The organism is Amycolatopsis sp. GA6-003, assembly GCF_046267895.1.
GTDB lineage: Bacteria > Actinomycetota > Actinomycetes > Mycobacteriales > Pseudonocardiaceae > Amycolatopsis.
Genome location: NZ_CP176499.1, coordinates 3,812,808 through 4,721,110, shown reverse-complemented (window position 1 = coordinate 4,721,110; position 908,303 = coordinate 3,812,808). Strand labels below are relative to the sequence as shown.

Here is a 908,303-nt window from a genome sequence, read left to right as displayed (position 1 = left end):
TGCTGAGCGTTCCGGCCGCCGCGGTGCGGACCAGCGGGACGACGAGCGTGGTCACGGTGGAGCGGAACGGGCAGCCGGTTTCGCGGCAGGTCGAGGTCGGGGTGCGCGGAGAGTCCACTGTGGAGATCAAGTCCGGGCTCGAGGAGGGCGACCAGGTGGTGTTGACGGCCGCGTCGCCGACCACGTCGAGCGGCTCCGGGCAGCAACGCACTGGCGGCACCGGCGGTCTCGGCGGCTTCGGCGGCGGACGCCAAGGCGGCGTCGGCGGTCTCGGCGGCGGGGGCCGGGGATGAAGCCGGTGATCGCGGTCTCCGGACTGCGCAAGACCTACGGCAGCGGAGAAACGGCGGTGCACGCGCTGCGCGGGGTCGATCTGCGGGTGTGGCCGGGCGAGTACGTGGCGATCATGGGCGCGTCCGGGTCCGGAAAATCGACGCTGCTGAACATGCTGGGCTGTCTCGACACGCCGAGCTCGGGCCGGTACCTGCTGGACGGCTTCTCGGTCGCCGACCTCAACGAACGGCAGCTTGCCTTGCTGCGCAACCGAAAGATCGGCTTCATCTTCCAATCCTTCAACCTCGTGCCGCGCACCAGTGCTTTGTCCAATGTGGAATTACCGCTGGTCTACAGTGGACTCAAGCGCGGGGAGCGGCGCCGCCGGGCACTCGCCGCGCTGGAGCTGGTCGGGCTGACCGACCGGGCCAAGCATCTGCCGAACGAACTGTCCGGGGGACAGCAGCAGCGGGTCGCGGTGGCGCGGGCCCTCGTCGGCGGACCGGCGTTGCTGCTCGCCGACGAACCGACCGGAAACCTCGACCACGCAAGCACTGTCGACGTCCTCGGTGTCTTCGACCGGCTCAACGCGCTCGGCCGCACGGTCGTGGTGATCACGCACGAGGACGAGGTCGCGCAGCACGCGCACCGGGTAGTGCGAGTCAGTGACGGGCGGATCGTGTCCGACGAGGCCCGCACCGGGGTGGTCGCGTGAACTTCGTCGAGATCATGCGGTTCGCGGTGCGCGGGCTCGCCTCGAACAAACTGCGTTCGGTGCTCACTACGCTCGGCATCACCATCGGGGTGGCGTCGGTGATCTTGTTGGTAGCAGTGGGAAACGGGGCTTCGGCGGCGATCACCGCGAGCATCCAGGGGCTGGGCACGGACGTGGTCAACGTGTCCCCGGTGCGCGGCGGCGGGCAGGCCAGCCAGGTCCGGCCGCTCACCGTGCAGGACGCGCACGCGCTGGTCGACCCGGTGGGCGCGCCGGACGTCAAGGCGGCGGCTCCGGTGGTGAACACCAGCGCGACCGCGACGTACGGGCAGACTTCCTATGACCTGTCGAGCGTCGTCGGCACCGAACCCAGCTACTTCACCACCACGAACCGCCAGATCGCCGACGGTCAGCTGTTCAGCGCCGAGGACGTGACTCAGGCGCGCAAGGTCGTCGTGCTCGGACCGACGACCGCGCAATCGATCTTCGGCGCGGGCGAACCGGTCGGCAAGAACGTGTTGCTCAACAGCATCCAGTTCACCGTGATCGGCGTCTTGCAAACGAAGGGCAGCACCGGGCTGCAGAACGCCGACGACGTCGCGATCGCCCCGATCAGCGCGGTGCAGAACTCGCTCGCCGGCTACGGCGGGCTGAACCAGATCGCGGTGCAGGCGGCCACCGCCGACTCGATCGGGCTGGCCCAGGCCGAGGTCACCGCGATCCTCGACGCCCGGCACGGCATCCAGGCCACGGCGAATCCGGACTTCCAGATCCAGAACTCCGCGCAGCTGCTGCAGACCCGCACGTCGGCGATCGAGACGTTCACCGTGCTGCTCGGCGCGGTCGCGGCGATCTCCCTGCTGGTCGGCGGGATCGGCGTCACGAACATCATGCTCGTCACGGTCACCGAGCGGATCCGCGAGATCGGCATCCGCAAGGCGATCGGCGCGCCGCGTTCGGCGATCCTCGGCCAGTTTCTCGCCGAGGCGACCATGCTGAGTCTTTTTGGCGGACTGCTCGGCGTGCTGATCGGCGTGGTCGGCAGCCGGTTCAGCATCGCGGGCATCCAGCCGGTGGTGGTGCCGTCGTCGATCGCGCTGGCGTTCGCGGTATCCGCGCTGATCGGGCTTTTCTTCGGCAGTTTCCCGGCGAACCGGGCTTCGCGGCTGCGGCCGATCGACGCCCTCCGGCACGAGTAGGAGCGTCATGTCCGCGTCGACCACCCAGCCCATCCCGACTCCGCCGGAGGAGCCCGCCCGTCCGGAAGACCTGATCGCCGAACCCGCCGTCCAAGGCGATCTCACCGCGGAGCTGAAGCAGGTCGCGCGGCCGTTCGGCAAGCCGACGCTCGTGCTGGCCGGGCTGCTCGTGCTGGCCCTCGCGTTCGCTGGTGGCGCGTGGACGCACGCGGCGTTCGGTCCGTCGAGCACTGCTTCCACCGCCCGTCCTGACCCGGCAGCAGGACAACCGGGCGGACGCACGGCAGGCGGTCGCGGCACGGTCGGCACCGTGGAGAAGGTCGACGGCAGCACGGTCACGCTGAAGACGGCGCAGGGCAGCGAAGTCACAGTGTCCACTTCGGACAAGACGACGGTCGGGGTGACTCAGCCGGGCAAGCTCAGCGACCTCAAACCGGGACAGACGGTGACCGTCCAGGGCCGCACCGGATCCGACGGTTCGGTGACCGCGCAGGCGATCGTGGCGCAGCCGAGCCGTTAGGGAACGTCGTTGAGCGCGATGATCGCGACGTTCAGCGCGGTCGTGTAGAGCAGCCACGCCAGATACGGCACGAGCAGCAGCGCGGCGACGCGGGACCGGCGGTAGAACAGCGCGATCGTCACTATCACGGTGAAATCGAGCAGCACGATGTCGACGCACGCGATTTGCGTGGAGCCGCCGGCGAAGAACAGCGAGATCCACATCAGGTTGAACAGCAGCCCGATGCCGTACGCGGCGAAGCCCTGGTTCTCGCCGTCAGTGCGCCAATAAGTCCAGCCGGCGACGGCGAGCACGAGGTACAGGACCGTCCACACCGGACTGAACAGGGACGAGGGCGGGGCCCAGTCCGGCAGCACGTACCGGTTGTAGGCGTCCGGCGCGGAGGTCGCGGCCAGCGCGCCGACTAGCGCGATGACGCCGACCAGCCCGACGAACACCGCGAGCATCAGCCACGGATTCCGGCGATGTGTGGGCGCCGTCACGTTTCCTCCATGGCTCGCCCCGTCCATGCGCGCTCATCTTAGGAGGGGTGCGGCCGGTGTGCCGGGTGGCAAACGGGTGGCAGCTTGGGCGCCGCCGACACCCGAACGGAGGATTTGCAAGACTGGGACGGTGAGCACTGGCACCGAGCAGTCCAAAGCATGGTTCGCACGCGCCAAGGCGGCCGTTCCGGGCGGGGTGAACTCGCCGGTGCGCGCCTTCAACTCGGTCGGCGGCACGCCGCGGTTCATGGTCCGCGGCGAGGGCCCGTATCTGTGGGACGCCGACGGCAACCGCTACGTCGACCTCGTCTCCTCGTGGGGTCCGATGATCCTCGGGCACGCGCACCCGAAGGTGGTGGCCGCCGCCCGCGCGGCCGCGGAACACGGGCTGTCCTTCGGCACGCCGACGATCGGCGAGGTCGAACTGGCCGAGGAGATCATCGGCCGGGTCGGTCCGGTCGAGCAGGTGCGGCTGGTCAACTCCGGCACCGAAGCCACGATGAGCGCCATCCGGCTGGCTCGCGGTTTCACCGGCCGGGCCAAGATCGTCAAGTTCGCCGGGTGCTACCACGGCCACGTCGACGCGCTGCTCGCCGAAGCCGGTTCCGGTGTCGCGACGCTCGGCCTGCCGACTTCGCCGGGCGTCACCGGCGCGCAGGCCGCGGACACGATTGTCTTGCCGTACAACGACCTTGCCGCGCTGCGGAAGTCTTTCGCGGAGAACGAGGGCCAGATCGCCGCGGTGATCACCGAAGCGGCCGCGGGCAACATGGGCGCGGTGCCGCCGGATCCCGGTTTCAACGCCGCACTGCGTGACCTCGCGCACGAAAACGGCGCGCTGCTGATCATGGACGAGGTGATGACCGGCTTCCGCGTTTCGCGCGCCGGCTGGTTCGGCCTCGAAGGCGTGGCCGGCGACCTCTACACGTTCGGCAAGGTGATGTCCGGCGGGCTGCCCGCCGCGGCGTTCGGCGGCCGCGCGGACATCATGGCGAAGCTCGCGCCCGGCGGTCCCGTCTATCAGGCGGGCACGCTGTCCGGTAACCCGGTGGCGGTCGCTGCGGGTCTCACCGCGCTGCGCGAAGCCGACGACGCTGTGTACGCGAAGCTCGACGCCAACGCGAAGCGGCTCGGCGGGCTTTTCGACAAGGCGCTCAGCGAAGCAGGCGTCACGCACACTGTGCAGTTCGCGGGCAACCTGGTGAGCGTCTTCTTCACCGACAAGCCCGTACGCAACTACGCGGACGCGCAGGCCACCGAGACGTGGCGCTTCCCGGCGTTCTTCCACGCGCTGCTCGAAGCGGGCGTGTACCCGCCGCCGAGCCCGTACGAGGCATGGTTCGTGAACGCCGCGATGGACGACGAAGCGTTCGCGGTCATCGAAGCCGCGTTGCCCGCTGCGGCGCGCGCGGCGGCTGAGGCGGTTCGCCCATGACCACCGTCGTGCACATGCTGCGGCACGGTGAAGTCCACAACCCGGAGCAGATCCTCTACGGGCGGCTGCCGAACTTCCGGCTGTCGGAGCGCGGGCAGCGTCAGGCGCTCACCGTCGCGGAGTCGCTGGCTGGGCACGACCTCGCGTACGTCGTCGCTTCGCCGCTTCAGCGTGCGCAGGAGACTGCGGCACCGATCGCGGGCGCGCACCGTCTCGACATCGCGACTGACGAAGGTCTCATCGAAGCGGCGAACGTCTTCGAGGGCCAGCGCGTGGCCGTGGGCGACGGAGCGTTGCGGCAGCCGAAAGCGTGGCCGCACCTGGTGAATCCGTTCAAGCCGTCGTGGGGCGAGCCGTACGTCGAGATCGCCCACCGCATGCTCGGCGCGGTGCACCGTGCCCGCGTAAAGGCCGAAGGGCGCGAAGCACTGTGCGTGTCGCACCAGCTGCCGATCTGGACGCTTCGCCGCTTCCTCGAAGCGAAGCGGCTGTGGCACGACCCGCGGCAGCGGCAGTGCTCGCTCGCGTCGCTCACCAGCCTGGTGTTCGACGGCGAACAGCTGCTGGAGATCGTCTACAGCGAGCCCGCGGGCACCACCGACCCCAAGGTGACCGGCGCATGAAACGGCGGCTGCTCGGGATGGTGCTGGCCGCCGCGCTCGTCGTGACGGGCTGCTCGACCGGCAAGGACGCGGTCGTCTCGGGCGGCACCTTCACCTTCGTCTCGCCCGGCGGCAAGGTCGACATCACGTACCCGGTGAACGAGCGCCAGAAGGCCCCGGCGCTGGCCGGCGACGACCTGATGCACGAGGGCAAACAGCTCTCGATCGAGGACTTCCCCGGCAAGCCGCTGGTGATCAACCTGTGGGGCCAGTGGTGCGGCCCGTGCCGCGCCGAAGCGCCCGAGCTGGAGACCGCGAGCAAGCAGATCGCCCCGCTCGGCGCCCAGGTGATCGGCCTCGACGTGCGCGACCCGGCCCGCCAGGTGGCCCAGGACTTCGTGCGCGACCGCGGCCTGACCTACCCGTCGATCTGGGACCCGTCCGGCCGCGTGCTGCTGCAGCTGGCCGGATACCCGCGCAACATCATCCCGTCGACGCTGGTGCTCGACAAACAGCACCGGGTAGCGGCGGTCTTCCTGCGGCAGGTGCTGGCTTCCGACCTGGTCCCGGTGGTGCAGCGGCTCAGCGCGGAGAAATAGCCTCGTGAGTGTTTATCGCGGTTAGAACCGCGATAAACACTCACCAGCCCCAAGCCCCGCCCTAGCCGCACGCGCAGGCCCGCGAGGCGAGGCACCCGCGCGCCAGGTCCCCGGCCTGGGCTCGTCGTGAGCGGCTATCCCGGTTAGAACCGGCAACGCCACTCACGAGACACTCACGAGGCAGGACGAAGGTCCCGGCCCCGTTGTGGCGTTGGTCCTGTGAGCGGGCCCCGCCCGCCTCACGTCCAGCTCACTGCCTACTCTCAAGTGCGTGAACTCCGTGTCCGAGCTGGCGCTCTCCGGGCCGCTGCTGCTCGCCGCGGGTGTCGCGCTGGTGGCCGGGGCCATCTCGTTCGCGTCGCCGTGCGTGGTGCCGCTCGTGCCCGGGTACCTCGCCTACCTCGCGGCTCTCGTTGGCGCAGACGCCCCGGCGGTGCGCGACGGCGAGGAGCGCAAGAAGGGCCGCTACGCCGTCCTCGGCGCGGCGGCGCTGTTCGTGCTCGGGTTCACCGTGGTGTTCGTCGCGACCATGGGCACGCTGGTCTGGCTCGCGAACACCTTGCTGGTCAACGAGGATCTGCTGCAGCGCATCGGCGGCATCCTCACCATCCTGATGAGCCTGGTCTTCCTCGGCTGGATCCCCGGGCTGCAGCGCGAGGTCCGCTCGCACCACGTGCCCGGCGGCGGGCTGTGGGGCGCGCCGGTGCTGGGCGCGGTCTTCGGGCTCGGCTGGACGCCGTGCATCGGGCCGACGCTCTCGGCCGTCACCAGTCTCGCCAGCGCCACCGGTGGGGCCGCGGTCCGCGGGTACGTGCTGGTGCTCGTCTACTGCCTCGGCCTCGGCGTCCCGTTCCTGCTGATCGCGCTCGGCGCCCGCTGGGCCGTGCGCGCCACCGACTGGCTCCGCCGCAACGGCCGCCGCGTGCAGATCTTCGGCGGGGCGCTGCTGATGGTGGTCGGCATCCTGCTGGTCACCGGGCTGTGGGGAGACGTCATGGGCTGGCTCCGCAACTCCGTCGCCTCCGATCTCGAGCTGCCGCTGTGACCACTACCGAAGCGCCCCCGAAGAACCCGAAGCCGTACCGGCCGTCCGCGGCCAAGCAGTTCCTCGCGTTCCTGCGCAACACCTGGCGCGGCCTGACCTCGATGCGCACCGCCCTGGTGCTGCTGTTCCTGCTGGCGCTCGCCGCGCTGCCCGGCGCGTTGCTGCCGCAGCGGCGGCTGAACGCGCCGAAGGTCGACGAATACATCAGCGCGCACGGCTGGTGGGGTTCGCTGCTCGACAAGCTGGAGTTCTACGACGTCTACTCCAGCGTCTGGTTCTCCGCGATTTACCTGCTGCTGATGATCTCGCTGGTCGGCTGCCTGACGCCGCGCAGCTTCGAGTACCTCAAGCAGATGCGGGCGAAGCCGGTGCTGACGCCGCGCAATCTCGCCCGCATGCCGCACCACCGGATCGCCCGCACCGCGCGTACGCCGGAGACGATCCGCGAGGACGTGCGCAAGCAGCTGTCCGGCTGGCGGCGCGTCGAGCGCGAGGAGGACGGCGGCGGGTTCAGCGTGTCGGCCGAACGCGGCTACCTGCGCGAGACCGGCAACCTGCTCTTCCACTTCGGCATGCTCGGCCTGATCGTCTTCTTCGCCCTCGGCAAGCTCTACAGCTACGAGGGCCAGGTCATCGTGCAGGCCAACGGCGGCCAGTTCTGCAACTCGGGCATCTACAACTACGACTCTTTCGAGGCCGGCCTGCGCGTCGACGGCACCGACCTCGACCCGTTCTGCGTGAAGGTAAACGACTTCACCGCCCGCTACACCGCCACGAACCAGGCCGACTACTACCACTCGCACATCGAGTACCAGTCCGGCGAGGACCTGCAGACCGGCGCGTGGAAGCCCTACGACCTCGAGGTCAACGAGCCGCTGCGCACCGCGGGCGACCGGGTTTACCTGCTGGGCAACGGTTATTCGCCGCAGTTCACGGTGACCTTCCCGAACGGCGAGAAGCGCACCCAGAACACCCAGTGGATGTACAGCAACCCGGCGACGATGCTGTCCGAGGGCGCGACGAAGTTCGACCAGCCCGGCATCACCGACGAGATCCAGCGGCGCACCAAGCAGCTCGCGATCACCGGGCTTTTCGCGCCGTCGTCGTTCATCCACGGCGGCGTGCTCACCTCGACCGCGCCGCAGCTGAACAACCCGATGGTCGCGGTCGACGTGCTGCGCGGCGACCTCGGTCTCGACGCGGGCCGCGGCCAGTCGGTGTTCTCGGTCGACCAGTCCCGCGTCCAGGACGGCCGGCTCAAGCGGGTCGCCCGCAAGAACCTCGCGGTCGGCCAGGAACTGACGCTCGACGACGGCACGAAGGTGCGGTTCGACGGCGTCAACAAATGGGTCAACCTGCAGATTTCACACGATCCGACGCAGGGCTACGTGCTCGGCTTCGCGATCGTGATGTTCGCCGGACTCGGGGCATCGCTGCTGGTCAAGCGGCGTCGCGTCTGGGTGCGGGTGCGACCGGGCAAGGACGGCGGCGCGAGTACCGTGATCGAGGTCGCGGGGCTCGCGCGCACGGATCAAGCCGGATACGGCGAGGAATTCCAGCGGATCAGCGAACGGCTGGTCACGGGCCGGAAGGGCAGCTGAGGCATGGAAATCAACGAGACTCTCTCGCAGTACAGCGACCTGCTGTACACGACGACAGTGGCGATTTACGTGCTGGCGCTGCTGTTCACGCTCTTCGAGCAGGCGTTCGGGGCCAAGGGCAGGCTCGCCGCCGAGCGCAGCCGCCAGCGCGTGCTGGTCGGCGCGGGCGGACCGGACTCCGACGATGCCGCCGACTCCGCGATCGAGGACGGCGACGCACCGGTCGAGCCGGAAGCCCCGCGCGCGGTCGGCCGCGCCGAGCGGATCGGCCGGATGGGCGCGGCGCTGCTCGTGCTCGGCGCGCTGCTGCAGCTGTCGGCGATCGTGCTGCGCGGACTCGCGGTGCACCGCGCGCCGTGGGGCAACATGTACGAGTACGGCATGGCGGTCACCTTCATCACCGTCGTCGCCTGGCTCGTGGTGATCAAGAAGTTCCCGGTCCGCCACCTCACCGGTTTCCTGCTGCTGCCCGTCGTGATCCTGATGTTCGTCAACGGCACGATGCTGTACACGGTGGCCGCGCCGGTCGTGCCCGCGCTGCAGTCGTACTGGCTCGTGATCCACGTGTCCGCGGCGATCATCGGCTCCGGCGTGTTCCTGGTGCCCGGCGTGGCGAGCGTGCTGTACCTCTTCCGCACCGCGCACGACCGCGACCCGGCGAAGTTCGCCAAGTTCGGCCCGAAGCTGCCCGCCGCCGACGTGCTCGACCGGATCGCCTACCGGGCCACGATCGTGGCGTTCCCGATCTTCACTTTCGGCGTGCTGTGCGGCGCGGTGTGGGCCGAGGCGGCGTGGGGCCGGTTCTGGGGCTGGGACCCGAAGGAGACCGTCGCGTTCATCGCGTGGGTCATCTACGCGGCATACCTGCACTCCCGGGCCACCGCGGGCTGGCGCGGCACCCGCGCGGCGGTGATCAACATCGTCGGGTTCGCCGCGACGATCTTCAACCTGTTCTTCGTCAACCTGGTGACCGTCGGACTGCATTCCTACGCCGGAGTGAGCTGAGCCGGGGGTCCGCCACCCGGACCGGGCCCCGGGCGACTACCGTCGTCGTCAGGGGCCCTTCGACGTACCCGGGAGGTTGGCAACGGTGACCGGACCCAGTGAAGAGACTGCCGGCGAACAGCAGTCCGAGCAGGCCCAGGAACCGGCTGCCATGTTCTCCGAGGAACGCACCGATTCGACGCCGCACCCCGGCACCGGGCCGTACGACGCGCAGCCGACGCAGGTCGTCGATCCGCCGCCGCAGGGCGCGTACCAGCCGCTGCCGCAGCCGGGCGGCTACCAGCCGCACTACGACCAGAACCTGCCGCCGCTGCAGCCTCCCGTGCAGCAGCCACAGCACGCCGTGCCGCCGGGGTACCAGCAGCCCGCCGCTCCGGCAGGCACGCCGGTTCCCGCCCCGGGCGCGGTGCCGATGCCGGGCGCTCCCGCCGCCGCGCAGGGGCTGCCGCAGCCCGCGTCCAGCGCGGACGAACTGGCCACCGCGCACCTGGTGAAGCAGCAGAAGCGCACGCCGCAGTCCGGCTGGCGCAAGGCGGTGTACCTGGGCAGCGGCAAGCTGATCAACCCGGGCGAAAGCCCCGCGGACACGCGCCGGCGCGAGCTGATCGCGCGGGTCAACCAGCCGCTGCGCGGGTGCTACAAGATCGCGATGCTGAGCCTCAAGGGCGGCGTCGGCAAGACCACGACCACGACCACGCTCGGCGCGACGTTCGCGTCCCTGCGCGGCGACCGGGTCGTGGCGGTGGACGCGAACCCGGACCGCGGGACGCTGTCGCAGAAGATCGCCATCGAGACCACCGCGACCGTCCGGCACCTGCTGCGGGACGCGGACAAGATCACGCGCTACAGCGACGTCCGGTCGTACACGTCGCAGGGCTCGAGCCGCTTGGAAATCCTGGCCAGCGAACAGGACCCGGCGGTGTCGGAGGCGTTCTCCGAGACCGATTACCGGCGCACGGTGAACCTGCTCGAGCACTTTTACAACATCGTGCTCACCGACTGCGGCACCGGTTTGATGCACTCGGCGATGAAGGGCGTCCTCGACGTCGCCGATGCGCTGGTGGTGGTGTCCTCAGGTTCGGTCGACGGCGCCCGCAGCGCCTCGGCGACCCTGGACTGGCTGGAGGCGCACGGCTACGGCGACCTGGTGAAACGCTCGGTCGTGGTGATCAACTCGGTGCGCCCGAAGGGCAGTTCCGTGGACCTGGACAAGCTGGCCGCGCACTTCGGCGCGAAGGTGCGCTCGGTGTGCCGGATCCCGTTCGACGCGCACCTGGAAGAAGGCGCGGAGATCGAACTGGAGCGCCTGGGCGGGGACACCCGGCTGGCGCTGCTGGAACTGGCCGCGACGGTCGCGGACGGCTTCAGCGGACGGGTTTGATCGCGGGGCTAACCACCCCCGCAGGGTTTGATCGCCCGCTCAGGCTCCGCACCCAAGACCCGAGATCGCGCTGGTTTCTGGACTGAGCGATTCGACCGGCCCCCAGGCCGGGCGAATCGGGAGGGAAGAAACCAGCTCCCCGGCGATCTCGGCGCCCCGGCGAAGCCGGGGCAATCAAATTCAGTCGGTCTCGTCTCGGCGGTTGCGCTGCTGCTCGGAGAGCTTGCGCAGGAATTCGGGATCGTCGTCGGGAGCGACGGCCGGGCGGCGCTGCGGCACGCTGATCCGCTGCGCGCCGAGTGCCCGCCACAACAGAACGGCGATGGTGATCGCGCCCACCGCTGCGAGCAAAGGAATCATGCCCCGGGGTCCTTCCGTTGTGCTGGCCCTCCACATTAGCCGCAATCCAGGTTCAGGGAAGTTCTCCGCGGCCATGCCGCGAGATCGCGCCGGTTTCTGGACTGAGCGATTCGACCGGCCCCCAGGCCGGGCGGATCGGGAGGGAAGAAACCGGCTCCCCGGCGATCTCGCCGCGACGACGGAGTCGGCGCGATCAAACACAGAAGGGTCGTGACTGGCAAGCGATGCGGAGGCACCCCTTGCCAGTCACGACCCTTCGGCGTACTGCGAGACCCGCGGGTCAGATCTAGCGGGTCAGATCTTGCGGGTCGGCTCGCTGGCGTCCGTGGTGAGTTCGGCCAGCAGGTCGTTCACCTCGGACTCGCGGAACCTGCGGTGTCCGCCCGGCGTCCGGATCGAGCCGATGCGGCCCGCGGTGGCCCAGCGGGTCACGGTCTTCGGGTCGACCCGGAACAGAGCGGCCACCTCACCCGGGGTGAGCAACCGTCCGCCCATGGTTGCGGTCATTTTCCGCCTCCTTAACGCCCAACTTGCTATACCGGGGGCATCGGGCGATTTCGCCCGTCGCGCCCGGGTGGCCAACGCGGCAATCGTGGCACTTCACCCGTCGGGTACTCGAACGGTTGTCCTTGGGTAAAGAGCCCTTAAAGTGCAAAAGGGACATAACTCAGCAGATTCTCAGGATTGCTCCGGGCCCGTTCGCGCCCCGCTGACCAGGCATTTTCCGACCAACCGCGGCGCGATCCGGGTAAAGACCACGCAAAGGCCGGGTCTTGGCGGCTTCCGGCGCTGAGGTTGCTGTGACGCAGGAGACAATCCGGGGCCTACCGGGATGCGCCTCCCGCGCGGGCGCGCCGCATAATGAGCCGGTGGATCAGCTGGACCGGAAGATCATCGCCGAGCTGCGGGCCAACGGCCGGGCTACCTACGCCGACCTCGGCCGGACGGTGGGGCTCTCCGCGTCGTCGGTGCACGAACGCGTCGGGAAGCTCGAGGCGGCGGGCGTGATCACCGGGTACCACGCGATGGTCGACCCGAACACGGTCGGCCTCGGCGTCACCGCGCTGGTCGGCATCCATCCCACCGACACCGCCACGGACGAGGACGTCGCCGCCGCGCTCGGCGAACTGCCCGAGGTGGAGAGCTGTTACGCGGTCGCGGGCGACGAGGCCTTCGTCGTCAAGGTGCGCGTTTCCACGGTGGACGAGCTGGAACTCACCCTCGGCAGGCTCCGCCGCATCCCGGGCGTCGGCCGCACCAATACGACAGTGGTGCTCTCCACCCGGTTCGAGGGCCGCCCCAACAACGCGGGCCTGGACGAAGACCCGGCGAGCGGGGCGTAGCCTGTTTCGGTGTGAGCGAGACACCGGACAATCTGCCCCGTGACCTGACGGTGTACTTGATCGCGCGGTTCGCGCTCGTCGCGGTGGTCGCGGTCGTGCTTTCGCTGGTCGGCGTGCCGCTGCTGGTCGCGTTGCTGATCGGGCTCGTCGTCGGCCTTCCGCTCGGCCTGCTGCTCCTGCGCGGCCTGAACCAGCGCGTGACGGCCGGGCTGGCCAAGCGCAACGAATCCCGCGCGCGTGCTCGGGCCCAGCTGCGGTCGCAGCTGCGCGGCGAGACCCCGGCCGACGACTCCGCGGCATGAGCAAACCGCACAGCCGCGCCTGGGTCCGCGAAGCCGTCCGGATCATCGAGGCCGACGCCAACCGCAGCGCCGACACTCACCTGCACGTTTTCCCGCTGCCTCCGGAATGGGGCATCGACCTTTACCTGAAGGACGAGTCGGTGCATCCGACCGGCTCGCTCAAGCACCGGCTGGCGCGCTCGCTGATCCTGTACGGCCTGGTCAACGGCCAGATCGGGCCGGACACCGTGCTGGTCGAGGCGTCCAGCGGCTCGACCGCGGTGTCCGAGGCGTACTTCGCGCGGATGCTCGGCTTGCGGTTCGTGACCGTCGTGCCGCGGCGGACGAGCAAGGAAAAGATCGCGCTCATCGAGTTCTACGGCGGCGAATGCCACTACGTCGACGCGGCGCCGGCGATGTACCCGGAGGCCGAGCGGCTGGCCGCCGAGTGCAACGGGCATTACCTCGACCAGTTCACCTATGCCGAGCGCGCGACGGACTGGCGCGGCAACAACAACATCGCCGAATCGGTGTTCGCGCAGATGCGCGCCGAACGCCATCCGGTGCCGTCGTGGATCGTCGTCGGAGCGGGTACCGGCGGGACGAGCGCGACGTTCGGCCGCTACGTCCGGTACAAGCGGCACACCACGAAGATTTGCGTGGTGGACCCGGAAAACTCGTCGTTCTACGGGGCTTGGGAAACCGGTGCGCTGGACTACGCGACCGGGATGCCGTCGCGGATCGAGGGCATCGGGCGGCCGCGCTGCGAACCGTCGTTCGTGCCCGGCGTGATCGACGAGATGTTCCAGGTGCCCGACGCCGGTTCCCTGGCCGCGATCCGGTTGCTGCGCGAGCGCACCGGGCACTGGGCGGGCGGTTCGACTGGGACCAACCTGTACGGCGCGTTCAAGCTGATCTCGCGGATGCTTGCGGAAGGTCAGGCGGGTTCGGTGGTGACGCTGCTGTGCGACGGCGGCGAGCGGTACGCGAACACGTACTACTCCGACGAATGGCTCGCCGAGCAGGGGATCGACCTCGCGCCGTACCGGGCTCGGTTCGACGAGTTCCTGCTCACTGGCCGGTTCGACGCCTAGCCTCCTGGTAGCCCAGCGTCAGCACGACTATCAAGCGGCGCAACCGGTCCTCGAAGTCGAGGCGGGAGCCGGCAAGGCGCGGGTCCTTGATGGCTTCCCGGACGGCTTCGTTCGGGTGCGCCAGCGGCCACATTCCCGCGGTGAACATGAAGATCGCGGACGACAGTTCCTGCGCGGTCTCCGCGGAAAGGCCGGGCAGCGCGGCGTGCAGCAGGTCGGCGGTGCGGGCGTTGTGCTTCGCCGACCGCAGCTTGTAATCCCGCGCGATCTCCGTCGAGACGTTGCGCTCCAGCACGTTCGCCAGCACGCTGATCAGTTCGCACAGCATCGGTCGCGTCGCGAGTGAACGGGCGAGGGTCGCGGCGACCTCCGACAGATCGCCGTCGAGGGTGAGCGAGTCGAGCCACGCGCCGCGGGCACGGTCGAGCACCTCCAGGTAGACCGCCTCGCGGGTAGGGAAGTAGCGCGCGACGTTCGACGCCGACAGGCCTACTCGGCGGGCCAGCTCGCGCATGCTGACCTCGCTGACAGACGACTCCGTCATCAGCTCTTCGGCCGCGTCGAGGATCGCCTCGCGGCGGGCTTCCACCTGCTCGGGACTGCGGGCGCGCTGGAAGTCGGACACGTCCCGGAGTGTAACAGAGCACTGCTCTCTTGATAAAAGAACAGTGTGCTGTTAGCTTCGAGAACAAGAGAGCAGTGTTCCGTTAACCTCGGCAGGAGATCCCGATGCGCACCTATGACCAGCTTTTCCTCGGCGGCCGCTGGACCGAACCCGCGACGACCGGTGCCTTCGAAATCCGTTCGCCGCACGACCGCTCGCTGGTGGGGCGTGCTCCGAAAGCCGCGACCGCGGACGTCGACCGTGCGGTGGCGGCGGCTCGGCGGGCGGTCGAACCGTGGGGGAGAACTCCGCTAGCCGAGCGGTTGCGGCTGGTCGAGCGGTTCAACGAACTCCACGCCGCTCGCGCGGACGAGATCGCCGAGCTGATCACCGCGGAAAATGGCTCGCCGAGCTGGTTCACCGGCTGGACGCAGCACAACCTCCCGGAGCGCACGGCCGCGTGGCTCGAGATCGCGCGCGAGTTCTCCTGGGAGGAGACGCTGATCGACGAGGCGGGCAACCGGACGCTCGTGCGGGCCGCGCCGGTCGGCGTGGTGGCGGCGGTGATCCCGTGGAACTCGCCGCATTCGGCCGCGCTGGTGAAGCTCATTCCGGCGCTACTGGCGGGCAATCCGGTGTTGTTGAAGGCGGCGCCGGAAACGGCGCTCGACGCGATGGTGCTGGCGGAGATCTTCGAGCAGGCCGGGTTCCCCGAGGGGGTGGTGAGCGTGTTCGCGGCGGACCGCGACGTGAGCGAGCACCTGGTGACGCACCCCGGCGTGGACAAGATCGCGTTCACCGGTTCGACGGCGGCCGGGCGGCGGATCGCGTCGCTCGCCGGCCAGCAGCTCAAGCGGGTCGGGCTGGAACTCGGCGGCAAGTCCGCGGCGATCGTGCTCGCGGACGCGGACCCGAAAACCGTCGCCGAAGGCATCCGGAGCGCGACGTTCGCCAACAACGGCGAGATGTGCGTGGCGCACACGCGGATCTTGGCGGCCCGCGAGCGGTATGCCGAGATCGTGGCCGCGCTCGCGGACATGGCGAACGGGCTCGTGGTCGGCGACCCGGCGAAACCGGACACGTTCGTCGGGCCGATCGTGCGGCAGGACCAGTACGAGCGCGTGCTTTCCTACCTGCGGCAAGGCGTCGAAGAGGGCGCGCGGATCGCGGCCGGCGGACCCGAGCCGCTCGCGGATCCCGAGCTGGCGAACGGGTTTTACGTGCGCCCGACGGTGTTCGCCGACGTCACGAACGATATGCGGATCGCGCGCGAAGAGATCTTCGGGCCGGTGCTCGTGGTGATCCCGTTCGACACCGAAGAGGAGGCGATCCAGCTCGCGAACGACTCCGACTACGGCCTCAGCGGCGGCGTGTGGACGGCGGACGCGGAACACGGGGTCGAGATCGCGCGTGCGGTCCGCACGGGAACGTTCCACGTCAACGGCGCGCCGCGGCACGGGAGCGCGCCGTTCGGCGGGTTCAAGGCGAGCGGGGTCGGTCGCGAGTACGGCTCGCACGGGCTGGCGGAGTTCGTGGAGTGGCAGGCGATCGCGGTGGGCCGCTAGCGGGGCTGCGCCCAGCACCGCCAGCGGCCCTGACCGGCTTCGGAGGAACGGCTCGGCGAGCAGGGGATCGACCAGCCGGGCGCGGTTCGACGAGTTCCTGCTCACCGGCCGGTTCGAGGGTTAGTCGTTCAGCAGTTTCGCGACGGCTTCCGGGTCGTCGTACATCGCGTTGTGGCCGGTCGGGAGGACGTGGACCTGCCACTGCGGGTCGGCCTCGAGCCGGTTCCGGAGTCCGGTGAAGGGCGTGCCTTCCCAGCCGGAGCAGTAAACGAACTCGCGCCGGGGAACCTTGGCGAACTCCCCGGTGAGCCGAACCGTCTGGAGCAGCGAGGCGAGCGGATGAGGACGGCGGCGCGGATCCCGGCCGTCGCGTTCGGGCGGGCGGACGGCGTAGCCGGTGTCCACGGCCCCGGCTGCGAACGCCTGCCGGTACGCCTCGCTGGTCGATGACCAGCACGAGTCGCCGTCGCTGGGCACGTAGCCGTCGAGGTGCACGACCCGGGAAACCCGGCCGCCGGCTCGGTCGGCCGCGGCAGCGATCACCAGCCCGCCGTAGCTGTGGCCGACGAGTGTCGCGTCGGCAACGCCGGTGCGGTCGAGGAGGGCGAGGACGTCGTCGGCGTGGGTGTCGAGGTTGGCGCTCGCGACTGTCGCGGCGTCGTCGTCCGGCCGCAGACCGGTCAGAGTCAAGGCGTGCACGGTGTGCCCGGAACGCTCCAGAAACGGCGTCACCGGGTCGAACACCCAGCCGCCGTGCCACGCACCTGGCACGAGAACGAACGTCGACATGCATTTCTCCCTTGGACCGCAACGATTTCTTCGAGAGAAAGCTTTTCAAGGATTCCGGATGGCTCGGTAACGCTAGAATGCCAACCGATGCCCGTTCCCCGCCAAACCACTTCGTACCTGTGGCCCTCTGGTGGCAGACACCTCTGGCCGTCCGGTGAAACGAGCGAGCTGCAGTCACACGAGCGGGGACACCTCGTCTACGCGGCCCGCGGCGTTCTCGTCGTGCAGACCGAGTACGGCACGTCGCTCGCCCCCGCCAACCGGGTCGCCTGGACGCCCGCCGGGTTCCCGCATTTCCACCGCGCCCACGGCGACACCGACATCCGGATCGTCTTTCTCGCGCCGTCCTTGGCGCGGCTGGTCTCGGACCGCCCGGCCGTGTTCCGGACCTCCGGCCTGGCCCGGGAGGTCCTGCTCGCGCTGACCGGCCCCCGCAATTACGAGGGCTCCGGCTATCGCGGCTCCGCCCTCGCCCGCCTCCACCGGGTCCTCGTCGACGAACTCCGCGAAGCACCCGACCCGCCGCTGCAGCTGCCCGCGCCCCGGGACGACCGGCTGCGGGCGATCGCCGAGAGGCTGCACGAGAATCCGGCGGACAACGCCACGCTGGCCGAACTCGGGAAGTCGGTCGGAGCCAGCGCACGCACCCTCAGCAGGCTGTTCCATGACGAACTCGGCATGACCTTCTACGAGTGGCGTACGCAGCTGCGGATTTACCACGCGCTGGTGCTGCTCGCCGACGGGCACGACACCGTCCGCACTGCTTACGCTTGCGGCTGGGCCAATCCCAGCGGCTTCATCGCGGCGTTCACCGCCGTCATCGGGACAACGCCGGGGCGTTACCGGAGCGGCCGCTAGAGCGCCAGCGCGACCGCGCTCAGCACCGCCCAGGCCAGCATCGCCATGCCGGTGTCGCGCAGGGCCGGGATCAGCTCCCGGCCCTTGCCGCCCCCGCCGACGGCCTTGACCGGCTTCAGCAGCAGCGGCGCGGTGACCAAGGTGATGAACAGCAGCGGGTGCCAGATGCCCATCAGCACGGTGAGCGCGTACGGCACCGTCACCAGGGTCAGGTAGAGCTTTCGCGTGCCGCCGTCGCCCATGCGGGTCGCGAGGGTGCGCTTGCCGGACTCGATGTCGGTGGGGATGTCGCGCAGGTTGTTCGCCACCAGCACCGCCATCGAGAACGAGCCGACGGCCACCGCGCAGCCCAGTGCGTCCCAGCTGACCCGGCCGGCCTGCACGTAGACCGTGCCGAGGACCCCGGCCAGGCCGAAGAACACGAAGACCGCGAGTTCGCCCAAACCGTAGTAGCCGTAAGGCTTTTTGCCGCCGGTGTAGAACCACGCGCCGAGGATGCACAGCGCGCCCATCGCGAGCAGCCACCAGTAACCGCTCAGCGCGACGAGCGTCAGGCCGAGCACCCCGGCCAGGCCCAGGGAAGTCAGAGCGGCGCGCAGCACGGCTTTCGGGTTCGCCGCGCCGGAGCCGACCAGGCGCAGCGGGCCGACGCGGTGTTCGTCGGTGCCGCGGATGCCGTCGGAGTAGTCGTTGGCGAAGTTCACGCCGATGATCAGCGACAGCGCGACCAGCAGAGCGAGCAGCGAACGCCACCAGGAGAACGCGTCGAGCGCGATGGCCGCTCCGACGCCCGCCACGACCGGCGCGATCGCGTTCGGCAGCGTCCTCGGCCGAGCGCCTTCGATCCACTCACTGACTGTCGCCATGGGTCCATTCAACGCCATGCGATCTTCACCCGTTCGGTGAACCCGCTCAGTGCGTTCGGAGGGCGGCGACCACGGCCTGCCGGTCGATCTTTCCCGGGCCGCGCAAGGGGAGCGCGTCGGTGAACTCGATGCGTTTCGGGGTGGCGGCGGCCCCTAGCTCAGCACGGACGGCGGCTCGCAACGCGTCCGCCGAGGACGACGCCACCACCATCGCGACCACCGCCTCGCCCCACTGCGGATCGGGAACGCCGACGACACACGCGTCTCGCACCCCGGGCTGCGCGCCGAGCAGCCGTTCGACCGAGGCGGCGGACACCTTGACCCCGCCGGTGTTGATGACGTCGTCCGCACGCCCGAGCACCTCGACGCGTCCGTCGGGCAGCAGCCGGCCGCGGTCGGAGGTGCGGAAAGAGCCGTCCCGGAACGACTCCGCGGTCAGTTCCGGGGCGAGCCGGTAACCGTGCGAGAGGACCGGGCCGGAGATCCACAGCCGCTCATCGGCATCGGGCGCCACGTGCACACCGTCGAGCGGGACGCCGTCGTAGACGCACCCGCTGGCGGTCTCGCTCATCCCGTACGAGGGGATGATCCGCACACCCTCCTCAGCTGCCTGTGCGCGCAGCTTCGGGGACGTGGCGGCGGCACCCAGGATGATGCCGTCGAACGCCTTCGCGGCGGCCAGGCCAGCGCCGCCGTCATCGAGCAGCCGGACTAGCTGGGTCGGCACGAGCGCGGTGTAGCGCGGCCCGTTCTCCGCCAGCACCGGCGCGGCCGCGGCGGCGAATTCGTCCGGACGGAAGCCGGTGCCGGTGAGGAAGGCCGGTTTCGTGCCGGCCAGCCGCGCGCGGATCAGGACCTGCAGGCCGCCGATGTAGTGCGCGGGCGTGGCGAGCAGCCAGTGTCCGGGGCCGCCGAGCCGGGCGTGCGTGGCCGTCGCGGACGCGGTGAGCGCGCGCGGCGACAGCAGCACCCCCTTCGGCGCTCCGGTGGACCCGGACGTGGCGATCACCACGGCGGTGTCCGGCTCGACCGGCTGCTCCGGGGCCATCGCTTCGAGCAACGCCGGGGCCGCCGGATCCGCCGAGTTCAACGGCAGCACGGCGGGGCCGCCGTCGAGGGCGGACGCGAGGGCCGCGTCGAGGGCGGTGAGGGCGGCGGCGCTGCCGTCTAGCCAGGAAAGGTGCACCGGGGCCTCCGCGGGGGTCGTGAGTGTTCATCCCGGTTAGAACCGGGATGAACACTCACCAGGTCAGTAGTAGTACGGGTAGTCGGACCAGTCCGGATCGCGCTTCTCCAGGAACGCGTCACGGCCTTCGACGGCCTCGTCCTGCATGTACGCCAGCCGGGTGGTTTCGCCGGCGAACAGCTGCTGTCCGACGAGCCCGTCGTCGATCGCGTTGAACGCGTACTTCAGCATCCGCTGCGCGGTCGGCGACTTGCCGATGATCGTCCAGCCCCATTCGAGCGCGACCCGCTCCAGCTCGGCGTGCGGGACGACCTCGTTGACCGCGCCCATCCGGTGCATTTGCTCGGCGGTGTAGTCGCGGCCGAGGAAGAAGATCTCCCGGGCGAATTTCTGCCCGACCTGCCGGGCGAGACCCGCCGAGCCGTAGCCCGCGTCGAACGAGCCGACGTCGGCGTCGGTCTGCTTGAACCGCGCGTGCTCGGCCGAGGCGAGGGTGAGATCGCACACGACGTGCAGCGAATGCCCGCCTCCCGCCGCCCAGCCCGGAACCACGGCGACCACGGGTTTCGGCATGAACCGGATCAGGCGCTGGACCTCGAGGATGTGCAGCCGGCCCGCCCGCGCCGGGTCCACCGTGTCCGAGGTCTCCCCGCTCGCGTACTGATACCCGGAGCGTCCGCGAATACGCTGGTCACCGCCGGAGCAGAACGCCCAGCCGCCGTCCTTCGGCGAAGGGCCGTTGCCGGTGAGCAGGACGCACCCGACGTCCGCGCTCATCCGGGCGTGGTCGAGCGCCCGGTAGAGCTCGTCGACGGTGTGCGGACGGAAGGCGTTGCGGACCTCCGGACGGTCGAAAGCGATCCGGACCACCCGTTTGCCGGAGCGGGCGTCTCGCGAACGGTGGTAGGTGATGTCGGTGAAGGAGAACCCTTCGACCTCGGACCAGGCGGCGGGGTCGAACAGCTCGGAAACTCGGGCGTCATCCACGTTTGGGAGAATAGGACCTGTGGACATGATCGCTGTGCCTGACGCCGCCCCCGGGGAGAGCCCGTCGGACGGTGCCCTACCAGGGGCCTGCCGGTGAACCCGTCCACCGCGCAGGCCAGGGTCATCGTCGACGAACTCGTCCGCAACACCGTCTCGCACGTCGTGTTGTGTCCAGGATCTCGCAACGCGCCGCTGTCCATCGCGCTCTACGACGCCGCCGCGTCCGGACGGCTGCAGCTGCACGTCCGCATCGACGAGCGCGGCGCGGCGTTCCTCGCGCTCGGCATCGCGGCGCGCACCGGCCGTCCGGCGGCGGTGGTCTGCACCTCCGGCACCGCGGCGGCGAACTTCCACCCGGCCGTGCTGGAGGCCGACCGGGCTGGCGTGCCGCTGATCGTGCTCACCGCCGACCGTCCGCCGGAGCTGCGTTCCGCGGGCGCGAGCCAGGTGATCAACCAGTACGAGCTGTACGGCGACGCGGTCCGTTACTTTGACGAGCTGGCCGTGGCCGAACGCCGGGCCGGGCAGAACTCCTACTGGCGCAGCCAGATCTGCCGCGCGTGGAACGCCGCGTACGGCGAGTGGCGCTGCGGGCCGGTCCACTTGAACATCCCGTTCCGCGAACCGCTCGTTCCGGATCTAGACGATGACGGCGAGTGGTACGAATCGCTTGAAGGCCGCCCGGACGGCGAACGCTGGACCGAGCTGCCCGACTTCGGCGCGCTGCCCTCGTTCGTGGTGCCCTCGGCGCGGCACGGCCTGGTGATCGCGTGCGACACCGGCGCGCAGGCGGCCAGCGAATGGGCCGAGCAGCACGGCTGGCCGGTGGTGTCGGAGACCGGCGGGCTCGGCCTGTCCGGCGCGACCGCGATGTCGTCCGGCGCCTGGCTGCTGGGCGTCGAGGAATTCATCTCGCGGCACCGTCCCGAGCAGGTGCTGTGCCTCGGCCGGCCGACCGTCTTCCGGCAGGTGCAGAAGGTGCTGTCGGACCCCGAGGTCGAGGTGCTGCTGGTGCGGCCGGACTCGGACTGGCCCGCGCCCGCGCACAATGTCCGCCAGGTCGGCCAGTGGTTCGCCGAACCGACGAAGCCCGCCGACCCGGAGTGGCTGGCGAGCTGGCAGCGCGCGGACGCCGCGGCCAGCCAGGCGGTTTCGACGGCGCTGGCGGCCGAGCCGTGGCCGAGCGGCGTACGGGTGGCGACCGAGCTGGTCGACGCGCTGCCGGAAGGCGCACTGCTGGTGGTCGGCTCCTCGAACCCGACGCGGGATGTCGCGCTGGCTGGCCGGCTGCGGCCGGACGTCCTGGTGCACCGCAACCGCGGCGTCGCCGGGATCGACGGCACGGTGTCGACGGCGATCGGCGCGGCCACCGTGCATCGCGCGCCGTCGTACGCGCTGCTTGGCGACCTGACGTTCCTGCACGACGCGTCCGGGCTGCTCACCGGGCCCGCGGAGCACCTGCCGGACCTGACGATCGTGGTGCTGAACGACGACGGCGGCGGCATTTTCTCGCTGCTGGAGCAGGGCGCGCCGGAACACTCGGCGAGCTTCGAGCGGGTCTTCGGCACCCCGCACGGCGCCGATTTGGGTGCGCTCTGCGCGGGCTACCGGGTGCCGCACGTGGTGGCTGAGACGGTGGAAGAGTTCCGTGCCGCGTTGCGGCCCGCGCCGGGTCTGCGGGTGGTCGAGGTCCGGGTGGACCGGGCGCAGCACCGGAATCTCCATGCGCGGCTGAAATCCGCGGTCGCGGAAGCGGTGGGGACGGTTTAACCCGGCGGGGGCCGGTGAACAATGGGGGATTTCGTGCACGAGGCGGACCTGCGCCCGCGAGGCCGGTGGGCCTGGTTCAACGCGGCGGTGGCGGCACTGGCCCTGCTCGGGCTGGTCTGCTCGTATTTCTCGTCGTTTCTGGTGATGGCCAGCGACAACTGCTTCGCCGGGGACAGCCGGGCGATCTGCAGCGCGGCCGGGCAGCAGGCGGTCGCGTCGCTGCCGTGGGTCGGCTGGTTCGCGGCGATCGGCGGGTCGTTCGCGATGGCCGGGCTGGCCGTGCGGCGCGGCTGGGGACCGTGGCCGGGGCTGTACGCGGGCCCGATCCTGTACGGCATTCCGATCGCCATCGCGTGGTGGATCGCCGAATCCGGGTGATCTTCCCAGTGGGTAAGAACCCGTCGTTCGGACGTACCTGTGGGGTTCTCGCGTGGATACGTTCGGTCGCATTGGCCACCTTGGAGGAACCATGCGATCGAGAACTCGGGCCGGAATCGGGGCGGTTGCGGCTGGAGTCGCGACGGTGCTGCTGGCGGGCACCGCTTCGGCGGTGCCGGCACCGGGCGCGCCCGGCGTCGGCGACCCGTACTACCCGAACGCCGGCAACGGCGGCACCGACGTGCAGCACTACGACATCCGCGTGAGCTACCAGCCGGAAACCGACGTCTTGTCGGGCACCACGACGCTGCTGCTCACCGCCACGCAGGACCTGTCGCGGTTCGACCTGGACTTCGCGCTCAAGGCGTCGAAGGTCCTGGTGAACAACCGGCCCGCGCAGTTCACGAACTCCAACGGCGACGGCGAGCTGGTGATCACCCCGGCGCAGCCGCTGCTCAAGGGCCAGTCCGCGACGGTCGTCGTGAGCTACTCCGACAGCCCGTCGACAGAGAAGGTCGGCGGACTGAACACCTGGAAGAAGGGCGCTTTCGGCGCGCTCGGCATCGACGAGCCGCAGAGCTCGCAGTGGTGGTTCCCCGCCAACGACCATCCGACCGACAAAGCGACCTACGACGTGTCGATCGAGGCTCCGGACGGGCTCGCCGCCATTTCGAACGGCACGCTGGTGAAGAAAACCAAGAAGCGTCCCGGCTGGACCCGGTGGAACTGGCGCAGCACCAAACCGCAGGCGACCTACCTGACGTCGTTCATCGTCGGCAAGTACGACGTGGTCCAGTCCACCACCCCGGACGGCAAACCGTTCGTCACCGCCTACGGCGCGGACCTCGGCGATTCGCTCGACGCGGCCAAGGCGAGCGTGGAGCGGACGCCGGAGGTCGACGAGTTCCTGGCGACGCAGTTCGGGCCGTACCCGTTCGAGGCCGAGGGCGGCGTCGTGACCAGCGGGATCACCTTCTCGCTGGAAAACCAGACCCGGCCGACCTACGGCGCGCGCAACTTCGCCGCCGGCTCCAACACCACGCTGATCGCGCACGAGAACGCACACCAGTGGTTCGGCGACAACGTCTCGCTGGGCAAGTGGAGCGACATCTGGCTGAACGAGGGCTTCGCGTCCTACGCCGAATACCTGTGGTCCGAGCACCAGGGCGAGGGCACCGCCGCGGAACTCGCGCAGTACGCGTACGACTCCTACGCCGCCGACAACCCGTTCTGGCAGGTCCTGCCGGGCGACCCGGGCGAGCCGAAGCAGTTCGACCGCGCGGTGTACGACCGGGGCGCGATGGCCGTGCAGGCGCTGCGCACCAAGGTCGGCGACCAGGCGTTCTTCTCCATCCTCCAGCAGTGGCAGGCGGCCAAGAGCGGCAAGGACGCGGTGATCCCGGAGTTCGTGGCGCTGGCCGAGAAGGTGTCCGGCAAGCCGCTGCAGGAGCTGTTCCAGACCTGGCTGTTCACCAAGGGCAAGCCCGCGGTCGGTCCTAATGGGACGGTCGCGGCGGCCAAGTCGTTCGCGGCGGTTCCGGCGAAGCCGAAGGCGTGGGACCAGATCCAGGCGAACCACCGGGCGCTGGCGGAGGCCGGGCAGCACTGAAATTCGCATGCCGGGCCGCGGGATCCTGGAGAGTTCCGCTCTCCTGAGGAGGATTCGGTGGCGTTGAAAGTGCGGGCGCAGCTCCGCCACGCTCGGCTCGACGGCCGGGAGTGGCGGGTGCTGCGCCCGGATCCCGCTCTGGATACCGCTGCGCTGTACGAAAACGACCCGTGGCCGAGGCTGCGGGCGGCACCCGGCCCGGCCGCACCCGGCGCGGGTCCCGGGAGAGGAAACGGCGCACCACGCGTGCACGGAGCTGTACGGGTCGGCGGGGAGAGCTGGTGAACACCGACTGCCTGCACGTGCTGTACCGGGCGCACTGGCTGCCGCGTGCCCGGCTGGTCGGCGTACCCGACTAAACTCTCGGTGTGGCAGCCAGGAGTGTGCAGGCACGGCGGATCGCGTGGTTCGCCGTCTTGGGCGTAGCTGTGCTGCTCACCGTGATGTGCGGGAGCCTGGTTTTCGCCGCGTTCCGCAACGACAGTGCGATCGAAGCACACCTGGGCACCGCGAACGCGACGGTCGAGTCGGTGGCCTTCGACCGCACGATCATCCAGTACCAGACCCCGGACGGCATCGTGCACAGTCCGCCGACCGGGGTGCTGTATCCGTCCGGTCTCGCCGCCGGTCAGCTGGTGGCGATCGAGTACGACGCGACCAACCCGGAACTGACCCGGGTCGCCGGCCGGACCGCGACGTTGACGCTGCTGCCGGTCGGGATGACGGTGCTGATCACGTGGCTGGTCGCGGGCCCGCTGCTGTGGTGGCTGCGCCGGCTGCTCAAACGGGACCGGTCCGCTCCTGCTCCGGTCCCCGCGAAGGTCTGAGTTCGGGCACCTCAGCTACCGACGATCGCCGTCTCCTGCCACCAGCCCAGTACCTCGTCGGCGACCCCCGGCGCGGCGACCAGCAGCCCGTCCGTGGGCAGCGCCGCGTCCTCGCCGCGCTTGTCCAGCACGACCGCGCCCGCCTCGATCGCCATCGCGACTGAGCCCGCGACGTCCCATTCGTGGTAGCTGTGCAGCACCGCCGCGGCCGCGTGGCCCAGTGCGACCTGGGCGATCGACAGCGCGGCCGACCCCAGCACCCGTACCCCGGCGTGGGCGGCCGCCGCTCGTTCGATGAACTCGCCCATTCCCGGCCACGGGCCCTTGCGCGCCAGTTCGGTGCAGACGATCGCTCCGGCGGTGCCCGCGCGGTCGACCAGCTTCAGCGGTTTCCCGTTCGCCCGGGCGCCGCGGCCGCGGGCGGCGGCGTAGATCTGTGCCCGGTACGGGTCGGCGACCACACCCACGACCGGGCCGCTCGCGTCGACCAGGGCGAGGCTGTACGCGCACCACGGCACTCCGGCGACATAGTTCGCGGTGCCGTCCACCGAGTCGACCACCCAGCGGTACTCCGCGACGTCCGCGCCGTGGTCGGCGCCGAATTCGTGGCCTACCACCGGGATTCCGGGGAACTCCGCGGTCAGCACGCGGCGGGTGTGCCGTTCCAGGATCCGATCGGTGTCGGTGACCCAGTCGAACGGCGAATCCAGCGTCGCCGGGTGCGCGCCGCGGCCCGCGGTCGCGGTGATCACGTCGGTGGCGTCGTTCGCCAGCCGCCCCGCGACCTCGAGCGCTCGGGAGAGCAGCCCGGGTTCGACGGGCCGCGACGGCCTGGAGGACAAGAGGGTCATGCCTGCTTAGTCTGGGCGTTCCTGGTGTCCGGGACGCGACCGGAAGATGACATGTCGTGGCGAATTCTTCACCGGTCGGCGCCCGCGCGCGGACGCTGCGGAGTGTTTCGCCACCGTTGGCCGGTCGGTTACGCGGGATTGGCCCGCCCTGCCTGCGGTTTTGCGACAGTGACGCCGTGCGAGTCGCCATAGTCACCGAAAGTTTCCTGCCCCAGGTGAACGGCGTGACGAATTCCGTGCTGCGGGTCGTCGAGCACCTGGTCGAATCCGCGCACGACGTGCTGGTCGTCGCGCCGGGGCCGGGCCCGGCGAGTTACCGCGGCGCCCCGGTCGTCCGCATTCCGGCGCTGGACTTCCCCGGCGTGAACTCGCTGCCGATCGGCCTGCCGACGCGCACCGTGCTGACCGCGCTGGCCGATTTCGGCCCGGACGTCGTGCACCTGGCCTCGCCGTTCGTCGTCGGCGCGCGCGGGCTCGCCGCGGCCAGACGGCTGCGCGTGCCGTCGATCGCCGTCTACCAGACCGACATCGCCGGGTTCGCCACGTCGTACGGCTTCGGCATCGGCGCGCGGGCGGCTTGGCGCTGGGTGCGCCGCCTGCATTCGCGAGCCGACCGGACGCTCGCGCCGTCGTCGGACTCGATCGAACAGCTGAAGCTGCACGGGGTTCCGCGCGTGCACCGCTGGGCGCGCGGCGTGGACATCAGCCGGTTTTCCCCGGCGCACGCGGACCCGGCGCTGCGCGCGGAACTCGCGCCGAACGGTGAGCTGCTGGTCGGATTCGTCGGACGGCTCGCTCCGGAGAAGGAGGTCGACCGGCTGACCGTGCTGGCCGGGATGCCGGGCGTGCGCGTGGTCGTCGTCGGCGACGGACCGGAGCTGCCGGCGTTGCGGGAACGGTTGCCTGGCGCGGCTTTCCTCGGCGCGAAGTACGGCGACGAGCTGTCGGTCGCGTACGCGAGCCTCGACGTTTTCGTGCACACCGGGCCGCACGAGACGTTCTGTCAGGCGGTCCAGGAGGCGATGGCGTCCGGGCTGCCGGTGCTCGCGCCGGACGCGGGCGGCCCGAAGGATCTCGTCCTGCCAGGCCGGACCGGTTATCTGCTGCCCGCGGACCGGGAGTCGTTCGGCCCCGCGCTGGTTTCCAAAGTCGAGGACCTGCGGGACGCGGCGTTGCGGGCCCGGCTGGGCGAGAAAGCGCGGAAAGTGGTCTTGGGCCGGACGTGGCCCGCGGTGTGCCGGGAGCTGGTCGGGCACTACGAAGCGGTACAGGGCCGAGTCGCGCGTGCGGCTTGAGCCATGCACATCGTCCAGCTGGCGAACTTCTACGGACCGCGGTCCGGCGGATTGCGGACCGCGCTGAACCACCTCGGCGCGGGGTACGTCGCGAGCGGGCACCGGGTGACGCTGGTGGTGCCGGGACCGCGCTACGCGGTGGAAACCCTGCCGACCGGGGTGTGCCGGTATTCGTTGCCTGCCTTGCGGATTCCAGGCACCGGCGGATATCGCGCGGTGGATCCGCAGCGGGTCCGTTCGGTGCTGCGCCGGCTCGAACCGGATCGGCTGGAGGTGTCCGACCGGCTGACGTTGCGCGGGATGGGCGTCTGGGCGCGGCGGAACGGGGTGCCCAGCACGGTGATCTCGCACGAGCGGCTGGACCGGTTGCTGGAGCAGTTTCTTCTGCCCGGTGCGATGGCCCGGCACGTCGCGGATGTCGCCAACCGGCGGATGGCGGCGTCGTACGACACGGTGGTCTGCACTACCGCGTTCGCGCACGCGGAGTTCGAGCGGATTGCCGCGCCCAATGTCCGGCGGGTGCCGTTGGGGGTGGATCTGGCGACGTTCGCGCCGTCGATGCGGGATTCCGGGTGGCGGTCGGCGTTGGCCGAGGGCGCGGACGCGTTGATTGTCCATTGTGGGCGGTTGTCGCCGGAGAAACACGTTGAGCGGAGCGTGGATACGGTCGCCGAGCTGACCGAATCCGGCGCGAGCGTGCGGTTGGTGATCGCCGGGGACGGGCCGCGGCGGCGGGCGCTGGAGCGGCGGGCTCGTGGATTGCCGGTGACGTTCCTGGGTTTTCTGTCCGGGCGCGGAGAAGTGGCTCGGTTGCTGGCCAGTGCGGATGTTTCGCTGGCACCGGGTCCACATGAGACGTTCGGGTTGGCGGCGTTGGAGGCGCTTGCTTCGGGGACACCGGTGGTGGTGTCGGCATCCTCGGCGTTGCGGGAGATCGTGCGACCCGGATGCGGGGCGGCCGTCGACGATCACGCGCCCGCGTTCGCCAGCGCGGTGACTGGGTTGCTGGACAGCCCGGAGGAGCTTCGGCGGGCGGCTGCGCGGGCTCGGGCGGAGGAATTCGCCTGGCCGAACTCGGTGCGCGGGATGCTGGCCGCGCTCGGCTGACGACCAGCGGGTCAGATGCGGTAGCCGGGGTGGACGCCGGGCGTGAGGCCGCGGTCGGCCGCGATCCGGGCCAGCAGGTCGCGCAGGGTCGAGCGTTCCTCTGTGGACAGTGCGGAAGTCAGCTCGTTTTCGTGCGCCGCGGCGGCTTTTGCCAGTGCGGCCATCGTTTCCTGGCCTTTGTCGCTGAGGAAGACCGCGTAGAGACGGCGGTCCTGCGGATTGCGGCGGCGTTCGATCAGGCCCTGCTGCTCCAGACCGTCGACTAGCGCGACCAGCCGGGTCGGCGGCGTGCCCAGTTCCGCGGCCAGCACCTGCTGGCTCTCCCCGGGACGCCGCGCGATCGCCCGGAGCAGTCCGGTCTGCGGCGGGGTCAGGCCCAGGTCCGCGACGCGTTCGGCGAAGCGCTGGGTCGCGTGCGCGCCCAGCTGGGCCAGCAGGAAGGCGCTGCCGAACTGCGGAGGTCCTTGCATGCCCTGAACCGTATCGCTTGACAATCCATTACACCAGTGTAATCGTTATAGCAGTGAAACTAATTGACCTGGAGGTTTGCCATGACGACCATGACTCGACCGCGGAGCGGCCCGCCGTTGCTGGCCCCGGCGCTGGCGTTCGGGGTGCTGACCGTCGCGTCGGCGGTGCTGGGAGCGGCGGGGACGCGGCCGGATTCGAGCGCGGCTGAGGTCGCCGCGTATCTCGGCGGCAACCAGGGCGTCGTGCGGTTGCTCGCGTTCGCGGTGTTCGGCGCGTCGGTGCCGTTGGCGATCTGGGCGGCGACGGTCTACCGCAGACAGCGGCGGCTCGGGGTCGCGGCGCCGGGCGCGGTGATCGGGCTGGCCGGCGGCGTGCTGTCCGCGGCGGCGCTCGCGATGAGCGGGCTGATCACCTGGGCCGCCGCGCAGGCCAGCGAGACCCCCGCGGTGGCAAGGGCGTTGACCAGCCTCGCGTTCGCCGCCGGCGGGCCGGGTTTCGTGGTGCCGCTGGCGTTGCTGATCGCCGGGCTCGCGGTGCCCGCGTTGTTCCTGAACCTGTTGCCGCGCTGGATGTCGATCGCCGGGCTGGTGGTCGCCGCGGCCGCCGTGCTGGCCTCGCTGTCGTTGCTGACTCCGGCGCTGTACCCGCTGATCCCGGTCGGCCGCTTCGGCGGGCTCGTCTGGCTGGTCGCCGCCAGCGTCCTGCTCCCGCGCGACCGCGCGGCACGGACGGACTAATCTCGGACCCATGCCCCGAGCGAGCCTGGACAAGGATCCGCATGAAGTCGCCGCGATGTTCGACGGCGTCGCGTCCGGTTACGACCGGGCGAACTCGTTCATGACGTTCGGGTTCGACCGGCGCTGGCGCACCACCACGGCGCGCGTGCTGGACGCCAAACCGGGGGAGAAGGTGCTCGACCTGGCGGCGGGCACCGGGGTGTCCACCGTCGAGTACGCGCGCGGCGGAGCCTGGTGCCTCGCCGCCGACTTCTCCGTCGGGATGCTCAAGGCGGGGCTGCACCGGAACGTGCCGATGGTCGCCGCGGACGCGATGTGCCTGCCGTTCGCCGACAACAGCTTCGACGCGGTCACCATCTCGCTCGCGCTGCGGAACTTCGTCGACACCAAGGGCGCGCTCGCCGAGATCCTGCGGGTGGTCAAACCGGGCGGCCGGCTGGTGATCTGCGAGGTCTCGACGCCCACCTTCGCCCCGATCCGGTTCGTCTACCGGCGGTTCATCCTCAAGCTGCTGACCTGGGTCGGCAGCCGGTCCTCGACCAACCCCGAGGCCTACTCCTACCTGGCCGAATCGATGCTCGCCTGGCCCGATCAGCGCGGGCTCGGCGAGATCATCGCGAGCGCGGGATGGACCGAGGTGGAATGGCTGAACCTCACCTTCGGCGTCGTCGCGATCCACCGCGCGCGCAAGCCTGCCTGACTCCGCCTTCCTCCCCTCCACCGCCCTCAATGGAGTGGCCGCGCCACGCTGTATTTTCGAATGTATGACGACTTCGCGCCGCCGCAGCCCAGACCACGACGCCGAAGTGATCGTGGTCGGGGCCGGACCGGCTGGTTCGACCGCGGCCACCTACCTCGCCCGGGCCGGGGTGGACGTGCTGCTGCTGGAGAAGACCGTCTTCCCGCGCGAGAAGGTGTGCGGGGACGGGCTCACGCCGCGGGGTGTGAAGCAGCTGATCGATCTCGGGCTGGATACCAGCGAAGAGGCTGGGTGGGTGCGCAGCCGGGGGCTGCGGATTCTGACCGGGGATCTGACGCTGGAGTTCGATTGGCCGGATCTCACTGATTATCCGCCGTACGGGGTGTCTCGTACGCGGCATGATTTTGACGATTTGCTGGCCAAGACCGCGGTGAAGGCTGGGGCGCGGTTGTATGAGCGGACCACGGTTACTGGGGCGATTACCAACGCGGCTGGCCGGGTTGTCGGGGTCGAGGCGAAGGTGGGGCCGGAGAAGACGCCCGTCAGTTATCGGGCGCCGTTGGTGCTGGCTTGCGATGGGGTTTCGGCTCGGCTGGCGTTGAGCGTCGGGATCGACAAGAACGAGAAGCGGCCGATGGGGGTCGCGGTTCGGCGCTATTACAAGAGTCCCAAGCATGATGATCCGTTTATCGAGGGTCATCTTGAGTTGTGGGACCGGTCTGATCCCCGGAATCCCAAGTTGCTGCCCGGGTATGGGTGGGCGTTCCCTCTTGGCGACGGGACGGTCAACGTCGGGCTCGGAATGCTGTCGACGTCGGCGTCGTTCCGGAGCACCGATTACCGGGCGTTGTTGCGGCAGTGGCTGGACGGGACTCCTGAGGAATGGGGGTATCGCGAGGAGAACGCCATCGGCAAGGTCGGCGGGGCTGGGTTGCCGATGGGGTTCAATCGGACTCCGCATTACCGGGATGGGCTGCTGTTGCTCGGCGACGCCGGCGGGATGGTCAGCCCGTTCAACGGCGAGGGGATTTCCGCGGCGATGGAGTCGGCGCAGCTCGCGGCGGAGGCTGTGGTGCAGGCGTTGGCTCGGCCGGAGGGGCCGTCTCGGGAGCGGGCGTTGGAGGGGTATCCGCGGGCTGTCGCCGAGTTGATGGGCGGGTATTACCGGCTGGGGAACGTGTTCGCCAAGTTGATCGGGAAGCCCAAGATCATGCACGCGGCTACCAAGTACGGGTTGCGGGTCAACAAGATCCTTCCCTTGGTGTACAAGGGGCTTTCCGGGTGTTATGACGCTCGGGGCGGGGACGGGGTGGATCGGTTGATCTCGGCGTTGGCTCGGGTTACGCCTAGTCCTCGGTGAATCTTCTGGGCGGCTCGTCGCCCTGGCGGGCGACATTGCCGCGTGAGTGGTTGCGTGGGCCCCCCGATTTTTTAGTGTGACTACGGCGCTGGGGTGCTTGTCAAGGCGGGAAAGATGCCTTGACAAGCACCCCAGCGCCGTGTTTTTGGCTGTGTATCGGGGGCGGGGGAGGGATGTGGGTGCCTCGCTTGTGGGTGCACCGGCTGCGGGTGGGGTTGTGGTGTTACCCGGGTGGAGCAATGGGTTGTCCGGCCGGTCAGTGTGATACGTCACAAGATCGAGTCGCCTTGGTGGGCTGGCGCGGTTGTTCAAGGGGGCTTTACCGCTGGTCTCGCTGGTGCGCGCAGGGGTGGGCCTGGGGAAGGGGGCGGTCAAGTTAGGTGGGCCTTAGTCCGCAACCCCTCGGGACAAGAGTGTGACTCACGTCCTACACTCCCCCCATGCTTTGTGAATCGCTTCACAACCGCGACGTGTCGCTTGTGAACTATTTCACAAGCGTGCGATGGTCCGGACACGGGCCGTAAGGGCGCCCTGACCCTCGGCGGTGTGACCCAGCTCCCTTAGGGTCGCCACCGAGGACTCGGACCACCACCCGAGAACAACCCGCAGCGGCGCGGAAAGGATGGCGAAGACCCCGTGCTGATGGTGCCCGTGCTGGCGCAGGCCGATCCCGGACCGGCGGCGCCCGGACTGAACGTGTATCTGCCGCTCGTCCTGCTGTTCGTGCTCGCGGCGGCGTTCGCCGTGTTCTCCGTGCTGCTGGGGCCGCTCGTCGGGCCGAAGCGGTACAACCGCGCGAAGACCGCGGCCTACGAATGCGGCATCGAACCGTCGCCGCAGCCGCTCGTCGGCGGCGGCCGGATGCCGGTGGCCTACTACATCACGGCCATGCTCTTCATCCTGTTCGACATCGAGATGGTGTTCCTCTACCCCTTCGCGGTGAACGCCAACGCGCTCGGTGTCTTCGGCCTGGTGGAGATCGTGCTGTTCATCGTGACGGTCGGGTTCGCGTACGCCTACGTGTGGCGGCGCGGCGGCCTGGATTGGAACTGAACCCATGGGCCTGGAAGAAAAACTCCCCAACGGCATCCTGCTGGCCAGCCTCGAGGGACTGGTCAACTGGGCACGCAAGAACTCCCTGTGGCCGGCGACCTTCGGGCTCGCCTGCTGCGCGTTCGAGATGATGTCGGTCGGCGGTTCGCGCTACGACATCGCGCGGTTCGGCATGGAGCGGTTCTCCGCCACGCCGCGGCAGGCCGACCTGATGATCGTGGCCGGCCGGGTGACCCAGAAGATGGCCCCGGTCCTGCGCCAGATCTACGACCAGATGGCCGAGCCCAAGTGGGTCCTCTCGATGGGCGTCTGCGCCTCGTCCGGCGGCATGTTCAACAACTACGCCGTGGTGCAGGGCGTCGACCACATCGTCCCGGTCGACATGTACCTGCCCGGCTGTCCGCCGCGGCCGGAAATGCTGCTCGACGCGATCCTCAAGCTGCACGCCAAGATCCAGGACGAGCCGATCAACGCCCGCCGCGCCGCGATCCGCGCGGCCAGCGGGGCCCGTACCGAGCTGATCCCGTCCTCGATCAAGTACGCGAAGAAGTGAGCACCGGTGCCTGAGAACCCCGAAGAGAACCCGCAGACCGGCGGCCCGCAGTCCAGCGCGGAACGGCCCGAAGCCGGGCTCGAACCCCAGGGCACGCGGCCCGCCGAACCAGTCGTCGCCGGCCGCGAGCGCAAGGGCATGTTCGGCGTCCGCGGCAGCGGGGACACCTCTGGTTACGGCGGCCTGCGGCTGCCCGCCTACAGCCCGCCGCCCGCGGAGCGCCCGTACGGCGGCTGGTTCGACGAGTTCGCCGACGAGTTCATGGCCGCCTTGGCGGACAACAAGATCCCGCCGACCGCGATCCTCCAGACCACCGTCGACCGCGGCGAGATCACCTTCTACGTCAGCCGCGAGCACCTCGTCGACATCGCCAGGGTGCTGCGCAACGACCCGGGCCTGCGCTTCGAAATGCTGATCGCGGTCACCGGCGTCGACTACGGCGTGGACGTCCCGCAGCGGATGCACACGGTCTACGACTTCCTGTCGATGACCTACCGCCGCCGGATCCGGCTCGAAATCACCATGGACATGGACGACCTGCACGTCCCGTCGCTGGTTCCGGTCTACGCGACCGCGGACTGGCACGAGCGCGAGGCCTACGACATGTTCGGCATCGTCTTCGACGGCCACCCCGGGCTGACCCGCATCTTCATGCCGGACGACTGGGACGGCCACCCCCAGCGCAAGGACTACCCGCTCGGCGGGATCCCGGTCGAATACAAGGGCGCGGAAATCCCGCCGCCAGACCAGCGGAGGTCGTACTCGTGACCAGCACCAACGAAACGACGGAAGCCGAGTACGCGGAAGTCCGGGAGACCACCGAAGGCCCGGTCTACCACGTGTCCGGCGGCGACTGGGACGAGGTTCTCGGCGACGCCCAGCACGACGACCGGATGGTCATCAACATGGGCCCGCAGCACCCGTCGACGCACGGCGTGCTCCGGCTCGTGCTGGAACTGGAAGGCGAGACGATCACGCAGCTGCGCGCGGTCGTCGGCTACCTGCACACCGGCATCGAGAAGAGCGCGGAATTCCGCAACTGGACCCAGGGCGTCACCTTCGTGACGCGGGCGGACTACCTCGCCCCGCTGTCCAACGAGATGTGCTACTGCCTCGGCGTCGAGAAGCTGCTGGGCGTCAAGGCCCCGCCGCGCGCGGAGCTGCTGCGGGTGCTTCTCCTGGAACTCAACCGGATCACCTCGCACCTGGTGTTCATCGCGACCGGCGGCATGGACCTCGGCGCCACCACCGCGATGACGCTCGGCTTCCGCGAGCGCGAAGAAGCGATGCACCTGCTGGAGTACCTGACCGGCCTGCGGATGAACCACGCGTTCATCCGGCCCGGCGGGCTCGCCCAGGACTTCCCCGAGGACTGGACGGAGAAGGTCCTCGACTTCTGCAAGCTCATGGACAAGCGGCTTCCGTTGTACGACAAGATGTTCACCGGCCAGCCGATCTGGCGCAACCGGCTCAAGGACGTCGGCGTGCTGCCGCTCGACGCGTGCCTCGAACTCGGCGTCACCGGTCCGGTGCTGCGCGCCGCCGGCCTGCCGTGGGACCTGCGCAAGACCGAGCCGTACTCGCGCTACGACGAACTCGAGTTCGACGTGCCGACCTCGACCGACGCGGACAGCTGGGCGCGGTACCTGCTGCGGCTGGAGGAAATCCACCAGAGCCTGCGGATCATGAAGCAGGTCGCGAAGATGGCCGAGCCCGGCCCGGTCATGGTGGAGGACAAGAAGATCGCCTGGCCCGCGCAGCTGTCCATCGGCAGCGACGGCATGGGCAACTCGCTCGCCCACGTCAAGAAGATCATGGGCCAGTCGATGGAATCCCTGATCCACCACTTCAAACTCGTCACCGAGGGCTTCCACGTGCCGCCGGGCCAGGTCTACGCGGCCGTCGAATCGCCGCGCGGCGAGATCGGCGCGCACCTGGTGTCCGACGGCGGCACCCGTCCGCTGCGCGTGCACCTGCGGGAGCCGAGTTTCGTGAACATGCAGGCGATGCCCGCGATGGCCGAGGGCGGCCTGGTGGCCGACCTCGTCGTCGTGATCGCCTCGATCGACCCGGTTCTGGGGGGAGTTGACCGATGACGAACCCGACCGCAGTCCCGGAGCCGGGACCGCACGACGCGACGAAGACCTACGCCGCCGCGGCAGCCGACACCGATGTCGCCGCGATCGCGCCCGACCCGGCCGTCGCCGAGGGAATCCTCGCCGACACGCCGGCGGCGGACGTGTTCGACGCCGACACGCACCGCGAGGCGAAGGAAATCATCGCTCGGTACCCGATGTCGCGGTCGGCGCTGCTGCCGATGCTGCACCTCGTGCAGTCGGTGCAGGGCTACGTGAGCCAGGAGGGCATCGCCTTCTGCGCGCGGCATCTCGACCTGACCGACGCCGAGGTCAGCGCGGTCGCGACGTTCTACACCATGTACAAGCGCCGTCCGTGCGGCGAGCACCTGGTGAGCGTCTGCACCAACACGCTGTGCGCGGCGCTCGGCGGCGACGACATCTACAAGAAACTCCAGACGCACCTCGGGTCTCCGGAAAAGCCGTTGGGGCACGAGGAAACCGCGGGCACGCCGGGCGAGCCGGGCTCGATCACCCTGGAGCACGCGGAATGTCTCGCCGCCTGCGACCTCGGTCCGGTCATCCAGGTGAACTACGAGTACTTCGACAACCAGACGCCGGAGCAGGCGGTCGCGCTCGTGGACGCGTTGCAGGCAGGCAAGAAGCCCGCCCCGACGCGCGGTGCGGCGCTGACCGACTTCAAGGGCGCGGAGCGGCAGCTCGCCGGGTTCTGGCCGGAGGACGAGGCCGCTTACCGCAGTGCGGTGGACGGCCCGTCGCAGGCGGCCGAGACCCTGCGCGGCGCGCAACTGGCCGCCGACCGCGGCTGGTCCGCCCCGGGCATGCAGGATGTTCCGCTTCCTGAAGTGGAGAAGAAGTAAATGGCTGATCCCATCACTCCGGTCCTCACGAAGCGCTGGCTGTCCCCGGAATCCTGGCGCATCGAGACCTACGAGGCGCTCGAGGGCTACACCGCGGCGCGCAAGGCGCTGGCCGCCACGCCCGAGCAGCTCGTGCAGGTGGTCAAGGACTCCGGCCTGCGCGGCCGCGGCGGCGCGGGGTTCCCGGCGGGCGTGAAGTGGTCGTTCATGCCGCCCAACGAGGACAAGCCGCACTACCTGGTGATCAACGCCGACGAGGGCGAACCCGGTACCTGCAAGGACATTCCGCTGATGATGGCGGACCCGCACTCGCTGATCGAGGGCTGCATCATCGCCTCGTACGCGATGCGGTCGCACCACTGCTTCATCTACGTCCGGGGCGAGGCGCTGCACTGCATCCGCCGGCTCAACGCGGCCGCGCGCGAGGCGTACGCGAAGGGCTACCTGGGCAAGAACATCTTCGGCAGCGGCTGGGACCTCGAGCTGACCGTGCACGCCGGGGCGGGCGCGTACATCTGCGGCGAGGAAACGGCGTTGCTGGACTCGCTCGAAGGCCGCCGCGGCCAGCCCCGGCTCAAGCCGCCGTTCCCCGCGGCCGCCGGGCTGTACGCCGCGCCGACGACGGTGAACAACGTCGAGACCATCGCGAGCGCGCCGTACATCGTCAACGCCGGTTCGTCGTGGTTCCGCGAGATGGGCCGGGAGAAGTCGCCCGGGCCGAAGATCTACTCGATCTCCGGCCACGTCGAGAAGCCCGGCCAGTACGAATGCCCGCTCGGCACCACGCTGCGCGAGCTGCTGGAGCTGGCCGGCGGCATGAAGGACGGCATCCCGCTCAAGTTCTGGACCCCGGGCGGGTCCTCGACGCCGATGTTCACCGCCGAACACCTCGACGTCCCGCTCGACTTCGAGGGCGCGGCCGAGGCCGGTTCGATGCTCGGCACCACCGCGGTGCAGGTCTTCAACGAGACCGTTTCGGTGCCGTGGGCGGTCATGAAGTGGACGCAGTTCTACGAGCACGAATCCTGCGGCAAGTGCACGCCGTGCCGCGAGGGCACGTACTGGCTGGCGCAGATCCTGGAGCGGATGGTCGAAGGCCACGGCACCGAGGAGGACATCGAAACCCTCCTCGACGTGTGCGACAACATCTTTGGCCGCTCGTTCTGCGCGCTCGGCGACGGCGCGGTGTCGCCGATCCAGAGCGGCATCAAGTACTTCCGGGACGAGTTCCTGGCCTTGTGTGAGAGCAACAAGCGCGAGTTGGTGGGAGCGCAGGCATCATGACGATCGCGCCCGACAAGCCCGAAACGGCTGAAACCCCGGTCCCCGAGGGCTATGTCAAGCTGACCATCGACGGCGAAGAGGTCATCGCGCCCAAGGGCGAACTGCTGATCCGCACCGCCGAGCGGCTCGGCACGAGCATCCCCCGGTTCTGCGACCACCCGCTGCTCGACCCGGCGGGCGCGTGCCGGCAGTGCCTGGTCGAGGTCGAAATGGGCGGCCGTCCGATGCCGAAGCCGCAGGCCTCGTGCACGATGACGGTCGCCGACGGCATGGTGGTCAAGACCCAGCTGACCTCGCCGGTCGCGGACAAGGCGCAGCAGGGCGTGATGGAGCTGCTGCTCATCAACCACCCGCTGGACTGCCCGATCTGCGACAAGGGCGGCGAATGCCCGCTGCAGAACCAGGCGCTCGCGCACGGCCGCGCCGAATCGCGGTTCGTCGACACGAAGCGCACGTTCCCCAAGCCGCTGCCGATCTCGTCGCAGGTGCTGCTGGACCGCGAACGCTGCGTGCTGTGCCAGCGCTGCACCCGGTTCTCCGACCAGATCGCCGGCGACCCGTTCATCGCGCTGCTCGAACGCGGCGCGCACCAGCAGATCGGCACCGCGGAAACCGCGGACGTGCTCGACCTCGCCTCGCGCACCACCGGCGGCGAGCCGTTCCAGAGCTACTTCTCCGGCAACGTGATCCAGATCTGCCCGGTCGGCGCGCTCACCAGCGCGGCGTACCGGTTCCGGTCGCGGCCGTTCGACTTGGTGTCGGCGCCGAGCGTGTGCGAGCACTGCTCGTCCGGCTGCGCCGAGCGCACCGACTTCCGGCGCGGCAAGGTCCAGCGCAAGCTGGCCGGCGACGACCCGGAGGTGAACGAGGAATGGCTGTGCGACAAGGGCCGGTTCGCGTTCCGCTACGTGCAGGCCGGTGACCGGATCCGCCGTCCGCTCGTCCGCAACGCCAGCGGCGAGCTGGAAGAGGCGTCCTGGACCGACGCGCTCCGGACCGCCGCGGAAGGGTTGCTCAAGGCCCGCGAGGGCAAGGGCGGCGCGGTGCTCACCGGCGGCCGGCTGACTGTCGAGGACGCCTACGCGTACTCGAAGTTCGCCCGGGTCGCCTTGCGCACCAACGACATCGACTTCCGCACGCGCGCGCATTCGGACGAGGAGCTGGCGTTCCTCGGCTCGACGGTCGTGGGCACCACGCCGGAAACCGGCGTGACGTTCGCCGAGATCGAGAACGCCCGCACCGTGCTGTGCGTGGCGTTCGAACCCGAGGACGAAGCGCCGATCGTGTTCCTGCGGCTGCGCAAGGCGGCCCGCAAGAACCGCACCCGCGTTGTCCACTTGGGACAGTGGACGACCTCCTCGGTGCGCAAGACCTTCGGCGAGCTGCTGGCCTGCGTTCCCGGCGGCGAGGCGGCCGCGGTGGACGGCATCGCGCAGCACGCGGCCGACGTCGACGCGGCGCTCAGCGGCGAGGGCGCGGTGATCCTGGTCGGCGAGCGGGCCGCGGAAATCCCCGGCCTGTTCTCCGCGCTGCTGCGGCTCACCGAGCGCACCGGAGCCCGGCTGGCGTGGATCCCGCGCCGCGCGGGCGACCGGGGCGCGCTCGAAACCGGTTGTGTGCCAACGCTTCTGCCCGGCGGCCGCTCGGTCACCGACGCGGCGGCCCGTGCCGAGGTCGAAAAGCAGTGGGGCGTCGAGCTTCCGGCCGAACCGGGCCGCGACGTCACCGGCATCCTCCAGGCCGCCTCGGGCGGGCAGCTGGACGCGCTGGTGGTCGGCGGCGTCGACCCGGACGACCTGCCGGACCCGGACCTGGCCCGGCGCGCGCTCGACCACGTCGGGTTCGTGGTCAGCCTCGAACTGCGGGCGAGCGAGGTCACCGAACGGGCCGACGTGGTCCTGCCGATCGCCCCGGCGGTCGAGAAGGCGGGCAGCTACCTCAACTGGGAGGGCCGCCGCCGCGAATTCGACATCACGCTGGAGGGCACGGGTTCCCTTTCCGACGGCCGGGTGCTCGACACGCTGGCCGTCGAAATGGACGCCGACCTGTTCACCCAGACCCCGGCCGCCGCCGCGGGCGACTTCGCGAAGCTCGCGCCGGTCGCCCCCTCGGTGGCCGCGCCGTCGGTCACCGCCCCGGCTGCTCCGGTCCCGAACGGCAAGGCAGTGCTCGCCACCTGGCGGCAGCTGATCGACAACGGCTCGCTGCAGGACGACGAACCGCACCTCAAGGGCACCCAGCGGCCGCCGGTAGCGCGGCTTTCGGCGAAGACCGCCGAAGGTCTCGGCGGAACGGTCCGGGTGTCGAACGAGCGCGGGTCGATCACCCTGCCGGTCGAGGTCGCCGACCTGCCGGACGGCGTCGTGTGGCTGCCCGGCAACTCCGACGGCTCGGCCGTCCGCGCCGCACTCGCCGCCGGACACGGCGCGCTCGTGCAGATCTCCGGAGGTGACCAGTGAGCCCGCAGCTCACGCAGTTCCTCGCCGAGTACCCGGACGCGGCTGAACGCGCCCGGCTGCTCGCCGACGACCCGTGGTGGCTCGTCCTGCTCAAGGCGGTCGTGGTCCTGCTGATCGGGCCGGTCCTGACGATCTTCCTGATCGTGTGGGAGCGCAAGGCGATCGGCCGGATGCAGAACCGGCCCGGCCCCAACCGGGTCGGCCCCGGCGGCTACCTGCAGTCGCTCGCCGACGCGATCAAGCTCCCGTTCAAGGAGCAGATCATCCCGGACACCGCCGACCGCAAGGTGTACTTCCTCGCCCCGGTGCTGTCCGCGGTCCCGGCGCTGATCGCGTTGTCGGCCATCCCGTTCGGCCCGGTCGTCTCGATCTTCGGGCACCGGACGGTGCTGCAGCTGATGGACCTCCCGGTCGGCGTGCTGGTGATCCTCGCCTGCTCGTCGGTCGGCGTGTACGGCATCGTGCTGGCCGGCTGGTCGTCCGGGTCGCCGTATCCGCTGTTCGGCGGCATGCGCTCGGCGGCGCAGGTGATCTCCTACGAAATCGCGATGGGCCTGTCGATCGTCGCGGTGATCCTGTACTCCGGTTCGCTGCAGACGTCGGAAATCGTGCAGGCACAATCGCACGGCTGGTACTTCTACATGCTCATCCCGAGCTTCGTGATCTACGTGATCTCGATGGTCGGCGAGACGAACCGCGCGCCGTTCGACCTCCCGGAGGCCGAATCCGAGCTGGTCGGCGGGTTCCACACCGAGTACAGCTCGATGAAGTTCGCGATGTTCTTCCTCGCCGAGTACGTCAACATGGTGATCGTCTCGGCGTTCTGCACCACGCTCTTCCTCGGCGGCTGGCGATTCCCGTTCGTCGGCGACGATTCGGCGCTGAACCAGAACTGGTGGCCGATCCTCTGGTTCTTCGCCAAGACCTTCATCCTGCTGTTCGGCTTCATCTGGCTGCGCGGCACGCTGCCCCGGCTGCGCTACGACCAGTTCATGAGGCTGGGCTGGAAGGTGCTGGTCCCGGTCAACCTGGTGTGGATCGTGGTCGTGGTCGCGATCAAGACGATCCAGTGGAGCTGGCCGCAGATCCTCATCGGCGTCGGCGTCGTGCTGGTGGTGCTCGTGCTGCTGAGCCTCGCCTTGCCGGACAAGAAGCTGCCCGAATCGGACTACGTGGACCTGGCCGGAAGCGGCTACCCGCTGCCGCCGCTGGACCTGCGGGTCCCGGACGCGACGCCGCGGCAGAAGGCGCTGGCCAAGGCGGAGGCGAAGGCCGCGCGGCGCAAGCCGGCGAGCGTCGCCGCGGCGGCCGCACAGGAAGGAACGGAAGATGGCGGCAACTGACTTCCTCAATCCCATCAAGGGATTCGGCGTCACCTTCGGGATGATGTTCAAGAAGGTCGCGACCGAGGAGTACCCCGAGGCCGGCGCCCCGGCCGCACCGCGCTACCACGGCCGCCACCAGCTCAACCGGCATCCGGACGGGCTGGAGAAGTGCGTCGGCTGCGAGCTGTGCGCGTGGGCGTGCCCGGCCGACGCGATCTTCGTCGAAGGCGGCGACAACACCGAAGAGGCGCGGTACTCGCCGGGCGAGCGCTACGGCAAGGACTACCAGATCAACTACCTGCGCTGCATCGGCTGCGGCCTGTGCATCGAGGCGTGCCCGACCCGGTCGCTCACCATGACCAACTTCTACGAGCTGGCCGACGACGACCGGCAGCGGCTCATCTACACCAAGGAAGACCTGCTCGCCCCGCTGCTGCCGGGCATGGAGCAGCCGCCGCACCCGATGCGGCTCGGCGACAACGAGCAGGACTACTACGTGAACGGCCCCGAGCTGGCCGCGGGTGTCGTGAGCGGCGATCACGGTTCTAACCGTGATCAGCACTCACGAGGCGCAACGGAGGCCCACCAGTGACTGCCGCCTCTCTCTTGCCCCTTCTCGCGCAGGCCCCCGCGGCCAGCGTCGACGCGTCCGTGACGACCGGCGAGGCCATCGCGTTCTGGATCCTCGGCCCGCTCTCGCTGCTGGGCGCGCTCGGGATGATCTTCTCCCGCAACGCCGTGCACTCGGCGCTGTGGCTGGTGCTCACGATGCTGACGCTCGGCGCGCTGTACATGACGCAGTCCGCGCCGTTCCTCGGGTTCACCCAGATCATCGTCTACACCGGCGCGATCATGATGCTGTTCCTGTTCGTGCTGATGCTGGTCGGCCGGGACAGCTCGGACTCGGTGGTCGAGGTGCTGCGCGGGCAGCGGCTCGCCGCCGGGGTGCTCGGCATCGGGCTCGCCGCGCTGATCGCCGCGGGCGTGTTCCGCGCGATGGTGAACGTGACCCCGGCCCAGCCGCTCGACCCGTACCAGCAGACCGGCGGCGGCCCCGGCGGTCTCGGCAGGCTGATCTTCACCCAGTACCTGTTCCCGTTCGAGCTGACCTCGGCGCTGCTGATCACCGCCGCGCTCGGCGCGATGGTGCTCGCCTTCACCGGACGCAGCAGCAAGAGCAAGCTCTCCCAGCGCGAACTGGTCAAGCTGCGCTTCCAAGGCAAACACGACCGCCCGTCGCCGCTGCCCGGGCCCGGTGTGTTCGCCACCGCCAGCTCGGTCTCGACCCCGGCGCTGCTGCCGGACGGTTCGGTCGCGCCGGAATCGCTGTCGGAGATCATCGAATCCACCTCGGCGATCCGGCTCATGCGCGAGCGCAAGCTCATCGCGGACGAGGGCCCCAAGCCCGACGCGCACGCACTGGTCGGCGGTTCCGAAAAGGCCGCGCCGGCCGAGGAAGAAGAAGGGGAAGGAAAGTGACCCCGAGCTACTACCTGCTGCTGTCCGCGCTGCTGTTCTGCATCGGCGCGGTGGGCGTGCTGGTCCGCCGCAACGCGATCGTCGTGTTCATGTGCATCGAGCTGATGCTGAACGCGGTGAACCTGACCCTGGTCACCTTCGCCCGCATCAACGGCGGGCTGCACGGCCAGGTGATGGCGTTCTTCGTGATGGTGGTCGCGGCCGCCGAGGTCGTGGTCGGACTGGCGATCATCATGGCCATCTTCCGCACCCGCCGTTCGGCCTCGGTCGACGACACGAACCTGCTGAAGTACTGAGGGAGACGACCGAGTGACCGCATCATCGTGGCTGCTGGTGGCCCTTCCCGCCCTCGGCGCCCTCGTTCTGCTGCTCTCCGGCAAACGCGCGAAAGCGTGGGGGCACCTGCTCGGCTGTGCCACCGTCACGCTCGCCTTCGTGTACGCCGTGATCCTGTTCTTCTCCACCGACAGCCACACGGTCACCGACACCAAGGTCTACTCCTGGATCCCGGTGACCCAGCTGCAAGTGGACTTCGGGCTGCGCATCGACGCGCTGTCGCTGACGTTCGTGCTGCTGATCACCGGCGTCGGCATGCTGATCCACTTCTATTCGATCGGCTACATGGCCGACGACGAGGGCCGGTACCGGTTCTTCGCGTACCTGAACCTGTTCGTCGCCTCGATGCTGATCCTGGTGCTGGGCAACAGCTTCGTGACGCTGTACCTCGGCTGGGAGGGCGTGGGTCTCGCCTCGTACCTGCTGATCGGCTGGTATCAGAACCGCCCGTCCGCGGCCACCGCGGCGAAGAAGGCGTTCCTGATGAACCGCGTCGGCGACGTCGGGCTGGCGCTGGCGATCTTCCTGATGTTCAAGTACGTCGGGTCGACCGGTTACGCGCAGGTCTTCGAGGGCGTGGCGCAGGGCAAGATCCCGCCGGGCGCGGTCACCGCCATCGCGATCCTGCTGCTGCTGGGCGCCTGCGGTAAATCCGGCCAGTTCCCGCTGCAGGCGTGGCTGCCGGACGCGATGGAGGGCCCGACCCCGGTGTCGGCGCTCATCCACGCGGCGACCATGGTCACCGCGGGCGTGTACCTGGTGGCCCGCTCCAACGTCATCTTCACCGCGACGCCGGACGGACGGCTGGTCGTCACCCTGGTCGGCGCGGTCACGCTGCTGCTCGGGTGCATCGTCGGCTGTGCCTATGACGACATCAAGAAGGTGCTCGCGTACTCGACGGTCAGCCAGATCGGCTACATGATGCTGGCGGTCGGCCTCGGGCCGGGCATTTACGCGCTCGGCATCATGCACCTGGTGGCGCACGGCTTCTTCAAGGCCGGACTGTTCCTCGGGGCCGGTTCGGTCATGCACGGCATGAACGACGAGGTCGACATGCGCAAGTTCGGCGGCCTCGCCAAGAAGATGCCGATCACCTTCGTCACCTTCGGCCTCGGCTACCTGGCGATCATCGGCTTCCCGTTCCTCACCGGGTACTACACGAAGGACGCGATCATCGAGGCGGCGTTCGGCCAGGAGGGCTGGCGCGGCTGGGCTTTCGGCCTCGCCACGGTGATCGGCGCCGGGCTCACCGCGTTCTACATGACGCGGCTGATGATGATGACCTTCTTCGGCAAACAGCGCTGGAAGGACATCAAGAGCAGCGACGGACGCGACTTCCACCCGCACGAGTCCAAGCCGGTCATGTGGGTCCCGATGGCGATCCTGGCGGTCGGTTCGGTCGGCGCGGGCGCGTTCTTCGCCATCGGCCACCGGTTCGTGGACTGGCTGGCCCCGGTGGTCGGCCAGTTCGAGGAGGCCGAGCACACCCCGATCCCGTCGTGGACGGTCCCGGCGGCGACGCTGGTGCTGGCCGCGCTCGGCGTGCTGCTGGCGGTCTGGCTTTTCCGTCCCTCGCGCGACATTCCGCTCGAGAAGCCCGAGCGGGTGGCCTGGCCGGTCCGCGCGGCGCGCAAGGACCTGTACGGCAACGCGCTCAACGAAACCCTGGTCGCCCGTCCGGGCACCTGGCTGGCGCGGGCGCTGGTGTACGTGGACAACCGCGGCGTCGACGGCGCGGTGAACGGCCTCGCCGCGGCACTCGGCGGCGGGTCCGGGCGGCTGCGCCGGACGCAGACCGGATTCGTGCGGTCGTACGCACTGTCCATGCTCGGCGGCACGTTCCTGCTTCTCGCGGCCCTTCTGCTGGTGAGGTTCTCCTGACATGACTTGGCTTCTGGCGCTCATCCTGCTGCCGCTGGCCGGCTCGCTGGTGCTGGCGTTCCTCAAGGGGAACGACCGGGCCGCGGTCGCCACGGCGCTCGCCGTGTCCATTGTGGAGTTCCTGCTGGTCATCCCGTTCTGGGCGAGCTACTCGCCCTCGGGCGAGCGCATCCAGCAGGCCACCACGATGGACTGGATCCCGAGCTTCGGCATCCACATCTCGTTCGGCACCGACGGCATCTCGCTGATCATGATCGCGGTGATCGCGCTGCTGGTGCCGATCGTCGTGGGCGCGCTCGGGCTCACCGACAAACTGCCCGCGGGCCGCAGCGCGGGCGGGTTCCTGTCGCTGATCCTGCTGCAGGAGGCGATCACGATCGGCGTCTTCGCGGCGACCGACGTGTTCCTCTTCTACGTGCTGTTCGAGATCATGCTGATCCCGATGTACTTCCTGATCGGCGGCTACGGCGGCGCGAACCGGCAGTACGCGGCGGTGAAGTTCTTCCTGTACTCGTTCCTCGGCGGCCTGATCATGCTGGCCTCGGCGATCGGGGCGTACTCGCTGGCCTCGGACAAGATCGGCAAGGGCACGTTCGACTGGGCCACGCTGGTGACGGTGGTGCGCGACGCGCCGACCGGCACGCAGATCTGGCTGTTCCTCGGTTTCTTCCTCGCGTTCGCGATCAAGGCTCCGCTGGTCCCGTTCCACACCTGGCTGCCGGACGCCGCGGGCGAAGCCCCGATCGGCGTCGCGGTGCTGCTGGTCGGCGTGCTGGACAAGGTCGGCACGTTCGGTTTCCTGCGGTACTGCCTGCCGATGTTCCCCGACGGCAGCAAGGCGCTCGCGCCGCTGGTGCTGATCCTGTCGGTGATCGGCGTGCTGTACGGCTCGATCCTCGCCGCCGGGCAGCAGGACATGAAGCGGTTCATCGCCTACGTGTCGATCGCCCACTTCGGGTTCATCGCGCTGGGCATCTTCACCTTCAACGAGCAGGCGATGGTCGGCTCGGTGTCGTACATGCTGAACCACAGCCTCTCGACCGGGATGTTGATCGTGGTGATCGGCCTGATCGTGATGCGCGGCGGGTCGAGCCGGATCTCGGACTACGGCGGCATGGCGAAGGTGACCCCGCTGCTGGCCGGAATGCTGTTGCTGGCCGGGCTTTCCGCGCTGTCGCTGCCCGGGACCAACTCGTTCGTCAGCGAGTTCCTCGTGCTGCTGGGGTCCTTTGTGGACCAGCCGGTGTACACGATCCTGGCGACCGTGGGCATGGTGCTCGCCGCGGCGTACGTGCTGTGGCTGTACCAGCGGATCATGCAAGGCCCGGTTCGCGGCGACGCACTGGTCGGCGTCGGAGGAGGACCGGGCACCGCGATCGCGCCGGAACTCGGCGCGCGCAAGGCCATTACCGACCTGGGCACACGCGAGATCGCGATCCTCGCGCCCCTGGTCATCCTGATCATCGGACTGGGCTTCTACCCCAAGCCGATGCTCGACACGATCACCCCGTCGGTGCAGGCGACGCTGTCTGCCGTGCAGGGAGGCAAGTAAACCGTGCTCGACATGTTCCTGGCGCAGGCGCCGGCAGCGCCGCTCGAAGTGCCTTCGGTCGATTACGCGGCCGTGCTGCCGATGCTGATCGTCTTCGGCGTCGCGTGCATCGGCGTGCTGGTGGAGGCGTTCGCGCCGAAGTCCACGCGGTGGGGGATCCAGGTCACGATCTCCCTGGGCGCGATCCTCGCTTCCGGGGTTTCGCTGATCCTGTACGCGACTGGTTCCACGGCCACGAAGGCCGGCACGACGACGTTCTCCGGGTCGATTTCGGTGGACCGGCCGTCGTTGTTCCTGTGGGGCACGTTGCTGCTGCTCGGCCTTGGCGCGGTGTTCCTGATCGCGGACCGGAAGGTCGAGCCTGGCGGCGCGTTCGTGGCGCAGGCGGCGATCCGGCCGGGGACGGTGCAGGATCGGGCGCAGGCGGCTACTACGTCGCAGACTGAGGTTTTTCCGCTGACGCTTTTCGCGCTCGGCGGGATGATGACGTTCTGCGCGGCCAACGATCTTTTGACCATGTTCATCGCGTTGGAAGTGCTTTCGCTGCCGTTGTATCTGATGTGCGGTCTTGCTCGCCGTCGGCGGCTGATTTCGCAGGAAGCCGCGGTCAAGTACTTCCTGCTGGGTGCGTTCTCGTCGGCGTTCTTCCTGTACGGGCTCGCGCTGCTGTACGGCTACGCGGACTCGGTGAAGCTGGCCGACATCGCCCACGCGGCGGCTGGGTCGGACCGGTCGGACACGTTGTTGTTCGCGGGTCTCGGTCTGCTGGTGGTGGGCCTGCTGTTCAAGGGTTCTGTTGGCCCGTTCCACACCTGGACGCCGGACGTCTACCAGGGCGCGCCCACGCCGGTTACCGGTTTTATGGCCGCCTGCACGAAGGTTGCTGCCTTCGGCGCGATTCTGCGGGTGCTCAGCGTCGGGTTTTCCTCGACGAGCTGGGAGTGGCGCGGGGTCATGTGGGCGGTGGCCATTATTTCGATGGCACTCGGAGCGATTCTCGGCCTGACGCAGACTGACGTGAAGCGGATGATCGCGTATTCGTCGGTGGCGCACGCTGGGTTCTTGCTTGTCGGTGCGATCGCGATGACCGAGGACGGGTTGTCCAGCACGCTGTTCTATCTGCTGGCTTATGGGTTTACTACTCTGGCTGCGTTTGGCGTGGTTAGTTTGGTGCGGGATTCCAGCGGGGAGGCTACGCATCTGTCCGCTTGGGCTGGGCTGGCCAAGCGGTCGCCGTTGTTGGCCGGGGTGTTCACGTTCCTGTTGCTGGCGTTGGCTGGGATTCCGTTGACCAGCGGGTTTGTCGGGAAGTTCGTGGTGTTTTCGGCGGCGTTGTCGGATGGGATGGCGCCGTTGGTGGTTATCGCGCTGGTTTTCAGTGCGGTGGCTGCGTTCTTCTATCTGCGGGTCATTGTGTTGATGTACTTCTCGGAGCCTGCCGCTGATGGGCCTACGGTGACTGTGCCGGGTGGGTTTACTACGGCGGCTATTGCTTTGGGGGTTGTGGTTACGTTGGTGCTTGGGGTTCTTCCGGCGTTTGCGTTGGACTGGGCTGGGGCTGGGGGGTTTGCTTCGTAAGATGGGTTTCTCGAAAGGGCCGTCACAGTGTGTCGCTGTGACGGCCCTTTCGATTGGGGGGAGAGGAAATGAGCGGAGAGGTATCCGAAAGCTGGCGCATCTCGCGGGACGCGGTGAACCGGGTGCGCACCCTGATCGAGAGTCAGGGACAAGTGATGGCGGAAATCCCGGGGCACGCGGACTTCGGCGAGGACTTCCACGTCATGCTCGTGGAGAACCAGCGGAGGACCGGCGAGGTCTTCGCGCTCCAGGTCAAGGGCGGGAAGTCCTATCGCCGCGCCGGCGGTTACCAGGTGAGCGTGGGAAAACACGGCGATTTCTGGCGTAAGACCACGGTGCCGGTCATCTGTGTGGTGCACGATCCGGAACTGGACAAGCTGTTCTGGGTCAATGCCAGCGCGGTCCTTCGCCGACAGCCCACGACGACGACTCTGCATCTTCAGCCGGACCAGGTGCTCGATGCTGAGTCATTTCCGGCATTCATCGAGTCTGTGCGCGCCGACGTATCTCCGCGCAACGAGTTCCTGCGTGCGCTGTCCCGGCTCTCCGGTGCTGAGCTGCAGCAGCAGGACTACGTCGGCTACTTCCAGAACGAGTCGGGCGAGCCGATGGTCTTCAGGCAACGCCGAGGTGAACCGTTCGGGAGCGTCTTCCACTCGGACGTCGACTGGGAGGAGGTGCGGACTTCGGCTGTGCCCTCAGAGGTGGCAGATACGGTCTCGAAGCTCGTCGCCGAAGCCGAGATGTCTGCTGGATTCGAGGCCGGGGAAATGAGCAGCCAACTTTCTCCAAGCCACCTCAACTTGTTCGAGAACCTGGTGCTGTCCGGCGGCGGCCTCATCACTGATAACGCCGAAGGGCACTGGCTCCGGAGTTGTCTCTCGGCAAGCTGCTACCTCCGAGACCTCCCACCGGCAAAGATATGAAAGCGGCCCGCGTCAGCAAGATGCGGGGCCGCTTTCAGGCACGACCGTCAGGGGGTTGGGGAGCAGGCGGTGTGGCCGACCGTGACTGAACCCGTTGCGCCGGACGCTGGGGCGAAGTCGATGCGGAGCATCGTTAGCGTCATGCTTCCGTCTCCGGGCAGGGTTTGGATGTTGAAGACCGCATTCGCCAGCAGCGTTCCGTCTGACTTCGTCAGGGGCTTCGTGTAGTTCGCGGGGATCGGCGAGGGGAGGCCGGTGATTCCGGTGAGGCCGCTCAGGGTCCAGTTCGCGTCGGTGCCGGTTTGGGTTGCTTTGCAGGTCACCGTGTACGACGAGATGCGGATGCGTTTTCCGCCTGCGCTCACCAGTGCCGACAGTTCGAAGTTGTTCCCTGTCGCGGTCGAGGTTGTGGTGGTGACGTCGTTGCCTGGGTCGGTGACTTCCGTGGTGCACGAGGACGTGCCGCCGCCGAAGGTGACTCCTGGTTTGGACACCAGCGGTGCGGTGGCGCTTGTCGGGCCTTCTACCGCGCACGGGGCCTGGGCCGGGATGGAGATCGTGGCGCCGGCCTTTGTGAAGTTCGCGTTGCCCAGGTCGGCGACTCCGGCCGGGGTGTCCGCGGCGGCGGTCCCGGCAGCGGCGAGCAAACCGGTGGCGGCCAGTGCCGCGGCGGCCAGTGCGGTGCGCTTGATGATCATGTTCGTCTCCTCGCTGCTGTTGCTGCTTCCAGCACTATCCGCAGGTCCGAATCGCCCGTTGCGCCCTTGGGCGGCGATCACCCGTCCGGGAGCGTGGATCAACCCGTTCGTGGGCTGCCGGGAGGCTGCGGCGGCAGTGTCGCGTTCGTCACCGTTTCCGCAGGACAGCGGGTAAAGGCAGGCCGCGGGGCAACCACTACCCTGAAGGGGGTAACCGACTGGCGAAGAGCGCCACGAGAGAGCGGAGCCGACGTGTCTGTGTCTTCACCACCTCCGGGGGCGGCCCGGGATGGCGCTGTCGAGGACCTGCGCGCGACCGTCGGGCTGCAGATCCAGGACGAGCCGCTGCTGCGCGCCATCGCGGGCGGGCTCGCGGACGTCGAGACGATGCTGCGGGACGTCGTGAAGAGTGACGTGCCGGCGGTGCACGACGCGGCGTTGCACCTGGTCGAGGCCGGGGGCAAACGTTTTCGTCCGCTGTTCACGCTGCTGTCCGCGCAGTTCGGGCCCAAACAGGGCGAGCAGGTGCTGATCGCGGCCGCCGCGGTCGAGCTGGTGCACCTGGCGACGCTGTACCACGACGACGTGATGGACGAGGCGACCATGCGCCGCGGCGCGGAGAGCGTCAACTCGCGCTGGGACAACACCGTCGCCATCCTCACCGGCGACTACCTCTTCGCGCACGCCTCCCGGCTCGTCGCCGACCTCGGCACGGACGCCGCGCGGATCATCGCCGAGACGTTCGGCGAGCTGGTCAGCGGGCAGATGCGGGAGACCGTCGGGCCCGGTCCCGGCGACGATCCGGTCGAGCACTACCTCACCGTCATCGCGCAGAAGACCGGTTCGCTGATCGCGACGTCCGGGCGCTTCGGCGGCATGATGTCCGGCGCGGCCGAGGAGCACATCCAGGCGCTGCGCCGCTTCGGCGACATCATCGGCGCCGCCTTCCAGATCTCCGACGACGTCATCGACATCGCCTCCCCGTCGGTCGAGCTGGGCAAGGCGCAGGGCACTGACCTGCGAGAAGGCGTCCGCACGCTGCCGATGCTGTACGCGCTGGCCGATCCGGACACCGACCCGCGGCTCGTGGAGCTGCTCGCCGGCCCGATCACCGACGACGCTCTGGTGGCCGAGGCGCTCGAGCTGCTGCGCCGTTCCAGCGGCCTCGAACGCGCGCGGGAAACCCTTTCCGACTACGCTTCCCGAGCACGTGCCGAGCTCGCCTCGCTGCCCGCTTCCCCCGCGCGCGACGCTTGCGAGTCGGTCGCCGACTACCTGGTCGCGCGAACGTTCTAAAAGGGGCGTAGAAATGTCCATTTTCGGGCAGGTGTGGCTCTGGAGCCTGCTGGCCTTCATTGTCGGCGCGGTCCTCGCCTGGCTGGTGCTGGCGCGTCCGGCGCGCAAGCGGGTACACGAACTGGAAACGGAACTGGCGAGCGCGCACGCCGACACGGCCCGCGCCGCGGCCAGCACGCCCGCGCGCACCGCGGTGCTGCCGCCCGCGGAGGACTGGACCAGAGACCGCCGCGAGCACGCTCCGACGGAAGTCATCCAGGCGACGAGCGCGTTCGAGCCGGAGGCCGAGTACGACGCGGAGTACCGCACGGCTCCGGAACCAGCTGCCGCCGGGAAGCCCGCGGACTCGGCGGAGGACGACGTCGACGAGGCGTTCGCGCAGGCCGAGGCCCGCGAACAGCAGAACGGTCTTTTCGACAGCGCACCGGCCGAGACCGCTCCGGAAGACTCCGGTTCGGCCTACCGCGCCGCGGCCACCGAGTACCTGCAGCCGGCCGACACCGGTTCGCACCGCGTCGCCGAACCGGCTGAGGAACACGACAGCGGCTACCACCGGGTCGCGGAATCAGCGGACGAGCAGGACAGCGGCTATCACCGGGTCGCGGAACCGGCGGAGGAGCACGACAGCGGCTACCACCGGGCTCCGGAACCGGCCGAGGTTCCCGCGGCGGACTACTCCGAGCCGGAGCGTCCCGATGAGCAGGAACAGAGCCATTCCCTGACCGGGCCCGCCGACGGATTGTCCTCTTTGGAGCGACGACTGGACCCGGCTCCGGTGGACGGCGCCGCCGCGGAATCCGAGCCGGTCTCGTTGTTCCGCCCGGGCCCTGGCCGAGCGGCCGAGCCGGAGCCGGACTGGTTCAGCCAGCCGGACGGGGCGCAGCGATCGCCGTTCGAGGAACCCGCCGAGCCGGCCGTGGGCCACCTCGAAGAGGATTCGACGACCGACCACCTGATCCCGAATCCCGAACCGGCCGCCGAGTCCACAGAGGACACCGCGGAAAGCAGCCAGGGCCTGCCGAAACGGCAGCGCCGCGAATCTCCGCGCGGCGGCTTCGACCCGCCGCGGCCGATCCAGCCGTCGATGCGCCCGGTGGAGCGCCGCGAACCGGATCTGGCAGGCGGGCACAGCGGTTCGCTGTTCGAACCGTCCGTGCAGCCGAACCAGGCCGCGATGGCCGCCCCGGAACCGCCGCCCGCGCGGCAGACCGCGGATGACGCGGTGCCGCCGGGGCCGTTCGGCCCGGGTTCGGCGATGCCGCGGCCGGGTGGCGGCCGTCCGGCGGAGGGGTTCACGGTGAAGGCGAGTGTGACGGCGTTGCGGTATTGCGGGGAGGATTCGCCGCAGTTTCCGAAGATGGTGGCTGAGGTGTGGTTCCGCAGTGCCGCCGATGCTGAGCGGGTCGGGTTCCGGCCCTTGCACTGAGTCCACATAAGACAGAGGCCGCCCTCCCTAATCCGGGAGTGGCGGCCTCTGTCGTAAGTGGACTAAAACCTACGCGACAGTCCAGGTGTCCTTGCCCCGCAACAATCCCTGCAGGTCCGGTTTCCGCGCCGCACGCGCCTGCTCCACCTGGGCTCGCGCCGCGTCGTCGTAGGTGGGGCGTTCTACCTGGCGCAGGATGCCCGTCGGGACGTGGTTCAGGTTCTGGTCGCCCAGGCGGGAAAGCGCGAAGGCGTACGACGTGTCGGCGATCGACGGGTCGTGCACCACCAGGTTTTCCTCGCCGATTTCCGCGACCTTGCCGACATCCAGGCCGCCCCAGTCGCCGCGGCGGACGCCGAATTCGCCTTCCGGGCCGAAGCGGATCGGTTCGCCCGCGCGGAGCGGGATCAGCCGGGACGCGGCTTCGTCCTTGTCCTTCAGCACATCGAACGCGCCGTCGTTGAAGATCGGGCAGTTCTGGTAGATCTCCACCAGCGCCGAACCGCGGTGTTTCGCCGCCGCTTCAAGAACTTCGGTCAAGCCCTTGCGGTCGGAGTCCAGCGCGCGGCCCACGAACGACGCTTCCGCGCCGATCGCCAGCGACAGCGGGTTGAACGGCGTGTCCAGCGAACCCATCGGCGTCGACTTGGTGACCATGCCCTGGCCGGACGTCGGCGAGTACTGGCCCTTGGTGAGCCCGTAGATCCGGTTGTTGAACAGCAGGATCTTGATGTTCACGTTGCGCCGCAACGCGTGGATCAGGTGGTTGCCGCCGATGGACAGCGCGTCGCCGTCGCCCGTCACGACCCACACCGACAGGTCCGGGCGCGTCGTGGCGAGCCCGGTCGCGATCGACGGCGCGCGGCCGTGGATCGAGTGCATGCCGTAGGTGTTGAGGTAGTACGGGAACCGCGACGAGCAGCCGATGCCGGAGATGAAGACGATGTTCTCGCGCTTGAGCCCGAGCGTCGGCAGGAACGACTGCACGGCGTTGAGCACCACGTAGTCGCCGCAGCCGGGGCACCAGCGCACTTCCTGGTCGGACTTGTAGTCCTTGGCCTTCTGCGGTTCGTCGGTGGTCGGCACCAGGTTGATGCCGCCGAGCTGCGGCAGCCCGAGATCGATGGCGGTCACTTGACGCCCTCCGGAACGAGGTTGGCGATGATGTCGGCGAACACGTTCTGCAGTTCCTCGGCCTTGAACGGCAAGCCGGCGACCTTGGTGTGCGAATGCACGTCCACCAGGTACTTCGCCCGCAGCAGCAGCGAGAGCTGACCGAGGTTCATCTCCGGGACCACGACCCGGTCGTAGCGGGCGAGCACCTCGCCGAGATTCTTCGGCAACGGGTTGAGGTGGCGCAGATGCGCCTGCGCGATCGGCATCCCGAGCTTGCGCACCCGGCGGCAGGCCGCGCCGATCGGGCCGTAGGACGAACCCCAGCCCAGCGCCAGCACGCGCGCCTCGCCGGACGGGTCGTCGACCTCGAGGTCCGGCACGTCGATGCCGTCGATTTTCGCCTGGCGCAGCCGCACCATCTTGTCGTGGTTGTCCGGGTCGTAGGAGATGTGGCCGGTGCCGTCGGCCTTCTCCAGCCCGCCGATGCGGTGCTGCAGCCCGGGGGTGCCCGGGATCGCCCACGCCCGCGCGAGCGTCTCCGGATCGCGCACGTACGGCCAGAACTCGCCGGATCCGTTGTCCGAGTTGGATTCCGCCGCGAATTCCACCCGCAGGTCCGGCAGGTCCTCGACATTCGGGACCAGCCACGGTTCGGAGCCGTTGGCGATCGCGCCGTCGGACAGCAGCAGCACCGGCGTGCGGTACTTCAGCGCGATCCGGGTGGCCTCGATCGCCGCGTCGAAGCAGTCGGCGGGCGAGAGCGGCGCGACGATCGGCACCGGCGATTCGCCGTTGCGGCCGAACATCGCCTGCAGCAGGTCGGCCTGCTCGGTCTTGGTCGGCAGGCCGGTGGACGGCCCGCCGCGCTGCACGTCGATGATCACCAGCGGCAGTTCGGTCATCACGCCGAGGCCGATGGTCTCCGACTTCAGCGCCACGCCCGGACCGGACGTGGACGTGATGCCCAGCGCCCCGCCGTAGGACGCGCCGAGCGCGGCCCCGATGCCGGCGATCTCGTCCTCGGCCTGGAAGGTGATGATGCCGTAGTTCTTGTGCTTGGACAGCTCGTGCAGCACGTCCGAGGCCGGGGTGATCGGGTACGTGCCGAGCAGGATCTGCAGCCCGGACTGCTGTCCGGCGGCCACGATCCCGTACGCCAGCGCGGTGTTGCCGGTGATCTGCCGGTAGGTGCCCTTGTCCAGCTTCGCGGGCGCGACCTCGAAGGTGGTCGCGAACGATTCGGTGGTCTCGCCGTAGTTCCAGCCTGCCCGGAAGGCAAGGATGTTGGCCTCGGCGATGTCCGGCTTCTTCGCGAACTTCTCGCGCAGGAAGCGTTCGGTGCCCTCGGTCGGCCGGTGGTACATCCACGACAGCAGGCCCAGCGCGAACATGTTCTTGCAGCGTTCGGCGTCCTTCTTGCCGAGGCCGGTGTCGGCGAGCGCGCCCTGGGTCAGCGTCGACATGGCGACCCGGTGCACCTGGAACGGCGACAGCGAATCGTCGTCGAGCGGGTCGGTCTCGTAGCCGACCTTCACCAGGTTCCGCTTGGTGAACTCGTCGGTGTTGAGGATGATCGTCCCGCCGTGCGGCACGTCGCGCACGTTCGCCTTGAGCGCGGCGGGGTTCATCGCGACGAGCACGTCCGGCCGGTCGCCGGGGGTGAGGATGTCGTAGTCGGCGAAGTGCACCTGAAAGGACGAGACGCCGGGGATGGTGCCCTGCGGCGCCCGGATCTCGGCCGGGAAGTTCGGCATGGTCGACAGGTCGTTCCCGAACGCCGCGGCCTCCGAGGTGAACCGGTCGCCGGTCAGCTGCATCCCGTCGCCCGAGTCGCCGGCAAACCGGATGACCACCCGGTCCAGCTTGTTCACCTCGGTGGACCGGGACGCGGTCAGCGCGCCGTTCCCGGCCGCGCTGCCGTTCGCACTGGTGCTCATGGGTCAGGGAATCCCTCTCTCCCGGCGTGCTGCGGGCCCGGGTCGGCTCCCCGGGGAGCCCGCCGAGGCCTGCTTCCGAGGTTACTCGCCGCGCCCTGGCCTCGGCCCGAGTCCGGCTCAAGTGTGGGGTGTGCAGACCGAATGCCAGCCGGGGTGCCCTCGATCGTAGGGCGTCTGGCGCCGCGGTCCGGAGTGACGCGCGTCTCGTGCCGCCGGCGCGGCACTGACCAGCAGTTTGCTCCAGCTTGAGGGTTCCCGGAATGTGGGAATTTGTGCGCGGCCCGGCTCAGCGGCCGCTGATGCGGGCCTTCATCGCCGCCAGCCGCTCCGCGAATGCCGGTGCGGCCAGCGATTCCAACTGTGGAACGAGTTCGGCGTCGACCGCCGCGGCGTGGTCGGTCAGGCCGCTCGTCTGCCGCATAGTCCGCTTGGTGGACACCACGACCTCGCGCGGAGCGGCGGCCGCCGGGGCGGCGAGGTCGCGGGCGGCCTGGACCAATGCGTCGTGGTCGCCGTCCACCAAGCGCAGCGCGAACCCGGCCCGGACCGCGGATTCCGCGGTAAGGGTTTCGCCGAACAACGCCATCGCGGACGCCTGCTGCGGGCCGAGGATTCGTTGCGACATCCAGGTCATGCCTCCACCGGGATGCAAGCCGAGTTCGAGGAACCGCGGGATGAACTTGGCGTGCGGTCCCACAAGGCGGACGTCGGCGGCCAGCGCGAGGTTCAGACCAGCGCCGACGGCGGCCCCGCCGACCGCGGCGATCGTCGGCAGGCTGCAGCCGGCCACGGCGAGGAAGCCCGCGTACACCGAACGCAGCCCTTCGGCGTCGGCCTTGCCGAGCGCGGTGAGGTCGGCACCCGCGCAGAACGCCGGCGGGGCGCCGGTGACGATCACGGCGTGCACGCTCTCGTCGGCCTCGGCGCGCGCGACCGCGGCGGCCAGCTCGGCGGAGAGGTCGAGGGTGAGCGCGTTGCGGCTCTTCGGGGCGTCGACGGTGAGCAGCGCGACGCCCTGGTCGTGCTCGCTGTGGATGCGGTCGGTCATGCCGGTCAGCATCGCATCGTCGTGAGTGGCGATCACGGTTAGAACCGCGATCGCCACTCACGACGGGGTCGGCGGCCTCTCCAGCAGCCGAGACAGCACCACGGTCGACACCGTGCGGTCGATGATCTCCAGCCCGCGCAGCCGCTCGAGTGCGGTCTCCAGGTGGTGGATGTCGGCGGCGCGCAGGTGGACGATCGCGTCCGCCGCTCCGGACACCGTGTAGGCGGCGACGACCTCGGTCAGCGGTTCCAGCCGGGCCCGGATGCGGCCGGGCGTGACGTTGCCCTGGCAGTGCACCTCGACGAACGCCTCGGTGCCCCAGCCGAGCGCCTCCGGATCGACCACCGCGGTGAAGCCGCGCAGTACGCCGGTTTCCAACAGCCGGTCGACGCGTCGTTTCACTGCCGGGGCGGACAGCCCGACCACCTTGCCGATCTCCGCGTAGCTGGAGCGGGCGTTGGCCACCAGGCAGGAAACGATTCGCTGGTCGATGGTGTTCACACGCAATGTTTAGCACGCAGGTGCGCAGTGAACAGCGATTGATTGCGAGATTAGGTCCACCTTAGCCTGGTTGCATGCAGGGAGAGGTTGTGCCGCCGCGGGTGCCCACGCCCCGCCGTTACCTGATGTGCCCGCCGCGTTATTTCGCCGTCGACTACGCGATCAACCCCTGGATGGACCCCTCGAAGCCGGTCAGCGCGGACGTCGCCGTCGCGCAGTGGACCGAGCTGCGCGACACCTATCGCCGCCTCGGCCACACCGTCGAGGAAATCGACCCGCAACCCGGCCTTCCGGACATGGTGTTCGCGGCCAACTCGGGCACCGTCGTGGACGGGCGCGTGCTCGGTTCGCGGTTCCGCGCCCCGCAGCGCGCCGCCGAGGCGGAGCACTTCCGCCGCTGGTTCCTCGAACACGGCTACCGCGACCTGACGATGCCGGAGAAGATCAACGAGGCCGAGGGCGATTTCGCCTGGACCGGCAAGCTGCTGCTGGCCGGCGCCGGCTTCCGCACCGACCCGGCCGCGCACGCCGAGGCGCAGGAGGTGCTCGGCGTCCCGGTCGTGTCGCTGCGGCTGATCGACCCGCGCTACTACCACCTGGACACCGCGCTGTTCGTGCTCGCCGAGGCGACGGACACGACGACCGCGCAGATCGTCTACTACCCGGACGCGTTCTCGCCGGGCTCGCAGCGCGTGCTGCGCCGGATGTTCCCGGACGCGGTGCTCGCCACCGCGGCCGACGCCGAGTGCTTCGGGCTGAACGGGGTGTCCGACGGCCGCAACGTCGTGTTGCCGGTGGAGGCGACCGACCTGGGAGCCCGGCTCGCCGAGCGGGGTTACGAGCCGGTGTACGTGGACATCTCGGAGCTGCGGAAGGCCGGCGGCGGGCCGAAGTGCTGCACGCTGGAGATCCGCAAGTAGGTCAGTGCGGGTACTCCGCCGGGTCGATCGCGCTCTGCTCCGGGAACGGCCCGGAGGGGAGCGCGGCCGGGTCGATCGTGCGCACGGTGAGCTCGAGGTTGGTGTGGGTGTACCCGTTTTCGTCGAGCTGGGCGGGAACGCCGAACTTCGAGAACGAGCAGTCGCGGGTGAACCGCCCGGTCGCGGCGTCCCAGTCGAAGCCGCCGGTGCTGTAGGCGGTGTAGTGGCCGTTCGCGATGCCGCCCGCCGAGGCGGTGGCTCCGGCCTTGACGTACACGGTGAACACCGGGCGCGAGCCGTCCGCCAGCGTCACGGCCTGGTCGGTGCCGGAGAGGTTCTTGACGGAGATGGTGTTCTTGCCGCCGCCCGCGCCGGTGACGACCGTTTCGTTCGCGAGGCCGCGGTTCGGTTCCGGCTGGGGGCCGGGGAACAGCGGGCCGAGACGGTAGGGGTGGGCCGGGTCGGCGGTGGCCAGCTTCGCGAGGCTTTCGCGCAGGCCCGCGACGGCTTCGTCGCGGCTCAGCACCGACATGGCGGAAAGGCCGCCGCACAGCTTGTTGTCGAAGGTCGGCGCGATGACCTTCGGGAGCGCGCTGGCGCTGACCACGTTGAGGTCGGTGCGCAGCTCCCGGTGGGCGGCGCGGACGGCGTCCGGGGGCGTGGCGGCGTCGAGCTGGCGGGCGGCCTGGTTGAGCGCGTCGCTGAGCGCCGTGCCCGCGTCCCGGAGCGCGGCGGCGGTGGTCGCCCGTCCGAGCCGCTCGACCGCCGGGGTGATCGACGCGCCGAGGTCGGTGAGGAGCTTCTGGTAGCCGGCCGGGTCGAGCGGGGCCGAGGAGGCGGTGCTGCTCGGCGGGAGAGAGGTCGTGGGGCTGAGGCTCGCGGGAGCGCTGCTCGGCGCGGGCTCGGCAACCGGGTCGTCGTCCGACCGGGTCGTCAGGTGGATCACCAGCGCGGTGCCGAAGACGACGACCACGATGGCCGCGGCGATCGGCCGGGGCGACAGCTGCAGGCGGGAAAAGCTGGGCACTGGCCGATTTTTCCGGGTGGGACGGAGGTGCCGGGTCGGTAGTTTTGCCGAGTCCGGCTGCTTCGGTCCGGCAGGGAAGCCGCGCAGGCAGCCCGCCCGGATGGCGGCGGACGCGGTGCTGGGCGGGGCACTAGCACCGCAATCATTGAATCTTCACCCAAACGTGTGAAGATGGCAGCTGTCTACAAGTGTGGACGTATTCCGATTTTCCTGCGTAAGTGTTTCCCCTGTGCTGGAAGTGTGCTGTTGACCATGGGATCGGCACCGGTAACTACTCCGTTTGCGAATCCGATTAATCGGGTACGGTACGACGGACGGGAGGCGGCGCGATGATCACCTTTGCGGTGCACGGCATTGGCAAACCCCAGCGGTCGCTCGATCCGGGCGAGGACGAGCGGTGGATCACCGTCGAGCAGTTCGACACGCTGCTGGACGTCGTCTCCGGGACGGGTGCGCGGCTCACTTTCGACGACGGCAACTCCTCCGACGTCGAGATCGCGCTGCCCCGGCTGGTCGAGCGCGGGTTGTATGCCGAGTTCTTCCCGTTGGCCGGGCGGGTCGGCGAGCGTGGCTATGTCGACCGCGACGGCCTGCGGCAGCTCGTGGACGCGGGGATGCACGTCGGGTCGCACGGATGGGACCGGCTGGACTGGCGGCGGTTGGACGGTTCGTTCGCGGTGCGCCGGGAGCTGGACGAGGCGCCGCGGTTGCTGGAGGAATTGAGCGGTACTCCGGTGCGGCGGTTTTCGCTGCCGGAGGGCCGGTTCGACCGGCGGGTGCTGACGCATTTGCGCGAGGCCGGTGCGACGCGGGTGTACGCGAATGTCGGCGGGGTGCGCGGGGCGGCGCTGGTGCGGCCCCGGACGGAGATCCGGTCGGACCTGAACTCCAGCTGGGCCGAGGCGGTGAGCCGCCGTCCGCGTCGGTTCCCCGGACGCTGGGCTTCCCGGCCCGGGCGATAGTGCGGCCAAGGCAGGCGAGGTTTTCCGGGCTGGTCGGTTCGGCGGGAAAAAACACCCTCTTTCGGCGGGTTGTGACCGCATCCGTTCGGCGGCATCCTGAGCGCGCGCCGCCGTAAGGAAAGTTTCCTAATAAACAGGGAGCGTCGATGCGGAAACTCGTCCTGCTCGCGATTCTGGCGATAGCCGCCGCCGTCCTGCCCGCCGCGCTCGCCTCCGCGGCGACCCCCGCCCCGGAAGCGGTTCAGGCAGGCCCCACCGCGGACCAGATCCTCGCCAAGGTGGCCTCCTGCAAGCAGATCTCCAACGGCAAATACAAGACCGACGAAGACTCCGGCAGCGCGACCGTCCCGGTCTGCGACGCGGGCAAGGCAGTCTTCTGGAAAGCCGATATGGACATCGACTGCGACGGCCAGCGCACCACCCAGTGCAACGAGAACACCGACTGCTGCTTCTACCCCGACACCGCCTTCCCGCAGTCCGACGGGAAACCGCTCAACGCCGCCAAGCTCCCGTACATCGTCGTTCCCAGTTCGAGCGGCATCTGGAATTACGCCAACTCCGGCCTCCGCGGCGGCGGGTCTTGCGCGGTGATCTACAACGGCAAGGTCGAGTACGCGGTCATCGGAGACACCGGGCCGAACAAGATCATCGGCGAGGCGTCGTACGCGACGGCCAAGGATCTGGGCATCAATCCGGACCCGAAGAACGGCGGGGTCGACTCCGGCGTGACCTACGTGTGCTTCAAGAACTCGACGGTGAACCCGATCGAAGAGCACGCCGCGGCCACGAGTACGGGACAAAAGCTGGCTTCAGCGTTCGTCGGCGGAAACTGAATTTTTCGAAGCTTCGGAAGGCAATCACTGCCCTTTCCGGACAACCGTGGGCAAATTCCCCTGCCGGTACGGCCGGATGGGGTAACCGCCGGTCCGGTGGGCGGGTCAAGGCGGGAATCCGTGCGGCGACACGGGTTCCCGCCTTGTTTCGCGGAACCGGTAACGAAGCCCGTCCGCGCTCCGACCAATGAGCAGCGAGCGGTCGGGCGGAGGTTCCGTTGTGAAGATCAGCGTCTTCGGGCTGGGATACGTGGGGTGCGTATCCGCGGCTTGCCTGGCGGGAGAAGGACACGAGGTCGTCGGGGTAGACGTCAATCCGGCGAAGGTGGATCTCGTGCGGGCCGGCAAGGCACCGGTGGTCGAGGAACGGATCGGGGAATTGACCGCGGAGGTGGTCGAGTCCGGGGCGTTGCGCGCGACCACGGAGGTGGCCGAAGCGATCCTCGAGACCGACGTTTCCCTGGTGTGCGTCGGCACGCCGTCCGCGCCCAACGGGAGTCTTTCCACCGAGTATCTGCAACGCGTCGCCGAGGAGATCGGGGTCGCGTTGAAAGAACGAAAAGCATTGGGGGACAACGAGATCCGGCATACCGTCGTGTTCCGGAGCACGATGCTGCCGGGCACCTGTCTCGGGCTGCTCGTGCCGATCTTGGAAAAGCACAGCGGCGGTACCGCGGGGGTCGACTTCGGGGTCGCGGTGAACCCGGAATTCCTCCGCGAGGGCACCAGCGTGCGCGACTTCTTCCAGCCGCCGAAAACGGTGATCGGCGAGTTCGATCCGGCCAGCGGCGACGTCGTGGCGAAGCTGTACGACGGGTTGCCCGGCGACGTGTTCCGGGTGCCGATCCCGGTCGCGGAGATGACGAAGTACGCGGACAACGCTTTCCACGGCGTGAAAATCGGTTTCGCGAACGAACTCGGCGCGATCTGCCGGGCGCTCGGGCTGGATTCGCATCAGGTGATGGACGTGTTCCTGGCCGATCGCAAGCTCAACATCAGCCCGGCGTACCTGCGGCCCGGATTCGCTTTCGGCGGCTCCTGCCTGCCGAAGGACCTGCGCGGGCTGGTCTACGCCGCGCGGCAGGCGGACGTCTCGGTGCCGTTGCTCGCCCACGTGCTGCCGTCGAACGCCGAACATCTCCACCGCGCGTTCGAATTGGTCGCGCGGACCGGGAAACGCAAGGTCGGGCTGTTCGGCTTGTCCTTCAAACCGGGCACCGACGATCTGCGCGAGAGCCCGCTGGTCGAACTCGCGGAACGCTTGCTCGGCAAGGGATACGACCTCAAGATCCACGACGCCAACGTCAGCCTTTCGCGGTTGATGGGGGCCAACCGCGAGTACATCGAAAGCCGGCTGCCGCATCTCGGGCAGCTGCTCGCCGGGTCGGTGCGGGAGGTGCTCGACCACGCCGAGGTGTGCTTGATCGGCACCTCGGACCCGGAGGTGCTGGCCGCTCTGCCGCACGGGAGCGGGCCGCTGCTGGTCGATCTGGTCCGCGTCCCGGACGCCGCCGCGCGCCGGGCGGAAGAGGGGTACGTCGGCCTTGCCTGGTGAGGGCTTTTCCGAAAACGAAATCCTGCGGAACCGGGTCGCGCTGATTCTCGTGGAGAATCTGTCCGTGCCGTTCGACCGGCGCGTATGGCAGGAATGCCAGACCCTGCGCGACGCCGGGATGACGGTGCACGTGATCTGCCCGCGGGGCACGAAACGGGACACCGAGGCCGAGATCGTCCTCGACGGGGTGCACATTCACCGGTATCCGCTCCAGGCGGCGACCGGCGGGCCCGCCGGGTACGCACGCGAGTACGGATCCGCGCTCTGGCACACGTTCCGGCTCGCGCGCAAGATCGGCCGGGTCGACGTCGTGCACGCCTGCAACCCGCCGGATCTGCTCTTTCTCGTCGCCCGGATGCTGCGAAGACGGGGCGCGAAGTTCATTTTCGATCAGCACGACCTGGTGCCGGAACTGTATTTGTCGCGCTTCGACCGCGGGCAGGATTTCCTTTACCGCGGCGTTTGTGCGTTGGAACGCGCCACTTATCGCGCGGCCGACGTCGTGCTGGCGACCAACGAGAGTTATCGGCAGGTCGCGCGGATCCGCGGCGGCAAGCGTCCCGAGGACGTGTTCGTGGTCCGCAGCGCGCCGGTCGTGGAGCGGTTCCACGAGGTTCCGGTGGAGCCGGAACTCAAGCGCGGCAAGCCGAATCTGCTGTGCTACCTCGGCGTGATGGGCCCGCAGGACGGCGTGGACTACGCCCTGCGCGCGCTCGCTTCCCTGCGCGACGAGGTGGGACGCGACGACTGGCACGCGGTGTTCGTCGGGGCGGGCGACACGTTCGACGAGATGGTCGCGTTGTCGCGTGAGCTGGGTTTGTCCGGGCAGGTGGAATTCACCGGCCGGGTGTCGGACGAGGATCTGCTGCGGTATTTGTCGGCGGCGGACGTGTGCCTTTCGCCGGATCCGCTCAACCCGCTCAACGACGTGTCGACAATGAACAAGGTCATGGAGTACATGGCCATGGGCAAACCGATGGTGTCGTTCGCATTGCGCGAGGCGCGGGTGTCGGCGGGCGAGGCCGCGCTTTACGCGCCGGCCAACGACATCGCGGAGTTCGCGAAGCTCGTCTCCCTGCTCCTGGACGACCCGGAGCAGCGGGAACGGATGGGAAAGCTCGGCAGGGAACGCGTGCGCGGACCGCTCGCCTGGGGAAATTCGCAGGCGGCGTTGATCAAGGCGTACGAGCGTGCGCTGGGTTGAGCTGGGTCGCGTTTCGAACAAGGTTCGGCCGGATGGTGTAACCAACCGGTGCGGTGCCGCGACGGGGTCAATGACCCGTGCGTCGGCCCGTGAGGGGAGACCTGGTTTTGAGTGACGAAACAATACGCCTCTCCGTCGTGGGGAAGGTGGTGCGCCGGCGCTGGCGAGCATTGCTGTTGCTCGCGGTAGTCGGCGCGGGTGTCGGGGCCGGGGCTTCCACCGTGCTTTCCCCGGGCTACGAGGCGCAGGCCAGTGTGCTGCTGCAGGGGCCGCGGCAGCCGGACGAACTGCTCACCGAAGCGCAGGTGGCGACCAGTTCGGTGGTGCTCGACCGGGCGTCCGCGGCGCTGGGGCTCGGGATTCGCGGCACGGATCTGCAGAAGTCGGTCGCCGCGTCCGTCGCGCAGGGCAATGTCGTGACGATCACCGCGAAAGGCTCCAGCCCGGAACGCTCGCAGCAGCTGGCTGACCAGGTCGCGGGCGAATTCGTGAAGTATTCGACGCAATTGCTCGGAAATTCCGCCGACCAGGCCGCGCAGCTCGCGCAACAGCAGAAGGAAGCGCTGCGGCAGCAGATCACCCAGACCAACCAGCGGATCCTCGACCTGTCGAAGGCCGTGGCGAACGGCGATTCCGTCGAGGGCGTGCAGGCCCGCACCACGTTGCAGGGCTTGCGGACGGCGCTGGAACAGGCGGTCAACAACCTCAACGCGGCGGACGCGGCGACCGGCGCGGGCAACATGGTCGTGCTCGGCCCGTCCGAACGGCCGTCTTCGCCGTCCGCGCCGACGCTCCCGCAGTTGACGGCCGGCGGCGCGGTGCTGTTCTTCGTGCTCGGGGTTCTGGCCTACCTGTTCGGGGCGCGGACGGATCGGAGGCCGCGCAGCGAAGGCGAAATCGGGGCCGCGCTGGGTGCGCCGGTGCTGGCGAGCATCGACATCCCGGCGGCTTCGGACGCACCGGTGAAGTGGTGGCGGAAGGCGGTCGGAAACGCCCAGCCGTGGAATCTGCCCGAGGTGCCGGCGTCGGCGGACGAAGCGGCGCGCGAGGTGCGGTACCGCCGCGTGCTCGCGCGGCTGGGCGCGGACCGCGACGGAGTGTTGCGGCTGCTGATCCTTGTTCCGCGCGGGGACGCCTCGGCGCGGAAGGTCGCGGAGCAGTTCGCGGACACCGCGCGCGGCGACCGCCTTCGCGTCGAGGTGGCGGTAACGGAAATCGAAGTGGTACCCGGGGCGCAGCCGATCGTGCCGGACGGAACGGCAGGGGTGCTCGTGGTGGTGTCGCTCGGTTCGCACAACGCGTGGGAATTGGTTTCGATTTCGGAGGCTTGCTCGGACGCCGGGCACGAAATTCTCGGTGCCGTGCTGGCCCGGGAGGTTCACCTGGCCGGCGGGCCGAAGCCGGCCGCGAAGCAGCGCACCGGCGAGCTGGCGGGTGCGCGATGAGCGCGGGACAGGTCCAGCCGCTGGTCGACCTCCAGCGGCTGGTGGTCGCGCTGCGGCGCAAGCGGCGGTTCTGGCTGACGACCGCGCTGGCCGGGTTGGTCCTCGGCTGCGCGGTGGCGATTCTGCTGCCCGCGCCGCCCACCGCGGTCACGAAGATCATGGTGATCCACCCGGACGATTCGCCGACCGACAGCGGCACGCTGATGCGTACCGACGTCGCCGTGCTTTCGACGGCGAACATGGCGGCGGACGCGCTGAAACGGATCAATAGCACCGAATCGCCGTCGGATTTCCTGAAGGATTACGCCGGGCTCGGTCTCACCAACAACGTCCTGCAGGTGACGGTCAAGGCGAAGACCAAGGACGACGCGGTCGCGAAGGCGAAAGCGCTCGCGGACGCGTTCATCGCCAATCACACCCAGCGCACGCAAGCAGCCGCGACTGGCCGCTCGAAAGCGTTGCTGCAGCAGCGGGATCAGGCGCAGGCGCAGCTGGCGGACATCGACAACCAGGCGGCGACGGAGGTGGCGAAGGGCCGCAACTCCAACGCGGGCGCGCTGGAGCAGCTTTACACCCAGCGCGCGAACCTGGTGTCGAAGATCGCCGATCTGCAGAACCAGGCGCAGCAGGCCGGGATCGGGTCGCCGGAGGTCATCGCCGGGACGCAGATCGTGGACGCGCCGGCGATCCAGCCGGTCTCGAAGCTGAAGGCTTACGGCACGCCCGCCGGGGTCGGGCTGGCGCTTGGCCTCGCGCTTGGGCTCGCGTTCGCCGCGGTGACCGCGTTGGTCCGGGACCGGCCGGTCTTGCGCCGCGAAATTTCGCAGCACCTCGGGGCTTCGGTGATCGCGCAGGTCGGCGTGAAACCGATCGGCCCGGCGAGGCTGTGGCGGCGGTCGAAGGCGGTCACCGACACCAGCCGGGTCGCGCTCACGCTCGCGCGGGCGGCTCGGGAGGACCGGGCTTCGCTGTCGCTGCTGGAAATCGGCGCGGCCGCGACCGCGGCGGAGCTGGCGGTGGAACTCGGCCGGTCGCTGGCCGAGGACGGGCCGGTGGTGCTCGTGGACGACCTGCCGGGCAAGGACGTGTCGAAGCTGCCGGTGGAGGGGAACGTCCAGGTCGTCGAGGCCGGCGACCCCGCGGTGGCGCGGGCGGTGCGCCGGGTCGGGGTCGGCACGGCCGCTCCGGGCACGGCGTGGACCGATCTGTCGGCGCTCGGCGCGGAGACCGTGCTGGTGGTGCGTGCCGGGTTCGCGAACACGCAGTGGCTGCACACCGTCGCGCGGCAGCTCGCCGACTGCGGCGTGCCGATCCTTGGCGTGGTGCTGGTCGATCCGGATCCGAAGGACCGCACCGACGGCACCCTCTGGGACGGGCTGCACACCGCGTTGCGCGGGCGGGCCGCGGTGGTCGCGAAGAAACGGCGCGAGGTGGTCGAGCTGGAACTGCGCGACGAGACCAGGCCGATCGAATGGCCGACGAAGCGGGACACCGAGCGCAGGCTCCGCCCGGTCACCCGGATGGACGTGGATCCGGACGCACCGACGAGGCGGCTCAAACCCGTCCAGGAAAGCTAGGGGGAACCACACGCATGTGCGGCATCGCGGGCGCGTACAGCTGGCCGGACGGCGGCCCGCTCACCGACCGGCTCACCCAGTGCCTCGCGCACCGGGGCCCGGACGGCGACGGCCGCTACGACCACCGGGAAGTCCACTTAGGACACCGTCGGCTGTCCATCGTGGACCTGTCGGAAACGGGCGCGCAGCCGATGACCGCCGAGGGGCTGGCCCTGACCTACAACGGCGAGCTGTACAACGCCCCGGAGCTGCGGGCCGAACTCGAAGCCGCCGGGGTCCGGTTTCGCGGCACCTCCGACACCGAGGTGCTGCTGCGGGCCTGGCGGGAATGGGGCACGGACTGCCTGCCGCGGCTGCGCGGGATGTTCGCCTTCGCGGTGTACGACGAACGCACCGGCGAGCTGGTCCTCGTGCGGGACCAGCTGGGCATCAAGCCGCTGTTCTTCGTGCGCCGCGGAGGCGGGGTCGTGTTCGCGTCGGAGCTGAAAGCGCTGGCTCGCGAACTCGGGGACACGCTGAACGTGGACCAGGCGGCGATGATCGCGTCGCTGCTGTACTACTGGGTGCCCGACAGCCGGTGCGCTTACCGGGAGGCGGAGAAACTGCCGCCGGGTACCTGGCTGCGGTTCCGGCCGGACGGCAGCACGGACACCGGGACTTACTGGTCGCTCCGCCAGGTCGCCGAGGAGGGCGCGGAGTATCGCGGCGAGGTCGACCTGCACGCGGTCGTCGAGGATTCCACCCGCAAGCATCTGCTGTCCGACGTCCCGGTGGCGACCTTCCTTTCCGGCGGTCTGGACTCCAGTTACCTCACCGCGCTGGCCGCGCGCGAGCAGCCGGGGATTTCGGCTTACACCATCGGTTTCCGTCCCGAGGACGCGAAATTCGAGGCGATGCCGGACGACCTGCGGTACGCGCGGATCGTCGCCCGGCGGTTCGGCGTGGACCTGCACGAGATCGAGATCGCGCCGGACGTGCAGGACCTGCTGCCGCGGATGACGCACCACCTGGACGAGCCGATCGGCGACCCGGCGGCGATCAACTCGTACCTGATCTGCTCGGCGGCGCGCGAGGCCGGGGTCAAGGTGCTGTTGTCCGGGATGGGCGCGGACGAGCTGTTCGCCGGGTACCGCAAGCATTTGGCGAACCTGCTGGCGCTGCGGTACCGGCGGGTGCCCGGGGTGGCGCGCCGGGCGATCGGGGCGGCGGTGGACCGGCTGCCGGTCGCGTCGGCCACGCGCGGTTACCGGTCGGTGCGGTTCGCGAAGCGGTTTCTGTCCTTTGCGGACCTGCCCGAGGAGACGGCGTTCCGGCGCAGCTACACCATGTACGACCGGACGGAGCTGCTCGGTCTGGTGTCGCCGGATCTCAAGTCCGAAGTGGACGATGTGCTCGCCGAACACGCCGACATCTACTACGACACGACGCTGACCGACCGGGTCAACCGGATGTGCCTCGCCGACGCGCGAATGTTCTTGCCGGGCTTGAATCTCGCCTATACCGATCGGTCCACTATGGCCGCTTCCACCGAGGTGCGAACGCCCTTTGTGGACATCGAAGTGGTCCGGGCGGCGTTCCGGGTGCCGGGCCGGGAGAAGATCACCCGCCGGCAAGGCAAGGTGGCGTTGAAGAAAGCGGCCACGGCGATCCTGCCGGACGAAATCGTGTACCGGCCGAAGGGCTTGTTCAGCGCGCCGCTGCGAGCGTGGATGAGCCGGGACCTCGCGCCGCTGGTGCGGGAGGTCATCGAGGACGGCGTCCTGGTCGAGTCCGGATTCCTGCGACGCGATGCCCTGCGCAAGCTGGTGGCCGAGGACGCCGCCGGGCGCGAGGACCGCGCGAAACACCTTTGGCACGTGCTGACCCTCGAGTACTGGTACCGCGGTGCCCTCCGCGGAGAGCGGCTAGGAGTCCAGTGAAACAGGTAGTGCAGAACTACAAGAGCGGCGAGCTGGCCCTGCTCGACGTCCCGGTGCCGGCGTGCAAACCGGGCGGCGTGCTAGTGCGCAGCCAGTACTCGCTGATCTCGACCGGCACCGAGATGATGAAGGTGTCCGAGGCGGGAATGTCGTTGCTGGGCAAGGCCCGGTCCCGGCCGGACCAGGTCGCGAAGGTGATGCAGAGCGTCGCGACGAACGGGCTCGCCGCGACGTATCGCAAGGTGTCCGGGAAGCTCGATTCCTATACGCCGCTGGGTTATTCGCTGTGCGGCGTGGTCGAGCAGGTCGGCGAGGGCGTGGACGACGTCGTGGTCGGCGACCTCGTGGCGTGCGCCGGGAACGAGCACGCGCTGCACAGCGAGCTGAACTGGGTGCCGAAGAATCTGTACGCGAAGGTGCCGGCCGGGCTTTCGCCGCGGCAGGCGGCGTTCGCGACGGTCGGCGCGATCGCGATGCAGGGCGTCCGGCGGGGCGAACCGCAGCTCGGCGACCTCGCGCTGGTGATCGGGCTCGGCCTGATCGGGCAGCTGGTGGTGCAGTTGCTGGTGGCGAGCGGGGCGCGCGTGGTCGGCGTGGACCCGGACGCGCAGCGCTGCGAACTCGCCCGGGAACTGGGCGCGCTCGCCTGCGGGCATCCGGCGTCCGGCGAGATCGACCAGGCGGTGGCCGAACTGTCCGGCGGACACGGCGTCGACCAGGTGTATCTCGCCGCGGGAGGGGCGTCGAACGATCCGGTGGAGCTGGCCGCGCGGCTCGCGCGCGACCGCGGCCGGGTGGTGGACATCGGCAAGATCTCGCTGAACCTGCCGTGGAACGCCTACTACGAAAAGGAACTCGACGTCCGGTTCTCCCGCTCCTACGGGCCCGGCCGCTACGACCCGGCCTACGAGCTGGAGGGCCGCGACTATCCGATCGGCTACGTGCGCTGGACGGAACGGCGCAACCTCGAATGCTTCCTCGACCTGGCCGCACGGGGCAAGCTCGACGTGTCGCCGCTGATCAGCCACACCGCGGACTTCGCGGAAGCCGTCGAGACCTACCGGGCGCTCAACGAAGGTTCGCTGAAGGCGGTCGCGGTGTTGTTCCGCTACCCGGACGCGCCGCCCGCGGAGGCCGAAAGCGTGGTGTCCGCGGTTCCGGTGGCTCCGGTCGTCGACCAGCGCACGGATCCGTTGCAGTGGCTGCGGATCGGGTTCATCGGCGCGGGCAACTACGCGTCGTCGATGATCCTTCCGCATCTGGCCGGGGACGAGCGCGTGCTGCTCACCGACGTCGTCACCACGTCGGCGCTGTCCGGGGCCAACGCGAAACGCAAGTTCGGCTTCGTCGCGGCGAGCACCGACGTGGACGCGCTGCTGGAGGACGACGAGGTCAGCACGGTCTTCGTGGTGACCCGGCACAGTTCGCACGCCGAGCTGACCCGGCGGGCGCTGCTGGCGGGCAAGGCGGTCTTCGTGGAGAAGCCGCTCGCGTTGTCGGAGAAGGAATTGCGCGGCGTCGTGGACGCGGTGGCGGAATCGGGCAACAACCGGTTGCAGGTCGGGTTCAACCGCCGGTTCGCGCCGCTGCTGGTCGAGGCGAAGAACCAGTTCGGCCCGCGGGTCGGCCCGGCTTCGGTGCGGTACCTGGTCAACGCGGGACGGCTGGACGCGAACAGCTGGTACAACCAGGCCGATTCCGAGGGCAGCCGGTTCGTCGGCGAGGGCGGGCACTTCATCGACACGATCAGCTGGTTCCTCGGCAGCGACCCGGTTTCGGTCTACGCCATCGGCACTCCGGGCAACCACGACCTGCAGGTGCTGCTGCGCTACGCCGACGGCTCGACCGCGACGATCAGCTACGTCACCAGCGGCAGCACCGCGTTCCCGAAGGAAACGCTGGAGGTGCTCGCCGACGGCAAGGTGCTGAAATTCGACGATTTCGTCCGCGCCTCGGTGTACGGGCGCAAGCGCTGGACCAGTTCGCGGCTGCCGAAGGCGCGCGACAAGGGCCAGCAGGCCGAACTCGACGCGTTCATCACCGCGTTGAAGACCGGCGTCGCGATGCCGATCAGCCTCGACTCGCTCGTGTCCACGACGCTGGCGACCCTCGCCGTGCACCGCAGCCTCGAAACCGGCGCGCCGGTGCGGTTGGAGCGGTGATGGACCCGTCCTGGTACCTGCGCCGACTGTCCGCGATGGGACCGGCGGAGATCGTCGGCCGCGTCGGCGACGTCGTGCGCAAACAGCGGTGGCGCGGCGAACCCCGGCGGCGGCCGGCCTGGTCGGCGACCCGGACGTTCCCGGCCTGGCCCGCCGAGCCGCGGCTGCCGGCGACCGGACGGGACCGGCTGGTCGCGGCGGCGGACCGGCTGATGGACGGGCACGCGGAGTACTTCGGCGTCGCGCGGGACGACCTCGTCGCACCGGACTGGGCGTTCGATCCGAAGACCGGCCGCCGCGCGCCGGGGGACCGGTACTCCTTCGAGATCCCGTACCGGGACGAGAACGCGATCGGCGACATCAAGCAGATCTGGGAACCGTCGCGGCACCAGCATCTGACCGTGCTGGCCGCGGCGTACCGGGCGACCGGCGACGACCGTTACGCGCACCGGGTGGCCGATCACCTGAAGTCGTGGTGGGCGGCCAACCCGCCGATGCGCGGCGTGCACTGGCTGAGCGGGATCGAACTGGGCATCCGGCTGCTGTCGTGGGTGTGGGTGCGCCGGTTGCTCGACGGCTGGTCCGGCGCGCCCGGGCTGTTCGAGGACAATCCCGAGGCGCTGCGGCAGATCTGGCACCACCAGCGGTGGCTGGCGGCGTTCCCGAGCCGGGGCACCTCAGCCAACAACCACGTGCTGGCCGAGGCGGCAGGACAGCTGGCGGCGTCGTGCGCGTTCGACTGGTACCCGGAATCCGCGCGCTGGAGGTCCGCCGCGATCCGCTCGCTGGACTTTCACTTGCGGGCCAACACCTTCACGTCCGGGTTGAACCGCGAGCTGGCCACCGAGTACCACGGGCTCGTGCTGGAGCTGGGCCTCGCCGCCGCGTTGGAAGCGGGTCCGCGGCTGCCGCGTTCGACCTGGCTGGAACTGCGGGCGATGTGCGACGCGCTCGCGGCCATGGTGGACTGTGCCGGGCGACCGCCGCGCCAAGGCGACGCCGACGACGGCTACGGCCTGATCGTGGACGGACCGGGTTCGGACCGTTGGCATTCGCTGCTGGCCACCGGCGACGCGCTGTTCGGCCGGGCGGAGTGGTGGCCGAAGATGCCCGCTGACGACGTGCGCACCGCGTTGTTCTCCGCGCTGCGCTCCCGGGTGCCGCAACTCGACAACGCCCGCCAGCGCCCGGTTTTCTCGGACGCGGGTATGACCATCCTGCGCAGCGACAACGGTCCGGAGATCTGGTGCCGCTGCGACAGCGGGCCGCACGGCTTCCTCGCCATCGCCGCGCACGCACACGCCGACGCGTTGTCCATTGAGGTCCGGCACGACGGCGTCGACATCCTCGCCGACCCGGGAACCTACTGCTACCACGGCGAACCCGAGTGGCGCGCGTACTTCCGCTCCACGCTCGGCCACAACACGCTGCAGCTCGGCGGAGTCGACCAATCGACTTCCGGCGGCCCGTTCCTGTGGACCCGCCATGCGAACTCGCGCACCCTCGCCGCGACGCCCACGCAATGGCAGGCCGAACACGACGGTTACGCCCCGGCGCTGCACCGCCGCACCGTGGAGCTGTCCGGCCGGACGCTGACCGTGGTCGACGAGGTGACCGGCGGGGGTTCCGGCAAACTCGCCTTCCACCTCGGCCCGCTGCTGGCCGTCGAGCTGGAGGGCAGCACCGCCCGGCTCACCTGGTCCGGCCGCACCGCGACGATGGAGCTTCCGCCGCAGCTCGCCTGGACCGCGCACCGCGGCGAGACGAATCCGCCGCTGGGCTGGTACTCGCCCGGCTTCGGCCGCCGCGAACCCGCCACCGCGCTCGTCGGTTCCGGTCCGGTCACCGGACCGCTGACCACCGTGCTCCGCCTGCCCTGATCTGGAGAGGATCCACCGTGCGAAGGACATTGCTGCTGCTGGGAGCGTTGCTCCCGCTCACGCTGGCTTCGTGCAGCTCGTCCGGAGCCGCGCCCGCTCCGGTCGCCGGATCGACTTCGCCGCAGGGTCCGGTCGCCGCGGTCTGCGACCACGTGCCGCCGGGTCCGGCGACCGCGCCCGCCGGAGCTGTCGCGGTGGATCCGGCCGTGGTGGACGACTTGTCGACAAAGACGAAGAACTCCCCGGCGGGCACCACGTTCTGGCTCGCTCCCGGCACGCACCGGCTCACCGACGACGAGTACGCCCAGGTGCAGCCCAAGGACGGGGACGTCTACCTCGGCGCGCCCGGCGCGGTGTTCGACGGGCGCAAGAAGAACCGGTACGCCTTCGCGGGCGCGGCCAAGGACGTCCGGCTCGAATCGTTCACCGTGCAGGGCTTCACCGCGCCGCGCGACGAGGGCGTGGTCAACCACGATTCGGCCCCCGGCTGGGTCATCCGGCGCCTGACGGTGCAGGACAACGACGGGGCCGGGCTGATGGCCGGGCCGAAGCAGCAGATCCTCGACAGCTGCCTGCGGCGCAACGGCCAGTACGGGCTGAACGCCTACTCCGGCACCGCCGCGGTGACCGGGCTGGTGCTGCGCGGCACCGAGGTCACCGGCAACAACACCGCGAACTGGGAAGCCAAGGTTCCCGAGTGCGGCTGCACCGGCGGCATGAAGTTCTGGGCGGTGGACGGCGCGGACGTCGTCGGCAACTGGATCCACGACAACCGCGGCACCGGGCTGTGGGCGGACACGAACAACAACGATTTCCTGATCGAGGGCAACCTGATCGAGAACAACGACAGCGCGGCGATCATTTACGAAACCAGCTACAACGCGATCATCCGCAACAACACGTTCCGGCGCAACAACCTGCCCGACGGCCGCGCGCACGCCGATCGCGGCGACCCGTTCCCGTCCGCGACGATCTACCTTTCCGAATCCGGCGGCGAACCTCGGCTGAAGGCCCGCACGAGCGAGCTGGAAGTTTCCGGGAATCTGCTGCAGGACAACTGGAACGGCGTCATCCTGTGGGAGAACGCCGACCGGTTCTGCAATAGCCCGGCCAACACCTCCAGCGGCTCGTGCACGAAACTCGTACCGAATGTCAGTACCTGTTCCGCGCCGGCGATCTCGCAGAAACCGCTGTACAGCGACTGCCGGTGGAAGACTCAGCGGGTCGTGGTGCAGCACAACCAGTTCACGCTCAACTCGAAGGCGCTCGGCTGCGAGGAGATCTGCGGCCGGATGGGCGTGCTGTCGAATTTCGGCAGTTATCCGGCCTGGTCACCGTACCAGGGCGCGGTGATCCAGCAGGCGATCACGTTCCAGCAGGGCAATTCCTGGCACGACAACGCTTATGCCGGTCCGTGGACCTTCGTCGCCCGCGAGATGAGCAACATCATCGGCATCGGCGAATGGCAGAGCGCGCCGTACCACCAGGACGCGAATTCGAGTTACCAGCCGAACGGGGGTGGCTGACGTGGCTGAATTGACCGCCGCCCTGCCAGCGAAAACAGTGCCGAAGGCGGTAAGCGCGGCCTGGGCGTTGCTCATTCTCAACACGCTCGGCTCGACCGGCGCGCAGACGGTGATTCCCTTGCCGCGCACAGTGATCCAGCTGGTCACCATGGGCGCGCTGATGACCGCGTTCCTGCTCGCGCTGGTGCTGAACCTGCGGATCAAGATCCGGCCGAGCGCGTACCTGATGCTGCTGTCCTTCCTGCTGCTCACCGCCATTGTGGCCAGCGTGCACCTGGAATCCGGCTTCGGCGCGCTGTTCCGGTGCTTCCGGTTCACGGTGTTCGTCGCGACGCTCTGGCTGCTCAGCGGCTGGTGGGACGGGACGTTCACGTTCGTGCGCGCGCACATCCGGATGTTCGGCGCGGTGCTGCTGTCGGTCGTGCTCGGCTTGGCGATCGCGCCGGGCAAGGCGATGCCGGACCTCTACGGCGGCCGGCTTTCCGGCGCGGTCTGGCCGCTGACGCCGCCGCAGGTCGGTCAGTACGCGGCGGTCATCGCGGGTCTCGCGGTGCTGATGTGGCTCGGCAAACGGACGGACGCCAAGAGCGCGTTGCTCGTCGTCGTGCCGTCGATCGGGGTACTGCTGCTCACGCACACCCGCACCGCGACGCTCGGGCTCGTCGCCGGGCTGGTCGTCGCGCTGCTGTCGCTAGGCCTGGTCAGCGCGCGGGCGCGGAAGGTGTTCGCCGGGATCGTGCTGGTCGCCGGGTTCGCCGCGGTGGTGCTGGGCGGTCTGCTGCAGGCGTGGTTCCTGCGCGGGCAGAGCACCGACGATTTCTCCAGCCTGACCGGCCGCGCGAAGGTGTGGGACGCGTTGCTGTCCGCGCCGCGGAGCGGATTCGAGTACCTCTTCGGCGTCGGCCTCACCGACAAGTCCTACGACGGCCTGCCGATCGACAACAGCTGGCTGGCGATCTACCACGAGGAGGGCTTGGTCGGGATCGGGATCGTCGCCGCGTTCCTGCTGGTGCTGATCGCGATCGCGGTGCTGCGCCCGCCGTCGCTGGCAAGGGCGTGCGCGATTTTCCTGATCGCGTACTGCGTTTCCGCGTCCTACACCGAAGCCGGGCTCGGCGACGCGTCGCCGTATCTGCTGCATCTGGCGGTCGCCGCGTCGTTGCTGGCCACCGGCGAGGCTCCAGCGAGGGAGAAGCTGGCGTGAAGGTTCTGGTGGTGCACAACCGCTATCGGTCGGAGCAGCCGAGCGGCGAGAACAACGTGGTCGACGCCGAGGTCGCGCTGCTGGCCTCGGCCGGGATCGACGTGCGGCGGTTCGAGCGGCACAGCGACGACATCGCGTCGATGCCGGTGGCGCGCAAGGCGTTGGTGCCGCTGCAGGTGCCGTGGAACCGCGCGTCGCGGACGGCGTTGCTGGCCCAGCTTCGCCGAGAGCGACCCGATGTCGTGCACGTTCACAACACCTTCCCGCTGCTGTCGCCGTCGGTGCTGGCCGCGTGCGCCGAGGCGCGCGTGCCGGTGGTCGCGACCTTGCACAATTACGGCCTCGTCTGCCCGCCCGGCACGCTCTACCGCGACGGCCGGATCTGCACGGACTGCGTCGGCGGCCCGCCGATCCCCGCGGTGCGGCACGGCTGCTACCGCGGGTCTACTGCGGCGACCGTGCCGATGGCGGTAAATCTGCTCGTCAACCGGGACCGCTGGCGAACCGGCGTGACCCGGTTCTTCTGCATCTCCGACGCCCAGCGCCGCCTGCTGGTCGACGCGGGCCTGCCGTCCGCGCGGATGCGGGTGAAGCACAACTTCGTCCCGGACCAGGGCCGCCGGCGAGTCGGCGACGGCGAGCACCTCTTGTTCCTGGGACGGCTCACCGAGGAGAAAGGCATCCCGCTGCTCCAAGCGGCGTGGGAGCGGTACACGGGCAAGCTCCCGTTGCTGATCGCCGGGACCGGGCCGCTGTCCGACGACGTCGCGGCCTGGGCGGCGGGACGCGAGAACGTGTCGTACGTCGGCCTGCAGGACCGGGCTTCGTGCCAGGAACTGATCGCGCGCGCGGCCGCGGTGGTGGTCCCGTCGACGTGGCTGGAGGCGTTCGGTCTCGTGGTGGTGGAGGCGATGGCCGCCGGGGTGCCGACGGTCGCGCCCGCGCACGGTGCCTTCGAAGAGCTGATCACCGACGGCGTCACCGGCTTGCTGCACACCCCCGGCGACGCGGCCGCGCTCGCTGGCTCGCTGCTCGAGGTCGCCGAGCGGAACCAGGAGATGGGCGAGGCCGCGCGGCGGCGGTACGAGGCGGATTTCACCCCGGAGGTGGGGCTGAAGCGGTTGCTCGAAGGCTACGAGGAAGCGATTTCCACGGTATGAAGGAAGGCGTGCGCGACCGACTGAAGACCTCGCCCCCGGCGCTTCCGGTCGTTCTGCGCACGCCGTCGATGGTCTTGGCCGTGCTCGGCTTCCTGACGCTGATCGCGCTGGGCCTGCGGTTCGCCGGACACTCGGTGCCGAGCGCGTTCGACGCCCCGCTCCTGCCCGGCCCAGACCTCATCGGCGACCCGTGGTGGTACTTCGCGACGGCGATCGACTTCTGCGGCGAACCGTTGGGCGCGACGCTGATCCTGGCCTTGGTGCTCGGTGGTTGCCTGCTGACAAACCGGCTCCGGACAGCGGTGCTGACGGTGGTCGGCTGCGGGCTGACGGTCGTGGTGACTTCGGTGCTGAAGCCACTGACCGGGCGGACGATCCACGGCAGTTACCTGTCGTTCCCCAGCGGCCACACCGCTTTCGCGACCGCTTTGGCGGTGATCGGGGCTTACGTGCTGGCCGGGCGGTCTGGCCGGGGTGTGGCAGTGGCGTGGACGGTGGGGCTGGCTGTGGTGTCCGGGTTCCTGATGGCGTGGGCGGAGGTCGGGCTGGGCGCGCACTATCCGACCGACACGATCGGCGGTTTCGCGGTGGCGTTGGCGATCGTGCCGGTTACCGGGTATTGGGTGGACCGGCTCGCGGACGGGAAAGGGCGAATCAGGCCTTCCGGCGAAAAACCGGCCTAACCGCCCGCCCACCCAGCCACGGTGACGGATCCCCCGCCTCCAGCGCCTTCCGGTACACCACGCAAGCCGAAGCGACCACCTCCACCGTCCGGTCGATGTCCCGCTCCGTCATCGCCGCACTGACCACAAAGGACGGTGCCAGCACCCCGTTCTCCAGCAGGCACCGCAGGAACAACGTCCGATACTCCTGCGAAGGCCGGCCATCCGCGTCGAGAGTCGCGAAGACCAGGTTGCTGTCCCGTCCGCGCACCAAGACCCGCTCTCCGACCCCGTGTGCGGCCGCCACCTCGGTCACCCCGGCCGCCAACCGGGCGCCCAGCGCGTGCAGGCGGGCCGTCACATCCTCTGCCGCGTAGGCGTCGATTACCGCCATCGCCGCGGCCAGTGCTGGGGTTTCAGCGCCGTGCGTCGTGGACAGCAGGAAAACCCGGTCTCGCGAATCCCGCAGCCCGCCTAGCTCCATCAAGTCTCGCCGACCCGCCAAAGCAGCGACCGCGAAGCCGTTGCCGAGCGCTTTGCCGAACGTCGAGAGATCCGGTGTCACTCCATACAAGCCTTGCGCGCCGTGCTCGGAGTACCGGAAACCGGTGATCATCTCGTCGAAAATCACCAACGCGCCATGCCGATGCGCGAGTTCCCGCAGCCCGGCCAGATAACCGTCCGGCGGGGCGACGTCCTTGGTCGGTTCCAGGATCAGGCACGCCACCTGACCGTGGTACTGGCGCAGCATCTGCTCGGTCGCCGGGAGATCGCCGTAGGGGAACGGCACGGTCATCGCCATTGTCGCGGCGGGGATTCCGGCGGACATCGGGGTCGTGCCGATGAACCAGTCGTCGGTGGAGAAAAAGGCGTGGTCAGCACAGTAGGCGACCAGCGGCCGTCCGGTGGCGGCGCGGGCGAGCCGGACGGCGGCGGTCGTCGCGTCGGAGCCGTTCTTCGCGAACTTCACCATGTCCGCGGTCGGCACCGTTTCCAGGAACTGCTCCGCCGCTTCAAGCTCCACAATGGACGGACGGACGAAGTTGTTGCCGCGTTCCAACACGTCGCGGACAGCCGAGGTCACCCGAGGATGCACGTGACCCAGGCTGACCGCCCGCAGGCCGGAACCGTATTCGAGGTACTGGTTGCCGTCGACGTCCCAGACGTACGCGCCGCGGCCGTGCGAGATGACCGGTGCGAGATGTTCCGGGTATTGGTCCTCGCCTTTGGCGTAGGTGTGGGCACCGCCGGGGATGGCGCGGTGCAGGCGTTCGTTCGCGATCCGGGAGAGTGGCAGGTCCATGACGGGTCACCTCAAGGCATCGGCCAGCGAAGGGGCCGACGCGTCGCGTTCGGACAGCAATGCCGCGGGCAGCGGCCACGGGATGGCGAGCTCCGGGTCGTCATGCGCGATGGCGACGTCCTCGGACGGGTCGTGCGCGCGGTCGATCCGGTACGACACGTCGGCGATGTCGCTCAGCGCCTGGAAACCGTGTGCGCATCCGGCCGGGAGATAGATGCTTTCCTGAGTGTCGCCGGAGAGATGAAACGTTTCCCGGCGAAGGAAGGTCGGCGAATCCGGCCGCAGGTCGACCACCACGTCGAACACCTCGCCGAACGAGCACCGCACCAGTTTCGCCTCGCCGGCCCCGGACCGCAGGTGCATCCCGCGCACCACGCCGCGCACCGAGCGGGACACGCTGTCCTGCACGAACGCGTCCGGATCGATGCCGACCGACCGGGCGACGTCGGCGTCGAAGGTCCGCGAGAAGAAGCCGCGCTCGTCGCGGTGCGGCGTCGGCTGAAAGAGCCACAGGCCGGAAATCGACGGCACGGGAACGGCTTTCACGACACCTCCGCGGGAATGAGCGATCTCGACAACAGGGCGAACTGATCCTTCAACTGCTGATTGCAGGCTTCGTTGCGAGCGGCGAGTTCCGCCTTCAATTCCGGAGCCCGCCGTTGCAATTCCTCGAACTGCCCGATCAAGCGCGGCACATCGACCGCCCGGGCCTCCTGGCAGAACTCGCCGAGCCCCATTTCGGCCATCAGCACGTCGTTCTTCTTAGCGTATCCGATCGCGACCGTCGGCCTCCCGACCTTCAACGCGCACAACACATTGTGGTACCGAGTGGCCACCACCGTGCCGACCTCGGCCATCGAGCGCATCAGCTCGCCGAGCGTGCCCGGGACGGCCGCGGAGAGCAGCGGAGAATCGACCGTTTCGACGATCTCGTCCACCACCTCGCGATCGATCCGGTCACCGATGAAAAGCCGGACCGGCCGCTCTTGGCTGACGAGATACCGCACGAATTCCGTCATCGCGTCCACGTACGCCCGGTAAATCTCCTCGCCGCGCGCCCGGTCGTCATTCCCGCCGTAGTAAGCCATCACCCCGACGCCCACCGCACGCGGATCCTCGACGGCGGCAGGAGTCGGCAGCGCGAAGGCGAGATCGGGATACACCCGGTCGTCAGCCACCCGAACCCCCATGTCGGCCATCGCCGATCGCGACAATTCGTCGCGGAAGGACCGATACGCCGCCAGCTGGGACGCATACCGCACCAGAAACCGCGTCGCGGGCACCTGAATCCGATCGGCGCCCACGCTGACCAGCGCGACCTTCGTCCGCCCCAGCCGCCCGCACAACGAGAGCAGGAAGAGCGCGTACGGAAACCCCCACGGCCGCAACGGAAGCGTCGCCTCCAGTACGCCCATGCCGGGAACGATCACCACGTTCTGCCGCCGGACCCACCACGCCGTGCGGAAAACGTCGACGACCTTGCCGAGCGCTTTCGTCACGATCGACCGCAGTCCGGAAGCGTGCCGGTACTCGCCGCTGTACCAGTTCAACCGCACCGCTGGGATCCCGTACCGCGCCTGGATGGTGTCCGCCCCACCGCAGAACGCGGACACCTTCGCGTACGGATGTTCAGAGCGCAGGAAGCCGAGCACCGCCTCCAGCGAGCCGTCATTGCCGAGGTTGCCTGAACCGAGCAGTCCGAAGACTCCGACTCGAACAGTCACGGCACCCGCCGTTCGCGCCCGGCGACCACGCGGTCGACAGTGAGGTTGAGCTCGGCCGCGTGTACCGGAGCGCGGTCCTCGACGCGTTCCCCGCCCCCACCGGGTCGCGCCCGGCTGGCGAACCATTCGACCAGCGCGAGGTAGCAGGCGCGACGTTCGCCCGACGACAGCGGCGCGGAGCGGATTCCGTGCACGAAACCCCAGACGTACTCGGCGAGCAGCCGCGCGGTCGGGTTCAGCAACGCGTTGCCGCGCTTCGGATCGAGGTTCGCGCACCGGGAGCGTTTGCTCGGGTTCGCTCGCTCGGCCCGGTCCGGATGGTCGCGGCGGAAGTACAGCAGCTCCGGCACCTGGTAGAACGGCCCGTGCAGCGCCAGTTCGGCCACGTAGGTGCGGTCAGCGTGGTGGTAGCTGTCCATCGGGGTGACCCGACGCAGCACCTCCGTGCGCATCACGCCGTAGAAATCGTCGCCGCCGGGCTCGAACAGCAGGCTCTTGAACCGCACCGACGGCCGGGGCGCGTCCGTCTTGTGCCGGTAGTCCAGCGGCACGGTCACCGCGCCGTTCTCGTCGATGATCGCCTGGTGCGAATGCGCGAGGATCGTCTCCGGCCGCGCGTCGAGCGCTTCGACGCACTTCGCCAGCAGGTCCCGGCCGTAAAGATCGTCGTGCGAAGCCCATTTGAACAGTTCGCCGCGCGCCTGCTCGAGCAGGATGTTGTGGTTCGGGGTCGCGCCGATGTTGCGCGGCTGGCGCAGATACCGGATCCGCGAATCCTCCTGCGCGTACTTCCGGGCGATCTCCTCCGTGCCGTCCTGCGACGCGTTGTCGGAAATGATCAGTTCGAAATCCTCGTAGGTCTGCCCGAGCAGCGCGTCGAGTGCTTCGCTGAGGAATTCCTCTCCGTTGTAGACGGGCAGACCGATGGTCAGCCGGGGCACCGTGCTCATGCCGGTTTCATCTCCTCGGAAGCCGAATGGAGTTCTGCTTGGCTGAAGGAACCTGACGCGGCGGGAAACTCGGTCGCCGCCGCGAAGTGGTCGCGGAGCGCGCTGCGCAGCTGCCACCACCACACGGCCGAACCGGTGAGCGTGGCGGCCGCGACGCCCCACTCCGATCCGCCCGCCCCGCCGAGCACGGCCCCGATCAGGCCGAACACGACGTAGCACGCGGACGCGATCAGCTGCGACCGCAAACTCCGCCGCGCCATCCCGAGCGCGCGCAGCCCGGCCGTCGCGCCGGTGGTGAAGCTCGCGCCGACGACCGCCATCGTGACCGCCGGGACCAGCGGCGACGAGCTGTCCCAGAGCGAACCGAGCACGAACCGGCCGGCGTCCTCGGGGACGAAGAACCACAGTCCGAGTCCCCAGATCAGAGCAGCCGCCGCCTGTGCCGCACCGAGCACCACGCAGAAGTGCCACAGCCGATGCGGCGATTGCCGGAGCACCCGCGCTCCCTCGGCGACAGTGACGAGGGAAAGTCCCATGAGCAGCGCGAGAAACGGGCCGAGCAGCTGTTCCGCCCCGCGTACCGTGCCGACCGCCGCCAGACCGGAAATCGCGCCCAGTCCGTACGCCCGCAGCTGCGACGAACCGCTGTTGCTGACGTTCTCCACGAGATAGCGCACACCGAGGTCGCGATGGTCCCGCAGCCATCCGCGCACCCCGCCGAGCCGCGGCAACACGCTCGTCTGCACCCAGCCGAACGCGGCCGCGACCCCGGCCGAACAGCCCCAGGCCAGCAGAAACGCGACCACAGTGTCGTAGCGCGCGGCCAAAACCAGCGCGGGGAACAACGCGACGGCCTGGATCCCGTCGTTGACGAACGCCTTGTGCCCGGTGCCCTGCGCGAAGAACCCGAACCGCCACGCGTCCTGGACCAGCAGGAACGGCAGCACCGCCCCGAGCGCCACGAACGCGGCGCCGAGCGCCCCGCCGACCGCGAGTCCAAAAAGGACACTGACCAGCCCGCTCGCGACGCCCACCACAAAAGCGGTCCCGACGGCCTGGCCCACCGCGGTCCGCCAGTTCGCCCGGGCGACGCCGGAGAAGCGGACCATCAGCGGGTCGGTGGCGAGGCCGCGCGAGACGTTGAGAATGACGCCGTAGGTCACCCACGCGATGCTGAACAGGCCGAACGCCGTCGCGCCGAGCGAGCGCGCGACGTACAGGCCGACCACGAAGTTGGTCAGGCTCGAAACAGCCTGGTCGCCGAGGCCCCAGCTGAGCCGTCCCGCCATCGCGCGGACGGCTCGCGAACGCAGGATCGACGGCATGGCCTCACTCCTTCAGCAGTCCGGCGGCCTGAAGGGCATCGGCCGCCGCGGCTACGGCGCCGAACGGCAGGTCCGCCCGTTCGGCGATGTCGAGGAGGCTGTGGTCGCCGTCGGAGAGGCTGAGCACCCACAGCATGGCCAGCTGCGCTTGTTTCGCGTCGCTGCGCCCGCCGAGCGAGTCGTACAGTCCGCGCTTGCCGAGCTGCGGCTCGCCGTACGGGCTGAGGTTCACGTAGCGCCGGTTGCGGTCCAGCACGGAAAACGCCGTCCGCAAGGTGTCGAGGGTGTCGGCCATCGCGTCCGGGTCGACGAAGGACGGGTTGTCCGCCGAGGTGTGGTACTCCGGGTAGCCCGCGTACGGCGTGCGCGTGAGCGAGCCGACGCCGAGGTTGAACCCGGGGGAGCAGAACTGGCGCTCGTCGTACCCGTACGGCGAGAAATCGCGGATCTCGTGCGGTTTGTCCTTGAGGACGTGCGCGAAGACGCGGTCGATATCGGCGTCCCCGCGGCGGCTGCGCTTGTACGTCAGCGAGCCCCGGTCCCCGGCGCAGGCCAGCACCACGCCGTGCTTGACCTGCTCGATGCGCTCGAAATTGCGCGCCAGCCAGGTGATCGCGCCGATCGTGCCGGGCATGAACAGAAACCGGTAGGTGTAGTACGGCTTTTCCTCGGCCAGCGCCCGCGCGAGCGCGACGGCGACCGCGATGCCGGCGAGGTTGTCGTTGGCCAGCGACGGATGACAGACGTGGCACGAGACGAGCACCTCGTCGCACACCTCGCCCGGCACGACGTGCTCGGCGTAGGTGAGGTGGCCGTCGGCGAGCGTCGAATCGATTTTGACGTGGTAGTCGCCGTCCGGCAGCGTGTCCAGGACCTCCTGCGCGAGGCAGAAACCCCAGGTGGGGGAGTAGTAACTGGTGCGGTACGGGATCAACGACGGCTGCTCGGGCAGCGTGTGCAGGTGCGTGCGCAGTTCAGTGAGGCTGACGACCCGGTCGACTGGGACGCTGTAGCCGACCACGTGCAGGTTCGACTTCCGGAAGTCGATCACCCGCCGTCCGGAGGAATCCGCGACGAAGGCGTCGCGGATGTTCCACTCCGGCGGCACGGTCCAGTCCAGCACCTCGGTGCCGCTGGGCACCTCGTACCGGTCGAGCGGGAGGTGCTCGCCGACGACGGCCAGTGTCTGCCGCACGCCGTCGCCGGTGATGCTCCGGCAGAACGGGTACAGCCGTTCCACCAGAGCGTGCATCTCGGGCCCGGTGCGCATCAGGCGTGCCGCAGGGTGGCGTCGACCGCGCCGGCGGCCTGCCGGTCGCTCAGCCAGTTCAGCCGGGTGAAGCGGTGCTGGAACTGGGCTTGGGTGAGGCTGTGGCGGCGGTAGGCGTCGAACAGTTGCAGCGCGCCGTCTTTCACTCCCCACTTGCAGTCGAAGGCCGGGACCGCGTCGCGGAACCGGGAGAAATCGACGCGGTACGAGCGCGGGTCGGCCCCGGCTTCGCCGGTGATCCGCAGCTTGGCGCCGGGCACCGCCGCGACCACCTCTTCGGCGATCTCGGCGACCGTCACGTTGTTGCGTTCGGTGCCGATGTTGAACGCCTTGTTGTGCACGGCTTCGCGCGGTGCTTCGAGGGCGGCGGTGAAGGCGTGGGCGATGTCGTCGGCGTGCACCAGCGGCCGCCACGGCGTGCCGTCGGAGAGCACGAGGACCTCGCCGGACAGGTAAGCGTGGCCGACGAGGTTGTTCAGCACGATGTCGGCGCGCAGCCGCGGGGAGAAGCCGAACGCGGTGGCATTGCGCATATACACCGGGGTGAAGTCGTCGTCGGCGAGTTCGGAAACCTCGGCTTCCACGCGGACCTTCGACTCGGCGTACGGCGTGACCGGCCGCAGCGGTGCGTCCTCGTCGACCAGGCCGCTGCCGCCGGAAGCACCGTAGACGGAGCAGGTCGAGGCGTAGAGGAACCGCGAAACCCCGGCGGCCTTCGCGAGTTTCGCGAGCTTGACCGACGCGTGGTGGTTGATGTCGTAGGTCAGTTCGGGGGCGAGCGAGCCGAGCGGGTCGTTCGACAGCGCGGCGAGGTGGATCACCGCGTCGAAGCCCTGGAGATGCTCGGCCTTCACGTCCCGCAGGTCGACGGCCAGCCCGACCGGATCGCGCGGGGCCGGGCCGAGCACACAAGCGGCGAACAAGCCCGAGTCGAGGCCGACGACCTCGTGCCCCGCCGCGGCGAGCACCGGCGCCATCACCGTGCCCAGATATCCCGTGTGCCCCGTGAGCAGCACGCGCATGCCTTCAGCCCCTTAGGTCGATGACGAGTTTGTTCGCCTCGAACGCCTCGGCATAGCGTTCTTGGCATTCGATTCCGCGAATCCGCGCGAGGCCGAGGAACGCCTCGCGGTCGTACCACGGCCGGTGCTGCTGCGAGCCGTAATGCTGGTGCAGCAGTTCGATCTTGCGCTGCATGACCTCGTCCGACATCGGCGCGTACGCGGGCAGCCGGCCGAGGTCCCCGTCCCACTTGACGATTTCGTAGCCCAGCGTCAGATGCCCGCGGAACACCGTGGGCACGAGCTGGGCGAGCCCGCGGTGGTCCTGGTGGGCGTCGATGGTGCGGGGCGCGAACACGACGTCCGGATCGGTGCGGCGGCGGAGGTCCTCCAGCGCGTTCTTGGCTTCCTCCCAATGCGAGGGGAGGCGGCCGTCCGGCAGCTTCAGCACGGTGACGGTCAGCTTGGCACCCGGGCAGAACGCGGCCAGCGCGGCGCGTTCCTCAGTCTCCCGGTCGGTGCCGCCGCCAGACAGCACCAGCGCGTCGACCTGAAGCCCGGGACGCTGTCCGCAGATCTCCAGCAGCGTGCCACCCGCCCCGATGGCGATGTCGTCGCAATGCGCGCCGAGCGCGACGATGCTTTTCAGCTCGGCACCGAGGCGGATCACGCTCCCACCTTCTCGCGTTCCCACAACGCCCACGGCCGGTCGCCGTGCGCGTACGCGGCGTCGAGTGCGTAGCGTTCCTTGACCGTGTCGGTCGGCTTCCAGAACCCGCGGTAGGGGTACGCGAGCAGCCGGCCGCGCTTCGCGAGTTCGCCGCAGCCGTCGGCGACCAGATCGCCGTTCTCCGGGATGTGGTCGAAAATCTCCTGCCGCAGCACGAAATAGCCGCCGTTCTCCCAGAGCGGGAGTTCGCTGACCGGGGTGATCGCACCGATCCGGCCGCCCTCGTCCATCTCGACGCAGTGGAACGACGACTGCGGCGGCACGACGAGCATCGAGGCGCCCGCGTCGCTGTTGCTAAAGCGTTCGACGATGTGGTCCAGCGGCGCGTCGGTGAGGACGTCGGCGTAGTTGGCGAGGAACATTTCGTCGCCGTCGAGGTGGTCGCGCACGCGGCGGAGCCGTTCGCCGATCGGCGATTCGATGCCGGTCTGCACGAAGGAGATCGTCCAGTCGGCGATGTCGGTGGACAGCAGTTCCGGTTTTCCGCCGCGCAGCACGAAATCGTTGGACGTCGTTTCCTCGTAGTGCAGGAAGAAGTCCTTGATGTGGTGCGCGCCGTAGCCGAGGCACAGCACGAACTCGGTGTGCCCGAAATGCGCGTAATAGCGCATCACGTGCCAGATCAGCGGGCGCGGCCCGACCATCGCCATCGGCTTGGGCACGTCGGACGCCTCGCTGCTGCGCATCCGCATGCCGTAACCGCCGCAGAACAGAACGACCTTCACTTCACTTCCACCTCGACGATTTCCAGGCGCGGAATCGGGAAGACGAGCTTGCCGCCCCAAGCGCCGACGTAGGACAGCTGTTCGGTCAGTTCGTCCCGCAGGTTCCAGGGCAGGACGAGCACGTAGTCCGGCCGGTCGGCGGCGATCCGGTCCGGTTCCACGACCGGGATCCGGGTGCCCGGCGTGAACCGGCCGTGCTTGTACGGATTGCGGTCCACCGTGTAGGCGAGCAGGTCCGGCCGGATGCCGCAGTGGTTGAGCAGGGTGTTGCCCTTGCCGGGCGCGCCGTACCCGACGGTCGTTTTCCCGGCTTTCCGCGCGGCGAGGAGAAATTCGAGCAATTCCAGCCGCACGCGGGTGACCCGGTCGGCGAATTCGGTGTACCCGGACAGTTCGTGCAGCCCGGCGGCTTTCTCCCGCGCCAGCACGTCGGTCATTCGCGTGCTCGGCTCCCCGGCGACCGCGGCGGGCCGCGCCCAGAGCCGGATCGAGCCGCCATGCGTCGGCAGGAGTTCGACGTCGACCACGGTCAGTCCGCCGCCCGCCAGCGCTCGCCGCGCGGATTCGACGGTGTAGTACTGGAAATGCTCGTGGTAAATCGTGTCGTACTGGTTCTTTTCGATCAGCGTGAGCAGATGCTGCACCTCGATCGACACCCAGCCGTCGTCCGCGACGAGCGCGCGCAGCCCCTGGGTGAACCCGCGGATGTCCGGAATGTGGGCGTAGACGTTGTTCGCCACGACCAGGTCGGCCGGACCGTGTTCGGCACGCACCTGCAGGCCGGTCTCCTCGGAGAGGAACGCGGTGTGCGTCGGCACCCCAGCCTCACGCGCGGCCTGCCCGACGTTCACCGAAGGTTCCACGCCAAGACAACGGATTCCGCGTTCCACGACGTGCTTCAGGAGATATCCGTCGTTGCTGGCGACCTCGACGACGAAAGACTGGTCGGTCAGCCCGAGCCGCTCGACGGCGGCATCGGTGAACCGTTTCGCGTGCTCGACCCACGAGGTGGAAAAAGACGAGAAATACGCGTAATCGGTGAAAGTGTCGGTCGGGTCGAGCAACGGCGGGAGCTGCGCGAGCCAGCATTCCGTGCACACTTCGAGATGCAGCGGGAAAGTCGGTTCGGGTTCGGCCAGCTGGGCGGCGGTCAGGAACCGTTCGCACGGCGGGGTCGCGCCGAGGTCGACCACGCTGGCGGTTCTTTCCGAACCGCAGAGTCGACATGTGGTCATGTACCAGGCTCCTCCGGTCGCGAACGCGAGCTGCGTAGGGCAGGTCGATCCGCGCCCGGCCGTCGTTACAACGGGCCGGGAAGCTCACCGGAGTCGATTCGGAACCGAGACAATGACGGCGGCGGAATGCCGCGAGCTGCTGCGACGAACGGGTGGGCGGCCGGTGCCGGATGGCGCAGCCGGCACCCGTTCGTCAGCGGATCACAGCTTTTCCGCCGCCGGGATGACCTCGGTGGCGAACCGTTCGAGCACCGCCGGGTCCGGCACGCCGTGCGCCCAGCCGGTCGCGACGCTGAACCCGAGGTCCGCCAACCGGCCCAGTTCATCCAGCAGTTGCCCGGTTTTCTCGCCCTTTTCACCGGTGTCGAGCCGCAGCGAAGCGGTTTTCGTGATCTCCGAGTAGTCGCGGCCGACGTCCTCGCAATGCTGCTTCAGGACCTCCAGCTTGCGCGGAAGATCCGGTCCGGGCAGCAGATTGCAGATGTCGCCGTATTGCGCGACGAACCGCAGAGTCTTCTTCTCGCCGCTGCCGCCGATCAGGATCGGAGGGTGCGGACGCTGGATCGGCTGCGGGCTGTTGAGCAACCGCTCACCGCTGACGTGCGTGCCGGTAAAGGGTTCGTCGCCCTCGGCCCACATCTGGTGGACGTACCGGAGCGCGTCCTCGAGCTGTTCGAACCGTTCCTTCATCGGCGGGAACCGGAACCCGAGCGCACGGGACTCCTCCTCGTTCCACCCCGCGCCGATGCCGAGGATCGCCCGCCCGCCGGACAGCACGTCGAGCGTCGTCGCGGTCTTCGCGAGCAGCCCCGGGTGCCGGTAAATGACGCCGGAGACGAGCGTGAGCAGTTTGACGCGCTCGGTGTGCGCGGCGAGGAAGCCGAGCGTGGTCCAGCCTTCCAGCATTTCGTGCTCGGGCGGGCCGTAGCTGGAAATCTGGAAGAAATGGTCCATCACCGAGAGATATTCGAACCCGGCCTGGTCCGCGGTCCGGGCCACCCGCGCCAGGTCCGCGCCGAGCGCCGCCGGACCGTTCGGCCAGGTCTGCTGAGCCAGGTGCAACCCGAGTTTCATGCCAACTCCTTAACCGCCGGAATGATGTCGTGCGCGAATATCCCGATCCGGTCCTGGTCGAGCCCGCCGGGCAGCGGACCGATCATCGCCTGGACGCCGAGCCGGTGCAGCCTGCGCGCCTCGGCGAGAAATTCGCCGGTTTTCTCCCCGGACGGGCCGATGTCCAGGTAGTGGTAAACCGTCTTGGTGATCTCGGCGTAGTCGCGTCCCTCGGTTTCGCAATGCCGCTTGAGCACGTCGAGCTTGCGTTCGAGATCCGGGCCGTTGCCGATGTTGCAGCAGTCGCCGTACTTCGCGACCAGCCGCAAGGTCTTTTTCTCCCCACCCCCGCCGACCATGATCGCCGGGCGGTGCGGCGGCTGCGGGCTGTTGAGCAGTCTGGCGGCGGTGAAATGCTTGCCGGAGAACGGTTTGTCGTCCTCGTCCCACATCTGCCGGACGTACCGCAGGTTCTCCTCGAGCAGTTCGAATCGTTCCGAGACGGACGGAAACGGGAACCCGAGCCCGCGGGCTTCCTCCTCGTTCCACCCGGCTCCGATGCCGAGCATGGCCCGCCCGCCGGACAGCACGTCGAGCGTGGTGACTGCCTTCGCGAGCAGACCGGGATGCCGGTAAATCGCGCCGGTGACGTAGGTGAGCAATTGCGCGCGCTGGGTGTGCCCGGCGAAGTAGCCGAGCGTGGTGTACGCCTCGAGCATCGCGCGGTCGCTCGGGCCGACGCTGGGAATCTGGAAGAAGTGATCCATCACCGCGAGATAGGCAAACCCGGCGTCGTCCGCCGCCCGTACCGCCTCGGCCAGTTTCGCCCCGAGCGCGGCGGTCCCTCCCGGCAACGTGAAGTCGGGGACCTGGAGACCAATTTCCATACCCGACACCGTATACCTGGAGTAACTTCATGCGAGCGGTCAGAAATCGCGCACGATGTTGATAGTGCCGTGCAGCGGATCGGTCACGTACACCGTGCGCGTGCGCTGATCCACCGCGACGTCGCCCGGATTCACCCCCAGGCTCAGCTCGCCGGTCAGGGCTTCCGTTCGACCGTCCACCCGCGACAGTCCATTTTGCCCGCCGTTGGTGTACACGACCTCGCTGCCCTGATGGACCGCGAGCGACGACGCCTCGCTCCGCAGCAGCACGGTATTGACCTGAGCCCGCGCCGATCCGTCCACAATAGACAGATGGTGGATCGCCGAATTCGCCACGAACACCAGGCCGCTTCGTTCGTGGACGCCGATTCCGGTCGGAGCGGCGCCCACCGGAACGCTCGCGGTGAACGTTCCCGAATCGAGGTCGCAGATCTCGACCGATTTCGTGGTCGGGCTGGTGCAGTAGGCGCGCCGCCGGCCGCGGTCGAGCGCGATTCCGGCTAGGCCTGGCTTCGGCGCGGGCAGCAGGTCCCGCAGGGTGAGACTAATGCTGTCGAGCACCGCGAACGTGCCGGTCTCGCCGCTCACCGCGTACACGAGGTTGGCCTGCGGATCGGACGCGAGCGCCGACGCGCCCGCCCCCGCGCTGACCACGCTCAGCAACCGGTGCGTCTGACTGTCGAAGGCGAGCACCGTGCCGCCGGGCGGGTTGGCGACGTAGATCCGGTCGGTGTCCACCGCCACGTCGCTCGGCTCCCCGCCCACCGCCAGCGCGGACACGACCCGTCCCGCGTCCGGATCGAGGACCAGAACCGCGCCGGAGGCCTGGTCGGCCGCGTAGACCAGCCCGGTGACCGGACTCACCGCGAGCGCCGAAAGCGTCCCGCCGACCTGCACGCTGGTGACCCGCTCGGCCGCCGCCGCGCTACCGCCAACCAGGGCCGCCGCACCCGCGCTGACCAGGCCGAACAGCCCTCGCCGGGAGAACTGGGAACCGCGCATCGCTCACCTGCCCCGGTCGGTTGGCTTGCTCGCCGACCCTAACTCGGACAAGGATCGGGCGAAGGAACTTCGCGTCCCCCGATCGCGTTGTTTCCAGTGAGTAACCCACCTCGCGGCACCTGCCAGAGCGGACGGAGGCGAGCGCGCGTGCACAAGCATCACAACGGGCTGAAGACGGCGATGCTGCTCGGTCTGCTCTCGGCGATCATCATCGGGATCAGCGGGCTGTTCGGCCGAACAGCCCTGCTCATCGGCCTGGTCGTGGCGCTCGGGATGAACGCCTACGCCTACTTCAACTCCGAGAAAATGGCCCTGCGCGCGATGCACGCGCGGCCGGTGTCGGAGGTCGAGCAGCCGGCGATGTACCGGATCGTGCGGGAGCTGGCGACGTCCGCGCGGCAGCCGATGCCGTCGCTGTACGTGAGCCCGACCGCGGCGCCGAACGCCTTCGCGACCGGACGCAACCCGCAGCACGCGGCGGTGTGCTGCACCACCGGGATCCTGGAGCTGCTCGACGAGCGCGAGCTGCGTGCGGTGCTCGGGCACGAGCTGTCCCACGTGTACAACCGGGACATTCTCATTTCGTGCGTTGCCGGTGCGCTGGCGAGCGTGGTCAGCGTGCTGGCGAATATCGCGTTCTTCTTCGGCGGGAACGACCGCGAGGGCAACCCGTTCATGTCGCTGCTGCTGGTCTTGATCGGGCCGATCGCGGCCGGGGTGGTGAAGATGGCGGTGAGCCGGTCGCGGGAGTATCAGGCGGATGCTTCGGGGGCTGAGCTGACCGGGGATCCGCTGGCGTTGGCCTCGGCGTTGCGGAAGCTGGAGCGGGGGACCCGGGCCGCTCCGCTGGTGCCGGAGCCGGCGGTGGTGTCGCAGTCGCATTTGATGATCGCGAATCCGTTCCGGCCGGGGGCGGGGCTGAGCCGGATGTTCTCCACGCATCCGCCTATCGAGGATCGGATCCGGCGGCTCGAGGAGATGGCTCGGGGGGTCTGAGGCCGGGCCGCGAAGGTCCCGTCACTCCCACACCGCGGTGTCCGGGTCAACTCCGTGCGCGGCCGCATTGGCGAAGATCGCATCTCGCAGCCAGGTGGCCAAGCCGGGCGCAAGCGCGTTGTAGTACTCGGTGTACCCGGGCTCTTCCACGAACTTCCGGGCGATGCACACCTGCATCGAATGGGAGCAGTCGAAGTACTTCGACAACGTCGCGCGATGGCGCTCGGCGAGAGCGTTCGCCTCGGCTGAACCCGGCTCGACGCCAGCCTTTCGCGCGGCAGCGAGGTCGGCGTGGAGAGTTTCGTGTTCGGCCGCGGCCTCTCGCCAATCTTGCGGGGTCAGGTCAGTGGTCCGCTCGCGGTATTCCGCCCACTGCTTGGTGTCGCCCCACTGCTCCGCGGCCTCGTCGACCCACTCCGGATTCCAATCGGCACCGAAGATTGCGACCTGCTCCTCAGCGGTCAGCTGCATCCCGCCCCGGGTCGCCGCTGCCATCCGGTCCACTGCGGACACCATGTGCTCGAGCCGCGCGATCCGGTCGCGCAGTTCGCGCCGCTGCCGGGTCAGGTGCGTGTGCGCGTCCACTGCCGGGTCGTCCAGCAGCCGGCCGATCTCCGACAGGGGGAAGCCCAGTTCGCGGTACACGAGCACGCGATGCAGCCGCGCGATGTCCTCGGCGGAGTACACGCGGTAGCCGGACCTGGTGCGCCCGCTCGGGCGCACCAGGCCGACCGCGTCCCAGTGATGCAGGGTTTTGACGCTCACGCCGACCAGCGTCGCCGTGCGTCCGACAGTGAGGCCGTCTTGCTCAGGCACGACCCCAGTGTCGCAGGTCACGGCCGCGGAACGTCGATCCCCACGGCGCGCATCCGCTCCGCGACGGGGCCGTCCGGATCGATCGGCACCGCCGCGGTCATCACGACGTTCGTGCCCTCCGGCGTGACGACCGTCAGCTCGCGCGAGTTCCACGGCATCAACTCCGGTCCGCTGGTGCACCCCGGCGTGATCTCCTCACACCGCTTGGCGATCTCGTCGAGTTCGCTGAGCACGCAGGAGAAACTGATGCGCACCTCGCTCGGACCGGCCGGAGTGCCCGGCCGGAGCAGCACGTCCTGAAACGCCCACCGGCGAAGGTGCACGATCTCGCCGGGAAGGGTGAACAGGTTGTCGAAGCCGAGCCCGCGAAGCCAGAAGTCCGTGGAAACGTCGAGGTCGGCGGTGGGCACGATGGGGAACATCGGCATCCCGTAGAAGCCGAGGTAGTTGCCCGGGGAAACCGCGTCGTAGGAGGGAGTCGGAACCGGGCTGCGAAATTCGTTCATGCCGACGAGCGTGCAGCCTCCTGTCGCAGGAGGGTCAAGTCCGATGGTCAGGCGAGTCCGCTGAGCGTGCGGTCAAGGGCGTCGACGAGGTTGGCGCGGTCGCCCGGCCCCATGGTGGCTTCCTGGTCTCCGTTGGCCGCAGTGCTGGTGAAGGCCAGCACACGGCCGGTTCGGGCGAGGTCGTACACCGTGAGCGGCGTGCTGCGGACGCGGTCGCCGTTGCGCCGGACGGCGGCGTAGAGCTTGTGCACCGCGGCGCGTTCGGCGCGGGACAGGTGGCGCATCCGGTCCGCGTGTTCGGACGTTTCCGAGAGCGGATCGGGGTCGCGGCCGTCGAGGTAGGCGACGGGCACCCGCAGCCGGCCGATTCTGGCGGGCGCGTAGTCCGGCAGGGTGCCGACCAGGCTCGCCACCAGTTCCCGCGGCGCGATCGGGTCGAGCTGGACCGACCGGTGATCGGTGATCAACCGGACGGCGTCCCGGCCGGCTGAGCCGACGAACACCGCACCGTTGTCCTCGGGGCGGGCGGGGAACGCGGTCCACGAGTACAGCTCCTTCTCGGGTGCTGCGAGCAGTTCCAGGGTGGCCCGGAACTGCTGGGTCAGCCGTCCGTCGGGAGTCGCCAGCCGCAGCCCCTCGAACCGGGACATCGTGCGCTGTTCCAGTTCCCAGGAGAAATCCGCGGTCGTATAGGTGTCGTCCGGGTCGACCACGGGCGGCAGCGGGCCCCCTCCGGCGTGGTTCCACGCGACGAAGAACGCCGGTCGCGGGATGCGCACCGGCCGGTCGAGGATCGTCATCGGCGCGCCTCAGCCGCCGATCGTCGGGGGCGTGGGAGGAAGCCCGGTGCGCGGGTCGCGCAACCGGCCGTCCTCGTCGTCGGTGAGGTCGAACGCGGAGTCGTCCTCCAGCCCGTACTTGCGCTGGTGTTCCTTGTCCTCCTCGCCCTTGCCCTTGCCGCCGCCGACCGCACCCATGCCGCCCATGCCCGAGCCGCCGCGCGCTCCCGCCGGACCCCGCGCTCCGGTGCCGACTCCCGGCGCGTTCTCGCCAGCCCCGACGCCCGCCCCGGCACCCAGCCGCCCCGCGACGTTTCCTCCGCGGCCGCTGCCTCCCACCCCAGGCTCCGAAGCCCCGCCACCAGTCGGACCGAACCCGCCGACCAGCCCCGGGGACCACGAGTTCCCGCCGCTGTTCCCGCTGTTGTTCCCGCCACCGCCGGGGATCGAGGACGAGGGAACCCAGCCCGAGCCCGGTCCGCCGGTGCGGCTGTACTCCGGAGGCGTCCATCCCGAGACCGTCGTACCGTCACCTCTTCCGGTTCCGACCCCGGCCTGATGCCCCGCCGGTGGGTAAGCGGCCGGATGACTCGCTGCCGGGTAAAGGTGGCCACTCGAACCAGGCACCGGAGCACCGCCGCCGGTGTGCCCGGGCCCGAACGCCGCCGACGGCCCGCCGTCGCTCGCGGTCCCGGCCTGGTACCGGGAGCCAGGGCCGCTTTGCTCGGGGGCACCGGCCGTGTCGCGGGTGCTGGCCGTGTCCGTGCCGGGCTGGGAGAGGGTCACGTCGCCGTCGAACCCGCTCAGCTGGCCGTAGTCGGTCTTGAGCCCTTGGCCGCTGGTCTGGGCGTGCTGGGTGTAGCCGTGGTACCGGTCGAGGTTGTCCTTGACCACCTTGTTGTACTGGTTGATCTGGTCCTCGGTGTCGGTGTTCCACCAGGTCGCCTCGTCCCAGAGGTTCTTGTGCGGCGGAGCCCCCGGAATCGGCTGCAAACTCTGCTTCAGGGAGTCGAACCCGTGCGCGAGATCGGTCAAATTCTGCCCATTCCCGGTATACGTCGCCGCGGCCGCGGTAGTCACCTCCGCGAAGGGCTTGATCCGAGACTGCGCGGCATCGGCCCCGCCCCCAGTCCAAGCCGACTCGAGCCCCGCGCTCAACTGCTGCACCCGAGCCCCGGTTTCGGCATGCTTGGCCGCGAGGTCGGCCGCCTGCCCGGCACCCTGATGCCAGCTCTGCGCCCCCTGGCTGGCCAGAATCTTCGCCACCAGCTCCGGCGCCGGAATGGCTTGATCGCCGAGATTCCCGTGGTAGAGATCGCCGAACCAGTTCCCCACGTCAGTGGCCCGGTCGCCAACCCAGTCGGCGGCGTCCTCGATCGCCCCGCCCACGGCTTTCGCCGCGTCGCCGAGGACCTCGAAAAACCCCATCACGCACCTGCCTTGCGCTTCAGGTTGGTGACCACGAGGTCGGCTACTCGGGCCGACAGCTCACACGGATCAGCCCCGCTGGCCCTCTTGGCATCGCTGGGGGTCAGCGACGCGTCAACGGTCAGTTCGTCCGTGATGCCCACGCTCACCTGGCAGAAACCATTCTGAGTGCCGGAGCCGAAAGTCGAATTCGCGACAGCCGGAAATCCTTGAATGGGCGGCAGCTCCCGCCAGACTTTGGCCTGCGGTTTCGTGTTCTGGTACAGCCCGCTGAGCCCTTGATGGGTCAGCGTCGCGTAATAGATTCCCAATCCGGCACCGGAGTCCAGATTGCTCCACTCGCACTTGGGACCGACTCCGGCGAGGATGCCCGGTTTGCCCTGGGGCACCGTGCCGAAGATCTGGTTGAGCTGGTCGGGAGTGAGGGCCTGCTCGCAGGGCTGGCCGGACAGCACAGATGCGGGCAACGGGTGCTCGACCTTCGGTGCCCCGCTGTGCGGAAGGCCAGCGGCAGCGGACGACGACGCCGGCGGGGCAGGCACCGGGCCTCCGGAACATCCGGCGGCCACCGACACGACCGCAACCGCACCCAGGACTGTCGTGAGCATCCGGCGCGTCGTCACGCGAACCCCCCACTTTGTTTGCTCGCGTTCTTGACGTCGGCCGAAGCCTGCTCGTCCGATGCTTCGGTGATCCCTAGTGTCTTCTCCAGGCGTTTCACCAGCTCGTCGGCGTAAGCGAACTCCCGGTCCACCTGGTCCCTGCCAGTGACGAACGCGCCCTTCGGATCGCCGTCGTTGACCAGGAGCTTGTTGTAGCCGTTGCTGCTCGGCTCGTCGGCCGGTGCCGTGAGCCGGGTCAGCTCGTTCGCGTCGTTGCGCATCTCGCGGAAGTCGTTGCGGACGGACTTGGCGATCTTCAGCATGGCCATCGCGTCGTCGCGGCTCATGGTGAACCCCTGGCCGCCCGGCGAGCCACCGCTCATCGCCGCGCCGGCTGCGTCCCCCGCGCCGAATGCGTCCCCGATGTTGAAGCCCAGGCCGTCGAGCCATCCCGGCTTTGGTGCAGGTTGAGACACCGCTTACCCCTCCGATGACGTCTGTCCCACAGCTACCGTAGCGGACTGATCACGCTCGGGTAGGTACCTTGCCGGAGAAGGACGCCGGTCATGCGTTGCGGTGCTGTGCGCATACGAAAAACGCCCCCTCAAGTCCAGATCGGAGGGGGCGTTTCGGCTGGTGTGGCAGGTGAGGGATTCGAACCCCCGAAGGCTGAGCGGTCTGATTTACAAGCTGACGGGAAGATGTGCTTTGACCAGCTATTTTACCGTCCATCGGGTAACTTGTTGGGCGAATGTGAGGTCAGTCGAAGGGGTCGGGAATGGCGGGCCGGCGCAGCCGGCTGTGAAGGCGCGGACTTAGAGCCCGTACATGTCACGCGACTCGTCACCCATCTGGTACACGGGCGGTCCGAACGACCGGACTTCCATCAGCACTGCGTTCGCCAGGGACAACATCTCGGAGACTGAGGGTGCTTCGATCGCCAGAAGGTCCTCGCGGCTTGAGTCCCAAGCGAATCCGCAACCTGAGCGTGCCGCGATCGGCGCGAGCAGCTCGGCATGACGTCGGTCTGTCGCGGCGAATACGACAGGTCCTGTAGACCAGGAATTGCTGCTTGTGTGTCCCCGACAGCTTGCCGCAGTAAGAAATCCTGCGGCGCTCAGTGCATAAACGACGCCAGCTACGCCTATTTCTAACCCGTCTAGGGGGCTTGGGTCATCCTCGTGTGGAATGTGATCTTCGATGAGGTTATATCGTCCGGTAGTCTTCAGTGACTCTAGGATTTCGGAGTCTCCGCTCTCGTTTTCAATGATCGAGCATATACGGTCGTATTCTTCTGGTGTTTGGGCGACCGAATCAACCAATTTCACGAGTTTCATGTCCTCGCTAAGTAAGGCTTCCGCTTCGGCCTCCCCTATTTCGTAAATCAGCCATGTCCCACGAAAGAATCCAATTCCTTCTTCTGTTACATCATCGTCTGTTGGAGTCCAAAAAGAAGCTTCATCCGGGATTGTTGCGCTGAAATCACCGTTGTGTCGTGGGATCATTGGCCCTCGTGCTCCTCCCTGGCTTGAGATGGCTTGGCTCATCGTTGCGCAGGCGTCGCTTGGATGCAAGAGGTCGGCTAAGTGGTCGTTCTAATGCGCGAAGCGCTAGGGTGCGTCTGGTTTAACGGGAGTTTGGGGTGTGAGGTCGATTGGCAGGCGGCACCCATGAGTGCCTCGGCTAGGTCTGTCATGCGCTCAATAACGATCGACGCGCCGGCGGTGCAGGGTAGTTCGCTCTTCCCTGGCTTGTTGGCGAATCCGACTACGGGTGCGCCGACCATGTGGGCGACTTCCATATCGGAAAGCGAGTCGCCAACGAATAGGGTTTCACATGGGCTCCATTCGGTGCTAATCAGCGCGGCGCGGAAGGGGTAGGGGGGTGCGGCTTCATCCGCACCTTCATCGCTGAGGTGGCCGCAGGGCCGCTCGCAAAGCGGCCGTATGACCTCCGCCACGCCGCAGTGTTCACGTGGCTCAATGGAGGGGGTGGAGCCGACGCGCGTGGCGAAGTGGGCGGGGCACAGCCTTTCGGTGCTGCTGCGGGTCTACGCGAAGTGCCTGGACGGCGGCGAGCAAGCCGCGCGGGACCGTATTGAGAAGGCGCTCGGTGGAGGCTGAGACTGGCAGCGCTTGCTGTAGCAGCTGCATTAGAGGGCGGGAGAGAGCGGCACCGACCGCTCGCCCGCTCGGCGATTGTGGTGGCGAACTTTGCTGAAAAGATGAATCTCTCAGAGGGAACCCAGCTCGCCGTGATTCGTTTGACCTGGGGCTTTGTGTGCTGCAGGTTCTCGGCCCCGGCCCCGTGCTGAAAAGTGCCCCCCTGAGGCGCATGTTCCGGATCCCCATCGGACAGGATCCGCGAAAAATGCCCCTGACCAGCGCGGATTAGCGCCTGACCACCTGGGCTGAACTCGCCGACCCGCTTGCGGGTCGGGACGAAGCATTCGTCGCTCGGTCGCTGTGGAAGCCTGACGACCGCTGTGATCCCGGCATACCGTTGGTGGCAGGGAAGCGAAGAACGGGCGGCCCCCTAGCAAAGGGCCGCCCGACGGGCTTCGCGGTGGCGACCTCGAACCCCGTTGCCGACTGACGAGTCGGCGAAGTGCTTCCGAGCCCTTCTCACAGAACCGGAGCGCACACCATGACGATACGACCCCCCGAAGGCGCGAAACCAGGCCGCCGCGGTGATGAGTCACCACGGGACGTTAGGCGGCAGTCTCAGCGCGTGAATCGCTGCCCTCGCACTGCGGAGGTTTCCGCCCGGCGCGCTGGGATGCCTGAGCGGGGACAACCGGGGCTCCGGTTCGCGAACTGGGTCATTAGCAGTTCACGCCGGACGCGAAGGGCCGTTGTGCTCGCGGCCACCGTGATCTTCGTCGGGCTGGCTAGCGTCGGCACCTTCGGCGTGACGATCGAAGTCGGAGCGAACTCGGTTCGGATCGCCCCTGCTCAGGTGCAGGACGTGCGCACCGCCGGTGAGGTAGATAAGCCCTGACCGCTGATGTGGCGGCCGATTTTTGGCTGCGACCAAACTGTGGGGCGCATGTGGGGCGGACAGCCGGAAACGGCTGCACATGCCTGCACACAACCGCACAACACAAAACCACCCCCGTGACCGGTTCGTGCTGGTCACGGGGGTGATTGGGCTGGTGTGGCAGGTGAGGGATTCGAACCCCCGAAGGCTGAGCCGTCTGATTTACAGTCAGATCCCTTTGGCCGCTTGGGTAACCTGCCATGGCCGGGCGAACCGGCCGGGAAGAAGGATACCCAACGGTCCGGACGGCCGGTCAACCGGGATCCCCCGGCGCTACGCTGGGGGTCCCTGACGAGCTGAGACAAGGTGTGAGGACACGTGGCGGATCCCTCTTTCGACGTGGTGAGCAAGGTCGACCGCCAGGAGGTGGACAACGCGCTCAACCAGGCCAGCAAGGAACTGGGCACGCGGTTCGACTTCCGCGGCACCGGAACCGGCATCAGCTGGTCCGGCGAGGAAGCCATCGCGATCGAGTCGGAGACCGAAGAGCGCGCCCTCGCGGCGGTGGAGGTCTTCAAGGAGAAGCTGATCAAGCGGAACATCTCGCTGAAGGCCTTCGAAGCAGGCGAGCCCGCGATCTCCGGCAAGATCTACAAGATCAACGGCAAGATCCTGCAGGGCATCGCGTCGGACAAGGCGAAGCAGATCGCGAAGTTCATCCGCGACGAGGGCCCGAAGGGCGTGCAGGCCCAGATCCAGGGCGACCAGCTTCGGGTGTCGGGCAAGAAGAAGGACCAGCTGCAGGAGGTGATCTCCCTGCTGAAGGGCAAGGACTTCGAGATCGCTCTGCAGTTCACCAACTACCGGTGACCCGCCGGCGCTGCGGATGCCCGAGGCGTCCGCAGCGCCTTACGAGGCCGTGAAGGTCCAATCCCCGTCGTAAGCCTCCACCGCGACAAAAGCCTGTCCGTGCAGCGGAAACTCCCCGTCGTACGGAATGAGCTGGTTCACCACCAGGTCGAGCCGTCCGTCGCACAAGGTCCAGACCCCGGTGTGGCCTCGCGAGTTCGTCGTGAACTTCCCGCGCGTCATGCCCGGCGGGATCGCCAGCACCGCGTCTCCGTGGGCGCTGTGCGGTTTGCCCGGCTCGACGCTCGGCAGGCCGCGGTAGTCGGTGATCGTCGCGGTCCAGGCGGCGTCCGCGGTGATGTCCAGTTTGTGCACCCACTTGCCGCCGAGCGAGACGTTGAACCAGGCCGTCCCGTGGTAGGGATCACTGGCGTTGACCAGCAGGCTTTCGGTCCCGTCCGTCTTCACGGCGAGGTGCCCGTCGCACTTCGGGCAGTCGAACTTCAGGAAGCCCGCGACTCCGGAAGGCCAGGTCAGCGGCACTGTCGCGTTGCCCTTGCCCTGATGGGTTTCGGTGGGGGCCTCGGCGAACCGCGGCTCGTCCAGTTCCGGTGGCGGGAGCACGGGGGCGGGCGCGTGGCTGGGTGCGGCGGGCCGCGGGCGCACGATCGCGCCGATGCCGGTCGGCTGCAGCGAGCACGACGCGGTGAGCGCCACCGCCGCGCAGACGGCGGCCAGGCGAGTGCGGCGCATGATTCCCCCTACCGTGCCCCGGCGGGGCCTCCCGATGATCTTTCGTCACGCTCCGCCCGGTCGTTACGCGGCGGGTGGCCCTGAACAGCCCAGCGTTCCCCTCGAAGGAGTGGAATCACGCGGGTGACCAGGGAAGATCGCAGGTCGCGAGCCGAACACGTGGTGTAATCGCCCGTCCGGTCGTGAGAGGAGTTTCTGGATGCGCCGCTGGACTCCCGTGCTTGCCTTCCTCACCTCGCTGGCGGTCCTCGTGACCGCGCTCGCGCCCGTCGCGCAAGCCGCCGAGAAGAAGCTGCTCGTGCCGGGCTTCGGCTCGTACCCGCGGCTGATCCGGCTGGAGCACTCGCCGTTCGGTCGCGGGCACATCATCGCGTCGCTGACCAGCGAGGACGGCAACGGCCGGTTCGCGCCGATCCTCGAGAGCACCGACGAGGGCGCGAGCTTCCATCAGATCAGCGAGATCCGCGACCCCGACGCCAGGTTCGGCCAATGCTGCGGAACCCTCTACGAACTGCCGCAGCGGGTCGGCCGGATGCGCGCGGGCACGCTGCTCTGGGCGGCGACCTACCGGCAGGACTCCGGCCCGCAGCGCCGGATGGGGATCAAGGTCTGGGCCAGCCGCGACGGCGGCCGCAACTGGCGGTACCTGTCCGAGGCCGCGCTCTCGCACAACCACGACGGCATCTGGGAGCCGGAGTTCACTGTGGACGCCGGAGGCACGCTCTGGCTGCACTACGCCGACGAGACGCAGGCCCCGAAGTACGGCCAGGTGCTCAACCGCGTCGCCTCGACCGACGGGATCACCTGGGGCACCAAGCAGCTCACGATGGCCATCGGGCCGTCCCGGGTGCGGCCGGGGATGCCGATCATCCGCAGGCTGCCCGACGGCCGGTACTGGTTCGGCTACGAGATCTGCAACTACCGCGACCGCTACTGCGATCCGTATTACAAAATCTCCGCCGACGGCGCGAACTGGGGCGACCCGGCCGACCCCGGCACCCGCGTGAACACCGCGAGCGGCAACTACTTCCAGCACGCCCAGACCACCACGCTGTTCCCCGGCGGGCCGAACGGCGTGCGGCTCGTGATGGTCGGCCAGATCTACACGACCGCCGACGGCACCCCGGTCTCCGGAAACGGGCAGACGCTGCTGGCCAACGACAATTTCGGAGCCGGGAACTGGTACGAACTCCCCGCGCCGGTCCGCATCACCGGCATCTACAACAACTACTGCCCCAACTATTCGTCCACTGTGCTGCCGGTCGACGACGGGAAGAACGTGCTGGAGATCGCCACCGAGTACGCGCACGGCTGCCAGGCCTTTTTCGGCAAGGGCCCGGCGTTCTGAGTTGAGGGAAGCCCCAGCCGGCCTCCGAGCTCACTCGGTACGGTGAACACCACCACCGCACGTGAGGAGGGGCTGTGAAGGGCATCGTGCTCGCCGGGGGCAGCGGAACCCGTCTGCATCCGATCACGCAGGCCGTGTCGAAGCAGCTGCTGCCGGTCTACGACAAACCGATGATCTACTACCCGATCTCGGTGCTGATGCTGGCCGGGATCCGGGAGATCCTGGTCATCTCGACGCCGGCCGACCTGCCGAACTTCCGCCGCCTGCTCGGCGACGGCAGCCAGTTCGGGCTGTCCTTCTCGTTCGCGGAACAGCCGAGCCCGAACGGCCTGGCCGAGGCGTTCGTGATCGGCGCGGACTTCGTCGGCGACGATTCGGTCGCGCTGGTCCTAGGCGACAACATCTTCTACGGCCAGGGCTTCTCCACGACCCTGCGCACCGCCGCGACCGACCTCGACGGCTGCGTCCTGTTCGGTTACCAGGTGAAAGACCCGGAGCGGTACGGCGTCGGCGAGATCGACGAGAACGGCAACCTGCTGTCCATTGAGGAAAAGCCCGAGAAACCGCGCTCGAACAACGCGATCACCGGGCTGTATTTCTACGACAACGAGGTCGTCGACATCTCCCGCAACCTGAAGCCCTCCGCGCGCGGCGAGCTGGAGATCACCGACGTCAACCTCTCCTACCTGCGCCGCGACCGCGCCAAGCTGATCGAACTGAGCCGCGGCTTCGCCTGGCTCGACACCGGCACGCACGATTCGCTGCTGGAGGCGGGCCAGTTCGTGCAGGTGCTGGAACACCGGACCGGGGTGCGGATCGCTTGTCTGGAGGAGGTGGCGCTGAAGATGGGCTTCATCAGTCCGGACGAGTGCTATGCGCTGGGCGCCAAGCTGGCCAAGTCGGGGTATGGGGAGTATGTGATGAACGTGGCCACCCTCGCCGGGGCGCAGAGCTGATTCTTTCGGCAGGGGCACGGTATCGCGCACCACCGACAAAAACCGCGGAACAACGGCAAAGGCCCCGCCCCTCCCAACCCAGGGGAGGACGAGGCCCTGCCTCAACCACGGATCAAGCCGCCTGCGGAACCTCCGAAGAAGCCGGCGTCAAAGCCAGCTCCAGCACCTCCCGCACGTTGGCCACCGCGTGCACGTCCAGCTGCGACAACACCTCCGCCGGCACGTCGTCCAGATCCGGCTCGTTTCGCTGCGGGATGATCACCGTCTTCATCCCCGCCCGGTGTGCGGCCAGCAGTTTCTGCTTGACCCCGCCGATCGGCAGCACCCGGCCGGTCAGCGACACCTCACCGGTCATCGCCACATCCGCCCGGACCACCCGGCCCGAGAGCAGCGACGCCAGTGCGGTCGTCATCGTGATGCCCGCGGACGGACCGTCCTTCGGCACCGCGCCCGCCGGGACGTGCACGTGGATTCCCCGCTCTCGCAGGTCTCCCACCGGCAGTTCCAGTTCTGCGCCGTGCGAGCGCAGGTACGACAGCGCGATCTGCACCGACTCCTTCATCACGTCACCCAGCTGCCCGGTCAGCTGCAGGCCCGAAGCCCCGCTTTCCGGATCGGCCAGCGACGCCTCGATGTACAGCACGTCGCCGCCAGCGCCGGTGACTGCCAAACCCGTTGCCACGCCTGGCAAAGACGTCCGCTGAGTCGCCGTCGGCAGTGACGATTCCGGTACGTGCCGCGGGCGGCCGAGGTAGGTTTCCAGGTCCGAAGCGGACACCGTCAGCGGCAGCGAGACCGAACCCAAGGCCACCTTCGTCGCGATCTTCCGCAGCACCTTCGCGATCGTCCGGTTCGCGTCGCGCACTCCGGCCTCGCGGGTGTACTCCGCGGCGATCCGGCTGAACGCGTCGTCGGTCAGCACGACGTCTCCCGACGCCAGACCGGCCCGTTCGAGTTCGCGGGGGAGCAGGTGATCCCGCGCGATGGTGACCTTCTCGTGCTCGGTGTAGCCGTCCAGCGTCACCAGTTCCATCCGGTCCAGCAGCGGGCCGGGGATGGTCTCCAGCGCGTTGGCCGTCGCCAGGAAGACCACATCGGACAGATCCAGTTCCACCTCGAGGTAGTGGTCGCGGAACGTGTGGTTTTGTTCCGGGTCAAGCACTTCGAGCAGCGCGGCCGTCGGGTCGCCGCGGTAGTCGGCACCGACCTTGTCGATCTCGTCGAGCAGCACCACCGGGTTCATCGAGCCGGCTTCCTTGATGGCCCGCACGATCCGGCCGGGCAGCGCGCCGACGTACGTGCGCCGGTGGCCGCGGATCTCCGCCTCGTCCCGGATGCCGCCCAGTGCGACCCGCACGAACTTGCGTCCCATCGCCTTCGCGACCGATTCGCCGAGCGACGTCTTGCCGACCCCGGGAGGACCGGCGAGCGCGAGCACCGCACCGGAACGCCGGCCGCCGACCGGGCCGAGGCCCGATTCCGCGCGCCGCTTGCGCACGGCCAGGTACTCGATGATCCGTTCCTTGACGTCGTCGAGACCGGCGTGGTCCGCGTCGAGCACGGCTCGTGCGGCGGCGATGTCGTAGACGTCCTCGGTCCGCTCATTCCACGGCAGCTCCAGCACCGTGTCGAGCCAGGTCCGGATCCAGCCGCCCTCCGGCGACTGCTCGGACGTCCGCTCCAGCTTGTCGACCTCGGCCAGCGCGGCCTTGCGGACGGCGTCCGGCAGGTCGGCGGCTTCCACGCGGGCGCGGTAGTCGTCGTCGGCCGCGGTGCCGTCGAGTTCGCCCAGCTCCTTGCGGATCGCTTCGAGCTGGCGGCGCAGCAGGAATTCCTTCTGCTGCTTCTCCATCCCGTCCGCGACGTCCTTGCGGATGGTCTCGGTGACCTCCAGCTCGGCCAGGTACTCCCGGCTCCACTCGAGGGCCTTCTCCAGCCGGACGCTGACGTCGAGCGCGCTCAGCAGCTCCAGCTTCTGGTCCGTGGACAGGTACGGCGCGTTGCCGGCCAGGTCGGCGATCGCGGACGGCTTCTCGACCTGCTGGACGGCGTCGATCATCTGCCAGCCGCCGCGTTGCTGCAGCACCGAGATGACCACGGCCTTGTACTCCGCGGCGAGCTGCGCGGTGCGGTCGTCGGAAGTCTCTTCGGCGGCGTCGGCGTGCACCCAGCGGGCCGCGCCGGGGCCGTCGGCGATCCGGCCGACGACGGCGCGCGCGGTGCCGCGCAGCAGCACGGCGGACTTGCCGCCGGGGACGCGGCCGATCCGTTCGACGGTCGCGACGGTGCCCAGTTCGGCGTACTCGCCGTGCACGCGCGGCACGATCAGGACTTCGGCCTTGCTCGCCGCGCCCGACCGGATCCCGGGGAACGACGCGGTCGCGGGGGTTTTGGCTTGTGCGGACTCCACTGCGGCCCGGGTCTCTGCGTCGCCGAGGTCGAGCGGGACCACCATGCCCGGCAGCACGACGTCGTCATCGAGCGGGAGGACGGGCAGGAGGCGGGGGTCGGACATGTGCACTCCTCGAATAAGTTGAGTCTAAGGTGCTCAACTCTCCGAGGGGTGGGTTTGTTTCCCAGGGAGTGTTCGCTGGGAGAGAAGTCAGGGCTTGACCGCGACGGCCCCCCAGGCGAACGGCCGGACCTCCGCGGCGAGCTCCGAAACCGGCTCGTCCGGCCGCCAGTCCGGCAGCGCGCTCATCCCCGGCTCCAGCAGCGGCCAGCCGCCGAACCACGGCCGGATCTCGTCGTCCGAGCGCAGGTACGCCGGGTTCGACGTGTCCTTGTACGCGTCCACGAACCGGCGCACCTCGGCGGCCCGGTCCGGCGGCGCGTCGTCCCGGCAGGTGGCGTGCGTGACGGCCAGCCACGAGCCGGACGCGAGCTGGTCGCGATAGGCGGCGACCAGTTCGTCCGGCCGGTCGCCGGGGCCGAGGAAGTGCAGCACGGTGATCATCAGCAGGCAGACCGGCTGCGACCAGTCGATCAGCTCCTGGGTGACCTCGTCGGCGAAGATCGCTTCCGGATCGCGGATGTCGCGCTCCACGATCCCGGCCCATTCGGTCGCGTTCTCGTCTTCCAGGATCACCCGGGAATGCGCCGCCGCGACCGGTTCGTAGTCGACGTACACGACCCTCGCGGGCAGGTGGTCACGGACGATCTCGTGCACGTTGCCCGCCGTCGGCACGCCCGACCCGAGGTCGACGAACTGCCGGATCCCGGCGTCGAGCGCGGCCCGCACGACCCGGTTCATGAACGCCCGGTTCTCCCGTGACATCGGCCGGATCAGCGGCCACACCTTCTCGACGCGGCGGCCGAATTCCCGGTCCACCGCCCAGTTCTGGGTGCCGCCGAGGTACCAGTCGTAAATCCGCGCGGCGGACGGCTTGTCGACGTCCACGCCCTGCGGCGCGTCCGGCGCGGTCATGGCTTGCGCGCCACTGCGCACCAGGCGAACGGGCGGGCCTCCGCCTCGACGGCGTTCAGCTCGCGCTCCGGCCGCCAGTCCGGCAGATGCGTGATCCCCGGCTCCAGCAACGGCCAGCCGCCGAAGAACGGTTCGATTTCTTCGCGGTCGCGCAGCCACATCGGGTTGCTCGTCTTGCGGTACTGCTCGACGAACCAGCGCAGCCCCTCCAGCGCCGGACCGCTGCCGTCGCCCTCGCTCATCTGCGAGATCGCCAGCCAGCTGCCGGACACGAGCTTGTCGCGGTAGGCGCGCACGATGGCGTCCGGATCGTCGTCCGGGCCGACGAAGTGCAGCACCGCCATCAGCATCACGCACACCGGCTGGCTGAAATCGATCAGCTCGCGGGTGCGCGGGTGGTCCAGCACCGCCCGGGGGTCGCGCAGGTCGGCCTGCACGATCCCGGCCCAGTCGGTGGCCGCCTCGTCCTCGAGGATCAGCGTCGCGTGCGCCACGGCCACCGGCTCGTAGTCGACGTACACCACGGTGGCCTGGTCGTCGTCGCCGAGCGCGGCCTCGACCACCTCGTGCACGTTGCCCGCGGTCGGCACGCCGGAGCCCAGGTCGAGGAACTGGCGGATGCCCGCGTCCAGCGCGGCCCGCACGACCCGGTTCATGAACTCGCGGTTCTGCTTCGCGCCGGGCCGGGCGAGCGACCACATCTTTTCGATCTTGCGGCCGAACTCGCGGTCCACCGCCCAGTTCTGCTTGCCGCCCAGGTACCAGTCGTACACCCGCGCGGCCGAGGGTTTCTCGACGTCGACGCCTTCCGGCGCTTTCGGTGCGGCGTCGGGCTTTTCGGTCACTGGGACTCCCCTCGGAACGGCCTGGCAACCGCCAGACTAGCGAGAACGCACGGCGGGCCGGCGTTGCCAGCCGGTCCACAGCGGCCGGTAGCCCTGCGCGTACCAGAACGGCGTCGACCGCGGGTTGGCCACGGCGTGGTGCAGCAGCACGACATCCGCGCCAGCCTCGTCGAAGACCTGGTGCGCGTGCGCGGCCAGCGCGGTGCCGACACCGGACGAGCGGGCCGCCTCGGAAACCGCCAGCGACGACAGGTAACCCACCCGGGAGGCGGCGACCCGGTGCCGGATCCAGCCGGTCTCGTCGGGCATCTGCAGCACGACCATGCCGAGCGGCCGGCCGTACAGCTCCGCGATCCACACCTGCGGCTCCGGCCGTTCGAGGTGGCGCAGCAGCTCCTTGGCGATCAGCTCCTCTACGCCGGGACGGAGCGTGACCCGGCCGAACTGCGCGTCGTACCGCTGCAGTTCGAGCTGCAGGGCGACCGCGGTGGAGAGGTCGTCCGGAGTCGCGTGCCGGATGCAGACGCCCGGCGTCGCGTCGGGTCCGGCGGCCAGCCGCTGCGCCGGGCGGACGGCGAGCACGCCGACCGGGGCGAAGCCGTGCCGGAGAAGTTCGGTGGCCCCGGCGGTGTCGCGGCTGGGCCGGGAGAGCACCGCGGCGCACTCCGTATCCCCCACTCGGGCGAGGGACCGCAGGTGTTCATCCCATCGAGTGAGCAGGGCGTCGAGTCCGGCGGCCGGATCGGGACCGGCGAGCTGAACCTCCAGCCGGTGCTCGACCAGCGCCCGCCACATCGAGCGCGGGCTGTCCGGGCCGAGTCCGGTGCAGGTGCTCAGTCCCGCCGCGGTGGTGTCGCCGACCTCGGCGGAAAGCAGGGCGGAATCCCCTCCGACCTCGAAGGGGAGCGGCGCGGGAAGCAGCGCGTCCACCGTGGCGATGCGCGCCGCATGGCCGGTGGCTGTCACGTCGTTGTGCATGCCGCCATTGTCCGCCGGTCCGGCCGGAAAAGAGCCCCAGAACACTCGCCGGCCCGGGGGTTCCGGGGTGAACCGGGAGTTTCACTCCTTGGTCCACGCAGGTCAGAGAAGAACGCCCATTGTTAACCCTGGGGTGATCTCCTACTGTCTCGAAAGGGACGCCGGTACGCCCTACGGGGTAAGGTGGCGCCCTCGCCCACACCTGACGTCACGGACGAGCGCGACCGGGCAGCCGGGAAGGAAGGTCGGATGCCGGACAGCAACGCCCATCCCGGTGCCGCGCCGGAGGCGATGGGCTCGGGAGGTGCTGGCTCCGCACCGGCCGAAGGCCGCACGGACGAGAGCCGCTTTCGCGTTTACACCTTCTTCGTGCTGGGCCTCGGCCTGCTCGCGGCCCTCGCCGTCGGCACCTGGCTGCCGTTCCACGGTTCGGCCAAGCTCTGGTGGATCGGCCCGGTGCTCGCCGTCGCGTTCCTGCTCGCCGAACAGCTCGGCATCAACGTCGACGTCCGCAGCGGCATTTCGTGGACCATCTCGTTCACCGAGATCCCGCTGGTAATCGGTTTCTTCGTCGCCCCGTTCGAAGTGGTGCTCGCCGCGCATCTCGTGGCGGGCATCGGCACGCTGCTGGCCCGCAAGGTCGCCGGCCGGGTCCTCTACAACGCGGGCGCGTTCCTGCTCGAAATCACCGGCGCGTTCGCCGTCGCCGGGCTCGTGCACCTGGCCATGGGCGGCGGGCCGACCATGCCGTGGGTCGCCGCGCTCGCCGGAACGCTCACCGCGCCGCTGGTCAGCACGCTGCTCGCGCTGGCCGCCGTGCGCGTGCTGCGCCGCCGGATGCGCGTGAGCACCGCGATCCGGCTGACCGGCCGCATCCTCGTGGTCGGCTTCGTCAACGCTTCGGTCGGCCTCACCGGCTACCTCGTCATCGCGAGCACCCCGCAGGCCTGGCCGCTGGTGCTGGCGGTGTTCCTCGGACTGACCGCGCTGTACTGGGCGTATTCCGACCTGCTCCGCGAACAGCGGGACATGGAAGCGCTGTCCGACGTCAGCCTGATGGTCGCCCGGTCCGGCCAGCAGGCCGCCGCTCGGCCGGCGAGCCGCGGCGAGGAACTGGTCGGCGGGGTCGACGTGCGCGAATGGGCCACGATCGCCGAGCGGATCAAGGACCAGCTGGCCGCCGGACGCGTCGTGCTGCGGCTGCGCCTGGAGGCCGACGACCCGATGCGCGTCGTGGTCGCGGGCAACGAACTGCCGCCCGCCGACCCGGCCCACGACGACCCGCTGCTGCGCCTTCCCGGCGCGCACGTCCGGCACTTCCGGATCACCGAGGCCAACCCGGACGTCCGCGCGGCGCTGCTGGAACGCAGTGCGCAGGAAGCGCTCGTGGTGCCGCTGCGCAGCGCGAACCAGCTGCTCGGCGTCGTCGAAGCGCACGACCGGCTCTCGCGCTGGCGCGGTTTCGGCAAGTACGACGTCCAGCTGCTCGGCACGATGGCCAGCCACCTCGCGACGTCGCTCGACAACCGGCGGCTGCTCGCCACGCTCCGCCACGACGCCTACCACGACCCGCTCACCGGGCACCTGAACCGGCCGGGATTCCAGCAGGTCTCGCGGGATCCGCTGCGCGAATCGGCGGAGGTCGTGGTGCTGCGGATCGACCTCGACGTCTTCTCCACGGTCAGCGACGCGCTCGGCTACTCCTGGGCGGACCGGATGGTCATCGCCGCGGGCACGCGCATCCGCGGCGCGCTCGGCCCGGACGTCCCGCTCGCCCGGCTCGAAGGCGCGTCCTTCGCCGCGCTGCTCGTGGACTGCTCGATCGAAGACGCCCATCGCGCCGCCGAACGGCTTCGCGTGCAGCTGTCCGAGCCGTATCCGGTGGACCGGCTTTCCGTCGAAGCCAACGCGATGATCGGCTACGCCAGCTCCGCGGACGACGCCGGCGAGGTCGACGTCGACGGCCTGCTGCAGCGCGCCGACGTCGCCGTCCGCGCCACCCGCGGCGGCGAGGAAGTCCGCGGCTACGTGCCGAGCATGGGACAGATCTTCCTGCGCCGGTTCCAGATGGTCACGCAGTTCCGGCAGTCGCTGGAAGACGGTCACGTGTCCGTGCACTACCAGCCGAAGGTGACGCTGCCGAACCGGCAGGTGCAAGGCGTCGAGGCGCTCGTGCGCTGGGTGCACCCGGAATTCGGCAGGCTCGGCCCGGACGAATTCGTGCCCGCGATCGAGGCGGCCGGCCTGATCGGCGTGCTGACGTCGTTCGTGCTGGAACAATCGCTGAAGCGCGTGCGCAAGTGGCTCGACGAGGGCCTGCGGATCTCCGCGGCGGTCAACCTCTCGGTGCGGAACCTCTCCGACGACGACTTCCCGGCGAAGGTCCAGCGCGAACTGGAACGCTTCGACGTGCCGCCGGAACTGCTGACGTTCGAACTGACCGAGTCCGGCGTGATGTCCGACCCGCAGAAGGCGCTGCCGATCCTGCGCGAACTGCATTCGCTGGGCATCGTGCTCGCGGTGGACGACTTCGGCACCGGCTATTCGTCGCTCGCGTACCTGCGCCAGCTGCCGGTGGACCAGGTCAAGATCGACAAGAGCTTCGTGCTCGGCATGGGAACCGATCTCGGCGACCTCGCGGTGGTGCGGTCGATCGTCGAACTCGGCCACTCGCTGGGCCTGACGGTGGTCGCGGAAGGCGTCGAGGAGGACGTGGCGCGCGATCAGCTCGAGGCGATGGGATGTGACGTGGCCCAGGGCTACCTGATCTCGCGGCCGCTGCCGGAGGACCGGCTGGAGGCGTGGCTGCAGGCCCGCACGGCACGTTCGCCGGGACGGCATTCCGAGACCGTGCTGACCCTGCTGACCTGAGGTTTTGCGGTTAACCGACCCCGGTTGCACGGGTACTCCGGACGGGTTGCTAATCTTTCCAAGTCCTCGCGAGAGGCAAGGCCCCTTTAGCTCAGTCGGCAGAGCGTCTCCATGGTAAGGAGAAGGTCTACGGTTCGATTCCGTAAAGGGGCTCGCGAGTAGGCGAGCTATGTCCGCGGAAAGCGCGGGCCTGGCTCGCTTCGCGGCGTCCATCTGGGGGTCGAACCCCCAGACCCCCGCCAGGGGGGCTTGCCCCCCTGGACCCCCCGGCTGGGTCACCTTGGCTTGGCGGGTTGGGTCAGGTGGGGTGGGTGTCACGTAGGGCGGTGTAGCTCAGTTGGCAGAGCAAGCGGCTCATAATCGCTGTGTCGCCGGTTCAAGTCCGGCCACCGCTACGCGGTAACGACGGGGCTGGCCCCCGGATCTGAGAGAGAAGGAAACGCTGTGGCTGCCACCGACGTGCGACCCAAGATCACGCTGGCGTGCGAGGAGTGCAAGCACCGCAACTACATCACCAAGAAGAACCGGCGCAACAACCCGGATCGCCTGGAGATGAAGAAGTTCTGCCCGAACTGCGGTACGCACCGGACTCACAAAGAGACCCGCTGACGCAGGCGGTCTTACCAGCTTCGACAAGCCGTCCCGGCACTCGCCGGGGCGGCTTTTCGCTGTCTACTGGCCAGTTCTGGCACCCGCGCGGGGGCGCGCCCGGGTTCGGTTAGCCTCTTCGCGTGCCTTTGGACCAGTCGTTCACCGGGCGGGAGTACCCGTCGGACAGCAAGTACTTCGTGAGCCGGGAGAAGATCCGCGAGTTCGCCGACGCGATCGAGGACCCGAACCCGGTGTACCGGGACCCGGAGGCGGCCCGCGCGGCCGGCCACCCGGACGTGCTCGCGCCGCCCACCTTCCTCACCATCCTGAACCTGCCGAAGATCAACGGCATCGTGTCCGACCCCGCGCTCGGGCTCGACTACTCCCGGATGGTCCACGGCGACCAGGGCTTCCGCTACGAACGCCCGGTGCACGCCGGCGACGAGCTGGAAATCTCGGCCACGATCGAGTCGATCATGGCGAGGGCGGGCAACGACTTCATCAACCTCCGCGCGGAAATCACCGACGCGGACGGCAAACTCGTGTGCACGACGCGGGCGCAGCTCGTGGTTCGGGGGGCGGAAGCGTGAACGTCGGCGACGAACTGCCTCCGCTGGAGGTCCGCATCACCCGCGCGCAGCTGGTCCGCTACGCCGGCGCCTCGCTCGATTTCAACCCGATCCACTGGAACGAGAACTTCGCGACCAAGGTCGGCCTCCCGGACGTGATCGCGCACGGCATGCTCACGATGGCCGTGTCCGGCCGCATCGTCACCGACTGGCTCGGCGACCCGGCCCGCCTCGTGGACTTCAGCACGCGCTTCACCCGCCCCGTCGTGGTCCCGGACAACGACGAGGGCGCGCTGGTCGAGGTGACCGGCAAGGTCGGCGCCCTGACCGACGAGGGGCTCGCGCGGATCGACCTGACCGTGAAGTTCGAGGGCAAGACCGTGCTGGGCAAACCGCAGGCTCTCGTCCGCCCCTGACCCGGCAAAAGTCCGTGAGGGCCACCGTGAGGGAATCAGATTCCCTCACGGTGGCCCTCACGGACCTCGGCCCGCGCGTCCTTCGGAAGCAGGGCGAGAATCTCCGCGCGGCACCCGCCGGGCCGCCTCAGTGCACCCCGAGCACCGACTCCACCACGCCAGCCATCCCGGCCTCGCCCCGCGCGTTCGGGTGCAGGGCCGCGGCCGAGGACGTCGGGACGACTCCCTCGACCCACTTGACGTCCGAATTCGCGCAGACGTCGTGGCCCTTGCTCGGCTCCGCGGTGTCCGCGAACCCGGCGTCGTGCGATTTGGCCTGATCGGACAGGGCATCGTTGAGCTTGCCGAGCGCGTCCCGCAGATACGCCACGTCGCCGGAGCCCAGCGGCAGAACCGGCCAGCAGCCGTCGCCGTCCGGGAGGACCGTCGGATAGCCGACGACCACGACCCGCGCCTTCGGGGCCTTCTTGTGGATCTGCTCGAGCGCGGTGCCGACCTTCTTCGCGGTCGCGCTGATCCGGTCGGCCAGTTCGTCCTTGCCGCCCGCGGTGAGCCGGTCCTTGCACGGCGAGGCGTTCTGGTGGGCGGTCACACAGGTCTGCGCCAGTGCGATGAATCCCACATCGTTGCCGCCGATGCCCAAGGTGACGAGCGTCGTGTCTGCGGTGACCGAGTCGAACTGCGGCGGATTCGAGCCGTTGCGCGTCGACTGCGAGTCGGTCAGGTCGTCGGTTGTCGCGCCGCTGCAGCTGACGTCCACGAACTTCGCCGGCTTCAGCTTCGCCGACACCAGGTGCGGATAGTTGTTGTCCGACCGCGCGCAGCCGGCCGGCGAGCCCGCCTGCTTCCCGGTGCGCGGAGCCGACGTGTACGAGTCGCCGAGCGCGACGTACCGGCCGCTGCCGCCGCCGGTGTCCGCGCCCGAGGGCGGGGCGATCGACGAGTCGTGCTTCGACTTGTAGTAGCCGACGGCCAGCAGCGCCCCCACGACCACGAGGACGAGCAACCCGCATCCACCGCTTTTGTTTGCCCCCACCCGACCGTTCTACCGGTCCGGCCCCTCGCAGACGACCCGCTTACGGGTGATCACGCAAAGACAGCGGCGTGGAGTTCGCCCGCCAGCTCCAGCGCGTGCGGGACGGTTTCGGCCACATAGTGCAGATCGACCAGCGCTTCGGTGATGCCGTCGGCCTCGGCGGCCTTCAGCAGGGCCGCGACGTCCTCGACGGTCGAGGTCTTCGAGCCAGGCGTCGGGTTGATCCGCAGCACGCGACGCAGCGATTCCGGGTCCCGACCGGCCTTCTCCGCGGATTCGACCACCACCGCCCACTTCTGCCGCAGCAGCGGGAGCGGAAGCCCAGCGGGCAGCCAGCCGTCGGCGATCCGGCCGACGCGCCGCAGCGCCGCGTCCGACGCCCCGCCCAGCAGCACCGGCGGACCGGGCTGCTGCAGCGGACGCAGTCCGATCAGGGAGTCCGGGATGTCCCAGCGCTCGCTCCGGTGCCCGGCCGGGTCCTCGGTCCAGAGCGTCCGCAGCACCTTGACCAGTTCGGCCAGCCGCGCGCCGCGATGCTCCCACGGCACGCCGGCGGCGGTGTACTCGTCGCGGAGCCAGCTGAGCCCGAGTCCCACGTCGAGCCTGCCGCCGGACAGCAGATCCAGTGACGTCAGGGACCGCGCCAGGAGCACCGGCGAGTAGAGCGGGCCGTTGAGGGTGCTCGACCCCAGCCGCGCGGTCTCGGTCGAATTCGCCGCGATGGTGAGCGCGAGCAGGGGATCGACGAAGCGGACGAACTCCGGCGGGTACGGCTGTTCGGGGGTACCGGACGGGTAATAGGTCTTGGGGGCGACCGGGGTCAGCACCCGGTCGCCGACCCACAGCGAGGCGAAGCCCAGCCGCTCGGCTTCGGCGGCGAAGCCGGCGATGGCGGAGGGGTCGGCGAGCTTGCCGTACTGCGGCAGAGCGAGCCCGAGCCGGAATGTGGTCACCGAGTCTCCTTGATCAGAGTTTCGCTTGCGGGTCAACGAAGATCATCTCGCCGGGAGCCGATCTTGGCTTCCGGGCGGGGAAAATCGCCAGGGCGGAAGCGATTTCCCTTGCCGTGCCCAGTGATCCGGAGCGGTCGCGAAGCCGGGCGGGCGGCGGCCGCCGGTGGCTTTACGATTAATCGGATAACGGGGCACGGGCCTATGTTCGCACGATCGGGTGATCTTCGCCGCGCATTCCGGGATGCTGTCCGGAGGCCCCGGAGAGACCCCCGCCGAGCCGCCGCGGCGCCGTCGAGGGGGCTGGGTTGCAAGGCTTCATCCGGCTTGCCGTAGACTTCGGAACTCGGAACGCACTACGGTCATCCCCGCCGGATGGTGGGGACGATGGAATGCGTCCTCCGGAGCCAGGGTGACCGGGCTCCACAGGGGTGTAGCTCAATTGGCAGAGCAGCGGTCTCCAAAACCGCAGGTTGCAGGTTCAAGTCCTGTCACCCCTGCGTACGGGAACTGGTGGAGCGGAGGAGTGGTCGTGAGCGACAGCGACGCCAGCGGCGAGCACGAGCAGGACGATTCGGGCAAGCGGCCCGGAGTCGAATCCCGCCCGGTGTCCGCCGCGGCTCGGCGCGAACGCCGCGCTTCCGCTCGGCCGGCAGGCAAGTCCGAGGCACGGCCGGGCTCGACCCGTCCGTCCGGCAAGGCGGGCGACAAGGTCGCGAAGCCCGCCGACGCCAAGGGCGCGCCCACCCCCAAACGGGACCGGAAGCCCAAGAAGGCCTCGGTGTTCGCCCGGTTCACGCGGTTCATCCGCGAGGTCTGGGCCGAACTGCGCAAGGTCATCTGGCCCAACCGCAAGCAGATGGTCACCTACACCGCGGTCGTGCTGGTGTTCGTGGTGTTCATGGTGGCCCTCGTGAGCGGCCTCGATCTCGGCTTCAAGGAGCTGGTCGGGCTGGTCTTCGGCTGACGCCCGCAGGGCGCGCCACCGCGCTGGCCGGGCCCCGGTCCGGCCCGGCAAGCGATCAACTGAGAGGACGGAACGTGACCTCCGACAACGGCACCGAAGCCGGTCGCGACCTGACCGAGCTTTCCGACGAGCAGGCGCAGGCGGCGCCCGGCGACGAGGAGTCCGCCGAGCCCGTCGAGGTGCCCGTCGCCGAGGACGAGGTCGCCGCCGAAGAAGCCTCCGCCGACGAGGCGGACGACACCGACGACGCCGCCGAAGCCGACGTGACCGAGCCCGCCCCCGAGGCGGACGACCCGGTCGCCGCGCTGCGCGCCGAGCTCAAGGCCGCGCCGGGCGAGTGGTACGTCGTGCACTCGTACGCCGGTTACGAGAACAAGGTCAAGACCAACCTCGAGACGCGTACCCAGACCCTGGACGTCGAGGACTACATCTTCCAGATCGAGGTCCCGACCGAAGAGGTCACCGAGATCAAGAACGGCCAGCGCAAGCAGGTGCAGCGCAAGGTGCTGCCCGGCTACATCCTGGTCCGGATGGACCTCAACGACCAGTCGTGGAGCGCGGTCCGCAACACCCCGGGCGTCACCGGGTTCGTCGGGGCCACCTCGCGGCCGTCGCCGCTGACCGTGGACGAGGTGCTGAAGTTCCTCGCCCCGCAGGTGGAGAAGGAAGCCCCGGCCAAGGCGGCCAAGGGCGGCGAATCCGCCGCGGCCGCGCCGTCCGGTGCGCCCGCCGTCGAGGTCGACTTCGAGGTCGGCGAGTCGGTCACCGTCATGGACGGCCCGTTCGCCACGCTGCCCGCCACGATCTCCGAGGTCAACGTCGACGGGCAGAAGCTGAAGGTCCTGGTGTCGATCTTCGGCCGGGAGACCCCGGTCGAGCTCTCGTTCAGCCAGGTCTCCAAGATCTGACGGCCGGGCCATCCCGGTCGGCAGTCCCCGCGTACTGGCAGGTGTGCGGGGGACTCACGTCAGTTGAGAAGGACACAAGGTAATGCCACCCAAGAAGAAGAAGCTTGCGGCGATCATCAAGCTGCAGATCAAGGCGGGTGCGGCCAACCCCGCGCCGCCGGTCGGCCCGGCGCTGGGCCAGCACGGCGTCAACATCATGGAGTTCTGCAAGGCCTACAACGCCGCGACCGAGTCGCAGCGCGGGGACGTCGTCCCGGTCGAGATCTCCGTGTACGAGGACCGGTCGTTCGACTTCAAGCTGAAGACGCCGCCGGCCGCCAAGCTGCTGCTCAAGGCCGCGGGCGTGGAGAAGGGCTCCGGCGAGCCGCACAAGACCAAGGTCGCCAAGGTCACCTGGGACCAGGTCCGCGAGATCGCGAAGACCAAGGAGACCGACCTCAACGCGCACGACATCGACCAGGCCGCGAAGATCATCGCCGGCACTGCCCGCTCGATGGGCATCACCGTCGAGTAATTGCCCCGACTCCGTCGAGGCGGCGTGATTTCGCGCCAGCACGAGTGGGAGGGCTGATGTGCTGCCCGTACCACTACTGATCCGCTGACTTACTAAGGACAGAAGCATGACCAAGCACAGCAAGGCCTACCGCCAGGCCGCGGAGCTGATCGACAAGACGCGTCTCTACGCGCCGCTCGAGGCCGTGAAGCTGGCGAAGGAGACCTCCAAGACGAAGATGGACGCGACCGTCGAGGTCGCGATGCGTCTCGGGGTCGACCCGCGCAAGGCCGACCAGATGGTCCGCGGCACCGTGAACCTGCCGCACGGCACCGGTAAGACCGCCCGCGTCATCGTTTTCGCCGTCGGCGACAAGGCCGCCGAGGCCGAAGCCGCCGGCGCGGACGCGGTCGGCACCGACGAACTGATCGAGCGCATCCAGGGTGGCTGGCTCGACTTCGACGCCGCGATCGCGACGCCGGACCAGATGGCCAAGGTGGGCCGCATCGCCCGCATCCTCGGCCCGCGCGGCCTCATGCCGAACCCGAAGACCGGCACGGTGACCCCCGCGGTCGAGAAGGCCGTGAAGGACATCAAGGGCGGCAAGATCAACTTCCGCGTCGACAAGCAGGCGAACCTGCACCTGGTGATCGGCAAGGCGTCGTTCGACACCGAGAAGCTGGTGGAGAACTACGCGGCCGCGCTGGACGAGATCCTGCGCGCCAAGCCGTCGTCGGCGAAGGGCCGCTACGTCAAGAAGGTCACCTTCACCACGACGATGGGCCCGGGCATCCCGGTCGACCCGGCGCGGACCCGCAACCTCCTCTCCGAGGAAGCCGCGGTCTGAGTCGCACATCACGCGAAAGGGTGGTCACGCTTCGTGCGTGACCACCCTTTTTTCGTGTCTCATGGACGTATGCCAACGACGTTCCTCGCCCCCGACGGGCTCCAGCTGAGCTACACGGTCTGGGAGGGGGACGGACGGCACCGGCGGCCCGTCGTGCTGCACCACGGTTTCGCCGCCGATTCCCAGGTGAACTGGGTCAACCCCGGAGTCGTGGACGCGCTGGTCAAGGCCGGGTTCACGGTGATCGCGCTGGACGCGCGCGGACACGGCGCGTCAGAGAAACCGCACGACCCGGCGGCCTACGGCGAGGACATCATGGCCGCGGACCTGACCGCGCTGTTCGACGAACTCGGCCTGGACGAGGTGTGCCTGGCGGGCTATTCGATGGGCGCGATCGTGTCGCTGCTGGTGGCTACGCGTGACCGCCGAGTCCGCTGCCTCGCGGTCGGCGGGGTCGGCGCGGGAATCGTGGACTTCGGCGGGGTGGACGCCCGGGTGATCAACCGGAGCCAGATCGCCGCCGGACTGCTGGCCGAAGACCGCTCGCAGGTGCCCCCGGCGGCGCGCCCGTTCCGTCGGCTGGCCCGCCGGGCAGGCGCGGACGTCGAAGCACTGGCCGCGGTCATGCACGCGACCCCGCACGGCCCGATGCGCCTGACGAACCTGTCGGCGGCGACGCTGATCCTGGCGGGGGAGTCGGACGAACTGGCCACGCAGCCGGAACGCCTCGCCGCGGGGATCGCCGGTGCGCGCCTGGTGCGGGTGCCGGGAAACCACATGGAAGCGGTGGCACACCCGGCCTTCGCGGCGGCGCTGGTGGACTTCTTCGCGTACTCGGACACCGGGGAGACCCGGTTGCCGATCAGCTCTCCTGCGTGAGGGTCAGCTCGGGGTGGAGGTCGCCGTCGGCGGAGGGCATTTCTCCGGGCCGGACGAATGGCCGGTGATCAGCCACTGTCCTTTGTCCACTTTGGTCACCTCGAACACGCCCAGCGCCGGACCGCCGCTCACGGTGAACGAACAGGAATCGATCTTCACCACCGGCGGCGGAGTCGGACCCGAGACGTAGGACGGGAGCGATTCGGCGTAGTCGTTGACGTTCTTCACTTGTGCGTGGAGCTTCTCGACCGCGACCTTGCAATCCGGCTGGCCGGTGGTGTCTTTGGCGAACTTGTCCTGGATGTCCTCGCGGAAGCGCCCGCAGGCGTCGTCGACCCGGCCCTGGGCGATGTTGTGGTAGACGAACCGCACCGCCTCGTTCGGGTTGGTCGAGAAGATGTGGTTCGTGTGGTAGGTCCCGCCGCCCTCGGCGGCGATCTGGGCCGACGTTTTGCCGTCGTCGCTGGGAAAGATCTGGTGATAGCCCCAGTTGACCAGGATGCCCAGGATGACCAAGGCGATCACCCAGCCCAGGATTTTCCCGCCCAGCCGCTTCACCCAGCGCGGCACCGGGCGGCGGTTGCGTGGCGGTTCCTGGTACTCGGTCAGCGCACCCGGCTGATGCGGCGGGGCAGGCGGCTGCCCACCGGCGAGGGGCTGGCGGTTTCCGGCCGGGACCAGGCCAGCGTCGGGAGCCGGGGCCGGTTCGGTGCCCTGTTGAGCCTGGGTGAACCGCAGATACTCCTGGAACCTCTGGAATTCCTGGAACTGGCGCAGCTGCTCCGGATCCAGCTGCGGCACGGCCGATTCGCTCGGCTGCGGAAGGTTCGGCGCAGCCCGCTGCGGCTCGTTCGCCGCTGGCTGAGCGGGAGGGCGTGGCGCGACCTCGCCCCCGCCGGGTTGCGGCAGTGCGGGCGGTTGCGCCGAGGACCCACCCTGGCCGGGAGAGGGGAGGTCTTCCGGCTTTCCGTGATCACGCTGTTCCGCCACGTCACCAATGATGCCCGCTCCGCCGCGATTTCCCGAGACTGCCCCGGTTCTCGCAGCTCAGCGAGGGGGCGCCGGACAACCCCGGGAACCCCTGCCGTATGCTGGTCGACGGTTCTACCAAAGACCGCTGGTTCTCTCCGGATTCCCGGGGAGCGAAGGCTCCGCAGTTTGGCGGACGGCCCGCGCAGGAGGAACGAGGCCCTAACCCTAGCCGTCCTGGCTGGGCAACGCCCCGCGTCTTGCTGCGCGTGGGCGTTTTGTCGTTCGGGGGCGCCTCCGCCGAAGCCAGTGGTGACACTAGCCAAGAGAGGAGGCGACCATGGCGAAGCCCGACAAGGTGGCGGCCGTCGCCGAGATCGCGGAGAGCTTCCGCAGCAGCTCGGCCACCGTCGTTACCGAGTACACCGGCCTCTCCGTGACTCAGCTGTCCCAGCTGCGCCGCGCTCTCGGCACCAGTGCCAAGTACCGGGTCGCGAAGAACACCCTCGTCAAGCGTGCCGCTGAGGACGCCGGTCTCGAGGGCATCGAGGACCTGTTCGTCGGCCCGACCGCGATCGCTTTTGTGCACGGCGAGGCAGTCGACGCCGCGAAGGCGCTTCGCGACTTCGCGAAGGAAAACAACGCGCTTGTCATCAAGGGCGGCTACATGGACGGCAAGTCGCTGTCCGTGGACGAGATCACCAAGATCGCCGATCTCGACAGCCGCGAGGTGCTGCTTTCCAAGGCGGCGGGCGCGTTCAAGGCGAAGCTTTCCCAGGCCGCCGCGCTGTTCCAGGCGCCGGCGTCCCAGGTGGCCCGCCTGGCTGCCGCGCTGGAGGAGAAGCAGCGCAACGCCACCGGTACCGAAGCAGCCGAAGCACCCGCCGAGAGCTGAACCATCCGACCCCGAACGTCTCGTTCGTTTTTCTGAGAGGAAGCCATCATGGCGAAGCTGAGCACCGCCGAGCTGATCGACGCCTTCAAGGAGCTGACCCTTCTTGAGCTGTCCGAGTTCGTGAAGGAATTCGAAGAGGTCTTCGACGTCACCGCCGCCGCCCCGGCCGCCGTCGTGGCCGCCGCCCCGGGTGCCGCCGCCGGTGGCGCCGAGGCCGCTGCCGAGCAGGACGAGTTCGACGTCATCCTCGACTCGGCCGGCGACAAGAAGATCCAGGTCATCAAGGTCGTCCGCGAGGTCGTCTCCGGTCTGGGCCTGAAGGAGGCCAAGGAGCTGGTCGAGGCCGCTCCCAAGGCGCTCCTGGAGAAGGTCGACAAGGAGGCCGCCGACGCCGCCAAGGAGAAGCTCGAGGCCGCCGGCGCCAAGATCACCATCAAGTGATCCCGGGCGCGCAAGCGCCTGCAACACCACCTCGAAAGGGGCGGACACCCGACACGGGCGTCCGCCCCTTTTGCTGTCCGAGACAAAAAAGACGCACAGTCGCCACCTCGGCCCTGGGCGCCCTCGTTCAGGCGAATCAACCGGGCCCTGGCCGGTCTCGAGTCACCCCCTGTTTGTCGCGTTTCCGCCGGTTAACCCGTCAGGGTGAGCGGCAGGCGGCCATCTGGCTCTGCGCCCGAACGTGACGTGCACTACCGTGCTGCCAGCGGTCGCCGTACTGGATCCCCGGCGCGTGAGACGTGCACGGGGGCTGGCCAGAGAACAAAACTGGTGAGTAACCTGTTCGCGCTCAGCTCGTTGCACCTGGTTGAAGCGGAGTTCGCCGCGCGAGCTCCGCCGCTGCCAGCGGGTGACGGGGCGGCGGTGCGCGACGACGCGGAACAGCTCCTGGAGGTGCGATGGGTGCCGAGGTGGTCATCGAAGGTCTGACGAAGTCCTTCGGAAAGCAGACCATCTGGCGGGACGTGACGCTGACCCTGCCTCCCGGCGAGGTCTCGGCGATGCTCGGCCCGTCCGGAACCGGCAAGTCCGTGTTCCTGAAGTCGATGATCGGCCTGCTCAAGCCGGATCGCGGGCGCTGTGTCATCAACGGCGTCGACATCGTCACCTGCTCCGAGCACAAGCTGTACGAGATCCGGAAGCTCTTCGGCGTCCTGTTCCAGGACGGCGCGCTGTTCGGCTCGATGAACCTCTTCGACAACGTGGCCTTCCCGCTGCGGGAGCACACGAAGAAGTCCGAGACCGAGATCCGCCGGATCGTGCTCGAGAAGCTCGAGATCACCGGTCTCGCCGGTGCGGACAAGAAGCTCCCCGGCGAGATCTCCGGCGGGATGCGCAAGCGCGCCGGCCTTGCTCGCGCCCTCGTGCTCGACCCGGAGATCATCCTGGTCGACGAGCCGGACTCCGGTCTCGACCCGGTCCGCACGACCTACATCTCCCAGCTCTTCCTGGACGTCAACGCCCAGATCGACGCGACGTTCCTGATCGTGTCGCACAACATCAACCTCGCCCGCACGGTGCCGGACAACCTCGGCATGCTGTTCCGCAAGGAACTCGTCATGTTCGGCCCGCGCGAGGTGCTGCTGACCAGCGACGAACCGGTGGTCGAGCAGTTCCTCAACGGCCGCAAGCTCGGCCCGATCGGCATGTCCGAGGAGAAGGACAGCGCCCAGATGGCCCGCGAGCAGGCCGAGGCCGCCGCCGGGCACGGCGACGTGCTCAACGAGGACGTGCGCGGCGTCGTGCCGCAGATGCAGGTCAGCCCGGGCGTTCCGGAGCGGGCCGGGGCGAAGCGGCGGATGGACCGCGTCATGCGGATTCTGCACACGCTCCCGCCGAGCGCGCAGGAGGGGATCATCGAATCCCTGACGCCGGAGCAGCAGCGGTACTACAACGTGCGGCCCAACCCCGGTGCGTTCCACCACCAGCACGGTCCCGAGGCCACCCAGCAGCTGCCCCCGGTCAGCGGCCCGGGTCCGGTGCCCAACCAGCACCAGGGACAGCTTCCCGCCGACCAGGTCGCGCGCATTCCGGGCGCGGACCGCCGGTCGCCCCGGCACGGGCAGGGTGGCGCGTGACCACCAGCACGGCCAAGATCCCCGGCTACGGAATGCTGCGGGAGACCGGGAACCTGTTCGCGCTCGGCCTCGACATCGTCCGCGGCATCTTCCAGCGCCCGTTCCAGTTCCGCGAGTTCATCCAGCAGGCCTGGTTCGTCGCGAGCGTGACGATCCTGCCGACCGCGCTCGTCGCGATCCCGTTCGGCGCGGTCATCTCGCTGCAGTTCGGCGCGCTCGCCCGCCAGCTCGGCGCGCAGTCCTACACCGGTGCCGGTTCGGTGCTGGCGACCGTGCAGCAGGCCAGTCCGCTGGTCACCGCGCTGCTGGTGGCCGGTGCGGGCGGCAGCGCGGTCTGCGCGGACATCGGCGCGCGGACCATCCGCGAGGAGATCGACGCGATGGAGGTGCTGGGCGTCTCCGCGGTCCAGCGCCTGATCGTCCCCCGCACGCTCGCCATGATGCTCGTCGCACTCCTGCTCAACGGCATGGTCAGCGTCATCGGCGTGCTCGGCGGCTACTTCTTCAACGTCGTGCTCCAGGGCGGCACCCCGGGCGCGTACCTGTCCAGCTTCTCCGCGCTCGCGCAGCTGCCCGACCTCTGGGTCGGCGAGATCAAGGCGCTGATCTTCGGCTTCATCGCCGCGGTCGTGGCGGCTTATCGCGGCCTGCACCCGAGCGGCGGCCCGAAGGGCGTCGGCGACGCGGTGAACCAGTCGGTGGTCATCACGTTCCTGCTGCTCTTCGTCGTGAACTTCGTGATCACGCTGATCTACCTGCAGCTCGTGCCCGGAAAGCTGGACTGACCATGACGTTCCTCGCGGGGGCGAAGCGGATCGCCAACCGGCCGCTGGAGACCCTGGACACGCTCGGCGACCAGATGTCGTTCTACGGCCGGGCTCTGCTGTGGACGCCGCGCACGCTGCGCCGCTACACCAAGGAAGTGCTGCGGCTGCTGGCCGAGGTGAGCTTCGGCTCCGGCTCGCTCGCGGTCATCGGCGGCACGGTCGGCGTGATGGTCGGCCTGACGCTGTTCACCGGTGTTCTCGTCGGCCTGCAGGGCTACTCGGCGCTGAACTCGATCGGCACCTCGGCCTTCACCGGCTTCCTCACCGCGTTCTTCAACACCCGCGAGATCGCGCCGCTGGTCGCCGGGCTGGCGCTGTCGGCGACGGTCGGCGCGGGCTTCACCGCGCAGCTCGGCGCGATGCGGATCTCCGAGGAGATCGACGCGCTCGAGGTGATGGGCGTGCCGAGCCTTCCGTACCTGGTGACCACGCGGATCATCGCCGGGTTCGTGGCCGTGATCCCGCTGTACGTGATCGGCCTGCTGAGCTCGTACCTCGCCTCGCGGCTGGTCGTTATCTATATCTACGGACAATCCGCGGGTACCTACGACCATTACTTCGATCTGTTCCTACCACCGCAAGACGTGCTCTATTCGTTCATCAAGGTGCTGATCTTCAGCGTTTTGATCATTCTTTCGCACTGCTACTTCGGGTACCGGGCCAGTGGCGGACCGGCCGGGGTCGGCGTGGCCGTCGGCCGCGCGGTGCGGCTTTCCATCGTCACGGTTTCGGTCGTGAATTTCTTCATCGGTTTCGCGATTTGGGGAACCGACGTCACGGTGAGGATTGCGGGATGACCACACTACGGCGCAGGTTGCTCGGCCTGCTGCTGGTGGCGGTGCTCGTCGGCGGGATCGCGCTCAGCATCGCGATGTACGACAAGGCGTTCAGCAAGTTCGTCACCGTGAAGCTCGACGCCGGCCACATCGGCAACCAGCTGCTCAAGCAGTCGGACGTGAAGGTCCGCGGGTTGATCGTCGGTTCGGTGCAGGACATCAAAGCGACCGCGGACGGCGCGGAACTGACGCTGGCGATGGATCCGGAATCGGTGAAGCTGATTCCGCGGAACGTGTCCGCGCGATTCCTTCCGAAGACGTTGTTCGGCGAACGCTATGTGTCGCTGGAGATTCCGAAGGACCCGTCGGCCAAGACGCTTTCCCAGGGCGACGTGATCACCCAGGACCGCACCTCGAGCGCGATCGAGCTGGAGCAGGCGCTCGAACACCTGATGCCGGTGCTGCAGGCGGTGCAGCCGCAGAAGCTGTCCAGCACGCTCACCGCGATCTCGACTGCGCTGCAGGGCCGCGGCAAACCGCTCGGCGAAACGCTTTCGCAGCTCGGCCAGTACCTCGGCGACCTGAACCCGCACGAGCCGGAACTGCAGCACAACCTGAAGGCGCTCGCGGAGTTCTCCGGCCACCTGAGCAACGCGACACCGGATCTGGTGCAGAGCCTGGACAATCTGAGCACGACCACGCGCACCGTTGTCGCCGAGCAGGCCAACCTCTCGAGCCTCTACGGCAACCTCACCACTGCTTCGCAGGACCTGCAGTCGTTCCTGGAAGCCAACTCGCAGAACCTGATCAGCCTCGCGCGCACCGCGCGCCCGACCGCCGAACTGCTCGCCAAGTACTCGCCGGAGTACCCGTGCGTGCTGAAGCAGATGGCGAAGGTCGTGCCGGTCGCGGACGCGGCGCTGGGCAAGTACAACGGCAAGCCGGGGCTCAACGCGACCATCGAGGTCGTCGTCAACCGCGGGCCGTACAAGCCCGGCGAGGAGCCGCGGTTCGAGGACAAGCGCGGTCCGCGCTGCTACGACCTGAACCCCGCGCCGGACCCGTTCCCGCAGCAGCCGCCGGACGGCCCGTTCAAGGACGGCACCAAACAGGGCGCGGCGCCCAGGACCGTCGGCGAGGGCCTGAACCCGGCCAACTTCAAGGGCGACGCGGCGGGCCTCAACGGCGGCGGGGCGGCCGGCGGCAACCCGGTCAACACCGCGGCCGAGAACAACTTCCTCGCCGCGCTGGTCAGCCCGGAGATGGGGATTTCGCAGGACCAGTTCCCGGGCTGGGGCTCGCTGCTCGTCGGCCCGCTCTACCGGGGCACGGAGGTGACGGTCAAGTGAGGGGACTCGCCGCACCGCTGATCAAGCTGTCGATCTTCGTGGTCGTCACGGTGCTGTTCACGACCGTGCTGGGCATCAGCATCGCGAACATCAACACCACCAGCACCAGCGCCTACTCCGCGCGGTTCACCGACGCCACGCTCCTGCTGCCGAACGACGACGTGCGCATCGCCGGCGTCCGGGTCGGCCAGGTGAAGGACGTGAAGATCGTCGACAAGCGCCAGGCGCAGGTGGACTTCGAGGTCGACGCCGGGCGCAAGCTCCCGGCGGGCGTCACCGCGCAGATCAAGTTCCGCAACCTGGTCGGCCAGCGCTACGTCTCGCTCGGCGAGGGCGACGACACCAGCGGCGCGACGCTCGAGCCGGGCGACACCATCCCGCTCGAGCGCACCACGCCCGCGCTGGACCTGACCGAGCTGTTCAACGGCTTCAAGCCGCTGTTCACCGCGCTGAACCCGGCCGATGTGAACAAGCTGTCGTACGAGGTCATCCAGGTTCTGCAGGGCGAGGGCGGCACGGTCGAAAGCCTGCTGTCGCACACCGCCTCGCTGGCCACCACGATCGCCAACAAGGACCAGGTGATCGGCCAGGTCATCGACAACCTCAACTCGGTGCTCGACACGGTCAACCAGCACACCCCGCAGCTCAACGACCTGATCGTGAAGCTGCAGCAGCTGGTGTCCGGCCTCGCCGCGGACCGCAAGCCGATCGGCGACGCGATCGAGGGGCTGGGCAACCTGGCCACCACGACGGCCGGCCTGCTCACCGACGCGCGGCAGCCGTTGAAGGACGACATCGCCGCGCTGGGCAAGCTCACCACGAACCTGAACCAGAACGAACCGCTCGTCGAGCACTTCATCCAGTTCATGCCGAAGAAGGTCAGCGCGCTCACCCGCACCGCCGACTACGGCTCGTGGTTCAACTTCTACTCCTGCGAGATGACCGGGACGGTCGGCGTGCCGGGGCTGCTGCCGCCGACCGACTTCACGCTCGCACCGGTGAACCGGGACAGGTGCAAGCCATGAAGTCCTTCCAGAAACGCAATCCGATCCCGATCGCTCTGGTCGGCATCGCGGTGATCGTGCTCGGCCTGGTCGCCGCGATGAACTCCGAGGACCTGCCGGTGATCGGCGGCGGCACCACCTACAGCGCGGACTTCTCCGAGGCGGCCGGGCTGCAGAAGGACAACGACGTGCGGATCGCCGGCGTGAAGGTCGGCAAGGTGTCCGACATCAAGCTGGACGGCGCGAGCGTCAAGGTGTCGTTCAAGGTCAAGGACGCCTGGATGGGCGACAAGACCACGGCGGCGATCAAGATCAAGACGCTGCTCGGCCAGAAGTACCTCGCGCTCGACCCGCAGGGCAACGGCACGCTCGACCCGGGCAGCCCGATCCCGCGCGACCGCACGATGTCGCCGTACGACGTGCTCGACGCCTTCCGCGGCCTGTCGCAGACGGTCGACGCGATCGACACGAACCAGCTGTCGAAGAGCTTCGAGGCGATCACCCAGACGTTCTCGAACACCCCGCAGGACGTGAAGGGCGCGCTGTCTGGCCTTTCGAAGCTGTCGGACACGATCGCCAAGCGCGATTCGCAGCTGGCGAACCTGCTGGCCAACACGCGCCAGGTGTCGCAGACGCTGGTCGACCGCGACGCCGAGGTGCAGAAGCTGATCACCGACGGCAACCAGCTGCTGGACGAGATCGGCAAGCGCGAGCAGGCGATCAAGACGCTGCTGGACGGCTCGAAGCAGCTGTCGGCGCAGCTGCAGGGCCTGGTCGACGACAACGACGGCCAGCTGAACCCGGTGCTCACCCAGCTCGACCAGCTCACGTCGATGCTGCAGCGCAACCAGGATTCGCTCGCGCAGGGCATCCAGAAGTTCGCGCCGTTCATCCGGGTCTTCAACAACACGATCGGCACCGGGCACTGGTTCGACAACTACATCTGCGGCCTGGTGCTTCCCTCGGTCGGTCCGCTCAATCCGGAGGGGTGCAACTCCCAATGACCGACACCCGCTTCGGCCAGTCGCTCACCCGCGGCTTCACGATCGCGATCGTGCTCGCGCTCGTGGTCGCGGGCGCGCTTTGGTGGACCCTCAAGGACGCCGGCCGCAACCACCTGACCGCGTACTTCGCCGGCGCTGTCGGCCTTTACGAGGGCAACAGCGTCCGGATGCTCGGCGTGGACATGGGCACGGTGACCAAGATCCAGCCGATGGGCAACCAGGTCCGGGTCGACCTCGAATACGACCGCTCGGTCGCGGTGCCCGCCGACGCGAAGGCGCTGATCGTGGCCCCGTCGCTGGTCAGCGACCGCTACATCCAGCTCGCCCCGGCCTACACCGGCGGCCCGCGCATTTCCGACGGCGCGACGATCGGCCTCGACCGCACCGAGGTGCCGCTGGAGGTCGACCAGCTCGCCGCCAGCCTCGCCAAGGTCAGCGAGACGCTCGGGCCGAACGGGGCCAACAAGAACGGTTCGCTCTCGGACCTGCTGAACACCGCGGCGAACAACCTCGACGGCAACGGCAAGGCGCTGCACGACACGATCACCAAGCTCGGGCAGGCGTCCGGCACGCTGGCCGGCAACAAGGACGACCTCTTCCAGACGGTGCAGAACCTCGGCAAGTTCTCCCAGTCGCTGGCCAACAGCGACGGCCAGGTGCGCCAGTTCGAGAGCCAGCTCGCCGACGTGAGCGGATTCCTCGCCGGGGAGAAGGACAATCTCGCGCAGACCGTCCAGCAGCTCGGCACCACGCTGCAGTCGGTGCAGGGCTTCATCGAACGCAACCGCGGCCGGTTGAAGTCCAATGTGGACAAACTGGCCAGCGTGACCAAGGTGCTCGTGGACCAGCGCAGCTCGCTCGCCGAGATCCTCGACGTCGCGCCGGTCGCGCTGTCCAACATCGTCGGCGTCTACAACGGCTCGTCCGGCACGCTCGACGCGCGGCCGAACCTCAACGAGCTGACCGCCCCGCCGCTGGTGATGGTCTGCAGGCTGCTCAAGCAGACCTCGGTGACCAAGCAGCTGCTCGGCAACGCCTGCGACGGCATCGCCAAGGTGGTCGACGGCGTGGTTCCGCTGCCGTCCGCCGCGCAGGTCGTCCAGGCGATGCAGAACGGCCAGCTGCCGCCGCTGCCGCTCCCGCTGCAGGGCCAGGTCTACGGGACGCAGGGGAGCTGACGTGAAGCGACTGACGAAGTTCGCCGCGGGCGGGGCGCTCGCCACGGCCGCCGCGCTCGTGCTGAGCGGCTGCGCGTTCAACGGCGTCTACGACGTCCCGCTTCCCGGCGGGGCCGACCTCGGCAGCCATCCGTACACGCTGAAGATCCAGTTCAAGGACGTGCTCGACCTGGTCCCGCAGTCCGGGGTGAAGGTCAACGAGGTGCCGGTCGGGCAGGTCAAGTCGATCGGGCTGACGCCGGACGGCTGGCACGCCGAGGTGACCGTCGAGGTCAACGGCGACGTCAAGCTGCCCGCCAACGCGATGGCCAACGTGAAGCAGTCGAGCCTGCTCGGCGAGAAGTACGTCGAACTGGCCTCGCCGGGCGGAAACGAGGCGACCGGGGAACTCGCGAACGGGGCGACCATCCCGCTCGCGCGCACCGGCCGCGACGTCCAGGTCGAGGAGGTGCTCGGCGCGCTGTCCCTGCTGCTCAACGGCGGCGGCGTGGAGCAGCTCAACACGATCACCAAGGAACTCAACAACGCCACCGCCGGCCGCGAGCCGGACATCAAGGCGCTGCTGGCCAACGCGAACGAGCTGGTCACGAACCTCGACAACCAGTCGGCCAACATCACCCGCGCGCTGGACGGCCTCAACCGGCTGTCCATGACGCTGCGGGACCAGAAGGACAAGCTGGTCGGCGCGGTCGACAACCTCGGGCCCGGGCTCGGGGTGCTGGAGCAGCAGCGCGGCCAGCTGGTGACCATGCTGAACGCGCTCAACAACCTCTCCGGCGTCGCGACCGACACGGTCAACAAGAGCAAGGCGGACCTGGTCGCCGACCTCAAGGCGCTCACACCGACGCTGCGGAAGCTCGGCGAGGCGGGCAGCGACCTGCCGAAGGCGCTGGAAATCCTGCTCACCTATCCGTTCACCGACCAGGCCTACAACGACGTCAAGGGCGACTACTTCAACCTGTTCGCCAAGGTCGACCTGAACCTCAAGGACGTCATCGACAACCTCGGCCGCAGCAGGCAGAACGGGCTGAACGGGCTCATTCCCGCGCCGGGGCTGACCGGCGGCGTCGAGGGCACGCCGGCGAACCAGCCGCCGCCGCTGTCGTTCCCGGGGAGCCAGCCCGCGCAGCAGCACCAGCAGGCTCCGTCCTCGACCGGCGGCCAGGGCGGCGGGCAGCCGGCGCAGAGCGGGTTGTCCGGCCTGTTCGGGGTGCTTTCCGGAGGTGCTGGCTGATGTTGCTGCGCAGGACGAAAATCCAGCTGGTGGTCTTCGCGATCATCTCCGTGGTGGCCATCGTGTACGCGCTGATCCGGTTCGCCGGCCTCGGCACGGTGTTCGGCGGCAGCGGGTACACGGTCAAGCTGCAGCTCAACGAGTCCGGCGGGATCTTCACCAACGCCGAGGTCACCTACCGCGGCTTCAACGTCGGGCGCGTCGGGCAGCTGCGGCTGACCCAGACCGGGCTCGAGGCCGACCTGAACATCGACCCGTCCGCCCCGCGCGTGCCCGCCGACCTCGACGCGGTCGTCGCCAACCGGTCCGCGGTCGGCGAGCAGTACGTCGACCTGCGGCCGAAGAACGACCAGGGCCCGTACCTGGCGAGCGGTTCGGTGATCCCGGCCGCGCGCACGACCACCCCGGTCAGCACCGACCGGCTGCTCGGCGACCTCGACTCGCTGTCGGCCTCGGTGCCCACCGACGCGCTGCGGAAGGTCGTCGACGAGTCCTACGACGCGTTCCGCGGCACCGGCGGCGACCTGCAGAAGCTGATGGACACCGTGCGCAGCTTCACCGCCACCGCGCAGCAGTACCTGCCGCAGACCGTGCAGCTGCTGCAGGCCGGCGGCAAGGTGCTGGACACGCAGAACGACGAGGCGTCGAACTTCGCGTCGTTCTCCAGGAGCCTCAACCAGCTCAGCGGCACGCTCAAGAACTCCGACGGCGACCTGCGCAAGCTGATCGGCGTCACCCCGCAGGTGGCGACCCAGATCAGCCAGGTGGTCAAGGAGACCGGGCCCGGTCTCGGCGCGCTGACCGCGAACCTGCTGACCACGGCCAACCTGACGGTGACCCGGCTGGACGGTCTCGAACAGGGCCTGGTGACCTATCCGGCACTGGCGGCCGCCGCGCCGTCGGTGGCCCCCGGCGACGGGACCGCGCACCTCGGCCTGGTGCTGAACCTGTTCAACCCGCCGTCGTGCACGAAGGGCTATCTGCCCTACAGCCAGTACCGGCCGGGTTCGGACACCTCGGTCCGGCCCGCGGACGACAAGGCCTACTGCGCCGAGCCGAAGGGCAGCCCGATCAACGTCCGCGGTTCCCAGAACGCGCCGTACAACGGCGTGCCGGTGCAGCCGTCGCAGCAGGACATCGCGGCCAACCGGAACCGGCCCGCGCAGCAGCTGCAGGAGCAGCGCGACGCCCAGGTGCCCGGCGTCGTCGGCAGTCCCGGTGTCTCGCTCAACAGCCTCGGCGCGCTGCTCGGGGTCGGCTGACCGGGATTTGATGACAGTTACCTACTCTGGAGTGTTATGAGTGCCGAGCACGCGGTCGCCGAGGAAGAGGCGACCGCTGACACGCCCGAACCGGCAACGGAGGCGGCGAAGGAAAAGTGGACGCTCCCCGGATCGCCGCGCGTCTGGCTGCTCGGGTCCGGGGCGTTCGCTCTCGCCGGGCTGGTGGTGGCGATCGTGTTCGGGATCATGTGGCTGGTCGCGGAGATGGACGGCGACCGGGACCTCGCTTCGGCCCGCGACGACGTGCTCAAGGACGGCACCGCCGCGGTGCTGGCCTACACCCAGGTCGACTACCAGAACCTGGACGCGTACTTCCAGAAGCAGAAGGACGTCTCCAGCGACGACATGGCCAAGCAGATCCAGCAGGCCCAGCCGAACTACTCGAAGGCGCTGACCGACCAGAAGGTCAAGGTCACCACCACGATCCAGGACATCGCGGTCGAGGAGCTCAACGACCACGACGGCAAGGCCAGCTTCCTGGCCGCGATCAGCACGGACACCTCCGCGGGCGGCAAGCAGGCCACCAAGGCGCTGCGGCTCGAGGTCCAGATGACCCGGGTCGACGGCAAGTGGAAGCTGTCCGGGATCGACCAAGTGCCGCTCGTCGCCGCCGGCCAGTAGCTTCACCCGCAGATCGGAGTTCCGCAGTGCCCCCCTCCCGTCGCCAGCCACCGCGCAGCAGTACGCCACCGGCCCGCCGGCCGAAGGTCGCCGGGCTGCGCAAGCCGTCGGACCCGGCGGCGCCGGCGGCCTCGCCCAAGCCGCGCCCCCGGCCGCGGCCGCTCCCCGACGCGGACCCGGCCGAGGCGACCCAGGAGCTGCGGATTCCCCGCGGCGGACTGGCGCGCCCGGAGAAGACCGAGCCGGAGAAGACCGAGGTCGCGGAGACCTCCGTCGAGGAAGACGCCGTCGCCGAACCCGAGGTCTCCGGGGGCGCGGACGAAGCCCCGGCCGACGAGGTCGACGCGCTCACCGGCGAAACCGTCGAGGACGAGAAACCGGCCCGCCCGAGCCCGCGGCGCAAGAAGCGGGACACCGGCTCGGAGAAGCCCTCGGACGTCGAGGAAGCCGAGACCAAGGCCCGGGCCGACGAGGACGCGCCCGCCTCGGTCCCGGCGCAGCGGTCCGCGGTCAGCCGCAACACCGTGCGGGTCGCGCTGCTGCTGGTGGCCGGACTGGCGCTGGTCGCCGCGGCGGTCATCTTCCAGGTGAAAGGCTCGGACGCGGCCGATTCCACGAGCAACCGCGCGGTGCTCGACGTGGCGAAGACCGCGCAGGTCAAGGACCAGGTTTCGAAGGCGATCGAGACGCTGTTCTCCTACGACTTCAACAACATCAAGAAGACCGAGGACGCGGCCAACCAGCTGCTCGCGACCGACCAGGTCAAGGCGAGCTACAACGCGCTGATGGGCCAGGTCAAGAAGCTCGCGCCGGAGCAGAAGGTGGTCGTGACCTGCAAGGTCACCCGCAGCGCGGTGATCCGGCTGAACGGCGACCTCGCCCGCGTGATGCTGTTCATCGACCAGACGTCGACGCGCGCGGACACGAAGCAGACCGCCGCCGGGACGGCGCAGATGCACGTGGACGCCCAGCTGCAGGGCAACACGTGGAAGATCACCGACATGGACACCTACAAGGCCGCCGGACCGGCCGCGGGCGCGCCCGCGCCGTCCGCGCCCGCTTCGGCTCCGCCGTCGAAGTAAGCGGTCTTGGCCAGCGGTCACGGCCCGTTCCCGGAAGCTCCGGGGGCGGGCCGTTGCCGGGTCAGCGTCCGGTACGCCGTCCGAAGCGGCTCCTGCTTCAGCTCGTCCGGGGTTTCCGGCACCGCCAAGGGTTCCGGGCCGGTCGCGGCCAGCCGGTCCAGGAGAGCGACCGTGAGACCGTCCAATTCGGCCCGGAGCACGGACAGGTCGGGGCCCCCGCCGGGCCGGTCGCCGGGACGCGCGGTCCAGTGCGCGAAGAGCCGGTGCTGGACCTGCTTGCTCGCGGCGATCTGGTCGGAGAGGAATCCGGCGGCGAAACCCGGGTCGAGGCCCCTCTCGCGGGCGAGCACCCGGACGCGGGCCAGCTCCCGCTGTTCGCGGACCGGATCGTCGACCGGCCGTCCGGCCCGGAACTTCGCGGCGGCGACCTGCTCGCTGATCGCCAGCCTGCGCAAGACCAGTTCGGGAAGCGACGCGGCGGGTTCCGGCATCGGGCGCACCTCCGGGAAGTTCGGGCCCCGCCCAGTTGATCACCGGGACGCGGGCGCCGCCAACCGCCGCGCGAACCCCTGCCCGGGAGCCCGGAATCCGGGTCCGAGCCGCCGGGCGATCCCCTATTCGACTATGCCGCTCGGCGCACGGCCGCTCGCGGAATGTGATCCATCCCGCGCCCGCCGCGCCGCCGCGGAATCCGCCTCCGCACCCGCGCTCAGCCCGCCTGCCTGCACCGCCGCCCGGCCGACCTGCGCGGCTATTCCGGAGTACCCGGCGGTAACCGCGAGGCTCGCCCCGGCGGTCACCCTGCGCTGTCCGGGTTCAACGCTGCGCCAACCGGCGGGAGAGCCGCGCGGCATCTTGACTCCAAAGCCGCGTGGGTTCACGCTTACTGCCAACGGTCACGGCCGGGGAACGCGAACCTTGCGGGAGGGGCGCGAAAACCCGGTGCGAACCGGGAGCCGAGGACGCAGTGAGGCTCAGGGAGACGCACTGCCCGAAGGTGACGCGATGCAGGCTGGGCCCCGTCTGGAGTGCCCCCTGGACAGACCGCGCCATCCGGGCTAGACTGCTTCTTTGCGCTGCCCTCTTTCAGGCTGCCCGGAGCCGGTAGTTAGGATAGTGGGCACACGGCACCCCTGACAGTCCGCGACAGCTGTTGCCATCGCGGCTGCTCACCGCTCATTGTCCCCGGAAGGACGCATCTTGGCAGTCTCTCCCGCGAACCAGGCCACTGCTGCGACCACCTCGGCTGAATCCCGCGCGCAGGCCACGGGAATCCCCGGAGCGCCCAAGCGGGTCTCCTTCGCGAAGATCCGCGAGCCACTTTCCACCCCGAACCTGCTTGACGTCCAGATCCAGTCGTTCCAGTGGTTCACCGGCGACGAGGCGTGGTTCGAGCGCCGCGTCAACGAAGGCGAAGAGAACCCGGTCGGCGGTCTGGAAGAGGTCCTCAACGAGATCTCGCCGATCGAGGACTTCTCGGGCTCGATGTCCCTGTCCTTCTCCGCTCCGCGCTTCGACGAGGTCAAGGCCTCGATCGAGGAGTGCAAGGACAAGGACATGACGTACGCGGCCCCGCTGTTCGTCACCGCCGAGTTCGTCAACAACAACACCGGCGAGATCAAGAGCCAGACGGTCTTCCTGGGCGACTTCCCGGTGATGACCGACAAGGGCACCTTCATCATCAACGGGACCGAGCGGGTCGTCGTGTCCCAGCTGGTGCGTTCTCCGGGCGTGTACTTCGACAGCAGTGTCGACAAGACGACCGACAAGGACGTCTTCAGCGTGCGCGTGATCCCGAGCCGCGGCGCGTGGCTCGAGTTCGACGTGGACAAGCGCGACACCGTCGGCGTCCGCATCGACCGCAAGCGCCGCCAGCCGGTCACCGTGCTGCTGAAGGCGCTGGGCTGGACCACCGAGGCGATCCGCGAGCGCTTCTCGTTCTCCGAGACGCTGCTGGCCACCCTCGAGAAGGACCACACCGCAGGCACCGACGAGGCGCTGCTCGACATCTACCGCAAGCTGCGCCCGGGCGAGCCGCCCACGAAGGAGAGCGCGCAGACGCTGCTGGAGAACCTGTTCTTCAAGCCGAAGCGCTACGACCTGGCCAAGGTCGGCCGCTACAAGGTCAACAAGAAGCTGGGCCTCGACACCCCGTACGAGACCGGCACGCTGACCGAAGAGGACATCGTCTCGGCCATCGAGTACCTGGTCCGGCTGCACGCCGGCGAGGACAAGATGACCAGCTCCGCCGGCGTCGAGGTGCCGGTCGAGACCGACGACATCGACCACTTCGGCAACCGCCGCCTGCGCACCGTCGGCGAGCTGATCCAGAACCAGATCCGGGTCGGCCTCTCCCGCACCGAGCGCGTCGTGCGCGAGCGCATGACCACCCAGGACGTCGAGGCGATCACGCCGCAGACCCTGATCAACATCCGCCCGATCGGCGCGGCGATCAAGGAGTTCTTCGGCACCTCGCAGCTGTCGCAGTTCATGGACCAGAACAACCCGCTGTCGGGCCTGACGCACAAGCGGCGTCTTTCGGCGCTCGGCCCGGGCGGTCTGTCCCGTGAGCGCGCCGGCATGGAGGTCCGCGACGTCCACCCGTCGCACTACGGCCGGATGTGCCCGATCGAGACGCCGGAAGGCCCGAACATCGGCCTGATCGGCTCGCTGTGCTCGTACGCGCGGGTCAACCCGTTCGGCTTCATCGAGACGCCGTACCGCAAGGTCGTCGAGGGCCAGGTCACCGACCAGGTCGACTACCTGACCGCGGACGAGGAGGACCGTTACGTCAAGGCGCAGGCGAACGCGCCGCTGACCGAGGACGGCCACTTCGTCGAGGAGAAGGTCCTCGGCCGGCGCAAGGGCGGCGAGGTCGAGCTGATCGACCCGCTCGAGATCGACTACATGGACGTGTCGCCGCGGCAGATGGTCTCCGTCGCCACCGCGATGATCCCGTTCCTGGAGCACGACGACGCGAACCGTGCGCTGATGGGCGCGAACATGCAGCGCCAGGCCGTTCCGCTGCTGCGCAACCAGGCTCCGTACGTGGGCACCGGCGTGGAGCTGCGCGCCGCGGTCGACGCCGGGGACGTCCTGGTCGCCGAGCAGGCGGGCGTGGTCGAGGAGCTGTCCGCGGACATCATCACGATCATGCACGACGACGGCACGCGGAAGAGCTACGGACTGTACAAGTTCCGCCGCTCCAACCACGGCACGTGCTTCAACCACCGGCCGATCGTCAACGAGGGGGACCGGGTCGAAAAGGGCCAGGTCATCGCCGACGGCCCGTCCACCGAGAACGGTGAGATGGCGCTCGGCAAGAACCTCCTCGTCGCGGTCATGCCGTGGGAGGGCCACAACTACGAGGACGCGATCATCCTCTCCGAGCGCCTGGTGCAGGACGACGTGCTGACGTCGATCCACATCGAGGAGCACGAGATCGACGCCCGCGACACCAAGCTGGGCGCCGAGGAGATCACCCGGGACATCCCGAACGTCTCCGAGGAGGTGCTGGCCGACCTCGACGAACGCGGCATCATCCGGATCGGTGCCGAGGTCCGCGACGGCGACATCCTGGTCGGCAAGGTCACGCCGAAGGGCGAGACCGAGCTGACCCCGGAGGAGCGGCTGCTCCGCGCGATCTTCGGCGAGAAGGCGCGCGAGGTCCGCGACACCTCGCTGAAGGTGCCGCACGGCGAGACCGGCAAGGTCATCGGCATCCGGGTGTTCTCCCGCGAGGACGACGACGAGCTGCCCCCGGGCGTCAACGAGCTGGTCCGCGTCTACGTGGCGCAGAAGCGCAAGATCCAGCCGGGCGACAAGCTCGCCGGCCGGCACGGCAACAAGGGTGTCATCGGCAAGATCCTGCCGGTCGAGGACATGCCGTTCATGGAGGACGGCACCCCGGTCGACATCATCCTGAACACCCACGGTGTTCCGCGACGGATGAACATCGGCCAGATCCTCGAACTGCACCTCGGCTGGCTGGCCTCCCAGGGCTGGACGATCGAGGGCAACCCGGACTGGGCGAAGAACCTGTCGCCGGAGCTCTACGACGTCGCGCCCGGCACGAACACCGCCACCCCGGTGTTCGACGGCGCGAAGGAGGAGGAGCTCACCGGGCTGCTCGGGGCGACCAAGCCGAACCGCGACGGCGAGCGCATGGTCAAGGAGAACGGCAAGGCCACGCTGTTCGACGGCCGCTCCGGCGAGCCGTACCCGTACCCGGTGTCGGTCGGCTACATGTACATCCTGAAGCTGCACCACCTGGTCGACGACAAGATCCACGCCCGCTCCACCGGCCCGTACTCGATGATCACCCAGCAGCCGCTGGGCGGTAAGGCGCAGTTCGGCGGCCAGCGCTTCGGCGAGATGGAGTGCTGGGCGATGCAGGCCTACGGCGCGGCGTACACGCTGCAGGAACTGCTCACGATCAAGTCGGACGACGTGGTCGGCCGCGTCAAGGTGTACGAGGCGATCGTGAAGGGGGAGAACATCCCCGAGCCGGGCATCCCGGAGTCGTTCAAGGTGCTCCTGAAGGAGCTCCAGTCGCTGTGCCTCAACGTCGAGGTGCTCTCCAGCGACGGCGCGGCGATCGAGATGCGCGACTCCGACGACGAGGACCTCGAGCGCGCCGCGGCGAACCTCGGCATCAACCTGTCCCGCAACGAGTCGCCCTCGGTGGACGACGTCGTGCACTGATTCGGTGTCGAGCGGGAACCTGCCTCCCGCGGGTTCCCGCTCCACCGCCGACCCCTCCTCTAGCCGAATCAACCCCAAGGGGATCTAGACGTGCTGGACGTCAACTTTTTCGATGAGCTCCGGATTGGCCTCGCCACCGCCGACGACATCCGTCAGTGGTCCTTCGGCGAGGTCAAGAAGCCGGAGACCATCAACTACCGGACCCTCAAGCCGGAGAAGGACGGGCTCTTCTGCGAGAAGATCTTCGGTCCGACCCGGGACTGGGAGTGCTACTGCGGCAAGTACAAGCGCGTCCGGTTCAAGGGCATCATCTGCGAGCGCTGCGGCGTCGAGGTCACTCGCGCCAAGGTGCGCCGTGAGCGGATGGGCCACATCGAGCTGGCCGCGCCGGTCACCCACATCTGGTACTTCAAGGGCGTTCCGTCGCGCCTTGGCTACCTGCTGGACCTGGCGCCCAAGGACCTCGAGAAGATCATCTACTTCGCGGCCTACGTGATCACCGGCGTGAACACCGAGCTGCGGCACAACGACCTGCCGACGCTCGAGAACGAGATCGGCGTCGAGCGCAAGAACCTCGAGACGAAGCGCGACGCCGACATCGAGGCCCGCGCGCAGAAGCTGGAAGCCGACCTGGCCGAGCTGGAGGCGGAGGGCGCGAAGTCCGACGTGCGCCGCAAGGTCAAGGAGGGCGGCGAGCGCGAGATGCGCCAGATCCGCGACCGCGCCGGTCGCGAGCTGGACCGTCTCGAGGAGGTCTGGACGACCTTCACCAAGCTCGAGCCGCGGCAGCTGATCGCCGACGAGCTGCTCTACCGCGAGCTGATCGACCGGTACGGCGAGTACTTCACCGGCGGCATGGGCGCGGAGGCGATCCAGAAGCTGGCGACCGAGTTCGACGTCGCCGCGGAGGCCGAGAGCCTGCGCGACACCATCCGCAACGGCAAGGGGCAGAAGAAGCTCCGCGCGCTGAAGCGGCTCAAGGTCGTCGCCGCGTTCCAGGCGACCGGCAACGACCCGCGCGGCATGGTGCTCGACGCCGTCCCGGTCATCCCGCCGGACCTGCGCCCGATGGTGCAGCTCGACGGCGGCCGGTTCGCCACGTCGGACCTGAACGACCTGTACCGCCGCGTGATCAACCGGAACAACCGGCTCAAGCGGCTGATCGACCTCGGCGCGCCCGAGATCATCGTCAACAACGAGAAGCGGATGCTGCAGGAGGCCGTCGACGCGCTGTTCGACAACGGCCGCCGCGGCCGTCCGGTCACCGGTCCGGGCAACCGGCCGCTGAAGTCGCTGTCCGACCTGCTGAAGGGCAAGCAGGGCCGGTTCCGCCAGAACCTGCTGGGCAAGCGGGTCGACTACTCGGGCCGTTCGGTCATCATCGTCGGCCCGCAGCTGAAGCTGCACCAGTGCGGTCTGCCGAAGGACATGGCGCTCGAGCTGTTCAAGCCGTTCGTCATGAAGCGGCTGGTCGACCTGAACCACGCGCAGAACATCAAGTCCGCCAAGCGGATGGTGGAGCGGTCGCGGCCGCAGGTGTGGGACGTGCTCGAAGAGGTCATCACCGGCCACCCGGTGATGCTGAACCGCGCGCCGACCCTGCACCGGCTGGGCATCCAGGCCTTCGAACCGCAGCTGGTCGAGGGCAAGGCGATCCAGCTGCACCCGCTGGTCTGCGAAGCGTTCAACGCGGACTTCGACGGCGACCAGATGGCGGTGCACCTGCCGCTGTCGGCCGAGGCGCAGGCCGAGGCCCGGATCCTGATGCTGTCGGCGAACAACATCCTGTCGCCTGCGTCGGGCCGTCCGCTCGCCATGCCGCGACTGGACATGGTCACCGGCCTGTTCCACCTGACCCGGCTGAACGAGAACGCCGAGGGCGCGGGCAACGCGTACTCCTCGCCCGCCGAGGCGATCATGGCGTACGACCGCAAGGCGCTGAGCCTGCACGCCCCGGTCAAGATCCGGATCACCGACCGGCAGCCGGCGAAGGCCGACGAGGCGGCGCTCGCGGAAAAGGGCTGGGAACCGGGCAAGCCGTGGCTGGCCGAGACGACCCTGGGCCGCGTCCTGTTCAACGACCTGCTGCCGGCGGACTACCCGTTCATCAACGAGCCGATGCCGAAGAAGCGGCAGGCGGCCATCGTGAACGACCTCGCCGAGCGGTACTCGATGACGCAGGTCGCGCAGACGCTGGACAAGCTCAAGGACGCCGGTTTCTACTGGGCGACCCGCTCGGGCGTCACGGTCGCGATCTCGGACGTGCTGACCCCGGTCGGCAAGAAGGCCATTCTCGACGAGTACGAGGGCAAGGCCGACCAGGTCGAGAAGCGGTACCAGCGCGGTCAGCTGTCCCACGCCGAGCGCAACAACGAGCTCGTCAAGGTGTGGACGCAGGCGACCGAAGAGGTCCACAAGATCATGGAGACGGCGCTGCCGGACGACAACCCGATCGCCATGATCGTGAAGTCGGGCGCGGCCGGCAACATGACCCAGGTCCGTTCGCTGGCCGGTATGCGTGGCCTGGTGTCGAACCCGAAGGGCGAGTACATCCCGCGTCCGATCAAGGCGAACTTCCGCGAGGGCCTGTCGGTGGCGGAGTACTTCATCGCCACGCACGGCGCCCGGAAGGGTCTGGCGGACACCGCGCTCCGTACCGCGGACTCGGGTTACCTGACCCGTCGTCTGGTGGACGTTTCGCAGGACGTCATCGTCCGCGAGATCGACTGCGGCACCACGCGCGGCATCATGATGCCGATCGGCGAGGACCTCGGCGACGGCAAGATCGTGCGGGACCAGCACGTCGAGACCTCCGTGTACGCGCGGAACCTCGCGACGGACGCGGTGGACGCCAAGGGCAACGTCGTGCTGAACGCGGGCGACGACATCGGCGACCCGGCCATCGAGAAGCTGCTCTCCAGCGGCATCACGAAGGTCAAGGTCCGTTCGGTGCTGACCTGCGAGTCGGCGGTCGGGGTCTGCGCGACCTGCTACGGCCGTTCGATGGCGACGGGCCAGCTGGTCGACGTCGGCGAGGCGGTCGGCATTGTCGCCGCCCAGTCGATCGGCGAGCCGGGCACGCAGCTGACGATGCGTACGTTCCACCAGGGTGGTGTCGCCGGTGACGACATCACGACCGGTCTGCCCCGTGTCACCGAGCTTTTCGAGGCCCGGGTGCCGAAGGGCAAGGCTCCGATCGCGGACGTCGACGGCCGCGTGCGGATCGAGGAGAGCGAGCGGTTCTGGAAGATCACCCTGATCCCGGACGACGGGTCGGAGGAGATCGTCTTCGACAAGCTGTCCAAGCGGCAGCGGCTCGCGAACACCCCGAACGGCCCGCTGGGCGACGGCGACCACGTGCACGTCGGCCAGCAGCTGCTCGAGGGCACGCCGGACCCGCACGAGGTCCTGCGCGTCATGGGCCCGCGCGAAGCGCAGATGCACCTCACGGACGAGGTCCAGAAGGTGTACCGGGCGCAGGGTGTGTCGATCCACGACAAGCACATCGAGGTCATCGTGCGGCAGATGCTGCGCCGCGTGACGATCATCGACTCCGGCGCCACGGACTTCCTGCCGGGCGAACTGCCCGAGCGGACGAAGTTCGAGGCGACGAACCGGGCCGCGGTCGCCGAGGGCGGCGAGCCGGCTTCGGGCCGTCCGGTGCTGATGGGGATCACGAAGGCGTCGCTGACCACGGACTCGTGGCTGTCGGCGGCCTCGTTCCAGGAGACCACGCGAGTCCTGACCGACGCGGCGATCAACGGCCGCTCGGACAAGCTCGTGGGCCTCAAGGAGAACGTCATCATCGGTAAGCTCATCCCGGCCGGTACGGGCATCAACAAGTACCGCAACATCCAGGTGCAGCCGACCGAGGAGGCCCGGGTCGCGGCGTACGCGATCCCGTCCTACGACGACGGTTACTACACCCCGGACGTGTTCGGTTCGGGCACCGGCGCCGCGGTTCCGCTGGACGACTACGACTTCGGTCGCGACTTCCGCTGAACCTCGCGTAGCTGAACGAAAAAGCCCCCGGTCCTCGTGGCCGGGGGCTTTTTCGTCGCGGTGGGTAGCAGGTCCGGAGACGGTACTTGTACGGTCGCGGCCCGTTTCCGGCTGGCATACCTTCGCGCGCGTGGCTGATGTCGTGCCCTTCACGGACAACTTCTCCGATCTCTCCAACGCCCAGGGCTACCAGTTCGAGTTCCGTTGCGAGCGCTGCGGGAACGGATACCGCTCGGCGTTCCAGCGGGACGCGATGGAGACCGGGCGCAGCATGTTGCGCGCGGTGGGTTCATTCTTCGGCGGGACGCTGCAGCAGTTGAGCAGCTCCGCGGACCAGTGGAAATACGACCGGGCGACGAACTCGTCGGCGAAGGACCGGGCGCTGACCGCGGCCGTCGAGGAGATCACCCCGCGGTTTCGCCAGTGCCGGGGCTGCAGCGACTGGATGTGCGCGGATCAGTGCTGGAACGAGGAAATCGGCCAGTGCCTGCGGTGTTCGCCAAGCGTGGCGGAGGAGATTTCGCGAGCGCAGGCGGCGGCGCAGCGGGACCAGATCTGGGACAAGGCGCGCGAGAAGAACTGGACCGGTGAGCTGGATCTGGACACTCGCGCGAAGCTCACCTGCCCCGGCTGCGGGCTGAAGGCGGACGGCGGGAAGTTCTGCACGGGGTGCGGGAGTTCGCTGACCCCGACTGTCCACTGTGGAGAGTGCGGCAAGGAATCCAAGGCGGGCGCGGTGTTCTGCGCGGACTGCGGGCACCGGCTCTGACCGGCGCGGGCGCGGCCGAGGAGACCCGGCCGCGCCCGTTTCCTCACATGTCCAGGTTTTCCTTGGTTTCCTTCGTCGTGTGGTCCCCGGCCTCGTCGCTCGCGCCCTGGGACTTCGTGATGTCGCGGGTGTTGCTGATCGTCTTGTCGACGAAGTCGAAGGCGCCCTTGCCGACGTAGGACGAGCCCTTGCTGAGGTCGGTCGGGTTCACGCCGATGACCTGCTTGACGGCCTCGCCCGGCGCGTTCTTCAGCGCGTCGACCGCGGCGGTGCCGAAGGCGCTTGCTTTGGTACCGGTGGCGTTGGCGACCGCGCCGGCGAGCGCCTTTTCCGTGCCGGGGGTGATCCGGGCTCCGGACGGGGTGAGCTTCGAGCCCTGCTTGATCATCTCGTCCGCCCACTTGGCGAGGAACGTCAGGAACTTCTCGATCAGCTGGCCGAGTTTGCCGAGGTGGCTGGTGACCCGGCTGACCGTGCTGGCCACGCGGGCGACCGACGCCGTCATGGCCGCCGCGACGGACGAGCCGAGGCTGACGACGGAGGCGGCGAGCGCGGGCAGCCACAGGTAGATCAGCCAGCTGACCAGTTCCGAGATCAGCGCCTTGACGACCTCCTCGATCACGGTCATCACCATCGACCACATCTGCAGCGTCTCGGCGACCGCGCCCGCGCTGGAGCCGATGCCCTTGATGCCCTCGGAGAACTGGGCCAGCGCCTTCTTCGCGGCGGCGCCGCCCTCGCCCTGCCAGTCCTTGAGCGCCTCGTCGCCTTCCTTGACGAAGTTGTCGGCCAGGGTGACGAAGCCCTTGCCGATCTCGACGAAGTTGCCGGACGCTTCCTTGAGAGCAGGACCGTCGCCGGTCACGAAGTGCAGGGCGTCCTGCAGCGGCTGGATCAGCTCGATCAGCATGTTGAGGCCGTTGCTGACCAGCCAGCCGACCGGGTCGAGCGCGAAGCTCGCCAGGTCCACCGCCGCGCCCGCGACGAAGCCGGCACCGTCCTGTACCAGCTGTCCGCTGGCCGAGGCGAAGTCGCCGAAGCTCTTGGCGTCGCCGTAGTTTTCGATGGCGCCGGAGATCGTGTTGACGCCCTTGCCGATGAACGGCGTCTTCTTGGCCGCTTCGAGCGCGTCGTGGCCGAACCCGTCTTCGTGCTTGATCTTTACGCCGTCGGCGACGCTGTCCTGTCCCATGAGTTCCCCTTGCTCAGAGCGGTCCGTCGATCTTCGCGTCGAACTTGCCGAAGGTCATGACGGTGTCCTTCTCGTGCCCGTCGTAGATCTCCGCGGCTTTGCCGAGCTTTTCCTGAAACACCTCGACGCCGCTCTTCATGGCCTCGAGCAATTGCTTGAGCTCTTCGAGCTTGCCGGTGTAGGTCTGCTTGGCGACCAGCCCGATCAGGCCCCACGATTTGTCGCCGACGTCGGCCTGTCCCACGAGGTTGCCGAACTTGCCCGCCTCGCTCTTGTAGTGGTCGAGCCCGGTCGAGTACTTCGTGATGGCGGTCGTGACGACGCTGTGGGTCATCGGTGGTCCTCCTCGTCGTTGAACAAGTTCTTGAGGAACTGGTCGCCCGCCGAAGCGGGAGGCGGCGGCGGGGGCGCCTGCGCCGGTCGCTGGTCGGTGCGAAGCAGGTTGTTGTTCGCGAAGTCCTCCTCGTCGCGAATCGGCGTCACCGGCCGCTGCGGCTGCGCCTCCGGGAGGTTGGACTCCAATTCCTCCACGGTGGTTCCCAACCCGGCCGCTTGGGCTTCGAGAACCTGCTCGGACACGTTCAGCCCGAAGGCCGTGCCCACGTGCTCGTCGACGATGTTCGCCTGCTTGCGCGCGGATTCGGCGACGGCCTGGTGCAGCGTCGCCAGGATCGTCGCCGCCAGCTGGTCGGGCTGCTGGCGCAGCGCGTCCGGGGAGAGCCGGAGGTCCTTGACCGAACCGCTCGGGCCCGCGACCACGGTGACCGCCCGGTCCGGCGACATCACCTGCGCTTCGAGCGCGTTCAGTTCCTCCTGCATGTCGCCGACCTTCGCGAACTGCGCCTCGGCCTGCTTGAGCTTCGTCTGGAACTTCTCGAACTCCGCGACGAGTCGGTCCATCTCTTCGGACACGGCGGTCACACCTTCCCTGCACCTCGCTGATGTGCGGGATTATGCCGCTTCTGTCGCCTTCGTGCTTCAAGAGTGCGGAATCCGGACCGGGTGATCACCGCAGGTCAGCAAACTGGCTGGCTACGACGGCGATTCGACCGGCCGGGATTCCTGGAGCCGGCGCAGGAGGCGGACCCGGCGCGGGGCGCGCGGGCGGAAGATCGTTTTGAAGAACAGGAGCCCGAGCGCGACCGGGACCAACCCGGCCAGGATCGTCAGTGCGACGGCGTCGTTGTTCTGGAACACCGTGTTCCACCAGATCGGGCCGATCCGCACCGGGACGACGTCGCCGCGCTCGGGCAGCTGGCCGAGGTGCCAGGTGGTGACGACCTCGCGGGTCTGGGTGCCGGCTGGGTAGGTGCCGCGAACCGCGGGGGACTGGCTGTCGCAGATCTGGGTGCGGTTGAGCCCGCAGGAGCGGCCGCGATCGCCTGCGGTGGAGTCGGTGACGGTGAGCTGGACTTCGCTGGCGAGACCGGCGGCCGCGGCGATGCCGTTGGCGATTGGCAACAGGCCGAGCACCACCATGGCCGCGGCGAGCAGGGAGCGCGTGAGCACAGTCGTCGGCGAGAGCGGTTGGCGGTCCATCGTTTCGCGGTACCGGTTCACGCGGTTCCGCACGAAGCCCCGGCTGTCTCCGAACCACCGGTCGTAGCTGGTTTCGGCACGGCTGAACTCGGTGCTGGGCCAGAGGTTCGGCGCCACGGCCGCGGCGAAAACGGCCAATCGGCGGGCGTTGCCGAGCAGCCGTTCTTCGTTGAGACCGTCCGCTTCGGCGGTCCACAGCGCGTCGCGCTCGAACACGACCTCGTGGACCCGGAACCACAGGTCGCTCAGGAGCAGTGCGCGGACTTCCGGGGTGAACACCCGGGCGGCGAACTCCGGATCCTCGGCGGTGACCTCGAACCTCCGGTCGAACTCCGGGTCCACCGCGAACTTTTCCAGCTCTGCGGTCGTTTTCGGAGTGCCGGCCTGGATCCGGGTGATCCGGGCGTCCTCGAACGGGGTGGCGTGTTCCGGTTCGAACGCTCCGGTGCGCGGGGTGATCCGCAGGACCGGGCTGTGCGGGATCCGAAGTTCGGTCATCGTGTAGATGCCGCCGAGGCGATCGGCGACCCGGTCGGCCGCGGAACCGTGACTGCTGAGCGGGTATTCGACGCCGAGCAGCCGATGTCCTTGGTGCTCGAGTTCGACCACCCGGCGCAGGGACAGGCTGTCTTGCCGGTCGAAGGCCGCGGTGCGGCCGCTCTGGGGCAGGACTCCGAACGTCGCTTGAGCGGTGGCGCCGAGGCGACGCAGCCGCCCGCGCTGTCGGGCGGACTGCCAGACCACGAAGGCGACGAACGCCACCGGCAGCGCGATCCACACCGCCCACGGCGCGTGCACGTCCATGCTCACCGCGAACCAGGTCATCGTCGTGCCGAAGAAGACCAGGCCGGTCGCGATGTTGCTGAGCGCCGAGGTGACGGTGCCGCCGCCCTCGACCCGGCCCGCTGTCCACAGCAGGAGGAATCCGGCGAGGTAGCCGACGGCGATGTACCAGGGGAACGGGTCTGCCATTGGGCGGATTATGCCGTTTCGGTCCGGTTCCCGCCCTCGAACCGCAGCTCAGTCGGCTCGCCGGGACCAAGAGTTCCCAGGATTTGATCACGAAACGATAACGAACATATCCGGCGAACAGCCCCCGCTCCGGCGGCCGAAGCGGCGAACATGCTTTGGGCCGAACGGAGCATCGCAGGTCAGCGCCGTCGCCTCGGCCGGGCGGACGACGCGGGGCGGGCAAGTCGGCCCAGTTCGTGGGATATTCACCCCTTCGGTCGATGTTCCCACGATTGATCACCGCATTGACAGTGCGTGCGGTTCGCCAGAGTATTTCGCGCATGTCCTTTCCGGTTGCCCTGGTGTGGCGTCTGCACGTGGATCTGCGCCAGCAGGCCAGTGCGCTGTGTAGGGATTCCTGACCTCTTCTCCCGGCCGCGTCCGGCTGGCTGATTTCTCTTGCCCCGCAACGGGTTCGACTACCCGAGGGGAATAAACGCTTTCTCTGTTCCGGGTGCGTTTCACGCTGCCCGAAGAACGGGGAAAGAAGTGCCTTCGCGGGCGCTTCACGGGAACACAAACAGGGAGACACAATGCGATTCAGCTCCTCATCGGGCGCCCCGCCCCGATGGCGGAAAGCGCTGACCGTCGCCGGTGCGGCCGCGCTCGCGATCGGTGCGGTGACCTACACCGGGTCCGCCACCAGCGCCTACGCCGACGTCCAGGTGGTCACCGACGCCAAGACCGCGTCCGACGGCAAGCAGTACTGGGTGCAGAACCACCTGGTGGGCAAGGACCTCGCCGCACAGGCGCGGTCCGCGGACGGCACGCCGAAGAAGTGGCTGCTGGTCTGGGCAGGCGACGAGAACATCGCCGACACCGCGGTGAAGGACGTCAAAAACCTGCCGGGTTCGCTCGGCGGCGGTCTCGGCAAAATCAAGAATGCCTTGCCTGGCCCCGATTTCCTCGCGGTGATCGACGCGACGCAAGGCTCGCCGACGTACGGCAAGGTGGTGAACACCGCGACCGTCGGCCCGCTCGTCGAAAACGAGCCGCACCACATGCAGTACGTGTGGCACAAGGGCGACACGATCTACGCCGGTGCGTTGTTCGCCGCGGCGACGTACGCGTTCGACGTCAGTGCGTTGCCCCAGTTGAAACTCAAGGGCATCAGCCTGCCGACGCAGACGCTCGGCGGTTCCGTGCCCGACGCGTACTGGGTGCTGAAGGACGGCACCGCGTACGGCACGTACATGGGCGGTCCGGTCGTGCCCGGCCCGTACGCCTACCAGGACGGCTCCACGCAGATCGGCAACGGTTTCGCGGGCAGCCCGGGCGAGGTCGTGCGCTTCGACAAGAACGCACAGGTGCTGTCGCAGAGTCCGGCGGCTACCCCGCAGGGCGACAACGCGAAGCTGTGCGACAACCTGCCGCAGCTGGGCAAACCGTCCTGCGCGAACCCGCACGGCATCCAGGCGCGCGAGGACCTCAACACCCTCGTCACCAGTGACTACGCCGAACCGCGCAACATCATTCTCGACCCGGTGAAGCAGCCGTCGCCGTATCTGCGCCGTCCGACGATCCGCACCTGGGACATCTCCGACCGCAACCACCCGAAGCTGAAGGCGGTGTCCTACCTGCAGGACGGGCCCCGGGCGAATCCGGCGGACCCGCTGCACTCGGAAAGCCGCGCGGTCATGGAGACCACGGTGACGAACCTGCCCGGCCACAAGGGCGCGTTCGCCGAGACGATGCAGGGCGGCGCGATCTTCTACACGCCGGACATCACGGCGAAGGAGCCGCACTGGATCGAGGTGTTCGACGACGGCACCGCGGGCAAGCCGATCTACTCGCAGAACGATTCCAACGGCGCCAGCTCCAACGGCGGCTGGCTGCAGACCAGCCCGGACGACCGGTTCCTGTACCACGCGGTGCAGGGCAGGCAGAAGGGCGCGCTCGGCCCGGACGACCCCGGCACCACCGGCGGCGTGTACGTGCTCGACATCCAGAAGCTGGTCGCGGCGGGCGACAAGGTCGAGGACATCAAGGGCCGCGTCGACACCAAGGAGAAGGCGCAGCAGGGCGGCGGGGGAGACCTGCCGACCGTCGTCGGCTCCGCGCCGATCAACCCGGGCGTGCCCGGGGCGGGCCCGCACTGGGGCGCGTACGACAACTTCGCGCTCGGCCAGGACGGTTTCTACCACGAAACCCAGCAGCCGCAGCACATCGCGGTGTCGAACTACTTCGTCGCCCGGTCCGGTTTGGACGGTGACCACAAGGTCAACCTGCTGAACCTGTCGCCGGACGGGAAGGTCGCGGTCGATCAGAACTTCCGCGACGAGTTCACCGGCCAGGTCGGCATCAACTTCAACCGGAAGTCGTGGCCGCACGGGGACTTCGGCAACGCCAAGCCGCACTCCGAGCTGTTCGTGGTCGCCGACCAGAACGTGAAGTAACTCCCTTCCCGGCGCGCGGGCGCCCGTCCGCGCGCCGGGATTCTCCCCGAAGAAGGTCTCCATGGATCACCACGTCACTCCGGCGCCCACCGGATCGTCCGGTGTGGACAGTGCCGCGCTGGTGCTGCGGCTGATACTGCTGCTGGCGACGGCTTTCCTCGCCGGCACCGGGATTCTGCGTCCGCTCGTCGGCCCGCTGCCGCGCAAGCTGTGGCTGACCACCGGCGCGCTGGGCGTCGGCTCGGCGGTGCTGGCCGGGGTGTCGGCGGCGACGGTCGACGTCAACCTCATCGCGCTGATCGTGCACGTCGTGCTCGCGCTGGCGGTGCCGGTGCTGTTGCGGTGGCCCTCGGCGGGTCGGTGGGCTTCGCTCGCGCTGGTCGTGCTCGTGGTGCTGGAAACCTCTGTCGACGGCACAGGCATCTCCTTCGCCATCGACACCGTGTACGTCGCTGCGGCCGCGCTGTGGTTCGGCGTGACCCTGTTGTCCGCGTGGGTGCCGGTGGAGGAGTGGCGCTCGACGCCGTTGCGCGTCGGTCCGCTGTCGGTCAGCCTCGCCGGACTGTTGACGCTCGCGGGCGTCGTGCAGCTCGGCGTCTCCGGAGTCGCCTTCGACCGGCGGCTGTACGAAACGCTCTTCGGCCTCTCGCTGAGCGTGGTGGTCCTGCTGCCCGCGGCGGTCACCGTGGTGTCGGCGATCTTGTTGTCCCGCAACGCTTCCCTTCGCGGCTACCGCTACGGCGTCGCCGGGGTCGCACTCGGCTTCGTCGCGTGGAGTGCGCTCGCCGCGGTGCCGCAGCCAGCGCCGCTGCCCGTGCCCGGGGTACCGCTGCTGGCGGACGCGAAAGTCGGCGGCGCGACCGTGCCGGTGCTGGTCAGCCCGCAACGGCCAGGTCGCAACCTCGTGCACTTCCCGGCGAGCGCGGGCCCGGACCTGTCCGCTGGCGTCGAAGGCGGGATCGTCACCACCGCGGCGGCGCGTGCCGGTGCGGAAGGCAGCTGGGCCGAGGTCGACCTGCCGCCCGGACGCAGCACTCTCGTGGTGCACAAGGGCGACGCGACCACGACGATCGACGTCGACGCGGGTACCGAGGCCGGCCCGACGGTCTCGGACGCCGACGCGCCGGAATGCGCGGAAGCCGCGCTCGGCGGTCTGGTGGCGGAGAAACGCGACGTGCTGACCAGCTGCCCCTCGGACGCGTTGTCGCCGGAGGACCGCGGTTCGCTGGTGAAACTGATCGAATTCCTCGCCTCGCGGAAGCCGTCGGCGATCACCTTGGTCGAGGACCGGTCGCCGCGTGGCGTACAGGCCGCGCAGCTCGTCCGCGACACCGCTGCCCACGTCGGTCTGCCGGTGCGCCCGGACGCGGCGGCCGACACCGCGCTGGTGGTCGTCTCCGGCTGGAGCGACGGGTACCTCGCGATGAGCCGCGCCGCCGAATCGCAGCGGCTCAAACCGACCCACCAGTTCGGCCTGTACCTCGCGCCGTGGCTGCTCAACGGACCCATCGTGAACACCGTGGCCAGCGCCGCCATGCCGCTGCGCTTCGACCCGCGCGACCAGCTCGCGGTGAGCTACGCGGTGGCCGTCGGCAACAGCTTCGGCGGGGAAAGCCCGTCGCTCGGCGGGTTCCGGACCTGGCTCGGTCCACAGTGGACCGCGGTGAACGGCGAGGTGCAGCTGTTCGCGGCGGCTCAGGTCAACGCGATGCCGATGTACCCCAACGAACCGCACGCGCCCGGCATGCAGGCCGCGCGCGACTACGCCGGGCAATGGATCCCCGACGGAACCATCGTCCCGATCAGCGGCGCGCTCCGCTGACCCCGCAGTTCCCCGAAGAAAGGAAACCCCTGATGAAACGCACTGCCGCCCGGATCCTGCTGCCGCTCGCCGCGGCCGGGGCGTTCGCCGGATTCGCCGGGGGAGTGGCCAGCGCCGCCACTCCCGCCGCCCCCGCTGCCCCCGGCACGCCCGCCGCGGGCCTCCCCTCGCTGCCGACCGGAGGCCTTCCGTCCCTGCCGACGGGTGGCCTTCCGTCGCTGCCGACTGGGGGCCTGCCCTCCCTGCCGACGGGCGGCCTGCCGTCGCTCCCGACCGGTGGCCTGCCCTCCCTGCCGGGCCTGCCCGGCCTCCCCGGCGCGCCGACCGGCGGCGGTCCGTCGGTCTGGGTCGTCCCCGGCCTCGACGCGGGCAGCGTCCTCGGCCCGACCACGCAAGCCCCGGCCCAGCTCCTCGCGCCGGTGTTCAACCTCGTCACCGCCGTTTCCTGAGCACAGAAGGAGAAAAGCCATGAAGAAGACTGTCGTCCGAGCCGTCGCCGCCACCGCGCTCGCCGGAGCCGCCGTGCTCGGCGCCGCCGCGCCCGCGCTGGCCGCCGCTCAGGACCAGCCCGGCGTCACCGTCGTCGACGAGCCGGACACGTCGAACCTGAACAACATCTGGACGTTCGCGCCGCTGGGCGTGCCCGTGCTGGGCCTGATCCAGTCGCTGAACGGCGTCCCCGGCCGGATCCTGCCCGGCTGACCCGGCTCCGCCGGTGGTTCCCCTCGTCCCCGGGAACCACCGGCGGCCCGGGCGGGGCCTGGCGAAAGAAGGAACATGGACAGACAGCTGATCGGCCGGCTCGCGATCGCCGGCATCACGGTGGCCGCCGTCGCCGCGACCGTAGTGATCCTCGGCGCCGGCGACGACCCCGCGCCCGCCCCGGCCGCAGTGGCCGCGCCGGCCGCCGAAGCGCCGAAGCGCGCCCCGGACCGCACCGTCACCCGCACCCTGGCCCCGACGACGTCGACCGCCCCGGCCGCACCCGTTCCGTCCAGCTGGCAGATCACCTACGAACTCGCCGGCTCCGGCACCGCCACCGTGGTTTACGACGACAACGGCCTCGGCCTGGTGCACCAAGAGCTGTCCGTGCCGTTGCCCTGGAGCAAGACGCTGACCTGGCCGAAGACGGCCGTCGCGCCGACCGTGCAGCTGATGGGCCAGTCGAGCGGACCGGTCGAATGCCGGGTCTCGGTGAACGGCGTGCTGGCGCGGTCCGCGAAAGCCGCCGACGGCGAGGTCGCCACCTGCGCGGGACGGCTCAGCTGAGGTCCTTGGAGAACCAGTGCTCGGCGTACTGGTCGTCGTTGAACGCCTCGACCTCCGCGTAGCCCATCGACGCGTACAGCGCGCGTGCTTCGACCAGATCGTCCCGGGTGTCGAGCCGCATCCGGGACGAGCCCAGCCGCCTCGCCGCCTCTTCGGCCGCCGCGACGATCAGCTTTCCGCCGCCGTGCCCGCGGTGCTCCGGGCGGATGTAGACCTTCGTCAACGCGCTCAGCCCCGGCTCGACCATCCGGACCCCGACGCAGCCGGCGGGCTTCCCGTCCCGGTAGGCCATCAGGAACGCCCCGGTCGGCGCGACGAGGTCGGCGCTGGGCTCGTCGGCCAGCGCCTCGTCCACCTCGGCGGGGGTGGCCGGGCGGCCGTAATACCGCGACGCGACCTCGTCCAGGTACTCGCGCAGGATCGCCGCGGCCTCGGGGTGTCCGGGCGCGATTTCGCTGATCTTCCAGTCCACGTCCCTCATCTTGGGGAGGCCGTCCACCGATTTGCCCGGCAGGTACCGTGCAGAACGGCAGGGGAACCGAACGAGGAGGCGACATGGACGGCAGCGAGAACGTCGACCAGCCGGGGGACAAGAAGACCGGCGGCAGCCATGCCGCGCCGGAGGGGGCTGGAGTGCACCCGCTGATCGATCTGTCGCGCGACCCCAATCCGGGCAAGCCCGACCACGCAAAGCCGGACGAGGACTGACCCGCGGCCCGGCCCGGCGGGGGCCCGCCGCCGGGCCGGGTTTCGCGCTCTGTCCCGGTGCGGCGATCGTCGCCCCGGGACCGCTCCATTGTGGAGCACCCAGCGGCGCTTCTCCTTGCCGCTGACGAATTTCTCTCGCGTTCTTAACGCCGCCCGCGCACCGCGGATAAACCCCGATGAGGACTTCGCGGGATCCCGACTCGGCCCGCGCGCTCCCCTCGCCGGGTGAGTTCGCCGCAGCCGCTCCCGCACGCGACGCGCAGCGTTCTTCGCAGACCCAGGCATCCCGCCGCCGGATCCAGTGCGGCAGGTCACTCGGGTTGCTGAGAACCCCCGGGCGCCTCTGCCGCACTCAACGCGGCTCCGGGGCGCGGGCTCGGAAGCGGGTCCATCCAGTGGTCGCCCCGTCCCGGCATCCGAGCCGGAGTGCGCTCTGACCGCGGCAACTCCCCCGGGAATAGCGTCCCGCCGCACGGCGTTCTGCATCCCGGGAAGTCCCGCGCGGCGCCGTCCCAAGGCCCCGATCTGGGGTTACGATGACCGGTCGGCGACCGTAGCGACCCCCCGCCCGGACCGCTCCGCGAGTGGACGGGTATCTTTGGAGACCGTGCCCGGCAGGCGTCGGGCCGCTCCGCGTGCCGTTGGGCATGAGCGGGGTGCTTTTGCACCCGGTTCACCGGCCTCGCCACGTGGGGTTCCGACGGAAAATCCCTCCGGGAAGTTACCGGTCGCGAGACCGTGACGCGGGCCGACACGCCCGACCGCGGGGACCGGTGAAGACACGAAGAAGCAAGATCACGACAGGAAGCTGGTCCATTGCCCACGATCCAGCAGCTGGTCCGCAAGGGCCGCCAGGACAAGGCTGCCAAGCAGAAGACCGCGGCCCTCAAGGGGAGCCCGCAGCGTCGTGGCGTGTGCACCCGCGTGTACACCACGACCCCGAAGAAGCCGAACTCGGCCCTGCGCAAGGTTGCTCGTGTGAAGCTGACCAGCGGCATCGAGGTCACCGCATACATCCCCGGTGAGGGTCACAACCTCCAGGAGCACTCGATGGTGCTCGTGCGCGGCGGTCGTGTGAAGGACCTGCCGGGTGTTCGGTACAAGATCATCCGCGGTTCGCTCGACACCCAGGGTGTGAAGAACCGGAAGCAGGCGCGCAGCCGTTACGGCGCGAAGAAGGAGAAGAGCTAATGCCTCGCAAGGGTCCGGCGCCGAAGCGGCCGCTGATCTCCGACCCCGTCTACGCCTCCCCGCTGGTCACCCAGCTGGTGAACAAGGTGCTGAAGGACGGCAAGCGGTCCCTGGCCGAGCGCATCGTCTACGGCGCGCTGGAAGGCGCTCGCGAGAAGACCGGCACCGACCCGGTCGTCACGCTGAAGCGCGCGCTCGACAACGTGAAGCCCACCATCGAGGTGAAGAGCCGTCGCGTCGGCGGCGCCACCTACCAGGTGCCGATCGAGGTCAAGCCCGGCCGCTCCACCACGCTGGCCCTGCGCTGGCTGGTCTCCTTCTCGCAGCAGCGCCGCGAGAAGACGATGATCGAGCGGCTGCAGAACGAGCTGCTGGACGCGAGCAACGGCCTTGGCGCCAGCGTCAAGCGCCGCGAAGACACGCACAAGATGGCCGAGTCCAACAAGGCCTTCGCGCACTACCGCTGGTGATGACCGCCCGGCTGCCGATAGAAGCCATGCCGGGCCCCACGTTCGAGACAGGGGAACATTCTCGTGGCACGTGAAGTGCTGACCGACCTCAACAAGGTCCGCAACATCGGCATCATGGCGCACATCGACGCCGGTAAGACCACCACCACCGAGCGGATCCTGTTCTACACCGGGATCAACTACAAGCTCGGCGAAGTCCACGACGGCGCCGCCACGATGGACTGGATGGAGGAGGAGCAGAAGCGGGGCATCACCATCACCTCGGCTGCGACCACCACCTTCTGGAACGACTACCAGATCAACCTGATCGACACCCCCGGGCACGTCGACTTCACCGTCGAGGTGGAGCGCAACCTGCGGGTGCTCGACGGCGCGGTCGCCGTCTTCGACGGCAAGGAAGGCGTCGAGCCGCAGTCCGAGCAGGTCTGGCGGCAGGCGGACAAGTACGACGTCCCGCGCATCTGCTTCGTCAACAAGATGGACAAGCTGGGCGCGGACTTCTACTACACCCTGAAGACCATCGAGGACCGTCTCGGCGTCCGGCCGCTGGCCATCCAGCTGCCGATCGGCGCGGAGAACGACTTCGAGGGCGTCATCGACCTGGTCCGGATGAAGGCTCTGGTCTGGCGCGGCGAGGTCAAGAAGGGCGAGGACTACGCCGTCGAGGACATCCCGGCCGAGCTGGCCGACCGCGCGGCCGAGTACCGCGAGAAGCTGATCGAGGCCGTCTCGGAGACCGACGACGCGCTGATGGAGAAGTTCCTCGAGGGCGAAGAGCTGTCGCAGGACGAGATCAAGAACGGCATCCGCCACCTCGTCGTCACCCGCGAGGCGTTCCCGGTCCTGGCCGGCTCCGCGTTCAAGAACAAGGGCGTGCAGCCGATGCTGGACGCGGTCATCGACTACCTGCCGTCCCCGCTGGACGTGCCGCCGGTCGAGGGCCTGCTGCCGGACGGCGAGACCCCGGTCACCCGCCACGCGACGACCGAGGAGCCGTTCTCCGCGCTCGCGTTCAAGATCGCCGCGCACCCGTTCTTCGGCAAGCTGACCTACATCCGGGTCTACTCGGGCAAGGTCGCCGCCGGAGCGCAGGTCGTCAACGCGACCAAGGAGCGCAAGGAGCGCATCGGGAAGATCTTCCAGATGCACTCCAACAAGGAGAACCCGGTCGACGAGGCCCTGGCCGGCCACATCTACGCGGTCATCGGCCTGAAGGACACCACCACCGGGGACACCCTGGCGGACCCGCAGAACCCGGTCGTCCTCGAGTCGATGACCTTCCCGGACCCGGTCATCAAGGTGGCCATCGAGCCGAAGACGAAGGCCGACCAGGAGAAGCTCTCCCTGGCGATCCAGAAGCTCGCCGAGGAGGACCCCACGTTCCAGGTCAACCTGGACGAGGAGACCGGTCAGACGATCATCGCCGGCATGGGCGAGCTCCACCTCGAGGTGCTCGTCAACCGGATGAAGTCCGACTACAAGGTCGAGGCGAACATCGGCAAGCCGCAGGTCGCCTACCGCGAGACCATCAAGAAGACCGTGGACAAGCTCGACTACGTCCACAAGAAGCAGACCGGTGGTTCCGGCCAGTTCGCGAAGGTCATCGTGAAGCTGGAGCCGCTCGAGCGCACCGACGGTGCTCTCTACGAGTTCGACAACAAGGTGACCGGTGGCCGCGTGCCGCGGGAGTACATCCCGTCGGTCGACGCGGGCGCCCAGGACGCGATGCAGTACGGCGTGCTGGCCGGCTACCCGCTCGTCGGGTTGAAGTTCACCTTGTTGGATGGCGCGTACCACGAGGTCGACTCTTCCGAAATGGCGTTCAAGATCGCCGGTTCCATGGCGATGAAGGAAGCCGCGAAGAAGGCCGGCCCGGTCATCCTCGAGCCGATGATGGCCGTCGAGGTCACGACTCCCGAGGACTACATGGGTGACGTGATCGGCGACCTCAACTCCCGCCGTGGCCAGATCCAGGCCATGGAGGAGCGCGCCGGTACCCGTGTCGTGAAGGCACTGGTTCCGCTGTCGGAGATGTTCGGCTACGTCGGCGACCTGCGGTCCCGTACCCAGGGCCGGGCGAACTACTCCATGGTGTTCGACTCCTACGCCGAGGTTCCCGCGAACGTCGCGAAGGAAATCATCGCGAAGGCGACGGGGGAGTAATCCCCTCCGCTCGCGGGCATTAAGGGACTCTCCTGAACGTCCGCAGCAACGACGAAGGAACATTCGCGGGGTGGCAGCCACGCTGCCCCGCGAGCACAAGCAAATCCAGTCCAGGAGGACATTCCAGTGGCGAAGGCGAAGTTCGAGCGGAGCAAGCCGCACGTCAACATCGGCACCATCGGTCACGTCGACCACGGCAAGACCACGCTGACCGCGGCGATCACCAAGGTTCTGCACGACGCGTACCCGGAGCTGAACGAGGCCCGTGCGTTCGACCAGATCGACAACGCGCCGGAAGAGAAGCAGCGCGGTATCACGATCAACATCTCGCACGTCGAGTACCAGACCGAGAAGCGGCACTACGCGCACGTGGACGCCCCCGGTCACGCTGACTACATCAAGAACATGATCACCGGCGCCGCGCAGATGGACGGCGCGATCCTGGTGGTCGCGGCGACCGACGGCCCGATGCCGCAGACCCGCGAGCACGTGCTGCTGGCCCGCCAGGTCGGCGTGCCCTACATCGTGGTGGCGCTGAACAAGGCCGACATGGTCGACGACGAGGAGATCCTCGAGCTCGTCGAGCTGGAGGTCCGCGAGCTGCTGTCCTCGCAGGAGTTCCCGGGCGACGACGCGCCGGTCGTGCGCGTGTCCGGCCTCAAGGCCCTCGAGGGCGACGAGAAGTGGGGCCAGGCGGTCCTCGACCTCATGCACGCCGTCGACGACAACGTCCCGGACCCGGTGCGTGACCTCGAGAAGCCGTTCCTGATGCCGATCGAGGACGTCTTCACCATCACCGGTCGCGGCACCGTCGTGACCGGTCGCGTGGAGCGCGGCCAGGTCAACGTGAACGAAGAGGTCGAGATCGTGGGTATCCGCGAGAAGTCGACCAAGACCACCGTCACCGGTGTCGAGATGTTCCGCAAGCTGCTCGACTCGGGCCAGGCGGGCGACAACGTCGGCCTCCTGCTCCGCGGCATCAAGCGCGAGGACGTCGAGCGCGGCCAGGTCGTCGTGAAGCCGGGCACCACCACCCCGCACACCGAGTTCGAGGGCCGGGTCTACATCCTGTCCAAGGACGAGGGCGGCCGGCACACCCCGTTCTTCAACAACTACCGCCCGCAGTTCTACTTCCGCACCACGGACGTGACCGGCGTCGTGACCCTCCCCGAGGGCACCGAGATGGTCATGCCGGGCGACAACACGGACATCAGCGTCGTGCTGATCCAGCCGGTCGCCATGGACGAGGGTCTGCGCTTCGCCATCCGCGAGGGTGGCCGGACCGTCGGCGCGGGCCAGGTTACCAAGATCATCAAGTGACGTCGGCGCCCTGAATTCGGGTCAATACACCCCCGAGTTCAGGGCGTCAACTCACGTGTGCGACACTATTCAGGTTGCTCGTCCTGGGGCGGCCGAATCCTTACGGGTTCCGGCCGCCCTGGCACGAGCGGCCACGGTCCGTGGAGCTCTTCCTTCGGGTGAGGCTAGCGGGCAAAGGCCAGTAGGGACGACCTTCGCGTCGGCCCGCGGCCTCCTCACGTAGAGGAAGACCAGGCAAGACGACGATCCTTAGGGATCCGTCTGTGCGGCGGGCGCGACACGCCCGACCGCGTGGACCGGGGACAGGGCCGTTGAACTGCTGAAACCCGGGTTCCGGCCCAGGTTGACGAGACAAAGCGGCACGAGACGACAAGGAACGCAGCCACCATGGCGGGACAGAAGATCCGCATCCGGCTCAAGGCCTACGACCACGAGGCGATCGACACCTCGGCGCGCAAGATCGTGGAAACGGTCACGCGCACCGGCGCCCGTGTTGTCGGGCCGGTGCCGCTGCCTACCGAGAAGAACGTTTACTGCGTCATCCGCTCGCCGCACAAGTACAAGGACTCGCGCGAGCACTTCGAGATGCGCACGCACAAGCGTCTGATCGACATCCTCGACCCGACGCCGAAGACGGTGGACGCGCTCATGCGCATCGACCTCCCGGCGAGCGTCGACGTCAACATCCAGTAAGCGTTGGGCGAGCGGCGGAGATAAGAACTCATGTCTGACAGGCAAATGAAGGGCATCCTGGGCACCAAGCTCGGCATGACCCAGGTCTTCGACGAGCAGAACCGGGTCGTCCCGGTCACTGTCGTCAAGGCCGGTCCGAACGTGGTGACCCAGGTCCGGACCACCGACAAAGACGGCTACGCGGCCGTGCAGCTGGCGTTCGGCGCGGTCGACCCGCGCAAGGTGAACAAGCCGCGCACCGGCCACTTCGAGAAGGCGGGCGTGACGCCGCGCCGGCACCTCGCCGAGCTGCGCACCACCGACGCCGAGACCTACGAGGTCGGCCAGGAGATCACCGCCGAGGTGTTCGAGGCAGGCACCACGGTCGACGTGACCGGTACCAGCAAGGGCAAGGGCTACGCCGGTGTCATGAAGCGCCACGGCTTCAAGGGCCAGGGCGCGAGCCACGGTGCGCAGGCCGTGCACCGCAAGCCGGGTTCCATCGGCGGCTGCGCCACGCCGGGCCGCGTGTTCAAGGGCCTGCGGATGGCGGGCCGGATGGGTAGCGACCGGGTCACCACGCAGGGCCTGACCGTGCACGCGGTGCGTGCCGAGGACGGCCTGCTGCTGATCAAGGGCGCGGTGCCCGGTCCCAAGGGCGGCCTGCTGTTCGTGCGCAGCGCCGCGAAGGGTGGTAACTGACGATGACGAGCGTCGAGCTGAAGACCCCGGCCGGTAAAGCCGACGGCACCGTCGAGCTCCCCGGGGAGATCTTCGACGTGCAGGCCAACGTCGCGCTGATGCACCAGGTCGTGGTGGCCCAGCTGGCCGCCGCGCGCCAGGGCACGCACGACACGAAGACCCGCGGTGAGGTCTCCGGTGGCGGCAAGAAGCCGTACCGGCAGAAGGGCACCGGTCGCGCCCGCCAGGGTTCGACCCGCGCGCCGCAGTTCGCCGGCGGTGGCGTCGTGCACGGCCCCACGCCGCGCGACTACACCCAGCGCACCCCGAAGAAGATGAAGGCCGCCGCCCTGCGTGGCGCCCTCTCCGACCGGGCTCGCGCCGGCCAGCTGCACGTCGTGACGGAACTGGTCACCGGCGAGAAGCCGTCGACCAAATCCGCCAAGGCGGCGATCGCCGCCGCGACCCAGGCCAAGCGCGTTCTCGTGGTCCTGCACCGCGACGAGGAGCTCGCCTGGGTGTCCGCGCGGAACCTGCCGTACGTGCACCTGATCTGGGCTGACCAGCTCAACACCTACGACGTACTGGTCAACGACGACGTCGTGTTCACCAAGGCCGCCTACGACACGTTCGTGGCAGGTCCCGTCCGCGGGAAGGTCGTCAAGGCCCTCGCGCGTTCGAGCGAGGTTTCGGAAGGGAGTGACGAGAAGTGAGCTCGGTCGCCATCCCGGACCCCCGCGACATCCTGCTCGCGCCGGTGATCTCCGAGAAGTCCTACGGGCTGCTCGAGGACCACAAGTACACGTTCATCGTCCGTCCGGACGCCAACAAGACCCAGATCAAGATCGCGGTCGAGAAGGTGTTCGGCGTGAAGGTCGTCAGCGTCAACACGGCCAACCGCCAGGGCAAGCGGAAGCGGACTCGTACCGGCTTCGGCAAGCGCAAGGACACCAAGCGCGCCATCGTGACTCTTTCGCCGGAAAGCAAGGCGATCGAGATCTTCGGCGGACCCACCGCGTAAAGGACTGAGCTGAGTATGGGCATCCGCAAGTACAAGCCGACGACCCCGGGTCGTCGCGGTTCGAGCGTCTCGGACTTCGCCGAGATCACCCGGTCCACGCCGGAGAAGTCGCTGCTGCGTCCGCTGAGCAAGACCGGCGGCCGCAACGCTTCGGGCAAGATCACCACCCGGCACAAGGGCGGTGGCCACAAGCGCGCCTACCGCGTGATCGACTTCCGTCGCCACGACAAGGACGGCGTGCCGGCCAAGGTCGCGCACATCGAGTACGACCCCAACCGCACCGCGCGCATCGCGCTGCTGCACTACGCCGACGGCGAGAAGCGCTACATCATCGCGCCGGACAAGCTGAAGCAGGGCGACACGGTCGAGAACGGCCCGCGCGCCGACATCAAGCCGGGCAACAACCTGCCGCTGCGCAACATCCCGGTCGGCACCGTGATCCACGCGATCGAGCTCCGCCCCGGCGGCGGCGCGAAGATGGCCCGGTCCGCCGGCGCCCGCGTGCAGCTCGTCGCCAAGGACGGTCCTTACGCCCAGCTGCGTCTCCCCTCGGGCGAGATCCGCAACGTGGACGTGCGCAACCGCGCGACCGTCGGCGAGGTCGGCAACTCGGAGCACTCGAACATCAACTGGGGCAAGGCGGGCCGCAACCGCTGGCGCGGCAAGCGCCCGACTGTCCGCGGTGTCGTGATGAACCCGGTCGACCACCCGCACGGCGGTGGCGAGGGCAAGACCTCCGGTGGCCGTCACCCGGTGAACCCGAACGGCAAGCCCGAAGGCCGCACCCGCAAGAGCAAGCCGTCCGACAAACTGATCGTCCGCCGCCGGCGCACCGGCAAGAAGCGCTGAGCAGGGAGGTAGAAGCACATGCCACGCAGCCTTAAGAAGGGCCCGTTCGTGGACGACCACCTGCTCAAGAAGGTGGACGCTCTCAACGAATCGGGCAAGAAGACCGTGATCAAGACTTGGTCGCGGCGCTCCACGATCATCCCCGACTTCCTCGGGCACACGATCGCGGTGCACGACGGCCGCAAGCACGTCCCGGTGTTCGTCACCGAGGCGATGGTGGGTCACAAGCTGGGCGAGTTCGCCCCGACGCGGACCTTCAAGGGCCACATCAAGGACGACCGCAAGTCGCGCCGCCGCTGAGCGGGCCAGAGAAAGTTAAGGGAAGCAGATGAACGCCCAGTCAAACGCCACGGCCACGGCAGAAGAGCTGCCCACGGCCGTCGCGCGGGCTCGTTTCGTCCGGGACGCGCCGATGAAGGTGCGCCGGGTGATCGAGCTCGTCAAGGGTCGTAGCGTCAGCGAGGCCTTGGCCGTGCTCCGGTTCGCGCCGCAGGCTGCCAGCACGCAGCTCGCGAAGGTCATCGCCAGCGCGGCGGCCAACGCCGAGAACAACCTCCAGCTGGACCCGGAGACGCTCTGGATCAAGTCCGCGACCGCCGACGAGGGCCCGACCCTCAAGCGCATCCGTCCGCGGGCCCAGGGCCGTGCGTACCGGATCCGCAAGCGCACCAGCCACATCACCGTGGTGGTCGAGTCGCGGCCTGCGGAGAAGAAGAGCAACAAGAAGGCAGGTGGCCGGTAGTGGGCCAGAAGATCAACCCGCACGGCTTCCGCCTGGGTATCACCACTGACTGGAAGTCGCGCTGGTACGCCGACAAGCAGTACGCGGAGTACGTGGCCGAGGACGTCAAGATCCGCAAGCTGCTCTCCACCGGCATGGAGCGCGCCGGCATCTCCAAGGTCGAGATCGAGCGCACCCGTGACCGCGTCCGCGTCGACATCCACACCGCCCGGCCGGGCATCGTCATCGGCCGCCGCGGCGCGGAGGCCGACCGGATCCGCGGCGCGCTGGAGAAGCTGACCAAGAAGCAGGTCCAGCTGAACATCCTCGAGGTGAAGAACCCCGAGGCCGACGCGCAGCTGGTCGCCCAGGGCGTCGCGGAGCAGCTGAGCAACCGCGTGGCGTTCCGCCGCGCGATGCGCAAGGCGATCCAGACCTCCATGCGCTCGCCGCAGGTCAAGGGCATCCGCGTGCAGTGCGGCGGTCGTCTCGGCGGTGCCGAGATGTCCCGTTCCGAGCACTACCGCGACGGCCGGGTCCCGCTGCACACGCTGCGCGCTGACATCGACTACGGCTTCTTCGAGGCCAAGACGACGTTCGGCCGCATCGGCGTGAAGGTGTGGATCTACAAGGGCGAGCTCGTCGGCGGGCTGAAGGCGCGCGCCGAGCGCGACGCCGCCGCGTCGGCAGCGGACCGCGCGCCGCGCCGCGACCGCGGGGACCGGCCGTCCCGGCCGCGTCGTTCCGGTTCGTCGGGCACGACCCCGACCTCCACCGAGGCCGGCCGCGCCGCCGCGGCCGCGAAGAGCGACACCGCTACTGAGGCGGCGGCCCCGGCCACCGAGACCGCAGAAAAGACGGAGGGCTGAGACGTGCTCATCCCGCGCAGGGTCAAGCACCGCAAGCAGCACTCCCCGAAGCGCCACGGTGCCGCCAAGGGCGGTACCAAGGTCAACTTCGGCGAGTACGGCATCCAGGCGCTTGAGCACAGCTACGTGACGAACCGGCAGATCGAGTCCGCTCGTATCGCCATGACCCGTCACATCAAGCGTGGCGGCAAGGTGTGGACGACGATCTACCCGGACCGCCCGCTGACCAAGAAGCCGGCGGAAACCCGCATGGGTTCCGGCAAGGGTTCGCCCGAGTGGTGGATCGCCAACGTGAAGCCGGGCCGCGTGATGTTCGAGATCAGCTTCCCGAACGAGGAGACCGCCCGCGAGGCGCTCCGCCGCGCGATCCACAAGCTGCCCATGAAGTGCCGCATCGTGACCCGGGAAGGTGAGTTCTGATGGCTAACGGAGCCGCACAGGCATCCGAGCTGCGTGAGCTCACCGCCGAAGAGCTCGTGCTGCGTCTGAAGGAATACAAGGAGGAGCTCTTCAACCTCCGCTTCCAGATGGCGACCGGGCAGCTGGACAACAACCGTCGGCTGCGCACCGTCCGCACGGACATCGCGCGGATCTACACGGTCATGCGCGAGCGCGAGCTCGGCCTGTCCGTGGCTCCCGACGCCGAAAGTGAAGGTGCCGCATGAGCGAGGCTGCCACCGAGAAGACCGTCCGCAACTACCGCAAGGTCCGCGAGGGTTACGTCGTCTCGGACAAGATGGACAAGACGATCGTGGTCGAGCTCGAAGACCGCAAGAAGCACCCGCGCTACTCGAAGGTCGTCCGCACCACCTCCAAGGTGAAGGTGCACGACGAGAACAACGAGGCGGGCGTGGGCGACCGGGTCACCCTGATGGAGACCCGGCCGCTGTCGGCCACCAAGCGCTGGCGTCTGGTGCAGGTCGTGGAGAAGGCCAAGTAAGCAGGGCTCTTCGGAGTCCTTGGTTCCGCAAGGCTCGCCGACAGGCGAGAACCAGCGCGACATACAGGAGTTGACGTGATCCAGCAGGAGTCGCGGCTTCGGGTTGCCGACAACACCGGTGCTAAGGAAATCCTTTGCATCCGCGTGCTCGGCGGCTCCGGGCGGCGCTACGCCGGCATCGGCGACATCATCGTCGCCACCGTGAAGGACGCCATCCCGGCCGCCGGGGTGAAGAAGGGCGATGTCGTCAAGGCAGTCATCGTCCGCACGGTGAAGGAGCGCCGTCGTCCGGACGGTTCCTACATCCGGTTCGACGAGAACGCCGCCGTGCTCATCAAGAACGACAACGAGCCCCGGGGCACCCGCATCTTCGGCCCGGTGGGCCGCGAGCTGCGCGACCGAAAGTTCATGAAGATCATTTCGCTCGCGCCGGAGGTGCTGTGATGAAGGTGAAGAAGGGCGACACGGTCGTCGTTATCGCCGGCAAGGACAAGGGCGCCAAGGGCAAGGTCATCCAGGCCTACCCGGACCGCGAGCGCGTGCTGGTCGAGGGTGTCAACCGGATCAAGAAGCACACCCGGATCACCCAGACCCAGCGCGGCGCGCAGTCCGGCGGCATCGTGACCCAGGAAGCGCCCATCCACGTCTCGAACGTGATGGTCGTGGACTCGGACGGCAAGCCGACCCGGGTGGGCTACCGCATCGGCGAGGACGGCAAGAAGGTCCGGGTCTCGCGCCGGAACGGCAAGGACATCTGACATGACCACCGCAGAGAAGATCGTGCCGCGTCTCAAGACCCGGTACCGCGAAGAGATCAAGGGCGAGCTCCAGAAGGAGTTCTCCATCCCCAACGTGCACCAGATTCCCGGCGTCACCAAGATCGTCGTGAACATGGGTGTCGGGGACGCCGCCCGGGACAGCAAGCTGATCGACGGCGCGGTCCGCGACCTCGCCCTGATCACCGGGCAGAAGCCGGAGATCCGCAAGGCTCGCAAGTCCATCGCGCAGTTCAAGCTGCGCGAGGGCCAGCCGATCGGCGCGCGCGTCACGCTGCGCGGCGACCGGATGTGGGAATTCCTCGACCGGCTGCTGACCATCGCGCTGCCCCGTATCCGCGACTTCCGCGGTCTTTCGGCCAAGCAGTTCGACGGCAACGGCAACTACACGTTCGGTCTCAACGAGCAGTCGATGTTCCACGAGATCAACCCGGACGACATCGACCGCCCCCGTGGCATGGACGTCACCGTCGTCACCACCGCCACCACCGACGACGAGGGCCGGGCGCTGCTGCGCAAGCTCGGTTTCCCGTTCAAGGAGAACTGAGATGGCCAAGAAAGCGCTGATCAGCAAGGCCTCGAAGAAGCCGAAGTTCGCGGTGCGCGCCTACACCCGTTGCAACCGGTGCGGGCGTCCGCACTCGGTCTACCGCAAGTTCGGCCTGTGCCGGATCTGCCTCCGGGAAATGGCGCACGCAGGTGAACTGCCCGGCGTTCACAAGTCCAGCTGGTAAGGCTCGAAACTCTATTCCCAGTTCGCCACAGGCCCCGCCGACCCGGCCGGACACCGTTCCGGCCGGGCGAGGCGGGGAACCAGGCGAGAAAGGTTGACAGGTCACCATGACGATGACCGACCCGATCGCAGACTTCTTGACCCGTCTGCGCAACGCGAACTCGGCGTACCACGACGAGGTCGTGCTTCCGCACTCGAAGATCAAGGCGAACATCGCCGAGATCCTCAAGCGCGAGGGCTACATCGCGAGCTACCGCGACGAGCCGGGCGAGAAGCACAAGAACCTGGTCGTCGAGCTGAAGTACGGCCCCAACCGCGAGCGGAGCATCGCCGGCCTTCGCCGCGTCTCCAAGCCGGGTCTGCGGGTCTACGCAAAATCGACCGAACTGCCGTCCGTGCTCGGCGGCCTCGGCGTCGCGATCATCTCGACGTCCGCGGGTCTGCAGACCGACCGGCAGGCCAAGCGCAACAACGTGGGCGGCGAAGTCCTCGCCTACGTCTGGTAAGGAAGGGGGCACAGACATGTCACGCATCGGAAAGCTGCCGGTCTCCGTCCCCTCCGGGGTCGAGGTGACCATCGACGGCCAGAACGTCAAGGTCAAGGGGCCGAAGGGCACCTTGGAGCACACTGTCGCCGAGCCGATCACCGTCGAGCGCGGCGAGGACGGCGCGCTGCTGGTGAAGCGCCCGGACGACGAGCGCACGAGCCGCGCCCTGCACGGCCTCACCCGCACGCTGGTGAACAACCTCGTGGTGGGCGTGACCGAGGGCTACGAGAAGAAGCTGGAAATCCACGGCGTCGGTTACCGGGTGCAGGCCAAGGGCTCGGACCTCGAGTTCGCCCTCGGCTACAGCCACCCGGTGAAGATCGAGGCTCCGGAAGGCATCACCTTCAAGGTGGAGTCGCCCACCCGGTTCTCGGTGTCCGGCATCGACAAGCAGAAGGTCGGCCAGACCGCCGCGGTCATCCGCAAGCTGCGCCGCCCGGACCCGTACAAGGGCAAGGGCCTGCGCTACGAGGGTGAGAAGATCCGCCGCAAGGTCGGAAAGACGGGTAAGTGATGAGCGACACGACTACCACGAAGCGCAAGCCGGTCGGCAAGGACATCTCGACCCGCCGCCGCGTCGCCAAGGCCCGTCGGCACTTCCGCCTCCGCAAGAAGATCAGCGGCACGCCGGTGCGTCCGCGCATGGTCGTCAAGCGGTCCTCGCGGCACATCACCGTGCAGGTGATCGACGACCTCGCCGGTCACACGCTGGCGTCGGCGTCCACCCTCGAGTCGGACCTGCGGTCCTTCGAGGGCGACAAGAAGGCCAAGGCGGCCAAGGTCGGCGAACTGGTCGCTTCGCGCGCCAAGGACGCCGGCATCGAAGCCGTGGTGTTCGACCGTGGCGGCAACGCCTACCACGGCCGCATCGCCGCGCTCGCCGACGCCGCCCGCGAGGCGGGGTTGAAGTTCTGATGCACATGCTCGTGAATGGAAGGAAAGCCTGATGCCGGGACGTACACGGCAATTCGGCGGCGGCCAGGGCGGACCGGGTCAGGGCGGCAACGACCGCGGTGACCGTCGGGACCGTCGCGACCGGCGCGACGGCGGCCGTGGCGGGGCGGCCCAGGACAAGACCCCGCACCTTGAGAAGGTCGTGACGATCAACCGCGTCGCCAAGGTCGTCAAGGGCGGTCGTCGCTTCAGCTTCACCGCTCTGGTGGTCGTCGGCGACGGCGACGGCCAGGTCGGCGTCGGCTACGGCAAGGCCAAGGAAGTTCCCGCGGCCATCGCCAAGGGCGTCGAGGAAGCGAAGAAGAACTTCTTCCGCGTTCCGCGCGTCGCCGGCACCATTCCGCACCCGATCCAGGGTGAGGAAGCCGCCGGGGTCGTGCTGCTCCGTCCCGCCTCCGCTGGTACCGGTGTGATCGCCGGCGGCCCGGTGCGCGCGGTGCTGGAGTGCGCGGGCGTCCACGACGTGCTGTCGAAGTCGCTCGGCTCCGACAACGCCATCAACATCGTGCACGCGACGGTGGCGGCCTTGAAGGGCCTGCAGCGTCCGGAGGAGGTGGCCGCTCGCCGCGGTCTGCCGCTCGAGGACGTCGCCCCGGCCCGGATGCTGCGCCAGCGTGCCGGCCAGGGGGTCTGACATGGCTCAGCTCAAGGTCACTCAGGTCAAGAGCAAGATCGGCACGAAGCACGCTCACCGCGAGTCGCTGCGCACCCTCGGGCTGCGCAAGATCCGCCAGAGCGTCGTGCGTGAGGACACCCCCCAGGTGCGCGGCCTGATCCACACCGTCCGCCACCTGGTGGAGGTCGAGGAGGTCCAGGCATGACCGCCATCAAGATCCACCACCTTCGTCCGGCTCCTGGCGCCAAGCGCGACAAGATCCGCGTCGGCCGTGGTGAGGGCTCGAAGGGCAAGACGGCGGGCCGCGGCACGAAGGGCACCAAGGCCCGGAAGAACGTGCCCGCCGGGTTCGAGGGTGGGCAGATGCCCATCCACATGCGGCTGCCGAAGCTGCGTGGGTTCAAGAACCGGTTCCGCACCGAGTACCAGCCGGTGAACGTGGGCGACATCGCTCGCGTGTTCGCCGACGGGGGCAAGGTCGGGCCGGAGGAGCTGGCTGCGAACGGGCTTGTTCGTAAGGGCAAGCTGGTTAAGGTGCTCGGGAACGGGGACCTGAACGGGGTCAAGCTTGAGCTGACCGCGCATGCTTTCTCTGGTTCTGCCAAGGAGAAGATCGAGGCTGCTGGTGGTTCGGCCACCGTTAGCTGATCTGGCTTCGGTTTAGAGCGGGCCCGTCCGGGATTTCCGGGCGGGTCCGTTTTTTATCGGCTCGTCGCCCTGGGGGGCGACATTGCCGTCGTCTTGGGTTGCGTGGGGCACCCCGAAGCTTGATTGTGCTGACGGGCGGTGGGTGCTTGTCAAGGCGGGAAAGATGCCTTGACAAGCACCCACCGCCCGCAGGGAGGCTTCGTATCGGGGTGCGGGGGAGGGGCTGGGTGCCTCGCTGTTTGGGTGCAGCGGTGCGGTTTTAGGGCTGGGTGCCTCGCTGTTGGGTGCAGCGGTGGCGGTTTAGGGCCGGGGCTCGCGCCCCTATGTCGCGTTGGGGTGCATCGCGGCGGTGGGTGTGGGTCGTGAGGGGATCAGGGGCTGTGAAGGGTGGCCCTCGCGGACCTCGGCTGGTCGTGAGGGGAGCCTGAGGGACGCCGGGGGCGTGAGGGTTCCCCTCGCGGGCTTGCCTCGGGTGCGTTTTCCGTGCTGTTGCGCGGAATCCCGTCTAACGGTGCGGGCCGAACAGGTGATCATCTGTGCTCCGACCGGCCTCACCTGCGGCTCTTGGTTGCTTGATCGGCTCGTGGTGAGACGTAAAACGCACACGCGCTGCAGGTGGCCCATGCGAAGCTGTTAGAGTCGGCGGCACGCTTCCGGGCCTGTTTGCCCTGAAGCGTTCCTGGCTTGCCAGTGAGTCAGACATCCCGCCGGTCTCGTACCGGCCAAGCCGATCGTCGGTTGGGACGACCGACGACGCCGAGGAGGTCCCCCGCGTGCTCAGCGCATTCCGCTCGGCTCTCGCGACGCCGGATCTACGCAAGAAGATCCTGTTCACGCTAGCCATCGTCGCGGTTTACCGGATCGGTGCAACCATCCCGGCTCCGGGGGTCTCGTTCGCCGCCGTGCAGGCCTGTACCGCACAGGCCGACCAGCAGGGCGTGTACCAGCTGCTCAACCTCTTCAGCGGCGGTGCTCTGCTGCAGCTGTCGCTGTTCGCGACGGGCATCATGCCCTACATCACCGCGAGCATCATCATTCAGCTGCTCACCGTGGTCATCCCGCGGTTCGAGGAGCTGAAGAAGGAAGGCCAGGCCGGCCAGAACAAGCTGACCCAGTACACCCGGTACCTCACGATCGCGCTCGCGATCCTGCAGGCCACCGGCGTGGTCGCGCTGGCCGACCGCGGCACCCTGTTCCAGGGCTGCTCGCAGCCGATCATCCCGGACAACAGCATCTACTCGCTGACGCTGATCGTGGTCACCATGACCGCGGGCACCGCGGTGATGATGTGGCTGGGCGAGCTCATCACCGAGCGCGGCGTCGGCAACGGCATGTCGGTGCTGATCTTCCTGAACATCGCGGCCCGCATCCCGGCCGAGGGCGCCAACATCATCAGCAACGGCGGCGGCGTCGCGCTGGCCGTGGTGTGCGCGTTCGGCCTGGTGATCATCGCCAGCGTCATCTTCGTCGAGCAGGGCCAGCGCCGGATCCCGGTGCAGTACGCCAAGCGCATGGTCGGCCGCCGGATGTACGGCGGCACCTCGACCTACCTGCCGATCAAGGTGAACCAGGCCGGTGTCATCCCGGTCATCTTCGCCTCGTCGCTGCTGTACCTTCCGCAGCTGCTCAGCCAGCTGATCGGCGACCCGCAGAGCAACTCGGGCTGGCAGTCCTTCATCCAGAACTACCTGGTCAACCAGAGCAGCTGGGTGCACATCCTGCTCTACTTCCTGTTGATCATCTTCTTCACCTACTTCTACATCACGATCACGTTCAACGTGGACGAGCGTGCGGAAGAGATGAAGAAGTTCGGCGGCTTCATCCCGGGCATCCGTCCCGGCCGTCCCACCGCCGAGTACCTCAGCTTCGTGCTGGGCCGGATCACTCTTCCCGGCTCGCTGTACCTGGGCATCATCGCGATCCTCCCGAACTTCTTCCTGTCCCTCACCGGCAGCGGGAACAACCAGAACTTCCCGTTCGGTGGCACGGCTGTGCTGATCATGGTCGGCGTCGGGCTCGACACCGTGAAGCAGATCGAAAGCCAGCTGATGCAGCGCAACTACGAAGGGTTCTTGAAGTGACGCGACTGGTTCTCGTCGGACCGCCCGGCGCGGGCAAAGGCACGCAGGCGGTTGCCCTGTCCGAGCAGCTGCGGATCCCGCACATCTCGACCGGCGACCTCTTCCGGGCGCACGTCGGGCAGGAGACCCCGCTCGGCCAGGAGGCCAAGCGGTACCTGGACTCCGGCGAACTGGTCCCGGACTCGGTGACCAACGAGATGGTCCGTGAGCGGCTGGCCGAACCGGACGCGAAGGCGGGCTTCCTGCTCGACGGGTTCCCGCGCAACACCAAGCAGGCCGAGGTCCTCGGCGAGATGCTGAGCGAGGCCGACACGAAGCTCGACGCGGTCATCCAGCTCGACGTGGCCGAGGACGTCGTCGTCAGCCGCCTCATGTCGCGCGGCCGTTCGGACGACACCGAAGACGTCATCCGCCGTCGCCAGCAGGTGTACGTGTCGGAAACCGCGCCGCTGCTCGAGTACTACGCCGACATCCTGGTGAAGGTCGACGGCGTCGGCGAGGTGCAGGAGATCTCGGACCGCGTGCTGAAAGCGCTGCGCGACCGCACGTGAATCTCGGAGGATTGCGTGTTCTGCAAGTGCTCCGCCGCGGGCGCATGATCGAGATCAAGACCCGCGGCGAGCTGGAGGCCATGCGGGCGGCCGGTCTCGTCGTCGCCCGCACCCTCGCCGCCGTGCGCGAACTCGCCCGGCCCGGCGTCAGCACGGCCGAGCTCGACCAGCTGGCCGAGCAGACGATCCGCGACGCCGGCGCGGTGCCCTCGTTCAAGGGCTACCACGGATTCCCGGCGTCGATCTGCGCGTCGGTGAACGAGCAGATCGTGCACGGCATCCCGTCGGACAAGCAGGTGCTCGCCGAGGGCGACCTGATCTCGGTCGACTGCGGCGCGATCCTCGACGGCTGGCACGGCGACTCCGCGGTGACCCTGGAGATCGGCGAGGTCAGCGAAAAGGACCGGCAGCTCTCCGAAGCGACCAAGCGCGCCATGTGGGCCGGCATCGAGGCCGTCCGCGCGGGCTCCCGGCTCACCGACATCTCGTTCGCCGTGCAGACCGCCGCCCGCCAGGCCGGCGAGGACGACGGCCGCGAGTACGGCGAGATCCTCGAGTACGGCGGCCACGGCATCGGCAGGCAGATGCACATGGAGCCGTTCCTGCCGAACGTCGGCAAACCCGGCAAGGGCCCGCGGCTCAAGCCCGGCATGGCGCTCGCGGTCGAGCCCATGCTGACCGGCGGCAGCGGCGAAACCCTCGAACTGGACGACGGCTGGACGGTCGTCACCGTCGACGGCTCGCGCGCCGCGCACTGGGAGCACACCGTCGCCATCACCGAGGACGGTCCCTGGGTGCTCACCCTGCCCGAAGAGTCCTGAGCGGCCACTCACACGGGTCTACTTGCCCCCCGGTCGACGGGGTACTGCACGGGTTGCGTACACTGTCAAGTCGGCGCGCTCATGCGCCGGTTCCAGCATGCTCGTGAATTCTCGCGAACCACATGGACCCGGGGCCGAGTGTGGCCGAGCACCACCCAGTAAGCAAGGACTCGAGCTCAAAGCCGATCACGCTGTGCACATCAAGCGTGCATCAGGGATTGCGGAGGACATGGCTAAGAAAGACGGGGCCATCGAGGTCGAAGGCCGCGTGGTCGAGCCGCTCCCCAACGCGATGTTCCGCGTCGAGTTGGAGAACGGCCACAAGGTCCTGGCACACATCAGCGGCAAGATGCGGCAGCACTACATCCGCATCCTGCCCGAAGACAGGGTTGTCGTGGAGCTGTCGCCCTACGACCTCTCCCGTGGTCGCATCGTCTACCGCTACAAGTGATCACGCCAGAGCTGAGCAGAGCAGGAAGCAGGAAGACGTGAAGGTCCAGCCGAGCGTCAAGAAGATCTGCGACAAGTGCAAGGTGATCCGCCGTCACGGCCGGATCATGGTGATCTGCGAGAACCTGCGTCACAAGCAGCGTCAGGGCTGAGAACCGCACTGCAGCAGGCCGCTTGACGGCTAACCCACCCTCCCCGTACCTGCCGGGCCGCGAAAGCGGTCCGGCGCACCCCCGGACTTCAGGCCGGGGCCGGGACACCCGGGGCGCAAGCCACGGGCACGACAGGCGAGTCGGTTCCGGAACCGGACGGGGAGCAGACCTGAAGACAAACTCGATAAAGGAGCACCAGTGGCACGACTCGCTGGCGTCGACCTTCCCCGCGAGAAGCGGTTGGAGATCGCGCTGACTTACATCTACGGGATCGGCCGTACCCGCTCGAAGCAGATGATCGCTGCTGCCGAGCTGAACGCCGACACCCGCGTCAAGGACCTCAGCGACGAGGATCTCGTCAAGCTGAAGGACTACATCGACGAAAACTTCAAGGTCGAGGGTGACCTTCGCCGTGAGGTGAACGCCGACATCCGGCGCAAGATCGAGATCGGGACCTACCAGGGTCTGCGCTGGCGTCGCGGTCTGCCGGTGCGCGGGCAGCGCACCAAGACCAACGCCCGCACCCGCAAGGGCCCGAAGAAGACGGTCGCCGGCAAGAAGAAGGCTGGCAAGAAGTGAGCACCCAGGGCAAGAAGGTCGTTCGCATGGGCGGTTCCGTCCGTCGCTCCACGGCTTGTGTCTCGCCCAAGGCGCTCTACGCCCGCCCGATGGCGCTGCGGAACCTCTACACCGACGCCGGATCCATCATCCGCCGCGGGCAGCAGGAAGCCGTCGCCGCTCACCAAGAGAACGCGCGTTAACAGGAGAACCCTCAGACAATGCCACCCAAGAGCCGCACTGCGGGGGCCAAGAAGGTCCGCCGCAAGGAAAAGAAGAATGTCGCGCACGGTCACGCGCACATCAAGAGCACCTTCAACAACACCATCGTCTCCATCACGGACCCGACCGGCGCCGTGATCGCGTGGGCCTCCAGCGGCCACGTGGGCTTCAAGGGCTCGCGCAAGTCGACCCCGTTCGCCGCGCAGATGGCCGCCGAGAACGCCGCCCGCAAGGCGGCCGAGCACGGCATGAAGAAGGTCGACGTTTTCGTGAAGGGCCCGGGTTCGGGCCGCGAGACGGCGATCCGCTCGCTGCAGGCGGCCGGCCTCGAGGTCGGCACCATCCAGGACGTGACCCCGCAGCCTCACAACGGCTGCCGCCCGCCCAAGCGGCGCCGGGTCTGAGGAACGGGGAGGAGTACTAAGAAATGGCTCGTTACACCGGCCCCGCGACGCGTATTTCGCGTCGCCTCAAGGTTGACCTCATCGGCGGCGACCAGGCGTTCGAACGTCGCCCCTACCCGCCGGGCCAGCACGGCCGCGGGCGCATCAAGGAGTCCGAGTACCTCCTGCAGTCGCAGGAGAAGCAGAAGGCTCGCTACACCTACGGCGTTCTCGAGCGCCAGTTCGTCCGGTACTACAAGGAAGCCGTGCGGCGTCCGGGCAAGACCGGTGAGAACCTGCTGCAGATCCTCGAGTCCCGGCTGGACAACGTGATCTACCGCGCCGGCATCGCCCGCACCCGCCGTCAGGCGCGGCAGCTGGTGAGCCACGGCCACTTCCTGGTCAACGGCGTCAAGGTCAACGTGCCGTCCTACCAGGTGACCAAGTGGGACATCATCGACGTGCGGCCGAAGTCGATGGGCATGCTGCCCTTCGTCGCGGCCAAGGAGTCCTTCGGCGAGCGCCCGGTTCCGGCGTGGCTGCAGGTCGTCCCGTCGAACCTCCGCGTGCTGGTCCACCAGCTGCCGGAGCGCGCGCAGATCGACGTTCCGGTCCAGGAACAGCTGATCGTCGAGCTTTACTCGAAGTAACCGGTCTCTGCGACTGGTTACGGGCGGCGGCGTCCAGTGCGCCGCCGCCGCGCCATCCCTTCGACGTCATATGGCGGGCGTCGTCTGGAAAGGAATTAAGGAATGCTGATTTCCCAGCGGCCGGCTCTCAGCGAAGAGACGGTCAACGAGACCCGCTCCCGGTTCACCATCGAACCGCTGGAGCCCGGCTTCGGCTACACGCTCGGCAACTCGCTGCGGCGCACGCTGCTGTCGTCCATCCCGGGCGCGGCCGTGACGAGCATCCGCATCGACGGCGTGCTGCACGAATTCACCACCGTTCCCGGGGTGAAGGAAGACGTCACCGACATCATCCTGAACCTGAAGGAACTGGTCGTGTCCTCGGAAGAGGACGAGCCGGTCACCATGTACCTGCGCAAGCAGGGCCCGGGTGAGGTCACGGCCGCCGACATCGTGCCGCCCGCGGGCGTCACCGTGCACAACCCGGATCTGCACATCGCGTCGCTGAACGGCAAGGGCAAGCTCGAGATCGAGCTGGTCGTCGAGCGCGGCCGCGGTTACGTTCCGGCCCTGCAGAACAAGCAGGCGGGCGCGGAGATCGGCCGGATCCCGGTCGACTCGATCTACTCGCCGGTGCTGAAGGTGACGTACAAGGTCGAGGCGACCCGTGTCGAGCAGCGCACCGACTTCGACAAGCTGATCCTGGACGTCGAGACCAAGCCGTCGATCACCGCGCGCGACGCGGTGGCCTCGGCGGGCAAGACGCTGGTGGAGCTGTTCGGTCTCGCCCGCGAGCTGAACGTCGACGCCGAGGGCATCGAGATTGGCCCGTCGCCGCAGGAGGCGGACACCATCGCCGCCTACGCGATGCCGATCGAGGACCTGGACCTCACCGTCCGGTCGTACAACTGCCTGAAGCGCGAAGGCATCCACACGGTGGGCGAGCTGGTCTCGCGCAGCGAGGCGGACCTTCTCGACATCCGCAACTTCGGCGCCAAGTCGATCGACGAGGTCAAGCTGAAGCTCGTCGGCCTCGGCCTCGCGCTGAAGGACAGCCCGCCCGGGTTCGACCCGTCCGCGGCTGCCACCAGCTACGACGGCGAGGGCTGGTCGGAAGGGGTCGCCGGCATCGGCGGCGGGATTTCGGACGACGGCCACGACGATGGCCAGGACTACGCAGAGACCGAGCAGCTCTGAGGCCTCGTGCCCGGACGCTGTGAGCTGAACTAGGAGAAAGTCATGCCCACCCCTACCAAGGGAGCCCGGCTCGGCGGGTCCGCCGCGCACGAGCGGCTGATCCTGGCCAACCTGGCCACTCAGCTGTTCGAGCACGGCAAGATCACGACGACCGAGGCGAAGGCCAAGCGGGTCCGCCCGCTGGCTGAGAAGCTGATCACCAAGGCGAAGCGGGGCGACCTGCACAACCGTCGCCTGGTGCAGAAGGTCGTCCGGGACAAGGACGTCGTGCACAAGCTGTTCGCCGAGATCGGTCCGCACTTCGCGGAGCGCGCCGGCGGGTACACCCGCATCACCAAGACGATGCCGCGCAAGGGCGACAACGCCGCCATGGCCGTCATCGAACTGGTCGCGGAGAAGACCGTGACGTCCGAGGCCGAGCGGGCCCGCAAGACCAAGTTCGCCAAGGACGAGGTCGCCGCCGCTCCGGTCGCCGAGGAAGCCGCTGAGGCTCCCGCCGCGACCGAAGAGGCCCCGGCTGCCGAAGAGGCTCCGGCCGCCGACGAGGCCGCTGCCTCCGAGGGCGACGCCGACGCCAAGAAGGACTGAGTCCTGCCGGCACTGTCTGCACCGGACGAGCCCGCCGCTCCCCACGGGGAGGGCGGGCTCGTTCGTCTGCGCTTGGACGTGAGCTACGACGGCACGGATTTCTCCGGCTGGGCCCGCCAGCCCGGCCGGCGCACCGTGCAGGCCGAGCTGGAACAGGCCCTGCACCGCCAGCCACCGGGGGAGTCGGTGCCGAAGTCCGTGGTCGTCGCGGGCCGCACGGACGCCGGGGTGCACGCGACCGGTCAGGTCGTGCACGTCGACGTCGTCCCGTTCGCGCCTGGCGCGCCGGGCCGGATTCCCGTTGACGAGCAAGGAATCCCGGACCTGACGCGCATGCGCGGCCGGTGGAACAAACTTCTGCCCGCCGACGTGCGGGTGCTGAACGCGCGCGTGGCCCCGGAGGGTTTCGACGCCCGCTTCTCGGCGATCCGGCGGCACTACCGGTACCGCGTCTCAGACGCTCCGTGGGGTGTCGATCCGTTGCGCCGCAACGACACTCTGGCTTGGGGCCGTCCACTGTCGACAGAGCGGATGAACACCGCCGCTGAGGCTTTGCTGGGCTTGCAGGACTTCGCGGCGTACTGCAAACAGCGCGAGGGCGGCACGACGATCCGCGAGCTGCAGCGTCTGGAGTGGACGCGGATCGACGAGCACCTGCTGGAAGTCCGGGTCAGCGCGGACGCGTTCTGTCATTCGATGGTCCGCAGCCTGGTCGGCGTCCTGCTGCTCGTGGGGGACGGGCGGCGCGGAACCGATTGGCCCGGCGAGGTTTTGGCGAGCGGGACGCGCGACAGCGCGGTCGCCCCGGCGCACGGGCTGACGTTGACGGCGGTGGATTACCCGCCGGACGAGCTGCTGGCCGCGCGGGCGGAGCAGACCCGGAACGTGCGGTCGTCGACCGAGCTTTAAGCCGGATCGGGCGGAAAAAGAGCAGGCCAGGTGATGACTTTGCGGTCGAACGACGAGATGGAGCGTGCGCTCGCGTTGCTTGACGAGGCAGACGGGGTGAGCAAGCACGAAGCGGTGGTGCGAGCGATCGCGGACGCCGCGGCCCGCCGGGTCCGGGACGATCAGGTGCGCGAACTTTCCAGCGAAGGCCGCTCCCGCTACGCCGCCCTGCTTGATCGCCTGGCACAGTGAACATCGAGTACCTGACGCAGGACGCCTATCCGGGCGTGCCCGAGAAAGCCGCGGCGCTGCTGGAATCAGCCGCTGATCGACGGGAACAAGCGGCTCGGCTGGATGTCGGTGTACGTCTTCTACGGGGCTGAGCGGTTCCGGCATGGACGCGCCGGACGACGACGCGTACGACCTGATGATCGCGACGGCGACCGGGACCCTGCCCTATCAGTCGGTGGCCGAACGCCGGAAATGATAAAAGGCCTCCTCGCGGAATCCCGCAAGGAGGCCTTCACCGTTCTGCCCGCTTTCAGTCGCCGCGGCGAACCGGGCCGAGCAGCTGCTGTTCCTTCTGCGTCGTGACCAGCCGCAGCGGACGCCACAGGTTCGTGCCCAGCGCGACGACCTGGTCGTCCTTCAGCGTGGTCAGCTGGCGCATCATCTGCGGCGGCAAGCGCCAGATCCGGGCCGCCAGTTCGGCCTGTCCGGCGGGCAGCCGCTGCATCAGCACGAGGTCCGCGGCGTTCGCCGTCGTGCCCGCCTGCGGGTGCAGGTACGGCAGCACGTACACCGTGGTCTGCCACGGCGACCGGGGCGGGAACAGGTCCTGCGGGGTCGGTCCGCCGTCGGTCACCACGAGCAGCGGGGCGTCCTCGGACGGGCGCGGCAGTTCGACCGGCGAGAGGCGACGGATCTGCACCAGCGGAGACGGGCGTCCGTCGCGGCTTCCGGCGGCCTGCTGCAGCACCTGCCACGCCGCGGGACGGCCGGTGGCCACTACGACCCACGCACCGGTCGCCATGGCGCGCAGCGCGACCTGGCGGGCCAGATAGAGGCCGCCGACGAGCACGATGCGGGTCGGCTGCGAGCGCAGCGCGGAAACCGTCAGCGGCTCGCCCTTGAGGCCGGAACCGAGGACGACGCCGCCTCGGTCGCCGGACGGGCTGATCGCGTCGAGCATGGCCGGGTCGACGGTGAACTCCGGGGCGAGACCGGTGTTCTGCCCGGCGTCGCGAACTCGAGTACTCATGCCGCCGCCTCCTTGAGGAGTTTCACGCTGGTTGCCGAGGAGACGACGGCATGAATAACGACGATTCGCTGGCAAGCGGCGCTCATGCGGTCCCTCCGATCGGCAGCGTCGCGGAGAACGCCGAGATCTGCATGCCCTTCATCGGCGTCAGGTCGACGTCCAGCCGTTCCGCGATGCTCTGCAGCCGCTGGTCGGCGGCGTCCAGCTCGCGCGGGTTGCGGGCGCTGAGCCGCACCACGCCGCGCAGGCCGATGCGGCCCTCGTCCGCCGACGGCGAGATCGCCATGGCGACCGTCGCGGACAGCGCGCGCACACTGGTCAGCCCGTTGAGGCTGCCGCTGATCTTGCCCTTGGGCCAGCCGGTGATCGCGTAACTGGAGTGCCCGATGCCGGCCGCGGTGACGCCGGTCCAGCTCTCCTGCAGGCTGACCTTCTCGTTCGAACCGGCGACCGCGGTGAGTTCGGCCGCCGAGATGCTGGCGCGCAGCAGTTCGTCCGGGTCGAGCGGCCGGGTCGGCACCCCCTGGGACTCCAGCGCGTTGCGCACCCGCGACAGGGCACCGATCATCGCGCGGTGCGCGCCGACGACGCCGCCGCCGCGTTCCCGGATCGCCTCCGGGCAGCGCCGCGGGTCGAGCCGGACCGCGATCCACGTGGTCCGCCGGGCCGCCGCGGGCAGCGGGCCGAGCACCTCGAGGTAGGAACTGAGCGCCGGGGCGTCCGCGGGCATCGCGGCCGAACCCGGGTAGCTGTGCCAGATCATCTGGATGGAGTCCAGCAGCACGCCGCGGTCTTCCAGGCACGGGGCGAGCGCGGACAGCGGAAGGCTGGGCGCGCCCCCGGCCTGGGAGATCATCGCCGGCATCGGCTCGACGAGCAGGACCGCGGTCCAGGTGCCGTCGTTCCAGGCGATGCCGACTTCCTGCCGTTCGTGGTCGACCGCGTGCGCCACCACGAGGTCCGGCACAGCCAGCCGCAGCAGGCTGACCCGCGCGTCCTCCGGGCCGGTGACGGCGCTTTCCTCGGCGAGTTCCTCGATGCTGGTCGGCGGCGGAGGGGTCGCCACGCGGCCGTGCGAGCGGAACCGGTACCGCAGCGTCAGGGAGAGCCACTGGGTGAACCAGCGGCCGCCCACGCGCAGGAAAGCGAGGATCAGGCCGAGCGCGGCGACGCCGATCGCGACGTACTTGAGCTGCATGTTGATCGCGAGCAGCACGAGTCCGATCGCGACGCCGACTTCCAGCACGACGAGGTTGACCACGGGCAGCGGGCCGAGCGAGATCCCGCCCGAACGCCGCCGCGAGGGCGGGGCCATCCGGAGCGCGGTCGCGGCGCCGCCGGTCGGCGCGGGTTCGCTGCCTTCCGCGCCGCCGCCGCTGTTCGGTCCGCCGGGACCACCGGGGCCGCCGGGACCACCTGGTCCGCCGCCGCCGGGACCGCCCGGTCCGCCGGGGCCGCCAGGACCACCCGGTCCGCCGGGACCGTTGCCGCCGGGACCGCCCGGGCGAGGAGCGTTAGGCCCGCCGCCGCCAGGACGTCCGGTCCGCGGGCCGGGAGGACCGGCAGGACCCGCGGGCCCGCCGGGACCGCCCGGGCCGCCGGGTTTGGGGCCGCCGGGACCAGGCTTGGGTCCGCCGGGACCACCGGGTCCGCCAGGCTTGGGCCCGCCCGGCCCGGGAGCGCCGGGAGCCGCCGGAACGCCGGGACCAGGACCGCCGGGTTTGGGAACGCCGGGTCCGGGAGTGACCGGCCCGCCGGGACGACCGGGACCGCCCGGTCCGCCGGGGACGCCCGGAGGGGGAGTGCGAGGGGGCAGGCCGGGTCCGCCGGGAGCCGCGCCGGGTCCGCCGGTTCTTCCGGGCCGCTGCGGCGGACCCGGGGGACGTCCCCCGGGAGGCGGTGGCGGCCCCTGCGGACCAGGCGGACGTGGAGGCGTGCTGACGGACATCCGCGCGTTCTCTTCCCCTCGTGAGTGCTGCGTACCCGGAAAGCCGGTCCCGGGATGCCTGACCCTAACCGGAGTTGGTAGAAACCCCACACCAGACGGTCCCCGTACGGCTATCCTGCGGAACCGTACCGCGACGGGGAGGACTGTAGGTCGAGAATGCCATCAACACCCACGACTAAGTCTCAGGTTCAGGCATACAAGTTCGTCCTGCGCCGGATGCAGTCCGCGCTGGTCCGCCGCGACGCGGTGATGTTGCACGACCCGATGCGCTCCCACGGGCGCGCGACCGCGGTCGGCGTGATCCTCGGCGTGCTCGGCGCCGTCGTCTTCGTGCTGTGGGGCCTGTTGAGCCCCGCGCCGTCGGTGCCGTCGTCGGACAACATCGTGATCGGCGAGCAGTCCGGCACCGTGTATGTCGTCACCGGGAATCCGGCGCGGCTGATCCCCACGTTCAACCTCGCGTCGGCGCGGCTGATCCTGATGGCCCAGAAACAGCAGGGCGGGCAGGGGCAGCAGGGCGGCCAAGGCGGCCAGCCGCAGGCGGCGGAGGTGAAGAACCCGACTGTCGTCTCGGATGAACAGCTGAAGAACATGCCGCGCGAGAAGCTCACCGGCATCCCGGACGGCCCGCAGCTGATCCCGTCGGCGGACCAGCGGATCTCCCCCAACTGGGCGGTGTGCGACGAGGTGGTGCTCGACCCGTCGCTGCCGCAGCCGGACTCGGTCAACAAGACCAACACGGACGTGATCGCCGGCATCGACAAGCTCGGCGGCGAACTGCAGGAGAACCAGGCGCTGCTCGGCGACGCGGGCAACGGCAAGACCTACCTCATCTACCGGCTGCCCGCGACGCAGAGCCGGCCGAACGCGAACACCGTGCGCGCCGAGGTGCCGTCCGGTTCCAACGACCCGGTGCGGTCCGCGCTGCATCTGCCGGCGAAGGCGCGCAAGGTGTCGCAGGCCTTCCTCAACGCGATCCCCGAGGTCACCAAGCTGGTCCCGCCGCCGGTGGCGGGCGAGAACACGACGCCGTCGAGCAGCTTCGACGGCCTGACCGTCGGCAACGTCTTCTCGACCCAGCCGACCGGCGGGGCGCAGGAGTTCTGGCTCATCGCCAAGAGCGGCATCCAGAAGGTGTCGCCCGCGGTCGCGGACATCGTCCGCACGGCCAAGAGCGGCGGCACGGCCACCACTCCGACGCTGGGCCTCGACAAGATCAACAACGTCAAGGTGCTGCAGCCGGGCGATCCCGACTACGTCAGGGTCGACGACTACCCGAAGGTCGTCCCGACCGTTCTCGAGGCCACCCAGGGCTCCCCGGTGGCGTGCCTCGGCTGGTCGCTCAACGCCGACCACACCCAGGCGCACACCTCGGTCTACATCAACAAGCAGATCCCGGTCGAGAAGAACGCCGACGGCACCTCGAAGATCCTCAGCGTCAGCAACACCGGCCCGAACGGCGTGCCGATCACCGGTTTCTACATGCCGACCGGGTACGGCGCGGTGGTGCAGTCGGCCACCGAATCGGACAAGACCTTCGGCAAGGGCCCGATCCAGCTGATCTCCGACCGCGGCATCCGCTACGGCGTGCCGGACGCGGCGACCGCGGAGGAACTCGGGCTGAACAACCGGCTGCCCGCGCCGGAGTCGATCATCGGGCTCCTGCCGACCGGGGCGTCGCTGAACGTGCAGAACGTGATGAAGCAGTTCGATTCGGTGCCGATCGACCCGAACGCCGGCTCGTACAAATCGCAGGCGGCCGGACAGCAGCAACCGGCCGGGAACTGACGGCGGGTCCCGTCCGTCACACTCGGACATAGCCGGGTGAGCGGAGGGACGAACGTGGCAGCGCCGGGAAGCAGTCCGGGAACAAGCGCCGTGCGGATCGACGGCGCGATCGTCGGCGGCTACGCGGCGAAAGTCGCGCGGGCGGCCGACGAACTGGAAACCGCCGCGGGCGAGGTGGGCGCGACCACTGCCGAGGCCTACGGCGAGCTGGCCGCGCGGCTGGGCGTGCCGGAGTCGTACGCACAGGCCTCGCAAGCGTTGCGCGGCCAGCTCACCGCCGGGGTGGCCGCGCTGCGGTCGGTCACCGCGGCGCTGGAGCAGCTCACCACCGGCCACACCGAACGGGACGCCGACGCGGCCGAGCGGATCGAGCGCGCCGGGAGGATCTCGTGACGGAACCGTCTTTGGCGTACGTGACCGAGCTGGCCCGCGAGCTGGGCGTGACCGATCCGGTCGCCGCCTACTACCGGCCGCTCACCGGTCGCTGGGAAGAACTGGATGCGGAGGCCGAAAGCCTGCGCGGCGCGGCCCGCACGGCGGCCCGGGTCTCCACGGATCTCGCGGAGGATCTCGGCCGGATCGACGCGTCGTGGTCCGGCCCCGACGCGGACGCGTTTGTCGCGTACCTCGGGGAAATCCGCGCCGCGAGCGAGGGAGCGGAGGACGCGCTCGACGCGCTCGCCGACTCGATTGATCAGCTCACCGAATCGCTGCGCAAGATCGCGGGCGCGGCGGAAGAGGTGCTGGTCGACGCTGCGGATCTGCTGTCCGAATCGGCGATGCTGCCCAGCGGCGGCGCGTCCCGGGCGCGGTCGCAGCTGCGGGAAACCGAACAGTCGCTGAAGTCGTTGCACGAAGCCGCCGAGGACGTGCTGCGGGAGTTCGGCCGGTTGTGTGCGGGGGTGGACGCACCGGCCGGGAGCCCCTCGAGCATCGAACTGCGGCACCACTATCCGGCGCAGCAGTTCCGGCTGCACGACGCGGACGCCCCCGCGGCCGCTGCCGGAGAGTCCACTGTGGCCTCCTCGGCGTCCACTTCGGACGATTCGGTGACTCCGTCGGCGGCGGAGAATCCCCATCAGGGCAAGGAAACCGCCGCCGATCCGCGGTTGGAACAAGGCCAAGCGGGCATTCCGCCGGTCGAACCGGCCGCCCCGGCCGCGCAGCCCGCGGGGAACCAGGGTTCCGGTACGTCGATGATGCCGATGATGGGCTTCGCCGGAATGGGCGGCGGAGGCGGTGGCAGTTCGCAACACAAGCCGAGGCAGCGCACACCGGCGAAGACGTCCGAGATCTTCGGCGAGCCCGCGCAGGTGACCCCGCCGGTGATCGGCCAGGACCCGCCCGCCCGGCGGCCGGAGAAGGACGGGAAGCCGCCGAAACCCGGAAAGTGACCCCGGAGGGCCGCCGTCGCGATATTCGCGGTGAGCGGCCTTTTCCGTGCCCGGGACCGGAGTTCTCGCGCCGGATCGGTTTCGCCGGATCGTGTGCACCACGGACAGGGTGATCAGCAGTGCCGCCGGTTCCGGAGGGCCGCCGCCGCGACATCCGCAGTGAGCGGCCTTTTCCGTGCCCGGAAAGGGATCAGACGAAAGAGGGCCGCTCTCCGCAGCGATCGCGGAGAGCGGCCCTCTTCGGTGCCGGAAGTTATCGCGCCGGGGGAGACGAACCGGATCGGTTTCGCCGGATCGTGTGCACTACGAACAGGGTGATCAGCAGTGCCGCCACGCCGCCGCCGGTGCCGGCGAGTGCGACGATCATCGGGGTCGAGCTGATGCCGTCGGCGGGCGGCAGTTTGGCCTCCTGCACCACCGGCTTCGGCAGCGTCAGGTTGCCGGTGTCGCCGGGCAGGTTCGCGGTGAGCGCGGCGACCGGGTCGATCACGCCGTAGCCGACGAAGTTGTCGCGTCCGCCCGGCGCGGCCGGGTGCTGTGCGGTCGCCTTGAGCCGCTTGACCACGTCGCGGGCGCTCAGGTTCGGGTACATCGAGCGGACCAGCGCGGCGACGCCCGCCACGTACGGCGCGGCGAAGCTGGTGCCCTGGATCGGCGACGGGTTGCCGTTCGCGATGGTCAGGTTCGCGAGCCCGGTCGAATGTTCCGCCGGGTCGAGCGACACGATCTTGGTGCCCGGCGCGGCGACGCCGACCCACGGGCCGTGCACGCTGAACGGCGCGACGCCGCCGTCCTCCTGGATGGCCCCGACGGACAGCACGTCGTCGGAGAACCACGGCGGCGTGACGATCGACTTCGGCTTGTTCGGGTCGGCCTGGTCGTTCTGCGGGCAGTTCTCCGAGACGTTGCCCGCGGCCGCGACGACCACGATGTTGCGCTCGGCCGCGTAGTGCACCGCGGCCTGGACCTTGCGCTCGCCTTCCTGGATGTCGCCGGGCGCGGTGCCCGCGCGGCAGTGGTCGACCGACATGTTGATCACGCCGGCCTTGCCGCTGTCGGCGATGCCGCGGATGATCTGCGCGAGCGTGTTCAGCGTGCCCGCGGTGCCTTCCTTGGCCAGCTGCCGGTTGTCGCCCTTGTTGTCCTGCTGGGGCGCGGTGCCGCTGCCGGTGCCGCCGCCCGAGGACGGAGGCAGCTGGCTGTTGCTGCTGCCGCCCGTCGGAGGCTTGTTGTCTCCGCTCGCGGGCGGCTGGCCGGTTCCTCCCGACGGGGGAGCCGAGGGCTGCTGTGGCGGAGGGCTGTCGTCCTTGGCGTAGTTCTCGCTCAGCTGCCGGTAGGACACGATGCGCGCGTCCGGGGCGACGCCGATGAAGCCGACCTTCGGGTCCTGCGGGTTGCCCGCGATGATCCCGGCGACCTCGGTGCCGTGGCCGTCGCAGTCCTGCAGGCCCGGCTCCGCGCCGTTGTCCGGGGTGGCGACGTAGTCCCCGCCGCTTTCCACCCGGCCCTGGAACCACGGATGCGGCGTGACGCCGGTGTCGATCACGGCGACCTTCTGGTTGCCGCCGACCGATCCGGTCGCCGCGCGGACGATTTCCTGCGCCTTCTGCAGCTGCAGGTAGTCCTGGCCCCACGGGCGGAAGTTGATCTCGACGTTCTGCCCGAGACTGCGCTGCACGCAGTCGTTTTTCTTCTTGTACGTGGTGTCCGGGCGGCCGCTGTCGGCGGGCGGCGCGTCGCCGGGACCCAGCGGCGGGGGAGTGGCCCAGGTGCCCGCGGGCGCGTCCGCCGTCTGTGCCGAGGCCGGAGCGGCGGCGAACGGCGACGCCAGCCCGAGCCCGGCCGCGAACAGCGCCACCCCGGCCCGGCCCGGAAGGCCGAGCCTGCGGGGGAAGGAACGTCGGGAGCCCATCGCGGCGCTCACTTGAGGTTGAGGTGGCGCAGCGTCGAGTAGAGGTCCATCACGCCGAGGGCGAGCGGGAGCACCACCGCGATGCAGATCGCCTCGATGATCTCCACGGTGCGCCGCAGCGGCGGCGAGAAGCGCTGGTCCGGGAAGACGACGCCGACCACGAGGGCGGCCGCGGCGATCAGCATCAGCGCGCCGAAGACGTACAGCAGCCGCTGCTCCGCGGTGGCGGAGAAGAACAGCCAGCCGAGCAGGATGCCCGCCGCGGCGACCATGCCGGTGGTGAGCAGCGCGATGGCCTGCGCGCCGTTGGCGTAGGCGCGGGCGCGCAGCAGCAGGACCAGCGTGGCGACGACGCCGAGGATGATGCCGAAGACGTTCGGCGCGGTGGCCGCGAGAACCGCCGCGACGGCCGTGGTCGCGCCGCAGCCGATCATCAGGCCGGTCATGTAGTCGTGCGCGACCGCGGTGCGCTGCTCGATCGCCTGGTAGTCCGGGAAGCCGGAGTCTTCCTTGAGTTCCTCGGCGGTGCTCGGCACGTACGGCAGCGGCAGCTTGGCGAGCCAGATGGTGGCGCGCGGCAGGAAGGAGATGCAGCCCAGCGCGACGGCGACCGTGCCCGCCGCGACCGACGCGGTGTCGGCGCTGGTCACGAGCGTCGCGACGAGGAAGGCGAGTGCGCCGAACACGCCGGCGGTGGCGGTGGCGATGAACACCCGGATGCCCGCGCCGACCACGAGGATGCAGACCGACGAGACGATCAGCACCAGCACCGCGCCGAGCAGCAGGTTCGCCCGCACCGACAGTCCGGGCACGATGTAGAACCCGCTCACGAACGCCAGCGGGAGGCCGCCCGCGGAGGCGATCAGCACGCCGGTGGCTTCGGCCTGGTACGCCTTGGCGAGGGTGGCGCCGACCGCGACGCAGGCGATCGCGCCGAGGCCGCCGGCGATCGCCGGGCCGAGCGCGGAACCGCCGTAGAGGGAGCCGCTGAAGAACAGTGCCAGCGCGGCGAAGAACAGCGCGAGACCGCCCGCGGCGTGGCCGAACCGGCGCGCGGTTTCCTTGGTCCACGGACGGAAGGTGTCCGGGTCGGCCTCCGCGATGGCGTCGACCACGTCGTCGTACATCGGCGGCGGCGGGTTCTCGTTCCGCTTGCGCAGCTGCAGCAGCTCGCCGTCGACCACGCCGAGGGACGCGAGCGTCCGGCTGGGGTCGAGCGGGGCGTCGCCGAGCTTGGCCAGCGCCCACCCGCCGTGCCGGGCCCCGCCGTCCGGAGTGACCTCCTTGGCCATCTCCAGAAGCATGGGCAGCAGGTCGGCCACCGCCACGTCGGCCGGAAGCGCGACGTCGATGCGCGTCGTCGGTGCGACCACCGTGACCCTGCTGAATACCGTCGTGCCCGTTGCCACTAGATCCCCCGCTCTGAAGAGTCAGCTCCCGGGGAACTTATACCGAACCTGGGGACAGGTTTCAGCGCGTCTCCGCAAATCATCGGCGAAACTACCCGTCCAGGCCGGGCTGGGCCAGATCGACCAGCGGATTCGTCCGCCTGGTCCGATAACTGTCGGTGGCGGTCCTTACACTCGGGCGCACTGGGAGGACAGGTCCCGCCGGGGCCTGAGGAGGGGGTGCGAGGTGCCGATCCTGGAGTTGGCCGGATTTCCGGGACGACGTTCGATAGGTTGTCCCGCGCACCCGGGTGCAGGCGTCGAGCAGGAATAGAGGGGTCCTTCGAGATGAGCACGCTGCAGTTCAAGAAGTCGCCGCGGCTGGCCGCGCCGCGCCCGCCGGGCGGCGAGGTGCATCTCGAGCCGCCGCCCGAGGTGCCCCGCACGATCCCGGGAAACATCGTCGCCAAGGCGATTCCGGGCGTGATGATCTTCGCGTCGCTCGGGATGATGGTCTTCATGTTCACGGCGGGCGGCAAAAACCCGACCACGATCATGATGAGCGGCATGATGCTGATGGGCACCGTCGGCATGCTCGCCGGAGGCGGCGGCAAGGGCGGTGGCCAGAAGAAGGCCGAGATGGACGAGGACCGCAAGGACTACCTGCGGTACCTGGGCCAGATGCGCGACCGCGCCCGCGAGGCGATGGTCGACCAGCGGGCCGCTCTCGAATGGGTGCACCCGGACCCGCAGTCGCTGTGGTCGCTCGCGGCGAGCCGCCGGATGTGGGAGCGCAGGCAGAACGACCAGGACTTCCTGCACCTGCGCGTCGGCCGCAGCTCGCACCGCCTCGCCACCCGGCTGGTCCCGCCCCAGACCGGCCCGGTGGACGAACTGGAGCCGATCGCCACCCTCGCGCTGCGCCGGTTCGTGCGCGCGCACTCGATCGTGCCGGACCTGCCCACCCAGATCACCCTCCGCGGTTTCGCGGCGGTCAGCATGCAGGGCGAGCGGCACCGCACCCGCGCGCTGACCCGCGCGATGCTGGCCCAGCTGGTCACCTTCCACAGCCCGGACGACGTGATGATCGCGGTCGCCACCGCGGGCCGGGCGAAGCAGGAGTGGGAGTGGGCGAAGTGGCTCCCGCACGCCCAGCACCCGACGCTGTCGGACGGCATCGGCCAGCTGCGGATGATGGCGGGCTCGCTCAAGCAGATCGAAGACTGGCTGGACGAGGAGCTGCGCGACCGGCAGCGGTTCTCCCGCAACGCGACGCCGGCCCCGGACCAGCCGCACATCGTGATCGTCATCGACGACGCCGAGGTGACCCGCGAGGAGCAGATCATCCTCGAGGAGGGCCTGGTCGGCGTCACCCTGGTCGACCTGTCCGATTCGATCGGCAACCTCGCCGCCCGGCGCGGCCTGCGGCTCGTGGTCGAGGAGGAGCGGCTGGGCGCGCGCAGCGCGGGCGGCGTCGAATGGTTCGGCCGTCCGGACAAGCTGAGCGTGGTCGAGGTCGAGGCGCTGGCCCGGCTGATCGCGCCGTACCGCGTCGGCGGGGGCGGCGGAACGGACGTCAGCGAGGAAGAGCCGCTGCTGTCCAACCCGTCGCTGCTGGAGCTGCTCGGGATTCCGGGCGACCCGATGACGTTCGACGTGCAGCAGGCGTGGCGGCCCCGGCCGATCCGCGACCGCTACCGCGTCCCGTTCGGGGTCGGCGAGTACGGCCAGCCGGTGGAGCTGGACATCAAGGAGGCCGCGGCGGAGGGCATGGGCCCGCACGGCCTGTGCATCGGCGCGACCGGTTCCGGCAAGTCGGAGTTCCTCCGCACGCTGGTGTTGGGCATGCTGGCCACGCATTCGTCCAGCACGCTGAACTTCGTCCTCGTCGACTTCAAGGGCGGCGCGACGTTCCTCGGCCTGGACAAGGCCCCGCACGTGTCCGCGGTCATCACCAACCTCGCGGACGAGGTGACGCTGGTCGACCGCATGAAGGACGCGCTGGCCGGCGAGATGAACCGCCGCCAGGAAGCGCTGAAGAACGGCGGCAACTTCAAGAACGTCTGGGAGTACGAGAAGGCCCGCGAGAACGGAGCCGACCTCGACCCGCTGCCCGCGCTGTTCATCGTCTGCGACGAGTTCTCCGAATTGCTGGCGGCGAAGCCGGACTTCATCGACCTGTTCGTCGCCATCGGCCGGCTGGGCCGGTCGCTGCAGATGCACATGCTTCTCGCGTCGCAGCGGCTGGAAGAGGGCAAGCTGCGCGGTCTCGACTCGCACCTGTCCTACCGGATCGGCCTGAAGACGTTCTCCGCGGCGGAATCCCGCGCGGCGATCGGCGTGCCGGACGCGTTCGAACTGCCGTCGGTCCCCGGTGGCGGTTACCTGAAGTACGACACCTCGACCCTGGTGCGGTTCAAGGCTGCCTACGTGTCGGGCCCGTACCGGCCCGCCGGGATCAAGGCGGCCGGTCCGGCCGCGACGGTGGTGCGCGCGGACAAGCGGCCGCAGCTGTTCGTGCCGGACTTCGTGGAGCTGCCGAAGGAACCCGAGCCGGAACCGGTCGTCGAGGAAGAGGCTCCGAAGCAGCAGGAGTCCGAAGAGGCGGTCGAGCCCAGCGAGCTGGACGTGATCGTCAGCCGCCTGGTCGGGCAGGGCCCGCCGGCGCACGAGGTGTGGCTGCCGCCGTTGAACGAGCCGAACTCGCTCGACACGATGCTGCCGAACCTGAACCCCACCGACGACCGCGGGCTGTCCCCGGTCGGGTTCTTCGGCAACGGCAGGCTGCAGGTGCCGCTGGGCATCGTCGACCGGCCGTACGAGCAGCGGCGCGACCTGCTGTGGGCGGACTTCTCCGGCGCGCAGGGCCACGGTGTCATCGCCGGCGGTCCGCAGTCGGGCAAGTCGACCATGCTGCGGACGCTGATCATGTCGATGGCGCTCACCCACACCCCCGAGGAAGCGCAGTTCTACTGCCTCGACCTCGGCGGCGGCACCCTCGCCGGCCTCGCGGACCTTCCGCACGTCGGCGGGGTCGCGGTGGCCCGGCGCGAGCCGGACAAGGCGCGCCGGATCGTGGCCGAGCTGACCACGCTGCTGACCGAGCGCGAAGGCCGGTTCGGGGCGCTGGGCGTCGACTCGATGACGGAGTTCCGCAACCGGAAGCGCCGCGGCGAGATCACGCCGGAGCAGGACCCGTTCGGCGACGCGTTCCTGATCGTGGACAACTGGCGGGCGCTGCGCGACGACTTCGAGGAGCTGGAGACGTCGATCACGCGGCTGGCCACGCAGGGTCTCGCGTACGGCGTGCACGTGATCATCTCGGCCAACCGGTGGGCCGACCTGCGGCCGGCGATCAAGGACATGCTCGGCACGCGGTTCGAGCTGCGCCTCGGCGACCCGACGGAGTCCGAAATGGACCGCCGGATCGCGGTCAACGTCCCGGCCGGGCGGCCGGGACGCGGCCTGACCCGCGACAAGCTGCACCTGCTGACCGGGCTGCCGCGGATCGACGGGTCGAGCGATCCGGAGACGGTCGCGGCGGGCGTGGCGGACGCGGTCGCGAAGATCCGCGGCGCGTGGCGCGGCCGGGTGGCCCCGCAGGTGCGCCTGCTGCCGGAGATGGTCACCTACGACGAGGTGCTGGCGATCGACCAGAAGCGGGACACCAAGCTCATCCCGATCGGGGTGAACGAGGAAGACCTGCAGCCGATCTACCTCGACTTCGACGCGGATCCGCACTTCTTCGCGTTCGCCGACGGCGAGTCCGGCAAGACCAACCTGCTGCGGCAGATCGCGCGCGGCATCGCCGACCGCTACACGCCGCAGGAGGCCGTGATCCTGCTGGTTGACTACCGGCGCACGATGCTCGGGTTCCTCGAGGGCGATTCGCTGCTCGGCTACGCGGTGTCGTCGGCCCAGCTGGACAGCATGGTCCAGGACGTGCACGGGTCGATGACGCGGCGGCTGCCGGGTCCGGACGTCACCCAGGAGCAGCTGAAGACCCGGTCCTGGTGGACCGGCCCGGAGCTGTTCATCCTGGTCGACGACTACGACCTGGTGGCCACGCAGTCCACCAACCCGCTCAAGCCGCTGTCGGAGTTCCTCGCCCAGGCGAAGGACGTCGGCCTGCACTTGATCGTGGTCCGGCGCACCGGTGGTGCGTCGCGGGCGGCCTACGACCCGATCATCGGCAAGCTCAAGGAGCTGGCGGCCACCGGCATGGTGATGAACGGTTCGCGCGACGAGGGCGTGCTGATCGGCAACATCCGGCCGAGCGCCATGCCGCCGGGCCGGGGCAACTTGCTGAGCCGCAAGAACGGGAAGCAGCTCGTGCAGGTGTCGTGGATCCAGCCCGACTGACCGACTGGGGAGCCGTCGCGGTTGACGGAAGGGGTGCCCGGTGACGGTGCGGGTCGCGGTCGACTTCGGGACCTCGAGCACCTGCGTCGTCGTGTCGGTCAACGGCCGCGAGCCGCAGGTCGTGGTGATCGACGGGCAGCCGCTGATGTCGTCGGCGGTGTACGCGGCGTCCGACGGCACCCTGTTCGTCGGCCAGGAGGCCGAGCGGCAGGCGGCCGTCGACCCGTCGCGGTACGAGCCGAATCCGAAGCGGCGGATCGACGAGGGCGATCTGCTGCTCGGCGATTCGGTGCTGCGGGTCATCGACGTCGTGCACGCGGTGCTGGACCGGGCGGTCGCGGAGGCGCGGCGCGTCGCGGGCGACGTCGAGGTGGACCTGCTGGTGCTCACCCACCCAGCGGACTGGGGCGCGATCCGCACCCGGCTGCTGCGCCAGGCCGCGGGCCGGCTGGCGCGCGAGGTGGCGCTGGTGCCGGAACCGGTGGCCGCGGCGGTGTACCACGCGGCCACCTTCGCCCCAGAGGCCTCGCCGGGCGGGCGGACGGTCGAGTTCTCCGGACGTCCTGGCGACGCGCTGGCGGTGCTCGACCTCGGCGGCGGCACGGTCGACGTCAGCGTCGTCCAGCGGTCGCCGGAGGCCGCACGCGCGGCCCGGGCGCCGGGCGCGCCGCCGCAGCGGGGCGGGTTCCAGGTGCTGGCCACGCGAGGAGACCCGAGTTTCGGCGGGGCGGACATCGACCAGGCGTTGCTGGAGCACGTCGGGTCGCTCGTGTCCGGCACGGATCCGCAGGCGTGGCAGCACCTGGTCGAGGGCCGGGAGCTGGCTGAGCGGCGGCGGCGCCGGGTGCTGCGCCAGGACGTCCGCGGCGCCAAGGAGACGTTGTCGCGGCACACGTACACCGATGTGCCGTTGCCGCCGCCGTTCGCGGACGCGCACGTGACCCGGGCGGACCTGGAGCGGCTGATCGGGCCTCAGCTCGGCCGGGTGGTCGAGCTGACCAGCGCCGCGATCGCCGACTCCGGCCTGCGCCCGAAGCAGCTCGCGGCGATCTTCCTCGTCGGCGGTTCGAGCCGGATCCCGATGATTTCCCGGCTGGTGCACGAGCGCACCGGCGTGGTGCCGACGAGCCTTGACCAGCCGGAGACCGTCGTGGCGCGCGGCGCGCTCCGTGCGGTGCTGCTGGAGCCGGACCGCACCGGCGCGCTGCCCGGTTCGGCGATCCCGGGGCAAGCCGACCACCGCACCGAGATCGTCCGCGGGGACGCGCCGGTCCGGCGGGGCCCGGTGCCGAACGCGCCGCCGCGGAGCGCTCCGCAGCCATTGCCGCCGCGCGGGTTCCCGTCCGCGGATCCGGCAAGGGGGCCGCAAAGCGTGCCGTTCGGTGCGGTAGCGCCCGCCGGCCGGAGTCCACTGCAGACTGGACCGGGCAAAAACGCGTTGGGGCAGAACGGTTCCGCGAACGGGGCGTTCGCCGTTCCCAGCGCGGACGCGCCGGGCGGCTCCGCGGACAAGGCGAAGAAACGCCGCCGGCGGTGGCTGATCACCGCGGCGGTGGCCGTCGTGGCGTTGCTCGCGGGCGGAGTCGTTTACTTCGTCAGTCGCGGGGACGACTCGGATCAAGGCCGTTCGTTCTCCCAATACGACTTCAGCCTCGTCGCGCCGAGCGACTGGATCCAGACCACCGACGAGGTCGCGGACCGGCAGGTCATCCTGCACCCGCAGGACGCGGCCAACGGCAACGATCTCGTGCTCGCGCAGGAGTTCGTGATGGACTACGACGCGACGGCCGACCGGCAGAAACTTGTCGAGGCTTTGCGGTCCGGGGTCAGCGGAAACGCGAACTACACTGCGTTCCGCCCCGATCTGACTTACGGTGGCCGGACCGTGATCGGCTATGTCGAGAACAAACCGGAACGGATTACCGTCCGCTGGTACGTGCTCGTGCAGGGCCGGATCCGGGTGCACGTCGGCTGCCAGTACCAATCGCCCGCGGTACAGCAGCGCGTCGACGCCGCGTGCGAGCAAGTGGTGCGCACGTTGAAGATCACCAGCTGAAGGAGCGAGCGCCTGTGCCGTCCGAACCGGAATCCGCGCCGGCGGCATTCACCCGAGCGGGACAGGACGCCGTCACCTTCTCGCGCCGCGTCGCGAGCACCGCGCTCGCGCGCAGCGAACGCCACCGCGGCGAAAACCGGGAATTGCTCAAGGAGTTCGGCAGGCGCCGCCTTTCCGGCGCCGCGGAACCCGCGCCGTCCGCGTTGCGCGGGGCCGCCCGCCGGTTCCGCGCGGCCCGCGGATTGCCGATGCCCGCCGAGCCCGTGGCGCCCGAGCCGGTTCCCGTTCGTCCCAAGATTTCGCCCGAACAGACCCGGACGAGTGAAGAGGACGAGGACTTTTCGCAGTCGCGAATCATGAGCCGGGACTCCTGAAACTGTCCGGGAACCGGCTGTGCGTGTGCTAACCACGCTGGTGGACAAGCTTTTTTCGGCAGCTCCGGCACGCCGTTCACCCGGCCGTTGCCAGTCGGTTCCCTTGTCCCGCGTTCACGCAAGCAACTACTTGCGAAGAAGTCGCGACAAGTGTGAACCGAACTGGCAATGTCTTCGTCGTAGGTGCAGTGCCGGAAACACCAGCCGGCACGCACAACCACTGACGAAGGGGGTAGCTCCCATGGCTGCTGGCGGTTTCACTGGGGATCCGAAGGAATTCACCGCGGCGGAAGGTCGCGTCGTCGACGCGACCAGCCGGATGAACAAGAACCTGAGCGACCTGCGCTCGAACATCGAGGCGACCCGCGCGGGCTGGGAAGGCGACGCGCAGCGTGCCTTCGACAACGTCATGCGCCGCTTCGACGACGCCGGCCGCGGCCTGAACGACGCGCTGCACCGCATCGGTGAGCTGCTCCAGGAAGCGGGTTCCACCTACGCCAAGAGCGAGGCTGCGCAGCACGAGCACATCAACTCGCTGAACAAGGGCTTCGGCGTTCTCGGCTGATCCAGTTCTTCCCGTTCCAGATTCGCCTTCATCTTCCATTCTTTCTTCTGACAGGAGTTCGACATGCCTGACGGCCGCATTGTTGTTGATCCGGGTACCATCCACCGCGCCGCGGAGGACTGCACCGCCACCGGTGGCGAGCTGAAGACGCTCTTCGACAACCTGAAGAGCGACCTCAACCCGCTGACCCACAGCTGGACCGGTGAAGCGAAGGACCAGTACATCCAGGCCCAGAACGAGTGGGACCAGAAGTTCGACGAGCTGACCCAGCTCCTCGCGCAGATCGCCGCCGTGCTGCCGCAGATCGCCGACGGCTACCAGGCGACGGACCGCTCGGTGCAGAACCTGTTCTGAGCCAAGCTCCGAAACCACGGCGGGCCGGGCGCCTTCGGGTGCCGGCCCGCCGTTTTCGTGTGCCGGAAACGCGTTTCGCCGCTTAACGCGGGGCGTCGACGGAATATTCTGTCTTGGAGTTGAGCCGCCGCCCGGTCAGTTTCCGCCGCTCAGTGCGGTGCCCCGACAGAATATTCCGGCTTGTCGTTGAGCACCCGCACCGTCACCTTCTTCGGCTGCCCGCCGACCTGCACCGTGCAGTCGAACGTGGTGCCGTTCTCGATCGGCTGCCCGGACGGGCACGCGACGTTCTTCACGTCCGGCTCGCCGTAGTTCTCGTTCAGCACCCGGGAAACGCCCTCCTGCAGCGACTTCTGGTCGAGGGTGTCCCCGCTGAACACTCCGGCCGCCCACGAGATCCCGGCCGCGGCGGCGAGCACCACCACGACCGCCCCGGCGATCAGGAACGGTTTCTTCGACCGCGGTTTTCCGGGCGTGGCCGAGGAAAACGCGCCGAGCCCGCCGTATTCGGACGGCTGGAACCCGCCGCCGTAAGGGTTTCCGGGCGGCTGCGGTCCCGGCTGGACCGGGGTCGGCTGGCTGGGCGCCTGGCCGGGCCCGCCGTACGGCGCGGGCGCCGGCTGGCTCTGCGGCTGACCGTAGGGCTGCGCCGGATAACCCTGCTGCGGATACTGCGCCTGCGGAAACTGGTGAGGTCGCGCCCACTGGCCGCCCGGCTGGCCGGAGCTGTCCACTTCGGACGGATAACCCGGTTGCCGCGGCGGCGTGTTCGTGCCCGGCTGCCACCATTGCGGCTGCCCCTGCGGGTGCTGGTAGGGAGGCTGGGTCATCGGTGGTCACCTCGGGGATCGGTCGGCGCGGGGATCGGCGAACGGGCGCGCATCAGCGGCCCTGCAGTTCGCCGAGCCTGCGGTAGAAGTCCTGTTTGGCCGCGTCGTCCGCGAGGACGGTGACCTGCGAGGCGTCCGGCACCGTGGGCAGGTCCGAGGAGGTGGCCTCGCCGGTGAACTTGAACTCGTAGCGCAGTTCGACCTTGTGCCCGTCGCCCTCGAACTTGGCCGCCATGGTGAACGCGGCGAGCGAGCCGTCCGGCTTCAGCGTGATGGTGCTCGGCACGACCGCCTTGCGCAGTTCCGGCCCGACCTGGTTGAGGAGCTTGTCCGGAAGCAGTTCGACGCGCCGGTCGAGGAAGATCGGGAACGGTACGTTCACGCTCAGCTGCTCGGTGCCGTCCGCGGAGCTCTTCGCGCCGCGCAGCGCTTTCTTGTCCGCCTTGTACGCGCTGTCGACCGCGTCGCCCATCTTGCACGCGATCTGCACCCCGCCCCACGCGCACGGCTGGACCAGCCCGGCCTCCGGCTTGGGCATCGACACCCACGGCGTCGGCGCGAGCGACTTGTAGGCCGGGCCGAGGTAGAGGTACTCGACGGCGCCGTCGGCCGGGGTGAACGAGTCGAGGAACTCGTTGGGGTTCTTCTGCGACCGGTTGTGCACGATGCGGCTCTCCGGGCTGCCGGTGCGCGCCGAGGTGACGATGTTGTGCAGGTACTTGTCGTCGAACTTGAAGTACCGGTCCGCGGAGTTGGTCACATTGCGCGGCTCGACGATCGTGTCCGCGAGCTTCGACATGGCCTTCTCGAACTTCGCGCCGACGTACGCGGCGGCCTGGTCGCCGTCGGGCAGCGCGGTGCCGGCGCGGGCCTGCCCGCACGCCGTCGCGAGTGCCAGCACGGCGGCGACGGCTCCCGCCGTCCGGGCGGCTCGGGTCGTCCTCGCTCGTGTCTTCAACTGTTGTCCCCAGGTGCTCGTCGTGCTGGCGCGGCTGCGCGCCCGAATCGTCTCATCCTGGTCCGACCCGCGCGGCGGCGTGGTGGTTCCGGGAGCTGGTCGGGTAAGCTGCGACCGGCCGACGAGGCGCCTTCGCACCCCCCGCTGCACAGCAATGGGACCACAGGGGTATCTTCATATGTCGTTGTGCGTTGCGGCGCGTCAGCGCTCGGCCCGCACATTACCCACACGCAATGACGACGAGGTAGACCCTTGCCCACGTACAGCCCCAAGCCCGGCGACGTCACTCGTGCCTGGCACGTGATCGACGCCGAGGATGTCGTGCTCGGACGGCTCGCGACCGAGGTCGCCACGCTGCTGCGCGGCAAGCACAAGCCGACCTACGCCCCGCACGTGGACACCGGTGACTTCGTCATCATCGTCAACGCCGAGAAGGTCGCTCTCACCGGTAACAAGCGCGAGCAGAAGTTCGCGTACCGGCACAGCGGTTACCCCGGCGGTCTGCGGAAGCGCTCCTTCGGCGAGCTGCTCGACACCAAGCCCGAGCACCTCGTGGAGAAGGTGGTCAAGGGCATGCTGCCGAAGAACAAGCTCGGCCGCGCCATGGCCAAGAAGCTGAAGGTGTACGCCGGCCCGCAGCACCCGCACGCCGCGCAGCAGCCGCAGGCGCGCGAGATCACCAAGATCGCGCAGGTCGCGCAGTGAGTGAGGAACAGTTGACCAGCACCGAGACCGAGGTCGTCGCTTCGACCGAGACCCCCGCCGAGGCCGTGGCGACCAGCGAGTCCGCCGCCGCTCCGCGCCCGTCGCGTGCCGCCGGTGGCAACGCGCAGACGGTCGGCCGCCGCAAGGAGGCCGTGGTCCGCGTCCGCGTCGTGCCGGGTACCGGTGAGTTCAAGCTCAACGGCAAGTCGCTCGAGCAGTACTTCCCGAACAAGGTGCACCAGCAGCTCATCCGCGAGCCGCTCGTGACCGTCGAGAAGCCGGACTCCTTCGACATCTTCGCCAACCTCAAGGGCGGCGGGATCTCGGGCCAGGCGGGCGCGCTGCGTCTCGCCATCGCCCGTGCGCTGGTCGAGGTGGACGCCGACGACCGTCCGGCCCTGAAGAAGGCCGGCTTCCTGACCCGTGACGCGCGCGCCACGGAGCGGAAGAAGTACGGCCTCAAGAAGGCCCGCAAGGCCCCGCAGTACTCCAAGCGCTGATGCTTCGTTCGTGGGCGAACCCTGCTCGCGCCTGACGGCGCTTCGCCGGGCTCACTCCGCGATCACATTGGGGGGTCGAACCCCCAAGCCCCCGCCAGGGGCAAGCCCCTGGACCCCGGCGGCGTACGTAGGTCTCACCTTCGTGCGCCGCCGGTTGCGTTTTGCGGCCCCGATAGCCCCCCTGCCCTTCGGCTGGGCGGCTGCGTCGAGGGCTAGACTTTCGGTCTTGCAGTTCGAGGAGAGGGATCAGATGGCTCGACTGTTCGGCACCGACGGGGTACGCGGTCTGGCCAATGCCGACCTGTCCCCGGAGCTGGCCCTGTCGGTCGCGGCGAGCGCCGCCCGGGTGCTGGCGGCTCACGACCGTTCGCACCGTCCGGTGGCCGTGGTCGGCCGCGATCCGCGGGCGAGCGGCGAGATGCTGGAGGCCGCCGTGGTGGCGGGCCTCGCGTCGGCCGGTGCGGACGTCCTGCGGCTCGGCGTGCTGCCGACGCCCGCCGTCGCGTACCTCGTCGGTGCGCTGGAGGCGGACCTCGGCGTGATGATCTCCGCCTCGCACAACCCCATGCCGGACAACGGCATCAAGCTCTTCGCCGCCGGCGGGCACAAACTGCCGGACAGCATCGAGGACGAGATCGAAGCCGGCCTCGGCGCGACCGGCGTCATCCGCCCGACCGGCGACGGGGTCGGCCGCGTGACCGACGTCCCGGACGCGCTCGACAAGTACATCGAGCACCTGGTCGCCGCGACGCCGCACCCGCTGACCGGCCTGAAGGTCGTGGTGGACTGCGCGAACGGCGCGTCGTCCGCGGCCGCCCCGGAGGCGTACCGCCGGGCAGGCGCCGAGGTCGTGGCGCTGCACGCGGAGCCGGACGGCATCAACATCAACGACAGCTGTGGCTCGAACCACCCGGACCTGCTGCGCGCGGCAGTCGTCGAACACGGCGCCGACCTCGGCATCGGCCACGACGGAGACGCCGACCGCTGCGTGGCCGTCGACGCCGCAGGCGAACTCGTGGACGGCGACCAGATCATGGCGGTCCTGGCGCTGGCGCTGGCCGAAGAAGGCGCGCTGGTCAAGGACACCCTGGTCGCGACCGTGATGAGCAACCTCGGCCTGCACCTGGCGATGAAGGCACACGGCATCACGGTCGTCACGACTGCGGTGGGCGACCGCTACGTGCTGGAGGAACTGCGCGCCTCGGGCCTGGCCCTCGGCGGCGAACAGTCCGGCCACGTGGTCCTCCCGGCCCACGCCACCACCGGCGACGGCCTCCTGACCGCGATGCGCCTGATGGCCCGGATGGCCGCGACGGGCAAACCGCTGGCCGAACTGGCCGCGGTGATGAACCGGCTGCCGCAGGTGCTGGTCAACGTCCCGGTGGCGGACAAGGCAGCGGTCGCCGATTCCGCCGAGGTCCGCGACGCGGTCGGCGAGGTAGAAGCCGAACTCGGCGAGGAAGGCCGGGTCCTGCTGCGGCCGTCGGGAACCGAACAGCTGGTGCGGGTGATGGTGGAAGCCCCGGCCCACGCCACGGCCCAGGCAGCGGCGGACCGGCTGGCTGGGGTCGTGTCCGCGGTCTCCTGACCGAAATATGGTGAATACTCTGCGCCACCAGTGATCCGGCAGGTACATTCCGCAATGCGGGACTGACCGGGGAGGGGCGATGTACCACCAGAGTGAGGTGCCTCCGCATTTCGCCAGAAGCCTGGCGGCGATGGAGGAGGTGCGCGCACAGTACAGCGCTGACCACGAGCGCGCGATCGCCGACGACGAGGCCCGGCAGGCCGCGTTCGCGAAGCTGGTCGAGGAACACCGCGCTCAGGACGCACAGTCGCAAGCCGACCGCGAAGCCGCGCTCGCTGCTGCCGCCGAGGGAACCGAGGAAGACCGGGCCGCGTCGGAACAGGCAGAACGGACCGCCCAGCGGGTTGCCAAGCAGGTTGCCGAGGACGACGCGGCCGCCGCGATGTTCCGGGTCGAGGACGACACCGAACCGGTCGCGCCGGCAGCCGCTCCGCCGTCGGCGTCTCCTCCGCCCGCTTCGGCGGCCCGGCACCGGGCATGGGAGGACGACGACTTCTCGGCCACCAACTGGATTGACGCAGAGTAGCCGCGGGCGCGAGGGGAGAGGGCGACGATGGCGAAATTCCACATTGAGCCGGACCAGGTCAAAAAGGTGGCGAACGACGTCTCGACGATGAGCACCTCGTTCAAGGAAATCAAGACTTACACCGCGCAGTCCCAGCTGGCGCCCGCGCATTTCGGGAAGATCCCGGGCCTGTCCGAGGCGGCCGGAGCCTATGTGGCGAAGATGCAGGCGCTCGGCGACTCCGCCGCGAAGGGCAGTGCTTTTCTCGGCGGTTTCGCGGAGCGGCTCAACACCTCGGTGACCTTGCACAGCGAGAACGAGCAAGAGAACGCCTGGGGCGTCACGAACGCCGGCAAGGGAGCCTGACTGTGACTCCGCCACCCGACCAGGGCTCCGGTCGTCTCGGCGACACGATCGTCGCCCCGCTGCAGCCTCCCGCGGACGTCCATCTCGACGACACGTCCGACAACATTCTCAAGCCGCTGGCCGGTTTCCGGGAAAAGATGACCGGCAAGCTCGTGCAGCCGTACACGCGGTGGATCCAGCATCCGTCGCGGAACCTCGGGCTGCGGTTCTCCCCGCCGTACGGACAGGGGGACGAAGAGAACCGGATGCTGAACGAACTCGGCGGGTTCGGGTTCGGCTATCTCTGGGGCGCACAGGGGCGCGCGGCCAACCTGGGCAAGGCGGCGAAAGCCGCGCAGGACGACACCGCTCAGGTCAAGCAAGGCCTGACCGCCGCCTGGCAGGGCAAGGCCGCCGATTCGGCAGCCGAAAAGCTGGACGATTTCAGCAAGGCCTCCGGCGAGTACCTCGGCACGGTCAACGGGTTCAGCCAGCTGCTTCAGCAGTTGTGGCAGACGGTCCGCAAGCCGATCGTCGATTTGGGACAGCTGCCCGAAAACGGCGGACAGGCGCCCAAGAAGTTCCTGGACGCGCACAAGCCCGAGGACACCGACGGGCTGCTGATGTTCATGGACCGGCTCGACGACGCGATCAAGTGGGGTCGCCAGAACGGCAACGCTCAAGGGGACGTCGAAGTCATCTGGGGCGATGCGCGCAGCAAGTCCGAGGTGGCTCGCAGCCAGGAGGACGGCACCGGGCCGATCAATCCGCAGGACATTCGCAATATGTCGGTGGATCTGGACGTCCACTTCAACTCCAAGTGGTCCGACATGTTCTGCCGTCAGATGGACGAGTACTGCCAGCAGTACTCGGACGCGATGGATTGCTTCCGGCAGTACATCCGCAACGCCCACACGGCGGCGACGAACGCGTTGCGGGCGTTCTCCGACGGCCTGAACGTGCCGACCGATCCGTTCGGCCGCCTGCAACTCGGCGCGGACAGCGGCAGCGGCGGGCACGACACCGGCAAGGGCCGGAACGACGGCGGTGGCGGGGACACCAAGCCGCGCTCGTCCGGTGGCGGAGGCGACACGAAACCGCAGGAGGCCACGGTTCCGCCGCAGGTCGGTCCGACCCCAGCCCCGCCGCAGACTCCGCCCGCGCAGCCGGATCCGAACCAGAATCCGGTCACGCACAAGCCGCTCGAGGTGGATCCGTCGACCGGGCAGCCGTATCCGATCGACCCGCGGACCGGGGAAGCGGTCAAGACCGAGCACGAAGCGCCGGACACCGTGACGGTTCAGCACGGTGACCACAAGATCACCATGTCGGAGCCGGACTCCCACGGGAAGATGGCGGTCTCGATCGGCGACGGGACCGGGCACGACAAGGCGTATCAGCTCGATTTCGGCGACCCGGCCGCCCAAACCCCGGGAACCGGCGCTGACGCGGCGCAAGGGGACCCGGCCGCTCGCCCTCACGACGCTTCGGCACCGCCCGCGCACGACGCTCCCGGCGGCCCGGTCCACAAACAGCCGGACGGCACCGCGCCGACGGCTGACCCGAACCAGGTGCACCGCCCTGGCCCGGACGGAAAGATCCACATCGAGGACGGAAACCTCAAGATCACCGCCGAGCGCCCGAACGGACCGGACGGGCCGACCGTCGTGACGGTGGACGACGGATCCGGCGAGCCGACGAAATACACCCTCGACGAGCACGGAAAGATCGATCCGGCTACCGGACGGCCAGTCGACGGCCTGACCGCTCAGCAGCACGGCGGCGGTGCCGCGAGCCCGGCCGCGCCTGCCAACGAGCTGCCCGCGGAGCACGTTCGCGAAGGTCAGCGGGTCGTAGCTGACGCTGGCGCGGCTGCCGGACCTGCCCAGGCCGTGGCCGAGCACGCTGCCGCGAGGTACGAGCACGCGACGACCGGGCAGGCAGCGGACGGGCACGACCAGGCAGCCGGAGAGCAGACCGGACGGCACCACGCGCAGCCCGTCGCCGCGCAGGCAGCCGCGACCCCGGCATACGGGACTCCGGTGGCCAGCGGCCCGGATGAGTCCACCACGGCGCAGTCGGTGCTGGACCCGTTCAGCAGCGACCCGGGGCTGGGCCACGTCCCGTCCGACCCCGGTCTCGGGGATTCGGCGGTTCCGGCCGGCTGGGAGCAGGGCGGAGCGGATCACCCGGCCGAACTCGGCACCGCGCCGACCACCACGGATCAGCAGCAAGGCCAGTCGATGGGCATGATGGGCAGCCCGATGATGGGCGGCGGAGGGCAAGGCAACTCCGCCGACCAGGAACGCGGGACCAGCGGTTACCGGGTCGACGGCGGACTGTTCGGCACCGCGCCGGGCGGCAGCCGGATCAGCGGGTCGCTCGCCGAGGAGGACGAAGGACGGCGCTGATCAGGCAGCCGGTTCCTCGTCCTCCGGAACCTCGATCGGCGCCCGCTTCACATCCGCGTCCAGCAGCGGCAAGTACTTCTCCGTACCGGTCAAATGCGTGAGAAAGAACGCAGTGAACAGCGCCTTCACCAGCTGCTGAGTCGCTCGCTGCGGTTTGCCCTGCAGGAGCAGCTGGCTCCAGTGCCTGCCTTCGGTCACCGCCAGGTGGGAGGACTTCGCCAGGGTTCGCAGCTGCACCGGGCCGGCCCACGACTGGGCGATGGCGTCCGCGTGGCCTACTGCCGGGGCGACCAGGTCGCCGTCCACGGCCAGGTGCAGGCCGGGGGCGTTGACGACCTTCGCGGCGTCCGTCGCGGACGGGAAGGTCTGTGCCGCGGCCACCGTCGCTACCGCGCGGACCTTCGGGCGGGCGTCGTCGCCTGCCGCGGCGGACTGGGCGGCTGCCAGTACTGCCGAGCCGGCGCCGGTGGAGTGGCCGGCCAGGCCCAGTTTGCCCGGGTCGACGCTGATGCCGTCCGGGCCGAGGCGGACCGTGGTGATGACGTCGAGCGTCGTCAGCAGGTCGCCGGCCAGCAGGCGGTGCGACGGGAGCGGGCCGAGCTGGGTCGCGGGGGCCGCGGCGACCACGCCCCAGCTCGCGAGGTGGTGCAGCAGCTGCCGGTAGCGCGTGGCGGGCTGCAGCCAGCCGTGCCCGAACGCGATGGCCGGGAGGCCGAGGCCTTGGCGCGGGGTGAACACGACGCCGGGCAGTCCGACCAGGGCGAGGTTGCCGCGCAAAACCTCGTGCGGACCCGGGTGGGACAGCTCCGTGAGCAGCTGCTTGGGCTTGCTGGCCATGCGCGTGACCTTACTGCCCGTGCCCGGTCCCGGCCCGGTGCGCCACCCCGATCGGTTTAGGGGTCCGCCGCCGCACTGCGCGCCGACCCGGTCAACGGTTGTCCGGAGGAGGGCTCGCCCAGCTCAGCGGCACTGAAAACCCCGCTCTAGGGACCGGAGTAGGGGACTGGACTTGTCTCGTTACGCTAGTTCGCGTGTGTGGAATCGTGGGATACGTCGGACACCGCCCGGCTCTGGACGTCGTGCTCGGTGGGCTCCGCCGCATGGAATACCGGGGCTACGACTCGGCGGGCGTGGCGGTGCTGGACGGCGCCGGCGCGCTGACCGTCGAGCGCAAGGCCGGCCGGCTGGCCAACCTGGAGGCCCGGCTCGACGAGGTCGGCCGCGACGCGTTCGCGGGCACCGCGGGCATGGGCCACACCCGCTGGGCCACGCACGGGGCCCCGATCGACCGCAACTCGCATCCGCACCGGGACACCACCGGCCGCGTCGCGGTGGTGCACAACGGGATCATCGAGAACTTCGCCGCGTTGCGCGCCGAGCTCGAGGCCGACGGCATCGAGATGGCCAGCGACACCGACACCGAAACCGCCGCCCACCTGGTCGCCCGCGCCTACACCGAGGGCGACACGAAGGGCGACCTCGCGGCCAGCGTCGGCGCGGTGTGCCGCCGGCTCGAGGGCGCGTTCACGCTCGTCGTGACGCACGCCGACGAGCCGGACACGATCGTCGCCGCGCGCCGGTCGTCGCCGCTGGTGGTCGGGGTCGGCGAGGGCGAGCACTTCGTCGCCTCCGACGTCGCGGCGTTCATCGAGCACACCCGCGAGGCCGTCGAGCTGGGCCAGGACCAGCTGGTCGTCATCACCCGCGACGGCTACCAGGTCACCGACTTCCACGGCGACGCCGCGCAGGCCAAGCCGTTCACCGTCGACTGGGACCTGTCGGCCGCCGAGAAGGGCGGCCACGAATACTTCATGCTCAAGGAGATCGAGGAGCAGCCGGAAGCGCTGGCGAACACGCTGCGCGGGCACTTCGAGGCCGGCCGGATCATCCTCGACGAGCAGCGCATTTCCGACCAGGACCTGCGCGACGTCGACAAGGTCTTCGTCGTCGCCTGCGGTTCGGCGTATCACTCCGGTCTCGTCGCCAAGTACGCCATCGAGCACTGGTGCCGGCTGCCGGTCGAGGTGGAGCTGGCCTCAGAGTTCCGCTACCGCGACCCGGTCCTCGACCGCGACACGCTCGTCGTCGCCGTCTCGCAGTCCGGCGAGACCGCGGACACTCTCGAAGCCGTGCGGCACGCGCGCGAGCAGAAGGCCCGCGTGCTGGCGGTCTGCAACACCAACGGCGCGCAGATCCCGCGCGAGTCCGACGCGGTGCTGTACACGCACGCCGGGCCGGAGATCGGCGTTGCGTCGACCAAGGCGTTCCTCGCGCAGATCGCCGCGAACTACCTCGTCGGCCTGGCGCTGGCGCAGGCGCGCGGCACGAAGTACCCGGACGAGGTCGCCCGCGAGTTCGCCGAGCTGGAAGCCATGCCGGCGGCGGTGCAGAAGGTGCTGTCCACTGTGGACCAGACGCGCGAGATCGCGCGGCGGATCTCCGACTCGCGCGCGGTGCTGTTCCTCGGCCGGCACGTCGGGTTCCCGGTGGCGCTGGAAGGCGCGCTGAAGCTGAAGGAACTCGCGTACATGCACGCGGAGGGCTTCGCGGCGGGCGAGCTGAAGCACGGTCCGATCGCGCTGATCGAAGAGGGCCTTCCGGTCGTCGTCGTGATGCCGTCGCCGAAGGGCCGCGCGGTGCTGCACTCGAAGCTGGTGTCGAACATCAGCGAGATTCAGGCGCGGGGCGCGCGCACGATCGTGATCGCCGAGGAGGGCGACGAGACCGTGCGCCCGTTCGCCGACGAGCTGATCGAGGTGCCCGCGGTGCCGACGCTGTTGCAGCCGCTGGTTTCCACCGTGCCGCTGCAGGTCCTGGCCGCGGAGATCGCGAGTTCGCGCGGGTACGACATCGACAAGCCGCGTAACCTGGCGAAGTCCGTCACCGTCGAGTAAGACCGGGAGCCGCCGCCGTGCAAGGAATCTGGACGACAGAACGGATTCGCGCGGCGGAGGACCTGCTGCTCGCCCGCACCCCGGACGGCGAGCTGATGCGCCGGGCTTCCTTCGGCCTCGCCGCCGAGGTGGCTGGGCTGCTGGCCGAGGACACCGGCGGCGTGTCCGGCCGTCGGGTCGTGCTGCTGGTCGGTTCGGGCAACAACGGCGGCGATGCGTTGTGGGCTGGCGCTTTCCTGCGTCGGCGCGGGGTCGCGGTGGCCGCGGTACTGCTGAAGCCGGAGAAAGCGCACCCGGCCGGATTGGCCGCGCTGCGGCGCTCCGGTGGGCGCGTGGTGTCCATTGCGGACAGTCCACAGTGGATCGAAAAGGCGGATGTCGTTGTGGACGGCATCGTTGGTATTTCCGCTCGCGGCCCGCTGCGTCCGGAAGCGGCTGAGCTGGTCGCGCAGATCGAAGCGCCCGTGGTGGCGGTTGATTTGCCGAGCGGCGTCGACCCGGACACCGGCGCGGTCGACGGCCCGCACGTCACCGCCGCGCGCACGGTCACCTTCGGTGGGCTGAAACCCGTGCACGTGCTGGCTCCGCAGGAATGCGGCGAGGTCGTGCTGGTCGACATCGGCCTGCGGCCCTGGCTGGGCGAGCCGGATCTGCGGCGGCTGGACCTGTCCGACGTCGCCGAGGTGTGGCCGATTCCTGGTCCGGAGGACGACAAATACACCCAGGGCGTCGTCGGCATCGCGGCCGGGTCAGCGACGTACCCGGGAGCTGCGGTGCTCGCGTCCGGTTCCGCGGTCCGCGCGACGGCGGGCATGGTCCGCTACGCCGGACACGCCGCGGACGTCGTGCGCTCGCGCTGGCCGGAGATCGTCGCGACCGGCTCGGTCACCGATGCGGGCCGGGTGCAGGCGTGGGTGGTCGGCCCGGGCATCGGCACCGGCGGGGAAGGCCGGGAAATCCTGCGGCACATCCTCGGCCAGGGCGTCCCGGTGTGCGCGGACGCCGACGCCACCACGATCATCGCGAACACCCCCGAAGTCCTCGACGCTCGCGATCCGGACACGCCGCTCGTGCTCACCCCGCACGCGGGCGAGTACGAACGCCTGATGGGCCGCCGTCCGGGCGCGGACCGAGTCGCAGCGGCCCGCGAAGCGGCGAAGAAGTACGACGCTGTCGTGCTGCTGAAAGGCCACTGCACTGTTGTCGCGGCCCCGGACGGCCGCGTCGCGGTGAACACCCCGCATGGTTCCTGGCTGGCCACCGCTGGTTCCGGCGACGTGCTGACCGGCCTGGTCGGCTCGCTGCTCGCCGCCGGGCTGGACCCGTGGCTGGCCGCCGCGGCCGCCGCGCAGGTGCATTCGCTGGCGGGTGCGCTCGCCGCGGAGGACGTGCCGACGTCGGCGTCCGGTCTGGTCGACGCGATCCCGGCCGCGCTGCGGTTGGTCCGCGCGACCGCATAGTTATCGAGTTACGTGTTAACTCGGCTCGCGATATCTGGTAAGAACGAGATGTGAGTCGAGACACGCCAGGACGGCCGAAGACGCGCCCGTCCGACGCCGCGGTGGAGCAGCGGCGTCAGGAGATCCTCGACTACGTCATCGACCAGGGCGAAGTCCGGATCGACGACCTCACCGCACGGTTCGGCGTCAGCCTTATGACGATGCACCGCGACCTGGACGACCTCGCCGACAAGCGGCTGCTGCGGAAGCTGCGCGGCAAGGTAGAGGCGTACCCGGCGCTCACCATGGAGACCGCGAGCCGGTTCACGCTGCACTCGGCGGAGAAGGAAGCGCTCGCCGACCTCGCGATCCAGCAGGTCGAGCCGGGCCAGGCGGTGTTCGTTGACGACTCCACCACGTTGTTCCCGCTGGTCGAACGGCTGGCCAAGGTCGAGCGCCTCACCGTCATCACCAACTCGCTGCAGGCCGCGCGCCTGCTGGGCGCCGGCGTCGACGTGCTTCTCGCCGGCGGCCGCTACGACCCCGAGTACGACTCCTGCTCCGGCCCCGACGTGCTCGCGCTGCTCGAGCGGATTCGCGTGGACATCGCGTTCGTCTCGGTGAGCGCGGTGGCGGTGGGCAGGCTGTTCCACCCGGTCCGCGACTACGCCGAGCTGAAGAAAGCCGTGCTGCGCGCCGCGAACCGCAACGTGCTGGTGCTCGACCATTCGAAGTTCGGCCGCACCGCGACGTACGCGCACGGCACCGTCGGCGATTACGACCTCCTGATCACCAGCGAAGCCACTCCGACCGAGGAGATCGAGGCGGCGCTGAACGCGGGAACGGCGGTCGAGGCCGCGGAGTACGTCGAGGAGGGGCAGCTTTATGACAGCTGAGCTGGTGGCCGGGGTCGATTCGTCGACCCAGTCGACCAAGGTCGTGGTCTGCGACGCGCGTACGGGCCAGGTCGTGCGGACCGGCCGGGCACCGCACCCGGACGGGACCGAGGTCGACCCCGCAGCGTGGGCGCAAGCGTTTGCGGACGCCACTCGCGACGTTCTCGACGGGGTCAAGGCCATCGGCGTCGGCGGTCAGCAGCACGGCATGGTCACCCTCGACGAGGCCGGCGAGGTGGTCCGGCCCGCGTTGTTGTGGAACGACACTCGCTCCGCGCAGGCGGCCAAGGACCTCACCGACGAGCTGGGCGGGCCCGGCGTGTGGGCGAAGTCGGTCGGGCTGGTGCCAGTCGCGAGCTTCACCGTCACCAAGCTCCGCTGGCTCGCCGAGCACGAACCGGAAAACGCCGACCGCGTCGCCCGCGTTCTGCTGCCGCACGACTGGCTCACCTGGCGGCTGCTCGGCCGTCCGGAAACCGCGGTGACCGACCGCGGCGACGCCTCCGGCACCGGCTATTTCTCCCCAACCGACAACACTTATCGCCAGGACGTCCTCGCACACGCGTTCGGCGGCCGCACCCCGGAACTGCCGACCGTGCTCGGCCCGTCCGACGTCGCCGGACACACCAGCGACGGCATGCTCGTCTCCGCGGGCACCGGCGACAACATGGCCGCCGCCCTCGCGCTCGAACTCGCCCCGGGCGACGCGGTGATCTCGATCGGCACCAGCGGCACGGTTTTCGGCGTCACCGAGACCGGCGCGGCGGACGCGAGCGGCCTGGTCGCCGGATTCGCCGACGCCACCGGCCGGTTCCTCCCGCTGACCGCCGCCCTCAACGCCGCGCGCGTGCTCACCGCGGGCGCGGCGATGCTCGGAGTCGACCTGGCCGAATTCGACCGGCTCGCACTGGCCGCCGAACCCGGCGCGGGCGGCCTCACGCTGCTGCCGTACCTCGACGGCGAGCGCACCCCGAACCTGCCCGGCGCGACCGGTTCGCTGCACGGGCTGACCAGGGCGAACATGACGCCGGAGAACGTCGCGCGGGCGACCGTCGAGGGCATGGTCTGCGGGTTGGCCGCCGGGCTCGACGCGGTGCGCGCGCAGGGCATGGAAGTGAAGCGCGTGCTGCTCATCGGCGGCGGCGCGCAGTCCGCCGCGGTGCGCGCGATCGCGCCGATCGTGCTCGGCCTGCCCGTCGTGATTCCCGAGGTCGGCGAGTACGTCGCGCTGGGGGCCGCCCGGCAGGCCGCCTGGGCGCTCGCGGGCACCGCCGAACCGCCCGCGTGGACCGGAACCAAGAACCAGCTCGTGTTGGACGGGCCGACCGGGGCGCTGCGCGCCGCGGGCATCGAGATCCAGCAACGCCACCTCGAGGCGCGCGAGGCCGCGCACGGGGTTTCCGCGAAATTGGGAGAGGACTGACCGATGGCCAGCATCACCTACGACAAGGCGACCCGGCGCTATTCCGGGACCGAGCGTCCCGCTGTCGACGCGCTGGACCTGGAAATCGCCGACGGCGAGTTCCTCGTGCTGGTCGGCCCGTCGGGTTCGGGCAAGTCCACCGCGCTGCGGATGCTCGCCGGGCTGGAGGACATCGACGAGGGCGCGGTCTGGATCGGCGACCGCGACGTCACCCAGCTGCCGCCGCGTTCGCGCGACATCGCGATGGTGTTCCAGAACTACGCGCTGTACCCGCACATGACGGTCGCGCAGAACATGGGCTTCGCGCTGAAGATCGCCGGGCGGCCGGCGTCGGAGATCAAGCAGAAGGTGCTCGACGCGGCGAAGCTGCTGGACATCGAGCAGTACCTGGACCGCAAGCCGAAGGCGCTGTCCGGCGGTCAGCGGCAGCGCGTCGCGATGGGCCGCGCGATCGTGCGCGAGCCGCAGGTCTTCCTGATGGACGAGCCGCTGTCGAACCTGGACGCGAAGCTGCGCGTCTCGACCCGTACGCAGATCGCCGCGCTGCAGCGCCGGCTCGGCGTCACCACCGTTTACGTGACCCACGACCAGGTCGAGGCCATGACGATGGGTGACCGGGTCGCGGTGCTGTCGGACGGTCTGCTGCAGCAGTGCGACACCCCGCGCGCCCTGTACGACCGACCCGCAAACGTTTTCGTCGCGGGGTTCATCGGCTCCCCGGCGATGAACCTGGTCGCCGCGAAGCTGACCGCGGACGGTGCCGAGGTCGGCGGCGTGCAGGTGCCGCTCAAGCCCGAGGTCCGGTCCGCGGCCGACGGCGACACGGTCACCATCGGTTTCCGCCCGGAGTCGCTGGAGGTCACCACCGACACCGCCGGCGCGCTGCCGATCAAGGTCGAGCTGGTCGAAGAGCTGGGCTCGGACGCTTACGTCTACGGCAAGCTCGGCGCGGGCGTCGCGGAAAGCGCCGAGGGATCGTCACGCAACGTGGTCGCCCGCGTCGACCCGCGTACGCCGCCGGCCATGGGCGACACCCTGCACCTGCGGATCCGTCCGGACGAGCTGCACGTGTTCTCCGGCACGTCCGGCCAGCGTCTCTCCTGAGCCGATAGCGTGGGAAACTGGCAGTCGTTATGACTGCCAGTTCTCCGCACGCCGAGACGGTGATCGATCTCGGCGCACTGCGGCACAACGTTTCTTTGCTGGCCGCCCGGGCCCCCGGTGCGGCCGTGATGTGCGTGGTCAAGGGCGACGGGTACGGCCACGGCGCGGTTCCCGTCGGCCGCGCCGCGGTCGAGGCTGGCGCGAGCTGGCTCGGCACCTGCTCGCTGCAGGAAGCCCTTGACCTGCGGGCCGCGGGATTGTCGGTGCGGCTGTTCAGCTGGCTGGACGTGCCGGAGCTGGATTTCACCCCCGGCATCGAGGCGGACGTCGACCTCGGCGTCAGCTCTCTCAGCGAGCTGGCCCGGGTCGACGCCGCGGCGGAACGCGCCGGAAAGCGCGCCCGCGTGCACCTCAAAATCGACACCGGGCTGTCCCGCAACGGCTGCCCGCCCGCCGACTGGCCAGCGCTGGCCGAGGCGGCGGCCAACGCGCGCGGCGTCGAGGTCGTGGCCATCTGGTCGCACCTGGCCTGCGCCGACGAACTGGGGCACGCGTCGATCGACGCGCAGGCGAAGCTGTTCGCCGAGGCCTACGACGCGGCTCGCGCGGCCGGTCTCGACCCGATCCGGCACCTGGCCAATTCCGCGGCCACGCTCACCCGGCCCGACCTGCACTTCGACCTGGTCCGCCCGGGCATCGCGATGTACGGCCTCAACCCGGTGCCCACCGACGACGACCTGCGGCCGGTGATGACGTTCCGGTCGACCGTGGTGCTCACCAAGCCGCTGGCGGCCGGTGACTCGGTCTCCTACGGCCACACCTGGACCGCGCCGGAGGACACCACGCTCGCGCTCGTGCCCGTCGGATACGCCGACGGGGTGCCGCGCACGCTGTCCGGGCGGATGGACGTCTGGCTGGGCGGGAAACGGCGGCCGGTCGTCGGGCGGATCTGCATGGACCAGCTCGTGGTGAACGTCGGCAATGAGGACGTGCCCCGGATCGGGGACGAGGTCGTGCTGTTCGGGGCCGGTCGCTCCGGCGAACCGACCGCGCGCGAATGGGCGGACAAGCTCGGCACCATCGACTACGAGATCGTCACCTCGATGTACCGGCCGCGCGTACGCCGCCGGTATGTGGGGGAGCGGGCGTGACTCCGTCGACGCGGCTGTGGGCGATCGTCGGCGGAGTCGGAGCGGTAGTGACGGGTGCGGCAGCGGCAGTTGTCGCGTCGCAGCAACGCAAACCGACCGAGGACCCGTTCGCCGACGAACCGCTGGGCGAGCTGAAGCCGGACCGTACGTCCACTGTCGCGGCTGAAGACGGTACGCCGCTGTCGGTCGAGGAGATCGACCCTGAAGACGGCGAGAAGCCGGAGCTGACTCTCGTCGGCGTACACGGCTTCGCGCTTTCGCGGCTCTCGTGGCACTTCCAGCGTCGCGACTTCGCTTCGCTGCGGCTGCCCCGCGTACGGCAGGTCTACTTCGACCATCGCGGACACGGCCTGTCCGGAGAAGCGTCCACAGAGACGTCGACGATCGAACAGCTCGCGCACGACCTCGACAGCGTGCTGCGCGCGATAGTTCCCGAAGGACCGATTGTCCTCATGGGACATTCCATGGGCGGCATGGTGATCATGGAGCTGGCCGCGCAACGGCCAGACCTCTTCGAGGACCGCGTCTGCGGCGTCGCCTTCATCGCGACCGCGGCCGGCGAAGTCGGCGCACGCGGGTTGCCGAGGCCGTTGCTGTCCAAGTACAACCCGCTCACGCGCGGCGTCGGCGAGCTGGCTGGGTGGCAACCCGGGTTGGTGGAGTTCGTGCGCGCGGCCGGCGGTCAGCTGACCCGGCAGGCAGTGCGCCGGCTCGCGTTCGGCAGCCGCGATGTCTCGCCGCGCTTGGTCGACTTCATGCTGGAAATGCTCGCTGTCACGCCGGTGCGCGGGCTGATCAACTTCGTGGACACCCTCGGCAGCCACAATCGCTACGCTGTGCTGGCCGGGCTGAAACACGCGCAGGTGCTGGTCATCGGCGGCGACTCGGACCGGTTCACGCCGTTCGCGCACGCCGAGCGGATCGCCGCCGAGCTGCCGGACGCCGAGCTGGTGCGCGTGCGCGGAGCCGGGCACATGGTGCAGCTCGAACAGCCCGAGCTGGTGAACAGCCATCTCATCGACCTGCTGCAGCGCTGTGCCGGCAGCGCCGCGCCGAACCGGCGAAACTGGTGGTGGACAAGGTGATTCTGGAAACCCCCGAGGACACGATGGCCTTCGGGCGAACGCTGGGCGCGGCCCTGCGCGCGGGCGATCTGGTGCTGCTGGACGGTCCGCTCGGGGCCGGGAAGACAACGCTGACCCGCGGCATCGCGGACGGGCTCGGCGTCGGCGGGCGGGTCAGTTCGCCGACCTTCGTGCTGGCGCGAGTGCACGCCGCCGGTGCGGCCGGAGTGCCGCTGATCCACGTGGACGCGTACCGGCTCGGCGGCGATCTGTCCCAGTTGGACGATCTCGATCTGGACACCGACCTGGAATCGTCCGCGGTGGTTGTCGAGTGGGGCGAGGGCAGCGCGGAGCGGCTGTCGGAGGACCACCTGGTGGTCCGGCTGACCCGGCACGACGACGACACCCGGACGGTCGTGCTGGAACCGCACGGCTCCTGGACCACCCGGGTCGCCGAGCTGCGAGCGGCCTAGCGCTTCCCGTCCGGCAATCCGCTACGACCCGGTTTTCGACGGTTCCTTCGTCAGCGCGTGGTTGAGCGCGGTCAGGAAGGCCAGCAGCCGAGGGCCGAAGCGACGCAGGTCGTCGTCCTGTTCGACGCCGCCGTACCAGGAGAGGCCGGCCTGGCCGTCCGCGTCCGGGTCCACCTCGGCGAACGCGCCGAGCCAGCGTTCGGTGTCGCCGAGCACCACCGCGTACGGCAGAGAACGGGAGAACACCATCTCGCGGTCCTCCGGGCGTTCGATGTCTTCCGCGCGCACCCGGTGCAGGTAGCGCAACAGCCCGCGGATCTGGCCGGCGACTGCGCGGCCGCGGGCGGTGCGGGACGGCAGCAGCGCGCGAGCCGCGGCGAGACCCAGGCCGGCGAGCGCCACCGCGACGCCCAGCAGCGCGTGCCCGACGGTGAACGAAAGCACCGCCGTCACGACCAAGCCGAGCACGAACAGCAGGATGCCGGGCAGCGCCAGCACCCCGCGCGAGGTGTCCGGACGACGCGAGAACCATTGGCTGGCAACGACGTCCCGGTACATGGAGTCCTGGATCGGTGCCGTGTCGAGATCGTTCAGCCGGGACAGCAGGACGGTGTCGGTTCCTTCCGGCAGCAGCGTTTCATAGACCACCCGCTCGAAATCGCGCAGGTGCTCGTCCGGCGGGTTCCGCCGGGAGATCTGCCAGTCCGGACCGGGAAGCTCGGCCAGCCACAGGTAATTCCGCACCGCCAGATCGACGACGGTGGCCGCGATGTCCACCGGGTCCACCGACTCGTCCATCACGGTGCCGATCTGCCCGGGAAGCACCCCGTCCGGAGAAGCGAACCAAGTTCGGCCGTTTTCCCGCAAAAGAACTTCAATTGTGGTATCGCCGGTGCTGGTCGCGAGTTCGTCTTGCTTTCGGCGCCGCCATACGAATAGCGCGGCGGCAATCAGCAAAACGGCAACCACGGCGAATCCGATGACGGACGGCAAGGTGAGCGAGAATGCCGCCGCCAATGCGCTGGCCGGCACGAAATCGGCATTCGCCGGCGCGGTGCCCGGCGGCAGCCCGACCGACAGTTCCATCCGCGCGCCCGGCGGCAAATCGTTCTGCTGCAGCCGCAGCACGCCGGTGTGGTCGACCTCGGACAGCGTGCACGGCTGGTTCGCGCCGACCGAACAGGTCACCGGCGCCATCTGCCGGGCCGGGGCGAGGAAGGACGCCTTGATTTCCTTCACCGGCTGGTCGAAGCCGCCCGCGACGAGCGCGCGCACCTGCTGGCCGCCGCCCTGGTCGGCGAGGGCGCCGGCGAGTGTGTAGACGACGGTGGATTCGCCCGCGCCGAAGGTGAGCGTCAACTGGTCGTCGGCCTGCGCGACGGCGGCGCCGCCGGTGGCCTTCGCGTCCCGCATCGTGTAGCGCAGGTCCTGCCCGTCGTCGGCGGGCAGCCGCAGCGGCAAGGTGGACACCAGCCGCTGTCCGCCTGGGACAGTCACCTTCTCGGTGACCTGGAAGCCGCCGTCGCGCAACAGTTTAAGTGCGATTTCCGCAGTCGCTTCGGGGGCCGCTTGCGCATTCTCGGAATGCCGACCGGTTCCGGAGAAGGCCGCCGCCGGACTCAGGCCGGAGAGCACCGCCAATGCCGCGATCGCCGCCGCGGAAACCCATTTCCTCGCCACGGCAGCAGAGCCTAGAGCACACCGGCTAGGCTGGGTGCCCCGGCAGTGAAAAAAGCCGGATTACGCGAATCACGCAATCGCAGGGGGAACGATGACCTGGCCACCGCAAGGCGGTCCTTATCCGGTTCCGCCGGGAGCCGCCCCGCTCCCGCCGCCGCGGCCGCTGCCGCCGGGGATGCCGCCGGGCGCCGGGATGCCAGGCGGCGCGATGGCGGGGCCGGGGATTCCGCCGGGACAGCAGTTTCCGGGCGGGCCGCCGGCTCAGCAGTTCCCTCCCGGACCGCCGTTTCCCGCTGCCGGACCGGCAGTTCCGCTGCCGCCGCCTGCCGCGCCGCTGCCGCCGCCGCAGGTCGCTCCGGCACCGGGACCATTCGCCGCGTCCCCTGGGGTGCCCGCACCGGCATTCGACGCGGGAACCCGGCTCGACGGCTACCGTGCAGGGCGCCCGCCGAAGAAGAAGCACGCCGGGGTGATCGTGCTGGTCTCGGTGCTCGGTGCGATCGTGCTGGTCCTCGGGGGACTGGCAGCGCTCGGTGCGGCCGTGCACAAAGACAAGCGCGTCGACGCGGCGAGCACCACGCCGCCGACGTATTCCTCAATCTCCAGCGAAACGTCGCCCACCCGGTACCCCACCGAAAGCAGCACTTCGGCCACGACCACCTCGACAAGCAGGGCAACCCGCGCAACCACCAGCCACTCGGAACCGGCGTCCGAGGCCCCGCCGGCGCCCCGCGGCCCGCGACCGGTGAAGGAGACCGCGCGGAACCCGCTGTTCGCCAGCGCCGACGCCGGATTGCGAAACGTGGCGTGCACGCTCAGCCGCTGGAGTTCGGACCGGGCAGGCGCGGAACGGTTCTTCCAGTCCGGCATCCGCTGCCTGAACACGGTGTGGGCGCCGGTGCTCGGCGACGCCGGCCTTCCGTTCGACGGCCCGAACCTGGTGGTCGCGCAGTCCGGCCAGATGCAAAGCCCGTGCAGTTCGTCCGGTGACAATTTCGCCGCCTACTACTGCCCGACGAACGGGACCATCTACATGCCGATGGACAAGCTCCAGATCGAGGAATACGGCGCGCATCCCGGCGTCTACCTCGCGGTGCTGGCCCACGAATACGGTCACCACGTGCAGAACCTGTCCGGCGTCGAGGAGGCGATGAGCGAGCAGCGGTACGACGCGGGGGCCGACTCCGCCGCCGGGCTGGAGCTGTCCCGCCGTCTGGAACTGCAGGCGCAGTGCTTCTCCGGCATGTTCCTCGGTGCGTCGTCCAGCGCGGGCGGGTCGATCGACCGCAACATCTACAACGAGGCCTGGAACTCCGAGGACCGCGGGGACCACGGCGGCGGTCCTCGCGACCACGGCACCGACGAGCACTCCGCCGCCTGGTGGCGCCAGGGGGCGACGAAGAACCGCACCCAGCAGTGCAACACCTGGACGGCGAACTCCTCCGACGTGGCCTGACCCGCCGCGACGAGCTGCAAGCGGCCTGAACGCCAAGAAGGGCCCCTCGAACGCGAGGGGCCCTTCTCAGCTCGGCAAGCGGTTACTGGCTGGCCCTGGCCGCCGCGTCCTCCGAAGCGGACAGCGCCGGAGCAGACCCGAGCAGCGGCCTCTTCGCGGTTTCCTTCAGCTTCAGCAGCGTGAGCACGCCGACCACGCCCGCGATCATCAGGTAGTACCCCGGCCACTTGAGATCCCCGGTCGCCAGCACCAGCGCGCTCATCACCAGCGACACCGTCCCGGCGAACGCGGACACGAAGATGTTGAACGAGATCGACAACCCGCCGTAGCGGACCTCGGTCGGGAACAGCGCGGGGAGCGTGGACGGGCAGGTCGAGGAGAAGCAGATCAGCAGCAGTCCCATCAGGACCAGGCCGAGCAGCACCGAGAGCAGCGACCCGCTCTTGAGCAGCAGCACCATCGGAAGGCCGAGCACGATCAGCCCGCCGGCGCCGACCCACAGGATCGGCTTGCGGCCGACCTTGTCGCTGAGCCTGCCGAGCAGCGGGATGAGCAGCACGCCCAGCCACAGCACCCCGATCTGCAGCCATTCCGCCGCGGTCGCCGAAATGGCCTGCCCGCCGTTCGCGGACATCGTGCGGTCGTCCTTGAGGTAAGTCGGCATATAGCTGGTGAGCATGTAGTTGGTGACGTTCCAGGTCACCACGAGCCCGCCGGCCAGCAGCATCGTCGGCCAGTACTTGCTGAAGATCGTGCGGACGACGTGCTGGGACTCGGCGTCCTCGCGCTTGCCGGATTCGTCGAGCAGCTGCTGGAAGGCCGGCGTCTCCTCGAGCTTCGTCCGGAGGTAGACCCCGACGATGCCGAGCGGAAGCGCCACCATGAACGGGATCCGCCAGCCCCAGGTGTCCATGAAGGCCGGCGTGGAAACCAGCGGGAGCACCGACGAGACGGTCGCGCCCAGCGCGTAGCCGATGAAGGTGCCGAACTCCAGGAAGCTGCCGAAGTAGCCGCGGCGGCGGTCCGGGCTGTACTCGGCGATGAACGTCATCGCGCCGGCGTACTCGCCGCCGGTGGAGAAGCCCTGCAGGACCCGCGCGCAGACCAGCAGGATCGGCGCGGCCAGCCCGATCGAGGAGTACGACGGGATCAGTCCGATGAGGAACGTGCCGGTCGCCATCAGGATGACGGTCACCGCGAGCACCTTGGTCCGGCCGATCTTGTCGCCGAGCGGACCGAAGAACAGGCCGCCGAGCGGGCGGACCAGGAACGCCACCGCGAAGGTCGCGAACGTCGCGAGCTGGGCCAGCGCGGGATTGCCGGGCGGGAAGAACTGCGCCTCGATGGTGGTGGAGAGGTAGCCGTAGACCCCGAAATCGAACCACTCGGTGATGTTGCCGACCGCGGCCGCGCCGACCGCCCGGCGCATTGTCGCGTCGTCCGTGACGGTGGCGCCGCCCGACGGCCCCCTCCCGTCTGCTGCCTCTGTCACATCGCTCCCTTCGCGTTTTCAGGACTCACTGCGCAGAGCCCCCGCCATCACCTACCGCGAGCGGTCCAAAGCCTAACGTGATGCGTCTCACTCCCGCTCGGGGGTAGCGGAGGTAACGCCGACCGGGGAGCATGCGTTGTAGCAGGTAGATACCTGTAAAACCCCATCAACTCGCTCGCGTCGGCCAGCGGATCACCCGGATTCGCCGACGGCAGTGACGCGCGCAACCCGTGAGGAGGAGCCGCAATGACGGCAGTATTCGTGGCCATCGCAAGCTGTGCAACCGCGGGAGTCGCTGTAGCGGCCACCCTCGCGTCCTACGCGCAGCGCAAGTGGCGGGTCCGCGCCGTCGAGGCGTGACCTGTCTTAAGGCTTGACGATTCCGACGGCCAGGCCGAGGCCGACCAGGTCCTGCGGACGCAACCGCAGCTGGTCGGCCACGGCCGGCACGTCGGTCATCGGGCGTTTGAGGATCGCCGCCGCGGCTTCCGGGGAAGTGACCGAGAAGTAGGCGTCCGGGGCGATCCACGTCGCGCCCGCGGCGGCGAAAGCCAGCGCGCCACCCGAACCGCCTTCGCCGATCACCAGCGTCGTGACCGGCACCGCGGCGGTGGCGATCGCCTCGAACAGTTCCGCGATCGCTGGTCCGGCCCCGTTTTCTTCCGCTTCCGCGTCGTTCGCCGCGCCGGGAGTGTCCACCAGGGTCAGCACCGGAATCCCTAGCCGGGACGCCAGCCGCACGAGCCGGGCTGCGGTACGGAATCCGGCTGGACGCGTCGCGGTGCCGCATTGTGCGGCGTACGCGATCGCGCGGCCTTCTCGCCAGCCGAAGCCACATTGGACGCCTTCGTCCACATGACCGGCACGGTCGCCTTGTACGTTCTCTCGCCAGTCGAAGTACGCGTCGAGGTACTCGGGTGCGCGCGCTCGCGAAGAAGCGCGCGCTGCGCGTACGGCGTCCCAGCCGGTCTCGGGCAACGCGGCGTCGCGACGGGCGTTAGGCGGGGGAGCGGGCTCTGTCGACGGCGAAGCCAACAGCTGTAGCCAGCGCGCGAGTACGGCACCCAGCTCTTCGGTCTCAACGAGACGGTCGACCTGACCCCACTCCAGCTTCGCTTCGACGGTGTACGCCTCGGCCGGAGACGTCGCTGGCCGTACGCGAGAGCCCGCGAAACCGACCTGTGCGTCGGGGAGTCCTAACACGACATCGGAACCGGCACCGAGCGTCGCCCAGCCGCCGCCGGTGGATGGATCGCACAGGACGGAAATCTGCGGGACGCCCGCCGCGCGTGCTTCCGCGGCGGCGCGCGCGATGCGTTGGAGCTGGGAGAGCGCGCGCATGCCGTGCTGCATCCGGCTGCCGCCGGTCGCGACCAGCGAAACCACCGGCAGTCCACGCTCCTTCGCGTGGGCGAAGGCGGCCTCGACGCGGTCGCCGGTCTGCTGGCCGATCGAACCGCCGAGGAAGCCGAACTCCCAGGCGATCAGCACCGTCGGCACGGCACCGATCCGGGCTTCCCCGACGACGACCGATTCGGTCTCGCCGGTGCGCGCGGCGGCTGCGGCCCGAGCCTGGAGATATCCCGGCCAGCCGAGCGGGTCGTCCGCTGGAGTGTCCGGAAGGGACAGGTCGGTGAACCCGGTGGAGATGCCGGCCAGCAGCTCGCGCGCGGTGGTCCTCATCCCAGCGCTCGTTTCATGACCTTGCCCATGTCGTTGCGCGGCAACGCATCCAGGTACCGCACGACGCGGGGCCGCTTGTGCGGGGCGAGCAGTTTCGCCACGTGGTCGGCGAGTTCCTCGACCGTCGGGCGCGCGCCGTCCGGCACGACCCACGCGACGATCCGCTCGCCGAGGTCGTCGTCCGGTTCGCCGGTCACCGCCGCCTCGGCGACGTTCGGGTGTTCCAGCAACGCGTTCTCGATCTCGCCCGCGCCGATCTTGTAGCCGCCGCTCTTGATCAGGTCGGTGGCCTTGCGGCCGACGATGCGGACGTACCCGTCGGGGTCGCGGGTGGCCATGTCGCCGGTGCGGAACCAGTCGCCGTCGAGCGCGGCGGCGGTCGCGTCCGGGCGGTTGAGGTATTCGGTGAACAGATTCGGCCCGCGGACCTGGATCTCGCCGACCGCGTCCGGCTCTTCTACCGGAGTCCCGGTCTCGTCGACCAGCCGCAGATCGACCCCGGCCAGCGGAACGCCGACCGAACCCGGCTTGCGCTCGCCGTCGGCGCGGACGCTGGTGTTCATCAGGGTTTCGGTCATGCCGTAGCGCTCGATGACCTGCTGTCCGGTCGCGGCGGTGATCCGCTGGTGGTCGTGCACCGGCAGTGCGGCCGAGCCGGACACCAGCAGCCGCGCGGACTTGAGCGCGTCGGCGAGGGCTTCGTCGGTCGCGACCGCTTCGGCGATGCGGTGGTACATCGTCGGGACGCCGAACAGCATCGTCGCGCCGTTCGCGAGTTCCTCGGTGACGCCTTCGAGCGAGAACCGCCCCAGGTGCCGGACGGAGCCGCCGCGGCGCAGCGGTCCGAGGATGCCGAGGATCAGGCCGTGGACGTGGAACAGCGGCAGGCCGTGGACGAGCACGTCGTCGGCAGTCCACTGCCAGGCGTCCTCGAGCGCGTCGAGCGTGCTCGCGATCGCGCGGCGGGGGAGCACGACGCCCTTGGGCGGGCCGGTCGTGCCGGAGGTGTAGACGATGAACGCGGGCGCTTCGGCGTCGGGCTCGCCGGACGGCGGCTTCCCGTCGCCCTCCAGCGGAATGTCGCGCCGCGGCAGGTCCAGCGCGGCAGGCAGTTCGACGCCGGGTTCGGCGAGCACCAGCGCGGGCTCGCTGTCGGCGAGGATGTGGCCGAGTTCGCGTTCGCCGATCTTGGGGTTGAGCGGTACCACCGGAACTCCGGCGAGCAGCGCGGCGACCACCGCGACGCTCGTGTGCAAGGTCGGGGTCGCCCAGACCGCGATCCGGCGGTCCGCGGGCAGTTCGGCGGCCAGCGCCCCGGCGACCGCGCCGAGTTCGGCGTAGGTGAGTTTTCGGTCGCCGAAGCGCAGCGCTTCCTTGCCGGATCCGGCGGCGACTGCGGGAAACAGCGGATCGGGCACTTTCGCGGACCTCCTGCGTCACCGGCACCTGGACCGCACCGTACCGCCTGGCGGCGGTCGCCACCTGCGATGCGATTCACAGATCCTGATTGTCAGGGGTACCCAGGTTCAGGCGAGATTATCGAGCAGCGCGCGCACCCGCTCGACCATCGTTTCGTACCGGGCCGGGGCGACGTTCACGTACCGCTCGCCGCCGTCGGTTTCGGAGAACGAGAACAGGTAGCGCCCGTGCTCGGTGTCGTAATACGTGCAGATGTCGCGCCCGCTGATCCGCCGCCCGCCGAGCCCGTCGCGTACGCCCGCGGTGATCTGCCCGCCGCCGGCGCGGGGCAACGCGGCGATGTCGAGCAGATGCCGGACGTCCTGGCGGGCCGGACCGCCGTCGATGGCCAGGTTCAACGCCGATTCCGGGACCGACACGGCCTGCCCTCGCGCAGGCTGGACTCGCGGCAGCTCCCGGATCAGGTCCTCCGCCAGCGCCTCCGCCCGGGCGGGCCGCAACACCACCGTGCTGGTCGACGGCATGTGACAGGCCAGCACCGCGTCCTTGCCCAAGGCCGCGACGACCAGCCGATACCGCCGCTCCCGCCCGCTCTCGACGGTCGCCGACAGCTCACTGGCTCCCCGGCACAGCACGGTCATCGTCCGGGCGAACGTCTCGTCCAGCCCACCGCGTCCCCAGACCCCTTGGTCCGCCATGGCGCTCACCGCGGCTTCGCGGTACGCGCGCATCTCCTCGGGATCGCGCCACAGCGGGTCGGGCGCGAGCGCCGCCGGGAGCGAAACCCCAGCCAGTTCCGCCGCGAGGGGCAAGCAGTCGGCAGGGAACACCACCTCGCGGGTGAGCACGAGCATCGTCAGAGCCCGATCACCGGCGGCACCGCCTTGGGAAGATCCCCGATGAGCGCCGCGTCCGGGTCTTGCTCGACCAGGTAGTCGGCGGTTTCGTGGACGAGGTCTTCTTCCCCTTCGCCCTTCTGCCCGTGGCCCATCGCGCCCATGCCTCCCGGTGCGCCCGCGCGCCCGTTGGCTCCCGCTGCCGCGCCACCTCGTGCGAGGCTCTCGGCGTTGGGCCCGACGCCGGTTCCCGCTCCTCGGCCGACGTTGTTGCCCGCGTTTCCGCCGCCGTTGCCGTTGCCGTTGCTGAGGCTGCCCGCGTTGCCGCCGCCGGTTCCCGGGAGCCCAGGGGAGTAGAAGCTGTTGCCGCCACTGGGGTTTCCGGTGCTGTTGTTGAACGACCAGGAGCTGGGGTTGCTGGTGTTGGTGGGGTTGCCAGTGCTGGTCAAATCCGGCGGAACGTAACCGGACGTCCGAGTGTCGTCCGGCAGATTCGCAGGCGGCACGTGCCGCCCCGACTCCGGCGGATTGCCGGGAGGCGGGGTGTAGCGCCCCGGATCCCACCGATGGGTCTCCGAGGGAGGCAACGTCCCCGGCGGACCGGTGCGATCGCTGGTGTGGTCGCGGTGGGTGGTGCTGCCGGTGTTGTCGCCGGTGCTGGTGGTGTGGCCGGTGTTGCCGGTATTGCCGCTGACGTAGCCGCCCTCGGAGTAGGTGCCGCCGGGCCCGCCCGGGGTGTAGTGCGCGGGCAGGTGAGCGGTCCCGGTGCCGCCGGGCTGGGTGATGGTGAAGTCACCGCCCGCGGAGGGGAGAGCGAGCTGCCCGTATTGCGACGGGTCTGCCCAGCGGGCGGAGTTTTCCGTGGACTCCCCGTGATACGCCTGGTAACTGTTGACGACCTCTTGCGCCTTCTTCTCCCACGCCTCGATTTCGTCGGCCCGGTTGGACATGAACGACAAGGGAGTGTCGCTGACCCAGTCGTCCGCCGGCTTGTCTCCGAGATCGCCGACGGACTCGATTTTGCTGCGCAGCCCGTCGAAGGAACCGCCCTGGCCGGAGTAGAGCGCCTGGGCCTGTGCGAGGTGCTGGCCACTGGTCTGGGACGCCTGGACCAGCGGCCCGGCCCCGACGTAGGCCCGGCCGGCGGCGTCGCCCTTCCAGTACTCGTCCATCGCGCTCTGAAGCTGCCGCATCTCGTTGGCGATGTCCTCGTGCTGCGCGGAGAGCGCCGCGGACTGGTCGGAACCGTGGAACATGCCGCCGGAACCCTTGCCCGATTTGACCAGGCGAACGATTTCCTGCGGGGTGAGGTTGGCCATCAAGCACCTGCCTTGATAGTGGTGACGGCAGCGGCGGCGGTTTTCGTCGCCAGCGCGCACGGGTCGTCGTAGCCGGGGAAAGATTTGTCGAGCATCACGGAGGCGGTGAAGGTTTCGTCGTCTTTGATCCCGACCGCGATCTGGCAGCCGCCGCGCTTGCGGTCGTCGGTGGTGCCCGCGAAGACGGCGGGATAGCCGTTGACGTCTGGAGCGACCTCGAAGTAGCCGGATTTGCTGTCGCTGTTGGCGTAGGCGCCGGCCAGGCCGCCCTGTCCGGGGAGCAACCCGAGGCCGACGCTGTTGTCCCGGTCGTCGTACCAGGTGCACAGGGGTGCGACGAGGCCCTGCCCTTGCCGGTGGCGGACGGCGTTGATGACTTCGGTCGCCTGGGCTTGGCTGAGCAGGGAGCAGGGGTTCTGCTCGTATTTGGTGGCGTTGAGCGGGTTGTTCACCTTGGGCACGCTGCGCGTCGCGCTCGTCGGCGAAGCCGACTCGGGCGTCGCTGCGACCGAGGTCCCCGGAGTCGAGGAACAGGCAGTCAAGGAGAGCAGAAGGAGACTCCCGGCTGCGGCGAAGGCGACCGGTTTCGCTGACTCAGGCCCGGTGGCCACGGAGCTGTCGGCGTCGCGAACGCGGATGACGTCCAGCACAATGCGGTTTGCCATCAGGCCCCCGCCTTGATCGTGGTGAGAGCAGCCGCAGCTGTTTTCACCGCAAGCGAGCACGGGTCGTTGTAGAGCGGTGAGGTCGTCCGGAGCGCGACCGAGCTCGTGAAGGCCTCGTCGTCTTTGATTCCGACGGCGATTTGGCAGCCGCCGCGTTTCCGGTCGTCGGTGGTGCCCGCGAAGACGGCCGGGTAGCCGTTGACGTCGGGGGCGGGTTCGAAGTATCCGGATTCGCTGTCGCTGTTGGTGTAGGCGCCGGCGAGGCCGCCCTGTCCGGGGAGCAGTCCGAGGCCCACCCGATTGTTGTCGGCGTCGTACCAGCTGCAGATAGGAGCGACGACGCCTTGGCCTTGGCGGTTGCGGACGGCCTTGATGACCTCGGTCGCCTGGGCTTGGCTGAGCAGGGAGCAGGGGTTCTGCTCGTATTTGGTGGCGTCGAGCGGGTTGTTCACCTTGGGCACGCTGCGCGTGGTGCTCGTCGGTGCCGGCGACGACGCGGCTGTCGCCGGAACCGGATTGCCTGGGTTCGAGGAGCAGGCGGTGACGGCGAGCAGGACGAGGCCGCCGGTCGCGGCGAGGGCGAAAGGCTTCACCGGTTCATCCTTGCTTGCGCAGGCTGGCGGTATTGGCGTGGTCCTGGTTCTCGTACTTGGCGATGGCGTCTTTCAGCTTGTCCGCGTAACCCTGTGCGTAGGCCCGCTGTTGCTGAAGGCTGGCCACATATGCGTCAGCATGACCGTCGGCGGCCTTCTTCTGCATCGTGCTGGCCGGATCGTCGGCAGGTGGGGGCACGATTTTCAACTGCCCGCCCGCTTGCGCCATGTTGTCGAGCTTGTCCGCGATTTCCTGCCACTTGGGCTGCAAGGCCTTCATCGCGTCGATGTCCATGTTGAACCCGCCACCAGCCGCGGCGGCGTTCACCTTGGCGTCCTCCGCCGCGCGCTGCTGGTAGACCCGCACGCCGTTGGAGTTCATCGCTTCGCCGAACTGCTTGTCCTGGCGGTCGCGTTTGGCCTGCTCTTCGGGGTCGACGTACCCGGCGCGCCCGTCCACCGGCTGGCTCGACTGCCCATTGCCCACGATGACGCTCCCCCTCGCTCCCGGCGGCTCTTGCGACTGCCGATGCTGTGACTGAGCTTAATCGGTCGAGGTTCCGCGTGCGGACAAAATCCCCCAAGCCGGGCAGGTGTCCCAAGCTCGCCTGGGGGATTGCCTTAGCTGCGTTGAGCGCGAACCAGGGAAAACCAAGACCGACACTGCTTAGTCACGGAACGTATTCTTCCAACCCCCCGAAAACCCACCCGCCCGCTCCCCAGTCCCCATCGGACCAGCGCTATCCTGGGAAATCGTGCTGGTATTGGCGATCGACACGGCTACTCCGGCGGTGACGGCGGGCATCGTTGCCGTCGACGAGGCTGGGCTCGTGACCCGGGCGGATCGCGTCACGGTGGATCCTCGGGCGCACGGCGAGTTGATCGCCCCGCACGCGTTGGCTGCTGCGGAGGCGGCGGGCGTCACGCTTCGCGAGCTTGACGCGATCGTGTGCGGCGTCGGGCCGGGTCCCTTCACTGGACTGCGGGCTGGCATGGCCACGGCGGCTGCGTACGCGCACGCGCTCGGCATTCCGGCGTACCCGGTGTGCAGTCTCGACGCGATCGCGGCGGACGTCGTACGCACGGAGAAGCCGTTTCTCGTCTTCACGGACGCGCGGCGTCGCGAGGTCTACTGGGCTGCGTACGACGCTTCGGGCGTGCGTACGGACGGTCCCCACGTACAGCGGCCCGCGGACATCGAGACTGACATTCGCGTTGCGGCAGGCGACGGTGCCTTGCAGTACGCGGCGGCGGTGGGCGTGGTGCCGATCGAGCCGCGGTTTCCGTCGCCGGCTGGGTTGGTGCGCGTTGCGCGTACGGCGCTTCTCGAGCGCGCGGAGCCGGAGCCGTTGACGCCGTTGTACTTGCGTCGTCCGGACGCTGTCGAGCCCACGGCTCGCAAGAGGGTGACGGCGCTGTGAAGCTCGACCAGTTGCGCCGCGCTGACGTCGTGAGGTGTGCGGAGATCGAAAAAATCCTCTTTCCCGGCGACGACCCGTGGAGTGCGCGCGCCTTCCATTCCGAGCTCGACCAGGGGCATTACTACCTGGCCGCGCGGTCGGACGACGGGAAGACGCTGCTTGGGTACGCGGGGCTCGCGGTGGTCGGGCGCCGCGGAGACTACGAAGCGAGCGTCCACACGATCGGCGTGGTGCCGGAGGCGCAAGGGCAGGGCATCGGCAAGGCGCTGCTTCGTGCGTTGCTGGCGCGCGCGGACGAGCTGCACGCGGCTGTGTTCCTTGAGGTGCGTACGGACAACGACCCCGCCGTGAAGCTGTACGAAGCGCACGGTTTCCAGAAACTCGGCATCCGGAAGCGTTACTACCAGCCCTCCGGCGCTGACGCGTTCACCATGGCCCGCCCCGCGCAGGCCCCGGCACGAGACGAGGTGGCCGGCTGATGGCGCGCGTCATCATGGGCATCGAAAGCTCCTGCGACGAGACCGGCGTCGGCCTCGTCCGGCTGCACGAAGACGGCACGGTCGAACTCCTCGCCGACGAGGTCGCGTCCAGTGTGGACCAGCACGCTCGCTTCGGCGGGGTCGTGCCCGAGGTCGCCAGCCGCGCGCATCTCGAAGCGATGGTGCCGACCGCCGAACGCGCGTTCGCCACGGCCGGGCTGAAACTGTCTGATGTGGACGCGATCGCGGTGACGGCCGGGCCGGGTCTCGCGGGTGCGTTGCTGGTGGGCGTTTCGGCGGCGAAGGCGTATGCGACCGCGCTGGATGTGCCGCTGTACGGCGTGAATCACCTTGCCGGGCACATCGCGGTGGACACGTTGCAGCACGGCCCGTTGCCGACGCCGGTGTTGGCGTTGCTGGTTTCCGGCGGGCACACGCAACTGTTGCGAGTGGACGACATCGCGTCGGCCATCACCGAGCTTGGGTCCACTGTGGACGACGCGGCGGGCGAGGCGTACGACAAGGTCGCGCGCGTGCTGGAGCTTCCGTACCCGGGCGGGCCGCCGATCGACAAGGCGGCCAAGCAGGGCAACCCGAAGGCGATCGCGTTCCCGCGCGGGATGACTGGTCCGCGTGACGCGAAGTTCGACTTTTCCTTCTCTGGCTTGAAAACCGCGGTGGCGCGCTGGGTGGAGACCGCCGAGCGCGCTGGCGACACGGTGCCGGTGAACGACGTCGCGGCGTCTTTTCAGGAAGCAGTCGCGGACGTGCTTACCGCGAAGGCGATCCGCGCCGCGCGCGAACAGAACATCGGAACGCTGGTGATTTCCGGTGGCGTGGCAGCGAATTCGCGGCTTTCGGAGCTGGCGGCGGAACGGTGCGCGGAGGCGGGGATCGAACTGCGCGTGCCGCGGCCCCGCTTGTGCACGGACAATGGCGCGATGATCGCGGCATTGGGGGCGCACGTGGTGGCGGCGGGCCGGCCCGTGGCGCCGCTGGACTTCTCGGCGAACCCGGGACTTCCGGTCAACGTTGTGTCCCTTTAGGACTCACCAGAGCGGCGGACGCCTCGGAAACCCCTAGCAGGGCCTCGATCGCCAAAACAGACTGAGCGGCCGCGGAACCGTTTCCGTACGGATTCGCTGCCGCCGCAGCGCTGATCTCGCCGCGAAGAAGGCGCGCGGCAGTGTTGGTGATCAGCTCCGTGTCGGTGCCGACCAGCCAAGCACAACCGGCTTCGACGGCCTCCGGGCGTTCCGTAGTGTCGCGCAGCACCAGCACCGGCGTGCCGAACGTCGGCGCTTCCTCTTGAATACCACCGGAATCCGTCAGCACGAGCGACGCCAACCGCAGCGCACGCACGAGGTCGGGGTACTCCAACGGCTCGGTCACCGTCACTCGCGGGACCCCGCCCAGCACTTCCTCAACCTGTTGCCGCACAGCCGGATTCGGGTGCACCGGGAAGAGCACCTGGACGCGCGGATGGGCCTCGACGATCTGGCGCACGGCGGTCAGCGTGCGCGTCAACGGCTCGCCCCACGACTCGCGGCGATGCGACGTCACCAGCACCAGCTGTTCGCCCGCTTCGGCGATTCCCATCTCCAGCAAGGCAAGCGCCGGATCGCGAGCGGGCAAGTCCCGCGCGGCCACCGCCAGCACGGCGTCCACGACTGTGTTGCCAGTACGCGTGATTCGCTCCGCCGGTACGCCTTCGGCCAGCAACGCCGCGCCAGCAGCCGCCGTCGGGACCAAGTGCAGCGCTGCGATCCGCGAGATCATCTGGCGCGTTCCCTCCTCAGGGAACGGCGCCGCCAGATCGTGCGTACGCAGTCCGGCTTCGAGGTGCACCACTGGAATGCCGAGCCAGAACGCGGCGAGCGCGCCGGCCAGCCCGGTGGTGGTGTCGCCCTGCACGACGACCGCGGACGGCTGGTACCGCCGTAGTGCGGCGTCGAGCGCGGGCAGCAGGCCGGACACCAGTTCCGCCTGGGTGCCGGACACCCGCGGCGGCACGTCGAGCCACGCGTCGATCTCGACCTCGAACGGGGCCAGCGCCTGTTCGACCATGCCCTGGTGCTGACCGCTGTGCACGACGAGCGGCCGCAACCCGGGCCGGGCGTCCAGGGCCAGCGCGAGCGGCGCGAGCTTCACCGCTTCCGGCCGCGTGCCGGCCAGCAGCATCACGTCCAACGTTTTCACCCTTCGAGTGTCCCGGAAATCCGGGCTGCCGGCGGGTTCGCGCCGGCAGCCCGGATTCTTCAGCCGTCCAGGCGGGCGAACCGCCGATTCCGGCGGCGGACGGCGATCAGCGCGGCGATCCCGAGGAGCACCAGCGCCACGCCGACCGCGACCCACCAGCCGACGTCGGCGCCGGTGGCGGCGAGGGTGCCCACCCCACCACCGGCGACGCCGACCCCGGCGCCAGGCATCTTGTACATCGGTCCATCACCTCACCAGGGTCAGGCGGCCGAACGACGGCGGGTGAAGCGCAGGCCGACCGGCACCGCGATCGCGGCGACCACGCCGAAGCCGATCCACATGCCGGCACCCGAGGCGAGCGGCATCGGCGGAGCGGCCGGGCCGCAGGTCGCCGAGGAGAGGATCACGTCGCCCGAGCCGAGCGCGCCCAGCGCGTCGCCGCCGAGCAGCTTCAGGTGCAGCGCGTTGACAGTGAGGCTGCCGTCGCTGTTCTTGATCTGCTCGTTCAGGATCAGCGTCGCCACGTGCAGCGGGCCGACCTGGACCTTCAGTGCGGTGTTCGGGGCCGGGTTGGCGTCGACGGCACCGAGGCTGCCGAGGCTCGCGCCGACCAGCGTGGTGCTGCCCTTGACGCCTTCCTGGGTGGCGGTGCAGACGGCCTCGACCGCCTTCGCGCCGACGTCGCCCACAGCGGCCTTGAGCAGCGGCAGCCCGACGTCGGCGACGGACGCCTTCGAGGTGACCGCGCCGGAGTTGTCGTCGCGCACTGCGGACGTGGTGATCACGCCGGTGGTGAGCACGCCGGGAACGTTCGCGGAGACCGCGGTGTTTTCCGTCGGGCCGCCTGTGTTCGCGGCCGCGAGCGGGCCGAGGTGCACCGCGGGCTGGCCGAGCAGCGTCACGTTGACGTCGACGCCGTAGGCCGACCCGTCGCCGGGAGCGGCGCTGGCCGGAGCAGCTCCGGCCAGGGCGATGCTCGCCACGACAACGGCGAGCATTCCGCCTCGTCGCACGAGGTGTCTCTTCACTGGTCCTCCGATTTTTCTCAGGGCGAGCCGCTGCACGGACGAATCCCGCTGAGCAAGAGTCGGCACGCGGATCGGTTATCGGCGGAGGTTTCCGGAATTGCACAGTTTTTTCGCCAGATCACCACATCGGGTGATACGGAATCCGCATTTCCCCAGGTTGCGTGAAGCATCACCCGAACGGAGTAGCAAGCATAGGTAAGAATATGCCGAAAGGTGCTCGGGCGTCCCCGGAACGGGGCTGCCCGACGAAGGGCGGACGCCGGCACGGACACGACCGTGGCAGGGCCCGCCCCGGTGCCGCTGGGTTTCTTCTCGAGAGGGTCGTCGTGACAGCAGTCAACGCGCCGGTGTCAGGCGCATCCCGGTTTCCGCTGCTCATCGCGGTGTCCGGGGTGCTCGCCGCGGGGGTGGTGCTGGTGCTCGTGGAACGCGGGTACCGCGAACTGGAGGTGCGGCTGGCCGGGGCCATCCTCCAGGTTTTCACCTCATCGGGGGTCTATGTGGCCGGAAACCGCGAATCGGTCTACTTCGGGTTGTCTGGCGACACTCCATTCGGGTTGCGGATGACTCCGGAATGCTCGTCGGTTTTCCTTCTTCTACCCTTGATATTAGTGACCGCCGCACTTCTGTGGTTCCGGCCGAGGAATGCCCGCCGGCTCTTTTTCTCGCTGGGGATTGCCGCGATCGCGGTGATTCTGGTTAATCAGTTACGGATTTTCACCATCGTCGGGCTGGTCAACGGGCTCGGCACCGACGAGGGCTACTACTGGGGCCACACCCTGCTCGGCTCGCTGGTCAGCGTCATCGGCGGCGCGATCTCGCTGGTGCTGTTCGTCTGGCTGGCGACCCGGAAGACGAAGGCCGAGAAGCGGGCCGCGGCGTGAGCGACTCCGGTCTGAAGATCCTGCTGTCGGTCACGCAGGCGTTCGCGCTCACCATGAGCGTCGCGTTCCTCGTGTACGTCGTGGTGATCGTCGTGCCGTACCTGCGCCGCAAGCCCGCGCCCGTCGGCGATCCGGACGACTTCTCCTGGCACTTCTTCGTCCCCTGCCGCGACGAGGAAGTGGTCATCCGCGAGACGGTGAAGTACCTGCGCGGCACCTTCCGCCGCGCGCACGTCTGGGTCGTGGACGACGACTCCGACGACCGCACCGCCCGCGTCGTGCGCTCGGTGTGGCGGCGCAACGGCGGTTACGACCCGAACCTGCACCTGGTCGCCCGGCAGCGTCCGGAAGCACGCACGGGCAAGGGGGACGCGCTCAACGCCGCCTACCGCGAACTGGACGACTGGCTCGGCCCGGACGCGGATCGCGACCGGGTAGTGGTCGTGGTCGTCGACGCGGACGGCCGTCCAGCGGCCAACTGTCTCGAAGTCTGCGCGGCGGACCACCTGTTCGGCGACGAAACCGTCGGCGCCGTCCAGCTCGACGTCCGGATGAGCAACGCCCGCAGCCGCCCGCCCGGCCGCACGTGGTTCTCCCGCGCCTTCGGGCTGAAGCTCGCCCAGTTGCAGGACTTGGAGTTCCGTACCGCGATCGCGGCGATCCAGACGTCGCGCGGCTTCACCGGCACGATCTCCATGGGCGGCAACGGACAGTTCACCCGGCTGTCCGCATTGGACTCGATCGCCGGCGAGGAACTGGCCCCGTGGCGCGGTTCGCTGCTGGAGGACTTCGAACTCGGCGTGCATCTGCTCACCGCGGGCTGGCGCACCGGGTTCACGCCGGATTCCTATGTGGCGCAAGAAGGTCTGTACAGCCTGCGGCGATTCCTGGTGCAGCGCACGCGCTGGGGGCAGGGGACCATGCAGTGCATGCGGTACCTGCGCCGGATCTGGGACTCGCCGCATGTGTCCACTTTGGGCGCCGCGGAGATGATGTATTACCTGGCGCAGCCGTGGATGCAGCTGCTTGGTTCGCTGCTGTACCCAGTGCCGTTCATCATGCTTCTGGTGACTACCGCCGGCCATCCTGGTCAGGTGTGGACGTGGTTCACCAACGGTGCCTGGATTCTGTTCGCGATCTACGGTTCGTTCGGGCTCCTGCCGTTCGTCGTCTGGGGACCGATCTACCAGATGAAATGCTTGCGCAGCAAGAACATCTTCCGCGGGCTGGGCATGGGCCTGCTGTACGCGGCCTACATCTACACCTTCTACATCACGTCCTGGCGCGCGCTGTTCCGGCTGGTGCGCGGTCGTAACGGCTGGGCCAAGACCCGGCGTAATACGGAGGCTAGCGCGGGCGTGAAAGTGGCGCTGGACGCGTGAATGCCCGGGCCGCGTGCGTGCGGCCCGGGCATTCGGAAAGGTTGATCAGGACGCCGGTTCGAGGTCCACGTCGTCGCGGCTGACGTACGCGACGCGGTGGCCGAGCTGGATTTCCACGTACTTCGCCTTGCCCTTCACGACCTTGTTGGTCGCGACGTCGAAGGACGCCGAGTAGTACTCCGAGCCGGTCAGCCCGCCGACCGAGTACTTCTGGCCCGCGCCGAGCTGATACGGCAGCGGCTTGAGTTCCTGCACCGGAATGTCCTTCGGGTACGCCCCGGCCTCCGGGTACGCGCTGCCGTAGACCGGCACGGCCGCCTTGCCTTCCTTGGGCGTCGCGACGAATCCGCCGGCCGGATACGCGGTGGGCGCGTCGCCCGGGTTGCGGAACCAGCCCTTCTGGCCCAGGTACCAGATCGCGGTCCAGTCGTCCTTGGTGTCCGCGACGGCGTACTTCTGGCCGGTGGCCGCGCGGCTGCCGATGTCCGCGACGTCCATTGTGGACGGATTGGGCCCGTGCATGCCCACATCGGACAGCAGCGGCGCGGACTCGCTCGGCTCGGTGTGCAGCACGACCGAGCCCGAAGCCCGCTCCGGGCAAGGGTTTCCGGACCCGATCTTGTCGCAGCCGGTGAACACCGGACGGTTGGCGGAGAACTCCGGCGCGATCATCACCAGGCCGGAATCCGGCGCGCCGTCGTGCTCCAGCGGGGCGCCGAGCAGGTCGAAGTAGTGCGCCCAGTCCCAGTACGGACCCGGGTCCCAGTGCATGCTCTTGATCTTGTCCGCGTTCGGGCCGGGCACGTTGTCGTGGCCGAGGATGTGCGCCCGGTCCAGCGGAACGCCGAAGCGGTGGGCGAGGTAGCGCACGAGCTTGGCGGACTGGCGGTACATCGCCTCGGTGAACCAGGTGCCCTGCGCGGCGAAGCCCTCGTGCTCGACGCCAAGGGACTTCGCGTTGAGATACCAGTTCCCGGCGTGCCAGCCGACGTCCTTGGTCGGCACGTGCTGGGCGATCTGGCCGTCCGACGAGCGCACCGTGTAGTGCCACGCGGTCTGGCCCGGGGTCTGGGCCTGCTTGAGCACCGAGTCCCAGGTGCCCTCGGTGTCGTGGATGACGATGTAGTCGATCTTCTGGTCGCGCGGCCGGTCGGCCTGGTCGTAGTTGCCGTAGCTGTCGCCGATCTTCTGGAACGGCGCGGGCACCGATTCGCAGGACAACGACCGCGGGCACTCCGTGGCCGGCGGCTTTCCGGCACGCAGGCCGAGGCGGTCCGCCTGGGTCCGGTCCGGGGTGACGCCGGAAGCTGCGGCGAGTTTGACGGCCTGGCCGTCGTCGGTCGTACGCGCGACGCCGCTGTTGATGGTGGCGAAGACTTCGTCGGCGAAGGTGCGGGCGCCGGTGACGTCCTCGGAGCCGCTGTAGCGCGCGACGGCTCCGTACCAGTCCTTCGCGTTGTCGCTCTGGACGCCCAGCTCTCGCTGGTACTCGGCCAGCAGCGCCGCACCGCCGCGAATGTTCGCTTCGGCGTCCGTACGCAGCTTCGCGGCGTCGGTGTGCAGCAGTTCGGCGGCCTTGTCGATGGTCTGACTGCCGGGCGGGGGAGCCGGGGCTTCGAGCGGTCGCAGGCGCAGGGTCGGGCGAGAGTCGTCGCCGCGGGGGTCTTCGTCGGGATTGTCGAATTCGCTGGTGCGCAGGCCGGCGGTGCGCACGTCGGTGAGGTGCATCGGGCCGTACCCGGCGGCGGTGCTGGGCGCGCCGGAATGAGTGTCCCAGCGGGATTCCAGGTACGAGACGGCCAGCAGCACGTCCGCCGGGACGCCGAATTCGGCGGCGGCGTCGGCGAAGGCGCGCTGCCGGGCCTCGTTGGCGGGCTGCGCGGAGGCGGGCACGGTGACCGCGATCGCGGCCAATGCCAGCAGCCCGGTGGTGGCAGCGGCCAGCCGCCACGGGAGTGAGCGGGGCATAGGAGGACTCCAGGAGTGAGATGCCTGTCTGTGCGGATCCAACCAGGTGTCGCCGGGAATCGGGGATGGTTTTCCGCCGGATGGGGCCGAACGGACACGCGGCGGCGCCCGGGCGGCGCGGCGCCTGGTGGAAGGGCTCGCGCGCACCCTGGAACAAAGTGGCCGGTCAGCGGCTTCCGGCTCAGGATTCACCAGGTCCGGCGGACCCTCCTTGCGAAGCTGGCACTCACGTGGCTAGAGTGCTAATCGAACGGCCCGGACACGCCCCGGCACCCGCGACGGCGGGGGTGGTATGAGCCGTAACCAGTCATCATGCCGACGCTTTCGACGACCGTGGAGGTCAACCCGGTGAGCGTGAACATCAAGCCGCTCGAGGACAAGATCGTTGTCCAGACGAGCGAGGCCGAGGAGACGACCGCTTCCGGCCTCGTCATCCCCGACACCGCCAAGGAGAAGCCCCAGGAGGGCAAGGTTCTGGCCGTGGGCCCGGGCCGCATCGACGACAAGGGCAACCGCGTTCCGCTGGACGTGGCTGTCGGCGACGTCGTCATCTACTCCAAGTACGGCGGCACCGAGGTCAAGTACAACGGCGAGGACTACCTGATCCTCTCCGCCCGCGACGTGCTGGCCGTCATCAACTGACGCGTCACTCGCAGCGCAAGGACGCCCCGGGCCCCGCTCATGCCGGGGTGCGGGGCGTTTTGCGTCGCACGACAACCGAAAGGTAAGCGGAAAGCGTTATGCCCAAGCAGATCAGTTTCGACGAGGACGCTCGTCGCGCGCTCGAGCGCGGGGTGAACAAGCTCGCCGACGCGGTCAAGGTGACCCTCGGCCCGCGCGGTCGCCACGTCGTCCTCGACAAGAAGTTCGGCGGACCGACGATCACCCTCGACGGCGTCACCGTCGCCCGCGAGGTCGAACTCGACGACCCGTTCGAGAACCTCGGCGCGCAGCTCGCGAAGAGCGTCGCCACCAAGACCAACGACGTCGCCGGCGACGGAACCACCACCGCCACGGTGCTGGCCCAGTCGCTGGTCAAGCACGGCCTGCGCAACGTCGCCGCCGGCGCCAACCCGACCGCGGTCGGCAAGGGCATCGAGGCGGCCGCGGAGAAGGTCGTCGAGGTCCTCAAGGCCAAGGCCACCCCGGTCAAGGGCCGCGACAACATCGCCCAGGTGGGCACCGTCACCTCGCGGGACGCGGCGATCGGCGCGCTGCTCGGCGAGGCCGTCGAGCGCGTGGGCGAGGACGGCGTGATCACCATCGAGGAGTCGTCGACGCTGGCGACCGACCTCGTGATCACCGAGGGCGTCCAGTTCGACAAGGGCTTCCTGTCGGCGCACTTCGCGACCAACCCGGAGGACCAGAAGGCGATCCTCGAGGACGCCTACGTCCTGCTGCACCGCGAGAAGATCTCGGCGCTGGCCGACCTGCTCCCGGTGCTGGAGAAGGTCGTCGAGGCGAAGAAGCCGCTGCTCATCATCGCCGAGGACGTCGACGGCGAGGCGCTGTCCACCCTCGTGGTGAACTCGCTGCGCAAGACGATCACCGCGGTCGCGGTCAAGGCCCCGTTCTTCGGCGACCGCCGCAAGGCGTTCCTGGACGACCTCGCCGTCGTCACCGGCGGCGAGGTCATCTCCGCGGAGATCGGCCGCAAGCTGTCCGAGGTCGACCTCGGCTCGCTGGGCAAGGCCCGCCGGGTCGTCGTCACCAAGGACGACACGACGATCGTCGACGGCGCGGGCACCAAGGACGCCATCGCCGCGCGGACCGCGCAGATCCGCAAGGAGATCGAGACCACCGACTCCGACTGGGACCGCGAAAAGCTGCAGGAGCGGCTCGCGAAGCTCGGCGGCGGCGTGGCCGTGATCAAGGTCGGCGCGGCCACCGAGACCGAGCTGAACGAGCGCAAGCACCGCATCGAGGACGCCGTGGCTTCGACCAAGGCGGCCGTCGAAGAGGGCATCCTGCCCGGCGGCGGTTCGGCGCTGGTGCACGCGGTCAAGGAGCTGGACGGCGACCTCGGCCTGACCGGCGACGAGGCCACCGGCGTGCGCATCGTCCGCGACGCGCTCACCGCGCCGCTGTTCTGGATCGCGACGAACGCGGGCTACGAGGGCGCGGTCATCGTGAACAAGGTCCAGGAACAGGGCTGGGGCCAGGGCTTCAACGCCGCCACGGGCGAGCTGACCGACCTGATCGCGGGCGGCATCGTCGACCCGGTGAAGGTCACCCGCTCGGCCGTCGCGAACGCGGCGTCCATCGCCCGGCTGGTGCTGACCACGGAAAGCTCCGTGGTCGAGAAGCCGGCCGAGGAAGAGCCGGAGGCCGCTGGCCACGGGCACGCGCACTGACGCTGGGTTGTTTTTGACGGGGCGGCACTCCTTGGGGGTGCCGCCCCGTTGCGTTGGCTTCGTTTGGTGTTGGTCCCGTTTGGCGTCGTCGATCGGCCAGATCGCCACCTCGGGAGCGGAGGCAGTCACCTGGACCGCCGTGCTCCTGGTGCAGTTCCCGTAGGGGCTGGTCAAGGCGGGCCCCGATTTACGCTATGCCGTAGAGTTTTCGCGACTCGCTAGCGGCTGCGCAGACGCACCTCGCTTCGGCCCCGCACGGTTGCCATCCACAACTCCGTGACGCTGTGGACAAGTGCGGTCGAGGACCGGATTCCGGGGACCAGGGCCGATAGACTGGGACCGGGGGGCCCCAAGCGGAAGGTCGGGGCTGGTCAGGCGGTGAACCCGCCGTCCACCGTGATCGACGTTCCCGTCAGGTACCGCCCGTCCGGGCCGGCCAGGTAAGCCACCGCCGCCGCGATGTCTGACGGATTTCCATAGTGCCCCAACGCGATGTGTGCCAACTGATCGCCGGAGTGCGGGCCGTCCGCGGGGTTCATTTCGGTGTCCGTCGAGCCTGGGTGGACTACCATCGCCGTGATTCCGCGCGGTCCCAGGTCGCGCGCCAAGCCCTTCGTCATCCCGACCAGTGCCGACTTGCTCGCCGAGTACAGGCTCAAACCGACGAACGGCGAACGCTCGGCCAAGTCGCTGCCGATCGACACGATCCGGCCGCCGGGAGGCATGTGCCGCACCGCGGCCCGGGCTGCCACCAGTGGTGCCTTGACGTGGATCGCCAGCGTGCGGTCGATCGTTTCCGTGGTCAGTTCGTCGACCGGCGCCGACGGGAAGATTCCGGCGTTGTTCACCAGCACGTCCAGCCCGCCGAGTTCGGCCGCGGTCTGGTCGACCGCGCTGGTCACCGCGTCCGCGTCCGCGACGTCCGCCTGCAGGGCGAGACCTCGCCTGCCCAGTTTTTCGATGGCCGCGACCACGTCCGCCGCCCGGTCCGCGGCGCGTTCGTAGGTGATCGCGACGTCCGCGCCGTCCTCGGCCAGCCGGAGTGCGATCGCCGCGCCGATCCCGCGGCTTCCGCCGGTGACCAGCGCGACCTTGCCGTCCAGGGTTCCCATGCCCCACCTCTTTCTGTAGTGATGACTAAATAAATAGCCGCGTACGATGGGCTGGGTCAAGACTTCTGTATCGCTCACTAAAGAAGGTGGTCCATGTCACCCCGCGGCCGCCCGCGCGCGTTCGACCGCGAGCACGCGCTCACTCAGGCCATGTTCGTGTTCTGGGAGCGCGGTTACGAGGGAGCGTCGCTGGCGGAGCTGACCGAGGCGATGGGGATCAAGCCGCCGAGTCTGTACGCGGCCTTCGGGGACAAGGAAGCACTGTTCCGCGAAGCGATCGAGCACTACCAATCCGTGTACGGCCAGCACACGATGCGCGCGCTGACCGAAGAGCCGACAGCGCGCGCGGCGGTCGAAGCGATGCTTCGCAACAACGCTTGCGCGTACGTGGAACCTGGGCACCCCAAGGGATGCATGGTGGTTCTCGCGGCCACCAACTGCACGCCCGCCAATGCGTCCGTGTGGAAGTTCCTGGCCGCTTCGCGCGACGAAGTGCGTCACCAGATTCGCGCGCGCCTTCGCCGCGGAGTGGAAGAAGGCGACCTCGCGGCCACTGTGGACATTGACGCGCTCGGTGCGCTGTACGCGACTGTCTTTTATGGACTGACCCTGCAAGCGCGCGACGGCGTCGACCTCGACTCGCTGATGACCGTCATCGACCTCGCGCTCGCGCTGTGGCCCGAAAACGGCGGAGGGGCGGCGTCCACAGTGGACACCGCCCCTTCCGCGCCGGGATTGAAGCCAGTCGTGCGATAAGTCAGAGGTGCGCCATGGTCAGCGCGCGTTTGTCCTGTTTGATGATGTGGTCTCGTTCCGATTCGGACAGTCCGCCCCAGATGCCGTAGGGCTCGTGCACGGCGAGCGCGTGCTTGCGGCACATCTCCAGCACCGGGCACGACAGGCAGATCGCCTTGGCCCTGGCCTCGCGCCGCGCCCTCGCCGGTCCCCGCTCTCCGTCCGGGTGGAAGAAGGATCCGCTGTCCATCCCCCGGCACGACCCCTCCAGCTGCCAGTCCCACATGTCTGCGTTGGGGCCGGGGAGCCTGCGCGTGTCTGCCATCCTGACCGCCTCCGTCATCCGGTCGATGCCATTAGCTGCTCTGCTGTGGTGCCGATACTCCATTCGGTGCAACGGCGGTAACGTTAGAAGCGCGCCAATAGTTGTTCAATAGATCGGCGGCGATTCAGCCGTTAGGCATCCCCCAGATGTGTGAGCAGGGCTTTTGGCTCGGGTTGCCGGGAGTCCGGGCGGGCTGGATATTGACCGGGTGGGATCCGGATCAGGCGATGGAGAACCCACCCTGCCGGTGGCCTCGGTCGCCCGCCGGCTCGGTGTCGCGCCGTCCACCCTGCGTACTTGGGACCGTCGCTACGGTCTCGGCCCCAGTCGGCACACCGACGGCAGGCATCGCCGCTACGGCAGCTCCGACATCGGCCGTCTCGAACTTATGCAGCGCGCGCTCCTTCGCGGCGCTTCGACAGCGGAGGCCGCGCAGTACGCGTTAGAGCAGATGCCGCGCGCGGATTTCGTGCCAGCGCCCGCCGAGCCTGTTGAAGCGACGCAGACGAAGGCGGCGACTGATGACGTCGAAGTCCCTTCGCGGCTCGCGCGTCGCCTTAGTACTGCTGCGTTGGCCATGGACGTCGGCGCGGTGCAGCGAATGCTTGTCGACGCCATCAGCGAGCTAGGCGTGCTTCAGGCGTGGTCGGGTGTGATCGACCCCGTTCTCACCGCGCTCGGCGCGCGGTGGCGAGGCGTGCACGCTGGCGCGGAAGTGGAGTACCTGCTAGCTGAGTGCGTGTACGCGGCTTTAGTGCGCGCGACGCCAGTCCTCGACGAGCCTCGGAACCAACGACCGGTCCTTCTCGCGTGCGTGCCGGACGAACGGGACAACATGCCGGTGTACGCGCTCGCGGCCGCTCTCGCCGGGCGAAGGATCGGCGCGCAGCTCTTCGGCATTGCGCTGCCTCAAGAAGTGCTGGCGGTAGCGGTCCGGCGAAGCGCGCCCGCGGCAGTGGTGTTGTGGGCGAATCGGGCGGAGGCGGACCCACGCCTTTTCGCGCGCGTGTCCCGCGGCCGGCAGCGGACCCGGCTGTTCGCCTGCGGCCCCGGCTGGGATCCGGCGCTGCTGCCGCCGAAGGTTGAGCTGCTGCCGGATCTTTCCGCCGCGGCCGACCGCGTGGAGCACGTTCTTGTCGGTGCTCCGCGCTAGAAAGGTCGGGTGGACGAAGAAGCGCTGACGGCCCTCGCGTTCGGCCCGGACGCCGGGTCGCCGGATCCGATCCCTCGCGACGGCTCGCCAAGGCAACGCCTCCTGGCGGCGATCGTGCTGGGCGCACGCGGCCGGTACGCGGCGGCCGCGGAGTTGCTCGCCCCGCTCCGGCGAGACCGCGACCCGCTGACGGCTTCACTGGCGGCGAGCACGCTGGCATCGCATCGGCGGCAGCTGGGGGCTCACGTCGCGGCACGGAAGCTGGACGGGGAGGCACTGCTGGCGGTCGGGCTGCGCGGGGAGGGAGGGCGAAGTGCCGCGACGATTGGCGGCCGTTCGAGAACGGCTAGCGGCGGCTCGGGAAGGGCTGGCGGCGGTTCGGGAACGGCTAGCGGCGGCTCGGGAGGCGCAGGTGGTGGTTCGGGAACGGCTGGCGGCAGCTTGGGATCGGCTGGCGGCGGCTCGGGAACGGCGCGCTCGGGCTCGCTTGGCGTTGGCTTGAGTTCGGCAGGCGCGAGAACGAGTTCGGTGGCGGCGGCCGGTGTGGGCGAGCGTGGTGCTGGCGCGGAAGCGGGATCCGCAGGCACCGCATCGGCGTCGTCCGCACCAGGGTCCACTGAGACAGCCGTCCGTACCAACGCACCGGCCACCCCGAGCCAAAGCAGCCTCGTCACGTCCGCCGAAGACCCGTACGGGCTGGACCTCCCAGGTGCCCGCGCCGATGCTCTCCTCGGCTTGGCCGCCGACAACCTCGCCCTCGGCCGCCTCTCCGCCGCTCGCCGTCTCGCCATCCGGGCCGCGCAGGCTGACCGGCGCTGGCGGGCGACCATCCGCGGCGGCTGGGTGGGCGCTGAGATCGAACTCGCCGCCGGGCAGCCCGAAGCCGCCGTCGCTCCGGCTCGGCTGGCCTATGAGACCGCCGTCGGTCGTCACGCTCGGCGACACATCGTGAAGTCCGGCATCGTCCTCGGTGTCGCCCTGCTCGCCGCCGGACAGGATGGCGCGCGGGAACTCGTCCTCGCAGCTGCCGCCGACGCCGAAAAATATGAACTCGACTCACTTAATTGGGTGGCCGCTCGCGTAGCCGCGGACCTGGACCCCGACCGGGCTGAGGAGTATCGATTCAGGAGCCGTCAGGTGTTGCACGCAGTGTTACGGCACACCGATCCTTGTGTGATGCGCATCGCACACGAATCGCCGTGGGTGCCCGTCGGACCCGGGTAGGCCTGCGGGAACGGGCGTTCCGGCATCCGGGCTAAGAAACTTCAAAAAAAGCCACCGGATCGTGTCAAGGTTCGGGCTAAAGCGTCCGATAGGGGAAGTGGAATGTCACCCGGCTGCAGGAAGGAAACCCCGTGACGACGGTCTTGATCTGCGACGACCGACGCAGTGTCCGCGAAGGGCTCACCCGTGTGATGTCCGCGGTGCCTGGGGTCAGTCGCATCGACTGCGTAGCGCACGGTGACGAGCTGCTGGCCCGGTACACCCGTCAGCCGGTCGACGTCGTGCTGGTCGGAACGCAACGTGCGGTCCCGACGGGCGTCGAGGCCACCCGCCGGCTCGTCTCCGCGAACCCCCAGGCGAACGTCATCGTGTTCGGAGCCCCGGACGACGCGGGCAGCATCGCGGCCGCCATCGCCGGCGGCGCGCGCGGCTACCTGCGCTGGGACGCTTCGCGGCCCGAACTGGTCGCCGCGCTCGCGCACACCCTGGCCAGCACCTCGGTGCCCGCGCCGCGGCAGCCGTCCGACCCGGGCGTGCAGCTCACCGAGCGCGAACTGCAGGTGCTTCGCGGCATGAGCCAGGGCAAGAGCAACGGCCAGATCGGCCGCGAGCTGTACCTCTCCGAGGACACGGTCAAGACGCACGCGCGGCGGCTGTTCCGCAAGCTCGGCGTCCGCGACCGCGCCCAGGCCGTGGCGCACGGCTTCCGCCGCGGTCTCGTGTCCTGACCGAGGCCGGGCAAGCCAATACGGGACTTCCGATCCGGTTCCCGCGGTGACGAACGGGCCAGGGCTGACAGCCCTGGCCCGTACCTGTTGTCCTGGCCTCTGCTCCCGTGCCCGCCCGCGTCCCCACCGCGTGACGGCACTGCCCCAGTCCGTCTGCCTGCGACAATCGCCGCCCGGCCGCGCCCGGCGCGCCGGTCACCACCTCTGGCGGTTGTCTGGTAGGACTCCGACGGTACGGTAGCTGTGACCGGCGCAGGACGGGGACGACCACGCGCCGGATTCTTTGCACGCCTACACGTAACGCTGGGACTGTTGTCTGCGATGGCCACTGTGGGGGATGGACTGGACGAGCCGGTCGCCGCCGCTGTCGAGGGAGACCCTCAGGCAGTCGAGCGGTTGCTGGCCGCCATTCGTCCCCTTGTGGTGCGGTATTGCCGCGCCAGAGTAGGCAGGCAGGAGCGTTCGTTCGCTTCGGCAGACGACGTTGCGCAGGAGGTGTGTCTCGCGGTGCTTACGGCCTTGCCTTCGTACCGTGACCAGGGCCGCCCCTTTCTGGCGTTCGTCTACGGAATCGCCCAGCACAAGGTGGCCGACGCGCACCGCGCCGCGGCCCGCAACCGGGCGGAGCCGGTCGCCGAGATCCCGGACGAGATCGAGGGCGGCGTCGGCCCGGAGCAGCGTGCTCTGCAGGGTGAGCTGAACGAGCGGATGGCGCAGTTGCTGCAGGTGCTGCCGGACAAACAGCGGGAAATCGTCGTTCTGCGGGTCGTGGTCGGGCTGTCGGCGGAGGAGACGGCGGAAGCCGTCGGTTCCACGCCGGGCGCCGTCCGCGTCGCCCAGCACCGGGCGCTCGCCCGGCTGCGCAAGGTGCTTGCCGCCGAGGAGGTGATCTGAGTGACCGATCGCGAAGACCGGGACAGAGACCTGTCACCTTCCGCCCAGGCCGGCGGCCTGACCGGGTACGAAGCGGAAGCCGACGGCGACCTTACGGCCATCCAGGCCGACGACGCACTGCTCGACGCGCTCGGCGGGACCGATCCGGCTGTCGCCGACGGGCTCGGTGACCAGGAACTGAACGCGCTGCTGCTCGCGTGGCGCCGCGACATCGACAGCGAGCCGCTCGCCGAGCTGGTCGACGTCGACACCGCGGTCACCACGGTGAAGACCGCCACGCTGGCGCGCAAATACCAAAGCCGCGGCCGCCGTCGCCGCTATCTCGTGCCGGTGGCCGCCGCGTGCGCCGCCGCCGCCATCGCCTTCACCGGCACCGGCCTCGCCGCGCGCGACGCCCAGCCCGGCGACACGCTCTGGGGCCTCACGAAGGTCCTCTACGCCGACCACGCCCGCTCCGTCGAGGCCGCCGCCGCGGCGAAGCTCGACCTGGAGAAGGCGAACCTGGCGCTGGCCGACAACCGGCTCGCGGACGCCCGGCGCGCGCTCGCCGACGCGCAGGCCGCGCTCAACCAGGTCACCGACGCGGACAACCGCAACCAGCTCCTGCAGCAGCACCGCGAACTGGCCGCTCAGCTCGGTCAGCCGACGGCTCCGCCCACCGGGCAGACCCCGTCGTCGCCGCCCGTCGTTCCGCCCGCGCACGACCCGGTCAGCAGCGCCGCGCAGCCGCCCGGCCAGTCGACGTCGCTGCCGGGCACCGGCGGCGGGCACACCAATCCGCCGCCGGTCACCTCGGTCACGCCGCTGCCGCCGGTCACGTCCACTCCGAGTTCGCCGCCGCCGTCGCCGAGCGCCACCCCGAACGATCCGGGCACGGGCAGCAGCCCGCGCAACGAATCGTCGCAAGGGGCGCAGACCCCGAACGGCACCAGCGGCTCCTAGCTTTTCCGAAGGTCCCGGCACGCACCGTGCCGGGACCTTTTTCGTACCGACGGGGGAGGCACGATGCTGGTTTTCGGAGAGCCCTTCGAGACCTCGCACGGGACGGTCCTGATCACCGTCACCCGGCAAGGCCGTCGAGGCGGGCCGGGGCGTGCGATCGGGCTTTACTCGATCACCGAGGACGGCGTGACCTGGACGCCCGCGGTCGACCAGGGCCGGATCGCGTTGATCGGCGTGTGCACCGGTTTCGTGGCCGCCGCCTTGGCGACGCTGGCCGTGGTGCACCGTCCGCCTTGGCCGAACCTGTCCGAGCGGGCGCTGATCGCCCAGGCGGAGAGCGCGAAGCACCGCCGCTGACCACGGTTGTCCACAAGTCGACTTCCCTGTGGACAACCCTTGTGGACAACGTGCCCGCACACGAAGAAGACCCTGGTGGCCAAGCTCACCAGGGTCGTCCTTGCTGAGGCGAAACGCTCAGTACGCGCTTTCGTTCGCGGTGACCCCGTCCGCGAAACCGCGGCAGTAGTCCCAGCTCACGTAGTCGGTCGGGTTCGGGTCGAACGCCGGCTCGTGCGGGCGCATCCGGCCGTCGGACAGCAGCTGCTCCAGGCTCGCGCGCAGCAGCGTCCAGTCGTGGTAGTGGGGTTCGTCGCACTCGCCGCAGTCGACCACGATGCCGCGAACCCCGCGAGGCTCCAGCAAAGCCTGGTAGACGGCGAGGTCGGACAGGTCGGCCAGCAGCTCGGTGCGCTCGTCCGCGCTGATCGGCTCTTCGAGGTGGTCGTCGGGGTCGGGGATGGCCCGGGCCGGATCGTCCGGGTCGTCCGCGAACGGATCGGGGGGCAACACATCGTGCGGCACGGCCTGCACGCTACCCGCCGGGCCACCCGCCCGGGCCAGGGCCCCGGGCCGGATATCATGAGGGGAAGGCCCGAGGCCCCTCGGCCCACGCCCGGCACCGCTGCCCGCGACTCCAGCCCACTCCCGCCAGGAAGGCCCTTCGCCCCTCATGACCAGCGAAAGCATCACCTCCGCAGTGCCCAGCAAGTTCGCGATGCTCGGCTTGACCTTCGACGACGTGCTGCTGCTGCCCGCGGAATCGGACGTGGTGCCCAGCGCGGTGGACACGAGCACGCAGCTCACCCGCAACATCAAGCTCAACATTCCGCTGGTCTCCGCCGCGATGGACACGGTCACCGAGGCGCGGATGGCGATCGCCATGGCCCGCCAGGGCGGGATCGGCGTGCTCCAGCGCAACCTGCCGATCGACGAGCAGGCGGCGGCGGTCGAGGTGGTGAAGCGGTCCGAGGCGGGCATGGTCACCGACCCGGTCACCTGTTCCCCGGACGACACGCTCGCCGAGGTCGACGCGCTGTGCGCGCGGTTCCGGATCTCCGGCGTCCCGGTCACCGACGCCTCCGGCGCGCTCGTGGGCATCATCACCAACCGCGACATGCGGTTCGAGGTCGACCACACCCGCCTGGTGAGCGAGGTCATGACGAAGCCGCCGCTGGTGACCGCTCAGGTGGGCGTCACCGCGGAGGCCGCGCTGGGGTTGCTGCGCAGGCACAAGATCGAGAAGCTGCCGATCGTCGACGGCGCGGGCAAGCTGCGCGGCCTGATCACGGTCAAGGACTTCGTGAAGACCGAGCAGTACCCGCGGGCTTCGAAGGACCCGGACGGCAGGCTCATCGTCGGCGCGGCGGTCGGTGTGGGCCCGGACGGGCACAAGCGCGCGATGGCGCTGGCCGAGGCAGGCGTGGACGTGCTGATGGTCGACACCGCGCACGGCCACTCGCGTGCGGTCGTGGAGACCGTGCGGCTGCTGAAGAAGGAACTGGGCGACACCGTCGACATCGTGGGCGGCAACGTCGCCACGCGGGCTGGCGCGCAGGCGCTGGTGGACGCGGGCGTGGACGGCGTGAAGGTCGGCGTCGGCCCGGGCTCGATCTGCACCACGCGGATCGTCGCGGGCGTGGGCGTGCCGCAGATCTCCGCGATCTACGAGGCGGACCAGGCGTGCCGTCCGGCGGGCGTCCCGGTGATCGGCGACGGCGGCATCCAGTACTCCGGCGACATCGCGAAGGCCATCGCCGCGGGCGCGTCCTCGGTCATGCTCGGCAGCCTGCTCGCCGGCACCGCCGAATCGCCGGGCGACCTGATCCTGGTGAACGGCAAGCAGTTCAAGGTCTACCGCGGCATGGGCTCGCTGGGCGCCATGCAGTCGCGCGGCGAGGCGAAGTCGTACTCCAAGGACCGCTACGCCCAGGACGACGTGCTCAACGAGGACAAGCTGGTGCCGGAGGGCATCGAGGGCCGGATCCCGTTCCGCGGCCCGCTGTCGAACGTCGTGCACCAGCTCGTCGGCGGCCTGCGCGCGGGCATGGGCTACGCGGGCGCTGAGACGATCGCCGCGATGCAGGAGGCGCAGCTGGTCCGGATCACCGCGGCCGGGCTGAAGGAAAGCCACCCGCACGACATCACCATGACGGTCGAGGCTCCGAACTACACGACCCGCTGATCGACCCTGTTCGCCCGCTCCGCCTTGCCGCCACACTGGATCCCCAGGTGACGGCGAGGGGAGCGGGCGAATGCGGTTTTCCCGGAGGTTCGTGCTGACGGCGGCTATCACCCAGCTCGAGGGCACGAACCAGCACGCGAACGGCGACCTCGAACAGATCCGCACCGACTACAAGCACCTGTTCGCTCAGGAATCCGTGCTGCGCACCGATTCCACCGCGCGCGTCTCGTTCTGAGCGCGGTTCCACCCGAGCAGCAGCAACGGCGTCGCCAGCATCAGCGCGCCCGCCAATCCGAGCGCACCACGCGTGCCCAGCCACGTCGCCACCAAACCCCACAACAGGGTCAGCCCGGCAGTGCTGGCGCTGCCGCTGATCCGCCACGCGGACAACATTCGGCTCACGTAGCCGTCTTCGGTTTCTTCGAGGCGGTACGTCGCGAGGACCGTGTTGTACGCCGCCGCGCAGACGATCAGGCCGAACTCCACCGCCATCACCCAGAACAGCCCGCCGATCCCCGGCGGCACGAACGCCAGCAGCACGACCCAGCACGCCCGGGCCGCGGCGAGGACCGGCAGCAACCGCACCCGGCCGTAACGCGGCACCAGCCGCCGGGCGAGCCGGGAGCCGGCCAGTCCGCCGAGGCACGGGACGCCGAACGCGAGCCCGTACTGCCAGACCGGCAGGCCGAGTTCGCCGAGCAGCAGCACCGCGAGCACCGGGGAGGTGGCCATGATCAGGCCGTTGACCAGGCAGGTGTTGAGGAACAGCCGCCGCAGCCGCGGGTGCCGGAAGAGGTATCGCCAGCCTTCGACCAGGTCGGCGGGGCGGAACGCGGCGGGGCGGGCGGGTTTGGGTTCGCGGGTGCGGATGGTCGAGAGCGAGAGGGCGGACAGGAGGTAGCTGATCGCGTCCAGGAGCACCGTGGCCAGCGGGCCGAAAAACCCGATCGCCGCGCCGCCCGCCGGCGGACCGAGCGCGGTCGCGGTCCACAGCGTCGTCTCGAACCGGCCGTTCGCGGTCAGCAGGTCTGGACCAGTCGCCAGTGCTTTCAGATACGCGCCGCTCGCCGAGGTGAACGCGATGTTCGCCGCGGCCACGACCACCGATACCGCCACGAGCTGGGCGAACGTCAGCAGGTCGAGCAGATACGCGGGCAGCAGCGTGAGCAGGGCGGCGAACCGGAGGAGGTCCATCGCGATCAGCACCGGCCGTTTCCGCCGGAATTCCACCCACGGGCCGAGCGGCAACGCGGCCAGCGAGCCCGCCGCCAGCCCGGCTCCGGCCAGCAGCGACACCTGCGCGGCGCTGCTGTGCAGCACCCGGACCGCGATGATCGAGAAGGCGTCGAGCGCGAAGTAAGTGCCCGCGATGCTGACCGCATAAGCCAGCCACAGCCGGTGAAAGTCCTTGCCCAGCGCCAAATCCGCCCCTTCGTTCAGCCGGGCAGCCAACCATCCGCCCGCGCCGGTGGCAAACAACCGCGCGCACAACCGGTGGTTGTCGCCACCGCTACGGTCCCCCGCGCGCAGGTCACCCGCGCCGACTCGCGACAATGGACCGCGAAGGCGGCAGGCGCGAGAAGGGACATCACGTGCGGGATCTGGTCGAGATCGGCATGGGCCGCACCGCGCGGCGGGCGTATGACCTCGATGACGTGGAGATCGTGCCGTCGCGGCGGACGCGGTCCTCGTCGGTGGTGTCCACTGCCTGGCAGATCGACGCGTACCGGTTCGACTTGCCGCTGGTCACCCACCCGACCGACGCGATCGTGTCGCCGGGGACCGCGGTGGCGATCGGCGAGCTGGGCGGCCTCGGCGTGCTCAACGCCGAAGGGCTGTGGGCTCGGCACTCGAACGTCGAGGAAGCGATCTTCCGCCTCGTCCGCGCGGCCGAGGACAGCGACGACCCGGCCGCGGTCGTGCGCGAGCTGCAGGAGCTGCACGCCGCGCCGATCCGGCTCGACCTGCTGACCGAGGCGATCAAGACGGTCCGCGAATCCGGCGTGACGGTCGCCGCTCGGGTCAGCCCGCAGCACGCCGCCGAGCTGACGCCGGACCTGATCGCCGCCGGCGTCGAGATCCTGGTCGTGCAGGGCACGATCATCTCCGCCGAGCACGTGCAGCGCGACGCGGAACCGCTCAACCTCAAGGAGTTCATCGGCCGGCTCGACGTGCCGGTGATCGCGGGCGGCGTGAGCGACTACCGCACGGCCATGCACCTGATGCGCACCGGCGCGGCGGGCGTCATCGTCGGCCATGGCTACACCGAGGGCGTCACCAGCACCGACCGCGTGCTCGGCATCGGCACCCCGATGGCGACGGCGATCGTGGACGCGGCCGCCGCGCGCCGCGACTACCTGGACGAGACCGGCGGCCGGTACGTGCACGTCCTCGCCGACGGCGGCATCACGACGTCCGGCGACATCGCGAAGGCGATCGCCTGCGGCGCGGACGCGGTCATGCTCGGCGCCCCGCTGGCGACCGCGTCGGACGCTCCGGGCCAGGGCCTGTACTGGACCGCCGCGGCGGCGCACCCGTCGCTGCCGCGTTCGCGCGTGGTGGCCGGCCCGGACTCGGACTACGCGGTGGACCTCAAGACGCTGCTGTTCGGCCCGTCCTCGGACGCGGAGGGCGTGGTGAACCTCTTCGGCGCGCTGCGGCGGGCGATGGCGAAGACGGGGTACTCGGACCTGAAGGAGTTCCAGCGCGTCGGGCTGACCGTGCGCGGCTGAGGCGACTCGCGAAAAAGGCCCCCTTCACGGGGGCCTTTTTTGTGCCCGCCGGTCCGAAACGCTCCCTTCTCCGTTATACTTTCGTTATACTCGGAGTTCGGTGTCGCGCCTGAAGGGTGAGCGGATGGCACTGCTGGGGGAGTCCGCGTCGACCTGGTGGCTCGGCGGCATCGTGGTGGGCAGCCTGCTGATCCGGCTGCTCGCGCTGGTCGTGGCGTTGCGCGGCACGGAACCGGCGGAACGGCCGGCCATCATCCGGGCGCTCGGCGAGCTGTTCCGGTTCGCGCCGCGGCGCAAGGCGCGGTGATGTAACCCGTCAGTAACTTACCTCTGGTCAGCCGGACTTCCGGGGGTTACTCTCTTTCCTGTGACTGCCAGTAACACCACCACCGCGCGGCAAGAACCCGACTACGACGTCCTCGTGGTCGGTTCCGGGTTCGGCGGCAGCGTCGCGGCGTTGCGGCTGACCGAGAAGGGCTACCGCGTCGCGGTGGTCGAGGCGGGCAGGCGGTTCGCCGACGACGAGTTCGCCAAGACGTCCTGGGATCTCAAGCGCTACCTCTGGGCGCCGCAGCTCGGCTGCTACGGCATCCAGCGCATCCACATGCTCAACGACGTGATGGTGCTGGCCGGCGCGGGCGTCGGCGGCGGTTCGCTGGTGTACGCGAACACGCTGTACCGGCCGCTCAAGCCGTTCTACCGAGACCGGCAGTGGGCGCACATCACCGACTGGGAAAGCGAACTCGCGCCGCATTACGACCAGGCCAGCCGCATGCTCGGCGTCGTCACGAACCCGACGATCACGCCGTCCGACGTGGTGATGCGGGACGTCGCGAAGAAAATGGGCGTCGAGGATTCGTTCCACGCCACGCCGGTCGGGGTGTATTTCGGCAAACCCGGCGAGACGGTGAAGGACCCGTACTTCGGCGGTGCCGGACCGGATCGGGTCGGCTGCACCGAATGCGGTTCGTGCATGACCGGGTGCCGGGTCGGCGCGAAGAACACGCTGGTGAAGAATTATCTGTACCTCGCGGAAAAGGACGGCGCGCAGGTCATTCCGCTGACCACGGTCACGTCGGTCAGCCCGCGCGGCGACGGTTACGAGATCACGCTGCAAAAGACCGGTACGCGTTCGCGGCGGTTCCGGACGACGGTCACGGCCTCGCAGGTGGTGTTCGCCGCGGGTACTTGGGGCACGCAGAACCTGTTGCACCGCATGAAGGACACGGCCACGCTGCCGAAGTTGTCGAAGCGGCTCGGAGAATTGACCCGGACGAATTCCGAAGCCATTATCGGCGCGGCCCGGACCACGGTGGATCCCGAACAAGACTTCAGTCGCGGGGTCGCGATCACCTCGTCGATTCATCCGGACGAGAACACGCACATCGAACCGGTGCGGTACGGCAAGGGCAGCAATGCGATGAGCCTGCTGCAAACCGTTGCCACCGACGGGTCTTCGCGCGTTCCGCGCTGGCGGCAGGCGCTGACGTTCCTGGTCAAACACCCGGTGCAGTCGGCGAAACTGCTGAATGCGCACCGGTGGAGCGAGCGCACGGTGATTCTGCTGGTGATGCAGAGTCTCGACAATTCCATCACCACCTACACCCGGCGCGGCCTTTTCGGGCGGCGGAAATACACGTCGAAACAGGGCCACGGCGAGCCGAACCCGAGCTTCATCCCGGCCGGGCACGAGGCGAACGTCCTGACCGCGGAACGGATCGGCGGCATGCCGGGCGGCACCTGGGGCGAGGTTTTCGACATCCCGCTCACCGCGCACTTCATTGGCGGCGTGCCGATCGGCGACAGCGCGGAAACCGGCGTGATCGACCCGTACCACCGGGTTTACGGCTATCCCGGATTGTCCGTTGTGGACGGTTCGGCGATCACCGCGAACCTCGGCGTGAACCCGTCGCTCACCATCGCCGCGCAGGCCGAGCGGGCGTTCTCGTTCTGGCCCAACAAGGGCGAGGCCGACCAGCGGCCGGAGCAGGGCAGCGGGTACACCCGGATGGAACCGGTCGCGCCGAAGAACCCGGCGGTTCCGGCGAACGCGCCCGCGGCACTGCGCCGCTGACCTAAGATCGTCCGGTGACTACCGCGGCGCTGGACCGGATCCGGAAACTGCACGACGAATGGGCTCGGGTCGCCGAGGCCCTGCCGGCCTCGGCGTTCGGCGAGCCGAGCGCGCTGCCCGGCTGGACGCGGGCGCATCTGCTCACCCATCTCGCGCGCAACGCCGACGGCCTCGGAAACCTGCTGACCTGGGCCGAAACCGGGGTCGAGCGGTCGATGTACGGACCCGGCAACGCCCGGGACGACGAGATTTCCACCGGTGCCGGTCGCGCCCCGGCGGAAATCGTGGCCGACCTGGTGGCGTCCGGAAACCGGCTGACCGACCACGCCGCGCGGCTTTCGGACGAGGCTTGGTCCGCGCCCGTGCGGCACCGGCACGGCGGTGCGCTGACCGGCGCGGACGTGCTCACGCTGCGGCTGTCCGAGACCACGATCCACCTCGTCGACCTCGACGCCGGCCACGATTTCGACAGCGTCACCGCGCTGCTCGGCGAGCATCTCGACGCGGTGGTCGCGACGATGATCCGGATGTGCCCGCGCCCGCTGCCCTCGTTCCGGCTCACCGACGGCGTCCGCACCTGGACTTTGGGCGAGGGTGGCGAGCTGGTCACGGGCACGCCGGGAACGGTGCTGGCTTGGCTGACCGGGCGCGGCGACGGGTCCGCGCTGTCCGGGCCGGTGCCGGAGATGGCTCCGCTGCTCTGAATCAGCCGGTTCGCCGGGCGGCGGCGAGTTGAGGAGGGCCTGGTGACCGTTCGGAGAGCTCCCGCCTGGTACGGAGTCCGATGTGGACAGTCCGGCGCCCCTCGACGCGGACCGCTTTCCGCTGCTCGCGCATTACTGGCCGGACTGTTCGCAACCCACCCATGGTCTGAGGCGTCTGAATGAACATGACACTGGGGAGAAGGACGTTCTTGCGCGCCGCCGGGTTGACGGCGGTCGGCGCGGTGGCCGCGGCGTGCACGGCGAAACCGGGACCGCCGGTACCGCAGACGAGCCCGACGGCGAGAACGTCCGTACCGCCGAGCACCAGCTCGAAGCCGTCCGGGCCGCCGGACTGGAACGCGTTGCGCGGCAAGCTCTCCGGCGATCTCGTACTGCCTTCCGACGGCGGATTCGCTACCGCGAAGCGGGCGTTCAATCCGCTTTTCGACGGGCGTAATCCAGCGGCGGTAGCGAAATGCGCGAAACCGGAGGATGTGCAGGCCTGCGTCGAAGCGGCCGGCGGACGGGTCCCGCTCGCCGCGCGCAGCGGCGGGCACAGCTATGCCGGGTATTCCGCGCCGGACGGCGGGCTGGTCATCGACGTCGGCGGAATGGCCGGCGTGGACGTCCAGGGCGACCAGGTGGTGATCGGCGCGGGCGCGAAACTCGGGGACGTCTATGCGGAGCTGGCGAAAGCGGGCCGTTGCCTGCCTGCCGGTTCGTGCCCGACTGTCGGTATTGCCGGACTCGCGCTCGGCGGCGGAATCGGCGTCTTGACCCGGAAATACGGCCTGACCTGCGACCGATTGCAGTCCGCGCAGATCGTCACGCCGGACGGCAAGCTGCGCACCGTCAGCGCGCAATCCGACGACGACCTGTTCTGGGCGCTGCGAGGTGGCGGAGGCGGAAATTTCGGCGTGGTCACGTCGTTCACCTTCACCACGGTGGAAGCACCGACCGTCACGGTGTTTTCGCTCAAGTTCCCTTCTGGTTCGGCGAGCGACGTGGTCGACGCCTGGCAGCGCTGGCTGCCGAGCGCTCCGCCCGAATTGTGGTCGAATTGCGTGGTTTCCGGCGGTCCGAGCGGAGCGTGCCGGGTCGGCGGTGCGTTTGTCGGCAGTTCGGCGGGCCTGAACTCGGCGCTGAGCGGATTGTCGGCGACGCCGTCCAGCCGCACGATGAAAACCCTCGGCTACGGCGCGGCGATGAACTATTTCTCCGGCAGTTCGGAGCGGCAGACCTTCGTGGCGTCGTCGCGGATCATCACCGATCCGGTCGACGGCGGGAGGATCGCCGATCTCGCCTCCGGGCACAAGGGAATGGACCTGCTGATCGACGGCCTCGGCGGTGCGGTGGGCGAAATCGCGCCGACGGCCACGGCCTTCCCGCACCGGAAAGCGCTGGCCAGCATTCAGGTCTACGCTCCGGCCACGGCGAGCAGTCAGGAGAACGCGCGCAAGTCAGTGTCCACTGTGGTCGCTGGCTTGGCGGACGCGGGCGCGCGCGGCGGCTACGTGAACTACATCGACCCGGAGTTGCCGGACTGGAAGTCGGCCTATTACGGCGACAACGCGGCCCGGCTGGACCAGGTGGCGAAGAAGTACGACCCCAACGGGGTGTTCAAGTTCGCTCAGTCGGCATGAGGCGGGGATGGCGACGAATCCGTAACCCACGCGTCGGCGATGTCGCGTGCACCCGCGGCCGTTGCCCGCCTCAGGTCCACTGTGGTCAGAGTTCGACCCCGGTGAAGACCGTGACCCGCTCCTCGGTCAGGTCGTGCATCGCCGACAGCACGCCCTCGCGGCCGACACCCGAACCCTTCACGCCGCCGTACGGCATCTGATCCGCGCGGTACGACGGCACGTCGCCGATGATCACGCCACCGACCTCAAGTTCCGCCGACGCGTGGAAGGCCAGCTGCACGTCGCTGGTGAATACTCCGGCCTGCAGCCCGTATGCGGACGCGTTTACCGAAGCGAAAGCCTCGTCCACTCCATCCACAATGGACACTGCGAGCACTGGCCCGAAGATTTCCTCCGACCACGCCTTGGCATCCGCGGGCACGTCGGTCAGCAGAGTAGGAGCGACCGTTGTGCCCGAACGGGTTCCGCCGGTCAGCACCCGTGCGCCACCGGCCACCGCTTCGTCGACCCACGCGATGATCCGTTCCGCGGCCGCTTCGTCGACGACCGGGCCGACGTCAGTGTTGCGGTCGTATGGATCGCCAGTCTGCTGTGCCTCAACGGCCTCGGTCAGCGCGGGTACGAATTCGTCGGCGATCGCCGCGTCCACGATCACTCGCTGCACCGCGATGCACGACTGGCCCGCCTGATAGTTCCCGAATGTGGCGATGCGCTGTGCCGCACCCTCGACGTCCGGCCAGTCCCGCAGCACGACCGCCGCGGCGTTGCCGCCGAGTTCGAGGACCACGTGCTTGCGGGCCGCCGCGTCCGCGATCGACCAGCCGACCGGGCCCGAGCCTGTGAACGACACGACCGGCAGCCGCGGGTCGGCGACGAGAGCCTGAGTCTCCTCGTTTCCCAGCGGCAGCACGGAAAACGCGCCCTCGGGCAGGTCGGTCTCGGCCAGCAGCTCGCCGAGCACCAGCGACGACAACGGCGTGCGCGGCGCGGGCTTGACGATGATCGGCGCGCCGACCGCCAGTGCGGGAGCGACCTTGTGCGCCACCAGATTCAGCGGGAAGTTGAACGGCGCGATCCCGAGCACCGGTCCGCGCGGCACCCGGCGGGTCAGCGCTAGCCGGGCGTCGCCGGACGGGTCGGCGTCGAGCCGCTGCACGTCGCCGCTGAACCGGCGCGCCTCCTCGGCCGCGATCCGGAACACCGACACCGCGCGCTTGACCTCGGCCTCGGCCCACTTCAACGGCTTGCCGTTCTCGGCCGTGATCACCTCGGCGAGTTCCTCGGCCCGCATCGCGAGCCCGCGCGAAGCGTGCTCCAGCGCGGCCGCTCGCTGATGCGCCGGAGTGCGCCGGAACTCCTTCGCGACCGCGGCCGCCGCGGCCACCGCCCGCTCCACCTGGTCAGCGCCGGGCACCGCGACCGTCGCCACTTCGCTGCCGTCGAACGGATGGTGCACCACGAGGGTGCTCGCGCCCTGCTCAGCCTGACCGGCGATCCACGCGGCACGCGGCTGTGGGGTGATCGTGTCCATGGGCTCAAGGTATTAGGGAGCGCCACGCCCAGCACGCCGGACTCGGTCCTTCGATTGTGGCAGGCGTCCTGGGCCTGAGATGACATTTGTCGGGGGTCTCGCGCGCTCGCCCGGCATATCGTCAGCGCATGACCAACTCGGTGGCCTCTCGCTGGTCCGAAAGCCCGCTGCGGACCTTCTTCGCGCGCGTCGGAACACCGCGTCGTCCGGTGCTGACCGGCGCGGTGTTCCTCGTGACCGCGGGCGTGCTCGTCGCCCAGCTGGCGGACCCGTCCCTCTTCGAGAGCTTCAAGCGCGACGCCACCGCGATCGACGCCGGAGAGTGGTGGCGGCTGCTCACCGGGATGTTCTTCCAGGACGGCAAGCTTCTCGGCGGGATTTTCAACCTGGCCGCCCTCGCCGTCGTGGGCACGCTCGCGGAATGGTGCCTCGGCCGCGTGGCGTGGTTCGTCCTGTACTTCGGCTGCGGACTGTTCGGTCAGTTCCTCAGCTACGTCTGGCTGAACCCGGTGGGGGCGGGGAACTCGATGTGCGTCGCCGGGCTGCTCGGCGCGCTCGCCGTCGTGGTGTGGCGGGCGCGCGACGCCGAGCCGCCGCAAGGGCTCTACCGCGCCGCGCTGCTGATCGCGCCGTTGGCCGTACTCGACACCGTGCTGCACGACAACCACGGCATGCCCGCGTTGCTGGGCATCGCCTTGGGACTGCTGCTCACCGGTTTCGGTAAAGGTCGCGCAGCAGCAGGATCTCCGCGCAGTGATGGATCATCTCTCGGTTGATGTGCAGGACGAGCGTGGCCATCGGCAGCTCCGCGTACGGCCCTTCAGCCGGACCGCAGGGGCGGGCCAACGCTTCGGCGTCGAGGCTGCGTACGCCGGCGATCCAGGTCGCGTACGCGTCGTCGAGCTGCTTCAGCGCTTCGTCGGCTGAGCCCGCGTACGGGAAGTCTTGATAGGACATCGCTGGCCCGCCGAAGTGCGACGCGGAGCGCATGCCCAGCACGCCCACGATGATGTGGGCCAGCCGCCACGAGATGGTGGTCACCGGCGGCGGGGTCGGCTCCGGGAACGAGAAGTCGACGGTGAAATCGCCGGTGCCTGGATCGTTCTCGCTCGCGCGAGGGTGCACCGTCCAGCAGTTCGCGACCGGCTGCCAGAAGTACTCGTCGTCGGTCAGCCCCTCCAGCTTCGGGCGCACGTGGTGCTGCCAGTGCCAGTCGAGCTGCTCGGTCAGTTCGTTGGTCCAGTCGTTGGTCATGGGGGCACGGTAAGCCGGTTCGCGGACAGCGGCTGTCCTCATTCCGGGGGCATTGCCGACGTGACGGGGCCCACCTGGGACGATGGTGGCAAAAGCGCTGATACCTGGAGGTCTTGGGTGGCCACTCCCACCGGTCCGGTACTCGTCATGGACTTCGGGGCGCAGTACGCGCAGCTGATCGCCCGTCGCGTGCGCGAGGCGCAGATTTTCTCCGAGGTCGTGCCGTCCAGCTCGACCGCCGAGGAGCTGCTGGCCAAGAACCCGTCCGCGATCATCCTGTCCGGCGGCCCGTCGAGCGTGTACGCCGAAGGCGCCCCGGCGATGGACCCGAAGCTGGTCGAGGCCGGCGTGCCGATCCTCGGCATCTGCTACGGCCACCAGCTGCTCGCTCGCGCGCTCGGCGGCGTTGTCGAGCCGACCGGCGTGCGCGAGTTCGGCCGCACCGACGTGCGGATCGTCGGCGAGGGCGGCGTCCTGCACACCGGGCTGCCCGGCCACCAGACGGCGTGGATGAGCCACAACGACAGCGTCACCAAGGCCCCCGAGGGCTCGGTCGTCACGGCCAGCTCCGACGGGGCCGAGGTCGCCGGCTTCGAGGACGTCGAGCGGCGCTTCGCGGGCGTGCAGTACCACCCGGAGGTGGCGCACTCGCCGCACGGCCAGGAGGTGCTGCGCCGGTTCCTGTACGAGATCGCCGGCGTGAAGCCCGGCTGGACCACTTCGTCCATTGTGGACGAGCAGGTGGCGCGGATCGCTTCCCAGATCGGCGACGGGCGGGCGATCTGCGCGCTGTCCGGCGGCGTCGACTCCGCGGTCGCGGCCGCGCTCGTGCAGCGCGCCATCGGCGACCGGCTGACCTGCGTGTTCGTCGACCACGGCCTGCTGCGCGCGGGCGAGCGCACCCAGGTGGAGCGCGATTTCGTGGCCGCCACCGGCGTCAACCTGGTCACCGTGGACGCGCGCGAGCGGTTCCTGAACGCGCTGTCCGGCGTCACCGACCCGGAGCAGAAGCGCAAGATCATCGGCCGCGAGTTCATCCGCGTGTTCGAGCAGGCCGAACGCGACCTCAAGGCGCAGGGCGACTACCGGTTCCTCGTGCAGGGCACGCTGTACCCGGACGTGGTCGAATCCGGCGGCGGCGAGGGCACCGCGAACATCAAGAGCCACCACAACGTCGGCGGCCTGCCTGACGACCTGCAGTTCGAACTGGTCGAACCGCTGCGGCTGCTGTTCAAGGACGAGGTCCGCCGCGTCGGGCTCGAACTGGGGCTGCCGGAGACGATCGTGCAGCGCCAGCCGTTCCCGGGGCCGGGTCTCGGCATCCGGATCATCGGCGAGGTGACCGCGGACCGGCTGGAAACCCTGCGCGAGGCCGACGCGATCGCCCGCGAGGAACTCACCGCGGCCGGGCTGGACCAGCAGATCTGGCAGTGCCCGGTGGTGCTGCTCGCGGACGTCCGCAGCGTCGGCGTCCAGGGCGACGGCCGCACCTACGGTCACCCGATCGTGCTGCGCCCGGTGTCGTCGGAGGACGCGATGACCGCCGACTGGACGCGGCTGCCGTACGAGGTGCTGGAGCGGATCTCGACCCGGATCACGAACGAGGTGTCCGAGGTCAACCGCGTGGTGCTGGACGTGACGAGCAAGCCGCCGGGCACCATCGAGTGGGAATGACGTGAAAAAACGGGGCCTGGACTTCCAGGCCCCGTTTTTCGTTGTCTTACGGCGTCTTACGGCCGTCGCTTGCGGAACGACGCGCCGAGCATCAGGATCCCGCAGAACACCGCGCCGCCCGCGATGATCCAGCGGAAGTCGAAGGTGGGCAGCCAGCTGGAGCCGTCGGTGAGGACGTAACCGGAGACCAGCAGCGTCGCGACCCCGACGATCAGCGTGATCCAGTCGACCCCGCGGCGGCGGGCCGGGGCTTCGGGCTCGTCGTAGGAGTACGGGTTCTCAGCCACGGCGCACCTCCACCTGGCCCACGCCGTTGGTGACGTGGAGCGTGATCTTCTGTCCGCCGACGTTGTCGTCGCCGTTGTCGGTCCCGGTGATGGCCGGCTGGCCGACCCCGTTGGACGTGCGGTTGAGGCAGTCGACCTCGCCGGCGCTGTTCTCGCAGGTGAAGGTGACGTCCGCGGTGCGCGGCACGATGACCTCGGTGCTCCCGGCGCCGTTGGAGATCGTCGTGGTGATCGGCTCGCTCGCGGCCAGCTGGGTCAGGTCGATCTTCATGTTGCCCGCCGTGTGCCGGTACACCGGCTGCAGTTCGGCCACCGTACGCGGGGTCGCGGACAGGTCGCCGACGCCGCCGCGCACGTCGATGTTGTCGAACGCGCTGGTCGTGAGCACCATCCCGGCGACCGACAGCGGAATCGCGAGCCCGATCAGGCCGCGCGCGCCGCGAGCGAACGCCCCGGCCACGAGCCCGACGCCCAGCACGGCGAGCGTCATGCCGATGATGTGCCGCAGGGAGAACCAGTCGAACCCGTTCAGCGCGAGCGCGACGCCGACGCCGGCCACGATCACCGCGACCCCGAACGTGGCGGGCCCGATCTTGGAGTGCCGCCGCGGCGGCTTGGGCGCGGAGTCGTTGTAGTCGCCGCTCGGAGGCGGCGGCGGGACCGATGCCGCCGGGTCGGGCAGATCCCAGCCCGCCGGATCGGCGGCCAGCGGATCCCAGCCCGGCGCCGCCGCCGCGGGAGTCGGGGTGTCGCTGTTCATCGTGAAAGCTCCGGTTCCGGAAGCGACCCCGTCCGCCGCGAACGCGACGACCGGCGCCGGTCGGTTGTCCTGCCCGCGGGTGCGATGCAGGAGATAAAGGCACGTGGCGAGCAACGCGAACCCGATCAGGCCGCCCCCGTCGAACCAGCCGCCCCCGAAAGTCCACCCGACGACCGGAATCACCGCGATGGTCAGCACGGCCGCGAAGGCTTTCGTCATGGTCGACCGGCCGCGCCCGAGCATCGCCTCGAAGCCGGAGACCTCGTCGCCCTCGGCGGGGAAGAACAGCCACCCGAGCAGGTAAAGCACCAGCCCGAACCCCCCGAAAACGGTCGCCGCCGCCAACGCGACCCGAATCACCACGGGATCGATCCCGTAGCGATCCCCCAGCCCAGCCGCGACCCCCGCAACCTTCCGACCCGAGAGCGGCCGCCGAGGCCTGCTGGCCCAGAAGTCCTTGACGGTCTCCTCGAACCCGTTCAGCGGGTTCGTACGGGGAGGCCGCACGTCGTTCGCACCACTCATGCCGTACAGCATGGTCGACGTCCGGGGGCGGCACATCGGGGAAGGTCCCTGAGGTTGTCCCCGAGATGTGTCCCCGGGCGGCCGACTCGCGCGGCGCGGAGGGGAGGTCCTGTGCGCGGACCGGTCCACCCGGCTCGCTACGCTGCCGTTCTCACAGCAGGATGAGGCGACTCGGCCGGGAACCGCAGGTTTTAGTTCCGGGGGAGCAGCTTGTCCAACGCGGTCGCGACGTCCTCCGCCTTTTTGCAAGCGGCCGGAGTGTCGTTGCCGATCAGCACGACCACCAAGGCACGTGCGTTGGGTCCGACCTCCATGCCTATCTGGCAGCCGCCCGGAGAGGCCAACAGGTCGCGTTGCTCGATAAGCTTCCGGCCGTCGATGTTTCCTTCATGCGCCGTGTTGGGATTTTGAATGTTTTCCGTGTACTTTTGGCCATTTTGAAGCGCGATGCCGACTTCGATCGCCGGATCCTTCGCGGCGTTTTCAAACGTTTTTTTCGACCGGCAGCTGCGCTTGGAGTCCGCGACGGAGGGCTGTGCTGGCGGAAAACCTTGGCCGGCCAGAACCTGGTCGACCAGCTGGCATTGGTTCAGCGAAGCGAACGGATTGCCGGAACTGGAAGCGGGACCGCTGGCCGACGCGGGTGCTGACGCGGTGGGCGTTGCCGCGCCGTTGACGGGGGTGCTGCATGCGGCGACCAGGATGGCTGCGGTGCCCACCGTGAACAGAATCCCTAAGGTTCGCAAGGTGACTCCCCGGGTGGCTAGCTCAGTTTTTCGGAAGCAGAGGATCCAGCTTGACCGCCAGTTTTCGGGCTGCCTCGCAGGCTACGTCGGTGTCGCTGCCGTTTGTGACATCGATAAGCGCCCGGGAGTTGGTCGCGACAGCCAACTTGATCAGACACGACCCGCTAGAGCCGATCGGCTCGCGTTCCTCGATGAGGGGGCGGCCATTGACATTGCCGGCGTGTGCCTTGCTGGGCTCGGCGATGTTGTCGGTGTAGCGCTGACCGTCCTGCAGGGTGAGGCCGATGACGCCGGCGTCCGGTCCGTCTCCTGGCTTCTGGGCCATGCAGGAGCGCTTTGAATCGGCAATTGAGGGAATTGCCTTGGGGTAGCCGCGGTCGGCCAGGATTTGATCAAGCAATGCGCACTGATTCCTCGCGGCGAAGGGGTTGCTCGATGAGGCTGCCGGAGCTGCCTGGCCTGTTTCCGCAGTACCGTGGACGGTGCTGTCGCATGCGGTCAGCACTCCCACGATCGCGCCAAGCGAGATGAGTATCATTGAGGTTCGCAAGTTGTGTTATCCAGACATGCCGAGCGCAACGAGGGTGGTCGTAAATTCTGCGGGGAGTCGCTTGTCCAATCCGGTCGTGACGTCAGGTGGCTACTCGATAAGTTTCCGTCGTGCGCCGAGGCGGGATGCTGGACGTTTGGCTGCTAGCCTTTCGGGAGGAGCGGATCCAATTTTTCAGCCAGACTTTGGGCGGTTTTGCATGCGGCATCGGTGTCAGTTCCGCTGGTGACGTCGACGATTGCTCGGGAATTGGGCGGAACGGCCAGCTTGAGCATGCATTGGCCGCTTGAACCCAGCGGCTCCCGCTCTTCGAGCGCTGGGCGGGTGCCATTGATTTTGCCGGTGCGCGCTTTGCTGGGGTTGACGACGTTGTCGGTGTAGCGCTGGCCGTCTTGCAGGGTGAGGCCGACGACGGTGGAGTCCAGGCCGTCGCCGTGCTTCTGGGCGGCGCAGGAGCGTTTGGAGTCGGCGACCGAAGGGATTGCTTTCGGGTACCCCTGCCCCGCGAGCAGTTGGTCAAGCAGGGTGCACTGATTCCTTGCGGCGAAGGGGTTTCCGGAGGACGGCGAGGACGCGGATGGGGTCGAGGAGGCCGTTTGCCCTGGTGCCGCGGTGCCGTCGACGGAATTGTCGCACGCGGTCAGCGTCATCGCCGCCGCTCCGAGCAGGACCAGGATCCGAGAGGTTCGCGATATGCTCACTAGTTGTCAATTTTCCTGTTCAACTGCTCGAACGACTGGGTATGCGCGTTTTCGGCTTCTCGGTAGTTTTTCCGCGCAATCGCAAGGGCTTCTTTCGCCGAGTTGACTGCGTCTCTCATCAGGATGAGGTTGGGCAGCATCGCGTCGTCGCCCACCGCCGCTACTTCGACGTTGAATCCCGCTACCAGGATTGCGTACTGGGAGCTTCCCATTTCGGCGAGTTGAGTGAGAAGGGCGAGGTCATGCGCCATCTGGTTGTATCCGTCGAGGAAAAAATTGCAGGCCTTCAGGTATGCGTTGAAACCGGCCTCATTGACCGCGAACGACCCGTTCTGCGCCAGCCTCTTCAGCGTGTCCCCGGCGGTCTTCATTTTTTGGGCGGCTTCGTGGCTGCCCGGGCCTTCGGTCAACCCCGCCAGGAAGTCGTTGCCCGCGGTGCCCGCGGCGGGAGAGTTCCCGGCCGAAGCCGTCGCATCCCAGACAGTTTCTGCCATCGGTTTCTCCTAAGAAAGCCTCTTCGAGGGGATCAACCGCCGAGAACCGGAGGTGTGATCTTTTCCCCGTCCGGTCCTCGTTCCGGCTTCACCTCGAAGACCTCGTCCGGATCGACCTGTGTCGGGATCTTGTTCTTGTGTTCCTTGTCCTCTTCCTTCTTCTTCCCAGCACCGGCACCCGCAGCCCCAGCCCCGGCACCCGCCCCAGGAGCACCAGGCTTACCGCCCTTACCAGCGTTCGCCGCCGCCGTAGCGCCCCGTTCCAGCCGTTCCGCCGCGCCCTTCCCGGCGCTTTCACCCGGCTTCCCGGAACCACCCGAACCAGTCCCGCCGGTTACCCGGCCGCCGGCGCCGCCCCGGCCGGAGCCGCCCGAGCGGCTGCGGGGCGTCTCTTCGCTGGGGGTTCCGGTCCCGCCACCGCCGAGTGCCAGGCCGTCTGGGGACAGGCGGCCGAGCGGGCCGGGGGTGGTCCGGGGAGGGTTTCCGCCGGTCAGGCCAGTGTTGCTGAGCGGTCCGGTACCGGTGTTGACGCCCGGCCCGGGGGCATAAGGCACTCCGGGCGGGGAGACCGCGGGGTTTCCGACGGAAGGCGGGCCGAACGTGTTGACAGCGGGCCCGCCGAGCGGCGGATTCGAGAAACCGCCACCAGGAACACCCGGGCCGGCCGGACCGCCAGGGCCGACATAAGGCCCGCTGGAAGCCCCGCCAGGCACGGTCACCGGCGCGGCGCTGCTGGCGTGCGTGCTGTCGTTGTTCATCTGCGGCGGCGGCGAATAGACCGGCTGCGTGGTCGACGTCTCGTGATACGTCGAGTCCAGTCCGTGCATTACCTGGACCGCCTGCTGGTGCGCCGCGTCGGCCTGTTGCTGTTTGGCCGCGATGTCGTTCAGCGCGATCACGCCCTGCAACGGGTTGCCGTTCTGGAACTGCTCGGTCGCCTTGGCCATTTCGGCCTTCTGGTTGAACCCGGTCGGCTCCGGCATGTTCTTGTGCGCGTAATCGGCCGCCGCGGACTGCTGGGAGTAGCGGTTCGACACCAGCTGCATCGCGTTGCCGGTTTTTTCCGTGTGGTCCGCCGTGCTCTGGAAGAACGAATGCGCTTGCGCCGCGGCCGTGCCCTGCCATTCGGCGCCGGCGGTGTTGGCCGCGTCGCGGAACTGGTTGGACACGTCGGCGAGCCAGTTGCCGTAGGTGTTCGTCACGCGGCTGCGGTCGTTGATGCTCTCGAAGTTCAAGCCCTCGTTGACCATTTTGTGCAGGTCTTCGTGGCTGTACGACGCGTAATTCGCGTCCGGCGCGGGCGCGTCGCTCCGGGTTTGCTGGCCCTGGAGCAGCTGCTGGCCCTGCTGGACCGAGTACTGCGAGGCGTCCCGCTCCGTCGCGCTGCGCGTCTCCGGCGAATCCTCGCCGACGGAGAAAATCTGGTGCACGTTCTGCGTCCGGGCGTAGTAATCGCCTGCGGACTCGACGTGCTCCGCGCGATGTTGCTCGGTCATCCGGCCTCCCCGCCCCCGTGTACGCACTGTGATCGCTCGCCCCCTGCATCGTACCGAGTCCCGGACGGCGGCAGGGAGGTTCGCGGAATTTCCTCGCCGACGGCCGTCTGGGGGAATGGATCAGGGCCTTCCCCGATGTCCGGGCCGCTCCCGCGTGTGACGATGGGACTCGTGCAGGACTTTCTCGACATCAGTGCCCCAGGGCGGGTTTCCCCGGTTTCCGAGGAGCCCTCGGCACTCCTGTCCTCCCCGGCGATGGAGGTCGCCGAACCCGAAGCGCGGCCCAAGATGTACCGGCGGCGCTCCGGGCGGGCCGTCGCGGGCGTCGCGAGCGGGCTTGCCGACCACCTCGGGGTTCCGGTCGTCTGGGTGCGCGTCGTGTTCGCGCTGCTGGCCGCGCTCAACGGGGCCGGCCTGCTCGCCTACGGCCTGCTCTGGGTGTTCGTGCCGCAGAGCGCCGAGGAAAGCGAAACCGCGCCCAAGGCCCGCGACCGGCAGCAGGCGTACGGGCTGATCGCGCTCGGCATCGGGCTCGCGGTCGCCAGCAGCACGCTCACCGGGGCCATCCGCGGCTGGGTCGCGGTGCCGCTCGCGCTCGCCGCGCTCGGTGCGGCGGTCGTCTGGCGGGAGGCGGACGAATCGCAGCGGCGGCGCTGGCGCGTCGGGGCCCGCGACGGCCTGGTCGGCGAGGGCGGCCGGCTCGCGGCGTTCGTCCGGATCCTCGCCGGGGTCGCGCTGGTGGCCACCGGCATCGGCTTCGTCGTGTTCGCCAGCGGTGACTTCGACCAGGTCAAATTCGCCCTGATCGCGGTGCTCGCGACCCTGATCGGCGTCGCGGTGCTCACCGTTCCGTTCTGGCTGCGGCTCGTCCGCGACCTCGGCGAGGAACGCCAGGCCCGCATCCGCACCGACGAACGCGCCGAAATCGCCGCGCACCTGCACGACTCCGTCCTGCAGACCCTCGCGCTGATCCAGCGCCAGGCAGACCAGCCCGCCGAGGTCGCGCGTCTCGCCCGCGGCCAGGAACGCGAGCTGCGCGGCTGGCTGTACGGCCCCGGCGGCTACGGCAAGCCCAGCGACAAACGGACCAAGGAAGAGGAAGAAGGCACCCGCCAGCAGCTGTCCGAGGCGCTCGCCGCGGCGTGCGGCGAGGTCGAGGACCAGTTCGCGATCTCGGTCGGCCAGGTCGTGGTCGGCGACGCCGAGCTGAACCCGCCGCTCACCGCGCTGGTGCAGGCGGCCCGCGAGGCGATCGTCAACGCGGCCAAGCACGCCGGCGTCGCCGAGGTGAGCGTGTTCGCCGAGGTCGAGCCCACCGAGGTCACCGTGTTCGTGCGCGACCGCGGCAAGGGCTTCGATCCGGACGTCGTGCCCGCCGACCGGCACGGCCTCGCCGACTCGATCCGCGGCCGGATGGAACGCCACGGCGGCACCTGCAAGCTGCGCACCGCGCCGGGCGAAGGCACCGAAGTCCAGCTCGCCATGCCGGTGAAGGCGGGCAAAGGGGTGGCGTGACCTCGCTATGCTCGGGGGCAGGCGAAGCGAGGGAGTGGGCAGTCGTGACGGATAGCCAGCGGGAACCGGTCAAGGTCTTCCTCGTGGACGACCACGCGTTGTTCCGCGCGGGAGTGCGCACGGAACTCGATTCGATCACCGACGAGGTGCAGGTGGTCGGCGAGGCCGGGTCGGTCGCCGAAGCGGTCGCCGGCATCGCGCGCACCCGGCCGCAGGTCGTGCTGCTCGACGTCCACATGCCCGACGGCGGGGGAGCCGAGGTGCTCCGCCGCGTCCGCCCGGAGCTGCCGGACGTCGTCTTCCTCGCGCTGTCGGTGTCCGACGCCGCCGAGGACGTCATCGCCGTCATCCGCGCCGGTGCGCGCGGGTACGTCACCAAGACGATCTCGTCGAAGGAACTCGTCCGCGCGGTGGTCCGGGTGGCCGACGGCGACGCGGTGTTTTCCCCGCGGCTGGCCGGTTTCGTCCTCGACGCCTTCGCCGACCGTCCCGGTTCCGCGCCGATCAACGACCCCGAACTGGACCTGCTCACCCCGCGCGAACGCGACGTCCTGCGCCTGCTCGCCCGCGGTTACGCGTACAAGGAAATCGCGTCCGAGCTGTTCATCTCGGTGAAGACGGTCGAGACGCACGTGTCGAGCGTCCTGCGCAAGACCCAGCTGTCGAACCGCTACGAGCTGTCCCGCTGGGCCTCGGACCGCCGCCTCGTCTAGGCCGGAGTCAGTTCCTCTTCCGGAGTCACCTCGGCCTTGCGCTGCAACCGGGTCAGCGCGACGCCGAGCAGCACCACGACCATGCCCGCGATCACGCGCAGGTTCAGCTGCTCGTGCAAGAACACCGCGCCCAGCAACACCGACACCACCGGCAGCAGATAGCCGACCACCGACGCGGCCACCGCGCCTTCGCTCGCCAGCAGCTGGTAGTTGAGGGCGAACGCGATCCCGGTCGAACCGAGACCGAGGATCACCACCGCGATCAGCGCGCCCGGGCTCAGGTGCACCGGCGTCAGCCCGCCGAACGGCATGGCCAGCACCAGAAAACCGGTCGCCAGCAGCATTTGCCCGGCCGCGATCGCGTACGGCGAGGAGCCGGTGTTCGACAGGTACCGGCCTTCGTAGACGAACGCGAACCCGTAGCTCGCCGCGGCGGCGAGGCAGGCCAGCGCGCCCCAGCTGAGCAGTCCGGACGCCTGCCACGGCGCGAAAATCAGCAGGATCCCGCCGAGCCCGATCACCAGTCCGGCGATCCGCGTCGCGTTCATCCGGTTCGACACCCCGAGGAACGGGGCCACCACGAGCACCCAGAGCGGGGTAGTGGAGTTCAGCACCCCGGTGATGCCGGAGTCCACCGTGGTCTCGCCGACCGCGAAAAGCAGGAACGGCAAGGCATTGTGAAAGAACGCCGCGACGAGCAGGTGTCCCCAGGTGCTCCGTCGCGCCGGCAGGCTCCGCCGCCCGATCAAGCACAGCGCCAGCAGCACCGCCGCGCCCAGCACGAGCCGCGCGAGCACCAGCTGCACCGGGGAAAGCGCTTCCAGCCCGAGCTTGATCCAGAAAAAACTCGATCCCCACATCAACGCGAGCGCCGCGATCCTCAGCAGCGTCTTCGTCTCGCCCACCCCAGGTTCCTCCTTCGCCTCGGTAGCCAGCTTCGCCGCGCCGAGGCGTAAGAACAAGCGAAAATAACTGCAGGGACAATTAAGCAAACCTGTAGGATCAGGACCATGCTCGATGTACGGCGCATGCAGGTGCTGCGCGCGGTGATCACGAGCGGTTCGATCACTGCCGCGGCGAGGAACCTCGGCTACACGCCCTCGGCGATCAGCCAGCAGCTGGCGGTGCTCGAACGCGAAGCGGGCACGCCGTTGCTGGAACGCGTCGGCCGCGGAGTCCAGCCGACCCCGGCGGGGACGCTGCTGTCCGAACACGCCGAGACGCTCAGCGCGGAGCTGGCTCGCGCCGAAGCCGCGCTCACCGAGTTGAAGGAAGGCCGTACCGGCAAGCTCGCCATCCGCTACTTCGCCACCGCGGGCGCGACGATGGTGCCGTACGCCGTGGCCGCGCTTCGCCGCGAACATCCGGGCGTGTGGCTCGACCTCAAGCTCATCGACCCGGGCGATCCGCTCACCGAGGTCGAAGAAGGCCGCGCTGACCTGGCGATCATCGTGTATCCGCGGCCGTCGGAGCCGGGGCAGGGCATCGAACTGGTGCCGCTGCTGGACGATCCGTACCGCGCGGTGCTGCCGCGCGCGCACCGGCTGGCCCGCAAACGCGTCCTCGACCTGGCTGATCTCGCCGACGAACCGTGGGTCGGCGTCGATCCGATCCCCGGCGCTTGCCGGGCGATCCTGGAAGGGGCCTGCGCGTCCGCCGGGTTCCATCCGAACGTCGTGGTCGAGTCCGAGGACTATCCGTCGGCGCAAGGGTTCATCGCCGCCGGACTCGGCGTGGGGCTGGTTCCGGAGCTGGGGCTGGGCACGCCGCATCCGGGCGTGGTGGTGCGCCGGGTCCGCAATCCGCAGCCGAGCAGGCACATTCACGCCGCGGTCGCCGCGCGCGTCGTGGGCAGCCCGGCTGTGCGGACGTTCCTCGAAGCCATGCAAGAGGCGATCGAGAACGTCGCCTGACGCCGGCTCAGACGAACAGCAGCTGCGAAACGCCGATCCCGATCAGAATCGCGCACAGAATCGCCGCGACGGTGAGGATGATCCGGCGCCGTGCGGCGGCCTTTTCCCGGACAGCCTGCGCGGACGCGGCCTGCTGGGCCGGGGTGGGCGTGTAGCGGGCGGTCGGTTGCTGCATCGCCTGCTGCCGCATCGGCTGCGGGGGCGCGGGGGCCTGCGGCACCTGCTGGACCGGAAGCTGCATCAGCGGAGCGGGTTGCGGTGGCTGTTGCGGCTGTTGCGGAGGCAGGATGTGCTGCGTGGCGTCCGGCTGGATCTGCTGCGTGGGCTCCGGAACGTTGGGCGGCTGCGCGGGCAGCGGCCGGGACGCCGGAAGGGTCGGCAGCGCGGGCGCGGTCGGCGGGATGAACGCGGTCTGCTCGCGCCCGACGGTGATCGCCTTCAGCGCGTGCACGGTGTCGTCCATGGTCGGCCGGGCCGCCGGGTCGGCGCGCAGCATCTTCTGCAACGCGCCAGCGAGCGGCCCCGCGTTCTCCGGCGGCCGTTCCGGGGACTGGCCGTCGTCGCCGAACGGCGGCACGCCCTCGACCGCCGTGTAGAGCGTCGCGCCCAGGGAGAAGACGTCTGCAGCTGCAGACGGAGGCGCGCCGCGCGCGACCTCGGGCGCCACGTAAGCGGCGTGCGGACCACCGCCGGTGATGCCGATGTCGGTGAGCTTGACGCTGCCGTCGTCAGCGAGCAGCACCGTGTTCGGTTCGAGCGTGCGGTGGACGATGCCCGCCGAGTGAATCGACGCCATCGCGTCGCCCAGCTGGATGCCGAGGAACGCGGCTTGCTCCGGGGTGAGCCTGCCGTGTTCGGCGAGGAACACCGACATCCCGCGCGACGGGATGTACTCCATCACCAGCCACACGTCCGGGCCGTCGGGCAGCACGTCGTACACCGTGATCGCGCACGGATGATCGATCCGGGCCGCGGCCTTGCCCTCTTCCATCGCCATCGCGCGGGCCTGCTCGGCACGCTCCGGCGGCAGGCCGACGGGCAGGTACATGCGTTTGACGGCGACGGTCCGGAACAGCCGCGTGTCGAACGCGAGCCACACGATGCCCGCACGGCCGCGCCCGATCGGCTGGTCGAGCCGGTACCGCTCCCCGACGATGCTGCCTTCTGAACTCAATGCTGTCCCTGAATCGCTTAGCTGGTCGCGCTAGCTGTCGGCGTCACCGGATGCGAACTCTCCGGCGGCTTCGGCTTGGTCTCCGACTGCTTGGTCTGAGACACCCGCGTCTGCGACGGCTGGTCCTGCGTCGGAGTCTCCTCCGCACTGGTAGACCGCCGCGAATGCCGCGTCGACTGGGTCTCGCGGGTCGCGCTTTCCCGAAAAGACGTAGGCGGGGACGTAGTGGTTGCTTCCGAAGGCGGCTGTGTGACGGACGTCGGCGCGACCGCGGACGACGACGCGGGCGGGGCGGGCTGCGAAGCGTCGGGCGGATTGCCCGGGGTCAGCAGCCACACGCCGAGCGCGACCAGGCCGACGACCACGATGCCGCCGATGATCGCGGGCTTCTTCCACGCGCCAGGCTTCTCGTCCTCGTCGTCCTCGGGCGCGGTCTGCACGCGGGTCCGCGGCGCGGACTCCTCGTCGTACGGATCGTCCTCGTAGTGCTCCGGGACCGGGACCGCGCGCGTGGCGGCGAGGCCGTTGCGGCTCGGGTCGCCGTACAGCGGCGGCTCCTGGTGGTAGCCGTCCTGCTGGTAGCCGTGGTCGTCGTAGTCGTTCTCCGGGTAACCGGAGGCCGGCGGGTACGGGGCCTCGTCGTAGTACTGCTGCGCGCTCGGGTCGTACTGCTGGGTGACGCCCGGTTCGTCGAGCAGCGTGCCGGAGTGGCTGGCCTGCTCGTCGTCGGGATGCAGCAGACCCGCGGCGGCCGCGCCGCCCGCCGCACCGAGCGCGGCCGCGCCGAGGGTGCCCGAGGACGAGGCCATCACCGTGTCGTCGGCCGGGCCGCCGAGCGGGGTCTCGCCGCGCGCGACCGCGGCCAGCAGCTCCTCGCATTCGTCGGCGGTGGGCCGGTGCTGGGTCTCCGGGTGCAGCAGCACCGCGAGCACGCTCGCCAGCGGACCGGACTGCCGCGGCGGGTTGATCTGCCCCGCGGCGACCGCGTGCAGCAGGCTCAGCGTGTTCTCGGACAGGCCGAACGGCGGCTGCCCCTCGCAAGCGGCGTACAGCGTGGAGCCGAGCGAGAAGACGTCCGACTCGGGCCCGGGATCGCCGCCGATCGCGACCTCAGGGGCCAGGTACGCGGGGGTTCCGGCGATCATTCCGGTCTTGGTGACCGTGACGTCGTCCTTGGCCCGGGAGATGCCGAAGTCGGTGATCTTCACCGTGCCGTTGCCGGCGAGCAGGATGTTGCCCGGCTTGATGTCGCGGTGCACGATGCCGACCGCGTGCGCCTCGCGCAGGGCGGCGGCGATCTGCGCGCCGATCCGCGCCACCTCCAGCGGCGGCAGGGTGCCCTTTTCCTGCAGCACCTGCGCCAGGCTGGTGGAAGCCAGGTATTCCATGATCAGGCAGGGCTGGCCGTTGTCGTCGGTGACGACGTCGAACACGGTGATCGCGTTCGGGTGGTGCAGCCGCGCGGCGATCCGGCCCTCGCGCATGGTGCGCTGCCGGGCGTCCTCCGCCTCGTGGTCCTCCAGCCCGGGCTGCAGAAGCAGCTGCTTGATGGCGACCGTACGGCCCAGCACCTCGTCGTGGGCGCGCCAGACAGCCCCCATCGCGCCGGAACCGATTTTCCCGACGATCCGGTACCGGCCGGCGACCAGACGACCCTCGTCGCTCACGCGACCTCCCTTTGGGCTCCGACTTCCCGGGGCGGGACTGTTCTACCCCAAAGGGGTGAGTTCGAACCCGCCGCAGCACCGGAGCGTAGGCACCTGCTGTGGACCGTGTGCCGGTTTTGCCGAGACCGACCCGTGACAAGGCTAGGCGCTCACTCTGCGCACACGCACGCGGCACACGTCGGGCAGCTGGACATAACCACGTTCGCGCAGGTCAGGAGTAGACCGCGGACAGGACGCGGGCCTGGGAGATCACATCCTGCTCGACGACGTCGAACAATTGGGTCACCCGCAACAGGGTTCCGTCGGCCTGGTGGACGAGTGCCACGGCGAAGACCGAGCCGTCGTCCTGGACGTGCGCTTCCTGGACGTCGATCGAGTCGGCTCCGCTCCACGCGCGGACCAGGTCGCCCGTTTCGCCGCGCGCGACGCTCGGGGCGAGCAGCGAAAGCGCGTTCTCCGGGTGGTGGTCGATCGAGGCGTAGAACTTGCGCACCGCTTCGAGCTTCACCGGGTCCGGCGCGGCTGCCGACGAGGTGGCGGACTTCTTGTGCGATTCCGCCGAGGACGGCGCGCTCGCCGAGGAAGCCGAGGTGCCGGAAGTGGTTTCCGGCGTCATGGTGCCCGAATTCAACGGCGTCGTGGCCGCGGAATCGGTGTGCTTGGACGGCGTCGTGCTTTCGCTCTGTCCCGACGTCGTGCCGCCGGACGAGTGGACCTTGCGCTGCTGCGGCACGGCCTGGCCGCCGAGCGCTGCCGCACCGCTGAACCCGGCGGGCATCGCGGCTCCGCCGGCGACCGGCACGGTGGGCCGCGGGCCTCCGCTGAGCAGGGAGGCCGTGACGACGGCACCGGCGACCAGCGCGCCCGCTCCGACGAGCCCGGCCAGCTTCGCGCGGCGGGCGAGCTTGCTTTCGGGCTCCTCGACGGGCACCTCGTCGCGGGCGACCGGACGGCGGGCGCGCGGCGGCAGGTACTTCTGCGGTTCGCGGACCACCTGCTCGAGGTATTCGCGGTCGGCTTCGGCCACGTCCTCGAGCAGTTCCGGCGGGATCACGTCCTCGACGCGCACGGCGTCGGGTTCTCGCCGGGTTCGCTGCCGTTCAAGCACGAAAGTCCTCGCTCTGGGGTTCGGGGCAGGACCCGGCGCGGTGGCGGGGTCCTCGGGGCGGTCCGGGCGATTCGTGGTCGGATCCGGTCCTCGTAGTCGCCAGGTAACCCTGTGCCGACAGGCGGCCGCCAGACTCCGTCGCCGGAATGCCGCCGTCGTACGACGAACGGCAGCTTATGTCACCCAACCGGACGAGGGAACAACCGCTCACCGCACCGCACGTGCATCGGCATTTGCAGACAGTGTGCTGGTCAGCGACCGTCGCCGGTGATCTTCCCGTTGTCGTCGAAGGTGAGGGTGCGCTGCTCGGTGCTCTTGCTGCCGTCCTTGTGCGTGACCTCGACGGTGTTCACCGTGGTGCCGTGCTGCGGGTCGATGGTGACCTTCTTGACCTCGAAGTACGCGACGTCGGCGTACCGCTTGCGCAGCCCCTGCGGGCCCTCCTGCTTGAGCTCGCCGGACGTGACCGACGAGGCCTCCGACGGGTCGGTGGTGACCGTGTTGAAGAACTTCTCCGAGTTGTTCCCCATCGTGTTCGCGTCGTTGGTGGTGAAGTACGTCGGCTCTTTCGTTTCCCGCTGGGCGGGAGTGACCGGCGGCTTCTCCGGCGGTTCGCTCGACGAGGGCGAGTCCGTGGTCGTCGGCGCGGACGTCCTGCCGCCGGTGCTGGTCCCGGGGCCGGCCGAGGTGGTCACGTCGGCCGAACTGCTGCTCGCGGAGCTGTTCGGACCGGTGCCCTGCTGCGGGTGCGTGCCGTTGTCCGAGGTGACGCCGTCGGGGCTGGTGCTGGAGTTGTCGCGCGGGACGGTGCCGCCGATCCCGCCGTGCTGTCCGTTCGGAAGCAGCGCGCTGAGGTTCGGGTTGCCGCCGTTCTGCCTGCCGGGCCAACCGCCGCCGCCGATCGCGTCGGTCGTGGTGGCGGTGGGTCCGCCGACCAGGAACGTCCCGGCGAACAGCAGCCCGACGACCACCGCGCCGGACGCGCCGGTGGCGAACCACGCGGCCTTGCGCCAGGTCTTCGGCGGGGTGACGGACGCGGGCACCGAGCCGAGGTCGAACGTGCCGAGGCCGTCCAGCAGCGGCGCGGAGTACACGCGCACCTCGTCGTCCTGCTGCTCGTGGTCTTCCCTCGGCGAGACGGCCGGTTCGCCGAGGGTGACGCGCTGGCGGCGCGGCGGCTCTTCGGCGACCGGGTTCAGCTCGACGCGTTCGCGGGGGCTTTCCGGCCGGTTGGCCAGCGCGGCGGAGGTGGTGGCGACGCGTTCCTGCTGGGTGCGCCGGGCCGTCGGCTGCGGGAGCGCGCTGTGCGGCGGGGCGAAGGCGCGGTGCTCCTCGGGAATCCGGTCCTGCGGGGGAGCGAAGGCGGCCCGGGACTCGGCCCGGCGGCTGGAGGATTCGGCCCGGCGGCTGGGAGATTCGGAATGCCGGGCGGCGGGACGGCCCGGGGGTTGCGCGGTGCGGCTCTGGGGTACGGCGGTCTGGCCGGGGGAAACGGGTTCGGCCAGCCGCTCCGGGGCGGAGGCGCGGCGGCCCCTCGGTTCGATCGTCGCCCGGCGGCGCTGCGGCTGCGGCTGCGGCGGATCGCCGATCGGCAACGTGCCGCTCGCGGTGGGGAAAACCGGCTGGTTCGGAGCCGGGCGGTTCCCGTCGTCGGGCACCCGGTTCGCGCGCGGAGCCGGTGCGCCGCGATGCTGCGGATTCTCGCTGCCCCGCGGCGCCGGAGCAGTGGTGACGGCTGGCGCGGTCCCGGTGCGGTGCCGGTGATGCCCGGCGGTGCGCGGCGGCACCACCGGCGTCCAGGTGCCGTCGGCGCGGACGCGGTGCCGTCCGGGAACGGTGACCTCGGCGTCCGGCATCGCGCCGGGACGGCCGGCGTGCCGCGGACCGCCCATCGTGTTTCCCGTCATGCCGGTCCGACCCCTCCGCGAGAGGGGCGTGACGGCGCCGGGGGGCTCGTCAACCCGAACGGAGCAGGGACGAGGAGAACGGCGCTTGCGTCCACACTTGCGAACTCCCGAGCAAATGCACGCGCACGCGGAGAACGGCGCGCGGAGCCGCAGCTCCCGCGCGTCCTCCGGGCATAGCCCGGCGCAGACGCCAGGGTCCTCACGGACTTCACAGTAGGAAACCGGCAGGCGAATGTCTTCACCCATCCTGCAACTTGCACCGGTTTCACTCGACCGGGCGCGCCCGAACGGGCGGCACGTCACGCAGCGCAGCGTGTCGCCCGGTGTTTGCCCAGTTCGGGGGCTCGTCAGCCGCCGCTGCGGTACTTCGCCTGCGTCGACTGAAGGGCCTTCATCGACGTCGCGCCGCTACCGACCGCGATGACGATGGCCAGCACGTCCAGCACGACGTTGCCGGAAGTGAGCAACCAGGCGAACAGCGAGGCCGCGGTGGCGCCGCCGGCCAGTGCCCAGCGGCTGCGCACGTACTGCGCCACCGGAGCCCCGCCCGCCCGCTTGCCCGCCGCGTTGTTCAGCAGCGCCAGGTAGCCGACGTGGCCGAGGGACGCCAGCACGCTCGCGATCGCGATGATGACGGCGATGAGGTTAATCATGTGTCCAGTCTGCCCGTTTTCCCTGCCGCGCGAATCGGGGATGCCCCGGATACCGCGTCAGCGGCCGAGCCTGCCGCGGCCGAGGTTCAGCAGCAGCAGTGCCAGCTGACGGCCCTCCGGGCCCAGTTCGCGGTAGCGCGCCAGCACGTCCATCTCGCGGTTGTAGACGATTTTCGTGCCGCCCGCGGCCATCCGGGCCGCGCCGATGGTCTTCGACACCTCGACCCGGCGCTTCACGAGCCGGAGGATTTCGGAGTCGAGCCAGTCGATCTCCTCGCGAAGCGACGAGATGTCCTCGCCGGCCGGGGTGTGCTCGGCGGGCTGTCCGTCGGCGTTCTGCGTCTGCGCGTTCATCGGGACCTCTCTGAAGTCCGGACTTCCCTTGGCCCAGGGATGGCGAAAGCCCCGGGTCCAGTGGACTCCGGGGCTGCGGGTGATGGCGGGTGGGGCACTACGCGATCACGGGAGCCGGAGTCCGGGTCCCGTAAAAAAATCGCTCGCTGCTGTGCCGCACGGATTCAGTATGGCACAGGCGCGCCCGGCCGCTGCCGAGCCGTCCGCACCCGCGCGTGCAGCACCAGGCTGATGAACAGCCAGAACAGCGGCATCGCCGGCCAGAAGAACAGCGCGCCGCCGATCGCCCAGCGCACGATGAGCAAGGTCGTGAGCACGGCGGCGATGCCGAGGTGGACGCGCAGCGCCGGATGTTCGCGCAGCGCGGCCCGGGTCAACGGCCAGCCGCCGCCGCGCGGACGGACCGGCGCCGGCCGGGGGAGGTCGGCGGTGAGTTCGCCGAGTTCGTCGGTGTAGCGGGCGGCGTAGACCGTGCGCAGCCGCTCCTCTACTTCTTCGAGCGTGAGCCGTCCGTCGGAACCGGCGGACTGGATGGTCTCGGCGACGCGTTCGCGGTCGCCGTCGGAAGCCCTCAACCGGGCGGGAATCTTGTCGTCCATGCCATTCGATGCTCCGCGCCGCGGCTTCGGCGCGCGTCGGGCGCGAGGCGACACTGCGGCGTACGTCGGCAAGCGCAGGCCGACCCGTGGCTGTTCCGGGACTGTCGTACCCCCGGGGTAGCGTTGACAGACGATGGACACCCTCTTCGATCTCCCCGCAGACCCGCCCGCCCGCGCTGCCCGGCCGGGAACCGCAGACCTGCTCGAGGACCTCAACCCCGCCCAGCGCGAGGCGGTGACGCACGCCGGAGGTCCGCTGCTGGTCGTCGCGGGAGCCGGATCGGGCAAGACGCGCGTGCTCACGCGCCGGATCGCCTACCTGCTCGCCGAACGCGGAGTGCATCCGGGCGAGATCATGGCGATCACGTTCACCAACAAGGCCGCCGCCGAGATGCGCGAACGCGTCGCGGCGCTCGTCGGCAAGCGCGCGAACGCGATGTGGGTGTCCACGTTCCACTCGATGTGCGTGCGGATCCTCCGCCGCGAGGCGAAAACGCTCGGCATGTCGTCGAGTTTCTCCATCTACGACTCGGACGACACGAAACGGCTCATCACGCTCGTGGCGCGCGATCTCGACGTCGACCCGAAGAAGTACGCCGCGCGCACGCTCGCGGTGCACATCTCGAACCTGAAGAACGAGCTGGTCGATCCGGAAGAGGCGGCCTCGAAGGCGGCCAACGACCTGGAGCGCCGCGTCGCCGAGGTTTACGCCGAGTACCAGCGGAGGCTGTCGAGCGCGAACGCGTTCGACTTCGACGACCTGATCATGCAGACAGTGTCGCTGCTGCAAGCGTTCCCGGACGTCGCGGAGTACTACCGGCGGCGCTTCCGGCACGTCCTGGTCGACGAGTACCAGGACACCAACCACGCGCAGTACACCCTGGTGCGCGCGCTCGCCGGGACCGAAGCCACGGACACCGGGATCGAGCCCGCCGAACTGTGCGTGGTGGGTGACGCGGACCAGTCCATCTACGCCTTCCGCGGCGCGACCATCCGCAACATCGAGGAATTCGAACGCGATTTCCCGAACGCGCACACGATTCTGCTGGAGCAGAACTACCGCTCCACGCAAACGATCCTGTCCGCGGCCAACGCGGTCATCGCGCGCAACCCCAACCGGCGCGCGAAGCGGCTGTGGACCGATTCAGGCGACGGCGAGAAGATCGTCGGCTACGTGTCGGACAACGACCACGACGAGGCCGCGTTCGTCGCCGGGGAGATCGACTCGCTGGCGGAGAAGGGCGAGGCGGACTACTCGGACGTCGCGGTGTTCTACCGCACCAACAACCAGTCGCGGGTGTTCGAGGAAATCTTCATCCGGCTCGGCCTGCCGTACAAGGTCGTCGGCGGCGTGCGGTTCTACGAACGGCGCGAAGTGCGGGACATGATCGCGTACCTGCGCGTCCTCGCGAACCCGGACGACACGGTCAGCCTGCGGCGGATCCTCAACGTCCCCAAGCGCGGCATCGGCGACCGAGCCGAGGCGGTCGTGGCGACGCACGCGGAACGGGAACGGATCTCGTTCTGGGCCGCGTTGCGCGACGCGGTCGACGACAAGGTGGCGCTGCTGAACCCGCGCTCGGCCAAGGCGATCACCGGTTTCGTGACGCTGCTGGACGAACTGCGGGAAATGGCGTCGTCCGGCACCGAGGTGCACGACCTGCTCGAAGCGATCCTGGAGCGCACCGGTTACCGCGCGGAGCTTGAGGAATCGGACGACCCGCAGGACGCGTCGCGCGTCGAAAACCTCACCGAACTGGTGACGGTGGCCCGGGAATTCGCCGAGTTCACCGCCGAGGTCACGAACGACGAAAACGCGGAACTGGTCCTGGACGACGGCGTCCCCGCCCCTGGTTCACTGCCCGCCTTCCTGGAGCGGGTTTCCTTGGTCGCGGACGCCGACTCGATCCCCTCGCCAGACGGCGGCGAGGAAGGCGACGGCGGCGCGGGCGTGGTCACCCTGATGACCGTGCACACCGCGAAGGGCCTGGAATACCCGGTCGTCTTCTGCACGGGTTGGGAGGACGGGGTCTTCCCGCACATGCGCGCCCTGGGCGATCCCGCGGAGCTGGCGGAAGAACGCCGCCTGGCCTACGTGGCGATTACCCGGGCACGGCAACGCCTTTACGTATCCCGGGCACTCACCCGGTCGGCGTGGGGACAGCCCCAGATGAACCCGGCCTCCCGCTTCCTGGACGAGTTGCCCCCGGACCTGGTCGACTGGCGCCGCCTGGAACCGTCCTCGCCCGGCTTCGGAAACTTCGGCTCCTCTTCGGGGTCTTCGTCAGGCCCCCGAGCCGCGACGACGTGGGGTCGCCGGTCTTCGTCGTCGTCTTCGAGTTCGCCGTTCGGGAAGGCGTGGAAGGACACGGTGGCGCTGAAACTGGACGTCGGAGACCGGGTAAGCCACGACAAGTACGGCCTGGGCACAGTCATTTCCTGCGACGGCGTAGGCCCGCGCGCGACGGCGACGATCGACTTCGGAGCTTCGGGCAAGGTCCGGCTGATGCTGATCGGAAGCGTGCCGATGGTGAAACTCTGACGGTCGCTGGTTTTTCAGGTGCAACGGCTGCTGTTGCAGCAGCTGTGGTGGACGTGGCCGTGGCCGTCGCTGCGGTGGTTGCAGTTGTGGTTGGTGCGGGTTGTGGCCGCGGCTGCGGTGGTTGAGGTTGCGTCTGCGGTTGTTGAGGTTGCGTCTGGAGCGGTCTTGAGGGTTTGATCCTCCGTGCCGTGCCGTGCCGTGCCGTGCCGTGCCGTGCCGTGCCGTGCCGTGCCGTGCCGTGCCGTGCCGTGCCGTGCCGTGCCGTGCCGTGCCGTGCCGTGCCGTGCCGTGCCGTGCCGTGCCGTGCCGTGCCGTGCCGTGCCGTGCCGTGCCGACGAAAGCTGCAATCCGGGGCCAGATTCCCCTTAATCCCACTCATCGGAGCCGGTCCGCCCAAGCTGACTTGCCGCGGCACGTACTGGCCACACCAGAACTCCGTGCCGCCGCCTCGCAATGCCGCCTGCGCGGCTTCAAACCATCTCTCCGGCCCCCAACCACCGGTGCGGTTCCGCCGGTCCGCACGGGCTTGCTGAGACCGCCCGTACCAGCTGCCGCGATGCCCTCTCCCGCCCGTCCTGGACATCTTTCGCCGGACCGAGTGAACCCTCCAGCGAACCCGCTGATCTTGTCGGTCCCCTCCGGCATACTGAACTTCATCGAACACAAGTTCGATGAAATGCGGTAGGCTGTGGAAGGGGCGCAGGGGATGGACGCGGTGCTGTTTGGGGTATTCGCAGCTGGGGTACAGGAGTACTTGAGGAGAGTCGCGGGGACGGTTGCTGTGGGGACGGCGACCCGGCCAGCTCGGGACGTGCCAGGGGATGTGGCACGGCTGGCCGCGGCATGGCGCGCGCTGCTGCGGCAGCACGCTTTGGGACCAGACGGCAGATGTGTCGTCTGCGGAGGAACATCGCGCGCCGACGAGGGCATCGCGCGATGGCTGCCGTGGCGAAGACGCGCGGACCTGTGCACGGTGTGGCAGGTAGCCGTCGCCTACTTCGTCCGCCGCCTGCCTGGCAACGATCCGTGACGCCATCAGGCGTGGAGACCACTCGCATCGACGGCTCACGTCTGAGTGGCTCTGCGTCGAAAGCCAGCCAGTAGCCGAAGGGCCTTACCGTGGCCGCTGACGAGCTGGCCACGTACACACGCTGGCACCACCAGAAATCCTTGCCTACAAAGGCATTTCCGCCGCTAGCCGTCTCGAACGATCCAAGCGGGGATCAAGCTCGAAAGACGGCCTGCGGCGGGGAACCGCTACCCGCCCTGGGGTGAGAAATGCGGGTCAGCTCAGATGTTCACGCCGCGGGCAGCGAGCCACGGGCGCGGGTCGATCTTCTTGGTGCCGTCCTGCCACACCTCGAAGTGCAGGTGCGGGCCGGTGCTCTCGCCGCGGTTGCCGATCTCGGCGATCTGCTGACCGCACTTGACTTTCTGGCCCTCGCGGACGGAGAAGCTGTTCATGTGGCCGTAGACCTGGATGGTGCCGTCGTCGAGCTGGATGCGTACCCAGAGACCGAAACCGCTGGCCGGGCCGGCCTGGATGACGGTGCCGTCGGAGGCGGCGTAGATCGGGGTGCCGATGGAGTTGGCGATGTCGATGCCGAGGTGGCTCGTGCCCCAGCGAGCGCCGAAGCCGGAGGTGAACGTGCCGTGAGCGGGCAAGCAGGTCTTCGGGCGGGCAGCCTCTTCGGCGGCCTGGCGCGCGGCTTCGGTTTCCGCCTGCACGCGGGCCTTGGTGACCTTGGCGCTGTCGGCCATCTTCGCCGCTTCGGCGGAGGCATCGACGGCGTGGCCGGTCGGCAGCAGTTCGGGAGCTCCCCCGGAGCCCGCGCTGCCGAGGGTGAACGAAGCGCTCGCGTTCTGTGCGTTGGCGAGCGGGGTGACTGCGGCGTCAGAGTCGCCACCGCTGGTGGACTTGAGGGTCTGCCCGGCGGCGGCTGCGGCGAACGCGCCAGCCGCGACGGCGGCGACCACGACCCGCCCGCGAAGGGCGGAGGAGGGCGGAGCGATGCGGTGCTGGCCCCGGACGCGAACGACGGCACCGTCCAGTGCGTCTTTCAGCGCCGGGGAAGGGGCTTGGCCGCCGGGGGAGCGGTGTGAAGCCAAGACAGGGCCTTCCATCGTCGGGGAGTCGGGGCGGAAGCGAACTCGGGCGGGGATCCCGTGAACGAACCTCGGGGGTGATTCGCTCAATGTCCTGCTTCGTGACCTGACTGTAATGGGGACCGGAGGACAGTAACGAAGCGGTGCCTCAATGAGCAAGACGCGACCCGGCTTTCGGCCGAACGAGTGGCGCGCATCGCGCGTCTAGCTGTGGAAACTACCCAAAGTTAACCGGGAACTACTTGGCTGGTTGTGGTTTGAGTCACATACCTTCGGATGGCTCAGCGCCTCCGAAGGCCCTCCCGACGGCCGCGCGGACGAAATAACCGGCCACCCGGGCGCGTTGAAGCAGTTTCACGCCAAATCTTGTGATGCCGCTCACTCTCGATGGTCCGGCAGATCCTTTCGAAGGCTTCGCCCGCGACACTTCGGCTCGCCTCTCCGGCGGGGAATCCCCGCTGGGTTTTCCTAGGCCACCGCCCTGGGGACTCGGCCCGCCTGCCCGTCCGGCGTGCCCCACCCGGCCGGACCAAGATCGTCAACCGTCTCCACGGCGTGCCGACACCCCGCCGCGCCCGTGACAACGAGGCAAGCCCCGGCTCCCCGAACTGCCCGGTCCCGCCAGTCGCTTGCCCAGCCCGCCGAAGCCCGCCGCGGGCCTCCGTCAGCGGTGCGGCCGGATACCTGTCCTCCCAGGCAGGCCCGTCTCAGCCCCAGGCCCGGGCGGATCGCGCCCCTCCGAATTCGGTCGCGGCTCCCGTCACGACTCGGTTGGCTGCCCGCCTTCCTGGCAGGCCCTGGCAATTCCTGTCCCCGGCGGGTCGCCCCGTGACCCGCCGGGGCCTGCCGCGGTTCCGTCCGCGATCCGGCTGATTGCCCCGGCAGTCGCGGTTCCGTCCGAGACTTGGTTGATTGCCCCGGCAGGCCCTGACCGTCCCGCCCGGTCTCGACGGACTCACTATGCGATTTGGCAGTCGCGGCCTGCCGACGACTCGGCTGGTTGCCTGCCTTCCCCGCGGCTGGCCTTGACGTTCCTGTCCCCGGCTCCGGCAGTTCATCCCCGCGATCTGCCGGATCGTGTCGCGGTTCCCCTCCGCGACCCGGCCGGTGACTTGTCCGGCTGTTCCTGTCCCGGTCCTGGCGGATCGTCCCCGCGATCTGCCGGGTCCTGTCGCGGTTCCTCTCCGCGGTCCGGCCGGTGACTTGTCCGGCTGTTCCTGTCCCGGTCCTGGCGGATCGTTCCCGCGATCTGCCCAAGCCATTCGCGGATCCGGCTGGTCGCCCACCCCCGGCAGGCCCTGGCCGTCTCCGTTCCTGGCAGGTCCTCCCCGGCCTGCCAGGAACGGAGATCGCGGCTCCCCTCCGCGACGTGGCCGTCACCTGCCCTCCCCGGCAGGTCCCGGCCCTCCACTTTGGTCCCGGCAAGCCGTCCCCACGACCTGCCGGCACCCGTCGCGGCTCCCTCCGCGACCTGGTCGGGTGCCTGTCCCGAACAGGCATCCGACCTCGTCCATCGCCCCCGCGACGTGTCCCCGTGCTTCGTCCCGCGCCGGTGTGACGCCCCGAACGCCACTCCCTTACGCGACTTCCCCGAAGTTTTTTCTCGACGTTCCCTCCGGCACTTCGATCCCTCTGCCGTCGAGACCTCCGGCCCGCGCCCCTCTTACGCGGATCGGCGGATTTTTTCTTCGCACCCGTCAGACGCGCGGGGACCGCCGGAGGTTCATCCGGCGGGGAATTCACCTGGAAGTGCGTTCCGGCCTGGTCGAGGCGGCCCTGCTGTTCCCGCGCCGGGAGCGGTCCTTGCTAGCGTCGCGAGCGATGACTCCGCCGACCCCAGAGCCCCGCGACGGCGATTCCGCCTCGGACACCCCGGACACCCCGGGCCGTCCCGCCGGACCCCGGCGTCCCAGCCTCGCCGAGCGCAAGGCCGCCGCCCGCGCTCGAGCCCGCCGTGCCGCCCATCGCGCGAAATCGGATCCAGCTGACTCGTCCGGCCGCCGTGGGACGGGTTCGGCTGACTCGTCCGGCCGCGGCGGGACGGGTTCGGCTGATTTGTCCGGTCGCGGCGAGACGAAGCCGGGGGAAAGCTCCGCGGACTCGCCTCGCCGTGGCGAAGCCGCTTCCGCGGAAACTCCGGGCGGCCTGTCCGGTCGTGGCGCGCCGACCTCAATGGAGGGGGCCGGCGAGCCGTCCCGGGCTGGGGTGATTTCCGAGGGGAGCCCGGCTGGGTCTGCGACGGGAAACCCAGCCGAATCATCTCGTCGCGCCGGAGCAGCTTCCGCGGAAAGCCCAGCTGCCCCATCCAATCGCGACGAGCCCGCAGCGGAAAGCCCGACGAGTCGAGAAGCGGCATCCCCCGACGCACCCTCAGCCAAGCAGCAACGCGACGAGGCACACCTGACCAGCCGCCAAAAGCCCGTCTCCATCCCGGCCGAGCCGAGGTCCGCACCCCGGACCATTCCCAGCCGCCGAGAGGCCAGCCGAGAAACCAACCGAGACTCAAGCCGCCAAGACCCGAATCAGGTCAAGACCCTCCTGGACCGCACCGACCAACCCCCCTCCCCAAGGCTCCGAGCCGCCACCGCCCTCCTCGGCGTCGGCTCCCTCGCGCTAGCCGCCGGTGCCATCGCCCCGGTCTCGCCCGACGCCAGGCCCGGCTACCTCTCCTGGCCCCTGCTCGTCATCCTCGCCATCGTGCCTGCCGGGGTCGCGGTCGCGGCGGCTCGCAGTGGGCGGCACGGGCTGGCCGCCGGGCTCGTCGTCGGGCTCGCCGCTCTCGCGCCGGGGCGGCTGGTTCTCGATCTTCAGTTCCTCGTCAACGGCTCCAAAACCATCCGTCCCGAGCTGTATCTCCCGGACCGGCTCCTCGACCGCAGCGGGGTCGGTCTCGGGTTCTGGCTGCTGATCGCCGGGCACCTGCTGACGCTCGTCGCCGGGATAGCGGCCGCGCGGGTGGTGCGCGAGCGGAACGAGATCGCTGGCGGCGACGACCAACGCCGCTGGCGGCTGATCATTCCGCTGCTCGCCGTGGTCGCCGCGGTCGGATTGCTGATGACTCCCGTTCTCTCGGACGATCCGTTTCTCCTTGCGCGGTCAGCGTTTGAAGGTCCTGGGCTGGCACTCGCCGGGTACCTTCTCCTCGCCGGCGCGCTGCCGGTCGCAGCAGTGCTCGGGGTTTTCGCCGGATCCGACGGCGTCGCGCGCGGGACGCTCGGCGGGATCGTCGCGGCGGTGCTCGCTGTCGCGGTGCCGACGTTCGTCGCCGGGCTTGCCGTGCCGGGGCTGGCGGTTTCGACCGGCGCGTATCTCGCTGTCGTGCCGATGGTGCTGGTCCTCGTCCTCACTCCACTTGCGACACCGCAGCAAACCCAGACCGAGCGCACCGACCTGGCCGGCGAGGCCCGCGTCCCGGGGCTCACCATCTGGCGCACGCTCACCGCTCTGCTCGCGGTGCTGACCGGCATCGCGGCGGCGATCGGTGCGCTCGCCCCGCAGCTCGGCAACAGCACGGACAGTCCGGCCCGCTGGCAACTGCTGGTCGCGGCGATTCTTGTCGTGCTGCCAACGCCTTTCCTTCTCGCTCGCCGCACCGCGCCGGTCGCGCGCGGGATGCTCGCGGTGTTGTGGGCCGGTGTCGTTCTCGCGGGGACGGCAGTGCTCAGCACGGCCATCACCGCCTCCGAAGCGACTGGGCTCGGCGGGCTCGGCGGCGCGATCGACTACCACCTCGGCGCGGGAGCCGTTTTCGCCGCGATCGCGCTTGGTCTCGCCGGGCTTACCGCCTTGGCCGCGGTGATCACCGGGGTCGTGGAACGCGACGACACCGGGACCGAAGGGGCGCGCTCCACCGCGGCGATTCCCGCCGGAATCACCGCGATACTGGCGATCGCGACGTTCGGCACGCCGGTATTCACCGCACCCGATTACGCGACGCCCGGGCTTTGGTCCGATTTCGACACTCCGTCGTGGGGATTGCTCGCCGCGCTGCTCGTCGTTCTCGGAACACTCGGGTTGAGCCTTCGTTCGCGGCCCGGCGCCGCGGCGGCAGGAGCAGCCGGCGCGGCCTTGCTGCTGGCCTTGCACGCCGCCGAGGTTCCGCTGGTCAGTTCCGCCTTCGACGGCGCACGGCCGGGATCGGGTTTCTGGCTCGGAATCGCCGCGGTGCTGGCGGCGGCCGGCACCGCGGTCGTCGGTGCGAAGAAGTGAGCCCGCGGCGCGTAGTCCTCGTGGAGCTGGCCGAAGAAACCGCGGCGATTCCGCTGGCGCGAATGCTGCGCGACGCCGGTCTCGAAGTCGTCCACGTAGGACACCTCGACACGACGGAAAAGATCGTGCGCACCACCGAACAGGAGGATCCAGACATTCTGGGCCTCCTCGGCGGTCCGGCGCCCGAGGGGCTCGCGGAAGCGCTCGCCGGCACCGCAGTGATCGAGCTGGGCGGCGAAAGCGCCGAAAAGGCCGCCGAAATGCTTGTCGGTGGGCGGTCTCACACCCTCGGCACACCCTCTGACCGCGTACGGTGACCGACTTCACCAGGTGCGGCGTCCCCTGCGTCTGCGCTGGTCGCTAACCTCGACTGGTCCGACAGCGCGGTCCGGAAAACGGACCACCACAGTGGCGTGTCGTCAGGAGACTGGAGTAGTGGACCTCTACGAGTACCAGGCGAGGGATCTCTTCGCCGCCCACGGAGTACCGGTTCTGCCGGGCGCCGTGGCAAGCACCCCGGAAGAAGCCAAGGCCGCCGCGGAGCAGATCGGCACCCAGGTCGTCGTCAAGGCGCAGGTGAAGGTCGGCGGCCGGGGCAAGGCGGGCGGCGTCAAGCTGGCCCAGACGCCCGACGAGGCGAAGGAGAAGGCGGAAGCCATCCTCGGCCTCGACATCAAGGGCCACATCACGCACCGCGTGCTGGTGGCGGAAGCCTCGGACATCGCGTCCGAGTACTACTTCTCCTTCCTGCTCGACCGCGCCAACCGCACCTTCCTCGCGATGGCGTCGTCCGAGGGCGGCATGGAGATCGAGCAGCTCGCGGTCGAGCGCCCGGACGCGCTCGCCAAGATCCCGGTCGACGCGATCAAGGGCGTCGACAAGGCCGCCGCGCTCGAGATCCTGAAGGCCGGCCACTTCCCGGCCGAGATCATCGACGAGGCCGCCGACGTCGTGGTGAAGCTGTGGGAGACCTTCGTCTCCGAGGACGCCACCCTGGTCGAGGTCAACCCGCTGGTCCGCGACCCGCAGGACAAGATCATCGCCCTCGACGGCAAGGTCACGCTCGACGAGAACGCCGCCTTCCGTCACCCGGAGCACGAGGAACTCGTCGACAAGCAGGCCGAGAACCCGCTCGAGGCGAAGGCCAAGGCCAAGAACCTCAACTACGTCAAGCTCGACGGCGAGGTCGGCATCATCGGCAACGGCGCGGGCCTCGTCATGTCCACTTTGGACGTCGTGGCGTACGCGGGCGAGAAGCACGGCGGCGTGAAGCCCGCCAACTTCCTCGACATCGGCGGCGGCGCGTCGGCGGAGGTCATGGCGGCCGGACTGGACGTCATCCTCAACGACACCGACGTGAAGAGCGTGTTCGTGAACGTCTTCGGCGGCATCACCGCCTGCGACGCGGTCGCGAACGGCATCGTCGAGGCCCTGAAGATCCTGGGCGACGAGGCCACCAAGCCGCTGGTCGTCCGCCTGGACGGCAACAACGTCGTCGAGGGTCGCCAGATCCTGGCCGACGCGAACCACCCGCTGGTCACCGTGGTGGACACAATGGACAACGCGGCCGACAAGGCTGCCGAGCTCGCCGCGGCAGGTGCGTGAGATGTCGATCTTCCTCAACGAGAACAGCAAGGTCATCGTCCAGGGGCTCACCGGCTCCGAGGGCATGAAGCACGCGACCAAGATGCTGAAGTCCGGCACCAACATCGTGGGCGGCGTCAACGCCCGCAAGGCAGGCCAGACGGTCACCATCGAGGGCAAGGACCTCACCGTGTTCGGCACGGTCGAGGAGGCCATCAAGGAGACCGGCGCCGACGTGTCGGTCATCTTCGTGCCGCCGAAGTTCGCCAAGGACGCGGTCATCGAGGCCATCGACGCCGAGATCCCGCTGGCGGTCGTCATCACCGAGGGCATCCCGGTGCACGACTCGGCCTACTTCTGGGCGCACGCGGTCGCGACCGGCAACAAGACCCGGATCATCGGGCCGAACTGCCCCGGCGTGATCAGCCCCGGCAAGTCGAACGCGGGCATCATCCCGGCCGACATCACCGGCGCGGGCCCGATCGGCCTCGTGTCGAAGTCGGGCACGCTGACCTACCAGATGATGTACGAGCTGCGCGACATCGGCTTCTCCACCGCGGTCGGCATCGGCGGCGACCCGGTCATCGGCACCACCCACATCGACGCCCTCGAGGCGTTCGAGAAGGACGCCGACACCAAGGTCATCGTGATGATCGGCGAGATCGGCGGCGACGCCGAGGAGCGCGCCGCGGCCTACATCAAGGAGAACGTGACCAAGCCGGTCGTCGGCTACGTCGCGGGCTTCACCGCCCCCGAGGGCAAGACGATGGGCCACGCGGGCGCGATCGTCTCCGGCTCGTCCGGCACCGCCGCGGCGAAGAAGGAGGCCCTCGAGGCCGCCGGCGTCAAGGTCGGCAAGACCCCGAGCGAGACCGCGGTTCTCGCGCGGGAGCTGTACAACAGCCTCGGCTGACCAGCAACGACACCACTGGCGGAGGCCGGGCACCGACACGGTGCCCGGCCTCCGTCGTTTCCGCCCGCAACCGATCCGGCGGTCAGTGCGTCCAACGTCGCGGACGCCCAGTGCGGATGCGCTAGCGTGCAGTCACTCGTGAGCGGGGGACGCCGCCGGTGCACCCCGGGCATTTCAGGATCCCGAACCGCCGGTCGATGAGACAGGAGAGCTTCCGATGACCTTCCCCAGTGGCGGGCCCGGCTACCCCCAGCAGGGCCAGCCGTCCCAGGGACCGCCCCCGACGGGCGGGTTCCCGCAGCAGCCCCAGCCGCAGCAGGGCCCGCCCGCCTCGGGTGCCGGAGCGCCGCCGAACCTTCCGCTGCTGCTGACCCTCGGCGTGGCCGGGCTTGGACTGGTGCAGTACTTCCTCGGCTTCGCCGCCGAGGCGGGCACGGCCGGGCAGCCCATTCTGTTCCTGCTCGCCGGCGGTCTCCTGGCGGCGCTGAACCTGCTGCCCAAGGGGCCGAAGACGCTGCCGTTCGCCGCGCTGCTCAGCGTGCTCGGCGGTCTGGGCGCGCTCGACGCCGTCATCTCCGGGCGGACGTCCGCGATCGTGATCGTGGTGCTGATCCTCGGTCTCCTGCAGATGGCCGCGGCGGTCGCCGTGCTGCTGTTCGAGTACGGCGTGCTCAAGCCGCCGACGCCGCAGCCGTCCGCTCCGGCGTATCAGCAGCCGTACAGCCAGGGCCAATACCAGCCGACGCAGTACCAGCCGGCTCCCGGCCAGCAGGGCCAGCAGACTCCGGGGCAGCAGCCGCCCGCCACGCCGCCGCCGGGCGGACAGGCCACGACGTACGCGCCGCAGCAGGGCCAGTTCTTCCAGCCGCCTGCCGACCAGAACAAACCGGGCACGCCGCCCGGCGGTTTCGGACAGCAAGGCTGAAATCCCTTCGCTTCACCCACCCGCTGTGACTCTCCGTGTCACAGCGGGTGTTTTTATTGGCCCAGTGCCACGACCGGGTGGGCGTTGGATTCGCCACGTCCGCCCGGCGGCGTGCCTCACCCGGACGGCCGAGCGCGGATGTCATGGTCGAGGACATGCAGGTGCTCACCAGTCCCGGACGCCCCGCGGGCGACGAGCCGGTGGGCGACTCCGTTGACCAGGATGTCCCGCAGGCGCCCCGGTTGCGGGTGTTGCTCGTCGCGGCGCTCGGCCCGCTCGTCCTCGGCTACGCGGCGGTCGTCACCCTGCTCGCGCTCGTCGCGCTGACCGCCGAGCACGCGATCGTCTCCGCGGGCGGCGTGCTGCGGTCGGCGGGTCCTGGCTGGCTGGCCGTCTACCAGGTCGAACTCGGGATCGGCGGCCATCCGCTCGGCATGCTGCCGTTGCTGCCGACGGTCGGTGTCGTGCTGCTGGTCGCGCGGGCAGCGGCCAAGGCCGTACGACGGCTGCGCTGCGCGAGGCTGCGGCACGCGGTCCCGTTGATTGCCACGATTTCTGGCGCGCATCTGCTGTTCGGCTTGCTGATTTCGTTGCTGTCGATCGGCGAACCGGTGCGGGCGAACGTCGCGCTCGCCTCGGTGGTGCCCGCCGTGCTCTCCGGACTCGCGGCCACCGCTGGGGTACTTCGCCGGTTCGGCATGCCGCAGGTGCTTGCCGACCGGCTCGACCCGCTGGCTCTTCGCGGTCTGCGCGCGGGCCTGCTCGGGTTGTTCGCACTGCTGGCCGCTGGCGCTCTGACGCTGACCGCGGCCATGGCGCTGTCCGCGCGCACGGTGTCCGGGCTGTTCGAGCCGTCGTTCGGGGCCAGCTTCGGGCTGTTCCTGCTTTCCGTGCTGTACCTGCCGAACGCCGTGGTCGCCGCGATGTCGTTCGTGAGCGGACCCGGGTTCAGCATCGGCGACCTCGACGTGCACCTCATCGGCTACCGCGGCGGTTCCGTCCCCGGAGTGCCGCTGCTTGGCGGCATTCCCGAGCACGCCGCGGCGTGGTGGCCGGCCCTGCTGGTGCTGCCGCTGGCGGTCGGGGTGCTGGTCGGCTGGTCGGTCCGGGCGGTGGACGAGGACCCGGCGGCGCGGCTGCGGGTGGTGGTCGTCGCGGGCGCGGTGGTCGGGTTCGGCTGCGTGCTGCTGGGCACGCTCGCCGGCGGACGGCTCGGCGACGGTCCGTTCGACCCGGTCAGCGTGCCGGTCGGGGTGGCGTCGATCGTCGCGTTCTGCTGGATCGTGATTCCGGCCGGGTTCGTGGCGTTCTTCGCGGGGGCGCACGCACCGATGCGGCCGGTCGGGTCGCTTGAGGTGGAGGACGAGGTCGAGGGCGAGGCTGCTGAGGATGCCGAGTCCGAGGTCGCGGACGAGGTGGAGGAATCCGAGGCCGCCGAAGAATCCGAGGCTCCAGCGGAGGACACGGCGGAGGACTCAGCGGAGGACGACGAGGACTTCGACGCCGAGGCCGACGCGGAACTGGGTCTCGACCTGCCGGAGGACGAGCCGGAAACCGAGGCCGCCGCGAGCGAGGACGAGCCGGAAGACAAGCCCGAAACCCCCGCCGAACAGGCGGAAGCTGTGACCGAGTCCACCGAGGACTCCGGCGACGAGAAGCCCGCCGAGGACGACCGTTAGGGTTGGGGCGACCTGGTGAAGCGCCGTGCGCCCGAGGCGCACCGCCGTGCAAGGAGCCCGTTCTGGCCAGCCGCTTGGAACTGCCCACTCCGGTGAAGATCGTCGTGCTCGCGTCCGGTTCCGGCACGCTGCTGCAGGCGGTGCTCGACGCCGCCGGGCAGCCCGGGTTCCCGGCCGCCGTCGTCGCGGTCGGAGCCGATCGCACCGGCATCGAGGCGCTCGCGCGAGCGGAACGGGCGGGCGTGCCGTCGTTCACCGTCCGCGTCGCCGACCATCCGGACCGGGCCGCGTGGGACCGCGCGCTCGCCGAGGCGGTCGCGGCCTATCAGCCCGACCTCGTGGTGTCCGCCGGGTTCATGAAGATCCTCGGACCGGAGTTCCTGGCGCGGTTCGCGGGCCGCGTGATCAACACCCATCCCGCGCTGCTGCCGTCGTTCCCCGGGATGCACGCGGTCGCCGACGCGCTCGCGGCCGGCGTGCGCGTCACCGGATCGACGGTGCATTTCGTCGACGCCGGGGTGGACACTGGCCCGGTCATCGCCCAGGAGGCGGTGCCGGTGGAGACCGACGACACCGAAGACGTCCTGCACGAGCGGATCAAAGCCGTGGAACGCAGGCTGCTGGTTGAAACGATCGAGCGACTCGGCCGTGGTGGGTGCACCGTGGACGGACGAAAGGTGAGGTTTTCGTGAGCACAGCACAGGGACGGCGCCCGGTCCGGCGCGCGCTGATCGGCGTCTCGGACAAGGCCGGCCTGCTCGAGCTCGCGACCGGCCTGCACGCGGCCGGCGTGGAGATCGTGTCGACCGGCGGCACGGCGAAGGTCATCGCGAACGCCGGGGTCCCGGTCACGCCGGTCGAGCAGGTCACCGGGTTCCCCGAGTCGTTCGACGGCCGGGTCAAGACGCTGCACCCGCGCGTGCACGCCGGGCTGCTCGCCGACCAGAGCAACGACGACCACGTCGCCCAGCTCAAGCAGCTCGACATCGCGGCGTTCGACCTGCTCGTGGTGAACCTGTACCCGTTCCAGGAGACTGTCGCGTCCGGCGCGAGCCCCGAGGACTGCGTCGAGAACATCGACATCGGCGGTCCCGCGATGGTGCGCGCGGCCGCGAAGAACCACGGCAGCGTCGCTGTCGTCGTGGACCCGGCGCGGTACGCGTGGGTGCTTGAGCAGGTCTCCGCGGGAGGCTTCGAACTCTCGGACCGCAAGCGGCTCGCTGCTGCTGCGTACGCGCACACGGCTGCGTACGACACCGCGGTCGCGTCCTGGTTCGCCAACGCGTACGCGCCTGCCGACGACAGCGGTTTCCCGGACTTCCTCGGCGCGACGTGGGACCGTGCGGACGTACTGCGCTACGGCGAGAACCCGCACCAGAAGGCGGCGCTGTACCGCGGCGCGCAGCCGGGCCTCGCGCACGCGGAGCAGCTTCACGGCAAGGCGATGTCGTACAACAACTACGTCGACACTGACGCCGCGCGTCGCGCTGCCTTCGACTTCTCGGAGCCGGCTGTCGCGATCATCAAGCACGCCAACCCGTGCGGCATCGCGGTCGGCGCGGACGTCGCCGAAGCGCACCGCAAGGCGCACGCCTGCGACCCGGTGTCCGCGTACGGCGGCGTGATCGCCACGAACCGGCCGGTGAGCGTCGCGGCGGCGGAGCAGATCGCCGAGGTGTTCACCGAGGTCGTGCTCGCCCCCGACTTCGAGCCGGAAGCGCTGGAGATCTTGCAGCGCAAGAAGAACGTGCGGCTGCTGAAGCTGCCCGCGATCGAGAACGCGGCCCCGGTGGAGTTCCGGCCGATCTCCGGCGGCGTGCTCGTGCAGACCGCCGACGCGATCGACGCCCCCGGCGACGACCCGGCGAACTGGAAGCTGGCCACCGGCTCGCCCGCCGACGAGAAGACCTTGGCGGACCTGGAATTCGCGTGGCGGGCCCTGCGCGCGGTGAAGTCCAACGCGATCCTGCTGGCGCACGAGCAGGCGACCGTCGGCGTCGGCATGGGACAGGTCAACCGCGTCGACTCGTCGCGGCTGGCGGTCTCGCGAGCGGGCGACCGGGCGAAGGGCTCGGTCGGCGCGTCGGACGCGTTCTTCCCGTTCCCGGACGGGCTCGAGGTGCTGATCGAGGCCGGCGTGCGAGCCGTCGTGCAGCCCGGCGGGTCCATCCGCGACGCCGAGGTGATCGCCGCCGCCGAGGCCGCCGGGATCACGCTGTACCTCACCGGAACGCGCCACTTCGCGCACTGATTTTCTTGCTGGCCGGCCGGGACCTGACGGGTCCCGGCCGGTTTTTCATCCCTCGCGCAAGATCGCGTAGACGACCTCGTCGCGGTAATCGCCGTCGCGCCAGGTGACCTGGCACAGCAGGCCTTCGCGGTGGAAGCCGGTCTTCTCCAAGGTGTGCTGCCCGGCGAGGTCCTCGCTGTCGACGAAGGCCTCGAGCCGATGCGCGCGGGTGTGCCGGAAGACCTGGTCGACGAGCAACTGGTAGGCCTTCGCGGCGGTGCCGTGGCCGCGGTAGTCCGGCAGCAGCGCGACGCCGACCCGGAAACATCCGCCGGCGGGCCCGCCCCGGTCGGCGGCCTCCCAGGTGGCCATCCCGGCGACGACCGAGTCGACAGTCACCGCGACCGCGCTCGACGCCGGGCTGAGGAAGCCGTCCTCGGCGAACCGGCGCCGTGCCCGCGGCCCGGTGAAACTCGTCCACTGGAAGGTGCCGGCGCCGTCCGGATCCGTGGAGAACCGGTCGAGCACCGGCAGGTCAGCTTCGGTGAAACCCCGCAGGGCGATGTGTCCTGTCTTCATCAGGGTTCCCAGTGTAAAGAGCGGTTTTCCCGGCGTCCGGTGATCTTCCGGGTTCTTTCCCCCGCGCGCGCTTGACAGCCGGGGAGGGGGCGGGTGAGACTGGGTGGTGTCGAACGGGTGTTCGATTCTGTTCGGCGCAGTGGTGTGTTTTTGGGTGTGATTGCTGGGTGACCGTGCGGTTTCCGCACGGATGAGGATGCGGAACCGCCTTCCCCGCGGTGTGTCGGCGTCCGTCCCGGGCTTGGTGTGACGGCCTTGCCCGGGACGGACCGTCGGCTGCTCGGAGGAAGGAGGAACCGGTGACGACCGAAGCGGCTTCGGGGGCTGCTTCTTCGAGGGTTGCTTCTTCGGGGATTGTTTCGGAGGTCGCGGAAGCTTCGGGGGCTTGCGCGGCTGGGGGGACTTTCGCGGCCGGTGCGGGCGCGGCTGGTTTTCCTGGAGCGGGCGAGGCTTCAGCTCTGGCCGGGATGGCTCCGGGGGTCTCGGCGAGCGGTGCTTCGGTCTTGGCCGGGATGGTTGCGGGGGCTTCTGCGGTTAGGGGAGTTCCGGAAGTTGTCGGGGCGGCTTTGGCGGCGAGTGGCACTCGGTCTTTGGGCGGATCGGTGTCGGGTGCGTGCGGCGCTGTGGCCTTGGCCGGGGCTGCTTCCGTGGTTAGGGGGGCTCCGGAAGTTGTCGGGGTGGCTTTGGCGGCGAGCGGTGCTCGGTCTTTGGGCGGATCGGTGTCGGGTGTGGGCGGTGCCTTGGCCGGGGCTGCTTCCGCAGGGGGTTGTGCGGTAGCTGAGGCGGTGCAGGGAGCAGTCGGCGCTTGGTCTCCGGCCGAGGCGCCTTCGGAGGCGAGCAGCTCTTCGGCCGTGGCCGGGAAACTGGGCCCTTCAGCCCTGCCTGCTGGCTCCGTCCCGACCGAACTCCTTGGCACCGCGGGAATTCCGGCCCGGCAGAAGAAACCTGGCCGGTCGCCGCGGGAGGCCTTTTCCGCGCAGGCTTCCGCGCCCACGAGCGTGCCGGAGGCGCGGCCGGCACGCTCGTGGGAAGTACTGGTTCCGTGGTCGGCGATCGAAGCATTGGCGAAGGAACGGACGCCAGTCGCCGCGATGTCCGCAGGTTTTTCATTGAGGGAGAAGGAATCCCGCGCTCAGCTGAGTTCTCTGGCCGCGGCATTCGAACCCTGGATCCCGGCCAACCCCGGTGGGTCGGCGGAGACTGGCTCGCCAGCCGTGCCTCGTTCACAGGTCTGGTCGGCTCAACCCGGTCGTGAGCTTGGTCCGGGGACGGCATCGGCTGCCGACTCGCGACCGGATTCACCGGCTCCGCTCACCCCGGCGACTCAGCCTGGTTCGGCTGCTCGCCCGCCATCTTCGGCTCGGATTCGCTCGTCTGCTGAACGAGATTCGCCACCGCAGCCAGCGACTCCAGCCGATTCGAGCCTGGGAACTTCCTCCGAGCCACCGGTCCCGCTTCATCCGGAAGCTCCTTCCGGCTCGCTGGCCGAGCCTGGCCCGGAAGAGCAGCCCGAGGCTCCGCTCACCCCTCCGACTCCGCTGCGCCCGCCGAACCCGTCGGGCGTGGCATCTCCGGAACTGTCGGAATTCCGTCCTCCGACGCGGCTCCATCCCGCTGATTCGGCGGGTCCGGCGAACCCGTCCGGCTCGGCGACTCCGGAACTGTCGGAACTGCGTCCTCCGACCCGCGTTCATCCCGCCGATCCGGCGAACCCGTCGGGCCCGGCATCTCCGGAACTGTCGGAACTCCGGCCCCCGGCGCGGCTCCGTCCCGCTGATTCGGAGGGTCCGGCGACCCCGTCCGGCCTGGCATCTCCGGAACTGTCGGAACTCCGGCCCCCGCCCCGGCTCCATCACACCGCCTCGGCGGATCCGGCAAACCCGCCCGGCCCGGCACATCCGGCACCGTCGGAACTCCGCCCCCCAACCCAGCTACACCCCGCCGCCTCGGCGGATCCGGCGCACCCGCTGGCCAAGCTGACCGCCCTCCCCGGTGTCAGCACTGCCAGCACCGTCGCTGCCGAGCGGGCTTCCCGGGCCGACTGGGGGCAGGCCGCCGGGCGGATGCTTCCGGTGGCCCCCGCCTTAGCCGATCTGCTGCCTGGGGCGGGGTTGCGGCGCGGGAGCGTCGTCGCGGTTCACCACTCCACGTCGCTGCTGTTCGCGTTGCTCGCGGAGGCGACCTCCGCCGGGGCGTGGGCCGCGGTGGTCGGTGCTCCGTCGCTGGGGATTGTCGCGGCGGCCGAGCACGGGGTCGTTGTTTCGCGGCTCGCGTTGGTTCCTCGGCCAGGAACCGAGTACCAGGCGGTGATGGCCGCTCTGCTCGACGGCGTCGACCTCGTTGTCACCGAGCCTCGTTCAGTCCGGCCGGACGTCGCGCGGCGGCTCGCGGCGCGGGCTCGGCATCGCGGGGCCGTGCTGCTTTCGCTGGGGCACTGGCCTTCCGCCGACGTCGAACTGCACTGCACCCCCGGCACCTGGACCGGGGTGCTCGAGCACGGTGCCGGACATCTCCGTTCCCGCCCGGTCGAAGTACACGCTCGCGGGCGCGGTGCGGCGGCCCGGCCCCGGTCGGCGTCGGTGCTTTTGCCCGGTCCGGACGGGCGGGTTTCCCGCGGCGAGAAGCGGGTCGCGGCACGGGAGGAAGCAGTCGGGTGAACCACACTGTCCACAAAGGACAAAAAGACCCGCGGCGCCATCCAGTGCGGATGCTGGTTTTGTGGTGCCCGGACTGGCCCGCGGTCGCCGCTGTCGCCGCGGCGGGGGGCGTGCTTACCCGGCCGGCGGCGGTGTTTCACGCGAACCGGGTCGTCGCGTGCACCGCGGTCGCGCGGGCGCGGAACATCCGGCGCGGCATGCGGCGGCGGGAAGCGGAATCCCAGTGTCCCGACTTGGCGGTGTTCGGCGTAGACGAGGCGCGGGACGCGCGGTTGTTCGAGAACGTCGCGACGGCGGTGGAGGAACTGGTCGTCGGGCTGGAAGTGGTGCGGCCCGGGCTGCTCGCGGTTCCGGTCGCGGGGGCGGCCGGGTATTTCGGCGGCGAACCGCGGCTCGCGGAGAAACTGGTGGACCAGGTGGCCGCGGTCGCCGGGGTCGAATGTCAGGTCGGGATAGCGGAAGGGCTGTTCGCGGCGACCCTCGCCGCGCGGCAGGGGACGCTGGTCGAACCTGGGCGGGCGGCCGAATTTCTCGCTCCGTTGCCGGTGACCGAACTGGACCAGCCGGATGCCGAGCGGGCGGATCTGGTCGGCCTGCTCGTCCGGCTCGGGTTGCGCACGCTCGGCGCCTTCGCCGAACTCGGCGAGCGCGACGTGGCCGCCCGGTTCGGGCGCACCGGCGTGCTCGCGCACCGGCTGGCCCGGGGGCTGTCCGACCGGCCGCCGTTGCGCCGCAGCCCGCCGCCGGAACTGTCGCTCGCCGAATCGTTCGATCCGGTGCTCGCCAGGGTGGACGTCGCGGCGTTCATGGCCAAAAAACTCGGCGCGCGGTTCCACGCCGCGCTCGCTGATCGCGGGCTCGCGTGCACTCGATTGGGTATATACGCGACCACCGAGAACGGCGAGCAGCTCGGTCGCGTCTGGCGTTGTGCGGAACCACTTACGCCGCAAGGGGTCGCGGACCGGGTCCGGTGGCAGTTCGAGGGCTGGCTCAAGGCCGCGCCCGGCGAACGGCCCACGGCCGGGGTCGCGCGGTTGCGGCTCGAACCGGAAGAGACTGTCGAAGGGAGGTCATTGCAGCTGGGGCTGTGGCGGGGGAGCGATCCCGGCGCCGGCCCGGGCGAGGACGAGGAATTGGCTGCCGAACGGGCGGGCCGGGCATTCGTGCGAGTGCAAGGTCTGCTCGGTCCGGAGGGCGTGGTCACGCCGGTGCTCGACGGCGGACGCGATCCGGCGAGCCGGGTCCGGCTCATTCCGTGGGGCGATCCGCGGGAACCCGCCGGACCGCCGGACGCCACGTGGCCTGCCCGGTTGCCGTCCCCGTCTCCCGCGACGGTGCTGGAACAACCGTTGCCAGTCCAGGTCATTGACGCACAGGGGCGGCCAGTCGGCCTCACCGCGCGCAAACGGCTGACCGCGCCGCCGCACGGACTGTGCGTCGCGGGCGGGCCGCCGAGGCCGATCACCGGATGGGCCGGTCCGTGGCCGGTCACGTCGGGCCGTCGTTCGACCGGACCGCAGCAAGCCCGGCTGCAGCTGCTGCTCGCGGCAGGGGAAAACGAGGCGCCGGAGGCGGTGCTCGTCCTCTGCTCCGGAACGGAAAATCCAGTGTGGACAGTAGAAGGAAGCTACGACTGAACCGGCCTGCTAAGAAACCCTGCGGAGACAAAGAAAGGAAACCGAATCTGATGGAGCACGAACTGCCGGTGCCCCGCGTCCCGGCCGAACCGCCGTGCCCGTGCGACCCGGTGCCGGTCGCGCTGCTGATCCCGGAACCCCGCCGCTCGCCTGAGAACCGGATGGACTGACGATGGGCTGGAACAACCCGCCGGTCCCGTGGAAGGACCTCACGCGGGCGCTGTCGGGCGGGATGCCGCCCGGCGACCACGGCGACAGTCCCGCGTGGGGGCGCAAACGCGAGGCGTACCGCCGCCCCGCCGACATCCCGCCGCCGCGCAGCGACCTGGAAGCCGGGCCGCGAGTGGCGTACGCCGAACTGCACTGCCACTCCAACTTCAGTTTCCTCGACGGAGCCAGCCACCCCGAGGAACTGGTAGAGGAAGCCGCGCGGCTGCGGCTCGACGCGATCGCGCTCACCGATCACGACGGCATGTACGGCGTGGTCCGGTTCGCCGAGGCGGCCAAAGAGCTAGGTGTCGCAACGGTATTCGGCACCGAGCTGAGCTTCGGGCTGTCCGGGCCGCAAAACGGCGTCGCCGACCCGGAAGGCGAACATCTCCTGCTGCTGGCCCGCGGCAGCGACGGCTACCGCAGCCTCTGCCGCGCGATCACCGCCGGCCAGCTGCGCGGCCACGACGACGAAAAAGCGGAACGGGCCGAAAAAGGGCGTCCGATCTACGATTTGTCCGCCGTGGCGGAGGAAGTCACGGGGAAGTGCGCGGTGCTGACCGGATGTCGCAAGGGATCCGTGCGTTCGGCGCTGGTGCGCGAAGGCGCGGACGCGGCGTTCGCCGAACTGCGGCGGCTGGTCGACCTCTTCGGCCAGACCCAGGTCTACGTCGAGCTGATCGACCACGGCCAGCCGCTCGACAGCACACACAACGACTTGCTCGCCGAGATGGCCAGCGAACTCCAGCTGCCCACCGTCGCGACCACCGCCGCGCACTACGCCCGCCCGGAACGCGGCCGGCTCGCGGACGCCGTCGCCGCCATCCGCGCCCGGCGCAGCATCGACGACCTCGAAGGCTGGCTGCCCGGTGACGCCGCCGCGTTCCTGCGTTCGGGCAACGAAATGGCGGAGATCTTCCAGCGCTACCCGGGCGCGGTGCAGCGGTCGGCGTTGCTGGGCATGGAATGCGCGTTCCCGCTGGAGCTTCTCGCGCCGGAGCTGCCGCCGTTCGACGTGCCGGACGGCGAGACCGAGACCACGCACCTGCGCAACCTCGTCAAAGCGGGCTTCGCCGAGCGTTACTCGGGCAAGGCCCACGCGGACAAGGCCTGGCAGCAGATCAAGCACGAGATGGGGGTGATCGAGGAGCTAGGGTTCCCGGGGTACTTCCTGATCGTCTGGGACATCGTCCGGTTCTGCCGGGAAAGCGACATCCTTTGCCAGGGAAGGGGTTCCGCGGCCAACTCGGCGGTGTGCTACGCGCTCGGCATCACCAAGGTCGACCCCATCGAGTACCACCTGCTCTTCGAACGGTTCCTCGCACCCGACCGCGACGGTTACCCGGACATCGACATCGACATCGAGTCCGACCGGCGCGAGGAAGCGATCCAGTACGTCTACCGCAAACACGGCAGGCTCAACGCCGCGCAGGTCGCGAACGTGATCACCTACCGCGCCCGCTCCGCGATCCGCGACGCCGCCCGCGCGCTCGGCTACTCGCCCGGCCAGCAGGACGCGTGGAGCAAGCAAATCGACCGCTGGGGCGCCTTGCGCAGCACGGAAAAAGACCACGACCACGACATCCCGAACGACGTCGTGCAGCTCGCCTTCGCACTCGAAGACTTCCCGCGGCACCTCGGCATCCACTCCGGCGGCATGGTGATGTGCCGGGAGCCGGTGAGCCAGGTGTGCCCGGTCGAATGGGCGCGCATGGAAAACCGCAGCGTGCTGCAGTGGGAGAAAGAGGATTGCGCCGCGGCGGGCCTGGTGAAGTTCGATTTGCTCGGGCTCGGCATGCTCTCCGCGCTGCACTACATGCTCGACCTGGTCGAGGAGTACAAGGGCGAGAAGATCGATCTCGCCGAACTGGACCTCAACGACCAGAACATCTACGAAATGCTCTGCCGCGCGGACGCGATCGGCGTGTTCCAAGTGGAGAGCCGGGCCCAGCTGGCGACGTTGCCGCGGCTGCGGCCGAAGGAGTTCTACGACCTGGCCGTGGAAGTCGCGCTGATCCGGCCCGGTCCGATCCAAGGCGGTTCGGTGCATCCGTACATCCGCCGCAAGCAAGGCCGCGAGAAGTGGGAGTACGACCATCCGCTGCTGGAGAACGCTCTGGCGAAGACGCTGGGAGTGCCGCTGTTCCAGGAGCAGATGATGCAGATCGCCCTGGACGTCGCGAAGTTCACTCCGGCCGAGGCCGACCAGTTGCGGCACGCGATGGGGTCGAAACGGTCGCAGCGGAAAATGGAGCGGCTGCACCAGCGGTTCCTCGACGGGGCCATCGCCAACGAGGTGGACGCGGAGCTGGCGGAGAAAATCTTCCAGAAGCTCAAGGCCTTCGCCAACTTCGGCTTCCCGGAAAGCCATGCGCTGAGCTTCGCGCATCTGGTGTTCGCGAGCGCGTACTTCAAGTACTACCACCCGGACGCGTTCTGCGCGGGCCTGCTGCGGGCGCAGCCGATGGGGTTCTACTCGCCGCAGTCGCTGGTGGCGGACGCCCGCCGGCACGGTGTCACCACGCTCGGCCCGGACATCAACCGGAGCCTCCCGCACGCGACGCTGGAAGCGTTGCCGGACAAGGGAAAGCTCCACGCGGTGCGCGGCGGGCTCAGCACTGTCCGGACGATCGGCGAAACGCTGGCGAAGGAGATCGTGGCGGAACGGGAGGCAAACGGCCGGTACGAGAGCATGTCGGACCTCGGCCGGCGCGTCCGGCTCACCACTCCGCAGCTGGAAGCGCTGGCCACCGCGGGCGCGTTCAGCGCGTTCGGCCCGGACCGGCGGCAGGCGTTGTGGTCCGCGGGCGCGGTCGCGCAGGACCGGCCGGAGAAACTGCCCGGCACCGGCGTCGGCGTGGACGCGCCGATGCTGCCCGGGATGGACGGGCTCGACCTCGCCGCGGCCGACGTGTGGGCCACCGGGATCTCGCCGGACAGCTATCCGACGGAGTTCATCCGCGACCGGCTCGACGCGCTCGGAGTCGTCACCGCCGACAAGCTGCTGGACCGGTCCGACGGGGAGCGCGTGCTCGTCGGGGGAGCGGTCACGCACCGCCAGCGGCCGGGGACCGCCGGCGGAGTCACGTTCCTGAACCTCGAGGACGAGACCGGCATGGTGAACGTGATCTGCACCCTCGGGCTGTGGCAACGGTTCCACCGGATCGCGCGGGGCAGCGCGGCGCTGCTGGTGCACGGAGTACTGGAAAAAGCGGATGGCGTCGCGAGCGTGCGCGCGCAGAAACTGGAGCAGCTGAGGCTGCGGATCCCCACGAGATCGCGGGACTTCCGATGAGCGGCGGACAGTTCGTGGACACACGCCTTCCGGCCGCTCGCAGCCACCCCGTCGATGAGGCGGCGCCGGGGCTGATGTCATCCTGTCCGGGTGACCGAGACCGGTGAGGACTACACCGAAGCACGACTTTCCGGCCAGTGGTGGGAAAAACGCCAGTTCGCGAATTGCGATTTCACCGAGGCGGACCTGCGCGACCTGCGCACCCGCGGCTGCACCTTCGACAACTGCGACTTCACCAAGGTCGACCTCGCCGGTTCGCGGCACGACGCGTCGGCGTTCCGCTCGTGCACGTTCGACCGCTCCGTGCTCGCAGACAGCCGCTGGTCGTCGTGCTCGCTGCTTGGTTCGTCCTTTGTGGACTGCCGATACACCGGGATCGCGCTGACCGAATGCGATCTGTCGCTGGCGTCGTTCGCGCGCGGCCGGTTGCGGAAACTGGACCTGTCCGGCCTGCGGATGCGGGAAGTGAACCTCAACGAGGCGGATCTGACGGATTCCGACCTGCGGGGCACGGATCTGTCCGGGTCCCGGATGATCGGCACGAAGTTCCCCGGAGCCGATCTGCGCGGCGCGGTGGTGGACGCGAACGGGCTGGTGCAGGCGGATCTGCACGGCGCGTACGTGGACGTCGAACTGGCGGTGGCGTTCGCCGCGGCACACGGCCTGGTCGTCAAGTAATCCGTTTCCGGGCACGGAAAAGGGGCGAAGCCCGCTGGCCCCGCCCCTGGTCCGCGTCCTCAGTCGATCGGCGGTTCGCCCGGGTCGAGTTCGATCAGGTCGCCCTCGGCGAGCAGTTCTTCGATGCTCGCCGGAAGCAGGTACGCCGACCCGCCGCCCGGCTGGTTGAACCACGGGATCGCGACCCCGGCGAGGGTTTCGAGCGGCCGCTGCACGCGGTACACGTGATACGGCCGGTTCACCCACTCCGGCACCAGCGAACGCTCCTCGAACGGGGTGCCCGCCGCGTAGGTCAGGTTGCCGTTCGGGCCGCCGAAGCGGTCCAGTTCGCTGCCAGCGGGCAGTTCGCGCAGTTCCTTGCCGCGGAACAGGGTCAGCGGCGGTTCCCCGGACAGCGGCGCGATCGGCCACTGCCCGCTGCCGCCGGTCCCGTTGGCGCGCACCGGTTCTTCGCGGCGCACCGGCGGTTCCCGCCGCGGCGGCGGGCCGACCGGCGGGGCGACCTGAGTGGGCGGTGCGCTGACCGGCGAGGCGACCTGGGTCGGCGGGGCGCTGACCGGGGGAGCCACCTGGGTCGGTGGGCTCACCGGTGCCGCGACCTGCGTCGGCGGTGGGGGCGGCGGAGTCTGCCGGACCGGCGGTGCTGGCGGTTCGTCGTCGGCCAGCAGCTGATCGGCGGGCGTGAACGCGGTCTGCTCCTGCGGCGGCACGTTCTCGCGCGGCCGGACCGGGAACGAGCCCGTCGCGACCTCCGGCGACAACGTCGCCACCACGGGCGGCTTCGGCGCGTCCGCGACTGGCTGCGCAGCCGGCACGGGGGCTTCCGCCGCGACATACCCGTCGGGGTGCAGCAGCACCTTGCCGAGCATGAACGCCGCGGCGTCCTCCGCGTCGCCGAACACCGCCGGGTTGATCAGCTCGCCGTCGTACCAGCCGACGCGCCAGCCTTCGCCCACCTGCTCGACGCTCCACCCGCGTTCGGTGGGGCCGCCGAGCCGGTACGCGGCCTCGGGCACGTTCAGCTCGTCGAGCTTCGCCTGCAGTTCGGCCAGCTCCGGCTGGGCGGGCTGCTCCCGCCGCGCGACCGGGGCCGGTTCGGCCTGCTCGCGTGCCGCGCGCCGCCCGCCGGACGTCGGGGCCACCGGCATCTCCGGCACCGGAAGCCCGCCGGGGATCTCGGATCCCGGCATGATCATCGCGGTGGGCGGGCCCGCGTCGTACTCGGGCTCGCGGCGGTTGTCGTCCTCGTAACCACCGGAGTGCGTGAACAGTTCGGCACGCTGCTGCTCGTCGTCGTCGCGGGACGGTTCGTTGCCGTGCGTGAAGAGCACCGGCTCCTCGTGCCCGTCGTCGACCGGCTGGTGCACGTCGGTGTCGTCCTCGTCGTCGGCCGGGTGGCCCGGTCCGGCACCGTTGCGGCCGGGGAGGAGGTCGTGGTGGACGTCGGTGTGGTCTTCGTCGTCGTAGCGGTCGTACTGAGCGCCGTCGAAGTCCTGCTCGAACGGCGGCTCGGCGGCACGCTCCGGCGCGGCGCCGTGGCGGCTCTCGGCCTCCTTCTCGCGGCTCCGACCGTGCGCGGCGGCGAGGCCTGCCGCGGCCAACCCGCCAGCCGCGGCGACCCCGGCCGCAGCCGCGCCGACGTGACTGCCGTGCTCGTCCGCGGGTTCGGCCGGACTGTCGGGCTCGGTGCCGCGCCGTCCGCCGTCCTCGGCATTCAGCCGCACGTCGTCCCGACGGCTGTCGTCCGCTTCGGCGTCCGGCTGGGCACGCCGACGGCCGCCCTCCTGGTCACCGGGGCGAGCGTCGTCCGGTGCGCTGCGCCGACCGGCTTCCGGCTCCGCGGTGTGGCGGTTCGGAGCGGGTTCGTCGGCGGAGTCGTCCGCGCCGATGAGCCCGTCGGCGCCGATGACGCCATCCGCGCCGACCAGCCCGTTCTGCGCGCCCGGAGCAGCGGGCTGCTCGAACGTGCCGACGCCGGGGATGTTGCTGCCGTGCGCGTCGAGGTGGTCGTCGTACACGCGGGCGTCGTCGTAGCCAGCCGCCTCGCGGGCGCGGTCGTCGACGTGGTGCGCGGACTCGTCGTAACCCGTTTCGTCGTGCCCGTGCTGACCGGCTTCGTCGTACCCGTGCGGTTCGGCGTAAGCACCGGCCTCGTGGGAGGCCGCGTCCTCGTACCCGTGCTGGTCGTCGTACGGCTCGGCGTCGTATCCGCGGGCGTCGTGCGGCGCGGATTCGTCATAACCGACGTGGCCAGGCTCTTCGTAGCCTTCGTCGTGCTGGTCGTAGTGCTCGACGTGGTCCCGCTGGTCGTAACCGTCCGCGTGGTCAGGCTGGTCGTAACCGGCCTGCCCGTGCTGGTCGTAGGCCGCGTCGGGGTGACCTTGCTGGTCGTAGCCGTCGGCGTCGTGGTGGCCGGGTTCGGCGTAACCGGCGGCGTCGGGGTGCTCGGCGTAGCCGTCCTCGTGCGGGTGGCCGGATTCGGCGTGGGTGCCGCTCGCGGCCGCTCCCGCTGCCCCGGCGACGCCCGCCGCTCCTACCGCGGCAGCGGCGGTGCCGAGTCCGTGCGACCCGCCGGGACTGTCCGGCCCGGAAACCGGCGCGGACACTCGCGTGCCCTGCGGACCGCTCGGTGCCGCGGAACCCGGAGCGGGCCGGTCGCGCCTGTCCGCACCGCCGCGGGCTGGCCCGGCGGGCTCGAAGTGCTCGTCCGAGCCGCGGTCGTCGAAACCGGGCTCGTCCGTGGTGCCGGGGCCGCCGAAGTCGTCGGCGGGGTGGAAGTTGTCGGGACCGTCCGGTCGGCCAGCCGTTCCGGGCCTGCCGGGGTCGCGGTGGTCGAACTCGTCGGCTGGGCCGGGCCTGCTGGGGTCGCGGTGGTCGAACCCATCGGCCGCGGCAGGCCTGCTGGGGTCGCGGTTGTCGAACTCGGCGGCTGGGCCGGGCCTGCCGGGGGCGTGGTTGTCGAATTCGGCGGCTGGGCCGCGCCGGTCGGGGCCGGGGGCGCCGGTCGCGTCGGGCCTGCGGGAGCCGGGGGTGCCGAACTCGTCCGGGGAGTCGAATCCGTTGGCTCCGGGGCCATCGGCGGTGCCGGGGCCGCCGAAGTCGTCGGCGGGGTGGAAGTTGTCGGGATTGCTCGGGCCGCCGGATCCGCCGAGTGCGGCTGCGCCGAGACCGGCTGCGCCGAGTCCCGCCGCGGCCGCGCCGACTCCGGCTGCGCCAGTGCCAGGAGCGGCGGGGGCCTCCGCGCCGGGACCGGAACCCGGTCCGTTGGCGTCGAATCCGCCAGCGCCGCCGGGACCGCCAGGTCCGCTCGCACCGCCGGGGCCACCGGCGTTGCCGGGTCCGTTGGGGCCGTTGGGCCCGCCCGCGGCCCCCGCGTTACCCGGACCACCGGGGCCGCCAGGTCCGCCAGCCGCGCCCGGTCCGCCTGGACCACCGGTGCCCGGACCGCCAGGTCCACCAGCGCCAGGGCCACCGGCAGCAGGCCCACCAGGCCCACCAGGACCAGCGGCACCCGGCCCGCCAGCCCCAGGACCACCGGCCCCAGGCCCGCCAGCGGCACCCGGCCCGCCAGGACCACCGGCCCCAGCACCACCAGCACCAGGACCACCGGGACCACCGGGAGCGGGACGCTGCTGCGGAGTCTGGCTCCCCCGAGTCAGGTAAGCCGCCGCCCCTTGCAGGGTCAGTTCGTCCACCTGCGGAAGCTGGAACCCGTTGGCCCGGATGTGCTCGATCAGGTCCGCTTCCGGCGAGACGCCGTACGTGCGGAGGTAGAAGTTCACCGCGGCGGGCCAGATCCAGTGGCCGTCGCTGTGGAAGGCGACCGGGACCGTCGCTTCGGGGGCCTGGGCGAGACGGTCGATGTCGTAGCCGCGGTCCTGGACCACGACGGGTGCGTGGTCCAGGTAGTCCAGCAGCCGGTCCTGCTCGTCGACGTCCAGGTCGGGGCGGTTGATGACCGGCCGGCCGGCCGGGCCGATGGTGTCGAAGATCCGTGCGATGCGGAAGTGCGGTCCGGGCTGTTCCGGGCCGAGGCCGGACATCCGGCGGATCAGCCACTCGGGCACGTTCTCCTCGGTGCGGGGGAACATGCGCAGCTCGTCGGAGTACGCCTGCGGCGGCGGGGCGAGGTGCCACTGCGGCTCGTCGCGGTTGTACTCGAGGTTGTAGCTGGAGGGGTGGTCCAGCTGGTAGCGCGCGTTGAACCAGGTGCCGCGACCGTCGCGGTACATGCCCGCGCGGAGTCTCCCGAAGAGGGTCGCGATGTCGTGCGTCGCGATCCATTCCTGAGTGGAGCCGTCCTCGAGCACGATCTCGCCGGTCAGCTCGTGGTACCTGCCGACGGCTCGGTACTCCGCGGAGACTTTGCGCCAGTCGCGCGGGGCGGCGCGCAGCAGGGCCAGTCCGATCTGCTTGACCAGAGTGTCCTGCTCCGTCGCGTTCAGCTGCGTCGTCGGTTGTGCCACAGAGAACATTTTGACTGTTCGCGCGCACGAACGCACCCCGCATAGGGCTTTTGCCACCCTCGGACCGGTGGACGTGCCCGCTGACCTCGGCGGACGCGATATGGCACGGGTCACACGCCCGGGTGGGTGATGCGGTGGAGCTTCTCCAGCTTAAGACCCGGGACGGCTGATTCCACGGAAGACGCGCGGGCCGATCGGGTGGTGTCGCGGACACACAGAGTGCAGAACCCACTCCTGACCGGCGGGCTCCGGCGGCTCTGCGACAATGGCCGCCGTGACGGCGAAGATTCTCGACGGCAAGGCCACGAAGAACGCCATTTTCGCAGAGCTGCGCCCGCGCGTGGCCGCGCTCGCGGAGAAGGGGATCACCCCGGGGCTGGGCACGGTGCTGGTCGGCGACGACCCCGGTTCCCACTCCTACGTGAAGATGAAGCACGCGGACAGCGCGAAGATCGGGGTCAACTCGATCCGCCGCGACCTGCCCGCGGACATCTCGCAGGAGAAGCTCGAGGCCGTCATCGACGAGCTGAACGCCGACCCCGCCTGCCACGGCTACCTCGTCCAGCTGCCGCTGCCGAAGCACCTCGACGCGAACCGCGTCCTGGAGCGCATCGACCCGGAGAAGGACGCCGACGGCCTCGCGCCGATCAGCCTCGGCCGGCTCGTGCTCGGCGAACCGGGCGCGCTGCCGTGCACCCCGTACGGAATCATCGAGCTGCTCAAGCGGCACGGCGTCGAGCTGAACGGCGCGCAGGTCACCGTGGTCGGCCGCGGCATCACCGTCGGCCGGACGCTCGGCTTGCTGCTCACCCGGCGCAGCGAAAACTCCACCGTCACGCTGTGCCACACCGGCACCCGCGACCTCGCCGCCGAGGTGCGCCGCGCGGACATCGTGATCGCCGCGGCGGGCGTGCCCGGGATCATCAAGCCGGACATGGTCAAGCCCGGCGCGGCGGTGCTGGACGTCGGCGTTTCCCATGTGGACGGCAAGCTCACCGGCGACGTCGACCCGGCGGTCGCCGAGGTGGCCGGCTGGCTGTCGCCGAACCCCGGCGGCGTGGGCCCCATGACGCGGGCGATGCTGGTCACCAACGTGGTCGAGGCTGCGGAACGCGCGGCCGCCCGCTGATGGCGATGACCGGGCACCGGCGCCGCGGCGACCGCCCCTGGCTCGTCCACGTGCCGTTCGCGGTGATCATGCTGCTGCTGGCGGCGGCCGTGGTGCGGGCGCTGCAGTACCACTGGCGCGAGGGCGCGGTGCTGGTCGGCGTGGCGCTGTTCGTGGCCGGTGTGCTGCGCGCGGTGCTGCCGGAGGAGCGCGCCGGGCTGCTCGCGATTCGCGGCAAGGTCGTCGACATCCTCACCTACGGCGCGTTGTGCGCCGCGGTGCTCTTCATCTCGCTGACGATCGTCGGCGGACCCTTCGACGCCTCCTCCTGAGCAGCCGTCAGGACGCGAGCGCGAGTTCCTTCTCGACTCGCGCCTCGCGCCGGTCCAGCAAACCGGACACCGCGGCGATCGACACGCCGAGCACGGCCAGCAGCGCGCCGACCCAGTTCGGGGCCAGCAGGCCGAGCCCGCCCGCGATGACCAGGCCGCCGAGGTACGCGCCGATCGAGTTGGCGATGTTGAACGCCGACTGCACCGCGGCCGAGACCAGCGACGGCGTGCCGCCCGCCTTCTCCATGATCCGCGCCTGCATCATCGGGCCGATCATGAAGCCCGCGACGCCCACGAAGAAGATCGTCACCGCCGCGCCGACCTTGCCCTGCGCGGTCACGGTGAAGATCGCTAGCACGGTGGCGAGCGCGAGCAGCGCGACGTACAGGCTCGGCATCAGCGCCTTGTCCGCGAGCCGTCCGCCGAGGTAGTTGCCGATCGTCATGCCGACCCCGGCCAGCGAAAGCAGCACCGTGACGTTGGCCGGCGAGTATCCGGCGACGTCGGTCAGCATCGGCGCGATGTAGGACATGCAGGCGAACACGCCGCCGAGGCCGAACATCACGATCGCCAGCGCCAGCCACACCTGCGGGCGGCGGAACGCGCCCAGTTCGCCGCGGATCGACGGGTCGGCCGGGCGGCCCTGGTGCGGCACCAGTTTCGCGATGGCGGCGATGGCGAGCAGGCCGATCACCGCGACGACGCCGAACGTCGCGCGCCAGCCGACCTGCTGGCCGAGCAGCGTGCCGAGCGGCACGCCGATGACGTTCGCCAGCGTCAGGCCCATGAACATCATCGACACGGCCTTCGCGCGCTGGCCCGGCTGCGCGAGGCTGGACGCGACGACCGCGCCCGCGCCGAAGAACGCGCCGTGCGGCAGGCCGGCGAGGAACCGGAACGCGATGCCGAAGTCCTGGTTCGGCGAGAGCGCGAACAGCGCGTTGCCGACCGTGAACAGGCCCATCATCGCCAGCAGCATCGTTTTGCGCGGCAGCCGGACGGCCAGCGCGGTAAGCAGCGGCGCGCCGATCACCACGCCGAGCGCGTAGGCGGAGATGAAGTAGCCCGCGGACGGGATGTCGATGTGGAAGTCCGCGGCGGTCAGAGGCAGCACACCCATCATCACGAACTCGGTGGTACCGATGCCGAAGGCACCGACGGCGAGCGCGAGCAACGCGACGGGCACGGCTCTCCCTTCCTGAAGAAATCGTTTTCTCATCGCCTGGGTCACAGGCTTCTGAAGCGCTTTAGAACGAGGGCAAAAAACTAGACAGCCCCGACGTCGTCGTGCTGTCTCGCTCTAGTTCAACCGATGGAGGGCGGCCTTGTCATCCCGGTATCCGGGTGAGGCCCGCCACGTAGCGCGACGGTTCAGCGCGGCGCGGCGAGCACGCCGTCGAGCAGTCCGGGGAACAGCGCGTCGAGATCCTTGCGGCGCAACGAGTTGTACCGGGTGGTGCCTACCTGGCGGCCGGCGAACACCCCGGCCTGGCGCAGGATCGCGAGGTGGTGGGTGAGTGTGGACTTGGTCACCGGCACGTCGAACCCGCTGCACGAGAGCTCCGTTTCGGAGTTCGCCAGCTGCCGGACCATCGCCAGCCGGACCGGGTCGGCCAGTGCGCGCAGCACTCCTTCGACGGTGATCTCGTCGCGGTCCGGGTAGGCGAGCGGGGGCAGGGGCGCGGAAGCGGGCATGTGTCCATAGTACGACGGCTGTCGAAATTGTCAGCGGCTCCGTGTACGGTCGTCATCGAACTACGACGTTCATCGAACTACCCGTTCAGTTCTCATTGGGGGGACATTCATGTCCAGCGTCTCGTCTTCGGCCGCGGCCCGGAACTCGGTGCTCGCGTTCGGGGCCTTCGGCGTCGGCACCAGCGGCTACATCGTGGCCGGGCTGTTGCCGGCGCTGACCTCCGAGCTGCACATCTCCGCGACGGCGGCGGCGCAGCTCGTCACCTCGTTCGCCATCGCGTACGCGGTGGGCTCGCCGCTGTTCGCCGCCGCCACCGGCCGATGGGAACGGCGCACCCTGCTGGTCGCCGCACTCGCGGTGGCCGCGGTCGGGAACATCTTCGCGGCCGTCGCGCCGGGGTACACCACGCTGCTGATCGCGCGGGTCGTCACGGCGATCGGGGCCGCCGTCTACACCCCGGCTGCCACCGCCGTCGCCGCTGAGCTGACCACGCCGGAACGTCGCGGCCGAGCTGTTTCGCTGGTGTTCGGGGGACTCACCATCGCGCTGATCTTCGGCGTTCCGCTCGGCAGCGTGATCTCCCAGCAGTTCGGTTACGCGGGCGCGTTCCTGTTCGTCGGTCTTCTGTCCCTGCTCGGTGCGCTCGGCGTTCGGGTCGCGCTGCCGAAGGTCGCGCCGCCGCCGGTGGTCGGGCTCGCCGAGCGGTTCGCGGTCGCGCGGGACAAGCGAGTGGTCGCGCTGCTGGTCACCACCACGCTCGCCTGCCTCGCCGCGTTCATGGTCTACACGCTGGTGTCGCCGGTGCTGTCCGCGACGGCGGGCGTTTCCGGCGGGACGATCACGGTGCTGCTGTTCTGCTACGGCATCGGCGGTGCGATCGGCAACTTCGCCGGAGGTCGCGCGGCTGACCGCTGGGGTGCGCGCAAGCCGCTGCTGATCGTGCTGATCGGCTTCACCGCGGTGATGGCGCTGCTGCCGTTCACCGCGACGACCGTGGTCGGGGCCGGGATCACGTTGTTCGTGTGGGGCTTGGCGAACTGGTCGTTCAGCCCACCGCTGCAGCACCGGCTCATCGAACTGTCGCCGAGGCACGCCGGTCTCGCGCTGTCGCTCAACGCGTCGGCGATCTACCTGGGCGTCGGGCTGTCCGGCGTCGTCGGCGGTGCGGTGCTGACCTCGGCCGGACCGACCGTGCTGCCGGAGGTCGCCGCGATCCTCGCCGCCGCGGCGATGCTCGTGGTCGTGTTCTTCTGGGGCGCGCGCAAGCGGGTTGAGGTCCGCGAGAAGGTCACGGTCTGAGAAGCTGCCGGGCGTGGCGGAGGTACTGGAAACCGTGTCCGGGCACGGCGGCGAACTGGTGCTGCGGCGCGACGGCGCCGAGTTCGAGGTGATCGAAAACGGGATGTTCCTGATGGACACCCGCAACGGCGAGTCGGAACGGCTGCTCGTGACCGGGGCGGCCGACCGGCTCGCGCCCGGCGCGCGAGTGCTGATCGGCGGCCTCGGCGTCGGGTTCTCGCTGCGCGCCGCGCTGGATCATTCCGCGGTCGGCTCGGTGGTCGTGGTGGAACGCGAACCGGCGGTGATCGCCTGGAACCGCACCGGTCCGCTGCGCGAGGTCCACGGCGCGGCGCTGGACGATCCGCGGGTGACGGTCGTCGAGGCGGATCTGCTGGAGTGGCTGCGAACGACGACCGAGACGTTCGACGCGCTGTGCCTGGACATCGACAACGGTCCAGAGTGGACGGTCACCGAAGGGAATGCCTCGCTGTACGCGGCTTCCGGCTTGGCGGGGTTGTCTCGGTTGCTGCGTCCGGACGGAGTGCTGGCGGTGTGGAGCGCGGGCGCGGCACCGGGGTTCACGGCTCGGTTGCGGGAGCGGTTCGCCGAGGTGGACGTGGTGGAGGTTCCGGTGCCACGCGGGGAACCGGACGTGGTCTGGTTCGCGCGAGGCTTGTGAGTGTTTATCGCGGTTCTAACCGGGATAAGCACTCACGAGTCAGTTTGCCTTGGCGGCGGCCTTCGCGGCCTTCTTGAACGCGCGCACCTCGCCGAGCGTCTTGGCGTCCGTCACGTCGGCAATGGACCGACGCGAGCCGCGGTCGCCGTACGCACCCGCGGCTTCTCGCCAGCCCTTCGGGGCGACGCCGCGCTGTTTGCCCAGCAGCGCCAGGAAGATCTTCGCCTTCTGCTCGCCGAACCCGGGCAGCGCCTTGAGCCGCTTCAGCACTTCCTGGCCGTCCGGCTTGGGGCGGCCGTCGAGCCAGATGCCCTCGGTGCGGCCGTCGTAGTTCTCGATGATGTGCAGCGCGAGCGCGTGCACCCGGCGCGCCATCGAGCCGCCGTAGCGGTGGATCGCCGGCGGGACCACGCACATCTCGACGAACTTCTCGACGTCCGTCGCGGCGATCTTGCGCAGGTCGAAGCCGTCCATCCGGTCGGCGATCTTCCGCGGGCCCGCGAAGGCGTGCTCCATGGGGTACTGCTGGTCCAGCAGCATTCCGGTGAGCAGGGCGAACGGGTCGTCGTTGAGCAGCTTGTCGGCCGCCGGGTCGCCGGTCAGGTGCAGTTCGCGCAGCATGGCGTCATCTTCGCACAAACCGCCCGGTCAGCCGCGTGCGAAGCGGGCCGGGGTGGTGCCGAGGTAGCGGCGGAAGTGCCGGGTCAGGTGGGCTTGGTCGGTGAACCCGGCGGTGGTGGCGACGGTCGCGGGCGGGGTGCCGTCGAGCAGCAGGCGGCGGGCGTGGTCGACGCGGCGGCCGGTGACGTACCGGTGCGGCGGCAGTCCGAAGCGGCGGCCGAAGGCGCGGACCAGGTGGACCGGGTGCGCGCCGAGCACCTGCGAGGCGTCGGCCAGGGTCAGCGAATCCGGCAGGCGTTCGTCCAGAAGGTCGCGCAGGTCGTCGGCCAGGCTGCGATCGGGCGGCGGGCTCGTCGGGCGGCCGAGGTGGGTGCGCAGCCGCTGGGCGACCAGCGCCAGGCGGCTTTCGGCTTCCAGCGGTTCAGCGAGCGACTGGTGCAGCTGGTGAATTCTGGTGCGCAGCAACGGATCCGGCAGGCTCGGCTGGTCGACGGCGGCCCCGATCAGGTCGTCGCCGAGCACGTCGGCGTCGAGGTAGAGCACGCGTTTGCGGAAGCCCTGGCTGGTCGCGGCGCGCCCGTCGTGCGTGACGTTCGGCGGCAGCAGCGTGACGGCCGTGCCGAGTGCGCCGTGGTGGTGCCGGTCGAGGTCGTAGCTGATCACGCCGTCGTCGACGATCAGCAGCGTCCAGGTGTCGTGCGTGTGCGCGGGGTAGGCGTGATCGGTGAACCGGGCGTGGAACGCCTCGGCGATCCCGGGCACCGAAGGGCGCCAGGCCGACACCGTCATGTTCAAAACGTACAAGACCTGCCCGCGGCGCCGAGCCGATCCTGTCCGGCATGACCCGATTCGACACGAAGATCGCCGTGCTGCTGCGGGACGACTTGGCCTCGTGGCAACGGCTGAACGTCACGGCATTCCTGGTGAGCGGCGTGGCCCACACGACGCCCGAGCTGATCGGCGAGCCCTACCTCGACGCCGACGACACCGAGTACCTGCCGATGTTCCGCCAGCCGGTACTCGTGTTCGAGGGCGCCGCCGAGACGCTCGCGCTGGCGCACAGCCGCGCGCTCTCGCGGGGTTTGCGGTTCTCGATCTTCACCGACGAACTGTTCCAAACCGGCAATGACGTCGACAATCGCGCGGCGGTGCGGGCGGTGCCGCGGGAGAAACTGGCGTTGGCCGGGATGGCGGTGCACGGGCCGAAGAACGCGGTGGACAAGATCCTCAAGGGCGCTCGGCTGCACGGCTGAATGGGGGATTTTTTCGCCGCAGCGCAAGGAATCCTGCCAAGATCGCAGGCAACCCAGGGGAGGGAAATCATGCGAAGAATCTTGGCGGTCGTCGCTGCGGCGGGCATCGCTTTCGGCACGGCCTCGGCCGCGCACGCGGACCCGGCGGTCGGGTTCGGCTACACCTCGGACCAAGGCGCGTACGCGTTCGAGGGCAGCGCCTCGTGGACCGCCGACCAGGTCACGGCGTGGGAGTACAGCGGCGCGGTAAAGGTGGACGCCGAGACACCCGACGGCTGGGACTGGGCGCGCCTCGAACTCAGCGCGCCCGCCGGACAGCAACTGCACGAGGGAACTTACTCGAACGCCGCTGTCCGGCTGCCGGATTCGCCGCAGCTCGCGACGCCCGGTTTCGTCGCGTTTCGCGGTACCCGAGCGGGCGGCACGCGCGCTTGCGCAGGTCCGGAGGCGACCGCCGACTTCACCGTCTCCCGGCTGACCCGTGCGGCCGACGGAGCGGTGACCGACCTCGACGTCGCCTTCGTCCTGCACTGCACCTCCGCCGCGGCGACCCGCGGCGAGGCGCATTTCCACCGTTAAGCCTCCGCGAAAACCGCGAAAACCTGCCGTACCCGGTCGCCCTGATCGAGGGTTACGTGCTGTGCCGTCGCCGAGCTGAACCCGGCGTCGGTGGCCAGTGCGGCGGCTTCTTCGAGGGTGCCCGGGACGCGCAGGTCGCGCGGGACCGCCTCGGCGAATTTGCCGGTCGGCTTGAAGCGTTCCGCCGACACCATGCTGAACGCCAGCTTTCCGCCCGGGCGCAGCACTCGCCGCCAGTCCGCCAGGGCGGCCGGGCCGAGGAAGTGCAGTGCGGACGCGCAGACGACCGCGTCCGCCTCGCCGTCGCCGATCGGCAGCGGTACCGCTGAGCCGACCTGCCAGGTGATCCGGCCGTCCGGGTCGCGGTCGGCGGCTTTCGCGCGGGCGATCTCGATCATCGCGGGGGAGAGGTCGATCGCGAACACCGCGGCGGGTTCCAGCCGCAGTGCCGCGAAGGCCGCCGCGCCGGTGCCCGCGGCGACGTCGACCAGGAGGGCGGGCTTCGGGGCCAGGCCGTCGATCAGCCGCTCGGCCACGTACGGGTGGAAGGTGTCCTCGTCGTATCCCGCCGCGTCGGCGTCGAAAAGTGTGGTCACTCCGTCACCGTAGTGCGGTTGACCAGTGATTATCCGGGCAACCGGCGGCGGCCGGCGAAACCGAGGTCGGCCCGGTGGTACCAGGACAGCTCGCGGTCGCCTTCGAGCCAGCACAGCAGCACGTCGTCGCCGTCGAGGGAGGACGGGAAGTCCACGAGCAGCGGGGCGAACCCCTTCAGCTCGGCCCCGGTCGCCTGGATCGCGGTCATCAGGTCGTCCAGCCGGGCCTGCGCGGCCTTCCACTCCGGCAGGCCGCCGAGGCTGGTGTCGCGTCCGCCCGGACGCAGGGACGCGGCGAGTTCGGCGGCGTCGGCGCGGACCCGGATCAGCTCGGCGAGCACGGGAAGCAGCCGGGCGAGTTCGGCGCGGGCCTCGGCTACGGTGAACAATCCCATCTGCAAATACTCTCACCGGGCCCGCGCCGTCCCGCCGCTACCTGCGCCGGCGTGCCAGCGTCGTCGCCAGACCCGTGCCGACCAGCAGGAATCCGGTGCCGAGCAGGGCGCCGGAAACCAGCCAGCCGCCGAAGCCCGCCGCCACCTCGTCGCCCGGCAGCAGGCGCAGCAGGTCGTATCCGGTCCGCGGCGACACGAGCGTGACCACCCCGGGCAGCACTCCCCAGACCAGCCCGCCGACGACCGGCCCGGCCGACGACCACGCGCCGAGCGCGGCCACGCCGACCAGCAGCAGCGCGCCGATCACCAGCAGCGTGGCGCCAAGGCTGTCGCCGTGTTCGGCGAAGGTCGCCGCCACCTTCGCCTGCTGGCGGAAGCCGCCGAAGGCCAGCACGCCGATCGCGATCGGCGTGAGCACGAGGCCGGACAGCCCGCTCAGCACGCGGGCGGCGGCGCGGCTGCTCGGCTGCTGCGCCATCGCCGGTTGGGCGGGGTAGGGCGCGGGGTACGACATGACGGTGACCTCCCAGGCTGTGGTTACGCGATGGGATGATCGCCGGGCTCGTCCGGTTCCCTCGGGCGGGGCCGGATCGTGCCCGGTCGGAGGGCCGGGTCAAGGGTGGTAGAGACTTGATTCCGACCACTTCTGGAACCATCCAGCTCTGTTAAGCAGTACGCTTGTACCGCTATCGGAGAGCGAAGAAGCGAACGCGAAGATCCGCGGAAGGAGCACCGCTGCTCATGGCCAAGATCAAGGTCCAGGGCACCGTCGTCGAACTCGACGGCGACGAGATGACCCGCATTATCTGGCAGTTCATCAAGGACAAGCTGATCCACCCGTACCTGGACGTCAACCTGGACTACTACGACCTGGGCATCGAGGAGCGGGACCGCACCGACGACCAGATCACGGTCGACGCCGCCAACGCCATCAAGCAGCACGGCGTCGGCGTCAAGTGCGCCACGATCACGCCCGACGAGGCGCGCGTGGAGGAGTTCGGCCTCAAGAAGATGTGGGTGTCCCCGAACGGGACCATCCGCAACATCCTCGGCGGCGTGATCTTCCGCGAGCCGATCGTCATGCGGAACGTCCCCCGGCTGGTACCGGGCTGGACCAAGCCGATCATCATCGGCCGGCACGCGCACGGCGACCAGTACAAGGCCACCAACTTCAAGGTCCCCGGCCCGGGCACCCTGACGATGACCTACACCCCGGAAGACGGCTCCGAGCCGATGGAGTTCCAGGTCGCGAACTTCCCCGAGGGCGGCGGCGTCGCGATGGGGATGTTCAACTTCCGCAAGTCGATCGAGGACTTCGCGCGCGCGTCGCTGCAGTACGGCCTCGACCGCGAGTACCCGGTCTACCTCTCGACCAAGAACACGATCCTCAAGGCCTACGACGGCATGTTCAAGGACGTGTTCCAGGAGATCTTCGAGACCGAGTTCAAGGCCGACTTCGACGCCAAGGGCATCACCTACGAGCACCGGCTGATCGACGACATGGTCGCCGCGTCGCTCAAGTGGGAGGGCGGCTACGTCTGGGCGTGCAAGAACTACGACGGCGACGTCCAGTCCGACACCGTCGCGCAGGGCTTCGGTTCGCTCGGCCTGATGACCTCGGTGCTGCGCACGCCGGACGGCAAGACCGTCGAGGCCGAGGCCGCGCACGGCACGGTCACTCGGCACTACCGCCAGCACCAGCAGGGCAAGCCGACCTCCACGAACCCGATCGCCTCGATCTACGCGTGGACCCGGGGCCTCGAGCACCGCGGCAAGCTGGACGGCAACTCCGAGCTGATCGGCTTCGCGAACAAGCTGGAGCAGGTCGTCGTCGACACCGTCGAGGGCGGCAAGATGACCAAGGACCTCGCGCTGCTGGTCGGCAAGGACCAGGAATGGCAGACGACCGAGGAGTTCCTCGCGACGCTGGACGAGAACCTGGCCAAGAAGATCGCGCAGGGCTGATCTTTCTTTAGCCGTGTGGGAGAAGGGCACCTCGGAGGAGTCTTCCGAGGTGCCCTTCTCTTTTTTGTGACTCTTCGTGTTGTGTCGGTGACCGGATTGGCACCTCCGGGTGGAATGGCGGCGAGAGCCTGTCCGGGCGCGGGCGGAATGCCTACTCTGGACGAGGGGTTTTTCGCGACTGAGGAGCGGCCGTGATTCTGGGTTTGCCCAAGAAGACACTGATTATTATCGGGGTCATCGCCGCGGTCGTGGTCATCTACGCGTTCGGCCAGAAAGGCCAGGCCGACGCGCAGGGGTCCCCGACCGGGTGCAAGGTCTCGGTGACCGCCGACGTGCTCAACGCGCGGGAAACCGCAGCGGGCAACGGGAAAGTCGTCGGGAAGTACTTGCGTGGCGCGGAATTCGACGCACAACCCGTGGTGCAGAACGGCTTTCGGAAGATCGCCGACACCAAGTGGGTCGCGGACAGCTTCGTGACGCCGCTTCCCGGGGCCAAGTGCTGAGTCCGGTTCGCACTGGCTGAGTGCCGGGGCGTTCGGTGCGGATGGGTTGCCGCGCTTGGGTTCGCGGGGTTGCCGGGTTGGGTGCGACACGTGGTTCGCCTGGGACTGAGCGGTGAGCTTGGTGCGGTGGGGTGGTCCCGTGTGGTGGGACAGTTTTCCGTTGTCCCGCTGGGAATGCCGAAGCGATCCTGGTGCTGGCGTCCGGAACGATGGGCGCCGCCACCGCCGGTCGGTTGAGCCGATGCGTCCGGACGGCTTCGGAAACGTTCGCGATTGCCGGACGCATTCCCCGCGCCCGTTCTGGTTCGGTTCGCTGTTCGCGCCGGGGTATCGAGGCGAAAGCGTTCAGTGCGGGCGTGGTTTGCGGTGCGGAACTCGCGATTATGCGTGATTCAGCATGAGTCCTTCTTCCGCGGCGAGCACTTCCCCGGAGAACTCGGCGCGGGCTTCGGCCACCGAAACCGCCCGGTCGGAACCCGGCCAGAAATGCGTGAGCACCAACGTCCGGACATTCGCCGCGGCGGCGAGCCGGCCTGCTTCGGCAGCGGTCATCAGGTAGCGGGGACCGTCCGGTGGCGCGCCTTGCAGCGTGGCTTCGCAGAGGAGGACGTCGGCGTCGCGGGCCAGGTCCGTCAGGTGCGGAGCGGGACCGGTGTCGCCTGAGTAGGCGAGGGTGTAGCCGGAGGTGGTGAGCCGGACTCCGTAGTTCGGCACGTGGTGCGGCAGGAGCGCGGTGGTGAGCCGGAACGGGCCGAGGTCGGTCTCCGGGCCGAGGTCGTGGAGGTCGAAGATTTCGTCGGGGGCCGGGTGGGGCTCCATCGCGGCCAGCCGCCGCACGCTGCCGGGGGTGCAGTGCATCGGGAGTTTGCGGTCGGTCGTGTAGTGGCGGGCCCGGCCGAGTGCGCTGACGTCCGCGAGGTGGTCGGGATGCTCGTGGGTCACGACGATCGCGTCGAGCCGGTCGGCGGGGACGTGCCGGAAGAGCTGCGGCGCGGCTCCGTAGCCGAGGTCGAGCGCGACGTGGAAACCCCCGTGGGACAGCAGGAATCCGGCGCAGGCGCGACCGGGTTCCGGCCAGGCGCCGCAGCTGCCGAGGACGGTCAGTCGGGGCATGGCGGTCATTCTGGACTCATCCGACCGGCCGGGCCCGGAAATTGTCGGACCCGGCGGGTAGCGTGCGCGGGGTGCTGATCGTCTCCACTGTCAACGTCAATGGCCTCCGGGCCGCCGTCAAGAAGGGCTTCGTCGAGTGGCTGGCCGCCACTGAGGCGGATGTCGTCGCGTGTCAGGAAGTGCGGGCCGAGGCCGCGCAGCTGCCCGCGTCCGTCGTCGCGCCGGAGGGGTGGTTCGCCGCGCACGCGCCCTCGGCGGTGAAGGGGCGCAACGGGGTTTCGCTGTACAGCCGCGTCGAGCCGGACGAGGTGCGGACCGGGTTCGGCGAGCCCGAGTTCGAGGACAGCGGGCGGTATCTGGAAATGCACCTGCCCGGCGTGGTGGTGGCGAGCCTGTACTTGCCGAGCGGCGACGTCGGCACCGAACGGCAGGACGAGAAGGAACGCTTCATGGCCGCGTTCCTGCCGTACCTGGTCGAGCTGCGCGCGAAGGCGGCCGCGGAGAGCCGGGAGGTCGTCGTGGTGGGCGACTGGAACATCGCCTACGACACCGTCGACCTCAAGAACTGGCGCGGCAACCAGAAGAACTCCGGCTTCCTTCCCGAGGAGCGCGAGTGGATGGGCCGCGTCTACGAGGCGGGCTACGTCGACGTCCAGCGCCGCCTCGATCCCGAGGGTCCCGGCCCGTACACGTGGTGGTCCTACCGGGGCAAGGCGTTCGACAACGACTCGGGCTGGCGCATCGACTGCCAGCTGGCGACTCCCGGCCTGGCGGAGAAGGCGACGTCGGTGGTGGTCGAGCGGGCGGAGTCCTATGACCAGCGCTGGTCGGACCACGCGCCGGTCACCGCGACCTACGACGTGCCGTTCCCGCGCTGAGCCGGTTGTCCTGCTGGTGACCAGCGGATGAAAACCTGCTGAGGGTAGTCGGGGTTTGTTCCGGGGGGTGATTCTGTCCGGTTCGGCCGGGGTCGAGGACACTGTGCGTGGTTCCGCGAGCGGCGCACGGCGCTGACCACCGACGACACCGAGACGGCAGGGGTGCCCTCGGTTACTCCCCGAGTGGGCGCTAGCCTCGGCTCCCGAGTTGATCAGATCCGACAGGTCTTGACACGCTCGGTAGTTTTCTGACCAGTAGCACGTCGAGAACTCATCCTTACGGGTGAGGCGCTCGCTCAGACAGTCACCTCGCGGGAGGCACTCCGGTGCGCAACCCAGGCCGGTTCGTGACACGGTCCATGCTGGCGCTCGGCCGTCCAGCGCTTCGCTCGTCCGTCACCCCGTCAGGGGCGGTCGGACGGACGCCGGTCCGCGACGCGGTGCGGGACGGTCGCGGTGCTGGCAGCCGTGCCCTGGCGGTCGTGAGCGGCCGGGTGCTGGCGGTGCTGGCGACGATCCTGGTCGCGGCCGCCGGAACGGGTGCGACGGCGTTCGCGGACGACAATGTGGTCCGGGCGGAAACGACGTCGACCGGCTTCGGGATGCTCGGACCGGTCGGCCTGGTCGCGGTGGGCTTCGGAGTCCTCGGGATGGCACTGGGCGTCCTCCGGCAGCGGCGCAAGGCCCGCGCCAAGGCGCTCGAGGCGATAGCCGCCGGGGCCGAGGAGCCGCCCCTGGAACCGGCTGCGCTGAATCTGCGGCAGTCCTAATCGGCTGGCTGGTTGCTGAGACTTCTCGCGGCGCGAACCGCTCCCGCCCAGGCTCTGGAACTGACTCCGGCTGCGCTGAACCTGCGGCAGTCCTAGTTCGCTCCCCGGTCCTCCCGCAACCGAGATCTTCCGCGGCACCGGACCGTCAAGCAGCGGTGAAATCCTTGGCTCCTTCCCCTGTCCGCAGGCCTGCTAGGCCGCGCATCGGCAGCTCCTTCCCGGAACCAGATACCCAGGCGCAGGCCGCCGAAACGTCCTGTCTGCCCGTCCGTTCCGCGAACCGCCGAGCCCGCGGCGAAGCCTTCTCCGCAGCCTGAAAGAATCTCGGCGTGTCTGACGAACAGAACGGTCGCCTGCGGGTGCTTTCCGGGATTCAGCCCACTGCCGACTCCTTCCACCTCGGCAACTACCTCGGCGCCCTGCGTCAGTGGGTGCGGCTGCAGGACACCCACGAGACCTTCTACTGCGTCGTCGACCTGCACGCGATCACCGTCGAGCAGGACCCCAAGGTGCTGCTGGAGCGGACGCGGCGGTCGGCCGCTCAGCTGCTCGCCATCGGGGTCGACCCGGCGCGCAGCGCGCTGTTCGTGCAGAGTCACGTGCCCGAGCACGCTCAGCTGAGCTGGGTGCTCGAATGCCAGACCGGCTTCGGTGAGGCCGGGCGGATGACCCAGTTCAAGGACAAGGCCGCCAAACAGGGCAGCGACCACGCGAGCGTCGGCCTGTTCACCTACCCGGTGCTGATGGCCGCCGACATCCTGCTGTACCAGACGAACGCGGTGCCGGTCGGCGAGGACCAGCGGCAGCACCTCGAGCTGACCCGCAACCTCGCGCAGCGGTTCAACAGCCGGTTCGGCAAGACGTTCGTCATGCCGGAGCCGTTCATCGTCAAGGACACCGCGAAGATCTACGACCTGCAGGAGCCGACGGCGAAGATGAGCAAGTCGGCGGCGACCGGCAACGGGCTCATCGAACTGCTCGAGGACCCGAAGCGCTCGGCGAAGAAAATCCGTTCCGCGGTCACCGACACCGGCCGCGAGGTCCGGTTCGACCGCGAGGAGAAGGCCGGCGTCTCCAACCTGCTCACGATCTACTCGGCGCTGACCGACCGGACAATCGCCGACCTCGAAACCGCTTACGAGGGCAAGGGTTACGGCGATCTCAAGAAGGATCTCGCCGAGGTGCTCGTCGACTGGGTCACGCCGCTGCAGGAGCGCGTTCAGTCCTATTTGGACGATGTCGCCGAGCTGGACCGGATCCTCGCCGCGGGTGCGCACCAGGCGCGCGAGGTCGCGTCGGCCACGCTCGCGTCGGTGTACGAGCGGATCGGGTTCCTGCCCGCCGGCTGATCGCGACCGGTAACCGGGCGGGCACGCTCGCGTTGCGGCGCCCGGTTGCCGTGGTTAGCGTTTTACAGTGGCGAACGAGACCGGTGACAAGGAAAAGCTGCTGCCCCGGCTGCGGCGGAAGTACCCGTGGCTGGATCACCTGATCCGCGCCAACGACTCCTTCAACGAAAACTACGGCAACCATTACGCGGCGGCGATCACGTATTTCAGCGTGCTGTCGGTGTTCCCGATCTTCATGGTGGCGTTCGCGATCGTCGGCATGGTGCTCGGGCACAACACCGCTGTGATCGACCAGATCACGCACGGGATCGACAGTTCGGTGCCGGAGGGGCTGCGCGGCCTGGTCAAGCAGATCACCGACGCGGCGCTGAAGTCCGGCAGCGGCATCGGGATCTTCGGGCTGCTGCTGGCGGCCTACTCCGGCATCGGCTGGATGGCCAACCTCCGCGACGCGCTCACCGCGCAGTGGGGGCAGGAGAAGAAGACGGAACCGTTCGTCAGCAGGACGATCAAGGACCTGCTGTCGCTGATCGGGCTTGGACTGGCGCTGATCGTGTCGTTCGCGATCACCGCCGCGGGCAGCGGCCTCGGCGAGCTGCTGCTGGAACTGGTCGGGCTGGAAGGCCAGGGGTGGGCGAAATTCCTGCTGCACCTCGCGACGATCGTGCTTAGCCTCATCGCCAACGCGCTCGTCTTCCTGTGGGTGATCGCCCGGCTGCCCCGGGAGCACGTCGAACTGCGGAGCGCGGTCAAGGGCGCGCTCATCGCCGCGGTCGGATTCGTCGTTTTGCAGCAGGTCGCGACGATCTACCTGGCGAGCGTCACGAAGTCCCCGTCGGCCGCGATCTTCGGGCCGGTGATCGGGTTGCTGGTGTTCGCGAACCTGGTTTCGCGGTTCCTGCTGCTGGTGACGGCGTGGACGGCGACCGCGCGGGAGAACCAGCGACGCGTCGTGCAGCCGCCCGCTCCGGTGGTGCTGGAGCCGCGGGTGACGGTGCAGCACGGGCTCGGAATCGGCTCCGTAGCGGGCGCGTTCAGCGCTGGCGCGCTGCTGGCTTGGCTGGGCAGGCGGAAGAACTGACACCGGGAAAAGGGCCTCCTCGAGCGAATCGAGGAGGCCCTTTTGCTATGCCGGAGTTACCCGCGCACGTTGCGTTTGCGCTGGTAGCTGAGGACGAAGCCGGCGATGATGATCAGGAGCACCACCACCGTCAGGATCCAGCCGGTCGTCCCGAACGGGTCCGGCTTCTCCGCCGCCGCGGTCGTCGCGCCAGCGGGAGTGACGCCCTTGTCCGACATCGGGGCGGCGTCGGAGGACAGCGGCTGGTAGGCGATCTGACCGACCGGCTGCGCGCCGTTCTTCTCCAGCGCGAAGCCGTAGTCGAGCAGTTTCGCCGCCTGGTCGACCACCTTCGTCGGGCGCTGCTCGGCCCGCATCAGCACGATCGCGAGGCGGTGCCCGTCGCGTTCCGCGCCGCCGACGTACGTGTGCCGCGCGTCGTCCGTGAAGCCCGTTTTCCCGCCGAGGAAACCGGGGTACACGCCGAGCAGCTTGTTGTCGTTGAACACCGGGATCGGCGGTTTCCCGTCGACGGCCGGGATCGTGTACGTCTTCGTCGCGACCGCCTTGGCGAACTCCGGCTGCTTCATCGCGTAGTGGAAGACCAGGCTCAGGTCGTACGCCGAGGTCGACATGCCCGGTCCGTCGAGGCCGGACGGGGACGCCGCGCGGGTGTCGGTCGCGCCGATGCGGGCGGCGAGCGCGTTCATCTTGGTGACCGTCGCGTCGACGCCGCCGAGCGCGGTCGCGAAGGCGTGCGCCACGTCGTTGCCCGAATGCATCAGCAGGCCGTGCAGCAGCTGGTCCACCGTGTAGCGGCCGCCCGCGGCGATGCCGACGCAGGTGCATTCCTGCTCGGCGTCCTCCTTCGTCGGGACGATCACCTGCTCCGGCTTCATCTCGGTGACCACCACCAGCGCCAGCAGCGTCTTGATCAGCGACGCCGGCCGCTCCCGCGCGTGCGGGTCCTTCGCCGCGACGACCGCGCCGGTGTCGAGATCCTGCAGCACCCACGACGCCGAGGTGTCGCCCGCGGGCAGCGGCGGCGCGCCCGGCGGGAGGATCGGACCGCAGCCGCCGAGCCGGTCGCCGCCGACGGGCTGGGCGGGCACCGGAAGCGGCGGCGGGACGGTCTGGCCCGGCTTCGGCTTCTCCGAGGTGTCCACCGGGGGCGGCGGCACGGCGTGTTCGGTGCATTGCTCCGCCAGCGCCGGTGCGGCGAGGGCGACGGGCGCGGCGAAGACTGCGAGGGCTGCGGCGAGTGTCGCGGCGAATGCTCGCTGCGACCGGGCGAAAGCGGGGTGCACCCACGCAATCTAGCGCCGATGGCCCGGCGGCATACTCGAGACATGCGCATTTCCCGAGGTACCGCGATCGCCTTGTTCGCTTTCGGCATCTGGTCCTGGATCATTTGGATCACGTTCGCCAAGAATCTGTGGGCCAGCAACCAGTCGTGGGCGGCCGACGGTTCGCCCACCGGGTACTTCATCGTGCACGCGGTGCTGACGGTCGTTTCGTTCGTGCTCGGCACCGCGATCGGGGTGCTCGGCTGGCGCGGCATCCGGGCGACTTCGCGGGATCGCGCGAACACCTGATGCGGCGAAGCGACCTTCGGCCGGTGGCGGGGCGCGTCCGTGCGGCTTAGTTTCGGGCGAGACGACCATGGAGGCTGAATGTCCCGTTTACGTCGATTGCTCGTTCCCGTCGCGGCGGCTGGGATCGCCGCCGGTGCGGTGGCCGCGCCAGCGTCCGCCGCGCCCGCGCCGTCGTGCGATGCCACCAGTACGCAATACAGCTACGTCGTGCTGTATCAACCGGGTGAGAAGCAGAGTTCGGTCGATGCGGAGCTGGCCGCCAAATGCGGCAAGCGGATCGCGTACTACCCGGAGATCGGAGTCGCGGTCGCCAGCTCGCGCAACGCGGACTTCGCCGAGCGGATCGGCGTGAAACGGGCGTACTCGGGAGGCAAGGACGTCGCCGCGCAGGCCGCCGCCCGCTCCGGACTGCGCTCGGCGGTCGGGACGCTGGAGCGGACGGAGAGCGTCGCCACTAGTGACGATTTGTCGACTCAGCAGTGGGACATGCGGGCCATCCACGCTCCCGAGGCGAACAAGATCAACCCCGGTTCGCAGTCGGTCACCGTCGGAGTGCTGGATTCCGGCATCGACGCCAAACACCCCGCGCTCGCGCACGCGGTAGACCCCCGCTCTTCGACCGGTTGTGTCACCGGCGCGCCGGACGCCTCCGCGTGGACCCCGACGAACTCCGACCACGGCACGCACGTTGCCGGCACCATCGCGGGCAAGGACGCTAAGCGCGGCTTCACCGGCATCGCGCCGGGCGTGCGCTTGGCGTCGGTGAAGGTGGTGAGCGACGAGGGCTACATCTTCCCGGAGGCGGCCGTCTGCGGCTTTGTCTGGGCCGCGCAGCACGGTTTCCAGGTGACGAACAACAGCTACTACATCGACCCCGGGATGTTCTACTGCCGCAACGAAGCGGGCGACGCTGCTGCGTACGAGGCCGTACGGCGCGCCGTGACGTACTCGACGCAGCGCGGAACTCTCAATGTCGCCGCGGCGGGGAACTCGGGCTTCGACGTCACGAAGCAGACTGTCGACCCGAACCGTCCACACAAGATCGACTCTTCGTGCGGCATCCTGCCGAAGGCGATCGACGGAGTGGTAACGGTGTCTGCAGTTGGTTACGCGGGCACGAAGTCTTCGTACTCCAACTACGGGGCGGTCACGGTTACCGCGCCGGGCGGGGATTTCGCGCAGCAGCCGCCTTCTGGACAGGGCGAGGGCTGCACGTTGTCAACGGTTTTCAACGGCGCGTACGGCACTAAGTGCGGCACTTCGATGGCTTCGCCGCACGCGGCTGGGGTCGCGGCTTTGCTGGCGTCTACGCACCGGAACGCGCCACCGCAGGCTTTGACGGCTTTGCTTACCGCGGAAGCGGATCCGGTGGCCTGCGAGGTGTCGGCTTGTGAAGGGTCGAAGCAGGACAACTCGTATTACGGGCACGGTTTGGTGAACGCGCTGGACGCGGTTCACTAACCGCGGCAACGAAAACGGCCCTCGTCCCGAATGCTCGGGCGAGGGCCGTTTTCTTGGCTCAAAGATCAGACGCGCTTGAAAAGCAGCGCCCGCTTCACTTCCTGAATCGCCTTCGTCACCTGGATGCCACGCGGGCAGGCGTCGGTGCAGTTGAACGTCGTGCGGCAGCGCCACACGCCCTCACCGTCGTTCAGGATGTCCAGCCGCTCCTCGGCGCCCTCGTCGCGGGAGTCGAAGATGAAGCGGTGGGCGTTGACGATCGCCGCCGGGCCGAAGTACGAGCCGTCGTTCCAGTAGACCGGGCAGGACGACGTGCAGCAGGCGCACAGGATGCACTTGGTGGTGTCGTCGAACCGGTTGCGGTCGGCCTGGGACTGGATCCGCTCGCGGGTCGGCTCGTTGCCGTAGGTGATCAGGTACGGCTTGATCGCCCGGTACGCCTCGAAGAACGGGTCCATGTCGACGTAGAGGTCCTTCAACGTCGTCAGGCCCTTGATCGGGGCGATGGTGATCTCGGTCTTCTTGCCGCTCTTCTCCAGCAGGTCCTTCAGCAGCACCTTGCAGGCCAGCCGGTTGATCCCGTTGATCTGCATCGCGTCCGACCCGCACACGCCGTGCGCGCACGAGCGGCGGAACGCGAACGTGCCGTCGATGTAGTCCTTGACGTAGAACAGCAGGTTCAGCACGCGGTCGGTCGGCTGCGCCGGGACGTCGTAGGTCTCCCAGTGCGGTTCGGAGTCGACCTCCGGGTTGAACCGCAGGATCTTCAGCGTGACCTGGATCGGCGTGTGCTCGTCGGACGCCTTGGAGGAGGGCGCCTCTGGGGTGGCCGTCGTCATCAGTACTTCCGCTCCATCGGTTCGTAGCGGGTGAAGGTGACCGGCTTGTAGTCGAGCCGGATGTCGGCCGACAGCCCCTCGCCCTGCTTGTAGGCCATGGTGTGCCGCATGAAGTTCGTGTCGTCGCGGTTCGGGTAGTCCTCGCGGGCGTGGCCGCCGCGGGACTCCTTGCGCGCGATCGCGCCGACGACCAGCACCTCGGCCAGCTCCAGCAGGAAGCCGAGCTCGACGGCCTCGAGCAGGTCGGTGTTGTACCGCTTGCCCTTGTCCGCCACGGTGATCCGCTGGTAGCGCTCCTTGAGCGCCTGGATGTCGGTCAGCGCCTGCTTCAGCGTGTCCTCGGTCCGGTACACCGAAGCGTGCGAGTCCATCGTCTGCTGCATTTCCTTGCGGATGTCGGCGACGCGCTCGTCGCCGTGCTCCGACAGCAGCAGGCTCAGCTGGTCCTCGACCAGCTGGGTCGGGTTCTCCGGCAGTTCGACGTGGTCGTGCGACAGCGCGTACTCCGCGGCGGCGATGCCCGCGCGGCGGCCGAACACGTTGATGTCCAGCAGCGAGTTCGTGCCCAGCCGGTTCGACCCGTGCACCGACACGCAGGCGACCTCGCCCGCGGCGTACAGGCCGGGGATGACGTGCTCGTTGTCGCGCAGCGCCTCGCCGTGGACGTTCGTCGGGATGCCGCCCATGACGTAGTGGCACGTCGGGAACACCGGCACCGGCTCCTTGACCGGGTCGACGCCCAGGTAGGTGCGGGAGAACTCGGTGATGTCCGGCAGCTTGGTCTCGAGGACCTCGACCGGGAGGTGGGTCACGTCGAGGACGACGTAGTCCTTGTTCGGTCCGCAGCCGCGGCCCTGCAGCACCTCCTGGACCATCGACCGGGCGACGATGTCGCGCGGCGCGAGGTCCTTGATGGTGGGGGCGTAGCGCTCCATGAACCGCTCGCCGTCGGCGTTGCGGAGGATGCCGCCCTCGCCGCGCACCGCCTCGGAGATCAGGATGCCGAGGCCGGCCAGGCCGGTCGGGTGGAACTGGAAGAACTCCATGTCCTCGAGCGGAAGGCCCTTGCGGAAGATGATGCCGAGGCCGTCGCCGGTCAGGGTGTGCGCGTTCGAGGTGGTCTTGAAGATCTTGCCCGCGCCGCCGGTGGCGAACACGATCGACTTCGCCTGGAACACGTGCAGCTCGCCGGTGGCCAGCTCGTAGGCGACCACGCCGGAGGCGATCGGGTTGCCGTCCTCGCCCTCGGAGAGGATCAGGTCGAGCACGTAGAACTCGTTGAAGAACTCGGTGCCGTGCTTGACGCAGTTCTGGTACAGCGTCTGGAGAATCATGTGGCCGGTGCGGTCCGCGGCGTAGCAGGCGCGGCGCACCGCGGCCTTGCCGTGGTCGCGGGTGTGCCCGCCGAACCGGCGCTGGTCGATCTTGCCCTCGGGCGTCCGGTTGAACGGAAGGCCCATCTTCTCCAGGTCGAGGACGGCGTCGATGGCCTCCTTGGCCATGATCTCCGCGGCGTCCTGGTCGACGAGGTAGTCACCGCCCTTGACGGTGTCGAAGGTGTGCCATTCCCAGTTGTCCTCTTCGACGTTCGCCAGCGCGGCGCACATGCCGCCCTGTGCCGCGCCGGTGTGGGACCGGGTCGGGTAGAGCTTGGTGAGGACCGCGGTGCGGGCGCGCTGACCGGACTCGATGGCGGCGCGCATGCCGGCGCCGCCCGCGCCGACGATCACCACGTCGTACTTGTGGAACTGCATAGGGAAAGACTCCGCTAGCTAGTGGTGGGTGCGCCTCAGGAGGCAGGCATCTCGGGGTCGAACGTGAAGATCACCATCGTGCCGACGGCCAGGATGAGCACCATCGAGACGTAGAGCAGGATCTTCAGCCAGAACCGGGTGGAGTCCTTGCGCGCGTAGTCGTCGATGATCGTGCGCAGGCCGTTGCCGCCGTGGATCTCGGCGAGCCACAGCATGGCCAGGTCCCAGAACTGCCAGAACGGCGAGGCCCAGCGGCCGGCGACGAAGCCCCAGTTGATGCGGTGCACGCCGCCGTCGAGGATGTTCATGATGAACAGGTGGCCCAGCACCAGGATGATCAGCGCGAGCCCGGAAATGCGCATGAACAGCCAGCTGTAGAGCTCGAAGTTGCTGCGCCGGGCGGCCGGGCGCCGCGGCGAGCGCGGCTTGTCGAGGATCAGAGCGTCGGCCATGGGATCAGGCACCCCCGAAAAGCGTCTCGACGGTGCGCTTCAGCATGAAGAACGCACCCGGAACCATCACGACCACCCACACGACGCCGATGACCCAGAGCATCGTCTTCTGGTACTTCGGGCCCTTGGCCCAGAAGTCGACCAGCAGCACGCGCAGCCCGTTGAGCGCGTGGAACAGCACCGCGCCGACAAGGCCGACCTCGAGCAGGTTCACGATCGGCGTCTTGTACGTCTCGATGACCTGGTCGTAGGTGTTCGGCGACACGCGCACGAGCGCGGTGTCGAGCACGTGCACGAACAGGAAGAAAAAGGTCAGCACGCCGGTGATGCGGTGAAGCACCCAGGACCACATGCCGGGGTCGCCCCGGTAGAAGGTTCCCTGCCGGCGTGAGGCACCCGCCCGATCGCTAGCTCCTGCCCCGCTTTCGGTGGCAGTGCTCGCCGTGGTGGACATCGGTGAACGGCCTCCAACGTCATGACTGTCGTGCCCGGGTGACCGGTGAGGTCCGCACCCGAGGCCGGGGTCGGTCCACTGGGGACAACTCCGGCGACGGTGCCGAGATCAGGGGCCATCGAGCGTGGATGCATGGATGCTAGACCCGACCCCAACGCGCGGCTCACCTCCGGGTTCCTCTCTGTGATGGACCAGACACCGGTGACCACGGCAGACCACTCGGACGTGTGGTCTGGAGCACGTCTGAGCTGGCCGTGAGGGGAACCCGGAAGGACGCTGCTTCCCCCAGGGGTCCCTTCGCGGACTTTCGGGGGCCACGGTGAGTGAGCGCGGGCGGCAGGGCGGCGGCAGTTGATCACGGTCGGCGCCGGAATGGTCGCGGATCAGACCTCCGAGTAAACGTTTGTGTTACGTAGCGTGCCGTTCCTATGGCGGTTACCCGGCGGTTGGGTACGGTCTGCCAGTTGAGCCCGGCGACCGTGACCGGGCCGTTCCTGGATCGTCCGCTGGATCAGCGGGGAGGGAGACACACGTTGCGTCGCATGCGTGGAACCGCGCTGGCCGCCGCGACCATGGCTGGGGTGCTTGCACTGGCCGGGTGCGCGAAGGACACCGGGGGAAGCAACAACAACAACGCGTCCGGTTCGGACGGCAATTCGGGCTCGAACTGCATCACCGCCCCGAAGCCGCCCGCAGCGCCGGCCGCCGCCACGAGCAGCAGCGCCGCCTCGGGCAAGGTCGACGGCAGCAAGCTCAAGGTCGGCCTGGCCTTCGACGTCGGCGGCCGCGGTGACGCTTCCTTCAACGACGCGGCCGCCGCGGGGACCGACCGGGCGAAGTCTGACCTCGGCGTCCCGACGGTCAACGAGAGCACCGCGAGCGCGAGCGAGAGCGAAGCCGCCAAGCAGCAGCGGCTCGAGCAGATGGCGCAGTCGGGCCTGAACCCGATCATCGCGGTCGGCTTCGCCTACGCGCCGTCGGTGAAGACGGTCGCCGCGAAGTACCCGAACACCAAGTTCGCGATCGTCGACGACGACTCGATCAGCCTGCCGAACGTCACGCCGCTGGTCTTCGCCGAGGAGCAGGGCTCGTTCCTGGCCGGCGTCGCCGCCGCGTACAAGAGCAAGAAGTGCCACGTCGGCTTCGTCGGCGGCGTGAACACCCCGCTGATCCAGAAGTTCGAGGCGGGCTTCCTGCAGGGCGCGAAGGCCGTTTCGAGCAAGATCAAGATCGAGGACGAGTACCTGACGCCGGCCGGCGACTTCTCCGGCTTCCAGGACCCGCCGAAGGGCAACGCGAAGGCGGCCGCGGAGATCTCGCGCGGCGCGGACGTCGTCTATCACGCCGCTGGCGCCTCCGGTAAGGGCGTGTTCGACGCGGCGAAGCAGAACAACGCGCTGGCCATCGGCGTCGACTCCGACCAGTACAACCAGAAGACCGTCGCCGCCGACAAGGACATCATCATCACCTCGATGATCAAGCGCGTCGACGTCGCGGTCTTCGAGTACCTGCAGGCCGTCGCGAAGGGCGACCTGAGCACGGTGCCGAAGCGCTTCGACCTGAAGTCCGACGGCGTCGGCTACTCCACCTCCGGTGGCAAGGTCGACGACATCAAGGACGTGCTGGACGGGTACAAGGCCCAGATCGTCTCCGGCGCCATCAAGGTCTCGGACAAGCCGGCCAAGTAACGCTCACGACGCGGCAGGGCTCGGAAGGATCTTCCTTCCGGGCCCTCACGCGTTTCCGACAGAACGGGATGTCCCCTCCGATGACCGAGATCGAGGCCGAAGCCGTCCCCGACCGGGGCGTGCCGGCCGTCCAGCTGACCGGGATCACCAAACGGTTCCCCGGCGTCGTCGCGAACTCCGACGTCAACCTCACCGTCGCGGCGGGCGAGGTGCACGCGCTGTGCGGCGAGAACGGCGCGGGCAAGTCGACCCTGATGAAGATCCTGTACGGGATGCAGCAGCCCGACGAGGGCAGCATCGCCATCAACGGCGCCGAGGTGAGACTGCGCAACCCGCAGGACGCCATCCGGGCCGGGATCGGCATGGTGCACCAGCACTTCATGCTCGCCGACAACCTCACTGTCGCGGAAAACGTGTTCCTCGGCGCGGAATCGCTGCACGGCATCGGCCGCGCGGCGCGGGCGCGGCTGCAGGAGCTGGCGAAGCGGACCGGGCTGCACGCGAAGCCGGACGCGCTGCTGGAGGAACTCGGCGTCGCCGACCGCCAGCGCGTCGAGATCGTCAAAGTCCTTTACCGCGGCGCGAAAATCATCATCCTCGACGAGCCGACCGCCGTGCTCGTGCCGCAGGAAGTGGACGCGCTGTTCGCCACCGTCCGCGAGATGCAGGCCGACGGGTACACGTTCCTTTTCATCTCGCACAAACTGGACGAGGTGCGCGCGATCGCCGACACGGTCACCGTGATCCGGCGCGGCACCACGGTCGGCACCGCTGATCCGAAGAAGATCACCAGCCGCGAGCTGGCCGAGATGATGGTCGGGTCGGAGTTGCCGAGCCCGGAGACGCGCGAGTCGACGGTGACCGATCGCGAGGTGCTGCGGGTACGCGAGCTGCGGCTGTCCGCCGAGGGGTCCGAGCGCAACGTGCTCGACCACATTTCCTTCACCGTGCACGCGGGCGAGGTGCTCGGCATCGCGGGCGTCGAGGGCAACGGCCAGACCGAACTGGTCGAGACGATCATGGGGATGCGCAAGGCGAGCGGCGGCCACATCGAGCTGACGCCGCCCGACGGCGAGACGCACGACCTGGTCAAGCTGGGCACGCTGGCGCGGCGAGAGGCGGGCATCGGCTACATCGCCGAGGACCGCACGCGGCACAGCCTGCTGCTCACGCAACCGTTGTGGGTCAACCGGATTCTCGGGTACCAGACGCGGGAACCGGTGTCCGGCGGGCAGTTGCTCAACATCGCGGGCGCGCGCGAGGACACCGAGCGGATCGTGCGCGAGTACGACGTCCGCACGCCCGGCATCGACGTTCCGGCCGCCGCGCTGTCCGGCGGCAACCAGCAGAAGCTGATCGTCGGCCGCGAGCTGTCCGGCAATCCGGTGCTGCTGATCGCTTCGCACCCGACGCGCGGGGTCGACGTCGGCGCGCAGGCGCTGATCTGGGAACAGATCCGCCAGGCGCGTGCCGACGGGCTCGCCGTGCTGCTGATCTCCGCGGACCTCGACGAGCTGATCGGGTTGTCCGACACCATTCGCGTGATGCTGCGCGGGCGGCTCGTGAGCGAGGCGAACCCGGCCACCGTCACTCCGCAGGAACTCGGTTCCGCCATGACCGGCGCCGAAGAAGGTGAAGACTCATGAGTTCGTGGCGCACGCGGCTGTTGCCGCCCCTGCTCGCGATCGCGTTCGCGGTGATCCTGTCCGCGATCGCGCTCGTCATCTCCGGCGCCGACCCGTTGCAGGCGTACGGGACGATGATCGGCCAGCTGTTCAAGGGCTCCACCGCGGTCGACACGGTCAACCTCGCGACGGTGTACTACCTCTCCGGCCTCGCGGTGGCGATCGGGTTCCAGATGAACCTGTTCAACATCGGCGTCGAGGGCCAGTACCGGTTCGCCGCGGTGGTCGCCGCGATCATCGGCGGGGCGCTGCAATTGCCGCCGGTTGTCCACACCATCGTGATCCTGCTGGTGGCCATCGTTTCCGGTGCGCTGTACGCGACGATCCCGGCGGTGCTCAAGGTGACCCGCGGCGTCAGCGAGGTCATCTCGACGATCATGCTGAACTCGATCGTCGCCGGCATCATCGCCTTCCTGATCAACGCCGACCAGTTCGGCGTGCAGACCGGCAACAACATCGGGACCAGGGTGATCGCGCCGTCCGGCCGGATCCCGGGCATCCCGGTCGGGTCGGGCACGCTGTTCGGGTTCGTGCTCATCGCGATCGTGATCGGCGGCGCGTACTGGTTCATGTTGAACCGCACCAGGTTCGGCTTCGAGCTGAAGGCGAGCGGCGAGTCCGCGACGGCCGCCGCGGCCGGCGGGGTGAGCGCGAAGAAGATGACGCTCATCGCGATGCTGCTCTCCGGTGCGGTGGCCGGTCTGGTCGCCATGCCGGAACTCCTCGGCCGCGACTACTCCTACGGCATCACCGCGACCCAGATGTACGGCTTCACCGGCATCGCGGTCGCGCTGCTCGGCCGTAACCACCCCGGCGGCATCGCGTTCGGCGCGCTGCTGTGGGCGTTCCTCGACACCTCGGCGGTGTCGCTGGAGCAGATCAACGTGTCCAAGGAAATCGCGACGATCATGCAGGGCATCATCGTGCTCTCGGTCGTCGTGGCGTACGAGATCGTGCGCCGGGCCGACCTCGCCGCGGAACAGCGCAGGGTCGGCAGGGCGCTCGCCGGCAACGGCCGCAAGGGCGCCTCGGTCGCGGAAGGCGGTGCGGTGTGACCACCACGACGGAGTTTTCCCGGCCGGGACCGGAATCCGGGACGCCGATGCCGGTCAAGCGCAAGCGGCCGCGGATCCCCGGCTGGCTGCGCGGCGTGATCTGGGCCGTGGTCGCGATCGCGGTCATGTCGACCGCGTCGTACGCGACCGGCGTTTCGGCGCTGACGTCCAGCAACACCGCGTCGACCGCGCTGCGGCTGGCGTTGCCGATTCTGCTGTGCGCGCTGGGCGGGCTGTGGGCCGAGCGCGTGGGCGTGATCAACATCGGCCTCGAAGGCATGATGATCCTCGGCACCTGGGGCGCGGCCTGGGGTGCCTACTACGGCGGCGCGTGGGTCGGCCTGCTGGCCGCGATCGGGTTCGGTGCGCTGGGCGGGCTGCTGCACGCGGTGGCGACGGTGACGTTCAACGTCAACCACATCGTCTCCGGCGTCGCGATCAACCTGCTCGGGCTCGGGGTCGCGAAGTATCTGGCGAACCTCATTTTCGAGCCGCTGTCGGGAAACCCGCGCCAGTCGCCGCCGGTGCCGAAGTTCGACACCTACTCGGCGGCCGGATTGTCGGACTGGCTGGGTTCGCTGGAAGACCAGCAGCGCGTCGGATTGTCCGATGTCGCGGGCATTCTGCGCGGTTTGGTGACCGGTGTCGCGCCGCTGACCATGATCGCGATCCTGCTGATCCCGGTCAGCTACTGGATTCTCTGGCGCACGCGGTTCGGCCTGCGGCTGCGTTCGTGCGGCGAGAATCCGGTCGCGGCGGAGTCGCTCGGCGTGAATGTTTATCGGTACAAGTACGTCGGCGTACTGATCTCCGGCGGTTTCGCGGGCATGGGCGGTGCTTCGCTGGTGCTGCTCAAGGGCGGCGCGGACTACCTGGAGAACCAGACCAACGGCCGCGGGTACATCGGTCTGGCCGCGATGATTTTCGGCAACTGGCGGCCGGGCGGGCTGCTCGGCGGCGCCGCGCTGTTCGGGTACTCCGACGGTCTGCAGCTCGCCGGCGGCGGCGACGCGGTGCTGGCGCTGCTGTACGGCGCGGTCATTCTGCTGGCGATCATCGTGATCGTGCAGCTGATCCGGAAGCGCTGGCTCGCGGCCGCGCTGGGGGTGGTCGGCGCTGGGATTCTGTACGCGATCTACTGGACCAACGACACTCTGCCGAGCGACTTGATCCCGTACACCGCGCACTTCGTCACGCTGATTGTGCTGGCCGTTGCGTCGCAACGACTTCGGCCACCCAAGGCGGACGGTGCGCAGTACCGGCGAGGTGAGGGCGACTGATGTCCGAAGTGGACTGGGAAGCTTTGCGCGCGGCCGCGGTTTCGGCTGCTTCGCACGCATACGCACCTTATTCGGGACTGCACGTCGGCGTGGCGGCCATTGTGGACGATGGTCGGCAGGTGACCGGGTGCAACGTCGAAAACGCGTCGTACGGCTTGGGTTTGTGCGCTGAGTGCACAATGGCCGGACAATTGCGACTGTCCGGCGGTGGCCGGTTGGTTGCCGTGGCTTGCCGAAGCGGCTCGGGTGAGCTGTTGATGCCTTGTGGACGGTGTCGGCAGATCTTGTTTGAACTCGGCGGTTCCTCTTGCCTGGTCGACACTCCGCGCGGGGTGCTGCCGATGTCGGAGGTGCTGCCGGACGCGTTCGGTCCGGAGGACTTGCCGTGACTTTCACTGCGGTAGACGTCATCCGGACCAAGCGGGATGGCGGACGGCTGAGCGACGAGCAGATCGACTGGGTCGTCGACGCCTACACCCGCGGCGCGGTCGCCGAAGAACAGATGGCCGCACTGGCCATGGCGATTTTCTTGCGCGGCATGGACGACGGCGAGATCGCGCGCTGGACGGGCGCGATGATCGACTCGGGTTCGCGGCTGTCGCTGGACGTCGCGCGCCCGACGGTGGACAAGCACTCGACCGGCGGGGTCGGCGACAAGATCACCTTGCCGCTGGCTCCGCTGGTCGCCGCGTGCGGTGCCGCGGTGCCGCAGCTGTCCGGTCGCGGACTCGGCCACACCGGCGGGACCTTGGACAAACTGGAGTCGATCCCCGGCTGGCGCGCGGCTCTTTCGCTGGACGAAATCGCGGCCCAGCTGAACTCCGTCGGCGCGGTGGTCTGCGCGGCGACTGAGGGATTGGCTCCGGCGGACAAGAAGCTGTACGCACTGCGGGATGTCACGTCGACGGTCGAGTCGGTGCCGTTGATCGCCAGCTCGATCATGAGCAAGAAAATCGCCGAGGGTGCTTCCGGCCTGGTGCTGGATGTGAAGGCGGGCTCCGGGGCGTTCATGAAGACCGTGCCGGAGGCGCAGCTGCTGGCGCGGACGCTGGTGGACATCGGCACGGCGCACGGGGTGGCCTGCACGGCGTTGATCACCGACATGAGCACGCCGCTGGGCCGAGCGGTCGGGAACGCGGTCGAGGTCGCGGAGGCGGTTGAGGTCCTGCGCGGCGGCGGCCCGGCTGATGTCGTCGAGCTGACGGTGGCGCTGGCTCGGGAAATGCTTGCGCTGGCGGGTATTTCCGTCGATCCGGCTGAGGTGCTGGCTTCGGGTGAGGCTTACGAGGTGTGGGCTCGGATGATCACCGCGCAAGGCGGAGACCCGTCGGCTGAGCTGCCGCGTCCGGCGCACGTGCACGTGGTCACCGCGCCGGAGTCGGGAGTGCTGACATCGCTGGACGCCTATGCGGTCGGCGTCGCGGCGTGGCGGCTCGGGGCCGGTCGGGCGCGGAAGGAAGATCCGGTGCAGGCCGCGGCGGGGATTTTGTGCCACGCGAAGCCGGGTGACCAGGTGGTGGAGGGGGAGCCGCTGCTGGAACTGCACACGGACACTCCCGATGCGGTGCCTGCTGCCCTCGCTGCTCTGGAAGGCGGGTTCACGGTAGGGGCGGAGGCTCCGGCCGCGCGGGGGATCGTGCTGGAGACGGTTCGGCCCTGACCCCTCGAAACGACGAAGCCCCCGTCCAGAACTTTGGACGGGGGCTTTGGTCATTCAGCTGTCAGTCGGTCGACTCGTCCGCGTCGCCGCCGGCCTTGGCCTTCGCTTCAGCGGCCTTGGGCGACCGCCCGTTCCGCGAGCTGCGGCGCGGCTGCCGCGGGGCGGGCGGCGGCGGGGCGATCTGCTGCACCGCCGGGCCTCCGCCGAGCATCAGCTCCGCGAAGGTCGCCATCGCCTCGTCCAGCTGCCCGCCGATGCGGCGCACCGATTCGTCGTTGCTGCGGCGCACCAGCGAGTCGACCGCGTCGGTGTCCGGCTGCTTCGCCAGCGTGCCTTCGACCTTCGACAGACCGCTGCGGACCGAGCCGTCCAGGTCGCCGATGCGGCCGGTGACGTCGTCTTCGACCTTGTCGATGCGGCTGGACAGGTCGTCGAGACGCTGGGTGATCGTTTCGAGCTTCGTGCCCACCGCGTCGAGCCGGGCGGCCGGGTCGATCATCTCGCCGGTGTCGGACACGGCGCTCTTCAGCGCGTCGGTCGCGGTGGCGATGCGTTCCTTCGTCGCGCGGTCCAGTTCGTCCACGCGCGAGCGCAGTTCCTGGTCGGTGGTCTCGATCCGCTCGCGCAGCGACGCCTCGGTCATCTCGATCCGGTCGCGGATCGGGCCCTGCGTCGCCTGCGGCAGCGACTCCAGCTTCGCGTCCTGCTTGTCCAGGTGCCCGCCCAGCTCGTCGAGCCTGCGGTGGATGTTCTGCAGCTTGTCCTCGAGCCCGTCCATCCGGCCCGCGACACCCTCGAACCGCGCCGCCACGCCGTCGAGGCGTCCGTCGAGCTGGGCGAAGGGCTTCGCCAGCTTGTCGACGATGCTCTCCACCGCGTGCGTGAGCGCGGCGATGGCGTTGTCCTGCGACTCCAGCCGCGTCATCGCCTCGTCGAGGCGTTCCGCCAGCACCCCGACCTCGGTCCGGTCCGGCAGTTCCGACAGCCGCTTGCGCACCGCGCCCAGGGAGTCCACCGGCGCGAGCCGGGCGTAGATGTCGTCGAGCGCGTCGAAGATCTGCTGCTGCTCGCTCTCACGAACCTCGGCCGCGCGCACCAGCATGTTGCGCATCCGGTCGAACGACGGAGCGGCAATGTGGTTGTCAGTGGTCACTGCGGTGTCCTTCGTCGGCGGGGAAAATGGAAGGGACTGACCCGAGCTTATCGATGAAGAAAATTGCTGTGCGTATGGCCCCCGGGGAACGCGGATAAGGGGCGCGCCACCCGGATGGCCGATTCCTTGCGCACAGTGCTGAGCAGAGGGTTGTTCCGGTGCTCTCGGTTACGGCCAGGCAGGGGAATGACAGCGAGGCTACCGTTGGAGCATGTCGGACGTAACCCCGCTGAGCGCGGAGATCCTGCGCCGTGCCCCCAAAGTCCTGCTCCACGATCACCTCGACGGCGGCTTGCGCCCCGGCACGGTCGCCGAACTCGCCGAGGATCTCGGCTACCGGGACTTGCCCGCGACGGATCCGGCCGAGCTGGGCCGCTGGTTCCGCGCCGCGGCCGACTCCGGTTCGCTGGTGTCGTACCTCGAGACGTTCGCCCATACGTGTGGCGTCATGCAGACGGAGGAAGCGCTGGTCAGGGTTGCCGCGGAAGCGGTCGAAGACCTGGCCGCGGACGGGGTGGTCTACGCCGAGCTGCGGTACGCGCCGGAGCTGTTCGTGGAACGCGGGCTGTCACTCGATGCAGTGGTCGAGGCGGTCCAGGAGGGCTTCGCCGAGGGGACGCGGAGGGTAGCCGCGGGCGGCGGCCGGATCCGGGTGCGGACGCTGTTGTGCGGCATGCGCCAGCACGCCCGCGCGCTCGAGATCGCCGAACTGGCGGTGCGCTACCGCGACGCCGGGGTGGCCGGATTCGACATCGCCGGACCGGAGGACGGATTCCCGCCCACCCGCAATCTGGACGCATTCGACTATTTGCGCCGGAACAATGCGCATTTCACTATTCATGCCGGCGAGGCGTTCGGGCTTCCGTCGATCGGCGAGGCAATCCAGTACTGCGGCGCGGAACGGCTCGGGCACGGCGTGCGGATCGCCGAGGACATCACCACCGACGCGGACGGAAATGTCCATCTTGGACGGTTGGCCGCCTACGTCCGGGACCGGCGGATCCCGCTGGAAATCTGTCCCTCGTCGAATGTCCAGACCGGAACCGTGCCGTCGCTGGCCGAGCATCCGATCGGCCTGCTCGCCCGGCTGCGCTTCCGCGTCACCGTCAACACCGACAACCGGCTGATGAGCGGTTGCACGATGACCAGTGAATTCGCCGCGCTGGCCGAGACGTTCGGCTTCGGCCTCGACGACTTCCGCTGGTTCACCATCAACGCGATGAAATCCGCGTTCCTCGATTTCGACGAGCGGCTCGAGGTGATCGAGAACGTCGTCAAACCCGGGTACGCGGCGCTCGGCTGATTCCCGGTCGCGCCCCAGCGGCGGTTGCGTTCGTTAGCCATGCCAACTATCGTTCACCATGTAAGACATAATTCTCAAATAGTGAGACGGTGGACGGAATGGCGCAGGTCGAGGCCGGGGAGCAGGTGCGGCAAAAAGGCAGTTCGCGACGGTGGCTGATCCTCGCGCTCGGCCTCGCCGCGCAGACCGCCAGCTGTTCGTTCCTTTACGGGCTGCCGTTTCTCGTGCCCGCCATGCGCGAGGCCGACCAGCTGACGCTGGCGCAGGCGGGCACGGTCGTCGCGGCGCCGAGCATCGGCCTGCTGCTGACGCTCATCGCCTGGGGCGCGGCTGCGGACCGTTACGGCGAGCGCCTCATCATGGCGCTGGGCCTGGGCGCATCGGGATTACTCCTCGTGTACGCCGCCCTGTGGCACCACCCGGTCGGCCTTCTCTTTGGGGTGTTTCTCGTAGCCGGTGCGTGCACGGCTTCGGTGAACGCGGCGAGCGGCCGGGTCGTGATGGGCTGGTTCGCGAAATCCGAGCGCGGCGTCGCGATGGGGATCCGGCAGACGGCCCAGCCGCTGGGCGTCGGAGTGGCCGCACTCGGGCTGCCGCCGCTGGCCGCGCGGTGGGGTTTCCAAGCGGCCATGCTGCTGCCGGCCGTGCTCGCGATCGGCGTGGCGCTGCTGGTGGCGGCGTTCGTCGTCGACCCGCCGCGGCCGCCGCGTGCGGCGAAGGGGGAGCGGCCGCCGTCGCCGTACCGCAAGCCGTGGTTGTGGCGCGTGCACGGCGCGAGCGCGCTGTTGGTGGTGCCGCAGTTCGCGGTGTCCGCGTTCGCGCCGGTGTATCTGGTGTCGCAGCATCAATGGACCGCCGCGCAGGCCGGGGTGTTCGTCGCGGTGGCTCAGGTGCTCGGCGCGCTCGGGCGGCTGGCGTCCGGGTACTGGTCGGACCGGGTCGGCAGCCGGTTGCGGCCGATGCGGCAGCTCGCTGTCGCCAGTGTGGTCGTGATGCTGCTGGTCGCGCTCGGAGACGCGACCTGGCTGTGGCTGGTGTTGGCCGCGCTGGTGCTGGCGGCGGTGATCACGGTGGCGGACAACGGCCTTGGCTTCACCGCGTCGGCGGAACTGGCCGGCGTCGCATGGTCGGGGCGGGCGATGGGGACGCAGAACACCGCGCAGAACATCGCCGCGTCCCTGACGCCGCCGTTGCTGGGGCTGGTGATCGGCGACAGTCGGTACGCGCTCGCGTATTGCGTGGCGGCGGTTTTCCCGTTGCTGGCAATAGGTTTGGTGCCGGTACGCGCGGAGTCCGAAAAGGACTAAGCGCGCAGGCCGTCGAGAAAGAACGCCAAGTGCCGCCGCCAGGTTTCGGGTGATTCGCGGATCAGCTGCGACATCGCGGAGACCAGCGGGGCCAGGTCCGCGGGTTCGAAATCGGCGCGCAGCTGCCCGGATTCCTTTGCCCGGTCGATAACCCGCGCGGCGTGCTCGAAACCGGCGCGGCACGCTTCCAGCACGGCCGGGCTCAGCGGCAGCCGCCGGGCAAGGGCGTCGCTGAGCCCGTGGTCCTTGGCCTGCAACGCGAACAGTCCGTCAAGGAATCCGGTGAAGCCCTGCCATGGGTCCGGTTCCGCGAGCGCCTTCGTCGCCAGCTCGTCCAACGCGGCGAGCTGCGCGGGCAGGATCGCGTCGACAAAGGCCTCCCGGGTCGGGAAGTGCGCGTACAGCGTGCCGATGCTGACTCCGGCGCTGCGGGCGATCTGCTCCAGCGGCGCGTCGAGGCCCTGCTCGCCGAACGCGCGCGTCGCGGCGGCCAGCAGCTTGTCGCGGTTGCGGGCGGCGTCCGCGCGCAACGGCTTCGATCCGGTGGCCATGGGTCCCATCGTACAAAGTTGAGGGCACCCTCGGGTTTTGTGGTAGCTTGACAGAAGTCGAGGCAGCCCTCGATTTACCTCTGGGGAAGGAAGACAAGCCATGACCGCACGCCCGACCGCTGTCGTCCTCGGGGCCGGACCCGGCCTCGGGATGTCGATAGCCCGCCGGTTCTCCGGCGAGGGATACCGCGTCGCCCTCGTCTCGCGCACCGCTGAGCGGCACCCGGCCTACCTGGCCGAACTCGACAACGCGGAAGCGTTCGTCGGCGACGTCCGGAACGGAATCGGCGCGACGCTCGACGAAATCGCCGGACGATTCGGCGGCATCGACGTCGCCTACTACGGCCCGGCCGCGATCGAGCCGGACAGCATGCCCACCGACATCACCGACGCGACCGTCGACGCCGTCGAGAAGGCGATGAGCTGGGTGTACCCGGCGGTGGAGGTGGTCGGCAAACTGCTGCCGGGCATGCTGGAGCGCGGGCGAGGCGGATTCCTGTTCGCCGGCGGGCTCAGCGCGGTCCGGCCGATGCCCGCGCTCGGCGCGCTCGCGGTGTCGTCGGCGGCGCTGCGGAACTACGCGCGGACGCTGCACGAGGGGCTGGCCGGGACCGGCGTCTACGCGGGCAGCCTGATCATCGGCGGCTTGGTCGAACGCGGCGACATCCACCGGATGGTCGTTGCCCAGCGGGAAAAATACGGCGACGCCGGCGGGCACACCCTGGATCCGGATGCGATCGCCGACGCCGCCTGGAAGATGTTCTCCGCCGGGGACCCGGCCGAGAGCGTGTTCGACGCCCTCTAGAAGGTTCAGACCACCGTGAGGCGGTTCTCGAAGTCCTCCACCAGCTTGCGCCAGGCGCTCTGCTCGGCGTCGAACGGAGCGCTCGGCTCGAGCCGGCTCGGGTCCGGCCGCAGCACGAACGACACCAGCCAGCCGAGGCTTTCGTTGGCCGCCAGCGCGGTTTCGACGGTGTCGTCGCCCGCCCATTCGGCGGCGTCGGTGATCAGCTCGACGGCCAGTTCCAGCTGGGTCGGGTCGATCGACTCCGGGCCCTCGGCGATGTCCTCGTCGAGGCCGGGGAACACGTAGGTGTTGTCCTGGTCGACCTCGATCTCCAGCTCGTCGGCCGCCGCCTTCTCGCGCACCTCGTCCCAAGTGGACACCCCGGCGAGGTCGGTGTCGGCGAGTTCGTCGCCCGCCTTGATCGCCTTGAGCAGCGCCTTCGGCGAGCTGAACACGTCGATCTCGCCCTCGGTGCCGAGGAACACCGGCTTGTCGTCGAGGTAGCAGCGCAGCGTGTAGTACTCCGCGCCGGAGGTGACGATCTTGATCGGGTCGATGCCGACCTCGCCCCAGAAGCCGACCGGCTCGTCCTCGGCGTCCTCGTCGTCGGCGTCGACCGCCTCGAGGTCCTCCGGCCCGCCGTCCTCTTCCCCGGCCTCCGCCTCGGCGGATTCCTCGTGGAAGGCGGCCAGCTCCTCGGCGGTCTGCTCCAGCACCGCGGCGTCGACGTCCGGCACGGTCACCAGGTTGTCGATCGCGTCGAGCACGGTGTCCCACTTCTCGGAGACGGCCTTCGACAGGTCGTTCCACAGCGCTTCGCCCTCGCGCCCGGTGAACGGCAGCCGGCCCTGCTCCAGCAGCGAGAAGCCCTCGTACGCGTCGAGGACCTCGTGCACCTCGTCCAGCTCGCACACGTCGGCGAGCGAACGGACGATGCCGACGATCTCGGCCAGCTCGCCGATCGTCCACGAATCCGGCTCCTCGGCGACCAGCTCGGGCACGCCGACGAGGTCGTAGGAGTGGTCGTCGTCGGGGATCAGCTCGGGCACGTTCAGCGCGGGCACCGCGTCCCACGCCGGGTGGTCCAGCAGGTCGTGCTGCTCGGCCGTGCGCACGAAGGCGGCTAGGTGCGCGGCGTCCGGGAAGGCGTACAGGTCGTCCTCGTCGCCGAGGAACGCTTCCCACTCCTCGCCGTCTTCCCGCCACCGCGGGGCCCAGAGGGTGACCACGTCGCCCTGCGGCAGCCCGAGCTCGATCGGGATGATGTCCTGTGCCATTTGCCGAATCCTCCGCGAGTACCGCCCGTGTGCGCGCCCGCCTGTCCGTTCCCCTCCGGCAGCGCGCGGTACCGGAAGCCTACGGGTTGGGGCAAGCACCCGCGATCTCCCCCGCACCCGGAACCGGGGGCGGGATGGCACGATGGGGGCCGCGATGACTCTCACCGACCTCCTGCCAGCGGATCCCGACGCAGATTCCCTGTTCGAAGCCTTCACGACGTGGACGGGCCAGCGGGGCATCGAGCTGTACCCGGCGCAGGAGGAGGCGGTGATCGAGGTCGTCTCCGGGGCCAACGTGATCCTGTCGACGCCGACCGGCTCCGGCAAGAGCCTCGTGGCGGTCGGCGCGCACTTCACCGCGCTCGCACACGGCAAACGCAGTTTTTACACCGCGCCGATCAAAGCGCTGGTCTCGGAGAAGTTCTTCCAGCTCATCGAGATCTTCGGGGCCGATCAGGTCGGCATGATGACCGGCGATTCGAGCGTCAACGCGGACGCGCCGATCATCTGCTGCACCGCGGAAATCTTGGCGAACATCGCGTTGCGCGACGGCGCCGGCGCCCCGGTGGGCCAGGTCGTCGCCGACGAGTTCCACTTCTATTCGGAACCGGACCGCGGCTGGGCGTGGCAGGTCCCGCTGATCGAACTGCCGAACGCGCAGTTCGTGCTCATGTCGGCCACGCTCGGCGACGTTTCGTTCTTCGAAAAGGACCTGACCCGGCGGACCGGACGGCCGACCGCGGTGGTCACTTCGGCGCAGCGGCCGGTGCCGCTCACCTTCCGGTACGCGCTCACGCCGCTGCACGAGACGATGTCCGAGCTGCTCAACGGCGGCCAGGCGCCGGTGTATGTCGTCCATTTCTCGCAGGCCGCGGCCATCGAACGGGCGCAGACGCTGATGAGCATCAACGTCACGACCAAGGCGGAGAAGGAGGCGATCGCCGATCTGCTCGGCGACTTCCGGTTCTCCGCCGGGTTCGGCAAGACGCTCTCGCGGCTCGTGCGGCACGGCATCGGCGTGCACCACGCCGGCATGCTGCCGAAGTACCGGCGGCTGGTCGAAACGCTCGCGCAGTCCGGGCTGCTGAAGGTGATCTGCGGGACGGACACGCTCGGCGTCGGCATCAACGTGCCGATCCGCACGGTGGTGTTCTCGGCGCTGACGAAATACGACGGCGTGCGGCAGCGGCATTTGAAGGCGCGCGAGTTCCACCAGATCGCCGGACGCGCGGGCCGGGCCGGGTACGACACCGACGGGTACGTGGTCGTGCAGGCTCCGGATCACGTGGTGGAAAACGCGAAGGCGTTGGAGAAAGCGGGCGACGACCCGAAGAAGAAAAAGAAGATCGTCCGGAAGAAAGCGCCGGAGGGCTTCGTCAACTGGACCGAGAGCACGTTCGACCGGCTGATCGCGGCCGAGCCGGAACCGCTCACTTCCAGCTTCCAGGTCAGCCATTCGATGCTGCTGAACGTGATTTCCCGGCCGGGCAACGCGTTCGACGCGATGCGGCATCTGCTGGAGGACAACCATTCGGACCGTCCGACGCAGCGAAAACTGATCCTGCGGGCGATCGAGATCTACCGTTCGCTGCTCGCCGCCGGGGTGGTGGAGAAGCTGCCCGAACCGGACGCCGAGGGCCGCATCGTCCGGCTGACGGTGGACCTGCAGTTCGATTTCGCGTTGAACCAGCCGCTTTCGCCGTTCGCCTTGGCTGCCATCGAACTGCTGGACATGGAGTCGCCGTCGTACGCGCTGGACGTGGTGTCCATTGTGGAATCCACTGTGGACAACCCGAGGCCGGTGCTGTCGCAGCAGCAGTTCAAGGCGCGCGGCGAGGCTGTGCAGGCGATGAAGGCCGACGGGATCGAGTACGACGAACGGATGGAGCTGCTCGAGTCCGTCACGTACCCGAAACCGTTGGAGGAACTGCTCAGCGCGGCTTACCAGTCTTACCGGGCCGGGCATCCGTGGGTGGCGGATTACGAGCTTTCGCCGAAGTCGGTGGTGCGCGATATGTACGAGCGCGCGATGAACTTCGTGGAATACGTGGGCTTTTATCAGCTCGCGCGTTCCGAGGGGTTGGTGCTGCGCTATCTCGCCGACACCTACGACGCGCTGCGGCACACCGTTCCGGACGAGGCGAAAACCGAATCGCTGCAGGACCTCATCGAATGGCTCGGCGAATTGGTGCGCCAGGTCGACTCGAGCCTGCTGGACGAATGGGAAGCGCTGCGGCATCCGGACGAGGAGGGCCCGGTGTCGCACCGGCCGCCGCCCGAGCCGCCCGCGGTCACGCGCAACGAGCGGGCGTTCCGGGTGCTGGTGCGCAACGAGTTGTTCCGCCGGGTGGAACTGGCCTCGCGCCGGGCTTACGACGAACTGGGCGCGCTGGACGCCGCTTCCGGGTGGGACGCGGACGCGTGGGAAGACGCGATCGAGGACTACTTCGACGAGCACGATTCGCTCGGAATCGGCCCGGACGCGCGTGGTCCGGCGTTGCTGCTGATCGAGAAGGAGCCGGACCTGTGGCGGGTCCGGCAGATCTTCGACGATCCCGCCGGCGACCATGACTGGGGAATCAGCGCGGAGGTCGATCTGCGCGCCTCGGACGAGGTGGGCAGCGCGGTGGTGCGGATCGTGGACGTCAACCAGCTTTGAGGACGCGCTTCGGCCGCCGGGCGAGCGCTACGACAAGCATGAGCAGCGAAAGCGCGGGCATCGGATAGCCGAGCGCGATCCCGGCGGCGGTGTCCGCGATCGGCGCGGCGATCCCGGCCGCAAAGACCCAGACCGGCGCGGTCGGCGGCTTGACGGCGGCGGACCACGGCGTGCGCGACCACGGTTTGGCCACCGAGATCCAGACCTGAAACGCCAGCCCGCTCGCCATCAGCGCGGTGCCCGCGGCCTGCTGCCAGCCGGGCCTGCCGGTCGCCGCGGCTTCGGTGAGCGCGGGGGAGAGCAGGAAGATCCCGGCGTACAGCTGGACGAGCGTCAGCCCGAATTTGACCAGCACCCACCAATGCCGGAAGAAACCCCAGGCTGTTGCTCCGGCGAGAAGCAGGCCGGTGAAGGCGGCGGTGTTCGCCATCGGCGCGAGCAGCACGGTGTCGAGGTGCTTGGCCATGGTCATCGCCGGGCCGGGTTGTTCTCCGGAAAGCGCGACCAGGGCCAGCACGAAAAGGGCGAGGGCTTGGCTCATCCACGCGACCGAGGAGATTACGTGGAGCCACACCAATGTCTGCCGCCAGCGCGGGGATACCCTAGTCACCGGGCCAGTTTCGCGGGTGCCGGGGCGGGGGACATCCGGTGAAACACCCGAATCGACCCTGAGATCAGCTCAGGCGGGGCGGCCACAGCCTCGAACGGGCCAGCAGTGACGTCGGCGTCGCCCGGGTTTCGCATCGCGATTGGCCGAACGCCACTCCGCGGTCCCCGATGAGGTTGAAGTCCGAAGAGGACAGTTCGATCGGTTCGGCGGCGACGACGCGACCACGGCGGTGCCCTCGACGGCGGTCGCACCACCGGCGAGGGCAACAGCGAAATCCCGGAACCGGCGTCGTCCAGTTCGCCGGGCAGGCGCTCGAAAACCGTGACTTGCCAGCCGACTCGCGACAATCCGAGAGCCGCGGCCAGCCCGCCGACAACGATCGCCCCTCAGGACAGGGCGGTTCAGGCGCTCATCAGCATGGAACGCGCGTCCAATCCGTCGAACCACAGGCCGATCGCCAGCCCGGCGGCGGCTTCCAGCAGGGCGGCGCGGTCGAGGCCGCCGGCGGGCAGGGGAGTGCAGCCCAGGTCCTGGACCAGCTCCGTTGCCACCGCGACGGCCTCCGGGGGACCGCACAGCGGGACGCCGAGCGGGCGGCCTTCGAACAGCGGCGGGGTCATTCGCCAGACGTCCACGTGGGCGAGGTTGAACGCCTTCACCACCAAGGCGCCGGGGGCGTATCCGGCGATCCGGGCGGCCACCGGTTCGCCGGTCGCGCCGGGGGTGTTGGTGCAGTCGACGAGGACTTTGCCGGTGAGGTCGAGCGGGGTGAGCAGGGCTTCGAGGGCGGTGGTGGGGACGGCCAGCAGGATGGCGTCCGCTCGGGCGGCGGCGTCGGCCCAGTCCAGGAGCTCGGCGCCGAGTTCGGCGGCCAAGGCGGCCGCGCCGGCGGGGGAGCGGCCGGACACGGTCAGCTCGTGCCGGGTCCATTGGCCGCCGAGCGCGGACGCCATGCCGCCGGTGCCGAAAAGTGCGATGCGCATGGGAAGGTCTCCTGTCGTCGCGCGGTTGTACGGAAGCGACGTTATGGACCCCGGCAGGAACCGAAAGGTAACCATGGAATTCGTCGCCGACTGCCGCACCCGGCTCGCCTTCGACCTGGTGGCGAACACCTGGCATCCGGTCGTGCTGTGGACGTTGAAAAACGGCCCGCTGCGGCACGGCGAACTGCGCACGCGCATCGGCGGGATCAGCGCGAAGGTGCTCACCGAGGCGCTGCGCAAGCTGGAACGCGACGGGCTCGTCGAGCGCGCGGACGGGGCGTATCGGCTGACCGAGCTGGGGGTGAGCTTTCTGGGGCCGATCGAGGGGTTCGGGCGCTGGGCGGAGGAGTACGGGGATCGGGTGGTGGAGGCGCAGAGCCGGGTGTCGTGAGTGGCGATGCCGGTTCTAACCGGCGCCAGCACTCACGAGGGCAACGGCCTGGCCCGCGCCAGCTCCAGCAGCGGTACGGCCGCCGCGGCGTCGGTGACCAGCGTCGACACCAGACCAGACCGCAGCACCGCGTCCACGGCTTCGGCTTTCGGGCGGCTGTAACCGATCGCGATCACCTCGGGGACCGCCATCAGTTCCTCGTGGCTGATCGCCAGCACGTGGTGCGCCAGCCCGGTGCCGAGTGAGTTGCCGTCTGCGTCGAACAGCCGCGCGGCGACCTCGGCGGTGGCGCCTCGGGCGGCGATGGCGGCTCGTTCGGCCTCGTCCAGCGCGTCGTACACGGTGGATTCCCCGGCCTCCCACGAACCGATGCTGACCACGGCCTTCGTGAGTTTTCCGAACTGCGCGAACGTTTCCGCGATGCCCGGCTGGTGCCGCAGGATCTCGGTGGTCCTCCGGTCGGGCAGGACGAGCGGGCCGAAGATCGGGTACGAATCGCCGCCGGACACCGAGGTCACGCGGCTGACCGTTTCCACCGAACGGCCGCGCATGTCCATCCCCGCCTGCACCCCGCACAGCTGCACGATCGGGCAGCGCGGCAAGGTCCGGATCGCCTCGGTCATCGCGTTGACCGACCGTGCCCAGGACAGCCCGATGACGTCGTCCGGGGTCGCGATCTCCTCCAGCAGCCGGGCGGCCAGCGCGCCGACCTGCTTGCGGACGACCTCCCTCGGCTCCTTTTCGGATGCTCGTTCGAGCACGAGCACGCGGTCCAGCCGGTAGGCCCGGCGGATCTCGTCGGACAGTTCGACGTCGATCGGCGCGGGCAGGTCGAACTCGATCCGGACCAAACCGGACTCCAGCGCCGTGTCCAGCATCCGCGCGACCTTGAACCGGCTCATGCCGAACTCGTCGGCGATCTCCAGTTTCGAGGCGCCCTGCACGTAGAACCGCCTGGCCATGGTCGCCAGCAGCAGCGTCTCGGTCAGCGGCAGCGGCCCCTTTTTCCTGCTCACATGAGCAGGATAGCGCAAAAATGAGCTTTGATGGTTGACGGATCCGCAGGCTGCGGCCTCTAATGCCTACGCATGTTACCTACGACATAAGTCAATATCGCTCAAATGAGCATCTTGGAAGGTGATGACGCATGCGCGCCGCGATCGTGGACCGGCCCGGGGAGATCCGGGTCGGCGAGGTTCCCGATCCGAAGCCCGGGGAGCGCCAGGTCGTCGTGAAGGTGGGTGCCTGCGGGATCTGCGGCACGGACCTGCACATCGCCGACGGGCATTTCCCGCCGACCCCGTATCCCATCGTTCCCGGGCACGAGTTCTCCGGGGAGATCGTCGAACTCGGCGCGGACGTGCCCGCCGAGTGGAAGGTCGGCGACCGGGTCGCGGTCGACCCGTCGATCTACTGCGGATACTGCCCGCCGTGCCGGTCCGGGCACGGAAACCTCTGCGCGAACTGGAACGCCACCGGCGACACGGTCAACGGCGCGTTCGCCGAGTACGTCGCGGTGCCCGCGGACACCTGCTACCGGATGCCCGATTCGATGACCTGGGAACAGGGCGCGCTGGTCGAACCGGTTTCCTGCGCGGTGCACGGCGTGCGCCGGATCGGCGTGGAGGCGGGCGAACGCTTCCTCGTGGTCGGCGCGGGCACGATGGGCCTGATCATGCAGCAGCTCCTGCTCCGCGCCGGCGCGCACGTGACGATGGTCGACCGCAACGCCGCCCGCCTGCCTCGCGCGACTGACCTCGGCGCGGCCGCGGTCGCCGCCGATGTGTCCGAATTGGACGATGAACGCTTCGACGCCGCCGTCGACTGCACCGGTGCGGCACCTGCCATCGAAGCGGCGTTCAACGCGCTGCACCGCGGCGGCCGCTTGCTCGTATTCGGCGTCGCTCCGGCCGAAGCCCGCGTCGCGCTTTCGCCGTTCCGCATTTACAACGACGAGATCACCATCGTCGGTTCGATGGCCGTGCTGAACAGCTACGGCAACGCGCTCGACCTCGTCGCGAACGGCTATATCGACACCGAAGCGCTGATCACCGACACCCTTCCGCTCGAGCAGTACCCCGAGGCGCTGGCGAAGATGCGCAGCGGGTCCGGCCTCAAGATCCAGGTGCTGCCCGGAGGTGGTGGCGGTGCGTAAACTCCTGTGCCTCCTTGCCGCGACAGCGTTGTTAGTGACGGGATGCGCGGGAGCCGGGGCGCTCGGCACCGGCGGGCGGACACTGGTCGTCGCGATCGTGTCCAATCCGCAGATGAAGGACGCCATCTCGCTCAAGGGCGAGTTCGAGCAGGCCAACCCCGGGATCAAGCTCAAGTTCGTGTCCCTGCCGGAAAACGAGGCAAGGGCGAAGATCACCGCGTCCACCGCCACCCAGGGCGGCGAGTTCGACGTGGTGATGATCAGCAATTACGAGGCTCCGCAATGGGCGGCCAACGGCTGGCTGGAGAACCTCGAACCGCACATGAAGGCGACGCCGGGATACGACGAGGCCGATTTCATCCCGAGCATCCGGCAGTCGCTGTCATATGAGAACCAGATGTACGCGGTGCCCTTCTACGGCGAATCGTCCTTTGTGGTCTATCGCAAGGACCTGTTCGAGAAGGCCGGGCTGACCATGCCCGCGCATCCGACATGGCAGCAGATCGCCGATTTCGCCGCGAAACTCGACGACAAACAGGCTGGCGTCGCCGGGATCTGCCTGCGCGGCAAGCCGGGCTGGGGCGAAAGCCTCGCGCCGTTCACCACGGTGGCGAATACCTTTGGCGCGCAATGGTTCGACAAGGACTGGAACGCGAAACTGACCAGTCCGGAGTTCACGAAGGCAGCGAACTTCTACGTCGACCTGCTGCGGAACCACGGCGAAGTCGGGGCCTCCAGCGCCGGGTTCACCGAATGCGGCACGAAGTACGCCCAGGGCAACGCCGCGATGTGGTACGACGCCACGTCGATGACCGGCACCACGGAAGACCCGAAGACCAGCCACGTCGGCGGCAAGAACGGCTACGTCGCCGCGCCGGTGGACAAAACGCAGGCGAGCGGGTGGCTCTACACCTGGGCGCTGGGCATCCCGAAGGTCGGCAAGAACAAGGACGACGCCTGGAAGTTCATGGCGTGGATGACGAACAAGGAGTACGCGAAGAAGGTCGGCGAGACCTACGGCTGGAACCGGGTTCCGCCGGGCACGCGCAAGTCGACCTATGAGATCCCGCAGTACAAGGAAGCCGCGAAGGCCTACGCCCAGCCCACGCTGGACGGCATCGCGTCGGCCAACCAGCAGAAGACGATGGTGAACCCGGTGCCGTACCCGGGCATCCAGTTCGTCGGGATCCCGGAGTTCCAGGACCTCGGCACCCGGGTGAGCCAGCAGCTGTCCGCTGCGATCGCCGGTCAGACCTCCGTCGCCGACGCGCTCGCGCAATCGCAGAAATACGCGGAATCCGTCGGAAAGTCGTATCAGGAGGTGCAGCGATGAGCACCCTCTCCGTCCCCGCCGGAACCGCGCCGGCGACCGCGAAGCCCGTCGCGAAGAAAGTGACCGGTTCTGCCGGGAAACGACGGCTGCCGCTGCTGCCCGCGTTGATCTTCGTGATCGCCGTGACGCAGATCCCCTTCCTGCTCACCGTGTTCTACTCGTTCCAGTCGTGGAACCTGGTGCGCCCGGGTTCGCGGCATTTCGTCGGCTTCCGCAACTACGTCGACGTCTTCACCGACACGACGTTCCTCGGTGCGCTGCTGAACACCGTGGTACTCACCGTGGTCTGCGTGTTCCTGTCGCTGCTGCTCGGACTCGGGCTAGCGGTGCTCCTGGACCGCAAGTTCCTCGGCCGCGGCTTTGTCCGGACGCTGCTGATCACGCCGTTCCTGATCCTCCCAGCGGCCGGTGCGCTGCTGTGGAAGACAACGGTGTTCGACCCGACGTACGGCCTGCTGCATTTTGTGTTCGGCACGGACACCGACTGGCTTTCACAATTCCCGCTGGCTGCGGTGATGGCGCAGATCGTCTGGCAGTGGACGCCGTTCATGACGCTGTTGATCCTCGCCGGGCTGCAGAGCCAGTCGAAGGAGGTGCTGGAGGCGGCGTCGGTGGACGGCGCGAGCCGCTGGCGCACCTTCGTTTCGATCACGCTGCCGCACCTGTCGCGGTTCCTGCAATTGGCCACGCTGCTCGGCGCGATTTACATCGTGAACAGCTTCGACGCGATTTTCCTGATGACGCAAGGCGGTCCGGGCACGGCCAGCACGAACCTGCCGTTCTACATTTACCAGCGCGCGTTCGAAGGATTCGACATCGGGCAGTCGTCCGCGATGGGCGTGGTGGTGGTCATCCTGACGATGATCGTCGCGACCTTCGCGCTGCGGCTGATGTTCCGCGCGTTCTCCGTGGACGGAGGAGTCAAGTGACCGCAACCGCCACCGCCTCGCCCGCCGCCACCGGCACCACGCCGTCTCCGCCGCGCCGGACCAAACGCCGCTACGGCCCGGGCACGCTGACCGTCGCGACGTGGATCATCGCGATCCTCTTCGTTTTCCCGTTGCTGTGGATGATTCTCACCGCGTTCAAACAGGAAAACGACGCCTACACCGATCCGCCGAAGCTGTTCTTCACCCCGACGCTGGACCAGATTTCGAACGTCCTCAACAGTGGTTTCCTGCCGTACCTGGGAAACTCGGCGTTCGTCACGGTGATTTCGACGCTGCTCGTGCTGCTGCTGGGAATCCCGGCCGCGTACGCGCTGTCGCTGGCTCCGGTCAAGGGCACGAAGAACGCGCTGGGCTTCTTCCTGTCGACCAAGATGCTGCCGATCGTGGCCGCGATCATCCCGCTGTACGTGATCTCGCAGAACACCAATCTGCTGGACACGGTGTGGGCGCTGATCATCCTGTACACCGCGATGAATCTGCCGCTCGCGATCTGGATGATGCGGTCGTTCTTCCTGGAAGTGCCCGGCGAAATGATCGAGGCGGCGCGGATCGACGGGGCGAACCTGCCGACGTTGCTGCGCAAGATCATCATGCCGGTGGTCGCGCCCGGGATCGCCGCGACCGCGCTGATCTGCGTGATCTTCTCCTGGACGGAGTTCTTCTACGCGGTCAACCTCACCGCCGCGAGGGCCGGCACGGTGCCGGTGTTCCTGGTCGGCTTCATCACCAGCGAGGGCCTGTACTGGGCTCAGCTGTCCGCCGCCGCGCTGCTGGCCTCGCTGCCGGTGATGATCGTGGGCTGGATCGCGCAGAACCACCTGGTGCGCGGGCTGTCCATGGGCGCGGTGAAGTAAGGGAGAACGCAGATGTCCGCTGAAGTGATTTACGACCAGGCGTCGCGGATCTACCCCGGAAACCCGGGCGTCCGCGCGGTCGACCAGCTGAGCCTCGAAGTCCCGGACGGCGAATTTCTCGTGCTGGTCGGCCCGTCCGGCTCGGGCAAGTCCACCGCGCTGCGGATGCTCGCCGGACTGGAGGACGTCAACGAGGGCGCCATCCGGATCGGCGACCGCGACGTGACGGACCTGCCGCCGAAGGACCGTGACATCGCGATGGTGTTCCAGTCCTACGCGCTGTACCCGCACATGACGGTCGCCGACAACATGGGTTTCGCGTTGAAACTGCGCGGTTTCTCGGCGGCTGACATCAAGAAGCGGGTCGACGAGGCCGCGGCGATGCTGGACCTGACCCGGTTCCTCGACCGCAAGCCGAAGGCGCTGTCCGGCGGGCAGCGGCAGCGGGTCGCGATGGGCCGGGCGATCGTGCGTGAGCCGAGCGTGTTCCTGATGGACGAGCCACTGTCCAATCTGGACGCGAAATTGCGCGTGGAAACCCGGGCCAACATCGCGAAACTGCAGCAACGGCTCGGCACGACGACCATCTACGTCACCCACGACCAGGTCGAGGCCATGACGATGGGCGACCGGGTAGCTGTGCTGAAGGACGGCGTGCTGCAGCAATGCGCGTCGCCGCGGTCGCTGTACGAGAAGCCGGCGAACTCGTTCGTCGCCGGGTTTATCGGGTCGCCGGCGATGAACTTGGCGACGCTGCCGTTGTCCGACGGCGGTGTGCGGCTCGGCGACCTGGTGGTGCCACTGCCCACCGAAGTACGGACCGAGGCGGCGGGGCTGTCCGAGATCGTCTTCGGCATCCGCCCGGAGTCGCTGCGTCTGGTCGGCGAGGCGGACGAAGGTTTCGAACTCGTGGTGGAACTCGTCGAGGAACTCGGCGCGGACGCGTACCTGCACGGCAAGGTCGGCGACGACCGGTTCGTGGTCCGGGTCGACGGACGGACGCCGCCGCGGATAGGCGACAACGTCCGGGTGGCATTGCGCGGCGAAGGCGAGACGCACGCGTTCGATCCGAAGACGACGCTGCGGCTGGGCTGAGTGCGTCGTGAGTGTTCCTCCCGGTTCTAACCGGGAGGAACACTCACGACCCCCTAACTCCCGCGGGGGAGACGCTTCCCTCTCTCGCCCGATCCTTTCCCCCGCGGTCCAGGCGACGCTTAACGCATGTCGTCGAAGCAAGCCAAGTTGAGCAAGTGGCCGGGTTGTGCCGCCGCAGTCTGGGGCGTGGTGTTCGCGATCCCCAGCTTCGTCTGGGCGACCGGCAGCACCTTCGGAGCGCAGTCCACGGTGTCGCCGTCGCTGGTGAAACTCGCGCAGGACCGGGTGCCGTGGTTCGTGGCCGTCCTGGTGCTTACCGGGCTGCTGAAGGTGTTCGGTGCGGTGGTCGGCGTCAGTCTGACGCAGCCGCGCGGCCGCTGGCTCAGCCGAGTGGCGGTGTTCTGCGGCGGCGGTGCCGCGATCCTGCTGACCTGGCACGGCGGGCTGTTCGTCGTGCAGGGCGTGCTGGTCAAGACAGCAGCCTTGGTCGTTGAATCAACTGAGCTGGTCAACTGGTATCTCTACCTCTGGGGACCGTGGTTCCTCGCTGGGGGTCTCGCGTTTGCCGCGGCTGTCGGGCAATACGTCCGGCACCGCGCCGACCGGCGCACGTTGACGCGTTACGGAGCGGTCGGCGCGCTGGGTGCCTTGGCCCTGTCGGTGGCCGGGGTGGCGACCGGCATCGGGTGAGTCAGCGGAGAACTCCCGCGAGTACGGTGGCCGCCATCTGGCGGACGGCTTCCTCGCTCGGCGGCTCCCCGGTGCGGTCCGCGAAAAGCAGGTGGCCTGCCCCGATGAGCGTCGGAGCCAGCGTCCGCACGTCGGCGTCCGGGGCCAGCCTGCCGAGAGTTCGTTCCGCGGCAAGGTAATCCGCGAGTACGTTCGCCGCGTCCGTCGCCAGCGGAATCCCCGGACTCGGCCGTGCGGCCCGGAGCCGGTGCCGCAGTTCGTCGCGGAAGGTGATCAGGGCGACGATCGACACCGCGACCGACGAGAAGACCTCGGTGAGCAGTTCGGCCACCGTCTCGACCACGTCGCCGGTCCCGGCGTGCAGCTCGCCCGCCCGGGCTTCGAGGCGCTGGATCCGGTCGAGCACCAGTGCGGCGAGAAACGCGTCGAAATCCTCGAAATGCCGGTGCAGCACGCCCTTCGCGCAATCCGCCTCGGTGGTGACGGCGCGGCTGGTGAGGCCGCTCGGGCCTTCGCGCAGCAAAACCCGTTCCGCGGCGTCGAAAAGCTGGGCGCGGACGTCGCGGAGGTGGATCCCGGTGGGCAACTTTACCATCCTTCCTGGCCATAGTGGGCGCTTGCCCACTATGGTGGGCACATGCCCACTTTACCTCGTCCCGAACCGCATCAGCACCGGACCATGGCCGAGTCGTTCGGCGTTGATCCCGAGCGCTACGACCGGGCGCGCCCGCGTTACCCGGACGAACTGGTGACCGCCGTGCTCGAGGCCAGCCCGGGGAAGGAGATTCTCAACGTCGGCTGCGGCACCGGCATCGAGGGCCGGCAGTTCCACGCCCGCGGCGCCGTCGTGCTCGGCGTGGAGCCGGACGCGCGGATGGCGGAGTTCGCCCGGCGCGATTTCCCGGTCGAGGTAGCGAAATTCGAGGATTGGGACCCGGCCGGGCGGACTTTCGACGCGCTCGTGTCCGGGCAGGCCTGGCACTGGGTCGACCCGGCCGCGGGCGCTGCCAAGGCCGCGCGGGTGCTGCGTCCGGGCGGCCGGTTCGTCGCGTTCTGGCACGTGTTCATGCCGCCGGAAGAAATTTCGCGGGCGCTGGCGGACGCATTGCGCCGGGCGATGCCGGACTCGCCGTTCAGCGGCAACTACCTGAAAAGCCCCAGCGCCGACGCCTACCAGCCGATGCTCGACAAAGCCGCGGACGGCTTGGCCGGGACCGGCGCGTTCGGCAAGGCGGAGAACTGGCGGTACGACTGGACGCAGGACTACCGCCGCGACGAGTGGCTGGACCTGCTCGCCACGCAGGGCGGCGTCACCGTGGCGACGCCGGAACAGCGCGACCAGGTGCTGGCCGAGGTCGGCGCCGCGATCGACGCCCGCGGCGGCCGACTGACGACGAATTACTCGACCGCCGCGGTGACCGCCGTCCGTATTCCGGGGTGAAAGACCGGTCCCCGGCCGGAAACCGGGGACCGGTCCGGTCACTCCTCCAGCGAAAGCGCTTGGCTCGGGCAGATGTTCACGGCCTCGCGCGCCTTCTCGACCAGCTCGCCGTCCGGAGTGTCGTTGAGGACGATGACCGTGCCGTCGTCCTCGCTCTGGTCGAACAGCGCGGGCTCGGTGAGCACGCACTGGCCCGCGCCGACGCACTTGCCGGTGTCCGCGATGATCTTCATGATGGCCTCTTCCTGGCTTGTGGTGGGAGCACTCTGATCTCTACCAGGTCACCGGCAGCTGGTACAGGCCGAAGATCGTGGCGTCTTCCTTCACCGGGATCTGGTCGACCGGCAGCACGCTCTTCAGCGTCGGGATACGGCGGAACAGCGTGTCGAACACGATCTGCAGCTCCATCCGCGCGAGGTTCTGGCCGAGGCACTGGTGCGGCCCGAACCCGAACGCGACGTGGTGGCGCGCGCCGCGTTCCAGGTCGAGCTTCTCCGGGCTTTCGAACACGTCCGGGTCCCAGTTCGCGGCGTAGCCCAGCACGAGCACGCCCTCGCCGGCCTTGATCGTGACGCCGCCGATCTCCACGTCCTCGGTCGCCACCCGCGCGGTCGCACCCTCGACGATCGTGAAATAGCGCAACAGTTCCTCGACCGCGAGGAGCGTCTTGCCCGGATCGGCCTCGATCGTCGCGCGCTGCCCGGGGTTCTCCAGCAGCCCGATGGTGCCGAGCGAGATCATGTTCGCGGTGGTCTCGTGCCCGGCGACCAGCAGCAGGAAGGCCAGCCCGATCATCGCGTCGTGGTCGTAATTGCCTTGTTCGCGGCGCTTGATGATCTGCCTGCCGAGCAGGTCGTCGGTCGGGTCCTTCTCCTTCGCCGCGACGAGATCGCCGAGGTACCCGCGCAATTCCTCGGACGCCTTCTTGCGGTCCTCGACCGTGGTGCTGCGGCGGATGAGCGCCATCGTGCGCTGCTGGAAGTAGTCGTGGTCGGCGTACGGGACGCCGAGCAGTTCGCAGATGACCAGCGACGGCACCGGCAGCGACAGCTTTTCCACCAGGTCCGCCGGTTTCGGCCCGGCGAGCAATTCGTCGATCAGGCCGTCGACGATCTCCTGGATCCGCGGCCGCATCGCCTCGACCCGCTTGACGGTGAACTCGCCGAGCACCTCGCGGCGGGCCTCGCCGTGCTCGGGCGCGTCCATCGAGATCATGGCTTTTTGCTTGGTGTTGGTGAGGATCGCGGCCCCGCCCTCGGCCAGGAACGGGAAATTGGGCAGGAACCGGTCCGAGGAGAACCGGCGGTCGCCGAGGATCTGCCGGGCTTCCTCGTGCCGCGAGGCCACCCAGGCCTCTTTGCCGCCGGGGATCCGCACGCGGGTGAGCGCACTCGTCTCGCGCATCCGGACGTACTGCTCCGGCTGCGAGAACGGGCAGGTGCGGGCGACCGGCATGCGGAGTTCTTCAGTGGCAGTCATCGTTTCCCCTTCACCAGGTCACCGGGAGGCAGTACAGCCCGAAGACGCCGGAGTCGTGTTTGAACGGCAACTCCTCGACCGGCGCGGCGAGACGCAGCGTCGGGACGCGGCGGAACAGGGTGTCGAACACGATCTGCAGTTCCATCCGCGCGAGGTTCTGACCGAGGCACTGGTGCGCGCCGAAGCCGAACGCGACGTGGTGCCTGCCGCCGCGGGAGATGTCGAACTGCTCGGGCTCCGGGAAGACCTCGGGGTCGAAGTTGGCCGCGTAGCTCAGGCCGAGGACGCCTTCGCCTGCCTTGATGGTGACGCCGGCGATGTCGACGTCCTCGAGCGCGACGCGGGTGGTGGCGAATTCCGCGATGGTGAAGTAACGCAGCAGTTCCTCGACGGCGTCGAGGGTTTTGCCCGGATCCTCCTTGATCGCGGCGAGCGACTCGGGGTTCTCCAGCAGGGCGACCGTGCCGAGCGAAATCATGTTCGCGGTGGTCTCGTGCCCGGCGATGAGCAGCAGGAACGCCAGCGACACGAGGTCGTCGTGGTCGTAGGCGCCCTCCTCGCGCTTCTTCTCGATCTGGCGGCTGAGCAGATCGTCCGCCGGTGCGGTTTCCTTCGCGGACACCAGGTCGGACAGATACTTCTGCATCGCTTCGACCGAGGCGCCGCGCTCGTCGGCGGAGACCTCTCGGTTGAGGAGCCGCGAGCTGTGCTTCTGGAAGAAGTCGTGATCGGAGTACGGCACGCCGAGCTGTTCGCAGATCACCAGCGACGGCACCGGAAGCGAGAGCGCGGACACCAGGTCGGCGGGCTTGTCCCCGGCCAGCATCGCGTCGATGTGCTGGTCCACGATCTCCTGGATGCGCGGCTGCAGCGCCTTCATCCGCTTGACGGTGAACTCGCCGACGACGCCGCGCCGCGCCGGGCCGTGTTCCGGCGCGTCCATCCCGATCAGCGACGGACGCAGCCGCGGGCGGCGCTGCATCCCGTCCTTGAAGAGGATCGGGAAGCCGGGGTTGAAACGGTCCGAGCTGAATCGCGGGTCGTTCAGCATCGCCCGCAGATCCTCGTGCCGGTGCAGCACCCAGGCGCGCTGGCCGCTGTGCTCGAGCTCGACGTAGTGCGCGCGAGCGTCGCGGAACCGGTCGTAGCCCGGCGGCGGCGCGAACGGGCAGGTCCGCTTCATCGGGAACGCGGCCTTCTCCGGCTGGGTGCGGACGGGCTGGGCGACTTCGGTCATCTGAACCCCCTGTGGTGGGTTTGCCCCGTTACGGAATGAATGTGGAGGATTACATTCCGGTTCACTGCCCAAGGTACCGAAGTGGAGGATCGCCGTCCACTAGCATCGGGGTGACAATCACTGTCTCTTGGCCGGCCGCCGGCACGTTTGCGCAGCTGACCCGGCATGCGAGAATGCGCGCCAACCGGAAAGACGGAAGGCCGGGCATGAGTGCAGACCCCGAGACGCCGCTGCGAGCGGACGCGCAACGCAACCGCGACCAGATCATCGCCGCGGCTCGCGGCATCTTCGCCAGCCACGGTCCCGAGGTCCCGATGGAGGAGATCGCGCGCGCGGCCGGCGTCGGAGTAGGCACCCTCTACCGGCGTTTCCCGGACCGCGACGCGCTCATCCGCGCGGTCGCGGTGGACAACTTCGCGGGCGTGCTGGACCACGCCAGGCGGCTGTCGAGGGAAGCGCCGACGGCGTGGGAAGCGTTGGTGCAGCTGCTCTACCACGGTGCGGAACTGCAGTTGTCCATGCAGCTGGCCATGTTGTCGCAGCGCGCGCACGAAATTCTCAAGGACGACCCCGAGGTGGCGCACCTGCGTGAAGCGGTGCTGCTCGAGGTCGAAGGGCTGGTCGGCCGGGCGCAGGCCGAGGGGACGCTGCGCAAGGACGTGGGCGCGGGTGACGTCGCGGTGCTGTTCGCCCGCCTCATCCGTCAGCTGCCCGCGCATCGGCTGAAATCGCCGGAGATGGCGACGGCCCGCAACATCGCGATCATGATCGACGGCCTGCGGGCTGGTCCGGCTACGCCGTTGCCGGGGCGGCCGATCGGCAAAGAAGATTTGCTCTGAGGCGTTTCTTCAGACGTGACGGGCCGTCTGGGTTGCTCCCGCGGGGGTGATCTCACAACGGGCCATCGCGTCGCGGGCGGGGACGTCTTATCTCGTGAAAGCCGGTGCGGAGCCACCGGAAAACACGGGAGGGGACGAATCATGAAGAACATCCGCCGAATCGCCGTCGCGGTCGCCGTCGCCGGGGGAGCGGCCGCTCTCTTCGCCGGGACCGCCAGCGCCACGACCGCGGACTCGTCGGCCTTGCAGTGCACGGCGAACCAGTTCAGCACCAAGCTCGTCTACGGCGGGGCCGGTGCGGGCCAGCGCAACGCGGCGCTGCAGTTCACCGCCAACGAAGGCGAGCGGTGCCTCCTGCCTGGCCGGGCCGACGTCAACCTGGTCGGTGCGCACAACGTCCTCGTCAACAACGAAGCGCCGGTTGACGCGCCGCCAGTGCTGATCGCGAACGGTTCGTCGGCGTACGTGCCGCTGCACTGGACCGCGATCGGGTCCGACGACGAGCAAGAGACGCCGAACGCGGTGACCATGACCGCCCCGGCCGACTCCAACCCGCACGGGGACCCGATCGACCCGAACGTGACGGTGGACTGGACCTTCGGCGCGGTGGACGCCGGCGTCGACAGCCACAACCTGGACGTCGGCACCCTGACGGCGGGCGAAGCGCCTGCGGTGTAAGGGTTTCCGGGAGTCAGTCCGCCTGGGTGAGTGCTTCGAGAACCCGCTGCAGCACTTCCCGGGCGGCGTCTCCCTCGGCCGCGACTGTCCACAGTAGATCCGCGACCTCGTGGTACGGGTCGACGTCGCTCGCGATGTGCTCGCCTTCGGGGGTTTCGACCATCGCGACGTCGTCGACGACCCAGAAGTCGGCGGTGACCGGATAGGGCACGACGACGTCCGCCGGGATGATGCCGAAGCGGATGTTGGGGGTGCCGAGCAGCGCGAGCAGCTTGTGCACCTGCCCGATCATCACCTCGCGCGGCGCGTTCGGATACCGCAGCGCGGCCTCGGAGGTGAGCAGTTCGATGGTCCGGCCGGGTTCGTAGAGGATCTGCTGGCGCTGCATCCGCGCCCGGACCGCTTCGGTGATGTCCTGCGCGCCGCCGTGGATCCGGGCGTGGGCCAGCAGCGTATGCCGCGCGTACTCCGGGGTTTGCAGTAATCCGGAGACAATTCGGAGGTCTACCGCCCGAATTCGTAGCGCTCTGGCCTCTCTTGCTATGGATTCCTCTTGTCTGGCCCGGTGTCCGTCGCGGACTTTTTCTTTCCAGCTGGCGTGCGCGTCGCGGACCTCGACCAGTTGTTCCCGCAGTTGCGCGGCCAGTTCCGGCGGTCCGCCGACCGCGGCGACCCAGGCTTCGAGGTCGTCGTCGCCGACGGTCTGCCTGCCGTTCTCGATCTTGCTGACCTTGGGCGCGTTCCAGCCGATGGCCCTGGCGAAATCCTTTCCCGTCTCGTAGCCCGCGTCGACCCGGAGCCGGCGCAGGCGATCGCCAAGCTCTGCCCGGCGTTTCTCGAAACTGGTAGGCACTCGCCCTCGCTAACGCATGCGGAATTCCTCGAACCCGATGGCATCTTCCCACACCTGGGGTCGAGTTTCGAGAAATCCGGGGCGTCTAGTGCGTCTGAATCGCCGGGATGCCCTTGCCTCGCCTGCGCCGGTCGTGGTGCTCAGGCTTCCTGTGGGAAGAACTTGAGCAGGCCGGCCGGGATTTCGACGGCCGTTTCCGTGTCCGGTAGGCCGCGTTCGCGCAGTTGGCGCAGTGCGTGGGCGTCGGTGACCCGGTAGCCCTGGACGACGTACGTGCCGCGGTTGGTGCGATAAGCGTTGGGGCAGTTGCCGCCCGCGCTGGTGGTGCCGAGGAACTCGAGGGCTAGTGCTTCTTCGGGTTGAGCGGGATGCAGGGTCATGTGGAGTCCTCCTGACGTGCTGCTGCGCCTCTGCCGGACACGGGGCGTCGAAATTTCCCCAATGGCTCATGTTGGCAGAGAATTTCGCGAAAGGATAGAGCTGTGGCGCGAAATGTTGGGCCGTGCGCTTCGCTCAGGAGAGCTCGGCGAGCGTGAGCGTCAGCGCGTCGACGAGGTGGGCGCGGGTGCCGGAGTAGACGTTGATCCGCAGCCCGCCGGTGTCGTCCGGGCTGACGAAACTCAGCACGCGCCCGCGACCGGTGAGGTCGATCGCGGACAGCGGGGTGCTGTGCGTCCGGCTGCCGTCCGGCCCGCGAACCGCGACGTGCATCAGGTGCACCGCGTCGCGCCGGGCCCGCATCAGATGCCGCAGTTCGTCCGCGCTGGCCGACGATTCGGCGAGCGGATCGGCGGCGGCGCTGTCGTAGTAGTCCTTGGGCACCTTGAGCGGCCGGAGTTTCGCCGGAGCGCAGCAGGGAAGCAGATCGACGAGGCTGCCGCTGATGTCGCGCGGAGAGACGGGTTCGAGCTGCACGGACCGGTTGTCCGTCACGAGCCGCACGGCCTCCCGCCCGGCCGCCGCGACGAGAATCGCGCCGTTGTCCCCGCGACGGGCGCGGAAATCGCTCCAGGAATACACCTCGCGCCGCGCCTCGGCGAGAAGTTCGAGAGTGTCGCGCAACCGCGGACTGGGCGCACCGCTCGCCGCGAGCCCGAACCGGGCCAGCAGCCCGTACGACTGGACCCGGAGCTTGTCGGCGAACTCGTCGGTCATGAACATCGGCGCGTGCTCGACCACGACGGGCGGATCGCCAAGTTTCTCGTGCCCCCACACGGCGAGAAACGCCAGCCGGGGCATCCGGACCGGTCTCTCGAGGATCGGCATCGCGGCGCCCCTCAGCCGCCGATGGTCGGAGGAGTCGGCGGCAACCCGGTCCGCGGGTCGACGGTGCGCTCGCCGCCGTCATCGTCGTCGAAGGTGAAGGCGGAGTCGGTTTCGAGGCCGTATTTGCGGTGGTGGTCTTCGCGGTCTTCGTCTTTGCCTTTGCCCTGGGCGGGGGTTATTCCGCCGATGCCGGGGGAGCCTCGGGAACCGGGGGCGCCGGCGGTGCCGCGTGCGGAGGGGTTTGCTGCGCGGCCTTCTTCTCCTAGGCCGGTTCCCTTGCCTGGTCTTGGGGGTGGACCGCCTGGTCTGCTGCGGGGTTCGCCTGCGCGGTTGCTTTCCCCTTTCGCGATTCCACCGGTGGCGCCCGCGGTTCCGGGTTTGTTTTGCGGGGGAATGCCGACCAGCCCAGGCGACGAGGTGCTGTTGCCGGATTCGCCGGGGCGGGGCGCGACGGTGGCCGCCGCCGGATCCGGTGCCCATCCGGAAACTGTTGTCCGCTCGTCAGTTCTTGGCTGCGGTGCGATGTCCGGGCTGGGTTTTCCGCTGGGCCCTTGCGTTCCGCCGGGCCCGTGCTGCGTTGCGGGCGGCCCGCTGACCGGCGGCCCGCTGACCGGCGGCGCGGCGGTCGGCGGAGGACCTTCCGGCGGATGCCCCGAGTTTCGGGGTTTCGGGAAAACCGGCGCCTCGTCAGGTCCTTGCCGCGACTTCAGCCGCGAGCTGACGGTGTCGCTCCGCCCGCCGAAATCGTCAAGCCGCCCGTAGTCGGATTGCAGCTGCTGGCTGCCGGTGCGGGCGTGCTGGACGTAAGCCTGATAGCGGTCGACGTTCTGCTGGGCCACCGCGTTGTAGTGGTTGATCTCCTTCTCCGCGTCGGTGTCCCACGGAGTGCTCCGGTCGATAAAGCTCAGGTGCGGCGGCTGGTCCGGCATCGGCTGGAGGGAGGTTTTCATGGCGTCGAACCCGTGCGCGACGTCGGACAAATTGGCGCCGTTGGTAGTGTAGATCGCCGCGGACACGGAGGCGATTTCCGCCAGTGCCCGAATCCGGGTCTGCGCGGCGTCCGCGGCCCGGCCGGTCCAAGCGGATTCGAGTCCGGTGCTCATCCGGGCGACCAGGTCGCTGGCCTCGTGGTGCTGCTCGCCGAGATCGGCGGCGCGGCCGGCGCCCCGGTGCCAGTCGGACGTGCCTGGTCCGGCGAGCACTTTGTGAGCCAGTTCGGGCGCGGAGAGGGCCTCGGCGCCGGTATCGGCCTGGAGTACCGCGGAATAGAACTTGCCGAGATCGTCGATGCGCTCGCCGACCCAGTGGCCGACGTCCTCGAGGATCGAGAAGAAGCCCATCACGAACCCGCCCGCTGCCGGAGATTGCCGATGACCATGTCGGCGACCTTGGCCGTCAGTTCGCACGGGTCGGCTTTTCCTGCTTTGCCGCGGCCGAGGTTCAGCGCGGCGTCGACGGTGTAGTCGTCCGCGATTCCTACGCTGACATCGCAGGAATCATCGAGGCCGATGCCGGTGTAGATCGACCAGGCGACGGCGGGCAGTTCATGGATCGGCGGCAGCGGCCGCCACGTCGTCGTCTTCGGCTTGGTGTTCTGATAGACCGAACTCAGGCCCTGGCGCGTGCGAACGTCGTAGAAAACATTCAACCCCGCGCCGGACTCCAGGTTCCCCCATCGGCAGGACGGCCCGGTCGCCGAGATGTTTTCCGGTTTAGGCGGGGTGGCGGTGGTTCCGAGGATTTCTTTGATCTGCTCCGGCGTGAGCGCGTCGTGGCAGGGGTTTCCGGACAGGACCGAGGGCGGCAACGGCCGGTCGACTTTCGGCGCTCCCGCATAGGGCAGCGAGGCGGCGGCCGGCGACGGGGTCGTCGGCACGGACGGTGCGGGTCCGCCGGAGCAACCCGCAGTGAGGGCAATTGCTCCGATAGCGACGAAAAATGGCGCTGACGAGTGACGGTTCATCCCGCGAAGCCCTTCGCCGAGGCTTCGGATCCGGCGGCTTTCACATCAGCGGTCGCGGTTTCGTCGGCGCTTTCGGTGAGGCTGAGTGCTTGCTCCAGTTTCCGGACGAGTTGGTTCGCGTAGTCGTACATCCGGGTGACAGCCGCCAGGCCCGCGCCGAACGCGCCGTCCTCGGACCCGTCGCCGGTTAACCGCCGGTTGTAGCCAGTGCTTGCCGGCTCGTCCGCGGGCGGCGTCAGTTTGGTCAAGTACGCGGCTGTATTGCGCATGTCGCCGAACTGTTCCCGGGCTTGTCTGGCCAGGTTGAGCATGCTCCGGGCGTCGTCGCGGCTCATCGTGAAACCTGGGCCGGGCGGGGGTGTTCCAGAGTCGGTGATGGTGAAGGTGAAATCCGGCAACCAGTTCTTACCTGCGGCAGCGGCAGGCTGGTCCATGTCCTCGCCCTCCCCAAAACCCGGCGGACATTTCGCGCGACTGTCGGTTCGGTGCCTCACGGCGCTATTCACCGTAGCCGACGGCGCACGCTTAGTCGTGCGGGCGGAGAGAATTTGCAGGAAATCGGCGAGCGATTCGCGCAATTGGGCGAATGCTACTGTTCGGAGGTAATGCAGCTGCGGAAATCTCTGTCCTGAAAAGCGGCGACGCGGCTTCCTGGGTGCGGGGCGGTTCACTCTACTCCTTCTTGGTCGGCCGCCCAACCTAAATACCAAGCCTGCCCGCCGCGCAATTTTTCGAAAGATCGCAGACAAAAACCTCCGTTCCGGGGGTAACCGGAACGGAGGTCTGGGTGAACTCGTCTGTCAGACGCCCATGGGGTGCCAGACCGTCTTCGCTTCCAGGTAGCGCCGGAGGCGGGTGAGGTCTGGCTCGGCCGTCCAGTCCGGTTCGGCGTCCGGGACGGACAGGACCCGTTTCACCGTTCCGGCGGCTTCCTGGGCCAGGGTGACGCGGTCCTCGGGGGTCGCTCCCGTCGGGTCCAGTGCGTTGACGTCGCCGTGGGAGGCCAGCCACGGGCCCAGTTCCGCGGCGCGGCCGGTGAGGATGTTGGCGACCCCGCCGGGGACGTCGGAGGTGGCCAGTACCTCGGACAGCGTGATGGCGGGCAGGGGACGGTCCGCGCTGGAGACCAGGACCGCCGTGGAGCCGGTGGCCAGCACGGGGGCCAGGACGGTCACCAGGCCGAGCAACGAGGACGCTTGCGGGGCAAGGACTCCGACGACCCCCGTCGGTTCGGGCGTGGTGAAGGAGAAGTACGGCCCGGCGACCGGGTTGGCGGCGCCGAGGACCGACGCGATCTTGTCGGTCCAGCCCGCGTACCAGACCCAGCGGTCGATGGCGGCGTCCACCAGGGACTCGGCCTTTTTCGCGGCGACGCCTTCGCAGGCGGCCACCTCGGCGGCGAACTGGGCGCGACGGCCCTCCATCACCTCGGCGACGCGGTAGAGCACCTGGCCTCGGTTGTATGCAGTTGCCGACGCCCAACCGGGGAACGCCTTGCGGGCGGCGGACACCGCGTCGCGCAGGTCTTTGCGCGACGCGTGGGCCGCGTTGGCCAGGAAAGCGCCCTGGGAATCGGTGACCGGATAGACCCGGCCTGATTCCGAGCGCGGAAATTTGCCGCCGATGTACAGCTTGTAGGTCTTGGCTACCGAAATCCGGTCAGACATTGAGGTAGGCCTCCAAACCGGTGCGTCCGCCTTCGCGGCCGAAACCGGACTCCTGGTAGCCGCCGAAGGGTGCGGCGGGGTCGAAACGATTGAACGTATTGGCCCAGACCACTCCGGCCCGGAGCTGGTTCGCCATCCACAGGATGCGCGAGCCCTTCTCGGTCCAGATGCCCGCGGACAGCCCGTACGGCGTGTTGTTCGCCTTCGCCACGGCCTCTTCCGGCGTACGGAAGGTGAGGACCGACAGCACCGGGCCGAAGATCTCCTCGCGGGCGATCCGCATCGACTGGTGGACTTCGGAGAACACCGTCGGCGCGAAGAAGAATCCGCGGTCCGGCACCGGGCACGGGCTGGTCCAGCGTTGCGCGCCTTCCGCGTCGCCGGATTCGACCAGGCCGCGGATCTTCGCCAGCTGCTCGGCCGAGTTGATCGCGCCGATGTCGGTGTTCTTGTCCAGCGGGTCGCCGAGCCGCAGCGTGGACACCCGGTAGCGGAGCTTCTCCAGCACCTCCTCGGCCACCGATTCCTGCACCAGCAGCCGCGAGCCCGCGCAGCAGACGTGGCCCTGGTTGAAGAAGATCCCGTTGACGATCCCCTCGACCGCCTGGTCCAGCGGGGCGTCGTCGAACACCACGTTCGCCGCCTTGCCGCCGAGTTCCAGGGTCAGCTTCTTGCGGGTGCCCGCGACGGTGCGCTGGATCAGCTTGCCGACCTCGGTGGAGCCGGTGAACGCGATCTTGTCGACGTCCGGATGCTCCACAATGGACGCTCCGATGTCGCCGGCGCCGGGCAGGATGTTCACCACGCCCGGCGGCAGCTCCGCCTGCTGGCAGATCTCGGCGAAGACCAGCGCGCTGAGCGGCGTGGTCTCGGCCGGCTTCAGCACCACGGTGTTGCCGGTGGCCAGCGCCGGCGCGATCTTCCACGCCAGCATCAGCAGCGGGAAGTTCCACGGGATCACCTGGCCCGCGACGCCGAGCGGCTTCGGGTCCGGGCCGTAGCCCGCGTAACCGAGCTTGTCCGCCCACCCCGCGTGGTAGAAGAAATGCGCGGCCGCGGTGGGCACGTCGGAATCGCGCGACTCCTTGATCGGCTTCCCGTTGTCCAGCGTCTCCAGCACCGCCAGCTCGCGCGAGCGTTCCTGGATCAGCCGCGCGATGCGGAACAGGTATTTCGCCCGTTCCGTGCCCGGCATTTTCGACCAGACCGACGCGTACGCCTTGCGCGCGGCCTTCACTGCCGTGTCCACATCGGACTCCGACGCGGTGCCGACCTCGGCGAGGATCTCCTCGGTGGCCGGGTTGACCGTCTTGAGCGGCTCGCCCGAACCGTCGACGAACTCGCCGTTGACGAACGGCTTGTAGTGCTCTTTCAGATTGGCCAGTGCGCGCGATTCCGGGGCGGGCGCGTATTCGAAGATGCCCATGTCAGTCCACCGTCACGTAGTCGGGGCCGCTGTAGTGGCCGTCCACCTGGGTGCGCCGCTGCAGCAGCAGGTCGTTGAGCAGGCTCGACGCGCCGAACCGGAACAGCTCCGGCGTGAGCCACTGCTCGCCCGCGACCTCGTGCACGGCGACGAGGTACTTGATCGCGTCCTTCGTCGTCCGGATCCCGCCTGCGGGCTTGACCCCGCGCAGTTCGCCGGTGCGCTCGTGCCAGTCGCGCACCGCCTGCAGCATCACGTGCGTGACCGGCAGCGTCGCGGCGGGCGACACCTTGCCGGTGGACGTCTTGATGAAGTCGCCGCCCGCCAGCAGCGCGAGCCAGGACGCGCGGCGCACGTTGTCGTACGTCGCCAGTTCGCCCGTTTCGAGGATCACCTTCAGGTGCGCCGAGCCGCAGGCCTGCTTCACGGCGCGGATCTCCTCGAACACCTCCAGGTAGCGGCCTTCGAGGAAGGCGCCGCGGTCGATCACCATGTCGACCTCGTCCGCGCCGGCCTCGACGGCCAGCCGGGTGTCGGCCAGCTTCACCTCGCGGCTCGTGCGGCCGGCCGGGAACCCGGTGGCGACGCTCGCCACCCGCACCCCGCTGCCCGCGAGCGCTTCGACGGCCGTCTCCACCAGGTCCGGGTACACGCACACGGCCGCGACGCGCGGGCAGTCCTGCCGCTCAGGGTCCGGCCGCATCGCCTTGGCGGCGAGGCCGCGGACCTTGCCGCGCGTGTCGGCTCCCTCGAGCGTGGTCAGGTCGACCATCGACACCGCGGTGTCGATCGCCCACCGCTTGGCTTCCTTTTTGATGCTCCGGGTCGCGAGTCCGGCCGCGCGCTGCTCGACGCCGACCTGGTCGACGCCGGGCAGCCCGTGCAGGAACCGCCGCAGGCTCGCTTCGTCGCGAGTGACGTCCGTCAGCGGCGACGGGGTTTCCGGCGCCGCTGCCGGGCTGGTGGTAGCTGTCATACCGCTGAGTGTAGGTGCGCGACAGCAGGCGCCGGAGCGCTCACCGGAATCTGTGGACAGCTGGTCACCGGCTCGCGGTTGTCCACAGCCGCGAGCCGTGAGCGGCGGTTTTTGTCGGTGTCGTGTGCAGTCGGGGTCAGGACTCGAGCCGCGGGGCGTTCAGGTCCTTGGCCGGTTTGCGGTACACGACGACGCCGCCCCAGAAGCCGAGGCCGTTGATCGTCACCGTCGGGGCGGTCGGCGGCGCCGGCGGCGCGCCGGACTTGTCCTCCAGCATGAACGCGCCCATGAAACCGATGCCGGTGACGTTCACGTTGATGTCGTCGGGGACGGTGATCTCGATCCCGCCCATGATCGCGATGGCGGTGATCGTGCACGACTTCTCCGCGAACCGGGCGCTGCGCAGGTCGATCTCGGCTCCGCCCCAGAACGCGAAAGTCGTGTGCTGCTGCGGCAGGACCCAGCTGCCCTTGCGCACAGCCCCGGACATCACGCCGATCGACATGGCGGAACCGGGGTGCCCGCCGATGCGGTTGTCCGGCAGCCCGAGCGCGCGCGACGGAGCGGGCTGCAGCGAGGCCGACGCGGCGGTGGCGACCGCGGCGCTGCCGGGCAGGTCGGCGGTCACCGGCTTCAGGTCGGCGAACGTCTTCGCGGAGTAGACGCTGGAGAGCCGCTCTTCCAGCTCGTCGATCGTGATGCGGCCTTCGGACAGGGCCTGGTGCAGGACTTGCGCGACCTGCTCCCGATCAGCGTCCGACACGCGCATCTGGTCCGGGCCCGGCGTGGCTGGGTCTTCACTCACCTGGGGCAGCCTAGCCCTGTCGGGTCGGGCTCGGGTCCATCTAACGGTGGATAGCGGGATCATGGAGTGATGGAATCTGCGTTGGTGGGGGCCCTCGTGCTTCCGGACGGGGCTGTGGTGCGGGGCCGCGGGCTGGGGAAGCCGAAGCCGGAGGGGCCGGAGCCGGAGTTCGGGTTGTATGTGGGATCGCGGCGGATGCGGGCCAAATACGACGCTTCATTGGGGTGGGAGCGGCGGTGGGTGGTTTGGCCGGACTTTTCGCTGCCGCGGGATTGGGAGGGGGCCCGGCGGGAGATCGTGGGGCTGCATGAGCGGGCGGTTGCCGGGGAGGCGGTGGAGGTGGCTTGCCTTGGCGGGGTGGGGAGGACCGGGACTGTGCTGGCTTGTTTGGTGACGTTGGGCGGGGTGGATCCGCGGGGGGCTGTGGAGTGGGTGCGGAGGGAGCATCATCCGCGGGCGGTTGAGACTCCTTGGCAGCGGTGGTGGGTTGGGTGGTTTTCTCGGGGGAGGGTCGGGTGACGGCTCGTCGCCCTGGCGGGCGACATTGCCGGTTGGTGGTTGCGTGGGGCACCCCGAAGCCCGATTGTGCTGACGGTTCGGGGGTGCTTGTCAAGGCGGGAAAGATGCCTTGACAAGCACCCCCGAACCGCAGGGAGGCTTCGTATCGGGGTGCGGGGGAGGGGCTGGGTGCCTCGCTGTTTGGGTGCAGTGGTGCGGTTTTAGGGCTGGGTGCCTCGCTGTTTGGGTGCAGTGGTGCGGTTTTAGGGCTGGGTGCCTCGCTGTTTGGGTGCATCGGTGCCTGTTTGGGGCCGTGAGGGAATCAGGGGCATCGAGGGTTCCCTCGCGGAAGTAATCGGGCCCACGAAGGTGCGGGGGAAAGAGTGGCGTCTTCGGGGGCGGCGGCTAAGTTGTCGCCATGGATGTGCATGTCGTCGATCACCCGCTGGCCAAGGCTCGTCTCTCGACCATGCGGGACGCTCGGACCGACAGTGCTGCGTTCCGGGCCGCGCTGCATGAGTTGACTGTCATGCTCGTCTATGAAGCCACTCGGGATGTGCCGGTGCGTACTGAGCGCATCCACACCCCGGTCGCGCGGACTGATGCGTATCGGCTGGCCAGTCCGCCTCTGCTGGTTCCGGTCTTGCGGGCCGGGCTGGGGATGGCTGACCAGGCGCACAAGCTGATCCCCGATGCGCAGATGGGGTTCGTCGGTCTCGCTCGCGACGAGGAGACCCTTCAGCCGACTCCGTATCTCGAGTCTTTGCCTGAGTCGCTCGCGGACCGGCCGGTGCTGGTGCTTGATCCGATGCTCGCCACTGGCGGTTCGATGGAGTACACGATTCGCCTGCTCACCGATCGTGGTGCTACTGACGTCACCGCTATCTGTGCGCTCGCCGCGCCGGAGGGGCTCGCGCATCTGGAGCAGACTGGGCTGCCGGTTCGGGTGGTCACGTCGAGCATTGACGAGCGGCTCAACGATTCCGGGTTCATCGTGCCGGGGCTCGGCGACGCGGGGGACCGGCAGTACGGCGCTAGGTGAGCCAGCCGGAAGCGTTGGCGTGCAAGGCTTTTTCGTACGCGTCGGAAACGCTGAAGCTGTCCGGCAGGCGGCCGGACAGTTCCAGCGACACCAAGCCGTGCACGAAACCCCACAGGCTGACGGTGATCAGTTCCGGCGCGACGTCCTGGAACTGGCCGGACGACACGGCGGTGCGGACCACGCCCATCAGCGGGGCCAGGGTGGCTTGCGCGACCTCGTCGGCCTCGGCGTTGGGTTCGAAACCCGGCACCGAGCGGCTGAACATGATCGCGTACAGGTGCGGGTCGGCGAGGGCGCTTTCGCGGTAGGCGATGCCAAGGCGCACGAGGTCGGTTACCGCGTCCCCGGACAGCGGCACCCTCGCCAGGCGGGCGCCGAAGCGGCGGAAGCCTTCTACGTACAGCGCGTTCACCAGGTCCGGTTTGCTGCCGAACAGCGAGTACACCGCGGTGGTCGACGTGCCCGAGTCGGCGGCCAGTTTTCGCAGCGACAGGGCCTTGGGGCCGTCGGCGGAGATCAGTTCGCCTGCCCGGTCCAGGAGCTTCAGCCGGAGGGTTTCGTCGTGCGTTCGGGGGCGAGGCATGTACCCAGCGTAACGCAACAACGTTATAAAACGCGAGCGTGACCACTGGTTTTGGATTTGACCTGGAGTGCACTCCAGGTCGTACTGTCGGGCGCATGAGCTACTCGATAGCGGAAGCCGCACGACGTAGCGGCCTGTCGATCGACACCCTCCGGTACTACGAACGGATCAAGCTTCTCGAACCGCCCGCCCGCGATTCGGCGGGGCGGCGCGCCTACTCGGACGAGGACCTGAACTGGCTCGGCTTCCTCACGAAGCTGCGGCTGACCGGGATGCCGATCAAGGCCATGCGCGAGTACGCCTCGCTGCGCCGGCACGGGGTGGCCAGCGCGGGACGGCGCAAGGCGATCCTCGTGGAGCAGCGGCAGTCGGTCGCCGACCGGATCGCCGAGCTGCAGGGTTGTCTCGACATTCTGGACTACAAGATCGCCAACTACGAGCAGATCGAGCGCAAGGCCTTCGGCGTCGCGCCCGAGATGGAGGGAATTTCCGCGTGATCGGTACGAGGAAGCTCGGCGCGCTGGAGGTCGGGGCGCAGGGGCTCGGCTGCATGGGGATGAGCGCGGCCTACGGCGTGCGCGACAACGACAGCGAGTCCATCGCCACTGTGCACCGGGCGCTGGAGCTGGGGGTGACCCTGCTCGACACGGCCAACGTGTACGGCGCGGGGGAGAACGAAAAACTCGTCGGCAAGGCCATCGCCGACCGTCGCGACCAGGTCGTTCTCGCGACGAAGTTCGGCATCGTGCACACCGACGAGGGCATGGCCGCGCGCGGGGACGCCGCGTATGTGAAGCAGTGCTGCGACGAATCGCTGCAGCGGCTCGGGGTCGACCACATCGACCTCTACTACCAGCACCGCGTCGACCCGAATGTCCCGATCGAGGAGACCTGGGGCGCGCTCGCCGAACTGGTCCAGGCCGGGAAAATCCGCTATGCCGGGATTTCCGAGGCGGGTGCGGAGACGATCCGCCGGGCGCACGCGGTGCATCCGGTCACCGCGCTGCAGAGCGAATGGTCGCTGTGGACGCGCGGCATCGAAGGCGAAATCCTCGACACCTGCCGGGAGCTGGGCATCGGAATCGTGCCGTTCTCGCCGCTGGGCCGCGGGTTCCTGACCGGCGCGGTCACCTCGGTGCGGGAGCTGCCCGAGGGCGACATGCGCCGGGGCCTGCCGCGGTTCGCCGAGGACAACTTCGCGCGCAACATGGCGATCGTCGAGGCGCTGCGCGCGCTGGCCGCGGACAAGGGCGTCACGGCGGGGCAGCTGGCGCTCGCCTGGGTGCAGGCCAAGGGGGCCGACGTCGTGCCGATCCCGGGCACGAAGCGGCGGAAGTACCTGGAAGAGAACGTCGCCGCGGCCGAGCTGGAACTGTCCGAAGAGGACCTCGCGGCGATCGAGAAGGCCGCTCCGGCCGACGCGGTCGCGGGCGAGCGGTACCCGGAGGCGCTCGCGCGCGTCACCGGCAAGTAGCCGCCGGGCCGGTGCCCCGCCTCCGCCGCGGGGCACCGATGTCCCGGGGACCGGGTACGTTCTGAGGGATTTCTGAGATCTTCCGACCACTCTGATCGCCGTCAGTTCAAGGCGACGCGGGAGGTCGGTGTCATGGCGGACGTGCTGGACTACCTGGTGGTCGGAGCCGGGCCGGCGGGATTGCAGCTCGGGCGGCAGCTGGGCGGGGCCGGGCGCGGCTACCTGGTCCTGGAGCGCGGGTCCGTGCCCGCCGCCTTCTTCACGCGCTTTCCCCGGCACCGCACGCTCATCTCGGTCAACAAGAAGCACACCGGCTGGACCGACCCCGAGCTGAACCTCCGGGTCGACTGGAACTCGCTGCTCGACGACGGGCCCGACCCGCTCGTCTTCACCGACTACAGCGCCGAGATGTTCCCGCCGGCGGACGCGTTCCTGCGCTACACCGCCGATTACGCGGCGAAACACGACCTCAAAATCCGGTACGACACCGAGGTGACGCGAATTTCGCGCGCGGACGACGTCTTCACGGTCGCCGCCGCGGACGGGGAAACGTTCCGTGCCCGGCGGCTGATCATGGCGACCGGCGTGACCAAACCGTACGTCCCGGATGTGCCGGGGATGGAACTGGTCGACCAGTACTCCGATTACGACACCGATCCCGAGCAGTTCACCAACCAGCGCGTTCTCGTGCTGGGCAAGGGAAATTCGGCGTTCGAGACCGCCGACAGCATCAACGCCTACGCCGCGGTGCTGCACGTCGCGGGTCCGCGGCCGGTCAAGCTCGCGTGGCGGACGCACTTCGTCGGGCACCTCCGCGCGTTCAACGCTGGCGTGCTCGACATGTACCAACTCAAGCTGCAGCACGCGATCCTCGACGGCGACGTCCGCGAGATCACCAAGGACGACGACGGCTACCACGTCAAATTCGCCTTCGCCCGCGCCGATGAACTCGTCAAAGAGATCCGTTACGACCGGGTCATCGCGGCGACCGGATTCCGGTTCGACGCCTCGATGTTCGATGAGGACTGCCGTCCGGAACTGACCATCAACGACCGGTTCCCGGCACAGACGTCGTCCTGGGAATCGGTGAACGTGCCGGGACTGTATTTCGCCGGGACGATCACCCAGGCTCGCGATTTCAAGAAGGCCACCAGCGCGTTCATCCACGGCTATCGCTACGGCGTGCGCGCGCTCTCCAAGGTGCTCGACGAGCGTTACCACGACACCGAATGGCCAAGCACGGTGGTGGCCAACAAAACCGGTGAACTGGTCGACGCCGTGATCGGCCGGATCAACCGTACTTCCGCGCTGTACCAGCAGTTCGGCTTTCTCGCCGACGTCCTCGTGGTCGACGGCGACCAGGCTCGCTACTACGAGGAAGTCCCGGTCGACCGATTCCACGACACCCCCATCGGGCAGAGCGCCAACGCGTTCGTGATCACCCTCGACTACGGACCGGATCACGACAAGATCGACCCGTTCGACTTCACCGTCACCCGCGCGAGCCAGGACGTCGCGAACGATTCCGGCGAGGGCCATTACCTGCACCCGATCGTCCGGCATTACCAGGGCGGCGAATTGGTCGCGACCCATCACGTCACCGAGAACCTCGAAAACGAGTGGAACCGTCCGGTGCACGTGGACGCGTTGACGGCCTTCTTCACGAAGCAGCTCTGACATGCGCACGATCGCGGAGCTGGAAGCCCTCGCGCGGGAACGGATGGAACCAGCGCACTACGACTATTACGCCGGTGGCGCGGGCACTGAAGCCACCTTGCGGGCCAACGAGGAAGAATTCCGCCGCCGGGTGCTCGTGCCGCGGGCACTGCGCGGAGTCGGCAAACGCGACCTGGCGGTGGAAATCGCCGGATCGCCGTTGTCGATGCCGATTTTGGTGTGCCCGACGGCATTCCACCGGCTCGCGCATCCGGACGGCGAACTCGCGACCGCGCAAGCCACCGCGGAAGCGGGCACCGTCTTCGTGTGCAGCATGGCTTCGACGACGGCGGTCGAGGACGTCGCCAAAGTCGCGGACGTGTTCTGGTTCCAGCTATACGCGCAGTCAGACCGGGAGTTCACCGAAGCGGTCATCAGCCGGGCGGAGAACGCGGGCGCGCGGGCATTGGTGGTGACAGTCGATTCCGCGATACACGGACGACGGGAACGCGAATACCGGCACGCCTTCCATGATCTCCCGCCCGGATTGGCCGCCGAGAATATGCGCGACGCGACGGGTCGCGTGCGGAACATCGAAATGCCCGCCGACCTGACCTGGGAAGACCTGGACTGGTTGCGTGAAGCCACGAAAATGCCGGTGCTGCTCAAGGGAATACTGCATCCGGAGGACGCCCGACGCGCGGTAGCAGCCGGAATCGACGGGCTCGTAGTGTCCAATCACGGCGGCCGTCAACTCGACGGTGCGATTTCAAGCCTCGCCGCACTGCCGGACATTGTGTCCGTCGTGGACGGTCAACTGCCGGTGCTCCTCGACGGTGGCGTGCGGAGCGGCGCGGATGTCGTCAAGGCGCTCGCACTCGGCGCGGACGCGGTCGGCGTCGGCAGGCCGGTGCTGTGGGGGCTCGCCGCGGCGGGCCAGGAAGGGGTCGCCGAAGTGCTGGAACGGTTGCGCGAGGAAACGGACACCGCGCTCGGGCTGTGCGGCGCACGCACGCCCGGCGAGCTGACCCCGGACCTGGTCCGATGAAACGGCTCGTGCTCGCCGGGGCAGCCGGGCTGGTCGCTACGAGCCCGAGGTGGCTGCCCGGCCGCGTGGTCGCGCTGCGGAACCGGATTTTCGCGCTGGTCAACGGGAACGAGGGCTACCAGGTGCCGGTCGAGGACTTCCGCCGGGTGTACGCCGATCCGGCGGCCGACGGGCGCAGCGAGGGGGCCGCGCTGTCGGACCTGTTCTGGTACTGGCTCGCGCCCGGACCGCAGGTGCACCAGGAACACCTCGAACCGGGCCCGCGCTACGACGAGGTCGCCAAAACCACCCGGGCCATCCTGGTCAAGCCGAAGGCGGAAGCGCAGGCGCTGACCGAACGGGTCGCCGCGCGCGTGCTCGACCGGATCGAAACCGGGCCGGGACGGCTGATCCGGCTGCGCGACGAGATGATGCCGGTCTGGGCCGAGCTGTACTACGAGCTGGTGTTCGGCGAGGAATGCCCGCCGGAGGCCCGGGACCTGATCGTCGGGCACGCCGACGACGTGGTGTCCGCGCTGAAGTGCGTGCGCCCGCGCAACATGCGCCGTCGCGCCCGGCTCACCGAGTACCTGCGCCGCCGCCTCGACGACGTGCCGCATCCGCTGCCGTCCCGGCTCACCCGCGAGGAGCAGGTGTTTTACCTGCAGGGCACGTTCTTCAACACCGCGGTCGTGCAGATGTCCGAGGCGATGGCGCATCTGCTGATGGTGCTGGCCGAACACCCGCAGGTGCAGCGCCGGCTGGCGGAGAATCCGGACGACGACGAGTATTTCGACCGCGTGCTGGACGAATGCCTGCGCACCTACCCGCTGTTCGGCATCGCGCACCGCATCGCCACCGGCGACATCGAGCTGGCCGACCGGACCATCGACGCCGGCACCGTGCTGCTGTTCAACTACCCGGAATTCCACCACGCCGGAGTAGACCGGCCGGAGGAGTTCGACCCGGAACGCTGGGCTGGTTGCCCCGCGCACCAGCAGAAAAATTTCCTGCCGTTCGGCGTCGCGCAGAACCGGCCGTGCCCCGCGCGCGGCCTCGCCCCGGTGACGATGCGCGTGGTCACCCGGGAATTCCTGCGCCGGTTCAGCCTCGCCACGAGCGCCGGGCACACCCGGTCGATCCCCAATCGCGGACCGGTTTTCCTCGCCCCGCGCGGATCGCGGAGAAATCCCCGGACCCCGCTGGCCTACCTGGCGGTGCGCGATCGCTGGGAAGACGTGTGGCGCAGCCTCGCGCAGCTGGTGTTCGGCACCTACATGGTGGTCGACGCGCGGCGGCTGCGGTTGTGCACCAAACACTTCCAAGGAGGAACCCGATGAGTGCCGCCGAAGCCGCACCAGCGTTTTTCCTGGCCGCGGTGGTGATCCTGGCCGCCTGCCGGGCGGTGAACGCGCTCGCCGTGCGGCTCGGGCAGCCGCCGGTGGTGGGCGAGATGGTCACCGGCGTGCTGCTGGGCCCTTCGCTGCTCGGGCTCGTCGCGCCGGGCGTGCAGGAATGGCTGTTCCCGGATTCGGTGCGGACGCTGCTCTACCTCGGCGGCCAGATCGGGTTGGTCATCTACATGTTCGGCGCGGGCTACGAATTCCGGCTGAGCGCGCTCAAGGAAGGGAGGAAAACCGTCGCCGCGGTCTCCGCCGCCGGCACCGTCGTGCCGCTGGCGCTCGGCGTGGGGGTGAGCGTGCTCGGCGCGAACTGGGCCGGAATCCTGAAACCCGGGGTGTCGCCGGTGGTTTCGGCGGCGTTCGTCGCGGTGGCGCTCGCGATCACGGCGTTCCCGATGATGGCGCGGATCATCACCGAACGCGGGTTGGGCAGCACGAGGTTCGGTTCGCTCGCGCTGGCCTGCGGCGCTCTCGACGACGTCCTCGCCTGGATTCTGCTGGCGGTCGTGCTCGGCATGCACGCCGGCACCGCAGGCCCGATCGCGACGGCCATCGGCGGCGGCGTGCTGTTCGTGCTGCTGGTGTGGCTGGTGGTCCGCCGGATCGTGGCCCGGGTGATGGACAATCCGCGGGTATCGGTGGATCAGCGGATGCTCGTCACCGCCATGTTCCTCTTCGGTGCTGCCTGGTTCACCGACATCATCGGCTTGTACGCGGTGTTCGGCGCGTTCATGCTCGGGCTGGTGTTTCCTCGCGGCGAGGCGGCCGACGCGGTGCTCGCGCGGATCATGCCGGTCGGCCGGGTGGTGTTCCTGCCGCTGTTTTTCACCTACTCCGGCCTCAACACGCGATTCGCGCTGCTCGCCGACCCGAAGCTGCTGCTGTTCGCGCTGCTCTGCATCGCGGTCGCGGTGCTCGGCAAACTCGGCGCGTCGTGGGGCGCGGCACGGGCGACCGGCGAACCGCAACCGGTCGCGGTGCGGATCGGCGTGCTGGTGAACGCGCGCGGATTGATGCAATTGGTCGCACTGAACGTGGGGCTGTCCGCCGGAATCGTTTCGCCCGCCCTGTTCACCGTGCTGGTGCTCGTCGCGCTCGTCACCACGATCATGACCTCGCCGGTGCTCGGCTGGCTGGACAAACGCGACGCCCGCCGGTACGCGGACGGGGAAATGCCCGAATTCCTCCTCACCGGGCGAAGCTGAGCGATTGCCTACGAAAGTCGAGGGTCGGATGGCCGGATCACTGCGAGTATGGACCTGTGCACGATGAGGCAGAGACCCCGGCGGCTTCCCGGGTGCTCCTGGTCGAGGACGATCGCGACCTCGCCGGGATGCTCGTCGAATTGCTCGCCGGAGAAGGTTACGAGACCGAAGTGGCCCACGACGGCCAGCGCGGCCTGCATCTTGGGCTCACCGGACGGTACGAGGTGGTGATTCTCGACCGGCGGCTGCCGGTGGTCGACGGCCTTGCGGTGCTGGCCCAGCTGCGCCGCCGGGCGGTGCCCGCGCGGGTGCTGGTGCTGTCCGCGCTGGGCGAGCTGGCCGACCGGGTGCACGGCCTCGACACCGGGGCCGACGACTACCTGGTGAAACCGTTCGAGACCGACGAACTGCTCGCCCGCGTGCGCGCGTTGTGCCGCCGCGACACCGAGCACGCCGAATCCCTCCCGCTCGGCGCGGCGGCGCTCGACCTGCAGCGGCACGAGGTCGTGCTGCCGCGCGGCGAACGGGTGACGCTGTCCGGCCGCGAGTTCGAGCTGTTGCGCACGCTCGCCCAGCGGCCCAAGGCAATCCACCCGCGCGCGTCGCTGCGGGCGGGGGTGTTCACCGAGTCGGCGGCGGAGTCCATTGTGGACACCTATGTGTACTACCTGCGGCGGAAGCTGGGCCGGGACGTGGTGAAGACCGTGCACGGCCTCGGCTACCAGATCGGGGCGGTGTGACCACCGTCGTCGCCCCGGAGGCGCGAGCGCTGCGGCGCGCGCGGCGGACCATCGCGAGTCAGATCGCCGTGGTGATCACCATGGTCGTCCTTGCCGCGGGGGTGATCGCGTACTGGGTGCTGCTGCGCGGGCAGGCCGCGGAGACCGAGCGGCAGCTGGAGTTCGCGCTGGGGCACGGACTTTCCGCGACCCCGCCCGGATGCACTTACCTGGTGACGCCGCGGGGGCACGCTCCTGCCGGGCGGCTGCCGTTCACGCCCCCGCCGGTGCCGCCAGTGCCGAACGACGGCGACGCGGTGACGGAAGAACGCGTGCTCGACGGTGCGACGTACACCATCCGCACGGTCAACCGCGGCGGCGAGGTCTGGCAGGCGTATTTCAACGAGCACTACCTGATCTCCGACCGCGAACAGCTGTTGTTAGGGCTCGGGGTGGCCGAGCTGGTGGTGCTGCTCGCGTCGGTGCTCAGCGGGTATCTGCTGGCCGGACGGGCGATCCGGCCGTTGGGCGAGGCGTTGCGACGGCAACGAACGTTCGTCGCCGACGCGTCCCACGAGCTGCGGGCGCCGCTCACCCGGTTGCACACCCGCACCCAGCTCCTGGCCCGGCGTGGCGCCGCCGGACCGGACGAGCTGGAAGCCCTCGTCTCGGGCACCCGGGAACTGGGTGCGGTCGTCGACGATTTGCTGTTGTCCGCGCAGGCTGGTTCCGAGCGGCCGCATCTGGAGCCGGTGCAGCTGGCGGTGCTGGCGGAACAGGCCGTGGCGGCGGAATCGGACCGTGCGAACGACCGGCAGGTCGACCTCCGGCTGAGCCGTTCGCCGGGGTTGGAGGACGTGGTGCCGGGCGTGCCGACCGCGTTGCGGCGAGTGCTGTCCGCCTTGCTGGACAACGCGATCGGGCACACGCCACCGGGCGGGTCGATCGAGGTGATCCTCGCCAACCCGGACGCCCGGCATGTCGAACTGCGGGTGTGCGACACCGGCACGGGCTTCCCGCAGCACGAAGCGGACCGGCTTTTCGAGCGGTTCGCCCACGGGCCGCACGGCGAGGGCCGCCGGTTCGGGCTGGGGCTGGCGTTGGTGCAGGAGGTCGTGACCGGACACGGCGGGACGATCGCCGCGGTCGGAAAGCCCGGGGTGGGCGCGACGTTCACGTTGCGTTTTCAACGGGCTTGAGCTTGCCGGCCTGGAACTTCTTGTACAGGAAGAAATAGAGCTTGATGTACTGGCCGACCAGGACGGCGTTGATGATCGTGCCCTCGCGGATGAAATGCGGTCCGCCGAGGAAGAGCAGCCCGATGCCGGCCGAGATGGCGAGCAGTGTGCAGTCGAAGACGGTTTTGATGTTGCCCCATTTCCGGCCGGTTTTCTTCTGCAGGGTGTTGACGAACAGGTCGATCGGCATCAGCACGAGATTGGCGCGGATCATCAGGAAAAGCCCGAAGGCCAGCATCGCGTCGGCGAGGAACAGCAGCGCGAGATTAGCCGCGTAGGGCGCCAGGGAGATCCATTTCGTCGCCATCAGGTTGAAGTCGAGCAGTGCGGCCAGGATCAGCGCCGGGACGAGCGAGAGCAGGTGGCGGAGCTTGAACGCCCTCGGCAGCACTAGGAAAGTCAGCCCGAGCATGAGCACTTCGAGCAGGAGATTGAACGTGCCCTGGCTGAGCGGCGGGAGCACGAGCGTCATCGTGCGGGTCAGGCTGCTTTGCGGGGAAATGCCGATCCCGGCCCGGATGGCCAGGCCGAGACCGAGTGTCAGCAGGTAGATTCCGGCGACATAGACAATCCAGCGCCGTACCACGTTGCCGTTGTCGATGACTCCCGCGTCTTTGTCGTAAGGCACGACCGCGACCTCCTCGTCGAGGGTTACTTCATGAATCCGAAACGGTCGAGCGAGATGAACAGGGTCAGGAGTTTGTTGACGACGGGCTCGCCCTCGTTGTGGTTGCCCAGCTTTTCGAGGGCGGCGTCGACCGAGCGGGTCGCGTCGACGAGTTCGGCGAGGTCCATGTCGGCCATTACGCCGTAGAACTCCAGCGGCAGACAGGCTTTCTGCTCGCCCTCCTCGGTCACGAGGCAGCCACCGACCAGCGTGTCCAGCTGCTTCAGGTTGGCGCACATCTCCGCGCTTTCGCTGCCCACGCTCACGAAGTACGCCGACGGGGCGGGCCAGAACGTCGATACCGCGCCGCGGTCGATGGACACGCCTTTGAACAACCCGGTGACGATGTGCCGCTCTCCGTCGGCGTAACGCTGCACGACCGCAATTCGATTGAGCCGCACGCCTTCGTGTTCGGGAACGATCCTGCCGTCGCGGAACGGTACCCAGATCTCCTGGGCGAACTTGAGATGTCCGCGGCCGTAGACGTCGAAGAGCAGTACCTTCGCCTGATCGCCCTCGGGCGAGATTTCGCTCGGTGTCAGGTCGAGTTGTTCGGGTGCCAGGTCGGCGAGGCCCGGCTTCGGTTGCTTGGCCAGGCTGGAGTAATCGATGCCGACGCGGTTGAGCAGCTTGCGGTCGCGGGCCACCAGTTCGCCGCCCTTGAACACGTATCGCGGGTTGATTTTCGCGAGGCTGTCGGTGAGAACGATGTCCGCGAAGCGGCCTGGGCTGAGCGAACCGAGGTCACGGTCCTTGTGGAAGGAACGGGCGGCGTACAGGGTGCCCATTTTGATCGCCTTGATCGGCGGCATGCCCATCTCGATCGCCAGCGAGATCACCCAGTCGAGATGGCCTTGCCGCAGGACTCGATCCACTGAGATGTTGTCGGCGCAGAGCTGGAAGTTCTCCGCGGGCCAGCGCCGTTTCACGATGGCGCGCAACATGGTCCGGATGACTTCCGGGCTTCCGACACCGAACTTGATCTGCGTGTTGAGACCGTACCGGACGCTCTTTTCGATGTCGTCCTCGTTCCAGACGTCGTGGTTGTTGTCGACGCCGATCGCGGGCAGGTAGTTCAACAGCATGTCCGGCAACGCCGTGACGCCCCAATGGCAGTTCACGAATCCGGAATTCGCCCGGCCCAGCGCGGCTTTGCGGAAGTCTTCGGCGTTCCCGGTCATGTAGGAGAGGTGCGCCAGTTCGCCCAGGCCGATCACCGGATCCATCTTCAGCATGGCCTCGGTGACGTCCGTCGAGGTCTTCTTCCCCGGTGCGAACGCGTAAAGCCGGTACGGCAGCTTTTCGTGGTCAGCGAACAAGGTCTGGACGGCTTCCACCGCCTCGTCCCCGGCCGCGCTGGCGAAATCCAGGGTTTCCCCGAAGACCGTGGTCGTTCCGCTCGGGACGATCGCCTCGCCGAACGCCGCCGGATGCGCCAGCTGGGACTCGAAATGCAGATGCGAGTCGATCAATCCGGGGATCGCGTAAAGCCCTTCGCCGTCGAAAACCTCGCGCACCCGCACGATCGACTCGTCGGGGTTCAGCGCGATGATCCGCTGCCGGTAAACGAGAAGCGAGCCGGGACAGACACTTTCCGTGTGCACGTCGACGATGTGAAGATTGTGCAGCAGCAGGTCCGCTTCCTGCTCTCCGGAGAGAATGTCGAAGATCGTCCGCACGTGATCTTCTTGCGCGGCAACGTCTTCCGCCGCGAGCGGGGGATAGGTTGGCGATTCCAGCACGGTTTCCTCACTTCGATGTCGTTGGTGCACTGATAGAACCCGCACCGCACCGTTGCTGACAAGCATTCATTTTCGTACGACGTGTACTCTTTTTTCGTACACTTAGGAGGTCCGCCCGTGCTCCACTCCCGGTTGCTGCAGTACATCGACGAAGTGGCGCGCCTCGGGTCCATCCGCGCGGCCGGTGCGCGGTTGCACGTCGCGCCGTCGGCGATCAACCGGCAGATCCTGCTGCTGGAAGCGGAACTCGGCGAGCAGCTGTTCGACCGCCTGCCGCGCGGGATGCGTCCGACGCCCGCCGGGGAGGCGCTGCTCGCGCACGTCCGGCGCACGCTGCAGCAGTACCGCGAGACCGTCGCGGACATCCGTGACCTGCACGCGCTCGGCAGCGGCGAGGTCGTGATCGCCACGATGACCGGTCTGGCCAGCAGCGTCGTCGCGACGGCCGCGGCGGCGTTCCGCGGCAGGCACCCGAGAGTCCGGATCTCGATCCGCACGATGACGACGCAGGACATCCTGCGTGCCGTGGAAGCCAGCGAAGCCGACCTCGGGCTCGGCTTCAACGTCCCGCCGTCCGCGCATCTCGAGGTCTGCTGGCAGATGAACACGCGGCTCGGCGTCGTCGTCGCCCCGCACCACCCGCTCGCCGGGCCGGATCCGATCCCGCTCGCGCAGTGCCCGCCCTACCCGCTGATCTTCGCCGACCGGTCGATGGTCATCCACGGCATCGTCGCGGAAGCGTTCGCCAAGGCGGGTCTCGACATCGAACCGGCCTTCCACACGAACTCAATCGAAACGATGAAACGCCTCGCGGCCTCAGGAGACGCCATCGCGTTCCTCAGCGAATTCGACATCGCGGAGGAAATCCGAGACGGACGGCTCGTCTTCCGGCCGGTTCGGGACGCGTTCAGCAACAACGTGGTTTCGTTGGTGCGGCGGGAGAAACATGGCCATGGCTTGGCGAGTCTGTTGCTGGCGGAGGACATCGTGGGCGCGCTGACCCAAACCCAGACCCCGCGACCGTAACCCTCAGTCGGTGAGGGTGTCCGTCGGCAACAACGCCCGCAACCGCCGAGTCGTCGCCTCATACTCCACGTACGCGCGTGAATTCTCCGGCCCGCCCGCGGCCATCAGCTCGTCGTGCGCGATCGCCTGCTCCGCGATCACCGAAGCGAGCAGCAGCAAAAACCGCGTCGAACGTTCCGAGCGGAGGGCCATCTCGGCGGAACCGGGAAGGCCGCGTTCGGCGAACCCCTCGAACGCGGCCGTGTTCTCGCGTTGCTTCTCCGCCAGCAACCGGCAGGTCGCCGATTGCTGGCGGAGCTGGTCGGCATAAGCCAACTGCGGCGAAGCGGCATCCCCGGGCTGGCTCACGCCCGCCATGATGCCTGGTCTTCGCCGCGGCTACCTACTGGATCGGTTCTCAGAACACGACGACCGTGAACACCGCGGAGGCGGCGGCGGTGAACAGAGTGGATTCGGGGTGGAAGACCCGCAGCGTCAGGGTTCCGGACACGTTCAACCGGACACCGAGGTCGAAGTCGTGGTCCGGGGCGCACGAGGTGGAGGCGAGGTTCACCCAGACCCCGGCGCGGATTTCCTGCTGCAGGTAAAGGATCCCGTCGTCGTCGGCGCGTCCCGCGGGGCCGGTCGCGAAGCGGCCGTGGACCCGGATCTGCTCGCCCTTGCGCACCTTGGCCTTGACCGGCACGGCCTTGAGGTGGACGGGCTTCTTCTTCGCCATCTGATGCGCGGCGGGAACCGCGGCTGGAGCCGTGGCCTGGGCGGGCAGGGCCGTCGCGCAGAGGCCGCTGAGGGCGAGGGGCAAGGCGAGACCGGCCCATCGGGCGCGGCGCCGCATCGAGGTCGTAGTCATGAACTCCAGCGCAGTGCACCGCCGCCCGCTTCGCCGCCCCATTCCCTCGACCGTCGGGTGACAGCCACCAGCAAGAGGGACCAAGAAGTTTCGTGACAGTGTTTTAAAACAGTGTTATGGTCGCTTCGCACCCCAAGGAGGCAACCATGCACGGCCCAGTCCAGTTGTTCACCGTCATCGCGCTCGTATCGCTGCCCACCGTCATGTACGGCGGCTACGCGCTGAGCGGCGTCCTGCGCCGCGGCGACCTCACCGAGAAGCAGCGCGGGTTCTTCCGCGCCGGGCACGCGCACGCCGGTGTGCTGCTCGTGCTCACGCTCGCCGCGTTGCAGCTGGTCGAGCACGGCGGACTCGGCGACACCGCGCGCTGGATCGTCTGCTTCCTGCTGCTGTTCGGCGTGCTCGCGCAGTCCGGCGGATTCTTCCTCGCGATGCTGCGCACCCGCGTCGGCATGAGCGTCACCACCGGCGGCGCGGTGCTGCTCGGCGCGGCGATGCTGCTCACCGCGTACGGCGTCGCGTTCCCCTGACAAATCGGCTGGCGCCGGGTCGTTAAGCTGGATGACGTGCCTGAATACCTGTCAACCGCGCCTGTCAAGGGGACCCGAGACTTCCTCCCCGCCGAAATGTCCGTCCGCACGCAGGTGTTCGGCCATCTCTACGACGTGCTGGAGCGCTACGGCTACCTCCGCTACGACGGCCCGATCCTGGAGCAGGCGGAGGTCTACGAGCGGAAGTCCGGCCAGGAGATCGCCGACCAGCAGCTGTACACGCTCACCACGCGCGGCGGCGAGCGGCTCGCGCTGCGCCCGGAGATGACGCCCTCGGTGGCCCGGATGATCGCCGGCCACGCGAAATCGCTGTCGTTCCCGGTGCGCTGGTACAGCCACCCGAACTGCCACCGCTACGAGCGTCCGCAGCGCGGCCGCGTGCGCGAGCACTGGCAGATCAACGCCGACATCTTCGGTTCGGAAAGCGCGAACTGCGAGATCGAGATGTTCGAGCTGATCCACGACCTGATGGGAGCGGTCGGCGCGACTTCGGACATGTTCGCGGTGCGGGTCAACGACCGGAACCTGCTGTCGTCGGCGCTGACCGACGTCGTCGGCATCTCGCCGGACCACCTGCCGCAGGTGTTCGCGCTCGTCGACCGGTGGGAGAAGACCTCGGCCGAGGACCACGCGGCGAGCGCCGCCGAGATCGGGCTGTCGGACAAGCAGTACGAGAAGCTCGCCGAGACCCTTGGTTCCGGCCCGGCGCTGCTCGACGAGCTGCCCGAGACGGTCAAGGCCGAATCGAACCTGGTCAAGGTGCTCTCCAGCAGCGCGGCGAGCCTGGTCCGGTACGAACCGCTGATCGTGCGCGGGCTGGCGTACTACACGTCGACCGTGTTCGAGGTCTTCGACACCTCGCCGCAGAACCGCCGGGCGCTGTTCGGCGGCGGCCGGTACAGCAACCTCGCCTCGATGTTCACGAAGGAGCAGATCTCCGGCATCGGGTTCGGCATGGGCGACGTGACGCTGATGGACTTCCTCGACACGCACGGCCTCACGCCGCGGCCGCGCAGCGAGGTCGACGTCACGGTCATCCCGGTCACCGAGGAGCTGGCGGACCCGGCCCGCGACGTCGCGACGGCGCTGCGCAAGGCGGGACTGCGCACGTCGACCCCGCTGGAACTGCGCAAACTGGGCAAGGAGCTCACCCGCGCGGACAAGGCGGGCGCGGTCGCGGTCGTGATCGTGGGCGAGGAGGACTGGGCGGCCGGCCGGGTGACCGTCCGGAGCCTGGCCACCCGCGAACAGCAGCAGGTCGCGGTGGCCGACGTGCCGGCGACGGTGCTCGGGATGGTCTCGCCTGCCTGATTTCCCGGGGCGGGCGCCGGTCTTCGGGCCGGTGCCCGCCTTCTTTATCCGCCGAGTGGCGGATCCGGTGCGGTTTCGTCACCCACCGCAGTCGGCTGTCGATGAATCAGCCGCCGCGCCGCTCTATCCACAATGGACACTCCGGGGCCGGTCCGTTGGGCCGGACGGGGCGGGGGTGGCCCGCTGACCGGGACGCGGGCGGTCCGGAATCCAGGTTTCTCACGCTGGACGGCCCTGGTCGGCGCCCTCGGAGTTGAATCGAGCACGCTTGGTTGTCATCGCAGGGTCGTCATGATCCGTTCTTTGTAGTACCCTTGCGTAGTCGAGGTTGATCGCCTTCGTTGCGAACCCTCGATTGGCCTGTTGCCGGAGGTCGACCCCCAGGGCTTCCGGTGACAGGCCTCTTTACTTTCCCTGGTACGGCTTCCGGCCCGCCCGGCCGCTCACATGAGCGTCGCGGCGAGGGTTCCGCCGAGTTCGGTCACCGCTTCCAGCGCGGCTTTGTCCGGTTCGCCCGTCACGAGCACGGGCTCGGCCACCCGGGTCCAGCCGAGCCCGGTCGTGATCGCGTCGAGTTGCCGCACGGTCCCGGACGTGTCGCTGTTGCCGTGCACGTACGCCCCGAACGGACGGCCCTTCGTCGCGTCCAGGCACGGGTAGTACACGGTGTCGAAGAAGTGCTTCAACGCGCCGCTCATGCTGCCGAGGTTCGCCGGCGTGCCCAGGAGATAGCCGTCCGCGGCCAGCACGTCGGCCACCGTCGCGCCGAGCGCGGGACGGCGGACGACGTCGACGCCTTCGATGTCCGGATGCTTCGCGCCGGCGAGCGCGGCCTCGAACATCGCCTGCATCGACGGCGACGGCGTGTGGTGCACGATCAGCAACGTTGGCATGGTTCTCCCGTCAGCGCAGCAGCGCGGTGATCTCCTCGCGGACCGCGTCGAGCACTTCCGTCGCGCTGCGCCGCGCGTCGGCGAGCCCGCCGGTCACCGGAGCCACCACTTGCAGGTACGCCTTCAGTTTCGGTTCCGTGCCGGACGGCCGCACCACGACGCGCACGCCGTCGCCGCTCAGCCGGAGCACGTCGGCGTCCGGCAGGAGGTCTTCGAGCGTCACCGGCACCCCGCCGAGCGTGGCCGGCGGGTTCGAACGCAACGCGGCCATGAGCCGTCCGCGCACGGAAAGATCGGTGACCCGCAACGACACCTGGTCGGTGAGGTGCACACCGTGCCGCGTCGAGATGTCGTCGAGCACGTCCAGCAGCGTGCGGCCTTCGGCCTTGAGCGTCGCGGCCAGGTCCGCGCCCGCGACCGCGGCGGCGATGCCGTCCTTGTCGCGAACAAAACTCGGATTCACGCACAGCCCGAGCGCTTCCTCGTAGGCGAACACCAACCCCTCGCCCGCGCGGACCAGCCATTTGAACCCGGTCAGCGTTTCCGCGTAGCGCGCGCCCTTTTCCTTCGCCACTTCGCCGAGCAGCGAAGAGGACACGATCGTGGTGGCCACCAACGGATCCGGATTGTCCGTTGTGGACAGAAGGTGTGCTCCGAGCAGGACGCCGGTCTCGTCGCCGCGCAGCATCCGCCAGCCGTCCGGGCCGCGGACGCCGAGCGCGCACCGGTCGGCGTCCGGGTCGAGCGCCACCGCCAGGTCAGCGTCCACTTCGGACGCCAGAGCCAGCAGGAGATCGGTCGCGCCGGGTTCCTCGGGGTTCGGGAACGAGACGGTGGGGAAGTCGGGGTCCGGTTCGGACTGGGCGGAAACCAGGTGCACGTCAGTGAAACCGGCGCGGGACAGCGCGGCCCGCAGGGTTTCCGCGCCGACGCCGTGCAGGGCCGTCGCGGCGATCCGCAGCTCGCGCGTCGTGCCGCGGGGGAGCGCGCCGACCGCGGACAGGTACGCCTCGCGCGGGTCGACGATCTCGGCCCCGGGCAAGCGCGGAACGCTCCGGGCGGCCGGGGCGGACTGGATCGCGCGCTCGATTTCGCCGTCGGACGGCGGCACGATCTGTCCGCCGGTGGAGTCGTAAAGCTTGTATCCGTTGTCCGCGGGCGGGTTGTGCGACGCGGTGATCTGGATGCCGGCGACCGCGCCGTAGTGCAGCACCGAGAACGCCAGCAACGGCGTCGGCAACGGCTGCGGCAGCACCTTCACCGCGAACCCGGCGGCGGTCAGCACCTCGGCGGCGGCCGTGGCGAACGCTTCCGAACCGTGCCGCGCGTCGCGGCCGACCACGACCACGCCGCCCGCGTGCCCCTGCGCGGCGAGCCACGCTGCGACGCCCGCGGTGGTCCGCGTGACGACCGCGACGTTCATCCCGTTCGGACCCGCGCGCACCGGCCCGCGCAGCCCCGCGGTGCCGAACTCCAGCGGTCCGGCCATCCGGTCGGCGATCTCCTCGATCGCGCCGGGCTCCTTGCCCATCGCGCGGGCGAGGGAGGCGGTCAGTTCCTCGCGCGACGCCGGATCCGGGTCGTCGGTGATCCAGCGGTAGACGGAATCGCGGAGGCGGGAATCGAGGCTGTCGGACACCCGGGCCAGCTTACGCGGATCGGGAAACCGGGTAGCGGCTGACGATACGCTCGGGTGGTGCGCATTCTTTTCACTTCCCTCGCGTCTTACGGACACCTCTATCCGTTGCTGCCGCTCGCCGTCGCCGCGCGCGACGCTGGCCACGACGTGGTTTACGCGACCGCGCCCGACTTCCACCCGAGCCTGGAAAAGGCCGGGCTCGAACCCGTCGCCGCCGGGCTGACGCTGCAGGAAGCCTTCGGCGAGGTCTTCGCCGGAGACACCCGCAGCCGCTACGAGGTCCCGCCGGACGAGCTGAACGAGGCGATCGGCAAGGCCTTCGGACGGCTGCTGCCGAGCCGGTTCATGACCGACCTCGCCCCGGTGCTCGCCGAGCGGAAACCGGACCTGGTCGTGTACGAAATGGGCAATCCGGGCGGCGCGTTCGCCGCGCACCGGGCGGGGATTCCCGCGGTCGGGCACGGATTCGGCCGGGTGTCCTCCGGCGGCCCGATGGAGCACATCAGCGACCAGATCGACGCCTTCGCCGCGGAAGTCGGACTCGCCGGCAGCAACCGGCTGTTCTGGGGCCATCCGTTCGTGGACATCTGCCCGCCGTCGGTGCAGGCGCCGGAGTTCCTCGCCGAGGCCAACCGCGTGCCGCTGCGCCCGGTCGGCTGGAGCGAACCGGGCGACCTGCCGTCCGGCATCGAAGGCCGGGACCGCGGCCGTCCGCTGGTGTATTTGACGCTCGGCACCACCGGGGCCAGCCAGGCGCACCTGCTGACCGCGGCGTTGCAGGGGCTGGCTTCGCTGGACGTGGACGTGCTGGTGGCCACCGGCCCGGCCGTCGACGTCGCGGCGCTCGGGGAGGTGCCGTCGAACGTGCGGCTGGAGGCGTGGGTGCCGCAGTCGGAACTGCTGCCGCACGTCGATCTGGTGGTGCACCACGGCGGAAGCGGGACCACGCTGGGCGCGTTCGGCGCGGGGGTGCCGCAGCTGCTGTTGCCGCAGGGCGCGGACCAGTTCACCAACGCGGACGCCGTGGTCGAAGCCGGTGCAGGTGCGAAGCTGGTCGGCGACGAACTGACGACGGACGCGGTCCGCGAGACGGCCGGCCGGTTGCTGGCCGATCGCACGGTGGCGGACGTCGTGCGCGAGCTGGCCGCGGAGGTCGCGGGGATGCCTTCGCCGGAGGAACTGGCCGCGCAGCTGCCGCAGTACGCCTGAGTCGTGAGTGCTGGCGCCGGTTAGAACCGGCGCCAGCACTCACGAGGCTCACGCGCGGTCGACGAGTTCCTTCAGCAGCGAACCCATCCGCGTCGCCGACTGCCGTCCGGCCTCGAGGACTTCCTCGTGGTTGAGCGGCTCGCCGGTCATGCCCGCGGCCAGGTTCGTGACCAGCGACAGCCCGAACACCTCGAGCCCGGCCGCGCGGGCGGCGATCGCCTCCAGCACGGTCGACATGCCGACCAGGTCGGCCCCCATGGTGCGCAGCATCCGGATCTCGGCGGGCGTCTCGAAGTGCGGCCCGGGCAGGCCCGCGTACACGCCTTCCTCCAGCGAACCGTCGATCTCCCGCGCCAGATCGCGCAGCCGCTGGGAGTAGAGATCGGTCAGGTCGACGAAGTGCGCGCCGACGATCGGCGAACGCGCGGTCAGGTTGAGGTGGTCGGAGATCAGCACCGGCTGCCCGACGTTCATGCCCGCGCGCAGCCCGCCCGCCGCGTTGGTGAGCAGCACTGTCCGCGCGCCCGCCGCCGCGGCCGTGCGCACGTTCTGCACGACCGGGTCGATGCCCTTGCCCTCGTAGAAATGCGTACGGCCGAGCAGGACCAGCGCGCGCTTGTCGCCGATCCGCAGTGACCGCACCGTGCCGCCGTGGCCGACGGCTCCGGGCGGGGTGAAGCCCGGCAGTTCGCCGAACGGGATCTCCGCGTCGGCGGTTCCGATCACGTCCGCGGCCGGACGCCAGCCCGAACCGAGCACCACGGCGATGTCGTGCTTCTCGACGCCGGTGCGCTCGGCGATGACGGCCGCGGCCGCCTCCTCCAGGTTGCTCATGCCGCCGAGCGTATCCGGGCGCCGCGCACGACGAGGAACGCGACCAGGCCGAACGGCGACAGGAAGATCGTCAGCAGAAGCAGCGGGCTGACGATCCACCACGGGATCCGGTGCGTGCGCGCCTCGAAGAACATCCAGCGGGCGATGAACAGGTCGAACGCGATGAGCTGCGCCCAGACCAGCGCGGCCCCGTACGACGTGCTCAGAAATCCTTGCAGCACCCCGAGATCCGGCCGTTGCATCGCATGCCACAGTTCGCCGAAATGCGGGATCGCCAGCACGAAATACCAGACCAGCGGCAGCAACGGCACCCACGGCGAGGCCAGGACTCGGCGGGTGCCGCGCCATCCGGGCAGGAAGATCATCAGCGCCCAGAACGGCACCGCGACCGGGAACGTCCAGGCGAAGACGGTCAGGTCGCTCACCGGACCGCCTTCCGGACCGGTGCCAGCACCGACGCCGCGGCAGCCGCCGCGATGACGCCGACCAGCAGGCCGGCGGCGGCCAGCGTCGTGCCGCTCGGGTAGATGAGCGGTTCGCCGCGTTCGGCCTGCCACAGGATCAGGGCGACGAGTCCCGCATAGCCGACCGAACCCGTCCAGACCAGCCGCACCCGCACCGCGCTTTCGCGCAGCCGGGGAAGCCGCGTCGCGAGCACCGCGAGCCCGAAGGCCAAGAGCGGCAACGCTTGCAGCGCGTGCAGGCCGACGAAGTGCGCGATCCGCAGGTCGCCGCCGGTGGTGCTCCAGCCGAGCAGCGGAAGACCGGGGCCGCCGTCCGCGACGCCGACGCTGTGCGCGCCGATGAGGTCGGAATGCCCGGTGGCTTTGATCTCGGCCCGTTCGATCGGGGTCGGCCGGGTCATGGTCGCGCCGAGACCGGCACCGATCAGGGCGACGACCGCGCTGGTGCGCACTGCCCAGTACACCGCGCGGTCTTCAATGCGGGTGAACATGAGCACGACGGTGGTCACCAGCGTGGCGAGCCAGAGCCCGGCCACCATCACGCCCATGGCCTGGAACAGCGCGGCGTCGAACGGCGAGGTGTTCGCGAAGTGGCTAGGCCGGACGCGAGCTGCTTGGAACACGATCGCCACGTACTCGGCGGCGAACAGCACGACGGAGACGGTCGTCGCGACGCTCGCGACCTTGCGCAGCCTGCCGCGCAGCAACGAGACGAGCCAGCTCCAGGTGAAGTAGTAGAGCCCGCCGGAGACGGCGAACTTGAACGGCTTCGCCCACACCGGCGCGCCGAGCAGGGTCCGGTGGTCGAGCAGCATCGCCGCGACGGTCAGCACGGTCGCGACGCCCATCGCCGCGGCGAACCACAGCGACGGGCGGTGCCAGGTGCGCAGCCGTGCGGTGGTCAGCGTCGGCGGCGGGTCGACGGTGGTGGTCATGGTGGTCCTCCCAGAATGGATAGTGAAGCTCTCCGTTATGGGAAGTTAAACTATCCATACTGAGAAGTCCTCAGGGTTTTTCCCGGAAGTAGGGTCGAGCGGGTGCGGATGGCAGAGCTGAGCGCCGAGTCCGGGATCCCGGTGGCGACGATCAAGTACTACCTGCGGGAGGGGCTGCTCCCGGCCGGGGAGCGGACCAGCCCGAACCAGGCTCGCTACGGCGAGGAGCACGTGCGGCGGCTGAAGCTGATCCGGGCGCTGGTCGAGGTCGGGGGGTTGTCCGTGGCGACCGTGCGGGAGGTGGTCGCGGCGGTGGATTCCGACCGGGCCGCGTACAACGTGCTCGGGGTGATGCAGCGGGCGTTGACCGGGGCCGTGGTCGAGGTTTCCGCCGAGGACCGGGAGTGGGCCTGGGAGCTGTTGTCCGCGCTGGCCCGGGAGCACGGGTGGAAGTTCGGGGACGACAATCCGGTGGCGGAATCGTTAGTGGGGACTGTGTGCACTGTCCGGGCGTTGGGGCATCAGGCTTTGCTGGATCAGATCGGGCGTTACGCGGAGGTCGCCGATCGGATCGCGGAGGCTGATTTGGATACGCTCGAGGCTGGGGTTTCGATGGATCGGATTGTCGAGGCCGCGGTGGTGGGGACTGTTTTGGGGGATCGGTTGTTCGAGGGGCTGCGGAGGTTGGCGCAGGCCGCGGAGACTGCGCGGCGGTATTCGGAGTGAGTGCTCGCGGGCGGCTCGTCGCCTGGCGGCGACATTGCGTCCGGAGCGGTTGCGCGGCACCCCGAAGTCCATTGTGCTGACGGTTCGGGGGTGCTTGTCAAGGCGGGAAAGATGCCTTGACAAGCACCCCCGAACCGCAGGGAGGCTTCGTATCGGGGTGCAGGGCGGGGGCTGGCTGCTTGGTTGGGTGTGGTGTTTTGGTGCGGTTATGAAGACGCTGGGAAAGACAGTGTCGGGGCTATTTGGCTGAAGGTTGCGGAGCCGGTGTCTTCTTGTTCTGACGGGACTGTCAGGGAGAGCAGCCAGGCCGCGGTTCCTGATTGCTTGATCAGGGCGAAGGTTGCCCGGGTGATTACCGTGTCTGGTTTTGCCGAGTGGTTTTGTGCTCGTTCCACTGCTCGGTAGGTCAGTTCGGTGCCGTTGGGGGTTTCGTGTTCCGGCTGGGCGATGGTGAACGAATCCTGGGACGAGGCCAGGCGCAGTGCTTCTACCGCGTCGTGTTCCGAATACTTCTCGTAGAAGTTCGGGATGCGTTCCAGGCGCAGGGATTGGCGGCCGTCCGGGGAAAGGTATTGCACTACCGTCGAGGTGCCGAATACTGATTTCCTCGACGCGATGAAGCGTTGCCATCCTTCGGGGACCGAGAGGGTGTATTCGCTGTCTCGCGTGACGTTTGCCGTCGAGCTTGCGTTGGCGTGCTGCGGTATCAGCTTCAGCGGCTGTGCGGAGCCTCCGACTGTGCCCAGGGTGGCCAGCACTCCGGTTTCCGGGCCTTGCGGCGGCAGCAGGTCCTGGCCGCTCACCACGCGGGCCAGTGCGAACCCGCCGCCGCAGGCCAGGGCGAACAGGACCATGGAGGCGACCGCCAGCAGTGCCGTCGCTTTGCCGCTGCGGCGTGGGGGCGGCGGCGGGAGCGGGGCGGGCAGCGGCGGCGGGGGCGGCAGCTGCGGAGCAGGGGCGGAGCCGGTGTTTCCCGAGCGCAGGAACGGCAGCGGGCCCGGGTCCGCGGCCAGCGCGGCGGGCTGGTCCGGCGAGTCCGGTTTCGGGGCGACCGTCTTGATCACCTGGGTGTCGGTGGCGTCCAGGTGGGCGGCCGTCTTCTTGCCGTCCGGCGTGCGGAACAGCTCCGGGCCGAAGAGGTCCAGTGCGGCCTTGTTCTGCAGCGGGTACAGCCGGTGGCGCACCTCGCGCAGGGAGATCCGCTTTTCCGGCTCCTTCTTCATCAACGCGGTGATGACGTCGGCCAGCGGACCCGGCTTCGGGCGCGGGACCTTGCCGTTCACGACCTTGCCGACGGTTTCCAGCGGGTCGCCGTCCGCGTCGTACGGGGGTGCTCCCTCGACGGCGGCGAACAGCGTCGCGCCCAGGCCCCACAGGTCGGCGCTGGGGGTGACCGCGCCGCCCGAAGCCACTTCCGGCGAGATGTAGGCGGGCGAACCGAGCATGATCCCGGTCCTGGTCATGGTGGCTTCGGAGACATTGCGGGCGATGCCGAAGTCGGTCAGTTTGATCCGGCCGTCGCTGGCCACCAGCACGTTGCCCGGCTTCACATCGCGGTGCGTGATTCCCGCGTCGTGGGCTGCTTCGAGCGCGGCGGCGACCGCGATGCCGACCGCCGCGGCCTGTTCGACCGTCAGCGGACCGTGGTCGCGCAGCAGGTGCGCGAGGCTCCGCGACGGCAGCAGTTCCATCACGACGAACGGCGCGTCGTTCTCGCGGGCGACGTCGTGCAGCGTGATCACGTTCGGATGCGACAGCACCGCGATCGCCCGTGCCTCGCGCAGCGTGCGCTCGCGCAGTTCGTCCGCTTGCTCCGCCGGGATGCCCGGCGGCACCTTCATCTCCTTGACCGCGACCGGGCGGTGCAGGAACTCGTCGTAAGCCGACCAGACCGTGCCCATCGACCCCGACCCCAGAACCGACCGCAGCCGATAGCGTCCGGCGACTACCCGTTGCTGCTCGCCGCCGGTCGACGGCTCGGCGTTCGCGGAGCCGGTGCTGTCGGTGTTGCCGGGCTGGTCCAGGTCGCTGTTCTCCGAGGGCACCCCATGATTGTGGCCCACGGCACCGGCACTGTTCGACCCAGCACCGCTACCCCTGAGTTCACCCGTACGGGGGGCGAGCAGAGTCACAGGTGCGGGTGGTGGCCTGCCTCTACCATCACTGGGTATGACGAACGTGGCTGGTCCGGAGTCGGCGCCGCACTCCGAGCCCGGGCTCGCGCTCGCGGCGGAGTTCCCCGCCGCGGACCGCGCCCAGTGGCAGGAGCTGGTGGCGGGAGTGCTGCGCAAGAGCGGCAGGCTCCCAGAGGATTTCGCGGGCGCGCCGGAGAGCAAGCTCGTCTCTCGCACCTACGACGGGATCGAGATCCAGCCGCTGTACACCGCCGACGACGCGAGCGGCGACCTCGGCTTCCCGGGGCTGCCGCCGTTCGTGCGCGGGGCCCGGCCGGAGGGCGTCGTCGACACCGGGTGGGACATCCGGGTCCGGCACCAGCGCGAGGACGTCCGCGCGGCGAACGCGGCGATCCTCGCCGACCTCGAAGGCGGCGCGTCCTCGGTGTGGCTGCGGCTCGGCGAGGGTTCGCTTCCGATTTCCGCGCTCGCGGACGCGCTGAACGAGGTGTACGTCGGTCTCGCGCCGATCGTCCTCGACGCCGGCGCGGAGTACGAAACCGCCGCTCAGGCGCTTCTTGACCTCTTCGCCGAGCGCGAGATCCCGGCCAGCGAAGCCGTCGGCACGCTCGGTGCGGACCCGATCGGCACCTCGGCGCGGACGGGGCGTTCTCTTCCGCTCGGCCCGGCCGCCGAATTGGCCGCGAAGGTTGCCCCCAAGTACCCGAAGGTGCGCACGATCGTCGCCGACGGACTGCCGTTTCACGAGGCAGGCGGCTCCGACGCGCAGGAACTCGGCGCGACGATCGCGTCCGGCGTCGCTTATCTGCGTGCGCTCACCGAGGCGGGGCTGGACGTCGCCGCGGCCGCCGCGCAGATCGAGTTCCGGCTCGCCGCGACCGCGGACCAGTTCCTCACCATCGCCAAGTTCCGCGCCGCGCGCCGGCTGTGGGACCGCGTCCTCGAAGTCTCCGGTGCGGCCGCGGAAGCCCGCGGGATGCACCAGCACGCGGTCACGTCGCCGTCGATGTTCACCCAGCGCGACCCGTGGGTGAACATGCTGCGCACCACCGTGGCCTGTTTCGCGGCCGGAGTCGGCGGCGCGGACGCGGTCACCGTGCTGCCGTTCGACGCGGCGATCGGCCTGCCGGACGCGTTTTCCTCGCGGATCGCCCGCAACACCAACGCGATCCTCATCGAAGAGTCGAAGCTGGGCAGCGTGATCGACCCGGCGGGCGGCTCCTGGTACGTCGAGAAGCTCACCGACGAACTCGCCGAAGCCGCGTGGCGCGAGTTCACCGCGATCGAGGCCGCGGGCGGGATCGAAGCCGAGCTGGCCTCCGGCGCGCTGGCCGGACGGCTGGCGCAGACCTGGCAGAAGCGCGCGAGCCGCCTCGCCACCCGGCGCGATCCGCTCACCGGCGTCAGCGAATTCCCGAACCTGGACGAAAGGCCGGTCGCCCGCGAACCGCTTCCGTCCACTGTGGACGGAGGACTGCCGCGGCACCGGTACGCCGAGGAGTACGAGAAACTGCGCGACGCGTCCGACGCCTACCTCGCCAAGCACGGCGAGCGGCCGAAGGTCTTCCTGGCCACGCTGGGGCCGGTCGCCGCGCACACCGCCCGCGCGTCCTTCGCGACGAACCTGCTGCAGGCGGGCGGCATCGAGGCGGTGAACCCCGGCGCGACCGACGACCTGCCCGGCGCGTTCCGCGAGAGCGGCGCGAAAATCGCCTGCGTGTGCGGCACCGACGCGGCGTACGAGGAACAGGCCGCGTCCGTCGCGGCGTCGCTCAGCGCGGACAGCGTTCTGTTGGCGGGCAAGGGAACCTACGACGGAATCAGCGGCAATCTGTACGCCGGGTGCGACGCGCTCGAAATCCTGACCAGCCTCCACGCACAGCTGGGAGTCTCCGCATGAGCATCCCGAATTTCGCCGACATCCCGCTCGGCAAGCCGGAACCGGGCGACCGCGCGGCGTGGGCGCAGGCCGTGCAGGACGCCACCGGCAAGGGCCCGGACGCGCTGGCCTGGGAAACCCCCGAGGGCATCGGCGTGAAGCCGGTCTACACCGCCGCCGATCTGTCCGATGTGGACTTCCTGAACACGTACCCGGGCATCGCGCCGTACTTGCGCGGGCCGTACCCGACGATGTACGTCAACCAGCCGTGGACGATCCGCCAGTACGCCGGGTTCTCCACCGCGCAGGAGTCGAACGCCTTCTACCGCCGCAACCTCGCGGCCGGGCAGAAGGGCCTGTCGGTCGCGTTCGACCTCGCGACGCACCGCGGCTACGACTCCGACCACCCGCGCGTGTCCGGCGACGTCGGCATGGCCGGCGTGGCGATCGACTCGATCTACGACATGCGCCAGCTGTTCGACGGCATCCCGCTGGACAAGATGTCCGTCTCGATGACGATGAACGGCGCGGTGCTGCCGGTGCTCGCGCTCTACGTCGTCGCGGCCGAGGAGCAGGGGGTGAAGCCGGAGCAGCTCGCGGGGACCATCCAGAACGACATCCTCAAGGAGTTCATGGTCCGCAACACCTACATCTACCCGCCGCAGCCGTCGATGCGGATCATCTCCGACATCTTCGCCTACACCTCGCAGCACATGCCGAAGTACAACTCGATCTCGATCTCCGGCTACCACATGCAGGAGGCCGGGGCGACCGCCGACCTGGAGCTGGCGTACACGCTCGCGGACGGCGTCGAGTACATCCGCGCGGGCGTCGACGCGGGGTTGGACGTCGACAAGTTCGCGCCGCGGCTGTCGTTCTTCTGGGCCATCGGCATGAACTTCTTCATGGAGGTGGCGAAGCTGCGCGCCGCGCGCCTGCTGTGGGCGAAGCTGGTGAAGCAGTTCGATCCGAAGTCGCAGAAGTCGCTGTCGCTGCGTACGCACTCTCAGACGTCCGGCTGGTCGCTTACCGCGCAGGACGTCTTCAACAACGTCACGCGTACGTGCGTCGAAGCGATGGCCGCCACCCAGGGGCACACGCAGTCGTTGCACACCAACGCTCTTGACGAAGCGCTCGCGTTGCCCACCGACTTCTCCGCACGGATTGCGCGCAACACACAGCTGTTGCTGCAGCAGGAATCCGGCACCACGCGCGTTATCGACCCGTGGGGCGGTAGCGCGTTTGTCGAGAAGCTCACGTACGACCTCGCGCGCAAGGCGTGGGGCCACATCACCGAAGTCGAGAGCGCGGGCGGCATGGCGCGCGCGATCGACGAAGGCATCCCGAAGCTGCGTATCGAAGAAGCAGCCGCGCGTACGCAGGCGCGCATCGACTCGGGACGACAGCCGGTCATCGGCGTGAACAAGTACCAGGTCACCGACGACGAGCAGATCGACGTGCTGAAGGTCGACAACGCGGGCGTACGCGCGCAGCAGCTGGAGAAGCTGCGTCGGCTGCGCGAAGAACGCGACCCGCAGGCCACCGAGGACGCGTTGCGCCGCCTCACCGAAGGCGCGCAGAACAACGGCAACCTGCTTGAACTGGCCATCGACGCCGCGCGCGCGAAGGCCACCGTCGGCGAGATCTCCGACGCCCTGGAGAAGAACTGGGGCCGCCACTCCGGCCAGATCCGCACGATCTCCGGCGTGTACCGGGAAGAGGTGGGGAAGTCGGACAACGTCGAGAAGGCCCGCGAGCTGGTCGACAAATTCGCCGAAGAGGAAGGCCGCCGTCCGCGCATCCTCGTCGCGAAAATGGGCCAGGACGGCCACGACCGCGGCCAGAAGGTGATCGCCACCGGCTTCGCCGACCTCGGCTTCGACGTCGACGTCGGCCCGCTGTTTTCCACCCCGGCCGAGGTCGCCCGCCAGGCGTCCGAAGCCGACGTGCACGTGATCGGCGTGTCCTCGCTGGCCGCCGGGCACCTCTCGCTGGTGCCCGCGCTGCGCCGCGAGCTGGCCGAACTGGGCCGCGAGGACATCATGGTCGTGGTCGGCGGCGTGATCCCGCCGCAGGACTATCCCGAGCTGCGCGAAGCGGGAGCGGCGGCGATCTTCGGCCCGGGCACGGTGCTCGCGGACGCCGCGATCGACCTGCTCCAGCAGCTGGCCGCGCAGGAGTCCTGAGCCTTGCCGCGGCGGATCGACGTCGGCGAATACGCCAAGGGCGTGCTCGCGGGCGACCGGGGGACCCTGTCCAAGGCCATCACGCTGGTCGAATCGCACCGCGAGGACCACCGGCGGCAAGCCCAGGAGCTGCTGGTCGAGCTGCTCCCGCACGCAGGCGGGGCGCAGCGCGTCGGCATCACCGGCGTACCCGGAGTCGGCAAGTCGACATTTATCGACCAGCTCGGCACCGACCTCACCACCGCCGGGCACCGGGTCGCGGTGCTCGCCGTCGACCCCTCCTCGACCCGCACCGGCGGTTCGATCCTCGGCGACAAGACCCGGATGGCACGGCTGGCGGTCGACCCGAAGGCGTTCATCCGGCCGTCGCCGACGTCCGGCACGCTCGGCGGCGTCGCCCGCGCCACCCGCGAGACGATCGTGCTGATGGAGGCGGCCGGCTTCGACGTCGTGCTGGTGGAGACGGTCGGGGTCGGGCAGTCCGAGGTGACCGTGGCGAACATGGTCGACTGTTTTCTCTTCCTGACCCTGGCGCGCACCGGCGACCAGTTGCAGGGCATCAAAAAGGGCGTGCTGGAACTCGCCGACGTCATCGCCGTCAACAAGGCCGACGGACCGCACGAACGCGACGCCAAGCGCGCCGCGCGCGAGCTGCAGGGCGCGCTGCGGATGATCTACGGCAAGGACGCGCTCTGGACGCCGCCGGTGCTCACGTGCAGCGGGCTCGAAGGCAGCGGCCTCGACGAGGTGTGGGCGGCGATCGGGAAGCACCGCGAGGTGCTCACCGAATCGGGTGATCTTGGCGAACGGCGCAAACGGCAGCAGGTCGACTGGACGTGGTCGATGGTCCGCGAGCAGCTGCTCGACCGGCTCACCGCGCATCCGGCGGTCCGCGCGCAGGTCTCCGACGTGGAACGAGCGGTGCGCGACGGGGAACTCACCGCCACGCTGGCCGCGCAGCGGATTCTGGCCGCGTTCGCCGAACCCTCTTCTTGAACGTTGTCCAAGAAGAGAAAACGCTCTGCGCACAAGTGGCTTTTGACCGTCTTAGGGGCTGGTTGCGCCCGACGGTCGTCGGCACGGGGCGAGCGGACCCGGCTCCACCGCGTGGCGGCTGACGCGTCCGCGTTCCGACGGGCACAATGCACGGGGACGGCGTAGAAGGGAAGTCATGGCGAAGGTGCGGGGACTGCTGCTGGCCGGTCTGCTCGGCGTGCTGCTCACCGGGACGCTGCCGGCGGCGGCGGCCGCGGCGACCTCGGCTCCGGCCTCGGTCACCGTGGCGGCTGAGACGGCGATCACGCAGGTGAACGCGCTTCGCCAGGCCCCGCCGGGACCGGTGCTCGACCCGTCGCAGACCGACAAGGCCAACGCCGACAAGACGAAGAAGAACCTCATCGCCGGCGGCGCCGCGGTGGTGCTGCTCGCCATCGTGTTCTTCGGCCGCCGCCACCGCATCAAGCGGCGCAAGGCCCAGGGCGGCTGAGCTTTCCGGCGTTCACCCACGCCGAACTTCGTCAGCCGTTCGCCGCAGATCTTCTACCGGCCGTCTTGGTCGGAGCGCACCGCACCGCCGCTTGCCACCTGCATGGTGCACGATCGACTGCGATGCGTAAGACAGATCGATTGGCACGTTGCGTGTTCCCCTGCGCTCGTGTTGCGGGAGGAGGTGCGGCGTGACGGTGCTGGATTCACGGCCGGACGTTCCAGGCGACCACAACCCGATCGCGGCGCCCGGCGCGCTGGTGACCGACGCCGGCGTCAGCATGGCTCCGGTGGAAGACCTTGGCGCGGGCCGCGGCCCGTTCTGGCTGGACGACTGGCTGCGCGCGAACGCGACGGACGTGCTCGCGTGGCGGCGGCACATCCATGCCCACCCCGAGCTGTCGCGCGACGAGTTCGCGACGACCGAGCTGATCGTCTCGTTGCTGCGTCGCGTCGGGCTGAAGCCGTGGGTGCTGCCCGGCGGCACCGGCGTGGTGTGCGACATCGGCAAGGGCGAGCGCTGCGTCGCGCTGCGCGCGGACATCGACGCGCTGCCGCTGACCGAGGACACCGGCCTGCCGTATTCCTCCACCACCGAGGGCGCGGCGCACATGTGCGGCCACGACGCGCACACGGCGATCCTGCTGGGCGCCGGCCGCGCTCTGGCCGGCGCGCCCGAGCTGCCCGGCCGCGTGCGGCTGATCTTCCAGCCCGCCGAGGAGGTCATGCCCGGCGGCGCGCTGGACATGATCGCCGCGGGAGCGCTGGAGGGCGTCGAGCGGATCTACGGCCTGCACTGCGACCCCCGGCTCGAAGCGGGCAAGGTGGGCACCCGGGTCGGCGCGCTGACGTCCGCCGCCGACCTCATCGAACTGCGCCTCACCTCGCCCGGCGGGCACACCTCGCGGCCGCATCTGACCGCGGACCTGGTGTACGCGCTCGGCACGGTCATCACGTCGCTGCCGTCGGTGCTGTCCCGGCGCGTCGACCCGCGGTCCGGCACGGTGCTGGTGTGGGGCGCGGTGCACGCCGGGCAGGCCGCGAACGCGGTGCCCCAGGACGGCGTCCTGCGCGGCACGCTGCGGACCGCCGACCACGAGGTGTGGAAGGCGCTGGAGCCGCTCGTCGCGTCGTCGGTGGAATCGCTGCTGGCCCCGACCGGCGTCGGCTTCTCGCTCGACTACCGGCGCGGCGTGCCGCCCGTCGTTTCCGACGCGGAGTCGACCGCGCTGATGCGCGCGGGCGTCGAGGCGGCGGTCGGCGAAGCGGGGCTGGCCGGGACGGAACAGTCGTCCGGCGGCGAGGACTTCGGCTGGTACCTGGAGCACGTCAGCGGGGCCTTCGCCCGGCTCGGCGTGTGGTCCGGCCCGCCCGCACCGCAGGCCGACATCCACCGCCCGACGTTCGTCCTCGACGAGCGCGCGCTGCTCGTCGGAGTGCGCACTTTGGTGCACACCGCGCTGGCTTCGCTGGCCTGAGTTATCCACAGGGGCCGCGCCAATGTGGATAACTTGGGCGGGTGAGAGGTACCCCTCGTCCGGGGGTGTCAGCGGGGAGTTACGCGGCGTGGTCTAGACCGCCGGTGCTCCGCTGCGGTGCGCTTACCGAGAGTCAATTCGGACTTCCGTGCTGCCCGGGCGGGACGGTGGTCCGTTGGCTCCCGAAGGTGGAGTTCGTGTTGCGCGGCAACGGCTTTGGCGAAATCCGGGGCCGTTCGCGACCCGTCGTTGACCTGATTTCTGCCGTCGTCTTCGGTGACGCACCGCGATTTTTCCTGCGCACTGAGGTGCCGGATGCCCGTGTGGGTGAGCCTCTGCCGTGTGGTATTGGACGGCTGTCCGGCGGGCCGGGGAATCGTCCGGAGACGCAGAGTTATCCACAGGGAGGCACCGTTGGGGACAACTTTCGGCCCTCTGCTAGGCGGGTGTGGATGACTCCGGAAACGAGCGTTCCAGGCAGCCCGCGGCGAGGTCGGGACGGCGGGGTTGCTTCGTCTCTCGAACGGCTGAACGCCGGACGCAAACGGTCCGTGAAGGTTCCCCTCACGGACCGTCAAGCGGAAGGCGTCAGCCGCTGATCCCGGTGCACGGCCGGGTGCGCAGATCGTCCACGTAATCCGCCGGGGCCCCGGCCGCCTCCGCGGCGTCCGCCAGCACCCCGAGATACCGCGCCGAGGGCAGGCCGCCCTCGTAGGCGTCCAGGACGTACAGCCAGGCCAGCACCGAGCCGTCCATCGTCTGGACCCGCAGCCGGATCTTCGTGTGCATCCCCAGCTCGCCGCCTTCCCAGCGGTCGAGGCGTTCCTCGTCGAGCGCGGTCACGTCGTACAGCACCACGAACACCCGCGACGACGGGTCCTCGACGATGGTGGCCAGCGCGCCTTCCCACCCGATGTCCTCGCCGCCGAAGGTCAGCCGCCAGCCTTCCAGCCAGCCGGTGCCTGCCATGGGCGAGTGCGGGGCGCGCTCCAGCATCTGGGCGGGCTCCATGTTGGATCCGTAAGCGGCATACAACGGCACGCGGCACAGCCTAGCGACCTCTGTTCTCCCCGATCGGATGCACATGCCGTGTCCGGGCACTTCGCTTGCCGGTCAGGCTCGCCGCGTAGGGTCGAGGCCACCGCCAAGCACGTGTGACAGAGGAGGACCCAGGTGACCAGGATCGTGATCATGGGTGGCGGCCCGGCGGGCTACGAAGCCGCCTTGGTCGCGGCGCAGCACGGCGCCGACGTGACGATCGTCGAGCGGGACGGCCTGGGCGGTGCCTGTGTCCTCTACGACTGCGTGCCCTCGAAGACGTTCATCGCCTCGTCCGGCGCGCTCGCGAAGATGCACGACCTCGGCGAGCTCGGCATCAACACCGACCTCGCGGACACCACCGTCGACCTGCCGACCGTGCACGGCCGGGTGAAAGGCCTCGCGCTCGCGCAGTCGGCCGACATCCGCGCCCGCGTGCAGCGCGAGGGCGTTCGCGTGATCACCGCCGAGGCCCGGTTCGCCGACGACGAGCCCGGCCTGGCCACCCACACGGTGGAAGTCACGCACTCCGACGGAAAAGTCGAATCGCTGTCCGCGGACGTCGTGCTGATCGCCACCGGGGCCACCCCACGCGTGCTGCCCGGCGCGGTGCCGGACGGCGAGCGGATCCTGGACTGGCGGCAGCTGTACGACCTCACCGAGCTGCCCGAGCACCTCGCGGTGATCGGCTCGGGCGTCACCGGCGCCGAGTTCGCCTCCGCGTACACCGAGATGGGCGTGAAGGTCACCGTCGTGTCCAGCCGGGACCGCGTGCTGCCGCACGAGGACGCCGACGCCGCCGCGGTGCTCGAAGAGGTCTTCACCCAGCGCGGCACCACGGTGGCCAAGCAGGCCCGGGCGGAACGCGTCGAGCGCACCGAGAAAGGCGTCGAAGTTCACCTGGCCGACGGTCGCGTGATCGAGGCAAGCCACGCGCTGATGACCGTCGGGTCCATCCCGAACACCGCCGACATCGGCCTCGACCGCGTCGGCATCGAGCCCGGGCCTGGCGGCTTCATCGCGGTGGACCGGGTGTCGCGCACGAGCGTGCCCGGCGTCTACGCGGCGGGCGACTGCACCGGCGTGCTGATGCTCGCGTCCGTGGCGAGCATGCAGGGCCGCATCGCGATGTGGCACGCGCTGGGCGAGGGCGTCGCGCCGATCAAGCTCAAGACCGTCGCGGCGAACGTCTTCACCCACCCGGAAATCGCGACCGTCGGCATCAGCCAGCAGGCGATCGACTCCGGCGAGGTGCCGGCGCGCACGATCATGCTGCCGCTGGCCACCAACGCGCGCGCGAAGATGGAAGGCCTGCGCCGCGGTTTCGTGAAGCTCTTCTGCCGCCCCGCCACCGGCGTGGTGGTCGGCGGCGTGGTGGTCGCGCCGTCGGCGAGCGAGCTGATCCTGCCGATCGCGCTGGCCGTGCAGAACCAGCTGACGGTGGATCACCTGGCGCTGACGTTCTCGGTGTACCCGTCGCTGTCCGGGTCGATCACCGAAGCGGGCCGTCAGCTCATGCGGCACGACGATCTGGACTGATTTCCCGCGTCCGGGCAACCCCGCGCCGCAGCTCGCGTCTTGCGGGGTGACCAGGTGCGGCACGGGGAAGGGACGAGGGTGCGCAAGAGCGCGATTTTCGCGGTGGCGGCGGCGATCGGACTGGCCGGGACAGCGGTTCCGGCGGTGGCGGCGGACGGTCCGGCTCCGGATCCGGTGACCGTGCAGCTGAACCGGGACACCGCGGTGCTGCACGGCCACGTGAACGCCTACCAGCGCGGCTCCGAGCCGAACCAGGCGTTCGCCTACTGCCCGGGGGCGAACGCGGGCACGGCGGAGTTCAGCTCGCCCGTGCTGAAGTTCTCCCAGTACTTCTACGGCGAGATGGTCGGGGTGAAGGCCACGATGAGCGCGCACGCGGACCTGGTGCCCGGCACCGGACCCGGCAGCTATCCGCTCACCCTCACGTGCGCCGGGAAGCAGTACAGCGCGACGTTCACCGTGCCCGCCGCGCAGGTGTCGCGCGTGCCCAAGGGCGCGGCGAAAGCGGGCGACGGGAGCCTCGCCGGCTAATCGTCCATGCTTGCCGAAAACCGCCGGAAAATTGTTTCCGGCGGTTTTTTCGTTCCCGGGGCAACCCCGCGGCGGGCGGAGACGTCTTGGTGGTTGTCGGAACGAAAACGCCCGGGCCGCAGGGGGAACTGCCGGCCGGGCGCGGATTCGCCGCTGTTTTCCTGCGGGGTGAATCGTATTTTCAGCAAGGGGAGTGTCATGAAGCGTACCGTTGTTTTCTCTGCCCTCGTCGCCGCCGGAATGCTTTCGGCCGCACCGGCTTTCGCCGCGGAGGCGCCGACCACGCCGCCCACGACGAGCACCGCCACCACGCCGCCCTCGTCCCCCACCGAGGAACCGCCGGACGGCGACGCCGGCGTGCCCAAGGCGTTCATCCGGGTGCTGCCGTCGTCCGGCCACGCCGGGGACCGCGTCACGGTGCGCGTCGGCTGCGAGGCCTCGGAGATCAAGAACCTGAAGTCGGCGGCGCTGCAGTTCGGCAAGCTGCACCCGGCCGGTCCGCAGAACGACCCGGCCAAGGCCCCGATTTCGCAGGGCACCGCGACCGTCCGCAGCGGGGTGAAGCCCGGGACGTACCAGGTTTCGTTCTCGTGCGGCAGCGCCGACGTCACCACGAAGTTCACCGTGCTGGGCGCGAAGCCCTCCCCCAAGCCGACCGCTCCCGCGCCGAAGCAGGTCAGCAAGGTCCCGTCCGGCGCGCCGCAGGCCGGCGGCACGGACGGCCCGGTCGCGGACGACCAGTCGAACCTCGGCCTGCCGATCGCGGCCGGCGCGATGGGCGTGCTCGCCCTCGGCGGCACCGGACTGGTGGCGGCGCGTCGCCGGCGTGGCTGACTAGTCTCCAGGGCCTGGCTGCTTTTCTCGGTTTCTCGCTTTCTCGCGGCCAGGCCTGGGGCGGATCGGGGGAATGACGATGAGGAAGACACTCGCCGCGGCGTCCGTCGCGCTCGCCGCGCTGCTGACCGGATGCTCGGTCGGGTCGACGACCGCGGCGCCCGCCTCCAGCGCTCCGTCCGTTTCGGCGGCCGGCATGCCGAAATCGGAGCCGGTTTCGCTGGACATCCCGCGCATCGACGCGCATTCCAGCCTGGTGCCGCTGGGTCTCAATCCCGACAATACGGTGCAAGTACCGCCGGTCAGCACGCCGCTGCAGGCCGGGTGGTACGAAAACGGCCCGACGCCCGGCGAGGTCGGCCCCGCGGTCGTGCTCGGACACGTGGACGGAAACAAGCACAAAGGGATCTTCTACCGGCTCAAGGAAATGAAGCCGGGAGACGACGTCGACATCGCCCGCCGCGATGGCACCACCGCGCACTTCGAGGTGACCAAAGTGGACCAGGTGCCCAAGGACGTCTTCCCGACCGACGCGGTCTACGGGGACACTTCGGACCCGCAACTGCGCTTGATCACCTGCGGCGGCGCGTTCGACCGGGCCGAGCACAGCTATGTGGACAACATCATCGTGTACGCCCACCTGGTCAACGGCGGGCGCTGAAAAGCCGCCCCGGTTTTTGTCGGTCCCCGGTGCGACACTGTGGCGGTTGGCACAATTCCGGGAGGCACCCATGATCACCAGGACAGAACCGTGGCCCGCGGGCACCCCGTGCTGGGGCGACTTGATGGTGCCGGACCGCGACAAGGCGGTCGCGTTCTACGAGTCGCTGCTCGGCTGGACAGTCGAATCCGGCGGCCCGGAGACCGGGTTTTACGGAATGGCGCAGATCGGCGGCAAGCCGGTGGCGGGAATCGGCCAGCTCCCGCCGGAGCAGGCAGGCATGCCGCCGACGTGGACGACGTACCTGTCAGTGTCCGATGTGGACAAGACAGTGACCGCGATCGCGGAGGCGGGCGGACAGGTGGTAGCCCCGCCGATGGACGTCCTGACCGAGGGCCGGATGGCCATCGCGACCGACCCGACCGGCGCGACGTTCGGCCTCTGGCAGCCGGGCCGGCATTCCGGAACGCAGGTCACGCTGACGCCCGGGGCCCCGGCGTGGAACGAATGCATGACCCGCGATTTCGCCGCGGCGAAGCAGTTCTACGGGGATGTGTTCGGGTACGGCTTCGGCGACATGTCGGGGCCAGGTTTCACGTACGCGACTCTGGACGTCGACGGCCGCCCGGTCGGCGGCCTTGGCGAGCTGTCCTCGGACAGCCCCGCGCAACCCGGGTGGGTGACCTACTTCTGGACCGCGGACGCGGACAAGTCGGCGTCGCGAATCACCGAACTGGGCGGGACCGTGGTGAGCCCGCCGGTGGACACGCCACACGGCCGAATGGTGGTCGCGACGGACGACCAGGGGGCGGGCTTCTCGCTGATGGCCCCCAACGCCCAGTCCGGCACTCAGGACGGGTGGGGGTGAGGGGGGCTGATGTGGTCCTGGTGGGTGATGGCTGGGGTGAGTTGGCTGGGCGGTGATACGGAGGGCTGAGTTTGGGGTGGTTTGCGCCGCGCCGGGTTGTGCCGGTTGGTGTGGTGGGCGTGCCGAGTTGTGTTGATTGGTGCGCTGGGCGGACTGTGCCGGGTGCGTGCCGATTGGTGCCGTGGGCCGAGCGGGCCTAGCTGGGTTGTGCAGGTTGTCCTGCTGGGCGGAGCGGGCCAAGCGGGGCCGTGCAGGTTGTCCTGCTGGGCGGAGCGGGCCAAGCGGGGCCGTGCAGGTTGGTGTGCTGGCGGGCGAAGCCGGGTTGTGCTGATTGGTGTGCTGGGCAGGGCGGGGCCAAGCCGGGTTGTGCCGATTGGCGTGAGGGCGGAGCGGGCCTAGCTGGGCTGTGCAGGTTGGCGTGCTGGCCAGAGCGGGCCAAGCCGGGGCACGCCGGTTAGCGCGGGCGGTCCGCGCGAGGTCGTGCTAATCGGTCCGCAGGTGGCGTCGGGCTGTGCCGGTCGGCGTGCTGGGCGGGATGGTCCGCGCCTGGTCATGCTGGCTCGCGTGCTGGGCGAGGCAGGCTGTGCTGGAACGTCCTGATTGGTGCGCGGGCGGCTCGAGCCGGGCCGCGTCGATTGGGTTGCTGGGCGGTCGGGCCAGGCTGCGTCGATTGGTGCTCTAGGTGGGCCGTGCAGGTTGGCGCGCCGGGCGAGGCGAGCCGTTCTGCTTGGCGCGCGGGGCTGGGCCGTGCCGGGCCGGGCAGATTGGTGGGCCGGGCCGATTGGTGTGCTGGGTAGCGCAGGCCGAGCTGGGGCCGTGGCGATCGGCCCCCCCGGGGACCAAGCCGCTACCTGCCAACCCGAACCGTCGCCGGAGCGAGCCATGCGCAGCCATTCGCGCCGGAAGCAGCGGCGAGGTCGGCGCATCCCGCCGAGCGCCGAGTCAGCGCGCCCCAACGCGCGGGCCGCAAACGCCCGTGAGGGGAACCCCGAAGGAATCAGCTCCCCCGAAGTTCCCCTCACCACCCCTCAACCAAGCCGCAAGCCCTAGCCCAGCCAACTCAGGCAGGCATCCCCGGAAGGATCAGTCCTCCACCCAGTCGAAGGTCTTCGTGACAGCCTTCTTCCAGTTCCGGTATTCCTTCTCCCTCCGGGACTCGTCCATCGACGGGTCCCACTGCTTGTCCTTCGCCCAGTTGGTCCGGATGTCGTCCTCCGACTCCCAGAATCCCACCGCCAGCCCGGCCGCGTACGCCGCTCCCAGTGCGGTCGTTTCGTTCACCACCGGGCGGATCACCGGCACGCCCAGGATGTCCGCCTGGAACTGCATCAGCAGCTCGTTCACGACCATCCCGCCGTCGACCTTCAGCGACTTCAGCGGGACGCCCGAGTCGGCGTTCATCGCGTCGATCACCTCTCGCGACTGGAACGCCGTGGCCTCCAGCACCGCCCGCGAGAGGTGGCCCTTGTTCACGAACCGGGTCAGGCCGACGATCGCGCCGCGGGCGTCCGAGCGCCAGTACGGGGCGAACAGGCCCGAGAACGCCGGGACGAAGTACGCGCCGCCGTTGTCGTCGACCGTCCGGGCGAATTCCTCGATCTGCGCCGCCGACGAAATCAACCCCAGGTTGTCCCGCAGCCACTGCACCAGCGAACCGGTGACCGCGACCGAACCCTCCAGTGCGTAGACCGTGTCGTTCGAGCCGATCTTGTAGCAGACCGTCGTCAGCAGGCCGTTCTCCGACAGGACCTTCTCCGTACCGGTGTTCAGCAGCACGAAGTTGCCGGTGCCGTAAGTGTTCTTGGCCTCGCCCGGCGAGAGGCACGCCTGGCCGAACGTCGCCGCCTGCTGGTCGCCGAGGATGCCCGCGATCGGCACCTCGGCCAGCGCTCCGCGCGGGCGGACCTTGCCGTACACCTCCGACGACGACCGGATCTCCGGCAGCATCGACAGGGGAATCCCCATCTCCGCCGCGATGTCCTCATCCCACTTCAGGGTGTCGAGGTCCATCAGCAAAGTGCGCGACGCGTTCGTCGGGTCCGTCACGTGCACGCCGCCGTCGGTGCCGCCGGTCATGTTCCACAGCACCCAGGTGTCCATGTTGCCGAACACCAGATCGCCCGCCTCGGCCCTGGCCCGCGCGCCCTCGACGTTGTCGAGGATCCACTTGATCTTCGGGCCGGAGAAATACGTCGCGAGCGGCAGGCCGGTCTTGGAGCGATAGCGCTCCTGGCCCCCGCCGAGCGCTCCGAGCTCGGCGGCGATCTTGTCGGTGCGCGTGTCCTGCCAGACAATCGCGTTGTACACCGGCTTTCCGGTCTTGCGGTCCCACACCAGCGCCGTTTCGCGCTGGTTGGTGATGCCCACCGCGGCGATGTCGGTCGGCCGCAGGTCGGCCTTGGCGAGCGCGCCCGCCGCGACCGCGCGGGTGTTTTCCCAGATCTCCTCGGCGTTGTGCTCGACCCAGCCCGCCTGCGGGAAGATCTGCTCGTGCTCGCGCTGGTCGACCGCGACGACGCGGCCGGAGTGGTCGAAGATCATGCAACGCGTCGACGTGGTGCCCTGGTCGATCGCGGCGACGTACGAAGTCATGGATTCCCTCCGGAAAGCTGGGTCAGGTCAGGTTGTGCACGGCCAGGTACACCAGCGCCGCCAGCGCGGCGCCGACGAGCGGCCCGAGGACCGGCACCCACGAGTAGTTCCAGTCCGGGTCGCGCTTGCCCTTGATCGGCAGCAGGAACGCGTACGCGATGCGCGGGCCGAGGTCGCGGGCCGGGTTGATGGCGTAGCCGGTCGGCCCGCCGAGGGAGATGCCGATCACCAGCACGACGAACGACACCCCGGCGTAGCCGAGCGCGGTGTTGCCGAACGTCGGCGTCCCGTCCGCGGCGGTCTTGAACGCCGGCGTCAGCAGGATCCAGCCGACCAGCACGAAGGTGCCGATGATCTCGGTCACCAGGTTCCACGCCTTGTTCCGGATCTGCGGGGCGGTGGAGAAAATGCCGAGCGTCTCTTCCGGATTCGGGTGGTCGTCGAACTGCAGTTTGTAGGTCAGCCAGCACAGCACGGCGCCGAGAATCGCGCCGAGCATTTCCCCGATCAGATAGAATGGCACGTCCGCCCACGAAACCTTGCCCGAAATGGCCAGGCCGAGCGTGACCGCGGGGTTCAGGTGCGCGCCGGTCGGCGCGGCGAGGCTCGCCCCGGCGAACACGCCGAAAGCCCACCCGAACGTGATGAACAGGGTTCCGGCCTGGAAGCCGTTGTTCTTGCGCAGCACCACGTTGGCGACCACGCCGTTGCCCAGCAACAGGAGCACTGCCGTGCCCAGCAGCTCCCAGACGATGATCGCACCCGGACTCAGACTTGGACTCACGCTTTCCGCACCTCCACACTGGACAGTCTGTGCAGGGCCGATCACGTCCGGCCACCGCCTCGTAGCCGACCCCAGTCCGCGGCACGTTACCGGTGCGTACGCGCGCAATCCATAAGCCGGGCGAAGCAATGTGACCATGATCGTCATGGGTTCCGCCACACGTGTCACCTCGGGGTCAGCAGACGATCACGCAAGCGTGCGATGCTGGGGAAGGTGGAGCACGAGGAGGAACGAGTGGTGACGAACTCGCAGAACGGCAGTGACCCGGCCCGGCTGGGTCCGGCGGGCCGGGAGGAATCCTGGCGGCGCTTCGGCGACGAGACCTTCGATCTGGTCGTGATCGGCGGCGGGGTCGTCGGCGCGGGCACCGCGCTGGACGCGGCGACCCGCGGCCTGCGGGTGGCCCTCGTCGAGGCCCGCGACCTGGCGTCCGGCACGTCGAGCCGGTCGAGCAAGCTCTTCCACGGCGGCCTGCGGTACCTCGAACAGCTCGAGTTCGGCCTGGTGCGCGAGGCACTGCACGAGCGCGAGCTGATGCTGACGAAGATCGCGCCGCACCTGGTGAAGCCGGTGAGCTTCCTGTACCCGCTGACGCACCGGATCTGGGAGCGTCCGTACACCGCCGCCGGGCTGCTGATGTACGACACGATGGGCGGCGCCCGGTCGGTGCCCGGCCAGAAACATCTCACCCGGGCGGGTGCCCTCCGAATGGTTCCCGCGCTCAAGCGGTCCGCGCTGATCGGCGGCATCCGGTACTACGACGCGCAGGCGGACGACGCCCGGCACACGATGACCGTCGCGCGCACCGCCGCGCATTACGGCGCGGTGGTCCGGACCTCCACCCAGGTCGTCGGCTTCCTGCGCGAGGCGGACCGGATTTCCGGCGTGCGCGTGCGCGACGTCGAGGACGGCCGCGAGACCGAGATCCACGCCGGCGCGGTGGTCAACTGCACCGGCGTGTGGACCGACGAACTGCAGCGGCTCTCCGGCGGCCGCGGCCGGTTCCGCGTGCGGGCCAGCAAGGGCGTGCACATCGTGGTTCCGCGCGACCGGATCGTGTCGGAGTCGGGGATGATCCTGCGCACCGAGAAGTCGGTGCTGTTCGTGATCCCGTGGCGCAACCACTGGATCGTCGGCACCACCGACACCGACTGGAATCTCGACCTCGCCCACCCGGCGGCCACCAAGCACGACATCGACTACCTGCTCGAGCACGTGAACTCGGTGCTCGCGACGCCGCTGACGCACGACGACATCGAAGGCGTGTACGCGGGTCTGCGGCCGCTGCTGGCCGGGGAGAGCGAAGAGACGTCGAAGCTGTCGCGCGAGCACGCGGTCGCGCGGGTCGCGCCGGGCCTGGTCGCGATCGCGGGCGGCAAGTACACGACGTACCGGGTGATGGCGGCCGACGCCGTCGACGCCGCGGTGGTCGACCTGCCGGGCCGTCCGCCGTCGTCCATCACCGACAAGGTCCCGCTGCTCGGCGCGGACGGCTACCACGCGCTGGTCAACCAGGCCGATCACCTGGCCGCGGAGCACGGGCTGCACCCGTACCGCGTGCGGCACCTGCTCGACCGCTACGGCTCGCTGGTGCACGAGGTGCTGGCGCTCGCGGCGGATCGGCCGGAGCTGCTGAAGCCGATCGAGTCGGCGCCGGATTACCTCGGCGTGGAGGTCGTGTACGCGGCCAGCCACGAGGGTGCGCTGCACCTGGAGGACGTCCTCGCCCGGCGCACGCGGATCTCCATCGAGTACGCGCACCGCGGCGTCGACTGTGCGGAGCAGGTCGCCCAGCTGGTGGCCGGAGTGCTGGGCTGGTCGGAAGACGAGACCAGGCGCGAGGTCGAGGTCTACCGGGCGCGCGTCGAGGCGGAGCGGGATTCGCAGCTGCAGCCGACGGACGAGTCGGCGGACGCGCTGCGGGCGGCGGCTCCGGAGGCTCGGGCCGGGTTGATCGAGCCGGTCAGCTGAGAGTGCCTCGTGAGTGTCGGGGAGAACCGGCACTCACGAGGGCTCGGGTTTTCCGGGCTCACCGCGCGCCCGCTTCGGACACGAGCCGGTCAGGTGAGAAAGCCTCGGGAGTGCTGCGGAGAACCGGTCCTCACGAGGGCTTGAGCACCCATCTGATCAGCTTTTCCCCGCTGGGCGAGGGCCGCTCCTCGGGCCCGACTCGCCGGAACCCGGCCCGCTTCGCCACCACCTCGGACGCGGTGTTGCTTTCGTCGTGCCGGTAAGCGATTTCGTGCAGGCCCAGCCGGGCGAATCCGAACTGGATCGCGGCCGAAAGCGCTACCGCCGCGATGCCTTTGCCTCGTTCGGCCGGGTGTGTCCACACCGACGCCTCGGCGGTCCCGAAGTCGAGGTCCAGGTCGCGCAGTCCGACCTCGCCGAGCAGCCGGCCGGTCGCCGGGTCGGCCACGGCCCACGAGCAGCGCTCGTCGCACGCCCACTGCGCGGCGCGCAGCGTCACGTACTCGGTGGCTTCGTCGGGGGTGCGCAACTGGTAGTTCAGCACGTACCGCCGATGCTGCGGGTCCGCGAACGCCTCCATCAGCGCGGGCCGGTCGTCGAGATGCCGGTCCGCGCGGAGCTGGCGCAGGCGGTACGCGCCCGCGTTGATTTCCACGGGTTCCACGACTCGAGCCTAACCGTCTCCAGGCGCGAAACGGCTGCGTGCCGCGTCACGGCAGGGGCGGACGAAGGGTGAAAAATCCTTGCCGCTTCGGGCAGTACCGGGGAAAGACCGCCCCGGCGCGAAGATCGTCCTGGCAGCGTTGCCGGGTATGCCGGACAATCTGACCCAGCTTGCCGCCGACCACGCCCGCCGACACGGATGGGCCGACCTTCCCGCCTTCCTCGCCGACGACCGGACCTGGACGTTCGCCGAGGTCTACGCCGGAGCCGCGCGCGTCGCCGGCGGTTACCGGGCCGCCGGACTGCGCCGCGGCGACCGCGTGCTGCTCGCGCTTCCGGACAGCATCGAACTGGTCTGGTGCCTGCTCGGCGCGTGGCAGGCCGGAATCGTCGCGATTCCGGTGAATGTCCAGATGAGCCACGACGACCTGACCCGGGACATCCGCACCGCCGAACCCGCGCTGATCGTCGCGGATCCGGAAACGGCGGGCTGGCTCGACGGCGCCGACCTCGCTCCGACCACCGGCGCGGAGCGGCTGGCGGCGGCGGATCCGGAGACGGAGTTCGCGCCGGGCGGAGACAATCCGTCGCACGCGATGTTCACGTCGGGGACGACCGGCGCGCCCAAGCTGTGCTTCTATCTTCACCGCAATTTCGATCCGTCGATGCTTCGCACGGACGGCGTCGGCACGGTCGCGCTCTCGGTGTCGCGGATGTATTTCGCCGGTGGCCTGTACTCCTCGGCGATGGCGACGATCTGCACCGGCCAGACGTCAGTGCTCTCGCGGCCGCGCGCGACCCCGGCTGCCGCGCTGGAGTTGATCCGCCGCCACAACGTCGCGACGCTTTTCGCGCAGCCGAGTTTCTACGCGCGTCTGCTGCTGGAGCCGGGGCACGCCGAGACGCTCGGGCAGTTGCGCGGCGCGATGTGCGCGGGCGAAGTGCTTTCCGCTCAGCTGCGCGAGAAGCTGGTGCCGATTTTCGGGGACCGGCTGGTGAACCTTTACGGCGCTACCGAGGCTGGCGGGTACGCGATGGGGCGGCCAGCGGATTACGCCGACCCGTCGGCGGTCGGGCCGGTCTACGAAGGCCGTTCGGCACGCGTAGTGGTTGACGGACACGAGGTGGCGACCGGAGTGCAGGGCGAGCTGCAAGTTCTGGTCCCGTTCGCTACGCGCGGTGTCGCCCGCGGCAGCCTCGGCCCGGATCAGGTGACCGACACCTGGTGGTCGACCGGCGACCTCGGGTCGATCGACGCACAGGGTGTCCTTCACGTCTACGGACGGCTCGACGACGTCGAGGTGATCGGCGGACAGAACGTGGTCCCCGGCGAGGTCGAACGGCTTCTCGAAAGTCACCCGAAGGTGCGGGAAGCAGCGGTGAGCGCGGTGCGGCGCGAGGCGGGGGACACGACCCTGCGTGCGTACGTGGTCGCGACGTCCGGCACGGGCGACGAGGACTTGAGCGCGGAACTGATCGCGCTGGCTCGTGCGCACCTGTCGTGGTACAAGGTGCCGCAGGACGTGGTCTGGTTGGAAGCGTTGCCGCGCAATGGAAACGGCAAGGTGTTGCGCAGGCAGCTGCGTGTGGCGGGCGGCCAGTGACTTAAGCGGGCGATGGGACCTCCGCGTGCACGGCGGTCCCTTCCCCGCGTGCGGACTCGATGGTCAGCGAGCCCGCGACCCGTTGCACGCGCTGGCGCATCGCTTCCAGGCCGAAGCCGGTGCCGTCGCCGCGGTCGCCGGGGGCGAAACCTCTGCCGTCGTCTCGGATGTCGAGCATGACCAGGTCGCTGGTGTAGGTGAGGGTGATGCCGATCCGGCTGGCGTGCGCGTGTTTTTCCGCGTTGGCCAAGGCTTCCTGCGCGACCCGGTACAGCGCCACTTCCAGCTCCGGCAGCAACGGCCGAGCATCGCCTTCGACGGCAGCGGTCACCTTGGTGCCGGAGGTGTCGGACACTCGGTTCGCCAAACCTGCCAACGCTTCCGGCAGGTGCGAGTCCGCCAACGGTTCCGGCCGCAACGCCTGCACTGCCCGGCGCGCCTCAGTGAGACTGTCCTTCGCCAGCGCGTGCACGTGGTCGAGATGCCGTTGCCGGTCCGCGGCTTCGGTGGCCCGGTCGGCGGCCTGCAATTGGGTGACAATGCCGGTCAAGCCCTGGGCGACGGTGTCGTGAATTTCGCGGGCCATTCGCTGACGCTCGTCGAGCACCCCCGCCTCGCGGGCTTGGGTGAGCAATTGCGCTTGCAGCGCCGCGTTTTCCGTCAACGCCGTTTCCAGCTGCGCGTTTGATCGCGCGAGTTTTTCATTGGTGCGACGACGTTCCTCGTTCTCCGCGCCGACGAACCATGCCACGTACAGAATCGGCCCGACAATCGACACCGCCGTGGTCCACGGCGGCGACGGTTCCCAAATCCCCTTGGCCAGCAACGGAACTACCGCCGTAGCGGCTGCGGCGAAGATGCTCCAGCGCGTCGGGAACAACACGAACGCGATCGGGTAACCGATCGAAGCGAAGGCAGTGAACGGGTCCAACCGAGAAGCGAGCACCGTCGCGCCAGCAAGCAGCACAATAAAAAACCCGATGGCCAGCCACGGTTTTCGCGTGCGTCGCGGGAAAACCGGGATCAGCATCAGCAACCACAGCCCACTAGCCGCGGCGAGAAGCAGCGTGGTGCGCCATTGTGCGGAATTACCGTGCGGCTGACCGGCGGCGATGATCGTGCACACCGCGAGCGCCAGAATCCCGACCCCGGCGAACACCGGGCCTGCCCATCGTTCGGCCTTCGGATCGACCGAACCCGGCCGCAGCCCCATCATCGGGCCGGGCCGCGGGCTCAGCGCCGCCGCCATCCGCTGAACAGGATCAGCAGCAACGGCAGCGCGAACACGATCAGCAGCCGACCGCGGGTCACGATGAGCACGAGGACCGCCAGCGCGATCGAAAGCGGCACCGAATACCGCCAGACGAACGCGCTCAGCTTGCCGTTCCCTGCGGCCGGAACGACCGGTTCCGGGCGGGCCGTAGCCAGCAGCGCGCTCGGCCGCGGCGAGGGGAGGTCGTCGAACAGCGGCACCAGTTCGCTCACCAGCTTGGCCGACGTGACCTTCGCCGAGCGGCTGCCGTACTCGTCGATGTCGAGGCGTCCGGTGCGGACGTGCTCGGAGAGGACGTCGAGCGCGTCCTGGCGTTCGGCGTCGCTCAGCCGCAGGTCAGCCATGGTCCGCCTCAGCGGTCCAGCCGGCGCTGGCGCCGGTGCTCGTCGCGCATCGCGCGGAACTCCTCGCGGCGCTCGCGATGCCGGTCGTGGCGGTGGTGGTCATGGTGCTCGAAACCCTTGCCCCAGAGCGCGCGGCCGACCGCGGTGAGCGCGATCGGCGCGAAGATCACCGGCCACCCCGCGGTGCCGGTGGCGATCAGGGCGATCGCCGCGATCCAGACCAGCGGGATCAGCGCGGCGACGACGCGTTGCCCCGGCGACCACTCCGGCTGCCGGGCGGCCACTTCGCCGGACGCCGCGGGCTGCGGCACGGGCATAGGCGCCGCCGCGGCCGGTTCCGGCGCCGCGGTCGCGCCGCCGAACACTGGATGCGGCACCGGCAGGTCGGCGAACAGCTCGCTCAGTTCGCCCCGGGTCTTGGCCGCGGTGATCCGGGCGGAGCGTTCGCCGAACTCGTCGATGTCGATCCGCCCCGCGCTCATGTGCTCGCCGAGCGCGTGCAGCGCGGACTCGCGCTCCCGGTCGCTGATCCGCAGCTGCGGAGACGGAACCTCAGTCACGTAGTCGATGGTAGGCCGCGCGAGCGCGCGGCACCCACGACATTCAGCACAACTTCAGTCCTTGAGTTCCAAGAGTTGCGTTCCCTGCGTGACCGCGGAGCCGATCTCGACCGAAAGCCCGGTGACAGTGCCCGCTTTGTGCGCGGTTACCGGGTTTTCCATCTTCATCGCCTCGAGCACCACGATCAGCTCGCCCGCCTCGACGTGCTGGCCTTCCTCGACCGCGATCTTCACGATGGTGCCCTGCATCGGCGCGGTGACCGCGTCGCCGCTCACCGCCGCCTTCGCGCCGCCGGCCCGCTTGCGCGGCTTGGCCTTCGTCGCCGCGGGCGCGCCGCCGCCTTCGAGGGCGAACCCGCCCGGAAGCGAAACCTCGAGCCGGCGTCCGCCGACCTCGACCACGACGTTCTGCCGCGGCGCCTCTTCCTCGGCCTCGACGTCCGGCGCGGTGAACGGCTCGATCTGGTTGTCGAACTCGGTCTCGATCCAGCGGGTGTGCACGCTGAAGCCGTTTTCGTCGCCGATGAACGCCGGGTCGTTCACGATCACCCGGTCGAACGGCAGCACCGTCGCCATGCCCTCGACCTCGAACTCGGCCAGCGCGCGCCGGCTGCGCTCCAGCGCGTTCTGCCGGTCCGAACCGGTGACGATGAGCTTGGCGAGCATCGAGTCGAACTGGCCGCCGATCACGCTGCCGGATTCGACCCCGGAGTCGACGCGCACGCCCGGGCCGGACGGGGCGACGAACTTGGTGACCGTGCCCGGAGCGGGCAGGAAGCCGCGCCCGGCGTCCTCGCCGTTGATGCGGAACTCGATCGAGTGGCCGCGCGGCGTCGGGTCCTCGGTGATCCGCAGCTTCTCGCCGCGCGCGATGCGGAACATCTCGCGGACCAGGTCGATGCCGGTGGTCTCTTCCGACACCGGGTGCTCGACCTGCAGCCGGGTGTTCACCTCGAGGAAGGAAATGGTGCCGTCGACCGCGACGAGGTACTCCACGGTGCCCGCGCCGTAGTAGCCGGCCTCCTTGCAGATGGCCTTGGCGGACTCGTGGATCCGGGCGCGCTGGTCGTCGGACAGGTACGGCGCGGGGGCCTCCTCCACCAGCTTCTGGTGGCGGCGCTGCAGCGAGCAGTCGCGGGTGCCGACGACGATCGCGTTGCCGTGCTGGTCGGCCAGCACCTGCGCCTCGACGTGCCGCGGCTTGTCCAGGTAGCGCTCCACGAAGCACTCGCCGCGGCCGAACGCGGCCACCGCCTCGCGCGTCGCGGATTCGAACAGCTCAGGGATTTCTTCGCGGGTGCGGGCGACCTTCAGGCCGCGGCCGCCGCCGCCGAACGCCGCCTTGATCGCGACCGGCAGGCCGTGCTCGTCGGCGAACGCGATGATCTCGTCGGCGTCCTTGACCGGCTCCTTGGTGCCGGGCACCAGCGGCGCGCCCGCGCGCATCGCGATGTGCCGCGCGGTCACCTTGTCGCCGAGGTCGCGGATCGACTGCGGGCTCGGCCCGATCCAGGTCAGGCCCGCGTCGAGGACGGCCTGGGCGAAGTCGGCGTTCTCGGAAAGGAAGCCGTAGCCGGGGTGGACCGAATCGGCGCCGGACCGCTTGGCGGCGTCGAGGATCTTGTCGATCGCGAGGTAGCTCTCGGCCGCGGTGGTCCCGCCGAGCGCGAACGCCTCGTCGGCGAGACGGACGTGCGGAGCGTCGCGGTCCGGGTCGGCGTACACGGCCACGCTCTGCAGGCCCGCGTCCTTCGCGGCCCGGATCACGCGAACCGCGATCTCGCCCCGGTTCGCGATCAGGACCTTGGTCACCGGACCGCCCGTGCTCGCGGTGTCCTGCTCGCTCACCACATACCTCCCGTGCCCGTCGCCGCGCTGCTGGTCAACCGGGAGTCTACGGACCCCGGCGGGGCCTGGATTGAGAGGTGGACCACCCAGTTCGGTCCTGTTTATACCCGTCCGGCGGGGGCCTGATGCCGCAGTTCGGCCGGGAGTTCGGAGTCGAGCACGATGACGTCGTAGGGGTTGACCTGGTGCACCAGCGCCAGGTTCTCGGTGTTGACCAGGATCCACGGCTGGTGCTCGCCGCAGCAGTCGACGAGCCGGTCGAGCGCGGTGAACGCGACCAGCGCGGTGCGGCCGTCCGGGGTGCGGCGCAGTTCGACGTTGGCTCCGGTCTGGCCGTCGGTGGTCGGGCCGGCGGGCCCGGTCGGCAGGTAAAGGGCCGGGGGCAGGTTGGGGTTCGTCACTCCGACAACATAGACGGACACGGTGCGCGAGGTCGCTTACAGTCTCGGATATGCGGACTAGGCCGAAGCGCGTCCCGCGATCCGCGCTGCTCACCGCCGTTCTCGCGGCGGTGGCCACGGCGGCGGCGCTCGTCGTGGCCGTCGTGCTGCGCCCGAAGCCGGACGGCGCGGTCACCATGGCCCCGCGCGAGCCGGCGGCGGCTCCGGTGGAGGGATCGGCCTCGACCTGCGGCAACGGTCCGTGCCGGCAGCTGGCCGCGGTGAGCGTCGGCGGTACCCCGGTCGTGTTGCTGGCGGACGCCGCGGGCGGCTCGGGACGGGTCCAGGTCGGGAAGGAGCCGGGCACCGAGTTCGAACTGGCGATCACGAACCTGGGCGCGAAGCTGACGAAGACTTCCTTGCGCTGCATCGACGGGTCGACCGCCGCGTGCCTGGTCCGCGGCGACGCGGCCGGCGGCTCGTACGGGGAACTGCTCACCGAATCCGGCGGGGTGTGGCGCGACTACGGCAAGCCGTATTTCTCCGACGCGGGCTCGCTGTCGCTCTACGACGTGAGCCAGGACGGCCGTCCGGACGTGATCGTCGTCCGGCACGAATGCCCGCAGGCGGTCTCCGGCTCGCCGCGCTGCCAGGCGGCTCCGGTGGTGGCGGAGGTCTACGAACTCGACGGCGAGGTGATGGGGTGCACGAGCACCGTCACCTCGCCGTCGAATTTCCGGGGCTGGCCGGACGTCGAGCTGAGGAAATCCCAGCTGCGGCGGTGTTCCGGCAACTCGTGAGCGGCAATCCCGGTTAGAACCGGGATTGCCGCTCACGAGGCGTCAGGCGGTGGCGGGCCGGGCCGCGCTGCCCTCGTCGCGGTGGTTCGGGCGAGCGGTGTGCGTGCTGAGGATTTCGTCGTCGAGCAGGCCCTCGCTACGCGCGACGATCGTCGGGACCACGATCTGGCCCGCGACGTTCGTGGCCGTGCGCATCATGTCCATGATCGGGTTCACCGAGTAGATCAGCGCGATGCCGAGCGCGACCTGCTTGGCGTCGAGGCCGATGAACGCGGTGGTCAGGGTGAGCGCGGTCAGCCAGCCGGTGGTGCCCGCGGTGGCCAGCGCGCCGACCACGGCGACGACCACGATGCCGACGTACTGGCCGAAGCTCAGCGGCACCCCGGCGAGGTTGGCGATGAAGATCGCGCCGATCGCCGGGAACACCGCGGCGCAACCGTCCATTTTGGTCGCGCTGGCGAGCGGGGTGGCGAAGGCGGCGTACCCGGGGTCGACGCCGAGGTTGACCGCGGACTGCCGGGTCAGCGGCAGCGTCGCGGAGCTGGACTGCGACGCGAACGCGAACTGGATCGCGGTGCCCGCCTTGGCGAAGAACGTCAGCGGGCTCACCTTCGCGACGAACTGCAGCAGGATCGGGTAGACCACGAACAGGACCAGCAGGCAGCCGACGTACACCGCGAGCGTGGTCGACAGCAGCGGGCGGAACAGCGCGTCGCCGTAGTTGGAGACGGCGGCCCCGATCAGGCCGACGATGCCGATGGGCGCGAGGCGCACGATCCAGCCGAGGTAGCGCTGAATGATTTCGAAGACGCTGGTGGTGAACTCGACGAACGGCTTGGCCTTGTCGCCGAGGCTGTAGGCGGCGGCGCCGATCACGACGGCGAGGAAGAGCACCTGGAGCGTGCTGCCCTCGGCGAAGGCGGAGAAGAAGTTCTCCGGCAGCAGGCCCTTGATGAAGGCGTCCCAGGAACCCCAGTGGCTCATGCTCTTCGCGGCCTTGTCGGCGTTCTTCGCGGTCGCCGCGACGCCCTCGCCGAGCCCGCCGGAGCCGGGGTTGAACAGCTTGCCGATCGCGATCCCGATCAGCGAGGCGATGAACGACGTGATCGCGAACCACAGCACGGTCTTGCCGCCGAGCCGCGCGGCGGTGCGGCCGCCGCCGAGGCCGCGGAGGCTGTTGATGCCGACCACGATCGCGGTGAAGACCAGCGGGATCACCGCGATCTGCAGCAGGGTCGTGAAGATCGTGCCGATGTGGTCGAGGGTGTCGGTCAGCCAGCCGGCTTCGGTCGTCCGCGCGAGCACGCCGAGGCCGGCGCCCACGACAAGCGAACCGAGCACGGCCGCGGCGAACACGCGCGGCTTGGTGTACGTCCTGACGAAGGACATGTGCCACCCCAGAGAGGTCGAGAGTTTCCGCTGACCCGGGTGCGGGCCGGAGTCGACTCTCCCTGATCACTCGTCCGAGTGACACATCGTCCCAATATGTGAACTAGTTCCACATTTCGGTGACGCTGACGCCGACCTCGGCGAGGAGCTGACGCAGCAGCGGAAGACTGATCCCGATGACGCTGGACGGGTCCCCTTCGACGCCCTCGACGAACCACCCGCCGAGCGCGTCGAGCGTGAACGCCCCCGCGACGTGCAGCGGTTCGCCGGTCGCGACGTAGGCGTCGATCTCGGCCTGGCTGGGGTTGGCGAAGTGCACGGTGGTGGACCGGGTGCCGGAGGCTTCCTTGGTGCGCTGCCCGCCGTCGAGCCGGACCACGGCGTGCCCGGTGAGCAGGACGCCGGAGCCGCCGGCCATCCGGGCCCAGCGCTCCTTCGCGACCTCGGCCGTGGCGGGCTTGCCGACCATCTCGCCGCCGATGGAAAGCATGGAATCGCAGGCGACGATCACGGCGTCGGGCTCGGAGACCATCTCGACCACGGCGTTGGCCTTGGCTTTCGCGAGAGCCAACACGAGTTCGGCGGGTTCGGGATCGGTGAGCGCGGCCGCGACGGCATCCTCGTCGACACCGGACACGACGACGGCCGGATCGAGACCGGCACTCCGCAACACAGCGAGGCGGGCAGGGGACTGGGAGGCGAGGACTAGACGCACGGTCGAACGCTACCTCGACGGGTGGGGGCGGTGGGGTCTGGCCTGGGAGGGGTGGGAGGTCGTGTCGGCTGGGCGAGGGGGGTGCGGTGGGTGGCCGGGGGTTGCGTGTGTGGTGAGTGGTTCGGGGTGGCTGGGTTGAGTGTGCGGTGGGGCGTGGTCTGGGCAAAGTGGGAGGTTGCGCCACCTAGGCGAGGGGATTGCGGTGGGCGGCCTGGGCGGCGGCTGGGCCGAGTGCGTGGCCGGTGGCTCGGCAGGGCGGCTGGGTTGTGTGCGGGGTGAGTGGCTCGGAGGAAACCCCGGGCGGGTGCGAGGTGAGCGGGCAGCTGTTTCCGGGCATCGGGAGACCGCGCGGCCGCGGATGCGGAGACGGCCGCGCGGATTCGCAGTGCATCGCGATCGCCACTTCACTGCCGGGTGGCGGGGCCGCGCTCGGGCCGCGGCCGATCGGGGTGCGGCTGCGGGGTTTCTGCCTCTGCTTGCATTGGGCAGCTCAATGAGTCCAGGCGTGGTTTCTCCGCCGCGACTTGAGCCGCCCGAAACCGGTCGAATCGAGTTCGCCGATCAGCCGGTAGCGGCCGCTGATCGGGGCGTCCTGGTCGTGCCTGCCGTTCGGCTCTCGCCGCGCTCCTTGCATTGCTCAGCCCGGCTTGCCCGCAGGAAGTTCCGGCCGACGCGCGTGCTCGCCTCCTCTCTGCTCGGCCTCTCCTCCCTCAGCGCCTGCCCGGCTGGGTTTTCGGCCAGCCGGGCAGGTCGAGGTCAGCAGTTCATCGTGCTGGCTCCGGGGTCGGGGCGGTCGGGGCTGGCGTACGCGGCCGAGGCGTTACCCGGCGCAGAGCCGCTGCCGACAGGACTCCCAGTACCAGCACCGCGATCGGCAGGATCAGCGTTGCGCGGGCGGCGTCGGTCAGTCCATTGTGGACAACCTCGCTGGCGAGGCGGCCCGCTTGTTCGGCGAGGTCCGCCGGGAGGCCGGGCATGGGGGCCGGGCCTCCGGAGGAGCCGAATTCGCCGGTGGAGGCGGCGGCGTGCGCGATGCCTTCGGTGAACGGGGCTCGGTACTGTTCCGGCAGTTGCCCGGCCGCGGTGGCGGCTTCGCTCGTGATCGACGCGCTGATCCTCGCCTGCAGGAGCACGCCGATCGCGGCGCTGCCCAGGACTCCGCCTACCTGGCGGGCGGTGTTGAAGATGCCCGACGCGGTACCGGTGAGCCGCGGTTCTACCGACGCCATCGTCAGGTTGCTCATCGGCGAGAAGATGCAGCCGACGCCCAGACCGCACACCAGCAGGGCCGGGATCAGTGCCCACGGGCTCGTGTCCGGCCGCGCTTGCAGCGCGATGATGCCGACGCCCGCGGCCAGCAGGGCCAAGCCGCCCATCACCAGGTATTTGCCGTTGATCTTGTCCGAAGCGCGGCCGACGAACGGCGCGATCACGCCGGACAGCAGCGACATCGGGGCGGTGAGCAGACCGGCCATGGTGGGGGAGAGGCCGAGCACCGTCTGGATGTAGATGATCAGCGGCAGGAACATGCCGGTCATCGTGAAGCCGACCGTGGTCGCGGTGAGCGTGCCCGCGGAGAAGTTGCGGTTCGCGAACACGGCCAGCGGGACCAGCGGTTCCCGGCGGTTGTAGTGCTGCCACAGCACGAAGGCGATCAGCAGGACCACGCCGGCTCCGATGATTTCGAACACCGTGATGCCGCCGAACACCGTGCCCCAGTCATACTGCTGTCCATTTTGGACACCGAACACGACGCAGAAGAGCCCCGCGGCCGACAGCAGGATGCCGATCAGGTCGAACGAATGCGAGTGCTTCGGCTGCCAGTCCGGCACCAGCCACAGGGTCAACGCGATGGCGACGACGCCGATCGGCACGTTGACGTAGAAAATCCACTCCCAGCCGAGGTGCTGCACCAGCACGCCGCCCAGCAGCGGGCCGGTGATCGTGGCCAGGCCGGCCACGCCGCCCCACGCGCCCATCGCCGCGCCGCGTTTCGCGGGCGGGAAAAGGTGGCTGATGAACGCCAGCGTCTGCGGCGTCATCAACGCGGCGCCGAGGCCTTGCACCGCACGGGCGGCGATCAGCATCTCGACGTTGCCGGACAGCCCGCACCACAGCGACGACGCGGTGAACACGACGAGCCCGGCGACGAACACGCGCTTCGGGCCGAAGCGGTCGCCGAGCCGGCTGGTGAACAGCATCGGCACGGCGTAGGTGAGCAGGTAGACGCTGATCACCCACACCACCGAGTTCAGCCCGGCTCCGAGGTGCTGCAGCATGGCGGGCACCGCGATGGACACGATCGTGGTGTCCAGCAGGATCATGAAGAACCCGATACAGAGCGCGCTCAGCGCGGCCCACGGGTTAACCGGTCTTGCGTTCATCGTTTTCCTTGAGCTTGAGTTTCTTGTCCTGGAAAGGGATCCGGCCGCTGCTGAGGTCCGCGAACAGCTGCTCGATCCACGCGAGCTCGAACTTCCGCTGTGCCGCGCTGAACCGGAAGTCGAGCCAGTAGATTTCGGGGGTGCCGTCGGATTCCAGCTGCTTGACGATCACCTCGTCGGCGGCCACGCCCGCGCGCAGCCGGGTGATCCGGTGCTCCAGTTCGAGCAGCGCCACGTCGCGGCCGAGATCGTCGATCACGGCGAGCCCGCTGAGCACGTCGCTGTAGTCCGGCACCACGTCGCCCAGCATTTGCCGGGCTCGTTCCTGGAAGGCGTCTTTGCCCGCCGCGGTCATCGCGTACACCGTGCGCTCCGGCCGTTTGCCGTCCCGCTGGGTTTCCACCACGTCGACAAAACCGTTGCGTTGCAACCGGTCCACCGTGTGGTAGAGCGAGCCCGCCTTGAGCTTCACACGGGTTTCGACGTGCCGTTCCCGCATGAGCTGGGCCATTTCGTACGGGTGCATCGGCCGCTCGTGCAGCAGCTCGAGCACGGCGACGCCCAGCGCCGTGAGCTTGGCCGCGACCATGACGGTGTTCCTCCAGAAGATCCAATCGGGTGACCCCACATGGGTTATTCCACGTGGACTATACGGTGTGGAGCAAGCTGCGGTCCAGTGTGATCTGCGCTGGTGAGCAGCTTGTCGCTGACGGTGATGGGTGCTGCGAGATGGGGAGAGCGTAACCAGCAGCACCGACAAAAACCGGCGATCGCCTGTTCGACGGCCCTTTCGCGGCCCTCGGCGGCCTGGCGATCCGATCCGGTGGCAGCACGGAGCCCGCGCAGTTTCTCGGTCCGCCGCCTCTTCGTCACCGAAGAGAGCTGGATCCTGGCGCGGGAACCCGGCCTGCGCGCCTACTACCGCGACTACCTCGTCCGCGCCAGAATGGCCGCGGACGAGGTAGCTCGTCTTCGGAGTAGGCTCAGTCGGTGACCTGATGCAGCTGCCGAGCCCGGCGGCTGCCCAGCGAGTACCAGCCGGCGATCCCGGTGCCGACGGTGAGCGCGGCCGCGCTGATGCCCAGCGACCAGTGCACCCCGACCCCGGAACCGAGCAGTCCCACGGTGAATCCGCTGCCCGCGCGAAGACCGTTGGCGGACACGCTGTACACGCCGATCACGCGCCCGCGTTCCTCCGGTTTCGCCAGCAATTGCACGACGGTCTGGCCGATCGACATCGACGCCAGGTTCGCCACGCCGCCGATCACCAGCAGCGCCACCGCGATCGGATAGCTGGCGGTCATTGCGAAGAACAGGCTGGAGATCCCGTAAATCGCCGTGCTGAGCACTGCGGCGGGAACGCTCGGTTTGATTTTTCCGGTCGCTTCCAGCAGGATCCCGCCGATCACGCCGCCCGCGCCGTTGGCGAACAGCAGCACGCCGTACGCGGTTCCGGCGCTGCCCGCACCGAGGTCCTGGGCGAAGATCGGCATCGAACTCTGCATCGAAGCGCCGACGAAAAACGCGCCGAGCCCGGCGAGGATGATCATCCCGACCATGGTCGGATTGCCGCTGATTTCCTTCATCACCCGCACCGAATCCCGCAACCCGACTCGCGGCCGGCGAATGATTCCGCCGTCTCGGGTGTGCCCGGTGAACTTGGTGCGGAACAGGAAAACGGTCAGCGGCAGGTAGAACGCGACGTTCACGAAAATGCCCGCCACCGGTCCGAGTCCGAGCAGCAATGCCGAACCGACGACCGGGCCGAAGAGAATTCCCAGACTGCGGAAGGTGGCATTGAGCCGGACCGCGCTGGGCAATTCCGTGGGGCCGACGAAATCGTGCAGCATGAGCTGCTCGCCCGGTCCCCAAATCGCGCCCGCGCAGCCGTGCAAAATCAGCAGTACGCAGGCACTCCACACCTCGAGGGTGTCGGTGACGATCAGCACGCCCCACGCCACGGATACGGCCATGAACAGCGCCTGAGCGGCCTGGATGATCCGGCGGCAGTCGTGCCGGTCGGCCAGTCCGCCGAAATACACCGAAAACAGCAGGAACGGCACCCAGTGGCTGATTACCTCGAACCCCGTCAGTGCGGGCGACTGGAATTTCTCCCACAGTACCCAGTAGGTGATGACGTGTTCGATATTGTCGGCCATCATGGCCAGGCCGGTGCCGATCAGATACGGACGGCAGTCCTTGTTGTACAACGCCGCGAATTTGCGCGGGGCCGCCGCGGCAACCTCGGCTTCGGGTCGGTGCGCTGGCACCCCGCACGCGGAACACATGATTGGGAACCCCCTCGTGAGCTGGTGATCTATACGCTAGACGAGACGTTGCGTCTTGGCTAGAGGCGATCGCGTGGCGCGGATTACATAGCGTGGCGCGCTGGATCGCGCCTCGAACCCGCTTCGATCGGCGGGTTGGTCGGGTTGAGTCTGGTCGGATCCGAACGTTCGACGGCCTGGGGCAGGGCAGCCGGGACACCGCGGGTAATGCTGGTCGGGACGCCTTGATCCCATAGAGCCAAATTCGGCAGGCGTTAGCGTGGAGGAATGGACCGACCGAGCGATACCGGCGACGGCGCGCAAACCGGGTGCGGCGACTACTACCGTCAGCATGCGCTGTGGGCACGGCGGGCCGCTGACTCGCAGTCCTGGATGATCGACCTGCTCGACAAGATGGCTGAGTGCGGCGCGCCGTACCCGGCCGATATGCGTGAGAAGGCGGTGTGGCTCAGGCAGATGATGGGCCAGGCGGCTGACGTACTGGCCGCGCAGGGACTCGCGTATGACGAGATGCTGGCGGCTGGTGGTCCGGACAATTCCCGTGCGTGGGTCGAGTACGAGGCCATGACGCGCCGCCATGCCGAGTTGCTGCCCAGGGGCCTGTCTTTCGAGTGACGCACGCCCTTTTTGGTGAACCAGTCACCCCTGCGTGACGGGTTCGCTACGGTGGATCTAGGCAAGTTGCCCATGGAGTGGAGAACTGTCCTTGGGCGGGCGCAGGTCATACGAGGGGTGGGCGCAGTGTCGCAACCTGCACAGCGGCCGGGGTGGCTCGACGGGCTGTACTTCAACATCGGCGACGCGTTCGGTGCTGGTGACGCGGCCGGTGCTGCGATGGGCGGTGGCGGTTCGTCGGGCGGGCAGGGGTTCACGATGAGCCGCGAGGACGCGATGGCCATGCTCAAACTGGCCAAAACCGTCCGAGAGCACTTCCGCGACATGCGGGACGACGCGTACCGGCTGACTCAGCTCACGCCTCCAGCGGATGAACCGACCAGCAACGGCTACAACAAGCTCCTGGTCAACGGCGGCGAACCGAAGGGCGCGTTCGTCACAGGCGGGGAGCAGGTCGACAAGGAATACGCCTACGCGAACGAGCTGGTGAAGCGCCTGGAGAAGGCACTGGGGATCACCGAGGCGTCTGACGAGCAAGCCGCGACCGACGTGAAGAACGCGGGCAAGCAGGACGGAGGGTTCGCGTGATGACCCATCGCATGCTTCCGGCAGTCGTGGGCGCGGTTGCGCTCGCGTCGGTGCTGGCCGGATGTACTGGGGGCCCGGGTGCCGCTCCGGCAAGCACCGCGCCCGCGTCGTCGTCCGCCGCGGCCTTGCCGCACAGCGGTGCGCCCAAGGTCGAGCACCCGTTGCCCGCGACGGTGCTGTCCGGGCAGCCCTGCCAGGACGCACTCACCTCCGACCAGCTCAGCCAAATCTTCGGCACGGTGCCGCAGGGCAAACCGGGAAGCATTCCAGGACTTGGCCCCGACTGCAAATGGAACAACACCGACTCCGGTGCCGGACTGACGATCGGCTACACGACCGAGACCCACCAAGGACTCAGTGCGCTGTATCAGAACACGAAGCCCCAGGCCAAAGTGTGGCGTGAATTGCCGCCTATTCAAGGGTTTCCCGCAGTCGCGGCCTCGACGTTCAGCTCGGGCACTCAGACCGGTTTCTGCGCGGTCAGCGTGGGCATCGCGGATGATCTGTCGTTCGACGCGTCGCTGACTCCCAGTGATGCCAAGCAGGGCAAAGTCGATCCGTGTGAGTTGTCGGCGCGGGTAGCGGACATGGTGGTCACGAACCTGAAGCGCAAGCCGGGTGCGTGATGGGGTTTTTCGAGGTGCTCGGCGACGCGGCGAAGGCAGTGGGCGGCGCACTGGAAGATGCGGCCGATTGGGTCGGGGATCGGGCCAGCGACGTGGGCCATTGGTTCGGCGATCTCTACCACGGAAACCTCGGTGACCAAGCCGTTCCGGCGCCGGAGCTGGTGGCGAAAATTCTGGCCAGCCAGGGCGCACAGAGCTGGCATCAGGGTGCGCAGCAGGCCACGGGGCTGGCGGGCAAGCATGACCAGGCAGGTGCCTGGGTGCAGCAGCTGAGCGCCGGTCTGGAGTCGGCGTGGACCGGGGGCGGTGCGGACGCCGCGCAGGCGCGGATCAGACCGTTCGCCGACGTCACCGCGACCGCCGCGCAGACCTACACCGGCAATGGGCAGAACCTGACCGATCTCGCCCACGGGTTCGACTCCTTGAAGCAGAGTTTGCAGCCGATGCCGGGTGTTCCGCCGCACAAGAACCTCTGGGACGAGGCGACCTGGTGGAACACCGACACCGAGGACCAGATCAACCAGTACAACAAGACAGCTCAGGACAACCTCGACAAGTACCACGGCTACACCCAACATGCTCAGACCAGCGGGCAAGGGCTCAAGACCGACTACGGCCAGCTGAGCGGATTCGACGGCGACGTGACCCTTTCCGAGCCCGACAAACACAAGCCGGGCGGTCCGGACGACGGGCACGGACCCGACAGCCGCTCCCGATCGGGGTTCGGGCCGACGCACACGGGCGGTCCCTCGGAGACCGGCGGGCCGTCTGGCACCTTCGCCCCGAACTACCCCGGCAGCACCCCTTCCCCATCAGCTTCGGGCGGCCACGCTCCTGCCTACCAGCCGCCGAGCCATCCGGTGGGGACTGGGCCGGGCGACGGCACGACGGCCGCAGGATGGACGCCTCCGGACCCCAGCCGGACCACCGGTCCAGGTTCGGCCTGGGTTCCCTCGCCCTCGACCCCGGGCGGCGGCACCGGCGGTGGGAGCTCGTGGACGCCGGGGCTGGCTGGTGGATTCGGTCCGACCGGCGGATTCTCCGGTAGCGGCGGCGCGTCCGAGGCCGGCGGTGCCGGTGGTCGCGGGGGTAGTGCCGCGGGTCGGCTGGGCACCGGATCAGGTGCCGGTGCTGCCGAGGGTGCGGCGGGGCGAACGGCATCCGCGGCTGGTACCGGGATGCGGGGCGCGGCCGGGGCCAAAGGATCGGCCGGAATGGGCGGCATGGGTGCCGGGGGCGGCAAGGGCAAGGGCGAAGAGGACAAGGAGCACCAGCGCAAGTACGGGCTGGAGGACGATTCCGCGTTCGACATCACCGACGACGAGGACGGCCGGTTGCGCGATCCCCGCACCGGACTCCCGCCGACGCCGCCGACCATTGGCGGCTGAAACACGCCGATGACGATCCTCGACAAGCCGGTGCGCATCCCGCGATCGGCGTTCTTCGTTGCCTGGAGCCACCTCAGCGGGGGCACGCTCCCCGCCGTGATCGATCCGGACACCGCCTACATGACCGCGGACTTCGCCCGCGAGCTGGAGCGGCGCACGCTATCCCGGTTCGAGGCACTACGGCTGGCCACGCCGGACGGACAGCTGACTTCGTCGTTCCGGGCCACGCTGGAGCTGCTCGCCGCACCGGATAAGGAGCTGTACGCCTGGACCGCGTTCGTCCACCGTCCCGACGACAACGGCGCGGTGTTCGTCGCTTCCTCGGGCACGAGCGCCGTCCGGCTGATTACTGACTACCGTTCCATCCAGCTCGACCCGATCCCGGTGCGCGAACTGGCGGCGAGCCTGGTCGGCACCCTGCCCGACTACGCGCCGGCCAGGATCAGCCAGCTGCGGGTGCCGATGTCCTACCTCGACGGCGGCAACGCTGACCCGCTCTCGGAAGACTCTGGTCAAGCCGACCAGATCCGCTACCTGACCCGGGCCGAACGCGCAGCCGTGCACAAGCTCTACGCAGCCATTCGACGGAGCGGCAACCGCATCCGGAGTACCCCGCTCACCGTCTACGACCTCACCCGAAACGGTCGCGTCCTGGCCTTCACCAGTACCGGCAACAACGGCAGCGAAGAAGCGACTATGTGCCCCGGCAGTCACCGGAATTTGGTGGACGCGCTCAACCTCACTCTCAACGGCCTCGGCTGACTGCCCTTCGTCTCCTGGCGCGGGCTCGGCTTCGGCCGGAGTAGTCGGCTATCGAGGTAAGCCGGACCTGGTCTTAACTCGGATCGAATTTCGGGGCTGGGCTCCCATGCAAGTTGATACGGTCAAACTGCCAAGCCTGCTTGCAGTGAAGAATGTCGTCCAAAGCCGCTCTGCGCCGACACCCCGCACGCGGAACACATGACTGAGAACCCCCTAGTGAGCTGGTACCCGTAACGCTAGACGAGACGTTGCGTCTTGGCTAGACTTCCGCACGTGGGCGACGTCACTGAGCCCGGCGAGCGCCGGCATCACGGGAACCGGTACGGCCGCAGCGAGAACGCGCGCCGCGCGGTGTTGCACGCGGTCGACGATCTGCTGGTCGAGGTCGGTTTCTCCCGGCTCACGATGGAGGGCATCGCGGCCAGGGCGGGGGTCGGGAAGCAGACCGTCTACCGCTGGTGGCCGTCCAAAGTGGACATTCTGCTGGAAGCGCTGGGCGACGACCTCGTCGAGGAACTCTCCCCGCCCGACTCCGGCGACCTGCGCGAGGACCTCCGCGCGCACCTCGCCGCGATCGCGTCCTTCCTGACTACGGCCGACGCTGGCGCGGTCTTCCGGACGCTGCTCGGCCAGGCCCAGCACGACCCGGACCTGGCGCGGCAGCTGCGCGAGGTGCACATCCGCGCCCAGCACGTACGCGACCGGCTCCCGCTCGAACGCGCTGTCGCCCGCGGTGAATTGGGCTCGGACGTCGACCTGGACAGCGCGGTCGAGCAGCTCGTCGGGCCGATCTATTACCGCGTGCTGGTCACCGGCGCGCCAGTGCCGCCGGAATTCACAGATGGCCTGGTTGAGCGATTCCTTCGGGAGCACCGGCCCGAGTAGGCTCCTGGAGACATGGGAACGGTCTGGTGGCTGGTCGGGCTGGCTGTCGCCGCCGCGGTCGTGGCCGGGATCGCCTGGGTTTTCCGGGACCGCGCGGGCGGGCTGGACCAGCGGCTGCGCGCGGCCGAACAGGCTTCGCGCTGGCGATTCCTGCAGCAGCGGTGGGAGTCGGAACCAATGGCCCGGCTCGCGACCGTCCAGCAGGTGCACGCGCTCACCCAGAACGGTGGCTGCCAGGTCCGGATCGTCTGGACCGACAGTCACCACGCCGAGGACGTCGAAATCGAGCACGACCAGGCCGACGCTGGCGACTATCTGTTGCTGCGCGGGGTCGGGCCGCTCGGTTCGATCACCCGGGAGGAGCTGCTGGCGCACGCGGGTGCGGACGCGCCGGATTGGGCTCAGCGGGGGCGGTGAGGCGTTCGCCTCGCCTCGCTGGAGCAGGTGCCGAGGCAGCGGTCGCGCCACCGCCGCGGCGAATTCGGCGTCGTCCGGGTCGCCGCTGACGACGCCGGGTTTGGACGCGCCGGATTGGGCTCAGCGGGGGCGGTGAAGCGTTAGTCCCGGTGCCTCCACGCACGAGAACCTCAGCGAGGCAAGGACGAGGCGCGCCAGGCTCCGTCGCCCGCCGTCACCGGGGCGTGTACCGGTCGCCTCACCACGAGGTGCGACGCCGTGCTGGAGCAGGTGCCGAGGCGGCGGTCGCCACCACCGCGGCGAGTTCGGCGTCGTCCGGGTTACCGCGGACGACGCCGGGAGTGGAAGCTCCAGGCTGGGCTCAGCGGGAGCGGCGAAGCGTTAACCCCGGCGCCACCGCGCACGAGAACCTCAGCGAGGCAAGGACGAGGCCCGCCAAGCCCCGTCGCCCGCCGTCACCGGGGCGTGTATCGCGGCGGCCCGGTCGCCCCACCACGAGGTGCGGCGACGTGCCGGAGCAGGTGCCGAGGCTGACGCCGCGGTGGCCACCACCGCGGTGAGCGCGGCGAGTTCGGCGTCGTCCGGGTTGCCGCGGACGACGCGGAGCAGGGGGGTGTCCGTCATCGCGGCCTCACAGGGGGATGTTGCCGTGCTTCTTGGGCGGCAGCGATTCGCGCTTGGTGCGCAGCAGGTTCAGCGCCTTGGCGATGTGGCCGCGGGTGTGCGCGGGCACGATCACCGAGTCGACGTAACCGCGTTCGGCCGCCGCGTATGGGTTGAGCAGCGTGTCCTCGTACTCCTGGATCAGCTCGGCGCGCAACGCGTCCACGTCGCGCCCCTCCGCCGCCGCGTTGGCCAGCGTCTTGCGGTGCACGATGTTCGCCGCACCCTGCGCGCCCATCACCGCGACCTGTGCGGTCGGCCAGGCCAGGTTGACGTCCGCGCCGAGGTGCTTGGAGCCCATCACGTCGTACGCGCCGCCGTATGCCTTGCGCGTGATCACCGTGATCAGCGGGACGGTCGCTTCCGCGTACGCGTAGATCAGCTTCGCGCCGCGGCGGATGATGCCGTTCCACTCCTGGTCGGTGCCGGGGAGGAAGCCAGGAACGTCCACAAAGGTCAGAACCGGGATGTTGAACGCGTCGCAGGTGCGCACGAAACGGGCGGCCTTCTCGGACGCGTCGATGTCGAGGCAGCCGGCGAACTGCGTCGGCTGGTTGGCCACGACGCCGACGCTCTGCCCGTCGACCCGGCCGAACCCGACCAGGATGTTGGGCGCGAACAGTTCGTGCACCTCGAGGAATTCGCCGTCGTCGAGCACGCGGGTGACGACCTCGTGCATGTCGTACGGCGTGTTCGGCGAGTCTGGGATGAGCGTGTCCAGCTCGCGGTCGGTGTCGGTGACGTTCTCGAAGAAGCCGGCGGGCGGCTGGTTCGCGTCGAACTCCGGCGGCTCGGACAGGTTGTTCTGCGGCAGGTAGGAGAGCAGTTCCTTGACGTAGGCGATGGCGTCCTCGTCGTCGGAGCCGAGGTAGTGCGCGACGCCCGACTTGGTGTTGTGCGTGCGCCCGCCGCCGAGTTCCTCGAAGGTGACGTCTTCGCCGGTCACCGTCTTCACGACGTCCGGTCCGGTGATGAACATCTGCGACGTCTCGTCCACCATCACGACGAAGTCGGTGAGCGCGGGGGAGTAGACGTGCCCGCCCGCGTTCGCGCCCATGATCAGCGAGATCTGCGGGATCACGCCCGAGGCCATGGTGTTGCGGCGGAAGATCTCGCCGTACAGGCCGAGCGAGACCACGCCCTCCTGGATCCGCGCGCCGCCGCCCTCGTTGATGCCGATGATCGGGCGGCCGGTCTTGATCGCCAGGTCCATCACCTTGACGATCTTCTCGCCGTAGACCTCGCCGAGCGCGCCGCCGAACACGGTGACGTCCTGGCTGAACACGCACACCGGACGCCCGTCGACGGTGCCGTAACCGGTCACGACGCCGTCGCCGTACGGGCGGTTCTTCTCCAGCCCGAAGTTCGTCGAGCGGTGCCGCGCCAGCTCGTCCAGTTCGACGAACGAGCCCTCGTCGAGCAGCAGATCGATCCGCTCGCGGGCGGTTTTCTTGCCCTTGGCGTGCTGTTTCTCGATCGCGCGCGCCGAGCCGGCGTGCACGGCCTCGTCGTAGCGGCGATAGAGATCCGCGAGCTTGCCGGCCGTCGTGTGGATGTCCGGTTCTCCCTCGGGCGGCGTCCCGAGCGGCTGCGTCGCACTGCTCATGTGGCGGAGCTTAGCTACTGCGCGGTTGCCGCGCGTGTGGCGTAGGACTCCCTCAGCGCTGCGGGACGACCGGGGTGTCCGTTGATGGTGTCTATCGGATGCCGGGCACCAGTGGCGTCAAGCCGACCTCCGCGACCGCTCTCCGGCCTAGGGTGGGGACGTGCTGCTCGCCGACGCCTCGGTCCGTTCGCTCGGGCCTGCCGACCTGTCCGCTTGCCTCGACCTCGGAACCGATCGCGGGTGGCCGCGCGAAGAGCGGAAATGGGCGATGCTTCTGGACGTCGGCCGCGGATTCGGTATTGACGCTCCGGACGGCGGTCTCGCCGCGGCGGCGGTGCTCACCCGGACCGGGCCGACCGCGTCGGTGTCGATGGTTGTCGTGGCGGAGCGGTTCGCGCGGCAGGGGCTCGGGCGTCGGGTGATGGCGCGGGCGCTCGGCGAAGCCGGGGACGCGGTGGTCTCCTTGCACACCACGGAAACCGCGCGTCCGCTGTACGAATCGATGGGCTTCGAATTCGACGGCGGCTGCACCGACCATCGCGGGCGGTTCACCGACGACGGCGGTCCGGCGGCGCGGCCGATCGGTCCGCCGGACGTGGCGCGAGTGTACGAATTGGACAGTGCGGCCCAGGGCTTCGCGCGGCGGGAGTTGCTGCGCCGCATGCTGTTCGAGGCCGAGCACGTCCACGTGACCGACGACGGTTACGCGCTCGGCACCACGCAAGCCGGGGTACTGGTGATCGGTCCGGTGGTGGCCGCGGACGAGGACCAGGCTCGCGCGCTGATCCGCGGCATCGCCCGCACCACGTCCGGGGACCTCCGGCTCGCGGTGGATCACCGGTTCCCGGAGCTGTCGGCGTGGTGCGAGGCGCGCGGGCTGGCGGTGCACGGTCCGGCACCGCGGTTAGTGCTTCACGGAAAAGCGCTGCCGGGCCCGGCCGAGATGCGGTTTTCGCCGTACAACACTGCTCTCGGCTAGCTGTACCGCTTCCTGACCTCGGCGCGACGCTCCTCCGACCACGGTTCCACCTCGACCCCGAAGGACGCGGCGAACAACGCGTTCAGCTGCTCGTGCCGTGCGGTCAGCAAGTCCGGCAGCTGATCCGCCAGCTCCGCCGGAACGGTCTGCGTCAGCTCCACCCGTACGCCGTCCAGCGGGTCCGCCGTCACTTCCCACCGCACGCGACCAGCTGGTTTCCCGTCGTGCAGCCAGGTGTAGGCCAGCACCTCCGGCGACCGCGACTCCAGCACCTCCGCCCCGGGTTCGGGCTGGGGCAGCCGCTTCCAGACGTCCTCGGCGGGCGGCCAGACCAGGTCCCGGCGGAACCGGAGCACCCCGCCGTCCAGGACCTCGCCGTCCTCCAGGCCGAATTCCTCGAGGTAGTGCACCATTCGCGCGTGCCAGTCGGTCGGCGGCTCCAGCGTCCGGCCGTCCAGCGCGGCTTCGAGGGAATCGAGGCAGGCGACCCAGCCTGTGACGTGCCGTCCCGCGCCGAGCCGGGCGATGTCCGGTTCGCCGCGGTGGAAAACGTGCGTGAAGACGAGCTTGCTGCCCGCGCCGTCCGCGGACACCTCGATCCGGATCAGGTCCGAGTTCCAGGTGAACTCGAAGACCTCCGGCGGCCGGTAGCCGACGATCTCGCCCTCGCTGACGTCCCCGGTTTCGGTGAAGGTGAACGCGATCTTCCCGCCCGGTGCCGGGGATTCCGGCAACCGGACGGCGGCCGGGAACCAGTGCGCCAGTTCCTCCGGCGAGGTGACCGCACGCCACACCTTCTCCGGCGGATGCGCCAGGGTCCGTTCGAGGGTGACGCTCGGTCGTCCGCCGGGAGTGGTTCGCAGGATCGCCATGCCGGTATATAACCACGGAGGTATATACGGGTCAAGCGGTCAGATGCGCCGCGTACCCGGTCTGACCTGGGGCGACCTCGGGAAGCAGGACGAGCCGCCGGTCGTAGTCGCCGCCGTCCTGGGTGCGGTACGGCAGCGGGTCGGTCGTTTCCAGGGAGTGCAAACGTTTGCGCAGCCGCTCGACCACGCAGTCGAACTTCTCCGGCGTCATCCGGTTCGTGCCCGTCACCTTGAGCGGCGGCAGGACCGTCATGCCGGTGTAGAAGAGCGTGCCGTGCTGGACGTTGAACAGCAGGTCGTCCAGCGAACCGTGCGCGCCGCGCGGGCCGAGGCTGTCCTCGTGGGCCCCGGCGGTGACGATGACCATCGCGCGTTTCCCGGCCAGCACGCCGTTGCCGTAGCGCAGGGTGTGGCCGGTTTCGTCGCGGTAGTCGTAGCCGTATCCCTGCACGAAGACGCGGTCGAACCAGCCCTTCAGGATGGCTGGGGTGTCCGCCCACCAGAGCGGAAACTGCACGACGACGGTGTCCGCCCAGTCGAGTTTTTCGTGCTCGATCCGGACGTCCTCGGGGACGGTCGCGATCTCGTCGACGATCGGGTTCCAGCGCATCGCGTAGAGGTCGGATTCGCGCACGTCATGGCCGAGATCGCGCAGGGTAGTGACGCCCTCGTCGCGAAGCGCGCCGTTGAGCGAGGCAGGGTCGGGGTGGGCGTAGATCCACAGGACGTTCATGAGGCCAGGGTGCAACCGGCGAAACGGCCAAAACAGTGGCCCGATGGCCACCTTGTGCAAGAATCGGGCCATGGCGGTCTTTCGGCATCCGGAGCGGCACAAGGTCGCGGTGCTGGTGCGGCACGGCATGCTGGTGATGGAGCTGGGCATCGTCCACCGGCTCTTCGGCCAGGCCAAATCCGCTGAGGGCGAGCGGTTGTACGAGGTCGTCACCTGCACGCCCGAGCCCGGCGACATCCGCACCGATTCGGACTTCGCCATCCCGGTCGCGCAGGGTCCGGAGGCGGTGGCCGAGGCCGACACGGTGATCGTGCCCGCGTCGTCGCTCGAATACGAGCCCGCCGGACACCAGCTGACCGAGCAGCTCAAGCACGCGATGAACCTGGTGCGCCCGGAGAGCCGGATCGCCTCGATCTGCACCGGCGCGTACGTGCTGGCCGCGATGGGCCTGCTCGACGGCCGCCGCGCGACCACGCACTGGCGGTCGGCCTGCGAGTTCCAGCTGGAGTACCCGCGGGTCCGGCTTGACGCGGACGTGCTCTACACCGAGGACGGCAACGTCCTCACCTCGGCGGGGGTCGCGTCCGGCATCGACCTCTGCCTGCACATGATCCGGCGCGACTTCGGCGCGGCGGTCGCCAACGAGGTCGCGCGCGGCACAGTCGTCTCGCCGCATCGCGAGGGCGGCCAGGCTCAGTTCATCCGCCGTCCGGTGCCGGAGCCGAGGTCGTCGTCCACTTCGGCCGCGCGGGCGTGGGCACTGGAGCATCTCGATCGGCCGATCACGCTGCGTGACCTGGCGATGCGCGAGTCGATGAGCACGCGGACGTTCACCCGGCGGTTCCGGGACGAGGTCGGGATGTCCGCGCTGCAGTGGCTGACCCAGCAGCGAGTGGAGCGCGCGCGGCAGTTGCTGGAGGAAACGGAGCTGCCGGTCGACCGGGTCGCCGCGGCGTGCGGCTTCGGGACGGCGGCGTCGCTGCGCCAGCACCTGCAGGCCGCGCTCGGGGTATCGCCGAGCGCCTACCGGACGACCTTCCGCCGCCCGGCCTGAACGCGGCGGTCCGTGGCAGCGCTGAGCACGACTGCCACGGACCGACCCCCAGCGGCACTCATCCTGGCGAGCGAAGCGGGGTGTTCGGTACCCCGGTGACCAGGTCTTACAGAATCTGACACGCGTCAGGAGACGACCGTCACCAGCACGTACACCGGACGCCGGGTCGAGAAGAACTCCGCGCCGGCCGCGTCGACCATCTTCCAGCCGATCCAGCAGCGCCCCGGCGCGGGCGAAGCGGTCAGCGGGACGCTCACCATCACGTGGTCGCCGGGCGGGGTGTCGCCGATCAGCACCCGGTCCGGGGTGCGGCACGTTCCGGGGCCCGCCGGCAGGTCCATCCGCTGCAGGTACCGCTGATGCCAGGGCACCGAGCCGGTGTTCTGCAGCTCCCACACCTTCTGGACGGTCTCGCCGACGTGCAGCACGGTGCCGTCGGGCACGGTCACGTCGCCGACGAACTTGGAGTTGTCGCCGGGGACCCGCGCGCCGACGTCGACCAGGCCGCCGCTCTTCAGCTTCGGCACCACGATCGCGGCGACGCCGGCGAGAAGGACGACGACGAACACGACCGCGGCCAGCGCGTACTTGCGGCGTCGCCGGGGCTTCTCCGGGACGGCCGGTTCCGACGTGATCAGCACCGGTTCGGTCGACGTGACCTCGGCCGTCGTACTGATCGCGACCCCGGCCGGTTCGGGTTCCGGCGGCACGCCCTTCAGCTCTTCCCAGCGGCTGCGCCACTGCTGTTCGTCCGCGTCGCAGGCCCGGACGAACTCGCGCGTGGTGTCCCACGACGGGAACCGGGTGCCGCGGACCGCCTCGTGCAGCGTGGTGTGCGAGATCCGCCCGGAGCGGTCGGCCATCTTGCGGAACGACGGATTCCCGGCCCGCGCGCGCAGCGCGGCCAGTTCCGCGGAGAGCACCTCGGCGGCAGATTGCCCGTCGCCCATTGCTCTCCCTGGTTGTCAGATCCGCTGGTCGGACCCAGTCTGACATTCCAGTTCGGCACAGCTGGGCGCACCCCGGCCGCGGCCCCGGCAAGGCGATGGCGGCCAGGATGCGCTTGCGGAACGCAGGCCATCTAAGGCCGGGAAACGCGCTCAGGTGGGAGCGGCATCGAGGAGGCGCCCCGGAGAGCGGTCGGCAGGTGAACAACTGGCGACCACTCATCCGGGGCGTGACCCTCGGCGGGTCAGCGGGCGAGCAGGTCCCGCAGCGATTTCGTAACGCTGGCGGGGGAAGTCTCGGCCATGAAATGCCCACTGTGCACGGTTTCGTGCACCAGATCCGGTGCCCATGCGCGCCAGAGCGCGACCGCGTCGTAGCCCAGTGCGACACCCCAATCCTGCTGCACCACGGTGGTCGGCATCTTCAGCTGATTGCCCGCGGCGCGGTCGGCGCGGTCGTGTTCGACGTCGATGCCCGCGGAGGCGCGGTAGTCGGCGACGATCGACGGGACCGCGTTCCGGCTCGCTTCGAGGTACCGGGCGCGGATGTCGGCCGGGATGGCCTCGGGGTCGGCGCCCCACTGGTCGAGGAAGTAGCTGAAGAACGCGTCCGGGGCGCCGCTGATCAGCTGCTCGGGCAGGCCGGGCGGTTGCGCCATCAGGTAGAGGTGGAAGGCGACGGACGCGCTGACGCCGTGCAGCACGTCCCACATGTCCAGTGTCGGCAGCACGTCGAGGATGGCCAGGTGGGACACGTGGTCCGGGTGGTCGAGGCCGGCGCGGATCGCGACGAGCGCGCCGCGGTCGTGCCCGGCGAGCGCGAACTTTTCGTGGCCGAAGGCGCGGGCCAGTGCGACGACGTCGGCGGCCATGGTGCGCTTCGAGTAGGTCTCGCCGTCGTCGGCCGGCTTGTCGCTGTCGCCGTACCCGCGCAGGTCAGGGCACAGGACGGTGTGGTCGGCGGCGAGGTCGGCGGCGACGTGCCGCCACATCAGGTGGGTCTGCGGGAAGCCGTGCAGCAGGACGACGGGCGAGCCGGAGCCCGCGACCGCCACGTTGAGGGACACGCCGTCGGCGACGGGCACTCGCTGGTAGTCGAAGTTCATGCGGCCCAGAGTGCGCCGGGCCGATCAGCAACCGATCAGCAACGAGCGAGCTGATTACAGTACGGAACCGATGACCATCTCGTTCTCGGTGCTGGGCCCCTTGACGGCCTACGACGCGCGCGGGCCGGTGGCGTTGCCCGGGCCGCGCCATCGCGCCGTGCTCGCCCGCCTGCTCGTCGCGCGCGGGAAGGTGGTTTCGACGGACGCGCTGGTCGACGCGTTGTGGACCGAGCCGCGGGCCGGCGCGGTCGGTGCGGTGCAGACCTTCGTCGGCGCGTTGCGGCGTTCGCTCGAACCGGACCGTCCGCCGCGGACGCCGGCGAAGCTGCTGGTCACCGCCGGACCGGGGTATGCGCTGCGGGCTGAACCGGAGCAGGTCGACGCGTGGCGCTTCGAGGCGTTGCTGCGGGGCACGCCGTCGGTCGCGCAGCTGGACGAGGCGCTCGGCTGGTGGCGGGGCGAGCCGTACGCGGAGTTCGCCGACGAACCGTGGGCGCGCGCTGAACGGGCTCGGCTCGACGAACTGCGGTTGCTCGCGCTGGAACGGCGGGCGGCCGGGCTGCTGGATCTCGGCCGCGCCGCCGAAGCGGTACCGGATCTGGAGTCCCTTGTGGACGCTCACCCGATGCGCGAGGAAGCGTGGCGGTTGCTGGCGCTCGCGTTGTACCGGGCCGGCCGGCAGGGGGACGCGCTGGCCGCCTTGCGTCGGGCGCGGGCCGGGTTGGCCGCGGAGCTGGGGGTCGACCCCGGCCCGGCGTTGCGGCAGGTGGAGCAGGACATCCTCGCGCAGGCTCCGCAGTTGGCACCGGCCGTTCCGGGCCGGTTGGCCGGGCGGGACCAGGAGTTGGCGCGGCTCACCGAGGTCGCGGCGGAAGTGGCTGAGCGCAAGCGGTTCCGGCTCGTGCTGGTGTCCGGCGAGGCAGGCGCGGGCAAGACAGCGCTGGTCGAGGAATTCGCCGCGCGGTTGGGCTGGACCACGGCGTGGGGCGTGAATCCGGACGGTGCCGGGGTGCCGCCGGCTTGGCCGTGGACGCGGATTCTCGCCGCGCTCGGCGAACCAGTCCCGCCGCGGACGACGGGTGGCGACCCGGCGGTCGCGCGCTTCGAATGGCATCAGGCGATGACCGCGCGGATCTCGGAGGTCGCCCGCCGCGGTCCGCTGCTGCTCGTGCTCGACGATTTGCAGTGGGCGGGCGAGGAAACCCTGGCGCTGCTGACGTCGATGACCGCGGCACCGGTGCTGTTGATCGCGACGTATCGGACGACCGAAGTCTCCGCGGAACTGACCGCGGCATTGGGCAGGCTCGCGCGCGCCGACCCGGTGCGGCTGTATCTGAGCGGACTTTCGGTGGCGGCAGTGGCCGAGTTGGTCGGTCCCGAGTCCGCTGCGGTGATTCATCGGCGGTCCGGCGGAAACCCGTTCTTTGTCAAGGAACTTGCCCGCGCGATGGATGCCGAAGGCGACCTGCCGGACGGGGTGCGCGACGTGGTCCGGAACCGGATCGCCGCGTTGCCCGACCACGTACGTGCGGTGCTCGGGAAAGCCGCGGTGATCGGCGCGGACGTCGACCTCGGCCTGCTCGGTGATGTCCTCGACGAGCTGGAAACCGCTGTGCAGGCGGGGTTTCTGACCGAAAGCGGCCCCCGAGCGTTCCGGTTCGCGCACGCACTCGTCCGTGACGCCGTGTACGACGACCTTTCACTGGCTCGGCGCGCGCAACTGCACCGTGAAGTCGGCGAGGCTTTGGCGAGCCGTCGACCGTCCGAGATTTCCTTGCTGGCCCACCACTTCCTGCTCGCCGGAGACGACCGCGGCACCGCCTACGCGCAAGCAGCCGCAGAACGCGCCGAGCGAGATTTCGCGCCCCACGAAGCACTTCGGCTCTGGAAAGCTGCTTTGGCGCAAGGCCCGCGTACGGTGGAATTGCTGATGGGATTAGCCCGGACGTCCGCGGTCACCGGCTCTTTGGCCGCCGCCCGCCGCTACCGCGCCGAGGCATTGGACCTCGCTGGCGACGATTCCGCTTTGACCGTCAGGGTATTGACCGCGTACGACGTGCCAGGAATCTGGACTGAGAACGACGATCCGGTGCTGGCCCGCCGCATCGCCGACGCGGCCGAACGCGTCCACACCAACGATCCGCTCGTCCGCGCCCGCTTGCTGGCGACCATCGCGTTGGAACTGCGCAACGAAGGCGGTCAACGCGCGTACGGCGCGGCTGTCGAAGCAGAAAAACTGGCGCGCGCCGCCGAAGATCCAGCGCTGCTGGCGTTGGCGCTGAATGCCCGCTGGACGCAGACTTTCACCCGCGCCGGCTTGGCCCCGGAGCGCGCCCGGATCGGGCAAGAGCTGGTCGAATTGGCTGCCCGGCACCGGTTGGTGACGTTCGAGGTGCTCGGGCACCTGGTGCTGATGCAGGCCCAGTCAGCGCTCGCCGACTTCGCCGCCGCCGACACTCACGCCGCTGCCGCGGACCGGCTGGGGGAGCAGTACGACCTGCCGCTCGTCAGCGTGTTCACCGACTGGTTCCGCGCGCTCCGCTTGGCCGTCACCGGTCCGGTCGCCGCCGCGGAAGCCGCCTACCGCGGTGCCGCGGCCCGGTTGCCCGGCAGCGGAATGTCCGGAGTGGACCGCGGCCTGCTGCCGCTCGCCCGGCATTGCCTCTACGTCCAGCACGGCCTGAAGTCCACAGTGGACTTCACGCTCCCGCCGGATCGGCCGGACCTGTTCCTGGAACTGCGCGCGTGCCTCACCGCCGCGACCGGAGACGCACGCGAGCTGTACGCGCGACTGGCCCCCGCGGAGAACGAACTGGCCGGAGCCGGTTCCGGCATGGTGACGCTCGGCCCGGTCGCCTATTACCTGGGCGAACTGGCCGAACGCCTGGGATTGCCGCCCGGCGAGCACTACCGCAAGGCCGCCGAAGTGGCCCGCCGCGCGGGTGCCGCGCACTGGGTCAGTCGACTACGTACCATTTGCCGCCGCGATTCTCCATGACCGCGTCGCCGAGGTCGCTGTCGGTGAACTTGACGGAGGCTTTCACCGCGCGCGCCGGGATTTCGACCCGCTTGGCCCCTTCCTTGATCTTGGACCGGTCGACCGTGGCGCTCTGCAGGGCCTTCTTCTGCGTCGGGGAGATCAGCTGGAACGCCATCGGCATCGTCTTCTCGCACGGCCCCATGCCCTGGTCCTCCGCCTGCTTGGCGGCCGGACCGGCGATCTCGCAGACAGTCGCGAGGTCCTCCCGGCCCGCGGCATGCATAAAGGCCTCGTACCGCTCGACCGCGTCGCCCCCGGTCCCTTCTGCGGCAGCCGACGACGGCGGCGCCGCCGAGGTGGACGGCGACGGCTTTGCGCTCGAAGACGACGCCGGCGCGGCTGAGGAAGTGGGAGCCGGGGCAGCGGTGCCGCCGCTTTCGCCGGAGCAGCTGGCGATCAGGAGCGCGGCACCCACGGCGAAAACGGGCAGGATGCGAGCGGACATGGCGTGCCTTTCCCGTCAGGAAGAATGCTCCGGAGCATAAGCGACAGACGGGCGCTGCGTGCGGAAACGGGAATCTTGGCCGCGGCTCTTCACCGAATCCGGCGGTCAGTTCGCCGGATGCCCCGCCCCGGCGTAGTCGTCCCCGGGCCGGTGGAACGTGTGGATCTGGATCGCCTGCCCCTCGGTCGGCGCGTTGATCATCAGCCCGTTGCCGAGATACAGCCCCACGTGGTGAATGCGCGTCGCCGGGCTGCCGTAGAAGACAAGGTCGCCCAGCTGCGGTTCCTGCCCGCCAGGAACCGGCGGCACCGAACGGAACTGGCTGTCCGCAGTACGCGGCAGGGAAACCCCGGCGCTGTCGTAAGACGCCTTGGTGAGACCCGAGCAGTCGAACCCGGCCGCGCCCGCGTCGGGGCCGTTGCCGCCCCACACGTACGGCAGGCCGAGCTGACCCAGCGCGAATCGCGTGGCGTGCACCGACGGCGCGTTCGCCTTCGCCGGGTCCAGGGAGAGCGTCGCGTACAGCTGGGCGTAGCCGAGCACTCGCTGCCGGAACAGCTCCATGCCGCTGCCGTTCTGGTACCCGGCCACGGCCTTCCACCAGCCATTGCCCGCCGACAAATCGACACCGCTCGCGCACAGCGCGCGACCGGCGGCGACGGACGCGGCCGACGGGTCGGACAGCGCGGGGTGCGCGATGCCCGCGATCTGCGCGCCGTACTTCTTCCACTGCTGCGCCGAAAGCCCCATCGGCTCGCCGGGGCCGCGGCCGTGGTTGTTGCCCGCGACGCCGAGGCCCGCCAGCGTGACCCACGACAGGTGGCAGTCCGGGCGCTCCTTGCGCATCGTCAGCTCGCCGTTGGCGTACCCGAGCAACGCGGGGGCCGGGATGTCCAGCGGCCCGGCGAGCGAATCCGCCCACTTCTGCAGCGGGGCCGGACCGCCGCCTCCGCCGGCCGCGCCCTGCGCCGGTTCCTGCGCTTGCACCGGAGCGCTCGCCTGCAGCACGGACGGACCGCTGACCGGAGTCTGCGTGGGCGCCGGCGCGGTCAGCGCGGCCTGCGTCGGAACGGGAGCGGGCTGATCGCGTCCGGCGACCAGCCAGCCCGCGGTGGCGAGCCCGGCGACCAGCGGCAACGCCACGAGCCCGCGATACAGCGCGCCGCGAGCCCAGGCGGGCTTCGGCGGCGCGTCGGCGGTGGGGGTTTCCGGCGGCACGGCGTCCAATCTAGAAGAGCGCACCTCTGGCTAACGAGCGAACGGCTTGCACGTTAGGGGGACTCTCATATTGTGGGCACATGGCTGAACTCGACGCGGCGCGGCTGCGGGACGGACTCGGCGGCCGCTACGCCCGCCTCGACGTCGTGGAGACCACCGGTTCCACCAACGCTGACCTGCGGGAAGCCCTCGCCGCGGGAGCGGAGGACCGGACCGTTCTGCTGGCCGAACACCAGACCGCGGGAGTGGGTCGGCGGGCTCGTTCGTGGAGTTCGCCGAAGGGCACCGGGCTGTACCTGAGCATCGCGCTGCGGCCCGCGGGCGTGCCGTTCTCCGCGCTCGGCTCGCTGTCCGTGGTCGCGGGGCTCGCGGTGCACGCGCTCGCCACCGATTTGGGGGTCGACGTCGCCCTCAAATGGCCTAACGACGTGCTCGCCGGACCCGAGCGGGCCAAGTGCGCGGGCATCCTCGCCGAGGCCGTCGGCACCGGCGACCCGGCCGTGGTGCTGGGCATCGGCCTCAACGTCCTGCCGCTCGGCGACGACGTCCCGGCCGGTCCGGGCGGGCTGCCCGCGACCTCGCTCGCCGAGCAGGGCGCGACCAATACCGACCGCACCGAGGTCGCGCTCGGCCTGCTGACCAGGTTCGACGACCTCGAACGCCGCTGGCGGACGGCGGGCGGGGACCTCACCGAGGCCGGGCTGCTCGGCGACTACCGGGCCCGCTGCGCGACGCTCGGCCAGGACGTCCGGGTGCAGCTGCCGGACGGGTCGACGCTCACCGGCCGCGCCGCGGACCTGGACGCGTCGGGCCAGTTGCAGGTCGACGTCCCCGACGGGCGGCGGCTGACCGTTTTCGCCGGTGATGTGGTGCACGTTCGCCCTGCTTGACCGGAACGGGCGCGCCCGCGCGAGGTCCGCGCCGGTACGGTGGATCCACCACATCGGCACACATTCGCAGGGGAGCGCCCGCCGTGGCCTATCCGGACGATTTGCTCAGCCAGAACGAACGCGTGGTGGTGCACAGCCACCCGCACTTCAAGATGCTGATCTTCCCGTTCCTGGCGTTCGTGCTCACCGTCGGAGCGGCGGTGTGGCTGCTCGTCATCGCCAAGGACTTCGCCGGGCCGTGGAACAACATCACGATGATCGCGGTCGCCGCGATCGCGCTGATCTTCGTGGTGTGGCTGTTCCTCGCGCCGCTGGTCCGCTGGCGCACGACGCATTTCATCGTGACCACCGACCGGCTGATCGCGCGCGAGGGCGTGCTCAAGCGCACCGGCATCGACATCCCGCTGTCGCGGATCAACAGCGTCCAGTTCGAGCACGGCCTGCTCGACCGGATCTTCGGCTGCGGCACGCTGATCATCGAGTCGGCCTCGGACGAACCGCTGCGCTTCGATGACATTCCCCACGTCGAGCACGTGCATACGGTCATTTACCGCGAAGTCAACGACAATCCCTACGACGACTACCACGGCGCGCCCGGCCCGCAGGACACCGAACCTCTGCCCCCGCGCGGCCGGGAACCGCGCGGAAGGAGACGCTGACGTGGGTGCTCGAGAGGTCGGCCTGCCGGAACGGGTCCCCGCGGGCGGGTTGCCGCCGCGGGTCGAGATCTGGGAGGTCGGGGCGCGCGACGGGCTGCAGAACGAGAGCTCGGTCGTGCCGGTCGAGGTCAAGCTCGAATTCCTGGACCGGCTCGCCGGCGCCGGGCTGAGGACCCTCGAGGCGACCAGCTTCGTGCACCCGAAGTGGGTGCCGCAGCTCGCCGACGCCGAACAGCTGCTCGCCGGGCTCGACCGCCGCGACGGCGTCCGCTACCCGGTGCTGGTGCCGAACGACCGCGGCCTCAACCGCGCGCTCGACGCCGGTGTCGACCACATCGCGATCTTCGCCAGCGCCACCGAGACCTTCGCCCAGCGCAACCTGAACTCGACCTTCGACGACCAGTTCGGCATGTTCGAACCGGTGGTCACCCGGGCCCGCAAGGAGGGCCTCGAGGTCCGCGGCTACCTGTCGATGTGCTTCGGCGACCCGTGGGAGGGCGTGGTCGACGTGCAGCAGGTCGTGCGGGCGGGCAAGCGGCTGCTCGACTTCGGCTGCTCGCAGCTCTCGCTCGGCGACACCATCGGCGTGGCCACCACGAACCAGGTCACCCGGCTGATCGAGGCGTTCGCGGACACCGCCGACGTCTCCAAGCTCGCCGTGCACTTCCACGACACCTACGGCCAGGCGCTGGCCAACACCGAGGCCGCGCTCCGCGCCGGGGTGTCCACTGTGGACTCGTCGGCCGGCGGGCTCGGCGGCTGCCCGTACGCCGAGTCGGCGACCGGCAACCTGGCGACCGAGGACCTGGTCTGGCTGCTGGAAGGGCTCGGCGTGGAGCACGGCGTCGATCTCGGCAAGCTCGTGGAGACCAGCTCGTGGATGGCCGGGCAGCTGGGCCGTCCGTCGCCGTCGCGGGTCGTGAACGCGCTTGCCGGATAGCACTCCCGAGTTCGTCCCGCTCAGCGCGGAGACGTGGCCGTTGTTCGAGCAGCTCTTCGGTCCCGGCGGGGTGCAGGGCGGCTGCTGGTGCACGTTCTTCCGGCTCGCCAACCAGGACTACCGGGCCGCCGGTCGAGAGGGCCGCAAGGAGCACCTCCGCGCTGAGGCGCGGGACGGGAAACCGTTGGGGCTCTTGGGCATTGTCGACGGCGAACCGCTGGGCTGGGTGGCCGTGTCGCCGCGGAAGGACAATCCGCGGCTGGCCTCTTCGCGGGTGATGGCGTCGGACGAGCCGGGCGCGGTCTGGTCGGTGACCTGCTTCTACCTCCACCGCCGCGGCCGTCGGCGCGGGCTGGCGACGGCGTTGCTGCGGGCCGCCGTGGACTACGCGGTGGAACAGGGCGCGGAAACCGTCGAGGGGTATCCGGTGGAACCCGGGCCGCGGTCGACCTCCTCGGACCTCTACCACGGCACCACCGGCATGTTCGCCGACGCCGGGTTCGAGGTGGTCGAGAAGTGCGGCGCGGCCCGCGCGTTGGTGCGGCGGCGCAGCACCAACGCCCGATAAGGTGGGTTTCCCGCCCGCCCGGAACCTTCCGCGGCGGGCGAGCGTCCGACCCGGTGCCGGCACGACCGAGAAGAGGGTGCCAGTGTCCGACCAGCCCGAACCGGCAGACACCGACGTCGCCACCGGCCCGGTGCGCGTGCCCGCCCAGTACGGCGGGCTGCTCGAACGCGGCTTCGACGAGGTGCCCACCCCGCCGGCGGGCACCGGCGTGCTGCCCGCGCAAAGCCGTCCGCCGGTCGGTTCTCCGCGCACCGACCGGGAAAGCGTGCTGGCGTTGTTCGCCGTGCACATGTTCCCGCTCGGGCATTTGCCGGTGGCCGCGGACCGTCCGGACCGGCAGTTGCCGCTGCCCTCGGACGGGGTGGCCCGGCGGCCGTTGTTCGACCATCCGGAATCGGCGTTGCTCGACGACACCGCGGTGCTCGGATACGTCAAGCAGGGCTTCCGCCGTTCGCCCGCGCCGCCGGTGGATCCGGAGCCGCCCGAGGCCGTCGTCAACGGCTACGTGCCGCCGGAGGGTCCCGAATGGGAGCGCCGGTTCGTGGTCGGCGCCGAGTACGTGTGGCCGCCCGCGGAGGGCTGCGTCGAAGAGCCGAATCCGGTGGTACTGCCGGAAAACACGCTGCTGGACCGCTTCGGCAGCGATCACGGCCGGGTCTTCGCGCCGGACGGCACGCCGTTCGCCCAGCGCGCGTTGCCGCCCGCCGCGCTGCGTTCCGGCTACCGCCGGTACCGAGTGCTGAAGCCGATGCCGGTGTGGCAGGCCACGTCGGCGGAGTGGTTCGACGGACCGGGCGGCGGAATCCGCTACCGTGCGGTGCTCTCCGCGGACGAACTGGTCACGCTGGGATTCCTGGTCGACGTCACGCGGGAGGCACGATGAACACCCAGTCGATCCGGAAGTGGCTGGACGTCATCGGGGTGCCCGGGGAAGTCGTGTCGATCGGCCGGGAAGCGGACAACACGTGGTGCCTGCTGCCGATCTCCGACGGCGGCTGGGAAGTGTTCTGGCGCGAGCAGGGCAACCGCTACGACTGGGCCGCGTTCACCTCCGAACAGGTCGCCTGTCACTACCTCTTCGGCAGGCTGACCTGGTCGCAGGTGGCGCGCGGCGCGGTCGGCGTGCTGCCCGGCGCTCACTGACGGCGCAGCACGGCCAGCGCTTCGTCGTGCAGGAGGCCGTTTGTGGACAGCGCTGAACCGCCCTCGTAGGTCTCCGTGCCGGAAAGATCGGTGAACCGGCCGCCCGCCTCGGTGACGATCACCTGCGCGGCGGCGACGTCCCACGGATTCACGATGCACTCGGCCGCGACGTCCATCGCGCCTTCCGCGACGAGGCAGTGGCTCCAGAAATCCCCGAAGGCGCGGGATTCCCAGCACGCCTCGGTGAGCGCGAGGTACTTCTCGCGGGAGTGGTACTCGGTCCAGCTGTTCAAGTCCGTCGTGGACAGATAGGCGTCGCCGAGCGTCGCCACCTTCGACACCGAAATGCGGCGTTCGCCCGCCGCGTCGCGCAGGTGGGCGCCCTCGCCGCGAGCCGCCCACCAACGCCGGCCCAGCAGCGGCGCGCTGATCATGCCGACCACCGGCGTGCCGTCCTCGACCAGCGCGATCAGCGTCGCCCACACCGGGACGCCGCGCAGGAAGTTCTTGGTCCCGTCGATCGGGTCGATCACCCAGGCCCGGCCCTCGCTGCCCGCGGAGCCGCCGCGTTCCTCGCCCGCGACCGTGTCGCCGGGCCGTTCCGTCGCGAGGATTTCGCGGATCGCGTCCTCGACGGCGGTGTCAGCGTCGGTCACCGGCGTGCGGTCCGGTTTCGCGGACACCGCGAGGTCGAGCGCACGGAAACGGGCCGTGGTCAGCGCGTCGGCGGCGTCCGCCAGCCGGGTGGCGAGAGCGAGGTCATCCGAGTAGGCAGGCACGGTCACGATGGTTTCACGCCCGTTCGCCGTAAGGTTGGCCAGGTGAGCATGGTCCTACTTGCCGAAGACGATCCGGCCATCGCCGAGCCGCTGTCGCGCGCGCTGCACCGGGAGGGGTACGAGATCGAGGTCGTCACCGACGGCCCGGCGGTGCTCGCCGCGACCGCCGCGCACCGGGTCGACCTGCTCGTGCTCGACCTCGGGCTGCCCGGGATGGACGGGCTGGAGGTGTGCCGCAGGCTGCGCGCGAGCGGCACCGAACTGCCGGTGCTGATGCTCACCGCGCGCACCGACGAGGTCGATTTCGTCGTCGGCCTCGACGCGGGCGCGGACGATTACGTGGCCAAGCCGTTCCGGCTCGCCGAACTGCTCGCCCGGATCCGCGCGCTGCTGCGCCGCCGGGTCCCGGAAGTGCTGGAGGCCGGCGGCGTCCGGATGGATCTCGGCGCGCGACTGGTCACTGTGGACTCGCACGAGGTGCAGCTGGCGAACAAGGAGTTCGAGCTGCTGCGCGTGCTGATGAGCCGGGCCGGGCAGGTCGTCAGCCGCGACGAGATCCTCGCCGAGGTGTGGAACGACCTCGAGTCCAAGACGTCGAAAACGCTCGACATGCACATGTCCTGGCTGCGCCGCAAACTCGCGGTCGCCGCCGACGAGGCGGCGGGCAGGCAGGCGAAACCGGCGCACTCCGACGCCGAACGGCGCATCGCGACCGTGCGCGGCGTCGGGTTCCGGTTCAATGTCGAGTAGCCGCCGATGAGCATGCGCCGCCGGATCCTGCTGGCGATCCTCCTCGCCGTGGCGGTGACCGCGGCCGTGCTGGGCATCCCGCTCGGCGTCACCGCGTGGCGGCTGGTGGAGAACCTCAACCGGGAAAGCCTGGCCGAACGGGCGCGCAACATCGCCGCGACGGTGGACACGCAGGTCGCGAACGGCCAGGAAATCGACCTGGAGCAGTTCAGGGTCGGCGTTCCCGACGGCGGCATGCTAATCGTGCGCGCCGAGGGCTTCAGCGAAAAGCACCTCGGCGCGAACCCCGGCCCGGACCCGGTGGTCGAATCGGTGCCGACCGCTCGCAGCGGCACGGTGCTGCTGGCGATCCCGAGCGGCCCGGTGCGCACGAAGCAGACGCAGGTGACGCTGCTGGTCGTGCTGCTGGTGGTCCTGTCGGTCGGCACCGGCACGGTGGTGGCGACAGTGACCGCGCGCCGCCTGGCGAAACCGCTCCGGCACGTCGCGGACCGCGCCTCCCGCCTGGGCGGCGGCGATTTCCGCCCCGACCCGAGCCGCTACCGCGTGGCCGAACTGGACATGGTCGCGGAGGCATTGGATACGTCGGGGTCGGCTTTGGCGCAGCTCGTGCAGCGGGAACGGCAGCTGGTCGGGGATGTCTCGCACCAGCTGCGCAGCCGGTTGACCGCGCTGCAGCTGCGGCTGGAACCGTTGACCAGCCACGAGGATCCGGACGTGGTCGAGGAGTCCCGCGCCGCGCAGGAACAGGCGGACCGGCTGGCCCAGGCCCTGGACGAACTGCTGGCCGCCGCCCGAGCCGCCCGCGAGGTCGACGCCGAGCCGGTGGATCTGCCGGTGACGCTGCCCGCGGTCGCGGAGGAATGGCGACAGTTGCTGCGGGTCGAGGGCCGGAACCTGCGACTGAAGGTCGCGGACGGCTTGATGGTGCGCGTGACCCCGGCGCGACTGCGCGAGGTAATCGGGGTACTGCTGGACAACGCCCTCCGCCACGGCGCGGGAACGGTCACGCTGTCCGCCCGCCGCGGGGATGCCGAGGGAACGGTGGTGATCGAGGTCGCGGACACCGGGTCGGGGGTGCCGGACGAAATCGCGCCGCACATTTTCGAACGCGGTTTTTCCGGCGGAGGTTCGACCGGGGTGGGGTTGGCTTTGGCCCGTGCTCTGGTGGAGGCGGACGGCGGACGACTGGAACTGTCGAATAAGCGACCGGCGATTTTCAGTCTGTTTTTGAAGGTGCCGCGTCCGGGCGAGGTGGGGGAATTGCAGTGGCCCGCGGAGCCGGTTCCTCGCTGAGGATCCGGACTGCTTCCCGCAGCTCAATCGCGACGCGGTGCGGCGGTCGACCTTGCGGCCACGCTCGATGATGGCTGATCCAGAGCGTGCGCAGCCCGGCGTTGTGCCCGCCTGCGATGTCGAGGTCAGGGCTGTCGCCGATGACCCAATCGCCGGGAGCCAGCGTGGTCCCGCAGTTTTGCGCAGCGAGGCGGAAGATACGAGGGTCGGGTTTGCGCAATCCGACGGCGGCGGAAACGCAGTAACCGTCGACTGCTTTCGCGAGGCCGGTGCGGTGCAGCTTCGCTAGCTGATTGTCCTGCATCCCATTAGTGACGATGCCGATTCGCCATCCGGCGGCGCGCAGGGTGCCAAGATCGGCCAGTGCGTTCGGATAGAGCTGCACCAGTTGCGGAATTCTCGCGCGATAGCTCGCCCACAACTGTTCGGCAGGCTCGGCCAGAGCGAACTTCTGCCGGACTTCGGCGAAGAACCGGTCCATCGGACCTCCCCGCCGCGCCGCGATCAGCCAGCTCGCCGCGTCGTCGGGAAGCCGGTGCCGCGCGGCGAATTCCGCCGCCCAGCGGGAAAACGCGCCGCTGAGGTCGGTCAGCGTGTCGTCGAGGTCGAACAGCGCCAGCCGGGTCACCGGGGAAGCCGGGTGACCCCGTCCTTCCGCCGTTCCCCCAGTTCGTCCGGGAACACCCACTTCTTGAAGCCCCAGAACCGGAACACCATCGCCAGCAGCATGCCGATGATCGACCCGCTCGCGAAGTCCGCGACCTCCTGCACGAACCGCGACACGTGCGGCACTTCCAGGTGCATCCAGTAGCGCGAGATCAGCAGCGGAATCAGGTTCACCACCACCGCGACGCCGCTGATCAGGAAGAACAGCGTGGCCTCGTGGGCGCGTTCGCGGCCGCCTCGGGTGCGGAACGACCATTCGCGGTTGAGCACGTACGACACGATCGTCGCGACGATGATCGCGATCGCCTTCGCGGTGGTCGGTTTCGACTCCAGCACGCTGAGCTTCAGCAGGTACCAGACGCCGTTGTCGACCAGGAAGGTCGTGCCGCCCACGATCGCGAACTTCAGCAGCTCCCGGTGCTTCACGAGCACGGAGCGCAACGGCTCGGGCGTGCGGGCGAGCACGGTTTCGACGACGGTCACGTAACGCAGTCTAGAGAATTCGAGGTCACGCCAGGTCTCAGGCGGCCTTACGGTCCGGAATATCCGGATTGTCATTCCGCGCTGATTCCGGCCGGGCGCCCTCCGTGGGGAACACCCACTTCTTGAACGCCCACCAGCGGAACAGCGTCCCCAGCAACGTGCCCAGAAGCATCCCGCTTACGAAGTCGGCGGCCTCCTGCCCGACCAGGCTCACGTGTGGCACCTGCAGCTGCAGGACGTAGCGCGAAACCCACTGCGGCAACGCGTTCAGCCCGAGTGCGACCCCGCTGATCAGGAAAAACAGCGCCGCTTCGTGCGCCCGCTCGTGGCCGCCGCGGGTGCGGAACGCCCATTCGCGGTTCGCCACGTAGGAGAAGATCGTGGCGATCAGCACACCGACGATCAGCGCCGTGACCGGATGGGTCCGCAGCACGGTGAACTTCAGGACGTACGTGATCGTCAGCGTGATGACGAAGCTCGTGCCGCCGACCAGGGCGAAACGGACCAGTTCACGGTGCTTCGCCAGGAGTTCGCGCACCTCGCGGACGCTACTCCGTGAACCAGCCGAAGAATCCCCGGGGTTCGACCGACGGCGGACGTTTGCCGTGGTTATCGGGTTTGCCGGGCTTTCCGTCCGAGCTGGGGTCCGGCGGCGCGCTCGTGGTGGCGGCCGGGCTGCTCGACGTCGGGTCCGGCGTGTCGTCATCGTCGGATGGCGTGGACGGCGGCGTGACGCTCGGCTTCGGGTGCTTCGTCGAACTCGGCGCGTGGCTCTTCGAGGTCGACGTCGTGGGCGGCAGCGGCACCGACGTGGACGACAGCGGTCCGATCGTCGAGTCGTGGCACATGTTCCACCAGCAGCCGAGGTCCACCGGGACCGGTTTCGCCGACGCGCTGCCGAGCGACGCGTTGACGGTGACGGTGAGCGGGCCATCGAACGGCTTGCGGTCCACCGTCACCAACAGGTCCGCTTTCTCGCCTGGAGCCAGCGGTTTGGCACTGGTGCAGCTCGTGCTCGTCGCACCGGACGTGCAGTCGAACTTCTTCAAGCCAAGCTGCCAGGTGGTGCTGTGGTCGAACGTGATCGTGACCGGCTTCGTGCTCTGCCCGGTGTTGTACACCGTGGCCAGGATCTGCGGCTGCAGCTTCCACGGCAGGCCGAGCGGCCTGGCGGTCAGCGCCAGTGCGTCCTTCGGGGCCTTGACCTTCACCTGCACGCTGACGGTGACGTTCACCGAAGCACCCGCGGTGACCGAACCGGTCACCGTGCCGCCGCTCGCGTTCTCGTCCGCCTGCAGCCGGAACATCAGCACCGCCGACTGGCCGGGCTGCAGTCCGCTGCCGGTCTTGCACGTGACCGTGCCCGTGCCGCCCGGGCACGCGACCTGCATCGGCCCGGACTGCGCGGCCGCTTCGCTGGAGTACGCGCCCGCCGCGCCGCCGCCGTTCGCGGGAACGGCCCGGACTCCCCGCGGCAGATTCAGCGTCGCCTGGACCGGATCGGACACCGAACCGCCGTTGTTGCGCACGGTGATCGGCAGCTCGACCGGCCTGCCGCCCGGCTGGAGTTCGACCCCGCTCGGCGGCATGGACGCGGACAGCTGCGGCGGCGCGGCAGGCGGCGGGTTCTGGGCCGGCGGCTGCGCGGGCGGAGCAGGGGGAGCCGCCGGGGGCGCCGCAGGCGGGGGCACCGCTGGAGGCGCGGGCTGGGCAGGCGGCGGTGCCGGGGGAGCGGGCGGCGCGGCCGGAGGTGCTGGGGGAGCAGGCTTCGGCGCCGGTGCGGGCGCGGCGGCCGGCGGCGGTGCGGGTGCCTGCTGAGCAGCCGGAATGGTCTGCGTTCCGCCGCCGGCAGCCAGCGCGACCGCCACGGCGGCCACCATCGCGGCCCCGGACATGGCGACCCCGGCGAACTGCCGCGGCGCGGACGCGGCCGCGGCCGCACCCGCCTTGGCCCCGCCTGCCGCGGCGGCACCAGCACCGACCGCGGCGGCACCGGCGGTAGCCGCGCTCGCCTTGGCCGCGCCGATCGTGGCCAGGTAGCCGAGAGCGGCGCCGCCGAGGACGATCGGGGCGATGATCGCGCGCAGGCTGCCGTTGACGTCGGCCAGCTCGGCCGCCAGCACCCGGCACTTCTCGCATTCGTCGAGGTGGTTCTCCACCTGCGAGCGCTCGCGTTTGGACAGTCCGTCGCGGGTCCAGGCCCCGAGCCGGTCGGCCGTCGCCCGGCAGCGGTCGGCACCGGTTTCCTGCAGGTGGACCTGCAGGTACGCCTGGCGAAGCCCTTCCCGGGCGCGGTAGGCGAGCGCGGACACGCCGTTCGCGGTCAGCCCGAGCAACGGCGCGACTTCAGCCGGGCTCTGCTGCTCGATTTCGGTGTGCCACAGCACTGCCTGCCAGCGTTCCGGCAGCCGCGCGAACGCCTTCGCGGCCATCGTGCGCTCGAGGCCCGCGACGGCGGTGTCGGAGAACGGCACGGTGAGCGCCTCGCCGGCGGCCCCGCCGACGTCGCTCATGTCCTCGTTGAGGTCGATCCGACGGTCACGGCGCGTCTTGTCGTACGCGGTGTGCCGCAGCGCGGTAAGGAGGTACGCGCGGAAGGCGCTGTCCGGGCCCTTTCCGCCGCGCAGCGTGTCCAGCACCTTCGAAAACGCCTCCGACACGAGGTCGTCGGCCTCCGAGCTGGACCGCGCGAGCTGGCGGGCGAGGTTGTGCGCGGCGCCGCTGTGCCGCTCGTAGAGCGGACCGTAGGACGCGATCTTTCCCGCGCGCACCTCTGCGATCAGCTCGGCGTCGCTCTTACCGGAGAGATCGGCGGGAACGGTGGACACGGGGCTCCTTTTTAATGCTGTGCGCGCGGCGGACTCCACGCGCTTTACTCCCTACAACGCACACCAAGTGTGACGGATGCGGCGACACTCGTCACGCCGTGGTCCGGCAGATGCCTCAGTAGGCGCAGCAAGTTCACCTCCTCGTCTGGTGATTACGCGAAAAAGATCGGGGAAAACGCGTCACGAGGACTACGCCGCGGCGTCCCCTCCGTGATTGGGGACAAGATCGACAGGTACCGGAAGGAGCTGGGGGTTCGGTGGACGTACCGGCTACCGGGGCGCGGTTCGGCTCCGCGGGCGACTCGTCGGGGGACGAGACGCGTGCGCGGTTCGAGCGGGACCGCCATTTGCGGGCATTGCGAGCTCGCTGGCGAACAGCCAGTCTCGCGGCCGGCTGGCGTTTCCCGAGCGACTGGGCACTGCCCGAGGTGGACGCGGTGTGCGCGGCAGTCGTCCGGCACGGTTCGACGGGCGCGGAAAACGCCCTGGCCGGGCTGGGGCGGGCGCGGGCCGCGGCGGGAGCGGGACTGTCGGAAACGCTGTCCGACCTGGCCGCTTTGCACGCGGTGCTCGCCGATCCGGACGCGGTCGACGGATTCGTCGCACCGGACGTCGACGCCACTCCGGCTCGCCTGCTCCGCGTGACCGCGCTGGCCTGGGCAGATGTCGCGACCGACCAGCTCGTGCACACCGAGGTCACCGACCCGCTCACCGGCCTGCCGTCCGCGGCGTACCTGCGGACCCGGCTCGGCGAGATCTACCGCGGCGAGGTCAGCGAAGCGCACGTGCTGCTGACCGTGTCGCTCGACCTGACGTCGGTGTCCGGCTGGCCCCGGCTGACCGCGATGATCCTCGCCGCGGACGCCGTCCGAGCGGTGTTCGACACCGGCGAGTGCTACGCGACGCTCGGCCCGTCCGCGGTCGCGGTGCTGGCCGAACGCAACGAACGCCTCGCCACGCGCGGGGTCGCGCTGCGAAGGGCGCTCAACGAACGCCTTTCCGTGGACCCGCAACTGCGCGACGTCGCCCGTCCGCTCGTGTCGGCCGTGCGATTGCCCGGGACGCACGACCGGGCGTGCGAGCTGCTGACGGAATTGGCGCACAGCTGAGTGCCGGTCACCCTTCCTGACCAGCATTCCCGCCCTCGTGCTTTCCTGGTGTGGTGACCAGGACCGTACCCTCCGCTGCCGACGGCGAAGCTCCGGTGAATCGATCCGGGCAGCCCCGGCTGGCTCTGCGCCGATCGCTGGCGCGGCTGTCCGTGCGCCCGCGGTCGATGCTGATCTTCGCCGTGTTCCCGCTGCTGGCGATCGCGGTCGGGTTCTGGGGCTGGACGCACGACTGGAACCTGGGCGTGGACAGCGCGGTCTACCGGGCGGGCGCGCTGCAGCTGCTGCGCGGCGACAACCTCTACGACGCGAACACGCTGCCCACCGAACCGGGCTGGGCGCTGCTCCCGTTCACCTACCCGCCGACCGCGGCGCTCCTGTTCGCCCCCCTCGCGCTGGTGCCGGTGCAGGTGGCCTGGGGTTTCCTCACCGTGGTCTCGCTGGCCGCGCTCGCGCTGTCGATCCGGATCGCGATCGGCGCGCTGCCCCGCCCGGCCGCCGACGCCCCCCGCTGGTGGGCCTCGCCTGCCCGGTCGACCATCGTGTTCTTCCTGGTCTTCCTGGGCTTCGAACCGGTGTGGCGGACGATTTTCCTCGGCCAGATCAACCTGCTGCTGATGGCGATGGTCCTGCTGGACCTGCTGGTGATCTGCGCGCGCGGCAGCCGCTGGGGCGGCGTGCTGGTCGGCCTGGCCGCGGCGATCAAGCTGACCCCCATCGTGTTCGTCGGCCACCTGCTGGTGACCGGCCGCTGGAAAGACGCCCTGCGCGGACTGGCGACGTTCGTGGGCATGCAGGCGCTGCTGTTCCTGGTCAACCCGCACGATTCGTGGAAATACTGGACCAAAACGCTCCCCGACACCGGCCGCATCGGCCCGGTGCACTGGGCGGGCAACCAGTCCCTGAACGCCCTGATGAACCGCGCCACGGACCTGGCCCCGTGGGCCTCGAGCGCGGCCATCGCCATCGGCCTGGTGCTCGCCGTCCCGGCACTGTGGCTGATGCTGCGCTTCCACCGGCGCGGACAAGCGCTGGCCGCACTCCTCGTCACGGCGTTCTGGATCCTGCTGATCTCGCCGGTTTCCTGGTCGCACCACTGGGTCTGGGTCGCGCCGCTGGTGGTGCTCCTGGTGTCCCGGCTGCCGAAAACCACCCCGGCGACGGCCTGGAAACGGTGGCTGGGGACGTTCCTGGTGGCGTTCGTGTTCGTCAGCTGCGTGCTGCTGATCTTGCCGAACGGCCGGAATGTCGAGCTGCACTGGAAGGTATGGCAGAACATCCTCGGCGACGCGTACATCCTGACCCCGGTAGTGCTGGCCCTCGCCCTGGCACTGCGGTGGTGGTTCCAGCGCCGGTCTCGCATCCGGGCCGTCTCTTCTTAGCTGCCTTTGCCCTGGTGAGGGGCTTGGGTGCGGTTTTTGTCGGTGGTCGTGGTTACTGTCTGGATCGCGGTGGTTACGCGGCCGTCCGGATTCGCGGACGGGCACGGCCATCGTTCTGGTCCGGCGTTGATTCGGGCAGATCAACCGAATAGTGAGCTATGTTCGCCGAGCTGCGGTGGAGGTTGGCGAGGGCTGCCTGGTGTTTTCGCCGGGCCGGTTGGGCGGGGCGGCGGGTGACTGTGCGATCGCTCTCGTCGGGACCTTGCCGCCGCAGTTGGTTTCGTCGACCTTCGCCTGGGGGAGTGATCGCCCGTCGAGGAACTCGCCTGATCCTCGATTCGCCGACCCCCGGATCCGTCGTCTTCGCCAGGCTTCCACCGGGTCCTCCGGAGGATGCGCTCGCCCCGGCGCCACCCAGCCGGTGCTGCCGATATCCGCCGCCTTAGCCGGTTCCGGTTGACCGGCGTCCGTTCTCGGCCTGACCCGCGCCCTGCCGATCCCAGCTGCTGCCGTGCCGACCGACCACCGCCGGGTCGGCCGGGAGTCCGTTGTGGATCGTGGCCGTCCCGGTGCCGCCTTGCCGGTTCCGGATCGGTGGGTGGCTCCAGCTGCCAGCCCCCCAGCCGGTCCTGCCGATATCCGCCGCCTCAGCCGGTCCCCACCGACCGGCGTCCGGCCCGGCCCGCCCCTCGCCAGGCCGATCCCAGCCGCCCGCCGCGCCAACCGGCCACCACCGCCACCTCTGCCGGGTGTCCGCTGCAGACCGAGGTCGCCCCGCCCCCGCCCCGTCGGTCCCGGAACGGCGCGGGGTAGCTCCGGTTGCCACTGCCCCCGCGCCCGCCACCGCCGCTTCCGCCGGAAGCCCGCTATGGATCGAGCCGCCCAGCACCACCTAAGCACCTCCCACCACCGGCCGTCTCCGCCGCAGGTCGCCGGTGGTCCGCCAGTTCTCGCCCAGTAACCTGGACGGCGCTATGGACAAACGAACCGGTCTTCCCATCGTCGGCATGGTGGGCGGCGGGCAGCTCGCCCGCATGACGCAGCAGGCGGCGATTTCCCTCGGCCAGTCGCTGAAGGTGCTGGCGGCCGACGAGGGCGACGCGGCGGCCCTCGTGGCCAGCGACGTCGTCATCGGCCACCACACCGACCTCGACGCGCTGATCGACTTCGCCCGCCAGGTCGACGTGGTCACCTTCGATCACGAGCACGTGCCCGGCGAGCACCTGCTGACCCTCGCCACCGAGGGCTTCGTCGTCCGTCCCGCGCCGACCGCGCTCGGGTTCGCGCAGAACAAGCTCGTGATGCGCGAGATGATGGCCGGACTCGGCGTGCCCGGCCCCGCGTTCGCCGAAGTGTCCACAGTGGACGAAGTGGTGGCGTTCGGTGGCGAGCATGGCTGGCCGGTCGTGCTGAAGGCGTCGCGCGGCGGGTACGACGGCCGCGGCGTGTGGATGCTCGACACCGCGCAGCAGGCCCGCGAGACCGTTCCCGAACTCCTCAACGCCGGCACCGAGTTGTTGGTCGAGGAAAAGGTCGCGATGAAGCGCGAGCTGTCCGCGCTGGTCGCGCGTTCCCCGTTCGGCCAGGGCGCGGCATACCCAGTGGTCGAGACGGTGCAGACGAACGGCATCAACACCGAGGTCCTCGCCCCGGCGCCGGGGCTGGCCGAGGCGCGCGTGCAGGAGGCGCAGGAGCTGGCCCTGCGCATCGCGGCGACGCTCGACGTCACCGGGCTGCTCGCGGTCGAGCTGTTCGAGACCGAGACCGGCCTGCTGGTCAACGAGCTGGCGATGCGTCCGCACAACTCCGGCCACTGGACCATGGACGGTTCGCGCACGTCGCAGTTCGAGCAGCACCTGCGCGGTGTCCTGGACTACCCGCTCGGCCGCACCGACCTGATCGCGCCGGCGTGCGTGATGGCGAACGTGCTGGGCGCGGACCTCTCGCCGCAGATGAGCCCGGACGAGCGCGTGCACCACCTGTTCGCGCGGTTCCCCGAGGCGAAAATCCACCTCTACGGCAAGCAGGACCGGCCCGGCCGCAAGCTCGGGCACGTCAACTTCATCGGCGACCGCATGGAGGACCTGCGCGATCGCGCGCTGCTGTCCGCGCACTGGCTGTCCCACGCCGTCTGGCTCGACGGCTACGAGATCCACTGAAGGGGAACACAATGGCGCCGCAGGTGGGCGTGATCATGGGCAGCGACTCCGACTGGCCGGTGATGGAGGCCGCGGGGCAAGCGCTGGACGAGTTCGGCGTCGAGTACGAGGTCGGCGTCTACTCGGCGCACCGCACCCCGCAGCGGATGCTGGACTACGCGAAGTCCGCGGCCGACCGGGGCATCCGCACGATCATCGCGGGCGCCGGCGGCGCCGCGCACCTGCCGGGCATGGTCGCGTCGGCGACGGTGCTGCCGGTGATCGGCGTGCCGGTTCCGCTGAAGTACCTGGACGGCATGGACTCGCTGCTGTCGATCGTGCAGATGCCCGCCGGCATCCCGGTCGCCACCGTGTCCGTCGGCGGGGCGCGCAACGCCGGTCTCCTCGCGGTCCGCATCCTGGCCGCCGCCGACCTGCAGCTGCAGGCGAAGCTGACGCAGTTCCAGGAGGACCTGGAGCAGCTCGTCCTCGACAAAGACGCCAAGCTCCGCGAAAAAGCGGGCAAGTAGGCGCACGCGGATGCCGGTCCGGCACCGGCATCCGCGCACCCCGCCAGCTCAAGCCGGGTCAGGCAGCCGCTTCCGCAGCTCGCGCTTCAGCACCTTGCCCGCCGCCGACACCGGGATCTCCTCCACGAAATGCAGTTCCCGCAGGCGCTTGTACGGCAGCACCTTCTCGTTCACCGCCGCCATCAGCTGCTCGGCATCGACTGAGGAATCCGGCTTCCGCACCACGAACGCCACCGGCAGCTCGCCGACCTCCGGACTCGGCCGTCCGACCACCGCCGCGGACAGCACGCCCGGCGACGCGCTCAGCAGCTCCTCCAGCTCGCGCGGGAAGACGTTGTATCCCTTGTACAGCAGCATGTCCTTCTTGCGATCCACAATGGACAGATAGCCGTCTTCGTCGAGCACGCCGATGTCGCCGGTGTGCAGCCATCCGTCGACCAGCGCGGCCGCGGTCTCTTCCGGACGGTTCCGGTATCCGCGCATCACCTGCGGCCCGCGCAAGCACACCTCGCCCTCCTGCCCGGGCGGCAACGGCTCCTCGCTGCCGTCCGCGACGAGCTTGACCTCGGTGTCGAAGATCGGCCTTCCGACCGACCCGACCTTGCGGACGCCGGACCGGTAACTCGGCGAGATCACCGCGCCCATTGTCACCTCGGTGAGCCCGTATCCCTCGGCGATCACGACGCCGGGGAACCGCTGGTGCAGCGCCCGGATCATCTCGTGACTCATCGGTGCCGCACCGGAGCCGATGTTGCGCACCGACGACAGGTCGGCAGTGTGGAACGCGGGCGTCGCCAGCAGTGCCGCGAACAGCGCGGGCGCGCCGCCGATGGTCGTGACCTGCAGCCGTTCCGCGTCCGCGACGTACGCCGCCGGGTCGAACCGAGCGTGCAGCACGGTCGTCCCGCCGCCCAGCAACGGCCCGTTGAGCCCCGCGATCACCCCCATCGCGTGGAACCACGGCGTCAGGTTGATCGCGGTGCCGGTGCCGAGCCGGGTCGGCCATTCGTCCGGGCTGCCGATCTGGTCGATCGTCAGGTCGCCGTTCGCGTCGAGCGCCGGTACTGACCCCGTCGACCAGCAGGTGTGCTGCAGCGTGTTCGTGACGACGTTGCGATGCGTGAGTTCGACCCCCTTGGACCGCCCCGTCGTGCCACCCGTGTAGGCGAGGTGGGCGAGGTCGCGGTCCACGTCGATCGCCACGTCAGGCCTGGTCGCGGGCTGGTCCGCGAAGAACTCGCGGAACTCGACGCTCCCCTCGCCGAGCTCTCCGGTCGGCGAGACGACGATCGTCAGCCGCGCCGGAATCCGGTCGGCGACAGCCGCGAGCGTGCCCGCGACCGGCCCGAACGTCACCACCGCGGCGGCCCCGCAGTCGGTGAGCTGAAAGGCGAGGTCGTCCGGCGGGAGCAGCGGGTTCGTCGGGCTGAACGTCGCGCCCGCCAGCAGAATGCCGTGGTAGGCGATCGGATACGCGAGACAGTTCGGCAAATGCACGGCGACCACGTCGCCGCGCCCGATGCCGCGGGCGAGCAACGCCTGCGCGAACCGGCAGGCGGCCTGCCAGGTCTGAGCGAACGTGAGCTGGTCGTCGCCCATGGCGAACGCGACGCGGTCGCCGTAGCGCGTCGCGGCGCCGGCGAGCACCGAACCGATCGGCACCTGGGGGTAGTCAAGGGAAGCGGGCAATCCGGGCGGCGGGGTCGACGCAGTGGCAGCCATCACTTGACCATACGAACGGTGAGGCCGAGGACACAAGCAGCGAGCCGCCGCGTTCGGAGTGAACGCGGGCTAACATCGGGGGACTTTCTCCCGTTTCGCTGCAGAAGAGGTGACTGAAGGTGGCCGAGGGCCTGTATCAGCTGGCCGAAGAGCACGAGGAACTGCGCGCCGCGGTCCGGGCTCTAGCCGAAAAGGAGATCGCGCCGTACGCGGCGGAGGTCGACGAGCAGGAGCGCTACCCGGTCGAGGCCAACCAAGCGCTCGTCAAGGCGGGTTTCAACGCCGTCCACATCGGCGAGGAGTACGACGGCCAGGGCGCCGACGCCATCGGCGCGTGCATCGTGATCGAGGAAGTCGCCCGCGTCGACGCCTCCGCGTCGCTGATTCCCGCGGTCAACAAACTGGGCACCCAGCCGATCATCCTGTCCGGCTCGGAGGACCTGAAGAAGCTGGTCCTGCCGTCAATCGCCTCGGGCGAAGCCTCGGCGTCGTACGCACTGTCCGAACGAGAGGCCGGTTCGGACACCGCGTCCATGCGCACCCGCGCCCGCCTGGACGGCGACCACTGGGTCCTCAACGGAACCAAGTGCTGGATCACCAACGCAGGCGAATCGTCGTGGTACACGGTCATGGCCGTGACCGACCCGAACGCGGAAAAGAAGGCCAACGGCATTTCCGCTTTTGTCGTGCACAAGGACGACCCAGGTTTCTCGGTAGGCCCGAAGGAAAAGAAGCTGGGCATTAAGGGCTCCCCGACCCGCGAGATCTATTTCGAAAACTGCACCATTCCAGCGGACCGCATCATCGGCGAACCGGGCACCGGCCTGAAAACCGCCCTGCGCACCCTGGACCACACCCGCCCGACGATCGGCGCACAAGCCCTCGGAATCGCCCAGGGCGCCCTGGACGCGGCTGTCGCGTACGTCAAGGAACGCAAACAGTTCGGCAAGGCAATCGCGGATTTCCAAGGAATCCAGTTCATGCTGGCCGACATGGGAACGAAAATCGAAGCCGCCCGTCACCTGGTGTACGCCTCCGCCGCGGCGTCCGAACGCGGAGACAAGCGAGCCGGCTTCACGGCGTCGGCAGCCAAGGCCTACGCGTCCGATGTAGCGATGTCGGTAACCACAGATGCGGTGCAGCTGTTCGGCGGCGCAGGCTACACGCGCGACTTCCCGGTGGAACGCATGATGCGGGACGCGAAGATCACGCAGATTTATGAAGGCACGAACCAGATCCAGAAGGTCGTCATGGCGAGGGCTCTGCTCAAGGGCTAGATTGATCTTGACTCGGCAGTTCGGACGGCCCTGGTAGTCCAGATCAGGCCGTCCGAACACCGTGCCGATCGCCTGCCGGGCTCGTTCGTGGGTCGAGCCTGGTGGTCCCCGGGCGCGACACGTGGGCGTTCAGCGACCTCTTGCGCAAGATGCACCGAGCAGGCGTCGGCTCCGAGACTATCGAGCAATTATTTGTTATTGCCGGGTGGGACGCAGAACCCGCCCGCTTGGCCGATTGAAGTCCGTCGCGAGCTGGGTAAAGGTGCCAAGCTGCTTGAGGGGCATGAGATTTCCCGCCGTCCAGGGAGTCGCTTTGTAACGGGAGCGAGCGAACTCCCATCCGCGCCAAGGAAGCGCGGCTCACCTTGGTTACGGTGGCGTAGCACAATAAGGATCTCGGCGGCGCTACCGATTGGACGCGAAAGGCATTCGCCATCGACCGTGGCTCGGGTCCGTAGCCTGTCGTTTGTGGCAGAAGAGTTGTACTGAGTCTGTTGTCGAGTTGCTGCGGTCAGTCTGATGGTTTGTCGGCGCGGATGATCGCTGAGTACAGCTTGGGTCCGACTTCATGAGTGCGCCGGACCTCTGCGTTCACGAGGCCTGCAGCGTGAAGCAGGCGGCGGTAGTCGTCCGCTGTCAGTGCTCCGCCGAGGCATTCGGCAGCCCCGTCGGCGGCGCGTTCTGTGTCGGTCAGGGTTTCGTCGGCGAGGATGTCCGTCACGCCCAGTCGGCCGCCGGGACGCAGGACGCGTGCGATTCCCGCGAACACGGCTGGTTTGTCCGGCGACAAGGCGATGACGCAATTGGAGATCACGACGTCGACGGTGTTGTCCGGCAAGGGAATGGCTTCGATCGTGCCTTTGACGAACTCGACGTTGCCGAGCTCCGCCTCAGCGGCGTGCCGACGAGCGAGAGCGAGCATCTCGTCGGTCATGTCGAGGCCGATGGCGTGGCCGGCGGGTCCGACGCGGCGGGCGGACAGCAGCACGTCGAGGCCGCCGCCGGATCCGAGGTCGAGGACGGTCTCGCCCGGGCGCACGTCGACGACGGCGAGCGGGTTTCCGCAGCCCAGGCTGGTGGACGCCACCGCTTCGGGGACCTCGTCGTCCGCGTAGTGCACGGCTCCGAGCCTCTCGGTGTCCCCGGCTCCGGACAGCAGGCCGGTCGCTTCGCCGGCCAACGCTCGCCGGGCCGCACCGGCGTAGCGGGTGCGGATCGCGTCGTGGTCTGGTCTCATCGCGCCGCCTCGCAGGCGATGTCGGCGAACTGGACGGCGGCGCGGCCCATGACGACGTCGGCCGCGCTGGGGAAGCAGGACAAGCACTGTTCGTTGACCCGGTACAACCGTGCGGTTCCCTGCGGATGCACAAGGACGAACCGGGATTCGGTGAGGACCTTCAAATGCGCGGAGACGGTCGACTGGCTGACGCTCACCTGCTCGACGATCTCGCCCACCGCCAGCGGGCGGCCTGCCGAGGCGATCAGGTGCAGGATCTGGACGCGCGTCGGATCCGCGAGCGTCCGGAACCAGCCGGCGTAGGTCTCCGCGGCAGCCCGATCCAGCACGCCGATCTCCTTTTATCGTCCATCGACGATAAACGATGAAGTGAGCCGGGGGGAAGAGGTCAAGCGGCGACGAGTTCGGCGAGCAGGGTGCGGACCCGTCGGTCGATCTCGTCGCGGATCGGGCGGATCTGCTCAGCCGACAGGCCCGCCGGGTCGTCGAGTTTCCAGTCGAGGTAGCGCTTGCCGGGGAACACGGGGCAGGCGTCGCCGCATCCCATGGTGATCACGACGTCGGCCGAGCGGACGCCTTCGGTGGTCAAGGGCTTGGGGAACTCGCGCGAGAGGTCGATGCCGAGTTCGTTCATGACCGCCACGACGGCGGGATTGACGGTGTCGGCCGGGGCGGACCCGGCGGAGCGGACCACGACCCGGCCCTGCGCGTGGTGGTGCAGGAGGGCCGCGGCCATTTGCGAGCGTCCGGCGTTGTGGACGCAGACGAAGAGAACTTCGGGACGGTCGGAGCTGGTCACGATGCAGCTTCCGCGGTCGCGGAGGACCCGGCGGCGAATCGGCGCCGGAGCGCGAGGGACACGTAGACCAGAGCCACCAGGACCGGGACCTCGATGAGCGGGCCGACGACCCCGGCGAGGGCCTGGCCGCTGGTCGCGCCGAAGGTGGCGATCGCGACCGCGATGGCGAGTTCGAAGTTGTTGCCCGCGGCGGTAAACGCCAGCGTCGTGGTTCGTTCGTAGGACAGGCCGACCGCCTTGCCGAGCGCGTAGGAACCGGCCCACATGAGTCCGAAGTAGACCAGCAGCGGCAACGCGATCCGGGCGACGTCGAGCGGACGGCTGGTGATCTGGTCGCCCTGCAACGCGAACAGGACCACGATGGTGAACAGCAGCCCGTACAGCGCGAGCGGGCCGACCTTCGGCAGGAACCGGGATTCGTACCAGGCGCGCCCCTTCGCGCGTTCGCCCAGCCGCCGGGAAAGGTAGCCGGCGAGCAGCGGGATGCCCAGGAACACCAGGACGCTTTTCGCGATCTGCCACGCGGAAACGCTCAGATCCGCTTGCGGCAGGCCGAGCCAGCCGGGCAGCACCGCGAGGTAGAACCAGCCCAGGACGCCGAACATGACCACCTGGAACACCGAGTTCAGCGCCACCAGCACGGCAGCGGCTTCCCGGTCGCCGCAGGCCAGGTCGTTCCAGATGATCACCATCGCGATGCAGCGGGCGAGGCCGACGATGATCAGCCCGGTCCGGTACTCCGGCAGGTCGGGCAGCAGCAGCCAGGCCAGCGCGAACATCAGCGCCGGGCCGACCAGCCAGTTCAGCGCCAGCGACGGCCACAGCAGCCGCCGATCACCCGTCACGCTGCCGAGCCGGTCGTAGCGGACCTTCGCCAGCACCGGGTACATCATCACGAGCAGCCCGAGCGCGATCGGCAGCGAAATCCCGTCGACCCGCACCGCCGACAGCACGGTGTTCAGCCCGGGAACCCACCGCCCGGCCAGCAGTCCGATGACCATTGCCGCCGCGATCCACACGGGCAGAAACCGGTCCAAAGTGGACAGTTTGCCGGCCACCCCGGCGTGCGTGCCGGTCACGCCGGAACCGGAGCGTCGCCGGGGACCAGCACGGCCGACAACCGGGCCAGCACTTCCGGATGCACGCGGTAGTACACCCACGTGCCCCGCCGGTCGCCGGTGATCAGGCCGGACTCGCGCAGCACCTTGAGGTGATGGGAAATGGTCGGCCCGGTCAGGTCGAACGCGTCGGTCAGGTCGCACACGCACGCTTCGCCGCCGGCATGGGAGGCGATCAGCGACAGCAGCCGCAGCCGGACCGGGTCCGCCATCGCCTTGAACAGCCTGGACAGCTCGACGGCTTGGTCCTCGCTCAGCGGTTCGTGCGCCAGCGGGGAACAACAGGCGTCCATCGCGACGACCGGCAACTGTTTCGGCATGCGTCTATCTTGACAGACTTCTAAGTAGAGGACAATCTAAGCCTCGTCGCTGTTTCGACAAACATCTATCCAAGGAGGACGGGATGTCACGGGTACAGCTCGCGCTGCGCGTCGGGGACCTCGAAGGCTCGATCGACTTCTACTCGAAGCTGTTCGGCACCGAACCGGCCAAACTCCGGCCCGGGTACGCGAACTTCGCCATCAGCGAGCCCGCGCTCAAGCTCGTGCTCCTGGAAGGCGAGCCGGGCCAGGCGACGGTCATGGACCACCTCGGCGTCGAGGTGGAGTCGACCGACCAGGTCGGCGAAGCCAGCAAGCGCCTCACCGGCGAGGGCCTGGAAACGCTGACCGAGGACGACACGACCTGCTGCTACGCGGTCCAGGACAAAGTCTGGGTCCACGGCCCCGGCCAGGAACCCTGGGAGGTCTACACCGTCAAGGCCGACTCGCAGACCTTCGGCACCGACAGCGCCGCGTGCTGCACCCCGGATGCGGAAACCAGCCAGGCCGACAAGACCGCCCAGCCGGAGGGCTGCTGCTCCTGACCACATTCGGCGACGGGTGGCCCAAGCGTTCGCCTGTTGCTGCCGAAGGTGGCTCGATGGGATCAAGGCGCGCCGCCTGCGGCTTCGCGCAACTGGTCGCCTCGCGTACGGCGGGACTCGCCGGTTGGTTGGGCGGCCTTCCGCTGGCCGGTCCGCTCGGCGAGCTCGCCCCAGACTCGCCCCGTGCGCGCGCCCCTGCACTCGATTCAACGAATCCGTATCGGCTCAGTTCAACAGCAACAGCTTCTCGTGGATTCCGGCCACGCTCGCTTCTGGCGCTGGGCCGCCCGTCTCGCGCCGGATTCGCGACGGCCTCAAGGGTGCCTGCGGCGTCGCTGCGCGATGAGCTGACGCTCACCCTTGACCACGCCAGCACGACACGACGGACAGGAACGGCCTAGCGCCTCCATCGCACCCCGTACGGACCGCAGGCACAAAGAGGCAGCGCGGGGCGCCAGAGTGCTCGGGGGGCTTGTCACAGGCCGTCGGAGGTCGGGGAGGGCTGAGATTTGGTAGGAACTGTCAAGATGCGTTTGCCCGGATCAGCGGCGATTTTCCGGCCGATCTCGCAGGTCGCTATTTACCAGGGGAGGTTGCGCAGACTACGAAGGCGCGAACCAGCTCCAGAAGGTCGTCATGGCGAGGGCCCTGCTGAAGGGCTGAGCCTCCGCCGCTGAAGAGGCCCCGCTGCCCGGATCGGATGGTGGGGCTCCTGTTCGTACTCGAACCGGCCGCCTGCGGATGCGCGATTGGCTACTGTTGCGGCTGGGAGACCGTGGAGTCGCGGGGGGATAAGGTGCGTTTCGCTAGCTTGGCTGCTGCTGCGGCGGCAGCCGTATTCGTGGCGGGTTGTTCCAGCAGCTCGCCGTCTGGGCTGCCTGCGGGACAGACTTCGGCGGCGGGGAAGGCCCTGCCGTATGCGGGTGCGCCCAAGGTCGAAAATCCGCTCCCCGCCTCAGTTCTGTCGAGTCACCCGTGCGACAGTGCCTTCACCCCGGAACAAGTTGGCCGTATTCTGGGCAAAGAGGAGCAAGGAAAGCATGCCGACAACCCGGCGCTCGGCGCGCAGTGCCACTGGGCCAACAGCGAATCAGGCTCCGCTCTGAGCGTGCTGTACGTTACCGAGGTTTCCGATGGATTGAGTGCGGTATACGCGAGTTCGAAGCCGCAATCCACCGTGTGGCGTCCGCTTCCGAACGTGCGCGGACTGCCAGCCGTCGCGCATTCAGCCTATGGTCCGCAAGGTGACAAGTCCTTCTGCCAGGTAAGCGTGGGAATCAGCGATAATCATGATGTCGATGTCTCTGTCACGCTTAGTCCGGCGAAGATTGGCGTGGTGAGTCCGTGTGACGTAACAGCTCAAGTCTCGGCCATGGTCGTCGCCAACCTGATGCAGAAGGCAGGCACCTGACCCAGGTTCGCCTTGCGGGTTGGGTGCGCGGCGGTTTGCTCTGTTCGGCGTAGTGCACAGTGGGGTGAGTTTGCGTGTTTTCGGCACCCCATTGTGAGCGGTTGGCTACAGTGACGGCCGGAGGGGACCTCGATGCTGTTTCTTGGTCGAGAGGCGTGTGAGGCAGGGGAGGGCGGGCATGGCTGAGAACGGTCCAGGGAAAGCGATAGAGACCACCGGGTGGCTGACCGGGTTGCCGATCACCGTCGTGGGTGCGGCGATGAACGTCGCCCAGGGGGTGTCGGACGCCGCCGCGGTGGCATCTGCCGTGAAGTCGGGGGCTGGTTTCACCTTGAGCCCCGATGAGGCGCGTTCGCTGCTCGAGCGGGCGAAGCGACTCCGGGCGAACGTGGTGGCGATGCAGCCGGATGCGCAAGCGCTGACCAGGCTCACTCCGCCGTCGCCGGACCCTGGAAGTGTGGGATTCAACCAGCAGGCGGTCACCACTTTCACAGCGGGCAAAGACTCGCTGGACGCCATGTACCAGTACATGTCGGAGCTGATCGGACGCTTGGAGAAGGCGTTGGGCATCGTCAGCGAATCGGACGGTCAGGCGGCCGCGGACGTGAAGGCTGTCGGCAACAGCGATCAGGGCAAGGGGTTGCTCGGATGAGGATGCGGTTCTCGGTCTCGGTTGTCAGCGTCGTGGCGGCTGTGCTGCTGACGGGGTGCTCCGGCGGTTCGGCGCCGAACCCTGTCCCTGGCGCGACGAACGCTCCGCCGTCATCATCCGCGACGGGCAAGGCCCTGCCGTATGCGGGTGCTCCGAAGGTGGAGCATCCATTGCCGGAGTCGGTGTTGGCCGTGCATCCGTGTGATGGTGCGCTTACTCCGGAGCAAGTAAAAACCCTTCTCGGCAAGCCGACACAGGGTGAACACGCTGACAACCCAGCGCTTGGGACGGAGTGTCACTGGGGCAACCGGGACACCGGCTCATTGGCCACGGTGATCTACTCGACCAAGGTGGCGGATGGGCTAAGTGCGGCGTACGCGAACACAAAGCCACAGGCGACAATCTGGCGTCCGCTCGCGCCTATCCAGGGCCTTCCGGCCGTGGCTGCTTCGGTTTATAAGCAGCAAGCAACGATCAAGTCATTCTGTCAAGTGACTGTTGGCATTAGCGACCAGAAAACATTTGATGCGTCAGTCTCGCTCGGCGATTCGCAGATCGGGAAGAAGGACCCGTGCGAGGCGGCGGCGATCGTCGCGGACATGGTGGTCACCAACCTGAAGCAGAAGGCCGGTGCGTGACCCATGGGGTTCTTCGACTTCATCGGCGAAGGCGCCAAGTGGATTGGCGACCGGATCAGTGACGCGGACGACTGGGTCAACGATCGGCTCAAAGACGCGGGGAACTGGTTTTCCGATTTCTACCACGGGAACCTCGGCGATCAGGCTGTTCCGGCTCCGGTGATTGTGCAGCAGGTTCAGCAGGGGCCGGGGACGTCTTCTTGGGACAGTGGCAGTTCCACGGTTCAGAAGATGATCCAGGAGCATCACCAGAACAGCGACGACGCGCAGCAGATCACCACCATGCTGGAATCTGTCTGGACTGGCGACGGTGCGGATGCGGCTCGGGCGCGGCTCAGGCCATTGTCTGACGCCTCGTCTACTTCCGCGCAGGCTTATGTGGTCAATGGGCAGAAGCTGGTCGACACCACGCATGGCTATAACGACATGAAGATCGCCTTGCAGGCCATGCCTCCGGTGCCTCCGCACAAGAATCTTTGGGATCAGGGGACTCCCTGGGACACCGACACCGAGAAGCAGATCAACGAGTACAACGCTGCGGCCAATCACAACGTCGAGCGGTATCAGAAGTACGCTGATCAGGCCAAGACCAATGGCCAGGGGCTGAATAGCAATTACGGTCAGGTCGCTGGGTTCGACGGGCAGAATCTCAAGATCGATTCGGGTGGCGATCACGTCAACGGCAAGGACGGGTCGCACGAGAAGGCTTACCGGGGGCCGGGGACCGACAGCGGGCCGGGGGCCAGCGGGGGACTTGGGAACGGGCCTGGGGTCGGCAGCGGGCCGGGGGCCAGTGGCGGGGTCGGGAGTGGACCCGGGACCGGGAGCGGGTTCGGGAGCGGGCCTGGGACCGGCGGTGGGTCTGGGAGTTGGTCGGGCACCGGTGGGCCAGGTGCTACTGGCGGGCCTGGTGCGGGGGTGTTCCCGCCGGGCAGTGTCACGGTGCCACCAGGGGCGCGGGACACGGACGGGACTTCTACGTCTGGGTGGACTCCGCCGTCGGTTGAGCGAGGGCCGCAGTGGTCCCCGCCGGCTCCGGCTTCCTTTGGGGCTGGGGGCGGCAACAGCGGGTCCGGCACCAGCAATGGCTGGGCTCCGACGCCGGGTGGGTTTGGGCCGTTCGGCGGAGGGGGCGAAAACCCGGGACGCAGCGGGGGGATCGCGGCGCGGCTCGGCGGCGGCACCGGGGTCGGAGCCGGAGCAGGCACCGGGGTTGGTGCGGGCGAGGAAGGGGCTAGGGCCGCGGCAGCCGGGAAGGGCGCGGCTGGTGCCAAGGGCAGCCCGGGGATGGGCGGCATGGCCGGCGGTGGAAAAGGCAAAGCCGAAGAAGACAAAGAACACCAGCGCAAGTACGGCATCGAAGACGACTCCGCGTTCTCGCTCGTCGACGAGAACGGCGAGCGGGCCCTCGACCCCCGTACCGGGTTGCCTCCTACGCCTCCGACGATTGGTGGTTGAGGGGCTCGATGACGATCGTCGACAGACCGCTGCGGATGCCGCGGTCGGTGTTTTTGGCGCTTTGGCACGAGGAAAAGCTCGGGAAAGCACCGGTGGTGGTCGAGGACACCCCGATGTACCTCACCGAGAAAGGCGCGGCCGAGCGGGCGAAGCGGACGCGGGATCTTCTTGCGCAGCTTGGAGAAACGGCAGCAACCGCAGTGCGCGGCACGTTGAAACTGCTCGCTACCGCGCGGCATGAGGTGTACGGGTGGACTGACTTCGGCACCCATCAGGAAGACAACGGCGCGATTCTCGTCGCGGCGACCAAACCGGAAGCCGTTCGGCTGATCACTGACGCGGAGTTCGTTCAGCTCGACCCGGTGTCGCCGGACGAGCTCGCCGCGTGTTTGGTCATGGCGATGCCGGAATGCCCGCCCGCCGCGGTTCGGGCGATGCGGGTCAGCCGGGCGTATTACGACGGGGGCGGCAGTTCCGATCCGCTGGCGGAGGAGGGCGGCGACGCGGACGAGCTGCGGTATCTGATGCGGGCGCCGCGGGACGCGGTGCATCAGTTGCACGCCGCGGTCCGGGACGGGCGGGGCGAGCGGAGGTACAGCTCGCCGTTGTCCGTGCTCGACCTCAGCGGGCGGGGGCGGGTGCTGACCTTCCAGAGCGGCCGGGACGGCGACGCGCAGATCAGTGTTTTCCCGGGAAACCGTGCCTCCTTGATCGATGCGGTAAACCGGAAACTCGTCAGTTTGCGATAAAAACCAGTAACCGCGTTTCCCTTTCTCGTGTTCCGCGTTAACCAAGGCGTCGGGTTCACAGAGAGGTGAAACGGAATGGGCGTACGCGCGTTCGGACGGGGCATGGTCCTCCTGGCGGCGACGGTGGTCGCGCTCGGCGGCGGGACCGCGGTGGCATCGGGGACGACCGGGAAAGAACCGACCGGTCCGGTGCAGCCGAACATCATCGCCGCGGCGATCTACTCGGTCGCGCAGCCGACGATCGCGCCGCCGGGGGCCAACGACTGGAGCTGCAAACCCTCCGCGGAGCATCCGAACCCGGTGCTGCTGTCCAACGGCACCACGGCCAACGCGTACGAGAACTGGGCGAACCTGTCCCAGCGGCTCGCCGACGAGGGGTACTGCGTGTTCGCCGGGAACTTCGGCGGGTCGCCGGGGGCGTTCCTGCAGACGGTCGGGCCGGTGGCGGGGACCGCGGGCCAGCTCGCGACCTTCGGGGACAAGATCCTCCAGGCCACCGGGGCCTCGAAGCTCGACATCGTCGGGCATTCGCAGGGCGGGATGAACCCGCGGTACTGGATCAAGTACCTCGGCGGGGCCAGCAAGATCGGGAAACTGATCGGGCTGTCTCCGTCCAATTACGGCACCAGCCTGTTCGGGCTGCTGACCGCGATCCAGGCGATCCCGCCCGCGCGCGACCTCCTCGGCGTTCCCTGCCCGGCCTGCAACGAGCAGTCCACCGGGTCCGCCTTCCTCAAAGACCTCAACGCGGGCGGCGACACGGTCGCGGGCGTCGACTACACCGTGATCCAGACCAGGTACGACGACGTGGTCACCCCGTACACCAACGCCTTCCTCAAGCCCGCGCCCAACGTGAAAAACCTCGTCCTGCAGGACGTCTGCGGGCTCGACTACACCGACCACCTCGGCATCACCTACGACCCGATCGCGCAGCGCGAGGTGCTCAACGCCCTCGACCCGCAGCACGCGAAGAAGCCGAATTGCGTGTTCGTGCCCCCGGTGATCAGCTGAGATACCCCCGCGCCGGGGTACAAACGCGAACACTTTCGCCGACTCGGTTGTGCCGGCTCCGGCTCCGCTGTCACAGTCGGTGACATGTTCTGGCTGCTCCCCGACACCTGGACGCCGCACGACGAGGCCGAGCTGGTCGCCGGATGGCGGCTCTGGCTCGAGCTGAGCGACCGCGCGTGGCCCACCGCGTCGTGGGACGGCACCCCGTCCGGCGCGGTGGGTCCGCTGCGCGAGCTGCTCGACGCGTGCGACGAAATCGAGCGCACGTGCCGGGAAACGGCCGAACCGTCCGCGGAGTTCACCGACCTCGTTCAGCCGCTGGTGCTGTGCGCGAGCGCGGTGCTGTGCCTGTGGTGGGACGACCACGCGCCGCTCGATTCGGCGCGCGCGAAGGCGCTCCACGAGGACCTGCGCCGGTTTTCGGCCCTCGCGGAGCGCGTTCTCACGCTGTTGTCCGCCCACGGCGGCTGGACGGAACTCGACGTGGCCCGCCGCCGCCCGGCTTGAGCCGGTATTCGGCGAAATTCGTGACTAGCGTGCCCTCGCCTTGGGTGAGGGCGGGCAGTGCCTGTTCCAGTTCGTGTGCCGAGGCGGCCGGGAGATGACCGTCCACAGTGCACCGGTCACCGGTGAGCATTGGCTCGCCGGGCACTGCGCGCAGTTCGACGAGTTTGCGTAATACCGCGCTGACCGCGGAGGCCGGGGCTTCGAGTTCGAAGGCGTGAACTGGTTCGTACACCCGGGTTCCGGCCTGGCGAAGAGCTTCCTGCAGCACTAACCGGGTCATGCCGCGGAAATCCCCGGCGGTGCTGACTGGCGGGTAGAACGCGGTGTCGGTGAGGGTGACTACGCAGTCGATCACTTCCCGGCCGTGCAAGCCTTCGCGCAGGATCTCGTGCACGGTGTCCTCAATGGCCGTGTGGAACGAAAGCGGCAGCGAGCCGAGTTCGACCTCCAACCGGTAGTCGGTGCCGGAACCGGGCGGACCCGGTTCTACGCGAAGGCCGACGGTGGCCCAGAAGAACACGCGCTCGTCCGGGGCGGGGTGGCGCACGCGGTGTCCAGTCCCGTGCAGCCGCTCGACCAGCAGCGGCCGCGATTCCTCGAATTCGGCGGTAATGCCGAATTCTTCGGCAAGGGTGGTCCGGATTACTTCCTTCTGCACTTCGCCGTACAAGCGGACGGTGATTTCCTGGTCGCGGCGGCGAATGCTGATCAATGGGTCCTGTTCGGACAACCGGGTCAGTGCGGTGTACAGCGCGCTGGTTTGGTCCGGATTTGCCGGGTACACCAGCGTTTCCAGGCTCGGCGGGGCGAAGAACCGGTCCTGGGAAAGATCGGCGCTTTCGCCCAACCGGTCGCCGATCCGGATGTCCGGCAGGCCCCAGACCCGTGCGACATCTCCCGCCAGCGCCTCGCCGGGCACCGGGTTCGCGCCGTGCTCGAACACCCGTACGGCGGAGGGGCGGCCGACACCTTCCGCGCCCACCCGTCGGAACGGTACTGGTCGCCGTGCGGCGAGCGAGCCGGAAAACATGCGCACGTAGGCGATTTTCTCGCCCGAACGGCCGCGTTCGATTTTGAAGACGGTGGCGTCGAGCGGTCCGTCTCCGCGGCGTTCGCGGGACGGCAGCAGTTCGTAAACCCCGGCGATGAGGTCGCGAACGCCGGCGCCGGTGACCGCGGAGCCGAAGAAGACCGGATACACCGAGGCGGCGGCGACCTGCCGGGTCAACGCTTCCCGGTAATCCACTGAGGACGCGGTACCGGCCACATAGGACTCGACGAAGGCGTCGTCTCCGGCCAGTGCGTCAGCGAGTCGTTCGTCGAAGGGCAGCGGCACCGGGTGTGCGTCAGCGGTGCCGAGGTCCATCACGGTGCTCATCGCGACACAGTGCGGGGAAAGCTTGGTACGCAAGGATTCCAGCAAGGAAGCCTCGCGCGCCCCGGTGCGGTCGATCTTGTTCACGAACACCAGCACCGGAATGCCGAGCCGGACGAGCGTGCGCATCAGCACGCGGGTCTGGGCTTGCACGCCTTCCACCGCCGACACCACGAGCACCGCGCCGTCGAGCACGCCGACAGCGCGTTCGACCTCGGCGATGAAATCCGGGTGGCCGGGGGTGTCCACGAGGCTGAGCCGGTGGCCGGGCGTGCTGACCGCTACGACAGCGGACTTGATCGTGATGCCGCGCCGGCGTTCGAGGTCGAGCGAATCGGTTTGGGTGTCGCCGTCGTCGACGCGACCGGCGTGGTCGATCACGCCGGTCTCGAACAGCAGACGTTCGGTGAGGCTGGTTTTACCTGCGTCGATGTGCGCCAGGATGCCGATGGTCAGTGCTTTCATGCGAGCGGAAGTCCTCGGATGCGGGAGACAGGCCGAACTGGGGTCGATCGGACTGTCGGCGCATCGGAACTCCTCGCGGGTCGGGAACACGAAAACACGGCCGCGAGCAGCGCACACCCGCGGTCAGCGGCACGGTACCGCCGGGCGTGGCCCGGTGTACAGCGAGTTTTCGGTGCCTGTCGGTTTCCTGTCGATCACTGGCTGACACCCCCGCGGCGGTGTTCAGTGCCTTACCGTGGGCCGGGTCAGTTGAATTTTCACCTATCGGGGAGCTGTCTCCATGTTGACTCGAGTCAAGGACGTCGCGCTGCTGCTCGGCCGGATCGGCATCGCGGTGGTGTTCTTCGCCCACGGCCTGCAGAAATGGAACAGCGGCGTGGGCGCGACCGCCGACATGTTCAGCCAGATCGGCATCCCGCTGCCGACCGTCTCCGCGTTCCTCGTGATCGTGCTCGAACTGCTCGGCTCGATCGCGTTCGTCGTCGGCTTCCTGCTGCCGGTGGTCGCCATCGGCTACGCGATCAACATGGCCGGCGCGCTGATCTCGGTGCACGCGGCGCACGGCCTGACCGGCGAGGGCGGCTACGAACTGGTGCTGGTGCTCGGCCTCACCGCGCTGGCGCTGGGCTTCAACGGCGGCCGGCTGTCCCTGGACCACGTGCTGTTCCGGCGTCGTCGCCAGGGCGCGGCCGAACTGCAGAACGCCTGAGGAGAACCGCTGCTCACGCGGTCAGGTCGGCGGTAGTGCGCTCGGCCTCGCGGCGGGCGGGCAGTTTCGCCGGGTCGGCGTTCGTGACCTGGACCAGGTGCGCGCTCGCGGCGAGCGGGACGAGCAGTCCGTCCAGTACGCCGTCCGGCACCGTCCAGTCCAGTGTGGACAGAACTCGGTCTGCCGCGGTCAGGCCGAGTTTTGCCGCGCGGGCAGTGGCTTCCGCCCATACTTCGTCCACTGTGGAGGAACCGAGAGCGGGCGTGTCGCCGGGGGTCGGCTGCATCGGGACGAACTGGTCGCCGGACATCCGCGCCTCGGTGAGGTAGTCGAGCGCTCCGCCGGACGGCGGGGTCGACAGGCCGCGGCCCATCGGGTCGAGCGACACCACCGCGACGGCCGGGGCGTCGATCTCCTCGTCCGGGCTGGTGAACACCACCCGCGCGCCTTCGGTCTCGGCGACCACGCGGGCCCCGCACCACCACGCGCCGAGCAGCACGCCCACGGTCTGCCAGTGCGCGGGCAGCCGCACCGCGACGGCGTCGCCCGGCTCCACGTCGAACTCGTCGACCAGCCAGTTCGCCGTTTTCGCGGCCCAGTTCTGCGTAGTCGCCACGGACAGTTCGACGCGGCTGCCGAGCCGGTCGTCGTAGTGCGTGATCAGCGGTTTCGCCGGAGAGGCCAGAAGCGGGCGCAGCAGCTGCTCGGTGAGGCTCATGCGCCCAGGTTAGTCGCGGCGTCAGTCGACGCAGGGCACGCCCGGGATTCCGGAATCCAGGCCCTGGGGCACCGCTCCGGCCGCCGCGCCGCCGCCTCCGGTGCCCGCCGGAGCGCTGCGTCCGGCCAGTCCGGCCACGAACTTCTGCACCGCGGCCGGGTCGATCTCGACGATGCTCTGCCCGTCCTCGCTGCGGCCGTTCGTGGTGATCACCGGGATCGTCGCGAAGGTCAGGTCGCCGGACGCGACGCCCTTGACCTGCTGGGCGAATTCGAGCACGTCGAGGCTGTCGTCCAGCACGAACGACCGGTGCACCGCGTCCATCAGGCTGTTCAGCGTGCTCGGGTTGGTGAGCGTGCCCGCGGACAGCACCTTGCGCAGCGCCGAGGACAGGAACGCCTGCTGCCGCTTGATCCGGTCGAGGTCGCCGTTCGGCAGGTTCTTGCGCTGGCGCACGAACGACAGCGCCTCGCCGCCGCTCACGGTCTGCACGCCGCGGCGGAAGTTCGCCCCGGAGTCCTTGTCCGACGTCGCGTGGTTGAGGCACACCGGCACGCCGCCGACGGCCTCGGTGATCAGGTAGAACCCGAGCAGGTTGACCTCGGCGTAGTGGTCGATGCGGGCCTGGGTGAGGTCCTGCACGGTCTGGACCAGCGCCCGCCGCCCGGCGGCGTCCGAATCGCGCGCGATCTTTGCCTGGTCGTGCTCGCCCCGCGCGCGTTCTTCCTGCTCGGCGTGCGCCTTGGCCACGCCGTACGCGGAGTTGATCTTCGCTTTGCCACGGCCCGGCACGTCGACCCAGCTGTCGCGCGGGATCGACACCGCGGACGCCTTGCCGCCGTTCTTCGGGATCCGCAGCAGGATGATGGTGTCGGTGTTGATCCCGGCCTTGTCCTCGGTGCGCAGCGACTTCAGCATGCTCAGCGGCAGCGGGTTGCCCTGCTGGTCGGTGCGCGCGTCGCTGCCGACGAGCAGGATGTCGGTGCCGCCGTCGTCGGCGGGCGGGGCCGGGGGCTCTCCCTCGCGCGGCGTGAGGACGTCGGCGGTCGCGACGTTGTCCTGCAGCTTGTCCTTGGTGACGTACGCGTAGCCCGTCCCGCTCAGCGCGAGCAGCGAGACGAGGCCGATCGCGACGCGACGGGTGACCCGGGCGACCCGGCCCGTGCGGCGCCGCGGTTCCGGCGGCGCCGGGTTCGACGGCTGGGGGAGGTCGACGCGCGGGTGCGGCGAGGGTTTCCACTCGGAAGCGGCCTCGTCCTCGGCGGCGGCACTCTGGGTTGCCGGCTCGGCGTCGGTTTCCTCGGCGGCGGCACTCTGGGTTGCCGGCTCGGCGTCGGTTTCCTCGGCGGCGGCACCCTCGGTTACCGGCTCTGCCTCGGTCTCGGCGGCCGGCTCGGTTTCCTCGGCGGCAGCGGGCTCGGCGGCGGCGTGCTTCGGCTCCGGCTTTCCGTCGGATCCCCGGTTCGAGGCGTCGGAAACCGCCGGACTGTCGGCGGAATCCGCCGTCCGGTCCGGTTTGTCCTGGTTTTCGCTCACCCCGGCTACCTCCCCGCTCACCAGCGTACGGCCTGCGGCGCGCCACCACGCTGGGTGCTCGACTCTAGTTGACGCAGGGAACATCGCCCGCCGTGATGAGCGGCGCGGGTGAGTTCGAGGGGCTGGACGAAGGCGGCCCGGACGGCCCGGACGAGGGCGGGGCCGAAGGGGTCGTCGGAGTCGCCGGGGGAGCCGAGGACGTCGTGGCCGACGCTGCGGCGGTGTCCCGCGCGTCCTTGCCGAGGATTACCCGGACGTGCCCGGCGGCGACGTCGGCGTCCGGCTCGGCCTGTGCGCTGCCGCCGAGGGCTTGGCGGACCAGGTCGGCGGCGGTCTCGTCCGACGGGTGGTAGCGCAGCACGGTCGTGGAGCGGGTGGACAGCTTCGTGCTCGTGCCGAGCTGGAAACCCTTGCCCTGCAACAGGCCCCGCAGCTGCTCGGCGGCGCCCGAACCGGAGCCGTCGAACAGTTCGACGGTGACCTGGCCGGCTCCGGGCAACGGCGCGTCGCTGGGCGGCGGGGCGCTGCCGTCCGAGGTCAGCCGGTTGACCTCGGCGCGGACCTTCGCCGGGTCGACGCGCAGCACGTCCGCGCCGCCGATGACCGCGTTGCCCTCGGTGGGGATGGTGTGGAATTCGACGTTTCCGCCGGTCAGCCCGCGCATCTGGGCGGCGAACTCGGACAGGTCCCAGCCCGAGGACAGCACCACGGACTTCTTCACCGCCTCGATGAGCTCCGCGATCCGCACCGGGTTGGCCAGCACCTCGGACGAGAGCACCTTGTTCGCCAGCCCGGACAGGAACGCCTGCTGGCGCGCGATCCGGTCGAGGTCGCCGTTCTGCAGTCCGTAGCGCTGCCGGACGAACGCGAGCGCCTGCACGCCCTCGATGGTCTGCTTCCCGGCGGGCAGGTCGACGCCCGACTTCTTTTCCTTGACCGGGTTCTTGAGGCACACCTGCACGCCGCCGATGGCCTTCGTGACCTCGTAGAAGCTGGCCAGGTTCACCTCGGCGTAGCGGTCGATCATGCCCGGTTTGCCGATGAACTTCTCGAGCGTCGCGACGAGGTTCTTGCGCCCGGCGAGCTTGGCTTTCTCGTCGACGTCCTTGAGGTCGGCGTTGCCCTTGGCCTGCAGCGTCTTGGCGGTGTCGTTGTAGGCGTAGACGTACGCGCTGTTCAGCTTGTGCTTGCCGAAGCCGCCGGTGATCTCGACGTAGGAGTCGCGCGGGAAGGAGATGGCGATCGCGTGCTCCCCGTTCTGCGGGATGTGCACGAGAATCATCGTGTCGGTCTGCTTTTCGCCGTCCGATTCGCCGGCGTGCAGCATGTCGAGCACCTCGCGGGGCAGCGGATTGCCCTGCGCGTCGGTGCGGCTGTCCTGGCCGACCAGGAGGATGTCGATCGCGCCGTCGAGCGGTTTCGCGTGCGCTTCCTGCTCGCCGAAGATCGCCGTGGTGGAGAAGCCAGCCCGCGGGTCGCCGATGAACTGCCAGCCGTACCAGGTCAGCGCCAGCACGACCACGGACACGACGGACAGCAGGATTTTCCCGCCGCGCCGCAGCACGACGACCGCGCCGCGACCGCGGTGCGCCGGCAGCGGCGTCCCCGGCCATTCGGCCACTTGTTCCTCCCCAGGATGCCCAGCGCGTTTCGCGCTTTGCCGAACTCTACCGAGCCTCAGGTAAGCCACCCGTAGGCTGGTGGCGAGATTGCCCGGTCGGGCGGAAGGGTGGATGAGGGATGCGGGTCCTGGTCACCGGCGGTGCCGGGTTCATCGGTTCGCACTACGTGCGCCAGGTGTTGTCGGGGGCGTATCCGACCCTGGCCGACGCCGAGGTCGTGGTGCTGGACAAGCTCACTTACGCGGGCAACGAGGCGAACCTCGCGCCGGTCGCGGACAGCCCGCGGCTGCGTTTCGTGCGCGGCGACATCTGCGACGCCGCACAGGTCGCCGAGCTGATGACCGGCGTCGATCTGGTCGTGCACTTCGCCGCGGAGTCCCATGTGGACCGCTCGATCCTCGGGTCGGCGGACTTCGTGCTCACCAACGTGCTCGGCACGCAGACCTTGCTGCAGGCCGCGCTGGAGGCGCGGGTCGGGAAGTTCGTGCACGTCTCGACGGACGAGGTGTACGGGTCCATCCAGGACGGTTCGTGGTCGGAAGACCACGTACTGGAGCCGAATTCGCCGTACTCGGCTTCGAAGGCGTCGTCGGATCTGATCGCCCGCTCGTACTTCCGGACGCACGGACTGCCGGTGTGCGTCACGCGGTGCTCGAACAACTACGGCCCGTACCAGTTCCCGGAGAAGGTCATCCCGCTCTTCGCGACGAACCTGCTGGACGGCAGGAAAGTCCCGCTCTACGGCGATGGTCTGAACATCCGGGACTGGCTGCACGTGGACGACCACTGCCACGGAATCCAGCTGGTCGCCGACGGCGGCCGCCCCGGCGAGATCTACAACATCGGCGGCGGCACCGAACTGACCAACCGGGAGCTGACCGAACGCCTGCTCGCGGCGGTCGGCGCCGGCTGGGAAATGGTCGAACCGGTGGCCGACCGCAAGGGCCACGACCGGCGGTACTCGGTCGACATCACGAAGATCAGCGGCGAACTCGGTTACGCTCCGCGGGTGTCGTTCGAGGACGGTCTGGCGGAGACGGTGCGCTGGTATGCCGACAACCGCGCGTGGTGGGAGCCGCTGAAGGCCCGCGCCGCGCTCGGCACGTCCTGAAACCCTTGTCGCAGTAGTCGAAGTAGTCGCAGTAGGGAGGTACGCCGGTGCGGCTGGCAGTGCTCGTTCCCGGCGGTTCCGGCCAGCTCGGCCGGGACCTGGTGAACACCGCGGGCCCGGAAACGGAGGTGCTGGCGCCTTCGTCGGCGGAACTGGACGTCACGGCGACGGGCCAGGTGATCGCCGCGGTCGGGGAGCTGGCCGAGCGGGCCGCGGCTGCCGGTGCGGTTCCGGTGGTGATCAACGCCGCGGCTTATACGGCGGTCGACGCCGCGGAATCGGACGAGGCACGGGCGTTCGCGGTGAATGTCGACGGGCCGCGAGTGTTGGCGGCGGCTTGTACTTCGCGACGCGTGCCGTTGATTCACCTCTCCACGGATTACGTTTTTCCCGGCGACGGGGATCGGCCCTATGAAGTGGATGACGCTCTGGGGCCGAAGAATGCTTACGGGCGGACCAAGGCCGCGGGAGAGGATGCGGTACTCGGGTCGGGCGCGTCGGCTTGGGTGGTGCGGACCAGCTGGGTTTACGGGAAAACCGGGGCCAATTTCGTCGAGACCATGCGGCGGCTGGAGTCGGAGCGGGATGAGCTGTCCGTGGTGGACGACCAGGTGGGAGCGCCTACCTGGTCGGCTGATCTGGCTCGGGGGCTCTGGGAGCTTGCCGGAGCGGTTGCCGCCGGCCGGGGGCCCGCGGGGAAGGTTTTGCACTGCACCGGCGGCGGCGAGACTTCCTGGTACGGATTCGCCCGCGCCATTTTCGAGGAGCTCGGCGCGGATCCGGACCGGGTCAAGCCGTGCACCACCGCGGAATTCCCGCGTCCGGCCGCTCGTCCCGCTTACTCGTTGCTTTCCAACGCTTCTTGGCGGGACGCGGGACTGACTCCGCTGCGGGAGTGGCGGACGGCCTTGACCTCGTATCTCCACGGCTGACCGGAGAATGCCCCAGCGGCATTCTCCGGCTTAAGACTCGGTTGCCTGCCGGTATGCGTCCAGAGTGCGCAACGCCGTGTTGTGCCAGGTGAAGCTCGCCGCGTGGGTTCTGCGGGCGGTGGACGTCGCCAGGCCGTGCGGGTCGGTGACGGCTTGGCGGAGTGCTTCGGCCAGGCCGGCTACGTCGTCGTAGGGGACCAGCGTGGCGCAGTCTCCCGCTACTTCGCGCAGGGCGGGGATGTCGGTGCAGACGACGGGAACATCCGACGCCATTGCTTCCAGCACGGGCAGTCCGAAGCCTTCGTCCCTGGACGGGAGAACCAGGGCAGCGGCACCGGCCACTACCGTCCGAAGGTCCACATCGGACAGATAGCCGGTCTGTCCGGACCTCGGCAGCCTCGGGAACGGACCGGGACCCGCGAATACCAGCGGCGGCAGATCCGGCGCGGCGGCATGGGCGGCCGCCAGCCAGTCCAAGCCCTTGCGCGGCCCGGCAGCACCGGCGAACAGCAGGTACTTGTCCGGCAACCGCAGCTTCGCCCGCACCCCGTCGTCCGGCGGGCGGGCGGTGAACCAAGCCGGATTCACCCCGAGCGGAGTGGCGATGATCTTCGCCCGGTCGACGTCCAGCTTTTCCGCGACCGAGTCCGCGACCGCCTCGGTGGGGGTGCAGATGACGTTCGCCCGGTGTGCACCCCGGCGGACCAGTTCCGGCAGCGTCCGGTCGGAGTGGGCCAGTTCCTGCGGGGCGTCAAGGAAAGCCAGGTCGTGAATCGTCAGAACTCCGGCGGCGCGGAGGCGGCCGGGGAGGACGAAGTTCGTGCCGTGTACGACATCGGTCGGCCCGGCGAACAATTCGACTGGCGGCAGCTGGGTGCGCAGCCAGGTAGCCCGCAACAGCCTCGCCGAAACCGGCATTCCCCGCGCCTGCACTCCATGCGGCAACACATGACGCAGTTTTCGCCAGCCCCGCAAGGTGAACGCGACCGCGCGAAGGTCCACTTCGGACAGGGAAGCCAGCTCTTCGCTCAGCGCGGCGGTGTACCGGCCGATTCCGGTCCGGGAACCGAGCAGGGGAGTGCCGTCTAGCAGGACGCGCAGCGGACGGTCAGCCACGGCGCAACCGCTCCCGCGCCACCTTCGTGACCCGCCCCGCCGCTCGTCTCGCCAGCTCGCCGGGGCCGCCAGCGGCGAGATACTCCCGTACCAGGGCCAAATCCCGCCGGACCATCGCGGTGCCGCGCACTGGTTCGCTGACGGTCAGGTCCGCACTCCCCGGCAGCCGGTCCGCGGCCGGGCGCGGGTTGCGGCAGAACTCCACCAGCGGCTTCAGCGCCTCCGGCCAGGCGTACCGCTGTGCGACGACCCGGATTCGTTCGACACAGGCGTCGGCGAATTCCCTGTCGTACAACGACTTTTCCAGTGCGTCCGCCAGCGCGCCGGCGTCTTCGGCGGGGACGACCACGCCCAGGCCTTCCGCGCGGACCAGGTCGGCGAATGCGTCCCCGTCCGTCGTCACGATCGGCAATCCGGCCCACAGGTAGTCGAGAACCCGGGTGCGGAAAGCGAAAGTCGTCTCGACGTGTTCGTAATGCGTCGTCACCCCGCAGTCCGCGTCGAGCAGCCAGTTCTGCCGCTCCGAATACGGGACCCATTGTTCGTTGAAGAAAACGTTCTTGTCGGTGAGGCCCAGCGAATCCGCGAGCCGGATCGTCCGGGCGCCGATGTCCATCTCGGCGACCTCGGGGTTCGGGTGCTTCATGCCGAGGAACACGAGACGGGCGTCGTCGCGGCGGTGGCGGAGCAGGTCGAAGGCGCGGATCAGGGTCAGCGGGTCGAACCAGCTGTAGACGCCGCCCGCCCACAGCACGACGCGGTCGGATTCGCCGATGCCCAGCGCGGAACGCAGGCCGGGGCCGGTGCGCGCCGGGGCTTGCGGGGAGAGGCCGAACGGGACGACGGCGAGCAGCGACTGGGTGGTCGGGTCCGCGTCGTAGAGCCGAGGGGACAACCGGCCGAGCGCGGCGAGGTGGCCCAGCCAGAAATGGCGCTGGCGTTCCGAGGCGCACAGGAAGAAATCGGCGCGTTCCAGCTGGGCGTCGAGGACGCGGGTGACCCCGGCGAGGTCGAGCGCGCGCTGGTCGTCGGGGGCGTCCTTGCCCTGTTCCAGCAGCTCCAGGTGCATCGGGTCGTACACGTCCGCGACCACGATCTTGTGCTCGTGCTGCTTCTTCAGCGACGGCGCCAGCTCCAGCACGTGGCCCTGCAGGATCACGACGTCGGCCCATTCGATCGGGCCGTCGAGGTCGCGGTGTTTGCCCGAGCTGACCTGGAAGGGCGCGGGCGGCGGCGAGACCAGCGGGTTGGTGGTGATGAGGTGCACGTCGTGCTCGGCCGACAGCGTCGAGGTGATGTTCCACGCCCGGATCGCCGGGCCCGCCATCCGCTCGGTGATCGAATCGCCGGTCAGGACGAGGATCTTGCGCCGCTGTCCGAAGACGTCCTTGATGCCGAACGCCTCGACGAGGATTTCGTGCGCCCGCAGGTAGTCCGGCAGCGGGTACGCGGGCTCGAGTGCCTTGCGCAGCAAGGGAAGCAGGTCGGCATCGGTACGCACGCGCGCGGCCTGCTCGACCGCCCGGGACTCCGCCAGCGAAGGCATCATCTCCACGAACCGGTCCACCGCCAGCACTCCGGCGAGCGTGGTGCGCGGGACCGAGATATCCGAGGTGTCGACTGGGCCGACGCCCTTCTCCAGGTCCAGCTGATCCGGGTCGATGCCGCCGCGCGCGGTCGCCCGGCGGACGGCCAGCGCGAGCGCCGCGGGGAGGGCGCGCGCCAGGGATTCGTCGGAGAGGTTTTTGTACAGCGCGGCCAGCGCGTTGCGTTCCAGCAGGAAGGTCTCGCGGCCGGTGTCCGGCGCGTCGACGGCGGCCATGGTGCCGTGGTGGCGGTGGTAAGTGAGCGATTCCGGCACGTAGCGGACGCGCCAGCCGCGCAGGTTCAGCCGCCAGCCGAGGTCGACGTCCTCGTAGAACATGAAGAAGCGCTCGTCGAAACCGCCGAGTTCAGCGAACACCGACGCGCGGACGAACAGCGCCGAGCCAGTGCCGAAGAGGACGTCCTTGGCGACGTCGTGCTCGGCTTCGGGCACGTCCGCGAGCGGGCTGCCCGCGTGGCGTTTGTAGCCCATGCCGAACCAGGTCAGACCCGCGTCCACGAAGTCGGTGCCGGTGCCGTCCCAGTCGAGGACCTTGCTCGCCACCGCGGCGACGGTCGGCTGCGCGCGCAGCTCGGCGACGGCCGCCGAAACCCACGCCGGAGCGGGCCGCGCGTCGTTGTTGAGGAAGCCGAGGACGGTGCCGTTCGCGTGGTGCGCCCCGAGGTTGCAGCCGCCCGCGAATCCGGTGTTGACCGGCGATTCGATGAGCCGCACGTCGGGCACCGCGGCGCGGATGCGGGCCGCGTCGTCGCCGCCGGAAGCGTTGTCGACGCAGATCAGCTCGACATTCGCGTAGTCCAGGTCGGTTCGCAGCGCCCGCAGGCAGGTGATGGTGTCGTCGGCGCCGCGGTAATTCACCACGATTACCGAGACGAGCGGTTGCGGGTCCCCCACTGCCAAGACGAGCTCCTCCGTCGAATTTCCGCCCAGCTTAAAGGCCAGCCCAGGCATCCCAGATCGCGCCTCGGCCCAGCGCCGAGATCCGGCTTACGCGACCGCGTTCCCGCAGCGTGCGGGGGAGCCGGAGAACGACCTCCGCCAGCACCCGCAGCCGCAGCGCCGGGTCGAAGTTCGCCGCGTCCGGACGGCGCCGGCGCAGCGGAAGCACCGCGGTGAGCGCGGTGAAGCGGGCCAGCTCGCGGACCGCGACGGCGGCGGGGGCGCAGCGCAGCAGCATGAGCAACCGGTTGCGTTCGTTCCAGCGGTGAAATCGCGGTGAACCCGGCTTCGTGCTGGCCCCGTGCAGGTGCTGGACGCGTGCCTTCGGCGCGGCGGCGACGTGCCATCCGGCCAGCCGCAGCCGCCACGCGGTGTCGGTGTCCTCGTAGTAACAGAAGAAGCTCGCCGGAACCCCGCCGACCGCGCGCACGGCGTCGGTGCGCAGCAAGGCGGCACCGCCGCAGAAGCCGAACACCTCGTCGCTGGGTTCGGTGAGGTCGGCGCCGTGGCCGTCGGCGGTGAGCCGGACGCCGGTGGACTGCGTGCTGCCGTCGGGCAGTTCGAGCCGGGAGGTGACGGCGGCGGCGAGCGGCTGGGCGTCGAGGGCGTCCTCGAGGTTGGCGAGCCAGTCCGGTTCGGGTGCGGCGTCGTCGTTGAGCCAGGCGACGCGCGGGGTCTCGATCCGGTCGAGGGCATGGGCCATCGCGCCGGCGTATCCGGTGTTGCGGCGCAGCCGGAGCACCTCGGGACGGCTGGGGTGCGCGGCGAGAATCCTTGCGGTGCCGTCGGTTGAGGCGTTGTCCACCACGAGTGTCCGATGTGGACGGTCCTGGGCGGCGAGCGCGTCGAGGCACGCGGCGAGGTGGTCTTCCCCACGCCAGGTCACCACGACGACGGTGGTGCCGGATTCCGCGCTGGTCACCTGCGAGAGAATAGCGGCGTGCCCGAACTGGTCGTGATCGCCGAGCAGCTGCTCGCCCCCGTTCCGGGTGGCACCGGCCGGTATACCGCCGAACTGCTGCCCGCGCTCGCCCGCACCGCGCCGCCCGGCTGGACCGTGTCCAGCGTGGTCGCGCGGCACGCGGACGTCTCCGCGGCCCGGATCGAGGGCGTCGAGGGGCCGCGCGTGCTGCCGTTGCCGCCGAGGGCGCTGGTCGCGCTGTGGCAGCTGGGCCTGCGCTGGTGGCCGGGTGGTGCGGCCGTGCACGCGCCGACCCCGTTCGCGCCGCCCCGTGCCCCGGCCGGACGAACACTGACCGTCACGGTGCACGACACGGTGCCGTGGACGCATCCGGAGACCCTGACCGCGCGCGGCGTCAGCTGGCACCGGTCGATGATCGCGCGAGCGGCGCGGCGGTCGTCCGGGCTGATCGTGCCGACTCGGGCGGTCGCCGACGAGTTGGCGGTGCTGCTGGACGTGGACGTTCCGGTGCGCGTCGTGCCGCACGGGGTGACGGTGCCGGAGGGGACCGCTGAGCTTGACCTGCCGTCGCGGTACGTGCTGGCGGTCGGGACGATCGAACCGCGCAAGGGCATGGACGTGCTGGTCGACGCGGTGGCGCAGCTCGACGGCACGGACGAGGTCGGCGACGTCGGCCTGGTGCTGGCAGGTCAGCCCGGCTGGGGCGGCATCGACCCGGTGCGGCTGGCGGCCGACCGCGGCCTGAAATCGGTGCGGGTACTGGGGAAAGTGACCGACGCGCAACTGGCGACGGCGCTGCGCGGGGCGAGTGTGCTGGCGATGCCGAGCCTCGCCGAGGGCTTCGGGCTGCCGCTGCTGGAAGCGATGGCGATCGGGGTGCCGGTGGTGCACACGGACGTCCCGGCGCTGGTGGAGGTCTCCGGCGGAGCGGGCTTGGTGGTGCCGCGCGGCGACGCGGACGCGCTGGCGTGGGCGCTGAAAGAGGTGCTGCGGTCGCCGGACAAGGCGGCGGAGCTGTCGAAACTCGGCCGGGAGCGGGCACGGACGTTCACCTGGCGGGCCGCGGCGGAGGCGGTTTGGGCAGCGCATCGGCGGTCTGGCTGACGGCGTGGTCGGGGGCGGTGGCTGGGCGGATCGAGCCGGGTGGCGCGGGTTTCGGAGCTGGTCGAGGCGGCTTGGCGGAGCGGCCGATTTGGCGAGGCCGAGTTGGGTGCGCGGGTTCCGGAGCTGGTCGTGGTGGTCTGGTGGGCGGGGCGGCGGTCTAGCTGACGGCCGGGCGGATCGCTTCGGGCGGCGCGCGAAGGGTCCGGCGGTATCGGGCAGCTGCACCGCGGGTCGAGCCGGTGGGTTCGGGCTGCGATCGAGGTGACACGGATGGGTGAACCCAGACGGGTGAGCGCAGGTGGGCGAGGGTGGCGGCGCCTGGAGTCGGCGGCAGTTTGCCGGTTCCTGACCTGTGCGGTGGGTGACCGCCGTACTCTGCACTCGTGACCGGTGATCCCCGTGTGCTGATCGACGCGACCGCGGTGCCCGCGGATCGGGGCGGGGTCGGTCGTTACGTGGACTCGCTCGTCGGCGCGCTCGACCAGGACGGGGCTCGGCTGACGGTGGTCTGCCAGCCGCGTGACCTGCCGCTTTACGGTCAGCTCGCGCCCAGTTCCCGCATTGTCGCCGCCTCGCCCGCGACCTCGACGCGCACTGCCCGGCTGACCTGGGAGCAGGCCACCTTGCCCCGGCTCGTGCGCCGGCTCGCGGCCGACGTCGTGCACTCGCCGCACTACACGATGCCGCTCGCCAGCCCGGCCGCTTCGGTGGTCACGCTGCACGACGCGACGTTCTTCACCGACGCGGTCCTGCACTCGTCGGTCAAGGCCCGGTTCTTCCGCGCGTGGACCGCCACCGCGCTGCGCCGGGCGACACTGTGCGTAGTTCCCAGTCACGCGACCGCGGTAGAGCTGGCTCGGGTGACCCCGGTGCGGCGGGCGGAGCTGGAGATCATCCACCACGGCGTCGACAGCGAGCGGTTCCATCCGCCGTCGCCGGAGGAGGTCGCGGCGGCGCGCAAGGCGATCGGGCTCGGCTCGACGCCGTACATCGCGTTCCTCGGCGCGCTCGAACCGCGGAAGAACGTGCCCGCGCTGATCCGCGGTTACGCCCGCGCGGTCGCCGGGCAGCGGGACGCTCCGGCGCTCGTACTCGCTGGTCAGCCGGGTTGGGACACTCAAGTCGAGCGTGCGCTGGACGCGGTGCCGCACCGGCTTCGCGTGATCCGCGCGGGTTACCTGCCGTTCGGCACGCTCGCCGGATTCCTCGGCGGCGCGGAACTCGTGGCGTATCCGAGCCTCGGCGAAGGCTTCGGACTGCCGGTGCTCGAAGCGATGGCCTGCGGGGCCGCGGTACTGACCACGCGCCGCCTTTCCCTGCCGGAGGTCGGCGGCGACGCGGTCGCGTACTGCGGCGTCGGCGCGGGCGATGTCGCCGCGGCGCTGACGGAATTGCTGGCCGATCCGTCGCGTCGCTCGGTGCTGGCCTCCGCGGCGCAGCGGCGCGCCAAGGAATTCTCGTGGACGACAACGGCGGATCGGCACCGCGAGGCTTACGGAAAAGCCTGGCACCAGCATTTGCGCAACCGTTAACGGAGCCGGTAAAGGGCTTCCGCGTTGGCGTGCGCGATCTTTTCCCGGTCTTCCTCGTTGGGCAATTTCTCCAGGAATTCCGTGACCGCGGTGGCGTTGACCTGATGGAACGGGTAATCGCCGGACAGCAGGATCCGGTCGGCGGTCGTGTATTCGAGTGCGTTGCGCAGCATTCGGGGCACGAGCATTCCGCTGGTCGCCAGGTGGATATTGGTGCGGAAATACTCGGAGACGCGCCGCTCGAGATGCGTGGCCGTATGCGACAGGCTGTCGATGCGGTCCAGTGCGAAGAGAACCACCTCGCCCCAGTGGCCGAGGACGACCTGCAGCTCCGGATGGCGGTCGAACGTTCCGCGCAGGATCAGCCGGATGACGGCGAGCCCGGCTTCGTAGTGCCAGCCGAGGCCGTACGTCGCCAGCGCTAGGTCGAGTTCCGGACTGAAGCCGCGGTAGGAAGCCTGGCGCACGGGCTCCGCCGGGATCTGCGGGTGGACGAACACCGGCCGGCCCAGTGCGGCGGCCGCGCCGAGCAGTTCGTCGTACGCGGGGTCGTCGAGGGGGCGATCGCCGCTGCGGCCGTACGACATGATTCCGACGTGCGCCGGATCCTTGGCGGTGCGGTGCAGTTCGGCGAGCGCCGCGTCCGGATCGGACATCGGCAGCGTCGTCATGGCGCGGAAGCGTTCGGGATGCTTTGCGACAGCCTCGCTGACGAGGTCGTTCGCCTCCCGGCTCAGTGCGATGCCTTGCGGGGCCGGGCATCCGTGCGTGCCGGGCGGCGCGATCGAGAGGATCTGGACGTCGATGCCCGCCTCGTCCATCCACGCGACACGCTGGTCGCCGATGTCGAGCAGCCGCTCGGGAAGGTCGCCCCGGTCGTTGAGGGCGATGCTCGGATCGCCGGATTCGGTGCGCAGCATCCGGTCGATGCCGGGAGTGGTCCAGTGCTCTTCGATGGCGACGGTTTTCATCGGCCCCCTTTTCACGGCTGTGGTTTCGAGATTACGCGCACGTGGTGGGCTATTGCGACCGCGACTCCGCTCGCGACGAAGAATGCGGTTACCGCCGGATTCATGGACTTGGACAAACTCGGCGCGCTTTCCGGACTTAACGCCCAAAGCGCGAGCACCCCGAGATAGACCGCGGCAAGTCCGGCGGACCACCAGCGCAGCGCCCGAGGCTGAGATTTGCGCAGGCTGGAGACGAGAAGCGCGATCAGCGGAATTCCGGAGAGCAACGCGAACTGCCCGAGGACCAGCGCGGGGACGGACCAGGCGGTGAGCAGAATGGGCAGCGAGGCACGGGAAGCGGACATGACGATTCTCCTTCGGGGATTCAGTGGATTCAGTGCTGGCAGCGGGCTTCGGCGGCGGTCTTGAGATCGGCGAGCCAGAGGTCCAGCCCCTGGGCCAGGTACTTGCGCGCGGTGGCCGGGTCGGCCTCGATCTGCTGGCCGGTCCAGCTTTCTTCGGTGCGGACGAGGACCCCGCCGGGCACCGGGACGAAGTTCCACACGTGGGTTCCCCGGTCGATGCGCAGGCCCTGGCCGATCGCCGGGCCGGACCACCGGACGCACTGGCCGGGCTCGAGCTGGTGGACGGTCGACGTGATGACCAGCGTGGTGGCCGGGGTCGAGGGCGTGGCCGGAGCGGGCGTGGTCCAGCGGAATCGCGAACCGGGATGCCACTGACCCGGATCGAGGCGCTTCATGCTCGTCACCGATTTCTGCCAGTCCGGCCAGCTTTCGACGCGGGTGTGCAGCCGCCACACGGTGCTCAGCGGGGCTTTGACGAAGGTTTCCGCGCGGTGGTGCAGCCGCGCCGTCGGGTCGATGCCTTTTCCTTGGCAGGTAAGGGAATTCGTGGTGGCGGCTTGGGCAGGTGCGGCACCGAGCAGCCCGGCGGCGAGCGGAACGGCCAGCAGTGCGGCGCGCAGGTTCAGCATAGTGAGTCCCCTTAGTTGTAGTTAATGCTATTAACTCCAAGGAAGACCGTACCGGCCCGCGATCGTGAACGTCAATAGCGGAAGTGAAGGGGCTTAACTACACTGCCCGGAGAGGAAACGAAGGGAACCAGCCGATGGCCGAACAGGCACCGCGGGAGCGCTACCGCGCGCAGGTCCGCGAGGAGATCAAGCAGCACGCGCGACAGCAGATCGCCGAAGCGGGGCTGCCCGCGCTGTCGCTCACCGCGATCGCCAAGCAGATGAGCATGACCGTCCCCGCGCTGTACCGGTACTACCGCGGCCGGGACGAGCTGATCACCGCGTTGATCCGCGACGCGTTCCGCAGCCTCGCCGACACCGTCCGGGCGGCGGCGGATTCCGGGGCGGACCTGCTCGCCCTGGCGCACGTCATCCGGGACTGGGCCAAGGCCGATCCGCAGCGCTACTTCCTCCTCTACGGCACGCCGGTGCCCGGCTACCACGCGCCGCCGGACACGACGGCGATCTCCAACGAGGTGATGGAAGTCCTGCTCGAGGCGAGTGCGCGGGAGGGCGAACCGGAGTCGACGCCCTTCCAAGCCCACCTGGAAACCCATCGCGAGTGGGTCGGGCGCGACACCGTCAGCACCGGCGCGGCACGGCTCGCGCTGGCCTTCTGGACCCGCCTGCACGGGGTGCTGTCGCTCGAATTGGCCGGCCACTTCACCGGGATGAAGTTCGACCCGGGCCTGCTCATCGACGACGAACTGGCGCAGTTGAGAGGTCACGTCGGGTGACCGGGTCGGTGGGCTGACGTAGCCGTCCGTGAGCAGTGGACAATGGCGCGGTGACTGAGCAGCGCACGTATGGTGACCGCGTCGGCGTCGTGACCGTGACCTACTTCCCCGGCGAAACGCTCGAGAAGTTCCTCGACACGCTCGACAAGGCGACTGACCGCGACGTGCACGTCGTCGTCGCCGACAACGCGTCCACCGACGGTGCGCCGGAGAAGGCCGCCGAACGCGAGAACGTCACGCTGGTCAGCATCGGCGAGAACGTCGGCTACGGGACGGCCGCCAACCGCGGCGTCGCGGCGCTCGACGACAGCTACGGCTGGGTCGTCGTGGTCAACCCGGACCTCGAATGGGAGCCGGGTTCGCTCGACGCGCTGCTCGAGGTCGCCCAGCGCTGGCCGCGCGGGGGCGCGTTCGGGCCGCTGATCCACGACCTCGACGGGACCGTCTACCCGTCCGCGCGGCTGCTGCCGTCGTTCGGGCGCGGGATCGGGCACGCGGTGTTCGGCAAGATCTGGCCGGGCAACCCGTGGACCCGCGAATACCGCCAGGAGAACGCCGCGCCGACCGAGCGCACGTCCGGCTGGCTGTCCGGCTCCTGCCAGCTCTTCCGGCGCGAAGCGTTCGACTCCGTCGGCGGCTTCGACACCCGCTACTTCATGTACTTCGAGGACGTCGACCTCGGCGACCGGCTCGCGAAGGCGGGCTGGCAGAACGTCTACGCGCCGTCGTCGAGCGTGATGCACATCGGCGGCCACTCGACGGCGCGCGCGTCGGCGAAAATGCTGCGCGCCCACCACGCGAGCGCCTACCGCTACCTCGCCGACCGGCACCAGGGACTGCGGTGGAAGCCGGTGCTGGCGGCGGTGAAGCTGGGGCTGGCGCTGCGGGTGAAGCTGGAGACGCGCAAGGGCTGAGGTCCGCAAAGGACACCCGGCCTTCCGGATGCTCAGCCGAGGCAACCCTTCGCGGTCGTCAAGATCAGCCGCGGAACCCCGCGAAGATCACAGCCCGTCGAGCCGCCGGGACAGATTGGACCGTCCGCTGTTCTGCTTGATCGTCGGGACCAGGCCGGTCATTTCCTCCTCGGCCGGTTCCTTCAGCGGGCTCGCCACCGGCTTCGCCTGCGGGCGCGGGACCAGCGGCGTCGTCGGCTGCGGACCGGCCGGGCTCGGCACCGTCGGCTGCGGCGCGGTGTTCTGCGGGCCCGGGACCTCGAGCGGCCGCGTCGGCGTCGGCTGGGCCAGCGGATGCGGCGACGGCTGGGTGCGCGTGCCCGCGGCCAGCGGATGGTCGTTCTCTTCGATCAGCGACGCGGGCAGCTGCGTCGTCGTGTCCGGGTCCAGCCCGGAGACCACCGAGGCGGAGATCTGCTGGGTGCTGGAGGAATCCATCGGAGACGTCATGTTGTCCGGCGTCACCACGAAGGCGCCGCGGGATCGTGCGCGTGCGAGCAGAGCGTCCGCGCGATCGCGGGGGTCCATTCCCCTCGGCCTCCCGACTGACCCGGGGCCTCTCGGGAAAGGCCCGCCTGTTTCCTGTCTAGGGTAGGCCCTCGGGGCCCGCGCCGCCCACGTTTCCCGCGGCTTGTCGCTCAGCGGTGCGTGATACAAAGGAGATTTCTGTGACGTCCGAGGTCGAGGTCGACGCCGTCGTACTGGTCGGCGGCCAGGGCACGCGGCTGCGCCCGCTCACGCTGTCCGCGCCGAAGCCGATGCTGCCGACGGCGGGCACGCCGTATCTGAGCCACCTGTTCTCCCGCATCCGCGCGGCCGGGATCCGGCACGTGGTGCTCGGCACGTCGTACCGGGCCGAGGTGTTCGAGGAGTACTTCGGCGACGGGTCCGCGCACGGTCTCGAACTCGAGTACGTGGTGGAGGAGGAGCCGCTCGACACCGGCGGCGCCATCCGCAACGTCTACGACCGGCTCCGCGCCGACCACGCGATCGTCTTCAACGGCGACATCCTCTCCGGGGCCGACCTGCACGCCCAGCTGCGCACCCACCTCGACTCCGGCGCGGACGTGACGCTGCACCTGCAGCGCGTCCCGGATTCGAGCCGGTTCGGTTCGGTGCCGACCGACCCAGACGGGCGCGTCACCGCCTTCCTGGAGAAGACGCCGAATCCGCCGACCGACCAGATCAACGCCGGCTGCTACGTCTTCCGCCGTCCGGTGATCGAGACCATCCCGGCCGGGCGGCGGGTGTCGGTCGAACGCGAGACGTTCCCCGGGCTCCTCGAAAACGGCGCGCATCTGCACGGATTTGTCGACGCTTCGTACTGGCTCGACGTCGGCACTCCGGAGGCTTTCGTCCGCGGCAGCGCCGATCTGGTCCGCGGCGTCGCGCCGACGTCCGCGCTGACCGGCCCGACCGGCGAGTTTCTGGCGTTGGACGGAGCTTCCGTCGCCGCCGGAGCGAAACTCGCCGGCGGGACGACGATCGGTGCCCGGGCCGTCGTCGGGAAGGACGCGACGGTGTCCGGTTCGGTCGTGTTCGACGACGCGGTGATCGGCCCGGATGCGATTGTGGAGAATTCGGTGCTGGGCCGCGGCGCGCGGGTCGGCGAGGGTGCGGTGCTGCGCGGCGTGGTGCTCGGCGACGGCGCGTCGGTGGGCGCGCGCTGCGAACTGCTCGACGGCGTGCGGATCTGGCCCGGAGTTTCGGTGCCGGACGGCGGCATCCGGTTTTCGAGCGACGCGTGATGGAGTGGCGTCCGGGGTTTCCGGTGGATCTGGCGCAAGTGCTGGGTCCGCTGAGCCGTGGGCGCGGGTCGCTGAACTTCCGGCGCGACCGCGGCGTCTGGTGGCTGGCCGCGAACACGCCCGGCGGCAAGGGAACGCTGGCGCTGCTGCACCGGCCGGACGGCGTCGTCGAGGCCGAGGCTTGGGGCGAGGGCGCGGAGTTCCTGCTCGACGGCGTGCCCGCGCTGCTCGGCGCGGACGATGACGACACCGGATTCGTCGCGCACCACGACGTGATCGCCGCGGCTCGCCGCGATACGCCAGGGCTGCGGCTCGGCTCGACCGGCCGGGTGTGGGACGCGCTGGTGCTGGCGGTCCTCGAACAGAAGGTGAGCGGCAAGGAAGCGATCCGGTCGTGGGCGGAGCTGTGCCGGTGGTTCGGCACGCGCGCTCCCGGGCCGGGACCGGACTTCCTGCGGGTGCCGCCGGACCCGGTCGCCATTCGGTCCATTGTGGACTGGAACTGGCACAAGATCGGGGTGGACGTGAAGCGCCGCTCGGCCCTGATCGAGGCGGCCCGGGTCGCTCCGCGGCTCGAAGAAGCGGTGCATTTGCGCGGGGTCGAGGGACGCGCGTGGCTGCGGAAGGTGCGCGGCATCGGCGTGTGGACGGCGGCGGAGATCGCCCAGCGCGCGTGGGGCGATCCGGACGCGGTCAGCTTCGGCGACTACAACATCCCGGCGGTGGTCGGGCACACGCTGCTCGGCCGGAAGATCGACGACGCGGAGATGGCGGAGGTGCTCGCGCCGTACGCACCGCAACGACAGCGAGCGATCCGGTACCTGGCGGCAGCCGGGGCTCGGCGGCCGCGGTTCGGGCCGCGGATTGAGCTGCGGGATTACCGGGCGATGTGAGTGCCTGACCGGAGTGTCGCGGTCTGACTACCGACCGGGGCCCTGCGGCGGGTACGGATACTGCGGGTTCTGCGGCGGGACACCGGGCTGTGGCGGGTACTGCGGGCCGGGCTGCGGATAGCCGGGGTAGTTCTGGACGGGATAGCCCTGCTGCGGTCCCGGCGGGGGATTGCCCTGGCCGGGCGGCGGATAGCCCTGCTGCGGCGGGAAGTAGCCCGGCGGCGGGCCTTGCTTCTTCTTGGCCGAAGCGCGCACGATCGCGAATACCAGGCCTGCTATCAGCAGCAGGATGATGAGATGCCACGGTTGTACAGCCATGAAGACCCTCCCCTGGTCAAGGCTTTGTCGCAGGACGAAGCGGGTCAGCCCTGCGGATTCTGCGGCGGATAGTGCTGCTGCGGATACTGCCCCTGCGGCTGCTGACCATACGGAGCACCGGGCCCCTGCTGCCCCGGGTACTGTCCCGGCCCAGCCTGCGGCGGCTGCTTAGGCCGCCCCACCGTGAATTTCAGGATCAGGACGACTACCAGCAACAGGACGAGCGCGCCCGGCAGGACGTAGTTCAGCATGAGGTTCCCATCGGGTCGGGCACGGACAAAACCAGATGCTAATTCCTCGCCGCGATCAGCGCAGGGCTGCCGCCGCGATCGCCACGCCTTGTTCTGCTGACAAGCCCAACCCCCGGATCACCTCGGCGTACGTGGCCGCGGCGGCTTGGGCTCGGGACAGTGTCTCGTCGCCGGTCGCGCCGACGAAAGTGCCTGCTCTGCCTCGGGTTTCCAGCAGACCGGCTTCCTCCAGTTCTCGGTAGGCGCGGGCCACCGTGTTCGGGGCGATGCCCAGTTCCGCGGCCAGTCCGCGCACCGTCGGGAGTTTCGTGCCGACCGCGAGGGTGCCGTCGTTGATCTGGTTGGCCAGCGACGTCCGGACCTGTTCGAACGGCGGAACGGGCGAAGCCGGGTCGTAGGTGATGCTCATCGTTGCCGCCGTTTCTTCCGGATGCTCACCACAATGCCCAGCGCCAGCAGCGCGAACGCCACCGCGAAGCCGATCAGCACCACCCATCCGCTGATGGCCGCGCCGGTGTCGCCCGGGTGCAGGTGCGGGCGTGCCAGGTCCATGCGTCCAGGTTAACGGGCCGCCGCGAGCAGTTCGGCCAGATCTTCCGAACCCGCGGGCAGCGCGTCCACCGGCCACCAGCGCAGGTCGTCGGACTCCTCGCTGCGCACCGGTTCCGCGCCGGGCGGTGCATGCACGACGTAACGGACGTCGAAATGCCTGGTCGGGACGCCGAGGGAGCAGGTGATCGGGTGCACGTCCAGGTGCACCGGCGTTTCCCCGATGACCAGGCCGCTCATGCCGGACTCCTCGGTCGCCTCGCGCAGCGCGGCCTCGGCCAGCGACGCGTCGGACGGTTCGCAGTGCCCGCCGAGCTGCAGCCAACGGCCGACGCGCGGGTGCAGGGTCAGCAGGACCTGCGTGCCGGTCGAGTCGAGGACCACCGCGGACGCGGTCAGGTGCCCGGCTTCGCAGGAGCGCTGGCAGGTGTCCGGCCGCGAAGCGAGAAAGCCGAGAAATGCTTGCCGCAGCGACTCTTGCGCCGGTTCCGCCGGCTTCCAGCCGCTCAGCTCGGCGACGGCGGATTCGTGCAGGGTCATCGTTCGATCAGCCAATCGCCGGTGGTCAGCGGTCCGCGCGGGGGAGCGGGTTCGGCCGCGTGCCCGATCGCGACCGCGCCGAGCGGATGCCACTGGTCGTCCAAGTCCAAAGTGGACCGAACAAGGTCGGCGGCGAAAATGGTCGAGCCGATCCAGCACGAGCCGAGGTCCTCGGCGGCCAGCGCGACCAGCAGGCCCTGCACGGCGGCACCGGCGGCGACGGTGAACATGGTGCGCTCGTGCCGGTTTCGCCGGTCGTCACGATAGGTGTGCGCGCCTTCGGGCACCAGGAAGGGGATCACCAGTTCCGGCGCGCGATAGAGAATGTCGCCGCGGGACAGGCGTTTCGCGATTTGCTCCGGGGTGAAGCCGTCGCTGGTCAGGTCGGCTTCCCAGGACGCGCGCATCGCGTCGAGGAGTTTGCGGCGCAGGCCTTCGTCGCGCAGCCAGAGGAACCGCACCGGGTGCGTGTGGTGCGGCGCGGGCGCGGTGAGCGCGGACGCGACCGCGCGGCGCATCGCTTCCGGATCCACCGGCTCGTCGCTGAACTGCCGGACGGAACGCCGGTGCGGCACGGCTTCCCGGCGGCCCTGCGCGAGGGCTTCGTTGGTGCCCAAGCGAAAGAGGTCGGTTTCGATCGGGCGGATCAGGTCGCGCGCGGTGGAACCGTCGTCGTGGATCCGCAGTCCGCGCACGACCGCCACCGGCAGTCCGCCGAGCTTGCCCTTGACCAGATCCGCCGCGGCGGCGATCTCGTCCGCGATCGCGATTTCCGTGACCGCCAGCTCGTTTCCCTGCGAATCGACCTGTCCGGCGTACCCGTGCAGCACGCGCAGGCCGGACGCGCCGATCGCGGCGTCGGTTTGGCCGACTCGCCAGGCCCGGCCCATGGTGTCGGTGACGACCACGGCCACCTCGACGCCCAGCCGTTCCCGCAAACCGTTGCGCAGAGCCAAAGCGGACGCGTCCGGGTCCGCGGGCAGCAGCGCCACCTCGTCGCCGCGCACGTTCGACGCGTCGATCCCGGCCGCCGCCTGGACGATGCCCAGCTGGTTCTCGGTGATCATCGTGCGCGCGATCCGGGCGACCACCCGCACCGATTCTTCCTCGACCAGCTTGCGCCGCGCCGCGTCCCGGGCCTCGGGATCGCTCGGCACGCGCACCAGCCGGCCCTCGATCTTCGAAAACGCCTTGCTGGTCACCACGACCACGTCGCCGGAACGCAGCCACGGCGCGGCGGCCACGATCGCACCGGTCAGGTCGTCCCCGGGACGGAACTCCGGCAGCCCGGGGACCGGCAGGATCTCGATCTTCTGGGAAGCGTGATCAGGCCGCGCCGAATCAGACACTAGAAACTCCAGCCACGTCGAGCGCCGCGCGGACCATGTCCGCCGTCGCGTCCACATCGGACATCAGCAGCGGCACCGCGCGCACGTCCACGCCGGGCACCGTGACCTCGTGATCCTCCGGCGCGACGAGCCAGCCGTCGAGCACGCCGCCTTCCGAACGCGCGCCGTAATGGCGGCCGACCGCCTCCGCCGAGGTTTCCACGCCGATCGCGGTGAGGCACGCGTCGGCCATGCCGCGCAACGCTTTCCCGCCGATGATCGGCGACACCCCGACGACCTTCGCGCGGGACTTCCGCAACGCGTCGCGCACCCCGGGCACCCCGAGCGTCGTGCCGACCGACACGACCGGGTTCGACGGCGCGAACAGCACGACGTCCGCCTCGGCCAGCGCTTCGAGCACGCCCGGACCGGGCTTGGCCTCGTCGTTGCCGACCGCGACGATCGAATGCGCGGGCACGCCTGCCCGGTAGCGCACCCACCACTCCTGGAAGTGCACGGCCTTGCGCTGCTCCGGGTTCTCCGGATCGTCGATCACGACGTGGGTCTCGACCCGGTCGTCCGTCATCGGCAGCAGCCGCACGCCGGGCTGCCAGCGGTCGCACAGCGCCTCGGTGACCTGGGACAGCGGATAACCCGCGCGCAGCATCCGCGACCGGATCAGGTGCGTCGCGATGTCCTTGTCGCCGAGCCCGAACCAGGTCGGCTCCGCGCCGTAGGCGGCGAGTTCCTCCTTGACCGTCCAGGTCTCGCCCGCGTGCCCCCAGCCGCGTTCGGTGTCGATGCCGCCGCCGAGGGTGTACATGCAGGTGTCGAGATCCGGGCAGATGCGCAGGCCGTGCATCCACACGTCGTCGCCGGTGTTCACCAGCGCGGTGATCTCGTGCGGAGACTCGGCCGACCCTTCCGAGCCGATCGCGGGCAGTCCGAGCGCGGTCTTGACCCCGAGCAGGAAGCGGGCGCCGCCCACCCCGCCAACCAGTACGACGATCTTCACGACTGGCGATCCTCGCACGTCCGCGGCGCCGGGCCCCAGTACCGGTACCTGTGGTGCTCCGAACAGCCCAGCGCGGAATACAACGCCAGCGCGCCGGTGTTGCCCGCCGCCACTTGCAGGACCCACTTATCGGCGCCGTGCGCGCGGCCCCAGTCGGCGAGCGCGTGCAGCACCGTGGTGGCCAGACCCCGGCGGCGAAACGCCGGTGCGACCGCGAGGCGGGCGACGTGCAGCCAGCCGTCCACGATCGCGCCCCGCACCGCCCCCGCAGTCGTCCCGTCGGCTGTCACGACGCCGTAGCCGACCTTTCCGGTGGTCACGACGTGCCGCTGGGCGGGACTCGGCTCAGTGGTGTTCTCGGCCAGCTCCCACCATTCCGGCGTCGCCTGGTCGAGCACCTCGGCGCCGCGCGAAGGCCCGGACGGCAGCGGACCGGTCAGTACCGAAACCCGGTATCCGGCGGCGTGCTCGACCTGCTCGCGCCAGCCCGCCGCGGCCACCTCGCGCTCCAGTTCGCTGTCCTCCAGCACCTGAACCGCGGGCGGAATGCCGCGGGCGTGGGCGAAGTCACACACGGCCTCGAGCGCTTCCCGGACCGGGCGGCCGGGGTCGCCGACGGCGAGTGCGCTGTTCGCGCGCCCGGTGAAGCCGTCCGCCCAGCGCAAAGTCCATTCCCCGAGCGGCTCCTCGACCACCGCCGGCCACGCTTTCGCGCACACGATTTCGAGCTTTTCCCGGGTGTTCACGGTTAGATTGTGACGGAGAGAGCTGTCCCGTTCCGCAGGAGAACCCATGAGCTACGCGCGCAAGGACGACCGGCACAACGATGAGCTTGTCGACGAGATCGCCGACGGGTTCAAGCGGACTCTCGAGGAGAAACGCGAGGACGGCAGGCCCGCCGGACCCGCCTTCACGATTACCGGCGATGCCCGGAACGCGCCGAAACCGCGTCGCCGGGACCGCTGAGCGGCGCGGATCCGCCCCGTTTCCAGGGGTGGGATAAGGGTCGCCTAACCACCACCGGGGGCCAGGGAAGCGCGTAATGTCCGCACCGACCGGCCCAGCAGGAGAAGCCAGGAGTACGCAGTGACCTACGTGATCGCCGAGCCCTGCGTCGACGTGCTCGACAAGGCGTGTATCGACGAGTGCCCCGTGGACTGCATCTACGAGGGCGAGCGGATGTTGTACATCCACCCGGACGAGTGCGTCGACTGCGGCGCCTGCGAGCCGGTCTGCCCGGTCGAGGCCATTTACTACGAGGACGACGTCCCGGACAACTGGTCCGACTACACCAAGGCGAACGTCGACTTCTTCAACGAGCTGGGCTCGCCCGGCGGCGCCTCCAAGGTCGGCAAGACCGCGCACGACCCGGGGTTCATCAAGGCTCTGCCCCCGCAGGGCGAATGACCCGGCTGCCCGACTTCCCCTGGGATTCGCTCGCCGAGGTCAAGGCCCGCGCGCAGGCGCATCCCGGGGGCATCGTCGACCTTTCCGTCGGCACGCCCGTCGACCCGGTGCCGGACTCGATCCGCGCCGCGCTCGCGTCGGTGTCGGAGATCCCCGGCTACCCGGCCACGCACGGCACGCCTGAGCTGCGCGAAGCGGCCGTCACGGCAGTGCGGCGGCGGTACGGGATCACCGGGGTCGAACCGGACGCGGTGCTGCCGACGATCGGTTCGAAAGAGGCCGTGGCCTGGCTGCCGCGGCTGCTCGGCTTCGGACCGGGCGACGTGGTGGTCATCCCGGAGCTGGCGTATCCGACGTACGAGGTCGGCGCGCTGCTCGCGGGAGCCGAGGTGGTGCGCGCGGACGGGCTGACCCAGCTCGGCCCGCGCCGCCCGGCGATGATCTGGCTCAACTCGCCGTCGAACCCGACCGGCCGCGTGCTCGGCGTCGACCACCTGCGCAAGGTGGTCGAATGGGCGCGCGAGCGCGGCACTGTCGTGGTGTCCGACGAGTGCTACCTCTCGCTCGGCTGGGAGGCGGAACCGCTGTCGGTGCTGCATCCGTCCGTCCACGGTGGACAGACGGACGGCCTGCTCGCGGTGCATTCGCTGTCCAAGTCGGCGAATCTCGCCAGCTACCGCGCCGGTTTCGTGACCGGCGACCCGAAGCTGGTGAAGACCCTGCTGGAGGTGCGCAAGCACGCCGGCATGATCGTGCCGCGTCCGGTGCAGCAGGCGATGGTGGCCGCGCTGACCGACGACGAAGCCCTTGCCGAGCAACGCGAACGCTACCGCGCACGGCGCGTGGTGCTGCGGAAGGCGTTGCAGGACAACGGGTTTGAAATCACGCATTCCGAGGCTGGGCTGTATCTCTGGGCCACCCGCGGGGAATCCGCGCAGGCCACGGTGGAATGGCTCGCCGAGCGCGGGATCCTGGTCGCGCCGGGCACCTTCTACGGTCCCGCGGGCAAGGAGCACGTGCGGGTCGCGCTGACGTCCACGGACGAGCGCATCGAGGCCGCCGCGGAGCGGTTGGCGCAGGGCTAGCGCCTGCGCAGTCCGTGCGGAGAACCCTGGGAGGGTGTTGCGGAACCTGGGTGGTTAGTTGTTGCTTCTGCTGGGCGGCGGGCTGCTTCGGTTTCGATGGGCCGTGGGGTTCGATGTGTTCGTCGGCGAGGCGAGCGGCCATCAGCCGGATCTTCGCGAACTGGATCATGGCCTCGGCGTGCGCTGTCTTGCGTTCGTAATCGCGGGTCAAGCGCCTCCCGCCTCGTCAGCCAGCTGACGGTTCGTTCCACCACCCACCGTCGGGGCAGCACCTGGAAGCCTGCCACATCGGCGTTGTGCGGCACCGCCACGATCTCGACGTTCTCGTTCTCTCGAGCCCAGGCCACGAGCGTGGCGTCTTTCGAGTTGACGCAGCCGCCGTCCACCCACACCAGGCCGAGCAGCGGAGACCGTGCCCGGATCCCGCCCAGGATGCGGCGGTCTCCGGGCCGGTCCTGCACCGCCTTCGAGGGCTGCGGGTCCCGCTCGTCGCGCACGCGGACCGCGTCGCGCAGCACGTCGTGGATCCGCTGCTAGATGCCGTCCGCGGTCCAGGCCGCGAACACCCGGTACGCCGTGGTCCACAGCGCGAGATCACGCGGTGCCATCCGCCACGCGCACCCGCTGACCAGCACATCACTGATCGTGTCGATCACCAGCCGACGCGAATGCACCCGCGGCCGCCCGCCAGACCCGGATGAGCCCTCGGCAGCAGCGGCTCGACACACCGAGCCGATCACCAAGTTTCACAACACCTTCTGGGGAAACTGATTCCCCTAGGGTCCCCCGCATGCACTTCGCGGGAGCCCAGCCCTCCAGCGCGTGCTCGCCTCGCCTGGGGTTCTCCGCAGCGGCTCTCCCCCGCGACGCGTGCGCCTCTCTCTGACCTCGGCATCCCGCCGGACCTGGCCTCAGTAGTCGCGGCCGGTGAAACCGCGGTAGACGAACCGCGTCAGCGCCTCCACCGCTTCCTCGTCCGACGGCGGGGTCCAGCCCGCGGGCGGCGGGCTCATCAGCCACATCTGCGCGAAGTTGTGGATCAGCTGGTACATCATCGCGATGCTGAGCTGGGGGCTCGCCGGGAGCCGGTAGCCGGCCGCGGTGACGTATTCGAGGTGGCGTTCGACGTCCACGGCCTCGCTGACGCCGAAGTTCGCGTAGGTGGCGGCGAAGTCCTCGTTCACCATCGCCGCCTGGTGCAGCGCGACCATGGTGGGCGCGTTCGCGCGGTAGAAGTTCCAGTACTGCCGCACGTGCCAGCGGACCGCGGCCGGGTCGCTGAAGTCGGACAGGTGGTCGTCGCGCGTGGCCTGCTCGTCGCTGGCCGCGGACAGGTCGGCCAGCAGCGCGACCAGCAGTTCCTCCTTGCTCGCGAAGTGGTTGTAGAACGACCCCGCGGCGCGCCCGGCTTCCTTGGTGATGTCGGTGATCTTCGTGTTCAGGTAGCCCTTGGCCGCGAACACGCGCTTGGCCGCTTCCTTCAGCGCCGTTTCCGTTTCGGCGGCTTTGTCCCGGCGGCTCGTCGCAGTCATCCCGCACCTCCCTTGACGCGAACGCTATCAGCGGGCACTCTGAATCCAGATTCACTGAATTCTAATTCACTGACAAGGGGCGAGGACATGACGGTGCTGGTGGCGGGAGCGGGCCCGACCGGGCTCACGCTGGCGATCGAGCTGGCGCGGCGCGGGGTCGGCGTGCGCGTGGTGGACAAGGCGGAGGAGTACTTCATCGGCTCGCGCGGCGACGGGCTGCAGCCGCGCACGCTGGAGGTGTTCGAGGATCTGGGCGTGCTGGACGCGGTGCTCGCCGCGGGTGCGCCGCCGTTTCCGATGCGGGTGTACCTGGACGGGGAGTTCACCATGGCGCGGCGGATGGCCGAGCCGGTCGAGCCGACCCCCGCGGTGCCGTATCCGAACGCCTGGGTCCTCGGCCAGTCGCAGACCGAGGGGATCCTCCGGGACCGGCTGGCCGAGTTCGGCGTGCGGGTGGAGCTGAACACCGCGCTGACCGGGTTCGCCCAGGACGAGGAGGGCGTCACCGCGGAGCTGTCGACGGGGGAGACGGTGCGCGTGGACTACCTGGTCGGCGCGGACGGCGGGAAGAGCTTCGTGCGCAAGGCGCTGGGGATCGCGTTCGAGGGGACCACTGACGAGTCGATCCGGATGCTGCTGGGCGACGTCTCGGCGGAGGGGCTCGACCCTGCCTCGGGGTACTGGTTCGCGAAGGCGGACGAGCCGATGTCCGGGGTCGCGTTCACGCCGCTTCCGGGCACGCCGTACTTCCAGTTCGCCTCCCCGCTCGGAGACGGCGACGCGGGAACCTCGCTGAGCGCGTTGCAGGAGCACCTGGACCGGGTGTCCGGCGGCGGGGTCCGGCTGCTCGACCTGGCGTGGTCCACGGTGTGGCGGCCGAATATCCGGCTGGCCGCGGCCTTCCGGCGGGGCCGGGTGTTCCTCGCCGGGGACGCCGCGCACGTCCACCCGCCGACCGGCGGACAGGGGCTGAACACCGGCGTGCAGGACGCGTACAACCTCGGCTGGAAGCTCGCCGACGGATCGCCGGAGCTGCTCGACAGCTACGAAGCGGAACGGCGCGCGGTCGCGGCGCGGGTGCTCGGGGTGAGCAGTGCGTTGCTGGAGAAGTACAAGGAGGGCGCTGAGGACGCGCACGAACGCGGTCCGGAGACGCTGCAGCTCGATCTGACTTACCGGGGCGGACCGCTGTCCCCAGCCGGCACGGGGGCGTTGCAGCCGGGCGATCGGGCCCCGGACGCGCCGCTCGTGGACGCGAACGGCAAGAACGTGCGGCTGTTCGAACTGTTCCAGGGTCCACATGCGACAGAACTGGTCTTCGGCGACGGGCCGCTCGGGACGGAGCATCCGGCGTATCGGATTCTGCCGAAGGGGGCCACGGGGGAGTTCGTGGACGCGGGCGGGCACGCGTATGCCGCGTATGCGGGTGCGCCGGGGAAGCGGGTTCTCGTGCGGCCGGACGGATACGTGTGGTCAGTGTCGTGAGTGTTTATCCCGGTTAGAACCGGGATAAACACTCACGAGACCGCGTGCTCGGCGGCTTCGATGCGGTGCCATACGTCGAGCCAGGTGGCGCGGGCGCGGGCGCGTTTGGCGAGTTCGTGCTCGACGATCCGGCCCGCGACGAAGCCGATCTCGGCGTCCGCGTTGGCCAGCACGCCGCGTACCTTCTCCGCGGCGAAGACCGCGTCCTGGTGCTCGCCCAGCACGGTCTGGAATTTGCGGGTCGCCTTGATCAGCTCGGACAGCTTCGCGGCCTGTTTCTTCTTCGCCGCGGACCGGGCCAATTCGGCGGTGTAGCGGAGTTTCTTGCCGTGGATGCGCAGCGCGTGCAGGTCGTCGTCCGGGGGATTCGGGGGAAGTGCGGCGACCGCGCGGGCGAGTTTGCGGTACGGCTTGCGCACGTCGGCGGTCAACCCGGGCTTCTCGGACGGAGTCTCGTCGATCTCGTGCTCGGCGGTGCGGGACAGCTGGGCGATGCTCTGCAGCAGGGTCGCGTACCGGGGGCTCGACAGCGCCCGGTTCAGCCGGCGGCGGGCGGTGGCGCGTTCGGAGACGAAGCGGGACACCAGCCGTCGGCCGGCGGGCTGGTCGCGGACGTCGAACTCGGCGATCACCTCGCGCAGGTGGCCGATCAGCACGTCGTAGTCGCGGACCTCGCCGAGCACCTGGCCCAGCCAGCCGAGGTCGGCGCGCACCGGTTCGGCGGTGGGTCCGACCAGCGCGCTGGTCGATTTCAGCACGCTCCGCATCCGCCGCTGCGCGACGCGCATCTGGTGCAGTTCCTCCGGATCGGCCCCGGCCCTGGCGCCCGGTTCGCGGGCCAGCAGTTCGCGCAGTTCGTGATCGAGTTTGGCGCGGACGTGCGCGGCCGCCGGGGCCCCGGGCCCCGCCTGCACCGGTTCGGCGGGGAGCCCGAGAGCGGCCGGCGTCGTCGGTTCCGGAGTTCGGCGGCGGCTGGTCGCTTCGGAAGTCACCTGGTCAATGGTAGGTGAACGACGTTTCGACAGAGACCGCCGAAACAGCGAGAGGGTGCGCTTCCGCAGGGGGAAGCGCACCCTCTCGAGGGCTGGTTCAGTTGGCGTGCAGTGCCTCGTTCAGCTGGATGCCGACACCGCCGCGCGGCACGACCTCGACCGCGCCGGTCGCCGAGTTGCGCCGGAAGACCGCGCCGGAGATACCGGACAGCTCGCGTGCCTTCACCGTCTTGCCGTCGACCTCGACCTTGGTGCCCGCGGTGACGTACAGCCCGGCCTCGATCACCGAATCGTCGCCGAGGGAGATGCCCGCGCCGCCGTTCGCGCCGATCAGGCAGCGTTCGCCGATCGAGATCACCTCGGTGCCGCCGCCGGACAGCGTGCCCATGATCGACGCGCCGCCGCCGACGTCGCTGCCGTCGCCGACCACCACGCCGGCCGAGATGCGGCCCTCGACCATCGAAGCGCCGAGCGTGCCCGCGTTGTAGTTCACGAAGCCCTCGTGCATCACCGTGGTGCCGGACGCGAGGTGCGCGCCGAGCCGCACGCGGTCCGCGTCGGCGATGCGGACCCCGGCCGGAACGACGTAGTCGACCATCCGCGGGAACTTGTCCACGCCGTACACGGTGACCGCGCCGCGCGACCGCAGCCGAAGCCGGGTCTGCTCGAAGCCCTCGACCGGGCACGGGCCGTGGTTCGTCCACACGACGTTGGCCAGCAGGCCGAAGATGCCGTCGAGGCTCTGCCCGCGCGGCTGGACCAGCCGGTGCGACAGCAGGTGCAGGCGCAGGTAGACGTCGTGGGCGTCGGCGGGCGCGGTGGCCAGGCTGCCGATCGTGACGCGCACCGCGACGACCTCGACACCGCGGTCGGTGTCCGGGCCGAGCAGCGCGGCCGCGGACTCGCCGAGCAGCTCGGTGGTCTGCTCCGCGGTCAGCCGTTCGGTGCCGCTGGCGCCTGCTTCGACCAGCTTGGGATGCGGGTACCAGGTGTCCAGCACGGTTCCGTCGGACGTGACGGTGGCCAGCCCGACGCCGACGGCGCCGGTCGTTTCGGGGTCAGGGGTCTGCTCGCTCACGCCGGTCACGGTAGCCGAAGCGGGCCGGATCAACCCGTGGTGGCCAGCTGGTTCACCTTCTGCTTGACCTCGGTCAGCGCGGCCGAGATGGAGACGAGCGCCTGCGTGCACGCTCCGCCCGGGGCCGGCACGGTGGTGCAGCCCGCCTGGCGGAACGCGCCGACCGCCTGGTCGATCGCGGTCGCGTCGCGGTCGAGCGGCTCGTTGACCGTCTTGCCCGCTTTCGCCAGCTTGTGCACCGAACCGGCGGTGTTGCCGACCTCGGTGACGTATTTCTCACAGCCCTTGGGCAGCTGCGTCTGCGGCCCGGTGAAGCAGGCGTCGGCCGACAGTGCGTCGAGCTTGATCGGCAGGGCGTCCGGACCCGGATCGCCGGCTCCGGGACGGGCCTTGGGCCCGGCCTCGTTGCTGCAGCCGGTGAGGACGAGGGCGAGGACGCCGAGAGCGACCAGGGAGCTTCGCGTGCGCACGTCCTCACGGTAGCCCCCGCGCCGGCTGGGTACGGTGCCGGTATGACCTCCCTTGACCTGCGCGCCGATCCGGCCGACCTCACTGCTGCCCTTGTGGATGTGTTCAGCGTCTCCGGGGAGGAGGGGCGGCTGGCTGACCTCGTGCAGGCGGCGTTGGTGGAGCAGGCTCCGCATTTGGAGGTGGTGCGGAATGGGGACGCGGTTCTGGCGCGGACCAATTTGGGGCGTCCGTCGCGGGTGATTCTTGCTGGGCATTTGGATACTGTGCCGGAGAATGCCAATCTGCCTTCTCGTCGTACTGGGGCTGGGGACGACGAGGTGTTGCACGGGCTGGGGTCGGTGGACATGAAGGGCGGGGACGCGGTGTTTTTGCATCTCGCCGCTACCTTGCCGGAGCCTCGGCATGATGTGACGTTTGTTTTTTATGACAATGAAGAGGTCGAGGCGGTCCGGAACGGGCTTGGGCGGATCGAGCGGGAGCTGCCGGAGTGGCTGGCCGGGGATCTCGCGATCGTGGGGGAGCCGTCCAATGGGGTGATCGAGGCTGGGTGCCAGGGGACCTTGCGGGTCGAGGTTCGTACGGCTGGGGCTCGGGCGCATACTGCTCGGGCTTGGATGGGGGTCAATGCGATTCACGCCCTTGCGGAGCCGTTGGCGCGGTTGGCCGCGTATTCGCCTCGGGTGGTGGAGATTGACGGGCTTACTTATCGGGAAGGGCTGCAGGCTACTGGTATTGCCGGCGGGGTGGCTGGGAATGTCGTTCCTGATGCGGCGGTGTTGACGGTTAATCATCGGTTCGCGCCGGATCGCAGTGCGGAGCAGGCGGAGGCTCACGTGCGGGAGGTGTTTACCGGATTTGACGTGACCTTGGTGGATATGTCGCCGGGGGCGTTGCCTGGGTTGTCCGCGCCTGCCGCGGCGGAGTTGGTGGCTGCGGCTGGGGGGTCCGCTGCGGCTAAGTTGGGGTGGACGGATGTGGCTCGGTTCGCGGCGTTGGGGATGCCTGCGGTGAATTTCGGGCCGGGGGATCCTGCTTTGGCGCATACGCAAGGGGAGAATGTTCGGGTTGGGGAGATTCGGGGGGTTGCGTCTGTGTTGAGGGCGTTTTTGGGGTGAGACGGGCGGCTCGTCGCCTGGCGGCGACATTGCCGGTTAGTGGTTGCGTGGGGCACCCCGAAGCCCGATTGTGCTGACGGTCGGTGGGTGCTTGTCAAGGCGGGAAAGATGCCTTGACAAGCACCCACCGACCGCAGGGAGGCTTCGTATCGGGGTGCGGGGGAGGGGCTGGGTGCCTCGCTGTTTGGGTGCAGATTCTGCGGTTTTAGGGCTCGCTTGTTGGGTGCAGCGGTGCGGTTGGGGGCTGGGTGCCTCGATGTGTTTGTGCATCGGCGGCGGTTTTGGGGCGTGGTCTCCTGGCGGCCGTGCGGGTGTTGGGCTGAGGCCGGGGCGGCGACGGACGCAGCACCCCGGCCCACAGCAGCTTGTTAGCGGCCTTGCAGCGATTTCACGTTGTCGCCGAAGGTCCAGCCTCGGGAGCCGTCCCAGTTGATGGACCAGTCCATCAAGCCCTTGAGGCCTGGGACGCTTTGGTAGGCCTGCGAGACCAGGCCTGGGTCCATGTAGCCGCCGCCTGCGCCTGGTTGGGCGGGGAGGCCGGGGACCTGTTTGTCCACCGGGACGCGGATCGTGGTGCCTTGTACGGTGAGGCCCTTGTCCAGGCACTGCGTCTGCACGGTGAAGCCTTGCACGGTTCCCGCTTCGTAGCTGTCTCCGGAGCAGCCGTACATCGAGCCGTTGTAGTACTGCATGTTCAGCCACCACAGCTGGCCGTTGTCCGCGTACTTCTTGATGATCGGCAGGTATGCGCCCCAGATTGATCCATAGGTTACCGAGCCGCCGGTTACGTATGCTGTTTCTGGGGCCATGGTAAGGCCGAAGCCGGACGGCATTTGCGAGAGTACGCCGTCGATGATGCGTTCCAGGTTTGCTTGCGAAGCGGACAGCGAATTGATGTCGCCGCTGCTCGACAAGCCCGTTTCGATGTCGATGTCGATTCCGTCGAAATTGTACTTCTTCAGGATCGGCACGATGGTGCTCACGAACTTGTCGGCGACCGAGCTGGAGGACAGATCAATGCCTGCTGCCGCGCCGCCGATGGACATCAGGATGGTGGCTCCGGCGTCTTTGGCCGCGCACATTTCCGCGGGGGTGGAGACCTTCACCGTCGAGTCCATGCCGTCTTCCCACTGCACGGTGCCGTCGGAGAGGATCACCGGGAAGGCGGCGTTGATGACGTTGTACCCGTGTGCGGCGATGCTGGGGTCGTTGATCGGCACCCAGCCCATGCCGGGGTGCACGCCGTTCGCGGCTCCGTCCCAGTTTTCCCAGTAGCCCTGCAGCACCGGGCCGGACGGTCTCGGTTTTACCGCGCAGGTGTCCGAGTTCGGCGCCGCTGAGGCGGGCGCGATTCCCGTCAGCGGCAGTGCGAGCAGGGCCGCCGCGGCGGTCCAGAACCAGCGCGATTTCCGTCCGTTCATCACGGCTCCCGTCCCCGGTAACGGTGTTGCCGCAACGGTAAGCGGCGGGCCGGGGGCTGCCTACCCCCGATCGTATGGTCTAGACAAATTTCGGGCTGTTGGTCTGGACAAGTGCGCGAAACGCGGACCAGCCGGGCACGAGGCGCCGTGCCCGGCTGGTTCAGAGAACAGCTATCCCGCGGTTGCTGCGTCAGCAGGCCCCGTTGTCGGTCCAGACGGCCCAGGAACCGGGTGCGCCCGGCTCAGCGCCGACGGAGTACCACGTCGAGGTCCACTTGTGGTTGTTGTACGAGACCACGTCGCCGGGACCGTAGAACGTGTTCGCGTCCCACGCCGCGATGCCGCCGCAGCCCGGCGGGTTGCCGCTGCCCACGGTCAGCGTGAAGTCCGACGTGTGGGTGGCGTTCGCGCCGGTCGCGGTGATCGTGATCTTGCTGGTGCCCTTCGGCGTGCTGGCCGTCGTGGCGATCGTGACGGTCGCGGTGGCTCCGGACTGGATGGTCGCCGGGTTGAACGTCGCGGTCGCGCCCGAGGGCAGGCCGCTCGCGGTCAGCTTCACCTGCTGCGCCGCGCCGTTGGTGATCTTCGTGGTCACCGTGGACGTGGCCGACTGTCCGGGCTGGACGGTCGCGCTCGTCGGCGACAGCGCGACGGAGAAGTCGTTGTCCTTGGGCGGTTCGCCCGAGCAGGTGGCCTCGCCGGAGACCGCGCCGACCGAAACCGCGTCCCACGCCGCCTTGGTGGCGTTGAACTCGGTGCAGCTGCCCGGGAACAGGTCGACCGCCGCCTGCAGGGTGGCCTTGCGGGCCGCCTTGTGGTTCCAGGACGACGTCTTGTGCAGCAGGCCGTTGTAGAAGATCTTGCCCGCCTTCTGGATGCCGACGCCGGTGACGCTGCTGTTGTTGCAGGTCGGGCTCGACGGCTGGCCGTCCGACGGCGAGCTGCCCTCGGCGAGCAGGTAGAACCAGTGGTTCTGCGGGCCCGCGGCGGCGTGCACCTCGGTGTTCGGGATGGACGACGAGTAGCAGTTCGGGTCGCCGATCTGGCCCGGGTTGTACATGTAGCGGATCGGGCCCTGGCCGACCAGGTTGACGCCCTCGCCGACGGTGAAGTCCGGCTTGTCGACCGGGTTGTTCGCGTAGAACTCGGTCAGCGCGCCGAAAATGTCGCCGGTGGACTCGTTGAGCCCGCCGTTCTCGTTGCCCGAACCCGCGCCGCCCGGCGTGTTCTGGAAGATGCCGTGGCCGAACTCGTGGCCCACCACGTCCATCGACGTCGCCTGGCGCTGGTTGTCCTGCGAGTGGCCGAAGTGCGTGGACGAGCCGTCCCAGTACGCGTTGACGTCGTTCAGCCCGACCGAGGCGGGGAACCCGCGGCCGTTGCCGTCGATGCCGTTGCGGCCCAGCCAGTCCTTCAGCATGTTCCACTCGGTCTGCACGCTGTACAGCGTGTCGACGCACCCGGTTTCGAGGTCGGTGCCGCTGCCGTTGCCCCAGTTGTTGCTGGACTTCGTGAACACCGAGCCGTTCTCGCGGCCGCAGCTGATGCCCGACCGGTTCGGGTCGCGCATCGAGTAGGAACTGCCGGAACCGGTGGTGTCGATGCTGACCTGGCCGACGTAGTAGCTGTTGCCGTTGCCCGCCACGGCGGGGGCGGCGGCGTTCGCGGCCGACTTGGCCGGGCTTTCGGCCTTCACGTCGTCGCGCTGGTCGAGGACCTTGCCGGTGGCGGCGTCGACGAAGACGTGCAGGTTGCTCGGCGCCTTCGCGGTACGGCCCTTGACGACGACCTCGTAGGCCAGTTTCGGCTGTGCGCCGCCGAGAACGACCAGATCAGGCTTGCTCACCGCGCTCACGGTCGGCAGCTGGCCGCGGGCGACCGAAGCCGCGCGCGCCGCGTCGACAGTGGGCTTGGTGCCCACGGTGATGGCCGCGCTCTCGGCGGAGTCGGTGCCGCGCACGCGGCCCGTTCCGTCGGCGACGATCACCGCATCCCCGCCGACGACCCGGAGGCCGTCGTAGGTGCGCTCGTAGGAGTTGTAATACAGCCCGGCGTCGCCCAGGGTGGTGCTGACGCGGTGCAGGCTTTCGGCCGAGCTCTTGCGGAGCCCGACGGCGCCTGCGGCGGCAGCCCGGTCGGCGGCCGCGATCGCGGTGGCCTGCGGGTCTGCGGAAGGTTGGGCGGGGGCCGCGGATGCCGGGGTCACCGGCAGCGCGAGCAGGGAAAGGGCGAGACCGGCGACACTTGCGATGCCGGTGGCGAGCCCTCTTCTGGACGTCATCGACAGTCCTTTCGGGGTACACGATGGGGAAAAGCGCAACGCGTTGAGCTGGGCTGATCAGGCCGCGGACACCGTGAGTAAAAAAGCGCTCACGGGGGCGGTCAATGCGCTGAACGGACCAGCGGGACCCCGGGGGCGATCAGGACTATTCCCCGCAAGTGGCCTCGTAGCAGGGAAAACGCCGGTTTGGGACGGTCCGGGCGACTTTCGTAGGTAGTTGCCGACAACCGGCCATTGGTAGGAGGACCGGAACCCGCTGGTGGTCCGCTTTCCCGCGTTCAGCCGCGGGCAACCGAGCCGTCACGCTCTGGTGCCGACGCGGGCGCCCGCCTCGGCCGAACGGCCCGTAGGCTTGGCTGGTGAGCCAACAGTCTGAGTTTCCCGACGGCCAGTACCCCGAACGTCCGGTGGAGCGGCACAAGGGCCCGGTCGTGCTCCGGCGCGATCGGCGCGACCAGGGCAGCACGACCGACCAGCGGCTGCTCGACTCGCGGGGCCCGAGCGACTGGGTGCACACCGACCCGTGGCGCGTGCTGCGGATCCAGGCCGAGTTCGTCGAGGGGTTCGGCGCGCTCGCCGAGGTTCCGCGCGCGGTGACCGTGTTCGGTTCGGCACGCACGAAACGCGACAACCCGGAGTACGAACTGGGCCGCAAGATCGGCGCCGCGCTCGCCGACGCCGGCTTCGCGGTGATGACCGGCGGCGGTCCGGGCGCGATGGAAGCGGTGAACCGCGGCGCGAACGAGGCCGGCGGGTTCTCCGTGGGGCTGGGCATCGAGCTGCCGTTCGAACAGGGCCTGAACCCGTGGGTCGACCTCGGCGTGAACTTCCGGTATTTCTTCGCGCGCAAGACCATGTTCGTCAAGTACTCGCAGGCGTTCATCTGCCTTCCCGGCGGATTCGGCACGCTCGACGAACTGTTCGAGGCGCTCACGCTGGTCCAGACCAAGAAGGTGACGAAGTTCCCGGTCGTGCTGTTCGGCACCGAATACTGGGGCGGGCTGTACGACTGGATCGCGAAATCCGTGCTCGGCGGCGGGAAAATTGGCGAAAAGGATCTCGACCTGCTGCACTTGACCGACGACATCGACGACGCGGTGCGCGTCGTGCAGGAGTCTTATCAGGCTTGGGAGGACACGCACTGATGCGGATCTGTGTGTTCTGCGGTTCGGCGCGGGGCTTCTCGCCGGAGTACGCCGAGGCGGCGGCCGGCGTCGGAAAACTGCTGGCGCAACGGGGAATCGGCCTCGTCTACGGCGGCGCGAGCGTCGGCACCATGGGCGTGGTGGCCGACGCGGCGCTCGCCGCGGGCGGCGAAGTGTTCGGCGTGATCCCGGAAGTGCTGTCGGACGTGGAAATCGCGCACGGCGGCCTCACCGAATTGCACGTGGTCCCCGACATGCACCAGCGCAAAGCGAAAATGGCCGCGCTGTCGGACGCGTTCGTCGCGTTGCCCGGCGGGGTCGGCACCCTCGAGGAATTGTTCGAGGTGTGGACGTGGGCGCACCTCGGGATCCACCGCAAGCCGATCGGGCTGCTCGACGTGGCCGGGTATTACTCGCCGCTGGTGGAGTTCGCCGATCAGATGCTGGAAAAGGGCTTCCTGCGCCCGGAAACCCGGCAGCTGATCAGCGTCGCCTCGGACGCCGAGAAGCTGATCGACCTCATGGCCCGTTCGACCGGATAGCGGTTCACGACGCTTTTTCGTCCGGTCGTTTGTGGTAGGTGTCGACGTATTCCTGCCCGGACAGTTCGAGAATGGCGTACATGATTTCGTCGGTCACCGACCGGCGGATGGCCGAGGACGAGTCCTGGCCCTCGTACCGCGAGAAGTCCAGCGGTTCGCCGAACCGGACCTTGATCTTGGCGAGCCGCGGGATTTTCGCGCCGTTCGGCTGGATGCCCTCGGTGCCGAACAACGCGACCGGGACCACCTTCGCGCCGGTGGACAGCGCGAGCGCCGCGACGCCGGTGTGCCCGCGGTGCAGCCGTCCGTCGAGCGAGCGGGTGCCCTCGGGGTAGATCGCGAACACGCCGCCGTCGGTGAGCACCTTGCGGCCCGCCTCGAGCGCGGCGAGCCCGGCCTGTGCGTTGCCGCGTTCGACCGGGACGTAGCCGAGCGCGTCGAGCGACTTCGCGATGAACCGGCCCTTGAGGCCCTTGCCGGTGAAGTACTCGGCCTTGCCGAGGAACCGGACCTGCCGCGGGGTGGTGAACGTGATCACACCCGTGTCCAGCGCCGCCCGGTGGTTGGAGGCGAGCAGCACCGGGCCGTCTTCGGGGATGTTCTCCACCCCCTCGACCTGAGGCCGGTAGAGCGCGCGGACCAGCGGTCCGAGCACGAAACGGACGAGCAGCGGCAGCAAGGGTTCTCCCTCCGGAGGATCGGGCACCTGCTCCAGCATGGCACGATCGCCTCCATGAGCTGGTTTCACCGTCGCACCTGGCAGGAGCCCGGGTGGAGCGCCGCGGACATCCTCGCCGCAAAACGCGGCCGGACGGTGTCGGTCGTGCTGCCGGCGCTGGACGAGGAGGAGACGGTCGCCGCGGTGGTCGCGTCGGTGCGCCCGCTGCTCGGCGGGGTCGTCGACGAGCTGGTGGTGGTCGATTCCGGCTCCACGGACGCGACGGCCGAGGTCGCCGCGGCCGCTGGGGCCCGGGTGGTGCGCCGCGAGGACGTCGTCCCGGAGCTGCCCCCGCGTCCGGGCAAGGGCGAGGTGCTGTGGCGCTCGCTCGCCGCGACGACCGGCGACGTGGTGGTGTTCCTCGACTCCGACCTGGTCGACCCGGACCCGGCGTTCGTGCCGTCGCTGCTCGGCCCGCTGCTCACCGAGGACGGCGTGCACCTGGTCAAGGGCTTCTACCGCCGCCCGCTGCGGCTGGAGAGCACCGGCGGCGGCCGGGTGACGGAGCTGCTGGCGCGCCCGGTGCTGTCCGCGCTGCGCCCGGCGCTGGGCGAGCTGGTGCAGCCGCTGGGCGGCGAGTACGCGGGCACGCGCGAGTTCCTCGAGTCGGTGCCTTTCGCCGGCGGGTACGGCGTGGAGATCGGGCTGCTGCTCGACGCCGAGGAGCGCTACGGGCTGGAGGGATTGGCGCAGGTCAACCTCGGGGTGCGCAAACACCGCAACCGCTCGTTGCTGCAGCTCGGCGTGATGGCCCGGCAGATCCTCGGCACCGCGCTGGCCCGCTGCGGGATGCCGAGCGCGGAGGCGGCGCGGTTCACCCAGTTCGTGCAGGTGTCCGGCGAGTGGGTGCCGGACGTGACGGAGGTGCCGGTGCTGGACCGGCCGCCGATGCGGGAGGTGCTGGCCGCCCGGCAGCCGTAGTGTCCACAGAGGACACCAGCCGGGTTTCATCGAGAAGTCATCGGCGCGCGCTACCTTCGGGGACCGATCAGATTCGACGCGCGGGGGCGATGGACGTGGCCGACAACCAGCTGGACGCCGGGACCGTGAACCGGGTGAAACTGCGCGGCCTGGTGCTCCGGCAACCGGACCGGAACACCGTGCGGGTCTTCGCCGACGACGGCACGCGGGAGGGCTTCGCGATCGGCTGGGCCGAACTGGCTCCGCATCCTGAGCGCCGCCGCCCCGCGTGGCAGACGTTCTACCGCAGCGTGCCCGGCGACGATTCCAGCTACTGGAGCGGCGGGATCGCCCGCCGGGCCGGATACCAGCCGTTGGAGTACGGGGGAAGCGACGAACTCCGCTTGGCGATCGACGAGATCCTCACGCTCGCGCGCTGGGGCGATGTGCTGGCCGACCGCGAAGTCCGCTCCGGCCGGACCGGGAGTTACACCGCGACGATGGATCCGGCGCAGGCCGAGTGGCTGGCCGGGCTCGACGCGCCGAAGGGGGTCACGCATCTCGGCGGCGGGCGGGTGCGGCTGACCGCTGTGGTGGTCGCGCTGTTCCGGGGTTCGCCGGATCCGCAGCCGCATGTCGACGCCAACGACCTCTTCCACCTTGATCCGCTGGACGAGCCGATCCGGCTGGTCCGGGAGCGGTGAGCGCTCGACGCCCGTCCTCCAAGACGAGTACCTGGTCGAACCCGGCGACGTGCTCCGGCCGGTGCGTTACCAGCACGACAGTTCCCCTCGCCTGAGCGAGAACCCTCGCCAGGACCTCGTCGCCGTGCGCCGGGTCGAGGCCTTCCACTGGTTCGTCGAGGACCAGGACCGGCGGTGCGGCGAGCACGGCGCGGGCGAGGAGCAGCCGTTGCCGTTGCCCGCCGGAGAGGGCGTCGCCGTCTTGGCCGGTGTCCCGGTCGAGCGGGAGATCGAAGCCCGCGGTTTCGCAGGCCGCGCGCAGGTCGTCGTCGGTGGCTTCCGGCCTGGCCAGCAGCAGGTTTTCGCGGACGGTCGTGGCGAAGACATGTGCGTCGGCGAGGGCTCCGGAGATCACGGCGGGGTGCGGTCCGGCCATGGGACGGCCGTCGACGGTGATCGAGCCGGACGTCGGGGAGACGAAGCCGAGCAGGACGTGCAGCAGGGTCGTTTTCCCGGCGCCGGACGGGCCGAGGACGCCTAGGCGGGTGCCGGGCGGCAGGTCGAGATCGATGCCGTCGAGTGCGGCGCGGCGGCCGGGACGCTGGACGCGGACGTCGGTCAGCCGGAAGTGTCCTGGGCCGTGGATCGGTTCTGGGGCTGGTTTCGGTGCGGCGAGAACGGCGCGTACCCGGCGCAGCGAAGCCCGGATTTCGGGGATCCGTTCGGCGGCGGTGAGCAGCGGCAGGACCAGCTCGAACAGCGCCATCGTGGTCAGGGTGAGGGCAGCGGTGACCGGGAGGCTCGCCGGGCTGAGCAGCGCGACCGCGGCGGTGGTGGCGAATTGCACGGCGATTCCGGCAGCGGTGGTCAGGGCTAGGCGGGCGCCGGCGCGGCGGGAGTCCGCGGCCAGTTTGCGGATGATCGTGGTGGCGCGGGCTTTTTCCCGGTCTTCGCAGCCGTAGGCGATCAGTTCGTCGCGGCCGAGGACGAGTTCGACGGTGCGCTCGGCGAGTTCCTGCTGCGGCTCGGGTGCTTTGCCGCGCGGAATGCACAGGAGGCTCGTCGCAATCAGTCCAATGAGGACGATCCCGGCGAGCAGAAGGCTTATCAGCGCGGCGAAAATGACCACGGCGAGACCGACGGTGGCTGCCACGACGGCCGGTAGCGCGAGCCGGAGGATGGCGTCCTGTACAGTGTCCACATCGGACACCAGGCGGGTGACCAGGTCCGCGCCGGAGTGTTCGGCGACCTGGCGGGGGAGAAGCGCCTGGTACACCCGCGTCCGGAGAGCGCCGAGGTAGCGGAGGACAACGTCATGTCCGGCAAGGCGTTCGGCGTAACGGAGCCCGCCGCGCGCCAATGCGAAGACTCGCACGGCGACGATTGCCAGGGTAAGCGCGGCGAGCGGGGGTTGTTCGGCGGCGCGCAGGAGCAGCCAGGCCGCGGTGCCGGTCAACCCGAGTCCGGCGAGTTCGGCACCGACGGCGAGCAGGGCCGCGCGGGCGAGTTTCATCTGGTCATCCCGTGTTTGAGTTCGACCGTCCGCGTCGCGAGCGCTGCCAACGCCGGCCGGTGCGCGACCAGGACCGCGGTGCGGCCGGGCAGCAGTCCCTTGGCACCGGCCAGCACGGTCGCTTCCGTTCGCGCGTCGAGGCGGGCGGTGGGTTCGTCCAGCAGGACCAGTCCGGCTTCGGTACGGGACAAGGCGCGCGCCAGGCCGACGCGTTGCCGTTGCCCGGCGGACAGTCCGGCGCCGAGTTCGCCGAGCTGTGTCGCGTAACCGTCGGGGAGGTCGGTGACGATGTCGTCGACCCGGCGGCCGCCGGTGTTTTCCATCAGGGAGCCGCGGAACAACGTCGGACGCTGGGGCAGCCACGCGGTGTCGCGCAGCCACGACGAGTGGTCGAGGGTGCGCAGGTCGACGCCGTCGATCAGGACCCGGCCGGAGGTCGGCTCGACAAAGCCCAGCAGTACCGCGAGCAGGGTGGACTTGCCGGAACCGCTCGGTCCGACCAAGGCGAGATGCTCGCCGGGCGGAATAGTCAAGTCTACTTCGGACAGTGCGCGGGTTTCGCCGTAGTACACGGAAACCTGGTCGAAAACGATCTCCGGCGGGCCAAGGCGACGGGTCTGCGTGCCGGATCGGCGGACTGCCGTTGGCGCGCTGAGAATCTCTTTCAGTGCGGTGAGTCCTTCGGCGGCGGCGTGGAACTTCGCCCCGGCGGCGCGCAACGGCAGGTACGCCTCGGGAGCGAGAACCAGGATCAGCATCGCGGTGTGCGCGGTCATCGAACCGGACAACAGTCGGAACCCGATCGGTACCGCGACGAGTGCGATCGACAGTGTGGCAACGAGTTCCAGCACCAAGGCGGACAGGAAGGCGACTTTCAGTGTCCGGATGGTCGCGTCCGCGTGCGCATCGGCCATCTCGCGCACGACGCGGGTTTGGGCTTGTGCGCGGCCAAACAGCTTGAGCGTTGGCAGGCCTCGGACGACGTCGAGAAAGTGCCCGCCGAGCCGGGTCAGCAGTGTCCACTGTGTACGCGCCTTCGTGTGCGCGCCGATCAACGCGCCGAAGAGCGGGATCAGCGGAACGGTCGCGGTGACGATCAAGGCGGAAGTCAGGTCGGCGGCGAAAAGCCTGGCCAGTACTGCGATGGGTACTACCGCGGACAGCACCATCGCGGGCAGGTAACCGGTGAGATACGTGGCGGTGGCGTCGACCCCCTTGGTGATTCGGGTGGCGGTCACGCCGGGGTCGCCGGTCGCGTCGAGCAACCGGCAACGCAAGCCCGCTTGGGCTGAAGCCGCGAAGCGACTGGTGAGCAGGCCCTGCCCGATGACGAGCAGAAGCCGCGCACCAACGGCGACGCACAGTGCGACTGAAACGCCGCCGCCGGTGAGCAGGGTCGCCAGCCCGTCAGCCTGAACGAGCACGAGAACAGCGGTGCCGACGCCCAGCAGGGCGAGCGTCGCGAGGTAGCCGCGGAGACCGGGGAGAGCGGGCATGGCGAGGCTCCTTCAGAAGTGCAGCAACGACTTCTCGGTGACCGGACGGCGATGGGCTCGCCAGGTCAGCCACTGCACGACGATCAGCACGAGGAGCGTGGGCGCGGCGAACCAGCCGAGCACCGCGGCCATGTCCGGGGTGGTGGCGGCCTGGTCGACGGTCAGCTGGTAGCCCGTGGCGGAGGACAACACGGTCGGGAATCGCAGCACGCCGACCAGCAACGCCGGGCAGGCGCTCAGAAGCATGGTCGCAGGCAAGGCCAATCGCGGGCTGCGGAGTCCGAAAAGGACGGTCAGGTATGCCGCGAAGGCGAGAACGACCACCGCTAACGCGGCCCACGAAGCGCCGGAAACCGAGAGAGCGCCCCAAACTGTCGCTGTCACCAGGAAAACCCCGACCGGGAACAGGAACGACCGAGCCAGCCGTCGAACCCGCCCGGCAATCTCCGCCGGACCGCGCACCGCGAGAAAAGCCAGGCCCTGCAAGCAGAACAACGCGACGAATCCGAGCCCCCACAACACCGCGTACGGATTGAACAACGCCAGCACGTCGTCCAGCGGGCGACCTTGCGCGTCCAGCGGCAGCCCGCGCACGAGATTACCGAGGAACAGACCCCACGAAACCGCCGTGACCAGCGCTCCCGCGGTAATGGCGAACGTCCACCCGCGCCGGTCGCCCCCGGGACGCCGGCTCCGCAACTGCACTGCCGCGGTGAACGTGACCAAACCCAGCAGCAACAGCACGACCAGCACGTAAGCCCCGGCGAACACCCGCCCTTCCAGATGCGGGAACGCCCCGAACAGCACGCCGACCGCCGCGACCAGCCACACCTCGTTGGCCAGGAAGAACGGCCCGACCGCGCCGAGCACGCGCCGTTGCCCGGCTTCGTCGCGCGAGCGGGAGAGCGCGGGCAGCAGCATTCCGACGCCGTAGTCGTAGCCCGCCAACGCGAAGTAGCCGCCCAGCAGCAAACCGAGCACACCCCACCAGATCGTCACCACGGGTCACACTCCACTCAGGACAGGAAATTCGGGTTCGGCGGCCACTGCCGGACCGCGTTTGGCGATCCGCGCGAGCAGCACCCCGTCGGCGATGGCCAGCACGAGAAACAGCAGCGTGAAAGCGATGAAGGAGAACAGGATCTGCCCGCCGCTGACGTCGGCGACGGCGTCCGCGGTGCGCAGCTTGCCCCACACCAGCCACGGCTGACGGCCGATCTCGCGGACCAGCCAGCCCAGGATCGCCGCGAGGAACGGCAGAGCGATCCCCGGAACCATCAGGAACAGCACCAGCCGAGCCCGCAGCAGCAGGTCGCGGTACAGCAGCACGGTGCCGATCAACGCCGCGAAGAACGCGAAAAAGCCGACGTTGATCATCATCCCGAGCGGCAGCCCGACGGCCACCGAGCCGGTGAACTTGCCCGGCTGATACCCGGCGACCTCGGCGAACTGCGAGAACCCGGCCTGGACCACCAGCACGCTGCCGAGCAGCGACGTCACGACGCCGATCCGCAGCGACCGGCGGAAGAAGTCGATCTCGCTGGTGCGCTTGAGAAAGTGGTACGCGCTGACCCCGGTCACGAAGAACCCGCCGGTCAGCAGCGCGGCCCCGAGGACGTGCGGCAGCGCCGCGACCAGCGCCGGATTGGTGAACAACGCGCCGAAGCCGTCCAGCCGCAGCACGCCGTTCTCCATCCGCGAGCCGACCGGGTTCTGCAGGAACGAGTTGGCGACCATGATGAACAGCGCGGAGGCGTACGCGGTCAGCGTGACCATCCACAACACCGCCAGGTGCAGCCACTTGTTCATCCGGCCCCGGCCGAAGATCCACACTCCGAGGAACGTCGATTCGAGGAAGAACGCCACCAGCGTCTCGATCGCGAGCGGCGCGCCGAAAACGTCCCCGGCGAACGCGGAAAGCCCGGTCCAGGTCATCCCGAACTGGAATTCCATCACGATTCCGGTGACGATTCCGAGTGCGTAGTTGACCACGTACAGGCGGCCCCAGAACGCGGTCATCCGGTGCGGCTGCTCGCCGCCGCGGAGTGTCGCGCGGGTCTGCAGGATCGCCACCATGGTCACCAAACCCAGGGTGAGCAGCACAAACAGGAAGTGGAACGAGGTGGTGGTCGCGAACTGGAGTCTCGCGATCGGCAGTGGGTCCATGCCGACGAAGCCTATAGGTAGTGCGGCTACATGTAGCGGCGAAACCCATGAGATCGGGGTGATCTCAGGGTTTTCCCGGACGGTCGTGCGGGCTTCGGGGATTAGCCTGCCAAGGTCAAGATGAGTAGACTGGCGACCTATGAAAGCGGACACGTTGCGCGGACACCTCGACGCGTTGCTGCTGGCGGTCCTCGACGGCCGCAAGCTGCACGGCTACGCGATCATCGAGGCGCTCGCGCTGCGCAGCGACGGAGCGCTCGACCTGCCCACCGGCACGGTGTACCCGGCGTTGCGCCGGCTCGAGCGCGCGGGCTGGCTGGCCAGCGAGTGGGATGTGGTGTCCGGCCGCAAACGGCGCACCTACCGGCTCACTCGCGCCGGGCAGCAGGCGCTGGCCGCGGAACGGGCGCAGTGGCGGGAGTTCACCACGGTGATCGGCGGAGTGCTGGAACCATGACCACGACAAGCCAGACCGCGCTCGGTCCCGTCGAGGCCTACCTGGCCGAACTGGACCGCGCGCTGATCGGCCGCCGCGGCCCGAAGGCGGACCTGCTCGCCGAAGCACGCGACGGTCTGCAGGACGCGGCCCAGGCGTACCGCGAAGGCGGTTGGAGCGAACTCGAGGCGCAACGCCGGGCGATAGCGGATTTCGGGCAGGTCCGCGAGATCGCCGGTGACTACCAAGCGGAACTGAGCATGCACAATGGCGTGCGGACGCTGTGGCTGCTCGTGCTCGGAGTGCCCGCGATGCAGACGTCGTGGGAGCTGGCGCGCGTTTTCACCTACGGCGCCTGGTCGCGGCTGACCACGCCGAACCCCGGCTGGTACCTGTACGTCACGCAGTTCACCCACGCCGCGATCTACGCCGTGCCCGCGCTCGGCCTTCTCGCGCTGCTGGGCACGCGGTTCCTCAGCCGCCGCTTCGACGGGGTCCGCACGGCCAGGTTCTGCCGGGCGCTCGGCGCGATCGCGGTGGGCCTCAACCTGTTCTCCGTGCTGCTGCTGGTCGGAGCGACCGGGGTGGTCGACGCCGCGCGGCTGTTCCTCAGCGGTCCGTGCGGCCTGCTGATGGTCGCCTGGGTGGTCCTGTCGTTCCGACTTGTCGTGCTAGCGCGACGTTCCTGGCGGCGGTGTGCCACGATCGTCGCGTGACGACCGCGCTGATCTACCTCGTAGTCATGCTGCTGGTGGCCGCCGTGGTGTTCCTCCTGGCCGCTGTGGTGTTCGGCCGGGGCGAGGAACTGGCGCCGCTGCCGCCGGGCAGCTCGCCCACCCGCCTGCCCGCCGAGGACATCACCGGCGAGGACGTCCGCCAGGTGCGCTTCCAGCTCGTGTTCCGCGGCTACAAAATGTCCGAAGTAGACTGGGTGCTGCGCAGGACCGGGGTGGAACTGGACGAACTGCGCGAACGGGTCGCCCGGCTCGAGGCCGCGCTGCAGCCGCGCGAAGGGGCGCACCGGAGGCCGGCGGGTGAGTGACCTGGTGCTGTCGGTAGACGTCGCGGCACCGGCTGGCACGACCTGGCTCGCACTCACCGACTGGGCCCGCCAAGGCGAGTGGATGCTCGGCACGTCAGTACGCGTCATCGAGGGCAACGGCCGCAGCGTGGGCTCGAAGCTGGCGGCCTTCACCGGCTTCGGCGGCATCGGCTTCACCGACACGATGGAAATCACGACCTGGGAACCGCCGCTGCGCTGCACGGTGCGCCACCTGGGCAGCCTCGTGCAGGGAACCGGAGTGTTCCAGGTGCTGGCCAAGGGCGCCGGACAGTGCACCTTCGTGTGGGCCGAACACCTCAAACTCCCGTTCGGCCTCCTCGGCCGCGCAGGCTGGCCCCTGGCGCGCCCGGCGTTCGCCCTGGGAGTACGCCATTCGCTGCGGCAGTTCGCGAGGTTCGCGGAAAACTATTCAATGGGGGAACAATGACGGATCTGCTGGGCGAAGACGGCATCGCCCGCTGCAGCTGGGGCAACTCGGCCCCGGACTACGCGGTGTACCACGACGAGGAGTGGGGAGTCCCGCTCCACGGCGAGGCGGAGCTGTACGAACGCCTGTGCCTGGAATCGTTTCAGTCCGGCCTGTCCTGGATCACCATCCTGCGCAAACGCGAGAACTTCCGAAAAGCCTTCCGAGGCTTCGTGCCGGAGAAGGTCGCCCGCTTCGGCGAGAAGGACATCGAACGCCTGATGCACGACGCCGGAATCGTCCGCAACCGCGCGAAGATCGAGGCAGCGGTGAAAAACGCCCGCGCAGTAGCAGACCTGGACATCCCGCTGGACAAACTGCTGTGGTCCTTCGCCCCGGCAAAACACCGCCGCCCCCGCACCATGGCAGACGTACCGGCAATCACCGACGAGTCCAAGGCAATGGCAAAGGATCTGAAGAAACGCGGCTTCGCCTTCCTGGGCCCAACCACCTGCTACGCCCTGATGCAGGCGACCGGCATGGTAGACGACCACGTAAAAGGCTGCTTCCGCGCAACCTAAAGGCCCGCGAGGCCACCCTCACGCCCGCGGAATCCCCCACAGGCCCTAAAACCGCACCTCTGCACCCAAACAGCGTGGCACCCAGCCCCTCCCCCACACCCCGATACGAAGCCTCCCTGCGGTCTGGGGGTGCTTGTCAAGGCATCTTTCCCGCCTTGACAAGCACCCCCAGACCGTCAGCACAATCAAACTTCGGGGTGCCCCACCGCAACCCTCTTTTCAGCGGCGAAGCCGCTCATCCTCAAAACCTTCACTTCCCCTGAAACTGAGGCTTCCTCTTCCCCACAAACGCCTCCACCGCCTCCGCGTGATCCTTCGTCCCACCCAGCTCAGTCTGCGCAGCATCCTCCGCAGCCAACGCCTCCTCCAGCGAAGACTCCGCGGCCACCGCCAACACCCCCTTGATCTTCGCGTAAGCCACCGTCGGCCCGGCCGCGAGCTTCGCCGCCACCTTCTGCGCCCGAGCCGCCAGCTCCTCGTCCGGCACGACCTCCCCGACAAGCCCGATCCGCAACGCCTCGGCCGAGTCCACCGTCCGAGCCATCAACATCAGCTCAGCAGCCCGCCCGTACCCAATCAGCCGCTGCAACGTCCAAGACGCCCCCGAGTCCGGCCCCAGCCCCACGTTCGCGAAGGCCATCAAGAACGACGACGACTCAGCCGCGATCCGCAGGTCACTGGCATACGCGAACGCCGCCCCGGCCCCGGCCGCGGTGCCGTTCACCGCCGCGACGACCGGCTTCGGCATCCCGGTGATCGCCTTGACGATCGGGTTGTAGTGCTCGCTCACCGTGTGCAGCGGGGCCGGGTCGTTCGCCTGCAGCAGGCCGACGTGCTCCTTGAGGTCCTGTCCGGCGCAGAACGCCTTGCCGGTGCCGGTGAGCACCACCGCGCGGACGTCCGGGTCCTCGGCGGCCGCGCGCAGCTCGGCGAGCAGGCGCTCCTTGAGCTCGACGGTCAGCGAGTTGTACGCCTCCGGCCGGTTCAGGGTCAGGGTGCGCACGCCGTCGGCGTCGGCGGTCAACAGGACGTCGGATGTGGTCACGAAATGCTCCTCTGAAGCTGCGGCTCGGGTTCTCGGTACTGAGTCTCGCACCCTCGGCGGGCGGCATACCAGCACCGATGCGGCGGCAAATGATCGGTCCGCGTTCGCGCCCGGGCGCTGATGAGGGACAATGGGGGACGAGACCCGGCTGGCATGGGAGTGCGCGACCCGGGCGCGCCGGTTGAGACGGAGGGAGCACGCTATGGCGGCCATGAAGCCCCGGACCGGAGATGGTCCCCTCGAAGTGACCAAGGAGGGGCGGGGCCTCGTCATGCGGGTGCCACTGGAGGGTGGCGGCCGGCTGGTCGTCGAGCTCTCCGCGGAGGAAGCGAAGGACCTCGGAGCCGCACTGCAGGAGGTCACTGGCTGACCTGCGCTCTCCCCGCTCTGTCCACTGTGCACCCCGGTCTCCTCTTGGAGGCCGGGGTCGGTTCGTCTGCGCCCTAAGGTTGCTCGCTGTGCGTAACTCGCTACCACCCGTTCCCACGAAGCTGCCCGAAATCGAGGTCGTCGCCGCGACGCGCCGCGGAGTGCCGCGAGCAGTGCTGGTCGCGCCGGCCGAGGCGGAGGAAGGCGCGTCGTACGGGGCGAGCGGACGCACCGCCGAAGTACGCGAAGTGCCCGAAGACGGCGATGGTCCACGCTGGGTGGCCGGTATCGGCGAAGGCGCGCCGAAGGACTTTCGATCGACCGGTGCCGCGTTGGCGCGCGCGTTCCGCGAAGCGGCGGAGAACAGTCCGATCCGGACAGTCCAGGTCGTACTGCCCGAGGACGCGACAGCGGAGCACGCCGCGGAGTTAGCGGTGGGACTGTCGCTGGGCGGGTATCGGTTCGTGGTCACCACGACAGAGCCGAAGCCGCCGGTGCCCGCCGTACGCCTGGTTGTCGCGCACGAGCGCGCTGTGCCCGCGTACGCGGACGCTGTCGCTCGCGTACGTGTTCTCGCGGCGGCTGCTGCCTTTACGCGCGACCTCGCGAACACGCCGTCGAACATCAAGAACCCGGCGTGGCTCGCGAACACCACGGCGAAGGTGCTGGGCCGCACGGTCGACGTGACGGTGCGAGACGAGAAGTGGCTCGCGGACAACGGGTTCGGCGGAATTCTGGCAGTCGGCGGCGGTTCGGCTTCGCCGCCGCGCCTGATCGAAATGACGCACAGTCCGCGCGGCGCGACGAAGCACCTGCTGTTCGTGGGCAAGGGGATCACCTTCGACACCGGCGGCCTTTCGCTGAAACCGGCCGACGGCATGCACCTGATGCGCACCGACATGGCGGGCGGCGCGGCCGTGATCGCCGCGATGCGCGCGATCGGGGAGCTGAACCTGCCGGTGCGCGTCACCGCGCTGGTGCCCGCGGCGGAAAACCACGTCTCCGGCGGCTCGTACCGGCCGGGCGACATCGTGCGCCACTACGGCGGCCAGACCACCGAGATCGGCAACACCGACGCCGAGGGCCGGATGGTGATGGCCGACGCGCTCGCCTACGGAATCGCCCAGCACAAACCGGACCTGATCGTCGACGCGGCCACGCTGACCGGCGCGATGAAGGTCTCGCTCGGCCTGCGCACCGGCGGCTTCTTCGCGACCGACGACGACCTCGCCGAACGCCTGCTCAAGGCCGGGGCCCGCGCCGGGGAGGCCTGGTGGCGGATGCCGCTGGTCGAGGACTACGCGACCGGCATCGAAGGCGAACTCGGCGACGTCCGGCAGGCCCCCAACGGCCCAGGCGGCATCATGGCGGCCCTGTTCCTGCGCGAGTTCACGGCGGGGCTGCCGTGGGCACACCTGGACATCGCGGGCCCGGCACGCGCGGACAAAACGTACGACGACGTGGTACCCGGTGCTTCGGGTTTCGCGGCGCGGACGTTGGTGGAGTTCGCGGCTTCGTACGAGGGTTGATCCTGCGGGCTGCCGGGCGGGTCCCGGGCGTGGGCGAGAGACGTATGACGACGTGGTGCCCGGCGCATCGGGTTTCGGGGCGCGGACGTTGGTGGAGTTCGCGGCTTCCTACGAGGGCTGATCCTGCGGGCTGCCGGGCAGTTCGCGCGCGTGCGCGAGGGACGTATGACGACGTTGCGCGGTTTCCTGCGCGGGCTGATCCCGAAGCTGTTCTTGCGGGAGTTCACGGCCCGGTCCCCGGACGCACCTGGGCATCGCGGGCAAGACGTCTGACGACGTGGTGCCCCGTGCGCGGTTTCCGCGGGGGCTGCCCTCGCTCCGGACGGGGGCACCATTCCTGCGGGCGCGGCGCATCCGGGTTCGCGGCGCGCGGCTTCTCCGCGGGCTGATCCCGGAGCTGCCCTCGCTCCGGGAGTTCGCCCTCCCCGGCCCAGTCTGGAGCTTCCGCTGCGGCAGTCCGCCCGTGCTACTTCTTCCCCGCCAGCTCGTCCTCGCGACGCGTCAGCACGATCGGGTCTCCCTCGGTGATCGCCACCGTGTGCTCCGAATGCGCGGTGCGCGAGCCGTCGGCGGAGCGGATGGTCCAGCCGTCCGGGTCGTAGACGATCTTGTCCGTCGTGGCGGCCAGCCAGGGTTCCAGCGCGAGCGTCAGGCCGGGGCGGAGTTTCATGCCGCGGCCTGCCTTGCCGCGGTTGGACACGTGCGGGTCGCCATGCATCGTGCGGCCGATGCCGTGGCCGCCGAACTCGGTGTTGACCGGGTAGCCGTAGCCGGTCGCGACCGCTTCGATCGCGGCTGAGATGTCGCCGAGCCGGTTGCCCGCGCGCGAGGCCTCGATCGCGGCTTCGAGTGCTTCCTCGGTGGCCCGGATGATCCGCTGGTCCTCCTCGGCGGGCGTGCCGACGATGACCGTGCGCGCCGAGTCGGCCGCCCAGCCGTCGATGGTGACTGCGATGTCCGCGGTGAGCACGTCGCCGTCGCGCAGGGTGTAGTCGTGCGGCAGGCCGTGCAGGACGGCGTCGTTGACCGACAGGCAGATGACGTTGCGGAACGGGCCCTCGCCGAACGACGGCGCGTAATCCCAGTAGCACGAGACGGCCCCGCGCCGCTTGATCATGCCGCGCACGTGGTGTTCGAGGTCCATCAGGTTGACGCCGACGTCGGCGAGCTTGCCGACCTCGGTCAGCACCTCGGCGACGAACCGCCCGGTCACGTGCATGCGGTCGATTTCCGCAGGCGTCTTCAGCTCGATCACGACTACCCTCGCGTCTCAGGTTCCGGTATTTCTATACCGGAAACGGTAGCACGGCACCGGGATACAAATACCACCCTGGCCGCTAGCCCGTCCGGCCGAGCACGTGGTCGCGGAACGCTTGCACGGCGGGCGAAAGCGGCTCCCCGGCACGCCAGCCGAGCCCGATCGTCCGGTGCACCGGCGGGTGCAGCGGCACTTCCGCGACCCCGGCCGGCGAACCCGGCTCGAAGCGCGGCAGGAGCGCGACGCCCAGCCCGGCCCCGACGAGCCCGCGGACGGTGTCGGATTCCTGGCCCTCGAAGGCCACCTTCGGCGTGAAACCGGCGGCGGCGCAGAGGTCGTCGGTGATCCGGCGCAGGCCGTAGCCGTGTTCGAGGAGCACGAACGGCTCGTCGGCCAGCTCCGCCACGCGCACGCTGCTCCGTCCGGCCAGCCGGTGCCCGGCGGGAACCGACAGGTGGATCGGCTGCCGGTCGAGCACGACCGTCTCCAGGCGTTCGTCCTCGACGACCGGGGCGAGCAGGGCGAGATCCAGTTCCCCGGACGCGAGCCGGTCGACTATGTCCTGCAGCGAACCCTGCACGAGGGAGAACCGGACGGCCGGGGCCTGCTCGCGGTACGCGCGCAGCAAACCCGGCACGAGAGACCGGCCGAGCAGGTGCAGAAACCCGAGCACGACGTGGCCGCTCGCCGGTTCGATCTCCTCGCGGGCGAGGCGGACTCCGGCGTCGACCACCGGCAGCGCGCGTTCCGCCGCGTCGGCCAGCAGTTCGGCGGCACGGGTGAGCCGGACGCCGCGGCCGTCGGGCACGGTCAGCGGCGCGCCGAGGGCCTGTCCCAGCGCGGCCAGCCGCCTGCTGACTGTGGGCTGCGGCACTCCGAGGATCTCGGCCGTGCGAGTGACGTTTCCGGTGTTTCGCAGCGTGGCCAGCAGACATAGGTGCGGGACGAGCTGTGCGGTGAGGCTCTCATTCGGCACGGTATGAATCATCGCAGATCGACGTATTAGACGTATTGATTAGCAAAGCTTACTTTCGGGCTCATGCTCTCCTCTGCTCGCCGGGTGAAGGTCGCGGTCGCCGCCGCGGGTTTCACGTCGTTCGCCCTGCTCTACGCCCCGCAAGCGGTCCTGCCGCAGCTCGCCGGCCAGTACCGGCTCGATCCCGGCGGCGCGGCGCTCACGGTCAGCGTGGCGACCGGCGCGCTGGCGATTTCGGTGCTGCCCATCGCCGCGCTGTCCGAGGCGATCGGGCGGCGGCCAGTGATCATCGCGTCCGTGGTGCTGTCCTCGGTGCTCGGCCTTCTGCTGCCGCTGATGCCGAACTACTCGCTGATGCTGGTGCTGCGCGCGGTGCAGGGCGTCGCGATCGCCGGTTTTCCCGGCGTGGCAACGGCTTACCTCGTGGAACGGCTCGGCAAGACCGGCGTCGCGACCGCGGTCGGGGCGATGATCGCGGGCAACACCATCGGCGGCATGACGGGTCGGCTGGCCACCGGGTTCACCGCCGGTCCGTTCGGCTGGCGCGGCGCGCTGTACGTGGTGGCCGGGCTATCGCTGGTCTGCGCGGTCGTGACCGTGGTGCTGCTGCCGCCTTCGCCGGTCAAGACAGGGGAGCGGCAGGGCCTTCGCGACATCGGCGTCGGCCTGCTTTCCGCGGTGCGCCGGCCGGTGTTGCTCGCGCAGTACGCCGTCGCGCTGCTGGCCATGGGTTCGTTCGTCGCGCTCTACAACGCGGCCGGGTTCCGGCTGACCGGCGAGCCGCTGAACCTGTCGCCGGCGATCGCGTCGCTGGTGTTCGTGTCGTACGCGCTGGGCTCGGTTTCGTCGGCCACGGCCAACCGGCTGTCCGCGCGGATCGGCCGTCGGCAGGCGTTGGTCGTCGTGCTGGTGCTGACGGCGGTCGGCGCGCTGCTGACGATCCCGGATTCGCTGCCGTTGATCGTCGTCGGCTTCCTCGTGCTGACCACGGCGTTCTTCGCCGCGCATTCGATCGCGAACAGCTGGGCCGCGGCCGACGCCCCGGAGAACGCGCGCGGCCAGGTCGGCGGGCTGTACATGCTCATGTACTACCTGGGCAGCAGCGTCGGCGGCGGGATCGGCAGCGTCGTCTACGGGCGGGCCGGGTGGAGCTGGCTGATCGTGGCCGTCGCGGGGTGGCTGGGGCTGGCCGTGGCGGCGGTGCTGGTGGGCACCAAGGCGCGGTGGAGGGAGCGGGTGCTGGTGGGGTCGTGAGTGCTGATCGCGGTTCTAACCGTGATTGCCACTCACGAGCACGCCGTGGCCACCAGCAGGCCGCCGCCGACCGGCAGCAGCGCCGGGATCAGCCGGGCGTCCTCGCGGACGGCCCGCGCGACCTCGCGCAACGCCATCGTCTCCGGATCGCGCCGGGACGGGTCGGTCAGCCGCCCGCCCGCCAGGACCTGGTGGAACACGATCACCCCGCCGCGGCGCAGCAGTGCGACGCCCTGTTCGTAGTAGCCGGGGTACTCGATCCGCGCGGCGTCGACGAACACCAGGTCGTACCCGCCCGGCGTGAGCCGCGGCAGCACGTCCAGCGCGCGGCCGACGATCAGCCGCATCCGGCCCGGCGGATAGCCCGCTTCGAGGAAGGTCTTGCGCGCCGCCCGCTGGTACTCCGGCTCGACGTCGATCGAGGTCAGCACGCCGTCGGGAGCCATCCCGCGCAGCAGGTACAGCCCGCTCACGCCGGAGCCGGTGCCGACCTCCACGACCGCCCGCGCGGCGACCGTCGCGGCGAGAAACCGCAGCGTCGTGCCTGCTCCGGGGGCCAGCGGGGCGCAACCGAGGTCCGCCGCGCGCATCCGCGCCGCGGCCAGCACGTCGTCGTCGGGCAGGTACCCGTCGACCTGCTCGGCGCCGACCGCCCCGGTCTCGGCCGCCGCCTCTGTCCCCGAACTCACGCGCGAAGGTTAGCGCTGGTTGTCGATAAATCAGCGAAGGCTCCCTGGTATGCGCCTTCCGGCCCCGGTTAAGCCCTCGAAAACCGGGTAAAGGCCAACTTCTCAGGCTGCTCTCAGATCGGTCTCATGAGTTCCATAAGGAAGGCCGACAAACTGAGTCTCAACCGCACGGGAACACCGTGTGCCCGGCCCGCGTTGGCAGAGGTGAAGAGGAGTTGACCCAGATGGAGGTGCCTGCTCCCCTGATGCAGAACGCCGAACTGCCGGAAGCCGCTCCGGTGACCGTGGACGCAGCCGAGGCGGCCTGGACGCCGCCCTCGTGGGACGAGGTCGTGCGCGAACACGCCGACCGCGTGTACCGGCTCGCCTACCGCCTCACCGGCAACACGCACGACGCCGAGGACCTGACCCAGGAGACGTTCATCCGCGTCTTCCGGTCGCTCGCGTCGTACAAGCCCGGCACCTTCGAGGGCTGGCTGCACCGGATCACCACGAACCTGTTCCTCGACATGGCGCGCCGCCGCTCGCGCGTGCGCATGGAGGGACTGCCCGAGGACACCGACCGGATCGTCGGCGACGACCCGAGCCCGGAGCAGCACTACAGCGACACCCACCTCGACCCCGACCTGCAGGAGGCGCTCGACGAGCTGCCCCCGGAGTTCCGGGCCGCGGTCGTGCTGTGCGATGTGGAAGGACTGTCGTACGAGGAGATCGGGGCGACGCTGGGCGTCAAGCTCGGCACCGTGCGCAGCCGCATCCACCGCGGCCGCTCGGCGCTGCGCGCGTCGCTCGAGCGCCGTCGCGCGACCCGGGAGGAATCTGCGAAGGTGTCCGTATGACCGGCTGGCGTTTCGCCGAATCCCACCTCATGCCCGACGCGGTAGTCGCACTGGTCGACGGCGAGCTGACGCCGGCCGCCCACGACCGTGCCCTCGCGCACCTCGCGCGCTGCCCGGACTGCGCGGCCGAGGTGACCGCGCAGCGGCAGGCGGTCGCGGCGGTGCGGGAGGCCGGTGCGCCGTCGATGTCGGCTGGGTTCCTGGCCAGTCTCCGCTCGATTCCGGAGCACACCGAACTGCCGGGGTCGCCGGACAATCTCGCGGTGACCGCCGACGGCCAGCTGGTGGCTATCCAGCGGCCGGACCGGGTGGCTGGGCTGCGGGACGCCGGCGTGCTGGGAGGTGCGGCGCCGTTGGGAACAACCGCGCCGCTCGGGCAGTCGGCGACCGTGCTCGGCGGCGGGAGGTTCGCTTTCAGCCGGAAGCGGGCGGCGCAAGGAGCCGGGGTCGTGGTGTCCGGGCTCGTGCTGAGCGCGCTCGCGCTCGTCGGGACCGCGGCGGATAGCGGGGAAGGGACTGCAGGGACCGGGCCTGCTCGGGTGCCCAATGCGAATTTGCTGCCGGCGCGGATGGCTGTGCCTCAGGGCGGGGCTTCGGCTGAGGAGTCTCAGGCGCCGGGGGCTGGGGAGTCGGATGTGGTTCGGGCTGGGGCTGCGTTAGCTGGTCGGTGAGTCTTTCGGCTCGTCGCCTGGCGGCGACATTGCCGGATTTAGCGGGTGCGTTGGCCCCCCGATTTTTTAGTGTGACTACGGCGCTGGGGTGCTTGTCAAGGCGGGAAAGATGCCTTGACAAGCACCCCAGCGCCGTGTTTTTGGCTGTGTATCGGGGGTGGGGGAGGGGTGGGTGCCTCGCTTGTCGGGTGCATTGGTGCGGTTGGTGAGGGCGTTTGGGTGCTTGGGGGCTGACGCCCCCAAGCGGTATGGGTCGGGCGGGGCAGGCAACAGGCATTTCACTGCGGTCTGGGCACACTCTCCCTAGGCTTGGGTATCGTCGTCCCAGCCGAACTGAACCGCATCCCGGGGAATGATGACCGACCAGCCGAACGCTAATTCTGATCAGTCCGGTGCCGTCGGAACGGACCGGCTGGGGCCTCGGCCGCTTGAGCGGCCCGCGGTTGACCAGCAGCAGGCTGCCGTCTTCGGGCGTCCGCACGGGGTTGAGGGGGCGTTCGACAAGCTTTACACCCCGGTGCCCAACGGGAACGGGCAGAAGCTCAATCTCGCGCCGCCCACGCCGGAGTCTCTCGCGGAGGCGTTCAGCCGTCCTCCGGGGGCGGAGGGCGTGCGGTTGCAGCGGCCGCTCGAGGCTTCCGGGGACAGCGCTGCTTCCGAGGATCCGTTGTGGACTGACCCCGGCGATCCTTGGCGGGATCCGGCGTCCGGGGCGGTGCTGGCCGGGCCCGCGGTCGTCCCCGAGGAAGACAAGACTGAGGGGCCGAAGCTGCCCAGCGGGGCGCGGTTGAGCCTTCCGGAGGTGTTGTTCGGGCGGCGCGTGCAGCCGAAGGCGCTGGCCATGCTCGGCGTCGTCGCGTTGCTGATCGGCGCGGTGGGCGGGCTGGTCGGCTGGTGGGTCGCGGACACCGGATCCACGTTGACCGGCAGCGCCACGATTTCCGAGGCGGAGGCGGCCAAAGAACGGCCGCCGGGATCGCTCGCGGACATCGCGCGGCGGGTGGCGCCGGCGGTGGTTTCGCTCGAGGTGGTCAAGCCGGGTGCGGACAGCGGCGAGCAGGGTTCTGGCGTCGTGATCGACCCGCAGGGGTACGTGCTCACCAACGAGCACGTGGTCGCGAGCGCGGTCGGCGACGCGGCCACGAAGATCACCGCGGTCTTCAACGACGGGACGCGCACCGAGGCCAAGATCGTCGGCGCGGATCAGAAGACCGACCTCGCCGTGGTGAAGGTCAACGTGACCAACCCGGTCGTGATGCAGGTCGGGAAGTCGTCCAACCTGCAGGTCGGGGACGCGGTGATCGCGGTCGGCTCGCCGCTGGCGCTGCAGAACTCGATCACCGCGGGCATCGTCAGCGCGCTCGACCGGCCGGTCACCGCGGGCGGCGACAACGGGGCCGCTCCGGTCACCTATTCGGCGATCCAGACCGACGCGGCGATCAACCACGGCAACTCGGGCGGGGCGCTCGTCGATTCGACCGGCGCGCTGGTCGGCATCAACTCCGCGATCCGCTCCTCCAGTTCCGACGGCGGCAGCATCGGCATCGGGTTCGCCATTCCCAGCGACTACGCCATCAAGATCGCCAAGGCGCTGATCAAGGACGGCAAGGTCAAACACGCCGACATCGGGATCAACGCGGCCTCGACGGTCGCCGGCTCGTCCACGATGGGCGCGCAGGTGCGCAACGTCGCGCCGGGCGGACCGGCGGCGTCCGCGGGGATCAAGGAAGGCGACGTGATCACCAAGGTCGGCGACCACGTCGTGCGCGACTCCGCCGAGCTGACCGTCGCGGTGCGCAGCCACGACCCCGGCCAGGTCGTCCCGGTGCAGCTGGCCCGCGACGGCGCGCTGCTGGTGGTGGACGTCACGCTCGGGGCCGACTGACACTCGTTCTTGCTGACCCGGCCACAAGCAGGCCGACCCCCGCGCGGCACGCAACCGGCGAAGCCATCCGGCCGGGGCGGTGGTCGGATCAGCAACGATCGGCACAGCAGCTGTCGTGCGACGTTCGGGCCTGCCCGGACCCCAAACGGCCCGGGTAGTCTTGGGCGGGGCAGCACCGAGCGGAGGTTTCACGGGTGTTCGACAGTGTCGGCTGGGGCGAGATCCTCGTGCTCATCATCGCCGGGCTTTTCATTCTCGGACCCGAACGGCTGCCCGAGGCGGCGGCCTGGATGGCGAGGAGCGTCCGCAAGGCCCGCGACTTCGCGACCGGCGCGCGCGAGCAGCTGCGCGAGGAAATGGGGCCTGAGTTCGACCAGTTGCGCAAACCCCTCGAAGACCTCCGCGGCCTGCGCAACCTCGACCCGAAGCGCGTCGTCACGCAGCATTTGTTCGACGGGGATTCGGATCCGCTCGGCCTCAACGGATTCAAGAACGACCTCAACGGATCGAACGGCTCCCACGGCACGCCGACGATCAAGCCGCAGACCGCGATCCCGCAGCCGGAGCCGCTGAAACCGGGCGAGCGGCCGCCGATCGACCCGGACGCCACCTGAGCGGCGAAGCCGACGCGCGACGCGCTGATCAGGCTGGGTAGCCTCAGGGCATCAGCTCAACCGACCCTGGAGGTTCCCGATATGTCACGCCGTGCGGCTGCGCTGGCCGGAACGATCGCTGCGGCCGCCCTCGCCGTCGCCGGGTGCAGTGCCGACGACGAGCCCAGCACCAAGGCGCCCGCTACCTACACTTCGGTGCCCGCCCCGGCGATGCCGTCCTCTTCGGCCCCGTCGAACGCTCCGTCGAGCGCTCCCGGCAACGGCGGAGCCACCGGCGAGCAGCCGAACGTGAAGCGCGGCGCGGAGACCGGCGAGGCAGGCGTCGACGTGCTGGTCACCGTCTCCTACCAGGGCGGGAAGGTCACTCCTCCGGCCGGGGTCGTCGACGTCAAGGTCGGCAACAAGGTGAAGATCAAGGTGACCTCGGACAAGTCGCAGAACATCGACGTCCAGGGCCTGCCGGACAAGTCGGCCGACGTGTCCGCGCAGAAGCCCGAGGACATCGACTGGACCGTGACGAAGCCGGGCGACACCAAGGTGACGCTGCGCGAATCCGGCACGCTGCTGGTGACGGTGCACGCTTCCTGAGCGCACGAAAAGAGGCGTGCACCTGGAGAAGGTGCACGCCTCTTGTGCTGCGGGAGAATCAGCGCCCGGCGGGGCTGACGTTCAGCATCATCCCGGCCAGCCCGCGCGCCCGGACCGACAGCTGCTTCGCCGCGTCCTTGAGCACCAGCGAAGCCGGCGCGTCCGGTTCGGCCAGCACGATCGGCGTGCCCTCGTCGCCCTGTTCGCGCAGCCGCGGGTCCAGCGGGACCTGGCCCAGCAGCGGCACCGTGGAGCCCACCGACTTCGACAGCGAATCCGCCACCGTCTGGCCGCCGCCCGCGCCGAACACCTCGATGCGCTCGCCGGCCGGGGTCTCCAGCCACGACATGTTCTCGATCACGCCCGCCACGCGCTGCCGCGTCTGCATCGCGATCGCTCCGGCGCGCTCGGCCACCTCGGCGGCGGCCTGCTGCGGCGTGGTCACCACGAGGATTTCCGCGTTCGGGATCAGCTGCGCCACCGAAATCGCGATGTCGCCGGTGCCCGGCGGCAGGTCCAGCAGCAGGATGTCCAGGTCGCCCCAGAACACGTCGGCGAGGAACTGCTGCAGCGCGCGGTGCAGCATCGGGCCGCGCCACACGACCGGCGTGTTGCCCGGCGTGAACATGCCGATCGAGATCACCTTCACGCCGTGCGCCTGCGGCGGCATGATCATCGTGTCGACCTTGGTCGGCTTCTCGCGCGCGCCCAGCATGCGCGGCACCGAGTGGCCGTAGATGTCCGCGTCCACCACGCCGACCGACAGCCCGCGCTCGGCCATCGCCACGGCCAGGTTCACCGTCACCGACGATTTGCCGACGCCGCCCTTGCCCGATGCCACGCAGTACACCCGCGTCATCGAACCCGGCTGCGCGAACGGAATGACCGGCTCCGCCGCGTCGCCGCGCAGCGATTTGCGCAGCTCGGTGCGCTGCTCGTCGCTCATCACGTCCAGCTCGACCCGCACGTCGGCGACGCCGGGGAGCTTCGAGACGGCCTTCTTGGTGTCCTCGGTCAGCGTCGCCTTCAGCGGACAGCCCGCGACCGTGAGGTAAATCCCGACGGTGACCAGCCCGTCGTCGCCGACCGCCACGTCCTTGACCATGCCGAGGTCGGTGATCGGTTTTTTGATTTCCGGGTCGTACACGTCCTTCAGCGCGGTGCGGACGTCGTCAACGCTGGGGAGCTGCTGTGTACCAGTCACGCTTCCATCGTACGTACTGCCCAGTTCAGCTTTGCTTCGCCTTGCGCGGCTTGGGGTCCACGTCGAGATCGTCGCGCAGCCGGTCGAGTTCGCTGCGCAGGTAGTCGCGGGTCGCGACCTCGCCGATCGCCAGCCGCAGCGCCGCCAGTTCGCGGGCGAGGTACTCGGTGTCGGCCTTGGTCTGCGCGACGCGCGTGCGGTCCTCCTCCAGCGACACCCGGTCCCGGTCGTCCTGGCGGTTCTGGGCGAGCAGGATCAGCGGCGCGGCGTACGCGGCCTGCGTCGAAAACGCCAGGTTGAGCAGGATGAACGGGTACGGGTCCCACCGCAGCGACACCGCGGCCAGGTTCAGCGTGATCCAGACGACCACGATGAGCGTCTGCCAGAACAGGTACTTCCCGGTGCCGAGGAACCGCGCGATCCGCTCGGTGAACCGGCCGAAGGTGTCCGGGTCGATGTTCAGCCGCAGCCGGGCCTGGCTGCGCGGCTGGTCGAGCCTGCGGCCGGTCCTGAGTTCAGCCACGGTCGGCCTCCTGGAGATCAGCACCGTCGGCGACGTCGTGCAGTCCGGTTTCGCGCCAGTCGTCGGGCAGCAGATGGTCGAGGACGTCGTCGACGGTGACGGCGCCGAGCAGGTGGTCCTCGGCGTCGACGACCGGGCCGCACGCCAGGTTGTACGCCGCGAAGTACCGGCTGACCTCGGACAGCGTCGCCTCCGGGCGCAGCGCGGTGAGGTCGGTGTCCACCGCGCTGGCCACCAGTTCGGCGGGTGGTTCGCGCAGCAGCCGCTGGAAGTGCACGACGCCGACGAACCGGCCGGTCGGCGTTTCGGTCGGCGGACGGCACACGAACACCATGCTGGCGAGCGCGGCGGGGAGGTCGGCGTTGCGGATGTGCGCCAGCGCCTCGGCGATCGTCGCGTCCGGCGTGAGCACTACCGGTTCCGGCGTCATCAGGCCGCCGGCGGTGTCCGCCGAATACGCCAGCAGCCGTTTGACCGGCGCGGATTCCTCCGGCTCCATCAATTCCAGCAGCCTGCTCTGCTCGGCCGGGGCGAGTTCGGCGAGCAGGTCGGCGGCGTCGTCCGGGTTCATCGCCTCGAGGATGTCGGCGGCGCGTTCCTCGGCGAGATAGGCCAGCAGTTCCTTCTGGTCGTCCTCGGGCAGTTCCTCGATGACGTCCGCGAGCCGCTCGTCGTCCATCGCGTCGGCGACCTCGTGCCTGCGCTTGATCGGCAGGTCGCGCACGGTCGCGGCGACGTCGACCGCGCGCATCGTGTCGAACAGCATCAGCAGCTGGGCCGCGCCTTGCGGCTGTCCGGTCAGGTCGGTGAGGCCGAGCCCGGAGACCTCGCTCCAGGGCAGCACCCGCATCGCGGTGCGCCGCCTGCCCAGCGCGAGCCGGGTCGACCGCTCGCGCACGGCGAGCTTGGCCAGCACCCAGTCGCGGGTGCGGGTCGGCTCCATCGCCGCGTCGACCACGGTCACCCGGGTGTCCGCGCCGGTGAGCGTCGCGTGCGCGTCGAGGAGCTGGCCGCACACGAGAACCTCGTTGGGCCGCTGGTGGAAATGCCGCATGTTGACCGAACCAGTGGCCAGCGTCACGGCGTTCGGTTCGATCGAGGTGACCCGCAGCATGGGCACGAAGACCCGCCGCCGGGTCGCCAGCTCCACGACCATGCCGAGGATCCGCGGCGGCTGCTGGTCCAGCCGGAGCCCGGCGACGACGTCGCGGACCTTGCCGATCGACTCCCCGTCGGGCCCGAACACCGGCAGACCCGCGAGCTGTGCTGCGTAAACCCGGTTTGTGCCTGCCATGGGGCCGACACTATCGGCTGGCGCCCGAGTGCGCTCGCGCCGCGACTCGGCGAATTCTCAGCCGGCCATCGCCCATCGGGTCAGCACGGGCAGCGCGTCGGCGGAGGGACCGTCGTCGTCCTCGGGCAATCCGCCGAAATCCACCAGGTCCTGGGCGTGCCACAGCCGGTTCTGCACCGCGCGGACGAGCGTCCAGGCCTTGGCGCGGTCGCGGTCCAGACCGCTCGCGGCGAGCTTCGAGTCCAGTGTGGATTCACTGAACCGGTTCCACAGCAACGAAAGCGCGCCGAATTCGAGATCGCCCGCGATCGGCTTCGGGTCGATCACCAGCCACGGTTCGCGCGTGCCGGACAGCACGTTCTCGTAGTGCAGATCGTCGTTCACCAGCGCGTTTCCGGATTCTGGACCGAGATCGCGGCAGACCTCCAGCGCCGCGTCCAGCTCCCGGCGGGGGAGCGGTTCGCCCAGGTCGCGCCACGATCGCGGCAGCTCTTCGAGCAGTTCCTCCGCGACGCCGGACAGCGTGCGGGTGAGCGCGGCGGGCGCGGGCACTGCGAGCCGCCGCGCGAGTTCGCTCAGGATTTCGACGGCGGGCAGCAGCGGTTCGCCCTCCAGCGTCCGGCTGTCGTCGAGCCGTTCCAGCAGCATCGCGCCGTCCTCGGGCGCGGATTCGTGCAGCAGCACCGCTCCTCGACCGGCCCAGGTGGACAGTGCGAGCGGCTCGTCGCGGGATTCTTCTTCCACCCAGCCGAGTTTCAGCACGACGCGGGAGCCGTCCGCGCGCCGGGCGGGCTGGACGACGCCGACGTAGCCGTGCCGGGCGGTGTCCTCGAACTCCAGCTCCCACTTCCGGGCGTACCGCCGCGCGAGCGAGGGCAGCGACGCGAGCCACGGAACGGCTTCCGGACCGAGCACCTTGGGGGCGCGTTCAGCGAAGGCGGGCGGGATTTCCAAAACGGTCACAACGCCCATCCTGGTCGGCCGCGCAAACCGTTTCCGGGGCTGTCGCGCGCGCGTACAGTGAACGGATAAGGGTTTTGGCGAACCCGGGAGCTGCCATGATCGTCGAGGTTGCCAGCGCAGTGGCCGTCGCGGGCGGGGTGTGGCTCGCCTCCGCGGTCCGCGTGGTCAAGCAGTACGAACGCGGGCTGGTGTACCGGTTCGGCCGGGTGCGGCCGCAGGTCCGCGAGCCGGGGCTCGCCTTCCTGCTGCCGGTCGCCGACCGCCTGCAGAAGGTGAACATGCAGGTCGTGACGATGCCGGTGCCCGCGCAGGACGGGATCACCCGGGACAACGTCACGGTCCGGGTGGACGCGGTCGTGTACTTCAAGGTGGTCGACCCGGTGCTGGCCGCGGTCCACGTGCAGGACTACCGGTCGGCGATCGGCCAGGTCGCGCAGACGTCGCTGCGGTCCATCATCGGCAAGAGCGACCTGGACGACCTGCTGTCGAACCGCGAACGGCTCAACGAGGGCCTCGAGCTGATGATCGACAGCCCGGCGCTGGACTGGGGCATCCACATCGACCGGGTGGAGATCAAGGACGTCGCGCTGCCGGAGTCGATGAAACGCTCGATGTCGCGCCAAGCCGAGGCCGAACGCGAGCGCCGCGCCCGCGTGATCTCCGCGGACGGCGAACTGCAGGCGTCGCACAAACTCGCCCAGGCCGCCGCGACGATGGCGGACACCCCGGCGGCGCTGCAGCTGCGGCTGCTGGAGACGGTGGTGCAGGTGTCGGCGGAGAAGAACTCGACGCTGGTGCTGCCGTTCCCGGTGGAGTTGCTGCGGTTCCTGGACGCGCGGACCGACCCCGCGGCGAAACCGGCCGCGAAACCGCCGGAACCGCGCACGTCCGCGGAGTCGGAACCGGAGAAGGTCGGCAACGGCCAGGTCGCCCCGCGCGAGGGCGAGGCCAGCGACGTGCCGGATCAGCTGTCGAGGTAGCCGTTGAGGCCGAGGACCAGCAGCGTCCCGAAGAATCCGACCCACAGCGCGAGCGCCACGTAGCCGAGCACCACGGCCGCCAGCGCCATGGTGCGTCCGCCGGCTTCGTTGCGGCTGGCCTTGGACAGCGCGACGTGTCCCATCGCGAGGCCGGGGACCGCGAGAACGAAGGTCGCCAGGCCGAGCAGCGAGCACACGAGCGCGCCGGTCGCGAGCCCGCTGTCGCTGGTGCGCGGGTACGGCTGGTAGGCCGCGCCGTACGGGGGCGGGGCCGGGAATCCCTGGTACGCGGGCGGCGGCGCGAACGGATCCGGTTGCGGCGCAACAGCCTGCGGCACCGCGGCGGGAGCCGGTGGTTCGCCGGGCAGCACCGCGACCGGGCCGGGGTCGGGCGCGGTCCAGCCCGGCGGCGGAACGGGCGAGCCGGCCTCCGCGGTGGGCGAGAGAGCGTCCGCCGGGGCCTCGTACGGCGCGGGCTCGGCCGGCGGCTCGTACGGAGCGGGGTCCGCGGTCGGCGGCGGGTCGTACGGCGCCGGATCGCGGTCGGACGGAGTGGTCATCGGGGCTCCCTCGGGGTGCCGGGTTCGAAGGACGACGCTACCGGGAATCGCGGCGGCATCAGTCGAAAATCCCGGACTGGACCAGTGCGCGCACGATCAGCGGAGTGACGATGCTCCAGACGATCACCGCCGCGTAGCCGATCACGAATCCGGCGAGCGCCAGCGCGCCGCCGGCGCCGCGGCCGCGCCGGGCCCGGTGGAACGCGACGTGCCCCATCACGATCCCCGCGACGGCCATCGGCGCGCACAGCACGAATCCGGCGATCGAGCAGATCAGCGACCCGAGGGCGAGCCCCGCGCCGGGTGCTGGACCCCGCGGCGGATAGGGCTGATGCTCGTAGGACGGGTGCACGTAGCTGTCGCGGCCGGAGGGCTCGTCCCGGTCCTCGCTGGCCTCGCTCATCGGGATCCTTCTCGCGGTTTCGGGTGGATCAGCGCCTTGTCCGCACCTTAACGGGGGAAACCGGGGCCCGGCGTGAGCACCCTCATAGCCGCTCCGGCGGGAACCAGTCATACTCCCCGGTAACCCAGCGCCGGGAGCCGGCGTCGCCGCCGAAGGGAGCCCAGTGATGGCCCGTCTCGCCCGGACCGCCGGCCTGACTGACGTGCAGCAGGAGATTCTGTCCACGGTGCGGTCGTTCGTGGACAAGGAGATCATTCCGCACGCGCAGGCTTTGGAGCACGCCGACGAGTACCCGGCGGAGATCGTCGAGGGCATGAAGGAGATGGGCCTGTTCGGGCTCACCATCCCGGAGGAGTACGGCGGTCTTGGCGAATCGCTGCTGACCTACGCGTTGGTGGTGGAGGAGATCGCGCGCGGCTGGATGAGCGTGTCCGGTGTGATCAACACGCACTTCATCGTGGCGCACATGATCAAGCAGCACGGGACGCCGGAGCAGAAGCAGCATTTCCTGCCCCGGATGGCGACCGGCGAGGTCCGCGGCAGCTTCTCGATGTCGGAGCCGGACCTCGGTTCGGACGTGGCGGCGATCAAGACCCGGGCGCGGCGCGACGGCGACGATTACGTGATCGACGGCGCGAAGATGTGGCTGACCAACGGCGGTTCCTCCAACCTGATCGCCTTGTTGGTGAAGACGGACGAGGGCGCGGAGAAGGCGCATCAGAACCTCACCACATTCCTGGTGGAGAAGCCGTCCGGGTTCGGCGAGGTGCTTCCGGGTCTGACGATCCCGGGCAAGATCGACAAGATGGGCTACAAGGGCGTCGACACCACCGAAGCGGTGTTCGACGGCTTCAAGATCGGCGCGGACAAGGTTCTGGGCGAGGCTCCGGGCAAGGGCTTCTCGTACATGATGGACGGCGTCGAGGTCGGCCGGGTGAACGTGGCCGCGCGGGCGTGCGGGATCGCGATCCGGTCGTTCGAGCTGGCGATCGCCTACGCGCAGCAGCGTTCGACGTTCGGCAAGCCGATCGCGCAGCACCAGGCGATCGCGTTCAAGCTCGCGGAGATGGCGACCAAGGTCGAGGCCGCGCACCTGATGATGGTGAACGCCGCCCGGCTCAAGGATTCGGGTGCGCGCAACGACGTCGAGGCCGGGATGGCGAAGCTGATCGCCAGCGAGTACTGCGCCGAGGTGACCCAGGAAGCGTTCCGGATCCACGGCGGCTACGGCTACTCCAAGGAATACGAGATCGAACGCCTCATGCGCGAGGCCCCGTTCCTGCTCATCGGCGAAGGCACCAGCGAGATCCAGAAGACCATCATCAGCCGCGGCCTTCTGCGGGATTACAAAGCCTGACCCCGCTTCGCCGGAGTTCGCGCGCTCCGCCGGTTCTTGACAAGATGGAACCCTCGGACCGGACGAGCGCAGGTGATGATGGTGAGCAGTCCCTTTGGTGGCGGTCAGGGCCCGGCCGGGCTGCCGCGGCTCCCGACGCCGCCCACCGGCTGGCCGATCGGGTCGTACTCGACCTACGGCGAGGCGCAGCAGGCCGTCGACTTCCTGGCCGAAAGCGAGTTCGCGGTCACCGACGTGACGATCGTCGGCGTCGACCTGATGCTGGTCGAACGCGTTATCGGCCGGCTGTCGTGGGGCCGGGTGCTCGCCGCGGGCGCGATGTCCGGCGCGTGGTTCGGCCTGTTCGCCGGACTGCTGCTGGGGATGTTCGTCAACCAGGGCGGATTCACGCTGCAGCTGCTGACCGGGCTCGTGCTGGGCGTGCTGTCCGGGCTGGCGTTCTCCGCGATCGGCTACCGCGCCTCGCGCGGCCGCCGCGATTTCTCGTCGGCCAGCCAGCTGGTCGCCGGCCGGTACGACGTGCTGTGCCAGCCGCGCAGCGCCGAGCAGGGCCGCGAGCTGCTCGCGAAGCTGGCGCTGCGCCCGCCGCCCGCGACGGCATAACCGCCCACGGGACTTTTTCACCCGTCTTCCCGATGGTTCGCGCGCACCTGGCTGAATCGTTACCGACCCTGCTTGCGGCCGGTGATCGCCGGGCATAGGTTGACCGACACCGGTTGGCCGGTCGTGTCCTCCAGCGCGGCCTGCCGGCAACTGGCACGTCGGGGTGCTGGCTCGGGTCCGCCTCGCCGCGGCGTGCTTTCTGGGGGCGGTGTCGGAAGGCACCGGGTGCACATGGGCGAGGAGGCTTGGATGGGGAAGAAACGGCCCAGCGGAAAGAAACGGGGGCCTACGCGCGCGGCGGCACTGCTCGCCGCGGGCTTGGTGAGCACCGGCCTGGTGGCGGGGTGCGGAACGGCTTCCGGGACGACGATCAACGTCTACTACTCCCCGGAGGACCATTTCCAGACGGTCGTCGACAACTGCAACAAGACCGCCGCCGGGCGGTACCGGATCGTCTACAACAAACTGCAGCGCGGTTCGGACGACCAGCGGATCCAGATGGCGCGCCGGCTCGCCGCCGGCGACACGTCGATGGACGTGCTCGGCCTCGACGTCACCTGGGTCTCGGAGTTCGCCGAGGCGGGCTGGATCGACGAGTGGACCGGGGAGCACAAGGCGGCCGCGTCCGAGGGCGTGCTGAAGGGCCCGCTGGAAACCGCGACGTATCAAGGAAAGCTGTACGCCGCGCCGAAGAACACCAACGTGCAATTGCTCTGGTACGACGACCGCATCACCCCGGCCCCGCCGAAGACGTGGGACGAGATGATGCAGATGTCGCAGCGGCTCAAGAGCGAGCACAAGCCGTATTCGATCGTGTTCACCGGCGCGCAGTACGAGGGCCTGGTCGTCATCTACAACACGCTGGTCGAATCGCTCGGCGGGCACATCCTGTCCGACGACGGGAAATCCGTCGTGATGGACGAGGGCGCGGTGCAGGCGCTGGAGCTGCTGAAGAAGATCACGTCGTCGGGCATCACCGACGCGTCGCTGACGAACCAGAAGGAGGACGACGTCCGGCGGACGTTCCAGCGCGGCGACGCCGCGTTCGAGCTGAACTGGCCGTTCGTGTACGCCTCCTACGCCGAGGAGAAGCCGAAGGACCTGTCGCACTTCAAGTGGTCGGTCTATCCGCAGGCGAAGCCGGGCATTCCGGCGAAGAGCACGATCGGCGGGTTCGACCTGGCGGTGAGCGCCTACTCGCAGCACAAGCCCGAGGCCTACGAAGCGGCGTTGTGCCTGCGCAGCAAGGAAAACCAGAAGGTGTCCGCGATCAACGACGGGGTGCCGCCGACCATCGAGTCGGTGTACCACGACGACACCCCGGTGGACCCGGCCAAGCCGGTGTCGGCGGACAACCCGAACATGGCCGAGAAGTACCCGATGCGCGACGCCATTCTGTCGGCGCTGAAAACCGCCGCGGTGCGCCCGCTCACGCCGGTGTACCAGAACGCGTCCACGGTGATGTCGAAGATCCTTTCCCCGCCGTCGGCGATCGATCCGCAGACGACCGCGCGGAAACTGCGGGAACAGCTCGATGACGCGCTCCAGTCGAAGGGAGTGATCCCGTGACCGTCCAGGATCCCGCCGCGCCCGCCCACGAAGCGGCGCACCGCAAGGGAAAGCCCGCGCTTTCCGAGGGCAAGAAGGCCGAACGGCGGCTCGGGCTGTGGCTTTGCGCGCCCGCGTTCCTCGTGATGATTGCGGTGACCGGGTACCCGATCATCTATTCGGTCTGGCTTTCGCTGCAACGCTACGACCTGCGGTTCCCGGCGAAGCACGAGTTCATCGGCTTCGACAACTACGCCGCGGTGCTCACGAATTCCTACTGGTGGACCGCCTTCGGCACCACGATGTTCCTCACCGTCGTGTCGGTGGCGATCGAATTCGTGCTCGGCATGGGGCTCGCGCTGATCATGCACCGCACGCTCGTCGGCCGCGGACTGGTGCGCACCGTCGCGCTGATCCCGTACGGCATCGTGACGGTGGTGGCCGCGTTTTCGTGGTACTTCGCCTGGACGCCCAAAACCGGGTACCTGGCGAACCTGCTCGGCGAAGGCGCCGCGCCGCTGACCGACCAGTGGCCGTCGCTGTTCATCATCATCCTCGCCGAGGTGTGGAAGACGACGCCGTTCATGGCGCTGCTGCTGATGGCCGGGCTGGCGCTGGTGCCGGACGACCTGCTGAAGGCCGCGGCGATGGACGGCGCGACCGCGTGGCAGCGGTTCACCAAGGTGATGCTGCCGGTGATGAAACCGGCGATCCTCGTCGCGCTGCTGTTCCGCACGCTCGACGCGTTCCGCATTTTCGACAACATCTACGTGCTGACCGGCGGCGCGCAGGACACCGGATCGGTGTCCATGCAGACTTACGACAACCTGGTCAAGGGGCTCAACCTCGGGATCGGCTCCACGATGGCGGTGCTGATCTTCATCACGGTGGCGATCATCGCGTTCCTCTTCATCAAGGTGTTCGGCACCGCCGCGCCCGGCACGGACGACGGGGGGAAGCGCTGATGGCTATCGGAGGTGCGGTCACCACCGGCCGCAAGGTCGGCTGGGGCCTGCTCGACATCCTGGTGCTGGTGTTCGCGATCGTCCCGGTGCTGTGGGTGCTTTCGCTGTCGTTCAAGACGAAAGCGACGCTCACCGACGGCAATTTCATCCCGACGGAATGGACGCTGCAGAACTACGCGGACATTTTCCAGACCACGGAGTTCCTGCACGCGCTGGTGAACTCGATCGGCATCGCGGTGATCTCCACGGTCATCGCGGTGGTGCTGGGCACGATGGCGGCGTACGCGATCGCCCGGCTGGATTTCCCCGGCAAGCAGGTGCTGGTCGGGCTTTCCCTGCTGATCGCGATGTTCCCGCAGGTATCGCTCGTCACCCCGCTGTTCAACATCGAACGCGGGCTCGGCCTTTTCGACACCTGGCCGGGGCTGATCCTGCCCTACATCACGTTCGCGCTGCCGCTGTCGATCTACACGCTGTCCGCGTTCTTCCGGGAAATCCCGTGGGAGCTGGAAAAGGCGGCGAAAATGGACGGCGCGACGCCGGCCCAGGCGTTCCGGAAGGTGATCGCGCCGCTGGCCGCGCCGGGCGTGTTCACCACGGCGATCCTGGTGTTCATCCTCTGCTGGAACGACTTCCTGTTCGCCATCTCGCTGACGTCCACCGAGTCGTCGCGCACGGTGCCCGCCGCGTTGTCGTTCTTCACCGGGTCCTCGCAGTTCGAGGACCCGACCGGCCAGGTGTGCGCGGCCGCGGTCGTGATCACGGTGCCGATCATCCTGTTCGTGTTGTTCTTCCAGCGTCGCATCGTGGCGGGGCTGACGTCCGGTGCGGTGAAGGGCTGACCCATGGCTGAAATCGTTCTCGACAAGGTTTCCAAGCGCTATCCCGACGGCGCGCTCGCGGTGTCCGAAGTGGACATCACGATCGCCGACGGGGAGTTCATCATCCTGGTCGGCCCGTCCGGCTGCGGGAAGTCGACCACGCTCAACATGGTCGCCGGCCTGGAGGACATCTCCTCGGGCGAACTGCGCATCGACGGCAAGCGGGTCAACGAGAAGGCCCCGAAGGACCGGGACATCGCGATGGTGTTCCAGTCGTACGCGCTGTATCCGCACATGAGCGTGCGGGAGAACATGGCGTTCCCGCTTCGGCTGGCCAAAGTGGACGACAAGATCGTCCGGTCCAAAGTGGAGGAAGCGGCGAAGATTCTCGACCTGACCCAGCATCTCGACCGCAAACCGGCCAACCTGTCCGGCGGGCAGCGGCAGCGCGTGGCGATGGGCCGGGCGATCGTCCGCAACCCCAAGGCGTTCCTGATGGACGAGCCACTGTCCAATCTGGACGCCAAACTGCGCGGGCAGATGCGGACGTCGGTGTCGAAGATCCAGAAGCAGCTCGGCACGACCACGCTGTACGTCACGCACGACCAGACCGAGGCGATGACCCTCGGCGACCGCGTCGTGGTGCTGCGGGCCGGGTACGTGCAGCAGATCGGTTCGCCGCAGTTCCTCTACGACAACCCGGCGAACCTGTTCGTGGCCGGGTTCATCGGCTCGCCGTCGATGAACTTCGTTCCCGCGACGCTGGAGAACGGCCAGCTGCGCAGTTCGCTGGGCATCACGCCGCTGACCGACCGGATCCGCCGGATGGCCGAGGCGGCGAACGCCCCGCGCGAGGTGATCATGGGCATCCGCCCGGAACACTTCGAGGACGCCGCCCTGGTCGAATCGGGCCGCGAGGGCGCGACCTTCACCGCGCACGTGGACGTGCTGGAGTCGATGGGTTCGGAGAAGTTCGCGCACTTCACCGTGGACGGCGAAACCGCGACCTCGGCCGAACTCGCGGAACTGGCCGCGGACAGCGGTTCGGCCGACGTCCCCGGCGCGGAATCGCTGATCGTCGCCCGGCTGTCGGCCGAATCGGCGGCCGCGGAGAACCAGGACCTGCAGATCTGGTTCGACGCGGACAAGGTGAAACTCTTCGACCCGTCCGACGGCCGGAACCTCACCTACTCCGACTGACCTAGCGGTCCGGGAAGGACTTCACGGAGCCCTTCCCGGACGCTCAGGGGATCCGCGAAAAGATCGTCGCCGCGGCGGTGCGGGCGGCGGGGCAAGCCGCCTCCCCGCCGGCGCCGCTGGTGTCGACCACGCTCACTGTCGCCTGCTCCGCGCGCCCCGGCGTGGCGGGGGAGGGCTGCACCGTCCGCACCCGGCAGAACGCCCCGTCGGCCGCCACCCGGGCCACCCGGTTGCCGAGCGTCTCCGCCGGCCCCGCCGGAGCCTGCCGCACCACCGCGAACTCCAGGCTCACCTTGTCGAGGATGCAGGAATGCCCGGCGAGCCCGGCCGTCGCGTCGCCGCCCTGCGCCCCGGACGCGCTGAGAATCGCGCACGAATCCACCCGCCCCCACGAGCGGTCCGGCAGGTGCGGATGCCGCACCCGGTTGCCGGACACCGCGTCGAGCACGCCGCCGACCACGTCGTCCGCAGCGGTGCACCGGTCCTCGGCGCTGCCGCGGTCGTCGCCGTCGGTGATCGAAACGGCCAGCCGGACCCCGTCGGCGAACGTGATCGCCCGCCCGCACGTGCGTTCCGGCACGAAACCGGCCTGCTGCACGGAAACCCCGTCCGGCACCTTGCCCGGATACGCGTAGGCCTGCACATTGGGATCGCGCTCGGCGGCGAGCGGACCGATGGTGACCGTCCGGGGGCGCCCGGCCTGCACGAAATCCGCCTGGCACGCGGTGAACGACGAATCGGGCGTGTCGGCAGTGGAGTTCTTGAGCCGCTTCGGGTCCAGCAGGCTGCAGTAGTCGAGCGTGGCGAAGTCCCCGAGCGCCGAGATCGCGGTCAACGGCACCGGCGCGGACTGCGCCTGCTCCGTCGTCGGGGCAGACTCCGCGGAACATCCGGCTCCCGCGAGAAGCACCGAACAGCCGACGGCGAGGACTCCGAGTGGGTTACGCACGGGGTGCAGTATCACCGTGAGTGGCGAAAAATCCAGCCCCCGCCGGGAAATCCCACACTTCGCTGAGTCATCACCGCTGGTCGGAGACGTTCCGGGGAACCCGTTTCGCCGCACGACGGCGATGGCAAGCTGTCCCAGTGCCCCGTGCTCTCGATCAGCCGTCCCCCGTCAAGGTCGTGTTCGAACTCCCGCCCGAGGACGACGATTGGCCGCCGGTGAGCCGGGAAGGGCTGTGGGCGGTTCCGCTCGACCGCCCGGACCACGTCCGGCTGGCTAACGTTCCCTGGTTCGCCCGGAACGCCGCCGAGGGCGACGTTTTCCGCGTCGAACGGGACGAGGAGGGCGTGCTGCGGCCGGTCGAACGGCTGGAGTGGTCCGGGAACTGCACGATCCGGTTGATTGTCCGGGCGGACGGCCCGTTCGCGGGCGACCTGGGCCGAGTGATCGACCACTTCGCCCCGTTCGGCTTCGAGGGCGAAGGGCTCAGCCAATTCGCCATGGTCGGGTTCACGGTCCCGCCGGGAGCGGACCTCGCCGGCGCGAAGCGTGCGCTCGAAGCGGGCAAGGCGGACGGTTCCTGGGCCTACGAGGAGGGCTGCGTCAGTGAGGAATGGCTGGCGGCAGGCCGCTGACCTGCGAGTTCCCTTGCCGACCCCGAGGTGCTCCCCTACCGGACCCCACCCCCTTAGGGGTCCGGATCGTCCCGCGGAGCGATGTGCCCGGCCGCCGCACGTGGTGACATAGAGGTACGAACCCAAACGGGAGGGGAACACGATGTCCGCACCTGTCACCAACCGGCTGAGCCGGCCGCGAGAGGGGCGCATGATCGGCGGCGTCTGCGCCGGGCTCGCCCGTCGCTTCGGGACCACGCCGGGCAAGGTCCGGGTGCTCGCGCTGCTGTCGTGCCTGCTGCCGGGGCCGCAGTTCGTCGCGTACCTGATCCTGTGGGCCGTCATCCCCAGCGACTGACCTGCCGACGCGAGGCCGGGCGAGCTGCCTTGAGGGGGGACGGCTCGCCCGGCTGGCCACCAGCCACTGAGATCGATCGGCCCTCTTCCGCCGTCACACGGGAGGGGGCCGGTCTCATTTCCGCTCGGCGGAAAACCGCTCCCAGGCCGATTGCCGCGTCACCCCGAGCGCCTCGCCGATGCGTGCCCATGCCACGCCGCGCGTCCGCAGCAAATCGACCTGCTCCTGGATCCGCGCGTCCGTCTGCGCGCTGACCTTCGCCATCCGCGGGATGCTCTCCAGGATCTCCTCGTCCGATTTCCGCTCCCAGAGCGTCACCTCGGGCGTCCCCGGCTCGTGTTTCCCGGCCAGGATCTGTGCGCAGAGTCCGACGCAGCCGTCGCAGATGTAGACCCCCGCGCCGGCGATCAGTTTGGCCACCTCGTCGGCCGGTTTGAGGCAGAACGAGCAGTACGAAGTCATCGCGAACCTCCCAGTGTCAGGACTAGCCTGACACGTCAAGGTCGGCCTGACAAGTCACTGCTGGGACCGCAGCGTTTCGATGACCTCCTCGTCCCAGCGGTGCGTCCGGATCAGCCGGTACCGCTCGCACGCGACCCACAGATACGCCTCGGCCTCGGTGCGGTCGCCGATCAGATCGGCCTGCCGCAGCATCGCCACCACCGGCGTGAATTCCTCGTCGAACCAGCGTTGCGCGATGGTCGCGCGGTCGGTGAACCGGCCTTCGTCCTGCATGAGCCGGAAACCCCACGCTTCGACGTGCTCGCCGAGCTGGGCGTAGTTCCACGGATCCGTCATCAGCACCGAGGCGCGGGCGTGCCCGGACAGCGGGACTCGTTCCAGGAACAGCCGCCGGTAGTCCTTCACGATCAGGTCGCCGCGATACCGGATGCCGCTCGGGTTCAGCTTGGTGCGCACGACCGTCACCGAAGCTTCTATTGTGGACAGTCCCTGCGCCAGCGCGACGGAAACCCGGTGGTGGCCGTCGATGATGAAGTGCAGCTCGCCGACCCGGTACACCTCGATCGGCGGGATCGCCTCGCCGCGGCGGGCGGCCAGCGCGAGGCGTTCCCAGCGTTGCCGGACGCGAGCGGAGGTCGGGCGGAAGCGGCGGTCGAAATCGCGGCTCCGGTCGACGGTGCCGACGATCGAGTCCAAGGCGATCACCCGGGTCCCGATCCGCGCCTCGCTGACGTAACCGAGCGCCTGCACCACCTCGTGGAACGGCAGCATGATGTTGACGTCGTCGGGTTCCCGGCGCAGCCACGTGGAAAGCCGGGACAGCACCTGCCGACGGCGGGCCCGGAGGAAGTCGTTTTCGGCGTCGGCGCGCGGGAAACCGGTCGGTCGGGTCATCGCGGGAACTCCATCACCTGATAGCCCACCACATTGCGGATCCGGGTGCGGCCGGCCACGCGGTCGGGCACCGGTTCGCCGTGCGGATGGATGTGTCCGTGCAGCAACCATTGCGGTCGCAGGGTCTCGATCGTGCGGTGCAGACAGGTGAAACCTTGGTGCGGCGGGTCTTCGCGGTCGCCGAGATGCCGCGGCGGCGAATGCGTCAGCAGGATGTCGATTCCGTTGCCGTCCCGCCATTTCCGCCACCGGAACCGCCGCTCCAGCCGCCGGGCGCGGCGCGCCTGCTGCCGTTGCGTCCACTGATTCGGGCCGTCGCGGTAGCGGATCGAACCGCCGAGTCCGGCGATCCGCAGCCCGGCGACGTCGACGATCCGGCCGTCGGCGTTGATCCCGCCCGCGGGGCCGGGCCATTCGGTCGGGAAACCGTCCTTCATGGACAGTCCGCCGTAGCGGGTGAAGCCGCTCAGGTCCGGGTCGTGGTTGCCCGGGACGAACACGCACGGCACGTCGAGCATGCCGGCGAGGAACTCGAGATACGCGAACGGCAGATCGCCGGCGGCGACGACGAGGTCGACCCGCAGCGAGCGGACCGCGGGGGTCCACAGCCGCTCGTCGGCCTCGTCGGCCACCACCAGCGCTTTCGGCATGCGCCAAGGTTACGGCGCGCGCGGCGTCACTTCATGCCGTGCGCGAACCCGGGGTTGAGCGCGATCATCGCGACGATGCCGACGATCCAGACGAGGCACAGCGCGAGAGCCCAGAACTTGAGGTTGGACAGCAACCGGGACATGACGAGACAAACCTCCTGCAACCGGGGGAAGAAAAGGGGGACCGCGAGGGGCGGCTACAACCAGCCGTTCTTCCGGAATATTCGGTACAGCAGCAGACAGATCGCGAGAATGACCGTGACCACGATCGGATAGCCGAACTGCCAGTGCAGTTCGGGCATGTAGTCGAAGTTCATGCCGTAGATGCCCGCGATCATCGTGGGCACCGTGATGATCGCCGCCCACGCGGTGATCTTGCGCATGTCGGTGTTCTGCTGCAGCGAGATCTTCGCGACGGTCGCGTCGACCAGGGTGCTGAGCAGTTCGTCGAACGCCGCCACGCGTTCGGACACGGTGGCGAGGTGGTCGGCGACGTCGCGGAAATACGACCGCACCTCGTCCGGCACCAGCCGCGTGTAGCCCTCGGCGAGCCGCGACACCGGCGTGGCCAGCGGGACCACCGCGCGCCGCAGTTCGAGCACTTCCCGCTTCATCAGGTAGATCTGCTCGGCGCTCACCGACGACCGCGGCGCGAAGACCTGCGCCTCGATCTCGTCGATGTCCGCCTCGATCCGGCTGGTGACCTCCAGGTAGTGGTCGACCACGTGGTCGGCGATCGCGTGCACGACCGCCGCCGCGCCGAGGGACAGCCGCTCCGGATCCTCGTCGAGGTCACGGCGCAGCCGGGCCAGGCCGGAGTGGTTGCCGTGCCGGACGGTGATCACGAAATCGCGGCCGAGGAACACCATCAGCTCGCCGGTTTCCACGATCTCGTTCGCCGTGGTCGGCGACTGGTGCTCGACGTAGCGGACTGTCTTCAGCACCAGGAACAGCGTGTCGTCGTAGCGCTCCAGCTTCGGCCGCTGATGTGCCTCCAGCGCGTCCTCGACGGCCAGTTCGTGCAGGCCGAAGGTGTCCGCGATGCCCTGGATCTGGTCGGAATCGGGCTCGTGCAAGCCGATCCAGACGAAACCCGCGTGCCGCTTGCGCACCTCGCGGATCGCCTCGGCGTGCGTCCAGCGTCCGGGCAGCCGCTTGCCGTCGACATACACCGCGCAGTCGACGACATAGGCCGACAGCGGCACCGGGATCGGCCGGTCGAGATTGGCCTTGGCCCGGTTGTTGCCGCGGCCGCGAAGGCCGCCTAGCGAGGGAATGGCAGGCATGGGTTCTCCTGGGCAGACGTCGTGAAGCACGAAGACGACGGCCAGGCGGACTGCGGCGTCCGTCCGGCGGCACCGTGAGTTCCCGGACGCGGGCCTACCAGGAGGAAAAACGGCCGGCCGGCGAGGCGGGAACGCACGTACTACTAGGGAGCGGACTATCACCACTGCTCATGAGCGGTCCCTCACCTCCTTTCGGCCGGGGCACGCCAAGGCGTGCGAAGTGGCAGGGGTCGCGTTGACGCGCGATCACCGATGGTCGAGGGTACTCCTCACCACGGATACGTGTCGCACCTGGTTCGGCAGGTGTTACCCGGACAGGAGGCGCAAGCGTGCAATTCGGCCGGTATTACGAGGAGTTCGAGGTCGGCGCGGTCTACAAGCACTGGCCCGGCAAGACCGTCACCGAATACGACGACCATCTGTTCTGCTTGCTCACGATGAACCACCACCCGCTGCACCTGGACGCGCACTACGCGGGCGAGACGACCGATTTCGGCAAGAACGTCGTGGTCGGCAACTACATCTACTCGCTGCTGCTCGGCATGTCGGTGCCCGACGTGTCCGGGAAGGCGATCGCCAACCTCGAGGTCGAATCGCTCAAGCACGTCAAGCCGACGTTCCACGGCGACACGATTTACGGCGAGACCGAGGTGCTCGACAAGACCCCGTCGAAGTCCAAGGACGACCGGGGAGTGGTGTACGTCGAGACGCGAGGGTACAAACAGGACGGCACCATCGTGTGCATTTTCCGGCGCAAAGTGATGGTGCCGAAGCGGTCCTACGGCGACACCCGCGGCGGGGAGCAGCCCGGCCGTCCGACGCCGCACGAGTGATCGATCCGCCGCGAAGAGGAGCACGGGTGGCTATCGCCCTGGAAGAGATCAAGCGCCGGTTGCGCAACTTCGCCGAGGTGGAGGCGCGCGGGGTTTCGCCGCTGTATGACCACCTCGCGACGCACGCGGCCGAGGACGACGACGTCGCCGCCCTGCTGACCGACGCCCGCGACGGCGAAGCGCGCGGCACCTTGCTGTTCGCCGCCGCGCACCGGCTGGTGCAGGCGGATCCGATCCACCCGCTGTCGCGGTACTACCCGTCGGTCGGCGGGTTCGACGGCGTCGACGGCGAGACCTGGCCGTTGTTCCGCTCGTTCCTGCTGGAGCGCGCGGACCAGGCCCGCGAGATCATCTCGACGCGCTACACGCAGACGAACGAGGTGCGCCGCGCCGCGCTGCTGTACCCGGCGGTCGCGGCGGCGGCGAAGGAGGCGGGCGGCAAGATCGCGCTGCTCGAGGTCGGCTGCAGCGCGGGCTTGCTGCTGGGGCTCGACCGGTTCGGCTACCGCTACCAGTGCGACGGCGGCGAACAGCTCACGGCCGGCCCGGCGAAGGCCGCGGTCGGGCTGCACTGCTCGATCGACGTCGCCTCGGGCGCTCGGTTGCCGAAGCTGCCCAAGAAGGTCGCGGTGGCGGCCCGGGCAGGACTGGACCGGGCTCCGGTGGACCTCTCGGACGAGGACGAGCTGGCCTGGCTGGAGGCGTGCGTCTGGGCGGATCAGGTCGACCGGATCCGGCTGCTGCGCACGGCCGCCGCGGAACAGCGGAAGCACGCCCCGGAACTGATCGCCGGGGACGCGGTGGACGACCTGGCTTCGGCGGCTTCGCGACTGCCCGCTGAACTGCCGTTGGTGGTGCTGACCAGCCACGCGCTGGCGTACGTCGGAGACCGGCGCGCGGATTTCGTGGCCGAACTGGCGCGGCTGTCCTCGACCCGGCCGGTGTGGTGGGTGAGCCAGGAGTTCTACCGGGCCGGGCTGGAGACGGTTCTTCCCGGCCGGGACGACCTGTCCTCGATCGGCGAGCCCGCGATGGCGGTGCTGGGCCTGACGACCTGGGCCGACGGGAAGCCGCAGGCCCGCGCGCTGGCCCGGACGGCTCCGCACGGCCAGCGGATGACCTGGCTCTCGTGAGTGGCGATCACGGTTAGAACCGGGATCGCCACTCACGACGCCGTCCTGCACCGTGCGTAACCTGTGTCACAGTCACCCCTTCAGTCACACCACTCCGCGGCGGCCGGGCTGGGGCTACCGATGCGCGTCCGGCAATATCGAATACGCGTTCCGCGCATTTTCCGTGCTCATCGCGGATGCTTGAACGCCTGCGAAACTTTCCGCCAACTCCGCAATCCGTTCCGAATCGCGGACGCGGCCCGGGGCAATACGGAATTGACCGCTCCGGGTTACGCGGCGGGCAACGCATTCCAGTCACGCAACGTCACCAGGAGCTGGTCCACCAGGTGGCCCGCTTCGTCTAAATTGACCAGTTCGGCCGAGTTGACCCACCGCGCGTCGGTGGCGTCGTCGCCCGCGGTGAGGGTTCCGCCGGTCCACGTGCATTCGTAGTCGTGGATGTCGTAGGAGCCGCGGACGACCGAGCCGGTCAATGTGTGCGGTCTCACGTCCAGCCCGGTCTCCTCGCGGAGCTCCCGGATGACGGCTTCGTGGTCCGTTTCGCCCGGTTCGACCCGCCCGCCGGGCAGCGACCACTGGCCTTTCCCCGGGTCGTGCGCGCGCCGGATGAGCAGGAGTCTGCCCTGGTCGTCGAACACAATGCCGCCGACGCAGCGCTCGAGGCCGTCCATCCCGCGACGGTAACCGACCCCGGGCGCACCCCCTAGCGTTCGGGAACCTGTACACGGAGAGTAGCCGTACGGTACACTTCGAGCGCCTGGCTGACCCATGCGCGGGACTTTCCTCCCGCGTGAGTGGTCAGTGCGGTACAACGTAGAAAGTCAGTTTTCCGGGTGTCATGGAAGAGACGGGATTGATCGCTGTGAACGCGAAGAAGCTTGCGGGACTCGTGGGTATCGCGTTGGTGCTGTTCTTCGTGATCGCCCAGCCGGGCCATGCTGCCGGTCTTGTCAGCAACATTGTTGACTTCCTCCGCAGCTCGGCCGAATCGGTGATCACGTTCGTCAGCAACATCTTCCACTGACGGCAGGGGATACCCTCGGACCATGTTCGCGCCACGCGACCCTGACGAGTACCTCCTCGACACCGAGCGGCGGGTCATCCGGATCCGCCGCCACTGGGCGGTGCTCCTCTGGGACACGTTCGAGGCAGCGGCGCTGCTGATCGTGTGCGTGCTGGTGTCGTATCTGCTGCCGCCCTCGATGTGGGTGGTGCAGAACATCCTCTGGTACGTCGCGCTGGCGGTGGTGCTGCGGTTCGCCTACGTGATCATCGAGTGGTGGGTCGAACGGCTGGTCGTCACCGACAAACGGTTCGTGATGACCACCGGCGTCTTCACCACCAAGGTGCTGATGATGCCGATCAGCAAGGTCACCGACCTCACCTACCAGCGTTCGGCCTGGGGCCGGATGCTGGGCTACGGCACGATGGTCGTCGAATCGGCGGGGCAGATCCAGGCGCTGAACCGGATCGACTACCTGCCGCGGCCCGAGGAGTTCTACGACACGATCTCCGAGCTGGTGTTCGGCGACAAGCAGAAGCAGGCCGAACGGTTCTCGATGATCAAGGCGCAGCGCGCGGCGCGGGGCAAGAAGCCGGTCGGCTGACGCCGGAGCGCGTCGGCACTGGTCCCGGCGCCGGGGTGACGCAGCGCATCGTTGAGAATGAGTCCGATGCGCATCGACCTGCACGCCCACTCCACGGCCTCCGACGGTACCGACAGCCCTGCCGAGCTCGTCGGCGCTGCCGCGCGGGCCGGTCTCGACGTCGTCGCGATCACCGACCACGACACCACCGCGGGCTGGGAACCGGCCGCCGCGGCCCTGCCCGCCGGGATGACGCTGGTGCCGGGCGCGGAACTGTCGACGGTCTCGATCGACCCGGAAACCGGCTACGAGATCAGCGTGCACCTGCTCGCGTACCTCTTCGACCCGGCCGCGCCCGCGATCGTCGAGGAACAGACGCGGCTGCGCGTCGAACGGCGCACCCGGCTGCGGCGGATGGCCGAGCGGATGGCCGCCGACGGCCTCCCGGTCGACGCCGACGAAATCCTGGGCCTGCTGCCGGAGGACTCGCCCGCCGGCCGGCCGCACCTCGCGCAGGCGCTCGTCCGCGCCGGGCTGGTCAGCTCCGTCGACGAGGCGTTCGGCGACTACCTGCACAGCCGCCGCGGCTACTACGTCGCGCGCCGCGACACGCCGGTCGAGGAAGCGATCGACATGGTCACCGCGGCCGGCGGGGTGACCGTGATCGCGCACCCCTTCGCGTTCAGCCGCGGCGCGACGATCAGCGAGGACACGCTGCGCGACCTGGCCGCCCGCGGGCTGACCGGCGTCGAGGTCGACCATCCCAACCACGATCCGGCCACCCGGGCGCGCACCCGCGAACTGGCCGACGAGCTGGGCCTGGTCCGCACCGGGTCGAGCGACTACCACGGCACGAACAAGACCATCGGGCTCGGCCAGGAAACGACCGAACCGGACCAGCTGGAGGAATTGGTGGGGCGGGCGACCGGCTTCCCAGTGGTGAAGGGCTGAGATGGCCGTCTCGGATTTCTTCGACGCGAAGCTCTTCATGAGCGCGACGATCACCCTCGTCGTGATCATGGACCCGCCGGGCACGGTGCCGGTGTTCCTGAGCCTGGTCGGCCGCAAACCGATGGCGACGCGGGTCAAGGCGGCCCGGCAGGCGGTACTGGTGTCGCTGCTGGTCATCTCGCTGTTCGCGGTGGCCGGGCAGGCGATTCTGGCGTATCTGGGCATCGGCATCCCGGCGCTGCAGGGCGCGGGAGGGTTGCTGCTGTTGCTGATCGCGTTGCAGCTGCTCACCGGCAACGCGGGCAGCAACGAGCCCGAAGCGACCGAGGACGTCAACGTCGCCCTCGTCCCGCTCGGCACGCCCCTGCTGGCCGGGCCGGGCGCGATCGCGGCGACCATCGTGTTCGTCCGGCAGGCGGACGGTCATGTCGGCGCCTACATCGCGCTCGCGCTGGCGATCGTGACCGTGCATTTCGTGCTGTACACCTGCATGCGGTTCTCCGGCGTGGTCATCCGGCTGATCAAGGAAAGCGGCATCACGCTGCTGGCGAAGATCGCCGGTCTGCTGCTCGCCGCGATCGCCGTCGAACTGGTCGCGAATTCGGTGCAGGGCTTCATCGCGGGCGGCTAGCTTGGCGGCCCACGCCGGAAAGTGTCGGTGGGGGTGCGTAGCGTGGGCGGCGATGGAAGGGGGCGGCGTGAAAGAACAGCTGGGGTTCGACTTCGGCGTCGAGCAACCGCAGCGGCTCACCAAGGTGTCGCCGGCGCGGCTGAGCACCTTTGACGATTGTCCGCGCCGGTACCGGCTGGCGTACCTCGATCGGCCGACGCCGCAGCGCACCGGGCCGTGGGCGCACAGCACGCTGGGCGCGGTGGTGCACAACGCGTTGCGGGCGCTTTTCGACCTGCCAGTGGCGAAACGGACGCCGCAGCGGGCGATCGCGCTGGTGGCCGAGCACTGGAAGGACGCCGGTTTCGCGGACGACGACCAGGCCGCGCGCTACCGTGCGCGCGCGAAAGGCTGGGTCGCGGAGTACGTGGAGGACAACGACGTCAGCGACGATCCGGTGGGCCTGGAACGCTGGGTGTCCGCGCCGGTCAGCACGACCGGCGGCCGCCCGACGATGATCATCGAAGGCCGAGCCGACCGAATCGACCAGCGCGGCGGCGAACTGGTGATCGTGGACTACAAAACCGGCCGCCGAGCGCCGGACGAACACGAGGCCCGTGCTTCGCAGGCCTTGGCGATGTACGCCGTGGCGGCCAGCCGCACCTTGCGCATGCCGTGCACGAAGGTCGAGTTGCACCACCTGCCCTCCGGCACGATCGCCGCGGCGGAACACACGCCGGAAACCTTGAAGCGGCACCTGGAACGCGCCGAGGAGACCGCCGGAGATCTGCGGTTGGCAGCAGATACCCTGGACGCGGGCGGCGACGGAGACACGTTGTTCCCCGCCCGCCCCGACCGCCGCTGCGCATGGTGCGACTTCCGCCCGAGCTGCGTGGCGGGACAGCAGACCGCCCCTGCCGCGCAACCGTGGGATTTGCTTGCGCCGTAGGGGTTTCCCGAGATGTGGATTGGACCCGAGGATCGTGGCGGCACCGAACATGGAGGAACCGGCCCACGGTGAGGCTGCTGCTGCCCTGGGTGGTGGTGATGCCACGGGCGCCGGGGTTCGCGGTGCGGGGATTGAAGATCGGGACGCTCGCTGGGCGGCTCAGGAGCGGGGCGTTCGCGGTGCCGCGGGGGAGGATCTTGCCGTGGTGAGGAATGGCGGTGAACTTCGTGCGGAGGGCCGTGCTGGTGATGCGGCGGGTCCTCGCACGGCTGCTGGCCGTGCGGCGGTGAGTGGTGGTGCGGGGGACGCGGCTGCGGCTCAAGTTCGCGGGGTCGCTGCCGGTGTGGTGGGGGATCGCGGTGTGCGTTCTGGTGGGGGTGCGAGGGGTGTCGGCGGCTCGGTGGAGGGGCGTGCTGATGCTGCGGGCTTGAGTGATGGCTCGGCTGTGGACGGCGGTGCTGCGGCGGTGAGTGGTGGTGCGGGGAACGGGGCTGCGGCTCAAGATCAGGCGGCTGCCGCCCGTTCGGCAGGGGACCGCGGTGTGCGTTCCGGTGGCGTTGCAAGGGGTGTCGGCGCGGCGACGGGTCGTTCTGATGCTGCGGGCGGGAATGGTGCTTCCGCTGTGGACGGCGGTGCGGCGGTGGCGGATCGTGCGGCTGTGAGTGGCGGCAGCGCGGAGAATGGGGCTGCGGCTCAAGATCGGGCGGTCGCTGCCGGTGCGGCGGGGGATCGCGGTGTGCGTTCCGGTGGGGTTGCGAGGGGTGTCGGCGGCTCGGTGGATGGGCATGCTGATGCTGCGGGCGGGAATGGTGGTTCCGCTGTGGACGGCGGTGCGGTGGCGGATCGTGCGGCCGTGAGTGGCGGCAGCGCGGAGAACGAGGCCGCAGCTCAAGTTCGCGCGGCCGCGGCCGGTGCGGTGGGGGATCGCGGTGCGTATTCCGGTGGCGGTGCAAGGGGTGTCGGCGGCGCGGCGGAGGGTCGTGCCGACATCGCGGCCACCAATGGCGGTTCGGCTATGGACGGCGGTGCGGGGGAGGATCGTGCGGCTGCTGGTCGCGCAGCGGCGAATGGTGGCAGAGCGGAGAACGGGGCTGCAGCTCAAGTTCGCACGACCGCTGCCCGTGCGACCTCCCGCGAGTCGGCGGATGGTCGTGCAGCTGCGAGGCGCCCCGCTGCGGTTATCCATGACTCAGCGGCAACCAGTCACACCGTGAGCGATGCGGCGGACGCTCAGCATCCCTCGGCGGAGGGGGATGCGGTTATCCATCACTCGGCGGCCAACGGTGCGGGAAGCAACCACGAGGCTGCGGTTATCCAGGAAACCCTCGCGCGCGATGACGCGACCGGCGGTGACGCGGCGTCAGCCAAGGCAGCACCTGAGCACTTTGGAGCGTCCGCGAGGCGCAAACCCCGCGGGCGGTGGTGGCGTGGGTTCACCGGGTCGGTCGCCGCGGGGATGGCAGTCCTGGCCGTCGGGGTGCTTGTCGTGGGCTTGTTGTGTCTCGTGAACGGGGCACCCGGGCCTGGCCTGCTCAAGGTGGTCGGGCATCCGGTCGCGGCCGTCGGGATGCTTGCGCTGCAACGGATTGCCGACCACCGCACCGGGAAAGTGGCGGTGGGGGCGGGGGTTGGCGTGCTGGTCGTCGCGGGAGTGGCGTTCGGGGTGTTGTGGTGGTTCTGACGCCAGGTCAGCGCAGGGCGGCCAGGGTCGGGCCACGCTGCTCCAGCAGTACCGGGCCCAGTGCGGTGAGGCGGACTGGGCCGGTGTAGGCGCCGCGGTCGACGCCTACTGTGCGGAGGGTCGCGCCGTTCGTTTCGTTCAGTACGGCCAGTCCGCCGCGGATCGGGACTACCAGTTGGGTCGCGAAGGTGATTCCTGGGCCTAGGGTGCCGTCTAGGGTCCAGCGGGGCGACAGGTCGTCTCGGGACAGCGCAACGGTTTTGGAGCCGCTGAACCAGTAAATCCCCGCTGCGGTGCGGGTCGTTGCTTCGGTGCCGCCGACGGGGTCGTTCGCGGTGTCCGCGGCGGGGAGATCCATTGGGTAGGCGGCTTTTTGCGAACCGTCCGCGCCGTAGACGACGTACAGCTTCTGGTCCGGCAGCAGCACCCCGGTGAGGTCGCCCGACATCGCGATGACCCGGGCTCGCTTGCCAGCCAGCAGGGCGGTGTAGGTGACCTTCGGTTCGTCCTCGTGCTCGGCGGTCGCCTTGTAGACAGTCAGCCGGTCCGTACGGTCGCCGGGGCAGCGTTCGATCACGCCGATTTTGTCGGCGGCCACTGCTACCGTGCCGTAGGTGCAGTTGGGGCGCGGTTGCTTGTTCGCATTTTGCAGGAACGGGACTTTGCCGTACTCCATGCTCTTCACGAGATCGTCGCGCCACGTGTCGAGAAGATGTTTGCCGGTCGTCGTGACGTGGCTGCCGTCGTTGACGAGACGGGTGCCGAGTTCGGCGTCGCCGTTGCGCTGGGCGGTGATGCGGCCGGTGGCGGGGTCGAGCTGGGTGACCTCGCTGCAGCCCATGGTCTTGTGGTACACCGCGTTCACCCGGCCCCATGCAGTGTCCACAGTGCACAGTTGCAGGTTCTCGCGGGTGTAGTGCCAGCGGATCTGCCCGGTGAGCGGATCGCGGCCGGCGACCTCGCTGCCGTCCGCGGTGGTGACGGTGTCGGACTGTCCGATCGGGATCGGCGTCGCCGAACTCGGGGCCTGCCACAGCTGCGTCATCGACCCGGGCACCGAGGACGGCGGCGCGGGGAGCGCGTGCGGCGGAGCCGCGAGCGCGCGGCTGGTGTGCAGATTGTCGCTGGTGGCGGCGACGATCGCGGCGACCACCGCGACCACGACGACGATCGCCCCCGCGATCAACCGGTCCCGCCCGCGATTCCACGGCGAACGGCGGGCTTTTCCGGGCCGCGCAACGGGATCTGCGGCGGGTTGGCGGGGGAGGAGGTTTTCGGAACCGTACGACCTGGCAGCGGTGCTGGCGCCCGTGGCGGGTTCGTCGGTGACGCGCGCGATCGGGCCGGTTTGCTCCTCGGCGGTGACCGGCGGGGTCACGGGGGTGGCGTCTGAGGCTAAAGCCTGGGCGGCCGGGTCTGCGGATTGGGGGCCGCGAACGGGTGATGCGGTGGCAGGGCTGCTTGGGGGTGCCGCGGGGGAGTCCGCAGTTGGTGCGGGGGTGTTTCCTGTGGAGGGGGAGGCGGCCTCGGCGGGCTTGTGTGCTTCGGGGGAAGCTTCGGTCGGGTTGGCGGTGACCGGGCTGCTTGGGGTTGCGGCAGGGGAGTCTGCAGCTGGTGCGGGGGTGTTTCCTGTGGAGGGGGAGGCGGCCTCGGCGGGCTTGTGTGCTTCGGGGGAAGCTTCGGCCGGGTTGGCGGTGACCGGGCTGCTTGGGGTTGCGGCAGGGGAGTCTGCAGCTGGTGCGGGGGTGCTTCCTGCGGAGGGGGAGGCGGCCTCGGTGGGCCTGTGTGCTCCGGGGGAAGCTTCGGTCGGGTTCGCGGTGGCAGGGCTGTTTGGGGCTGCTGCCGGGGTGTTTCCTGCGGAGGTGGCGGCCTCAACAGGCCTCTGTGACCCGGCGGAAGCTTCGGTCGGGTTCGCGGTGGCAGGGCTGCTTGGGGTCGCGGCAGGGGAGTCTGGAGCTGCCGCGGCAGATCCGGGGGTGTTTCCCGCGAAGGGCGAGGACGCCTCAGCGGCCCCGGGCGAGTCCGCAGCAGACTGGGGCAGGTCTCCGGCTGGTGCGGCAGCGCTTCCCACAGAGCCCGGGACGGCCTCAGCGCGCCCGGATCCGGCGGAAGCCTCGGCAGGAGTCGGCAGCCCGGCCTTTGCGGAGGACTGGTCAGCCGACGGCGAAGTCGGACCGGCCCCCGCGGCACCCCCCTCCGAGACGTGCGCCCCGGCCGGAAAGTCCGGCCGGGGGCGTTCGTCGGGATTCGCGGGAGTGCCCGCTACGTTCGATCCGGGTTCGGGGGGCGTTTCGTCGGTGCCGTTCCCGTGGTCGTTCACGTAACTGACTCCCGGTGTGTCGCTCAGTCTGCCGACGCAGGTGTATCAGATGCGGACGGGCGGCGGCGACGGCGGCGGCGGGCCGGGCGTTCCGCGGTCTCTCCGGAGTCGGACGTCGTCGCGGGGGTGGCGTTGCCGGTGGAGGTCGCCGGGCCGGTCGCGTCCGCTCCCGAGCGGGTGCGCCGGCGCGTCCGGGGGCGTTCTTCCTGCTGGTCGGACGCCGTCGAAGCGGTGGCGTCCGCGGCTTCTACCGCCGCGGCCGCACGAGCGCCGCCTCGGGTTCGTTTGCGCGGGGTTCGGTTGCGTTTGCGCGGGGCTTCCTCTTCCGAAGAAGCAGAAGCGGCAGAACCTCGACGGCCGCCGCGGCGTTTGCCGCCCAGGTCTTCTTCCTTTTCCGCGGACAGGCCAGCTCGGGTGCGCTTCGACAGCGGCAAGCGGCCCTTCGTGCCCTCCGGGATGCCCAGGTCGCTGAACAGGTGCGGCGACGACGAGTACGTCTCCACCGGCTCCGCCAGGTCGAGGCCCAGTGTGTCCGAGATCAGTTTCCAGCGCGCTTCCTCGTCCCAGTCGACCAGGGTGATCGCGACCCCGGTGCGGCCCGCGCGGCCGGTGCGGCCGATGCGGTGCACGTAGGTCTTCTCGTCCTCCGGGCACTGGTAGTTGATCACGTGCGTGACGTCGTCGATGTCGATGCCGCGCGCCGCGACGTCCGTCGCCACCAGCACGTCGACCTTGCCCGAGCGGAACGCGCGCAGCGCCTGCTCGCGCGCGCCCTGTCCGAGGTCGCCGTGCACCGCGGCCGCGGCGAAACCGCGTTCGACCAGGTCGTCGGCGATCTTCTGGGCGGTGCGCTTGGTGCGGCTGAAGATCATCGTGAGCCCGCGGCCCTCGGCCTGCAGCGCCCGCGCGATCAGCTCCGTCTTGTCCATCGAGTGCGCGCGGTAGACGAACTGCGCCGTGCGCTCGTGGATCGCGCCCGCGTCGTTCTCCTCGGCCCGGATGTGCGTGGGCTGGTTCAGGAACGTCCGGGCGAGCGTGATGATCGGGCCCGGCATCGTGGCGGAGAACAGCATCGTCTGCCGCTCGTCCGGCACCATCCGGAGGATCCGCTCGATGTCCGGAAGGAAGCCGAGGTCCAGCATCTCGTCGGCCTCGTCGAGGACGAGCCCGCGGATCTTGCCGAGCACCAGGTGCTGCTGTTCGGCCAGGTCGAGCAGCCGGCCCGGCGTCCCGATGACGACGTCGACGCCCTTGCGCAGCGCCTCGATCTGCGGCTCGTACGGCCGCCCGCCGTAAATCGCCAGCGTGCGGATGCCGAGGTGCTTGCCCGCGCCCTTCAGGTCGTTCGCGACCTGGATGCACAGCTCGCGCGTCGGCACCACGACCAGCACCTGCGGGGTGCCGTCGCCGGGCACCTGCACGCGGTGCAGCAGCGGGACGCCGAAGCCGAGCGTCTTGCCCATGCCGGTGCGGGCCTGGCCGATGAGGTCGTCGCCGGCCATGGCCAGCGGCAGGGTCAGCGCCTGGATGGCGAACGTGTGCTCGATGCCCGCCTCGGCGAGCGCTTTGACGATTTCGGGTTTCACTCCGAACGACGCGAACGTCGGCGACTCCTCGGTCACCGGGGCACCGGCCTGCAGCGGGTGCGACGTGTCCAGCGCGGCCGGCCCGTTTTCGCTGTGCTCGAGGGCGACAGCGGGGCTGGCCTGCGCGGTTTCGGTCTGTTCGGTTGTGGACTGTTCTGCGGTCAGGGTGATCGCCTCTCTCGTGACCAGCGCGCACAGGCCGGTTGTCACTCGACACTCGACCGGGGGCCTGACTCGCACCGCGGCCTCTGCGATGGAGGCCAGTGGTGCCGGAGCCGCCCTCCCGGGAATGCCGCTGGGAGGCGTGCACGCACACTTGCGGCGAACCCCGGCTGCCCTGGTGGCACCGGCCGTTCGCCTGGTTCCCGCCGCTCCCGGGGCCCTTGAGAAAAAGGCGGTCCGGCGCGGCGAAGCTTCTGTTTATCCCTCCCCACTCTACCTGGTCAGCCGTTTTCCGGGGAATACCGGGAGCGGCGGCGCGGCGTGGGATCGGTCTCTTCGCGGCGCGGGCCTGCGGTTCGGCGATACCCTCGTCGCCGTGACCGACCCCGCCGTGCCCGCAGAGCCCGCCGCATCCCCGCCCACGATCAGCGAAGGCGTCGTCGACCTGCTCGGCGTGATCGCCTACCTGGAGCTGTCCGCGTTCGACCGGATGGCCGAGGACGCCCGCAGCGCGCCGACGCTCGCCGGCCGGGCCGCGCTCGCCTCGATGGCGGCCGCCGAGATCGGGCACCTCGATCTGCTGACGAAGCATCTGGCCGCGAACGGCGTCGCGGTCGAGGACGCGATGGCCCCGTTCGTGTCGCAGGTGGACGCCTGGCACGCCTCCACCCGGCCCAAATCATGGCTGGAGTCGCTGGTCAAGGCGTACGTCGGGGACGGGCTCGCGGCCGACCTCTACCGCGAGATCGCGAACTGGCTCGACCCGGAGACCAAGGAGCTGGTGCTGACCGTGCTCGCCGACACCGGGCATTCGGCGTTCGCCGAGCGCGAAGTCGCGGCCGGGATCAAGGCCGATCCGAAGGCCCGCGACAAGCTCGCGCTGTGGGGGCGGCGGCTGCTCGGCGAGGCGCTCACCCAGGCGCAGTACGTGGTGGCCGAACGCGATGGCCTGGCCGAACTGATCGTCGCCGGGTCCGGCGACCTCGCGGGAATCGGCGCGCTGTTCCGCCGGTTGCAGCAGGGGCACACCAAGCGCATGCAGGCACTGGGGCTGGGCTGAGCCGAGTGGTCGCGAATCACCCGCTGGTCGCGCGCCACCGCGGCGGCCCGCTTCGGTTAGCCTTGCCGGGCGTAGTCACAACGAGTTTCCAGCGGAGGTCCCACGTGGAGGTCAAGATCGGCATCAAGGACACGCCGCGCGAGCTGGTGGTGTCCAGTGGCCAGACTCCCGAAGAGGTGGAGAAGCTGGTCGCCGAGGCGCTGACGGCCGGTGACGGGCTCTTCCGCCTCAACGACGAGAAGGGCCGCAAGTACCTGGTCCCGTCCGACCGCATCGCGTACGTCGAGATCGCCCCGTCCGACGTCCGCAAGGTCGGGTTCGGCGTCGGCGACTGAGCCAAGCCGTACACGAAAGGCCGCCCCGGAGATCGCTTCCGGAGCGGCCTTTTCGCGTAGTCAGCCCTGGTCAGGCAGGGTCAGGCGGGGTCAGGCAGTCGCTTCCTCGACCTCGGCCAGCGTCTTCGGGACCGCGAACGGCGGCGTGGACGTGCCGGCGAGCCGGTAGCGGCCCCACGGGTCGGGATCGGACAGCTCGCCCTCGGCGGTGTGCTCGCCGACCCGCACCTCGCACGCCTTCTTCCGCCCGCCGATCGCCTCGGCCAGCTTCGGGTTCGCGGCGACGCGGCCGTACCAGTGGTAATACCCGTCGATCGGCTGGAAATAGCCGCGCAGATCGACCTCGGCGGACACCTGCTCGCCGTCGACGACCAGCGTCGCGGTGCCCGTGTAGCCGTCTTCGTCGCTCATCCGGAGTCCTCTCGTCAGCCTGCGTCGCTGTTCGTGCCTTCTTCGGTGCGTCCGAGCTGGACGACCTTGTTCTCCTCGAGCGGCAGGTTCGGGTCGATCACCACGCCTTGCTGGCGGGTGAGCCCGTCGATCGCCGCCCAGATGATCTGGGTCAGGTACTCGACCACCGAATCGCGGCCCATCGAACGCCGGTCCAGCCACCATTCGCCGGTGCTCTGGACCATGCCGACGATCCCGTGCGCCCACGGTTCGGCCGCGCCGGAGTCCATGTTGAACATCCGCATGTAGTCGCCGAGCAGGGCGGTCAGCGCGGTGGCGATGACCTCCTTGTCCTCCGCGACGACGTCCGAATCGGCGGTTTTGCCCGGCAGCCCGCCGTGTGCCAGCAAGCGGTACAGGTTCGGGTGTTCTTCGATGACGCCGAAGAACGCGTCGAGCGCCATCCGGATCCGCGGCACCGGCGCGAGTTCCGCGTTGATCGCCGGGATGAGCCGCTCGAACAGGATCTCCGTGCCGCGCTGGCCGAGTGCGACGTACAGGTCGGCCTTGTCCTCGAAATGCCGGTACAGCACGGGTTTCGTGACGCCGGCTTCCGCGGCGACGTCCTCCATGCCGAGTTCGGGACCGTGCGCGTCGAGCGCGCGCAGGGCCGCTTCGACGAACTCCGCGCGGCGCGCGATGCGGTGCTTGCGCCAGCGATCGCGGCGGGCGTCCCCGGTGTCCGCCGGATCTTTCCCGGTGTCGGCCGCCTGCTTGCCGGACTGCTTGCTGGAGCGCTTGACACGTTCGATCACGGCGGTCATGCTACCAGAGGTAACTGTTACCACGGGTTACATGTTCTGTGGGAGCAGGCGGTACGCGGCTTCTCGATTCAACGGCGAGTCAGGCGCTGGAAGGGGCTGATGATGACGCGGACGCTCAAGGTGACCGACCGGGAGGCGACGGCACAGCGGTTGCTGAAGTCGGCGGCGAACAAGTTCTACGATCCGGACGTCGACATCGACTGGGACGCGCCGCTGGTCGAGGGCAAGCGGTACATCCTGCCGGAGCGCTCGTCGCTCTACGGCACTCCGCTGTGGGACCGGCTGAGCCCGGAGCAGCGGATCGAGCTGGGCAAGCACGAGATGGCCAGCATCGCGACCACCGGGCTGTGGTTCGAGATCCTCTTGATGCAGATGCTGCTCAAGGAGGTCTACGAACAGGACCCGACGACCGCGCACGCGCAGTTCGCGCTCACCGAGATCGCCGACGAATGCCGGCACTCCACGATGTTCGCGAGGATGTCCGCGCGGATCGGCTGCCCGACCTACGGCCCGGTGCCGGTGCTGCGGCAGCTCGCGAAGCTGATGCCGACCATTTCCTACGGCCCGGCGCGCTACGGCGCGATCCTGGTGGCCGAGGAGGTGCTCGACCGGCTGCAGCGCGAGCAGATGAACGACGACCAGATCCAGCCGCTGGTCCGGATGGTCAACCGGATCCACGTGCTGGAGGAGGCGCGGCACGTCACCTTCGCCCGCGAGGAAGTCACCCGCGGGATGGCGAAACTGGGTCGCGCGGAGGTCGCCTACCAGCAGTTCAGCATCGCGCTGATCTCGTACTTCGTGACGCGGGCGTTCATCAACCCGAACGTCTACAAGGCGGTCGGGATCCGGCCGCGCGAGGGCGTCGAGACGGCGCTGAACAACCCGCATTGGCGCGCGACGATCGCGTGGGCGGGGGAGAAGATCATGCCGTTCCTGCAGGAGTCCGGGCTGGTCGGGTTGCCAGGGAAACCGTTCTGGCGCAAGTCTTTCCTGTTGCCGGAGGGCAAATGACCACCGTAGAGCGGCTTCGCAATCCGGCTCGCGAGCATCGGTTCGTGACCAGCGACGGCTGTGCGCTGCACGTCGAACTGAGCGGTCCGGCCGACGCCGCGGTGACGCTGGTGCTGGTGCACGGCTGGACGCAGGACCACCGCACGTGGGACGGGGTCATGGAGCACCTGGGCCCGGGCGTCCGGACGTTGCGCTACGACCTGCGCGGGCACGGCGGTTCCGCGCCCGCGACCAAGGAAACCGGGACGATTCCGCGGCTGGCCGACGATCTGGCCGAGCTGATCGCCGCGCGCGTGCCGTCGGGTCCGCTGGTGCTCGCTGGGCATTCGATGGGCGGCATGACCATGATGGCGCTCGCCGAACGGCATCCGGACCTGGTCCGGGACCGGGTCGTCGGAGCGGCGTTCGTGGCGACGTCGTCGGGGCAGATGGACCGGATCACGTTGGGGCTGCCCGGAATGGCGGGACAGTTCTCCGCGCGGTTCGAGCGACGGCTGGCGAAAGCGTTGTCGCACCGCAAAGGCGAGCGGCTGCCGTTGAGCCCGGCGATGGTGCGTTCGGGCGCGCGGTTCCTCGTTTTCGGCGACCACCCCCGGCGCGCCGACCTCCGGCTGGTGGCGGATCAGCTGTTGTGCGCGCATCCGGCGAGCCTCGGCGCGTTCCAGGACGCGATTTCGACGCACGACCGCCGCGTCGCGCTGGCGACTTTGCGCGGCACCCCCTCGGTGGTGCTGGCCGGGGAAAAGGACCGGCTTTGCCCGCTGCCGCACGCGAAAGTGATCGCGGACGAGTTGCCGGACGCGGAGTTTGTCCGTTTTCCCGGCGCCGGGCACATGTTGCCGCAGGAGCGGGCGGGCGAGGTCGCGAAACGCATCGGGGCGCTGCTGCGGGTTTCGTGAATGTTTTTACCGGGAGAACCGGCATGAACACTCACGAGAGCCACGCATTCGTGACCGTGCGCGTTCGCCTTTTCCGCGCTCGTACCTGACTGTCGGCTGTTCCCGGCCGCCCGGCGCTGTCACGCTGGGTGGCTGGGATGTCGCCGACGGGACAGGACGGGCATGGGGCAGCCGCTGAGCGCGCACGTCAACCGGAGCCTGATGGCGATTTCCCGGCGGGCGGAGAGCGTGGACCGGCATACGCTGGCCAAAACCTTCGTGGTGGCCGGGTCGTTCTCGGCGATTCTGCATTCCGCCGACCATCAGATCCTTTACGGCCGCCGCGGCACCGGGAAAACGCACGCCCTGCTCTATCTGGCCGATCTGGTCGAGGAAACCCACGACGTCGCGGTGTACCTGGATTTGCGCACGATCGGCTCCACTAGCGGCCTGTACGCGAATCAGCAGCTGCCGGTGCCGCTTCGGGGCACGCAATTGCTGGTCGACACGCTGGAAGCGGTGCACGAACAGCTGCTGACCACCGCGATCGAGACGAGAGTTTCCGACCAGGAAGGCTTGCTGCAGGGCCTGGACGAGCTGACCGAGGCGGCGACGACGGTCGAGGTCGTCGGCAATGTCGAGCGCGAGACCACGGTCGGCGGCTCCGCGGAGCAGGCGAGCAGCGCCGGGGCGTCGGCGTCCTGGGGGCCGGGCGGTCCGCGCGGCCAGGTGACGATGTCGGGCAGCAGCCGGCAGTCGGTGACGGCCTCGGATCGGTTGCGGCGCACCGGAACCGAGCATCACCAGGTCATTTTCGGTCCGCTCAGCCGGGCGCTGGCGCGGGTCACGGCCGCGCTGGCGCCGGCCCGGCTGTGGCTTTTGCTGGACGAGTGGAGTTCGATTCCCCTTGAGCTGCAACCGTTGCTGGCGGATCTGCTGCGCCGCAGCGTGCTCCCGACGCGCGGGACGACGGTCAAGATCGCGGCGATCGAACGCCGGTCCCGGTTCCGAGAACCGGGCTGCGAGGGCGATTACGTCGGGATCGAGGTCGGTGCGGACGCGGCGTCGGCGGTCAGCTTCGACGACGTGCTCCTGTTCGACCACGGCCGGAGCCAGTCGAGGCAGTTCTTCGCCGAGTTGTTCCTCAACCACGTCCGACCGCGGATGCCGGTGACCGACGACGCCGCGGAATTCGTGGCCACCGCGTTCAGCCGCACGGCCTTTCCCGAACTTGTCCACGCGGCCGAGGGCGTGCCCCGCGACGCGATCAACATCGCCGCGCTGGCCGCGCAGCACGCGAACACGGCGACGATCGGGATCCGGCACGTCCGGCAAGCCGCGCAGGATTGGTATCTGCGGGACAAATACGCCGCGATCGCCGGGAACGAACCGGCCTTGGCGACGCTTCGCTGGCTGGTGGACGAGGTGGTCGGCCGGCGGCGCTCCCGCACTTTCCTGCTCGACCACGCGAGCGGCGCGCACGACGAGACCATGCGCGATCTGTACGACGCCCGGCTCGTGCACCTGGTGCGGCGCGGCATCGTCAACCGGAAGCGGCCGGGAACGCTCTACGACGGGTTCGCCATCGACTACGGCTGCTACGCCGCCTTGTTGTCCGAGGGCGAACAACCGTCCCGGAGAAGCAAATCCGACACCTGGCTGACCGATCCGAGCGGCGCGCTGCCGGACAGCGTCCATCTCGAGCAACTGCTGGTCGAACTGCCCGGCGCGGCGAGATCGGTGCCCCGCCAGCGAAAGCCGCGCGAATGAGCTAGCGGAGCCGTTCGAGCGCGGCGACGGTGGCCGGGACGTCCTCCCAGATCGGCGAGTGCCCGGTCTCGACGGGGACGAGTTCGCTGTCCGGCAGATGGTCGACGAGGTGCTGGGCGTCCGCGAGGGTGCGGGCCCGGTCGTGGATTCCGTGCAGCACCGCGACCGGGCAGCGGATCGACGCCAGCCGCGGCGTGAGATCCAGCTCCCGTTGGCTCGTCAGGACTTCCAGCGCGGCTTCGGCCGGGACGCGGGCAGCGTAGCCGAGAAGTTCGGCGCGCAGCTCGGGCGGCAGCGGTCGAGCGAAGGACCGGTCGAGGATCGCCGCGTGCAGTTCCGGACCCCAGTCGGTGGCGATCGTGGCGAGGATCCGGTCGACGTCGCCGTGGCCGCGCATGTGCGCGCCGGTGTTCGCGAGCAGCAGCCCGGACACCAGCTCCGGCCGGGTGGCCGCGACCATCGCCGCGATACAGCCGCCAGTGGAGTGTCCGATGAGCGTGACCGGGCGGCCGCGCTGCTCGATCCGGTCCGCGACTCGCGCCGAGATGTCCTCGATCCGCCACGGGCCGGGCGCGGTCATCCAGTCGACCGCGTCCAGTTCGCCGGGCAGCGCGGCCGCCAGCGGCGCGTAGATCCGCGGGCTGCAGAGCGTGCCCGGAACCGCGACCACGCGCACTGAGGTCAGCTGTCCTTGAGCGGGAACCCGCCGCCGATGCCGCGCCATGCGAGGTTCGCGGTGAGCGCCACCGCGTCCTCGCGGCTCATCGACTGGTTGTGCTGCAGCCAGTAACGCGCGCTGACCTGGCTCATCCCGACCAGGCCGACCGCGAGCAGCCGGGCCTTCTCCTCGTCCAGCCCGGCGTCGGAGGTGATCGTCTCGGTGATGGCCTCGACGCTGGCCGAGGTCGCGCGGTCGACCGCCTCCTGCACGGCGGGCTCGCCGCGGAGGTCGGACTCGAAGACCATGCGGAACGCGCCCGCGTCGTTGTTCACGAAGTCGAAGAACGCCCCGACCGTGGCCGGGACGCGCTGGCGGTTGTCCGTGGTGGAGTTCAGCGCGCCCTGCACCCGGCCGACGAGGTCGTCGACGTGGCTTTCCAGCAGCGCGATGTACAGGTCGAGCTTGCCGGGGAAGTGCTGGTAGAGGACGGGCTTGCTGACCCCGGCCTCCTCGGCGATCTCGTCCATCGCCGCCGCGTGGTACCCGTGCTCGGCGAAGACGCGCTGCGCGGCCGTCAGCAACTGGGCCCGGCGCTCGGTCCGGGGCAACCGGACGCCTCGTTGCAGTCGCGCCATCTCCGTCATTCTTCCTCCGTCCGCAGCCTTCGCCGGGCGGGTTCACCACCGCGTGAAGTGAATCTGACATTACTCGTGGGTACGCCCGAAATGCCAAGGGTGAGGCATCCTGGACTGGTGACGACCACGACCTCCCGCCCCGCCGCCGCGGGGACGGTCCGCCCGCCGGTGACCCAGGTGCCATTGTCGACTACGCCCCTTCCGCCGCTCGACGGGGCGCTGCCGGCTTGGCCGGGAACGGTCGAAGACGGCCTCCACGTCCGGCACACGCCCGGCCCGGACGGCACGCCCGCGGTGTACGTGCACGGGCTCGGCGGCTCGTCCACGAACTGGACCGACCTCGCCGCGCTGCTCGCCCCGACCGCGTCCGGACAGGCCGTCGACCTGCCCGGATTCGGTTATTCGGAGCCCGCGGAGGGCTTCGCGTACAGCCTCGACGACCACGCCGAGGTCATCGCGGGCCGGCTGGAGCGGATCGGGAAGCCGGTGCACCTGCTCGGCAACTCGATGGGCGGCGCGATCTCGCTGCTGGTCGCGGCGCGGCGGCCGGAGCTCGTGAGAACTCTCACCCTGATTTCCCCGGCGATGCCGGACCGCCGCCCGGACCCGCGCCGGCTGTCCGATCCGCTGATGGCGCTGGCCTACCTGCCGGTGGTCGGGGCGAGGGTGCGCCGCCGGATGGCCGGGATGACCCCCCGCGAACGCGCCGCGCAGGTCATCAAGCTGTGCTTCCACGATCCGTCGCGGTTCCCGGACGCCCGGCTCGACGAACTGGTCGAGGAGCACGCCGCGCGCGCCGGGTTCCCGTGGGCGCTGGCCGCGATGGAACGGAGCACGTTCGGCATCTTCCGGCGCTGGACCGCGCTCGGCGCCGCGTCGCTGTGGTCGGTCGCCAAACAGGTCCAGGCCCCGACGCTGGTCGTCTGGGGACTCCACGACCGGGTGATCTCGGTCAAGCGCGCGCTGCGGACCGCGCGGGCGATTCCTCGCGCCCGGATGCTGGTCCTCCCGCGCACCGGACACGTTGCGCAGATGGAGCGTCCGCAGGCGGTCGCGCGGGCCGTGCTGGGTCTGTGGGAGGGCGCGGACGACGGCTCCTGGTAGCCCGAACGGGGGACCGCGGATCGCCGGGGAGCCCGCCAGTCGCTGCCGGGAACGTCGTCGCCGTGTGGCACCCTGGGTCGGTGGACCGGCTGAAGCAGGACGCGCGAGCGAAGGACCGGCGGGGCCCGACCGCCGGGTCGGCCCGGCGTTCCGGGGCTTCCGGGTCCGGCGATCCGGAGGCTGATTCGCCGCGCGTCGGCCAGTACCGGCCCGCGCGGAAACCGGCCCAGCGCGTCGGCGACGACCGGTACCGGCCGGGCGGCAGGCGCACCAGCGCGGAGCCGCTCGCCGCCGCCTGGAAACCCAAGGACGGCGGTTCCGAGAAGCGCCCGGCTCCGAAGAAGAAGCAGACGCCGTTCGCCCGGTTCGTGAAGACGTACGGCTGGCGGGTGTACGCGCTGCCGATCCTGGCGGTGATCACCGTGCTGGTCGCGGTCAACACCGCCTCCGGCCCCTCTGACGCGGGCCTGGCCGGCAGCGGAGGCGAGGTCGCGTCGGGCGACACGTCCTCGGGTGCGATCGACGGGGCGGGCGGCATCCCGGAGAACCCCGCGCAGCCGGTGAACCTCAACGTGCCGACCGCGGATCTGCCGAGCGGCGGCCCGTTCACGCAGTCGGGCAAGGGCACCTGGCACGTCGTGCCGGGGTCCGGCGACGTCGTGGGCAAGAGCGGGAAGCTCTACACCTACACCGTCGAGGTCGAGGACGGCATCGATCCGGCGAGCTACGCCGGCGACGACAGCTTCGGGACCGCGGTGCAGGGCATTTTGTCCGATCCGCGCAGCTGGACCTGGAACGGCGAGATCCGGTTGCAGCGGGTCGACTCGAGCTATCCGAACCCGAGCTTCCGGGTGAGCCTCACCACGCCGGACACCACGCACCGGCCGGACGCGTGCGGGTTCCAGATCAAGTTCGAGGCGTCGTGCTACCGGCGCAGCATGGGCCGGGTGCTGATCAACTTGTCGCGCTGGGTGCGCGGCGCGAAGGTCTACGGCTCGGACATGACGGGGTACCGGCAGTACGCGATCAACCACGAGGTCGGGCACGCGCTGGGCAACAATCACGTGGGCTGCCCGGGAAACGACCAGCCGGCGCCGGTGATGATGCAGCAGTCGTTCGGCGTGGCCGACGACTACGTCGCGATGCTCAACAACATCCCGGGCGGCGACAAGGGCAAGGTCGCCGCGGACCACCGCGTGTGCAAGCCGAACGCGTGGCCGAACCCGACTCCGCCGGGCCAGTAACAACGTCCCACGATCTGAGAGCAGGGAAGTGTCCCTTGCGGGCGGGCGTTGAACATACTGGGATCGACTACGCGACCCGCGCGAGTATGGAGGACCCGATGTCAGACACGGCACTGCCGCCGCTCGTCGAGCCGGCAGCCGAGCTCACCAAGGAAGAGGTGGCCCGGTACAGCCGTCACCTGATCATCCCGGACGTCGGGGTGGTCGGGCAGAAGCGGTTGAAGAACGCGAAGGTCCTGGTCATCGGTGCGGGCGGCCTGGGAAGCCCGGCGCTGCTGTACCTGGCGGCGGCCGGCGTGGGCACGCTCGGCATCATCGACTTCGACGTCGTCGACGAATCCAACCTGCAGCGCCAGGTGATCCACGGCCAGTCCGACGTCGGCAAGCTCAAGGCCGCGTCGGCGCAGGAGTCCATCGCCGAGATCAACCCGCTGGTCAAGGTGCACCTGCACACCGAGCGGCTCGAATCGGCGAACGCGCTGGAGATCTTCGCCCAGTACGACCTGATCTTGGACGGCACGGACAACTTCGCGACCCGCTACCTGGTCAACGACGCGGCGGTGCTGCTCGGCAAGCCGTACGTGTGGGGTTCGATCTTCCGGTTCGAAGGCCAGGTGAGCGTCTTCTGGGAGGACGCCCCGAACGGCAAGGGTCTCAACTACCGGGATCTGTACCCCGAGCCGCCGCCGCCGGGCATGGTCCCGTCCTGCGCCGAAGGCGGCGTGCTGGGCGTGCTGTGCGCGTCGATCGGCTCGATCATGGTGACCGAGGCGATCAAGCTCATCACCGGCATCGGAGAGCCCCTGCTGGGGCGGTTGATCTCCTATGACGCGCTGGAGATGAAGTACCGCGAGGTCAAGATCCGCAAGGACCCGGAAACCCCGAAGATCACCGAACTGATCGACTACGAAGCCTTCTGCGGCGTCGTGTCGGACGAGGCCGCCTCGGCCGCCTCCGGCAGCACCATCACCCCGGCGGAACTCAAGGCGAAGTTCGACTCCGGCGAGGACTTCGCCCTGATCGACGTCCGCGAACCGCACGAGTACGAGATCGTCAACATCAAGGGCGCCACGCTGATCCCGAAGGACCGAATCCTCTCCGGCGAGGCACTGGCGGAACTGCCGCAGGACAAGCCCATCGTCCTGCACTGCAAGTCCGGCGCCCGCTCAGCGGAAGCACTGGCAGCCCTGCACGCGGCCGGGTTCAAGGACGCCACCCACCTGGGCGGCGGAGTCCTGGCCTGGGCCAGGCAGATCGACCCAAGCCTGCCGACCTACTGAGCACCAGCAGTCCGTGAAGGGCTCCTAGAGGGACACACCTCCCCTCAAGGAGCCCTTCACGGCTTTCAAGGCCCGTCAGGGCCGCCTTCACGCCCCTAAAACCGCCGCCGATGCACCCAAACATCGAGGCACCCAGCCCCTCCCCCGCACCCCGATACGAAGCCTCCCTGCGGTTCGGGGGTGCTTGTCAAGGCATCTTTCCCGCCTTGACAAGCACCCCCGAACCGTCAGCACAATCAAGCTTCGGGGTGCCCCACGCAACCCAAGACTCGGCAATGTCGCCCGCCAGGGCGACGAGCCGAACGCCCCCACGACCAGCGCGTCTCCCCATCCCCCACCCCCCACCGGGGTAACCTCCCCCTTTGTGCGGTCAACCCTCGAACGTCCCTCCAACCGCGTCTGCTCCGCGTTCGGCAGCGACGCCGACGCCGTCACCCTCCTCCCGGACTCCGAAACCTGGCACGCCGGAGAAGTGGTCTTCAAACGCGTAACCGACCGCTCCCAAGCCCTCTGGACCGCCCGAGCCCTGGACTTCGCCGACGACCCCGGCCTCCGCATCTCCAAGCCGATCCGCTCCCGGGACGGCCGCTGGATCGTCGGCGACTGGTCCGCCTGGCGCTTCCTCCCCGGAACGACCGAACACCGCTGCGACGAATCCGTCCTGGCCGCGGTCCGGCTGCACCGTGCCACCGCGGACCTGCCCCGCCCGGACTTCCTCTCCTCCCGGGACGACCGCGACGCGATAGCCGACCGCATCGCCTGGGAAGAACAAGACCGCCCCCTCCCCGAGGAAAAAGGCGGCCGCTGGTTCGAAATCCTCGCCCCGGCCCGCCGCCCGATCAAGCTCCCGCACCAGGTCGCCCACGGCGAACTCCTCGCCGGGCTGCTCTTCGACGGCGACGCGGCCCCCGGCGTGGTCGATTTCGTCCCGTACTACCGCCCCGGCGAATGGGGCGCGGCGATCGCCGCGGTCGACTCCCTGAGCTGGGGCGGAGCCACCGGAGCCCTGCTGGAACGCTGGGCCCACCTCCCGGAATGGCCCCAGCTCCTGCTGCGCGCGATCCTCTTCCGCCTCGCCTCCCACGCACTGGACCCCAAGTCCACGAACGCTGCCCTGGACGGCCTGCGCGCCGCGGCCCGTGAGGTCAGCGCGATCCTCTGACTCACCGCGCACTCCCGCTGTGACGGCGGGCAATGTCAACTGCCTGAAACATTCCGGCACTTTGAGGTAACACGGCGTCCTTACCGTCGGGTCATCGCCGACTCGAGGAGCGCCTGTGCCGCACGTCGACACACATTGCCCGTACTGCGCTCTGCAGTGCGGGATGCGCCTGGACGAGACCCGGGTCACCCCAAGGGATTTCCCGGTCAACGCGGGCGGCCTGTGCCAGAAAGGCTGGACCGCTGGTTCACTGCTGCGATCCGGTGCCCGGCTGACCTCGCCGCTGCTTCGCCGAGACGGTGAACTCCAGCCGGTTTCCTGGGACGAGGCACTGGATTTCGTCGCGGATGGGCTACTCGCCTCGCGCCGGGACCACGGGGCGGACTCGGTCGCCGTGTTCGGCGGTGGCGGTCTCACGAACGAAAAGGCTTACCTGCTCGGGAAATTCGCCCGAGTCGCGCTCGGAACGTCGCAAATCGACTACAACGGCCGGTTCTGCATGTCCTCCGCCGCGGCGGCCGGGATGCGCGCGTTCGGGGTCGATCGCGGACTTCCGTTCCCGGTCACCGATCTCGCGGCCGCGGACGTTGTCCTGCTCGCCGGAGCGAACCCGGCCGAGACGATGCCGCCGTTCATGCAGCATCTGGACAGCGCGGAACTGATCGTGGCCGACCCGCGCCGCACGCCGACCGCCGAGCGCGCCGCGTTGCACCTCGCCCCGGCTCCGGGAACGGATCTTGCCCTGGCGCTGGGAATTCTGCACGCGGTGGTGGCCGAGGGGCACCTCGACAAGTCCTATGTGGATCTTCGGACCTCCGGGTTCGACGAGATGTGGCGCATCGCCGCGACCTGGTGGCCGGAACGAGCCGAGCGGGTGACCGGGGTCTCCGCGGCCGATCAGCGCCGGGCGGCGGAGATGCTGGCCCGGGCGGGCAATGCCTATGTGCTGACCGGGCGCGGGACCGAGCAGCACGCGTCCGGCACCGCGACGGTCGGCGGGTGGATCAATCTCGCGCTGGCGCTGGGATTGCCCGGCCGGGCGGGGTCTGGCTTCGGCTGTCTGACCGGACAGGGCAACGGTCAGGGCGGACGCGAGCACGGCCAGAAGGCGGATCAGCTGCCGGGTTACCGCAAGATCGACGACCCGGCGGCACGGGAGTACGTCGCGAAGGTCTGGGGCGTGCCGGCGGAAAGCCTGCCGGGTCCGGGACGTTCCGCGGTCGAGCTGCTCGACGCGCTGGGCGATTCGATCAAGGCGTTGCTGGTGTTCGGCAGCAATCCGGTGGTGTCGGCCCCGCGCTCGTCCCGGGTGCAGGACCGGTTGGCCGCACTGGATCTTCTCGTGGTGGCGGACTTCGTCCTGTCCGAGACCGCGGAGCTGGCCGACGTGGTTTTCCCGGTTACGCAATGGGCCGAAGAGGAAGGAACGTTGACCAACCTCGAAGGCCGGGTCCTGATGCGGCAACGGTCGATTGAACCGCCGGACGGGGTGCGCAGCGATCTGTCGCTGTTGCGGGGTCTCGCGGTCCGAATTGGACAGCCGGCCGAGAAGTTTCCCGACGATGCGGCGGAGGTCTTCGAGGAGCTGCGTGTCGCTTCGAAAGGCGGAGCCGCGGACTACTCCGGCGTGACCTATCAACGACTGCGGTCCGGGGAAGCGTTGCACTGGCCGGTTCCGGACGAAACGCACCCGGGTACGCCGCGAATGTTCCTCGACGGATTCGCGCATCCGGACGGACGGGCGCGGTTCGCCGAGGTTGACCACAGTGGACCGGCCGAACTGCCGGACGAGGTGTTTCCGTTGCAGGCCACGACCGGCCGGGTGTTGCAGCACTATCAATCCGGTGCGCAGACGCGGCGGATCGCGGAACTGACGGCGGTGGTGCCGGAGGTGTTCGTCGAGGTGCATCCCGATACCGCGGCGCGGTCCGGACTGGCGGACGGGGACCGCGCGGTGGTGCGGTCGCGGCGCGGCGAAACCGTTGCGCGAGTGCGGTGTGTGCCGTCGATGCGGGCTGATCTCGTCTTTATGCCGTTCCACTTTCCCGGTGCGGCGCGGGCGAATCTGGTGACCAATCCGGCGCTCGACCCGGTGAGCCGGATGCCGGAGTTCAAGGTGTGCGCGGTGTCGTTGGCGAGGGCGGAAGCATGAGCGCGCGAAACGTCGTCATCATCGGGTACGGGATGGCCGGGGCCCGGCTGGCGGACGAGATCCGGCGGCGCGATCCGGAAGGCGACCGGGTGCGGCTGACCGTGCTCGGCGAGGAGCCGCATCCGGCGTACAACCGGGTGCTGCTGTCCACTGTGGTCGCTGGCGGGATGAGCCCGGACACGGTGCGGCTGCACGATTCCGGGTGGGCCGCCCAAGCACGGGTCGATCTTCGGCTCGGCACGCGGGTGGTGCGAATCGATCCAGCGAGCCGGGTGGTCGGCACGGAAACCGAAGAATTCCCTTACGACGCAGTCGTTCTCGCGACCGGAGCCGCACCTTGGCTGCCGCCGGTCGAAGGGCTCGAACTCGGGCCGGAGGTCGTCGCGTTCCGCACGCTGGACGATTGCGCGCGCATCGTGGACGCGGCACGTCCGGGTGCGCCGGTCGCGGTGCTCGGCGGCGGGCTGCTCGGTTTGGAAGCCGCGCGAGGGCTGGCCGGTCGCGGCGCGAACGTGACGGTGGTGCATCCGCAGCCGCACGTGCTGGAGCGGCAGTTGGATTCCGGCGCGGGCCGAGTGCTGGCGCGCCGGTTGGCGGAGCTGGGCGTGACGTTCCGGTTCGAGGTGACGGCCGCTCGGCACCTTCCCGGCGACGGCCTCAAACTCGACGACGGAAGCTTCGTTCCGGCAGACCTCGTGGTCGTCGCGGCCGGGGTGCGGCCGGAGACGTCGCTCGCCGAAGCCGCCGGGCTCGCGGTGGACCGGGGAATCCTGGTGGACGACCTTCTCCGGACCAGCGACGGCCGGATCCACGCGCTGGGCGACTGCGCTCGGCACCCGGGCGCGCCGGCGGGATTGGTGCAACCGGCGTGGGAACAGGCCACCGTGCTCGCCGATCTGCTCACCGGCGCGGACGCCACCGCGCGCTATCGCGGGACACGCACGGTGACCCGGCTCAAAGCCCGCGACATCGATCTCGCCGCGCTCGGCGAAACGCAGGTGACCAGCGACGATGCCGCCGCCGAGGTCGTGACCTTCGACGATCCGTCCGGCGGACGGTACGGCAAGCTCGTCGTCCGCGGCGACCGCGTGACCGGCGCGATCCTGCTTGGCCTGCCGGACGCGGCGGCGACCGTGACCCAACTGCACGACCGGGGCACCCCGGTGCCCGAAGACCGGCTCGCGGTGCTGCTCGGCCGTGCGTTGCCCGCGGGCGCGCCAACGGCGGCGAGCCCGGCCGATCTTCCTTCGTCCACAGTGATCTGCCGCTGCAACGCGGTGACCAAAGGCCGGCTGATCGAAGCCTGGCGGGGTGGCGCCACCGACGCTGCCGCACTCGCCCGCACCACCCGCGCGACCACCGGATGCGGCAGCTGCCGCGACACGGTCGGCGCGGTCGCGGACTGGCTGGCCGCGCAATGACCGCCCCCGGTAACGAGGAGGACGCCATGACCCGCCGTTGGATCGAGCACTGGGATCCCGAGGACGACGAGTTCTGGGAGACGACCGGCAAGCGAGTCGCCCGGCGCAATCTGTGGTTTTCCGTGTTCTCCGAGCACATCGGCTTCTCGATCTGGACCCTGTGGTCGGTCGTGGTGCTGTTCATGGGTCCGGCCTACGGGTTCAGCGCGGCGGACAAGTTCCTGCTCGTCTCCACGCCGACGGTGGTCGGCGCGATCATGCGGATCCCGTATACCTTCGCGGTCGCGCGGTTCGGCGGTCGCAATTGGACAGTCATCAGCGCGGTGCTGTTGCTCATTCCGACGGTGCTGACCGCCATCGTGCTGCACCCGGGTACCTCGCTCGGAACGTTCGTGGTGATGGCCGCGCTTGGCGGCGTCGGCGGCGGCAACTTCGCGTCGTCGATGGCGAACATCAACACCTTCTATCCAGAGCGGCACAAAGGCTGGGCACTCGGGTTGAACGCCGGTGGCGGAAACCTCGGGGTGGCGGTGATTCAGCTTGTCGGCCTGCTCGTCATCGGGACCGCGGGTGCCACTGCGCCGCGTCTGGTGCTTTACATCTACCTTCCGCTGATCGTCATCGCCGCGACGTGCGCCGCGCTGTTCATGGACAACTTGGCCAGCGTTCGCGGGGACACCAAAGCAATGCGCGAGGTAGTCCGTTATGGACACACCTGGGTGATGTCGCTGTTGTACGTTGGCACGTTCGGTTCCTTCATCGGCTACAGCTTCGCCTTCGGTTTGGTGCTGCAGAACCAGTTCGGCCGTACGCCGTTGCAGGCCGCCGCGGTGACCTTCCTCGGTCCGCTGCTGGGTTCGCTGTCGCGGCCGATCGGCGGATGGCTGTCGGACCGCATCGGCGGCGGACGGGTCACCTTCGCGACCTTCGGTGCGATGGCGCTGGCGACCGTGGTGCTAGTGCTGGCTTCCTCGACGAACTCGCTGGCGACGTTCACCGCCGCGTTCATCGTTTTGTTCGTGCTCACCGGAATCGGCAACGGGTCGACCTACAAGATGATCCCGGCGATTTTCCAGGTGAAGGCGCGCGCGGCGATTCAGGCCGGTGCGGACGAGGCGACGGAATTGCGCAACGCCCGGCGGCTTTCCGGGGCGTTGATCGGGCTGGCCGGCGCGATCGGCGCGCTGGGCGGGTTGTTCATCAACCTCGCGTTCCGGCAGTCGTTCGCCGCCGCGCACAGCGGAGTCCCGGCGTTCGTCGGATTCCTGGTCTTCTACGCGGTGTGCGTGGGTGTGACGTGGTTCGGCTATCTGCGCAAGCCGGCGGTGCGCGCGCAGGTGGCGTTGGCAGGAGCGGAGGTCTGAAATGCCTACAGTGGTGGTTGCCGGGCACGGAATGGTCGCGCACCGGTTCGTGGAGGCACTTCGCGCGGCAGACTCGGCGGGCGAGTGGCGGGTCGTCGTCTTCGGCGAGGAAAACCGTCCCGCTTACGACCGGGTCGCGCTGACTTCCTATGTGGACAGCTGGGATCCGGCCGCGCTGGCGTTGCCGGGCTCGGATTACGCCGGGGACGACGCGGTCGACCTTCGGCTAGGCGAAGTCGTCGTGTCGGTGGATCGCGACGCCAAGACGGTGACGACGGCTTCCGGACACGTTGAGCCGTATGATTCGCTGGTGCTGGCGACCGGTTCTCGCCCGTTCGTCCCGCCGGTGCCAGGCCGGGATCTGCCGGGCGTGTTCGTGTACCGGACGATCGAAGACCTCGACGCGATCCGTGCCGCGGCCCAGCGACAAGGACGCGGCCGTCGAGCCGCAGTGGTGATCGGCGGCGGCCTGCTCGGCTTGGAAGCCGCGAAGGCCCTGCGGGACATGGGTTTGTCGCCGCACGTCGTGGAGATGGCCCCGCGGCTGATGCCGTTGCAGGTCGATGACGGCGGCGGCGGGCTTTTGCGGCGGCTGATCACGAACCTGGACGTGACCGTCCACACCGGAACCTCGACGGACGCGATCGAGGCCGACGGTTCGCGGTTGCTGGCTCGGCTGGGCAACGGCACGGAGCTGGACGTCGACCTGGTGGTCTTCTCCGCCGGGGTGCGGCCGAGGGACGACTTGGCCCGGGAGTCCGGTTTGGACGTTGGCGAGCGCGGCGGCGTGCTGGTCGACGCGACGTGCCGGACTGCCGACCCGTCGGTCTACGCGATCGGCGAGTGCGCGGCGGTCGAAGGCCGGGTGTACGGCATCGTCGCGCCGGGCTACGCGATGGCGGAGGTGGTCGCGGCGCAGCTCACCGGCACGACGGCGAGCTTCCCCGAACCGGACACCGCGACGAAGCTGAAGCTGATGGGCGTGGACGTCGCCAGCTTCGGCGACGCGCACGCGGCCACCGAAGGATCGCTGGAAGTCGCGGTGAACGACGCCGTGGCCGGGACGTACAAGAAGCTGGTGGTCACCGACGACGGCCGGACGCTGCTCGGCGGGGTCCTGGTCGGCGACGCCGCGGAGTACAACACGCTGCGGGCGCTGGTCGGCCGTCCGCTGCCGGCTGACCCGGGTGCGCTGCTCGCCCCAGCTGGCGGCGGTGCGGCGGTGGGCGTCGACGCGTTGCCGGACGAGGCGCAGGTCTGTTCCTGCAACGGGGTTTCCAAGGGCACGCTGACCCGGGCGATCACCGAGGACGGCTGCGATTCGGTCGGCAAGTTGAAGGCGTGCACGCGGGCGGGCACGTCCTGTGGCTCGTGTGTGCCCATGCTGGCGAAGCTGCTGAACGCGTGCGGGGTCGAGCAGTCGAAGGCGCTGTGCGAGCACTTCACGCAGTCTCGCGCGGAGCTGTTCGAGATCATCCAGGCGACGCGGATCACCACGTTCAGCGAGCTGATCAGCCGGTATGGCACCGGGACCGGTTGCGCGGTGTGCAAGCCCGCGGTGGCGTCGATTCTGGCGACGCTCGGCAACGGGCACATTCTCGCCGGCGAACAGGCCGCGCTGCAGGACACGAATGACCGGTTCCTCGCGAACATGCAGCGCAACGGCAGTTATTCGGTGGTGCCGCGGATTCCCGGCGGCGAGATCACGCCGGAGAAGCTGATGGTGATCGCGCAGGTCGCGCAAGATTTCGGTCTGTACACGAAGATCACCGGCGGACAGCGGATCGACCTGTTCGGGGCCACTGTGGACCAGTTGCCGGACATCTGGCGGCGGCTGGTCGACGCGGGCTTCGAATCCGGACACGCGTATGGGAAGTCGTTGCGGACGGTCAAATCCTGCGTCGGCTCGACCTGGTGCCGATATGGCGTGCAGGACAGCGTGGGGCTGGCGATCGATCTGGAACTGCGGTATCGCGGACTGCGCTCGCCGCATAAAATCAAGGCCGGCGTTTCCGGTTGTGCGCGGGAATGCGCGGAGGCGCGCGGCAAGGACTTCGGCGTGATCGCCACCGAACACGGGTGGAACCTTTACGTCGGCGGCAACGGCGGAGCGACGCCGCGGCACGCGGAACTGCTGGTGTCTGATGTGGACACCGAAACGCTGGTGCGCACGATCGACCGGTTCCTGATGTTCTACGTGCGCACGGCGGACCGGTTGCAGCGCACGGCGCCGTGGATCGAGGAGCTGGACGGCGGCCTCGACCACTTGCGCGCGGTGATCGTGGACGACAGCCTCGGCATCTGCGAGGACCTGGACGCCGCGATGGCGAAACACGTCGAGGGCTACACCGACGAATGGCGAGGAGTGCTGGAGGACCCGGACAAGCTGGCGCGGTTCAGTTCGTTCGTGAACGCGCCGGGGACGCCGGACCCGTCGATCTCGTTCCGCGCGGAGCGGGAGCAGAAAATCCCGGTGCTGCTGGGACTTCCGGAGGTGCGGCGATGACCATGACTTCATCCTGGACCGCGGTGTGCGCGGCCTCGGACATCCCGGAGTTCTGCGGAGCCGCGGCGCTGATCGACGACCAGCAGGTCGCGGTGTTCCACACTGCTGGCGGCTGGTACGCACTGTCCAACTGGGACCCGTGCAGCGGGGCGGCCGTGTTGTCGCGCGGGATCGTCGGCGACGCCGGGGGAGAGCCGGTGGTCGCGTCGCCGGTCTACAAAGAACGGTTCTCGCTGGTGACCGGTGCGTGCCTCGACGCGGAAGGGGTTTCGGTGCCGGTGTATCCGGTTCGCGTACGGGACGGGGTGATCGAGGTGGGCTCGCCGTGACCGACGTCCGGCCGCTGGCCGGGTTCACGGTGGGAATCACGGCAGCGCGCCGGGCTGAAGAGCTGGGCGCGCTGCTTGTGCGCCAGGGTGCCGCGGTCCGTTATGGACCGGCGATCCGGATCGTGCCGCTCGCCGATGACACCGAACTCCACGCGGCGACGATGCGGTTGCTGGAGTCGCCAGTGGACATCGTGGTGGCGACGACCGGAATCGGTTTCCGGGGCTGGATCGAGGCCGCGGAAGGCTGGGGTCTGGCCGAAAAGGTGCTCGAGCATTTGTCGAACGCTTCGCTGCTGGCTCGCGGTCCGAAGGCGGCCGGAGCGGTGCGGACGGCCGGGTTGGCGGAGGACTATTCGCCTGCTTCGGAGAGCAGCGCGGAGCTGCTGCAGTACCTGACAAACTCCGGAGTGGACGGACGGCGGATCGCGCTGCAGTTGCACGGTGAGCCGCTGCCGTACTTCGCGGAGACGCTCCGGCAGGCGGGGGCCGAGGTGATCGAGATCCCGGTGTACCGCTGGGTTGCCCCGGCCGATCCGGGACCACTCGACCGGCTGTTGGACGCGGTTCTGGAGGGCACCATCGATGCTTTGCCGTTCACGAGCGCGCCCGCGGCCGCGTCGACCGTCGCGATGGCCCGGCGGACTGGTCGCCTCGGTGCGTTGATCGAGGTGTTGAGCAACCGGGTGGTCGTGGCGTGCGTGGGCCCGATCGCCGCCGGGCCGCTCGCCTCGCTGGGCATTCCGACTGTCCAACCAAGACGGTCGCGGATCGGCGCGCTGGCGAGAACGGTCGCCGACGCCCTGGTCGCTGCGTCGCCGACGCTGTGTGCCGCCGGGCATGTACTGCAGATCCGCGGCACCGGCGCGCTGGTGGACGGCGAATGGCGTGAGATCGCGCCCGCTCCGATGGCGCTTCTGCGTGCTCTCGCACGCCAGCCTGGCCGGGTGGTCGCGCGCCGGGAGTTGTCCGCCGAGCTACCGTCCGGTGGCGAGGCACACGCGGTGGAGACGGCGATCGGGCGGTTGCGGACGTCCCTCGGCGGCACCGGCGTGGTGCAGACGGTGGTCAAACGCGGATACCGGCTGGCGGTGAATCCCGGCGACACCCCAGCGTCGATGGGCTAGCCTCGGTGCGGTGCGGATGGTCCCGATTCCGCCGGGAACGGTGACGCTCACCGACCGGCGGACAGAACGCAGCTGGACAGTCGACGTGCCCGCGTTCGAACTCGGCGCGTTCCCGGTCACCCAGGAGGAATACCACGGCGGTGATGGGCTGCCTGCGGTCGAAGTGTCCTGGTTGGACGCAGTGCGGTTCTGCAACACACTGTCCGAACGCGATGGATTGCCGCTCGCGTACCTGATCGAAGGCAACGAGGTGGAGTGGGACCGGTCGTCGCCCGGTTACCGGCTGCCCACCGAAGCCGAATGGGAGCACGCTTGCCGCGCCGGCACCGAGGGCCCGAGGTACGGCGAGCTGGACGAGATCGCCTGGTACGAAGGAAACTCCGGCGGTCGGCTGCACCCTCCCGGCGAGAAGCGGCCGAACGCCTGGGGTGTCTACGATCTGCTCGGCAACGCCTGGGACTGGTGCTGGGATCTCTACGACCCCGCCGTCTACGGCGAGTATCGAGTGCTCAAGGGCGGCGGCTGGGCGGATGAGCACTGGAGCGTCCGGGTGTCCGTGCGCCGCCGCAGCCATCCGACGTTCCGGGTGGACGACGTCGGCTTTCGCGTCGCGCGGTCTGGTTAGGACTGTGCGGAGTCCCACCAGGACAGGATCCGGGTGCCGTACAGCGTCAGCCATTTCGAGGGCTGTCCGGCCGGGACGTCGACCTCGAACCACATGTCGCCGGGCAATCGGCCATTCTGCAGCCAGGTTCCGTCCGGCTGGCGGGCGGCGCGGACTCGGTCCACCGCGTCGGCGAGGCGCGGGTCGGGCGGAATGTCGTCCACGATGGCGGCTTCGCGGAAGTACTCGAGCGCGTTGATCGCGCTGTAATGCCACCGCACCGGGTACGCGAAGTGGTCGACCCAGGACGCGACCTGCTCGCCGGTCGAAAGGCGGTACAGCAGGCGGCGCTCCAGCAAGTACTCCTCGCCGGCTCGGCGGGCGGCGTGCGTCTCGTCGGTGCCGCCGGTCGCGATGTCGTAGGCGAGCAAGCCTTTCAGCGCGTTCAACGTCGAATGGAAGGACGAGCGCTTCGATCCGTCGACCCATTCGCAGTTCCAGCCGCCGTCGGCCATCTGGTGCTCGGGGAACCAGTGGGCGAGCCGGGAAACGTCAACGCCGAGCCAGCCGCCGTTCGCGAGCGTCCAGGCATTGATGCAGACGTCGACCTCGCCGTCCCAGTACGGCAGATCGTGGTATTCCCAGCGGGAATTCTCGGCGATCAATTCAGCGGTGCGATTGGCGCGCAGCACCGCCGGATCGAGGCCCCATTCGCGCAGGGTGGTGAGCGACCACGTGGTTGCCGTCCACGGTTGTCCGGTATCGGGGCCGGGCGTGAATTGCGCTGGGAAGAAAGCGCCGCCGGCCCACTGTCCGTCCGGGTCCTGCCGGGCGAGGAGCTGGGCGCCGAAACCCTCGGTCGCGATCTTGTGCCGGGTGGCCGTCCAGACCTCGGGCGGCGCGTCCGCCAAGTCCCGTTCGACCTGCCAGCGCAGCGTCGGGTCTGAGTCGAGCAGCCATTTCAGCACGGTAAAAACTCTAGTCCGGCGGTCAAGCCCAGGTCACGGAAAAGTCCTGGTAACCCCGGGCGGACGCGGCCCGGGCCGCCTCGTCCTCGGCGGCTGCGCGGTCCGCGCGGCGGAGCGGATCGAATTCGGTCAGCGTGAAGGCCAGCCGTTTGCCGGAGACCTTCATACGCCAGGTACCGAGGATCTCGCCGTCGACCAAGAGCGCGCCGGGGCTGCCGAGAATTTTCCACACTTCTTTCGCGCGCGCTTTGTCCGGAACGAGGACGGCTTTGTCCCGGCCCTGCGTATACGGATCGAGCGGCGGAAGAAGACGTACTCCGGCCGGCGAGGGAGGGTTTTCCAACGCGGTTAACCGATCATTCGGGAGGAAGGCGCGCCGACCGTCCACTTTGATCTCGGTGACCGCGGAAGGCCAGGTTTCGCTGAGGCAAGTTTTCGCAGTGCCGACGAAACCGGCCGCGTCGCCCGGAGTCGCGGGACCGTTGAAGCGCAAATACTGTTCAAGAACCCGCGAAACCGCCGCCGGAACCGGGCGCGTGGACATCCGTCCGCGATCCTCCAGCGGCGCGAGCGTCGCCGGACTTTGCCCGGCTTCGAGCCGCGTACCGCCGTGCAGAGAAGCGATGCGCATGAGCTGTTCGTGCACATGGGTCGCGTTGCAGGGACGGCACCACCGGCTGAACGCGGGCGGCAGCAGCTTCGTGATCGCGCCGCTCACCGTGCCCTTGGTCATCGGCTTGGTGACTACTTTGCGAATCGCCCGCGCTGTCGTGAAAATGATGTCCAAAGGGGACTCGTTCGCGGCTTGAATGTCCTTCTTCTGCCACAACATCCGCGCCAACGCGTCCGGATCGTCGAGCGGCACCAGCGCGGCCGTCAATTCCGGCAGATCCACGCGCCGGTGGAAATGCGGCGCGCCCCGGTGCGACCACACCAGGGCGAGCCGCTGATCGTCCACAAGAGACTCTGGCCTGACCGGATCCGGCATCCGGGCCGCCAGCGAGAGCAACGCGGTGTCGCGCATGCTGTCCTGCAACCCCAGGTCCAGCAGCGGCAGGTCGTACGGATCGGCGACGGAGCGGTGCAGCCCCTGCTCGGCGATCCGGTACGCCAGCGCCTGTTCGCGTGACACCTCCAGCATCCCGGCCTCCTTCAGAGCGTGTAGTCGAAGGTGTACGACACGGTCGGTTCGCCGAGCACGCCGTGCACCGTGCCGGTGCCGCTGATACCGGCCAGCTCGCCGGTGCCGGAGCCAGGCACGACCTCGAAGGTCGAGCGGATGCTCTTCGGGTCGAAACCCCACTCCTGACGGACGATGAACGTGCCGCGGCGGCCGTCGACAGTGCCCTCGAACCGGTCGTAGCCCGGCGACGTGGTCGCGCCGCCGTCGTAGCCCTCGCCCGGGTAGTACAGCAGGTAGTCGCCGGTGGCCGCACCCTGGATCACGCCCGAGTACTCCATCGCGGCGTGCACGTAGGCGACGCGCGGGCCGCCCTCCTCGCCGCTCGCCACGTGCTCTTCCCACTTCGTCATGCCAAACGTGTTCATGCCGAGCACTCAACCACGCATACCTGCCATCTTGTGTCAGGTATTTCGGTCATACTTGGCGCATGCGTGCCGGACGTCTGCTCACCGTGCTTCTCCTGCTGCAGAACCGCGGCCGGATGACCGCCGAGGAACTGGCCGCCGAGCTGGAGGTTTCGGTCCGGACGGTGTACCGGGACATCGAGGCGCTGTCGGCCTCGGGCGTGCCGGTGTACGCCGACCGCGGCCGCAGCGGCGGGTACCAGCTCGTCGACGGCTACCGGACCCGGCTGACCGGGCTCAACGAGGACGAAGCCCAGTCGCTGGCGCTGGCCGGGCTCCCGGTGGCGGCCGCGGAGCTGGGGCTCGGCACCGTGCTGGCGGCGGCGCAGCTGAAGCTGTACGCCGCGTTGCCGCAGGAGCTGCGCAGCCGCGCCGGCCGCGTCGCCGAACGGTTCTACCTGGACGTTCCCGGCTGGCATCGCGGGATCGAGAGCCTGCCGACGCTGTCCGCCGTCGCCGACGCGGTGTGGGCCGGGCGGCGGGTCCGCGTCCGGTACGAACGGTGGGGACAGCGCGAGGTCGAGCGGGTGCTGGAGCCGCTCGGGCTGATCCTCAAAGCGGGCAACTGGTACCTCGCCGCCCGGTGCGAGGGGACCGATCGCACCTACCGGATTTCGCGCATCCGCGAGCTGACCGACCTCGGCGAGGAGTTCGAGCGACCGGCGGAATTCGACCTCGCTCGTTACTGGCAGGAGTGGTCCGAGCAGTTCGAACGCCGGATGTACCCCCGGAAGGCGACAGTCCGCCTCTCGCCACGGGCCCAAGCTCTCGTACCGTTCTACGCGGGAAGCGTCGGCGCGCGGGCGCTTCGCGAGGCAGTCGCTGCCGGAGCGGAACCGGACGGCGACGGATGGTTGACGATCGACCTTCCGATCGAACCGGGAGAACCGGCGATCGGCGAACTGCTCCGGTTCGGGCCGCATCTGGAGGTGCTCGCGCCGGAGGACCTGCGCACGGAGCTGGCGGCGGCGATCCGGGAGATGGGGCAGGCGTATGAATGAGCCGGGCGGGGTTCCGGGTTGGCGGGCCTTCGCTGAGTCTGGATCGGCGAGTGAGACGTGCCGCCGCGGTGTGGTGCGGAGGCTGCGCGGGCGGGATGCTGTTGGCTGCCTGGCGGGTTTCGCCGGATACGAGTCGAGCGGATCGATGCGCTGAGCACGGCGCGTCCTTCGCAAGAGATGGAGCTGTCGGATGGCTGAGCTGGACGGCGTGCGGATCGGCGTCACGGCCGAGCGGCGCGCGGACGACCTGATCGGCGCGTTGCTCCGGCACGGCGCGGAAGTGCGGCACGCGCCGACGATCACCATCGTGCCGCTCGCCGACGATCCGGAACTGCGCCGCGGCACCGAAGCCGTGCTCGCCGCGCCGATCGACCTCACCGCGGTCACCACCGGAGCCGGGTTCCGCGGCTGGCTCGACGCGGCCGAAGGCTGGGGACTTCGCGAGGCGCTGGTGGACGCGCTGTCCGGGTCGCGCATCTTCGCGCGCGGACCGAAAGCGGTCGGCGCGGTGCGGGGCGTCGGCTTGCGCGAGGAGTACTCCGCGCCCGGCGAGACCAACGAGGAGCTGTTCGGCGCGCTCACCGAAGCTGGCGTCGCGGGCGCGCGCGTGGCACTGCAACTGCACGGCGCACCGCTGCCGGAGTTCAGCGATCCGCTCGCCGCGGCCGGGGCGTCGGTGCTCGCGGTACAGCCCTATCGCTGGCACACGCCGCCGAATCCGGAGCCAGTGTTCTCGTTGATCCACGAAGTGCTGTCCGGAGAACTGGCCGCCTTGGTGTTCACCAGCGCTCCGGCCGCGACGAATTTCCTGGCACTCGCCGACGAATCCGGCCGCGGCGCGGAGCTGCGCGAGACCCTGCGCGGTGGCACGGTCGTCTGCGCGTGCGTTGGTCCGGTTACTGCGGCACCGTTGGAGGCGGCCGGAATCAGCACGCTACAGCCGGAGCGTCAGCGGCTGGGCGCGTTGGTGAAGCTGGTGGTCGCGAAGCTGGGTTAGGACGCTTCGGCCTGCTGTCGTCCCGCGGCTTCTTCGCTGAGACCTTGCCGCCAGTAGCCGGTGAAGCAGATGGCTGTCTTGTCGAAGCCGCGCTCGCGGACAAGGTGTCGCCGAACGAGCTTCACGACGCCTGCTTCGCCGGACACCCACGCGTACGGCGTGCCATTGGGCAGCTCGGCCGCGCGTACGGCCTCTACGAGCGCTTCGCCGTGCGTACGCGCACCTCGGACCACCCAGTGCACTTCGACCGCACCGTTGGTCTCGAAGGTCTGTCGCTCCGCGCGGTCCGGAATCTCGATGTACACCGACGCGCGCGCTGACTGCGGCAGCCTCTCGAGAATGCCGCCGATCGCGGGCAGCGCGGTTTCGTCGCCGACCAGCAGCTGCCACGTCGTCCCGTCCGGCACGTCGTACAGCCCGTGCGGCCCGAGGAACGCCACCCGGCCGCCGACCTCCGCCTGCCCGGCCCACGTCGACGCCGGGCCGCCGCTCTCCTCGTGCAGCACGAAGTCGACGTCCACCTCGCCGGTCTCCGGACGCGCCGCGCGCACGGTGTACGTCCGCATCGGCGGCCGGACGTCGTCGGGCATCGCGAGGTACCGGCGATACCAGGACAGAACGTCGTCGTCACCCGTCTCGGCGGGCGGCAGGTTCGGCTCCTCGTCGCCGGGGAGCGGGAAGAACACCTTCACGTACGCGTCCGGCGCCACCGGGCCCGCCGCCGCGAGACCGGGGCAGTCGAAGGTGATCCGAGCCATGTGCGGGGTGACCCGCCGGACCGCGGTGACCCTGCCGTGGTGGTAAGTGAGGACGCCCATGAGGTGAGGCTAACCTAAAACCGGCGGGGCGGGCTATGGCCGGGGAGGATGGCGGAGGCCACGCTTTCCGGTGCCGGCGGGCGGCTGGGTGTCCGGTCGTGAGGGGGACCGTCACGGACTCTGCTTCACGGAGGGTTCCCCGCACGGACTTCCGCGGAAGCTCCGCCGTGGCTCGTCCCGGCCGCGCTGCGGCGTGGCACCGAACGCGATTCGATGCCCAGCAGGCACACCGGGTGGCCGCCGAGGTGCACGTCCTGCACCGCTGAACCGGCACCGGGTGCGGTAGCCGGCATCTGCCGGGCCTCGGTGTGGTCCGAAAGGCTCTAGAACAACCCGGGCGGCTCGTCCTCGTTCGGGCGCCAGCGGTAGTTCCGCTGCGGTAGCCGGCATCTGCCGAGCCTCGGCGTGGTCCGAAAGGCTCTAGAACAACCCGGGCGGCTCGTCGGCGTCAGGCTCGTCCCCGTTCGGGCGCCAGCGGTATTTCCGCAGGTCCACCTTCTCGCCGTCCGCCAGCACGCCTTCCGCGCGCAACCGTTCGAGCTGCTCGTGCAGCAGGTGCGGCGCGGGGGTGCCGTTCGCGCGGAGGACGCGGTGCCAGGGCAGGTCGTGGCCGTCCTCGGCGAGGACCCGGCCGACCATGCGCGGGGAGGGGGCGCCGGAGAGCGCTGCGACGTCGCCGTACGTCGCGACTGTCCCCGCGGGTACGTCGGCGATGACTGCGCGTATCCGCTCGTGCAGTTCGTCGTTCATGACCCGGCCGAGGATAGTCCCGCCGAGGGGTGTGCCGGTGCGCCACCCGGGTGAGCGGGCATGGTTCCATCGCTGATGTGCACGTGCGGAGAGCAGGGAACGGGCAGGCGCGGCTGGTGCGCCCGCCGGTCCCTGTCACACCCACGTTCACCTGGGACGAAGACGCTCGCCGGCTGCTGTCGGCACCGGCCGGGTTCCGTCGGGTGCTCGGCGGGCCGGGCACGGGCAAGACGGCCTTGCTCGCCACCGCCGCCGCGCGCCGGATCGCCGAGGGGGCGGATCCGGAGAGCGTGCTGCTGCTCACGACGTCCCGCCGGGCGGCGGACGCGCTGCGGGCCGACCTCACGCGGCGGCTCACGTCGGATCCGGATCAGGAGTCCCCGCTGCCGCGCACGGTGAGTGAACCCCTCGTGCGCACAGTGCATTCGTACGCGTTTTCCTTGCTGCGCCTGGAAGCTCGCGCCGAGGAACTGCCGCCGCCGCGGTTGCTCGCCGGAGCCGAGCAGGACGTCGTCGTGCGCGAGCTGCTGGAGGGCGACCTGGAGGAGGGCGCGACCAACTGGCCGGAGCAGCTGCGTCCGGCGCTGACCGTGCCCGGGTTCGCCGAGGAGTTGCGCGACCTGCTGATGCGGGCGGCCGAACGCGGGCTCGGGCCGGAGGATCTGACCGAACTCGGGCATCGCCAGGACCGCGAGGAGTGGGTCGCCGCCGGGCACTTCTGGGCGCAGTACGAGGAGGTCACCCAGCTGCAGGGGGCGGGCGGCAACGCGCTCGGCCTGCCCGCCGCGCCCGCGCTCGACGCCGCGGAGCTGGTGACGTCGGCGTTGCTCGCACTGGAGGACGACGAGGAGCTGCGCGAACGCGAGCGCGGCCGGGTCCGGCACTTGTTCGTGGACGACGCGCACCACCTGGATCCGTTGCAGGTCCAGCTGATCCGCACGATCGGGCACACCGCGGAGGAGTTCGTGGTGGCCGGCGACCCGGACCAGTCGGTGTTTTCCTTCCGCGGCGCGGACCCGAAGCTGTTCGCGGACGCCGACAACGACGGCGACCGGACGGTCTTGCTGACCACGTCGCACCGGCTCGCCCCGACGGTCCGGGCGGCGGTCGCGAAACTCGGCGCGACGTTGCCTGGCGCGTCACCGCATCGGAAGTTGGTTACGCCGAAAGGGAAACGCGGTGGCAAGGTTCGGGTGCGGTTGATGCCGACCCCGGCGGCGGAAGCCAGCTGGATCGCCGATCAGCTGCGCCGGGCGCATCTCGTCGACGGCGTGCCCTGGTCGGAGATGGCGGTGCTGGTGCGGTCTCCGGCACGGACTTTCCTTGTGCTGCAACGGGCTTTGCGGGCGGCGGGGGTCCCGATTGGATCGGCGACCGAAGAATTGCCGTTGGCGAAGCACTCCGCGGTACGGCCGTTGCTGGCGGTGTTGCGGATCGCCGCCGAGCCGGAACTGCTCGACGTCGACACCGCGGAGATGCTGCTGTCCTCGTCGCTCGGCGGGGCGGACCCGTTGGCGTTGCGGCGATTGCGACGTGGTCTGCGCCGGCTGGAGCTGGCGGGCGGCGGGCAGCGGTCGAGCGACGAATTGCTCGTGGAAGCGTTGCGCGGCGGGGACGTTCTCGTCGGTCTCGCGGACAACGAGGCGTTGCCGGTGCGCCGGGTCGGCAATCTGCTGAGTGTCACGCACCAGGCGGTAAGCCGCGGGGAAAGCGTCGAGCAGGTGCTGTGGGAGCTGTGGCAGGCGAGCGGACTGCAGGAACGGTTGCTGCGGTTGGTGGATCGCGGCGGCTCGCTCGGCGCGCAGGCTGATCGCGACCTGGACGCTGTGGTGGCGTTGTTCGATTCGGCCGGCCGGTATGCCGACCGGTTGCCCAAGGCGAGCGTCGCGGCGTTCGCGGATTACCTGTCGTCGCAGAACATCGCGGGCGACACGCTCGCTCCGGCGGCGATTCCGGGCGAAGGGGTTTCGCTGCTGACCGCGCACGCTTCGGCGGGTCGCGAGTGGACAGTGGTCGCGGTCGCCGGAGTGCAGGAGGGCGCGTGGCCGGATCTGCGGCTGCGCGGTTCGCTGCTGGGCGTGGAGCGATTGGTCGATCTGCTGTCCGGAGTGGACGAACACGACAAGGTGTCCGCCATCGCGCCGATTCTCGCCGAGGAACGACGGCTGTTCTACCTCGCGGCGAGCCGGGCGCGCCGGACGTTGCTGGTGACCGCGGTGGCCGGAGAGGACGAACAGCCGTCCCGGTTCCTCGACGACCTGGAGGAGAACGGTGCCGACGACGGCATGCTCGACTCCCGGATGAAGCCGCCGGGCCGGTCGCTCGTGCTGGCCGAACTGGTCGGCGAGCTGCGCGAGGTCGTGTGCGACGACAAGGCGGATCCAGACCGCCGGAAGCGGGCGGCGAAACAGCTCGCCCGGCTGGCCGCGGCTGGGGTTCCGGGCGCGCATCCAGACACTTGGTACGGGCTGATGGAAGCGTCCACAGAGGACCCCGTGCACGGGCCCGGCGACCTGATGCGGATCTCGCCGTCCACTGTGGAAATCCTGGTGAAGTGCCCGCTGCGCTGGTTGATCGAGCGGCACGGCGGCAGCGATCCGGCGCAGCTGGCGGCGGTGACCGGAACTCTCGTGCACGGTCTGGCGCAGGCGATCGCGGGCGGCAGCACTGAGGAGCAGATCCAGGCCGCGCTGGACGAAGCGTGGGTGCGCGTGGACGCTGGCGCGCCGTGGTTTTCCCGGCGCGAGCGGTCCCGGGTGGAGCAAATGCTGCGCAACTTCGTGTCGTGGCTGGAAAAGTCGCGGCAGGAGCTGATCGAGGCCGGGGTCGAACAGGACATCGAGGTCGAGTTGCCGATGGGCGACGAAGAGGTGCGCGTGCTGCTGCGCGGGCGCGTCGACCGGGTCGAGATGGACAAGGACGGCCGTCCGGTCATTGTGGACATCAAGACCGGCAAAGTCCCGGTCTCCAGTGCGGACGCGGAGAAGCATCCGCAGCTCGCGGCGTACCAGCTGGCGGTGCTGCTGGGCGCGGTCGAGGGCAAGAACACGCCCGGCGGCGCGAAACTCGTGTACGTCGCGAAGGGGAACAACAAAACCGGGGCGACGCAACGGGACCAGCCGCCGATGGACGAGGACAGCGGGCGCGAGTGGCTGGAACTCGTGCGCTCGGCCGCTGCCGCCGCGGTCGGTCCGGACTACCAGGCGCACGAGAACGCCGACTGCGACCGGTGTCCGGCGCGCGGTTGCTGCCCGTTGCGTCCGGAAGGGCGTCAGGTGACCGGACCGTGAGCCCGGTTGTTGTCGCCAACCCGGTCGGACCCGCGGAAATCGCGGACGCGCTGGGCTTGCACCGTCCGACGCCCGAGCAGGCGACCGTGATCGCGTCGCCGGTCGAGCCGTCGCTGGTCGTCGCGGGCGCGGGCGCGGGGAAGACCGAAACCATGGCCGCGCGCGTGGTCTGGCTGGTGGCCAACGGAATCGTCAGCCCGGAACGGGTGCTCGGCCTGACCTTTACCCGGAAAGCCGCACGTCAGCTCGGCGAGCGGGTGCGGGCGCGGTTGCGGCGGCTGGCCGGTTCGGGGCTGCTGGAGCGAATCGATCCTTCGGGCGCGTTGCGGGCCACTGTGGTCGCTGGCGAGCCGACGGTGCTGACCTATCACGCGTATGCCGGACGGTTGCTGTCGGAACACGGGTTGCGGCTTCCGGTGCAGCCTGGGGTGCGGTTGCTTTCGGAGACTTCGTCATGGCAGCTGGCGCACCGCGTGGTGTCCACTTGGGACAATGACCTGGACACCGACCGGGTGCCGCCGACGGTCACCGCGCAACTGCTCGCGCTGGCCGGCGAACTGGGCGAGCACCTGATTTCGACGGAAAAACTCGGGCAGTACACCGAGTGGCTGTGCGAGATCATCGAAAACGCTCCACGCGCCAAAGGCCAGCGTGCGTCGCTTCCGGTGAAGCTGCAGGAAGTGCTGGCGGCACAACGTTTTCGGCTGGCTTTGCTCCCGTTGGTCGAGGATTACCACCGGCGCAAACGCGCGGAAGGCGCGCTCGACTTCGCCGACCAGATGTCGCTGGCCGCGCAGCTCGCCGAGGGATATCCGGCGGTGGTCGCGGGGGAGCGCGAGCGTTACGGTGCGGTGCTGCTGGACGAATACCAGGACACCGGGCACGCGCAGCGAGTGCTGCTGCGGTCGTTGTTCGGCGGCGTTGAGCATCCGCCGATGCCGGTGACCGCGGTCGGTGACCCGGCGCAGGCGATTTACGGCTGGCGCGGTGCGAGTGCGGCGAACCTGCCCCGATTCACCACGGACTTCCCCCGGCGCGGCGAGGAACGGCTCGAAACCGCGCACGAATTCGGTCTGCTGACCAGTTTCCGCAATCCGCCGGAGATTCTGGAACTGGCCAACGCGATCTCGGAACCGTTGCGGCAGCGGGGACTCGGCGTCGAACGGCTGCGGGCGCGAGACGGCGCCGGTCCGGCGGACATCGCGGTCGCGCTGCTGCCGGACGTGCGCGCGGAACGCGAGTGGGTCGCCGACCAGATGGCGCGGCGGTGGCATGCGGAGAAAGAGGAATCCGGCAAGCCGCCGACTGCCGCGGTGCTCGTGCGGCGACGGGCGGACATGGCTCCGATCGCGGCGGAAATGCGGATGCGCGGGCTGCCGGTGGAGGTCGTGGGCCTCGGCGGGCTGCTGGACGAACCGGAGGTCGCCGACCTCGTGTCCACGCTGCGGGTGCTGGCCGATCCGCTGGCGGGCAGCGCGGCGGCCCGGCTGCTGACGGGCGCCCGCTGGCGGATCGCGGCGGCGGACGTCGCGGCGTTGTGGCGGCGGGCCAACGAACTCACCTCGCCCGAACCGCGCGCGAAGGAGGGCGAGGAACCGGAACTGGTCGCCGAACGCGCGGAACAGGCCGGGCTGATCGACGCCGTCGACGAACCCGGTGCGCCGGAACGGTATTCCGCGGAGGGATACCGCCGGATTCGCCGCCTGGGCGCGGAATTGACCGCGCTGCGGCGTCGGCTGGATCAATCGCTGCCGGAATTGGTGGCGGACGTCGAACGCACGATGCTGCTCGACGTCGAATCGCTCGCCCGCCCCGGTTCGGCGGGCCGCGCGCATTTGGACGCGTTCGCGGAAGTGGTCACCGATTACGCGGAGACCGCGCCGACCGCGACTCTGTTGTCCTTTGTGGACTACCTGAACACCGCGGCACACGCGGAAGACGGCCTCACGCCCGGTGAGGTGCAGGTGGTTCCGGATCGCGTGCAGGTGCTCACCGTGCACTCCGCCAAAGGGCTGGAGTGGGAAGTGGTGGCTGTTCCGCATTTGGTCGCCGAGGTGTTTCCGGGCAAGCGCCGTTCGTCCTCGTGGTTGCGCACTTCTACTGCGCTGCCCGCGCATTTGCGCGGTGACGCGGCGGACCTGCCTAAGCTGCAGATCGCCGAAGGTTATGACCGCAAAGAAGTGCAGGAAGCGCTGGAACTGCACGAGGAAGGGTTCGTCGCGCGAGAAGCCGACGAGGAACGACGGTTGTGTTACGTCGCGCTGACCCGCTCCGAGCGCGCACTGCTCGTTTCCGGACATTGGTGGAACGAGAGCAGTACGCGAGCTAAAGGGCCGTCGATCTTCCTGTCGGAAATCGCCGAGGTGATGAACGAGGCCGATCCGCCGCTGGGCGTGGTGGACGTCTGGGCCGACGAACCGGCAGAAGACGAGGAGAACCCGCTGGTCGCGGATTCCCGGACGGCGCGGTGGCCGGTGGATCCGCTGGGCGACCGGCGGTCCGGCGTGGCCACCGGGGTGGAGCTGCTGCTGGCGGAAATGGCCGCGCTGGAAGAAGAACCCGAACCCGAGGCAGAACCGCTGCCCGCGGCCGACGACGACGAAATCCCGCTGCCGCCGGAACCGGAAGACGACTACCCGCCAGACGACGAATACTTCGAAGACGACGAGGACGTCATTGATCCGGAGGACCCGGACGGCTGGGCCGCCGACACCGACGTCCTCCTCGCCGAACGCGCCCGCTCGCAGTCCACTGTGGATCGAGTCGCCTTGCCCGCGCAGCTGAGCGTGAGCCAGTTGGTCGACCTGGCGTCCGACGCGGACGCTCTGGCGCAACGCCTGCGTCGGCCGCTTCCGTTGCCGCCCAACACCTTCGCGCGCCGCGGCACTGCGTTTCACAGCTGGCTGGAGCAACGGTTCTCCGGCGACCGGCTGCTGGAAATCGACGATCTTCCCGGCGCGGCCGACGTCGGCGAAGCCCCGGACACCGATTTCGAAGCCCTGCAAGAGGCTTTCGAGAACAGTGAATGGGCCGACCGGGTTCCGGTGGCGGTGGAGGTGCCGTTCTCCGCGGACGTCGAAGGCATCACTTTGCGCGGCCGGATGGACGCGGTGTACGCGGACCCCGACGGCGGCTGGACCGTCGTGGACTGGAAGACCGGCTCCGTCCCGTCCGAAGAACGGTTGCCAGCCTTGGCGATTCAGCTCGGGGCGTACCGGCTGGCGTGGGCGGCGCTGAAGAAAGTCCCGGTGGACCGGGTGCGCGCGGCCTTCCATTATGTCCGACATGGACACACGCTGCGCCCGGCCGATCTGCTGGACGCGGAAGGCCTGCGCGCCTTGCTGCGGAACGTGCCGCAGGAGTAAAAGCTAGGCCCGATCGCGCACGGTCAACGCCCAGCTCACCAACGGCCACTGCAACGGCAGCCGCAGCCACGCCACCGCGCGGTCCCGCGCCGGACGGCCGCGGCGCTGATAATCCAACGCCATTTTCACATTCCCCGGAAAGACCCCGACGAACAGCAGCGCCGCCGCCAGCCCGCCCAGCCGACGCGTGCGCGGCAAGGCGATCCCGGCGGCGACAGTCATCTCGGCGACGCCCGAGGCGTACGTCCAGGTGCGCCGGTCACCGGGCAATTCCTTCGGGACCAGCGCGTCGAACGGCTTGGGCCGGACGAAGTGCAAAGCGCCCGCCCCGGCGAGGAGGACGGCGAGAAAATGCGCCGGACGTTGCGACGCGCGAGGCTCGGACATGCGGCAAGCCTGCCACAGCAAGAACCTCGGGACGGATGTGCGGGTGCTCCGATTGGGTTATCCTCCCGGCTGTGAGTGACGCCGAACGCCCGCGGGGAGCCGGTGCATGAAGGCCTTGAAACGGCTGCCCCTGAACGTCCGGTTGAACGACCGGCCCGACCACGAGCTCGTCGGCGTGATCCGGATGCCGGAACTCACGGTCAGCCCGATGCGGTCGATCGTCAAGCGGATCATCGGCGCGCTGCTGGCCCTGCTCGCCACGGTGCTGATCGTCTACCTCGACCGGGACGGCTACCGCGACGCCAACGGCGACGGCCTCTCGCTGCTCGACTCGCTCTACTACGCGACGGTTTCCCTCTCGACCACCGGCTACGGCGACATCGCCCCGGCCACCGCGTCCGCACGGCTGGTGAACGTCATCGTGATCACGCCGCTGCGGGTGCTCTTCCTCATCGTCCTCGTCGGGACCACCCTGGAAGTGCTCACCGAGCGCTCCCGGCAGGCGTTCAAAATCCAGAAGTGGAGGACGAAGGTGCGTGACCACACCGTCGTCGTCGGTTTCGGCACGAAGGGCCGCTCGGCGGTCAACGCGCTGCTCGGCGACGAGGAGGTGCAGGCCAACCGCGTCGTGGTCGTCGACACCGACCAGCAGGCGCTGGACGCGGCGAGCGCGCTCGGCCTCGTCACCGTGCACGGATCGGCGACCCGGGCGGACGTCCTGCGCGTCGCCGGCGTGCAGCACGCGCGAGCGGTGGTGGTCGCGCCGAACCGCGACGACACCGCCGTGCTGGTCACCCTCACCGCGCGCGAGCTGGCCCCGAAGGCGCACATCGTGGCGTCGGTGCGCGAGGCGGAGAACGTGCACCTGCTGAAGCAGTCCGGGGCCAACCAGGTCGTGGTGTCGAGCGAGACCGCCGGGCGGCTGCTCGGGATGGCGACGTCCAGCCCGCTCGTGGTGGACATGGTCGAGGACTTGCTCACTCCGGAGTCCGGCCTGGCGATCGCCGAACGCGGCATCGAACCGAGCGAGGAAGGCGGCTCGCCCCGGCACCTGGGGGACATCGTGCTCGGCGTGGTGCGCGACGGGGTGCTCTACCGGGTGGACGCTCCGCAGGCGGACGCGCTGGAACCGGGGGACCGGCTGCTGTACGTCAAGAAGGTCACGCAGGTCGACCACATCGAACGCTGAGGTTTGCCGATTTCGCTTCCTCGGCATCGCGCGCCGGGACGACTCGCGCGCATCCGCTGACTCCGCACCCGCTGCTGAGCCGACGCCCATGCCGCATTGGGGTGCATCGCGAGCCCCGATGTGGCCTTGGGTGCGTCAGACGCACCCAAGGTGGAATGGGGAGTGGCGGTGCGGCGAGTGGAACCGGGGTCGGCCGGGTGGGCGGCGGATGCGGTCTGGGGCGGTGGCGGGTGCGGTGGCTCGGGTGGTGGGCACCGTGATGGATGCGGTCTCGAGCGGCGGCTGGGGCGGCGGCGGGTGAGGTGTATCGGGCCGTGGCGGGTGCCCTAGTGGGTGCGGTCTCGGGTGGTGGCGGGCGCTGTGGCGGATGCCGTCTCGGGTGGTGGCGGGGATGCGGCCTCGGGTGGCGGCGGGTGCTGTGGCGGATCCGGTTTTCGGGTGGCGGCCGGTGCCCTAGTGGGTGCGCTCTCGGGTGGTGGCGGGTTCCGTAGCGGATGCGGTCGCGGGTGGTGGCCGGTGCCGGAGCGGATGCGGGCTTGCCCGGGGTCCCCCGTGCGCGGGCACCTCACTGGGTTTTGCCCCCGGCATCTGGAAGCATGGCGTCGTGCAGGTTTCCGACCCCCCGCATAAGAGCCCCGTCAAGCGGGGGCTGCAGGTGGGCATCCCGGTCGCGGCCGGGGTGCTCGTCGTGGTCTTGGCGTGGCTCGCCGGCCCGGGGCTGCTCGGCATCCACCCGAAGTCGCCCGGCGCGCCGGTGGACGCCCAGATCACCAAGGCCGTCGACTGTTCCGTTCCCGGGGCGGCCGAAACGGTCTCGTTCAAGCTCGGCGGCAAACCGCGCCAGGGCGCCCTCGACAGCTGCGGGCACGGCAAGGACGAGCACCTCCAGGTGCTGGTCCCGGACGACGCCCCGGCGGACGGCGTCGTCTCGGTCACCATGCCGGACACCACCGCGGGCGCGCAGGACCTGCGCGCGCCGGTCGCGCTGGCGCTGCTGGTGTTCGCCTGCTTCTGCGGCGGGATGTACGCCTACCTGGTGATCCGCGGTCCGGGCAAGCTCGCGCTGCTCAGCTGACGCCGCGACCACTACGCCCGTAGTGCCGCAGGCGATCAGCTGACGTCCGAGGCGGACGCGGCGAAGGTGTTGCAGTCCGCGATCCGGTTGTCCTTCGCCCCGGCGCGCCACCACTGCGCGTAGTGCGCGTTGGTGCCGTGGTCGTGGCTGCGAGAAGTGTTGTCCCCGCGCGTTTCCTGGTCGTTCCAGGCCTTGTTGTACATGTCGCGGGTGATCGTGCCGCCGCGGTCGACGTGCGCGCCGAGGAACATCCCGGAGAAGCACTGCGCCTGGAGCTCTTTGCGGCGCGACATGTCCAGGCCCTCGGGGCTGTTCTGCCCGGCCGCGTAGATCTTCTGCCACGCCGCGTCCATGATGCCCGCGACTTCCTGCACGTGGTGGCCGTACTCGTGGGCGAACAACGCCAGGTAGACGCCGGGGTTGTTGCCGTACTGGTCGGTCTGCAGGCCCTTGAACGGGACGTACAGGTTGTTCTCGCAGTAGTACGCCGCGGTGGCGATGCCGACCTGGATGGTGCCGCATTCGGTGTCGAAGCTCGGTCCGGTCGGGAAGTGCAGCGCGGGCGGCGTGAACGGCAGGTGGTAGGACTCGAGGAACGGGCCCCACGCCGCGTCGAGGCATTTGCTCGCCGCGGTGAAGAACGCTTCCGCGCCGTCCTGCGTGCTCGTCCACGGCGGCAGGTTGCAGACGCGGTTCTGCAGGCCGGCGTTGGGGTCCTGCAGGATCGGGTGGTCGGCCAGCTTGAGGATCTTGTGCGGGCCCGCGCTGGTCGAGGTGCCCGGGCTGTCCGAGGGACTGGTGGGCGTGCTCGAAGCGGTGGAGGAACCGCTGGTGGGCGGCAGTTCGTAGGCGGACGTCGGCGAGGGCGGCGCGGCCTGGTAGCCGGCGTTGCTCGGCCCGGAACCGCGGTTGAGCGAAACGATCGCCACGACGCCCAGCGCCAGCACCGCGACCGCGCCCAGGCACAGCCCGACGATCAGCCCGGTCGGCTTGCGCGGCGGCACCGGATAGGACGGCGGCTGCTGCCACTGCGGACCCTGCGGCGGCGGACCCTGGTACGGCGGCTGCTGACCCTGATACGGCGCCTGTCCGGGCTGGGCCTGGTAGGAGCCTTGCGCCTGGCCCGGGTACTGGCCCGGCGGCACCGGTCCTTGGCTCGGCACCGGCGGCGGTTGAACGGTCCCGCGTGGCGGCACCTGGCCGTAGGGCGGTTGCGTCATCAGGGCAGTCCCGGTGGGTCTCGGCGCGGGCCGGGCGTTCCCCGGCTTGCCGTTCAGCATATCGGGGGACCCCCGGCCCTCCGCAGCACTTCGCCGGACTGGCTGCCCGCCCGGACGTCCCCCCAGGTCTGGCCGGGTGCGGACGGCTCTGGAAGAGTGACGGCAGCAACCGCAGGGCTGTGCAGACGAGGGGCTCCGATGACAAACGCACCCGGTGCGCCCGGGCAGGGGGACGACACGCCTACGCCGAGCCGGGGCTTCACCGGTCCCGACCCGGACGCATCCGCCGCCGCTCCGCCGAAGACCGGCGAAACGGACACCCCGTCCGGCACGAACGCCGGAAGTTCGCCGTCCGGCAGCGAAAACGCGGCTTCGGCCGGGGCTCATCCGCCCGCCGAGGCTGGGCAGGCCAGCGCGAATCCGTCGCCTGCCAGCGAAAACCCGGCTGGCGCGGCTTCGCCGCCGGGTGGGGAAGCTTCGGGGATTTCGTCGTCGGGCAGTGCGAATCCGGCTGGCGCGGCTTCGCCGCCGGGTGGGGAAGCGCCGGGAACGTCGTCTTCCGGCAGCACGAACCCCGCTGACGCGACACCGCAGCCGAGCGGCGAAACCCCAGCCGGAACCACTCCGGCGCAGCCGGGCGCGGCTTCTCCCGCCGGAGAAACCCCGCCGCCCAGCGTCTTCCCGCCGCCGGACGCGCCGCCGCCCTCAGCCGGTGGCCAGTGGCAATCCCCTGGCCAGCAACCGCTTCCGCAGTATCCCGGCCACGGCCGTCCCGCCCCGGGCTGGAGTCCGAACGGGCTGGGCAAACCGGGCGTGATCGCGTTGCGCCCGTTGAACCTCGGCGACATCCTCGACGGCGCGATCACCGCGATCCGCCGGTATCCGCTGCTGATCCTCGGGGTGTCCGCGGTCGTCGCGGTGATCTCGGCCGGGCTGAACCTCGTCGCGACGCTGTGGCTGCTGCCCGATTTCAACCGAGTCACCCAGCTCGGCCCGGCCGCGACGCCGCAGCAGCAGCTCGACGCGGCGTACAGCCTGCTGGGCTCCGCGCTCACCGCGCTGGTGCCGACGCTCGTGATCTCCATGCTGGCGCAGACTTTCCTCACCGGCTTCCTCACCGTGGTGATGGGCAAGGCGGTGCTCGGCCGTCCGGTCGACTTCGGTTCGGCGATGCGTGAAGCCGCGCCGCGGCTGCTGCCGCTGCTGGCGGTCACCGTGCTGTACACGCTGGCCACGATGGTCGCCGCGGCCTTCTGCCTGCTGCCCGCCGTGGTGCCGTACGTGTTCTGGTCGCTCGCCGGTCCCGCGCTGGTGCTGGAACGCGGCACCATCGGGCAGGCGTTCACGCGGTCGCGCCAGCTCGTCTCGGGCATGTTCTGGCGGGTGTTCGGGGTGCTGCTGCTGGCCGCCGTGATCGGCTGGCTGATCTCGGCGATCATCGGCGTTCCGTTCAGCCTCGGCTCGGGCGGGTTCACCGCCATCTTCGACCCGCAGGCGGGGAACCTGCCGGAGGTGACGACCGGCGGTCTGGTGCTGCAGTCGGTGGGCAAGGTGATCGCGGAGACGATCGTCATGCCGTTCACCGCGCTGGTCACCGTGGTGCTCTACATCGACCAGCGGATGCGCCGCGAGGGCATGGACATCGAGCTGGCCAGGGCGGCGGGCATCCAGCCGCCGCGGCAGGCGTGGTGATCGGTTTTCCCGCCGACGTCCCGGTCGACATCGACCGGGACCCGGCCCGGCTGCGGGCGGTCCAGGAACTGACCGACCCGAATTACGCCGCCGCGCGGCCAGGTCTGCTCGAACAGTTCTGGCAGTGGCTCGGGCAGCGGATTTCCGAGCTGTTCAACGCGTTGTCCGACGTGCCCGGCGGCCCGTTCGGCCTGCTGCTGGTGCTGGGCTTGCTGATCGTGCTGATCGTGGTCGTGCGGCTGCGGGTGGGCAAGGTCGGCCGGTCGGCGAAGACGTCCGGCGAGGTGTTCGGCGGACGGCGGCAGACCGCGGACGAATACCGGAAAGCCGCCGAGGAAGCCGCCGCGCGCGGCGAGTTCGCGGACGCGGTGCGGGACCGGTTCCGCGCGCTGGTGCGGGGGATGGAAGAGCGCGCGCTCCTCGACGTCCGCTCCGGCCGGACCGCGGACGAGGCCATCGCCGAAGCCGGAAGGTTCCTGCCGGAGCTGGCGGTTGAACTGACCGCCGCCGCGCGGCAGTTCGACGACGTGCACTACGGCGGACGGCCGGGCACCGAAGCCGGATACCGCGCCTTGTCCGAAGTGGACGAACGCGTCCAGCGCGCGCGACCGGTTTTGGCGGACGCATGAGCACGGCTGTTTCGCCGGATCTGCGCCGAATCTGGCGTGGCACCCGGGTTCCGCTGGCGCTGCTCCTGCTGATCGTGCTCATCGCGCTGGCGATCGTGCTCAGCCGCGGCGACCAGACGAGCGGCGAATTCGACCCCGGTTCCTATGAGCCGCGCGGCAGCCACGCTCTCGCGCATTTGCTGGAGCAGGAAGGCGTTCAGGTCCGCGCGGTGCGTTCGCTCGCCGAGGCCCGCGAGGCCGCCGACAGCGGAACCCTGCTGGTGACCAACCCGCAGCTGGTGCCGAAGGACGGGTTCGCCGAGCTGCGCCGCCGGGTCGCGCACCTGGTGCTCGTCGCGCCCGGATCGAAAGCGTTGGGCATGACCGCGCCGACGGTTTCCCCGGTCGGGGCGGGAGAAGTGCGTACGCTGCAACCGGATTGCACGGTCGGCGCGGCGGTCAGCGCGGGTTCGGTCACGCTCGGCGGCCGCCATTACCGCACGGACGACAAGACGGCGCGGGCTTGCTACCGCGACGGCGGCGAGCCGACTTTCGTGCAGCTGGCGGACCGGACCGGCACGGTGAGCGTGCTCGGCTCGGCGGACGCGTTCACCAACGACCAAATCGCCAAGGACGGCAACGCGGCGTTCGGCATGCGGTTGCTGGGCGATCACCGGAAGCTGGTCTGGTACGTACCGTCCACAGCGGACCCCGCGCTGGACGACGAGAAGAAACCGTTTGTCGACCTGATTCCGCCCGGCTGGCGGTACGGCGCGCTGACCGCGGGAATCGCGATCGTCCTTTTCGCACTGTGGCGGGCGCGGCGGCTCGGGCCGGTGGTGCGCGAACCGCTGCCGGTGGTCGTGCGGTCGGCGGAAACGGCGGAGGGCCGGGCCCGGCTGTACCGGCGGGGCGGAGCGACCGGGCACGCGGCGGAAACCTTGCGCGAGGCGGCCCGGACGCGGCTGCGGAAGAGACTGGGATTGCCGCGCGACGCCGGCCCGCCCGCGATGGTGGAGACGGTGAGCGCGCGGACCGGCCGGGCGCCGAACGAGGTCGGGGCGGTGCTGTACGGCCCGTCGCCGTCCGACGAGGCGGCGCTGGTGCGGCTGGCGGACGAACTTGACGCGGTGGAACGAGAGGTGGAGCGTTCTTGAGTACCGAACAGAAGCAGGACGCGCGGGCGGCCCTGATCGCGTTGCGCGCCGAGGTCGGGAAGGCCGTGGTCGGCAACGACGCGGCCGTCACCGGGCTCATCCTCGCGCTGCTCTGCCGGGGGCACGTGCTGCTGGAAGGCGTGCCAGGGGTCGCGAAAACGCTGCTGGTGCGGGCGTTGGCCGCGTCGCTGGAGTTGAAGACGACGCGCGTGCAGTTCACGCCGGACCTGATGCCGGGCGACGTCACCGGGTCCATTGTGTACGACGCGCACAGCGGCGAGTTCTCCTTCCGCGAGGGCCCGGTGTTCACGAATCTGCTGCTGGCCGACGAAATCAACCGGACGCCGCCGAAGACGCAGTCGTCGCTGCTGGAGGCGATGGAGGAGCGGCAGGTGTCGATCGACGGCGTCTCGCGGCCGCTGCCGGATCCGTTCGTGGTGATCGCGACGCAGAACCCGGTCGAGTACGAGGGCACTTACCCGTTGCCCGAGGCGCAGCTGGACCGGTTCCTGTTGAAGCTGACCATGCCGGCTCCCTCGCGGGAGGACGAGATCGGCATTCTTTGGCGGCACGCCCAGGGTTTCGATCCGCGGAATCTCGCCGCCGCGGGCGTCCGTCCGGTGGCTGGCGCGGCGGAACTCGCGGCCGCGCGGGAGGCGGTCGCGAAGGTGACCGTCGGACCGGAAGTGATCGGCTACGTCGTCGACCTCTGCCGCGCGACGCGGGAACTCCCGGCGGTGCGGATCGGCGTTTCTCCTCGTGGCGCAACGGCTTTGCTCGCCGTGACGCGCGCGTGGGCCTGGCTGTCCGGCCGGGATTACGCGACGCCGGACGACGTCAAGGCGCTGGCCCGTCCGGCGCTCCGGCACCGGCTCGACGTGCGGCCCGAAGCCGAACTCGAAGGCGTGACCGCGGACGGTGTCCTCGACCGGGTGCTGGCCTCCGTGCCGGTGCCGCGCTAAATGGCCGTCACCGGGCGGCTCGGGCTGCTGGCGCTCCTGGGGGCGCTGGTGGTCGGGCTGCTGTTCCCGTCCGGCACCGGCGTCGCGGTGGTGGGCGCGGTGCTGCTGGTGCTGGTCGTCGTGGATCTCGTCTTGGCCGGGAGCGTGCGGGCGCTGCGGTTTTCGCGCAGCGGCACCACTTCCGTCCGGCTGGGGGAGCCCGCCGAGGTCACGTTAACCGTCACGAACCCCGGCGGGCGCACCGTCCGCGGCTCGCTGCGGGATGCCTGGCCGCCGAGCGCCGGTGCGGACGACCGGCACGCGCTGGTGGTTCCTGCTGGCGAACGGCGTGCGCTGACGACGGCGCTGCTCCCGACCCGCCGAGGCGACCGTGTCGCGGCCCGGGTGACCGTGCGCGCGGTGGGCCCGCTGGGATTGGCCGCGCGGCAGGGTTCGCACGAGGTGCCGTGGACGGTCCGGGTGCTGCCGCCGTTCCACAGCCGCAAGCATCTGCCGTCGCGGCTGGCGCGGTTGCAGCAGCTGGACGGCCGCAACGCGGTGCTGATTCGGGGCCAGGGAACGGAATTCGACTCCCTGCGCGAGTACGTGATCGGCGACGACGTCCGGTCGATCGACTGGCGCGCGACGGCCCGCGCGTCCGACGTGATGGTGCGGACGTGGCGTCCGGAACGCGACCGGCAGCTGGTTTTGGTGCTGGACACCGGCCGCGTCTCGGCGGGCCGAGTCGGCGACGCACCCCGGTTGGACGCGGCGATGGACGCGGCGCTTCTGTTGGCCGCACTGGCCTCCCGGGCGGGGGACCGGGTCGATCTGGTCGCTTACGACCGCCGGGTGCGGGCGTCGGTGCCGAATGCTTCGACGCCGTCCTTGGTGAACGCCTTGGCCACGATCGAACCGTCGCTGGTGGAGACCGACGCCCGGGGCATGGTGGCGGAAGTCCTGCGCCGAACGCGGCGGCGGGCTTTGGTGGTGCTGCTGACCGGGCTGGAACCGGCCCCGTTGCAGGAGGGGTTGTTCCCGGTGCTGGGATCGTTGACCGCTCGGCACGAGGTGCTGGTGGCTTCGGTGGCGGACCCGCGGGTCGCGGAGATGGCAGCTTCGCGCGGATCGGCGGAGGCGGTTTACGACGCTGCCGCGGCGGAACGGGCGCTGGCGGATAGGGAGTCTTCAGTGGCTTGGCTGACCCGGCATGGAGTGGGGGTGGTGGACGCGGTGCCGGAGGAGTTGCCGCCCGCGCTGGCCGACCGCTACCTCGCCCTGAAAGCCGCGGGCCGGTTGTAGGTCCGTGAGGGGAATCTGAGCCCCGCCGGGTTCCTTCTACCCCGCCTCCGGAAGGGCGTCTCCGGCGGCCCGCCGGTCCACATCCCCGGTTTCGCCGTCCAGTGCGGCCCGCCTTCCCAGCGTGAACACGTACGTCAGGAACAGCAGCTCCACCACCGCCCCGATGCCGATCCTCAGCCACGTCGGCCAGCCCGACGGCGTCACGAAGGCCTCGATCACCCCCGACACCAGCAGCACGCACGCCAGCCCCAGCGCCATCACCACCACTGACCGGCCCTGTTCGGCCAGCGCCGCGCTGCGCGAGCGGCGGCCCGGGTCCACCACCGTCCAGCCGAGTTTCAACCCCGTGCCCGCCGCGATGAAGACCGCGGTCAGTTCCAGCAGGCCGTGGGGCAGGAGCAGGCCCAGCAGCACGTCGCCGCGGCCGGCTGAGGACATCAGGCCGATCGCGACTCCGGCGTTCAGCGAGTTCATCCACAGCGCGGCGATCACCGGCAAGCCCAGCGCGACGCCCAGGAACAGGCACGTCGCCGCGACCCAGGCGTTGTTCGTCCACACCTTCGCCGCGAACGACGCCGCTGGGCCGTCCGAGTAGTACGTCTCGTATTGGCCGCCCGGCGCGGTCATCGCCTTCACCTCGTCCGGCGACACCAGCGACGCGCGCACCTGCGGGTCGCCCGCGATCCACACGCCCAGCACCGCCATCACCGCGACCGACAGCAGCGCCGCCGGGATCCACCAGCGGCGGCTCAGGTACACCGCGGCCGGGAAGCGGCGGGTGAAGAACAGAGCCACCTCGCGCCAGGCCGGGCTGTGCGAACCGGCGACCGCCGAGCGACCGCGCGCGACCAGCGCCGACAGCCTGGCCAGCAAGGCCGGGTCGGGCGCGGTCGAGCGGATCATCGACAGGTGCGTCGCCGTTCGCTGGTACAACGTGACCAGCTCGTCCGCCTCCGGACCGGTCAACCTGCGCCGTCCGGCGAGCTCGCCGAGCCGGTTCCACTCCGCGCTGTGCGCCGCGACGAACACGTCGACGTCCACCGGCCACCTCCTCCACCGCAAGGATAGAGGCAGGCGCTCTACGCTGGCCTCGTGCAGGAAGAGTCCGATCTCGTCACCGGTGAGGCCGTCGTCCTCGACCTGCGGGTGGCGAAGCTCGCCAGCCGCGCGGTCGCGATGCTGCTCGACGTCCTCGTCCAGGCCGCGTTGCTGCTGCTCGTGCTCGTCGCGCTGACGCTGACCGCGGGGTCGTTCGACTCGGCGCTCACCGTCGCGCTGATGCTGACCGTGTTCGTGCTGGTCGTGATCGGCTACCCGGTGCTGTTCGAAACGCTCAGCCGCGGCCGTTCGCTCGGCAAACTCGCGCTCGGCCTGCGAGTGGTGCGCCTCGACGGCGGCCCGATCAGCTTCCGGCACGCGCTGACCCGCGCGCTCGCCGGCTTCTTCGTCGACTTCTGGGCGCTCGGCTTCCTCGGCGCGGTGGCCGTCATCGTGTCGCTGTCGTCGTCGAACGGCCGCCGCGTCGGCGACTATCTCGCGGGCACCCTGGTGATCCGCGAACGCGTGCCGCAGTCCGCGCAGGCCATTCTCGTGGTGCCGCCCGGCCTCGAAGCGTGGGCCGCGCACTTCGATCTCAGCGGCCTCACCGACAACCTCGCCATGGCCGCCCGCCAGTACCTCGGCCGCTACCACGATCTGCGCCCGGAAGCGGCCGCGTCGCTCGGCTTCAGCCTGGCACAGCAGATTTCGGCGGCGATCGGGGTGTCGCTGCCGCACGGGATGCCGCCGTGGGTCTTCCTCACCGCGGTGCTGGCCGAACGCCGCAACCGCGACCACGCCCGGATCGCGCCGCCGCAGTACGGTTCCTACGCGCCGCCGCCGATTCCGCCTCCGGCACCGCCGAAGTCCGACAATCCGTTCACCCCGCCGAGCTGAGGACATGCTCGCCGACGACGTCACCGTCACCACCGCGCAGGACGGTCAGCTGACGGTCATCGAGCGCATCGTCACCGACGCACCAGCCAGGCACCGCATCGCCGAGCGGGTACCGGTGAGCGACGACGAGGACCGGCTTTATTCGATCACTGATCTCCAGATCTCCGGCGCTGCTACCGCCGACGGAACGACGGTCACGGTCACCGGGCCAGCCACTGTCACGTACACAGTGGACGGTGCGGTCGCGGCTGGGCAGGTTCGGGTTCAGCTCACCGGAGGCTGGGATCGTTCGGTCGACCGCGTCACCGCCACCTTCAGCGCGCCGGGCGTGTCCACAGCGGACTGTTACGCCGGTCGGCCGGGGTCGTCTCGGCAGTGCACGTTTTCCGAACTCCGCCGCGGCGGAGTGCATGCCGAGCAGAACGTTCTGCGCCAAGGGGATCGGATCGAGCTGGCCGTCCAAACCGGACCGTTGCCGGAGAACGCCCGGTTTGTCCCCACTGGACCGTTGGCCGCCTTCGCGCCGGGATTCCCGACTGTCCTCGGTGGTCTCGCGTTAGTGCTTTACCTGCTCATCGGCGCCGGTGTGCTGCGTCGCCGCACCAGGCCGCGTGGGGAACTCGACCTCACCGGCACGGTCCTCGATCTCGTCGCCCGCGGGCATCTGCGCATCGCCGACGGTCAGGTCAGCCACGGCGAAGCCGATCCGCTCACGCCGTTCGAACTAGCGGTCAAGACGGCCTTCCCGCCGGGTCCGCTCTCTGCCGCACGGCCGGATCAGGCGGCACTGCGCGCCCTTCTCGACGCCGAAGCGCATCGCCATGGCTGGCTGTCCGCGAGGCAACCGCACGTCCGCCTAGCCGGGCTCCTCCTGGCCGCTGCGGGCATCGTGACGACCGTCGTCCTCGCCCTCACCGTCGGCGAGGCGCTGATCGGCGTCGCGCTGCTGATCGCCGGAATCGCCACCTTCCTAGCCGCTCCGCTGGTTCAACCCCGCCGCGGCCGCGCGCTGGGCACTCCGGCGGGGCGGGCCCAATCTCCATTGGCGGCAGAGATCGACGCGATCCAAGCACTGGCCGAACGACGCTCGGCGGTGTCCGCGCAATGAAACTCGCCGCTCTGCTGCTGATCCCGCTGCTCGCCACGGCGCAAGACCCGCCGTCGCTGCCCGGCCTGCCGCAGAGTGTCGAAGTGGCGCTGAAGGTCCAGCACGACGGCAGCCTGTCCGTCACCGAAGCGGTCTCCGTACCGCGCGACACCTCGATGACCCGCACTATTCCGTTGCGCGCCAACGGTCGCGTCCTCGGCATCCGCGACCTCAGCATCGAGGGTGCGGGCAACGCCGAATCCGGCACCGACCAGGTGACCTTCTACCTGCGCGGCGGAACGTCCGTGCTCCGGTACACAGTGGACGGTGCGGTCGGCACGAGCCTCGGCGTCGAGCACGTGACCTGGGACGTCGCCAGCGGCTGGGACACCCGCCTCGAACTGGTCCGCGCGACCTTCGCCGCGCCCGCCATCCCGGACGCGCTCAGCTGCCTCGCCGGACCGCCCGGCTCGACGACCCGCTGCGGTGCCGCGCAGATCGACCACTCCGGCCTCACCCGCGTCTCAGTGCCGAACCTCCAGCCCGGCTCGCGCGTACAGCTGACCGCCGAGCTCCCCGGCGGCACTGTCGCCGCGACCGAGCGGCTCGTCCCCGACGGCCCCTTCGCCGCGAGCGCGCCAGTGTGGTGGGCCTGGCTGGCCTTCGCCGTGCTGTCGATCGCCGGTGCCGTCACAGTGTTCGTACGCCGCCGACGAGACCGACAGCCCGGTCGCGCCACCCCCGTACAGCTCCTCGACCACGGCCGCTTCTCTTCTCCGGACGGCGTGCTCCCTGGACACGTAGGACTGCTTCTCACCGGACGCGTCAGCTCCGTCGATCTAGCCGCGACAGTGCTCGACTTATGCGTCCGTAACTATCTATGGGTCAGCGAAGACGGCCCGCGCAACTGGACCCTCGTACGCCGCAACCCACCCGACGAACACCTAACCGCCTTCGAACGCGCGGTGTACGAAGCCGCTGTGCCCGGCGAAGCCGCGACGCTCGCCGAAGTGCGCGAAGCAGGCGTACGCGAACTGGTCGCGGACACGGTCCGTCGCGGCTGGCGCTCTCCGAAGCGGCTGTCGAAGATCGGCCCGCGGCTATGTGGGTACGGCGTCTTCCTCACTGTCCTACTGGCCTTCACCGTCGGTTACGCACAACTCGGGTTGGTGCTTCTCGCCACCGGCCTCGCGGTGACCGCCGCAGCGCACCTGCTGCCGGAGCGGACGAAGGCCGGACTAGACCTCCGAGACCGCCTTCTCGGCCTCAACGCACAGCTGCTCGCCATGGAAGCGCCGGACGACGAACTGCTCGCCTCTCGCGCGCTCCCGTACGCGTACGCGCTGGGGGAAGCGGACGCTTGGCTAGTTAACGCTTGTTCGCTCACGGCGTACTGGTACGGCACGTCCGGCGAGGACGTTGTGCCGTTGGTGCGGACCAGGGGATTCGCGGCCGCACTGACCGTCGCGTTCGAGGGCGCGAGGCACCTCCGACCGGACGAGCCGAAGACGCCCGCGCCTGCGTAGGGTGGAGGCATGGCCGATCCCGAGCTCTTCCGTTTCACGATCGACAACGGTCTGCGCGTGGTGCTCGCTCCTGACCCGACCGCGCCGGTGGTCGGGGTCAGCGTGCACTACGACGTGGGCTTCCGTTCCGAGCCGGAGGGGTTGACCGGTTTCGCGCACCTCTTCGAGCACCTGATGTTCCAGGGCAGCGAAAGCCTGGAGAAACTGGCGCACTTCCGGCACGTGCAGTCCAGCGGCGGCACCTTCAACGGTTCCACGCACCCGGACTACACCGACTACTACGAGGTGCTGCCCGCCGCGGCGCTGGAACGCGCGCTGTTCCTCGAGGCCGACCGGATGCGCGCGCCGAAGCTGACCGCGGAGAACCTGGCGAACCAGATCGAGGTCGTCAAGGAGGAAATCCGGCTGAACGTGCGCAACCGGCCGTACGGCGGATTCCCGTGGATCCTGCTGCCGCCGGTGCTGTACTCCACTTTCGCCAACGCGCACGACGGTTACGGCGCCTTCGAAGACCTCGAGGGCGCGACGCTGGACGACTGCGCCGCCTTCTTCGACACCTTCTACTCGCCGGCCAACGCGGTGCTGACCGTCGCGGGCGACTTCGAGGTCGAGGAGGCGAAGGCGCTCGTCGAGAAGCACTTCGGCGACGTCCCGCACCGGCCGGCTCCGGTGCGCCCGTCGTTCTCCGAGCCGCTGCCCACCACGCAGCTGAACGGCGAGCACACCGACCCGCACGCGCCGCTGCCCGCGCTGGCCGTCGGCTACCGGATGCCGGACCCGATCAACGACCTCGACGGCTACCTCGCCTACCTGGTGCTGGCCGGCGTGCTCACCGACGGTGACGGGTCGCGGCTGCAGCAGCGGCTGGTGCACGTAGAACCGCTGGTGGTCGACGTCGGCGCGGGCGCCGGGCTGTTCGGCCCGTTCGAGGCGCGCGATCCGGACACCTTCACCATCACCGCGATCCACCCGCCGGACGTGCCGCGCGAGCGCGTGCTGGCCGCGCTGGACGAGGAGCTGGAGAAGCTCGCGTCCACGCCGCCGGACGAACAGGAACTGAAGAAGGTCACCGCGCGCTGGGCGGCGAGCCTGCACGCGGAGCACGACCGGCTCGTGTCGCGCACGCTGGCGCTCGGCGCGTTCGAACTGCTCTACGGCGACGCGTCGCTGGTCTACCAGCTCGCCGACCGGCTGTCCGCGGTCTCCGGCGAGGCCGTGTCCGCGGCGGCGAAGGCGCTGCGCCCGGACGCGCGCGCCGTGCTCGTCGTGAAGCCCGCAAGCACCGAAGGGACGGAACAGTGACCTCGGCTGAACAGGTCAAAGCCGCACACCGCAGCGCCGAGGAGATCGGCCGCACCGCCGCCGGACCGCGTCCGCTGCCCCCGCTCGGGCGCCAGCGCGCCGCCGCCGATCTGTCCCATGTGGACACCGTGCTCTCCAACGGGCTGCGCGTGCTCGCGGTGCGCAAGGCGAGCGTCCCGATGGTCGAACTGCGGCTGTGGATCCCGTTCGCGGGCGAGGACCGGATGCACGCGGCCACCGCGGAGGTGCTCGCGGAAACCGTGCTCACCGGCACCGCGCGGCGCGACCGGGTGGAAATCGACGCCGAGGTCGCGCTGATCGGCGGCGACCTCAACGCGGGCGTCGACCCGGAGCGGCTGTACTTCGGCGGCACCGCGCTGTCCGACGGTCTGCCGACGCTGCTGGACGTGCTCGGCGACGTGCTCACCGGCGCCACGTACGGAGACGCGGAGGTGGCGCGCGAGCGGGAACGGCTGATCGAGCGCATCGCGGTGTCGCGCACGCAGCCGCGCACCATCGCGCGCGAAGCCCTGCAGAAGCACCGGTACGGCGATCACCCGGCGACCCGCGAGGTTCCGCAGGCGGAGGACGTCGCCGAGGTGACCGCCGAGCAGGTGCGCGCGCTGCACACCGCCTCGGTGCTGCCGCGCGGTGCGGTGCTCGTGCTGGTCGGAGACCTTGACCCGCAAGAGGTTCCGGCCGAGCTGGAGCGCGCGCTCGGCGGCTGGAAGTCGGACCGTTCGGCCGTCGTGCTGCCGCCGCTGCCCACGCTGACCGGCGGCAACGTCCTGCTGGTTCCGCGTGCCGGTGCGGTGCAGTCGCAGATCCGGCTGTCCGCGCAGACGGTGCCGCGCGTCGACCCGCGGTACCCGGCGCTGCAGCTGGCGAACCTGGCCTTCGGCGGGTACTTCTCCTCGCGGCTGGTGGAAAACATCCGCGAGGACAAGGGATACACCTACGGCGCGCACTCGGGATTCGAGTTCACCGGCGACACGGCAGTGGTCAATGTGGACGCGGACACCGCCAACGAGGTCACCGCGGCGGCGTACCTGGAAACCCGGTACGAGCTGTTCCGGCTGGGCACCGTGCCGCCGACCGCCGAAGAGGTGGAATCGGTGCGGCAGTACGCGATGGGCTCGCTCGTCACCGGCACGTCGTCGCAGGGCGGGCTCGCCGGGCAGCTGATGGCGCTGGCGTCGAACGGCCTCGGCATCGAGTGGCTGCAGAGCCACCCGGAGCGGCTCGCGGCGGTCACCTCGGAGCAGGTCGCCGAAGCCGCGGCGGAGTTCTTCGCGCCGGGCCGGTTCACCGGGGTCGTGGTCGGCGATGCGGACCTGCTCGCGCCGAAGCTGGCCGCGCTGGGAGTTTCGGCAAGCGAGAAGGACTGATGAGCGTTCCGTTCGAACTAGGGGCCCTGCCGACGCTGTCCCGTTCCACAGTGGACCGGCAGGAAACCTTGCGCACCAACCCGGAGCGGCTCGCCGCGAAGTGGTCGGAAGCCCGCGTGGTGCTGCTCGACGACACCGGCCGCACGCCGGTCGTCGAGGGCAGCTGTTCGCTGGCCACCCGCAAGGCGATGGACTTCGGCACCGAACCGCCCGCCGACGCGGTGTTCCTCGGCGAGTGGGAAGACATCGATTACTGGTCGCTGCCCGGCAGTATCGAGGGCGACGTCGACACCGTGCGGCTGGCTGGCAGCTGGGGCGTGATCGAGGAGGTCCCGCGCGCCAACGGCGAGCTGTGGGTCGAGCTGCGAGGCTACGGCGAGCAGCTGGACGACACGTCGGCCGGGCTGTTCACCACCGCACAGGCACTGCGGAACTGGCGGCGGCAATCGCGGTTCTGCAGCCGCGACGGTTCGCCGACGCAGCTGATCCAGTTCGGCTGGGCCAGCCGCTGCGAAGCCAAGGGCCACGAGGAATACCCGCGCACCGACCCGGCGGTGATCTGCCTGGTGCACGACCTCGACGGCGTCAACGGTTCGCACGTGCTGCTCGCGCGGCAGCCGATCTGGCCGCCGGACCGGTACTCGGTGCTCGCCGGATTCGTGGAGGCGGGGGAGTCCCTGGAGGGCTGCGTCGTCCGCGAAATCCGCGAGGAGGCCGGGATCGAGGTGCGGGACGTGCGCTACCTCGGCAGTCAGCCGTGGCCGTTCCCGCGCTCGATCATGCTGGGCTTCACCGCGCGCGCGGACCGCGACGCGCCGCTGATCCCGGCGGAGGGCGAGATCGAGGAAGCGCTGTGGGTGTCCCGGGAGGACGTTCGGGCGGCGTTCCGCAACGCGGGGACTGGGGTGCCGACGCCGATCGCGGGTGGTGCGTCGAATCTGTTGTTGCCGGGGAATTCGTCGATCGCCCGTGTGATGTTGAAGGCGTGGGCGGAAGCCGAGGAGTAACTCTTTCGGCGATGTGTGCCTCTGGGCCTCGTGAGCGGCGACGCCGGTGAGAACCGGCCTAGCCACTCACGAGGCCCTGTTGCGTCTCAGCCTCCCCGCCCCGGACCACGCCTGGTCCGCGGTCCGCCTCGGCCAACCCTGCGCGTTCGCCCGGTCACCCTGCGCCTAGCGCGGACATCTCGCGGTATCAAGCCGTTACCCCGCTGTTTCCCGAGCCCATTGACGTCCTGTGGCCGCGCTCACTACAGTCCCGGAAAACCGTCTGTAAAGTTTCCTAATAAAGGAGCAGCCAGGTGCGAGCCGGCAGTCCGCGAACGTTGCGCGAGATGAACGACCGCGCGGCGATCGAGGCGTTGCTGCGGAACGGGCCGATGACCCGGGGCGAGCTGGAGGCCGTCATCGGGCTGTCCAAACCGGCCACCGCGCAGCTGCTCACCCGGCTTGAGCAGGACAATCTCGTCGGCAAAGCGGGGGAGCGCGCGGGCGGCGGGCGCGGGCCGCGGGCTCAGCTGTGGGCGGTCAACGGCGCGCTCGCGCACGTCGCGGCCGTCGACCTCACCCCGCGGGTCGCGGACTTCGTGGTCGCCGACGTCGCCGGGGCCGTGCTCGCCGAGTACCGCGTGCAGCTTCCGGTGGCCGAGGACGCGGACGTCGTCGGTTCGTTCGGCCAGGCGCTGCGCCGGGTCGCCAAGTCCGCGGGCCTGCAGCTCGACGATCTGGCCAATGTGGTCATCGGCGCGCAGGGCGCGTTCGACCCGCGCACCGGTTTGCTGTCCTCGGCCCCGCACATCCCGGGCTGGCTCGGGTTCGACGTGCCGAAGCGGCTGAGCGACGAACTCGGCGTCACGGTCAAGATCGAGAACGACGTAAACCTTGTCGCGGTTGAGGAAATGACCGTCGGCAACGCGCAGGACGTCGACGACTTCGTGCTGGTCTGGCTGTCCGAGGGCGTCGGCGGCGCGGTCGTCATCGGACGGCGGCTGCTGCGCGGCGCGACCGGCGGGGGCGGCGAGATCGACTGGATGCGCGTTCCCGATCCGGCCACTGTGGACACTGGCGACAGCTGGCCGTCGGCCGGAGCGCGGTACGGCAACCTGGTCGACTCGTCCGCGATCGTCCGGCTCGCCAAGGCGCACGGCATCACCGCGGACAGCGGATGGGATGCCGTCGCGCAGGCTCGACGCACGGCACACCAAGGGTTTCTGGACGATCTCGCGCGGCGCGTCGCCAGCGGGGTCGCGAGCCTCGTCGCGGTCGCCGACCCGCAGCTCATCCTGCTGTGCGGCGAGACCAGCCGCGCCGGCGGCGACGAGTTCGCCGGGATCGTCGCGGAAAAACTGCACGAACTGGTCCTGCCGCGCACGCCCGTCGGCGTCGCTTCGGTGCAGGGCAACGCGGTGCGCGCCGGTGCGCTGCAGTCCGCGCTCGCCACCGCCCGTGAGGACGTCTTCGGCGTCGTCACCCCCACGCTCCTCGGGCCGCGCCGGTCCGCCGGAGAGCAAGCCCCGTCCCCGACCGAGTAGACCCACCCTAAGGACAGGAGGGTTCATGTCCGCTCCGACCCGCATCCGGAGAATCGCGCGCAAGCGCGGATCTCTGCTGCTCAGCGCCTTCGCGGCGAGTTCGCTGCTGGCGACCGCCGCGTGCGGCGCCGCCGCTCCCGCAGGCGGCGGCGACGCCGCGGCCCCGCCGAACAAGGACGACAAGCTCACCATCACCGTCTACAGCAAGTTCACCGACCGCGAGTACGGCGTGGTCACGAAGGCGCTGGACAAGCTCAAGGCGAAGTTCCCCAACATCACCATCAAGCACGAGGGGAACCAGGACGACGACAAGCTCACCCAGTCGATCCGCGGCGGCAACCCGCCGGACGTGGCGATCTCGTTCTACACCGACAACCTCGGCGCGTGGTGCTCCACCGGCAGCTTCCAGGACCTGAAGCCCTACCTCGAGCGCGACAAGATCGATCTCGAGCAGATTCCGCAGGCGGTCCGCGATTACACGTCCTACCAGGGCAAGCGGTGCGCGATGCCGATGCTCGCCGACGTGTACGGGTTCTTCTACAACAAGGCGCATTTCGCGGCCAAGGGCATCGCCGGTCCGCCGAAGAACACCACGGAACTGTTCGAGGACGTCAAGAAGCTCACCGAGTTCAACCCGGACGGTTCGATCAAGACCGCGGGCTTCCTGCCGTCGATGCCGTTCTACGCCAACCAGGCGCAGTACTGGGCGCCGAACTTCGGGGCCAAGTTCATGGGCCCGGACGGCAAATCGTCGCTCGCTTCCAGCCCCGGCTGGAAGGAGATGTTCCAGTTCCAGAAGAAGCTCATCGACTTCTACGGCGGGCACGAGAAGGTCGAGAAGTTCAAGGCCGGTCTCGGTGACGAGTACTCGAAGGACAACGGTTTCCAGACCGGCAAGCTTTCGATGATCTACGACGGCGAATTCCGCACCGCGTTCATCAAGGACCAGGTGCCCTCGCTCGACTACGGCACCGCGCCCGCCCCGGTGCTCGACAGCCTGGCCGGCCAGTACGGCGGCGGGTTCGGCACCGGCACGATCATCGCGATCCCGAAGGGCGCGAAGAACCCGGGCGCGGCGTGGGAGCTGATCAAGCAGGCCTCGCTCGACACCGACACCCTGGTCGAGATGGCCAACGGCCTGAACAACGTGCCGAGCACCAAGGATTCGCTCAACTCGCCGAATCTGAAGATGCCGCCGCAGTTCAAGACCTTCACCGACATCTACAACAGCGGCAAGCTGGTCGCCAACCCGACCACGCCGATCGGCGACGCGTTCCTCAAGGCGGTCAACGACTTCGCCGAGAAGTGGCAGGCCGGGTCGGTGCCTGATCTGGACGCGGGCCTGAAGAAGGTCGACGCGCAGATCAACGACGAACTGGCGCAGAAGGGCGCCGGCGGATGACCACGCTGACCACAGCGGAAACCGGAACCCCTGTCGCGTCGAACCAGGCGCGGCGGGGGTCTCCCCGGGCCAAGCGCCGGCGCACGGTGTTCTGGTTCATGGCGCCGGCCGCCCTCGGGTTCCTCATCTTCTTCGCCTACCCGCTCGGCGCGACGCTGTTCTACTCGTTCACCCGCTACGACCTGATCAACCCTCCACAGTGGATCGGGTTCGACAACTACGTGCGCATGTTCACCAGCGAACCGCTGGTGAAAACCGCCGCGTACAACACGTTGTGGCTGGTGATCATCCTGACGATCTGCCGGGTGCTGTTCTCGCTCGGCGTGGCGTCGGTGATCTCGCGGCTGAAGTCGGGCGTCGGCATCGTGCGCACGCTCTGCTACCTGCCCGCGCTCGCCCCGCCGGCGGCCGCGACGCTCGCGTTCGTCTTCGTGTTCAACCCGGAATTCGGTCCGGTGAACCGGTTCCTGAGGCTGGTGGGCATCGACGGCGGACTGTGGTTCAACAGCCCGGAAATGTCGAAGCCCGCGCTGACGTTGCTCGCGCTGTGGGGTTCGGGCGAGCTGATGATCATCATCCTGGCCGCGTTGCTGGACGTTCCGGCCGAGCAGTACGAGGCCGCGGAACTCGACGGGGCCGGGCCGGTGCGCCGGTTCTGGCACGTGACGCTGCCGTCGATCTCGCCGGTGCTGCTGTTCGGCGTGGTCAACTCGATGATCTACGCACTGCAGTTCTTCACCCAGGCGATCGTCGCCGCTTCTGCTTCGGCGGGTACCGCGGACGTCGCGGGCAACTCGAAACTGATTGGTGCGCCGGAAAACTCGACGCTGACGTATCCGATCTGGCTGTACGTCCAGGGTTTCCGGTACTTCAACATGGGTTACGCGGCCGCGATGGCGGTGCTGCTGTTCCTGGTTTCCGCTGGGTTCACCTGGATTCTGGTGCGGCAGATGCGTAAGACGCAACATCAGGAGGACGGAGCATGACGACGCTTTCGGCACCACCGCGTCCGGCTCCTCCGGTGCATCCGCGGGAAAAGTTCAAGCGGCGCTGGGACAAGAACCTGTCCTTTGTGGCCACCCACGCGGTCGGCATCGCGCTCGGCGTGATCTTCATGCTGCCGCTGCTGTTCGTTCTCCTCACCTCGGTGATGAAGAGCGACCAGGCGATGACCTCCAGTCTGTGGCCGACCGAATGGCATTTCGAGAACTTCGTCGAGGTGTTCAAGAAGGCCCCGCTGCTGGAGTACTTCGGCAACAGCCTGCTGTACTCGGCGCTGGCGACGATCGGGGCGCTGGTCTCGGCGATCCCGGCGGCGTACGGACTGGCGAAACTGCGGTGGCGCGGGCAAAACCTGTGCTTCATGCTCGTCGTGGTCGCGATGATGCTGCCGCCGCAGGTCACCGTCGTTCCGCTGTACGACCTGTGGGTACGGCTCGGGTTCACCGGCACTTTGGTGCCGCTCATCGTGCCGTACTTCTTCTTCGACGCCTTCTCGATCTTCCTGCTGCGGCAGTTCTTCCTCACCATTCCGAAGGACTACCTGGAAGCGGCGAAGATCGACGGCTGCAACGAGTTCCGGGTGCTCACGCGGGTGCTGATCCCGATGGCGAAGCCGGGAATCGCGGCCACCGCGATGTTCTGCTTCCTGTTCACCTGGAACGACTATTTCGGCCCGCTGCTCTACACGGGCGAGAACAAAGACAACTGGCCGCTTTCACTGGCGATCGCGTCCTTCCGAGGCATGCACCACGTCGAATGGAACCTCACGATGGCCGCGACCGCGCTGATCATGCTGCCGGTGATCGTGCTGTTCGTGTTCGCGCAGAAATCGTTCGTCAAGGGCATCACGTTCACGGGAGTCAAGGGATGAAACTGGCAGTGGTCGGCGGTGGGTCCACCTACACGCCGGAGCTGATCGACGGCATCGCCGGACGGCGGGCCTCGCTCGACGTCGACGAGATCGTGCTGATCGACCCGGACGCCTACCGGGTCGAGGCGGTCGGCGATTTCAGCCAGCGGCTGCTGAACCACGCGGGGCATTCGGCCCGTGTGCGCACCACCGCGAACCTGGAGGAGGGTGTCGACGGCGCGTCGGCGGTCCTCATTCAGCTGCGGGTCGGCGGTCAGAAGGCACGCGCGTCGGACGAGACTTTCCCGCATCTGTGCGGGTGCGTCGGCCAGGAAACGACCGGAGCGGGCGGCCTGGCGAAGGCGCTGCGCACGGTGCCGGTGGTGCTCGACATCGCCGAACGCGTGCGCAAGGTCGCCGGCGACGACACCTGGATCGTCAACTTCACCAACCCGGTCGGCATCGTCACCCGCGCGCTGCTGCAGGAGGGGCACCGGGCGGTCGGCCTGTGCAACGTCGCGATCAACCTGCAGCGCAAGTTCGCGAAGCTGCTCGGCGCTTCCACCGGCGACGTCAAGCTGGTCCACACTGGACTGAACCACCTGAGCTGGGAGCGCGGCGTCCTGGTCGACGGCGTCGACCGGCTGCCGGAACTCCTTGCCCAGCACGCGGAATACCTCGGCGAAGAGGTCAGCGTGCCGGTCGAGTGGATGCAGCGGATGCAGGCCGTGCCGTCGTACTACCTCAAGTACTACTACTCGCACGACGCGCAGGTCGCGAAGCAGCAGACCGAGCGGCCGCGGGCCGAGGTGGTCAGCGACGTCGAGGAAGAACTGCTGAAGATCTACCTCGACCCGGAGCAGGTCACGAAGCCGGAGTCGCTGGAGAAGCGCGGCGGCGCGTACTACTCGGAGGCGGCAGTGCAGCTCGTGCACGCGCTCACTTCCGGTGGTGCCGCCGAGGAGCACGTGGTGAACGTCCGTAACAACGGCACGTTCGACTTCCTTCCGGACGACGCGGTGATCGAGGTTTCGTCCACTGTGGATTCCGCGGGCGCGACCCCGATCCCGCAGTCCCCGGTCGAGCCGCGGTTCGCCGGACTGATCGCCGGGGTCACCGCGTACGAGTACCTGGCACTGGACGCCGCGATCAAGGGCGGCCGGGACCGGGTCGCGGACGCGCTGCTCGCGCATCCGCTGGTCGGCCAGTACGCCAAGGCGGACCAGCTCGCGGACGAACTCGTCGCACGCAACCGGGATTTCCTGCCCTGGGCGCGGGCATGAGCGACGCCGTCGTCGCGATCGACGGGGGGAACAGCAAAACCGAGGTGCTGGTGGTTTCGCGGGACGGCGTCGTGCTCGGCGCGTCCCGCGGCCCCGGCGTTTCTCCCCAGCGCGTCGGAGTCGACGGATGCGTTGCCGCATTGGAAGAATTCGTTCAGGAAGCCCTCCGCTCCGGCGGCTTGCCGACTGAACCGCCGTTCGCCGTGCACACGTCGGCCTACCTGGCTGGCCTCGACTTCCCCCGCGAAGAAGAGGCACTGCACAAGGCTTTGTCCGCGCGCGGCTGGAGTTCCACTTTGGACGTCGGCAACGACGTGCTCGCTTTGCTGCGAGCCGGAAGTTCCGACGGCACCGGGGTAGCGGTGGTGTGCGGCGCGGGCATCAACGGCGCCGGCTTCGCTCCGGACGGCCGGTCGTACCGCTTTCCCGCGCTGGGCAAGGTGTCCGGCGACTGGGGAGGCGGGTACCGGCTGGGCGAGGAAGCCCTGTGGTGGGCCGTCCGCGCCGAAGACGGCCGTGGCCCGCGGACGGCGTTGGAGTCGGCGGTGGCGGAGTACTACGGTGCTTCGACGCTGCTGGATGTGGTGCAGGGCCTTCACTTCGAGGAAATCGACGCCGCCTCGATCCACGGCCTCTGCCCGCTGCTGTTCGAAGTAGCCGCGGCCGGTGACGAGGTCGCCCAGGACGTGGTGACGCGGTTCGCGGAGGAAGTGAGCCTGCTGGTGGCCGCGATCATGCGCCGCCTGGACCTCACGACGTCATCCCCCGAGGTCATCCTCGGCGGCGGCGTGCTGACCGGCGTCGGGGCGTCCGTGATCGCGGACATCGAACGGCGTTGTCTGAAGGTGGCACCACGGGCGCAGGTGCGCGTGGTGGAAGTGAACCCGGTTGTCGGAGCCGCACTGTTCGGTTTGGACAGACTCGGGGCTTCTGACGCCGCGAAAGCCGCGCTGAAGGCTGCGACGCAACGCGCGTGAGAAGTGGGGTGGCTGCCCGAAAAGCAGCCACCCCACTCCCGCCTCAGGCGGTGAGGTTCTTGCCCGTCTCCAGAACGGACTTCAGGTCCGACAGGACCCACGCCCAGCCGCCGCCCGCGTTCTCGCCGGGGCCGGCGTTGATGTCCTCGTGCACGCCGGACACGAGAGCCGCGTGGTTCGGCGCGCCGGTGACGTCGTGGGTGACGGTGAGCCGGGTGCCCGCGGTCTGCGTTTCCTCGATGTCGTAGGTGAGCGTGGTGTACGGCTCGGCGACGAGGCTCGGGTCCATCCGCAGTTTCCACGTGATCACCAGCTTGCGCGGCGGGTCGACCTCGAGCACTTCGCCGTCGAGGAGATCGCTGGTGAAACCGGAATCGACGAACTCCTGGGTCGGCCTGGTGCGGTGCTTGCCGCCGCGCTTGAGGTCGAACTCCGCCAGTCCGGTGTAGCCGTACTTCTGCGTCCACTCCGGCTTCGTGATGGCGTCCCACACCGCCTGCGGGGTGGCCTTGATGTAGACGCGGTTGACCTGAACGGTCGTGGTGTCGCTCATTTTCCGGGCTCCTTGTAGGTTTCTTCGGCTTCCAGCTGAGCTTTGAGGTCCAGCAGCGCCGAGGTGTGGTGTGCGGTGTACTTGTCGATCCAGCGGTCGTGGATCTGGCGGATCGGGACTGGGTTCAGGAAATGCCGTTTCTCCCGCCCCTCCTTGCGCGAGGTGACCAGTTCGGCCTCCTCGAGCAGCTTGAGGTGTTTCATCACCCCGAACCGGGTCATGTCCACTTCGGACTCCAGCTCGGTGAGCGTGCGGCCGTCGCGCTCGTAGAGCAGGTCGAGCAGGAACCGGCGGGTCGGATCCGCCAGAGCCTTGAAAACCAGGTCCTCGTCGGGCACGCACCAAGGATAGGTGACCAAAAGGTCACATGTCAACCGGAAGAACGGCCGCTGGTCTCCGCGCGAGCGGAGTCCAGCGGCCGGAGGGGAGCGCTAGAGCAGTGCGCCGAGCGGCAGGATCAGCGCGATCGCCACCACCGAGATCACCGTTTCCATCACCGACCAGCTCTTCAGCGTCTGGCCGACCGACATCCCGAAGTACTCCTTGACCAGCCAGAACCCGGCGTCGTTCAGGTGCGAGAAGAAGAGCGACCCGGCGCCGATGGCCAGCACGAGCAGCGCGTTGTGCGTGGGGTCCAGCGTCGCGGCCAGCGGGGCCACGATGCCCGCCGCGGAGACCGTCGCGACCGTCGCCGAGCCCGTCGCCAGGCGGATCGCCACCGCGACCAGCCAGCCGAGCAGCAGCGGGGACAGGTTCGCGCCCTTGGACAGGCTGGTGATCACGTCGCCGACCCCGGCGTCCACGAGGGTCTGCTTGAACCCGCCGCCTGCGGCCACGATCAGCACGATCCCGGCGATCGGGCCGAGGGAATCGCCGATGATCGACGACAGCCGTTCCCGGTTCAGCCGCGCCGGGCGGCCCAGCACGACCATGCCGACGAGGACCGCCAGCAGCAGCGCGACGAGCGGGTCGCCGATGAAGTCCAGGACGCGGCGGGCCGGGTTTCCCTTCTCCGCCAGGATGTCCGCGAGTGCCTTGGCCAGCATCAGGACGACCGGCAGCAGCACGGTGGCCAGCGTCGCGGCAAAGCTCGGCCGGTGCTTTTCGTCGGCGCCCCCGGATTCCGGCACCAGCCGGGCGGGCGGCGCGGCGTCCGGCACCATCTTCGCGGCGAGGCGGCCGAACAGCGGCCCGGCGATGATCACCGTGGGAAGCCCGACCAGCAGGCCGAGGCCGAGGGTGAGGCCGACGTTGGCGTTCAGCGAACCAGCGGCGGCCAGCGGTCCGGGGTGCGGCGGGATCAGGCCGTGCAGCACCGACAGCCCGGCCAGCGCCGGAATTCCCAGCAGCAGCACCGGTTTCCCGCTGCGCTTGGCGACCAGCAGCACCACCGGGATCAGCATGACGAGGCCGATCTCGAAGAACATCGGCAACCCGATCAGCGCGGCCACGAGCGCCATCGCCCACGGCAGCCCCGGCCCGCGGACCCGGCCGAGCACGGTGTCCACGATCCGGTCCGCGCCGCCGGAATCGGCGAGCAGTTTCCCGAGCATCGCGCCGAAAGCGATCAGCACGCCGACCGAGGCGACGGTGCTGCCGACGCCGTTCGTGAAGCTCTTCAGCAGTTTGTCGACCGGCATCCCGGCGACCAGGCCGAGCACGCCGGAGCCCAGCGTGAGCGCGAGCAGCGGATGCAGTTTGACCTTGCTGATCAGCACCACGATCACCGCGATGGCGAGCACCGTGGCGAGGATCAGGCGGGTGTCGTGGCCGGTCCAGCCGGCGGCGAGGGTGGTCATGCGCGCTCCTGGTACGCGGCGAGGGCCGACTTGACGAGTTCGGCGGGAGGACGGCTGATGTCGAAGGTCTGGCCTGGCTCGTCGGGCTCGAGCGGTTCGAGGTCGGCGAGCTGGGAATCGAGCAGCGAGACCGGCATGAAGTGGCCGCTGCGGGTCTTCATCCGCTCGGCGAGCAGGTCGCGCGAGCCGTGCAGGTGCAGGAACCACACGTCCCAGCCGCCGCGCAGCACGTCCCGGTAGCGCCGCTTGAGCGCGGACGAGCTGACCACGCCGCCGCTTTCCTGGTGCTCGGCGATCCACAGCGCGATCGCGGCCAGCCAGGGCTCCCGGTCCTCGTCGGTGAGCGGATGGCCCGCGGTCATTTTCTCGATGTTGGCCTTGGGGTGGAAGGTGTCCGCCTCGGCGTACTCGACCCCGAGCTCCTCCGCGACGGCTTTGCCGACCGTCGTCTTGCCCGAGCCCGATACGCCCATCACCACGATGACCGTCATGCGCACCTCCCACGTCTTTGTGCCCTGGAGAGTCAAACTCAAAAGTACTACTTAATCAAGAAGAAGTAGTACTTAATCGAGTCAGAGGGTTAAGTTGAGCCGGTGGGGAATGATCGGCACGAGGACATGCTCGACGAGCTCGGCGCGGCCATCGCGAGCGGCGAGCTGGCGCCGGGCGCGGTGCTGCGCTCGGAGGAGCTGCAGGAGCGGTACGGGGCTTCGCGGACGGTCGCCCGCGAGGTCGTGCGGGTCCTCGAGACGATGGGGTTGACCAGCAGCCGCCGCCGCGTCGGGGTCACCGTCCGCGAGCCGGCCGAGTGGAACCACTATGACCCGAGGCTGATCCGCTGGCAGCTCGACGGCGCGGACCGGCCGGCCGCGCTGCGCACGCTGACCGAACTGCGCTCGGCCGTCGAACCGTGTGCCGCGCGGTTCGCCGCGATCCGGGCGACGCCGGAGGAACGCGGCCGGCTTCGCGCGCTGGCGGTGCATCTCCAGCGCACGGCACGCGCCCGGGACCTCGACGCCTTTCTCGGCCACGACGTCGCCTTCCACGATCTGCTGCTGTCCGCGTCGCGGAACCCGATGTTCGCGCAGCTGTCCTCAGTGGTCGCCGAAGTGCTCGCCGGCCGCACCGGGCACGGCCTGATGCCGGACGAACCGCAGCCCGAGGCGGTCGCGCTGCACGTCGAGGTCGCCGAGGCGATCGACCTGGCCGAGCCGGAGCGGGCCGAACGCGCCATGCGCGACATCGTCGAGCAGGCACGCGAGGAAATCGCCGCCGCGGTGTCGAGTAATCTCGGCGGCTGAATCGTCCACGTTCGGGGGGCTACAGGTGAGCGCGGCGCGCGCGATCGGCTTGATTCTCGGTTTGGCCGCCGACGGTGCACTCGGCGATCCGCGGCGACGGCCGCCGGTCACCGCCTTCCGCCGGGCGGTCGCGGCCACCGGCTCGCGCCGCGCGGCGGGCTTGGGGATCGCGGGCGCGGCAGTCGCGGCCGGGGTGCTGGCCGAGCGCGCCGGCCGGCGCAGCCCCGTGCTGCAGGCGACCGCGACGGCGGTGGCGACCTGGGCGGTCGTCGGCGCGGCCGGGCTCGCCACGCAGGGCACGGAACTGGCGCGCGATCTCGAGGAAGGCCGTCTCGATCCGGCGCGCGACACACTGTCCGAACTGGACCCGCGCGTGACGGACGGGCTGAGCACGATCGGGCTTTCCCGTGCGTCCGTGGAAACCCTGGCCGAGAACACGTCCGAAGTGGTCGTTACCCCGTTGCTGTGGGGCGCGGTCGCGGGCGTGCCCGGATTGCTCGCGGCACGGACCATCGGCTTGCTGCGCCGGCTGCTTCCCGGACATTGGGTGCTCGACCGGCTCGACGAACTCGTGCACCTCCTGCCGACCCGGGCCGCCGCCGCGCTGACCGTCGCGGGCGCGCCGGTGGTCGGTGGTTCGGCGGGCGGCGCGTGGCGGGCTTGGCGGCGGGACACGATCGCGCATCCGAGCCCGAACGCCGGTCGCGTCGAGGCCGCTTTCGCCGGGGCGCTGGAGATCCGGGTCGGCGGGCGGACCGAGTATCCGCACGGCGTGGTGGAGTTGCCGGTGCTCGGGGTCGGGCGGAATCCGGACGCCGGACACGTGACGCGCGCGGTGGAACTGTCCCGAGTGGTCGGTTGGCTGGCTGCCGGAACGTCGGTGATCGTGGCCGTGCTGTCCGGAATACGCCGCCGAAACCCTTGAGCTGTCAGGGTTTCAGGTGGGCGATGGCGGCCGCGTCGCCGTAACCGTCGCGTTCGGACAGTCGCGCCTTGATCCGCTGCCGGTCTTCGGATTTCTTGTTGCCGCCGTATTTGAACTTCGCTCGCACGTCGGTCACCGTCAGCTCGACGCCGCGAATCCCGGGCAGCAGCCGCCGGTCCGGAGCGTCCACAGCGGACACTGGGGTGCGTTTGCCGTCCGGTTCGAAGTGCGCCAGCTGGTGGTTCAGCAGCGCGGCCTTCTCCTCGGGATCGTCGATGACCCGGACGTCGCAGGCCAGTTGCACGCTCGCGTAGTACGAAGTCGGCACGCCGAGCGCGGGGTCGTCGGCGGTGTTCCAGTCCGAGCGGATGTAGGTGTAGTCGCCGGTCACGGTCAGCAGGGCGCGCGGGTGTTCCTCCAGCAGCGGCCATACCGGGTTCGGCCGGGCGAGGTGCAGCCGGACGGTCGCGTCGCCGTCGAAGACGAAGTGCGTCGGCACGACCACGGGCAGATCACGGCCGCGGCCGCCGGCGACCAGTTCGCCGAAATCGTGTCCGGCGAGCCATTCCCGCCATTCGTTCTCGTCCGCGGTGTCCCAGGGGTGGATCAGCATACGGCCAGTATCAGCGGCGGAAGTGGCCCGGACAAAGAGCCATTTTCCCGAGAAACGACCAGGCCACTCAGGCGGTCGGCGAGTACTCGTCCTCGGAGTCTTCGGCGAGCATCTCCGCGACGGACTTGCGCCGGCCGCGCTGCGGGCGCTCGGTCGTCAGCGCGCCGCCCGGACGCAGTTCGCGGATCGTGAAGTACAGCCAGCCCAGCAACGCCATCGTGCCGAACGCCAGCCACTGCAGCGCGTACGAGAAGTACGGGCCCGACTCGAGCTGCGGCAGCGGCAACGCCTTGAGCACGCCGGGCTGGCCGTTGTCGAGCTGGAAGTACCCGGGCCGGATAGTGAGGCCGGAAGCCTTCGCCACCACGCGCGAGTCGACGGTGTAGCTCTGCAGCTTCCCGTTCGTCGACGCGTCGGCGAACGCTTCGCGGTTCTTCGGGTCTGTCTCGTCGCTTCGCACGCGCGCGACGACCGTCACCTGTCCGCCCGGCGCCGCCGCGTACGGGAGCACGCCGGAGTCGCTGTTGAGCCCCACGTAGCCGCGGTCGATGAGGTACACAGTGCCGTCGGTGGCGCGAAGCGGCGTAAGGACTTCGTACGCGCCTTGGCCCTGGACAGTGCGCAGCCGCGCGACGACTTCCGCCGAAGGCAGGTACGTGCCGGTGATGGACACGAGATGCCACTCGGTGTTCTTGTCCGGCTTCGTCCCCGGCGGCAACAGCTGGGCCGCGGGCGCGGGTTTCGCGGTGAACGACGTGGTCAGCGCGTTGTTCTGGGTGACCTGCTCGCTGTCGCGCCGGAACTGCCACGGGGCCAGCAGCGTGTAGCAGCAGATGGCGAAGGTGAACACCACCACTGTCAACGCCAGCCATCCCGGCCGGAGCAGAAACCGCAACCGCACCCCTCTACGGTAGGCCGTCGCGTTCCGTGCGCGCACCCGGACCGGACGTCACGCCTGTTCGCGGACCCAGTCCAGCAGTCCCGGCACGCTCCGCTCGATCATCCCGAGGACGTCCTCGAAGCCGTCGCCGCCGCCGTAGTACGGATCCGGCACCTCGGCGCCCTCCGGAGCGGACGGGTCGAACGAACGCAGCAGCCGCACCCGCGAAGGGTCTTCGACGCGGGACTTCAGGAAGTCAAGGTGGCTCCCGTCGGCGGCGAGAAGCAGATCGGCTTCGAGGTCCTCTTCGCTGACCTCGGCCGCGACGTGCTCGGTGGGGTAGCCGTGCGCCTTCAGCGTGGCGCGCGCCCGCCGGTCGGCCGCCTCGCCGACGTGCCACGGTCCGGTGCCCGCGCTGGACACCCGCACGGCGTCGGCGAGGCCCGCGTCGGCGAGCTTCTTGCGGAAGACCAGCTCCGCCATCGGCGAGCGGCAGATGTTTCCGGAGCAGACGAACACCAGCTTGGGCATGGCCAGCAGTGTTCCAGAGCAGTCGTGCGAGGATCCCCAGGTGCCTGCCTTAGCCGAGATCATCGCCGTCCTCGAACGCAGTTACCCGCCCCGGCTGGCGGAAAGCTGGGACGCGGTCGGGCTCGTCTGCGGAGACCCGGCCGAGAACGTCGACCGCGTGCTGTTCTGCGTCGACCCGGTCGAGGAGACGCTCGCCGAAGCCGAGGAGATCGGCGCGCAGCTGATCGTCGCGCACCATCCGCTGCTGCTGCGCGGCGTGCACGGCGTTCCCGCGGACACCGCGAAGGGCTCGCTCGTGCACCGGATGATCCGCGGCGGCATCGCGCTCTACTGCGCGCACACCAACGCCGACTCGGCCGACCCCGGCGTGTCCGACGCGCTCGCGCAAGCCATCGGCCTGGAGGTCGACCGGCCGCTCGACCCGCACGAACCCGGCGGAGCCACCGGGATCGGCCGGATCGGGCACCTGCCCGAGGCCGAGCCGTTCGCCCAGTTCGTCCAGCGCGTCGCCGACGCGTTGCCGGCCACCGTGCCCGGCGTGCTCGGTGCGGGCGACGCCGACCGGCCGATCCGCACCGTCGCGGTGTCCGGCGGCGCGGGCGACTCGTATCTCGCGAAGGCGACGGCCGAGGGCGTCGACGCGTACGTGACCGCGGATCTGCGCCACCATCCGGCCGGCGAACACCTCGCCGCCGCCGGAACTGTGCCCGCGCTGGTCGGCTTGACGCACTGGGCCAGCGAGTGGCCGTGGTGCGGACAGGCCTCGGCCCTTGTCGGCGCGGCCTTTGCGGGTACCGTCGAAGCTCACGTCTCCACGCGGTGCACCGACCCGTGGACCATCCGCGCTACCGCCCAGTAACTAAATCAGGGAGCACAGTGAAGGCCGACCCCGCCGTCCAGCGTCAGCTGCTCGAACTCGCGAAGGTGGACGCCGAGCTTTCGCGCGTCGCGCACCGCCGCCGCACTCTGCCCGAGCTCGCCGAGATCGAGGCGGGGGAGAAGACCGTCCGGGAGAAACGCGACGCGCTCGTGTCCGTCGAGACCGCGACGTCCGACCTCGACCGGGAGATCGCCCGGCAGGAGAAAGAGGTCGAATCGGTGCGGGCGCGCGAGGACCGCGACCGCAAGCTGCTGGAATCCGGGTCGGTCGGCGCCAAGCAGATGACCGACATCGAGCACGAGCTGCAGACGCTCGGCCGGCGCAAGGGCGCGCTCGAGGACGACCTGCTGGAGCTGATGGAACAGCGCGAGGCGCTGGGCCTGGACGCGCAGCGCACCAGCGCCGAGGTCGAGAAGGCGGAGCAGGAGGTGCGGGCCGCGCAAGCCCGTCGCGACGAGGCGTTCAAGGACCTCGACACCACCGAGGCCCGGCGCAAGGAGGACCGCGCGAAGCTGGTTCCCCGGTTCCCGGAACCGCTGCTCAAGCTGTACACCCGCGTCCACGAGCACAAGGGCATCGGCGCGGCGCTGCTGCGGGCCCGCCGGTGCGGAGCCTGCCAGCTGGAAATCGACCGCAACGCCATTTCCGAGATCAAGACGGCGCCCGAGGACGCCGTCGTGCAGTGCGAGAACTGCGGCGCGATCCTGGTCCGCACGCTGGAGTCGGGCCTGTGACCGAACGGGCGATCGTCGAGGCCGACGGCGGCTCGCGGGGCAACCCCGGCCCGGCGGGGTACGGCGCGGTCGTGAAGGACGCGGCCACCGGCGAGGTGCTCGCCGAACGCCACGAGTACCTCGGGGTCGCCACGAACAACGTCGCCGAGTACTCCGGGCTCGTCGCCGGGCTCGCCGCGGCCGCCGAACTCGGAGTGTCCATTGTGGACGTCCGGATGGATTCGAAGCTCGTGGTCGAGCAGATGTCCGGACGCTGGAAGATCAAGCACGCCGCGCTGCAGCCGCTCGCCGCGCAGGCGCGCGAGATCGCGGCGGGCTTCGAGCGGGTCAGCTACACCTGGATCCCGCGTGCGGAGAACTCGCACGCGGACCGGCTGGCGAACGTCGCGATGGACAGTGCCGGCTCTGGAGCGACCTCGCCCGCCCCAGTTTCCGAGGCGCGACCGAAGGACCAGGCCGCCGAGCCGGACCGGGTGTCCCCGGCGGGCTGGACCGGCGCCCGCGGCACGCCCACCAAACTGCTCCTGCTGCGGCACGGCCAGACCGAGATGTCGGTCGGCCGCCGCTACTCCGGGCGCGGCGACGTCCCGCTCACCGAGCACGGACGGGGCCAGGCCGCCGCGGCCGCCAAACGGCTGGCCGCGATGCCCGGGCTGATTGGCGAGGACGGCGAACCGGCTCCGATCGTCTCGTCGCCGCTGATCCGCACCAAGCAGACCGCGCAGGCGGTCGCCGACGCGCTCGGCGGCCGGGTCGAAACGCACCCCGGCCTCATCGAGACCGACTTCGGCGAATGGGAGGGCCTCACCTTCGGCGAGGCCGCCGAACGGGACCCGGAACTGCACCGCTGCTGGCTCAGCGATTCCTCCTGCCCGCCGCCCGGCGGCGAGAGCTTCGACGCGGTCCACGAGCGGGTCGGCAAGGCCCGGCGCGACCTCCTCCAGCAGTACGACGGGCGGACGGTCGTCGTGGTCAGCCACGTGACGCCGATCAAGACCCTGCTGCGGATGGGGCTGGACGCCGGGCCCTCGCTGCTCTTCCGGCTGCACCTGGACCTGGCGTCGCTGTCGATCGTCGAGTTCTATCCGGACGGCAACGCCTCGGTGCGGCTGGTCAACGACATCTCGCATCTGTCCTGACCAGGACATCTGTGAGGTGGATCACGGTCGGGGATGACGTGTGAAACGGCCCGGATGAGGTATTGGCTAGAGTGCGGTGTCGACCGCGGCGCCGCGGCGCAGGTCCCGGCCGGGACTTCAAGGGGGGCGCAGGCTCGTGCGTTTCTTCGGCAGAATCCGCAAGTGGAAACAGTGACGAGGACATGACGGCTAGCGCACTCACCGCAGTATCCGAGCCCGACCTGCCGGGGGAGGAGACGACCGACCCGCCCGCGCGGTTCAAGCTCAGCTGGCTGGCGTCGACGCTGGCGGTGCTGGCCGGCGTGGCCGGCCTCGCCTGGCACGCCACCCGCTACGGGCACTGGATCGTCGACGACGCGGCCATCACGTTCTCCTACTCGCGCAGCGTCGCCGATGGCCTCGGCCCGGTGCTCGCCCCCGGCCAGCCGCCGGTGGAGGGCTTCTCCGACCCGACCTGGATGATCCTGCTCGCGCTGGGCAAGGTCGTCGGCCTGTTCGACAAGGGCCTGCTGTTCGGCATCCCGGACTACGTGCTGTTCCCGAAGCTGCTCGGCCTGTTCTTCGCCGCGGGCATCCTGGTGCTGTGCCACCTGGTGGCCCGGCAGGTGTTCCGCAGGCACGCGTGGGCGATCACGCTGGCCACCGGCCTCGGGCTGGCGGCGATCCCGTCGTTCGTGATCTGGGTGGTCTCCGGCCTCGAGAACTCGCTGTTCGCGTTCTTCACCACCGCGCTGGCCGCGCTGCTGTTCACCGCGCTGCGCAAGGAAAACTCGCTGTCGTTCAAGGTCGCGATCGGCGCCGGCGTGCTCGTCGCCGCGGCCGCGCTGACCCGGCCGGAAGGCCTGATCTACGCCAGCGCGTACCCGATCGTCCTGCTGTTCGGCGTGAAGCGCGAGGGTTTCTGGCGGAGCTTCCGGCCCGCGCTGGCGTCCGTCGCCGCCTTCGCCGTGCTGTTCGGCGGCTATGTCGTCTGGCGGTACACGGAGTTTCACCGGCTGCTGGCGAACCCGTCGGTCGCGAAGAAGCAGGGCCTGCCGACTTTCGCCTCGATCATCCGGCCGCACCAGCTGGTGGAGTACGCGGGCATCGCGCTGACGCTCGTGCTGCTCGCCGCGGTCATCTGGGCGCTGGTCAAGGCGCCGTGGCGACGTCCGCTGATCGGGCTGGTCACGCCGCTCGCGCTGGGCGTGATCGCGTACGGCGTGATGGTGCCGGACTGGATGGCGCAGTACCGCTTCGCGACGCCGGTGTGGGTGCTCGGCACGCTGTGCGGCGTCATGGCCTTCGCCGAGCTGCTGCGTTCGCTGGCGAAGGTGCAGTGGCGCGCGGTCGCGGCGCTCGTGCTCGTGGCCGCGGCGGTCCCGTCGGCGATCGGCTTCGTGCAGCACGACGAGGAATTCGTGAAGAGCCCGACCGTCCCGGCCTGCCTGATCGCCGACCGCTTCGGCCGCGGCTTCAACACCTACGCGGACATGCTCGGCCTGCAGCACGCGTCGCTGCTGCTGCCGGACCTCGGCGGCTCGTCGATGACCAGCCGGCTCGAACTGGTCGACATGGCCGGCCTAGTCAACGCGCCGATCGCGGACCTGACGCACAAGGAAGACATCGCAGGCCTGCGCGACTACGTGTTCGACACGGTGAAGCCGACGTTCATCCACTCGTGGGGCCCGTGGGCGGACGGCAACGGCATCAGCGTCGACCCGCGCATCGACCGGGATTACGTCCCGATCCTCGTGTACCCCGGCCCGGGCAAGCGGCAGGGCGACTTCGTCCGCAAGGACGCGGTGACCGACCCGGCGAAGCTCGCGGCGGTTCAGCACTACGCGCAGGTGACCATGATGGACGTCGAGGCACAGCGCTTCGGAGACGGCCTGGACGACTGCGGCCCGACGTTGTCGCGGGGAAGCACGATCGCTCCTCGCGGCTAGAGGGCCAGCCACAGCGCGCAGGTCGCCGCTGCCAACGACAGCGGCGTGGTGAGCGCCCCGAGCCGCAGGAACTCGCCCACCGGCGGGTGTTGTCCATGCCGGACCACGACGCGTCGCCACAGCAGGGTCGCCAGTGAGCCGAGGTACGTCGCGTTCGGGCCGATGTTCACGCCCAGCAGCACGGCTAGCAGCACGCCCTGGTTCGGGTGCGGGCCGAGGACCGACAGCAGGATCAGTGTCGCGGGCAGGTTGTTGACGACATTGGCCAGCACCGCCGCGACTGCCGCGGCGAGCAGCAGTTCGGGCAGCCCCGCCGTCGTCGGCAGGATGCTGCGCAGCAGACCGCCGAGGACGTGTTCGTCGACTGCTTCGACCACGACCGCGAGAGCGAGCACGAAGAGGACCAGCAGCGGGGACGCCTCGGTGACCACCTGCCAAGGCCGGATCTTCCGCTCTGCCAACGCTTTGGCGGCCAGGACGAGCGCGGTCAGCGCGGCGATCCAGACCGGTTCGACGTGCACGAGCTGTCCCGTCGCGAAGCCGACCAGCATGACTGCCAGCACGACGAGGGTGAAGACCGGTGCGGGCCGGTGTTCGGGCTGGCGCGCGCTGACCGGTTCGCGGAGGTCCTTGCGGAAGAACCAGGCGAACGCGGCGAGTTCGACGGCGAGCGTGACGAGCCAGGGCAACGCCATCAGCGCGGTGAAACCGGCGAAGGTGAGGCCGGACGCGGTGAACGCGAGCAGGTTCGTCAGGTTGGAGACGGGGAAGAGCGTGGACGCCGAGTTCGCCAGGTGCGCGCACGCGTAAACATGCGGACGCGCGGTGAGTTTCAGTTCCGCCGCGGTGGCGAGGACGACCGGGGTCAGCAGGACGACTGTGGCGTCGAGGCTGAGCACGGCGGTGACGATCGCGGCCGCGGCGAAGGTGAGCAGCAGGAGCCGAGGTTGCCGTCCTCGGCAGATTTCGGCGAGTTCGGCGCCTAGCCAGGTGAAGACGCCTTCCGCCGCCGCGAGGTGGCTGACCAGCAGGATCGCTGCGAGAAAGCCCATCGTCGGCAGCATCTGGACGACCCGCTCGCCTGCTTCGTGCGGCGAGGTCAGGCCGAGCGCGAGTACGGCACCGGCGGCGGGGACCGCGAAGACGGCTTCCGGCAGGCCGCGCGGACGCGCCATGGCGAACCACAGCGTTCCGGCCAGAAGCAGCAGGGACAGGGGACCGTTCACCCCCGAACGCTAGCCGCCGGGAAAATTCAGATCCCCGCCGGTTCCGGCACTCCCGCGCCGCGGGCCAGCACCCGCTCCTTCTCCCGGACCACCGGCAGCACCTCCCTGCCGAAGTGCTCGACGTCCTCCAGGTAGTGCAAGAACCCGAGCAGCAACAGGTTCGCGCCGCGCTTTTTGTACTCGATCGCCCGGTCCGCGATCTGTTCCGGCGTCCCGATCAAGCCGGTCCGGAAGCCGTCGTTGTACTGCACCAGGTCCGCGAACTCCGAATCCGCCCACATGCCCTTGGCGTCCGAAGTGGACTTGCCGGCCTGCGCTACCGCGGAACGGAATCCTTCGACGGCGGGCACGTTCGCCTTCGCCACGATCTCCCGCAGCACCTCGCGGGCCTCGGCTTCGGTCTCGCGGGCGATCACGAACCCGTTGAGCCCGAACCGCACCGCGTGGTCGTTCTCCGCGGCGTACCCGCGCACCTCGTCGACCTGCTCGCTGAACCCGGCGAAATCCTTGCCATTGCTGAAATACCAGTCCGAAACGCGGCCGGCGAGCTTGCGCGCGGCGGTGGAGTTGCCGCCCTGGAACACTTCCGGATGCGGCCGTCCGGGACCGGCGACCGGTTTGGGTTTGATGTCGAAATCGTGGATCCGGTAGAAGTCGCCGCGGAACTCGGCGTGGTCGTCGGTCCACAATTGCTTGAGCACCCGGATGAACTCCTCCGAGCGGCGGTAGCGCTCGTCGTGTTCGAGCCACGGTTCGCCGAGCCCGGTGAACTCGTCTTTGAACCAGCCGCTGACCACGTTCACCGCGGCCCGGCCGCCGGAGATGACGTCCGCGCTGGCGACGAATTTCGCCAGCACGCCGGGCTGCCACAGTCCGGGATGGACGGCCGCGATGACCTTCAGCCGCTGCGTCGCGAGCAGTAGCGCCAGGCTGAAACCGGTGGATTCGTGCTGGTAGGCAGCGCCGTAACTGGCGGTGTAGCGGACCTGGGTGAGCGCGTATTCGAAGCCGTTGTTCTCGGCGAGCACGGCCAGTTCGCGGTTGTACTCGTAGCCCCAATCGGTGCGCTGTTCGATGTCGCTGGTGACCAGGCCGCCGCTCACATTCGGGACCCAGTAAGCGAATTTCAGAGGTTCCTGCTCTTCGGGTGCGGTCATGGCGGGAGTGAAACAGCGGTCCGGAAGGGGGTCAACGCGCGTCCACGCGATGGAATGTGCCAGCCCGGACCCGGGGCCGGGCGGTCTCCCGGGTACGCTGTTTCGGCGGACGAGCTGGCAGGACGGTCGCGGCCCGGGTTCTCCCGGTCCGAGGAAAGTCCGGACTCCGCAGGGCAGGGTGGTTGCTAACGGCAACCCGGGGCGACCCGCGGGACAGTGCCACAGAAAACAGACCGCCCCCGTCTCGCGACGGGGGTAAGGGTGAAACGGTGGTGTAAGAGACCACCAGCATCCCGGGTGACCGGGATGGCTCGGTAAACCCCACCCGGAGCAAGGCCAAGAGGGAGTTCGCTCCTGCGCAGGCGATCGAGGGCGGCCCGTCCGATGCCTGCGGGTAGGCCGCTGGAGCCTGTCGGCAACGGCAGGCCGAGATGGATGACCGTCGCCCGGTCCGCCGCGAGGCGGCCCGGGAACAGGATCCGGCTTACATGCCAGCTCGTCCGCCCGATCGCTACGATCGGGCGCATGGGTCAAGCCGTCGCCGCCGCTGTCGCCTTCCGGACCACTTTCGACGCTCTGCACGCCCCCGTCTACTTCGCTCCAGAAACCCAGCAGCGGCTCGCCGCCGCCGGGCTCAAACCCGGGTCGATGACCTACTTCGCCAGCCGCGCCGCGGCGATGGGCCAGGTCGGAGCGGGCACAGTCACCGCGACCTTCTACAGCTTCAGCCCCAGCCTGATCGCGCACTTCATCCCGCGGGTCTGGACCATCGCGAGCCCCGAAACAGTCCTCGAAGCCCGGCTCGCGGCCGTCGACGAGATCTACCGCAGGCTGTTCGGCGACGAGACGCTCGCGTCCGCCGAAGTCGCCGAAGCCGCGGCGCTTGCCCGGGAAGCCACCGAAGGCTGCCGTCCGGAAGGGCGTCCGCTCTACGCCGCCCACGCGGACCTGGCGTGGCCCGAACAGCCGCACCTCGCGCTGTGGCACGCGATCACGCTGCTGCGCGAGCACCGCGGAGACGGGCACGTCGCGGCCTTGACCACCAACGGCCTGTCCGGTCTCGAAGCACTGGTCACGCACAGCGCGACCAGCAACGGAACCCCGCCGGACACAGCCAAGCGCACCCGCGGCTGGAGCGACGAGGAATGGGACGCGGCCGCGGCCCGGCTGACCGTGGACGGAATCCTCGACGCGGACGGCGCGCTGACCGAGCGCGGGCAGGAGTTGCGCGAACGCGTCGAGACGGCGACGAACGCGGCGGCGGAAGGTCCGTGGCGGCACCTCGGCGAGGAGAAGACGGCTCGGCTGGAGCAGCTGTGCGCTTCGCTCAGCCGCCGGGTGATCGAAGCCGGAGCGATCCCGAGCGCGGCGTTCCGGGCCTGAGCCGCGGGACGGTCCGGAACTGCCCGGGATCACGCTTTGTAGTGAACAAATGTGCACATCGGACGTGATGGTGACCGTTATCGCATCAGAGAGTGATCAATTCCGGATTGTTTTCCAGTCCGGTTGTCACTCACCGGACTCGCGGCGGAACGCCGATCGGGGCATGCCACACTGGTGCCTGCCCGACACGCCGGTCCGGAGCGCACCGAGAGTGAGCGTCGCGCGTTTTGCGGAGCCGCACCGACGGAACACTGCGCAATCCGGGTGGCTTGGGTTATTCCGGAGCACCCTTGCCACGATGATGGAGGGCGAGGAATCCTGACCATCGGACCGCAGTACCCGCCCCATGACCACAAGTCGACATCTACCGATATCTACGCAGCGCGCTTTGACCATTACCCCTTGTAACGCCATGATGGTGTTCGTAGCTTCGCCGAAGCCAGAACAGCACGGCGCCAGCCGTGCACCGGGAGTATCGCGATGACCAGCATGACCGCCCTCGAGACGTTTGTGGCCGAAGGGATCAGCACCGGCAACGTCCGGACCTGGCTGCTCGACAACATCATCCCGCTCGTGCTGCTCGCGGTCGCTCTGCTCCTGCTGTGGCTCGGCGGCGGCAAGGGCGACAACGCGGGCGTCATGCGGCGGCTCGCCGGCGTGGTCATCGCGCTCGCGATCATCGGACTCGCGGTCAGCGGCGCGGGCGTGAACGTGGGCCAGTGGATCGCCGGCCTGTTCACCGGCTGAGGCGGAGCAGGCGTGCGGATCAGGACCGATGACGAGGTGTACCGGGTCGATGCCGTCTGGCTCGGCCCGCCGAAGGCGACTTTTCCCTGGCGAGCCCGCTACGTCGCGTGGCTCGTCGGCATTCCGGTCTTCCTGGTCGTGCTCACCGTGGAGCGGTGGGTCGGCTGGAGTTTCGGGTTCTTCTCCACGGCGTGGGCGTTCGTGGCCACGATCGTGATCACCAGGCTGATCACCGCCAAGATCAGCCACGAGCGCCCGCTGGGCGCGGTGATCGCGATGATGGGCCAGGAATTGCGCACGCCGAGGGAGCGGACCTCGGGCACCGGCGGCGCGGTGAGCGCCAGCCGGGTCCGGGTGCGGGCGCAGCGCCCGCTGCCGAAGCACAAGAGAAGGCGGCAGTACCAGCACCGCGACCCGCGTCGCGGAGCCGGTGCGAGTGCCGGGAAACAGGGAGCACCACGAGCGCGCCGGAGCCGCCCCGCGGCTCGGGCCGGGAGGTAGTCGTTGTTCGGTCGCGGCGGAAGCCGAGGGAAGCGGGAGCAAGACGTCCCTGCCGGTGCGTGGACCACGCCCGCGGGAGGCCGTCCTCCGTCCGGCGGCAAGAAATCCGGCGGCAAGGGCCGCAGGCTGCCCGGTGAGCAGGCGATTCCGGCGTACACGCCGTCGATCGCCGCGCGCAGCATCGACGGGCACCTGCTGCGCACCGGATACGAGGTGTACGCCTGGTACCGGCTCGCGCCGCAGCGCTGGTCGTTCCGTTCCGATTCGCAGCGCCGCGACCTGATCGCGGCCATCGCCGGCCAGTACGCCGAACTGCAGGGCCGCTGGCTGCACCTGCGCGTCACCAACCGGCCGTACCCGATCCGGATGTGGGCCGAGGCGCACGTGCACAACGCGGTCGGGCGGCCGAACGACGTGCCCGGCGCGCTGTCGTTCGACGACTACCTGATCGGCGAGCAGCAGCAGCTGATGGGCCGCTCGATGGCGGAGAAAGAGGTCTACCTCGGCGTTCAGGTGCAGACCCGGCGCATGGTGGACCGCGCGGTCGAACGCGCCGCGCCGGTGCTGCGCCGGATCCTGCCCGAGGCGGTCGACGCCGAACTGGCCGCGCTCGACTCCGAGATCGAGCACCTCGACCAGGTCATCGGCAGCGCCGGGCTGGAAGGCCGTCCGGTGCACGCCGAGGAGATGTCCTGGCTGATGCACCGCTCGTGCTCGCTGGGCCTGCCCGCGCCGCGCAACATGCCCGCCGTGCCAGGAGCGGCGTGGGAGCCCGAGGACCTCGCCAGCTTCACCGACGCGGCGGATTTCCACGCCGACCCGTACGCGCCCACGGTCACCGTGCGCGGCCGCACCGGGTCCAACGCCGGGGTGTCGCGGCATCTCGCGGTGCTCACCGTCGGCCAGATGCACGGCCTGCAGATCCCCGAGGTCGACGACCCGTGGATCCAGCACGCGGACCGGCTGCCGGCGGCGGTCGAGGTGTCCGCGCGAATTTACGTGCGGCGGCCGGAAGAGGTGTCCGGCGAACTGCAGCGGCAGATGAACAAGGTCCGCTCGCAGGTCAAGCACTACACCGACGAGCACGAGCTGGAACCGCCGCAGTCGCTGGCCCGGCAGGCCGGCCGGGTGCTGGAGATCGACGACGAGATGACGTCGGGCTTCACCGCGCTGGCCACCCGGGTGCGGTCGTGGTGGCGCCTGGCGGTGTCCGGCCCGACCGAACGCGACGCGCTGCGGCTGGCCCAGCAGCTGCTGGATCTGTACAAGCCGAAGATCGCCATCGAGCATCCGGAAGCGCAGTACGCGATGGCCCGGGAGTTCATCCCGGGCGAGCCGCTGGCCTCGGGCGCGTACATGCGCCGCGGTTCGGTGGTGTGGACCGCGTCCGCGGTGCCCACCGCGACCGCCGAGGTCGGCGACCGGCGCGGCATCCTGCTCGGCGAAACGGTCACCGCGACGCGGCGTCCGGTGGCCTGGGACCCGTGGATGGCGCAGGAAATCCGCGACGGATCCGGCCTCACCGCGATGGTCGCCGGGCTGGGCGGCGGAAAGTCGTTCCTCGGCGGCGGCATCGTCTACAAGACGCTGCGGGCCGGGGCGCACTGGACGATCCTCGACCCGTCCGGCCCGCTGTCGAGGCTGTGCGAGCTGCCCGAACTCCGGCCGTACGCGCGGCCGATCAACCTGCTCAACGCCCAGCCGGGCATCCTCAACCCGTACCGGGTGGTCGCCGATCCGCTGATCGAGCACTTCATGGACGAGGAGGACCCGGAACGCTCGTGGCGGCGCGAAAAGGCGCTGGCCGGAGCGACCCGGCGGCGGCTCGTGCTCGACGTGCTCACCGGAGTGCTGCCGTACGAGGTGTCGCGGATGGCGCAGACCCGGATCGTGCTGCTGCGTGCCGTGCGCGCGGTCGGCGGCCGGTTCGACGCCGACCCGGGCCAGGTCATCGACGCGCTGCGGCGGGATTCGAGCGAGCACCACGAGCACGCGGTCGTGGTCGCGGACTTCCTCGACGAGATGCGCGAGCGGATGGCGCTGCTGATCCCGGAGACCGACGCGGACCCGTACTCCGAGACCCGCGACGACCGGATGACCGTGCTGACCATGGCGGGGCTGACCCTGCCGAAGGACGGCGTGCCGCGCGAGTACTGGACCGACGCCGAATCGCTCGGCGTGGAAATGCTGAACCTCGCGGCGTGGCTGACCCAGCGGTCGGTGTACGAGAAGCCGAAGGAACTGCGCAAGGGCGTCTGGATCGACGAGGCGTTCTTCCTGTCCGAGGTGCCGACCGGGCGCGTGCTGATGAACCGGTTCGCGCGCGACTCGCGGAAGTGGAACGTCCGGGTGCTGCTGTCCTCGCAGATCCCGGCGGACTTCCTGAAGATCCAGGGTTTCGTGGCGCTGCTGGACTCGGTGTTCGTCGGCAGGCTCGACGACGACGACGCGCAGGCCGACGCGCTGCGGCTGCTGAAGGTGCCGGTCGGGGTGGGGTACGAGCAGGTCGTCGCCGCGCTCGGCCGCCGCCCCGGAGCGCAGCGCGGGCTGGAACGCGACATGGAACCCCGGCAGTTCATCTTCGGCGACGGAGCCGGCGGCGTGGAACGCATCCGCGTCGACTTCTCCGGCCCGCATCTCGACGCGTTGCGCGCGGCCATGGACACCACTCCGGGCTCGCCCGACGCGCGCGGCAAATCCGGCAAGGAACTCGTGGCGCCCCACGAGGACGAGGCCAAGCCGTACGTCCCCGCCCCACCGGAGGACGACGAGCTGGAACACGACTTCGAACTCCAAGCGGAACTCGAGGTCGGGCTCGCCGACGAGCAGCTGCTGGGCTCGCCGGACCCGCTCGCGTCCGAGACCGGCGAGGTGGAGGGTGCAGTGCGCGACGGACGGCAGGAGGACCGGCACGCCCGGGCCGGCGGCAAGAGCGGCGGCACCGGCAGGGATGCCGCATGAACCCCGGTGATCCGGGCCGGCTCGCACCGGCCGTGAGGAGGCCTGCGTGAACACCGTCTTCACGCTGGCGTCCGTCCTCGCGTTCGCCGCCGGCTGGCACGCGCTGCGCAAACGGGTCAAGGAAGGCCCGAAACCGGTTGGCCGCCGCCCGAGCAGGCGCGCTTCGCTGCTGGCCGTGGTGGCGGTGATCGGGCTGCAGACTGTGCTGTTCGCCCCCGCGGCGAACGCGGCGGCGTGCGGGGAATCGCCGAACCCGGAAAGGCCGGGGGCGGGGATGGTCGGCGCGCTCGACCCGCCGGAGGGACACGGCGAGCCGCAAAGCGCCTACATCGACTACAGCTACGCGGGCATGGTCTGGAACACCTACCAGACCAACTGCACCGCGCTGTCCGCCATCGCGTCCCCTAGCTCGACCATCGACACCTGGGCCGGGAACCAGCTGTTCAACGTCGGCAAGAACATCGTCGGCGCCACGAACTCGCTGCACTACACCGTTCTCGAGGGCGGGCTGCTGAACCCGATCTACAACGCGGTCAAGTCGGGCGCGGAGAAGGTGTACAACAACATCTACGCGCAGCTGTTCGGCCTGGTCGCGCTGATCTTGTCGATCATGTTGTTCCGCAACATCTGGCGCGGCGACCTCGCCGGGGTCAGCAAACGGGCCCTTTACGCGATGGCCGGGGTCTGGCTGGCGGCGTCCTCGCTGGCGATGCTGCGGTATTTCGATCCGATCGACAAAGCGATCGTCCAGACCACCACCAACATCCAGGCGGGCTTCGTCGATTCGTCGCAGGACCGGATCGTGCGCGACATCCTGCCCACGGACCTGCACAACCAGGTCGTCTACGACAACTGGCTGCGCGGGGAGTTCGGCTCGCCCACCGCTCCGCAAGCCCAGCAATACGGCAGGCCGCTGCTGGACGCGCAGGCGTTCACCCGGGACCAACTGGTGAACGGCGACGACGGCAAGCAGAACGTCGTCGACGCCAAAAAGGCCGCCTTCAAGGACATCTCCACCAAACTCGGCCCCGCCACCGGCTACTTCACCGGCGAGGCTGGCGGCCGTACCGGAGCCGGGTTCCTCGCCCTCGGACAGAGCCTCGTCTACTCGCTCTTCCAGCTGCTGGCCAAGGCTTCCGTGCTGCTCGCGCAGGTGCTGATCCGCCTGTTCGCGCTCACCGCGCCGCTGATCGGGCTGGTCGCGCTGCTGAACCCGGAGATCCTGCGCCGCGTGCTCAAGGTCGCCGGCGGCATCGCGTTCAACCTGGTCGTGCTGTCGGTGCTGGCCGGCGTGCACGCGCTGCTGCTGCAGGCGATCTTCGCCGCGGGCGACGGGCTCAACCTGCTCACCAAGATGGTCCTCGCCGGGCTGATCACGGTGCTGCTGTTCCTCGTCGGACGCCCGGTGCGGCGGCTGTGGCAGATGGTCGAGATGTCGGTCAGCATGGTCGGCGGTGCGGTGCCGACGCCGGGCGGCGGGCTGTTCTCCCGGTTCCGCCGGAAGAACGAGCCGACGCCGCAGGACCAGTTCTGGCAGAACGTCCGCGACACCGACGACGTCGTGGACGGCGACCAGCGCGGCCCGATCGGCGCGACCGTCGGCGGCGGCCGGTACCGGCCCGAGGCGGCGGTTTTCGCCAGCTCGCAGCGGCTCGACAACGGCTCCCGGGCAGCCCGGCCCGCCGCGGCCTGGTCCGGTGCTCCGTGGCCGGGCGCGGTCGGTCCCGCGCAGTCCGCCGCGGGTGCGCTGCCCGCGGGCGGCAGGGGCGGCGCGCCGGTGTTCGGCCAGTACCACCCGGTGGCCGGTGCGCCCGGCGACTACGTGATGGCCGGTGCGCGCTGGCCGGTCAAGGAAAGCCGTCAGGTCGACACGTCCCCGGTCGCCGACCGGCGGTGGAGCGACGAGCCGGAACCGGTGGTCGTCCCGTCGCGGATGGCCGCGCCGGACCGCGGTTACTCGGCCCCGGCCCCGGACCAGCCCGGGTTCACCGTGCCGACGCAGGGCATCCGGGCCCAGCCGCGCCGGGTGGACCCCGAGGTCGTGGCCGGGAAACCGGTGTTCGTGCTGTACCGCCCGTCGCGCGGCATCGAGGTCCGCGACACCGACCAGGTCATGGGGCGGTAGCCGATGCCGATCCGCACCAACCGCGGCCGGACCGCGGTCTACCGCCGCCTGTGGGGTTTCCCGCTCCGCTCGCCCCGGCACCTCGTGGGCACGCTGGTGTTCCTCGCCGTGGTGATCACCGCGCTGGGCGTCGGCCTGCCCAAGGTGCTGGGCAAACCGGCGTCCGCGCATCCCGGCGCGGCTCCGCCGAACTCGTCGGCCGGGCCGCGCACCGGCGTCGCCGCCCCGGTGCCCAGCACGGAAACCCTGCCGACCCGGCTGACCCAGCCGCTGGTCACCCCGACCTCGGCGGCTCCGAACCCGGAGGCGCTGAACGTCGCGAAACAGTGGGCGGCCGCCTGGGTGCGGCATCCGGCGGGCATCTCGAACGCCGACTGGCTGAACGGGATGCGCGCGCTCACCACCGACGAGTACCTGCCCGTCATGTCCACTGTGGACCCGGCGAACATCCCGGCGACCAAGGTCACCGGGGAGCCGACGGTCGCGCAGTCCTACTCCAGTTCGGTCAAGGTCGTGGTCCCCACCGACGGTCCGAGGCTCAGCATCACCGTGGTCAAAACGGCCGCGGGGTGGCGAGTGTCGGACTATGACCAGGCGAGCTGACCGTGAAGCTGGCCATTCTCGTCTCGGTGGTGATCGCCGCCGTTTTCGCCACGGTGCTCACCACCAACGTCGTGCAGAAGGCGGTGACCGACCAGCAGCAGGCGGCCGCCGGCGGGATCGCGCTGACCTCGTGCGACGCCGCGATCGGCCCCACCCAGCCCGGGCAGCCGGAGCAGGGCGGGGCGGACGCCGCGGAACTCGACCAGGAGTCGCGCGGAACGGTGTCGCTGATCATCGCGATCGGCAAGCAGCGCAACCTCTCGCCGCGCGCGTGGCAGGTCGCGATCCAGGCCGGGATGACCGAATCGCGGCTGCACAACCTGAACTACGGCGACCGCGATTCGCTCGGCATCTTCCAGATGCGCCCGTCGATGAACTGGGGCAGCGCGGCCCAGGTCACCGACCCGAACTACGCGATCAACAAATTCTTCGACGTCCTGCTCGGCGTCCCGGACTGGGAGAACCTGCGCCCCGGCGACGCCGCGCAGCGGGTCGAGCGATCCGGTTTCCCGGACCGCTACCACCGGTGGGAGGCCATGGCGGCCACGCTGGTGCAGAACCTGGGCCAGGTCGCCGACGTGGTCGGCTGCGGGCAGGGCATGGGCGCCGCGCTGCCGCCGAGCCAGGCCGCGGCGCAGGCGATCAAGTTCGCGCTCGGCGAGCAGGGCAAGCCCTATGTCTGGGGTGCCACCGGGCCGAATTCCTACGACTGTTCCGGCCTGATGCTGCGCGCCTACGAGTCGGCCGGGGTGATCCTGCCGCGCGTCTCGAAGGACCAGTACAAGGCGGGCGCGATGCTGCCGGTGCGCGACGCACAGCCCGGCGACCTGATTTTCCTCGCCACCGACCCGGCCGACCCGACGACCATCCACCACGTCGCGATGTACCTGGGAGACGGCAAGATCGTCGAGGCCCAGCAGACCGGCGTGCCGGTGCACGTGCGCCCGTTCTCGTTCGACGAGCACGAAGTCGTGCCGCAGGCGGTGCGCCCCGGCGTCTAGCATGGGTGCGGGAGGCACCGGCTCTTGACCCGCGGATGCCCAGTGCCGCGGGTCCGGATTCACCCCGAAGTCGCGGCCTGTCCACGAGCACGTGGCCGCGCGCTGGCAGAGGATGGCACACGTGGCACGGAAATTCGGCAAGCGAGGCAAGACCGGCCAGAGCGAGCCCCAGGATCCGGCGGCGCTGTTCGGCGCACCGCAGCCGCCGCGCCAGTCCGCGCACCCCGCGTCCAGCACCCCGCTGGCGGACCTGCTGAACCAGGGCATGCCCGGCGTGGACAGCGGGTACGTCGTCCTGCCGCGTTCCCTGGCGGAAGGCATGTCGCTTCCGTGGCAGCAGCAGATGGCGGCCCTGCTGGCCCAGTTCCACGGCGAGCACGCCCGGCTGTCGTGGCCGGTGTACCGGGTGGTCCCGTCGCGCTACGAGCGTTTGGTCGATCTCGACGAGGAACAGCTCGCGGAGGCGGGCTACCTGGTGGAGATGGACGCCGAGGGGGAGATGGTCTACCGGGAACGGAGCGGCCGCAAGGTCCAGGACCCGGACCGGACCACGGTGCTGGTGTCCTGCCTGGACCCGATCCCGCGCCCGGCCGCGGCGGGCCCGGTGCCGCCCGGGGAGGCGCCGCCGATGGGCCCGCTGGCCGCGGCGGTGCCGATGAACATCGGACCGGCCCCGGTGTGGCGATCGGTGCCGCATGGTTCGGAGGGTCCGGCTGGTTCGGTGGGCCCGGCTGCTTCGGCTGCTTCGGCTGGTCCGGCTGCTTCGGTTGGCCCGGCTGCTTCGGTTGGCCCGGCTGGTTCGGCTGCTCCGTCTCAGGATCCGGTGGCAAACCCGCCGGAACAGCCCCCGGCAGCCACGCCGTCTCCGCCGCAAGAGCCGGTTCCGCCGACCGGTCCAGAAACGACCTCGATCCCCGCCGACGAACCCGCCCAGCCCGGCCCGGCTGCCGCGGAGCTGGCCGAGCCTGCCGCTCCGCCCGCACCGGAAGGTGCGGCACCGCCTGCCGTTTCCGACACCGGCGGGACGGCCCCGGTGCCTCCTCCGTCGGGTGCGCCAGCACCGGGTGATCCGCAGTTGCGCGCGAGGCAGGCTTGGCAGCCGAAGCCGTACGTGCATGAGCCGCGTCAGCCCGCACGTGCGGGAGAAGCCTTGCCGCCGCAGGGAAATCCAGTCGGCGGGGTCCCGCCGCACGGTCGGCAGGAGGCAGCCCCCGCGCCCGGGTGGCAGGGACAGAACCCGGCGGTCCAGCAAAGCCAAGCTCCTCAGCCCGGGGCGCAGCAGTACGGCCCGGGCTCGGCTTCCGCACAGCACTCTCCACCGTCGGCGATCCCGCCGCCCGCCGCTGCTCCGCAACAACCCCCGGCGCAGCCAGCAACCCCGCCGACGAATCAGCCCGCTTCCGGTGCGGCGCAACCACTCCCGAGTCTTCCGGCGCAGCACCAGCCGCCGACAGCTCCTGCCGCGGAGACGACGAGCCCGCCCCCAGCCGGTGCGGCGCAGCCGGTTGCGAATTCTCCGGCGCAGTACCAGCCGCCGACAGCTTCTCCCGCGCCCGGCACGGAACCGGCACAGCCTGCTCCGGCCGCGGCGCAACCGGCCCCGCCTGCTCCTGGCGCGGAGTCGGCGAATCCGCCCGCGCCTGGTGTCGCGCAGCCCGCCCAGCCTGCGGCGCAGCATCCAGTCCCGCCCGCTCCCAGCGCTCAGCCGAATCCTCCCGCGGCAGGTGCACCGTTCCAGCTGCCGCAGCCCAGCGGTCGCCGGCGGTCCAGCGAGACCGGGCCGGACGGGCGGGCGTTGCCGGTCTTCCCGGGGCAGGAGGCCGGGCCGTCTGGGCCGCCGCCGGCGCGGGCGTACCGGGACGAGTTGCCGGTCTTTCCGGGCAAGGAGTCCGCCGTCCCGCCGGTACCGGATTACGGTGCCCCGGCGGACGACGCGGCCACCCCGCCCCGCGGCATTCCGGTCCGGGACGCTCGCGGGTGGTTCGACGAGCACCCCGACCACGAGGACGACGGTCCCGCCGACTTCGGGCCCACCGGGCAGCCCACGGAGGTCCCGTTCCGCTGGCGCAAGTGAGCGGGCAGGTGTCAGGCTGAACCCATGTCTGACGACCCGAACCCGGACCAGGGCTGGTACTACAACACCCGCACCCACGAAGTCGAGCACCTGGAACGCAGCCGAGGAGTCGACCTCCTCGGCCCCTACCCGGACGAGGCCACGGCCCGCCGGGCGCTCGACATCGCCCGCGAACGCACCCGCCAAGCCGACGCCGCCGACCGCTCCTGGGACGGCGACTGACCCGCTTGGACCTGCCAACCCTGGTGGGTTGGGAGGCGGGGCAGCCCGTTCCTGCCGTCCGCGTGGGTGGCTGTCGGTAGCGGGAAGCCTTGCGGTGCGCTGGGCAGCAGCGCAACGCGACGCTGCCGCCCGCGCGTGGGCGGCAGCTGGCTGCCCGCAACCCGCCCGCGCGGCTCCGGCGGTCGGGGAAGCGGGACGTGACGTCGCCGACCGTGCGGGGCGGTGACCGGCTGCCGGTAGCGGGAAGCCCTGCCCTCGCGACTCCGGCGGCCTAGGAAACAGGGCCAGCGTGACCCAGTCGACGGGCCGGAGTGGTGACTGCTTGCCTGCTGCGTGTTTCTGGGGGGTTAGCAGTGCGGAACCGCTGACGAGCCGGGGTGGTGACTGGCTGCCTGCCGTGTGTCTCCGGTGGGGTTAGCAGTGCGGAACCGTCGACGGGCCGGGGTGGTGACTGGCTGCCTGCCGTGTGTCTCCGGTGGGGTTAGCAGTGCGGAACCGTCGACGGGCCGGGGTGGTGACTGGCCGCCCGCCGCATGTCTCCGGCGGCCCAGCAGCACGAAACCGCCGACCGGACAGCGCAGTCCGGTCGGCGGTGGGAACCTCAGCGAGTCACCCGGCCACCAAAGCCGGGTCCAGCACGAACTCCGGATCCACCTGCTGCTCCAGATCCGCCCCCACTCGCCCGTTCCCCCAGGCTCGCGCGTTGCGCAGGTGGAACTCCACCCCCTGCCGCTGGTACCGCGCCCAGTCTCGCGGCGTTGCGTCCACCAGGTCCTGCATCGCGGCCAGCGTCGCCAGGTTGCGCGGCTCCAGCTCGCCGATCGGCCGGGTCTTGCCGCGTTCGGCGGCTCGGACGTGGCTGGACGTCGTCATCCAGCCCAGCAGCGCCGAGCCCAGTTGCTCGGTCAGGAAGTCGACGTCGTCGCCGTCGGTGACCTTGTTCCCGACCGCTACCAGGTGAACCCCGAAGTCCCGCGCGTGATCCGCGTACTGGCGGTAAACACCCACGCTGCGCAGGGTCGGCTCGCACACCAGGAACGTCACGTCGAAGCGCGTGAACAGGCCCGAGGCGAACGCGTCCGCGCCGGCGGTCATGTCCATCACCACGTACTCGTCCGTGCCGTCCACCAGGTGGTTCAGCAGCAGCTCCGCCGCGCCGACCTTCGAGTGGTAGCAGGCCACGCCCAGGTCGTCCTCGTCGAATTGGCCGGTCACGCCCAGCCGGACGCCGCCTAGCGGGCGGAAGCAGGCGTCGAAGATCGGGTTGTCCTCGAAGGGGCGCACCAGACGCGAGCCGCGGCCGGGCGGGGTCGTTTTGATCATCGCGTCGGCGGACGGGATTCGCGGGTTGTCGCCGCGCAGGTATTCCTTGATCAGCGGCATGTGGTCGCCGAGGGTCGGCCACGCCAGTGCCTGCTCCTCGGTCGCGCCGAGGGCCACCGCCAGGTGCTGGTTGATGTCCGCGTCGATGGCGAGCACCGGTTTGCCCGCTGCGGCCAAGTAAGAGACGAACAGCGACGAGAGCGTGGTTTTCCCGCTGCCGCCCTTGCCGACGAACGCGATCTTCACCGATCCGGCCCCTTCTGAAAATGAAGACGATTGTCAATGTCAGGCAGGCTACACCCGACCGGCCCGCGCCCGAACGGGCGATCACCGGCGGTTCGGCGGGATAGTGTTGGACCGTGCCGCCACTCGTGCTGAGGACACCAGCGTCGGGAGGGGACTTCGGTCGTCTCCGGGCGGAGTTCGCGCTGCCGGAGTCGTTCGGGCCCGCGGTGCTCGCGGAGGCCGAAACGGCGGTGCTCGATCCGCTCGCGTCGGCGGGCGGCCGCGAGGACGCCACCGACCTGCCGTTCGTCACGATCGATCCGCCCGGGTCCAAGGACCTCGACCAGGCGATGGTGCTGGAGCGGCGCGGCAGCGGGTTCCGGGTGCAGTACGCGATCGCGGACCTGGCGGCGTTCGTCCCGCCGGGCGGGGCGCTCGACCACGAGGCACGGCGGCGCGGGCAGACGCTCTACCTCCCGGACGGCAACGTCCCGCTGCATCCGCCGGTGCTGTCCGAGGGCGCGGCCAGCCTGCTGCCGGGCGAGACCCGGCCGGCGGTGCTGTGGACCATCGACGTCGACGAGGCCGGGGAAATCGTCGCCACCCGGGTCCGGCGGGCGCTGGTGCGCTCGACCGAGCAACTCGACTACGAAGGGGTCCAGTCTTCGCTGGACGCCGGGCGGCCGCATCCGTCGGTGGCCGCGCTGCCCGAGCTGGGCCGGTTGCGGCGCAGTCTCGCGGTGCAGCGCGGAGCGGTCGAATTGCAGTTGCCGGAACAGGAAATCAGCGGCGACATCGACGGCGGCTGGGTTCTCGCGCGCCGGCCGCGGACGGTCGTCGACGCGTGGAACGCCGAAATTTCTTTGCTCACCGGGATGGCCGCGGCGCGGATCATGATCGACGCCGGGATCGGGGTGCTGCGGACGCTGCCGTCCCCGGAGCCGGACGCGGTGGAATGGCTGCGCCGGTCCGCGGCGGCGGTCGGGCTGGCGTGGCCGGTCGAGCTGACCGTGTCCGAGTTCCTGTCTACTTTGGACCCTGGACAGCCCGCGTCGATGGCGCTGTACGCGGACACGACGCGGCTGTTGCGAGGTGCGGGATACACGGCCTTTGCCGGGGAATTGCCCGCGGTTACAACGCACGCGGGAATCGGCGGGGCGTACGCGCACGTCACGGCACCGATTCGGCGGCTCGTCGACCGGTTCGGCACCGAGGTGTGCCTGGCGGTGACGGCTGGCCGCGAGGTGCCGGATTGGGTGCGCGAGGCATTGTCCGAGGTGCCCGCGCAGATGTCCGCTTCGGACAGTCTGGCCGCGCGGGTCGAACGTGCGTGCATAGATCAGGTCGAAGCGTGGGTACTCGCTGAGCATGTGGGTCGCGAGTTCACCGCGGTGGTGTTGCGTGCGGACGAGACGCGGGCGGAGATCCTGGTCGAGGATCCGCCGGTGATGGCGAAGTGCTCCGGCGAGAACTTCCCGGAGGGCGAGCGGATCGCGGTGCGGCTGACCGAAGTGGACGTCGAGCAGCGGAAGGTGTCGTTCGAACGGGTATGAGGAACGCGGAACTGGTCGATGATCTCGGCGAGCCGGTGCCGATCGAGGGCCCGCCGCGGCGAGTGGTGTCTTTGGTGCCGTCGCTGACCGAGGCGGTCGAGGCGAGCGCGCCGGGACGGCTGGTCGGGGCGACGGATTACTGCACGCATCCGGCCGATCTGGACGTGGAGCGGGTCGGCGGGTCGAAGTACCCGAAGCTGGACCGGATCCTGGCGCTCGAGCCGGACCTGGTGCTGGCGAACTCCGAGGAGAACCGGCCGGAGGACGTGGAAACCCTGCGCGCCAACGGGATTCCGGTGTTCGTGATGGCCGCGGCGGAGTCCGTGCCCGCCGCGCTGGGATCGTTGCGGCGCATTTTCGCGCAGGTGTACGGCATCGACGAACCGGATTGGCTCGACACCGCGGACGAGCTGTGGCGCGACGTGCAACCGGTGCGCTACCGGGCGGTGATTCCGGTGTGGCGCAAACCGTGGATCGTGCTGGGCCGCGACACCTTCGCCGGCGACGTGCTGCGCCGGGTCGGGGTCGAGAACGTCTACTCCGGACACACCGAGCGGTATCCCCGGCCGTCGCTGGAAGAACTCCAGAAGACCGGGGCCGACCTGGTCGTACTGCCCGACGAGCCGTACGAATTCACCCAGGACGACGGCCCCGGCTTCTTCCCGGAGATGCGCCCGGTACTGGTTTCCGGGCGCTACCTCACGTGGTACGGACCGTCCCTCGTGGACGCCTACACGGCGCTCAGAGAGTCAGTCCGGTAAGGACAGTCACGCGCTCCTCGGTGAAGTCCGCCATCGCCGCCGCCGGTCCTTCGCGGCCGACACCGGAGTCCTTCACGCCGCCGTAGGGCATCTGGTCGGCGCGGAAGCTCGGCACGTCGCCGACCAGCACGCCGCCCACCTTGAGCCGCGCGGACACGTCGAACGCGGTCGGCAGGTCGCGGGTGAACACGCCGGTCTGCAAACCGAAGCGAGACGCGTTGATCCGCTCGACGCCGTCGTCCACAGAGGACACCCGGACCAGCGAGACCACCGGGCCGAACACCTCGTCCGCCATCACCGAAACGTCCTCGGGAACCTCGGCGAGCACGGTCGGCTCCACCGTCGCACCCGTACGGCCGCCGCCGGTCAGCAGCTTGGCACCGGCGACAACCGCGTCGGTGACCCAGGATTCGACCCGCGAAGCGGCCGCCTCGTTGACCAGCGGGCCCACGTCGACGCCGTCCTCGCGCGGATTTCCGGTGCGCAGCGCGGCGACCTGTTCCAGCACCTTCTGCTGCAGCTCGTCGTAGACATCAGTGTGCGCGTACACCCGCTGCACGGAAATGCACGACTGTCCGGCCTGGTACATGGCGAACGTCGCGATCCGCTGCGCGGCGAAGTCCAGGTCCGTCCAATCCGGACAGACCAGCACCGCGCCGTTGCCGCCGAGTTCCAGCGCGACGTGCTTGCGCGGCACGCTGTCGCGGATCGCCCAGCCGACCGGCACTGAGCCGGTGAACGACACGACCGGCAGCCGAGGGTCCTTGACCAGTTCGGCGGTCGCCTCGTTGCCCAGCGGCAGGATCGACCAGCTGCCCGCCGGAAGATCGGTCTCGGCGAGGATTTCCCCGAGCAGCAGCGCGGTCAGCGGCGTCGCCGGGGCGGGCTTGAGCACGATCGGCGCGCCGACCGCGATCGCCGGGGCGACCTTGTGCGCCACCAGGTTCAGCGGGAAGTTGAACGGCGTGATGCCCAGCACCGGACCGCGCGGCACGCGCCGGACGAGCGCGAGCCGTCCGGTGCCGCCCGGGTCGGTGTCGAGGCGCTGCAGGTCTCCGGAGAACCGGCGGGCCTCCTCGGACGCCCAGCGGAACGTCGACACCGCACGGCCGACCTCGCCGCGCGACCACTTCAGCGGCTTGCCCGATTCGGCGGTGATCAGCTGCGCGATCTCCTCCGTCCGCTCGGAAAGCCGCCGCGAGATGTGGTCGAGCGCTCCCGCGCGGACGTGCGCGGGCAGCGTCGCGTACTCGTCGGCGACGTCCGCCGCGGCCTGGACCGCTTCCTCCACTTCGGACGGTCCGGGCACATAGTGCGCACCGGCCTCGGAACCGTCGAACGAATGCCGGACGACGGTCGTTTCGCTGCTGGTTACCGGCTTTCCGGCCACCCAGAACGGGAAAGTCACTTGCGGGCCTCCGTGGCGATCGCGTACTCGAGAACGGCGAGGCCTTCGTCGAGCAACTCGTTGGACAGGGACAGCGGGGGAAGCAGCCGGACGACGTTGCCGTATGTGCCGCAAGTCAGCACCACGACGCCCTGTGCGTGACAGGCGGCGGCGATGCGCTTGGTGAGATCGGCGTCCGGTTCATTCGTGCCCGGCTTGACGAACTCGGCCGCCAGCATCGCGCCGCGGCCGCGGACATCGCCGATCACGCCGGTTTCCGCTGCCAGCGCCCGAAGTCGCGGCAGTACCAGCTCCTCGATGCGCTTCGCGGAACCGGTGAGGCCGTCGTTGCGCATGGTCTCGATCGCACCCAGCGCCGCGGCGCACGCGATCGGGTTGCCGCCGTAGGTGCCGCCGAGCCCGCCCGGGCCGACCGCGTCGAGCAGCTCCGCGCGCCCGGTCACCGCGGCGAGCGGCAGGCCGCCCGCGATGCCCTTGGCCGTGCAGACCAGGTCCGGGACGACGTCCTCGTGCTGCGAGGCGAACCAGTTTCCGGTGCGGCAGAAGCCGGTCTGCACCTCGTCGGCGACGAACACGACGCCGTTCGCCTGGCACCACGCGGAAATCGCGGGCAGGAAGCCGGGCGCGGGCTCGATGAACCCGCCCTCGCCCTGGATCGGCTCGAGCACGACGGCCGCGACCTGGTCGCCGCCGATCTGCTTCTCGATCCGGTCGATCGCCTGCCGCGCGGCCTCCGGGCCGGCCAGCCCGTCGCGGTACGGGTACGAGCCCGGCACGCGGTACACCTCGGGCGCGAACGGGCCGAAACCGTGCTTGTAGGGCACCGATTTCGCGGTCATGCCCATGGTCAGGTTGGTGCGGCCGTGGTAGGCGTGGTCGAACACGACGACGGCCTGGCGGCCGGTGGCGGTGCGGGCGATCTTCACCGCGTTCTCGACCGCTTCCGCGCCGGAGTTGAACAGCACCGACTTCTTCGCGTGGTCGCCCGGCGTCAGCTCGGCCAGCGCCTCGCACACCTCCACGTAACCCTCGTACGGGGTCACCATGAAGCAGGTGTGGGTGAACAGCGCCGCCTGCTCGCGCACCCGGTCGACCACCTCGGGCGCGGAATGCCCGACGCTCGTCACCGCGATCCCGGAACCGAAGTCGATCAGCACGTTGCCGTCGGCGTCGGTCAGCAGGCCGCCGCTGGCGGAGGTGATGTAGGCGGGCAGCGTCGACGCGACCCCGGCGGCGACCGCGTTCGCGCGGCGTTCCTGCAGCGCGCGGGACGCGGGCCCGGGGATCTCGGTCTGCAGCCTGCGCTGCCGGGGCGCCGGAGCCTGCGGCTCGGCGGCGGTGCTGGTGGTCACGGCGCTCCTACGTCGCGGGTCGTGAGTGGTGATCCCGGTTAGAACCGCGATAGGCACTCACGAGCTTTGAACTGGTCCACCTCAGGATGGGGCTTGCCCCGCCTGCCGTCAGCTGGCCGTTCTGTCCAATTCGACAGCTACAATTGGCCGTTATGGCACTCACCCTGCGGGCACTGGCCGCCGAACCCGCGCTCGGCCTGCGCGTGGTCGCGGGCGAGGCCGGGCTGGACCGCCCGATCGGCTGGGTGCACCCCACCGAACTGACCGATCCGCAGGTCTTCCTCGAAGGCGGGGAACTGCTGCTCACCACCGGTCTGACGCTTTACAGCGCGACGTACGCGCCCTACATCCGACGGCTGGTCGACGCGGACGTCGCCGGGCTCGGTTTCGGTGTCGGGCTCAGTCACGCCAAGGTGCCGGACGCGTTGGTCGCGGTCGCCGACGAGGTTGGGCTGCCGGTGCTGGAGGTGCCGCGGAAGACGCCGTTCATCGCGATCACGCGCGCGGTGTCCCGGTCGGTCGCCGCCGACGAGTACGCCGCGACAGTGCGGATCGGCCGGGCGCAACAGGAGCTGACCCGGACCGCGGTCGGCCGCAGCGGGGCCGGGGGAGTGGTGCGGCGGCTCGCGCGGCTCATCGACGGCTGGGCCGTCCTTTACGACTCTGCGGGACGCGTGCGCGAGGCGTCATCGACCAAAGCGCGCGGCGTCAAGCTGGATGTCACCGGGCTACGTGCGGGCACCCGCGTGGTGTCCCATGGAGACGACGAGGTCGTCATCCAGACTCTGCATACGCGGGGTGCGTTGGCGGTCGGTACTGCGGAACCGTTGGACAGCACCGGACGCTACATCGTCAACACGGCCGTCTCGCTGCTTTCCCTTGCGCTGGAACAGGATCGGGCACAGCGGCTCTCGCTGTCCCAGCTGCATACCGGAGTGCTGGAGCTGCTCGCCGCCGGACACAACGAGCTGGCCCGCGAGGTGGTACCGGATCTTCCGCCCGAGCCGTGGACGGTACTCGCGGTGGCCGGGAGCAAGTCCGCCCGGAACACGTTGTACGAACGCTTGGAAACCCTTGCCGGGCAAGTATTCGCCGCACATCGGGGAGACAAGCTGATCGTGCTCGCGGAGAACGACGACGTGAGCGCGATCGTGGCGGAAACCGGGGAATTCCACAGTGGACTATCCGCCGCGAGTGAATTCCCCACTGCGTTAAGGCAAGCGGAAGAAGCGGCCGAGGCGGCGCGAACCCAGCGCGTGGAGCTGCTCCGCTACGCCGACCACGCCGGAGCCGGGCTGCTCGGCTTGCTCGATCAGCAAGCCGCGCAAGCGTTTTCCGACCAGCTCCTCGCGCCGGTACGGGAGTTCGACCGGACCGGCCGCGGCGACCTGGAGCTGTCGCTGCGCTGCTGGCTCGAACACCACGGCCACTGGGACCTCGCCGCGACGAAACTCGGCGTGCACCGGCACACCTTGCGCAACCGGGTCGCCAAAGCCGCCGAGCTGCTCGGCCGGGACCTCGACGCGCCGGGCGTCCGCGCGGAACTGTGGTTCGCGCTGCAGGTCCAGATCAGGTCGTGACCAGCAGCGTGATCGGCGAATCCCCGCACCGCCGCAACGTCATCCCGTCCGGTGCCGTGTACGGTTCCGCGCCGGACGCCCACCAGGCGGGCACGTCGATCTCGCGCACCAGCGACCCGGTCGCCTTCCGCACGCTGTTCGACACGATCACCCGGCCCTGCGCGTTGAGCAGCGCGGCGGTCCGGCCGAGCGCGCGCAGCCGGCGACTCACCGTGCGCTCGAACTCGCGCACATACACGTCCGCACCAACGACTCCGGCGAATTCCTCACCGCGCGTGACGGGAACGGTGAAGGTGAGCGTGTACTCGTCGGTGCAGAGATAGTCCACGTATGGCCCATTGACATGCCGTCGCCCGCTGTCGCGCGGGACGGTGAACCACGATTGCCGCGTGTAGTCCAGGAAATTGGGGCTTTCCGGATCGAGGCTGATGAACAGCTGTTCCGGCGACCCGTCGTCGGTGCGGCAGGAGGTCCACCATTCGAAGCCGAGTTCCTGATCGGCCAGGACGTTCGGCGCGCTCACGAAGCCCGCGCCGACCACGAGGCCGCCGAGCGCCTCGATGACCTGCGGCCGGATCTCGTGCAGTGCGTCGGCGGACAGGTCGCCGGACTCGGCGAGCAGGGTCTCGGCGGCGGCCAGAACTGGTTTCAGGCGCGCGAAAATCTCCTCGACGAGGGAGGAAACCTGGGTCACTACCTCTTCGCCGGTCAGCGTGCGGGTGTCGGGCACGATGCTCACCTCGTGGTGCGGGTCATCGGAGCTTACGGCGTTTCGAGGGTCAGGTGCAGATCTGCGAGCCGGTCGAGCGCGCCGAGGAGGTGCTCTTCGGTCAAGGCGCGCGCCCGTTCGCCGTCCGCCGAGGCGATCGCGGAGACGATCGCCTGGTGCTCAGCGTAAGACCCGCGGCAGGTTTCCTTGTCGCCGAGGGGCGCCCAGAGCAATACGCCGTGTTCGCTCTGCAGCTGAACTTCCTGGTTGGTGAGCCGCGGGGACTGCGCGGCGGCGGCGACTTCGAGGTGGAAGTGCCGTTCCGCGCGGGTCGCCTCGGGTCCGGTCGCGCCGAGGAGGTCTTCCGCGGTCAGCCGCAGCCGTTCGAGATCTTCGGGGGTGCTGCGTTCCGCGGCGAGTTTCGCCGCCGAGCCCGCGACGGCGAGGTAGTGGTCGCCGAAGTCGCGAAGTTCAGCCATTGAGACCAATCGCAGGCGCTCGGCCCACGAACTCTGCGCGGGCCAGTCGGGCGTGCGCACGAAGCTGCCGCCGCCGCGTCCGCGCCGGGTTTCGACGAGGCCCTGCTGCCGCAGCACCGCGAGCGCCTCGCGCACGGTGACCGTGGAGACGCGGAACTGCGCGGCGAGTTCGGCCTCGCTCGGCAACTGCTCGGCGTCGTCGAGGAGACCGAGCGTGATGGCGTCGAACAGCCGCGCCGCGACCGCCTCCGCGCGCCCCACCTGTTCCAGTGGAGCGAACATCGCCAGTCGTGCGCTGTTCGACATCTCCTTGCGCATCGTTGGTCCACCCGTCTCGGCATCCGTTGGAGCCAATCCTGCCCCAGGGCCTTGTCATTTGAAATATGGAGTTATATGTTTCATCCTGCCACGGAGAGTCAGGAGGCGCACGCGTGCAGGAGTTGAAGCACTACGTCGGCGGGACCTACGTCGACTCGCTGTCCGGAAAGGTCGCGGAAATCGTCGACCCGGTCACTGGACGTGCGTACTGCACCGCGCCGGTGGCCGGCGCCGAGGACGTGGACCGCGCGCTGAAGGTCGCCGCGGAAGCGTTCGAAAGCTGGCGCGAGACCACCCCGGCGCAGCGGCAGCTCGCACTGCTGAAGATCGCCGACGCGCTCGAGGCGCGCGGCGAGGAGATCATCCGCGTCGAAGCGCGGGACACCGGCAAGCCGTTCGCGCTGACCATGGAGGAGGAGCTGCCCGCGGTCATCGACCAGGTGCGCTTCTTCGCCGGTGCCGCGCGCGTTCTCGAAGGCCGCTCGGCCGGCGAGTACATGGAAGGCCACACGTCGTTCATCCGCCGCGAGCCGGTCGGCGTCTGCGCGCAGGTGACGCCCTGGAACTACCCGCTGATGATGGCGATCTGGAAGATCGCGCCGGCGCTCGCCGCGGGCAACACCATCGTGCTCAAGCCGTCCGACACCACGCCCGCCTCCACGCTGCTGCTCGCCGAGATCTGCGGCGAGCACCTTCCCGCCGGCGTGTTCAACGTGATCTGCGGCGACCGCGACACCGGACGAGCGTTGGTGGAGCACGACATTCCGGCGATGGTGTCGATCACCGGCTCGGTGCGGGCGGGCATCGAGGTCGCCGGTTCGGCGGCGCACGACGTCAAGCGCGTGCATCTCGAACTGGGCGGCAAGGCCCCGGTGATCGTGTTCCCGGACGCCGATCTCGAAGCCGCCGCGGAAGCCATCGCCGCGGCCGGGTACTTCAACGCCGGCCAGGACTGCACCGCCGCCACCCGGGTGCTGGTGCACGACGACGTGCACGACACGTTCGTCAACGCGCTCACCCGCCAGGCCGAGGCGAACAAGACCGGCACCGGCGACGACGTCGCGTTCGGCCCGCTCAACAACGCCGCGCAGCTGGAAAAGGTCTCTGGTTTCATCGACCGGCTGCCGGAGCACGCGACTGTCCACTGTGGAGGACGGCGCTCCGGCGACGAGGGCTACTTCTACGAGGCCACCGTGGTTTCCGGCGTCCGCCAGGACGACGAGATCATCCAGAACGAGGTCTTCGGCCCGGTCATCACGGTGCAGCGGTTCACCGACGACGACGAGGCGCTCAAGCACGCCAACGGGGTTCCCTACGGCCTGGCCTCCTCGGTGTGGACCAAGGACCACCAGCGCGCCATGAAGTTCTCGGCGAAACTCGACTTCGGCTGCGTGTGGATCAACACGCACATTCCGCTCGTGGCCGAGATGCCGCACGGCGGGTTCAAGCGGTCCGGCTACGGCAAGGACCTCTCGCTGTACGGCCTCGAGGACTACACCCGCGTCAAGCACGTGATGAGTGCGCTGTAGCCGTCGTGACCAGATCCATCGGAAGGCCTGTCATGCCCCATCAAGCCCCCGCCGAGACCCGGCCGCCGGGAAGGCGTCCGCAGTCCGCGCAGCCGGCGATCCGGCTCACCGGACTGGAAAAGCACTTCGACAAGGTGCGTGCCGTGGACGGGGTCGACCTCGACATCCCGCCCGGCGAGTTCTTCTCGATGCTCGGCCCGTCCGGTTCCGGCAAGACCACCGTGCTGCGGATGATCGCCGGATTCGAACTGCCCACCGCGGGCACGATCGAACTCGAAGGCAAGGACGTGAGCCAGCTGGCTCCGTTCGACCGCGACGTGAACACGGTTTTCCAGGACTACGCGCTCTTTCCGCACATGACGGTGCAGCAGAACGTGGAGTACGGGCTGAAAGTCAAGCGGGTAGCCAAAGCCGAACGCCGCGAGCGCGCGAAGGAAGCGCTGCGCACGGTGCGGCTGGAGGACTACGGCGACCGCAAACCGTCGCAGATGTCCGGCGGGCAACGGCAACGCGTAGCACTTGCCCGCGCTCTAGTGAATCGCCCGAAAGTGTTGCTTTTGGACGAACCCCTTGGCGCGCTTGACCTCAAGCTGCGCCAGACCATGCAGGTCGAGCTCAAGCAGATCCAGCGCGAGGTCGGCATCACCTTCGTCTTCGTCACCCACGATCAGGACGAGGCGCTCACGATGAGCGACCGGATCGCCGTGTTCAACGCGGGCCGCATCGAACAGGTCGGTACTCCGGTCGAGGTGTACGAACGCCCGGCAAGTGCTTTCGTGGCAGGGTTTGTCGGAACGTCGAACCTGCTCAGCGGGCGTAGTGCGGAGGCGGTGATCGGCAGGCCGGGCGTGTACAGCATCCGGCCGGAGAAGATCCGCATCGACGGAGACCTTGCGTCTCCGGCCGGTCCCGGAGAGACTTCCGCGACCGGTTCGGTCACGGATGTCGTGTATGCCGGTTCGACGGTGCGCTACGCTGTCGCGCTCGATGCCGGGGGCCAATTGTCCGTTGTCCGCCAGAACACCAGCGAGCCGACCGAGTTCGCCGACGGTCGCGTCCGCCTGCGCTGGCGCCGCGAACACAGTTTCCGGGTCCCCGAAGCCGGCTAGTTCCTCACGGGAAGGTTTCTCTCGCTATGAAGAACAGGAAGACGCTGCTCGCAGGGCTGTGCGGCGTGAGCCTCCTGCTCGCCGCCTGCGGCACCTCGGGCTCCGACTCCAAAGCGGGGTCGGCGCCGGGCGCACAGGGCTTCACGCCGCCGAAGCTGAACGCGCTGACGCAGCTCGGACAGCCGGAAGGCCAGCTGAACGTGCTGGCGTGGCCCGGCTACGCGGAAAACGGCTCGAACGACGCGAAGGTCAACTGGGTCACGCCGTTCGAGCAGCAGACCGGCTGCAAGGTCAACGTCAAGCCGTTCGGCACCTCCGACGAGGCCGTGACGCTGATGAAGACCGGGCAGTACGACGTGGTTTCCGCGTCCGGCGACGCCTCGCTGCGGCTGGTCGCCTCGGGCGACGTCGAGCCGGTCAACACCGCGCTCGTGCCGAACTACAACGACATCTACCCGTTCCTCAAGAACAAGTCGTGGAACAGCGTCAACAACGTCGCCTACGGCATCCCGCACGGCTGGGGCGCGAACGTCCTGGCCTACCGCACCGACAAGGTGCAGCCGGAGCCGAAGTCGTGGTCGCCGATGTTCGACGAGAAGTCGCCGTACAAGGGCAAGGTCATCGCGTACGACTCGCCGATCTACATCGCCGACGCCGCGCTGTACCTGATGGCGCACCAGCCTGACCTGGGCATCAAGAACCCGTACGCGTTGGACGACAAGCAGTTCAAGGCGGCCACCGACCTGCTCAAGAAGCAGCGCCCGCTGGTCGAGGAGTACTGGTCGGACTACCTCAAGGAAACGCAGTCGCTCAAGAGCGGCGACGGCGTGATCGGCACGGCCTGGCAGGTGACGGTGAACCTCGCGAAGAGCGAGGGCGCGCCGGTCGCGGCCACGGTGCCGAGCGAGGGCGCGACCGGCTGGTCGGACACCTGGATGGTCGCCGCGAAGTCGCAGCACAAGACGTGTGCGTACAAGTGGATGGACTACATCACCAGCCCGAAGGTGAACGCACAGGTCGCCGAGTACTTCGGCGAGGCCCCGGCGAACTCCAAGGCCTGCGCGGAGTTCAAGGACAAGTCGCTGTGCGACACCTACCACGCCAACGACGCCGCGTACGCCGCCAAGATCCAGTACTGGACCACGCCGATCCCGCAGTGCCTCGACGGCCGCACGGACGTCAAGTGCAAGGACTACGGCGACTGGACCCGGGCCTGGACCGAGATCAAGGGTTGATCGACTCTCGCGGATGCCGGTTCCCACCGCGCCGGCATCCGCGAGTCCGCCGGGGGCTGCGGGCCCTCCCCAATGTTCCCGCAGCCCTCGGCTTTTCTCCCTTCCGCACCCGAAAGCGCTAAGACATGACCGCCGTGAGCCCGCCGAGTCACCGCATCTCGGCTTTCTTCCACCGCAAACCCCAGCTGCGCCTCGGCCTTCTCCTCACCGCTCCGATGCTCTGGCTCGGCCTGGCCTACCTCGGCGCGCTCGCCGCCCTCTTCATCACGGCCTTCTGGTCCACCGACGTCTTCACCGGCAAGGTGGTCACCGACTGGTCCTTCGACAACTTCGTCACTCTTTTCAGTGATTCTGTTTATCGCACGATCACGTTCCGCACCGTCGGCATCGCGCTGCTGGTGACCGTGATCGACGCGGTGATCGCGTTCCCGATGGCCTTCGCCATGGCCAAACTCGCGTCGCCCAAGGCGCAGCGCGTGCTGGTGATCATGGTGATGACGCCGCTGTGGGCGAGCTACCTGGTGAAGGCGTACGCGTGGCGGACCCTGTTGTCCGGCAACGGGGTGCTGAACTGGCTGCTGGACCCGCTCGGCCTCTCCGGCCCGGGATACGGCGTCACCGCCACCGTGATCACGCTGTCCTACCTCTGGCTCCCGTACATGATCCTGCCGATCTACGCGGGCCTCGAACGGCTTCCGGTGTCCCTGGTGGACGCCTCCGGCGACCTCGGCGCGAAATCGTTCCGCACGTTCCGGTCGGTGATCCTGCCGCTGACCTTCCCGGCGATCGTCGCGGGCTCGATCTTCACCTTCTCGCTGTCGCTCGGCGACTACATCGCGGTGAAGATCGTCGGCGGCACCTCGCAGATGCTCGGCAACGTCGTGTACGACAACATCGGCGCGGCCAACAACCTGCCGTTCGCCGCGACCGTCGCGACGGTTCCGGTCGTGATCATGCTCGTCTACCTGGCCGCGGTGCGTCGCACCGGTGCGCTGGACAACCTCTAGGAGACCGCCGTGCGGATGTCGAAACCCGCCCGGGTGCTGTTGTGGACCGCGCTCGGCGCCGGATTCGCGGTGATCTATTTCCCGCTGCTGGTGGTCCTGCTGAACTCGGTGAACGCCGACACCACGTTCGGATGGCCGCCCAAGAGCTTCACGCTGGAATGGTGGGGCCGGGCGATCACCAACGAGGGCGCCCTGCACGCCTTGTGGACCAGCGTCGTCGCCGGGCTCTCGGCGACCGCGATCGCCCTGGTGCTCGGCACGATGGCCGCGTTCGCGTTGCAGAAGTACCGGTTCTTCGGCCGGAACTCGTTGTCGCTGCTGGTGATCCTGCCGATCGCGCTGCCCGGCATCGTCACCGGCATCGCGCTGAACAACGCGTTCCGGACGATTTTCGGCCTCGATCTCGGGCTGATGACGGCGATCGTCGCGCACGCCACCTTCTGCATCGTGGTGGTGTTCAACAACGTGGTCGCCCGGTTGCGCCGGATGGGCGGGAATCTCGAAGAGGCGTCGATGGACCTCGGCGCGGACGGCATGACGACGTTCCGCCTGGTGACGTTCCCGATGCTGCGATCCGCTTTGCTGGCAGGCGGATTGCTCGCGTTCGCGCTGTCGTTCGACGAGATCATCGTGACGACGTTCACCCTCGGCACCGGCATGGAAACGCTGCCGATCTGGATCTACAACAACCTGTTCCGGCCGAACCAGGCCCCGGTGGTCAACGTGGTCGCGGCGGTGCTGATCATCGTCTCCACGGTGCCGGTTTACCTGGCACAGCGGCTTTCCGGCGGCGACAGCTCCAGCGGCGGCCGGATCTAGCTCGGCAAAGGCGCGTGAGGAGAACCCGGAGGGAATCAGGGTTCCCCTCACCGCTTTCAACGGAAGCTGTCGGTCGCCTCGCGGAGAGCGGCGAGAATCCCCGGGTCGGTGACAGCGTGCCCTGCGGACTCGGTGAGTTTCAGCGTTGAGCCAGGCCAAGCCCGATGCAGCTGATACGCCGTGATCGGCGGGCAGACCGCGTCATAACGCCCCTGCACCAATACTCCCGGGATTCCGGCGAGCTTCCCCGCGTCCCGGATCAGCTGGCCTTCTTCGAGCCAAGCACCATGCCGGAAGTAGTGCACCGCAAGACGCGCGAAGGTCAGCGCGAACTGCGGATTGGCGTATTGGTTCACAAAGGACTGTTGCGGCAGCAATGCCACCGTCGCGCCTTCCCAGACGCTCCAAGCGATCGCGGCCCGCTCCCGCACGGCGGGATCCGGAGAATGGAGCAGTTCGGCATACCCGGCGAGCGGATCTTCCCGCTGCTGCTCGTTCAGCGGCTCCAGGAAGTCGTCCCACTCCGCGGGGAAGAGATTCGCCGCGCCACCGCGGTAAAGCCAGTCCAGTTCTCGCTGGCGCACGGTGAAAACGCCGCGCAAGACCATTTCGGACACTCGCGAGGGATGAGTTTCCGCGTACGCCAGGGCGAGCGTCGAACCCCATGATCCGCCGAACAGCTGCCAGCGCTCGATGTTCAGCCGTTCGCGCAGCTTCTCCATGTCGGAGACCAAGTGCCACAACGTGTTCGCCGACAAGTCGTCGCCCGCGTTGGGCGTGCTGCGGCCGGCGCCGCGCTGGTCGAACAGGATGATCCGGTACGCCTCGGGGTCGAAGTGCCGCCGGGTCATCGGGGCGGTGCCGCTGCCCGGCCCGCCGTGCAGCACCACCACCGGTTTGCCGCGCGGGTTCCCGGCTTCCTGGCAGTAGATCCGGTGCCCGTCGCCGACGTCCAGCATGCCGTCGGCGCGCACCGGGGTCGGCGGGTAAAGCTCGTCCATGCCGGACACTCTTCCCGAAGCCAGGCGCCGCCGCTCCACGTGGGGGTCGGGAGTGCCAGCACTCACGAGGAAAAGGGTGGGGGCCCGCCCCCGCCGCCGGGCTGAGCGGGCCCCCGTCTGTGATCGCGGTCAGCAGCCTGGTGTCGCGGCTACGTTCGCGAAGCCCTTCCCGGCGTTCGTCACCTTGTTGCTGGCGCAGACCTTGTTCCCGGTGGCCGCTTTGACCACGTAGAACCCGTAGGCCGAGGGCGCCTGCACGTCCGCGGTGTTGTCCGAGAAGGTGTTGTTCCGGCCCCAGCCGTCGAGCTGCACGTGGACCTCGAACGCGCCGTAGGTCGCGTCGTGCACGAAGACCTTGCTGCCCTTGTTGCCGGTGACCAGGTATCCGTTGCCCTTCACGTCGACCCAGCTGTCGGCGTAGTTCTCGCCGCTCTGCCCGGTGCCGTCGAAGGTGTTGCCGCGCAGTTCGCCGCCGGTGGTGCCTTCCTTGACGTCGATCGACTCCGCGCGCACGTTCGGCCCGATCTTGTTGCCGATCGCCTTGTTGCGATCGCTGTGGTCGGGCTGCCCGTCCGGCCAGTTGCTCTTGGCCGAACCGAAGTAGATGCCCTCGCCGAACCCGCCGTTTTCCTTGCCGGTGTCGGAGATCTCGGAGTTCTGCACGACGTTGTCGCTGCTGCCGTGCTGGAAGTGGATGCCCTCGTTGCCGATGCCGGTCACCTTGAGCCCGTCGACCAGCGTGTGGTTGACGCCGAGCGCCATCACGCCCTTCTGGCCGCCGGTGACGGTGAACCCGGACAGCGTCCAGTAGCTGCCGGTCAGCTCGATGGTCCGGCCGCCGGACGCCTGCACGACCGCGCTGCGCGGGCCGGTGAGGGTGATCCGCCCGTTCGCGGTGCCGTTGGCGGCGGCCTTGAAGTTGCCGGTGTAGGTGGTGTTCGCGGCCAGCTGGATCGTGGTGCCCGGCTTGGCCGAGGCCAGCGCCGTCTTCAGCTCGGCGGAGTTCTTGACCGGGACGGTCCCGGCCGACGCCGCGGGCGTGGCGAGTGCGAGCAAAACTGCGGCTCCGGCGGTTGCCGCCAGAACTCGATCGCGGACGCGCATTCCAACCCTCCTCGTCGAGGCTCGATGACTTCGGATGCGGCGTGCGCTCACGCTAAGACATCGGGAGAACACTGGTCAAGTACATGATTGATGTTCATGGATGTGAACAGAGTGAACAAGGGGTGGCCGGAAAGTGTCGCCCGCCTCTGTTCCGGCCCGGCTTGCTCGGAGTTAACCCGAACCTCGGTAGCTTTTCCGCGGAATGCCCGAACTGCGGCAAGAAAGGCTTCGCGAATGTCCGCGGTCAGCTACCTCGAGTCCATTGTCGTCGGCGCTTTGCAAGGCGTGTCGGAATTGTTTCCGGTGTCCAGTCTCGGGCACAGCGTCCTGCTGCCCGCGCTCGTCGGCGGCAGCTGGGGACGCGACCTGAGCATCGGAAAGGATTCGCCGTATCTCGCCGTGCTGGTGGCGATGCACGTCGCCACCGCGATCGCGCTGATCCTCTTCTTCCGGCGCGACTGGGTGCGCATCGTCACCGGCCTGTGGACGTCGATCCGCCGCCGCGAGGTCCGCACGGCCGACCAGCGGCTCGCGTGGCTGCTCATCCTCGCCACGATCCCGGTCGGGATCGCCGGGCTGCTGCTGGAAAGCCTGCTGCGCGACGTCCTCGGCAAACCGGTGCCGTCGGCGATCTTCCTTGCCCTCAACGGCGGGGTGCTCTACGCCGCGGAGAAGTTCTCGCGCAAGCCCAAGACGGAGGTCTCGCGGGTCGCGCGCGAGGAGGAGACGATCGACTTCAGCGCCGAGGACACGATGGTGCTGCGCGCGGTGACCGTCGAAGAGGCCACTGACCTCCGGCTGTCGAAGCTGAGCGTGAAGGAGGCCGTGCTCATCGGTTCGGCCCAGATTTTGGCTCTGCTGCCCGGAATCAGCCGCTCCGGCATCACCATGGTGGCCGGCCTGCGGCGCGGGCTCGACCACGAGGACGCCGCCCGATTCGCCTGGTTGCTGGCGACCCCGGTGATCCTCGCCGCGGGTGCGCTGAAGATGCCGACGCTGTTCACGCCGGAGAACAAGCCGTCGCTCGGCCCGGCTCTGGTCGGCAGTGTGGTGGCCTTCGTGGCGTCCTACATTTCTGTCCGTTTTCTGACGAAATACTTTGAAACGCGCACCTTGACCCCCTTCGCCATCTATTGCGCGGTCGCCGGAATCGGCAGTCTGGTCTTCTTCGGGGTGTCGGGGGCGGCGTAAGGCGCAATTTCGGCGGGTGCACACTGAACGCATCGAAATCGTGCCTGACCTGCCGCCGCTCAGCGGATCGACGTTGTTGACGGCCTGGACCTTGGACGTCCCGGCCGTCCTTGTCGCGCTCGCGCTCGGCGTCGGCTACCTCGCGGCCGCTCGCCGTCAGGAGTGGACCGCCGGCCGGACGATGGCGTTCCTCGCCGGGCTGGCCACGCTCGTCTTCGTGACGTGCTCGTTCCTCGGCGTCTACGACACGACACTGTTCTGGGTCCGCGCTACGCAGAACACCGTGCTCCTGATGGTCACGCCGTTACTGCTCGCGCTCGGCGCACCCGTGACGCTGCTGATGCGCACCGCGCCGCCCACACTCGCCGCGTGGCTGCGTACGCACGGCCGTGGTCGCTTCGCGCAGTTCATCACCTTCCCGCTGTGCGTCACCGTGGTGCTGATCGCGCCGTTCCTGCTCATCTACCTCACGCCGCTGTACGAGCTTTCGCTGGAGTCAGCGGTCATCGGCGGCCTCGTACGCGTCGCGCTTGTCCTAGCAGGCTTCCTGTACTTCTACAGCCGCGTACAGCTCGATCCGACGCCGCGCCACGGTTCGCACCTGGTGTCGGTGTGGATCTCGTTCACCGAAGTGGTGTTCGACGGCGCGCTCGGGCTCGTGCTGTGGCTCGGCCCGCTGCTCGCACCCGCGCATTACGACGCGGTGCACCGCGACTGGGGACCGGACCGGCGCACCGACCAGATCATCGGCGCGGGCGTGCTGTGGATCGGGGGAGACGTCGCCGGGCTGCCGTTCGTCGGCGCACTCTTCCTCCGATGGGCGCGCGACGACGAGCAACGGGCGAAACGGCTCGACCGGAAACTGGACGAGGAGGCAGCGGCGGGCGAGGCCCCGGCGAAGGGATTGTGGTGGGAAAACGATCCGGAACTCGCCGAACGGTTCCGCCGCTCGTGAGTGCTGATCACGGTTCTAACCGCGATCAGCACTCACGAGGCAGCTCAGTGGAACGCGTGTTCCGGCGCCGGGAACTCGCCGCGCCGGACGTCCTCGGCGAACGCCGTCGCGGCGCTCTGCAGCACCCCGGCGACGTCGGCGTACCGCTTCACGAACCGCGGCGCCTTGCCGCGGCGCAGCCCGGCCATGTCCTGCCAGACCAGCACTTGGGCGTCGCAGTCCGGACCGGCCCCGATGCCGACCGTCGGGATCTTCAGCTCGTGCGTGACGCGCTTGGCCGCCTCGGCGGGCACCATCTCCATCACGACCGCGAAGGCGCCGGCTTCCTGCAGGGCCAGCGCGTCGGCGAGCAGCTTCTCCGCCGCTTCGCCGCGCCCCTGCACCCGGTAGCCGCCGAGGTTGTGCTCGCTCTGCGGGGTGAAGCCGATGTGGCCCATCACCGGGATCCCGGCCGAGGTGAGCGCCTCGACGTGCGGCGCGAACCGGTGCCCACCCTCGAGCTTGACCGCGTGCGCGCGGCCCTCCTTCATGAACCGCACAGCCGTGGCCAGCGCCTGCTCCGGGGACAGCTGGTAGGAACCGAACGGCAGATCGGCCACCACGAGCGCCCGTTTCACCGCCCGGGTGACCGAGCGGACCAGCGGGAGCAGTTCGTCGACCGTGACCGGCAGCGACGTGTCGTAACCGAACACGTTGTTCGCCGCGGAGTCGCCGACCAGCAGCACGGGGATGCCTGCTTCGTCGAAAAGCTCGGCGGTATACATGTCGTAAGCGGTGAGCATCGGCCACGGTTCGCCGCGGTCCTTCAGCTCGCGCAGATGATGAATCCGGACTTTTCGCGGCTTGCTCGGACCGGCGCCCGTCGCCGGGCCGGTTCCGTAAGGGGCAGCCACCTCGCCGGAGGCGCCGTCGGGTTGGGCAGACTGGGCAGACATCGTCGTCGACCGTCCTTCCCTCGAGGCCTCGCGGAGGTCCCCGGGTCGTGGAGTCAGTACCGGACACAGCGTGACACGCGCGCCGGAGGGCCCCAAGGTCGTGCGACCAGCTTCACACGGCCGGGTAGCGACAACCGTTTTGCTTCCTGTGACGTCTTGTTAGGCATCGGGCCGATATGCGCCCGGTGGTGAGAAGGTCCGGCGCGTCCCCTGACCCGGGTGCGCCGCAAGAAAGCCCGGCTGCCGCCCCACCCCCTCCCTCAACGGAGCGGCTGCGCCGCACAGGAAGGATCCGATGGGAACCCCAGTGAGCGCCCGCTCGCGCAGCCTCGGCTGGAAGGCCCGCGCCGGCGGTCTCGTGGCCACTGTCGTGCAGCTGGCAGCGCTTTTCTCGGTCGTGCTGCTGCTCGCCGGCGGACGGCACGGGCACCTGCTGAACGGCATCGACATGGCCTTCGGCGTGCTGAGCGTGCCGACCAGTTCGAGCCTGGTGATCGTGCTGCTGCTCGTCGTGCTCGGCGCGGCGTTGCGCAGGCGCAAGAAGGCCGCGCTGTACGTGCTGGTGCTGTTCCAGGTCGCCGGGCTGGTGACCACGCTGATCCTGCAGGCGCTGCTGCTGTGGGCTCCCGACCTGCTGACTCTCAACGCCCGGCAGATGCGGCACATCCCCACGCAGGTGGGCGCGCTCGCCGTCGCCGACGTGATCTCGATCCTGCTGATCGTGTTCCTGCTGTCGCTGCGCCCGGCGTTCCCCGCCCGGCTCGCCCCGGGGGCCTGGTGGAACGGGCTCACTGTGCTGTTCGTCGGGTTCCTCGGGGTGATCGTGCTCGGCTGGGCACTCACCGAGGTGTTCCCGGGCAGCCTTGGCGACGCGTGGGAGCGGTTCGCCTGGGTGGTCAACCACGCCACCGGCGAGAACTTGCAACTGCGCCGGATCGGCGTCGGCGAAGGTCCGGCGTGGATCGACGTGGTCCTCGACCTCGGCGCGACCTTCGTGTCCACCGCCGCGCTGTACACGCTCTTCCGCGGCGTACGCAGCCGTCGCATTCGGACAGACGACGAAGAGCTGCAGTTGCGCCGTCTGCTGGGAGAGTTCGGCGAGGACGACTCTCTCGGCTACTTCGCCACGCGTCGCGACAAGAGCGTCATGTTCGCGCCCAACGGCCGCGCCGCGGTGACGTACCGCGTGCTCGCTGGCACCACAGTGGCGAGCGCGGACCCGATCGGCGACCCCGACGCGTGGCCGGACGCGGTGCAGGCGTGGCTTCACGAAGCGCGTACGTACGGCTGGACGCCAGGCGTGCTCGGCGCGAGCGAGAAGGGCGCGAAGGTGTACGCCGCGGCGGGGCTGCGCGCGCTGCAGATCGGCGACGAAGCGGTCCTCGACGTCCGAGAGTTCTCGCTCACCGGCCCTGAGCGGAAGTCCGTGCGGCAGGCGGTGAAACGGATTCAGCGCGCCGGGTACACCGCGCAGGTCCGGCGGCACAGCGAAATCCCCGAAGACGAGATGGTGCAGCTGCTCGCTCGCGCGCAGCAGTGGCGCGTCGACGAGACTGAGCGCGGTTTCTCGATGGCGCTCGGCCGCCTCGGCGACCCGAGCGACGGCCGCAGCGTGATGGTCGAGGCGTACGACGGGCGCGGCGAACTGCGCGGCCTGCTGTCGTTCGTGCCGTGGGGCCGCCGGGGTCTTTCGCTCGACCTGATGCGCCGTGACCGGGACGCGGAAAACGGGCTCAACGAGTTCATGGTCGCCGAGGTCGTCGCGGCCGCACAGCACATCGGCGCGCAGCGGATCTCGCTGAACTTCGCGATGTTCCGCGCGGTGTTCTCCGAAGGCGAGCGCATCGGCGCCGGCCCGGTGCTGCGCGCGTGGCGGGCGGTGCTCGGCGTCGCGTCGCGGTTCTTCCAGCTGGAATCGCTGTACCGCTCGAACGCCAAGTACGGCCCGGACTGGGAACCGCGGTTCCTCTGCTACTCCTCGGCGCGCCGGCTCCCGCGGGTCGGCATCGTCGCGGGCGCGCTGGAAGGCTTCGTGCCCACCGGACGCGCGCGCTCGCTGCGGCTGGAGAACGTGGGGGAGGACTTCGTCGCCCAGGTCCGGCGGATCGACGAGGAGGCGGCGAAGGTCGTGCCGCGCGCCAAACGCCGTCCGGAACAGGTCCGCGTGCGAGTGGCCAAAGTGGACAAACTGCGGGAACTCGGGGTCGACCCGTACCCGGTCGGCTTCTCCCGCGAAGACCACCTCGGCGACATCGCGCACGCGTTTTCCGGTCTGGAACCGGATTCGCACACCGGAAAACGCGTCCGGGTGGCCGGCCGGGTGCTCGCCCTGCGCACCCTCGGCGGGCTGTGTTTCGCGCGGATCAAGGACTTCTCCGGCGAACTGCAGCTGATGCTCGACGCGAAGGTCCTCGACCTGACCGGCTGGCGCACGGGCGTAGACCTGGGCGACCACGTCGGCGTGAGCGGCGAGGTGATCACGACCCGCCGCGGCGAGCTGTCGGTGCTCGTGGACGAATGGACCGTCACCGCGAAGTGCCTGCACCCGTTGCCGGACAAGCGAAAGGGCCTGACCGACCCGGAGACGCGCGTCCGCCAGCGTTACCTGGACCTCGCGGTGAACCCGGACTCCGCGAATATGCTCCGCCTGCGCTCGACGGTCGTCCGCGCCGTCCGCGAACGCCTGCACCAGGGCGACTTCCTCGAGGTCGAAACCCCAATGCTGCAGACCATTCACGGCGGCGCCAACGCGCGGCCGTTCGTCACGCACATCAACGCGTACGACATGCGGATGTACCTGCGCATCGCTCCGGAGCTGTACCTGAAGCGGCTGTGCGTGGCCGGCGTCGAGCGGGTTTTCGAGCTGAACCGCAACTTCCGCAACGAGGGCGTGGACGCGACCCACAACCCGGAATTCACGATGCTGGAGGCGTACCAGGCGTACGCGGACTACAACGCGATGCGCCACCTGATGCGCGACCTGATCCAGTACGCCGCCGAAGCAGCGTACGGCGCACAGATCGTGCGACGCCCCGACGCCGACGGCCGCATCGTCGAACACGACATCTCCGGCGACTGGCCCGTGATCCCGGTGCACAAAGCCGTGTCGGATGCCCTTGGCGAGGAGATCGACTCAGGCACACCGATAGCCACGTTGCGAAAACTGTGCGCCGCCGCCGGAGTCCCGGCCCCGGAAGAAGCCAGCGCGGGCGACCTGGTCCTGAAGGCACACGAGCACCTGGTCGAAGGCTCGACGGTCCTGCCGACCTTCTATACGGACTACCCCACCGAAGTCTCGCCGCTGACCCGCCAGCACCGCACCGACCCCCTCCTGGCCGAACGCTGGGACCTGATCGCCTTCGGCTCGGAAGTCGGAACCGCGTACACGGAGCTGACCGACCCGCTGGAACAGCGCCGCCGATTGGAAGCGCAATCGCTGCGCGCGGCGAGCGGTGATGTCGAGGCGATGGAGCTGGACGAGGACTTCCTGCTGGCCCTGGAACACGGCATGCCCCCAACGGGCGGTTTGGGGCTGGGGGTGGACCGGCTGCTGATGATGCTGAGCGGGACGTCGATCCGGCAGACGGTGCTGTTCCCGTTCGTTCGTCCGCAGGGGTGAGGCTGGGTTCTGCCGGTCGGGTTCGCGTCTGCCGATGGGCAGGTCGGGGCTTGGGGTGGACCGGTTGGCGGTGATGGTGAGCGGGTCGTCGGTTCGGCAGATGGTTGCTGTTCCCGGTTGTTCGTCTAGCAGGGAGGCTGGTCTCTGTCGGTCGGGTTCGCTCCCACGTGGTTAAACGGGGTTGCGGCGGCGCGGGCGCAGTGCTGATCTGGCCCCGCCAGCCGCCAGCCGCCAGCCGCCAGCCGCCAGCCGCCAGCCGCCAGCCGCCAGCCGCCAGCCGCCAGCCGCCAGCCGCCAGCCGCCAGCCGCCAGCCGCCAGCCGCCAGCCGCCAGCCGCCAGCCGCCAGCCGCCAGCCGCCAGCCGCCAGCCGCCAGCCGCCAGCCGCCAGCCGCCAGCCGCCAGCCGCCAGCCGCCAGCCGCCAGCCGCCAGCCGGAATCCAGCGCCCGCGGAATTCCGCTGCTTCCCCCGGCCCCGCAAATGTCGGCACTTGCCGACACACGCCAGCCCCACAACCGGCCCCGCCCACCCTGCCCGTCCAAACCCCGAGGTCCCCCGGCCCAGAGGCCGGTATTGGCCGTCCGCCAACCACGATCCGGTAGCCTCCACCAGGGATTCGGTGCGTGAGTTCGTGGTAGCGGACGGTGTCCGGAACCTCCGGTAAGTCACGGGTGTGACACCATCCGGCACTTCGTCGCAGAGATTCGCTTAGGGTGGGCAAGTGCATGCTGCGCGGGTGGCTTCGATAGTCCTGCTCGGACTGGGTTTGGCGGGCTATTCCGCGTGGCTGCTGGAGTTCTTCATGCAGACCGGGGTGTCGCTGACCGACCAGCCGGTCTGGGATTTGTTCTACGCGCAGCCGGTCTTCCCAGTCCTGACGGGCATCGGCGGCCTGGCCTTCTTCCTCACCGGCCCGGCCCTGATGCGGCTCGCGCCAGTGCACTGGACCGGGCGGCTGACGTCAGCTTCGGTGTCGGCGTTCGGGATCGTGCTGATGGTGTACGCCGGGGTCCCGGAGACCGTCGTGACCCCGCACCTGCTCAGCGCGGCCTTCGTCCTCGGCGCGCTGAGCTTGGTGTTCTGGTGGCCCGAGGGCTGGCGAGGCTGGGCAGTCGGCGGCCTGGTGCTCGTGCTGATCGCGTGGGCGCTGGTGGTGGTGTCGACGCTGGCCGGGCACCTGGAGGGCGTGTTCACCCGGGTCCAGCTGGTGGTGCACGCGGTGGAGATCGTGCTCGGCGGCGCGTACGTCGTGCAGACTCCCGTTCCGGTCAGCGGCCGGAAATTGTCGGTGGCGGGTGCGATGCTGCGGAGCAACAGACACCGGAAGTGAGGCCACCATGGCTGGCAACCTCTCCCCGACCCCCGACGAACGCAGCGGGCTGCTCGGTTTCCTGGCACAACAGCGGCAGGCGATGAAGATCGCCGCGTACGGCCTGACCGACGACCAGGCGCGCGCCGTGCCCAGCGCGAGCGCCCTGAGCGTAGGCGGCCTGCTGAAACACGTGTCGTCCACCGAAAGCGGCTGGATCGACCTGGTGCTGAAAATCGAGCCGAAGCCCTTCGCCGAAAGCATGGCGGCCTACCAGGAAAACTACCGCCTGGGCCCGGACGAAACGCTGGAGTCGGTCATCGCCGCCTACGACCAGGTAGCGGCCAGGACCGAAGAGGTCATCACGGGGATCGAGGACCTGAACCAGGAAGTCCCGATCCCGAAGGACGTCCCCTGGTTCCCGGACGACGCGTCGGCCTGGTCCGTGCGCTGGGTGCTGCTGCACCTGATCGAAGAAACCGCCCGGCACGCCGGCCACGCCGACATCGTCCGCGAGTCCATCGACGGAGCCACCGCCATGCCCCTGCAAGCCGCGGCAGAAGGCTGGCCGGAGACGGCGTGGCTGAAGCCGTGGAAACCGGGGGAGTGACGCTGCTTTTCGCACCGGGCCGATCGCTCGGTTAGCTGCTGCGCAGTCCAGACTGGTTTTCCGGCAACTGCTGGCTGTCGAGCGCTCCGGATAGCAATGACCCGGCCAGCTGGCGCACTGCGGCGAGCGCCGACTGGGCTTTCGGCGGACTAAGTGCCGGGCTCTGGCCGTGTTGGTTGAGCGGTCGCCGAGCCAGCCGTTCTTGACCAGCAGTCGGATCGGTGGCTTGGTCGGCGAGCGGACTGCACGGCCGGTTCGTTCGGCTGGCTGGATTGCGGGCTTGGCCGGACGGACGGAGGCCGTCGGTTGACTGACAGCGATGGGGGCGAGCTGCCGACTGGGGCAGCTTCGGCCACCCGCGTCCTTTGCCCGGCGAGTTCGGTTGCCCGGCGAGTTCGGTGCGCTCGGTTGGCGTCCAGCGGCACTGGGGGTGCGGCTGGAATCCGACCGAGCACATCCAAACTCCCGACGGACCAAGACCTTCCGTTCAAGAACCGAGAGCAGACCGGTCCCCGCAGCCGGTCTGTCAGAACAGCGTCGGCTCCTCCGGAAACGCTCCCTCGATCACCAGCATCCGCCGTTTGGTCTCGACGCCGCCCGGAGCCGAAAAGCCGCCCGTGTTCTTGCCCGCGCCCAAAACCCGGTGGCACGGCACGATGATCGGAAACGGGTTGTTCCCCATCGCCTGCCCGACAGCCTGCGCGGAGCCCGGCGCACCCAGTTGATGTGCGATGTCCCCGTACGTCAGCACTTTCCCCGGCGGAATCGCACGCGCGACGTCGTACGCGCGCCGGTTGAACTCCGGCACATCCCGGTAATCCAGCGGAGCCGCACGCAAATCGCGAGCCTCACCCGACAACAGGGCGACGACATCCTCCACCACCACGCGCAACTCCTCCGGCACCGGCGACTCCACCGCGTCCGGAAAGCGTTTCGCGAGGTTCGCGCGCGTCCGCTCAGCCGTACTGCCCGGAAGCGCGGTCCCGATCACCGCACCGTCCCGCCAGGCGAGGCCGCACGCACCGATCGGGGTGTCGAACACCGTGTACCCAACCGTCATACCGCCCAGCGTACGACCCGGCACCGACAGAAACTGGCGAGAAAACGACACGACCCTGCAGCCCCCGCCGCCCGCAGTGGTGAGCCCGGAAGTGCAGCAGTCAGCGGAGCCAGAACCGGTCTGTGGAGCCGGAAATCCCAGTCAGCCGGACTTGCCCAGCCGACTTCGCCGCGGGCACGCACTCGCGGTGGCCCGCTCGGCGGCGCGATGGCTACGGCTTGGTGGTGGCACTCGGCGGCGCGCGACGGCTACGACCTGGTGGTGACGCACGGTCAACGAGATCGGCAACGGTTCCTCGCCGATTCCAGCCGCGCCTGTCCGGCTGATTCCGCCAGCCGCGCGTCTCAACCGGCCGCGCTTGCGTGGCTAACCTCGCCAACCGTGCCTCCCGCAGAGGTGCAGCGTCATGGCCGCGGTTCCGTGGGCTAATCCCGTCAGCTGCGCCTGTCCGGCAGACCTTTGCCAGCTGCGACTCTCACCCGATTGCGGCTGCGCGGCTGACTTCGGCAGCCGCGCAACGGTGCCTGCCGCAAAGATGCAGCGTCATGGCCGCAGTTCCTCGCGGTTAACCCTGCCAGCCGCGCAAGTCCGGCTGACTCCGCCGACGGCGCGGCACCCCCAGCCGCACCTGTCCGGCTAACCTCGCCGACCGCGCCTCAACCAGCGCCACCGACCGGGCCAGCCCTCAGCCGCGCGCCCCCAGCCCCACCGACCGGGCCACGCCCGCCAGCCGCGCGCCCCCAACGCCACCGACTGGGTCAGCCCTCAGCCGCGCGCCCCCAGCCCCAACGACCGGGGCCACCCCCACCAGCCGCGCCCCTCAACCAACGCGGCCACAACCCCCGCTCAGGCCTTCCGCTCCCGCCACCCGTTCGTCATCGGCAGCCGCCGGTCCCGGCCAAATGCCTTGAACGTGATCTTCGTGCCCGGCGGGTACTGCCGCCGCTTGTACTCCGCTCGGTCGACCATCCGCACTACCCGGTCGATCGTCTCCGGGTCGAAGCCCGCCTCGATCAGGTCCACGTACCCGCGGTCGTTCTCGACGTAGTCGTCCAGGATGTCGTCCAGCAGTTCGTAATCCGGCAGCGAGTCCGAGTCCTTCTGGTCCGGCCGCAGTTCCGCCGACGGCGGCTTCGTGATCGAGTTTTCCGGGATCGGCGGCGTTTCCCCTCGCTTGACCGCCTCCTCGTTCCGCCACCGCGCCAGCTGCCACACGTGCGTCTTGAACAAGTCCTTGATCGGCGCGAACGCTCCGACCGCGTCGCCGTAAATGGTCGAGTAGCCGACGGCCAGTTCGGTCTTGTTGCCGGTCGCCAGCACCAGGTGTCCGTCCAGATTGGACAGAGCCATCAGCAGCATTCCGCGCACCCGCGCCTGGATGTTCTCCTCCGCGAGCCCGGTCAGCCGCAGCTGGTTGACATACACGTCGACCATGTCGCCGATCGGTTCGACCCGGTAGTGGGCACCGATCCGCTCCGCCAAGTCCGAAGCGTCGTCCCTCGAGTGCGAGGACGAGTACTTCGACGGCATCGAAACGCCGTACACGTTGTCCCCGCCGAGTGCGTCCGCCGCGAGTGCCGCGCACACTGCCGAGTCGATTCCGCCGGAGAAGCCGAAAGTGACCGTCGAGAAGCCGTTCTTGTGCACGTAATCGCGCAATCCGACGACCAGCGCCGACCACACCTCGGCCTCGTCCGACAGCGGTTCGCTGATCGTCGGAGCGACCAGCGGCGAGTACTCAGCCAGCGGCGAGTCATTCAAAACCCGCCGGTGCACTTCCAAGCCCTCGAACGAGCCCGTGGCAGCCGCGCCCGAAGCGGGCAGGTCCAGGTCCAGCACCAGCAGGTGCTCCACGAACTGCGGCGCCCGCGCGAGCAGCGTCCCGTCCGCGCCGACCACCAGCGAGTCGCCGTCGAAGACCAGATCGTCCTGTCCGCCCACCTGGTTCGTGTACACGAGCGGCGCACCCGCCTCCGCCGCTCGCCGGGCGATCAGCGGCAGCCGCTGTTCGTCCTTCGACCGTTCGTACGGCGACGCGTTCGGCGCGACCACCAGGTCGACCCCGGCCTTGCCCAGCGCGGAGATCGGGCCGCCGTCCTGCCAGATGTCCTCGCAGATCACCATGCCGATGTCGACGCCGTGCAGCCGCAGCACCTCAAGCTCGGTGCCCGGCTTGAAGTACCGGTGCTCGTCGAACACGCCGTAGTTCGGCAGGTGGTGCTTGAACTGCCGGGCCACGACCTCGCCGCGGTACAACGCGGCCGCGGCGTCGCGCGGGCCGACCTCGTCGTGGTCGAGGTAGCCGACGTACGCGAGCACCTCGCCGCAGCCCGCCTCGTCGAGCCGGCGGGCCAGTTCGGTCACCGAACGCCGGGACGCTTCGGCGAACGTGCGCCGGAGCGTGAGGTCCTCGACCGGGTAACCGGTCTGGGACATCTCCGGGAACACGACGACGTGCGCGCCCGCCTCGGCGGCCTTGCGGGCCCACTCGACGGTGAGCGCGGTGTTCCCGTCGATGTCGCCGACGGTGGTGTTGACCTGGGCCAGTGCGATGCGCAGTTGCGGCATACCGCCATTCTGTCCCACCGCACCGACAGAAACTACGCGGAGGTGAGCCAGAGAACGGCGAAGGGCTCCTCACCCGCGGCGAGGAGCCCTCCGAAAGAAGGAATCAGGATTTCTTCATCCGCATCATGCTGCGCACCTTCTTCACCGTCTGCTCGAAGTCCGAGTCGAACGGGTTGTCGTGCACCAGGTACGTCCACGTGGTGTTCGCCCGCCGCACGCCGACTTCCTCGAGGTCGAGGCCGTTGTCGGTGATCTCGGCTTCCTCAAGCGTCTTCGCCGCCCGCGACGCGGCTTCGGCGATGATCTTGTGGAACTCCGGGATCGCCGCGCGGTGGAACTCGTCCAGCGGCGTCTCGCGGGCCAGCGCGCGCAGGTGGATGCTCTCGCGCACGTCGGTGAGGTACGCCAGGTGATCCGACCACAGCTGGTCGAGGTGGAACAGCCGGACCTCGCGGCACACCTGCTCGAGCCGGTCGGAGTCGTCCAGTTTTTCCTTCAGCTCGGCGAACTTCTCCGGCTGCGCCTTCTCCAGCTCCTCGGCCGCGAGCCCGGTGTGCAGCACCTTGTCGCGGTGTTCCAGCAGCTCAGCGCGCTGCCGTTCGATCAGCCGGGTGTAGCGCCAGGTGTTGCGGTGGATCTCCAGGTCGACGCCCTCGGCGACGCGCTGGGCGTGGTTGAGCTGCCGGTGCGCGGCCGGGTCGGTGATCTCGCCGGTCTCCGGGTCCGCGTCGATGCCGTCCGGCAGGTCCGGCGCGTTCGACAGCACGAGATCGTCGTTGAGGCTCGCGAAGAAGATCGCGCTGCCCGGGTCGCCCTGCCGTCCGGACCGGCCGCGCAGCTGCCCGTCGAGGCGGCTCGACGGATACCGCGCGGTGCCGATCACGTGCAGCCCGCCCAGTTCGGCGACCTCCTCGCGGGACGCGCCGTCGCTGCCGCCGAGCCGGATGTCGGTGCCGCGGCCCGCCATCTGCGTGGACACGGTGACCGCGCCCTTCTTGCCCGCCTCGGCGATGATCGCGGCCTCTTCGGCGTCGTTGCGCGCGTTCAGCACGACGCACGGCAGGTCGACCTTCGCCAGCTTCTCCGCCAGTTCCTCGGATTCGGCGACGTCCTGGGTGCCGACGAGAATCGGCCGCCCGGTCTCGTGCACCGTCCGGATCTCCTCCTCGATCGCGCGCAGTTTCTGCGACGGCGAGGCGAAGACGCGGTCCGGCAGGTCCTCGCGGACGTTCGGGGTGTTCGGCGGGATGACCGCGACCTCGAGCTTGTAGAACTCGCGCAGCTGCTCGGCGACCGCGACCGCGGTACCGGTCATGCCCGCGACCTCGGGGTAGCGCGCGAGCAGCGCCTGCACGGTGATCGAGTCGAGGATTTCGCCCCGGTCGGTGGCCGTGACCTGCTCCTTCGCCTCGACCGCGGCCTGCAGGCCGTCCGGCCAGCGCTGCAGTTCGGCGACGCGGCCGCGGGCGGCGTTGATCAGCTGCACCTTGCCGTCGCGGACCAGGTAGTCGACGTCCCGGGTGAGCAGCGCGTGCGCGTGCAGCGCGACGTTCACCGCGGCGAGCCGGTCCGAGCCGGACTCGTCGTACAGGTCGACGCCGCCGAGCGACTTCTCCACGACCGACGCTCCGGCGCTGGTCAGCCACGCGTTGCGGCCCTCGGAGTCGGTCTCGTAGTGCAGGCCGAGCCGCAGCCGCCGGACGATCTTGGCGACCTCCTCGTCCGCGTCGTTGTGGTCGATCGAACCGGCCATCACCAGCGGCACGCGCGCCTCGTCGACCAGCACCGAGTCGGCCTCGTCGACGATCGCCACCTCGGGAGCCTTCTGCACCAGGTCGTCGGGGTGCGTGACCAGCCGGTCGCGCAGCACGTCGAAGCCGATCTCGGCGACCGCGCCGTAGGTGACCTCCTTGCCGTAGGCCTCCTTGCGCTCCTCCTTCGCATGCGCCGGTTCGACCCAGCCGACGGTGACGCCGAGCAGGTCGTACACCGGGCCCATCCACTCCGCGTCGCGGCGGGCGAGGTAGTCGTTGACCGTGACCACGTGCACTCGGCGGCCGCGCAGCGCGTATCCCGCGGCGGCCAGCGCACCGGCGAGCGTCTTGCCCTCGCCGGTCTCCATCTGCACGACGTGGCCGGTGAGCAGGCCCATGGTGCCGAGCAGCTGCACGTCGAAGGCCCGCTCGCCGAGCTTGCGCCGAGCGGCCTCGCGGCCGAGCGCGCAGATCTCGATCAGCTGGCTGTCGGTGAACGAGGCGGCCCCGCCGATGGAGTCCCGCAGCTCGCCCGCGCGCTCGGTCAGCTCGGCGTCGGCGAGTTTCTCCAGCTCCGGCTCGAGCTTCTCGACGGCGGGCAGCAGCGCTTCGTAGCGGGTCAGCTCGACGCTGCCCGGCCGCTGGATGATCCGGCGGAGCCGCTTGCCCACTCGGCTGATCAGTGCCACCCCTGGTCTCCTCGTGTCGATGTGTCTCCGGTCGCACCCGCACTGCCCAACGCGCCGACGGTGCGTTCGAGTTCCGCGCCCGGATGGCACGATCAAACCGTGTCCCGTCATCCCAGCGCCAGCCCGAAAGTCCATCCGATAGTCGTGTTAGCGGCTGCCGGCGTGCTCGCGACCACGCTCGCGGCGTGCGCGTCCGAGTCCGGCCAGGCCGCGCCCTCGCCGACGGTCGAATCGCACGCGCCGGTCGGCCCGGTGCCCGCCGGACTGGAGCGGTTCTACGGGCAGAGCATGACCTGGTCCGCCTGTGCACCCTACGCGACGTCGGACGACTCCCGGTCCGCCTTCAAGACCCAGGGCATCGAGTGCGCCCGCCTCACCGTTCCGTTGAACTACGACAAACCGGACGGGCAGACGATCGCCATCGGCGTGCTGCGGCACCGCGCGAGCGAGGCGGGCGGCAAAATCGGTTCGCTCGTGGTGAACCCGGGCGGACCGGGCGCTTCGGGCATGGTGGCCGCGGCGAGCCTGCTCGACCAGGTGTCGAAGTCCGATCTCGGCGACCGGTTCGATCTCGTCGGCTTCGACCCGCGGGGGATCGGCGCGAGCGAACCGCAGATCAAATGCCTGACCGGACCTGAGCGCGACGCCGACCGTGCCGACGACAGCGAGACCGACGGTTCTCCTGCGGGCGTCGCGAAGCAGGAAGCGGAACAGAAGGACTTCGCCGCGAAGTGCACACAGCGGACGAAGTACGGCGACGACATGCTCGCGCACGTCGGTACGCGCGACGTCGTGAAGGACATGGACGTGCTGCGAAGCGTCCTCGGCGACGAGAAGCTCACGTACCTCGGTTACTCGTACGGCACGCGCATCGGCTCCACGTACGCGGAGACCTTCCCGAAGAACGTGCGCGCGCTCGTTCTCGACGGCGCTGTCGACCCGACGCAGAGCCCAGAAGAGTCGCTCGTCGCGCAAGGCCAAGGTTTCGGCGGCGCGTTCAACGAGTTCGCGAAGTGGTGCGCGGCGCGTCAGGACTGCGCGCTCGGCCACAACCCGGCCGACGCGACGAAGCAGTTTCAGGACCTCACACGCCGGCTGATCGACTTCCCGGTTCCGGTGGGCGACGGCCGCAAGCTCTCCTACGAGGACGCCACCACCGGTGCCATCCAGGCCCTCTACCAGCAGAATCTCTGGGAGTACCTGAACACCGGCCTCAACGAGCTGAAGCTTCAGCGCGGCACCACGCTCGAGAAGCTGGCCGACATCTACAACGAGCGCAATCCGGACGGCAGCTACGGCACGACGCAGGACGCCTTCACCGCGATCCGCTGCGTAGACGATCCGCGCGTCACCGATTCGAAGCAGATCCTCGAAGCCCAGGAGAAGTACGTAAAGGCCGCGCCGTTCCTCGACGACGGCCGCGAAGCCAGCTCCGCCCGCGACGCGTGCGCGTTCTGGCCGGTGCCGAACACGTCGAAGCCGCACGAGCCGAACGTCGAAGGCCTGCCGAAGACGCTGACGATCTCCACGACGAACGACCCCGCGACGCCGTACCAGGCGGGCGTGAACCTCGCGAAGGCGCTGAAGGGCTCGCTGCTCACCTTCGAGGGGACTCAGCACACGGTGTTCCTGCAGGGCAACGCGTGCGTCGACAAGGCGGGCACTGCTTACCTGATCGACGGGACGACGCCTCCGGACGGCACTCGCTGCAAGGCCAACTGAGGTTGGTGGCTCGCTCGGGCGAGCCACCAACCGGCGCTTGTCAAGGCTGCTGATCCGTCAGCAGCACCTCGTACATCACCGGGCTGTCGCGCTCCGTAGCCGGCGGCACCTGCAGCCACATCCGAGCGAAGCGGCGCGGCTCCGCGACTGTCACCCAGACCTTCACGTTCACGTCAGCGCGGATCTGCGGCACCAGCTTCGCCGCGACCGCCTGGGGAACGGTTCCGCCGACGCGGTAGCCGTCGACGTGCTGGATCGTCTCGCGGATTTCGGTCTTCGGCTGCTGGAGCGAGTCGAGGAGACGGATCAGGCCGCCGTGCGGGCCGAGGAACCGGTCGACGGTGAAGGGCGTGGGGCCGTTCGTTTCGCGACCCTTCGTGTCCTTTGTGGTCGCGGTGTGCCCGGAGACGGTGAACGAGAACGACCGATCGGTGAATTCCGCGCTGCCGCTCGCCTGTCCGCCGTTCTTGAGGTTCGCGTTGCCGACGAGCTTCGTCATCGGCAGGCCGGGCAGGACGCCGTTGACGCCGACCGAGAAGTGCAGGCTCGAGACCTGGGCGAAATTCGTCTTGGCGGCGGCGAGCAACCCGTCCGCCGCGGGCAAGGGGGGTGCCGCGGTGCAACCGCCGACCAGCCCGAGGAGCAGCAGCGCCGGCAGGACACGTCGGCTGAGCATGGCCGAAAGCCTACTCGGCTGGCCCGATCTTTTCGGATAGTGTCCTTCCGGCCACTGTCGACAACGCTTCCGGCACACCAGACTGACTGCTCGTGACCGTTGAGACTCGTCCCGCCCGCCGCCTGCACCGCGCCTGGTTCGTCGCGGCGGCCGCGTTCGTCGCCCTCCTCGCCGCCGCCGGCTTCCGAGCCGCGCCGGGTGTTCTGATCGATCCGTTGCACGAAGAGTTCGGCTGGTCCCGCGCCACGATCGGCTCCGCGGTCTCGGTCAACCTCGTCCTGTACGGCCTCTTCGCGCCCTTCGCCGCCGCGCTGATGGAGCGGTTCGGCATCCGCCGGGTCGCGGCTACCGCGCTGTGCGTCGTCGCTCTCGGCGCGGGCGGCACCGTCTTCATGAGCGCCAGCTGGCAGTTGATCCTCTGCTGGGGCGTGCTCGTCGGCCTCGGCACCGGCTCGATGGCGATGAGCTTCGCCGCGATGGTCGCGACGCGCTGGTTCGTCCGCCACCGCGGCGTCGTCACCGGCGTGCTGACCGCTGCCGGGGCGACCGGACAGCTGATCTTCCTGCCGTTGATCGCGTCGCTCGCGGTGGACGACGGCTGGCGGACGGCGTCGATGGTCATCGCCATCGCGGCTCTCGCGGTGGTCCCGGTCGTGCTGTTGGCCGTACGCGACCACCCCGCCGACATCGGCACCGTCGCGTACGGAGCGCCCGAAGGAACCGAAGTGGAGCGTCCGGCACCGAAGGTCGGCACTGTCCGCCGAGGACTGTCCGTGCTGTTCCAGGCCGCGCGCACCCGGACGTTCTGGTTACTCGCTGTCGGGTTCGCCATCTGCGGGGCGACCACGAACGGGTTGGTCAGCACGCACTTCGTCCCGGCCGCGCACGACCACGGCATGCCGCAGACGACCGCGGCCAGCCTGCTCGCGCTGGTCGGCGTCTTCGACGTGGTGGGAACGATCGCGTCGGGATGGCTCACCGACCGCGTCGACCCGCGGATCCTGCTCGGCATTTATTACGCGTTGCGGGGAGTTTCGCTCGCCCTGTTGCCGCAGCTGTTCACGGATTCGGTCCAGCCGAGCATGTGGGCGTTCATCCTCTTCTACGGCCTCGACTGGGTCGCGACCGTCCCGCCGACGGTCGCGCTCTGCATCCGCGCCTTCGGCGAAGCCGGTCCGATCGTGTTCGGCTGGGTTTTCGCCTGTCACCAGCTGGGCGCGGCGTTCGCTGCGTCCGCCGCCGGCGCGGTGCGCGACCAGCTCGGCGATTACGCGGTCGCCTGGTACGTCGCCGCCGGGCTCGCGGTGATCGCCTCGGTAGCGTCGTTGTCGATCACCCGATCAGGGAAGACCCGGAAAACCCAGCTCGCGCAGGTGGCGTGACCTCGCCGCCGTGGTGGGCGACCCGTGAAACATGGCGTTAACACGTGCTGGTTAGGGTTCGGCCATGGATCGCCAGCAGGAATTCGTGCTCCGCACCTTGGAAGAGCGCGACATCCGTTTCGTTCGCCTGTGGTTCACCGACGTGCTGGGGTTCCTGAAGTCCGTCGCGGTCGCGCCCGCCGAACTGGAGGGCGCGTTCAGCGAGGGCATCGGGTTCGACGGCTCGGCCATCGAGGGCTTCGCGCGCGTCTACGAGTCGGACATGGTCGCCAAACCCGACCCGTCCACGTTCCAGGTGCTGCCCTGGGAGACCCCGGAGGGCGGCCCGTACTCCGCCCGGATGTTCTGCGACATCGCGATGCCCGACGGATCGCCGTCCTGGGCCGACCCGCGGCACGTGCTGCGCCGCCAGCTGTCGAAGGCCAGCGAAGCCGGGTTCACCTGCTACGTGCACCCGGAGATCGAGTTCTTCCTGCTCGCCAACCTGCCCGACGACGGCAGCGAGCCCGAGCCCGCCGACAACGGCGGCTACTTCGACCAGGCCAGCCACGCCACGGCGACGCACTTCCGCCGGCACGCCATCGAGACCCTCGAGGCCATGGGCATCTCGGTCGAGTTCAGCCATCACGAGGGCGCGCCCGGGCAGCAGGAAATTGACCTTCGCTACGCCGACGCCCTGACCATGGCCGACAACGTGATGACGTTCCGTTACGTCGTCAAGGAGGTCGCGCTGACCCAGGGCGTGCGCGCGACCTTCATGCCGAAGCCGTTCACCGACCAGCCCGGCTCGGGCATGCACACCCACGTCAGCCTGTTCGAAGGCGACCGCAACGCGTTCTACGACGCGGAGGACCCGCACGAGCTGTCCGAGACCGGCAAGGCGTTCGTCGCCGGCGTCCTGCACCACGCCAAGGAAATCTCCGCCGTCACCAATCAGTGGGTCAATTCCTACAAACGGCTGATCAGCGGCAGCGAGGCGCCCACGACGGTGTCGTGGGGGAGGGCGAACCGGTCGGCGCTCGTGCGCGTGCCGATGTACTCGCCGGGCAAGGCGTCGTCGCGGCGCGTCGAAATCCGGACGCTCGACTCGGCGTGCAATCCGTACCTGGCCTACTCGGTGATACTGGCCGCGGGGCTGAAAGGCATCGAAAAGGGCTACGAGCTGCCGCCGCCGGCCGAGGACAACATCTGGCAGCTGTCGGACTCCGAGCGCCGCGCCGCCGGTTACTCGCAGTTGCCGCAGAACCTCGGCGAGGCGCTCGCCGAGATGGAGAAGTCGGAGCTGCTGCCGGAAGCGCTCGGCGAGCACGTTTACGACTTCTTCTTGCGCAACAAGCGGGTCGAGTGGGACAACTACCGGAGCGCGGTCACTCCGTACGAGCTCCGGACCCTGTTGCCGATGCTCTGACGCGGGCCCCCGGGCCGTGCTCCGACGTTGGGGAGGCATCGGAACATGGGAAAAAGACTGCCCGCCGTACTCGCCGCACTGGTCGCGGCGGCGGGCTTGGCCACCGCGCCGCCGGCGGTCGCGATGGCGGCTGAACCCGAGATCGACGCCGCCGGGCTGCACTTCGACCTCGACCGCGCCGACATCCCGTCGCTGCAGCGCCGGATGGCGTCCGGGCAGCTCACCGCGACCCGGCTGACCAGCGCGTACCTCGCCCGGATCCGGGTGCTGGACCCGAAGGTCAACGCCGTCCTCGCGCTCAACCCGGCCGCGCTCGCGCAAGCCGCGGCCAGCGACGTCCGGCACCGCACCGGCCACACGCTCGGTCCGCTCGACGGGATCCCGGTGCTGGTCAAGGACAACGTCGACACCCGCGACCAGCAGACCACCGCCGGTTCGCGCGCGCTGCGGAGCCGTCCGGCCAAGGACGCCACGCTGATCACCCGGCTGCGCGAGGCCGGCGCGGTGATCCTCGGCAAGGCGAACCTGTCGGAATGGGCCAACTTCCGCGCCGCGAAGCCGACTTCCGGCTGGTCCGGGGTCGGCGGGCAGACCAACAACCCGTACGTCCTGGACCGCAACCCCTGCGGTTCGTCCGCCGGATCCGCGGCCGGCGTCGCCGCGTCGCTCGCGCAGGTCGCGATCGGCAGCGAGACCGACGGGTCGATCGTGTGCCCGGCCGGGATGACCGCGACCGTCGGGCACAAGCCGAGCCTCGGGCTCGTCAGCCGCACCGGCGTCGTGCCGATCTCCGCGGAACAGGACACGGCGGGACCCATCGCGCGCAACGTCGTCGACACCGCGCTGACGCTCTCGGTGCTGCAGGGCCGCGACCCGTCCGACCCGGCCACCCTGCGCTACCCGTCGACCCAGCCCACCGATTACGCGAAACTCCTCCGCCCCGGCGTCCTGCGCGGCGCGCGAATCGGCCTGTGGCGGTTGCCGGTGCTCGGCCCGGAGACGGACGCCGTGGTCAGCAAGGCGAAGGCTGCGCTGGAACGCGCCGGCGCGACGGTCGTGGAGGTCAGCCTGCCGTACCAGGACCGGCTCTCGGAGCTGGAGTTCCCGGCGCTGCTGACCGAGTTCCACCGCGACATCGACGCCTACCTCGCCACGCGCCCGACCGGGCCGCGGAACCTGGCCGACCTCATCGCGTACAACCGCGCTGACCCGTTGGAACGGACCTGCTTCGCTGGTCAGGAGCTGTTCGAGCAGGCGCTCGCCGCGCCCGGCCCGCAGGATCCGACCTACCTGAAGAACCGGGCCGAGCTGACCGACCTCGCGCGCCGGTCGCTGGACGAGACCCTCGCGAAGCACGGCCTGGACGCCATCGCGTCGCCGACGAACCCGCCCGCCTGGAAGACGGACTGCAAGGTCGGGGACAACGACGTGATCCCGTCCTCGACGCCGGCCGCGGTGGCGGGGTATCCGGACGTCACCGTCCCGGCCGGTTCGGTCGGACCGCTGCCGGTCGGGATTTCGTTCATGGGCGGACAGTGGACGGACGGGAAGATGCTCGCGCTGGCCGCGGACTACCTGCGGGTCGCGCCGGTGCGGGTTCCGCCTCGGTATCTGCCCACGTTGCCTCGGTAAGCCGTTCGGGGTTGCCCGGAGTGGGTGAAGGTTTGTGGCCGCCGGTCAGTGCACTGCATTGACCGGCGGTGTGCGTTACGGGCGAGCTGGGTCCTCGCGGAAGTTGCCGGGCAGCGCTCTGGCCTGCTGAGTTGGCCCGGACGCCCACTTCTGCGGCAGCGGGAGGTTCGTCCGATGGGGGAGACCTGGGTCACTTGGGGCCCTTCCGCGGCCCCTCCGAGCGCGGTCCGCGGGTCTCGAACCGGCCGGATCCGGCCGCTGGCGACGCTCTGACCAGGCGCGATGCCGTTAAGTGACCCCCCTGTTTTCGGGTGGTTGGAAGGCATGTAATCTTCTCTTCGTCGCCAGGAACACCGGGCCGGCGGGGCCGAAAGCCTCACCGACTAGGAGCCAGGGCCGAGCGGGTTGACACCGCGAAACGGACCAGGTAATGTTCAGCGTCGGCCCACGAGCGGCCGCCGACTCCCTACGACTAACCTCGTAGGTACCGGCATGCTCGACCAAAAGCTTGAAATAACGCATCGAGCTTGGCCTGGTTGATTCCGGGGCTGGTTCGGGGTGTGTTGCTTGAGAACTCAACAGTGTGCTAGTGAACTAAGCCAGTAGAGCTTTTATGAAACCCCCTCGTCGGGGTTTCCTTTGAGGATATGGTTGAGAGTAGTCTCGATCGAACTGTTCATTGTTGGAGAGTTTGATCCTGGCTCAGGACGAACGCTGGCGGCGTGCTTAACACATGCAAGTCGAACGCTGAACCGGTTTCGGCCGGGGATGAGTGGCGAACGGGTGAGTAACACGTGGGTAATCTGCCCTGTACTCTGGGATAAGCCTGGGAAACTGGGTCTAATACCGGATACGACCACTGGGGGCATCCTCAGTGGTGGAAAGTTCCGGCGGTATGGGATGAACCCGCGGCCTATCAGCTTGTTGGTGGGGTAATGGCCTACCAAGGCGACGACGGGTAGCCGGCCTGAGAGGGTGACCGGCCACACTGGGACTGAGACACGGCCCAGACTCCTACGGGAGGCAGCAGTGGGGAATATTGCACAATGGGCGCAAGCCTGATGCAGCGACGCCGCGTGAGGGATGACGGCCTTCGGGTTGTAAACCTCTTTCGCCAGGGACGAAGCGAGAGTGACGGTACCTGGATAAGAAGCACCGGCTAACTACGTGCCAGCAGCCGCGGTAATACGTAGGGTGCGAGCGTTGTCCGGAATTATTGGGCGTAAAGAGCTCGTAGGCGGTTTGTCGCGTCGGCCGTGAAATCTCCACGCTTAACGTGGAGCGTGCGGTCGATACGGGCAGACTTGAGTTCGGCAGGGGAGACTGGAATTCCTGGTGTAGCGGTGAAATGCGCAGATATCAGGAGGAACACCGGTGGCGAAGGCGGGTCTCTGGGCCGATACTGACGCTGAGGAGCGAAAGCGTGGGGAGCGAACAGGATTAGATACCCTGGTAGTCCACGCTGTAAACGTTGGGCGCTAGGTGTGGGCGACATTCCACGTTGTCCGTGCCGTAGCTAACGCATTAAGCGCCCCGCCTGGGGAGTACGGCCGCAAGGCTAAAACTCAAAGGAATTGACGGGGGCCCGCACAAGCGGCGGAGCATGTGGATTAATTCGATGCAACGCGAAGAACCTTACCTGGGCTTGACATGCGCCAGACATCCCCAGAGATGGGGCTTCCCTTGTGGTTGGTGTACAGGTGGTGCATGGCTGTCGTCAGCTCGTGTCGTGAGATGTTGGGTTAAGTCCCGCAACGAGCGCAACCCTTATCCTACGTTGCCAGCGCGTCATGGCGGGGACTCGTGGGAGACTGCCGGGGTCAACTCGGAGGAAGGTGGGGATGACGTCAAGTCATCATGCCCCTTATGTCCAGGGCTTCACACATGCTACAATGGCTGGTACAGAGGGCTGCGATACCGCGAGGTGGAGCGAATCCCTTAAAGCCGGTCTCAGTTCGGATCGCAGTCTGCAACTCGACTGCGTGAAGTCGGAGTCGCTAGTAATCGCAGATCAGCAACGCTGCGGTGAATACGTTCCCGGGCCTTGTACACACCGCCCGTCACGTCATGAAAGTCGGTAACACCCGAAGCCCATGGCCCAACCCGCAAGGGAGGGAGTGGTCGAAGGTGGGACTGGCGATTGGGACGAAGTCGTAACAAGGTAGCCGTACCGGAAGGTGCGGCTGGATCACCTCCTTTCTAAGGAGCACAACACATCCACCAGGCCGGGATACCCGGACCAACCTCGGTGGGGTGGCTGGAACTCAAGTGCCGAATGCGTGCTTGTTCCGGTTGCTCAAGGAATTGTGGAACTACTGGTTATCGCCGGCGACGGTGGATGATGTTCCTGCTCAGTACTGCGGCTTGCCGCGTGGAACGGGGGAGCGGAGTCCGGGTGGTCGGGTGTTCACTGCGCACTGTTGGGTCCTGAGGCAACACACGTTGTTTCTGGTGTGGTGTTTGAGAACTGTAGAGTGGATGCGAGCATCTTTGTGGTCAAGTTGTTAAGGGCACATGGTGGATGTCTTGGCTTCAGGAGCCGATGAAGGACGTGGGAGGCTGCGATATGCCTCGGGGAGCTGTCAACCGAGCTGTGATCCGAGGATTTCCGAATGGGGAAACCCAGCACCAGTGATGTGGTGTTACCCGCCGGTGAATATATAGCCGGCGTGGAGGGAACGCGGGGAAGTGAAACATCTCAGTACCCGCAGGAAGAGAAAACAAAAGTGATTCCGTGAGTAGTGGCGAGCGAAAGCGGAAGAGGCTAAACCGATTGCATGTGATACCTGTCAGGGGTTGTGCAGGCGGTGTTGTGGGACCCACCTTGGAGAGACTGACATTTCTCCGGATGTACGCGATGGTTAGCGGAACGCCTTGGGACGGGCGGCCGGAGCGGGTGAGAGCCCCGTACGCGAAAGCTGTCGTCGTAGGTCTTGGTGGTGTTCCCGAGTAGCAGCGAGCTCGTGGAATTTGCTGTGAATCTGCCGGGACCACCCGGTAAGCCTAAATACTTCCTGGAGACCGATAGCGGACGAGTACCGTGAGGGAAAGATGAAAAGTACCCCGGGAGGGGAGTGAAAGAGTACCTGAAACCGTGTGCCTACAAGCCGTCAGAGCCTTCGGGTGATGGCGTGCCTTTTGAAGAATGAGCCTGCGAGTTAGTGCTGCGTGGCGAGGTTAACCCGGGTGGGGTAGCCGTAGCGAAAGCGAGTCTGAATAGGGCGTTTGAGTCGCGTGGTCTAGACCCGAAGCGGAGTGATCTACCCATGGCCAGGGTGAAGCGACGGTAAGACGTCGTGGAGGCCCGAACCCACTTAGGTTGAAAACTGAGGGGATGAGCTGTGGGTAGGGGTGAAAGGCCAATCAAACTCCGTGATAGCTGGTTCTCCCCGAAATGCATTTAGGTGCAGCGTCGCGTGTTTCTTGCCGGGGGTAGAGCTACTGGATGGTCTAGGGGCCTTACCGGGTTACCGAAATCAACCAAACTCCGAATACCGGTTAGTGAGAGCGCGGCAGTGAGACGGCGGGGGATAAGCTTCGTCGTCGAGAGGGAAACAGCCCAGAACACCAGCTAAGGCCCCTAAGTGTGTGCTCAGTGGGAAAGGATGTGGGATTGCCCAGACAACCAGGAGGTTGGCTTAGAAGCAGCCACCCTTGAAAGAGTGCGTAATAGCTCACTGGTCAAGTGGTCCTGCGCCGACAATGTAGCGGGGCTTAAGCACACCGCCGAAGCTGTGTCACTCGTGCAATACATCCGCCTTCCTCTTCGGGGGTTGGTGCAGTGGCACGGGTGGGTAGGGGAGCGTCCTGCATCCAGGGAAGCGGCCGCGGAAGCGAGTCGTGGAGGGTGCGGGAGTGAGAATGCAGGCATGAGTAGCGAATGCAGAGTGAGAAACTCTGCCGCCGGATGACCAAGGGTTCCTGGGCCAGGCTAATCCGCCCAGGGTAAGTCGGGACCTAAGGCGAGGCCGACAGGCGTAGTCGATGGACAACGGGTTGATATTCCCGTACCCGAGCATGTGCGCCCATGGCGAGGCGGTTGACACTAACCACCCGAAGCCGCGGACGATGTCTTCGGACGGAGTTCGTGTGTGGAGCGTGGGACCTGATTCCGTAGTAGTCAAGCGATGGGGTGACGCAGGAAGGTAGCTCCGCCAGGCGATGGTTGTCCTGGTGTAAGCGTGTAGGCCGTCATGTAGGCAAATCCGCATGGCATATAGGCTGAGACGTGATGCGTAGCCGTTTGAGGCGAAGTGGGTGATCCTATGCTGTCGAGAAAAGCCTCTAGTGAGTGCATGCACGGCCCGTACCCCAAACCAACACAGGTGGTCAGGTAGAGAATACCAAGGCGATCGGGTGAACTGTGGTTAAGGAACTCGGCAAAATGCCCCCGTAACTTCGGGAGAAGGGGGGCCAAACACCTTGAAGTCCCGTGCGGACGGAGGGGTGGTTGGCCGCAGAGACCAGCGGAAAGCGACTGTTTACTAAAAACACAGGTCCATGCGAAGTCGCAAGACGATGTATATGGACTGACGCCTGCCCGGTGCTGGAACGTTAAGAGGACCGGTTAACTCCTTTCGAGGGGTGAAGCTGAGAATTTAAGCGCCAGTAAACGGCGGTGGTAACTATAACCATCCTAAGGTAGCGAAATTCCTTGTCGGGTAAGTTCCGACCTGCACGAATGGCGTAACGACTTTCCGGCTGTCTCGACCACAGGCCCGGCGAAATTGCATTACGAGTAAAGATGCTCGTTACGCGCGGCAGGACGGAAAGACCCCGGGACCTTTACTATAGTTTGGTATTGGTTTTCGGTTCGGCTTGTGTAGGATAGGTGGGAGACTGTGAAGCTCGGACGCTAGTTCGGGTGGAGTCGTTGTTGAAATACCACTCTGGTCGGATTGGGAATCTGAACCTCGGACCATGATCTGGTTCAGGGACAGTGCCTGATGGGTAGTTTAACTGGGGCGGTTGCCTCCTAAAGGGTAACGGAGGCGCCCAAAGGTTCCCTCAGCCTGGTTGGCAATCAGGTGTCGAGTGCAAGTGCACAAGGGAGCTTGACTGTGAGACAGACATGTCGAGCAGGGACGAAAGTCGGGACTAGTGATCCGGCACCTCCTGGTGGAAGGGGTGTCGCTCAACGGATAAAAGGTACCCCGGGGATAACAGGCTGATCTTGCCCAAGAGTCCATATCGACGGCATGGTTTGGCACCTCGATGTCGGCTCGTCGCATCCTGGGGCCGGAGTAGGTCCCAAGGGTTGGGCTGTTCGCCCATTAAAGCGGCACGCGAGCTGGGTTTAGAACGTCGTGAGACAGTTCGGTCCCTATCCGCCGCGCGCGCAGGATACTTGAGGAAGGCTGTCCCTAGTACGAGAGGACCGGGACGGACGGACCTCTGGTGTGCCAGTTGTCACGCCAGTGGCATGGCTGGTTGGCTATGTTCGGAAGGGATAACCGCTGAAGGCATCTAAGCGGGAAGCCTGTTCCAAGATGAGGTATCCCACCCCTTTGCGGGTTAAGGCCCCCAAGAGACGATTGGGTTGATAGGCCAGAAATGGAAGCACAGTAATGTGTTGTCGAGTTGACTGGTACTAATAGGCCGAGGACTTGCCCACGAAGATGTTGCGCATCCACTCTACGGTTCTGAAACACCACACCGGCCCCACCATGTGGGGGTGTGTTGTTTCGGAGTGTTTCGGTGGTTTTAGCGTCAGGGAAACGCCCGGTCCCATTCCGAACCCGGAAGCTAAGCCTGACTGCGCCGATGGTACTGCAACCGAAGGGTTGTGGGAGAGTAGGACACCGCCGAACTTAACGTGACAGTCTGGGCCCCGGTCCGAGAACCCTCGCTGGTTCTCCCGGGGCCCAGACTCATGTCCCGGCCCGGAACCCCCGCGGGGGTTCGGGCCCTTTGTCGTGTCCGGGTCACAGCGACAGCCCGCGGCCTCGCACCGGAGACGAGAACACCAGCGAGGTCGTCGTCTCGCCGTAGCGTTGGGCCTGTTCCACGAAGTGCTCCAGCTCCGCGGTCGTGCGGCAGTGCACACGGAGCAGCCAGCATTCGTCGCCGGTGACGTGGTCGGCGTCGGTGATTTCCGGCAGCGGCAGGATCGTCTCGCGGAAGCGCGGACCGTCCAGGCTGCGGACTCGGACCCGGACGATCGCCTGGATCGGGCGGCCCAGCTTCTCCGGATCCACGCGGGCCGCATAGCCGGTGATCACCCCGCGCTGTTCCAGCCGGCGTACCCGTTCCGTCACGGCGGGAGCGGACAGCGAGACCCGGCGGCCGAGCTCCGAGAACGTCAGGCGGCCGTCGGTCTGCAGCAGCTCCAACAGGTGCCGGTCGACATCGTCCAGGTCCATCGCGGCAACCCTCTCCAGGAACTCCAGGCCAACTGCCGTCCAGACCCGGGAAACCCTGGTGAGGACGGCGGAACACCTGGATCTTCCCCTGTCCGGAACCCGGACCGGAACGAGAGGATCAACACCGTGAAACCTCGCATCCTCTCCCTCCCCAGCGAAGCCTCCAGCGCCGTCGAGTACTTCGGGCGCGAACTCGCCTTCGAGGTCGACCCGGTCGACCTCGCCTGGACCTCGCCGACGGGCGCACCGACGGATATGTCCTCGTCGAGACCCGCAGTCCGGGGGCGTACGCGGAAGCTCGCCTGCCGGGCGCGATCTGCTTGCCGTACCGGGAAATCACCGAGGAAAGCACCCGTGACCTCGACCGGAATCTCGTCTACGTCTGCTACTGCGAGAGCATCTACTGCAACGCCGCCACCCAGGGCGCATACCGGCTCGCGCGGCTCGGCTTCACGGTGAAACGGCTCTCCGGCGGCATCACGACCTGGCTCGCCCACGGCTACCCGACGGAGGCCGGATAGGCCGTACCCTGGACGCCGTGACTCGTCTGCTCATCATCCAGCCCGATGCCAGCGATCCCATCGGCCCGCTCGGGGAGTGGCTCACCGAGGCCGGCGCGGAACTCGACGTGCGGCTGCCGCCGGAGCAGGAGCTGCCGGCGAGTCTCGACGGGTACGACGGGGTGGTCTGTCTCGGCGGCGGCATGGGTGCGCTCGACGACGCCGAACACCCCTGGCTCGCCGACGTCCGCAAGCTTCTCGCCGCCGCGGCGGGCAACGCGGTGCCGACCCTCGCGATCTGCCTCGGCTCGCAGCTGCTCGCGGTCGCGACCGGCGGGCAGGTCGCGGAGGGCGAGTCCGGGCCCGAGGTTGGGCCGGGGCTCGTGTCCAAGAAGGACGCCGCGTGGGTCGATCCGCTATTCGCGGACATGCCCTTCCTCCCGGATGTCCTGCAGTTCCACCGCGACGTCATCACCGTCCTGCCGCAGAGCGCCGAGCTGCTCGCGTCCACGCCGAAGTACCCGCACCAGGCCTACCGGATGAACCGGTGCGTCTACGGCGTCCAGTTCCACATCGAGACGACGCCGGACGTCGTCCGCGCCTGGGCCGAGGCGGAGCCGGAAATGGCAGAACTCACCCGTCCGGGCGCGCTGGAGGACGACACCTTGATCTCAGCGCACGCGGACATCGCCGAGACCTGGCGTCCGTTCGCGCGCCGGTTCGTCCAGTTGGCCGCCGGTCAGCTGGAGGCGGCTCCGGAAAGTCAACGCCAGTTGCCGCTGGCTTAACGGATGACGTCGGAATCACTTACGGCGAGTTAACGGTTCACCCAAACGGTCAGGTACCTTGCGAGAGGTATTTCCGTAGGGTTCGGAGGTCGGGGTGGACCCCTCGCTGCTCGTTGTCGTCGTGATCTGCACGGCGCTGGTTTTCGATTTCACCAACGGCTTCCACGACACGGCGAACGCGATGGCGACCTCGATCGCCACCGGAGCACTCCGGCCCCGCGTCGCCGTCGCGATCTCCGCGGTGCTGAACCTGGCCGGCGCGTTCCTGTCGGTCGAGGTCGCGAAAACGATTTCCAGCGGACTCGTCGACGAGACGAGGATCGGGCCCGCCATCGTGTTCGGCGGGCTCATCGGGGCGATCGTCTGGAATCTCTTCACCTGGTACGTCGGCCTCCCGTCGAGTTCGTCGCACGCGCTGTTCGGCGGCCTGATCGGCGCGACCTGGGTGTCCGCGGGCGCGGACTCCGTCCACTTCGGCAAGATCGTCGACAAGGTGCTCGTCCCGGCCGCCGCGTCGCCGGTGATCGCGGGGGTGGCGGCGGCCGCGGTCACCTACTTCGTTTACCGGTTCCTGGTGCGCAAGCGCGGCGGGCGGGGATTCCGGGTCGGACAGATCGTTTCCGCGTCGCTGGTTTCGCTCGCGCACGGCACCAACGACGCGCAGAAGACCATGGGCGTCATCACGCTGACGCTCGTGGCCGCGGGCAGCCTCCCCGCCGGGTCCGCGCCGCCCGTCTGGGTGATCGTCAGTGCGGCGTCCGCGCTGGCGCTCGGCACGTATCTCGGCGGCTGGCGGATCACCCACACCCTCGGCAAGGGCCTCACCGACATCGAAGGCCCGCAGGGATTTTCCGCGCAGACCAGCAGCGCGGTCGTCATCCTGCTGTCCTCGCACCTCGGTTTCCCGCTGTCGACCACGCACGTCTGCTCGGGCGGCATCATCGGGTCCGGCGTCGGCCGTCGCGAGGCTCCGGTGCGCTGGCGGATGGCCGGCCGGATGGTGCTCGCGTGGTTGTTCACGCTGCCCGCGGCGGCGATCGTCGGCGCGGCGGCGGGCAAGATCGCCTCGCTCGGCGAGGCGGGGACCATCGCGGTCGGCGTCGCCGGAATTCTCTTCGCCGCCGGGATCTACCTGCTTTCCCGGCGCAAACCCGTCACCGCGCACAGCTTCCAGGTCCCCGAACCCTCTGCCGCCGATACCGAACCGGACCGCCTGGCTGCCTGAACCGCCCCGAGTCCGGCTACGGTGTGAGCGATGGCAGAGCGCGCGCGGACCACAGCTTCGGCGGCCAGGTACGGCTTCACCGACACCCGGGCCGACGGTCAACTGCGCGCGGCGGGCTGGTGGACCGAAGGCGGACCGGCCGAGGGCGCCGCCGATGTCCTCCTCGCTCTTTCCCGGGCCGCGGATCCGGACCTCGCGCTGGCCGGGCTCGACCGCATCCGCGAGGCCGACGAACCCGGTTGGCCTGAGCTGGACAGCACGCTCCGCGAGAACCGCACCTTCCGCGGTCGCCTCCTGGGCGTGCTCGGCACTTCCACCGCGCTGGCGGACTTCCTCGTCGCCAATCCGGGCGAGTGGCGCTGTCTCGCGGACAACCGCTGCACGGATCCGGCGAAGTTCGCCGAGCGGCTGCTCGAGCGCGTTCGCCAGGACGACGGGACGTACCTCACCAGGACCGCTGCCGAACACGCGCTGCGGGCCGGCTACCGCGGGCTGCTGCTCGGCATCGCCGCCGCGGACCTCGGGCACCTCGTCGAACCCGGGCTGGAGCACCCGCAGTTCCGGGATGTGGCCAGCGAACTGACGACGCTCGCCGAGGCTGCGCTGCAGGCCGGGCTCGTGGTCGCCGAGCAGGAGGTCGGCGCGTCCGCCGAAGGCACGCTCGCGGTGATCGCGATGGGCAAGACCGGTGGCCGCGAGCTGAACTACGTGAGCGACGTCGACGTCATTTTCGTCGGGGCCGGCGACCTTGCCGTCGCGACCCGGCTGGCCAGCACGATGATGCGGCTGGTCGGCAACGCGTGCTTCGAGGTCGACGCGGCGTTGCGGCCGGAAGGCAAGAGTGGCGCGTTGGTGCGCACGCTCGAAGGGCACACCGCGTACTACCAGAAGTGGGCGAAGACCTGGGAGTTCCAGGCGTTGCTGAAGGCGCGTCCGGTGGCCGGCGACGCCGAGCTGGGCCGGCAGTACGCGGAGATGGTCGCGCCGATGGTGTGGTCGGCCGCGGACCGCGACAACTTCGTGACCGAGGTCCAGCAGATGCGCCGGCGAGTGGAGGAACACGTCGCGTCGGAGCATCTCGAGCGCGAGCTGAAGCTGGGCCGCGGCGGGCTGCGGGATGTCGAATTCGCCGTGCAGCTGCTGCAACTCGTGCACGGCCGGGTGGATCCGGCGTTGCGCTCGCCGTCCACTTTGGAGGCGTTGGCCGCGCTCGGCGACGGCGGGTACGTCGGCCGCGCGGACGCCGCGGAAATGGGTTCGTCGTACGAGTTCCTGCGCACCGTTGAGCACCGGCTGCAGTTGCGTCGGTTGCGGAGGACGCACCTGTTCCCCGCTGCGTCCGACACCGATGAGCTGCGGATTCTCGCGCGCGCGTGTGGCATTCGGCCGGTGCGTGGGCGTAGCCAGGGCGAGGCGCTGCTTGCCGAGTTCCGCCGTCACGCACAGGGAATTCGGCGGCTGCACGAGAAGGTTTTCTACCGTCCGCTGCTGCAGTCGGTGGCGAATGTGCCGACGGAAGCGTTGCGGCTCACCACGAAACAGGCCGCCAGCCGGCTCGCCGCGCTCGGGTACGCCGCGCCAGAAGGGGCCCTGCAGCACATCAAGGCGCTGACCTCCGGGGTGTCGCGGCGCGCGGCGATTCAACAGGCGCTGCTGCCGGTGTTGCTCGACTGCTTGGCCGATACGCCGGATCCGGACGGTGGTCTGCTCTCGTATCGCAAGGTGTCCGAGGCGCTGCAGGACACGCCGTGGTACCTGCGGGTGCTGCGTGACGAGGGCACTGTCGTCGAACGGCTGGCGTTCTTGCTCGGGACGTCGCACCTGGTCCCGGATCTGCTTGTGCGCGCGCCGGAAGTGCTGCAGCTGCTGGGAGATCCGGCTCGATTGACCGGACGTACGCCAGCCGAAGTGGCGACGTCGCTTCGAGCGGCCGTACGCCGTCAACCCGGGTTGAGTGCGGCGGTCACCGCTGCGCGGTCGCTGCGTCGCCATGAGCTGCTTCGCGTCGCGTGCGCGGATTTGTTGGGACTGCTGGATGTTCCGTCGGTCTGCGAAGCGCTGTCGAGCGTGTGGGTGGCGGTGCTGCAGGGCGCGTTGTCGGCGGCTTATCGGCAACGGCAGGCTGAACTGGGGCGCACTCCGGCGACGATCGCGGTCATTGGCATGGGGCGGCTTGGCGGGGCGGAACTGGGCTACGGCTCGGACGCCGACGTGCTTTTCGTCTGCGAGCCCGCCGAAGGGGTTTCGGACGCCGAGGCGGTGCGGTTCGCTTCGTCGGTCGCGGAGACGGTGCGGAAGATCCTGGGCGCGCCGAGCGCGGACCCGGCGCTGATCGTCGACGCCGATCTCCGGCCGGAAGGGCGTAGCGGGCCGCTGGTGCGGACGCTGGAGTCGTACCGGGCGTACTACCAGCGCTGGGGCGAGGTGTGGGAGTCGCAGGCCTTGCTGCGGGCCCGGTTCGTCGCCGGCGACGACGAGCTTGGCCAGCGGTTCATCGAGATGATCGACCCGCTGCGTTATCCGGAAGGCGGGCTCGACCCGACCGACGCGCGCGAGATCCGGCGGATCAAGGCCCGGGTGGAGACCGAACGGCTTCCGCGCGGCGCCGACCCGACGCGGCACACGAAGCTCGGCCGGGGCGGGCTCGCCGACGTCGAGTGGACTGTCCAGCTTCTGCAGCTGCAGCACGCGCACGAGGTGCCTGGCCTGCGGACGACGTCGACGCTCGACGCGCTGACCGCCCTGGCCGAGGCCGGTCTCGCCTCAGCGGAAGCGGCGGACTCGCTGCGTGAGGCGTGGCTGCTGGCCACGCGCGTGCGGAACGCGACGATGCTGGTGCGCGGCAAGGCGGCGGACGAGGTGCCCGGCACCGGCCGCGACCTGGCCGCGGTGGCGCGCGTGTTCGGCTACTCGGTGGACGACGACCCCGGCGAGTTCCTCGACGCCTACCGCCGTGTGACGAGGCACGCGCATGCCGTGGTCGAGGAACTCTTCTACGACAACTAGCCTGGACGTCGTGACCGACCGCGAACCGTTCCGCACCCGGATCAAGGTGCGCCACTACGAACTCGACACGCTGGGCCACCTGAACCACGCCGTGTACCACTCGTACGGCGAGGTCGCGCGGCTGGAAGTCTTCGAGGCGGCGGGCGGCGACGCCCTGCACGAATCGCGGCTGGCGCCGGTGCTGCTCGAATCGAACATCGTCTACCGGCGGGAACTGCGCGCGGGCGACGTGGTGGACGTGACCTGCGACGCCTCGTTCGGCGACGGCAAGGTGTTCTGGATGACCTCGCGCATCCTCAAACTGGACGGAACGCTGTCCGCCGAGATCAAGTGCACGCTCGGGCTGATGGATCTGGACAAGCGCAAGCTGGTGCCGGATCCGAGGGGGCATTTCGAGCGGGCGGGGATCGACCTGAAGGTGTTGTCCACTTCGGAGTGACCGCGGTTCGCCGTGTCCAGTGCCGAAACCCCTTGCCTGCAAACCCTTGCCCCGGCGGGAAACCGGTCAGTCCATCCGCATCCCGTGCCACACCAGGTCCACCACCCCCTCCGTCTCGGTCTTCCAATCCCCTTGCGGGCTCAGGAAAAACAGCCCGCCAAGGCCGCGCATCAGCGTTTCCGTCTTCAGGTCCGGGCGGATCGTGCCCGCTTCCGCGTTCGCCTTGCGCAGGGTGTCCAGCGCGTCGAGCATCCGGGCGTACGCCTGGGTGGGCAGTTCGCTCTGCGACGCGCGCAACGCGTTGGCCAGCCCGCGTTTCGTCATCATGTAGTGCGCCAGGTGGTCCACGATCCAGACGCGCAACGCCTGATCGGGGGAATGGTTGGCGAGCAATTCGGGCACGATCTCGACGAGCTGGTTCACCTCGCGTTCGTAGACGGCCAGCACCAGCGACTCCGGCGTCGGGAAGTGCCGGTACACCGTGCCGACGCCGACGCCCGCTTCCTTGGCGACCGCGTTGAACGACACTTCTCCCGCGCGGCTCACGGTTTCCGCCGCCACCGCCAGGATCCGTTCGTGGTTGCGCCGGGTGTCCGCCCGCCGCGGGCTCACCGGCATCGCGCCTCCCGCGTTGCTTCGCCTGACCTGACTTGATTTGACCTGACCTGGAGCCGCTCCAGCACGACCTGGAGTAGCTCCACTTCGTTGCGTAGCGGATTCTAATCCGCTAGCCTCGGTCAAAGCGAGCCAAGCGGATGAATATCCGGTTTACCCCGGCGGCTCGTGTTCCCGAAGGGCCGTCACCACCACCATCACGCCGCAGGACGTCCGCCGCGGACGGACTGCGGGAAAGCGAACCCTACTGTGGACATTTCCCTTGAAGTCAATGGAAGAACCGAGCAGCTCGGCGTCGAGCCGGGAGTGACCCTCCTGGACGCGCTGCGCGAGCGGCTCGGCATCACCGGCCCGAAGAAGGGCTGCGACCGCGGGCAGTGCGGAGCCTGCACCGTGCACGTCGACGGCAAGCCGGTGCTGTCCTGCCTCACGCTCGCCGCCGCCGTGCGCGGTCCCGTCACCACCGTCGAAGGACTGTCCACTGAGGACGAGCTGCACCCGGTGCAGCAGGCGTTCGTGGACCAGGACGCGCTGCAGTGCGGGTTCTGCACGTCCGGCCAGGTGATGTCGGCGGTCGCCGCGGTGCGCGACGACGTGTCCGACGTCCGCGAGTTCATGTCCGGCAATCTGTGCCGGTGTTCGGCGTACCCGAACATCGTGCGCGCCGTGGAGCAGGCGAGGCAGGCCGATGCGACCGTTTGAGCTGACCGCGCCCGCCACCCTCGAGGACGCGCTGGGCAGCGCGGGCACCTACCTCGCCGGCGGCACCACCCTCGTCGACCTGATGAAGCTCGACGTCCTCACCCCGCAGAAGGTGCTGGACATCAACGATCTGCCGCTGCGGGGCATCGACACCGCCGAAGGCCTGCGGTTCGGCGCGCTGGAGCGGATGGGCGACATCGCCGCGCATCCCGGCGTGTACCCGGCGATCTCGCGCGCGCTGCTGCTGAGCGCGTCGCAGCAGCTGCGGAACATGGCGAGCATCGGCGGAAACCTGATGCAGCGCACGCGATGCTCGTACTTCCGCGATGTCGCGATGCCGTGCAACCGGCGTTCGCCGGGCAGCGGCTGTTCGGCGATTGCCGGCGTCAACCGGATGCACGCGATCTTCGGCACCAGCGATTCGTGCGTGGCCACGCATGCCAGCGACGTCGCGGTCGCGCTGGTCGCGCTCGACGCGGAGGTCGTGCTGGCTAGCGCCGAGGGCACCCGGACGGTCGCGCTGACCGACTTCTACCGGCAGCCCGGCGACACCCCGGAAATCGAGCACGACCTGCGTCCCGGCGAGCTGATCACCGAGGTGCGCGTGCCGCGGCTCGACTGGGCGGAGAACTCGACGTACGTCAAGATCCGCGACCGGCAGTCGTACGAGTTCGCGCTGTGCTCGGCGGCGGTCGCGCTCGACGTGCGCGACGGGAAGATCGCCGACGCCCGCGTGGCGGCAGGCGGAGTCGGGACGGTGCCGTGGCGGCTGCCCGCCGTGGAAGAGGCGCTGCGCGGCGCGGAGCTGACCGAAGACGCCTTCGCCGCGGCCGCCGCGGTGGCCGTGGAGGGAGCGAAGCCGTTGTCGGGCAACGTGTTCAAACCTTCGCTGCTGAAGCGGACGATCGTCCGCGCGCTGCTCGAACTGACCGAAGGGAGCCGGGCATGAACGCGCGGCTGGACGCTCCGCGGAAGGTGACCGGCCAGGCCGATTACGCGCTGGACCGCACGTTCCCCGGCATGCTGTACGGGTACCTCGTGCTCAGCACGATCGCGCACGGCGAGATCACCGCGATGGACGTGACCGCGGCGAAGAGCGCGCCCGGGGTGGTGCAGGTCTACAGCCCGTTCGACCCGCTCGAGCTGCACCCGTTCAAATCGCAGCTGATGGGCGACGTGTGGTTGCCGCTGCACGACCGGGACGTGGTGTTCTACGGGCAGCCGATCGGCCTGGTCGTCGCGGAGACCTTCGAACAGGCGCGGGACGCGGCCGGGCTGATCGAGGTGTCCTATCTGGAAAAGCCCGCGCTGACGTCGATGGAGGACGGGCTCGCGACCGCGGAGGACGCCCCGGAGAGCCGGGGCAGCGAGCCGTCGATCGAGGTGCTCGCCGACGGCGTCGAGTCCATTGCGGACGCGTTGGCGCAGAGTCCCGTGGTCGTTTCGGAGACCTATCGCACCGCGACGCAGAACCACGCGGCGATGGAACCGCATTCGGCGGTCGCGAAGTGGGACGGCGGCGAACTCACGCTCTACAGCGGAAACCAGGCCAGTTACCTGCAGGCGATGGAAATGGCCGGGGTGCTGGGCATCGAGCCGTCGGCCGTGCACGCGGTGAACCCGTATGTGGGCGGGGCGTTCGGCGGCAAGGCGGGCACCTCGGCTCCGGCGATGCTGGCCGCGGCCGCCGCCAAGGCGCTCGGCCGTCCGGTGAAGTGCGCGCTCACCCGCGAACAGGTGTTCACCGCGACGGCGAACCGGCCGGCCACGGTGCAGAAGATCGCCTTGGGCGCGGACCGCGACGGCACGCTGATCGCCGTGCAGCACGATTCCTGGTCGGCCACGTCGATGAGCCGGTCCTTTGTGGAGCCGACGTCGCACGGCACCTCGCGCGAGTGGTACGCGACGCAGAACCTGTCGATCAGCCAGAAAATGGTGCCGCTGCACATTCCGCCGGGCACGTTCATGCGCGCGCCCGGGGAGGCGTCGGGGTCGTTCGCGCTCGAAAGCGCCATCGACGAACTCGCGATCGCGCTCGAGATGGACCCGATCGAACTGCGCAAGCGCAACAGTTCGCTCGCTCCTCCCGGCGTCGATCTGCAGTGGTCGAGCAAGCATCTCGACGAGTGCTACGAGATCGGGGCGCAGCGGTTCGGCTGGGCGAACCGGTCGCCGCGCGGGCACGTCGACGGGGACTGGCTCGTCGGCATGGGCACCGCGACCGCGATGTTCCCCGGGCTGCGCTTCCCGGCGACGGTCGAGATCAAGCTCAACGCGGACGGGACCGCGGACGTGTCCACCGGCGGGGCCGACCCGGGCACCGGGCTGCTCACCGTGCTGGCCACGATCGGGGCCGAATCCCTCGACATCGACCCGGACCGCGTCACCCCGCACCTGGGCGACTCCCGGTTCGCGCCGGGCGGCATGTCCGGCGGCTCGACGGCGACGGCGAGCACCGGCACCGCGATCATGCTCGCGGCCACCGAACTGCTCGACGAACTGGTGGCGCTCGCCGCCGAACCGGGCGCGCCGTTCGAGGGCGAGGTCGTCACGTACGCGGAAGGGCTGCTGCACGGCAACCGCGGCACCATGCCGTTCGGCGAACTGCTGCGTGCGCTCGGCCGGGAATCCTTGTCCGCCAAGGGTTCCTCCGCGCCCGGCGAGGAGATGACGAAGCACTCGTTCAGCTCGTTCGGCGCGCAGTTCTGCGAGGTCCGGGTGCACCGGCTGACCCGCGAGGTCCGGGTGTCGAGGATGCTGGGCGTCTTCGACGGCGGCCGGATCATCAACCCGACGCAGGCCCGGAGCCAGCTGTCCGGCGGCATGATCTGGGGCGTGTCCGCGGCTCTGCACGAGGGGCTGGAGGTGGAGCCGAACGGACGCCCCGCGAACGCGGACTTCGCGAGCTACCTGCTGCCGGTCAACGCCGACATCCCGGAGATCGACGTCCAGTTCGTGGAGTACCCGGACACGCTGCACAACGCGGTCGGAGCCCGCGGAGTCGGCGAGATCGGCGCGGTGGGCATGGCGGCCGCGGTGGCGAACGCGGTGTGCAACGCGACCGGGATCCGGGTGCGGAGCATTCCGATCATGATCGAGGATCTGCTGGTGGAGTGACCTGGCGGGGGCGTCCGGGGCGGACGCCCCCTAGCCGGGGTTGCTCGGCTGGGCTGCCGGGTCGTGGCGAGGGGGAGCGCTCGGCGGGTTGGGCCGTTGACGGGCGCGCTTGAGGCTGTCTCGCGGCGGCGGTGCCGGGATGCGGGCTTGGCGGTTCTGCGGCGGGCGGGCTGGCGGTGCGGGAAGGGTGCGTTGGCGTCTCGGCGCGGCGTCTGCCGGTTGGTCTGCGGTGGGCGGCGGTGCGAGGGAGTTAGCCAGCGTGGGGCTGGGTTGGCGGGCGCTGGTAGGGCTGTGGCGGGGCGGGCAGTGCGGGCGAGCGCTCGTGAGTGCGCGTTTGTCTCGGTGCGGTGGCTGGTGGGTGTGGGCCGGGTGGTTGGTGGCGGGCTAGCCGGTGCGCGTTGTTGCGGCGTGGCGGGTCGGCGGGCGTTGGTGGGGCAGGCAGCGCGGGCGAGTGCTCGCGAGTGCGCGTTTGTCTCGGCGCGGCGGCGGTTGGGGTGCGCCGGGTGGTTGGCTAGCCGGTGCGCGTTGTTTCGGCGTGGCTAGTTGGCGTGCGCTGGTGGGTCGGTGGCGGGGCAGGCAGCGCGGGCGAGCGCTCGTGAGTGCGCGGCTGTCTCGGTGCGGTGGCTGGTTGGTGTGGGCCGGGTGGTTGGTGGCGGGTTAGCCGGTGCGTTGTGTCGGCGTGGCTGGTGGGTCGGCGGCGGTACAGGCAGCGCGGGGGAGTGCGCGCCGTTTCCCGGTTCAGCCCCAGCTGAGCGGATCCGCCGCGCTGGAGGGCGGCCAGCACTCGCCTCGTACGCCCTCGCCGAGTCCGGTGCAGTCGAACCGGCACCCCGAACGGGCGTGGTTTTGCCATGGCCCGAACTGCTCCGCGGCCCCATTCACCCCCTTTGCTCGCCTCCGGAGAATTGTCCTCAGCTGTGCGGGCGACGCCTGGCCCGAGTGGTGCGGGATGCGTCCTCCGCAGGTCAGCGGCCAGATTCTGGTCGCCATTTCCCTCTGCGAGAAATTCGCTGGTGCCTCCGTCCCCGGGAGGTATGGTTTCGTGGGCACTTGTTCGGGGAGGCTGGCGAATGGACGCAGCACCGGCCGGGAGTGCGGACCTGCCGCGAAGAGGCGGGGTCGGCTCGTATCGAGGATCCGAACCGGGCGTTCCGCTGATCGGCCGGGACGCCGAATTCGCTGTGCTGGCAGGGGCGATTGACGCCGCGGGGGGTGGGCGCGGGGGTGTAGTGCTGGTGCGCGGGCAGCCGGGGATCGGCAAGTCCCGGCTGGCCGCCGAGGCGATCGGGGCGGCTCGGGGCAAGGGATTCGCCATTGTCGAGGGGCGGGCGGACCCGTTGTTGTCGGGCCTTTCGTACGCGCCCATCGTCCAGGCTTTCCGCGGCCATCTGAGTGAATCCGCCGGATTATCTCCGGAGCCCGGTAATCTCGGCGCATTGTTCCCCGATCTGCGTCCGGTTTCGCCTGAAGCCGGGGATCCGGGACTGCAGCGCACCCGGATGTGCGAAGCGGTGCTCGCGGCGACCCGGCAGCTCACTGCCCGCGGTCCGGTGCTGCTCGTGGTCGACGACCTGCATTGCGCTGATCGGGGGACCATCGAACTGCTGCACTACCTCGGGCGCAACGCGGAGGAACTGCCGCTGCTCGTGATCGGCTGTTTCCGTTCCGGCGTGGACAACGAGGCGCTTGACGCGATGGCGGAGGCGACCCGGCGGCATCCGGCGGGGCAGCTGCTCGAACTCGCCCCGCTCACCGACCAGGCGGTGCGCGATCTGGTGCAGCACGTCCTCGGCACGCCGCCGCCGCTCGCGTTGCTGCGTGCGGTCACGTCGCGGGCGTCGGGGGTCGCGTTGTTCGTCGTCGCGCTCACCCGGCATCTCGCCGCCAGCCGGATGTGCGGGCCGTTGCCCGAGGTGATCCGGGACGTGGTGCGGGAGCAGATCGGCCGGCTCGGCGAGGTGGACCGGCGGCTGCTGGAGGTGGTCGCGGTCGCCGGGACGCACGGTCGTCCGGAGGTGCTGGCCGACGTGTCGGGAATGAGCCTGCCCGAACTGCACGCGACGTTGCGGCGGCTGGTGGGGCGGCGGCTGGTCGTCGAGCAGCAGTCGGCGGTCGAGCCGCTTTACCAAGTGGCGCATCCTCTTTACGCCGAGGCGGTTTATCACGAACTTCTGCTCGCCGAGCGCAGGGCGCTGCACGCGGCGATCGGGGCGGCGCTGCACCGCGCCGACCGCACCGTCGCGGCCGCCCCGCACTACGCGGCTGGCGGCGACAGCGTGCCGGTGGACCGGGCGATCGAGGCGTTCAGCGCGGCGGGCGCCCGGGCGCTGACCGTCGGGGATTTGGACGAAGCCGCCGAGTATCTCGCCGCCGCGCTCCGACGGGCGCGGGATGCGCGTCCGGACGCGGTGCCGGCGTTGCTTGTCGATTTAGCGAGATTGCAACAGGGCCGTGGCCGGCTGGACGAGGCCGCCGAACTGTTGCAGGACGCGGTCGCGCTCAGCGAACGGCGCGGGCAGGACACCGAGCGGCGGCGGGCGTGGCGGCATCTTCAGGCGTTGCTCGAGGTCGAGCGCGGGAACCTGCCCGCGGCGGTCGGGCTGGCCCGGGCCAGCGGCCGGCGTCCGGACACGGATCCGCCGACGCGGTTGCTGGTCCACTGGATCATCGCGCTGCGGCACGGCGATTTCCCGGAACTGGCGGTGATTTCGCAGGAACTCGTCGCGCTTCCGTCCACAAGCGACACTCCGGCGGCGCATTCGGTCGCGCATCTCGGGGCCGGTGCGCTGGCGGCGTTGGCGGGCGACGTCGAAACGGCGGTCGTGGAATTGCGCAGTGCGCTGGAGCTGGCATTGCGCTGCGGCGACGAAGGGCCGCGGCTCGCGTTCGCGCCGCGGATGATGCTCAACGGTTTGTCGACCCTGCGCGGGGACCTCGTCACGGCGATCCGGGTCGCGGACATCAGCACCACCCCGGCGGTCCGGCAGTGGCTTCCGTCTGCCACGTGCTACCTGCAGACCATGCTCGCCACCACGCGCTACTTCGCCGGCGATCTGCGCACCGCACTGTCTGAAATGGACAGCGCGGTCGCCGAGGCGCGCCGGGTCGGGCAGGACCGGCTGATGGGGCGAACGCTCGCCGGGCGGGCTTTCGTCCGCGCCGAACGCGGGCACCTCGACGAGGCGGCGGCGGACCTGGCCGACGCGCGCCGGCATTACGACCCTTCGCAGATCGACATGCTGGACGCGTTCGATCTGGCGGCGACGGCCTTGGCGGTGCGGCGCGGGGTAGCGGCGCAGGCCCCGGCACTGACCGACACGCTGCCGTTCGGCGACACGCAACTGAACTGCCTTCGGGTTTCCTTCGCCGGATACGCCGCGGTGCAGCGGGGAGATCTGGCCGAAGCGGACCGGGTGGTCGGCCTGCTCCGCGCGGCGGGCACCAACGCGCCGGTGCTGCACGCGCTCGCCGACCGGCAGCAGGGATTCGCCGACGCGGCCCGGGGGAACGCGCCGGAGGCGGTCGACCGGCTGCGTGGTTCGGCGACCGTGCTGCGCGGCTTCGGGATGAACCTGCTTGCCGCGCAAGCGGAAGTGGAACTGGCCGAGCTGCTGGACCCGCCGGAGGCGGAGGTGGTGACGTCCGCGGCGACGGCGGCGTTCACCGCGGCGGGGAGCACGCCCTGGCCGGAGCGCATCGTCAAGCGAGGGCATTCGGTGCAGCGGTCCGGGCCGCTCACCCGGCGGGAATCGGAGATCGCCGTGCTCGTCGGCAAGGGGCTGTCGAACGCGGACATCGCGTCGGCGCTGTTCCTCAGCGAGCGGACGGTGGAGACGCATTTGCGCAACGTCTATCGCAAGCTCGGGTTCACCTCCCGGGTGCGGCTGGCGCACTGGGTGCAAGACCGCGCGCGGTAACGCCAAAAAAGGAATATGCCGAAATGCGCCGCTGCCGAGGAGAGAAGCCGAGACGGTGACGTCGCGGTGACGGATTCCGCTGACACTGCCCCAGTGGTCCAGTGATCGGGAGGGTCCTCGATGGAGCAGCACGTCCGGGTGCCCGCGCCGGGACCGGCCGCACCCGAACCCGTGGCGAGGCCGGGCGGAAATCCTCTCGAACCGGACATTCGACACTTCATGGAGCGCCGCTTCGGCCAGGACTTCAGCCAGGTGCGGGTGTATTCGGACCGGAGCGCGGCCGAGTCGGCGGCCTGGCTGGGCGCGAAGGCTTACACGGTGGGCGAGCGCATCGTCTTCGGTACTGGGGAATACCGTCCGGAGACGACCTCGGGCAGGCGGTCTCTCGCGCACGAGCTGGCGCACGTCGTCCAGCAGCGCCGGGGCGGCGGACCCGCCGCGGGGCACGCGCTCGAACGGGCGGCGGACGGAGCGGCGGACGCGGTCGTCGGCGGCGGGCCGGTAACGGTCTCCGGAGCCAGCGCGCCCGGTCTCGCCCGGCAGGCCGAGCCCGACGCCCGGGTGGTGGTCACGAACCTCCGCGGCAACCGGATTTTCGGAGCCGCGCGCACCGCGGTCTCTCTACTGTCCGCGCCGCTGAGGTTGCTGGGGTGGGCGATCACCGGCGCGGCGGTCGGGATGCGGGCCTCCGGCAATGCCGGTGCGGTAGTGGGGGCGGGGGCCGGGCAGGACACGATGGTGTTCGTGAACCTCGAGTCCGGCGAGGTGACCACCGACGTCATCGGCTACGCCGAACTCGGGGTCGGCGTGACCGCGGGCGGCAGTGAAGCGATCGTCCTGGCGCTCCGTCTCGGTCCGGCCGGCCGGGCGGGAAATGTGTCCGGGGCGTACGCGGGCGGGAGCGTGAACGTCGCGGCGAAACTGCTCGCCGGGGTCGGATTTTCAGTCAGTACTGGGCTTTTCTCGGGGGAGGAAGGCTGGGTGGCGGCCGCGTTCAGCCTCGGCGCCGAGGCGGGTGCGCGAGCGTCGGGGAGTTACGGCGTGAGCGTGACGGACACGGTGGCCCCGGCGATCGCGGCGTGGACGCAACGGGTCGCGGCCGGGCTGGCGTCGGGAGTGCAGACGGCGGGCGCGATCGGACAGGGCGTCAGCAGCGTGGTGGCGCAGATGTTCGGCAGCGTGCTCGGCATTCTCGACCCGGCCAACTGGAACCTCACCGGGTACACGCCGGCGGAGCAGCAGGCGTGGCGCGAATTCGGCGGCTATCTGTCCCGGGTCATCACCAGCACGACCCTCGACCGGTTCCTCGCCGGGGAAGCTCAGGGGGTGCCGGTGTCGCGGCGGATCGCGTCGATCGGGGATGTCGGAATATTCATCCGGGTCTCGGAGGCCATCAACGCGCGGTACCGCCGAATGGCTGGCGGCGCGTTGCGGCCGGGTGACGAAATCTGGCCGGCGAGCGTGTTCACCGAGCGCACGTATCTCCAGTTCCTTGCTTTCCTGCGGGATCAGCGGCTGCTGGCCGGGGCCGGTCCGGGAGGTTCGTTCGCGCCGGTGCGGGAGCGGCCGTGAGCGAAGTTACGTGGTAGCACGGATGGCGCGGCGACGGGCCGGTCACGATCATCGGAAGACGAGGATCGAGGGGGTGTCGGTTCGGATGGTCGGTTCGCGGATCAAGACGTACGAATCGGGAGAGGGAACTGGAACGGCGGCAGTGCTCGTGGTGCAGACCTTGCCGTCCTTCGCGGTGGACGGCGCGGCCGGCGCGCGGCCGCTTTCCCGCGCGGCGCAACGGTTGGTGACTTATCTGGCGCTGCGCGACCGGCCCGTGCTGCGAGCTGAGGTCGCGCACGCGTTGTGGGCGGATTCGTCGGAGGAACACGGTGCGGCGAGCCTCCGCACCACGTTGTGGCGGATCGGCCGGGTGCATCGGGATTTGGTGCAGGCGACCGGGGAACGGCTGGCGCTCGCCGATACCGCGGCCGTCGACGTGCAGGCCGCGTCGAATCTGGCGCGGTCGCTCGCGTCCGCGGCCGCGGAGCTTCCCGGCGACAGCGTGCCGGTGATCGGCTTGCTGTCGACCGATCTGCTGCCGGACTGGTACGACGACTGGCTGTTCGTTTTCCGCGAGCGGTGGCGGCAACTTCGGTTGCACGCACTGGAATGCCTGGCCGGACGGCTCGGCGAAGCGGGCCGGTTTTCCGAGGCGATCGACGCCGCGCTCACCGCGGTCGACGCCGAACCGTTGCGGGAGAGCGCGCATCGGTGCCTGATCCGGGTGCACCTTCTCGAAGGGAATCGCGGCGAAGCGGTGCGGGCTTACCGGGCCTTGGCGGAGCTGCTGCACACCGAACTCGGCGTGCGGCCCAGCCCCAGCGTACGGGCTCTGCTCGCCTGAGCGAAGTGACGGTGCGGTGACGGGGAACCGTTGTACTGCACCACATGGCAGGTGCGGACCCGGAGCGAATCGCGCTGCACGTCCTTCGGGCGTGGTGCACGTCCGACGGACAGCTGCGGGTCCGCGTCACGACTACCGCGGACGTGCGCGCCGACGCGACCGCGTCGGAGGTTTTCACGAGCCGCGAACAAGTTCTCGCGTCCGTGGACCGCTGGCTGAGCCGGATCGGCGCGCCGGACGGCGACGTGACGCCGCGGTGACGGAACCAGAGCACGCTCACGACCACGGCCGAGCAAGCCGCGGAGGGAGACGGCCATGCCCATCACGCCCACTTTCCCGGGTGTCTACATCGACGAGCTGCCCAGCGCGGTTCGGACCATCACCGGGGTGCCCACCTCGGTCGCGGCTTTCGTCGGCACCGCCTCGCGCGGCGTGCCGGACGTGGCGGTCCACATCACGAGCTGGGAGGACTACGAACAGCAATTCGGCGGCCTCGATCCGGCGAGCGACCTCAGCTACGCGGTCTGGCAGTTCTACCAGAACGGCGGCAGCGAGGCCGAAATCGTGCGGGTGACCGGCACCGCGCCGCCGAAGACGCCGGACGCCCAGCCGGACGCTCAACCGGACGCCGAGCCGGAGGCCGAGGAGCCCAAAAAGCCGGATAAGGCCGTCGCCGCGACGATCGCTTTGCCGGGCGGGCCGACCCTGCACGCGTCCGGCCCGGGGAAATGGGCCAACGGAAAACTGCTGGCGCGCGTCGACTACAACACCGCCGAGGACAAAGACCACAAGCTGTACAACCTGACGATCCGCGACGCGACCACCAACGTCACCGAGCAGTATCTCAACGTCAGCATCGACCAGAATTCCCCGCGCGCGTTGAAGAACGTCCTCGCGTCCTCGACGTTGATCGGCTCGGCTGACGCTCCCGAGAAGCGGCCGTCCGAGCACAGTTCCACGGATCTGGAGGACGGCGCGGACCCGTTCCTGAACAAGGATAAGAAAGGCGTCTGGTACACCGCGGCGGATCAGGGCGACGACGGCCCGAAGCTGAGGCGCGCGGATTATCTGGGCGACCCGGTAAAGCAGTCCGGCCTCTACGCCTTGCTCAAGACCGACATCTTCAACATGCTCTGCCTTCCGGGCGTCCCGGGGCAGATCGGCAATCCGGACAACGTGCTGCAGGAGGCGCTCAAACTCTGCGTGGACCGCCGGGCGATGCTGATCGCGGATCCGGATCCGAAGTGGCAGACCGCGCGGGCGGTCGCCGACGATGTGAAGAAGGACAATTTCGTCCTGAACAACGATTTCGCGCGCAACGCGGCACTCTATTTCCCGCAGGTCAAACTGCCCGATCCGCAACAGGAGAATTTCGTTCGCCCGTTCCCGCCGTGCGGGATGATCGCCGGAACCTGGGCCCGCACGGACGTCCAGCGAGGGGTCTGGAAAGCGCCGGCGGGCACCGAGGCGACGCTGAACGGGATCAGCGGTCTCACCGTCCGGCTCACCGACCTGCAGAACGGCATGCTCAATCCGCTCGGCGTGAACTGCCTGCGCGGCCTGCCTTCGGTCGGGAACGTGATCTGGGGCGCGCGCACGCAGCGCGGCGCGGACGTGCTCGCGAATCAGTGGAAGTACCTGCCGGTGCGGAGGTTGGCGCTCTTCATCGAGGAGAGTCTGTTCCGCGGCACGCAATGGGTGGTGTTCGAACCGAACGACGAACCGTTGTGGTCGTCGATCCGGCTCAACGTCGGCGCGTTCATGAACACGCTGTTCCGGCAGGGCGCTTTCCAGGGGCGCACGCCGAAGGACGCCTATCTCGTGAAATGCGACGCGACGAACAATCCGCAGAACGACATCGACCGCGGCATCGTCAACATCCTGGTCGGGTTCGCCCCGCTGAAGCCCGCCGAGTTCGTGCTCATCCACATCCAGCAGCTCGCCGGCCAGATCCAGGTGTAGCAGGAGGCAGACGTCATGTCCGACAGCAAGACGAAACGGCGCGATCCGTACAAGAATTTCCGCTTCCGGGTCAAGTTCAGTGGCGGCGACTATCTGCTCGGGGTCAGCAAGATCACCGGATTCAAGCGGAGCACTGAGGTGATCAAGCACCGGTCCGGCGGCGATCCGGCGACGAGCGCGAAACTCCCCGGCCGCACCGAATACGACGCGATCACCCTCGAACGCGGCGTGACCGCGGACAAGGCGTTCGCGCAGTGGGCGAACCGCGTGTGGAGTTTCGCCAATTCCGGCCAGGGACTGGAGACCTCGCTCAAGGACTTCCGCCGCGACCTCATCGTCGACGTGTTCGACGAGGGCGGCCAGAAAGTGCTGTCCTATCAGGTTTTCAACTGCTGGGTGTCGGAATGGCAGCCCGTGTCCGATTTGGACGCCAACGCCAACGCGGTCGCCGTGCAGCACATCAAGGTCGAGAACGAGGGGTGGGTCGCCGAGGAGGTCACCGAACCGCAGGACGTGTCCTTCGAAGACCCGGCGTGATGGCCGCGTTCACCGAAGCGAGCCTCCTGGACGTCTGGGAGGCGGCGCACGGGCTGAGCGGGGTGCGGCGGGCGCTCGCGCTGGCTGTCGCCGCGGGCGCGGAACCGGCCGGGGTCGGCGATCTCGCGGTGGGCCGGCGGGACGAGTTCCTGCTGGCCCTGCGGGAGCGGTGTTTCGGGACCGCCTTTCCGTGCCTGGTGGATTGCCCTTCGTGCGGTGCGGAACTCGAGCTGGAACTGTCGAGCCGGGATCTGCGTCCGTCGCAAGTGGACTCTGCGACGGTGCTGGCGGTTGCCGGGTACGAGGTCGAGTTCCGTGCGGTGACGAGCCGGGATGTGCTGGAGGCCACCAGCAGACGAGCGTTGCTCGAACGGTGTGTGGCTGGCGAACTGCCGGAGGCGGTGCTCGCCGCGTTGCCGGAGGCGCTCGCCGCGGCTGATCCGCAGGCCGACGTCCGGATCGAGCTGGACTGTGCGGTGTGCGGTCATCGCTGGGCTTCGCCGTTCGACATCGCGGGTTATCTGTGGACGGAGCTGGAAGCTCGCGCGCGGCGGCTGTTGTACGACGTGCACGCGCTGGCGCTCGCGTATGGCTGGTCGGAGGCCGAAGTGCTGGCGGTGAGCCCGGGACGGCGCCGGCGTTATCTGGAACTCGCGGGGACTGTGGCATGAACGATTTCGTGGACCGGTTGCTGGGCCGGATCGACGCGCCGCCGATTCGGCCGCTGGTGCCGACGTTGTTCGAACCCGCGAGTCCGGTGGGTGCGGAACCTGAGCTGCCGATGGGGACGTTCACCGCAACGGTGCCGAAGCCATTGGCGGCCAAGGAAACCGAGCACGTCCGCGAAATGTCGCTCCGGGAGCGGGTCGAACGCATCCGGGAAACTCCGGGGCTGCGAACGGAATCGGTGGAACACATCCGCGAAGACCCGATGCCGGTGCCGGGCGAACCCGGTATGACGACTCACGAACGTGTTGTCGAGTCTCGGACGCATACCGACCGCGAGTCCGCCGGGTTCAGCTCGGAGCGGGTCGCCGAGTCGTTGCTGGAGCGCGAAGTGCGGACCGAACAGCTGGAGCGGGAGACGGTGCCGCAGCCCGTCCGCGCAGCGGAGGCGCAAGCCTCCCCGGAATTGCCGCCGGGATCGCCGCCGGTTGAGCTGGAACGCGTGGTCGAAACGGTTCGCGCGCATCCAGTCGCACGGCAACGGCCGGATCGGCCACCGCCGCCGCAGCCGATGCTGATCCGGCGGCACAACGCACCGGCGGAGCCTGAGGTGCACATCAGCATCGGCCGGGTCGAGGTCACCGCCCGTCCCGCGCCGACGTCGGCGCCGAAGCCGCAGAAGGAGCGGAAACCGTTGCTGAGCCTGGACGACTACCTCCGGGGGCGGGGATGAGCGACGCCAACGCCATCGAGGCGGTGACCGAGGCGCTGGTTCAGCTGGTCCTCGAAGGCGCCCGCGAGGTCGAAAGCGGCGCGAAGGTCGAAGCGCGGCCGCCGCACGAGACGCCGGGGCCGAGCGGCGATCCGCAGCTGAACCTGTTCCTCTACCAAATCGGCATCGACGAGGCGCTGCGCAACGAGGATCCCGTCGGGTTGCGGCCCGGCGACCACGGCGATCCGCAGCTGCCGCTCGTCCTGCATTACCTGCTGACCGCGTATGTGCCGGGCGGCGCGGACACCATCGCGCACCGGATGCTCGGCGGCGCGCTGCGGACGCTGCACGAGCACCCGCACCTCAGCCGTGCGCGACTCCGGCAGGTGCAGTCGCCCAGCGACGTCTCGGAACAGTCCGAGCTGATCCGGCTCACCTGGCAGTCCTTCGCGGAGAAGGACATCTACTCGCTCTGGTCGGCGTTTCAGACCAGCTACCGGCTCACCGTCGCGTTCGAGGCCGGGCCGGTGCTCATCGACAGCCGCCGCCCGCCGCGGGCGCCGGTTCCGGTGCTGCGCCGGGGAGCGCAAGACCGGGGTCCGGAAGCTGCCGCCAGCGTCGAATCGCCGTTCCCGCAGCTCACCGCGGCGGTGCCGGTCGCGGTCGGCGCCGACGGGCGCGAGCACGAGCAGGCGTCGGTCAAGCTCGGCGGGCGCGTCGTGCTGCGGGGCGCGCATCTCGATCAGGCGACCGAGGTCCGGCTGTCGCATCCGCTGCTGGCCGATCCGGTGTCGATTCCGGTGGTGCCGGGCAACGCGGCCGAGGTCCGGTTCGAGCTGACGGTGCCGCCGCGCGCGTTCCCGGCGGGCCTCTGGTCGGTCGCGCTCGCCTCCGGAACGACGGTCACGAACGAGGTTTCGCTGGCCGTCGCGCCGGAGATCACCAGCCGGATGCCGATGACCGTGCGCCGGCACGGAACCGGCGCGGTAGTCCGGATCGCCTGCCGGCCTCCGGTGCGGACCGGGCAGCCGGTGCTGCTGGTGCTCGGGTCGCGGTCGGTGCTGGAGCGGCGCGCGGTCGCGGCTCAGCCGGAGGATCCGGTGACCGGCGCGGACCTGACCTTCGACGTTCCGGACGCGCCGGTGGGCACCCACCTCGCGCGGCTCCGGATCGGGGGCGTGGACAGCCTGCTGGTCGACCGGACGGGTCCGAAGCCTGCGTTCGACGCCACCCAGACGGTGACCATCACATGACCTGGGAAGCAGCCAACGGGCGTTTCCTCGCCGCGTCGCTGGAGTGGCTGCGGGAGGTGCTGCGGCACCCCGGCGAAGCGAGCCCGACCGACGCCGTCGAGGAAGCCGAGGCAAGCGGTCCGCCGCCCGCGCTGGCGGTGCTGGCGGCGCGGCTCGGGTTGTCCCGGTTCGAACGGGACACCCTGCTGTTGTGCGCGGCGGTCGAGCTGGATCCGTCGATCGCGGGGCTTTGTGCCGAAGCGCACGGCAACGCGCACATGGCGTATCCGACGTTCGGGCTGGCTCTGCGCGTGCTGCCCGATCCGGCGTGGGAAGCCGTGTCGCCGCAAGGAGGTTTGCGGTACTGGCAGCTCGTCGAGGGGGTTTCCGGGCAGGGCGTGGTGTCCGCGCCGCTGCGGGCCGCCGAGCGCGCGGTCGACTACCTCAAGGGGCTCAACAGTCTGGACGACCGGCTGACTCCGCTGGTCAGGCCGCTGGTGCCGGGTGAGTTGTCGGCTTCGCAGCAGCGGGTCGCCGAGGAAGTGGCGAGCCAGTGGGCGCTCGCGGGCCCGGTTCAGCTCACCGGCGCCGTCGAGGCGGCCAAACGACAGGTCACCGCGCATGCCGCGGAGATCTCCGGGCTGGCGGCGTATCGGCTCGAGGCGGCCGCGTTGCCCGCGCAGCCGGTCGAGCTGGATCTCCTGGCTCGGCTGTGGCAGCGGGAGTCCGCTTTGCTGCCGCTGGCGTTGTATCTCGAAGCCGACGAGACGGAGGCAGCCAGCCGGTTTCTCGACCGGATCGCCGGACCGGCGGTGCTGGCCGTGCGGGAAGGCGGGCCGGGGCTCCGGTCGATCGAGGTCCGCCCGCCGACCCCGGCGGAACGCGCGCTGGCGTGGCGGGAGGCGCTCGGGTGCGAGCAGGCGGTGATCGATTCGCTGGCCGCGCAGTTCTCGCTCGACCTGCCGGGGATCGCGGCGGTGGCGGCGGTCGCGGGAGCCGATCCGGAGAAGGTGTGGCAGGAATGCCGGATCCGCACCCGGCCGCGGATGGACGGCCGCGCGCAGCGGCTCGAATCGAGCGCGAGCTGGGACGATCTCGTGCTGCCGGAGCAGTCCCGCCGGTTGCTGGGCGAGATCGCCGACCAGGTCGGGCAGCGCAGGAGGGTGCACGAAACGTGGGGCTTCGGCGACCGCGGGCTCGGCTTGAGCGTGCTGTTCACCGGGCCGAGCGGAACCGGCAAGACGATGGCGGCCGAGGTATTGGCGAACCGGCTGGCGCTGGACCTCTACCGGATCGATCTGTCCACAGTGGTCAGCAAGTACATCGGGGAGACCGAGAAGAACCTGCGGAAGCTGTTCGACGCGGCCGAGGGCGCGATCCTGTTCTTCGACGAGGCGGAATCGCTGTTCGGCAAACGCGGCGAGGTCCGCGACGCGCACGACCGGTACGCCACCATCGAGGTCGACTATCTGCTGCAGCGCATGGAAGCCCATCGCGGGCTGGCGATCCTGGCGACCAACATGCGGTCGACGCTGGATACCGCGTTCCTGCGGCGGCTGCGCTTCGTGGTCGAGTTCGTGTTTCCCGGTCCTGCCGAGCGGAAAACCCTGTGGCAGAAGGCGTTCCCCACGCGGGCTCCCTGCGAAGATCTCGACTTCGACCGGCTGGCGCACCTGCAGACGAGCGGCGCGATGATCCGCAACATCGCGCTCAACGCGGCCTTCCTCGCCGCGGCCGCCGGGTCGCCGATCACGATGGAGACCGTGCTGGCCGCGGCGCGCACCGAGTTCCGGAAGCTCGAACTTCCCGTGCCGGAACGAGATTTCCGCCGGTGATCTCGATCCGGATCGACCGGGTCGTGCTGACCGGGCTGGCTGAGGAGCCCGGTCAGCTCCGCGATGCCGTGCGGGCAGAACTGGCCCGGTTGCTGGCGGAAGAGCCGCCTCGGGGGTGGCGGGCGTCGCGGCGGCGTCGCGTCGTGGTGCCGGAATCGTCGGCGGGAACCCTCGCGGAAGCGATCGCGAGTGCGATTCACCGCGGAATTCGCGAGGTCGCCGGCTGAGCGGTGACGCCTCGGTGACGCGGTCGCGGCACGCTTTGGGCCAACGGGTTCCGCCGTTCGCTGGGGAGGACTACGACGATGACCACCTTTCCGCAGAGCCTGAATCCCGTCCGGGGCGGGTTCGTGCTGGTGGATCCGGACAGCGGGCGGGCGTCTAAGACGATTCCGTTCCAGTACAACCCGGACACGCTCACACGCACGCTGCAGGTGCAGGGCGTCGGCGGGGAACCGGGCGACCGGCTGGAAGCGTTGCGGCTCAAGGGTCCTTCGCACGAGTCCTACAAGTTCGAGGCCGAGTTCGACGCCACCGCCGCTCCGGACAAGTTTCCCGACGGCTTGTTCCCGGTGCTTTGTGCACTGGAGAAAAGCCTGTCGCCGACGTACGCGCAATTGCTGAATGAAGACCAGCTGGCCGGACAGGGCCAGTTGGAAATCGTGCCGGTGGAGGCCCCGCTGACGGTGCTGGTGCTCGGGCCCAAACGCGTGCTTCCGGTGCGGATCACCGACTTCAGCGTCACCGAGGAAGCGTTCGACGCCGCCCTCAATCCGATCCGGGCCAAGGTCAGCGTCACCGTCCGAGTGCTCACTGTGGACGATCTCGGCTACCCGCATCCCGGCGATCCGGGGGCTCGAGCCAAGGGCGGAACGCTGTACCTGACTTATCTCCAGCAGAAAGAACGATTCGCCGACCGCGTGACCAATCCGGTGACCGACGTCGGCGTGCCGACCGTTTAGGAGGTGCTCGATGTTCTCCGCGACCAGTCGTTACTACGGCCTGCCCACCGCGGTCCGCGACCTTCCGGACGGCCGCTCGGTCCGCTTCGTCCAGCGGAGGTTGCTGCCCCAGCCGGAGCAGCTCGCGCAGATCGGCGAGCGCGTGGTGAAGCCCCGCGACCGGCTCGACCGCATCGCCGGCGAGGTGTTCGGCGACGCCGAGCAGTACTGGCGGATCGCCGACGCGAACCGGGCGATGGACCCGGACGAGCTGACCGCGGAGCCGGGCCGCCGGTTGCGGATCACGCTGCCGCCCGGGATTCCGGCGGGAGGGACCGGTGGGTAAGAGCTTCCAGCTGCACCTGATGATCGGCCGCACCCTCGCCGTGCCGGTGCCGCACGAACTGGTCGACGCGTTGCAGTCCGTGCAGGTCACCTCGGCCGCGGGCGAGCGCAGCGGATTCCAGCTGACCTTCGCGGTGAGCCGGAATTCCCTGCTCGCCCGGACGTTGCTGCCGTCCGGGCTGCTCGATCCGCCCGCGCGGGTCGTGCTCGCGGTGATCGTCGGCGGCTCGGCGGACGTGCTGATGGACGGGGTGATCACCCGGCACGAGATGAGCCCTGGCTCCGGTCCCGGCGAATCGCGGCTCACGGTGACCGGCGAGGACCTCACCGCGCTGATGGAGCTCCGGTACGAGCAGGACATCTTTCCCGGGATGCCGCTGCACGTGCGGGTGCTCAAAATCCTGGCCAAGTACGCGAGGTACGGCATCGTGCCCGCCCCGGTGCCGGTGCTGTTCGGGGAACCGCAGCTGCCGCAGGAGAGGGTGGACGGCCAGTCCGACACCGATCTCGGCTACCTCCGGGGGCTGGCCAAGGACGCGGGGTACGCCTTCTACCTGATCCCCGGGCCGGTGCCGGGCGCGAGCGTCGCGTACTGGGGTCCGGAAGTCCGGGCCGGGGTCGTGCAGCCCGCGCTCACCGTGGATTCCGGGACCGCGACCAATGTGGAATCCCTGTCGTTCGGCTTCGACGGGATGTCCCGGACGCAGTACACGATCCGGATCGCCGAGCCGAGGACCAAGATCGGCTTCTCGATTCCCGTGCCGAGCGTTTCGTTGCTGCGGCCGCCGCTGGCGGTGCGTCCCGCGGTGGCCTTGAAAGAGGAACCGTTGCTGGACCTGGCCGGACGGCCGACGCCGCAGGTGTTGCTGCGTGCGCTGAGCAAAGCCGCGAAGGGCTCGGACGCGGTGACCGGACAGGGAAAGCTCGACGTGCTCCGGTACGGCCACGTGCTCAAGTCGCGTGCGCTGGTCGGCGTGCGGGGCGCGGGGCTCGCGTACGACGGGCTCTATTACGTCAACCGCGTCACGCACGAGATCAAACGCGGCGAGTACAAGCAGAGTTTCGGCCTGACCAGGGACGGTTTCGTCCCCTTCTCCCAGCAGGTGAGCGCATGACGACCGAAGGAACGCGGTTCGACGGCACCTACGAGGGCATCGTGGTGTCCAATGTAGACCCGCTGGGACTGGACCGGCTGCTCGTGCGGGTCGTCGACGTACTGGGCGACAACGCCATCTGGGCGGCGGCGAGCACCGCGGCTCCGGGCATGAACGTGGTGCCGCTGGTCAATTCCGGGGTGTGGGTCGAGTTCCAGGGCGGCGACATCGGCCGCGCGGTGTGGACCGGCTTCCGGCGCGACGTGCGCGAGGAGGGACCGCCGATCGCGTCCAGCATCGTGCCGGGCGTGCCGCAGGTGGTCATCGGCACGCCGCTGACGCCGTTCGGCCAGCCGCCGCAGAACTACCTGCTGATCACCCAGCAGCCCGGTCCGACCGGCGGGATCCAGTTGCAGATCATGGGGCCGTCCGGGCCGTACGTGAAGCTCAACGAGACCGGGATCGAACTGTCCTGCGGTCCCGGTCTCGCCTCGATCCGGCTCGCCGGGACCTCGGTCGTCATCAACAACGGCACGTTCGTCGTTCCGAACTAGGGGGTGCGGGCGTGCCGGGCTTTCTGCTCCACAGCGGAATGACGATGACCTGTCCGCACGGCGGCGCGGTGACCGCGATCCCGGCGGGTCCGCCGGCGGCGCTGGTGAACGGCATGCCGGTGCTCACCACGAAAGACCAGTTCGTCGTCACCGGGTGCACGCTGACGCCGCCTTGCACGACGGTGCAGTGGACGAACCTTTCGTCCCTGCTGGCGGGCGCGACTCCGGTGCTCACGCAGCTTCCCCCGGCCGGACAGGGCGGCGGCACCTGCCTCGGTTCTCTTTCGCCCGGACCGCCGATCGTGGTTCTCATGCAACAGTTCGTGACGGGAAGGTGACCACTGTGGACATTGATTTCCCGCTCCATTTCGACGAACGCGGCCGCGTCGCCGAAGCGGGGTACGCGAACCACGTGCTCGACCTGATCGAACAGCTGCTCTTCACCACGCCGGGGGAGCGCGTGATGCGTCCGGACTTCGGCTGCGGACTGCTGGACCTGGTGTTCGAGCCGAACAGTCCGGAGCTGGCGGCGGCGGTGCAGGCGTCGGCGGAGGGCGCGTTGCACCGCTGGCTGGGCGACCTGATCACGGTGCAGCACCTGGACGTCACCGCGGAGGAAAGCGCTTTGCGGATCGAGATCGGCTACGTCCTTCTCGCGACCGGCGAACGGCGCGAGGACGTCATCACCGGGAGGGCGGCATGATCGGCTGTGCGGACGAGCGCCGCCGGGCGGACGTACGCTTCGCGGGCGGCAACGGGATCGACTCGGTCAGCGTGAGCGACGACGGCCGTTCGCTCACCGTGGGCTTCTTCGGCAAAGCACCGGAAGACCTGGGGCCGGCCAACTTCCGGATCGACGGCGGACGACGCGTGACCGGGATCGCCGTCGTGGCGGTCGAACTGTGGGCGAGCGACGATCCTGACCTCGCCGACGCGGTGCGGCTGACCGTCGACCGGGCCGGAGATCTGTCCACCTACCGGTTGTCCATTGTGGAGGCCGGGCCGATCGGCAAACCGGGGACGAGGCCGTATCCGGGCTTCGATCCGCGCTATTCCTTTGTGGACTTCACGTTCGGCGGCTGCGGCGACGTCGACTGCGCGCCGGTCGAGAAAAGCACCCCAGCGGCGGACGCGGCGGTTGAGATCGACTATCTCAGCAAGGATTACGCCAGCTTCCGGCAACTGCTGCTGGACCGGTTGAAGCTGACGATGCCGTCCTGGACCGAACGACACGTCCCGGACGTCGGCATCATGCTCACGGAACTGCTCGCCTACGAGGGCGACCGGCTGAGCTACCAGCAAGACGCGGTGGCGACCGAGGCGTACCTCGACACCGCGCGGCTGCGGGTTTCCGTGCGGCGGCACGCCCGGCTGGTCGACTACCTGATGCACGACGGATGTTCCGCGCGGGCCTGGGTGTGCATCGACGCGGCCGAGCAGGTCACGCTCCCGAAGCGGACTTTCCGGTTCAGCACGGTGGACAGCGATTCCCGCGGCGCGGCGGAGGTGTTCGAGCCGGTCCACGACGAGCCGGTCGAACTGCGCCCGGCACGCAACCGGATCAGCCTGTGGACCTGGGGCGACCACGACTGCTGCCTGCCCGCCGGGGCGACCTCGGCCGCCCTCGTGGACAGCGACCGGGCGTTGTGCCTGGTGCCGGGCGACGTGCTGCTCTTCGAAGAACTGATCGGGGTTCCGTCCGGTCTTCCGGCCGACGCCGACCACACGCACCGGCAGGCTGTCCGGCTGATGTCGGTCACCGAGACGACGGACGAGCTGTATCAGCAGAAACTGCTGGAAGTGACGTGGGCCCGGGAGGACGCGCTGACGTTCGCGTTCTGCGTCAACGCCCGCGGTGGGCCGGACTGCGTCGATCTCGAAGTCGGAGTGGCCCGGGGGAACGTGGTGCTGGTCGAGCACGGCCAGCGGATCCGCCCGGAATCCCACGAGGTTCCCGATCCCGCGCCAGAGGAACCGCAGTGTCCGCGCGATTGCGGCTGTGGTTGCGGAGAAACCGAACCGGTACCCGCTTATCCGCCGCTGCCGGTGGTCGTGCAGCCGCAGTTGCGGCACCAGCCGGTCACCCAGAGCGTCCCCTTCCCGGATCCCGCCGGCGTCGCGGCCGCGCAGGCGCAGTGGCTGGTCGGGCTCCCCGGCCGGATCCGCGCTCGGCTGACCAAGCTGTGGCGAAGTGAACTGTCCGAAAAGGACATTGAATTCGTCACCGTGCTTTTCGGGGCCAAGCTGGTGAAGAAGCTCGGCCTTCGAGACCACCCCCGACGCGCGCTCCGGTATCTGCTGGCGTGTTTCGACGACTTGCTGGAAACGAAGCTGGAGCGGCTGAAAGACCTCATCCGCCAGGCCCGCGCGGGCTACGTGCTCACCGCGGCGAACGAGGGGTGGGAGATCGGCCAGAGCTGGGGCGCGGCGGAAGGGGACAAGCTGGACGAACACCGTGCGGCGTTCCGCGGTCCGGCAAGTCTCGCCACGCGACCGGATCCGCGATTGGCGCTGCCGGCGGTCACCGTCACCGACCGAAACCACGAGGTTTGGCTGCCGCGACGGGATCTGCTCGACAGCGGCCCGGCCGACCGGCACTTCGTCGGCGAGGTCACCGACACCGGCGCGACCGTGCTGCGGTTCGGCGACGGCCGCAACGGCGCGAAGTTTCCGTTGGGCGGTCAGCTCAGCGCGGCGCTGCGGGTGGGAACCGGGCTGGCGGGGAACGTCGGCCGCGAAGCGATCAGCAGCATCGTCTTCGACCACGTCGACGTGCCCGGCATCCGAAGCGTGCGCAATCCGTTGCCTGCCGTGGGCGGGGTCGATCCCGAACCGGTGTCCGAGGTCCGCCTGCGGGCCCCGCAGGAGGTTCGCCGCCGGCTGCTGCGCGCCATCACCGCGGACGACTACGCGACGCTGGCCGGTGCTTCCCCGGGCATCCAGCGGGCTGCGGGCGATTTGCGGTGGACCGGTAGCTGGTACGAGGCGCAGGTCGCGATCGATCCGCTCGGCCAAGAGGTCGCGCCGAGCTGGCTGCTCGACGAAACCCGCGCCGCGCTGTTCCGCTACCGCCGGATCGTGCACGACCTTTCGGTGTTCAGCGCGACCCTCGTCCCGCTCGAGCTGACCCTGCGCGTCGAGGTGCTGCCCGACCACCTCGCCGGGCACGTGCGCACGGCACTGCGGCGCGCGCTCGGCGCGTTCTTCCAGCCGGATCGCCTCACCTTCGGCACCCCGGTCCGGGTCGGCCAGCTCGTCGCGGCCGCGGCGGCGGTACCCGGCGTCCGGCACGCCGAGGTGACCCGGCTGGAGCGGCTGTTCGGCCCGCCCGGCACCGCACTCGCCACCGGCGTCCTCCCGATCGGGCCGCTCGAGGTGGCGCAACTCGACGACGACCCGGCCCGGCCCGAGAACGGGCGGCTCACCCTCGACCTGGCAGGCGGACGATGAACTGCGGCACGGGACAAGGCCCGACGACCCCGGCGACGACCTACCAGCGACCCGGTTTGCCCGCGCTGTCGCGGCGGATCGGCACGTACGCGCGGTTCCGCCAGTCGATGCTGGCGCGGCTGGCGAGCCGGGAGGCGCTGGCTCCGCTCACCACGCGGGACCCGGACGATCCGGCGATCGCGCTGCTGGACTGCTGGGCCGTCGTCGGCGACGTGCTGACCTTCTACCAGGAGCGGATCGCCAATGAAGGCTATCTGCGCACCGCCACCGAACCCGAATCGCTCCTCCACCTCGGGGCTCTCGTCGGCTACACCCCGCGGCCCGCGCTGTCCGCGACGACTTACCTGGCGTACACGCTGGATCCCGGTGCGCGGACGGTGATTCCGGCGGGTACCCAGGCGAAAAGCGTGCCCGCGCAGGGCCAGTTGCCGCAGACCTTCGAGACCGCGGCGGAACTCCAGGCCCGCGAGGAATGGAACGCGCTGCAGGTGGCCACCGCCGAGCCGGTGGACGTCACCGCCGTAACCGCCCGGCAGATCCCCCGGCTCGGGATCCAAGGCACCACCGCGGCGCTCAAGCCGGGAGACCGGTTGCTGCTGCTGTTCGGCGCCTTCGCCCCGGCCGTCCGGGTGGTCGCCGAGGCGACGCCGGATTTCCCGGCCAACCGGACCACCGTCAAGCTGGTCACCTCGGGCATCGTGCTCGATGACCTCAACCAGACGATCCGCGACCTCGTCGAGGAGATCGCCACCGCGGTGCGGCTCCAGCCTCCGCCTTCGCCGTGGGTCGACCCCACGGGCACCGCGTTGACCACCGCCAAGACCTATTTGGAGAGTCTCGGCACCTCGGCCACCGCGAACCTGGTCCTGGCCCGCACGGTCTACCAGTTCAGCGCCGAACTGGCGGAACTGGCCGCGCTCGCCCGGGCGCACGCGAACTGCGCGATCCAGGACTGGTTCCGCGATTTCGTCGGACCGGTCTCGGACACGGCAGACGCGCTGCTGAAGCTCTGCACCGCGGCGTTGCGCGAAAGCGATCCGGAGCTGCGCTACCTGACCGAGTTCGGCAGAGAATTGTTCTGCACGTCGCCGGGATACCGCTTCGACGGCTGCGGCTGCGGCTGCGGTTACGGCACCGATTGCGACCGTGCGGCGGCACTGCTCGGGCTCACCCCGGTGCTGCCGTGGCTGCGGCGAGAGCCGTCCCGGCCGCCACGCAAGGCAATCGACCTTCCGTCCACAGTGGACCAGCTGTTCCACCCCAGTTCCGACGTGCACCCGAAACTGCTCATCGCGGCCGATCCCCGGCTGGGTGCGAATCTGCACCACGCGTGGGCGAACGAACAGATCGCACCGCCGCCGGAGCTGTCCGGCGTACAAGTGCTGCGGACCCGGGCGGTCGTCCTGGACCGGCCTGCCGAAGCGATCGCGGACGCGGCGGGCACCACGACCATGTGGCTGGACGCGGTGTACGACGGCATCACCCGGGGCAGCTGGGTCGTGCTGGAATCGGCGAACGGCGAGCAGTCCTCGGCGCGGGTGACGGCGGTGGAGCTGGCGACGGTCAAGGTCACGGTCCCGAACCAGTCCGCACCGATCGGGACCAAGCAGTTCACCAAGATCACCGTCGACCGGGTCGTCTTCCCGGTTCCGGCGGCGGGCACGGTCGTCTGGGCGAACGGCGAAGCGCTCACCGCGATCGGCGACCCGATCACCAAGGACGTGCGGGGCGACGAGATCGAACTGGCCCGGGTCTACGACGGGCTCCGGCCGGGCCGGTGGCTGGTGGTGGCGGGCGAACGCACCGACGTGCCGCACACCAGCGGGGTCCAGGCCGCCGAGGTGACGATGGTCGCCGGGATCCGGCAGCGGGTCGAACCGAGCCGGCACGGCAGCCGGGTCCGCACGTTCCTGTCGCTCGCCACGGCGTTGTCCTACCGGTACCGCCGGGACACGGTGACCGTCTACGGCAACGTCGTGGAGGCCGACCAGGGCGAGACGCGCACCGAGGTGCTCGGCAGCGGCGACCCGGGCGTGCCAAATCAGGTTTTCCCGCTGCGCCAGGCCAATGCGGACAACCCGCTGACCTTCCGGCCGTCCGCCAACGCCTCCGGCGCGGAGAGCACGCTCGCCGCTCGCGTGTCCGGCGTGCGCTGGCACGAAACCGAGGGGCTGGTCTGGTCCGGGCCGACGAGTCACGACTACGAGGTGTCGCTCGGCGCGGGCGGGACCCGGACGCTTCGGTTCGGGGACGGCGTCCACGGCGCACGCATCCCCGCCGGCGTGGAGAACGTGACGGCGGTGTACCGGGTCGGCGCGGGCCACGACGGGAATGTCGCGGCCGGGCAGATCAACCAGGCCACCGGCCGTCCGCCGGGCGTGCGCGCGGTGACCAACCCGCTGGCGTCCGGCGGGGGAGCGGACGGCGACGGACCGGCGGACGTCCGCGCGTCGATCCCGCTGCGGATGCTCGCGCTCGACCGGCTGGTGTCCATCCGCGACTACGAGGACTTCACCCGCGCCCGGGCGGGGATCGGGAAAGCCAAGGCGGTCAAGCTTTCCGACGGCGGACGGCGGGTCGTGCACGTGACGGTCGCGGCGACCGGGGACGCGCGGATCGACCCGTCCTCCGGCTCGGTGGTCGCGCTGGAAGCGGCGTTGGCGGGCTTCGGCGACCGCGGCGTCGAGGTGCGGGTCGCGGTGCGGGAACGGGTGCTGCTCGTGCTCCGCGCCGGGATCAAGGTGCTCCCGGACTACACCTGGGAACTGGTGGAACCCGCGGTGCGCGCCGCGTTGCTGGACGAGTTTTCCTTTGCCCGCCGCGAACTCGGCGAACCCGCGTTCCTCAGCGAAGCGTTCGCCGCGATCCAGGCGGTGCCCGGGGTCGACTACGCCGCGATCACCGTGTTCGACGGCATCGCGGGCGACGTCACGCCGATCGAACTGGCCACGATCGCGGGCCGGCTCACCGAGGCGAAGCCGTGCGTCGGGGCGTCCGGGGCGCGGTTCGAGGAGGTTTTCGACGAGGTGGGCTATGTGGACGGGTTCGACACGGACACCTTGACGACGATCGCGCTCCGGCACGGGCTGACCGTGGACGAACTGGTCCGGTTGAACCCGGATCTCGATGCGACGGAGCTTGAGGAGGGGCAGCAGCTGACCGTGGGGCGCGGAATCCGGCCCGCCCGGCTCGCCGTGCTCCCGGCCGGGGTGCCGGAAGCGCTGATGGTGGTGAGGATCCCATGACTCGCAATCCAGACCGCCTCTACGAGCTGATGCCGTCGGTCTACCGGCGGCGCGACGAGGAGAACGCGGGGCCGCTGAAGGCGTTGCTCGGCGTGATCACCGAACAGGCCGACCTGATCGCCGCCGACCTGGACGCGCAATACGCGGACTGGTTCATCGAGACCTGCCAGGACTGGGTCGCGCCCTACCTCGGCGACCTGGTCGGGTACCGGATCCTGCCGGGCGCGGACGAGACGCTCGCGACGGGTTCGGCCGCGGCTCGACGGCTGCTGTCCGCTCTCGCGCCTCGCCGCGATGTCGCGCACACCGTCGGCAACCGGCGGCGCAAAGGCACCTTGGCGTTGCTGGAACAACTCGCCGAAGACGTCGCGGAATGGCCCGCGCGGGCGGTCGAATTCCGGCAGCTGCTGGCGGTTTCGCAGGCGATCCGGCTGCACGGCCGGGACCCGCGGGCGGACCGGCGGCGGCTGACGCGGGGCCAGCTGGCCGACCTGCACGGGGCCGACGCGCTCGACCGGCTCGACGGGCCGTTCGACGAACTGGCGCATTCGATCGACGTCCGGCGGATCACTTCGCATCGCGGGACCGGACGGTACGGGATCCCGGAGATCGGCCTGTACGTATGGCGGCTCAAGCCGTATTCGATCACGCACGGGCCCGCGTACTGCGAGGATCGGGCACGCACCCGATTCACCTTCAGCATTCTCGGCAGCGACACTCCGCTCGTCGTCTCCCCGGTTCGGGAACCGTCGCCGAATCACCTAGCCGACGAAACGAACGTGCCGGTTTTCATTCGCAGGCAAGCTTTCGCCGAGCGACCGGCGGTCTACTATGGACCTGGCAAAAGCCTGTGCGTCTACCTGGGCGACGGGAATCCGGTGCCGCTGGCCGACATCGTGCCCGCGGATCTGTCCGGCTGGCGTTACCGGCCGGCGCACGGGAAGGTCGCGCTCGACCCGGTGCTGGGACGGATCGCTTTCCCGGTCCGGCAAGCCCCGGAAGCCGGAGTGTGGGTCGACTACCACTACGCGTTTTCCGACGACCTCGGCGCCGGGGAATACCCGCGCGCGACGGAACCGCCGGACCACGTTTACCGCGTCGGCCCCGGGCACCACGAATTCGTCATGGAAGCCGTCGAGGAATGGCAGCGGGACAAGGAAACCGACCCGTCGGCGCGCGAGGCGGTCATCGAATTCACCGACAGCGGGGCGTATCAGGAACAAATCAAGCTGACCGTCGACCGCGGCGACTGCCTGACGTTGCGGGCAGCGAGCGGGACGCGTCCGGTGTTGCGGCTGCTGGACTGGAACAGCAACCGTCCGGACGCGTTGCGCATCGTCGGGACCGACCGCGGCGCGAAAGACGATCCGCTGCCCAAGGTCGTCTTCGACGGGCTGCTGATCACCGGGCGCAGCGTGCAGGTGCACGGCCCGGTCGGGCAGTTATCGTTGCGGCACTGCACATTGGTGCCCGGCTGGTCGCTCGACGCACAGTGCTGTCCGGAACACGAGGAAGAGGCGAGCATCGAACTCGCTGACACTCCCGCCTGCCTTTGCGTGGAACGCAGCATCCTCGGCACGATCCTGGTCACCGCCGACGAAGTGCACCGCGAACCCAACCAGATCCGGCTCGCCGACAGCATTCTCGATGCCACCGGACCCGGCCTCGCCGCGCTGTCCGGACCGGACGACGGATGCGCGCACGCGGTGCTCACCGTGCGCCGGTGCACGGTGTTCGGCTCCGTGTTCGCGCACGCGGCCGGGGTGCTCGAAAACTCCATTTTGGACGGTCGAGTGCGGATCGCCCGGCGCCTTGACGGCTGCGTGCGGTTCTGCTGGCTGCCGGAAAGTTCGCGCACGCCGCCGAGATTCCATTGCGAGCCCGAGCATTCCGGCGATCCGGCCCGAGTCGTCCCTCGGTTCACTTCGGTTCGCTACGGCACCCCGGGTTACGCCCAGCTCGCGCGATCCGGGCCGGAGGAAATCAGCCGCGGCGCGGAGGACGGTGCGGAGATGGGCGCCTTCCACGACCTGTTCCAACCGCAACGCGAGGACAGTCTCCGGCTGCGGCTCGCCGAGTACACCCCGGCCGGCACGGACGCCGGCATCCTGTTCGCCACTTAGGAGACCGCCATGCAAGCCGACTTCTCGCGCCGCACCTTCGACTCGCTGAAGCACTTCTCCGCGGTCCTGGCGCAGCAGGGCCGGGTCCAGCTCGACGCGGACGCGAACGAGCAGGCCGCGATCCTGCTGTACCAGCTGCGGACCACGGTGGCCGACCTGCTCGGCCAGTCCGCCGCGCCCGCCGAGGCTCCCGGGTTCCGCATCGACCCCCGCCCGGACCACGCGAAAATCACCGACCTGGGGATCTCGGCCGGGCGGCTGTACGTCGACGGGCTGCTCGTCGAGAACGACCGGCCCACGAGCTACTGGACGCAGCCCGAGGGCTACCTCGACCAGGACGCCGACGACCCGCTGCCCGAAACCGGGCCGTTCGTGGTGTACCTGCGGGTGTGGGAACGGCTGGTCACCGCGCTGCAGGACCCGGCGATCCGCGAGATCGCGCTCGGCGACCCCGGCCCGGACACCGCGGCGCGGGCCAAGGTCGCCTGGCAGGTGGCCTGGTGCGCGGGACAGAGCGGCGAGGATTTCGCGGACTTCCTGCGCTCGCTGAACCCGGAGCCCGGTCTCCTTGCCGCCCAAGCGAAACACCCCGGCGACACCGACGCCTGCCACCTCCCGCCCGAGGCCCGGTTCCGCGGGCAGGAGAATCAGCTGTACCGCGTCGAGGTGCACACCGGCGGACGCGCGTGGACGGATTCCTTGCCCGTCAAGGGATTCAGCCAGACCCTGCACGGCGCGACCTTCAAATGGTCACGGGAGAACGCGTCGGTGGTGTTCCCGGTCGTCTCGGTATCCGGTGCCACGGTGACCCTCGGCACGCTGGGCCGGGACAGCAAACTGGACCTCGACGTCGGCGACTGGGTCGAACTGCTCGACGACGCCTCCGCCACCCGCGTCGCGGACGACGTCCCGGCGGGGAACCGGCCGGAATCGGCGCCGCCGCTGCGGAAAGTCGTCGCGATCGACCCGGCGGACCGGCTGGTCACCCTCGATGACGACCTCGGCGAGCACTGCGGCCCCGGCTCCGATCCGGACCTGCATCCGTTCCTGCGCCGCTGGGACCACCTCGCCCCGGCCGACAGCGAGGACGGCGCGGTGCCGCTGGTCGAGAACACCTGGATCGACCTGGAGGACGGCGTTCAAGTGCGGTTCGAAGCGCCGCCGAGGACGTCGGCGGACGTAGCGGCCGGACAGGGCGGCACCTACCGCCGCGGCGACTACTGGCAGATCCCGGCCCGCACAGTGACCGGGGACGTCGAATGGCCACGCGGCGACGACGGTCCGCGCCCGGTCCCGCCGCACGGCGTCGAGTACCACTACGCGGTGCTGGGCGTGCTCGACGCGAACGGCACGGTGACCCATCCGCCGGACACCTTCGAACCGCTCTTCCGGCAAGGCTCGAACCCGGCCGCGCCCGAGCCACCGGCGGAGAAGCCGAAGCCGGCACCCGAAATCGACGCGCCGCCGGTCGCGCACCCGACCGATTCGGTGGTGTTCGCGGCGGAGAAAGCAGCCGGGGCGACCGCGCCTGCCGAGCCGAAAGCCGTTTCCCCGGCACCGACTCCTCCGACGGGTTCCGCGGGCGCGGGCGGCAACGGTTCGGCCACGGCCGCATCGACCGCGACATCGACGCACTCAGCCGGGGCCGCTGAGCCGGAGCCGACTTCCTCGGTGGTGAGGCACTCGGCTGAGGCCGCTGAGCCGGATCCGACTTCCTCGGTGGTGCGGCACTCGGCTGAGGCCGCCGAGCCGGATCCGACTTCCTCGGTGGTGCGGCACTCGGCCGAGGCCGCTGAGCCGGATCCGACTACCTCGATGGTGCCAACCTCCTCCGCCGTCCCTGAAGCGGACGACACCTCCACTTCACCGACCACCCCCAACTCGCCCGAACCCTCCACCGAGCCGGAGAAACCAGCCATGCCGCAACCGACCACCCCACTCGGCGACCACCTCACCTCCTGGCTGCGCACCGTCGTCCCCGGCCTGTGGTCGGCACTCGTCGCGTGGCTCGTCTCGCTCGGCCTGCCCTCGTCGGTGACCGACGCGGTGGCCGGGCTCGGCAACCAGGTCATCGTCCCGCTCGTGCTGGCCGTCGTGTACGCGCTGCTGCGGCAGCTCGAACCGAAGATGCCGCCGTGGCTCACGAGGGTCCTGCTCGGGTCGAACCGGCCGCCGAGCTACGCCGAAACCGAGGCGGACCATGCGCTGGGCTGACTATTCCGCGGGCACGCCGAGCCCGTCCGCCCTCAAGGCGGCCGGTTTCGGTGGCGTGATCCGCTACGCCGGGCTGGGCCGCGGCAGGAAACGGCTCACCGGAAGCGAGTACCGGACCCTCGTCGGCGGCGGGATCACCGTCGCGCTGGTCATCGAGCTGGGCACCGACGACGCGTGGGGAAACCGCAACGACGACGATTTCGCCCGCGGCGTCGCGTTCGGCCAGGCGGGCCTCGCCGACGCACGCGGGATGGGCGTCCCGGACTCGGTGCTGATGGCCTGCGCCGCCGACAGCCACGCGGCGGCCTATCAACTCGACGACGTCGTCCGGTTCGCGAGCGGATTCGCCAGCGTGGTCGGCCGGGGCCGGGCCGGGTTCTACGGGTTTTCCGAGACGCTGCGCGCGGTCCACGACGCCGGGGTCGTGTCGTGGTACTGGCGCTGCGGTTCCCAGCCCACGGCCGCCGAACGGACCTGGACCCATCTGTGGCAGCGCAACGACGGCAAGGTCGAGGTCGACTCGATCACGTGCGACATTGACGAGCAGTACATCGAGCTTCCCGGCGGCGGCGCCGGGCCCGGCCCCGCCTCCAGCAACGACGAGGAGACTCTGATGCTGATTCCCGCAGCACCGAACGGCGACCACTTCTACATTCCGCTCGCCGGCCGCCCGCCGTACCTGTACCTGTTCTGCGGGTACGGGGACACCATCGAGATCAAGCAGATGGACTTCGTGCGGGCGAGCAAATCCGGCAGCGAGGGCGACTACGTGCCCGGCTCGCAGATCCGGAACTTCACGTTCCTCGCCGACCGGCCCGGCCCGCTGGACCTGCGCAGCGTGGCCGCGGCCGGCGCGGTCGGCATCTCGATCTGGTACCAGGCGAAGCATTCCTTCACCGCGTACGTCGGCTGAGGCCGGTCCGGGAAAGCACGGTGGGCAGGAAGAGCTTCGTCGTGCCGCAAACTCCGCACGGCGGTCGAGCGGTCACCGTCGGTTCCAGGGATCGACCAGGCGTGGCGCGGGTGCCCGACCGGGGTTGCGAGACCGGCCGAGGTCGTGCCCGTGCGGCCCCGGCGGGGGCGACATTGGGGCAACGATGGCTCTGCGCGGCACTTGCGAGCAACGACATTCACTGCTTCGCGTCTTTGGGTTTAGAGATTCGCCAATAGACACGGGGAGCAGGAAATGGGATTCACCGCGCTGAAGTCGATGAAGCTGGTCATGGTCGGCGGGGCGGTCGCCGCGACCGCGTTGCTTTCCGCCTGCAGCGGAAACAATGTCGACGGAAATGGTTCCGCGGCGAAGGGCATTTCCGGCGCGGCCGCGGTAAAGCAGAACCCGCAGGGCGGCTCGGCCGGGGCGGCGGCCGCGTCGAACGGCGATGTCAACTGCAGCGAACTCGGCGGGCAGGTCGGTCCGGCGGGCGGCAAGCAAATGGATCTGATCGCGGTGCAAAGCGCCAACGGAAGCATTCCCGGCTGCACTGAAGCATTCAACGTAATGACGAAGTATTACGAATTGGCCCCGACTCAGGGGGAAGGCCCCGGCCACCGCGTTCTCGGCATCGAAGGGCACTGGGACTGCGCGTTGGGCGCGGAAGAGGAATTCACTCAGGGCGTCGTGAACTGCGGAAAGGACGGCGGTGCCGAGTTCATGATCAAGACCGCTCCGACCCGCGGCGGCGCGGGCCAGTCCGCCGCCCCGACGCGCCGCTTCCCGAACACGACGCAGACTGTCCAGTTCACCGGCTTCGACCGTTCGGTCAACATGGCCCAGTTCCAGCTGGTCACCTGGAAGAAGGGCGGCGCGGACAACGGCCAGTTCGTGCCGAGCGACGCCAAGACCTATCGTCTCCCGGTGAGCAAGACCGCGCAGGTCTTCGGCGCGGCCGAGCTGTGCCCGGGCGGCGAGGTCGCCCTCGACCCGCAGGGCCGCGGCACGAACCCGTGCACCGAGCAGGCGCTGATGGAGGCGCTGACCGGCTCGAACCCGCTGCACGCCGAAATCCACGTCGACCAGAACGACCACATCGACGTCGTTAAGGAGCTTTACCGCCCCTGAGCGGAGAACTGACGCGAACCGGCGGCCAGGAGCGATCCGGCCGCCGGTTCGCGTTACGCGGAAAGCTGGCGTTGTCCCGCATCGAAACTGCGCAACGCGGCGCCCACGGCCGCGGCGACAGTGATCTCGTAAACCTCGTCCTCCTGGTATTTCGTGCTCAACTCGGCGAAATCCGCGTCGGTGAGCCGGTAGGACGCATCGCGGACCTTCGCCGCGAACGGCTGCAACGGCGCGGGCAAGCCGTCCCCGGTGGCCGCCGCCTTGCGCAGCGCCTGGTCGGTCACCGCGGGCGCGGTGAACACGGAATACCGCATGTTCTCCACCGGATCCGCATGCGTGCCAGCCGGACCGCCGGCGAGCAGGAAACCGGGGAACCGATACCCGAACCGGTGCAGCGCACGGGTTCCGCTCTCCAGCTGCCCCTCGCGGAGCACGAAACCGAACGCGTTCGCGAGCCGGTTCACGATGTTCCACACCAGGTTCACCCGCAGCGCTTCGCGAATCGCCGCCGACGGAAGATCCGGCAGCTCGATCTGGTCCGGATTCCGCGTGACGGTCTCCAAGAACGCCCGGATGGTGCGCACTTCCGGCCGCGCCGCCTCCGGTCGCGACGGGTCGATCTCGCCTTGTCCGGCGATCCGGGTCAGCTCCGCGTGCGAGTCGACGCAGAAGGGGCATTCGTGCAGCAACGCCGTGGACATGGCGAGAAACTCGCGTTCCCCGGCCGTCCAGTACGACGGGCCGCGCATCGCCGGAGCGGTGAGATCCAGCAGCGGCCGGGTGAGGAAACCGGGACGGTACAGCAGCATCTTCACGATGTCCGGCGGCTGTTTCGACGTGATCGACAGGAACAGCTTGGCCCGCAGCCGATGTCCGTTGTCGAGAATGGACAGTCTCATCAGGACTCCAAGGTGGCTGAGCGACCGGCGAGAAAACGCCGGTCGGCTGGGTTGACCGCGAGTTCGTGGGCACGCCGGTAGGCGGCCATCGCCTCGCCCGAGCGGCCGAGACGGCGCAGCAGATCGGCACGCGCGGCATGCATCAGGTGATACCGGTCGAGCCCGCCGATCCCGTCGATGAGCGCCAGCCCTTCCTCCGGGCCGGTGGCCATCGCGACCGCGACGGCGTGGTTCAACGCGACGACCGGCGACGGATCCATCTCGGACAACCGCCGATACAGCCCGGCGATCGCCGCCCAGTCGGTGTCCGCCGCGGACCGGGCCTGCGCGTGCTGGACGGCGATCGCGGCCTGCAGCTGATACGGCCCAGGCGTCTCGAAGCGCAGCGCCCGGTCCAGCAGCCCGACCGCTTCGGCGATTTCGTCGTGGTCCCAACGACTTCGGTCCTGGTCTTCGAGCAGCACGACGTCGCCGTCGCGGGTATATCGAGCAGCGGTGCGCGAATCGTGCAGGAGCAGCAGCGAAACCAGGCCGAGCGCCTCCGGTTCGTCCGGCATGAGCGTCGCGATGAGTTTCGCCAGCCGGATCGCTTCCTGCTGCAGTTCGCGATGGTCCGGCGAGGTGTAGCCCTGGGTGAAGATCAAGTACACCACCGCCAGGACCCCGGACAGCCGCTCGGGCAGCAGATGATCGGCCGGCACCGCGAGGCTGATCCCGGCGTCGCGGATCTTGCGTTTGGCCCGCACCAGCCGCTGCGCCAGCGTCGCCTCGCTGACCAGGAACGTCCGCGCGATCTGTGCCGCGGTCAGCCCGGCCACCGCCTGCAGCGTCAACGCGACGCGCGCCTCCTCGGCGAGCGCGGGGTGACAGCAGGTGAAGATCAGGCTGAGCCGTTCGTCGCCGATCGCGAGCAGGCTGTCCTCGGACACCTCCACCGCGACCTCCGGCCGTTCGCCGAGCTGGGCGAGCTTCTCCTGGCCGCGGCGGGCCCGCCGGAGCCGGTCGATCGCGCTGTTGCGGGCGGCGGTCAGCAGCCACGCCACCGGATCGTCCGGCGGCTCGTCGCCCCAGCCGCGCAGGGCGAGCGCGCACGCGTCCTGCAGCGCGTCTTCGGCGAGTTCGAAGTCGCCGAGGACACGGACCAGCGCCGCGAGCATCCGGGCCCGGTGCTCGCGGTAGGCCTCCCGCAGCAACGCCGAGGTCATGCCTGGTGCGACAGCCCGGGCACCCCGGCGACCGGCCGCACCTCGACGGTGCCGACCTCGGCCATCGGGCACAGCGCGGCGAGTTCGAGGGCTTCGTCGAGATCGCGGCAGTCGAGGACGTAGACGCCGCCGAGATGCTCGTGGGTCTCCGGGAACGGCCCGTCGGTGATCAGCGTCTTCCCGTCGCGGACCCTGACCGTGGTCGCGGTGTGCTCGCCCCGCAGCGGATGGCCGGACACGAACACCCCGCGCCGGCGGCATTCGTCGGCGAACGCGTTCACCCTGGCCAGCGCGTCCGGGAAGGCCGGATCGCCGGGTTCGGGACGGTCGCAGTCGTAGATCGCCAGCAGGTAGAGCATCTGTCCTCCGAGGGCCGGTCCGGCGTCGTCGCAATGGAAGACGAACGTGTCGACGGTAACTCGACAGCGCGGGCTCGGCTTCTCGGAAAAATTCCCGGAAGACGGAGAACGGCGGGCCCGGGGGAGCCCGCCGTTCTCGTCAGGAGGGGATCAGCCCTTCTGCCACAACGCTGGCGCGTTGGGCGGTTCCCAGCCCGGCTGGGCGGTGTGGCCCTGAAGGCACACGTAGCCGACCCCGTTGAACGTGACCCGCGTGCCCGCGGGGTAGGACTTGCCCGCGGCCCAGGTCGTCCCGCCGGGCTGGCCGGTCGGCGACGTCGGAGTCGTCGAGGGCCCGCCGGTCGGCGTCTGCTGGACGTTGAGCACGAAGTCGAACGCGGCCTCCTTGGCGTTGTTCGGGGCGTCGCGGACCGTCATGAGCAGCCGCGAGTCGAAAATGGTGTCGGTGTTGTTGCGCGGCTCGCCCGGGAAGTACAGCTGCGTCGTCAGGATCGGCTCCCCTGGCGCCTGCACCTTGACGTGGATGTGCCGCGTCCGGCCGGGGTAGAGGCCGGGCACGATCGTCGTCAGCTTGAACTCGCCGAGGTCGTTCGTGTACTGGTGGCCGCGGAAGGTGTAGCCGACGTTGTCGTACGCGCCGTTCACGTCCGCCTGCCAGAAGTCCAGCAGCGCGCGGCGGATCGGCTGGCAGGACAGCCCGAACACGTACCCGCTCACGGTGAGCCGCTGGCCCGGGGTGTTGCCGTCGACGAGCACGCTGCGCTCGGGCGAGTTCGGCTTGAAGTACGGGCCCTCGGTCTGGTCGATCGTCGGTTCGTCGCCGTCGTGGCAGTACGGGGTCGGCTCGACCTTCTGCCCGCCGGCGAAATTCGTGCGGGCCAGTGCCGGACCGCCGACGAGTGCGACCGGCGCGGCGACTCCGGCGGCCAGCGCGGCCTTCAGCACTGCCTTGCGGCTGAACTTCCTGTCTTCGTCCATGCCTGCTCCTCGGTGGGGGCTGGGGATTCCCCTCGACGGTAGGGAGAAGATCAGCCCGCAGCGATGGACGGAGTCATGCAGTCGTGGTGAATCTTCGGGGCGGTGTCGCCGGTGCGGCGGAATCCGCCGGGGCTCAACCCGGTTTCGCGCCGAAAGAACCGACAAAAGTAGGCTGGATCGGCGAATCCGACGCGGCTGGCCACCTGCCGCACGGACAGATTCGTCCGCAGCAGGAACCGTTTCGCCTCCTGCGTCCGCGCTTCGCGCACCAATTCCGCCGCGGTGCGCCCGGTCGCCGCCTTGACGGCCTCGGTCAGGTAGCCGGGCGTGACGCCGAGCCGTTCGGCGTGCGCGCGCACCGACCACAGTCCCAGCTCCGATTTTTCGGCCTGCTGCGCGAATTCCGCCGCTACCGCGCGAGCGCGGGCGGGCGCCGGGGCAGGCGGGATGCCGGGCAGCCGTCCGGCGCGCACGATCAGCACGTGCAGCAGCGCGCGCAGCACGGATTCGGCGTCCTCGCCGCCGCGGCGGAACTCCTCCTCGAGTTCGGCGATCAGCCGCGCGGTGCGGTCGTGTTCGGCCCGGTCCAGCCGCAGCCACGGCCGTTCGCGCAGCCTGCGCAGGGTTTCGCGGTCGGCTGGATGGTCGAAGAGGAAGTCGTCGGTGAACAGCACGACCGAGCCGGCGAGTTCGCGCGCCTCCCAGTGGTGCACCTGGCCCGGGGTGACGACGCCGAGGTGCGGCGGGCTCAGCTCCCACCGCGTCAGGTCGACCACGTGCGCGCCGGTCCCTCCGGTGACGAGCACGATTTCGTAAAACGTGTGCCGGTGCGGGAATTCCGCCCTCGACAACGGCCCGACCGCGTCGAAAGAGCCGACCGCGAACGGCACCGCGTCGGGTGCGGGCACCTCAAGCCGGTGCAGCGGAAGTTCCCCGGTCTTGACCGGTCGGCAGCACATTCCCGGGGGCACCGTCGTCCCACGCATCAGTCCGTCCTTTTCGCCGGTTTCGGAACGAAAAGTCTAGACCAATTTCGCGGCGGGCACCTCCGACGGAAGTATCAGTACTGTGCCGGATGGTCACGGCCGACGACGGTCGCGTACCGCCTTCTCGCGGCCGGATCAGTAACTGGGCGGGGTGACGCTCACGAGGAACCGGGCGGTGGTCCGGCCGTCGTTGCGGAAGCGGTGCGGGACGGTCGAATCGAAGTGGCAGCTGTCGCCGGTCTTGAGCACGTGCGTCTGCTCGCCGACCTGGACGGTCAGCCGTCCGGCGATCACCACCACGCATTCCTCGGACGGATGCGAGCGCAGTTCGTCGGACGAGACCCCGCCCGGTTCGAGCACGCCTTCGAGCACCTCGAGCTTCGCGCCGCCCGGCGACGCGCGGGTGTAGGTGATCGCGTGGTGCGGCGACGAGATCCGGTACCGGTCGTCGTGCCGGATCACCGCGACGGTTTCCTCCTCCGGCTCCTGGAACAGGCTGAACAGCGGGATGTCGAGCACCTCCGCGATCCGCCGCATGGTTTCCAGGCTGGGGTCGGTGACGCCCCGCTCGACCTGGCTGATCAACCCGGTCGACACCCCCGCCTGGTCGGCGAGCTGGCGCACGGTCAGCCCGCGCAGGGTGCGGAACTCGCGGATCCTCGTCACGGTCACCCGATCATTATCGTCAAACGGCGCTCCGGCGCAGGTCACCGGCCTCGGCGGAGTCCGCTGAGCGGGCGCCCGCGCCGACCTCGACCGCCGTTCGCGAGGGAGGCCGGGTCACGAGGCTGACCGCCACCGTCACGATGAGATTGACGACGAGCGCGGGCAACCCGACCACGGTCCCCGGCGGCATGGTGTGCGCGACGAGCGAGCCGAGCGCGGGTACGCCGACGATCAATCCGCCGCACAACGCGCCTGCGGCCAGCCCCACTGCGGTGACCCGGCGCCACAGCATCGAAAGGAACAGCGCGGGGGCGAGCTGTCCGACGGCGCTGTAGACGTTTGTCATGATGCTCAACAGTTTTTCGTTGCTGTGCGCGACAAGAAGTACGGAAAGCGCAGTGAAAACGAGGACGCCTACGCGCATCGCGGTCAACGACGAGGCCCATTTTTCTGAACGGGCCCCGAGTACGTTGCGGGTGAACAGACTGCTGGCCGCCAGCACGAGCACCGCGGTCGGCACGAGTGCGACGAGAATGCCCGCGCCGCCGAGCAGTCCGATGACCCATTCCGGATACTTCTCGCGGACGAAAATCAGCAGCGACGCGTTGGCCTGCTTGTCGGTCAGCTTCGGCAGCGCGAGCACCGCGGCGAGCGCGATCATCACGATCAGGACGTAGAACAGCGAATACAGCGGCTGGACCACCTGGTTGCGGCGGATCGTCGCGACGTCCTTCGCGCTGTAGGACACCTGGAACATGTGCGGCAGCGCGAACGAGCCCAGCGGGGTGAGCAGCAGGAAACTCATCCACCACCAGGTGTTGGTGGCGGGCGAACCGTGCAGTCCGGGCAGGGTCGCGCCGCTGGGATGCGCTTGTTTCATCGCGTCGAACACGCCCAGTGGTCCGCTCGCCCCGGCCGCGTCCGCCGCGCCGATCGCGACCACGAGCAGGATCGCGATCAGCAGCACGTCTTTGACGATCGCGGTGAACGCGGCTCCGCGCATCCCGCCGACCAGCACGAACCCGGCGACCAGCGCCCCGCCGGCGATGACGTAGACCAGCGCCGGGACCTCGCTGCCGAACAGGCTCGCCAGGATCAGGCTCAGCCCGGTCAGCTGGACCTGGGCGTAGAGCAGCAGCGCGATGATGCCGAACCCGGCGACCAGGCCGCCGAACCAGCGGGCTTCGAAGCGGACGGTGAAGTAATCGGCCATGGTGACCAGGCTGTGCTGCTTGCCCGCCCGCCAGATCTTCGGCACCACCCAGTAGCCGACCGCCGCGGTCAGCACGACGGTGCCGAGCACGTAGAACCCGGGCGCGCCGTTGCTGAACACGCCCTGCGACGCACCGAGCAGCGCGAATGTGGTGAACGTTTCGCCGACCAGCAGAAACCAGAACAGCCAGGTGCCGAACCGGCGTCCGCCGACCGACCATTCCTGCAGATTCATCGCCCGGCCGCGCGCGGCGGCGACGGTGCCCCAGACGATCGAGCCGACCGCGATGAAAAGTGCGAGCGCCAGTGCCATCGCGTCACACCCGGTCCAGCTCGCCGCGGCGGCGGTCGATCGCGTAGACGAGACCGATCGCGCCCGAGCCGATCAGCACGCCGGCGGTCATCCACACCAGCAGGAACGGGATCGAGCCGAACACGTAGTCGATCCGGTTGACCAGGGGGATCGCCGCGACGCACCACGCGAACGGGACGCCGAGCAGAAGCCAGTGCCAGCGGCGGGGTGCCTTTCGGGTCATGATCGCTCCTCAGCTCGGCCACGTCTTTGTGTTCAGCCTGGATGAATCCGCATCAGTGTGAGCGATGACTTGTGTTGCGTCAATGACGACAATCGTGGATCCGCGAGAGAGGCTTGCGCAGTGGAAGTGCCCGCTGTTCACTGTGGCTGACCGCAGGAAGACCGGAGGCACGCATGATCCTCACCGCCGCGCGGCTGCTGACCGACGCGTCCGCCCCGCTGATCCACGACGCCGCCGTCGCGGTCTCGGAGGGCGCGATCACCTATGCCGGGCCACGGAATTCCGCGCCCGACGGCCCGGTGACCGACCTCGGCGACGTCACCCTGATGCCCGGATTGATCGACTGCCACGTCCACCTCTGCCAGGACCCGGGCTCCGGCGAAGTCACCCTGGAAATGTCCGGCGACCAGGACGCGCTGACCCGCCGGATGACCGCCAACGCGCGGCGCTTGCTCGACGCCGGGGTCACCACCGCCCGCGACCTGGGCGCACCGGGCACCTTGGGCACCCGGGTACGGGACCTGCTCGCCGCGACCCCGGAAGCCACCCCGCGAATGCTCGCCGCGAACGCGCCGATCACCGTCACCGGCGGCCACGCCGCGTCGATGGGCGGCATCGCGGACGGCGTCGACCAGGTCCGCGCGATGGTCAGGCAACACGCGGAGGACGGCGTCGACCTGATCAAAGTCATGACCACCGGCGGCTTCATGACCCCTGGCAGCCACCCGGCGGAAGCCCGCTACACCGTGGCCGAGTTGACCGCTCTGGTGGCCGAAGCACATGAGTGCTCGCTGCCGGTCACGACGCACGCGTTGGGCGTCGAAGGCATCGAACGAGCCGTACTCGCCGGTGTCGACTGCATCGAACACTGCGGCTGGGTCACCCGTACTGGCACCGAATTCGACCCGCGGATCGCCGAGATGATCGTCGCGCGCGGAATCGCGGTCAGCCCGACCATGAACACCGCCTGCACCGCCGCGGACTACATGTGCCCCTGGGACGAACGCGCCGCCGTGATCGGCAACCTGCGCGCGCTGATTGCCTTGGGAGCCACCATCGTCGCCGGGACCGACGCCGGAATCCCGTTGGTGCACTTCGAACGCTACGCCGACTGCCTGGACACCTTCGCCGAAGCCGGAATGACCCCGCGGCAAGCGCTCGCCAGCGCCACCTCGGTAGCCGCCCGTGTGTGCGGCCTGGCCGAGGTCACCGGTCGCGTGGCCCCGGGTTTCCGCGCGGATCTCATCGCGGTGGACGGCGATCCGACCGAGTCGCTGGCCTCCCTGCACCGCCCCCGTTTCGTTATGGCCGACGGTGTTCGGCACGAAATCCGCGACACCGATCCCGGAACCGCCGATTCTGCGGCCCGGGAACGCATCCGCCGGAACCTCGAACTCGGCGCCGGGCGCGGTGGCGGCACCCACGTGTCCCGCCCGCGTGAAGCCCCGCCCGTCTCGTGATTGACTGGCCGCATGGCCGTACTTCCGCATCCGGGTGCCCGGGGTCCGCTGTGACCTCCGAACCGGCTGCGGCCACCCGTCCGCGCAATCGCAAGCAGCTCATCGTCGAAGCGGCGGGCCGGGCCTTCAGCGAGCGCGGGTACCACGCGGCGTCCATGGAGGAGATCGCCGCCGCCGTCGGGATCACCGCCGCGGCGCTGTACCGGCATTTCCCGAACAAGTACGCCCTGTTCACCGAGTGCGCGAACGTGATGGCAGACCGCCTGGTCGCCGCCCTCGACGCGGTGCCCGCCGCCGCGCCCGCCGCGGAGGTCCTCCGCCCGCTGGCCCGGGTCACGGTCGCCCACCGCGAGTCCGGCGGCCTGTACCGCTGGGAGGCCCGCTATCTCGACCGAGCGGACCGTCGGGTCCTGAGCGCGAAGTTCGCCCGAGTCGTCGCGCGCGTGACCGACGTGGTGCGGCGGTCCCCGGACGCGGACCTCCGCGCGGTCGCCGCGCTCGGCGCGATCGGCTCGATCACCATGCACCGCACGTCGATCGCTCACCACCGCGCCGAAAACCTGCTGACCGAATCGGCCCTGCGCCTCGCCACCTCGACGACCACCCCGGCCGCGCCGGTCGTGGAACTGCCCGCCCAGCCAGTCCCGCGAACCCGCCGCGGGCAAATCCTCGCCGCCGCCGTGCCGTTGTTCGAACGCGACGGATTCGCCACCGTCACGAACGCCCGAATCGCCGAGGCCGTGGGCTTGGTGCCGTCCGCGCTGTACCGGCATTTCCCCAACAAAGCCGAAATCCTGGCCGCCGCGTGCCTGCAAGCCGCGGGGCTCCTGGCACAAGCCGTGGAACAAAACCTCCACGGCACCACCGGCGCCCGAGCCTTGCCCGTTCTGGCCGCCACCTACGTGGCCTACAGCTTCGAACACACCGCCCTGACAAACGTCGCCGCCGCGGAACTGGGCGGCCTGCCCACCGCGTTGCAACGCCCGCTGATCCTCGCCCAACGCGAGCACATCGCTGTGTGGGAACAACAACTCCGCCTGGCCCGCCCGGACCTGGACGCGCACCAAGCCCGCGTACTGGTGCACGCGGGCTTCGGCGCGGTAGTGGAAACGGGCCGGCGGCTGCGGTGGGAGGACACCCCCGAACACCGCGCCGCCGTCACCGCGTTCCTGCTGAGCGCATTGGGACTTTAAGCACCCGGCCGATTCGCCGTGGGGAGCGTGATCGGCGTCTGCGTCGGCGAGGTCCCGTTGTTGAGGTACAGCATCGAAATGCCGCGGACGAATTGGTCGAAAAGATAGAAACTGCCCGGCATGATCTTCGTCGCCCCCTCGCGGAAGGCGACATACGCGGGCCATTCGATCCGCACCAGCGCCGCCTGCGCGTAATCGCGGGGGAGCCCGAGCCAATCGCCCATCTGGTCATTGAGAAGGTAGCGGACCAGCTCGTTGACGAACCCGGAATCGAGCCCGAGTGTCGGCTTCTCGATATAGCCGAGCAACGTCTTCGCCAGGCTGACCCCTTCCTCGGTCGGCCCGAGCACCGGCCACAACATCTGCTGCGCCTGCGCTTCCGCGTCCGCCCACGTCTTCGGAATGAACTGCTCCTGCACGCCGAGCAGATGCAGTGCGACCTGCCAAGCATGCAGATCCGCGTCCTGCTCCGCGGCCGACAGCTTGATGTTCCACTTGAGCATGTTGCTGCGCGCGAACGTCGCCACGGAATGGAACGTCCGCAGAATGTCCCCGTTGCTGATCGGCTTGGGCTGATCCGCGCCCGACTGGTATTTCGCCGACGTCGGCAGCAAATTCCGCACTACTGCGTGTACTAGCCGCGTCTTGTTGGCCGTCACGACGAAATGCCCGTCCGGCGCCCAAGCCTTGGAGTTGTGCAGGTCGTAGCCGAAAGTGAACGTCTTGGCCGCCCGCTGCTTCATATCCGCGCCGCCGGCCGACCAGTAAACCGCCCGAGCCTCCCGCGGAATGACGGTGCTCATGATCCCGCTGCCTAGCGTTTCCGAAACGAACAAATAACTGCTCAACCGGGTATAAAGCTTCTCCGACGCAGCAAGCTTGCCCGGATCCGCCCACGACGGCAGCTTGTTGACCTGCCGCAGATACGCCGCCAGATAGTCCGGCATGCCCGCGGGCAACGGCGCGTTGTTGTCGATCCAGCCCTGCCAAGCGGTGTTGACCGCCGGTATCTTGCCCTCCCTGAGCAACGCCGCAGCGACCGCATCCGCACTGTCGTCCCACACCTGAAACGGATCGACCCCGGTCCCACTCCCGGCGATGGACCCCTTGCCCGACCACGCCCACGCAGTGCCGGTGGTGCCCGCCATCCCCGCGATGCCCAACGCCGCGCCGAGGGTCAGCACCTTCCTTCTGCTGAGATTCTCCATGTACTTGTCTGCCTCTCTGGTAGGCGTCGTTGCCATCCCATCACCGGCCAGGGGCTGCTCGCCGCCCCCTGTCGACAGTCTAGGAAGAAGTGATTTCTCATTAACATAACGGTGCTGGTCGGCTGGTGGCAAGAGGTGTCGTCGCTCCGGATCACCGGTCGGTGCCGAAGAAGCGGCCCGCCCCCGGGAAGCCGCGTGCTCTCCTCGGTCAGAAAGTTCCGCAAGAGCCGCGGGTCAGCTCCGCCCGCTCCGGCACGACGAGCAGATTCAACGGCAACGGCGCACAGCCATACCCAGGCAGCACCGTCTGCCGCGCCCCGCCCCGGAGAGGATCGTCCATCAGCCGCGCATGACCACGAAAAAAGGCCGAACACGAGATCCGTACGCGCCGGTCTTCGCGCCTTGGCCATGACCGGCGCACGCATCAAACGAAGGACAAACGCGAATGGCCCGCCAGCAATATGCTGACGGGCCATTCGTGCGGTACCGGTTCAGATCACACGTCGTAGGTCTGTCACGCCCCGGCGCTGACCTGCGGTCCGCCCAGTTGTACCCTTTCTGACCTGCTGGTTAGCGGTTGTCGTCGGTCGTTCATGGTCAACACTCGCCGACGTCTGACGGCCTGGTGACGGCCTGGCGGGTCCTTCTCGCACCGGCCCGGCGGCCGGCCGCGGAACTGACCTCGTGGGGTTCCTGTTCGCCCCTTTCTCCCTCGTCCCTGCTGCCTCTAGCGCCGGATCGGTCGTGTCAAGGCACGCTTTCCCGCCTTGATGCGGCCGACCCGGTGTTAGACGCTGAGTAACGAGGTACCCTTGGTGACCACTCCACGTCGGCTGGGTAAGTCGGGGGACTGAGCCGGACAGTTCGATGAATCTCCGTCGCCGTTGGCGGTGCGCTCGCGTTGCCATGTCTACGGCGGGCTCGCCCGGCGGCGCGGGCCGGAGCGGAGCGGCAGGCTCGCGGCCGCCATTGGGTGTAGCCCGCCGTACGAGAGGTGACATGCGCGCCGCCAACGGCGACGCGTCTTGATCCCATAGAGCCAAGTTCGGCAAACCTGGCTAGCCAGAAGATTTCCTATCGACTGCGTCCAGTTCGGTTGCGTTCACTTCCCCAGTTGATTCGTCGATCTCTACCCATATACGAAGAGAGTAATCAATTTCTTCTATTGGTTCTTCTGTCTCAGGCGCGAGATCGATTAGTTTTGCTTCTGTCTCAAAGAGTGCGATTAATGCCGAGTCTATTTTGTAGGCTCGAAGAGTTCGCCATCGTTTGGGGTCTTGTTGGATCTCGACATCGAAAACCAGGCCCATGGGTAGATCGCGGGAAGCTTGGGATTGAAATGCATCACTGCAGCTATCTGCAACGCACGCTGCGACTGCGGGGTCTATTGCCGGAAGATCGATCCGTTCGGCGAGATTGGAAATCAGCTCGTCGAGTGAAGTGCAGTAATGAAACCTGTCAGCGTGGGTGCCGAGGTCGGCTCGCAGATCCTCGTGAAGATCCTTCTTGTTTTTGGCGGCAAAGTCTGCGGTGTTGGATGATACAAAGTATGTGACATCATCGAATCGGAGATGTTCGCGAACAACTGTCAACCAAATCGCGGTGTCTCTGGAGCCGCGACCCTCCTTTGCTGGCTTACGCCTTCTGGACTCTCTGAGAAGGGACTCGTGAGCATCTTCGCTGTGAAGTTCTACAATTTCAAACTCGCTCTCCAGTTCTTGCCTCCAGGCCGTTTCAACTTCTTCTGCGTCTGGAATATAAATCGGATCCAGTGGGAAAAACTTTGCCGCTGAATTGAAAGCTGAGAGAAGTTCGTTGAATGCCTCTCGTGACTCCCTGCCGCGCGCACTGACGGATTCCTCCAGCGTCATGAGCGGAAGACATACTCTTATGTTGCGCTTCGCTGCAACGCGTAGGAGTGCATCGATTATTGGAGTTCTAACTCTCCCCCGTCGAGGCAGCACGCATGTGTCCAGAAATATGGCCATTTTATTTATGGCTCACATAATCGAGGCGCTGCACAACCTTCTCGGCGATTTCACTGAACAGGCCATATGTATCGCGTGCTCTAGTGTGTTGCGCTCCCCGTGCCTCCACGCCACCCAGTTCGAAAATTGCCTTATTGCTACGCTGGGCAATGGGTACAAGGCTTGACAGGTTTCGAACTTCGCCCAGATTTGGATCGCCCGGTGGCATCTTCACGCCGCTTGCTTGCATCGCTTTCGAGATGCCATCGGTATATGACCCTGGAATCTGTTTGATCCATTGACGATATGCCTCTGCGGGTTCTTGTCTATAGACGGAAAACTGCTGGCTGATGTAGCCGAGTGGTGAGGGCTTTCCTTCGGGAAGGGTAAAGGGTAGGTTAAGTCCCCTTCTCTCCATGGAACCAATGGCGGCTTGCCATTCGGAAACCCAAAGTGACGCACTCTTTCCTACGCTACTCAGCGCTGTAAGCGAGAAAAGGTCAGGAGCGAGCGGTACTACGAATCCTGTTGATGCTAATATCGCTGTTCGGTTTAGGGCTCCAACGTTCGGGCCTAGGTCCATTACGGCAATATCTGCGTCTACTCTACGGGAGACCTCAGTCACGAGTCGGTAGATTGCCGTGCTAGTGCGAAAGCCTCCCGCGTTTCCTGCAACCGCCTCGGTCCATCCCGTGGGGGCGATTTCCTCGAATTCACTGAGGGCGATATGTCCGGGCAGTATCCAAACGGTATTTCGTATCTGGATGGGATCAATCGGATCGACGTCGCCGGAGCGATCAATTAATGGCTCTAGGCATCTGTGTACTGTCAAGCGGTCGGATATGGCGTTCGATAGTCGCAACTTAGGGAGTGCGGCGCTGGTCAAGTTGGCTTGCGGGTCCAGGTCGATGAGAACGACACGTTTTCCGTGTTGCGCCAGTGCCATTCCGAGGTTGTAGACGAGTGTTGTCTTTCCTACTCCGCCTTTATGGTTAAAGAACGATACTATGTGCACTTAATTGCCTTTTGATTGAGTAGTGGGTTCTTGCATCAGTTCTTTGGGTATCATTTTTGTAAGGCTATCGGATAAGTTTGCCGCCGTGGCGCGAGTTGTCAAGGAGTGTGCCGAATGTGAATTCCCGGCCAAGTCGGTCACTATTGCGCCAGCTTCCCTGGCGATCAGGACGCCGGATGCTGTATCCCACGGTTTGTTGGAAAGGATGATGCATGCGTCCGTCCTTCCATGCGCAACGAATGCGAGATCAAGAGCTGCGGACCCGAACATTCGTACGCGTTCTACATTGTCGGCCAGTGTACGGGTTAACGCTAAGCGTTGATTGTTCTTCGCTGAAGCATTTGCGCCGGTTGCGTAGTCGCCGATCGAGACGATCGCTCGATCGATGCAAGAATTTGGGCTTGCATGTATCAGTGTGCCGTTACAGTAAGCTCCAGATCCTCTAATTGCGCAATAGCTGAGATTTATGAAAGGTGCGTTAATAGCGGCTACGACTGGAGTGCCTTGATGTAGTAATGCAAGCTGAGTCGCGCAGAGTGGGATCCCGTGTGCGAAGTTTGAGGTGCCGTCGATCGGATCTAGTGTCCATATGTACTCTGCGCTGGAATCTATAGAGTCACCGCCGTCCTCTTCACCCAGGAAATCGAAGCTTGGGGTTGCGCGCCTTAAGAAATCACGCACCTCTCTTTGGATGCGGACATCCAGGTCGGTGACCAGGTCACGGTCTCCCTTGGTGTGGACCTCGCCGGGGCCTTGGGTGACCATGAGCTTGCGCCCGATTTCCGCCGCTTCCTGCGCTACAGCGAGCATGGCGTCCAGGTCGTCGTTCTTCACGTGGTGACCTCCGCCGAGCGCGCCCACATGGACTCGAAGACCTGGGAGAACGTGTCGAAAAGGCCGGCGGGCTTGCCTGCCTGCCGTTCCATGACCAGCGTCGGTGACTCGACACCTCGTGCGTCCGGTAGGTAGGGCTGGACCACGCAGGTGTCGTTGTCGATAACGGTGATGTTGAACCGCACAGGCTCGTCGTAGGTGCGGATTTGCAGGTTCTCGCGCGCGGACGGGCTGAGCTTGGACTGGAGACGCTGCAAGGTCTGCATGTTCAGCGTCGTCAACGTGGCGAGAACGCCCGGCGGGTGACCCTCTTCGCGTTCGCGTGCCTTGATGTACTCCCCGGTCGGGTCGAGGAACAGCGCTCGGACCGTGGTCCCGTTCTCCAGCAGTTCCATGAGCGACCGGTCGGAGTACTGCTGACACAGCGCATTGAGCGACAGCCCAACCATGCTGATCGAGCCCGCGTCATCGAACAGCCGATGCGGCGGCATCTCATGACTGAACTCCGGCCGCGTGGTGAACACAGCGGTCACATCGGCCATTCCCTCAGCACGCGCAACCGGCGGCGCAGCTGGCGCGGCGGGCTTGGTCGACGGCGGCTCGGGCACGAAGCCGATTCCCCCGGTGTGCTCCTGGAACAGCTGCTCGGCGGTCCACCCGGGGAACATGCTCTCCAGGATTCGGCAGTGGTCGGCGTAGGGCAGGCCGCGGACGTCCCCGGAAAGCCACCGGTAGAACTGCGCCTTGCTGGGATAGCTGCCCTTCAACGTGTCGTCGATCTTGGCGGCGTGCTTGTCGTACTCGCGGCAGAACGCCCGATGGCCCTGTAGGTGCCGCTGCTTCAGCAGCACCTTGAGCACGTTCGCTTTCTCGGTCACCGGTCCCGCGGCGTGGTCCGCCATGCGACCACCGTAGCAGGCGGATGAGACAAAGACGAGACTCGATGATGGTCAGAAGTTCGAGACGAGACCTCCGCGCCATCTCGATGAAGCTCCTGGTCAGCCGATTGTGTACGTAGCCGCCAGTGAGGCGGGACACAACGGTGAAGCAGGTGAATCCAACATGGCGATCAGCAAGGGTTTTCGGTTCCCGGTCGAGTTCGATGATGCGTTCTCGCAGGGGTTGGTGATGGTTGGCGAGGTGTCGCCGGACAACGAGTACCAGTCGCGGGAGGACCGGGCGGCGGGTCGGCCTGCTCGGCAGCGGGTGGACGAGTCCACGGGCAAGCGGCAGTGGAAGGTGACGGTGACCGACCCGAGCGAGCCGAACGCGAAGCGGGCGTCGTATGAGGTGACGTTTCTGGCGGACGTTCAGCCGGTGCCGACGACTAGTGAGGTTCTGCCGGGGATGCGGCCGATCGAGCTGGAGGGGCTGACGGCGGAACCGCGCGTCGCGGGCAACGGCGAGTTCAAGTACCAGTCCTACGTCTACCGCGCGACGGGCTTCAAGGCGGTTGCGAGCGGTGGCGGGTCGAAGTCGCCGCGTTCGGCGCAGCAGGAGCAGACGGCTAAGGCCGCGTGACGGCGCTGACGGCGACCTGACTGGGAGTCGCAATGGTGACCAAGAAATCGGTGAAGGCGTGGGAGGACGCGTACCGCAAGTACGGTGCCGCATCGGAATTCGCGGCTCGTGCGGGTCAGGGCGACCACGAGGCGGCGTCTGTCATGGCGCACGCTTCGTGGGTCGTCGCTGAGGCCTGGCGGGCGATCGCGGCGGAGCGTCAAGACCTGACCTGGTGGATGTTGGCCGCGATCGAGTCCGCGGCTGAGGCATTCGAGGATCAGGCACGCCATTGGCAGCGAAAGGAAGGGCAAGACGGTGCCGTTCAACGCGACCTGGACGCCTGGCCCGGAAGCGGTGGCGGGAATGCACGTCGGTGGCCCGGAAACCCTGCCGGGCTTGGTGCTCTATCTCGACAAGGACAGCTTGGCGATCACCCCACCGACCGACCCGACGCAGTGGCGGGCGTTCGCGACGTTCCTTCGCCAACTCCGCGACGGGGCGGACCAACTGGCGGCCGTCCTCGACGCACAGGCAGGGCAGGCGCATGACGATCAAGACTGAACCGGCGACGCTGGAAGACGCGCACAACGCGGCGAGGTCCCGGCGTCCCGCATCCAATGCCGCTCGTTCGGAATGGGTGGCTTTCCATTTCACGAACGCGGGGATGTATCGGACTGTCGCGGACTATGACCGCTGGCATCACCGCGAAGCCCTGTACTGGGCGGACTACGAAGAGCGCCAGGCTAAGCGGCTTTCCTCTCCGTCCGAAGAGGAGGACTCCGGGGCGAAGTAGTCCACATTAGACGGCAAAAAATTCAACATCAGTAAGAAAAACGCACGCTCGGACGTGTGGCGATGAAGCACGTCCTCATTCAGATGTGCGTGACCCGTAAGACGCAGAAGCGGAACCCGGCTACCAACCTTGTCGCTCCTGCGCTGTCCACAACCAGCGGAAATGAACAATGACAACGCTAAACGATGACAAGCGTTGCGTGTCAACGGGGGTCACCCGGACGCGCTCCGGTTCCTGTAAGCGATTCGCGAAGTTGCTGCCCGGCGAGACCAAGTGCGCGACGTGCTCGGGCGTGCTGCCGCTCGACCTGACCTCGGTGCGGGGTGGTCGGTGATGCACATGTCGACCGGGTTTCTGATTGCGGCCCTTGGGTTCTTGGGCCTTGGTGTGTGGGTGCTGCACAAGATCGGCCGGGCGCTGGCGTCCGTGCGCGAGATCTTGGCGGCTGCTGCGGTGGTGTTTGTCGCCCTGTGGTGGTTTGCAACCAGCTTCACCGGCACTCGTTCAACCACCACACCTGGAAACCCGCTCTTCGGGAGGCAGGGGTGGAAGCGCCAGGCCGGGCCGAGGGGTTTCACGCGCTCCGGCATTTCTACGCTTCGGCGTTGCTCGACGCGGGGGAGAGCATCCGGGCGCTAGCCGAATACATCGGTCATGCCGATCCGGCGTTCACTCTCCGCGTCTACACGCACCTCCTGCCGACGAGTTCAGAGCGGACCCGGCGGGCCATCGATGAGGTGTTCCGCCGGAAAGACGCCGCGTGAAACGACAAGGGCACAAAGAACGGGACGGCGGTCGGGGAATCCCCTCGACCGCCGTCCCGTGTCTTGTGGGTCGTCACCTGCTGACCTTCACGGCCTGGCGACGGCCTGGCTGGGGCTCGGGCCAGTGAAACCCCTGGTCACAGCCTCGCGCTGATCACACGTCGTAGTACAGCGAGAACTCGTACGGGTGCGGGCGAAGCCGCAGCGGGTCGATTTCGTTTTCGCGCTTGTACTGGATCCACGTTTCGATCACGTCGGGCGTGAAGACGCCGCCCTCGAGCAGGTAGTCGTGGTCCTGCTCCAGGGTGTCCAGCACGGTGCCCAGGTCGCCCGGGACCAGCTTGACGTTCTTGGCCTCCTCGGGCGGCAGCTCGTAGAGGTCCTTGTCGATCGGCTCCGGCGGCTCGATCTTGTTCTTGATGCCGTCGAGCCCGGCCATCATCATCGCCGAGAACGCGAGGTACGGGTTGCCCGACGAGTCCGGGCAGCGGAACTCGGCGCGCTTGGCCTTCGCGTTGTTGCCGGTGATCGGGATGCGCACGCAGGCGGAGCGGTTGCGCTGCGAGTACACCAGGCTGACCGGCGCCTCGAAGCCCGGCACCAGGCGGTGGTAGGAGTTCACCGTCGGGTTGGTGAAGGCCAGCAGGCTCGGCGCGTGCTTGAGCAGGCCGCCGATGTAGTGCCGCGCCGTGTCGGACAGGCCCGCGTAGCCGGACTCGTCGTGGAACAGCGGCTGGCCGTCCTTCCACAGCGACTGGTGGCAGTGCATGCCCGAGCCGTTGTCGCCGGCGAGCGGCTTCGGCATGAACGTCGCGGTCTTGCCCGCGGCGAACACGGTGTTCTTCACGATGTACTTGAACAGCTGCAGGTCGTCGGCAGCGTGCAGCAGCGTGTTGAACTTGTAGTTGATCTCCGTCTGGCCCGCGGTGCCCACCTCGTGGTGCGCGCGCTCGATCTCGAAGCCGGAGTTCGTCAGCTGGCGGACGATGTCGTCGCGCAGGTCGGCGAAGTGGTCGACCGGCGGGACGGGGAAGTAGCCGCCCTTGAACCGCGTCTTGTAGCCCTGGTTGCCGCCCTCGGTGTCGGCGCCGGTGTTCCACCAGCCCTCGATCGAGTCGATCTCGTGGAACGACAGGTGCTCGGCGTCCTCGAAGCGGACCGAGTCGAAGATGTAGAACTCCGCCTCCGGGCCGAAGTACACGTTGTCGGCGACGCCGTACTCCGAGATGTACTGCTCGGCCTTGCGCGCGATGTTGCGCGGGTCGCGGCTGTAGGCCTCGCGGGTGAACGGGTCGTGCACGAAGAAGTTCAGCGAGAGCGTCTTCGCCTTGCGGAACGGGTCGATCCGCGCCGTCTCGGGGTCCGGCAGCAGCAGCATGTCGGACTCGTGGATCGACTGGAAGCCGCGCACCGAGGAGCCGTCGAAGGCGAGACCCTCTTCGTACGCCTCCAGGTCGAACGCCTTCGCGGGCACCGTGAAGTGCTGCATGACGCCCGGCAGGTCGCAGAACCTGACGTCGATGGACTCCACCTTCTCATCTGCGATGAGGCGCTGAATGTCGTCTGGAGTAGTGGGCACCCTCGGTGACTCCTTCTCGTTCGTTACCGGCGGCTGTACTCTCTTCGGCTCACGCTAAGAGGGCGGTGTTGCCCGACCGTCACCCGAATGTTTCGCCGGTGTTAACGGGCCGCCGTCCGTGCCCAGTCGACCAGGCCGGATGTGGTCCGCGCCACCGGCATACCCTGGACGGGTGGCGAGATGGACGGGTGAATGGCTGCCGGGCGTCGGCGACGGCTCCACCGCGGCGGGTCCGCGCGAGGCCCCGAAGTGGCGCGGCGAATCGATGGGCCTGCCCGAATCCGGCGTGGGCGCGGTGGCCGGCGGCGGTTCGCGGTTCCTCGCGCTCGTGCTCGACCTGGTGCTCGCGTCCCTGATCACGGCCCTGTTCGTGCGCTATGACCTGCAGAACGCCGCCGCGATGCAGACGTTCAACCTCTGGGCGGGCGCGGTCTGGGCGGTCATCACGGTCATCCCGGTCACGTTCTTCGGCTTCACTCCCGGCATGGCGGCACTGGGCATCCGGGTGGCCCGTCTGGACGGGGCGGCGATGGTCGGCCCCTGGCGCGCGCTGGTGCGGATGGTGCTGACCGCGCTGCTGCTCCCGCCGCTCGTGCGCAACGCCGACGGCCGCAACTGGCTCGACCGAGCGACCAACACGGTCGTCATCCGGATGCGCTGACGCTGGTCCGAGCGCCGGAGCGGCCGACGCCAGGAACCGCAAACCCGCACCCGCGAACGCGAAGAACCCCCGGTCGGCAACAGACCGGGGGTTCTCGACAAGCAAGCGTCAGCGACGGCGGATGGTGCGCTGCACGTTCCGCATCTTCGCGCCCGCGGGCATCGGGCCCTTCGGCATCGCCGCGCCGCGCGAGCCGAGGGCGGCCAGCTTCGCTTCGAGGGCGTCGACCTGGGCCGGCTTGAGGTTGCGCGGCAGCTTCGCCAGGTGCGACTGCAGCTTCTTGAGCGGCACCTGCTTGTCGTCGTGGCCGATCGTCACGTCGTAGATCGGGGTGTCGCCGACCAGCCGGGACACGCGCTTCTTCTCCTGCGCGAGCAGGCTCTTCACCCGGTGCGGGGCGCCCTCGGCCACGAGGATCACGCCGGGGTGGCCGAGCACGCGGTGGACGGCGTCGAGCTGGGTCGTGGCGGCGACGGTCGGCGTGACCTTCCACTTGCCGCGCATGTTCTCCAGCGCCCAGGCCCCCGCGCCGGGCTGGCCGTCGGCCTTCCCGTAGACCGTGCGCTGCACGCGCCTGCCGAAGATGATCACGGCGAGCAGGATCCCGAGCACGATGCCCAGCGGCAGCAGCGTCCACTGGATGTCGAAAAGGAAGCCGATGCCGAACAGCACACCGGCGACCACCACGATCGAACCGACCATCCAGGGGATGAGCATCGGGTCTTCGCGGCGCTGCATCTTGAACGCCTCGAACAGCTGCCCGCGCCGGGCCTTGCTCGCAGCGCGCTTTTCCCGCTTGGCCTGCTTGGCCGCTTCCTTGTCCTGCTTGCCCGCCATATGACCAGGATACGGCCGCGTGCCCGGCCGGGAATCCGTCGGCCCCCTCTGCGAGGATCGCGGGGTGGCCATCGCATCGTCTCCCCAGAGCCGGCAGAGCCGCGCGAGCCTGCTCGACGGGCTTGATCCCGAACAGCGCGCCGCCGCGGCGGCCCCCCGCGGCCCGGTGTGCGTCCTCGCCGGCGCGGGCACCGGAAAGACCCGGACGATCACGCACCGCATCGCCCACCTGGTCCGATCGGGCCACGTCGCGGCCGGACAGGTACTGGCTGTCACCTTCACCACGCGCGCGGCGGGGGAGATGCGCACCCGGCTGCGCGGCCTCGGGGTCGACGCGGCGCAGGCGCTGACCTTCCACGCCGCCGCCCGCCGTCAGCTCCGCTACTTCTGGCCGCGGGTCGTCGGCGACCGGCCGTGGGATCTGATCGACAACAAGTTCCGGCTCGTCGCGCAGGCCGCCCAGCGCGTCCGGCTGAGCACCGAGACCGAAGTGCTGCGCGACCTGGCGAGCGAGATCGAGTGGAGCAAGGCGTCGCTCGTCTCGCCGGACGACTACCCATCGGTCGCCGCGCGGATGCAGCGCGACACTCCCGCGCCGGTCGCGCAGGTCGCCGAGGTCTACCGCTGGTACGAGGAGCTGAAGACGAACGCGCAGGTCCTCGACTTCGACGACCTGCTCCTGCAGACCACCGCGGTGCTGGAGAAGCACGAGGCGGTCGCGGCCGAGTTCCGCGACCGGTACCGCTGCTTCGTGGTCGACGAGTACCAGGACGTCACGCCGCTGCAGCAGCGGCTGCTCGACGCGTGGCTCGGCGGCCGCGACGACCTCACCGTCGTCGGCGACGCCAACCAGACCATCTACTCCTTCGGCGGTGCCTCGCCGAAGTCGCTGCTGGAGTTCACGCGGCGGTTCCCGGAGGCGACCGTCGTGCGCCTCGAACGCGACTACCGGTCCACGCCGCAGGTCGTCGCGCTCGCGAACCGCGTGATCGGCGCCGCGCGCGGACGTCCGGCCGGGTCGCGGCTGAAGCTCGTGGGGCAGCGGCCGGACGGTCCGGAGCCGCGGTTCGCCGAGTACGAGGACGAGGCCGCCGAGGCCAGCGCGGTCGCGCGCCGGGTCCGCGAGCTGCTTGACGCGGACGTGCCGGCGAGCGAGATCGCGGTGCTGTTCCGGGTGAACGCGCAGTCGGAGGCGTACGAGCAGGCGCTCACCGAGGCCGGAATCCCGTACCTGGTCCGCGGCGGCGAGCGGTTCTTCCAGCGCACCGAGGTGCGGCAGGCGATGGCGGCCCTGCGCACGGCGTCGATGGAGCCCACCTCGCTGGAACTGGTCACCGCGGTGCGTTCGGTGCTCGCGCGGGTCGGGCTCACCGAGCAGCCGCCGTCGGGCGGAGCGGCGAAGGAGCGGTGGGACGCGCTGCTCGCGCTGGTGGAGCTGGCCGAGGAGCTGGCGGCGTCGGTCGAGGATGCGGACTTGCCGCGCTTCGTCGCGGAACTTGAACAACGCGCGGCGGCCCAGCACCCGCCAACCGTCGAGGGTGTCACGCTCGCGTCGCTGCACGCGGCGAAGGGCCTCGAGTGGGACGCGGTGTTCCTCGTCGGGCTGTCCGAGGGCACGATGCCGATCCTGCACGCGGACGGCGACGACGCCGCGATCGAAGAGGAACGGCGGCTGTTCTACGTCGGCGTCACGCGGGCCCGGGAGCACCTGTCGCTGTCGTGGTCGCTCTCGCGCGGGCCGGGCCGGGGACGCAACCGGCGCCGGTCGCGGTTCCTGTACGGGCTGATTCCGGAGGATCACCCGGCGGCGCGCGTCGCCCGTTCGCAGCAGGTGGCGAAGCCCGGGTCGAACGCAGCCCGCTGCCGGCTGTGCGGCGGTCCGCTGGTGCAGACCATGGAGGTCAAGCTGGGGCGGTGCGGGAAGTGCCCGTCCACAGTGGATGAGGATTTGCTGGAGAAGCTGAAGACGTGGCGCGGGGAGCGTTCGCGGGAGTTGAAAGTCCCGGCGTTCGTCGTGTTCACTGACGCGACGCTGATGGCGATCGCCGAGCAACGCCCGACCGACGACGGCGCGCTGGTGTCGATCTCCGGGATCGGCGCGACGAAGCTCGAGCGGTTCGGGGCCGAGGTGCTCGACGTCGTCCGGTCGTCGATGCGATCTTGACCGCGTCTTCGCGGTGATAGATGCGGCGAACCTGCAGCTCGGGGGCGATCTTCAGCTTTTCGGCAGAGATTTGGGAAAATAAGTTGCCCCGGTTGCGCCGGGGCGCATAACCTGCGTAGGCACCCGGGCGAGAGCCCGGTCTGGGGAAGAACACGACGGTTGCCGCCTCGAGCGGCGCAGTCCGACAGAGAAAGGCGGTGCCGGTGAAATGATCAGCAATCTGATGTACGCGAACCCTGGCACCGGTCTGCCTGTCTGCACGACCGTTGACGCCCCGCGCCAGGGCACCGGTGTGTCCACGTTCGCGCACATCGACGGAACGCGTCGTCACATCGACGGTTTGCGTCGCATCGAGCGCAACGGGGCCCCGGCCGGCATCACTCTCGCGAGCGCCGCCGTTGTTGCCGCGTACCCGCAGGTTGATGTCGATCTGCCGACCATCAAGCAGTTCCGTGTTCCGTTGTCGATACGGGAGCGAAGTTCCTGACCTGACGTCAGGACTCAAGGCTCACGAAGGCCGCGGAACCGGTAACCGGATCCGCGGCCTTCGTGTTTTTGTGGCTGCACAACAAGAAGGAACAAGTTGTCCAGTTCGATCGCCCACCGCCACACCACCACCGCATCGCAAAGGAGCATGGAAATGTCATCCGCCATCGCCCTCGCCGAGGGCCCCTTAGCCGAAGGGCTCGACATCGGCGACCTGCTCGACGGGGTCGCCGAGCCGGAACTCCCCTGCCGCTCGCGAGACGCGGACCTGTGGTTCGCCGAATCGCCCGCGGAACTCGAGCGGGCCAAGGCTTTCTGCGCCGCCTGCCCGGTCCGCGAGGCCTGCCTCGCGGGAGCACTCGCCCGGCGTGAGCCGTGGGGTGTCTGGGGAGGAGAAATCTTCGAACGCGGCGCGGTGATCGCCCGCAAGCGGCCCCGCGGCCGCCCGCGCAAGAACGCCGCCCTCGAACCCGCCGCAGCAGCCCGGAGCGCAGCCGCATGACCGTCGACCTCATCACCACGCGCGATTTCGAGGCCCGCACCGGAAAACCGGTCCGCGTGCAGCCGAAACCCAAGCAGAACAAGCTTCAGGAGACCACGAAGATGTTGCTTCACGAAGAACTGTCCCGAGCACGAATACGAGACCTGATAACCGAACACGAAGCCCAACGCCCATGGCGCAAGGCACGAGCCGCCCGCCGCTGGTCGCGGGTAGCCCGCTGGGCGACCAGCCGAGCGGAGCGATACCAACCACCTAACTAATGCGGGTGGGCTCGGTTAGGCGGGGCCTGGGTTTCGACCTGGCGTCTGGCCTGATCAGCCGCTGTGTCCGGGAGTCGGTGCCCGCCAGCCAGGATTGCCTCCAGTCCTGGCTGGCGGGTGTCGGCCGTTCGGGTTTGCCTCTAATGCGGTGCGCTCGGTCGGGCGGGTCTGGTTTCTGGCTCGGCTGTAGCCTGATCGGCCGTTTTGGTCGGGGAGTCGGTGCCTGCGGTCTGGTGGTGAGTGCCAGCTGTCCGGGTTCGCTGCTAATGCGGCGCGTTCGGTCGGGCGGGTCTGGTTTCTGGCCCGGCCGTGGCCTGGTCGGCCGTTTTGGTCGGGGAGTCGGTGCCTGCGGTCTGGTGGTGAGTGCCAGCTGTCCGGGTTCGCTGCTAATGCGGCGCGTTCGGTCGGGCGGGTCTGGTTTCTGGCCCGGCCGTGGCTGATCGGCCGTTTTGGTCGGGAAGCTGGTGCCCGCGGTCAGGAGTGCCTTCAGTCCTGGCTGGCGGGTGTCGGCCGTTTGGCTTTGCTGCTAGTGCGGCGCGTTCGGTCGGGCGGGCCTGGTTTCTGGCCCGGCTGTAGCCTGATCGGCCGTTGTGTCCGGAGTGGGTGTCCGCGGCATGGATTGCCTCCAGTCCTCGCCGCGGAGCACCGGTCGTCCGGATTTCGCCGATTCCGGGTCGGTTCCGGCGAGCCAGCTCCGGTGTCCAGTTGCGCGGCGAAGCTCAAGGCCGGGGCCTCGACTGGGTGCCCGTCGTATGGCCATGAGCCGTGGGGCCTGGGATCAGGTCTCACTCGATCCAACCGTCCGTCGATTTCGCGAGCAGGCGCTTAGCCCAAGAGCGTCCGCGGCACGACTTAGCCGGAACGAGCCTGGAAGGTCCGTCGGGGGATCGTCCAGGCTCGTTCTCGTCCCGGACCGCGGACGGGTGTTCAATGAGCCCGTGTCCGGACATACGCACGACCACATCGACTGGGCCGACCAGCTCGCCCTCCTCCGCGCGGCCGATACCCTCGACGCTCCCGCCCAGGCCGCCATCGCCGCACGCCTCGCCGCGAAACTCCCCGCCAATCCGACGGTGATCGACCTGGGTTGCGGAGCCGGCGGGATGAGCACCCACTTCGCCCAAGCCCTGGCCGCCCGCGATGGTGGCACCATCGTCCTGGTCGACGCGACTCCCGAACTGCTTCACGAAGCCGAACTCGCCGTCCGCGCCGCCGCCGGTGTGCAGAACGGCTCGGCGCACACCAATGGTCGGGTGCTCAACCTAAGTACTGAGCCATCGAGCCCGGATTCCGCAGCAACAGCGGGCACCGCCTCGACAGTCGAGGTCCAGGCGGTTGTCGCCGACCTCGCGGACAGCTCCCTGCCCGACTTGCTGCCCACCGCGGATCTCGTATGGGCGTCGCGAGTCGTGCACCACCTCCCGGACCAACAGTCCGCGATTGGCACGCTTACCGCAGTCGCGAGGTCGGGCGGCGTAGTCGCGCTAGCTGAGGGTGGGTTGTCTTTTTCTTGCCTCCCTTGGGATCTCGGACTCGGACGGCCCGGCCTAGAGGACCGGTTGCAGGCCGCGCAGGCTGAATGGTTCGTCGGAATGCGCGAGGGCATCGACGGTGCCGTGCCGATGCCCTACGGCTGGACAGTCGCGCTCGAACGCGCCGGACTCGCTGACGTCAGCTCGTTCAGCGCGCTGGTGGACCACCCCGCCCCTGGGCCGGACGGTCTCACCGACTACGTGCACCACCACCTTTCCCGTCTCGCGACGCACGGTGCCGAGAACCTCTCGGACGAAGACCGCTCGACGCTCGCTGCCCTGCTCGACCCGGACAGCCCTCACTACCTCGGCAACCGTCGAGACCTCTTCCTGCTCGGCGTACGCACCGTGCACCACGGACGCCGACCATGACCGCGCCCGACCCCACCTGCTCACGGTGCGGCCGAGCCCGCGCCGCCGAAACCGATCCGCTCGCGACCCTGGCCTGGGTGAGCACCAAGGAAAACGGCGAACAACGCTGGCTCTGCCCGGACTGCGCGCGCACCCATGTCCGGGACATCGAGGGCAAGCTGCCCGACGAGTACTGGTGACAGAACTGGACGCGCAACCAGATCCGGGCCGCAGGCTGGCGAGCGTTCGGGCCGGGTTGCGTGTAGCCCTGTCTGGATGGCTGCGCGCCCAGGCCCGGGACGCGGACTGGCGGGCGAACGTTCAGGCCGGGTTGGGTGAGGCCCGGACTCGATCGGCTGCGCGACCGGGTTTTGGGACTCTGGCTGGTGAGGGTCCGGGTTGGGTGAAGTCCTGTCTGGATGGGTTGCGTGACCAGGTCCGATGCGCGGGCTGGCGAGCGGGCGGGTCCCGGACGCGCCCGACCCGAATCCGGCGCACCGGCAGCGATCGGCCTTGCGGATGCCCGGGCGTCCCGGATTGGATGGAGCCGGTCTTGGCGTGACTGCGGCAGTGCGCGTGGTGAATACTGGTCGCTGGATTGCGGCCGCAGCTACGACGCGATCGCGGGCCCGATGCCTCGCCCGGCCGGATCCCCGCCCTGAGCGCAACCAGGTCTGGAGGGCCGAAGCAGATTGCCGCCCTGGTATCGCCGAATGCCAGCCACGTTCGCGGCGTTGAAGGGGCGAGGGCTGTCTGGAGCGCTAATGGCAAGCAACGACTCCACCCAATCCGTGCCTCAGGTTCGAGTCATGCGGCACTTCCTGTCTTGTAGACGGCGCGCACTTTCGGGCGGGGAGTGCGCGCCGCGTGGCGGTAGGCGTTCAGGAGTTCTGTGCTCATCTCCTCTGGGGATTCCCGGAGTTGGCGTGGGGTGCACCGGAACAGCACGGTGCCGGTCGCGGCTAGGGCTAGGTGGCTGAAGTCTTCCGGGCCCGCCGCGGTGCGGTAGCGCCATGCCAGGCCGATTTCGTCCCACCAAGCGTCTGCGGTGCCGAGTCGGCGGCCGCGGCGGTCGCAGACTGCTACGTTCCATTGCGGGGTCGGCAGCGGGGTTCGTTGGAGGACCCGGAGTGCTTGCCCGTGCGCGAAGGTTTCTTGGTCGTCGAGATTGCGCAGAACCGTGCGTACGGCTGCTGAACCGCGCTGGTTTCCCGTGTTCAGTTCGGTCGTCAGTTCGGCGCGGTCTGCCAGGCCCCAATACAACGGCAGCGAGACCAGTCTCGCGATCTCGTCCGGGTCGTTTTCCCGCCGGGCAAGGTCTAGTGCGGCGCGGGCGGCGCTTGTGTAGGGCAGGCCGTCGATCACGATGGCTTCGGGCATCCGGGCGGTGCGGTACGTGATGACGCTCGGTTCGTTGGCCGGCCTTCGGTTGTGCGGCACCAAAAGATGGATCTCCGGCGTGCGCGGATGGCTGATTCCGTGCGCGCACAACGCATCCGTGCCGGTGATGATGGTTCCGCGTCCGTACCGGGCAACGGCTGCGTGCAGGAGTTCTTCTCGGCTCGGAGGTTTGTCGTGCACGAGGTACACGCCGGAGTACACCTGTCGCCACGGGCCGCCCGGGCCGGAGAGCTGTGCGGCTCTTCGGTCTGAGATTCCCGCGACCCGCAGGTGCCGCCGGTGGAGTACGCCGTGGGAAACAAGATCGCCGAAAGCGAGGGAGTCAGTGCTCGTCGTAGTCGTCATACTTCGAGAATGACGCGTTGATCAACTCCGCGAAAGCACCCTGCGCAATCTGTGGACAACTCAGCATTGTCCACCCGGCTTGTGGATAACTCAGGCGGCGAACCCGGGCTGCCAGCGTTCCACGATGCCGCGAGCGGGGATCTCGGCGTCGAGCTGGCAGAGGATGCCCGTCGAGCCCGCGGTGACCCGGTGGATCATCAGGTACTCCGGCGGCAGGTTCAGCGAGCGGCCGACGTGGAAATCATTGCTGCGCGAGTCGCCGACGCGGCCCGCCTGCCGCTGCATCCAGCGGCGCGTGAAGTGGAACGTCGGCTCTGCCAGCGGCTCGGTGAACGGCGCGAGGTAGGCCAGCACCTCGTCCGCTTTCAGCGACGAATCTGCCCGCACGAAACGGTTCTCGCGCAACAGCCGCATCAGTTCGGCGGAGTGTCCGTCGAGGGCGAGCCGGGTGATTTCGCCCAGGTGCCGCGGGATTCCGTGCGGCAGCTTCGCGACCCCGCCGAAGTCGATGACGCACAGCCTGCCGTCGCTGGTGAGCATGAAGTTGCCGGGGTGCGGGTCGGAGTGCAGCAAGTGTGCCCGCGCCGGCGACGAGTAGTGGAACTCGGCGAGCAGCCGCCCGGCGAGGTTGCGGGTGGCCGGGTCGCCGTCCGAGATGATCTTGGCCAGCGGAGTGCCGGTGGCCCACTCGCTGACCACCACCTTCGGCGCGCTCGCCACGACGCGCGGGATCAGGAATTCGGGGTCGCCCTCGAACGCCTTCGCGAACGCGCGCTGGTTGTCGGCCTCGGCGAGGTAGTCGAGTTCCTCGTCCATCCGCTCGGCCAGCTCGGTGAGCAGCGGCTTCACGTCGGTGCCGGGGATGAAAGCCTGGAACAGCCTGCTGAAGCGCTGCAACTGGCGCAGGTCGCTGCGCAGCGCCTCGTCCGCGCCCGGGTACTGGACCTTGACCGCTACCTCGCGCCCGTCGTGCCACGTCGCGCGGTGCACCTGGCCGATGCTCGCGGAGGCGGCCGGCTCGTCGTCGAAGTGCGCGAACCGGCCCACCCAGGACCGGCCGAGCTGCTCGGCGAGCACGCGGTGGGTCTGCCGGGCAGGCATCGGCGGCGCGGCCGACTGCAGCTTCGTGAGCGCCTCCCGGTATGGCTGCGCCATGTCGTCCGGCACCGCGGCCTCGAACACGCTCAGGGCCTGCCCGAACTTCATCGCGCCGCCCTTGAGCGTGCCCAGCACCTCGAACAGCTGCTCAGCGGCCTTGGCGGAGAGCGTCGCGCTCACCTGCTCAGCGCTCTGCCCCGCCAGTCGCTTGCCCCAGCCGCCCACCGCTCGTCCGGCGATGCCGAGAGGAAGGCTCGCCAGCTTCGCGGTTCGGGCCGCGCCGCGGCGCGGCATGGCGGAATCGCGGTCTCCGGTACGGTCGCGAAAGTCGGTCACTCTGCGATTCTGCCTTGGCGAGCACGAAGCCCGCAGCTTGCTGACGGCACCCAGGTGTGTGCTACGTCTCTTGCGGCACCTCCTCGGCAGCCTCCTCCGCCGGTGCGGGGCCTTCCTCGACGGGAACGGGCGCTCCGCAGCCGCAGTCCGGGTGCGGCTCCCAGACCCGGCGGTGCACCTTTCCGTCGAAGTTGTCGATCTCGAGCGTGGCGTTCCAAGCCGGCGGCGGGGTTTCGCTCGGAGACAGCAGCCGCATCGCCTGCGCGACGGCGAGCGAGGCGCACGCGTGCACGGCGCCGAGGTCAGCCCGCGGGACCCGGCCTACCAGCTGCGTCGCGATCCTCGGCCACGACAGATCCGCGTCGGTCCGGTGCAGGTCGCAGCAGCGGAGGCAGGCGCTGCGACCGGGCACCACGAGCGGACCGACGATGCCCGTGCCCTCGCACACCCGGACCGGCAGGTGCGAGGTGGCCGAGTCGACCAGTTCGGCCACTTCTTCCGGCGGCGGGACGAGCGTGTCGGTGAGTAGAACGAGATCGGGGAGGCGGCGCTGGTTGCGGGCGGTGGTGACGTCGGGCGCTACTCGGGCGACGACGGTCCGGATCGCCCGTTGCCTTGGTTGGCCCAGCTCAGCGGGGGTGAACCCGGAACCGAGATCGGCTTCGGTGACCGTGCCGGACGCGCGGATGTCGAGGTGCCCGACCCCGGACGTCGCGAGCAGCGCGGCGACTGCCACGGCGATCCGTCCGCTGCCGTGGACCGCGATGAGGCTTTGCCAGCGCCGGTCCGTGAGCGCTGGCTGGTAGTGCCGGGCCCGCAGCGACCACAAGCCGGTCTCGACCCGTTTCATGTTCTTCTTCGCCGCTTCGGTGACCAGGCCGAGCGCGGTCAGTTGCTTCAGCAGCAGGTGGAACTGGTCCCGGTGTTCGCCTACAGCGAGCAGGACGGCGTCGAGCGCGCGGCGTCCGTCGAGCCTGCGCACGCTGTCGACAATCGCCGCGGGCAGGCCGCCGGCGATGACGCCGTGGCGGGGGTCGAGGCCGAACTGGATCTCGTCGCCGTCGCGTTCGAGCACGTGGAGGCCCGGAAGCAACGTCGGATAGGCCGGGAGGAGCACGTCCGGCGGCGGAACACTGGACAAGGTCATGCGGCCAGCTTGGCAGCTCCGGAATGCCACTCGCGGGTGAGAAGCTGAGTTGTCCACAGGGAAATCTTGTTGTGGACAAGTCCGGGCTGTGACCTTTCGGCGCTCCAAGTTGTCGGTGCTGAGCCTTACCGTTGTCGGGTGGTCGAAGCACGGACGCCCTCGCTGAGGGGCAGGGGCGAAAACGCCCCGTCGGACACTTCTCAACACAAGGTCGAGGTGCGGCGCAGCCAGCGCAGGCACCGGACGGTCACCGCGTACTGGAATGACGACACCCTGGTCGTCCTGATCCCGGCACGGATGACGCGCAAGGAAGAGAAACACTGGGTCGCGGAGATGGAGCGCAGGCTGCTGCGCTCGGGAGGACGGAAGGCAGCGCCGCCCAAGGCGCCGGACGCGGCGTTGCTGGCGCGCTGCGCGATGCTCGGGGCGAAGTACCTGGACGGGAAGGCGCTGCCGGCCAGCGTGCGGTGGGTGCCGCCGATGCGGACGAGGTGGGCGTCGTGCACTCCGGTGGACGCGACGATCCGGGTCAGCGAGCGGCTTCAGCGGGTGCCGCAGTGGGTGCTGGATTACGTGCTGGTCCATGAGCTGGCGCACCTCCGGGAGCCGGGGCACGACGCGGCGTTCTGGGAGCTGGTGAACCGGTATCCGAAGACGGAACGGGCGATCGGGTATTTGGAGGGGCTTTCGGCGGCTGCTGGGTGGGGGATTTCGGTGGAGGACTGAGTCTGGGTCTGGGGTGGCTGGGTCGGGGAGGGGTGGCTGGGCAGGCGGGTGGGGATGGTTCGGGCAGGGAGGCGACGGCGGCTCCGGGCGTGCTGGGCGGCCCAGGGATGGGCAGGAGAGGGCTGCGCGGGGCGGGCGGCGGCTTCGCGGACGATCGGGGGGTTGTGCGGACGGGAGCAGCTGGCTGGGGCTGGGCGCGTGTGCCGGAGGGATGGGTGGTGGTCGCGGCTGGGAGGGGCCCAGAAGGCGTCTGCGGTGGAGCCGTCGGGGACAGCTGGGGGAGAAGTTGTGGATAGCACCGCCGGATGGAGCCGTGAAAGGTAGCGGTGGGGAGTTGTTGTGGGGAGGCGGCCGTTGGAGTGAACGGCAGCGATGGGGAGGAGTTGCGGGGAGACGGCGGACGGATCGGCCCGTGGACGGCAGCGGTTGGGCGGGATTCGTGGACCGCGGTGGCTGGCTGGAGCGGTGAACGGCAGAGGCGATGGAGTGGACAGAGGCGGTGGGGTGGAGTCCCGGACGGCGGCGATGGGTGAAGCGGTGAGCGGCGGCTGGGTGGAGCCGTGAAGGCGGTGGCTGGGTGGTGCCGTGGAGGCGGCGGGGCGGAGTGGTGAACGGCTGCGGGGCGAAGCCGTGGAAGGCAGCCGCGGATTGACCGTGAAAGAGCTCTGAGGGGCTGGGCATGCTCGGCGGATGTTGGGCGTGCAAATGCCACGCGGACCGTCTCAAGATGGTGAGACGGTCCGCGCGGTGGGTGTGGCCGGGTGGGAAGGCGGGGCTCAGGAAGGGGAGTTGCCTTCGTCCTTCTTCCCCTCGTCCGTGGGGGGCTCGGCACCGGAGTTCTCGGTCCCGGAGTCGGCGTCCTTGGCCTCTCGGGCCTCGCGCTCGGCCTTCTCCGTGCGTTCCAGTTCCGCGATCGGGTCCAGGTCCGATTCGAGGCCTGGCTGTTCGGTCATCCGGTCGGCGAAGTCCAGGGGTTCGTCCAGGTCTTCGGCGGTCGGCATGAGGTCTGGGTGCGACCAGAGGCCGTCGCGTTTTTCGAGGCCGTGGCGGTCTCCGACGAGTTTCCACAGGGAAGACGCGGCGCGCATCCGGCGCGGGCGCAGTTCCAGGCCTACCAGCGTCGCGAAGGTCTGTTCGGCTGGGCCGCCGGTCGCGCGGCGGCGGCGCAGCGTTTCGCGCAGGGCCTCGGCTCCCGGGAGGCGGTCGCCGATGGCCTCGGCCACCACCACGTCCACCCAGCCTTCCACCAGGGCCAGCAGGGTTTCCAGGCGCTTCAGCGCCGCCTGCTGTTCGGGCGTGGTCTGCGGTTCCAGCAGGCCGGACGACATCGCTTCTTCGATGCTCGCCGGGTTCGACGGGTCGATGCTTCCGGCCAAAGACTCCAGCGCGGAGGTGTCGACGGTGATTCCGCGGGCGAACTCCTCGACCGTCGCCAGCAGGCGTTGCCGCAGCCACGGCACGTGCGCGAACAGTCGTTGGTGCGCGGCCTCGCGCGCGGCCAGGAACACCAGCACCTCGCTGGCGGGCAGCTCCAGGCCCTCGGTGAACTTCTCGATGTTCGCGGGCAGCAGCGCCGACGTCGTGGCCGGGCCCAGCGGCAGGCCCACCTCGGTCGACGTGAGCACTTCCTGCGCGAGCTGCGCCAGTGCGTTGCCGAGCTGGGAGCCGAACGCCATCCCGCCCATCTGGCCCATCATCGACAGCAGCGGGCCGGCCGCCTGCTTGGCCTCCTCCGGCAGCGCCTGCATCCACGCCCCGGACACCTGCTGCGCCACCGGGTCGCACAGCCGCTGCCAGGTCGGCAGCGTCTTCTCGACCCAGGTGCGCGCCGACCACGACACCGTCGAGGTCGCGCCCGCGGGGAGGATCGTCGCCGCGTCGAGCCACAGTTCCGCCAGGTGCGCGGCGTCGCGGACGGCGGTGGCGGAGTCGCCGCCGCTCTCGGACGCGAAGCCGATCTTGGCGTCGTCCCGCCCGCTCAGGTTCTGGAGTGCGATCTGCTTCGCCAGGTCGTAGTTGACCGGCCCGCTCGACGAGCCCGCCTGGCTCAGCATCTGGCCCAGCTGGCTCAGCATCTGCCCGAGCTGGTTGAACGCCTCGGCTCCGCCGGGCTGGCCCGGGTTCGAGGGGTCGTTGTCGCCTCGCTTGTCGGGATCGGGCGGTCCGAAGCCGAACGGGGGATTGCTCATAGCTCCACCGTACGCGGGTACGACCCGGCTCAGCGCGTCAACCGTGGCCTTCACCGGGAAGCGAACACAGTCACCGTACGCTGTCGCTCGTGACAAAACCGGACGAGGACACCGCGAACCAGTCCCGCCGCGCCGAGCCGTCGCGCGCGCCGGCCCGCAGCGACCGGCGGCTGACCCGCCGCGGATGGACGATGCTGGTCAGCGGCGTGCTGTTCCTGGTGTTCGTCGTGGCCGGGTTCCTGGTCCAGGTGCCGTATGTCGCGATCAGCCCCGGGCCCACCTACGACACCCTCGGCCGCGACGCCGCGGGCAACCCGGTGATCCAGGTCAAGGGGCAGCAGACCTACGGCACCAGCGGCGAACTGCGGATGACCACCGTCTCGCTCAACGACGGCATCAACCTCTTCACCGCGCTCGGCCTCTGGGCCAGCGGCCGCTACGCGCTCGCGCCGCGCGAGGAGTACTACAAGCCGGGCGAGACGAACGAGCAGGTCAAGCAGGAGAACATCCAGCAGCTGCAGAACTCGCAGAGCAACGCACAGGTCGCCGCGCTGCGCCACCTCGGCTACCCGGTGCAGGTCGTCGCGAAGCAGATCGTGTCCGGCAGCCCGGCCGACCACATCCTCGCCCCCGGCGACAAGCTCATCGCGGTCAACGGCAAGCAGGTGCGCGAGGCGGGCGAGGTCGCCGCCTCGATCGCCAACACCAAGCCGGGTGACACCGTCCAGGTCACCTTCCAGCACCTCGGCCAGCCGGAACGCACCGTGCCGGTCACGCTCGCCCAGCGCGACGACCGCACCCAGGGCTTCCTCGGGCTGACCGCGGTCGACCGCGCGGTCGCGCCGTTCTCCGTCGACATCTCGCTGCAGGACGTCGGCGGCCCGTCGGCCGGGCTGATGTTCACCCTCGCGATCATCGACCGGCTCACCCCGCCCGGGAAGCCGGGCAGCGACCTCGCGGGCGGCCGGCACATCGCGGGCACCGGCGAGATCAGCGAAACCGGCCAGGTCGGGCCGATCGGCGGGATCTCGTTCAAGGTCGTCGGCGCGAAGGAAGCGGGCGCGACCGACTTCCTCGTCCCCGAGCACAACTGCGCCGAGGCCAAATCGGCCGCGCCGGAAGGGCTCAACCTGATCAAGGTGACCAACCTGGACGACGCGCTCAAGCAGCTGGACAACCTGAAGGCCGGTCGCCCGACGGCGCACTGCTGACCGACCCCACCAAAAACAGAAGGGCCCGTTGCGGAAGCACCGGGCCCTTCGTCGTCGGCGCGAGATCAGGGCTGCAGGGTCGCCTTCAGCGCTTCCACCAGGTTCGGCGCGAGATCCGGGCTTTCCACCAGCTCGTCGACCGCGGTCTCGTCCTCGTCGCCCGGCTGGACGCCGCGCAGCCGCATCACGCACGCCGCGTCTCCTTCGCGCAGGACGGCGGCCACCAGCCGGGCCTCGGTGCGGCGCGGGTGGTCCGCGGCGGCGCGGCGGAGGCTTTCGGCGTCCGCCTCGGCGATGCCTTCGAGTTCCGCCTCCGCGTCCGGGGGCAGCACGATGATCTCCTGCGCCAGCGCGCAGCCGACCACGATCTCCGGCCACGCGATCCGGCCGAGCGATTCGGCGAGGTCGCCGTCCGGCAGCGCCTCCTGGGCCACCGGCGTCAGCGGGTTCGCCCGGTCGAGCTGACCGGCCAGCTCCGGCTGCTCGTCCAGCAGCGCCGCGGTCGGCACCAGCGCGAACAACTGCGGCGGCTGATTCCAGCCCGCGGACGCGACGAACTCTTCGACTTCCCGGGCCAGCCCGGCGACAGGGTGGGCGGCAGACGGCTCACTCGGTGGCATGGCGACCATCGTGTCAGGCGTCCCCGCGACGCGCCGCGCGTGCCCGGTTTGGGCGGTCCCGGGAACTCGCGGCACCATCCGTAGAGTTAGAGGTCACGGGGGACACCGCTGTCCCCGGAGAACGTGTTCACGAAGACAGGAGCATTGCCGTGGCGACTCGGCCCCCGGTGAGCCTGAAGCTGTCCCGGCGCAGCCGGATCCTTCTCATCATCGCCGCGGTGATCGTGCTGGCCCTGCTGGCCGGCGTCCGGTTGCTCGACACCTACGTGGACTGGCTGTGGTTCGGCGAGTTGCAGGCGCGGTCGGTGTTCACCACGCAGGTGGTCACCCGCATCGTGCTCTTCTTCGCGGTGGGGCTGCTGGTCGGCGGGGCGCTGGCGGTCAGCCTGCTGATCGCCTACCGCACGCGTCCGGTGTTCGTGCCGGTGTCCGGCCGCGACGATCCGCTGTCGCGCTACCGCTCGGTGATCGTCAGCCGGATCCGGCTCTTCGGCATCGGCATCCCGGTGCTCACCGGCGTCATCTCGGGCGCCTCGGCGAGCGGGGACTGGCAGACGATCCAGCTGTTCCTGAACGGCACCTCGTTCGGGCAGAAAGACCCCGAGTTCGGCATCGACCTCGGCTTCTACGCGTTCTCGCTGCCGTTCGTGAACTGGCTGCTCGGCTGGCTGTTCGTCACCGTCGTCGTCTCGTTCTTCGGCGCGCTGATCGCGCACTACATCTTCGGCGGCATCCGGCTCGCCGGCCGCGGCGGCCAGCTGGCCGGCCCGACGCGCGCGCAGCTCGCCATCACGGTCGGGCTTTTCGTGCTGCTGAAGGCGGTCGAGTACTTCTTCGACCGGTACAACCTGCTGCTGTCCGACCGGAACATGCCGCTGTTCAACGGAGCCACCTACACCGACCTCAACGCGGTGCTCCCGGCGAAGCTGATCCTGCTGTGCATTTCGGTGATCTGCGCGATCGCCTTCTTCGCGGGCGCTTTCCTGCGGAATCTGCAGCTGCCGGCGATTTCTCTGGTCCTGCTGATCCTCTCCGGCGTCCTCGTCGGCGTCGCCTGGCCGGCGATTCTCGACCAGTTCTCGGTCAAGCCGAACGCCAACGAGAAGGAAGCGACGTCGATCCAGCGCAACATGGACGCGACGCGCGCGGCCTACGGCCTCACCAACGTCAAATACGAGCAGTACCCGGGCAAGACCGAAACCACCGCGGACGCGGTGAAAGCCGACACCGGCACGGTCTCCAACATCCGGCTGCTCGACCCGAACATCCTCAGCGACACCTTCACCCAGCGCGTCGGCCGCGAGAACTTCTACGGCTTCCCGTCCAAACTGGACATCGACCGGTACACCATCGGCGGCACCACGCAGGACTACATCGTGGCCGCCAAGGAAATGAAGACCGACGGGCTCACCGGCAACCAGAACAACTGGATCAACAAGCACATGGTCTACACGCACGGCAACGGCTTCGTGGCCGCGCCCGCGAACACGATCGACCGTGCGGTGAAGGATTCGAACTCCGACGGCGGCTACCCGATCGCCACCACGAGCGACACCAGCAACCCCACCGGCGCCGGCTCGGTCAACGGCCAGCCGGGGATCAAGGTCGACCAGCCGCGGATCTACTACGGCGAGCTGACCAACCAGTCCGACTACGCGATCGTCGGCGGCACCCCGGGCAAGGCCCCCGGCGAATACGACACCGACGCCCAGCGCGGCTACCTCTACCAGGGCAAGGGCGGCGTCTCGCTCGACAACTGGTTCAACCGGCTGATGTTCGCCGCCGAATACCGCGAACCGAAGATCCTCTTCTCCGACGCCATCGGCGACGGCTCGAAGATCATGTACAACCGCGAACCGCGCGACCGCGTCGCGAAGGTCGCCCCGTGGCTCACCCTCGACGGCGACCCGTACCCGGCGGTGGTCAACGGCCGCATCCAGTGGATCGTCGACGGCTACACCACGCTCGACAACTACCCGTACGCCCAGCAGACGCAGCTCGGCGAGGCCACCAACGACTCGCTCAACGGCGTCACCAAACAGGCGAACAACACGATCAACTACATCCGAAACTCGGTGAAGGCGACCGTCGACGCGTTCGACGGCACCGTGAACCTGTACTCGATCGACGACAACGAACCCGTCCTCAAGGCGTGGGAGAACGTCTTCCCCGGCATCGTGAAACCCAGCTCGGAGATTTCGCCGGAACTGCGTTCCCACTTCCGCTACCCCGAGGACCTGTTCAAGATCCAGCGCGAACTGCTCGCCCGCTACCACGTGGAGAGCCCGCAGGAGTTCTACGCGCAGCAGGCGTTCTGGAGCGTCCCGCAGGACCCGACCGAGGACGGCAGCTCCACCACGGCCGGAGCCAACGTCGCCAACCAGCCCGGCTACTACGTCCTCGCCAACGCGGCGGGCGAAGGCAGGCCGACGTTCCAGCTGACGAGCGCGCTCACCGGCCTGCAACGGCAATACCTCTCCGCCTGGATGTCCATCTCCTCCGACCCGCAGGACTACGGGACCATCCGCGTCCTGCGGCTGCCGCCGGCCAGCGGCGCCAACCAGGTCGACGGACCCGTCCAGGTGCAGAACCGGTTCCAGAGCGACCCCCGCGTCGCCCAAGACCGGACCCTGCTGAACAACCCCAACGTCATCCCCATCTACGGAAACCTGATCACGCTGCCGGTCGCCGACGGATTCCTCTACGTCGAACCCGTCTACATCCGCCAGCGCAACCAGCTCAGCTACCCGCAGCTCGCGCGCGTGCTCGTCTCCTACGGAGCCAAGATCGGCTTCGCGTCCACCCTCAACGAAGCACTCGACCAGGTCTTCGGCAAAGGCACCGGCGCGGCGGCCACCACCCCGAAGGAAGGCGAACCCGGCACCACCACGACCCCGCCGACCTCCAGCACCGCCCCGCCGCCGCCCAGCACCGGCGGCAGCAACCCGGCCATGGACAAAGCGGTCGCCGACATCCAAGCCGCGCTCGCCAAGCTCAAGGCGGCACAGCAGTCCGGCAACTTCGCCGACCAAGGCGCCGCGCTCCAAGCACTCGACGCCGCCACCAAGGAATACAACTCCGCCAAACCCACGACGCCGCCCCCGTCCAACGGCCCCACCTCCCAGCCCGGCGGGTGACGTCGGTTACGTAATAGGCACCTGCTTTGCGCCTCCGGGAAACCAAGGCGTAAGGTAGGTCCTACGACGCGGGGTGGAGCAGCTCGGTAGCTCGCTGGGCTCATAACCCAGAGGTCGCAGGTTCAAATCCTGTCCCCGCTACAGAGATGGGAGACCCATCCTCGCCTACTGCGCGAGGGTGGGTCTCTTTCGTCATTGCCCTGGGGGTCGAACCCCCAGACCCCCGCCAGGGGGCAAGCCCCCTGGACCCCCTGAGTGGGTGCGTTGGGTGGGTGGGCTTCGGTTGGTCTTCTCTTGCGTTGGGTTGCCTTTGCTCGCGGAGCGAGCTTGGCCGGGTGGGGGCTTCTCGGTTTGGGTTCGGTTGGGTGGGGGTGGGGCTGTGTCTTTCGGGGGGTTGGTTCTCTCGGGGCAAAGTCGCCTTGAGGGCAAAGGGTTGGGCTTGGGGCGGCAGGTTTAGACCTCTTCTTTTGTCTTGTGTAGAGGGTCGGGAAGTGTTGGGGGAGTTGGAATATTCCGGTGCCGGGGGGGCGGGGCGGGGGTGGTGGGGGTGTGGGGGCGTGGTGTTTTTGTCGGTGAGTGTGGGGTTTTCGTCGGGGGGTTGGGGGGGCGGTCGGTGTTTTTGCTGGTTGGGGGCGTTTGTGGGGGTGGTGTTCGGGGGGATTTTCGGGGGTGTAGGGTTGTGTTTACAACGACGCGGGGTGGAGCAGCTCGGTAGCTCGCTGGGCTCATAACCCAGAGGTCGCAGGTTCAAATCCTGTCCCCGCTACTTGGAAACCAGTCGGGGCTCGTGCGGATGCACGGGCCCCGGCTTTTTTGTGCGCCATTTGGCCGTCGCTCGGGTGGTGGTTGCGGCGCGGTGATCGTTTCGGCGGTGGTTGCGGAGCGTGGCAGAGTCTATTGTGGACATACCTGCGGACTGGGCTGTTAGAGGGGTTACCGCAGGCCACAATGGACTGATTCGTGACCACTGTGGACACAGCGGCGGATAAGTGGGACCGTAGAGGGGTGTCCGAATTGAATGCAACCGCCGCCGCTCTGCTCGGTCTGCTCCACGACGGCCCCGCCACCGGCGGGCAGCTCGTGTCGGGCGCCGACGAGCGCTTCGGCGCCTTCTTCAGTGTCACCCGCAGCCAGGTCTACCGCGAGCTCCCGGCGCTCTCGAAAGAGGGTCTCGTCCGGCTCGGCAAGCAAGGACCCCGTTCGAGCCAGCAGTACGTGCTCACCGCGGCCGGCAAGAAGGCCTTCAAGACGTGGCTCACGTCCGAGGCCGGACCCGACCACCTGCGCAGCCCGCTCATCCTGCGGCTCGTGCACGCTGGCTCCCTGACGGCCAAGCAGCGCACCGCGCTGCTCGACAGCGCCCGCACCACCTACCAGGCGCAGCTCGAAGAGGCCAAAAACGCCACCAAGACCGCCGACGGCCCCTACGCCAAAGCGGTCGCCGAGTTCGCCCAGGCGCAGGCCAAGGCCGCGCTGAAGCTGCTCGACTCGATCCCGCAGGCCTGAGCTCAGGCCCGGCCCCACGACCGGTTCGCGACCGGTCGTGGGTTTTGCCGTAACCTTGTCCGACGTGAGCGATGAGTTCGATGCGGCCCTGAAGGACCTGACCGGCAAGCTGACGCAGATCGAGTCGGTGATGGACCTCGAAGCGCTGCGCGCGCAGGTCGCCGAGCTCGAAGAGCAGGCGTCCAGCCCCACCCTCTGGGACAACGTGGAGGAAGCCCAGAAGGTCACCAGCCAGCTGTCCCACCGGCAGGCCGAGCTGCGCCGCGTCTCCGAACTGCGCCAGCGCCTCGACGACCTGGGCGTCCTCTACGAGCTCGCCGCCGACGAAGGCGACAGCGGCAGCATGACCGAGGCCGAAGGCGACCTCGCCGACCTCGCCAAGGACATCGACGCGCTCGAAGTCCGCACCCTGCTGTCCGGCGAATACGACGACCGCAACGCCGTCGTCAACATCCGCTCCGAAGCAGGCGGCGTCGACGCGGCCGACTTCGCCGAAATGCTGCTCCGGATGTACCTCCGCTGGGCGGAACGCCACGGCTACGCCACCGACGTCTTCGACATCTCCTACGCCGAAGAAGCGGGCATCAAATCCGCCACCTTCAAGGTGACCGCCCCGTACGTCTACGGCACCCTCTCGGTCGAGCAGGGCACCCACCGCCTCGTGCGGATCTCGCCGTTCGACAACCAGAGCCGCCGGCAGACGTCCTTCGCGCACGTCGAGGTCCTGCCCGAGGTCGAGGAAGTCGACCACGTCGACATCCCGGAAAAGGACATCCGCGTCGACGTGTACCGCTCGTCCGGCCCCGGCGGGCAGAGCGTCAACACGACCGACTCCGCGGTCCGCCTCACCCACCTCCCGACCGGCATCGTCGTCTCGTGCCAGAACGAGAAATCGCAGCTGCAGAACAAGGCCGCCGCGATGAAGGTCCTCCAGGCGCGCCTGCTGCAGCGCAAAAAAGAGGAGGAACGGGCCGAAATGGACGCGCTCAAGGACGGCGGCTCCAGCTGGGGCAACCAGATGCGCTCCTACGTGCTGCACCCGTACCAGATGGTGAAGGACCTGCGCACCGAATTCGAGGTCGGCAACCCCAGCGCGGTGCTCGACGGCGACATCGACGGCTTCCTCGAGGCCGGGATCCGCTGGCGCAAGCAGGCGAACGCGGCCTGACCGCCCGAGCAGCGCCGGAACGAGGCGCGGGTCACCCAAGGCACCGGCAACCCGGGCTTAACGGGGCCCATGGGTAGTATGCCGAACCGTGATCCGGCTCGAAGAGGTTTCCAAGGTCTACAAGACCTCGACCCGTCCCGCCCTCGAACGGGTGTCGGTCGAGATCGACAAGGGTGAGTTCGTCTTCCTCATCGGCCCGTCCGGCTCCGGGAAGTCGACGTTCCTGCGGCTGCTGCTGCGGGAGGAAGTGCCCTCCAAGGGGCGGGTCATGGTGTCGAACTTCGACGTCGCCAAGCTCGCCCGGCGCAGGGTCCCCCGGCTGCGCCAGACCATCGGCTGCGTGTTCCAGGACTTCCGGCTGCTGGCCAACAAAACCGTCGCGGAAAACGTCGCGTTCGCCCTCGAGGTCATCGGGAAACCGCGGCCCACGATCCGCAAGGTCGTGCCCGAGGTGCTCGAACTCGTCGGCCTCGACGGCAAAGCCGACCGGCTGCCCAACGAGCTCTCCGGCGGCGAGCAGCAGCGCGTCGCGATCGCCCGCGCGTTCGTGAACCGCCCGCTCGTCCTGCTCGCCGACGAGCCCACCGGGAACCTCGACCCGGACACCAGCCAGGACATCATGCTGCTGCTGGAGCGGATCAACCGCACCGGCACCACCGTGCTGATGGCCACGCACGACCATTCCATCGTGGACTCGATGCGGCGGCGGGTCGTCGAGCTGCAGCTCGGTCGCGTGATCCGCGACGACGCCCGCGGCGTCTACGGCATCGGCCGCTGACGCACCCCGCCCTTTTCCGCCCCGACCCAAGGAATTACGAGAGCGATGCGTGCCAGTTTCGTCTTCAGCGAGGTCGTCACCGGTTTGCGCCGGAACGTCACGATGACCATCGCGATGATCCTCACCACCGCGGTCTCGCTCGCCATGCTCGGCGGCGGTCTGCTCGCCGTGCGCACGATCGACAAGATGAAGGCGAACTTCCTCGCCGAAGTCGAGGTTTCGGTCGCGCTGGTCGACGACGTGAGCGCGAACGACAAGAACTGCACGCAGGCGCTCTGCAACGGGCTCCGCCAGTCGCTGCAGAACAACCCCGGCGTCGAATCGGTCGTCTACGAGAACCGCGACCAGGCCTACGACCGCTTCAAGAAGATCTTCGCGAGCCAGCCCGAACTGCTCGAGCTGACCGGCCCGGAGGCGCTGCCCGCGTCGCTGCAGGTGAAGCTGAAGGACCCGGACCGGTCCGACGCGATCATCAAGCAATACACCGGCCAGCCCGGCGTCAAGAAGGTCGACGACCAGAAGAAATTCCTCGACCGCGTGTTCAACGTCTTCAACGGCGTCCGGAACATCGCGTTCGTGATGGCGCTCATCATGGCCGTCGCCGCACTCCTGCTGATCGCGAACACCATTCAGGTTTCGGCGTTCACGAGGCGGACGGAAGTCGGCATCATGCGCCTGGTGGGCGCGACGCGCTGGTATACCCAGCTGCCGTTCCTCCTGGAGGCGGTGGTCGCCGGCACGGTCGGCGCCGTGCTCGGGGTGGTGTTCCTGCTTCTGACGAAGCTGTCCTTCCTCGACACGGTCTTCACCGGCGAAGTGTTCCCGCAGATCACCACCCTCGAGGTGCTGTTCCCGGTCGCGCCGATCCTGCTGGCGGTGTCGATCGTGATCTCGGCGATCACCGGCTACGTCACGCTGCGGCTGTACGTGCGCCACTAGCCGCTCTTCTTCGCACCCGAACCGCCCGGCGAACGTTTTCGCCGGGCGGTTCGCGCGTTTCAGCCGCCTTCGCCCAGCACCTTGACCGCGCGCGCCAGGAGCGCGCGCAGCAGCTGCTCCTCTTCCGGCTCGAACTCCGCGGACAACCGCGCCTCCACGGCGAGCGCGGCTTCGTTGGCCTTGCGGAAGACCGCGTGCCCGGACCGCGTCAAGCGCGCGATGAGCACCTGCGCGTGCACCTCAGAGGGGGTGCGCTCGACCAGGTTCTTCGACTCCAAAGTGGACAGCAGGGACGTCATGCTCTGCGGGGTCACGCAGCACACCCGGGCCAGCTGCGCCCCGGACAGCGGCGCGACCGACAACGCGTGCATCGCCGCGTACTGCGGAACCGACAGCCCGAACGGCTTGAGGACGCGGCCTTTCTCCGCCATCAGGGCCACCTCGGCGCGCTTGAGGTGATTGCCGAGTCGCGGGTCCAGCTTCTCCGCGATCCGCTCTTCGACGCCCATTGCGACCTCCTAGCCCGCCCCCAAGCTATCAGCCTTCGAACACTCCCTCGGCCCCTGCGACTTGACATCAGCGTACGAATGCTGCTTCGATCGCTGTTGTCTATCAGGCTTCGAATGGTTTAGGTGGGGGATCTTCATGGGGGTCATCGCCGCGCCGCGGCGGGTCGAGCCGGGTCTCACGTTGTTCGCGGTTTGCGCGGCGATCGTGCTGGTCCCGGTCACGGCGACCGGTGCTTCGCTCGCGCTGCCCGACATCAGCGGCAGCCTCGCCACCAGCCTCTCGTCCGCGCAGTGGGTGGTGAACGCGTTCTTCCTGACCTTCGCCAGCTTCATGGCGATCACCGGTTCGCTGGCCGATCTGACCGGACGGCGGCGGATGTTCGCCGCCGGCATCGGGCTGTTCTGCGCCGCGATGCTGGCGGCCGCGTGCGCGCCGGCGATCGGGGTGCTGATCGCCGCCAGGGCGCTCGCCGGGATCGGCGCGGCCTGCGTGATCACCGGCGGCAGCGCACTGCTCGCGCACGCTTTCGAGGGCGCCGCGCGCACGCGGGCGTTCGGCGTGTTCGGCACGGCGATCGGGCTCGGCCTGGCGTTCGGTCCGCTGGCCGCCGGGGTATTGGTGACGTCGCTGGGCGGCTGGCGGATGTTCTTCGGCATCGCCGCGGTGGTTGTGCTGCCGTTGCTGGGGGTGGTGCCGAAGCTCGCCGAATCGAAGGACGCGCATCCGGCCGGTCCGGACTGGCCGGGTGCGCTCGCCTTCACCCTCGGGCTGTCGCTGTTCGTGCTCGCGCTGGTCGAGGGCCCGGAACTCGGCTGGGACAGCCCGCTGGTGCTGGCCTCCTTCGCCGGGTTCGCGGTCCTGCTGGCCGGGTTCGTGGCGATCGAACGCCGCGCGGAACACCCGATGATCGACGTGTCGTTGTTCGCTCAGCCGCGGTTCCTGGCGATCTGCGCGATGCCGGTGCTGCTGGGATTCGGTTTCGTGGCGCTGCTCATCGTGCTGCCCGCGTATTTCATGGCGGTGGACGGCATGAGCGCGCTCGCCGCCGGGCTGCTGCTGATGCTGCTCACCGGGCCGACGCTGGTCGTGCCGGTGGTGGTCGGTTCGATCGCGCACCGGGTGTCGCAGCGGCTGCTGCTGGTGACGACCCTGGTGCTCGTCGCGGTCGGGGCGGCCTGGCTGACGGTGGTGCACCCGGGTGCGGAAACCGGGGAGATCGCCGGGCCGCTGCTGTGCGTCGGGGCCGGGTTCGGCGTTTCGCTGGCGATTCTCGACGGCGCTGCGGTGTCGTCGGTGGAACCGGCTCGGGCCGGGATGGCGGCGGGGGTGTTCAACACGATGCGGCTGGGCGGGGAATCCGTCTCGATCGCCGTGCTGGGCTCGCTGCTCGCCGCGGTGACCCAGTCCCGGCTCGGGTCCGGATTGGGGCCGGAGCGGGCGGGCGCGATCACCGCGAAGCTGCTGCAAGGGGAAATGACCGGCGGTGCACCGGCGGCTGCTGCGTACACGAGCGCACTGCACGTCGGGCTTTGGACCATCGCCGCCATATCGACGCTCGGCGCGATCGCGGTCGGGCTGCTTACCAAGGAAGGGGAAACGGCATGAGTGCACGGGTTTGGCTGATCACGGGGGCTTCGTCGGGGTTCGGCCGGGAGCTGGTGGTCGCCGCGCTGGCGGCGGGGGACACCGTCGCGGCGGCGGTGCGGCGTCCGGAATCGGTCGCTGACCTGGTCGCGAGTGCGCCGGACCGGATCTCGGCGGTGCGGCTCGACATGACCGACGAGGCGCGGATCGAGCCGGCGGTGGCCGAGGTGCTCGACCGGTACGGCCGGATCGACGTGCTGGTCAACAACGCGGGCCGGGGACTCATCGGAGCGGCCGAGGAAGTCACCGCCGCCGAGCTGCGGGCCCTGATGGACCTCAACTTCTTCGGCCCGGTCGCGCTGACCAAGGCGGTGCTGCCGCACCTGCGGGAGCGGGGGAGCGGGGCGATCGTGCAGATGAGCAGCCAGGCCGGGCGGTTCGCGTTCGGCGGCGTCAGCGCGTACGCCTCGACCAAGTTCGCGCTCGAAGGCTGGTCGGAGGCGCTGGCGGAGGAACTCGAGCCGTGGGGCGTCCACGTGCTGATCGTCGAGCCGGGCGCCTTCCGCACGGCGTTCAACGAGCCGGGAGTGCTGCTGTTCACGCAGGAGGGCGGGGCGTACCGCGAGCAGCTCGGGCCGATTCGCACCCACCTGGCCGAGGTGGCCGGCCGGCAGCCGGGCGACCCGGTCAAGGCCGCCGAGGCGATCCTCGCCGCGCTGGCCGCCGAACGTCCTCCGCTGCGGCTCGCGCTGGGCACGGACGCGGCCGACAACGTCGCGGCCAGCTACGAGCGCGGGCAGGCGGAGCTGGCGGCGTGGGAAAAGGTCGCCAGGAGCACTGACTTCGCTGGGTGACCGGCCGTAAACCGGCGTGCTTGATCACCTGTGCGGCACGTAAACTGGCCGGTATGCCCAAGGAACGTGGACAGAAGGTCATCGCGTCGAACCGCAAGGCTCGGCACGACTACTCCATCCTGGACACCTATGAGGCCGGGATGGTGCTGCAGGGCACGGAGGTCAAAAGCCTCCGGGCCGGCAAGGCCTCCCTGGTGGACGCGTTCGCGACGGTGGACGACGGCGAGGTGTGGCTGCGCAACGTCCACATCCCGGAGTACACCCAGGGCACCTGGACCAACCACATGCCGCGGCGCACGCGGAAGCTGCTGCTGCACCGGCGAGAGATCGAACGGCTCATCGGCAAGACCAAGGAAAGCGGTCTGTCGCTGGTGCCGCTGTCGATGTACTTCAAGGACGGCAAGGTCAAGGTCGAGATCGCGCTGGCCAAGGGCAAGAAGGCCTACGACAAGCGGCAGACGCTGGCCAAACGCGACGCGCAGAAGGACATCAGCCGCGCGATGGGGCGGGCGCTGAAGGGCCGGTTCACGGAGTGAGCGCCGGCCCGGCCGCCGATGCCGACGTCCCGGGCTGGATCGCCGGGCTCGGCCTCGACGGGATCGTCGACCTGCACGTCCACTTCCTGCCGAAGTCCGTGCTGGACAAGGTGTGGGCCTATTTCGACCGCGCCGAGCAGCACTACGGCACGCCGTGGCCGATCCACTACCGCACGCCGGAGGCGGAGCGGATCGAAACGCTGCGCGCGCTGGGCGTGAAAACGTTCGCGCCGCTGGTGTATCCGCACAAGCCGGGCATGGCGGAGTGGCTCACGTCGTGGGTGCTGGAGTTCGCCGAGCAGGTTCCGGAAGCCGTGCCCACCGGCACGTTCTATCCGGAGCCTGCTGCGGCGTCCTCAGTGGACAGTGCGTTGCGCGCGGGAGCCCGGTGTTTCAAGGCACACGTGCAGGTCGGGGCGTATGACCCGCGGGACGAGCTGCTCGACCCGGTGTGGGGCTCGCTGTCCGACGCGGGCGTGCCGGTGGTGATCCACTGTGGACACGGGCCGTTGCGCGGCGATTTCACCGGGCTCGAGGTGTTCGAGGAAGTCCTGCAGCGGCATCCGCGGCTCACCGCCGTCCTCGCGCACGCCGCGATGCCCCAGTTCACCACCGCGTTCGAGCTGATGGCCCGCTATCCGCGAGTGCATCTCGACACCACCATGGTCGGCGTGCCGTTCGCGGAGGCGATGTCGCCGCTGCCACCGGACTGGACGGCCCGGCTGGCGGAGGTCGCCGACCGCGTGGTGCTCGGCACCGACTTCCCGAACATCCCGTACTCCTACGCCACGCAGCTGCGGGCGATCGCCGGCTGGGCGGCCGACGATCGCCTTGGCGAGCCGTTCCTGCGAGCGGTGCTGCACGACACCCCCGCGAAGCTGCTCAGCGTTTGACCGGCACGAGGGCCCGGCTCAGCGCCACTTGCCGTCCAGCCAGCGCGTACCCGGCCGCGACCAGCGCGACCCAGGGCAGCGGACCGGTCAGCAGGTGGTCGCTCAGCGGGGCGAACCCGTGCGCGGCCAGGCCGAGGAGACCGCCGGAGGCGAGCAGGCCGGCCAGCACCAGCTGCGGCGTCCGAGCGGTCACGACCAGGCCGTCCGGCTGCGTCTCGAAGCGTTCGAACAGCCGCAGCAGGCCCAGCAGCACCGCGCCGCACACGGCGAGCCAGGCAGGCACCATCAGGAACCACATCGACGAACCCGGGGCCGGCGTCGAGTAGCCGAGGCCCAGGACGGTCACGCCGGAAACCACGACCAGCGCCGGCATGTGCCAGAGATAGACCGACATGAACCGCGGGCTGAGCCAGCTGAGCGCGGCGGTGACGCGGGGGAGCGAGACGAGCTTGTCGCGGAAGGCCAGCAGGAATCCGATCTGACCGAGCGCGAGGAACAGCAGCAGGACGGTCGGCGGGCTCATGTTGGACACCGGCGCGCCCGGCATGCCGATCATGCTCGCCGGGTACGGACCGAACGCGACCAGCAGGGCCGTCACCCCGAAACCGGCGGCGGACACGGCGAGCGCGGCCCGGCGGCCGAGCAAGCCGAGGCGGCCTTCGACGTAGTGGAAACCGAGCTGGTGCACCGCGACCCAGACGATGACGGCGTTGGCGTAACCGAGCAGGCCGAGGTCGGAAAACCTTGCTACGTCAACGAGAACGCCCAATCCGGCCAGTACCGCTGGCACCGCGAGTCCCCAGCGCCGATGTGCGGCGACCATCAGCGGCGTGAGCAGCACGGTGAGCAGGTAGACCGAGAGGAACCAGAGCAGCTGCGCGGCGATCGCGCTGGCCACCTGGACCGGTTGTGGAGGAACTCCCATGCCCTGCAACAGATCCGGCACGACGAGCCACACCGCCATCAGCGGCAGAACGGGAACGAGCAGCCGCCGCACGCGTCCGGCGAACCAGGTGCGGGTGGATTCCGCGCGGCGCAAGGAAATCAGGTTTGCCGCGCCACCAGCGAAAAAGACCAATGGCATGACCTGCGAAGCCCACGTGATGATCCACCAGTCAGGTGTCGCGAGGGCGTTGCCGGTGGCGAGAGTGTTGCCGGAGAAGGAAAGCACCGGCATCGTCCAGTGCTGCGCGACCACCGCGAGGATCGCCCCGGCACGCACTACGTCGAGAAATGTGTCCCGGGTCGCCCTGGTGCCGCGGGTCTGCAGCTGGCTCGTCGTCATGCTGACGAGCTTGTCGGTTTCCGGGCTGCTAAACAGCGGTGCAGACCACCGAAAACGGGGTCGGGTCAGCAGGAGGCGAAAGGTGGGGTTCGCCCTACCCGGCTAGGAGAGGGTGTCCGGCTCCGGTTCGGACTCGTGCGCCTGTACCCGGTAGGCCCAGCCGTTCTCGGTGAGGCCGAGTTCGTACCGCGTCTCGATTTTCGGGCCGCCGTGCAGGTGGATGTGGCGCACGACGGTGCCCGGAACCGGTTCCTCGTCGGCGAGTTCCTGCACCCGGCCGTCGAGCGGGCCGCCGAAGAAGCGGACGCTGCGGTCGGACATCGGATACTCCTCGCTCGGTTCGGGCGGCATCAGTCCATGGTAGGCGAGGAACCCGGCGCGAGGCTGCCGTCAGTTCGAGTGAGGGGGGGTTACCGGCCGAGGTAGGTCAGGACCGCGCGAACCCGGCGATGTTCTTCGGAACTGGCCTCGAGACCGAGCTTCGAGAAGATGTTGCCGATGTGCTTTTCGACCGCGCCGTGCGACACGACCAGCGAGTTCGCGATGGCGTTGTTGGACAGTCCCTGCGCCATCAGGCCGAGTACTTCGGACTCGCGCGCGGTGAGCGAATCCAGCGGGTTGCGGCGGCCGCGGGCCATCAGCTGGGCGATGACGTCCGGGTCGATGGCGGTGCCGCCGTCCGCGACGCGCCGGACCGCGTCCAGGAACTCGTCCACGTCGGCGACGCGCTCTTTCAGCAGGTAGCCGACGCCGCCGGCGCCGCCGGACAGCAGCTCGACGGCGTAGCTTTCCTCGACGTACTGCGAGAGCACGAGCACCGGCAGGCCGGCGATCTCCTTGCGAGCCGCCAGCGCCGCGCGCAAGCCCTCGTCGGTGAACGTCGGCGGCATCCGGACGTCGACGATCGCCAGGTCAGGACGGTGTTCGGTGATCGCGCCGAGCAGGTCGTCGCCGTTGTCGACCGCGGCGACGGTCTCGATGCCCTCGTCGGCGAGCAACCGGGTGACCCCGGCCCGAAGCAGCACGGCGTCTTCGGCGATCACTACCCGCATCAAGGCCCCCAGGTCCGTGAGTGAAAAGCTCCCGGAGGCTATTCACTCACGGACGGGTCACCATTGACACGGCAGGTCCGCTCTGATGACCGTCGGCCCGCCGACCGGGCTGACGACGGTGATCACGCCGTCGATGGTCGCCGCGCGGTCGGCCAGCCCGGCGAGCCCGCCGCCGGGGCGGACCTCCGCGCCGCCGTGGCCGTTGTCGGTGATCTCGGCGATGACGTGCGTGTCCGAGCGCCACACCTTCACCGACGCCTCGGTCGCGCCGGAGTGCTTGGCGATGTTGGTGAGGGTCTCGCCGACGATGAAGTACGCCGTGGTCTCGACCGCGGCCGGCGGGCGGGGCTCGACGTCGACGCGCACGTCCACCGGGATCGGCGACTTCGCGGCCTGCGCGGACAGCGCCGCGTCGAGACCGCGGTCGCCCAGCACGGCGGGGTAGATGCCGCGGGCGAGGTCGCGCAGCTCCGAAACGGCGAGCTTGGCGTCCGAATGGGCTTCGTCGATCAGCTCGCGGACCGCGTTCGGGTCGTTGTCGAACTTCGACTTCGCCCGGCCGAGGCTCATCGCGACGGCCACGAGCCGCTGCTGGGCGCCGTCGTGCAGGTCCCGCTCGATCCGGCGGCGCTCGGCTTCCGCGGCGTCCACGCCCCGAGCCCGCGACGCCTGCAGGTGCTCGGCCTTCTTTTCGAGCTTCTTCGTGCGGTTCGGGCCCAGCAGGGACAGCGCCAGGTTCCCGTGCAGCCAGCCGAGCCACGGCGTGACCCAGATCGCCATCGGCAGCAGCACGATCGACGCGAGCGCGATCGGCAGCTCCACGATCGACAGCGGGAACGCGGCCATCAGGTACGCCAGATCCCGCCAGGTCGTCGGGTCGGACAGCCGGGTCAGCCAGCGGCGGGTCAGCGGCTGCCCGTCCAGCGGCAGCCGCTCCACCGGGGTGAGCGGGGTGCCGAGCATCCGGCGGGCCCAGCGCCGCTCCAGGTCGCCCGACCAGCGGATGAACCCGGTGACGGCCAGCAGGATCGGGAAGCCGATCCAGATGATGAGCGTCGCCGTGCCGACCGTCCCGCCCACCACGATGAGGATGAACTGCACCAGCCGCAGCACGAACGAAGGGATCATGTACCCGATCGTGCGAGCCGGATGCGGACGAGGGTGCTCCGGAGGCGGGTCTTGCGCAGTCATCCGGCCACCGTGATCCCGTCGATCTCGTTCCACGAGCGCTCCATGCGCCGCCGCTGGGCGACCGTGGGCCGCAGGAACGCGGCCGCGAACGCCGCGTGCCCGGCCGCCAGCCCCTTGGTCAGGGCAACGGCGATCGCGGCGAACAGCACCCCCAGCGCCGCCCACGGCAGCGCGGTCACCGTCGAGTCGACGACGAACCACGGCACATCGTAGCTCGGGAAGGCGTAGACCCCGTCCGGAAGGAAGCGGTAGTAGACCGGCAGCGCGACCAGGCCCAGGCTGACCGCCCACACCGTCACGACCAGCACGAACTCCATCAGGCCCAGCGGGAAGAGCAGGAGCAGGTAGGACAGGTCCCGCCAGGTCGCCGGGTCCTTCACCCGCGTCAGCCAGCGCTCCTTCTGGCCCGACGGAGGCAACGGCAGATACGGATCGTCGACATACACGTCCAGCAGCGCGAACACCCGCCCCCGCTCGACCCGCCCCGCGGTCCGCGCGAACAGCACGAGCAGTGCGAGCAGCGGAACCCCGAGCCACACGACGACCGTCCCCAGCCCAGCCGACCCCAGCGTCACGATGACCGCGAACGAGAGGAGGCCGAAAGGCAGGTTGAGCAGCAGATACGCCAGCGCCCCACCCAACGGCGGAGTGCGGCGCCCGAAACTGCGACCGGCGGGCACGGTGACCATGGCGAGGCTCCCTCACTGCGGAAACTGACCTGCTCAGCATGGCCGGGCGGGCGCCGGCCAACCAGGGGGCGAGCGGGCATCTTCGAGGTGGGGACAGCCCTACCTCCCGCGCAGGCCGATGCCGGAATTACCGGGTTGCCGGACGCGTTATGATGGGGGAGTTAAGAACGCCTACAAGGGGGTGAACGGTTTCGACTCTGGACGTTGAATCAAGGGAAGCGTGCCGGTGCAGGCGAGAGACCACCGTAAGCGTCATCGCAACCTAATAAGCGCCAAGGCCAATAGCCAGCGCGACTTCGCTCTCGCTGCCTGATCGCAGTAGAGCAAGTCTGTCGGCCCGGGGTCGCCTCCGACCCGGTCGCCGGCATCAGCTAGGAGGCTCACCTCCAGTCCCGGCCACGGGGCCTGGCAGGGAAGCAAACAGTGGCTGGGCCCGTCACTTCAGCTTGTTCGCGTGACTGAAGGGGCCAAGCAGAGACACAGCGGACTGCGCACGGAGAAGCCTTGAGGATGCGCTAGAGGACCCGGGTTCAATTCCCGGCACCTCCACTCGATTCGCGGGAGAGCCCTGCCACGCTTGCGCGTTGGCCGGAGCTCTTCTTCGTATCTTCCCTTGGGGGTCGGACCCCCAAACCCCCGCCAGGGGGCTGCGCCCCCTGGACCCCCATCGTGGTGGTTCCGTTGGGTGGGTTGGGGTGGTTTCGTTTGGTGGGAGGGTCCTGCCGCGCTTGTGTGTGGGCCGGGGGCTTCTTTGTATCCGGCTTGGGGGCTGCACCCCCAACGCCCGGCAGGGGTTGTGGCCTCTGAGCCCCGCCGTGGTTGTTTCGTTTGTGGGAGGGGCCTGCCGCGCTTGTGCGTGGGCCGGGCTCTTTTCGTATCTTTCCTTGGGGGTCGGCCTTCCAAACGCGCGCCAGGGGATGCGGGCCCTGGATCCTCCGTCGTGGTGGTTCCGTTTGGGTGGGGTGAGTGAGTGCGCTGGCTGCGGGGTTAGAGGGCGTTGTTTTGGTCGGGGTGGGGGGCGTTGAGGTCGCAGTACGAGTAGAGCTCGGTCCTTTTGTCGTCGGTGTTTTGCGGGATGTGCTGGAGCGGGACGATCCAGGTGCTGCGTTCGCCGGGGGAGCAGGACGGGCTTGCCGGGGGTTGCTGGGGGCTTCCCGCCGGGTTGCCTTTGCCGTCGGGCGGGGCTAGGTCTCCGCCCACGATTTTGCCGTTCGCGTCGCGGAACACGACGGCGGTGCGGCGGCTGGAGAGTGCACGGCAGTTGGCCGATTTTTCTGTGTAGCGGACCGTGTCGGCTGGAGGGGATGCCGGTACTCGGTCGGTGGCTTCGTAGGTGTCTGTCGCCGGGGTGTAGGAGCCGAGTGCGCCCTTTGGCAGCCAGGTGGTGGTCTGGATGTCGACATCGGCCGAGTTGACCTTGTCGTTTCCGCCGACGTTGATGAGTGTCCTGCCGATGCCGACGTGTTCGCCGGGGAGCATGACGGGGACTTCCATGGTCATCGGCGCGCCTTGGATGGGGCCGGGCGGCAGGCCGTTGACCGAGACGATGACTTTGAGCGTGACTTTGGTTCGGTAGGCGATGTGGTCGCTGGTATTGCGCAGCACCGCTCCCATGCTCGCCAACCCGGATGACGACACGCCTTTTTCCGCGACTTCGATCCCGCCCCCGGCGGGGCCGGTTTTCGCCGACACCGGTTGTTCCTTCACCGAATTCGGGATGTCGCAGGGCTTTGCCGCCGATCCGTCGCCACGGGTCAGCACCACTGCGACAACGCCCGCAGCTGCCGCCAGCAGCGCGACGATCGTGACCAGGAGGAGTTTGCGTGTGGTCATTCGTAGTACCGCTTCTTCAGCTCGTCCACTTGGGACTGGAAGTCCTGGATCAGCTTCGCGGCTGCTTCGGAAGCGTCCGCGGCGAACTGCTCTTCGGGCACCTCCCGGACGGTGCCGGGCCGGACCCGCACCGAGAAGTTCTCCATGCCTGCCGCGGAGATCGTGATCCGCTCGTCGCTCGACTTCCCGATCGCCTCGACCTTGGCCCGGTCGGCGAAGAAGTTCGAATCCCGCAGATCATCGGCATCGATGTGCAGGTCGGTCTCGTCGATCGCTGCCCGGTACTGTCGCTGCCACCCGGCCCACAGGAGCCGTGCGAGGCTGGCGAGTGCGTTCTCCAACGCGGATTCGTCGATGAAGTCGTAGACGCTTTCCCCGAACGACACAGTGATGTCCGTGCGGCGGCGCAGCTCCGCTTCGATTTCGGTCCCGGGTGCGTGTACGCGAACCCGAATGCCGTCGAGCCTTTCGGCCAGATCCATCCCGGCCCCTCCTGTCGTCAGTCCGACCGGCCCATGCCGATGTCGCTGGCCAGGTCGTGCTCGTTCATCCCGGCCAGCTTCGGACGTGCGGAGACGAGCTTGTCCTTGTTCGCGTGCACGGCATCGGTCAGCGCTCGCACCTTGTCGGCGATCTGCTGCGTCTCGACCTCCTGGATGTGCCGGGCGAGAGCGTCCACCGCCTGCTTCATCGAGTTGACGATCGTGTCGGCCGAGTCGCCGGACGCCGTGATGTTCGCTATGCCCGCACTGCCTACCGAGGCTGCCGCTCCGATCGCGGCGAGCGGCACGACACCCCCGGTCGCGATAGCTACGACGACGCCGCCGATCGCGCCGACCGCGGAGAGCACCGAGAATCCGAACGTCCACTGGTTCTTTCCGCACCCGCCAGCGTTGTCCAGCGCGTTCTTCGTGTTCTCCGCGATCTTGTCGATATCGTCCCGAGCCTTGGCCCACATCGCCTGGTGCGCTTGGAGCGCGCCTTTGAGCGTGGACAGCATGGTGAACTGATTTCCGACGATCGTTCTGAACGGGTCGAGGAAGCGGGACTTGAACTCCATCGCGGCTTCGCCGGTCCAATCCTGCAGGTAACCGCCATCGGTGGTTATTCTGTCCAGGCACGGGTTCGCCAGACCCACGTCGCTGGTGAGCTGAGTGTTGTGGGTGGGGCTGGTGTTCAGCTTCGCCATGGCCGCGGTGAGGTCGGCGATCAGCGGATCGTATCCGGCTGGATCGGGCATTCTGGAGAACGGCTCGAACAATGCTTCGACGAAGGCGTAATGCCTCCTGAACGACTCGGGATCGTGGACCGCGCCGGATTGTGTCGCGTATTTTTGATCGTGTTCCCTTATCGCCAGCTCGGCGGCTTTCTCCTTGATGTCTTTCGCATGCTGCATCAGCTGGTCGAAAGTCATCGTCTGCCGTCCAGTTCGGGGTCGGTGTGCGCGCGGCGGTTCAGTTCGTCCTTCGCTGCTTGGTCGGTTTCCGCGTACAGCTGCGCGACCTTGCCCAGCGCCGTCGCGGTGTCGTCCAGGTTGGTCTTCGTTTCCTTGAGAAGGCCCTCGACGGACTCGTGCAAGCCGAGATAGGTCCGGTACACCGGCCCGAGTGCGTCGCCTCCGAAGCGGTCCGGGCGCCGCATCGCGTTGGCCACTCCGGCGAGGACGCGTTCGCAGCTGCCGATCGCAGCTGCGTATTCAGCGGAGACCGCGGGAAAGTCAACCTTGGCGGCCCTCTCGAGTTTGTAGAGGTCGACGCCGAATTCCTTGCCTTGATGAACCATGTTTCCCCCTATCGACGTCGGCTCTCGCCTCGGCGGCGACCGGGGTCGACTGGTGGTCCTGCCTGCTCAGCCATGTGCGTCCTCCCTGCGCGCGGGCTCAGTCGGTAGCTCACCAACATCAACTAATGGTAGCCAATCGGTCACCGTATGTCCTAAGAACGTGCTAATTGGCTTATTGGCGGCCTGTTGAGAAGGGGATGCGCGCAGAGCCGGCTCGCGCTGGATGCGCGAGCCGGCTACGTATTCGGGATGGTTGCTACGGCTTTGTTGCGGTAATCGTCAAACTCGTCGGATTTTTCGCACAGCGCGCGGCTCGTTCCCGGTCGGCCGGGGCGACCCTGTCGGACGGCTTGACCAGGGACCAATCGACGTTCGTGAAGCCTGCGGTGTGCAGGACGTCCACGATCGTCGTCGTGGGCCAGTGGTGTACTTCGATTTCCGTGGGTGGCGTGGTGCGGACGGCTACCTTGAACTTGTCGCCTTCGCGCGGGTTTTCCGGGCGGTAGGTGCGGAAGCCGGCCGCGGTTTCGGATTCTTCGCTGGAGTCGGCATTCGCGCTCAGGACCACCAGTCTGCCGCCCGGTTTCAGGTTGGCGTACATGGTTTTCGCCATGGTTTGCATGGTTTCCCGCGTGTCCGCGTAATGCAGGACGTGGATCGCCGTTACCACGTCGAACTCGCCTTGGTGCGGCATGGAAGCCAGGTCTTGGACTTCGTAGGCGATGCCTTGCGGGTTTCGCGCTTCCGCTTGCCGCGCCAGGGCGATCATTCCGGGCGACAGGTCGGTGCCTACCACTTGTGCGGCGCCTAATTGCTTGATTCGGCGGGTGAAACTGCCTTCACCGCAGCCTACGTCCAGTACTCGCCGGCCGCGCAGGTCGCCTAGGAGGTCTTTGAACGAGGGCCATTCCAGGTTTTCCCGGACGAAGCTGATTACCGCTTCGACGTCGGCGAAGGCGGTGGCTACCTGGTCGTACTGGTCGACGGATTCCGTCATCGAGTGTCTCCGTGCTCAGGCCGGGCGGATTGTGGCGTAGCCCTGGCCGGGGTCTGGTTTCAAGGCTGAAGTGTCCGAGAAAATGACGTTCGCCAGAGGGAGGGGCTGGTGGTAGAAATTCAGGGAGGCGTCTACGTCGAAGATTCTGCAAGAGGAGACGAAGAACGGCAGTTCGGCGATGAGGTATTTCTTCGCTTCGGCGATTTGGTCCGGAGTGGCCTCGGCGGTGAGGCCTTTGGCGGCCAGGACTTCTTTGGTCATTTCTGTGCTGGCCGACGCGAGGGCCGGGTCGTCCGCGGTGAGGGTCGCGCAGTGTGCCAGGACCTCGGTGTAGACGGGGTCTGCCGAGAGTTCGGACATGCGGTGCAGGCTGTCGGCCGGTCGGGGGCCGCCTAGGTCGGTCCAGGCTCGGAGTACCCGGTTGCGCAGGACGTTGGTTTCCGACCTGGCCTTCTTCGCGGCCTTGGACTCGTCGTAGCCAAGGGCGGTGAAGGTGTGTTTCAGTGCGCTGTCGGGAATGATGACGTCGATTTGCTTGAATTCCGTTTGCAGCCAGTCCAAAGTGGAGCGCAGGCGGTCGACGTTGAAGTAGCTGTTGCCTGGGCTGACGCCGAAAACCGCGTGGCGGCGGGATTCCCAGACTTCGCGGCAGGACGTGGTCAAGGGCTCCACGCGGAAACCGTTGCTGATCATGTCCAGCGTCCCGTGCCGGGGGTGGCCACGGTGTCCAGGTAGGTGCGGCGCAGTTCCTCCCGGACGATTTTCCCGGTCGCCGTTCTCGGCATGTCCGAAGCGGTGATGACTACGGGGTCGGCCAGTTCGGGGAGGCCGGTGCGGGCTCGGGACCAGTCGGTTTCGTCCAAGCGGCCGTCCCGGGTGGCGACGACGGGGAGGGGTACGTCGTTGTCCCGGGGGAGAATGGCCACGTCCGAACCTTCCGGCAGGCGGTCTACCAGGGTGTCTTCAAATTCCAGGTAGCCGATTCCGGACGCGTAATTCACCTCGCGGTCCACGATCTTGAGGGCTCCGGTCGGGGTGAGGATGCCGATGTCGCCGGTGTTCCACCAGTCGCCCACCAGTTTTTCTTTCCAGCGTTCGGGTTCGCCGTAGTAACCGGCGCAGCGGGCCTTTGTTTTGGCGAGGACGAGACCGGGGCGGCCGCGTTCGACCGGTTCGAAGGTGGTGGGATCGACGATCTTGAGAGTGACGAATCCGGGCATCGGACGGCCTACGACGCGCGGGCCGGGTTTGTGGTCGCGCGGGCGGTTCGCGGCGCGGCGCGAGAGCACGGTCATGCCCATGCCGCCGGTTTCCGACTGGCCGTAGCCGTCGCGCCAGAGGGGAAACGGGTGCCGGGACGCGTTCAGGAAACGGCGGATGACCGGCCAGCGGATCGCGTCGAAGTTTCCGGCGAACAGGCGGATGTTCGCGAACGGATTGTTCGCGCCGGTGCGGATCAGCGGGGCCATCGCCGCGTAGTCGATGGGCAGCGCTTCCATGAAAGTCGGCCGGTACTGGCGGAAAACCCGGTCGACCACCTCCGGGGAGCTGTCGTCCATGGCCAGCACGGTGGCCGGCGAGAGGGTCAGCACCGAATAGATCCAGGTGAAAGCCCGGGCGTGCACGTAAGGCGTGAACATGGCCACTACGTCGTTGCGGCGGAATGTCAGGGGCGGGAAATGGCGGCATTCCAGCCTGGCCATTTGTTTCTGAATGGTGGCCGGCGGGAAGATGATCAGCTTGGGGATGCCAGTGGTGCCGGAGGTGTGGGTGAGCATCAGGAGTTCGTCGTCGCGGCGGAGGACGGGACGCAGGTGCGGTTCCGCTTTGAGGTCCGCGTAGGTCTGTGCGTGCGGGGAGTCGCCGTTGAGGCTGAAGATCTTGCCTTCGAGACCGGGGAACACCGCGGGCGTGATTTCCGCGCGTTCGATGCGTTCGGCGTCGGTGACGATCGCCGCCGGTTCTACTCGGCGGATCAGGCTTTGCGCGGCTTCCTTTCCCAGCAGGCCGGACAGCATCACCGCGACCGCGCCGATCCGGGCGATCGCGGAAGCCAGCAGAATGCAGTCGAAATGATTCGCTTTGTACACGACGACCCGGTCGCCGGGTTTCACGCCCGCTTTGCTCAAGATGCCCGCGGAATCGCGGACCAGGGCCGCCAGCGCGGGCAGGTCGAGCGTCGAACGGCCGTCCCGGTCGAGGTCCAGCGGCCGGGACAGGTGGAACGTCATGGGCTTGCCGGAACTGCTTCGGTGATCGAACAGTTCGCCCAGGCTGAAGGCCCAGTTCGGTTTCATCGGTGAAATGCTCCTATGCGGTGCTGTTCGGCAGCACAAGGCCGGTTGCCGCCCTCGTCCGAATGCGGGCAAGGGTCATCGCAGCGACTCGAATAGCGCGAATCGCTGTGGGGAAATGCTGAAGCTGGCAGAGCAATGCCGATCCGGGCGCCGCCCCCGCGGTGGCCGGATCAGTGAAGATGGCCTACCGGTGGCCGGTAAGCGAACAAGCGGAAACGTGCTGAAGCGAATCCACTCAAGCCCCCTGATGTTTTGAGTTTCGCTTTAACCCTATTAGAGCTATACCTGAGCGGATAGTGACTGTCAATCGTCCGTTGGAGGCGCTCAATGCGAGTATTGCGACAAGTGGGGGACCTCGCGTGGTGACGCGGAAGTGCCGTTGTGTCGGTTTTGTCGTGGCTGGAAAGAAGTGGTTGCGCGGTTGCGCTTTTCGGTTAAGGTATGCTGGTCCGGGCGGACGTTCTGGGGATGGCCGTTTTATTTCTGGGGGAATTGCCGTGAGGTTGTCATGCCGGGCGGGTGCCGCCGATGTGCGTCGTGAGCGTGGCGGCTGTCGCGGCGACGGCTTCGGCTAGCTCGGGAAAAGTCTCTTCGCACGGACCGTCCTCTGGGCAGAGGTGGCGCAGTGTCACGCTGATCGCGGCCATCGGGCGGGTGCCGTGGTCGAACACCGGGGCGGCGACTGAGGCGAAGCCCGCTGTCACGTGCCCGTCTTCCACCGACCAGCCCAGGCGGCGCTCGGCCGCCAGGGTGCGGCGCAGCGCGGCCAGCGAATTGGGTCCGCGAGGGGTGCGCAGGACGAACGACGCGGCGGCCGGGAACAAGGCGCGGACGTGCGCGGCGGGCAGGTGCTGCAGCATCGCGCGGCCGGAGGCGGTCAGGTGCGCGGGCAGCCGGACGCCGACGTCGGTGACCAGGGTTTCCGGGCGGGCGGGGCGCTCCTTGATCAGATACAGCGATTCGTTGCCGTGCAGGACGCCGAGATGCGCGGTGTGGCCGACGCGGTCGACCAGTTTGCGCAGCAGCGGTCCGGCCAGCCGCTCCAGCGGGTCGTGGCGCAGGTAGGCCGAGCCGAGCTCGAAGGCGGCGATGCCGAGGCCGTAGCGGCGTTCGGCGGGCAGATGGGTGACGAAACCGGCCGAGGTCAGCTCGTTGAGCAGGTGGTACGTCGTCGACCGAGGCAAGTCCAGGTCGCGGGCGATGGCCGCGGCCGAGACCGGGCCCGCGTGGCCGGCGAGCAGGCGCAGCACGGAGAGCCCGTTGCGCAGGGCCGGAACGTCGGAACTGCTCACTGAGGACTCCTCGGTCTCCTCCGGATGGCGCGCGAGGGGACCCCTCGCACTGCCCGAACGGAGTATGAGGGGTCCCTTCGCGCCGGTGGTCGAGGCTCTCGCCACGTGTTGTCTTGGATACCAGACACTACCGCGAACTCCGCTCTGTCGCGCCGGCCCGCCGGAGGGTGCAATGGCGGCATGCCGGAACCAGTCCTCCTGAGCTCGAAGCCGATGACCGCGGCGCAGGTCGTCGACATCGTCCGTGGGCACGCGCACGTCGGGCTCGCCGAGACGGTCGAGAAGAACCTCGCCGCCACCCGCCAGCACATCGAAGACCTCGCCGACGCCACGTCGCCGACCTACGGGGTCTCGACCGGGTTCGGCGCGCTCGCCACGCGCCATATCCCCGTCGAGAGCCGCACCGCGCTGCAGCGCAGCTTGATCCGCTCGCACGCCGCGGGTGCCGGGCCCGCGGTGGAGCCGGAAGTGGTGCGCGCCTTGATGCTGCTTCGCCTGCGCACGCTGGCCAGCGGCTACACCGGCGTGCGCCCGCAGACGGCGCAAACGCTTGCGGCGCTGCTCAACGCGGACATCACGCCGGTCGTGCACGAGTACGGCTCGCTCGGCTGCTCCGGCGACCTCGCGCCGCTGGCCGCGGTCGCGCTCGCGTTGATGGGCGAGGGCGAGGTGTTCCACGCCGGTGAGCGGAAGCCCGCCGCGGACGCGTTGCGGGCGGCCGGGATCACGCCGCTCGTGCTGGCCGAGAAGGAGGGCCTCGCGCTCACCAACGGCACCGACGGCATGCTCGGCATGCTGCTGCTCGCCGCCGCCGATCTGCACCGGCTGCTGGACGTCGCGGACATCACCGCGGCGATGAGCGTCGAGGCGCTGCTCGGCACCGACCGCGCGTTCGCCGCCGATCTGCAGGCGCTGCGCCCGCATCCCGGGCAGGCGACCAGCGCGGCGCGGATGTTCGCGGCGCTGCAGGGGTCGAAGATCGTGGAAAGCCACCGCGGTCCGGACTGCAACCGCGTGCAGGACGCGTACTCGCTGCGGTGCGCGCCGCAGGTGCACGGCGCCGCGCGGGACACGCTCGCGCACGCGGAACTGGTCGCGGACCGGGAACTGCAGTCCGCGGTGGACAATCCGGTGGTGCTGGCCGACGGCCGGGTGGAGTCGAACGGCAACTTCCACGGCGCGCCGGTCGCGTACGTACTCGACTTCCTCGCGGTGCCGGTGGCGGACGTGGCGAGCATCGCCGAACGCCGCACCGACCGGATGCTCGACCAGGCGCGGTCGCACGGGCTGCCGCCGTTCCTCGCGCACGACCCCGGGGTGGACTCCGGGCACATGATCGCGCAGTACACGCAGGCCGCCGTGGTCAGCGAGCTGAAGCGGCTCGCGGTGCCCGCCTCGGTCGACTCGATCCCGAGCAGCGCGATGCAGGAGGACCACGTGTCCATGGGCTGGTCGGCCGCGCGCAAGCTGCGCAAGGCGGTCGACGGCCTGACCACCGTGCTCGCCGTCGAACTGCTCACCGCGGCCCGCGCGCTCGACTTCCGCGCGCCGCTTCAGCCCTCGCCGGTCACCGGACGCGTCCGGGACCTGCTGCGCACCAAGGTCGAGGGCCCCGGCCCCGACCGGCACCTGGCGCCCGAGATCGCGGCCGCCGAAGAACTCGTGCGGTCGGGCGCTGTCCTGGCCGCGGCCGAACTGGAGGCCTGAGCATGACTAGCACCGCCCGTACCGTCCGCGCCGCCCGCGGCACCTCGCTGACCGCGAAGAACTGGCAGACCGAGGCCGCGCTGCGGATGTTCCACAACAACCTCGACCCGGAGGTGGCCGAGCGGCCCGAGGACCTGGTGGTCTACGGCGGCACCGGCCGCGCCGCCCGCAACTGGGCGAGCTTCGACGCGATCACCCGCGAGCTGACCGCGCTGGAGCAGGACGAAACGCTGCTGGTCCAGTCCGGCAAACCGGTCGGCGTGTTCCGCACGCACGAATGGGCGCCGCGGGTGCTGATCGCGAACTCGAACCTGGTGGGCGACTGGGCGACGTGGCCGGAGTTCCGCCGGCTCGAGCAGCAGGGCCTCACCATGTACGGCCAGATGACCGCTGGTTCGTGGATTTACATTGGCACGCAAGGCATTCTGCAGGGCACCTACGAGACGTTCGCCGCGGTGGCGAAGAAGCGGTTCGGCGGCACGCTGCGCGGCACGCTCACCGTCACCGCCGGGCTCGGCGGCATGGGCGGCGCGCAGCCGCTGGCGGTCACGATGAACGACGGCGTGGCGTTGTGCATCGAGGTCGACGCCCAGCGCGCGCACCGCCGCGTCGAGCACCGGTATCTCGACGAGGTGGCCGACGACCTGGACGACGCGATCCGGCGGGTCACCGCGGCGAAGAAGGAGCGGCGGCCGTTGTCGGTCGGCGTGGTCGGTAACGCCGCCGAGGTGCTGCCGGAGCTGCTGCGCCGCGACGTCGAGGTGGACATCGTCACCGACCAGACCTCCGCGCACGATCCGCTGTCCTACCTTCCCAAGGGCATCAGCGTGGACGACTGGCAGGACTACGCGGCGAAGAAGCCGGACGAGTTCACCGACCGGGCGCGCGAATCGATGGCCGACCACGTCGACGCGATGCTCGGCTTCCTCGACCGCGGCGCCGAGGTGTTCGACTACGGCAACTCCCTGCGCGGCGAGGCGAAGCTCGGCGGCTGCGAGCGCGCGTTCGACTTCCCCGGCTTCGTGCCCGCCTACATCCGGCCGCTGTTCTGCGAGGGCAACGGGCCGTTCCGCTGGGCCGCGCTGTCCGGCGATCCGGAGGACATCGCCGCGACCGACCGCGCGATGCTCGAGCTGTTCCCGGAGAACGAATCGCTGGCCCGCTGGATCAAGATGGCCGGCGAGCGCGTCGCGTTCCAGGGCCTGCCCGCCCGGATCTGCTGGCTCGGCTACGGCGAGCGGCACCTGGCCGGCCTGCGCTTCAACGAGATGGTGGCCAGCGGCGAGCTGAAGGCCCCGGTCGTGATCGGCCGCGACCACCTCGACTCGGGCAGCGTAGCCTCGCCGTACCGCGAGACCGAGGGCATGGCCGACGGTTCCGACGCGATCGCCGACTGGCCGCTGCTCAACGCGCTGGTCAACACCTCGTCCGGGGCGAGCTGGGTGTCCATCCACCACGGCGGCGGGGTCGGCATGGGCCGGTCCATCCACGCCGGGCAGGTGAGCGTCGCGGACGGCACGGCGCTGGCCGCGCAGAAGCTGGAGCGGGTGCTCACGAACGACCCGGGCATGGGCGTCATCCGGCACGTCGACGCCGGGTACGACCGCGCGGCCGAGGTCGCCGACGAGCGCGGGGTGCGAGTGCCGATGCGGGAGCAGGCGTGACCGCATCCGGGCTGCTCGGCGAGATCGCCGACGTCGGGCGCGACACCCGGCGCGGCGGTTACTCACGGCACGCGTTCGACGCGCCGGAACACGACCTGCGCACGTGGTTCGTCGAGCGGGCGCAGCAGGTGGGCCTCGACGTCGAGACGGACCGCAACGGCAACCTGTGGGCGTGGTGGGGTGCTCCCGGCGCGGACGCGGTCGTCACCGGCAGCCATCTGGACTCGGTGCCGGGCGGCGGCGCGTTCGACGGGCCGCTCGGCGTGGTGAGTGCGCTGGCGGCCGTGGAAGCGTTGCGGGCCAAGGGGTTCCGTCCGGCCAAGCCGTTCGCGGTGGTCGTGTTCGCCGAGGAGGAGGGCGGACGTTTCGGCGTACCGTGTCTCGGTTCGCGGCTGCTGACCGGGACGATCGACGCGGACCGGGCGCGGGCGTTGCGGGATCCGGCCGGCATCACGTTCGCCGAGGCCGCGGCGAAGTCCGGGCTGGACGTGGACCGCGTTGGCGCGGATCCGGACCGGCTCGGGCTGATCGGCCAGTTCGTCGAACTGCACGTCGAGCAGGGCCGAGGGCTGATCGACCTCGGTTCGCCGGTGGCGGTCGGCAACACGGTGATCGCGCACGGCCGGTGGCGGTTCTCCTTTGCCGGCCAGGGCAATCACGCCGGTGCGACGCTGCTCGCGGATCGGGTGGACCCGATGCTGCCCGCCGCCGAAACTGTGGTGGCGGTGCGGCGGTTGGCGCGGAAAATGCCGGACGCGCGGGCGACCGTCGGACGGCTGGTGCCTACGCCGGGCGGGACCAACGTGATCGCGTCCACTGTGGACCTTTGGCTGGACGCGCGGGTGCCGGGCACTTCGACGCCGGAGCTGGTCGAGGAGATCACCCAGGCGGCGCGCGCTGCTGCCAAGGAAGAGGGGTGCGAGCTGGCGGTCACGCGCGAGTCGTACTCCGACGACGTGGTGTTCGACGAGGCGCTGCGGCGGTCGCTGGGGGAGTGGCTGGGCAATCCGCCCGAGCTGCCCACCGGTGCCGGGCACGACGCGGCGATCCTGGCGGGATTCGTGCCGTCCGGGATGCTGTACGTCCGGAATCCGACCGGGATCAGCCACGCGCCGGAGGAATTCGCGGAGGCGGACGACGTCGAGGCCGGCGCTCAGGCGCTCGCCGAGGTGCTGGAGCGGCTGGCGAGATGACCACGTACTGGTGCGAACGGGCCTGGCTGCCCGACGGGGTCGCGGAAGCGGTCCGGATCGAGATCGCCGACGGCCGGATCGTTTCGGTGACCGCTGACTCGGAGAAAACCGGGACCATCCTCAACGGACTGACGCTGCCCGGGTTCGCCAACGGGCACTCGCACGCGTTCCACCGCGCGTTGCGGGGCCGGACGCACCATGAGCGGGGCACGTTCTGGACGTGGCGGGAGCGGATGTACTCGCTCGCCGCCCGGCTCGATCCGGATTCGTACTACCGGCTCGCTCGCGGTGTCTACGCGGAGATGGTACTGGCGGGGTACACGAGCGTCGCCGAATTCCACTACCTGCACCACGGACCGGGCGGCACACCGTACGCGTCGCCGAACGCGATGGGCGACGCGTTGCGGCAGGCCGCGCGGGACGCCGGGATTCGGCTGACCCTGCTCGACACCTGCTACCTCGCCGGTGGCATCGGCGTGCCGCCGGACGAGGTGCAGCAGCGGTTTTCGGACGGTTCCGCCGAAAACTGGGCCGAACGCGTTGCGCTGTTGAAGGAAGACGACCTGTTCCGCGTCGGTGGGGCGATCCACTCGGTGCGGGCGGTGCCGGAGTACGAGCTGCCGAAGGTGGACAACGCGGTGCCGGAGGACCGGCCGCTGCACATCCATCTGTCCGAACAGCGGGCGGAGAACGAGCAGTGCGAGGCCGCGTACCGCTGGACGCCGACCGGGTTGCTCTGGGATTACGGCGTGCTCGGCGAACGGCTCACCGCGGTGCACGCGACGCACCTGACCGAGCAGGACATCAAGTGGCTGGGCGAATCCCGAAGCGGCGCGTGCTTCTGCCCGACCACCGAACGGGACCTCGGCGACGGCATCGGACCAGCGCGAAGCCTGCTCGACGCGGGCGTGCGGCTCAGTATCGGCAGCGACAGCAACGCGGTGGTCGACGCGTTCGAGGAGACCCGGGCGCTGGAGCTGGACGACCGGCTCGCCAGCGAGGAACGCGGCCGGTTCACCGCGGAAGAGCTGCTCGCCGCCGGGACCGAACATGTCTCCGCGGGCTGGCCGGAGACCGGCACGATCGCGGCTGGCGCTGGCGCGGACCTGGTCACGGTCGCGACGGACACGGTGCGCACAGCCGGGATCGAACCGTCCGGCGTGCTGTTCGCCGCGGCGGCCGCGGACGTCCGTACCGTGGTGGTGGCCGGGCGGGAAGTGGTGCGCGACGGTGCGCACGTGCTGATCGAACGACCGGAAACCTTACTGGCCAAGGAGATCGAGGCGCTGTGGCAGTTCTGATCACCGGAATCGGTGAGCTCACCACGAACGACCCGGAGCTGGGCAAGCTCCGCGACGCCGCGCTGGTGCTCGACGGCGAGACCGTAGCGTGGGCCGGGCCGGCCGCGCAGGCGCCGGACGCCGACGAGCGGGTGGACGTCGAGGGCCGCGCGGTGCTGCCCGGGTGGGTGGACAGCCACACCCACCTCGTGTTCGCGGGCGACCGCACCGCCGAGTTTGAAGCACGGATGGCCGGACAGGCTTACGCGGCAGGCGGAATCGCGGTCACCGTCGATGCCACGCGGGCGGCTTCGGATGAGCAACTGGCGGCGAATCTGCGTCGACATGTCGAGGAAGCGGCCGCGCAGGGCACCACTTGCCTGGAGACGAAGACCGGGTACGGGCTCACCGTCGCCGATGAGGCTCGGTCGGCGCGGATCGCTGGCGAGGTCGCGGACGAGGTGACCTTCCTCGGAGCGCACCTCGTGCCGCCGGGTGCGGATGCGGAGTCCTATGTGGACTTGGTCTGCGGCGAGATGCTGGACGCGGTCGCGCCGCACGTGCGGTGGGCCGATGTGTTCTGCGAGACCGGTGCGTTCGATGAGGCGCAGTCGGCGCGGGTGCTCAAGGCGGCGGCGGAACGCGGGCTTGGGCTGCGGGTGCACGGCAATCAGCTCGGCGAGGGTCCCGGCGTGCGGTTGGCGGTGGAGCTGGACGCGGCGAGTGTCGACCACTGCACGTACCTGAGCGATGCCGATGTTGAGGCGCTCGCGTCCTCCAACACGGTCGCGACGGTGTTGCCCGCGTGTGATCTGTCGACGCGGCAGTCTTTGGCTCCGGCGCGGCGGCTGCTCGACGCTGGCGCGACAGTCGCGTTGGCGAGCAACGCGAATCCGGGCAGTTCGTACACCACGTCGATGGCGTTCTGCGTGACGACAGCCGTGCTGCAGATGCGGATGACGGTGGACGAGGCGGTGTGGTCGGCGACCGCCGGCGGGGCGCGGGCGCTCCGTCGCGAGGACGTCGGGTATCTGCGGCCGGGGGCGCGGGCGGATGTACACGTGCTCGACGCGCCGTCCACCACGCATCTCGCTTACCGGCCCGGGGTCCCGTTGACCCACGCGGTGTGGCGGAAAGGGGCAAAGCTACGTTAATCCGGTGGCGACCGAGTCCGCGGCTGCGCTAACGTGAAAGGGAACAGGACGCGCGAAAGACCATTGTCCGGTATGGGTTAGGCTGGACGACTGATTCGCTCTGTTTCCGAGTGCCCGGCTTAGGCGGGCCAGCCCAGTGCGTCCCTCTCGAACCAGAATGTTGGTACGGAAGGGACCTAGCTGATGGCGGATAACGCTGACAACACTGTGCTCGTGATCGGGGCCGGGCTCGGCGGGCTGTGCCTCGCACAGGGGCTGCGCAAGGCCGGGATCCCGTGCGAGGTCTACGAACGCGATGCGGCGCTGGACGCGCGCCGGCAGGGCTATCGGCTGCACATCGATTCCCGGGGCGACCAGGCGCTGCGGGAGGTGCTCCCGCCGCACCTGCACGAGCTGTTCCTGGCCACCTCGGGGCAGCCGCGCAACGTCACCACGATCTACGACAGCCAGCTGACGCCGGTCACCGAGTTCGTGCTGGACGATGGTGAGGTCCAGCGGAACGTCAACCGGTTCACCCTCCGGGAGATTCTGTTCGCGGGCCTGGACAACGTCCACTTCGGCAAAGAGTTCGTGCGCTACGAGGAGTGCGACGACGGCGTGATCGCGCACTTCGCGGACGGGACGCAGGCGCGCGGCGCGGTGCTCGTCGGCGCGGACGGGGTGAATTCGCCGGTGCGCCGCCAATACCTTCCGCAGGCGCAGGTGGTCGATACCGGATTGCGCCAGCTGTACGGGAAGATCCCGCTCACCGCGGCGAACCGGGAACTGTTCGATCCGGCCATGTTCTCCGTGTTCAACATTATTTCCGGGCCGGGGAAAGCGATGATCGGGGTCGCGCCGGTCGACTATCCGGAGCCGATCGCCGACGCGTGCGCGCGGCTCGCGCCCGATGTCCGGCTCAGCCCCGACGAGCCGTACATGACCTGCGCTTTCGGTGCGCGCACGGAAATCTTCGGGCAGACCGACGCCGAACTCCGCGCTCTGTCCGGCGACGAGATGCGGAAGCTCGTGCTCGACCGGGTCGGGGACTGGCATCCGAAGGTGCGCCGGATCGTCGAAAGCTGGGTTCCGGAAACGGTATTCCTCGTCTCGATCCGGACCAGCGTGCCGATCGGGCCGTGGGAGCCGTCGCGGGTCAGCCTGGTCGGCGACGCGATCCACGCGATGAGCCCGGCCGCCGGGGCCGGGGCGAACACCGCGATGCGCGACGGTGCCGCGCTCGCGGCCGCGTTGCACAGCGGCCAACCGGACGCGATCGGGAAATACGAAGCGGAAATGCGCGAGTACGGCTTCGCCGCGGTCCGCGAATCCGCGGCGAATGGCGCGCAGCACCTGGGACAGAACCCCTTGCCGGAAATGTCCATTCTGTAAGGCTCGGGAAGTGCGCGGGGGCAGAGTTCCCGCCCCCGCGCGCGGTCCGGAACCGCCAAGCCGACGATGAAAAAGGACCAGCAGGTGAACGGCGGAAAACCAGCGCCTGCGGCAAGAACCCGTTCATTCAGAGTTCAACTACTGGCCACCCGCTGAGGGATCTGGAGTCCCCGCCGGCGTCGGTACCGTCACTCCCGCAGGACACTCCGACCAGGAGAGCGGGCATGGACTTTTCTCTCATCGTCCTGGTGGTGATCGTCGCGGCGCTGGCCTTCGACTTCACCAACGGGTTCCACGACACGGCCAACGCGATGGCCACTTCGATCGCCACCGGTGCGCTCAAGCCCCGGGTCGCGGTCGCGATTTCCGCGGTGCTGAATCTCGTCGGCGCGTTTCTTTCCATCGAGGTCGCGAAAACCATTTCCGGCGGGATCGTCGACGACGCCAAGGTCACGCCGGTGGTGATTTTCGCCGGATTGGTCGGGGCCATCGTCTGGAATCTCGTGACGTGGCTGGTCGGGCTGCCGTCGAGTTCGTCGCACGCGTTGTTCGGCGGGCTGATCGGGGCGACCTGGATCGCCTCCGGCGCGGACGCCGTGCACTTCGCGAAGGTCGTCGAAAAGGTGCTGATCCCGGCCATCGCGTCGCCGGTGGTGGCGGGCGTCGTCGCGATCGCCGGCACCTTCCTCGTCTACCGGATCACCGCCAGGGCGCGGCAAGACGTCGTCGGCAAGGGTTTCAAGACCGGCCAGGTGCTTTCGGCCAGCCTCGTTTCGCTCGCGCACGGCACCAACGACGCGCAGAAGACGATGGGCGTCATCACGCTCGCGCTGATCGCGGGCGGTTCGCTCGCGCCGGGGTCGAGCCCGCCGGTCTGGGTCATCCTCGCGTCCGGTTTGGCGATCGCGCTCGGCACCTACTTCGGCGGCTGGCGGATCATCCAGACGATGGGCAAGAAGCTCACCGAAATCCAGACGCCGCAAGGTTTCGCCGCCGAGACGAGTTCCGCGGCGGTCATCCTGGCCTCGTCGCACCTAGGCTTCGCGCTGTCGACCACGCACGTCACCTCGGGCGGCATCATCGGCTCGGGGCTCGGCCGGAAGCTCGCCGAGGTCCGCTGGGGCGTCGCGGGCAGGATGGTGCTCGCCTGGGCGCTCACGCTGCCCGCCGCCGCGATCGTCGGGGCCGTCGCCGCCGCGGTTTCCACGCGCGGCAGCTGGGGAACCGTCCTCGTCGGCGGTGTCGGGGTGCTGCTCGCGCTGGGCATTTGGCTCGTGTCGCGGCGCAACCCGGTCACGCCGGCCACTGTCAACAACGATCCGGAGGCTGCCGACGCCGCCCCGGTCGCGGCCTGAGGGAGCACGACATGGCGATCAACTGGGGTGCCCTCGGCATCGTTTTCGTGGTGGCGCTGGCCGCGGCGGTCGTGCTCACCGGGCTGTTCGCGTACGGGGTGCGCGGGCTGTCCGAGCGCGTGACCGCCCGCGCGAACGGCGGCAGCGGCACGGTTCAGCTGACCGGCGCGGTCGCGTGCTTCACGATCTGCGCCGCGGTGATCGGGTACGGGATCTACCTGATCGTGGCCTAGCCGAGAGCCGCCTCCGCGCGGGTTCGCAGCTCTTCCGGAAGCTCGTCGAGCAGCGGTCGCACCGTTGCCCGGCGAGTTTCGTTCAGGTGGGCCAGCACGTCCAACGCCGGGGCCCACAGCGATTCGTCCGCCGCGGCAGTACGGACCAACGAGGGCAGCCGGTCGTCGCCGAGCAGGCTGAGCATGTGGTCGATCCGGCTCCGGTCGTCCAGCACGTACGCGGTGTGCAGGAGGCCGGCGTCGTCCAGCAGGCCGACGCAGCGGCGGACCGTGTCGTCCGGCAGGTGGCCGACGAACCGGCCGAGCGTGATCCAGTCCTCGCGGCGGGTCAGTTCCTCGGCGACCGCTACGACCGTCTGCACCGGGATCCGCGTGATGATCGCCGTCGCGCGCCGCGGATCCAGCTCCGCCGCGACCGACGCGAGGAACTTCGGCGACAGCCGTTTCGCGACGTCGACGCCGCGGGACACGTCGACCAGCCCGGCGATCCGCGCGCACAGCAGCGGGCCGAACACCTTCTCCGCGATCTTCGCGGTCACCCCGGCCGGCAGCAGCCTGCTCGCCAGCGCCATCCGCTCCAGCACGACGAGGTTCGCGTCGAACAGCGTGGTCGTCACCTGCTCGCGCAGCAGCCGCACCTCTCCCTGGTCGACGTCGGCGAGGTAGCCGAGCCGGGCGGGGTCGACATCCAGCACCCGGGCGAGCTTCAGGATCTCGGGGTTCACAGGCCGACCGCCTTCCGCACCGCGCCGCGCAGCAGCGCCGGCACGTACTTCAGGCTTTCCTCACCCGCGCGGGCGAGCGCCTGCGCCTGCCGGTGCCGGGCGTCCCGCAACGCCGCCGCCAGATCCTGTTTGTGCTGCTCAGGAAGGGATTCGATGCCGTCCGGCAGCGGAGCGCCGAGCTGCTCGGCCAAGGTGCGTTCAGCCATGGTGACCCATCATGCCGCACGATCCCGCCCTTGACTTTCGGCAGTGGTGACGAATCGGGCGGCCCTTGTAGCGTCAGCGGAATGAAGGAAGCGACGCGAGTTCGCTGGCGCGTGGCGTTCGACGTGCTGCTCTGGGCCGCGTTGTGCGGGTTCGTCCTGCTCGACGCGTCGAACAGCGCGAACAGCTGGGAACTCGCCTACGGCCTGGCGTCGGTCACCGCGGCGATGGCGACGGCCCGCGTCTACCCGGCGTTCGCGCTGGCGGTGGCGATGGCGACGGCGCTCGTCATCGCGTTCGGCTGGGGCGGCCGGGTGGCGGTGTGGGAGTTCTTCCTGATCGTCGTGATCTCCTACCTGGCCGGTCTGCGGCTGGCCAGGGCGCGCGTCGCGATGACCTGCTTTTTCGCGATCGCGGCGGCCGGGATTCCGCTGGCCTTGCTGCCGACCTCGAGCTTCGACGCGTGGGGCGCGGTGCTCGGCACGCTCGCGTTCGCCGGGGTCGCGCCGTGCCTGCTCGGCCGGCACGTGCGGTTGCGGCGAGAACTCGCGCAGGACGGATGGCGGCGTGCCGAGGAGATGGAGAGCCGGCATCGGCTGGTCGCGCAGGAAGCGCGGTTGCGGGAACGGGCGCGGATCGCCAGCGACATGCACGATTCGCTCGGGCACGAGCTGAGCCTGATCGCGGTGCGGGCGGCGGCGCTGGAGGTCGACCGCGAGCTTGGCGAGAAGCAGCGCGAGGCCGCCGGACAGCTCCGGGCGGGCGCGGCGACGGCGACCGAACGGCTGCGCGAGATCATCGGCGTGCTGCGCGAGGACGCCGCGCCGGTCGAGCCGGTGCAGGGTGACCTGGGGGAGCTGATCGACCGCGCGCGGGCGTCCGGGATCGAGATCGGCGCGCGGATCGCCAACCTGGACAGCGCGCCGCCGATGGTCGCGCGGGCCGTCTACCGCGTGGTGCAGGAAGGACTCACGAACGCGGCGAAGTACGCGCCCGGCGCGGCCGTCACGGTGGTCGTGACCAGCACCGGCGAGGCGACCGACGTCCGGGTCCGGAACGCGCCGCCGCCCGCCGGGCCGCTGCCCGGCCGGTCCGGGCAGCGGGGGCTGATCGGCCTGCACGAGCGGGTGCGGCTGGTCGGCGGCAGCCTGACCGCGGGTCCGGCGGGCGGCGGGTTCGAGGTCGCGGCCAGCCTGCCGCACGACTCCGCGCCCGCGCCGGAACAGGACGACGACGGGATCGGGCAGGCCGCGCGCGAGCTGGAACGCGCCCGGCGCGCCGTGCGGTCGAGCCTGGTGCAGGCGATCGTGGTGCCGTTGGCGCTGTTCGGGGTGGTCGTCGGCGGGGCGGGCGTGACGTTCCTGATCCAGTGGTCGTCGTCGGAGCTGCCGCCGGATGCGTACGCGCGGATCCGGCTCGGCATGCCGCGTTCGGCGGTCGAGCCGATGCTTCCCGCCCGCCAGCGCACGACGCTGCCCTCGATCAACGTGCCGCCGCAGCCGCCCGGAAGCACCTGCGAGTACTACGGGGCCGGCCGGAGCTGGCTCAACTTCAACTATGCCGTCTATCGACTGTGCTTTGTGGACGATCGAGTGGCGAGCAAGGATCTCTACAGTGAGGACGAACAGTGATCCGCGTACTGCTGGCCGACGACGAAGCGATGATCCGCGCCGGCGTGGCCGCGATTCTGGCCTCGGACAAGGAAATCGAGGTGGTGGCCGAAGCCGCGGACGGACGGGCGGCGGTCGAACTGGCGCGCGCGAACCGGCCGGACGTCGCGTTGCTCGACATCCGCATGCCCGGTCTCGACGGGCTCGCCGCGGCCGAGGAGATCCGCAAGCTGCTGCCGGACACCGGCGTCCTCATGCTGACGACGTTCGGGGAGGACGAGTACATCGAACGCGCGCTCGGCCTTGGCGCGAGTGGGTTTCTGCTCAAGGCGGGCGATCCGCGTGAGCTGCTCGCCGGGGTGCACGCGGTCGCCGACGGCGCGGCGTTCCTGTCGCCGAAGGTCGCGCACCGGGTGATCACGCGCCTGTCCGGCAACCGGTTCAGCCGGGCCGCGACCGCCCGCGAGCGGGTGAGCGTTTTGACGAACCGGGAACGGGAAGTGCTGGTGCTGCTGGCCGAAGGACTGTCCAATGCGGACATCGCGGCGCGGATGTTCGTGGTGGAGGGCACGGTGAAGGCGCACGTGAGCACGATCCTGACCCGGCTGGACGTGCGGAACCGGGTGCAGGCCGCGATCACCGCGTTTGAAGCGGGGCTGGTTTAAAGCTTCGGCGGTTGCCAGCGGCTGATGCCGGCTCCAACCCGGGTAGTGACCGCTGCGGGGAGCAACCGGGTGAACGCGGTTCGCAGCGCGACTGCTACCGGGTTGCGGAGGAGTGGCCCGCTTGCCCCGGCCTGGATCGACGCCTTCGCGACTTTCTGCGTGCGCGGCCGACGTTCCGCGTCGTAACGGCGAAGCGCTTCGTCCACTGTGGAATCTCGGACGTGCGATGCCAGCACCACCGCGTCCTCCAGCGCCTGGCAACCGCCTTGTCCGAGGAAGGGCGGCATCGCGTGCGCGGCGTCTCCGAGGAGCGCGATGCGGCCGCGGGTGTAGCTGGGCAGCGGTGTCGCCAGGTGATGTGTGTCGTGCAGCAGGATTTCCGGCGTGGCGTCGATTAGCTGCGGAATCGGGTCGTGCCAGTGTCCGTACTTCGCGCTGAGGTACGCGCGGATGTCGTCATGCCGGATCCCGGCCGGGCGGGCTTCGGAGACCCACCAGTACACCTCGTCGTCCAGCAGCGGCAGGAGCCCGACTTCGATGCCCGCGGCCCACGTCGTGCTCAACGTAGCCTTCAGCGGCAGTTTGGCGATGCCGCGGAACGCCGCACCACCGCTGTACTCCACGCGCGCGGCCGGGAAAAGCGCCTGCCGTATCGGGCTGTTGATCCCGTCGGCCGCCACGATCAGGTCCGCTTCCATCGAGCCGGAATCGTGGTGCACCACGCCGTTCTGCTCGACCCGAGTCACCTCGACCCCGGTCTTCAGGCATTCGTCCGGCAACGCTGACCGCAGCGCTTCGATCAGGTGCGCCCGGTGAATCGCGCCCAGCGGCAATCCGTGGCTGCGTACGAAGAGGTCCGCGTCCCAGTCGGCCAGCCGACGCCCGCGCCAGTCGACCAGACCGCCACCGCGCTGCGCCGAGAGCCGCGGCTCGACTCCTAGCTCGGCCAGCGCTCGCTGCGCGTTGGGCCACAACGAGATTCCCGCGCCGATGGCGGTCAGCTCCGGCGCCCGTTCGAGCACCGTGACCTCCCAGCCGACCCGGCGCACTCCGATGGCCGCGGCCAGTCCGCCGATGCCGCCCCCGACCACGACCGCGCGTCGCGTAGCCATGCCGACCTCCTCTACTTCTGTAGAGGACTCTACACCTGTAGGGTTCCGGGGGTGGAACGGAGAGCTGTGCTCGGCGACGCGGCCATCGAGGTCATCGCGGCCGAGGGCATGCGCGGCCTGACCCATCGCGCCGTCGACCGGGCGGCCGGGCTGCCCGCGGGCTCGACGTCGTACTACGCGCGCACCCGCCTCGCTCTGCTGGAGCTGGCCGCGGACCGGATGGTCGCGCTGGACCAGGCCGAAGTCGCGCCGCCGGAAGGGAAACTCGCGGAGTTCCTGGGCGCGATGGTGCACCGGTCGATCACCGCCGGCCGCACCAGGATGCTGGCGCGGTACGAATTCGCACTGGAATCGGTCCGGCGGCCGGAGCTGCGCGCGCGATACGACGCCGGCGGGCTGGAATTGCGCCGCCGGTGTGCGGAAGTGCTTGCCGCGGCGGGATCTCCGGCTCCGGAGGACCACACGCGGGTGCTCATCGGATGGCTCGACGGATCGATCTTCGACGCATTGGCGGGCACGGGCTCCGTCAACCCGCCGACCGAAGCCGAGCTGGTTGCCGGAGCCCGTGCCGTGCTCGCCGGATTGGGCCTGCCAGACGCCTGACCGGCCCCCTCACGAACCTTCCCGAAGCCCTGCTCAGGCGTCGCGGCGGTTCAGCAGCGCGGTCCCGGCGCCGATTCCGGCGACCGCCCAGCCGAGGCAGATCAGCACGCCGACCCAAGGTCCGTACGGCGGCAGGCTGCCGAGCAGCGGGTTCACGTCGCCCGGCGGCACCATCGCGTTGATCCCCGCGAAGGCCGGGAAGTAGTCCAGCGCCCCGGGAAACACGTACGACGACATCAGCATCGGCAACGGCAGCAGCAGCACGATCACCACCACCAGCGTCCCCGCCGCACTGCGCAGCACGAACGAAATCCCCAGGCACAGCACGCCGAGCAGGGCGAAATACGCCCCCATGCCGAGCGCGGTGGCCGCCCCCTGTGCCAGTGACGTGGGACCCCCAGCCCCACGCATCAGCACCGAGGCGACCCCCATGCCCAGCGCGGCGACCACCACGCCGTAGCCGAACAGCACCGGCACCAGCACCGCGGCCTTGGCGGCGGTGACCCGCGGCCGCACCGGAACCCATTGCAGCGTCGAGCGAATCGACCCGCTGGTGTACTCGCTGGTCACGAACAACGTCGCGACCGCGAGCACGCAGAACTCGACCAGGTAGATCGCCCCGGCGTTGACGATGCCGTGCGCGGTCTGCTGCCGATCGCTGCCCGCGTGCTGGGAAATCCCCGAAACGACCGAGTAGAACGCCATCAGCAGCACCCCGCCGGACAACGAGAGCCACGTCGCCCGCACCGACCAGAACTTGGTCCACTCCGCCGAAATCGCCAGCTTCGTCATGCCGTAACCCCGTATTCCACCGATCCGGCAGTCAGTTCCATGTACGCCTGCTCCAGCGAGGCGGTCCGTTCCGCCAGCCCGTGCAACCGGACGCCCAGTTCGTGCGCCAGGTCCCCGATTTCGGCCGCGCTCGTCTCGTCGACGAGCAGTTCGCTGTCCTCCCCGGGCACGACGGTCCGGCCGCTGCTCCGAAGCCAGTCCGCGAGTTTCGCGCGCTCGGCCGGATCCGGCACGCGCACCGCGACCGAGCGGCTCGAGTTGCCCGCGATGAAGTCGCCGATCGCCGCGTCGGCGAGGATCGATCCCTTGCCGATGACCAGCAGCCGGTCCGCGGTCAGCTGCATCTCGCTCATCAGGTGGCTGGACACGAACACCGTGCGTCCTTCGGCGGCGAGCGAACGCATCAGCTGCCGCACCCAGCGGACGCCGTCCGGGTCGAGGCCGTTGACCGGCTCGTCGAACATCAGCACGCCCGGGTCGCCGAGCAGCGCGCCGGCGATGCCGAGCCGCTGGCTCATGCCGAGCGAGAACGTCCCGGTGCGCTTGCCCGCGACGTCGCTCAGCCCGACCGTCGCGAGCACTTCCTCGACGCGGCTCGCGGCGATTCCGTTGCTGCGCGCCATCGCGAGCAGGTGTTTGCCCGCGCTGCGGCCGGGATGCACGGCTTTCGCATCCAGCAACGCACCGACTTCCCGCAGCGGATACCGCAGTTCGGCATACGGTTTGCCGCGGATCAGCGCGTCGCCGGAGTCCGGCCGGTCGAGGCCGACGGTCATCCGCATGGTGGTGGACTTGCCCGCGCCGTTCGGGCCGAGGAATCCGGTCACCGTGCCGGATTCGATGACCGAGGTGAGGCCGTTGACCACGGTTTTCTGGCCGTAGCGCTTCGTCAATCCGCGAAACGTGATCATAGGGCGAAGTCTGCGCCCGCGCGGGGTGCGCGGACATCAGCCGACCGTCCCGGACCGACCCCGACTTTAGGCAGGGGTCAGCGCGACCCGCGGGTGGTGTGCCGGGTGGGCTTGGCGGTCGCGGGGTCTTCCGGCCACGGGTGCTTCGGATAGCGGCCGCGGAGATCGGCGCGGACGGCGGCGTAGCCGGTGCGCCAGAAGGATTCGAGATCGGCAGTGACCGCGGCCGGGCGGCCGGCGGGGGACAGCAGGTGCAGCACCACCGGCACGCGGCCGTCGGCGAGGGACGGCGTTGCGGTCCAGCCGAACGTCTCCTGCAGCTTCACCGCGAGCACCGGCTGGTCGCCGTGGTAGTCCACGCGGTAGTGCGAGCCGGACGGGACCTCCAGCCGGTCCGGGGCGAGTTCGTCGAGCCGCGCGGCTTCGGGCCAGGGAAGCAGTCCGCGCAGAGCGGTTCCGGCGTCGACGTTCGCGAGGTCGGCTCGGCGGCGGACCTTCGACAGATCCAGCCAGCTGTCCACATCGGACAGCAGCGACTCGTCGGTCACGGACGGCCACGGTTCGCCCAGTACGCGATGCAGGAAAGCCAGGCGTTCGCGGAGCCGGGTTCCGTCTTGGCTCCAGCGCAGCAGACCGAGGCCTTCGGCGCGGAGCCCGGCGACAACTGCGTCGTGAACGAGCTGCGGATCTGGGTTGCGCAACGGCTTTTCCGACAACACGATCGCGCCCAGACGGCGGACGTGCCTAGCGACGACATCACCGTCCCAATGCACTTCGTCCACTTCGGACACCAGAGTCGGCGCGGCTCGGACGGCGAGTGCTTCGTCGGCGGTCGCGGCGAGCCGGATGGTGCCGTGGACGCGGCCCGGGTCGCGGGTGGCTTCGGCGACCGCCAGCCATTCGGCGTCGGCCAGCCCGCTGCCGGTGGGCAGTTCGGCCGCGGTGCCGCTGGCCATCAGATACACCGGGGCCGCTCCCGCGCGCCGCCGTGCCAGGCGTTCCGGATGCGCGAGAGCGACGACGAATGCGGCGTCCGGGTCTGGTTTCGCTGGCGAATTGACCAGTGCGGCCAACCGTTTCGCGTCCCGCTGCCAGCGGCGGGCCGATTCGTCGTGCGCGGAACGGAGCCGGCGCAGTTCGGCTTCGACGTCGGTCAGCGTCGCTCCGGCATCGAGCAGCGCGACCACTTCCGCAGCCGCCCGAGCGCCAACGGCCTCGGCACCGTCCAGCAAGGCGCGCGCCAGCCGGGGATGCAGGCCGAGGTCGGCCATCTTCTGTCCGCGCGGCGTGACCGCACCGTCGGCCGTGGTCGCGCCGAGCGTCACGAGCAGACTTCGCGCGGCGGCGAGCGCGCCTTCGCCGGGCGGGTCCCACCAGGCGAGGCCGGTTCCGTCCGGAGTGGACCAGCAGGCGAGTTCCAACGCGAACCGCGCCAGTTCGGCGGTGCGGATTTCCGGCTCTGGATACGCGGGCAGCGTCGCCTGCTCGTGCTCCGGCCAGCACCGGTACGCCCGGCCCGGTGCTTCGCGGCCTGCCCGGCCAGCACGTTGTTCCGCTACCGCCGCGGAAACCCGCACCGTGGCGAGTCCGGCGAGACCGCGTCGATGGTCCACCCGCGGTACGCGCGCGAGACCGGAATCCACGACCGCGCGGACGCCGGGCACGGTCAGGCTCGACTCGGCGACGGCGGTCGCGAGAACTACCCGTCGCCGGTCGCGCGGCCGCAGCGCTTCGTCTTGCCGGGCAGCGGAAAGCCGTCCGTGCAGCGGAAGCACGTCCGCGTCCAGAGAACTCAGCAACGCCGACGTACGCGCGATTTCCCCGGCACCAGGGAGGAACGCGAGCACATCACCGTCCCCTTCGGACAGTGCTTTCCGGACCGCCGAGGCGACCGCGGCTTCCGGGCGTTCCCCGCGCGCCGGAGCGCGGTAGCTCAGCTCAACCGGATACGTGCGGGCGTGCGCGGTGATCACCGGGGCGTCGCCGAGCAACTCGGCCAGCCGTCCGGAGGCGACCGTCGCCGACGTCGCGAGCAGCCGCAGGTCGTCGCGCAGCCCCGCGCGGACGTCGAGGAGCAAAGCGAGCAGCAGGTCAGCGTCGAGATGGCGTTCGTGGCATTCGTCCAGCAGGACCGTCGACACTCCGGCCAGTTCGGGATCGTGCTGCACCCGCCGCACCAGCAGCCCCGACGTGACCACTTCGATCCGCGTCCGCGACGACACCTTCCGGTCGCCGCGCACGGCGTACCCGACCGTCTCTCCGACCGGCTCGCCCAGCAGCGCCGCCATCCGCCCGGCCGCGGCCCGAGCGGCGAGCCGACGCGGTTCGGCGACCACGACGCGTCCCTCGCCGCGGTTCAGCGCGAGCGGCACGAGCGTGGTCTTGCCGGTGCCGGGCGGCGCGACGAGCACCGCGGCGCCGTGGTCGTCGAGCGCGCTCAGCACGGACGGCAGCACCGCGCGGACGGGCAGGTCCGGCAGCGAGGCGAGGTCGGTCACTGCTCGGTGATCTCCGGTGGATTCGGCAACGGGTAGTTCGACGGCCCGATGTTCGTCTCCAGCGACTTCCGCCAGGCCCCGGTCGACACCATCTTCCGGATCGCGTCGTCCACCGCGTGCTGGCCCTCGGTGTCGCCCTTGCGCAGGCCGACGCCGTACCGCTCGGTGGAAAACGGGCGGCCGACCACCTTGAGCAGCTCCGGGTTCTGCGCGGCGTACCCGGCGAGGATCACCGCGTCCGTGGTCACCGCGTCGACCTGATTGGCCAGCAACGCGGTGACGCAGTCCGGATACCGCGGATACTCGACCAGCTTGACCATCTGCGCGAACTTGTCCTTCACCATCTGCGCGGGCGTCGAGCCGGCGACCGAGCAGAGCCGCTTGCCGTTGAGGCTTTCCGGCCCGGTGATGTCCGGCGAGGTGAGCCGGACCAGCAGGTCCTGGCCGGTGCTGAAGTACGGCCCGGCGAAGCTCACCTGCTGTTTCCGCTTGTCGGTGATCGAATAGGTGGCCACGACCAGGTCGACCGCGCCCGAGGTGAGGTCCGTTTCGCGGCGCGCCGGGGTGGTCTCGTGCCAGGTGATGCGGTCCGGTTCGACCCCCAGTTCGCGTGCGACGAAAGTAGCGACATCGACGTCGAAACCGGCGAGCCTGCCGTCCACGGTCCGCTGCGAAAGGCCGGGCGCGTCGAACCGGATTCCGATGGTCAGGTGGTTGCCGTCACGCGCCCGGGTGGGAAGCGGATCGTCCTTGGACACCGTCGACGAACCGCAGGAGACGCAGCTGACCAGCAGAAACACTGCGGCGACCACTGCGCGTAACCGCATCGGTGCCTCCGCTTCGCCGGTTGGCTGCTCACATAGTTCTCAGGTCAGACGGCTAGCCTAAGCGCGTGCGCCGACTGCCCCAACCTCTACTCGACACCATCGGCACGCTCGCCCGGCTCGGGCTGGCTGCCGTGTGGCTCGTGTCCGGCGGCCTGAAGATCGCCGACCCGGGGCAGACGTACATCGCCGTGCAGGCCTACGACGTGCTCCCGCACGCGCTGGTGCGGCCGGTCGCCACCGGGCTGCCGCTGCTGGAGCTGGTGCTGGGGCTGCTGCTGCTCGCCGGACTGGCCACGCGCTGGGTCGCGGCCGCCTCGCTGCTGCTGCTGGCCGTGCTGGTCGCGGGCATCGCGCAGTCGTGGGCGCGCGGGCTGAGCATCGACTGCGGCTGCTTCGGCGGCGGCGGGCGGGTGAACGCCGGGCAGACCGAATACCCGCAGGAGATCCTGCGCGACACCGGCTTCGCCCTGCTCGCGGTGTGGCTGCTCGTCCGGCCGCGCACGTGGCTTTCGGTCGACGGCTGGCTCGGCTGGGGCAAGGGCCGGAAGCCCGGGAACTCCGGCGAGGTCCCGGACGACTACCCCAAGAGCATCGCGGAAGGGAATTAGGAACAGTGGGTGGAGCTGCGCGCAACGCGCGGAAAAGCCGGCAGCAGGCGGCGGCCGCGAGGTCGGTCGCCCAGGCGCGGGGCTCGAACAGCGACCGGAACAAGATCATCGCGATCGTGGCCGCCGTCGTGGTGGTCGCCGCGCTCGTGATCGGCGGCGTGCTCTGGATCAACTCGAGCAAGAACGCCACGCAGGACAGCGCGATCCAGCCGGGCACGACCTCGGCGCTCGGACCGGGCGTGGTCGAGAAGCGCGACGGGGCCGTGGTGACGGTCGGCAAACCGGGCGCGCCGAAGACGATCGACCTGTACGCCGACTTCCTGTGCCCGTACTGCGCCAAGCTGCAGCAGGACTTCGGGCCGCGGATGGAGAAGGCGATCAACGACGGCCAGCTCGCCGTGCGCTACCACATGGTCATCCTGCTCAACAAGAACTCCGACCCGCCGGGCTACTCGCTCGACTCGGCCAACGCCGCGCTCGCCGCCGCCGACCAGCAGAAGTTCACCGCGTTCCACGACGCGCTGTTCAAGAACCAGCCGCCGGAGGGCGGCCGCGGGTACGACAAGGCGCAGCTGATCAAGCTCGGCCAGGACCTCGGGATCAGCGACCCGAAGTTCGCGGAGACGGTCAACGCCGGCACCTACGACCAGCAGCTGCAGGCGGCGTTCCAGCAGATCCAGAACGACCCGAAGCTGCAGCAGGACTTCGGCAACGGCCAGGTCGGTTTCGGCACGCCGACGGTCGCGGTCGACGGCAAGGCGGTTCCCGCGCAGGGCGACTGGCTGTCGAAGATCCTCAACGGCTGACCTGATCCGGTCAATTCGCCTGTCCGGGCACAACCCGTCCGCTAACCTGGGCCGCAGGGTTCAGGGGAGGGGCGGGTTGTGTCCGGTTTTCATGTCGACGACGGCGCGTACGAGAACTACGCGAAGCAGGTCGACCCACTCGGCGACGAGGTGCGTTCCGCGGCGAAGGCGCACCTCGGTCCGCACGTGACGCTGTCCGGCGACGGGTTCTCCGCGATCGGGGACGAATCCGGGTTCGCCGGCGCGTACGGCGCGCGGATGCGGGCGCTGCAGGAACGAATGCACGCGCTCGGCGGCGGCTGGCACGACGTCGGCGAGGCGGCTCGGCGCACGCAGGGCAACTACGCGGCGGTCGAGCAGGAACACGGCGACGCTTTGCGCAGGCTTTCGTGAACGCTCCGGTCGATCATCTGGTCCGGAACGGGCTGGACACTACGAATCAGTTCGCCGCGAAGCTGAAGCACGATCCGGCGGCGATCAACGGCGCGCGCGACGGGCATGTCGCGCTGCAGACGACCGTCGGCCAGGCCAACCAGCACGCGGGTGCGCAGCGGGTGAACCTCGCGCAGGCCAGTTCCGGGGCGACCTCGGAGCGCGCGGTCGCGACGTCGAAGGACCTGGAGAAGGAAGTCCAGGACCTTCTCAACGAGAGCGCGGAAATCGAGCGGGCGGTCGCGGAGGCGGCGGAGACGCTGCACGTCGGCGAGATCCGCAACGATCAGGTCCGGGACCAGATCCTGCGCGAGATCGCGTCCTCGATGAAGGCGCTGGCCGCGGTCAACGGGATCCAGCCGCCGGAGAGCCGGGCGGCCGCGGCTCGGCAGATTCTGCTGAAGCTGCAGACGAAAATCGGCGAGCTGACCGGGCAGGCGGCGACGTTCACCGAGGAGACGCTCGGAAAGCTGACCGGTCTGGGGCAACGGCTCGGCGGGTCGGAATCGACGTCCGCGAGCAGCGCGACGACGACGGTGCCGCAGGCGTTCAACAACAACGGCGCGCACGTCAGCCACGGCGGTGGAGGCGGCGGAGACAGCGGTGGCGGTGGAGGCGGCGGCGGTTATGCCGGCAAACCCCGGTTGCCGGTCGCAGTTCCGCCGCAGCCGGGCAGCGGGGTCGGGATCAACCTGCCGGGCGGGAAAACCGTGATGGCGCCGAACGAGACCGCGGCCAAGGCGGTCCGGGCGGCGTTGTCTCAGCTGGGCGTGCCGTATGTGTGGGGCGGAACCGCGCGCGGGCAAGGGCTCGACTGCAGCGGGTTGACCATGACGTCCTATCAGGACGCTGGATTGCAGTTGCCGCGGACGGCGAAACAGCAGACTGTCGGGGCTGAGGTGCCTTCTATCGATCAGTTGCTGCCCGGGGATTTGGTGGTGTGGTCCGGGCACGTCGCGATGGTGATCGGCGACGGGCAGATGGTCGAGGCCGGGGATCCGGTGCAGATCAGCAAGATCCGGACGACCAACGCCGGGCAGCAGTTCATCGGGTTCTACCGGCCTACGGGGTGAGTGGTGGCTGAGTTCGACATGGACCGCGCGGTGGCGCGGGTGATGGAGGAGGCTTCCCGGACCGGGGAGGCGGCCGCCGCTCGGTTCGAGCGGGCCGGGCCGGTGGTGGGGAAGGCCGCTGCTGGTGGGGTTTCCGTCGAGGTCGCGCCGGGCGGGTTGCTGACTGGGCTGACGTTGACGCGGGCCGCGTTGCGGAGCGGGTCGGAGGCGGTGGCTGCGCAGATTTTGGAGTTGTCGCGGCGGGCTGAGCGGCGGGCTGGGGATCGGATGCATCAGGTATTGGCGCCGGTGCTGGGGGCGGAGGCCGTGACCGCGTTGGGGTATGCGGCGTTGGCCGAGGATGACCCGGATTTCTATGACGAAGAGCCGGTGGCGTGGTGAAGACTCGGGAACTGATTGAGCAGGCTCGTTCTCGAGAGGCTGCGCTGGTGCAGGTCGCCTCGCTGATGGCGGAGGCGCGGGGATCGGCTCACGCGTTGGACGGGTCGGTCGAGGTGACCGTGGACGCGCTGGGGTCGTTGAAGCGGTTGTGGCTCGCGCCCGCGGTGGCGGAGAGGGATCCTTCGCGGGTTTCGGCGTTGGTGCTTGAGGTCGTGCGGGTCGCGATGGCTGAGGCTGAGCAGGATTGCTACAACCGGGTGGGATTGTTGCTGGGGGAGGAGGCGGGGTTGCTGGTGGAGGCGTTGTCTGGGAAAGCGGCTCCGGCTCGGTCCGCGGATGACGATCCTGGGATGACGGTGGAGGAGTTTCAGCGGTTGCGGGCGGAGAGGGTGGGGGAGAGGCGGTTTCCTGCTCCTGCTCCGGTTGCCTCCACTGTGGAGGAGGGGTGGGAGGATTTTGATCCGGCTTCTTTGCGGTCGGATCGGTGAGTCATTCGGCTCGTCGCCCTGGCGGGCGACATTGCCGGGTTTAGTGGGTGCGTTGGCCCCCCGATTTTTAGTGTGACTACGGCGCTGGGGTGCTTGTCAAGGCGGGAAAGATGCCTTGACAAGCACCCCAGCGCCGTGTTTTTGGCTGTGTATCGGGGGTGGGGGAGGGGTGGGTGCCTCGTTTTTTGGGTGCATCGGTGCGGTTGGGGGCTGGCGCCCCCACTGCGAGCGTCGAGGTGCCTGGGTTGTGGCTCCAGCTTCGTTACGGCAGGGGTGGGAGCGAACCGATGCGGGCGTCTGTACTAGCGCAGTCTGGCCGGGGCCCTTGCGCAGTTGCTCTCGCACCGCCGAAGAAAAGGCGTTGCGTCCACCTGTCGAGCCCTGCGGGGATTAGAGCCTCCGCGCCCGAGCCGCGCCCGGTCACGCCCAAAACACGCCTTTCTCGGCCGGGCCGGAGCCGCCCGCACCGCTGAACGCGCTTCCGCCGCCGGATCCCTACGGGCGGAGGCGGTGAGGAGGGGGGTGGAATCCGTGCTGGATCCCACCCCCTTGCTAGCCGCGTTCGATGAGGTGGCCTACTACTTCTGGGCCTGGGTGGGCGTGGCCCGAGCCGTCGCGGCGGAGGTCTACTTCTGGGAGTTCTACTGGGTCTCCGGTGCGGCTCGCGCCTGCTGGGCGGGGGCCTACCCAGGCGACCTGGACCGCGGTTTCTCCCTTCAGGAAGCGGTGCGCTCGCACGCCGCCGGTGGCTCGGCCCTTTGCGGGGTATTCGCTGAAGGGCGTGACCTTGACGCTTTGGCCCGTTGCGGTGACGACCATTGGTTCGCCGTGTTCTTCGTCGTCCGTTCGGATGGCTCCGAAGAAGATCGCGGTGGCGTTCGCGGCCAGTTTCATGCCTGCCATGCCTCCGCTCTTCGTGCCTTGCGGGCGGATCAGGCTCGCGGCGAAGCGCAACAGGGACGAGTCCGACGAGATGAAGGCCAGGGTTTCGTTTCCGTCGGTCAGCCAGGTCGCGCCGATGATTTCGTCGCCGGGCTTGAGGCTGATGACCTCGAATTCGTCCGAGCGCACTGGCCAGTCCGGGGCGCATACCTTCACCACGCCGCCGCGCGTGCCGATGGCCAGGCCCGGCGAGTTGCCTGCTTGCTCGCCCAAGGGCGCGATTCCGACTACCCGCTCCCCCTTTTCCAGCGGTACCAGTTCTTTTGCCGCCATGCCGCCGCGCAACGACACCGTGCCTGCTTGTTCTGGCAACACCGGCAGGGGCAGCACGTCCGTCTTGAACGCGCGGCCTCGGCTGGTCACCAGAAGCACCTGGCCGCGCGCGGTGGTGTGCACGACGGCTGACACGGCGTCGTGTTTTACGCGGCCGTTTCGGCGGCGGACTTCCGACGCCTCTTCCGATTCCGCCGCCGTGCGGGCGACCAGGCCGGTGGCCGACAGAATCACCTGGCACGGGTCGTCCGCGACTTCCAGCGGGCCGGACGGCTTCGACGCGGCCAGGACTTCCTTCAGATCGCCGTCGATGAGGCGGGTGCGGCGGCCGGTGGGGAAGTCCTTCGCGATCTTCGCCAGTTCCGTCGACACGAGCTTCTTTAGGACCGACTCGTCCTCGAGGATCGTGGTCAGCTCGGCGATTTCCGCGCGCAGCTTTTCCTGTTCGCTTTCCAGCTCCAGGCGGTCGTACTTGGTGAGGCGGCGCAGCGGAGTGTCCAGGATGTAACTCGCCTGGGTCTCGGACAGCTTGAACTTCGTCATCAGGCCGTCCTTCGCGGCGGCCGCGTTTTCGCTTTCGCGGATCAGCCGGATGACCTTGTCGATGTTCAGCAGCGCGATCAGCAGACCGTCGACCAGGTGCAGCCGCTCTTCGCGCTTGCGCCGGCGATAACGCGTGCGCCGCGTGACGACCTCGTAGCGGTGTTTCAGGAAGACTTCCAGCAGCGCCTTCAGGCCGAGCGTCTGCGGCTGGCCGTCGACGAGCACCAGGTTGTTGATGCCGAACGACTGCTCCAGCGGCGTGAGCCGGTACAGATCCGCCAGCAGTGCCTGCGGGTTGACGCCCACCTTGCACTCGATGACCAGCCGCGTGCCGTTCTCGCGGTCGGTGAGGTCCTTGACGTCCGCGATCCCGGTGAGCCGCTTGGACTTGTTGACCTCGTCGGTGATCTTCTCGATCACCTTCTCCGGCCCGACGCCGTACGGCAGCTCGGTCACCGTGATGGCCTGCCGTCCCCGGCTGCCCTCCAGCGGGCCGGTCTCGACGTTCGCGCGCATCCGCACCACGCCGCGGCCGGTTTCGTAGGCCTTGCGGACCTCGTCCAGCCCCAGCAGGCTGCCGCCGGTGGGCAGGTCGGGGCCGGGGATGTACTCCATCAGCTTGTCGAGCGTGGCGTTCGGATGGTTGATCAGCCACCGCGCGGCGCCGATCACCTCGCCGAGATTGTGCGGGATCATGTTGGTCGCCATGCCGACCGCGATCCCGGACGTGCCGTTGACCAGCAGGTTCGGATAGGCCGCCGGCAGCACCGAGGGCTCTTCGAGCGAACCGTCGTAGTTCGGCCGGAAGTCGACGGTGTCCTCGCCCAGCTCGCCGACGAGCAGCATCGCTTCGTTCGACATCCGGGCCTCGGTGTACCGCGAGGCGGCCGGTCCGTCGTCTGGGCTCCCGAAGTTTCCGTGCCCGTCGATCAACGGGGCGTTCATCGAGAAGTCCTGCGCCAGGCGGACCATCGCGTCGTAAATCGCGGTGTCGCCGTGCGGGTGGTATTTGCCCATGCAGTTGTGGACGACGAAACCCTCGGCCGCGAATTCGTGGTCTTCCGTGCCGACCTGAATGTCGTAAGTGACCTGGGGTTCGACCGGTTCGACGGAAACCACTTCGAGGAACGAGAATCCGTTCAGCGCGTCGAGCCGGTCCGCGAGAGGCGAGCCGATCCTGCGCAATTTCTCGATCCAGCCGTCCTGGCGCGCCCGCGAAAGGCGGAAAGAACGGTCGGCCAGCGCGGTGCCGTGCCGGTCCTTTCCGTAGCGGACCGCCGCGCCGCTCGTCGCCGACAGCGACGCGCGGAATGCGGTGCCGGAAGTGTCGCGGAACCAGCCGCCGCCGCGATGAGCGGCGGAGAACTCGGCCATGACTTCCTTGTTGGGCAGCCGGTCGTTCCCCTGCTTTCCGCCGTACTCGTAAGCGATTTCCGCGAGTGTTTCGAGGCTGTCCTTCTTGTAGCCGACAGTGATCCACGGCAGCATGAGGTGCGCCAGCGCGGACGCGTCGGATCCGCTGACGGACAAGCCCAGCAGCGTCTTGTGGCCATTCTGCCTGGGGTTGCTCCAGTGATGGCCGTGGATGCCGAGGTCCGCGAGCATCGCGTACACCTGCCGGACGAGCTTTTCGCTCGTGCTGACATAGACGATCTCGCGGTGGTTCTTCCGGACGTAGCCGTCGCCGTCGAAAAGTCCGGCGAGATACGGAGCCCACGAGGTCCGGTCCGAGAGGACTTCCGCGGGCACGTGCTTCGCGTCGCTGAGCGGTTTGCCCGCCGCGAGCAGGCCGTCGTGCCGGGCGAAGGTGAGGATGTGCTGGTCGCGCCATTCTGGTTTCGCGGCGGCCCGGCTCCCCCGGGACACTCGCACCCCGTTGGCCTGTGCCCACTCGTACACGGCGTCAAGCGGCTCGCGGTCGCACATGTGGATGCGGACTCGTCCGTCGGCGGGGCGATTCCGGTCGACGGCGAAGCCTTCGGCGGTGATCAAGCCGAGCAGATAGGCGTACCGGTCCCCGCCGCGCGGCAGGCTTTCCCGCCTGCTGTTTCCATACGCGACGGTCAGCCTGCCGGTCAGGTCGCGAGCGGCCGTCCAGTCCAGCGTCGAGTCGTCCGCCACCGTCCGGAACCGCTGCCCGGGGGTGACGAGCATGGTGTGGCCGTTCGACCAGGTGATGCGGACGAGTTCGTCCGGCGGGTTCTCGTACACCTCGGCGACGGGCACCGCCTTGCCGCGGCTGTCCAGCACCTGGTCGCCGATCTCGAGGGATTCGATCGGCCGGAGACCGCCGGGGGTCGACACCAGCGCGCCGCGCACGAAACAGTCGCCGACCACGCGGGACGACTTCACGTATGCGTGCGTCGGGCGGTAGCCGTTCTCGTTCATCGAGAACAGGATGCGGCGGTGCACCGGCTTCAGGCCGTCGCGCGCGTCCGGGAGGGCGCGCGAGTGGATCACCGAGTACGCGTATTCCAGGTACGAGTCTTCGATCTCCGTCTTCAGCGGGTTGTCGAAGACCTGCGCGCCCGGCGAGTCGAACGCGCTCGGGTCGACCCGGGTCACCGGGGTCTTGCTACGGCGAGCCATGGCTCACAACTCCTTGGGAACGAACGGAAAACTCAGACGTCGATGGCTTCGCGGTCGACGCGGTCGGACGATTCGACCAGCCAGTTGCGCCGCGGCTCGACCTTTTCGCCCATCAGCAGTTCCAGCGCCAGCTCCGCGGCCTCGACGTCCTCCAGCGTGATCCGCCGGACCGAGCGCGTCGCCGGGTTCATCGTGGTTTCCCACAGTTCGTCGGCGTCCATCTCGCCGAGGCCCTTGAACCGCGGCACCGGCGTGACGACCTGCTTGCCCGCCGCTTCGAGTTCGGCGACCTTCTGCTCCATCTCGCGCTGGGTGAAGGTGAAGACGGTCTCCGAACCGCGGCCCTTCGTGGTGATCTTGTGCAGCGGCGGCATGGCCGCGTACAGCCGGCCGTCCTCGATCACCGGGCGCATGTACTTCGCGAACAGCGTGATCAGCAGCGTGCGGATGTGCGAACCGTCGACATCCGCGTCCGCCATCAGGATGACGCGGCCGTAGCGCATCGTGGACAGGTCGAACGTGCGGCCGGTGCCCGCGCCGAGCACCTGCACGATCGACGCGATCTCGGCGTTCTTCAGCGTGTCGCCGAGGGACGCCTTCTGCACGTTGAGGATCTTGCCGCGCAACGGAAGCAGCGCCTGGTACTCCGACACCCGCGCCATCCGCGCCGAGCCGAGCGCGCTGTCGCCCTCCACCAGGAACAGTTCGCTGCGCGAGACGCCGGTGGTGCGGCAGTCGACCAGCTTCGGCGGCATCGCCGCGCCCTCGAGCGCGGTTTTGCGCCGGGCGGCGTCCTTCTGCTGTTTCTGGGTGAGCCGCACGCGCGCCGCGTCGACCACCTTCTGCAGCACGATTTTGGCCTCGGACTTGGTTTTCCGGTCCTCGGTCCAAGCCCGCACCTGCTTGTCGACGATGCCCTGCAGGACACGCGTGATGCCCGCCGTCGACAGTTCGTCCTTGGTCTGCGAGGTGAACTGCGGCTCCGGCAGCCGGACGTGGATCACCGCGGTCATGCCCTCCAGCACGTCCTCGGTGGTCGGCGGGTCCTCCTTCGCCTTCAGCAGCCCGCGCGTCTTGCCGATCGCGTCCACGATCGCCCGGGTGACCGCGCGGTCGAACCCGCGCCGGTGCGTGCCGCCGTGCACGTTGCGGATCGTGTTGGTGAAGCACTCCACGGTGCGCTCGTAGCCGGTGCCCCAGCGCAGCGCGACCTCGACCTCCGCGTGTCGCTCCACATTGGACTGCATGACGCCGTTGGCGTCCGCCGCGTTCTCCTTGTAGGTGCCCTCGCCGGTGATCATCAGCGTGCCGCAGACCGGCTTTTCGCTGTCCGGGGCGAGGAAGTCGACCATGTCCGCCAGCCCGTTCGGGAAGTGGAAGGTCTCCTCGTTGATGGTGTCCTCGAACGTGGTGCGCAGCACGTAGGTGACGCCGGGCACGAGGAACGCGGTGTTGCGCAGCTTCGTCCGCACGCCTTCGACGTCCAGCGCCGCGCCGGTTTCGAAGTACCGCGCGTCGTACCAGTAGCGGATGGACGTGCCGCTGCGCTCGCCGCGCTTCATCTTGCCGACCAGGTTGAGCCCGGAGCGGCGGGTGAACTTCGCCTTCGGGCCGGGTCCGTCGAACACGCCGGGCACGCCGTGCGCGAACGACATCTGGTGGACCTTGCCGTTCTGCTTCACCGTGACGTCGAAGCGGTGCGACAGCGCGTTCACCGCCGAGGCGCCGACGCCGTGCAGACCGCCGGACGTCTTGTACCCGGAGCCGCCGAACTTGCCGCCGGCGTGCAGCCGGGTCAGCACCAGTTCGACGCCGGAGAGGCCGGATTTGGCGTGCACGCCGGTGGGGATGCCGCGGCCGTCGTCGTCCACCTGGACGCTGCCGTCGGCGTGCAGGGTGACGACGATGCGCGTGGCATGGCCCGCCACCCCCTCGTCGGTGGAGTTGTCGACGACCTCGGAGAAGAGGTGGTTGATGCCTCGGCTGTCGGTGGAGCCGATGTACATCCCGGGGCGCTTGCGGACCGCCTCGAGTCCTTCGAGGTGGGTCAGGTCGTCGGCCCCGTACAGAGTCTCAGCGGTCACGAGGTCGTTCTCCCGGATCGAGGCGTGCTGTTCGGTGGGCAAACAGGTGGCCGGAGCAGGGGGCCCCGGGCCGTCACCGTACTGCAGGATATCCGCACCCCCTGACAGGAACTGGCCGCTGCGCCCCCGACGGCGTCCGGAGGCGTGTCCCAGGTCACCGGTATAGTCCTGTAGGAATACATCTTCCACGCGAGTAGTTGTGCCGACAAGCAAGGTAGGAAGCAACCGGCTAGGGAGCGGTCATGCAGTTCGGAATCTTCTCGGTGGGCGACGTCACGACCGACCCCACCACGGGCGTCACGCCCACGGAGCACGAGCGCATCAAGGCGATGGTCAGGATCGCGCTCAAGGCCGAAGAGGTCGGTCTCGACGTCTTCGCCGTCGGAGAGCACCACAATCCGCCGTTCGCCGCGCCGGCGAACCCCACCGTCCTGCTCTCGAACATCGCGGCGCGGACGGAGAAGATCGTCCTCTCCACGTCGACCACCCTGATCACCACGAACGACCCGGTGCGGCTGGCCGAGGACTACGCCATGCTGCAGCACCTGGCCGACGGGCGGCTCGACCTGATGATGGGCCGCGGCAACACCGGCCCGGTCTACCCGTGGTTCGGGCAGGACATCCGCCAGGGCATCCCGCTGGCCGTGGAGAACTACGCGCTGCTGCACCGGCTCTGGCGCGAGGAGGTCGTCGACTGGGAGGGCAAGTTCCGCACCCCGCTGCAGGGCTTCACCTCGACGCCGCGCCCGCTCGACGGCGTGCCGCCGTTCGTGTGGCACGGTTCGATCCGCAGCCCGGAGATCGCCGAACAGGCCGCGTATTACGGCGACGGGTTCTTCGCGAACCACATCTTCTGGCCGACCTCGCACTTCCAGCAGCTGATCGCGTTCTACCGGCAGCGCTACGAGCACTACGGGCACGGCAAGGCCGACCAGGCCATCGTCGGGCTCGGCGGGCAGGCGTTCATCCGGCCGAAGTCGCAGGACGCGTGGAACGAGTTCCGGCCGTACTTCGACAACGCGCCGGTGTACGGGCACGGCCCGTCGCTGGAGGACTTCACCGAGCAGACGCCGCTGACCGTCGGCAGCCCGCAGGAGGTCATCGACAAGACGCTGACCTTCCGCGAGCACTTCGGCGACTACCAGCGCCAGCTGTTCCTGATGGACCACGCGGGGCTGCCGCTGAAGACCGTGCTGGAGCAGCTCGACCTGCTGGGTGAAGAGGTCGTGCCGGTGCTGCGCAAGGAACTGGAAGCGAAGCGCCCGGCGCACGTGCCGGAAGCGCCCACGCACGAATCGCTCAAGGCGGCTCAGGCCGTCACCGCCTGACCCGGGTTTAGGGGAGAAGGTCATGACTGCACGCACTATCGCCGTGGTCACCGCGGGCTTGAGCCAGCCGTCGTCCACGCGGCTGCTGGCCGACCGGCTGGCCGAGGCCACCCGCGCCGCCCTCGTCGACGACGACGTGACGGTGAAGGTGTTCGAACTCCGCGACATCGCGGTCGACGTCACCAACAACATGCTCACCGGGTTCCCCAGCCCGCAGCTGCGGGAAGTGATCGACACCGTGACGCGCGCGGACGGCTTGATCGCCGTGACGCCGGTGTTCACCGCTTCCTACAGCGGGCTGTTCAAATCGTTCTTCGACGTGCTGGACAAGGAAGCGCTCGACGGCAAACCGGTGCTGCTCGCCGCGACGGGAGGTACGGAACGGCATTCGCTGGCGCTCGACTTCGCGCTGCGCCCGCTCTTCGCCTACCTTCGCGCGACTGTGGTCCCGACCGGCGTGTACGCGGCGTCGTCGGATTGGGGCAGCGTCGAGGCGACGGGTGCGTTGCAGCAGCGGGTGGAGCGGGCTGGCCGCGAGCTGGCTCGGTTGGTCGCGGCGGCGCCGGAGGCGAAGCCGGATGACGAGTACGCGTCGGTGTCGTTCGAGCGGTTGCTGGCTGGTGAATAACGGCGGCTCCTAGTGGTTTCGCGGCGTCGGGTTCGCTGATGGGGGACCGGTGGGCCTCGAGGTGATCCCGGCGTCGCGCAGCTTCGCGGTAAGCAGAAGACCTTCAGGTCAGCCTGCCGGGGCCTGGGCGATGAGGACGGTGGCGCGCGTGGACCAGCCCAGCGCCGCATAAAGCTGTTGCCCGGCCGCGGTGGCGACGAGAATCCCGGTGGTCGCGCCGTGCGTCACGGCGTTTTCCGCGAGGGAACTCATCACCACGCTGCCGAGACCGCGGCGGCGATGTTCCGGGACGGTTTCGATCCGGTCCGCGATCGCGTCGGTGCCGACCACGGCCATGGTTCCTCGCGCCGCGACCCCCGAATCGGGATGGCGCAGCACGGTTTCGCACACCGTTGCGTGCCTGGCGGTCGTCTGGGTGTAGGGCGGCGGTGCGGTACGCGGTGGATGTCGGCGCAGCGGGATCGTCATGAGTGCTTCGCGTGCGTCCCGCAGCTTCAGCCCTGCCTCGCGCATGATCGACTCGGCTTCCTCCGGCCGGTTCGTCGGCACGGTCAGCCAGGTCGGGCGTGCGGCGGCGGCCACCTCTTCGGCGAGGCCGCGCAGGACCTCCGGTTCGGCGGACACCGCGACGATCTCGCGGTGCCGATCCGGTTGTTCGAGCAGGACACGCAGCCCGCCGCGGGTTTCTTCGGCGGGACGGAATCCTCGGGACGCGCCCCATCCCGCCTGCCAGCGGCGGATGAGGTCAGGCAGTGATTCGACCACGCTGAGCAGCTAAGCATCCGGCACCGACAAAAACCGGCCGGTCCGCCCCGGAGGTCCAGTATGGACAGTCCAGCTGGCAGTACCGCGATCCCGGCGGCACACTGGCCCGATGGGATTGGGCAAGCCAGTGCGCCGGGTGCTCCTGTCGGTCGTCGGCGGGGCGCTGGTGGTCGTCGGGGTCGTGCTGCTCGTGCTGCCCGGGCCGGGGCTGCTGCTGGTGCTCGCCGGGCTGCTGGTGCTGGCCTCGGAGTTCCCGGCGCTGCAGCGATTCGTCGACCCGGTGCGGACGCGGGCGATGAAAGCGGCGGAGGAGAGCGTGTCGTCGCCGCTGCGGATCGCCGGTTCGGTGCTGGCCGGGCTGGCGCTGCTGGCCGCGGGCATCGTGTGGGGGACGGTGCGGTCGCTGCCGCTCAGCGGGTGGAGTACCGGGACCAGCCTGATCCTGTCGAGTTTGATCTTGTTCGCGCTGCTGATCTGGAGTTACCGGCGGGTGCGGGCGAAGCGGGGAACCTCAGGCGAGCACGGCGGCAAGGCCTAGGCAACCGCCTCCGCCGAGCGCGACGTCGGCGGTCACTTGCGCGAAAGGGTGGTCTTTCAGCTCCACGGGGGCTAGAAAACCCACGCCATCGCAAGGAAAAGCACCGCGAGCGCGAGAGAGCCGACGCACGCGGCGAACGGCACACCGGGAAAGAGAAGCGCCTGAACCCGCGAACTCGCAGGCCCAGGCGCTTTCCCCGACCTCAAGAGGCGTACAGCTTCGCCACCTCCGCGGCGGACAACGCCCGGTCGTACAGGCGCACCTGGTCGACCGCCCCGTTCAGGAAGTCCACCGGGTTTCCGCCGTACTTCCCGCGGCCGATCACCGTGTGGCCGGTGGACGCCTCGCCCAGGCAAACGCTGCGCGACGCGGCCAGCTGGCCGTCCACGTACAGCGCCAGCTGCCCGGTAGCGGCATCGCGGACCCCGACCAGGTGGTACCAGCGGCCGGCTTCCGGCGTGAGCGGGGCGAGTGCCCGGGTGCCCACGAAGCTGAACGCCAGCTTGTGGTCCGCGCCGGAATACTGCAGGAAGAACGCGCTGTGGTCGTTCCCGTCCTGGCTCACCACGGTCTGGAAACCGTCGCCGACCGCGGTGAACTTCACCCATGCGGCGACGCTGTAGCTCAGGTCGGTCTTCACCAGCGCGGCACCGGTGTCCGCGTACTGGCCGGAGCCGTTCACCGCCAGGGCCGAACCGCTGTGGCCGGCGGTCCAGGAAGCGCCGCCGACGAGCGTCGCGTCGTGGTGGCCCACCGGGTCCGCCGCGGTGGTGCCGCCGTTCTCGTCGAACGGGTACGCGGCGATTCCGTCGATCCCGGGCGTGCCGGGCGGGATCACCGGACCCTGTTGCGGCGAGCCGTCGACGCCCTTGATCACCGACAGGTTCGCGGCCCGGACAGCGGCGAAGTCCATCTTCTTCACTTGCCGGTCGTAGGTGAAGAAGCCGTTGACCTCCTTCTCCACGTCGGTGGTTTGCGTGTACACCCCGGCTGACACGCCGCATTGCCGTCCGGCGAGCAGCAGGCGTTGCTGGAGTTCGGCGTAGCGACGGGTGAGCGTGGCGCTGTCCGGCTCCATCTCGTACGCGAAGCTGCCGGCCGGGTCGAACTGGTGTCCGTCGACCTTCAGGCCGAGGCCGCCGTACTCGCCGTCAACCGCGGCGCGGTGCGCGTCCGGCACGGGGGTTCCCGGGCCGGTGTAGGTGTGGTCGTCGTAGAGGTCGCCGCGGCCGCTGTCGGGTTCGGACCGGCAGCAGTTCACGCCGGACTCGGCGTCCACCAGGCGCGTCGGGTCCCAGGCCTTGACCTGGTCGGCGATCCGGCCGACGGCGTAGTCGCCCCAGCCCTCGTTGAACGGCACCCAGGTGACGATCGACGGGAAACTCCGGTGCTGGTCGATCATCCGGTGCAGTTCGGATTCGAAGTTCGCCTGCGCCGCGGGCGTCGCGTCGATGTCGTCCTTCATCGCGGGCATGTCCTGCCACACCAGCAGCCCGAGTTTGTCCGCGTAGTAGTACCAGCGGTCCGGTTCGACCTTGATGTGCTTGCGCACCATGTTGAACCCGAGCGCCTTTTCCTGTTCCAGATCGAACTTCAGCGCCGCGTCGGTCGGTGCGGTGTAGATGCCGTCCGGCCAGAAACCCTGGTCCAGCGGGCCGAGCTGCATCACGAACTTGCCGTTCAGCAGCATCCGCTGCTTGCCGTCCGCGGTCTTGCCGACGGACACCGACCGCAGCCCGAAGTACGAGCCGACGCTGTCGCCGGAGGACAGGGAGACGCGCAGGTCGTACAGGAACGGATCGTCCGGCGTCCACAGACGCGGCTTGTTTATCTTGAGCTTCAACGGAGTGTTCGCCGGTCCGGACGCGACGCCGACGACGCGGCCGTGGTCGTAGGCGACGGCTTGCACGCGTTGTTTCACCGGGCCGCCCACGACGGCGTTCACCGTGACCGAACCGCTGGCGACGTCCGGGGTGGTGTCCACCCGCGAGAGGTGCGCCGGGGCCACCGGTTCCATCCAGACGGTCTGCCAGATGCCGGACGTCGGGGTGTAGAAGATGCCGTCGCCGGGTTTGCGCTGCTTGCCGAGCGGTTGCCCGCCCGCGTCGTTCGGATCCGTGACGCCGACGACGATTTCCTGGTCTTTCCCGGTGGTCAACGCGTTGGTGACGTCCGCGGAAAACGCGTCGTACCCGCCGGTGTGCCGGGCGACCTGATGGCCGTTGACCCACACCGTGGTGTCGTAGTCGACGGCCTGGAAGTGCAGGAGCAACCGCTGGTCCCGCCCGCCGACGTGCCAGTTCTTCGGCACCTGGAACGTCCGCCGGTACCACATCGACGTTTCGTGCCGCATGATTCCGGACAGCGCCGATTCGACCGGGTACGGCACGAGAATGCGTTCGTCGAGGCTGCGCTTGATCGGCGGCGAGTCGCCCGGTTTGGCGGCGGAGAATTCCCAGACGCCGTTGAGGTTTTGCCAGTTGTCCCGGGTCATTTGCGGCCGCGGGTATTCGGGAAGGGCGTTGTCCGGGGAGACCTGGTTGGTCCACGGGGTGGTCAGGGGCGGGGTGAGGCGGTGCCACTGCGGCGGATCGGCCGCGGCGGCGGGGACACTCGACAACCCGGACACAGCCACGGCGAGCGCGGCGGCTGCCGTGGCCAGACGGCCGGGTCTGCGGGCAGGACGGACCATCGTCGAACCTCCTACTGACAGGTGGATCAGCGCGGATGGAACTGCACGGGTCAGGAGCGGCGGGAGCGGGCCAGCAGCCGCTGGATCACGACGACGACCAGCAGGAACGCGCCGCTGACCACCGTCTGGTAATTGGAATCGAGGGTGCCGACCTGGTTGATGACGTTCTGGATCAGCGTCTTCAGCAGCACGCCGACGAGCGTGCCGAGGACCGTTCCGGCGCCGCCGGTGAGCAGCGTTCCGCCGATGACCACGACGGAAATCGCGTCCAGCTCCGTGCCGACGCCGAGCACGGTGACGCCCGATTGCAGGTACGCCGCGGTGAGCACGCCGGCGAATCCGGCGAGCGTGCCGCTGAGCGTGTAGAGGGTGATTTTGGTGCGGGCCACCGGAAGACCCATCAGCAGCGCGGACTGTTCCGAGCCGCCGAGCGCGAATACCGACTGGCCGAACCGGGTCCGGCGCAGCAGCAGGCCGCCGAGTCCGAAAAGGACCAGAGCGAGATACACCGGTACGCCGACGCCGAGGATCTTGCCTTGCCCCAGCCAGAGCAACGCTGATCCCGGCTCCACTTTGTACGTCGTCGCGCCCTCGTCGGTCAAGGCCAGCAAGAGCCCGCGAGCGAACAACAGCGAGGCGAGGGTGACGATGAACGGGGCCATTTTCGTGCGGGCGATGAGGATCCCGTTGAGCAGCCCGATGAGCCCGCAAACGACTAATGGCAGCAGGATCGCCACGACCAGGCCGTATCGGGAGCCGTACGCGGCCAGCACGCCGCCGAGCGCGTACACCGAGCCGACGGACAGGTCGATCCCGCCGGAAATGATCACGAACGTCATGCCCAGCGCGAGCACTGCCAGGAAAGAACTTTGCAACGCGAGGTCGCGCAGGTTGTCCGCGGATCCGAAGCGCGGGAAGGCAAACCACGCGACGGCCACGCCGAGCACGAGCACGACGGCCGCGCCTTGGCGTTGCAGGGCCGCGGCGAAGGCCGCGCCGCGTTCGGACGGCGGGGCGGCGGTGGTCGCGATCATCGCGTGCTCCGTTCCCGGGCGACGTACACCGCGGCGACGATGATGGCGGCCTGCACCATTTGCGCGGCGGAATCCGGCAGGTCGTGCTTGATCAGCGTGGCGTGCACCAATTGCATGAGCAGCGCGCCGAACACCGTGCCGAGCACGCGCACGCGGCCGCCGGTGAGCGGAGTGCCGCCGACCACCACCGCGGTGATCGCCGAAAGTTCCATCAGCAGGCCGAGATCGTTGGGGTCGCTCGCGCCGAGGCGGGCGGTGGACAGCACCCCGGCGATGGCCGCGAGCGCCCCGGACATGGCGTACACCCCGATCAAGACCCGTTTCACCGGCAGCCCGGCGAGTGTCGCGGCGGGACGGTTGCCGCCGACCGCGACCAGGTGCCGGCCGAAGGTGGTGCGCCGCACCAGCAATCCGGCCAGCACCGACAGGACCGCGGCCACCAGTACCATGATCGGCACGCCGAGGACGTCGCCGCTGCCGAGCGCGAGAAAGTCCGGGTTGTGCAGCTGCACCAGCTGTCCGTGCGCGATCACGAGCGCTAGCCCGCGACCGCCGACGAGCAACGCCAGCGTCGCGATGATCGGCTGAATGCCCAGCTGGGCCACCAGGAATCCGCTGAACAACCCGGAAACGACCCCGGCGATCAGCGCGACCGCGACCACCATCAGCGGCCCCGCCCCGAGATACAGCGGGACGAGCGCCGCGGCGACCGACATCACCGAGCCCACCGACAGGTCGATGCCCTCGGTCCCGATCACCAGAGCCATGCCGAGCGCGACGATGCACACCGGCGCGGCCTGCACGAGTTGCGTGCGGAAGTTGGCCGCGGAGAGGAAGTTCTTCGTGAAGGCAATGTTGAACAACAGCAGCACGACCACGGCCAGGTACACGCCGTAGTTCTGCAGCCAGGTCGTGACGCGGGCGCGGTCAGGTCTCGTCAGTGTTGCGGTCGACATCGTTGTCACCCCCTGCAGCTATCGCCGCCAGCACGTTGTCCTCGGTGACCGCGTCGCCGGCCAGTTCGGTCGCGACGCTTCCGTCGCGCAGCACGACCACCCGGTCCGCGCCGTCGAGAATCTCTTCCAGTTCGGACGAGATCAGCAGCACGCCGAGCCCGTCCTGCGCCAGTTCGTCGATGAGCGCTTGCACCTCTGCCTTGGCTCCGACGTCGATGCCGCGGGTTGGCTCGTCCAGCAGCAGCACTTTCGGTCCGGTGGCGAGCCAGCGCGCCAGCAGCACTTTCTGCTGGTTGCCGCCGGACAGTTCGGACACCTTCTGCTCCGGGCTGGACGCTTTGATCCGCAACCGTTCCATGAACGTCTTCACCACACGGTCCTGTTTGGACCGGCTGACGAAGCCGAAAGTGGACAGTCGCGGCAACGCGGCGAGCACGATGTTTTCGCGGACGGACAGGTTCGGAATGATCCCGTCCGCCTTACGGTCCTCGGCCAGCAACGCGATCCCAGCCCGCATCGCCGCGGAGATCTTCCCGCGCTTCAACGGTTTCCCGGCCAGCAGCACGGTGCCGCCGTCGAGGGGGAAAGCCCCGACCACCGCCCGCGCGGTCTCGCTCCGGCCGGACCCGAGCAGTCCGGCCAGTCCGACGACCTCGCCCGGCCGCACGCTTACCGAAACGTCGTGCAGCTTGTTCCCGCCGGACAGATGCGAGGCTTGCAGCAACGGTTCCTTCTCCGCGTGATGCTCCTCGCCGAACGCGGTGACACCCTCGGCGCGGATCTGCCGGATCTCCCGGCCGAGCATCATCGACACCAATTCGATGCGGGGCAACGGCTTCAGCGGTCCACTGTGGACTATGCGGCCGTCGCGCAGCACAGTGACGCTGTCGCAGACCCGGTACAGCTCGTCCATCCGGTGACTCACGTAAAGCACCGAAATGTCGTCGGCATGCAGCCGCGCCAGCACCTCGAACAGAGTGTCCACTTCACGCGGTTCGAGCGACGACGTCGGCTCGTCCATTACGACCACACCGGCCTTTGTGGACACCGCACGAGCGAGCGCGACCATCTGCTGCGCCCCGACCGCGAGCGTGTGCAGCGGACGCCGCACATCGGTGTCGATCCCGTACCCGCTGAGCAGTTCGCGCGCCTGCTCGTTCATCGCGGACCAGTCGATCAATCCGGTGCGGGTGCGCGGTTCCCGGCCGAGGAAGACGTTGCTCGCCACGCTCATCAGCGGGACGAGGTTGACCTCCTGGTAGATGGTCGAGATCCCGGCGCGCTGCGCGTCGATCGGACGGCGGAACTCGACCGGTGCGCCGAGGTGGCGGACCTCGCCCTCGTCCGGCCGGTACACGCCGGTGAGCACTTTGATCAACGTGGACTTGCCCGCGCCGTTTTCCCCGACCAGCGCGTGGACTTCGCCGCGGCGGAGGCGGAAGGAGACGTCGTCGAGGGCCACGGTGCCGGGGAACCGCTTGGTCACCCCGGACACCTCGAGCACCGGTGCGGTCATGGTCGCCGCCTGGGTGTCGGCCGTGCTCGTCATCAGTACGCGTTCCCGACCTTCTGGGGCGCGTTCGATTCGTCGTAGGAGTCGTCGCTGATGACGATGCTCGGCGGGATCGGCTTGCCGTCCTCGAACTGCTGCAGCGTCTGGAACGCCAGCTGGCCGAACCGCGGGTTCGATTCGATCACCGCGTTGTAGCTGCCGTCCACGATCAGCTGCACCGCGTTGCGCGTACCGTCGACCGACACGACCTTGACGTCCTTGCCGGGGTTCTTGCCCGCGGTCTTGAGCGCGTTGACCGCCCCGATGCCCATCTCGTCGTTCTCCGCGTACACCGCGGTGAGGTCCGGGTGGCTCTGGATCAGCTGCTCCATCACCGACTGGCCCTTGGAGCGGTCGAACTCGCCGGTCTGCTCGGCGACCACGGTGAGGCCGGGCGTCTTGGCCAGCTCGTCCTTGAAGCCCTTGGTGCGGTCGGTGGTCACGTTGTTGCCCGAGGAGCCGAGCAGGATCGCGACCTTGCCGTTGCCGCCGGTGGACTTCGCCAGCGCGGCGGCCGCGCGGTGGCCCTGTTCGATGAAGTTGGAGCCGATGAAGGTCAGGTAGTCGGTGCACGGCTTCGACGTCACCTGCCGGTCGATGGTGACCACCGGGACCTTCTTCGCCTTCGCCGCGTCGAGCGCGGGCTGCAGGCCGTCGGAGTTCAGCGGGGCCACGATGAGCAGCTGCGCGCCGCGGTCCAGCAGCGATTTGATGTCCGAGATCTGCTTGTTGAGGTCACTCTGCGCGTTCGTGGTGAGCAGGTGGTCGGCCGGGATGCCGAGTTTGCCCGCCTCGGCGCGGATGGACTGGGTCTCGGCGATCCGGAACGGGTTCGCCTCCTTCTCCGACTGGGAGAAGCCGACGATCGCGGTCTTCGGGTCGAGCTTCGGGTAGCCGGTCTTGCCGAGGGTGCAGCCGTCGGCGGACGGCGCGGAGGACGCGGCCGAGGCGGCCGGACCGGAGCCGTTGCTTTGCGCGGCCGGGGTTTCCTCGCGGCTGGTGCAGCCGGCGAGCACGAGTGCCGTGGCGGCGCCGGCGACCAGAGCGAAGCGGGCAGGGACGGACGGGGACACGGCGGACTCCTCGCAGCCGACGACTGGGGCAACCCGCTCGGCGTAGTGACGTCCGTCACGACGCTGAGCTGCGGCTATTTTTACATCGTTGGAACAACGTTGTAAACAGGCACAACGTCGCTACACTACGTGGTCGTCGGGGCTGCTGCCGAGAGCCTCGCGGGCTCGTGATGGGCTCTGGGCGGAGAGATGAGGAGTCGGCGTGGCCGTGACCTTGAAGGACGTCGCGACGCTGGCGGGCGTTTCGGTGAAAACCGTGTCGAACGTGGTGAACGGCTACGCGTTCGTGAAGCCCGAGAACCGGCGGCGCGTCGAGGAGGCACTGGCCGCGACCGGGTACCGGCCGAACGTCGGCGCGCGCAACCTGCGCCGGGGGAGGACCGGGTTCCTGGCGTTGATGGTGCCGGAGCTGAGCATTCCGTACTTCGGCGAAATGGCCGGGCTGGTGATCACCGCCGCGCAGCGTCGCGGGTGGAGCGTGCTGATCGAGCAGACGCAAGGAACCCGCGACCGGGAACGGGCCACTGTGGACTCGCTGGGCCCGCATCTGGTCGACGGCGCGCTCGTGCATCCGGAAGCGCTCGAGGCGGCGGATTTCCCCGCTGCGGACGGGCAAATCCCGTTGGTGCTGCTGGGCGAGCACGCGGTGGACGTCGCGCTGGACCGGGTGGCGATCGACAACGTGCGGGCCGCTCAGGTGGCGGTGTCGCATCTGGTCTCGCTCGGCCGTCGCCGGATCGCCGCGATCGGCGCGAACCCTCAGCGCGGGACGTCGTCGCTGCGGCTCGCGGGCTACCGGGCCGCGCTGGCCGACGCTGGGTTGCCGTGGGCGGATTCCTTGGTGGAGCCGGTGGCGAAGTATCACCGCGCCGAGGGGGCCGCGGCGATGAAACGCTTGCTGGCACAGGAAGAACCGCCGGACGCGGTGTTCTGCTTCAACGACCTGCTGGCCGTCGGCGCGTTGCGTTCGGCGGCCGAACAGGGGCTCCGGGTTCCGGAGGACATCGCGATCGTCGGCTTCGACAACACCGAGGAGAGCGCGTTCAGCCTGCCCGCGCTCACCACGATCTCGCCGGACAAGGCGGCGATCGCCGAGGCCGCGATCGACCTGATCCACCGCCGCCTCGCCGGTACCGAGAGCGCTGAGCCGCGTTCGGTGCAACCGCCGTTTTCCCTTGAGGTAAGGGAAAGCACGGTCGCCTCCTAGAAAAGCCGCACCGCCAGCACGAGAATCACCGCGCTGGACAGCAAGGCGGTGCCGAGCCGTCCGCGCGGACCGGTGAGACCGCGTCCGAGCAACGCTCCGCCGACCGCCAGCAGCAGTTGCCAGCTGGCCGAAGCAGCGAACGCGGCTGCCGCGAACACGGTGCCGTTGGCCGGTCGCTCGCCGAGGACGAGCGCGGTGAAGTAGATGACGGTGGTGGGGTTGAGCAGGGTCAGGCCGAGCAGGGTCGCATAGGCCCGCAGTGGATGCGGTTCCGGTGCTGCCAAGGGAGATTCGGCGGATCGGTAACGTCGGATGGCCCGGATCGCCGTCCATCCGGCGAGCATGAGCAGTGCGACGGCGGAGGTCAGGCGTAGCGGAACGGTGATCGGGGCGAGCAGCGGAGCCAGCGCGGCCCCGCCGGCGGTGGCGAGAACGGCGTAGACGCCGTCCGCGGTGGCCACACCCATCGCCGCGGCCGCCCCGACCCGCCACGACGTGCGAGCGGTGAGTTCGACCAGGTAAACGCCGATCGCGCCGACCGGCATGGCGATCCCGTACCCGGCGATGAGCCCCGCGACCAGCGCGGCGCTCATCGCACTGCCTGGCGGGTCCCTTCCTGAGCCGTCTGCTGCTTGCCGCTTTCGAGCGGGCAGTGGGACGGACGATGGCGGGCCGGTTCGGTGGTCATGGCCGGAATACTCGGCTGTCCGAACGCGGCTGGGCAACTGATTTACCGCTGCTCGCCGCGCACCGCGACCTTGTCGATCACCGCAGCCACCGCCTCCGGTTGCGAGAGCAGCGAATAGTGACTGGCCGCCAGCTCGACACAGTCCGCCCCCGCCCGCTCCGCGAGCCACCGCTGCAGGTCCGGGTGGAGAATCCGGTCCTCTGTGGACACCGCGTAAGCGGTCGGCAGGTCACGCCAGGCCCCCGGACCCGCGGGCGCGACGAAGCAGTCGGCGCGGGCGCGTCGTTGCACCGCGGCCAGCGCGGCGGCTCGTTCGGGAGGCACGTCGGCGGCGAGGGCGTCGTGGAAGTGGTCCGGGTCGAGCGACGACCAGCCGTCTTCGTGGAACACCATCGCGGCACCACCGGGGGCGTCCGGGAAGTGGGCGTTCAGCGAAGGCACGGTCTCGCCTTCGTCGGGAACATACGCCGCGAAGTAAGCCAGCGCGTTGACCTGCGGATTGTCCTTCGCCGCACCGGAAATCACCGCACCGCCGTAGGAATGGGCGGCCAGCACGACCGGGCCGCCGAGGGCGGCGATTTCCCGGCGGACCTCGGCGATGTCGTCGGCGAACGAAGTCATCGGCAGGTGTACCGCGCGGGCCCGGTGCCCCTGCCGGTGCAGTGCCTCGATCACCTCCAGCCACACCGACCCATCGGCCCAGGAACCGTGAACCAGAACGATTTCCGCCATGAAATGCCTCCCTTTCGTCTGAAGGCAAGCCAACCACCGGCGGTCCGAGGGCATTCCCCACTCAGCGAGACAGGGCGGATTCCGACCTCGATCGGAGTCCGAACGGCGCTATCCGGCGCGGAAGCCTTGACAGCGAAAGCGGCGGCCGGGACGCGCCCGGCCGCCGCTCGCTCATCCGGCTCAGCCGGCGTGGTCGTAGATCCGCTGCTGCGGACCGGAGACCGCGCTGAGCCCGTTGGCCCACAGCCGCTGCACGCGAGAGGCTTCCTGGGCGTTCGGGTTGGCGTTGTGGCAGGACGGGCCGGGGCCGCCGCCCGACATCAGCTCGGAGCACGGGCCCGAGTAGTGGTCCGGCAGGCCGAGCGCGTGGCCGGTCTCGTGCGCGGTGATCCGCGTGTTGTCGTATTGGCGGGCCTGGGTGTAGTCGATGAAGATGGTGCCGTGGCCGTGCCCGTCGGTCTGCGCGTACGAACCGCGCGGGTCGTTGCCCTCGACGTACCGCAGCGTGGCCCCGGACGACCGTTCGACCAGCTTCACGTTGGTCACCGCGCGGTTCCAGTTCGCCGCGCCCGCGTTGATCGCGGCCCGGAACGACGGCGCGCCGGACGTCGAGTAGTAGACCGTGGCGGCCGCGACCGCGGAAGGAGCCGGAGCGGCGACCGCTACGGCGCCCGAGAGCGGGGCGGCGGCCAGAGCGAGTGCCACCGCGCCGGACAGCACGAACTTCCTGGACATAAGAAAGCTCCTGGGGGGATAAGGGAGTTTGCCGGGTTTGCGCGCGCTCAACCCAAAGTAGGCAGAAGCTCCCGGATTGTGACCCCCCTTTCGTACGGTCCGGCAAATGGTGATTTCCCAGCACTAACGACGGGTTGACAGCCCGGTCGTGAGTGGCGTTCGCGGTTAGAACCGTGAACGCCACTCACGAGAGGTCACCACGGCTGCATCTCGTCGTCGTCCTCGCCCGCGGCGCGCCGGCGGTGCGGACCGGACGTCGGCCGCGGCGGTTCGGGCGCGGCCGGGGGCGGCGGCGGGGTGTTGCCGGGAGGCGGCATCGGCGGACGGCTGTGCGTCGCGCCGCCTGGCGGAGGCGTCGGGCGTCCGTAGGCCGCGCTGCCCGGCGGCGTGGTGCTGCCCGGCGGAGGTCCCGAATAACGCGCGGGCGGCTCGGCCGGTGGTTCCGGCTCTTCCTCGGGCTCCGGCAGATACGACTTGACCACGGTCATCATCTCGCTGTCGCCGGCGATCGGCTCGAACGCGTTGATGACGTCGCGCGACACCTGGCGCTGGGCTTTGCCGTAGGCGTCCATGATCGAGGCGGTCAGCCGGGCGCCGCCGTGCCGCAGGGCGCGGTCGTCGATTTCGAGGTTCTTGAGCGCGCCGTTCGGAGTCACCGAAACCGACACGAGCCCGTCGCCCGATTTGGCGCGGCCCTCCGCGGTGCTCAAGGTCTCCTGCAGCGCAAGGCTTTTCGCCTGCATCTCGTCAATCCGCCGCTGGAAGTCGTCCAGCCACCCCTGATCGTCCACCGGCGAACGCTATCGACCGCCCTCGCCCAGCCGGTGAACCCCGGATGGCTGACGGACGACGAAACGACCGACATCCGCGGCGGGCCGGAGCGGGACCGGGCAGGCCGAGCGGTAACAATGGGCAGGTGTCCGAAGAAGTCCAGGCCCGCACGCGCAACCGCTGGGGCGAGGGCGAACGGCTGCGCGGGGAAATCCTCGCCGCGGCCAGCAGGCTCCTGTCGGAACTCGGCGGCGAGGACGCGCTCACCATCCGCGGCGTCGCCCGTGCCGTCGGCATCGCCCCGGCCAGCATCTACCAGCACTTCAGCGACCGGGCCGCGCTCGTCGCCGGACTCGTCGAGCACGAGTTCGGCCGGCTGCGGCTCGCGATGGAAGCGGCCGAATCCCGGGTGCCCGCGGCCGATCCGGTGGGCCGGGTCCGGGCGCTGCTGCACGCGTACTGCCGGTTCGCGATGGACAACCCCGGCCACTACCGGCTGATGACCGCCAACGGGGCCAGCCGCACGTCGCCGGAGGTCCGGCCGCAGGGCCCGACGATCGACCTCATCGACCGGATCACCGCCGCGTTCGCCCGCTGCGCCGAGTCCGGGGCCGCGCTCCGCGTGCCCGCCGACCGGGCCGGGGTGATCGCGTTCGTCGGTGCGCACGGCCGCGTCGCGCTGTTCCATTCGTCCGGAAAACAGCCGAACGAGGACGCCGTCGTGAGCTTCGCCGACGAGCTGCTGTCGCTCATTTTCGCTTGACCCACGGGCGTTTTCTCCCGTTTGCCACCCTCGTCCGCGGCCATCCCGGTGATCTTGACCCGCGCGTCTGGTCAGTCGTTCACCACATCTCCTAACATATGTTCTGTAAGTATCCGAACGATCGTTTGGCGACTTCTCCAGGAGGCGGTCATGGCCGACGCCCGGCCGGCAGAGCGGTTCCCGATGGCGCGCGGGCGCTGCCCGTTCGATCCGCCGCCCGGCCTCGAGCGCAAGCTGCGCGACGAGCCGGTGTCGCGCGTGCGGATCTGGGACGGCAGCGAACCGTGGCTGCTCACCCGCTACGAAGACGTCCGCGCGATGCTCGCCGACCCGCGGGTGAGCGCCGATCCCGACCGCGCCGGCTATCCGGCGCAGACGCCCGGGATCAAGGCGCGGCGCAACCGGTTCAAGTCGTTCATCGGCATGGACGATCCGAAGCACGCGGCCCAGCGACGGCTGCTGACCGGCGATTTCATGGTGAAGAAGGTCCAGCGGATGCGGCCGCGGATCCAGCAGATCGTCGACGAGCTGCTGGACGAGATGCTGGCCGGGCCGAAACCCGCCGATCTCGTGCAGGCGTTCGCGCTGCCGGTGCCGTCCCTGGTGATCTGCGAACTGCTCGGCGTGCCGTACGACGACCGCGAGTTTTTCCACCGCTGCAGCAAGATCCTGGTCTCCCGGGAGGCGACTGCCGAACAGTCGCTCGCCGCGGCCGAGGAACTGCTCGACTACCTCGCGCGGCTGGTGGAGAAGAAGATCGGCGATCCGGCCGACGACGTGTTCAGCCGGCTCGCGACGGGTCAGGTCGCGACCGGTGCGATGACCGTCGAGGAAGCGGCTTCGATGGGCCAGCTGCTGCTCGTGGCCGGGCACGAAACCACGGCGAACATGATCGCGCTCGGCACGGTCGCGTTGCTGGAGCACCCGGATCAGCTCGCCGCGGTCCGCGACGGCGACGACGCCTTGCTGGCCAACGCGGTCGAGGAGCTGCTGCGCTACCTGACGATCGTCCACTCCGGACGCCGCCGCGTCGCGCTCGAAGACCTGGAGATCGGCGGGCAGACCGTGCGCGCGGGCGAGGGCCTGATCGCGGCCACCGACGTCGCCAACCGCGACGAGACGCAGTTCCCCGAGCCGGACAAGCTCGACGTCACCCGCCAGGCCCGCCACCACGTCGCGTTCGGCTACGGCGTGCACCAGTGCCTCGGCCAGCCGCTCGCGCGGGTCGAACTGCAGGTGGTGTACCGGACGCTGTACCGGCGGATCCCGACGCTGCGGCTGGCCGCGCCGCTCGAAGAGCTGAAGTTCAAGCACGACATGGTCGTCTACGGGGTGCACGCACTCCCCGTGACCTGGTGAAAGGAGCCGGGAGATGAAGGTGGCGATCGACCAGTCCCGCTGCGTCGGGGCCGGGCAGTGCGTGCTCGTCGCGCCCGAGGTGTTCGACCAGCGCGACGACGACGGGATCGTGCTGCTGCTCCAGGAAAACCCGCCCGCGGAACTGCACGCGAAGGCGAAGGAAGCGGCGCAGCTGTGCCCGGCGCTCGCGATCGAGGTGGACGGCTGAGCCGGCGGCCCCGGCGGTCCTTTATCCTGTAAGGGGAAAGGGGTCGCCGGTGGTCGTGTTCGCGGGGCAGGGCGACGCCCGCCGTTCTATGGAGCTGCTGTGGCGCGCGGGCAGCGAACCGCGCAGCGCGCCGGGGCCGAAACCCGCGCTGAGCGTGGACCGCATCGTGGCCGCGGCCATCGAACTCGCGGACGCCGAGGGCATGGCGGCGCTGTCGATGCGCGCGGTCGGCGAACGGCTCGGGCGCACGGCGATGGCGCTGTACACGTACGTGCCGAGCAAAACCGAGCTGATCGACCTGATGTGCGACCAGGCGTTCGGCGATCTGCGCGCCGACCACGACCTGTCCGGCGGCTGGCGTCCCGCTTTGCTCGAACTGGCCGGCGACCTGTGGGAATTCCATCTGCGGCACCCGTGGCTGCTGCAGGTTTCCTACGCGCGGCCGGTGCTGGGCCCGGGGGAGTTCCGGATGCAGGAAACGGTGCTGCGGGTGCTGTTCGCGACCGGACTGCCCGCCGGTCAGGTGCGCCGGCTGGTGGGCGCGCTGCTCAACGTCGTGCGCGGCACGGTGCAGATCGCCGCCGAATCGCGGCTGGCGCTGAAGGAAACCGGACTGTCCGATGAGGACTGGTGGCGGGCGCGGACGGCAGCGCTCGGTGAGCTGGCCCCGGATCTGGCGCAGCGGTATCCGAACGTCGCGCGGCTCGGTTCGGAGGGTGCGCCGCCGCCGGCCGGGGTGTCCTATTTGGAGCATGAGGCGCGGCTGAGTTTCGAGGCCGGCGTGGCGGTGCTGGCGGACGGGATCGAGGCGGCTGTCGCTCGGTTCTCGTGAGTGTTTATCCCGGTTAGAACCGGCATTGCCACTCACGAGGGCTTGCGTGCCTCGATCAGGTACCGAGTAGTCGTCGCGACGAACGGCCCCTTCTGCAGCTCCTCGTGCAGCTCACGCAGCCGCGGCAGGTATTTGTCCACAGTGAACCCCGGGACCATCCAGATCACCTTGCGCAGGAAGTAAATCACCGCGCCGACGTCGTGGAACTCCGTGCGCAGTTCCTCGAACCGCAAATCCACCACCTCGAGCCCGGCCTTCTCCGCCCCGGCCTTCGCGTGGTCCGGATGCCGGCCGTTGCGGACCTCCGGCGGCTGCGGCCCGAGGAAGTACTCGACCAGCTCGAACACGCTCCACGGCCCAACCTGCTGCGAGAGATAACTCCCGCCCGGCTTGAGCACCCGCGCGATCTCGTCCCACCAGACGGTGACCGGATGCCTGCTGACGACCATTTCGAACGTGTTGTCCTGAAACGGAAGCGGCGGCTCGTCGGTGTCCGCGACGACGGTCGCCCCACGCGGTTCGAGCAACGCGGCGGCCTTCTCGATGTTCGGCGGCCACGATTCGGTGGCGACCGTCAACGGCGGCAGGACCGGCACTCCCGCCAGCACTTCGCCACCGCCGGTCTGGATGTCCACAACGGACTGGACGTCCCGCAGCCGTTCGCCGAGCAGCCGCTGATAACCCCAGGACGGCCGCTGCTCGCTGGCCCGGCCTTCGAGCCAGGAGAAATCCCAGCCGTCCACGGAGACTGACGCGGCTTCGGCTACCAACTCGTCGAAAGTGCGCATAACTCGATCGTCACAAATTCTGCTCGGGCGGGCCACTCGATTTCCGCTGCGGAGGAGGTGGCACCGGCTTCGCCGCGACCACCGCGGCCAGCGGCACGACAACCAGGCCGCGTTTCGTCTCGACGGTGCACGTCTCGGCGTCGCGGGCACGCAGCGGACCAAGGGCGTCGGTGAACCCGCCCTCGATCCGGTACCGCACCACAACCCGCGTGCCCAGCGGGAGTTCGGTCAGCGGCGTCACCGGGACAGGTGGGCGTTCAGCTCGTCATCGCTCGGCTCCACGAGGTGGCTGCCGTCAGCGAAGACGATGGTCGGGATGCGGCGCGCGCCGTCCTGCAGCTGGCGTACGCGGGCTTCGGCGGCGGGGTCGGCCTCGACGTCCACGTAGTCGTACTCGACGCCTTTCGCGTCGAGCAGCGCACGGCTGCGTTTGACGTCCGGGCACCAGCTCGCGCCGTAGACGATGGGGTTGCTCATGACACTGCCTCCGAGGTGACGATAGCGGGTTTTTCTTCGGCTGCACCGGGTTCCGGGTGGCCGAGGAAGGTAAGCCAGTCGCGGAACACGCGGTGCACGGCCTCCGCGCCGACGGGTTCGCCGGGTGCCGGGAATTCTCGCGGATACAGCAGGAATCCGCGTTGCTGCGGTCCGCCGAGCGCGCCGTGCGAGCCGACGTGCCGTTCGAACGGCGAGGACTGGTCGGAGTCCGGGTCGTACCGGCTGTTGATCATGATGTCCGCACAGTGCGGGAAACTGTCGACGCGCTGGACCAGCTCGGCGGCGTACGGACCGTAGTCGGCCAGCGGGTCCTCGCCGATCACGACGCCGGTGGCGAGCCGCTTCAACCCGTCCCGGCCCAGCACCACCGGCCCGAATTCGCGGCTGCGGACGAGCAGGAATCCGACGCCGTCGTGGTCGACCAGCGTCGGCAGCAGATCCGGGTACTCGCGTTCGATCGTCTCCAGCTCGACCCGGCCCTCGTGCTCGGTGAACGACACCATCGCCAGATGCCCGGACACCACCGCGACGACCCCGGGCGCCACCCGCGTGACCTGCCCCGGCGAGCCGGTCGCGGTGCGCGGCCGGTTCTCCGCTCCTTCCGCGCCTTCGACCCGGGCCCGCAGCCGGCGCGCGATCAGGCCGCCGCTCGCGCTCGCCTCGGCGAGTGCCGCGTTGACCTGCCAGCTCTCCGCCTGGCGACGCTTTCCTTGTTCGGCAACGGGTTCGCCGCCGCAGAGCCGTCCGATGAGCGCTTCGATGGTCTCGCCGAACCGGTCGACGAACGCCTGGCCCTGGGTTTGCCCGTGATCGGAGAGCCCGACGATGTGGTACTTCCGCGGCGAAAGCCGACCGGCCCGCTGCAGCCGGGCGAACTGCTGGTCGATCGACCGCAGCACCTCCAGCGTGTCGAACCGTTCGATGCCGGAGTGGTGCGCGACCTCGTCGTAGCCGAGGAAATCCGCGTACACCACCGGCCGCCCGGCGAGCATGTCGCCGATGATCGCGGAGACCACGACGTCGCGCGCGATCACTGTCGTGCCCGGCCGGGCGAGCGGGTAGATGCCGCCGCGCGGGATCCGCGGCAGCACGCCGGCGCGGCGCTGCTTGGCGGCAGCGGACAGTTCGCGGACGACGTCGGCGAGCGCGACGCCGAAGGTGCGCAACACGTTGACCGGATTGGCGAAGTAGGCGCGATAACCCGCGCCGACCCGGTCCCGGCGACGCTTGCGCGGCGTCAGCACCGGCACCGAACTCATGGTCAGGCTGACGTGCGGGGCATCGCCGGAGAACAGGTTGCCGTGGCTCGCGCCGTCGATCGACAGCAGGCCGCGTCCGTCGCTGTGCCGCCGCTCGATCTCCGCCGCGTCGGCCGGGTGCGCGCACGCCATGACGTGGTCGCGATCCTTTTCGTACCAGCGGAAACCGAGGATGTCGTGGTTCGAACCGTGCAGGATCCCGCAGACGCTCGCGCCGGTCTGCGAACTCCAGTCGGTGTGCCAGCGGGTGAGCGAATGCGTGCCCTCGGACAGCCACTTGGCGAAGGTCGGCATGTCGCCGTCCCGGATGGCGCGGCGGACGGTGTCGTAGCCGAGCCCGTCGATCTGCAGGAAGACCACGCCTGGCGGTTCATCGGCGAAATCGGTGCGGTGCTTCGCTTTCCGGCGACGGCGAGCGGCGCGACGGAAGAAGATCTCGTCCTCGTCGACGGCCAGCACGCTGGAGATCACCGCGCCCACCGCGGACATCGCGACGGTGATGACGACCGCGGTCGAGAAGCCATGCAGTTCCACGCCGGGCACGGCCTGCAGGATCGCCAACGCGGCGGCGCTGAGCAGGACGTACGTGCCGACGCCGAGGGTGAAGTACGCGATCGGCCACGCCACCCGCACCACGAGCGGCCACACCACGGAGACGAGCAGCCCGAGAAGCAGCGCGCACACCGTCGGCTGCCACCACGACTGCATCGTGAACCCGTCGAGCCACGCGTCGAGCAGCCGCAACGCACCGGTGACCGCCACCCAGACCAGCAGGACCCGCGCGACGACCCGGCCGCCGCGCAACAACCGGCCCTTCGCCGGAGCAGGGGTCGTCATCGGTGTCCTCCCGTCTGATGGGCCGCCCGTTTCTTGGAGATCAGCGTGGTCAGCACGGTCACCAGCAGCACCAGCGCGGTGGCGAGCAGCGTCGCGATCAGCGGCGAGTCGAAGATGCCGCCGCTGAGGATGCCCAGCAGCGAGTACGCCACCGCCCACAGCACGCAGGCCAGGAGGCCGGACGGCAGGAACTTGCGCCAGGGATAGCCGAGCGTGCCCGCGGCGAGCAGCACGGGGATGCGCCCGGCGGGTACCAGGCGGCCGATCACCACGAGCTGCCAGCCGCGCCTCGCGAACTGCTCGCGGCCCTTCGCGAGGCGTTCGGCCTGCTGGCGTCGTTCGACGAAGCGCAGCAGCGGTTCACTGCCGAACCTCGGGACGGCGAAGGTGATCACGTCACCGAGGTACGCGCCCGCGACCGCCAGCAGGATGACCAGCGGGAGCGAGAGGTGGTCGGTGGTCATCGCGACCGCGGCCGCCGCGCCGACGAGCGCGCCGGTCGGGACGATCGGGATTACCGAGCCGAGCAGTACTCCGCCGAACAGCGCCGGGTAGCCGATCGCTGACGGGTCTGTCCAATTCACCCGCGCTCCTCGCGGGCAGGGAGCAGGACGTCGGAGCCGGGGCGGGTGTGCAGCACCTCGGTGTCCAGGCCCATGCGGCGGACGTGGTGCGCGAAGGTGCGCGGGGGTTCCACGAGGAGTCGGCGCATCTTGGCGGTGCGGTGCAGGCCGGGGACGGCGAGGGTGCCCCAGTGGACCGGGACCGCCGTTCGGGCCCGCAGCAGGGCGGCGGCTTCGGCGGCTCGTTCCGGGGTGAGGTGGCCGGGGCCGAGGTTGGGGCCCCAGCCCCAGACCGGGAGGAGCGCTACGTCTACCGGGCCCAGGTCGGCCATGCCGGGGAAGAGGTCGGTGTCGCCTGCCGAGTAGATCCGCTGGTTGTCGCCCTCGAGGAGGTGGCCCAGGGCGGGGCTTTGCGGGCCGTGGGTGAGGCGGGGGCCCCAGCGGTGGCCGGAGTGGACCGCGGTCGTGGCGGTGATGCGCAGGTCGCCGGAGGTGATGGTTTGGCCTGGGGAGAGTTCCTCCACCTCGGTGAAGCCCTGTTTGGCCAGCCAGGAGCCGGCGCCTCTGGGGACGACGATTCTCGTGGCTCTGCCCAGGAGCTTCAGGGAGGGGAGGTGGAGGTGGTCGCCGTGGAGGTGGGAGATGAGGACTAGGTCCGCTCCGGTCCAGGCTGAGACGTCCGGTTTCGGGACTACTCGGGTCAGGGGGCCGATCCAGCGGGTGAGGACTGGGTCGGTGAGGGCGACCTGGCCGGCTAGTTCCACGCGGGTGGTCGCGTGGCCTAGGAAGTGGAGGGTTGGGCTGGTCACGGTTCGAGTATTGCCGGAGGTGCGCGGGGATGCTCGGCGGAGTGGTGGGGCGCACCTGTTTCGGGGGGTGTTTCGGCTCGTCGCCCTAGGGGGCGACATTGCTTTTTATGGGTTGCGTGGGGCCCCCGAAGCTTGATTGTGCTGACGGTTCGGGGGTGCTTGTCAAGGCGGGAAAGATGCCTTGACAAGCACCCCCGAACCGCAGGGAGGCTTCGTATCGGGGGCGGGGGGAGGGGTGGGTGCCTCGCTGTTTGGGTGCAGCGGTGCGGTTTAGGGCTCTGAGTCTGTGAAGGTGGCCCTTACGGGCCGGTGGTGGAGTTGGCTGGGGTGGGGATGTGCAGGGATTGGGTGCCCAGGCCGGTGGCGGCCAGGTGGAGGCGGGGTTTTTCGCCTGCCTGGGGTGGGGTGGTGCCGGTGCAGCCTGGGTGTTTTAGGGCGTTGGCGGTGTCGATTGGCTCGGCAGGGGATTGTGCTGCTCGGACTCGGTCCAGTTCTTCGTCGGTGTACCTGGCGGAATTGTGGTGCCAGTTCGCGATGCCGGTCATCAGGTTCTTCAGCAAATCCGCGTAATCGGTGAGGGTGTCGCGTGCTTTCGCGTCCAGGTTGTAGTCAGTGAAGAGTCCTGGCAGTCCTACGTCTGCTGCGTGCTGGAACTCGGCCAGTCTTGCTTGGGCCAGGTCGGCGACGATCTGGAGGGCTCGGTCTTGTTCCACGTCCAGGAAGGACCGGACTACCAGCACGGCGTTGTGCAGGCCGCCTTCGTACTCGATTTCCTTGCGGTAGGAGAACAAATCGTTGATCAGCGAGGCGTAGTCGGCGGCCGAATCCTCCAAGGCTTCGATGACTCGGTTCCGGTGGATTTCCGGCGGTACGGTGCGGCTGTTGGTCAGGCGGCTGATGCTGGTCACCAGTTCGGAGCCGAAGGTGCGGCGGCGCATTTCGACGTAGTCGATGGGGTCCGGGATGCGGTTTTGGGCCTGGTTGGCCACTTCCCACACCCAGGAGTCGATCATGGACTCGACCGTGGCGCGGAAGGCTTCGCGTTCGGCGGGGCTCAGTGGACCGGTGGTGCGTTGCCAGAGATCGGCCAGGCCGGTTTCCAGTGCGGTTTGCGGTGGGGGCGGGGGTTCGCCGTTGGCGGGCATGAAGAGTTTGAGGCGTTCGGTGGTCAGCCTGGCCGCGGAGAGGTCGTGTGCGAGGACTTCCGCGTAGTAGTCGTCGGCGTAGGTGCCCCAGGTGAGCCAGTCGGTGGTGAGGGTCAATTGCTCCGGAGGCGCGGCGGGGCAGAGGCCGGCGGAGGCCAGCGGGATGTCGGTCTTGCGCAAGCGGACGGCGTTCCAGAGTCCCTCCGACAGCAGGCCCATGCGTTGCGGCCAATCGGTGATTTTCTTGCGTTCCGCGGCTAAGTGCGAGCTCAGTTGCAGGGGAAAGGGCAAAGGGAGGGAAGGTATAGCGACTGGGCCTAATTGTTCGTATGGCTGGTGGGTGAACGCTCGCGTGCGTTGGGGCGCGGTGGTGGCGACGGAGCGGAAAATGCGGGCGGCGGAGGTGCCTAGTCCAGAAGGGCCGCCTAGGATTTCTGGGCCGCCGCGGGCGTCTAGGGCGCCCTTGTTCATGTAGCGGCTTGAGCGCAGGTGCCATTCGTGCCCGCCGGATTGCCAGTCTTGCAGGCCTTTGACGTACGCGAGGGTTTCGGCTCGTCCGGCTAGTTGTACGCCGTTTTCGTCGAACAGCGCGGGGACTTCGGTGAGGGCGGTGTGTTCGAATTGGTGCAGGCGCGAGGTCAGCAGGTCGTTCACCGCGTTCGCGGCTTCCTGCGTGGTGCAGCCCAGGAACTTTTCGAAGACCAGGACGCTGTTGGAGAGTTCGCCTTCGTCTTCGACTTCCCGCTGGTAGGAGAAGAGGTCGTTGCGCAGGTGGACGGCGTCGGCGAAGCAGTCGCGCAGGACTTCCATCGGGCGTTTGGCCGCGATTTCGTCGGGGACCTCGGCGTTCAGGGAGTGTTCGATCAGGTTCGCCGACCAGGGCGCGCCGCCGACTTTGCGGCGCATGGCGACGTATTCGATGGGGTTCGCTACCCGGCTTTCGTTGATGTTGGCCAGTTCCCAGAGAGATTCATCGAGGAGGTTGCGCGTGCTTTCGCGGAAGCGTCGTCGCCAGCCTGGCGAACGATGCGGGACGGTGCGGTTCCACAGGTCGGTCAGGCCGCGTTCGACGGGGTTTTCCGGCGTTTCGGTGATCGCGCCTTCGGCGGGCATGAAACGCGCGATCCGGTCCAGGTAAGCGCGTGCGTGGTCGATGTCGCCGGTGCGTTTGAACAGTTCCAGGAAATGGTCGTCGAAGTAGAAGACCCAGACGTACCAATCCGTGACGAGGTCGAGTTCCCGAGGGGCGGCGTCGGGATGGGTGTAGGAGCACAGCAGCGCGTAGTCGTGGGAGTCGAGGTCGTGCTCGTTCCAGATGACGGTGCCGTGCTGGGGCACGTCGATCATGTCCATCGAGTACGCCCACGCCTTGCTGTGCTTCCGCGCGCCGTCCAGGTGCGGGTTCAGCCGGGCCGGGTACGACAGATAGAACTCGGGCAGGACGAACGGCTGCACGCGGGCTCCCCTCGCGGTCGCGGGTACCGACTCCCCGAGGCAAACAGACCGCACCGGCGCGGCGGAAGACCCGCGCCGGCACGCCACTCCTGAGATCGCCGCGCATCGCTCATGCGGCCGAGGACGAGGGCTGTTTTGATGGGCGCTGAGTACAACCGCGTCGCTCGATGGTGGAGATCGGGACGGCGAACGGGAAGCGACCACGAGGAGCCGAAGATGAGCGAAGAAGAACCCCGCGTCTCCCGCAACGACAGCGAAAACCGCTACGAAGTGTATGCGGACGGCAAGCTCGCCGGCTTCGCCGAGTTCACCCCGAAGGACACCGAAACCGTCTTCACCCACACCGAGATCGGCGACGAGTTCGGCGGCCGCGGGCTCGGCAAGGTGCTGGCGAAGGCCGCGCTGGACGACGTCGTGGCGCGCGGCGGCGTAATCGTTCCGGTGTGCCCGTTCATCGCCGGGTACCTGCGCAAGAACGAGGGCTACGCCGAGCACGTCCGGTGGCCCGGGCAGCACTGACGCAGGTCAGCGGTGCCGTTCGGGGGATTCCAGGTGGTCCGAACGGCGCAGCTATGTCCGATTGGTCCGCATTTTTTGGTTATTAACCAACCTTCGTCGGTTTCGCGTTGGTTGCCGGGCAACAAAAGTGTGGGGCGTCCCACCGGTCGGTTTCAGCCCACCTGGAGGAAGATCCATGACTTCCCGGAAGACGCTCGTCGCGGGATTCACCGCACTGTCGGCCGCGGCGTTGACCGCGGGCATGTGCGTGAACGCCGCCTCGGCAAGCCCGATGGCGTTCGCCCAGATGCAGGCACAGGCGATCACCCAGGCGACGCAGGTCGCCGACACGCTCGGCGCCGGAAACGGCGGCATCTACCTCGAACGCGGCAAGGCGGTGCTGAACGTCACCGACGCCGCGGCGCAGGAGAAGGCCAAGGCCGCCGGCTTCGCGACCAAGCTCGTCAAGCACAGCTTCACCGCGCTCACCGGCGCGAAGAACCAGATGGACACCGTGAAGAACGTGCCGCAGACGTCGTGGGGCATCGACACCAAGACCAACCAGGTCGTGGTGAAGATCTACGACTCGGCGTCCCAGGCCACGAAGGACAAGGTCACCGCCGCCGCGGCGAAGCTGGGCGACGCGGCGCGCGTCGAGCACCGCTCGGGCAAGCTGTCCACCTACATCGCGGACGGCGACTCCATCAACAACGGCCAGTTCACCTGCTCGCTCGGGTTCAACGTGACCAAGGGCGGCCAGCCGTACATGCTGACCGCGGGCCACTGCACCAACGAGGGCGGCACCTGGTCCGGCGGCGACGTTTCCGGCGCCCAGGTCGTCGAAAGCGACTGCCCCGGAGCCGACTCCGGCCTGCTGACCCGCCCGAACGGCACCGGCCCCGGCGCGATCAACACCGGCCAGCAGATCACCAGCGCCGGCACCCCGACCGTCGGCGAGCAGATCGAGAAGATGGGCCAGACGACCGGCGGCGGCAGCGGCGAGGTCACCTCGGTGGACGAGTCGGTCAACTTCGACGTCGGCGTCCTGAACCACGAGTTCGGCACCACCGCCCACACCGACCACGGCGACTCGGGCGGCCCGGCGTACGACGGCGAGAAGGGCCTCGGCACCCTCTCCGGCGGCGACACCCAGACCAGCTACTTCTACCCGCTGACTCTGGAACTGCAGTCCTACGGCCTCGAACTCGCCTGAGGTTTTTCGGCTCCACGGCCCGTCGCCCCTCTCCCGGGGCGGCGGGCTTCTTTTTCGCGCGCCCGTTTTTGTCGTACCCCGGGCTTAGAGTCGGTCGCATGAAGCCGAACCCGGCCCGAGACCTCTGGACAGCCATCGAACCTCTGCACGCAGTCGTCTACTTCGCCCCGGAACCCGCCGCGGCGGCGAAGGACGTCGGCCTGCGCGGCTGGTGGATGGGCTACTTCGCGGGCCGAGCGGCGCCACTCGGCCCGATCGGCCCGGAACCGGTCACGTCGATGTTCTTCGGCTTCGCACCGCGGATGGTCGAGCGAGCGCTGCCCGACGCGTGGTCGTTCGCCTCTCCGGCCGACGTCGTGCGCACGCGGGTGGAAGCGGTCGAAGCGGCCTTGACGCGGCTGCTCGGGCCGGAAAGCGTGGACGAACTGGCCACGTTGCTGGAACAGGCGGCCGCCGCCTGCCAGTTCGACGCCCGCCCGCTCGCCGCGGCCTGGTCCGCAGTGCCTCGCCCGGACCGGCCGCTGGCCCGGTTGTGGCTGGCGACCGCGGTGCTGCGCGAACACCGCGGCGACGGGCACGTCCTAGCCGCGGTCGCGGCTGGTCTGACCGGGCTGGAAACCACCCTCAGCCACGTCGCCACGGGAGCTACCGCCCGCGAGCAAGTCCAGCGCGCCCGTGGCTGGACCGACGAGGAATGGTCTGCGGCAACGGAAAACCTGGTCGAGCGCGGCCTGCTCGACGCCGAGGGGCTGACCCCGGCGGGCGCGGAAGTCCGCCGCACCATTGAAGAAACCACCGACCTGCTGGCTGCCGCTCCGCTCGAAGCACTGGGTCCGGCAGGCGTCGACCGGGTGCTGGAACTGGCGGTCCCGCTGAGCCGGCGCATCATCGACAGCGGAGGTGTGCCGATTCCCAACCCGATGGGTGCGACCCGCCCCTGAGGTCGATTCCCCGGCTCCCCGCTCGACGTACTGGTGACAGACACGAGAAGGGAGCCGGAGAAAATGCTGCTCGAAGGCAAGAACGCGGTCGTGTACGGCGCTGGCGGAGGAATCGGCGGCGCGTTCGCCAGGGCGTTCGCGGAGGAGGGCGCGCGGGTCTTCCTGGCCGGACGCACCCGCGAAAAGCTGGACCGAGTCGCCGACGACATCCGCGCCGCTGGCGGCGAGGCTGAGGTCGCGGTAGTCGACGCGCTCGACGAGAAGTCCGTCGACGCGCATGCCGACGCCGTCGTCGAAGCCGCGGGCAGTCTCGACATCTCGGTGAACGTGATCAGCCACGGAGATGTCCAGGGAACGCCCATGGTCGAGATGTCGCTGGCCGATTACGAACAGCCGGTGGTCAACGGCGTCCGCACCACGTTTCTCACCATGCGCGCCGCGGGCCGCCACATGAAGCGCCAAGGCAACGGCGTCGTCCTCCTCTTCGGCGGCGACGGAGACCCAGTACGCAACCACGCGGTCGGCGGCCTGCAAGTCGGCTTCTCCGCGTTGGAAGCAATGCGCCGCCAACTAGCCGCCGAACTCGGCCGATACGGCGTGCGCACGGTGACCCTCCGAACCGGCGGCATCCCGGAAACCCTTCCCGCGGATTTCCCCGGCGCCGAAGAACTCGCCGCGGAACTAGCCGAGCCAACCATGCTCGGACGCACGGCGACGTTGGCTGATGTGGGTGCGGTCGCGGCGTTTGTGGCGTCCGATCGGGCTCGGACGATGACTGCGGCCACGGTGAACGTCAGCTGTGGTGCGCTGGTGGATTAGCCGGTTACCTGTGACGTCCGACCGGGCCTGCACGACGACCGGTGCGCTGGTGGATTAGCCGCTTACCGCTTGGCGCGGGCGGATATCTGCTGGACGGACCAGCCGTTGCCGTCGGGGTCGGAGAAGTGGACGAACCCGATGTTGTCGAGGTCTTCGAGCGCGCCGGTGCCCGGGTCGGGGCCGTAGAGCTGGAGTTCGCTGACCTCGACGCCGCGTTCGACCAGTTCCTCGCGGGCCTTGCGCACGTCGGCGACGACCAGCTGCAGGCCCTTCAGCGACCCCGGCGGCATGTCCGGCACCATGCCCTTGCCCAGGACGATCGAACAGCCCGATCCCGGCGGCGTCAGCTGCACCAGGCGCTGGCCGGGGCCGGGACTGATGTCGTGGTCGAGGGTGAAGCCGACCTGGTCGACGTAGAACGCTTTCGCCCGGTCCACGTCGGATACCGGCACGACGACGACCTCGAAAGTCCAGTCCATGAGACGAGTTCTAGCGGTGGCCCGAGAGGGCGGTCAAGCACTCGCCAGCTCGACCCGGTTCCGGCCCGCCTGCTTGGCCCGGTACAGCGCGGCGTCGGCGGCGACCAGCACGTCGTCGACGCTGGCGAGGTGCTTCGCCGGGTACAGCGCGCAGCCGATCGAGACGGTCAGGTCGCTGATCACCGAGTCCTGGTCCGGCAGCGCGACGACCACCTGCGGGATCCGCCGCCGGATGCGGTCGGCGATGTGGCCGAGGTGCTCGGCGCTCGGGATGTCCGGCAGCGCGATCGCGAACTCCTCGCCGCCCCAGCGGCCGCACACGTCCTGCTCGCGGACCTCGTCGCGCAGCGACAGCGCGATCTCGCGCAGCACTAGGTCGCCGGTGGGGTGGCCGTAGGTGTCGTTGATCGCCTTGAAGTGGTCGAGGTCGAGCAGCAGCACGCCGACGCTGTCCTGGTTCGCCCGCGCGCGCTCGAGGTAGCGCTCGGCGACCGTGCGCCACCAGCGTTTGGTGGCCAGCCCGGTGGTGACGTCGGTGCGCGCGTCGCGCTGGAACTGGGTGAGCAGCAGCCCGCGGTGCAGTGCCACGAGCGCGATCACGACGCCCGCCAGGATCAGCGGGTTGGCCAGCAGCAGGAGCGCCGCGGTGACCAGGCCGAGCCCGATCGCGCCCGCTTCGAGGAGCTGGTCGCCGAAGCCGGAGAACAGGTCGCCGAACGACCGCGGCGGGCTCGACAGCGCGATCGCGACCATGACGAGCGCGGTGTTGATCGCCCAGCGCAACCCGGCGGCGAGCACGAAGACGACGAGGTCGAGCAGCCCCGGGCCGAAGCCGTCGGCGAGCACCCCGGGATAGGCGTGCATGCCGAGCGCGAGCACCGCGACGGCGGCTTGCGTGCCGCACAGGACGGACGCGCAGGAGAAAATCCAGCGGTGCGGCAGGACCGGCCGTTCGCGCGGCCAGATCCGCCACCAGGCGACGGCGTAGGTGAGCACGACCATCGCCGACGCGAGGATCGCCGGCAGCGCGACCACGGCGGCGATGCTCCACACGGCTTTGGTGTCGACGTACGCGACGGTGGGTGCTCGGCTGTACTCGCGTTGCCGCTCGATGTGCCGGGTCGCCTCGATCGCGAGCGCCGCGCACACGGCGAGCACGCCGAAGCGGATCAGGTCGATCTGACGCACCGGCGCGAGCCACGCGGTGGCGAGGGTGGTGCCGACTGCCACGACGTTCACCAGCAGCACGTACATGCGGACGTGAGAGGGCAATCGCCATAGGCGCCAGCCTGTGAACCACCCGGCAACTCGTCCGCGCACTCTTCACCTCACCCGATTGGCTTCTACGGTAAACGACGAGGCGCGTTGTGTGCTGCCGGTCGTCCGGACTCTGGGAAGCACCGGGGCGATTTCGCCCGGACAGCCCAGCGTCAGGCGACCGGCGAGGGGAGGTGGCCACTGTGAGTAGTTGCCAGCGGCTCCGAATCCGGGCCGGACCAGGGAATCCACGAGGGTCCCTTTTGGGCTCCCATGGCCACTTTCGGTGACCGTCCTCCCGGCGATGACGTGCGAAAACCGCCGAAGGCGCGACTCTGAAACGGAGGTGACGACCGTGCGCGACAACAACTGGACCGCTCTCCGGTGACCGCGGTCCCGGTCGCGGTCTCAACTCGAGGTCGAGACTTCGGCCGCCGCAGCTCTTCGCAGACGGGAGGAGGTGCCCACAGTGCGGGACAACAACTGGTGAACCGAGCCACGCCGGGAATCCGGGATGCGGAAACGAAAACGGAAAGGAGGCGGCTTTCGATGCGCGACAACAACTGGACCCGCTGAGGACTGCCAGGTGATCGAGATATCCGGACAGAAAGGAGACGACCGCGATGCGTGACAACAACTGGACCCGCTGAACCGGCTGAAACAACTGCACGAAATGCGAAGGAAGGAGGTGAACGACTGCCATGCGCGACAACAACTGGACTCGCTGAACCTGCCGACCGCCGACTGTCGACCGCCGATTCGCGAGGGGAGCTGCCGCCGTGCGCGACAACAACTGGAACCGCTGAATCTCCGTCGACCACTGCCTATGGACTCATGAAGGGAGCCATTCGAGATGCGTGACAACAACTGGACTCGCTGAACGTCCGCAACCGCCAGCCGTCGAGCCGCGAAAGGAGTCGCTGCCATGCGCGACAACAACTGGACCCGCTGAGTTCCGCCGACCACCGCCATCGAGCCGCGAAGGGAGCCGCTGCCGTGCGTGACAACAACTGGACCTGCTGAAGCCCCGCCGATCCGCCTTGCCCGAGAAGGAGACATCGCCGTGCGCGACAACAACTGGATCCGCTGAATCCCGCAACCGCCCGTCCGCCGAGCCGCGAAGGGAGCCGTCGCCGTGCGTGACAACAACTGGATCCGCTGAATCCCGCAACCAACCGACCGCCAAGCCGCGAAAGGAGCCGTCCCCATGCGCGACAACAACTGGACCCGCTGACCGCCCATCCCGCCCACGAGGAGGTGAGAGGGCATGCGTGACAACAACTGGACGTGACCGAAACCAGTCCCGCGGCGCGCTCGTCCCGCGGATTACGGCGCGGGAGGTGGGGTGGCCTCGTCGAGGGGAGTTCGGCGGGGCCGCGCCGCGCGGGCCGCTCGCGTCCACGCGATTCCGGCCGCTCCGGCGCAGCCAGCTCCGGCGACCGCGGCGATCGCGACCACCGTCGTCGGGGCGAAGGCCAGTGCCAGTGCGCCCGCGGCGGCGATCGTCAGGCCCTGCGCCGCCCGCAGTGCCGCGATCGCGACTCCGATCACCTGGCCGCGCTGTTCCGGCGGCGCGGCGAGGCTGTACTGCACCTGGGTGATCAAGTCGTGCGCGGAGAACATCCCGGACACCGTCCACACCGCCACGACCACCGGCAACGCGGGCGTCCAGCCGGTCGGCAGCAGGACGAGGCTGCTCGCCACCGCGAGCGGGCCCAGCCACCGCACCTGCCGCGCTCGCGGCAACCGGCTGATCAGCAGCGCGCCGAGCAGCGTCCCGATCGGGTTCGCCACCAGCAGCCAGCCGAGCACGCCCGTGCCGCCGAGTTGCGCCGCGACTGGCACCGCCAGGCCCTCCGGCACCACGTAAAACCCGCAGCAGCACGCGATCGCCAGCAGCGACCGCAGTTTCCGGTCCCGCGCGACAAGCCGGCAACCGGCCTTCAGCGACGCCCATTGCGGCGCGTGTTCGGACACCTTCGAGACCGGGTACCGCCCCAAACCCCAGCGCAGCGCGGCTGCCGACACCGCGAACGTCACCGCGTCCGCCCACAGCGCGCCCGAAACCCCGAGCCACGCGACCACCGCGGCGCCCGCGCCGAAGCCGATCACCAGTGCGGCCTGGTACGTCGAAGAGAGGATCGCTTGGCCGGTCGCCAGCTTCTCCTCGCCCAGCAGGTCCGGCAGGACCGCCTGCCGAGCCGCCTGAAACGGTCCGGCCGCGAGTTGGACGACTACGAGCAGTCCGGCGGCGACCGGCCAGGGCATGCCGGGAATCGCCATCAGCGCGACCAGCACTGCGCGTACGACATCGGCGACCACGAGCACCGTCCGCCGCGGGAACCGGTCGGCGAGTCCGCCGAGCGCACCACCGAGAAGGTCCGGCAAATAGGTGAGCGCGTACGTCCCGGCGGCCCAGCCCGCGGACGCCGTTCGGTTGAACACCAACACAGTCAGCGCGACCCGCGCTAGTTGGTCACCTGCCACCGACAGCACGTGCGCGAGCCAGAGCGCACGGAATTCGCCCATCCGGAACACGCTCCGGAAGGACGGCGCCGTCGTGGTCATGTGCTCACCCTGTCGTGACTCGGCCACCCGGAGCAACCCCGGCCGGGCGCGGGTGGGTCGCGGATCCGGCTCCGGCCGTCCGTGGAAAACTGGGTGATCGCCGTCCGTGGATGATGTCGCACCGAAGGGTTTTCCGTTGACCGAGGAGAGCCGGCAGGTCGCCGGTCGCTACGAGCTCGTCGAACTGATCGGCAGCGGCGCGATGGGGATGGTCTGGCGCGGGGAGGACAAGATCCTCGGCCGCGTCGTCGCGGTCAAGGAACTCCTCATGCCCGTGAACCAGGGCGAGGACAAGGTCGAGGAAGCCCGCAACCGCGCCATGCGCGAGGCCCGCATCGCCGCCCGGCTGCAGCATCCGAACGCGATCTCGGTGTTCAACGTGGTCGAGCACGAGGACCGGCCGTGGCTGATCATGGAGTACCTGCCCTCGCGCAGCCTCGCGGTGAAACTGCGCGAGGACGGGCCGCTGAGCGTCGACGAGGCGATCTCCTTCGCGGTGCAGCTGGCCGGCGTGCTCGCCGCCGCGCACCGGGCGGGCATCGTGCACCGGGATGTCAAACCGGGCAATGTCCTGCTCGGCGACGACGGCAGCACGGTCAAGGTGACCGATTTCGGCATTTCCCGCGCGGTCGGCGACGTCACGCTCACCGCGACCGGCGAGATCTCCGGCACGCCCGCGTTCCTCGCGCCCGAGGTCGCCCGCGGCGAGGAGGCGACGTTCGCGTCCGACGTGTTCGCTCTCGGCGCGACGCTGTACATGGCGGTGGAGGGCGACCCGCCGTTCGGCACCGCGGACAACGCGATCGCCTTGCTGTACCGGGTTTCCAGCGGTTCGATCAACCCGCCGAAACAGGCCGGGAAGCTCGAGCCGCTGCTGCTGAAGCTGCTGGAACTCAAGCCGGAGGACCGGCCGTCGATGGCCGAGGTCGTCGAGGAACTGCGCAAACTCGACGGCGGCGTCACTCCGGTCGCGACCGTTCCGGAGCCGCCGACGCTGCCGGACGCCAAACCGCCGGTCGTGCCGGCCACGGTCGCGGTTCCGGCCGCGGGCGCCGCCGCGCCGCCCGCGGGTTCGGACCGAAGACGGCGCGGGATGATCTTCGCCGGGGCGGGCGCGCTGCTCGTCGTGGTCGCCGTGATCGTCACTGTCCTCCTCACCCGCAACCACGGGCAGGAGGAGCCGGCCGCGAACCCGCCGCCCGCCGCGGTGAGTTCCTCGGCCAGCAGTGCTCCGGCGCCTTCGTCCGCTTCGCAACCGGCAACCTCGACGCAGCCGTCGACTCCGCCGTCGAGCAGCCCTCCGCCGTCCAGCTCGGCGACGAACTCGCCGGAGGCGATGGCGGCCGCGCTGCGCACCTACTTCTCGTACCTTCCGGGCAATCTGGATGGCGGCTGGGCGATGCTCAGCGACGGGTTCCGGGCCGCGAAGAAGCAGACCTTCGAGCGGTACAAGTCGTGGTGGAGCCAGTTCAGTTCGGTGACCGCGAACGACGTCCAGGTCATCGGCGAGAACAAGCTCAGCGCGAGGATCACCTACCATCGCGCCAGCGGCGGCACTACGACCGAGTCGCACGTCTACACGATGTCGCAGCGCAACGGCACCTGGCAGATCGACACCGAGAACTAGCTCTCGAGCAGGAGCGCGATCGCCGCGGCGGTGTCGCGCTCCGGGCCGACCCGCACGGTGCGCAATCCGGCCGACCGTGCGGGTTCGACGTCCGCGCCGACCAGCCAGGCGTCGTCCAGCGTGGTTTCGCAGCGTTCGGCGGCGAGGGCGAACAGCTTCGGGTCCGATGTGGACAGTCCGTCCGGCCCGGCGAGCGCCCAGCCGTCCACGAGCCCGGCGATGCCGGTGCACAACAGCGTGGCGAGCTGCGGTTCGCCCTCGCCGAGGACGCCGATCCGCCAGCCCGCCGCGCGCAGCCGGGGCAATCCGGCCAGTACGCCGGGGGCGGCAGGGACGAGCGCGGGATGGCGTTCGCGGTAGGCGGCTTCGAGGTCGGCTTCTTGCAGGTCGAACCGTTCGCGGACGTTCTTGAAGAACGTCGCCCGGTCGGCGCGCCCGCGGTCGTCGGCGGCGATGAGCCAGGCGGCGTCCGCGTCGGCGAGCCGGTGCTCCGCGCAGAACTCCCACACCCAGCGGCGGAATCCCTCCGCGCGATCGACGAGCGTGGTGTCGAGGTCGAACAGGGCGAGCCGCACGGGGGAGAGATTAGCGCGTTCCGTCTCGGCTCCGGGAAAGTTTTCTACTCCGTTCGAGTGAACGGATCCCGGTTTTTGTCGGGGTTCGATGCGAACATATGTTCGTGACGAGCGAAGGACCGATCCTCCACGCCGATCTCGACGCGTTCTACGCCTCGGTCGAGCAGCGCGACGATCCCCGGCTGCGCGGCAGGCCGGTGATCGTGGGCGGCGGTGTGGTGCTGGCCGCGAGCTACGAGGCCAAGGCGTTGGGCGTGCGCACCGCGATGGGCGGGGCGCAGGCGAGGAGGTTGTGCCCGCATGCCGTGGTGGTGCCGCCGCGGATGTCGGTCTACAGCGCGGCGAGCAAGGCGGTGTTCGAGGTGTTCCGGCAGACCACGCCGGCGGTGGAAGGGGTGTCGATCGACGAAGCTTTCTTGGACGTCGGCGGGTTGCGGCGGATCGCCGGGAGCCCGTCGGAAATCGCGGTGCGGTTGCGCGCGGAGGTGCTGGCGCGGGTCGGGCTGCCGATCACGGTAGGGGTGGCGCGCACGAAATTCCTCGCGAAGGTGGCGAGCGGCGTCGCGAAACCGGACGGCCTGCTGGTGGTGCCGCCGGAGCGCGAGCTGGAATTCCTGCATCCGCTGCCGGTGGAGCGGTTGTGGGGAGTGGGGAAGGTGACGTCGGCGAAGCTGCGGGAGCGGGGCGTGCGCACCGTGCGCCAAGTCGCCGAACTGCCCGAGGCCGCGCTGGTCTCCATGCTGGGCCCAGGCACTGGACGCCACCTGCACGCCCTGGCGCACGGCCGCGACCCGCGCGCGGTGCAGCCGGGAAAACGCCGCCGCTCGATCGGCTCGCAACGCGCACTGGGCCGCCGCTCACGGTCGCCTGCCGAACTGGACGAGATTGTGGTGTCCATTGTGGACCGTTTGGCGCGGCGGCTGCGCGGCGCGTCGCGGGTGTGCCGGACGGTGGTGCTGCGCATGCGCTTCGCAGACTTCACCCGCGCCACGAGGTCGCACACGCTCGCCGACAGCACCGACCACACGGAAACGCTGCTGTACGCGGCCCGCGGTCTGCTGTCGGCGGCGCAACCGCTGGTGTACGACCGGGGTTTGACGTTGCTGGGCCTGTCGTTCTCGAACCTCGACAGCCATGGCGCGGTGCAGTTGGCGCTGCCGCTGGACCAACCGGCCAGCCCAGCGATGTCCGCGGAGGCGACGGCGCTGGATTCAGCGGTGGACGCATTGCGAAACCGCTTCGGCGCGGCCGCGTTGACCCGGGCGGCGCTGCTGAGCCACGAGGCGGGGATGGAGATGCCGATGCTGCCGGATTGATCGAGTGTGGTGGTGTTGTGGCGGGTTTGCTGTGGTGTGGGTGGCTTTGCGTGAGGGTGTGGGGGTTGTGGTCTGGTTTTGAGGGTTGAGCTGCTGGGTTGGTTGAGTGCGGTGGTGCTGTGGCGGGCTGGCTTTGGTTCGGGCGGCTTTGGGTGAGGGTGTGGGAGGTTGTGGTCTGGTTTTGAGGGTTGAGCTGCTGGGTTGGTTGAGTGTGGTGGTGGTGTGGCGGGTTCGCTGTGGTTCGGGCGGCTTTGGGTGAGGGTGTGGGAGGTTGTGATCTGGTTTTGAGGGTTGAGCTGCAGGGCTGATCGAGTGTGGTGGTACTGCAGCGGGTTCGCTGTGGTGTGGGCGGCTTTGCGTGAGGGTGTGGGAGGTTGTGGTCTGGCTTTGAGGGCTGAGCTGCTGGATTGATCGACTGCGGTGGTCCTCCGGACGCTGCGCGGTGGTCCGGAGGGCTTGCGCGAAATGGCGAGACGTCATTGTCCGGCTTCGGAATGGTGATGCTCGTGGCTCCGGTGTCGGGTGCGTGCTTCCCGCGCAGGGCGATTAGCCGGGAGTGGGCGGTGAACTGGCTGTTTGCGAGGGGTCTTCGTGGTTCTGCCGGGAAAGCAGGTGCGTGGCCGGGAGTCGGCTCGAGCAGGGTGGCAGGTGCCTGGCCGCCGGGAGTGTCTGGCGGCCAGGTATGGGGGGAGAGCCTCCCTCGCCTGGTGCGCTGGCTTCCGCTTTGACACCGGTGATTGCATTCGTCGCCCGCGAACGCCCGCGAACGCCCGCGAACGCCCGCGAACGCCCGCGAACGCCCGCGAACGGCGGCGACCGTGGTCGCCTGCGAATGCCCGTGGTCGCCCGTGGTCGGCTCCTGTCCTCGCAACGGGTGCGGCGGGACTATGCCCAGGCCCCATCCCGCACCCGGCCACCCACCTGCGAGCGGTGCGCCCAACTAGGCGCGGGCACTCGGCCTCGCCCGGGAAGCCGTTAGGTCAGGTCGGCGAGGAGACCGTCCAGGGCTTCCTTGAGAGCGTTGGCATTGCCTGGATCGAACCACGTCGTGCGGATTCGCTCGTTGTTTCCCTTGGGGGTCTCGTGGTCGGCGGCGAGCTGATCCAGGGAGCGGCTCTCGTCGTTCAGCGCGCGGCCGACGTTTTCGAAGAGGCCGCGCACATACCGTTCGGCGGACTCGGCGGGGATGCCGTGGCTGGTGGCCCACGCGGTGAGCGTCGCGAGGTAGGCGTAGTGGGCGGTGAGGGTTCCGGTCAGGGCGGAGAAGACGTTGAAGGCCTCCTCGTCGGCCACCGGCAACGACCTGCCTAGTTGGTCGAAGAGAGCGTCCACCGTTGGGTGTGCGGGCGTGGTCACCGTGACGGATCGACGTTCGCGTGCGGCGGGCAGCGGGATGGCGCGGACTATCGGGGCAGCGGTGCCGAGGTTACGGCGCAAGGCATCGACGGAGACTCCGGCGATCAGGCTGACCACGGTCTTGCCGTCGTCCACCTTCAGCTCGCCGAGCGCATCCGCGTGGTCCTGGCGGCGCACGGCGAGGATCACCACCTCCGCCCGGTCGACCACTTCCTGGTTGTCGGCGCACACCTGGACGCCCTCGAAGCGTTCGGACAGTTCGGCGGCGGTGCGGGTTCCCCGCGGAGAGAGGAAGATCGCCGGGGAAGCGCCGCCCTCGTGGCGCAAGCCTTCGACGAGGGCCTTGCCGATCTCGCCCACGCCGATGATGCCGATGGTGTGCTGCACGGACGCGTGGGGTCGGTTCACGCCGAGTTCCTTTCTCTCCACAGCAAAACAACCGCGAGAACGCCTGCCAGACAAGGGATCACCCCGGCCAAGCCCAGTGCCGGCGGCAGGCCGGTCGCGCCGGAGGTGTCCTTGGTCAGCAATCCGGCCAGTCCGGTGCCGATGCCGAGCACGAGCAGCACGGTCGCGGCGGGGCGAGTCCATCGCTTGCCTGCCTTGACGGCCCAGATCGTGGTGAGCCAGCCGAGCACGCCGAATGCTCCGATGACCGACAACACGACCAGATAAGTGGTGCCTGCCGAGTCGATCTGGCTCTGCGAGTAGGCGGGATACCCAGCCTGGATGTGCTCGGCCAGCAGGTGGGTGGTGCTGTGGTCGACGTAGGCGGCGATTGTCGCGAGGACGGTGAGCGCGAGGCCCGCGTATAGTGCGGCGAGCGGTCCTCGGAATGGTTGTGCCATCAGGGTTTTCTTTCGTCAGTGCGGTGGTCGATGAGGGCGCTGCCGGATTCGCCGTAGCGGGCGCCGGCGGCTCCGGTGTCGGGGACGGCGGCGTCGATGTCGCGAAGATCGGCTGCGGTGAGCTGCAGGTCGAGGGCGGCCAGGTTGTCGCGCAGGTGTGCGCGGCGGGAGCTGCCGGGGATCGGGACGATGTCGTTGCCGCGGGCGAGAAGCCAGGCGAGCGCGATTTGCGCGGGCGTAACGCCTTTCGCGGCGGCGAGGTGCGTGACGGCGTCGACAATGGCGAGGTTGGCTTTGAGTGCGTCGCCGTTGTAGCGGGGAGCGGTGGCACGGAAGTCACCGGGTTCGTAGCGCGTGGTGCTGCGGACGGCCCCGGTGAGCAGGCCCCGGCCGAGCGGGCTGTAGGCGACCAGGATGGCGTCGATGCTGCGGATAGCGGGCAGGATGTCGCGTTCGACGTGCCGTTCCCACAACGAGTATTCGGTCTGGACGGCGCTGATCGGATGGACCGCGTGGGCGCGGCGGAGAGTGGCGGACGAGACTTCGGACAAGCCGATGCGGCGTGCTTTGCCTTGGGCGACCAGGTCGGCCAAGGCGCCCACTGACTCCTCGATCGGCACGGTCGGATCGACGCGGGCGAGGTAGTACAGGTCGACGTGATCGGTGCGCAGCCGGCGCAATGACGCGTCGCAGGCACGCCGCAGGTCCTCGGGCGAACCGGCGGGCACCAGGCCCTCGGCGGTGCGTCGGACTCCGGTTTTCGTGGCCAGCACGATACGGTCGCGGTGCCGCGCGAGGGTCCGGCCGAGGAGTTCCTCGTTGGCTCCGTCGGCGTAGAAGTCACCGGTGTCGAACATGGTGACCCCTGAATCGAGGGCCTCGAGCAGGGTGGCTGCGGCTTCGCGCGGGTCGGTGCGGCCGTAGGAGCCGGTCATGCTCATGCAGCCGAGACCTAGCCGGGAGATGCGGTGCATGTGTTCCTCCGTCACTTCGCCAGAGCCTCGCCGAGGAACGCGAGGATTTCTGCCTGTGCGGCTTCGGCCTGCGGTTCCACGCCGGGAAGGGTGAGGAACGCGTGTTTCGCGCCCGGGTATTCGGAGAGCTGCACGGAAGTTCCCGCCTCGCGCAGCCGTTCGGCGTAGCGACGGCCGTGGTCGGCGACCACGTCTTGGGTGGGCACTACCACCAGCGCTGGGGCGAGGCCGCTCAAATCGGTGGTGTGCAACGGCGAGACGACCTTGGCGTCAGCTCCCGGCGGGACAGCGAGCCGCTGGAAGAGCTTCAGCAGCGGCAGGGCTCCGCTCGGGCGGTACGCGTGTTCGGCGATGGAGGGGTAGTCGAACATCGTCTCGGTCACGTCGGCGACCGGGTTGACCAGCACCTGCGCCTTGAGTTCCAGGCCATTTTCCTTGGCACGGACGGCAGTTAGGGCGCTGATCAGCGCACCGCAGCTCTCGCCGAAGACGGCCACGCGCGTGGGGTCGACGCCCCACTGCGCGGCGTGCCGCACCAGGTGTTGGAGCGTGTCCCAGCCGTCGTCGGCGGCGTTCGCGAGGGGGCTGTCGGGGACGAGGAGGCGGTGTTCTACCGAGACCACGACGGCGGGAAGCCGTGCGGCGGCGTGGCTGTTGGTCCAATCGCACTGTGCCGCGGTGCCGACAAAGCCGCCTCCGTGGACATGGACCACCAATGGCAGGGCGGCTTCCGACCTCGGCCGGTAGACCCGGACCGGCAGGGCGCGGCCGGGCAGAGCGATCTCTCGCCACTCGATCTCGGCGTCGGGACTCGGCTCCCCGATGAGCGGGTATGCCGCGCTGGAAGCCCGGAAGCGGTTCTCCGCTTCGCGGTAGACCAGCAGTTCCTCGGGCGTGATCACCGAGAAGTCCGGCTCCGGCGGTCTCGCCGGAGCAATGGATTCACTCATGGTTCCGTCTTTTCTCCCGGCTGGAACGCCGGGTGCGTCGTAGTGCCCCAGTGGCTTGTCCTCATTATGCACACGGTGTGTGCATCGGCAAGTGCATAGGTTATGCTGGTCCGGACGAGAGGGGCGAGATGACTGGCCGCAGGCGATGGTCGACCGACGAAATCCTGGACACCGCGGAAGACCTGCTGCGCACGAGCGACGCCGACTCGTTCAGCGTGCGCAAGCTCGCCGCGGCATTGGGGACCGATCCCTCCAGCCTTTACCGGCACTTCCGCAACAAAACCGAACTGCTGCGCGCGGTCGCGGACCGGATCCTGCTGGCCGCCATGGACGGCTACCGTCCGGAAGGCACCGGGAAACAGCGGATCACCGCGCTGGCCCTGCGCCTGCACGAGGCCTTCGGGGAGCAGCCCCAGCTCGCCACGGTGTGGGGCCGCTACGCGTCCGGCGGCACCGGATCCCGGTTGGTCATGGAGGAATTGCTGCAGGCCCTGCGCGCGGCCGGGGTGCCGGACGAGCAGGTCCCGGTGCGGTACCACCGCATCGTGGTCCTGATCGCCGCGCTGATCGCCGCCGAGGCTGGCATCAGCTCCATCACTGCCGAGGAGTTCGAACAGGGGCTGGAGCAGTTCCGCGTCGCGGTGCTCGGCGCGGATCCCGAACGCTTTCCCGCGCTGGCCTACTTCGCTCGCGAGGTCCGTCCCCTCGGGGCGGATCGACGGGCCGCGTTCGAAGAAATCCTCGCCGACCACTTGGCCCAGATTCCCTGAGGGCGCCGGGTTCGCCGCGCAGGGAGCGGGACGCTACTCAGCGGATCGGTTGACCAGCGCGGCAATGCCTTCGATCAGGCGGTCCAGCCCGAACGCGTACTCGTGGTCGACGCTGTACGGAGCCTGGTGCGTTTGCCCGGCGGTGGCTCCGACCCGATCCGCGACCGGGAAGCGGCGCGGTTCGTAGACCTCCGCCAGCGCGGGGGCGGTCGCGGCCCACCATTGCTGGTCGGTCATTCCGGTTTGCCGCACGACGCGCGCGGCCTCGACCTTGCGGCGCGCCAGGCCTTCCACGTGGTTGGCCAGCAGGGTGATCGTCGAGTCCATTTCGACGTCCGACAGCCCGATGCCGTCGATGACCGCCAGCTCCAGGTCGTACTTCGCGATCGCGTGCGGGCCCAGCGTCGGGCGGCCGGTGAAGACCTGCAGCAGCCACGGATGCCGCAGGTACATCGCCCAGTTGACGGCGGCGACGCGGCGGAGGCCCTCGCGCCAGTCGTCACAGTCTATTTCGGACAGTTCGGCCACCGCTTCGCCGTAGACCGCGTCGACCATCGCTTCGACCAGTTCCGTGCGCGACGAAACGTAGGTGTAGAGCGACATCGTCCCGACGCCCAGCGATTCGGCGACCCGGCGCATCGACAGGGTCGCCAGGTCCTGTTCGGCGTCGGCGACCTCGACCGCCGCGTCGACGATCCGGGCCGGGGTCAGTCCGTGCTTCGGGCCGCGCCGCGGCAGCCGGCGGGTGCCCCACAGCAGCGCGATCGTCGCGGCGGGATCGCCGGGGTTGCCGTCAGTGCTCACGTGACCAGCATAGGAAGTTTACTCCGTAGGCAATACGGAGTGGTGTGCTAGCCTTCTTCGTATGGCATACGGAGTAGGCGGCCTCGCGGCGAGCGGGGTGCGGAAGCGGTACGGCGAGCGGGCCGCGCTGGACGGGTTCGACCTGCGGGTCGAGCCGGGGACGGTGTGCGGGCTGCTCGGTCCCAACGGCGCGGGCAAGACGACCGCGGTCCGGATTCTGACCACGTTGCTGCGCCCGGACGCGGGCGAGGTGCGGGTGGCGGGCTTCGACGCGGTCGCCGAACCGGACGAGGTGCGGCGGCGGATCGGGCTGGTCGGGCAGAACGCCTCGGTCGACGAGATCCTGACCGGCAGGCAGAACCTCGAACTGTTCGGCAGGCTCGGCGGATTGCCGGCGCGGGCGGCCCGGGCGCGCGCGACGGAACTGCTCGAACGGTTCGGTCTCGCCGAAGCGGCGGGCCGGTCGGTGTCCGGTTACTCCGGCGGCATGCGGCGCAAGCTGGACCTGGCCGCCGGGCTTCTGCTGAACCCGGCGGTGCTCTTCCTCGACGAACCGACCACCGGGCTCGATCCGGCAGCTCGCCTCGACGTCTGGGCGGACGTCCGCGCACTGGCCGGCAGCGGCACCACGGTGCTGCTGACCACGCAGTACCTGGAGGAAGCCGACCAGCTCGCCGACCGGATCGCGGTCCTCGACGCGGGGCGCGTCGTCGCCGCGGGCACGCCGGACGAGCTGAAGGCGAAGGTCGGGCCGGATCGGGTGGAGACGGTTGTCCGCAAGCCGACGCTGGACGAGGTTTTCCTGCATCTGACCGGACGCGCTCGTCCGGCGGAGGCTGCGGGAACGACCGGAAAAGCCTTGTCCGCCAACGCTTCCGAGGAGGTTCGATGACCGTCCCCGCCATAGTGCCAGGGCACGTGTCCTGGCTGACCCACACCGCCGTCCTGACCCGGCGGATCCTGGTGCACTGGAAGCAGCGTCCGGTCTCGATCGCGGTCACGTTGCTGTTCCCGGTCCTGATCGTGGTGATGTTCGGCCAGCTTTTCGGCGGCGCGATGGCCATCCGGGACGGCGCGTACATCGATTTCCTCATTCCCGGCATGCTCGCGATGACCATGCTGTTCGGGTTGGAATCGACCGTTCTCGCGGTGGTCTCCGACGCCTCGAAGGGCGTGACCGAGCGGATTCGCGCGATGCCGGTCAGCGGGCTTGCGGTGCTGACCGGACGTTGTCTCGCCGATCTGATCAGCGCGGCCGCCGGGCTGATCGTGATGATGGGGGCCGGGCTGGCGCTGGGCTGGCGTCCGCAGCAGGCGTCGGTGCTGGGCGCGGTCGGGCTGCTGCTGTGGTTGCGGTTCGCCTTCGTCTGGGTCGGGATTTACCTCGGGCTGCTGCTGAAGACGCCGGAATCGGCGGTTTCGGTGCAGGTGCTGGTGTGGCCGGTCGGATTCCTTTCCGGCGTTTTCGTTTCCCCGGACACCATGCCCGCCTGGCTGAGCGCGGTCGCGACCTGGAATCCGCTCACCGCGACCGCTGGAGCGGTGCGCGAGCTGGCGGGCAATCCCGCGTGGGCGGCGAACGGCTGGGCGGCGGAGCATTCGGTGCTGCTCGCGACGGGGTGGCCCGCGGTGCTGACCGCGGTGTTCCTCCCGCTCGCCACCCGGCGGTACCGGATGCTCGGGCGATGAAAAAACCGCCGGGCGGCAAGGGAAACCCCTGCCGCCCGGCGGTACCCCGAGAGGAAAATCAGGCGCGGGCCTTCGCCTGCGTGCGTCCGCGCAGGTCGAGTTCGATTTCCTCCAGCGTCCGGCCCTTGGTTTCCGGGACGAGCCACTTCGTGAGGAAGAACAGGACCACGTTGATGCCCGCGAACAGGAACATCGAACCGCCGAGGCCGAGCGCGCCCGGGTCGGAGATGATCGGGAACACGGCGCTGATGATGCCGGTCGCGGCCCACAGCACGACGCTGCTCACGCCCATGCCCGCGGCGCGCACCTTCAGCGGGAACACCTCGGCCATCATGACCCACACGACCGCGCCCCAGCCCAGTTCGTAGCCGACCAGGTACAGCACCATCGCGACCAGCATCAGGATGCCCTTGGTCGCGGTGTCGTGCACCTCCAGCACGATGAACCCGGCCGCGACCAGCGTGACGACCATCAGCACGTTGCCGATCAGCAGCAGCGGCTTGCGGCCCCACCGGTCGACCACGAACACGACCCACGCGGTGAACAGGAATTTGGTCACGCCCAGCAGCACGCCGGACAGCAGCGCCGCCTGGGTCGCGAACCCGAGGCCGATCAGCATCGTCGGGAAGTACGCGTTGACCGCGTTCACGCCGCTGAACTGCTGGCCGATCGCGAGCAGCAGGGCCACCACGAGCATCGGCCGCACGGTCGGCGTCAGCAGGTCGCGGAAGCGGGTCTTCGCCGATTCCGAGTCGAGCCGGATCACCTCGCGGATCGTGCCGATCTCCTCGTCGACGTTCACGCCGCCGCCGTGCGAGCTGAGCAGGACCGCGCGCGCCTGTTCCTCGTGGCCGTTCGCGACGAGCCAGCGCGGCGTTTCGGGCAGGAACACCAGTCCCGCCAGCAGGATCACCGCGGGCACGATGGCACCGGCGAACATCAGCCGCCAGTTGCCCGAACTGCCGAGCCCGTAGCTGACCAGGAACGCGATCAGGATGCCGAGCACGATGAAGATCTGGTTCAGCGCGCCCATCGCCCCGCGCAGCCGGGCCGGAGCGAGTTCCGACAGGTAGGTCGGGACCGTCGAAGACGACAATCCGATGCCGACGCCGATCACCAGCCGGGAAATGATCAGCAACGCGAACGTCGGCGAAAACGTGGCCGCGAGCGTGCCGGCGATGACGACGACCGCGGCCGTCATGATCGTCCGGCGGCGGCCGAGCCTTTCGTTGAGCCGGGAGGAGAAACTCGCGCCGAGAATCGCACCGATCGAAATGCTCGCGGTGATGACGCCCTTGTCCCAGCCGGACAGGCCCCAGAGTTTCCCGATGAACGGCAACACCCCGGAAATGACCCCGAGGTCGTACCCGAACAGGATGCCGCCGAGGGCACCGAAGAAATACAGCGTCGTTCTGCCGATGGGCCGCCGCGCCGCGGCTGTCTGTGTCATTGCCGAGCCGTCTCTTTCCGGGATGGCCGGCCGGTCCTGGTCCGCTGCCCGCGAGGGCAGCGCCGTCCTGGCCGGACGAATGGGGGTCGAGGGGACAAGGACTGCCGGACTTCTCCAGCACTGCGGAACCGGCCGGACCCGCCGCCGCGGGGCGCCTTTCCTCGCCGCGCGCCGGCCCGGCCAGCTCCGGTACGAACTTCGCCGTACACAGTCACACGCTGGTCACCGGCGGGCAAGACGCGGGCTGATAACTATTCAGTCACGTGACTAGCGTTCACATATGTGGACAAGGTAGGCGAGCGTTTGCGCAGGTCAGGGCCTTGGGGTCAGGAGTTCCCCGGAAGCTCGAACTGTGGGGAACCGGCTGCCGGGGACTACCGTCGTACGGGGCGTCCGGTCGCCGCGGTGGGGGAGATGCGCATGGGAACGGGTTTCGAGGTCGCTCCGGGGGAGGTCGCGACCGCGGCCGGACGGGCAAGGGAGGCGGCGGCGGCCGTGCGGGCGGCCGACCTCGCGGGCGCGCTCGCCGGGGTCGGGCTGGCCGGCGGCACGAGCGTGGCCGCGGCGGATCGCCTGTCCGGAGCCTGGGGTCGCGCCGTTCCGAAGTGGACCGCCGGCACCGAGGCCTACGCGGGGAACCTCGACCAGGCCGCGGCCGGTTACCGCGGCGCCGACCAGAACGCGACCGGCGAGATCGCGGCGGCCGGCCGATGATCACCTGGGGAGACGTCCGGCGCTGGAACCCGGCTGGCCTCGCCGCGGCAGTCGACGCGCTCGGTGTTCGGGCCGCCCGGCTCACCGCGGCGAACGACGACGCCGACGCCATGACGAAGTTCGGTGCCTGGCAAGGCGACGCAGCCGACGCGGCGACCGCCAAAGGCACTGCGCTGACCGCGGAATTGCGCCAGTTGACCACGGACGTGTCGGCGGTCCGGCGCGGGGTGCACGACGCGCAGCTGGCGGTCGAGCGAATCAGCTCGGCGGTGCGCGAGGTCGACGATTTCGCCTCGCGCAACGGAATGCGGATCGACGACGGCGGCGGGGTCAGCGGGGAACCCGAGCGGCAGGCCGAGGTCGCCGACCGCGTCGGCCGGATTCTCCGCGACGCCACCGAAATCGACGCTGACCTCACCGTCGTGCTCGACCGTGCGGTCAACGGCGAAAGCAGTGGCGCCGGGATGGTCGCGCTGGCGATGGCGACCAGCAGCCAGCCGAAACCGAACGGCACCCCGGCGGAGAACCGGGCGTGGTGGGACAGCCTGTCCGACTCTGCGCAGTCCTCGATCCTGCGGGACAACCCCGATCTGATCCGCAACCTCGACGGCATCCCGGTGGTCGACCGCGACGCGGCGAATCGCGTTGTGCTGCAACGGGAAATCGACAAACGCAAAGGCGGCGACGCACAGCTGCGCGGCCTCACCGCGATCCGCGACCGGCTCGCGGCCACCGGCGACGGCAAACCGCCCGCATTCCTGATTTCGCTCGACGTCAGCGGCGACGGCACCGCGGTGGTCGCGGCCGGAAATCCAGACACCGCAGCGAATGTCGCCACCTACGTGCCCGGCACCGGCAGTGAACTGGCCAAAATCGGCGGAGATCTCGGCCGGTCGGACAAAATGTGGCAGTCGGCGACGATGGCGGGCTCGCCGTCCACGTCAGTGATTACCTGGGTCGGCTACGACGCGCCGGACGAACTAGTGAACGCCGCCAGCGAGAAATACGCCGACGGCGGCAAGGACGCGTTGGCGAAATTCGAGGACGGCCTGCGAGCTTCGCACGAAGGCGCGCCGTCGCACAACACCGTGCTCGGCCACAGCTACGGCACGACGGTGATCGGCCACGCGGCTCGCGACGGCGGGCTGAATGCCGATGACCTGATCTTCGTCGGCAGTCCCGGCGTCGGCGTCGAACACGCGAACCAGTTGCACCTCGACGGCATCCCGCAGGACCAGGTCGCCCAGCACGTGCACTCCACGGTCGCGGAACACGACCTGATCAAGATCACCAACATCGGCGTCGGCGGCCACGATCCGCTCGGCCCGAGCCCGGCCGGCGACGGATTCGGCGGCCAGGTCTTCGCATCCGCGCCGGGAGACAAGGGCCCGTGGTACGAGGGCGGCCTGTCCGGGGCCGCGCACAGCCAATACTGGGAGGACAACAACCCGTCGCTGCGCAGCTTCGGCCGGATCATCGCCGGGCTGCCGGCGTGACGGCGCGCCGTGCCGCGCTGGCCTGCCTCGCCGCCCTTCCCCTCGTAGCCTGCTCCCCAGGAGGTGGAGCCATGACCCCCACGATCACCGAAACCGAAGCCCGCGACCGGGTCGAGGACTACGTCCGCGGCGCGTTCTCCGTGCTGCCCGCGCCGGCCGGCCGGGAACTGTTCTCCCGCAACCGTTCCGAATGCACCGATCCGACCGACCACGGTCCGGCCGGGCGGTTCGAGATCTCCGCCACCTACGAGGTGACCGGCCTCGAACCGGACACCTTCGCCGCGCAGTTCGACGCCGTCGTGAAGTGGTGGCAGGGGCACGGCTTCACCGTGCTGACCGACCGGCGGCCCACCGACCAGTACGTCTTCGCGCGCAACGAGCGGGACGGCTTCGACATGTCGTTGCAGGCCAACGAACTCGGGAAGCTGTATCTGGGCGCGACGTCGCCGTGCGTCTGGCCGAACGGCGCGCCGGAGGCGGAAGCCGAGCCCGTCGAGGAACCTGAGGCCGGGCAAGAGCCGGAACGGCCGCGACCGCGCCGCGCGCCGGTGGACGACGAGGACTTCGGCGAGACGTCCTGGTCCGACGGAGGCACCGCGTTCTGAGCTTCCCGGATAGAGTGGACTGGCAGGTCCAATCGGGAGGCGGGCGAATGACGCTCACGCGCAAGGGCGAGGCCACGCGGCAGCGGATCGTGGAGGGCGCGGCCGAGGTGATCCGCGACCGCGGCGTGCTCGCGACGACGCTCGACGACGTGCGCGCGCACACCAAGACCAGCAAGAGCCAGCTGTTCCACTACTTCCCGGACGGCAAGGAAGAACTGCTGCTGGCCGTCGCGCGCTGGGAGGCGGACCGGGTGCTGGAGGTGCAGCAGCCGGCGCTCGGCACGCTGCGCACCTGGGACGATTTCCGGACCTGGCAGCAGGTGGTGCTCGCGCACTACACCGAGCAGGGCAGGCACTGTCCGCTGAACGTGGTGATGTCGCAGATCGGCCGCAACACGCCGGGGGCGCAGGCAGTGGTGACGCAGCTGATGCGGCGGTGGCTGGGCGAGCTGACCGCGGGGATCGAGAACCTGCGGGCGGCGGGGGAGGTCCGGCCCGGGCTGGATCCGAAGCAGGCGGCGTCGGCGCTGCTGGCCGGGGTGCAGGGCGGGGTCTTGATGCTGCTGACTACCGGAGAGCCGCAGCATCTCGAAGCCGCGCTCGAGGTGGGGATCGCCGGGTTGCGTGGCGGGAAATAGGGGCAGCCGGGGGAAATTCGCCGGAGCGGCGGCGAGTTGAGCACGGGTATGAGTCAAGGACCCGCGCCCCGGAAGCTGTCTGACGAAGCGCTTTCCGCGCTGCTCGGCCAGCAGCGGTTCGGCACGCTCGCCACGATCAAACGCAACGGTCAGCCGCATCTGACGACCATGCTGTACAGGTGGGATCCCGACGCCCGGATGCTGCGGTTTTCCACGACGGCCGACCGCAGCGAGGTCGGTCACCTGCGCCGCAACCCGCGCGCGACGCTGCACGTCCAGGGCGGTGACGTCTGGTCGTTCGCCGTCGCTGAGGGGCAGGCGGAGGTTTCCGCGGTCACCGAGGTTCCCGGCGACGCGGTCGGGCGGGAGCTGCTCGCGATGCTTCCGGAGGACGCGGAGGCGTTCCTGAAGCAGCAGGTGGAGGAGCGGCGCGTCGTGATCCGGCTCCCGGTCGAGCGGCTTTACGGCACCGCGCTCGACGGCTGAGCCGGTGAAGGGTGTCGGAACCCTTCACCGGCTGTTCGTTCAGGCGTTCTTGATCGCGGAGATCTCGAACTCGAGGGTGATCTTGTCCGACACCAGCACGCCGCCGGTCTCGAGTGCGGCGTTGAAGGTGACGCCGTAGTCGCTGCGGTTGATCGTGGTCGAGCCCTCGAAGCCGACGCGGTCGTTGCCGAACGGGTCCTTCGCGGAGCCGCCGAACTCGAACGGGATGGTGACCGACTTGGTGATGCCCTTGACGGTCAGGTCGCCGGTCACGTCGAAGGTGTCCTCGCCGGTCTGCTTGATGCCGGTGGAGGAGAAGGTGATGGTCGGGAACTGGTCGACCGACAGGAAGTCGTTGTTGCGCAGGTGGCCGTCGCGGTCCGCGTTGCGGGTGTCGACGCTCTTGGTCTGGATGGTCACGTTCGCGCTCGAGTTGGCCGGGTTCTCGCCGTCCAGGGTGAACGAGCCCTCGAACTCGTTGAAGGAGCCGCGGACCTTGGTGACCATGGCGTGGCGGGCGACGAAGCCGATCCGGCTGTGCGCGGCGTCGATCGTGTAGGTGCCGGTCAGGTGGGCGTAGGTGGTCGCGCTGGTCATGTGTTCCGTTCCTTCGGGTCCTTGGTTGAGTGTTCAACTAGCACTGTAGCCCACAATAACTGATTGCGCGAGCAAGTGTCGGATATACTCCCCCTCTGTGGTGACCAGAACCCCGCTGACCAGCGAAGAAGAGGCGGTGTGGCGTCCGCTGATGCGCCTCGTCACAGTCCTGCCGAGGGCTCTCGAGGACCAGTTCGCGCACGACAACGGCGTCTCGCTGACGGATTACACCGTGCTCGTGTCGCTGGCGGAGGCGCCCGAAGGCAGGCTGCGGCTCACCGATCTGGCGCAGGCCACGGCGCTGTCGCTGAGCCGGATCAGCCGGGTCGTGGAGGCGATGGTGCGCCGGGGCCTGGTCAAGAAAGTGAAGTGCCCGCAGGACCGGCGGGCCGCGCACGCGACGCTCACCGAATTGGGGCACGCGAAGCTGGCCGCCGCCTATCCCGGGCATCTCGAACGGGTGCGTTCGTTCCTGTTCGACCACCTCTCGCCCGAGGAGGTCCGCGCCGCGGGCCCGATCCTCGCCCGGCTGGCCGCCGCGCTGGAGCCGCCGGACTGTTCCGCCTTCCCGGGCGACCAGACCTGATCCCGACGAAAGGCTTCCGATGCCCGACCAGGGTGAGTTCAAGCGCGACACGAACTACATCTCCGACCGCATCACCGCCGACGGCCGCGACGGCTGGCCGGTGGAGCCGGGCCGCTACCGGCTGGTGATCGCGCGAGCGTGCCCGTGGGCGAACCGCGCGTCGATCGTGCGCCGGCTGCTGGGCCTCGAGGAGGTGCTGTCGATGGGCCTGTGCGGCCCGACGCACGACGAGCGCAGCTGGACCTTCGACCTCGACCCCGGCGGCCGCGATCCGGTGCTCGGCATCGAACGGCTGCAGGAGGCGTTTTTCGCGCGGTATCCGGACTATCCGCGCGGGATCACCGTGCCGTCCATTGTGGACGTCCCGAGTGGACAGATCGTGACGAACGACTTCAAGCAGATCACGATCGATCTGTCGCTGGAATGGGGTGCCTACCACCGTGACGGTGCGCCGGAACTGTATCCGGAGCGGCTGCGTGACGAGATCGAGGACGTCGCGGAGAAGGTGTTCCGGGACGTGAACAACGGGGTGTACAAAGCGGGTTTCGCCACTTCGCAGGAGGCTTACGAAGAGGCTTATCGTGCGTTGTTCTCCCGGCTGGATTGGCTTTCCTCGCGGTTGACCGATCAGCGGTACCTGGTGGGCGACACGATCACCGAGGCGGATATCCGGCTGTTCACGACGCTGGTCCGCTTCGACGCGGTGTACCACGGGCATTTCAAGTGCAACCGGCAGAAGCTCACGGAGATGCCGGTGCTGTGGGCGTACGCGCGGGATCTGTTCCAGACCCCGGGGTTCGGGGACACGATCGATTTCGGGCAGATCAAGGAGCATTACTACGTGGTGCACCGGAACGTGAACCCGACCGGGATCGTGCCGCTGGGACCGGACCTGGCCGGATGGCTGACGCCGCACGGGCGGGAGGAACTGGGCGGGAGGCCCTTCGGGGACGGGACGCCGCCGGGGCCGCCGCCAGTGGGGGAGCGGGTGCCTGCGCTGGCGTCGTGAGTGTTCTTCCCGGTTCTAACCGGGAAGAACACTCACGAGGCCGTCATTCCTCGCCGGCGTCGAGAAGGATCCGCAGCAGTTCCTCCGGTGCGTCCCGCATCAGGTCGTGCTTGCTTTCCAGCGCGTGCACAGTCCACTGTGGATCTTCGAGGAGCCGCCGGTAAGTCGGTTCGAACGGGGAGCCGCCGTCCCAGATCCGGGCGTACACGTAGTCCCGGCGGCGGAATCGGCTCAGGTCTCCGTCCAGCCGGATCGACTGCAGCAGGGTCGCCAGCGGGTGTGCGGACGCGCGGGGGTCGAAGAACGGCAGCGGCGGGACGGCGTATCCGGTCTCGCCGACGCTCAGGTACCACTCGCGCTGCAGGTCGTCGGTCAGACTCCAGCAGGAGTCGCCGTTTTCCGGGACGAAAGCGTCGAGGTACACCAGCGCGTCGACCAGTTCCGGCACGCGGTCGGCGGCGCCGGTGACGACCATCCCGCCGTAGCTGTGGCCGACCAGGACGGCGCGTTCGACCTGTTCAGCCTGCATCGCGCGGACGAGGTCCTCGATGTGTGTGTCGAGATTGACCCCGGCGTGCAGCAGGTGCTGCCGCTCGCTGAGCCCGGTGAGCGTCAGCGGGAGCACGCGGTGGCCGCGGTCGCGCAGTTGGCCGGTCAGGCGGTCGAAGCACCAGCCGCCGTGGCAGGCGCCGGGGACGAGGACGTAGGTGGTCATGGGAGCAACGCTAAAAGCGGCGGGGCGATAAGTCCAAGAGCTGGTTGTTCCGTGCTCCAGAAGCAGTGGTTATGCCTGGGCGGGCAGCGGCAGGTCGTGTGCCTTGCGAAACTCGTTCAGAGCGGCCCACGCGAGGTGCGGATCCAGTGCGAGATGCCGCCGGGCGACGGCCAGTTCGTGCAGGCCCGGGGTGAGCCGCGGCTTGGTGAGGGTGTCGGTGAACACGTCCAGCACGGTCGCGCAGAAGAGGACGAACGCGCTGCTGTGCAGGCGGAGCCGGTTGACCGCGTCGGCGAGGTCGGGGGTCGCGCCTTCGTGGAGTTCGGCGGCGAGTTCGGCGAGTTCGCCCGCCTCGTGAGTGTCGGGGATGCGGAGCAGCTTCGGCCACAGTTCGGTCAGCTCCGGCGTCTGCGCGAGTCCGCGAGCTTGCGCGGTGAACCCGCTCGCTTTGGCGGTCAGGTCGGCGCGGACCAGGATGCCGGTGACCGTCGACAGCGACGGTTCGTAATGTTCGATCGTCACGTCCACCATGTCGATCGTGGTGCGGCGCAGGTCGCGCGGCAGGCCGCCGGAGAGGCAGTGGCCGAGGTAGCAGAACTGCTCCGGGACGCCGGGCAGCCGCTGCGCGATCCACAGCCTGCTTTCGTCCAGCGTGAACGGCTCCAGGCGCACCACCTCGGAAAACGCGCTGTCGAAGGCGTCGCGCACGGCCAGTCCGCGTTGCTCGAAGCTGAGCACCGCGTCGTCGGACACCGCCACGAAGTACAGGCAGCCGGGCACGCCGAAGATGCCCTTGATGTCGTTCACCAGCTGCTGGGCCTTGTCCTGCTCGCCGATCTTGTCCAGCTCGTCGATCGCGACGACGACCCGGTCGGTGATGCCTTCCTCGCGCAGCGACTCGGCGGTCAGCTGGGCGAACGCGCGGAACTCGTCGACGACTTCCGGATGCGTGAGCTGCTGTTCGGCTCGTTGCGTGGTGCGGGTGCGGCCCAGTTCGCCGCCTGCCGGGACGGCGAGCTTGCCGGACCAGCCGGTGGTATAGGTCAGCAGGTACTGGATCCGGAGCAGCTGGCGTCGTGCTTCGGCTTCGAGGGCGCGTGGTCCGGCGGAGGATTTCCGCCGCAGGAAGAACAGTACTGCGCTGGTTGCCGAGGCGAGAAGTTTCCATCCCCAGCGGAGCGCCAGGACCGCGACCACGCACAGGGCGATCCGGTTGCCCACCGGCTGCTCTGTCCACAGTGGACCCAGCAGGTCGGGGAAGCGCACCTTGGCGATGGTCTGCCACAGCTCGACCGGAAACCGCGTGAAGTTCCCGTTCCACAGCACGCCGCCGATCGCCCAGCCGAGCGCCGCCGACCCGGCGAGGTCGGCCGATCCGCGCCAGAACCGGCGGGCCCACCAGCGCCAGCCGAGTTCCGGCCCCACCGTCTGCCGGATCCGTTCGAGGACCGCCTGGCACAGCAGTTTGTGCAGGTGCAGCACGAAATCGCGGGCGTCGTAGGTGGCCGGGGCGGAGGCGACCACCACCAGTGGCGCCGGGTTTTCGCTGCCGTGCAGCAGACCGCGTTGCATGGAACGGATCGCGGTGGTTTTGCCGGACCCGCGTTGCCCGCCGAGCGCGACCGCGCCGGAACCCGCGCGTTCGAGGACCCGCCGGATCCGTTTCGCCGCCGCGGTCGGCACGATCCGGGTGCTGTCCTCCTCGCCGAGGTCGTATTGCTGCTCGAAAACCAGCGTCGTGCCGAAGTGCAGCCGCCGGTGCGCGGAGATGACGTCGCGGGCCTCGGGAAGCACGATCTCGCGCGCGGCGAACGAACGGCGCGGGCCGAGGCCGAACTGCTCCTCGTGGAACTGCATGGCGTCCGGGTTGATCCACTCGCGCAGCGAGGCGACCTTGCGGACGGCGAGCGCGCCGGTCGCGAAGAGGACGCACGGCATCATCATTCCGGAGAAAATCCGGAAAAACAGCGGAAGCCGGCCCCAGGCGGCGGTCATCAGGCTGAGGTAGGCGAGCCCGAGCAGCATCGCGACGAGCAGCCAGGCCACCTCGCGCGGCGACACCGCCCGGTTGCGCGGACGGAACCCTCGGTCGCCCTCGGCCATGACTTGGTCCTGCAGCGTCCGGATCTTCGCGAGCAGGGTCTCGTTCGCGAACAGCTCTTCGCGGACGACCTCGGTGCGCAGCGATTCGCGGGCGAGCAGGCGGGTGACCTCGGGGGAGCTGAGCGTTTCGTCGATCAGGGAGGCCAGCGCGGCCTGCGCGGTCCACGAGTCGAAATCCTCGAGGTCTTCCTCCTCGATCGAATGCGGGTCGCTCCGCTCGCCGGTCACCGGCGGATGATGCCACAAGAAGTGCTTCGGACAGGGCGGTTTCGGCACCGGTTAGCGGGAAGGGACGCCGAGCAACCGCGGGACGCGGCGTTCGGCGAGCAGGAGGTGGCGGGCGCGGTTCGAGCCGAGCACCTGTGCCAGCGTGTCGAGGCGGTTCCGGCTTACCGGGCGCGAGCGATCGCGTTGCGGTGGATTCGTCAGCCGAGGACGTCGTAAGCGAGGGCGACCGGGTCGTCGACCGTGCCTGACGGCTGGGCTTGGACGGCGGCCACGGCGGCGGTCGCGTCGGGGAGGGCCAGGTGCGGGCCGCCGCGGAGGCGGTCTCCGGCGGCCAGGAGATCGGCGGCGGCGACCGGACGGCCGACGCACAGCGCGTGGTCGGCGATGCCCACGAGGACGATCGACAGATACAGCGCCTCGCCGGCTTCCGCGGCCAAGGCGAGTGCTTCGCGGCGGCGGTCCCGGGCCGCGGCGAGGTCACCGGTTTGGGCGTCCAGGTAAGCGTGCGAATGCTGGAGTATCGCGCGGAACAACGGATGCGGCGAGACCTCGCTCAGCAACGCTTCGGCGCGGTTCAGTTCCAGCCGGGCTTCCGCCAGGTCGCCGCGCCAGCGGGCCAGGTCGGCTTTCGTCTGTGCCAGAAGAGCGAGCGGATCGGGGTACGAGATGCTTCGCGCCTCGCGGTCGGCGGCGGCTATCGCGGACGCGGCGGCTGCCTCGTCACCGAGTTGCCAGAACAGCTGCGCTTGCCGGCCGCGGGCGAAGAGGACTTCTTCGGCCGACCCGAGTTCCGAGACGACTTCGATCGATTCCTCGTAGCACGAAACGGCTTCCTCCAGTTCGCCGCGCCGGCCGACGACCTCGGCGAGGCTGTTCAGCGCCAGTGAGATCCCCCAGCGTTCCCCGCTCAGCCGGAACAGCCGGACGGCCTCGCGGATGTCGGCTTCCTGCGCGGCCGAATCGTGCCGGAGGTTCAGCTGCGTCCGTGCCCGGTGCAGCCGGGCGTGGGCGCGCAGCCACGGGTCCTCGTCGGACAGCAATTCGGCCAACGCGGACTCGCCGGCGCTGGCGTCGGTCTGCGTGAGCACCGGGATAATGCACCGCAGCAGCGAATTCTCGCTGCCGCGGCTGAGTTCGAGCGCTCGGCGGCTCAGCCCGTCGGCAGAGCTTTCGTCGGTCATCCCGACGGTCAGCAGCAACGCGGCCATCGCGTACCCCATCGCGCGCAGTTCGCGGTCGGTCTCTCCGGGCAACGCCAGCGCCGCCTCGATGAGTTCCTGTGCCTCGGTTTTGTGCCCGGTCAGCATCCAGAACCACGCGCACGACGTCGCCAGCCGCAGTGCCGTCGCGGCTTCGCCGGCGGCGATGGCACCGCGTATCGCTGAGATCAGATTGCCGTGCTCGGCGGCGAAGCGCGCCAGCCATTCGATCTGCTCGGCCCGGCGCAGGTACTTGTCGCCGGTTTCGGCGAAGGAGGCGAACCACTCGGCGTGCGCTTGCCGCAGTTCCTCGCGTTCGCCGGCCAGGGTGAGCTGTTCGAGGCCGTACGCCTTGATCGTCTCGAGCATCCGGTAGCGCGGTTCGGCGTCCGCGGAAACCGTCAGCAGCGATTTGTCGACAAGCGCGCTGAGCAGCTCGGACGTCCCGCCGCAGACCGCTTCCGCGGCCGCCGCGGTCGCGCCGCCGGAGAACACCGACAACCGGCGCAGCAGCTGCCGTTCGCCCGGTTCCAGCAGGTCCCAGCTCCAGTCGACCACCGCGCGCAGCGTCCGGTGCCGCGGCAGCGCGGTCCGGCTGCCCGCGGTGAGCAGGCGGAACCGGTCGTCGAGCCGGGCCGCGAGCTGCGAGATGCTCAGCGACCGCAGCCGGGCGGCGGCCAGCTCCACCGCCAGCGGCATTCCGTCGAGCGCCCGGCAAATCCGCACCACATCGTCCACAGTGGACTCATCGACGGCGAATCCTGGCCGCACCGCGGCGGCTCGGTCGGCCAGCAGGCGTACCGAAGCACACGACCTCGCTTCGACCGCTGTCGCGCCTTCCGCGGGCAGAGTCAGCGGTTCCACCGGCCAGAGCGCTTCCCCGGTCACCGCCAAGGGTTCCCGGCTGGTCGCGAGAATGCGCAGCCGCGGACATTCGCCGAGCAGGTATTCGGCCAGTTCCGCGGCGGCCTCGATGACGTGCTCGCAATTGTCGAGCACCAGCACCGCGTCCCGGTCCCGCAGCGCCCTCGCCGCCCGCTCGCGCGGACTGCTGTTGGCGAGCGATCCGCGGTACCTCTGCTCGCGCTGGCGCAGCGCGTCGAGCACGGCCTGCGGGACGTCCGCGCCGCTCGTGACCGGGGCCAGTTCGGCGAACCACACGCCGCTGCGTCCGGTCAGCAGCTGCCGTCCGGTTTCCGTGGCCAGCCGCGTCTTCCCGGCCCCGCCGGGCCCGGTCAACGTGGTGAGCCGGTACTCGCCGACGAGCTTGGCCACGCGGGCGACCTCGGAGTTCCGGCCGACGAAACTGGTCAGCCCGGCCCGCAGGTTCGTGCGCGCGATGTCCTCGTTCGCCACGGTTTCGCGAAGGATTTTGGTGTGCGCGGCGGACAATTCGGGAGCCGGATCGGTGCCGAGTTCGTCCGCCAGCGCCCTCCGGATCCGCGCGAACACCTGCAAGGCTTCAGCCGGTCGGCCGGCGGCTTGCAGGGACCGCATCAGCGCCGCGGCCAGCCGTTCGCGCAACGGGTTCTCGGCCAGCAGTCTCGACAGCTCTTCCACGAGATCCGCGCCGTGGCCCAGCCGGAGCACGGCTTCGGCGTACTCCTCAGTGGCGGACAGCCGCAGCTCGTTCAGCCGCACGATGTGGCCTTGGAAGAACTGTGCGTCCGAGACATCGCCGAGCGCCGGGCCGCGCCACAGGTTGAGTGCCTCGCGCAGCAGCACGACGCGCTTCTCGTCAGGCAGGGTTCGCGCAGTGGCGACCAGTTCCTCGAACCGGGTCGCGTCCACGGTCGCCTCGGGCAGCCGGTAGCCGGACGGCGTGGAGTCGAGCCGGGTGCCGATCCGGCGAAGCCGCGAGACGAGCGCCTGCAGCGCGTTGGCGGTGGCCGGCGGACGCGTCCCCCAGACGGCGTCGACCAGCCGCCCGGCCGGGACGATCCGGCCGGGCTCCAGCGCGAGGGCGCTCAGCAGCGTCCGCAACCGGGCGCCGGCGATCTCGACTGCGGCACCGTCGTCGTTCCGGACCTCCAGCGGGCCCAGCAAACCGATCCGCACCTGGTCGATGATGCCGCTTCGGCCGCTGTCCCGTCCTCCGGGATCTCCCGGAGATCCGGCGGCAAAAAAATGGAGTCGACACTAAGTTTGCAGTCTGCTTCACTTTCCGGGTGGGACTTCGGGAGCGGAAGAAGCAGGAGACGACGCGGCGCATCGCGGAAACCGCGCTGCGGATGTTCGTCGAGCGCGGATTCGACGCGGTGACGATCGCGGAGGTGGCCGAGGCCGCCGACGTCGCGGTCAACACGGTCTACAACTACTTCCGCGTCAAGGAGGACCTGGTGCTGCCGCCGTCCGAAGCCTCGGCCGGGCGGCTGGCCGAGATCGTGCGGGCGCGGGAGCCGGGGGTCTCCGCGGCTCGCGCGGTGCTGGACCGCCTGCGCGGCGAGATCCGGCAACGCTCGCGGACGATCGGGCTCAGCCCGGGGTTCGGCCGGGTGCTGCCGATGATGCTGGCCGCGCCCACGCTCGCGGCCCGGCTGCGAGACCTCGGCGAGCAGATGGTCGCCGAACTTGCCGACCTGCTGACCGCGGAAACCGGTGCGGCGCCAGGGGATCCGGTGCCGGGGCTGGTCGCCGCGCAGATCGGATGGGTGCACAGCCTGCTGTACGGCGAGATCGGCAAACGCACCGTCGCCGGCGAGCGGCCGGACGACATCGCGGAGGCCGCACTGACGCTCCTCGACGCGGTGGAAGGCCTGCTCAGCGAACAAGTACTGACTTATGCGACCCGGAAGGACACCTGACATGGACGCGTTCCGCGTCATCATCCGCGGCAAATTCGACCCTCTCGACGCGCAGGCCCGTGCCTCGCTGGCGGCCAAGGCCGACGTCGCCTTCACCGAGGAAGGCACCTTCACGCACGACGTCAACGCGACGGCGTTCACCTTCCGCTGCCAGGTCCCGGCCGGGCCGGACGACGACGAACGCGCGGCGAAGGACGGCGCGCTCGCCGCGTTGGAGGAGCATGGCCTGCCGTGCCGGGATCTGAACTACGCGGTGACCGACTTGCGTGCGATCAAGATTCGGCGCAAGAACCGGTAGTGACGTCCGCCGGTGCGGTCGCCGCGCGCCAGCAGTCGTGGAAGGTGGGCTACCTCGGCGCCGGCGCGAGACGGATGACGCCCCGGCTGGGCAAGGACCTGCTGCGCCTCTGACCGGATCCGCCTGAAGTCGCGTCGTTCCCGGGGTTCGGCGTGCTTCGTACCTACAGTGGCCAGGTGACTACGCCTGCCGAGGACCAGCGCGACCACGTGATGGCGCGCGCGTCCGCGCTCCGCCGCGAGCTTCGTGCGGGTCTGGCGCAGCTGCCGGGCCAGGCGGACGACGAACGCACGCAGACGCTCGACGCCTTGGTCGAGCGGGCGGAGGCGCTGCTGCGCACCGAGAAGGAAGTCGACGTCGCGGTCGAGCAGGTGCGGCTCGCCCGGTTGGAGGCGAAGCGCGGGAGGGTGCAGCGGACGACGCTGTACCTGGCGGTCGCGCCGGTCGCGGTCGGGATGGTGAGCGGGGCGATGATGCTGTTCGGCGCGCTCAACGTGATCTGGCTGCTGCTCGCGTTGCCGCTGCTGGGCGCGGGACTGCGGATCGCGTTCGGGCCGCTCGGGCCGACGCCGTTGATGGTCAACCGGCGGCAGCGCGCTGCGTACAGCGGTGCGCTGGCCGCGATCTTCACCACGGTCGCGCTCATCGGGGCCGGGCCGAGCGCGCAGTCGATCGTGGTCATCCTGGCCGCGCTCGCCACGATGGCGACCGTGGCGTTCCTGGTGCAGGAGGCGCGGTGACCTACTCCGAGTACTACCGCGACACCGAGTACTACCCGGCCGAGGAGGGCCCGGAGACCGATCCGGAACTCCTTGCCCTCACCGACACGGTCGGCGGTATGCAGGAGACCGTCGACGAGCTGGAAAACCGCACCGCTCGCGAGCTGTCCGAACTGCGCGAGACGGTCGAGTCGTTCACCGAAACCCACTCCCGGCACGAAACCCGGCTGGACCACACGGCCCGGCAGCTCGAACGGCTCCGGCAGCGGCTGCTGGTGCTCGAACGCGCGGTGCGGGTGTCGGAAAAAGTGCCGGTGGTCGACCTGGATGACGTCGGCCCGCAGTTGCGGCAGCTCGCCGCGGAGGCGGAACGGCGGCACAGCCTCGCCGCGCAGCTGCTCACGCCGAGTCAGCGCCGACCGTACGAAGAGGACGTCGCGCGGTTGCCGCAGGCACGGGAAGCGTTGGCGCAGAGCGAAGAAGCGCTCATCGCGGTGCTGGAAGTGCTGGCGAAAGCCGAACGCGGCACGCCGGAACGGGACGACGCGGAGTCGCGCCTGCCCGAAGTGGTCGCTCGACGGCGGGGTGTGCTGGATCGGCAGCTGCCCGCCGCACTGCAGGATGCCGAAGCAGCGCACCAGGTTCTGGCAGCGGACGAGGTGACGCGGACCCGGGTGCTGCCGCAGATCGAGAAGTGCGAGCGGGACTGGGAGGAGCTGCATTCCCGGCTGCGCGAACGAATCACCGAGGCGATCGGGTCGAGCGCGTTGCTGCCGGTGTGGTTCACGCACGCGTTCGGGGTCGCGCCGCCTTCCGGTGCGGCGGGGGACAAGTGGATCCGCGCGGCGACGTCCGCGCTGGCCTACCGGGTGACGCACGGCGTGGTCGATCCCGCGCTGCCGCTGGGGGAGCCGCCGCCGTCGGACACCGACTGGACGGAACCGAAGTGGTCCTGGCGCGCCCGGCTGGAACACGACATCGAAGAACTGGACCTCGGGGTGGATTAACGCGGTTCGTCTGGCGCGGTGCCTGGCCCGAGTTCTCGTTGCATCCAGGTGACGTCGCGCCAGGTGCCGTGTTTCCAGCCGATCCTGCGGTAAGTGCCGATGAGTTCGAAGCCCATTGCCTCGTGCAGTCCGACGCTCGGCTCGTTCGGCTGCGTCATTCCGGCCACCGCCATCCGGAAGCCGCGTTCGGCGAGGCGAGCGAAAAGGGCTTCGTACAAGGCTTTTCCGCCGCCCGCGCGTCGACGGTCTTGGGCGAGGTACACGCTCACCTCGCACGACCAGCGGTAAGCCGCGCGCTCCTTGTGCGGGCTGCCGTACGCGTATCCGACCACTGAGCCGTCCATTTCCAGTACCAGCCACGCGTGCGACTTCGTCGCCTTCGCGATCCGCGCGGCCATTTCCGTCGGCGTCGGTGGTTCGGTCTCGAAGCTGATCGCGGTGTCCCGGACGTACGGCGCGTAGATCGCCGCGCACGCCTCGGCGTCCCGTTCTTCGGCAGGTCGGATCAACATGTGCACGATAGTAGACACGATCCGCTGCTATAGTCGACCACTGTGACCGATCCCCTCTCCGCTTCGCTCGCCGCGGCGGTGCGTGAAGCCCGGCAGGACCGCGGGTTGTCCGCGGGTGTGCTTGCCGAACGTTCCGGCGTTTCCCGTGCCATGATCGGCAAAATCGAGCGCGGCGAAGCGCAGCCGACTGCCGTCCTGCTGAGCCGGCTCGCCACCGCGCTCGGGCTCACGCTGTCCGAACTCATCGCCCGTGCGGAGGGCGACGATCGCCGCCTCGTCCGCCGCGAGGATCAGCCGACCTGGCAGGACCCGGTCACCGGCTACCTGCGCCGCGCGGTCTCGCCGCCTGGTCACGGAGCTGCCGAGCTGGTGGAAATCGACCTCCCGCCGGGCGCGAAAGCCGGATTTCCGGCCAGTTCCTACGCCTTCGCCGACCATCAGATCTGGGTGCTGTCCGGCCGATTGCGTTTCCACGAAGGCGAAGTCGTGCACGAACTCGCCGAAGGCGACTGCCTGCAGCTGGGCCGCCCGGTCGACTGCGCGTATGAGAACCCGGGCGCGAAGCCGTGCCGTTATCTGGTGGTGCTCACCAAATTGTGACGCAGTTCACGCCTGATTTGTCTGATTACCGGGGCCTCCCGCCCGGACATGATGCGACCGCAAACGCATCCGGGAGGAGAAGCGAATGGGTTCGTGGCGCGAATTGGGAGCGCATTTCAGCACCGCGGTCGTGCTGGCCGGTGGAGTGCTGGTCGGCGCGGTCAACATCTATGTGGCAGCAAGCCTTTTGCCGACCGCGGTCGCCGACATCGGCGGGGAGCGGCTTTACGCGTGGAACATGACGGCGTTCCTCGTCGCGCAGGTCGTCGCGACGATGTTCGTCAGCCGGGCGCTCGCCCGACTCGGCAACGCGGCGGCGTACTACCTGGGGTTCGGCGTTTTCGCGGCGGGCTCGGTGGTGTGCGCGGTGAGCCCGGCGATGCCGGTGCTGCTGGCCGGTCGGGGAGTGCAGGGATTGGGCGCCGGATTGCTGACCGGACTCGGGTTCGCGGTGATTCATTCGGCACTCCCGCAGCATTTGTGGGCACGGGGGAGCGCGTTGATTTCCGCGATGTTCGGGGTCGGCAACCTCGTCGGCCCGGCGCTCGGCGGGTTGTTCGCGCAATTCGGTTCGTGGCGGGCGGCGTTCGTTGTGCTGGCGGTCGCGGCGGTCGTCATCGCGGCGCTGGTACCGCGGGCGCTTCCGCGCAGCGAGCGAAGCGGCGCGGCGGCACCGGTGCCGACCTTCGCGCTGGTGGCCGTCGTAGCCGCGGTCGGGGCGGTGAGCATTGCCGGCATCTTGACCAACGTCGTCGGGATGGCCGCGTTCATCGTGCTCGGATTCGGTTTCGTCGCAGCGTTTCTGCTCGTCGAGAAGCGCGCCGCGGCCCGAGTGCTGCCCGCGGAGACCTACGAGTCCGGCTCGCCGCTGCGGTGGATCTACCTCACCATCATGTGCCTCGCCGCCGGAGTCTCGGTCGAGTCGTTCCTGCCGCTGTTCGGTCAGCACCTCGGCGGATTGCCGCCCGCCGCAGCGGGTTTCTTCTCCGCCGCGCTGTCCTTCGGCTGGTCCGCCGGGCAGATCGTCAGCTCCTCGGCCCGCCGCGTCCGGCTGCTCTGCCTGGCCGGACCGACGCTGCTGGCCGCCGCCTTCGTCGTACTTGCCTTGCTGCAGAAGGAAAACGCGTCGGTGCTGGCGTGGCTGGTCGTCCTTCTCGCCGGGGGCGCCGGGATCGGCATCGCCATGCCGCACCTGTCGGTCGCCGCGATGGCCAGCGGTCAGCAAGCAGCGGCCGCGATCGCGACCGTGCTCACGATGGCGACCGCGTTCGGCGCCTCGATCGCCGGTCTGCTGGTGAACTTGGGCGCGCCGTCGATGGTGACGTCCGCGCGCTTTCTGCTGACCGGGTTCGCCGTCGTGGCCGCGGCGGGGATTCTCACGACAGCCGCGGCAGGCGTTGGTGCACGTCGAGCAGCTGCGCGAACGGATCTCCCGCCTTCGCCACGCGATCGAGCACCGTCCGGATCGTCCACCGATCCGGAGTGAGGTCGGGGTCGTCGAGTTCGTCCCACTCCAGCGGGACGGACACCGGCGCCCCGGGCTTCGGCCGCACGCTGTAGGGCGCGACGAGGGTTTTGTTCAGCACGTTCTGCGTGTAGTCGAGCCGCGCCAGCCCGCCGCGGCGGTCTTTGTGCCACGCCCAGCTCACCAGGTCCGGCACGATCTTGCCGATCGACTTCGACACGGTTTCCGCCCACGCCCTGGTCTCGGCGTAGGTGTAGCGCGGTTCGACCGGCACCCAGATCTGGATCCCGCGCTGTCCCGTGGTCTTCGGCCGCCCGACGAGCCCGAAGTGGTCGAGCGCGGTGCGGTGCAGCCGGGCGAGCGCGAGGACGTCGTCGAAGGACGTCTCGGAGCCGGGGTCGATGTCGAAGAGCAGCCAGGTCGGATGCTCGACGTCGGATGTGCGCGACGTCCAGGCGTGCAGTTCCAGCGCGGCGAAATTGGCCAGCCAGGCCAGATCCGCGACCCCCGACGGCACGAGATACTGCTGCACGTCGCCGGGGTCGGCTGCCTCGTAATGCCAGCGGCGCAGCCACTCCGGCGCGTGGTCGGGGACCTCTTTGTGCCAGAACCCGGGCTTCTCGATGCCGCCGGGGAACCGATGGGTGTTGAGCGCGCGGCCGGCGAGGTAGGGGAGCATCGTCGGCGCGATGCGGGTGTAGTACTCGATCAGCTCGCGTTTGGTGATCGGCGCTTCGCCCTCGCGGCCCGGGATCAAGATCTTGTCGAGATTGGTCACCTTCAGCTGCTGCCCGGCGACCGTCCACGTGCCCTGTTTGCCCAGCTCGCCCAGCGCTTCGAGGTCTTCTTCGGACGCCGGTTCGAACACCGCGTGCAGCGGGACCTCGGCCTCGGTCGCCGGCAGATCGCTGCGCCACAACGCGGGCGGAGCGGCCGCGATCTCGTCGTTGGTGAGCCCGCTTTTCACCGACTTCGGATAGTCCTCGGCGTCCCAGCCCGGGGTGGCGTGGTCGTCCTGCTTGTGCAGCAGGAACCACTGCTTGCCGTCGTCGTCCTTCTTGGGACGGATCAGCACGAAGCGCCCGGCCAGCTTCTCGCCGTACAGGTCGAAGTGCAGGTTCCCGTCCGCGAGGGCCTGCTCGGGATCGTCGGTGTCGACCGGCTCCCAGCGTCCGCGGTCCCACACGATCACGTCGCCGCCGCCGTACTCGCCGCGCGGGATGACGCCCTCGAAATCGGCGTACTCCAGCGGATGGTCCTCGACGTGCACGGCCATCCGCCGCGCCTTCGGATCGAGCGTCGGCCCCTTCGGCACCGCCCAGCTGACCAGCACGCCGCCCAGCTCAAGCCGGAAATCGTAGTGCTTCCGCCGCGCCCGGTGCCGCTGCACGACGAAGCGGTAGCCAGGCTCCTTCGGGGCGTCCGCGCCGGCTGGCTCGTCGGTCTTCGCGAAGTTGCGCATGGCGCGGTACTTCGCCAGCCGCTCGGCGGCGCCGTCCATTCGCTGGCCCTCCCGTCAGCAGGTCGGAGGCTCCTCGGTGCAGGAGCTGCTGTCGACCGTTCCGGAAGCCGCTTGCACCAGCAAGTTGTAGAGCTGCTCGCGCTGGTCCGGATCGAGCGCCGCGAAGACCTCGTCCTCGACGGCCGCGAGCGCCGCCTCGGCCCGGGCCAGCTCCTTGGCGCCCCGTTCGGTCAGCACGACGACGTGCCGCCTGCGGTCCTCCGGCGAACGCCGCCGCTCGATCAGCTGGTCGGCCTCGAGGTCGTTGAGCAGGCCGACGACGTTGGTGCTGTCCATCTCGAGGATCTGCGCGAGCGACTGCTGGGTGCTGGAACCGCGAGTCTGGAGGACGGTCAGCGCGATCAAGTGCCGCGGCCGCAGCCCGAACGGAGCGAGCACACTCTCCGCGCGCAGCCGAATCCGGCGCGCGAAGTGCTCGAGCAACGCACCAGACCTGCGCGGAGCCTGTGCGACGAGCGGCAGCGGAGCCATGTGTCCATTCTACGAGACACCTCGGGTGGCTGCCGTGCTATAAATGGTTTGTCCAACACAAACTATCTATGGATGGTCATCGACATGGCACACCTGCTGCACCTCGACTCCAGCATCAACGGCGACCGCTCGGTGAGCCGCAAACTCAGCGCGAGGGCCGCCCAGGCCTGGCGAACCGCCCACCCCGACGGGACGGTGACCTACCGAGATCTCGGCGCGAACCCGGTGCCGCACCTGGATCCACTGGCCTGGGAAGCCCGAATCACCCCCGCGGCAGAACACACCGAGGCCCATCGAAAAGCCGCCCGAATCGGCGAAGAGCTAGTGGCGGAGGTCCTGGCCGCGGACACGGTGGTGCTGGGCCTGCCGCTCTACAACTACGGCGCCCCCAGCTCGGTGAAAGCCTGGGTGGACCGCCTGATCGCCTCCGCGGGCGACGACCCGTCAGTCCTGGGGAAAGGACGAGAACTCCTGGTGCTGGCAAGCCGAGGCGGAGGCTACGGCGAAGGCACCCCCCGCCACGGCTGGGACCACGCAGAAGGCTGGCTCCCGCACGGCCTTTCCCTGACCGGCTTGGAACCGCGGTTCATTACGGCGGAATTCACCATGGCAGAAGTAAACCCGAGCCTGGCCGAATTCCGCCCGCACGCCGCGGAAAGCCTAGCCGCCGCAGAACGGGAAATCGACGAACTCTGGACCCCCGCAGCCGCCACCCCTTGACTAACAGGAGACGGCAAACGTCCCGTGAGGGGAACCCTCGCGACCCCTAATCCCCCCAGGGTCCCCCTCACGGCCCAAAAACAGGCACCGCTGCACCCAAACAGCGAGGCACCCACACCTCCCCCCGCCCCCGATACGAAGCCTCCCTGCGGTTCGGGGGTGCTTGTCAAGGCATCTTTCCCGCCTTGACAAGCACCCCCGAACCGTCAGCACAATCAAGCTTCGGGGGCCCCACGCAACCACTCACCGGCAATGTCGCCGCCAGGCGACGAGCCGTCAAAACGGAGAGAAACTCAAACAACATCCCCCCGCCGAACCCGATAAACCTGCAACCTCAAATCGTAATACTTAGTAGTCTCCCCAACCCACTGCATCCCAATCCGCTCCGCAGTAGCAATAGCCCGCGAATTACTCGGCCGAGCAACCGCGAACAACTCATCGGTCCCGTCCTGCGAAAACGCCCACTCCACCAACGCCCGCGCGGCCTCGGTCGCGTACCCGTGCCCCCACTCCTCGGGCCGCAACTGCCAGCTCAGCTCCAAATCCTCCCGGTAAGGAGGCAGCAACCGAATCCCCAGCCCGCCGACCACCCGCCCGTCGGAACGACGCTCGACCGCCCACTTCCCCCGAGGCGGAATCAAATTGGGCTGCGCCTCCACCCAGGCCTGCAGCACCGAGCGCATCGCGGCGGCGTCCGCGACCCGGTCCATCGCGGGAGTCAGCCAATGCGTCACATCGGCGGAACCGTAAATCTGAAACGCGGCTTCGGCGTCGTCGACCGTCCAGTCCCGGATCACGAGACGGTCGGTGGTCAGAGGCAGGGTCATGTACGAACGGTACGCCCGTTCCACCCGGTCCGGGCAGGTGATGCAGGACGCAGCGAAGGCTCTTGTCCGCCAAGGACTCCGCGCGGTACGGGGAGGGTAAACTGCGCGGGTGGAGATCTGGGTGAACCCGCGTTGTTCCAAGTGCCGCTCGGCGGTGTCGCTGCTCGACGAGGCCGGTGCGGAGTACACCGTGCGCCGCTATCTGGAGGACCCGCCGACCGAGGCGGAACTCGTCGCGGTGCTCGACCGGCTCGGCCTCGACCCGTGGGACATCACCCGCACCGGCGAGAAAATCGCCGGTGAACTCGAGCTGAAATCCTGGTCCCGGACTCCGGAGGACCGTCCACGGTGGATCGCCGCGCTCGCCGAGCACCCGGAGCTGATCCAGCGTCCGATCATCACCGCGGACGACGGCACCACGGTCGTCGCCCGCGACGAGGAGACCGTCCGGTCCGTCATCAACTGACCGCGACCGCGATCAGCGCCGCCGCCAGCAGCGCCACGTAGGCGACGGCGTGCACCTTGTCCGGCAACCGGTCGGCGACGCGCCGGACGAGCGCGATCGTCGGCAGCGAACCGGCCAGCAGCGCCGCGCCCGCGACGGGATCGAGGTACCCCGACGGTCCGCCGCCCGCCGTCGCGTAGACCGCTGTCGCCACCACCGCGACCGGCACGCTGAGCGGGTTCGCCATCGCGGCCGCGTCCGCCATCGGCAGTCCCTTGCGGCGCAGCAGCGGCACTGTCATGACGCTGCCGCCCACCCCAAGAAAACTCGCCACCGCACCGATTCCGACGCCGCCCGCGGTAGTCGTGAACGTGCTCAACGGTTTGGGTTCTCCCTGCGGCTTAAGGAATCCACCGCGAGCCAGGCTGTCCACAATGGTCACTGCCAGGTAGGCGACGAACAGGACGCGCAACAGTCCGTCGCCCGCGTAGGTCGCGGCCACCGAACCCGCCACGGCGCCGATCGCGACGAACGCGGCGAGCGGCCAGAGGTACTCGCGGCGGAGACGTCCGGCGCGGGCTTGCACGACGGTCGCGCTGACCGCGTTCACCACCATCACCGCGGTGGACGTAGCGACCGCGACATGCATGGCGTCGCCACGGCTGCTGACCGCCGCGACCACCGGCACGGTGACGAAGCCGCCGCCGAAACCGAACAGGACGGTCGTGACGCCGCTGAGGCAGCCGAAGAGCAGGAGAAGCAAGATCGAAGTCCACACTGGCCTCAAGGTAGGTCGTCACCGGTGCGGCGTGCATCCGAAGATTCGCCAGGTTCTTTCGAGAACTGGACACCTACCCTGGACGCATGCGCAACGTTCCGTTGTCCGAGGTTGACGCCCTGCCGCGGGCCGTGCTCGCGATCAGCACGGACTACCCTCCGGACCACTTCCTGCCGCCGCATCGCCACCGCCGCGCGCAGTTTCTCTACGGCGCGACCGGTTCCATGCGCGTAGGAACGGCCGACGGAACCTGGACCGTCCCGACCCGGCGCGCGGTGCTCATCCCGCCGGAGACCGACCACAGCGTCGTGATGATGAACGTGACCACGCGCAGTCTCTATCTGGAACCGTCCGCTGTGCCGTGGTTTCCGCGCCGCTGCCAGACCGTCGACGTTTCGCCGTTGCTGCGGGAACTGCTTCGGGAAGCCGTCGACGTCGCGCCCGAATACCCGCGCCGCGGCCGCGATGCCACGCTGATTTCCCTTCTGCTGCACGAAATCTCCCGCTGTGTGCCGTTGCCGCTTGAACTTCCGTGGCCGCGCCACGAGGGCTTGCGCGCACTCTGTCGGTCCTTTTCGGACTCTCCGGATGTGCACGATCCGCCGTCTCGCTGGGCGGCGGAGTTGCACGTCAGCGAGCGGACGCTGCACCGGCTGTTCCGTGCCGAAACGGGACTGAGCTTCGCCCGCTGGCGCGAGCGGGCCTGTGTGCTGCACGCGCTCCCGCTGCTGGCCGCCGACCTTCCGGTGGCCGAGGTCGCGGTCTCGCTCGGCTACGAAAGCCCCGCCGCCTTCACGACGATGTTCAGCCGCCTGCTCGGTGCCCCGCCCCGGGCGTATCGCGAACAGTGACCGGCATCTCATTGAGTACAACTTGATTGTGCACAACTTAGTTGTACTGTGGGTCCTGTTCGGAACTTTCCCTGAGGAGGACCACATGACTGCCACTGTCGTTCTGGTGCACGGCGCGTTCGCGGATTCGTCCAGCTGGAACGGGACGATCGAGCGGCTGCGAGCGGAGGGGCACCGGGTGCTCGCCGCGGCGAACCCGCTGCGCGGAGTCGCCGAGGACGCCGCGTACGTGCGGTCTTTGCTGGACAGCGTCGAGGGCCCGATCGTCCTGGTCGGCCACTCCTACGGCGGCTCGGTGATCTCCGCCGCGGCGGCGGGGCACCCCGGGGTGCGGGCGCTGGTCTATATCGCCGGTTTCCTCCCGGACGAGGGCGAGAGCGCCGGTGAGCTGGCTGGGAAGTTCCCCGGCGGGACTCTGGGGGAGACGCTGGAGCAGGTCGCTTTGGCGAACGGCGTCGACCTCTACGTCCGGCAGGACCTGTTCCACCAGCAGTTCGCGGCGGACGTCCCGGCCGAGCAGGCCAGTCTGATGGCGGCGGGCCAGCGTCCGATCGCCGCCGCGGCCTTGGACGAGGCCTCGCCCGCGCCGGCGTGGAAGGACCTGCCGGTGTACAGCCTGATCCCGACCGCGGACAAGAACATCCCGCCCGCGGCGCAGCGGTTCATGGCGGAACGCGCGGACGCGGAGGTCGTCGAGGTGCCGGACGCTTCGCACGCGGTGCTGGTTTCGCAGCCGGACGCGGTCGCGGAGCTGATCCTGCGCGCTGCCCGGTGACCTCGGCGGAGTGAGACCGGTCTGCGCTGCGCGGCTGGACGCGCAGCGCAGGCCCTGCTTGGCGGTCTCCGCGCTGGTCAGCGGCTTCGTTGTGGCGGGATCTATCGGTCCCCAGGTGCGGACTCGTCATGGCCGAGCCGGGCTTTCCCCGTTCGCCGCGCCGGTGCGGCCGTTACCATCGGCGGCCATGAGTACCTCAGGGGGTCCACAGGAACAGCCGGGCACGCCGCAGGAGCCGGGTGCGGTCCCGCCGGGATGGCAGGCGCCTCCTCCGGGAGCCGGTCACCAGCAGCCGGGCTATCCGCAGCAGCCTGGGCAGTCTCCGCAGTACGGCCAGCCCGCGCCGGGTGCGTACCCGGGCCAGGCCGGGCAGTACCCGGGGCAACCGGGACCGGCTCAACCGGGCCAGCCCCAGCCGGGCTCGTACCCGGGCCAACCCCAGCCGGGCCAGCCCGCGCCGGGCTCGTACCCGGGCCAGGCCGCGCAGCCGGGGCAGTACCCGGGGCAACCGGGTCAGCCGTACCCGGGCCAAGCGGCCTACCCCGGCCAGCAGGGTTATCCAGCACAACAGCCGGGCTATCCCGCCCAGCCGCAGCCGCCGGGCGCCGGTTACGCCGCACAGGGCTATCCGGCCCCGAATCAGCCGCTCACCAAACCCGGTCTCGGCGCCATCCCGGTGGTCCTCGGCTGCATCCTCGAGATCGTCGCCCTCTTCATCCCCTGGGTCACGTTCACCCTGGGCTCCCAAAGCGCCTCGGTCACCTTCATCGACGCCTTCGGCAAGATGACGTCCGGCATGGACAGCTTCGCCGCGATGTACGTGCGGTTCCTCGCCTTCATCGTGATCGCCGCGACGCTGGGCTCCAGCCTCCCGTGGGTACTCGGCGCGCTCCGCACGAAGAAGTCGGCGTTCTGGCTGAGCGGGATCCGCACCCGCGAGCTGACTCCGCCGAACTTCTGGTGGTACCGCACCGTCTTCGCGGGCCGGGCCACCGTGATGCTGATTCTCCACGCCTCGGGCATCGTCGCGATGTTCTCCGAGGACCTGTCGAAGATCGGCCTCGGCGCGTATCTGCTCCTCCTCGGCGGGGTGCTCGTGATCGTCGGCGCGGCGATCGGGCCGAAGCTCACGGCTGCCCGCTGACGGCGCGGATGACCGGGTTCTGACAAATGTCATCGCGCACCGATGCGCGGTGACACTACGGCCCGCTTGCCCGTCCGCGCACCATGGGACGGGCAAGCGGCTCCGGATCCTCCGGGCCGATCCGCGGTCCGGAAAGGACAGTCATGAACTCCCGCTCCGCAACGGTTTCCGACCAACCCCGGATACGGACGGTCCTCGTCCTCACCGGGGCTTACCTGGCGCTGAGCGTGCTCACCCTCGGCGCGATCTTCCTCTTCCGCGACAACCCGTCGATGGTTACCGACGTCGTCTGGGTCCGCGCCACGATCGTGGCGGCCAGCGCGTTGCTCACCTTCCTGTTCGCGCGAAGCGCGGCTCGCGGGTCCAAACGAGGGCTGCTGCGGCTGCGGATCGTCTCGGCGGTGATGACGGTCGCGATCGTCGTCATCGTGTCCATTCCGGGGTTCCTGCCGCTGTGGGTTCGGCTTGAGCAGGGCGTCTGCGGGGTGCTGCTGCTGGCGGTGGTCGTACTGGTCAACGGACGGCGCGTGCGTTCGCTGTTCTCCGAGTAGCGTGCCGGACGTGGACCGCGGCCCCGATTCCGACGCGCAACGCTGGGTACTGGGCTGGCGCCGGCTCGTGCTGGACGCCGGCCTCCTGGTGTATCCGCTGATCGTCCTCGCCCAGACGGCGGACCGACCGCTGGCGGTGGTGGCGCTGCTGGCGTTCTGCGCGTGCTACATCGGGGCGGCCGTCGCTGCTTACTCGTTTCGGAGCCGCCTTTTCTGGATCCTGACCGGGGTGTTGCCGGTGCTGTTCGCCGTCGTGCTGCCGATCGCCCGCGCGAACGCGTTTTACCTGCTGGCCGTGGTGGTTTCGCTCGCGGTGCCGCGGCTGCCGCGCTGGGGTGCGGGCCTGGTTCCAGTCGCCGCGGTGGCGACCGTGGTGGTGCCGTGGGCGGTCTGGCATACGGACCCGGGCTGGGCGCAGGCGGCGGCATTGGTGTTCACCGTGCTGGTGGTCGTCGCGTTCGCGGAGGCGTTGCGGGCGAACCGGGCGCTGGTGCAGGCGCGGGCGGAGGTGCAGCGATTGGCCGCGGACGCGGAACGGTCGCGGATTTCGCGGGATTTGCACGATCTTCTGGGGCATTCGCTTACCGCGATCACGGTGAAGAGCAATCTCGCTCGCCGGCTCGCGGACAAGGGGGATGAGCGGGTGGCCGAGGAGATCGGCGAGGTCGAGCAGTTGTCGCGGCAGGCGCTGGCGGATGTCCGGGCGGCGGTTTCCGGATATCGGGAGGTGACGCTGGCCGGGGAACTCGCGCGGGGACGGGAATTGCTGCGGGCGGCGGGGATCCGGGCGGACTTTCCTCTTTCGGTCGATGGTCCGCATCAGGAGTTGTTCGGGTGGGTCGTTCGGGAGGGGTTGACCAACGTGGTCCGGCATTCCCGGGCGAGCGCTTGTGCGGTGATTGTTTCCGGTTCTTCCGTGGAAATCCGGGACGACGGGATCGGTTCTGCCGCGGATCCCGGGAATGGATTGTCGGGATTGCGGGATCGGGTTTCCGCGGCTGGCGGTCGGATGGAGGCGGGGCCGGTCCGGCCTCGCGGGTGGCGGTTGCGGGTGACGATGGAATGACTGTGCGGTTGCTGCTCGCGGACGATCAGGCGCTGGTGCGGCAGGCGCTGGCGACCTTGCTGGGTCTCGAGGACGATTTCGAGGTGGTCGCGCAGGTGGGGCGGGGGGATGAGGTGGTGGGGGCCGCGCTCGCGCATCGGCCGGATGTCGCGTTGCTGGACATCGAGATGCCGGGGTTGGACGGGTTGACCGCGGCGGCGGTATTGGCTGAGCAGGTGCCTGAGTGCCGGGTGGTGGTTTTGACGACGTTCGGGCGGGCTGGGTATTTGCGGCGGGCGATGGAGGCTGGGGCTGTGGGGTTTGTGGTCAAGGATGCGCCGGCGGAGGCGTTGGGGGACGCTATTCGGCGGGTGATGGCGGGGGAGCGGGTGGTGGATCCGGCATTGGCGGTGGCGACGTTGGCCGCGGGGGAATCGCCGTTGACTGCTCGGGAGAGGGATGTGTTGATCGCTGCTCGGGGTGGGGGGTCGGTGGCGGAGATCGCGGGGAGTTTGTATTTGTCGGAGGGGACGGTTCGGAATTATTTGTCCGGGGCTATTGCGAAGACCGGAGCGAGGAATCGGATGGGGGCGGTTCGGGTTGCTGAGGAGCGGGGGTGGTTGTGAGGGTTCGGCTCGTCGCCCTGGCGGGCGACATTGCTTTTTGATGGGTTGCGTGGGGCACCCCGAATTTTCATTGTGCTGACGGGCGGTGGGTGCTTGTCAAGGCGGGAAAGATGCCTTGACAAGCACCCACCGCCCGCAGGGAGGCTTCGTATCGGGGTTGGGGGAGGGGCTGGGTGCCTCGATGTTTGGGTGCAGCGGCTGCGGTTGGGGGCGCGGCTTGGGTGGGTTGGTGCGTTGGGGAGAGCGGGCCAGTGTGCGCTGAGGTGCGTGGGACGTACCTCAGCGGCGTTGGGGCGTATTCCCGGCGGAGGGAGGTTGTGAAGGTTCCCGTGAGGGAATCCAAGCCCGTCAAGGGGTTCCTCACGGTCTGCGGCTGGGCCGTGAGGGGAATCCTGGGGGGATCAAGGTCTGTGGAGGTGGCTCTCACGGGGACGTGGGTCGCGTGCCGAATGTGGTGAAGGGTCCCCTCGCAGCTTGCGGCGGGAACCCTGGGGGAATCAGAGTCCGTGAAGGCTCCCCCGACGGACCACAAACCAGATCCGAAGTGGACGGACCTACTCGTCCTTCTCCGCGTTCAGCCTCGCGGCTTCGCGGCGTACCTCGGCCTGGGTTTCGCGTTCGCGTTGCAGCCAGGTCGGGTTTTCGGTCTTGAGGGCCTCGATCTGTTCCGTCGTCAGGGCTTCGGTGATGCCGCCTCGGGCCAGGCCGCCGATGGAGACTCCCAGTTTCGCTGCTACCACCGGGCGCGGGTGCGGGCCGTTGCGGCGGAGGTCGCGCAGCCATTCCGGGGGGTCGTTCTGCAGGGCGTTCAGCTCGTCGCGCGAGACGGCGCCCGCGCGGAATTCTGCGGGGGTCGCTTCGAGGTAGACGCCCAGCTTCTTCGCTGCCGTCGCCGGCTTCATGGTCTGGGGGGTCTTCTGCGCCGTCATGCCCACCAGCCTAACCGGCCATCCTCGCCGGTAGCCTTGCCACGTGACAGGAGCCGACCAGGCCTCGGCGTTCCGGCTCGCCTACGTTCCGGGTGCGACCCCCGCGAAGTGGGTCCGGATCTGGGGCGAACGCAATCCCGAAGTGCCGCTTGAGCTGGTCGCGGTCACTGCCGCCGAGGCCGCCGGCGTCGTGCGCGAGGGTGGGGTGGACGCGGCGTTGCTGCGGCTGTCCGACGACCGCGAAGGGCTGCACGCGATCCCCCTCTACACCGAGGCCACGGTGGTCGTCGTGCCCAAGGAGCACCTGGTCTCGGCGGCCGACGAGGTGTCCATTGCGGACCTCGCGGACGAGCTTGTGCTGCATCCGCTCGACGATTCGCTCGGCTGGGAGCAGCTGCCCGGCAAGCCCGCGCTGGAGCGGCCGGAGACGACCGGCGACGCGATTGAGCTGGTGGCGGCGGGCGTCGGCGTGCTGATGGTGCCGCAGTCGCTCGCGCGGTTGCATCATCGGCGGGACCTCACGTATCGGCCGGTGGTCGACGCGCCGCAGTCGCGGGTCGCGTTGTCGTGGCCGGAGGGGGAGACCAGCGATCTCGTGGAGCAGTTCATCGGGATCGTCCGCGGGCGCACGGTGAACAGCACTCGCGGGCAGCAGGAAACGCAGGCGAAGACCGGCAAGGCGGCGCCGGCCAAGAAGAAGCAGCGCGAACCGGACCGGCGCCGGAACGTGCCCAAGTCTGGCGGGCGGGGGAAGCCTCGCCGTCGTCGTTGAGGGAGAAGTCGTGGATCTCGGGTTGAAGGGCAAGTGCGCGGTCGTCACGGGGGCCAACCGCGGGATCGGGCTGGCGGTCGCCGAGGTGCTCGCGGCGGAGGGGGCGGACCTCGCGCTCGTCGCCCGGGACGGCCAGGCGCTCGCCGCTGCGGTGGAGAGCGTCGGCAGGCACGGCACGAAGGTCGTCGCGGTGCCGGCGGACACCACCGACGACGCTGCGGTCGCGGCGATGGCGGAGCGGGTCAAGGCGGAGTTCGGGGCGGCGGACGTCCTGGTCAACTGCGCGGCACCGGCGTCGAGCGGGGTCCGGACGCCGCTGCACGATCTGCGCGACGACGACCTGCGCCTCGAGATCGAGACCAAGGTGCTCGGCTACCTGCGGTGCGCCCGCGCGCTCGCGCCGGGGATGCGCGAGCGCGGCTGGGGCCGGATCGTGAACGTCAGCGGGCTCAACGCGCGGCTGGCCGGTTCGACATTCGGCTCGATCCGCAACGTCGCGGTCGCGGCGATGACCAAGAATCTCGCCGACGAACTCGGGCCGCAGGGCATCACCGTGACGGTCGTGCATCCGGGCTACACCGTCACCGAGCGGACGCCGGAGAAGTTCGCCGACATCGCCGCGGCGCGGGGGATTTCCGTGGCGGAGCTGGAAAAAGGCCTCACCGCCGGGGTGAGCATCGGGCGGCTGGTGACGGCGGCGGAGGTGGCGGACGTGGTGGCGTTCCTGGCGTCGCCGCGCAGCGTCGCGATCAACGGAGACGCCATCGCGGTCGGCGGCGGCGTCCCCGGCCAGATTTACTACTGAACCACCTGGAATTCGCGCGCCGGACGGGGATAGCCGAGACGGCCCTTGGTCGCGGCGAGCACGATCAGCGCGGCGGCGGCGAACGCGGCGAACAGCAGGTGCTCGGCGAGTTTCGGATCCGCGCTGGGGAAGAGTTCCGCCCACGCGACGGACAGGTAGTTGTTGATCCCGGCGTGCAGCAGCAATGCGATCGGCAGGCTCTCGCCGCTGCGGTTGAACACCCAGGTCATCACGAAGCTGATCGCGATGGCGGTCGCGACGAACTCCAGCACTGACCAGACCGGCACGTTCGGCCAGCGGCCCCATTCGGTGAAGAACAGCGGCAGATGCCAGACGCCCCACAGCGGGCCGAGGATCAGCGTGCCGCGCAACGGACCGTACTTCGGCTGCAAATGCGGCAGGGCGAAATCGCGCCAGCCGGGTTCTTCGGCGAGGCCGGTGGTGAGCACCTGCAGCACGAAACCCAAGGCCCACACCAGGATCAGCGACGCGGCGGGGATCCGGAACGATCCCGCGAACGGCAGGCTGGCGAGCGTTAGCACGACGGGTACGGCGAAGACGGCGAGTGCGTACCACCGCCAGTTCACTCGCCACCGCAGTAACCGGCCGACCCATGCGCGCAGTCCGGGACGGCCTTCGGCGAGTGCGGTGACGAGGAACGCGGAGAAGATCGGGCCGAGGTAAGCACCGGGGAGCATGCCCAGGATCTGCGTCGTGCCGAGGACCGGCGGGAATCCGAAGTGGACGATGCCGAGGCCGTTGTCCGAGAGTACGTATGGGAGCCAGGCGAGCCAGCTCAGTGTGATGGCGAGGGCGAAGAAGGTCGCGATCGGACGGCGTGCGACGAAAGCGCGTAGTGCGGTCATGGCGGTCCTTTGTGGACGTTCTAGCGGTGGGTGCGGTAGTTCGCGACGAGCGCGATTCCCGCGGCGAGGGTGACGACGCCGAAAACGGTGCTCAGCAGGAAGTTGACGCCGAGGGCCGAGGTGACGGCGTTGGCCGCGGCGCTGAGCACCAGCACGCCCCAGAGCAGTGGCCGAGGAGGTGATTTCGTCATGCCGGGAACGCTACGAATCGGGGCTCGCCAGAACGATCCCGTGCGCGGGAGGATCGAGGTACAGCAGGCTGTACTCCTTTGCTCCGCAGCGCCGGCGGGGTGCATTTCTGGGCTAGGGTTCGGCGGCGTAGGAGGTGCGATGGCAACCGCAGGCGAACCCCGGCCGCGTCCGTGGACCGTGCGCGTCCGGGCTGCCCTCGACGCGCTGGAACACCTCGTCGGCGGGATCGGCACTTCCGTGCTGGCGCTTCTGGTGCTGCTGGGGGTGGCCGCGGTCGCGGTGCTGAGCCTCGTGGGCGTCGGACTGGTGCTGGCGCGGCCGATGCTGCGGGTCGTGCACGCGGTCGCCGACCGGGAGCGCATCCGGCTTACCGCGATGAAGCCGGACGTGATCAGTCCCGGTCCGGGTCCCGAACGGCTCGGCGCGGCCTTGCGCGACCGCACGGTGCAACGCGAACTGCTGTGGGTCGCGGTGCACTCAGTGGCGGGTTTCCTGCTCGGCTTCCTCGCACTGACGATCGTGCTCAACACCGCGCGCGACGGGCTTTTCCCGCTCTACTGGTACTTGCTCCCGCCGGACGACGCGACGGCGTCGCTCGGCTGGCCAGTGCACAGCCTGGCGGAATCCCTTCCGGTGTCGTTGCTCGGCGTCGCGTGGGCGTTCGTCTCGGTCGCGCTGCTGCCCGCGATGGCGCGGCTGCAAGCGTTGCCCGGCCGACGGCTGCTGCCCGCGGGCTCGGACGCCGACGTCACCCTCCGGATCGCTCACCTCGCCGCCACCCGGGCCGCCGCGCTCGACGCGCATTCCGCCGAACTGCGCCGCATCGAGCGCGCGCTGCACGACGGCACGCAAAACCGGCTGGTCGCGGTGAACGTGCTGGTCGGCGCGGCCCGCCGGGCAGCCGGCCGAGGTTCGGCGGACGTGGACGAAATACTCGGCCGGGCGCAGGAAGCCACCGAGACCGCGCTCGCCGAATTGCGCGCGGTGGTGCGCAGCATCCTGCCGCCCGTGCTGGCCGACCGGAGCCTCGCCGACGCGTTGACCGCGCTCGCCGCGGACTGCCCGGTGCCGTGCACGGTCGACGCCGACCTGCCCGGCCGGTACGCCGTTTCGGTGGAGGCGTCGGTGTATTTCGTGGTCGCCGAGGCGCTGACGAACGTCGCCAAACACAGCGGGGCCAGCAGCGTCGAGGTGGTGTTGCGCCGGGAGAACGACGTGCTCCACCTCCGCATCACCGACAACGGCCGCGGCGGCGCGGCGGAAACCGGCGGCTCCGGACTCGGCGGAATGCGCCGCCGGGTCGAGGCGCTCGACGGAGCCTTCGCGCTGGCGAGTCCCACCGGCGGACCGACTACCTTGACTGTGAGCCTGCCATGCGGATTGTGATCGCCGAGGACGACCCGTTGCTGCGCGAGGGTCTTGCGCTGCTGCTGCGCGCGGAGGGGCTGGACGTCGTCGCGACTGCCGGCAACCCGGCCGATTTCCTTGCTGCGGTGGACGAACACGAGCCGGACACCGCGGTCGTGGACGTCCGGATGCCGCCGACGCACTCCGACGAGGGCATCGTCGCGGCGGTCGAAGCCCGTCGCCGGCGGCCGGGCCTGGCGGTGCTGGTGCTGTCGGCGTATGTCGAGCAGGCCTTCGCGACCGACCTGCTGGGCAGCGGCAGCGCGCGGCTCGGGTACCTGCTGAAGGAACGCGTCGGCCGGGTCGAGGAGTTCATGGAGGCGCTCAACCGGGTGGCCGGCGGCGGGACGGCGATCGATCCGGAAGTGGTGGCGCAGCTGCTGACCCGAACCCGCGCGGATTCCGGGCTGGAACGGCTCAGCCCGCGCGAACGGGAGGTGCTGGCGCTGATGGCCGAAGGATGGGGAAATGGCGCGATCGCCGAACGGCTCGTGGTGACCGACGGCGCGGTGCACAAACACATTCGCAGCATTTTCGCGAAACTCGATTTGGCCCCGGACGACAGCGCGGACCGGCGGGTTGCCGCGGTGCTGCGGTATTTGGAGGAAGCCCGGCGTTGATCCTTTGCCGGAATCCGGAGTATTCGGTGGAGGGCTGGCGACAAGCGGTCCGGGGCAATTTCGCGCAGGCGGAAGCGACACCGCGCGAACCAGACGCGGTGCTGCGAGCCGTCCGCACAAGGGCAGCCTTCACCGACGTCCGGCGCGATGCGATTCACTCGGACGAGTGCAGTATCGAACGCGCAAACAGGTGACCCCGATTGGGCGTACGCGCGTGCCTGAGGCCGGCGCACGGCCCGCTGAACCCGGTGGCTACTTGCCCGAGGAGCCGGGCTTCTCCTCCGCCCCGCCCTCGGGAACGTCCTCTTCGGACCAGTCCAGCCCGGCCTCGGCGACCACGCCGTCGAAAATCGGGGTGGCCACGGCCTGCTCGGCGCTCACGACGCACTCACCACGTCGATGATCGCGTCGGCCGCGATCCACTGCGGATCCGCGTCTCTCGCCTGGCCGTCGACCTGGACCGGGACCCAGGTGACCGCGGTGGCGTCGTCGGTGACCGGGGCTCCGGTGACCACTCCGCGCCGGCACAGCTGGCGCCTGCCGGTGCGCTTGCCGACCAGGTAGATGACCCGGTGGCCGGTGGACAGTTCGGGCCGGTGCTGTTCGCCGTCCATGTGTTCCTCCCTGCACGCCACCCTTGTGGGCGACGCTCGCTTCACCGACGCGACTCGCTCCCCTCGCGCCGATGACGCACTCCCGGTCCGTGTTCTGAGTCACATCGAAGCAACGGCCGCCGTGCGCGCGACTGCTATATCGAGGCAACCCCGACCACGGACAGTCATCCCTCTATACCCAAAGTAACAGGTACAGCGGCGTATCCGATAGGTGACCCGGCGATACACTCGCGCGGATGACGTCCTCAGGTACTCCGCCCGACGGGCGGGCCGCCCGGTGGGCAGGGCAGCGCGAACGCCGGCGCCGGGAGTTCGTGGAAGCCGGGATGCGGGCGATCGCCCGGTACGGGCCGGAGGTGTCCACCGAGCAGATCGCCGACGAGGCCGGGGTGGCCCGCACGCGCATTTACAAGCATTTCGCCGACACCGCCGATCTGCAGCGCGCGATCGCGTTGCGCGCGGCGGAAATGATCGGCGCGCAATTCGCTCCGCTGTGGGGAGTTTCCGGCACTCCGCGCGAAATAGTGCACGCGACGATCGGCGCGCACATCGAATGGCTTTCCGAACACCGCGCGCTTTACCAATATCTGATGCGGCAGTCGGTGACCGGGCCGCGCGACGTCGTCGCGGACGTGAAGACCGCGATCGCCCGGCAGCTGACCGTGCTGTTCGAGTACTACCTCGGCCTGTTCGGCGCGGACCAGCGGGTCGGCGAGACCATCGCGTACGGACTGGTCGGGCTGGTCGAGTCCAGCACCGCGCACTGGCTCGACACCCCGCGCGGCATCGACCGCGACGACCTGCGCCAGCTGCTCGCGCGCTGGGTCTGGTCGATCCTCGACGACACGCTGCGCACGGTCGGCGTCGAGCTCAACCCGGATTCGCCGTTGTCCGATCTGGACTACCGCGTCCTCGACTGAGCGAAAAGGCCTCCCCGCGGGAATCCCGCGAGGAGGCCTCGAAACGAAAGGGCGTCAGGGCTTCCGGGCGACCCCGCCGGCGATGCACTCCTGGACCTGGTTCAGCGGCTGGTACCGCGGGCCGTCCGGCCACCAGTCCTCGCACAGCACCAGGCCCGGCTCGACCAGTTCGGCTCCGCCGAACATCCGCTTGATCTCGTCCCACGTGCGGAACAGGCCGCTGCCCATCGGGCTGTGCGTGAACTTCTCTTCCATCCGCCGGGCGATCTCGCTGTGCTCGGGCGTCTGCGGGTCGAGGAAGTGCGCGACCACCACGAACGACCCGGACGGCAGCGCGTCGACGTAGGCCCGCATCATCTCCTCGTAGTCGTCGCCGAGGTAGTGGTGCAGGGTTCCGTTGTGCAGCAACGCGATCGGCTTGCTCCAGTCGAGGAACTCGCGCGCGGTCTCGTTCTCGAGGATCTGCGGCGGCTTGAAGATGTCCGCTTCCATGAACCGGGTGTTCTCGTTCTCCTCGAGCAGCGCGCGCCCGTGCGCGAGGACCACCGGGTCGTTGTCCACGTACAGCACGCGGGCCTCGGGGATGATCCGCTGCACGACCTGGTGCGTGTTCTCCGCGGTGGGCAGGCCGGAGCCGCAGTCGAGGTACTGGGCGACCCTGCCCTGGGTGGCGAGGAACCGGCAGGCGCGGATGAGGAAGTTGCGGTTGGCCCAGGCGAGGTCGTTGACCTCCGGGGCCACGGTGCGCACCTGGTCGAGCACCCTGCGGTCGATCTCGTAGTTGTTCGTGCCGTTCAGGGCGGCGTCGTACACCCGGGCAATGCTCGCTCGCGTGATATCGACCCCGACCGGGTGCGAACTGGGCGATTCGACGGCCTCGGTCATTTCTGGCGTCACCTCGGATGTGTCGGACGTCTCTGTGGCCTACTCACCGTAGACCTTCGAGGCTGTCAAGCGACCGCCAGGAGGAGGACACCCGGACCGGGTGACAGATTCTTGATTCATTCCAGAAAATGGGGCAGACTCCGGGGCATGCCGACGACCGCGGACTTCGAGCAGATGCTGCGCGGAGTGCAGTTGCGGATCACGCGCCCCCGGCTGGCCGTGCTCTCCGCGGTGCACGCCCATGCGCACGCGGACACCGAGTCCGTCATCGGCATGGTGCGCGCGGACCTCGGCGAGGTTTCCCACCAGGCCGTTTACGACGTGCTGCGCGCGCTCACCGAAGCGGGGCTGCTGCGGCGCATCCAGCCGCCCGGTTCGGTCGCGCGGTACGAGGCCCGGGTAGGGGACAACCACCACCACGTCGTGTGCCGCTCGTGCGGTGCCATCGAGGACGTCGACTGCGCGGTCGGGGAAGCGCCTTGCCTGACCGCTTCCGAAGCACACGGTTTCGTCATCGACGAGGCCGAGGTCGTCTACTGGGGCCGATGCCCCGCCTGTTCGACGGCAGCAAACTGATTCTGAGTTCCGGAAGGATTCCCGTGTCTGACACCCCGAACGCCGAAGTCGGCGAGATGAATGAGGAGACCGCTGGCGGGTGCCCGGTCCACACGGGCCGCTTCGCGCACCCGACCGAGGGCGGCAGCAGCCGCGACTGGTGGCCGAACCAGCTCAACCTGAAGATCCTCCGGAAGCACCCCGCCGTGGCGGACCCGATGGACGACGGCTTCGACTACGCCAAGGAATTCTTGAGCCTCGACCTCGACGCCCTCGCCCGCGACGTCGACGCGGTGCTCACCGACTCCCAGGAGTGGTGGCCCGCCGACTTCGGCAACTACGGCCCGCTGTTCATCCGGATGGCCTGGCACAGCGCGGGCACCTACCGGATCGACGACGGCCGCGGCGGGGCCGGCGCCGGGCAGCAGCGGTTCGCGCCGCTGAACAGCTGGCCGGACAACGGAAACCTGGACAAGGCTCGCCGTCTGCTGTGGCCGGTCAAGAAGAAGTACGGCAAGAAGATCTCGTGGGCCGACCTGATGATCTTCGCCGGCAACCGCGCGCTCGAGACGATGGGCTTCAAGACCTTCGGCTTCGCCGGCGGCCGCGCGGACGTGTGGGAGCCGGACGAGGACGTGTACTGGGGCCCGGAGCGCACCTGGCTCGGCGACGAGCGCTACTCCGGCGACCGCGAGCTGGAGAACCCGCTGGCCGCGGTCCAGATGGGCCTCATCTACGTGAACCCGGAAGGCCCCAACGGCAACCCGGACCCGATCGCCGCGGCGCGCGACATCCGCGAGACGTTCGGCCGGATGGCGATGAACGACGAGGAGACCGTCGCGCTGATCGCGGGCGGCCACACCTTCGGCAAGACGCACGGCGCGGCCGACGCGGACGTGCACGTGGGCGCGGAGCCGGAAGGCGCCCCGATCGAGCAGATGGGCCTCGGCTGGAAGAACAGCTTCGGCAGCGGCAAGGGCCGGGACGCGATCACGAGCGGGCTGGAGGTCACCTGGACCCCCACCCCGACCAAGTGGAGCAACTGGTTCTTCCACAACCTCTTCACCTACGAGTGGGAGCTGACGAAGAGCCCGGCGGGCGCGCACCAGTGGAAGCCGAAGAACAACGCCGCGGCGAACACCGTGCCGGACCCGGAGACCGGTGACCTCAACCGGGCGCCGAGCATGCTGACGACCGACCTGGCGCTGCGCTTCGACCCGATCTACGAGCCGATCTCGCGCCGGTTCTACGAGAACCCGGACCAGTTCGCGGACGCCTTCGCCCGCGCCTGGTTCAAGCTGACCCACCGCGACATGGGCCCGATCCAGCGCTACCTCGGCCCGCTGGTGCCGCAGGAAGAGTTGATCTGGCAGGACCCGGTCCCGGCGGTCGACCACGAGCTGGTCGACGACGCGGACGTGGCGGCGCTCAAGGCGAAGATCCTCGAGTCCGGCCTGTCGGTGTCGCAGCTGGTGTCCACCGCGTGGGCGTCGGCCTCGACCTACCGGCACAGCGACAAGCGCGGCGGCGCGAACGGCGCCCGCATCCGCCTCGAGCCGCAGCGCGGCTGGGAGGTCAACGAGCCGGACGAGCTGGCGCAGGTGCTGCGCACGCTCGAGGGCGTCCAGGAAGCGTTCAACAGCGCGCAGACCGGCGGCAAGAAGATCTCGCTCGCCGACCTGATCGTGCTGGCCGGCGCGGCGGGCGTGGAGAAGGCGGCGAAGGACGGCGGCGTCGACATCACCGTTCCGTTCACGCCGGGCCGCACCGACGCTTCGCAGGAGCAGACCGACGTCGAGTCGTTCGCGCCGCTCGAGCCGAAGGCCGACGGGTTCCGCAACTACCGCGGCAAGGCCAACCGGCTGCCGTCGGAGTACCTGCTGGTGGACAAGGCGAACCTGCTCAACCTGAGCGCGCCGGAGATGACCGTGCTGGTCGGCGGCCTGCGCGTGCTGGGCGCGAACTACCAGAACTCGTCCCTGGGCGTGTTCACCGACCGGCCGGGCACGCTGACGAACGACTTCTTCGTCAACCTGCTCGACATGGGCACCGAATGGAAGCCCGCCGACGGCGAGGGCCCGAACGCGGAGTCCTTCGAGGGCCGCGATCTCGCCACCGGCGAGGTCAAGTGGACCGGCACCCGCAACGACCTGGTGTTCGGCTCGAACTCCGAACTGCGCGCGCTCGCCGAGGTCTACGGCAGCGACGACGCCAAGGAGAAGTTCGTCCGCGACTTCGTCGCCGCGTGGCACAAGGTCATGAACAACGACCGGTACGACCTGGTCTGAGTTTCCTGATCCGCTGAGCGGACGAAGGGCTCCTCGCGGGAATTCCCGCGAGGAGCCCTTTGCCTTTTCATCGCCTAGGCGTCAGCTCTGGACGAGCTTGCCCATCGCGTTGACCTCGTCGACGTCGCCGGTGCTGAAGAACGACCACGGCACCGTCACGAAACCGCCGTCGCCCCAGCCGGATCCCCAGCTGTTCTCGATCTTCACGCCCTGCTCGTTGTAGGCCACGATGGTCACCTCGTGCCCGCCGACGACCGGGTCGCTGTTCGAATCGCCGGGCAGGTACGAGTAATCGCTCGCGGTGGACGAGTCCAGGTTCATGAAGCTCTGGTGCACGGTGAACCCGATCGCCACCGGCTCGCCCTGGGAAATGGCGTTCTCGATGTCGGAACGGGCCGCGTCGCCGCTCGTCGACAATTGCGTGTAGCCGGAAAGCTTGTAGTGCGCCGCATTCGCCCGTTCGTTCTGGTCGGGCTGGGTGGTGTAGTCGAAATCGCCCTGCCAGTAGTCGGATTTCGTGTCGATGCCCTGCTTCTGTTCCATCGGAAGCGCGACGCTCGCCCAGGTGCCCTGGTCGTTGCCCTTGGCGATCTGGGAGTAAATGAACATCGGGGCCATCGGGCCGCCGCTGATGCCCTGTTCGTTCATCAGCACGCCGTAGCCGGTGTAGCCGGTGGCCCAGGTGACGCACGAACCGACCTGGCCCTGGTCGCCGGGCGCGTTGGCGTACTGGGTGAGGTCGCCGCTGGAGGGCAGTTCGGCCGTGGCGCGCGGATGCACGGGGAGCGCGGAGTTCGCGCGGGCGTGTTTTTTGGCCTGCTCGGCCTTCAGTCCGGCGATGTTCAGTCCGAGGCCGTGCTTGAGGTGCTGCGGGTGATGCTGGGCGGCGGCCGCGGAGGCCGGGGTCGCGCCCATCGCCGCGGCGAGGCCGGCCGCGGCGAGCAGGGAAACGAGTGCGGACGTTTTTCTGATCTGCATCCTGGTGCTCCTTTGGACCTGCAGAAAAAGAAATCGGAAAGGGTGGGGGAGGCGGATCCGGCCAGAGCAAAGGTAGATCGGCGGAAATTTTCCGGGAACCTACGAAAGGAGGGAGCGCATCAACTGCCGAATTGGAGCGGATCGATCAAGCGGACATTGCGCCCGTAATCGCCGCTATTCCGGCGTACTGGTCCATGATGGACGCGCGGAAACCCTGGTGCCGCTGGTGGTCTGAACCACCTCAGCCGGGCAGCTGGGTCGTGCGCGCGCCGTTGAGAAGGGCGTCGATCGCCCACCGAGACCGCGTTTCGGCATTGCCGGAGAACAGGTTTTCGCTCGCCGCGGCGATGTGCGGATGCGTTTCGGGGGAAAGGCCGCGGACGGTTTCGGCGAGCGCGTCGTGCTTGCGTTCCGAGTCCGGGCGGTCCTTGCGGGTGCTGTGCTCGACCGCGCTGGCGGTGGCGACGAGCAGCAGCAGGTCGACCGTCCACGCGGCCGGGCCGGACGGCACGCCGGCTTCGGCGAGCAGGCCGAGCACGGTGTCGACGACGGCGAGGTAGTTCGGCCCGTGCAACGGCGTCACGAGCGCGACGCGGGCGAGCCCGGGGTGGGCGTAGAGGACGTCGCGGTAGGTGGACATGACTGTCCACAAGCGACTCCGCCAGTCGCCCTCGGCGGCGCCGGCGGCCGGGACCTCGCCGAGGAGTTCGTCAAGCACCGCGGCGTGGAGTTCGTCGGTGTCGCGGACGTAGACGTAGAGCGAGGCCGGGCCGGTGTCCAGTTCCTTCGCGAGCCGCCGCATGGTGACGCGCTCGGCTCCTTCGCGGCGCACGACGTCGAGAGCGGCCGCGATGATGCCTTCGCGGCTCAGCGCGGGCTTGGCGGGACGTTCCCGGCGGTTGTAGCCACTCGCGGTCATCCGCCCATGGTAGGCGCACGCGGCCCGAACGGTCTGGACCTTGGCCGGGCTACTCGGCGAGCACGCGGTCCAGGGCGGGCTGGACGTCGGTCCGCCGGACCGCGCCGAGGTAGACCGCGGCGACCCGCTGCTGTTTGTCCACGATCAGCGAGATCGGCACCGCGCTCAGCGGGAGGCCGCGCAACTGCAGGGCGACCCGGCCGGACGGGTCGAAGATCGACTCGTAGCCGAGCCCGAGGTCCTTGACGAAGTCGGCGGCGTACTTCGGGTTGTCGCGGACGTTGATGCCGAGCACCCGGATGCCGCGGTCGCGGCCGGAGTCGGCGATGGCCTGCAGCGTGCGCGCTTCGGCCCGGCACGGCCCGCACCAGGCGCCCCAGAGGTTGAGCAGGACGACTTTCCCGGAGTAGTCGGCCAGCGAGAGGTCCCTGCCGGGCTCGCGCAGGCTCTGGCCCTTGACGTTCGCGGCCTTTTTGCGCTCCGGCGCCGGATAGTGGATGGTCGTCCGCCCGCCCGGCGAGACGAATTCGAAGGTGTCCGACTGGCTGACCGCGTCCTTGCCGGTCGCGCACGCGGCGAGGGGAAGCAGAGTCAGCAGGAGAACGAGCCGAGCGAAGCGCACGCGGCATGGTATCGGTGCGGCCCCGGGCGGCTTCCGACGCGGTTTTCTAGGCTGGACCCCGTGTGGGAGACAGCGAAGGACCGGTTGCGGGGCCGGCTGGCGGACGGCTTGGCCCAGTCCGGGCTCACGCTGCCCTGGTGGGTTCCGCTGGGGACGACCGCCTTCACGGTGATCGGGCTGGTGGTCGCGGTCGGCCAGCGGGTGGGGCCCGCGCTGCCGGTGGCGATCGCCGGGTTTCTGCTGGCCACGTCGTCGACGCTGCTGTGGATCTGCACCGGGCGGCTCGCTCCGTCGTGGCTGAAGGCGCTCGGGGTGCTCGCCGGGACCGGGCTGCTGCTGACGCACCCGGTGGTGCCGGACTTCGCGCCGATGCCGA

General features: G+C 69.3%; 869 protein-coding genes, 6 tRNA genes, 3 rRNA genes, 2 other RNA genes and 3 pseudogenes (2 of these 883 cut by a window edge). 537 read left to right on the top strand and 346 right to left on the bottom strand.

Annotated elements, in window-relative coordinates:
* The 4 genes in view from F9C12_RS21035 to F9C12_RS21020 are tightly spaced (at most 7 nt apart) and all read left to right on the top strand, a layout consistent with a single transcriptional unit that may run on beyond the window.
* A protein-coding gene (locus F9C12_RS21035) for an efflux RND transporter periplasmic adaptor subunit (protein ID WP_409461580.1) crosses the window boundary here: on the top strand, positions 1–293 show its end. Its footprint begins 883 nt before the window's first position; the window shows 293 of its 1,176 coding nt (coding positions 884–1,176); its start codon lies beyond the left edge, outside the window; the stop codon is at positions 291–293.
* Positions 290–988 carry an ABC transporter ATP-binding protein gene (locus tag F9C12_RS21030; RefSeq protein ID WP_409461579.1) on the top strand — a complete coding sequence of 233 codons (699 nt, stop codon included), beginning with the start codon at positions 290–292 and terminating at the stop codon, positions 986–988. Before F9C12_RS21035 ends, F9C12_RS21030 begins: the two co-directional genes overlap by 4 nt.
* Positions 985–2,187, top strand: a complete 1,203-nt coding sequence (locus F9C12_RS21025) for an ABC transporter permease (protein WP_409461578.1) — start codon at positions 985–987, stop codon at positions 2,185–2,187. The genes F9C12_RS21030 and F9C12_RS21025 overlap by 4 nt, the downstream gene beginning before the upstream one ends.
* Before the next feature lie 7 nt (positions 2,188–2,194).
* Positions 2,195–2,707, top strand: coding sequence for a DUF5666 domain-containing protein (locus F9C12_RS21020; RefSeq protein ID WP_409461577.1), 513 nt, complete (start codon positions 2,195–2,197; stop codon positions 2,705–2,707).
* Here F9C12_RS21020 and F9C12_RS21015 read toward each other — a convergent pair.
* Positions 2,704–3,216: a TspO/MBR family protein gene (locus F9C12_RS21015; protein ID WP_409183604.1), complete on the bottom strand. Its 513-nt coding sequence runs from the start codon at positions 3,214–3,216 to the stop codon at positions 2,704–2,706. The two genes, F9C12_RS21020 and F9C12_RS21015, sit on opposite strands and share 4 nt — an antisense overlap.
* A 103-nt stretch (positions 3,217–3,319) precedes the next feature.
* Here F9C12_RS21015 and hemL point away from each other — a divergent pair, with 103 nt between their 5' ends.
* The 7 genes from hemL (at position 3,320) to F9C12_RS20980 (ending at position 10,857) form a co-directional block, all read left to right on the top strand.
* A complete protein-coding gene (gene hemL / locus F9C12_RS21010) occupies positions 3,320–4,624 on the top strand; it encodes a glutamate-1-semialdehyde 2,1-aminomutase (RefSeq protein ID WP_409461576.1) in 1,305 nt (434 codons plus the stop codon).
* Complete coding sequence (locus F9C12_RS21005; protein WP_409183602.1) at positions 4,621–5,247, top strand: histidine phosphatase family protein; 627 nt, start codon at positions 4,621–4,623, stop codon at positions 5,245–5,247. The genes hemL and F9C12_RS21005 overlap by 4 nt, the downstream gene beginning before the upstream one ends.
* Positions 5,244–5,825, top strand: a complete 582-nt coding sequence (locus tag F9C12_RS21000) for a redoxin domain-containing protein (protein WP_409461575.1) — start codon at positions 5,244–5,246, stop codon at positions 5,823–5,825. Before F9C12_RS21005 ends, F9C12_RS21000 begins: the two co-directional genes overlap by 4 nt.
* A gap of 271 nt (positions 5,826–6,096) precedes the next feature.
* Positions 6,097–6,870, top strand: coding sequence for a cytochrome c biogenesis CcdA family protein (locus F9C12_RS20995; RefSeq protein ID WP_409183600.1), 774 nt, complete (start codon positions 6,097–6,099; stop codon positions 6,868–6,870).
* Positions 6,867–8,471 (top strand): cytochrome c biogenesis protein ResB, encoded by a 1,605-nt coding sequence (locus tag F9C12_RS20990; protein ID WP_409183599.1) that lies wholly within the window; start codon positions 6,867–6,869, stop codon positions 8,469–8,471. Before F9C12_RS20995 ends, F9C12_RS20990 begins: the two co-directional genes overlap by 4 nt.
* Before the next feature lie 3 nt (positions 8,472–8,474).
* Complete coding sequence (ccsB, locus tag F9C12_RS20985) at positions 8,475–9,476, top strand: c-type cytochrome biogenesis protein CcsB (protein WP_409183598.1); 1,002 nt, start codon at positions 8,475–8,477, stop codon at positions 9,474–9,476.
* Between the two features lie 85 nt (positions 9,477–9,561).
* A complete protein-coding gene (locus tag F9C12_RS20980; RefSeq protein ID WP_409461574.1) occupies positions 9,562–10,857 on the top strand; it encodes an AAA family ATPase in 1,296 nt (431 codons plus the stop codon).
* Between the two features lie 180 nt (positions 10,858–11,037).
* Here F9C12_RS20980 and F9C12_RS20975 read toward each other — a convergent pair whose 3' ends face one another.
* Positions 11,038–11,217, bottom strand: coding sequence for a hypothetical protein (locus F9C12_RS20975; RefSeq protein WP_409183596.1), 180 nt, complete (start codon positions 11,215–11,217; stop codon positions 11,038–11,040).
* 294 nt (positions 11,218–11,511) lie between these two features.
* Entirely contained in the window at positions 11,512–11,724 is a 213-nt protein-coding gene (locus F9C12_RS20970; RefSeq protein ID WP_009072010.1) for a BldC family transcriptional regulator, read from the bottom strand.
* A 362-nt stretch (positions 11,725–12,086) separates the two neighbouring features.
* Between F9C12_RS20970 and F9C12_RS20965 the strand changes: the two genes are divergently transcribed.
* The 3 genes from F9C12_RS20965 to F9C12_RS20955 are packed head-to-tail and all read left to right on the top strand — an operon-like array spanning position 12,087 to position 13,935.
* On the top strand, positions 12,087–12,560 hold the full coding sequence (locus F9C12_RS20965) for an Lrp/AsnC family transcriptional regulator (protein WP_409183595.1): 474 nt from the start codon (positions 12,087–12,089) through the stop codon (positions 12,558–12,560).
* Between the two features lie 11 nt (positions 12,561–12,571).
* Entirely contained in the window at positions 12,572–12,862 is a 291-nt protein-coding gene (locus F9C12_RS20960) for a DUF4229 domain-containing protein (RefSeq protein ID WP_409183594.1), read from the top strand.
* The gene (locus F9C12_RS20955) at positions 12,859–13,935 is read left to right on the top strand and encodes a PLP-dependent cysteine synthase family protein (RefSeq protein ID WP_409183593.1); all 1,077 of its coding nucleotides are present in this window, start codon (positions 12,859–12,861) and stop codon (positions 13,933–13,935) included. The genes F9C12_RS20960 and F9C12_RS20955 overlap by 4 nt, the downstream gene beginning before the upstream one ends.
* On the opposite strand, the gene F9C12_RS20950 is transcribed toward F9C12_RS20955, so the two are convergent.
* Positions 13,913–14,560 (bottom strand): TetR family transcriptional regulator, encoded by a 648-nt coding sequence (locus tag F9C12_RS20950; protein WP_409183592.1) that lies wholly within the window; start codon positions 14,558–14,560, stop codon positions 13,913–13,915. The genes F9C12_RS20955 and F9C12_RS20950 overlap by 23 nt on opposite strands.
* A gap of 104 nt (positions 14,561–14,664) precedes the next feature.
* Here F9C12_RS20950 and F9C12_RS20945 point away from each other — a divergent pair, with 104 nt between their 5' ends.
* Positions 14,665–16,104, top strand: a complete 1,440-nt coding sequence (locus F9C12_RS20945) for an aldehyde dehydrogenase family protein (RefSeq protein WP_409461573.1) — start codon at positions 14,665–14,667, stop codon at positions 16,102–16,104.
* Positions 16,105–16,224: 120 nt separating this feature from the next.
* Here the strand turns inward: F9C12_RS20945 and F9C12_RS20940 are convergent, their stop codons facing one another.
* Positions 16,225–16,893: an alpha/beta fold hydrolase gene (locus F9C12_RS20940; RefSeq protein ID WP_409461572.1), complete on the bottom strand. Its 669-nt coding sequence runs from the start codon at positions 16,891–16,893 to the stop codon at positions 16,225–16,227.
* A gap of 87 nt (positions 16,894–16,980) precedes the next feature.
* Here F9C12_RS20940 and F9C12_RS20935 point away from each other — a divergent pair, with 87 nt between their 5' ends.
* Positions 16,981–17,751 (top strand): AraC family transcriptional regulator, encoded by a 771-nt coding sequence (locus tag F9C12_RS20935; RefSeq protein ID WP_409183589.1) that lies wholly within the window; start codon positions 16,981–16,983, stop codon positions 17,749–17,751.
* On the opposite strand, the gene F9C12_RS20930 is transcribed toward F9C12_RS20935, so the two are convergent.
* The 3 genes from F9C12_RS20930 to F9C12_RS20920 all read right to left on the bottom strand — a co-directional run bounded on the left by F9C12_RS20930 (position 17,748) and on the right by F9C12_RS20920 (position 20,790).
* On the bottom strand, positions 17,748–18,617 hold the full coding sequence (locus F9C12_RS20930) for a 1,4-dihydroxy-2-naphthoate polyprenyltransferase (protein WP_409461571.1): 870 nt from the start codon (positions 18,615–18,617) through the stop codon (positions 17,748–17,750). The two genes, F9C12_RS20935 and F9C12_RS20930, sit on opposite strands and share 4 nt — an antisense overlap.
* Positions 18,618–18,663: 46 nt before the next feature.
* Positions 18,664–19,803 carry an o-succinylbenzoate--CoA ligase gene (gene menE / locus F9C12_RS20925; protein WP_409461570.1) on the bottom strand — a complete coding sequence of 380 codons (1,140 nt, stop codon included), beginning with the start codon at positions 19,801–19,803 and terminating at the stop codon, positions 18,664–18,666.
* A gap of 63 nt (positions 19,804–19,866) precedes the next feature.
* Positions 19,867–20,790: a 1,4-dihydroxy-2-naphthoyl-CoA synthase gene (locus tag F9C12_RS20920; protein WP_009072022.1), complete on the bottom strand. Its 924-nt coding sequence runs from the start codon at positions 20,788–20,790 to the stop codon at positions 19,867–19,869.
* 93 nt (positions 20,791–20,883) lie between these two features.
* On the opposite strand from F9C12_RS20920, the gene menD reads away from it, so the two are divergent.
* The 4 genes from menD (at position 20,884) to F9C12_RS20900 (ending at position 25,374) form a co-directional block, all read left to right on the top strand.
* Positions 20,884–22,560, top strand: coding sequence for a 2-succinyl-5-enolpyruvyl-6-hydroxy-3-cyclohexene-1-carboxylic-acid synthase (gene menD, locus F9C12_RS20915; protein ID WP_409183586.1), 1,677 nt, complete (start codon positions 20,884–20,886; stop codon positions 22,558–22,560).
* Between the two features lie 21 nt (positions 22,561–22,581).
* On the top strand, positions 22,582–22,938 hold the full coding sequence (locus F9C12_RS20910; protein ID WP_409183585.1) for a hypothetical protein: 357 nt from the start codon (positions 22,582–22,584) through the stop codon (positions 22,936–22,938).
* A gap of 91 nt (positions 22,939–23,029) precedes the next feature.
* A complete protein-coding gene (locus F9C12_RS20905; protein ID WP_409183584.1) occupies positions 23,030–24,547 on the top strand; it encodes a M1 family metallopeptidase in 1,518 nt (505 codons plus the stop codon).
* Positions 24,548–24,915: 368 nt separating this feature from the next.
* The gene (locus F9C12_RS20900; RefSeq protein ID WP_409183583.1) at positions 24,916–25,374 is read left to right on the top strand and encodes a DUF3592 domain-containing protein; all 459 of its coding nucleotides are present in this window, start codon (positions 24,916–24,918) and stop codon (positions 25,372–25,374) included.
* Between the two features lie 11 nt (positions 25,375–25,385).
* Here the strand turns inward: F9C12_RS20900 and F9C12_RS20895 are convergent, their stop codons facing one another.
* Positions 25,386–26,225 carry an inositol monophosphatase family protein gene (locus F9C12_RS20895; RefSeq protein WP_409461569.1) on the bottom strand — a complete coding sequence of 280 codons (840 nt, stop codon included), beginning with the start codon at positions 26,223–26,225 and terminating at the stop codon, positions 25,386–25,388.
* A gap of 224 nt (positions 26,226–26,449) precedes the next feature.
* On the opposite strand from F9C12_RS20895, the gene F9C12_RS20890 reads away from it, so the two are divergent.
* Together F9C12_RS20890 and F9C12_RS20885 are read left to right on the top strand one after the other, a co-directional pair.
* Positions 26,450–27,520, top strand: coding sequence for a glycosyltransferase family 4 protein (locus F9C12_RS20890; RefSeq protein ID WP_409183581.1), 1,071 nt, complete (start codon positions 26,450–26,452; stop codon positions 27,518–27,520).
* Positions 27,521–27,523: 3 nt separating this feature from the next.
* The gene (locus F9C12_RS20885) at positions 27,524–28,627 is read left to right on the top strand and encodes a glycosyltransferase (RefSeq protein ID WP_409461568.1); all 1,104 of its coding nucleotides are present in this window, start codon (positions 27,524–27,526) and stop codon (positions 28,625–28,627) included.
* Positions 28,628–28,638: 11 nt separating this feature from the next.
* On the opposite strand, the gene F9C12_RS20880 is transcribed toward F9C12_RS20885, so the two are convergent.
* The gene (locus tag F9C12_RS20880; RefSeq protein ID WP_409461567.1) at positions 28,639–29,097 is read right to left on the bottom strand and encodes a MarR family winged helix-turn-helix transcriptional regulator; all 459 of its coding nucleotides are present in this window, start codon (positions 29,095–29,097) and stop codon (positions 28,639–28,641) included.
* Between the two features lie 90 nt (positions 29,098–29,187).
* On the opposite strand from F9C12_RS20880, the gene F9C12_RS20875 reads away from it, so the two are divergent.
* The 18 genes from F9C12_RS20875 to F9C12_RS20790 all read left to right on the top strand — a co-directional run bounded on the left by F9C12_RS20875 (position 29,188) and on the right by F9C12_RS20790 (position 49,277).
* Positions 29,188–29,835, top strand: a complete 648-nt coding sequence (locus F9C12_RS20875) for a DUF4386 domain-containing protein (protein WP_409461566.1) — start codon at positions 29,188–29,190, stop codon at positions 29,833–29,835.
* 10 nt (positions 29,836–29,845) lie between these two features.
* Entirely contained in the window at positions 29,846–30,535 is a 690-nt protein-coding gene (locus F9C12_RS20870) for a demethylmenaquinone methyltransferase (protein WP_409466949.1), read from the top strand.
* Positions 30,536–30,599: 64 nt separating this feature from the next.
* Complete coding sequence (locus F9C12_RS20865; protein WP_409466948.1) at positions 30,600–31,895, top strand: geranylgeranyl reductase family protein; 1,296 nt, start codon at positions 30,600–30,602, stop codon at positions 31,893–31,895.
* Positions 31,896–32,537: 642 nt separating this feature from the next.
* The gene (locus F9C12_RS20860) at positions 32,538–32,948 is read left to right on the top strand and encodes an NADH-quinone oxidoreductase subunit A (RefSeq protein WP_409186807.1); all 411 of its coding nucleotides are present in this window, start codon (positions 32,538–32,540) and stop codon (positions 32,946–32,948) included.
* Between the two features lie 4 nt (positions 32,949–32,952).
* Positions 32,953–33,501, top strand: coding sequence for a NuoB/complex I 20 kDa subunit family protein (locus F9C12_RS20855; protein ID WP_009072052.1), 549 nt, complete (start codon positions 32,953–32,955; stop codon positions 33,499–33,501).
* 6 nt (positions 33,502–33,507) lie between these two features.
* Positions 33,508–34,269 carry an NADH-quinone oxidoreductase subunit C gene (locus tag F9C12_RS20850; protein ID WP_409466947.1) on the top strand — a complete coding sequence of 254 codons (762 nt, stop codon included), beginning with the start codon at positions 33,508–33,510 and terminating at the stop codon, positions 34,267–34,269.
* Entirely contained in the window at positions 34,266–35,597 is a 1,332-nt protein-coding gene (locus F9C12_RS20845) for an NADH-quinone oxidoreductase subunit D (RefSeq protein ID WP_409466946.1), read from the top strand. Before F9C12_RS20850 ends, F9C12_RS20845 begins: the two co-directional genes overlap by 4 nt.
* Positions 35,594–36,457: an NADH-quinone oxidoreductase subunit NuoE gene (gene nuoE, locus F9C12_RS20840; protein ID WP_409183573.1), complete on the top strand. Its 864-nt coding sequence runs from the start codon at positions 35,594–35,596 to the stop codon at positions 36,455–36,457. Before F9C12_RS20845 ends, nuoE begins: the two co-directional genes overlap by 4 nt.
* Positions 36,458–37,741 (top strand): NADH-quinone oxidoreductase subunit NuoF, encoded by a 1,284-nt coding sequence (gene nuoF, locus F9C12_RS20835; RefSeq protein ID WP_409466945.1) that lies wholly within the window; start codon positions 36,458–36,460, stop codon positions 37,739–37,741. It begins immediately after the preceding gene.
* Positions 37,738–40,200, top strand: coding sequence for an NADH-quinone oxidoreductase subunit G (locus tag F9C12_RS20830; RefSeq protein ID WP_409466944.1), 2,463 nt, complete (start codon positions 37,738–37,740; stop codon positions 40,198–40,200). Before nuoF ends, F9C12_RS20830 begins: the two co-directional genes overlap by 4 nt.
* Complete coding sequence (gene nuoH / locus F9C12_RS20825) at positions 40,197–41,543, top strand: NADH-quinone oxidoreductase subunit NuoH (RefSeq protein WP_409183570.1); 1,347 nt, start codon at positions 40,197–40,199, stop codon at positions 41,541–41,543. Before F9C12_RS20830 ends, nuoH begins: the two co-directional genes overlap by 4 nt.
* The gene (nuoI, locus tag F9C12_RS20820; protein WP_409183569.1) at positions 41,530–42,117 is read left to right on the top strand and encodes an NADH-quinone oxidoreductase subunit NuoI; all 588 of its coding nucleotides are present in this window, start codon (positions 41,530–41,532) and stop codon (positions 42,115–42,117) included. The genes nuoH and nuoI overlap by 14 nt, the downstream gene beginning before the upstream one ends.
* Positions 42,114–43,004 (top strand): NADH-quinone oxidoreductase subunit J, encoded by an 891-nt coding sequence (locus F9C12_RS20815; protein WP_409183568.1) that lies wholly within the window; start codon positions 42,114–42,116, stop codon positions 43,002–43,004. The genes nuoI and F9C12_RS20815 overlap by 4 nt, the downstream gene beginning before the upstream one ends.
* Positions 43,001–43,300: an NADH-quinone oxidoreductase subunit NuoK gene (gene nuoK / locus F9C12_RS20810; protein ID WP_033291119.1), complete on the top strand. Its 300-nt coding sequence runs from the start codon at positions 43,001–43,003 to the stop codon at positions 43,298–43,300. The genes F9C12_RS20815 and nuoK overlap by 4 nt, the downstream gene beginning before the upstream one ends.
* Positions 43,301–43,313: 13 nt before the next feature.
* Positions 43,314–45,221 carry an NADH-quinone oxidoreductase subunit L gene (gene nuoL, locus F9C12_RS20805; RefSeq protein ID WP_409466943.1) on the top strand — a complete coding sequence of 636 codons (1,908 nt, stop codon included), beginning with the start codon at positions 43,314–43,316 and terminating at the stop codon, positions 45,219–45,221.
* Between the two features lies 1 nt (position 45,222).
* Positions 45,223–46,773 (top strand): NADH-quinone oxidoreductase subunit M, encoded by a 1,551-nt coding sequence (locus tag F9C12_RS20800; RefSeq protein WP_409183566.1) that lies wholly within the window; start codon positions 45,223–45,225, stop codon positions 46,771–46,773.
* 12 nt (positions 46,774–46,785) lie between these two features.
* Positions 46,786–48,351, top strand: a complete 1,566-nt coding sequence (gene nuoN, locus F9C12_RS20795) for an NADH-quinone oxidoreductase subunit NuoN (protein WP_409467042.1) — start codon at positions 46,786–46,788, stop codon at positions 48,349–48,351.
* A gap of 68 nt (positions 48,352–48,419) precedes the next feature.
* Positions 48,420–49,277, top strand: a complete 858-nt coding sequence (locus F9C12_RS20790) for a DUF4365 domain-containing protein (RefSeq protein ID WP_409466942.1) — start codon at positions 48,420–48,422, stop codon at positions 49,275–49,277.
* Positions 49,278–49,324: 47 nt separating this feature from the next.
* Here F9C12_RS20790 and F9C12_RS20785 read toward each other — a convergent pair whose 3' ends face one another.
* Complete coding sequence (locus F9C12_RS20785; protein ID WP_409467041.1) at positions 49,325–49,975, bottom strand: hypothetical protein; 651 nt, start codon at positions 49,973–49,975, stop codon at positions 49,325–49,327.
* A gap of 258 nt (positions 49,976–50,233) precedes the next feature.
* Here F9C12_RS20785 and F9C12_RS20780 point away from each other — a divergent pair, with 258 nt between their 5' ends.
* Positions 50,234–51,271 (top strand): polyprenyl synthetase family protein, encoded by a 1,038-nt coding sequence (locus tag F9C12_RS20780; RefSeq protein ID WP_409183563.1) that lies wholly within the window; start codon positions 50,234–50,236, stop codon positions 51,269–51,271.
* A 13-nt stretch (positions 51,272–51,284) separates the two neighbouring features.
* Positions 51,285–52,697: a hypothetical protein gene (locus tag F9C12_RS20775; RefSeq protein WP_409466941.1), complete on the top strand. Its 1,413-nt coding sequence runs from the start codon at positions 51,285–51,287 to the stop codon at positions 52,695–52,697.
* A gap of 69 nt (positions 52,698–52,766) precedes the next feature.
* On the opposite strand, the gene F9C12_RS20770 is transcribed toward F9C12_RS20775, so the two are convergent.
* The 4 genes from F9C12_RS20770 to F9C12_RS20755 all read right to left on the bottom strand — a co-directional run bounded on the left by F9C12_RS20770 (position 52,767) and on the right by F9C12_RS20755 (position 57,299).
* Entirely contained in the window at positions 52,767–53,831 is a 1,065-nt protein-coding gene (locus tag F9C12_RS20770; RefSeq protein ID WP_409466940.1) for a 2-oxoacid:ferredoxin oxidoreductase subunit beta, read from the bottom strand.
* On the bottom strand, positions 53,828–55,750 hold the full coding sequence (locus tag F9C12_RS20765; RefSeq protein ID WP_409466939.1) for a 2-oxoacid:acceptor oxidoreductase subunit alpha: 1,923 nt from the start codon (positions 55,748–55,750) through the stop codon (positions 53,828–53,830). The genes F9C12_RS20770 and F9C12_RS20765 overlap by 4 nt, the downstream gene beginning before the upstream one ends.
* Before the next feature lie 286 nt (positions 55,751–56,036).
* Entirely contained in the window at positions 56,037–56,798 is a 762-nt protein-coding gene (locus F9C12_RS20760; RefSeq protein WP_409466938.1) for an enoyl-CoA hydratase, read from the bottom strand.
* A 57-nt stretch (positions 56,799–56,855) separates the two neighbouring features.
* Positions 56,856–57,299: an Lrp/AsnC family transcriptional regulator gene (locus tag F9C12_RS20755; protein WP_037712217.1), complete on the bottom strand. Its 444-nt coding sequence runs from the start codon at positions 57,297–57,299 to the stop codon at positions 56,856–56,858.
* 125 nt (positions 57,300–57,424) lie between these two features.
* Between F9C12_RS20755 and ddaH the strand changes: the two genes are divergently transcribed.
* Complete coding sequence (gene ddaH / locus F9C12_RS20750) at positions 57,425–58,219, top strand: dimethylargininase (protein ID WP_409467040.1); 795 nt, start codon at positions 57,425–57,427, stop codon at positions 58,217–58,219.
* 1 nt (position 58,220) lies between these two features.
* Here the strand turns inward: ddaH and F9C12_RS20745 are convergent, their stop codons facing one another.
* Entirely contained in the window at positions 58,221–59,246 is a 1,026-nt protein-coding gene (locus tag F9C12_RS20745; RefSeq protein WP_409466937.1) for a hypothetical protein, read from the bottom strand.
* 329 nt (positions 59,247–59,575) lie between these two features.
* On the opposite strand from F9C12_RS20745, the gene F9C12_RS20740 reads away from it, so the two are divergent.
* The 13 genes from F9C12_RS20740 (at position 59,576) to F9C12_RS20680 (ending at position 77,356) form a co-directional block, all read left to right on the top strand.
* Positions 59,576–60,208 carry a polysaccharide deacetylase family protein gene (locus F9C12_RS20740; RefSeq protein ID WP_409466936.1) on the top strand — a complete coding sequence of 211 codons (633 nt, stop codon included), beginning with the start codon at positions 59,576–59,578 and terminating at the stop codon, positions 60,206–60,208.
* A 146-nt stretch (positions 60,209–60,354) separates the two neighbouring features.
* Positions 60,355–61,041, top strand: a complete 687-nt coding sequence (locus F9C12_RS20735) for a glycoside hydrolase family 75 protein (RefSeq protein WP_409183555.1) — start codon at positions 60,355–60,357, stop codon at positions 61,039–61,041.
* A gap of 220 nt (positions 61,042–61,261) precedes the next feature.
* The gene (locus F9C12_RS20730; RefSeq protein ID WP_409466935.1) at positions 61,262–62,596 is read left to right on the top strand and encodes a nucleotide sugar dehydrogenase; all 1,335 of its coding nucleotides are present in this window, start codon (positions 61,262–61,264) and stop codon (positions 62,594–62,596) included.
* 130 nt (positions 62,597–62,726) lie between these two features.
* A complete protein-coding gene (locus tag F9C12_RS20725) occupies positions 62,727–63,800 on the top strand; it encodes a glycosyltransferase family 4 protein (RefSeq protein ID WP_409467039.1) in 1,074 nt (357 codons plus the stop codon).
* Between the two features lie 137 nt (positions 63,801–63,937).
* Positions 63,938–65,245, top strand: a complete 1,308-nt coding sequence (locus tag F9C12_RS20720) for an exopolysaccharide biosynthesis protein (protein ID WP_409466934.1) — start codon at positions 63,938–63,940, stop codon at positions 65,243–65,245.
* Entirely contained in the window at positions 65,242–66,822 is a 1,581-nt protein-coding gene (locus F9C12_RS20715) for a Wzz/FepE/Etk N-terminal domain-containing protein (RefSeq protein WP_409466933.1), read from the top strand. Before F9C12_RS20720 ends, F9C12_RS20715 begins: the two co-directional genes overlap by 4 nt.
* 14 nt (positions 66,823–66,836) lie before the next feature.
* Complete coding sequence (gene asnB / locus F9C12_RS20710) at positions 66,837–68,741, top strand: asparagine synthase (glutamine-hydrolyzing) (protein WP_409466932.1); 1,905 nt, start codon at positions 66,837–66,839, stop codon at positions 68,739–68,741.
* Positions 68,738–70,903 carry a bi-domain-containing oxidoreductase gene (locus F9C12_RS20705; RefSeq protein ID WP_409466931.1) on the top strand — a complete coding sequence of 722 codons (2,166 nt, stop codon included), beginning with the start codon at positions 68,738–68,740 and terminating at the stop codon, positions 70,901–70,903. The genes asnB and F9C12_RS20705 overlap by 4 nt, the downstream gene beginning before the upstream one ends.
* Positions 70,903–72,783 carry an alginate lyase family protein gene (locus F9C12_RS20700; protein ID WP_409466930.1) on the top strand — a complete coding sequence of 627 codons (1,881 nt, stop codon included), beginning with the start codon at positions 70,903–70,905 and terminating at the stop codon, positions 72,781–72,783. Before F9C12_RS20705 ends, F9C12_RS20700 begins: the two co-directional genes overlap by 1 nt.
* Positions 72,780–74,309, top strand: coding sequence for a right-handed parallel beta-helix repeat-containing protein (locus tag F9C12_RS20695; protein ID WP_409467038.1), 1,530 nt, complete (start codon positions 72,780–72,782; stop codon positions 74,307–74,309). Before F9C12_RS20700 ends, F9C12_RS20695 begins: the two co-directional genes overlap by 4 nt.
* 1 nt (position 74,310) lies before the next feature.
* Positions 74,311–75,513 carry an O-antigen ligase domain-containing protein gene (locus tag F9C12_RS20690; protein ID WP_409466929.1) on the top strand — a complete coding sequence of 401 codons (1,203 nt, stop codon included), beginning with the start codon at positions 74,311–74,313 and terminating at the stop codon, positions 75,511–75,513.
* Complete coding sequence (locus F9C12_RS20685; RefSeq protein ID WP_409466928.1) at positions 75,510–76,673, top strand: glycosyltransferase family 4 protein; 1,164 nt, start codon at positions 75,510–75,512, stop codon at positions 76,671–76,673. The genes F9C12_RS20690 and F9C12_RS20685 overlap by 4 nt, the downstream gene beginning before the upstream one ends.
* Before the next feature lie 8 nt (positions 76,674–76,681).
* Entirely contained in the window at positions 76,682–77,356 is a 675-nt protein-coding gene (locus tag F9C12_RS20680; RefSeq protein ID WP_409466927.1) for a phosphatase PAP2 family protein, read from the top strand.
* Here the strand turns inward: F9C12_RS20680 and F9C12_RS20675 are convergent.
* The 13 genes from F9C12_RS20675 to F9C12_RS20615 all read right to left on the bottom strand — a co-directional run bounded on the left by F9C12_RS20675 (position 77,328) and on the right by F9C12_RS20615 (position 90,540).
* The gene (locus tag F9C12_RS20675; protein ID WP_409466926.1) at positions 77,328–78,638 is read right to left on the bottom strand and encodes a glutamate-1-semialdehyde 2,1-aminomutase; all 1,311 of its coding nucleotides are present in this window, start codon (positions 78,636–78,638) and stop codon (positions 77,328–77,330) included. The genes F9C12_RS20680 and F9C12_RS20675 overlap by 29 nt on opposite strands.
* A 6-nt stretch (positions 78,639–78,644) precedes the next feature.
* On the bottom strand, positions 78,645–79,184 hold the full coding sequence (locus F9C12_RS20670) for a dTDP-4-dehydrorhamnose 3,5-epimerase family protein (RefSeq protein ID WP_409466925.1): 540 nt from the start codon (positions 79,182–79,184) through the stop codon (positions 78,645–78,647).
* The gene (locus tag F9C12_RS20665; protein WP_409183543.1) at positions 79,181–80,362 is read right to left on the bottom strand and encodes a polysaccharide pyruvyl transferase family protein; all 1,182 of its coding nucleotides are present in this window, start codon (positions 80,360–80,362) and stop codon (positions 79,181–79,183) included. Before F9C12_RS20665 ends, F9C12_RS20670 begins: the two co-directional genes overlap by 4 nt.
* Positions 80,359–81,312 (bottom strand): glycosyltransferase family 2 protein, encoded by a 954-nt coding sequence (locus F9C12_RS20660; protein WP_409466924.1) that lies wholly within the window; start codon positions 81,310–81,312, stop codon positions 80,359–80,361. The genes F9C12_RS20665 and F9C12_RS20660 overlap by 4 nt, the downstream gene beginning before the upstream one ends.
* Complete coding sequence (locus F9C12_RS20655) at positions 81,309–82,637, bottom strand: hypothetical protein (protein ID WP_409466923.1); 1,329 nt, start codon at positions 82,635–82,637, stop codon at positions 81,309–81,311. Before F9C12_RS20655 ends, F9C12_RS20660 begins: the two co-directional genes overlap by 4 nt.
* Before the next feature lie 4 nt (positions 82,638–82,641).
* Positions 82,642–83,907, bottom strand: a complete 1,266-nt coding sequence (locus F9C12_RS20650) for a DUF4910 domain-containing protein (RefSeq protein WP_409466922.1) — start codon at positions 83,905–83,907, stop codon at positions 82,642–82,644.
* Positions 83,907–84,929 carry an NAD-dependent epimerase/dehydratase family protein gene (locus F9C12_RS20645; RefSeq protein ID WP_409183539.1) on the bottom strand — a complete coding sequence of 341 codons (1,023 nt, stop codon included), beginning with the start codon at positions 84,927–84,929 and terminating at the stop codon, positions 83,907–83,909. Before F9C12_RS20645 ends, F9C12_RS20650 begins: the two co-directional genes overlap by 1 nt.
* Before the next feature lie 4 nt (positions 84,930–84,933).
* Entirely contained in the window at positions 84,934–85,578 is a 645-nt protein-coding gene (locus F9C12_RS20640) for a PIG-L deacetylase family protein (RefSeq protein WP_409183538.1), read from the bottom strand.
* The gene (locus F9C12_RS20635) at positions 85,575–86,363 is read right to left on the bottom strand and encodes a glucose-1-phosphate cytidylyltransferase (RefSeq protein WP_409183537.1); all 789 of its coding nucleotides are present in this window, start codon (positions 86,361–86,363) and stop codon (positions 85,575–85,577) included. Before F9C12_RS20635 ends, F9C12_RS20640 begins: the two co-directional genes overlap by 4 nt.
* The gene (locus F9C12_RS20630) at positions 86,360–87,598 is read right to left on the bottom strand and encodes a class I SAM-dependent methyltransferase (RefSeq protein WP_409466921.1); all 1,239 of its coding nucleotides are present in this window, start codon (positions 87,596–87,598) and stop codon (positions 86,360–86,362) included. The genes F9C12_RS20635 and F9C12_RS20630 overlap by 4 nt, the downstream gene beginning before the upstream one ends.
* Before the next feature lie 201 nt (positions 87,599–87,799).
* Positions 87,800–88,672 (bottom strand): LLM class F420-dependent oxidoreductase, encoded by an 873-nt coding sequence (locus tag F9C12_RS20625; RefSeq protein ID WP_409466920.1) that lies wholly within the window; start codon positions 88,670–88,672, stop codon positions 87,800–87,802.
* Positions 88,669–89,538 (bottom strand): LLM class F420-dependent oxidoreductase, encoded by an 870-nt coding sequence (locus F9C12_RS20620; RefSeq protein ID WP_409183534.1) that lies wholly within the window; start codon positions 89,536–89,538, stop codon positions 88,669–88,671. Before F9C12_RS20620 ends, F9C12_RS20625 begins: the two co-directional genes overlap by 4 nt.
* Positions 89,539–89,577: 39 nt before the next feature.
* Entirely contained in the window at positions 89,578–90,540 is a 963-nt protein-coding gene (locus tag F9C12_RS20615) for a YncE family protein (RefSeq protein ID WP_409466919.1), read from the bottom strand.
* Positions 90,541–90,687: 147 nt separating this feature from the next.
* Between F9C12_RS20615 and htpX the strand changes: the two genes are divergently transcribed.
* Entirely contained in the window at positions 90,688–91,536 is an 849-nt protein-coding gene (gene htpX / locus F9C12_RS20610) for a zinc metalloprotease HtpX (protein WP_409466918.1), read from the top strand.
* A gap of 21 nt (positions 91,537–91,557) precedes the next feature.
* On the opposite strand, the gene F9C12_RS20605 is transcribed toward htpX, so the two are convergent.
* The 7 genes from F9C12_RS20605 to F9C12_RS20575 form a co-directional block, all read right to left on the bottom strand.
* Positions 91,558–92,352 (bottom strand): MerR family transcriptional regulator, encoded by a 795-nt coding sequence (locus F9C12_RS20605; RefSeq protein ID WP_409466917.1) that lies wholly within the window; start codon positions 92,350–92,352, stop codon positions 91,558–91,560.
* 17 nt (positions 92,353–92,369) lie between these two features.
* Positions 92,370–92,858: a VOC family protein gene (locus tag F9C12_RS20600; protein ID WP_409466916.1), complete on the bottom strand. Its 489-nt coding sequence runs from the start codon at positions 92,856–92,858 to the stop codon at positions 92,370–92,372.
* A 47-nt stretch (positions 92,859–92,905) separates the two neighbouring features.
* Positions 92,906–93,658 (bottom strand): ESX secretion-associated protein EspG, encoded by a 753-nt coding sequence (locus F9C12_RS20595; protein WP_409466915.1) that lies wholly within the window; start codon positions 93,656–93,658, stop codon positions 92,906–92,908.
* Positions 93,659–93,667: 9 nt separating this feature from the next.
* Positions 93,668–95,065: a hypothetical protein gene (locus F9C12_RS20590; RefSeq protein WP_409466914.1), complete on the bottom strand. Its 1,398-nt coding sequence runs from the start codon at positions 95,063–95,065 to the stop codon at positions 93,668–93,670.
* Entirely contained in the window at positions 95,065–95,688 is a 624-nt protein-coding gene (locus F9C12_RS20585; RefSeq protein ID WP_409466913.1) for a DUF3558 domain-containing protein, read from the bottom strand. Before F9C12_RS20585 ends, F9C12_RS20590 begins: the two co-directional genes overlap by 1 nt.
* The gene (locus F9C12_RS20580; protein WP_409466912.1) at positions 95,685–96,143 is read right to left on the bottom strand and encodes a hypothetical protein; all 459 of its coding nucleotides are present in this window, start codon (positions 96,141–96,143) and stop codon (positions 95,685–95,687) included. The genes F9C12_RS20585 and F9C12_RS20580 overlap by 4 nt, the downstream gene beginning before the upstream one ends.
* A gap of 339 nt (positions 96,144–96,482) precedes the next feature.
* Positions 96,483–97,172 carry a hypothetical protein gene (locus F9C12_RS20575; protein WP_409466911.1) on the bottom strand — a complete coding sequence of 230 codons (690 nt, stop codon included), beginning with the start codon at positions 97,170–97,172 and terminating at the stop codon, positions 96,483–96,485.
* Positions 97,173–97,570: 398 nt separating this feature from the next.
* Here F9C12_RS20575 and F9C12_RS20570 point away from each other — a divergent pair.
* Positions 97,571–97,790 (top strand): annotated as a pseudogene (locus F9C12_RS20570) (integrase); the annotation flags it as partial.
* 733 nt (positions 97,791–98,523) lie between these two features.
* Positions 98,524–98,667 (top strand): hypothetical protein, encoded by a 144-nt coding sequence (locus tag F9C12_RS20565; RefSeq protein WP_409466910.1) that lies wholly within the window; start codon positions 98,524–98,526, stop codon positions 98,665–98,667.
* A gap of 157 nt (positions 98,668–98,824) precedes the next feature.
* Here F9C12_RS20565 and F9C12_RS20560 read toward each other — a convergent pair.
* Positions 98,825–98,906 (bottom strand) — tRNA-Tyr (locus F9C12_RS20560).
* A 118-nt stretch (positions 98,907–99,024) separates the two neighbouring features.
* Between F9C12_RS20560 and F9C12_RS20555 the strand changes: the two genes are divergently transcribed.
* Positions 99,025–99,516, top strand: coding sequence for a YajQ family cyclic di-GMP-binding protein (locus F9C12_RS20555; protein ID WP_409183529.1), 492 nt, complete (start codon positions 99,025–99,027; stop codon positions 99,514–99,516).
* Between the two features lie 39 nt (positions 99,517–99,555).
* On the opposite strand, the gene F9C12_RS20550 is transcribed toward F9C12_RS20555, so the two are convergent.
* The gene (locus F9C12_RS20550; protein ID WP_409466909.1) at positions 99,556–100,248 is read right to left on the bottom strand and encodes a hypothetical protein; all 693 of its coding nucleotides are present in this window, start codon (positions 100,246–100,248) and stop codon (positions 99,556–99,558) included.
* A gap of 199 nt (positions 100,249–100,447) precedes the next feature.
* On the opposite strand from F9C12_RS20550, the gene F9C12_RS20545 reads away from it, so the two are divergent.
* Positions 100,448–101,596 carry an exo-alpha-sialidase gene (locus F9C12_RS20545; protein ID WP_409466908.1) on the top strand — a complete coding sequence of 383 codons (1,149 nt, stop codon included), beginning with the start codon at positions 100,448–100,450 and terminating at the stop codon, positions 101,594–101,596.
* 74 nt (positions 101,597–101,670) lie between these two features.
* On the top strand, positions 101,671–102,552 hold the full coding sequence (rfbA, locus tag F9C12_RS20540) for a glucose-1-phosphate thymidylyltransferase RfbA (RefSeq protein WP_409466907.1): 882 nt from the start codon (positions 101,671–101,673) through the stop codon (positions 102,550–102,552).
* Positions 102,553–102,664: 112 nt separating this feature from the next.
* Here rfbA and lon read toward each other — a convergent pair whose 3' ends face one another.
* The 4 genes from lon to F9C12_RS20520 form a co-directional block, all read right to left on the bottom strand.
* Positions 102,665–105,067 (bottom strand): endopeptidase La, encoded by a 2,403-nt coding sequence (lon, locus tag F9C12_RS20535; protein WP_409466906.1) that lies wholly within the window; start codon positions 105,065–105,067, stop codon positions 102,665–102,667.
* A gap of 87 nt (positions 105,068–105,154) precedes the next feature.
* A complete protein-coding gene (locus tag F9C12_RS20530; protein WP_409466905.1) occupies positions 105,155–105,979 on the bottom strand; it encodes an SAM-dependent methyltransferase in 825 nt (274 codons plus the stop codon).
* A complete protein-coding gene (locus F9C12_RS20525; protein WP_409183523.1) occupies positions 105,976–106,824 on the bottom strand; it encodes an SAM-dependent methyltransferase in 849 nt (282 codons plus the stop codon). The genes F9C12_RS20530 and F9C12_RS20525 overlap by 4 nt, the downstream gene beginning before the upstream one ends.
* Before the next feature lie 36 nt (positions 106,825–106,860).
* Complete coding sequence (locus F9C12_RS20520) at positions 106,861–107,802, bottom strand: GNAT family N-acetyltransferase (protein ID WP_409183522.1); 942 nt, start codon at positions 107,800–107,802, stop codon at positions 106,861–106,863.
* A gap of 249 nt (positions 107,803–108,051) precedes the next feature.
* Here F9C12_RS20520 and F9C12_RS20515 point away from each other — a divergent pair, with 249 nt between their 5' ends.
* The 6 genes from F9C12_RS20515 to F9C12_RS20490 all read left to right on the top strand — a co-directional run bounded on the left by F9C12_RS20515 (position 108,052) and on the right by F9C12_RS20490 (position 112,249).
* The gene (locus F9C12_RS20515) at positions 108,052–110,673 is read left to right on the top strand and encodes a putative bifunctional diguanylate cyclase/phosphodiesterase (protein WP_409183521.1); all 2,622 of its coding nucleotides are present in this window, start codon (positions 108,052–108,054) and stop codon (positions 110,671–110,673) included.
* Between the two features lie 80 nt (positions 110,674–110,753).
* Positions 110,754–110,826, top strand: a tRNA-Thr gene (locus F9C12_RS20510).
* Positions 110,827–110,995: 169 nt separating this feature from the next.
* A tRNA-Met gene (locus tag F9C12_RS20505) sits at positions 110,996–111,068 on the top strand.
* A 49-nt stretch (positions 111,069–111,117) separates the two neighbouring features.
* Positions 111,118–111,282: a 50S ribosomal protein L33 gene (rpmG, locus tag F9C12_RS20500; RefSeq protein ID WP_005152047.1), complete on the top strand. Its 165-nt coding sequence runs from the start codon at positions 111,118–111,120 to the stop codon at positions 111,280–111,282.
* Between the two features lie 122 nt (positions 111,283–111,404).
* The gene (locus F9C12_RS20495; protein WP_409183520.1) at positions 111,405–111,854 is read left to right on the top strand and encodes a MaoC family dehydratase N-terminal domain-containing protein; all 450 of its coding nucleotides are present in this window, start codon (positions 111,405–111,407) and stop codon (positions 111,852–111,854) included.
* Positions 111,851–112,249: a MaoC family dehydratase gene (locus tag F9C12_RS20490; protein WP_409183519.1), complete on the top strand. Its 399-nt coding sequence runs from the start codon at positions 111,851–111,853 to the stop codon at positions 112,247–112,249. Before F9C12_RS20495 ends, F9C12_RS20490 begins: the two co-directional genes overlap by 4 nt.
* Before the next feature lie 127 nt (positions 112,250–112,376).
* Here the strand turns inward: F9C12_RS20490 and F9C12_RS20485 are convergent, their stop codons facing one another.
* Together F9C12_RS20485 and F9C12_RS20480 are read right to left on the bottom strand one after the other, a co-directional pair.
* Entirely contained in the window at positions 112,377–113,285 is a 909-nt protein-coding gene (locus F9C12_RS20485) for an SGNH/GDSL hydrolase family protein (RefSeq protein ID WP_409466904.1), read from the bottom strand.
* Positions 113,286–113,335: 50 nt separating this feature from the next.
* Positions 113,336–114,238 carry a TIGR03619 family F420-dependent LLM class oxidoreductase gene (locus tag F9C12_RS20480; RefSeq protein ID WP_409183517.1) on the bottom strand — a complete coding sequence of 301 codons (903 nt, stop codon included), beginning with the start codon at positions 114,236–114,238 and terminating at the stop codon, positions 113,336–113,338.
* Positions 114,239–114,662: 424 nt separating this feature from the next.
* Between F9C12_RS20480 and F9C12_RS20475 the strand changes: the two genes are divergently transcribed.
* The 6 genes from F9C12_RS20475 to F9C12_RS20450 all read left to right on the top strand — a co-directional run bounded on the left by F9C12_RS20475 (position 114,663) and on the right by F9C12_RS20450 (position 118,329).
* A tRNA-Trp gene (locus F9C12_RS20475) sits at positions 114,663–114,735 on the top strand.
* Positions 114,736–114,767: 32 nt separating this feature from the next.
* On the top strand, positions 114,768–115,202 hold the full coding sequence (secE, locus tag F9C12_RS20470; protein ID WP_409183516.1) for a preprotein translocase subunit SecE: 435 nt from the start codon (positions 114,768–114,770) through the stop codon (positions 115,200–115,202).
* Positions 115,203–115,276: 74 nt separating this feature from the next.
* Entirely contained in the window at positions 115,277–116,110 is an 834-nt protein-coding gene (gene nusG / locus F9C12_RS20465; RefSeq protein WP_409183515.1) for a transcription termination/antitermination protein NusG, read from the top strand.
* Between the two features lie 82 nt (positions 116,111–116,192).
* On the top strand, positions 116,193–116,624 hold the full coding sequence (gene rplK, locus F9C12_RS20460) for a 50S ribosomal protein L11 (protein ID WP_037360170.1): 432 nt from the start codon (positions 116,193–116,195) through the stop codon (positions 116,622–116,624).
* 106 nt (positions 116,625–116,730) lie between these two features.
* A complete protein-coding gene (gene rplA / locus F9C12_RS20455) occupies positions 116,731–117,450 on the top strand; it encodes a 50S ribosomal protein L1 (RefSeq protein WP_409183514.1) in 720 nt (239 codons plus the stop codon).
* A gap of 69 nt (positions 117,451–117,519) precedes the next feature.
* Positions 117,520–118,329, top strand: coding sequence for an alpha/beta fold hydrolase (locus F9C12_RS20450; protein ID WP_409183513.1), 810 nt, complete (start codon positions 117,520–117,522; stop codon positions 118,327–118,329).
* A gap of 3 nt (positions 118,330–118,332) precedes the next feature.
* On the opposite strand, the gene F9C12_RS20445 is transcribed toward F9C12_RS20450, so the two are convergent.
* Positions 118,333–119,319, bottom strand: coding sequence for a hypothetical protein (locus F9C12_RS20445; RefSeq protein WP_409466903.1), 987 nt, complete (start codon positions 119,317–119,319; stop codon positions 118,333–118,335).
* 319 nt (positions 119,320–119,638) lie between these two features.
* On the opposite strand from F9C12_RS20445, the gene rplJ reads away from it, so the two are divergent.
* From rplJ to F9C12_RS20380, 13 genes are all read left to right on the top strand, one after another.
* Complete coding sequence (gene rplJ / locus F9C12_RS20440) at positions 119,639–120,193, top strand: 50S ribosomal protein L10 (protein ID WP_037816297.1); 555 nt, start codon at positions 119,639–119,641, stop codon at positions 120,191–120,193.
* Positions 120,194–120,241: 48 nt separating this feature from the next.
* Complete coding sequence (gene rplL, locus F9C12_RS20435; protein ID WP_009072216.1) at positions 120,242–120,634, top strand: 50S ribosomal protein L7/L12; 393 nt, start codon at positions 120,242–120,244, stop codon at positions 120,632–120,634.
* 458 nt (positions 120,635–121,092) lie between these two features.
* On the top strand, positions 121,093–122,271 hold the full coding sequence (locus F9C12_RS20430; protein WP_409183511.1) for an ABC transporter ATP-binding protein: 1,179 nt from the start codon (positions 121,093–121,095) through the stop codon (positions 122,269–122,271).
* A gap of 32 nt (positions 122,272–122,303) precedes the next feature.
* Entirely contained in the window at positions 122,304–123,056 is a 753-nt protein-coding gene (locus tag F9C12_RS20425) for an MlaE family ABC transporter permease (RefSeq protein WP_050788377.1), read from the top strand.
* Between the two features lie 2 nt (positions 123,057–123,058).
* A complete protein-coding gene (locus F9C12_RS20420) occupies positions 123,059–123,895 on the top strand; it encodes an MlaE family ABC transporter permease (RefSeq protein ID WP_009072224.1) in 837 nt (278 codons plus the stop codon).
* Positions 123,892–125,223: an MCE family protein gene (locus tag F9C12_RS20415; RefSeq protein WP_409183510.1), complete on the top strand. Its 1,332-nt coding sequence runs from the start codon at positions 123,892–123,894 to the stop codon at positions 125,221–125,223. Before F9C12_RS20420 ends, F9C12_RS20415 begins: the two co-directional genes overlap by 4 nt.
* A complete protein-coding gene (locus F9C12_RS20410) occupies positions 125,220–126,248 on the top strand; it encodes an MCE family protein (protein WP_409466902.1) in 1,029 nt (342 codons plus the stop codon). Before F9C12_RS20415 ends, F9C12_RS20410 begins: the two co-directional genes overlap by 4 nt.
* On the top strand, positions 126,245–127,231 hold the full coding sequence (locus tag F9C12_RS20405) for an MCE family protein (RefSeq protein WP_409183508.1): 987 nt from the start codon (positions 126,245–126,247) through the stop codon (positions 127,229–127,231). Before F9C12_RS20410 ends, F9C12_RS20405 begins: the two co-directional genes overlap by 4 nt.
* The gene (locus F9C12_RS20400; RefSeq protein ID WP_409183507.1) at positions 127,228–128,409 is read left to right on the top strand and encodes an MCE family protein; all 1,182 of its coding nucleotides are present in this window, start codon (positions 127,228–127,230) and stop codon (positions 128,407–128,409) included. Before F9C12_RS20405 ends, F9C12_RS20400 begins: the two co-directional genes overlap by 4 nt.
* Before the next feature lie 10 nt (positions 128,410–128,419).
* Complete coding sequence (locus F9C12_RS20395) at positions 128,420–129,643, top strand: MCE family protein (protein ID WP_409467037.1); 1,224 nt, start codon at positions 128,420–128,422, stop codon at positions 129,641–129,643.
* Positions 129,643–130,905, top strand: coding sequence for an MCE family protein (locus F9C12_RS20390; protein WP_409466901.1), 1,263 nt, complete (start codon positions 129,643–129,645; stop codon positions 130,903–130,905). The genes F9C12_RS20395 and F9C12_RS20390 overlap by 1 nt, the downstream gene beginning before the upstream one ends.
* A gap of 36 nt (positions 130,906–130,941) precedes the next feature.
* Entirely contained in the window at positions 130,942–131,547 is a 606-nt protein-coding gene (locus F9C12_RS20385; protein WP_409466900.1) for a hypothetical protein, read from the top strand.
* Positions 131,548–131,573: 26 nt separating this feature from the next.
* Positions 131,574–132,629 carry a hypothetical protein gene (locus F9C12_RS20380; protein WP_409466899.1) on the top strand — a complete coding sequence of 352 codons (1,056 nt, stop codon included), beginning with the start codon at positions 131,574–131,576 and terminating at the stop codon, positions 132,627–132,629.
* Between the two features lie 17 nt (positions 132,630–132,646).
* On the opposite strand, the gene aroQ is transcribed toward F9C12_RS20380, so the two are convergent.
* The gene (gene aroQ, locus F9C12_RS20375) at positions 132,647–133,120 is read right to left on the bottom strand and encodes a gamma subclass chorismate mutase AroQ (protein ID WP_409466898.1); all 474 of its coding nucleotides are present in this window, start codon (positions 133,118–133,120) and stop codon (positions 132,647–132,649) included.
* Positions 133,121–133,829: 709 nt separating this feature from the next.
* On the opposite strand from aroQ, the gene F9C12_RS20370 reads away from it, so the two are divergent.
* The 3 genes from F9C12_RS20370 to F9C12_RS20360 all read left to right on the top strand — a co-directional run bounded on the left by F9C12_RS20370 (position 133,830) and on the right by F9C12_RS20360 (position 142,104).
* Complete coding sequence (locus tag F9C12_RS20370; RefSeq protein ID WP_409183502.1) at positions 133,830–137,333, top strand: DNA-directed RNA polymerase subunit beta; 3,504 nt, start codon at positions 133,830–133,832, stop codon at positions 137,331–137,333.
* A 90-nt stretch (positions 137,334–137,423) separates the two neighbouring features.
* Complete coding sequence (locus F9C12_RS20365) at positions 137,424–141,335, top strand: DNA-directed RNA polymerase subunit beta' (RefSeq protein WP_409183501.1); 3,912 nt, start codon at positions 137,424–137,426, stop codon at positions 141,333–141,335.
* A 130-nt stretch (positions 141,336–141,465) separates the two neighbouring features.
* Positions 141,466–142,104 carry a zinc ribbon domain-containing protein gene (locus tag F9C12_RS20360; protein WP_409466897.1) on the top strand — a complete coding sequence of 213 codons (639 nt, stop codon included), beginning with the start codon at positions 141,466–141,468 and terminating at the stop codon, positions 142,102–142,104.
* Positions 142,105–142,147: 43 nt separating this feature from the next.
* On the opposite strand, the gene F9C12_RS20355 is transcribed toward F9C12_RS20360, so the two are convergent.
* From F9C12_RS20355 to F9C12_RS20340, 4 genes are all read right to left on the bottom strand, one after another.
* Positions 142,148–143,296 carry a hypothetical protein gene (locus tag F9C12_RS20355; RefSeq protein ID WP_409466896.1) on the bottom strand — a complete coding sequence of 383 codons (1,149 nt, stop codon included), beginning with the start codon at positions 143,294–143,296 and terminating at the stop codon, positions 142,148–142,150.
* 13 nt (positions 143,297–143,309) lie between these two features.
* Entirely contained in the window at positions 143,310–143,630 is a 321-nt protein-coding gene (locus tag F9C12_RS20350) for a hypothetical protein (protein WP_409183498.1), read from the bottom strand.
* Complete coding sequence (locus F9C12_RS20345; protein ID WP_409466895.1) at positions 143,627–144,208, bottom strand: YbaB/EbfC family nucleoid-associated protein; 582 nt, start codon at positions 144,206–144,208, stop codon at positions 143,627–143,629. Before F9C12_RS20345 ends, F9C12_RS20350 begins: the two co-directional genes overlap by 4 nt.
* 120 nt (positions 144,209–144,328) lie before the next feature.
* A complete protein-coding gene (locus tag F9C12_RS20340) occupies positions 144,329–145,807 on the bottom strand; it encodes a hypothetical protein (RefSeq protein ID WP_409466894.1) in 1,479 nt (492 codons plus the stop codon).
* Positions 145,808–146,379: 572 nt separating this feature from the next.
* On the opposite strand from F9C12_RS20340, the gene F9C12_RS20335 reads away from it, so the two are divergent.
* The 5 genes from F9C12_RS20335 to F9C12_RS20315 all read left to right on the top strand — a co-directional run bounded on the left by F9C12_RS20335 (position 146,380) and on the right by F9C12_RS20315 (position 151,333).
* Entirely contained in the window at positions 146,380–148,242 is a 1,863-nt protein-coding gene (locus F9C12_RS20335) for a hypothetical protein (RefSeq protein WP_409466893.1), read from the top strand.
* Between the two features lie 61 nt (positions 148,243–148,303).
* On the top strand, positions 148,304–150,064 hold the full coding sequence (locus F9C12_RS20330) for a hypothetical protein (RefSeq protein WP_409466892.1): 1,761 nt from the start codon (positions 148,304–148,306) through the stop codon (positions 150,062–150,064).
* Positions 150,065–150,096: 32 nt separating this feature from the next.
* Entirely contained in the window at positions 150,097–150,513 is a 417-nt protein-coding gene (locus tag F9C12_RS20325) for a hypothetical protein (RefSeq protein WP_409466891.1), read from the top strand.
* Positions 150,514–150,532: 19 nt separating this feature from the next.
* Positions 150,533–150,766: a hypothetical protein gene (locus F9C12_RS20320; protein ID WP_409183492.1), complete on the top strand. Its 234-nt coding sequence runs from the start codon at positions 150,533–150,535 to the stop codon at positions 150,764–150,766.
* Between the two features lie 75 nt (positions 150,767–150,841).
* Entirely contained in the window at positions 150,842–151,333 is a 492-nt protein-coding gene (locus F9C12_RS20315) for an MmpS family transport accessory protein (protein WP_409466890.1), read from the top strand.
* Here the strand turns inward: F9C12_RS20315 and F9C12_RS20310 are convergent.
* Entirely contained in the window at positions 151,326–151,805 is a 480-nt protein-coding gene (locus F9C12_RS20310) for a GNAT family N-acetyltransferase (protein ID WP_409466889.1), read from the bottom strand. The genes F9C12_RS20315 and F9C12_RS20310 overlap by 8 nt on opposite strands.
* Before the next feature lie 83 nt (positions 151,806–151,888).
* On the opposite strand from F9C12_RS20310, the gene F9C12_RS20305 reads away from it, so the two are divergent.
* The 40 genes from F9C12_RS20305 to F9C12_RS20110 all read left to right on the top strand — a co-directional run bounded on the left by F9C12_RS20305 (position 151,889) and on the right by F9C12_RS20110 (position 176,116).
* Positions 151,889–152,041 carry a hypothetical protein gene (locus F9C12_RS20305; protein WP_101436018.1) on the top strand — a complete coding sequence of 51 codons (153 nt, stop codon included), beginning with the start codon at positions 151,889–151,891 and terminating at the stop codon, positions 152,039–152,041.
* A gap of 816 nt (positions 152,042–152,857) precedes the next feature.
* On the top strand, positions 152,858–153,232 hold the full coding sequence (rpsL, locus tag F9C12_RS20300) for a 30S ribosomal protein S12 (protein WP_003102113.1): 375 nt from the start codon (positions 152,858–152,860) through the stop codon (positions 153,230–153,232).
* A complete protein-coding gene (rpsG, locus tag F9C12_RS20295; RefSeq protein ID WP_009072291.1) occupies positions 153,232–153,702 on the top strand; it encodes a 30S ribosomal protein S7 in 471 nt (156 codons plus the stop codon). Before rpsL ends, rpsG begins: the two co-directional genes overlap by 1 nt.
* Before the next feature lie 63 nt (positions 153,703–153,765).
* Positions 153,766–155,865 (top strand): elongation factor G, encoded by a 2,100-nt coding sequence (gene fusA / locus F9C12_RS20290; protein WP_101436017.1) that lies wholly within the window; start codon positions 153,766–153,768, stop codon positions 155,863–155,865.
* Positions 155,866–155,991: 126 nt separating this feature from the next.
* Positions 155,992–157,185 (top strand): elongation factor Tu, encoded by a 1,194-nt coding sequence (gene tuf, locus F9C12_RS20285; protein WP_409183489.1) that lies wholly within the window; start codon positions 155,992–155,994, stop codon positions 157,183–157,185.
* A gap of 387 nt (positions 157,186–157,572) precedes the next feature.
* Positions 157,573–157,878 carry a 30S ribosomal protein S10 gene (gene rpsJ, locus F9C12_RS20280; RefSeq protein WP_003102098.1) on the top strand — a complete coding sequence of 102 codons (306 nt, stop codon included), beginning with the start codon at positions 157,573–157,575 and terminating at the stop codon, positions 157,876–157,878.
* 30 nt (positions 157,879–157,908) lie between these two features.
* On the top strand, positions 157,909–158,559 hold the full coding sequence (gene rplC / locus F9C12_RS20275) for a 50S ribosomal protein L3 (RefSeq protein WP_409183488.1): 651 nt from the start codon (positions 157,909–157,911) through the stop codon (positions 158,557–158,559).
* 2 nt (positions 158,560–158,561) lie between these two features.
* Complete coding sequence (rplD, locus tag F9C12_RS20270; protein ID WP_409183487.1) at positions 158,562–159,251, top strand: 50S ribosomal protein L4; 690 nt, start codon at positions 158,562–158,564, stop codon at positions 159,249–159,251.
* Entirely contained in the window at positions 159,248–159,559 is a 312-nt protein-coding gene (gene rplW, locus F9C12_RS20265; protein WP_009072304.1) for a 50S ribosomal protein L23, read from the top strand. Before rplD ends, rplW begins: the two co-directional genes overlap by 4 nt.
* 15 nt (positions 159,560–159,574) lie before the next feature.
* Positions 159,575–160,408, top strand: coding sequence for a 50S ribosomal protein L2 (gene rplB, locus F9C12_RS20260; RefSeq protein WP_009072306.1), 834 nt, complete (start codon positions 159,575–159,577; stop codon positions 160,406–160,408).
* Positions 160,409–160,426: 18 nt separating this feature from the next.
* Complete coding sequence (gene rpsS, locus F9C12_RS20255; protein ID WP_003102083.1) at positions 160,427–160,708, top strand: 30S ribosomal protein S19; 282 nt, start codon at positions 160,427–160,429, stop codon at positions 160,706–160,708.
* A 28-nt stretch (positions 160,709–160,736) separates the two neighbouring features.
* Positions 160,737–161,150: a 50S ribosomal protein L22 gene (gene rplV / locus F9C12_RS20250; protein ID WP_344270166.1), complete on the top strand. Its 414-nt coding sequence runs from the start codon at positions 160,737–160,739 to the stop codon at positions 161,148–161,150.
* Complete coding sequence (gene rpsC, locus F9C12_RS20245; RefSeq protein ID WP_409183486.1) at positions 161,150–161,998, top strand: 30S ribosomal protein S3; 849 nt, start codon at positions 161,150–161,152, stop codon at positions 161,996–161,998. The genes rplV and rpsC overlap by 1 nt, the downstream gene beginning before the upstream one ends.
* A gap of 3 nt (positions 161,999–162,001) precedes the next feature.
* On the top strand, positions 162,002–162,418 hold the full coding sequence (gene rplP / locus F9C12_RS20240) for a 50S ribosomal protein L16 (RefSeq protein WP_009072313.1): 417 nt from the start codon (positions 162,002–162,004) through the stop codon (positions 162,416–162,418).
* Positions 162,418–162,663 carry a 50S ribosomal protein L29 gene (gene rpmC, locus F9C12_RS20235; protein ID WP_009072314.1) on the top strand — a complete coding sequence of 82 codons (246 nt, stop codon included), beginning with the start codon at positions 162,418–162,420 and terminating at the stop codon, positions 162,661–162,663. Before rplP ends, rpmC begins: the two co-directional genes overlap by 1 nt.
* Positions 162,660–162,938: a 30S ribosomal protein S17 gene (rpsQ, locus tag F9C12_RS20230; protein WP_009072315.1), complete on the top strand. Its 279-nt coding sequence runs from the start codon at positions 162,660–162,662 to the stop codon at positions 162,936–162,938. Before rpmC ends, rpsQ begins: the two co-directional genes overlap by 4 nt.
* 75 nt (positions 162,939–163,013) lie before the next feature.
* Positions 163,014–163,382 carry a 50S ribosomal protein L14 gene (gene rplN, locus F9C12_RS20225; protein WP_004558867.1) on the top strand — a complete coding sequence of 123 codons (369 nt, stop codon included), beginning with the start codon at positions 163,014–163,016 and terminating at the stop codon, positions 163,380–163,382.
* Positions 163,382–163,696 carry a 50S ribosomal protein L24 gene (rplX, locus tag F9C12_RS20220; protein ID WP_009072317.1) on the top strand — a complete coding sequence of 105 codons (315 nt, stop codon included), beginning with the start codon at positions 163,382–163,384 and terminating at the stop codon, positions 163,694–163,696. The genes rplN and rplX overlap by 1 nt, the downstream gene beginning before the upstream one ends.
* A 1-nt stretch (position 163,697) precedes the next feature.
* Positions 163,698–164,261, top strand: a complete 564-nt coding sequence (gene rplE, locus F9C12_RS20215) for a 50S ribosomal protein L5 (RefSeq protein ID WP_409183485.1) — start codon at positions 163,698–163,700, stop codon at positions 164,259–164,261.
* A 1-nt stretch (position 164,262) separates the two neighbouring features.
* Positions 164,263–164,448 carry a type Z 30S ribosomal protein S14 gene (locus F9C12_RS20210; RefSeq protein WP_009072321.1) on the top strand — a complete coding sequence of 62 codons (186 nt, stop codon included), beginning with the start codon at positions 164,263–164,265 and terminating at the stop codon, positions 164,446–164,448.
* A 106-nt stretch (positions 164,449–164,554) separates the two neighbouring features.
* Entirely contained in the window at positions 164,555–164,953 is a 399-nt protein-coding gene (rpsH, locus tag F9C12_RS20205; RefSeq protein ID WP_009072322.1) for a 30S ribosomal protein S8, read from the top strand.
* Between the two features lie 16 nt (positions 164,954–164,969).
* Positions 164,970–165,509 carry a 50S ribosomal protein L6 gene (rplF, locus tag F9C12_RS20200; protein WP_009072324.1) on the top strand — a complete coding sequence of 180 codons (540 nt, stop codon included), beginning with the start codon at positions 164,970–164,972 and terminating at the stop codon, positions 165,507–165,509.
* Positions 165,509–165,910 carry a 50S ribosomal protein L18 gene (gene rplR, locus F9C12_RS20195; protein ID WP_037712274.1) on the top strand — a complete coding sequence of 134 codons (402 nt, stop codon included), beginning with the start codon at positions 165,509–165,511 and terminating at the stop codon, positions 165,908–165,910. The genes rplF and rplR overlap by 1 nt, the downstream gene beginning before the upstream one ends.
* 31 nt (positions 165,911–165,941) lie before the next feature.
* Positions 165,942–166,583, top strand: a complete 642-nt coding sequence (gene rpsE, locus F9C12_RS20190; protein WP_009072328.1) for a 30S ribosomal protein S5 — start codon at positions 165,942–165,944, stop codon at positions 166,581–166,583.
* A gap of 1 nt (position 166,584) precedes the next feature.
* Positions 166,585–166,770 (top strand): 50S ribosomal protein L30, encoded by a 186-nt coding sequence (gene rpmD, locus F9C12_RS20185; protein WP_004558875.1) that lies wholly within the window; start codon positions 166,585–166,587, stop codon positions 166,768–166,770.
* Positions 166,767–167,213, top strand: a complete 447-nt coding sequence (gene rplO / locus F9C12_RS20180; protein WP_009072329.1) for a 50S ribosomal protein L15 — start codon at positions 166,767–166,769, stop codon at positions 167,211–167,213. The genes rpmD and rplO overlap by 4 nt, the downstream gene beginning before the upstream one ends.
* 773 nt (positions 167,214–167,986) lie before the next feature.
* Entirely contained in the window at positions 167,987–169,294 is a 1,308-nt protein-coding gene (secY, locus tag F9C12_RS20175; RefSeq protein ID WP_409183483.1) for a preprotein translocase subunit SecY, read from the top strand.
* Positions 169,291–169,845 carry an adenylate kinase gene (locus F9C12_RS20170; protein WP_037712276.1) on the top strand — a complete coding sequence of 185 codons (555 nt, stop codon included), beginning with the start codon at positions 169,291–169,293 and terminating at the stop codon, positions 169,843–169,845. The genes secY and F9C12_RS20170 overlap by 4 nt, the downstream gene beginning before the upstream one ends.
* Before the next feature lie 44 nt (positions 169,846–169,889).
* Positions 169,890–170,666: a type I methionyl aminopeptidase gene (gene map / locus F9C12_RS20165; protein ID WP_409186802.1), complete on the top strand. Its 777-nt coding sequence runs from the start codon at positions 169,890–169,892 to the stop codon at positions 170,664–170,666.
* Positions 170,667–170,895: 229 nt separating this feature from the next.
* Positions 170,896–171,117, top strand: a complete 222-nt coding sequence (infA, locus tag F9C12_RS20160) for a translation initiation factor IF-1 (RefSeq protein WP_004558881.1) — start codon at positions 170,896–170,898, stop codon at positions 171,115–171,117.
* A gap of 37 nt (positions 171,118–171,154) precedes the next feature.
* Positions 171,155–171,268, top strand: coding sequence for a 50S ribosomal protein L36 (gene rpmJ / locus F9C12_RS20155; RefSeq protein ID WP_004558882.1), 114 nt, complete (start codon positions 171,155–171,157; stop codon positions 171,266–171,268).
* 198 nt (positions 171,269–171,466) lie between these two features.
* Positions 171,467–171,847: a 30S ribosomal protein S13 gene (gene rpsM / locus F9C12_RS20150; protein ID WP_009072337.1), complete on the top strand. Its 381-nt coding sequence runs from the start codon at positions 171,467–171,469 to the stop codon at positions 171,845–171,847.
* Entirely contained in the window at positions 171,844–172,029 is a 186-nt protein-coding gene (locus F9C12_RS20145; RefSeq protein ID WP_009072338.1) for a hypothetical protein, read from the top strand. Before rpsM ends, F9C12_RS20145 begins: the two co-directional genes overlap by 4 nt.
* A gap of 18 nt (positions 172,030–172,047) precedes the next feature.
* Positions 172,048–172,452: a 30S ribosomal protein S11 gene (gene rpsK, locus F9C12_RS20140; RefSeq protein ID WP_009072340.1), complete on the top strand. Its 405-nt coding sequence runs from the start codon at positions 172,048–172,050 to the stop codon at positions 172,450–172,452.
* A 23-nt stretch (positions 172,453–172,475) separates the two neighbouring features.
* Positions 172,476–173,081, top strand: coding sequence for a 30S ribosomal protein S4 (rpsD, locus tag F9C12_RS20135; protein WP_037368514.1), 606 nt, complete (start codon positions 172,476–172,478; stop codon positions 173,079–173,081).
* Positions 173,082–173,183: 102 nt separating this feature from the next.
* Positions 173,184–174,257 carry a DNA-directed RNA polymerase subunit alpha gene (locus F9C12_RS20130; RefSeq protein ID WP_037368516.1) on the top strand — a complete coding sequence of 358 codons (1,074 nt, stop codon included), beginning with the start codon at positions 173,184–173,186 and terminating at the stop codon, positions 174,255–174,257.
* Between the two features lie 42 nt (positions 174,258–174,299).
* Positions 174,300–174,845, top strand: coding sequence for a 50S ribosomal protein L17 (rplQ, locus tag F9C12_RS20125; protein WP_009072343.1), 546 nt, complete (start codon positions 174,300–174,302; stop codon positions 174,843–174,845).
* Between the two features lie 72 nt (positions 174,846–174,917).
* Positions 174,918–175,754 carry a tRNA pseudouridine(38-40) synthase TruA gene (gene truA, locus F9C12_RS20120; protein WP_409466888.1) on the top strand — a complete coding sequence of 279 codons (837 nt, stop codon included), beginning with the start codon at positions 174,918–174,920 and terminating at the stop codon, positions 175,752–175,754.
* A 33-nt stretch (positions 175,755–175,787) separates the two neighbouring features.
* Positions 175,788–175,985: a CopG family transcriptional regulator gene (locus F9C12_RS20115; RefSeq protein ID WP_409183481.1), complete on the top strand. Its 198-nt coding sequence runs from the start codon at positions 175,788–175,790 to the stop codon at positions 175,983–175,985.
* Positions 175,982–176,116, top strand: a complete 135-nt coding sequence (locus F9C12_RS20110; RefSeq protein ID WP_409466887.1) for a hypothetical protein — start codon at positions 175,982–175,984, stop codon at positions 176,114–176,116. Before F9C12_RS20115 ends, F9C12_RS20110 begins: the two co-directional genes overlap by 4 nt.
* Positions 176,117–176,274: 158 nt before the next feature.
* Here the strand turns inward: F9C12_RS20110 and F9C12_RS20105 are convergent, their stop codons facing one another.
* Together F9C12_RS20105 and eccE are read right to left on the bottom strand one after the other, a co-directional pair.
* Positions 176,275–176,994 carry a hypothetical protein gene (locus F9C12_RS20105; protein ID WP_009072347.1) on the bottom strand — a complete coding sequence of 240 codons (720 nt, stop codon included), beginning with the start codon at positions 176,992–176,994 and terminating at the stop codon, positions 176,275–176,277.
* A gap of 82 nt (positions 176,995–177,076) precedes the next feature.
* Positions 177,077–178,309 carry a type VII secretion protein EccE gene (gene eccE, locus F9C12_RS20100; RefSeq protein WP_409183479.1) on the bottom strand — a complete coding sequence of 411 codons (1,233 nt, stop codon included), beginning with the start codon at positions 178,307–178,309 and terminating at the stop codon, positions 177,077–177,079.
* Between the two features lie 849 nt (positions 178,310–179,158).
* On the opposite strand from eccE, the gene eccB reads away from it, so the two are divergent.
* From eccB to F9C12_RS20085, 3 genes are all read left to right on the top strand, one after another.
* Positions 179,159–180,730, top strand: coding sequence for a type VII secretion protein EccB (eccB, locus tag F9C12_RS20095; RefSeq protein ID WP_409466886.1), 1,572 nt, complete (start codon positions 179,159–179,161; stop codon positions 180,728–180,730).
* A gap of 90 nt (positions 180,731–180,820) precedes the next feature.
* Positions 180,821–181,123, top strand: a complete 303-nt coding sequence (locus F9C12_RS20090) for a hypothetical protein (RefSeq protein WP_409183477.1) — start codon at positions 180,821–180,823, stop codon at positions 181,121–181,123.
* Positions 181,120–182,124: a WXG100 family type VII secretion target gene (locus F9C12_RS20085; protein ID WP_409466885.1), complete on the top strand. Its 1,005-nt coding sequence runs from the start codon at positions 181,120–181,122 to the stop codon at positions 182,122–182,124. Before F9C12_RS20090 ends, F9C12_RS20085 begins: the two co-directional genes overlap by 4 nt.
* 253 nt (positions 182,125–182,377) lie before the next feature.
* On the opposite strand, the gene F9C12_RS20080 is transcribed toward F9C12_RS20085, so the two are convergent.
* Both F9C12_RS20080 and eccD read right to left on the bottom strand, forming a co-directional pair.
* Complete coding sequence (locus tag F9C12_RS20080) at positions 182,378–184,036, bottom strand: S8 family serine peptidase (protein ID WP_409183475.1); 1,659 nt, start codon at positions 184,034–184,036, stop codon at positions 182,378–182,380.
* A gap of 8 nt (positions 184,037–184,044) precedes the next feature.
* Positions 184,045–185,445: a type VII secretion integral membrane protein EccD gene (eccD, locus tag F9C12_RS20075; protein ID WP_409466884.1), complete on the bottom strand. Its 1,401-nt coding sequence runs from the start codon at positions 185,443–185,445 to the stop codon at positions 184,045–184,047.
* Between the two features lie 327 nt (positions 185,446–185,772).
* On the opposite strand from eccD, the gene eccCa reads away from it, so the two are divergent.
* The 5 genes from eccCa (at position 185,773) to F9C12_RS20050 (ending at position 193,135) form a co-directional block, all read left to right on the top strand.
* Positions 185,773–189,786 (top strand): type VII secretion protein EccCa, encoded by a 4,014-nt coding sequence (gene eccCa, locus F9C12_RS20070; RefSeq protein WP_409183473.1) that lies wholly within the window; start codon positions 185,773–185,775, stop codon positions 189,784–189,786.
* Between the two features lie 40 nt (positions 189,787–189,826).
* Positions 189,827–191,842, top strand: a complete 2,016-nt coding sequence (locus F9C12_RS20065; RefSeq protein WP_409466883.1) for a type VII secretion-associated protein — start codon at positions 189,827–189,829, stop codon at positions 191,840–191,842.
* A 14-nt stretch (positions 191,843–191,856) separates the two neighbouring features.
* Positions 191,857–192,216, top strand: coding sequence for a hypothetical protein (locus F9C12_RS20060; RefSeq protein WP_409183471.1), 360 nt, complete (start codon positions 191,857–191,859; stop codon positions 192,214–192,216).
* 241 nt (positions 192,217–192,457) lie between these two features.
* Entirely contained in the window at positions 192,458–192,781 is a 324-nt protein-coding gene (locus tag F9C12_RS20055) for a WXG100 family type VII secretion target (RefSeq protein ID WP_037368543.1), read from the top strand.
* Positions 192,782–192,844: 63 nt separating this feature from the next.
* Positions 192,845–193,135, top strand: coding sequence for a WXG100 family type VII secretion target (locus F9C12_RS20050; RefSeq protein WP_409183470.1), 291 nt, complete (start codon positions 192,845–192,847; stop codon positions 193,133–193,135).
* Positions 193,136–193,284: 149 nt separating this feature from the next.
* Here the strand turns inward: F9C12_RS20050 and F9C12_RS20045 are convergent, their stop codons facing one another.
* Both F9C12_RS20045 and F9C12_RS20040 read right to left on the bottom strand, forming a co-directional pair.
* Positions 193,285–193,965, bottom strand: a complete 681-nt coding sequence (locus tag F9C12_RS20045) for a DUF4333 domain-containing protein (protein WP_409466882.1) — start codon at positions 193,963–193,965, stop codon at positions 193,285–193,287.
* Positions 193,966–194,017: 52 nt separating this feature from the next.
* Complete coding sequence (locus tag F9C12_RS20040; protein ID WP_409183468.1) at positions 194,018–194,923, bottom strand: hypothetical protein; 906 nt, start codon at positions 194,921–194,923, stop codon at positions 194,018–194,020.
* Positions 194,924–195,175: 252 nt separating this feature from the next.
* Between F9C12_RS20040 and rplM the strand changes: the two genes are divergently transcribed.
* The 6 genes from rplM to F9C12_RS20010 all read left to right on the top strand — a co-directional run bounded on the left by rplM (position 195,176) and on the right by F9C12_RS20010 (position 200,977).
* Entirely contained in the window at positions 195,176–195,628 is a 453-nt protein-coding gene (rplM, locus tag F9C12_RS20035) for a 50S ribosomal protein L13 (RefSeq protein WP_009072361.1), read from the top strand.
* Positions 195,629–195,639: 11 nt separating this feature from the next.
* Positions 195,640–196,128: a 30S ribosomal protein S9 gene (rpsI, locus tag F9C12_RS20030; RefSeq protein ID WP_009072362.1), complete on the top strand. Its 489-nt coding sequence runs from the start codon at positions 195,640–195,642 to the stop codon at positions 196,126–196,128.
* Between the two features lie 250 nt (positions 196,129–196,378).
* The gene (glmM, locus tag F9C12_RS20025; RefSeq protein WP_409466881.1) at positions 196,379–197,716 is read left to right on the top strand and encodes a phosphoglucosamine mutase; all 1,338 of its coding nucleotides are present in this window, start codon (positions 196,379–196,381) and stop codon (positions 197,714–197,716) included.
* A 79-nt stretch (positions 197,717–197,795) separates the two neighbouring features.
* Positions 197,796–198,242: a hypothetical protein gene (locus F9C12_RS20020; RefSeq protein ID WP_409183466.1), complete on the top strand. Its 447-nt coding sequence runs from the start codon at positions 197,796–197,798 to the stop codon at positions 198,240–198,242.
* A 27-nt stretch (positions 198,243–198,269) separates the two neighbouring features.
* Positions 198,270–198,587, top strand: coding sequence for a hypothetical protein (locus tag F9C12_RS20015; RefSeq protein WP_409183465.1), 318 nt, complete (start codon positions 198,270–198,272; stop codon positions 198,585–198,587).
* 2 nt (positions 198,588–198,589) lie between these two features.
* On the top strand, positions 198,590–200,977 hold the full coding sequence (locus tag F9C12_RS20010) for a hypothetical protein (protein WP_409466880.1): 2,388 nt from the start codon (positions 198,590–198,592) through the stop codon (positions 200,975–200,977).
* Here F9C12_RS20010 and F9C12_RS20005 read toward each other — a convergent pair whose 3' ends face one another.
* Positions 200,978–201,814 (bottom strand): chlorophyllase/cutinase-like alpha/beta fold protein, encoded by an 837-nt coding sequence (locus F9C12_RS20005; protein ID WP_409466879.1) that lies wholly within the window; start codon positions 201,812–201,814, stop codon positions 200,978–200,980. It abuts the gene before it with no gap.
* A 194-nt stretch (positions 201,815–202,008) separates the two neighbouring features.
* Between F9C12_RS20005 and glmS the strand changes: the two genes are divergently transcribed.
* The 8 genes from glmS to tsaE are packed head-to-tail and all read left to right on the top strand — an operon-like array spanning position 202,009 to position 211,421.
* Entirely contained in the window at positions 202,009–203,871 is a 1,863-nt protein-coding gene (glmS, locus tag F9C12_RS20000) for a glutamine--fructose-6-phosphate transaminase (isomerizing) (RefSeq protein ID WP_409183462.1), read from the top strand.
* 17 nt (positions 203,872–203,888) lie between these two features.
* Positions 203,889–205,331, top strand: coding sequence for an NAD(P)H-hydrate dehydratase (locus tag F9C12_RS19995; RefSeq protein WP_409466878.1), 1,443 nt, complete (start codon positions 203,889–203,891; stop codon positions 205,329–205,331).
* A 50-nt stretch (positions 205,332–205,381) separates the two neighbouring features.
* Positions 205,382–206,206 carry a DeoR/GlpR family DNA-binding transcription regulator gene (locus F9C12_RS19990; RefSeq protein WP_409183460.1) on the top strand — a complete coding sequence of 275 codons (825 nt, stop codon included), beginning with the start codon at positions 205,382–205,384 and terminating at the stop codon, positions 206,204–206,206.
* Positions 206,196–207,629 carry a xylulokinase gene (gene xylB / locus F9C12_RS19985; protein ID WP_409466877.1) on the top strand — a complete coding sequence of 478 codons (1,434 nt, stop codon included), beginning with the start codon at positions 206,196–206,198 and terminating at the stop codon, positions 207,627–207,629. The genes F9C12_RS19990 and xylB overlap by 11 nt, the downstream gene beginning before the upstream one ends.
* Before the next feature lie 3 nt (positions 207,630–207,632).
* Positions 207,633–208,733: an ABC transporter ATP-binding protein gene (locus F9C12_RS19980; RefSeq protein WP_409183458.1), complete on the top strand. Its 1,101-nt coding sequence runs from the start codon at positions 207,633–207,635 to the stop codon at positions 208,731–208,733.
* Positions 208,734–208,762: 29 nt separating this feature from the next.
* Positions 208,763–209,884: an alanine racemase gene (gene alr / locus F9C12_RS19975; protein ID WP_409183457.1), complete on the top strand. Its 1,122-nt coding sequence runs from the start codon at positions 208,763–208,765 to the stop codon at positions 209,882–209,884.
* A complete protein-coding gene (locus tag F9C12_RS19970; RefSeq protein WP_409183456.1) occupies positions 209,881–210,969 on the top strand; it encodes an alpha/beta fold hydrolase in 1,089 nt (362 codons plus the stop codon). Before alr ends, F9C12_RS19970 begins: the two co-directional genes overlap by 4 nt.
* A 23-nt stretch (positions 210,970–210,992) precedes the next feature.
* Complete coding sequence (gene tsaE, locus F9C12_RS19965; RefSeq protein WP_409467036.1) at positions 210,993–211,421, top strand: tRNA (adenosine(37)-N6)-threonylcarbamoyltransferase complex ATPase subunit type 1 TsaE; 429 nt, start codon at positions 210,993–210,995, stop codon at positions 211,419–211,421.
* A 21-nt stretch (positions 211,422–211,442) separates the two neighbouring features.
* Here the strand turns inward: tsaE and F9C12_RS19960 are convergent, their stop codons facing one another.
* A complete protein-coding gene (locus tag F9C12_RS19960) occupies positions 211,443–213,101 on the bottom strand; it encodes a DUF2207 domain-containing protein (protein WP_409466876.1) in 1,659 nt (552 codons plus the stop codon).
* A gap of 91 nt (positions 213,102–213,192) precedes the next feature.
* Here F9C12_RS19960 and F9C12_RS19955 point away from each other — a divergent pair, with 91 nt between their 5' ends.
* Positions 213,193–214,557, top strand: a complete 1,365-nt coding sequence (locus tag F9C12_RS19955; protein WP_409466875.1) for a neutral zinc metallopeptidase — start codon at positions 213,193–213,195, stop codon at positions 214,555–214,557.
* A gap of 82 nt (positions 214,558–214,639) precedes the next feature.
* Here the strand turns inward: F9C12_RS19955 and F9C12_RS19950 are convergent, their stop codons facing one another.
* The 8 genes from F9C12_RS19950 to F9C12_RS19915 form a co-directional block, all read right to left on the bottom strand.
* Positions 214,640–216,049 (bottom strand): MFS transporter, encoded by a 1,410-nt coding sequence (locus tag F9C12_RS19950; protein ID WP_409183452.1) that lies wholly within the window; start codon positions 216,047–216,049, stop codon positions 214,640–214,642.
* Between the two features lie 366 nt (positions 216,050–216,415).
* Positions 216,416–217,732, bottom strand: coding sequence for a carboxyl transferase domain-containing protein (locus tag F9C12_RS19945; protein ID WP_409466874.1), 1,317 nt, complete (start codon positions 217,730–217,732; stop codon positions 216,416–216,418).
* Complete coding sequence (locus tag F9C12_RS19940) at positions 217,729–219,150, bottom strand: acyl-CoA synthetase (RefSeq protein WP_409466873.1); 1,422 nt, start codon at positions 219,148–219,150, stop codon at positions 217,729–217,731. Before F9C12_RS19940 ends, F9C12_RS19945 begins: the two co-directional genes overlap by 4 nt.
* A 108-nt stretch (positions 219,151–219,258) precedes the next feature.
* Positions 219,259–220,005: an ESX secretion-associated protein EspG gene (locus tag F9C12_RS19935; protein WP_409466872.1), complete on the bottom strand. Its 747-nt coding sequence runs from the start codon at positions 220,003–220,005 to the stop codon at positions 219,259–219,261.
* A gap of 2 nt (positions 220,006–220,007) precedes the next feature.
* Positions 220,008–221,306, bottom strand: coding sequence for a hypothetical protein (locus F9C12_RS19930; protein ID WP_409466871.1), 1,299 nt, complete (start codon positions 221,304–221,306; stop codon positions 220,008–220,010).
* Entirely contained in the window at positions 221,306–221,971 is a 666-nt protein-coding gene (locus tag F9C12_RS19925; protein ID WP_409466870.1) for a DUF3558 domain-containing protein, read from the bottom strand. The genes F9C12_RS19930 and F9C12_RS19925 overlap by 1 nt, the downstream gene beginning before the upstream one ends.
* Positions 221,971–222,564 (bottom strand): DUF3558 domain-containing protein, encoded by a 594-nt coding sequence (locus F9C12_RS19920; protein WP_409466869.1) that lies wholly within the window; start codon positions 222,562–222,564, stop codon positions 221,971–221,973. The genes F9C12_RS19925 and F9C12_RS19920 overlap by 1 nt, the downstream gene beginning before the upstream one ends.
* Positions 222,565–222,568: 4 nt before the next feature.
* Positions 222,569–223,051, bottom strand: coding sequence for a PE domain-containing protein (locus F9C12_RS19915; RefSeq protein WP_409466868.1), 483 nt, complete (start codon positions 223,049–223,051; stop codon positions 222,569–222,571).
* Between the two features lie 268 nt (positions 223,052–223,319).
* Here F9C12_RS19915 and tsaB point away from each other — a divergent pair, with 268 nt between their 5' ends.
* From tsaB to tsaD, 3 genes are read left to right on the top strand one after another with little or no spacing between them, the layout of a single operon-like run.
* Positions 223,320–223,985, top strand: coding sequence for a tRNA (adenosine(37)-N6)-threonylcarbamoyltransferase complex dimerization subunit type 1 TsaB (gene tsaB / locus F9C12_RS19910; RefSeq protein WP_409466867.1), 666 nt, complete (start codon positions 223,320–223,322; stop codon positions 223,983–223,985).
* Entirely contained in the window at positions 223,982–224,464 is a 483-nt protein-coding gene (gene rimI / locus F9C12_RS19905) for a ribosomal protein S18-alanine N-acetyltransferase (RefSeq protein ID WP_409183442.1), read from the top strand. Before tsaB ends, rimI begins: the two co-directional genes overlap by 4 nt.
* Positions 224,464–225,510, top strand: a complete 1,047-nt coding sequence (gene tsaD, locus F9C12_RS19900) for a tRNA (adenosine(37)-N6)-threonylcarbamoyltransferase complex transferase subunit TsaD (protein ID WP_409466866.1) — start codon at positions 224,464–224,466, stop codon at positions 225,508–225,510. The genes rimI and tsaD overlap by 1 nt, the downstream gene beginning before the upstream one ends.
* Here tsaD and wecB read toward each other — a convergent pair.
* The 3 genes from wecB to F9C12_RS19885 form a co-directional block, all read right to left on the bottom strand.
* Positions 225,491–226,654 (bottom strand): non-hydrolyzing UDP-N-acetylglucosamine 2-epimerase, encoded by a 1,164-nt coding sequence (gene wecB / locus F9C12_RS19895; RefSeq protein ID WP_409467035.1) that lies wholly within the window; start codon positions 226,652–226,654, stop codon positions 225,491–225,493. The two genes, tsaD and wecB, sit on opposite strands and share 20 nt — an antisense overlap.
* A gap of 68 nt (positions 226,655–226,722) precedes the next feature.
* Positions 226,723–226,902: an LPXTG cell wall anchor domain-containing protein gene (locus tag F9C12_RS19890; RefSeq protein WP_409183440.1), complete on the bottom strand. Its 180-nt coding sequence runs from the start codon at positions 226,900–226,902 to the stop codon at positions 226,723–226,725.
* A gap of 21 nt (positions 226,903–226,923) precedes the next feature.
* The gene (locus tag F9C12_RS19885; protein ID WP_409183439.1) at positions 226,924–227,676 is read right to left on the bottom strand and encodes a choice-of-anchor P family protein; all 753 of its coding nucleotides are present in this window, start codon (positions 227,674–227,676) and stop codon (positions 226,924–226,926) included.
* A gap of 362 nt (positions 227,677–228,038) precedes the next feature.
* Between F9C12_RS19885 and xrtP the strand changes: the two genes are divergently transcribed.
* Together xrtP and F9C12_RS19875 are read left to right on the top strand one after the other, a co-directional pair.
* Positions 228,039–228,575: an exosortase P gene (xrtP, locus tag F9C12_RS19880; protein ID WP_409466865.1), complete on the top strand. Its 537-nt coding sequence runs from the start codon at positions 228,039–228,041 to the stop codon at positions 228,573–228,575.
* A gap of 53 nt (positions 228,576–228,628) precedes the next feature.
* Positions 228,629–229,957 (top strand): glycosyltransferase family 2 protein, encoded by a 1,329-nt coding sequence (locus tag F9C12_RS19875; RefSeq protein WP_409186799.1) that lies wholly within the window; start codon positions 228,629–228,631, stop codon positions 229,955–229,957.
* Between the two features lie 45 nt (positions 229,958–230,002).
* On the opposite strand, the gene F9C12_RS19870 is transcribed toward F9C12_RS19875, so the two are convergent.
* A complete protein-coding gene (locus F9C12_RS19870; RefSeq protein WP_409466864.1) occupies positions 230,003–231,925 on the bottom strand; it encodes an N-acetylmuramoyl-L-alanine amidase in 1,923 nt (640 codons plus the stop codon).
* A gap of 312 nt (positions 231,926–232,237) precedes the next feature.
* Here F9C12_RS19870 and groES point away from each other — a divergent pair, with 312 nt between their 5' ends.
* Positions 232,238–232,567, top strand: a complete 330-nt coding sequence (groES, locus tag F9C12_RS19865) for a co-chaperone GroES (RefSeq protein WP_020662728.1) — start codon at positions 232,238–232,240, stop codon at positions 232,565–232,567.
* 98 nt (positions 232,568–232,665) lie between these two features.
* Positions 232,666–234,279 (top strand): chaperonin GroEL, encoded by a 1,614-nt coding sequence (gene groL / locus F9C12_RS19860; protein ID WP_409183437.1) that lies wholly within the window; start codon positions 232,666–232,668, stop codon positions 234,277–234,279.
* A gap of 371 nt (positions 234,280–234,650) precedes the next feature.
* Here groL and F9C12_RS19855 read toward each other — a convergent pair whose 3' ends face one another.
* Positions 234,651–235,391, bottom strand: coding sequence for an SDR family NAD(P)-dependent oxidoreductase (locus F9C12_RS19855; protein ID WP_409466863.1), 741 nt, complete (start codon positions 235,389–235,391; stop codon positions 234,651–234,653).
* A gap of 93 nt (positions 235,392–235,484) precedes the next feature.
* Between F9C12_RS19855 and F9C12_RS19850 the strand changes: the two genes are divergently transcribed.
* Complete coding sequence (locus F9C12_RS19850) at positions 235,485–236,147, top strand: TetR/AcrR family transcriptional regulator (protein WP_409466862.1); 663 nt, start codon at positions 235,485–235,487, stop codon at positions 236,145–236,147.
* A 1-nt stretch (position 236,148) separates the two neighbouring features.
* On the opposite strand, the gene F9C12_RS19845 is transcribed toward F9C12_RS19850, so the two are convergent.
* Positions 236,149–236,451, bottom strand: coding sequence for a WhiB family transcriptional regulator (locus F9C12_RS19845; protein ID WP_037368697.1), 303 nt, complete (start codon positions 236,449–236,451; stop codon positions 236,149–236,151).
* Positions 236,452–236,698: 247 nt separating this feature from the next.
* Between F9C12_RS19845 and F9C12_RS19840 the strand changes: the two genes are divergently transcribed.
* The 6 genes from F9C12_RS19840 to F9C12_RS19815 all read left to right on the top strand — a co-directional run bounded on the left by F9C12_RS19840 (position 236,699) and on the right by F9C12_RS19815 (position 241,749).
* Positions 236,699–237,604, top strand: coding sequence for a MerR family transcriptional regulator (locus F9C12_RS19840; RefSeq protein ID WP_409183434.1), 906 nt, complete (start codon positions 236,699–236,701; stop codon positions 237,602–237,604).
* Between the two features lie 9 nt (positions 237,605–237,613).
* Positions 237,614–238,828 (top strand): hypothetical protein, encoded by a 1,215-nt coding sequence (locus F9C12_RS19835; RefSeq protein ID WP_409466861.1) that lies wholly within the window; start codon positions 237,614–237,616, stop codon positions 238,826–238,828.
* Positions 238,829–238,959: 131 nt separating this feature from the next.
* Positions 238,960–239,556 (top strand): response regulator transcription factor, encoded by a 597-nt coding sequence (locus tag F9C12_RS19830; protein ID WP_020662719.1) that lies wholly within the window; start codon positions 238,960–238,962, stop codon positions 239,554–239,556.
* 321 nt (positions 239,557–239,877) lie between these two features.
* On the top strand, positions 239,878–240,450 hold the full coding sequence (locus tag F9C12_RS19825) for a sigma-70 family RNA polymerase sigma factor (protein ID WP_009072423.1): 573 nt from the start codon (positions 239,878–239,880) through the stop codon (positions 240,448–240,450).
* Positions 240,451–241,392 (top strand): anti-sigma-D factor RsdA, encoded by a 942-nt coding sequence (locus F9C12_RS19820; protein ID WP_409183432.1) that lies wholly within the window; start codon positions 240,451–240,453, stop codon positions 241,390–241,392. It begins immediately after the preceding gene.
* A gap of 63 nt (positions 241,393–241,455) precedes the next feature.
* Complete coding sequence (locus tag F9C12_RS19815) at positions 241,456–241,749, top strand: hypothetical protein (protein WP_409466860.1); 294 nt, start codon at positions 241,456–241,458, stop codon at positions 241,747–241,749.
* Positions 241,750–241,866: 117 nt separating this feature from the next.
* Here F9C12_RS19815 and F9C12_RS19810 read toward each other — a convergent pair whose 3' ends face one another.
* Complete coding sequence (locus tag F9C12_RS19810) at positions 241,867–242,262, bottom strand: DUF5319 domain-containing protein (RefSeq protein WP_009072430.1); 396 nt, start codon at positions 242,260–242,262, stop codon at positions 241,867–241,869.
* 139 nt (positions 242,263–242,401) lie between these two features.
* Here F9C12_RS19810 and guaB point away from each other — a divergent pair, with 139 nt between their 5' ends.
* Positions 242,402–243,913 (top strand): IMP dehydrogenase, encoded by a 1,512-nt coding sequence (gene guaB / locus F9C12_RS19805; protein WP_409183430.1) that lies wholly within the window; start codon positions 242,402–242,404, stop codon positions 243,911–243,913.
* A 70-nt stretch (positions 243,914–243,983) separates the two neighbouring features.
* On the top strand, positions 243,984–244,148 hold the full coding sequence (locus tag F9C12_RS19800) for a DUF3574 domain-containing protein (RefSeq protein WP_409466859.1): 165 nt from the start codon (positions 243,984–243,986) through the stop codon (positions 244,146–244,148).
* Here F9C12_RS19800 and F9C12_RS19795 read toward each other — a convergent pair.
* Positions 244,100–245,365 (bottom strand): MFS transporter, encoded by a 1,266-nt coding sequence (locus tag F9C12_RS19795; protein WP_409183428.1) that lies wholly within the window; start codon positions 245,363–245,365, stop codon positions 244,100–244,102. The genes F9C12_RS19800 and F9C12_RS19795 overlap by 49 nt on opposite strands.
* A 140-nt stretch (positions 245,366–245,505) precedes the next feature.
* Here F9C12_RS19795 and F9C12_RS19790 point away from each other — a divergent pair, with 140 nt between their 5' ends.
* From F9C12_RS19790 to F9C12_RS19770, 5 genes are all read left to right on the top strand, one after another.
* Positions 245,506–246,645, top strand: a complete 1,140-nt coding sequence (locus tag F9C12_RS19790; protein ID WP_409186798.1) for a GuaB3 family IMP dehydrogenase-related protein — start codon at positions 245,506–245,508, stop codon at positions 246,643–246,645.
* 124 nt (positions 246,646–246,769) lie between these two features.
* A complete protein-coding gene (locus F9C12_RS19785; RefSeq protein WP_409466858.1) occupies positions 246,770–246,952 on the top strand; it encodes a hypothetical protein in 183 nt (60 codons plus the stop codon).
* Positions 246,953–247,012: 60 nt separating this feature from the next.
* Complete coding sequence (locus tag F9C12_RS19780) at positions 247,013–248,719, top strand: GMC family oxidoreductase N-terminal domain-containing protein (RefSeq protein WP_409466857.1); 1,707 nt, start codon at positions 247,013–247,015, stop codon at positions 248,717–248,719.
* Positions 248,720–248,733: 14 nt separating this feature from the next.
* Positions 248,734–249,423: a maleylpyruvate isomerase family mycothiol-dependent enzyme gene (locus F9C12_RS19775; RefSeq protein WP_409466856.1), complete on the top strand. Its 690-nt coding sequence runs from the start codon at positions 248,734–248,736 to the stop codon at positions 249,421–249,423.
* A 179-nt stretch (positions 249,424–249,602) separates the two neighbouring features.
* Positions 249,603–251,066 carry an FAD-binding oxidoreductase gene (locus F9C12_RS19770; RefSeq protein WP_409466855.1) on the top strand — a complete coding sequence of 488 codons (1,464 nt, stop codon included), beginning with the start codon at positions 249,603–249,605 and terminating at the stop codon, positions 251,064–251,066.
* An 85-nt stretch (positions 251,067–251,151) separates the two neighbouring features.
* Here the strand turns inward: F9C12_RS19770 and F9C12_RS19765 are convergent, their stop codons facing one another.
* Positions 251,152–252,597 (bottom strand): aldehyde dehydrogenase family protein, encoded by a 1,446-nt coding sequence (locus F9C12_RS19765; RefSeq protein ID WP_409466854.1) that lies wholly within the window; start codon positions 252,595–252,597, stop codon positions 251,152–251,154.
* 128 nt (positions 252,598–252,725) lie between these two features.
* Here F9C12_RS19765 and F9C12_RS19760 point away from each other — a divergent pair, with 128 nt between their 5' ends.
* Complete coding sequence (locus F9C12_RS19760; protein ID WP_409466853.1) at positions 252,726–253,373, top strand: rhomboid family intramembrane serine protease; 648 nt, start codon at positions 252,726–252,728, stop codon at positions 253,371–253,373.
* Here the strand turns inward: F9C12_RS19760 and F9C12_RS19755 are convergent.
* Complete coding sequence (locus tag F9C12_RS19755; protein WP_409466852.1) at positions 253,306–253,851, bottom strand: DinB family protein; 546 nt, start codon at positions 253,849–253,851, stop codon at positions 253,306–253,308. The genes F9C12_RS19760 and F9C12_RS19755 overlap by 68 nt on opposite strands.
* Positions 253,852–253,968: 117 nt before the next feature.
* Between F9C12_RS19755 and guaA the strand changes: the two genes are divergently transcribed.
* Positions 253,969–255,525, top strand: coding sequence for a glutamine-hydrolyzing GMP synthase (gene guaA, locus F9C12_RS19750; protein ID WP_409466851.1), 1,557 nt, complete (start codon positions 253,969–253,971; stop codon positions 255,523–255,525).
* Between the two features lie 56 nt (positions 255,526–255,581).
* On the opposite strand, the gene F9C12_RS19745 is transcribed toward guaA, so the two are convergent.
* The 7 genes from F9C12_RS19745 to F9C12_RS19715 all read right to left on the bottom strand — a co-directional run bounded on the left by F9C12_RS19745 (position 255,582) and on the right by F9C12_RS19715 (position 261,084).
* Entirely contained in the window at positions 255,582–255,812 is a 231-nt protein-coding gene (locus F9C12_RS19745) for a hypothetical protein (protein ID WP_037368646.1), read from the bottom strand.
* Positions 255,805–257,097 carry a PspC domain-containing protein gene (locus F9C12_RS19740; RefSeq protein ID WP_409183420.1) on the bottom strand — a complete coding sequence of 431 codons (1,293 nt, stop codon included), beginning with the start codon at positions 257,095–257,097 and terminating at the stop codon, positions 255,805–255,807. Before F9C12_RS19740 ends, F9C12_RS19745 begins: the two co-directional genes overlap by 8 nt.
* 191 nt (positions 257,098–257,288) lie before the next feature.
* Entirely contained in the window at positions 257,289–257,816 is a 528-nt protein-coding gene (locus F9C12_RS19735) for a DUF3558 family protein (RefSeq protein ID WP_409466850.1), read from the bottom strand.
* 49 nt (positions 257,817–257,865) lie between these two features.
* Positions 257,866–258,381, bottom strand: coding sequence for a DUF3558 family protein (locus tag F9C12_RS19730; RefSeq protein ID WP_409466849.1), 516 nt, complete (start codon positions 258,379–258,381; stop codon positions 257,866–257,868).
* A gap of 155 nt (positions 258,382–258,536) precedes the next feature.
* Positions 258,537–259,043: a hypothetical protein gene (locus tag F9C12_RS19725; protein ID WP_409466848.1), complete on the bottom strand. Its 507-nt coding sequence runs from the start codon at positions 259,041–259,043 to the stop codon at positions 258,537–258,539.
* Between the two features lie 50 nt (positions 259,044–259,093).
* Positions 259,094–259,588, bottom strand: coding sequence for a hypothetical protein (locus F9C12_RS19720; RefSeq protein ID WP_409466847.1), 495 nt, complete (start codon positions 259,586–259,588; stop codon positions 259,094–259,096).
* 32 nt (positions 259,589–259,620) lie between these two features.
* Positions 259,621–261,084, bottom strand: coding sequence for a hypothetical protein (locus tag F9C12_RS19715; protein WP_409466846.1), 1,464 nt, complete (start codon positions 261,082–261,084; stop codon positions 259,621–259,623).
* A 156-nt stretch (positions 261,085–261,240) separates the two neighbouring features.
* On the opposite strand from F9C12_RS19715, the gene F9C12_RS19710 reads away from it, so the two are divergent.
* A complete protein-coding gene (locus F9C12_RS19710) occupies positions 261,241–262,599 on the top strand; it encodes a PspC domain-containing protein (protein ID WP_409466845.1) in 1,359 nt (452 codons plus the stop codon).
* A 44-nt stretch (positions 262,600–262,643) separates the two neighbouring features.
* On the top strand, positions 262,644–263,312 hold the full coding sequence (locus tag F9C12_RS19705) for a response regulator (RefSeq protein WP_037368656.1): 669 nt from the start codon (positions 262,644–262,646) through the stop codon (positions 263,310–263,312).
* Here F9C12_RS19705 and F9C12_RS19700 read toward each other — a convergent pair.
* Positions 263,309–264,217 (bottom strand): DMT family transporter, encoded by a 909-nt coding sequence (locus F9C12_RS19700; RefSeq protein ID WP_409183413.1) that lies wholly within the window; start codon positions 264,215–264,217, stop codon positions 263,309–263,311. The two genes, F9C12_RS19705 and F9C12_RS19700, sit on opposite strands and share 4 nt — an antisense overlap.
* 105 nt (positions 264,218–264,322) lie before the next feature.
* Here F9C12_RS19700 and F9C12_RS19695 point away from each other — a divergent pair, with 105 nt between their 5' ends.
* Positions 264,323–265,225, top strand: a complete 903-nt coding sequence (locus F9C12_RS19695) for a LysR family transcriptional regulator (RefSeq protein ID WP_409466844.1) — start codon at positions 264,323–264,325, stop codon at positions 265,223–265,225.
* A 7-nt stretch (positions 265,226–265,232) separates the two neighbouring features.
* On the opposite strand, the gene F9C12_RS19690 is transcribed toward F9C12_RS19695, so the two are convergent.
* From F9C12_RS19690 to F9C12_RS19660, 7 genes are all read right to left on the bottom strand, one after another.
* Positions 265,233–266,399 carry a serine/threonine-protein kinase gene (locus tag F9C12_RS19690; RefSeq protein WP_409466843.1) on the bottom strand — a complete coding sequence of 389 codons (1,167 nt, stop codon included), beginning with the start codon at positions 266,397–266,399 and terminating at the stop codon, positions 265,233–265,235.
* A gap of 17 nt (positions 266,400–266,416) precedes the next feature.
* Complete coding sequence (locus F9C12_RS19685) at positions 266,417–268,066, bottom strand: protein kinase domain-containing protein (RefSeq protein WP_409466842.1); 1,650 nt, start codon at positions 268,064–268,066, stop codon at positions 266,417–266,419.
* A 211-nt stretch (positions 268,067–268,277) separates the two neighbouring features.
* Positions 268,278–269,174 (bottom strand): hypothetical protein, encoded by an 897-nt coding sequence (locus F9C12_RS19680; protein WP_409466841.1) that lies wholly within the window; start codon positions 269,172–269,174, stop codon positions 268,278–268,280.
* A 251-nt stretch (positions 269,175–269,425) separates the two neighbouring features.
* Positions 269,426–271,081, bottom strand: coding sequence for a hypothetical protein (locus tag F9C12_RS19675; protein ID WP_409466840.1), 1,656 nt, complete (start codon positions 271,079–271,081; stop codon positions 269,426–269,428).
* A gap of 347 nt (positions 271,082–271,428) precedes the next feature.
* Positions 271,429–271,734 carry a hypothetical protein gene (locus F9C12_RS19670; protein ID WP_409183407.1) on the bottom strand — a complete coding sequence of 102 codons (306 nt, stop codon included), beginning with the start codon at positions 271,732–271,734 and terminating at the stop codon, positions 271,429–271,431.
* A 57-nt stretch (positions 271,735–271,791) separates the two neighbouring features.
* Positions 271,792–272,088 carry a chorismate mutase gene (locus F9C12_RS19665; RefSeq protein WP_409183406.1) on the bottom strand — a complete coding sequence of 99 codons (297 nt, stop codon included), beginning with the start codon at positions 272,086–272,088 and terminating at the stop codon, positions 271,792–271,794.
* Positions 272,089–272,252: 164 nt separating this feature from the next.
* Positions 272,253–272,687, bottom strand: coding sequence for a DUF1707 domain-containing protein (locus F9C12_RS19660; protein WP_409466839.1), 435 nt, complete (start codon positions 272,685–272,687; stop codon positions 272,253–272,255).
* Positions 272,688–272,820: 133 nt separating this feature from the next.
* Between F9C12_RS19660 and pcrA the strand changes: the two genes are divergently transcribed.
* Both pcrA and F9C12_RS19650 read left to right on the top strand, forming a co-directional pair.
* Positions 272,821–275,229, top strand: a complete 2,409-nt coding sequence (pcrA, locus tag F9C12_RS19655) for a DNA helicase PcrA (RefSeq protein WP_409466838.1) — start codon at positions 272,821–272,823, stop codon at positions 275,227–275,229.
* An 811-nt stretch (positions 275,230–276,040) separates the two neighbouring features.
* Positions 276,041–276,259, top strand: coding sequence for a hypothetical protein (locus F9C12_RS19650; protein ID WP_409466837.1), 219 nt, complete (start codon positions 276,041–276,043; stop codon positions 276,257–276,259).
* Positions 276,260–276,519: 260 nt separating this feature from the next.
* Here the strand turns inward: F9C12_RS19650 and F9C12_RS19645 are convergent, their stop codons facing one another.
* Positions 276,520–277,206 carry a M23 family metallopeptidase gene (locus F9C12_RS19645; RefSeq protein WP_409186797.1) on the bottom strand — a complete coding sequence of 229 codons (687 nt, stop codon included), beginning with the start codon at positions 277,204–277,206 and terminating at the stop codon, positions 276,520–276,522.
* Positions 277,207–280,032: 2,826 nt separating this feature from the next.
* Between F9C12_RS19645 and F9C12_RS19640 the strand changes: the two genes are divergently transcribed.
* The 8 genes from F9C12_RS19640 (at position 280,033) to purH (ending at position 288,896) form a co-directional block, all read left to right on the top strand.
* Positions 280,033–281,544, top strand: a complete 1,512-nt coding sequence (locus F9C12_RS19640) for a hypothetical protein (protein WP_409466836.1) — start codon at positions 280,033–280,035, stop codon at positions 281,542–281,544.
* Positions 281,545–281,564: 20 nt separating this feature from the next.
* A complete protein-coding gene (locus F9C12_RS19635) occupies positions 281,565–281,861 on the top strand; it encodes a hypothetical protein (RefSeq protein ID WP_409466835.1) in 297 nt (98 codons plus the stop codon).
* A gap of 118 nt (positions 281,862–281,979) precedes the next feature.
* Complete coding sequence (sucC, locus tag F9C12_RS19630) at positions 281,980–283,149, top strand: ADP-forming succinate--CoA ligase subunit beta (protein WP_409466834.1); 1,170 nt, start codon at positions 281,980–281,982, stop codon at positions 283,147–283,149.
* Between the two features lies 1 nt (position 283,150).
* Positions 283,151–284,041: a succinate--CoA ligase subunit alpha gene (gene sucD / locus F9C12_RS19625; protein ID WP_009072477.1), complete on the top strand. Its 891-nt coding sequence runs from the start codon at positions 283,151–283,153 to the stop codon at positions 284,039–284,041.
* Positions 284,042–284,258: 217 nt separating this feature from the next.
* Positions 284,259–284,966, top strand: coding sequence for a DUF5336 domain-containing protein (locus tag F9C12_RS19620; protein ID WP_409466833.1), 708 nt, complete (start codon positions 284,259–284,261; stop codon positions 284,964–284,966).
* 143 nt (positions 284,967–285,109) lie between these two features.
* Complete coding sequence (locus tag F9C12_RS19615) at positions 285,110–286,645, top strand: DUF6350 family protein (RefSeq protein WP_409466832.1); 1,536 nt, start codon at positions 285,110–285,112, stop codon at positions 286,643–286,645.
* A 74-nt stretch (positions 286,646–286,719) separates the two neighbouring features.
* Positions 286,720–287,337, top strand: a complete 618-nt coding sequence (gene purN, locus F9C12_RS19610; RefSeq protein ID WP_409466831.1) for a phosphoribosylglycinamide formyltransferase — start codon at positions 286,720–286,722, stop codon at positions 287,335–287,337.
* Positions 287,334–288,896 (top strand): bifunctional phosphoribosylaminoimidazolecarboxamide formyltransferase/IMP cyclohydrolase, encoded by a 1,563-nt coding sequence (gene purH, locus F9C12_RS19605; RefSeq protein ID WP_409466830.1) that lies wholly within the window; start codon positions 287,334–287,336, stop codon positions 288,894–288,896. The genes purN and purH overlap by 4 nt, the downstream gene beginning before the upstream one ends.
* Before the next feature lie 45 nt (positions 288,897–288,941).
* On the opposite strand, the gene F9C12_RS19600 is transcribed toward purH, so the two are convergent.
* Positions 288,942–289,454, bottom strand: a complete 513-nt coding sequence (locus tag F9C12_RS19600) for a GNAT family N-acetyltransferase (protein ID WP_409183394.1) — start codon at positions 289,452–289,454, stop codon at positions 288,942–288,944.
* Between the two features lie 2,063 nt (positions 289,455–291,517).
* Between F9C12_RS19600 and F9C12_RS19595 the strand changes: the two genes are divergently transcribed.
* The 4 genes from F9C12_RS19595 to F9C12_RS19580 all read left to right on the top strand — a co-directional run bounded on the left by F9C12_RS19595 (position 291,518) and on the right by F9C12_RS19580 (position 297,931).
* The gene (locus F9C12_RS19595; RefSeq protein ID WP_409466829.1) at positions 291,518–292,111 is read left to right on the top strand and encodes a hypothetical protein; all 594 of its coding nucleotides are present in this window, start codon (positions 291,518–291,520) and stop codon (positions 292,109–292,111) included.
* Between the two features lie 50 nt (positions 292,112–292,161).
* Positions 292,162–293,748, top strand: a complete 1,587-nt coding sequence (locus F9C12_RS19590) for a DNA polymerase Y family protein (protein WP_409183392.1) — start codon at positions 292,162–292,164, stop codon at positions 293,746–293,748.
* A gap of 172 nt (positions 293,749–293,920) precedes the next feature.
* Positions 293,921–297,253 (top strand): error-prone DNA polymerase, encoded by a 3,333-nt coding sequence (locus F9C12_RS19585; protein WP_409466828.1) that lies wholly within the window; start codon positions 293,921–293,923, stop codon positions 297,251–297,253.
* Positions 297,254–297,343: 90 nt separating this feature from the next.
* Positions 297,344–297,931 carry a pentapeptide repeat-containing protein gene (locus F9C12_RS19580; RefSeq protein WP_409466827.1) on the top strand — a complete coding sequence of 196 codons (588 nt, stop codon included), beginning with the start codon at positions 297,344–297,346 and terminating at the stop codon, positions 297,929–297,931.
* Positions 297,932–297,990: 59 nt separating this feature from the next.
* On the opposite strand, the gene F9C12_RS19575 is transcribed toward F9C12_RS19580, so the two are convergent.
* A complete protein-coding gene (locus F9C12_RS19575) occupies positions 297,991–302,406 on the bottom strand; it encodes a glycohydrolase toxin TNT-related protein (RefSeq protein ID WP_409466826.1) in 4,416 nt (1,471 codons plus the stop codon).
* Positions 302,407–302,671: 265 nt separating this feature from the next.
* Here F9C12_RS19575 and F9C12_RS19570 point away from each other — a divergent pair, with 265 nt between their 5' ends.
* Together F9C12_RS19570 and F9C12_RS19565 are read left to right on the top strand one after the other, a co-directional pair.
* Positions 302,672–303,526: a bifunctional methylenetetrahydrofolate dehydrogenase/methenyltetrahydrofolate cyclohydrolase gene (locus tag F9C12_RS19570; protein WP_037356515.1), complete on the top strand. Its 855-nt coding sequence runs from the start codon at positions 302,672–302,674 to the stop codon at positions 303,524–303,526.
* On the top strand, positions 303,526–303,837 hold the full coding sequence (locus tag F9C12_RS19565; protein WP_409183387.1) for a DUF3017 domain-containing protein: 312 nt from the start codon (positions 303,526–303,528) through the stop codon (positions 303,835–303,837). The genes F9C12_RS19570 and F9C12_RS19565 overlap by 1 nt, the downstream gene beginning before the upstream one ends.
* A gap of 7 nt (positions 303,838–303,844) precedes the next feature.
* On the opposite strand, the gene F9C12_RS19560 is transcribed toward F9C12_RS19565, so the two are convergent.
* Together F9C12_RS19560 and F9C12_RS19555 are read right to left on the bottom strand one after the other, a co-directional pair.
* The gene (locus F9C12_RS19560) at positions 303,845–305,023 is read right to left on the bottom strand and encodes an MFS transporter (protein WP_409183386.1); all 1,179 of its coding nucleotides are present in this window, start codon (positions 305,021–305,023) and stop codon (positions 303,845–303,847) included.
* 185 nt (positions 305,024–305,208) lie between these two features.
* On the bottom strand, positions 305,209–305,532 hold the full coding sequence (locus F9C12_RS19555; protein WP_409466825.1) for an ArsR/SmtB family transcription factor: 324 nt from the start codon (positions 305,530–305,532) through the stop codon (positions 305,209–305,211).
* Positions 305,533–305,641: 109 nt separating this feature from the next.
* On the opposite strand from F9C12_RS19555, the gene F9C12_RS19550 reads away from it, so the two are divergent.
* Together F9C12_RS19550 and F9C12_RS19545 are read left to right on the top strand one after the other, a co-directional pair.
* Positions 305,642–306,832: an MFS transporter gene (locus F9C12_RS19550; protein WP_409466824.1), complete on the top strand. Its 1,191-nt coding sequence runs from the start codon at positions 305,642–305,644 to the stop codon at positions 306,830–306,832.
* Between the two features lie 13 nt (positions 306,833–306,845).
* Positions 306,846–307,493 (top strand): spermidine synthase, encoded by a 648-nt coding sequence (locus F9C12_RS19545; RefSeq protein WP_409466823.1) that lies wholly within the window; start codon positions 306,846–306,848, stop codon positions 307,491–307,493.
* A 39-nt stretch (positions 307,494–307,532) separates the two neighbouring features.
* Here F9C12_RS19545 and F9C12_RS19540 read toward each other — a convergent pair whose 3' ends face one another.
* Together F9C12_RS19540 and F9C12_RS19535 are read right to left on the bottom strand one after the other, a co-directional pair.
* On the bottom strand, positions 307,533–308,114 hold the full coding sequence (locus tag F9C12_RS19540) for an HhH-GPD-type base excision DNA repair protein (RefSeq protein WP_409183382.1): 582 nt from the start codon (positions 308,112–308,114) through the stop codon (positions 307,533–307,535).
* Between the two features lie 27 nt (positions 308,115–308,141).
* Entirely contained in the window at positions 308,142–308,903 is a 762-nt protein-coding gene (locus F9C12_RS19535; protein WP_409183381.1) for an AraC family transcriptional regulator, read from the bottom strand.
* Between the two features lie 50 nt (positions 308,904–308,953).
* Here F9C12_RS19535 and F9C12_RS19530 point away from each other — a divergent pair, with 50 nt between their 5' ends.
* Entirely contained in the window at positions 308,954–309,367 is a 414-nt protein-coding gene (locus F9C12_RS19530; protein WP_409466822.1) for a DUF2000 family protein, read from the top strand.
* 69 nt (positions 309,368–309,436) lie between these two features.
* Positions 309,437–309,946: a hypothetical protein gene (locus F9C12_RS19525; RefSeq protein WP_409466821.1), complete on the top strand. Its 510-nt coding sequence runs from the start codon at positions 309,437–309,439 to the stop codon at positions 309,944–309,946.
* Here F9C12_RS19525 and F9C12_RS19520 read toward each other — a convergent pair.
* The 3 genes from F9C12_RS19520 to F9C12_RS19510 are packed head-to-tail and all read right to left on the bottom strand — an operon-like array spanning position 309,943 to position 311,451.
* Entirely contained in the window at positions 309,943–310,542 is a 600-nt protein-coding gene (locus F9C12_RS19520; RefSeq protein WP_409466820.1) for a class I SAM-dependent methyltransferase, read from the bottom strand. The two genes, F9C12_RS19525 and F9C12_RS19520, sit on opposite strands and share 4 nt — an antisense overlap.
* A 29-nt stretch (positions 310,543–310,571) precedes the next feature.
* On the bottom strand, positions 310,572–310,937 hold the full coding sequence (locus tag F9C12_RS19515; protein ID WP_037712331.1) for a DUF2203 domain-containing protein: 366 nt from the start codon (positions 310,935–310,937) through the stop codon (positions 310,572–310,574).
* A gap of 37 nt (positions 310,938–310,974) precedes the next feature.
* Positions 310,975–311,451, bottom strand: a complete 477-nt coding sequence (locus F9C12_RS19510) for a hypothetical protein (RefSeq protein ID WP_409183378.1) — start codon at positions 311,449–311,451, stop codon at positions 310,975–310,977.
* 227 nt (positions 311,452–311,678) lie between these two features.
* Here F9C12_RS19510 and F9C12_RS19505 point away from each other — a divergent pair, with 227 nt between their 5' ends.
* Positions 311,679–312,902, top strand: a complete 1,224-nt coding sequence (locus F9C12_RS19505; RefSeq protein ID WP_101435914.1) for an NADP-dependent isocitrate dehydrogenase — start codon at positions 311,679–311,681, stop codon at positions 312,900–312,902.
* Between the two features lie 191 nt (positions 312,903–313,093).
* The gene (locus tag F9C12_RS19500; protein WP_409183377.1) at positions 313,094–313,405 is read left to right on the top strand and encodes an SH3 domain-containing protein; all 312 of its coding nucleotides are present in this window, start codon (positions 313,094–313,096) and stop codon (positions 313,403–313,405) included.
* A gap of 381 nt (positions 313,406–313,786) precedes the next feature.
* Here F9C12_RS19500 and F9C12_RS19495 read toward each other — a convergent pair whose 3' ends face one another.
* Positions 313,787–314,518, bottom strand: a complete 732-nt coding sequence (locus F9C12_RS19495; protein ID WP_409466819.1) for an MBL fold metallo-hydrolase — start codon at positions 314,516–314,518, stop codon at positions 313,787–313,789.
* Between the two features lie 62 nt (positions 314,519–314,580).
* On the opposite strand from F9C12_RS19495, the gene F9C12_RS19490 reads away from it, so the two are divergent.
* From F9C12_RS19490 to yhjD, 4 genes are all read left to right on the top strand, one after another.
* Positions 314,581–315,396: an exodeoxyribonuclease III gene (locus F9C12_RS19490; RefSeq protein WP_409183375.1), complete on the top strand. Its 816-nt coding sequence runs from the start codon at positions 314,581–314,583 to the stop codon at positions 315,394–315,396.
* Between the two features lie 482 nt (positions 315,397–315,878).
* Positions 315,879–316,166, top strand: coding sequence for a hypothetical protein (locus F9C12_RS19485; protein WP_409466818.1), 288 nt, complete (start codon positions 315,879–315,881; stop codon positions 316,164–316,166).
* 329 nt (positions 316,167–316,495) lie between these two features.
* Positions 316,496–317,515: a tryptophan--tRNA ligase gene (gene trpS, locus F9C12_RS19480; protein ID WP_409183373.1), complete on the top strand. Its 1,020-nt coding sequence runs from the start codon at positions 316,496–316,498 to the stop codon at positions 317,513–317,515.
* Between the two features lie 67 nt (positions 317,516–317,582).
* A complete protein-coding gene (gene yhjD / locus F9C12_RS19475) occupies positions 317,583–318,596 on the top strand; it encodes an inner membrane protein YhjD (protein WP_409183372.1) in 1,014 nt (337 codons plus the stop codon).
* Positions 318,597–318,652: 56 nt separating this feature from the next.
* Here the strand turns inward: yhjD and F9C12_RS19470 are convergent, their stop codons facing one another.
* Complete coding sequence (locus F9C12_RS19470; RefSeq protein ID WP_409466817.1) at positions 318,653–319,882, bottom strand: D-alanyl-D-alanine carboxypeptidase family protein; 1,230 nt, start codon at positions 319,880–319,882, stop codon at positions 318,653–318,655.
* Positions 319,883–319,924: 42 nt separating this feature from the next.
* Between F9C12_RS19470 and F9C12_RS19465 the strand changes: the two genes are divergently transcribed.
* Entirely contained in the window at positions 319,925–320,170 is a 246-nt protein-coding gene (locus tag F9C12_RS19465) for an SCO4848 family membrane protein (protein ID WP_409183370.1), read from the top strand.
* 78 nt (positions 320,171–320,248) lie between these two features.
* The gene (locus F9C12_RS19460; protein WP_409466816.1) at positions 320,249–321,631 is read left to right on the top strand and encodes a S8 family peptidase; all 1,383 of its coding nucleotides are present in this window, start codon (positions 320,249–320,251) and stop codon (positions 321,629–321,631) included.
* 65 nt (positions 321,632–321,696) lie between these two features.
* On the opposite strand, the gene F9C12_RS19455 is transcribed toward F9C12_RS19460, so the two are convergent.
* Genes F9C12_RS19455 through sdhC form a run of 4 tightly spaced genes read right to left on the bottom strand, consistent with a single transcriptional unit; the run spans position 321,697 to position 325,130 of the window.
* The gene (locus F9C12_RS19455; RefSeq protein WP_409183368.1) at positions 321,697–322,470 is read right to left on the bottom strand and encodes a succinate dehydrogenase iron-sulfur subunit; all 774 of its coding nucleotides are present in this window, start codon (positions 322,468–322,470) and stop codon (positions 321,697–321,699) included.
* Positions 322,470–324,224: a succinate dehydrogenase flavoprotein subunit gene (sdhA, locus tag F9C12_RS19450; RefSeq protein WP_409466815.1), complete on the bottom strand. Its 1,755-nt coding sequence runs from the start codon at positions 324,222–324,224 to the stop codon at positions 322,470–322,472. Before sdhA ends, F9C12_RS19455 begins: the two co-directional genes overlap by 1 nt.
* Before the next feature lie 35 nt (positions 324,225–324,259).
* The gene (locus F9C12_RS19445; RefSeq protein WP_101435902.1) at positions 324,260–324,676 is read right to left on the bottom strand and encodes a succinate dehydrogenase hydrophobic membrane anchor subunit; all 417 of its coding nucleotides are present in this window, start codon (positions 324,674–324,676) and stop codon (positions 324,260–324,262) included.
* Between the two features lie 4 nt (positions 324,677–324,680).
* On the bottom strand, positions 324,681–325,130 hold the full coding sequence (sdhC, locus tag F9C12_RS19440) for a succinate dehydrogenase, cytochrome b556 subunit (RefSeq protein ID WP_078870582.1): 450 nt from the start codon (positions 325,128–325,130) through the stop codon (positions 324,681–324,683).
* Positions 325,131–325,672: 542 nt separating this feature from the next.
* On the opposite strand from sdhC, the gene F9C12_RS19435 reads away from it, so the two are divergent.
* The 6 genes from F9C12_RS19435 (at position 325,673) to F9C12_RS19410 (ending at position 332,498) form a co-directional block, all read left to right on the top strand.
* Complete coding sequence (locus F9C12_RS19435) at positions 325,673–326,818, top strand: BMP family protein (protein ID WP_409183366.1); 1,146 nt, start codon at positions 325,673–325,675, stop codon at positions 326,816–326,818.
* Positions 326,819–326,898: 80 nt separating this feature from the next.
* The gene (locus F9C12_RS19430; RefSeq protein WP_409466814.1) at positions 326,899–328,464 is read left to right on the top strand and encodes an ABC transporter ATP-binding protein; all 1,566 of its coding nucleotides are present in this window, start codon (positions 326,899–326,901) and stop codon (positions 328,462–328,464) included.
* On the top strand, positions 328,461–329,558 hold the full coding sequence (locus F9C12_RS19425) for an ABC transporter permease (RefSeq protein WP_409183364.1): 1,098 nt from the start codon (positions 328,461–328,463) through the stop codon (positions 329,556–329,558). The genes F9C12_RS19430 and F9C12_RS19425 overlap by 4 nt, the downstream gene beginning before the upstream one ends.
* Before the next feature lie 47 nt (positions 329,559–329,605).
* Positions 329,606–330,838 carry an ABC transporter permease gene (locus tag F9C12_RS19420; protein WP_409186796.1) on the top strand — a complete coding sequence of 411 codons (1,233 nt, stop codon included), beginning with the start codon at positions 329,606–329,608 and terminating at the stop codon, positions 330,836–330,838.
* Entirely contained in the window at positions 330,838–331,227 is a 390-nt protein-coding gene (locus F9C12_RS19415) for a cytidine deaminase (RefSeq protein ID WP_134732499.1), read from the top strand. Before F9C12_RS19420 ends, F9C12_RS19415 begins: the two co-directional genes overlap by 1 nt.
* Positions 331,224–332,498, top strand: a complete 1,275-nt coding sequence (locus tag F9C12_RS19410; protein WP_409183363.1) for a thymidine phosphorylase — start codon at positions 331,224–331,226, stop codon at positions 332,496–332,498. The genes F9C12_RS19415 and F9C12_RS19410 overlap by 4 nt, the downstream gene beginning before the upstream one ends.
* A gap of 61 nt (positions 332,499–332,559) precedes the next feature.
* Here the strand turns inward: F9C12_RS19410 and F9C12_RS19405 are convergent, their stop codons facing one another.
* Positions 332,560–333,651 (bottom strand): PA containing protein, encoded by a 1,092-nt coding sequence (locus tag F9C12_RS19405; protein ID WP_409183362.1) that lies wholly within the window; start codon positions 333,649–333,651, stop codon positions 332,560–332,562.
* 211 nt (positions 333,652–333,862) lie between these two features.
* On the opposite strand from F9C12_RS19405, the gene F9C12_RS19400 reads away from it, so the two are divergent.
* Both F9C12_RS19400 and F9C12_RS19395 read left to right on the top strand, forming a co-directional pair.
* Positions 333,863–334,954, top strand: a complete 1,092-nt coding sequence (locus F9C12_RS19400; protein WP_409466813.1) for an adenosine deaminase — start codon at positions 333,863–333,865, stop codon at positions 334,952–334,954.
* Positions 334,955–335,052: 98 nt separating this feature from the next.
* Positions 335,053–336,261, top strand: a complete 1,209-nt coding sequence (locus F9C12_RS19395; protein WP_409467034.1) for an MFS transporter — start codon at positions 335,053–335,055, stop codon at positions 336,259–336,261.
* Here the strand turns inward: F9C12_RS19395 and F9C12_RS19390 are convergent.
* Entirely contained in the window at positions 336,258–336,812 is a 555-nt protein-coding gene (locus F9C12_RS19390; protein ID WP_409183359.1) for a TetR/AcrR family transcriptional regulator, read from the bottom strand. The two genes, F9C12_RS19395 and F9C12_RS19390, sit on opposite strands and share 4 nt — an antisense overlap.
* Before the next feature lie 100 nt (positions 336,813–336,912).
* Between F9C12_RS19390 and F9C12_RS19385 the strand changes: the two genes are divergently transcribed.
* Positions 336,913–337,617, top strand: coding sequence for an SDR family NAD(P)-dependent oxidoreductase (locus tag F9C12_RS19385; RefSeq protein WP_409466812.1), 705 nt, complete (start codon positions 336,913–336,915; stop codon positions 337,615–337,617).
* Positions 337,618–337,622: 5 nt separating this feature from the next.
* On the opposite strand, the gene F9C12_RS19380 is transcribed toward F9C12_RS19385, so the two are convergent.
* Positions 337,623–338,876, bottom strand: a complete 1,254-nt coding sequence (locus F9C12_RS19380; RefSeq protein WP_409183357.1) for a primosomal protein — start codon at positions 338,874–338,876, stop codon at positions 337,623–337,625.
* Positions 338,877–339,030: 154 nt separating this feature from the next.
* On the opposite strand from F9C12_RS19380, the gene F9C12_RS19375 reads away from it, so the two are divergent.
* On the top strand, positions 339,031–341,535 hold the full coding sequence (locus F9C12_RS19375) for a DEAD/DEAH box helicase (protein WP_409466811.1): 2,505 nt from the start codon (positions 339,031–339,033) through the stop codon (positions 341,533–341,535).
* Here the strand turns inward: F9C12_RS19375 and F9C12_RS19370 are convergent.
* Positions 341,522–342,145, bottom strand: coding sequence for a hypothetical protein (locus F9C12_RS19370; protein ID WP_409466810.1), 624 nt, complete (start codon positions 342,143–342,145; stop codon positions 341,522–341,524). The two genes, F9C12_RS19375 and F9C12_RS19370, sit on opposite strands and share 14 nt — an antisense overlap.
* Positions 342,146–342,546: 401 nt before the next feature.
* Positions 342,547–343,128, bottom strand: a complete 582-nt coding sequence (locus F9C12_RS19365) for an NAD(P)-binding domain-containing protein (protein WP_409466809.1) — start codon at positions 343,126–343,128, stop codon at positions 342,547–342,549.
* Between the two features lie 73 nt (positions 343,129–343,201).
* On the opposite strand from F9C12_RS19365, the gene F9C12_RS19360 reads away from it, so the two are divergent.
* Positions 343,202–343,519, top strand: a complete 318-nt coding sequence (locus F9C12_RS19360) for a winged helix-turn-helix transcriptional regulator (RefSeq protein WP_409183353.1) — start codon at positions 343,202–343,204, stop codon at positions 343,517–343,519.
* A 32-nt stretch (positions 343,520–343,551) separates the two neighbouring features.
* Here the strand turns inward: F9C12_RS19360 and F9C12_RS19355 are convergent, their stop codons facing one another.
* Positions 343,552–344,481 carry a sugar-binding transcriptional regulator gene (locus F9C12_RS19355; RefSeq protein WP_409186795.1) on the bottom strand — a complete coding sequence of 310 codons (930 nt, stop codon included), beginning with the start codon at positions 344,479–344,481 and terminating at the stop codon, positions 343,552–343,554.
* A 185-nt stretch (positions 344,482–344,666) separates the two neighbouring features.
* Here F9C12_RS19355 and F9C12_RS19350 point away from each other — a divergent pair, with 185 nt between their 5' ends.
* The 6 genes from F9C12_RS19350 (at position 344,667) to F9C12_RS19325 (ending at position 350,596) form a co-directional block, all read left to right on the top strand.
* On the top strand, positions 344,667–345,674 hold the full coding sequence (locus tag F9C12_RS19350) for a zinc-dependent alcohol dehydrogenase family protein (protein ID WP_409466808.1): 1,008 nt from the start codon (positions 344,667–344,669) through the stop codon (positions 345,672–345,674).
* Positions 345,667–347,007: an ABC transporter substrate-binding protein gene (locus F9C12_RS19345; RefSeq protein WP_409183351.1), complete on the top strand. Its 1,341-nt coding sequence runs from the start codon at positions 345,667–345,669 to the stop codon at positions 347,005–347,007. The genes F9C12_RS19350 and F9C12_RS19345 overlap by 8 nt, the downstream gene beginning before the upstream one ends.
* Positions 347,004–347,936 carry a carbohydrate ABC transporter permease gene (locus F9C12_RS19340; RefSeq protein WP_409183350.1) on the top strand — a complete coding sequence of 311 codons (933 nt, stop codon included), beginning with the start codon at positions 347,004–347,006 and terminating at the stop codon, positions 347,934–347,936. The genes F9C12_RS19345 and F9C12_RS19340 overlap by 4 nt, the downstream gene beginning before the upstream one ends.
* An 86-nt stretch (positions 347,937–348,022) precedes the next feature.
* The gene (locus F9C12_RS19335; RefSeq protein WP_409186794.1) at positions 348,023–348,811 is read left to right on the top strand and encodes a carbohydrate ABC transporter permease; all 789 of its coding nucleotides are present in this window, start codon (positions 348,023–348,025) and stop codon (positions 348,809–348,811) included.
* A 12-nt stretch (positions 348,812–348,823) separates the two neighbouring features.
* The gene (locus F9C12_RS19330) at positions 348,824–349,906 is read left to right on the top strand and encodes an ABC transporter ATP-binding protein (protein WP_409466807.1); all 1,083 of its coding nucleotides are present in this window, start codon (positions 348,824–348,826) and stop codon (positions 349,904–349,906) included.
* A gap of 126 nt (positions 349,907–350,032) precedes the next feature.
* Positions 350,033–350,596, top strand: a complete 564-nt coding sequence (locus F9C12_RS19325; protein ID WP_409466806.1) for a DUF3995 domain-containing protein — start codon at positions 350,033–350,035, stop codon at positions 350,594–350,596.
* A gap of 1 nt (position 350,597) precedes the next feature.
* Here F9C12_RS19325 and F9C12_RS19320 read toward each other — a convergent pair whose 3' ends face one another.
* Positions 350,598–351,182 carry a TetR family transcriptional regulator gene (locus F9C12_RS19320; RefSeq protein ID WP_409466805.1) on the bottom strand — a complete coding sequence of 195 codons (585 nt, stop codon included), beginning with the start codon at positions 351,180–351,182 and terminating at the stop codon, positions 350,598–350,600.
* Between the two features lie 51 nt (positions 351,183–351,233).
* On the opposite strand from F9C12_RS19320, the gene F9C12_RS19315 reads away from it, so the two are divergent.
* Positions 351,234–352,037: a class I SAM-dependent methyltransferase gene (locus F9C12_RS19315; protein ID WP_409183348.1), complete on the top strand. Its 804-nt coding sequence runs from the start codon at positions 351,234–351,236 to the stop codon at positions 352,035–352,037.
* A 38-nt stretch (positions 352,038–352,075) separates the two neighbouring features.
* Here F9C12_RS19315 and F9C12_RS19310 read toward each other — a convergent pair whose 3' ends face one another.
* From F9C12_RS19310 to F9C12_RS19300, 3 genes are read right to left on the bottom strand one after another with little or no spacing between them, the layout of a single operon-like run.
* Positions 352,076–352,270 carry a ferredoxin gene (locus tag F9C12_RS19310; protein WP_037356317.1) on the bottom strand — a complete coding sequence of 65 codons (195 nt, stop codon included), beginning with the start codon at positions 352,268–352,270 and terminating at the stop codon, positions 352,076–352,078.
* Between the two features lie 40 nt (positions 352,271–352,310).
* On the bottom strand, positions 352,311–353,516 hold the full coding sequence (locus tag F9C12_RS19305; RefSeq protein WP_409466804.1) for a cytochrome P450: 1,206 nt from the start codon (positions 353,514–353,516) through the stop codon (positions 352,311–352,313).
* A gap of 10 nt (positions 353,517–353,526) precedes the next feature.
* Positions 353,527–354,753: a cytochrome P450 gene (locus F9C12_RS19300; RefSeq protein ID WP_409466803.1), complete on the bottom strand. Its 1,227-nt coding sequence runs from the start codon at positions 354,751–354,753 to the stop codon at positions 353,527–353,529.
* 206 nt (positions 354,754–354,959) lie between these two features.
* Here F9C12_RS19300 and F9C12_RS19295 point away from each other — a divergent pair, with 206 nt between their 5' ends.
* Positions 354,960–355,592 carry a TetR/AcrR family transcriptional regulator gene (locus F9C12_RS19295; RefSeq protein WP_409183345.1) on the top strand — a complete coding sequence of 211 codons (633 nt, stop codon included), beginning with the start codon at positions 354,960–354,962 and terminating at the stop codon, positions 355,590–355,592.
* Positions 355,593–355,733: 141 nt separating this feature from the next.
* The gene (locus tag F9C12_RS19290; protein WP_409466802.1) at positions 355,734–356,270 is read left to right on the top strand and encodes a DUF4232 domain-containing protein; all 537 of its coding nucleotides are present in this window, start codon (positions 355,734–355,736) and stop codon (positions 356,268–356,270) included.
* A gap of 13 nt (positions 356,271–356,283) precedes the next feature.
* Here F9C12_RS19290 and F9C12_RS19285 read toward each other — a convergent pair whose 3' ends face one another.
* The 10 genes from F9C12_RS19285 to F9C12_RS19240 form a co-directional block, all read right to left on the bottom strand.
* Entirely contained in the window at positions 356,284–357,123 is an 840-nt protein-coding gene (locus tag F9C12_RS19285) for a helix-turn-helix domain-containing protein (RefSeq protein ID WP_409183343.1), read from the bottom strand.
* Between the two features lie 140 nt (positions 357,124–357,263).
* Complete coding sequence (locus F9C12_RS19280; protein ID WP_409183342.1) at positions 357,264–357,503, bottom strand: hypothetical protein; 240 nt, start codon at positions 357,501–357,503, stop codon at positions 357,264–357,266.
* Positions 357,504–357,636: 133 nt separating this feature from the next.
* Complete coding sequence (locus tag F9C12_RS19275) at positions 357,637–358,389, bottom strand: ESX secretion-associated protein EspG (RefSeq protein ID WP_409183341.1); 753 nt, start codon at positions 358,387–358,389, stop codon at positions 357,637–357,639.
* 11 nt (positions 358,390–358,400) lie between these two features.
* Positions 358,401–359,729 (bottom strand): hypothetical protein, encoded by a 1,329-nt coding sequence (locus F9C12_RS19270; RefSeq protein ID WP_409466801.1) that lies wholly within the window; start codon positions 359,727–359,729, stop codon positions 358,401–358,403.
* Positions 359,729–360,352, bottom strand: coding sequence for a DUF3558 domain-containing protein (locus F9C12_RS19265; protein ID WP_409183339.1), 624 nt, complete (start codon positions 360,350–360,352; stop codon positions 359,729–359,731). The genes F9C12_RS19270 and F9C12_RS19265 overlap by 1 nt, the downstream gene beginning before the upstream one ends.
* Positions 360,349–360,930: a hypothetical protein gene (locus F9C12_RS19260; protein WP_409466800.1), complete on the bottom strand. Its 582-nt coding sequence runs from the start codon at positions 360,928–360,930 to the stop codon at positions 360,349–360,351. Before F9C12_RS19260 ends, F9C12_RS19265 begins: the two co-directional genes overlap by 4 nt.
* Before the next feature lie 222 nt (positions 360,931–361,152).
* Positions 361,153–362,019 (bottom strand): aldehyde dehydrogenase family protein, encoded by an 867-nt coding sequence (locus tag F9C12_RS19255; RefSeq protein ID WP_409466799.1) that lies wholly within the window; start codon positions 362,017–362,019, stop codon positions 361,153–361,155.
* Positions 362,012–363,445, bottom strand: a complete 1,434-nt coding sequence (locus F9C12_RS19250; RefSeq protein WP_409466798.1) for an aldehyde dehydrogenase family protein — start codon at positions 363,443–363,445, stop codon at positions 362,012–362,014. The genes F9C12_RS19255 and F9C12_RS19250 overlap by 8 nt, the downstream gene beginning before the upstream one ends.
* Position 363,446: 1 nt before the next feature.
* Entirely contained in the window at positions 363,447–364,421 is a 975-nt protein-coding gene (deoC, locus tag F9C12_RS19245; protein ID WP_409466797.1) for a deoxyribose-phosphate aldolase, read from the bottom strand.
* Between the two features lie 136 nt (positions 364,422–364,557).
* The gene (locus tag F9C12_RS19240) at positions 364,558–365,190 is read right to left on the bottom strand and encodes a DUF1707 domain-containing protein (protein ID WP_409186792.1); all 633 of its coding nucleotides are present in this window, start codon (positions 365,188–365,190) and stop codon (positions 364,558–364,560) included.
* A gap of 105 nt (positions 365,191–365,295) precedes the next feature.
* Between F9C12_RS19240 and F9C12_RS19235 the strand changes: the two genes are divergently transcribed.
* Positions 365,296–365,745 (top strand): protein tyrosine phosphatase, encoded by a 450-nt coding sequence (locus F9C12_RS19235; RefSeq protein WP_409466796.1) that lies wholly within the window; start codon positions 365,296–365,298, stop codon positions 365,743–365,745.
* A 397-nt stretch (positions 365,746–366,142) separates the two neighbouring features.
* Entirely contained in the window at positions 366,143–366,766 is a 624-nt protein-coding gene (gene upp / locus F9C12_RS19230; RefSeq protein ID WP_409466795.1) for a uracil phosphoribosyltransferase, read from the top strand.
* Here the strand turns inward: upp and F9C12_RS19225 are convergent.
* Complete coding sequence (locus F9C12_RS19225) at positions 366,759–367,349, bottom strand: TetR/AcrR family transcriptional regulator (RefSeq protein WP_409466794.1); 591 nt, start codon at positions 367,347–367,349, stop codon at positions 366,759–366,761. The genes upp and F9C12_RS19225 overlap by 8 nt on opposite strands.
* Positions 367,350–367,444: 95 nt before the next feature.
* Between F9C12_RS19225 and F9C12_RS19220 the strand changes: the two genes are divergently transcribed.
* The 8 genes from F9C12_RS19220 to F9C12_RS19185 all read left to right on the top strand — a co-directional run bounded on the left by F9C12_RS19220 (position 367,445) and on the right by F9C12_RS19185 (position 376,032).
* Positions 367,445–367,846 (top strand): MerR family transcriptional regulator, encoded by a 402-nt coding sequence (locus F9C12_RS19220; RefSeq protein ID WP_409183331.1) that lies wholly within the window; start codon positions 367,445–367,447, stop codon positions 367,844–367,846.
* Entirely contained in the window at positions 367,843–368,823 is a 981-nt protein-coding gene (locus F9C12_RS19215) for an aldo/keto reductase (protein ID WP_409183330.1), read from the top strand. The genes F9C12_RS19220 and F9C12_RS19215 overlap by 4 nt, the downstream gene beginning before the upstream one ends.
* Before the next feature lie 132 nt (positions 368,824–368,955).
* A complete protein-coding gene (locus tag F9C12_RS19210; RefSeq protein ID WP_409466793.1) occupies positions 368,956–370,500 on the top strand; it encodes an NAD(P)-binding domain-containing protein in 1,545 nt (514 codons plus the stop codon).
* Between the two features lies 1 nt (position 370,501).
* On the top strand, positions 370,502–371,527 hold the full coding sequence (locus F9C12_RS19205; RefSeq protein WP_409183328.1) for an alpha-hydroxy acid oxidase: 1,026 nt from the start codon (positions 370,502–370,504) through the stop codon (positions 371,525–371,527).
* Entirely contained in the window at positions 371,524–372,846 is a 1,323-nt protein-coding gene (locus F9C12_RS19200) for a cytochrome P450 (protein WP_409466792.1), read from the top strand. The genes F9C12_RS19205 and F9C12_RS19200 overlap by 4 nt, the downstream gene beginning before the upstream one ends.
* Positions 372,843–374,114, top strand: coding sequence for a cation:proton antiporter (locus tag F9C12_RS19195; protein ID WP_409183326.1), 1,272 nt, complete (start codon positions 372,843–372,845; stop codon positions 374,112–374,114). The genes F9C12_RS19200 and F9C12_RS19195 overlap by 4 nt, the downstream gene beginning before the upstream one ends.
* 92 nt (positions 374,115–374,206) lie before the next feature.
* Positions 374,207–374,854, top strand: coding sequence for a response regulator transcription factor (locus F9C12_RS19190; RefSeq protein WP_409186791.1), 648 nt, complete (start codon positions 374,207–374,209; stop codon positions 374,852–374,854).
* Positions 374,851–376,032, top strand: a complete 1,182-nt coding sequence (locus tag F9C12_RS19185) for a sensor histidine kinase (protein ID WP_409183325.1) — start codon at positions 374,851–374,853, stop codon at positions 376,030–376,032. Before F9C12_RS19190 ends, F9C12_RS19185 begins: the two co-directional genes overlap by 4 nt.
* On the opposite strand, the gene F9C12_RS19180 is transcribed toward F9C12_RS19185, so the two are convergent.
* The gene (locus tag F9C12_RS19180; protein WP_409466791.1) at positions 376,007–376,699 is read right to left on the bottom strand and encodes a YczE/YyaS/YitT family protein; all 693 of its coding nucleotides are present in this window, start codon (positions 376,697–376,699) and stop codon (positions 376,007–376,009) included. The genes F9C12_RS19185 and F9C12_RS19180 overlap by 26 nt on opposite strands.
* A 23-nt stretch (positions 376,700–376,722) precedes the next feature.
* On the bottom strand, positions 376,723–378,546 hold the full coding sequence (locus F9C12_RS19175; protein ID WP_409466790.1) for an adenine deaminase C-terminal domain-containing protein: 1,824 nt from the start codon (positions 378,544–378,546) through the stop codon (positions 376,723–376,725).
* 51 nt (positions 378,547–378,597) lie between these two features.
* On the opposite strand from F9C12_RS19175, the gene F9C12_RS19170 reads away from it, so the two are divergent.
* Positions 378,598–379,506, top strand: coding sequence for a LysR family transcriptional regulator (locus F9C12_RS19170; RefSeq protein WP_409183322.1), 909 nt, complete (start codon positions 378,598–378,600; stop codon positions 379,504–379,506).
* A gap of 3 nt (positions 379,507–379,509) precedes the next feature.
* Here F9C12_RS19170 and F9C12_RS19165 read toward each other — a convergent pair whose 3' ends face one another.
* Positions 379,510–379,863, bottom strand: a complete 354-nt coding sequence (locus tag F9C12_RS19165) for a hypothetical protein (protein WP_409466789.1) — start codon at positions 379,861–379,863, stop codon at positions 379,510–379,512.
* 40 nt (positions 379,864–379,903) lie between these two features.
* Positions 379,904–380,356: a hypothetical protein gene (locus F9C12_RS19160; RefSeq protein ID WP_409466788.1), complete on the bottom strand. Its 453-nt coding sequence runs from the start codon at positions 380,354–380,356 to the stop codon at positions 379,904–379,906.
* 146 nt (positions 380,357–380,502) lie between these two features.
* Here F9C12_RS19160 and F9C12_RS19155 point away from each other — a divergent pair, with 146 nt between their 5' ends.
* A complete protein-coding gene (locus tag F9C12_RS19155; RefSeq protein ID WP_037816084.1) occupies positions 380,503–380,886 on the top strand; it encodes a hypothetical protein in 384 nt (127 codons plus the stop codon).
* Between the two features lie 36 nt (positions 380,887–380,922).
* Entirely contained in the window at positions 380,923–382,218 is a 1,296-nt protein-coding gene (gene hisS / locus F9C12_RS19150) for a histidine--tRNA ligase (protein ID WP_409466787.1), read from the top strand.
* A 443-nt stretch (positions 382,219–382,661) separates the two neighbouring features.
* Here the strand turns inward: hisS and F9C12_RS19145 are convergent, their stop codons facing one another.
* Both F9C12_RS19145 and F9C12_RS19140 read right to left on the bottom strand, forming a co-directional pair.
* Positions 382,662–383,111 carry a flavodoxin family protein gene (locus tag F9C12_RS19145; RefSeq protein WP_409466786.1) on the bottom strand — a complete coding sequence of 150 codons (450 nt, stop codon included), beginning with the start codon at positions 383,109–383,111 and terminating at the stop codon, positions 382,662–382,664.
* Positions 383,112–383,121: 10 nt separating this feature from the next.
* Positions 383,122–384,750, bottom strand: a complete 1,629-nt coding sequence (locus F9C12_RS19140) for a phospho-sugar mutase (protein WP_409466785.1) — start codon at positions 384,748–384,750, stop codon at positions 383,122–383,124.
* Between the two features lie 57 nt (positions 384,751–384,807).
* On the opposite strand from F9C12_RS19140, the gene F9C12_RS19135 reads away from it, so the two are divergent.
* The gene (locus tag F9C12_RS19135) at positions 384,808–385,959 is read left to right on the top strand and encodes a glycosyltransferase (RefSeq protein WP_409466784.1); all 1,152 of its coding nucleotides are present in this window, start codon (positions 384,808–384,810) and stop codon (positions 385,957–385,959) included.
* A gap of 48 nt (positions 385,960–386,007) precedes the next feature.
* On the opposite strand, the gene F9C12_RS19130 is transcribed toward F9C12_RS19135, so the two are convergent.
* From F9C12_RS19130 to F9C12_RS19120, 3 genes are read right to left on the bottom strand one after another with little or no spacing between them, the layout of a single operon-like run.
* The gene (locus F9C12_RS19130) at positions 386,008–386,793 is read right to left on the bottom strand and encodes a purine-nucleoside phosphorylase (protein ID WP_409466783.1); all 786 of its coding nucleotides are present in this window, start codon (positions 386,791–386,793) and stop codon (positions 386,008–386,010) included.
* Complete coding sequence (locus F9C12_RS19125; protein WP_409466782.1) at positions 386,790–387,218, bottom strand: ABA4-like family protein; 429 nt, start codon at positions 387,216–387,218, stop codon at positions 386,790–386,792. The genes F9C12_RS19130 and F9C12_RS19125 overlap by 4 nt, the downstream gene beginning before the upstream one ends.
* The gene (locus F9C12_RS19120) at positions 387,215–388,192 is read right to left on the bottom strand and encodes a hypothetical protein (protein ID WP_409466781.1); all 978 of its coding nucleotides are present in this window, start codon (positions 388,190–388,192) and stop codon (positions 387,215–387,217) included. Before F9C12_RS19120 ends, F9C12_RS19125 begins: the two co-directional genes overlap by 4 nt.
* Positions 388,193–388,300: 108 nt before the next feature.
* Here F9C12_RS19120 and F9C12_RS19115 point away from each other — a divergent pair, with 108 nt between their 5' ends.
* Positions 388,301–388,918 (top strand): MerR family transcriptional regulator, encoded by a 618-nt coding sequence (locus F9C12_RS19115; RefSeq protein ID WP_409467033.1) that lies wholly within the window; start codon positions 388,301–388,303, stop codon positions 388,916–388,918.
* A gap of 206 nt (positions 388,919–389,124) precedes the next feature.
* Here F9C12_RS19115 and F9C12_RS19110 read toward each other — a convergent pair whose 3' ends face one another.
* Entirely contained in the window at positions 389,125–390,819 is a 1,695-nt protein-coding gene (locus F9C12_RS19110) for a serine/threonine-protein kinase (protein ID WP_409467032.1), read from the bottom strand.
* A 268-nt stretch (positions 390,820–391,087) separates the two neighbouring features.
* Here F9C12_RS19110 and F9C12_RS19105 point away from each other — a divergent pair, with 268 nt between their 5' ends.
* The 5 genes from F9C12_RS19105 (at position 391,088) to F9C12_RS19085 (ending at position 398,081) form a co-directional block, all read left to right on the top strand.
* Positions 391,088–392,953: a methylmalonyl-CoA mutase family protein gene (locus tag F9C12_RS19105; RefSeq protein ID WP_409466780.1), complete on the top strand. Its 1,866-nt coding sequence runs from the start codon at positions 391,088–391,090 to the stop codon at positions 392,951–392,953.
* Positions 392,950–395,118, top strand: a complete 2,169-nt coding sequence (gene scpA / locus F9C12_RS19100) for a methylmalonyl-CoA mutase (RefSeq protein WP_409466779.1) — start codon at positions 392,950–392,952, stop codon at positions 395,116–395,118. The genes F9C12_RS19105 and scpA overlap by 4 nt, the downstream gene beginning before the upstream one ends.
* Before the next feature lie 3 nt (positions 395,119–395,121).
* Positions 395,122–396,114 carry a methylmalonyl Co-A mutase-associated GTPase MeaB gene (meaB, locus tag F9C12_RS19095; RefSeq protein WP_409466778.1) on the top strand — a complete coding sequence of 331 codons (993 nt, stop codon included), beginning with the start codon at positions 395,122–395,124 and terminating at the stop codon, positions 396,112–396,114.
* A 175-nt stretch (positions 396,115–396,289) separates the two neighbouring features.
* Positions 396,290–396,604, top strand: a complete 315-nt coding sequence (locus tag F9C12_RS19090; protein WP_409183309.1) for a hypothetical protein — start codon at positions 396,290–396,292, stop codon at positions 396,602–396,604.
* A 190-nt stretch (positions 396,605–396,794) separates the two neighbouring features.
* Positions 396,795–398,081 carry an amidohydrolase gene (locus tag F9C12_RS19085; RefSeq protein ID WP_409183308.1) on the top strand — a complete coding sequence of 429 codons (1,287 nt, stop codon included), beginning with the start codon at positions 396,795–396,797 and terminating at the stop codon, positions 398,079–398,081.
* 588 nt (positions 398,082–398,669) lie between these two features.
* Here the strand turns inward: F9C12_RS19085 and F9C12_RS19080 are convergent.
* Positions 398,670–399,122 (bottom strand): gamma-glutamylcyclotransferase, encoded by a 453-nt coding sequence (locus F9C12_RS19080; protein WP_183124553.1) that lies wholly within the window; start codon positions 399,120–399,122, stop codon positions 398,670–398,672.
* A gap of 132 nt (positions 399,123–399,254) precedes the next feature.
* Here F9C12_RS19080 and F9C12_RS19075 point away from each other — a divergent pair, with 132 nt between their 5' ends.
* The 5 genes from F9C12_RS19075 to F9C12_RS19055 all read left to right on the top strand — a co-directional run bounded on the left by F9C12_RS19075 (position 399,255) and on the right by F9C12_RS19055 (position 403,552).
* Positions 399,255–400,658, top strand: a complete 1,404-nt coding sequence (locus tag F9C12_RS19075; RefSeq protein WP_009072684.1) for an NAD(P)H-quinone dehydrogenase — start codon at positions 399,255–399,257, stop codon at positions 400,656–400,658.
* Between the two features lie 78 nt (positions 400,659–400,736).
* Positions 400,737–401,189 (top strand): hypothetical protein, encoded by a 453-nt coding sequence (locus F9C12_RS19070; RefSeq protein WP_409466777.1) that lies wholly within the window; start codon positions 400,737–400,739, stop codon positions 401,187–401,189.
* A gap of 198 nt (positions 401,190–401,387) precedes the next feature.
* Positions 401,388–402,023, top strand: coding sequence for a hypothetical protein (locus F9C12_RS19065; RefSeq protein WP_409466776.1), 636 nt, complete (start codon positions 401,388–401,390; stop codon positions 402,021–402,023).
* A gap of 79 nt (positions 402,024–402,102) precedes the next feature.
* Positions 402,103–402,684: a class F sortase gene (locus F9C12_RS19060; RefSeq protein ID WP_409466775.1), complete on the top strand. Its 582-nt coding sequence runs from the start codon at positions 402,103–402,105 to the stop codon at positions 402,682–402,684.
* 70 nt (positions 402,685–402,754) lie between these two features.
* Positions 402,755–403,552: a VOC family protein gene (locus F9C12_RS19055; protein WP_409466774.1), complete on the top strand. Its 798-nt coding sequence runs from the start codon at positions 402,755–402,757 to the stop codon at positions 403,550–403,552.
* Between the two features lie 1,083 nt (positions 403,553–404,635).
* Here F9C12_RS19055 and glpK read toward each other — a convergent pair.
* Together glpK and F9C12_RS19045 are read right to left on the bottom strand one after the other, a co-directional pair.
* Entirely contained in the window at positions 404,636–406,144 is a 1,509-nt protein-coding gene (glpK, locus tag F9C12_RS19050) for a glycerol kinase GlpK (protein ID WP_409466773.1), read from the bottom strand.
* A 22-nt stretch (positions 406,145–406,166) separates the two neighbouring features.
* The gene (locus tag F9C12_RS19045) at positions 406,167–406,916 is read right to left on the bottom strand and encodes an MIP/aquaporin family protein (RefSeq protein WP_182894669.1); all 750 of its coding nucleotides are present in this window, start codon (positions 406,914–406,916) and stop codon (positions 406,167–406,169) included.
* A 213-nt stretch (positions 406,917–407,129) separates the two neighbouring features.
* Here F9C12_RS19045 and F9C12_RS19040 point away from each other — a divergent pair, with 213 nt between their 5' ends.
* The gene (locus F9C12_RS19040; protein WP_409183302.1) at positions 407,130–408,899 is read left to right on the top strand and encodes a glycerol-3-phosphate dehydrogenase/oxidase; all 1,770 of its coding nucleotides are present in this window, start codon (positions 407,130–407,132) and stop codon (positions 408,897–408,899) included.
* Positions 408,900–409,029: 130 nt separating this feature from the next.
* Here the strand turns inward: F9C12_RS19040 and F9C12_RS19035 are convergent, their stop codons facing one another.
* Positions 409,030–409,563 carry a GNAT family N-acetyltransferase gene (locus F9C12_RS19035; protein ID WP_409183301.1) on the bottom strand — a complete coding sequence of 178 codons (534 nt, stop codon included), beginning with the start codon at positions 409,561–409,563 and terminating at the stop codon, positions 409,030–409,032.
* A gap of 148 nt (positions 409,564–409,711) precedes the next feature.
* Between F9C12_RS19035 and F9C12_RS19030 the strand changes: the two genes are divergently transcribed.
* On the top strand, positions 409,712–411,166 hold the full coding sequence (locus F9C12_RS19030) for a class I adenylate-forming enzyme family protein (RefSeq protein ID WP_409466772.1): 1,455 nt from the start codon (positions 409,712–409,714) through the stop codon (positions 411,164–411,166).
* 1 nt (position 411,167) lies between these two features.
* Here the strand turns inward: F9C12_RS19030 and F9C12_RS19025 are convergent, their stop codons facing one another.
* The 5 genes from F9C12_RS19025 to F9C12_RS19005 all read right to left on the bottom strand — a co-directional run bounded on the left by F9C12_RS19025 (position 411,168) and on the right by F9C12_RS19005 (position 415,592).
* Entirely contained in the window at positions 411,168–412,415 is a 1,248-nt protein-coding gene (locus F9C12_RS19025; RefSeq protein WP_409466771.1) for a sensor histidine kinase, read from the bottom strand.
* Positions 412,400–412,783: a DUF1707 domain-containing protein gene (locus tag F9C12_RS19020; RefSeq protein ID WP_409183298.1), complete on the bottom strand. Its 384-nt coding sequence runs from the start codon at positions 412,781–412,783 to the stop codon at positions 412,400–412,402. The genes F9C12_RS19025 and F9C12_RS19020 overlap by 16 nt, the downstream gene beginning before the upstream one ends.
* Positions 412,784–412,791: 8 nt before the next feature.
* Positions 412,792–413,343, bottom strand: a complete 552-nt coding sequence (locus F9C12_RS19015) for a DUF1707 domain-containing protein (RefSeq protein WP_409466770.1) — start codon at positions 413,341–413,343, stop codon at positions 412,792–412,794.
* A gap of 54 nt (positions 413,344–413,397) precedes the next feature.
* Complete coding sequence (locus F9C12_RS19010; RefSeq protein ID WP_409183296.1) at positions 413,398–415,191, bottom strand: acetyl/propionyl/methylcrotonyl-CoA carboxylase subunit alpha; 1,794 nt, start codon at positions 415,189–415,191, stop codon at positions 413,398–413,400.
* A 101-nt stretch (positions 415,192–415,292) separates the two neighbouring features.
* On the bottom strand, positions 415,293–415,592 hold the full coding sequence (locus F9C12_RS19005) for an SAV_915 family protein (protein WP_037716509.1): 300 nt from the start codon (positions 415,590–415,592) through the stop codon (positions 415,293–415,295).
* Positions 415,593–415,642: 50 nt separating this feature from the next.
* On the opposite strand from F9C12_RS19005, the gene F9C12_RS19000 reads away from it, so the two are divergent.
* Positions 415,643–416,371: a hypothetical protein gene (locus F9C12_RS19000; protein ID WP_409466769.1), complete on the top strand. Its 729-nt coding sequence runs from the start codon at positions 415,643–415,645 to the stop codon at positions 416,369–416,371.
* 42 nt (positions 416,372–416,413) lie between these two features.
* On the opposite strand, the gene F9C12_RS18995 is transcribed toward F9C12_RS19000, so the two are convergent.
* The 5 genes from F9C12_RS18995 to F9C12_RS18975 form a co-directional block, all read right to left on the bottom strand.
* Positions 416,414–417,760: a dicarboxylate/amino acid:cation symporter gene (locus F9C12_RS18995; RefSeq protein ID WP_409466768.1), complete on the bottom strand. Its 1,347-nt coding sequence runs from the start codon at positions 417,758–417,760 to the stop codon at positions 416,414–416,416.
* A 103-nt stretch (positions 417,761–417,863) separates the two neighbouring features.
* The gene (locus F9C12_RS18990; RefSeq protein ID WP_043831863.1) at positions 417,864–418,475 is read right to left on the bottom strand and encodes a Maf family nucleotide pyrophosphatase; all 612 of its coding nucleotides are present in this window, start codon (positions 418,473–418,475) and stop codon (positions 417,864–417,866) included.
* Between the two features lie 764 nt (positions 418,476–419,239).
* Positions 419,240–420,859 carry a DHA2 family efflux MFS transporter permease subunit gene (locus tag F9C12_RS18985; protein WP_409466767.1) on the bottom strand — a complete coding sequence of 540 codons (1,620 nt, stop codon included), beginning with the start codon at positions 420,857–420,859 and terminating at the stop codon, positions 419,240–419,242.
* Positions 420,840–421,448, bottom strand: a complete 609-nt coding sequence (locus F9C12_RS18980; protein WP_409183292.1) for a PadR family transcriptional regulator — start codon at positions 421,446–421,448, stop codon at positions 420,840–420,842. The genes F9C12_RS18985 and F9C12_RS18980 overlap by 20 nt, the downstream gene beginning before the upstream one ends.
* A 394-nt stretch (positions 421,449–421,842) precedes the next feature.
* Entirely contained in the window at positions 421,843–423,129 is a 1,287-nt protein-coding gene (locus F9C12_RS18975) for an MFS transporter (RefSeq protein WP_409466766.1), read from the bottom strand.
* 285 nt (positions 423,130–423,414) lie between these two features.
* Here F9C12_RS18975 and F9C12_RS18970 point away from each other — a divergent pair, with 285 nt between their 5' ends.
* The 7 genes from F9C12_RS18970 (at position 423,415) to F9C12_RS18940 (ending at position 428,428) form a co-directional block, all read left to right on the top strand.
* On the top strand, positions 423,415–423,762 hold the full coding sequence (locus F9C12_RS18970; protein WP_409466765.1) for a hypothetical protein: 348 nt from the start codon (positions 423,415–423,417) through the stop codon (positions 423,760–423,762).
* 126 nt (positions 423,763–423,888) lie between these two features.
* Positions 423,889–424,350: a hypothetical protein gene (locus F9C12_RS18965; protein ID WP_409466764.1), complete on the top strand. Its 462-nt coding sequence runs from the start codon at positions 423,889–423,891 to the stop codon at positions 424,348–424,350.
* Positions 424,350–424,976 carry a DUF3558 domain-containing protein gene (locus F9C12_RS18960; protein WP_409466763.1) on the top strand — a complete coding sequence of 209 codons (627 nt, stop codon included), beginning with the start codon at positions 424,350–424,352 and terminating at the stop codon, positions 424,974–424,976. The genes F9C12_RS18965 and F9C12_RS18960 overlap by 1 nt, the downstream gene beginning before the upstream one ends.
* On the top strand, positions 424,976–426,364 hold the full coding sequence (locus F9C12_RS18955; protein WP_409466762.1) for a hypothetical protein: 1,389 nt from the start codon (positions 424,976–424,978) through the stop codon (positions 426,362–426,364). Before F9C12_RS18960 ends, F9C12_RS18955 begins: the two co-directional genes overlap by 1 nt.
* 9 nt (positions 426,365–426,373) lie before the next feature.
* Entirely contained in the window at positions 426,374–427,126 is a 753-nt protein-coding gene (locus tag F9C12_RS18950) for an ESX secretion-associated protein EspG (protein ID WP_409466761.1), read from the top strand.
* A 273-nt stretch (positions 427,127–427,399) separates the two neighbouring features.
* Positions 427,400–428,011: a TetR/AcrR family transcriptional regulator gene (locus tag F9C12_RS18945; RefSeq protein ID WP_409466760.1), complete on the top strand. Its 612-nt coding sequence runs from the start codon at positions 427,400–427,402 to the stop codon at positions 428,009–428,011.
* Between the two features lie 12 nt (positions 428,012–428,023).
* A complete protein-coding gene (locus F9C12_RS18940) occupies positions 428,024–428,428 on the top strand; it encodes a hypothetical protein (protein WP_409466759.1) in 405 nt (134 codons plus the stop codon).
* Positions 428,429–428,666: 238 nt separating this feature from the next.
* On the opposite strand, the pseudogene F9C12_RS18935 reads toward F9C12_RS18940, so the two are convergent.
* From F9C12_RS18935 to F9C12_RS18925, 3 genes and pseudogenes are all read right to left on the bottom strand, one after another.
* Positions 428,667–428,726 (bottom strand): annotated as a pseudogene (locus F9C12_RS18935) (hypothetical protein); the annotation flags it as partial.
* 113 nt (positions 428,727–428,839) lie between these two features.
* A complete protein-coding gene (locus F9C12_RS18930; protein ID WP_409183287.1) occupies positions 428,840–429,052 on the bottom strand; it encodes an acyl-CoA carboxylase epsilon subunit in 213 nt (70 codons plus the stop codon).
* A gap of 7 nt (positions 429,053–429,059) precedes the next feature.
* Positions 429,060–430,697 carry an acyl-CoA carboxylase subunit beta gene (locus tag F9C12_RS18925; protein WP_409183286.1) on the bottom strand — a complete coding sequence of 546 codons (1,638 nt, stop codon included), beginning with the start codon at positions 430,695–430,697 and terminating at the stop codon, positions 429,060–429,062.
* A 160-nt stretch (positions 430,698–430,857) separates the two neighbouring features.
* On the opposite strand from F9C12_RS18925, the gene F9C12_RS18920 reads away from it, so the two are divergent.
* Positions 430,858–431,676, top strand: a complete 819-nt coding sequence (locus F9C12_RS18920; RefSeq protein ID WP_409466758.1) for a GNAT family N-acetyltransferase — start codon at positions 430,858–430,860, stop codon at positions 431,674–431,676.
* Here F9C12_RS18920 and F9C12_RS18915 read toward each other — a convergent pair.
* Positions 431,673–432,548: an SRPBCC family protein gene (locus F9C12_RS18915; RefSeq protein WP_409183284.1), complete on the bottom strand. Its 876-nt coding sequence runs from the start codon at positions 432,546–432,548 to the stop codon at positions 431,673–431,675. The genes F9C12_RS18920 and F9C12_RS18915 overlap by 4 nt on opposite strands.
* A 31-nt stretch (positions 432,549–432,579) precedes the next feature.
* Positions 432,580–433,281 (bottom strand): NAD(P)H-dependent oxidoreductase, encoded by a 702-nt coding sequence (locus F9C12_RS18910; protein WP_409183283.1) that lies wholly within the window; start codon positions 433,279–433,281, stop codon positions 432,580–432,582.
* Between the two features lie 70 nt (positions 433,282–433,351).
* On the opposite strand from F9C12_RS18910, the gene F9C12_RS18905 reads away from it, so the two are divergent.
* Positions 433,352–434,335 (top strand): GlxA family transcriptional regulator, encoded by a 984-nt coding sequence (locus F9C12_RS18905; RefSeq protein WP_409466757.1) that lies wholly within the window; start codon positions 433,352–433,354, stop codon positions 434,333–434,335.
* A gap of 125 nt (positions 434,336–434,460) precedes the next feature.
* Here F9C12_RS18905 and F9C12_RS18900 read toward each other — a convergent pair whose 3' ends face one another.
* Together F9C12_RS18900 and F9C12_RS18895 are read right to left on the bottom strand one after the other, a co-directional pair.
* Complete coding sequence (locus tag F9C12_RS18900) at positions 434,461–435,285, bottom strand: NBR1-Ig-like domain-containing protein (protein ID WP_409466756.1); 825 nt, start codon at positions 435,283–435,285, stop codon at positions 434,461–434,463.
* Between the two features lie 242 nt (positions 435,286–435,527).
* Positions 435,528–436,388 carry an alpha/beta fold hydrolase gene (locus F9C12_RS18895; RefSeq protein WP_409183280.1) on the bottom strand — a complete coding sequence of 287 codons (861 nt, stop codon included), beginning with the start codon at positions 436,386–436,388 and terminating at the stop codon, positions 435,528–435,530.
* 70 nt (positions 436,389–436,458) lie between these two features.
* Between F9C12_RS18895 and F9C12_RS18890 the strand changes: the two genes are divergently transcribed.
* Positions 436,459–439,386, top strand: a complete 2,928-nt coding sequence (locus tag F9C12_RS18890) for a BTAD domain-containing putative transcriptional regulator (RefSeq protein WP_409466755.1) — start codon at positions 436,459–436,461, stop codon at positions 439,384–439,386.
* On the opposite strand, the gene F9C12_RS18885 is transcribed toward F9C12_RS18890, so the two are convergent.
* Positions 439,346–439,873, bottom strand: a complete 528-nt coding sequence (locus F9C12_RS18885; protein WP_409466754.1) for a hypothetical protein — start codon at positions 439,871–439,873, stop codon at positions 439,346–439,348. The two genes, F9C12_RS18890 and F9C12_RS18885, sit on opposite strands and share 41 nt — an antisense overlap.
* Positions 439,874–439,978: 105 nt before the next feature.
* Positions 439,979–441,091: an NlpC/P60 family protein gene (locus tag F9C12_RS18880; protein ID WP_409466753.1), complete on the bottom strand. Its 1,113-nt coding sequence runs from the start codon at positions 441,089–441,091 to the stop codon at positions 439,979–439,981.
* An 80-nt stretch (positions 441,092–441,171) separates the two neighbouring features.
* Between F9C12_RS18880 and F9C12_RS18875 the strand changes: the two genes are divergently transcribed.
* From F9C12_RS18875 to F9C12_RS18850, 6 genes are all read left to right on the top strand, one after another.
* Positions 441,172–441,981, top strand: a complete 810-nt coding sequence (locus F9C12_RS18875; RefSeq protein WP_409466752.1) for a biotin--[acetyl-CoA-carboxylase] ligase — start codon at positions 441,172–441,174, stop codon at positions 441,979–441,981.
* An 83-nt stretch (positions 441,982–442,064) separates the two neighbouring features.
* The gene (locus F9C12_RS18870; protein WP_409183275.1) at positions 442,065–442,640 is read left to right on the top strand and encodes a PH domain-containing protein; all 576 of its coding nucleotides are present in this window, start codon (positions 442,065–442,067) and stop codon (positions 442,638–442,640) included.
* Between the two features lies 1 nt (position 442,641).
* On the top strand, positions 442,642–443,580 hold the full coding sequence (locus F9C12_RS18865; RefSeq protein WP_409466751.1) for a hydroxymethylglutaryl-CoA lyase: 939 nt from the start codon (positions 442,642–442,644) through the stop codon (positions 443,578–443,580).
* The gene (locus F9C12_RS18860) at positions 443,570–444,148 is read left to right on the top strand and encodes a GNAT family N-acetyltransferase (RefSeq protein WP_409466750.1); all 579 of its coding nucleotides are present in this window, start codon (positions 443,570–443,572) and stop codon (positions 444,146–444,148) included. Before F9C12_RS18865 ends, F9C12_RS18860 begins: the two co-directional genes overlap by 11 nt.
* Before the next feature lie 82 nt (positions 444,149–444,230).
* Complete coding sequence (locus tag F9C12_RS18855; RefSeq protein WP_409183272.1) at positions 444,231–445,031, top strand: TNT domain-containing protein; 801 nt, start codon at positions 444,231–444,233, stop codon at positions 445,029–445,031.
* Entirely contained in the window at positions 445,028–445,291 is a 264-nt protein-coding gene (locus F9C12_RS18850) for a hypothetical protein (RefSeq protein WP_409183271.1), read from the top strand. Before F9C12_RS18855 ends, F9C12_RS18850 begins: the two co-directional genes overlap by 4 nt.
* Here F9C12_RS18850 and hisN read toward each other — a convergent pair.
* The gene (gene hisN, locus F9C12_RS18845; RefSeq protein WP_409466749.1) at positions 445,285–446,076 is read right to left on the bottom strand and encodes a histidinol-phosphatase; all 792 of its coding nucleotides are present in this window, start codon (positions 446,074–446,076) and stop codon (positions 445,285–445,287) included. The two genes, F9C12_RS18850 and hisN, sit on opposite strands and share 7 nt — an antisense overlap.
* A 42-nt stretch (positions 446,077–446,118) precedes the next feature.
* Between hisN and F9C12_RS18840 the strand changes: the two genes are divergently transcribed.
* Both F9C12_RS18840 and F9C12_RS18835 read left to right on the top strand, forming a co-directional pair.
* Positions 446,119–446,820: a response regulator transcription factor gene (locus tag F9C12_RS18840; RefSeq protein WP_009072764.1), complete on the top strand. Its 702-nt coding sequence runs from the start codon at positions 446,119–446,121 to the stop codon at positions 446,818–446,820.
* A 12-nt stretch (positions 446,821–446,832) separates the two neighbouring features.
* Entirely contained in the window at positions 446,833–448,116 is a 1,284-nt protein-coding gene (locus tag F9C12_RS18835; protein ID WP_409467031.1) for an ATP-binding protein, read from the top strand.
* Here F9C12_RS18835 and F9C12_RS18830 read toward each other — a convergent pair.
* From F9C12_RS18830 to F9C12_RS18815, 4 genes are read right to left on the bottom strand one after another with little or no spacing between them, the layout of a single operon-like run.
* Positions 448,040–448,744 (bottom strand): HAD family hydrolase, encoded by a 705-nt coding sequence (locus tag F9C12_RS18830; RefSeq protein WP_409466748.1) that lies wholly within the window; start codon positions 448,742–448,744, stop codon positions 448,040–448,042. The genes F9C12_RS18835 and F9C12_RS18830 overlap by 77 nt on opposite strands.
* Positions 448,741–449,265, bottom strand: a complete 525-nt coding sequence (locus tag F9C12_RS18825; RefSeq protein ID WP_409183268.1) for a GtrA family protein — start codon at positions 449,263–449,265, stop codon at positions 448,741–448,743. The genes F9C12_RS18830 and F9C12_RS18825 overlap by 4 nt, the downstream gene beginning before the upstream one ends.
* 37 nt (positions 449,266–449,302) lie before the next feature.
* Positions 449,303–449,803 carry a GtrA family protein gene (locus F9C12_RS18820; protein WP_409466747.1) on the bottom strand — a complete coding sequence of 167 codons (501 nt, stop codon included), beginning with the start codon at positions 449,801–449,803 and terminating at the stop codon, positions 449,303–449,305.
* Between the two features lie 10 nt (positions 449,804–449,813).
* Positions 449,814–452,093 carry a sigma-70 family RNA polymerase sigma factor gene (locus tag F9C12_RS18815; protein WP_409466746.1) on the bottom strand — a complete coding sequence of 760 codons (2,280 nt, stop codon included), beginning with the start codon at positions 452,091–452,093 and terminating at the stop codon, positions 449,814–449,816.
* A 257-nt stretch (positions 452,094–452,350) separates the two neighbouring features.
* Here F9C12_RS18815 and F9C12_RS18810 point away from each other — a divergent pair, with 257 nt between their 5' ends.
* The 4 genes from F9C12_RS18810 (at position 452,351) to purE (ending at position 457,252) form a co-directional block, all read left to right on the top strand.
* On the top strand, positions 452,351–453,202 hold the full coding sequence (locus tag F9C12_RS18810; protein ID WP_409183265.1) for a GGDEF domain-containing protein: 852 nt from the start codon (positions 452,351–452,353) through the stop codon (positions 453,200–453,202).
* A 53-nt stretch (positions 453,203–453,255) separates the two neighbouring features.
* Positions 453,256–454,584, top strand: coding sequence for a glycosyltransferase 87 family protein (locus F9C12_RS18805; protein WP_409466745.1), 1,329 nt, complete (start codon positions 453,256–453,258; stop codon positions 454,582–454,584).
* 974 nt (positions 454,585–455,558) lie between these two features.
* The gene (locus F9C12_RS18800) at positions 455,559–456,743 is read left to right on the top strand and encodes a 5-(carboxyamino)imidazole ribonucleotide synthase (RefSeq protein WP_409466744.1); all 1,185 of its coding nucleotides are present in this window, start codon (positions 455,559–455,561) and stop codon (positions 456,741–456,743) included.
* A gap of 11 nt (positions 456,744–456,754) precedes the next feature.
* Complete coding sequence (purE, locus tag F9C12_RS18795; protein ID WP_101435814.1) at positions 456,755–457,252, top strand: 5-(carboxyamino)imidazole ribonucleotide mutase; 498 nt, start codon at positions 456,755–456,757, stop codon at positions 457,250–457,252.
* Between the two features lie 48 nt (positions 457,253–457,300).
* Here the strand turns inward: purE and F9C12_RS18790 are convergent, their stop codons facing one another.
* Positions 457,301–458,974 (bottom strand): class I adenylate-forming enzyme family protein, encoded by a 1,674-nt coding sequence (locus F9C12_RS18790; RefSeq protein WP_409466743.1) that lies wholly within the window; start codon positions 458,972–458,974, stop codon positions 457,301–457,303.
* A gap of 119 nt (positions 458,975–459,093) precedes the next feature.
* On the opposite strand from F9C12_RS18790, the gene F9C12_RS18785 reads away from it, so the two are divergent.
* The gene (locus tag F9C12_RS18785) at positions 459,094–460,251 is read left to right on the top strand and encodes an acyl-CoA dehydrogenase family protein (RefSeq protein ID WP_409183261.1); all 1,158 of its coding nucleotides are present in this window, start codon (positions 459,094–459,096) and stop codon (positions 460,249–460,251) included.
* Positions 460,252–460,762: 511 nt separating this feature from the next.
* Here the strand turns inward: F9C12_RS18785 and F9C12_RS18780 are convergent.
* From F9C12_RS18780 to F9C12_RS18760, 5 genes are read right to left on the bottom strand one after another with little or no spacing between them, the layout of a single operon-like run.
* Positions 460,763–461,488 (bottom strand): methyltransferase domain-containing protein, encoded by a 726-nt coding sequence (locus F9C12_RS18780; protein ID WP_409466742.1) that lies wholly within the window; start codon positions 461,486–461,488, stop codon positions 460,763–460,765.
* Positions 461,485–461,817 (bottom strand): ArsR/SmtB family transcription factor, encoded by a 333-nt coding sequence (locus F9C12_RS18775; protein WP_409466741.1) that lies wholly within the window; start codon positions 461,815–461,817, stop codon positions 461,485–461,487. The genes F9C12_RS18780 and F9C12_RS18775 overlap by 4 nt, the downstream gene beginning before the upstream one ends.
* 59 nt (positions 461,818–461,876) lie before the next feature.
* Positions 461,877–462,224: an arsenate reductase ArsC gene (locus F9C12_RS18770; protein ID WP_409467030.1), complete on the bottom strand. Its 348-nt coding sequence runs from the start codon at positions 462,222–462,224 to the stop codon at positions 461,877–461,879.
* Between the two features lie 59 nt (positions 462,225–462,283).
* Positions 462,284–463,366, bottom strand: coding sequence for an ACR3 family arsenite efflux transporter (arsB, locus tag F9C12_RS18765; RefSeq protein ID WP_409466740.1), 1,083 nt, complete (start codon positions 463,364–463,366; stop codon positions 462,284–462,286).
* A complete protein-coding gene (locus tag F9C12_RS18760) occupies positions 463,363–463,725 on the bottom strand; it encodes a metalloregulator ArsR/SmtB family transcription factor (RefSeq protein ID WP_409466739.1) in 363 nt (120 codons plus the stop codon). The genes arsB and F9C12_RS18760 overlap by 4 nt, the downstream gene beginning before the upstream one ends.
* Positions 463,726–463,808: 83 nt before the next feature.
* Here F9C12_RS18760 and F9C12_RS18755 point away from each other — a divergent pair, with 83 nt between their 5' ends.
* From F9C12_RS18755 to F9C12_RS18720, 8 genes are all read left to right on the top strand, one after another.
* Positions 463,809–464,270 carry an ArsI/CadI family heavy metal resistance metalloenzyme gene (locus F9C12_RS18755; protein ID WP_409466738.1) on the top strand — a complete coding sequence of 154 codons (462 nt, stop codon included), beginning with the start codon at positions 463,809–463,811 and terminating at the stop codon, positions 464,268–464,270.
* An 811-nt stretch (positions 464,271–465,081) separates the two neighbouring features.
* Positions 465,082–465,681: a DUF3558 domain-containing protein gene (locus F9C12_RS18750; RefSeq protein WP_409466737.1), complete on the top strand. Its 600-nt coding sequence runs from the start codon at positions 465,082–465,084 to the stop codon at positions 465,679–465,681.
* 178 nt (positions 465,682–465,859) lie between these two features.
* A complete protein-coding gene (locus F9C12_RS18745; protein ID WP_409466736.1) occupies positions 465,860–466,333 on the top strand; it encodes a hypothetical protein in 474 nt (157 codons plus the stop codon).
* A complete protein-coding gene (locus F9C12_RS18740; protein ID WP_409466735.1) occupies positions 466,330–466,971 on the top strand; it encodes a DUF3558 domain-containing protein in 642 nt (213 codons plus the stop codon). The genes F9C12_RS18745 and F9C12_RS18740 overlap by 4 nt, the downstream gene beginning before the upstream one ends.
* Before the next feature lie 3 nt (positions 466,972–466,974).
* On the top strand, positions 466,975–468,429 hold the full coding sequence (locus tag F9C12_RS18735) for a hypothetical protein (protein ID WP_409466734.1): 1,455 nt from the start codon (positions 466,975–466,977) through the stop codon (positions 468,427–468,429).
* Positions 468,430–468,437: 8 nt separating this feature from the next.
* Positions 468,438–469,178, top strand: coding sequence for an ESX secretion-associated protein EspG (locus F9C12_RS18730; protein ID WP_409466733.1), 741 nt, complete (start codon positions 468,438–468,440; stop codon positions 469,176–469,178).
* A gap of 75 nt (positions 469,179–469,253) precedes the next feature.
* Positions 469,254–470,189, top strand: a complete 936-nt coding sequence (locus F9C12_RS18725) for an esterase/lipase family protein (RefSeq protein WP_409183256.1) — start codon at positions 469,254–469,256, stop codon at positions 470,187–470,189.
* An 84-nt stretch (positions 470,190–470,273) separates the two neighbouring features.
* A complete protein-coding gene (locus F9C12_RS18720; protein ID WP_409183255.1) occupies positions 470,274–470,696 on the top strand; it encodes a hypothetical protein in 423 nt (140 codons plus the stop codon).
* Here F9C12_RS18720 and F9C12_RS18715 read toward each other — a convergent pair.
* Entirely contained in the window at positions 470,632–472,536 is a 1,905-nt protein-coding gene (locus F9C12_RS18715) for a GTP-binding protein (protein ID WP_409183254.1), read from the bottom strand. The genes F9C12_RS18720 and F9C12_RS18715 overlap by 65 nt on opposite strands.
* A 280-nt stretch (positions 472,537–472,816) precedes the next feature.
* Between F9C12_RS18715 and F9C12_RS18710 the strand changes: the two genes are divergently transcribed.
* Positions 472,817–473,245: a DoxX family protein gene (locus tag F9C12_RS18710; RefSeq protein WP_409183253.1), complete on the top strand. Its 429-nt coding sequence runs from the start codon at positions 472,817–472,819 to the stop codon at positions 473,243–473,245.
* Positions 473,246–473,258: 13 nt separating this feature from the next.
* On the opposite strand, the gene F9C12_RS18705 is transcribed toward F9C12_RS18710, so the two are convergent.
* The 3 genes from F9C12_RS18705 to F9C12_RS18695 form a co-directional block, all read right to left on the bottom strand.
* Positions 473,259–473,963 carry a TIGR03089 family protein gene (locus F9C12_RS18705; protein WP_409466732.1) on the bottom strand — a complete coding sequence of 235 codons (705 nt, stop codon included), beginning with the start codon at positions 473,961–473,963 and terminating at the stop codon, positions 473,259–473,261.
* A 21-nt stretch (positions 473,964–473,984) separates the two neighbouring features.
* Complete coding sequence (locus F9C12_RS18700) at positions 473,985–475,499, bottom strand: LCP family protein (protein ID WP_409466731.1); 1,515 nt, start codon at positions 475,497–475,499, stop codon at positions 473,985–473,987.
* Positions 475,500–475,563: 64 nt separating this feature from the next.
* Positions 475,564–477,120 carry an LCP family protein gene (locus tag F9C12_RS18695; RefSeq protein WP_409466730.1) on the bottom strand — a complete coding sequence of 519 codons (1,557 nt, stop codon included), beginning with the start codon at positions 477,118–477,120 and terminating at the stop codon, positions 475,564–475,566.
* Positions 477,121–477,239: 119 nt separating this feature from the next.
* Here F9C12_RS18695 and rfbB point away from each other — a divergent pair, with 119 nt between their 5' ends.
* Together rfbB and rfbD are read left to right on the top strand one after the other, a co-directional pair.
* Complete coding sequence (gene rfbB / locus F9C12_RS18690) at positions 477,240–478,232, top strand: dTDP-glucose 4,6-dehydratase (protein ID WP_409183249.1); 993 nt, start codon at positions 477,240–477,242, stop codon at positions 478,230–478,232.
* Positions 478,233–478,279: 47 nt separating this feature from the next.
* On the top strand, positions 478,280–479,164 hold the full coding sequence (rfbD, locus tag F9C12_RS18685) for a dTDP-4-dehydrorhamnose reductase (RefSeq protein ID WP_409466729.1): 885 nt from the start codon (positions 478,280–478,282) through the stop codon (positions 479,162–479,164).
* Positions 479,165–479,194: 30 nt separating this feature from the next.
* Here the strand turns inward: rfbD and F9C12_RS18680 are convergent, their stop codons facing one another.
* From F9C12_RS18680 to F9C12_RS18670, 3 genes are read right to left on the bottom strand one after another with little or no spacing between them, the layout of a single operon-like run.
* On the bottom strand, positions 479,195–480,280 hold the full coding sequence (locus tag F9C12_RS18680; protein WP_409466728.1) for a glycosyltransferase family 4 protein: 1,086 nt from the start codon (positions 480,278–480,280) through the stop codon (positions 479,195–479,197).
* Positions 480,273–482,786 (bottom strand): glycosyltransferase, encoded by a 2,514-nt coding sequence (locus tag F9C12_RS18675; RefSeq protein WP_409466727.1) that lies wholly within the window; start codon positions 482,784–482,786, stop codon positions 480,273–480,275. The genes F9C12_RS18680 and F9C12_RS18675 overlap by 8 nt, the downstream gene beginning before the upstream one ends.
* Positions 482,787–482,817: 31 nt before the next feature.
* The gene (locus F9C12_RS18670) at positions 482,818–483,747 is read right to left on the bottom strand and encodes a glycosyltransferase family 2 protein (RefSeq protein WP_409466726.1); all 930 of its coding nucleotides are present in this window, start codon (positions 483,745–483,747) and stop codon (positions 482,818–482,820) included.
* A gap of 18 nt (positions 483,748–483,765) precedes the next feature.
* On the opposite strand from F9C12_RS18670, the gene F9C12_RS18665 reads away from it, so the two are divergent.
* Positions 483,766–484,851, top strand: coding sequence for a glycosyltransferase family 4 protein (locus tag F9C12_RS18665; RefSeq protein WP_409466725.1), 1,086 nt, complete (start codon positions 483,766–483,768; stop codon positions 484,849–484,851).
* Positions 484,852–485,252: 401 nt separating this feature from the next.
* Positions 485,253–486,383 carry a glycosyltransferase family 4 protein gene (locus F9C12_RS18660; protein ID WP_409186788.1) on the top strand — a complete coding sequence of 377 codons (1,131 nt, stop codon included), beginning with the start codon at positions 485,253–485,255 and terminating at the stop codon, positions 486,381–486,383.
* Here F9C12_RS18660 and F9C12_RS18655 read toward each other — a convergent pair.
* Genes F9C12_RS18655 through F9C12_RS18645 form a run of 3 tightly spaced genes read right to left on the bottom strand, consistent with a single transcriptional unit; the run spans position 486,380 to position 488,327 of the window.
* Positions 486,380–487,354 carry an amidohydrolase family protein gene (locus F9C12_RS18655; protein WP_409466724.1) on the bottom strand — a complete coding sequence of 325 codons (975 nt, stop codon included), beginning with the start codon at positions 487,352–487,354 and terminating at the stop codon, positions 486,380–486,382. The genes F9C12_RS18660 and F9C12_RS18655 overlap by 4 nt on opposite strands.
* 11 nt (positions 487,355–487,365) lie before the next feature.
* The gene (locus F9C12_RS18650; RefSeq protein ID WP_409466723.1) at positions 487,366–487,698 is read right to left on the bottom strand and encodes a hypothetical protein; all 333 of its coding nucleotides are present in this window, start codon (positions 487,696–487,698) and stop codon (positions 487,366–487,368) included.
* 29 nt (positions 487,699–487,727) lie between these two features.
* Positions 487,728–488,327: an SRPBCC family protein gene (locus F9C12_RS18645; protein ID WP_409466722.1), complete on the bottom strand. Its 600-nt coding sequence runs from the start codon at positions 488,325–488,327 to the stop codon at positions 487,728–487,730.
* A 134-nt stretch (positions 488,328–488,461) separates the two neighbouring features.
* Here F9C12_RS18645 and F9C12_RS18640 point away from each other — a divergent pair, with 134 nt between their 5' ends.
* Together F9C12_RS18640 and F9C12_RS18635 are read left to right on the top strand one after the other, a co-directional pair.
* Positions 488,462–489,103 carry a TetR/AcrR family transcriptional regulator gene (locus F9C12_RS18640; RefSeq protein WP_409466721.1) on the top strand — a complete coding sequence of 214 codons (642 nt, stop codon included), beginning with the start codon at positions 488,462–488,464 and terminating at the stop codon, positions 489,101–489,103.
* Positions 489,104–489,153: 50 nt separating this feature from the next.
* Positions 489,154–490,017, top strand: coding sequence for a glycosyltransferase family 2 protein (locus tag F9C12_RS18635; protein ID WP_409183241.1), 864 nt, complete (start codon positions 489,154–489,156; stop codon positions 490,015–490,017).
* Between the two features lie 87 nt (positions 490,018–490,104).
* Here the strand turns inward: F9C12_RS18635 and F9C12_RS18630 are convergent, their stop codons facing one another.
* Positions 490,105–490,584, bottom strand: coding sequence for a hypothetical protein (locus F9C12_RS18630; RefSeq protein WP_409183240.1), 480 nt, complete (start codon positions 490,582–490,584; stop codon positions 490,105–490,107).
* 140 nt (positions 490,585–490,724) lie between these two features.
* Here F9C12_RS18630 and F9C12_RS18625 point away from each other — a divergent pair, with 140 nt between their 5' ends.
* Positions 490,725–491,804, top strand: coding sequence for a sugar phosphate nucleotidyltransferase (locus tag F9C12_RS18625; RefSeq protein ID WP_409466720.1), 1,080 nt, complete (start codon positions 490,725–490,727; stop codon positions 491,802–491,804).
* Positions 491,804–492,697: a DNA-3-methyladenine glycosylase family protein gene (locus F9C12_RS18620; protein WP_409466719.1), complete on the top strand. Its 894-nt coding sequence runs from the start codon at positions 491,804–491,806 to the stop codon at positions 492,695–492,697. The genes F9C12_RS18625 and F9C12_RS18620 overlap by 1 nt, the downstream gene beginning before the upstream one ends.
* A 27-nt stretch (positions 492,698–492,724) precedes the next feature.
* Here the strand turns inward: F9C12_RS18620 and F9C12_RS18615 are convergent, their stop codons facing one another.
* From F9C12_RS18615 to F9C12_RS18580, 8 genes are read right to left on the bottom strand one after another with little or no spacing between them, the layout of a single operon-like run.
* Positions 492,725–493,015, bottom strand: coding sequence for a hypothetical protein (locus tag F9C12_RS18615; RefSeq protein ID WP_409466718.1), 291 nt, complete (start codon positions 493,013–493,015; stop codon positions 492,725–492,727).
* A 44-nt stretch (positions 493,016–493,059) separates the two neighbouring features.
* Positions 493,060–493,266 (bottom strand): hypothetical protein, encoded by a 207-nt coding sequence (locus tag F9C12_RS18610; RefSeq protein ID WP_409466717.1) that lies wholly within the window; start codon positions 493,264–493,266, stop codon positions 493,060–493,062.
* A 55-nt stretch (positions 493,267–493,321) separates the two neighbouring features.
* On the bottom strand, positions 493,322–493,675 hold the full coding sequence (locus F9C12_RS18605) for a GntR family transcriptional regulator (RefSeq protein ID WP_409183235.1): 354 nt from the start codon (positions 493,673–493,675) through the stop codon (positions 493,322–493,324).
* Complete coding sequence (locus tag F9C12_RS18600; RefSeq protein WP_409183234.1) at positions 493,672–493,818, bottom strand: LPXTG cell wall anchor domain-containing protein; 147 nt, start codon at positions 493,816–493,818, stop codon at positions 493,672–493,674. The genes F9C12_RS18605 and F9C12_RS18600 overlap by 4 nt, the downstream gene beginning before the upstream one ends.
* A 9-nt stretch (positions 493,819–493,827) precedes the next feature.
* The gene (locus F9C12_RS18595; RefSeq protein WP_409183233.1) at positions 493,828–494,355 is read right to left on the bottom strand and encodes an NUDIX hydrolase; all 528 of its coding nucleotides are present in this window, start codon (positions 494,353–494,355) and stop codon (positions 493,828–493,830) included.
* Positions 494,352–495,761 carry a coenzyme F420-0:L-glutamate ligase gene (locus F9C12_RS18590; protein ID WP_409183232.1) on the bottom strand — a complete coding sequence of 470 codons (1,410 nt, stop codon included), beginning with the start codon at positions 495,759–495,761 and terminating at the stop codon, positions 494,352–494,354. Before F9C12_RS18590 ends, F9C12_RS18595 begins: the two co-directional genes overlap by 4 nt.
* Positions 495,697–496,698, bottom strand: a complete 1,002-nt coding sequence (gene cofD, locus F9C12_RS18585) for a 2-phospho-L-lactate transferase (RefSeq protein ID WP_409183231.1) — start codon at positions 496,696–496,698, stop codon at positions 495,697–495,699. Before cofD ends, F9C12_RS18590 begins: the two co-directional genes overlap by 65 nt.
* Positions 496,695–497,444, bottom strand: a complete 750-nt coding sequence (locus F9C12_RS18580; RefSeq protein WP_409466716.1) for a GNAT family N-acetyltransferase — start codon at positions 497,442–497,444, stop codon at positions 496,695–496,697. The genes cofD and F9C12_RS18580 overlap by 4 nt, the downstream gene beginning before the upstream one ends.
* Positions 497,445–497,490: 46 nt before the next feature.
* On the opposite strand from F9C12_RS18580, the gene F9C12_RS18575 reads away from it, so the two are divergent.
* The 3 genes from F9C12_RS18575 to dapC all read left to right on the top strand — a co-directional run bounded on the left by F9C12_RS18575 (position 497,491) and on the right by dapC (position 499,190).
* Complete coding sequence (locus tag F9C12_RS18575; protein ID WP_409183229.1) at positions 497,491–497,664, top strand: hypothetical protein; 174 nt, start codon at positions 497,491–497,493, stop codon at positions 497,662–497,664.
* Positions 497,665–497,784: 120 nt separating this feature from the next.
* Positions 497,785–498,105: a ferredoxin gene (gene fdxA, locus F9C12_RS18570; protein WP_009072848.1), complete on the top strand. Its 321-nt coding sequence runs from the start codon at positions 497,785–497,787 to the stop codon at positions 498,103–498,105.
* Complete coding sequence (gene dapC / locus F9C12_RS18565; RefSeq protein ID WP_409466715.1) at positions 498,102–499,190, top strand: succinyldiaminopimelate transaminase; 1,089 nt, start codon at positions 498,102–498,104, stop codon at positions 499,188–499,190. Before fdxA ends, dapC begins: the two co-directional genes overlap by 4 nt.
* On the opposite strand, the pseudogene F9C12_RS18560 reads toward dapC, so the two are convergent.
* Positions 499,187–499,879, bottom strand: a pseudogene (locus F9C12_RS18560) (transposase); the annotation flags it as partial. The gene dapC and the pseudogene F9C12_RS18560 sit on opposite strands and share 4 nt — an antisense overlap.
* Before the next feature lie 222 nt (positions 499,880–500,101).
* Positions 500,102–500,722, bottom strand: coding sequence for a TetR/AcrR family transcriptional regulator (locus tag F9C12_RS18555; RefSeq protein WP_409183227.1), 621 nt, complete (start codon positions 500,720–500,722; stop codon positions 500,102–500,104).
* 87 nt (positions 500,723–500,809) lie between these two features.
* Between F9C12_RS18555 and F9C12_RS18550 the strand changes: the two genes are divergently transcribed.
* Positions 500,810–502,207, top strand: a complete 1,398-nt coding sequence (locus F9C12_RS18550) for an FAD-dependent monooxygenase (protein ID WP_409466714.1) — start codon at positions 500,810–500,812, stop codon at positions 502,205–502,207.
* A gap of 32 nt (positions 502,208–502,239) precedes the next feature.
* Here F9C12_RS18550 and F9C12_RS18545 read toward each other — a convergent pair whose 3' ends face one another.
* The 3 genes from F9C12_RS18545 to F9C12_RS18535 form a co-directional block, all read right to left on the bottom strand.
* Positions 502,240–503,199 (bottom strand): CHAD domain-containing protein, encoded by a 960-nt coding sequence (locus F9C12_RS18545; RefSeq protein WP_409466713.1) that lies wholly within the window; start codon positions 503,197–503,199, stop codon positions 502,240–502,242.
* Positions 503,200–503,296: 97 nt separating this feature from the next.
* Complete coding sequence (dapD, locus tag F9C12_RS18540) at positions 503,297–504,277, bottom strand: 2,3,4,5-tetrahydropyridine-2,6-dicarboxylate N-succinyltransferase (protein WP_409466712.1); 981 nt, start codon at positions 504,275–504,277, stop codon at positions 503,297–503,299.
* 29 nt (positions 504,278–504,306) lie between these two features.
* Positions 504,307–504,747 (bottom strand): hypothetical protein, encoded by a 441-nt coding sequence (locus F9C12_RS18535; RefSeq protein WP_409183223.1) that lies wholly within the window; start codon positions 504,745–504,747, stop codon positions 504,307–504,309.
* 42 nt (positions 504,748–504,789) lie between these two features.
* Here F9C12_RS18535 and dapE point away from each other — a divergent pair, with 42 nt between their 5' ends.
* A complete protein-coding gene (dapE, locus tag F9C12_RS18530; RefSeq protein WP_409183222.1) occupies positions 504,790–505,863 on the top strand; it encodes a succinyl-diaminopimelate desuccinylase in 1,074 nt (357 codons plus the stop codon).
* 368 nt (positions 505,864–506,231) lie between these two features.
* On the opposite strand, the gene F9C12_RS18525 is transcribed toward dapE, so the two are convergent.
* Together F9C12_RS18525 and F9C12_RS18520 are read right to left on the bottom strand one after the other, a co-directional pair.
* Positions 506,232–507,284 (bottom strand): chitinase, encoded by a 1,053-nt coding sequence (locus tag F9C12_RS18525; RefSeq protein WP_409183221.1) that lies wholly within the window; start codon positions 507,282–507,284, stop codon positions 506,232–506,234.
* A 190-nt stretch (positions 507,285–507,474) separates the two neighbouring features.
* Positions 507,475–509,565 carry a M4 family metallopeptidase gene (locus tag F9C12_RS18520; protein WP_409183220.1) on the bottom strand — a complete coding sequence of 697 codons (2,091 nt, stop codon included), beginning with the start codon at positions 509,563–509,565 and terminating at the stop codon, positions 507,475–507,477.
* A gap of 359 nt (positions 509,566–509,924) precedes the next feature.
* Here F9C12_RS18520 and F9C12_RS18515 point away from each other — a divergent pair, with 359 nt between their 5' ends.
* Together F9C12_RS18515 and F9C12_RS18510 are read left to right on the top strand one after the other, a co-directional pair.
* Entirely contained in the window at positions 509,925–510,710 is a 786-nt protein-coding gene (locus F9C12_RS18515; RefSeq protein ID WP_409183219.1) for a TIGR00730 family Rossman fold protein, read from the top strand.
* A complete protein-coding gene (locus F9C12_RS18510; protein ID WP_409466711.1) occupies positions 510,710–511,252 on the top strand; it encodes a TIGR00730 family Rossman fold protein in 543 nt (180 codons plus the stop codon). The genes F9C12_RS18515 and F9C12_RS18510 overlap by 1 nt, the downstream gene beginning before the upstream one ends.
* 4 nt (positions 511,253–511,256) lie before the next feature.
* On the opposite strand, the gene F9C12_RS18505 is transcribed toward F9C12_RS18510, so the two are convergent.
* Positions 511,257–511,931, bottom strand: coding sequence for a lysophospholipid acyltransferase family protein (locus tag F9C12_RS18505; protein ID WP_409186787.1), 675 nt, complete (start codon positions 511,929–511,931; stop codon positions 511,257–511,259).
* A gap of 54 nt (positions 511,932–511,985) precedes the next feature.
* Between F9C12_RS18505 and F9C12_RS18500 the strand changes: the two genes are divergently transcribed.
* Positions 511,986–512,891, top strand: coding sequence for a glucosyl-3-phosphoglycerate synthase (locus tag F9C12_RS18500; RefSeq protein ID WP_409466710.1), 906 nt, complete (start codon positions 511,986–511,988; stop codon positions 512,889–512,891).
* Positions 512,892–513,422: 531 nt separating this feature from the next.
* Here the strand turns inward: F9C12_RS18500 and cydC are convergent.
* The 4 genes from cydC to F9C12_RS18480 are packed head-to-tail and all read right to left on the bottom strand — an operon-like array spanning position 513,423 to position 518,728.
* Positions 513,423–515,066 (bottom strand): thiol reductant ABC exporter subunit CydC, encoded by a 1,644-nt coding sequence (gene cydC / locus F9C12_RS18495; RefSeq protein ID WP_409466709.1) that lies wholly within the window; start codon positions 515,064–515,066, stop codon positions 513,423–513,425.
* On the bottom strand, positions 515,063–516,562 hold the full coding sequence (gene cydD, locus F9C12_RS18490) for a thiol reductant ABC exporter subunit CydD (RefSeq protein WP_409466708.1): 1,500 nt from the start codon (positions 516,560–516,562) through the stop codon (positions 515,063–515,065). Before cydD ends, cydC begins: the two co-directional genes overlap by 4 nt.
* 12 nt (positions 516,563–516,574) lie before the next feature.
* Complete coding sequence (locus F9C12_RS18485) at positions 516,575–517,564, bottom strand: cytochrome d ubiquinol oxidase subunit II (protein ID WP_409466707.1); 990 nt, start codon at positions 517,562–517,564, stop codon at positions 516,575–516,577.
* A gap of 3 nt (positions 517,565–517,567) precedes the next feature.
* The gene (locus tag F9C12_RS18480; RefSeq protein ID WP_409466706.1) at positions 517,568–518,728 is read right to left on the bottom strand and encodes a cytochrome ubiquinol oxidase subunit I; all 1,161 of its coding nucleotides are present in this window, start codon (positions 518,726–518,728) and stop codon (positions 517,568–517,570) included.
* Between the two features lie 139 nt (positions 518,729–518,867).
* Between F9C12_RS18480 and F9C12_RS18475 the strand changes: the two genes are divergently transcribed.
* The 5 genes from F9C12_RS18475 to F9C12_RS18455 are packed head-to-tail and all read left to right on the top strand — an operon-like array spanning position 518,868 to position 521,214.
* The gene (locus tag F9C12_RS18475) at positions 518,868–519,185 is read left to right on the top strand and encodes a helix-turn-helix transcriptional regulator (RefSeq protein WP_043831991.1); all 318 of its coding nucleotides are present in this window, start codon (positions 518,868–518,870) and stop codon (positions 519,183–519,185) included.
* On the top strand, positions 519,182–519,880 hold the full coding sequence (locus F9C12_RS18470) for a permease prefix domain 1-containing protein (RefSeq protein WP_409466705.1): 699 nt from the start codon (positions 519,182–519,184) through the stop codon (positions 519,878–519,880). Before F9C12_RS18475 ends, F9C12_RS18470 begins: the two co-directional genes overlap by 4 nt.
* Complete coding sequence (locus F9C12_RS18465; protein ID WP_409183211.1) at positions 519,877–520,206, top strand: DivIVA domain-containing protein; 330 nt, start codon at positions 519,877–519,879, stop codon at positions 520,204–520,206. Before F9C12_RS18470 ends, F9C12_RS18465 begins: the two co-directional genes overlap by 4 nt.
* Entirely contained in the window at positions 520,199–520,654 is a 456-nt protein-coding gene (locus F9C12_RS18460; RefSeq protein ID WP_409183210.1) for an SRPBCC family protein, read from the top strand. Before F9C12_RS18465 ends, F9C12_RS18460 begins: the two co-directional genes overlap by 8 nt.
* Positions 520,651–521,214, top strand: coding sequence for a DNA-3-methyladenine glycosylase I (locus tag F9C12_RS18455; protein ID WP_409466704.1), 564 nt, complete (start codon positions 520,651–520,653; stop codon positions 521,212–521,214). Before F9C12_RS18460 ends, F9C12_RS18455 begins: the two co-directional genes overlap by 4 nt.
* 250 nt (positions 521,215–521,464) lie before the next feature.
* Here the strand turns inward: F9C12_RS18455 and F9C12_RS18450 are convergent, their stop codons facing one another.
* Positions 521,465–522,259, bottom strand: a complete 795-nt coding sequence (locus tag F9C12_RS18450; RefSeq protein WP_409466703.1) for an enoyl-CoA hydratase-related protein — start codon at positions 522,257–522,259, stop codon at positions 521,465–521,467.
* A gap of 202 nt (positions 522,260–522,461) precedes the next feature.
* Between F9C12_RS18450 and F9C12_RS18445 the strand changes: the two genes are divergently transcribed.
* The 3 genes from F9C12_RS18445 (at position 522,462) to F9C12_RS18435 (ending at position 524,430) form a co-directional block, all read left to right on the top strand.
* Positions 522,462–522,629 carry a DUF3117 domain-containing protein gene (locus tag F9C12_RS18445; RefSeq protein ID WP_005155393.1) on the top strand — a complete coding sequence of 56 codons (168 nt, stop codon included), beginning with the start codon at positions 522,462–522,464 and terminating at the stop codon, positions 522,627–522,629.
* A gap of 88 nt (positions 522,630–522,717) precedes the next feature.
* The gene (locus F9C12_RS18440; RefSeq protein WP_409466702.1) at positions 522,718–524,157 is read left to right on the top strand and encodes a leucyl aminopeptidase family protein; all 1,440 of its coding nucleotides are present in this window, start codon (positions 522,718–522,720) and stop codon (positions 524,155–524,157) included.
* Between the two features lie 150 nt (positions 524,158–524,307).
* Complete coding sequence (locus tag F9C12_RS18435) at positions 524,308–524,430, top strand: hypothetical protein (RefSeq protein ID WP_409466701.1); 123 nt, start codon at positions 524,308–524,310, stop codon at positions 524,428–524,430.
* A 193-nt stretch (positions 524,431–524,623) separates the two neighbouring features.
* On the opposite strand, the gene map (F9C12_RS18430) is transcribed toward F9C12_RS18435, so the two are convergent.
* Positions 524,624–525,412, bottom strand: coding sequence for a type I methionyl aminopeptidase (gene map / locus F9C12_RS18430; RefSeq protein WP_409466700.1), 789 nt, complete (start codon positions 525,410–525,412; stop codon positions 524,624–524,626).
* An 82-nt stretch (positions 525,413–525,494) separates the two neighbouring features.
* Positions 525,495–526,403, bottom strand: a complete 909-nt coding sequence (locus F9C12_RS18425; RefSeq protein ID WP_409466699.1) for a LysR family transcriptional regulator — start codon at positions 526,401–526,403, stop codon at positions 525,495–525,497.
* A 51-nt stretch (positions 526,404–526,454) separates the two neighbouring features.
* On the opposite strand from F9C12_RS18425, the gene F9C12_RS18420 reads away from it, so the two are divergent.
* Positions 526,455–527,645, top strand: a complete 1,191-nt coding sequence (locus tag F9C12_RS18420; protein WP_409466698.1) for an MFS transporter — start codon at positions 526,455–526,457, stop codon at positions 527,643–527,645.
* Positions 527,646–527,677: 32 nt separating this feature from the next.
* Here the strand turns inward: F9C12_RS18420 and F9C12_RS18415 are convergent, their stop codons facing one another.
* Positions 527,678–528,334: an O-methyltransferase gene (locus F9C12_RS18415; RefSeq protein WP_409183202.1), complete on the bottom strand. Its 657-nt coding sequence runs from the start codon at positions 528,332–528,334 to the stop codon at positions 527,678–527,680.
* Between the two features lie 224 nt (positions 528,335–528,558).
* Here F9C12_RS18415 and sigE point away from each other — a divergent pair, with 224 nt between their 5' ends.
* The 5 genes from sigE to F9C12_RS18390 all read left to right on the top strand — a co-directional run bounded on the left by sigE (position 528,559) and on the right by F9C12_RS18390 (position 532,931).
* Complete coding sequence (gene sigE / locus F9C12_RS18410; protein ID WP_037353366.1) at positions 528,559–529,173, top strand: RNA polymerase sigma factor SigE; 615 nt, start codon at positions 528,559–528,561, stop codon at positions 529,171–529,173.
* Positions 529,170–529,844: an anti-sigma factor family protein gene (locus F9C12_RS18405; RefSeq protein ID WP_409466697.1), complete on the top strand. Its 675-nt coding sequence runs from the start codon at positions 529,170–529,172 to the stop codon at positions 529,842–529,844. Before sigE ends, F9C12_RS18405 begins: the two co-directional genes overlap by 4 nt.
* A 355-nt stretch (positions 529,845–530,199) precedes the next feature.
* Positions 530,200–531,729 (top strand): S1C family serine protease, encoded by a 1,530-nt coding sequence (locus tag F9C12_RS18400; RefSeq protein WP_409466696.1) that lies wholly within the window; start codon positions 530,200–530,202, stop codon positions 531,727–531,729.
* A gap of 194 nt (positions 531,730–531,923) precedes the next feature.
* Entirely contained in the window at positions 531,924–532,343 is a 420-nt protein-coding gene (tatB, locus tag F9C12_RS18395; RefSeq protein ID WP_409183199.1) for a Sec-independent protein translocase protein TatB, read from the top strand.
* 81 nt (positions 532,344–532,424) lie between these two features.
* Positions 532,425–532,931 carry a hypothetical protein gene (locus F9C12_RS18390; RefSeq protein ID WP_409183198.1) on the top strand — a complete coding sequence of 169 codons (507 nt, stop codon included), beginning with the start codon at positions 532,425–532,427 and terminating at the stop codon, positions 532,929–532,931.
* A gap of 58 nt (positions 532,932–532,989) precedes the next feature.
* Here F9C12_RS18390 and F9C12_RS18385 read toward each other — a convergent pair whose 3' ends face one another.
* Genes F9C12_RS18385 through F9C12_RS18370 form a run of 4 tightly spaced genes read right to left on the bottom strand, consistent with a single transcriptional unit; the run spans position 532,990 to position 536,915 of the window.
* Positions 532,990–534,135 (bottom strand): Mrp/NBP35 family ATP-binding protein, encoded by a 1,146-nt coding sequence (locus tag F9C12_RS18385; RefSeq protein ID WP_409183197.1) that lies wholly within the window; start codon positions 534,133–534,135, stop codon positions 532,990–532,992.
* Positions 534,136–534,160: 25 nt separating this feature from the next.
* A complete protein-coding gene (locus F9C12_RS18380; RefSeq protein WP_409183196.1) occupies positions 534,161–534,658 on the bottom strand; it encodes a DUF1003 domain-containing protein in 498 nt (165 codons plus the stop codon).
* Complete coding sequence (locus F9C12_RS18375) at positions 534,651–535,952, bottom strand: magnesium transporter MgtE N-terminal domain-containing protein (protein WP_409183195.1); 1,302 nt, start codon at positions 535,950–535,952, stop codon at positions 534,651–534,653. Before F9C12_RS18375 ends, F9C12_RS18380 begins: the two co-directional genes overlap by 8 nt.
* A 57-nt stretch (positions 535,953–536,009) precedes the next feature.
* Entirely contained in the window at positions 536,010–536,915 is a 906-nt protein-coding gene (locus F9C12_RS18370; protein WP_409466695.1) for an aminoglycoside phosphotransferase family protein, read from the bottom strand.
* Positions 536,916–537,010: 95 nt separating this feature from the next.
* Between F9C12_RS18370 and F9C12_RS18365 the strand changes: the two genes are divergently transcribed.
* Positions 537,011–537,895, top strand: a complete 885-nt coding sequence (locus F9C12_RS18365) for a slipin family protein (RefSeq protein WP_409466694.1) — start codon at positions 537,011–537,013, stop codon at positions 537,893–537,895.
* On the opposite strand, the gene F9C12_RS18360 is transcribed toward F9C12_RS18365, so the two are convergent.
* Both F9C12_RS18360 and F9C12_RS18355 read right to left on the bottom strand, forming a co-directional pair.
* Complete coding sequence (locus F9C12_RS18360; protein ID WP_409466693.1) at positions 537,880–538,455, bottom strand: DUF4190 domain-containing protein; 576 nt, start codon at positions 538,453–538,455, stop codon at positions 537,880–537,882. The genes F9C12_RS18365 and F9C12_RS18360 overlap by 16 nt on opposite strands.
* A 58-nt stretch (positions 538,456–538,513) precedes the next feature.
* A complete protein-coding gene (locus F9C12_RS18355; protein ID WP_409466692.1) occupies positions 538,514–538,858 on the bottom strand; it encodes a DUF4190 domain-containing protein in 345 nt (114 codons plus the stop codon).
* Positions 538,859–539,024: 166 nt separating this feature from the next.
* On the opposite strand from F9C12_RS18355, the gene F9C12_RS18350 reads away from it, so the two are divergent.
* From F9C12_RS18350 to F9C12_RS18325, 6 genes are all read left to right on the top strand, one after another.
* Positions 539,025–540,215: an acyl-CoA dehydrogenase family protein gene (locus F9C12_RS18350; RefSeq protein ID WP_409466691.1), complete on the top strand. Its 1,191-nt coding sequence runs from the start codon at positions 539,025–539,027 to the stop codon at positions 540,213–540,215.
* 75 nt (positions 540,216–540,290) lie between these two features.
* A complete protein-coding gene (locus F9C12_RS18345; RefSeq protein WP_167442160.1) occupies positions 540,291–540,818 on the top strand; it encodes a general stress protein in 528 nt (175 codons plus the stop codon).
* A 249-nt stretch (positions 540,819–541,067) separates the two neighbouring features.
* Positions 541,068–542,387 carry an ABC transporter substrate-binding protein gene (locus tag F9C12_RS18340; protein WP_409466690.1) on the top strand — a complete coding sequence of 440 codons (1,320 nt, stop codon included), beginning with the start codon at positions 541,068–541,070 and terminating at the stop codon, positions 542,385–542,387.
* Positions 542,384–543,331 carry a carbohydrate ABC transporter permease gene (locus F9C12_RS18335; protein ID WP_409183188.1) on the top strand — a complete coding sequence of 316 codons (948 nt, stop codon included), beginning with the start codon at positions 542,384–542,386 and terminating at the stop codon, positions 543,329–543,331. The genes F9C12_RS18340 and F9C12_RS18335 overlap by 4 nt, the downstream gene beginning before the upstream one ends.
* On the top strand, positions 543,331–544,173 hold the full coding sequence (locus F9C12_RS18330; RefSeq protein ID WP_409183187.1) for a carbohydrate ABC transporter permease: 843 nt from the start codon (positions 543,331–543,333) through the stop codon (positions 544,171–544,173). The genes F9C12_RS18335 and F9C12_RS18330 overlap by 1 nt, the downstream gene beginning before the upstream one ends.
* 3 nt (positions 544,174–544,176) lie before the next feature.
* Positions 544,177–545,352: an ABC transporter ATP-binding protein gene (locus F9C12_RS18325; RefSeq protein WP_409183186.1), complete on the top strand. Its 1,176-nt coding sequence runs from the start codon at positions 544,177–544,179 to the stop codon at positions 545,350–545,352.
* A 43-nt stretch (positions 545,353–545,395) separates the two neighbouring features.
* Here F9C12_RS18325 and F9C12_RS18320 read toward each other — a convergent pair whose 3' ends face one another.
* The gene (locus tag F9C12_RS18320) at positions 545,396–546,301 is read right to left on the bottom strand and encodes a hypothetical protein (protein ID WP_409466689.1); all 906 of its coding nucleotides are present in this window, start codon (positions 546,299–546,301) and stop codon (positions 545,396–545,398) included.
* Between the two features lie 137 nt (positions 546,302–546,438).
* On the opposite strand from F9C12_RS18320, the gene F9C12_RS18315 reads away from it, so the two are divergent.
* Both F9C12_RS18315 and F9C12_RS18310 read left to right on the top strand, forming a co-directional pair.
* Positions 546,439–546,933: a DUF4265 domain-containing protein gene (locus F9C12_RS18315; RefSeq protein ID WP_409466688.1), complete on the top strand. Its 495-nt coding sequence runs from the start codon at positions 546,439–546,441 to the stop codon at positions 546,931–546,933.
* Positions 546,934–547,075: 142 nt separating this feature from the next.
* Complete coding sequence (locus tag F9C12_RS18310; RefSeq protein ID WP_409183183.1) at positions 547,076–547,270, top strand: PspC domain-containing protein; 195 nt, start codon at positions 547,076–547,078, stop codon at positions 547,268–547,270.
* Between the two features lie 114 nt (positions 547,271–547,384).
* Here the strand turns inward: F9C12_RS18310 and F9C12_RS18305 are convergent, their stop codons facing one another.
* From F9C12_RS18305 to corA, 4 genes are all read right to left on the bottom strand, one after another.
* Positions 547,385–547,732 (bottom strand): ClpX C4-type zinc finger protein, encoded by a 348-nt coding sequence (locus tag F9C12_RS18305; protein ID WP_409183182.1) that lies wholly within the window; start codon positions 547,730–547,732, stop codon positions 547,385–547,387.
* A 54-nt stretch (positions 547,733–547,786) separates the two neighbouring features.
* A complete protein-coding gene (locus tag F9C12_RS18300; protein WP_409183181.1) occupies positions 547,787–548,626 on the bottom strand; it encodes a chromosome partitioning protein ParB in 840 nt (279 codons plus the stop codon).
* Positions 548,623–549,276 (bottom strand): metallophosphoesterase, encoded by a 654-nt coding sequence (locus F9C12_RS18295; protein WP_409183180.1) that lies wholly within the window; start codon positions 549,274–549,276, stop codon positions 548,623–548,625. Before F9C12_RS18295 ends, F9C12_RS18300 begins: the two co-directional genes overlap by 4 nt.
* Positions 549,277–549,473: 197 nt before the next feature.
* Positions 549,474–550,562 carry a magnesium/cobalt transporter CorA gene (gene corA / locus F9C12_RS18290; protein WP_409183179.1) on the bottom strand — a complete coding sequence of 363 codons (1,089 nt, stop codon included), beginning with the start codon at positions 550,560–550,562 and terminating at the stop codon, positions 549,474–549,476.
* 329 nt (positions 550,563–550,891) lie between these two features.
* On the opposite strand from corA, the gene F9C12_RS18285 reads away from it, so the two are divergent.
* Together F9C12_RS18285 and F9C12_RS18280 are read left to right on the top strand one after the other, a co-directional pair.
* Entirely contained in the window at positions 550,892–551,395 is a 504-nt protein-coding gene (locus F9C12_RS18285) for a MaoC family dehydratase (RefSeq protein ID WP_037353308.1), read from the top strand.
* 26 nt (positions 551,396–551,421) lie between these two features.
* Positions 551,422–552,528: a DUF2332 domain-containing protein gene (locus F9C12_RS18280; RefSeq protein ID WP_409466687.1), complete on the top strand. Its 1,107-nt coding sequence runs from the start codon at positions 551,422–551,424 to the stop codon at positions 552,526–552,528.
* Between the two features lie 269 nt (positions 552,529–552,797).
* Here F9C12_RS18280 and F9C12_RS18275 read toward each other — a convergent pair whose 3' ends face one another.
* Positions 552,798–553,199 (bottom strand): NUDIX hydrolase, encoded by a 402-nt coding sequence (locus tag F9C12_RS18275; RefSeq protein WP_409183176.1) that lies wholly within the window; start codon positions 553,197–553,199, stop codon positions 552,798–552,800.
* A gap of 167 nt (positions 553,200–553,366) precedes the next feature.
* On the opposite strand from F9C12_RS18275, the gene F9C12_RS18270 reads away from it, so the two are divergent.
* The 8 genes from F9C12_RS18270 to F9C12_RS18235 all read left to right on the top strand — a co-directional run bounded on the left by F9C12_RS18270 (position 553,367) and on the right by F9C12_RS18235 (position 558,305).
* Complete coding sequence (locus tag F9C12_RS18270) at positions 553,367–553,552, top strand: hypothetical protein (protein ID WP_037815868.1); 186 nt, start codon at positions 553,367–553,369, stop codon at positions 553,550–553,552.
* A gap of 22 nt (positions 553,553–553,574) precedes the next feature.
* Entirely contained in the window at positions 553,575–554,135 is a 561-nt protein-coding gene (locus F9C12_RS18265) for a PH domain-containing protein (protein WP_009072960.1), read from the top strand.
* Positions 554,136–554,192: 57 nt separating this feature from the next.
* Positions 554,193–555,065: a PHP domain-containing protein gene (locus F9C12_RS18260; protein WP_409466686.1), complete on the top strand. Its 873-nt coding sequence runs from the start codon at positions 554,193–554,195 to the stop codon at positions 555,063–555,065.
* Between the two features lies 1 nt (position 555,066).
* Entirely contained in the window at positions 555,067–555,696 is a 630-nt protein-coding gene (locus F9C12_RS18255; RefSeq protein WP_409183174.1) for a MarC family protein, read from the top strand.
* A gap of 52 nt (positions 555,697–555,748) precedes the next feature.
* Positions 555,749–556,624, top strand: coding sequence for a RecB family exonuclease (locus tag F9C12_RS18250; RefSeq protein WP_409183173.1), 876 nt, complete (start codon positions 555,749–555,751; stop codon positions 556,622–556,624).
* A 476-nt stretch (positions 556,625–557,100) separates the two neighbouring features.
* A complete protein-coding gene (locus F9C12_RS18245) occupies positions 557,101–557,286 on the top strand; it encodes a hypothetical protein (RefSeq protein ID WP_409466685.1) in 186 nt (61 codons plus the stop codon).
* 18 nt (positions 557,287–557,304) lie between these two features.
* Positions 557,305–557,481, top strand: coding sequence for a hypothetical protein (locus F9C12_RS18240; RefSeq protein ID WP_409466684.1), 177 nt, complete (start codon positions 557,305–557,307; stop codon positions 557,479–557,481).
* A gap of 599 nt (positions 557,482–558,080) precedes the next feature.
* Positions 558,081–558,305, top strand: coding sequence for a hypothetical protein (locus F9C12_RS18235; protein ID WP_409183170.1), 225 nt, complete (start codon positions 558,081–558,083; stop codon positions 558,303–558,305).
* Between the two features lie 7 nt (positions 558,306–558,312).
* Here F9C12_RS18235 and F9C12_RS18230 read toward each other — a convergent pair whose 3' ends face one another.
* Positions 558,313–559,683: a hypothetical protein gene (locus tag F9C12_RS18230; RefSeq protein ID WP_409466683.1), complete on the bottom strand. Its 1,371-nt coding sequence runs from the start codon at positions 559,681–559,683 to the stop codon at positions 558,313–558,315.
* Positions 559,684–560,648: 965 nt separating this feature from the next.
* Positions 560,649–562,421: a DEAD/DEAH box helicase gene (locus tag F9C12_RS18225; RefSeq protein WP_409183169.1), complete on the bottom strand. Its 1,773-nt coding sequence runs from the start codon at positions 562,419–562,421 to the stop codon at positions 560,649–560,651.
* Between the two features lie 328 nt (positions 562,422–562,749).
* Here F9C12_RS18225 and F9C12_RS18220 point away from each other — a divergent pair, with 328 nt between their 5' ends.
* Positions 562,750–563,433, top strand: coding sequence for a ferritin-like fold-containing protein (locus F9C12_RS18220; protein WP_409183168.1), 684 nt, complete (start codon positions 562,750–562,752; stop codon positions 563,431–563,433).
* A gap of 104 nt (positions 563,434–563,537) precedes the next feature.
* The gene (locus F9C12_RS18215; protein ID WP_009072973.1) at positions 563,538–563,768 is read left to right on the top strand and encodes a DUF3107 domain-containing protein; all 231 of its coding nucleotides are present in this window, start codon (positions 563,538–563,540) and stop codon (positions 563,766–563,768) included.
* A gap of 90 nt (positions 563,769–563,858) precedes the next feature.
* On the opposite strand, the gene F9C12_RS18210 is transcribed toward F9C12_RS18215, so the two are convergent.
* Together F9C12_RS18210 and F9C12_RS18205 are read right to left on the bottom strand one after the other, a co-directional pair.
* Positions 563,859–564,179: a DUF4873 domain-containing protein gene (locus F9C12_RS18210; RefSeq protein ID WP_409466682.1), complete on the bottom strand. Its 321-nt coding sequence runs from the start codon at positions 564,177–564,179 to the stop codon at positions 563,859–563,861.
* A gap of 14 nt (positions 564,180–564,193) precedes the next feature.
* Entirely contained in the window at positions 564,194–564,982 is a 789-nt protein-coding gene (locus F9C12_RS18205; RefSeq protein WP_409466681.1) for a TetR/AcrR family transcriptional regulator, read from the bottom strand.
* A gap of 102 nt (positions 564,983–565,084) precedes the next feature.
* Here F9C12_RS18205 and F9C12_RS18200 point away from each other — a divergent pair, with 102 nt between their 5' ends.
* The 3 genes from F9C12_RS18200 to F9C12_RS18190 all read left to right on the top strand — a co-directional run bounded on the left by F9C12_RS18200 (position 565,085) and on the right by F9C12_RS18190 (position 568,641).
* Positions 565,085–565,993: an AurF N-oxygenase family protein gene (locus tag F9C12_RS18200; RefSeq protein WP_409183164.1), complete on the top strand. Its 909-nt coding sequence runs from the start codon at positions 565,085–565,087 to the stop codon at positions 565,991–565,993.
* Positions 565,990–566,892 carry an alpha/beta fold hydrolase gene (locus F9C12_RS18195; protein WP_409183163.1) on the top strand — a complete coding sequence of 301 codons (903 nt, stop codon included), beginning with the start codon at positions 565,990–565,992 and terminating at the stop codon, positions 566,890–566,892. The genes F9C12_RS18200 and F9C12_RS18195 overlap by 4 nt, the downstream gene beginning before the upstream one ends.
* A gap of 162 nt (positions 566,893–567,054) precedes the next feature.
* Entirely contained in the window at positions 567,055–568,641 is a 1,587-nt protein-coding gene (locus F9C12_RS18190; RefSeq protein WP_409466680.1) for an ATP-binding protein, read from the top strand.
* A gap of 1 nt (position 568,642) precedes the next feature.
* Here F9C12_RS18190 and F9C12_RS18185 read toward each other — a convergent pair whose 3' ends face one another.
* Complete coding sequence (locus F9C12_RS18185; protein ID WP_409466679.1) at positions 568,643–569,317, bottom strand: alpha/beta fold hydrolase; 675 nt, start codon at positions 569,315–569,317, stop codon at positions 568,643–568,645.
* 5 nt (positions 569,318–569,322) lie between these two features.
* Entirely contained in the window at positions 569,323–569,946 is a 624-nt protein-coding gene (locus tag F9C12_RS18180) for a TetR/AcrR family transcriptional regulator (RefSeq protein ID WP_409183160.1), read from the bottom strand.
* A gap of 108 nt (positions 569,947–570,054) precedes the next feature.
* Between F9C12_RS18180 and F9C12_RS18175 the strand changes: the two genes are divergently transcribed.
* From F9C12_RS18175 to F9C12_RS18125, 11 genes are all read left to right on the top strand, one after another.
* Positions 570,055–571,041 carry an alpha/beta fold hydrolase gene (locus F9C12_RS18175; RefSeq protein ID WP_409183159.1) on the top strand — a complete coding sequence of 329 codons (987 nt, stop codon included), beginning with the start codon at positions 570,055–570,057 and terminating at the stop codon, positions 571,039–571,041.
* Positions 571,042–571,121: 80 nt separating this feature from the next.
* Positions 571,122–572,285 carry a DUF3152 domain-containing protein gene (locus F9C12_RS18170; RefSeq protein WP_409183158.1) on the top strand — a complete coding sequence of 388 codons (1,164 nt, stop codon included), beginning with the start codon at positions 571,122–571,124 and terminating at the stop codon, positions 572,283–572,285.
* Between the two features lie 98 nt (positions 572,286–572,383).
* On the top strand, positions 572,384–573,565 hold the full coding sequence (gene moeZ, locus F9C12_RS18165) for an adenylyltransferase/sulfurtransferase MoeZ (RefSeq protein ID WP_409183157.1): 1,182 nt from the start codon (positions 572,384–572,386) through the stop codon (positions 573,563–573,565).
* A 364-nt stretch (positions 573,566–573,929) separates the two neighbouring features.
* Complete coding sequence (locus tag F9C12_RS18160) at positions 573,930–574,727, top strand: TIGR02569 family protein (RefSeq protein ID WP_409466678.1); 798 nt, start codon at positions 573,930–573,932, stop codon at positions 574,725–574,727.
* Between the two features lie 115 nt (positions 574,728–574,842).
* Complete coding sequence (locus F9C12_RS18155; RefSeq protein WP_409466677.1) at positions 574,843–576,879, top strand: molybdopterin oxidoreductase family protein; 2,037 nt, start codon at positions 574,843–574,845, stop codon at positions 576,877–576,879.
* On the top strand, positions 576,876–578,300 hold the full coding sequence (locus tag F9C12_RS18150; RefSeq protein ID WP_409466676.1) for an FAD-dependent oxidoreductase: 1,425 nt from the start codon (positions 576,876–576,878) through the stop codon (positions 578,298–578,300). The genes F9C12_RS18155 and F9C12_RS18150 overlap by 4 nt, the downstream gene beginning before the upstream one ends.
* A gap of 26 nt (positions 578,301–578,326) precedes the next feature.
* Positions 578,327–579,664, top strand: coding sequence for a nitrate/nitrite transporter (locus F9C12_RS18145; protein ID WP_409466675.1), 1,338 nt, complete (start codon positions 578,327–578,329; stop codon positions 579,662–579,664).
* A gap of 1 nt (position 579,665) precedes the next feature.
* Positions 579,666–582,170, top strand: a complete 2,505-nt coding sequence (nirB, locus tag F9C12_RS18140) for a nitrite reductase large subunit NirB (protein WP_409466674.1) — start codon at positions 579,666–579,668, stop codon at positions 582,168–582,170.
* Positions 582,167–582,499 carry a nitrite reductase small subunit NirD gene (nirD, locus tag F9C12_RS18135; protein WP_409183151.1) on the top strand — a complete coding sequence of 111 codons (333 nt, stop codon included), beginning with the start codon at positions 582,167–582,169 and terminating at the stop codon, positions 582,497–582,499. Before nirB ends, nirD begins: the two co-directional genes overlap by 4 nt.
* On the top strand, positions 582,496–583,623 hold the full coding sequence (locus tag F9C12_RS18130; RefSeq protein WP_409466673.1) for a uroporphyrinogen-III synthase: 1,128 nt from the start codon (positions 582,496–582,498) through the stop codon (positions 583,621–583,623). The genes nirD and F9C12_RS18130 overlap by 4 nt, the downstream gene beginning before the upstream one ends.
* Positions 583,624–583,633: 10 nt before the next feature.
* Positions 583,634–584,248 carry a formylglycine-generating enzyme family protein gene (locus F9C12_RS18125; protein ID WP_409466672.1) on the top strand — a complete coding sequence of 205 codons (615 nt, stop codon included), beginning with the start codon at positions 583,634–583,636 and terminating at the stop codon, positions 584,246–584,248.
* On the opposite strand, the gene F9C12_RS18120 is transcribed toward F9C12_RS18125, so the two are convergent.
* From F9C12_RS18120 to F9C12_RS18110, 3 genes are read right to left on the bottom strand one after another with little or no spacing between them, the layout of a single operon-like run.
* Entirely contained in the window at positions 584,245–585,195 is a 951-nt protein-coding gene (locus F9C12_RS18120) for a squalene cyclase (protein ID WP_409466671.1), read from the bottom strand. The genes F9C12_RS18125 and F9C12_RS18120 overlap by 4 nt on opposite strands.
* 22 nt (positions 585,196–585,217) lie before the next feature.
* Entirely contained in the window at positions 585,218–586,336 is a 1,119-nt protein-coding gene (locus tag F9C12_RS18115; RefSeq protein ID WP_409466670.1) for a DNA glycosylase AlkZ-like family protein, read from the bottom strand.
* A gap of 11 nt (positions 586,337–586,347) precedes the next feature.
* Positions 586,348–586,743 carry a DUF3224 domain-containing protein gene (locus F9C12_RS18110; protein WP_409466669.1) on the bottom strand — a complete coding sequence of 132 codons (396 nt, stop codon included), beginning with the start codon at positions 586,741–586,743 and terminating at the stop codon, positions 586,348–586,350.
* A 62-nt stretch (positions 586,744–586,805) separates the two neighbouring features.
* Here F9C12_RS18110 and F9C12_RS18105 point away from each other — a divergent pair, with 62 nt between their 5' ends.
* On the top strand, positions 586,806–587,783 hold the full coding sequence (locus tag F9C12_RS18105; protein ID WP_409466668.1) for a helix-turn-helix transcriptional regulator: 978 nt from the start codon (positions 586,806–586,808) through the stop codon (positions 587,781–587,783).
* A 190-nt stretch (positions 587,784–587,973) separates the two neighbouring features.
* Positions 587,974–588,780, top strand: a complete 807-nt coding sequence (locus tag F9C12_RS18100) for a uroporphyrinogen-III synthase (protein ID WP_409183144.1) — start codon at positions 587,974–587,976, stop codon at positions 588,778–588,780.
* On the opposite strand, the gene F9C12_RS18095 is transcribed toward F9C12_RS18100, so the two are convergent.
* Both F9C12_RS18095 and F9C12_RS18090 read right to left on the bottom strand, forming a co-directional pair.
* On the bottom strand, positions 588,777–589,598 hold the full coding sequence (locus tag F9C12_RS18095; RefSeq protein WP_409183143.1) for a siderophore-interacting protein: 822 nt from the start codon (positions 589,596–589,598) through the stop codon (positions 588,777–588,779). The two genes, F9C12_RS18100 and F9C12_RS18095, sit on opposite strands and share 4 nt — an antisense overlap.
* A gap of 420 nt (positions 589,599–590,018) precedes the next feature.
* Positions 590,019–590,348 (bottom strand): MGMT family protein, encoded by a 330-nt coding sequence (locus F9C12_RS18090; RefSeq protein ID WP_409183142.1) that lies wholly within the window; start codon positions 590,346–590,348, stop codon positions 590,019–590,021.
* 116 nt (positions 590,349–590,464) lie between these two features.
* Here F9C12_RS18090 and F9C12_RS18085 point away from each other — a divergent pair, with 116 nt between their 5' ends.
* The gene (locus F9C12_RS18085) at positions 590,465–593,638 is read left to right on the top strand and encodes an ATP-dependent helicase (RefSeq protein ID WP_409467029.1); all 3,174 of its coding nucleotides are present in this window, start codon (positions 590,465–590,467) and stop codon (positions 593,636–593,638) included.
* Positions 593,635–597,003, top strand: coding sequence for an ATP-dependent helicase (locus F9C12_RS18080; RefSeq protein WP_409466667.1), 3,369 nt, complete (start codon positions 593,635–593,637; stop codon positions 597,001–597,003). Before F9C12_RS18085 ends, F9C12_RS18080 begins: the two co-directional genes overlap by 4 nt.
* A 3-nt stretch (positions 597,004–597,006) precedes the next feature.
* On the opposite strand, the gene F9C12_RS18075 is transcribed toward F9C12_RS18080, so the two are convergent.
* A complete protein-coding gene (locus F9C12_RS18075) occupies positions 597,007–597,390 on the bottom strand; it encodes a hypothetical protein (protein ID WP_409466666.1) in 384 nt (127 codons plus the stop codon).
* A 106-nt stretch (positions 597,391–597,496) separates the two neighbouring features.
* On the opposite strand from F9C12_RS18075, the gene F9C12_RS18070 reads away from it, so the two are divergent.
* Both F9C12_RS18070 and F9C12_RS18065 read left to right on the top strand, forming a co-directional pair.
* Entirely contained in the window at positions 597,497–598,579 is a 1,083-nt protein-coding gene (locus tag F9C12_RS18070; RefSeq protein ID WP_409183139.1) for a potassium channel family protein, read from the top strand.
* Between the two features lie 604 nt (positions 598,580–599,183).
* The gene (locus tag F9C12_RS18065; RefSeq protein WP_409466665.1) at positions 599,184–599,654 is read left to right on the top strand and encodes a hypothetical protein; all 471 of its coding nucleotides are present in this window, start codon (positions 599,184–599,186) and stop codon (positions 599,652–599,654) included.
* Positions 599,655–599,689: 35 nt separating this feature from the next.
* Here the strand turns inward: F9C12_RS18065 and F9C12_RS18060 are convergent, their stop codons facing one another.
* Positions 599,690–600,874, bottom strand: coding sequence for a neutral zinc metallopeptidase (locus tag F9C12_RS18060; RefSeq protein ID WP_409466664.1), 1,185 nt, complete (start codon positions 600,872–600,874; stop codon positions 599,690–599,692).
* A gap of 198 nt (positions 600,875–601,072) precedes the next feature.
* Here F9C12_RS18060 and F9C12_RS18055 point away from each other — a divergent pair, with 198 nt between their 5' ends.
* Genes F9C12_RS18055 through F9C12_RS18035 form a run of 5 tightly spaced genes read left to right on the top strand, consistent with a single transcriptional unit; the run spans position 601,073 to position 606,574 of the window.
* Positions 601,073–602,566, top strand: coding sequence for a hypothetical protein (locus F9C12_RS18055; protein WP_409466663.1), 1,494 nt, complete (start codon positions 601,073–601,075; stop codon positions 602,564–602,566).
* Positions 602,560–603,195 carry a DUF4129 domain-containing protein gene (locus tag F9C12_RS18050; protein ID WP_409183135.1) on the top strand — a complete coding sequence of 212 codons (636 nt, stop codon included), beginning with the start codon at positions 602,560–602,562 and terminating at the stop codon, positions 603,193–603,195. Before F9C12_RS18055 ends, F9C12_RS18050 begins: the two co-directional genes overlap by 7 nt.
* Positions 603,192–604,331 carry a DUF4350 domain-containing protein gene (locus F9C12_RS18045; protein WP_409466662.1) on the top strand — a complete coding sequence of 380 codons (1,140 nt, stop codon included), beginning with the start codon at positions 603,192–603,194 and terminating at the stop codon, positions 604,329–604,331. Before F9C12_RS18050 ends, F9C12_RS18045 begins: the two co-directional genes overlap by 4 nt.
* On the top strand, positions 604,328–605,293 hold the full coding sequence (locus F9C12_RS18040; RefSeq protein ID WP_409183133.1) for an AAA family ATPase: 966 nt from the start codon (positions 604,328–604,330) through the stop codon (positions 605,291–605,293). Before F9C12_RS18045 ends, F9C12_RS18040 begins: the two co-directional genes overlap by 4 nt.
* Positions 605,294–606,574 carry a DUF58 domain-containing protein gene (locus tag F9C12_RS18035; RefSeq protein WP_409183132.1) on the top strand — a complete coding sequence of 427 codons (1,281 nt, stop codon included), beginning with the start codon at positions 605,294–605,296 and terminating at the stop codon, positions 606,572–606,574.
* A 36-nt stretch (positions 606,575–606,610) separates the two neighbouring features.
* Here F9C12_RS18035 and F9C12_RS18030 read toward each other — a convergent pair whose 3' ends face one another.
* Positions 606,611–607,615 (bottom strand): stage II sporulation protein M, encoded by a 1,005-nt coding sequence (locus tag F9C12_RS18030; protein WP_409466661.1) that lies wholly within the window; start codon positions 607,613–607,615, stop codon positions 606,611–606,613.
* A gap of 51 nt (positions 607,616–607,666) precedes the next feature.
* Here F9C12_RS18030 and F9C12_RS18025 point away from each other — a divergent pair, with 51 nt between their 5' ends.
* The 12 genes from F9C12_RS18025 (at position 607,667) to F9C12_RS17970 (ending at position 621,856) form a co-directional block, all read left to right on the top strand.
* Entirely contained in the window at positions 607,667–608,509 is an 843-nt protein-coding gene (locus F9C12_RS18025) for an RDD family protein (RefSeq protein WP_409466660.1), read from the top strand.
* Between the two features lie 4 nt (positions 608,510–608,513).
* On the top strand, positions 608,514–609,617 hold the full coding sequence (locus tag F9C12_RS18020; RefSeq protein ID WP_409466659.1) for a hypothetical protein: 1,104 nt from the start codon (positions 608,514–608,516) through the stop codon (positions 609,615–609,617).
* Entirely contained in the window at positions 609,614–611,122 is a 1,509-nt protein-coding gene (locus F9C12_RS18015; protein ID WP_409466658.1) for a DUF2207 family protein, read from the top strand. The genes F9C12_RS18020 and F9C12_RS18015 overlap by 4 nt, the downstream gene beginning before the upstream one ends.
* Positions 611,123–611,131: 9 nt before the next feature.
* A complete protein-coding gene (locus tag F9C12_RS18010; protein WP_409466657.1) occupies positions 611,132–612,424 on the top strand; it encodes a M16 family metallopeptidase in 1,293 nt (430 codons plus the stop codon).
* Positions 612,421–613,812 carry a M16 family metallopeptidase gene (locus F9C12_RS18005; protein WP_409466656.1) on the top strand — a complete coding sequence of 464 codons (1,392 nt, stop codon included), beginning with the start codon at positions 612,421–612,423 and terminating at the stop codon, positions 613,810–613,812. The genes F9C12_RS18010 and F9C12_RS18005 overlap by 4 nt, the downstream gene beginning before the upstream one ends.
* Complete coding sequence (gene nudC, locus F9C12_RS18000) at positions 613,812–614,819, top strand: NAD(+) diphosphatase (protein ID WP_409466655.1); 1,008 nt, start codon at positions 613,812–613,814, stop codon at positions 614,817–614,819. The genes F9C12_RS18005 and nudC overlap by 1 nt, the downstream gene beginning before the upstream one ends.
* A gap of 326 nt (positions 614,820–615,145) precedes the next feature.
* On the top strand, positions 615,146–616,342 hold the full coding sequence (locus F9C12_RS17995) for an ROK family transcriptional regulator (RefSeq protein WP_409186784.1): 1,197 nt from the start codon (positions 615,146–615,148) through the stop codon (positions 616,340–616,342).
* A gap of 25 nt (positions 616,343–616,367) precedes the next feature.
* A complete protein-coding gene (locus tag F9C12_RS17990; protein WP_409466654.1) occupies positions 616,368–617,744 on the top strand; it encodes an extracellular solute-binding protein in 1,377 nt (458 codons plus the stop codon).
* Positions 617,741–618,730, top strand: coding sequence for a carbohydrate ABC transporter permease (locus tag F9C12_RS17985; protein ID WP_409183123.1), 990 nt, complete (start codon positions 617,741–617,743; stop codon positions 618,728–618,730). The genes F9C12_RS17990 and F9C12_RS17985 overlap by 4 nt, the downstream gene beginning before the upstream one ends.
* Positions 618,727–619,617: a carbohydrate ABC transporter permease gene (locus tag F9C12_RS17980; protein WP_409183122.1), complete on the top strand. Its 891-nt coding sequence runs from the start codon at positions 618,727–618,729 to the stop codon at positions 619,615–619,617. Before F9C12_RS17985 ends, F9C12_RS17980 begins: the two co-directional genes overlap by 4 nt.
* Complete coding sequence (locus tag F9C12_RS17975; RefSeq protein ID WP_409183121.1) at positions 619,614–620,879, top strand: 6-phospho-beta-glucosidase; 1,266 nt, start codon at positions 619,614–619,616, stop codon at positions 620,877–620,879. Before F9C12_RS17980 ends, F9C12_RS17975 begins: the two co-directional genes overlap by 4 nt.
* Entirely contained in the window at positions 620,876–621,856 is a 981-nt protein-coding gene (locus F9C12_RS17970; protein ID WP_409466653.1) for an N-acetylglucosamine kinase, read from the top strand. Before F9C12_RS17975 ends, F9C12_RS17970 begins: the two co-directional genes overlap by 4 nt.
* Positions 621,857–621,899: 43 nt before the next feature.
* Here the strand turns inward: F9C12_RS17970 and F9C12_RS17965 are convergent, their stop codons facing one another.
* The 4 genes from F9C12_RS17965 to F9C12_RS17950 form a co-directional block, all read right to left on the bottom strand.
* Positions 621,900–622,409 carry an SRPBCC domain-containing protein gene (locus F9C12_RS17965; RefSeq protein WP_409183119.1) on the bottom strand — a complete coding sequence of 170 codons (510 nt, stop codon included), beginning with the start codon at positions 622,407–622,409 and terminating at the stop codon, positions 621,900–621,902.
* On the bottom strand, positions 622,406–622,747 hold the full coding sequence (locus F9C12_RS17960; protein WP_409183118.1) for an ArsR/SmtB family transcription factor: 342 nt from the start codon (positions 622,745–622,747) through the stop codon (positions 622,406–622,408). Before F9C12_RS17960 ends, F9C12_RS17965 begins: the two co-directional genes overlap by 4 nt.
* 93 nt (positions 622,748–622,840) lie before the next feature.
* Complete coding sequence (locus F9C12_RS17955) at positions 622,841–624,208, bottom strand: gluconate:H+ symporter (protein ID WP_409466652.1); 1,368 nt, start codon at positions 624,206–624,208, stop codon at positions 622,841–622,843.
* Complete coding sequence (locus tag F9C12_RS17950; RefSeq protein ID WP_409183116.1) at positions 624,205–624,699, bottom strand: gluconokinase; 495 nt, start codon at positions 624,697–624,699, stop codon at positions 624,205–624,207. The genes F9C12_RS17955 and F9C12_RS17950 overlap by 4 nt, the downstream gene beginning before the upstream one ends.
* A gap of 126 nt (positions 624,700–624,825) precedes the next feature.
* Between F9C12_RS17950 and F9C12_RS17945 the strand changes: the two genes are divergently transcribed.
* Together F9C12_RS17945 and F9C12_RS17940 are read left to right on the top strand one after the other, a co-directional pair.
* Positions 624,826–625,509: a FadR/GntR family transcriptional regulator gene (locus F9C12_RS17945; protein WP_409467028.1), complete on the top strand. Its 684-nt coding sequence runs from the start codon at positions 624,826–624,828 to the stop codon at positions 625,507–625,509.
* 25 nt (positions 625,510–625,534) lie between these two features.
* A complete protein-coding gene (locus F9C12_RS17940; RefSeq protein WP_409466651.1) occupies positions 625,535–626,434 on the top strand; it encodes a cobalamin biosynthesis protein in 900 nt (299 codons plus the stop codon).
* Between the two features lie 4 nt (positions 626,435–626,438).
* Here F9C12_RS17940 and F9C12_RS17935 read toward each other — a convergent pair whose 3' ends face one another.
* From F9C12_RS17935 to F9C12_RS17925, 3 genes are all read right to left on the bottom strand, one after another.
* Entirely contained in the window at positions 626,439–627,047 is a 609-nt protein-coding gene (locus tag F9C12_RS17935) for an FMN-binding negative transcriptional regulator (protein WP_409183115.1), read from the bottom strand.
* A gap of 67 nt (positions 627,048–627,114) precedes the next feature.
* A complete protein-coding gene (locus F9C12_RS17930) occupies positions 627,115–627,948 on the bottom strand; it encodes an SURF1 family protein (RefSeq protein WP_409183114.1) in 834 nt (277 codons plus the stop codon).
* A gap of 48 nt (positions 627,949–627,996) precedes the next feature.
* Positions 627,997–628,458, bottom strand: coding sequence for a low molecular weight protein-tyrosine-phosphatase (locus tag F9C12_RS17925; RefSeq protein ID WP_409466650.1), 462 nt, complete (start codon positions 628,456–628,458; stop codon positions 627,997–627,999).
* Positions 628,459–628,498: 40 nt separating this feature from the next.
* Between F9C12_RS17925 and F9C12_RS17920 the strand changes: the two genes are divergently transcribed.
* From F9C12_RS17920 to F9C12_RS17905, 4 genes are all read left to right on the top strand, one after another.
* Positions 628,499–629,317 (top strand): Nif3-like dinuclear metal center hexameric protein, encoded by an 819-nt coding sequence (locus tag F9C12_RS17920; protein ID WP_409183112.1) that lies wholly within the window; start codon positions 628,499–628,501, stop codon positions 629,315–629,317.
* Between the two features lie 17 nt (positions 629,318–629,334).
* Positions 629,335–630,072: a zinc ribbon domain-containing protein gene (locus F9C12_RS17915; protein ID WP_409466649.1), complete on the top strand. Its 738-nt coding sequence runs from the start codon at positions 629,335–629,337 to the stop codon at positions 630,070–630,072.
* On the top strand, positions 630,069–631,211 hold the full coding sequence (locus F9C12_RS17910; RefSeq protein ID WP_409183110.1) for a bifunctional RNase H/acid phosphatase: 1,143 nt from the start codon (positions 630,069–630,071) through the stop codon (positions 631,209–631,211). The genes F9C12_RS17915 and F9C12_RS17910 overlap by 4 nt, the downstream gene beginning before the upstream one ends.
* Before the next feature lie 182 nt (positions 631,212–631,393).
* On the top strand, positions 631,394–633,139 hold the full coding sequence (locus F9C12_RS17905) for a hypothetical protein (protein ID WP_409466648.1): 1,746 nt from the start codon (positions 631,394–631,396) through the stop codon (positions 633,137–633,139).
* On the opposite strand, the gene F9C12_RS17900 is transcribed toward F9C12_RS17905, so the two are convergent.
* Together F9C12_RS17900 and sfnG are read right to left on the bottom strand one after the other, a co-directional pair.
* Positions 633,136–634,314: an SLC13 family permease gene (locus tag F9C12_RS17900; protein ID WP_409467027.1), complete on the bottom strand. Its 1,179-nt coding sequence runs from the start codon at positions 634,312–634,314 to the stop codon at positions 633,136–633,138. The genes F9C12_RS17905 and F9C12_RS17900 overlap by 4 nt on opposite strands.
* A 77-nt stretch (positions 634,315–634,391) precedes the next feature.
* Positions 634,392–635,522 carry a dimethylsulfone monooxygenase SfnG gene (sfnG, locus tag F9C12_RS17895; RefSeq protein ID WP_409466647.1) on the bottom strand — a complete coding sequence of 377 codons (1,131 nt, stop codon included), beginning with the start codon at positions 635,520–635,522 and terminating at the stop codon, positions 634,392–634,394.
* A 110-nt stretch (positions 635,523–635,632) separates the two neighbouring features.
* Between sfnG and rnpB the strand changes: the two genes are divergently transcribed.
* The 10 genes from rnpB (at position 635,633) to F9C12_RS17845 (ending at position 647,139) form a co-directional block, all read left to right on the top strand.
* Positions 635,633–636,025: RNase P RNA component class A (gene rnpB, locus F9C12_RS17890), an RNA gene on the top strand.
* 22 nt (positions 636,026–636,047) lie between these two features.
* On the top strand, positions 636,048–636,905 hold the full coding sequence (locus F9C12_RS17885) for an SCO6745 family protein (RefSeq protein ID WP_409466646.1): 858 nt from the start codon (positions 636,048–636,050) through the stop codon (positions 636,903–636,905).
* A 480-nt stretch (positions 636,906–637,385) separates the two neighbouring features.
* Positions 637,386–637,652: a hypothetical protein gene (locus F9C12_RS17880; RefSeq protein WP_009073098.1), complete on the top strand. Its 267-nt coding sequence runs from the start codon at positions 637,386–637,388 to the stop codon at positions 637,650–637,652.
* Between the two features lie 12 nt (positions 637,653–637,664).
* Positions 637,665–638,153, top strand: coding sequence for a hypothetical protein (locus F9C12_RS17875; protein WP_409183106.1), 489 nt, complete (start codon positions 637,665–637,667; stop codon positions 638,151–638,153).
* Between the two features lie 3 nt (positions 638,154–638,156).
* The gene (locus tag F9C12_RS17870) at positions 638,157–641,114 is read left to right on the top strand and encodes an ATP-binding protein (protein ID WP_409183105.1); all 2,958 of its coding nucleotides are present in this window, start codon (positions 638,157–638,159) and stop codon (positions 641,112–641,114) included.
* A 46-nt stretch (positions 641,115–641,160) separates the two neighbouring features.
* Positions 641,161–643,239 (top strand): magnesium transporter, encoded by a 2,079-nt coding sequence (locus F9C12_RS17865; RefSeq protein WP_409183104.1) that lies wholly within the window; start codon positions 641,161–641,163, stop codon positions 643,237–643,239.
* Positions 643,240–643,242: 3 nt separating this feature from the next.
* On the top strand, positions 643,243–643,842 hold the full coding sequence (locus F9C12_RS17860; RefSeq protein WP_409466645.1) for a hypothetical protein: 600 nt from the start codon (positions 643,243–643,245) through the stop codon (positions 643,840–643,842).
* A gap of 2 nt (positions 643,843–643,844) precedes the next feature.
* Complete coding sequence (locus F9C12_RS17855; RefSeq protein ID WP_409183102.1) at positions 643,845–644,843, top strand: C40 family peptidase; 999 nt, start codon at positions 643,845–643,847, stop codon at positions 644,841–644,843.
* 121 nt (positions 644,844–644,964) lie between these two features.
* Positions 644,965–646,917 (top strand): hypothetical protein, encoded by a 1,953-nt coding sequence (locus tag F9C12_RS17850; protein ID WP_409466644.1) that lies wholly within the window; start codon positions 644,965–644,967, stop codon positions 646,915–646,917.
* Between the two features lie 24 nt (positions 646,918–646,941).
* The gene (locus tag F9C12_RS17845; RefSeq protein ID WP_037815747.1) at positions 646,942–647,139 is read left to right on the top strand and encodes a hypothetical protein; all 198 of its coding nucleotides are present in this window, start codon (positions 646,942–646,944) and stop codon (positions 647,137–647,139) included.
* A 609-nt stretch (positions 647,140–647,748) separates the two neighbouring features.
* Here F9C12_RS17845 and F9C12_RS17840 read toward each other — a convergent pair.
* Entirely contained in the window at positions 647,749–648,708 is a 960-nt protein-coding gene (locus F9C12_RS17840; protein WP_409183101.1) for an AAA family ATPase, read from the bottom strand.
* A 113-nt stretch (positions 648,709–648,821) separates the two neighbouring features.
* Between F9C12_RS17840 and F9C12_RS17835 the strand changes: the two genes are divergently transcribed.
* Positions 648,822–650,240: an RNB domain-containing ribonuclease gene (locus tag F9C12_RS17835; protein WP_409466643.1), complete on the top strand. Its 1,419-nt coding sequence runs from the start codon at positions 648,822–648,824 to the stop codon at positions 650,238–650,240.
* Entirely contained in the window at positions 650,237–651,001 is a 765-nt protein-coding gene (locus F9C12_RS17830) for a helical backbone metal receptor (protein WP_409466642.1), read from the top strand. The genes F9C12_RS17835 and F9C12_RS17830 overlap by 4 nt, the downstream gene beginning before the upstream one ends.
* Here the strand turns inward: F9C12_RS17830 and F9C12_RS17825 are convergent.
* A complete protein-coding gene (locus F9C12_RS17825) occupies positions 650,982–652,409 on the bottom strand; it encodes an aldehyde dehydrogenase family protein (protein WP_409183098.1) in 1,428 nt (475 codons plus the stop codon). The genes F9C12_RS17830 and F9C12_RS17825 overlap by 20 nt on opposite strands.
* Positions 652,406–653,761, bottom strand: coding sequence for a 4-aminobutyrate--2-oxoglutarate transaminase (gene gabT / locus F9C12_RS17820; protein WP_409466641.1), 1,356 nt, complete (start codon positions 653,759–653,761; stop codon positions 652,406–652,408). Before gabT ends, F9C12_RS17825 begins: the two co-directional genes overlap by 4 nt.
* 152 nt (positions 653,762–653,913) lie before the next feature.
* On the opposite strand from gabT, the gene F9C12_RS17815 reads away from it, so the two are divergent.
* Positions 653,914–655,341 carry a PucR family transcriptional regulator gene (locus F9C12_RS17815; RefSeq protein ID WP_409183096.1) on the top strand — a complete coding sequence of 476 codons (1,428 nt, stop codon included), beginning with the start codon at positions 653,914–653,916 and terminating at the stop codon, positions 655,339–655,341.
* Here the strand turns inward: F9C12_RS17815 and F9C12_RS17810 are convergent.
* The gene (locus F9C12_RS17810; RefSeq protein ID WP_409466640.1) at positions 655,331–656,071 is read right to left on the bottom strand and encodes a cache domain-containing protein; all 741 of its coding nucleotides are present in this window, start codon (positions 656,069–656,071) and stop codon (positions 655,331–655,333) included. The genes F9C12_RS17815 and F9C12_RS17810 overlap by 11 nt on opposite strands.
* A 32-nt stretch (positions 656,072–656,103) precedes the next feature.
* On the bottom strand, positions 656,104–656,847 hold the full coding sequence (locus tag F9C12_RS17805) for a FadR/GntR family transcriptional regulator (RefSeq protein WP_409183094.1): 744 nt from the start codon (positions 656,845–656,847) through the stop codon (positions 656,104–656,106).
* Between the two features lie 113 nt (positions 656,848–656,960).
* Between F9C12_RS17805 and F9C12_RS17800 the strand changes: the two genes are divergently transcribed.
* From F9C12_RS17800 to F9C12_RS17780, 5 genes are all read left to right on the top strand, one after another.
* Complete coding sequence (locus tag F9C12_RS17800) at positions 656,961–658,376, top strand: gamma-aminobutyraldehyde dehydrogenase (RefSeq protein ID WP_409183093.1); 1,416 nt, start codon at positions 656,961–656,963, stop codon at positions 658,374–658,376.
* Positions 658,377–658,408: 32 nt separating this feature from the next.
* Positions 658,409–659,485, top strand: a complete 1,077-nt coding sequence (locus F9C12_RS17795) for an ABC transporter ATP-binding protein (protein ID WP_409183092.1) — start codon at positions 658,409–658,411, stop codon at positions 659,483–659,485.
* 26 nt (positions 659,486–659,511) lie between these two features.
* On the top strand, positions 659,512–660,720 hold the full coding sequence (locus tag F9C12_RS17790) for an extracellular solute-binding protein (RefSeq protein ID WP_409183091.1): 1,209 nt from the start codon (positions 659,512–659,514) through the stop codon (positions 660,718–660,720).
* A 125-nt stretch (positions 660,721–660,845) separates the two neighbouring features.
* Positions 660,846–661,727 (top strand): ABC transporter permease, encoded by an 882-nt coding sequence (locus tag F9C12_RS17785; protein ID WP_409183090.1) that lies wholly within the window; start codon positions 660,846–660,848, stop codon positions 661,725–661,727.
* Between the two features lie 15 nt (positions 661,728–661,742).
* Complete coding sequence (locus F9C12_RS17780) at positions 661,743–662,546, top strand: ABC transporter permease (protein WP_409186781.1); 804 nt, start codon at positions 661,743–661,745, stop codon at positions 662,544–662,546.
* 56 nt (positions 662,547–662,602) lie between these two features.
* Here the strand turns inward: F9C12_RS17780 and pip are convergent, their stop codons facing one another.
* Both pip and F9C12_RS17770 read right to left on the bottom strand, forming a co-directional pair.
* Positions 662,603–663,547: a prolyl aminopeptidase gene (pip, locus tag F9C12_RS17775; RefSeq protein WP_409466639.1), complete on the bottom strand. Its 945-nt coding sequence runs from the start codon at positions 663,545–663,547 to the stop codon at positions 662,603–662,605.
* 129 nt (positions 663,548–663,676) lie between these two features.
* Positions 663,677–664,651 carry a right-handed parallel beta-helix repeat-containing protein gene (locus F9C12_RS17770; RefSeq protein ID WP_409183088.1) on the bottom strand — a complete coding sequence of 325 codons (975 nt, stop codon included), beginning with the start codon at positions 664,649–664,651 and terminating at the stop codon, positions 663,677–663,679.
* 234 nt (positions 664,652–664,885) lie between these two features.
* Here F9C12_RS17770 and F9C12_RS17765 point away from each other — a divergent pair, with 234 nt between their 5' ends.
* Positions 664,886–665,842, top strand: a complete 957-nt coding sequence (locus tag F9C12_RS17765) for an undecaprenyl-diphosphate phosphatase (RefSeq protein WP_409466638.1) — start codon at positions 664,886–664,888, stop codon at positions 665,840–665,842.
* A 16-nt stretch (positions 665,843–665,858) separates the two neighbouring features.
* Positions 665,859–666,797, top strand: a complete 939-nt coding sequence (locus F9C12_RS17760) for a cytochrome c oxidase assembly protein (protein WP_409466637.1) — start codon at positions 665,859–665,861, stop codon at positions 666,795–666,797.
* Positions 666,798–666,841: 44 nt separating this feature from the next.
* On the opposite strand, the gene panB is transcribed toward F9C12_RS17760, so the two are convergent.
* Positions 666,842–667,732 carry a 3-methyl-2-oxobutanoate hydroxymethyltransferase gene (gene panB / locus F9C12_RS17755; RefSeq protein WP_409183085.1) on the bottom strand — a complete coding sequence of 297 codons (891 nt, stop codon included), beginning with the start codon at positions 667,730–667,732 and terminating at the stop codon, positions 666,842–666,844.
* Positions 667,733–668,027: 295 nt separating this feature from the next.
* On the opposite strand from panB, the gene lysX reads away from it, so the two are divergent.
* A complete protein-coding gene (lysX, locus tag F9C12_RS17750; protein WP_409466636.1) occupies positions 668,028–671,351 on the top strand; it encodes a bifunctional lysylphosphatidylglycerol synthetase/lysine--tRNA ligase LysX in 3,324 nt (1,107 codons plus the stop codon).
* A 171-nt stretch (positions 671,352–671,522) separates the two neighbouring features.
* Here lysX and F9C12_RS17745 read toward each other — a convergent pair whose 3' ends face one another.
* Entirely contained in the window at positions 671,523–671,840 is a 318-nt protein-coding gene (locus F9C12_RS17745; RefSeq protein ID WP_409466635.1) for a hypothetical protein, read from the bottom strand.
* 246 nt (positions 671,841–672,086) lie between these two features.
* Between F9C12_RS17745 and F9C12_RS17740 the strand changes: the two genes are divergently transcribed.
* Positions 672,087–672,680: a hypothetical protein gene (locus F9C12_RS17740; RefSeq protein WP_409466634.1), complete on the top strand. Its 594-nt coding sequence runs from the start codon at positions 672,087–672,089 to the stop codon at positions 672,678–672,680.
* 7 nt (positions 672,681–672,687) lie between these two features.
* A complete protein-coding gene (locus F9C12_RS17735) occupies positions 672,688–673,269 on the top strand; it encodes a DinB family protein (protein ID WP_409466633.1) in 582 nt (193 codons plus the stop codon).
* A 526-nt stretch (positions 673,270–673,795) separates the two neighbouring features.
* On the opposite strand, the gene F9C12_RS17730 is transcribed toward F9C12_RS17735, so the two are convergent.
* From F9C12_RS17730 to secA2, 3 genes are all read right to left on the bottom strand, one after another.
* Positions 673,796–674,329 (bottom strand): methylated-DNA--[protein]-cysteine S-methyltransferase, encoded by a 534-nt coding sequence (locus F9C12_RS17730; RefSeq protein WP_409183081.1) that lies wholly within the window; start codon positions 674,327–674,329, stop codon positions 673,796–673,798.
* A gap of 846 nt (positions 674,330–675,175) precedes the next feature.
* Positions 675,176–676,897, bottom strand: coding sequence for an NAD+ synthase (locus F9C12_RS17725; protein WP_409183080.1), 1,722 nt, complete (start codon positions 676,895–676,897; stop codon positions 675,176–675,178).
* A 103-nt stretch (positions 676,898–677,000) separates the two neighbouring features.
* Positions 677,001–679,340 (bottom strand): accessory Sec system translocase SecA2, encoded by a 2,340-nt coding sequence (gene secA2, locus F9C12_RS17720; RefSeq protein WP_409466632.1) that lies wholly within the window; start codon positions 679,338–679,340, stop codon positions 677,001–677,003.
* Between the two features lie 144 nt (positions 679,341–679,484).
* Here secA2 and F9C12_RS17715 point away from each other — a divergent pair, with 144 nt between their 5' ends.
* Positions 679,485–681,062, top strand: coding sequence for an alpha/beta hydrolase (locus F9C12_RS17715; protein ID WP_409467026.1), 1,578 nt, complete (start codon positions 679,485–679,487; stop codon positions 681,060–681,062).
* Positions 681,063–681,102: 40 nt separating this feature from the next.
* Here F9C12_RS17715 and F9C12_RS17710 read toward each other — a convergent pair whose 3' ends face one another.
* On the bottom strand, positions 681,103–681,738 hold the full coding sequence (locus F9C12_RS17710; protein ID WP_409466631.1) for an LppX_LprAFG lipoprotein: 636 nt from the start codon (positions 681,736–681,738) through the stop codon (positions 681,103–681,105).
* Positions 681,739–681,830: 92 nt separating this feature from the next.
* On the opposite strand from F9C12_RS17710, the gene F9C12_RS17705 reads away from it, so the two are divergent.
* The 6 genes from F9C12_RS17705 (at position 681,831) to rrf (ending at position 691,970) form a co-directional block, all read left to right on the top strand.
* Positions 681,831–683,120: an MFS transporter gene (locus F9C12_RS17705; RefSeq protein ID WP_409466630.1), complete on the top strand. Its 1,290-nt coding sequence runs from the start codon at positions 681,831–681,833 to the stop codon at positions 683,118–683,120.
* Between the two features lie 64 nt (positions 683,121–683,184).
* Entirely contained in the window at positions 683,185–684,528 is a 1,344-nt protein-coding gene (gene glnA, locus F9C12_RS17700) for a type I glutamate--ammonia ligase (protein WP_009073159.1), read from the top strand.
* Positions 684,529–684,573: 45 nt separating this feature from the next.
* Positions 684,574–686,160: an amidase gene (locus tag F9C12_RS17695; protein WP_409466629.1), complete on the top strand. Its 1,587-nt coding sequence runs from the start codon at positions 684,574–684,576 to the stop codon at positions 686,158–686,160.
* A 679-nt stretch (positions 686,161–686,839) separates the two neighbouring features.
* Positions 686,840–688,359: ribosomal RNA gene (locus F9C12_RS17690) — 16S ribosomal RNA — on the top strand.
* Positions 688,360–688,654: 295 nt separating this feature from the next.
* Positions 688,655–691,774: ribosomal RNA gene (locus F9C12_RS17685) — 23S ribosomal RNA — on the top strand.
* A 79-nt stretch (positions 691,775–691,853) separates the two neighbouring features.
* Positions 691,854–691,970: ribosomal RNA gene (rrf, locus tag F9C12_RS17680) — 5S ribosomal RNA — on the top strand.
* Together the 16S, 23S and 5S rRNA genes form the textbook arrangement of a ribosomal RNA operon.
* Positions 691,971–692,084: 114 nt before the next feature.
* On the opposite strand, the gene F9C12_RS17675 is transcribed toward rrf, so the two are convergent.
* Complete coding sequence (locus tag F9C12_RS17675; RefSeq protein WP_409183074.1) at positions 692,085–692,522, bottom strand: Lrp/AsnC family transcriptional regulator; 438 nt, start codon at positions 692,520–692,522, stop codon at positions 692,085–692,087.
* An 80-nt stretch (positions 692,523–692,602) separates the two neighbouring features.
* Between F9C12_RS17675 and F9C12_RS17670 the strand changes: the two genes are divergently transcribed.
* The 5 genes from F9C12_RS17670 to F9C12_RS17650 all read left to right on the top strand — a co-directional run bounded on the left by F9C12_RS17670 (position 692,603) and on the right by F9C12_RS17650 (position 698,480).
* Positions 692,603–693,043 carry a rhodanese-like domain-containing protein gene (locus F9C12_RS17670; RefSeq protein ID WP_409467025.1) on the top strand — a complete coding sequence of 147 codons (441 nt, stop codon included), beginning with the start codon at positions 692,603–692,605 and terminating at the stop codon, positions 693,041–693,043.
* A gap of 17 nt (positions 693,044–693,060) precedes the next feature.
* Entirely contained in the window at positions 693,061–693,810 is a 750-nt protein-coding gene (locus F9C12_RS17665; RefSeq protein ID WP_409466628.1) for a type 1 glutamine amidotransferase, read from the top strand.
* Positions 693,811–693,904: 94 nt separating this feature from the next.
* Positions 693,905–695,035: an inorganic phosphate transporter gene (locus F9C12_RS17660; RefSeq protein ID WP_409466627.1), complete on the top strand. Its 1,131-nt coding sequence runs from the start codon at positions 693,905–693,907 to the stop codon at positions 695,033–695,035.
* A gap of 30 nt (positions 695,036–695,065) precedes the next feature.
* Complete coding sequence (locus F9C12_RS17655) at positions 695,066–698,041, top strand: bifunctional [glutamine synthetase] adenylyltransferase/[glutamine synthetase]-adenylyl-L-tyrosine phosphorylase (protein ID WP_409466626.1); 2,976 nt, start codon at positions 695,066–695,068, stop codon at positions 698,039–698,041.
* A gap of 10 nt (positions 698,042–698,051) precedes the next feature.
* Positions 698,052–698,480: an acyl-CoA thioesterase gene (locus tag F9C12_RS17650; RefSeq protein WP_409183069.1), complete on the top strand. Its 429-nt coding sequence runs from the start codon at positions 698,052–698,054 to the stop codon at positions 698,478–698,480.
* 66 nt (positions 698,481–698,546) lie between these two features.
* Here the strand turns inward: F9C12_RS17650 and F9C12_RS17645 are convergent, their stop codons facing one another.
* On the bottom strand, positions 698,547–699,098 hold the full coding sequence (locus F9C12_RS17645) for a TetR/AcrR family transcriptional regulator (protein ID WP_409183068.1): 552 nt from the start codon (positions 699,096–699,098) through the stop codon (positions 698,547–698,549).
* Between the two features lie 246 nt (positions 699,099–699,344).
* Between F9C12_RS17645 and F9C12_RS17640 the strand changes: the two genes are divergently transcribed.
* The 26 genes from F9C12_RS17640 to F9C12_RS17515 all read left to right on the top strand — a co-directional run bounded on the left by F9C12_RS17640 (position 699,345) and on the right by F9C12_RS17515 (position 732,201).
* Complete coding sequence (locus F9C12_RS17640; RefSeq protein ID WP_037712534.1) at positions 699,345–699,797, top strand: (2Fe-2S)-binding protein; 453 nt, start codon at positions 699,345–699,347, stop codon at positions 699,795–699,797.
* Positions 699,784–700,746, top strand: coding sequence for an FAD binding domain-containing protein (locus F9C12_RS17635; RefSeq protein WP_409466625.1), 963 nt, complete (start codon positions 699,784–699,786; stop codon positions 700,744–700,746). Before F9C12_RS17640 ends, F9C12_RS17635 begins: the two co-directional genes overlap by 14 nt.
* Positions 700,743–702,914, top strand: coding sequence for a xanthine dehydrogenase family protein molybdopterin-binding subunit (locus F9C12_RS17630; protein WP_409183066.1), 2,172 nt, complete (start codon positions 700,743–700,745; stop codon positions 702,912–702,914). Before F9C12_RS17635 ends, F9C12_RS17630 begins: the two co-directional genes overlap by 4 nt.
* A gap of 1,070 nt (positions 702,915–703,984) precedes the next feature.
* Positions 703,985–706,831: a helix-turn-helix transcriptional regulator gene (locus F9C12_RS17625; protein WP_409466624.1), complete on the top strand. Its 2,847-nt coding sequence runs from the start codon at positions 703,985–703,987 to the stop codon at positions 706,829–706,831.
* Positions 706,832–706,951: 120 nt separating this feature from the next.
* The gene (locus F9C12_RS17620) at positions 706,952–708,403 is read left to right on the top strand and encodes a DUF4157 domain-containing protein (protein WP_409466623.1); all 1,452 of its coding nucleotides are present in this window, start codon (positions 706,952–706,954) and stop codon (positions 708,401–708,403) included.
* Positions 708,404–708,476: 73 nt separating this feature from the next.
* Positions 708,477–709,229, top strand: coding sequence for a BTAD domain-containing putative transcriptional regulator (locus F9C12_RS17615; RefSeq protein WP_409466622.1), 753 nt, complete (start codon positions 708,477–708,479; stop codon positions 709,227–709,229).
* Positions 709,230–709,273: 44 nt separating this feature from the next.
* Positions 709,274–709,489 (top strand): hypothetical protein, encoded by a 216-nt coding sequence (locus F9C12_RS17610; RefSeq protein WP_409183062.1) that lies wholly within the window; start codon positions 709,274–709,276, stop codon positions 709,487–709,489.
* Between the two features lie 55 nt (positions 709,490–709,544).
* The gene (locus F9C12_RS17605; RefSeq protein ID WP_409466621.1) at positions 709,545–711,191 is read left to right on the top strand and encodes a phage tail sheath family protein; all 1,647 of its coding nucleotides are present in this window, start codon (positions 709,545–709,547) and stop codon (positions 711,189–711,191) included.
* 15 nt (positions 711,192–711,206) lie between these two features.
* Positions 711,207–711,728, top strand: a complete 522-nt coding sequence (locus tag F9C12_RS17600; protein ID WP_409183060.1) for a phage tail protein — start codon at positions 711,207–711,209, stop codon at positions 711,726–711,728.
* On the top strand, positions 711,728–712,399 hold the full coding sequence (locus F9C12_RS17595; protein WP_409466620.1) for a hypothetical protein: 672 nt from the start codon (positions 711,728–711,730) through the stop codon (positions 712,397–712,399). The genes F9C12_RS17600 and F9C12_RS17595 overlap by 1 nt, the downstream gene beginning before the upstream one ends.
* Positions 712,396–713,127, top strand: coding sequence for a hypothetical protein (locus F9C12_RS17590; protein WP_409466619.1), 732 nt, complete (start codon positions 712,396–712,398; stop codon positions 713,125–713,127). Before F9C12_RS17595 ends, F9C12_RS17590 begins: the two co-directional genes overlap by 4 nt.
* Entirely contained in the window at positions 713,124–714,359 is a 1,236-nt protein-coding gene (locus tag F9C12_RS17585) for a DUF4255 domain-containing protein (RefSeq protein ID WP_409466618.1), read from the top strand. The genes F9C12_RS17590 and F9C12_RS17585 overlap by 4 nt, the downstream gene beginning before the upstream one ends.
* Positions 714,356–716,173, top strand: coding sequence for an ATP-binding protein (locus tag F9C12_RS17580; protein ID WP_409466617.1), 1,818 nt, complete (start codon positions 714,356–714,358; stop codon positions 716,171–716,173). The genes F9C12_RS17585 and F9C12_RS17580 overlap by 4 nt, the downstream gene beginning before the upstream one ends.
* Positions 716,170–716,400: a hypothetical protein gene (locus F9C12_RS17575; RefSeq protein WP_409466616.1), complete on the top strand. Its 231-nt coding sequence runs from the start codon at positions 716,170–716,172 to the stop codon at positions 716,398–716,400. Before F9C12_RS17580 ends, F9C12_RS17575 begins: the two co-directional genes overlap by 4 nt.
* 78 nt (positions 716,401–716,478) lie before the next feature.
* The gene (locus F9C12_RS17570; RefSeq protein WP_409183054.1) at positions 716,479–717,135 is read left to right on the top strand and encodes a hypothetical protein; all 657 of its coding nucleotides are present in this window, start codon (positions 716,479–716,481) and stop codon (positions 717,133–717,135) included.
* 10 nt (positions 717,136–717,145) lie between these two features.
* A complete protein-coding gene (locus F9C12_RS17565) occupies positions 717,146–717,460 on the top strand; it encodes a LysM peptidoglycan-binding domain-containing protein (RefSeq protein WP_409183053.1) in 315 nt (104 codons plus the stop codon).
* Positions 717,453–718,574 (top strand): hypothetical protein, encoded by a 1,122-nt coding sequence (locus F9C12_RS17560; RefSeq protein WP_409183052.1) that lies wholly within the window; start codon positions 717,453–717,455, stop codon positions 718,572–718,574. Before F9C12_RS17565 ends, F9C12_RS17560 begins: the two co-directional genes overlap by 8 nt.
* The gene (locus F9C12_RS17555; protein WP_409466615.1) at positions 718,571–719,107 is read left to right on the top strand and encodes a phage baseplate assembly protein V; all 537 of its coding nucleotides are present in this window, start codon (positions 718,571–718,573) and stop codon (positions 719,105–719,107) included. The genes F9C12_RS17560 and F9C12_RS17555 overlap by 4 nt, the downstream gene beginning before the upstream one ends.
* Before the next feature lie 11 nt (positions 719,108–719,118).
* Positions 719,119–719,445, top strand: a complete 327-nt coding sequence (locus F9C12_RS17550; protein WP_409183050.1) for a hypothetical protein — start codon at positions 719,119–719,121, stop codon at positions 719,443–719,445.
* Between the two features lie 5 nt (positions 719,446–719,450).
* Complete coding sequence (locus F9C12_RS17545) at positions 719,451–719,810, top strand: GPW/gp25 family protein (RefSeq protein ID WP_409183049.1); 360 nt, start codon at positions 719,451–719,453, stop codon at positions 719,808–719,810.
* Positions 719,807–722,557 carry a putative baseplate assembly protein gene (locus tag F9C12_RS17540; RefSeq protein WP_409466614.1) on the top strand — a complete coding sequence of 917 codons (2,751 nt, stop codon included), beginning with the start codon at positions 719,807–719,809 and terminating at the stop codon, positions 722,555–722,557. The genes F9C12_RS17545 and F9C12_RS17540 overlap by 4 nt, the downstream gene beginning before the upstream one ends.
* Positions 722,554–725,802, top strand: a complete 3,249-nt coding sequence (locus F9C12_RS17535) for a putative baseplate assembly protein (protein WP_409466613.1) — start codon at positions 722,554–722,556, stop codon at positions 725,800–725,802. The genes F9C12_RS17540 and F9C12_RS17535 overlap by 4 nt, the downstream gene beginning before the upstream one ends.
* The gene (locus F9C12_RS17530) at positions 725,799–727,925 is read left to right on the top strand and encodes a hypothetical protein (protein ID WP_409466612.1); all 2,127 of its coding nucleotides are present in this window, start codon (positions 725,799–725,801) and stop codon (positions 727,923–727,925) included. Before F9C12_RS17535 ends, F9C12_RS17530 begins: the two co-directional genes overlap by 4 nt.
* 9 nt (positions 727,926–727,934) lie before the next feature.
* The gene (locus F9C12_RS17525) at positions 727,935–730,139 is read left to right on the top strand and encodes a DUF6519 domain-containing protein (RefSeq protein WP_409466611.1); all 2,205 of its coding nucleotides are present in this window, start codon (positions 727,935–727,937) and stop codon (positions 730,137–730,139) included.
* On the top strand, positions 730,126–731,052 hold the full coding sequence (locus F9C12_RS17520; protein WP_409183044.1) for a glycoside hydrolase domain-containing protein: 927 nt from the start codon (positions 730,126–730,128) through the stop codon (positions 731,050–731,052). Before F9C12_RS17525 ends, F9C12_RS17520 begins: the two co-directional genes overlap by 14 nt.
* Before the next feature lie 273 nt (positions 731,053–731,325).
* A complete protein-coding gene (locus F9C12_RS17515; RefSeq protein WP_409466610.1) occupies positions 731,326–732,201 on the top strand; it encodes a hypothetical protein in 876 nt (291 codons plus the stop codon).
* 53 nt (positions 732,202–732,254) lie between these two features.
* On the opposite strand, the gene F9C12_RS17510 is transcribed toward F9C12_RS17515, so the two are convergent.
* The 8 genes from F9C12_RS17510 to F9C12_RS17475 all read right to left on the bottom strand — a co-directional run bounded on the left by F9C12_RS17510 (position 732,255) and on the right by F9C12_RS17475 (position 739,042).
* The gene (locus F9C12_RS17510) at positions 732,255–733,100 is read right to left on the bottom strand and encodes a hypothetical protein (protein WP_409466609.1); all 846 of its coding nucleotides are present in this window, start codon (positions 733,098–733,100) and stop codon (positions 732,255–732,257) included.
* Positions 733,100–734,305, bottom strand: coding sequence for an RNA polymerase sigma factor (locus F9C12_RS17505; protein WP_409466608.1), 1,206 nt, complete (start codon positions 734,303–734,305; stop codon positions 733,100–733,102). Before F9C12_RS17505 ends, F9C12_RS17510 begins: the two co-directional genes overlap by 1 nt.
* On the bottom strand, positions 734,302–734,664 hold the full coding sequence (locus F9C12_RS17500; RefSeq protein ID WP_409466607.1) for a YciI family protein: 363 nt from the start codon (positions 734,662–734,664) through the stop codon (positions 734,302–734,304). The genes F9C12_RS17505 and F9C12_RS17500 overlap by 4 nt, the downstream gene beginning before the upstream one ends.
* A 150-nt stretch (positions 734,665–734,814) precedes the next feature.
* Entirely contained in the window at positions 734,815–735,642 is an 828-nt protein-coding gene (locus F9C12_RS17495) for a carbohydrate-binding protein (RefSeq protein ID WP_409183039.1), read from the bottom strand.
* A gap of 50 nt (positions 735,643–735,692) precedes the next feature.
* A complete protein-coding gene (locus F9C12_RS17490) occupies positions 735,693–736,628 on the bottom strand; it encodes an AraC family transcriptional regulator (protein WP_409183038.1) in 936 nt (311 codons plus the stop codon).
* Positions 736,629–736,763: 135 nt separating this feature from the next.
* Positions 736,764–737,300: a helix-turn-helix domain-containing protein gene (locus F9C12_RS17485; RefSeq protein WP_409183037.1), complete on the bottom strand. Its 537-nt coding sequence runs from the start codon at positions 737,298–737,300 to the stop codon at positions 736,764–736,766.
* A 13-nt stretch (positions 737,301–737,313) separates the two neighbouring features.
* Positions 737,314–738,819, bottom strand: a complete 1,506-nt coding sequence (locus tag F9C12_RS17480) for a sodium:solute symporter (protein WP_409466606.1) — start codon at positions 738,817–738,819, stop codon at positions 737,314–737,316.
* A gap of 4 nt (positions 738,820–738,823) precedes the next feature.
* The gene (locus F9C12_RS17475) at positions 738,824–739,042 is read right to left on the bottom strand and encodes a DUF3311 domain-containing protein (protein WP_409466605.1); all 219 of its coding nucleotides are present in this window, start codon (positions 739,040–739,042) and stop codon (positions 738,824–738,826) included.
* Positions 739,043–739,215: 173 nt separating this feature from the next.
* Between F9C12_RS17475 and F9C12_RS17470 the strand changes: the two genes are divergently transcribed.
* Together F9C12_RS17470 and F9C12_RS17465 are read left to right on the top strand one after the other, a co-directional pair.
* Complete coding sequence (locus F9C12_RS17470; RefSeq protein ID WP_409466604.1) at positions 739,216–740,502, top strand: amidohydrolase family protein; 1,287 nt, start codon at positions 739,216–739,218, stop codon at positions 740,500–740,502.
* Positions 740,503–740,552: 50 nt separating this feature from the next.
* Complete coding sequence (locus tag F9C12_RS17465; protein ID WP_409466603.1) at positions 740,553–741,695, top strand: TetR/AcrR family transcriptional regulator; 1,143 nt, start codon at positions 740,553–740,555, stop codon at positions 741,693–741,695.
* Here the strand turns inward: F9C12_RS17465 and F9C12_RS17460 are convergent.
* From F9C12_RS17460 to F9C12_RS17440, 5 genes are all read right to left on the bottom strand, one after another.
* Positions 741,692–742,903 carry an oxygenase MpaB family protein gene (locus F9C12_RS17460; RefSeq protein ID WP_409466602.1) on the bottom strand — a complete coding sequence of 404 codons (1,212 nt, stop codon included), beginning with the start codon at positions 742,901–742,903 and terminating at the stop codon, positions 741,692–741,694. The genes F9C12_RS17465 and F9C12_RS17460 overlap by 4 nt on opposite strands.
* A gap of 1,058 nt (positions 742,904–743,961) precedes the next feature.
* Positions 743,962–744,891, bottom strand: a complete 930-nt coding sequence (locus F9C12_RS17455; protein ID WP_409466601.1) for a PIN domain-containing protein — start codon at positions 744,889–744,891, stop codon at positions 743,962–743,964.
* A gap of 1 nt (position 744,892) precedes the next feature.
* Complete coding sequence (locus F9C12_RS17450; protein WP_409466600.1) at positions 744,893–745,885, bottom strand: ParA family protein; 993 nt, start codon at positions 745,883–745,885, stop codon at positions 744,893–744,895.
* Positions 745,886–746,719: an inositol monophosphatase family protein gene (locus tag F9C12_RS17445; protein ID WP_409466599.1), complete on the bottom strand. Its 834-nt coding sequence runs from the start codon at positions 746,717–746,719 to the stop codon at positions 745,886–745,888. It abuts the gene before it with no gap.
* On the bottom strand, positions 746,716–747,621 hold the full coding sequence (locus F9C12_RS17440; protein ID WP_409466598.1) for a DUF5919 domain-containing protein: 906 nt from the start codon (positions 747,619–747,621) through the stop codon (positions 746,716–746,718). The genes F9C12_RS17445 and F9C12_RS17440 overlap by 4 nt, the downstream gene beginning before the upstream one ends.
* 160 nt (positions 747,622–747,781) lie before the next feature.
* Here F9C12_RS17440 and F9C12_RS17435 point away from each other — a divergent pair, with 160 nt between their 5' ends.
* From F9C12_RS17435 to F9C12_RS17420, 4 genes are all read left to right on the top strand, one after another.
* On the top strand, positions 747,782–748,240 hold the full coding sequence (locus F9C12_RS17435; RefSeq protein WP_409466597.1) for a hypothetical protein: 459 nt from the start codon (positions 747,782–747,784) through the stop codon (positions 748,238–748,240).
* A gap of 297 nt (positions 748,241–748,537) precedes the next feature.
* Complete coding sequence (locus F9C12_RS17430; RefSeq protein ID WP_409466596.1) at positions 748,538–748,783, top strand: hypothetical protein; 246 nt, start codon at positions 748,538–748,540, stop codon at positions 748,781–748,783.
* Positions 748,767–749,015, top strand: a complete 249-nt coding sequence (locus tag F9C12_RS17425) for an AMED_5909 family protein (protein WP_409466595.1) — start codon at positions 748,767–748,769, stop codon at positions 749,013–749,015. Before F9C12_RS17430 ends, F9C12_RS17425 begins: the two co-directional genes overlap by 17 nt.
* Before the next feature lie 545 nt (positions 749,016–749,560).
* Positions 749,561–749,779 (top strand): tyrosine-type recombinase/integrase, encoded by a 219-nt coding sequence (locus F9C12_RS17420; RefSeq protein ID WP_409466594.1) that lies wholly within the window; start codon positions 749,561–749,563, stop codon positions 749,777–749,779.
* 154 nt (positions 749,780–749,933) lie between these two features.
* On the opposite strand, the gene glnA (F9C12_RS17415) is transcribed toward F9C12_RS17420, so the two are convergent.
* The gene (glnA, locus tag F9C12_RS17415; RefSeq protein ID WP_009073253.1) at positions 749,934–751,358 is read right to left on the bottom strand and encodes a type I glutamate--ammonia ligase; all 1,425 of its coding nucleotides are present in this window, start codon (positions 751,356–751,358) and stop codon (positions 749,934–749,936) included.
* Positions 751,359–751,530: 172 nt separating this feature from the next.
* Between glnA (F9C12_RS17415) and F9C12_RS17410 the strand changes: the two genes are divergently transcribed.
* Positions 751,531–752,019 (top strand): RDD family protein, encoded by a 489-nt coding sequence (locus F9C12_RS17410; RefSeq protein ID WP_409183031.1) that lies wholly within the window; start codon positions 751,531–751,533, stop codon positions 752,017–752,019.
* A 108-nt stretch (positions 752,020–752,127) separates the two neighbouring features.
* Here F9C12_RS17410 and F9C12_RS17405 read toward each other — a convergent pair whose 3' ends face one another.
* Positions 752,128–752,856: a DUF4191 domain-containing protein gene (locus tag F9C12_RS17405; protein ID WP_409183030.1), complete on the bottom strand. Its 729-nt coding sequence runs from the start codon at positions 752,854–752,856 to the stop codon at positions 752,128–752,130.
* Positions 752,857–752,920: 64 nt separating this feature from the next.
* Here F9C12_RS17405 and F9C12_RS17400 point away from each other — a divergent pair, with 64 nt between their 5' ends.
* The 6 genes from F9C12_RS17400 (at position 752,921) to F9C12_RS17375 (ending at position 758,351) form a co-directional block, all read left to right on the top strand.
* Positions 752,921–755,020: an ATP-dependent DNA helicase UvrD2 gene (locus tag F9C12_RS17400; RefSeq protein WP_409183029.1), complete on the top strand. Its 2,100-nt coding sequence runs from the start codon at positions 752,921–752,923 to the stop codon at positions 755,018–755,020.
* Between the two features lie 208 nt (positions 755,021–755,228).
* A complete protein-coding gene (locus F9C12_RS17395) occupies positions 755,229–755,507 on the top strand; it encodes a hypothetical protein (protein ID WP_409183028.1) in 279 nt (92 codons plus the stop codon).
* A 153-nt stretch (positions 755,508–755,660) separates the two neighbouring features.
* Positions 755,661–756,008 carry a WhiB family transcriptional regulator gene (locus tag F9C12_RS17390; RefSeq protein ID WP_409183027.1) on the top strand — a complete coding sequence of 116 codons (348 nt, stop codon included), beginning with the start codon at positions 755,661–755,663 and terminating at the stop codon, positions 756,006–756,008.
* Positions 756,005–756,268 carry a hypothetical protein gene (locus F9C12_RS17385; protein WP_409183026.1) on the top strand — a complete coding sequence of 88 codons (264 nt, stop codon included), beginning with the start codon at positions 756,005–756,007 and terminating at the stop codon, positions 756,266–756,268. The genes F9C12_RS17390 and F9C12_RS17385 overlap by 4 nt, the downstream gene beginning before the upstream one ends.
* A 938-nt stretch (positions 756,269–757,206) precedes the next feature.
* Positions 757,207–758,172 carry a class I SAM-dependent methyltransferase gene (locus F9C12_RS17380; RefSeq protein ID WP_409466593.1) on the top strand — a complete coding sequence of 322 codons (966 nt, stop codon included), beginning with the start codon at positions 757,207–757,209 and terminating at the stop codon, positions 758,170–758,172.
* Entirely contained in the window at positions 758,169–758,351 is a 183-nt protein-coding gene (locus F9C12_RS17375; RefSeq protein WP_409466592.1) for a hypothetical protein, read from the top strand. The genes F9C12_RS17380 and F9C12_RS17375 overlap by 4 nt, the downstream gene beginning before the upstream one ends.
* 607 nt (positions 758,352–758,958) lie before the next feature.
* Here the strand turns inward: F9C12_RS17375 and F9C12_RS17370 are convergent.
* From F9C12_RS17370 to F9C12_RS17360, 3 genes are all read right to left on the bottom strand, one after another.
* A complete protein-coding gene (locus F9C12_RS17370; RefSeq protein ID WP_409466591.1) occupies positions 758,959–759,897 on the bottom strand; it encodes a hypothetical protein in 939 nt (312 codons plus the stop codon).
* Positions 759,898–759,987: 90 nt separating this feature from the next.
* Positions 759,988–761,289 (bottom strand): ABC1 kinase family protein, encoded by a 1,302-nt coding sequence (locus F9C12_RS17365; protein ID WP_409467024.1) that lies wholly within the window; start codon positions 761,287–761,289, stop codon positions 759,988–759,990.
* A 103-nt stretch (positions 761,290–761,392) separates the two neighbouring features.
* On the bottom strand, positions 761,393–762,478 hold the full coding sequence (locus F9C12_RS17360; protein ID WP_409466590.1) for a ThiF family adenylyltransferase: 1,086 nt from the start codon (positions 762,476–762,478) through the stop codon (positions 761,393–761,395).
* Between the two features lie 216 nt (positions 762,479–762,694).
* On the opposite strand from F9C12_RS17360, the gene F9C12_RS17355 reads away from it, so the two are divergent.
* Complete coding sequence (locus F9C12_RS17355) at positions 762,695–763,204, top strand: M48 family metallopeptidase (RefSeq protein ID WP_409186779.1); 510 nt, start codon at positions 762,695–762,697, stop codon at positions 763,202–763,204.
* Positions 763,205–763,980: 776 nt separating this feature from the next.
* Here F9C12_RS17355 and F9C12_RS17350 read toward each other — a convergent pair.
* Positions 763,981–765,393, bottom strand: a complete 1,413-nt coding sequence (locus F9C12_RS17350) for a zinc-dependent metalloprotease (RefSeq protein WP_409466589.1) — start codon at positions 765,391–765,393, stop codon at positions 763,981–763,983.
* A 191-nt stretch (positions 765,394–765,584) separates the two neighbouring features.
* Here F9C12_RS17350 and F9C12_RS17345 point away from each other — a divergent pair, with 191 nt between their 5' ends.
* Positions 765,585–766,604 carry a PDZ domain-containing protein gene (locus F9C12_RS17345; protein ID WP_409186778.1) on the top strand — a complete coding sequence of 340 codons (1,020 nt, stop codon included), beginning with the start codon at positions 765,585–765,587 and terminating at the stop codon, positions 766,602–766,604.
* A 65-nt stretch (positions 766,605–766,669) separates the two neighbouring features.
* On the opposite strand, the gene F9C12_RS17340 is transcribed toward F9C12_RS17345, so the two are convergent.
* On the bottom strand, positions 766,670–767,224 hold the full coding sequence (locus tag F9C12_RS17340) for a PPA1309 family protein (RefSeq protein WP_409183020.1): 555 nt from the start codon (positions 767,222–767,224) through the stop codon (positions 766,670–766,672).
* 149 nt (positions 767,225–767,373) lie between these two features.
* On the opposite strand from F9C12_RS17340, the gene F9C12_RS17335 reads away from it, so the two are divergent.
* The 7 genes from F9C12_RS17335 to ftsX all read left to right on the top strand — a co-directional run bounded on the left by F9C12_RS17335 (position 767,374) and on the right by ftsX (position 774,752).
* Positions 767,374–770,361 (top strand): UPF0182 family protein, encoded by a 2,988-nt coding sequence (locus F9C12_RS17335; protein WP_409183019.1) that lies wholly within the window; start codon positions 767,374–767,376, stop codon positions 770,359–770,361.
* 67 nt (positions 770,362–770,428) lie between these two features.
* A tRNA-Met gene (locus F9C12_RS17330) sits at positions 770,429–770,502 on the top strand.
* 551 nt (positions 770,503–771,053) lie between these two features.
* Positions 771,054–771,127 (top strand) — tRNA-Met (locus F9C12_RS17325).
* 239 nt (positions 771,128–771,366) lie between these two features.
* Positions 771,367–771,867 carry a PadR family transcriptional regulator gene (locus F9C12_RS17320; protein ID WP_116206874.1) on the top strand — a complete coding sequence of 167 codons (501 nt, stop codon included), beginning with the start codon at positions 771,367–771,369 and terminating at the stop codon, positions 771,865–771,867.
* Positions 771,868–771,931: 64 nt separating this feature from the next.
* Positions 771,932–773,035, top strand: a complete 1,104-nt coding sequence (gene prfB, locus F9C12_RS17315) for a peptide chain release factor 2 (protein ID WP_409466588.1) — start codon at positions 771,932–771,934, stop codon at positions 773,033–773,035.
* Between the two features lie 88 nt (positions 773,036–773,123).
* Positions 773,124–773,813, top strand: coding sequence for a cell division ATP-binding protein FtsE (gene ftsE / locus F9C12_RS17310; protein WP_009073292.1), 690 nt, complete (start codon positions 773,124–773,126; stop codon positions 773,811–773,813).
* 45 nt (positions 773,814–773,858) lie between these two features.
* A complete protein-coding gene (gene ftsX / locus F9C12_RS17305; RefSeq protein WP_009073294.1) occupies positions 773,859–774,752 on the top strand; it encodes a permease-like cell division protein FtsX in 894 nt (297 codons plus the stop codon).
* 59 nt (positions 774,753–774,811) lie between these two features.
* Here ftsX and F9C12_RS17300 read toward each other — a convergent pair whose 3' ends face one another.
* Complete coding sequence (locus tag F9C12_RS17300) at positions 774,812–775,261, bottom strand: MarR family winged helix-turn-helix transcriptional regulator (RefSeq protein ID WP_409183017.1); 450 nt, start codon at positions 775,259–775,261, stop codon at positions 774,812–774,814.
* Positions 775,262–775,397: 136 nt separating this feature from the next.
* On the opposite strand from F9C12_RS17300, the gene F9C12_RS17295 reads away from it, so the two are divergent.
* The 4 genes from F9C12_RS17295 to F9C12_RS17280 are packed head-to-tail and all read left to right on the top strand — an operon-like array spanning position 775,398 to position 779,129.
* A complete protein-coding gene (locus F9C12_RS17295) occupies positions 775,398–776,867 on the top strand; it encodes an MFS transporter (protein WP_409466587.1) in 1,470 nt (489 codons plus the stop codon).
* Positions 776,864–777,700, top strand: a complete 837-nt coding sequence (locus F9C12_RS17290; protein WP_409466586.1) for an oxidoreductase — start codon at positions 776,864–776,866, stop codon at positions 777,698–777,700. The genes F9C12_RS17295 and F9C12_RS17290 overlap by 4 nt, the downstream gene beginning before the upstream one ends.
* A 53-nt stretch (positions 777,701–777,753) precedes the next feature.
* Positions 777,754–778,236 carry an SsrA-binding protein SmpB gene (gene smpB / locus F9C12_RS17285; RefSeq protein WP_009073296.1) on the top strand — a complete coding sequence of 161 codons (483 nt, stop codon included), beginning with the start codon at positions 777,754–777,756 and terminating at the stop codon, positions 778,234–778,236.
* Positions 778,233–779,129 carry an amidohydrolase family protein gene (locus F9C12_RS17280; RefSeq protein ID WP_409183014.1) on the top strand — a complete coding sequence of 299 codons (897 nt, stop codon included), beginning with the start codon at positions 778,233–778,235 and terminating at the stop codon, positions 779,127–779,129. The genes smpB and F9C12_RS17280 overlap by 4 nt, the downstream gene beginning before the upstream one ends.
* Here the strand turns inward: F9C12_RS17280 and F9C12_RS17275 are convergent.
* The 5 genes from F9C12_RS17275 to F9C12_RS17255 form a co-directional block, all read right to left on the bottom strand.
* Positions 779,119–780,414, bottom strand: coding sequence for an acyltransferase family protein (locus tag F9C12_RS17275; protein ID WP_409466585.1), 1,296 nt, complete (start codon positions 780,412–780,414; stop codon positions 779,119–779,121). The genes F9C12_RS17280 and F9C12_RS17275 overlap by 11 nt on opposite strands.
* Before the next feature lie 102 nt (positions 780,415–780,516).
* Positions 780,517–780,735 carry a hypothetical protein gene (locus F9C12_RS17270; protein ID WP_009073301.1) on the bottom strand — a complete coding sequence of 73 codons (219 nt, stop codon included), beginning with the start codon at positions 780,733–780,735 and terminating at the stop codon, positions 780,517–780,519.
* 89 nt (positions 780,736–780,824) lie between these two features.
* Positions 780,825–781,466 carry a response regulator transcription factor gene (locus F9C12_RS17265; protein WP_009073303.1) on the bottom strand — a complete coding sequence of 214 codons (642 nt, stop codon included), beginning with the start codon at positions 781,464–781,466 and terminating at the stop codon, positions 780,825–780,827.
* 57 nt (positions 781,467–781,523) lie between these two features.
* The gene (locus F9C12_RS17260; RefSeq protein WP_409466584.1) at positions 781,524–782,657 is read right to left on the bottom strand and encodes a sensor histidine kinase; all 1,134 of its coding nucleotides are present in this window, start codon (positions 782,655–782,657) and stop codon (positions 781,524–781,526) included.
* Complete coding sequence (locus F9C12_RS17255; RefSeq protein WP_409183011.1) at positions 782,654–783,346, bottom strand: sensor domain-containing protein; 693 nt, start codon at positions 783,344–783,346, stop codon at positions 782,654–782,656. The genes F9C12_RS17260 and F9C12_RS17255 overlap by 4 nt, the downstream gene beginning before the upstream one ends.
* 177 nt (positions 783,347–783,523) lie before the next feature.
* Here F9C12_RS17255 and ssrA point away from each other — a divergent pair.
* Positions 783,524–783,898, top strand: a transfer-messenger RNA (tmRNA) gene (ssrA, locus tag F9C12_RS17250).
* Positions 783,899–784,333: 435 nt separating this feature from the next.
* On the opposite strand, the gene F9C12_RS17245 is transcribed toward ssrA, so the two are convergent.
* From F9C12_RS17245 to F9C12_RS17210, 8 genes are all read right to left on the bottom strand, one after another.
* On the bottom strand, positions 784,334–785,179 hold the full coding sequence (locus F9C12_RS17245) for a hypothetical protein (RefSeq protein ID WP_409466583.1): 846 nt from the start codon (positions 785,177–785,179) through the stop codon (positions 784,334–784,336).
* On the bottom strand, positions 785,176–785,661 hold the full coding sequence (locus F9C12_RS17240; protein ID WP_409466582.1) for a hypothetical protein: 486 nt from the start codon (positions 785,659–785,661) through the stop codon (positions 785,176–785,178). Before F9C12_RS17240 ends, F9C12_RS17245 begins: the two co-directional genes overlap by 4 nt.
* A 17-nt stretch (positions 785,662–785,678) precedes the next feature.
* Positions 785,679–786,593 carry a hypothetical protein gene (locus F9C12_RS17235; RefSeq protein WP_409466581.1) on the bottom strand — a complete coding sequence of 305 codons (915 nt, stop codon included), beginning with the start codon at positions 786,591–786,593 and terminating at the stop codon, positions 785,679–785,681.
* Positions 786,590–786,961 carry a hypothetical protein gene (locus F9C12_RS17230; RefSeq protein WP_409466580.1) on the bottom strand — a complete coding sequence of 124 codons (372 nt, stop codon included), beginning with the start codon at positions 786,959–786,961 and terminating at the stop codon, positions 786,590–786,592. The genes F9C12_RS17235 and F9C12_RS17230 overlap by 4 nt, the downstream gene beginning before the upstream one ends.
* A 256-nt stretch (positions 786,962–787,217) precedes the next feature.
* Complete coding sequence (locus tag F9C12_RS17225; protein ID WP_409466579.1) at positions 787,218–787,958, bottom strand: class I SAM-dependent methyltransferase; 741 nt, start codon at positions 787,956–787,958, stop codon at positions 787,218–787,220.
* Positions 787,959–787,973: 15 nt separating this feature from the next.
* Entirely contained in the window at positions 787,974–788,651 is a 678-nt protein-coding gene (locus F9C12_RS17220) for a tRNA-dependent cyclodipeptide synthase (RefSeq protein WP_409466578.1), read from the bottom strand.
* On the bottom strand, positions 788,648–790,327 hold the full coding sequence (locus F9C12_RS17215) for a class I adenylate-forming enzyme family protein (protein ID WP_409466577.1): 1,680 nt from the start codon (positions 790,325–790,327) through the stop codon (positions 788,648–788,650). Before F9C12_RS17215 ends, F9C12_RS17220 begins: the two co-directional genes overlap by 4 nt.
* Before the next feature lie 434 nt (positions 790,328–790,761).
* Positions 790,762–791,547, bottom strand: a complete 786-nt coding sequence (locus F9C12_RS17210) for an IclR family transcriptional regulator (protein ID WP_409466576.1) — start codon at positions 791,545–791,547, stop codon at positions 790,762–790,764.
* A gap of 180 nt (positions 791,548–791,727) precedes the next feature.
* On the opposite strand from F9C12_RS17210, the gene hutH reads away from it, so the two are divergent.
* The 8 genes from hutH (at position 791,728) to F9C12_RS17170 (ending at position 801,504) form a co-directional block, all read left to right on the top strand.
* Positions 791,728–793,254 (top strand): histidine ammonia-lyase, encoded by a 1,527-nt coding sequence (gene hutH, locus F9C12_RS17205; RefSeq protein ID WP_409466575.1) that lies wholly within the window; start codon positions 791,728–791,730, stop codon positions 793,252–793,254.
* Between the two features lie 2 nt (positions 793,255–793,256).
* Positions 793,257–794,918, top strand: a complete 1,662-nt coding sequence (gene hutU, locus F9C12_RS17200) for a urocanate hydratase (RefSeq protein WP_409182996.1) — start codon at positions 793,257–793,259, stop codon at positions 794,916–794,918.
* Entirely contained in the window at positions 794,915–796,111 is a 1,197-nt protein-coding gene (locus F9C12_RS17195; protein WP_409466574.1) for an allantoate amidohydrolase, read from the top strand. The genes hutU and F9C12_RS17195 overlap by 4 nt, the downstream gene beginning before the upstream one ends.
* Complete coding sequence (locus F9C12_RS17190) at positions 796,108–797,412, top strand: formimidoylglutamate deiminase (protein ID WP_409466573.1); 1,305 nt, start codon at positions 796,108–796,110, stop codon at positions 797,410–797,412. The genes F9C12_RS17195 and F9C12_RS17190 overlap by 4 nt, the downstream gene beginning before the upstream one ends.
* On the top strand, positions 797,400–798,545 hold the full coding sequence (gene hutI / locus F9C12_RS17185) for an imidazolonepropionase (protein ID WP_409182993.1): 1,146 nt from the start codon (positions 797,400–797,402) through the stop codon (positions 798,543–798,545). The genes F9C12_RS17190 and hutI overlap by 13 nt, the downstream gene beginning before the upstream one ends.
* A 183-nt stretch (positions 798,546–798,728) precedes the next feature.
* Positions 798,729–799,916: an FAD-dependent oxidoreductase gene (locus F9C12_RS17180; protein ID WP_409466572.1), complete on the top strand. Its 1,188-nt coding sequence runs from the start codon at positions 798,729–798,731 to the stop codon at positions 799,914–799,916.
* Between the two features lie 224 nt (positions 799,917–800,140).
* On the top strand, positions 800,141–801,271 hold the full coding sequence (locus F9C12_RS17175; protein WP_409466571.1) for an inorganic phosphate transporter: 1,131 nt from the start codon (positions 800,141–800,143) through the stop codon (positions 801,269–801,271).
* 11 nt (positions 801,272–801,282) lie between these two features.
* Positions 801,283–801,504 carry a hypothetical protein gene (locus F9C12_RS17170; protein ID WP_409466570.1) on the top strand — a complete coding sequence of 74 codons (222 nt, stop codon included), beginning with the start codon at positions 801,283–801,285 and terminating at the stop codon, positions 801,502–801,504.
* Here F9C12_RS17170 and F9C12_RS17165 read toward each other — a convergent pair.
* Positions 801,501–802,229: a hypothetical protein gene (locus tag F9C12_RS17165; protein WP_409182989.1), complete on the bottom strand. Its 729-nt coding sequence runs from the start codon at positions 802,227–802,229 to the stop codon at positions 801,501–801,503. The two genes, F9C12_RS17170 and F9C12_RS17165, sit on opposite strands and share 4 nt — an antisense overlap.
* Positions 802,226–802,435, bottom strand: a complete 210-nt coding sequence (locus F9C12_RS17160; protein ID WP_037355092.1) for a hypothetical protein — start codon at positions 802,433–802,435, stop codon at positions 802,226–802,228. The genes F9C12_RS17165 and F9C12_RS17160 overlap by 4 nt, the downstream gene beginning before the upstream one ends.
* 81 nt (positions 802,436–802,516) lie before the next feature.
* On the opposite strand from F9C12_RS17160, the gene F9C12_RS17155 reads away from it, so the two are divergent.
* Together F9C12_RS17155 and F9C12_RS17150 are read left to right on the top strand one after the other, a co-directional pair.
* Positions 802,517–804,064 (top strand): sensor histidine kinase, encoded by a 1,548-nt coding sequence (locus F9C12_RS17155; RefSeq protein WP_409466569.1) that lies wholly within the window; start codon positions 802,517–802,519, stop codon positions 804,062–804,064.
* Positions 804,061–804,708, top strand: a complete 648-nt coding sequence (locus tag F9C12_RS17150; RefSeq protein ID WP_409182987.1) for a response regulator — start codon at positions 804,061–804,063, stop codon at positions 804,706–804,708. The genes F9C12_RS17155 and F9C12_RS17150 overlap by 4 nt, the downstream gene beginning before the upstream one ends.
* Here the strand turns inward: F9C12_RS17150 and F9C12_RS17145 are convergent.
* Complete coding sequence (locus F9C12_RS17145; protein WP_409466568.1) at positions 804,705–805,820, bottom strand: FAD-dependent monooxygenase; 1,116 nt, start codon at positions 805,818–805,820, stop codon at positions 804,705–804,707. The genes F9C12_RS17150 and F9C12_RS17145 overlap by 4 nt on opposite strands.
* 108 nt (positions 805,821–805,928) lie before the next feature.
* Between F9C12_RS17145 and F9C12_RS17140 the strand changes: the two genes are divergently transcribed.
* On the top strand, positions 805,929–806,423 hold the full coding sequence (locus F9C12_RS17140; protein ID WP_409467023.1) for a TetR/AcrR family transcriptional regulator: 495 nt from the start codon (positions 805,929–805,931) through the stop codon (positions 806,421–806,423).
* Positions 806,424–806,456: 33 nt separating this feature from the next.
* Here the strand turns inward: F9C12_RS17140 and F9C12_RS17135 are convergent, their stop codons facing one another.
* The 4 genes from F9C12_RS17135 to F9C12_RS17120 form a co-directional block, all read right to left on the bottom strand.
* Positions 806,457–807,215: an ABC transporter permease gene (locus F9C12_RS17135; protein WP_409466567.1), complete on the bottom strand. Its 759-nt coding sequence runs from the start codon at positions 807,213–807,215 to the stop codon at positions 806,457–806,459.
* On the bottom strand, positions 807,212–808,126 hold the full coding sequence (locus F9C12_RS17130; RefSeq protein WP_409466566.1) for an ATP-binding cassette domain-containing protein: 915 nt from the start codon (positions 808,124–808,126) through the stop codon (positions 807,212–807,214). Before F9C12_RS17130 ends, F9C12_RS17135 begins: the two co-directional genes overlap by 4 nt.
* 77 nt (positions 808,127–808,203) lie before the next feature.
* Positions 808,204–810,624 carry an ATP-dependent helicase HrpB gene (hrpB, locus tag F9C12_RS17125; RefSeq protein ID WP_409466565.1) on the bottom strand — a complete coding sequence of 807 codons (2,421 nt, stop codon included), beginning with the start codon at positions 810,622–810,624 and terminating at the stop codon, positions 808,204–808,206.
* The gene (locus tag F9C12_RS17120) at positions 810,621–811,451 is read right to left on the bottom strand and encodes a glutamate ABC transporter substrate-binding protein (RefSeq protein WP_409466564.1); all 831 of its coding nucleotides are present in this window, start codon (positions 811,449–811,451) and stop codon (positions 810,621–810,623) included. Before F9C12_RS17120 ends, hrpB begins: the two co-directional genes overlap by 4 nt.
* Before the next feature lie 98 nt (positions 811,452–811,549).
* On the opposite strand from F9C12_RS17120, the gene F9C12_RS17115 reads away from it, so the two are divergent.
* The 6 genes from F9C12_RS17115 to F9C12_RS17090 all read left to right on the top strand — a co-directional run bounded on the left by F9C12_RS17115 (position 811,550) and on the right by F9C12_RS17090 (position 815,239).
* Positions 811,550–812,059, top strand: coding sequence for a MauE/DoxX family redox-associated membrane protein (locus F9C12_RS17115; RefSeq protein ID WP_409187100.1), 510 nt, complete (start codon positions 811,550–811,552; stop codon positions 812,057–812,059).
* 5 nt (positions 812,060–812,064) lie between these two features.
* Positions 812,065–812,865, top strand: a complete 801-nt coding sequence (locus F9C12_RS17110) for a DsbA family protein (protein WP_409182981.1) — start codon at positions 812,065–812,067, stop codon at positions 812,863–812,865.
* A 78-nt stretch (positions 812,866–812,943) separates the two neighbouring features.
* The gene (locus F9C12_RS17105) at positions 812,944–813,258 is read left to right on the top strand and encodes a hypothetical protein (RefSeq protein WP_409182980.1); all 315 of its coding nucleotides are present in this window, start codon (positions 812,944–812,946) and stop codon (positions 813,256–813,258) included.
* Complete coding sequence (locus F9C12_RS17100) at positions 813,255–814,370, top strand: C40 family peptidase (protein ID WP_409466563.1); 1,116 nt, start codon at positions 813,255–813,257, stop codon at positions 814,368–814,370. Before F9C12_RS17105 ends, F9C12_RS17100 begins: the two co-directional genes overlap by 4 nt.
* Positions 814,371–814,751 carry a YbaB/EbfC family DNA-binding protein gene (locus tag F9C12_RS17095; RefSeq protein WP_409466562.1) on the top strand — a complete coding sequence of 127 codons (381 nt, stop codon included), beginning with the start codon at positions 814,371–814,373 and terminating at the stop codon, positions 814,749–814,751.
* A 47-nt stretch (positions 814,752–814,798) separates the two neighbouring features.
* Complete coding sequence (locus F9C12_RS17090; RefSeq protein WP_409466561.1) at positions 814,799–815,239, top strand: YbaB/EbfC family nucleoid-associated protein; 441 nt, start codon at positions 814,799–814,801, stop codon at positions 815,237–815,239.
* Positions 815,240–815,791: 552 nt separating this feature from the next.
* On the opposite strand, the gene F9C12_RS17085 is transcribed toward F9C12_RS17090, so the two are convergent.
* Positions 815,792–819,586: a DNA topoisomerase (ATP-hydrolyzing) gene (locus F9C12_RS17085; RefSeq protein ID WP_409466560.1), complete on the bottom strand. Its 3,795-nt coding sequence runs from the start codon at positions 819,584–819,586 to the stop codon at positions 815,792–815,794.
* Between the two features lie 32 nt (positions 819,587–819,618).
* Complete coding sequence (locus F9C12_RS17080; protein ID WP_409466559.1) at positions 819,619–821,670, bottom strand: type IIA DNA topoisomerase subunit B; 2,052 nt, start codon at positions 821,668–821,670, stop codon at positions 819,619–819,621.
* Between the two features lie 242 nt (positions 821,671–821,912).
* Between F9C12_RS17080 and F9C12_RS17075 the strand changes: the two genes are divergently transcribed.
* Together F9C12_RS17075 and F9C12_RS17070 are read left to right on the top strand one after the other, a co-directional pair.
* A complete protein-coding gene (locus F9C12_RS17075) occupies positions 821,913–822,998 on the top strand; it encodes an LLM class flavin-dependent oxidoreductase (RefSeq protein WP_409182974.1) in 1,086 nt (361 codons plus the stop codon).
* Positions 822,999–823,020: 22 nt separating this feature from the next.
* The gene (locus F9C12_RS17070) at positions 823,021–823,626 is read left to right on the top strand and encodes an FMN reductase (RefSeq protein WP_409466558.1); all 606 of its coding nucleotides are present in this window, start codon (positions 823,021–823,023) and stop codon (positions 823,624–823,626) included.
* A 108-nt stretch (positions 823,627–823,734) separates the two neighbouring features.
* On the opposite strand, the gene F9C12_RS17065 is transcribed toward F9C12_RS17070, so the two are convergent.
* Positions 823,735–824,391 carry a GNAT family N-acetyltransferase gene (locus tag F9C12_RS17065; RefSeq protein WP_409466557.1) on the bottom strand — a complete coding sequence of 219 codons (657 nt, stop codon included), beginning with the start codon at positions 824,389–824,391 and terminating at the stop codon, positions 823,735–823,737.
* Between the two features lie 109 nt (positions 824,392–824,500).
* On the opposite strand from F9C12_RS17065, the gene F9C12_RS17060 reads away from it, so the two are divergent.
* Entirely contained in the window at positions 824,501–824,929 is a 429-nt protein-coding gene (locus tag F9C12_RS17060) for a PGPGW domain-containing protein (RefSeq protein ID WP_409466556.1), read from the top strand.
* A 202-nt stretch (positions 824,930–825,131) separates the two neighbouring features.
* On the opposite strand, the gene F9C12_RS17055 is transcribed toward F9C12_RS17060, so the two are convergent.
* The 5 genes from F9C12_RS17055 to F9C12_RS17035 are packed head-to-tail and all read right to left on the bottom strand — an operon-like array spanning position 825,132 to position 832,236.
* Positions 825,132–827,621 (bottom strand): LamG-like jellyroll fold domain-containing protein, encoded by a 2,490-nt coding sequence (locus F9C12_RS17055; RefSeq protein ID WP_409466555.1) that lies wholly within the window; start codon positions 827,619–827,621, stop codon positions 825,132–825,134.
* Between the two features lie 50 nt (positions 827,622–827,671).
* Positions 827,672–828,655 (bottom strand): ABC transporter permease, encoded by a 984-nt coding sequence (locus F9C12_RS17050; protein WP_409466554.1) that lies wholly within the window; start codon positions 828,653–828,655, stop codon positions 827,672–827,674.
* The gene (locus F9C12_RS17045) at positions 828,652–829,611 is read right to left on the bottom strand and encodes an ABC transporter permease (RefSeq protein ID WP_409466553.1); all 960 of its coding nucleotides are present in this window, start codon (positions 829,609–829,611) and stop codon (positions 828,652–828,654) included. Before F9C12_RS17045 ends, F9C12_RS17050 begins: the two co-directional genes overlap by 4 nt.
* A complete protein-coding gene (locus F9C12_RS17040; protein WP_409466552.1) occupies positions 829,583–831,160 on the bottom strand; it encodes a sugar ABC transporter ATP-binding protein in 1,578 nt (525 codons plus the stop codon). The genes F9C12_RS17045 and F9C12_RS17040 overlap by 29 nt, the downstream gene beginning before the upstream one ends.
* Positions 831,160–832,236: an ABC transporter substrate-binding protein gene (locus F9C12_RS17035; RefSeq protein ID WP_409466551.1), complete on the bottom strand. Its 1,077-nt coding sequence runs from the start codon at positions 832,234–832,236 to the stop codon at positions 831,160–831,162. The genes F9C12_RS17040 and F9C12_RS17035 overlap by 1 nt, the downstream gene beginning before the upstream one ends.
* Positions 832,237–832,438: 202 nt before the next feature.
* Between F9C12_RS17035 and F9C12_RS17030 the strand changes: the two genes are divergently transcribed.
* The gene (locus F9C12_RS17030; protein WP_409466550.1) at positions 832,439–833,443 is read left to right on the top strand and encodes a LacI family DNA-binding transcriptional regulator; all 1,005 of its coding nucleotides are present in this window, start codon (positions 832,439–832,441) and stop codon (positions 833,441–833,443) included.
* On the opposite strand, the gene F9C12_RS17025 is transcribed toward F9C12_RS17030, so the two are convergent.
* From F9C12_RS17025 to F9C12_RS17010, 4 genes are all read right to left on the bottom strand, one after another.
* Positions 833,440–834,036, bottom strand: coding sequence for a LysE family transporter (locus tag F9C12_RS17025; RefSeq protein WP_409466549.1), 597 nt, complete (start codon positions 834,034–834,036; stop codon positions 833,440–833,442). The genes F9C12_RS17030 and F9C12_RS17025 overlap by 4 nt on opposite strands.
* A gap of 137 nt (positions 834,037–834,173) precedes the next feature.
* The gene (locus tag F9C12_RS17020; RefSeq protein WP_409466548.1) at positions 834,174–834,863 is read right to left on the bottom strand and encodes an alpha/beta fold hydrolase; all 690 of its coding nucleotides are present in this window, start codon (positions 834,861–834,863) and stop codon (positions 834,174–834,176) included.
* 180 nt (positions 834,864–835,043) lie between these two features.
* Positions 835,044–835,598 (bottom strand): snapalysin family zinc-dependent metalloprotease, encoded by a 555-nt coding sequence (locus F9C12_RS17015; RefSeq protein WP_409182962.1) that lies wholly within the window; start codon positions 835,596–835,598, stop codon positions 835,044–835,046.
* A gap of 194 nt (positions 835,599–835,792) precedes the next feature.
* Positions 835,793–836,389, bottom strand: coding sequence for a YbaB/EbfC family nucleoid-associated protein (locus tag F9C12_RS17010; protein ID WP_409182961.1), 597 nt, complete (start codon positions 836,387–836,389; stop codon positions 835,793–835,795).
* A 125-nt stretch (positions 836,390–836,514) separates the two neighbouring features.
* Between F9C12_RS17010 and F9C12_RS17005 the strand changes: the two genes are divergently transcribed.
* The 4 genes from F9C12_RS17005 (at position 836,515) to F9C12_RS16990 (ending at position 839,531) form a co-directional block, all read left to right on the top strand.
* Positions 836,515–837,132: a TetR/AcrR family transcriptional regulator gene (locus F9C12_RS17005; protein ID WP_409182960.1), complete on the top strand. Its 618-nt coding sequence runs from the start codon at positions 836,515–836,517 to the stop codon at positions 837,130–837,132.
* A gap of 150 nt (positions 837,133–837,282) precedes the next feature.
* Positions 837,283–838,491 (top strand): cytochrome P450, encoded by a 1,209-nt coding sequence (locus F9C12_RS17000; RefSeq protein WP_409466547.1) that lies wholly within the window; start codon positions 837,283–837,285, stop codon positions 838,489–838,491.
* 13 nt (positions 838,492–838,504) lie between these two features.
* Positions 838,505–838,699, top strand: a complete 195-nt coding sequence (locus F9C12_RS16995; RefSeq protein WP_409182958.1) for a ferredoxin — start codon at positions 838,505–838,507, stop codon at positions 838,697–838,699.
* 49 nt (positions 838,700–838,748) lie between these two features.
* On the top strand, positions 838,749–839,531 hold the full coding sequence (locus tag F9C12_RS16990) for a TetR/AcrR family transcriptional regulator (protein WP_409466546.1): 783 nt from the start codon (positions 838,749–838,751) through the stop codon (positions 839,529–839,531).
* 32 nt (positions 839,532–839,563) lie between these two features.
* On the opposite strand, the gene F9C12_RS16985 is transcribed toward F9C12_RS16990, so the two are convergent.
* The 7 genes from F9C12_RS16985 to F9C12_RS16955 form a co-directional block, all read right to left on the bottom strand.
* Positions 839,564–840,319 carry a methyltransferase domain-containing protein gene (locus F9C12_RS16985; protein WP_409182956.1) on the bottom strand — a complete coding sequence of 252 codons (756 nt, stop codon included), beginning with the start codon at positions 840,317–840,319 and terminating at the stop codon, positions 839,564–839,566.
* A 10-nt stretch (positions 840,320–840,329) separates the two neighbouring features.
* A complete protein-coding gene (locus F9C12_RS16980) occupies positions 840,330–840,560 on the bottom strand; it encodes a ferrous iron transport protein A (RefSeq protein ID WP_409466545.1) in 231 nt (76 codons plus the stop codon).
* Positions 840,557–840,796 carry a glutaredoxin family protein gene (locus tag F9C12_RS16975; RefSeq protein WP_037361625.1) on the bottom strand — a complete coding sequence of 80 codons (240 nt, stop codon included), beginning with the start codon at positions 840,794–840,796 and terminating at the stop codon, positions 840,557–840,559. Before F9C12_RS16975 ends, F9C12_RS16980 begins: the two co-directional genes overlap by 4 nt.
* Positions 840,793–842,913: a phage holin family protein gene (locus F9C12_RS16970; protein ID WP_409466544.1), complete on the bottom strand. Its 2,121-nt coding sequence runs from the start codon at positions 842,911–842,913 to the stop codon at positions 840,793–840,795. The genes F9C12_RS16975 and F9C12_RS16970 overlap by 4 nt, the downstream gene beginning before the upstream one ends.
* Positions 842,910–843,497: a DedA family protein gene (locus F9C12_RS16965; protein ID WP_409182953.1), complete on the bottom strand. Its 588-nt coding sequence runs from the start codon at positions 843,495–843,497 to the stop codon at positions 842,910–842,912. Before F9C12_RS16965 ends, F9C12_RS16970 begins: the two co-directional genes overlap by 4 nt.
* Positions 843,494–844,285: an MBL fold metallo-hydrolase gene (locus F9C12_RS16960; RefSeq protein WP_409466543.1), complete on the bottom strand. Its 792-nt coding sequence runs from the start codon at positions 844,283–844,285 to the stop codon at positions 843,494–843,496. The genes F9C12_RS16965 and F9C12_RS16960 overlap by 4 nt, the downstream gene beginning before the upstream one ends.
* Before the next feature lie 299 nt (positions 844,286–844,584).
* Positions 844,585–846,885 carry a terpene synthase family protein gene (locus tag F9C12_RS16955; RefSeq protein WP_409466542.1) on the bottom strand — a complete coding sequence of 767 codons (2,301 nt, stop codon included), beginning with the start codon at positions 846,883–846,885 and terminating at the stop codon, positions 844,585–844,587.
* Between the two features lie 216 nt (positions 846,886–847,101).
* On the opposite strand from F9C12_RS16955, the gene F9C12_RS16950 reads away from it, so the two are divergent.
* The 4 genes from F9C12_RS16950 (at position 847,102) to F9C12_RS16935 (ending at position 850,356) form a co-directional block, all read left to right on the top strand.
* A complete protein-coding gene (locus F9C12_RS16950; protein ID WP_101435558.1) occupies positions 847,102–847,404 on the top strand; it encodes a GNAT family N-acetyltransferase in 303 nt (100 codons plus the stop codon).
* 175 nt (positions 847,405–847,579) lie between these two features.
* On the top strand, positions 847,580–848,596 hold the full coding sequence (locus F9C12_RS16945; RefSeq protein WP_409182938.1) for a S1 family peptidase: 1,017 nt from the start codon (positions 847,580–847,582) through the stop codon (positions 848,594–848,596).
* 98 nt (positions 848,597–848,694) lie between these two features.
* Entirely contained in the window at positions 848,695–849,537 is an 843-nt protein-coding gene (locus tag F9C12_RS16940) for an SCO6745 family protein (protein WP_409466541.1), read from the top strand.
* 63 nt (positions 849,538–849,600) lie between these two features.
* Positions 849,601–850,356, top strand: a complete 756-nt coding sequence (locus tag F9C12_RS16935) for an SDR family NAD(P)-dependent oxidoreductase (RefSeq protein ID WP_409466540.1) — start codon at positions 849,601–849,603, stop codon at positions 850,354–850,356.
* Between the two features lie 62 nt (positions 850,357–850,418).
* Here F9C12_RS16935 and F9C12_RS16930 read toward each other — a convergent pair whose 3' ends face one another.
* From F9C12_RS16930 to F9C12_RS16920, 3 genes are all read right to left on the bottom strand, one after another.
* On the bottom strand, positions 850,419–850,835 hold the full coding sequence (locus tag F9C12_RS16930) for a VOC family protein (protein ID WP_409466539.1): 417 nt from the start codon (positions 850,833–850,835) through the stop codon (positions 850,419–850,421).
* Between the two features lie 33 nt (positions 850,836–850,868).
* Positions 850,869–852,155, bottom strand: a complete 1,287-nt coding sequence (locus F9C12_RS16925; RefSeq protein WP_409466538.1) for a diguanylate cyclase — start codon at positions 852,153–852,155, stop codon at positions 850,869–850,871.
* A gap of 1,263 nt (positions 852,156–853,418) precedes the next feature.
* Positions 853,419–854,660, bottom strand: a complete 1,242-nt coding sequence (locus tag F9C12_RS16920) for an MFS transporter (protein WP_409182933.1) — start codon at positions 854,658–854,660, stop codon at positions 853,419–853,421.
* A gap of 136 nt (positions 854,661–854,796) precedes the next feature.
* Between F9C12_RS16920 and F9C12_RS16915 the strand changes: the two genes are divergently transcribed.
* Entirely contained in the window at positions 854,797–856,287 is a 1,491-nt protein-coding gene (locus F9C12_RS16915; RefSeq protein WP_409466537.1) for a serine/threonine-protein kinase, read from the top strand.
* Here F9C12_RS16915 and F9C12_RS16910 read toward each other — a convergent pair.
* Positions 856,284–856,862 (bottom strand): HAD family hydrolase, encoded by a 579-nt coding sequence (locus tag F9C12_RS16910; RefSeq protein WP_409466536.1) that lies wholly within the window; start codon positions 856,860–856,862, stop codon positions 856,284–856,286. The genes F9C12_RS16915 and F9C12_RS16910 overlap by 4 nt on opposite strands.
* 98 nt (positions 856,863–856,960) lie before the next feature.
* Here F9C12_RS16910 and dinB point away from each other — a divergent pair, with 98 nt between their 5' ends.
* Complete coding sequence (gene dinB / locus F9C12_RS16905) at positions 856,961–858,178, top strand: DNA polymerase IV (protein WP_409466535.1); 1,218 nt, start codon at positions 856,961–856,963, stop codon at positions 858,176–858,178.
* Between the two features lie 975 nt (positions 858,179–859,153).
* Here dinB and F9C12_RS16900 read toward each other — a convergent pair.
* From F9C12_RS16900 to F9C12_RS16885, 4 genes are read right to left on the bottom strand one after another with little or no spacing between them, the layout of a single operon-like run.
* A complete protein-coding gene (locus F9C12_RS16900; RefSeq protein ID WP_409466534.1) occupies positions 859,154–859,942 on the bottom strand; it encodes an NAD(P)-binding domain-containing protein in 789 nt (262 codons plus the stop codon).
* Positions 859,939–860,382, bottom strand: a complete 444-nt coding sequence (locus F9C12_RS16895; RefSeq protein WP_409466533.1) for a hypothetical protein — start codon at positions 860,380–860,382, stop codon at positions 859,939–859,941. The genes F9C12_RS16900 and F9C12_RS16895 overlap by 4 nt, the downstream gene beginning before the upstream one ends.
* Complete coding sequence (locus F9C12_RS16890; protein ID WP_409466532.1) at positions 860,382–861,356, bottom strand: aldo/keto reductase; 975 nt, start codon at positions 861,354–861,356, stop codon at positions 860,382–860,384. The genes F9C12_RS16895 and F9C12_RS16890 overlap by 1 nt, the downstream gene beginning before the upstream one ends.
* 11 nt (positions 861,357–861,367) lie before the next feature.
* Positions 861,368–862,306, bottom strand: a complete 939-nt coding sequence (locus F9C12_RS16885; protein ID WP_409466531.1) for an alpha/beta hydrolase — start codon at positions 862,304–862,306, stop codon at positions 861,368–861,370.
* A gap of 128 nt (positions 862,307–862,434) precedes the next feature.
* Here F9C12_RS16885 and F9C12_RS16880 point away from each other — a divergent pair, with 128 nt between their 5' ends.
* Positions 862,435–863,076, top strand: a complete 642-nt coding sequence (locus F9C12_RS16880; protein ID WP_409182925.1) for a TetR/AcrR family transcriptional regulator — start codon at positions 862,435–862,437, stop codon at positions 863,074–863,076.
* Positions 863,077–863,109: 33 nt separating this feature from the next.
* Here the strand turns inward: F9C12_RS16880 and F9C12_RS16875 are convergent, their stop codons facing one another.
* The gene (locus tag F9C12_RS16875) at positions 863,110–863,880 is read right to left on the bottom strand and encodes a TetR/AcrR family transcriptional regulator (protein ID WP_409466530.1); all 771 of its coding nucleotides are present in this window, start codon (positions 863,878–863,880) and stop codon (positions 863,110–863,112) included.
* Positions 863,881–863,941: 61 nt separating this feature from the next.
* On the opposite strand from F9C12_RS16875, the gene F9C12_RS16870 reads away from it, so the two are divergent.
* Positions 863,942–864,772, top strand: coding sequence for an ABC transporter ATP-binding protein (locus tag F9C12_RS16870; protein ID WP_409466529.1), 831 nt, complete (start codon positions 863,942–863,944; stop codon positions 864,770–864,772).
* On the top strand, positions 864,769–865,569 hold the full coding sequence (locus F9C12_RS16865) for an ABC transporter permease (RefSeq protein ID WP_409466528.1): 801 nt from the start codon (positions 864,769–864,771) through the stop codon (positions 865,567–865,569). The genes F9C12_RS16870 and F9C12_RS16865 overlap by 4 nt, the downstream gene beginning before the upstream one ends.
* 58 nt (positions 865,570–865,627) lie before the next feature.
* On the opposite strand, the gene F9C12_RS16860 is transcribed toward F9C12_RS16865, so the two are convergent.
* Complete coding sequence (locus F9C12_RS16860; RefSeq protein ID WP_409466527.1) at positions 865,628–867,019, bottom strand: sugar porter family MFS transporter; 1,392 nt, start codon at positions 867,017–867,019, stop codon at positions 865,628–865,630.
* 420 nt (positions 867,020–867,439) lie between these two features.
* Between F9C12_RS16860 and F9C12_RS16855 the strand changes: the two genes are divergently transcribed.
* The 5 genes from F9C12_RS16855 to F9C12_RS16835 all read left to right on the top strand — a co-directional run bounded on the left by F9C12_RS16855 (position 867,440) and on the right by F9C12_RS16835 (position 870,958).
* Positions 867,440–867,733, top strand: a complete 294-nt coding sequence (locus tag F9C12_RS16855) for a hypothetical protein (protein WP_409466526.1) — start codon at positions 867,440–867,442, stop codon at positions 867,731–867,733.
* A complete protein-coding gene (locus tag F9C12_RS16850) occupies positions 867,730–869,229 on the top strand; it encodes an alpha/beta hydrolase (RefSeq protein WP_409466525.1) in 1,500 nt (499 codons plus the stop codon). Before F9C12_RS16855 ends, F9C12_RS16850 begins: the two co-directional genes overlap by 4 nt.
* A 71-nt stretch (positions 869,230–869,300) precedes the next feature.
* Positions 869,301–869,834, top strand: coding sequence for a hypothetical protein (locus F9C12_RS16845; protein WP_409466524.1), 534 nt, complete (start codon positions 869,301–869,303; stop codon positions 869,832–869,834).
* Positions 869,835–869,881: 47 nt separating this feature from the next.
* Entirely contained in the window at positions 869,882–870,472 is a 591-nt protein-coding gene (locus F9C12_RS16840) for a TetR/AcrR family transcriptional regulator (protein WP_409466523.1), read from the top strand.
* Between the two features lie 48 nt (positions 870,473–870,520).
* Positions 870,521–870,958 (top strand): pyridoxamine 5'-phosphate oxidase family protein, encoded by a 438-nt coding sequence (locus F9C12_RS16835; RefSeq protein ID WP_409466522.1) that lies wholly within the window; start codon positions 870,521–870,523, stop codon positions 870,956–870,958.
* 39 nt (positions 870,959–870,997) lie between these two features.
* On the opposite strand, the gene F9C12_RS16830 is transcribed toward F9C12_RS16835, so the two are convergent.
* Positions 870,998–871,555 carry a YceI family protein gene (locus tag F9C12_RS16830; RefSeq protein ID WP_409466521.1) on the bottom strand — a complete coding sequence of 186 codons (558 nt, stop codon included), beginning with the start codon at positions 871,553–871,555 and terminating at the stop codon, positions 870,998–871,000.
* Positions 871,556–871,652: 97 nt separating this feature from the next.
* On the opposite strand from F9C12_RS16830, the gene F9C12_RS16825 reads away from it, so the two are divergent.
* Complete coding sequence (locus F9C12_RS16825) at positions 871,653–872,141, top strand: MarR family winged helix-turn-helix transcriptional regulator (RefSeq protein ID WP_409466520.1); 489 nt, start codon at positions 871,653–871,655, stop codon at positions 872,139–872,141.
* Between the two features lie 19 nt (positions 872,142–872,160).
* Positions 872,161–873,150 (top strand): glutathione S-transferase family protein, encoded by a 990-nt coding sequence (locus F9C12_RS16820; RefSeq protein WP_409466519.1) that lies wholly within the window; start codon positions 872,161–872,163, stop codon positions 873,148–873,150.
* 43 nt (positions 873,151–873,193) lie between these two features.
* On the opposite strand, the gene F9C12_RS16815 is transcribed toward F9C12_RS16820, so the two are convergent.
* The 3 genes from F9C12_RS16815 to F9C12_RS16805 form a co-directional block, all read right to left on the bottom strand.
* A complete protein-coding gene (locus F9C12_RS16815; RefSeq protein WP_409466518.1) occupies positions 873,194–873,865 on the bottom strand; it encodes an alpha/beta fold hydrolase in 672 nt (223 codons plus the stop codon).
* Positions 873,866–873,934: 69 nt separating this feature from the next.
* The gene (locus F9C12_RS16810) at positions 873,935–876,196 is read right to left on the bottom strand and encodes a hypothetical protein (RefSeq protein WP_409466517.1); all 2,262 of its coding nucleotides are present in this window, start codon (positions 876,194–876,196) and stop codon (positions 873,935–873,937) included.
* Positions 876,197–876,393: 197 nt separating this feature from the next.
* Positions 876,394–879,453, bottom strand: a complete 3,060-nt coding sequence (locus F9C12_RS16805) for a BTAD domain-containing putative transcriptional regulator (protein ID WP_409466516.1) — start codon at positions 879,451–879,453, stop codon at positions 876,394–876,396.
* A 110-nt stretch (positions 879,454–879,563) separates the two neighbouring features.
* On the opposite strand from F9C12_RS16805, the gene F9C12_RS16800 reads away from it, so the two are divergent.
* From F9C12_RS16800 to F9C12_RS16785, 4 genes are all read left to right on the top strand, one after another.
* Positions 879,564–880,199 carry a TetR/AcrR family transcriptional regulator gene (locus tag F9C12_RS16800; RefSeq protein WP_409182909.1) on the top strand — a complete coding sequence of 212 codons (636 nt, stop codon included), beginning with the start codon at positions 879,564–879,566 and terminating at the stop codon, positions 880,197–880,199.
* Between the two features lies 1 nt (position 880,200).
* The gene (locus F9C12_RS16795) at positions 880,201–880,497 is read left to right on the top strand and encodes a DUF6204 family protein (protein ID WP_409466515.1); all 297 of its coding nucleotides are present in this window, start codon (positions 880,201–880,203) and stop codon (positions 880,495–880,497) included.
* Positions 880,498–880,673: 176 nt separating this feature from the next.
* Positions 880,674–881,237, top strand: coding sequence for a hypothetical protein (locus F9C12_RS16790; RefSeq protein ID WP_409466514.1), 564 nt, complete (start codon positions 880,674–880,676; stop codon positions 881,235–881,237).
* Entirely contained in the window at positions 881,234–882,223 is a 990-nt protein-coding gene (locus F9C12_RS16785; protein WP_409466513.1) for a hypothetical protein, read from the top strand. The genes F9C12_RS16790 and F9C12_RS16785 overlap by 4 nt, the downstream gene beginning before the upstream one ends.
* Here F9C12_RS16785 and F9C12_RS16780 read toward each other — a convergent pair.
* Entirely contained in the window at positions 882,220–882,735 is a 516-nt protein-coding gene (locus F9C12_RS16780; RefSeq protein ID WP_409466512.1) for an arsinothricin resistance N-acetyltransferase ArsN1 family B, read from the bottom strand. The genes F9C12_RS16785 and F9C12_RS16780 overlap by 4 nt on opposite strands.
* 42 nt (positions 882,736–882,777) lie before the next feature.
* Here F9C12_RS16780 and F9C12_RS16775 point away from each other — a divergent pair, with 42 nt between their 5' ends.
* A complete protein-coding gene (locus F9C12_RS16775; RefSeq protein WP_409466511.1) occupies positions 882,778–883,335 on the top strand; it encodes a helix-turn-helix domain-containing protein in 558 nt (185 codons plus the stop codon).
* Positions 883,336–883,420: 85 nt separating this feature from the next.
* A complete protein-coding gene (locus F9C12_RS16770) occupies positions 883,421–884,821 on the top strand; it encodes an MFS transporter (RefSeq protein WP_409466510.1) in 1,401 nt (466 codons plus the stop codon).
* Here F9C12_RS16770 and F9C12_RS16765 read toward each other — a convergent pair.
* Together F9C12_RS16765 and F9C12_RS16760 are read right to left on the bottom strand one after the other, a co-directional pair.
* Positions 884,712–886,301, bottom strand: a complete 1,590-nt coding sequence (locus tag F9C12_RS16765; protein ID WP_409466509.1) for a DNA polymerase ligase N-terminal domain-containing protein — start codon at positions 886,299–886,301, stop codon at positions 884,712–884,714. The genes F9C12_RS16770 and F9C12_RS16765 overlap by 110 nt on opposite strands.
* 15 nt (positions 886,302–886,316) lie before the next feature.
* On the bottom strand, positions 886,317–886,793 hold the full coding sequence (locus F9C12_RS16760; protein WP_409182901.1) for a MarR family winged helix-turn-helix transcriptional regulator: 477 nt from the start codon (positions 886,791–886,793) through the stop codon (positions 886,317–886,319).
* Positions 886,794–886,877: 84 nt separating this feature from the next.
* Between F9C12_RS16760 and F9C12_RS16755 the strand changes: the two genes are divergently transcribed.
* Positions 886,878–887,513, top strand: a complete 636-nt coding sequence (locus F9C12_RS16755) for an FMN-dependent NADH-azoreductase (RefSeq protein ID WP_409467022.1) — start codon at positions 886,878–886,880, stop codon at positions 887,511–887,513.
* A 293-nt stretch (positions 887,514–887,806) separates the two neighbouring features.
* Here the strand turns inward: F9C12_RS16755 and F9C12_RS16750 are convergent, their stop codons facing one another.
* Positions 887,807–888,340: a GNAT family N-acetyltransferase gene (locus F9C12_RS16750; protein ID WP_409182900.1), complete on the bottom strand. Its 534-nt coding sequence runs from the start codon at positions 888,338–888,340 to the stop codon at positions 887,807–887,809.
* A 109-nt stretch (positions 888,341–888,449) separates the two neighbouring features.
* Here F9C12_RS16750 and F9C12_RS16745 point away from each other — a divergent pair, with 109 nt between their 5' ends.
* Positions 888,450–888,806 carry an ArsC/Spx/MgsR family protein gene (locus F9C12_RS16745; protein WP_409466508.1) on the top strand — a complete coding sequence of 119 codons (357 nt, stop codon included), beginning with the start codon at positions 888,450–888,452 and terminating at the stop codon, positions 888,804–888,806.
* Here F9C12_RS16745 and F9C12_RS16740 read toward each other — a convergent pair.
* A complete protein-coding gene (locus tag F9C12_RS16740; RefSeq protein WP_409466507.1) occupies positions 888,799–889,563 on the bottom strand; it encodes a sulfite exporter TauE/SafE family protein in 765 nt (254 codons plus the stop codon). The genes F9C12_RS16745 and F9C12_RS16740 overlap by 8 nt on opposite strands.
* Before the next feature lie 86 nt (positions 889,564–889,649).
* Between F9C12_RS16740 and F9C12_RS16735 the strand changes: the two genes are divergently transcribed.
* The 6 genes from F9C12_RS16735 (at position 889,650) to F9C12_RS16710 (ending at position 894,555) form a co-directional block, all read left to right on the top strand.
* The gene (locus F9C12_RS16735; RefSeq protein ID WP_409466506.1) at positions 889,650–890,414 is read left to right on the top strand and encodes an AraC family transcriptional regulator; all 765 of its coding nucleotides are present in this window, start codon (positions 889,650–889,652) and stop codon (positions 890,412–890,414) included.
* Between the two features lie 85 nt (positions 890,415–890,499).
* Positions 890,500–891,189 (top strand): alpha/beta fold hydrolase, encoded by a 690-nt coding sequence (locus F9C12_RS16730; RefSeq protein WP_409466505.1) that lies wholly within the window; start codon positions 890,500–890,502, stop codon positions 891,187–891,189.
* A 187-nt stretch (positions 891,190–891,376) separates the two neighbouring features.
* The gene (locus tag F9C12_RS16725) at positions 891,377–892,333 is read left to right on the top strand and encodes a hypothetical protein (RefSeq protein ID WP_409466504.1); all 957 of its coding nucleotides are present in this window, start codon (positions 891,377–891,379) and stop codon (positions 892,331–892,333) included.
* 143 nt (positions 892,334–892,476) lie between these two features.
* Positions 892,477–892,884 carry a hypothetical protein gene (locus F9C12_RS16720; RefSeq protein ID WP_409466503.1) on the top strand — a complete coding sequence of 136 codons (408 nt, stop codon included), beginning with the start codon at positions 892,477–892,479 and terminating at the stop codon, positions 892,882–892,884.
* A 10-nt stretch (positions 892,885–892,894) separates the two neighbouring features.
* A complete protein-coding gene (locus F9C12_RS16715; protein WP_409466502.1) occupies positions 892,895–893,950 on the top strand; it encodes a sensor histidine kinase in 1,056 nt (351 codons plus the stop codon).
* Positions 893,947–894,555, top strand: a complete 609-nt coding sequence (locus F9C12_RS16710; RefSeq protein ID WP_409182892.1) for a response regulator — start codon at positions 893,947–893,949, stop codon at positions 894,553–894,555. Before F9C12_RS16715 ends, F9C12_RS16710 begins: the two co-directional genes overlap by 4 nt.
* Positions 894,556–895,109: 554 nt before the next feature.
* Here the strand turns inward: F9C12_RS16710 and F9C12_RS16705 are convergent.
* Positions 895,110–895,484: a DUF5997 family protein gene (locus F9C12_RS16705; RefSeq protein ID WP_409182891.1), complete on the bottom strand. Its 375-nt coding sequence runs from the start codon at positions 895,482–895,484 to the stop codon at positions 895,110–895,112.
* Positions 895,485–895,527: 43 nt separating this feature from the next.
* On the opposite strand from F9C12_RS16705, the gene F9C12_RS16700 reads away from it, so the two are divergent.
* Entirely contained in the window at positions 895,528–896,256 is a 729-nt protein-coding gene (locus tag F9C12_RS16700) for a LysR family substrate-binding domain-containing protein (protein ID WP_409466501.1), read from the top strand.
* Positions 896,257–896,266: 10 nt separating this feature from the next.
* Complete coding sequence (locus tag F9C12_RS16695; protein WP_409466500.1) at positions 896,267–897,061, top strand: SDR family NAD(P)-dependent oxidoreductase; 795 nt, start codon at positions 896,267–896,269, stop codon at positions 897,059–897,061.
* Here the strand turns inward: F9C12_RS16695 and F9C12_RS16690 are convergent.
* Both F9C12_RS16690 and F9C12_RS16685 read right to left on the bottom strand, forming a co-directional pair.
* Positions 897,055–897,927 carry a CPBP family intramembrane glutamic endopeptidase gene (locus tag F9C12_RS16690; RefSeq protein ID WP_409466499.1) on the bottom strand — a complete coding sequence of 291 codons (873 nt, stop codon included), beginning with the start codon at positions 897,925–897,927 and terminating at the stop codon, positions 897,055–897,057. The genes F9C12_RS16695 and F9C12_RS16690 overlap by 7 nt on opposite strands.
* Positions 897,928–897,947: 20 nt before the next feature.
* Positions 897,948–898,118 carry a hypothetical protein gene (locus tag F9C12_RS16685; protein ID WP_409466498.1) on the bottom strand — a complete coding sequence of 57 codons (171 nt, stop codon included), beginning with the start codon at positions 898,116–898,118 and terminating at the stop codon, positions 897,948–897,950.
* 139 nt (positions 898,119–898,257) lie between these two features.
* Between F9C12_RS16685 and F9C12_RS16680 the strand changes: the two genes are divergently transcribed.
* Positions 898,258–899,505, top strand: coding sequence for a sensor histidine kinase (locus F9C12_RS16680; protein ID WP_409466497.1), 1,248 nt, complete (start codon positions 898,258–898,260; stop codon positions 899,503–899,505).
* A complete protein-coding gene (locus tag F9C12_RS16675; RefSeq protein ID WP_409466496.1) occupies positions 899,493–900,146 on the top strand; it encodes a response regulator in 654 nt (217 codons plus the stop codon). Before F9C12_RS16680 ends, F9C12_RS16675 begins: the two co-directional genes overlap by 13 nt.
* A gap of 252 nt (positions 900,147–900,398) precedes the next feature.
* Here the strand turns inward: F9C12_RS16675 and F9C12_RS16670 are convergent, their stop codons facing one another.
* Positions 900,399–900,527 carry a hypothetical protein gene (locus tag F9C12_RS16670; RefSeq protein WP_409466495.1) on the bottom strand — a complete coding sequence of 43 codons (129 nt, stop codon included), beginning with the start codon at positions 900,525–900,527 and terminating at the stop codon, positions 900,399–900,401.
* Positions 900,524–900,760, bottom strand: a complete 237-nt coding sequence (locus F9C12_RS16665; RefSeq protein WP_409182883.1) for a hypothetical protein — start codon at positions 900,758–900,760, stop codon at positions 900,524–900,526. The genes F9C12_RS16670 and F9C12_RS16665 overlap by 4 nt, the downstream gene beginning before the upstream one ends.
* Positions 900,761–900,996: 236 nt before the next feature.
* On the opposite strand from F9C12_RS16665, the gene F9C12_RS16660 reads away from it, so the two are divergent.
* Positions 900,997–901,680 carry a TetR/AcrR family transcriptional regulator gene (locus F9C12_RS16660; RefSeq protein ID WP_409182882.1) on the top strand — a complete coding sequence of 228 codons (684 nt, stop codon included), beginning with the start codon at positions 900,997–900,999 and terminating at the stop codon, positions 901,678–901,680.
* Positions 901,681–901,734: 54 nt separating this feature from the next.
* On the opposite strand, the gene F9C12_RS16655 is transcribed toward F9C12_RS16660, so the two are convergent.
* Complete coding sequence (locus F9C12_RS16655) at positions 901,735–902,565, bottom strand: SAM-dependent methyltransferase (RefSeq protein WP_409466494.1); 831 nt, start codon at positions 902,563–902,565, stop codon at positions 901,735–901,737.
* Between the two features lie 147 nt (positions 902,566–902,712).
* On the opposite strand from F9C12_RS16655, the gene F9C12_RS16650 reads away from it, so the two are divergent.
* Both F9C12_RS16650 and katG read left to right on the top strand, forming a co-directional pair.
* Complete coding sequence (locus F9C12_RS16650) at positions 902,713–903,141, top strand: Fur family transcriptional regulator (RefSeq protein WP_409182880.1); 429 nt, start codon at positions 902,713–902,715, stop codon at positions 903,139–903,141.
* 23 nt (positions 903,142–903,164) lie between these two features.
* Positions 903,165–905,408 carry a catalase/peroxidase HPI gene (gene katG, locus F9C12_RS16645; RefSeq protein WP_409466493.1) on the top strand — a complete coding sequence of 748 codons (2,244 nt, stop codon included), beginning with the start codon at positions 903,165–903,167 and terminating at the stop codon, positions 905,406–905,408.
* An 81-nt stretch (positions 905,409–905,489) separates the two neighbouring features.
* Here katG and F9C12_RS16640 read toward each other — a convergent pair whose 3' ends face one another.
* The 3 genes from F9C12_RS16640 to F9C12_RS16630 form a co-directional block, all read right to left on the bottom strand.
* Entirely contained in the window at positions 905,490–906,386 is an 897-nt protein-coding gene (locus F9C12_RS16640) for a C1 family peptidase (RefSeq protein ID WP_409182878.1), read from the bottom strand.
* A 241-nt stretch (positions 906,387–906,627) separates the two neighbouring features.
* The gene (locus F9C12_RS16635; protein WP_409466492.1) at positions 906,628–907,305 is read right to left on the bottom strand and encodes a TetR/AcrR family transcriptional regulator; all 678 of its coding nucleotides are present in this window, start codon (positions 907,303–907,305) and stop codon (positions 906,628–906,630) included.
* Positions 907,306–907,354: 49 nt separating this feature from the next.
* Positions 907,355–907,927: a TlpA family protein disulfide reductase gene (locus F9C12_RS16630; protein ID WP_409466491.1), complete on the bottom strand. Its 573-nt coding sequence runs from the start codon at positions 907,925–907,927 to the stop codon at positions 907,355–907,357.
* 60 nt (positions 907,928–907,987) lie between these two features.
* On the opposite strand from F9C12_RS16630, the gene F9C12_RS16625 reads away from it, so the two are divergent.
* Positions 907,988–908,303 carry the 5' end (the start) of a sensor histidine kinase gene (locus F9C12_RS16625; RefSeq protein ID WP_409466490.1) on the top strand. 851 nt of this gene lie beyond the right edge of the window, so 316 of the gene's 1,167 nt are visible here — the first part of the coding sequence; its start codon is at positions 907,988–907,990; the stop codon falls past the right edge of the window.

Bases quoted from the DNA above. Each gene is read 5' to 3' on its own strand.
- F9C12_RS18205 (WP_409466681.1), bottom strand. From the start codon at position 564,982: ATGACCGCCGTGATCGAACGTGTCAAGCGCTCCAGCAAGCAGTCCGGC.
- F9C12_RS17370 (WP_409466591.1), bottom strand. From the start codon at position 759,897: ATGACGACTACGACGAGCACTGACTCCCTCGCTTTCGGCGATCTTGTT.
- F9C12_RS19145 (WP_409466786.1), bottom strand. From the start codon at position 383,111: ATGCCAACGTTGCTGATCGTGCACCACACGCCGTCGCCGTCGATGCAG.
- F9C12_RS19355 (WP_409186795.1), bottom strand. From the start codon at position 344,481: ATGGCCAGGCGGTTCTACGTGCAGGGCGCCTCGAAACTGGAGATCGCC.
- F9C12_RS16640 (WP_409182878.1), bottom strand. From the start codon at position 906,386: ATGCAGATCAGAAAAACGTCCGCACTCGTTTCCCTGCTCGCCGCGGCC.
- F9C12_RS19225 (WP_409466794.1), bottom strand. From the start codon at position 367,349: ATGCCTCGCCCCCGAACGCACGACGAAACCCTCCGGCTGAAGCTCCTG.
- lysX (WP_409466636.1), top strand. From the start codon at position 668,028: ATGGGAACCCCAGTGAGCGCCCGCTCGCGCAGCCTCGGCTGGAAGGCC.
- F9C12_RS17655 (WP_409466626.1), top strand. From the start codon at position 695,066: ATGGCAGAGCGCGCGCGGACCACAGCTTCGGCGGCCAGGTACGGCTTC.
- pip (WP_409466639.1), bottom strand. From the start codon at position 663,547: ATGGACGAGCTTTACCCGCCGACCCCGGTGCGCGCCGACGGCATGCTG.
- F9C12_RS17000 (WP_409466547.1), top strand. From the start codon at position 837,283: ATGGCCGACGCCCGGCCGGCAGAGCGGTTCCCGATGGCGCGCGGGCGC.
- F9C12_RS18445 (WP_005155393.1), top strand. From the start codon at position 522,462: ATGGCGGCCATGAAGCCCCGGACCGGAGATGGTCCCCTCGAAGTGACC.
- F9C12_RS19765 (WP_409466854.1), bottom strand. From the start codon at position 252,597: ATGGACACGATCACCCCACAGCCGCGTGCCGCGTGGATCGCCGGTCAG.
- F9C12_RS18745 (WP_409466736.1), top strand. From the start codon at position 465,860: ATGGCTGAGAACGGTCCAGGGAAAGCGATAGAGACCACCGGGTGGCTG.
- F9C12_RS17155 (WP_409466569.1), top strand. From the start codon at position 802,517: ATGAAGGAAGCGACGCGAGTTCGCTGGCGCGTGGCGTTCGACGTGCTG.
- F9C12_RS18770 (WP_409467030.1), bottom strand. From the start codon at position 462,224: ATGGCCGCGGCCCTCCTGCACCACCACGCGCAGGGCCGGGTCGTGGTC.
- F9C12_RS16765 (WP_409466509.1), bottom strand. From the start codon at position 886,301: ATGGACGGCGCCGCCGAGCGGCTGGCGAAGTACCGCGCCATGCGCAAC.
- F9C12_RS17510 (WP_409466609.1), bottom strand. From the start codon at position 733,100: ATGAGACTGTCCATTCTCGACAACGGACATCGGCTGCGGGCCAAGCTG.
- F9C12_RS20115 (WP_409183481.1), top strand. From the start codon at position 175,788: ATGACTTTGCGGTCGAACGACGAGATGGAGCGTGCGCTCGCGTTGCTT.
- eccB (WP_409466886.1), top strand. From the start codon at position 179,159: ATGCAGTCCGCGCTGGTCCGCCGCGACGCGGTGATGTTGCACGACCCG.
- F9C12_RS16685 (WP_409466498.1), bottom strand. From the start codon at position 898,118: ATGACGAAATCACCTCCTCGGCCACTGCTCTGGGGCGTGCTGGTGCTC.
- F9C12_RS18330 (WP_409183187.1), top strand. From the start codon at position 543,331: ATGGCTATCGGAGGTGCGGTCACCACCGGCCGCAAGGTCGGCTGGGGC.
- F9C12_RS17130 (WP_409466566.1), bottom strand. From the start codon at position 808,126: ATGATCACGTTTCGCGGATTGACGAAGCGCTACGGCCAGAAAACCGTG.
- F9C12_RS19715 (WP_409466846.1), bottom strand. From the start codon at position 261,084: ATGACCGAGCAACATCGCGCGGAGCACGTCGAGTCCGCAGGCGATTAC.
- F9C12_RS19420 (WP_409186796.1), top strand. From the start codon at position 329,606: ATGCCGGTCAAGCGCAAGCGGCCGCGGATCCCCGGCTGGCTGCGCGGC.
- hutH (WP_409466575.1), top strand. From the start codon at position 791,728: ATGCCGGAACCAGTCCTCCTGAGCTCGAAGCCGATGACCGCGGCGCAG.
- F9C12_RS16750 (WP_409182900.1), bottom strand. From the start codon at position 888,340: ATGACCCTGCCTCTGACCACCGACCGTCTCGTGATCCGGGACTGGACG.
- F9C12_RS19720 (WP_409466847.1), bottom strand. From the start codon at position 259,588: ATGGCAGAAACTGTCTGGGATGCGACGGCTTCGGCCGGGAACTCTCCC.
- F9C12_RS19980 (WP_409183458.1), top strand. From the start codon at position 207,633: ATGGCCAGCATCACCTACGACAAGGCGACCCGGCGCTATTCCGGGACC.
- F9C12_RS16795 (WP_409466515.1), top strand. From the start codon at position 880,201: ATGGACGCGTTCCGCGTCATCATCCGCGGCAAATTCGACCCTCTCGAC.
- dinB (WP_409466535.1), top strand. From the start codon at position 856,961: ATGTTCGTGACGAGCGAAGGACCGATCCTCCACGCCGATCTCGACGCG.
- F9C12_RS20645 (WP_409183539.1), bottom strand. From the start codon at position 84,929: ATGCGCGTGCTGCTCACGGGGCACACGGGATATCTGGGCACGGTGATG.
- F9C12_RS18610 (WP_409466717.1), bottom strand. From the start codon at position 493,266: ATGCTGAACTACGTCCTGCCGGGCGCGCTCGTCCTGTTGCTGGTAGTC.
- F9C12_RS19385 (WP_409466812.1), top strand. From the start codon at position 336,913: ATGACCGCACGCCCGACCGCTGTCGTCCTCGGGGCCGGACCCGGCCTC.
- F9C12_RS19380 (WP_409183357.1), bottom strand. From the start codon at position 338,876: ATGGCACAGGACATCATCCCGATCGAGCTCGGGCTGCCGCAGGGCGAC.
- nuoI (WP_409183569.1), top strand. From the start codon at position 41,530: ATGGCGGCAACTGACTTCCTCAATCCCATCAAGGGATTCGGCGTCACC.
- F9C12_RS17675 (WP_409183074.1), bottom strand. From the start codon at position 692,522: ATGGACCTGGACGATGTCGACCGGCACCTGTTGGAGCTGCTGCAGACC.
- F9C12_RS20425 (WP_050788377.1), top strand. From the start codon at position 122,304: ATGCTGCGGGAGACCGGGAACCTGTTCGCGCTCGGCCTCGACATCGTC.
- cydC (WP_409466709.1), bottom strand. From the start codon at position 515,066: ATGAAACTCGCCCGCGCGGCCCTGCTCGCCGTCGGTGCCGAACTCGCC.
- F9C12_RS19740 (WP_409183420.1), bottom strand. From the start codon at position 257,097: ATGAGTGGTGCGAACGACGTGCGGCCTCCCCGTACGAACCCGCTGAAC.
- F9C12_RS19255 (WP_409466799.1), bottom strand. From the start codon at position 362,019: ATGTCTGACCGGATTTCGGTAGCCAAGACCTACAAGCTGTACATCGGC.
- tsaE (WP_409467036.1), top strand. From the start codon at position 210,993: ATGGCCTTCGGGCGAACGCTGGGCGCGGCCCTGCGCGCGGGCGATCTG.
- F9C12_RS18375 (WP_409183195.1), bottom strand. From the start codon at position 535,952: ATGGCAGGCACAAACCGGGTTTACGCAGCACAGCTCGCGGGTCTGCCG.
- rplB (WP_009072306.1), top strand. From the start codon at position 159,575: ATGGGCATCCGCAAGTACAAGCCGACGACCCCGGGTCGTCGCGGTTCG.
- rpsJ (WP_003102098.1), top strand. From the start codon at position 157,573: ATGGCGGGACAGAAGATCCGCATCCGGCTCAAGGCCTACGACCACGAG.
- rplC (WP_409183488.1), top strand. From the start codon at position 157,909: ATGTCTGACAGGCAAATGAAGGGCATCCTGGGCACCAAGCTCGGCATG.
- F9C12_RS20855 (WP_009072052.1), top strand. From the start codon at position 32,953: ATGGGCCTGGAAGAAAAACTCCCCAACGGCATCCTGCTGGCCAGCCTC.
- F9C12_RS19445 (WP_101435902.1), bottom strand. From the start codon at position 324,676: ATGGCCGACGCTCTGATCCTCGACAAGCCGCGCTCGCCGCGGCGCCCG.
- F9C12_RS16815 (WP_409466518.1), bottom strand. From the start codon at position 873,865: ATGACCACCTACGTCCTCGTCCCCGGCGCCTGCCACGGCGGCTGGTGC.
- F9C12_RS17180 (WP_409466572.1), top strand. From the start codon at position 798,729: ATGGCGGATAACGCTGACAACACTGTGCTCGTGATCGGGGCCGGGCTC.
- F9C12_RS17570 (WP_409183054.1), top strand. From the start codon at position 716,479: ATGACCACCTTTCCGCAGAGCCTGAATCCCGTCCGGGGCGGGTTCGTG.
- F9C12_RS19825 (WP_009072423.1), top strand. From the start codon at position 239,878: ATGGCCACTGTGGGGGATGGACTGGACGAGCCGGTCGCCGCCGCTGTC.
- F9C12_RS17950 (WP_409183116.1), bottom strand. From the start codon at position 624,699: ATGACGGTCATCGTGGTGATGGGCGTATCGGGCTCGGGCAAGACGACG.
- F9C12_RS19430 (WP_409466814.1), top strand. From the start codon at position 326,899: ATGACCGAGATCGAGGCCGAAGCCGTCCCCGACCGGGGCGTGCCGGCC.
- F9C12_RS17345 (WP_409186778.1), top strand. From the start codon at position 765,585: ATGCTGGTCAGCGGCGTGCTGTTCCTGGTGTTCGTCGTGGCCGGGTTC.
- F9C12_RS18555 (WP_409183227.1), bottom strand. From the start codon at position 500,722: ATGACTGCGACGAGCCGCCGGGACAAAGCCGCCGAAACGGAAACGGCG.
- nirD (WP_409183151.1), top strand. From the start codon at position 582,167: ATGACCATGACTTCATCCTGGACCGCGGTGTGCGCGGCCTCGGACATC.
- F9C12_RS16760 (WP_409182901.1), bottom strand. From the start codon at position 886,793: ATGGCTCCGCTGCCGCTCGTCGCACAGGCTCCGCGCAGGTCTGGTGCG.
- F9C12_RS20420 (WP_009072224.1), top strand. From the start codon at position 123,059: ATGACGTTCCTCGCGGGGGCGAAGCGGATCGCCAACCGGCCGCTGGAG.
- F9C12_RS20930 (WP_409461571.1), bottom strand. From the start codon at position 18,617: ATGGCGACAGTCAGTGAGTGGATCGAAGGCGCTCGGCCGAGGACGCTG.
- F9C12_RS16835 (WP_409466522.1), top strand. From the start codon at position 870,521: ATGAGTCAAGGACCCGCGCCCCGGAAGCTGTCTGACGAAGCGCTTTCC.
- F9C12_RS17350 (WP_409466589.1), bottom strand. From the start codon at position 765,393: ATGAGCAATCCCCCGTTCGGCTTCGGACCGCCCGATCCCGACAAGCGA.
- F9C12_RS19675 (WP_409466840.1), bottom strand. From the start codon at position 271,081: ATGACGGGAAACACGATGGGCGGTCCGCGGCACGCCGGCCGTCCCGGC.
- F9C12_RS17360 (WP_409466590.1), bottom strand. From the start codon at position 762,478: ATGACCTTGTCCAGTGTTCCGCCGCCGGACGTGCTCCTCCCGGCCTAT.
- F9C12_RS17980 (WP_409183122.1), top strand. From the start codon at position 618,727: ATGACGACGCTTTCGGCACCACCGCGTCCGGCTCCTCCGGTGCATCCG.
- F9C12_RS20895 (WP_409461569.1), bottom strand. From the start codon at position 26,225: ATGACCCTCTTGTCCTCCAGGCCGTCGCGGCCCGTCGAACCCGGGCTG.
- deoC (WP_409466797.1), bottom strand. From the start codon at position 364,421: ATGACAGCTACCACCAGCCCGGCAGCGGCGCCGGAAACCCCGTCGCCG.
- F9C12_RS17440 (WP_409466598.1), bottom strand. From the start codon at position 747,621: ATGGCGGACCACGCCGCGGGACCGGTGACCGAGAAAGCGAACGTGCTC.
- F9C12_RS16970 (WP_409466544.1), bottom strand. From the start codon at position 842,913: ATGACGACCCCTGCTCCGGCGAAGGGCCGGTTGTTGCGCGGCGGCCGG.
- F9C12_RS19395 (WP_409467034.1), top strand. From the start codon at position 335,053: ATGGCGCAGGTCGAGGCCGGGGAGCAGGTGCGGCAAAAAGGCAGTTCG.
- F9C12_RS18740 (WP_409466735.1), top strand. From the start codon at position 466,330: ATGAGGATGCGGTTCTCGGTCTCGGTTGTCAGCGTCGTGGCGGCTGTG.
- F9C12_RS20615 (WP_409466919.1), bottom strand. From the start codon at position 90,540: ATGCGCGGTTCCCAGTTCTCCCGGCGAGGGCTGTTCGGCCTGGTCAGC.
- F9C12_RS20935 (WP_409183589.1), top strand. From the start codon at position 16,981: ATGCCCGTTCCCCGCCAAACCACTTCGTACCTGTGGCCCTCTGGTGGC.
- F9C12_RS19105 (WP_409466780.1), top strand. From the start codon at position 391,088: ATGACGAACGTGGCTGGTCCGGAGTCGGCGCCGCACTCCGAGCCCGGG.
- F9C12_RS20405 (WP_409183508.1), top strand. From the start codon at position 126,245: ATGAAGTCCTTCCAGAAACGCAATCCGATCCCGATCGCTCTGGTCGGC.
- rfbB (WP_409183249.1), top strand. From the start codon at position 477,240: ATGCGGGTCCTGGTCACCGGCGGTGCCGGGTTCATCGGTTCGCACTAC.
- F9C12_RS19815 (WP_409466860.1), top strand. From the start codon at position 241,456: ATGCTGGTTTTCGGAGAGCCCTTCGAGACCTCGCACGGGACGGTCCTG.
- F9C12_RS19565 (WP_409183387.1), top strand. From the start codon at position 303,526: ATGGCGATGACCGGGCACCGGCGCCGCGGCGACCGCCCCTGGCTCGTC.
- F9C12_RS18510 (WP_409466711.1), top strand. From the start codon at position 510,710: ATGCGGATCTGTGTGTTCTGCGGTTCGGCGCGGGGCTTCTCGCCGGAG.
- F9C12_RS19600 (WP_409183394.1), bottom strand. From the start codon at position 289,454: ATGAAGACAGGACACATCGCCCTGCGGGGTTTCACCGAAGCTGACCTG.
- F9C12_RS19110 (WP_409467032.1), bottom strand. From the start codon at position 390,819: ATGGGCACGGTCTGGTCGGCTTACGACGAGTTCCTGCACCGCCCGGTC.
- F9C12_RS17480 (WP_409466606.1), bottom strand. From the start codon at position 738,819: ATGGCACTGGCGCTCGCACTTTTCATCGCGGTCGGCTCGATCGTCTGG.
- F9C12_RS20650 (WP_409466922.1), bottom strand. From the start codon at position 83,907: ATGCGCACCGGGCCCGAGATGCACGCTCTGGTGGAACGGCTGTACCCG.
- F9C12_RS18835 (WP_409467031.1), top strand. From the start codon at position 446,833: ATGCGCCGCCGGATCCTGCTGGCGATCCTCCTCGCCGTGGCGGTGACC.
- F9C12_RS20885 (WP_409461568.1), top strand. From the start codon at position 27,524: ATGCACATCGTCCAGCTGGCGAACTTCTACGGACCGCGGTCCGGCGGA.
- F9C12_RS17145 (WP_409466568.1), bottom strand. From the start codon at position 805,820: ATGGCTACGCGACGCGCGGTCGTGGTCGGGGGCGGCATCGGCGGACTG.
- F9C12_RS17500 (WP_409466607.1), bottom strand. From the start codon at position 734,664: ATGCTCTACCTGCTGGCGATCTACGACTGCGACCGTCCCGAACCCGGC.
- F9C12_RS17695 (WP_409466629.1), top strand. From the start codon at position 684,574: ATGGGAAAAAGACTGCCCGCCGTACTCGCCGCACTGGTCGCGGCGGCG.
- F9C12_RS19020 (WP_409183298.1), bottom strand. From the start codon at position 412,783: ATGGCTGACCTGCGGCTGAGCGACGCCGAACGCCAGGACGCGCTCGAC.
- rplV (WP_344270166.1), top strand. From the start codon at position 160,737: ATGAACGCCCAGTCAAACGCCACGGCCACGGCAGAAGAGCTGCCCACG.
- F9C12_RS18715 (WP_409183254.1), bottom strand. From the start codon at position 472,536: ATGAAAGCACTGACCATCGGCATCCTGGCGCACATCGACGCAGGTAAA.
- F9C12_RS18525 (WP_409183221.1), bottom strand. From the start codon at position 507,284: ATGAACGGACGGAAATCGCGCTGGTTCTGGACCGCCGCGGCGGCCCTG.
- F9C12_RS18360 (WP_409466693.1), bottom strand. From the start codon at position 538,455: ATGACCACTCCGTCCGACCGCGATCCGGCGCCGTACGACCCGCCGCCG.
- F9C12_RS16920 (WP_409182933.1), bottom strand. From the start codon at position 854,660: ATGACCACGACGGCGCCGTCCTTCCGGAGCGTGTTCCGGATGGGCGAA.
- F9C12_RS19300 (WP_409466803.1), bottom strand. From the start codon at position 354,753: ATGACCGAAGTCGCCCAGCCCGTCCGCACCCAGCCGGAGAAGGCCGCG.
- F9C12_RS18310 (WP_409183183.1), top strand. From the start codon at position 547,076: ATGTCCGCACCTGTCACCAACCGGCTGAGCCGGCCGCGAGAGGGGCGC.
- scpA (WP_409466779.1), top strand. From the start codon at position 392,950: ATGAGCATCCCGAATTTCGCCGACATCCCGCTCGGCAAGCCGGAACCG.
- sdhA (WP_409466815.1), bottom strand. From the start codon at position 324,224: ATGCAGTTCCACAAGTACGACGTGGTGATCGTCGGCGCGGGCGGCGCC.
- F9C12_RS18520 (WP_409183220.1), bottom strand. From the start codon at position 509,565: ATGACGTCCAGAAGAGGGCTCGCCACCGGCATCGCAAGTGTCGCCGGT.
- F9C12_RS17585 (WP_409466618.1), top strand. From the start codon at position 713,124: ATGAGCGACGCCAACGCCATCGAGGCGGTGACCGAGGCGCTGGTTCAG.
- F9C12_RS18115 (WP_409466670.1), bottom strand. From the start codon at position 586,336: ATGCTGGAGGTGTCACGCGAACAGGCGCTGGCGTACCGGATCGCCGAG.
- F9C12_RS19390 (WP_409183359.1), bottom strand. From the start codon at position 336,812: ATGGCCACCGGATCGAAGCCGTTGCGCGCGGACGCCGCCCGCAACCGC.
- F9C12_RS17515 (WP_409466610.1), top strand. From the start codon at position 731,326: ATGGGATTCACCGCGCTGAAGTCGATGAAGCTGGTCATGGTCGGCGGG.
- F9C12_RS16660 (WP_409182882.1), top strand. From the start codon at position 900,997: ATGACGTCCTCAGGTACTCCGCCCGACGGGCGGGCCGCCCGGTGGGCA.
- F9C12_RS17735 (WP_409466633.1), top strand. From the start codon at position 672,688: ATGGCTGGCAACCTCTCCCCGACCCCCGACGAACGCAGCGGGCTGCTC.
- F9C12_RS19275 (WP_409183341.1), bottom strand. From the start codon at position 358,389: ATGCCGATCCTCGAGAGACCGGTCCGGATGCCCCGGCTGGCGTTTCTC.
- F9C12_RS17235 (WP_409466581.1), bottom strand. From the start codon at position 786,593: ATGACTTTCGACCAGCTGATGCAGCATGCGAAAGACATCAAGGAGAAA.
- F9C12_RS18760 (WP_409466739.1), bottom strand. From the start codon at position 463,725: ATGCCGAAACAGTTGCCGGTCGTCGCGATGGACGCCTGTTGTTCCCCG.
- F9C12_RS16755 (WP_409467022.1), top strand. From the start codon at position 886,878: ATGGCACACCTGCTGCACCTCGACTCCAGCATCAACGGCGACCGCTCG.
- nudC (WP_409466655.1), top strand. From the start codon at position 613,812: ATGAGCGTTCCGTTCGAACTAGGGGCCCTGCCGACGCTGTCCCGTTCC.
- F9C12_RS19535 (WP_409183381.1), bottom strand. From the start codon at position 308,903: ATGACGGTGTCGGCCTGGCGCCCTTCGGTGCCCGGGATCGCCGAGGCG.
- ftsX (WP_009073294.1), top strand. From the start codon at position 773,859: ATGCGTGCCAGTTTCGTCTTCAGCGAGGTCGTCACCGGTTTGCGCCGG.
- F9C12_RS17605 (WP_409466621.1), top strand. From the start codon at position 709,545: ATGCCCATCACGCCCACTTTCCCGGGTGTCTACATCGACGAGCTGCCC.
- F9C12_RS17785 (WP_409183090.1), top strand. From the start codon at position 660,846: ATGACCGCCGTGAGCCCGCCGAGTCACCGCATCTCGGCTTTCTTCCAC.
- F9C12_RS20130 (WP_037368516.1), top strand. From the start codon at position 173,184: ATGCTGATTTCCCAGCGGCCGGCTCTCAGCGAAGAGACGGTCAACGAG.
- F9C12_RS18090 (WP_409183142.1), bottom strand. From the start codon at position 590,348: ATGAACGACGAACTGCACGAGCGGATACGCGCAGTCATCGCCGACGTA.
- rpsQ (WP_009072315.1), top strand. From the start codon at position 162,660: ATGAGCGAGGCTGCCACCGAGAAGACCGTCCGCAACTACCGCAAGGTC.
- F9C12_RS16845 (WP_409466524.1), top strand. From the start codon at position 869,301: ATGACCCCCACGATCACCGAAACCGAAGCCCGCGACCGGGTCGAGGAC.
- F9C12_RS18480 (WP_409466706.1), bottom strand. From the start codon at position 518,728: ATGGACCCACTGCCGATCGCGAGACTCCAGTTCGCGACCACCACCTCG.
- xylB (WP_409466877.1), top strand. From the start codon at position 206,196: ATGACAGCTGAGCTGGTGGCCGGGGTCGATTCGTCGACCCAGTCGACC.
- F9C12_RS19315 (WP_409183348.1), top strand. From the start codon at position 351,234: ATGCCCACTTTACCTCGTCCCGAACCGCATCAGCACCGGACCATGGCC.
- F9C12_RS17060 (WP_409466556.1), top strand. From the start codon at position 824,501: ATGGGATTGGGCAAGCCAGTGCGCCGGGTGCTCCTGTCGGTCGTCGGC.
- F9C12_RS17075 (WP_409182974.1), top strand. From the start codon at position 821,913: ATGCAGTTCGGAATCTTCTCGGTGGGCGACGTCACGACCGACCCCACC.
- F9C12_RS17925 (WP_409466650.1), bottom strand. From the start codon at position 628,458: ATGCCCAAGCTGGTGTTCGTCTGCTCCGGAAACATCTGCCGCTCGCCG.
- F9C12_RS16985 (WP_409182956.1), bottom strand. From the start codon at position 840,319: ATGCGCACTTTCGACGAGTTGGTAGCCGAAGCCGCGTCAGTCTCCGTG.
- lon (WP_409466906.1), bottom strand. From the start codon at position 105,067: ATGTCCGACCCCCGCCTCCTGCCCGTCCTCCCGCTCGATGACGACGTC.
- F9C12_RS17790 (WP_409183091.1), top strand. From the start codon at position 659,512: ATGAAGAACAGGAAGACGCTGCTCGCAGGGCTGTGCGGCGTGAGCCTC.
- F9C12_RS19465 (WP_409183370.1), top strand. From the start codon at position 319,925: ATGCGCATTTCCCGAGGTACCGCGATCGCCTTGTTCGCTTTCGGCATC.
- rpsH (WP_009072322.1), top strand. From the start codon at position 164,555: ATGACGATGACCGACCCGATCGCAGACTTCTTGACCCGTCTGCGCAAC.
- F9C12_RS17975 (WP_409183121.1), top strand. From the start codon at position 619,614: ATGAAACTGGCAGTGGTCGGCGGTGGGTCCACCTACACGCCGGAGCTG.
- F9C12_RS16865 (WP_409466528.1), top strand. From the start codon at position 864,769: ATGACCGTCCCCGCCATAGTGCCAGGGCACGTGTCCTGGCTGACCCAC.
- F9C12_RS17600 (WP_409183060.1), top strand. From the start codon at position 711,207: ATGTCCGACAGCAAGACGAAACGGCGCGATCCGTACAAGAATTTCCGC.
- F9C12_RS21030 (WP_409461579.1), top strand. From the start codon at position 290: ATGAAGCCGGTGATCGCGGTCTCCGGACTGCGCAAGACCTACGGCAGC.
- F9C12_RS18985 (WP_409466767.1), bottom strand. From the start codon at position 420,859: ATGAACGCAAGACCGGTTAACCCGTGGGCCGCGCTGAGCGCGCTCTGT.
- F9C12_RS16730 (WP_409466505.1), top strand. From the start codon at position 890,500: ATGACTGCCACTGTCGTTCTGGTGCACGGCGCGTTCGCGGATTCGTCC.
- F9C12_RS20940 (WP_409461572.1), bottom strand. From the start codon at position 16,893: ATGTCGACGTTCGTTCTCGTGCCAGGTGCGTGGCACGGCGGCTGGGTG.
- F9C12_RS18725 (WP_409183256.1), top strand. From the start codon at position 469,254: ATGGGCGTACGCGCGTTCGGACGGGGCATGGTCCTCCTGGCGGCGACG.
- F9C12_RS18900 (WP_409466756.1), bottom strand. From the start codon at position 435,285: ATGGGCGACGGGCAATCTGCCGCCGAGGTGCTCTCCGCGGAACTGGCC.
- F9C12_RS20870 (WP_409466949.1), top strand. From the start codon at position 29,846: ATGCCCCGAGCGAGCCTGGACAAGGATCCGCATGAAGTCGCCGCGATG.
- F9C12_RS18300 (WP_409183181.1), bottom strand. From the start codon at position 548,626: ATGACCCGACCGACCGGTTTCCCGCGCGCCGACGCCGAAAACGACTTC.
- F9C12_RS19305 (WP_409466804.1), bottom strand. From the start codon at position 353,516: ATGACTGCCACTGAAGAACTCCGCATGCCGGTCGCCCGCACCTGCCCG.
- F9C12_RS17995 (WP_409186784.1), top strand. From the start codon at position 615,146: ATGAACGACCGCGCGGCGATCGAGGCGTTGCTGCGGAACGGGCCGATG.
- F9C12_RS18720 (WP_409183255.1), top strand. From the start codon at position 470,274: ATGTTCTGGCTGCTCCCCGACACCTGGACGCCGCACGACGAGGCCGAG.
- F9C12_RS18905 (WP_409466757.1), top strand. From the start codon at position 433,352: ATGGCGGTCTTTCGGCATCCGGAGCGGCACAAGGTCGCGGTGCTGGTG.
- F9C12_RS17525 (WP_409466611.1), top strand. From the start codon at position 727,935: ATGCAAGCCGACTTCTCGCGCCGCACCTTCGACTCGCTGAAGCACTTC.
- rpsK (WP_009072340.1), top strand. From the start codon at position 172,048: ATGCCACCCAAGAGCCGCACTGCGGGGGCCAAGAAGGTCCGCCGCAAG.
- F9C12_RS18710 (WP_409183253.1), top strand. From the start codon at position 472,817: ATGTTGACTCGAGTCAAGGACGTCGCGCTGCTGCTCGGCCGGATCGGC.
- F9C12_RS20575 (WP_409466911.1), bottom strand. From the start codon at position 97,172: ATGATCCCACGACACAACGGTGATTTCAGCGCAACAATCCCGGATGAA.
- rplR (WP_037712274.1), top strand. From the start codon at position 165,509: ATGAGCGACACGACTACCACGAAGCGCAAGCCGGTCGGCAAGGACATC.
- F9C12_RS18010 (WP_409466657.1), top strand. From the start codon at position 611,132: ATGGCCGATCCCGAGCTCTTCCGTTTCACGATCGACAACGGTCTGCGC.
- F9C12_RS17815 (WP_409183096.1), top strand. From the start codon at position 653,914: ATGGCACTCACCCTGCGGGCACTGGCCGCCGAACCCGCGCTCGGCCTG.
- F9C12_RS17045 (WP_409466553.1), bottom strand. From the start codon at position 829,611: ATGTCGACCGCAACACTGACGAGACCTGACCGCGCCCGCGTCACGACC.
- F9C12_RS17770 (WP_409183088.1), bottom strand. From the start codon at position 664,651: ATGCGCGTCCGCGATCGAGTTCTGGCGGCAACCGCCGGAGCCGCAGTT.
- F9C12_RS18250 (WP_409183173.1), top strand. From the start codon at position 555,749: ATGGAAGGGGGCGGCGTGAAAGAACAGCTGGGGTTCGACTTCGGCGTC.
- F9C12_RS17780 (WP_409186781.1), top strand. From the start codon at position 661,743: ATGTCGAAACCCGCCCGGGTGCTGTTGTGGACCGCGCTCGGCGCCGGA.
- F9C12_RS20630 (WP_409466921.1), bottom strand. From the start codon at position 87,598: ATGACCACATGTCGACTCTGCGGTTCGGAAAGAACCGCCAGCGTGGTC.
- F9C12_RS19945 (WP_409466874.1), bottom strand. From the start codon at position 217,732: ATGAGGACCACCGCGCGCGAGCTGCTGGCCGGCATCTCCACCGGGTTC.
- F9C12_RS18405 (WP_409466697.1), top strand. From the start codon at position 529,170: ATGACCGGCTGGCGTTTCGCCGAATCCCACCTCATGCCCGACGCGGTA.
- asnB (WP_409466932.1), top strand. From the start codon at position 66,837: ATGTGCGGCATCGCGGGCGCGTACAGCTGGCCGGACGGCGGCCCGCTC.
- cydD (WP_409466708.1), bottom strand. From the start codon at position 516,562: ATGCCCGCTCTCCCCGGTCTCCGCGGCTACCTCGCGACGCTCGCCCTG.
- rplE (WP_409183485.1), top strand. From the start codon at position 163,698: ATGACCACCGCAGAGAAGATCGTGCCGCGTCTCAAGACCCGGTACCGC.
- F9C12_RS19175 (WP_409466790.1), bottom strand. From the start codon at position 378,546: ATGCTTGTCAGCAACGGTGCGGTGCGGGTTCTATCAGTGCACCAACGA.
- F9C12_RS18840 (WP_009072764.1), top strand. From the start codon at position 446,119: ATGGTCCTACTTGCCGAAGACGATCCGGCCATCGCCGAGCCGCTGTCG.
- F9C12_RS18850 (WP_409183271.1), top strand. From the start codon at position 445,028: ATGAACACCCAGTCGATCCGGAAGTGGCTGGACGTCATCGGGGTGCCC.
- F9C12_RS19530 (WP_409466822.1), top strand. From the start codon at position 308,954: ATGACCCGATTCGACACGAAGATCGCCGTGCTGCTGCGGGACGACTTG.
- F9C12_RS17945 (WP_409467028.1), top strand. From the start codon at position 624,826: ATGCTCGACGAGCTCGGCGCGGCCATCGCGAGCGGCGAGCTGGCGCCG.
- F9C12_RS18895 (WP_409183280.1), bottom strand. From the start codon at position 436,388: ATGAACTTCGACTACCAGCGAGTGCCCGTCGCCGACGGCGTGTCCCTC.
- F9C12_RS20600 (WP_409466916.1), bottom strand. From the start codon at position 92,858: ATGAACGAATTTCGCAGCCCGGTTCCGACTCCCTCCTACGACGCGGTT.
- F9C12_RS17725 (WP_409183080.1), bottom strand. From the start codon at position 676,897: ATGCCGCAACTGCGCATCGCACTGGCCCAGGTCAACACCACCGTCGGC.
- F9C12_RS18105 (WP_409466668.1), top strand. From the start codon at position 586,806: ATGCGTGCCGGACGTCTGCTCACCGTGCTTCTCCTGCTGCAGAACCGC.
- F9C12_RS19200 (WP_409466792.1), top strand. From the start codon at position 371,524: ATGAAACGGCTCGTGCTCGCCGGGGCAGCCGGGCTGGTCGCTACGAGC.
- F9C12_RS17845 (WP_037815747.1), top strand. From the start codon at position 646,942: ATGTCTGACGACCCGAACCCGGACCAGGGCTGGTACTACAACACCCGC.
- sfnG (WP_409466647.1), bottom strand. From the start codon at position 635,522: ATGACCGCACCCGAAGAGCAGGAACCTCTGAAATTCGCTTACTGGGTC.
- F9C12_RS17170 (WP_409466570.1), top strand. From the start codon at position 801,283: ATGGCGATCAACTGGGGTGCCCTCGGCATCGTTTTCGTGGTGGCGCTG.
- F9C12_RS20595 (WP_409466915.1), bottom strand. From the start codon at position 93,658: ATGACGATCCTCGACCGGCCGGTGCGCATCCCGCGACCGGCGTTCTTC.
- F9C12_RS16850 (WP_409466525.1), top strand. From the start codon at position 867,730: ATGATCACCTGGGGAGACGTCCGGCGCTGGAACCCGGCTGGCCTCGCC.
- F9C12_RS20515 (WP_409183521.1), top strand. From the start codon at position 108,052: ATGCCGGACAGCAACGCCCATCCCGGTGCCGCGCCGGAGGCGATGGGC.
- F9C12_RS16665 (WP_409182883.1), bottom strand. From the start codon at position 900,760: ATGGACGGCGAACAGCACCGGCCCGAACTGTCCACCGGCCACCGGGTC.
- F9C12_RS17985 (WP_409183123.1), top strand. From the start codon at position 617,741: ATGACCACGCTGACCACAGCGGAAACCGGAACCCCTGTCGCGTCGAAC.
- F9C12_RS16930 (WP_409466539.1), bottom strand. From the start codon at position 850,835: ATGGACTGGACTTTCGAGGTCGTCGTCGTGCCGGTATCCGACGTGGAC.
- F9C12_RS19330 (WP_409466807.1), top strand. From the start codon at position 348,824: ATGTCCGCTGAAGTGATTTACGACCAGGCGTCGCGGATCTACCCCGGA.
- F9C12_RS21000 (WP_409461575.1), top strand. From the start codon at position 5,244: ATGAAACGGCGGCTGCTCGGGATGGTGCTGGCCGCCGCGCTCGTCGTG.
- F9C12_RS19670 (WP_409183407.1), bottom strand. From the start codon at position 271,734: ATGATTAACCTCATCGCCGTCATCATCGCGATCGCGAGCGTGCTGGCG.
- nuoF (WP_409466945.1), top strand. From the start codon at position 36,458: ATGGCTGATCCCATCACTCCGGTCCTCACGAAGCGCTGGCTGTCCCCG.
- F9C12_RS17055 (WP_409466555.1), bottom strand. From the start codon at position 827,621: ATGGTCCGTCCTGCCCGCAGACCCGGCCGTCTGGCCACGGCAGCCGCC.
- F9C12_RS17240 (WP_409466582.1), bottom strand. From the start codon at position 785,661: ATGGATCTGGCCGAAAGGCTCGACGGCATTCGGGTTCGCGTACACGCA.
- F9C12_RS19220 (WP_409183331.1), top strand. From the start codon at position 367,445: ATGAGCTACTCGATAGCGGAAGCCGCACGACGTAGCGGCCTGTCGATC.
- F9C12_RS18550 (WP_409466714.1), top strand. From the start codon at position 500,810: ATGACGGTGCTGGTGGCGGGAGCGGGCCCGACCGGGCTCACGCTGGCG.
- F9C12_RS16950 (WP_101435558.1), top strand. From the start codon at position 847,102: ATGAGCGAAGAAGAACCCCGCGTCTCCCGCAACGACAGCGAAAACCGC.
- F9C12_RS21015 (WP_409183604.1), bottom strand. From the start codon at position 3,216: ATGGACGGGGCGAGCCATGGAGGAAACGTGACGGCGCCCACACATCGC.
- F9C12_RS16650 (WP_409182880.1), top strand. From the start codon at position 902,713: ATGCCGACGACCGCGGACTTCGAGCAGATGCTGCGCGGAGTGCAGTTG.
- F9C12_RS20655 (WP_409466923.1), bottom strand. From the start codon at position 82,637: ATGCCGTCGATCCTGCGTTCGCGAGCCGTCCGCGCGATGGCGGGACGG.
- rplQ (WP_009072343.1), top strand. From the start codon at position 174,300: ATGCCCACCCCTACCAAGGGAGCCCGGCTCGGCGGGTCCGCCGCGCAC.
- rplL (WP_009072216.1), top strand. From the start codon at position 120,242: ATGGCGAAGCTGAGCACCGCCGAGCTGATCGACGCCTTCAAGGAGCTG.
- rpsG (WP_009072291.1), top strand. From the start codon at position 153,232: ATGCCTCGCAAGGGTCCGGCGCCGAAGCGGCCGCTGATCTCCGACCCC.
- F9C12_RS20955 (WP_409183593.1), top strand. From the start codon at position 12,859: ATGAGCAAACCGCACAGCCGCGCCTGGGTCCGCGAAGCCGTCCGGATC.
- F9C12_RS17535 (WP_409466613.1), top strand. From the start codon at position 722,554: ATGAACTGCGGCACGGGACAAGGCCCGACGACCCCGGCGACGACCTAC.
- F9C12_RS18425 (WP_409466699.1), bottom strand. From the start codon at position 526,403: ATGATTCATACCGTGCCGAATGAGAGCCTCACCGCACAGCTCGTCCCG.
- F9C12_RS17455 (WP_409466601.1), bottom strand. From the start codon at position 744,891: ATGGCCATATTTCTGGACACATGCGTGCTGCCTCGACGGGGGAGAGTT.
- F9C12_RS16735 (WP_409466506.1), top strand. From the start codon at position 889,650: ATGCGCAACGTTCCGTTGTCCGAGGTTGACGCCCTGCCGCGGGCCGTG.
- F9C12_RS20390 (WP_409466901.1), top strand. From the start codon at position 129,643: ATGTTGCTGCGCAGGACGAAAATCCAGCTGGTGGTCTTCGCGATCATC.
- F9C12_RS20015 (WP_409183465.1), top strand. From the start codon at position 198,270: ATGGCGAAATTCCACATTGAGCCGGACCAGGTCAAAAAGGTGGCGAAC.
- F9C12_RS17990 (WP_409466654.1), top strand. From the start codon at position 616,368: ATGTCCGCTCCGACCCGCATCCGGAGAATCGCGCGCAAGCGCGGATCT.
- F9C12_RS19800 (WP_409466859.1), top strand. From the start codon at position 243,984: ATGCGGTTTTCCCGGAGGTTCGTGCTGACGGCGGCTATCACCCAGCTC.
- F9C12_RS17860 (WP_409466645.1), top strand. From the start codon at position 643,243: ATGCCGATCCGCACCAACCGCGGCCGGACCGCGGTCTACCGCCGCCTG.
- F9C12_RS20055 (WP_037368543.1), top strand. From the start codon at position 192,458: ATGGCTGCTGGCGGTTTCACTGGGGATCCGAAGGAATTCACCGCGGCG.
- sucD (WP_009072477.1), top strand. From the start codon at position 283,151: ATGTCGATCTTCCTCAACGAGAACAGCAAGGTCATCGTCCAGGGGCTC.
- F9C12_RS19060 (WP_409466775.1), top strand. From the start codon at position 402,103: ATGAGGAAGACACTCGCCGCGGCGTCCGTCGCGCTCGCCGCGCTGCTG.
- F9C12_RS18995 (WP_409466768.1), bottom strand. From the start codon at position 417,760: ATGTCCTTCGTCAGGACGTACACCAAGCCGCGCGTGTTCGCCGCGGCC.
- F9C12_RS19195 (WP_409183326.1), top strand. From the start codon at position 372,843: ATGAGTGCCGCCGAAGCCGCACCAGCGTTTTTCCTGGCCGCGGTGGTG.
- F9C12_RS19620 (WP_409466833.1), top strand. From the start codon at position 284,259: ATGACCTTCCCCAGTGGCGGGCCCGGCTACCCCCAGCAGGGCCAGCCG.
- F9C12_RS16975 (WP_037361625.1), bottom strand. From the start codon at position 840,796: ATGAGCAACCCCATCGTCTACGGCGCGAGCTGGTGCCCGGACGTCAAA.
- F9C12_RS17935 (WP_409183115.1), bottom strand. From the start codon at position 627,047: ATGCTGATCCACCCCTGGGACACCGCGGACGAGAACGAATGGCGGGAA.
- F9C12_RS19350 (WP_409466808.1), top strand. From the start codon at position 344,667: ATGCGCGCCGCGATCGTGGACCGGCCCGGGGAGATCCGGGTCGGCGAG.
- F9C12_RS18600 (WP_409183234.1), bottom strand. From the start codon at position 493,818: ATGGACCTGGCACGCCCGCACCTGCACCCGGGCGACACCGGCGCGGCC.
- F9C12_RS18365 (WP_409466694.1), top strand. From the start codon at position 537,011: ATGATCGTCGAGGTTGCCAGCGCAGTGGCCGTCGCGGGCGGGGTGTGG.
- F9C12_RS16880 (WP_409182925.1), top strand. From the start codon at position 862,435: ATGACTGGCCGCAGGCGATGGTCGACCGACGAAATCCTGGACACCGCG.
- F9C12_RS20785 (WP_409467041.1), bottom strand. From the start codon at position 49,975: ATGATCATCAAGCGCACCGCACTGGCCGCCGCGGCACTGGCCGCCACC.
- F9C12_RS16705 (WP_409182891.1), bottom strand. From the start codon at position 895,484: ATGACGGCGCAGAAGACCCCCCAGACCATGAAGCCGGCGACGGCAGCG.
- F9C12_RS19595 (WP_409466829.1), top strand. From the start codon at position 291,518: ATGCTTCCGGTGGCCCCCGCCTTAGCCGATCTGCTGCCTGGGGCGGGG.
- F9C12_RS17135 (WP_409466567.1), bottom strand. From the start codon at position 807,215: ATGACGAAGCTGGCGATTTCGGCGGAGTGGACCAAGTTCTGGTCGGTG.
- infA (WP_004558881.1), top strand. From the start codon at position 170,896: ATGGCTAAGAAAGACGGGGCCATCGAGGTCGAAGGCCGCGTGGTCGAG.
- F9C12_RS19785 (WP_409466858.1), top strand. From the start codon at position 246,770: ATGGCACTGCTGGGGGAGTCCGCGTCGACCTGGTGGCTCGGCGGCATC.
- F9C12_RS18420 (WP_409466698.1), top strand. From the start codon at position 526,455: ATGCTCTCCTCTGCTCGCCGGGTGAAGGTCGCGGTCGCCGCCGCGGGT.
- F9C12_RS18915 (WP_409183284.1), bottom strand. From the start codon at position 432,548: ATGGCGATCCTGCGAACCACTCCCGGCGGACGACCGAGCGTCACCCTC.
- F9C12_RS20210 (WP_009072321.1), top strand. From the start codon at position 164,263: ATGGCCAAGAAAGCGCTGATCAGCAAGGCCTCGAAGAAGCCGAAGTTC.
- F9C12_RS18060 (WP_409466664.1), bottom strand. From the start codon at position 600,874: ATGACGCAACCGCCCTACGGCCAGGTGCCGCCACGCGGGACCGTTCAA.
- F9C12_RS16675 (WP_409466496.1), top strand. From the start codon at position 899,493: ATGCGGATTGTGATCGCCGAGGACGACCCGTTGCTGCGCGAGGGTCTT.
- tsaD (WP_409466866.1), top strand. From the start codon at position 224,464: ATGGCGCGCGTCATCATGGGCATCGAAAGCTCCTGCGACGAGACCGGC.
- F9C12_RS18255 (WP_409183174.1), top strand. From the start codon at position 555,067: ATGGCCGTCTCGGATTTCTTCGACGCGAAGCTCTTCATGAGCGCGACG.
- F9C12_RS20545 (WP_409466908.1), top strand. From the start codon at position 100,448: ATGCGCCGCTGGACTCCCGTGCTTGCCTTCCTCACCTCGCTGGCGGTC.
- F9C12_RS19435 (WP_409183366.1), top strand. From the start codon at position 325,673: ATGCGTGGAACCGCGCTGGCCGCCGCGACCATGGCTGGGGTGCTTGCA.
- F9C12_RS16840 (WP_409466523.1), top strand. From the start codon at position 869,882: ATGACGCTCACGCGCAAGGGCGAGGCCACGCGGCAGCGGATCGTGGAG.
- F9C12_RS20775 (WP_409466941.1), top strand. From the start codon at position 51,285: ATGTCCATTTTCGGGCAGGTGTGGCTCTGGAGCCTGCTGGCCTTCATT.
- F9C12_RS19870 (WP_409466864.1), bottom strand. From the start codon at position 231,925: ATGCCCCGCTCACTCCCGTGGCGGCTGGCCGCTGCCACCACCGGGCTG.
- F9C12_RS16820 (WP_409466519.1), top strand. From the start codon at position 872,161: ATGCCCGACCAGGGTGAGTTCAAGCGCGACACGAACTACATCTCCGAC.
- F9C12_RS17970 (WP_409466653.1), top strand. From the start codon at position 620,876: ATGAGCGACGCCGTCGTCGCGATCGACGGGGGGAACAGCAAAACCGAG.
- F9C12_RS18620 (WP_409466719.1), top strand. From the start codon at position 491,804: ATGGAGTGGCGTCCGGGGTTTCCGGTGGATCTGGCGCAAGTGCTGGGT.
- F9C12_RS17965 (WP_409183119.1), bottom strand. From the start codon at position 622,409: ATGAGCGACACCACGACCGTTCAGGTCAACCGCGTCTACATCAAGGCC.
- F9C12_RS19510 (WP_409183378.1), bottom strand. From the start codon at position 311,451: ATGTCGTACCCCGCGCCCTACCCCGCCCAACCGGCGATGGCGCAGCAG.
- pcrA (WP_409466838.1), top strand. From the start codon at position 272,821: ATGGACACCCTCTTCGATCTCCCCGCAGACCCGCCCGCCCGCGCTGCC.
- F9C12_RS19325 (WP_409466806.1), top strand. From the start codon at position 350,033: ATGTCGTCGAAGCAAGCCAAGTTGAGCAAGTGGCCGGGTTGTGCCGCC.
- F9C12_RS19340 (WP_409183350.1), top strand. From the start codon at position 347,004: ATGAGCACCCTCTCCGTCCCCGCCGGAACCGCGCCGGCGACCGCGAAG.
- rplJ (WP_037816297.1), top strand. From the start codon at position 119,639: ATGGCGAAGCCCGACAAGGTGGCGGCCGTCGCCGAGATCGCGGAGAGC.
- F9C12_RS16770 (WP_409466510.1), top strand. From the start codon at position 883,421: ATGGGTTCGTGGCGCGAATTGGGAGCGCATTTCAGCACCGCGGTCGTG.
- F9C12_RS19660 (WP_409466839.1), bottom strand. From the start codon at position 272,687: ATGGACGACAAGATTCCCGCCCGGTTGAGGGCTTCCGACGGCGACCGC.
- F9C12_RS20735 (WP_409183555.1), top strand. From the start codon at position 60,355: ATGCGGAAACTCGTCCTGCTCGCGATTCTGGCGATAGCCGCCGCCGTC.
- F9C12_RS18400 (WP_409466696.1), top strand. From the start codon at position 530,200: ATGACCGACCAGCCGAACGCTAATTCTGATCAGTCCGGTGCCGTCGGA.
- F9C12_RS19065 (WP_409466776.1), top strand. From the start codon at position 401,388: ATGAAGCGTACCGTTGTTTTCTCTGCCCTCGTCGCCGCCGGAATGCTT.
- F9C12_RS17885 (WP_409466646.1), top strand. From the start codon at position 636,048: ATGGGTCAAGCCGTCGCCGCCGCTGTCGCCTTCCGGACCACTTTCGAC.
- F9C12_RS17435 (WP_409466597.1), top strand. From the start codon at position 747,782: ATGGCGATCAGCAAGGGTTTTCGGTTCCCGGTCGAGTTCGATGATGCG.
- F9C12_RS18930 (WP_409183287.1), bottom strand. From the start codon at position 429,052: ATGACGGACACCCCCCTGCTCCGCGTCGTCCGCGGCAACCCGGACGAC.
- F9C12_RS16890 (WP_409466532.1), bottom strand. From the start codon at position 861,356: ATGCACCGCATCTCCCGGCTAGGTCTCGGCTGCATGAGCATGACCGGC.
- F9C12_RS17015 (WP_409182962.1), bottom strand. From the start codon at position 835,598: ATGTCCAGGAAGTTCGTGCTGTCCGGCGCGGTGGCACTCGCTCTGGCC.
- F9C12_RS18345 (WP_167442160.1), top strand. From the start codon at position 540,291: ATGATGGTGAGCAGTCCCTTTGGTGGCGGTCAGGGCCCGGCCGGGCTG.
- F9C12_RS20430 (WP_409183511.1), top strand. From the start codon at position 121,093: ATGGGTGCCGAGGTGGTCATCGAAGGTCTGACGAAGTCCTTCGGAAAG.
- F9C12_RS19495 (WP_409466819.1), bottom strand. From the start codon at position 314,518: ATGCCCCGACTGACCGTCCTCGGCAGCTGCGGCGCCTGGCCGGAACCC.
- glpK (WP_409466773.1), bottom strand. From the start codon at position 406,144: ATGACTTCGTACGTCGCCGCGATCGACCAGGGCACCACGTCGACGCGT.
- F9C12_RS17460 (WP_409466602.1), bottom strand. From the start codon at position 742,903: ATGGAGAATCTCAGCAGAAGGAAGGTGCTGACCCTCGGCGCGGCGTTG.
- F9C12_RS18970 (WP_409466765.1), top strand. From the start codon at position 423,415: ATGGACCGACCGAGCGATACCGGCGACGGCGCGCAAACCGGGTGCGGC.
- F9C12_RS16935 (WP_409466540.1), top strand. From the start codon at position 849,601: ATGCTGCTCGAAGGCAAGAACGCGGTCGTGTACGGCGCTGGCGGAGGA.
- F9C12_RS20355 (WP_409466896.1), bottom strand. From the start codon at position 143,296: ATGGGACAGGACAGCGTCGCCGACGGCGTAAAGATCAAGCACGAAGAC.
- F9C12_RS20910 (WP_409183585.1), top strand. From the start codon at position 22,582: ATGGGGGATTTCGTGCACGAGGCGGACCTGCGCCCGCGAGGCCGGTGG.
- F9C12_RS18325 (WP_409183186.1), top strand. From the start codon at position 544,177: ATGGCTGAAATCGTTCTCGACAAGGTTTCCAAGCGCTATCCCGACGGC.
- F9C12_RS18960 (WP_409466763.1), top strand. From the start codon at position 424,350: ATGACCCATCGCATGCTTCCGGCAGTCGTGGGCGCGGTTGCGCTCGCG.
- F9C12_RS18275 (WP_409183176.1), bottom strand. From the start codon at position 553,199: ATGGACGGCCTCGAGCGCTGCGTCGGCGGCATTGTGTTCGACGACCAG.
- F9C12_RS18045 (WP_409466662.1), top strand. From the start codon at position 603,192: ATGAGCACGGCTGTTTCGCCGGATCTGCGCCGAATCTGGCGTGGCACC.
- rpsD (WP_037368514.1), top strand. From the start codon at position 172,476: ATGGCTCGTTACACCGGCCCCGCGACGCGTATTTCGCGTCGCCTCAAG.
- F9C12_RS17020 (WP_409466548.1), bottom strand. From the start codon at position 834,863: ATGGCGGAAATCGTTCTGGTTCACGGTTCCTGGGCCGATGGGTCGGTG.
- F9C12_RS16725 (WP_409466504.1), top strand. From the start codon at position 891,377: ATGAGTACCTCAGGGGGTCCACAGGAACAGCCGGGCACGCCGCAGGAG.
- F9C12_RS17530 (WP_409466612.1), top strand. From the start codon at position 725,799: ATGACTCGCAATCCAGACCGCCTCTACGAGCTGATGCCGTCGGTCTAC.
- F9C12_RS18605 (WP_409183235.1), bottom strand. From the start codon at position 493,675: ATGAGCATCACCTACGACCCGGCTTCGCCCGTTCCGCCGTTCGAACAG.
- F9C12_RS19760 (WP_409466853.1), top strand. From the start codon at position 252,726: ATGACCAACTCGGTGGCCTCTCGCTGGTCCGAAAGCCCGCTGCGGACC.
- F9C12_RS21020 (WP_409461577.1), top strand. From the start codon at position 2,195: ATGTCCGCGTCGACCACCCAGCCCATCCCGACTCCGCCGGAGGAGCCC.
- moeZ (WP_409183157.1), top strand. From the start codon at position 572,384: ATGTCAGACACGGCACTGCCGCCGCTCGTCGAGCCGGCAGCCGAGCTC.
- F9C12_RS20330 (WP_409466892.1), top strand. From the start codon at position 148,304: ATGGATCACCACGTCACTCCGGCGCCCACCGGATCGTCCGGTGTGGAC.
- F9C12_RS18755 (WP_409466738.1), top strand. From the start codon at position 463,809: ATGTCACGGGTACAGCTCGCGCTGCGCGTCGGGGACCTCGAAGGCTCG.
- F9C12_RS18305 (WP_409183182.1), bottom strand. From the start codon at position 547,732: ATGACTTCGTACTGCTCGTTCTGCCTCAAACCGGCCGACGAGGTGGCC.
- F9C12_RS20860 (WP_409186807.1), top strand. From the start codon at position 32,538: ATGGTGCCCGTGCTGGCGCAGGCCGATCCCGGACCGGCGGCGCCCGGA.
- F9C12_RS18035 (WP_409183132.1), top strand. From the start codon at position 605,294: ATGGCCGTCACCGGGCGGCTCGGGCTGCTGGCGCTCCTGGGGGCGCTG.
- rpmD (WP_004558875.1), top strand. From the start codon at position 166,585: ATGGCTCAGCTCAAGGTCACTCAGGTCAAGAGCAAGATCGGCACGAAG.
- F9C12_RS17085 (WP_409466560.1), bottom strand. From the start codon at position 819,586: ATGGCTCGCCGTAGCAAGACCCCGGTGACCCGGGTCGACCCGAGCGCG.
- F9C12_RS17425 (WP_409466595.1), top strand. From the start codon at position 748,767: ATGACGATCAAGACTGAACCGGCGACGCTGGAAGACGCGCACAACGCG.
- F9C12_RS17520 (WP_409183044.1), top strand. From the start codon at position 730,126: ATGCGCTGGGCTGACTATTCCGCGGGCACGCCGAGCCCGTCCGCCCTC.
- F9C12_RS18455 (WP_409466704.1), top strand. From the start codon at position 520,651: ATGACGGATCTGCTGGGCGAAGACGGCATCGCCCGCTGCAGCTGGGGC.
- F9C12_RS19845 (WP_037368697.1), bottom strand. From the start codon at position 236,451: ATGGCAGACACGCGCAGGCTCCCCGGCCCCAACGCAGACATGTGGGAC.
- F9C12_RS16780 (WP_409466512.1), bottom strand. From the start codon at position 882,735: ATGTTGATCCGACCTGCCGAAGAACGGGACGCCGAGGCGTGCGCGGCG.
- aroQ (WP_409466898.1), bottom strand. From the start codon at position 133,120: ATGCCGGAACCCGCCGCGTCGCTTCCCGAACTGGTCTTGCGCAGGCTG.
- F9C12_RS20675 (WP_409466926.1), bottom strand. From the start codon at position 78,638: ATGGACCTGCCACTCTCCCGGATCGCGAACGAACGCCTGCACCGCGCC.
- F9C12_RS18655 (WP_409466724.1), bottom strand. From the start codon at position 487,354: ATGAAAACCGTCGCCATCGAAGAGCACTGGACCACTCCCGGCATCGAC.
- F9C12_RS19770 (WP_409466855.1), top strand. From the start codon at position 249,603: ATGAACATGACACTGGGGAGAAGGACGTTCTTGCGCGCCGCCGGGTTG.
- F9C12_RS20790 (WP_409466942.1), top strand. From the start codon at position 48,420: ATGAGCGGAGAGGTATCCGAAAGCTGGCGCATCTCGCGGGACGCGGTG.
- hutU (WP_409182996.1), top strand. From the start codon at position 793,257: ATGACTAGCACCGCCCGTACCGTCCGCGCCGCCCGCGGCACCTCGCTG.
- F9C12_RS19730 (WP_409466849.1), bottom strand. From the start codon at position 258,381: ATGATACTCATCTCGCTTGGCGCGATCGTGGGAGTGCTGACCGCATGC.
- F9C12_RS17625 (WP_409466624.1), top strand. From the start codon at position 703,985: ATGGACGCAGCACCGGCCGGGAGTGCGGACCTGCCGCGAAGAGGCGGG.
- F9C12_RS18470 (WP_409466705.1), top strand. From the start codon at position 519,182: ATGACCACGACAAGCCAGACCGCGCTCGGTCCCGTCGAGGCCTACCTG.
- F9C12_RS17245 (WP_409466583.1), bottom strand. From the start codon at position 785,179: ATGACCACACGCAAACTCCTCCTGGTCACGATCGTCGCGCTGCTGGCG.
- F9C12_RS18630 (WP_409183240.1), bottom strand. From the start codon at position 490,584: ATGGACCCCCGCGATCGCGCGGACGCTCTGCTCGCACGCGCACGATCC.
- F9C12_RS18910 (WP_409183283.1), bottom strand. From the start codon at position 433,281: ATGAACGTCCTGTGGATCTACGCCCACCCCGACCCTGCCTCGCTCAAC.
- F9C12_RS19505 (WP_101435914.1), top strand. From the start codon at position 311,679: ATGGCCAAGATCAAGGTCCAGGGCACCGTCGTCGAACTCGACGGCGAC.
- F9C12_RS17955 (WP_409466652.1), bottom strand. From the start codon at position 624,208: ATGACCACCCTCGCCGCCGGCTGGACCGGCCACGACACCCGCCTGATC.
- F9C12_RS16860 (WP_409466527.1), bottom strand. From the start codon at position 867,019: ATGACACAGACAGCCGCGGCGCGGCGGCCCATCGGCAGAACGACGCTG.
- F9C12_RS18950 (WP_409466761.1), top strand. From the start codon at position 426,374: ATGACGATCCTCGACAAGCCGGTGCGCATCCCGCGATCGGCGTTCTTC.
- F9C12_RS19415 (WP_134732499.1), top strand. From the start codon at position 330,838: ATGTCCGAAGTGGACTGGGAAGCTTTGCGCGCGGCCGCGGTTTCGGCT.
- sdhC (WP_078870582.1), bottom strand. From the start codon at position 325,130: ATGTCCACCACGGCGAGCACTGCCACCGAAAGCGGGGCAGGAGCTAGC.
- F9C12_RS19755 (WP_409466852.1), bottom strand. From the start codon at position 253,851: ATGACCAACGACTGGACCAACGAACTGACCGAGCAGCTCGACTGGCAC.
- F9C12_RS17120 (WP_409466564.1), bottom strand. From the start codon at position 811,451: ATGCGGTTACGCGCAGTGGTCGCCGCAGTGTTTCTGCTGGTCAGCTGC.
- F9C12_RS20320 (WP_409183492.1), top strand. From the start codon at position 150,533: ATGAAGAAGACTGTCGTCCGAGCCGTCGCCGCCACCGCGCTCGCCGGA.
- F9C12_RS17565 (WP_409183053.1), top strand. From the start codon at position 717,146: ATGTTCTCCGCGACCAGTCGTTACTACGGCCTGCCCACCGCGGTCCGC.
- F9C12_RS18095 (WP_409183143.1), bottom strand. From the start codon at position 589,598: ATGGGCGTCCTCACTTACCACCACGGCAGGGTCACCGCGGTCCGGCGG.
- groES (WP_020662728.1), top strand. From the start codon at position 232,238: ATGCCGACGCTTTCGACGACCGTGGAGGTCAACCCGGTGAGCGTGAAC.
- dapE (WP_409183222.1), top strand. From the start codon at position 504,790: ATGACCTCCCTTGACCTGCGCGCCGATCCGGCCGACCTCACTGCTGCC.
- F9C12_RS20625 (WP_409466920.1), bottom strand. From the start codon at position 88,672: ATGAAACTCGGGTTGCACCTGGCTCAGCAGACCTGGCCGAACGGTCCG.
- F9C12_RS19590 (WP_409183392.1), top strand. From the start codon at position 292,162: ATGCTGGTTTTGTGGTGCCCGGACTGGCCCGCGGTCGCCGCTGTCGCC.
- rpsE (WP_009072328.1), top strand. From the start codon at position 165,942: ATGCCGGGACGTACACGGCAATTCGGCGGCGGCCAGGGCGGACCGGGT.
- F9C12_RS16895 (WP_409466533.1), bottom strand. From the start codon at position 860,382: ATGGCACAACCATTCCGAGGACCGCTCGCCGCACTATACGCGGGCCTC.
- F9C12_RS20740 (WP_409466936.1), top strand. From the start codon at position 59,576: ATGATCACCTTTGCGGTGCACGGCATTGGCAAACCCCAGCGGTCGCTC.
- F9C12_RS18240 (WP_409466684.1), top strand. From the start codon at position 557,305: ATGGGGCTGCGGCTCAAGATCGGGCGGTCGCTGCCGGTGCGGCGGGGG.
- smpB (WP_009073296.1), top strand. From the start codon at position 777,754: ATGCCCAAGGAACGTGGACAGAAGGTCATCGCGTCGAACCGCAAGGCT.
- F9C12_RS17265 (WP_009073303.1), bottom strand. From the start codon at position 781,466: ATGCGGGTAGTGATCGCCGAAGACGCCGTGCTGCTTCGGGCCGGGGTC.
- map (WP_409186802.1), top strand. From the start codon at position 169,890: ATGATCGAGATCAAGACCCGCGGCGAGCTGGAGGCCATGCGGGCGGCC.
- F9C12_RS17590 (WP_409466619.1), top strand. From the start codon at position 712,396: ATGAACGATTTCGTGGACCGGTTGCTGGGCCGGATCGACGCGCCGCCG.
- F9C12_RS19575 (WP_409466826.1), bottom strand. From the start codon at position 302,406: ATGTTCTCTGTGGCACAACCGACGACGCAGCTGAACGCGACGGAGCAG.
- F9C12_RS18210 (WP_409466682.1), bottom strand. From the start codon at position 564,179: ATGAGCGACGAAGACGGCTACACGGGCACCGCGACGCTGGTCGTCGAC.
- sigE (WP_037353366.1), top strand. From the start codon at position 528,559: ATGGAGGTGCCTGCTCCCCTGATGCAGAACGCCGAACTGCCGGAAGCC.
- F9C12_RS17635 (WP_409466625.1), top strand. From the start codon at position 699,784: ATGCGACCGTTTGAGCTGACCGCGCCCGCCACCCTCGAGGACGCGCTG.
- F9C12_RS18705 (WP_409466732.1), bottom strand. From the start codon at position 473,963: ATGAGCCTCACCGAGCAGCTGCTGCGCCCGCTTCTGGCCTCTCCGGCG.
- F9C12_RS19925 (WP_409466870.1), bottom strand. From the start codon at position 221,971: ATGGCAAACCGCATTGTGCTGGACGTCATCCGCGTTCGCGACGCCGAC.
- F9C12_RS20975 (WP_409183596.1), bottom strand. From the start codon at position 11,217: ATGATTCCTTTGCTCGCAGCGGTGGGCGCGATCACCATCGCCGTTCTG.
- F9C12_RS17900 (WP_409467027.1), bottom strand. From the start codon at position 634,314: ATGGCGCGTCCGCGCGGCCTGCCGGAAGCCGTCTTCGCGGTCCCCGCC.
- F9C12_RS18265 (WP_009072960.1), top strand. From the start codon at position 553,575: ATGTTCGCGCCACGCGACCCTGACGAGTACCTCCTCGACACCGAGCGG.
- F9C12_RS19265 (WP_409183339.1), bottom strand. From the start codon at position 360,352: ATGAACCGTCACTCGTCAGCGCCATTTTTCGTCGCTATCGGAGCAATT.
- F9C12_RS17175 (WP_409466571.1), top strand. From the start codon at position 800,141: ATGGACTTTTCTCTCATCGTCCTGGTGGTGATCGTCGCGGCGCTGGCC.
- F9C12_RS19235 (WP_409466796.1), top strand. From the start codon at position 365,296: ATGGAATCTGCGTTGGTGGGGGCCCTCGTGCTTCCGGACGGGGCTGTG.
- F9C12_RS18955 (WP_409466762.1), top strand. From the start codon at position 424,976: ATGGGGTTTTTCGAGGTGCTCGGCGACGCGGCGAAGGCAGTGGGCGGC.
- nirB (WP_409466674.1), top strand. From the start codon at position 579,666: ATGCCTACAGTGGTGGTTGCCGGGCACGGAATGGTCGCGCACCGGTTC.
- F9C12_RS17270 (WP_009073301.1), bottom strand. From the start codon at position 780,735: ATGTCCGACCGCAGCGTCCGCTTCTTCGGCGGCCCGCTCGACGGCCGG.
- alr (WP_409183457.1), top strand. From the start codon at position 208,763: ATGACTGCCAGTTCTCCGCACGCCGAGACGGTGATCGATCTCGGCGCA.
- guaB (WP_409183430.1), top strand. From the start codon at position 242,402: ATGACCAGCGAAAGCATCACCTCCGCAGTGCCCAGCAAGTTCGCGATG.
- F9C12_RS18500 (WP_409466710.1), top strand. From the start codon at position 511,986: ATGAGCTGGTTTCACCGTCGCACCTGGCAGGAGCCCGGGTGGAGCGCC.
- F9C12_RS19425 (WP_409183364.1), top strand. From the start codon at position 328,461: ATGAGTTCGTGGCGCACGCGGCTGTTGCCGCCCCTGCTCGCGATCGCG.
- F9C12_RS17050 (WP_409466554.1), bottom strand. From the start codon at position 828,655: ATGATCGCGACCACCGCCGCCCCGCCGTCCGAACGCGGCGCGGCCTTC.
- F9C12_RS17795 (WP_409183092.1), top strand. From the start codon at position 658,409: ATGCCCCATCAAGCCCCCGCCGAGACCCGGCCGCCGGGAAGGCGTCCG.
- F9C12_RS20315 (WP_409466890.1), top strand. From the start codon at position 150,842: ATGGACAGACAGCTGATCGGCCGGCTCGCGATCGCCGGCATCACGGTG.
- F9C12_RS20765 (WP_409466939.1), bottom strand. From the start codon at position 55,750: ATGAGCACCAGTGCGAACGGCAGCGCGGCCGGGAACGGCGCGCTGACC.
- F9C12_RS18110 (WP_409466669.1), bottom strand. From the start codon at position 586,743: ATGAACACGTTTGGCATGACGAAGTGGGAAGAGCACGTGGCGAGCGGC.
- F9C12_RS20450 (WP_409183513.1), top strand. From the start codon at position 117,520: ATGCCAACGACGTTCCTCGCCCCCGACGGGCTCCAGCTGAGCTACACG.
- F9C12_RS17390 (WP_409183027.1), top strand. From the start codon at position 755,661: ATGTCATCCGCCATCGCCCTCGCCGAGGGCCCCTTAGCCGAAGGGCTC.
- F9C12_RS17375 (WP_409466592.1), top strand. From the start codon at position 758,169: ATGACCGCGCCCGACCCCACCTGCTCACGGTGCGGCCGAGCCCGCGCC.
- F9C12_RS17830 (WP_409466642.1), top strand. From the start codon at position 650,237: ATGAGGAACGCGGAACTGGTCGATGATCTCGGCGAGCCGGTGCCGATC.
- F9C12_RS18235 (WP_409183170.1), top strand. From the start codon at position 558,081: ATGGCAGTCCTGGCCGTCGGGGTGCTTGTCGTGGGCTTGTTGTGTCTC.
- F9C12_RS19115 (WP_409467033.1), top strand. From the start codon at position 388,301: ATGGCAGAGCTGAGCGCCGAGTCCGGGATCCCGGTGGCGACGATCAAG.
- F9C12_RS17765 (WP_409466638.1), top strand. From the start codon at position 664,886: ATGTCCGCGGTCAGCTACCTCGAGTCCATTGTCGTCGGCGCTTTGCAA.
- F9C12_RS17025 (WP_409466549.1), bottom strand. From the start codon at position 834,036: ATGAGCGCCGCGCTGGTCGCGGGGCTCATCGCCGGGTACGGGATCGCC.
- F9C12_RS17645 (WP_409183068.1), bottom strand. From the start codon at position 699,098: ATGCCGGTGAGCCCGCGGCGGGCGGACACCCGGCGCAACCACGAACGG.
- F9C12_RS18590 (WP_409183232.1), bottom strand. From the start codon at position 495,761: ATGTGGACGCGACGGCGGACATGGTCCGCGCGGCGCTCGACGTGGCTG.
- F9C12_RS20045 (WP_409466882.1), bottom strand. From the start codon at position 193,965: ATGACCCAGCCTCCCTACCAGCACCCGCAGGGGCAGCCGCAATGGTGG.
- rpsS (WP_003102083.1), top strand. From the start codon at position 160,427: ATGCCACGCAGCCTTAAGAAGGGCCCGTTCGTGGACGACCACCTGCTC.
- F9C12_RS19310 (WP_037356317.1), bottom strand. From the start codon at position 352,270: ATGAAGATCATCGCGGACACCGGCAAGTGCGTCGGCGCGGGCCAGTGC.
- F9C12_RS17555 (WP_409466615.1), top strand. From the start codon at position 718,571: ATGACGACCGAAGGAACGCGGTTCGACGGCACCTACGAGGGCATCGTG.
- F9C12_RS19585 (WP_409466828.1), top strand. From the start codon at position 293,921: ATGGGCTGGAACAACCCGCCGGTCCCGTGGAAGGACCTCACGCGGGCG.
- F9C12_RS19555 (WP_409466825.1), bottom strand. From the start codon at position 305,532: ATGCCCGCTTCCGCGCCCCTGCCCCCGCTCGCCTACCCGGACCGCGAC.
- F9C12_RS20530 (WP_409466905.1), bottom strand. From the start codon at position 105,979: ATGACCGCGCCGGACGCGCCGCAGGGCGTGGACGTCGACAAGCCGTCC.
- F9C12_RS17300 (WP_409183017.1), bottom strand. From the start codon at position 775,261: ATGGGCGTCGAAGAGCGGATCGCGGAGAAGCTGGACCCGCGACTCGGC.
- F9C12_RS20760 (WP_409466938.1), bottom strand. From the start codon at position 56,798: ATGACCGACCGCATCCACAGCGAGCACGACCAGGGCGTCGCGCTGCTC.
- F9C12_RS19375 (WP_409466811.1), top strand. From the start codon at position 339,031: ATGACTCTCACCGACCTCCTGCCAGCGGATCCCGACGCAGATTCCCTG.
- F9C12_RS17730 (WP_409183081.1), bottom strand. From the start codon at position 674,329: ATGACGGTTGGGTACACGGTGTTCGACACCCCGATCGGTGCGTGCGGC.
- F9C12_RS20340 (WP_409466894.1), bottom strand. From the start codon at position 145,807: ATGGCAGACCCGTTCCCCTGGTACATCGCCGTCGGCTACCTCGCCGGA.
- F9C12_RS18190 (WP_409466680.1), top strand. From the start codon at position 567,055: ATGGGGCAGCCGCTGAGCGCGCACGTCAACCGGAGCCTGATGGCGATT.
- rplX (WP_009072317.1), top strand. From the start codon at position 163,382: ATGAAGGTGAAGAAGGGCGACACGGTCGTCGTTATCGCCGGCAAGGAC.
- F9C12_RS19240 (WP_409186792.1), bottom strand. From the start codon at position 365,190: ATGCGCGTGTCGGACGCTGATCGGGAGCAGGTCGCGCAAGTCCTGCAC.
- F9C12_RS20970 (WP_009072010.1), bottom strand. From the start codon at position 11,724: ATGACCGCAACCATGGGCGGACGGTTGCTCACCCCGGGTGAGGTGGCC.
- F9C12_RS18800 (WP_409466744.1), top strand. From the start codon at position 455,559: ATGGACAAACGAACCGGTCTTCCCATCGTCGGCATGGTGGGCGGCGGG.
- F9C12_RS18340 (WP_409466690.1), top strand. From the start codon at position 541,068: ATGGGGAAGAAACGGCCCAGCGGAAAGAAACGGGGGCCTACGCGCGCG.
- F9C12_RS19165 (WP_409466789.1), bottom strand. From the start codon at position 379,863: ATGGCGGGCGTGAGCCAGCCCGGGGATGCCGCTTCGCCGCAGTTGGCT.
- F9C12_RS17190 (WP_409466573.1), top strand. From the start codon at position 796,108: ATGACCACGTACTGGTGCGAACGGGCCTGGCTGCCCGACGGGGTCGCG.
- F9C12_RS17540 (WP_409466614.1), top strand. From the start codon at position 719,807: ATGATCGGCTGTGCGGACGAGCGCCGCCGGGCGGACGTACGCTTCGCG.
- F9C12_RS20020 (WP_409183466.1), top strand. From the start codon at position 197,796: ATGTACCACCAGAGTGAGGTGCCTCCGCATTTCGCCAGAAGCCTGGCG.
- F9C12_RS18150 (WP_409466676.1), top strand. From the start codon at position 576,876: ATGAGCGCGCGAAACGTCGTCATCATCGGGTACGGGATGGCCGGGGCC.
- F9C12_RS17385 (WP_409183026.1), top strand. From the start codon at position 756,005: ATGACCGTCGACCTCATCACCACGCGCGATTTCGAGGCCCGCACCGGA.
- F9C12_RS16945 (WP_409182938.1), top strand. From the start codon at position 847,580: ATGACTTCCCGGAAGACGCTCGTCGCGGGATTCACCGCACTGTCGGCC.
- F9C12_RS21005 (WP_409183602.1), top strand. From the start codon at position 4,621: ATGACCACCGTCGTGCACATGCTGCGGCACGGTGAAGTCCACAACCCG.
- rplO (WP_009072329.1), top strand. From the start codon at position 166,767: ATGACCGCCATCAAGATCCACCACCTTCGTCCGGCTCCTGGCGCCAAG.
- F9C12_RS18200 (WP_409183164.1), top strand. From the start codon at position 565,085: ATGACGCGGACGCTCAAGGTGACCGACCGGGAGGCGACGGCACAGCGG.
- F9C12_RS18735 (WP_409466734.1), top strand. From the start codon at position 466,975: ATGGGGTTCTTCGACTTCATCGGCGAAGGCGCCAAGTGGATTGGCGAC.
- F9C12_RS17340 (WP_409183020.1), bottom strand. From the start codon at position 767,224: ATGCCACCGAGTGAGCCGTCTGCCGCCCACCCTGTCGCCGGGCTGGCC.
- F9C12_RS19270 (WP_409466801.1), bottom strand. From the start codon at position 359,729: ATGGGCTTCTTCTCGATCCTCGAGGACGTCGGCCACTGGGTCGGCGAG.
- F9C12_RS19205 (WP_409183328.1), top strand. From the start codon at position 370,502: ATGCGCACGATCGCGGAGCTGGAAGCCCTCGCGCGGGAACGGATGGAA.
- F9C12_RS20005 (WP_409466879.1), bottom strand. From the start codon at position 201,814: ATGGCCAGCAAGCCCAAGCAGCTGCTCACGGAGCTGTCCCACCCGGGT.
- F9C12_RS18940 (WP_409466759.1), top strand. From the start codon at position 428,024: ATGGGAACGGTCTGGTGGCTGGTCGGGCTGGCTGTCGCCGCCGCGGTC.
- F9C12_RS20880 (WP_409461567.1), bottom strand. From the start codon at position 29,097: ATGCAAGGACCTCCGCAGTTCGGCAGCGCCTTCCTGCTGGCCCAGCTG.
- F9C12_RS18015 (WP_409466658.1), top strand. From the start codon at position 609,614: ATGAAACTCGCCGCTCTGCTGCTGATCCCGCTGCTCGCCACGGCGCAA.
- F9C12_RS19615 (WP_409466832.1), top strand. From the start codon at position 285,110: ATGGTCGAGGACATGCAGGTGCTCACCAGTCCCGGACGCCCCGCGGGC.
- F9C12_RS17805 (WP_409183094.1), bottom strand. From the start codon at position 656,847: ATGCGCAAGGAGATGTCGAACAGCGCACGACTGGCGATGTTCGCTCCA.
- F9C12_RS17140 (WP_409467023.1), top strand. From the start codon at position 805,929: ATGCGCGGCCTGACCCATCGCGCCGTCGACCGGGCGGCCGGGCTGCCC.
- F9C12_RS17295 (WP_409466587.1), top strand. From the start codon at position 775,398: ATGGGGGTCATCGCCGCGCCGCGGCGGGTCGAGCCGGGTCTCACGTTG.
- F9C12_RS19120 (WP_409466781.1), bottom strand. From the start codon at position 388,192: ATGACCACCACCGTCGACCCGCCGCCGACGCTGACCACCGCACGGCTG.
- F9C12_RS19400 (WP_409466813.1), top strand. From the start codon at position 333,863: ATGTCGGACGTAACCCCGCTGAGCGCGGAGATCCTGCGCCGTGCCCCC.
- glnA (WP_009073159.1), top strand. From the start codon at position 683,185: ATGGATCGCCAGCAGGAATTCGTGCTCCGCACCTTGGAAGAGCGCGAC.
- F9C12_RS18595 (WP_409183233.1), bottom strand. From the start codon at position 494,355: ATGACCCTGCACGAATCCGCCGTCGCCGAGCTGAGCGGCTGGAAGCCG.
- F9C12_RS19850 (WP_409466862.1), top strand. From the start codon at position 235,485: ATGTCACCCCGCGGCCGCCCGCGCGCGTTCGACCGCGAGCACGCGCTC.
- glmM (WP_409466881.1), top strand. From the start codon at position 196,379: ATGGCTCGACTGTTCGGCACCGACGGGGTACGCGGTCTGGCCAATGCC.
- F9C12_RS17470 (WP_409466604.1), top strand. From the start codon at position 739,216: ATGATCCTCACCGCCGCGCGGCTGCTGACCGACGCGTCCGCCCCGCTG.
- F9C12_RS20520 (WP_409183522.1), bottom strand. From the start codon at position 107,802: ATGCACAACGACGTGACAGCCACCGGCCATGCGGCGCGCATCGCCACG.
- panB (WP_409183085.1), bottom strand. From the start codon at position 667,732: ATGTCTGCCCAGTCTGCCCAACCCGACGGCGCCTCCGGCGAGGTGGCT.
- F9C12_RS16635 (WP_409466492.1), bottom strand. From the start codon at position 907,305: ATGACCGCGAGTGGCTACAACCGCCGGGAACGTCCCGCCAAGCCCGCG.
- F9C12_RS19550 (WP_409466824.1), top strand. From the start codon at position 305,642: ATGTCCAGCGTCTCGTCTTCGGCCGCGGCCCGGAACTCGGTGCTCGCG.
- F9C12_RS18925 (WP_409183286.1), bottom strand. From the start codon at position 430,697: ATGAGCAGTGCGACGCAGCCGCTCGGGACGCCGCCCGAGGGAGAACCG.
- F9C12_RS18260 (WP_409466686.1), top strand. From the start codon at position 554,193: ATGAGTCCGATGCGCATCGACCTGCACGCCCACTCCACGGCCTCCGAC.
- F9C12_RS18875 (WP_409466752.1), top strand. From the start codon at position 441,172: ATGGCTGAACTCGACGCGGCGCGGCTGCGGGACGGACTCGGCGGCCGC.
- F9C12_RS18195 (WP_409183163.1), top strand. From the start codon at position 565,990: ATGACCACCGTAGAGCGGCTTCGCAATCCGGCTCGCGAGCATCGGTTC.
- F9C12_RS16680 (WP_409466497.1), top strand. From the start codon at position 898,258: ATGGCAACCGCAGGCGAACCCCGGCCGCGTCCGTGGACCGTGCGCGTC.
- F9C12_RS19210 (WP_409466793.1), top strand. From the start codon at position 368,956: ATGGCGGACGTGCTGGACTACCTGGTGGTCGGAGCCGGGCCGGCGGGA.
- F9C12_RS20105 (WP_009072347.1), bottom strand. From the start codon at position 176,994: ATGAGTACTCGAGTTCGCGACGCCGGGCAGAACACCGGTCTCGCCCCG.
- dapC (WP_409466715.1), top strand. From the start codon at position 498,102: ATGACCCGGCTGCCCGACTTCCCCTGGGATTCGCTCGCCGAGGTCAAG.
- F9C12_RS20830 (WP_409466944.1), top strand. From the start codon at position 37,738: ATGACGATCGCGCCCGACAAGCCCGAAACGGCTGAAACCCCGGTCCCC.
- F9C12_RS19540 (WP_409183382.1), bottom strand. From the start codon at position 308,114: ATGCTGCGCGAACTGCACCTGACCGGCGACCCGGCGGCCGACAAGCTG.
- F9C12_RS17395 (WP_409183028.1), top strand. From the start codon at position 755,229: ATGATCAGCAATCTGATGTACGCGAACCCTGGCACCGGTCTGCCTGTC.
- rplD (WP_409183487.1), top strand. From the start codon at position 158,562: ATGACGAGCGTCGAGCTGAAGACCCCGGCCGGTAAAGCCGACGGCACC.
- F9C12_RS16995 (WP_409182958.1), top strand. From the start codon at position 838,505: ATGAAGGTGGCGATCGACCAGTCCCGCTGCGTCGGGGCCGGGCAGTGC.
- F9C12_RS18020 (WP_409466659.1), top strand. From the start codon at position 608,514: ATGCTCGCCGACGACGTCACCGTCACCACCGCGCAGGACGGTCAGCTG.
- F9C12_RS20800 (WP_409183566.1), top strand. From the start codon at position 45,223: ATGACTTGGCTTCTGGCGCTCATCCTGCTGCCGCTGGCCGGCTCGCTG.
- F9C12_RS20620 (WP_409183534.1), bottom strand. From the start codon at position 89,538: ATGGAAATTGGTCTCCAGGTCCCCGACTTCACGTTGCCGGGAGGGACC.
- F9C12_RS20875 (WP_409461566.1), top strand. From the start codon at position 29,188: ATGACTCGACCGCGGAGCGGCCCGCCGTTGCTGGCCCCGGCGCTGGCG.
- F9C12_RS17475 (WP_409466605.1), bottom strand. From the start codon at position 739,042: ATGACCCGAAAGGCACCCCGCCGCTGGCACTGGCTTCTGCTCGGCGTC.
- F9C12_RS20325 (WP_409466891.1), top strand. From the start codon at position 150,097: ATGAAACGCACTGCCGCCCGGATCCTGCTGCCGCTCGCCGCGGCCGGG.
- F9C12_RS16830 (WP_409466521.1), bottom strand. From the start codon at position 871,555: ATGACCAGCGCGACCACCTACGCCCACCTGACCGGCACCTACACGATC.
- F9C12_RS19875 (WP_409186799.1), top strand. From the start codon at position 228,629: ATGAGCGTCGCGTTCCTCGTGTACGTCGTGGTGATCGTCGTGCCGTAC.
- F9C12_RS19360 (WP_409183353.1), top strand. From the start codon at position 343,202: ATGGAATTCGTCGCCGACTGCCGCACCCGGCTCGCCTTCGACCTGGTG.
- F9C12_RS19025 (WP_409466771.1), bottom strand. From the start codon at position 412,415: ATGGCGGCGGCGCTGAGCCCGCGGCCCGGCCCGATGATGGGGCTGCGG.
- F9C12_RS18145 (WP_409466675.1), top strand. From the start codon at position 578,327: ATGACCCGCCGTTGGATCGAGCACTGGGATCCCGAGGACGACGAGTTC.
- nuoN (WP_409467042.1), top strand. From the start codon at position 46,786: ATGTTCCTGGCGCAGGCGCCGGCAGCGCCGCTCGAAGTGCCTTCGGTC.
- F9C12_RS16690 (WP_409466499.1), bottom strand. From the start codon at position 897,927: ATGACCGCACTACGCGCTTTCGTCGCACGCCGTCCGATCGCGACCTTC.
- F9C12_RS20400 (WP_409183507.1), top strand. From the start codon at position 127,228: ATGACCGACACCCGCTTCGGCCAGTCGCTCACCCGCGGCTTCACGATC.
- F9C12_RS19695 (WP_409466844.1), top strand. From the start codon at position 264,323: ATGCTCGATGTACGGCGCATGCAGGTGCTGCGCGCGGTGATCACGAGC.
- F9C12_RS18295 (WP_409183180.1), bottom strand. From the start codon at position 549,276: ATGCCGAAAGCGCTGGTGGTGGCCGACGAGGCCGACGAGCGGCTGTGG.
- F9C12_RS20590 (WP_409466914.1), bottom strand. From the start codon at position 95,065: ATGGGGTTTTTCGAGGTCCTCGGCGACGCGGCGAAAGCCGTGGGCGGG.
- F9C12_RS19000 (WP_409466769.1), top strand. From the start codon at position 415,643: ATGCGGACTAGGCCGAAGCGCGTCCCGCGATCCGCGCTGCTCACCGCC.
- F9C12_RS19280 (WP_409183342.1), bottom strand. From the start codon at position 357,503: ATGACCCTGCATCCCGCTCAACCCGAAGAAGCACTAGCCCTCGAGTTC.
- F9C12_RS18890 (WP_409466755.1), top strand. From the start codon at position 436,459: ATGACCATCTCGTTCTCGGTGCTGGGCCCCTTGACGGCCTACGACGCG.
- F9C12_RS17620 (WP_409466623.1), top strand. From the start codon at position 706,952: ATGGAGCAGCACGTCCGGGTGCCCGCGCCGGGACCGGCCGCACCCGAA.
- F9C12_RS18270 (WP_037815868.1), top strand. From the start codon at position 553,367: ATGGAAGAGACGGGATTGATCGCTGTGAACGCGAAGAAGCTTGCGGGA.
- F9C12_RS19855 (WP_409466863.1), bottom strand. From the start codon at position 235,391: ATGGGAACCCTGGACGGCAAGGTCGCGCTGGTCACCGGCGGAAGCCGC.
- F9C12_RS20550 (WP_409466909.1), bottom strand. From the start codon at position 100,248: ATGCGCCGCACTCGCCTGGCCGCCGTCTGCGCGGCGGTGGCGCTCACC.
- upp (WP_409466795.1), top strand. From the start codon at position 366,143: ATGGATGTGCATGTCGTCGATCACCCGCTGGCCAAGGCTCGTCTCTCG.
- F9C12_RS17595 (WP_409466620.1), top strand. From the start codon at position 711,728: ATGGCCGCGTTCACCGAAGCGAGCCTCCTGGACGTCTGGGAGGCGGCG.
- rplF (WP_009072324.1), top strand. From the start codon at position 164,970: ATGTCACGCATCGGAAAGCTGCCGGTCTCCGTCCCCTCCGGGGTCGAG.
- F9C12_RS19055 (WP_409466774.1), top strand. From the start codon at position 402,755: ATGATCACCAGGACAGAACCGTGGCCCGCGGGCACCCCGTGCTGGGGC.
- F9C12_RS17070 (WP_409466558.1), top strand. From the start codon at position 823,021: ATGACTGCACGCACTATCGCCGTGGTCACCGCGGGCTTGAGCCAGCCG.
- F9C12_RS18475 (WP_043831991.1), top strand. From the start codon at position 518,868: ATGAAAGCGGACACGTTGCGCGGACACCTCGACGCGTTGCTGCTGGCG.
- F9C12_RS16720 (WP_409466503.1), top strand. From the start codon at position 892,477: ATGAACTCCCGCTCCGCAACGGTTTCCGACCAACCCCGGATACGGACG.
- F9C12_RS19935 (WP_409466872.1), bottom strand. From the start codon at position 220,005: ATGCTCGTGCTCACCCGCGAGGTGGTGTTCCCTGCCGACTGCTTGCCC.
- F9C12_RS18885 (WP_409466754.1), bottom strand. From the start codon at position 439,873: ATGTCCGCTCGCATCCTGCCCGTTTTCGCCGTGGGTGCCGCGCTCCTG.
- F9C12_RS17505 (WP_409466608.1), bottom strand. From the start codon at position 734,305: ATGACCTCGGCGTTGCTGCGGGAGGCCTACCGCGAGCACCGGGCCCGG.
- F9C12_RS17405 (WP_409183030.1), bottom strand. From the start codon at position 752,856: ATGGCGGGCAAGCAGGACAAGGAAGCGGCCAAGCAGGCCAAGCGGGAA.
- F9C12_RS19725 (WP_409466848.1), bottom strand. From the start codon at position 259,043: ATGACGCTGACCGCGTGCGACAATTCCGTCGACGGCACCGCGGCACCA.
- F9C12_RS20715 (WP_409466933.1), top strand. From the start codon at position 65,242: ATGAGCGCGGGACAGGTCCAGCCGCTGGTCGACCTCCAGCGGCTGGTG.
- F9C12_RS19030 (WP_409466772.1), top strand. From the start codon at position 409,712: ATGCCGGACAATCTGACCCAGCTTGCCGCCGACCACGCCCGCCGACAC.
- F9C12_RS19665 (WP_409183406.1), bottom strand. From the start codon at position 272,088: ATGAACGCGCAGACGCAGAACGCCGACGGACAGCCCGCCGAGCACACC.
- nuoE (WP_409183573.1), top strand. From the start codon at position 35,594: ATGACGAACCCGACCGCAGTCCCGGAGCCGGGACCGCACGACGCGACG.
- F9C12_RS18075 (WP_409466666.1), bottom strand. From the start codon at position 597,390: ATGTCCGAGCCTCGCGCGTCGCAACGTCCGGCGCATTTTCTCGCCGTC.
- F9C12_RS17040 (WP_409466552.1), bottom strand. From the start codon at position 831,160: ATGACGAGCACGGCCGACACCCAGGCGGCGACCATGACCGCACCGGTG.
- F9C12_RS17160 (WP_037355092.1), bottom strand. From the start codon at position 802,435: ATGGCTGAACGCACCTTGGCCGAGCAGCTCGGCGCTCCGCTGCCGGAC.
- F9C12_RS20865 (WP_409466948.1), top strand. From the start codon at position 30,600: ATGACGACTTCGCGCCGCCGCAGCCCAGACCACGACGCCGAAGTGATC.
- F9C12_RS20660 (WP_409466924.1), bottom strand. From the start codon at position 81,312: ATGAGCACGGTGCCCCGGCTGACCATCGGTCTGCCCGTCTACAACGGA.
- F9C12_RS20700 (WP_409466930.1), top strand. From the start codon at position 70,903: ATGGACCCGTCCTGGTACCTGCGCCGACTGTCCGCGATGGGACCGGCG.
- rpmC (WP_009072314.1), top strand. From the start codon at position 162,418: ATGGCTAACGGAGCCGCACAGGCATCCGAGCTGCGTGAGCTCACCGCC.
- eccE (WP_409183479.1), bottom strand. From the start codon at position 178,309: ATGGCCCCGCCCTCGCGGCGGCGTTCGGGCGGGATCTCGCTCGGCCCG.
- F9C12_RS17490 (WP_409183038.1), bottom strand. From the start codon at position 736,628: ATGCGTGGGACGACGGTGCCCCCGGGAATGTGCTGCCGACCGGTCAAG.
- F9C12_RS20050 (WP_409183470.1), top strand. From the start codon at position 192,845: ATGCCTGACGGCCGCATTGTTGTTGATCCGGGTACCATCCACCGCGCC.
- eccCa (WP_409183473.1), top strand. From the start codon at position 185,773: ATGAGCACGCTGCAGTTCAAGAAGTCGCCGCGGCTGGCCGCGCCGCGC.
- F9C12_RS17630 (WP_409183066.1), top strand. From the start codon at position 700,743: ATGAACGCGCGGCTGGACGCTCCGCGGAAGGTGACCGGCCAGGCCGAT.
- F9C12_RS19295 (WP_409183345.1), top strand. From the start codon at position 354,960: ATGAGTGCAGACCCCGAGACGCCGCTGCGAGCGGACGCGCAACGCAAC.
- F9C12_RS18650 (WP_409466723.1), bottom strand. From the start codon at position 487,698: ATGTCCGCTTCCCGTGCCTCGCTGCCCATTCTGCTCACCGCCTGGTCC.
- F9C12_RS17710 (WP_409466631.1), bottom strand. From the start codon at position 681,738: ATGCTCAGCCGACGTGTCCTGCCGGCGCTGCTGCTCCTCGGGCTGGTC.
- F9C12_RS16710 (WP_409182892.1), top strand. From the start codon at position 893,947: ATGACTGTGCGGTTGCTGCTCGCGGACGATCAGGCGCTGGTGCGGCAG.
- F9C12_RS19155 (WP_037816084.1), top strand. From the start codon at position 380,503: ATGCACGGCCCAGTCCAGTTGTTCACCGTCATCGCGCTCGTATCGCTG.
- F9C12_RS19160 (WP_409466788.1), bottom strand. From the start codon at position 380,356: ATGACTACGACCTCGATGCGGCGCCGCGCCCGATGGGCCGGTCTCGCC.
- F9C12_RS17275 (WP_409466585.1), bottom strand. From the start codon at position 780,414: ATGACGACGAGCCAGCTGCAGACCCGCGGCACCAGGGCGACCCGGGAC.
- corA (WP_409183179.1), bottom strand. From the start codon at position 550,562: ATGCCTGCCATTCCCTCGCTAGGCGGCCTTCGCGGCCGCGGCAACAAC.
- F9C12_RS20305 (WP_101436018.1), top strand. From the start codon at position 151,889: ATGGACGGCAGCGAGAACGTCGACCAGCCGGGGGACAAGAAGACCGGC.
- F9C12_RS17905 (WP_409466648.1), top strand. From the start codon at position 631,394: ATGACGGCTAGCGCACTCACCGCAGTATCCGAGCCCGACCTGCCGGGG.
- groL (WP_409183437.1), top strand. From the start codon at position 232,666: ATGCCCAAGCAGATCAGTTTCGACGAGGACGCTCGTCGCGCGCTCGAG.
- F9C12_RS18180 (WP_409183160.1), bottom strand. From the start codon at position 569,946: ATGACGGAGATGGCGCGACTGCAACGAGGCGTCCGGTTGCCCCGGACC.
- F9C12_RS18640 (WP_409466721.1), top strand. From the start codon at position 488,462: ATGGCCGAACAGGCACCGCGGGAGCGCTACCGCGCGCAGGTCCGCGAG.
- F9C12_RS18100 (WP_409183144.1), top strand. From the start codon at position 587,974: ATGGCTGAGCTGGACGGCGTGCGGATCGGCGTCACGGCCGAGCGGCGC.
- F9C12_RS17495 (WP_409183039.1), bottom strand. From the start codon at position 735,642: ATGGACGAAGACAGGAAGTTCAGCCGCAAGGCAGTGCTGAAGGCCGCG.
- F9C12_RS20415 (WP_409183510.1), top strand. From the start codon at position 123,892: ATGACCACACTACGGCGCAGGTTGCTCGGCCTGCTGCTGGTGGCGGTG.
- F9C12_RS20905 (WP_409183584.1), top strand. From the start codon at position 23,030: ATGCGATCGAGAACTCGGGCCGGAATCGGGGCGGTTGCGGCTGGAGTC.
- F9C12_RS19955 (WP_409466875.1), top strand. From the start codon at position 213,193: ATGACCTGGCCACCGCAAGGCGGTCCTTATCCGGTTCCGCCGGGAGCC.
- F9C12_RS19460 (WP_409466816.1), top strand. From the start codon at position 320,249: ATGTCCCGTTTACGTCGATTGCTCGTTCCCGTCGCGGCGGCTGGGATC.
- F9C12_RS18350 (WP_409466691.1), top strand. From the start codon at position 539,025: ATGGCCCGTCTCGCCCGGACCGCCGGCCTGACTGACGTGCAGCAGGAG.
- F9C12_RS18980 (WP_409183292.1), bottom strand. From the start codon at position 421,448: ATGGTCGCGGCCAAGCTCACGGCGCTGGGCGTCGCCGTGCTCGAGCTG.
- F9C12_RS20945 (WP_409461573.1), top strand. From the start codon at position 14,665: ATGCGCACCTATGACCAGCTTTTCCTCGGCGGCCGCTGGACCGAACCC.
- F9C12_RS18070 (WP_409183139.1), top strand. From the start codon at position 597,497: ATGAAGGCCTTGAAACGGCTGCCCCTGAACGTCCGGTTGAACGACCGG.
- F9C12_RS17260 (WP_409466584.1), bottom strand. From the start codon at position 782,657: ATGACTGCGCAAGACCCGCCTCCGGAGCACCCTCGTCCGCATCCGGCT.
- F9C12_RS18355 (WP_409466692.1), bottom strand. From the start codon at position 538,858: ATGAGCGAGGCCAGCGAGGACCGGGACGAGCCCTCCGGCCGCGACAGC.
- F9C12_RS20350 (WP_409183498.1), bottom strand. From the start codon at position 143,630: ATGACCCACAGCGTCGTCACGACCGCCATCACGAAGTACTCGACCGGG.
- F9C12_RS17580 (WP_409466617.1), top strand. From the start codon at position 714,356: ATGACCTGGGAAGCAGCCAACGGGCGTTTCCTCGCCGCGTCGCTGGAG.
- F9C12_RS17255 (WP_409183011.1), bottom strand. From the start codon at position 783,346: ATGGTCACCGTGCCCGCCGGTCGCAGTTTCGGGCGCCGCACTCCGCCG.
- F9C12_RS17880 (WP_009073098.1), top strand. From the start codon at position 637,386: ATGACCAGCATGACCGCCCTCGAGACGTTTGTGGCCGAAGGGATCAGC.
- F9C12_RS16940 (WP_409466541.1), top strand. From the start codon at position 848,695: ATGAAGCCGAACCCGGCCCGAGACCTCTGGACAGCCATCGAACCTCTG.
- F9C12_RS19130 (WP_409466783.1), bottom strand. From the start codon at position 386,793: ATGAGCAACCTGGAGGAGGCGGCCGCGGCCGTCATCGCCGAGCGCACC.
- F9C12_RS19515 (WP_037712331.1), bottom strand. From the start codon at position 310,937: ATGGGATTGTTCACCGTAGCCGAGGCCCGCGCCGAACTCGCCCGGCTG.
- rplA (WP_409183514.1), top strand. From the start codon at position 116,731: ATGACCAAGCACAGCAAGGCCTACCGCCAGGCCGCGGAGCTGATCGAC.
- F9C12_RS19290 (WP_409466802.1), top strand. From the start codon at position 355,734: ATGAAGAACATCCGCCGAATCGCCGTCGCGGTCGCCGTCGCCGGGGGA.
- F9C12_RS18055 (WP_409466663.1), top strand. From the start codon at position 601,073: ATGACAAACGCACCCGGTGCGCCCGGGCAGGGGGACGACACGCCTACG.
- F9C12_RS20335 (WP_409466893.1), top strand. From the start codon at position 146,380: ATGCGATTCAGCTCCTCATCGGGCGCCCCGCCCCGATGGCGGAAAGCG.
- F9C12_RS16655 (WP_409466494.1), bottom strand. From the start codon at position 902,565: ATGACCGAGGCCGTCGAATCGCCCAGTTCGCACCCGGTCGGGGTCGAT.
- F9C12_RS20080 (WP_409183475.1), bottom strand. From the start codon at position 184,036: ATGGGCTCCCGACGTTCCTTCCCCCGCAGGCTCGGCCTTCCGGGCCGG.
- ddaH (WP_409467040.1), top strand. From the start codon at position 57,425: ATGTGCCCGCCGCGTTATTTCGCCGTCGACTACGCGATCAACCCCTGG.
- F9C12_RS18730 (WP_409466733.1), top strand. From the start codon at position 468,438: ATGACGATCGTCGACAGACCGCTGCGGATGCCGCGGTCGGTGTTTTTG.
- F9C12_RS18790 (WP_409466743.1), bottom strand. From the start codon at position 458,974: ATGGCTGCCACTGCGTCGACCCCGCCGCCCGGATTGCCCGCTTCCCTT.
- F9C12_RS18390 (WP_409183198.1), top strand. From the start codon at position 532,425: ATGTCACGCCGTGCGGCTGCGCTGGCCGGAACGATCGCTGCGGCCGCC.
- F9C12_RS19890 (WP_409183440.1), bottom strand. From the start codon at position 226,902: ATGTACAAGATGCCTGGCGCCGGGGTCGGCGTCGCCGGTGGTGGGGTG.
- F9C12_RS18645 (WP_409466722.1), bottom strand. From the start codon at position 488,327: ATGCTGAACCTGCGCGCCGCACTGCTGGCCGTTCCGCTCGCCGCCGGG.
- F9C12_RS17610 (WP_409183062.1), top strand. From the start codon at position 709,274: ATGGCAGGTGCGGACCCGGAGCGAATCGCGCTGCACGTCCTTCGGGCG.
- F9C12_RS19525 (WP_409466821.1), top strand. From the start codon at position 309,437: ATGCGAAGAATCTTGGCGGTCGTCGCTGCGGCGGGCATCGCTTTCGGC.
- F9C12_RS17365 (WP_409467024.1), bottom strand. From the start codon at position 761,289: ATGCCGCGCCGCGGCGCGGCCCGAACCGCGAAGCTGGCGAGCCTTCCT.
- F9C12_RS17225 (WP_409466579.1), bottom strand. From the start codon at position 787,958: ATGACGGAATCCGTCGACCAGTACGACCAGGTAGCCACCGCCTTCGCC.
- F9C12_RS17220 (WP_409466578.1), bottom strand. From the start codon at position 788,651: ATGATCAGCAACGGTTTCCGCGTGGAGCCCTTGACCACGTCCTGCCGC.
- F9C12_RS19930 (WP_409466871.1), bottom strand. From the start codon at position 221,306: ATGGCCAACCTCACCCCGCAGGAAATCGTTCGCCTGGTCAAATCGGGC.
- F9C12_RS17230 (WP_409466580.1), bottom strand. From the start codon at position 786,961: ATGGTTCATCAAGGCAAGGAATTCGGCGTCGACCTCTACAAACTCGAG.
- F9C12_RS16855 (WP_409466526.1), top strand. From the start codon at position 867,440: ATGGGAACGGGTTTCGAGGTCGCTCCGGGGGAGGTCGCGACCGCGGCC.
- F9C12_RS18575 (WP_409183229.1), top strand. From the start codon at position 497,491: ATGAGCTACGCGCGCAAGGACGACCGGCACAACGATGAGCTTGTCGAC.
- F9C12_RS16885 (WP_409466531.1), bottom strand. From the start codon at position 862,306: ATGAGTGAATCCATTGCTCCGGCGAGACCGCCGGAGCCGGACTTCTCG.
- F9C12_RS18615 (WP_409466718.1), bottom strand. From the start codon at position 493,015: ATGGCTGTACAACCGTGGCATCTCATCATCCTGCTGCTGATAGCAGGC.
- F9C12_RS17290 (WP_409466586.1), top strand. From the start codon at position 776,864: ATGAGTGCACGGGTTTGGCTGATCACGGGGGCTTCGTCGGGGTTCGGC.
- F9C12_RS19040 (WP_409183302.1), top strand. From the start codon at position 407,130: ATGCTGGGGAAGGTGGAGCACGAGGAGGAACGAGTGGTGACGAACTCG.
- F9C12_RS19365 (WP_409466809.1), bottom strand. From the start codon at position 343,128: ATGCGCATCGCACTTTTCGGCACCGGCGGCATGGCGTCCGCGCTCGGC.
- rplK (WP_037360170.1), top strand. From the start codon at position 116,193: ATGCCACCCAAGAAGAAGAAGCTTGCGGCGATCATCAAGCTGCAGATC.
- F9C12_RS19455 (WP_409183368.1), bottom strand. From the start codon at position 322,470: ATGACGACGGCCACCCCAGAGGCGCCCTCCTCCAAGGCGTCCGACGAG.
- ccsB (WP_409183598.1), top strand. From the start codon at position 8,475: ATGGAAATCAACGAGACTCTCTCGCAGTACAGCGACCTGCTGTACACG.
- purE (WP_101435814.1), top strand. From the start codon at position 456,755: ATGGCGCCGCAGGTGGGCGTGATCATGGGCAGCGACTCCGACTGGCCG.
- F9C12_RS16870 (WP_409466529.1), top strand. From the start codon at position 863,942: ATGGCATACGGAGTAGGCGGCCTCGCGGCGAGCGGGGTGCGGAAGCGG.
- F9C12_RS18780 (WP_409466742.1), bottom strand. From the start codon at position 461,488: ATGAGACCAGACCACGACGCGATCCGCACCCGCTACGCCGGTGCGGCC.
- F9C12_RS20385 (WP_409466900.1), top strand. From the start codon at position 130,942: ATGAGTGCCGAGCACGCGGTCGCCGAGGAAGAGGCGACCGCTGACACG.
- F9C12_RS19090 (WP_409183309.1), top strand. From the start codon at position 396,290: ATGGCGAAGGTGCGGGGACTGCTGCTGGCCGGTCTGCTCGGCGTGCTG.
- F9C12_RS19250 (WP_409466798.1), bottom strand. From the start codon at position 363,445: ATGGGCATCTTCGAATACGCGCCCGCCCCGGAATCGCGCGCACTGGCC.